The organism is Streptomyces avidinii, from assembly GCF_045161815.1.
GTDB lineage: Bacteria > Actinomycetota > Actinomycetes > Streptomycetales > Streptomycetaceae > Streptomyces > Streptomyces avidinii.
Genome location: NZ_CP108863.1, coordinates 1 through 920,179, shown reverse-complemented (window position 1 = coordinate 920,179; position 920,179 = coordinate 1). Strand labels below are relative to the sequence as shown.

At 71.6% G+C, this 920,179-nt stretch carries 803 protein-coding genes, 3 tRNA genes, 39 pseudogenes and 1 riboswitch (1 of these 846 cut by a window edge); of the genes and pseudogenes, 474 read left to right on the top strand and 371 right to left on the bottom strand.

The window, feature by feature from the left end; all coding sequences use genetic code 11:
• From OG373_RS04225 to OG373_RS04185, 9 genes are all read left to right on the top strand, one after another.
• Positions 1-1,912, top strand: the 3' portion of a protein-coding gene (locus OG373_RS04225; protein ID WP_405435921.1) for a N,N-dimethylformamidase beta subunit family domain-containing protein. The gene continues 428 nt to the left of window position 1, outside the view; only the last 1,912 of its 2,340 coding nucleotides appear in the window; its start codon lies beyond the left edge, outside the window; it ends in the stop codon at positions 1,910-1,912.
• 74 nt (positions 1,913-1,986) lie between these two features.
• The gene (locus OG373_RS04220; RefSeq protein WP_405435920.1) at positions 1,987-2,946 is read left to right on the top strand and encodes a sugar ABC transporter substrate-binding protein; all 960 of its coding nucleotides are present in this window, start codon (positions 1,987-1,989) and stop codon (positions 2,944-2,946) included.
• Positions 2,947-3,020: 74 nt separating this feature from the next.
• A complete protein-coding gene (locus tag OG373_RS04215) occupies positions 3,021-4,619 on the top strand; it encodes a sugar ABC transporter ATP-binding protein (RefSeq protein ID WP_405435918.1) in 1,599 nt (532 codons plus the stop codon).
• Positions 4,616-5,629, top strand: coding sequence for an ABC transporter permease (locus OG373_RS04210; protein WP_405435916.1), 1,014 nt, complete (start codon positions 4,616-4,618; stop codon positions 5,627-5,629). The genes OG373_RS04215 and OG373_RS04210 overlap by 4 nt, the downstream gene beginning before the upstream one ends.
• Before the next feature lie 42 nt (positions 5,630-5,671).
• Positions 5,672-6,496 (top strand): DeoR/GlpR family DNA-binding transcription regulator, encoded by an 825-nt coding sequence (locus OG373_RS04205; RefSeq protein ID WP_405435914.1) that lies wholly within the window; start codon positions 5,672-5,674, stop codon positions 6,494-6,496.
• On the top strand, positions 6,493-7,914 hold the full coding sequence (locus tag OG373_RS04200; RefSeq protein ID WP_405435913.1) for an FGGY family carbohydrate kinase: 1,422 nt from the start codon (positions 6,493-6,495) through the stop codon (positions 7,912-7,914). Before OG373_RS04205 ends, OG373_RS04200 begins: the two co-directional genes overlap by 4 nt.
• Positions 7,911-9,338, top strand: a complete 1,428-nt coding sequence (locus tag OG373_RS04195; protein ID WP_405435911.1) for an NAD(P)/FAD-dependent oxidoreductase — start codon at positions 7,911-7,913, stop codon at positions 9,336-9,338. The genes OG373_RS04200 and OG373_RS04195 overlap by 4 nt, the downstream gene beginning before the upstream one ends.
• Before the next feature lie 44 nt (positions 9,339-9,382).
• Positions 9,383-10,615, top strand: coding sequence for an NAD(P)/FAD-dependent oxidoreductase (locus OG373_RS04190; RefSeq protein WP_405435909.1), 1,233 nt, complete (start codon positions 9,383-9,385; stop codon positions 10,613-10,615).
• A gap of 30 nt (positions 10,616-10,645) precedes the next feature.
• Positions 10,646-10,819 carry a hypothetical protein gene (locus OG373_RS04185; RefSeq protein ID WP_405443929.1) on the top strand — a complete coding sequence of 58 codons (174 nt, stop codon included), beginning with the start codon at positions 10,646-10,648 and terminating at the stop codon, positions 10,817-10,819.
• 55 nt (positions 10,820-10,874) lie between these two features.
• Here the strand turns inward: OG373_RS04185 and OG373_RS04180 are convergent, their stop codons facing one another.
• The 3 genes from OG373_RS04180 to OG373_RS04170 form a co-directional block, all read right to left on the bottom strand.
• On the bottom strand, positions 10,875-11,216 hold the full coding sequence (locus OG373_RS04180) for a hypothetical protein (protein WP_405435908.1): 342 nt from the start codon (positions 11,214-11,216) through the stop codon (positions 10,875-10,877).
• A 60-nt stretch (positions 11,217-11,276) separates the two neighbouring features.
• Positions 11,277-11,519 (bottom strand): ATP-binding protein, encoded by a 243-nt coding sequence (locus OG373_RS04175; protein ID WP_405435906.1) that lies wholly within the window; start codon positions 11,517-11,519, stop codon positions 11,277-11,279.
• 351 nt (positions 11,520-11,870) lie between these two features.
• Complete coding sequence (locus OG373_RS04170; protein ID WP_405435905.1) at positions 11,871-12,977, bottom strand: RICIN domain-containing protein; 1,107 nt, start codon at positions 12,975-12,977, stop codon at positions 11,871-11,873.
• A 1,372-nt stretch (positions 12,978-14,349) separates the two neighbouring features.
• On the opposite strand from OG373_RS04170, the gene OG373_RS04165 reads away from it, so the two are divergent.
• The 4 genes and pseudogenes from OG373_RS04165 to OG373_RS04150 form a co-directional block, all read left to right on the top strand.
• On the top strand, positions 14,350-18,360 hold the full coding sequence (locus tag OG373_RS04165) for a beta-galactosidase (RefSeq protein ID WP_405435903.1): 4,011 nt from the start codon (positions 14,350-14,352) through the stop codon (positions 18,358-18,360).
• Positions 18,361-18,463: 103 nt separating this feature from the next.
• Complete coding sequence (locus tag OG373_RS04160; protein ID WP_405435901.1) at positions 18,464-18,868, top strand: discoidin domain-containing protein; 405 nt, start codon at positions 18,464-18,466, stop codon at positions 18,866-18,868.
• A gap of 370 nt (positions 18,869-19,238) precedes the next feature.
• The gene (locus tag OG373_RS04155; RefSeq protein WP_405435900.1) at positions 19,239-19,547 is read left to right on the top strand and encodes a hypothetical protein; all 309 of its coding nucleotides are present in this window, start codon (positions 19,239-19,241) and stop codon (positions 19,545-19,547) included.
• A gap of 328 nt (positions 19,548-19,875) precedes the next feature.
• Positions 19,876-20,014, top strand: a pseudogene (locus OG373_RS04150) (IS5/IS1182 family transposase); the annotation flags it as partial.
• 54 nt (positions 20,015-20,068) lie between these two features.
• On the opposite strand, the gene OG373_RS04145 reads toward OG373_RS04150, so the two are convergent.
• The 5 genes and pseudogenes from OG373_RS04145 to OG373_RS04125 all read right to left on the bottom strand — a co-directional run bounded on the left by OG373_RS04145 (position 20,069) and on the right by OG373_RS04125 (position 23,036).
• Entirely contained in the window at positions 20,069-20,686 is a 618-nt protein-coding gene (locus OG373_RS04145) for a hypothetical protein (RefSeq protein WP_405435899.1), read from the bottom strand.
• 292 nt (positions 20,687-20,978) lie between these two features.
• The gene (locus OG373_RS04140) at positions 20,979-21,287 is read right to left on the bottom strand and encodes a hypothetical protein (protein ID WP_328793581.1); all 309 of its coding nucleotides are present in this window, start codon (positions 21,285-21,287) and stop codon (positions 20,979-20,981) included.
• 68 nt (positions 21,288-21,355) lie between these two features.
• Positions 21,356-21,592 (bottom strand): annotated as a pseudogene (locus OG373_RS04135) (FAD-dependent monooxygenase); the annotation flags it as partial.
• 76 nt (positions 21,593-21,668) lie between these two features.
• Positions 21,669-22,280 carry a TetR family transcriptional regulator gene (locus tag OG373_RS04130; RefSeq protein WP_328787069.1) on the bottom strand — a complete coding sequence of 204 codons (612 nt, stop codon included), beginning with the start codon at positions 22,278-22,280 and terminating at the stop codon, positions 21,669-21,671.
• A gap of 231 nt (positions 22,281-22,511) precedes the next feature.
• Positions 22,512-23,036, bottom strand: a complete 525-nt coding sequence (locus OG373_RS04125) for a transposase family protein (protein ID WP_328787068.1) — start codon at positions 23,034-23,036, stop codon at positions 22,512-22,514.
• 457 nt (positions 23,037-23,493) lie between these two features.
• Here OG373_RS04125 and OG373_RS04120 point away from each other — a divergent pair, with 457 nt between their 5' ends.
• The gene (locus tag OG373_RS04120; RefSeq protein WP_328793172.1) at positions 23,494-25,383 is read left to right on the top strand and encodes a ribosome-inactivating family protein; all 1,890 of its coding nucleotides are present in this window, start codon (positions 23,494-23,496) and stop codon (positions 25,381-25,383) included.
• A gap of 173 nt (positions 25,384-25,556) precedes the next feature.
• On the opposite strand, the gene OG373_RS04115 is transcribed toward OG373_RS04120, so the two are convergent.
• Entirely contained in the window at positions 25,557-27,752 is a 2,196-nt protein-coding gene (locus OG373_RS04115; RefSeq protein ID WP_328787067.1) for a LuxR C-terminal-related transcriptional regulator, read from the bottom strand.
• 306 nt (positions 27,753-28,058) lie between these two features.
• Positions 28,059-28,393: pseudogene (locus OG373_RS04110) on the bottom strand (IS5/IS1182 family transposase); the annotation flags it as partial.
• A 751-nt stretch (positions 28,394-29,144) separates the two neighbouring features.
• Here OG373_RS04110 and OG373_RS04105 point away from each other — a divergent pair.
• The 7 genes and pseudogenes from OG373_RS04105 to OG373_RS04075 form a co-directional block, all read left to right on the top strand.
• Positions 29,145-29,397, top strand: a pseudogene (locus OG373_RS04105) (transposase); the annotation flags it as partial.
• Positions 29,398-29,510: 113 nt separating this feature from the next.
• Complete coding sequence (locus OG373_RS04100) at positions 29,511-29,894, top strand: protein kinase domain-containing protein (RefSeq protein ID WP_328787066.1); 384 nt, start codon at positions 29,511-29,513, stop codon at positions 29,892-29,894.
• Positions 29,891-30,646 carry a hypothetical protein gene (locus OG373_RS04095; RefSeq protein ID WP_405435897.1) on the top strand — a complete coding sequence of 252 codons (756 nt, stop codon included), beginning with the start codon at positions 29,891-29,893 and terminating at the stop codon, positions 30,644-30,646. Before OG373_RS04100 ends, OG373_RS04095 begins: the two co-directional genes overlap by 4 nt.
• Before the next feature lie 610 nt (positions 30,647-31,256).
• On the top strand, positions 31,257-31,931 hold the full coding sequence (locus tag OG373_RS04090) for a heparin lyase I family protein (protein ID WP_405435896.1): 675 nt from the start codon (positions 31,257-31,259) through the stop codon (positions 31,929-31,931).
• 224 nt (positions 31,932-32,155) lie between these two features.
• Entirely contained in the window at positions 32,156-33,070 is a 915-nt protein-coding gene (locus tag OG373_RS04085; RefSeq protein ID WP_328787063.1) for a peptidoglycan-binding protein, read from the top strand.
• Positions 33,071-33,862: 792 nt separating this feature from the next.
• Positions 33,863-34,426, top strand: a complete 564-nt coding sequence (locus OG373_RS04080; RefSeq protein ID WP_405435894.1) for a hypothetical protein — start codon at positions 33,863-33,865, stop codon at positions 34,424-34,426.
• Between the two features lie 446 nt (positions 34,427-34,872).
• On the top strand, positions 34,873-35,127 hold the full coding sequence (locus tag OG373_RS04075; RefSeq protein WP_405435892.1) for a hypothetical protein: 255 nt from the start codon (positions 34,873-34,875) through the stop codon (positions 35,125-35,127).
• Positions 35,128-35,600: 473 nt separating this feature from the next.
• Here OG373_RS04075 and OG373_RS04070 read toward each other — a convergent pair whose 3' ends face one another.
• The 4 genes from OG373_RS04070 to OG373_RS04055 all read right to left on the bottom strand — a co-directional run bounded on the left by OG373_RS04070 (position 35,601) and on the right by OG373_RS04055 (position 42,994).
• A complete protein-coding gene (locus OG373_RS04070; protein ID WP_405435891.1) occupies positions 35,601-39,290 on the bottom strand; it encodes a glycoside hydrolase family 2 TIM barrel-domain containing protein in 3,690 nt (1,229 codons plus the stop codon).
• A 301-nt stretch (positions 39,291-39,591) separates the two neighbouring features.
• Positions 39,592-40,347 (bottom strand): glucose 1-dehydrogenase, encoded by a 756-nt coding sequence (locus OG373_RS04065; RefSeq protein ID WP_328787059.1) that lies wholly within the window; start codon positions 40,345-40,347, stop codon positions 39,592-39,594.
• Positions 40,344-41,279 (bottom strand): dihydrodipicolinate synthase family protein, encoded by a 936-nt coding sequence (locus OG373_RS04060; protein WP_328787058.1) that lies wholly within the window; start codon positions 41,277-41,279, stop codon positions 40,344-40,346. The genes OG373_RS04065 and OG373_RS04060 overlap by 4 nt, the downstream gene beginning before the upstream one ends.
• Positions 41,279-42,994, bottom strand: coding sequence for an IlvD/Edd family dehydratase (locus OG373_RS04055; RefSeq protein ID WP_405435888.1), 1,716 nt, complete (start codon positions 42,992-42,994; stop codon positions 41,279-41,281). The genes OG373_RS04060 and OG373_RS04055 overlap by 1 nt, the downstream gene beginning before the upstream one ends.
• A 478-nt stretch (positions 42,995-43,472) precedes the next feature.
• Here OG373_RS04055 and OG373_RS04050 point away from each other — a divergent pair, with 478 nt between their 5' ends.
• The 7 genes from OG373_RS04050 to OG373_RS04020 all read left to right on the top strand — a co-directional run bounded on the left by OG373_RS04050 (position 43,473) and on the right by OG373_RS04020 (position 49,797).
• Positions 43,473-44,168 carry an FCD domain-containing protein gene (locus OG373_RS04050; RefSeq protein ID WP_328787056.1) on the top strand — a complete coding sequence of 232 codons (696 nt, stop codon included), beginning with the start codon at positions 43,473-43,475 and terminating at the stop codon, positions 44,166-44,168.
• Between the two features lie 334 nt (positions 44,169-44,502).
• On the top strand, positions 44,503-45,114 hold the full coding sequence (locus OG373_RS04045) for a bifunctional 4-hydroxy-2-oxoglutarate aldolase/2-dehydro-3-deoxy-phosphogluconate aldolase (RefSeq protein ID WP_405435887.1): 612 nt from the start codon (positions 44,503-44,505) through the stop codon (positions 45,112-45,114).
• Positions 45,111-46,085 (top strand): sugar kinase, encoded by a 975-nt coding sequence (locus OG373_RS04040; protein ID WP_405435885.1) that lies wholly within the window; start codon positions 45,111-45,113, stop codon positions 46,083-46,085. Before OG373_RS04045 ends, OG373_RS04040 begins: the two co-directional genes overlap by 4 nt.
• Before the next feature lie 87 nt (positions 46,086-46,172).
• The gene (locus OG373_RS04035; protein WP_405443927.1) at positions 46,173-46,904 is read left to right on the top strand and encodes an SMP-30/gluconolactonase/LRE family protein; all 732 of its coding nucleotides are present in this window, start codon (positions 46,173-46,175) and stop codon (positions 46,902-46,904) included.
• A 260-nt stretch (positions 46,905-47,164) separates the two neighbouring features.
• Entirely contained in the window at positions 47,165-47,605 is a 441-nt protein-coding gene (locus OG373_RS04030) for a hypothetical protein (RefSeq protein ID WP_405435883.1), read from the top strand.
• Positions 47,606-48,152: 547 nt separating this feature from the next.
• Positions 48,153-49,259 (top strand): heparin lyase I family protein, encoded by a 1,107-nt coding sequence (locus OG373_RS04025; RefSeq protein WP_405435881.1) that lies wholly within the window; start codon positions 48,153-48,155, stop codon positions 49,257-49,259.
• Positions 49,260-49,305: 46 nt separating this feature from the next.
• Entirely contained in the window at positions 49,306-49,797 is a 492-nt protein-coding gene (locus OG373_RS04020) for an ATP-binding cassette domain-containing protein (protein WP_405435879.1), read from the top strand.
• Between the two features lie 8 nt (positions 49,798-49,805).
• On the opposite strand, the gene OG373_RS04015 is transcribed toward OG373_RS04020, so the two are convergent.
• Positions 49,806-50,936: a hypothetical protein gene (locus OG373_RS04015; protein ID WP_405435877.1), complete on the bottom strand. Its 1,131-nt coding sequence runs from the start codon at positions 50,934-50,936 to the stop codon at positions 49,806-49,808.
• Positions 50,937-51,195: 259 nt separating this feature from the next.
• Here OG373_RS04015 and OG373_RS04010 point away from each other — a divergent pair, with 259 nt between their 5' ends.
• Together OG373_RS04010 and OG373_RS04005 are read left to right on the top strand one after the other, a co-directional pair.
• Entirely contained in the window at positions 51,196-51,546 is a 351-nt protein-coding gene (locus tag OG373_RS04010; protein WP_405435876.1) for a PRC-barrel domain-containing protein, read from the top strand.
• Positions 51,547-51,549: 3 nt separating this feature from the next.
• On the top strand, positions 51,550-51,774 hold the full coding sequence (locus OG373_RS04005) for a hypothetical protein (RefSeq protein ID WP_328787049.1): 225 nt from the start codon (positions 51,550-51,552) through the stop codon (positions 51,772-51,774).
• Between the two features lie 467 nt (positions 51,775-52,241).
• Here OG373_RS04005 and OG373_RS04000 read toward each other — a convergent pair whose 3' ends face one another.
• The 6 genes from OG373_RS04000 to OG373_RS03975 form a co-directional block, all read right to left on the bottom strand.
• On the bottom strand, positions 52,242-53,027 hold the full coding sequence (locus tag OG373_RS04000) for a B12-binding domain-containing protein (RefSeq protein WP_405435874.1): 786 nt from the start codon (positions 53,025-53,027) through the stop codon (positions 52,242-52,244).
• A 42-nt stretch (positions 53,028-53,069) separates the two neighbouring features.
• Positions 53,070-53,174, bottom strand: coding sequence for a MerR family transcriptional regulator (locus OG373_RS03995; protein ID WP_405443925.1), 105 nt, complete (start codon positions 53,172-53,174; stop codon positions 53,070-53,072).
• A gap of 38 nt (positions 53,175-53,212) precedes the next feature.
• Entirely contained in the window at positions 53,213-53,644 is a 432-nt protein-coding gene (locus tag OG373_RS03990) for a TspO/MBR family protein (protein WP_405435873.1), read from the bottom strand.
• A 263-nt stretch (positions 53,645-53,907) separates the two neighbouring features.
• Positions 53,908-54,315 (bottom strand): DUF427 domain-containing protein, encoded by a 408-nt coding sequence (locus OG373_RS03985; RefSeq protein WP_405435871.1) that lies wholly within the window; start codon positions 54,313-54,315, stop codon positions 53,908-53,910.
• 89 nt (positions 54,316-54,404) lie between these two features.
• Positions 54,405-55,076, bottom strand: a complete 672-nt coding sequence (locus tag OG373_RS03980) for an SDR family oxidoreductase (protein ID WP_328787043.1) — start codon at positions 55,074-55,076, stop codon at positions 54,405-54,407.
• A 48-nt stretch (positions 55,077-55,124) separates the two neighbouring features.
• Entirely contained in the window at positions 55,125-55,304 is a 180-nt protein-coding gene (locus OG373_RS03975) for a DUF6480 family protein (RefSeq protein WP_328787042.1), read from the bottom strand.
• Positions 55,305-55,514: 210 nt separating this feature from the next.
• On the opposite strand from OG373_RS03975, the gene OG373_RS03970 reads away from it, so the two are divergent.
• A complete protein-coding gene (locus tag OG373_RS03970; protein ID WP_405444380.1) occupies positions 55,515-55,652 on the top strand; it encodes a hypothetical protein in 138 nt (45 codons plus the stop codon).
• 48 nt (positions 55,653-55,700) lie between these two features.
• Here OG373_RS03970 and OG373_RS03965 read toward each other — a convergent pair whose 3' ends face one another.
• From OG373_RS03965 to OG373_RS03955, 3 genes are all read right to left on the bottom strand, one after another.
• Positions 55,701-56,282 carry a DUF4383 domain-containing protein gene (locus OG373_RS03965; protein ID WP_405435869.1) on the bottom strand — a complete coding sequence of 194 codons (582 nt, stop codon included), beginning with the start codon at positions 56,280-56,282 and terminating at the stop codon, positions 55,701-55,703.
• Positions 56,283-56,321: 39 nt separating this feature from the next.
• On the bottom strand, positions 56,322-56,531 hold the full coding sequence (locus tag OG373_RS03960) for a hypothetical protein (protein ID WP_328787040.1): 210 nt from the start codon (positions 56,529-56,531) through the stop codon (positions 56,322-56,324).
• A gap of 408 nt (positions 56,532-56,939) precedes the next feature.
• Positions 56,940-57,068 (bottom strand): hypothetical protein, encoded by a 129-nt coding sequence (locus OG373_RS03955; protein ID WP_328787039.1) that lies wholly within the window; start codon positions 57,066-57,068, stop codon positions 56,940-56,942.
• 741 nt (positions 57,069-57,809) lie between these two features.
• Here OG373_RS03955 and OG373_RS03950 point away from each other — a divergent pair.
• The 4 genes from OG373_RS03950 (at position 57,810) to OG373_RS03935 (ending at position 62,745) form a co-directional block, all read left to right on the top strand.
• Positions 57,810-59,288 (top strand): sensor histidine kinase, encoded by a 1,479-nt coding sequence (locus tag OG373_RS03950; protein WP_405435867.1) that lies wholly within the window; start codon positions 57,810-57,812, stop codon positions 59,286-59,288.
• Complete coding sequence (locus OG373_RS03945) at positions 59,191-59,850, top strand: response regulator transcription factor (protein WP_328787038.1); 660 nt, start codon at positions 59,191-59,193, stop codon at positions 59,848-59,850. Before OG373_RS03950 ends, OG373_RS03945 begins: the two co-directional genes overlap by 98 nt.
• Positions 59,851-60,134: 284 nt before the next feature.
• Positions 60,135-60,737, top strand: coding sequence for a carbonic anhydrase (locus OG373_RS03940; RefSeq protein WP_405435865.1), 603 nt, complete (start codon positions 60,135-60,137; stop codon positions 60,735-60,737).
• 55 nt (positions 60,738-60,792) lie between these two features.
• Positions 60,793-62,745, top strand: a complete 1,953-nt coding sequence (locus OG373_RS03935; protein WP_405435863.1) for a SulP family inorganic anion transporter — start codon at positions 60,793-60,795, stop codon at positions 62,743-62,745.
• 1,445 nt (positions 62,746-64,190) lie between these two features.
• On the opposite strand, the pseudogene OG373_RS03930 reads toward OG373_RS03935, so the two are convergent.
• A pseudogene (locus tag OG373_RS03930) lies at positions 64,191-64,585 on the bottom strand (putative immunity protein); the annotation flags it as partial.
• Between the two features lie 552 nt (positions 64,586-65,137).
• Between OG373_RS03930 and OG373_RS03925 the strand changes: the two are divergent.
• Positions 65,138-66,721: a S8 family serine peptidase gene (locus OG373_RS03925; RefSeq protein ID WP_405435861.1), complete on the top strand. Its 1,584-nt coding sequence runs from the start codon at positions 65,138-65,140 to the stop codon at positions 66,719-66,721.
• A gap of 254 nt (positions 66,722-66,975) precedes the next feature.
• Here the strand turns inward: OG373_RS03925 and OG373_RS03920 are convergent, their stop codons facing one another.
• The 6 genes from OG373_RS03920 to OG373_RS03895 all read right to left on the bottom strand — a co-directional run bounded on the left by OG373_RS03920 (position 66,976) and on the right by OG373_RS03895 (position 75,251).
• Positions 66,976-69,102 carry a family 20 glycosylhydrolase gene (locus OG373_RS03920; RefSeq protein ID WP_328787035.1) on the bottom strand — a complete coding sequence of 709 codons (2,127 nt, stop codon included), beginning with the start codon at positions 69,100-69,102 and terminating at the stop codon, positions 66,976-66,978.
• 454 nt (positions 69,103-69,556) lie between these two features.
• Positions 69,557-70,456, bottom strand: a complete 900-nt coding sequence (locus tag OG373_RS03915) for an ROK family protein (protein ID WP_405435860.1) — start codon at positions 70,454-70,456, stop codon at positions 69,557-69,559.
• A gap of 190 nt (positions 70,457-70,646) precedes the next feature.
• Entirely contained in the window at positions 70,647-71,564 is a 918-nt protein-coding gene (locus OG373_RS03910) for a carbohydrate ABC transporter permease (protein ID WP_328787033.1), read from the bottom strand.
• Positions 71,564-72,478 (bottom strand): sugar ABC transporter permease, encoded by a 915-nt coding sequence (locus OG373_RS03905; RefSeq protein WP_328787032.1) that lies wholly within the window; start codon positions 72,476-72,478, stop codon positions 71,564-71,566. The genes OG373_RS03910 and OG373_RS03905 overlap by 1 nt, the downstream gene beginning before the upstream one ends.
• Before the next feature lie 35 nt (positions 72,479-72,513).
• Positions 72,514-73,782: an extracellular solute-binding protein gene (locus OG373_RS03900; RefSeq protein ID WP_405435859.1), complete on the bottom strand. Its 1,269-nt coding sequence runs from the start codon at positions 73,780-73,782 to the stop codon at positions 72,514-72,516.
• 668 nt (positions 73,783-74,450) lie between these two features.
• Entirely contained in the window at positions 74,451-75,251 is an 801-nt protein-coding gene (locus OG373_RS03895) for a DeoR/GlpR family DNA-binding transcription regulator (RefSeq protein WP_328787030.1), read from the bottom strand.
• A 448-nt stretch (positions 75,252-75,699) separates the two neighbouring features.
• On the opposite strand from OG373_RS03895, the gene OG373_RS03890 reads away from it, so the two are divergent.
• The 4 genes from OG373_RS03890 (at position 75,700) to OG373_RS03875 (ending at position 79,629) form a co-directional block, all read left to right on the top strand.
• Complete coding sequence (locus OG373_RS03890; RefSeq protein WP_328787029.1) at positions 75,700-76,650, top strand: ROK family protein; 951 nt, start codon at positions 75,700-75,702, stop codon at positions 76,648-76,650.
• Positions 76,647-77,603 (top strand): 1-phosphofructokinase family hexose kinase, encoded by a 957-nt coding sequence (locus OG373_RS03885; RefSeq protein WP_405435858.1) that lies wholly within the window; start codon positions 76,647-76,649, stop codon positions 77,601-77,603. Before OG373_RS03890 ends, OG373_RS03885 begins: the two co-directional genes overlap by 4 nt.
• Positions 77,604-77,739: 136 nt before the next feature.
• On the top strand, positions 77,740-78,687 hold the full coding sequence (locus OG373_RS03880) for a sugar isomerase (RefSeq protein ID WP_328787027.1): 948 nt from the start codon (positions 77,740-77,742) through the stop codon (positions 78,685-78,687).
• A 105-nt stretch (positions 78,688-78,792) separates the two neighbouring features.
• Complete coding sequence (locus OG373_RS03875; RefSeq protein ID WP_328787026.1) at positions 78,793-79,629, top strand: class II fructose-bisphosphate aldolase; 837 nt, start codon at positions 78,793-78,795, stop codon at positions 79,627-79,629.
• Positions 79,630-79,686: 57 nt separating this feature from the next.
• Here OG373_RS03875 and OG373_RS03870 read toward each other — a convergent pair whose 3' ends face one another.
• The 3 genes from OG373_RS03870 to OG373_RS03860 form a co-directional block, all read right to left on the bottom strand.
• Positions 79,687-81,372 carry an ISAzo13 family transposase gene (locus tag OG373_RS03870; RefSeq protein WP_405435856.1) on the bottom strand — a complete coding sequence of 562 codons (1,686 nt, stop codon included), beginning with the start codon at positions 81,370-81,372 and terminating at the stop codon, positions 79,687-79,689.
• Between the two features lie 724 nt (positions 81,373-82,096).
• The gene (locus tag OG373_RS03865) at positions 82,097-83,191 is read right to left on the bottom strand and encodes a heparin lyase I family protein (RefSeq protein ID WP_405435855.1); all 1,095 of its coding nucleotides are present in this window, start codon (positions 83,189-83,191) and stop codon (positions 82,097-82,099) included.
• A gap of 912 nt (positions 83,192-84,103) precedes the next feature.
• Positions 84,104-84,991 carry an SDR family oxidoreductase gene (locus OG373_RS03860; RefSeq protein ID WP_405435853.1) on the bottom strand — a complete coding sequence of 296 codons (888 nt, stop codon included), beginning with the start codon at positions 84,989-84,991 and terminating at the stop codon, positions 84,104-84,106.
• 666 nt (positions 84,992-85,657) lie between these two features.
• Between OG373_RS03860 and OG373_RS03855 the strand changes: the two are divergent.
• The 8 genes and pseudogenes from OG373_RS03855 to OG373_RS03820 all read left to right on the top strand — a co-directional run bounded on the left by OG373_RS03855 (position 85,658) and on the right by OG373_RS03820 (position 96,856).
• A pseudogene (locus OG373_RS03855) lies at positions 85,658-86,779 on the top strand (FAD-dependent oxidoreductase).
• Positions 86,780-87,451: 672 nt separating this feature from the next.
• The gene (locus OG373_RS03850) at positions 87,452-87,877 is read left to right on the top strand and encodes a hypothetical protein (protein ID WP_328787023.1); all 426 of its coding nucleotides are present in this window, start codon (positions 87,452-87,454) and stop codon (positions 87,875-87,877) included.
• A 416-nt stretch (positions 87,878-88,293) separates the two neighbouring features.
• On the top strand, positions 88,294-89,298 hold the full coding sequence (locus OG373_RS03845) for a helix-turn-helix domain-containing protein (RefSeq protein WP_405435851.1): 1,005 nt from the start codon (positions 88,294-88,296) through the stop codon (positions 89,296-89,298).
• A 930-nt stretch (positions 89,299-90,228) separates the two neighbouring features.
• Entirely contained in the window at positions 90,229-91,335 is a 1,107-nt protein-coding gene (locus OG373_RS03840; protein ID WP_405435849.1) for a heparin lyase I family protein, read from the top strand.
• A gap of 428 nt (positions 91,336-91,763) precedes the next feature.
• Complete coding sequence (locus OG373_RS03835; RefSeq protein WP_328787020.1) at positions 91,764-93,110, top strand: MFS transporter; 1,347 nt, start codon at positions 91,764-91,766, stop codon at positions 93,108-93,110.
• A gap of 393 nt (positions 93,111-93,503) precedes the next feature.
• Positions 93,504-93,965: pseudogene (locus OG373_RS03830) on the top strand (substrate-binding domain-containing protein); the annotation flags it as partial.
• Positions 93,917-94,204 (top strand): hypothetical protein, encoded by a 288-nt coding sequence (locus OG373_RS03825; RefSeq protein ID WP_405435848.1) that lies wholly within the window; start codon positions 93,917-93,919, stop codon positions 94,202-94,204. The pseudogene OG373_RS03830 and the gene OG373_RS03825, both read left to right, overlap by 49 nt.
• A gap of 303 nt (positions 94,205-94,507) precedes the next feature.
• Positions 94,508-96,856 (top strand): M4 family metallopeptidase, encoded by a 2,349-nt coding sequence (locus tag OG373_RS03820; RefSeq protein WP_405435846.1) that lies wholly within the window; start codon positions 94,508-94,510, stop codon positions 96,854-96,856.
• Positions 96,857-96,931: 75 nt separating this feature from the next.
• On the opposite strand, the gene OG373_RS03815 is transcribed toward OG373_RS03820, so the two are convergent.
• From OG373_RS03815 to OG373_RS03790, 6 genes are all read right to left on the bottom strand, one after another.
• Complete coding sequence (locus OG373_RS03815; protein ID WP_405435844.1) at positions 96,932-97,714, bottom strand: calcium-binding protein; 783 nt, start codon at positions 97,712-97,714, stop codon at positions 96,932-96,934.
• A 95-nt stretch (positions 97,715-97,809) separates the two neighbouring features.
• Complete coding sequence (locus tag OG373_RS03810) at positions 97,810-98,592, bottom strand: calcium-binding protein (RefSeq protein WP_405435842.1); 783 nt, start codon at positions 98,590-98,592, stop codon at positions 97,810-97,812.
• A 284-nt stretch (positions 98,593-98,876) separates the two neighbouring features.
• A complete protein-coding gene (locus OG373_RS03805) occupies positions 98,877-99,827 on the bottom strand; it encodes a DUF916 domain-containing protein (RefSeq protein ID WP_405435840.1) in 951 nt (316 codons plus the stop codon).
• 60 nt (positions 99,828-99,887) lie between these two features.
• Positions 99,888-101,837: an RICIN domain-containing protein gene (locus tag OG373_RS03800; RefSeq protein ID WP_405435838.1), complete on the bottom strand. Its 1,950-nt coding sequence runs from the start codon at positions 101,835-101,837 to the stop codon at positions 99,888-99,890.
• 217 nt (positions 101,838-102,054) lie between these two features.
• On the bottom strand, positions 102,055-103,071 hold the full coding sequence (locus tag OG373_RS03795; protein WP_328787005.1) for a DUF4073 domain-containing protein: 1,017 nt from the start codon (positions 103,069-103,071) through the stop codon (positions 102,055-102,057).
• 178 nt (positions 103,072-103,249) lie between these two features.
• A complete protein-coding gene (locus OG373_RS03790) occupies positions 103,250-105,121 on the bottom strand; it encodes a glycoside hydrolase (protein ID WP_405435837.1) in 1,872 nt (623 codons plus the stop codon).
• 498 nt (positions 105,122-105,619) lie between these two features.
• Between OG373_RS03790 and OG373_RS03785 the strand changes: the two genes are divergently transcribed.
• On the top strand, positions 105,620-106,603 hold the full coding sequence (locus tag OG373_RS03785; protein ID WP_405435835.1) for a LacI family DNA-binding transcriptional regulator: 984 nt from the start codon (positions 105,620-105,622) through the stop codon (positions 106,601-106,603).
• Between the two features lie 28 nt (positions 106,604-106,631).
• On the opposite strand, the gene OG373_RS03780 is transcribed toward OG373_RS03785, so the two are convergent.
• Positions 106,632-107,882 (bottom strand): ROK family protein, encoded by a 1,251-nt coding sequence (locus OG373_RS03780; RefSeq protein WP_405435833.1) that lies wholly within the window; start codon positions 107,880-107,882, stop codon positions 106,632-106,634.
• Between the two features lie 135 nt (positions 107,883-108,017).
• Here OG373_RS03780 and OG373_RS03775 point away from each other — a divergent pair, with 135 nt between their 5' ends.
• The 5 genes from OG373_RS03775 (at position 108,018) to dgoD (ending at position 112,522) form a co-directional block, all read left to right on the top strand.
• Positions 108,018-108,980: an SMP-30/gluconolactonase/LRE family protein gene (locus tag OG373_RS03775; RefSeq protein ID WP_405435832.1), complete on the top strand. Its 963-nt coding sequence runs from the start codon at positions 108,018-108,020 to the stop codon at positions 108,978-108,980.
• Entirely contained in the window at positions 108,977-109,609 is a 633-nt protein-coding gene (locus OG373_RS03770; protein WP_405435830.1) for a bifunctional 4-hydroxy-2-oxoglutarate aldolase/2-dehydro-3-deoxy-phosphogluconate aldolase, read from the top strand. Before OG373_RS03775 ends, OG373_RS03770 begins: the two co-directional genes overlap by 4 nt.
• Positions 109,606-110,547, top strand: coding sequence for a sugar kinase (locus tag OG373_RS03765; protein ID WP_405435828.1), 942 nt, complete (start codon positions 109,606-109,608; stop codon positions 110,545-110,547). The genes OG373_RS03770 and OG373_RS03765 overlap by 4 nt, the downstream gene beginning before the upstream one ends.
• Positions 110,548-110,627: 80 nt before the next feature.
• A complete protein-coding gene (locus OG373_RS03760) occupies positions 110,628-111,380 on the top strand; it encodes an SDR family NAD(P)-dependent oxidoreductase (RefSeq protein WP_405435826.1) in 753 nt (250 codons plus the stop codon).
• Positions 111,377-112,522: a galactonate dehydratase gene (dgoD, locus tag OG373_RS03755; RefSeq protein ID WP_405435825.1), complete on the top strand. Its 1,146-nt coding sequence runs from the start codon at positions 111,377-111,379 to the stop codon at positions 112,520-112,522. Before OG373_RS03760 ends, dgoD begins: the two co-directional genes overlap by 4 nt.
• 45 nt (positions 112,523-112,567) lie before the next feature.
• Here dgoD and OG373_RS03750 read toward each other — a convergent pair whose 3' ends face one another.
• Positions 112,568-113,461 (bottom strand): peptidoglycan-binding protein, encoded by an 894-nt coding sequence (locus OG373_RS03750; RefSeq protein ID WP_405435824.1) that lies wholly within the window; start codon positions 113,459-113,461, stop codon positions 112,568-112,570.
• A gap of 709 nt (positions 113,462-114,170) precedes the next feature.
• On the opposite strand from OG373_RS03750, the gene OG373_RS03745 reads away from it, so the two are divergent.
• From OG373_RS03745 to OG373_RS03725, 5 genes are all read left to right on the top strand, one after another.
• The gene (locus tag OG373_RS03745) at positions 114,171-115,760 is read left to right on the top strand and encodes a ricin-type beta-trefoil lectin domain protein (protein WP_328786996.1); all 1,590 of its coding nucleotides are present in this window, start codon (positions 114,171-114,173) and stop codon (positions 115,758-115,760) included.
• A 449-nt stretch (positions 115,761-116,209) separates the two neighbouring features.
• Positions 116,210-117,259 (top strand): substrate-binding domain-containing protein, encoded by a 1,050-nt coding sequence (locus OG373_RS03740; protein WP_405435822.1) that lies wholly within the window; start codon positions 116,210-116,212, stop codon positions 117,257-117,259.
• A 143-nt stretch (positions 117,260-117,402) separates the two neighbouring features.
• Positions 117,403-118,992, top strand: a complete 1,590-nt coding sequence (locus OG373_RS03735) for a sugar ABC transporter ATP-binding protein (RefSeq protein ID WP_405435820.1) — start codon at positions 117,403-117,405, stop codon at positions 118,990-118,992.
• Positions 118,989-120,020, top strand: coding sequence for an ABC transporter permease (locus OG373_RS03730; RefSeq protein ID WP_405435819.1), 1,032 nt, complete (start codon positions 118,989-118,991; stop codon positions 120,018-120,020). Before OG373_RS03735 ends, OG373_RS03730 begins: the two co-directional genes overlap by 4 nt.
• Before the next feature lie 349 nt (positions 120,021-120,369).
• The gene (locus OG373_RS03725) at positions 120,370-121,236 is read left to right on the top strand and encodes a DeoR/GlpR family DNA-binding transcription regulator (protein ID WP_405435817.1); all 867 of its coding nucleotides are present in this window, start codon (positions 120,370-120,372) and stop codon (positions 121,234-121,236) included.
• Here the strand turns inward: OG373_RS03725 and OG373_RS03720 are convergent.
• Positions 121,218-121,904, bottom strand: a complete 687-nt coding sequence (locus OG373_RS03720) for a response regulator (RefSeq protein WP_405443924.1) — start codon at positions 121,902-121,904, stop codon at positions 121,218-121,220. The two genes, OG373_RS03725 and OG373_RS03720, sit on opposite strands and share 19 nt — an antisense overlap.
• Before the next feature lie 314 nt (positions 121,905-122,218).
• Between OG373_RS03720 and OG373_RS03715 the strand changes: the two genes are divergently transcribed.
• The 5 genes from OG373_RS03715 to OG373_RS03695 all read left to right on the top strand — a co-directional run bounded on the left by OG373_RS03715 (position 122,219) and on the right by OG373_RS03695 (position 128,366).
• Entirely contained in the window at positions 122,219-123,664 is a 1,446-nt protein-coding gene (locus tag OG373_RS03715; protein ID WP_405435815.1) for a serine/threonine-protein kinase, read from the top strand.
• Between the two features lie 652 nt (positions 123,665-124,316).
• Positions 124,317-125,366, top strand: a complete 1,050-nt coding sequence (gene galT / locus OG373_RS03710; protein ID WP_405435814.1) for a galactose-1-phosphate uridylyltransferase — start codon at positions 124,317-124,319, stop codon at positions 125,364-125,366.
• Positions 125,363-126,322, top strand: coding sequence for a UDP-glucose 4-epimerase GalE (gene galE / locus OG373_RS03705; RefSeq protein ID WP_405435812.1), 960 nt, complete (start codon positions 125,363-125,365; stop codon positions 126,320-126,322). The genes galT (OG373_RS03710) and galE overlap by 4 nt, the downstream gene beginning before the upstream one ends.
• Positions 126,319-127,452: a galactokinase gene (gene galK, locus OG373_RS03700; protein WP_405435810.1), complete on the top strand. Its 1,134-nt coding sequence runs from the start codon at positions 126,319-126,321 to the stop codon at positions 127,450-127,452. The genes galE and galK (OG373_RS03700) overlap by 4 nt, the downstream gene beginning before the upstream one ends.
• A gap of 107 nt (positions 127,453-127,559) precedes the next feature.
• On the top strand, positions 127,560-128,366 hold the full coding sequence (locus OG373_RS03695) for a DeoR/GlpR family DNA-binding transcription regulator (RefSeq protein ID WP_405435808.1): 807 nt from the start codon (positions 127,560-127,562) through the stop codon (positions 128,364-128,366).
• Between the two features lie 20 nt (positions 128,367-128,386).
• Here the strand turns inward: OG373_RS03695 and OG373_RS03690 are convergent, their stop codons facing one another.
• Positions 128,387-128,752, bottom strand: a complete 366-nt coding sequence (locus OG373_RS03690) for a winged helix-turn-helix transcriptional regulator (RefSeq protein WP_405435807.1) — start codon at positions 128,750-128,752, stop codon at positions 128,387-128,389.
• Between the two features lie 245 nt (positions 128,753-128,997).
• Here OG373_RS03690 and OG373_RS03685 point away from each other — a divergent pair, with 245 nt between their 5' ends.
• From OG373_RS03685 to OG373_RS03670, 4 genes are all read left to right on the top strand, one after another.
• Positions 128,998-130,047 (top strand): zinc-binding alcohol dehydrogenase family protein, encoded by a 1,050-nt coding sequence (locus tag OG373_RS03685; protein WP_405435805.1) that lies wholly within the window; start codon positions 128,998-129,000, stop codon positions 130,045-130,047.
• A 61-nt stretch (positions 130,048-130,108) separates the two neighbouring features.
• Positions 130,109-130,438, top strand: a complete 330-nt coding sequence (locus OG373_RS03680; protein WP_052874706.1) for a putative quinol monooxygenase — start codon at positions 130,109-130,111, stop codon at positions 130,436-130,438.
• Positions 130,439-130,507: 69 nt separating this feature from the next.
• Positions 130,508-130,954 (top strand): ATP-binding protein, encoded by a 447-nt coding sequence (locus OG373_RS03675; protein WP_405435803.1) that lies wholly within the window; start codon positions 130,508-130,510, stop codon positions 130,952-130,954.
• Positions 130,955-131,062: 108 nt separating this feature from the next.
• Complete coding sequence (locus OG373_RS03670) at positions 131,063-132,814, top strand: glycoside hydrolase family 35 protein (RefSeq protein ID WP_405435801.1); 1,752 nt, start codon at positions 131,063-131,065, stop codon at positions 132,812-132,814.
• 97 nt (positions 132,815-132,911) lie between these two features.
• Here the strand turns inward: OG373_RS03670 and OG373_RS03665 are convergent, their stop codons facing one another.
• Entirely contained in the window at positions 132,912-134,366 is a 1,455-nt protein-coding gene (locus tag OG373_RS03665) for an RICIN domain-containing protein (RefSeq protein ID WP_405435800.1), read from the bottom strand.
• Positions 134,367-134,863: 497 nt separating this feature from the next.
• On the opposite strand from OG373_RS03665, the gene OG373_RS03660 reads away from it, so the two are divergent.
• The 6 genes and pseudogenes from OG373_RS03660 (at position 134,864) to OG373_RS03635 (ending at position 141,130) form a co-directional block, all read left to right on the top strand.
• The gene (locus OG373_RS03660; RefSeq protein ID WP_405435798.1) at positions 134,864-135,784 is read left to right on the top strand and encodes a carbohydrate ABC transporter permease; all 921 of its coding nucleotides are present in this window, start codon (positions 134,864-134,866) and stop codon (positions 135,782-135,784) included.
• A 4-nt stretch (positions 135,785-135,788) separates the two neighbouring features.
• Positions 135,789-136,793: a carbohydrate ABC transporter permease gene (locus OG373_RS03655; protein ID WP_405435796.1), complete on the top strand. Its 1,005-nt coding sequence runs from the start codon at positions 135,789-135,791 to the stop codon at positions 136,791-136,793.
• Positions 136,794-136,861: 68 nt separating this feature from the next.
• Positions 136,862-138,193, top strand: coding sequence for an ABC transporter substrate-binding protein (locus tag OG373_RS03650; RefSeq protein ID WP_405435794.1), 1,332 nt, complete (start codon positions 136,862-136,864; stop codon positions 138,191-138,193).
• A 157-nt stretch (positions 138,194-138,350) separates the two neighbouring features.
• Positions 138,351-139,304, top strand: coding sequence for an aldo/keto reductase (locus tag OG373_RS03645; protein ID WP_405443922.1), 954 nt, complete (start codon positions 138,351-138,353; stop codon positions 139,302-139,304).
• A gap of 159 nt (positions 139,305-139,463) precedes the next feature.
• Positions 139,464-139,973 (top strand): annotated as a pseudogene (locus tag OG373_RS03640) (PAS domain S-box protein); the annotation flags it as partial.
• A 95-nt stretch (positions 139,974-140,068) separates the two neighbouring features.
• Positions 140,069-141,130, top strand: coding sequence for a helicase HerA domain-containing protein (locus OG373_RS03635; RefSeq protein WP_405435793.1), 1,062 nt, complete (start codon positions 140,069-140,071; stop codon positions 141,128-141,130).
• On the opposite strand, the gene OG373_RS03630 is transcribed toward OG373_RS03635, so the two are convergent.
• Both OG373_RS03630 and OG373_RS03625 read right to left on the bottom strand, forming a co-directional pair.
• Entirely contained in the window at positions 141,105-142,445 is a 1,341-nt protein-coding gene (locus OG373_RS03630) for a M4 family metallopeptidase (protein WP_328786974.1), read from the bottom strand. The two genes, OG373_RS03635 and OG373_RS03630, sit on opposite strands and share 26 nt — an antisense overlap.
• Positions 142,446-142,565: 120 nt before the next feature.
• Positions 142,566-142,796 carry a hypothetical protein gene (locus OG373_RS03625; protein ID WP_405435792.1) on the bottom strand — a complete coding sequence of 77 codons (231 nt, stop codon included), beginning with the start codon at positions 142,794-142,796 and terminating at the stop codon, positions 142,566-142,568.
• 238 nt (positions 142,797-143,034) lie between these two features.
• On the opposite strand from OG373_RS03625, the gene OG373_RS03620 reads away from it, so the two are divergent.
• Both OG373_RS03620 and OG373_RS03615 read left to right on the top strand, forming a co-directional pair.
• Complete coding sequence (locus tag OG373_RS03620; protein ID WP_328786972.1) at positions 143,035-143,196, top strand: hypothetical protein; 162 nt, start codon at positions 143,035-143,037, stop codon at positions 143,194-143,196.
• 274 nt (positions 143,197-143,470) lie between these two features.
• Positions 143,471-144,199 (top strand): annotated as a pseudogene (locus tag OG373_RS03615) (helicase associated domain-containing protein); the annotation flags it as partial.
• Between the two features lie 1,043 nt (positions 144,200-145,242).
• Here OG373_RS03615 and OG373_RS03610 read toward each other — a convergent pair.
• The 3 genes from OG373_RS03610 to OG373_RS03600 form a co-directional block, all read right to left on the bottom strand.
• Positions 145,243-146,115: an SIR2 family protein gene (locus OG373_RS03610; protein WP_405435790.1), complete on the bottom strand. Its 873-nt coding sequence runs from the start codon at positions 146,113-146,115 to the stop codon at positions 145,243-145,245.
• Positions 146,116-146,522: 407 nt separating this feature from the next.
• Positions 146,523-147,014, bottom strand: a complete 492-nt coding sequence (locus OG373_RS03605) for a GNAT family N-acetyltransferase (protein WP_405435788.1) — start codon at positions 147,012-147,014, stop codon at positions 146,523-146,525.
• Positions 146,996-147,877: a protein kinase domain-containing protein gene (locus OG373_RS03600; RefSeq protein WP_405435786.1), complete on the bottom strand. Its 882-nt coding sequence runs from the start codon at positions 147,875-147,877 to the stop codon at positions 146,996-146,998. Before OG373_RS03600 ends, OG373_RS03605 begins: the two co-directional genes overlap by 19 nt.
• 210 nt (positions 147,878-148,087) lie before the next feature.
• Between OG373_RS03600 and OG373_RS03595 the strand changes: the two genes are divergently transcribed.
• Genes OG373_RS03595 through OG373_RS03585 form a run of 3 tightly spaced genes read left to right on the top strand, consistent with a single transcriptional unit; the run spans position 148,088 to position 155,408 of the window.
• The gene (locus OG373_RS03595) at positions 148,088-149,290 is read left to right on the top strand and encodes a hypothetical protein (RefSeq protein WP_328786963.1); all 1,203 of its coding nucleotides are present in this window, start codon (positions 148,088-148,090) and stop codon (positions 149,288-149,290) included.
• Positions 149,291-149,316: 26 nt separating this feature from the next.
• A complete protein-coding gene (locus tag OG373_RS03590) occupies positions 149,317-152,655 on the top strand; it encodes a hypothetical protein (RefSeq protein ID WP_405435785.1) in 3,339 nt (1,112 codons plus the stop codon).
• Positions 152,652-155,408: an RNAseH domain-containing protein gene (locus tag OG373_RS03585; protein WP_405435784.1), complete on the top strand. Its 2,757-nt coding sequence runs from the start codon at positions 152,652-152,654 to the stop codon at positions 155,406-155,408. The genes OG373_RS03590 and OG373_RS03585 overlap by 4 nt, the downstream gene beginning before the upstream one ends.
• Positions 155,409-155,517: 109 nt before the next feature.
• Here OG373_RS03585 and OG373_RS03580 read toward each other — a convergent pair whose 3' ends face one another.
• Positions 155,518-156,918, bottom strand: a complete 1,401-nt coding sequence (locus OG373_RS03580; RefSeq protein WP_405435782.1) for a hypothetical protein — start codon at positions 156,916-156,918, stop codon at positions 155,518-155,520.
• 107 nt (positions 156,919-157,025) lie between these two features.
• On the opposite strand from OG373_RS03580, the gene OG373_RS03575 reads away from it, so the two are divergent.
• The 4 genes and pseudogenes from OG373_RS03575 (at position 157,026) to OG373_RS03560 (ending at position 161,815) form a co-directional block, all read left to right on the top strand.
• Positions 157,026-157,928, top strand: coding sequence for a hypothetical protein (locus OG373_RS03575; protein WP_405435780.1), 903 nt, complete (start codon positions 157,026-157,028; stop codon positions 157,926-157,928).
• A gap of 346 nt (positions 157,929-158,274) precedes the next feature.
• Positions 158,275-159,078: pseudogene (locus tag OG373_RS03570) on the top strand (peptide-N4-asparagine amidase); the annotation flags it as partial.
• 27 nt (positions 159,079-159,105) lie between these two features.
• A complete protein-coding gene (locus OG373_RS03565; protein ID WP_405435778.1) occupies positions 159,106-160,824 on the top strand; it encodes a serine/threonine-protein kinase in 1,719 nt (572 codons plus the stop codon).
• Positions 160,825-160,909: 85 nt separating this feature from the next.
• Positions 160,910-161,815: a phytoene/squalene synthase family protein gene (locus OG373_RS03560; protein WP_405435777.1), complete on the top strand. Its 906-nt coding sequence runs from the start codon at positions 160,910-160,912 to the stop codon at positions 161,813-161,815.
• An 18-nt stretch (positions 161,816-161,833) separates the two neighbouring features.
• Here OG373_RS03560 and OG373_RS03555 read toward each other — a convergent pair whose 3' ends face one another.
• Positions 161,834-162,493: a transglycosylase SLT domain-containing protein gene (locus OG373_RS03555; RefSeq protein ID WP_405435775.1), complete on the bottom strand. Its 660-nt coding sequence runs from the start codon at positions 162,491-162,493 to the stop codon at positions 161,834-161,836.
• Positions 162,494-162,931: 438 nt separating this feature from the next.
• Positions 162,932-163,873 (bottom strand): dihydrodipicolinate synthase family protein, encoded by a 942-nt coding sequence (locus OG373_RS03550; protein ID WP_405435774.1) that lies wholly within the window; start codon positions 163,871-163,873, stop codon positions 162,932-162,934.
• 71 nt (positions 163,874-163,944) lie between these two features.
• Between OG373_RS03550 and OG373_RS03545 the strand changes: the two genes are divergently transcribed.
• From OG373_RS03545 to OG373_RS03530, 4 genes are all read left to right on the top strand, one after another.
• Positions 163,945-164,883 carry a LysR substrate-binding domain-containing protein gene (locus OG373_RS03545; protein WP_405435772.1) on the top strand — a complete coding sequence of 313 codons (939 nt, stop codon included), beginning with the start codon at positions 163,945-163,947 and terminating at the stop codon, positions 164,881-164,883.
• A 73-nt stretch (positions 164,884-164,956) separates the two neighbouring features.
• On the top strand, positions 164,957-166,042 hold the full coding sequence (locus tag OG373_RS03540; protein ID WP_405435770.1) for an S-(hydroxymethyl)mycothiol dehydrogenase: 1,086 nt from the start codon (positions 164,957-164,959) through the stop codon (positions 166,040-166,042).
• A gap of 126 nt (positions 166,043-166,168) precedes the next feature.
• Positions 166,169-167,473 (top strand): alpha/beta fold hydrolase, encoded by a 1,305-nt coding sequence (locus tag OG373_RS03535; protein ID WP_405443920.1) that lies wholly within the window; start codon positions 166,169-166,171, stop codon positions 167,471-167,473.
• Between the two features lie 121 nt (positions 167,474-167,594).
• Positions 167,595-169,382: a DNRLRE domain-containing protein gene (locus tag OG373_RS03530; protein WP_405435768.1), complete on the top strand. Its 1,788-nt coding sequence runs from the start codon at positions 167,595-167,597 to the stop codon at positions 169,380-169,382.
• Between the two features lie 33 nt (positions 169,383-169,415).
• Here the strand turns inward: OG373_RS03530 and OG373_RS03525 are convergent, their stop codons facing one another.
• Positions 169,416-170,228, bottom strand: a complete 813-nt coding sequence (locus OG373_RS03525) for an MBL fold metallo-hydrolase (protein ID WP_405435767.1) — start codon at positions 170,226-170,228, stop codon at positions 169,416-169,418.
• Positions 170,229-170,246: 18 nt separating this feature from the next.
• Here OG373_RS03525 and OG373_RS03520 point away from each other — a divergent pair, with 18 nt between their 5' ends.
• Positions 170,247-171,008 carry a PIG-L deacetylase family protein gene (locus tag OG373_RS03520; RefSeq protein WP_405435765.1) on the top strand — a complete coding sequence of 254 codons (762 nt, stop codon included), beginning with the start codon at positions 170,247-170,249 and terminating at the stop codon, positions 171,006-171,008.
• Positions 171,009-171,080: 72 nt separating this feature from the next.
• Positions 171,081-171,914: an enoyl-CoA hydratase/isomerase family protein gene (locus tag OG373_RS03515; protein ID WP_405435763.1), complete on the top strand. Its 834-nt coding sequence runs from the start codon at positions 171,081-171,083 to the stop codon at positions 171,912-171,914.
• Here the strand turns inward: OG373_RS03515 and OG373_RS03510 are convergent.
• The 5 genes from OG373_RS03510 to OG373_RS03490 all read right to left on the bottom strand — a co-directional run bounded on the left by OG373_RS03510 (position 171,901) and on the right by OG373_RS03490 (position 176,413).
• Positions 171,901-172,704 carry a hypothetical protein gene (locus OG373_RS03510; RefSeq protein WP_405435761.1) on the bottom strand — a complete coding sequence of 268 codons (804 nt, stop codon included), beginning with the start codon at positions 172,702-172,704 and terminating at the stop codon, positions 171,901-171,903. The two genes, OG373_RS03515 and OG373_RS03510, sit on opposite strands and share 14 nt — an antisense overlap.
• Positions 172,705-172,830: 126 nt before the next feature.
• Positions 172,831-173,262, bottom strand: a complete 432-nt coding sequence (locus OG373_RS03505; RefSeq protein WP_397727577.1) for a hypothetical protein — start codon at positions 173,260-173,262, stop codon at positions 172,831-172,833.
• A 94-nt stretch (positions 173,263-173,356) separates the two neighbouring features.
• Complete coding sequence (locus OG373_RS03500; RefSeq protein WP_405435758.1) at positions 173,357-174,070, bottom strand: helix-turn-helix transcriptional regulator; 714 nt, start codon at positions 174,068-174,070, stop codon at positions 173,357-173,359.
• Between the two features lie 90 nt (positions 174,071-174,160).
• The gene (locus tag OG373_RS03495) at positions 174,161-175,057 is read right to left on the bottom strand and encodes an SDR family oxidoreductase (protein ID WP_405435757.1); all 897 of its coding nucleotides are present in this window, start codon (positions 175,055-175,057) and stop codon (positions 174,161-174,163) included.
• 240 nt (positions 175,058-175,297) lie between these two features.
• Entirely contained in the window at positions 175,298-176,413 is a 1,116-nt protein-coding gene (locus tag OG373_RS03490; RefSeq protein WP_405435756.1) for a hypothetical protein, read from the bottom strand.
• Between the two features lie 212 nt (positions 176,414-176,625).
• Between OG373_RS03490 and OG373_RS03485 the strand changes: the two genes are divergently transcribed.
• The 6 genes from OG373_RS03485 to OG373_RS03460 all read left to right on the top strand — a co-directional run bounded on the left by OG373_RS03485 (position 176,626) and on the right by OG373_RS03460 (position 182,070).
• The gene (locus tag OG373_RS03485) at positions 176,626-177,603 is read left to right on the top strand and encodes an NADPH:quinone oxidoreductase family protein (RefSeq protein WP_405435754.1); all 978 of its coding nucleotides are present in this window, start codon (positions 176,626-176,628) and stop codon (positions 177,601-177,603) included.
• Positions 177,600-178,793: an acyl-CoA dehydrogenase family protein gene (locus tag OG373_RS03480; RefSeq protein WP_405435752.1), complete on the top strand. Its 1,194-nt coding sequence runs from the start codon at positions 177,600-177,602 to the stop codon at positions 178,791-178,793. The genes OG373_RS03485 and OG373_RS03480 overlap by 4 nt, the downstream gene beginning before the upstream one ends.
• Positions 178,790-179,950, top strand: a complete 1,161-nt coding sequence (locus OG373_RS03475; RefSeq protein ID WP_405435750.1) for an acyl-CoA dehydrogenase family protein — start codon at positions 178,790-178,792, stop codon at positions 179,948-179,950. The genes OG373_RS03480 and OG373_RS03475 overlap by 4 nt, the downstream gene beginning before the upstream one ends.
• A gap of 258 nt (positions 179,951-180,208) precedes the next feature.
• Complete coding sequence (locus OG373_RS03470) at positions 180,209-180,748, top strand: GNAT family N-acetyltransferase (RefSeq protein ID WP_405435748.1); 540 nt, start codon at positions 180,209-180,211, stop codon at positions 180,746-180,748.
• Positions 180,749-180,807: 59 nt separating this feature from the next.
• On the top strand, positions 180,808-181,176 hold the full coding sequence (locus OG373_RS03465) for a tyrosinase family oxidase copper chaperone (RefSeq protein WP_397727560.1): 369 nt from the start codon (positions 180,808-180,810) through the stop codon (positions 181,174-181,176).
• A 30-nt stretch (positions 181,177-181,206) separates the two neighbouring features.
• Entirely contained in the window at positions 181,207-182,070 is an 864-nt protein-coding gene (locus tag OG373_RS03460; RefSeq protein WP_405435746.1) for a tyrosinase family protein, read from the top strand.
• A gap of 99 nt (positions 182,071-182,169) precedes the next feature.
• Here OG373_RS03460 and OG373_RS03455 read toward each other — a convergent pair whose 3' ends face one another.
• The gene (locus OG373_RS03455; RefSeq protein ID WP_052872877.1) at positions 182,170-182,454 is read right to left on the bottom strand and encodes a chaplin; all 285 of its coding nucleotides are present in this window, start codon (positions 182,452-182,454) and stop codon (positions 182,170-182,172) included.
• Between the two features lie 97 nt (positions 182,455-182,551).
• Complete coding sequence (locus OG373_RS03450) at positions 182,552-182,875, bottom strand: hypothetical protein (protein ID WP_405435745.1); 324 nt, start codon at positions 182,873-182,875, stop codon at positions 182,552-182,554.
• Between the two features lie 136 nt (positions 182,876-183,011).
• Here OG373_RS03450 and OG373_RS03445 point away from each other — a divergent pair, with 136 nt between their 5' ends.
• Entirely contained in the window at positions 183,012-184,484 is a 1,473-nt protein-coding gene (locus tag OG373_RS03445; protein ID WP_405435743.1) for a carboxylesterase/lipase family protein, read from the top strand.
• Here OG373_RS03445 and OG373_RS03440 read toward each other — a convergent pair.
• Positions 184,462-185,703 (bottom strand): alpha/beta hydrolase, encoded by a 1,242-nt coding sequence (locus OG373_RS03440; protein WP_405435742.1) that lies wholly within the window; start codon positions 185,701-185,703, stop codon positions 184,462-184,464. The two genes, OG373_RS03445 and OG373_RS03440, sit on opposite strands and share 23 nt — an antisense overlap.
• Positions 185,704-185,972: 269 nt before the next feature.
• Between OG373_RS03440 and OG373_RS03435 the strand changes: the two genes are divergently transcribed.
• Positions 185,973-187,001 carry a TolB family protein gene (locus tag OG373_RS03435; protein ID WP_405435740.1) on the top strand — a complete coding sequence of 343 codons (1,029 nt, stop codon included), beginning with the start codon at positions 185,973-185,975 and terminating at the stop codon, positions 186,999-187,001.
• A gap of 63 nt (positions 187,002-187,064) precedes the next feature.
• Here OG373_RS03435 and OG373_RS03430 read toward each other — a convergent pair whose 3' ends face one another.
• Complete coding sequence (locus tag OG373_RS03430) at positions 187,065-187,751, bottom strand: GNAT family N-acetyltransferase (protein ID WP_405435738.1); 687 nt, start codon at positions 187,749-187,751, stop codon at positions 187,065-187,067.
• A 140-nt stretch (positions 187,752-187,891) separates the two neighbouring features.
• Between OG373_RS03430 and OG373_RS03425 the strand changes: the two genes are divergently transcribed.
• The 3 genes from OG373_RS03425 (at position 187,892) to OG373_RS03415 (ending at position 190,927) form a co-directional block, all read left to right on the top strand.
• Positions 187,892-188,692, top strand: a complete 801-nt coding sequence (locus OG373_RS03425; protein WP_405435736.1) for an alpha/beta fold hydrolase — start codon at positions 187,892-187,894, stop codon at positions 188,690-188,692.
• Between the two features lie 59 nt (positions 188,693-188,751).
• Positions 188,752-189,444, top strand: coding sequence for a (2Fe-2S)-binding protein (locus OG373_RS03420; protein ID WP_405435734.1), 693 nt, complete (start codon positions 188,752-188,754; stop codon positions 189,442-189,444).
• 91 nt (positions 189,445-189,535) lie between these two features.
• A complete protein-coding gene (locus OG373_RS03415) occupies positions 189,536-190,927 on the top strand; it encodes an alpha/beta hydrolase family protein (protein WP_405435733.1) in 1,392 nt (463 codons plus the stop codon).
• Between the two features lie 184 nt (positions 190,928-191,111).
• Here OG373_RS03415 and OG373_RS03410 read toward each other — a convergent pair whose 3' ends face one another.
• Positions 191,112-192,887, bottom strand: a complete 1,776-nt coding sequence (locus OG373_RS03410) for a S8 family peptidase (RefSeq protein ID WP_405435731.1) — start codon at positions 192,885-192,887, stop codon at positions 191,112-191,114.
• A gap of 265 nt (positions 192,888-193,152) precedes the next feature.
• Positions 193,153-194,622: a cation:dicarboxylate symporter family transporter gene (locus OG373_RS03405; protein ID WP_405435729.1), complete on the bottom strand. Its 1,470-nt coding sequence runs from the start codon at positions 194,620-194,622 to the stop codon at positions 193,153-193,155.
• Between the two features lie 105 nt (positions 194,623-194,727).
• Between OG373_RS03405 and OG373_RS03400 the strand changes: the two genes are divergently transcribed.
• Both OG373_RS03400 and OG373_RS03395 read left to right on the top strand, forming a co-directional pair.
• Positions 194,728-196,389 carry an ATP-binding protein gene (locus tag OG373_RS03400; protein WP_405435728.1) on the top strand — a complete coding sequence of 554 codons (1,662 nt, stop codon included), beginning with the start codon at positions 194,728-194,730 and terminating at the stop codon, positions 196,387-196,389.
• The gene (locus tag OG373_RS03395) at positions 196,386-197,087 is read left to right on the top strand and encodes a response regulator (protein ID WP_405435726.1); all 702 of its coding nucleotides are present in this window, start codon (positions 196,386-196,388) and stop codon (positions 197,085-197,087) included. Before OG373_RS03400 ends, OG373_RS03395 begins: the two co-directional genes overlap by 4 nt.
• Here the strand turns inward: OG373_RS03395 and OG373_RS03390 are convergent.
• Together OG373_RS03390 and OG373_RS03385 are read right to left on the bottom strand one after the other, a co-directional pair.
• A complete protein-coding gene (locus OG373_RS03390; RefSeq protein WP_405435724.1) occupies positions 197,045-197,890 on the bottom strand; it encodes a tyrosinase family protein in 846 nt (281 codons plus the stop codon). The genes OG373_RS03395 and OG373_RS03390 overlap by 43 nt on opposite strands.
• Positions 197,887-198,273, bottom strand: coding sequence for an apotyrosinase chaperone MelC1 (locus OG373_RS03385; protein WP_397739415.1), 387 nt, complete (start codon positions 198,271-198,273; stop codon positions 197,887-197,889). The genes OG373_RS03390 and OG373_RS03385 overlap by 4 nt, the downstream gene beginning before the upstream one ends.
• A gap of 336 nt (positions 198,274-198,609) precedes the next feature.
• Here OG373_RS03385 and OG373_RS03380 point away from each other — a divergent pair, with 336 nt between their 5' ends.
• Complete coding sequence (locus OG373_RS03380; RefSeq protein WP_405435723.1) at positions 198,610-200,001, top strand: glutamate decarboxylase; 1,392 nt, start codon at positions 198,610-198,612, stop codon at positions 199,999-200,001.
• 37 nt (positions 200,002-200,038) lie between these two features.
• A complete protein-coding gene (locus OG373_RS03375) occupies positions 200,039-200,833 on the top strand; it encodes a class I SAM-dependent methyltransferase (protein ID WP_405435722.1) in 795 nt (264 codons plus the stop codon).
• 45 nt (positions 200,834-200,878) lie between these two features.
• Here OG373_RS03375 and OG373_RS03370 read toward each other — a convergent pair whose 3' ends face one another.
• Together OG373_RS03370 and OG373_RS03365 are read right to left on the bottom strand one after the other, a co-directional pair.
• Positions 200,879-202,528, bottom strand: coding sequence for a sigma-70 family RNA polymerase sigma factor (locus OG373_RS03370; RefSeq protein ID WP_405435720.1), 1,650 nt, complete (start codon positions 202,526-202,528; stop codon positions 200,879-200,881).
• 126 nt (positions 202,529-202,654) lie between these two features.
• Positions 202,655-203,500 (bottom strand): IclR family transcriptional regulator, encoded by an 846-nt coding sequence (locus tag OG373_RS03365; RefSeq protein WP_405435718.1) that lies wholly within the window; start codon positions 203,498-203,500, stop codon positions 202,655-202,657.
• Between the two features lie 94 nt (positions 203,501-203,594).
• Between OG373_RS03365 and OG373_RS03360 the strand changes: the two genes are divergently transcribed.
• Positions 203,595-204,236, top strand: a complete 642-nt coding sequence (locus tag OG373_RS03360) for a bifunctional 4-hydroxy-2-oxoglutarate aldolase/2-dehydro-3-deoxy-phosphogluconate aldolase (RefSeq protein WP_405435716.1) — start codon at positions 203,595-203,597, stop codon at positions 204,234-204,236.
• A 2-nt stretch (positions 204,237-204,238) separates the two neighbouring features.
• Entirely contained in the window at positions 204,239-205,243 is a 1,005-nt protein-coding gene (locus OG373_RS03355) for a sugar kinase (RefSeq protein ID WP_405435714.1), read from the top strand.
• Positions 205,244-205,315: 72 nt separating this feature from the next.
• Here OG373_RS03355 and OG373_RS03350 read toward each other — a convergent pair whose 3' ends face one another.
• From OG373_RS03350 to OG373_RS03335, 4 genes are all read right to left on the bottom strand, one after another.
• Positions 205,316-206,641, bottom strand: a complete 1,326-nt coding sequence (locus OG373_RS03350; protein WP_405435712.1) for a glycoside hydrolase family 18 protein — start codon at positions 206,639-206,641, stop codon at positions 205,316-205,318.
• Positions 206,642-206,752: 111 nt separating this feature from the next.
• A complete protein-coding gene (locus OG373_RS03345; RefSeq protein WP_405435710.1) occupies positions 206,753-207,253 on the bottom strand; it encodes a hypothetical protein in 501 nt (166 codons plus the stop codon).
• A gap of 67 nt (positions 207,254-207,320) precedes the next feature.
• Positions 207,321-207,617 carry a DUF5959 family protein gene (locus tag OG373_RS03340; RefSeq protein ID WP_405435709.1) on the bottom strand — a complete coding sequence of 99 codons (297 nt, stop codon included), beginning with the start codon at positions 207,615-207,617 and terminating at the stop codon, positions 207,321-207,323.
• A 160-nt stretch (positions 207,618-207,777) separates the two neighbouring features.
• Positions 207,778-208,341 carry a YrhB domain-containing protein gene (locus tag OG373_RS03335; protein ID WP_405435707.1) on the bottom strand — a complete coding sequence of 188 codons (564 nt, stop codon included), beginning with the start codon at positions 208,339-208,341 and terminating at the stop codon, positions 207,778-207,780.
• A 123-nt stretch (positions 208,342-208,464) separates the two neighbouring features.
• Between OG373_RS03335 and OG373_RS03330 the strand changes: the two genes are divergently transcribed.
• From OG373_RS03330 to OG373_RS03315, 4 genes are all read left to right on the top strand, one after another.
• Positions 208,465-208,538 (top strand) — tRNA-Trp (locus tag OG373_RS03330).
• 103 nt (positions 208,539-208,641) lie between these two features.
• Positions 208,642-208,781: riboswitch (cobalamin riboswitch) on the top strand.
• 45 nt (positions 208,782-208,826) lie between these two features.
• Positions 208,827-209,825 carry an ABC transporter substrate-binding protein gene (locus OG373_RS03325; RefSeq protein ID WP_405443918.1) on the top strand — a complete coding sequence of 333 codons (999 nt, stop codon included), beginning with the start codon at positions 208,827-208,829 and terminating at the stop codon, positions 209,823-209,825.
• Complete coding sequence (locus OG373_RS03320) at positions 209,822-210,850, top strand: FecCD family ABC transporter permease (protein ID WP_405435706.1); 1,029 nt, start codon at positions 209,822-209,824, stop codon at positions 210,848-210,850. The genes OG373_RS03325 and OG373_RS03320 overlap by 4 nt, the downstream gene beginning before the upstream one ends.
• A complete protein-coding gene (locus tag OG373_RS03315) occupies positions 210,847-211,668 on the top strand; it encodes an ABC transporter ATP-binding protein (RefSeq protein ID WP_405435704.1) in 822 nt (273 codons plus the stop codon). Before OG373_RS03320 ends, OG373_RS03315 begins: the two co-directional genes overlap by 4 nt.
• Before the next feature lie 62 nt (positions 211,669-211,730).
• On the opposite strand, the gene OG373_RS03310 is transcribed toward OG373_RS03315, so the two are convergent.
• Together OG373_RS03310 and OG373_RS03305 are read right to left on the bottom strand one after the other, a co-directional pair.
• Positions 211,731-212,129, bottom strand: a complete 399-nt coding sequence (locus OG373_RS03310) for a VOC family protein (RefSeq protein ID WP_405435703.1) — start codon at positions 212,127-212,129, stop codon at positions 211,731-211,733.
• Between the two features lie 200 nt (positions 212,130-212,329).
• Positions 212,330-213,985 carry a N,N-dimethylformamidase beta subunit family domain-containing protein gene (locus OG373_RS03305; protein WP_405435701.1) on the bottom strand — a complete coding sequence of 552 codons (1,656 nt, stop codon included), beginning with the start codon at positions 213,983-213,985 and terminating at the stop codon, positions 212,330-212,332.
• 84 nt (positions 213,986-214,069) lie between these two features.
• On the opposite strand from OG373_RS03305, the gene OG373_RS03300 reads away from it, so the two are divergent.
• Positions 214,070-214,525, top strand: coding sequence for a hypothetical protein (locus tag OG373_RS03300; RefSeq protein WP_405435699.1), 456 nt, complete (start codon positions 214,070-214,072; stop codon positions 214,523-214,525).
• Positions 214,526-214,917: 392 nt separating this feature from the next.
• Positions 214,918-215,206, top strand: a pseudogene (locus OG373_RS03295) (hypothetical protein); the annotation flags it as partial.
• A gap of 162 nt (positions 215,207-215,368) precedes the next feature.
• On the opposite strand, the gene OG373_RS03290 reads toward OG373_RS03295, so the two are convergent.
• Entirely contained in the window at positions 215,369-215,833 is a 465-nt protein-coding gene (locus OG373_RS03290) for a hypothetical protein (RefSeq protein WP_405435698.1), read from the bottom strand.
• Positions 215,834-216,038: 205 nt separating this feature from the next.
• Here OG373_RS03290 and OG373_RS03285 point away from each other — a divergent pair, with 205 nt between their 5' ends.
• The 9 genes and pseudogenes from OG373_RS03285 to OG373_RS03245 all read left to right on the top strand — a co-directional run bounded on the left by OG373_RS03285 (position 216,039) and on the right by OG373_RS03245 (position 225,137).
• On the top strand, positions 216,039-216,950 hold the full coding sequence (locus OG373_RS03285) for an SCO6745 family protein (RefSeq protein WP_405435696.1): 912 nt from the start codon (positions 216,039-216,041) through the stop codon (positions 216,948-216,950).
• A 23-nt stretch (positions 216,951-216,973) separates the two neighbouring features.
• Positions 216,974-217,789, top strand: a complete 816-nt coding sequence (locus OG373_RS03280) for a sugar phosphate isomerase/epimerase family protein (protein WP_405435694.1) — start codon at positions 216,974-216,976, stop codon at positions 217,787-217,789.
• A 126-nt stretch (positions 217,790-217,915) separates the two neighbouring features.
• A pseudogene (locus OG373_RS03275) lies at positions 217,916-218,203 on the top strand (hypothetical protein); the annotation flags it as partial.
• A 13-nt stretch (positions 218,204-218,216) separates the two neighbouring features.
• Positions 218,217-219,260: a galactose-1-phosphate uridylyltransferase gene (galT, locus tag OG373_RS03270; protein ID WP_405435692.1), complete on the top strand. Its 1,044-nt coding sequence runs from the start codon at positions 218,217-218,219 to the stop codon at positions 219,258-219,260.
• Positions 219,257-220,417, top strand: coding sequence for a galactokinase (galK, locus tag OG373_RS03265; protein WP_405435691.1), 1,161 nt, complete (start codon positions 219,257-219,259; stop codon positions 220,415-220,417). Before galT (OG373_RS03270) ends, galK (OG373_RS03265) begins: the two co-directional genes overlap by 4 nt.
• A 322-nt stretch (positions 220,418-220,739) precedes the next feature.
• Positions 220,740-222,338, top strand: coding sequence for a TROVE domain-containing protein (locus tag OG373_RS03260; protein WP_405435689.1), 1,599 nt, complete (start codon positions 220,740-220,742; stop codon positions 222,336-222,338).
• Between the two features lie 860 nt (positions 222,339-223,198).
• Positions 223,199-223,972: a glycosyltransferase family 2 protein gene (locus tag OG373_RS03255; RefSeq protein ID WP_405435687.1), complete on the top strand. Its 774-nt coding sequence runs from the start codon at positions 223,199-223,201 to the stop codon at positions 223,970-223,972.
• 12 nt (positions 223,973-223,984) lie between these two features.
• Positions 223,985-224,236 (top strand): annotated as a pseudogene (locus OG373_RS03250) (helix-turn-helix domain-containing protein); the annotation flags it as partial.
• A 334-nt stretch (positions 224,237-224,570) separates the two neighbouring features.
• Positions 224,571-225,137, top strand: a complete 567-nt coding sequence (locus OG373_RS03245) for a CAP domain-containing protein (RefSeq protein WP_397736601.1) — start codon at positions 224,571-224,573, stop codon at positions 225,135-225,137.
• 195 nt (positions 225,138-225,332) lie between these two features.
• Here the strand turns inward: OG373_RS03245 and OG373_RS03240 are convergent, their stop codons facing one another.
• On the bottom strand, positions 225,333-225,704 hold the full coding sequence (locus OG373_RS03240) for a winged helix-turn-helix transcriptional regulator (RefSeq protein WP_405435685.1): 372 nt from the start codon (positions 225,702-225,704) through the stop codon (positions 225,333-225,335).
• A gap of 92 nt (positions 225,705-225,796) precedes the next feature.
• Here OG373_RS03240 and OG373_RS03235 point away from each other — a divergent pair, with 92 nt between their 5' ends.
• The 3 genes from OG373_RS03235 (at position 225,797) to OG373_RS03225 (ending at position 228,782) form a co-directional block, all read left to right on the top strand.
• The gene (locus OG373_RS03235) at positions 225,797-226,636 is read left to right on the top strand and encodes an SDR family oxidoreductase (RefSeq protein WP_405435683.1); all 840 of its coding nucleotides are present in this window, start codon (positions 225,797-225,799) and stop codon (positions 226,634-226,636) included.
• Positions 226,637-227,059: 423 nt separating this feature from the next.
• Positions 227,060-227,407, top strand: a complete 348-nt coding sequence (locus OG373_RS03230; RefSeq protein WP_405443917.1) for a peptidase inhibitor family I36 protein — start codon at positions 227,060-227,062, stop codon at positions 227,405-227,407.
• Between the two features lie 184 nt (positions 227,408-227,591).
• Complete coding sequence (locus tag OG373_RS03225) at positions 227,592-228,782, top strand: cytochrome P450 (RefSeq protein WP_405435682.1); 1,191 nt, start codon at positions 227,592-227,594, stop codon at positions 228,780-228,782.
• A 75-nt stretch (positions 228,783-228,857) separates the two neighbouring features.
• Here the strand turns inward: OG373_RS03225 and OG373_RS03220 are convergent, their stop codons facing one another.
• Complete coding sequence (locus tag OG373_RS03220) at positions 228,858-231,599, bottom strand: M4 family metallopeptidase (protein ID WP_405435680.1); 2,742 nt, start codon at positions 231,597-231,599, stop codon at positions 228,858-228,860.
• Between the two features lie 257 nt (positions 231,600-231,856).
• Between OG373_RS03220 and OG373_RS03215 the strand changes: the two genes are divergently transcribed.
• The 5 genes from OG373_RS03215 to OG373_RS03195 all read left to right on the top strand — a co-directional run bounded on the left by OG373_RS03215 (position 231,857) and on the right by OG373_RS03195 (position 238,632).
• Positions 231,857-232,888, top strand: a complete 1,032-nt coding sequence (locus OG373_RS03215; protein ID WP_405435678.1) for a hypothetical protein — start codon at positions 231,857-231,859, stop codon at positions 232,886-232,888.
• 273 nt (positions 232,889-233,161) lie between these two features.
• A complete protein-coding gene (gene abc-f, locus OG373_RS03210; protein ID WP_405435677.1) occupies positions 233,162-234,811 on the top strand; it encodes a ribosomal protection-like ABC-F family protein in 1,650 nt (549 codons plus the stop codon).
• A 308-nt stretch (positions 234,812-235,119) separates the two neighbouring features.
• Positions 235,120-235,848 (top strand): DUF4328 domain-containing protein, encoded by a 729-nt coding sequence (locus OG373_RS03205; RefSeq protein ID WP_405435675.1) that lies wholly within the window; start codon positions 235,120-235,122, stop codon positions 235,846-235,848.
• 441 nt (positions 235,849-236,289) lie between these two features.
• Positions 236,290-237,498 (top strand): PucR family transcriptional regulator, encoded by a 1,209-nt coding sequence (locus OG373_RS03200; RefSeq protein WP_405435673.1) that lies wholly within the window; start codon positions 236,290-236,292, stop codon positions 237,496-237,498.
• A 264-nt stretch (positions 237,499-237,762) separates the two neighbouring features.
• Positions 237,763-238,632, top strand: a complete 870-nt coding sequence (locus tag OG373_RS03195) for a GyrI-like domain-containing protein (RefSeq protein ID WP_405435671.1) — start codon at positions 237,763-237,765, stop codon at positions 238,630-238,632.
• A gap of 256 nt (positions 238,633-238,888) precedes the next feature.
• Here OG373_RS03195 and OG373_RS03190 read toward each other — a convergent pair whose 3' ends face one another.
• The 3 genes from OG373_RS03190 to OG373_RS03180 all read right to left on the bottom strand — a co-directional run bounded on the left by OG373_RS03190 (position 238,889) and on the right by OG373_RS03180 (position 244,558).
• On the bottom strand, positions 238,889-239,452 hold the full coding sequence (locus tag OG373_RS03190; protein ID WP_405435669.1) for a ribosome-inactivating family protein: 564 nt from the start codon (positions 239,450-239,452) through the stop codon (positions 238,889-238,891).
• 235 nt (positions 239,453-239,687) lie between these two features.
• A complete protein-coding gene (locus OG373_RS03185) occupies positions 239,688-240,680 on the bottom strand; it encodes a helix-turn-helix domain-containing protein (protein ID WP_405435668.1) in 993 nt (330 codons plus the stop codon).
• 137 nt (positions 240,681-240,817) lie between these two features.
• Complete coding sequence (locus tag OG373_RS03180; RefSeq protein ID WP_405435666.1) at positions 240,818-244,558, bottom strand: S8 family peptidase; 3,741 nt, start codon at positions 244,556-244,558, stop codon at positions 240,818-240,820.
• Positions 244,559-244,894: 336 nt separating this feature from the next.
• Here OG373_RS03180 and OG373_RS03175 point away from each other — a divergent pair, with 336 nt between their 5' ends.
• Entirely contained in the window at positions 244,895-245,848 is a 954-nt protein-coding gene (locus OG373_RS03175; protein ID WP_405435665.1) for an aldo/keto reductase, read from the top strand.
• Between the two features lie 173 nt (positions 245,849-246,021).
• Here the strand turns inward: OG373_RS03175 and OG373_RS03170 are convergent, their stop codons facing one another.
• A complete protein-coding gene (locus OG373_RS03170; protein WP_030384840.1) occupies positions 246,022-246,894 on the bottom strand; it encodes an ABC transporter permease in 873 nt (290 codons plus the stop codon).
• Entirely contained in the window at positions 246,891-249,596 is a 2,706-nt protein-coding gene (locus tag OG373_RS03165) for an alpha/beta fold hydrolase (protein ID WP_405435663.1), read from the bottom strand. Before OG373_RS03165 ends, OG373_RS03170 begins: the two co-directional genes overlap by 4 nt.
• Positions 249,597-249,750: 154 nt before the next feature.
• Between OG373_RS03165 and OG373_RS03160 the strand changes: the two genes are divergently transcribed.
• A complete protein-coding gene (locus tag OG373_RS03160) occupies positions 249,751-251,283 on the top strand; it encodes an ATP-dependent DNA ligase (protein WP_405435661.1) in 1,533 nt (510 codons plus the stop codon).
• Positions 251,284-251,359: 76 nt separating this feature from the next.
• On the opposite strand, the pseudogene OG373_RS03155 reads toward OG373_RS03160, so the two are convergent.
• Positions 251,360-251,866: pseudogene (locus tag OG373_RS03155) on the bottom strand (CorA family divalent cation transporter); the annotation flags it as partial.
• 212 nt (positions 251,867-252,078) lie between these two features.
• Between OG373_RS03155 and OG373_RS03150 the strand changes: the two are divergent.
• The 4 genes from OG373_RS03150 (at position 252,079) to OG373_RS03135 (ending at position 254,587) form a co-directional block, all read left to right on the top strand.
• A complete protein-coding gene (locus OG373_RS03150) occupies positions 252,079-252,750 on the top strand; it encodes a helix-turn-helix domain-containing protein (protein ID WP_405435659.1) in 672 nt (223 codons plus the stop codon).
• 16 nt (positions 252,751-252,766) lie between these two features.
• Positions 252,767-252,958, top strand: a complete 192-nt coding sequence (locus OG373_RS03145) for a DUF6126 family protein (protein WP_405435657.1) — start codon at positions 252,767-252,769, stop codon at positions 252,956-252,958.
• 70 nt (positions 252,959-253,028) lie between these two features.
• On the top strand, positions 253,029-254,111 hold the full coding sequence (locus OG373_RS03140; RefSeq protein ID WP_405435655.1) for a dihydrodipicolinate reductase: 1,083 nt from the start codon (positions 253,029-253,031) through the stop codon (positions 254,109-254,111).
• The gene (locus OG373_RS03135; protein WP_397736563.1) at positions 254,108-254,587 is read left to right on the top strand and encodes a carboxymuconolactone decarboxylase family protein; all 480 of its coding nucleotides are present in this window, start codon (positions 254,108-254,110) and stop codon (positions 254,585-254,587) included. The genes OG373_RS03140 and OG373_RS03135 overlap by 4 nt, the downstream gene beginning before the upstream one ends.
• 103 nt (positions 254,588-254,690) lie before the next feature.
• Here OG373_RS03135 and OG373_RS03130 read toward each other — a convergent pair whose 3' ends face one another.
• From OG373_RS03130 to OG373_RS03120, 3 genes are all read right to left on the bottom strand, one after another.
• Positions 254,691-256,334 (bottom strand): GMC oxidoreductase, encoded by a 1,644-nt coding sequence (locus OG373_RS03130; RefSeq protein ID WP_405435653.1) that lies wholly within the window; start codon positions 256,332-256,334, stop codon positions 254,691-254,693.
• A gap of 91 nt (positions 256,335-256,425) precedes the next feature.
• Positions 256,426-257,052, bottom strand: a complete 627-nt coding sequence (locus OG373_RS03125; protein ID WP_405435651.1) for a DUF6629 family protein — start codon at positions 257,050-257,052, stop codon at positions 256,426-256,428.
• Between the two features lie 4 nt (positions 257,053-257,056).
• Entirely contained in the window at positions 257,057-258,538 is a 1,482-nt protein-coding gene (locus tag OG373_RS03120; protein WP_405435650.1) for an MFS transporter, read from the bottom strand.
• 164 nt (positions 258,539-258,702) lie between these two features.
• On the opposite strand from OG373_RS03120, the gene OG373_RS03115 reads away from it, so the two are divergent.
• The 5 genes from OG373_RS03115 (at position 258,703) to OG373_RS03095 (ending at position 266,482) form a co-directional block, all read left to right on the top strand.
• The gene (locus tag OG373_RS03115) at positions 258,703-262,308 is read left to right on the top strand and encodes a S8 family serine peptidase (RefSeq protein WP_405435648.1); all 3,606 of its coding nucleotides are present in this window, start codon (positions 258,703-258,705) and stop codon (positions 262,306-262,308) included.
• 160 nt (positions 262,309-262,468) lie between these two features.
• Positions 262,469-263,251: a hypothetical protein gene (locus OG373_RS03110; protein ID WP_405435646.1), complete on the top strand. Its 783-nt coding sequence runs from the start codon at positions 262,469-262,471 to the stop codon at positions 263,249-263,251.
• 50 nt (positions 263,252-263,301) lie between these two features.
• On the top strand, positions 263,302-263,811 hold the full coding sequence (locus tag OG373_RS03105; protein WP_405435645.1) for a protein phosphatase: 510 nt from the start codon (positions 263,302-263,304) through the stop codon (positions 263,809-263,811).
• Positions 263,812-263,901: 90 nt separating this feature from the next.
• The gene (locus tag OG373_RS03100) at positions 263,902-265,410 is read left to right on the top strand and encodes a cytochrome P450 (protein WP_405435643.1); all 1,509 of its coding nucleotides are present in this window, start codon (positions 263,902-263,904) and stop codon (positions 265,408-265,410) included.
• A 94-nt stretch (positions 265,411-265,504) separates the two neighbouring features.
• The gene (locus OG373_RS03095; RefSeq protein WP_405435641.1) at positions 265,505-266,482 is read left to right on the top strand and encodes a hypothetical protein; all 978 of its coding nucleotides are present in this window, start codon (positions 265,505-265,507) and stop codon (positions 266,480-266,482) included.
• On the opposite strand, the gene OG373_RS03090 is transcribed toward OG373_RS03095, so the two are convergent.
• Both OG373_RS03090 and OG373_RS03085 read right to left on the bottom strand, forming a co-directional pair.
• The gene (locus tag OG373_RS03090; RefSeq protein ID WP_405435640.1) at positions 266,468-267,865 is read right to left on the bottom strand and encodes a gluconate:H+ symporter; all 1,398 of its coding nucleotides are present in this window, start codon (positions 267,863-267,865) and stop codon (positions 266,468-266,470) included. The genes OG373_RS03095 and OG373_RS03090 overlap by 15 nt on opposite strands.
• Before the next feature lie 12 nt (positions 267,866-267,877).
• Positions 267,878-268,399: a gluconokinase gene (locus tag OG373_RS03085; protein ID WP_405435638.1), complete on the bottom strand. Its 522-nt coding sequence runs from the start codon at positions 268,397-268,399 to the stop codon at positions 267,878-267,880.
• Positions 268,400-268,530: 131 nt separating this feature from the next.
• On the opposite strand from OG373_RS03085, the gene OG373_RS03080 reads away from it, so the two are divergent.
• Complete coding sequence (locus OG373_RS03080; RefSeq protein WP_397736544.1) at positions 268,531-269,247, top strand: FadR/GntR family transcriptional regulator; 717 nt, start codon at positions 268,531-268,533, stop codon at positions 269,245-269,247.
• Positions 269,248-269,319: 72 nt separating this feature from the next.
• Here OG373_RS03080 and OG373_RS03075 read toward each other — a convergent pair whose 3' ends face one another.
• Positions 269,320-270,516 (bottom strand): hypothetical protein, encoded by a 1,197-nt coding sequence (locus OG373_RS03075; RefSeq protein ID WP_405435636.1) that lies wholly within the window; start codon positions 270,514-270,516, stop codon positions 269,320-269,322.
• 91 nt (positions 270,517-270,607) lie between these two features.
• Positions 270,608-271,492 carry a sigma-70 family RNA polymerase sigma factor gene (locus tag OG373_RS03070; RefSeq protein WP_405435634.1) on the bottom strand — a complete coding sequence of 295 codons (885 nt, stop codon included), beginning with the start codon at positions 271,490-271,492 and terminating at the stop codon, positions 270,608-270,610.
• A 135-nt stretch (positions 271,493-271,627) separates the two neighbouring features.
• Here OG373_RS03070 and OG373_RS03065 point away from each other — a divergent pair, with 135 nt between their 5' ends.
• The gene (locus tag OG373_RS03065; protein ID WP_405435632.1) at positions 271,628-271,975 is read left to right on the top strand and encodes a hypothetical protein; all 348 of its coding nucleotides are present in this window, start codon (positions 271,628-271,630) and stop codon (positions 271,973-271,975) included.
• A 2-nt stretch (positions 271,976-271,977) separates the two neighbouring features.
• Here OG373_RS03065 and OG373_RS03060 read toward each other — a convergent pair whose 3' ends face one another.
• The 4 genes from OG373_RS03060 to OG373_RS03045 form a co-directional block, all read right to left on the bottom strand.
• Positions 271,978-272,508, bottom strand: a complete 531-nt coding sequence (locus OG373_RS03060) for an HIT family protein (RefSeq protein ID WP_405435630.1) — start codon at positions 272,506-272,508, stop codon at positions 271,978-271,980.
• Positions 272,509-272,537: 29 nt separating this feature from the next.
• Complete coding sequence (locus OG373_RS03055; RefSeq protein WP_405435629.1) at positions 272,538-273,905, bottom strand: (2,3-dihydroxybenzoyl)adenylate synthase; 1,368 nt, start codon at positions 273,903-273,905, stop codon at positions 272,538-272,540.
• 186 nt (positions 273,906-274,091) lie between these two features.
• Complete coding sequence (locus tag OG373_RS03050; RefSeq protein ID WP_405435627.1) at positions 274,092-274,475, bottom strand: VOC family protein; 384 nt, start codon at positions 274,473-274,475, stop codon at positions 274,092-274,094.
• A 7-nt stretch (positions 274,476-274,482) separates the two neighbouring features.
• Complete coding sequence (locus tag OG373_RS03045) at positions 274,483-276,372, bottom strand: ABC transporter ATP-binding protein (protein WP_405435626.1); 1,890 nt, start codon at positions 276,370-276,372, stop codon at positions 274,483-274,485.
• A gap of 141 nt (positions 276,373-276,513) precedes the next feature.
• Here OG373_RS03045 and OG373_RS03040 point away from each other — a divergent pair, with 141 nt between their 5' ends.
• A complete protein-coding gene (locus OG373_RS03040; protein ID WP_405435625.1) occupies positions 276,514-278,625 on the top strand; it encodes an AMP-binding protein in 2,112 nt (703 codons plus the stop codon).
• 57 nt (positions 278,626-278,682) lie between these two features.
• Here OG373_RS03040 and OG373_RS03035 read toward each other — a convergent pair whose 3' ends face one another.
• Positions 278,683-280,521, bottom strand: coding sequence for a GNAT family N-acetyltransferase (locus OG373_RS03035; protein ID WP_405435623.1), 1,839 nt, complete (start codon positions 280,519-280,521; stop codon positions 278,683-278,685).
• A gap of 95 nt (positions 280,522-280,616) precedes the next feature.
• Between OG373_RS03035 and OG373_RS03030 the strand changes: the two genes are divergently transcribed.
• Positions 280,617-281,039, top strand: a complete 423-nt coding sequence (locus OG373_RS03030; RefSeq protein ID WP_030384867.1) for a DUF350 domain-containing protein — start codon at positions 280,617-280,619, stop codon at positions 281,037-281,039.
• 77 nt (positions 281,040-281,116) lie between these two features.
• Here the strand turns inward: OG373_RS03030 and OG373_RS03025 are convergent, their stop codons facing one another.
• From OG373_RS03025 to OG373_RS03005, 5 genes are all read right to left on the bottom strand, one after another.
• Complete coding sequence (locus OG373_RS03025; protein WP_405435621.1) at positions 281,117-282,349, bottom strand: acyltransferase; 1,233 nt, start codon at positions 282,347-282,349, stop codon at positions 281,117-281,119.
• Positions 282,350-282,357: 8 nt separating this feature from the next.
• The gene (locus tag OG373_RS03020) at positions 282,358-283,401 is read right to left on the bottom strand and encodes an alpha/beta hydrolase (protein WP_405435619.1); all 1,044 of its coding nucleotides are present in this window, start codon (positions 283,399-283,401) and stop codon (positions 282,358-282,360) included.
• A 117-nt stretch (positions 283,402-283,518) separates the two neighbouring features.
• Positions 283,519-284,229, bottom strand: coding sequence for a CDP-diacylglycerol diphosphatase (locus OG373_RS03015; protein WP_405435617.1), 711 nt, complete (start codon positions 284,227-284,229; stop codon positions 283,519-283,521).
• 426 nt (positions 284,230-284,655) lie between these two features.
• Complete coding sequence (locus OG373_RS03010; protein ID WP_403619403.1) at positions 284,656-285,336, bottom strand: response regulator; 681 nt, start codon at positions 285,334-285,336, stop codon at positions 284,656-284,658.
• On the bottom strand, positions 285,333-286,691 hold the full coding sequence (locus tag OG373_RS03005; RefSeq protein WP_405435615.1) for a sensor histidine kinase: 1,359 nt from the start codon (positions 286,689-286,691) through the stop codon (positions 285,333-285,335). Before OG373_RS03005 ends, OG373_RS03010 begins: the two co-directional genes overlap by 4 nt.
• An 81-nt stretch (positions 286,692-286,772) precedes the next feature.
• Between OG373_RS03005 and OG373_RS03000 the strand changes: the two genes are divergently transcribed.
• Complete coding sequence (locus tag OG373_RS03000) at positions 286,773-287,720, top strand: AEC family transporter (protein WP_405435613.1); 948 nt, start codon at positions 286,773-286,775, stop codon at positions 287,718-287,720.
• A 435-nt stretch (positions 287,721-288,155) separates the two neighbouring features.
• On the opposite strand, the gene OG373_RS02995 is transcribed toward OG373_RS03000, so the two are convergent.
• On the bottom strand, positions 288,156-290,420 hold the full coding sequence (locus OG373_RS02995; protein ID WP_405435611.1) for a Dyp-type peroxidase: 2,265 nt from the start codon (positions 290,418-290,420) through the stop codon (positions 288,156-288,158).
• Between the two features lie 333 nt (positions 290,421-290,753).
• Between OG373_RS02995 and OG373_RS02990 the strand changes: the two genes are divergently transcribed.
• Positions 290,754-292,724 carry a galactose oxidase-like domain-containing protein gene (locus tag OG373_RS02990; RefSeq protein WP_405435609.1) on the top strand — a complete coding sequence of 657 codons (1,971 nt, stop codon included), beginning with the start codon at positions 290,754-290,756 and terminating at the stop codon, positions 292,722-292,724.
• Between the two features lie 405 nt (positions 292,725-293,129).
• On the opposite strand, the gene OG373_RS02985 is transcribed toward OG373_RS02990, so the two are convergent.
• A complete protein-coding gene (locus OG373_RS02985; RefSeq protein ID WP_405443916.1) occupies positions 293,130-294,227 on the bottom strand; it encodes a MerR family DNA-binding transcriptional regulator in 1,098 nt (365 codons plus the stop codon).
• A gap of 52 nt (positions 294,228-294,279) precedes the next feature.
• The gene (locus OG373_RS02980; RefSeq protein ID WP_405435607.1) at positions 294,280-294,777 is read right to left on the bottom strand and encodes a hypothetical protein; all 498 of its coding nucleotides are present in this window, start codon (positions 294,775-294,777) and stop codon (positions 294,280-294,282) included.
• Positions 294,778-294,961: 184 nt separating this feature from the next.
• On the opposite strand from OG373_RS02980, the gene OG373_RS02975 reads away from it, so the two are divergent.
• Positions 294,962-295,366, top strand: coding sequence for a hypothetical protein (locus OG373_RS02975; protein ID WP_405435606.1), 405 nt, complete (start codon positions 294,962-294,964; stop codon positions 295,364-295,366).
• Positions 295,367-295,598: 232 nt separating this feature from the next.
• On the top strand, positions 295,599-296,216 hold the full coding sequence (locus OG373_RS02970; protein WP_405435604.1) for a hypothetical protein: 618 nt from the start codon (positions 295,599-295,601) through the stop codon (positions 296,214-296,216).
• Between the two features lie 114 nt (positions 296,217-296,330).
• Here the strand turns inward: OG373_RS02970 and OG373_RS02965 are convergent, their stop codons facing one another.
• The 4 genes from OG373_RS02965 to OG373_RS02950 form a co-directional block, all read right to left on the bottom strand.
• Entirely contained in the window at positions 296,331-296,720 is a 390-nt protein-coding gene (locus tag OG373_RS02965) for a hypothetical protein (RefSeq protein WP_405435602.1), read from the bottom strand.
• Between the two features lie 181 nt (positions 296,721-296,901).
• On the bottom strand, positions 296,902-297,117 hold the full coding sequence (locus OG373_RS02960) for a hypothetical protein (protein WP_405435600.1): 216 nt from the start codon (positions 297,115-297,117) through the stop codon (positions 296,902-296,904).
• Between the two features lie 288 nt (positions 297,118-297,405).
• Positions 297,406-297,921, bottom strand: a complete 516-nt coding sequence (locus tag OG373_RS02955) for a DinB family protein (RefSeq protein WP_405435598.1) — start codon at positions 297,919-297,921, stop codon at positions 297,406-297,408.
• 293 nt (positions 297,922-298,214) lie between these two features.
• On the bottom strand, positions 298,215-298,619 hold the full coding sequence (locus OG373_RS02950; RefSeq protein WP_405435596.1) for a type II toxin-antitoxin system PemK/MazF family toxin: 405 nt from the start codon (positions 298,617-298,619) through the stop codon (positions 298,215-298,217).
• A 233-nt stretch (positions 298,620-298,852) separates the two neighbouring features.
• Between OG373_RS02950 and OG373_RS02945 the strand changes: the two are divergent.
• Positions 298,853-299,067: pseudogene (locus tag OG373_RS02945) on the top strand (IS701 family transposase); the annotation flags it as partial.
• A 37-nt stretch (positions 299,068-299,104) separates the two neighbouring features.
• Here OG373_RS02945 and OG373_RS02940 read toward each other — a convergent pair.
• A protein-coding gene (locus OG373_RS02940) for an IS5 family transposase (protein WP_405443914.1) occupies positions 299,105-299,922 on the bottom strand; the annotation gives its coding sequence in 2 pieces (ribosomal slippage) (positions 299,105-299,580 and positions 299,580-299,922; 819 coding nt in all).
• Between the two features lie 68 nt (positions 299,923-299,990).
• On the opposite strand from OG373_RS02940, the gene OG373_RS02935 reads away from it, so the two are divergent.
• Positions 299,991-300,188, top strand: coding sequence for a hypothetical protein (locus OG373_RS02935; protein WP_405435594.1), 198 nt, complete (start codon positions 299,991-299,993; stop codon positions 300,186-300,188).
• A gap of 1,157 nt (positions 300,189-301,345) precedes the next feature.
• Here the strand turns inward: OG373_RS02935 and OG373_RS02930 are convergent.
• Entirely contained in the window at positions 301,346-301,753 is a 408-nt protein-coding gene (locus tag OG373_RS02930; RefSeq protein WP_405435592.1) for a hypothetical protein, read from the bottom strand.
• 3 nt (positions 301,754-301,756) lie between these two features.
• A complete protein-coding gene (locus OG373_RS02925) occupies positions 301,757-301,879 on the bottom strand; it encodes a hypothetical protein (protein WP_405435590.1) in 123 nt (40 codons plus the stop codon).
• Positions 301,880-302,417: 538 nt separating this feature from the next.
• Between OG373_RS02925 and OG373_RS02920 the strand changes: the two genes are divergently transcribed.
• The 5 genes and pseudogenes from OG373_RS02920 to OG373_RS02900 all read left to right on the top strand — a co-directional run bounded on the left by OG373_RS02920 (position 302,418) and on the right by OG373_RS02900 (position 305,458).
• Positions 302,418-302,807 carry a hypothetical protein gene (locus OG373_RS02920; RefSeq protein ID WP_266672085.1) on the top strand — a complete coding sequence of 130 codons (390 nt, stop codon included), beginning with the start codon at positions 302,418-302,420 and terminating at the stop codon, positions 302,805-302,807.
• Between the two features lie 641 nt (positions 302,808-303,448).
• A complete protein-coding gene (locus tag OG373_RS02915; RefSeq protein WP_405435588.1) occupies positions 303,449-304,135 on the top strand; it encodes a DUF402 domain-containing protein in 687 nt (228 codons plus the stop codon).
• Between the two features lie 297 nt (positions 304,136-304,432).
• Positions 304,433-304,717 carry a hypothetical protein gene (locus OG373_RS02910; RefSeq protein WP_405435587.1) on the top strand — a complete coding sequence of 95 codons (285 nt, stop codon included), beginning with the start codon at positions 304,433-304,435 and terminating at the stop codon, positions 304,715-304,717.
• 78 nt (positions 304,718-304,795) lie between these two features.
• A pseudogene (locus OG373_RS02905) lies at positions 304,796-305,099 on the top strand (hypothetical protein).
• Between the two features lie 182 nt (positions 305,100-305,281).
• Positions 305,282-305,458: a hypothetical protein gene (locus tag OG373_RS02900; RefSeq protein WP_405435586.1), complete on the top strand. Its 177-nt coding sequence runs from the start codon at positions 305,282-305,284 to the stop codon at positions 305,456-305,458.
• A 567-nt stretch (positions 305,459-306,025) separates the two neighbouring features.
• Here OG373_RS02900 and OG373_RS02895 read toward each other — a convergent pair.
• The 3 genes from OG373_RS02895 to OG373_RS02885 form a co-directional block, all read right to left on the bottom strand.
• Complete coding sequence (locus tag OG373_RS02895) at positions 306,026-306,424, bottom strand: STAS domain-containing protein (protein WP_405435584.1); 399 nt, start codon at positions 306,422-306,424, stop codon at positions 306,026-306,028.
• 351 nt (positions 306,425-306,775) lie between these two features.
• Positions 306,776-307,225: an SRPBCC family protein gene (locus tag OG373_RS02890; RefSeq protein WP_405435582.1), complete on the bottom strand. Its 450-nt coding sequence runs from the start codon at positions 307,223-307,225 to the stop codon at positions 306,776-306,778.
• Between the two features lie 579 nt (positions 307,226-307,804).
• Complete coding sequence (locus tag OG373_RS02885; protein WP_405435580.1) at positions 307,805-308,011, bottom strand: cold-shock protein; 207 nt, start codon at positions 308,009-308,011, stop codon at positions 307,805-307,807.
• Positions 308,012-309,258: 1,247 nt separating this feature from the next.
• Here OG373_RS02885 and OG373_RS02880 point away from each other — a divergent pair.
• The 8 genes and pseudogenes from OG373_RS02880 (at position 309,259) to OG373_RS02845 (ending at position 316,819) form a co-directional block, all read left to right on the top strand.
• Positions 309,259-311,217 (top strand): amino acid transporter, encoded by a 1,959-nt coding sequence (locus OG373_RS02880; RefSeq protein ID WP_405443912.1) that lies wholly within the window; start codon positions 309,259-309,261, stop codon positions 311,215-311,217.
• A gap of 66 nt (positions 311,218-311,283) precedes the next feature.
• Entirely contained in the window at positions 311,284-311,451 is a 168-nt protein-coding gene (locus tag OG373_RS02875; protein WP_374771756.1) for a hypothetical protein, read from the top strand.
• Positions 311,452-311,593: 142 nt separating this feature from the next.
• A pseudogene (locus OG373_RS02870) lies at positions 311,594-312,278 on the top strand (response regulator).
• Between the two features lie 823 nt (positions 312,279-313,101).
• A complete protein-coding gene (locus tag OG373_RS02865) occupies positions 313,102-313,350 on the top strand; it encodes a hypothetical protein (protein WP_405435578.1) in 249 nt (82 codons plus the stop codon).
• Between the two features lie 510 nt (positions 313,351-313,860).
• On the top strand, positions 313,861-314,475 hold the full coding sequence (locus OG373_RS02860) for a hypothetical protein (RefSeq protein WP_405435576.1): 615 nt from the start codon (positions 313,861-313,863) through the stop codon (positions 314,473-314,475).
• Positions 314,476-315,434: 959 nt separating this feature from the next.
• On the top strand, positions 315,435-315,668 hold the full coding sequence (locus tag OG373_RS02855) for a hypothetical protein (RefSeq protein ID WP_405435574.1): 234 nt from the start codon (positions 315,435-315,437) through the stop codon (positions 315,666-315,668).
• A 78-nt stretch (positions 315,669-315,746) separates the two neighbouring features.
• Positions 315,747-316,286 carry a winged helix-turn-helix domain-containing protein gene (locus tag OG373_RS02850; protein WP_397739876.1) on the top strand — a complete coding sequence of 180 codons (540 nt, stop codon included), beginning with the start codon at positions 315,747-315,749 and terminating at the stop codon, positions 316,284-316,286.
• Positions 316,283-316,819, top strand: coding sequence for a transposase (locus OG373_RS02845; RefSeq protein WP_405443911.1), 537 nt, complete (start codon positions 316,283-316,285; stop codon positions 316,817-316,819). The genes OG373_RS02850 and OG373_RS02845 overlap by 4 nt, the downstream gene beginning before the upstream one ends.
• Before the next feature lie 412 nt (positions 316,820-317,231).
• Here OG373_RS02845 and OG373_RS02840 read toward each other — a convergent pair whose 3' ends face one another.
• Entirely contained in the window at positions 317,232-318,728 is a 1,497-nt protein-coding gene (locus tag OG373_RS02840; protein WP_405435572.1) for an IPT/TIG domain-containing protein, read from the bottom strand.
• Between the two features lie 108 nt (positions 318,729-318,836).
• On the bottom strand, positions 318,837-319,067 hold the full coding sequence (locus tag OG373_RS02835) for a hypothetical protein (protein WP_405435571.1): 231 nt from the start codon (positions 319,065-319,067) through the stop codon (positions 318,837-318,839).
• Positions 319,068-319,272: 205 nt separating this feature from the next.
• Between OG373_RS02835 and OG373_RS02830 the strand changes: the two are divergent.
• Positions 319,273-320,086: pseudogene (locus OG373_RS02830) on the top strand (IS5 family transposase).
• A 253-nt stretch (positions 320,087-320,339) separates the two neighbouring features.
• On the opposite strand, the gene OG373_RS02825 reads toward OG373_RS02830, so the two are convergent.
• Positions 320,340-320,621, bottom strand: coding sequence for a hypothetical protein (locus OG373_RS02825; RefSeq protein ID WP_405435569.1), 282 nt, complete (start codon positions 320,619-320,621; stop codon positions 320,340-320,342).
• Between the two features lie 103 nt (positions 320,622-320,724).
• On the opposite strand from OG373_RS02825, the gene OG373_RS02820 reads away from it, so the two are divergent.
• From OG373_RS02820 to OG373_RS02795, 6 genes are all read left to right on the top strand, one after another.
• Positions 320,725-320,832 carry a keywimysin-related RiPP gene (locus OG373_RS02820; protein ID WP_158688462.1) on the top strand — a complete coding sequence of 36 codons (108 nt, stop codon included), beginning with the start codon at positions 320,725-320,727 and terminating at the stop codon, positions 320,830-320,832.
• A 111-nt stretch (positions 320,833-320,943) separates the two neighbouring features.
• Positions 320,944-322,818, top strand: a complete 1,875-nt coding sequence (locus OG373_RS02815) for a lasso peptide isopeptide bond-forming cyclase (RefSeq protein WP_405435567.1) — start codon at positions 320,944-320,946, stop codon at positions 322,816-322,818.
• A 4-nt stretch (positions 322,819-322,822) separates the two neighbouring features.
• Positions 322,823-323,080, top strand: coding sequence for a lasso peptide biosynthesis PqqD family chaperone (locus OG373_RS02810; protein WP_405435565.1), 258 nt, complete (start codon positions 322,823-322,825; stop codon positions 323,078-323,080).
• A gap of 41 nt (positions 323,081-323,121) precedes the next feature.
• A complete protein-coding gene (locus OG373_RS02805; RefSeq protein ID WP_405435563.1) occupies positions 323,122-323,538 on the top strand; it encodes a lasso peptide biosynthesis B2 protein in 417 nt (138 codons plus the stop codon).
• A 4-nt stretch (positions 323,539-323,542) separates the two neighbouring features.
• Complete coding sequence (locus OG373_RS02800) at positions 323,543-325,282, top strand: ABC transporter ATP-binding protein (protein ID WP_405435561.1); 1,740 nt, start codon at positions 323,543-323,545, stop codon at positions 325,280-325,282.
• A 290-nt stretch (positions 325,283-325,572) separates the two neighbouring features.
• A complete protein-coding gene (locus OG373_RS02795; RefSeq protein WP_405435559.1) occupies positions 325,573-325,815 on the top strand; it encodes a hypothetical protein in 243 nt (80 codons plus the stop codon).
• 313 nt (positions 325,816-326,128) lie between these two features.
• Here OG373_RS02795 and OG373_RS02790 read toward each other — a convergent pair whose 3' ends face one another.
• Both OG373_RS02790 and OG373_RS02785 read right to left on the bottom strand, forming a co-directional pair.
• Positions 326,129-326,422, bottom strand: a complete 294-nt coding sequence (locus OG373_RS02790; protein ID WP_405435557.1) for a hypothetical protein — start codon at positions 326,420-326,422, stop codon at positions 326,129-326,131.
• Between the two features lie 57 nt (positions 326,423-326,479).
• Positions 326,480-326,611 (bottom strand): hypothetical protein, encoded by a 132-nt coding sequence (locus tag OG373_RS02785; RefSeq protein ID WP_405435555.1) that lies wholly within the window; start codon positions 326,609-326,611, stop codon positions 326,480-326,482.
• Positions 326,612-326,674: 63 nt separating this feature from the next.
• On the opposite strand from OG373_RS02785, the gene OG373_RS02780 reads away from it, so the two are divergent.
• A complete protein-coding gene (locus tag OG373_RS02780; RefSeq protein ID WP_405435553.1) occupies positions 326,675-327,658 on the top strand; it encodes a BtrH N-terminal domain-containing protein in 984 nt (327 codons plus the stop codon).
• Positions 327,659-327,900: 242 nt separating this feature from the next.
• Positions 327,901-328,614 carry an alpha/beta fold hydrolase gene (locus OG373_RS02775; RefSeq protein ID WP_405435552.1) on the top strand — a complete coding sequence of 238 codons (714 nt, stop codon included), beginning with the start codon at positions 327,901-327,903 and terminating at the stop codon, positions 328,612-328,614.
• 247 nt (positions 328,615-328,861) lie between these two features.
• On the opposite strand, the gene OG373_RS02770 is transcribed toward OG373_RS02775, so the two are convergent.
• On the bottom strand, positions 328,862-329,170 hold the full coding sequence (locus OG373_RS02770; protein WP_405435550.1) for a hypothetical protein: 309 nt from the start codon (positions 329,168-329,170) through the stop codon (positions 328,862-328,864).
• A 325-nt stretch (positions 329,171-329,495) separates the two neighbouring features.
• Between OG373_RS02770 and OG373_RS02765 the strand changes: the two genes are divergently transcribed.
• From OG373_RS02765 to OG373_RS02730, 8 genes are all read left to right on the top strand, one after another.
• The gene (locus tag OG373_RS02765; RefSeq protein ID WP_405435548.1) at positions 329,496-330,104 is read left to right on the top strand and encodes a hypothetical protein; all 609 of its coding nucleotides are present in this window, start codon (positions 329,496-329,498) and stop codon (positions 330,102-330,104) included.
• Between the two features lie 445 nt (positions 330,105-330,549).
• Positions 330,550-333,051, top strand: coding sequence for a WD40 repeat domain-containing protein (locus OG373_RS02760; protein WP_405435546.1), 2,502 nt, complete (start codon positions 330,550-330,552; stop codon positions 333,049-333,051).
• A gap of 1,158 nt (positions 333,052-334,209) precedes the next feature.
• Positions 334,210-334,752, top strand: coding sequence for a hypothetical protein (locus OG373_RS02755; RefSeq protein WP_405435544.1), 543 nt, complete (start codon positions 334,210-334,212; stop codon positions 334,750-334,752).
• Between the two features lie 341 nt (positions 334,753-335,093).
• A complete protein-coding gene (locus OG373_RS02750; RefSeq protein WP_405435542.1) occupies positions 335,094-335,834 on the top strand; it encodes a hypothetical protein in 741 nt (246 codons plus the stop codon).
• 110 nt (positions 335,835-335,944) lie between these two features.
• Positions 335,945-336,397 (top strand): HEAT repeat domain-containing protein, encoded by a 453-nt coding sequence (locus OG373_RS02745; RefSeq protein ID WP_405435541.1) that lies wholly within the window; start codon positions 335,945-335,947, stop codon positions 336,395-336,397.
• Between the two features lie 563 nt (positions 336,398-336,960).
• Positions 336,961-337,578, top strand: coding sequence for a hypothetical protein (locus OG373_RS02740; protein WP_405435539.1), 618 nt, complete (start codon positions 336,961-336,963; stop codon positions 337,576-337,578).
• Positions 337,579-338,052: 474 nt separating this feature from the next.
• Complete coding sequence (locus tag OG373_RS02735; RefSeq protein ID WP_405435537.1) at positions 338,053-338,367, top strand: hypothetical protein; 315 nt, start codon at positions 338,053-338,055, stop codon at positions 338,365-338,367.
• Positions 338,368-338,431: 64 nt separating this feature from the next.
• Positions 338,432-338,566, top strand: a complete 135-nt coding sequence (locus tag OG373_RS02730; protein WP_405435535.1) for a hypothetical protein — start codon at positions 338,432-338,434, stop codon at positions 338,564-338,566.
• Positions 338,567-339,288: 722 nt separating this feature from the next.
• Here OG373_RS02730 and OG373_RS02725 read toward each other — a convergent pair.
• Positions 339,289-340,407, bottom strand: coding sequence for a fatty acid desaturase family protein (locus OG373_RS02725; RefSeq protein WP_405435534.1), 1,119 nt, complete (start codon positions 340,405-340,407; stop codon positions 339,289-339,291).
• Between the two features lie 7 nt (positions 340,408-340,414).
• The gene (locus OG373_RS02720) at positions 340,415-341,476 is read right to left on the bottom strand and encodes a ferredoxin reductase (RefSeq protein WP_405435532.1); all 1,062 of its coding nucleotides are present in this window, start codon (positions 341,474-341,476) and stop codon (positions 340,415-340,417) included.
• Positions 341,477-341,563: 87 nt separating this feature from the next.
• On the opposite strand from OG373_RS02720, the gene OG373_RS02715 reads away from it, so the two are divergent.
• Entirely contained in the window at positions 341,564-342,703 is a 1,140-nt protein-coding gene (locus OG373_RS02715; RefSeq protein ID WP_405435530.1) for a PucR family transcriptional regulator, read from the top strand.
• A 245-nt stretch (positions 342,704-342,948) separates the two neighbouring features.
• Here the strand turns inward: OG373_RS02715 and OG373_RS02710 are convergent, their stop codons facing one another.
• The 3 genes from OG373_RS02710 to OG373_RS02700 all read right to left on the bottom strand — a co-directional run bounded on the left by OG373_RS02710 (position 342,949) and on the right by OG373_RS02700 (position 344,639).
• Positions 342,949-343,713, bottom strand: a complete 765-nt coding sequence (locus tag OG373_RS02710) for a hypothetical protein (RefSeq protein WP_405435528.1) — start codon at positions 343,711-343,713, stop codon at positions 342,949-342,951.
• A gap of 240 nt (positions 343,714-343,953) precedes the next feature.
• Positions 343,954-344,172, bottom strand: coding sequence for a hypothetical protein (locus OG373_RS02705; RefSeq protein WP_405435526.1), 219 nt, complete (start codon positions 344,170-344,172; stop codon positions 343,954-343,956).
• Positions 344,151-344,639, bottom strand: a complete 489-nt coding sequence (locus OG373_RS02700) for a hypothetical protein (RefSeq protein WP_405435524.1) — start codon at positions 344,637-344,639, stop codon at positions 344,151-344,153. Before OG373_RS02700 ends, OG373_RS02705 begins: the two co-directional genes overlap by 22 nt.
• Before the next feature lie 62 nt (positions 344,640-344,701).
• On the opposite strand from OG373_RS02700, the gene OG373_RS02695 reads away from it, so the two are divergent.
• From OG373_RS02695 to OG373_RS02680, 4 genes are all read left to right on the top strand, one after another.
• Positions 344,702-344,887, top strand: a complete 186-nt coding sequence (locus tag OG373_RS02695) for a hypothetical protein (protein WP_405435523.1) — start codon at positions 344,702-344,704, stop codon at positions 344,885-344,887.
• Positions 344,884-345,726: a hypothetical protein gene (locus OG373_RS02690; RefSeq protein ID WP_405435522.1), complete on the top strand. Its 843-nt coding sequence runs from the start codon at positions 344,884-344,886 to the stop codon at positions 345,724-345,726. Before OG373_RS02695 ends, OG373_RS02690 begins: the two co-directional genes overlap by 4 nt.
• Positions 345,727-345,830: 104 nt before the next feature.
• Positions 345,831-346,052 (top strand): hypothetical protein, encoded by a 222-nt coding sequence (locus tag OG373_RS02685; RefSeq protein ID WP_405435521.1) that lies wholly within the window; start codon positions 345,831-345,833, stop codon positions 346,050-346,052.
• 140 nt (positions 346,053-346,192) lie between these two features.
• Entirely contained in the window at positions 346,193-346,432 is a 240-nt protein-coding gene (locus tag OG373_RS02680) for a hypothetical protein (RefSeq protein WP_405435519.1), read from the top strand.
• Positions 346,433-347,587: 1,155 nt separating this feature from the next.
• On the opposite strand, the gene OG373_RS02675 is transcribed toward OG373_RS02680, so the two are convergent.
• The 3 genes from OG373_RS02675 to OG373_RS02665 form a co-directional block, all read right to left on the bottom strand.
• On the bottom strand, positions 347,588-347,929 hold the full coding sequence (locus OG373_RS02675) for a hypothetical protein (RefSeq protein ID WP_405435517.1): 342 nt from the start codon (positions 347,927-347,929) through the stop codon (positions 347,588-347,590).
• A gap of 319 nt (positions 347,930-348,248) precedes the next feature.
• The gene (locus OG373_RS02670; protein WP_405435515.1) at positions 348,249-349,391 is read right to left on the bottom strand and encodes a S8 family serine peptidase; all 1,143 of its coding nucleotides are present in this window, start codon (positions 349,389-349,391) and stop codon (positions 348,249-348,251) included.
• A gap of 289 nt (positions 349,392-349,680) precedes the next feature.
• A complete protein-coding gene (locus OG373_RS02665; protein WP_405435513.1) occupies positions 349,681-349,824 on the bottom strand; it encodes a hypothetical protein in 144 nt (47 codons plus the stop codon).
• A gap of 907 nt (positions 349,825-350,731) precedes the next feature.
• Here OG373_RS02665 and OG373_RS02660 point away from each other — a divergent pair.
• The gene (locus tag OG373_RS02660) at positions 350,732-352,024 is read left to right on the top strand and encodes an ion channel protein (RefSeq protein WP_405443910.1); all 1,293 of its coding nucleotides are present in this window, start codon (positions 350,732-350,734) and stop codon (positions 352,022-352,024) included.
• Between the two features lie 218 nt (positions 352,025-352,242).
• On the opposite strand, the gene OG373_RS02655 is transcribed toward OG373_RS02660, so the two are convergent.
• Positions 352,243-353,520, bottom strand: a complete 1,278-nt coding sequence (locus OG373_RS02655; RefSeq protein ID WP_405435512.1) for a DUF2254 domain-containing protein — start codon at positions 353,518-353,520, stop codon at positions 352,243-352,245.
• A 273-nt stretch (positions 353,521-353,793) separates the two neighbouring features.
• Here OG373_RS02655 and OG373_RS02650 point away from each other — a divergent pair, with 273 nt between their 5' ends.
• Complete coding sequence (locus tag OG373_RS02650) at positions 353,794-355,644, top strand: glycoside hydrolase family 15 protein (RefSeq protein WP_405435510.1); 1,851 nt, start codon at positions 353,794-353,796, stop codon at positions 355,642-355,644.
• Between the two features lie 139 nt (positions 355,645-355,783).
• On the opposite strand, the gene OG373_RS02645 is transcribed toward OG373_RS02650, so the two are convergent.
• Positions 355,784-357,559 carry a cation:proton antiporter gene (locus OG373_RS02645; protein ID WP_405435508.1) on the bottom strand — a complete coding sequence of 592 codons (1,776 nt, stop codon included), beginning with the start codon at positions 357,557-357,559 and terminating at the stop codon, positions 355,784-355,786.
• Positions 357,560-357,701: 142 nt separating this feature from the next.
• Positions 357,702-358,553: a universal stress protein gene (locus tag OG373_RS02640; protein ID WP_405435506.1), complete on the bottom strand. Its 852-nt coding sequence runs from the start codon at positions 358,551-358,553 to the stop codon at positions 357,702-357,704.
• Between the two features lie 657 nt (positions 358,554-359,210).
• On the opposite strand from OG373_RS02640, the gene OG373_RS02635 reads away from it, so the two are divergent.
• Complete coding sequence (locus OG373_RS02635; RefSeq protein WP_405435504.1) at positions 359,211-359,447, top strand: hypothetical protein; 237 nt, start codon at positions 359,211-359,213, stop codon at positions 359,445-359,447.
• A gap of 1,317 nt (positions 359,448-360,764) precedes the next feature.
• Here the strand turns inward: OG373_RS02635 and OG373_RS02630 are convergent.
• Complete coding sequence (locus tag OG373_RS02630; protein ID WP_405435502.1) at positions 360,765-361,496, bottom strand: alpha/beta fold hydrolase; 732 nt, start codon at positions 361,494-361,496, stop codon at positions 360,765-360,767.
• A 142-nt stretch (positions 361,497-361,638) separates the two neighbouring features.
• Here OG373_RS02630 and OG373_RS02625 point away from each other — a divergent pair, with 142 nt between their 5' ends.
• The gene (locus tag OG373_RS02625) at positions 361,639-362,037 is read left to right on the top strand and encodes a hypothetical protein (protein ID WP_405435501.1); all 399 of its coding nucleotides are present in this window, start codon (positions 361,639-361,641) and stop codon (positions 362,035-362,037) included.
• Here OG373_RS02625 and OG373_RS02620 read toward each other — a convergent pair.
• From OG373_RS02620 to OG373_RS02605, 4 genes are all read right to left on the bottom strand, one after another.
• A complete protein-coding gene (locus tag OG373_RS02620; RefSeq protein ID WP_405435499.1) occupies positions 361,988-363,175 on the bottom strand; it encodes a trypsin-like peptidase domain-containing protein in 1,188 nt (395 codons plus the stop codon). The two genes, OG373_RS02625 and OG373_RS02620, sit on opposite strands and share 50 nt — an antisense overlap.
• Before the next feature lie 12 nt (positions 363,176-363,187).
• Positions 363,188-364,702: an FAD-binding oxidoreductase gene (locus OG373_RS02615; protein ID WP_405435497.1), complete on the bottom strand. Its 1,515-nt coding sequence runs from the start codon at positions 364,700-364,702 to the stop codon at positions 363,188-363,190.
• A gap of 168 nt (positions 364,703-364,870) precedes the next feature.
• Positions 364,871-365,554, bottom strand: a complete 684-nt coding sequence (locus tag OG373_RS02610; RefSeq protein WP_405435495.1) for a class I SAM-dependent DNA methyltransferase — start codon at positions 365,552-365,554, stop codon at positions 364,871-364,873.
• Between the two features lie 58 nt (positions 365,555-365,612).
• Positions 365,613-367,127, bottom strand: a complete 1,515-nt coding sequence (locus tag OG373_RS02605) for an IucA/IucC family protein (RefSeq protein ID WP_405435493.1) — start codon at positions 367,125-367,127, stop codon at positions 365,613-365,615.
• Positions 367,128-367,235: 108 nt separating this feature from the next.
• Between OG373_RS02605 and OG373_RS02600 the strand changes: the two genes are divergently transcribed.
• Positions 367,236-368,804 carry an IucA/IucC family protein gene (locus OG373_RS02600; protein WP_405435492.1) on the top strand — a complete coding sequence of 523 codons (1,569 nt, stop codon included), beginning with the start codon at positions 367,236-367,238 and terminating at the stop codon, positions 368,802-368,804.
• A 210-nt stretch (positions 368,805-369,014) separates the two neighbouring features.
• Here OG373_RS02600 and OG373_RS02595 read toward each other — a convergent pair whose 3' ends face one another.
• From OG373_RS02595 to OG373_RS02585, 3 genes are all read right to left on the bottom strand, one after another.
• A complete protein-coding gene (locus tag OG373_RS02595; RefSeq protein WP_405435490.1) occupies positions 369,015-369,881 on the bottom strand; it encodes an NmrA family NAD(P)-binding protein in 867 nt (288 codons plus the stop codon).
• Between the two features lie 55 nt (positions 369,882-369,936).
• Positions 369,937-370,419 carry a hypothetical protein gene (locus tag OG373_RS02590; RefSeq protein ID WP_405435489.1) on the bottom strand — a complete coding sequence of 161 codons (483 nt, stop codon included), beginning with the start codon at positions 370,417-370,419 and terminating at the stop codon, positions 369,937-369,939.
• A gap of 110 nt (positions 370,420-370,529) precedes the next feature.
• On the bottom strand, positions 370,530-371,048 hold the full coding sequence (locus tag OG373_RS02585; protein ID WP_405435487.1) for a MarR family winged helix-turn-helix transcriptional regulator: 519 nt from the start codon (positions 371,046-371,048) through the stop codon (positions 370,530-370,532).
• Positions 371,049-371,356: 308 nt separating this feature from the next.
• On the opposite strand from OG373_RS02585, the gene OG373_RS02580 reads away from it, so the two are divergent.
• From OG373_RS02580 to OG373_RS02570, 3 genes are all read left to right on the top strand, one after another.
• Positions 371,357-372,130, top strand: a complete 774-nt coding sequence (locus OG373_RS02580) for a GntR family transcriptional regulator (protein WP_405435485.1) — start codon at positions 371,357-371,359, stop codon at positions 372,128-372,130.
• 565 nt (positions 372,131-372,695) lie between these two features.
• Positions 372,696-373,757 (top strand): glycine betaine/L-proline ABC transporter ATP-binding protein, encoded by a 1,062-nt coding sequence (locus tag OG373_RS02575; RefSeq protein ID WP_405443909.1) that lies wholly within the window; start codon positions 372,696-372,698, stop codon positions 373,755-373,757.
• On the top strand, positions 373,757-375,550 hold the full coding sequence (locus tag OG373_RS02570) for an ABC transporter permease/substrate binding protein (protein ID WP_405435483.1): 1,794 nt from the start codon (positions 373,757-373,759) through the stop codon (positions 375,548-375,550). Before OG373_RS02575 ends, OG373_RS02570 begins: the two co-directional genes overlap by 1 nt.
• A 99-nt stretch (positions 375,551-375,649) precedes the next feature.
• On the opposite strand, the gene OG373_RS02565 is transcribed toward OG373_RS02570, so the two are convergent.
• Positions 375,650-377,830 carry an MMPL family transporter gene (locus OG373_RS02565; protein ID WP_405435481.1) on the bottom strand — a complete coding sequence of 727 codons (2,181 nt, stop codon included), beginning with the start codon at positions 377,828-377,830 and terminating at the stop codon, positions 375,650-375,652.
• Positions 377,831-378,186: 356 nt separating this feature from the next.
• Here OG373_RS02565 and OG373_RS02560 point away from each other — a divergent pair, with 356 nt between their 5' ends.
• The 3 genes from OG373_RS02560 to OG373_RS02550 all read left to right on the top strand — a co-directional run bounded on the left by OG373_RS02560 (position 378,187) and on the right by OG373_RS02550 (position 380,431).
• A complete protein-coding gene (locus tag OG373_RS02560) occupies positions 378,187-379,398 on the top strand; it encodes a sensor histidine kinase (protein WP_405435479.1) in 1,212 nt (403 codons plus the stop codon).
• The gene (locus tag OG373_RS02555) at positions 379,395-380,063 is read left to right on the top strand and encodes a response regulator (protein WP_405435477.1); all 669 of its coding nucleotides are present in this window, start codon (positions 379,395-379,397) and stop codon (positions 380,061-380,063) included. The genes OG373_RS02560 and OG373_RS02555 overlap by 4 nt, the downstream gene beginning before the upstream one ends.
• 143 nt (positions 380,064-380,206) lie before the next feature.
• Complete coding sequence (locus OG373_RS02550; protein WP_405435476.1) at positions 380,207-380,431, top strand: hypothetical protein; 225 nt, start codon at positions 380,207-380,209, stop codon at positions 380,429-380,431.
• A gap of 24 nt (positions 380,432-380,455) precedes the next feature.
• On the opposite strand, the gene OG373_RS02545 is transcribed toward OG373_RS02550, so the two are convergent.
• Positions 380,456-380,929 carry a GNAT family N-acetyltransferase gene (locus tag OG373_RS02545; RefSeq protein ID WP_405435474.1) on the bottom strand — a complete coding sequence of 158 codons (474 nt, stop codon included), beginning with the start codon at positions 380,927-380,929 and terminating at the stop codon, positions 380,456-380,458.
• Between the two features lie 142 nt (positions 380,930-381,071).
• Positions 381,072-381,713 (bottom strand): IS5 family transposase, encoded by a 642-nt coding sequence (locus OG373_RS02540; protein WP_405435472.1) that lies wholly within the window; start codon positions 381,711-381,713, stop codon positions 381,072-381,074.
• Positions 381,714-382,489: 776 nt separating this feature from the next.
• Between OG373_RS02540 and OG373_RS02535 the strand changes: the two genes are divergently transcribed.
• A complete protein-coding gene (locus OG373_RS02535) occupies positions 382,490-385,390 on the top strand; it encodes a TIM-barrel domain-containing protein (protein ID WP_405435471.1) in 2,901 nt (966 codons plus the stop codon).
• Between the two features lie 12 nt (positions 385,391-385,402).
• Here OG373_RS02535 and OG373_RS02530 read toward each other — a convergent pair whose 3' ends face one another.
• Complete coding sequence (locus OG373_RS02530) at positions 385,403-385,933, bottom strand: DUF6817 domain-containing protein (protein ID WP_405435469.1); 531 nt, start codon at positions 385,931-385,933, stop codon at positions 385,403-385,405.
• Positions 385,934-386,174: 241 nt separating this feature from the next.
• Here OG373_RS02530 and OG373_RS02525 point away from each other — a divergent pair, with 241 nt between their 5' ends.
• On the top strand, positions 386,175-387,083 hold the full coding sequence (locus tag OG373_RS02525; RefSeq protein WP_405435467.1) for a LysR substrate-binding domain-containing protein: 909 nt from the start codon (positions 386,175-386,177) through the stop codon (positions 387,081-387,083).
• Here the strand turns inward: OG373_RS02525 and OG373_RS02520 are convergent.
• Positions 387,045-388,349, bottom strand: a pseudogene (locus OG373_RS02520) (MFS transporter); the annotation flags it as partial. The gene OG373_RS02525 and the pseudogene OG373_RS02520 sit on opposite strands and share 39 nt — an antisense overlap.
• Complete coding sequence (locus tag OG373_RS02515; protein WP_405435465.1) at positions 388,346-388,951, bottom strand: TetR/AcrR family transcriptional regulator; 606 nt, start codon at positions 388,949-388,951, stop codon at positions 388,346-388,348. The pseudogene OG373_RS02520 and the gene OG373_RS02515, both read right to left, overlap by 4 nt.
• A 117-nt stretch (positions 388,952-389,068) precedes the next feature.
• On the opposite strand from OG373_RS02515, the gene OG373_RS02510 reads away from it, so the two are divergent.
• Positions 389,069-389,314 carry a DUF6158 family protein gene (locus OG373_RS02510; RefSeq protein ID WP_405435463.1) on the top strand — a complete coding sequence of 82 codons (246 nt, stop codon included), beginning with the start codon at positions 389,069-389,071 and terminating at the stop codon, positions 389,312-389,314.
• 10 nt (positions 389,315-389,324) lie between these two features.
• Here the strand turns inward: OG373_RS02510 and OG373_RS02505 are convergent, their stop codons facing one another.
• The 4 genes from OG373_RS02505 to rpmG form a co-directional block, all read right to left on the bottom strand.
• On the bottom strand, positions 389,325-389,969 hold the full coding sequence (locus OG373_RS02505) for a hypothetical protein (RefSeq protein ID WP_405435462.1): 645 nt from the start codon (positions 389,967-389,969) through the stop codon (positions 389,325-389,327).
• Between the two features lie 38 nt (positions 389,970-390,007).
• The gene (locus tag OG373_RS02500) at positions 390,008-391,150 is read right to left on the bottom strand and encodes a CobW family GTP-binding protein (RefSeq protein ID WP_405435461.1); all 1,143 of its coding nucleotides are present in this window, start codon (positions 391,148-391,150) and stop codon (positions 390,008-390,010) included.
• The gene (locus tag OG373_RS02495; protein ID WP_405435459.1) at positions 391,147-391,395 is read right to left on the bottom strand and encodes a type B 50S ribosomal protein L31; all 249 of its coding nucleotides are present in this window, start codon (positions 391,393-391,395) and stop codon (positions 391,147-391,149) included. Before OG373_RS02495 ends, OG373_RS02500 begins: the two co-directional genes overlap by 4 nt.
• A gap of 70 nt (positions 391,396-391,465) precedes the next feature.
• On the bottom strand, positions 391,466-391,630 hold the full coding sequence (gene rpmG / locus OG373_RS02490; RefSeq protein WP_405435458.1) for a 50S ribosomal protein L33: 165 nt from the start codon (positions 391,628-391,630) through the stop codon (positions 391,466-391,468).
• 121 nt (positions 391,631-391,751) lie between these two features.
• Between rpmG and OG373_RS02485 the strand changes: the two genes are divergently transcribed.
• Together OG373_RS02485 and OG373_RS02480 are read left to right on the top strand one after the other, a co-directional pair.
• Positions 391,752-392,333: a TetR/AcrR family transcriptional regulator gene (locus OG373_RS02485; protein ID WP_189965226.1), complete on the top strand. Its 582-nt coding sequence runs from the start codon at positions 391,752-391,754 to the stop codon at positions 392,331-392,333.
• Positions 392,334-392,356: 23 nt separating this feature from the next.
• Entirely contained in the window at positions 392,357-393,904 is a 1,548-nt protein-coding gene (locus OG373_RS02480; protein ID WP_405435456.1) for an MFS transporter, read from the top strand.
• Here the strand turns inward: OG373_RS02480 and OG373_RS02475 are convergent.
• Complete coding sequence (locus OG373_RS02475) at positions 393,867-395,246, bottom strand: tetratricopeptide repeat protein (protein WP_405435454.1); 1,380 nt, start codon at positions 395,244-395,246, stop codon at positions 393,867-393,869. The genes OG373_RS02480 and OG373_RS02475 overlap by 38 nt on opposite strands.
• Positions 395,247-395,384: 138 nt before the next feature.
• Between OG373_RS02475 and OG373_RS02470 the strand changes: the two genes are divergently transcribed.
• Positions 395,385-396,752, top strand: a complete 1,368-nt coding sequence (locus tag OG373_RS02470; protein ID WP_405435452.1) for a M64 family metallopeptidase — start codon at positions 395,385-395,387, stop codon at positions 396,750-396,752.
• Between the two features lie 181 nt (positions 396,753-396,933).
• On the opposite strand, the gene OG373_RS02465 is transcribed toward OG373_RS02470, so the two are convergent.
• Complete coding sequence (locus OG373_RS02465; RefSeq protein WP_189965219.1) at positions 396,934-397,122, bottom strand: DUF6381 family protein; 189 nt, start codon at positions 397,120-397,122, stop codon at positions 396,934-396,936.
• 124 nt (positions 397,123-397,246) lie between these two features.
• Complete coding sequence (locus OG373_RS02460; protein WP_405443908.1) at positions 397,247-397,993, bottom strand: VOC family protein; 747 nt, start codon at positions 397,991-397,993, stop codon at positions 397,247-397,249.
• 244 nt (positions 397,994-398,237) lie between these two features.
• On the opposite strand from OG373_RS02460, the gene OG373_RS02455 reads away from it, so the two are divergent.
• Complete coding sequence (locus OG373_RS02455) at positions 398,238-399,215, top strand: isopenicillin N synthase family dioxygenase (protein ID WP_405435451.1); 978 nt, start codon at positions 398,238-398,240, stop codon at positions 399,213-399,215.
• Positions 399,216-399,305: 90 nt separating this feature from the next.
• The gene (locus OG373_RS02450; protein ID WP_405435450.1) at positions 399,306-400,484 is read left to right on the top strand and encodes an alpha/beta hydrolase family protein; all 1,179 of its coding nucleotides are present in this window, start codon (positions 399,306-399,308) and stop codon (positions 400,482-400,484) included.
• Between the two features lie 20 nt (positions 400,485-400,504).
• On the opposite strand, the gene OG373_RS02445 is transcribed toward OG373_RS02450, so the two are convergent.
• A complete protein-coding gene (locus OG373_RS02445; protein WP_405435449.1) occupies positions 400,505-401,803 on the bottom strand; it encodes a sulfite oxidase in 1,299 nt (432 codons plus the stop codon).
• Positions 401,804-401,953: 150 nt separating this feature from the next.
• Here OG373_RS02445 and OG373_RS02440 point away from each other — a divergent pair, with 150 nt between their 5' ends.
• From OG373_RS02440 to OG373_RS02430, 3 genes are all read left to right on the top strand, one after another.
• Positions 401,954-402,487: a GNAT family N-acetyltransferase gene (locus OG373_RS02440; protein ID WP_189965211.1), complete on the top strand. Its 534-nt coding sequence runs from the start codon at positions 401,954-401,956 to the stop codon at positions 402,485-402,487.
• 163 nt (positions 402,488-402,650) lie between these two features.
• Positions 402,651-403,274: an ankyrin repeat domain-containing protein gene (locus OG373_RS02435; RefSeq protein WP_405435447.1), complete on the top strand. Its 624-nt coding sequence runs from the start codon at positions 402,651-402,653 to the stop codon at positions 403,272-403,274.
• On the top strand, positions 403,271-404,413 hold the full coding sequence (locus OG373_RS02430; protein WP_405435445.1) for a hypothetical protein: 1,143 nt from the start codon (positions 403,271-403,273) through the stop codon (positions 404,411-404,413). Before OG373_RS02435 ends, OG373_RS02430 begins: the two co-directional genes overlap by 4 nt.
• A 44-nt stretch (positions 404,414-404,457) precedes the next feature.
• Here OG373_RS02430 and OG373_RS02425 read toward each other — a convergent pair whose 3' ends face one another.
• Both OG373_RS02425 and OG373_RS02420 read right to left on the bottom strand, forming a co-directional pair.
• Positions 404,458-404,727 (bottom strand): hypothetical protein, encoded by a 270-nt coding sequence (locus tag OG373_RS02425; protein ID WP_405435444.1) that lies wholly within the window; start codon positions 404,725-404,727, stop codon positions 404,458-404,460.
• Positions 404,724-405,461 (bottom strand): DUF1524 domain-containing protein, encoded by a 738-nt coding sequence (locus tag OG373_RS02420; protein ID WP_405435442.1) that lies wholly within the window; start codon positions 405,459-405,461, stop codon positions 404,724-404,726. Before OG373_RS02420 ends, OG373_RS02425 begins: the two co-directional genes overlap by 4 nt.
• A gap of 201 nt (positions 405,462-405,662) precedes the next feature.
• Between OG373_RS02420 and OG373_RS02415 the strand changes: the two genes are divergently transcribed.
• The 5 genes from OG373_RS02415 to OG373_RS02395 all read left to right on the top strand — a co-directional run bounded on the left by OG373_RS02415 (position 405,663) and on the right by OG373_RS02395 (position 418,515).
• Positions 405,663-406,535, top strand: coding sequence for a DUF4132 domain-containing protein (locus tag OG373_RS02415; protein ID WP_405435440.1), 873 nt, complete (start codon positions 405,663-405,665; stop codon positions 406,533-406,535).
• Between the two features lie 23 nt (positions 406,536-406,558).
• A complete protein-coding gene (locus OG373_RS02410) occupies positions 406,559-411,460 on the top strand; it encodes a DNA-binding protein (RefSeq protein WP_405443907.1) in 4,902 nt (1,633 codons plus the stop codon).
• Between the two features lie 148 nt (positions 411,461-411,608).
• The gene (locus tag OG373_RS02405; RefSeq protein ID WP_405435439.1) at positions 411,609-412,766 is read left to right on the top strand and encodes an AAA family ATPase; all 1,158 of its coding nucleotides are present in this window, start codon (positions 411,609-411,611) and stop codon (positions 412,764-412,766) included.
• On the top strand, positions 412,763-416,605 hold the full coding sequence (locus OG373_RS02400; RefSeq protein ID WP_405435437.1) for a vWA domain-containing protein: 3,843 nt from the start codon (positions 412,763-412,765) through the stop codon (positions 416,603-416,605). The genes OG373_RS02405 and OG373_RS02400 overlap by 4 nt, the downstream gene beginning before the upstream one ends.
• Positions 416,602-418,515, top strand: a complete 1,914-nt coding sequence (locus tag OG373_RS02395) for a hypothetical protein (RefSeq protein ID WP_405435436.1) — start codon at positions 416,602-416,604, stop codon at positions 418,513-418,515. The genes OG373_RS02400 and OG373_RS02395 overlap by 4 nt, the downstream gene beginning before the upstream one ends.
• 46 nt (positions 418,516-418,561) lie before the next feature.
• Here the strand turns inward: OG373_RS02395 and OG373_RS02390 are convergent, their stop codons facing one another.
• Positions 418,562-419,038 (bottom strand): HAD domain-containing protein, encoded by a 477-nt coding sequence (locus OG373_RS02390; protein WP_405435434.1) that lies wholly within the window; start codon positions 419,036-419,038, stop codon positions 418,562-418,564.
• Between the two features lie 24 nt (positions 419,039-419,062).
• Here OG373_RS02390 and OG373_RS02385 point away from each other — a divergent pair, with 24 nt between their 5' ends.
• Together OG373_RS02385 and OG373_RS02380 are read left to right on the top strand one after the other, a co-directional pair.
• The gene (locus OG373_RS02385) at positions 419,063-419,782 is read left to right on the top strand and encodes an MOSC domain-containing protein (protein WP_405435433.1); all 720 of its coding nucleotides are present in this window, start codon (positions 419,063-419,065) and stop codon (positions 419,780-419,782) included.
• A 68-nt stretch (positions 419,783-419,850) separates the two neighbouring features.
• Positions 419,851-420,564 carry a hypothetical protein gene (locus OG373_RS02380; protein WP_405435432.1) on the top strand — a complete coding sequence of 238 codons (714 nt, stop codon included), beginning with the start codon at positions 419,851-419,853 and terminating at the stop codon, positions 420,562-420,564.
• Here the strand turns inward: OG373_RS02380 and OG373_RS02375 are convergent.
• Positions 420,548-422,173: a carboxylesterase/lipase family protein gene (locus tag OG373_RS02375; protein WP_405435431.1), complete on the bottom strand. Its 1,626-nt coding sequence runs from the start codon at positions 422,171-422,173 to the stop codon at positions 420,548-420,550. The genes OG373_RS02380 and OG373_RS02375 overlap by 17 nt on opposite strands.
• 167 nt (positions 422,174-422,340) lie before the next feature.
• Between OG373_RS02375 and OG373_RS02370 the strand changes: the two genes are divergently transcribed.
• Complete coding sequence (locus OG373_RS02370; RefSeq protein ID WP_405435429.1) at positions 422,341-423,297, top strand: hypothetical protein; 957 nt, start codon at positions 422,341-422,343, stop codon at positions 423,295-423,297.
• Positions 423,298-423,372: 75 nt separating this feature from the next.
• Here the strand turns inward: OG373_RS02370 and OG373_RS02365 are convergent, their stop codons facing one another.
• From OG373_RS02365 to OG373_RS02355, 3 genes are read right to left on the bottom strand one after another with little or no spacing between them, the layout of a single operon-like run.
• The gene (locus OG373_RS02365; protein WP_405435428.1) at positions 423,373-424,410 is read right to left on the bottom strand and encodes an NAD(P)/FAD-dependent oxidoreductase; all 1,038 of its coding nucleotides are present in this window, start codon (positions 424,408-424,410) and stop codon (positions 423,373-423,375) included.
• The gene (locus OG373_RS02360; RefSeq protein ID WP_405443906.1) at positions 424,407-424,961 is read right to left on the bottom strand and encodes an isoprenylcysteine carboxyl methyltransferase family protein; all 555 of its coding nucleotides are present in this window, start codon (positions 424,959-424,961) and stop codon (positions 424,407-424,409) included. Before OG373_RS02360 ends, OG373_RS02365 begins: the two co-directional genes overlap by 4 nt.
• Positions 424,962-424,975: 14 nt before the next feature.
• Positions 424,976-426,037, bottom strand: a complete 1,062-nt coding sequence (locus OG373_RS02355; RefSeq protein WP_405435427.1) for a type III polyketide synthase — start codon at positions 426,035-426,037, stop codon at positions 424,976-424,978.
• A 76-nt stretch (positions 426,038-426,113) separates the two neighbouring features.
• Here OG373_RS02355 and OG373_RS02350 point away from each other — a divergent pair, with 76 nt between their 5' ends.
• A complete protein-coding gene (locus OG373_RS02350; RefSeq protein ID WP_405435425.1) occupies positions 426,114-427,010 on the top strand; it encodes a UbiA family prenyltransferase in 897 nt (298 codons plus the stop codon).
• 30 nt (positions 427,011-427,040) lie between these two features.
• Here OG373_RS02350 and OG373_RS02345 read toward each other — a convergent pair whose 3' ends face one another.
• Together OG373_RS02345 and OG373_RS02340 are read right to left on the bottom strand one after the other, a co-directional pair.
• Positions 427,041-428,075 carry a PHP domain-containing protein gene (locus OG373_RS02345; protein ID WP_405435423.1) on the bottom strand — a complete coding sequence of 345 codons (1,035 nt, stop codon included), beginning with the start codon at positions 428,073-428,075 and terminating at the stop codon, positions 427,041-427,043.
• A gap of 59 nt (positions 428,076-428,134) precedes the next feature.
• Complete coding sequence (locus tag OG373_RS02340) at positions 428,135-428,617, bottom strand: MarR family winged helix-turn-helix transcriptional regulator (RefSeq protein WP_405435422.1); 483 nt, start codon at positions 428,615-428,617, stop codon at positions 428,135-428,137.
• A 127-nt stretch (positions 428,618-428,744) separates the two neighbouring features.
• Between OG373_RS02340 and OG373_RS02335 the strand changes: the two genes are divergently transcribed.
• Entirely contained in the window at positions 428,745-429,155 is a 411-nt protein-coding gene (locus OG373_RS02335; protein WP_405435421.1) for an organic hydroperoxide resistance protein, read from the top strand.
• Between the two features lie 75 nt (positions 429,156-429,230).
• Positions 429,231-430,898, top strand: a complete 1,668-nt coding sequence (locus tag OG373_RS02330; RefSeq protein ID WP_405435420.1) for an FAD-dependent monooxygenase — start codon at positions 429,231-429,233, stop codon at positions 430,896-430,898.
• A 4-nt stretch (positions 430,899-430,902) separates the two neighbouring features.
• Here the strand turns inward: OG373_RS02330 and OG373_RS02325 are convergent, their stop codons facing one another.
• Complete coding sequence (locus OG373_RS02325) at positions 430,903-431,259, bottom strand: DUF6204 family protein (protein WP_405435419.1); 357 nt, start codon at positions 431,257-431,259, stop codon at positions 430,903-430,905.
• A 251-nt stretch (positions 431,260-431,510) separates the two neighbouring features.
• Here OG373_RS02325 and OG373_RS02320 point away from each other — a divergent pair, with 251 nt between their 5' ends.
• Complete coding sequence (locus OG373_RS02320; protein ID WP_405435418.1) at positions 431,511-432,788, top strand: VWA domain-containing protein; 1,278 nt, start codon at positions 431,511-431,513, stop codon at positions 432,786-432,788.
• Positions 432,788-433,594: a hypothetical protein gene (locus tag OG373_RS02315; RefSeq protein ID WP_405435417.1), complete on the top strand. Its 807-nt coding sequence runs from the start codon at positions 432,788-432,790 to the stop codon at positions 433,592-433,594. Before OG373_RS02320 ends, OG373_RS02315 begins: the two co-directional genes overlap by 1 nt.
• A 54-nt stretch (positions 433,595-433,648) precedes the next feature.
• Here the strand turns inward: OG373_RS02315 and OG373_RS02310 are convergent, their stop codons facing one another.
• Entirely contained in the window at positions 433,649-436,738 is a 3,090-nt protein-coding gene (locus OG373_RS02310) for a serine hydrolase (protein ID WP_405435416.1), read from the bottom strand.
• A 217-nt stretch (positions 436,739-436,955) separates the two neighbouring features.
• On the opposite strand from OG373_RS02310, the gene OG373_RS02305 reads away from it, so the two are divergent.
• Complete coding sequence (locus OG373_RS02305; RefSeq protein WP_405435415.1) at positions 436,956-437,618, top strand: lysophospholipid acyltransferase family protein; 663 nt, start codon at positions 436,956-436,958, stop codon at positions 437,616-437,618.
• A 78-nt stretch (positions 437,619-437,696) separates the two neighbouring features.
• Positions 437,697-437,933: a hypothetical protein gene (locus tag OG373_RS02300; RefSeq protein ID WP_397730135.1), complete on the top strand. Its 237-nt coding sequence runs from the start codon at positions 437,697-437,699 to the stop codon at positions 437,931-437,933.
• Here OG373_RS02300 and OG373_RS02295 read toward each other — a convergent pair.
• Positions 437,930-438,652, bottom strand: coding sequence for a hypothetical protein (locus OG373_RS02295; protein ID WP_405435414.1), 723 nt, complete (start codon positions 438,650-438,652; stop codon positions 437,930-437,932). The two genes, OG373_RS02300 and OG373_RS02295, sit on opposite strands and share 4 nt — an antisense overlap.
• A gap of 207 nt (positions 438,653-438,859) precedes the next feature.
• Positions 438,860-439,291 (bottom strand): GNAT family N-acetyltransferase, encoded by a 432-nt coding sequence (locus tag OG373_RS02290; protein WP_397730137.1) that lies wholly within the window; start codon positions 439,289-439,291, stop codon positions 438,860-438,862.
• 166 nt (positions 439,292-439,457) lie between these two features.
• Between OG373_RS02290 and OG373_RS02285 the strand changes: the two genes are divergently transcribed.
• The 4 genes from OG373_RS02285 (at position 439,458) to OG373_RS02270 (ending at position 442,824) form a co-directional block, all read left to right on the top strand.
• Entirely contained in the window at positions 439,458-439,880 is a 423-nt protein-coding gene (locus OG373_RS02285) for a YciI family protein (RefSeq protein WP_397730138.1), read from the top strand.
• Positions 439,874-441,271, top strand: coding sequence for an RNA polymerase sigma factor (locus OG373_RS02280; RefSeq protein ID WP_405435413.1), 1,398 nt, complete (start codon positions 439,874-439,876; stop codon positions 441,269-441,271). Before OG373_RS02285 ends, OG373_RS02280 begins: the two co-directional genes overlap by 7 nt.
• A gap of 79 nt (positions 441,272-441,350) precedes the next feature.
• Complete coding sequence (locus OG373_RS02275) at positions 441,351-441,533, top strand: hypothetical protein (protein ID WP_397730140.1); 183 nt, start codon at positions 441,351-441,353, stop codon at positions 441,531-441,533.
• Between the two features lie 136 nt (positions 441,534-441,669).
• The gene (locus tag OG373_RS02270) at positions 441,670-442,824 is read left to right on the top strand and encodes a serine hydrolase domain-containing protein (protein WP_405435412.1); all 1,155 of its coding nucleotides are present in this window, start codon (positions 441,670-441,672) and stop codon (positions 442,822-442,824) included.
• Positions 442,825-442,827: 3 nt separating this feature from the next.
• Here OG373_RS02270 and OG373_RS02265 read toward each other — a convergent pair whose 3' ends face one another.
• The gene (locus OG373_RS02265; RefSeq protein WP_405435411.1) at positions 442,828-444,399 is read right to left on the bottom strand and encodes an AMP-binding protein; all 1,572 of its coding nucleotides are present in this window, start codon (positions 444,397-444,399) and stop codon (positions 442,828-442,830) included.
• On the opposite strand from OG373_RS02265, the gene OG373_RS02260 reads away from it, so the two are divergent.
• From OG373_RS02260 to OG373_RS02250, 3 genes are all read left to right on the top strand, one after another.
• Positions 444,398-445,144, top strand: coding sequence for a class I SAM-dependent methyltransferase (locus OG373_RS02260; protein WP_405435410.1), 747 nt, complete (start codon positions 444,398-444,400; stop codon positions 445,142-445,144). The genes OG373_RS02265 and OG373_RS02260 overlap by 2 nt on opposite strands.
• Before the next feature lie 93 nt (positions 445,145-445,237).
• Positions 445,238-445,648 (top strand): rodlin, encoded by a 411-nt coding sequence (locus OG373_RS02255; RefSeq protein ID WP_405435409.1) that lies wholly within the window; start codon positions 445,238-445,240, stop codon positions 445,646-445,648.
• Between the two features lie 337 nt (positions 445,649-445,985).
• Positions 445,986-447,245: a tryptophan 2,3-dioxygenase family protein gene (locus OG373_RS02250; protein ID WP_405435408.1), complete on the top strand. Its 1,260-nt coding sequence runs from the start codon at positions 445,986-445,988 to the stop codon at positions 447,243-447,245.
• Positions 447,246-447,257: 12 nt separating this feature from the next.
• Here OG373_RS02250 and cynS read toward each other — a convergent pair whose 3' ends face one another.
• Both cynS and OG373_RS02240 read right to left on the bottom strand, forming a co-directional pair.
• Entirely contained in the window at positions 447,258-447,728 is a 471-nt protein-coding gene (gene cynS / locus OG373_RS02245; RefSeq protein ID WP_405435407.1) for a cyanase, read from the bottom strand.
• Between the two features lie 66 nt (positions 447,729-447,794).
• Positions 447,795-448,409 (bottom strand): carbonic anhydrase, encoded by a 615-nt coding sequence (locus OG373_RS02240; RefSeq protein ID WP_405435406.1) that lies wholly within the window; start codon positions 448,407-448,409, stop codon positions 447,795-447,797.
• 124 nt (positions 448,410-448,533) lie between these two features.
• Between OG373_RS02240 and cynR the strand changes: the two genes are divergently transcribed.
• Positions 448,534-449,496 (top strand): transcriptional regulator CynR, encoded by a 963-nt coding sequence (gene cynR / locus OG373_RS02235; protein ID WP_405435405.1) that lies wholly within the window; start codon positions 448,534-448,536, stop codon positions 449,494-449,496.
• Here cynR and OG373_RS02230 read toward each other — a convergent pair.
• Positions 449,463-450,113: a DUF4360 domain-containing protein gene (locus tag OG373_RS02230; protein WP_397730149.1), complete on the bottom strand. Its 651-nt coding sequence runs from the start codon at positions 450,111-450,113 to the stop codon at positions 449,463-449,465. The genes cynR and OG373_RS02230 overlap by 34 nt on opposite strands.
• A 304-nt stretch (positions 450,114-450,417) precedes the next feature.
• A complete protein-coding gene (locus OG373_RS02225) occupies positions 450,418-450,807 on the bottom strand; it encodes a PleD family two-component system response regulator (RefSeq protein WP_405435404.1) in 390 nt (129 codons plus the stop codon).
• Between the two features lie 97 nt (positions 450,808-450,904).
• On the opposite strand from OG373_RS02225, the gene OG373_RS02220 reads away from it, so the two are divergent.
• On the top strand, positions 450,905-451,183 hold the full coding sequence (locus OG373_RS02220; RefSeq protein ID WP_405435403.1) for a hypothetical protein: 279 nt from the start codon (positions 450,905-450,907) through the stop codon (positions 451,181-451,183).
• A 136-nt stretch (positions 451,184-451,319) separates the two neighbouring features.
• Positions 451,320-452,441, top strand: a complete 1,122-nt coding sequence (locus OG373_RS02215; protein ID WP_405435402.1) for a serine hydrolase domain-containing protein — start codon at positions 451,320-451,322, stop codon at positions 452,439-452,441.
• Between the two features lie 107 nt (positions 452,442-452,548).
• On the opposite strand, the gene OG373_RS02210 is transcribed toward OG373_RS02215, so the two are convergent.
• Positions 452,549-456,022 carry a M28 family peptidase gene (locus OG373_RS02210; RefSeq protein WP_405443905.1) on the bottom strand — a complete coding sequence of 1,158 codons (3,474 nt, stop codon included), beginning with the start codon at positions 456,020-456,022 and terminating at the stop codon, positions 452,549-452,551.
• Positions 456,023-456,206: 184 nt separating this feature from the next.
• Here OG373_RS02210 and OG373_RS02205 point away from each other — a divergent pair, with 184 nt between their 5' ends.
• On the top strand, positions 456,207-457,166 hold the full coding sequence (locus OG373_RS02205) for a LysR family transcriptional regulator (RefSeq protein WP_405435401.1): 960 nt from the start codon (positions 456,207-456,209) through the stop codon (positions 457,164-457,166).
• A gap of 31 nt (positions 457,167-457,197) precedes the next feature.
• Here the strand turns inward: OG373_RS02205 and OG373_RS02200 are convergent, their stop codons facing one another.
• The 7 genes from OG373_RS02200 to OG373_RS02170 all read right to left on the bottom strand — a co-directional run bounded on the left by OG373_RS02200 (position 457,198) and on the right by OG373_RS02170 (position 462,425).
• Positions 457,198-458,028 carry a class I SAM-dependent methyltransferase gene (locus OG373_RS02200; protein ID WP_405435400.1) on the bottom strand — a complete coding sequence of 277 codons (831 nt, stop codon included), beginning with the start codon at positions 458,026-458,028 and terminating at the stop codon, positions 457,198-457,200.
• 78 nt (positions 458,029-458,106) lie between these two features.
• Positions 458,107-458,337: an antitoxin MazE7 gene (locus OG373_RS02195; RefSeq protein WP_405435399.1), complete on the bottom strand. Its 231-nt coding sequence runs from the start codon at positions 458,335-458,337 to the stop codon at positions 458,107-458,109.
• Between the two features lie 67 nt (positions 458,338-458,404).
• Positions 458,405-459,640, bottom strand: a complete 1,236-nt coding sequence (locus OG373_RS02190; protein WP_405435398.1) for a serine hydrolase domain-containing protein — start codon at positions 459,638-459,640, stop codon at positions 458,405-458,407.
• A gap of 107 nt (positions 459,641-459,747) precedes the next feature.
• Positions 459,748-460,986, bottom strand: coding sequence for a mannosyltransferase family protein (locus OG373_RS02185; RefSeq protein ID WP_405435397.1), 1,239 nt, complete (start codon positions 460,984-460,986; stop codon positions 459,748-459,750).
• 115 nt (positions 460,987-461,101) lie between these two features.
• A complete protein-coding gene (locus OG373_RS02180; protein ID WP_405435396.1) occupies positions 461,102-461,542 on the bottom strand; it encodes a hypothetical protein in 441 nt (146 codons plus the stop codon).
• Positions 461,535-462,071: a SigE family RNA polymerase sigma factor gene (locus tag OG373_RS02175; protein WP_078937704.1), complete on the bottom strand. Its 537-nt coding sequence runs from the start codon at positions 462,069-462,071 to the stop codon at positions 461,535-461,537. The genes OG373_RS02180 and OG373_RS02175 overlap by 8 nt, the downstream gene beginning before the upstream one ends.
• A gap of 280 nt (positions 462,072-462,351) precedes the next feature.
• Positions 462,352-462,425, bottom strand: a tRNA-Met gene (locus tag OG373_RS02170).
• Between the two features lie 288 nt (positions 462,426-462,713).
• On the opposite strand from OG373_RS02170, the gene OG373_RS02165 reads away from it, so the two are divergent.
• Positions 462,714-462,917, top strand: coding sequence for a cold-shock protein (locus OG373_RS02165; RefSeq protein WP_030384970.1), 204 nt, complete (start codon positions 462,714-462,716; stop codon positions 462,915-462,917).
• Between the two features lie 123 nt (positions 462,918-463,040).
• On the opposite strand, the gene OG373_RS02160 is transcribed toward OG373_RS02165, so the two are convergent.
• Complete coding sequence (locus tag OG373_RS02160; RefSeq protein ID WP_405435395.1) at positions 463,041-464,357, bottom strand: MFS transporter; 1,317 nt, start codon at positions 464,355-464,357, stop codon at positions 463,041-463,043.
• Between the two features lie 50 nt (positions 464,358-464,407).
• Here OG373_RS02160 and OG373_RS02155 point away from each other — a divergent pair, with 50 nt between their 5' ends.
• Complete coding sequence (locus tag OG373_RS02155) at positions 464,408-464,800, top strand: MerR family transcriptional regulator (RefSeq protein ID WP_405435394.1); 393 nt, start codon at positions 464,408-464,410, stop codon at positions 464,798-464,800.
• 43 nt (positions 464,801-464,843) lie between these two features.
• Here the strand turns inward: OG373_RS02155 and OG373_RS02150 are convergent.
• A pseudogene (locus OG373_RS02150) lies at positions 464,844-465,143 on the bottom strand (response regulator transcription factor); the annotation flags it as partial.
• Here OG373_RS02150 and OG373_RS02145 point away from each other — a divergent pair.
• Positions 465,028-465,585 (top strand): hypothetical protein, encoded by a 558-nt coding sequence (locus tag OG373_RS02145; RefSeq protein WP_405435393.1) that lies wholly within the window; start codon positions 465,028-465,030, stop codon positions 465,583-465,585. The pseudogene OG373_RS02150 and the gene OG373_RS02145 overlap by 116 nt on opposite strands.
• A 7-nt stretch (positions 465,586-465,592) precedes the next feature.
• On the top strand, positions 465,593-466,300 hold the full coding sequence (locus OG373_RS02140) for a ribonuclease H (RefSeq protein ID WP_405435392.1): 708 nt from the start codon (positions 465,593-465,595) through the stop codon (positions 466,298-466,300).
• Here OG373_RS02140 and OG373_RS02135 read toward each other — a convergent pair.
• A complete protein-coding gene (locus OG373_RS02135; protein WP_405443904.1) occupies positions 466,280-466,918 on the bottom strand; it encodes a beta-glucanase in 639 nt (212 codons plus the stop codon). The two genes, OG373_RS02140 and OG373_RS02135, sit on opposite strands and share 21 nt — an antisense overlap.
• A gap of 297 nt (positions 466,919-467,215) precedes the next feature.
• Between OG373_RS02135 and OG373_RS02130 the strand changes: the two genes are divergently transcribed.
• The 4 genes from OG373_RS02130 (at position 467,216) to OG373_RS02115 (ending at position 472,876) form a co-directional block, all read left to right on the top strand.
• A complete protein-coding gene (locus OG373_RS02130; protein WP_405435391.1) occupies positions 467,216-467,623 on the top strand; it encodes a GNAT family N-acetyltransferase in 408 nt (135 codons plus the stop codon).
• 73 nt (positions 467,624-467,696) lie between these two features.
• On the top strand, positions 467,697-468,560 hold the full coding sequence (locus tag OG373_RS02125) for a hypothetical protein (RefSeq protein WP_405435390.1): 864 nt from the start codon (positions 467,697-467,699) through the stop codon (positions 468,558-468,560).
• Positions 468,560-470,716 carry a bifunctional serine/threonine-protein kinase/ABC transporter substrate-binding protein gene (locus OG373_RS02120; RefSeq protein ID WP_405435389.1) on the top strand — a complete coding sequence of 719 codons (2,157 nt, stop codon included), beginning with the start codon at positions 468,560-468,562 and terminating at the stop codon, positions 470,714-470,716. The genes OG373_RS02125 and OG373_RS02120 overlap by 1 nt, the downstream gene beginning before the upstream one ends.
• Positions 470,717-470,722: 6 nt before the next feature.
• On the top strand, positions 470,723-472,876 hold the full coding sequence (locus OG373_RS02115; RefSeq protein WP_405435388.1) for a bifunctional serine/threonine-protein kinase/ABC transporter substrate-binding protein: 2,154 nt from the start codon (positions 470,723-470,725) through the stop codon (positions 472,874-472,876).
• Between the two features lie 22 nt (positions 472,877-472,898).
• Here OG373_RS02115 and OG373_RS02110 read toward each other — a convergent pair whose 3' ends face one another.
• From OG373_RS02110 to OG373_RS02095, 4 genes are all read right to left on the bottom strand, one after another.
• Positions 472,899-473,519 (bottom strand): L-threonylcarbamoyladenylate synthase, encoded by a 621-nt coding sequence (locus OG373_RS02110; protein WP_189965119.1) that lies wholly within the window; start codon positions 473,517-473,519, stop codon positions 472,899-472,901.
• 317 nt (positions 473,520-473,836) lie between these two features.
• On the bottom strand, positions 473,837-474,103 hold the full coding sequence (locus OG373_RS02105; RefSeq protein ID WP_405435387.1) for a hypothetical protein: 267 nt from the start codon (positions 474,101-474,103) through the stop codon (positions 473,837-473,839).
• Between the two features lie 503 nt (positions 474,104-474,606).
• On the bottom strand, positions 474,607-475,050 hold the full coding sequence (locus tag OG373_RS02100; RefSeq protein ID WP_405435386.1) for a TSUP family transporter: 444 nt from the start codon (positions 475,048-475,050) through the stop codon (positions 474,607-474,609).
• 214 nt (positions 475,051-475,264) lie between these two features.
• Positions 475,265-475,627, bottom strand: coding sequence for a hypothetical protein (locus OG373_RS02095; protein ID WP_405435385.1), 363 nt, complete (start codon positions 475,625-475,627; stop codon positions 475,265-475,267).
• A gap of 30 nt (positions 475,628-475,657) precedes the next feature.
• Between OG373_RS02095 and OG373_RS02090 the strand changes: the two are divergent.
• A pseudogene (locus tag OG373_RS02090) lies at positions 475,658-476,311 on the top strand (VTT domain-containing protein); the annotation flags it as partial.
• Between the two features lie 153 nt (positions 476,312-476,464).
• On the opposite strand, the gene OG373_RS02085 reads toward OG373_RS02090, so the two are convergent.
• From OG373_RS02085 to OG373_RS02075, 3 genes are all read right to left on the bottom strand, one after another.
• Positions 476,465-477,511, bottom strand: coding sequence for a methyltransferase (locus tag OG373_RS02085; protein ID WP_405435384.1), 1,047 nt, complete (start codon positions 477,509-477,511; stop codon positions 476,465-476,467).
• A 26-nt stretch (positions 477,512-477,537) separates the two neighbouring features.
• Positions 477,538-478,671: a cytochrome P450 gene (locus OG373_RS02080; protein ID WP_405435383.1), complete on the bottom strand. Its 1,134-nt coding sequence runs from the start codon at positions 478,669-478,671 to the stop codon at positions 477,538-477,540.
• A 99-nt stretch (positions 478,672-478,770) separates the two neighbouring features.
• Positions 478,771-480,030, bottom strand: a complete 1,260-nt coding sequence (locus OG373_RS02075) for a YcaO-like family protein (protein ID WP_405435382.1) — start codon at positions 480,028-480,030, stop codon at positions 478,771-478,773.
• 648 nt (positions 480,031-480,678) lie between these two features.
• Between OG373_RS02075 and OG373_RS02070 the strand changes: the two genes are divergently transcribed.
• On the top strand, positions 480,679-482,370 hold the full coding sequence (locus OG373_RS02070) for a DUF885 domain-containing protein (protein ID WP_405435381.1): 1,692 nt from the start codon (positions 480,679-480,681) through the stop codon (positions 482,368-482,370).
• Positions 482,371-482,755: 385 nt separating this feature from the next.
• On the opposite strand, the gene OG373_RS02065 is transcribed toward OG373_RS02070, so the two are convergent.
• Genes OG373_RS02065 through OG373_RS02055 form a run of 3 tightly spaced genes read right to left on the bottom strand, consistent with a single transcriptional unit; the run spans position 482,756 to position 486,994 of the window.
• Positions 482,756-483,376, bottom strand: coding sequence for a DUF6262 family protein (locus OG373_RS02065; RefSeq protein ID WP_405435380.1), 621 nt, complete (start codon positions 483,374-483,376; stop codon positions 482,756-482,758).
• A gap of 58 nt (positions 483,377-483,434) precedes the next feature.
• Positions 483,435-486,077: a tyrosine-type recombinase/integrase gene (locus tag OG373_RS02060; RefSeq protein ID WP_405435379.1), complete on the bottom strand. Its 2,643-nt coding sequence runs from the start codon at positions 486,075-486,077 to the stop codon at positions 483,435-483,437.
• Positions 486,074-486,994 carry a tyrosine-type recombinase/integrase gene (locus OG373_RS02055; protein WP_405435378.1) on the bottom strand — a complete coding sequence of 307 codons (921 nt, stop codon included), beginning with the start codon at positions 486,992-486,994 and terminating at the stop codon, positions 486,074-486,076. The genes OG373_RS02060 and OG373_RS02055 overlap by 4 nt, the downstream gene beginning before the upstream one ends.
• A gap of 411 nt (positions 486,995-487,405) precedes the next feature.
• Here OG373_RS02055 and OG373_RS02050 point away from each other — a divergent pair, with 411 nt between their 5' ends.
• The 3 genes from OG373_RS02050 to OG373_RS02040 all read left to right on the top strand — a co-directional run bounded on the left by OG373_RS02050 (position 487,406) and on the right by OG373_RS02040 (position 489,451).
• Positions 487,406-487,747, top strand: a complete 342-nt coding sequence (locus OG373_RS02050) for a hypothetical protein (RefSeq protein ID WP_405435377.1) — start codon at positions 487,406-487,408, stop codon at positions 487,745-487,747.
• Positions 487,748-487,981: 234 nt separating this feature from the next.
• On the top strand, positions 487,982-488,590 hold the full coding sequence (locus tag OG373_RS02045; RefSeq protein ID WP_405435376.1) for an AraC family transcriptional regulator: 609 nt from the start codon (positions 487,982-487,984) through the stop codon (positions 488,588-488,590).
• 123 nt (positions 488,591-488,713) lie between these two features.
• Entirely contained in the window at positions 488,714-489,451 is a 738-nt protein-coding gene (locus OG373_RS02040) for a VOC family protein (RefSeq protein WP_405443903.1), read from the top strand.
• Positions 489,452-489,581: 130 nt separating this feature from the next.
• Here OG373_RS02040 and OG373_RS02035 read toward each other — a convergent pair whose 3' ends face one another.
• The 3 genes from OG373_RS02035 to OG373_RS02025 form a co-directional block, all read right to left on the bottom strand.
• On the bottom strand, positions 489,582-490,322 hold the full coding sequence (locus tag OG373_RS02035; RefSeq protein ID WP_405435375.1) for a nucleotidyltransferase domain-containing protein: 741 nt from the start codon (positions 490,320-490,322) through the stop codon (positions 489,582-489,584).
• Positions 490,323-490,421: 99 nt separating this feature from the next.
• A complete protein-coding gene (locus OG373_RS02030) occupies positions 490,422-490,691 on the bottom strand; it encodes a hypothetical protein (RefSeq protein ID WP_405435374.1) in 270 nt (89 codons plus the stop codon).
• Between the two features lie 247 nt (positions 490,692-490,938).
• Positions 490,939-492,093, bottom strand: coding sequence for a serine/threonine-protein kinase (locus OG373_RS02025; protein ID WP_405435373.1), 1,155 nt, complete (start codon positions 492,091-492,093; stop codon positions 490,939-490,941).
• 1,216 nt (positions 492,094-493,309) lie between these two features.
• Here OG373_RS02025 and OG373_RS02020 point away from each other — a divergent pair.
• Both OG373_RS02020 and OG373_RS02015 read left to right on the top strand, forming a co-directional pair.
• On the top strand, positions 493,310-494,140 hold the full coding sequence (locus tag OG373_RS02020) for a helix-turn-helix transcriptional regulator (protein ID WP_405435372.1): 831 nt from the start codon (positions 493,310-493,312) through the stop codon (positions 494,138-494,140).
• 60 nt (positions 494,141-494,200) lie between these two features.
• Positions 494,201-495,244, top strand: coding sequence for a methyltransferase (locus OG373_RS02015; protein WP_405435371.1), 1,044 nt, complete (start codon positions 494,201-494,203; stop codon positions 495,242-495,244).
• Between the two features lie 78 nt (positions 495,245-495,322).
• Here OG373_RS02015 and OG373_RS02010 read toward each other — a convergent pair whose 3' ends face one another.
• Positions 495,323-495,967, bottom strand: coding sequence for a GAP family protein (locus OG373_RS02010; RefSeq protein WP_405435370.1), 645 nt, complete (start codon positions 495,965-495,967; stop codon positions 495,323-495,325).
• A gap of 223 nt (positions 495,968-496,190) precedes the next feature.
• Here OG373_RS02010 and OG373_RS02005 point away from each other — a divergent pair, with 223 nt between their 5' ends.
• Positions 496,191-496,526, top strand: a complete 336-nt coding sequence (locus OG373_RS02005; protein WP_405435369.1) for a hypothetical protein — start codon at positions 496,191-496,193, stop codon at positions 496,524-496,526.
• A 200-nt stretch (positions 496,527-496,726) separates the two neighbouring features.
• Here OG373_RS02005 and OG373_RS02000 read toward each other — a convergent pair whose 3' ends face one another.
• Complete coding sequence (locus OG373_RS02000) at positions 496,727-496,930, bottom strand: hypothetical protein (protein WP_405435368.1); 204 nt, start codon at positions 496,928-496,930, stop codon at positions 496,727-496,729.
• A gap of 207 nt (positions 496,931-497,137) precedes the next feature.
• Here OG373_RS02000 and OG373_RS01995 point away from each other — a divergent pair, with 207 nt between their 5' ends.
• Positions 497,138-497,413 (top strand): isoamylase early set domain-containing protein, encoded by a 276-nt coding sequence (locus OG373_RS01995; RefSeq protein ID WP_397730190.1) that lies wholly within the window; start codon positions 497,138-497,140, stop codon positions 497,411-497,413.
• Between the two features lie 102 nt (positions 497,414-497,515).
• Here the strand turns inward: OG373_RS01995 and OG373_RS01990 are convergent, their stop codons facing one another.
• Both OG373_RS01990 and OG373_RS01985 read right to left on the bottom strand, forming a co-directional pair.
• Positions 497,516-498,262, bottom strand: a complete 747-nt coding sequence (locus OG373_RS01990) for a DUF2071 domain-containing protein (RefSeq protein ID WP_405435367.1) — start codon at positions 498,260-498,262, stop codon at positions 497,516-497,518.
• The gene (locus OG373_RS01985; protein WP_397730192.1) at positions 498,259-498,591 is read right to left on the bottom strand and encodes a metalloregulator ArsR/SmtB family transcription factor; all 333 of its coding nucleotides are present in this window, start codon (positions 498,589-498,591) and stop codon (positions 498,259-498,261) included. Before OG373_RS01985 ends, OG373_RS01990 begins: the two co-directional genes overlap by 4 nt.
• 167 nt (positions 498,592-498,758) lie before the next feature.
• On the opposite strand from OG373_RS01985, the gene OG373_RS01980 reads away from it, so the two are divergent.
• Both OG373_RS01980 and OG373_RS01975 read left to right on the top strand, forming a co-directional pair.
• On the top strand, positions 498,759-500,228 hold the full coding sequence (locus OG373_RS01980; protein WP_405443902.1) for a sensor histidine kinase: 1,470 nt from the start codon (positions 498,759-498,761) through the stop codon (positions 500,226-500,228).
• On the top strand, positions 500,225-500,935 hold the full coding sequence (locus OG373_RS01975; RefSeq protein WP_405435366.1) for a response regulator: 711 nt from the start codon (positions 500,225-500,227) through the stop codon (positions 500,933-500,935). Before OG373_RS01980 ends, OG373_RS01975 begins: the two co-directional genes overlap by 4 nt.
• A 48-nt stretch (positions 500,936-500,983) precedes the next feature.
• On the opposite strand, the pseudogene OG373_RS01970 reads toward OG373_RS01975, so the two are convergent.
• Positions 500,984-501,616 (bottom strand): annotated as a pseudogene (locus tag OG373_RS01970) (phosphatase PAP2 family protein); the annotation flags it as partial.
• Positions 501,617-501,853: 237 nt separating this feature from the next.
• Here OG373_RS01970 and OG373_RS01965 point away from each other — a divergent pair.
• From OG373_RS01965 to OG373_RS01945, 5 genes are all read left to right on the top strand, one after another.
• Positions 501,854-503,953, top strand: coding sequence for a SpoIIE family protein phosphatase (locus OG373_RS01965; RefSeq protein ID WP_397730195.1), 2,100 nt, complete (start codon positions 501,854-501,856; stop codon positions 503,951-503,953).
• Positions 503,954-504,003: 50 nt separating this feature from the next.
• Complete coding sequence (locus OG373_RS01960) at positions 504,004-504,528, top strand: GNAT family N-acetyltransferase (protein ID WP_405435365.1); 525 nt, start codon at positions 504,004-504,006, stop codon at positions 504,526-504,528.
• Positions 504,529-504,668: 140 nt separating this feature from the next.
• Positions 504,669-505,460 (top strand): class I SAM-dependent methyltransferase, encoded by a 792-nt coding sequence (locus OG373_RS01955; protein WP_405435364.1) that lies wholly within the window; start codon positions 504,669-504,671, stop codon positions 505,458-505,460.
• Positions 505,461-505,482: 22 nt separating this feature from the next.
• Positions 505,483-505,884, top strand: coding sequence for a DUF4440 domain-containing protein (locus OG373_RS01950; RefSeq protein ID WP_405435363.1), 402 nt, complete (start codon positions 505,483-505,485; stop codon positions 505,882-505,884).
• A 487-nt stretch (positions 505,885-506,371) separates the two neighbouring features.
• The gene (locus OG373_RS01945; RefSeq protein WP_405435362.1) at positions 506,372-507,700 is read left to right on the top strand and encodes a hypothetical protein; all 1,329 of its coding nucleotides are present in this window, start codon (positions 506,372-506,374) and stop codon (positions 507,698-507,700) included.
• A 93-nt stretch (positions 507,701-507,793) separates the two neighbouring features.
• Here OG373_RS01945 and OG373_RS01940 read toward each other — a convergent pair whose 3' ends face one another.
• On the bottom strand, positions 507,794-511,045 hold the full coding sequence (locus OG373_RS01940; RefSeq protein ID WP_405435361.1) for an amidohydrolase family protein: 3,252 nt from the start codon (positions 511,043-511,045) through the stop codon (positions 507,794-507,796).
• A 149-nt stretch (positions 511,046-511,194) separates the two neighbouring features.
• On the opposite strand from OG373_RS01940, the gene OG373_RS01935 reads away from it, so the two are divergent.
• Positions 511,195-512,094 carry an aminoglycoside phosphotransferase family protein gene (locus OG373_RS01935; protein ID WP_405435360.1) on the top strand — a complete coding sequence of 300 codons (900 nt, stop codon included), beginning with the start codon at positions 511,195-511,197 and terminating at the stop codon, positions 512,092-512,094.
• A gap of 98 nt (positions 512,095-512,192) precedes the next feature.
• Here OG373_RS01935 and OG373_RS01930 read toward each other — a convergent pair whose 3' ends face one another.
• From OG373_RS01930 to OG373_RS01890, 9 genes are all read right to left on the bottom strand, one after another.
• Positions 512,193-512,723, bottom strand: a complete 531-nt coding sequence (locus OG373_RS01930; protein WP_405435359.1) for a hypothetical protein — start codon at positions 512,721-512,723, stop codon at positions 512,193-512,195.
• Between the two features lie 129 nt (positions 512,724-512,852).
• On the bottom strand, positions 512,853-513,215 hold the full coding sequence (locus tag OG373_RS01925; RefSeq protein ID WP_405435358.1) for a response regulator transcription factor: 363 nt from the start codon (positions 513,213-513,215) through the stop codon (positions 512,853-512,855).
• Positions 513,170-513,502: a DUF2690 domain-containing protein gene (locus OG373_RS01920; RefSeq protein WP_405435357.1), complete on the bottom strand. Its 333-nt coding sequence runs from the start codon at positions 513,500-513,502 to the stop codon at positions 513,170-513,172. The genes OG373_RS01925 and OG373_RS01920 overlap by 46 nt, the downstream gene beginning before the upstream one ends.
• A gap of 243 nt (positions 513,503-513,745) precedes the next feature.
• Positions 513,746-514,930, bottom strand: coding sequence for a cytochrome P450 (locus OG373_RS01915; RefSeq protein ID WP_405435356.1), 1,185 nt, complete (start codon positions 514,928-514,930; stop codon positions 513,746-513,748).
• Positions 514,920-515,660 carry a tRNA-dependent cyclodipeptide synthase gene (locus tag OG373_RS01910; protein ID WP_078626157.1) on the bottom strand — a complete coding sequence of 247 codons (741 nt, stop codon included), beginning with the start codon at positions 515,658-515,660 and terminating at the stop codon, positions 514,920-514,922. The genes OG373_RS01915 and OG373_RS01910 overlap by 11 nt, the downstream gene beginning before the upstream one ends.
• A gap of 273 nt (positions 515,661-515,933) precedes the next feature.
• Complete coding sequence (locus OG373_RS01905) at positions 515,934-517,199, bottom strand: serine hydrolase domain-containing protein (protein ID WP_405435355.1); 1,266 nt, start codon at positions 517,197-517,199, stop codon at positions 515,934-515,936.
• 207 nt (positions 517,200-517,406) lie between these two features.
• A complete protein-coding gene (locus tag OG373_RS01900) occupies positions 517,407-518,276 on the bottom strand; it encodes a PhzF family phenazine biosynthesis protein (protein ID WP_405435354.1) in 870 nt (289 codons plus the stop codon).
• A 212-nt stretch (positions 518,277-518,488) separates the two neighbouring features.
• Positions 518,489-519,241: a class F sortase gene (locus OG373_RS01895; protein WP_405435353.1), complete on the bottom strand. Its 753-nt coding sequence runs from the start codon at positions 519,239-519,241 to the stop codon at positions 518,489-518,491.
• The gene (locus tag OG373_RS01890) at positions 519,238-520,059 is read right to left on the bottom strand and encodes a hypothetical protein (RefSeq protein WP_397730210.1); all 822 of its coding nucleotides are present in this window, start codon (positions 520,057-520,059) and stop codon (positions 519,238-519,240) included. Before OG373_RS01890 ends, OG373_RS01895 begins: the two co-directional genes overlap by 4 nt.
• Before the next feature lie 1,117 nt (positions 520,060-521,176).
• Here OG373_RS01890 and OG373_RS01885 point away from each other — a divergent pair.
• Positions 521,177-521,866 carry a DUF4389 domain-containing protein gene (locus OG373_RS01885; RefSeq protein ID WP_405435352.1) on the top strand — a complete coding sequence of 230 codons (690 nt, stop codon included), beginning with the start codon at positions 521,177-521,179 and terminating at the stop codon, positions 521,864-521,866.
• 24 nt (positions 521,867-521,890) lie between these two features.
• A complete protein-coding gene (locus tag OG373_RS01880; protein ID WP_405435351.1) occupies positions 521,891-522,904 on the top strand; it encodes a TAXI family TRAP transporter solute-binding subunit in 1,014 nt (337 codons plus the stop codon).
• 161 nt (positions 522,905-523,065) lie between these two features.
• On the opposite strand, the gene OG373_RS01875 is transcribed toward OG373_RS01880, so the two are convergent.
• The 3 genes from OG373_RS01875 to OG373_RS01865 all read right to left on the bottom strand — a co-directional run bounded on the left by OG373_RS01875 (position 523,066) and on the right by OG373_RS01865 (position 526,773).
• Entirely contained in the window at positions 523,066-524,472 is a 1,407-nt protein-coding gene (locus tag OG373_RS01875) for an ATP-binding protein (RefSeq protein ID WP_405435350.1), read from the bottom strand.
• A gap of 23 nt (positions 524,473-524,495) precedes the next feature.
• On the bottom strand, positions 524,496-525,227 hold the full coding sequence (locus OG373_RS01870; RefSeq protein WP_405435349.1) for a response regulator transcription factor: 732 nt from the start codon (positions 525,225-525,227) through the stop codon (positions 524,496-524,498).
• Positions 525,228-525,354: 127 nt separating this feature from the next.
• Positions 525,355-526,773, bottom strand: coding sequence for an MFS transporter (locus OG373_RS01865; protein ID WP_405435348.1), 1,419 nt, complete (start codon positions 526,771-526,773; stop codon positions 525,355-525,357).
• Positions 526,774-527,117: 344 nt separating this feature from the next.
• Here OG373_RS01865 and OG373_RS01860 point away from each other — a divergent pair, with 344 nt between their 5' ends.
• Together OG373_RS01860 and OG373_RS01855 are read left to right on the top strand one after the other, a co-directional pair.
• The gene (locus OG373_RS01860; protein WP_405435347.1) at positions 527,118-528,458 is read left to right on the top strand and encodes a phytase; all 1,341 of its coding nucleotides are present in this window, start codon (positions 527,118-527,120) and stop codon (positions 528,456-528,458) included.
• Positions 528,459-528,552: 94 nt separating this feature from the next.
• A complete protein-coding gene (locus OG373_RS01855; protein WP_405435346.1) occupies positions 528,553-529,392 on the top strand; it encodes a PaaX family transcriptional regulator C-terminal domain-containing protein in 840 nt (279 codons plus the stop codon).
• 7 nt (positions 529,393-529,399) lie between these two features.
• On the opposite strand, the gene OG373_RS01850 is transcribed toward OG373_RS01855, so the two are convergent.
• The gene (locus tag OG373_RS01850; protein WP_405435345.1) at positions 529,400-531,034 is read right to left on the bottom strand and encodes a carboxylesterase/lipase family protein; all 1,635 of its coding nucleotides are present in this window, start codon (positions 531,032-531,034) and stop codon (positions 529,400-529,402) included.
• A gap of 346 nt (positions 531,035-531,380) precedes the next feature.
• On the opposite strand from OG373_RS01850, the gene OG373_RS01845 reads away from it, so the two are divergent.
• The 8 genes from OG373_RS01845 to OG373_RS01810 all read left to right on the top strand — a co-directional run bounded on the left by OG373_RS01845 (position 531,381) and on the right by OG373_RS01810 (position 537,240).
• Positions 531,381-532,439, top strand: coding sequence for an ABC transporter substrate-binding protein (locus OG373_RS01845; protein ID WP_405435344.1), 1,059 nt, complete (start codon positions 531,381-531,383; stop codon positions 532,437-532,439).
• A gap of 1 nt (position 532,440) precedes the next feature.
• Positions 532,441-533,319 (top strand): branched-chain amino acid ABC transporter permease, encoded by an 879-nt coding sequence (locus tag OG373_RS01840; RefSeq protein ID WP_405435343.1) that lies wholly within the window; start codon positions 532,441-532,443, stop codon positions 533,317-533,319.
• 8 nt (positions 533,320-533,327) lie between these two features.
• Positions 533,328-534,302 (top strand): branched-chain amino acid ABC transporter permease, encoded by a 975-nt coding sequence (locus tag OG373_RS01835; protein ID WP_405435342.1) that lies wholly within the window; start codon positions 533,328-533,330, stop codon positions 534,300-534,302.
• On the top strand, positions 534,299-535,060 hold the full coding sequence (locus tag OG373_RS01830) for an ABC transporter ATP-binding protein (RefSeq protein WP_405435341.1): 762 nt from the start codon (positions 534,299-534,301) through the stop codon (positions 535,058-535,060). The genes OG373_RS01835 and OG373_RS01830 overlap by 4 nt, the downstream gene beginning before the upstream one ends.
• Positions 535,057-535,767: an ABC transporter ATP-binding protein gene (locus OG373_RS01825; protein WP_405435340.1), complete on the top strand. Its 711-nt coding sequence runs from the start codon at positions 535,057-535,059 to the stop codon at positions 535,765-535,767. Before OG373_RS01830 ends, OG373_RS01825 begins: the two co-directional genes overlap by 4 nt.
• A 143-nt stretch (positions 535,768-535,910) precedes the next feature.
• On the top strand, positions 535,911-536,336 hold the full coding sequence (locus OG373_RS01820) for a secondary thiamine-phosphate synthase enzyme YjbQ (protein ID WP_405435339.1): 426 nt from the start codon (positions 535,911-535,913) through the stop codon (positions 536,334-536,336).
• Between the two features lie 126 nt (positions 536,337-536,462).
• Positions 536,463-536,858: a hypothetical protein gene (locus OG373_RS01815; protein ID WP_405435338.1), complete on the top strand. Its 396-nt coding sequence runs from the start codon at positions 536,463-536,465 to the stop codon at positions 536,856-536,858.
• A gap of 40 nt (positions 536,859-536,898) precedes the next feature.
• Entirely contained in the window at positions 536,899-537,240 is a 342-nt protein-coding gene (locus OG373_RS01810; RefSeq protein WP_405435337.1) for a hypothetical protein, read from the top strand.
• A gap of 83 nt (positions 537,241-537,323) precedes the next feature.
• Here OG373_RS01810 and katG read toward each other — a convergent pair whose 3' ends face one another.
• Positions 537,324-539,555 (bottom strand): catalase/peroxidase HPI, encoded by a 2,232-nt coding sequence (gene katG, locus OG373_RS01805; RefSeq protein WP_405435336.1) that lies wholly within the window; start codon positions 539,553-539,555, stop codon positions 537,324-537,326.
• A gap of 403 nt (positions 539,556-539,958) precedes the next feature.
• On the opposite strand from katG, the gene OG373_RS01800 reads away from it, so the two are divergent.
• Positions 539,959-540,381 carry a Fur family transcriptional regulator gene (locus tag OG373_RS01800; RefSeq protein WP_397730227.1) on the top strand — a complete coding sequence of 141 codons (423 nt, stop codon included), beginning with the start codon at positions 539,959-539,961 and terminating at the stop codon, positions 540,379-540,381.
• Positions 540,382-540,388: 7 nt separating this feature from the next.
• Here the strand turns inward: OG373_RS01800 and OG373_RS01795 are convergent, their stop codons facing one another.
• Entirely contained in the window at positions 540,389-540,934 is a 546-nt protein-coding gene (locus tag OG373_RS01795; protein WP_405435335.1) for a hypothetical protein, read from the bottom strand.
• Between the two features lie 249 nt (positions 540,935-541,183).
• On the opposite strand from OG373_RS01795, the gene OG373_RS01790 reads away from it, so the two are divergent.
• The 3 genes from OG373_RS01790 to OG373_RS01780 all read left to right on the top strand — a co-directional run bounded on the left by OG373_RS01790 (position 541,184) and on the right by OG373_RS01780 (position 547,690).
• Positions 541,184-545,095 (top strand): Pls/PosA family non-ribosomal peptide synthetase, encoded by a 3,912-nt coding sequence (locus OG373_RS01790; protein WP_405435334.1) that lies wholly within the window; start codon positions 541,184-541,186, stop codon positions 545,093-545,095.
• Positions 545,096-545,191: 96 nt separating this feature from the next.
• Positions 545,192-546,604 (top strand): M1 family metallopeptidase, encoded by a 1,413-nt coding sequence (locus OG373_RS01785; protein ID WP_405435333.1) that lies wholly within the window; start codon positions 545,192-545,194, stop codon positions 546,602-546,604.
• Positions 546,605-546,661: 57 nt separating this feature from the next.
• A complete protein-coding gene (locus OG373_RS01780) occupies positions 546,662-547,690 on the top strand; it encodes an SDR family NAD(P)-dependent oxidoreductase (RefSeq protein WP_405435332.1) in 1,029 nt (342 codons plus the stop codon).
• On the opposite strand, the gene OG373_RS01775 is transcribed toward OG373_RS01780, so the two are convergent.
• Together OG373_RS01775 and OG373_RS01770 are read right to left on the bottom strand one after the other, a co-directional pair.
• The gene (locus OG373_RS01775) at positions 547,638-547,892 is read right to left on the bottom strand and encodes a ricin-type beta-trefoil lectin domain protein (RefSeq protein WP_405435331.1); all 255 of its coding nucleotides are present in this window, start codon (positions 547,890-547,892) and stop codon (positions 547,638-547,640) included. The two genes, OG373_RS01780 and OG373_RS01775, sit on opposite strands and share 53 nt — an antisense overlap.
• A gap of 39 nt (positions 547,893-547,931) precedes the next feature.
• Positions 547,932-548,409, bottom strand: a pseudogene (locus OG373_RS01770) (protein kinase domain-containing protein); the annotation flags it as partial.
• A 182-nt stretch (positions 548,410-548,591) separates the two neighbouring features.
• Here OG373_RS01770 and OG373_RS01765 point away from each other — a divergent pair.
• From OG373_RS01765 to OG373_RS01750, 4 genes are all read left to right on the top strand, one after another.
• Complete coding sequence (locus OG373_RS01765; protein ID WP_405435330.1) at positions 548,592-548,915, top strand: trypco2 family protein; 324 nt, start codon at positions 548,592-548,594, stop codon at positions 548,913-548,915.
• Between the two features lie 10 nt (positions 548,916-548,925).
• Positions 548,926-552,933, top strand: a complete 4,008-nt coding sequence (locus OG373_RS01760) for a trypsin-like peptidase domain-containing protein (protein WP_405435329.1) — start codon at positions 548,926-548,928, stop codon at positions 552,931-552,933.
• Between the two features lie 193 nt (positions 552,934-553,126).
• On the top strand, positions 553,127-554,974 hold the full coding sequence (locus tag OG373_RS01755) for a VanW family protein (protein WP_405435328.1): 1,848 nt from the start codon (positions 553,127-553,129) through the stop codon (positions 554,972-554,974).
• A 182-nt stretch (positions 554,975-555,156) separates the two neighbouring features.
• Positions 555,157-557,784, top strand: a complete 2,628-nt coding sequence (locus OG373_RS01750) for a SpoIIE family protein phosphatase (protein WP_405443901.1) — start codon at positions 555,157-555,159, stop codon at positions 557,782-557,784.
• Positions 557,785-557,802: 18 nt separating this feature from the next.
• On the opposite strand, the gene OG373_RS01745 is transcribed toward OG373_RS01750, so the two are convergent.
• Positions 557,803-558,690 carry a S41 family peptidase gene (locus OG373_RS01745; protein WP_405435327.1) on the bottom strand — a complete coding sequence of 296 codons (888 nt, stop codon included), beginning with the start codon at positions 558,688-558,690 and terminating at the stop codon, positions 557,803-557,805.
• 114 nt (positions 558,691-558,804) lie between these two features.
• On the opposite strand from OG373_RS01745, the gene OG373_RS01740 reads away from it, so the two are divergent.
• The 3 genes from OG373_RS01740 (at position 558,805) to OG373_RS01730 (ending at position 560,682) form a co-directional block, all read left to right on the top strand.
• Positions 558,805-559,806 (top strand): RNA ligase family protein, encoded by a 1,002-nt coding sequence (locus OG373_RS01740; protein ID WP_405435326.1) that lies wholly within the window; start codon positions 558,805-558,807, stop codon positions 559,804-559,806.
• Positions 559,807-559,827: 21 nt separating this feature from the next.
• Complete coding sequence (locus OG373_RS01735) at positions 559,828-560,328, top strand: hypothetical protein (RefSeq protein WP_405435325.1); 501 nt, start codon at positions 559,828-559,830, stop codon at positions 560,326-560,328.
• A gap of 129 nt (positions 560,329-560,457) precedes the next feature.
• Complete coding sequence (locus OG373_RS01730) at positions 560,458-560,682, top strand: hypothetical protein (protein WP_397730239.1); 225 nt, start codon at positions 560,458-560,460, stop codon at positions 560,680-560,682.
• A 20-nt stretch (positions 560,683-560,702) separates the two neighbouring features.
• Here the strand turns inward: OG373_RS01730 and OG373_RS01725 are convergent, their stop codons facing one another.
• Entirely contained in the window at positions 560,703-561,566 is an 864-nt protein-coding gene (locus tag OG373_RS01725) for a hypothetical protein (protein ID WP_405435324.1), read from the bottom strand.
• A 160-nt stretch (positions 561,567-561,726) separates the two neighbouring features.
• On the opposite strand from OG373_RS01725, the gene OG373_RS01720 reads away from it, so the two are divergent.
• The 3 genes from OG373_RS01720 (at position 561,727) to OG373_RS01710 (ending at position 564,418) form a co-directional block, all read left to right on the top strand.
• Complete coding sequence (locus OG373_RS01720; protein WP_405435323.1) at positions 561,727-562,389, top strand: DUF4232 domain-containing protein; 663 nt, start codon at positions 561,727-561,729, stop codon at positions 562,387-562,389.
• 270 nt (positions 562,390-562,659) lie between these two features.
• A complete protein-coding gene (locus OG373_RS01715) occupies positions 562,660-563,010 on the top strand; it encodes a hypothetical protein (RefSeq protein ID WP_405435322.1) in 351 nt (116 codons plus the stop codon).
• A 40-nt stretch (positions 563,011-563,050) separates the two neighbouring features.
• The gene (locus OG373_RS01710; protein WP_405435321.1) at positions 563,051-564,418 is read left to right on the top strand and encodes a pyridoxal phosphate-dependent decarboxylase family protein; all 1,368 of its coding nucleotides are present in this window, start codon (positions 563,051-563,053) and stop codon (positions 564,416-564,418) included.
• 57 nt (positions 564,419-564,475) lie between these two features.
• Here OG373_RS01710 and OG373_RS01705 read toward each other — a convergent pair whose 3' ends face one another.
• From OG373_RS01705 to OG373_RS01685, 5 genes are all read right to left on the bottom strand, one after another.
• Complete coding sequence (locus tag OG373_RS01705) at positions 564,476-565,774, bottom strand: cytochrome P450 (protein ID WP_405443900.1); 1,299 nt, start codon at positions 565,772-565,774, stop codon at positions 564,476-564,478.
• Positions 565,775-565,925: 151 nt separating this feature from the next.
• Complete coding sequence (locus OG373_RS01700; RefSeq protein ID WP_405435320.1) at positions 565,926-568,013, bottom strand: SpoIIE family protein phosphatase; 2,088 nt, start codon at positions 568,011-568,013, stop codon at positions 565,926-565,928.
• A 160-nt stretch (positions 568,014-568,173) separates the two neighbouring features.
• Positions 568,174-569,547, bottom strand: a complete 1,374-nt coding sequence (locus tag OG373_RS01695; RefSeq protein ID WP_405435319.1) for an LCP family protein — start codon at positions 569,545-569,547, stop codon at positions 568,174-568,176.
• Positions 569,548-569,707: 160 nt separating this feature from the next.
• Positions 569,708-570,139, bottom strand: a complete 432-nt coding sequence (locus tag OG373_RS01690) for a VOC family protein (protein ID WP_405435318.1) — start codon at positions 570,137-570,139, stop codon at positions 569,708-569,710.
• A gap of 114 nt (positions 570,140-570,253) precedes the next feature.
• Complete coding sequence (locus OG373_RS01685; RefSeq protein ID WP_405435317.1) at positions 570,254-571,336, bottom strand: DUF5954 family protein; 1,083 nt, start codon at positions 571,334-571,336, stop codon at positions 570,254-570,256.
• A 553-nt stretch (positions 571,337-571,889) separates the two neighbouring features.
• Between OG373_RS01685 and OG373_RS01680 the strand changes: the two genes are divergently transcribed.
• A complete protein-coding gene (locus OG373_RS01680; RefSeq protein WP_405435316.1) occupies positions 571,890-572,243 on the top strand; it encodes a hypothetical protein in 354 nt (117 codons plus the stop codon).
• 64 nt (positions 572,244-572,307) lie between these two features.
• Here OG373_RS01680 and OG373_RS01675 read toward each other — a convergent pair whose 3' ends face one another.
• The 8 genes from OG373_RS01675 to OG373_RS01640 all read right to left on the bottom strand — a co-directional run bounded on the left by OG373_RS01675 (position 572,308) and on the right by OG373_RS01640 (position 580,480).
• On the bottom strand, positions 572,308-572,919 hold the full coding sequence (locus OG373_RS01675) for a TetR/AcrR family transcriptional regulator (RefSeq protein ID WP_405435315.1): 612 nt from the start codon (positions 572,917-572,919) through the stop codon (positions 572,308-572,310).
• Entirely contained in the window at positions 572,916-573,878 is a 963-nt protein-coding gene (locus OG373_RS01670; RefSeq protein WP_405435314.1) for a 3-hydroxybutyryl-CoA dehydrogenase, read from the bottom strand. Before OG373_RS01670 ends, OG373_RS01675 begins: the two co-directional genes overlap by 4 nt.
• A 127-nt stretch (positions 573,879-574,005) precedes the next feature.
• Positions 574,006-575,178: an acyl-CoA dehydrogenase family protein gene (locus OG373_RS01665; RefSeq protein ID WP_397730255.1), complete on the bottom strand. Its 1,173-nt coding sequence runs from the start codon at positions 575,176-575,178 to the stop codon at positions 574,006-574,008.
• A 37-nt stretch (positions 575,179-575,215) separates the two neighbouring features.
• Entirely contained in the window at positions 575,216-576,388 is a 1,173-nt protein-coding gene (locus OG373_RS01660) for an acyl-CoA dehydrogenase family protein (RefSeq protein ID WP_405435313.1), read from the bottom strand.
• 43 nt (positions 576,389-576,431) lie between these two features.
• Positions 576,432-578,501, bottom strand: coding sequence for an acetate--CoA ligase family protein (locus tag OG373_RS01655; RefSeq protein ID WP_405435312.1), 2,070 nt, complete (start codon positions 578,499-578,501; stop codon positions 576,432-576,434).
• Between the two features lies 1 nt (position 578,502).
• The gene (locus OG373_RS01650) at positions 578,503-578,694 is read right to left on the bottom strand and encodes a ferredoxin (protein ID WP_397730260.1); all 192 of its coding nucleotides are present in this window, start codon (positions 578,692-578,694) and stop codon (positions 578,503-578,505) included.
• The gene (locus OG373_RS01645; protein ID WP_405435311.1) at positions 578,691-580,070 is read right to left on the bottom strand and encodes an NADH-ubiquinone oxidoreductase-F iron-sulfur binding region domain-containing protein; all 1,380 of its coding nucleotides are present in this window, start codon (positions 580,068-580,070) and stop codon (positions 578,691-578,693) included. Before OG373_RS01645 ends, OG373_RS01650 begins: the two co-directional genes overlap by 4 nt.
• Positions 580,067-580,480: a hypothetical protein gene (locus OG373_RS01640; protein WP_405435310.1), complete on the bottom strand. Its 414-nt coding sequence runs from the start codon at positions 580,478-580,480 to the stop codon at positions 580,067-580,069. Before OG373_RS01640 ends, OG373_RS01645 begins: the two co-directional genes overlap by 4 nt.
• Positions 580,481-580,879: 399 nt before the next feature.
• On the opposite strand from OG373_RS01640, the gene OG373_RS01635 reads away from it, so the two are divergent.
• From OG373_RS01635 to OG373_RS01605, 7 genes are all read left to right on the top strand, one after another.
• Positions 580,880-582,151 (top strand): aromatic ring-hydroxylating dioxygenase subunit alpha, encoded by a 1,272-nt coding sequence (locus OG373_RS01635; RefSeq protein WP_405435309.1) that lies wholly within the window; start codon positions 580,880-580,882, stop codon positions 582,149-582,151.
• Positions 582,152-582,338: 187 nt separating this feature from the next.
• Positions 582,339-583,469, top strand: a complete 1,131-nt coding sequence (locus OG373_RS01630; protein WP_397730267.1) for a spermidine/putrescine ABC transporter substrate-binding protein — start codon at positions 582,339-582,341, stop codon at positions 583,467-583,469.
• 1 nt (position 583,470) lies between these two features.
• Complete coding sequence (locus OG373_RS01625; RefSeq protein WP_405435308.1) at positions 583,471-584,454, top strand: ABC transporter permease; 984 nt, start codon at positions 583,471-583,473, stop codon at positions 584,452-584,454.
• Positions 584,451-585,287, top strand: a complete 837-nt coding sequence (locus OG373_RS01620; protein WP_397730270.1) for an ABC transporter permease — start codon at positions 584,451-584,453, stop codon at positions 585,285-585,287. The genes OG373_RS01625 and OG373_RS01620 overlap by 4 nt, the downstream gene beginning before the upstream one ends.
• A gap of 5 nt (positions 585,288-585,292) precedes the next feature.
• Complete coding sequence (locus tag OG373_RS01615; protein WP_405435307.1) at positions 585,293-586,447, top strand: ABC transporter ATP-binding protein; 1,155 nt, start codon at positions 585,293-585,295, stop codon at positions 586,445-586,447.
• Between the two features lie 26 nt (positions 586,448-586,473).
• On the top strand, positions 586,474-587,790 hold the full coding sequence (locus OG373_RS01610) for a flavin monoamine oxidase family protein (RefSeq protein ID WP_405435306.1): 1,317 nt from the start codon (positions 586,474-586,476) through the stop codon (positions 587,788-587,790).
• A gap of 109 nt (positions 587,791-587,899) precedes the next feature.
• Positions 587,900-589,255 (top strand): aminobutyraldehyde dehydrogenase, encoded by a 1,356-nt coding sequence (locus OG373_RS01605; protein WP_405443899.1) that lies wholly within the window; start codon positions 587,900-587,902, stop codon positions 589,253-589,255.
• Here OG373_RS01605 and OG373_RS01600 read toward each other — a convergent pair.
• Positions 589,245-590,606: a hypothetical protein gene (locus OG373_RS01600; protein WP_405435305.1), complete on the bottom strand. Its 1,362-nt coding sequence runs from the start codon at positions 590,604-590,606 to the stop codon at positions 589,245-589,247. The two genes, OG373_RS01605 and OG373_RS01600, sit on opposite strands and share 11 nt — an antisense overlap.
• 105 nt (positions 590,607-590,711) lie before the next feature.
• The gene (locus OG373_RS01595; RefSeq protein WP_405435304.1) at positions 590,712-591,695 is read right to left on the bottom strand and encodes an aldo/keto reductase; all 984 of its coding nucleotides are present in this window, start codon (positions 591,693-591,695) and stop codon (positions 590,712-590,714) included.
• 101 nt (positions 591,696-591,796) lie between these two features.
• On the opposite strand from OG373_RS01595, the gene OG373_RS01590 reads away from it, so the two are divergent.
• Together OG373_RS01590 and OG373_RS01585 are read left to right on the top strand one after the other, a co-directional pair.
• Positions 591,797-592,378 (top strand): TetR family transcriptional regulator, encoded by a 582-nt coding sequence (locus OG373_RS01590; protein WP_397730280.1) that lies wholly within the window; start codon positions 591,797-591,799, stop codon positions 592,376-592,378.
• A 297-nt stretch (positions 592,379-592,675) separates the two neighbouring features.
• Complete coding sequence (locus OG373_RS01585; protein WP_405435303.1) at positions 592,676-593,578, top strand: GNAT family N-acetyltransferase; 903 nt, start codon at positions 592,676-592,678, stop codon at positions 593,576-593,578.
• A gap of 49 nt (positions 593,579-593,627) precedes the next feature.
• Here OG373_RS01585 and OG373_RS01580 read toward each other — a convergent pair whose 3' ends face one another.
• The 5 genes from OG373_RS01580 to OG373_RS01560 form a co-directional block, all read right to left on the bottom strand.
• Positions 593,628-594,071: a glutaredoxin domain-containing protein gene (locus OG373_RS01580; protein WP_405435302.1), complete on the bottom strand. Its 444-nt coding sequence runs from the start codon at positions 594,069-594,071 to the stop codon at positions 593,628-593,630.
• A 50-nt stretch (positions 594,072-594,121) separates the two neighbouring features.
• Positions 594,122-595,240, bottom strand: a complete 1,119-nt coding sequence (locus OG373_RS01575) for an acyl-CoA dehydrogenase (protein ID WP_405435301.1) — start codon at positions 595,238-595,240, stop codon at positions 594,122-594,124.
• A 110-nt stretch (positions 595,241-595,350) separates the two neighbouring features.
• Positions 595,351-596,802: a glucose-6-phosphate dehydrogenase gene (gene zwf, locus OG373_RS01570; RefSeq protein ID WP_405435300.1), complete on the bottom strand. Its 1,452-nt coding sequence runs from the start codon at positions 596,800-596,802 to the stop codon at positions 595,351-595,353.
• A 187-nt stretch (positions 596,803-596,989) separates the two neighbouring features.
• The gene (locus OG373_RS01565) at positions 596,990-597,976 is read right to left on the bottom strand and encodes a hypothetical protein (RefSeq protein WP_405435299.1); all 987 of its coding nucleotides are present in this window, start codon (positions 597,974-597,976) and stop codon (positions 596,990-596,992) included.
• A gap of 142 nt (positions 597,977-598,118) precedes the next feature.
• Complete coding sequence (locus OG373_RS01560; protein WP_405435298.1) at positions 598,119-598,862, bottom strand: class I SAM-dependent methyltransferase; 744 nt, start codon at positions 598,860-598,862, stop codon at positions 598,119-598,121.
• 361 nt (positions 598,863-599,223) lie between these two features.
• Here OG373_RS01560 and OG373_RS01555 point away from each other — a divergent pair, with 361 nt between their 5' ends.
• The 3 genes from OG373_RS01555 to OG373_RS01545 all read left to right on the top strand — a co-directional run bounded on the left by OG373_RS01555 (position 599,224) and on the right by OG373_RS01545 (position 601,714).
• A complete protein-coding gene (locus OG373_RS01555; RefSeq protein ID WP_405443898.1) occupies positions 599,224-600,216 on the top strand; it encodes a helix-turn-helix domain-containing protein in 993 nt (330 codons plus the stop codon).
• A gap of 89 nt (positions 600,217-600,305) precedes the next feature.
• On the top strand, positions 600,306-600,788 hold the full coding sequence (locus tag OG373_RS01550) for a hypothetical protein (protein ID WP_405435297.1): 483 nt from the start codon (positions 600,306-600,308) through the stop codon (positions 600,786-600,788).
• 95 nt (positions 600,789-600,883) lie between these two features.
• Entirely contained in the window at positions 600,884-601,714 is an 831-nt protein-coding gene (locus OG373_RS01545; RefSeq protein WP_405435296.1) for a hypothetical protein, read from the top strand.
• A 60-nt stretch (positions 601,715-601,774) separates the two neighbouring features.
• Here the strand turns inward: OG373_RS01545 and OG373_RS01540 are convergent, their stop codons facing one another.
• Positions 601,775-602,317, bottom strand: a complete 543-nt coding sequence (locus OG373_RS01540; RefSeq protein WP_405435295.1) for a GNAT family N-acetyltransferase — start codon at positions 602,315-602,317, stop codon at positions 601,775-601,777.
• 224 nt (positions 602,318-602,541) lie between these two features.
• Here OG373_RS01540 and OG373_RS01535 point away from each other — a divergent pair, with 224 nt between their 5' ends.
• Entirely contained in the window at positions 602,542-605,007 is a 2,466-nt protein-coding gene (locus OG373_RS01535) for a SpoIIE family protein phosphatase (protein WP_405435294.1), read from the top strand.
• Between the two features lie 58 nt (positions 605,008-605,065).
• Here the strand turns inward: OG373_RS01535 and OG373_RS01530 are convergent, their stop codons facing one another.
• The 4 genes from OG373_RS01530 to OG373_RS01515 form a co-directional block, all read right to left on the bottom strand.
• Positions 605,066-605,629, bottom strand: coding sequence for a hemerythrin domain-containing protein (locus OG373_RS01530; protein ID WP_405435293.1), 564 nt, complete (start codon positions 605,627-605,629; stop codon positions 605,066-605,068).
• A gap of 53 nt (positions 605,630-605,682) precedes the next feature.
• Positions 605,683-606,096: an ATP-binding protein gene (locus OG373_RS01525; RefSeq protein WP_397730296.1), complete on the bottom strand. Its 414-nt coding sequence runs from the start codon at positions 606,094-606,096 to the stop codon at positions 605,683-605,685.
• 75 nt (positions 606,097-606,171) lie between these two features.
• Positions 606,172-606,675, bottom strand: a complete 504-nt coding sequence (locus OG373_RS01520; protein WP_405435292.1) for a hypothetical protein — start codon at positions 606,673-606,675, stop codon at positions 606,172-606,174.
• Between the two features lie 2 nt (positions 606,676-606,677).
• A complete protein-coding gene (locus OG373_RS01515; protein WP_405435291.1) occupies positions 606,678-607,220 on the bottom strand; it encodes a hypothetical protein in 543 nt (180 codons plus the stop codon).
• Between the two features lie 524 nt (positions 607,221-607,744).
• Here OG373_RS01515 and OG373_RS01510 point away from each other — a divergent pair.
• The 4 genes from OG373_RS01510 to OG373_RS01495 all read left to right on the top strand — a co-directional run bounded on the left by OG373_RS01510 (position 607,745) and on the right by OG373_RS01495 (position 610,623).
• On the top strand, positions 607,745-608,209 hold the full coding sequence (locus OG373_RS01510) for a hypothetical protein (protein WP_405435290.1): 465 nt from the start codon (positions 607,745-607,747) through the stop codon (positions 608,207-608,209).
• Positions 608,209-609,234: an NAD-dependent epimerase/dehydratase family protein gene (locus tag OG373_RS01505; RefSeq protein WP_405435289.1), complete on the top strand. Its 1,026-nt coding sequence runs from the start codon at positions 608,209-608,211 to the stop codon at positions 609,232-609,234. The genes OG373_RS01510 and OG373_RS01505 overlap by 1 nt, the downstream gene beginning before the upstream one ends.
• Before the next feature lie 85 nt (positions 609,235-609,319).
• A complete protein-coding gene (locus OG373_RS01500; RefSeq protein WP_405435288.1) occupies positions 609,320-609,688 on the top strand; it encodes a PRC-barrel domain containing protein in 369 nt (122 codons plus the stop codon).
• Positions 609,689-609,762: 74 nt separating this feature from the next.
• Complete coding sequence (locus tag OG373_RS01495; RefSeq protein WP_405435287.1) at positions 609,763-610,623, top strand: TIGR03557 family F420-dependent LLM class oxidoreductase; 861 nt, start codon at positions 609,763-609,765, stop codon at positions 610,621-610,623.
• Positions 610,624-610,681: 58 nt separating this feature from the next.
• Here the strand turns inward: OG373_RS01495 and OG373_RS01490 are convergent, their stop codons facing one another.
• Together OG373_RS01490 and OG373_RS01485 are read right to left on the bottom strand one after the other, a co-directional pair.
• Entirely contained in the window at positions 610,682-613,444 is a 2,763-nt protein-coding gene (locus OG373_RS01490) for a glycosyl hydrolase 2 galactose-binding domain-containing protein (RefSeq protein ID WP_405443897.1), read from the bottom strand.
• Between the two features lie 557 nt (positions 613,445-614,001).
• On the bottom strand, positions 614,002-614,955 hold the full coding sequence (locus OG373_RS01485; RefSeq protein WP_405435286.1) for a GlxA family transcriptional regulator: 954 nt from the start codon (positions 614,953-614,955) through the stop codon (positions 614,002-614,004).
• 219 nt (positions 614,956-615,174) lie between these two features.
• Here OG373_RS01485 and OG373_RS01480 point away from each other — a divergent pair, with 219 nt between their 5' ends.
• The 4 genes from OG373_RS01480 to OG373_RS01465 all read left to right on the top strand — a co-directional run bounded on the left by OG373_RS01480 (position 615,175) and on the right by OG373_RS01465 (position 616,985).
• Entirely contained in the window at positions 615,175-615,843 is a 669-nt protein-coding gene (locus OG373_RS01480) for a DJ-1/PfpI family protein (protein WP_405435285.1), read from the top strand.
• Positions 615,844-615,914: 71 nt separating this feature from the next.
• Positions 615,915-616,223 carry a hypothetical protein gene (locus OG373_RS01475; protein ID WP_405435284.1) on the top strand — a complete coding sequence of 103 codons (309 nt, stop codon included), beginning with the start codon at positions 615,915-615,917 and terminating at the stop codon, positions 616,221-616,223.
• Positions 616,220-616,699, top strand: a complete 480-nt coding sequence (locus OG373_RS01470; RefSeq protein WP_405435283.1) for a hypothetical protein — start codon at positions 616,220-616,222, stop codon at positions 616,697-616,699. The genes OG373_RS01475 and OG373_RS01470 overlap by 4 nt, the downstream gene beginning before the upstream one ends.
• Position 616,700: 1 nt before the next feature.
• Positions 616,701-616,985 (top strand): DUF3817 domain-containing protein, encoded by a 285-nt coding sequence (locus tag OG373_RS01465; RefSeq protein ID WP_405435282.1) that lies wholly within the window; start codon positions 616,701-616,703, stop codon positions 616,983-616,985.
• Here the strand turns inward: OG373_RS01465 and OG373_RS01460 are convergent.
• On the bottom strand, positions 616,975-618,210 hold the full coding sequence (locus OG373_RS01460) for an NAD(P)/FAD-dependent oxidoreductase (protein ID WP_405435281.1): 1,236 nt from the start codon (positions 618,208-618,210) through the stop codon (positions 616,975-616,977). The genes OG373_RS01465 and OG373_RS01460 overlap by 11 nt on opposite strands.
• Positions 618,211-618,414: 204 nt before the next feature.
• Between OG373_RS01460 and OG373_RS01455 the strand changes: the two genes are divergently transcribed.
• Positions 618,415-618,615 (top strand): hypothetical protein, encoded by a 201-nt coding sequence (locus OG373_RS01455; protein WP_405435280.1) that lies wholly within the window; start codon positions 618,415-618,417, stop codon positions 618,613-618,615.
• Between the two features lie 382 nt (positions 618,616-618,997).
• Here the strand turns inward: OG373_RS01455 and OG373_RS01450 are convergent, their stop codons facing one another.
• Together OG373_RS01450 and OG373_RS01445 are read right to left on the bottom strand one after the other, a co-directional pair.
• On the bottom strand, positions 618,998-619,993 hold the full coding sequence (locus tag OG373_RS01450; RefSeq protein ID WP_405435279.1) for an SDR family NAD(P)-dependent oxidoreductase: 996 nt from the start codon (positions 619,991-619,993) through the stop codon (positions 618,998-619,000).
• Entirely contained in the window at positions 619,990-621,177 is a 1,188-nt protein-coding gene (locus OG373_RS01445; protein WP_405435278.1) for a UDP-N-acetylglucosamine--N-acetylmuramyl-(pentapeptide) pyrophosphoryl-undecaprenol N-acetylglucosamine transferase, read from the bottom strand. The genes OG373_RS01450 and OG373_RS01445 overlap by 4 nt, the downstream gene beginning before the upstream one ends.
• 73 nt (positions 621,178-621,250) lie before the next feature.
• Here OG373_RS01445 and OG373_RS01440 point away from each other — a divergent pair, with 73 nt between their 5' ends.
• The 6 genes from OG373_RS01440 to OG373_RS01415 all read left to right on the top strand — a co-directional run bounded on the left by OG373_RS01440 (position 621,251) and on the right by OG373_RS01415 (position 626,964).
• Positions 621,251-621,973, top strand: coding sequence for a response regulator transcription factor (locus OG373_RS01440; protein ID WP_405435277.1), 723 nt, complete (start codon positions 621,251-621,253; stop codon positions 621,971-621,973).
• Positions 621,970-623,364, top strand: coding sequence for a sensor histidine kinase (locus OG373_RS01435; protein WP_405435276.1), 1,395 nt, complete (start codon positions 621,970-621,972; stop codon positions 623,362-623,364). Before OG373_RS01440 ends, OG373_RS01435 begins: the two co-directional genes overlap by 4 nt.
• Positions 623,365-623,679: 315 nt before the next feature.
• Positions 623,680-623,883, top strand: a complete 204-nt coding sequence (locus tag OG373_RS01430) for a cold-shock protein (protein WP_004986771.1) — start codon at positions 623,680-623,682, stop codon at positions 623,881-623,883.
• Between the two features lie 386 nt (positions 623,884-624,269).
• A complete protein-coding gene (locus tag OG373_RS01425) occupies positions 624,270-625,823 on the top strand; it encodes a DEAD/DEAH box helicase (protein ID WP_405435275.1) in 1,554 nt (517 codons plus the stop codon).
• A gap of 49 nt (positions 625,824-625,872) precedes the next feature.
• Positions 625,873-626,199: an SCO5918 family protein gene (locus OG373_RS01420; RefSeq protein ID WP_405443896.1), complete on the top strand. Its 327-nt coding sequence runs from the start codon at positions 625,873-625,875 to the stop codon at positions 626,197-626,199.
• Positions 626,200-626,625: 426 nt separating this feature from the next.
• Entirely contained in the window at positions 626,626-626,964 is a 339-nt protein-coding gene (locus OG373_RS01415; protein ID WP_405435274.1) for a MerR family transcriptional regulator, read from the top strand.
• Positions 626,965-627,023: 59 nt separating this feature from the next.
• On the opposite strand, the gene OG373_RS01410 is transcribed toward OG373_RS01415, so the two are convergent.
• Entirely contained in the window at positions 627,024-627,971 is a 948-nt protein-coding gene (locus OG373_RS01410; RefSeq protein ID WP_405435273.1) for a LysR family transcriptional regulator, read from the bottom strand.
• Positions 627,972-628,084: 113 nt separating this feature from the next.
• Here OG373_RS01410 and OG373_RS01405 point away from each other — a divergent pair, with 113 nt between their 5' ends.
• From OG373_RS01405 to OG373_RS01390, 4 genes are all read left to right on the top strand, one after another.
• Positions 628,085-628,996 carry an NAD(P)H-binding protein gene (locus OG373_RS01405; protein WP_405435272.1) on the top strand — a complete coding sequence of 304 codons (912 nt, stop codon included), beginning with the start codon at positions 628,085-628,087 and terminating at the stop codon, positions 628,994-628,996.
• Positions 628,986-629,351, top strand: coding sequence for a darcynin family protein (locus OG373_RS01400; RefSeq protein ID WP_405435271.1), 366 nt, complete (start codon positions 628,986-628,988; stop codon positions 629,349-629,351). The genes OG373_RS01405 and OG373_RS01400 overlap by 11 nt, the downstream gene beginning before the upstream one ends.
• 212 nt (positions 629,352-629,563) lie before the next feature.
• A complete protein-coding gene (locus OG373_RS01395; protein WP_397730347.1) occupies positions 629,564-630,454 on the top strand; it encodes an SDR family NAD(P)-dependent oxidoreductase in 891 nt (296 codons plus the stop codon).
• Between the two features lie 81 nt (positions 630,455-630,535).
• A complete protein-coding gene (locus OG373_RS01390; protein WP_405435270.1) occupies positions 630,536-631,117 on the top strand; it encodes a TetR/AcrR family transcriptional regulator in 582 nt (193 codons plus the stop codon).
• A gap of 5 nt (positions 631,118-631,122) precedes the next feature.
• On the opposite strand, the gene OG373_RS01385 is transcribed toward OG373_RS01390, so the two are convergent.
• The 3 genes from OG373_RS01385 to OG373_RS01375 all read right to left on the bottom strand — a co-directional run bounded on the left by OG373_RS01385 (position 631,123) and on the right by OG373_RS01375 (position 632,998).
• Positions 631,123-631,380, bottom strand: a complete 258-nt coding sequence (locus OG373_RS01385; protein ID WP_405435269.1) for a hypothetical protein — start codon at positions 631,378-631,380, stop codon at positions 631,123-631,125.
• Between the two features lie 135 nt (positions 631,381-631,515).
• Complete coding sequence (locus OG373_RS01380; protein WP_405435268.1) at positions 631,516-631,932, bottom strand: SsgA family sporulation/cell division regulator; 417 nt, start codon at positions 631,930-631,932, stop codon at positions 631,516-631,518.
• A 91-nt stretch (positions 631,933-632,023) separates the two neighbouring features.
• Positions 632,024-632,998 (bottom strand): 5'-nucleotidase, encoded by a 975-nt coding sequence (locus OG373_RS01375; protein ID WP_405435267.1) that lies wholly within the window; start codon positions 632,996-632,998, stop codon positions 632,024-632,026.
• Between the two features lie 286 nt (positions 632,999-633,284).
• On the opposite strand from OG373_RS01375, the gene OG373_RS01370 reads away from it, so the two are divergent.
• On the top strand, positions 633,285-634,436 hold the full coding sequence (locus tag OG373_RS01370) for a glycoside hydrolase family 64 protein (RefSeq protein WP_405443895.1): 1,152 nt from the start codon (positions 633,285-633,287) through the stop codon (positions 634,434-634,436).
• Positions 634,437-634,617: 181 nt separating this feature from the next.
• Here OG373_RS01370 and OG373_RS01365 read toward each other — a convergent pair whose 3' ends face one another.
• A complete protein-coding gene (locus tag OG373_RS01365; protein ID WP_405435266.1) occupies positions 634,618-635,007 on the bottom strand; it encodes a DUF4265 domain-containing protein in 390 nt (129 codons plus the stop codon).
• A gap of 291 nt (positions 635,008-635,298) precedes the next feature.
• Here OG373_RS01365 and OG373_RS01360 point away from each other — a divergent pair, with 291 nt between their 5' ends.
• Positions 635,299-636,810: a glutamate synthase subunit beta gene (locus OG373_RS01360; RefSeq protein ID WP_405435265.1), complete on the top strand. Its 1,512-nt coding sequence runs from the start codon at positions 635,299-635,301 to the stop codon at positions 636,808-636,810.
• Between the two features lie 70 nt (positions 636,811-636,880).
• Here the strand turns inward: OG373_RS01360 and OG373_RS01355 are convergent, their stop codons facing one another.
• Both OG373_RS01355 and OG373_RS01350 read right to left on the bottom strand, forming a co-directional pair.
• A complete protein-coding gene (locus OG373_RS01355; protein ID WP_405435264.1) occupies positions 636,881-637,102 on the bottom strand; it encodes a hypothetical protein in 222 nt (73 codons plus the stop codon).
• Positions 637,103-637,395: 293 nt separating this feature from the next.
• Positions 637,396-637,998 carry a DUF2231 domain-containing protein gene (locus tag OG373_RS01350; RefSeq protein ID WP_405435263.1) on the bottom strand — a complete coding sequence of 201 codons (603 nt, stop codon included), beginning with the start codon at positions 637,996-637,998 and terminating at the stop codon, positions 637,396-637,398.
• 176 nt (positions 637,999-638,174) lie between these two features.
• Between OG373_RS01350 and OG373_RS01345 the strand changes: the two genes are divergently transcribed.
• From OG373_RS01345 to OG373_RS01325, 5 genes are all read left to right on the top strand, one after another.
• A complete protein-coding gene (locus OG373_RS01345) occupies positions 638,175-638,822 on the top strand; it encodes an endonuclease (protein WP_405435262.1) in 648 nt (215 codons plus the stop codon).
• Positions 638,823-638,875: 53 nt separating this feature from the next.
• Positions 638,876-640,240, top strand: a complete 1,365-nt coding sequence (locus tag OG373_RS01340; protein WP_405435261.1) for an AMP-binding protein — start codon at positions 638,876-638,878, stop codon at positions 640,238-640,240.
• A gap of 56 nt (positions 640,241-640,296) precedes the next feature.
• Positions 640,297-640,506 carry an I78 family peptidase inhibitor gene (locus tag OG373_RS01335; protein ID WP_397730364.1) on the top strand — a complete coding sequence of 70 codons (210 nt, stop codon included), beginning with the start codon at positions 640,297-640,299 and terminating at the stop codon, positions 640,504-640,506.
• Between the two features lie 304 nt (positions 640,507-640,810).
• Entirely contained in the window at positions 640,811-641,707 is an 897-nt protein-coding gene (locus OG373_RS01330; RefSeq protein WP_405435260.1) for an NAD(P)H-binding protein, read from the top strand.
• A 351-nt stretch (positions 641,708-642,058) separates the two neighbouring features.
• Complete coding sequence (locus OG373_RS01325) at positions 642,059-642,511, top strand: hypothetical protein (protein WP_405435259.1); 453 nt, start codon at positions 642,059-642,061, stop codon at positions 642,509-642,511.
• Positions 642,512-642,874: 363 nt separating this feature from the next.
• On the opposite strand, the gene OG373_RS01320 is transcribed toward OG373_RS01325, so the two are convergent.
• The 4 genes from OG373_RS01320 to OG373_RS01305 all read right to left on the bottom strand — a co-directional run bounded on the left by OG373_RS01320 (position 642,875) and on the right by OG373_RS01305 (position 646,050).
• On the bottom strand, positions 642,875-643,696 hold the full coding sequence (locus OG373_RS01320; protein WP_405435258.1) for an alpha/beta fold hydrolase: 822 nt from the start codon (positions 643,694-643,696) through the stop codon (positions 642,875-642,877).
• A gap of 85 nt (positions 643,697-643,781) precedes the next feature.
• Positions 643,782-643,952, bottom strand: a complete 171-nt coding sequence (locus OG373_RS01315) for a hypothetical protein (RefSeq protein ID WP_405435257.1) — start codon at positions 643,950-643,952, stop codon at positions 643,782-643,784.
• A gap of 635 nt (positions 643,953-644,587) precedes the next feature.
• Positions 644,588-645,184: an NADPH-dependent F420 reductase gene (locus tag OG373_RS01310; RefSeq protein WP_405435256.1), complete on the bottom strand. Its 597-nt coding sequence runs from the start codon at positions 645,182-645,184 to the stop codon at positions 644,588-644,590.
• 47 nt (positions 645,185-645,231) lie between these two features.
• Complete coding sequence (locus tag OG373_RS01305) at positions 645,232-646,050, bottom strand: inositol monophosphatase family protein (RefSeq protein ID WP_405435255.1); 819 nt, start codon at positions 646,048-646,050, stop codon at positions 645,232-645,234.
• 111 nt (positions 646,051-646,161) lie between these two features.
• Here OG373_RS01305 and OG373_RS01300 point away from each other — a divergent pair.
• From OG373_RS01300 to OG373_RS01285, 4 genes and pseudogenes are all read left to right on the top strand, one after another.
• A pseudogene (locus OG373_RS01300) lies at positions 646,162-646,576 on the top strand (LysR family transcriptional regulator); the annotation flags it as partial.
• A gap of 2 nt (positions 646,577-646,578) precedes the next feature.
• Positions 646,579-646,797: pseudogene (locus OG373_RS01295) on the top strand (class I SAM-dependent methyltransferase); the annotation flags it as partial.
• Between the two features lie 82 nt (positions 646,798-646,879).
• Positions 646,880-647,254 (top strand): hypothetical protein, encoded by a 375-nt coding sequence (locus OG373_RS01290; RefSeq protein WP_405435254.1) that lies wholly within the window; start codon positions 646,880-646,882, stop codon positions 647,252-647,254.
• Between the two features lie 305 nt (positions 647,255-647,559).
• Complete coding sequence (locus tag OG373_RS01285; RefSeq protein ID WP_405435253.1) at positions 647,560-648,015, top strand: TetR/AcrR family transcriptional regulator C-terminal domain-containing protein; 456 nt, start codon at positions 647,560-647,562, stop codon at positions 648,013-648,015.
• A 448-nt stretch (positions 648,016-648,463) separates the two neighbouring features.
• Here OG373_RS01285 and OG373_RS01280 read toward each other — a convergent pair whose 3' ends face one another.
• Positions 648,464-649,339 (bottom strand): LysR family transcriptional regulator, encoded by an 876-nt coding sequence (locus OG373_RS01280; RefSeq protein WP_405435252.1) that lies wholly within the window; start codon positions 649,337-649,339, stop codon positions 648,464-648,466.
• Positions 649,340-649,461: 122 nt separating this feature from the next.
• Between OG373_RS01280 and OG373_RS01275 the strand changes: the two genes are divergently transcribed.
• From OG373_RS01275 to OG373_RS01265, 3 genes and pseudogenes are all read left to right on the top strand, one after another.
• Positions 649,462-650,460, top strand: a complete 999-nt coding sequence (locus OG373_RS01275) for an NADP-dependent oxidoreductase (protein ID WP_405435251.1) — start codon at positions 649,462-649,464, stop codon at positions 650,458-650,460.
• Positions 650,457-650,858, top strand: a complete 402-nt coding sequence (locus OG373_RS01270; RefSeq protein WP_405435250.1) for a nuclear transport factor 2 family protein — start codon at positions 650,457-650,459, stop codon at positions 650,856-650,858. The genes OG373_RS01275 and OG373_RS01270 overlap by 4 nt, the downstream gene beginning before the upstream one ends.
• A 216-nt stretch (positions 650,859-651,074) precedes the next feature.
• A pseudogene (locus tag OG373_RS01265) lies at positions 651,075-651,338 on the top strand (transposase); the annotation flags it as partial.
• A gap of 32 nt (positions 651,339-651,370) precedes the next feature.
• On the opposite strand, the gene OG373_RS01260 reads toward OG373_RS01265, so the two are convergent.
• Positions 651,371-651,793 carry a DUF6924 domain-containing protein gene (locus OG373_RS01260; protein ID WP_405435249.1) on the bottom strand — a complete coding sequence of 141 codons (423 nt, stop codon included), beginning with the start codon at positions 651,791-651,793 and terminating at the stop codon, positions 651,371-651,373.
• Here OG373_RS01260 and OG373_RS01255 point away from each other — a divergent pair.
• Together OG373_RS01255 and OG373_RS01250 are read left to right on the top strand one after the other, a co-directional pair.
• Positions 651,792-651,974, top strand: a complete 183-nt coding sequence (locus tag OG373_RS01255) for a hypothetical protein (protein ID WP_405435248.1) — start codon at positions 651,792-651,794, stop codon at positions 651,972-651,974. The two genes, OG373_RS01260 and OG373_RS01255, sit on opposite strands and share 2 nt — an antisense overlap.
• Positions 651,975-652,263: 289 nt before the next feature.
• Positions 652,264-653,742, top strand: a complete 1,479-nt coding sequence (locus OG373_RS01250) for an MFS transporter (RefSeq protein ID WP_405435247.1) — start codon at positions 652,264-652,266, stop codon at positions 653,740-653,742.
• 608 nt (positions 653,743-654,350) lie between these two features.
• Here OG373_RS01250 and OG373_RS01245 read toward each other — a convergent pair.
• The 3 genes from OG373_RS01245 to OG373_RS01235 form a co-directional block, all read right to left on the bottom strand.
• Positions 654,351-654,938 (bottom strand): hypothetical protein, encoded by a 588-nt coding sequence (locus OG373_RS01245; protein ID WP_405435246.1) that lies wholly within the window; start codon positions 654,936-654,938, stop codon positions 654,351-654,353.
• 326 nt (positions 654,939-655,264) lie between these two features.
• A complete protein-coding gene (locus tag OG373_RS01240; RefSeq protein ID WP_405435245.1) occupies positions 655,265-656,761 on the bottom strand; it encodes an IMP dehydrogenase in 1,497 nt (498 codons plus the stop codon).
• A 454-nt stretch (positions 656,762-657,215) separates the two neighbouring features.
• Positions 657,216-657,383: a hypothetical protein gene (locus OG373_RS01235; protein WP_405444378.1), complete on the bottom strand. Its 168-nt coding sequence runs from the start codon at positions 657,381-657,383 to the stop codon at positions 657,216-657,218.
• Positions 657,384-657,458: 75 nt separating this feature from the next.
• On the opposite strand from OG373_RS01235, the pseudogene OG373_RS01230 reads away from it, so the two are divergent.
• Positions 657,459-657,647 (top strand): annotated as a pseudogene (locus OG373_RS01230) (transposase); the annotation flags it as partial.
• Positions 657,648-657,998: 351 nt separating this feature from the next.
• Positions 657,999-658,658 carry a TMEM175 family protein gene (locus OG373_RS01225; RefSeq protein WP_405443894.1) on the top strand — a complete coding sequence of 220 codons (660 nt, stop codon included), beginning with the start codon at positions 657,999-658,001 and terminating at the stop codon, positions 658,656-658,658.
• 173 nt (positions 658,659-658,831) lie between these two features.
• Here the strand turns inward: OG373_RS01225 and OG373_RS01220 are convergent, their stop codons facing one another.
• From OG373_RS01220 to OG373_RS01210, 3 genes are all read right to left on the bottom strand, one after another.
• Complete coding sequence (locus OG373_RS01220; protein ID WP_405435244.1) at positions 658,832-659,269, bottom strand: DUF4259 domain-containing protein; 438 nt, start codon at positions 659,267-659,269, stop codon at positions 658,832-658,834.
• A gap of 158 nt (positions 659,270-659,427) precedes the next feature.
• Positions 659,428-660,147, bottom strand: a complete 720-nt coding sequence (locus OG373_RS01215; protein ID WP_405435243.1) for a transposase — start codon at positions 660,145-660,147, stop codon at positions 659,428-659,430.
• Between the two features lie 20 nt (positions 660,148-660,167).
• Positions 660,168-660,752, bottom strand: a complete 585-nt coding sequence (locus OG373_RS01210; protein ID WP_405435242.1) for a DinB family protein — start codon at positions 660,750-660,752, stop codon at positions 660,168-660,170.
• 5 nt (positions 660,753-660,757) lie between these two features.
• Here OG373_RS01210 and OG373_RS01205 point away from each other — a divergent pair, with 5 nt between their 5' ends.
• Positions 660,758-660,886 carry a hypothetical protein gene (locus tag OG373_RS01205; protein WP_405435241.1) on the top strand — a complete coding sequence of 43 codons (129 nt, stop codon included), beginning with the start codon at positions 660,758-660,760 and terminating at the stop codon, positions 660,884-660,886.
• Positions 660,887-660,955: 69 nt separating this feature from the next.
• Positions 660,956-661,564, top strand: coding sequence for an SMI1/KNR4 family protein (locus tag OG373_RS01200; protein ID WP_405435240.1), 609 nt, complete (start codon positions 660,956-660,958; stop codon positions 661,562-661,564).
• 447 nt (positions 661,565-662,011) lie between these two features.
• On the opposite strand, the gene OG373_RS01195 is transcribed toward OG373_RS01200, so the two are convergent.
• The 6 genes from OG373_RS01195 to OG373_RS01170 all read right to left on the bottom strand — a co-directional run bounded on the left by OG373_RS01195 (position 662,012) and on the right by OG373_RS01170 (position 669,655).
• Positions 662,012-662,314 (bottom strand): hypothetical protein, encoded by a 303-nt coding sequence (locus OG373_RS01195; protein ID WP_405435239.1) that lies wholly within the window; start codon positions 662,312-662,314, stop codon positions 662,012-662,014.
• 1,063 nt (positions 662,315-663,377) lie between these two features.
• Positions 663,378-663,848, bottom strand: coding sequence for a hypothetical protein (locus OG373_RS01190; protein WP_405435238.1), 471 nt, complete (start codon positions 663,846-663,848; stop codon positions 663,378-663,380).
• Positions 663,849-664,875: 1,027 nt separating this feature from the next.
• The gene (locus OG373_RS01185; RefSeq protein ID WP_405435237.1) at positions 664,876-665,328 is read right to left on the bottom strand and encodes a hypothetical protein; all 453 of its coding nucleotides are present in this window, start codon (positions 665,326-665,328) and stop codon (positions 664,876-664,878) included.
• 410 nt (positions 665,329-665,738) lie between these two features.
• Positions 665,739-666,518, bottom strand: a complete 780-nt coding sequence (locus tag OG373_RS01180; RefSeq protein ID WP_405435236.1) for a hypothetical protein — start codon at positions 666,516-666,518, stop codon at positions 665,739-665,741.
• An 838-nt stretch (positions 666,519-667,356) separates the two neighbouring features.
• A complete protein-coding gene (locus tag OG373_RS01175; RefSeq protein ID WP_405435235.1) occupies positions 667,357-667,698 on the bottom strand; it encodes a hypothetical protein in 342 nt (113 codons plus the stop codon).
• 1,291 nt (positions 667,699-668,989) lie between these two features.
• Positions 668,990-669,655, bottom strand: a complete 666-nt coding sequence (locus tag OG373_RS01170) for a hypothetical protein (RefSeq protein ID WP_405435234.1) — start codon at positions 669,653-669,655, stop codon at positions 668,990-668,992.
• Between the two features lie 126 nt (positions 669,656-669,781).
• Here OG373_RS01170 and OG373_RS01165 point away from each other — a divergent pair, with 126 nt between their 5' ends.
• Positions 669,782-670,099, top strand: coding sequence for a hypothetical protein (locus OG373_RS01165; RefSeq protein WP_405435233.1), 318 nt, complete (start codon positions 669,782-669,784; stop codon positions 670,097-670,099).
• 184 nt (positions 670,100-670,283) lie between these two features.
• On the opposite strand, the gene OG373_RS01160 is transcribed toward OG373_RS01165, so the two are convergent.
• Positions 670,284-670,766 carry a barstar family protein gene (locus OG373_RS01160; protein ID WP_405435232.1) on the bottom strand — a complete coding sequence of 161 codons (483 nt, stop codon included), beginning with the start codon at positions 670,764-670,766 and terminating at the stop codon, positions 670,284-670,286.
• Positions 670,767-671,017: 251 nt separating this feature from the next.
• On the opposite strand from OG373_RS01160, the gene OG373_RS01155 reads away from it, so the two are divergent.
• Both OG373_RS01155 and OG373_RS01150 read left to right on the top strand, forming a co-directional pair.
• A complete protein-coding gene (locus tag OG373_RS01155; RefSeq protein WP_405435231.1) occupies positions 671,018-671,407 on the top strand; it encodes a hypothetical protein in 390 nt (129 codons plus the stop codon).
• A gap of 547 nt (positions 671,408-671,954) precedes the next feature.
• Positions 671,955-673,409, top strand: coding sequence for a ribonuclease catalytic domain-containing protein (locus OG373_RS01150; RefSeq protein WP_405435230.1), 1,455 nt, complete (start codon positions 671,955-671,957; stop codon positions 673,407-673,409).
• A 355-nt stretch (positions 673,410-673,764) separates the two neighbouring features.
• Here the strand turns inward: OG373_RS01150 and OG373_RS01145 are convergent, their stop codons facing one another.
• Positions 673,765-674,271 carry a hypothetical protein gene (locus OG373_RS01145; protein WP_405435229.1) on the bottom strand — a complete coding sequence of 169 codons (507 nt, stop codon included), beginning with the start codon at positions 674,269-674,271 and terminating at the stop codon, positions 673,765-673,767.
• A 332-nt stretch (positions 674,272-674,603) separates the two neighbouring features.
• Between OG373_RS01145 and OG373_RS01140 the strand changes: the two genes are divergently transcribed.
• Positions 674,604-675,083, top strand: a complete 480-nt coding sequence (locus OG373_RS01140) for a hypothetical protein (protein WP_405435228.1) — start codon at positions 674,604-674,606, stop codon at positions 675,081-675,083.
• The gene (locus OG373_RS01135) at positions 675,080-675,688 is read left to right on the top strand and encodes a hypothetical protein (RefSeq protein ID WP_405435227.1); all 609 of its coding nucleotides are present in this window, start codon (positions 675,080-675,082) and stop codon (positions 675,686-675,688) included. Before OG373_RS01140 ends, OG373_RS01135 begins: the two co-directional genes overlap by 4 nt.
• 455 nt (positions 675,689-676,143) lie before the next feature.
• Here the strand turns inward: OG373_RS01135 and OG373_RS01130 are convergent, their stop codons facing one another.
• The 6 genes from OG373_RS01130 to OG373_RS01105 form a co-directional block, all read right to left on the bottom strand.
• The gene (locus OG373_RS01130; protein ID WP_405435226.1) at positions 676,144-676,788 is read right to left on the bottom strand and encodes a dihydrofolate reductase family protein; all 645 of its coding nucleotides are present in this window, start codon (positions 676,786-676,788) and stop codon (positions 676,144-676,146) included.
• Between the two features lie 1,331 nt (positions 676,789-678,119).
• Complete coding sequence (locus OG373_RS01125) at positions 678,120-679,373, bottom strand: protein-glutamine gamma-glutamyltransferase (RefSeq protein ID WP_405443893.1); 1,254 nt, start codon at positions 679,371-679,373, stop codon at positions 678,120-678,122.
• A 1,463-nt stretch (positions 679,374-680,836) separates the two neighbouring features.
• Complete coding sequence (locus OG373_RS01120; protein WP_405435225.1) at positions 680,837-680,962, bottom strand: hypothetical protein; 126 nt, start codon at positions 680,960-680,962, stop codon at positions 680,837-680,839.
• Positions 680,963-681,434: 472 nt separating this feature from the next.
• Positions 681,435-681,893 (bottom strand): LIC_13387 family protein, encoded by a 459-nt coding sequence (locus OG373_RS01115; protein ID WP_405435224.1) that lies wholly within the window; start codon positions 681,891-681,893, stop codon positions 681,435-681,437.
• 883 nt (positions 681,894-682,776) lie between these two features.
• Positions 682,777-683,115, bottom strand: coding sequence for a hypothetical protein (locus tag OG373_RS01110; protein ID WP_405435223.1), 339 nt, complete (start codon positions 683,113-683,115; stop codon positions 682,777-682,779).
• Positions 683,116-683,246: 131 nt separating this feature from the next.
• Positions 683,247-683,579: a hypothetical protein gene (locus OG373_RS01105; protein WP_405435222.1), complete on the bottom strand. Its 333-nt coding sequence runs from the start codon at positions 683,577-683,579 to the stop codon at positions 683,247-683,249.
• Between the two features lie 291 nt (positions 683,580-683,870).
• Between OG373_RS01105 and OG373_RS01100 the strand changes: the two genes are divergently transcribed.
• On the top strand, positions 683,871-684,842 hold the full coding sequence (locus tag OG373_RS01100) for a helix-turn-helix domain-containing protein (RefSeq protein WP_405435221.1): 972 nt from the start codon (positions 683,871-683,873) through the stop codon (positions 684,840-684,842).
• Positions 684,843-684,866: 24 nt separating this feature from the next.
• Here the strand turns inward: OG373_RS01100 and OG373_RS01095 are convergent, their stop codons facing one another.
• On the bottom strand, positions 684,867-686,237 hold the full coding sequence (locus OG373_RS01095; RefSeq protein ID WP_405435220.1) for a family 43 glycosylhydrolase: 1,371 nt from the start codon (positions 686,235-686,237) through the stop codon (positions 684,867-684,869).
• A 101-nt stretch (positions 686,238-686,338) separates the two neighbouring features.
• On the opposite strand from OG373_RS01095, the pseudogene OG373_RS01090 reads away from it, so the two are divergent.
• The 4 genes and pseudogenes from OG373_RS01090 to OG373_RS01075 form a co-directional block, all read left to right on the top strand.
• A pseudogene (locus OG373_RS01090) lies at positions 686,339-686,654 on the top strand (transcriptional regulator); the annotation flags it as partial.
• A gap of 1,032 nt (positions 686,655-687,686) precedes the next feature.
• Positions 687,687-689,660, top strand: coding sequence for a LodA/GoxA family CTQ-dependent oxidase (locus tag OG373_RS01085; RefSeq protein WP_405435219.1), 1,974 nt, complete (start codon positions 687,687-687,689; stop codon positions 689,658-689,660).
• The gene (locus OG373_RS01080) at positions 689,657-690,850 is read left to right on the top strand and encodes an NAD(P)/FAD-dependent oxidoreductase (protein WP_405435218.1); all 1,194 of its coding nucleotides are present in this window, start codon (positions 689,657-689,659) and stop codon (positions 690,848-690,850) included. The genes OG373_RS01085 and OG373_RS01080 overlap by 4 nt, the downstream gene beginning before the upstream one ends.
• The gene (locus tag OG373_RS01075; RefSeq protein WP_405435217.1) at positions 690,847-691,563 is read left to right on the top strand and encodes a hypothetical protein; all 717 of its coding nucleotides are present in this window, start codon (positions 690,847-690,849) and stop codon (positions 691,561-691,563) included. Before OG373_RS01080 ends, OG373_RS01075 begins: the two co-directional genes overlap by 4 nt.
• A gap of 336 nt (positions 691,564-691,899) precedes the next feature.
• Here the strand turns inward: OG373_RS01075 and OG373_RS01070 are convergent, their stop codons facing one another.
• From OG373_RS01070 to OG373_RS01050, 5 genes and pseudogenes are all read right to left on the bottom strand, one after another.
• Positions 691,900-692,343 carry a hypothetical protein gene (locus OG373_RS01070; protein WP_405435216.1) on the bottom strand — a complete coding sequence of 148 codons (444 nt, stop codon included), beginning with the start codon at positions 692,341-692,343 and terminating at the stop codon, positions 691,900-691,902.
• A 678-nt stretch (positions 692,344-693,021) separates the two neighbouring features.
• Positions 693,022-693,384, bottom strand: a pseudogene (locus OG373_RS01065) (IS110 family transposase); the annotation flags it as partial.
• Positions 693,385-693,785: 401 nt separating this feature from the next.
• Positions 693,786-694,739 carry a sigma-70 family RNA polymerase sigma factor gene (locus OG373_RS01060; protein WP_405435215.1) on the bottom strand — a complete coding sequence of 318 codons (954 nt, stop codon included), beginning with the start codon at positions 694,737-694,739 and terminating at the stop codon, positions 693,786-693,788.
• Between the two features lie 18 nt (positions 694,740-694,757).
• Complete coding sequence (locus tag OG373_RS01055; RefSeq protein ID WP_405435214.1) at positions 694,758-695,984, bottom strand: NAD(P)/FAD-dependent oxidoreductase; 1,227 nt, start codon at positions 695,982-695,984, stop codon at positions 694,758-694,760.
• Positions 695,985-696,447: 463 nt separating this feature from the next.
• Positions 696,448-698,091, bottom strand: coding sequence for an AMP-binding protein (locus OG373_RS01050; protein ID WP_405435213.1), 1,644 nt, complete (start codon positions 698,089-698,091; stop codon positions 696,448-696,450).
• 325 nt (positions 698,092-698,416) lie between these two features.
• Here OG373_RS01050 and OG373_RS01045 point away from each other — a divergent pair, with 325 nt between their 5' ends.
• The 9 genes from OG373_RS01045 (at position 698,417) to OG373_RS01005 (ending at position 715,131) form a co-directional block, all read left to right on the top strand.
• Positions 698,417-700,264 carry a stealth family protein gene (locus OG373_RS01045; RefSeq protein WP_405435212.1) on the top strand — a complete coding sequence of 616 codons (1,848 nt, stop codon included), beginning with the start codon at positions 698,417-698,419 and terminating at the stop codon, positions 700,262-700,264.
• A gap of 49 nt (positions 700,265-700,313) precedes the next feature.
• Complete coding sequence (locus OG373_RS01040; protein WP_405435211.1) at positions 700,314-700,454, top strand: hypothetical protein; 141 nt, start codon at positions 700,314-700,316, stop codon at positions 700,452-700,454.
• 170 nt (positions 700,455-700,624) lie between these two features.
• On the top strand, positions 700,625-701,770 hold the full coding sequence (locus tag OG373_RS01035) for a glutamate--cysteine ligase (RefSeq protein WP_405443892.1): 1,146 nt from the start codon (positions 700,625-700,627) through the stop codon (positions 701,768-701,770).
• Between the two features lie 389 nt (positions 701,771-702,159).
• Positions 702,160-703,470, top strand: coding sequence for an MFS transporter (locus tag OG373_RS01030; protein ID WP_405435210.1), 1,311 nt, complete (start codon positions 702,160-702,162; stop codon positions 703,468-703,470).
• Between the two features lie 159 nt (positions 703,471-703,629).
• Complete coding sequence (locus tag OG373_RS01025) at positions 703,630-704,931, top strand: condensation domain-containing protein (protein WP_405435209.1); 1,302 nt, start codon at positions 703,630-703,632, stop codon at positions 704,929-704,931.
• A gap of 227 nt (positions 704,932-705,158) precedes the next feature.
• Positions 705,159-708,356 carry a non-ribosomal peptide synthetase gene (locus OG373_RS01020; RefSeq protein WP_405435208.1) on the top strand — a complete coding sequence of 1,066 codons (3,198 nt, stop codon included), beginning with the start codon at positions 705,159-705,161 and terminating at the stop codon, positions 708,354-708,356.
• Entirely contained in the window at positions 708,356-710,284 is a 1,929-nt protein-coding gene (locus tag OG373_RS01015; RefSeq protein WP_405435207.1) for a non-ribosomal peptide synthetase, read from the top strand. The genes OG373_RS01020 and OG373_RS01015 overlap by 1 nt, the downstream gene beginning before the upstream one ends.
• A 1-nt stretch (position 710,285) precedes the next feature.
• The gene (locus OG373_RS01010) at positions 710,286-712,121 is read left to right on the top strand and encodes an amino acid adenylation domain-containing protein (protein ID WP_405435206.1); all 1,836 of its coding nucleotides are present in this window, start codon (positions 710,286-710,288) and stop codon (positions 712,119-712,121) included.
• A complete protein-coding gene (locus OG373_RS01005; protein WP_405435205.1) occupies positions 712,111-715,131 on the top strand; it encodes a condensation domain-containing protein in 3,021 nt (1,006 codons plus the stop codon). The genes OG373_RS01010 and OG373_RS01005 overlap by 11 nt, the downstream gene beginning before the upstream one ends.
• 135 nt (positions 715,132-715,266) lie before the next feature.
• Here OG373_RS01005 and OG373_RS01000 read toward each other — a convergent pair whose 3' ends face one another.
• The 3 genes from OG373_RS01000 to OG373_RS00990 all read right to left on the bottom strand — a co-directional run bounded on the left by OG373_RS01000 (position 715,267) and on the right by OG373_RS00990 (position 718,951).
• Positions 715,267-716,712: a M48 family metallopeptidase gene (locus OG373_RS01000; RefSeq protein ID WP_405435204.1), complete on the bottom strand. Its 1,446-nt coding sequence runs from the start codon at positions 716,710-716,712 to the stop codon at positions 715,267-715,269.
• On the bottom strand, positions 716,709-717,482 hold the full coding sequence (locus OG373_RS00995) for an RNA polymerase sigma factor (RefSeq protein WP_405435203.1): 774 nt from the start codon (positions 717,480-717,482) through the stop codon (positions 716,709-716,711). The genes OG373_RS01000 and OG373_RS00995 overlap by 4 nt, the downstream gene beginning before the upstream one ends.
• 806 nt (positions 717,483-718,288) lie before the next feature.
• Complete coding sequence (locus tag OG373_RS00990) at positions 718,289-718,951, bottom strand: hypothetical protein (protein ID WP_405435202.1); 663 nt, start codon at positions 718,949-718,951, stop codon at positions 718,289-718,291.
• A 276-nt stretch (positions 718,952-719,227) separates the two neighbouring features.
• On the opposite strand from OG373_RS00990, the gene OG373_RS00985 reads away from it, so the two are divergent.
• The 6 genes and pseudogenes from OG373_RS00985 to OG373_RS00960 form a co-directional block, all read left to right on the top strand.
• Complete coding sequence (locus tag OG373_RS00985; RefSeq protein ID WP_405435201.1) at positions 719,228-719,482, top strand: winged helix-turn-helix domain-containing protein; 255 nt, start codon at positions 719,228-719,230, stop codon at positions 719,480-719,482.
• Positions 719,479-719,736 (top strand): annotated as a pseudogene (locus OG373_RS00980) (transposase); the annotation flags it as partial. The gene OG373_RS00985 and the pseudogene OG373_RS00980, both read left to right, overlap by 4 nt.
• A gap of 274 nt (positions 719,737-720,010) precedes the next feature.
• Positions 720,011-720,373, top strand: a complete 363-nt coding sequence (locus OG373_RS00975; protein WP_405435200.1) for a DUF1330 domain-containing protein — start codon at positions 720,011-720,013, stop codon at positions 720,371-720,373.
• A 322-nt stretch (positions 720,374-720,695) separates the two neighbouring features.
• Entirely contained in the window at positions 720,696-721,103 is a 408-nt protein-coding gene (locus OG373_RS00970; protein WP_405435199.1) for a PPOX class F420-dependent oxidoreductase, read from the top strand.
• A 509-nt stretch (positions 721,104-721,612) separates the two neighbouring features.
• Positions 721,613-722,248, top strand: coding sequence for a VOC family protein (locus OG373_RS00965; protein ID WP_405435198.1), 636 nt, complete (start codon positions 721,613-721,615; stop codon positions 722,246-722,248).
• A gap of 104 nt (positions 722,249-722,352) precedes the next feature.
• Positions 722,353-723,051, top strand: a pseudogene (locus OG373_RS00960) (ISAzo13 family transposase); the annotation flags it as partial.
• Between the two features lie 28 nt (positions 723,052-723,079).
• Here the strand turns inward: OG373_RS00960 and OG373_RS00955 are convergent.
• Together OG373_RS00955 and OG373_RS00950 are read right to left on the bottom strand one after the other, a co-directional pair.
• A protein-coding gene (locus OG373_RS00955; RefSeq protein ID WP_405435054.1) for an IS3 family transposase occupies positions 723,080-724,290 on the bottom strand; the annotation gives its coding sequence in 2 pieces (ribosomal slippage) (positions 723,080-723,999 and positions 723,999-724,290; 1,212 coding nt in all).
• A 748-nt stretch (positions 724,291-725,038) separates the two neighbouring features.
• Complete coding sequence (locus OG373_RS00950; protein WP_405435197.1) at positions 725,039-725,815, bottom strand: SDR family NAD(P)-dependent oxidoreductase; 777 nt, start codon at positions 725,813-725,815, stop codon at positions 725,039-725,041.
• 22 nt (positions 725,816-725,837) lie between these two features.
• Between OG373_RS00950 and OG373_RS00945 the strand changes: the two genes are divergently transcribed.
• Together OG373_RS00945 and OG373_RS00940 are read left to right on the top strand one after the other, a co-directional pair.
• On the top strand, positions 725,838-726,107 hold the full coding sequence (locus OG373_RS00945) for an NAD-dependent epimerase/dehydratase family protein (protein ID WP_405435196.1): 270 nt from the start codon (positions 725,838-725,840) through the stop codon (positions 726,105-726,107).
• On the top strand, positions 726,053-726,787 hold the full coding sequence (locus OG373_RS00940; RefSeq protein WP_405435195.1) for an NAD-dependent epimerase/dehydratase family protein: 735 nt from the start codon (positions 726,053-726,055) through the stop codon (positions 726,785-726,787). The genes OG373_RS00945 and OG373_RS00940 overlap by 55 nt, the downstream gene beginning before the upstream one ends.
• A gap of 2,165 nt (positions 726,788-728,952) precedes the next feature.
• Here the strand turns inward: OG373_RS00940 and OG373_RS00935 are convergent.
• Entirely contained in the window at positions 728,953-729,918 is a 966-nt protein-coding gene (locus OG373_RS00935) for a ScbA/BarX family gamma-butyrolactone biosynthesis protein (RefSeq protein ID WP_405435194.1), read from the bottom strand.
• Positions 729,919-730,347: 429 nt separating this feature from the next.
• On the opposite strand from OG373_RS00935, the gene OG373_RS00930 reads away from it, so the two are divergent.
• The 8 genes from OG373_RS00930 to OG373_RS00895 all read left to right on the top strand — a co-directional run bounded on the left by OG373_RS00930 (position 730,348) and on the right by OG373_RS00895 (position 739,900).
• The gene (locus OG373_RS00930; protein ID WP_405435193.1) at positions 730,348-731,709 is read left to right on the top strand and encodes a cytochrome P450; all 1,362 of its coding nucleotides are present in this window, start codon (positions 730,348-730,350) and stop codon (positions 731,707-731,709) included.
• A gap of 120 nt (positions 731,710-731,829) precedes the next feature.
• Positions 731,830-732,510, top strand: coding sequence for a ScbR family autoregulator-binding transcription factor (locus OG373_RS00925; RefSeq protein ID WP_405435192.1), 681 nt, complete (start codon positions 731,830-731,832; stop codon positions 732,508-732,510).
• A 178-nt stretch (positions 732,511-732,688) separates the two neighbouring features.
• Positions 732,689-733,489: a TetR family transcriptional regulator gene (locus tag OG373_RS00920; RefSeq protein ID WP_405435191.1), complete on the top strand. Its 801-nt coding sequence runs from the start codon at positions 732,689-732,691 to the stop codon at positions 733,487-733,489.
• 236 nt (positions 733,490-733,725) lie between these two features.
• Positions 733,726-734,613 (top strand): BTAD domain-containing putative transcriptional regulator, encoded by an 888-nt coding sequence (locus tag OG373_RS00915; protein WP_405435190.1) that lies wholly within the window; start codon positions 733,726-733,728, stop codon positions 734,611-734,613.
• A gap of 126 nt (positions 734,614-734,739) precedes the next feature.
• On the top strand, positions 734,740-735,414 hold the full coding sequence (locus tag OG373_RS00910; RefSeq protein ID WP_397738508.1) for a ScbR family autoregulator-binding transcription factor: 675 nt from the start codon (positions 734,740-734,742) through the stop codon (positions 735,412-735,414).
• A gap of 1,307 nt (positions 735,415-736,721) precedes the next feature.
• Complete coding sequence (locus tag OG373_RS00905) at positions 736,722-738,020, top strand: helix-turn-helix domain-containing protein (protein WP_405435189.1); 1,299 nt, start codon at positions 736,722-736,724, stop codon at positions 738,018-738,020.
• 66 nt (positions 738,021-738,086) lie between these two features.
• Positions 738,087-739,118, top strand: a complete 1,032-nt coding sequence (locus tag OG373_RS00900) for an SRPBCC family protein (RefSeq protein WP_405435188.1) — start codon at positions 738,087-738,089, stop codon at positions 739,116-739,118.
• Positions 739,119-739,138: 20 nt separating this feature from the next.
• Positions 739,139-739,900, top strand: a complete 762-nt coding sequence (locus OG373_RS00895; protein ID WP_405435187.1) for a hypothetical protein — start codon at positions 739,139-739,141, stop codon at positions 739,898-739,900.
• Between the two features lie 51 nt (positions 739,901-739,951).
• On the opposite strand, the gene OG373_RS00890 is transcribed toward OG373_RS00895, so the two are convergent.
• Both OG373_RS00890 and OG373_RS00885 read right to left on the bottom strand, forming a co-directional pair.
• A complete protein-coding gene (locus tag OG373_RS00890) occupies positions 739,952-740,773 on the bottom strand; it encodes a BTAD domain-containing putative transcriptional regulator (protein ID WP_405435186.1) in 822 nt (273 codons plus the stop codon).
• Positions 740,774-740,911: 138 nt separating this feature from the next.
• Positions 740,912-741,100 carry a hypothetical protein gene (locus OG373_RS00885; RefSeq protein ID WP_405435185.1) on the bottom strand — a complete coding sequence of 63 codons (189 nt, stop codon included), beginning with the start codon at positions 741,098-741,100 and terminating at the stop codon, positions 740,912-740,914.
• 342 nt (positions 741,101-741,442) lie between these two features.
• Between OG373_RS00885 and OG373_RS00880 the strand changes: the two genes are divergently transcribed.
• The 4 genes from OG373_RS00880 (at position 741,443) to OG373_RS00865 (ending at position 745,536) form a co-directional block, all read left to right on the top strand.
• A complete protein-coding gene (locus OG373_RS00880) occupies positions 741,443-742,756 on the top strand; it encodes an aminotransferase class V-fold PLP-dependent enzyme (RefSeq protein WP_405435184.1) in 1,314 nt (437 codons plus the stop codon).
• A gap of 29 nt (positions 742,757-742,785) precedes the next feature.
• Entirely contained in the window at positions 742,786-744,360 is a 1,575-nt protein-coding gene (locus OG373_RS00875; RefSeq protein ID WP_405435183.1) for an acyl-CoA carboxylase subunit beta, read from the top strand.
• Positions 744,357-744,596 carry an acyl-CoA carboxylase epsilon subunit gene (locus OG373_RS00870; RefSeq protein ID WP_405435182.1) on the top strand — a complete coding sequence of 80 codons (240 nt, stop codon included), beginning with the start codon at positions 744,357-744,359 and terminating at the stop codon, positions 744,594-744,596. The genes OG373_RS00875 and OG373_RS00870 overlap by 4 nt, the downstream gene beginning before the upstream one ends.
• Positions 744,597-744,729: 133 nt before the next feature.
• Positions 744,730-745,536, top strand: coding sequence for an SDR family NAD(P)-dependent oxidoreductase (locus tag OG373_RS00865; protein WP_405435181.1), 807 nt, complete (start codon positions 744,730-744,732; stop codon positions 745,534-745,536).
• 115 nt (positions 745,537-745,651) lie between these two features.
• Here the strand turns inward: OG373_RS00865 and OG373_RS00860 are convergent, their stop codons facing one another.
• The gene (locus OG373_RS00860) at positions 745,652-746,644 is read right to left on the bottom strand and encodes an AMP-binding protein (RefSeq protein WP_405435180.1); all 993 of its coding nucleotides are present in this window, start codon (positions 746,642-746,644) and stop codon (positions 745,652-745,654) included.
• A 346-nt stretch (positions 746,645-746,990) separates the two neighbouring features.
• Here OG373_RS00860 and OG373_RS00855 point away from each other — a divergent pair, with 346 nt between their 5' ends.
• The 4 genes from OG373_RS00855 (at position 746,991) to OG373_RS00840 (ending at position 750,174) form a co-directional block, all read left to right on the top strand.
• A complete protein-coding gene (locus OG373_RS00855) occupies positions 746,991-747,818 on the top strand; it encodes an NmrA family NAD(P)-binding protein (RefSeq protein WP_405435179.1) in 828 nt (275 codons plus the stop codon).
• A 108-nt stretch (positions 747,819-747,926) separates the two neighbouring features.
• Positions 747,927-748,562, top strand: a complete 636-nt coding sequence (locus tag OG373_RS00850; RefSeq protein WP_405435178.1) for a hemerythrin domain-containing protein — start codon at positions 747,927-747,929, stop codon at positions 748,560-748,562.
• Positions 748,559-749,053 carry a DUF1772 domain-containing protein gene (locus tag OG373_RS00845; protein ID WP_405435177.1) on the top strand — a complete coding sequence of 165 codons (495 nt, stop codon included), beginning with the start codon at positions 748,559-748,561 and terminating at the stop codon, positions 749,051-749,053. Before OG373_RS00850 ends, OG373_RS00845 begins: the two co-directional genes overlap by 4 nt.
• Before the next feature lie 125 nt (positions 749,054-749,178).
• The gene (locus tag OG373_RS00840) at positions 749,179-750,174 is read left to right on the top strand and encodes an AraC family transcriptional regulator (RefSeq protein ID WP_397738534.1); all 996 of its coding nucleotides are present in this window, start codon (positions 749,179-749,181) and stop codon (positions 750,172-750,174) included.
• Positions 750,175-750,189: 15 nt separating this feature from the next.
• Here the strand turns inward: OG373_RS00840 and OG373_RS00835 are convergent, their stop codons facing one another.
• The 6 genes from OG373_RS00835 to OG373_RS00810 all read right to left on the bottom strand — a co-directional run bounded on the left by OG373_RS00835 (position 750,190) and on the right by OG373_RS00810 (position 756,301).
• A complete protein-coding gene (locus OG373_RS00835; RefSeq protein ID WP_405435176.1) occupies positions 750,190-750,885 on the bottom strand; it encodes a 4'-phosphopantetheinyl transferase in 696 nt (231 codons plus the stop codon).
• A complete protein-coding gene (locus OG373_RS00830) occupies positions 750,882-751,712 on the bottom strand; it encodes an alpha/beta fold hydrolase (RefSeq protein ID WP_405435175.1) in 831 nt (276 codons plus the stop codon). Before OG373_RS00830 ends, OG373_RS00835 begins: the two co-directional genes overlap by 4 nt.
• 2 nt (positions 751,713-751,714) lie before the next feature.
• On the bottom strand, positions 751,715-752,188 hold the full coding sequence (locus OG373_RS00825) for an SRPBCC family protein (RefSeq protein WP_405435174.1): 474 nt from the start codon (positions 752,186-752,188) through the stop codon (positions 751,715-751,717).
• A 103-nt stretch (positions 752,189-752,291) separates the two neighbouring features.
• Complete coding sequence (locus tag OG373_RS00820; protein WP_405435173.1) at positions 752,292-753,818, bottom strand: FAD-binding protein; 1,527 nt, start codon at positions 753,816-753,818, stop codon at positions 752,292-752,294.
• A gap of 13 nt (positions 753,819-753,831) precedes the next feature.
• Positions 753,832-755,394, bottom strand: a complete 1,563-nt coding sequence (locus OG373_RS00815) for a flavin-containing monooxygenase (RefSeq protein ID WP_405435172.1) — start codon at positions 755,392-755,394, stop codon at positions 753,832-753,834.
• Positions 755,395-755,404: 10 nt separating this feature from the next.
• Complete coding sequence (locus tag OG373_RS00810; protein WP_189974557.1) at positions 755,405-756,301, bottom strand: class I SAM-dependent methyltransferase; 897 nt, start codon at positions 756,299-756,301, stop codon at positions 755,405-755,407.
• Between the two features lie 205 nt (positions 756,302-756,506).
• Here OG373_RS00810 and OG373_RS00805 point away from each other — a divergent pair, with 205 nt between their 5' ends.
• The 3 genes from OG373_RS00805 to OG373_RS00795 are packed head-to-tail and all read left to right on the top strand — an operon-like array spanning position 756,507 to position 758,508.
• Positions 756,507-756,761, top strand: a complete 255-nt coding sequence (locus tag OG373_RS00805) for a hypothetical protein (RefSeq protein WP_030390264.1) — start codon at positions 756,507-756,509, stop codon at positions 756,759-756,761.
• Between the two features lie 11 nt (positions 756,762-756,772).
• Positions 756,773-757,759 carry a 3-oxoacyl-ACP synthase III family protein gene (locus OG373_RS00800; RefSeq protein ID WP_405435171.1) on the top strand — a complete coding sequence of 329 codons (987 nt, stop codon included), beginning with the start codon at positions 756,773-756,775 and terminating at the stop codon, positions 757,757-757,759.
• The gene (locus tag OG373_RS00795) at positions 757,756-758,508 is read left to right on the top strand and encodes an SDR family NAD(P)-dependent oxidoreductase (RefSeq protein WP_405435170.1); all 753 of its coding nucleotides are present in this window, start codon (positions 757,756-757,758) and stop codon (positions 758,506-758,508) included. The genes OG373_RS00800 and OG373_RS00795 overlap by 4 nt, the downstream gene beginning before the upstream one ends.
• A gap of 210 nt (positions 758,509-758,718) precedes the next feature.
• Here OG373_RS00795 and OG373_RS00790 read toward each other — a convergent pair whose 3' ends face one another.
• A complete protein-coding gene (locus OG373_RS00790; RefSeq protein WP_397739571.1) occupies positions 758,719-759,621 on the bottom strand; it encodes a BTAD domain-containing putative transcriptional regulator in 903 nt (300 codons plus the stop codon).
• Between the two features lie 326 nt (positions 759,622-759,947).
• Between OG373_RS00790 and OG373_RS00785 the strand changes: the two genes are divergently transcribed.
• From OG373_RS00785 to OG373_RS00730, 12 genes are all read left to right on the top strand, one after another.
• On the top strand, positions 759,948-761,159 hold the full coding sequence (locus OG373_RS00785) for a pyridoxal phosphate-dependent aminotransferase family protein (protein ID WP_030390268.1): 1,212 nt from the start codon (positions 759,948-759,950) through the stop codon (positions 761,157-761,159).
• 76 nt (positions 761,160-761,235) lie between these two features.
• Positions 761,236-762,489: a beta-ketoacyl-[acyl-carrier-protein] synthase family protein gene (locus tag OG373_RS00780; RefSeq protein WP_405435169.1), complete on the top strand. Its 1,254-nt coding sequence runs from the start codon at positions 761,236-761,238 to the stop codon at positions 762,487-762,489.
• Positions 762,486-763,334 carry a MaoC/PaaZ C-terminal domain-containing protein gene (locus OG373_RS00775; protein WP_405435168.1) on the top strand — a complete coding sequence of 283 codons (849 nt, stop codon included), beginning with the start codon at positions 762,486-762,488 and terminating at the stop codon, positions 763,332-763,334. The genes OG373_RS00780 and OG373_RS00775 overlap by 4 nt, the downstream gene beginning before the upstream one ends.
• Entirely contained in the window at positions 763,331-764,935 is a 1,605-nt protein-coding gene (locus tag OG373_RS00770; RefSeq protein ID WP_405435167.1) for an AMP-binding protein, read from the top strand. Before OG373_RS00775 ends, OG373_RS00770 begins: the two co-directional genes overlap by 4 nt.
• Positions 764,932-765,189, top strand: a complete 258-nt coding sequence (locus tag OG373_RS00765; RefSeq protein WP_397739563.1) for a phosphopantetheine-binding protein — start codon at positions 764,932-764,934, stop codon at positions 765,187-765,189. Before OG373_RS00770 ends, OG373_RS00765 begins: the two co-directional genes overlap by 4 nt.
• 51 nt (positions 765,190-765,240) lie before the next feature.
• Complete coding sequence (locus OG373_RS00760; protein ID WP_405435166.1) at positions 765,241-766,290, top strand: hypothetical protein; 1,050 nt, start codon at positions 765,241-765,243, stop codon at positions 766,288-766,290.
• Positions 766,283-767,164, top strand: coding sequence for a tryptophan synthase subunit alpha (gene trpA, locus OG373_RS00755; RefSeq protein ID WP_405435165.1), 882 nt, complete (start codon positions 766,283-766,285; stop codon positions 767,162-767,164). Before OG373_RS00760 ends, trpA begins: the two co-directional genes overlap by 8 nt.
• Positions 767,165-767,234: 70 nt before the next feature.
• Complete coding sequence (locus OG373_RS00750; protein ID WP_030721055.1) at positions 767,235-767,609, top strand: ectoine synthase; 375 nt, start codon at positions 767,235-767,237, stop codon at positions 767,607-767,609.
• A 52-nt stretch (positions 767,610-767,661) separates the two neighbouring features.
• Positions 767,662-768,807: an acyl-CoA dehydrogenase family protein gene (locus OG373_RS00745; RefSeq protein WP_405435164.1), complete on the top strand. Its 1,146-nt coding sequence runs from the start codon at positions 767,662-767,664 to the stop codon at positions 768,805-768,807.
• Positions 768,804-769,553: an N-(5'-phosphoribosyl)anthranilate isomerase gene (locus OG373_RS00740; protein WP_405435163.1), complete on the top strand. Its 750-nt coding sequence runs from the start codon at positions 768,804-768,806 to the stop codon at positions 769,551-769,553. Before OG373_RS00745 ends, OG373_RS00740 begins: the two co-directional genes overlap by 4 nt.
• On the top strand, positions 769,550-770,272 hold the full coding sequence (locus tag OG373_RS00735; RefSeq protein ID WP_405435162.1) for an indole-3-glycerol-phosphate synthase: 723 nt from the start codon (positions 769,550-769,552) through the stop codon (positions 770,270-770,272). The genes OG373_RS00740 and OG373_RS00735 overlap by 4 nt, the downstream gene beginning before the upstream one ends.
• Entirely contained in the window at positions 770,269-771,117 is an 849-nt protein-coding gene (locus tag OG373_RS00730; RefSeq protein ID WP_405435161.1) for an alpha/beta hydrolase, read from the top strand. Before OG373_RS00735 ends, OG373_RS00730 begins: the two co-directional genes overlap by 4 nt.
• 94 nt (positions 771,118-771,211) lie before the next feature.
• Here OG373_RS00730 and OG373_RS00725 read toward each other — a convergent pair whose 3' ends face one another.
• The 3 genes from OG373_RS00725 to OG373_RS00715 all read right to left on the bottom strand — a co-directional run bounded on the left by OG373_RS00725 (position 771,212) and on the right by OG373_RS00715 (position 773,895).
• Positions 771,212-771,757, bottom strand: a complete 546-nt coding sequence (locus tag OG373_RS00725; protein ID WP_405443891.1) for a DUF6875 domain-containing protein — start codon at positions 771,755-771,757, stop codon at positions 771,212-771,214.
• Between the two features lie 86 nt (positions 771,758-771,843).
• Positions 771,844-772,434 (bottom strand): hypothetical protein, encoded by a 591-nt coding sequence (locus OG373_RS00720; protein WP_405435160.1) that lies wholly within the window; start codon positions 772,432-772,434, stop codon positions 771,844-771,846.
• Between the two features lie 66 nt (positions 772,435-772,500).
• Positions 772,501-773,895, bottom strand: a complete 1,395-nt coding sequence (locus tag OG373_RS00715; protein WP_405435159.1) for a pyridoxal phosphate-dependent decarboxylase family protein — start codon at positions 773,893-773,895, stop codon at positions 772,501-772,503.
• A gap of 266 nt (positions 773,896-774,161) precedes the next feature.
• Between OG373_RS00715 and OG373_RS00710 the strand changes: the two genes are divergently transcribed.
• The 8 genes from OG373_RS00710 to OG373_RS00675 all read left to right on the top strand — a co-directional run bounded on the left by OG373_RS00710 (position 774,162) and on the right by OG373_RS00675 (position 786,992).
• Positions 774,162-775,622, top strand: a complete 1,461-nt coding sequence (locus OG373_RS00710; protein ID WP_405435158.1) for a multicopper oxidase family protein — start codon at positions 774,162-774,164, stop codon at positions 775,620-775,622.
• A 137-nt stretch (positions 775,623-775,759) separates the two neighbouring features.
• A complete protein-coding gene (locus OG373_RS00705; RefSeq protein WP_405435157.1) occupies positions 775,760-777,943 on the top strand; it encodes a condensation domain-containing protein in 2,184 nt (727 codons plus the stop codon).
• A gap of 52 nt (positions 777,944-777,995) precedes the next feature.
• On the top strand, positions 777,996-779,204 hold the full coding sequence (gene metK / locus OG373_RS00700) for a methionine adenosyltransferase (protein ID WP_405435156.1): 1,209 nt from the start codon (positions 777,996-777,998) through the stop codon (positions 779,202-779,204).
• Positions 779,205-779,366: 162 nt separating this feature from the next.
• Positions 779,367-780,347: a carbohydrate kinase family protein gene (locus OG373_RS00695; protein WP_405435155.1), complete on the top strand. Its 981-nt coding sequence runs from the start codon at positions 779,367-779,369 to the stop codon at positions 780,345-780,347.
• Complete coding sequence (gene metH, locus OG373_RS00690) at positions 780,344-783,820, top strand: methionine synthase (protein WP_405435154.1); 3,477 nt, start codon at positions 780,344-780,346, stop codon at positions 783,818-783,820. The genes OG373_RS00695 and metH overlap by 4 nt, the downstream gene beginning before the upstream one ends.
• A 27-nt stretch (positions 783,821-783,847) precedes the next feature.
• Positions 783,848-784,828, top strand: coding sequence for a methylenetetrahydrofolate reductase [NAD(P)H] (gene metF, locus OG373_RS00685; protein WP_405435153.1), 981 nt, complete (start codon positions 783,848-783,850; stop codon positions 784,826-784,828).
• A 5-nt stretch (positions 784,829-784,833) separates the two neighbouring features.
• Entirely contained in the window at positions 784,834-786,225 is a 1,392-nt protein-coding gene (ahcY, locus tag OG373_RS00680; protein WP_405435152.1) for an adenosylhomocysteinase, read from the top strand.
• 143 nt (positions 786,226-786,368) lie between these two features.
• Positions 786,369-786,992, top strand: a complete 624-nt coding sequence (locus OG373_RS00675) for an anthrone oxygenase family protein (RefSeq protein ID WP_405435151.1) — start codon at positions 786,369-786,371, stop codon at positions 786,990-786,992.
• 60 nt (positions 786,993-787,052) lie between these two features.
• Here the strand turns inward: OG373_RS00675 and OG373_RS00670 are convergent, their stop codons facing one another.
• From OG373_RS00670 to OG373_RS00645, 6 genes are all read right to left on the bottom strand, one after another.
• Positions 787,053-787,550: a DUF1772 domain-containing protein gene (locus tag OG373_RS00670; protein ID WP_405435150.1), complete on the bottom strand. Its 498-nt coding sequence runs from the start codon at positions 787,548-787,550 to the stop codon at positions 787,053-787,055.
• 277 nt (positions 787,551-787,827) lie between these two features.
• Positions 787,828-789,192 (bottom strand): carotenoid oxygenase family protein, encoded by a 1,365-nt coding sequence (locus tag OG373_RS00665; RefSeq protein WP_405435149.1) that lies wholly within the window; start codon positions 789,190-789,192, stop codon positions 787,828-787,830.
• Positions 789,193-789,412: 220 nt separating this feature from the next.
• Positions 789,413-791,407: an ATP-binding protein gene (locus OG373_RS00660; protein ID WP_405435148.1), complete on the bottom strand. Its 1,995-nt coding sequence runs from the start codon at positions 791,405-791,407 to the stop codon at positions 789,413-789,415.
• 41 nt (positions 791,408-791,448) lie between these two features.
• Positions 791,449-791,847 (bottom strand): nuclear transport factor 2 family protein, encoded by a 399-nt coding sequence (locus tag OG373_RS00655; protein ID WP_405435147.1) that lies wholly within the window; start codon positions 791,845-791,847, stop codon positions 791,449-791,451.
• A gap of 55 nt (positions 791,848-791,902) precedes the next feature.
• Positions 791,903-793,123, bottom strand: coding sequence for a cytochrome P450, cyclodipeptide synthase-associated (locus OG373_RS00650; RefSeq protein WP_405435146.1), 1,221 nt, complete (start codon positions 793,121-793,123; stop codon positions 791,903-791,905).
• Between the two features lie 204 nt (positions 793,124-793,327).
• Positions 793,328-793,786, bottom strand: a complete 459-nt coding sequence (locus OG373_RS00645) for a hypothetical protein (RefSeq protein WP_405435145.1) — start codon at positions 793,784-793,786, stop codon at positions 793,328-793,330.
• Positions 793,787-793,797: 11 nt separating this feature from the next.
• Here OG373_RS00645 and OG373_RS00640 point away from each other — a divergent pair, with 11 nt between their 5' ends.
• On the top strand, positions 793,798-794,352 hold the full coding sequence (locus OG373_RS00640) for a hypothetical protein (protein ID WP_405435144.1): 555 nt from the start codon (positions 793,798-793,800) through the stop codon (positions 794,350-794,352).
• 437 nt (positions 794,353-794,789) lie between these two features.
• Positions 794,790-795,194: a transglycosylase SLT domain-containing protein gene (locus tag OG373_RS00635; RefSeq protein ID WP_397738215.1), complete on the top strand. Its 405-nt coding sequence runs from the start codon at positions 794,790-794,792 to the stop codon at positions 795,192-795,194.
• 220 nt (positions 795,195-795,414) lie between these two features.
• Here the strand turns inward: OG373_RS00635 and OG373_RS00630 are convergent, their stop codons facing one another.
• From OG373_RS00630 to OG373_RS00610, 5 genes and pseudogenes are all read right to left on the bottom strand, one after another.
• Positions 795,415-795,777 (bottom strand): hypothetical protein, encoded by a 363-nt coding sequence (locus OG373_RS00630; RefSeq protein WP_405443890.1) that lies wholly within the window; start codon positions 795,775-795,777, stop codon positions 795,415-795,417.
• A gap of 581 nt (positions 795,778-796,358) precedes the next feature.
• Positions 796,359-798,185: a serine/threonine-protein kinase gene (locus OG373_RS00625; RefSeq protein ID WP_405435143.1), complete on the bottom strand. Its 1,827-nt coding sequence runs from the start codon at positions 798,183-798,185 to the stop codon at positions 796,359-796,361.
• Positions 798,186-798,424: 239 nt separating this feature from the next.
• On the bottom strand, positions 798,425-798,979 hold the full coding sequence (tpg, locus tag OG373_RS00620; protein ID WP_405435142.1) for a telomere-protecting terminal protein Tpg: 555 nt from the start codon (positions 798,977-798,979) through the stop codon (positions 798,425-798,427).
• 6 nt (positions 798,980-798,985) lie between these two features.
• Positions 798,986-801,079: a telomere-associated protein Tap gene (gene tap / locus OG373_RS00615; RefSeq protein WP_405435141.1), complete on the bottom strand. Its 2,094-nt coding sequence runs from the start codon at positions 801,077-801,079 to the stop codon at positions 798,986-798,988.
• A 231-nt stretch (positions 801,080-801,310) separates the two neighbouring features.
• A pseudogene (locus OG373_RS00610) lies at positions 801,311-801,436 on the bottom strand (transcriptional regulator); the annotation flags it as partial.
• An 87-nt stretch (positions 801,437-801,523) separates the two neighbouring features.
• Between OG373_RS00610 and OG373_RS00605 the strand changes: the two are divergent.
• The 4 genes from OG373_RS00605 to OG373_RS00590 all read left to right on the top strand — a co-directional run bounded on the left by OG373_RS00605 (position 801,524) and on the right by OG373_RS00590 (position 804,589).
• Complete coding sequence (locus OG373_RS00605) at positions 801,524-801,901, top strand: hypothetical protein (protein ID WP_405435140.1); 378 nt, start codon at positions 801,524-801,526, stop codon at positions 801,899-801,901.
• A 227-nt stretch (positions 801,902-802,128) separates the two neighbouring features.
• Positions 802,129-802,821: a hypothetical protein gene (locus OG373_RS00600; protein ID WP_405435139.1), complete on the top strand. Its 693-nt coding sequence runs from the start codon at positions 802,129-802,131 to the stop codon at positions 802,819-802,821.
• A gap of 112 nt (positions 802,822-802,933) precedes the next feature.
• Entirely contained in the window at positions 802,934-803,254 is a 321-nt protein-coding gene (locus OG373_RS00595) for a hypothetical protein (RefSeq protein WP_405435138.1), read from the top strand.
• Between the two features lie 213 nt (positions 803,255-803,467).
• Entirely contained in the window at positions 803,468-804,589 is a 1,122-nt protein-coding gene (locus OG373_RS00590) for a nucleotide disphospho-sugar-binding domain-containing protein (RefSeq protein ID WP_405435137.1), read from the top strand.
• A 65-nt stretch (positions 804,590-804,654) separates the two neighbouring features.
• Here OG373_RS00590 and OG373_RS00585 read toward each other — a convergent pair whose 3' ends face one another.
• Positions 804,655-805,143, bottom strand: a complete 489-nt coding sequence (locus tag OG373_RS00585) for a MarR family winged helix-turn-helix transcriptional regulator (RefSeq protein ID WP_405435136.1) — start codon at positions 805,141-805,143, stop codon at positions 804,655-804,657.
• Between the two features lie 75 nt (positions 805,144-805,218).
• On the opposite strand from OG373_RS00585, the gene OG373_RS00580 reads away from it, so the two are divergent.
• Complete coding sequence (locus OG373_RS00580; protein ID WP_405435135.1) at positions 805,219-806,166, top strand: zinc-binding alcohol dehydrogenase family protein; 948 nt, start codon at positions 805,219-805,221, stop codon at positions 806,164-806,166.
• A gap of 41 nt (positions 806,167-806,207) precedes the next feature.
• Here OG373_RS00580 and OG373_RS00575 read toward each other — a convergent pair.
• Positions 806,208-806,282 (bottom strand) — tRNA-Trp (locus tag OG373_RS00575).
• A gap of 179 nt (positions 806,283-806,461) precedes the next feature.
• On the opposite strand from OG373_RS00575, the gene OG373_RS00570 reads away from it, so the two are divergent.
• From OG373_RS00570 to OG373_RS00555, 4 genes are all read left to right on the top strand, one after another.
• Positions 806,462-808,066, top strand: coding sequence for a phospholipase (locus OG373_RS00570; RefSeq protein WP_405435134.1), 1,605 nt, complete (start codon positions 806,462-806,464; stop codon positions 808,064-808,066).
• 171 nt (positions 808,067-808,237) lie between these two features.
• Positions 808,238-809,338 carry an LLM class flavin-dependent oxidoreductase gene (locus OG373_RS00565; protein WP_405435133.1) on the top strand — a complete coding sequence of 367 codons (1,101 nt, stop codon included), beginning with the start codon at positions 808,238-808,240 and terminating at the stop codon, positions 809,336-809,338.
• Positions 809,335-809,988: a CE1759 family FMN reductase gene (locus OG373_RS00560; protein ID WP_405435132.1), complete on the top strand. Its 654-nt coding sequence runs from the start codon at positions 809,335-809,337 to the stop codon at positions 809,986-809,988. The genes OG373_RS00565 and OG373_RS00560 overlap by 4 nt, the downstream gene beginning before the upstream one ends.
• Positions 809,989-810,197: 209 nt before the next feature.
• Positions 810,198-811,184 carry an alpha/beta fold hydrolase gene (locus tag OG373_RS00555; protein ID WP_405435131.1) on the top strand — a complete coding sequence of 329 codons (987 nt, stop codon included), beginning with the start codon at positions 810,198-810,200 and terminating at the stop codon, positions 811,182-811,184.
• Positions 811,185-811,222: 38 nt separating this feature from the next.
• Here the strand turns inward: OG373_RS00555 and OG373_RS00550 are convergent, their stop codons facing one another.
• The 3 genes from OG373_RS00550 to OG373_RS00540 form a co-directional block, all read right to left on the bottom strand.
• Positions 811,223-812,119 (bottom strand): arginase family protein, encoded by an 897-nt coding sequence (locus tag OG373_RS00550; protein ID WP_405435130.1) that lies wholly within the window; start codon positions 812,117-812,119, stop codon positions 811,223-811,225.
• Positions 812,120-812,229: 110 nt separating this feature from the next.
• Entirely contained in the window at positions 812,230-812,991 is a 762-nt protein-coding gene (locus OG373_RS00545) for a hypothetical protein (protein ID WP_405435129.1), read from the bottom strand.
• 152 nt (positions 812,992-813,143) lie between these two features.
• Complete coding sequence (locus tag OG373_RS00540; protein ID WP_405435128.1) at positions 813,144-814,142, bottom strand: phospholipase; 999 nt, start codon at positions 814,140-814,142, stop codon at positions 813,144-813,146.
• Positions 814,143-814,739: 597 nt separating this feature from the next.
• Between OG373_RS00540 and OG373_RS00535 the strand changes: the two genes are divergently transcribed.
• The 7 genes from OG373_RS00535 (at position 814,740) to OG373_RS00505 (ending at position 826,854) form a co-directional block, all read left to right on the top strand.
• Complete coding sequence (locus tag OG373_RS00535; protein ID WP_189974056.1) at positions 814,740-814,928, top strand: thiazolylpeptide-type bacteriocin; 189 nt, start codon at positions 814,740-814,742, stop codon at positions 814,926-814,928.
• A gap of 44 nt (positions 814,929-814,972) precedes the next feature.
• Positions 814,973-815,155, top strand: a complete 183-nt coding sequence (locus tag OG373_RS00530; protein WP_397738182.1) for a thiazolylpeptide-type bacteriocin — start codon at positions 814,973-814,975, stop codon at positions 815,153-815,155.
• Between the two features lie 116 nt (positions 815,156-815,271).
• Entirely contained in the window at positions 815,272-818,046 is a 2,775-nt protein-coding gene (locus OG373_RS00525) for a hypothetical protein (protein WP_405435127.1), read from the top strand.
• Positions 818,047-818,114: 68 nt separating this feature from the next.
• The gene (locus OG373_RS00520) at positions 818,115-819,317 is read left to right on the top strand and encodes a lantibiotic dehydratase C-terminal domain-containing protein (RefSeq protein ID WP_405435126.1); all 1,203 of its coding nucleotides are present in this window, start codon (positions 818,115-818,117) and stop codon (positions 819,315-819,317) included.
• Positions 819,314-821,263 carry a hypothetical protein gene (locus OG373_RS00515; protein WP_405435125.1) on the top strand — a complete coding sequence of 650 codons (1,950 nt, stop codon included), beginning with the start codon at positions 819,314-819,316 and terminating at the stop codon, positions 821,261-821,263. The genes OG373_RS00520 and OG373_RS00515 overlap by 4 nt, the downstream gene beginning before the upstream one ends.
• On the top strand, positions 821,260-823,173 hold the full coding sequence (locus OG373_RS00510) for a TOMM precursor leader peptide-binding protein (protein WP_405435124.1): 1,914 nt from the start codon (positions 821,260-821,262) through the stop codon (positions 823,171-823,173). The genes OG373_RS00515 and OG373_RS00510 overlap by 4 nt, the downstream gene beginning before the upstream one ends.
• Before the next feature lie 30 nt (positions 823,174-823,203).
• Positions 823,204-826,854 carry a thiopeptide-type bacteriocin biosynthesis protein gene (locus OG373_RS00505; protein ID WP_405435123.1) on the top strand — a complete coding sequence of 1,217 codons (3,651 nt, stop codon included), beginning with the start codon at positions 823,204-823,206 and terminating at the stop codon, positions 826,852-826,854.
• 75 nt (positions 826,855-826,929) lie between these two features.
• Here OG373_RS00505 and OG373_RS00500 read toward each other — a convergent pair whose 3' ends face one another.
• Positions 826,930-827,901 carry a PP2C family protein-serine/threonine phosphatase gene (locus OG373_RS00500; protein WP_405435122.1) on the bottom strand — a complete coding sequence of 324 codons (972 nt, stop codon included), beginning with the start codon at positions 827,899-827,901 and terminating at the stop codon, positions 826,930-826,932.
• A 684-nt stretch (positions 827,902-828,585) separates the two neighbouring features.
• Between OG373_RS00500 and OG373_RS00495 the strand changes: the two genes are divergently transcribed.
• The 5 genes from OG373_RS00495 (at position 828,586) to OG373_RS00475 (ending at position 831,109) form a co-directional block, all read left to right on the top strand.
• The gene (locus OG373_RS00495; RefSeq protein ID WP_405435121.1) at positions 828,586-828,825 is read left to right on the top strand and encodes a hypothetical protein; all 240 of its coding nucleotides are present in this window, start codon (positions 828,586-828,588) and stop codon (positions 828,823-828,825) included.
• A 2-nt stretch (positions 828,826-828,827) separates the two neighbouring features.
• Positions 828,828-829,391 carry an RNA polymerase sigma factor gene (locus tag OG373_RS00490; RefSeq protein WP_405435120.1) on the top strand — a complete coding sequence of 188 codons (564 nt, stop codon included), beginning with the start codon at positions 828,828-828,830 and terminating at the stop codon, positions 829,389-829,391.
• Complete coding sequence (locus OG373_RS00485; protein WP_405435119.1) at positions 829,384-830,049, top strand: hypothetical protein; 666 nt, start codon at positions 829,384-829,386, stop codon at positions 830,047-830,049. Before OG373_RS00490 ends, OG373_RS00485 begins: the two co-directional genes overlap by 8 nt.
• 323 nt (positions 830,050-830,372) lie before the next feature.
• Positions 830,373-830,534, top strand: a complete 162-nt coding sequence (locus tag OG373_RS00480) for a hydrophobic protein (protein ID WP_397738155.1) — start codon at positions 830,373-830,375, stop codon at positions 830,532-830,534.
• Between the two features lie 206 nt (positions 830,535-830,740).
• Positions 830,741-831,109, top strand: coding sequence for a PRC-barrel domain-containing protein (locus OG373_RS00475; protein ID WP_405435118.1), 369 nt, complete (start codon positions 830,741-830,743; stop codon positions 831,107-831,109).
• 58 nt (positions 831,110-831,167) lie between these two features.
• On the opposite strand, the gene OG373_RS00470 is transcribed toward OG373_RS00475, so the two are convergent.
• Positions 831,168-831,422, bottom strand: coding sequence for a hypothetical protein (locus OG373_RS00470; RefSeq protein WP_405435117.1), 255 nt, complete (start codon positions 831,420-831,422; stop codon positions 831,168-831,170).
• A complete protein-coding gene (locus OG373_RS00465; protein WP_405435116.1) occupies positions 831,419-832,291 on the bottom strand; it encodes an oxaloacetate decarboxylase in 873 nt (290 codons plus the stop codon). Before OG373_RS00465 ends, OG373_RS00470 begins: the two co-directional genes overlap by 4 nt.
• 333 nt (positions 832,292-832,624) lie before the next feature.
• On the opposite strand from OG373_RS00465, the gene OG373_RS00460 reads away from it, so the two are divergent.
• Complete coding sequence (locus tag OG373_RS00460; protein ID WP_405435115.1) at positions 832,625-833,182, top strand: SixA phosphatase family protein; 558 nt, start codon at positions 832,625-832,627, stop codon at positions 833,180-833,182.
• Between the two features lie 235 nt (positions 833,183-833,417).
• Complete coding sequence (locus OG373_RS00455) at positions 833,418-834,389, top strand: hypothetical protein (protein ID WP_405435114.1); 972 nt, start codon at positions 833,418-833,420, stop codon at positions 834,387-834,389.
• 57 nt (positions 834,390-834,446) lie between these two features.
• Here OG373_RS00455 and OG373_RS00450 read toward each other — a convergent pair whose 3' ends face one another.
• Positions 834,447-834,632 carry a hypothetical protein gene (locus tag OG373_RS00450; RefSeq protein ID WP_405435113.1) on the bottom strand — a complete coding sequence of 62 codons (186 nt, stop codon included), beginning with the start codon at positions 834,630-834,632 and terminating at the stop codon, positions 834,447-834,449.
• A gap of 412 nt (positions 834,633-835,044) precedes the next feature.
• Here OG373_RS00450 and OG373_RS00445 point away from each other — a divergent pair, with 412 nt between their 5' ends.
• The gene (locus OG373_RS00445; protein WP_030390112.1) at positions 835,045-835,227 is read left to right on the top strand and encodes a hypothetical protein; all 183 of its coding nucleotides are present in this window, start codon (positions 835,045-835,047) and stop codon (positions 835,225-835,227) included.
• Positions 835,228-835,260: 33 nt separating this feature from the next.
• Here OG373_RS00445 and OG373_RS00440 read toward each other — a convergent pair whose 3' ends face one another.
• Positions 835,261-835,467, bottom strand: coding sequence for a hypothetical protein (locus OG373_RS00440; protein ID WP_405435112.1), 207 nt, complete (start codon positions 835,465-835,467; stop codon positions 835,261-835,263).
• A 300-nt stretch (positions 835,468-835,767) separates the two neighbouring features.
• Between OG373_RS00440 and OG373_RS00435 the strand changes: the two genes are divergently transcribed.
• Positions 835,768-836,937 carry a hypothetical protein gene (locus tag OG373_RS00435; RefSeq protein WP_405435111.1) on the top strand — a complete coding sequence of 390 codons (1,170 nt, stop codon included), beginning with the start codon at positions 835,768-835,770 and terminating at the stop codon, positions 836,935-836,937.
• Between the two features lie 233 nt (positions 836,938-837,170).
• On the opposite strand, the gene OG373_RS00430 is transcribed toward OG373_RS00435, so the two are convergent.
• Complete coding sequence (locus tag OG373_RS00430) at positions 837,171-837,464, bottom strand: DUF1905 domain-containing protein (RefSeq protein WP_405435110.1); 294 nt, start codon at positions 837,462-837,464, stop codon at positions 837,171-837,173.
• A 194-nt stretch (positions 837,465-837,658) separates the two neighbouring features.
• On the opposite strand from OG373_RS00430, the gene OG373_RS00425 reads away from it, so the two are divergent.
• From OG373_RS00425 to OG373_RS00415, 3 genes are read left to right on the top strand one after another with little or no spacing between them, the layout of a single operon-like run.
• Positions 837,659-838,099, top strand: a complete 441-nt coding sequence (locus OG373_RS00425) for a hypothetical protein (RefSeq protein WP_405435109.1) — start codon at positions 837,659-837,661, stop codon at positions 838,097-838,099.
• On the top strand, positions 838,096-839,904 hold the full coding sequence (locus OG373_RS00420; protein WP_405435108.1) for an alpha/beta hydrolase: 1,809 nt from the start codon (positions 838,096-838,098) through the stop codon (positions 839,902-839,904). Before OG373_RS00425 ends, OG373_RS00420 begins: the two co-directional genes overlap by 4 nt.
• Positions 839,901-840,500, top strand: a complete 600-nt coding sequence (locus tag OG373_RS00415) for a hypothetical protein (RefSeq protein WP_397738133.1) — start codon at positions 839,901-839,903, stop codon at positions 840,498-840,500. The genes OG373_RS00420 and OG373_RS00415 overlap by 4 nt, the downstream gene beginning before the upstream one ends.
• A gap of 26 nt (positions 840,501-840,526) precedes the next feature.
• Here OG373_RS00415 and OG373_RS00410 read toward each other — a convergent pair whose 3' ends face one another.
• Both OG373_RS00410 and sigK read right to left on the bottom strand, forming a co-directional pair.
• Complete coding sequence (locus OG373_RS00410; RefSeq protein WP_405435107.1) at positions 840,527-841,273, bottom strand: anti-sigma factor domain-containing protein; 747 nt, start codon at positions 841,271-841,273, stop codon at positions 840,527-840,529.
• On the bottom strand, positions 841,270-841,854 hold the full coding sequence (gene sigK / locus OG373_RS00405; protein WP_405435106.1) for an ECF RNA polymerase sigma factor SigK: 585 nt from the start codon (positions 841,852-841,854) through the stop codon (positions 841,270-841,272). Before sigK ends, OG373_RS00410 begins: the two co-directional genes overlap by 4 nt.
• Positions 841,855-842,217: 363 nt before the next feature.
• On the opposite strand from sigK, the gene OG373_RS00400 reads away from it, so the two are divergent.
• The 3 genes from OG373_RS00400 (at position 842,218) to OG373_RS00390 (ending at position 844,942) form a co-directional block, all read left to right on the top strand.
• Entirely contained in the window at positions 842,218-842,457 is a 240-nt protein-coding gene (locus OG373_RS00400) for a chaplin (protein WP_405435105.1), read from the top strand.
• A gap of 167 nt (positions 842,458-842,624) precedes the next feature.
• Complete coding sequence (locus OG373_RS00395) at positions 842,625-844,205, top strand: molybdopterin-dependent oxidoreductase (RefSeq protein ID WP_405435104.1); 1,581 nt, start codon at positions 842,625-842,627, stop codon at positions 844,203-844,205.
• 80 nt (positions 844,206-844,285) lie between these two features.
• Positions 844,286-844,942, top strand: coding sequence for a fasciclin domain-containing protein (locus tag OG373_RS00390; protein ID WP_405435103.1), 657 nt, complete (start codon positions 844,286-844,288; stop codon positions 844,940-844,942).
• 74 nt (positions 844,943-845,016) lie between these two features.
• Here the strand turns inward: OG373_RS00390 and OG373_RS00385 are convergent, their stop codons facing one another.
• The 3 genes from OG373_RS00385 to OG373_RS00375 all read right to left on the bottom strand — a co-directional run bounded on the left by OG373_RS00385 (position 845,017) and on the right by OG373_RS00375 (position 849,055).
• Positions 845,017-845,898: a DUF4394 domain-containing protein gene (locus OG373_RS00385; RefSeq protein WP_405435102.1), complete on the bottom strand. Its 882-nt coding sequence runs from the start codon at positions 845,896-845,898 to the stop codon at positions 845,017-845,019.
• Positions 845,899-846,342: 444 nt separating this feature from the next.
• Complete coding sequence (locus OG373_RS00380) at positions 846,343-847,626, bottom strand: cation:proton antiporter (RefSeq protein WP_405435101.1); 1,284 nt, start codon at positions 847,624-847,626, stop codon at positions 846,343-846,345.
• A 280-nt stretch (positions 847,627-847,906) separates the two neighbouring features.
• The gene (locus OG373_RS00375) at positions 847,907-849,055 is read right to left on the bottom strand and encodes an FAD-dependent oxidoreductase (RefSeq protein WP_405435100.1); all 1,149 of its coding nucleotides are present in this window, start codon (positions 849,053-849,055) and stop codon (positions 847,907-847,909) included.
• Between the two features lie 347 nt (positions 849,056-849,402).
• Here OG373_RS00375 and OG373_RS00370 point away from each other — a divergent pair, with 347 nt between their 5' ends.
• From OG373_RS00370 to OG373_RS00350, 5 genes are all read left to right on the top strand, one after another.
• A complete protein-coding gene (locus tag OG373_RS00370) occupies positions 849,403-852,327 on the top strand; it encodes a LuxR C-terminal-related transcriptional regulator (protein WP_405435099.1) in 2,925 nt (974 codons plus the stop codon).
• A 71-nt stretch (positions 852,328-852,398) separates the two neighbouring features.
• Positions 852,399-852,677 (top strand): hypothetical protein, encoded by a 279-nt coding sequence (locus OG373_RS00365; protein ID WP_405435098.1) that lies wholly within the window; start codon positions 852,399-852,401, stop codon positions 852,675-852,677.
• Positions 852,678-852,751: 74 nt separating this feature from the next.
• Positions 852,752-853,654 (top strand): Crystal protein ET79, encoded by a 903-nt coding sequence (locus OG373_RS00360; protein WP_405435097.1) that lies wholly within the window; start codon positions 852,752-852,754, stop codon positions 853,652-853,654.
• A 238-nt stretch (positions 853,655-853,892) separates the two neighbouring features.
• Positions 853,893-855,659, top strand: coding sequence for a DUF4157 domain-containing protein (locus OG373_RS00355; protein ID WP_405435096.1), 1,767 nt, complete (start codon positions 853,893-853,895; stop codon positions 855,657-855,659).
• Between the two features lie 852 nt (positions 855,660-856,511).
• A complete protein-coding gene (locus OG373_RS00350; protein WP_405435095.1) occupies positions 856,512-856,817 on the top strand; it encodes a hypothetical protein in 306 nt (101 codons plus the stop codon).
• Positions 856,818-856,936: 119 nt separating this feature from the next.
• On the opposite strand, the gene OG373_RS00345 is transcribed toward OG373_RS00350, so the two are convergent.
• The 3 genes from OG373_RS00345 to OG373_RS00335 all read right to left on the bottom strand — a co-directional run bounded on the left by OG373_RS00345 (position 856,937) and on the right by OG373_RS00335 (position 858,768).
• Positions 856,937-857,461: a hypothetical protein gene (locus tag OG373_RS00345; RefSeq protein ID WP_405435094.1), complete on the bottom strand. Its 525-nt coding sequence runs from the start codon at positions 857,459-857,461 to the stop codon at positions 856,937-856,939.
• Between the two features lie 247 nt (positions 857,462-857,708).
• Complete coding sequence (locus tag OG373_RS00340; protein ID WP_405435093.1) at positions 857,709-858,422, bottom strand: bleomycin resistance protein; 714 nt, start codon at positions 858,420-858,422, stop codon at positions 857,709-857,711.
• Between the two features lie 172 nt (positions 858,423-858,594).
• Complete coding sequence (locus tag OG373_RS00335; protein WP_405435092.1) at positions 858,595-858,768, bottom strand: hypothetical protein; 174 nt, start codon at positions 858,766-858,768, stop codon at positions 858,595-858,597.
• 1,084 nt (positions 858,769-859,852) lie between these two features.
• Here OG373_RS00335 and OG373_RS00330 point away from each other — a divergent pair.
• Positions 859,853-861,943 carry a DUF6777 domain-containing protein gene (locus OG373_RS00330; RefSeq protein ID WP_405435091.1) on the top strand — a complete coding sequence of 697 codons (2,091 nt, stop codon included), beginning with the start codon at positions 859,853-859,855 and terminating at the stop codon, positions 861,941-861,943.
• A 225-nt stretch (positions 861,944-862,168) separates the two neighbouring features.
• On the opposite strand, the gene OG373_RS00325 is transcribed toward OG373_RS00330, so the two are convergent.
• From OG373_RS00325 to OG373_RS00315, 3 genes are all read right to left on the bottom strand, one after another.
• Complete coding sequence (locus OG373_RS00325) at positions 862,169-862,369, bottom strand: hypothetical protein (RefSeq protein WP_405435090.1); 201 nt, start codon at positions 862,367-862,369, stop codon at positions 862,169-862,171.
• A gap of 14 nt (positions 862,370-862,383) precedes the next feature.
• Positions 862,384-863,142 (bottom strand): alpha/beta fold hydrolase, encoded by a 759-nt coding sequence (locus OG373_RS00320; protein ID WP_405435089.1) that lies wholly within the window; start codon positions 863,140-863,142, stop codon positions 862,384-862,386.
• A 245-nt stretch (positions 863,143-863,387) separates the two neighbouring features.
• Positions 863,388-863,819 (bottom strand): pyridoxamine 5'-phosphate oxidase family protein, encoded by a 432-nt coding sequence (locus OG373_RS00315; protein ID WP_405435088.1) that lies wholly within the window; start codon positions 863,817-863,819, stop codon positions 863,388-863,390.
• A gap of 219 nt (positions 863,820-864,038) precedes the next feature.
• On the opposite strand from OG373_RS00315, the gene OG373_RS00310 reads away from it, so the two are divergent.
• From OG373_RS00310 to OG373_RS00295, 4 genes and pseudogenes are all read left to right on the top strand, one after another.
• On the top strand, positions 864,039-864,689 hold the full coding sequence (locus OG373_RS00310) for a transcriptional regulator (RefSeq protein ID WP_405435087.1): 651 nt from the start codon (positions 864,039-864,041) through the stop codon (positions 864,687-864,689).
• Complete coding sequence (locus tag OG373_RS00305; protein ID WP_405435086.1) at positions 864,686-865,819, top strand: aminotransferase class I/II-fold pyridoxal phosphate-dependent enzyme; 1,134 nt, start codon at positions 864,686-864,688, stop codon at positions 865,817-865,819. The genes OG373_RS00310 and OG373_RS00305 overlap by 4 nt, the downstream gene beginning before the upstream one ends.
• Complete coding sequence (locus OG373_RS00300; protein ID WP_405435085.1) at positions 865,816-866,766, top strand: ornithine cyclodeaminase family protein; 951 nt, start codon at positions 865,816-865,818, stop codon at positions 866,764-866,766. The genes OG373_RS00305 and OG373_RS00300 overlap by 4 nt, the downstream gene beginning before the upstream one ends.
• A 66-nt stretch (positions 866,767-866,832) precedes the next feature.
• Positions 866,833-867,192, top strand: a pseudogene (locus OG373_RS00295) (ATP-binding protein); the annotation flags it as partial.
• Between the two features lie 492 nt (positions 867,193-867,684).
• On the opposite strand, the gene OG373_RS00290 reads toward OG373_RS00295, so the two are convergent.
• The 3 genes from OG373_RS00290 to OG373_RS00280 form a co-directional block, all read right to left on the bottom strand.
• Positions 867,685-868,260 carry a hypothetical protein gene (locus tag OG373_RS00290; protein ID WP_405444377.1) on the bottom strand — a complete coding sequence of 192 codons (576 nt, stop codon included), beginning with the start codon at positions 868,258-868,260 and terminating at the stop codon, positions 867,685-867,687.
• Between the two features lie 275 nt (positions 868,261-868,535).
• A complete protein-coding gene (locus tag OG373_RS00285; RefSeq protein ID WP_405435084.1) occupies positions 868,536-869,450 on the bottom strand; it encodes an alpha/beta fold hydrolase in 915 nt (304 codons plus the stop codon).
• A 369-nt stretch (positions 869,451-869,819) separates the two neighbouring features.
• A complete protein-coding gene (locus OG373_RS00280) occupies positions 869,820-870,461 on the bottom strand; it encodes a hypothetical protein (RefSeq protein ID WP_405435083.1) in 642 nt (213 codons plus the stop codon).
• Positions 870,462-871,087: 626 nt separating this feature from the next.
• Between OG373_RS00280 and OG373_RS00275 the strand changes: the two genes are divergently transcribed.
• A complete protein-coding gene (locus OG373_RS00275; protein ID WP_405435082.1) occupies positions 871,088-871,504 on the top strand; it encodes a hypothetical protein in 417 nt (138 codons plus the stop codon).
• A 446-nt stretch (positions 871,505-871,950) separates the two neighbouring features.
• Here OG373_RS00275 and OG373_RS00270 read toward each other — a convergent pair whose 3' ends face one another.
• The 3 genes from OG373_RS00270 to OG373_RS00260 form a co-directional block, all read right to left on the bottom strand.
• On the bottom strand, positions 871,951-872,436 hold the full coding sequence (locus OG373_RS00270) for a hypothetical protein (protein WP_405435081.1): 486 nt from the start codon (positions 872,434-872,436) through the stop codon (positions 871,951-871,953).
• Between the two features lie 202 nt (positions 872,437-872,638).
• Positions 872,639-872,785: a hypothetical protein gene (locus OG373_RS00265; RefSeq protein WP_405435080.1), complete on the bottom strand. Its 147-nt coding sequence runs from the start codon at positions 872,783-872,785 to the stop codon at positions 872,639-872,641.
• A gap of 172 nt (positions 872,786-872,957) precedes the next feature.
• Entirely contained in the window at positions 872,958-873,236 is a 279-nt protein-coding gene (locus OG373_RS00260; RefSeq protein WP_405435079.1) for an RICIN domain-containing protein, read from the bottom strand.
• Positions 873,237-873,665: 429 nt separating this feature from the next.
• Between OG373_RS00260 and OG373_RS00255 the strand changes: the two genes are divergently transcribed.
• The 3 genes from OG373_RS00255 to OG373_RS00245 all read left to right on the top strand — a co-directional run bounded on the left by OG373_RS00255 (position 873,666) and on the right by OG373_RS00245 (position 875,576).
• Positions 873,666-874,055 (top strand): hypothetical protein, encoded by a 390-nt coding sequence (locus OG373_RS00255; protein ID WP_405435078.1) that lies wholly within the window; start codon positions 873,666-873,668, stop codon positions 874,053-874,055.
• 236 nt (positions 874,056-874,291) lie between these two features.
• A complete protein-coding gene (locus tag OG373_RS00250) occupies positions 874,292-874,582 on the top strand; it encodes a hypothetical protein (protein ID WP_405435077.1) in 291 nt (96 codons plus the stop codon).
• A 577-nt stretch (positions 874,583-875,159) separates the two neighbouring features.
• A complete protein-coding gene (locus OG373_RS00245) occupies positions 875,160-875,576 on the top strand; it encodes a hypothetical protein (RefSeq protein WP_405435076.1) in 417 nt (138 codons plus the stop codon).
• 48 nt (positions 875,577-875,624) lie between these two features.
• Here the strand turns inward: OG373_RS00245 and OG373_RS00240 are convergent.
• Positions 875,625-875,740: pseudogene (locus tag OG373_RS00240) on the bottom strand (aldo/keto reductase); the annotation flags it as partial.
• A gap of 134 nt (positions 875,741-875,874) precedes the next feature.
• Between OG373_RS00240 and OG373_RS00235 the strand changes: the two are divergent.
• Positions 875,875-876,270 (top strand): hypothetical protein, encoded by a 396-nt coding sequence (locus OG373_RS00235; protein WP_405435075.1) that lies wholly within the window; start codon positions 875,875-875,877, stop codon positions 876,268-876,270.
• A 148-nt stretch (positions 876,271-876,418) separates the two neighbouring features.
• Here the strand turns inward: OG373_RS00235 and OG373_RS00230 are convergent, their stop codons facing one another.
• Entirely contained in the window at positions 876,419-876,937 is a 519-nt protein-coding gene (locus OG373_RS00230) for a hypothetical protein (RefSeq protein WP_405435074.1), read from the bottom strand.
• Positions 876,938-877,447: 510 nt separating this feature from the next.
• Complete coding sequence (locus OG373_RS00225) at positions 877,448-878,626, bottom strand: CapA family protein (protein ID WP_405435073.1); 1,179 nt, start codon at positions 878,624-878,626, stop codon at positions 877,448-877,450.
• A gap of 178 nt (positions 878,627-878,804) precedes the next feature.
• On the opposite strand from OG373_RS00225, the gene OG373_RS00220 reads away from it, so the two are divergent.
• Entirely contained in the window at positions 878,805-879,245 is a 441-nt protein-coding gene (locus tag OG373_RS00220; RefSeq protein WP_405435072.1) for a hypothetical protein, read from the top strand.
• A 636-nt stretch (positions 879,246-879,881) separates the two neighbouring features.
• Here OG373_RS00220 and OG373_RS00215 read toward each other — a convergent pair.
• Positions 879,882-880,475, bottom strand: a complete 594-nt coding sequence (locus tag OG373_RS00215) for a DUF6461 domain-containing protein (protein WP_405435071.1) — start codon at positions 880,473-880,475, stop codon at positions 879,882-879,884.
• Positions 880,476-880,725: 250 nt separating this feature from the next.
• Between OG373_RS00215 and OG373_RS00210 the strand changes: the two are divergent.
• Positions 880,726-880,990, top strand: a pseudogene (locus OG373_RS00210) (UvrD-helicase domain-containing protein); the annotation flags it as partial.
• A 316-nt stretch (positions 880,991-881,306) separates the two neighbouring features.
• On the opposite strand, the gene OG373_RS00205 reads toward OG373_RS00210, so the two are convergent.
• On the bottom strand, positions 881,307-881,840 hold the full coding sequence (locus OG373_RS00205; protein WP_405435070.1) for a MarR family winged helix-turn-helix transcriptional regulator: 534 nt from the start codon (positions 881,838-881,840) through the stop codon (positions 881,307-881,309).
• A gap of 240 nt (positions 881,841-882,080) precedes the next feature.
• Here OG373_RS00205 and OG373_RS00200 point away from each other — a divergent pair, with 240 nt between their 5' ends.
• From OG373_RS00200 to OG373_RS00190, 3 genes are all read left to right on the top strand, one after another.
• Positions 882,081-883,151, top strand: coding sequence for an alkene reductase (locus OG373_RS00200; RefSeq protein ID WP_405435069.1), 1,071 nt, complete (start codon positions 882,081-882,083; stop codon positions 883,149-883,151).
• Between the two features lie 41 nt (positions 883,152-883,192).
• Positions 883,193-884,098 carry an NADP-dependent oxidoreductase gene (locus OG373_RS00195; protein ID WP_405443889.1) on the top strand — a complete coding sequence of 302 codons (906 nt, stop codon included), beginning with the start codon at positions 883,193-883,195 and terminating at the stop codon, positions 884,096-884,098.
• A 332-nt stretch (positions 884,099-884,430) separates the two neighbouring features.
• Positions 884,431-885,225 carry an alpha/beta fold hydrolase gene (locus tag OG373_RS00190; RefSeq protein WP_405435068.1) on the top strand — a complete coding sequence of 265 codons (795 nt, stop codon included), beginning with the start codon at positions 884,431-884,433 and terminating at the stop codon, positions 885,223-885,225.
• Here the strand turns inward: OG373_RS00190 and OG373_RS00185 are convergent.
• Entirely contained in the window at positions 885,194-885,886 is a 693-nt protein-coding gene (locus OG373_RS00185) for a DUF6233 domain-containing protein (RefSeq protein ID WP_405443888.1), read from the bottom strand. The genes OG373_RS00190 and OG373_RS00185 overlap by 32 nt on opposite strands.
• A gap of 148 nt (positions 885,887-886,034) precedes the next feature.
• The gene (locus OG373_RS00180) at positions 886,035-886,904 is read right to left on the bottom strand and encodes an alpha/beta hydrolase (protein ID WP_405435067.1); all 870 of its coding nucleotides are present in this window, start codon (positions 886,902-886,904) and stop codon (positions 886,035-886,037) included.
• Positions 886,905-887,916: 1,012 nt separating this feature from the next.
• On the opposite strand from OG373_RS00180, the pseudogene OG373_RS00175 reads away from it, so the two are divergent.
• Positions 887,917-889,121, top strand: a pseudogene (locus OG373_RS00175) (transposase).
• Between the two features lie 97 nt (positions 889,122-889,218).
• Here OG373_RS00175 and OG373_RS00170 read toward each other — a convergent pair.
• The 6 genes and pseudogenes from OG373_RS00170 to OG373_RS00145 all read right to left on the bottom strand — a co-directional run.
• Entirely contained in the window at positions 889,219-889,716 is a 498-nt protein-coding gene (locus OG373_RS00170; protein ID WP_405435066.1) for a hypothetical protein, read from the bottom strand.
• 426 nt (positions 889,717-890,142) lie between these two features.
• On the bottom strand, positions 890,143-891,135 hold the full coding sequence (locus OG373_RS00165; RefSeq protein ID WP_405435065.1) for a DUF4344 domain-containing metallopeptidase: 993 nt from the start codon (positions 891,133-891,135) through the stop codon (positions 890,143-890,145).
• A gap of 448 nt (positions 891,136-891,583) precedes the next feature.
• Positions 891,584-892,330, bottom strand: coding sequence for a hypothetical protein (locus OG373_RS00160; protein ID WP_405435064.1), 747 nt, complete (start codon positions 892,328-892,330; stop codon positions 891,584-891,586).
• Positions 892,331-892,477: 147 nt separating this feature from the next.
• Positions 892,478-892,840 (bottom strand): hypothetical protein, encoded by a 363-nt coding sequence (locus OG373_RS00155; protein WP_405435063.1) that lies wholly within the window; start codon positions 892,838-892,840, stop codon positions 892,478-892,480.
• Positions 892,841-892,987: 147 nt separating this feature from the next.
• Positions 892,988-893,293: a hypothetical protein gene (locus OG373_RS00150; protein WP_405435062.1), complete on the bottom strand. Its 306-nt coding sequence runs from the start codon at positions 893,291-893,293 to the stop codon at positions 892,988-892,990.
• 232 nt (positions 893,294-893,525) lie between these two features.
• Positions 893,526-893,675: pseudogene (locus tag OG373_RS00145) on the bottom strand (transposase); the annotation flags it as partial.
• A gap of 668 nt (positions 893,676-894,343) precedes the next feature.
• On the opposite strand from OG373_RS00145, the gene OG373_RS00140 reads away from it, so the two are divergent.
• The 3 genes from OG373_RS00140 to OG373_RS00130 all read left to right on the top strand — a co-directional run bounded on the left by OG373_RS00140 (position 894,344) and on the right by OG373_RS00130 (position 895,663).
• Positions 894,344-894,763: a DUF6247 family protein gene (locus OG373_RS00140; protein ID WP_405435061.1), complete on the top strand. Its 420-nt coding sequence runs from the start codon at positions 894,344-894,346 to the stop codon at positions 894,761-894,763.
• Positions 894,760-895,026, top strand: a complete 267-nt coding sequence (locus OG373_RS00135) for a hypothetical protein (protein WP_405435060.1) — start codon at positions 894,760-894,762, stop codon at positions 895,024-895,026. Before OG373_RS00140 ends, OG373_RS00135 begins: the two co-directional genes overlap by 4 nt.
• Positions 895,027-895,438: 412 nt before the next feature.
• Complete coding sequence (locus OG373_RS00130; protein ID WP_405435059.1) at positions 895,439-895,663, top strand: hypothetical protein; 225 nt, start codon at positions 895,439-895,441, stop codon at positions 895,661-895,663.
• 88 nt (positions 895,664-895,751) lie between these two features.
• Here OG373_RS00130 and OG373_RS00125 read toward each other — a convergent pair whose 3' ends face one another.
• On the bottom strand, positions 895,752-896,006 hold the full coding sequence (locus tag OG373_RS00125) for a hypothetical protein (RefSeq protein ID WP_405435058.1): 255 nt from the start codon (positions 896,004-896,006) through the stop codon (positions 895,752-895,754).
• 149 nt (positions 896,007-896,155) lie between these two features.
• Here OG373_RS00125 and OG373_RS00120 point away from each other — a divergent pair, with 149 nt between their 5' ends.
• Positions 896,156-896,353 (top strand): hypothetical protein, encoded by a 198-nt coding sequence (locus OG373_RS00120; RefSeq protein WP_405435057.1) that lies wholly within the window; start codon positions 896,156-896,158, stop codon positions 896,351-896,353.
• 559 nt (positions 896,354-896,912) lie between these two features.
• Here OG373_RS00120 and OG373_RS00115 read toward each other — a convergent pair.
• Positions 896,913-897,098 carry a hypothetical protein gene (locus tag OG373_RS00115; protein WP_405435056.1) on the bottom strand — a complete coding sequence of 62 codons (186 nt, stop codon included), beginning with the start codon at positions 897,096-897,098 and terminating at the stop codon, positions 896,913-896,915.
• Between the two features lie 279 nt (positions 897,099-897,377).
• Here OG373_RS00115 and OG373_RS00110 point away from each other — a divergent pair, with 279 nt between their 5' ends.
• From OG373_RS00110 to OG373_RS00100, 3 genes are all read left to right on the top strand, one after another.
• The gene (locus OG373_RS00110; RefSeq protein ID WP_405435055.1) at positions 897,378-897,875 is read left to right on the top strand and encodes a hypothetical protein; all 498 of its coding nucleotides are present in this window, start codon (positions 897,378-897,380) and stop codon (positions 897,873-897,875) included.
• Positions 897,872-898,177, top strand: coding sequence for a transcriptional regulator (locus OG373_RS00105; RefSeq protein WP_397738058.1), 306 nt, complete (start codon positions 897,872-897,874; stop codon positions 898,175-898,177). The genes OG373_RS00110 and OG373_RS00105 overlap by 4 nt, the downstream gene beginning before the upstream one ends.
• Before the next feature lie 459 nt (positions 898,178-898,636).
• A protein-coding gene (locus tag OG373_RS00100) for an IS3 family transposase (RefSeq protein ID WP_405435054.1) occupies positions 898,637-899,847 on the top strand; the annotation gives its coding sequence in 2 pieces (ribosomal slippage) (positions 898,637-898,928 and positions 898,928-899,847; 1,212 coding nt in all).
• On the opposite strand, the gene OG373_RS00095 is transcribed toward OG373_RS00100, so the two are convergent.
• The 3 genes from OG373_RS00095 to tap (OG373_RS00085) form a co-directional block, all read right to left on the bottom strand.
• Positions 899,796-900,245, bottom strand: a complete 450-nt coding sequence (locus OG373_RS00095) for a transposase family protein (RefSeq protein WP_405443887.1) — start codon at positions 900,243-900,245, stop codon at positions 899,796-899,798. The genes OG373_RS00100 and OG373_RS00095 overlap by 52 nt on opposite strands.
• A gap of 571 nt (positions 900,246-900,816) precedes the next feature.
• On the bottom strand, positions 900,817-901,371 hold the full coding sequence (gene tpg, locus OG373_RS00090; RefSeq protein ID WP_405435053.1) for a telomere-protecting terminal protein Tpg: 555 nt from the start codon (positions 901,369-901,371) through the stop codon (positions 900,817-900,819).
• A gap of 5 nt (positions 901,372-901,376) precedes the next feature.
• Positions 901,377-903,473, bottom strand: coding sequence for a telomere-associated protein Tap (tap, locus tag OG373_RS00085; protein WP_405435052.1), 2,097 nt, complete (start codon positions 903,471-903,473; stop codon positions 901,377-901,379).
• A 161-nt stretch (positions 903,474-903,634) separates the two neighbouring features.
• Between tap (OG373_RS00085) and OG373_RS00080 the strand changes: the two are divergent.
• Positions 903,635-903,981, top strand: a pseudogene (locus OG373_RS00080) (hypothetical protein); the annotation flags it as partial.
• A gap of 64 nt (positions 903,982-904,045) precedes the next feature.
• Here OG373_RS00080 and OG373_RS00075 read toward each other — a convergent pair.
• A pseudogene (locus OG373_RS00075) lies at positions 904,046-904,413 on the bottom strand (DUF2252 family protein); the annotation flags it as partial.
• Positions 904,414-904,909: 496 nt separating this feature from the next.
• Between OG373_RS00075 and OG373_RS00070 the strand changes: the two are divergent.
• Positions 904,910-905,113, top strand: coding sequence for a hypothetical protein (locus OG373_RS00070; protein WP_405435051.1), 204 nt, complete (start codon positions 904,910-904,912; stop codon positions 905,111-905,113).
• A gap of 566 nt (positions 905,114-905,679) precedes the next feature.
• On the opposite strand, the gene OG373_RS00065 is transcribed toward OG373_RS00070, so the two are convergent.
• Positions 905,680-907,098, bottom strand: coding sequence for a hypothetical protein (locus OG373_RS00065; RefSeq protein WP_405435050.1), 1,419 nt, complete (start codon positions 907,096-907,098; stop codon positions 905,680-905,682).
• A gap of 224 nt (positions 907,099-907,322) precedes the next feature.
• Here OG373_RS00065 and OG373_RS00060 point away from each other — a divergent pair, with 224 nt between their 5' ends.
• The 6 genes from OG373_RS00060 (at position 907,323) to OG373_RS00035 (ending at position 912,848) form a co-directional block, all read left to right on the top strand.
• Positions 907,323-907,604 (top strand): hypothetical protein, encoded by a 282-nt coding sequence (locus OG373_RS00060; RefSeq protein ID WP_405435049.1) that lies wholly within the window; start codon positions 907,323-907,325, stop codon positions 907,602-907,604.
• 486 nt (positions 907,605-908,090) lie between these two features.
• A complete protein-coding gene (locus tag OG373_RS00055; RefSeq protein ID WP_405435048.1) occupies positions 908,091-909,299 on the top strand; it encodes a hypothetical protein in 1,209 nt (402 codons plus the stop codon).
• Between the two features lie 63 nt (positions 909,300-909,362).
• Positions 909,363-910,400 carry a hypothetical protein gene (locus OG373_RS00050; protein ID WP_393785752.1) on the top strand — a complete coding sequence of 346 codons (1,038 nt, stop codon included), beginning with the start codon at positions 909,363-909,365 and terminating at the stop codon, positions 910,398-910,400.
• An 82-nt stretch (positions 910,401-910,482) separates the two neighbouring features.
• Positions 910,483-911,145, top strand: a complete 663-nt coding sequence (locus OG373_RS00045; protein ID WP_405435047.1) for a hypothetical protein — start codon at positions 910,483-910,485, stop codon at positions 911,143-911,145.
• A gap of 109 nt (positions 911,146-911,254) precedes the next feature.
• Positions 911,255-911,680, top strand: a complete 426-nt coding sequence (locus OG373_RS00040) for a hypothetical protein (protein ID WP_393785750.1) — start codon at positions 911,255-911,257, stop codon at positions 911,678-911,680.
• Between the two features lie 82 nt (positions 911,681-911,762).
• The gene (locus tag OG373_RS00035; protein ID WP_405435046.1) at positions 911,763-912,848 is read left to right on the top strand and encodes a hypothetical protein; all 1,086 of its coding nucleotides are present in this window, start codon (positions 911,763-911,765) and stop codon (positions 912,846-912,848) included.
• Positions 912,849-912,938: 90 nt separating this feature from the next.
• Here OG373_RS00035 and OG373_RS00030 read toward each other — a convergent pair whose 3' ends face one another.
• Positions 912,939-914,960 (bottom strand): serine/threonine-protein kinase, encoded by a 2,022-nt coding sequence (locus OG373_RS00030; RefSeq protein WP_405435045.1) that lies wholly within the window; start codon positions 914,958-914,960, stop codon positions 912,939-912,941.
• 149 nt (positions 914,961-915,109) lie between these two features.
• Here OG373_RS00030 and OG373_RS00025 point away from each other — a divergent pair, with 149 nt between their 5' ends.
• Positions 915,110-915,268, top strand: a complete 159-nt coding sequence (locus OG373_RS00025; protein WP_365481977.1) for a hypothetical protein — start codon at positions 915,110-915,112, stop codon at positions 915,266-915,268.
• Between the two features lie 470 nt (positions 915,269-915,738).
• On the opposite strand, the gene OG373_RS00020 is transcribed toward OG373_RS00025, so the two are convergent.
• The 3 genes from OG373_RS00020 to OG373_RS00010 form a co-directional block, all read right to left on the bottom strand.
• A complete protein-coding gene (locus tag OG373_RS00020) occupies positions 915,739-916,143 on the bottom strand; it encodes a hypothetical protein (protein WP_405435044.1) in 405 nt (134 codons plus the stop codon).
• 24 nt (positions 916,144-916,167) lie between these two features.
• Complete coding sequence (locus OG373_RS00015) at positions 916,168-916,389, bottom strand: hypothetical protein (protein WP_405435043.1); 222 nt, start codon at positions 916,387-916,389, stop codon at positions 916,168-916,170.
• A gap of 184 nt (positions 916,390-916,573) precedes the next feature.
• Complete coding sequence (locus OG373_RS00010) at positions 916,574-919,102, bottom strand: Helicase associated domain protein (protein WP_405435042.1); 2,529 nt, start codon at positions 919,100-919,102, stop codon at positions 916,574-916,576.
• 426 nt (positions 919,103-919,528) lie between these two features.
• Between OG373_RS00010 and OG373_RS00005 the strand changes: the two genes are divergently transcribed.
• A complete protein-coding gene (locus OG373_RS00005; RefSeq protein ID WP_405435041.1) occupies positions 919,529-919,747 on the top strand; it encodes a hypothetical protein in 219 nt (72 codons plus the stop codon).
• Positions 919,748-920,179: the final 432 nt, after the last annotated feature.

Sequence of the window (920,179 nt, the reverse complement as noted above, 5' to 3'; positions counted from 1 at the left end):
CCTGGTCGACCGGCACGGTGAACAGGTCCTCGCGCTGGCGCTCAGCCCCGAGGGGTGTCCATGCCTGTGCCTGGCGGACGGGACGGTGCTCGCCGCCGCCGACCGGCCACTGGCCCAGAGCCGTTGGTACCGGCTGACGGTCGAATTCGTACCGCACGCCCTCCGTCTTTCCGTCCTGCCGCTGCAGCCCTATGCCGGTGAGGATGCAGAAGCACACGCGTACTCCGGTGCAGCGGTGGATCTCTCGTCGGTCAGCGGAGTGGTCATCGCGGCACTGCGCTGTCCTTCGGACGGCACCCGCTATTGCCCAGGGTCGGTGTTCAACGGCAAGGTGGAGCGGCCGGTGCTGCGCTCGGGTCCGGATGTCCTCGCTGAGTGGGCCTTCGAGCGCGACTTCAGCTCGCAAACCACCGCCGACGTCTCAGGACGCGGAGCCCACGCACTCCTGGTCAACATGCCGACCAGGGCCATGACGGGGCACAACTGGACCGGTGAGGTGCACGACGCCACCGACGCACCCGAACAGTACGGCGCGATCCACTTCCACGAGGACGACCTGCTGGACGCCGGCTGGCCGGAAGCGGCACGCATCACGCTGCCGGAGGATCTGCCGACCGGCATCTACGCGGTCCGGTTGCGCGGCATCACCGGCGATGGTGAGGAGACCGATCACATCCCGGTCGTGGTACCCCCGCCGGCCGACCGACCGCGGGCGAGGATCGCCTACCTGGTCCCGACCTTCACCTACCTCGCCTATGCCAACGAGCGGCTGCTGCACCGGCTCGACTACGAGTCCGCAGGCATCCTGGACCACCCCGTCAACCCATCTGTACACGACACCACGCTCGCCGACCATCCCGAATTCGGATCCAGCCTCTACGACCACCACAGCGACGGCTCCGGCATCTGCTACTCCAGCGCCCTGCGGCCCATCCTGAATCTGCGTCCGGACTACCGCATGTGGCTGCAGAACGCTCCGAGAGGCCTGAGCGCGGACCTTTACATCGAGCACTGGTTCACACAGAGCACGTTCGAGCATGACGTGATCAGCGACCACGACCTGCACGCCGACCCCGAGCACGCCCTCGACGGCTACCAGGTGTTGATCACCGGAGGGCACCCGGAGTACTACAGCGGCCGGATGCTGGACGCGCTCCAGCGCCATCTCGACTCCGGCGGCTGCCTCATGTACCTGGGCGGCAACGGCTTCTACTGGGTGACCTCCCAGGATCCGCGACGGCCACACGTACTGGAGGTCCGCCGCTCGGCGGGAATCCGAACCTGGGAGATCCAGCCGGGGGAGCAGCGGCACTCGACGACCGGCGAACAGGGCGGACTGTGGCGATGGCGCGGCCGCTCTCCCAACAAGCTTGTCGGGATCGGCATGTGCAGCCAGGGATGGGACGAGAAGGCGCCGGCGTTCGCGCGGACGCCACTGTCCTACGAGCCGGAGTGGGCCTGGGTGTTCGACGGCATCGACGACGAACTGATCGGTGACTTCGGACTGATCATGAACGGAGCCAGCGGCGATGAACTCGACCGCTGCGACCTCGGCCTCGGCAGCCCGCCGAACACCGCTGTGCTCGCTACCTCACAGCGGCACAGCGACTACTACCAGCTCGCCGTGGAAGACGTGCTGATGCTCTCGCCAGGGCTCGGCGGCAGCGAGTGCAAGGACGTGCGATCCGACATGGTCGTCGTGGAGCAGCCTGCCGGCGGGGCGGTGTTCTCCGTGGGCTCCGTCTGCTTCACCGGTTCCCTGCCGTGGAACGGCTGCCAGAACAACGTCTCCCGGCTGGTTCGCAACGTGCTGGACAACTTCCAGTCACGCGATTCCAAACAAGCCCCCACCCATCGCGCCGACGGCCCCGCCGACGCGGAACACCACACAGCAGAGAGGCACCCCGGATGAACCGCTCCGCCTCGGGCGCAGACCCGTCCAACCGAACAAGACGCCACATCGCCGGTGCCACCGCCGTAGCCGCGATGGCACTCCTTGCCACCGCCTGCGGCAGCATCAAGGAGGACACCGGCGCAGGCACAGCCCAGAACGACGCAAAGCTCTGCAAGCGCTCCACCGACAAGGTGATCGGCTTCGACTACCCCTTGACCTCGCTCTCGGTGTACGGGGACCTGAAGCGGTTCGCCGAGCAGCGAGCCAAGGAACGCGGTTACACGGTCAAGTACACCGCCGACGACGAGAACCTGCAGAAGCAGACCCAGAACATGCAGACCTGGGTGACCCAGAAGATCCCCGCGATCGTCTCCTACCCGCTGGAGCCGGCCTCCATGGAGCCGCTCGCCCAGGAGGCCAGGAACAACTGCACCGTGTTCGTCTCCTACGCCTCCCCCCTGAAGAACCAGGACGCAGCCGTGCTCTTCAGCGGTCTGGAGAGCGGCAAGGAACTCGGCAAGACGGCGGCGGCCTGGGCCAAGGAGCACAAGGGACCCGTCAAGGTGCTGGTGCTCAACAACCGTGACCTCGCGGTCGGCGCACAGCGCGACGACGGCCTGAAAGCCACCTTCCCGGCAGGTGTGAGCAACGTCGAGGTGGTCTCCACCCAGAAGGCGGGTACTCGAGCGGATGGCGAGCAGATCACACGCACGGTATTGCAGGCACACCCTGACCTGAACATGGTGCTCGGCTACGACGACGACGTGTCGCTCGGCGCACAGCAGGCGTTCATCAACGCCGGCAAGAACCCCAAGGACCCCGGCATCTTCATCGGCGGCCAGGACGGTTCCAAGGATGGCCTGACCGCTGTCTCGCAAGGCGGCATCTACCGGGTCTCCGTGGCGGTGCGCATCCGCGACATCGGCTTCGCCGTCACCGACGTGCCCGCGGATCTGCTCGAGGGCAAGCCGAACCAGGGCGTCAACGTCCCTCCCGTAGCGCTGACCGCGGACAACCCCGAGCTCAAGGACTACCTGAGCGACTACAGCTGAGCCGACTGAGGGCGGGCGTGCCCGCGTCCGCCCTCATCGTATGACCCCGACTCGAACCACAGAAGCGAGATGCCATGACGCTCACAGTCCGCGGGCTGTTCAAGAGTTATGGTGCGTTCACCGTCCTGAAGGGTGTCGACCTGGACATCGCCGAGGGCGAAGTGCACGCGCTGCTGGGCCCCAACGGAGCCGGCAAGTCCACACTGATCAAGTGCATAGGCGGGTCCACGAACCCGGACGTCGGCGAGATGACGCTCGACGGCGAACCGCTGACGGGCCTGACGCCGGGCCGCGCCTTCGCCTCCGGGATCGCCACGATCCACCAGCACCTGTCGCTGATCGACGTACTGTCGGTGAGCGACAACCTCTTCCTCGGCCAGGAGCAGACCGTCGCCGGTGTGCTCAACCGCCGGGCGCAGCGCGCCGAGACCAAGGATCTGCTGACGCGTTTCGGCCTTCACGTCGCGCCCGGCGCGCGGGTCGGTGATCTCCCCATGGGTACCAAACAGTTGCTGGAGATCGCCAAGGCGTGGCACCGCACCGAGGTGAAGGTGATGATCCTGGACGAGCCGACGGCGTCGCTGTCCGAGAGCGAAACCGAACGGCTGTTCATCGAGGTTGCCAAGATGAAGTCCCAAGGAGCCCGCATCGTCTACACCACGCACCGGCTCGGTGAGGTGTTCCGGATCGCCGACCGGGTCACAGTGCTGCGCGACGGAGTTGTCGCGCTGCAGGAGAAGGTGGCCGACGTTGCTCCGGAGCAGATCGTCTCCGTCATTTCCGGCGGCGCCGGTCAGCCGGCCGCGTCAGCCGCGTCCGTTGCCGTGTCTGCCCTGTCTACCGCGTCTACCGCGTCTGCCAGGGTCCGGCTGAGGCTGCACGCGCTGGCAGGTCCCCGGTTCGGGCCGTTGGACCTGGAAGTGAGGGCCGGTGAGATCCTCGGCCTCTATGGCGTGCTGGGATCGGGGCGCAGCTCCCTGCTGGAGACGCTTGCCGGCCGGTTCACTGCCGTCTCCGGCCAGATGGTGGTGGACGGCCGCCCCGTCGCCGCCCGCACACCGGCCGCCGCGCTGCGCCACGGCATCGCACTGGTCCCCTCCGACCGCCTGCGCCAGGCTCTGTGGGGCACCCGCAGCGCCGCCGACAACCTGTTGCTGCCGTCCTATCGAAGCCTGGCCAAAGCAGGTGTGCGCCGCCCCGCCAGGGAACGACAGTTGTTCCGCGCCAGCGCGCTGCGGGTGGATCTGCAACCGCTGGCGGCTAACCGTAATGGCTCCTCGTTCTCCGGCGGGAACCAGCAAAAGCTCGTCCTCGGCCGCTGGCTGGCCCGCGCGGACAAGCTGGCCGTACTGCTGCTGGACGAGCCGACCCAGGGGGTCGACGTGGGAGCCCGGCGTCAGATCTACGAGGTCTGCCGGGAGTTGGCGGACCGTGGCCTGGCTGTCGTCTTCGCTTCCTCCGACGCTGAGGAGGTGCGGCAACTCGCCCAACGGGCGGTGGTGATGGACCGGGGCTGTCCGATCGCCGAACTGTCCGGCCACGACATCACCGAGGCCACCCTGCTCCGCCATGCCCACCAGTTCACCGGCGTCACCACCGCAGGCCCTGACGCCCCCGGCCCCGCTGCCTATGGCCGCGTGAGACCGCCGACCGCTCCGGAGGTACACCCATGACCACGACCGCAAGCGCAACTCCGGTCGCCTCAGCAACCGGGGGCGGGCGCAACGCACTCGAAATCGTGCTGCGCTCCGCGCTGCTGATCGGCCTGATCACCCTGATCCTGTTCTTCACCCTCCAGTCGGATCTCTTCCTGACGGTGGGCAACACAAAGAACATCGCGCTGTCCGGCGCGGTGCTGCTGATCGTGGCCGTGCCGCAGGCCCTACTGGTGATCATGGGATACGTCGATCTCTCGGTCGGGTCGGCGGTGGGCCTGTCCGGAGTGGTGACCGGGTTGCTGATCGTGGACCACCATGTCGGCTGGGGCCTGGCCGTGCTCGCGGGCCTGGGCATCGGGGCATTCGGCGGCCTCGTCAACGGCGTACTCGTCGCTGTCACCCGGCTGAGCCCGATCATCGTCACCCTGGGCACCCTGCAGCTCTACCGCGGTGTGGCGCAGTATCTGCGGGACGATCCGCCGGCCGGCTTCGGCACCGGGATGTCACTGTTCGGCCGGGGACTCTTCCTCGGCGTACCAGTCCCTGTATGGGTCGCTTTGGTGGTCTTTGGGCTCGGCGCCCTCTACCTGTACGGCACGCCCTCCGGCCGGCACGTCTACGCGATCGGCGTCAACACCGAGGCGGCGTTCTTGTCCGGCGTCGCCACCAGGCGGCTGCCCCTGCTGCTGTTCGTGGTCACCGGGCTCGCTGCCGGTCTCGGCGGTGTCCTCTACGCCGCACGGCTGGACGCAGCGCCGCCCAGCACGCTCGGCGCCACCTTCGAACTCCAGGTGCTCACCGCCGTACTGCTGGGCGGCATCGCCTTCAGCGGTGGTCGCGGCACGATGCTCGGGGTGCTGCTGGGGGTGGTGTTCCTCGGAGTGCTCAACAACGGGATGACCTTGATGAACGTGCCGTACTTCGCCCAGGCGATCGCAACAGGCGCGGCGCTGGTGGTCGCCGCCGGCCTCGACGAACTCGGTCAGCGGGCCGGCAGGCTACGCAGGATACTGCGTACCACCTGATATCACCACGACCTAGTGCAGTCCCTGCGTTGGAGGAAAACGATGCTTCCCGAGGAACGTCGCCGGCAGATCCTGTCGTTGCTGGAAGACAGCGAGGTGTTGCGGCCCGCAGACCTGGCCGCCCAACTCGACGTCTCTGCCGAAACCATCCGCCGAGACTTGGTCATGCTGGAACGCGAGGGGGACATCCGCCGGGTCTTCGGCGGCGCCGCCAGAGCCCGGGACCTTTCGCGCAGCGCCGAGCCTGGCCGGGCCGATCGTGAATGCATCCAGCAGGAGGCCAAGGGGGAGATCGCAGCCGTCGTGGCAACCCTGGTGGGGGACAGCGACACGATATTCATGGATGTGGGAACGACGGTGCTCGCCGCCGTGCAGAGTCTGCCGCAGTCCTTCCACGGCCGGGTGGTGACCAACAACATCAGCGCGGTCGTCGCACTGGCCGGGCGTTCAGATGTCAACCTTCACCTGGTGGGTGGCCGCATCCGGCATGACGAGCTCACCTGTTACGGCCCCGATGCCGAGGAGCAGGTGAGCAGGTTCTTCGCGGACAAGGCGTTCCTGGGGTCCGGAGGCGTACAGGCGACCCTAGGGCTGACCGACTACCACCTCGAGGAGATCGCCGTCCGGCACCGCATGATCGACAACGCGGCCGAGGTATATGTCCTTGCGGACGCCAGCAAGTTGGGGCACGTCGCACTGCGCAAGGTCTGCGGCTGGGAGCGGATCACGGCTCTGATCACCGATTCCAAGGCGGACGCCGACATAGTTCGCGAGCTGCGCGACGCCGGCCTGACCGTACTTCAGCCATCCATGGACCCCATGAACGCCCCGGGTGCCATGGCCCCGGACGAGGAGGTGCGCCGATGACAGGCATCGTGCTCGCCATAGACCAAGGCACCTCCTCGACCAAAGCCCTGGTCGTCGCTGCCGACGGGACGGTACTGGCTGAGGCAGAGATCCCGGTGCCCGTGTACACCCCGAACCCCGGCACGGTAGAGGCGGACCCGGCGGCCCTCCTTGCCTCGGTACTGGACGCAGGCAGGCAGGCCGTGGCCGAAGCGGCGGTGGCTGTGGACGTGGTGGCCCTGGCCAATCAGGGAGAGAGCGTGCTGGCTTGGGATCCGGCTACCGGTCGCCCCGAGTCGGCGTGCGTCGTCTGGCAGGACCGCAGGGCCGCGGAGGTCTGCGCGCGGGGTCAGGCGAACGCCGCCCGGCTCACCGAGCTCACCGGCCTGCCACTGGATCCGTACTTCTCGGCTCCGAAAATGCGCTGGCTGCGCGACCGCCTCGGCTCCGGCGGGGTGATCACTACCACCGACACCTGGCTGCTGCACCAGCTCACCGGCGAGTTCGTCACCGATGCCGCCACAGCCTCACGCAGCATGCTGCTCGATCTGTCCTCGGCAACCTGGTCCGACGAGGCCTGGGAGTTGTTTGGACTCGACGAGCCGCGTCCCCGGCTGGTCCGAAACGACGAAATCGTCGGGACCACACGAGCCTTTGGCCGTGAGGTCCCGGTCGGGGGCGTCATCGTCGACCAGCAGGCCGCGCTGTGGGCGCAGCGCTGCCGAGAGTGGGGCGAGGCCAAGTGCACGTACGGCACCGGAGCCTTTCTCCTGACCAACACCGGTGACCGGCCGGTACGCAGCGGCGCGGGGCTGACCCCGTCGGTCGCCTGGGACCTGACCGGGCAGCGCCGCTGGTGCCTGGACGGGCAGGTCTGCACCGTCGGTCAGGCACTGTCGTGGCTGCGCGACGTCGGCTTGCTCGACGGGCCGGGTGACCTGGACGCGGTGGGGGAGACCGTGGATGACACCGCAGGCGTGGTGTTCGTGCCCTCGCTGGCGGGTCTGGCGGCGCCGCACTGGCAGCCTTCGGCGACCGGAGGCTTCTTCGGCCTCAATCTGGCCGCAACCCGGGCACACCTGGTCCGTGCCGTGTGCCTGGGCATTGCGGCCCAGGTCGTCGACCTCGTCGACGCGAGCACCGCCGATCTCGGCGGTGCCCCGCCCCTCTTGCGGGTGGACGGCGGGCTCACCCGATCCCGGCTTCTGGTGCAGATGCAAGCCGATTTGCTGCAGGCCCCCGTAGAGGTGGCCGCGGCCCCGCACGCCACCGCCCTCGGCGTGGCGGATCTCGGCCTGCGCGCAGCGACCGGCCACTCGCTGCCCGATCCCCGGCCGGGGACGATCATCGAACCCAGCCGCTCCGCCGAGTGGGCAGAGCAGCAGTTGTCCCGTTGGAGGTCCGCGCTGGCCCTTAGTCGCCACTGGAGTGAACTGTGACAGGCAGTCAGGAAGCACCTGATGAGGAGTTCGACGTCGCCGTTGTTGGCGCGGGAGTTGTCGGCTGCGCAATAGCCCGCGCATTCGCCCAGCGCGGCATGTCGGTGGCACTGCTCGACTCCCGGTCCGATGTCGGCGATGTCACGAGCAAGGCCAACACCGCCATCCTGCACACCGGCTACGACGCCAAGCCCGGGACGTTGGAATCCCGGCTGGTGGCCAGGGGATACCAGCTGCTCGGCGACTACGCCGCAAAGGCCGGCATCCCCGTCGAGCCACTGGGTGCGCTGTTGGTCGCCTGGGATGTCGAGCAGGCCGAGACGCTGCCGGAGCTGGCAGAACAGGCCGTCGCCAACGGCTACGAGCACACCCGCCAGGTGGACGCTGAGGAGGTGCGGCGAAGAGAACCACATCTCGGTGACGGGCAGTTCGGCGCCCTGGAGGTCCCTGGCGAGTCGATCATCTGCCCGTGGACGACAACACTGGCCTTCGCCACCGAAGCCGTCCGGCACGGTGCGCGGCTGCTACTCGGCCACACCGTGCTGGGCGTCGAACCCGCCGAGGAGCACGTGGTGCTGGACACCGACCGCGGCAAGGTGCGCGCCCGGCACGTGGTGAACGCCGCAGGGCTGGGCAGCGACGAAGTGCACCGCATGTTCGGCCACAAGAGTTTCTCCGTTACGCCGCGGCGTGGGCAGCTCATCGTGTTCGACAAACTCGCACGCTCGCTGCTGAACCACATCCTGCTGCCCGTGCCCAGCAAATTTGGCAAGGGCGTGCTGGTCAGTCCCACCGTCTACGGCAACGTCATGCTCGGTCCCACGGCTGAGAACATGGACGACCGCACCGCCACCGAGTCCACCGAGGACGGCATGGCGATGCTCAGGGACAAAGGGCGTCGTATCCTGCCCGCACTACTGGACGAGGAGGTCACCACCGTCTATGCGGGCCTGCGGGCGGCGACCGAGCACAGCGACTACCAGATCTCCTTCCATCCCAAGCAGCGCTACGTGTGCGTCGGTGGGATCCGCTCCACCGGCCTGACGTCTTCACTCGCCATCGCCGAGCATCTCACCGAGCAGATGGCGGCGTGGCCAGGACTTGACCTGTCGGGCCCGCCCCTCGAAGCGGCCCCGCCGCGCATGCCCTCCATCGGACAGGCCCAGGCCAGGCCCCACCAGGACGCCGGCCTGATTGCGCAGGATCCCGCGTACGGCGAGATCGTCTGCTTCTGCGAGCGGGTCAGCCGCGGCGAGATCAGGGATGCCCTGCACAGCGATATCCCGCCGGCCGACATCGGGGGTCTGCGCCGAAGGACCCGCGCCGGAATGGGGCGCTGCCAGGGATTCTTCTGCGGCTCAGCGGTGTCCAGGATGATCCGGGACGGGGCGGACGCGCCCATCGCCGCGGAGATCATAAAATGAACGAGCGAAACGAGGCCGCTGTGGGTGAGCGTGTCAGGCACGAAGTGGACGTCGTGGTGGTCGGAGCCGGGCCCTCCGGGCTCGCGGCCGCGATCGCGCTGCGCCAGGCAGGTGTGGCACGGGTCGAGGTGCTCGAACGAGAGTCGGCGGCGGGCGGCATCCCCCGGCACTGCGCCCACACGGGCTACGGCGTGCGGGACCTGCGCCGGGTGATGTCGGGGCCGCGGTACGCCCGGCACTACGCACAGGCCGCCCGTGCTGCCGGAGTGGAGTTGAGCACCACGGCGATGGTTACTGGCTGGTCAGCCGACGGTGGTCTCGAGGTGTCCTCACCGGCCGGGCTGCGCACCGTGCACGCCTCCGCTGTCCTGCTCGCCACCGGTGCCCGGGAACGCGGCCGTGCGGCACGCTGGGTGCCGGGGGACCGGGGGGAGGGCGTCTACACCACGGGCCAGTTGCAGCAGGAGGTGTACTTGCGCGGCCAGCAGGTCGGGAGCAGGGCGCTGGTGGTCGGTGCCGAGCACGTCAGCTTCTCGGCCGTGAAGACGCTGCGCCACGCCGGTGTGGAGGTCGTGGGCCTGACCACCGAACTGCCCCAGCACCAGAGCTATGCGGCGTTCAATTTCGCCACCCGCATGCTGTACAAGACCCCGCTGCTGACCAGTACTAGGGTGGTCGAGCTGCGCGGACGCCCGCGGCTGACCCATGCCGTGCTGATGCGCCTCTCCGACGGGCGCCAGCTGACGGTGCCCTGCGACACCATCGTGTTCACTGGTGACTGGATACCCGACCACGAGTTGGCAAGGACGGCCGGTCTCCAGATGGACCCAGCCACCCTCGGGCCTACGATCGACGCGACCGGATCCACCAGCCGGCCGGGGATCTTCGCTGCGGGCAACCTCTGCCATCCAGTGGAGACCGCGGACGTGGCAGCCCTGGGCGGTCGGCACGTCGGTGGTGTGATTGCCCGGTGGCTGGCCGACCGCTCCTCCCAGGTGGCTGGCGCGGGTGTACCGATCGAAGTGGGTGAAGCGCTGGCCTGGGTGAGCCCGCAACGGATCGGTTCGACAGCGGAGCTGCCTGCACGGGGCAGGCTGATCCTGCGCCCGCGGGTGTTCGCCACGCTTCCCTGGATCCGGGTCAACCAGGGCGAGCGCGTGCTCTGGCAGCGGCAGGTGCCGAAGTTGATCCCTTCACGCCCTACGTTGCTGCCTGCGACCTGGCTGGCGCGGGTGGACCCGCATGGTCCCGCGGTACGCATCGAGGTCCTGGTGTGAGCGGCCGAGCGTGACAAGCGCCCCCGCACCCTGCTCGTCCTCGACGACGTCTGGGAGGCCGAGCAGCTCGATCCCTTCCTGACCGGAGGCCGCCGCTGCGTACGCCTGGTCACCACCCGCAACCCCGCCCTGCTTCCCCACAGCGCGCAGCGCATCCCCGTCGACCAGATGTCCCCCGAGCAGGCCAGGCCCGTTTTGACCTGAGTGGACGTTCGCCCAATTCCCCAGGTGCCCGTTTTGGGGCTGGTGACTCGCCTCGTCAGAGGTCGACGCGATGTTCGGCAGCCGATGGGTCATCGACGGAGCCGTAGCGCAAGACGACGTGCGCCGGCCGGAACGGCAGGTCGTTCAGGATGGGTGCCATGAGAGCGAAGAGTGCGTCGGTGTCCGGTCCGTAGGCGTAGAGGACCACCTCGCCTCCTCCGTACTCGTGTCCGTCGAACTCGCCGACGTCGCCTTGCTCGATTGCCTCGGTCAGCAGGGACTGTGCCTGGCGGACGGCCTCCCGTTGGCTTGGCTCGCCGAGGCCGTCATCGGCCAGTCGATAGTGAGCGATGACGGCATGTTCAACGTCGGTTTCAGCTTCGTCTGTATCAGCCATGCGGGAAACGATCTCATCTCGGACCGCCATCCTCGCCAGCCCGGCCTCAGGGACGCGGTCCTAGGCGATCGTGGGTTTGACAGACTTGTCGGTCGGGTTCTTGGAGCGCTTGTTCGGGCGGTAGCTGGGGCCGTTCGTGATGACCTGGTGGCTCGTGTTGATCAGCCGGTCCAGGAGCGACTCGGCGACGACGGGGTGGGGGATGAGTGGATACCAGTTGCTGGGTGCCCGGTTGCTGGTGATGATCAGCGACCTGCCCTGCCGCTCGCTGACCAGCTCGTAGAGATCGTCGGCCTGGGACACTCCGAGGACCTTGCCCGCCGGTCGCCCCTCACCACCACCGAGATCCCCCACCGCGACGAAGTCAGCGACCGCACCGCACAGAGGCTGCTCGCCGCAGCACGCCAACACGCAGCAGGGTGAGAACACGTCGGTGGAGCACCGTCTTGACTGCGCCCCACGACTGCGGTGCGCCCACGCCGATACCGACCATGCCAGCTCGGCACCACCACGATGCCGGGCCTGCCCCGGTGCGCCGCGCACATCGCGGCGAGGGCACTCACCGTAGGAGGCTGAGGGTGCACGCGCGGCGCCCGCCCCTCCCCCCGGTGGGGCGCCGCGCCCGTTCGGGCCGGAGCTGCGAGTGCCTGTCCGTCAGCCGGTGGCGACGGGGTAGACGTCGTCGATGGTGTCCTGGTCGGTGGTGGTCTCCCACTCCGTCACCTTGCCGCCGTCAGTGCGTTCCAGGACGTAGCGGTCGGCTCGGAACCAGATGGCTTGGGAAAGCCGCTTGCCGTTGGCGGGGTATTCGCGCTCGACGGTGACGGTGCGGCTGCTGGATTGAGTCGTCTCCTGGGCGACGCGGGTGCGCAGCTGGTGGCTGATGGTGGTGCTGAGGGAGGCGGAGAAGCCCTTGTACTGGAAGCTCGTCTCGGCGGTGACGGAGATGCTGGTGGTGGTTTCCACCTCGCGGGCGTTGCTCGTGGTCATGCCGATGGTGGTGCTCTGGGACTCCTTCTTGCTCACTTGGCCACTGTGTTCGTAGTAGTAGACGATCTTGTAGTAGCCGTACCGCTTGAGCAGGTAGTACGGACTCTCCGCGGCCTGCCGCGCACGGCCGAGTGCCGGGTCCGACACCAGGGGGAAGGGCAATAGTGTGGTGCCGATGAGAACTTCCCGCGTGGTCTCCGGGTGGGGCCTCGAGTGTCCGCTCATCCGGAGGATACCGCCGACCGCGCTTCCGGTCGGTCCGGCGGCGGCGTTGATGATGCCGCTGTAGGCGGTGTCCTTCTCCAGCAGCCACAACTGGGAGTCACCGTCCGAGCCGGACGCCCGCCAATAGGTGTTGACCTTGTCGGAGCCGCTCGTGCCGAAGTTGTTGGGGGTCAGGAACAGCCCCCCGTTCTTGTTGCTGAGCGTGTAGTAACCCCCTCCCGCCTGCCGCAGCAGCCAGGTCTGGCTGTTGCGAACAGCGGCGTCCGCCCCGTTCTGCGGCGGGAAGAGGTTGACCCGGACGTCATGACTGGCGAAGTTGTCCGGAGTCAGCAGGTTGCCGGCGACCTTCTGGGCGATGAGGTACTCGCCGTTGTCGAGACTCAGAACATTCCACGTCTGCGATGCCCGGGCCTGCCCGCTGCTCTCGGACTTCCAGATCGTGGCGTAGGAGTCCCCCTCGAAGCCTGAACTGGTGAGGTACAGGCCGGTGCGCTTGTTCTTCAACCGGTAGGCGTAACCCTGCTCGACGCCCTCAGCCGTTGCCATCGTTCCCCTTCCGGATGGGATCCTCATCAGGAAGCGTCATCCTCACAGGGGAATCCCATCAGGAGGAAGTACGTAATAAGACAGAAGTCAACATGCAAAATCAACAGTCCAGCACATGAATCATCAAGCGTGGCTGCTGCCAGTTGTCCCGCCTTCTAAGGCATGGCTCCGTCAGCTGTTGGCTCTGGGGCCGGAGTCATCAGCTGGCCGATGCCTTCGCCCAGTTGGCCACCGCGCGGAGGCGGCCTCGCGGCCTGGTGGGCCGGCTTCATCAAGTCGTCCGGGTGCCGTGCCCGCCGAGACGGCCGATGCGGTGGCGGGCGGTATGGAAGATGACACGACTGGACCACCCTCCGGTGATCTGACGCCATGACCGCTGTCGTCCGGATGCGGCTCGCCGCCGACGTTCAGAGCGCTGACGTAACCGAGTGCAAGGTCTCACGCTGCCGTCCCTCGCAGGTGCCGGTCCGGCGTCACCCCTCGCCCCTGATGGACCAGGACGGTTCGGCTGCAGCCTTGACAGCGTCCGACCATGCCCCGAAACTCTCCTGTAACTTCATGTTTACGTCAACATGGTCACCCACTGGTCGGCGTGCATGATCGTCGGATCCCGACTTTCTCCCTGGACGGGAGGAGGCGGGGCGGAGGGTCGATCCCCAGCCGTCCCGCGCGGGATTCGCCTCAGCCGTGTCGCCGAACGTGCTCACCTCACCCCCGCCAACCAGCGGGAACGGTCAGATCACACCCGGGCGACCCCGCCCCGACCCGGCTCCCCCCACCATGCACGGGCCAAGGAGCGCCCGGCTTCCTCATCCCTTGCGCAGGCACGGAGGAGGCCGACGGCTCCGCTTCTCCTCGCCCCTCTCCTCGGGCAGCACCGGCAAGGAGGAGTCCCGGGCGGGGCTCCACGGGTCACCGGTGCGGGAGAAGGTGCTCGTCAACCGGATCTCGCGAACGATTGGCATGGACCTGCCAGTTCGCATCCGAACTCCTGTCTGTCGCCTGTCCGCGAACCGGGCTGGAGCAGGGGAATCGCCGCGAACCAGCCGGTTCGGCCTCGTGGCTGTCCGTCAGATCCGCTACTCCACTCACCGGTCGCCGCACTGACACGGTGACTGGCGGCAGGCCCGACGGAGCAGGCGGACGGCTGCTGAGGATCGACGGAACCACCCGAGCGGGGCCGTGTTCCGCACGGCGTCGCCCCCACGCCCAGTTCAGGAGCCGCACCATGCTCAGTCAATCCCCTCCCAGGCCCCCCGGTCGCCGCTCGCGCAGAGCGCTGGTAGCGGCCGTCACGCTGGCCTTAACGGCCGGCGGCGCGGCCGCCGCCCAGCCCGCCTCCGGAGCGACCCCCGCCGCCACCGTCACAGCCATGCCGGCTGCCGCTCGCGCGATCAGCGGCTCCCAGACGGTGACCTATGACGGCTACTCGATGATGATCGACGGGAAGCGCACCTACATCTGGAGCGGTGAGTTCCACTACAACCGGTTGCCCAGTCCGGACCTGTGGCGGGACACGCTGCAGAAGTTGAAGGCGGCAGGCTTCAACACCGTCTCCATCTACTTCGACTGGGCCTACCACTCGCCCAAGCCCGGTGTGTACGACTTCAGCGGCATCCGCGACGTCGACAAGTTGCTGGACATGGCCGCGCAGGAGGGCGTCTACGTGATAGCCCGGCCCGGCCCGTACATCAACGCCGAGCTCGACAGCGGCGGATTCCCGGCCTGGGTCGACACCCTGCCGGGTTCGGCGCGCAGCACCGACCCCGCGTATCTGGCCGCGGCGGACGAGTGGCTGAACCACATCGACCCGATCCTGGCTCGCCACCAGCTCACCAACGGGACCGGATCGATCATCGCTTACCAGATCGAGAACGAGTACTACAGGAACAACGACGACGGCCGGGCCTACATGGCCCACCTGGAGAAGGCCGCGCGGGACCACGGAATCACCGTGCCGCTCACCGGTAACCACAACCAAGCGTTCGCCACCGGTCCGGGGGCGGTGGACATCGACGCCGTGGACTCCTACCCGCAGGGGTTCAACTGCTCCAACCCCACGCAGTGGAGGGACCTGCCGAACATCGCCGGCTACCCCCGCGCGCCCGGCTCCCCGCTGTTCACCGCGGAGTTCCAGGGCGGGTCCTTCGACCCGTGGGGTGGCCCCGGATACGACAAGTGCCACCAGCTGACCGGCGCCGACTTCGCCAACGTCTTCTACAAGAACAACCTCGCCGTCGGGGCGACCATGCAGAACCTCTACATGGCCTACGGCGGTACCTCCTGGGGCTGGCAGGCCGACCCCAACATGGTCTACACCTCCTACGACTACGGTGCGGCGATCAGCGAGCCCCGCCAGCTCACCGACAAGTACCAGCAGATCAAGCTGATCGGCTCCTTCCTCCGGACCGCACAGTCGTTGAACAAGACCGACCAGGTGGCCAACGCCGCCCCGAGCACCCAGGACGTGGTGCAGACGGTCCGCCGGAACCCGGACGACGGAACGCAGTTCCATTTCCTGCGGCAGGCGGACGTCAAGTCCACCGGCACCGTCAACGCGCACATCGCGGTCGACCTGACCAAGGGCGCCTACACTTTCGACGACCAGGACAGTCGCCTCGCCTACAGCGCGGGCTGGACCCATGTCGGCGCCGAGCAGGACTACGCGAAGAACGACTACCGCCAGACCGAGTCCTGGGCCGACACCGCCGGCGCGAGCGTCTCGGTACCGTTCACCGGCAAGTCGGTCCGCTGGATCGCATCGACCGCACCCAACCACGGCCTGGCCGACGTCTACATCGACGGCACCAAGGTGGCCACCGTGGACGGCTACTCGACCACGGTCGTGCCGCAGCAGGTGCAGTTCTCGGCGAACGACCTGTCCGACGCCGCACACACCCTGAAGATCGTCGCAACCGGGCAGAAGAACGCCTCGGCCTCCGGCGCCTTCGTCGCGGTCGACGCCGTCGACGAGCCGACGGGGGCCACGCGAAACTACCCGTCCGTCCCGCAGCAGGCGGGAACCGCGATCACGCTGGCGGGGAGGGAGTCCAAGACCCTCGTGGCCGGCTACCAGCTCGGCGCGAGCCGGCTGCAGTACTCCACCTCGGAGCTGATGACCAGCACCACCATCGGCGGCCGTGACCTGGCGGTGCTCTACGGCGGCCAGGGGCAGTCCGGCGAGACGGTGCTCAACTTCCCGACGAAGCCGACCGTGAAGGTGCTGAGCGGGAACGTGCCGTTCACCTGGAACGCGACCACCGGTGACCTGCGGCTGAACTACCAGCACTCCGGCCTGGCCCGGGTGCTCGTCACGGGCGGAGAGCGACCGCTGCTGCTGCTGATCGGGGATACCGCAACCGCCAAGACGTTCTGGCAGGCCCAGAGCGCGGCCGGCCCCGTGCTGGTACGCGGCAGTTCGCTGCTGCGCGGCGCCACCACCGCCGCCGACGGCACGCTGGCACTCACCGGCGACTCCGCCACCGCCGGCGCTGTCGAGGTCTTCGCCGGCTCCTTCGCGAAGACCACCTGGAACGGCCGTGCCCTCGCCCTGACGACCACGTCGAGCGGCTCGGGAACGGGCCGGCTCAAGGCCCCGACCGCGGTCTCCCTGCCCGCACTGACCGGCTGGAAGAAGTCCGCCGAGAATCCCGAGGCGCAGCCGGGCTTCGACGACAGCACCTGGACGGTCGCGGACAAGCTCACCTCCCAGAGCACGACCACCCCGGACACGCTCCCGGTGCTGTTCACCGACGAGTACGGCTTCCACTACGGCGACGTCTGGTACCGGGCGCACTTCAAGGGCATGCCCGGCACCAACGCCGTGGACCTGTCCGCGATCACCGGCCCCGCCGGCATCTACTCGGTCTGGCTGAACGGCACCTTCCTGGGCAGCACCGATGACCGCCACCACCGGTTCGCCTTCCCCGCCGGCAGCCTCAAGGACGGCGCGGACAACGTGCTCTCGGTGCTGCTGGAGAACTCCGGCCACAACGAGGACTGGACGGCCAACGACTCCCACAAGCAGGCACGCGGCCTGACCGGTGCCGCTTTCGTCGGCGCACCGACCACCGCGGTCACCTGGCGCATCCAGGGCAGCCGCGGCGGGGAGACCCTGATCGACCCGGCCCGCGGCCCGATGAACACCGGAGGCCTTTACGGCGAGCGTTCCGGCTGGTCGCTGCCCGGCTTCCCCGACACCACGTGGTCACCCGTCACCCTGCCGACCAACAACACCACCCCGGGCGTCACCTGGTACCGCACCTCGGCGCACCTCGACCTCCCCGCGGGCCAGGACACCTCGGTGGGGCTGCGCATCACCGACGACCCGTCACGCCACTACCGGGCACTGATCTTCGTCAACGGCTGGCAGCTCGGCCGGTACATCAACGACCTCGGCCCGCAGCACAGCTTCCCGATCCCCAACGGCATCCTCAACCCCAACGGTGCCAACTCCATCGCCCTCGCGGTGTGGAACGCCGACGGCACCACCGGCGGCCTGGGCGCCGTTTCCCTGGAGTCCTACGGCACCCAGCTCTCCCCGCTCACGACGGGCCCGGTGGCCGCCCCCCAGTACCAGGCCGCCACCTACGCGTCCGCCTCCCCGAAAGCCAAGCTGGCGCTCGCCGCACCGGAGCACCTCGCGCCGGCCGAGCAGACCACCGTCACCGCCACGCTGGCCGTGCCGGCCGGCGTCACTTCCGCCACCGCGACCGACATCACCCTGCGGGCACCGACCGGCTGGACCGTCACCCCGGCGACGGCGGTCGCCGATGCCACGGTGGCCCCGGGCACGTCGGTCACCGCGACCTATCAGGTCACCGCCCCCGCAGGCACCCTGCCGCAGTTCTCCGCACTCACCGCAGCGGCTGACTTCCAGCAGGGCGGCGTGAGGCACCTGGCCGACACCCGCAAGGTCCTTCCGGCCACCGCGGTAGAGCCCCCGACCGCCGACACCGCCGTCAGTGCCCTGCCGTTCTACTACTCGGCCAACGGCTGGGGTCCGGTGGAGCGGAACACGAGCAACGGCGAGGCCGGCGCCGGAGACGGGCGAACACTCTCACTCAACGGCAAGACCTTTGCTACGGGCCTGGGAACGCACGCATCAAGTGTGGTGGGGCTGAATCTGGACGGCCACTGCACCCGGCTGACCGCTACGGTGGGCATCGACGACGAGGCCGACCACGGCTCGGTGGCCTTCTCGGTCCGCGCCGACGGCCGCACCCTGACGACCACCCCCGTACTCACCCACGCCACCGGCCCGACGAGGCTGGACGTCGACATCACCGGCGCCAAGGTGCTGGAACTGGTGGCCGCCGACGGCGGTGACGGCACGGGCAAGGACCACGCCGACTGGGCCGCCGCACAGTTGCACTGCAGCTGACCGGATCCCTGAAGAAAGGAGTGCCCGGCGGCCGACGGCCGCCGGGCACTCCTGGATGTCCGTGTGCCGTCCCCGCTGATTCGAAGATCTCAAAGAGACTGGCGTGTGCTCCTGGCACAGACTGAGCGTTACTGCTCAGGGCTCCAAGGTGACCGCGGCGCTCGACGGCGTGAAGCTCGGCACCCCGGTCATGTGGCCCTCCCAGTGGAGGTCCGCCACCCGCCCCGGCCCGCACGACATCGCCCTTCAACTCGGCCAGACCCAGCCCGTGACGGGCCTCGGCTACCTGCCGAGGCAGGACGGCACACCCAACGGGGGGATCACCCGTTACATAGTTTCTACGAGCACCGACGGAGTGCACTTCACCCAGGTGGCCAGCGGCACCTGGGCGAACACGGCAACGGCCAAGTCCGCCACCTTGCCGGCTGCCCAGGCGAAGTACGTCGGGCCGACCGCCCTGGCAGGAGTCAACGGATTCACCTCCGCCGCTGAGATCACCATCCAGTGACCGAACCCGTCCGGGCCCGCGGCACCCTGCTCCCGCCCCGGACGGGCGCCCGCCGACCGTCCGGAGGCTACGGCCACGAGCCGGTCGCGGGTGAGGGCGGTGTCCCAGGGTCGTGACTTCGGCTCCCACTTGGCACTTTGACGCGATGCCCGTTACAGCCGCCGCTGTCCAGGTTGGTGTGGGAGTCTCAGCGAGCCTCGCACCCGTGTCCGGGGGAACGCCGCGCCAGGATGGGGAGCCCGTGGGCCCTCTCGCCCCGGGTAGAAGGAGGGCGCATTGATCACCACGAACGTTCAGCGCCACGGCACGGTCCTGGGCAGCGTCATCGGGGCGCTAGACGAAGATGCGGGCGCGGCAATTCCAGCGGGCGTTGGATGACGTCACCGGTGAGCGGGACCTCATGGTCGACCTTCACGGCGCGATGTCCATGGACGCCGACGGCCTGCTCCATCTCCTGGCCCTGCACCGGCGGGCAGAGAGCTTGGGCTTGCGTGTCCTGGTCGACGGCCGGCAGCCCGAGCCCCAGCAGTTCCTGGCTGATGTCGCGGGCATTCGCGGGCGCGGCTCGGCCACCGGCGAGCGGTACGCGGTGGCGGGCCTCCGCCGGCTGATCGAGGAGCGGGCGCAGCGCGCTCGTGATCTCTTGGATTTCGGTGCCGGATGGCTGTCCGGCGTCTAGCGAGGCTCTGGTCTTGTCGAGCAAGGCCCGCGGGCGTTCATCCCTGTCCGGCGCTTCGCGTACCAGGGTGGCCTCGGGGATCCACACCAGTGGTGGCGGAAGTGTCTCCGCTGGGGCGCTGTGAGCGGCCGCGCGCGCCGGGGTCGTGCATTCCCTTCTCGCCGGTGCCCTTCTCCTGGTCTTCGCCGCGGATGCCCATGCTCTTGGAGGGCTTGCCGTGGGGTTGCCCGCCTCTTCCTCGGAGACCTCTCTGCCGGGGCCCTTGGCGTGGGCGTACTTCTGCGGGTGGAAGGAGCGGTGGGCGCTGGGGTTGTCCTGCGGGCGGGTGCGACTCGGCGGCCGCCCCCGGCCCTCGACAGTGAGGCATACAAGCAGCGGACACTGTCGAACGCTGCATCAACAAGCTCAAACAGTGGCGCGGCCTGGCCACCCGATGCGACAAGGCCGCCACCATCTACGTCGCCTGACTCCACCTCGCCGCCATGTTCATCTGGTCAGCGAGGTGCTCCGCAGGAAACGGCCTAGTTCTGCGTGGGGGTGGCCGGGTTGCCGTTCCCGGTGTGCGCGACGTCCACCGCCAGTCGGTCGTCGAGCTGGAGGACCCGGTAGGGCAGTCGGGCGCGCAGGCCGAGGCCGATCTGGGTGCGGCCCTCGAAGCTCGCGCCGAACACGGTGTCCCGGAAGGTGCGGTAGCCGGTGACGTCCACGCCGGGCAGAGGCTGCCCGCTCCGGCCGGGGATGGTGGGGGCCATGGTCTGCCGGTCGTAGGCGGGCGAGTCCACCATCACCTCCAGGACCGCGCCGCCGCGCACCGGCAGGGGATCGCCGGAGGCGTCCTGGAGGAGGGCGTCGGTGTAACGGACTTGATAGCCCACCGGGTTGGCGGACGAGCTGCCCGGCACGTCAAACACCAGCCGTTCGTAGCAGGGGTGTTCGCCGCGCCTGATGCCACGCAGCTCCGGGACCTGGCCGGTGGAACGGCCCTCGGCCGGGCTGTCCCACCCGCTCGGGCACTGCATGGCCGGTGCGACGGCCCCGGCCGCAGCGGCGGTGGTCGGGGCCGCCGCGGCTATGGTGGCGGGCAGGGACGTGGTGGCCGCGAGGGCGAGAGCGGCGGGAAGGATGATGCAACGTGGCATGATCTGCCTCCTGGGCGAGATTGTCGGTTCCTGTTGCTTCCTGTTGACTCCCGCATGCCCGGGTGCTCGGGTTGCAGACCTGAACCCTGGGAACTTTCTGCGAAAGACGTGACGGCCGGCCAGGTTCGTACCTGCGCCGCCACGCCTCGTCGACCTGCCATCGCGGAGGCGGAAGAGCGGTAGACAAAGGCCATGCGCGAGCTCAGCCGCCGCCCAGGCTGGTGTTGTCCGTCGGTGCCGGGACGGGCGGGTGCTGTGCTCGCCCGTCCCGGCACCGGTCCCGCGCCGTCGGTCAGGGGAGCAGGCGCAGCCGTGCGGTCGCTGACCAGTCGGCTTGCAGGGTGATCGCCGGGTCGATGTAGTTGCCCCAGTCGAGGTCCGGGTAGTTGATCTGCGCGCTGACGATCAGATCGACGCCCGGGGCGCTCGCGTACGGGTCGGACTCCACGGTCTCGAACGCGTCGATGACCACGTACCTGTCGGTGGCCGAGGCGTTCTTGTTGCCGGTGACCTTGACGGTCACGGTGTGCTCGCCGTCGGGCAGACCGGTGCGTTCGAACACCGTCTGCTGGTACTGCTTGGCGGGGGCGTACAGGTCCACCTGGGTGGGGGCTGCGCCGTCGACCGAAATCTCGGCGATCCCGTGGGTGCCGTTCTTGGGCGCGATGACGCGCCGAACATGTAGCGGGGCGCGGGTCGGGGCGGCTCGCTGGATCCGCTGATGCGTGCGTAGAGACCACGTCGGTCGAGCATGCGCACCACCTGACCGACCAGACCGTTCGCCCGGGGCTCGGTCTTCGGGCCGGCGAGACGCTCCAGCACAACCGGACGCACCCCAGCCAGTGCCACCTCGCAGGCGAGCATCAACCCGTTCGGGCCGCCACCGACAATTACTACATCAAGCATGACAATCCTCCTTTCTGGGGAATAGCGGCGTAGGGGCTGCAAGCAGCAGCCCCTGTTCAGGGTGGAAAGGAGGGGCCTACGGAGTGGGAAGTCCGGTGGCCACCATGCGCAGAGCCCGGGGCAGCAGAACCTCCATCGGCTCGCCCGTGCCGCCCTGCACGAACAGCTCGAGGGCGACATTGTTCGCGGCCATCACGCTCGCGGCCACCAGGCGAGGGTAGAGGTCGGACCCGGGATCCGTGCCCGTGCGGTCAGCGATCGCTGCGGCAAGCTCCTTCTCCGCAATCTTGCTCGCCCGCAGCATCTCGGCCTCCAGCGCGGGTTCGGCCAACATCACCCGCAGACCGGCCGCCCACTCATCGGGCTCCTGGGGTGGCATGTGCTCCACCTCAGGGCCAGGCTCCAGCTGCCGTAGTGCCGCCCGAGTGATTGCCTCCCACAGGGGCTCGCCGGGCGGTCCGTGACGCAGCTCCGCCGCGAGCCGCAAGGAGCGCTCAAGGTAGCGAAACGCAATCGCTTCGGCCTTGCTGGAGAAGTAGTTGTTGTAGGTGCGCGGAGACACCCCGACCGCCGCGGCGATGTCTTCCACCTTGACCGCTCTCCACCCGCGCTCGACGGTGAGCCGGACTGCGGCCCAGCTCAGCGCTGCGCGCGTGGCTTCCTTCTTCCGTTCCCGAAGACCACTCATGCCACTCACGTTAGCGGAATCTGCGTGATGCGCAATTATTCGCATCACGCAATTGTCTGGGCGGGGATCTGCCGACTCTGACTGGATGAGGCAGTGGCCGCCCCAACGCGCCGACAGGCCCTCGAGCGGCATCCAGCCGCCTCCGTGCACGACACCTGTCGCACATCAGGCATAGGAGGGTTCATGCTTCTGACCGGGAAAAGCCTGGCGTCTTCCGCATCCAATCGCCCCTCAAGCCCAGTAGAAGCGACGCTCCAGGGTGAGTACGGCTGCGGCGATTGACGTCATTCGATTCGGGCTGGACGGTGCCCGTCGGAAGATCCGCCAGGACTTCGGACGGGCAACTCCACCCTCGACTGGGGCTCGTGCCTTGGGCAGCGCCCGGTTGACGGCCCGTTGGGTGAGCGACAGCTTGCCTCGGGCAGGCTGTCTGGCCGGTGTGGTCACCCACGCGCCGGCACCGATGTAGGCGCGATCGGCCAGGATCGGCACCCCCTGGCGCTCGCAGATCCTGATGATCCGATGGGTACGGGCCGCGGTCAGGTCATGGCAGTGCTCCGGCACGGCCGGCGACAGCCACAGCACCTCGCCGTGAGGGTCCGTGACCACCTGCACGTCCACCCCGTGTCGGCGGTGCTTGGCCGAGTAGTCGGCGCGGCCGTCGCCGAGGCGGTCACCCTCGCGGGTGACGATGAGCATCGTGACCCACTCGATGAGCGCATGGGGAAGGTCGAGTGCGGCAGGATGAGGCACCAACAAGGCTCCTGCGCCGCTGGGTTGAGGCTTCGAACAGCTCTCTCAACGGCACTGGAGCCTTGTGCGTTCTGGCCACAGTGCCTGTCACCCGATCGGTGGCCACCCTGAAAGACCTCAGTCATCATGCAGGTTGCCGTCGACCGCAGGAGTGGTGCGGGTCGGTCAGGGTGTGCGGACCCAGACCTCGATCGGCTGCGGAGGAATGGTGAGGCTGAGAGCGGGGCCGGTGCGGGGGGTGATGGATCGGATGGTGAGGTTCAGACCGTAACGGTGGCGTCCCGCGGTCGCCGAGAGACAGGTATCCGGCAGGTAGTTTCACGCTGTCCGGGCCGTCTCGGCGGGACTGAGACTCAGATGCGCCCTGCATATGGGGACTGCGCACGGGGCTCGGCGAATCCACGTTGGTTCCTTGCCCGAGCCCGTCGTTCTCCTCCATCCACGATCAATCGAGGTGAAGATGATCGAATATCGTGCGGCCGTCAGGACGGGTCGTCCATTGACTGCCGTGCTGACGCTGCTGACACTAGTCGCCACGCTCTTGGGCGGATCGCTCGCCTGGTCGCCACCGGCTATGGCAGTCACTGATCACAGCGTGAACTGGCGCTACTTCAGGACGGACAGTGCATCGGTCCGTGCGCACAACTATCAACTCATGATCACCAGACTGCGTGCTACGGCCAGCGCATATCGTGGCTCCATGTATCGCACGAGTCAAGGCAACACCGAGATCGTTGTGGGCCTTGCCGATGACGAACATTTCAGTCTCTATTTCAACGCAGGGACCATGTACCTCATCGGGTTCCGATCACATGCCCATGGCGCACAGACTTACGCATTCGCAGGAGATGTCGAGCAAGTCGGCCAGTTCACTCATGCAAGCGTGCCGCAAGCATTGCCCACGGGAGGCGACTATACCGCCCTGGAGCGCATGGCAGGCGTAGGTCGCAGTGAACTGGGCTACAGTTCCGAGTCGATGCTGAGTGCACTCAGCGACTTGCGCAACTACGACGGAGGTGAAGCCGGTGTCACCAATGTACGGATGGCCCGAGCCGCACTCCAAGTCGCCGCGATAACTGCCGAGGCTGCACGCTTCCATCACATCTCGGAGTTCATGCACACTCAGGCAGGTTCAACGGACACGGCAATTCGGTTGCCCGCCGAATACCTCACCGAGGAAAACAATTGGGCCCACCTCTCCAACTATGCAGCCCGCGTGAGTCAGGTGCCCAACCACCAGCCGGAGGTGGTCGGTCAGAGGAGCTACAGCTCCTTCCAAGATGCTGCACTGGTACTGGCGATAGCACTTTCGCGCGCGATTGACCACACATGCAAACGGTCGGTGCCGTCGCCGACCTGGTCCCCGTGGGAGTCCCTCGGCGGAGCCCTGGCCGACAGCCCGAAGGTGGTCAGTCAGGCACCCAACAGTCTCGACGCCTTCGTCCAGGGCATGGACGGCCATCTGTACACGAAGTCCTACAACGGTGTGTCCTGGTCGAATTACGATGATCTCGGCGCGCCCCCTGGCGGCACGATCGTCGGCGCACCCGCGGTGGTGTCACTGCAGAACGGACGCTTGGACGTGTTCGTCCGCGGATCGGACAACGCGCTCTGGCACAAGCGGTACGTCAACGACGCATGGTCCGACTGGGAGTCCCTCGGAGGAGCCCTGGCCGACAGTCCGACGGTGGTCAGTCGGGGACCCAACAGCCTCAACGTATTCGTCCGCGGTTCGGACAACGCGCTCTGGCACAAGTGGTACGTCAATGGCAACTGGTCCGACTGGGAGTTTCTCGAAGGTGAATTCAGCGGCGCCCCTGCGGTGGTGCCACTGAAGAACGGCGGCATGGAAGTACTCGTCCGCGGATCGGACAACCATCTCTGGAACAAGTGGTATGTCAATGGCAACTGGTCCAACTGGGAGTCCCTCGGAGGTGAATTGAGCGGCGCACCTGTGGCGGTGCCACTGGAGAACGGCGGCCTGGACGTATCCGTCCGCGGATCGGACAACGCGCTCTGGCACAAGCGGTACGTCAACGACGCATGGTCCGACTGGGAGTCCCTCGGAGGAGCCCTGGCCGACAGTCCGACGGTGGTCAGTCAGGCACCGAACAGACTCGACGTCGTCATCCATGGCAACGACACACACCTGCAAGTGAAAAGTTGGACCGACAACAAGTCCTGGACAGACTGGGAGAGCCTCGACGGTACTCTGCGCGGCACACCTGCGGCAGTGTCATCGGAGAACGGACGCGAGGACGTGTTCGTCCGCGGTTCGGACAACGCGCTCTGGCACAAGTCGTACGTCGCTGACCGTGGGACGGCATGCGCGGGACGGGACGAGCTGTGATGCCGAGTCAACCTCGTACTCCGAGGACTGATCAAACCGACAGCTGATCAGATCTGGACAGGACAGAGCGCCCGGTGGTCACCAGGACCGCCGGGCGCTCTGCCGTGGGTGGCCACGAGCGTTTTGTTCGGTGAAGGTTGTTCGGCAACCCGCGTGAGGCGCGTGACGGTTCCTCAAGAGCGCGGGGCCTGGTCGTGCACCCAGGCAACGACCTGTGCACGGCGGGTGAGGCCCAACTTGAGCAGGATCCGCTGTACGTGGCCCTGCGCGGTCCGGGGCGAGATGACGAGCCGAGCAGCGATCTGCTTGTCCGACAGCCCCTCCCGCAGCAGGCCGGCGACTTGCTGCTCGCGGGCGGTAAGAAGAGGGGGCAAGGCCTTCTGCAAGGGGTGAGCGAGGACTCGGTCGTCCAGCAGGGCCAGTGCGAGAGCCTGCTGGACGCTCGAGGCCGCGCCCGTTCGGACGTGCTTCTCGAATGCGGCATCGCCCAGAGCGGTCCGCAGCTCCCTCTCGCAGGCCAGATGGTGGACGGCAGACTGCCCCACGCCGGGAAACAGGGTGGAGGTCTGCTGCCACAAGCTTTGAGCGGCACCCAGGTGTTTCGCCGCTTCCCTGCTGTGGCCCTGTCGTGCCCGCGCCCAAGCCATCATCTCGAGGCACCGGGCCACCAGGAACCGGTCGTGGCTGGGCAACGCGTCGCGAAGGCACGCTCGCAGCATCGTGACGACTTGCTCGGGCTCCTGTGCCAGCCAGTGCCTCAGGGCGAGGGCCCACAAGGCGTGGGGCCGGGCCCACTGCATGTCGTGGGTGTCGCACCGGTCCAGCAAGTCCTGGGCAAGGCCAGCAGCCCGCCGGTCACCGGCGAAGCAGGCGGCAAGGACGAGGTGATGGAGGGTGGTCCACGATTCCCCGGCGTCACCGAGGGCCTCATAGCGTGCACGAGCATCTTCCAGGAGATCGATGGCTCTCACGAAGTCGTCCTGGAACAGCGCGCTGAGCCCGGCCAGCTGGCCCGCCGCGGCGTGGGTACCAGGGTCGCCCATAACCCGGGCCAGGCCGCCGCACTCGGCGGCTCGAACCGCACCGCCGGCCGTATCGCCGGTGAGGAGGGCCAGCCAGCCGTCCGTCCAGAGGGCCTTGGCCCTGTCGGGGCTCGGCTCGGTGTCCAACGCGAGCAGCTGCGCCAGGCAGGCGCGGTCTTCCTGCAGGTGGCCGATGCCCAACCGGTGACTGCGGACCGCGGTGATGATCTCCATGCCTCTGCGTGCCTCTCCTGGCTCGTTGAGGCAGGATTGCAGCGCATCACGGATGTTGGGTTGTTCACGCTGCAGACGGACCAACCACTCGGGCTGCTTCGCGGTGAACCATTCTGCTTCCGCCCGCCGAACGAGGGCGTGGTAGTGGTCCCGGTGCCGCCGCACGAGGTCCCGGGACAGCCCGTGCTCTTGCAGCCGCAGCTGCCCGTACTGACGCATGGTGCCCAGCATCCGGTAGAAGACCTGATGGTCGTGCTCCTCGCGGATGAGTACGGACTTGTCGACCAGCCCCGCCACCATGTCGAGAACGGCCGATCGAGGCAGGGACTCGTCCGTGCAGACCGCCTCGACAGCAGCAAGATTGAAACCGGCGGAGAAGACCGACATCCGCGCCCAGAGCCGCTGTTCCTGATCGCTGCAGAGGTTGTAGCTCCAGTCGACGGCTGCCCGCAGGGTGCGAAAGCGCGGCGGCGCGGCCCGGCTCCCGCCTGTGAGCAAGGCGAAGCTGTCGTCCAGGCGGTCGAGGATCTGGTCGCAGGCAAGGACCCGCAGGCGGGCGGCGGCCAGTTCGATCGCCAGGGGAACGCCTTCCAGGCGGTGGCAGATTTCGGCAGCGGCCTGAACATCGGCGGGCGAGGGATCGAAGGCCCCAAGTACGGAGATGGCACGATCGGTGAACAACCGCACCGCGTCGTTGCGTACCGCCGGTCTGGTGGACGGGAGGACCGGCCCGGGTGGCGGAAGCGAGGGAACCATGAGCAGCTGCTCGCCGTCCACACCGAGCGTCTGCCGGCTGGTGACGATCACCCGCAGGTGGGGAGCGGCCTCAAGGAGGGCGCTGGTGAGGACCGCTACGGCGTGCAGAAGGTGCTCGCAGTTGTCGAACACGATCAGCGTCCGGCGCTCTCGCAGGTACTCCGTCAGCGCTCCGATCGGCCGGCCGTCGGGGCTGGGCCGCAGCCCGAACATGGCCGACGCAGCGCTGGTGATAGCCTCCCCCGCTTCTAAGGCTGCCACATCGATCAGCCAGGTGCCGGCCGGGAACGAGCGCTGGAGTGTGTGGGCGAGCTGCACAGCGAGGCGGGACTTGCCGATGCCGGCGGGGCCGGTCATGGTCAGCAGTCTGCTCCTGGCGACCAGTTGCCGAGCGAGCGCAAGCTCCTGCCGCCGTCCGATGAAACTGGTCGTATGTGCGGGGAGATTCCCGTGTCCTGTGCGCACTGCCGTCCTGCCTGTTCTCTGGTTCGGGGTCCGCGGTCGTCGCATCTCACTGGCGGCTGCGAATCGTGCCGGGCCGGCACGTCGCTCCACCGGGGAGTGGCGATCGTCCGCGAGTCATGCGAGTTCGCCATCCGAGGGGTGAGGCGGAGAGGGATCTCCGTCCCGCTCTACTGGGAAGGCCCTTGAAGGTTCCAATGAGCAGATGAGGGCTGCGGCGATGCCTGTGAACGCCAGGAGGTGTTCGGCTTTGCGTGCGTGGTGGCAGTGTAAGCGGCGGCAGCCCGCGAGCCAGGGCACCGTCCGCTCCACGACCCATCGGTGACGGCCCGGCCGGGTCGACAGTTCGATTCCCTTCCGGGCGATGCAGTGACGGATGTCGCGTCTGCGGAGCCATATGCGCAGGTGGAGGTAGCCGTGGAGCTTGCCGGCCGGCAGCGACGTGGTCCGCGGCGCGATCGGATCGGCGGGATGCCGCGCACGAGGGGTTGCCAGGCCTGGCTGTCGTGCAGGTTCGCGCCCGAGACCCTTGCGCTTCCCTCCCACACCGGGCTTGACCCCGTCGTCGGGAAGTGGTGCGAACCTGAGTACCGTTGAGGCGACGCCGAGCGCTTTCGTGAGCTTGTCGCTCGACGTCTCAGGCTGGGTAATGTCAGAGTTGTGCAACTGGCCGGGGTCTGGGCCCTGGGGGCAGTACGCGTAGGCCGGCGCCGACACCGCCACGCACGACCCCGGATCAGCGCCGCCTTGGGCACAGGTCTCATGCTTTGACTCCTGGTTTGACTGGTCCTGTCACCTGCGCACGACGGTGGGCGCGAATTTCGGCCCCTCGGACGATGAGGTCCCGGGCTGGCCTGCTTCGGTCAACTCCCGGTGAACTGCAAGCAGTTGATAGCGATCCCGGCGCTTGTAGCGCGGCGGGGAGACAGGCGGTGGGGGCGGAAGGCCTACGGTCGGGTACGTCTTGGCGTACCCCCACCCCCGACGCAGAGTGATCGAGGTTGCGCATAACTTACGCAATTGGAGCATCTGGAAGCAAGATCTGTCTCCGTGCGCGGACTACACCCATGTGCACGCTCGACACCTCGCTCCTCGACCTCCCCTCGACAGGGTGACGGCTCGCCGAAACCGGCCCGTCGGCACACCGCTCCCGCCACACTTCTAGCCTCGGGCTTTCACCACGGGCGGTGTCCGGTGGGCGATCGGGAAAACAGAACATGCTCCTGACCTGCAAGGATAGGACTTGCTGAGGGTCCTGTGCGTGGCGAGGAAAGAAGCACTTCCCAGGTGAAGAAGCGTATCGGGTCCTATCCGTCTGTCTGTGTTGAGGACGGTGGCCGCTCGGTGGTCTCGCAGCCCGGGACAGTGCTGCTGGGCGACGGTCCGCAAGTCCGGCCTGGTCGGCGCGATATCGGAGGCATTGGCGCCGTGGCGCAAACCGCGGGCGTTCCACGACCCGGGCAAGATCCTTCTGGATGTCGCACTCGCGGTCGCTCCGGGCCGGGACTGCCTGGCGGACGCGGCGATGCTGCGGGCCGAGGACGACGAGGGCCTGCCGTGCATCGTCATGGAGTACACACCCTCGGTCACGTTGGACGACGTCCTCAAGCGGGGCCCGCTGCCCACGGGCGAGGGGCCCGCATCGGCCTGGCGGTGGCCGCCGCGTTGCGCGCCGCCCACGACATCGGTGTGCTGCACCGGGACGTCAAGCCCGCCAATGTCCTCATCGGGCACGACGGCCGGATCGTACTCACAGACTTCGGGATCGCCCTGGAGAGCGGCACGTCGCCGCTGACCCGGATCGGTGAGCTCCTCGGTTCGATCTCCTGTCTCGCGCCGGAGCGGCTGCGCAGCGTCCCGCTGGGGCCGGCGTGCGACCTGTGGTCCCTCGGCGTGCTGCTGTACTGCGCGGTCGAGGGCCGGCATCCCTGCGACCGGGACAACCCGATCGAGATGGCCTACGCCATCGCGGCCGATCCCTACGACCGTCCGCGCGCCGCCGGTGACCTGGCCCTGGTGATTCAGGGCTGCTGGTGAAGGAGCCCGAGCGGCGCACGAGTCTGTCGGAGACCGAGGACCACCTGCGGCATGCGGCCGGAACGGGGACGGGAACCGCCGTCCTCGCCCCGTCCGCGCCCGACGCACCCCGTGAGGACGAGTCCGCGGCCGGGGCCGTAGTGGCGGGTTCTTCCGCGCGGCCGGAGATTGACGCCGCTGACCCTGCCCCCCCGTGGACGCCGGACCGGGCGCCAGCGCCGCGCAGCTCCGTCCGGGCGGTCCGGGCGTGCCGCAGCCGACGCACCCCATCGGGCTCCCGCGAGCGACGCGGCGAGTCCACGCCGGCCCGGTCCGAGCGTGCCCGGGCGCTGCCTCCCGGGTACCACATCGAGCACCAGAGCAGTGGCCTCTCCCTGCCGGTTCCCGACGGCTGGAAGGGCAAGGAACTGGATGGCGGTGAGGTCGTCTACGTGGATCCGTCCGGGCTTGCGGTCCTGGAGCACCGGCGCACGATTGAGGAGGCGCAGACGCGCCGCGACAACCCCGGCCACGTACGGGTGAGAATGGAGCCCACGACCGTTCGCGGAGGCCCCGGCGGCTACTGGGAGTTCACCTTCGACGGCAGGGTACGGAACTTCCGGGTGGCGGAGGTGGCGGAGGTGGCGGAGGTGGCGTTCGCGGACACGGACGGCACGCAGTACGTCGTTCATCTCTCCGCACCGGACGAGCAGTGGAGCCGGTACCGGCCCGTCTTCGACACCGCCGTCGTCGGCCTCCGCCTCGGCGGGTGAACCGGCCTTCGGCCGACCACCGGCGATCCTGGCGCGGAGTGGCTTCAGGGCGTCGCCGCTGATGCTGTGACGCTGCATCCGGGCGGGTGCGTACGGCGGCCCGGCATGCGGGTCTGCCCGTGTGGCATAGGTGACTCAAGTGGGGAGCTACGCGGACCGCGGTGGCAATGGCGGACGCGGCCGACACGCCTACGTCGTCTGCTTCTCCGTACCGGATCAGGAGTGGCATCGGCACCGGACCGTCGGAGACATGGCCGTTGAGCGACTTCGCCTACCGTCGGGTCTCCAACTGGTCGCTTCGCAAGCGTAGTTAGCGGTTCGTTATAGACCGGACTGCATTCTTCACTGGTCCTCCTTCATCGCCGCGCAGTAGGGTCAACGCATCCTCAACCACCGGGCGGGCGGCTGAAGCGCGGTACCGGGGGTGGGCTCTGCGGCGCGACGGTGCGCCTGAGGGGTCCAGGACTGTCCTGTCGTATCGGGCCGCGTCGGCCCGAGGAATTGGCTTCCCTGCCCTCGCGATCTCCGCCGGTCAACTCCCCGGTTTCGTCTTCCGCCACCCATCGGCCACTGGCTGAAGTCTCCGCCCCGTACGAGGAAGGAAACGCCCATGCACATCGCAAAGCCGCTGCCGCCCGCCGGTCGCCCCGCCCGCCGCCTGACCTCATGCACCACCGCCCTGCTGGTCCCCGGTGTGGGTGCCGCCTACCCGGCCACCGCCGCCGACTCCGTCTCCTGCACCTTCGAGTCGCCTTCCCAGAAGCTGCCGTTCATGGCGCTCAACGGCGCTGGCCGCGTACTCGTCGGGACCGCACCCGGAGGGAAATCAGGGCAGGCCGCGCGCGTCAACATCCCCGACGACGGAGGCTCGTTCAAATCCGAGCTGTTCATCAAGAACCTCGACGCAGGCAGTCATCGCTTCAACTTCGCCAACCACCTCCCCGGTGACTGGCAGCAGCCGGACCCGCTCGGGGCGGCACGTCTGGGCCACTGGAACCAGTGGACCTTCGACATAACATGGTCCTCCGCCGATGCACCCGGTTCGATCACCGTCGCACGGGACGGCGTCAGCGTAGGCACGCACCAGGGTGCCAACAACTACCACCGCGGGCAGCCGCCACACTTCAGGATCGGCGCCCACCGCCCTGGCTGGAGCCCGGAAAGGGGCCGAAGCATCGGGCCGGAGCATCCGAGGCGGTCCTCTTCATCGACGACACCGCTCCCGGTACCCAGGAGACGAAGACGGACAAGTCTTCGCTCCCGAGCACCGACTCGACCGGTGTGATCGGCATCGCCGCCGCCAGTGCCGCGGCGCTGGCCCCTGACTCGTGACCTTAAATTGGGCGGATACCTGGACGTGTTCAGTCCTGCCAGCGGCCCTCGCCGGTCCGGGGGACCCCGCCGAGCCGGATGCGGGTACTCCTGAGGTACGGGCGGGAAATGACGTTTCGACTCGTTCGGTGAGGGGTGGACCAGAGCCGGCGGGGCAAAGGACGTAATCGACCTGAGATGAGAGTAATGAACGCACATCGGTGCGGCTGGGGCGAACCGTACCCCTGCTGTGGGGATGGGGACCGCGTACGGGGCACCGCGAACCCGGCAGAGGAATCCGACGACTTCGCGGACCAGTGGATCAGGCCCTATGTCACGGCTCGCGCGGAGTCCGGCGAGGCGGGGGCGGCGGACACACTGCGACTGTCGAAGGTTCAGTTCGCCGAGCCGTCGGGCGACGCGGTGTTCATCGTGATGCACGGCTCCACGTCCACAGTCACCGTCAGCATGTCGAGACCGCAGCCCGTTCGGCATGCGGCGCCGCGTTACCGCCCGCGCCTGGTGACTGCGGTGGCCACGGTGGTCGGGACGCTCGTCGTTGCCGCCGCCGCATGGCACTCGTCGGACGAGACCAGCAGCAGGGGACCGGATCCGTCGACCGCACTGGAGGTCGTCGAGCCGGGCGACGAGGCCACCGAGAAAACCGCCGACAGCACTACCACGCCCCGCTTGCCTCCCCCTCCGGCCCCCGGCGGGGTTTCTGCCACTGCCACTCCCCAGCGGTCCGCGCAGGCGCGACCGACCGGCTCCGCAGAAGCCGGCAAGTCTCCCAACGCGACGGGCTCGGCCAGCTCTGCCCGAGATTCCGCGCCCGCGGCGCCACCTCCGAGTCGAACGCCGGTGCCACCAGCTACCGCAAAGCCCCCGGCCGTACAGCCCGTTCTCCGCCGCGGCGACAGAGGTGTCGCAGTCAACGATCTCCAGTCCCGGCTCTCCCAGCTCGGTCTCTACGACGGCCCCATACACGGGCAGTACAACGGCCCGGTCTCCCGTGCGGTGAGCGCACTCCAGGACCGTTACGGCATCACAGGAGACGAGAGAGCGGTCTACGGTCGGGCAACCAGAGCGGCGCTGGAAGCGAGGACGACCTGACTCTCGGGGCCTCGACCGCCGTGGGCGAGTCGAGACAGCGGGGCTGAATGCGCCAGCCGCGTGCCGGCCCCTCGCTTCGTTCGGGCGAGGGCCCCTTGCTTCATCGGCGATGGTCGTACGAGACGAATTGTGACCGCCGGGACGATCCTGCTGTTCCTCAGTACTGGCGCCACATCGATGCTCCAGCCGCTGAGGTTCCGATCCCGTCTCGCCCTTCTGCGTGACGAGGGACCCTTGGCGGTCGTCAGCAGCAGTCTCCGCTCCCGGTTCCGGCCGGCCCGCACGCGAGGAGCTCATCGCAGCGTCGACGAGCGTGACTTCAGCCATCTCGTCCGCAGTTCTCCACGTGCACCGCACTGAGATCCCTCGATGCGATCAAGGCACCGCGCCAGGGACCTGGCCATCAGTCAGCCTCAGTGCTGCGAGCTTTCCCGCGTGGACAGAGGCCGAGGCGCCCCGGGTGGGGGAGACCGGGATCGCCCACGTGGGCGCCGACCTCACGCGCATCGCGCTGCATGAGGTCACCCGCGGCCGGCACGAGACCCTGCGTCGCTGGCTCCAACTGGACGACCGAGTAAGGCAACTGGCCATCATCACTGCCGATCCCGGCGGCTTGCGCGAGCACACTCCCGGCGAACTGGCCGCCAGCTGGCGCACGACCCGGCCACCGATGAGGCCCGGCTCACCGACCTGCTGGCCAGCTGGTTCTACCAGCGCAACGCCGAAGCGCCACAGGGCCTCGGCTCGGGTGGATCGCCGCGGCCGCCGCCTGGACCTGTCGCAAGCCGCGCCGTGGCCAGCTACCCGCCGCCCACGGTATTAGCCCAGAGCCTGGAGGGCGCCGGCGAACAGGGCGAGGCCCCTGCGGACTTGGTGGTCAGCACCGGGCTGAGGATCGTCGACCTCCTCGACCTCCTCGACCGGCTGGAGCGCGCCTACCGCCCCCGCACCGAGCTGATCGAGGACCGGTACGCCGTGGAATCCCTGTCCGCCGACGTTCCGGCGCTCACGAAGACGGCCGACTGGCTGCTCGGCCAGATCTCCCTGCGGGAAGCGCCCTCGCAGCAGTTGCGGCTGTCCTCGAGCCGGACATCACCGACTACCTGCGCGACCTGCGATCCGACGGCGCACTGTTGGGCGTCACCGTCCCCGCCCTCGACGCACCGCGCCGCGCATCTGACCCAGGCCCGCGAGGCCGTCCGCGCCGACTCCGCGGCCGCGCACGCGGGGCGCGAGCAGGAGGCGCAGCAACTCCAGGACCGTCGAGGACCTGACCGCACAGCGCGCGCGACCACGGCCGAGGACAGCACCGACTACTTCACCGACCCTGAACTGCTGCACCCCGAGACCTCCTAACTGGCCGCGCGCGAGGGTCAACTGCACCTCATACACGACGCGCTGGACCGCCTGGCCTTTCCCGCCCCGGCCCCTCCCGACCTGCCCGAGGCGCTCGCCCCGGTCGCGGCCGCGCAGATCCAGCGCCGCGTCATCGAGGCCTTCGGCACCCCGCGCGCGGCTCAGGCACTGGCGGCCAGATCCACTACCAGCTCCAGCAGCCGGTGCCCGCCCACGGCGTGCCACCACCGGCGCCGAGACCGACCTGCTGACCCGCACCCGCGACGCACTGGAGCACACCGCGGCCGCCGGTGTTCCCCTCGACGAGGAGGACATCCGCGCCCGCCCGCAGCAGGCCATGGCCGCCCAGCCGTCCCGGCCGACCCGATCCCCACGGCGCCCGCCACCCACAACGAGTCCCACACCCGGGCCCTGGAAGCCGATCCCAGCACGCCCGGAGTCCACCGGTGACCTGGGTGCTGAGCGCCTCGAGCTCCCTGCTGCTGCGCACAGTCGCCCCGCTCATCCGGCGTGCCTTGCCCCACCTCGCCATGGCGGCCATGGCCACGCTCGTGTGCGGCACCGCCCTCGCCGCCGGACACGGACGAACCGCGGTTCCCAGGGCGGCCCACCGAGCCGTCGCCACCCGCTATGAGAAGCGCGCCTACATCCACCTCGACACCGTCACCCTCGCAGCCCTCACCACCTCGCTCCGAACATGATCCAAGAAGCAGTGCCAGGGGGAGCCTGGGCAAGCCCTTCCGACACAGGGCTTGCCCGGACTGTCGGCCAGGGGCACTGCCGTCCCGGCCGCAAGAGGTCGGCGTGGTTCGCGGGCGACTGCGGCTCACTCGCACGAGGGAGTGGAATCTGCGGGCACCGCCCGGCCGGACGCTCTCGCGTTGGGCCAAAGCCCCGCCGGACAGCAACGGCCATCCGGCCAAAGGACACATGGGTGAACCACCACCACCGGCTCGTCCAGCAGCTCGGCCCCGCAGTTCGGGCGGTCCGGATGTGGGCCGGACCGTGGGCCGGGCCGGGGGAGGTTCGGCAGGGGGCCTCGCCTGCTTCAATACGGGATACAGCCAAGCACGGTCACGTCCTACGACGGAGCCCCCAGGCTGGTGTTGTCCGTCGGTGCCGGGACGGGCGGGTGCTGTGCTCGCCCGTCCCGGCACCGGTCCCGCGCCGTCGGTCAGGGGAGCAGGCGCAGCCGTGCGGTCGCTGACCAGTCGGCTTGCAGGGTGATCGCCGGGTCGATGTAGTTGCCCCAGTCGAGGTCCGGGTAGTTGATCTGCGCGCTGACGATCAGATCGACGCCCGGGGCGCTCGCGTACGGGTCGGACTCCACGGTCTCGAACGCGTCGATGACCACGTACCTGTCGGTGGCCGAGGCGTTCTTGTTGCCGGTGACCTTGACGGTTACGGTGTGCTCGCCGTCGGGCAGACCGGTGCGTTCGAACACCGTCTGCTGGTACTGCTTGGCGGGGGCGTACAGGTCCACCTGGGTGGGGGCTGCGCCGTCGACCGAAATCTCGGCGACCCCGTGGGTGCCGTTCTTGGGCGCGATGACGCGGATGCCGGTGCCCTGGAATGTGGTGGTCGCGGTGTCGCCGGTCTGGTTGCTGTAGGACTCGGTGCCATTGAGGTCGCCGGTGCTCCAGCTCTGGCCGGTCGCGTGTGTCCATGCCCCGTTGTAGGTGATCAGGTTGGACGTGTTGTCGATGAAGGGATTGATCACCTGGAAAGCGTCGATGAGGGCGTAGGCGTCCGTAGCGCTGGCATTCTTGGTGCCGGTGCATTCGACCTTGATTGTGTGCTGGCCGTGGGCCAGCGGTGCGCTGAGAAAGACCCGTTGGGGAGCTGTCTTCGAGGTGCCGTAGAGGTCGGCGGTACCTGCGGGGGTGCCGTCGACGTAGACCTTGATGATGCCCAGGTTGCTGTTCTTGACGCTGTAGAGGCCGATGCCGGTTCCGGTGAACGTCAGCTCCGCCGTTGCCCCGGCCGTGTTCGTGTACGACTCCGTTCCGAGGATGTCGCTCGCGGTGGTGCTCTGGTTGGCGGCGTGCGTCCACGGGCCGGTGTGGACGACGGCCGGGTCGGCGTTGTCGATCAGCCGGCCGGCGAGTTCCAGGCGATTCGAGGGTGCCAGGCGGACGGCGCCCGTGCCGTCCGCTTCGACCTGGATGCCCGGTCCCGTCGCTCCTGCGGTGGCCTTGGCGAGGCGGATGTTGGCCTTGGCGCTGCGGAAGTCGTTGGTCCAGTGGGCGGCGCCGTCCTTGCCGAACATGTAGTAGCTGTGCGTGTCCTGGGCCCAGGGCCAGGTCGGCTGGGTTTGGTAGGCGTCGGTGCCGGTTGCCCGGGTGCGGGTGGCGGCGCCGGACGGGCGTCCGATGTGGTCGTCGGGGTAGACGGTCCACTGGGCGTCCCGCTGCCAGGTGAGGGTGTCGGTCCGGGCGGCGAGGGTGAAGAGCACCCCGACGTCACTGAAGGAGCCGGAGGGGGGATTGGCGATGCCGTAGGTGGTGGTGAGCAGGCCGCGGCCGTCGACGGAGATGTTGATGGTGGTGTTGATCGTGCCGAAGCTGCCGGTGAGGGTGACGACCGCCTGGCCGCCGGTGGTGGTGACCGTGGCCGACGTGCCGGTCCATGGGCCGGGAGTTGTGCGGTTGAGCACCAGGTCCGGGCCTCCGGTGAGGACCCGCGCGCCACCCGCCGCCCTGGCCTCGACCAGGCGCGCGGTGGTCTTGTCGAAGACCACGGTGAAGGGTGCGTCGACGCCGGTGACCACGATCCGCGTCGCGGTCTCCTGGACGGTGGGGGTGGTGCCGCCGGGTGCGGTGAACTGCGGCAGTCCGCCGCGGGTGTTGAGCCACAGGCGGTACTCGTCGACGACCGTCGTCCCGCGCCGGATCGTCAGGTGGAGGGTGTCTCCCGCTGTCCAGGGGCCGGCCGGGATGGTGAGGGTGCCGTTCTGCCGCGGGGGCACGGCGACCCCGGTCAGCGTGCCGGACCGCGGGCCGATCTCCCAGGCGATGGTGAGTTCCTCGAGGTCGGTGTGGTCGTACCAGTTCTTGACCGGCACCGGGATGGCTTTTCCCGGGGTCAGGTCGGTGAGTACGCCGTCGGCGATCCGCACGGGCGAGAACGCCTTCTTCGTCAGCCAGAACTCCGGCTTGGGCCGGCGCCACAGGTCGATGATCCCCCACTCGCCGTAGCCGACTGGGCCTTGGGGCAGGTTGAACACCTCGTCGATGGCCGCCCAGATAGCGCCCCCGACCACGCCGCTCGTGGTGCGGAACTTGTCGGCCAACTTGTCGATGCTGTGGCCCCAGAATCCCCGCACGCCAGGGTCCGCCTGCAGGGTGGCGGTGTTATAACACGGCACGTGGGCGAACTCGCCGTACTGGATGGGCTGGCTCGCATTGCCGTTCGCGTTGCCGAGCCTAGGGTAGTGCCCGGAGTAGACGTCGGTTTGGTTGCCGCCGTTGCGCTGGGAATAGTCTTCGAACACCGTCGGGCGAGAGGGGTCGTTCTCGTGCGCGTAGGTGTTCTCCTGAGCGAAGTTGGTCCCCATGCCGCTCTCGTTGCCGACAGACCACTCGATCACGCAGGCGTGGCTGCGGTCGCGCTCGATCATCTCGGCGAACTGCGTCAGGTACTGGCCGGTGTAGGCGGGGTCGTCCACCGTCCCGTTCTGGAAGCAGACCGGCGCCTCTTCCTCGACGTAGAGGCCGAGGCGGTCGGCCAGTTCGAGCAGGGCCGGGGTCGGGGGGTAGTGCGAGGTGCGGACGAAGTTGCAGTTCGCCTCCTTGTACAGGCGAAGCGCTTGTTCCTCCATCTCCGGGTTCGTCGAACGTCCCTGCGTGGCCGTGATGTCGTGGTGGCAGACGCCGAGCAGGTGCACGGGCTTGCCGTTGACCAGTAGCTGGTTGCCCTGCCTCTTGACCTGGCGAAAGCCGACAGCTCTCGACACCGTCTGCGTGACGCCGTCCACCGTGTACGTGGCCTTCAGGGTGTACAGGTGGGGATGCTCCGCGTCCCACTTACGGGGCGCGTTGACCGGGATGGCCACCGCCTGTTGGGGCGCCGCCCCGGTCAGGGTGAGGCTGGCGGGGGTGATGGGGACGGGCCGGCCGTCCGGGTCGGTGAGGGCCAGGTCGACGGTGGCGGTCTTTCCCGCCGCCAGTGCGGCGGCGGCGGTCACCGTCAGGGTTGCGTTCGTGTAGGAGTCATCGAACGTCGTGTCGGTGTGCAGCCGGGTGAGGTGGGAGGCCGGCAGTGCCACGAGGGTCACGTCGCGCAGGATCCCGCCGATGACGTGCTTGGCGTAGGCGGACTGGCCCGCGATGCTGGTCGGCCGGTCGGTGACGCCGACTGCCACGGTGGCCTGCTGGCCCGGGGCGACGAGTGAGGTGATGTCGGCATACCAGGTGGTGAAACCGCCGTCGTGGGTGGCCACCGGGGTGCCGTTGACCCAAAGGCGGGCGTAGCTGTATACGCCGTCGAAACGCAGCATGATCGTGCGCCCGGCGTAGTCGGCCGGCACGGCCACTTTCACGGAGTACGCGCACTCCTGGTCAGAAGGCACGGTCTGGCCCTGCATCGCGGGTTCGCCCGGGACGCTGACCGCCGTCCAGGAGGAGGTGTCGGTGGCGGTGGCCCAGAAGGACGCGGGCGGGGTGGTGGTGTAGCGCCAGCCTGAGGTGAGGGGGATGCACGGGGCGGCCACGCCCGTGACGGTGTCGGGCAGCGGGGGGATGACGGGGGGTGCGGTGGCGGCCGCGGCCGGTGCGGCGGTGAAGAAGTCGCCGGCGCCGGCGACGGCGACGAGCATCCCGGTGGCGACCATGCTCTTCAGGATGCCGCGGCGGGAGACGCCCATCGGGGCCGTTTCAGCGGCGGGGGCGGAGGCGTGAGGGTCAGGAGACGACACTGTCTTCCCTTCTTAGCAACTAGGCTGCTAGGTAGATTTAGCGGGCACCTGAGGAAGTTGGCAATACCTGGGACGCGGGAATTCGTCACCGTCGGGGCATTGCGGCAGAACCGCCCGGACGCGGGGGCGCCGCCCGGGTGGCACCGGCCTCGCGGGGCGGTGTCCGCGCGGCCGGGCGCGGTAGTGAGTCGGACCTGCGCTGCTCGTGGGGCACGGCAGTGACCGAGGACTTTCGGCCGAGGGGGGCGGTTCAGGCGAAGCGGGCGGAGACGCCGCCGTCGACGGCCCAGTCGGCGCCGGTGACGAAGGCGGCGGCCTCGGAGAGGAGGAAGGTGACGACGGTGGCGACGTCGCGGGGTGTGCCGAGGCGTCCGAGGATGTGCTTGTCGGTGGCGGCTTGGCGGACCTGGGGTGGTTGCCGGTCGAAGTACTCGGTGAGCAGGTCGGTTTCGATGTAGCCGGGGCTGACCGCGTTCACTCTGATGCCGCTCGGTCCGACTTCGAGGGCGAGGGAGCGGGTGAGGCCGACGAGTCCGGCTTTGGCGGCTGCGTAGGGGAACATGCCGGGACAGGTCAGAGTGGCGTGCATGGAGGCGATGTTGACGATGGAGCCGTGCCCCGAGGTCACCATGTCGGGCAGGACTGCGCGGGCCATCAGCCAGGCGCTCTTGAGGTCGACGCCGAACACCTCGTCCCACTGCTCGGTTGTCATGGTGACAGGGTCGGCGTAGGCGTTGCGTCCGGCGTTGTTGACCAGTCCTGTAGCTGGGCCGATTTCCTCGCGCAGTGCGGTGACCGCGTCGGCGATCTGGTCCTCGCGAGTGATGTCGCAGACGGCCCAGGCGGCTGCCGGCCCGATGCGGTGGGCGGTGTGGCGCAGGCGGTCGGCGTCGATGTCGAGCAGTCCCACGCGGGCGCCCGCGTCGGCCGCCATGCGGGCGATGGCCGCGCCGATGCCGCGCGCGGCACCGGTGACGAGGACGGCGCGGCCGGTGAGGTCGATCATGCTCTGCTCCGGTTTCGGACGGGCCGCAGGAGTTCGTCGAACTCCGCGAGGAACCGGTCGACGCCGGCGCTCTCCTGCGGGTCCAGGCTGCGGGCGGGGTGGCGGCAGTGGGGATCGTCGATGAGGCCGCGGCGGACGGAGATGAGTTTCTCCACCGTGATGATCAGTTCGACCTCCTGCATCCAGTAGGCCAGGTAGGGAACGAGCTTGGCATGCAGGGCGAGCGCGCCGTCCTGGTCGCCGTCGTGCCACAGGCGCCAGATGCGCTGGTAGATCTCGGTGAAGGAGCAGCCGGGCTGGACCCCGGCGGTGCCGCGTCGCAGGGCGTCGGCCAGCTGCAGTCCCGCGTAGCCGACGAAGGAGCGCAGGGCGGGTGTACCGGCGGCGAGGTCCTCGGCCAGACGGCCGGGCAGCGCCGTCTCGATCTTCACCGCGGCCAGGTTGGGGTGCTCGGCAGCGATGTGGCGAAGGGACTGTGCGGTGAAGGCCGATCCGGTCTGGGCGGGTGCGTACTGGAGGATCACGGGGGTGGGGGCGACGGCGGTCAGGACGGCGGTGACGTGCCGGTGCACCTCGGCGGGGGACGGGTCGAGGAAGTGGGGTGGGAGCAGGTTGATCGCGTCCGCGCCGGCGTCGACGGCGGCGGTGGCGCGGTCGACGGCGACGCGGGTGGCGTGGTCGGGGATCGAGATGACGGCGGCGGCGTCGGGCCGGGGGGTGGTGATGTCGAGAAGGCGGCGGGTGAGCAGGGCGCGTTCGTCGTCGGTGAGTTTGTGGAACTCGCTGGCGAAGCCGGGGAACATGACGGCGGTGACGCCGGTGGCGAGCACGTGGGTTACGAGGCGCTCGAAGCCTTCGGCGTCGAGGCTGCCATCCGTCGTGAACGGCACTTCGAGGACCGGTATGACGCCGCGGAGCAGGTCGGCTGTCATCAGAAGGGTGCCTTCGCGGGGCGGTCGCCGGATCGGCCGACCAGGAAGTCGAGGTCGGCGCCTTGGTCGGCCTGGAGGACGTGGTCGACGTAGAGGCGGGTCCAGCCGCGCTCGCCCGCCCGGGCGGGCGGGGTCCACTCGGCCCGGCGGGCGGCAAGTTCCTCGTCGCCGACGTCCAGTCGCAGGGTGCGGTTCGGGGTGTCGAGTTCGACGATGTCACCGGTGCGGACGAGGGCGAGGGGCCCGCCGGCCGCGGCCTCCGGTGCCACGTGCAGGACGACGGTGCCATAGGCAGTGCCGCTCATCCGGGCGTCGGAGATGCGGACCATGTCGCTGACGCCTTGGGCGAGCAGTTTCGCCGGGAGGGGCAGGTTGCCGAGTTCGGGCATGCCCGGGTAGCCGCGGGGGCCGAGGTTACGGACGACGAGGACGGTGTCGGCGTCGGCCGGCAGGTCGGGGTCGTCGGCGGCCAGCAGGTAGTCCTCGATGCTGTCGAAGACCAGGGCGGGGCCGCGGTGGCGCAGAAGGTGGGGTGAGGCGGCGGACTGCTTGACGACCGCGCCGGCGGGGGCGAGGTTGCCGCGCAGGACGGCGGTGCCGCTGTTGGCGGGCCGGACCGGGTCGTCGACGGTGCGGATCACTTCGCGGTTCCAGACCTGGTGGTCTTCGAGGTTGTCGCCGAGGGTGCGGCCGGTGACGGTGAGTGCGGTGTGGTCGAGGAGTTTGCCGAGTTCGGCCATGAGGGCGGGCAGCCCCCCGGCGTAGGCGAAGTCCTCCATCAGGAAACGGCCGCTGGGCATGAGGTCGGCGAGCAGGGGGGCCGTGCGGCCGATCGCGTCGAAGTCCTCGAGGCTGATCGCGGTGCCGGCACGGCCGGCGATCGCAAGCAGGTGCAGCACGGCGTTGGTCGAGCCGCCGATGGCGGCGTTGACGACGACGGCGTTGGTGAACGCCTCCCGGGTCAGGATGCTCGAGGGCCGCAGGCCCTCGCGGGCGAGTTCGACGGCGCGGGCGCCGGACTGTTCGGCGAGCTGGGCGCGCCGAGCGTCGACCGCGGGCAGTGCGGCCGCGCCGGGCAGGGAGAGACCGAGGGCCTCGGTGACACAGCCCATGGTGGAGGCGGTGCCCATGGTCATGCAGTGGCCGGCGGAGCGGGCCAGGCAGCCCTCGAACTCATCGAATTCGTCCTGGCTGATACGCCCGGCCCGCCTCTCCTCGCTCATGCGCCAGATGTCGGTGCCGGATCCCACCGTCTTGCCGCGGAAGCGCCCGGTGAGCATCGGGCCGCCGGACAGCGCGATGGTGGGCAGGTCGACACTGACCGCTCCCATGAGCTGGGCGGGCAGGGTCTTGTCGCAGCCGCCGAGCAGGACGACCGCGTCCAGGGGGTTGGCCCGGATGGTCTCCTCCACGTCCATGCTCATCAGGTTGCGGAACAGCATGGAGGTGGGCCGCATGAGCGGTTCGCCGATGGACATGGTCGGGAATTCGAGGGCGAGTCCGCCGGCGGCGGTGATGCCGCGGCGCACGGATTCGGCCAGGACCCGCAGGTGGGCGTTGCAGGGGGTCAACTCGGACCAGCTGTTGCAGATGCCCACCACCGGCTTGTCGCGTAGCTGGTCACGGGTGAGTCCGAGTTGGCGCATGTGGTGGCGGGCGATGAATCCCGCCTTGCCGGGATCCTCCCACCAAGCCGCACTCCGCAGGGAGCTCATACCGCACCGCCCGTGGGGTTTGTGCGGGCAGGGACAACGGCGGGCTGCCGGGGCATGGTAGCCACCCTTCCTTCACGATGCGGGTCCACTTCCTGCGGGCAGAATGAAGGCCTGGGGCAGGTCGACGGGGCCGGGAACGGCTGCGGGCCCATCGCTGGTGGATTAGGCCCCGATAGTGTTACTTAGCAGCTATGCTGTCAAGCATCGATGTGGGAACCTGCCAGACAGTCGAGGAATGGAGGGGGCGCATGAACGTGCACCTCAGAGCTACCCGCACGCCGCGGGCCCCGCGCGGCGGAGACCGGAGCGGTGTGTCCGGCCCTCTCGCGGCCGTACCCGGGAGCGGTCGCGGAAGCAGGATGCCGGTGAACACCGGCTGTCTCCCCTTGAGTCACCTGTTTCGAGTACCGGCATCCGCCGGGCCCTCCGCCCCGGGGGCCGGCCGCCAGGGGCGCGCTGCCCATGCGGGGTGGGCGGCATGACGATCGAGCGCGCGACGCTGAGCGACACCGTGGCACGGGAGATCATCGAGGAGATCAGGCAGCGCCGGCTCCGGGAGGGGGACGAGATCCCTGCCGAGGGCGAGCTCTCCGAACGGCACGGTGTCAACCGCCTCGCGGTGCGTGAGGCGATCCGCACCCTGACCGCCCGGGGCGTCCTCGTCTCCAGTCAGGGCAAGCGGGCGCGGGTGGCGACTCCGTCGCCGGCCGTCTTGGCGCAGATCCTCGAATTTCGGCTCAGCCAGAAATCGATGGACCTCCAGGACCTGCTCGACACCCGCAGGGTGATCGAGTGCGAACTCGCCCGGCGCGCCGCGGCCCGGATCGCCGACGGCCACGGCTCCATCGCGGAGGCCGCACAGGCACTGGACAACATGATCGCCGCGGGAGCAAGCTCCGAGGCCTTCATCGCAGCCGACCTCGCCTTCCACAACGCCGTCTCCGACCTTGCCGCGTCCGAGGTCTTCTCGTACCTACTCGCCGCCATGAACGGCGCCCTGCTCGACGCGCGCCGCGCGAGCTACCGCGGCCGCGAACGACGGGGCGAGGGCCAGGACTCCACGATCGGTGCACACCGGGACATCCTGGACGCCATTGCCGCAGGCGACCCCGAGCGCGCGGCCCGGGCCATGACCGATCACCTCAAGGAAACCGGTCACGACCTCGGCCTCTGACCCCGGCGTTCCCCCGTCTCGGCCGCTCCCGGACTCAGGTGACAGCCGGCCATATCCCGGCCGTCGCACGGAGGCCCCTGATGAGGCGGGCCCTCGCGCGATGTGGAGGCGTGGTCGCCACAGACCGAGTGGGCGGGGGTGCCGGCCCCACGGTCCGAGCGGTCACGATGGCTGGCTCCCGAGGGGTTTCGGCAAAGAACCGCCGAAACACTTGGCAACTAGGCTGCTAGGTAGCTATAACTGCAGGGTTCAACGGAGCGCACGGCCGCGATGCACGGGGACTGGCTCCCCCGGACGCCGGAACCAGTGGCCGTCCCACCAGCCGGGAGAACCAGTGAGACTGACCGACCTGCCGTACCGCACGCTCGCCATCGTCCGCGGGAGCGACCGCGACGCCGCTCTACGCACCGTGGTGACTCTCGCCGAGGAGGGGATCACGGCCGTCGAGGTGTCCCTGACCACGGCGGACGCGTTGTGGGTGATCGAACGGGCCCGCCGTGAGCTCGGGCCCGACGCGCTGCTCGGCGCCGGGACCGTCCTGAGCGCCGACAGTGCCGTCCGGGCCGCCGACGCGGGCGCCGCGTTCCTCGTCACCCCCGGCCTGGTTGCATGCCTGCCCGAACTGCCGCTGCTGATGGGCGCCCTGACGCCCGGTGAGGTCATGGCGGCCACCGGGCACGGCGCCCTCGCCGTCAAGCTCTTCCCCGCCATGTTCGGTGGCCCCGCCTATCTGGCCGCGCTACGCGCCCCGTTCCCGGACGTGCCGTTCGTGCCCGTCGGCGGGATCGACGCCACCGCCGCCCTCGCCTACCTCACTGCCGGAGCCGTTGCCGTCGGAGCCGGGACGCCCCTGATCGGCGACGCCGCCGACGGCGGCGACCAGGCCGCGCTGCGCGCCCGCGTGGCCCACTGGCGCGCCGCCCTCACCCCGGCGGTGGCCCGATGACCACGTCCCCTGCCACACCTGTCCCCGAGGTCGTCACCGTCGGCGAGGCGATGGCCGCGCTGCGGGCCACCGGACCGATCAGACTCGCCCCGCCCATGGAACTCTCGATCGCCGGGGCCGAGTCCAACGTCGCCATCTGCCTCGCCCGCCTCGGCCACCGCACCGCCTGGATCGGCCGGGTCGGCGCCGACCCGTTCGGCGCCTTGATCCTGCGCACCCTGCGCGCCGAAGGCGTCGACACCACCCACACCCGCACCGACATCCAGGGCCGGCCCACCGGCCTGCTCGTACGCGAAGACGCCATCGGCGACCTCGCCGCCGTCCACTACTACCGCGACCGCTCCGCCGGATCCGCCCTCCACCCCGACGACGTCCTGCCCGCCCTCCACCCCGGCACCCGCATACTCCACCTCACCGGCATCACCCCCGCGCTCAGCCCCACCGCCGCCCGCACCGCCCTCGCCGCCGCCGCGCACGCCCGCCACCTCGGTACCACCGTCTGCCTCGACGTCAACCACCGCGCCCGCCTGTGGACCCACCAGCAGGCCCGGCAGGTCCTGCTGCCTCTGGCCCGCCATGCCGACCTCCTCATCGCCTCCGCCGACGAACTCCACCTCGTCACCGACGACCCCGCCCACGACGAGGACCATGCCATCGCCGGGCTCCTCGCCCAGGGCACGCGGGAAGTGGTCATCACCCGCGGCGGCGACGGCGCCACCCTCACCACCGCCGACGGCACCCACCACACCCCGGCCCGCCGCGTGCCCGTCGTGGACGTCATCGGCGCCGGCGACGCCTTCGTCGCCGGCTACCTCTCCGGGGTCCTCGACAATCTCACCACCGAGCAGCGCCTCCACCGCGCGACCGCCACCGCCGCGTTCGCCGTCGCCACCCGCGGCGACTGGGAAGGCCTGCCCACCCGCACCGACCTCGCCCTCCTCGACACCCCCGCCGGCACCACCCTGCGCTGACCCCGAGGACCCCGATGCACGACCTCAGCCCCCGCATCACCGTCCGGGCCCTGCCGCTGTCGCCCCCGGCGGCGGCGGGCCCGGACACTGGATCGCCGCCGCCGCACCGGCATCGCCCTCCTCGCACCCGACGGCACCACCGACTGGCTCGCACGCCCCGAAGGCCACGCGCGTGTCCCCACCCGCATGAACGACGACGCCTGCGACCCTCACGGCCGGTCCTGGGCCGGCAGCATGCCCTACGACGGCACCACCCCGGGCGCCGGCAACCTCTACCGCACCGACCACGACGGCACCGTCCACCCCGTCCTGGAGGGCCTCACCATCGTCAACGGCCCCGCCTTGACTCCCGACGGCCGCACCCTCTACCTCGCCGACTCGCGTCATCCACCGCTGCCCCCTGGACCCCGCCATCGCGTACCTGCCGCGATAACCGCAGGGCACCGCCGGGTTCCGAGTTCCCAGCGCGAACGGGCGCGCCCGCACGCCCATCCTCCGGTTGGATCGGGGGCGTGCGGGCGTAAGCGCGCGGGGCCTTCGAGCTGCCCGGTCGGTGGTTCCTGGAGTCCTCCGCACCGGGGTTGCGGAGGCAGCAGGTCAAGTAACATCCACCGAGCCGAAGGCGCGCGGCCGCTCACCGTGCTGCCCACGCGGTCGAACGGGCGCCCACCGCCATCGACTCCCACGGGATCGTCCCGCCAAGGCCCCGGTCCAGAATCCGCGGACGAACCCTGCTCGTGCATGAGGGCCTCGGAATCAGCCTGCGGCCGAGGCACTTCCCCCAGCTCCCAGCGCGAGCCATCCGGCCAAGGCACTTGACAGCATAGCTGCTAAGCCTGAGCATCGATTTGAGCCACCGAGCCCCGCCCGCCACACGGACCGGCCCCTCGTCACACGGCGCCAGCCCCACCAGCTTCTGTACCCACCGGCGCCTCCAGCTGTTAAGGAACACCGACCATGCGTCCTCTGCAGACTCCCAGAACCGCGGCTGCCCCGGCCATGACCGATGGCCGGTACCTCGTCGGCGAGGCGGCCGGCGGAAGGCCCAGGCAGCCGAGCTCGGCGTAGGCCTGAAGGTGGTGAACCTGGGCAATGACGCGAACAAGACCGTCAGCGAGGTCCAGTCCGCGATCGCACAGAAGACCAACGGCCTGATCGTCGTCGTCCTCGACCCGTCGGCCTGCGCCAAGGAGAACCTGGTCCCGAGGATCGGCTTCTCCGGCGCCCAGATGGGCGGTGAGGTCGGCAAGCGTGCCGCCGAGGAGTTCAAGATGAAGATCCACATGCGGTTCTCCCTCGTGTGGTGGAACCTCGACCACCGGACGAGCCCGGACGCGCCACCCTGTTGGACGGTCACCCTACCCACTCGCACACCCGACGGCCGCCATGGAACCGACAGTTCATCCCGCGGGCGCCCGACCCGCACCGAGGCCGTCACCGCTGCAGCCCTACGCGCCCAGACCCCCACCGTGCGGCGCCACCGCCGCGGCGCCCACCTCGACCTCCCCGACCCGGCCTGACCCACCGCACACACGCCCGCACCAGGGGCCTGAAGTGCCACCACCGTGAGCCGGCGTCACGACAGCCCATGCCGCTCGAACAAAGCGGGCGGGGCGAGCCGTCCAGAGGCCGCCCGGCCCGCCGGGCCTTTCACAGATCGTCAGCACCACGCACCCACCAGGCCGTCGACAGCCATCGCCGTCGGTCCCTTCGACCGGGCGGCCTGGCCGCCCGCCCTCGAACAGCCCCGGCCGGTATCCCCCCGCCGGCCGGGGCCCCTCCCCTTCTCACCGGCCACTGCCGGTCCTAGCCGGCCATGGAGCGTGATGTGCTCAAACGCTGCATGGTCTGCCGGCCCAGTGGTTCGAGCAGTACATGGCACAGCGTCCATCGGCCCCGGCGCCGGCCAGAACGCCGCCTGCGACGGCCGGTGTTCGTCTGCTGTCTTAACCTCGCCACCGAAACGTTCCGCCCCGGCTCGCACGGCCGAGCGGCGCGCCCCCACTTCGCCGTCCGCTCTGCCATCCACCGCCAGCTGAAGTCTGCGCTTCGTACGAGGAAACGCCCATGCCCATCGCAGTGCTGCCGTCCTCCACCCGCCGCCCAGCCCCTCTCCTCACAGCGTGCACCGCCGCCCTGATGGTCGTCGCTCTGGGCGCTGCTTCGCCGGCCGCCGCAGCCGATTCGGTCTCGTACGACTTCGAGTCCCCGTCCCAGAAACTGCCGTTCATGGCGCTCAACGGCTTCGGCCGCGTTCTGGTGGGGCCCGCACCCGGAGGGAAGTCGGGGCAGGCGGCGCGCGTGAACATCCCCAACGACGGGCGTTCGTTCAAGTCCGAGCTGGTCATCAAGGGCCTTGACGCGGGCAGTCATCGTTTCGTCTTTGCCAACTACCTGCCCGGTGACTGGCAGGAGCGGGACCTCGACACCATCGTCGCCCAGTGGTTCAGCACGCAGGACGACGGCGGGGGCATCAAGCCCGTCGTCGCGCTGTCGGTCCACGGCGGCAACTGGCAGCTGAAGGTCCACTGGATGAGCAACGGTGAGATACAGGAATCCGTCCTCCCGCTCGGTGCTGCGCGTCCGGGCCATTGGAACCGGTGGGTCTTCGACATCACGTGGTCCACCGCGGGCAGGCCCGGCTCGATCCACGTCACGCGGGACGGCGTCACCGTCGGTTCGCACCAGGGTGCCAACAACTACCACCGCGGCGATCCGCCGCACTTCCGGATCGGTGCCTACCGGCCCAGCTGGCGTCCGGAGAAGGGGCCGGAGAAGCGGGCCGGAGCAGCCGAGGCGGTCCTCTTCATCGATGACATCGCCATCACCAGCACCACCCCCGGCACCCAGCCGAACCCGGGCCCCACCACCCCCGCCACCCTTGCCCCCTCGGGTTCCCCGACCCCGTCGCCCAGTCCCACGTCCACCAGCTCACCCTCCGCCTCCGCACAAGCCGGTGCCGCGTCCACAGGCGCTACGTCGACGTCCGCCGGCGACGCAACTCCCGGAGCGACCGGGAAGAAGTCGAACGCCAACGGGTCCTCGCTCCCGAGCGCCGGCGCGACCGGTGTGATCGCCATCGCGGCTGCCAGCGTCGTGGCACTGGCCGTCGGCGCGTACCTCCTCCGACGACGCAGCGCCACCCGATCGACCCACCGCCGACCCGGCCCTTAGGGCGCAGCACAATTCCACGGCAACAGACGCCGGCCGACCCGACGCCGTGCGGGCGGAGGGCCTGACGCGGCAGCACAGAGGCAAGCGGATCGTCGACGACGTCCACCTGAACGTGCCAGCAGGGGTGGTAACCGGATTCCTCGGAGCCAACGGCGCGGGGAAGACGACCACACTACCCCTGATGCTCGGACTGATATCCGGCCAGGGAACCACGACGTATTTCGGGCGCTCTCTCGCCCAGTGGCGAGAATCGGCCCGGACCGTCGGCGTGGTCATGGGAGGCGTCGCAGGACACCCCCGCCAAACCCTCACCGCCCCTCTACGCATGGTCGCGGCCGGTGCGGGAGTACGGGACAGCCGTATGCCCGAAGTCATCGACTCCAGGGTGGATTCGGGTACGGATGCTGTTTGGTCAGGTGCTATCGCCGCTGGTCGCTTTCACCGGGCCGCTGTAAGGGGATCGGGCCGGCCCGGGGTCGCGGGTGTCCGGGGAGGGGACGAATTCCGAGACGATGTGAGGGTTGGGGGGCCTCTGTAGAGCGGTGTTCAGTCGGCGCGCTTCCCGGAGATCTCCAGCAGCTGCGGTTCGAGGCAGTTGCAGGCCGCCATCTGGGCCGGGCCCGAATCGCCCGCGGGTGGGACTTCGATCAGTGCCGTCAGGCTCAGTTTCGCCTCCGAGCTCCGCCACTTCTTACCCTTGGTGTTCAGCAACGCGCCCCGCTCGGAGTCTTCGTCGAAGGTGAACGAGACCGTCGCGCTCTTGCCCCGTACCTCCTCCGTGCGCAGCAGGGGGCAGGCGACCAGTGAGGCACCGTTGTCCAGCTTCAGCACGGGCAGCCGGGGACCGGTCACCTCGTGCTCGAAGGAGTACCTGGCCAGGCCGTTGAGCTCTGGGGCCTTCGGCATCTCGGCCAGTTTCCCGATCATCTCGTCGGTCAGGGGACCGGGCGCGAAGTGCTCGTTCTCCGGCTTGTCGGGGGTGGTGAAACTCGTGTAGTCGGCAAATCGACCGCACACCGTCCGGTCCGCATCGGCGGTCGGCGACAACACGGCCGCCCCCGCCGCGTCGCGGCCGGCCGCGGCCACCGGCGTCTTGCGCAGCTGCACCGTCGTCGCGGCGAACCTCGCGACGCTCTCGGACTCCGGCGACGCCGGCGCCGCCGTGGCCATCCACGTCTCCACGGCCGCCTTCCACTCCCCGCCGGGCGCCTCCTGCACGAAGTAGTGCACTGCCGTGGCCGGCCCGTCCTCCCACCCGTTCGCCTTGCTGAGCGCGACGAAGAACCTCGGGTGCGACGGCTGGTCCCGTTCCGCGGGAATCACGAACGAGGGCTTCACCAGGCTGGTCGTGCTGGTGCCCGGCCAGTTCCGCAGCGCACGTATGGCGGCGTTCGCCTTCCACTCCGCCAGCAGCGGGCCGGTTGCCACGTTGGCCATCCCGTCTGCTGGCTTCCACCCCGCCGGGGTGCGGCGCTCCCACTCGAACCGGCTGAAGACCTTCTCGGCCTCGGCCTGTGCGATCACCAGTGGGGGCGCCGGCGGGGCGGAGGGTCTCGTCGCCTCGGCGGCCGGTGTTGTGCCCGCCGTCTTCCCGGCCGAGGTGCCCGTACACCCGGCCGCTCCAGCCGCGACGAGCACCACCGCCGCAGCGACGGCAATACCTCTGTCCCACCCCATCAGATGCCCCTTCCCTGGATACAGCGCGAGGAAGGCCCGGTCCCCCCCTGGCCTATCAGGACCCTATGCGGTGCCGCGGGCACACCGCAGGCGGGCCCGTCAGGCGGATGCCCTGCTGCCGCGCCCGGCGGTAGGGCCGTCGTCGCGTTCGGGAGCCCGCGAGCGGCAGGCAGCGGAGTGGCTTTCCCGCGCTTGGGTTTTGTGTTCGGTGCGATCCGGTCAGGTTGTCCGTAGTCATTGACAACCGAAAGGCGTCGCTGTGAGCGGGTTCGACATCTGGGGGTACCACCCCAACGCGGGATACCTGCGGGGCACTGACATCGTCGGCTACAAGGTCGAGGCCACCGACGGCAGCATCGGCAAGATCGACAAGCATTCCGAAGACGTCGGCGCCTCCTACCTGGTTGTGGACACCGGGGTGTGGATCTTCGGCAAGCATGTGCTGCTGCCGGCCGGGACCATCGAGCGCATCGACATGATCGGGGAGACGGTCTACGTCAACCGGACGAAGGGCCAGATCAAGGACGCCCCGGAGTACGACGAGGGCAAACAGGCCGGCGAGTCCAACTACCTGGAGCGGTTCGGCCGGTACTACGGCCGGCCCATGTAGAGGGTGAAGGTGGTCAGGGGCGGGCGGCCGGAGGCTCCCGCCCCTGACGGCAGGGAGGCCGCCCGTCTGGTGGCGGCCCACCCGGGAGTCGCCCAGCACCTGGGCACCGCGGCCGTACTGACCGACCCACTGCTTCCGCACGACCGGGTGGACACCCCGGACCCCGCCGACTGGGCGCGTACGGTCATCACAGCCATCCGCGCCAGCACTGCCCCGCAGACGCGCTGACGATCCCCCGGGGTGCGCCCGCCGGGCGATACCCGTGGTCCCCGTCGCCTGGTGTCAGGAGCACGGCGACACCGTGGGGCTGGAGTGGCACCCCCAAGGCGGGGGTCCGCTGTACCGTCGTCGAGGTGGTGGCGGGGGCCGGTTCCGTCGTCGGCCAGGGCCATGACGGTATCCGCGACGGGGCCGTGCATGGTGACGTGTTGGAGCCAGGCGCGTCCGGCGGGGCCAAGACGGACCGTTCCAGACATCTGGGCTGTGAACACCAGTGGAACCGCGAACATGTCCTGCTGGGTGTCGTAGACCGCGTTCCAGAGTTGCGGGTCATACGAGGAGACGACGACGGACTCCTCAGCGCTCATCCGTACGGGGTCTGTGCCGGGGGCGCGGGACCTGCCGGGGGAAGTCCGTCTGGGCCCGGCACCTCGGCACAGACGCACATGTTTTCGTCGGGATGCGGTTGCGACGAGTCAGTTTGCGAGACGCTGTTCGATCAGGGCGAGGCCCGAACGCCGGCCCGTGAGACGCTTGGTGCTGGCGTGAGGAACGGAGTTCCAGCCGGGCCCGGCCACCAGCAGAGTGGAGTGGGACCTCGCCCCCCTGACCCCCCACCCCACTCCCTCGACCGCGCTCACCAGTTCCGCCGCAGCAGCGGGACGGGCCTGGGCCCACACCACCACCAGCGACGGGCCGACCCGTCGTACCGCCTCGATCAAGGCTTCCGCCGGAACGGCCGGACCGAACATCTTCACCGGCAGTCCGCGCTCAGTGAGGGCCGCCCACAGAGCTTCCAGCGGAAGGCTGTGGAGTTCTTCCGGCGCGCAGGCCAGTACCATCGGCCGGACCCCTTCGCGGGTGGGCAGGCGAGGCTCGCGCCGACGCCGCAGCGTTGAGGAGACCAGCCAGGACAGCAGGTGCTCGACCTCGATGTAACGTTCGCCGGCAGAGGCCCACTTACGGCCGGCCGCGTGCAGCGTCGGGGCGATGATCTCCTCCCACGCCACCACACAGCCGTGGTCCTCGATCGCCCGGTCCAGGACGGCCTCCACCGCGTCCCCGTCCAGTCTTACGGCCGCCCGTGCGAGACCGCGGCACTCGGCACAGACCGGCCCCAGCGGCAGCGTCGCGGGTCCTCCAGGAGCCCGCCCCCCGGTCGCGGGTGCATCGTCCTCGAACCGGAACGCTCCTGCCGCCTTCACCCGGGCAGCTCGCGCGGCCTCCGCGGGCGGCACCCCCTGCCCGGTCAGATGGCACATCTCCTCCAGACGCGCGATGTCCTCCGGCAGCCAGCGCCGATGCTAGCCCGCGACGCGGACAGCGGGCCCGATCGCATAACGCCGCTCCCACGAACGCAGCGTTCCCGCCGCCACTCCGAGACGCTGCGCCACGGCTCCCGTACTCATGCCGACCACCGGCGGCGTCAGGTGCTGCTCTTCGACCTTCACGGGTTCAGCTGCCAGATGGACGCGTTGAGGGCGGTCGCGAAGGCCACCCACACGAGGTACGGCACGAGCAGGAGCGCAGCAGTGCGGCTCAGCCGCCAGAACAGAACCACCGTGGTGGCGAGCGCGGCCAGCAGCAGGACGATGTCCAGCAGGGCGAGGCCGAACTGGCGGGCCGCGAAGAACAGCGGGGTCCAGGCCAGATTGAGGGCGAGCTGCACCGACCACCACACGTGGGCCCGCCGCACGCGCAGACGATCCGGTTGGCGCCCGACCAGCCAGGCCGCGACCGCCATCATCCCGTACAGCACGGTCCAGACGGGCCCGAACAGCCAGGCGGGCGGGGCCCAGCCGGGCCGGACCAGCGCCGAGTAGACCTCACCCGCATCGGCGGAGGCCAGCGCTCCCAGTACCGCGACGCCGTAACTCACGGCGAGGAAGCCTGCAAGGGCCCGCCACTGCCTCGATCCGCGCGGGCGGGCCGGGGCCGGCATCGGCGCTGGTGTCGCGGAATGTGCCACGGCTGTCTCCCGGTGTACTCGATGACTTCCGACGCGCAGCGCGACCTGGGTCTGCCGCGGCCCGGCATCTCTTCCACGCGGACACAGCTTCGTGCCGCCTGCCTCTTCTTCTCCTGCCGCGCCGCTGCCGGATGCGCAGGCCGGGCGCATCCGCCCAGCGGCGCGGCAGGGCGTCACCACCCCCGCGTACCCGGCGGGCCCTTGAAAGGCCCGTTGATCTCGGAGGTGATCCAGCCCCCGTAGAAGTCTCCCGGCTGCGCGACCACCTCCTCGTCCCCGACTCGGCAGCGATCCACCCGGGATGGGTAGAAGGCCAGGAATCCGGCGATCGCGGCGAATCCGGGGGAGGGGTCCTCGTAGCTCCACGCCACGTCCGGGACCCCGGCGCTGCCTTCGACGCGCAGGTCCCAGTACGTGGCGGCGCCTTTCCACTCGCACCACGTTCGGGTACCGGACTGCCGGAACAGCTCCTGGCGCGTGTCCTGGGCCGGAACGTAGAAGACCGGGGGATGGCTCGTCTCCAGCACCCGGACCGAGTGGCGGGTGTCGGCGATCAGGGCTCCGGCGAATTCGACGACCACGTGCCGGCCGTCCGCCTCGAGGCGCGGCGGTCGGGGGTAGTCCCACACTGACTCGGCGGGTCGGCTCGATGTCCCGGTCGCGTTCACAGTTACTCCCCGCACCGCGCGGCGGGAGCCGCGCCCTCGAGCTGGTCGACCAGGGCTTGTGCGGCTGCGGCTGGGTCGCCGCCCTTAGGCAGGGAGGGCGTCTGCCCGGTCACAGGCCGGTCGGAGAAGCCCGTCTCCAGGTGCGGGAGACGGAAGTCGAACACCCGCAGCCGCCGGGCCCGCCCCTCGCGGGCCACGACACCGAGCCAGCAGCTCAGGGCCGTTTTGGCCGCCGCGTAGTCGGCCGTGCCCAGCATTGGCCGGTCAACGATGGCTCCCGTCACGGCGGCCAGGAACCCGCCGTCCGCCATGCGGGCGACCGCGCCGCGCAGCACTGCGGCCGGACACAGCACGTTGACGGCGAACAGGTGCTCGACGACCGCATCGGGCACCTCATCCACCCGCCCGAACCCGGCCACCCCCACCGTGACCAGGACACCGTCCAGTCCCCCCAGCTCCCGCACCGCCCACGTGGCGAGGGCGGCACAGTTGTCGAGGTCGTACGCATCGAGCCCCCGGACCGGAGCCCCGCCGAGCCCGGCGGCCAAGTCAGCCAGCCGGTACGGATTCCTTCCGGCGAGGGCGACCACGGCGCCGCGGGCGTGCAGCTCATGGGCCGCGAGCGCGCCGAGCACGCCGCTGGCTCCCGCGACGAGTACCCGCGCCCCGCTCATACCCGGCCAGGATGCAGCCGCACCGTCGTCCATGTCGGTCCCTTCGCCCTACAGGCCGGCGATCCGTGCCGCGAAGAAGCCCGCCACGAGGACGGCGCCGACCACGATCAGCCCCAGGAAGAACCACGGGTGCTCCCAGATCCCGCCGTCAGGTCGTTCCTGGTTCGCTTCGGCCGTGGAACCCTCCACTGACGGGGTTTCCTCCGGCATGACAGGACGGGCGCTCATGGTGCCTCCTACGCCAGACGAGGTCGTACCTTCTCCTCAACCGTCCGGCACCGGCCACGCGACCGCACCTTGCACCGTTCGTGCATCGCTTGAACCCCGCCCCGCGAGATCGGAGCTCCACGAGGTTGGCAATGGAAGCCGTCTTCTGCCACGCGGCCCCGCCGGCCAACCTCGTTATCCAAAGCCCTCGCTGAAGGGCTGGAGCGGCTGTTGGAACTGGACCCGGCGGTCATCGATGCCATGACGCTCGGGCTGCTCGGAGCGAGCCACGATCTGTGCGCGGTGGGCTGCTGCCCGGCTCGGGGGCCCCGGCCGGCGGCCGCGGGCGTGGACAGCCCGTACGTATGAAGAACCGGAGCGGGAAGCGCCCCGGATCGTGGGGCGCTTCCCGAACAACTATCGCGAGGCTTCACCTGCGCTGAGGGAGCTTGTTGGATCTGAAGGTGCGACGCGTGCGATGGAGTCGATGGCCCCACTGGTGAGAGCAGTGCGTGCCTGCAAGGACTGGCCTGATGCGTGGCCGAGGTGGCGGCGTTGCCAGTACGGGTTGTCGTGGGAGAGCTTGCTCGAGACACGGCCGTACATCCCGAAGGTCATGATGATCAGCCCCATGACGAAGCTGAACATCACGTTCGTCACCCCGAAGCCGAGGACGTTGGCGTCCTTGTCGAGGACGAAGATGTGCGCGAAGCCGCTGAGCAGGAACAGGGCTCCCACCGTGATGTTGAGGGTGGAGGCGAAGTTGCCGCCGATGAAGGCACCCGCGGCAAGTGCGAGTCCGACGACGACGGAGATGACACTGAGGGTCGTGTTCGTCGTCATCCCAGCGATGGTCTCACCCTGCGTGTCGAACGGGCGCAGGGCATCGGCGAAGCCCAGGATCCCGAAGGCGAGCAGGATCAGGCCGCAGAGCAGGGCGCCGTACCGGTATACGGTGGCGAGGTGGTGATCGACGGGTAGCTCGTCACTCAGCTTCATGTCGGTTCCTATGGAAGATCGTGTCGGTACACGGCTGTGTCACTGCTCGTAATTCGCGAGGGCCAGGCCGAGGCCGAAGAACGTGGGCGCCCACTCCCCGATGAAGATGCCCCACCGATCCGCCCGCTCGACGTCCTCGCGGCTGTTGGAAGCGAGCCACGATGCGAGCGACAGGCCGATGGACAGAGTGGCCGCCAGGTAGGCATGTTCGCTCTTCACGCCTGCGGCATGCAGCTTCTTGACGATCATGACGAAGTCTCCTTCTGGTCATTCCGGGAGAAGCGCTCGAGCCTCCGAAGAGGTCTGTGACGAGTCGAACCTACTCCCGGACTGCACGGAGGGCGGCTTGCGTAATTTATGCATTGTTTTGGTGTTTCATGTGGTTACCGGCAACCTTCGGTTGCGCGCAAGGATGCCGGACCGGAGGAAAGCTGCCGGTCCGGCATGCGTCGCAACTCAGCTGCACGTACAGGGGGAGCTGCCCGACCCCTGGTAGGCGTCGAGTTCCACGTGGAAGGGGCCGCTTCCCGTGGCGGTCCTGGTGAAGGTCAGGCTCTCGTCGGTATCCACTCCGTCGGGAATGGCGCGGAGGATGGTGACGCGCCGAGCTCGACGACCCTGCGCAATCCGGCGCCGACGTTGACTCCCACGTCATGTTCAGGCCCAGTGGACGCCGAGGTCGGCCAGAGCGGCCCGCTGTGCCTGGTCGAGCCGGTCGCGGCGTTGCTTCTGGTTGGCGAGCCATACCGCGACGCAGTGGATGTCCCCGTCGGGCGTTTCCTGCACACCGGCGCGCCCCGGCAGGGCGCCCTCCCGCGCGATGTACTGCTGGAGGGCCGCAAGGCCTTTCTGGACGCCGCGCCCCGGAGGCGAGGAACTGGGCGAGCTCAGGGGGGCAGGCCCAATGCATACGGGTGGCGGTCTCTTGCAGCTCGGGAGATCCGTCCGCACCCGGGGCCTGAGCGAACCGGCCGCGAGCGGACACTGTCGTCGAGTTGTCGCCGTGATCCGGAATGGGGTGGCGTACCCGCCCGAGGCGGTAGATGAGAAATCTCTCCTCCTTCATTCATGCGTTCGATGGGGGCGGCAGACTGGCCGGATGGTGCTTCGGAAGGTCGGCGTGGCAGTCGCTGCTCTGTGCGCCCTTACGGCCGTAGGGGCAGTGATCGGGCTTGGGTGGTCCAGTGACGGCGATCCGCCATCTCTGGGCCCTGAGATCGTGGTACCCCTATCGGAGAGCAGTGGTGAGCCGTCTTCGCCTCCGTCGCGGTCCGTCGTACCTTCCGCCGCTCCACCGCCGTCAGCCGTGGCGTCGACTCCGTCGCCTGCCCCGACTTCGTCGGCCCAACCCGGAGGCCGGCCGGTCCCGAGGCCGTCGCCGCCCCGCAGCGATGACGGTGCCAGCCCTTCTCCCAGTGCCGGCTGGCGAGCCAGGACCGGGAGCGATGACGATGGTGACGACGGCGGCAGCGACGGGTGAGAGGGCGTCGTCGGATGCCGAGCGCCCGGTCACGCATCGTGGGAATGATGCTGCTCCTGGTCGCCACGACGTTGGCCGTGCCGGCGTTCGGCATCACGCTGATCTGGCAGGTCAGGCTCGACGCCGAGATGGATGATCAACTGCGCAGTGAAGCGGACAAGTTGCGCCGGTTCGCACATACGGCGCGGGAGCCGGCCACCGGGGAGCCGTTCGTCGACGGGGCGTCGCTGCTGACCGAGTTCATGACCGTCAACCTGCCGCGCCGGGAGGAGGCGTTCTTCAGTCTCGTCGACGGCCGAGCCGACCGGCGCAGCCCCAACGCGGTACCCACGCGCTTGGACCAGGACGCAGCTGTGGTCGCGCGGCTGTCGAAGGGGAGCGGCACGCGGATCGGCTGGCTCGACTCGCCGGCCGGGCGAGTGCGCTACGGCGTCGTCCCGGTGCGGGTGGCGGGGGACCGGCACGACACGCGTCTGGTGATCGTGGAGTTCCGGGATCGGCAGACGCGGGAGGAACGGTGGCTCGCGAAGATGTTCCTGACTGCGGGGGGCGGAGGACTGGTGCTCGCGGCCGCGGCGAGCTGGCTGGTGGCCGGCCGGGTGCTGGCGCCGATTCGCCTGGTGCGGCAGACCGCCGAGCGGATCGGAGAGTCCGACCTGACAGAGCGGCTGGAGGTGGCGGGAACTGACGACGTGGCGGCGCTGGCACATACGTTCAATAGCATGCTGGACCGGCTGGAGAGCGCGTTCACCACCCAGCGCCGTTTTCTCGACGAAGTGGCGCACGAGCTGCGCACCCCGATCACGGTGATCCGGGGCACTCTGGAGCTGGTGGAGGACGGGGCGGACGATCCGGCGGCGACCCGAGCCCTGGTAGTGGACGAGTTGGACCGGATGACCCGGATCGTGGAGGACCTGCTGCTGCTGGCCAAGGCGGAGCGCCCGGACTTCCTCGCGTTCGGCGAGACGAACCTGACGGACCTGGTGGTCGACGTGGTCGCCAAGGCCCGGGCGCTGGGTAACCGGCACTGGCGGGTGGCACAAGTGTCGGAGGCCACGCTCTTTATCGACGGCCAGCGGCTCACCCAGGCGCTGATGCAGCTTGTGGCGAATGCCGTGCGCCACACCCGCGCCGGGGACCTCATCGAGGTCGGCTCCCAGCTCCGCGAAGGCCGCCTGCTGCTGTGGGTGCGGGATGCGGGGCCGGGGGTCGGGCCGCAGGACCGGGAGCGCATCTTCGAACGCTTCGCGCAAGCCGGCCGAGTTGTCTCGGCCGACGGGTCGAGCCCGGGCATCGGGCTCGGCCTCGCCATCGTCCTGGAAATCGCTCAGGCGCACGGCGGCACGGCCTGGGTGGAGGACGCCGAGGGCGGCGGCGCCCGATTCGTGATCGCGCTGCCCGCCCACACTTCCTGGCAGAAAGGACACCATGAACCGGGTACTCATAGCGGAGGACGAGGCCAGGATCGCCGCCTTCGTGCAACGGGGCCTGCAAAGCGCTGGTTTCGTCACCACCGTGGTCGGTGACGGGCTATCCGCCTACGAGGAGGCCCGGGCGGGCGGCTGTGACCTGATGATCCTGGATCTAGGGCTGCCGGCCTGCGACGGATTCACAGTGCTGCGCAGGCTCCGCGAGGACCGGGTGACCCTCCCGGTGATCATCCTGACAGCGCGGGACAGCGTGTCCGACACGGTGGCGGGTCTGGAGGGCGGCGCCGACGACTACCTTTCCAAGCCGTTCGCCTTCGAGGAGTTGCTGGCCCGGGTACGGCTACGGCTGCGCGCGGACGGCGCCCCGGAAGCCTCACTGCTCAGAGCCGGTGACCTCGTACTCGATCTGCGCACCCGGCGGGCACACGTGGACGGGAGGGTGGCGGAGCTGTCCGCACGCGAGTTCGCGCTGGCCGAGGTGTTCCTGCGCCACCCCGACCAAGTGCTGACGCGGGAGCAATTGCTCAGCATGGTCTGGGGATTCGACTACGATCCCGGGTCCAACATCGTCGACGTCTACGTGCGCTACCTGCGACGCAAAGTGGGTGCCGACCGGGTGGAGACCATCCGTGGCGCCGGCTACCGGCTGCGCGCCTGACTACCGCCTCTGTCCACGCACAGAAGCTCATCTGCAAAGCCAAGGCGGCGGTGCCGCAGCCCACCTGGGGCACCCTCGCGTGTCATCCGGCTCGAGCCCATCCATCTTCGTGCGTACGCCGCCATCCGGCTGGGTACGTGGGCGCCTCCCGGCCCGCGCCCCGAACCGTTGTGGCGCGTCCGTGAGAGCACTCTCACAGGTAACCCACGACTAGCTCATGTATTCGCCACAGGCTCTCACCCATGACATCCACCCAGGATGTTTCAGAGCCAGGAGACATGAGCATGGACGACCTACTGAAGCGGGCCCGCTCCTTTCGACACCGCATAGCCCGCGAGAAGGAACTCTTCCGGGACTTCGCGCTCGGGCAGGGCCCGGCAACGCTGTTCATCACCTGCTCGGACTCGCGGGTCGTGCCCACACTGATCACCGCGGCCGCGCCGGGCGAACTCTTCGAGCTGCGCAACGCCGGCAACATCGTGCCGCCCTACCGGCCGGGCTACCGGTCGGGCGAAGCCGCCACCATCGAGTACGCGGTGGAGGTCCTGAAGGTCCGCGACATCATCGTGTGCGGACACTCGCACTGCGGCGCGGTAGGGGCCGTGGCCCGTGGTGAGGACCTGACCCATCTGCCCAGCGTGGCGGGCTGGGTGGACTTCGCCAGACCGGCACTGACCGGGCTGCTCGACATCCCGCCGAAGGACCCGGCGCTGCCGGACGCCGTACAGCGCCACGTCACCGCGCAATTGATGACGCTGCGTGGCTATCCGCAGATCGAGCGCGGCACGGCCGCGGGCCAACTGAGCCTGCACGGCTGGTTCTACCGGGTGGACACCGGGGATCTGTGGGAGCTCGACGAGACACGAGGTGTATTCGGCCAGCACTGAGACCACGCCCCCCTGCACGCGCACCGGGTGACCGGTGCGCGCGAAAGGAACACCCGTGCCCCTTGAACACACACGCTCCGCCGGCAGCGCACGCCACGCACGCCGGGGACCCGGCCGCTCGGCCCATAGCGCCGTCGGCCCGTCGGCCCGCCCGGCCTCCGCCGGCACGGACATCCTCGCTTCCCTCGTCGTCTTTCTGGTGGCGCTGCCGCTGTGCATCGGAGTGGCGGCCGCCTCCGGTGTCCCCATCGCCCTCGGCATCATCTCCGGGATCATCGGCGGCCTGGTCGTCGGCTTCCTGCCCGGCAGCAGCCTGCAGGTATCAGGGCCGGCCGCCGGCCTCGCCGGGCTCTGCCTGGAATTCACCACCGAGCACGGTCTGGCCCTGCTCGGCCCCGTCATCCTGGCCTCCGGCCTGATCCAGATGGGGCTCGGAGCGCTCAGACTGGGAAGTCTGTTCCAGTCCATCTCCCTGGCCGTGGTGCAGGGCATGCTCGCCGGCATCGGGCTGCCGCTCATGCTGAGCCAGAGTTACGCCGTCATGGACGCCAAGCAGCTCGGCTCGGCCATCAAGAACATCGGGGGCCTGCCGCACCTGGTCCAGTCCACCCTGGCCGATCCACACCGGCTGGCCGCCCTGTTTCTGGGTATCGGCTCGCTGGCGATCTGCTTCCTGTGGAAGAAGGTGCCCGCCCCCCTGTCCAAAGTGCCCGCTCCCCTGATCGCGGTCATGCTCGGCTCCGTCCTCGCCGCCCTGCCCGGCATCGAGGTCAAGCGGGTGGTCTTCGGCAGCCTGCTGGACGCGGTGAACTTCCCCGGACCGGACGCTTTCGCCGGCCTTGCCGACCCCGCGGTGATCACTATGGTGATCACCTTCGCCATCATCGCCTCCGCCGAAAGCCTCTTCAGCGCCGCCGCCGTCGACCGGATGCACGACGGGCCACGCACCAAGTACAACGCGGAGCTGTTCTCCCAGGGCATCGGCAACGTTCTGTGCGGGCTCCTCGGCTCACTGCCCATGACCGCAGTGATCGCCCGCAGCTCCGCCAACGTCCAGGCCGGCGCCAAGACCAAGATCTCCCGCGTGCTGCACGGCGGCTGGCTGCTCGGCTTCGGGCTGCTGCTGCCCGGCCTCCTCGGCCTCATTCCGGTGGCGGTGCTTGCCGGCATCCTCCTCCACGCGGGCTGGAAACTCTTCGACCCCACCGCCTTCCCGAAGATGTGGAAGACCGACCGCGGCGAGGGCATCGTGATGGTCATCACGACCGTCGCCATCGTGGCCGCCAACCTCCTCGAAGGCGTGCTCGCAGGCCTGGCCGTCGCCATCGTCCTGGTCGCCCTGCGCATGTCCAGGATCGCCTTCCGCACCACTTCGGTCGACAACACCGCCTGCCTGACCATGAGCGGCAACGCGACATTCCTGCGCCTGCCCAAGCTGATCGAGGCCCTGGACTCTGTCGCGGGCATGCTGCGCATCCATCTGGACCTCACCGCCGTGGTCCACCTCGACCTCGCATGCCGCAGCCAGGTGGAGGAATTCGCCGAACGACAGCGCAAGGCTGGCGCCGAACACGTGGAACTCCTCCTGCCGGGCACCCTGCCAGAGAAGACGACGGCACCCGACCACAGCCTCCTCGAAGGGGACTTCCCGGCAGGACCGGAACACCCGCAGGGTCAGACCGCGCAGTTCCCCGGCCCGATCCCCACACCGGCTGTCGGCCTGATCCCCGGTCAGCAGCACCCGGTCGCGGAGCCCTGGCCGCACGCCGCCGCCGGGGGTTGGCAGCACGGCGTCCCGATCCAGACAGCCGCGAACTACGCGGTGCTGGACCACGTGGTCTCCAACTACGGCGCCCCGCACGCGGCCTCGTACAACGCGGCCTACGGTGCCCCACACCCCGGCAGTTACGGCTACGGGCACGCCTACGATCCGCCGGAGGCCAGCCACTGGACCCCAGAGGACGAGCGTGCCGCCGAACGTGCCTACTGGGAAGGAACCCAACAATGAAGCGCCCGGTGCGCCTGCACCCCAGGCACACGAGGTGCGCGGGCTGCCAGGCCCAGTGGGACGAACCCGGTGCCCCGAACCACCGCTCGGCCCGTCCCCCCGCCCCCCGTCCGGAAGCCAAGAGGGAGGCACGCGGACCCCGCATGATCCCTCGCCAGCAGGGCAACGTCGTTGAGAACAATGGTCTCTTCGTGCTGCTGTGCGACCTCCATACGTTGCTCACCGCACCCGCGCACGCAGTAGGAACCGGGGCGAAGACAGCCGTCCAGCAGACCCTCCATCCGGCCACCGGGGTACTGGCGAAGCCTGTCCCGTTACGTCATCCGTACTGAGTCTGCGGGGAGCAGAAACGTGAGACGGGCGGGGGCGTGGACGGCCTCCGGCTCGCCGCGGCGATACATCCCACTCGACTGGCTACTGCCGGCCCACTCAGGATGCCGGCAACGCTGATGACACCTCTGCCACCAGCTGATCCTGTACGGCCCGGGCCAGGGGCACTTCAGCGGCACCTCCACGTTCCAACCCTCCTGCACCTCATGCACAACGGTAGGTCCTGCGCCCGACCTGGATGTCTCGCGAGGGGCGCCGTACGGATCCCGTACGGCGCCCCTCGCACCAGGCGGGCGCCGTGCGAGGCCGACGGCTGGGAGCTGCGGGAGGACGAGATCGCCCCGCGATGGGGGTGGCCCACTCCGGTGAGTCCCGGTCGTGCGGGGAGACGCTTCCGACGTGGTGCGCGTGGAAAAGCACCACGGCGGCGAGGTCGGTGAGGACGTCGCGATCCAAGGACCGGTGGGGGTGCGCCAGGACCGATCGTGGTCGGCGGGATGGAGCCAATCCATCTGCTGGTGAGGACGTCGTTGCGCGGGCTCAGGGTGAAGTGCTGGGGTGCCGCACGACGCAGGGCGTACGGGCCGCCGAGCTCGGGGCGGGCCCAGGCGGGGGCTTCGAGGGCGGCCTCGACGGCGAAGGTCTTGCCGGTGCTGGCCGGGCCGTGGACGACGCCGGTCGCGGCGTTGGCTCCGGGTCGGCGGTGGGGCCGATAGGTCCGAACAGGCTCGTGCTGGCCCTGGCGGCGAGCGCCGGTCGCGCTCGCGCTGCGTACGGGTCCGGCCGTCGCCTTCGGGCACCGGGCGGGGCTCGGCGGGCGGGGTGCCGTTGCCGGTCATCGGCGCGAGAGTGCGGCGGGCCTGGCGGGAGGCGCGGCGCCGCTCCCGGCCGAGACGTGTCGCCTCCGCGCGGGCGCGCTCGCGGAAGGCGTCGGTCTGGGCCGCGGTGAGTTGGCCGGTCGGGTAGGCGGCGCACAGGTGCGTCTCGCCGTCGTAGAACTCGATGCTGCGGTCGTCGTGCGGCATGTATCGGATCTGGACCTGCACCCTCCACAACCACATCCCCGACCTCAAACGGCTCCGTGTTTCCCGCGTTCCCACACAACTGGACGGTGGTTCCCGGTGACCTTCCGGTGCCGCTGCACGTGCGGCCTTGATCGCGTAGGCGGCCGCGCCGAGCTCGTGCGCGGCGACGTGGGCGACGGCCCCGGCCTGGCCGGCGGCGTACGCGGCAGGCCGTGCTGCCCCACGCAGGTCTCTGGCTGCCCCCATCGCATGGCCGCCCGCCGCGCGAGCCTGCATCATCTTGACCTCGCCACGCACCCAGGCCCGGGCTGCTCGATCGCCTGACGCGGTCGCGGGTCCCCAGGCTGGGCCGCCTCGAAGAGGCCAAGGACGTGCTCTGCACAGGCGGCGGCCCATAGAGGGAGGAGGCGATGATCCGCATCAGTGAGAGTCCCACCACGGCGGATCGTCACGAAGCGAGGGTCGCGGACCTTCGGGAGGATCATGACGTGCACTCCCTCCTGCGCACATCGGCGCCGCTCGCTGCGGTGTGTCCTGGCGGCCGGTCAGCCGCCTGGCGCAGGGAATGAAGGGTCCGGCAACAGAAGGTCACGGGGCCGGTACGTTCACGTCCATCCGTTCGAGCTTTCGCAAGCAGGGGCGTGTCACCGCGGTCTGCGCCACTACCTCGGAGTACCGGATCCAAATGAGGCACCCGCAGTGTGAATGCGTGCGGTGGTGGCACCGGATGGGTGTCAGCCGCGACCGGCACGGTCGGCGCCTCCTCCCGCAACTACGGGTTCTCGGCGCAGTCCGGCTGGACCGACACGGTCACCGGCGAGATCAACACGGCCGCCCGCTGGTACCAGCCCGGCATCGGCCATGGGGCGCCGGTGAGATGGATTTTACTCCCGAGAAATCGTATGTTCGCGTAAACATGCGACGCTTGATGCGGTATCAGGTGTGTCGAATCGTGGCAATTGGCATGGCCATGCCATGCGTGCCGCAGGACCGCCGGGCTACCCCCGCTCCGCACCACCTAGGAGGAGGAACCTTCGATGTTTGTGATGCGTCATACCCGCCGGCACTTAGCCGGCATCGCCGGGACCGCGATCCTGGCCGCTGCGCTCGCCGCGGCCTCCACCCTGCCCGCGTCGGCAGCCGGAAGCAGCGCTCAGGCGCAGGGTGTTGTCGAGAACGCGGGAGCGGCCGGGACCGTTCCCGGCAGTTACATCGTCATCCTGAAGGACTCTGCAGCCCGTTCCACGGATGCCGGGGGCAGGGCTGTGGTCAAGCGGTACGGCGCGAAGATCGACCGGACCTACTCCGCCGCCCTCAACGGCTACTCCGCCGAGCTCACGGCGGCGCAGGCCAGGAGGCTCGCGGCCGACCCGGCGGTGAAGTCCGTGGTGCAGAACAGTCTCGTCACACTCGACGGTGCCGCCACCACCCAGCCCAACCCCCCGTCGTGGGGTCTGGACCGCATTGATCAGCGGGTACTGCCGCTCAACCAAGTTTACAGCCCCGTGGATCAGGCCGGTGAGGGCGTGACCGCCTACATCATCGACACCGGTGTGCGGATCACTCACAGCGACTTCGGGGGCCGCGGCTTCGACGGCTTCGACGCCATCGACAACGACAACACCGCCCAGGACGGCAATGGCCACGGCACTCACGTCGCGGGCACCGTCGCGGGCTCCCTGTACGGTGTGGCCAAGAAGGCGAAGATCGTCGGCGTCCGCGTCCTCGATGACTCCGGATCCGGTACGGTCGCGCAGGTTGTCGCCGGCATCGAGTGGGTGACAGCCAACGCCGTCAAACCGGCCGTGGCCAACATGTCACTCGGCGGCCGTGCCAACTCCGCGCTCGACACCGCAGTGCGCAACTCCGTGGCCTCCGGCGTCACCTACGCCGTCGCGGCGGGCAACGAGTACACGGACGCGAGTACCAGGTCCCCGGCGCGCGTCGCCGAAGCCCTCACCGTGGGCGCCACCAACAGCAGCGACGCCAAGACCTCCTTCTCCAACTACGGCAGCAGTCTGGACCTCTTCGCGCCGGGCGCCTCCATCGTCTCGGCATGGAACACCGATGACCACGCCGCCAACACGATTTCCGGTACCTCGATGGCCGCCCCGCACGTCGCGGGTGCCGCCGCCCTCCACCTTTCGCAGCACCCGCACAGCAGTCCCGCAGAAGTCGCCGAGGGCCTCGCCGCCGTCGCCACCCGGGACGTCGTGACCGCCCCCGGACCCGGCTCCCCGAACCGGTTCCTGTACGTCGGTGACGGCGCCACGCCGCCACAGCCGGGCACCCGCTTCGAGAACTCGGACGACTACGTGATCGCCGACCACTCCACCGTCGAGTCGCCGATCACTGCCAGCGGGATCACCGCGCCGGCCGCCCTGCGCGTATCGGTCGAGATCCGGCACACCTGGGTCGGGGACCTGCGGGTCGACCTCGTCGCCCCGGACGGCACCGTCTACAACCTGCGCAACCACACCGGCGGCAGCGATGACGACATCGTCCAGACCTACCTGGTGGACGCCTCCGCAGTGGTGGCCGACGGCGTGTGGAAGCTCCAGGTCGCGGACCTTGCGACGGGCGACACCGGGAAGATCGACTCCTGGGCCCTCCTCTTCTGAGTGTGGGAGAGGGGCCTACGGCCCCCGCGGAACCGGATGAACAGGCGGGGACGGCCGCTCAAGCGGCCGTCCCCGCCGCGCCGTGGTGACTGCCGGACACCCCGCACGCCGCCTGCCTGTGGCATTCGGCCGGACAGTGCCGTCCGGACGCCCCTGGCCCGCGGCGCGCTCCGGACGAGGCGTGGCCCCGCTCCGGACGGCCTGCTCGAGGCGCGTCCGGAGCGGGGGAGGGGGTAGCGGGCGGTGGGGGACGGTCAGTCGATCGTCCAGCGTTGCAGCGCGGAGCCGCTGCTCTCCTGCTGGGTCACCGTGGCACCGTTGGAAGCCGCGGCGGCGGTGAGCAGGAGACCGCTGCTGGCGGAGGTGATGGTGTGTTCTCCGTCGTCGAGCGGGATGACTTTCCAGCGTTGGTCGGCCTGGTTGCCGCAAGTTCGTTGTACGACGACGGCGCCGGGGCCACCGGTCACTTCCGCGCACTTCCCGGACGTCTTGTTGGTCATGGTGTAGGAGCCGTCGGACTGCCGGGTGAACGTCCAGGTCTGGCTGCTGCCGCGGTTCGGCGCCCACAGGACCAGTCCGGTGCCGTCGGACGTGGAGCCGCCCGGGTTGTCCAGTGCCTTGCCGCCGGTTTCGACGCTGTGCGCGCCCTCCACGACCTTCACGGTGCCGGGCCAGGGGATGCCGGGCGCGGCGTGGTAGCCGATCCCTGCCGCGGACCAGCGCGTTCCGTGCTGGGCCAGGCGCTGGCGAAAGTCCTTCCAGTCACGGGCCGACTGGGGTGTCCATCCGACCTCGGCGAGGGCGGGGAGGCGGGGGTAGCTCATGTAGTCGGCGTATGCGTGGGGCTCGGGCCAGCGAGTGCTCGGGGTCGGCAGGGCGTCGCTTCCCTCGTAGGCGCGGTCGGCCCACAGGGCGGCCTCGACGCCGGCGATCTGCCGGGCCGGGACGATGGAGCCGGTGCCGTCGGGCTTGGCGGTGCTCGTCGCCGGGTCCCACTCGTAGGACTTCTGCACCGGCACGTATCCGGACCAGCTCACACCGTAGGGGGTGGAGACGTCGTACTTCATGTCCAGGTAGGCATGGTCGGAGGGGGACATGACGAACTTGGCGCCCTGGGCGACGCCGTTGCGCACGAAGCGGATGCTCTCGGTCTCCCGCGGGGTGCCGATGCTCTCCCGGTCAGCGGCCTCGCCCCAGAACTGCATGATGCTGCCGGAGGGGACCTCGGCCTGACCGAGCTGGTGCCAGCCCATCACGGTCTTGCCCCGCCCGGTGGTCGCCTCGGTGGCAGCCTTGACGTAGGCGCCGTACTGCTCCTGGGTGGCCTGGGGGGTCTCGTCGCCTCCGAGATGGATGTAGGGACCGGGGGTGAGCCTGGCCACCGCCTTGATGACGGTCCGCAGGAACCTGCTCGTGGTGGCCGTGTGCTCCTTGTCCTCCAGGCAGTAGAGGCTGATGCCGACGTCGAAGCCGGAGTAGGGGGGTTTCGCCTTGTCGTCACAGTTGAGTTCGGGCACCGATGCCAGGGCGGCCTGGGTGTGTCCGGGGCCGTCGATCTCGGGCACCACGGTCATGAAGCGGGACGTGGCGTGGGCGACGATCTCTTTGTAGTCCGCCGCCGAGTAGTACCAGTTGGTGCCGCCGGTGAAGCCGCTCTGGGTGCTGGCACCCACCTTGGTCAGGTTCGGTATGGCGTCGATGGCGATGCGCCAGCCCTGGTCGTCGGTCAGGTGCAGGTGAAGAGTGTTGATCTTGTATGCGGCGGCCTGGTCGATGTAGCGCTTGACCTGTTCCACCGGGTAGAAGCGGCGGGCGACGTCCAGCATCACGCCCCGGTACCCGTACCGGGGGGAGTCGGTTATCTGTACGGGCGAGACGGTCCACGGGCGGGGCTGTCTGTTGTGGGACTCCACCTCGGCCGGGAGCAGCTGGCGCAGCGTCTGGACTCCTCGGAACAGGCCCTCCGCCCCGTGCGCCCTCACGACGACACCATGCTTTCCGGACGACAGGGTGTATCCCTCGGCCCCAAGGCTCTTGGGGCCGTTGGGGTCCAGGACGACGGCGTTCTTCCGTGCCTGTGTGTCCCTGACGACCGGCAGGGTGTAGCCGGTCGCGGGGGCGAGCATCTTCGACACGTAGGTGCCGACGCCCAACGCCGCGGGGCTCTTCGACAGGACCGCGATCGGGGTCCGGTGGGTGAGGGTGAACCCCTGGCCCTGCACCGCCTGCTGCGAGACCGGTCGTGGAACGAGGGCGTAGGGGGCGGGGTGGGGCGTGGGGGAAGTGGTCGCCGCTTGAGAGGCAGCGGTCGGCAGCGGGAGGGTGAGGAGGGCTGTGGCGAGGACGGCGAGGTGACGGCCTCGACGGCGCAACCAGCGCATCGTTGACTCCTTCGGACGGGAAGGCGGGAGGGCAGCACACCAGGTGGTGGGCCGCCAGGGGGTGCGATGCGCGCGGGCGAGGGCAAACGCTGGCGCGCACGGCTCGTACGTCGGAATCGGCCCCTGGGGGCCCATTCCGACGCGTCACGGGCAACGCGCGTCCCCCGCCAGGATCATGACGCTGCGAGCCACTTGTGGTGCGGCGGGGGATCATGCGACGCGCGACGCGCGACTGAGCGCAGATCTTGCTTGTAGTTGCTCCTAATCGCCGACTTGCAAGCAACTTGAGCCAAAAGGTGTCAGTGGGAGAAGGGAGCGTCAAGACCTACGGCGTCGTAGCTTTCCTTCATTCGGAGGACCCGGGACCAGGGCGGGGTCCCAGGGCGCGATGCCGTCGCCCGCCACTGCATCCCGCACCCGCCGGCGCGCCCTGGCGGACCGTCCGGTGTGGTGGCTACCCGCGCGTGCGTGCGTTTTGCAGGTCCCTGGCGAGAAGTGCCGCCCCCACGCGGCCCGCCGATTCGCCGAACCCCGCGAGCCGGAGTTCCGGTACGGCCGGTGAGCCGAGCCGACTGACGAGGGCCTCCCGCAGGGTTGCGAGCAGCGAGGCACCTGCCTCGGCCAGCTCGCCACCGACGACCAGCCGATCTGGCGCGTACCGGCCGATCGCCGCCGCCAGTACGTCGGCCAGGGCCGCCATGGCCTCTCCGCAGATGGCGCGGGCGGCCGGGTCCCCGGCGTCGGCACGGTGATACACCTCGCGGGCGCCGACGCCGCGCCATCCGGTCGCCCGTGAGTACCGGCGCGTGACGGCGGCGGACGAGGCCACCGTCTCCAGGCATCCCCACCCGCCGCAGTGGCACGGGTCGCCTCCCGGCCGGACCTCGGTGTGGCCGAGCTCCTCCGCCCCGTAACGGTTGGTGAGGACCCGATCGGCGAGGACGACCGCCGAGCCGATTCCGTCGCCCACCGAGACGAACAGGAAGTCCCCGCAGTCCTGGCCGGCCCCCGCACGTGCCTCGGCGAGCCCGGCTGTGCGCCCGTCATGTCCGACGGCCACGGGGAGGTCCAGGTGCTCGGCCACCCAGTCCCGGACAGGGATGTCCCGCCAACCCAGCGCAGGGGCGTGCACCGCCCGGCCGGAGGTCTCGTCGACGGTGCCGGGGAGGATGACGCCCGCGGCGGTGGGACGACAGCGCTCGGCAAGCGTGGCCGCACAGGTGAGGACCGTCTCGAGGACGGCGTCCGGCCCCCGTTCGGGACGGGTGAACCAGCGTTCCCTGTTCCGTGGGACGCCGTCCGGGCCCAGGACACACCCCTTGATGTAGGTGGCGCCCGCCTCCAGTGCGCTCACGGTCCCGTGGGCCGCGCGTGCGCGTCGTGCCGTGTGGTCCCTGGGCCGGGTCGGTGCGGTCCGCGTGCTGGGTTCACCGCGTGCAGCTGTGTTCCTCATTCCTCGCCTCAGGTGGATCCGGTGGGGGCAGGGAAGGGCCCGCCCCCTACTGGCCGGGGGTGTGGGCGCAGGGGGCGGGCGGCTGTGGGGGCTATTTGACGGATCCGGCGGTGAGGCCGGAGACGACCTTCCGCTCGATGAGCGCGAAGAGGATGACGACGGGCACGATGGCGATGACCGAGCCGGCGAACAAGTAGTTCCACTGGACGCTGTAGTTGCCGATGAAGCCGTTGATACCGACCGTCAGCGGCTGGCTCTCCGGAAGGGTGGAGAGCGTCAGGCCCATCACGAACTCGTTCCAGGCTGCGATGAAGGTGAAGATCATCGCAGTGACGACCCCCGGCATCGCGAGCGGCAGGGTGATCCGCAGCAGCGCCCCTCCCCGTCCCAGCCCGTCGATCATGGCGGATTCCTCGAGGGCCTCGGGGATGGAGGCGAAGTAGGCGGTGAGGATCCAGATCGCGAAGGCGAGGTTGAAGGCCGCGTTGCACAGGATCAGGGTCCATACCGAGTTGAGCATGCCCAGTTGGTAGAACTCGCGGTAGAGACCGACCAGCAGAGAGGTGGGCTGGAACATCTGGGTGATGAGCACGAGCAGGAGGAACAGCTTGCGGCCGCGGAACCGCATGCGCGCGGTGTAGTACGCGGCGGGCACGGCGACCAGCAGGACGAGCAGGGTGGATCCCGCCGCGACCAGCAGTGTGACCCGGAGGTTGTCCCCGAGGTGGGACTCGCGCCACACGTTGACGAAGTTCGCCCACTCGAAGCCGGCCGGCAGGTAGGTGGCGTCGCGCAGCTCGTGCGCCGGCCGCAACGCGGTGATCACCATCTCCGCGTACGGCACCAGGAACAGGGCTGCCAGCAGCCAGGCGACGGCGGTGACCAGCAGGGTGCGCGGGCGCGTCGTGCGGGGGGCCCGTGAGGCGCCGCTGCGTGTGCCGCGCGCAGGGGGTCGCGTTGCCGAGGCGGGCGGGGCGGTCTTCTCGGGGGTGAGGGCGGTCTGGGCCATCAGCTCTCCTCCTGGTTCCAGCGGCTGGCCTTGAGGAAGACGACGACCATGACCACGACGAGGGCGAAGTTCACGACGGACATGGCGGCGGACTGGCCGATGTCGGAATTCTTCAGCTGGTACATGAAGACGGTGGTGGTGGCGGTGGCGCTGTCCGGGCCGCCGCGGGTCATGCTCCAGATGATGGGGAAGGAGTTGAAGACGTTGATGAGGTTGATGACGACTCCCACGAGGAAAGCCGGTCTCAACAGCGGCAGGGTGATGCGCAGATACGTCTGCCAGGTGCTGGTGCCGTCCACCTTGGCGGCCTCGTAGATCTCGCCGGGGATGGTCTGCAGTCCCGCGAGCAGGGTGTACGTGGTGAACGGCAGCGAGACGAAGACGGCGACGAACATCATCCAGGGCCAGGCCGTCGAGGGGTCACCCAGCCAGTCCTTGGGGCCGTCGATGATTCCCAGGTCGGCCATCAGCGTGTTCAGGACGCCCGAGGTCTGATTGAGCATCCACTTGAAGCCGATGGCGGTCATCACGACCGAGGCGGCCCAGGGAGCGATGAGGGCCCAGCGGGTCACGCGGCGGCCGGGGAAGCGCTGGTTGAAGAGCTGGGCCAGCGCCAAGGAAAGCACCATGGTGGAGGTGACCACCACCACGGTCCACAGGACGGTCGACAGGACGACCGAGGGCAACGAGGGCTCATCGAACAACTGCTCGTACTTGTCGAACCCCGCCGAGCCCCGGACGAACCCGCTGCTGCTGATCCGGAGAAAGGAGGTGCGGACCATCTCGTAGACCGGCCAGAGCACGACCAGGACGATGAGCAGGAGGGCCGGCCCGATCCAGGGCAGCGGCCCCAGCCGGGCCAGGCCGCTCCGGCCCTTGCGGCCGGAGCGGGCGGTGGATGAAGTGGTGGACACGAGGAAGCCTTCCGTGACAGTGCGGTGCGCGGGGCCTACTGGTCGGAGATGGTTTCCTCGGCCTTCTTCTGCAGTTCGCCCAGTACCTTGGCCGGGTCGTTCACGGCTGTTCCGCCGCTCTTCTTGATCTCGGCCGAGATCGCGTCCCAGGCAGTGTCGCCCAGCGGGTAGAAGACCGCGTTCGGCAGCAGAGTGAAGAAGGGCTCGAGGTCCTTGTGCTTGCCGCTGCCGGTCATCTCCTTGAGGGTGTCCTCGGTGACGGGCATCAGGTTGTACATCTCGTCGAACTTCAGCGTGTTCTCCCTGGAGTACGCGAAGTCGAGGAACTTGCGGATTTCTTCCTTGTGGCCGTTGTCCTTGAACGCCATCATCCAGTCGGCGACGCCCAGCGTGGAGGCCAGTGCGCCCGTCTTCCCGGGGATCGGCACGACGCCGTAGTCGACCTTGCCGTCCTTGGACATCTGGATCAGGGAGGGGTGGCCGTTGAGCATCGCGGCCTTGCCGGCGGCGAAGTCCGCGAACGCGGTCTTGCGGTCCGTCGTCGCGGGGTTGGCGTAGGTCAGGCCGGGCTCGACGAGGTTCGTCTTCAGCCAGGTGAACGACTCGATGTTGGGCCGGCTGTTCAGCGTGTACGTTCCCTTGGCGTCCGTGAGGCCCCCGCCGTTGCCGAGCTCCCAGATCAGCGACTCGCCCTGGGCCTCCTCGGGACCGAGCGGCAGCGCGTAAGGGGTCACGCCCGGCACCTTCGCCTTGATCTTCTCGGCAGCGGCCTTGAGGTCGTCCCAACTCTTCGGCGCCTCTGTGATGCCGGCCTGGGCGAAGACCGTCTTGTTGTAGAAGAAGGCCCGAGCCGAGGAGACGAACGGTATGCCGTACTGGGTGCCATCGACCTCACCGGCCTTGGCGAAGCTGTCGATCAGGTTGGCGCGGGTGCTCTCCGACAGCACCTCCTCCGCCTTGTACAGCAGGTCGTCGGCGACCTTCTCGGCGTACCCGCCGGTCTGCAGGACGTCCGGGACGTTGCCGCTCTGGATCATCGTCTTGACCTGGGAGTCGATGTCGTTCCAGTTGATCACCTGGACATCGACCTTGATCCTCGGGTTGGAGGCGGTGAACCGCTGCGCGACGTCCTTCCAGTAGGCCGTGGAGCTGTTCGAGGCCTTGTCGCCGTAGTCGGCTGCCACCAGCTTCAGCGTCACGTCCCTGCCGTCCGACGCGCCGCCACCGCCGCCGCCGCAGGCCGTGAGGGTGAGCGCCCCGGCAATACCGGTGCAGGCCGCCACCACGAGCAACCGCTTGTTCATCGTCAGTACCGCCTTGTCTCCTGGCCGCTCACGATGACGCGGCCCAGTGGGGTCTGTGATCAGCAGAATTCGGAGCGTCTTGCGTGGGAATGAAGGATCAATCGGCTTTTCGCTCATGAACGAGCATCTGCTGTGGGCAAAGTAAACAGGAGGGAGCGGGCTCGAAACCAGGCCTGTTACGTAAAAAGTGCTAACCAGCCAGTCGTCGCCCCTCGGCGGACCCTGCGCGAGGGAAGGCCGCAGCTCTGTCCGGGGTCAACCGGAGGTCGGGGAGTGCGGTGGCTCTGGCCGGAAGGGCGTGACGCACCAAGAACGCCTGGGTGCCCGGCGGTTGCCGCAACACGTCGGCGCCGGCGTCCCCGCGCGCGGGCAGGCCGGCGGGGTCGGAAGGGGGGTGGGCCGGGCGCGCGCAGGGGCCACCTGGAAGTGTTCACGGGGCGCCGACGCACGCAGGAGTGGTGCGAAGCGGCGCGCGCGTCGTCGCGTCACCGTGCCGGTGGACTGTGGGTTCGTGGCCGGTGGCGAGGGCAGGGAGAGTTCCGTCGGCACATCGAGGCGGTGGATGCGCGGTTCGCGGACTCGCGGAATGCGCCCCTCGTGCCCGTGGGCTGCGTTGCCGCACGGGCCGGCCAAGGGCTTTGGCCGGTCATCCCGGTGGCGCGGGGGCGTCAGACGATGACGACCTCGATGCCGGCTTCGGTGAACCGCGCGGCCATGTCGGGGTCCAAGCCGGAGTCGGTGACGAGGGCGTCGATTCCCTCCAGGCCGCAGATCCTGGCAAAGGCGCGCTTGCCCATCTTGGACGAGTCCGTCGCGAGGATCACCTTCCGGGCGCGCTCGGCGAAGAGCCTGCTGATACCGGCCTCGTCCTCGTGGTGCGTCATGACGCCCAGCTGCGGGTCCACTCCGTCGACACCGAGCACCGCGACGTCGAGCACCACCTGGTGCAACACGCCTTCCGTCAATGGGCCGACCAGCTCATAGGTCTGGGGGCGTGCCACACCGCCGGTCACCACGATCTTGAACTGCGGGCGGACCGCCAGTTCGCCGGCGATGTTCAGGGCATTGGTGACGATCGTGTACCTCGGTCCGGACGACCCCTCCCCGCGCTCGGTGGTTCCCGCGCGCGCCCGGAGCACCAGCGCGCGGGCCACCTCGGTGGTGGTGGTGCCGCCGTTGAGGCCGATGACGTCCCCCTCGCCGAGCAGGTCTGCCACGGCGCTTGCGATGCGCTGCTTCTCCGAGACCCGGCGGGAGGACTTGTAGCGCAGTGGGAGCTCGTAGGAGACGCCGTGAGCGATCGCCCCGCCTCGCGTGCGGACGAGCAGCTTCTGCTCGGCCAGCTCGTCGAGATCGCGTCGGATGGTCGCCGGTGACACCGCGACCGTGGCGGCCGCATCTTCCACTTCCAGTTTGCCGTCGACCGCGAGCAGCTCCAGCAGCTTGCTCCACCGTTCCTGCTTGGACATGCGCCGCTTCCCCTCCGTGCTCTGGACAACCGAACCGCGCAGTGGAGGACGGACCGCCGGAGGCGCCCGCTCGCCGCCCCCGAGGGGCATGCGCGAAGTTGATCGTAACGCCAGGGCTCCGCACATCGCAGGGCGTGGGTGATTTGTGCACGCCAGGCAAGGTCCGGGCGTCGACTGGGCGTCGAACCCCTGGACGCGGACGGCCCGAGCGCGGATACTTCGCTCACGGAGCATGCGCGAAGTCGTTCACTTCTCGATCCAATCACGCAAACCCAGTCACTAGGATGGTTCGATATCGATGGATGGAAGTAGCCACTCGGCCTTGGCCGGAAATCTTCCCGCACTCGGCATCCGGGGCGAAGCCGCCGAATCCCTGTCGGGCAGGGCCCGGATTCCGGAACCGCTGAGCCGGACGAGGGACGTCCACCTCCGCACCTCGGGGCCGCCCATGTCCGATGCAACCCGTGAGGAGGAGTGCGTGATCGCTCTGGACGTGGGGGGCACCGGTATGAAGGGGGCGCTTCTCGACCAGGGCATGCGTCCGCTGGACACCACCCACCGACCTACCCCGCGCGCAGACGGACCACCCGCGGTCCTGGATGCCATGGTCGACACCCTGCTCGCCCTGAACCGGATGGCGGTCGGACGGGGGCTGTGGGTGCGCCATGCCGGTGTGGTGGTCCCCGGCATCGTCGACGACGAGCTCCAACGAGCCGTCTGGTCGGCCAACATCGGGTGGCGCGACCTTCCCCTCGCCGCCCTCCTGGAGGAACGTTCCGGACTGCCTGTCACGCTGGGCCACGACGTTCGCGCGGGTGGCGCAGCCGAGTGCGCGCTGGGGGCCGCCCGCGGCGCGCGGAACGTGCTCTTCGTGGCGATCGGCACCGGCATCGCCGCGGCACTCGTTTGTGACGGCGAACCGATTCGGGCCGGCGGGTACGCCGGCGAACTCGGCCACGTCGTTGTCGAATCCGGGGGAGAGGCGTGTGCGTGCGGTGGCTCCGGCTGCCTGGAGACGGTCGCGTCCGCCGCCGCCGTCGCCGCTGCCTACGCCGCGCGCACCGGCCGGTCCGTGGCCGGCGCCGCCGATGTCGCGGCCCTGACCGCGCAGGGCGACCCCGCGGCGCGAGCAGTATGGGCGCGCGCTGTGACCGGACTGGCGGACGCGCTGGCAACCGCCACCGCCCTACTCGCACCCGAACTGGTCGTCCTCGGCGGCGGTCTCGCCGAGGCCGACCGGCTCTTGCTCGACCCCGTGCGCGCCGGTTTGGAGGCGCGTCTCACCTTCCACCGCCGCCCCCGCATCGTCCGAGCCGAACTGGGGGACCGGGCCGGATGCCTCGGCGCGGGTCTCGCCGCCTGGCAGGCGGCCCACCGGACGGGGGCGCCCGCCCGATGATCCTCGCCGTCACCCTCAACGCCGCCCTCGACGTCACCTGGGGCGTCGACGCCCTTGAACCCCGCAGTTCCCACCGCGTCGAGACCACGAACGAACGGGCGGGCGGCAAGGGAATCAACGTGGCCCGCGTCCTCGGCGCCCTCGGCCACACTCCTGTGGCGACCGGACTCGCGGGCGGGGCCACCGGCCGCCTGATCCGCGACGGACTGCGCACCGCCCGTATCCGGGACGCGTTCGTCGAAGTAGCAGGCGATTCGCGCAGGACCCTCACCGTCGTCTCGCGGGACGACGGCGACGCCACGGTCTTCAACGGGCGAGGACCGTACGTGACCCCCGCAGAATGGCACCTCTTCTCCCGGCACTACGCCACCCTGGTCACCCGGGCGCGTGTGGTCGTCCTGAGCGGCAGCGCCCCGCCCGGCCTCCCGGAGGACGCCTACGCCCAACTGATCGCCACGGCCGCGGCGGCCGACGCGCTCACCGTGCTCGACACCAGCGGCCCCTCCCTCCTCCACGCGCTGGAGGCCCGCCCTGACGTGGTCAAACCCAACGCGGTCGAGATCGTGGACGCGACGGGTCGCGAGGACCTCGCGCGGGCCGCCGCCGAGCTGCGCACGCGAGGGGCCCGCGCGGTCGTCGCGTCCGCCGGCCCGTCGGGCCTGTACGCCATCACGCCCGGGGGCGCCTGGCGAGCGACGCCCCCCGAGCGGCTCGCGGGCAACCCGACCGGCGCCGGCGACGCCTGCGTGGCCGCCATCGCCGCCGGTCTGGAGGCCGGCCTCGCCTGGCCGGACATCATGCGCGAGGCGGTGGCCCTCTCGGCCGCCGCGGTTCCCTGCCCGGTCGCCGGAGACGTGGACGCCGCCCTCTACCGCCGATTCCTCCCGGAAGTCTCCGTCGAGGAGGCGCCGTCCCGCAGCCCTGACCCTCTGAACCCCCGCCGTCCGAATTGACGGTCAAAGGCAGACTGATTGCGCGTTCATGCTTAGTAGGCGCAAGATCCAAGCAGTTATTGCCATGTGGTACGCCGTGAGCCAGCACGCTGAGCCACCGGACCCCCTTAGCCACTTCAAGCGCAAGGACTTTCGTGTGACCACCTTCGAAACCTCCCGCACCTCGGTCGAGATCGCCTCGCAGCCCGAGACCTGGGAGCGGGCCGCCCGGTCCGCCCGCTCCCACACCGAGGTCCTGCCCCGGCGCGGAGAACGCGTCGCCGTGGTCGGCTGCGGCACTTCCTGGTTCATGGCCCACGCCTACGCGCAGTTGCGCGAGAGCGGTGGCCACGGTGAGACCGACGCGTTCGCCGCCTCCGAGTTCCCCGGCGCTCGCGCCTACGACCGGATCGTGGCCCTCACCCGCTCCGGCACCACCACCGAGGTCCTCGACCTGTTGACGAAGGTCAAGGGCAGCACCGCGACCACCGCCATCACCGCCGACCCGGACACGCCCGTCATGACGGCTGCCGACCGTGTCGCCGTACTCGACTTCGCCGACGAGGAATCGGTCGTCCAGACCCGCTTCGCCACCACCGCGCTCGTCCTGCTGCGCGCACACCTGGAGGCCGAAGGCGCCCTGCCGGCCGGGGTACGCCCGCTCGCGCGGGCCGTCCAGGACGCCCGGCGCGCCCTCGACCTCCCGCTGAACCCCGAAGTGAGCGCCGCCGAACAGTTCACGTTTCTTGGAACAGGGTGGACCTACGGCCTCGCCCTCGAAGCGGGCCTGAAGATGCGCGAGGCCGCCGGAGCCTGGACTGAGGCCTACCCCGCCATGGAGTACCGCCACGGGCCCATCAGCATCACCGGCCCCGGCCGCGTCACCTGGCTGTTCGGTCCCGCCCCCCAGGGCCTCGCCGCGGACGTCGCGCGGGTTGGGGGGCTCTTCAACTCGGCCTCGACGGAGGCGTCCGACGCCCTCGATCCGCTCGCGGACCTGATCGTCGCCCAGCGCCTGGCCGTGCTCCTTGCCGAGGCCCGGGGCTACGACCCCGACCGCCCCCGCAACCTCACCCGCTCCGTGATCCTCGGCAACGCCGCCTGAGGCGCGGGGCCCCTGCCGTTCGCGGGCCGGGGCCCACCCGGCCGCGACGCCGGCGCCGACGTCCCCTCTGGGCGCCTAACCAACAGTTGACGTGGAGAAACCCTCATGCCCCTGACAACAACCGACGACATCGTCGGTCCCGCGCACGCCGACGCCTACGGCGTCGGGGCGTTCAACGTCGTGCAGATCGAACATGCCGAAGCCATCGTCGCCGGAGCCGAGCGGGCGGCCGTTCCCGTCATCCTCCAGATCAGCGAGAACACCGCCCGATACCACGGCTCACTCGCCCCGATCGGACTGGCCTCCCTGGCCCTCGCCCGAGAGTCCTCCGTACCGGTGGCGGTCCACCTGGACCACGCCGAGTCCGCCGACCTCGTCCACGAGGCCGTCGAACTCGGCTTCACCTCCGTCATGTTCGACGCCTCCAAACTCCCCTACGACGCCAACGTTGCCGCCACCCGGGACATCACCGAGTACTGTCACCGGGCCGACGTATGGGTCGAGGCCGAACTGGGAGAGGTCGGCGGTAAGGACGGCGCACATGCCCCCGGCGTCCGCACGGACCCCGACGAAGCAAGCGCTTTCGCCAAGGCCACGGCCGTCGACGCCCTGGCCGTCGCCGTGGGCAGCTCACACGCCATGCTCACCCGCGACGCCAACCTCGACTTCGAGCTCATAGCACGCCTGCGCGACGCGCTCGACGTACCACTCGTCCTGCACGGCTCCTCCGGCGTCGACGACGCCGACCTCGCCAAGGCCGTCGCCGCAGGAATGACGAAGGTCAATATTTCCACCCACCTCAACAAGCTCTTCACCCGCACCGTGCGGGACCGTCTGCGAACGGCCCCCAACGTCGCCGACCCGCGCACGTACCTGGGCCCCGCACGGGACACGGTCGCGGCCGAGGTGGCCCGTCTGTTGGGAATCCTCGCCGCCCGCTGACCACGACCCAGCGCCGCACCGCCAACCATGCACGAGCTCGTTAGGGCTCGCAGAGAATCAACATGCTGACTTGATCTCTGTGGGGTTGCTGTTCGTGAGGAACGCGGTGACGTCGGCGGGTGTGCGGAACCTGGCTGTCGAAGGTCGAACGGTGCAGCCGTGGTCGGCGAGGAGCGGCTGGATTTGGTGAACGGCCCTGGTGATGGTGCTGCCGTTGACGCCGAAGAGCTGGGCGATCAGGTCTCGTGTTCCGAGTTTGCGCAGGTAGAGAATGGTGGCCAGGACTCGGTCGGCGGTGGTCAACTTGTCCTTGGCGCCGGCTCCGCGAGCCCGGATACGGTCTCCTCCTCGCTGCTGTGACCGCCCGTGTTCACGGAGCTCATCGAGTTTCTGAGACAGCTGGTCGACGAGTTCGTCCAGTGCCGGTTCGGTCATGCCGGTCAGCTCCGGGTTGCGCAGACCGCCGGCGCGGGACTGAGGCGGCAGGCCCTCGGCTGACCGCGGGTCCTCGGTCGCGCCGGCCGTGTCACCGTGTTGTGGATGGAGGGTGCAGTTCCAGTCGCCGTGGAAGCGGTGGCGGTGCATGGGTAGTGCGTCGATGTCTGTGTCGGTGACCTTGATGCCGGTGTCGTAGGTGCCCGGGTCGAGTTCCGCGTGGACTCTCAGCCCAGTGTGGGTAGTGGTCGCCTTGATGCTGTTCACGATGACGTCGTGGCTGGTCAGGGGCCTGCCGCGCCAGTTCATGGAGATGTGGGAGAACAGCCGGTGCTCGATCTTGTTCCACTTCGAGGTGCCCGGAGGCATGTGGCAGACCGTGATCTCCAAGCCCGTCTCGGCGGCCGGGGCGGCAAGTTCGGTCTTCCGGGCGCGGGTGCGGTATCCGTTGGAGCCGCCCGCGTCCGCGGTGATCAGCAGCCGGGCGGCCTGAGGGTAGTCGTGGCTGCCACGGGCTTGCCACCAGCGGCGGATCGAGGCAACGGCGAAGGCTGCCGTGTCGTGGTCGGTGCCGACACTGACCCAGCCGGTGTTCGCGGCGACGTCGTAGATCCCGTACGGGATCGCCTTGCCGGGTCCCTGCCGGTCCAGGAAGTCATGGGTCTTGACCTGGGCGGGAGCTCCCTTCGGCTCCCACTCACGGCCCCTGTTCTTGTAGGGGCCGACCAGTTCCTTCTTCTTGGTGTCCACGCTGATCACCGGGTCGCCGGCGCCCATGTGTTCCTTGGCCCGGTCGTTGATGCAGTGGAACTGTGCATCCCGGTCGGGATGCTGGGCGCCCTCGAGGGTCTTGGCGTTGGCCTGGAGGCTGAATCCCTCCTCCCGCAGAAGGTCGGCGACGGTATCCGCCGAGACACGGTGGCCCTGCCTGGTGAGCTCGTCGGCGAGCCTGCGGGTGGACTTCGTCGTCCAGCGCAGCGGCGACATCGGATCCCCGCGCATGCCGGGCTCGACCAGCGCCAACAGCGCAGGCCGCAGTTCTGGATCCACCTCGGCCGCCCGCTTGCGCCCGCCACCTGGGCGGCGGACCCGGCCCAGCGGTTCCGCCCCGTCCTCCAACTCGTCCACGCCCTTGCGGACTGTGGTCTCGCTGACTTGGGCCGCCTGGGCGACCGCCCGGATCCCGCCGTGTCCCAGGATCCGGGCCTCAGCCCCCATCAGCAGACGGCGCTGCCGCTCGTCCAGATGTGGGAACAACACTGCGAACTTCAGGCCGAGTTGATCACGGACCTCGCCAGATATGCGCATACCACACCAACGAGTTGAACCGTGGGAAGCAACACCTTGATTCTCTGCGAGCCCTTAGGGGGTGTCTCGCCGTCCTGGCCGGTGTGCTTCAGGCGGGTACGGCGAAGGCCCGCTGGCGTGGCGCCGGTGGTGCAGTAGCCGGTGACGGCAGCGAGGATCTCCTCGTCGGTGATCAGTCCGGTGGGGTCGGTGCGGTGTTCGACGGCGACGCGGCGGGCCTGGTCGGTTCCGCGCCGAGCGCGACCAGCATGAGGTTGACCGCGTCACCGCCCGGTGCCAGGGCAAGGCGATCCGGGTGAACGCCTCCGGGTCCTGGTACAGCCTGGCCAGGGTGGCGCCGACGAACTCCCCTGGGTGATGCAGCCGTCGAGATCGCTGTCCGCGAGGGTGACCGTCCCCTCCCAGTACCGGTCGGCCGCCTCCTGCCGGGGAGGCGGCCTGGTCCGTACCGTCGGCGACGTCGAAGGCCCGCGCGACCCGCTGCGCCATGAGCCGGACGTCCCGGCGGGTGACGCAGGTATTGGGGGCTGGTGCGGATGCCGGACCCCACTCCGGCTACGAGCCGTCTCCCGCGGCGAGCGGACACGTCCTGGACCACACCGCCACCGGCAGCCTCAGGGTCGGCCCGAACACCTCGTAGCGGATGTCGGCCGGGACCACGCCCACATCAGCGCGAGGGGGCCTTGCGCTCTCGGACGGACCGCCGGTTCGCTTGCGACCCGCCTCAGTCACCCCTGCGACCGCCCGCCCGGCGCCGTGCCGCGCGGCTGCGGAAGACGAGGACCAGGCCGGCGGCGAGCAGTGCGCTGCCGAAGGCGAGGATGATCGGGGTGTGGCTGGAGGCACCGGTCTCGGCCAGCGGACCGGCATCGTTGTCGGTGTCCTGGTCGGAGCCGGTGTCCAGGGGAATGGCGTCCGCGGCGTCGAGTGCCGAGCCCGGCGCAGCCGGTCCCGTCGCCGGGGCCGATGCGGGCGCTTGCGCCGAGGCGGGTGCCTGCACCGACGGGGACGCCGATGCGCCGGACCGGTCGGGTGCGGAAGTGGCCGTGGTCTTCGCGGAGGGCGCGGCCGGCGGCGGTACGGGGGCTCCCGGGGAGATGGCTGTGATGGTGACGTCGTCGTAATAGTTGACCACGGCCGGTGTGCCGCCTGCCTTGTGCCCCTTCCAGGCCTGCCAGTTGGGCCGGTACAAACCGATCTTGTGATAGGGGGCGGTGTCCTGGTGGTAGCTGTTGGGACCGCGGTGCGATCCGACCTCGGCTCCGTCGAGCCGGGCGGTGATGGAGCCGGTGGTGGCGGCGGTGGACCAGGTGATGTCGAAGGACCACTGGTTCCAGTGTCCGAGTCGTACCGGGCCGAGGTCGTACTTGACCTCGTGGGCCGGGTGCCTGCTCTCGTCCGCCAGGTCTGAACCCGTCTTCCAGTGGACGATCATCATCCAGCGGTCGCCCTTGACGGCGAGGACGACCGCGGGGTAAGTGCCCGCCCCGCCGTGCCACTGGGAGACGATGGTCTGGGCGTCGTAGCGGATCCAGTCGTTGGGAAGGTAATTGGCGAAGGTGTACCGGTAACTTCCGTAGGGCACGCGCGCTGTGGCTATCTCGGTGCGGTAGGACTTCCCGTCGTCGGGCATGACGAACCGGACGGCCTTGCCGCCATGTCCCCCAGGCGCAGCCTTGACGTCCACGGTTCCGGTGCCGTCGATGCCCTTGCGGGGAAACGCGGTGGTGGCTCCGGACTCGAACCCGTCCTTGAAGGGGACGGGCGTCAGTGCACGGTCGGCGAAGGCCTCGGTCGCCCCGAATCCCACCGCCAACACGGCCGCCAAAGCTGTGCCGACCCGACGTCTGGGGCTGTAACGCTGGAGCATGAACTGTCCTTCAGGTGAGGGGAATGCGGTGGTGAACTGCGGCGCAGCAACCAGTGGCCACGGAGCGAAGGGACAACGACTGCCGTCCACGGCCCAGCCACGCACAGCAGGTCGCAACCAATCAGAAACAGACACGTTCGCACGTGTTGGCACATGACATCCTCAACAGGCAGTGCAGTCAAGCGCATGCGGAACGGTGAGATCCGTTCGTGATGTTCCAGCGCAGCCGACCGCGAAGGGGCGTGCGGCGGCGGCAGGCCTTGCCGAGGTGAGGGATCGTCCGGAAGCCTTCGCTTTGCTCCGAGCCGGCACCTGCTGTAGACCGCAGCCCGCCTCATCGGCTCGACCGAATTCATCGGGGCGCCCCCGAACGCGGTGCCGGAGGGGGCTTTGTTCACGACTTCGGTGCTGGCTCAACTTCCGTGAAATGGCCACGCAGAGCAGCGGATCACCAGCTCATCCTTGACGCGGACACCCGCGTCGGCGGCCGGATCGATCGGCAGCTGAGCGAGGCGTTTTACGGCTTGGGGCCGGCGCACGCCGGAGCGGGAGGACAGCCGGTCCTCGGACGAAAGGTCGGCTGCAGCCGAGCTCGCGGGCCGCTTCGCAGGGCGTGCCCTTCTCCACCGGGCCCTCTTCGACCGCCCTCTCGATGAACTCCTGGGACTGAACGGAGAACTGGCAACGGTCCCGGGGTAGACCGCTCCGAACCCGCCCGCTACTGACCGACCTGAGGGCCCGCCGCCTCACCGGCAAAGCCACCATCTCCTGGCGCGACGCGGCGTAACCAGATGAAATACCAATGACGGGATGAAACATCGGGAGGAAGCGACCTCTAAGAGTGCTTGGCCCTGCCATCGCTCAAATGAAGTCGGAGGCGTGACCGTGCGCCCAGTGGCGGAAGGTGCGAGCTGGAGTTCCCGTTATCTGGTCGAGTGTGAGGAAGGCATCGTCCTCCGGGGCCCTCGTGTCATGGGGTTCATCTGTGATGCCTTCGATGCCGTCGTAGCTTTCGAACCCGAACAGGAAGTCTGCGTTCGCGGCCGCGAAGCCCCCTTGGGCTCGGTAGAAGTCGCGGGCTTGTGCGGCGGAGACCTCATCGAGCGTGATCTGTTCTCCGATCGCTTCTGCGATCACTGCAACCTGTTCGCGTTTGGTGAGACTTTCCGGTCCAATGATCGTGTCGATCCGTCCGAGGCGGTGTGGGTCGAGCAGGTTGGCCAGGACGACGTCGGCAACGTCGGCCTCATGGACGGGATGCCCGATCTGATCAGGAAAGGGCTCCACAGCTCGGCGACTCACCTTGATCCCTGGTCCCCATATGAGGAGTGAGTTTGTCGCGAACTCACCGGGACGCACGATGCTCCAATCCAGTCCTGAGTCCATGACGGCCTGCTCGACGACGGCGTTGCACGTCGTGTCGTAGCCGGCCGTTACGGCGGCGGAGGAGACCACAACCACGTGCTCGACGCCCGCTTGTTTTGCGCGAGAGACGACCGCCTCAGCGGTCTCAGGGACCGCGATCAGGACGAGTTGCTCGGCACCGTCGAATGCGTGCCTCAGCGTGGACGGGTCGTCCAGGTCGCCGAATACCACGTCCGCACCATCCGGGAGTGAGGCACGTTGCGGGTGTCGCGAGATTCCGCGCACCGTGTGACCGGCAGCAAGCAGCCCTGCGACGACCGGGTGGCCGATCGTCCCAGTGGCCCCGGTGACAACAATGGGAGGGGACTTCCTTAAGTGAGACATAGTTTCTCACTATAAGACGCCGACATGTCAGGATGCATCCGAGAAACGGCCGCAGTCCGGACATGCAGAGCCGGTCGCGCGGCCCCTCGCCGCCACCTCGACCGTCCCGAACGCGGCCGTAACCGCTTCGACATCCGCCTCGTCGATACCGGCGAGTACCAGTGAGTCCCAGACGGTGCATCGGTCTGCATGACCAGCACCATCACCGTCCACACACCCGACTCCTCGCACTCGAACATCGGGGTACCGCTCGGCGACGACTCCCCAAGATCTGTACCAGATCCGCGTTGCGACGTCGTTTCGACACGAGATTGAGAGTTGCACGCTCGCGCGAACAGCCGATACATGCGAGAACGGGAGGCACCCCTCGCTCATGCATCCCTGATCACGGCAGCTGGACACCACGCCCGTCGGGCCGTTCGTTGTACCTCAGTGCAGGCCGGGCTTTCGCCGCCCGGGGAGCGATGCGAGAACGAGAGCATGAGCACGATCGACCCGGATGCCGAGCGGAACCCCATTCCGGGCAGGTGTCGGGACTGATGTGCGGTGTCGGTCATCTATCGGCGGCTGCCGGTTCGATGTCGGTGGCTTGTCGGCGAGGTCCGGCAACGTTCCAGAGACGGCCGGCCGGAGCCCACTGGGCGGCCCTGATCCCCAGGAGCCACGATGCACATGCCCGTCACGATCATCGGCGCAGGACTCGGCGGACTCACTCTGGCCCGCGTCCTGCACGTCCACGGAATCCCGGTCACGGTCTACGAGGCGGAGTCCTCCCCGACGGTGCGCACGCAGGGCGGGATGCTCGACATCCACGACTACAACGGGCAGCTCGCCCTCAAGGCGGCCGGCCTGATGGACGAGTTCCACGCCATCGTCCTGGAGGGCCGCCAGGCGATGCGCGTCCTCGACCCGGACGGAACCGTACTGCTCGACAGGGCCGACGACGGCACGGGCGGACGCCCCGAGGTGCAGCGCGGCGAGTTACGACAGATCCTGCTCGACTCGCTGCCGGCCGGCACCGTCCGGTGGGGGCACAAGGCCGCCGGTACCCGCCCCGTCGGCGGGGGCCGCCACGAGGTGACGTTCGCCGACGGCGGCACCGTCGTCACGAGCCTGCTGGTCGGTGCGGACGGCGCGTGGTCCCGGGTCCGGCCGCTGCTCACTCCCGCCGCACCCGAGTACGCCGGCACGTCGTTCGTCGAGACGTACCTGTTCGACGCCGACACCCGCCACCCTGCCGCCGCGAAGGCGGTCGGCGGCGGGATGCTGATCGCGCCCGCACCGGGCAGGGACATCTTCGCCCACCGGGAAAGCGGGACACCCTGCACACCTACGTGGCGCTGACCAGGCCGCAGGAGTGGTTCGCCGCCATCGACTTCGCCGATCCTGCCGCGGCCACCGCGCGGATCGCGCGCGAGTTCGACGGCCGGGCACCGGAACTCACCGCGCTGATCACCGACGGCGACACAGCGCCGGTCCTGCGCCCCCAGTACGCCCTGCCGACCGGGCACCGCTGGGACCGGGTGCCGGGGGTCACCCTGCTCGGCGACGCCGCCCACCTCGCGCCCCCGAACGGCGAAGGCGCCAACCTGGCCATGTACGACGGCGCCGAACTCGGCAAGGCCCTCGCCGCGCACCCCGACAATGTCGAGGCCGCGCTCACCGAGTACGAGCAGGCCATGTTCCCCCGCAGCGCCGAGGTCTTTTGAAGGTGGAGAGGTTCCGGGCATCGACGAGTACAACACGGCCCAGGGCCTGATCAACATCATCGCCGAGAAGGGCCAATGAGCCACTCAGGCCCCGATCTGATGCTCTGCGTCCCACCCTCGCTCAAGCTTAGGCGGCGGTGGCTCCCGAACGAACTCATCGACATTGATCACGGGCGCGAGCGATGAACCGACTCCCGAAGTCGTTGACAAACGTATCCCGTTCTCAGGTGTCCGCGTCAAGGATGAGCTGGTGCTCCGGGCTCAGCCGAGTGAGGTGCTGGGCCAGGGCCGCTCCATCTGGCTTGACTATGAGAAGGGCGAAGCAGTCCGGTTCGATCAAGGAGGGCTCCTGTGCGAGCACGATCTCACGGGGCGCTCCGACTCCACCTGGAGCCCAGGCCAAGCCAATCCGTAGCTCTGCGTGGCCATTTCACGGAAGTTGAGCCAGAAGGGAAGTCGTGAACAGAGCCAACCGACACCGATACCCCCAGCACCGGCTCACTGCCGTCCTCAATCCCACCCGGCCAGGTGCACACGCAGCCCTCTGGATTCGCATACGGCGATGCATCGCTTTGCCTGGGCGTCACCGAAGGGCGTCGTGGCCCCGGGCGGACACACGCGCCCAGCAAAGACGCGTGCACTCCACGTCAAGAAAGCGTGCACCGCTCGCCGAAGCCGGCATTGGCGGCGCCTGGCGATACTCGGCGGGACGTACTCGATCGGCGCACACCTCGACGGAAGGCGTCCCACCATGCGTACCAAGCTTGTGCTCGGCCTTGCCACCGCCGCACTGCTCGCGAGCCCCCTGGCCACCGGAGCCGCTTCCGCGGCCACCGACACGGAGTCCGCGCTCACCGCAGTTCGGAGCTGTCCTCCGGAGCAGACGTACGACGACATCTCCTGCACGATGGCCTACAACGGTTCCTCCTGGTACAAGGGCGACTGGGTTGCCGTGCACCGTAGCCAGAGCGGCGGCACCTGGGTCAACGGCTACTCCAACAAGAGCGGTGTCTTCCGGGTGCTCCTCCGCAACGGGAACGGAAACAGCGTGGGCTCGGTCTGGACCAACGGAAACACCGGTCAGGGCGCCTCGGCCGGCCGGGTCAGCACCGTGCCGGCCCTGACTGGAACCATCGAAATCAACGGCGGTGCCTCGCGCCTCACCGTCAACGGCTGATCCGCGCACCGTACTCGGCAGCGACTCGAGGGGTCGTCCGGCATCCGCCGGGCGGCCCCTCCCGTCACGACCGCCCCATGCAGGCAGACCTGCCTGCCCCTCGGACGCCTGCCCCTCGGACGCCACCGCTCGGGACACCGCCTCTCATGGGCGCGGCAGTGGGGTCGACGGGAACGCGCCCGATCCGGTGATCCGCCCGGCACGGCATGAGCCGGGTTGCCTGCCCTCCCTCCGGCCGGGCTCACGCCACTGGCGAGCCCGTACCCGCCCATCGGCCCGTTCCGCTCACCCCCACCACGCACGCACATCAGGCCACGGGGCGATCCGGGGTGTGGAGAACGGGATACCTCCCCCCGGAGGATGGAGCGACCGTCCGCCCGGCAGCGCGTCGGAGGCGCGGTGCGCGAGGGGGACTCATGAGCTTCACCGTCTACGACACGGCGGACCTGCCGCGCGAGCACCGGTTCGAGTGGTGGCGCGAGACGGTCAGCCTGGGCGCCGGCCCGACCCGGATCACGACGGACCGGCCATCGGATTTCACGGGCAGCATGGGCATCCTCTCCCTGGGCGCCACACGACTCGCCGTGCTGGACTTCCCCCCTCTCGTCTCCGAGCGCACGGCCCGCCTGATCCGCCAGTCCGACCCGGAGACGTATGAGGTGACGCTCCTGCTCAGCGGCGGGATGGACGTCTCACAGTGCCGCCAGGACGCCAGACTCGCCGCAGGCGACTTCAACCTCTGGTCCTCGTCCCGCCCCTACACCGGCCGGAGCACCTCTGACCGTGACTCCGGTCCGTCCCGCGCCATCGTCCTGCACCTGCCACGCGTCGATCTCCTGCTGCCCGAGGCGAAGACGGACCGGCTGATCGCCCACGCGCTGCCTTCGGCGACCGGGATCGGGGCCGTCCTCGCCCGCCACCTCGTATCCGTCGTCCAGGAGGCGAAATCCCTCACGGAAGGGGACGGGGAACGACTCGGCGATATGACATCGGACTTGGCCACGGCCTTCCTCGCCCACTACGCGAGCGCCGCAGACCGCCTCCCCCCGGATACGCGCCGCCAGTTGCTGGTGCGGCGGCTCGATCTCTTCATCGAGGACAACCTCGCCGATCCCCGACTCTCGCCGCCGGCCATCGCCGCACGCCACCACATCTCCGTACGGCTGCTGCACAAGCTCTTCGCGGAACGCAAGGAAACTGTGGCCGAGACGATCCGCAGGCGCCGGCTCGAACGGTGCTCTACCGACCTGCTGGACCCGACGTTGTCCTCCCTCCCCATCCACGCGATCGCCAGCCGCTGGGGGTTCACCGACGCGGCGGTCTTCAGCCGTGCCTTTCGCACCGCGTACGGAATCTCACCTCGGGAGCACCGACATCGCCACGGGGCGCGGCCGGAACCGGGATGGGCGCTCAGCCCATAAGCCGGGACCGTGCGCTACGACGGCGCCTGCTTTGTTGCTGGAGGGGACACCAGCAGAGGAGCGAGCCCAACGCCTTGGCGGTCGGTGGCCCGCTCCAGGAACGGTGCACCGGTCACGGCCAGGACGCCGGCGGTGACAGCGGCGAGACATGATCCATCCTCGTGGTAGCGGAACGTCGATCAGCTTCCGGAAAGAGCCGCTGTGAGACGGGCATCAGGTGACCGTTCCCGTGGCGGGGACGGCGAACTACGGTGCCCCCGAAATCAACCAGAAACCAACAGGTCTCAACGGGTGAGGTCTATGAGACTCCTGCCGTGGGAGATCGTCAACCCCGCGCCGTTGGCTGAGATGAGCTCGTAATCTTCCTTGGTTCCCCTCATGTGAGGTCGGTCCGGTGGCTTGTTCTCGCGGTTGATTCGCTAAGCCCGGCCATCCAACAGAAGCTCGTCGATCACCACTACTGAACAGAAGTCAACAAGAATCGGGTTCCGATCACTTACGCTGACACCCCATCACCCGGCATGCCTGGGAGTCGGCCCTGCTTCGACGTCGCGGGCAACGCGCGTACCGGACCACTCATCCACGACACCACCATCAAGCGACTCCGCTATGCGACGCTCCGTCAACTCGCAGGCTCGCCACCGTAGTTAGCGTTTCGTTATAGACCAGCAAGTGATCTCCACTGGTTCTCCATCTGTACTGCACAGTATGGTCTGCGCAGCTTCAGCCACCGGACGAACACCTGAATGACCGGTTGCGGAGGTTCGGTCCCGTGCCCGACGGTGCGTGAGAGGGGCGGCGACGCCTGTCCTTCCGAGTCTCGCCAGCCCCCAAAACCTCACCCGATCGCCGCGGCCGAATGGCTGCCCGGCTTCGCCGTCCCCTCTCCCCTCACCAACCGAACTCCCCGCTTCGTACGAGGAAACGCCCATGCCCATCGCAGTGCTGCCGTCCTCCACCCGCCGCCCAGCCCCTCTCCTCACAGCGTGCACCGCCGCCCTGATGGTCGTCGCTCTGGGCGCTGCTTCGCCGGCCGCCGCAGCCGATTCGGTCTCGTACGACTTCGAGTCCCCGTCCCAGAAACTGCCGTTCATGGCGCTCAACGGCTTCGGCCGCGTTCTGGTGGGGCCCGCACCCGGAGGGAAGTCGGGGCAGGCGGCGCGCGTGAACATCCCCAACGACGGGCGTTCGTTCAAGTCCGAGCTGGTCATCAAGGGCCTTGACGCGGGCAGTCATCGTTTCGTCTTTGCCAACTACCTGCCCGGTGACTGGCAGGAGCGGGACCTCGACACCATCGTCGCCCAGTGGTTCAGCACGCAGGACGACGGCGGGGGCATCAAGCCCGTCGTCGCGCTGTCGGTCCACGGCGGCAACTGGCAGCTGAAGGTCCACTGGATGAGCAACGGTGAGATACAGGAATCCGTCCTCCCGCTCGGTGCTGCGCGTCCGGGCCATTGGAACCGGTGGGTCTTCGACATCACGTGGTCCACCGCGGGCAGGCCCGGCTCGATCCACGTCACGCGGGACGGCGTCACCGTCGGTTCGCACCAGGGTGCCAACAACTACCACCGCGGCGATCCGCCGCACTTCCGGATCGGTGCCTACCGGCCCAGCTGGCGTCCGGAGAAGGGGCCGGAGAAGCGGGCCGGAGCAGCCGAGGCGGTCCTCTTCATCGATGACATCGCCATCACCAGCACCACCCCCGGCACCCAGCCGAACCCGGGCCCCACCACCCCCGCCACCCTTGCCCCCTCGGGTTCCCCGACCCCGTCGCCCAGTCCCACGTCCACCAGCTCACCCTCCGCCTCCGCACAAGCCGGTGCCGCGTCCACAGGCGCTACGTCGACGTCCGCCGGCGACGCAACTCCCGGAGCGACCGGGAAGAAGTCGAACGCCAACGGGTCCTCGCTCCCGAGCGCCGGCGCGACCGGTGTGATCGCCATCGCGGCTGCCAGCGTCGTGGCACTGGCCGTCGGCGCGTACCTCCTCCGACGACGCAGCGCCACCCGATCGACCCACGGTCGGCACCGTCCGTAAGGCTTCTGCCGCACCCGCCGCAACTCCGGCCATTTCCACAGCTTGTCGGAAGTTCACAAGTTCCGCGGGGGCCGCGCAGCCTCAGGTTACGCTCCCCGCCCCGGGTCGGCCGGCACCTGAGCCGCCCGGGGCAACTGCGCCGAGCACACGGGCCTGCCGTGCGATTGCTGTGCTCCTGCGGTTGCTCTCCGCATGAACCAGCCACCAGGTCCACGTCTTCGCACAGTTCGGGGGGCAGTTCGACGAAGGCGTCGCGGTCCTGCTGCAGCCCCTCTCCGTGCCCGTTACCGGTAGCAGCCCTCTTCGCCGGCCATCGGCATCAAGCCCGTGGCCGCAGCACCCTTCGGCCGCCACCCCGTCTCCGCAACGCCGATGTCTCCCCGCCCTGCGCCTGCCTCGCACGCCCACTGATGGAAAGCCCTGCCCCGTTGACGCTGGCCGATCACCAGACCGCCGCCCCGCCGTCCGCCACATACGGCGCCGTGCTGGGCAGCCGACACGTTGTCCGCCTGCTCGGCGGAACCCTGACCGGGCGCCTGCCCAACAGCATGGTTCCCGTGGGGCTGGTCCTGTGGATCACCGATGGCGGAGGGTCGCTGGCCTTCGCCGGACTGCTTGCCGCGCTGTACGGGCTGGCTTCCGGGCTGTCCCAGCCGGTCAAGGGGAGACTGATGGACCGCCACGGCCAGACCCGTGTATCGGCACCGGCGGTGCTGCTCAACGCGGGCTGCCTGGCCGCGCTCCCCTGGATCGGAGCGTGCGGGCACCCGGCGGCGGTGACCGCTGTAGTGGGGTGCGCGGGTCTGGTCACACCTCCGCTGGAGGCAGGACTACGGGCACTGTGGCCGACCGTCCTGCCCGACCTCGGGCGGCGCCGAGTCGTTCAAGCCCTCGACACCGGCTCGCAGGGACTCCTCTACATCGCCGGCCCCCTGCTCGCCTCGTGGCTCGCCACCACGCACGGGCCCAACACCGCCTTGACCGCGACCGCCGCGCTCTCACTCGTGGGCACAGCGGTCGTTCTGACCGCCACACCGTCACGGACCTGGCGTCCCGCCACCACCGGGGCGACCGGAACCGAACGGCTGACGAGCGCCGGCCTGACTGCGCTGTACACCGCACTGGCGGGAACGGGGTGCGCCTTCGGAGCGATGAACGTGTGGGCCGCTGGAATGGCCGCCACCCACGGCCTGGCCATGCTCTCCGGCGTGCTACCCGCCGCGTTCTCCACCGGCAGTCTCCTGGGCAGCCTGATCTACGCCCGCCGGGCGCGGCCCGGCACGACCCCCACCCGACTCATCACCACCAGCGCCCTGTTCCTCATCGGCTGGGGGCCCCTGCTCGCCCAGCCCGGCCCCCGCACAGCCATCGCCCTCACGGCGATCCCGGGGCTGTTCTTCACCTTGATCATCACCCACGGGTTCCACACCGTGGACGTTCTCGCTCCACCGTCCCGCACCACCGAGGCGTACGCCTGGCTGATCCTGTCGGTCGGCACCGGCCAGGCCGTCGGAACCGCGCTCGCCGCAACCCTCACCGCACACTCCGACATGCTCGCCGGGCTTCCCGCCGCAGGCGCCGCGACCGCACTCACCATCCTCACCCTCGCCCGCAGCAAGCTCGGCCCAGAGCGCCGCCCCAATCGCCACCGGCGTCACGGCCGCCACCGGAAGGACCACGTCAACCCTCCTCTGCGAGAGGCCCGCGTGGCCGTCGCCAGTAAGTGCCGCCCGGGCCAGGTCCCCGCTCTCGCCAGCCGGGTCCGGCATCGGTGATCGAGCCTCCCGCCGGCGGGGCCTCCTTTCGCGGGGAGGCCGCCGAGGTGCCGCTGGCCGGTGGCGGCGCCCGGATGCACCTGCCACTGCTGGACGGCAACGACACGGTGGGCGTGTCACCCCTTGCCCCTGATGGACCAGGACGGTTCGGCTGCAGCCTTGACAGCGTCCGACCATGCCCCGAAACTCTCCTGCAACTTCATGTTTACGTCAACATGGTCACCCGCTGGTTGGCGTGCATGATCGTCGGATCCCGACTTTCTCCCTGGACAGGAGGAGGCGGGGCGGAGGGTCGATCCCAGCCGTCCCGCGCGGGATTCACCTCAGCCATGTCGCCGAACGCGCTCACCTCACCCCGCCAACCAGCGGGAATGGTCAGGCGACCTCCACGCGGTCATCAGCGACAACCGTGAAGCCGCCCGCGAGGCCGTTGCGGCCCTGACCGCGGCCGGCCACCGCCGCATCGGATTCGTCTGGGGACCTCCTGTCCCGGAACAGCCCACCACTCGACGCGCGCTGCTCGCCGCGTCGGCCCGCGATCTGTGGACCGACAGCGAGCGGCTGCGGGGGTATCTCGATGCGCTCGACGACGCCGGCATCCTCTTCGACCCGCAGCTGGTGATGGTGGGCCCCAAGACCGAGAACCGGGCCACGCGCGAGGTCGATCGCATGCTCAGCCTCACCGATCGGGCCACCGCCTTCTTCTGCACCGAGACCGACGCCATGACCGGAGCCCTGCGCACACTCAGGGCGAAAAGACTGTCCTACCCCGGCGACGTGTCACTGATCGGATTCGACGACAGCGCGTGGGCCGGTCGGCCTTCGCCTCCACCACCGGCATCCTGGGCGCCCTGATGCCGCTCGCGGCCCCGTTCCTCGCCTCGGGATCCATCACGACCACCGGCCTGGTCGTCGCCCTCGCCTCGGCCTCGACGATCGTCGACGCCAGTCCCTTCTCGACCAACGGAGCCCTCGTGGTCGCCAACGCGCCGGAACCGCTGCGCTCGGACACCTACCGCAACCTGCTGCGCTGGGGTGCGGGCGTATGCGCATTCGCCCCGGGTGCGGCCTGGCTCGCCTTCGTGGTGATCTGACGCGCGGACCGGCCCTCCGGAGGAGGTGTGTTCCCCGCCGAGAGGGCCGAAGCGCGTCCGGCGGGGGGCAGGCGGCCTTGGCCGAGGTGTCATGTTCACGTTAACATTCTCTCTCCGATGCCGATGCCGTTGCCGGCACCGGCTGCACAGCGTGTGGCAGGCCGCACCGTCGCGGCAGGACACGCCTCGAACTGTGAGATCAGCTCCGTCGGGCAGGCCCGGACAGGCCGCCCGGACCGCTTCGGCCGGCGAACGCCGGCCCCCGCACCGGGAGTCACAGTGAAACGAACCCTCCGCAGGACAGTGAGAACGGGTGCCTTGTTGTGCGCCGCCGCCGTGATCGCCGCCGGCCTCCCCTCCACAGCCGCTGCCGGCACCGACCCGCCCGGGGCGGGCGCCGCGAACGTCCGGCAGACCCCGGACGAGAACGCGGCCCTCCTCGCCGGTGCCCGTGCGGGCCGGTCGGCCGTGGCGAAGGCGCTCGGCCTGGGCGGGCAGGAAGCCCTGGTGCCCACGTCCGTCCTCAAGGACGCGGACGGCACGCTGCACACGCGCTACGACCGCACCTTCGCCCAACTGCCCGTGCTCGGTGGTGACCTGGTGGTCCACACTGCGCCGGGAGGAGCCGTCAAGGGCGTCACCAAGGCGGCGGGCGCCCCCATCGCCGTGCCCTCCACCACGGCCGGCGTGACCGCCGACTCCGCGGTGTCCTTCGCCCTCGGCCGGGCGAGGACCGACGGTACGAAGGACCCCGCAGCCCAATCCGTGCGCAAGGTCGTCTGGGCGGCTTCCGGTAGCCCCACGCTGGCCTGGGAGACGGTCGTCGGCGGCCTCCAGCACGACGGCACGCCCTCGGAACTGCACGTCGTCACCGACGCGAGGACGGGCGGCGAGATCTTCGCGTACCAGGCCGTCAAGAACGGCATCGGCCACGGCCAGTACGGCGGCCAGGTCACCCTCGGCACCTCGGGATCCACCGGAAGCTACCTCCTCAAGGACGACACCCGCGGCGGCAACAGGACCACCGACCTGGGGCACGCCCCCGACGACGACGCGCCCGGCACCCTCTTCACCGACGCCGACGACGTCTGGAGCGACGGCAGCCCCGGGGACCGTCAGTCGGCCGCGGTGGACGCCCACTACGGCGCCCAGCTGACCTGGGACTACTTCAAGGACATCCACGGCCGCAACGGCATCAGGAACGACGGGGTCTCCGCCCACAGTCGGGTCCACTTCGGGAACGCGTACTCGAACGCCTACTGGTGGGACCAATGCTTCTGCATGACCTACGGTGACGGCGCCTACAACACCCACCCCCTCACCTCGATCGACGTGGCCGCGCACGAGATGACGCACGGCATAACGTCCTTCACGGCAGGCCTGCGCTACAGCGGGGAGTCGGGCGGGCTCAACGAGGCCACGTCCGACATCTTCGGCGCCGTGGTGGAGTTCTGGGCGGACAACCCGTCCGACCCGGGCGACTACCTCGAGGGCGAGAAGATCGACATCAACGGCGACGGCACGCCGCTGCGCCACATGGACCGCCCCTCCAAGGACGGCGACTCCGCCGACCACTGGTACCCGGGCATCTCCCGGATCGACGTCCACCACTCGTCGGGCCCCGCCAACCACTGGTTCTACCTGGCCTCCGAGGGCAGCGGTGCCAAGCTCGTCAACGGCGTCACCTACGACTCACCGACCCACGACGGCAAGCCGGTCAATCCGATCGGCCGCGACGTCGCCGCGAAGATCTGGTACCGGGCGCTGACGACCTACATGACGTCGACCACCGACTACGCGGGCGCGCGCACCGCCACGCTGGAGGCCGCCGCCGACCTGTACGGGAAGGACGGAGTCGTCTACAACAACGTCGGGAACGCCTGGGCGGCCGTCAACGTCGGTCCCCGCATGGTCCAGGGAGTCACGCTGACCAGCCCCGGCAACCAGGTCTCCACGACCACGGCAGCCGTCGACCTCCGGATCCGGGCCGTCACCGGGAACCCGGGAGCCACGCTGACCTACGCGGCCACCACCCTGCCCGCCGGCCTGGCCCTCGACTCCTCGACCGGCGCGATCACCGGCACGCCGACCACGGACGGCAGCTCGGCCGTCACCCTCACGGCGGAGGACTCGACCGGAGCCGTCGATGTGGTCTCGTTCTCCTGGCTCGTCTACACCCCCGGCAACTGCTCCACGACACAGCTGCTCGACAACGCCGGCTTCGAATCGGGGCCGAAGGCCTGGACGGCAGGCGGCAACTCGTCGTTGATCACTGCCGACAACTCCTGGCTCCCCGCGCGCACGGGCTCGTGGAAAGCCCTGCTCGGGGGCCACGGGAGTTCGGCCACCGACACGCTGACGCAGACCGCGTTCATCCCGTACGGCTGCCGGGCCACGGTCAGTTTCTGGCTGCGGGTCGTCACCAGGGAGGAGACCACGACGGTGCCGTACGACAGGCTGACCGTCCAAGCGAACGGCGCGAGTCCGGCGACGTTCTCGAATCTGGACGCGAGCGCCGACTACGTGCGGCGGACCATCGAACTCGATTCCTTTGAAGGGCAGTTCGTGGCCCTGACCTTCACCGCCAGGGAGGATCTGGCCGCCCCGACCTACTTCGTGATCGACGATACCGCTCTCCACATCCATCCCTGAGTCCTGCGAAGCGGCGGGTCCCGCAAAGGCCTGTGTGCGCCTCCGCTCCGGCGGAGGCGCACACAGGCCGTTTCGTCAGGGGCAGTTGACCATCGCGTCGCCGGTGTCGCGGGTGCAGGAGTCGAAGGCGGGACCGCCGTCGAGGCTGTCGTTGGCATTGACGCCGTCGGCGGCGACGAGGGTGTCGCTGCCCTCCCCGCCGTTCAGGGTGTCGTTGCCGCCCTCGCCGGTCAGCGTGTCGTTGCCGGCGTCGCCGTTGAGGGTGTCGTTGCCCTCGTTCCCGTTGAGGGTGTCGTTCCCCGGCCCGCCGCTGATGGTGTCGTTGCCTCCCAGGCCGAAGATGGTGTCGTTCCCCGGCCCGCCGTTGATGGTGTCGTTGCCGGGCGTCGCTGCCGTGAGGCCGGTGGCTCCGGCCGGTTCGTCGCCGACGAGGCGATCGGCCCGGGGGCCGCCGTCGAGCCGGTCCTTACCGCTGCCTCCGTACAGGGTGGCCGGGACGTCGAGGTTGGGGGAGACCGTGATGGTGTCGTCGCCGTCCTGGCCGCGGGCCTGCACGTCCGTGGGGAGCGGGCACGCCACGGTGTCCTGTGCGCGAGGTGTGCAGGGGGCAGAGGCGCGTACCTCGGCGGCGGTGTCCGAGACGAGGACGACGTCGCCCTGGCGGCGGAGGGTGATGTCGTTGGCCACCCCCTGACCGGCGGTGACGAGCAGGGTTCCTCCGGACATCTCGACGACCGTGGCGCCCGCGAGGTGGCGCGGCCCGGAGGCGAGTGGTGCCGCCGAGGCGGGAGTGCCGGCCGACGCGGCGCACAGAAGTGCTCCCGCGGTGAGTAACGAGCAGATGTGTCGCACTGTCATGTTCGTGTGTCTCCCTCGTCGTCAGTACGCGTTCGTCGTGGGCACGTGCATCGTGGGCGAGCCTGGATGCGGCCGTCCCGGCCTCTTCGGGCGGGTCACGGGCATTCGGTGACGCTGTCGCCCAGGTCGGCGCGGCAGGCGTCGGCCTCGTCGCCTCCACGCACGTAGTCGTTGCCGCTGACCTCGTCGACGGCGTCGAGGTTGTCCCGGCCCGGGCCGCCGTCCACGAAGTCGTTTCCGGTTCCCGCGATCACCTGGTCGTTGCCGTTGCCGCCGCTCACCACGTCGTTCCCGGCGCCCGCGTTGATGATGTCGGAGCCGTTCCGGCCCTCGATCGTGTCGTTGCCGGGGCCGCCGAAGAGCCGGTCACGGCCGCTGGAGCCGGTGAGCGTGTCGTTGCCACCTCCCCCGGAAAGGAAGTCGGCACCCTCGTCGCCCTCCAGGGTGTCGTTGGCGCCGCCGCCGTAGAGGCTGTCGTCCCCCGCGCCACCGACGAGGGTCACTCCCGGGCTCTCCAGGAACGACGTGACGTCGTCGGCCTGGTCACCGGCGTGGACGACGAGCTCGGTCAGGCTGCCGGCCCCCGGGCAGGCGGCCTCGTTGGCGCTGACCGCCCTGCACCCGCCCAGGGCGGTCACGGTGTCTCCGGTGTCCCTGATCCGGATGGTGTCGCCGGCCTGCCACACCGAGATGGTGTTGCTCAGCCCCACGGCGGCCGTCACCGTGACGGACGTGCCGGTCCTGCTCACCAGCGTGCCGTCCGCCGATGCCTCGGGCGCAGGCACGCCGGGCGTCGCGGCCGCCGGGCCGGCGAGGGCCAGTGCGAGGCCGAGTACCGCGGTCACGCATGCGATGGTGCGGGGTAACGCCTTGTCCATGGTCTACCTCCTGGAGAGCGTTCGGGCAGATCGGATGGCCTGAGCGCCCGCCAGGGCGAGAACGACGTAGGCAGGCGTCGACCACGCGAGAAGCAACCATGATTCAACGTGTACGAACAAAATCAAACGTTGGATCGGGATGAGACTGGGGGTCCGAGGGATCGGTGTCAAGCAGTCCCTCATCCATCCCCGCGCCCGTCCGGGTCTCCGACCTGCGCCGATCCGTAGAGAGCGGATCTCATGAAGAACGGGCTTCGGCCAAAGTCGGCTCGATCCCGCGGGCATCAGCCGTGAGCGGCGGCGCCTGCCGCGCGGGCGGCCCTGCGCCGGCGGCGGAGCAGCAACCAGGCGGCCGACGGGAGCGCCAGGCACGCCGCGAAGAGCCACGGGACCTTCAGGAAGCCGTCGGTTCCCGAACTGCGGACGTCGTCCGCGCTCGCCGTGACGGTGACCTGCCCCCAGCCCGCGACGGGGGCTCCCGCCCAGGTCTCCGTGAGCCGGACCTGCTGCCCCGGGAGCAGCTCGGCCGGTACGTTCGCGAGCCGCCGTTCGCCGGGCCCTCCCACGACCACGCCGCCGGTGCGGAGGGAGACCGTGGGGGTGAGCTTCACGTTTCCCGTGTTGTGCACAGTGTAGGAGACGGTCGACTCGCGGGTGCCGGTCCACGGTATCTGCGGACTCCGCGCCGTGAACCGCACGTCCTCCACGGCCAGTCCGGGTTGGCGCGGCCCCTCGACGCGGAGATAGATCCTGGCTCCGACACCGCGCTGGACGCCCAGGTGCGAGCCCTCGGCAGGCTGCAGGCGGGTGTCGACCGCGACGAGGGCGCCCACGTGGTCGCCGGGCGAGGCGTCGCCGGGAACGGTGAGGGTGATCCCGACCGTCACCGCCGAGCGGGGCGGCACGGTGACGGTGTCCCGCTCGGGCTTTCCCCAGGCGCCGACGTCCCGCTGGGCTTCCTCCATGCCGCGAACGGCCAGTCCGCCGTCGCGTTCCGTGTTGTGGGCGTCCGCTACGTAGAGGCGGAACGTCAGCTCCGCCGCCGTGGTGTTGGTGACGACCGCACGGTCGGTGAGCGTCGTGCCGGGCCGGGCCGGCAGTTCGAAGGCCGCCCGCGGCGTGATCGTGGAGTCCGCGGGCCTGACCGACCATTCGCCATTGTCCGCCGCCCCGGCCGGTGTGGGGGAAAGGCTCGTCAGGAGGAGAAGGAGCAGGGTAACGAAGGCGGTGCGCATGGCTCGTCGGCTTTCCTGGCGCCGCGGGCCGGACGCGTGGCGTCCGGCCCGCGGGCGCCGTCAGAGGAGGGTGAGGGAGAGGATGCCGGTGTAGCTGCCGACGGGGGTGTACTTCGGGATGTCGAGGGACACGGTGGCGTCGGCGGTGAACTCCCCGCCCGTCACGTCACCTGCGGCGGCGGAGGCCAGGGTCGCGCCGTCCGTTCCGACGACGCCCGGGCTGCCCGCGGCGCACGTGCTGGGGCTGTCGCTTCCGGTGGAGCAGGCGGGGGTCCACGTGAGCCGGTCGGCCTCGATCTTCCCGCGCGGTCCGGCGAAGTCGGTGACCTTGCCGGTGAGTGACCAGCCGGCCGTGCCGCCGCGGAAGTCCTTCACGGTGATGGTGCCCAGCTGTCCGGCCGAGGTGCCGCCGGTACCGAAGTCGACAGGGGGGAGCCGGACGGGGTCCGCGGTGGTGGCCATGGTCAGGACACCGGCTCCGACCGACGCGGTGAGCTGCCGTTCGGCCGTACCGGGGGCCGGCGGGTCGGTCGGGTCGGCCGGGTCGGCCGGACCGCCTGCGGCGGAGACCTTCCAGGCCTGGCCGGGCGAGCCGTCGCACGCGGACTGGACGATCCCGGCGCCGGCCGTCGTGGATCCGCCCCGGACGGCGAGGCACTTGCTGCTGTGCTTGGCGACGATGCGCACGTACCCGTCGGGGAGGGTCTCGAAGCGCCAGCGCTGGTTGTCCTTCCAGCCACAGTCGTACTGCTTGACCTCAGCGCCGTCGGCGGTCGACTCGTCCGCCACGTCCAGGCACTTGCCGCTGTGCTGGGCGAGGACGCGCACGTAGCCGTTGCTGTTGTCGGTGAACCGCCACTGGCTGTTCAGGGTGCCGGCGGCGCAGGTCTCCTGGGTCACCGGCACCTGGTTGTCTGAGGAGCTGCCGGGCACGGCGGCGCAGGCGCCGCTCCCCTTGTTGGTGATCGTCCGGGGGTCCCCTCCGGAGCCGGATATCCGGCCCGTCGCGGTGTCGATCGAGACCTGGGGGTACCACGGAAGGATCATGGTCGTGGCCGTGGGGAACGCCAGCGGGAGCCACACGTACGTGGAGTCGTTGACGTGCTTCGGGTCGGACCACACGCCCGCCCAGCGGTCTCCCATGTAGAGGAAGGAGGTGGTGTCGCTGCCTTCCACGGGCAGGACGAACGCCGTCTGCGAGTGGTGGCCGTTGTGGCTTCCGACGTCCTTCATGGGCGACCACGGTCCCGCCAGGCTGGTGGCGGTGGCGTACTTCTGCTGGTTGGGGTCCCAGTAGCTGGTCCCGGAGGTGAGCATGAAGTAGACGTCACCGCGCTTGAACAGGGCCGGTGACTCGCGGTGCTGGCCCGGCCAGGGGTTCGCCACCAGGTCCTTCACCTGTGTGTAGTCGTCGCTGAGCTCGTAGATGTGCAGGTCGGCGTTGTAGTTGGCCGAGGAGATCATGTAGGCCTTGCCGGCGGCCTTGTCCTCGTACACGGTGATGTCGCGGGACATGTGCTCGGCGCCGGAGGCGTCCTTCGGCCGGAAGGACCCCTTCCAGGTGTAGGGGCCGTCGATCGTGGAGGACACCGCCACGGCGGCGCGGGCCTCGGCGTAGGAGGCGTCGGCCTCCTTGTGCATCCACATGACGAACTGTTTGGTCTTCTCGTTGTAGAGGACCTTGGGCCGCTCGATCACGGCGGAACGTATCTCCGGGTCGGCCTCCTGCGTCAGGACGTGGCCGCGGGGCTCCCAGTTCTTCAGGTCCTTGGAGCGGTACGCGGAGACGTAGCGGAACTTGTTGTCGTCGCCGCGGTCCTCACCGAACCAGTAGTAGTAGTCGTCGACTTTGAGTACGCCGCCACCGTGCGCCTGCACCCCTTGTCCCGCGGTGTCCGGGAACTGGGTGCCGGGTTCGGTGGTGACGGGCGCCGCCAGCGCCGTCGGCGCCCCACCCAGAACGGGGAGGAGCAGGCTCAGGCCGACGAGGACGGATCTCACTCTTCGCATGCAGATCCTTGATGTCACCGCGCGTACGCAGGTACCCGGCACATGGAGAGTCCCGCTCTCCATGTGCACAGGAACCAACATTTCTGCGCGTGAACCAACAGCTTTTGAGCAGAGGCTGGCCCACGCATCACCTGAATGTCAACAGCTGGTAAACAAATTCGACATTCCGTGCATGATCAACGACCACAGCGTCACCTTCGGGGTAGGGCGCCCCGGGTCAGATCGTGGTCGCCAACGGGACGGAGATCTGCTTCAACCAGGCACCGGCCGCGAAGTCCCGGGCCTTGATGACGACGCGGTCGCGGTGCACCTCGACCTGGAGGCCCTGGTTGAAGACGCCGGGGACCGTGCTCTCGCCCCCTTGGCCGTTGTCGGCGAAGCCGGTCTGCACGGCCCCCGTGTTGATCACCGAGAACCCGTCCAGGTTCGCCGTCCCGGGCACGACGCGCCGCACGTACCAGTCGGACAGCGCCAGGTCCCAGTGCGTGTGTCCGCTGAACAGGAACACGTCGCGGTGGCGCCCCAGCAGCCCGAGGAGCGCGTTCGCCTGGAGGTAGTCGGTGGCGTAGAGCTTGTTCCGTGTGCCCGAGACCGTGTTGGGCAGGGGGTGGTGCGTGATCACCATGACCGGCTTGCGGCGTGCGCTCCAGTACCGCAGGCGCCCCTCCAGCCACCGCAACTGCGCCTCGCTCAGCCATACTTCGTCCCAGAGCTTCGGGTCGTGGTAGTGCATGTACCGCTCGGTGCCGATGGTCAGGACGGGGATGCCGCCGAAGGTGGTCTCGGCGTACACCGTGCCGCGCCCGGCGAACCGGTGGAAGCTGCGGAACAGGGAGTCCTCCGTGGCGCCGTTGGGCCAGGTGGCCAGGGAGAGCGTCTGCGGATCGGCGTACTTGGGTACGTAGAACTCGTGGTTTCCGATGGCCCACGCGACCTCGCGCGGGCGCGGGCCCCGTTCCAGTACCTGCCGTACCGCCGCGTATTCGAAGTCGTAGCCGCGCGGAGTGATGTCGCCGGCGACCGCGAGCCCCGAGCCGTGCGGGGCGGTGGCCCGGATGTCGCGCAGGGCGACGGCGAAGTCCCCCAGGTCGCCCTGGATGTCGCTGATGACGTTGAACGTGGACAGCGGCGCGGTGGGGGCGTGGCCGAGCGGCTGCGCCGCGGCGGGCGACGGGGTCGCGGTGCCGAGGGCGACGGCGCCGGCCGCCGCGGTGATCAGAGACCTGCGTTTCATGGTGGCAGCCCTTCCGGGGGGTGTGGGGCGCGATCGAGCGACCCGTGGGCGAGACGCCACATGTTTACGCAACCAAAGCGGCCGGCACGTGAATGACGGGCAACGCTTCCCCCGACCCGGCACCGCCGGTGATGGGCCGCAGGGTCCGCCACCGGCCGTGCGTGCCGCGCCGTCGGTACTACCCGCCCGCCGGGTCCGTGCGGAAGGTCCAGGACTGGTTGCGTCCCGTGTTGGGCCGGTAGGTGCCGACCGGGGCGCCGTCGGCGGTGGAAGCGCCGGTGACGTCGAGGAGGGTGCCGGTCGCTCTGTTGATCAAGGTGTGGTGCCCGTCTCCGGAGGTGGACAGCATCCACTGCTGCTGCGCGGAGGGTTCCGGAGGAAGCAGCGTGAGCGCGCCGTCGGCGACGGCGAGGGACCGCCCGCTGCCCGCGTTCGTCACCCGGTACGAGGCCGTGCTGCTCCAGTCGCCGGGCGCCGACCTGGTGAAGGTCCACTGCTGCGCGGCGTCGGACCGGTTCGGGGGGCGCTGGACCACGGCGCCGCCGGCCCCGGCCGGGGCGGCCGTGAGGGCCAGACCGCTGTGGTCGTTGACGAGGAGCCGGGGACCGGCGCCGGGGGCCGCCTGCTCGGGATCGACGCCGGACGCGCCCGGTACGACGAGGGTCGTGACCGAGTGGGGGGCGAGGGTCACGGTGACGCGTTTGCCGGTAACGGCGACGTCGGCCTCCCGGTGGACGTTGCGGGTCGCGTCCGTGGTGTAGCGCTGGACCGGCGCGGAGGAGACCTCCCGGAAGCCGGTGAGGTCCAGGGCGATCGTCCGTGCCGAACCCGTGGGGTTGGCGTGCACCACGACCGCACCCTGCCCGCCGGGACGCATGGCGGCCAGGGTGTGGTCGTCGTCCGAGCCGATGACGCGGGAGCCGGGCCTGATGAACCGGCTGTACTGGGCCATCGCCCAGTACTTCTTGTTCTTGCGCAGCGGCTCCGTCCCGGCGTGGGCCGGTGTGAAGTCGGTCTGGATCAGACCCCAGTTGGAGTCCTCGTGGGCCGGGGTCATGTTCTCGTAGTCCTCGACGGCCTGCCACAGCACCCAGGCCCGTGGTTCGAGCTGCGTGAGGTCGTCGGTGATGCGCTCGGCGAGGTCGAGGGCCGGGCTCATGTCGGTGAAGCTCTGCGGGACGGTGCCGCCGAGGTCCACCTCCGACATCCACAGAGTCGTGTGCGCGCCCTTGGCGATGTCCCGTGCCCCGCTGCGCCCGTTCGTCCCGTAGGTGTGGGTGTTGAGCCGTCCGACGGCGGCGCGGACGGTGCTGCCGTAACTGTCCCAGTTGGCACGGAACAGGTCCGGGTCCGTCTCGTCCATCGCCGCGATCGGCGTGCGCATCCCGCTGCGGTCCAGCTCGGCGCGCAGGGCCGTGATCATGCGGGCCTGGGATTCGGGGGCCCAGTGGGAGCCTTCCTGGAGTCCGCCCGCGCGCCAGTAGGCGGTGCCCGGTTCGTTGACGGGCGAGACGGAGGCGAAGGTGACGCCCGTGCTGTTCTGCACGCGCTGCAGGGCTCCGGCCAGGTAGGCGGCGAAGCGCTCGTACTGATCGGAACGGAGGTTGTCGTCCATGGGGTTCACCGCCCCGCTCACACGCCCACTGCGGGTCATGAAGTAAGGCGGTGAGTTCGAGAACGCCTCGAAGGTGTCGGCGCCCCGGGCCCTGGCGGCCCTGAGCCACCAGCGCTGGTTGCCGTCGGCGTACGGGTCCCAGTGATCGGGGTTGTCCGGGTCCCACCCGTCGGGCGCCTGCGGGCCGGGCCGGCTCCAGTGGCCGGGTACGGCTGCACCGGCACGCATGTAGGGCACGGTCTCGGGGCTGTCACCGCCGCCGATGTTGTAGCGGGCGATGGTGAGGCCGAGCCCTTCGGCGCCGTAGAGGGCGTCGGCGAGCCGATTGCGCTGGGCGTCGGGCCAGCCGCCCGTGACGTTGGCGAACCAGGCGAGCGCCGTGCCCCACCCCTCGAACGGCGCCTGCTGGTAACCGGGATCGAGGCGGACGGGCAAGGCTGCCGACTGGGCGGGGGCGGCAGCGGCCGGAGGTAATGCCGCACCGCCGACGAGGAGTGCAGTGGCGGCCGCGAGCGGGGCGGCGAGGGCGGTGAGCCTGTGGCGACGGGTGGCGCGCGGGGGTGTTCTTCTGGTGCCGAGCACAGCTGGTCTCCTGTCGTGAGCAGGTGCGGGTGCGGGTGCAGGTGCAGGGGAAAGGAAGGGAGCGCGCGGACTGCGCCGCGCCGTGGCCGGGCGGACGCGTGAGAGGGCCGCCTCTCAGATGATGTTTACGTAAACATCATCTGGTGGGGGAGAGTGTCGAAGCGGTGGGCAGGCGTGTCAAGAGAACCGGCGAGTAGCGTGGGGCGCGCCCCCTCGGTGCGCAGCGCTAACATCCGTACGGAGTGCACCCACGCAGTCAGCCTGGAGCAGGGGTTCGGAGGTCCGGTTCACATGCCGCGCGAGGTCGGAGCAAGATCACCGAGGTCCCGTCCGCTGCGCCAGTCACCCTCCATGGCCGATGTCGCCGCGATGGCGGGGGTCTCGTCGCAGACGGTCTCCCGCGTGGCCAACAACCGGGAGAACGTCGACGCGTCCACCCGCGAGCGGGTGCTGGCCGCGATGAAGATGCTCGGGTACCGGCCCAACACGGCCGCCCGGGCGCTGGTCACCGGGCGGTTCGGCACGCTGGGCGTCATCAGCTTCGACATCAGTGCCTACGGCAACGCCAGGACCTTCGCCGCCATCTCCGACGCCGCCCGCGAAGCCGACCTGTTCGTGAACTTCATGGGGGCCCGGGCACAGACCGGAGCCGCCGTGCGCCAGGCGTTCCAGCAGCTGATGGTGCAGTCGGTGGACGGCATCATCCTCATCGAGTCGCAGATCCTGGACACCCCCGAACTGCGGCTGCCGTCCGCCGTCCCCGTGGTCTTCGCCGACGGGGACACCGGCCACCGCTACGCCAACGTCGACATCGACCAGGCCGAGGGCACCCGCAGCGTGGTGGCCCACCTGCTGGGGCTCGGCCACCGTACGGTCTGGCACGTCGCGGGGCCCCGGGACTCCTACGCGGCGCGCCGCCGGGCCGAGGCGTGGCACCGCTCGCTCAAGGACGCGGGAACCGTCGTACCACCGCTGCTCTACGGTGACTGGTCCGCGGCCTCGGGGTACCGCGCGGGGCGTGAGCTGGCCGCCCGCCCGGAAGTGACCGCGATCTTCGCCGCCAACGACCAGATGGCCCTCGGCGTCATGCGCGCCCTGCAGGAGGCGGGCCGGCGCGTGCCGCAGGACGTGAGCGTGACCGGATTCGACGACGTGCCCGAGGCCGCGTTCTTCCCCGCCCCCCTCACCACCGTCCGGCAGGACTTCGACGCCGTGGGCCGCCACTGCGTCACCCTGCTCCTCGACCAGATCGGCGGCGGGACGGGAAGCCCGCGCCAGGCGTCGGTGGCGCCCGTCCTGGTCGTGCGCGAGAGTACGGCGGCCCCGGCCGGCTGAGCGGCCGGGCGCCGGGGCCGCTCCGCTCTCAGGACGTCCGGGCCTTCGCCTCCCTGGCGGCACGGCGCCCCGCCGCCACGGTCCCGAAGGTCTCGCGGTCGTCCAGGAAGCCCTCCAGCGCGAAGGTGGCGGCTCCGAGGCTCACCGGGTTGTCCGGCACGGTGCTCCGCTGGAAGGTGAGCGCCTGGAGCGTCGCCGGTAGCGCGTGCGCCGCGATGACGTCGCGGGTCTGCCGCAGCAGCGGCTCGCCGAGCCGGTCCGCCACCCAGCCGCCCAGCACCAGGGCCTGCGGATTGAACAGGTTGAGGAGATCGGCCGCGGCTTCTCCCAGGTAGCGGGCGGTGCGCGCCACGGTTTCGGTGGCCACGGCGTCACCCTGCGCCGCGGCGCGGGCGACCTTGGTGGTGACGGCGTCCTCGTCGGGGTCCAGGAGGGGACTTTCCGCGTCCAGTTCCCGAACGGTGCGGGCGATACCGCGGGTGCTGACGTAGGCCTCGACGCAGCCCTGCCTGCCGCACCTGCACTCCCGGCCGCCGCGGACCAGGCAGGTGTGACCCCACTCCCCGGCGCTGTTGGTCGCGCCCCGGTAGAGCGCTCCGTCGACCGCGATGCCCGCGCCGACGCCGGCCCGGAGGGTGAGTACGACGAGGTCGTCGACCTCGCGTCCGGCGCCGAACCACATCTCTGCGACCGTGCTCGCCTTGAGCGGGTTGTCCAGGTACAGGGGCATCGGCAGGCGCTCGGAGAGGAGTGAGCGCAGGGGCACGTCGCGCCAGGACCAGTAGGGCGAGAACACGGACACGCCGCCCTCGCGTTCCACCAGGCCGGGAACGCTGACCCCCGCGCCGAGGATGCGCGGGGCGGCGCCCGTGACGTCCGAGAGGCCTTCGACCCCCGCCACGATGGCGTCGACCACGTCGTCCGGCCGGACGTCGGCCTGCGGCAGCGGCAGCCGCACGCTGCGCAGCACCGTCAGTGCCAGGTCGAACAGCTCGACCTGCACGGACGTCTCCGCCACGTCGATCCCGACCAGCGCCCCGCGCTCCGCGTTGACCGCGAGGCGGGCCCGCGGGCGGCCGCCCTTGGAGTCCTCGTGGCCGGCCTCGCGGAGGACTCCCGCCTCCAGCAGTTCGGCGACGAGGTTGGCCACGGTCGCGAAGGACAGGCCGGTCGCCGCGGCGACCTCCTGCCGGCTCACCGGGCCGGGGGCGGCGAAAACGCACCGCAGCGCGTCGAACCGGTTGCGGCGGCGGATGTCCTGGGCGGTGCGTTTCGCCATGGGGTGCGTCCTTCCGTGTCGTGGCAGAGGCTGCGTCCTGTTCGGGCCGAGCTTATTCCATGCGTTGGACGATGTGTATTTACATGGGTTAGAAGAACTCCTAGAGTTTGGCCCCACGAGAGAGGAAACGACACCATGCACCTGACCGCACTGCCGTGCGCGCCCGTTCCGGGACGACTCACCGAGGGACCCGTCTGGCACGCCGCACGCGGTGACCTGCTGTGGGTGGACATCACGGCGGGCCTCGTCCACCGTGCCCCTCTGGTGGCTCGCGACGACGACAGCGGTCTGCCGGACCTCGGGCCCAGGACGACCCTCAGCCTCGACCGGCCCGTCGGAGCGGTCGCGCCCTGCGCCTCCGGCGGGCTCCTCGCAGCCGCCGGAACGTCCTTCCTGCGGGTCGACGATGCCGGGGCGGCCACGGAGTTCGCCGCCCCCGCCGTCCCCGACGACGGCACGCCGCGACGGTTCAACGACGCCAAGTGCGACCCGAGCGGCCGACTGCTCGCCGGCACCATGGCGTACGACACGACCCCGGGCGCGGGCACCCTCTACCGCCTCGACCCCGACGGCACCGTGACGACCGTATTGAGCCCGGTCACCATCTCCAACGGCCTCGGCTGGAGCCCCGACGGCCGGCTGCTCTACTACGCGGACAGCCCGACGCACCGTGTCGACGTCTTCGACCACGACCCCGTTACCGGAGCCCTCTCGGGCCGCCGCCCGTTCGCCGACACCGGTCCCGCCGGCATGCCGGACGGCCTGGCCGTCGACACCGAGGGCCGGGTCTGGGTGGCGGTGTGGGGAGCCGGGCAGGTCAGGGGCTACACCCCCGACGGCGCACTCCACACCGTCGTGACGGTCCCCGCCTCACAGGTGTCCAGCTGTGCCTTCGCCGGCCCGGCCCTGGACCTCCTGATCATCACCACCGCGGCCGACGGGCTCACGGCCGCGCAACTCGCGGCCGAGCCGCACGCCGGCCGGATCTTCATCTGCCGGCCCGGCGCCACCGGCCTGCCGGTCACGCCCTTCGCCGACGACCCGGCGCAGTTCCCCGGGTCCTCCACCACCTCATACGACCCCCGAGGTTCCGCATGACGACCGACCCCCTGGTTCCCGCACTCGCCGTCGCACCCGTGATAGCGATCCTGCGCTCCCAGTCGCCCCGCCACTTCGCCGCCACGGCCGACGCCCTTTACGCATCGGGCATCCGGGCCATGGAGTTCACCCTCACCACACCGGGCGTCCTGCACGCGTTGCGCGAGTACGCCGAGTCCAAGCCGGCCGGTACCGCCCTGGGCGCGGGCACCGTCATGACCCCGTCCGACGCGATGCGCGCCGTGGAAGCCGGCGCCACCTACCTCATCACGCCGGCCACCTGCCTGGACGTCATCAGAGAGGCCCGCCGCCTCGGAGTCCCGGTGCTCCCCGGCGCCCTGACGCCGAGCGAGATCGTGGCGGCGTGGCGGGAGGGCGCCACGATGGTCAAGCTCTTCCCCGCCTCGGTCGGCGGACCGGAGTACCTGCGGGCCGTCCGGGCACCCCTGCCGCACGTCCCTCTCGTCCCCACCGGAGGGATCGACCTCGACCAGGCCCCCGCCTATTTCGCCGCCGGCGCGAGCGCGCTGGGCATGGGCGGCCCGCTGATCGGGGACGCCTGCGAAGGTGGTGACCTGGACGCGCTCCGGGAGCGCGCCGCCATCCTGCTGGACGGCATCCGCTCATGACCGCGCTCGTCACCCTCGGGGAAGCCATGGCCGTCCTGGCCGCCGACCGGGCCGGTCCGCTCGCCTCCGGCAGCGCCCTCCGCCTGGGGTTCGCGGGGGCCGAGGCCACGGTCGCCATCGGCGTCGGCCGCCTCGGCCACACGGCGTCCTGGACCGGGCGGGTCGGGGCCGACAGCGCCGGCACGATGATCCTCGACGGATTGCGCGGTGAGGCCGTCGACGTCAGCCGCGCACGCGTCGACGACGCCGCACCGACCGGACTCATGCTGCGCGAGCGCCGCACACCCGACCACACCCGTGTCACCTACTACCGGCGCGGACTCGCCGGCGCCCGCCTGGCCCCCGAGGACATCGACCCGGAACTCGTCGCCCGGGCCCGCGTCCTGCACGTCACCGGTATCACCCCCGCCCTCGGCGACGGGCCGCGGGCCGCCGTACGACGGGCCGTCGAGCTCGCCCGCGCCGCCGGCGTCACCGTCAGCCTGGACCTCAACTACCGGGCCCGGCTGTGGACCCGGGACGAGGCCGCGGCCGAACTGACCCACCTCGTCAGCCGCGCGGACATCGTGTTCGCCGGTCCCGACGAGGCCTCGCTGCTCGTTCCCGAGTCCGACCCCGCCACCATGGCGCGCACCCTGCTCGACCTGGGCCCGCGCGAAGCGGTCCTGAAACTCGGCGCCCGAGGGGCCGTTGCGGTCACGCGCGGCGGCGAGGCCGTCCAGGACATCGTGCCGGTCACCCCGGTGGATCCGATCGGCGCGGGCGACGCCTTCGTCGCCGGATACCTCGCCGGACTCCTCGACGGCAGCGACCTCCCTGGCCGGCTCCTGCTCGCCGCGACGTGCGGGGCCTTCGCGGTGGCGGCGCCCGGCGACTGGGAGGGCCTGCCGCGGCGCGCCGAACTGGACCTGCTCCACGGAGCGGACGTCACTCGCTGACCGGTACGTCCCGGCCGCCCCCATCACCACTCGACGCCACCCCCACCCACTCCACCCACTCCACCCACGAAAGACCAGCCATGAACCGATTCACAGGGCGAACCGCCGTCGTCACCGGCGCCTCGTCCGGCATCGGCGCCGCCAGCGCCGTACGTCTGGCCGCCGAAGGGGCCGCCGTCGTCCTCGCCGACATAGACGAGGCAGCGGGCACCGCACTCGCGCGGAAGATCCGCGACGACGGCGGACTCGCGGAGTTCGTGCCGTGCGACGTGTCTTCCGAAGCGCAGTGGCGCAGCCTGAAGGTCCGCACGCACATGCTGTTCGGCCCGGTGGCCATCGTGCACAGCAACGCCTTCACCCACACGCCCGCGCCCGCCCACGAACTGCCCGGCAGCGACTGGGACCGTGACATGGCCGTCAACCTCAAGGCGCCCTACCTGGCCGTACGGACCTTCCTCGACGACCTGCGCGCCGCCCGCGGCTCCTTCGTCGCCACGTCCAGCGTGCACGCGCTGTGCAGCCTGCCGGGCTATCCGGCCTACGCCGCGGCGAAGGGAGGCATGTGCGCGCTCGTCCGCCAGCTCGCGGTCGAGTACGGGCCGGAGGTGCGGTTCAACTCCGTACTGCCCGGTCCCATCCTCACCGAGAACTGGCAGGACGTGGACGAGGAGGGCCGCCAGCTCTCCGCCCGTGCCACAGCTCTGGGACGGCTGGGCCACCCCGACGAAGTGGCTGCCGCCGTCGCCTTCCTCGCGTCCGACGACGCCTCGTACATCACCGGCACGAACCTGACCGTGGACGGCGGCTGGGCCGTGAAGAAGGAGTCCAAGTGAAGATCACCTCCCTGCGGACCTACCTGGTCGCCCCCCGCTGGTGCTTTCTGCGCGTGGACACCGACGAGGGCATCACGGGCTGGGGCGAGCCGGTCGTCGAGGGCCGTGCGCACACCGTCGCGGCCGCCGTCGAGGAACTGTCCGACTACCTCGTGGGCCAGGACCCGATGCGTATCGAGGACCACTGGCAGGTCCTGACCAAGGGCGGCTTCTACCGCGGCGGCCCCGTCCTGTCCAGCGCGGTCGCCGGCATCGATCAGGCACTGTGGGACATCGCGGGCAAGGCGCTGGGCGTGCCGGTGTGGCAGCTGCTCGGCGGCAACGTCCGCGACCGGGCACGGGTGTACAGCTGGATCGGCGGCGACCGGCCGACCGACGTCGCGCAGCAGGCCGCCGCCCGCAAGGCCGAGGGCTTCACGGCCATCAAGATGAACGCCTCGCCCCAGCTGGAACTGATCGATACGCCGCGGGCCGTCCGCGACATCGTCGAACGGGTGGAGAGCGTCCGCGCGGAGGTCGGCGACGGTTTCGACATCGCCGTGGACTTCCACGGCCGCCTCACGCTCCCCATGACGCGGCGGGTGCTTCCCCTCCTGGAGCCGTACCTGCCGTTCTTCGTCGAGGAACCGGTGGTTCCCGAGATGAGCGCCCACATCGGCGAGGTCGTGCGCTCCACCAGCATCCCCATCGCCACCGGAGAACGGCTCTACTCCCGGTGGGACTTCAAGCCGGTGCTCCAGCAGGGGATCGCCGTGGCCCAGCCCGACCTCTCGCACGCCGGTGGGATCTCGGAGGTGCGGCGCATCGCGGCGATGGCGGAGGCCCACGACGTTTCCCTGGCGCCGCACTGCCCGCTCGGCCCGATCGCGCTGGCCGCCTGCCTCCAGGTTGGCTTCGCGACACCCAACCTGCTGATCCAGGAGCAGAGCCTCGGGATCCACTACAACGCCGGGTCGGACCTGCTGGACTACCTCACCGACCGGTCCGTCTTCCGCTACGAGGATGGCCACGTCGCCCTGCTCACCGCACCGGGGCTGGGCATCGACGTCGACGAGAAGGCCGTCGAACGCGCCGCCGAGACGGGCCATCGCTGGCGCAACCCGGTGTGGCGACGGGGCGACGGCTCCCTCGCCGAATGGTGACGCGTTGCGCCCCCGCGCGGTACGGGCACGGCAGCGGGCCCGGCGTCAGGAGGTCAAGGACTCCAGCCGCCGCCGAGTGGCCGGGCCGTAGACCCCCTGCGGGTCGCCACGGACGCCGTACTCCGCCTGGAAATACCGCACCGCGTTGTCGAGGTGCCGGTCGAAACGGCCCCGCTGGGGCAGGGCCCACAACCCCAGCTGCCCGAGGCGCCGCTGCAGATCGACGACCTGGGGGCCCGTGTCGTGCCGGCGCAGCGTCGGCTTGTCCACGGGCGCCGTCGGCGGCGCGGGGGAGGGCGGCACGGTGCTCGGACTGCCGGATTGCTGTCCGGCGGCCGGTGCTGCGTAAGCACCGGCGGATGTGCCCATGGCGGGCGCGGACGGTGTACGCGCCGGGCTGTTCCCGGTCGTCGGCGGGGTGCGCCGGGGAGGGCTCGGGAGCGGTCCGGGGGACCGGGACGCCTCGGGCGACGTGCCCGGTTCGTCCTCCCCGTCGAGTACGTCGAGCCGGCTCGCGGGGGCCTGCGCCGTCGCCTCCCCGCTGTCCTGGCTCCGGGCGAAGGCGTACGTACCCGCGATGGCCGCGGAGCCGATCAGGGTGGCCAGGGCCGCGGTGACGCGCAGCGGCCGACGCTGCTTCGCGGGCCGGTGCGCCCGGTGACCCGCCGGCCTGCTCATGACAATGGGCTGGCCGACGTCACCGCCGGGCGGTGGGCCGCTCTCGTACGCGGCCTGCGCCGCGACCCACGACACCGTGGCGGTGTCCATGGTGCTCGGTGCGCCCCCCGGCGCGGGCTCGTGCGGGGCGATGTACGGCCTGACCCAGTCGCGGTCGAACTGTGCCGGGGCAGCGGTCCGGCCTGCGCTCGCGTCGTGGTGCGCGATGCCGCAGGCGCAGCGCAAGAGGTCACCGCATCGGGGGCAGAAAGGGGTGCTCACCAAACTCCAGTCGGCTGTTCCGGTTAATGCAGAATGGGCCCTCGGCGTGCCACGTCGTACCGCTCTTGAATTGCCGGGCCCGTATGTCGAGGGTGTCCTGATGGTCGTCCGCTGCGGGACAACCGTGGGGTGAAGGAGGGAGTGAACGGTGAATCTACTGCGTGCGGAGCTCTTGAATCCAGTCCAGTCGGGGCCCAGTTGATAACGATCGGCTAAACGTCCGACCCGGTGCTGCCCAGGGCCCTCTCCCTGGAAGTGCACGCCGTGCCGATGTCTTGAACTGTTCGAACTTCTGTCAATAGGGCGGGTCGGCACCTCCTATGTCCGCCTTGGGTGATCGGCGGGTACCGGGGCCGATCGTGCAAGATCTTCGGTGTTGACTTCCTTGCGCGTGTGTCTGATTCTGTTCGGTGCAAGGGTGTTGCGGCTGCCCTTGTCGAGGCGCGCCGACCGGAGGGCTCTCCCCGGTGGCGACCGTGCGCTATCCGCCGACGGTGGGCGAAATCGAGACCGGACCTCTCCGTGCAGGGAGAATTCCGGTGGCTCGCCCTGCCCGGATTAAAACACGTCCGCATTTTCGAGGACGTTTCTGGAATTCTCGCTGGAAAGAACTATCGACGGGCATGTCGTGTCCTGAACAATAGGGCGACTTTCCCTCCCACCCAGGATGTCCCACGTGTCGACGAACCATCCCTCTGCTGTGGGTCGAATGACCGACCAACAACTGTGTGACACCATCCGCACCGCGGACCCGGCCGCCCCGTCGGCCGAGACCGAGTTGCGCGGACGCCATGGCCCGAGGGTCTCCGCCTTCGCGCGAACGGTCTGCGGCGACCTGCTGGCGGCCCGGCGCGCCGCGGACCGCGCGACGGAGCAGTTCCTCGACCGGCTGGCCGCCACGACCGACGCCCTGGACCAGCCCCCTCGCCTGGCGTTGCTGGCGCTGGTGTCCGCGTCCGCATCCCCCGCACCGCCCGGGCCCTCCGGGGCGGGATCCGTTCCGCTGGACCCGGGGCTCCAGTCGTTCGTCCGCAAGGGATTCGTCACCCTGTCGCCGCGCACGCAGTCCGTCCTGTGGCACTCCGTGGTCGAAAGGGAGCCGGACGAGGATGTCGCGACGATCACCGGCGATCGGCCCGAGGTCGTACCGGACCTGGCTCACCGGGCATTGGTCGCGTGCCGTGACGCCTTCCTGCGCGTCCACCTTCAGGCGCGACCGACCCCGCACTGTCCCGCGTACGCACGCATGCTGGACGCCGCCGCGGGGCGCGCCGACGTGCGGGAGAACCCCGACCTGACGCGCCATGTCGACGGATGCCCCGGGTGCGCGGCCGCTCTGCGTGGCCTGGTCGCCCTCTGCGACACCCCTGGCCCGTTGCTGGCCGGCTCCCTGCTGGGTCCTGCCGGCCCGCTCTACCTCTCCGCGGCGACCCGTACGGACCAGGACTCGGACACCGAGGACACGCTGTCCCTCCCGGTCATGACCGCGACGGGGGTCACGGGCGGGTCGGAGCCGACCGCTGGCGACCGGAAACCGTCCTTCTTCGTACGGAGGCCGGCCGGGCGGATTTCCCTGGCTGTCGCGGCGGCCCTGATCACGACGACGGCGCTGGCCGTCGTCGTCCCGACGGCCTGGGGGCCCGAAGCGCCCGCCACGGCTCAGGGGCAGCCACCGCGAGTGCACGTCGAGGCCGGCGCGGGGGCGCCGGCCCCGTCGGCGAGCAGGTCGCGGCCCTCCGCATCCGCCTCACCCACTCGTTCCCCCAGCGCGTCGCCGTCCGCGACGGGCCCGTCGCCCAGTGACGGGCCCACGCCCAGCCCCACACCGGGCACGGAGGCTGCGACGGCCGATCCTGTTCAACCCTTCAGGGCCTCGTCGTTCGTTCCGGCCGTCAATTCCGCCACCGGTCTGTGCCTGGACGTCCGCGGCGGCACCTTTGCCAACGGTGTCGACGTGATCACCGCACGCTGCCGTGCCGGAGCGCCGGTCCAGCAGTGGCGCCTGGACGAAAGGGGACTCCTTCGCAATGCCGCCAATCCGAGCTACTGCATGGACGCACGTGGTTCCGCGGGGGACGGCGTGGGCATCTGGTCGTGCTCGGCAATCGGCGGGGCCGAGGGGAACAACCTGGTGTTCTCCACCGATGCGACAGGACGCATCAAGCCTCGGATCGCACCCGGCTACGCCGTGACGTCCGGGAGTGGTGAGCCCGGAGCACCCGTCACCTTCGGCCGCACGGGCCCGGCGGCCGAGCAGCGCTGGAACGAGCCCACCGGGCAATCACCCTCGAGCCATTAGTCAAACAGATTCAGACATGTTCCGATAGGAATCAACAGAGCGGGGCCCGTCCTGGTCCAGGCCTGCGGCGGGCTGCGCCGGGCGGCCTCCCGCCCTGCACCTTTGATGGTCTCGCCCGGCGGGCCGCTGTTGAGGAGGCCCCGCTGCGCTGTGGCATCCCTGGAGGTCACAGGGGTGCATCAATCCGAAACCCTCGGTTCACACTGTTGACTTATGGCGGAAACGGCGCTTTTCTCTGTTGCATCAAGTTTGAAAACGGCCGACTGTGGCGGATTCCCCAGTGAGGGCTCCCCCGCCGGGGACTCGTCGGCCGAGGCCGGACTCCTCTCCCTGCGAGTCTCCAGGGACCTGTAGCCCCGGGCGGCGCTCACGACGGCGGCCGGACCCCCACCCCATCGCACGTGCCCCACTGGTCGCCCGGTGCGACCCGTTCAAGCAAAGGGATCGACATGCTCACTCACCACCACCGCCGTCCGGTAGCGGCCGCGGCCCTGGGCCTGGCCACGATGCTCGTCCTGTCCTCGTGTTCCAGCGGTCAGGAGACGACGGGCGGCACCGCGGACGTCGGCAAGGTCGACGGGAAGATCTCCCTGACCTATCTGCAGAAGCAGGGCGACCAGGAGTACTTCATCGGCGAGGCCGCCGGCGCGAAGGCGAAGGCGAGTGAGCTCGGTATCGACCTGAAGGTGGTGAACCTGGGCAACGACGCGAACAAGACGGTGAGCGAGGCCCAGGCGGCCATCTCGCAGAAGAGCAACGGGCTGATCGTGGTCGTTCCCGACCCGGCCGTGGGCCCGCAGGTCGTACAGCTGGCGAAGACCGGCAAGGTGGCCCTCCTGACCTCGGACGACCAGATCTGCAGCACCGGCCCGGACCCCTCCGCCTGCGGCGCCGACGACCTGGTGCCCCGCATCGGCTTCAGCGGTGAGCAGATGGGCGGCGAGGTCGGCAAGCGGGCCGCCGAGGAGTTCAAGAAGGCCGGCTGGAACCCGGCGGAGACGCGGACCATATCGGCCTGGAAGCAGGACGTCACCGTGTGCACCGACCGTGTCAACGCCTCGAAGAAGGCGTTCGCGGAGGCCGCGGGCGCGCCGGTGCAGAACATCGACGTGCCGACGGACAACTCCCCGACGGGCGCGCAGGACAAGATCGCCGCGACGATCACCGCCAACGCCTCCGTGAAGCACTGGGTGGTCTGGGGCTGCAACGACGAGAACGTCCAGGGCGGGGTCACCGCCCTGGAGAACGCCGGCTTCACGGCCGACAACGTGATCGGCGTCGGCCTCGGCGCCTACCTCGCCTGCAAGAACTGGAGCTCCGGCAAGCCGTCCGGGATGAAGGCCGCGCTCTTCATCAACGGCCGGGACGTCGGCGCCCTGGCGGTGCAGACCATCTTCGACAAGCTCAAGAACGGCAAGGACTTCCCGAAGGAGGCCTTCGCCCCGACCAAGATGGTCGACGCCTCCAACTGGAAGGACGCGGGAGTCACCTGCGGCTGAGCCCGCGCCCGCGGCCAGGACGGGTACGGCCCGCCGCAGCGGCGGCCGTACCCGCCACCCGTCCAGACCACCACCACCGCCGCCGCCGCCCAGCAGCGTCGCCGGCACGAACGCCCCACGTAACCCCAGCTTGCGAGGCCCCCATGACCACAGCCGGTACAGAGCCACCCGCCCCCGCCCATGATCCCGGTGAAGAGATCTCCGTCGAGAACATCACCAAACGGTTCGGTGCGGTACAGGCGCTCAGCGGCGTCACGCTCGCCTTCCCCCGGGGTCGGGTGACCGCCCTCATGGGGGAGAACGGCGCCGGCAAGTCGACCCTGCTGAAGATCCTCACCGGTGACCACCAGCCCACCGAGGGGAGCATCCTCTGGGACGGGCGCCCGCGGACCCTGTCGTCACCGCACGACGCCCACAAGGCCGGGATCCGCATCATCCCGCAGGAGCCCGAGATCATCCCGCACGTCTCGGTCGCCGAGAACGTGTACGCGGGGGCCCTGCCGCGCACCGCCCTGCGCCGCCTCGACCGGGCGGAGCTGCGCCGCCGCATCACCGCGGACCTGGCCCGGCTCGGATTCGAGAAGGTCATCCACCCCGATCAACTGGGATCCGAACTCACCCCCGCACAACGCCAGTTGGTGGAGATCCTGCGGGCACTGACCGGCGAGGCCAAGGTCATCGCCTTCGACGAGCCCACCTCCTCCCTCTCCGAGAACGAGGTCGAAGCCCTTTTCGGCCTGATCGACCGGCTCCGGCAGCAGGGCATCGCCGTCATCTACGTCTCCCACCGCATGAAGGAGATCTTCCGCCTCGCCGACCGCATCGCCGTCCTGCGCGACGGCACGGTCGCCGGCGTGCTGGAGGCCCGCGACACCAACGAGGGTGAGGTCGTCCGCCTGATGGTGGGCCGCGACCTGTCCTCTCTGTTCGTGCGGCAGGACGTCGCCCGCGACGAGGTGGTCCTGCAGCTGGAGGGCGTCACCACGGACGACGTCAGCGATATCGACCTCCACGTCCGTTCCGGCGAGGTGGTCGCCCTGGCCGGGCTCATGGGAGCCGGGCGGTCCGAGTTGGCCCTCGCCCTCGCCGGCGACCGGCCCATCCGTTCGGGTCGTGTCTCCGTGAACGGTCGCCCCCTGCGTCTGCGCAGCCCCCGGGACGCGATCCGCGCGAGCATCGGGCTCGCCCCCGAGGAGCGCAAGGCCCAGGCGCTGTTCCTCCACCGCTCCATCCGGGACAACACTTCCCTGGTCAGCCTGGACCGGCTGCGCCGCTGGCGCTTCGTCCAGAGCCGCCAGGAGAAGGCGGTGGCGCAGGACTTCTCCGACAGGCTCCGCGTGCGCACCCCCTCGATCGAGCACGAAGTGCGCAAACTGTCCGGCGGCAACCAGCAGAAGGTCGTGCTCGCCCGCTGGCTGCTGCGCAAGCCCAAAGTCCTGATCCTGGACGAGCCGACGCGCGGGATCGACATCGGTGCCAAGGCCGAGATCTACCGCATCATCGCCGACCTCGCCCGGGAGGGGGTCGCCCTGCTGGTGATCTCCTCCGAACTCCCCGAGGTCCTGGGGCTCGCCGACCGGATCGTCGTGATGCAGAACGGTCGCATCACCGGCGAACTGGGCCGCTCGGAAGCCACCGAGGAAGCCATCCTCAACCTCGCCATGGCAGACGACCTCGCCCCCGTCGCATCCGACCGACCGCACACCGACTCCGCCGATGGAGACGCTCGATGACCACCACCCAGACGCCGGCCACCACCGAGAACCTCCCCGCTCCGGCGCGGAAGACCGGGGGAGCCCTGCTCTCCTCGCTGGGCGGGCAGAACCTCAGCCTGATCGGCGCCCTCGTCCTCGTCCTGGCCCTGTTCGGGTTCCTCAACGACAACTACCTCAGCCTCGCCAACATTCAGGTCATCGGCGAGGCGGTGACGATCACGGGGCTGCTCGCCATCGTCCAGACGGTCGTGATCATCTGCGGCGGCCTCGACATATCCGTCGGCTCCCAGGCAGGCCTGGCCTCGGTCGTGAGCGCCATGGTCTTCACGTCCGGCGGATCCAACCCCTACCTCGGTATGGCCGCCGCGATCGGCATCGGCATCCTCGTCGGCGTGGTCAACGGCGTCGCCATCGTCTACGGCCGGGTCAACCCCACCATCGCGACGCTCGCGGGCCTGGCCGCCTACAAGGGCGTGGCCCAGCTCGTCTCCGACGGCCGCGCGCAGGGCTACGTCCTCAACGACCCGCTCTTCGTCTTCCTTGGCCGGGGGAAGATCGCCGGGGTGCCGGTGATGATCTGGATCCTGGTCGTCGTGGCGCTGGCGGTGCACGTCATGCTGAAGTACACGGACATCGGCCGCAACATCTATGCCATCGGCGGCAACGACACCGCCGCACGCCTGGCGGGCATCAACATCAACAAGTACCTGGTGGCCGTCTACGCGCTCATCGGCGTGGTCGCGGCGGTCGCGGGCATCCTCCTGACCGCGCGGACCGGATCGGGACAGCCCGTCTCGGGAAGTGAGGGCCTCGAACTCAAGGCCATCACGGCGGCGGCACTGGGTGGCTGCGCGCTCAAGGGCGGCAAGGGCGGCATCGGCGGCACGCTCCTGGCGGTGGCGCTGCTCGGCGCGCTGGAGAACGGCCTGACCGTCGAGGGCATCAACACCTTCTGGCAGAACGTCGCCCAGGGCGCCCTCCTCGTCGCCGCCGTCGTCATCCAGCAGCGCCGCAGCGGCGAACGAGCCGTCGGCCTGCCCCACTGACGCGGCGCGCACGACGGCCGTGCGCCCGGTACGGTGAGGCCCGCCCCAGAAGGGGCGGGCCTCACCGGGCTGCGACCGTTTCTCCGGCCTGAAACGCGATCAATCACGCGGAGGGCGGGAGATCGGGGACGCGCCTTTCGATACGCGCCGCCGCTATTCGTCATGAGCTCGCGCGGGCAAAAGAGCGGGGACGGTCACCAGGACCGGTCGATCGGATACGCATCCCGGCAAATCCTCCCTCCGGTACGAAGGTTCGGCGAAGGTACTGTGAACCCCTTGCCCCGCCTTATTGGATGCAGTGTACAATTGATCTCTGTCTGGAATTCGCTAGAGATCATTGGGTGGGAATGTGACGGAGTCGGCACCGCTGGCGGCGCAGCGGCGAGAAGTGATCCTCGATACGGTGCGCCGCAAGGGGGCGGTGCGCGTTGCCGCGCTCGTGGAGCAGCTCGGGGTGTCCGACATGACCATCCGCCGGGACCTGGACGTGCTCGCGAGGGCCGGATCGGTCGAGAAGGTGCATGGCGGGGCGGTGAGTACCTCCGGCACCACGGCCGACGAGCCCGGCTTCGAGACCAAGTCCACGCTCAAGTCTGCGGCCAAGGCCGCGGTCGCCGAAGCGGCCGCCCAACTGGTGCAGCCCGGAAGCGTCGTGGCGATTTCCGGGGGTACGACGACGTACGCCGTCGCCCACCGTCTGCGCGACATTGCGGGCCTGACCGTGGTGACCAATTCCCTGCCGGTCGCGGAGCTGCTGCGGTCGTTCGGGAGAGAGGACGGCTCCGCGGCCCCGACCCTGCTGGTCACGGGCGGCGCCCCCACCAAGTCCGCCTCCCTGGTCGGGCCGCTGGCGGACCAGGCGATCCGCTCCCTCCAGGTCGACCTCCTCATCGTCGGCGCGCACGGCGTGTCCGAGCGCGCCGGGGTGACCACCCCGAACCTCGCGGAGGCGGAGACCAACCGCACCCTGATCTCCGCCGCGACCCGGCTGGCTGTCGTGGCCGATCACAGCAAGTGGGGCGTCGTCGGGCTGAGCCGGTTCGCCGACCTGTCCGAGATCGACTACTTCGTGTCCGACGACGGACTCGCCGAGCAGGCCCGCACCGTCCTCGGCGAACAGGTCGGCCGGCTGATCCTGGCGGACACCGCGGGGGCGCGAGAGCCGAGCGGCGCACCCGCGGCCGGTGACACCGCCCGTCAGGGCTCGAAGCGGTAGCCGAAACCGCGGACGGTGACGATGCGCTCCCGGCCGATCTTGTGACGTAATCGCTGCACGTGCACGTCGACGATCCTGTCGTCGCCGCTCCAGGGGGCGTCCCACACCTGCTCCAGCAGCGCGGATCGTGACAGGACCACGCCGGGTTGTGCTGCGAACGCGAGGACGAGTTTGAGCTCGGTGGGAGTGAGGTCGAGCAGGCGGCCGGCCCGCCGCACCGTCAGGCCTGCCGGGTCGATCCGCAGGTCACCGAATTCCGTTGCCGACGTCCAGGAGGACGTCGCGGCCGCCGTGCAACCGGCGGCGCGACGCAGCGCGCACCGGATCCGCGCCACGAGGACCGGAATGTCCAGGGGCTTCGTGACGTAGTCGTCGGCGCCCGCCTCAAGACCCAGTACGACGTCCACCGGATCGGTCCGGGCGGAGATCAGCAGCACCGGGGTACGGCTCTCCGCGCGGATGCGCTGCAGCAGGCTGACCCCGTCGAGGCCGGGCAGGACCACATCCACGACGGCGACGTCAGGGCGCAGTTCCCTGAAGAGGGCCAGCCCCTCGTCGCCGTCGACGGCCGCCTGCACCTCGTACCCGTAGCGCCGGAGAGCGAGCGATGTGGCCTCGCGCGACAGTCCGTCGGCCTCGACCAGCAGTATCGTCGTGGCCCCGCCCATCGTCCGCCTTCGCCCGTATTCATCCGCCGCCATGCGCGCCGGCACCCCGAAATCATTCAGAACCAAAACGGCATTTCTGCGCTCATGTGACGGGGTGTCGCAAGTTTGACAATGCATCAGACAGGTGTCAAGTAATTGTGGTGGGGGAGGGCCCTGGAAAAAGATTAGGCTGCCCGCCTCTTGAGGCGCCGGGCAGCGGTGCAATGTATTCGCCGGCACCTCTTGGCCGCATATGCGGGGTGGCGTTATGGTCCGCCGTACGGTCGAGCAGCTGGAAGGGGGGAACGGCGACAGTGTCGGAAGAAGGACGGCTTGTGGCCGGCCGCTACCGGTTGGTGCAGCGAGTCGGCCGCGGCGGCATGGGAACCGTGTGGCGCGCCGAGGACGAGCTCCTCGGACGACAGGTGGCGGTGAAGAAGCTTCACGTCCCCCCGCACGTCCCGGACGACACGGTCCGCACGCTCCACGAACGCACGCGCCGCGAGGCGCGCAGCGCGGCCCGGATCACCCACCCCCAGGTGATCGTGGTGCACGACGTGGTCGAGGACGAGGGCCTGCCGTGCATCGTGATGGAGTACGTTCCCTCGATCACCCTGGAGGAAGCGCTGGAGCAGCGGGGTGCGCTCCCGACGGCCGAGGCCGCCCGGATCGGCCTGGCCGTCGTCGCGGCGCTGCGCGCGGCCCACGACATGGGTGTGCTGCACCGCGACGTCAAGCCGGCCAACATCCTGCTGGGACGGGACGGCCGGATCGTCCTCACCGACTTCGGCATCGCCGCCGTGAGCGGCACCGAGACGCTCACCCGGACCGGCGAACTGGTCGGCTCCCTCGCCTACCTCGCTCCGGAACGACTGCGCGGCGGCGACGCCGGGGCAGCCGGCGACCTGTGGTCCCTCGGCGTCACGCTGTACCGGGCCGTCGAGGGCAGCCATCCCTTCGACCGGGGATCTCCGATCGAGACGGCGTACGCCGTCGTCAGCGACCCGCACGCGCGGCCGGCCGGCGGGAGCCCCCTCGTGCCCCTGATCGACGGGCTGCTCGTGAAGGAGCCGGAGCAGCGGACCGGCCTGACCGAGGCGGAACGACTCCTGCGCCTCGCGGCGGAGGGCGAGACCGCCGCGCGCGGCCCGTCGTCCACCCGGCTCTCCCGCGGCGCCCGCGCCACCCCGCGCGTACGCCGGGGCCTCCTGTGGTCCGGCGCGGCGGTCACAGCTGTGGCGTGTGCGATGACCGCAGCACTGCTCTGGTCCGGCGCGCTCTTCGGCGACGAGTCCGACCCCCGTTCGGGCGGTCAGGGAAGTACGGCAGTGCCGTCGTCCCCCGACGGCTACCGCCTCGAGGACGGCGGCGGCGGGGTGACCCTGCCGGTGCCCACCGGCTGGACACGCGACGAGCTGGCGGGAGGCGAAGTCGCCTTCGTCGACCCGTCGGGTCTCCTCGGGCTGCGCGTCAAGGCCGACGCGTTCGCGGGCGCCGACCCGCTGGAACACTGGCGCACGACCGAGGAGGAGCAGACGCGCCGTGACAATCCCGGCTACGAGCGCGTACGGATGACGACGAGCACCGTCCACGGCAGGCCGGCCGGGTACTGGGAGTTCACCTTCAACGGCAAGCTGCGCACGTTCCGGGCGGTCGAGGTGGCCTTCGCCGACGCGGCCGGCACGCAGTACGTCGTCTACTTCTCGGCACCGGACGCGGATTGGGCTCGGCACCGGCCCGTCTTCGACACGGCCGTCGAAGGGCTCCGACTCCCTACCTGAGCCCACAACCAAGCTGCACGTCACCGTGGTTGCCGGCTCGTCCGGCTCCCCGCTGTGCCCCGGCGGTCTCCGCCGGAGGCCTTGTCGGCTTCTCCGTCCCGTCCTGCCCCGGTCCGTCTTGCCGCCGCCGGCTGAAGTTTCCATCCCCCCTTCGTGCAAGGACGCATGCCCGTGCCCCACGCCGTACCGCTGTCATCCGCCGGCCGACCGGCCCGTCTCCTCATCGCCTGCACCACCGTCCTGCTCTTCGTCGGGGTGCTGCCTCCCCTTCGGCGTCCCCGGCGCTGTCGACCGGTCCGACTCCCACGGGATCGCCATCCACCTCCCCGTCCGCCCGGGCCGGCGAGGCGCAGGTCAGTGGTGACACCGCATCCGGTGCATCGGTACACGAGGTGCGGACCGACGCAATCGCGCACGGGGGCGCCGGTCGGATCGGCGTCGTCGGGAGTGCCGTGGGCGGTGCCGCAACCCTCGCAGGCGGCGCTTCCGTTCTACTGCGGCGGCGCCACGCGAAGGGTTCGACCCGCAGCGCACGCCGCCGGGTGCACACCTGACACGTTCACGCGTTGACTTTAGTTGTTTTCTGTTTACTCTTGTCGACGTATGGCTCGCGACAGCGCCGTACCGTACTCCGAGAGACGGGCACGTTTCCGTGAAGAGAACCTCGACGAAGCTCGCGGACGGCCGCGAGCTGATCTACTTCGACCTCGACGAGAGCGCCGAGCGCGACACGGTCGACCGGCGTGCGCTGGAGTCCGTCGACAGTCATCCGGAGCTGCGCCTGGATCTGGCGACCGGGGACTGGGTCACGATCGCCTCCCACCGCCAGGGGCGGGTCCACCATCCGCCGACCGACGCGTGCCCCCTGTGCCCCTCGGGGAACGGGCGCCACAGCGAGATACCGGCGGCGGACTACGAGGTGGCCGTGTTCGAGAACCGCTTCCCCTCGCTGGCGGGGCGCTTCGGACGCTGCGAAGTCGTGTGTTTCACGCCGGAGCACGGCGCGAGCTTCGCCGATCTGACCGAGGACCGCGCCCGGCTCGTACTTGACGCCTGGACGGACCGCACCGAGCGGCTGTCGTCCTTCGCCGGCATCGAGCAGGTGTACTGCTTCGAGAACCGCGGCGCGGAGATCGGCGTCACGCTCGCGCACCCGCACGGGCAGGTCTATGCGTTTCCCTTCGTCCCGCCGCGGACCGCCAAGATGATCGCCGTCGCCGCCACGCACCGGTCCGTCACCGGCGGGAACATCTTCGAGGACCTGCTGGCCGAGGCCCGGGCCGCCACCTCGCGCGTGGTCCTGGCGGGGGAGTACTGGACGGCGTTCGTCCCCTACGCCGCCCGCTGGCCGTACGAGGTGCACGTCTACCCCCATCGCCGCGTCCCCGACCTCACCCACCTCACGGAGGCCGAGCGCGCCGAGTTCCCCGTGATGTACCTGGAGCTGCTGCGCAGGTTCGACCGGCTGTTCCGGCAAGAAGGGGAGCCGGCTCGGACCGCCCCCACTCCCTACATCTCCGCCTGGCACCAGGCGCCGAAGACCGGAGGCCAGGAACTGGCGCTGCACCTGGAGCTGTTCACCGTGCGCAGGTCGGCGGGCAAGCTCAAGTACCTCGCGGGGGTCGAATCGGGCATGGATTCCTTCGTCAACGACGTGTCCCCGGAGGCCGCTGCCGCACGGCTGCGCGAGGTCGCGTCATGAGCCGGTACCTCGTGACCGGGGGAGCCGGCTACATCGGCAGCGTGGTCGTGGCCCACCTCCTCGCAGCCGGCCATCGCGTGACGGTGCTCGACGACCTGTCGACCGGCGCGCCCCAAGCCGTTCCGGCGGGCGCCGAGTTCGTCCGGGGTGGTCTCGGCCATGCCTCCGTCCTCCTGTCCGCCGACTACGCCGCGGTCCTGCACTTCGCCGCTTCCTCACAGGTGGCCGAGTCCGTACGGGACCCGGACAAGTACTGGCGCAACAACGTGACCGGTTCGCTGGAGCTGATGGCCGCCATGCGGCACGCGGACGTGCGCACTCTGGTGTTCTCCTCCACAGCTGCGGTCTATGGCGAACCCGAGCAGGTACCGATCGCGGAGGACGCCCGGACAGCACCCACCAGCCCCTACGGCGCGACCAAACTCGCCGTCGACCATCTGATCACCGGCGAGGCCGCCGCCCACGGGCTGGCCGCGGTGTCCTTGCGGTACTTCAACGTCGCGGGCGCTCACGCGGGCCTCGGCGAGCGCCACGCACCCGAGACGCACCTCATCCCGCTCATCCTCCAGGTCGCCATGGGACGACGCCCGCACATCGAGGTCCACGGCGACGACTACCCCACGCGCGACGGCACCTGCGTACGCGACTACATCCACGTCGCCGACCTCGCCGAGGCCCACCTCCTGGCTCTGCAGGCAGCCCCTCCCGGCGAGCACCTGATCTGCAACCTGGGCAACGGCCAGGGCTTCACGGTCCGGGAAGTGATCGACTCCGTGCGACGGGTCACGGGCCGGACGATCCCGGAGGTCGTCCGCCCCCGCCGTCCCGGCGACCCCGCAGTACTGGTCGCGTCCGCGGACCGCGCGCGCGAGCGCCTCGGCTGGCGGCCCCGCCGCACCGACCTGGACTCCATCGTGGCCGACGCCTGGACCTTCGCATGCGAGGTGACCGCATGAAGGAGGCCTTCCGGCGCATCTACGGCGCCTACCCGGAAGGGGTCTGGGCAGCGCCCGGCCGGGTCAACCTGATCGGCGAGCACACGGACTACAACGACGGCTTCGCACTGCCCATCGCCATCCCCCAGCACACCCTGGTCGCGGCGCGGCGGCGCCAGGACGGCCGGTTGCGGCTGCACAGCGCCCAGGGGGACGGTCCGGTCATCGACCTCCACGTCGACCGACTGACGCCCGGCGCCGTCACCACATGGGGCGCCTACCCGGCGGGGGTCGTCTGGGCGCTGCGCGAGGCCGGGCACCGGCTCGGGGGCGCCGACCTCCACATCGACAGCACGGTGCCCACCGGAGCCGGACTCTCGTCCTCCGCCGCGCTGGAGTGCGCGGTCGCCTTCGCCTACAACGACCTCTACGAGCTGGGCCTGAGCGCACCCGCCCTCGCTCTGATCGGCCAGCGTGCGGAGAACGGCTTCGCCGGCGTGCCGTGCGGGGCCATGGACCAGTTGGCCTCCGCCTGTTGCACCGCCGGTGCGGCCCTGCACCTGGACATCCGCGCCGGCGCCCACGAGCAGGTCCCCTTCGCCCCGGAGGCACAGGGGATGAGCCTGCTGGTCGTCGACACCCGTGTGAAGCACGACCTCGGCGACGGCGCGTACGCGGCTCTGCGGGCCGGGTGCGAGCAGGCCGCCCGGCTGCTCGGGCTGGCGGCACTGCGCGACCTCACTCCCGCGGACCTGCACCGGGCGGCCGCGGCGCTCCCTGCCCACCTGGTGCCCCTGGTCCGGCACGTGGTGACGGAGAACGCTCGGGTCACCGACGCCGTCGTCCGCCTTCGGGCCGGGCACCTGGCGGCGTTGGGACCGATCCTCACGGACGGCCACGCGTCGCTGCGCGACGACTTCCGGATCTCCTGCGCGGAGAGCGACCTCGTGGTGGACTCCGCCCTGGCGTACGGAGCTCTCGGGGCGCGCATGACCGGTGGAGGTTTCGGCGGGTCCGTCATCGTGCTGGCGGAGGAGGACCGGGTGGAAGCGATCGGCGCCGCTGTCACCACGGCGTTCCGTGCGGCCGGGTACCAGGCTCCGCACCTGTTCCCGGTCTCCCCGGCCGCCGGTGCCCGGCGCATTGTGTGAGAACGCGGTGAGGCCGGAGCCCTGCGACGTAGACTGTTCGTTTGTGAGGAATGCCGTGACTTCGGCGGCGTACGCGGACGGCGCGCAGAGGAACGGGGGACGAGATCGTGACCGAGTCAGCACGCCTTGCACCGCAGCGGCGGGCTCTTATCCTCGACATCGTGCGCCGCGAGGGCGCCGTGCGGGTGGCCGATCTCGTGGAACAGCTGGGCGTCTCCGACATGACCATTCGTCGGGACCTCGACGTGCTCGCCCGCACCGGTTCCCTGTCGAAGGTGCACGGGGGCGCGATCAGCGCCTCCGTCACCACAGGAGACGAACCACCGTTCGAGACGAAGGCCGGTCTGGAGTCGCGGGCCAAGTCGGCGGTGGCCGAGGCCGCCTCCGCCCTCGTGAAACCGGGCAGCGTCGTCGCCATCTCCGGCGGAACGACGTCGTATGCGGTAGCGACCCGGCTCCGGGAGGTCGCGGGTCTGACGGTGGTGACCAACTCCCTGCCGGTCGCCCAACTGCTGCGGCCCACCGGGGCCGAGCCCGGCCCCACGGGCCCCACGCTGCTCCTGACCGGCGGCACTCCCACCAAATCGGCCTCGCTCGTCGGCCCCCTCGCCGACCAGGCGATCCGCTCCCTCCAGGTGGACCTGCTCATCATCGGCGCCCACGGCGTCTCCGAACGCGCCGGCGCGACGACTCCGAACCTCGCCGAGGCCCAGACCAACCGGGCACTGATCGACTGCGCCACTCAGGTGGCCGTGGTCGCGGACCACACCAAATGGGGCGTCGTCGGTCTCAGCCGGTTCATCACCCTCTCGGAGATCGACTACTTCGTCTCCGACGACGGCCTCGACCCCGAGGCGTGCTCCGTCCTGAGGGATTCGGTGGGAGAACTGCTCCTGGGCACCACCCAGCCCTGAAGGCCGGCGCCGACAAGGTCTCATGCAGGATCGAGGGCCTGGATCTCGTCCAGGTGGTTCTCGACCCAGTTCCGCAGCTGCCCCAAGGGCTCCGCCACGCTGTGGCCGAGCTCCGTGAGCGCATACTCCACGTGCGGCGGCACTGCCGGGTACACGGTCCGGTCGACGAACCCCTTCTCCTCCAAGCGGCGCAGCGTGTTGGTCAGAACCTTCGGACTGACACCCTGGAGGCGGCGGAGCAGGACGCCGAAGCGCTGCGGTCCGTCCTCCATAGCGCCGATGGCCAGCGCGGACCACTTGTTGGCCAGCAGGTCGAGCACCTCGCGGCACGGGCACTGCGCCGCGTAGACGTCGTGCTGGTCGTGCCGCTCCGACGTGCAGCCCATGACCATGGCTTTAACTCCCTGTCCGGTGCGTCGTCCACCTCGATACTTCCCAATGGGAAGTAGCCTCCCTTGCAGGTTACTACGTCCCCGGGGGTACCGTCCGGAACGGGTCACCGGCTCCCTCCCCGGCCCGGGTCAGGAGCCCGGATCGACGGAGTCGGAACCCCCGACCGACGTCGCCTCAGGACAGCGTCCTGACGCCGGCGGCCGACTCGGAGAAGAAGACCACCGTAAGAGGAAGCGGGATGAACGAGATGCCGAACGAGATGCCGGACGAGACGATGCGGGCGGTCGCCTACCGCGCGAGCCTGCCGGTCGAGGACGACGAGAGCCTGGTGGACGTCGAACTGCCCGTGCCGCGGCCCGGCCCGCACGACCTCCTCGTCCGCGTCGAGGCCGTCGCGGTCAACCCGGTCGACTACAAGGTGCGCCGCAACAACGACCCGGGCGGCCGCCCCAAGGTGCTCGGCTGGGACGCGGCCGGCACCGTCGTCGCGGTCGGCGACCTGGTCGAGCTGTTCGCGGTCGGCGACGAGGTCTACTACGCCGGCGCGATCGACCGCCCCGGCACCAACGCCCAGTACCACGTCGTCGACGAGAGCATCGTCGGGCCCAAGCCGGCCACGCTTTCCTTCACCGACGCCGCAGCTCTGCCGCTGACCTCCCTCACCGCCTGGGAGGGCCTCTTCGAACGGCTCGGCCTGCGCGAGGGAGAGGCCGGACGGGAGAGCGGCACGCTGCTGGTGACAGCGGCCGCCGGCGGCGTCGGGGCCATGGTGGCGCAACTGGCGCGGGCCCTCACCGACCTGACGGTGATCGGCACCGCCTCGCGGCCGGAGAGCGCCGAGTTCGCACGCCGGATGGGCGTCACGCACGTCGTCGACCACCACCGTCCGCTGCCGCAGCAGGTGGCCGAGGTCGCACCCGGCGGCCTGGACCACGTCTTCAGCACGGCCGGCACGGACCGCAACCTCGCCGCCTACGCGGAGATGCTGGTGCCCTTCGGCGGGATCGTTGCCATCGACGACTTCGGGCCCGTGGAGATCGGGCTGCTGAAGTCCAAGAGCATCTCCTTCCACTGGGAGCTGATGTTCACCCGGTCGCTGTACCGCACCCCGGACAGGGCTCGGCAGCACGACATCCTCACCCGCGTCGCCGGGCTCGTCGACCGCGGCGCCCTCGCGACGACCGCCACCACCGACCTCGGCACGGTTAACGCGGCCCATCTGCGCGAAGCCCACCGGGTCCTGGAATCCGGCAGCGCCATCGGCAAGATCACCCTCACCGGCTTCTGAGCCGGTGACCAGAACTCACCCAGCGCGCCGCCCCGGCGCCGTCCGACCCGAGGAGAAGGCCATGTCCCCCCTTTCCCACCCGCTCGTCGCCCTTGCCCGCGTGCGCGCGAAGCCGACGCGGCGCCGAGCGTTGCAGGACGCCCTGGCCGCACTGGTCGAACCGTCCCGCGCCGAGGACGGGTGCTTCGACTACACGCCGTTCGAACTGCTGGAGGAGCCCGGCACCTTCTACGTACGCGAGACCTGGGCCGACCAGGAAGCCCTTGACTTCCACATGGCCACGCCCCACTTCCAGGCCTTCGCAGCCCGCTTCGAAGAGCTCCTGGCGGAGCCGATCAGGCTGATTCCGCTGCGCGAGGTGCCCGTCGCCGCCACGGCCGACCCGGCCTGACGTCCGCCTGCCCGCCTGTCCGCCCGGCACAGGCGGGCTCCCCCGACACCAGCAAGCCGAGGAGATCCCATGCCTCGCATCGCCCGCCTCACCATAGCCGCTCCGAGCTCCCGCAAGGTCAGCCCGTGCGCCCACCGCTACGAGCTTCCCGCGGACCTCAAGGCCCCACGCCTGTTGCGGACCTGGATCACGGCCCGGCTCGCCGGATGGCACCTGCACGGGCCGAGCGACGACCTCCTCCTGGTCGCGACCGAACTGGCCACCAACGCCGTGCGCCACGGCGGCACCCCGGCCCGGATCACCCTTGCCCTGCGATGTCCCGACACCGGCCAACGGGTGGTGCGGCTGGAAGTCGAGGACTCCGGCCCGGGTTTCGACCCCCGCTCCCGCACCCACTCGGTCCGCGTCGAGAGCTGCACGGGCCGCGGCCTGCTGCTGGTGGACACGCTGAGCAGCGCCTGGGGAGTCCGCCCGACGGCCGCCGGCCAGCTGGTCTGGGCGGAGCTGCCCACCTGACCGTCCGCAGCAAGGACTTGCCATCGCGTCAATGTTTACGCAAACATTCAGGGCGGCGACAGTCCCGCGCGCGACCCGCGCATCCCTGCTCAGTTGAGGAGCACGCGCATGCCCCTTCTCCAGATCGAAGACGACGGATTCCGGCTCGACGGAGATCCCTTCCGCATCCTCTCGGGCGGACTGCACTACTTCCGCGTCCATCCCGACCTCTGGGCCGACCGGCTGCACAAGGCCCGTCTCATGGGGCTCAACACGGTGGAGACGTACGTGCCGTGGAACCTCCACCAGCCGCGGCCCGACGAGTTCCGCATGGACGGCGGGCTCGACCTGCCCCGGTTCCTCGATCTCGCCGCCGCCGAGGGGCTGCACGTACTCCTGCGGCCCGGCCCCTACATCTGTGCCGAATGGGAGGGCGGCGGCCTGCCCTCGTGGCTCCTGGCCGACCCGTCCATGCGCCTGCGCAGCCGCGCCCCGCGGTTCCTCGCCGCGGTCGACGACTACTTCGGCCGGCTCCTGCCCCCGCTGCACGACCGCCTCGCCACCCGGGGCGGGCCGGTGCTGGCCGTGCAGGTGGAGAACGAGTACGGCGCGTACGGAGACGACACCGGCTACCTGGAGCACCTCGCCGACTCCCTGCACCGCCACGGCGTCGACGTGCCGCTCTTCACCTGCGACCAGCCGGCCGACGTCGAACGAGGGGCATTGCCGGGCGTGCTCGCCACCGCGAACTTCGGCAGCCGGTCGGCGGCGCACCTCGCGACCCTGCGCACCGCCCGGCCGTCCGGGCCGCTGCTCTGCACGGAGTTCTGGATCGGCTGGTTCGACCGGTGGGGCGCACACCACGTCGTCCGCGGCGCGGAGCAGGCGTCCCAGGAGCTCGACGAGCTGCTCGCGACCGGGGCCTCCGTGAACTTCTACATGTTCCACGGCGGCACGAACTTCGGATTCATGAACGGCGCCAACGACAAGCACACCTACCGGCCGACCGTGACCTCCTACGACTACGACGCCCCCCTCGACGAGGCCGGCGACCCGACCGAGAAGTTCGCCGCCTTCCGCAAGGTCATCGCCAAGTACGCCCCGGTCCCGGCAGAGGTACCGCCCCCACGTGCTGCGAAGTTCAGCCTGGAGGCGGTGGAACTGACCGAGAGCATCGGTCTGCTGGACGCCGCGCCTGCCCTCGGGGACGCCGTCGCCTCGCGCCGTCCGCTGACCATGGAGGAACTCGGACAGGGCTACGGCTTCGTGCTGTACGAGGCGGACCTGCCGGATGCCGGGCCCGCCCTGCTCCACATGGAGCAGGTACGCGACCGCGCCCAGGTCTTCGTCGACGGCCAGCCGGTGGGGGTGCTGGAGCGGGAGAGCCACGAGCACGCCCTCACTTTCGCGGTCCCGCGGCCGGGCGCCGTCCTGAGCGTTCTCGTCGAGAACCAGGGGCGGGTGAACTACGGCCGGGGCATCCACGACCGCAAGGGACTGCTCGGCCGTGTTTCGCTGGGCGGCTCCCCGCTCGACGGATGGACCAGCCGACCGCTGCCGCTCACGGCCCTCGAGGACCTGCCGTTCGCGACCGGGCCGGCCGCACCGACCGGGCCGGCCTTCTACCGGGGCACCTTCGACGCGGACCGGCCGGCCGACACCTTCCTCCATCTCGACGGCTGGCGGAAGGGCAGCGTCTGGGTCAACGGCTTCGCCCTCGGCCGCTACTGGTCCCGGGGCCCCCAGCACTCGCTGTACGTCCCCGGCCCGGTGCTGCGCAGGGGCGCGAACGAAGTCGTGGTACTCGAACTCCACGCACCCGGCCCTGACCGGAAGGTGGCCTTCCGGGACACGCCCGACCTCGGCCCCGTCGAGGACTGAGCGCCCCGGCGGCCGTGCGGGGCCGTGTCCCACGTCGTGGGTTCACACGGCCCCACCGGTGCACAGGTGCCGGGGCGAAGGGGCGGGGCGGGGCGGGTCAGACGGCCGAGCGCCGCCACTTCTGGTTGTCGCCGCCGTTGCACGTCCACTGGACGAGCCGGGTGCCGTCGGCCCATGACTGGTTCGCGACATCGACGCACTTGCCGCTGTGCTGGGCGACGAGGCGCATACCGGTCGGGCCCGCCTGGGCCGTCCTCCACTTCTGTCCGGGCCCGTCGCCGCAGGTGGTCTGGACGACCGCGGCGCCGTCATCGGGGGACGCGTCCCGGACCGCGAGGCACTTCCCGCTGTGGCGGAGCATGATCCGTACCGAGCCGTCCCCCACGCCCTGGAACCACACCTGCTGGTTGACGCTTCCCGCCGTGCAGGTCCACTGGATCAGCGCGGCGCCCTCGGCCACCGACCAGTCGGCGGCGTCGGCGCACTTGCCGCTGTGCGCGGCGGTGAGGGTGTTCCAGTCCCCGGTGCCCCGCACGGTCCCGTTCTCCGTGGAGATGATGATCTGCGGGTAGTAGTCCATGGACAGGGTGGTCCTGGTCGGGAACTTCAACGGGAGCCAGATGTACTGCGAGTCGTTGACCGTGCCGCCCATCGAGTTGCCCCAGCGGTCGCCCATGTACAGGTGGCTGGTGACACCGGACGTCCCCTCGACGGGCAGTACGAAGGCCGTCTGGGAACCGTAGGTCCTGCCGTCGCCCAGGTCCCGCAGCGAGCTCCAGGTGCCGGTGATGCTGTCGGCCGTGCCGTACTTCTGCTGGTTGGGGGACCAGCCGGTGGCGCCGGACGTCACGAGGAAGTAGACGCCGTCGCGCTTGAACAGGGCCGGAGCCTCGCGCGACTGGCCGGCCCACAGCTTCTGCACCCGGGTCTCGACGCCGGTGTAGTCCGCGGTGAGCCGGTAGACGTGCAGGTCTGCGTTCTCGTTGGCGGCGGAGATCATGTAGCCGGTGCCGTCGGTGTCCACGAAGGTGGTGATGTCCCGAGACATGTGCCCCAGCGGCCGGAAACTACCGCGCCAGGAGTAGTCGCCGTCGACCGTGGAGGAGACGGCCACCGCGGCACGGGCTTCGCTGTAGTCGGTGGCGCTGCCCTCCTTGTGCATCCACATGACGAACTGTCCGGTGGCGCGGTTGTACATCACCTTGGGGCGCTCGATGTTGGCGGTGGCCAGCTCCGGGTCGGTCGCCTGGGACAGGACGTGGCCGCGGAACTCCCACGTCTTCAGGTCGGTGGAGCGGTAGGCGGAGACGTACCGGAAGCTGTTGTCGGGGTTCCGGTCCTCTCCGAACCAGTAGTAGTACTCGTCCACCTTGATGACCCCTCCGCCATGGGCATGGACGGGCCGGCCGGCGGGATCGGTGAACTGCGTCGCGTTGATGACGGTGACGGGGGAGGGGGAGGCCGCGGCGGTGCCGAGACCGCCGAGGAGGCTCGCGAAGAGGGCAACCAGAACGGCGAACAGGGCTGCGTTGCAGGGGGGATGACGTCGCATGAGTACCTCGCGATGGCTGGCGGGCAAGGAGGTGTCCGTGGGCGGACGGGCCCATGGCTCCGGACCCGGCGGAGAAGCCGGTCCCGGTTAAATCGGTGTTCCACCTCTGTAATGTTTACGTAAACACCCAGTGGTTGGCTGCGAGTCTGGGGACCGCGTCGGGGACTGTCAAGCAATCGGACGCGAATCGTCACAACCGGCCGGGTGCCGCCTCGCCACCCAACTCCGCTTTGCTCGTTGAGGATTGGCCAGAAGGTCTGCGGCCGGGTGTACGTGAAGGGCGCCCCGGCGGGCGGCATGGCCGTCCGGCGACTCCTTTTTCGGCCAGCGGGCGCAGAATGCTTGACGCTCCCCACCGGGAGTGCCACGATCGCCGGACCGATGGTTACGTAAACATTTCTCATCAGGTCCTGCCCCATGGAGGCCGATTCCGGCCCGGAGGCCAGTCATCCCTTCCTCCGTCGCGGACCTGTAGGTCACTGACGCAAGGACCCACCATGTCGCTCCTGCCGGCACCGGCAAAGGCAGTCCCCCCATCCCGTTCCCGTTCACGCGCACGTCGGAACGCCCTCGTCGGCTGGGGGTTCGCCGGACCCTTCGCAGCGGTGTTCGCCCTCGTCTTCCTGGCTCCCATCGGGTACGCGTTCTATCTCAGCCTGATGCGCGACCGGTTGATCGGCGGTACCTCCTTCGTCGGCGCGGACAACTATCTCCAAGCACTGACCGATGCGCGCTTCTGGGAAGGATCGGCCCGGGTGGGGCTGTTCCTGCTCGTCCAGGTGCCGGTCATGCTGGGGATCGCGTTGCTCGTCGCGCTCGCCATCGACAGCGGCCGGCTGTACGGCAAGGCATTCTTCAGGGTGGCCGTCTTCCTTCCCTACGCCGTACCGGCAGTGGTGGCCAGCCTGATGTGGGGGTTCATCTACGGCACCCGGTTCGGCCTGGTGGGCAACCTGAACGACGCCTTCGGCCTGGCGCTCCCGGACCCGCTCTCGCCCCCGTTGGTCCTCGCTTCCATCGGCAACGTCGTGACCTGGGAGTTCGTCGGCTACAACACCTTGATCTTCTATGCCGCGCTCAAAGTGGTTCCGCGCTCCCTCTACGAGGCGGCGGCCATCGACGGCGCCGGGGAGTGGCGCATCGTCACCGCGATCAAACTGCCGGCCATCCGCAGCGCGGTGGTCATCGCGACGATCTTCTCGATCATCGGGAGCTTCCAGCTGTTCAACGAGCCGAACATCATGCAGAGCCTCGCTCCCAACGCGATCACGACCGACTACACCCCGAACCTCTACACGTACTCGCTGGCCTTCTCCGGGCAGCAGCACAACTACGCGGCGACCATCGCCATCGTGATGGGCGTCTTCACCGCGGTCATCGCCTACGCGGTCCAGCTCCGCGGCATGCGGAAGGGCTGAGCACATGATCACGGACCCCACCGGTGTCTCCTCGGACACGAGGGAGCGCACCGCCGACTCCTCCGGCGCGGACGCGAGCGGCGCCACCGGATCACAGAGGCCCCCGGCTGCCGCACCGCCCAGAGCGGCGCCGAAGCGTCGCCGCCGACGGGCCCACACCCCGCTCGATCCCAGGCCCAGCATCCCGCTGACCCTGGTGACCGGCCTGGTCCTCGTATACACCCTCCTGCCCCTCGTGTGGCTGGTCATCAACGCGACCAAGGACCAGGAGGACCTCCTCGACTCCTTCGGCCTGTGGCTCGGCGAGGACTTCCAGCTCTGGGACAACATCTCCCGCACGCTGACCTATGACGACGGCGCCTTCGTCCGCTGGACGCTGAACACACTGCTCTACGTCGCCGCCGGCGCGGGCGGTGCGACGCTGCTCGCCGTCCTCGGCGGATACGCGCTGGCCGTGTACGAGTTCCCGGGCCGCCGAGCCGTGTTCGCCGTCGTCATCGGGGCCGTGGCCGTCCCCGGCACGGCCCTCGCCGTCCCCACGTTCCTGATGTTCAGCGGCATGGGCCTGGCCAACACGCCGTGGGCAGTGATCATCCCCTCCCTGGTCTCGCCCTTCGGGCTCTACCTGATGTGGGTGTTCACCGCGCAAGCGGTACCTTCCGAACTGCTCGAGGCCGCCCGCATCGACGGTGCCGGCGAGCTGCGCATCTTCTTCCGGATCGCCCTGCCGCTGCTGATGCCGGGAACCGTGACGGTGCTGCTCTTCTCCATGGTCGCGACCTGGAACAACTACTTCCTGCCGCTGATCATGATCAAGGATCCGGACTGGTATCCGCTCACCCTCGGTCTCAACGCGTGGAGCGCCCAGGCCAGGACCGCGGGCGGCGAGCCCGTCTTCGACCTCATCATCACCGGCTCCCTGCTCACCATCGCGCCGATCGTCGTCGTCTTCCTCCTGCTCCAGCGCTACTGGCAGTCGGGCCTGGCCGCCGGCAGCGTCAAGGAGTGACGCGTCCGGCTGCGCGCTCGGCCCCTCCCGTCCCACTTCATCCGCACACCGAATCAGGAGCACCACCGATGAGAACGAACAGCCGCCGCCGGATCGTCGCCGCCGTCGCCGTGACGTGCGCCCTGACCCTCGGCGCCACCGCCTGCGGATCGCCGGACCCGGGGGCCGACAGCGCCGCGAAGGACGTGGCGGCAGCACTCGAAGCCGGAGGCAAGGTGACGGTGTGGGCGTGGGAGCCCACGCTCAAGAAGGTGGCCGCCGACTTCGAGAAGAAGTACCCGAAGGTGGACATCGAGCTCGTCAACGCGGGCACGAACAACAAGCAGTACACCGCGCTCCAGAACGCCATCGCCGCCGGCTCGGGAGCCCCGGATGTGGCCCAGGTCGAGTACTACGCGGTCGGTCAGTTCGCCATCGGCAAATCCCTGGAGGAGCTCTCCCCCTACGGCGCCTCCGGCCACGACCAGGCCTTCACCACCGGTCCCTGGAGCGGGGTGAAGTACGGCAAGGGCATCTACGCCCTCCCCATGGACTCCGGACCCATGGCGCTGTTCTACAACAAGAAGGTGTTCGACCGGCACGGCATCGCCGTCCCCACCACCTGGGACGAGTACGTGGAAGCGGCGCGCGCCCTGCACAAGGCGGACCCGAAGCTCTACATCACGAACGACACCGGGGACGCCGGCGCCACGACCAGCCTGATCTGGCAGGCGGGCGGACGTCCGTACAAGGTGGAGGGCACCGAGATCGGCCTCGACTTCGGGGACGCGGGCACGGCGCAGTACGCGGGTACCTGGCAGAAGCTGATCGACGAGCGACTGCTCGCGCCGGTCACCTCCTGGAGCGACGAGTGGTACAAGGGACTGTCGGACGGCAGCATCGCCACCCTGTCCATAGGTGCCTGGATGTCGGCCAACTTCGTCACGGGTGCCCCCGCCGCATCGGGGGACTGGCGCGTGGCTCCCCTCCCGCAGTGGACCAAGGGCGCCAAGGCGGGCGCGGAGAACGGGGGTAGCTCCCTCGCCGTGCCGAAGGCGTCGAAGAACAAGGCGCTGGCCTACGCCTTCATCGAGTACGCGACCACGGGGGCCGGCGCCACGGCCCGTGTGTCCGAGGGCGCCTTCCCCGCCACGCGGGCGGACCTGGAATCGCAGGCCTTCCTGGACACCCCGTTCCCCTACTTCGGGGGTCAGCAGGCCAACCGGATCCTGGCCGAGGCAGCCCGTGACGTCGCCGCGGGCTGGTCGTACCTGCCGTACCAGGTCTACGCGAACTCGGTCTTCAGCGACACCGTCGGCAAGGCGTACGTCTCCTCGACGACGCTGACCCAGGGCCTGGAGGCCTGGCGGGCCACCAGTGCCAAGTACGGCACGGACCAAGGGTTCACCGTCGCCCCATAGCCGGCATCGGCGAGGGCGTGAGCCGAGGTCGCGCCCTCGCCGGCCGTTCATGCCGTGGACCGTGATGTTGAGATGTGTTGATTAGGTTCCGATTCTGATCGGAATCGGGCAGGATTGGGACGTGAACTACCATGCCACGCGGGACCGCTACGCATCCATGACCTACCGCCGGGCCGGACACAGCGGTGTCCGACTGCCCGTCGTCTCGCTGGGCCTGTGGCACAACTTCGGTGACGGCCGGCCGTTGGAGGTGCAGCGGGCGGTGCTGCGCCGGGCGTTCGACCGGGGCGTCACGCACTTCGACCTGGCGAACAACTACGGCCCGCCGTACGGGAGCGCGGAGCGCAACTTCGGCCGTCTCTTCGCGCAGGACTTCCGTCCGTACCGGGACGAGCTGTTCATCGCCTCCAAGGCGGGCTACGACATGTGGCCCGGTCCGTACGGGGACGGCGGCGGCCGCAAGTACCTGCTGGCGAGCCTGGACCAGTCGTTGCAGCGGATGGGCCTGGAGTACGTGGACGTGTTCTATTCGCACCGCTACGACCCCGAGACACCGCTCGAGGAGACCATGGGGGCGCTGCACACGGCGGTGCGCTCAGGTAAGGCGCTGTACGCCGGCATCTCCAACTACCCGGCCGAGCGGCATCGCGAGGCGGTGGCGATCCTGCGCGAGCTCGGCGTACCGGTACTGCTGAACCAGGCCCGCTACTCGATCCTCGACCGCACGCCCGAGGGCGGACTGCTGGACGCGGTGGGCGACACCCGAACCGGCCTGATCGCCTACTCGCCGCTCGCGCAGGGCCTTCTGACGAGTCGCTACCTCGCCGGCGAGGTGCCCGCCGGTTCGCGGATGTCGGTCGGGCACTTCCTCAAGGAGGAGGCGCTGACCGGCGCCAAGCTGGAGCAACTGCGGGGCCTGGGCGAACTGGCGGAGCGACGCGGACAGAGCCTGGCGCAACTGGCGATCTCGTGGGTGCTGCGCGACCCGCGAGTGGTGTCCGTGATCATCGGCGCGAGCAGCGTGAACCAACTGGATCAGAACCTCGACGCACTGCACGGGGGACCGCTGTCCGAGGACGACCTGGCGGAGATCGACGCGCTGAGCCGCTGAAAGAAGACGCCGGGGATCCGCGGGCGGTCCCCGGCGGCGTGCGGTGGGCCCGTTCGCAGCCGGTCAATTGTGGATGAGTTTCGGTCAACCGGAGGTGCGGTTTTCAGCCCCATGGTCCGATGTCCCCTTCTGAGGGATCCGGCGAGTGCGAGGCGCAGCATGGCAGCGACGACCGAAGAGCCCTGCAGGGCCCTGTTGGAAGCGGCACCGGACGCGATGGTGATCGTGGACGACGCCGGGGTGATCCGCCTGGTCAATGCCCAGACCGAGGCCCTGTTCGGGTACCCGCGGAAGGAACTCCTGGGGCGGCCCATCGAGGTGCTGGTTCCCGAGCGGTTCCGCGGTCAGCATCCCAGCCACCGGCTGGGCTACGCGGCCAGCCGGCAGGTGCGCCCGATGGGGGCGGGGCTGGAGCTGTACGGGCGGTGCCGGGACGGGCGCGAGTTTCCCGTGGAGATCAGCCTGAGTCCCCTGGAAACCCCCGACGGGATGCTCGTCTCCGCAGCCATCCGCGACGTCACGGAGCGCAAAGCCGCCGAGGAGATGCTCGCCCGGCTCTACGAGCAGCAGCGCCACGTCGCCCTCACCCTTCAGCGCAGCCTCATGGGCTCACCGCCGGACGTCCCGGGGATGCCGACTGCGAGCCGCTACTTCCCGGCCCGGCCGGGTGGCAGCGCCTGACCTTCCGCGTCAGTGGCCTGGCCACGATCGGCGGGGGCGGCTACTGGGGGCTGTGGGAAAACCAGGACTCCACCGTCGCCACCGTGCGCGACGTCTGGGAGAACCCCGACCCCGCCATCGCGGCCGCGGAGACCAGCGGCATCGCCGCGGCCTCCGCCCTCGCCGTCGGCGGCCTGGCGTACGGGCTGCTGACCCGCAAGCGCCGGGCGTTCATGCGGGAGTGGGTGACCCCGCTACACGAGGCGCTCGCCGTGCCGCTGGGCATGTCGGAGCTCACCGACCCGCGCCGCTACCTCCACGTCCCCAGGAAGTTCTCCGACGACGACGCGGAGATCCGCATCGACACCCCCGGACACCTGCGGTTCAACGAGGACCTGGTCGCCGACCTCATCGTCAAGAAGCTCGCCCTGGAGAACGTCTCCTTCACCTGGCGCCGCGCGGGCAAGGACACGCACGTCATCGTCAGGAAGCGCAAGGCCCCGCCCAAGAAGCTGACCCTGTCCGACCCCGGCGTACGCGAGATCCTCGCGAAGATGCCGGAGTCCGCCCCGCTGATCGGCCTGGGAGCGGGCAAGAGGAAGATCTCCGTCGACCTGGACGCCGATTCCCCGCACGTCCTGATCTCCGCAGGCACCGGCGGCGGCAAGTCCACCATCCTGCGCTGCATCACCTGCCAGTTCATCCACAACGGCGCGCACGCCTACGTGCTCGACTTCAAGCGGATCTCCCACACCTGGGCCCGCGGCGTGCCCGGCGTCACCTACTGCCGCGACATCGCCGAGATCCACGACGCCCTGGTCCGCCTCGCCCAGGAAGGCCGGCGCCGACTCGCCCTCGCCGAGCAGCTGGCCGACGACGTCCTCGAACGCGAACCGCGGCGAGTGGGTCCGAGGATCGTGTTTCTCCTCGAAGAGGTCAACGCCACCATGGCGCAGCTCAAGCGGTACTGGGCGAAGATCCGCGAGTCCGGCGACCCGAAGACGTCCCCGGCCGTCGAGGCGCTCGCCGAGATCCTCTTCATGGGCCGCCAGGTCCGCCTCCGCGTCCTCCTGGTCGCCCAGTCCGCCACCGCCCGCGCCATCGGCGCTCACGGCCACCGGGCCGACGAATCCCCGCAACTCACCCGGGCGCGACCTCCCAGCTGATCTGACGCTTCGAGGTGTTGCCGTCGCAGTCGGCCGCGGTGAACGTGACCTCGGAGCTGCCCTGCCGGGTGGGCCTGCCGGTGACCACACCGGTGGCCGCGTTCAGAGTCAGCCCCGGGGGCAGTCCGGTGGCGGTGAAAGTGACGCGCTGACGCTGCGGGTCGGGTGCCACCAGCCGCACCAGGATCTCCGCACCGACCACGCTGTTCTGGAAGTTGACCCACTTCAACGACGGGGCCAGCGGTGCCGGAGGCACCGGGTCGCTGCCGTCAACCCCGGCTGCGAGCCATGCCGCGGTCACGGACTTGGCTTCCGTGCTGTTCTTGCCGTACAAATCGGCCGCGGCTCGCAGGGTCGCGGCGCGGGCACCGGAGAAGTTGGAGTTGGGCATCAGGTAGCGGGTCAGCGCGCGATACCAGATCTTCCCGGCTTTGTCGTTGCCGATGCCCTTGACCGCTGGCGCTCCGCCGCAGGTCGGGCTGTCCCCCCACTGGGACTTCCCGCTGCCCACGGCCAACTGGTAGAAGAACTTGTTGCTGATCCCGGCGATGTGGTGATTGGGTTCCTCTCCCTCTCCGACACCCGGTGACCAGCAACCCTTGGACGCTCCGTCCTTGGTGGGATCGTCCATGTACCGCAGGGGTTTGCCGCTCACGCCCTCACCGATGGTGTAGTCCGGCCGGTCCTTGCCGTTGTTCGCCGAGAACTCCACCAGGGTGCCGAAGATGTCGCTTGTGGACTCGTTCAGGCCACCGGACTCGCCGTTCAGATTCAGGCCCGCGGTCATGCCGGTGATCCCGTGGGTCATCTCGTGTGCCACCACGTCGGTGGTGTTCCATGCGGCGTTGCCACCTACCGCCGGGCCCAGGACCATACAACCGCACTCCGGGTCGTACTGGGCGAAGAATTCACCGTCGGGCGGGCCCACGTCGGTGAACAACCGGGGCCCCACCCCGTCGTCGTGAATGCCGCGCCTCCCGTGCTGTTTCAGGAAGTAGTCCCAGGTCTGCGTGGCGGCGACGTAGGCGTCCACGTCCGTGGTCCGCCGGTCGTCCTTGCTTCCGTTGCCCCAGACGTTGTCGGCGTCCGAGGACGGCCTGCCCCGGTCCCAGCCCTGGTAGTAGTCGTTGGCCAGATTGCGCACCTGGAGACCGCCGCGCTCGGGATCCACCAACACGTGGTCACCGTTGGTGTCCCGGCTCGTGCTGATCTTGACTTCACCGTTGTGATAGCCGTGCCCGAGACCGGTGTTCGGTGTGCCTGCCTGGGCCACCCCGGTCGTACCCAAGGTGGCGGCCACGGCCGCTGTCGACATGAGTGCTTTCCATGTGGTTCTCACGGCGAGTAGGAAGGCCAGGAGTGAGATGGGGTTGCTTTTCCGGTGAAACTCGCGGGGCGAAACCATCGCAAGTCGGGGGCCGTGAAACGAACGGTGTTACTCCTGATCATGGAAGATGTGCCGGTGACCAGTAACAACATGCCTGAACTGGAAACCGTCGAGGTGGCCCAGCCGCAGTGGGTGAAGGCTGTGGATGACCAGCTGATCGAGGAGTTGGTGGTCCGGGCCCAGGCCGAGGGGCTGCTGCGGGACGAACCCCATCACATCGCCCGCGCACCGCCCCGCGATCGCCTCCAGCAGCGTGGTCTTGCCCGGCTCCGCTGCCACCCGATGGCGGTCACCTGCAGCCGTTGTTCGAGCTGGTGCGCCGAACCGAGGGGCTCAAGCCCTTCGGGCACGGCTTCACCGCGCCGGTCGTCGAGATCGCGATCGAGCCCCTGGGCCTACGCGTGCCTGTGGTGGAACGCTGCCGAGGAGAAGTTCGACGTGATCCTTCGCCCGGGGGTTGACGAGGGCAACCCCCACATCGCCGAGACTCTCGAGCGGTGCAGCTAGGCTCGTAGGCATGGGATTCGACTGGGAGAACATGCTCGGCACAAGCGGCAACGGCCTCGGCGATGCCTACGACGGCGCGGTCTCCACAGTCATCTACAGCGAGGACCCGGGGGGTGATCGTCGGCCACTCCCGGTCGGCGAAGAGCACGACGACTCAGACGGCCTGCGCTGACCTCATCGCAGGTCAGGGGGTCGCCAAGAGACGGCCGAGCTCGACCCTGCGCTCCATGGGGAGTTCCGGCCAGCTCGCGACGAGATTCGCAACCAATGCATTGCGGTCGTCTTTGACCTGTTCCTGTACCTGCTTGTCGGGGCGGGAAGGGATGACCGGCATGGCCAGCGGCGGCAGGTCCGACTCGTGAATCTTCAGATTGCCGCCGACCCGGACAGCAGGGATCGCGCCATCGGTCTACGGATCGCGATCGAGGGACCGCGGTTCGCGTCCTCCTGCAGAAGAGGCATGGGAGGCCAAGCTCGCCGCGCTCCGCTCCTACCATCGTGTCACCGGGCACCTCGCACCCCGACAGGGCGCGGTATGGGGCGAAGGCGACGAGATGGTGCCCATCGGGCAGCACATGGCCAACCTCCGCAGGAAGGGCGCGAAGAACGGCCTGGGCAAGGACCCGGACCGGGTCGCGGAACGCGCGGCGCAGCTCACCGCGATCGACGAGGACTGGGACTGCCCGTGGCCGCTCGACTGGCAGCGCCACTACCGCGTGCTGGCGGACCTGATCGACGCCGACGGCCAGCTGCCCGACATCGCACCCGGCGTACTCATGGACGGCGACGACGTCGGCAATTGGCTCCAACAGCAGAAGCAGCCGGCCATCTGGGCGCGGCTGCTGCCCGAGCAGCAGGCACGGCTAACCGCGCTCGGCGTGCAACCAGCCCAGGCGCCGCCTCCGGCCCCTGCGGCCAGCCGCGGGGCGAAGGGCCCGAGCAAGGCACAACAGGCTTTCCAGCGGGGCCTGGAAGCCCTCACCCAGTGGGTGGAACGGGAAGGCGCCCACCGACCGGTCCCCAGGGCCCACGGGGAGGAGATCACTGTCGACGGCGAAGCGGAGCCGGTCGTCGTGAAGCTGGGCGTATGGATCTCCAACACCAAGACCCGACGCGACAAACTCACCCAGGAGCAACTGGACGCCCTGCGGGAGCTGGGCCTCGACTGGGCATGACCGCTCCCTGGGCCGGTCCTGAATCCGAGGCCCCGGGCGTCATGCCTGGGGCCTTCCCCTTCCCTGGTGCACGGCGGGGTGCAACACGGAACCAGGCCGACCGTTGCCGGTGTTTGTGCAGCTCAGGGGCGCAACATAGGGGTGTGTTGCACCTGCCACGTGGGGGCCGTCACCTTGTCGTTGGTGGCGGCCCCCAGTGCTTGTTCGCTCTGAGTCAGTTCAGTTCGTCAGGATAGAACCGTCCGTACCTGTTGATCACCTTGCTGGTGCTCCAGTCGATCCGGTCGACCCAGTCGGAAATGCGGGAGTCCGCCATCTTCTGGGTCTTGGTGACCCTTTCGAGGTCTCCTCCGAGAAAGCCGGCGCGCAGCAGCGGGTGCTGGTCGCCCGATGCGAGTTCACGCTCGAGCCAGTGGGATGCCAGCGGCCGGTAGTCGCCGCGCGTCCCGGAGACCAGCAGGTGCGGCGTGCCGATGTAGTTCCCGGCGTCCTCCTGGACGAGCAGGCGCAGGTACTCGAAGTGCTCCCACGCCTCGGTGAAGGCGTTCTCGTTGGCCACCACGTGCCCGGTGAAGATGGGCTTGAGGTACTTGTGTACCCGTGCTGCGGAGGTGGGCAGGCTGAGAACCGTGTCGGGTCCGAGCAGGGCCGCCGCGGGCATGTCGAGCCTGCTCATGATGTCCTCGGCGCGGGGGCCGGTGAGCAGGCGGGCCGCCAGCGGCCAGCGTTCGGCCGCGGCCGCGGCGATACCGGCGCTATGGAGGAGCAGGGTGGCCGGCGCGCGGCGCAGATCGTTGAGAGCCCTGTGCCCAGTACCCCACGTGACGGTTGCGAGACGCTCGACGTCGGCGAACCAGTAGCGGTCGGTGGTATCGGTGCCCCAGTAGGCGGTGACCGCAGCGAGAGCGGCCAGCGTCTCGGTCTCGGCCTCCCACGCCGTAAGGCGCCGCTCGTGCTCGGCGTCCAGATCAGGCTGGGGGAGGTCAGCGGTGTCCGTGCGCAGCGGGTGGTCGGCAAGGCGGGCGGCTTCGCGGCGCAGGGTGTCATGGAGGTTGATGGCCGGGCCGTCGCCGCGCAGTTCGCGCTTGGCGGTGGCGATGGCGGTGGCGATGTTCTGGGGGTTGGCGCGGTTGTGCTCGGCGAGGGCGGTGACGGCGTCGGCGGTGCGGGTGAGGAAGCGGTCGGCGTCGGCCGGCACGTAGGTGCCCTGGCGCTGTTCCATGAGCTCGATGGCGGTGGTGGAGAGGGGGCACGGGTCTGCCCAGTAGGTGTCGAAGCGGCGGGTGGGGCAGCGTCTGAGGGCGTTCACGAGGGCCGGGTCGTACTTGGCTGATCAGGCCGTACTCGTCGAAGACCTGGTCGAGGAGCTTGTCGACCTCCTCCTCGTACGAGCTGAGCTCCTCGGGGGTGTTGCGCATGCTGTCCGGGTCGAGGTAGTCGCCGTGGAGGTGGATGACCACGCCCTGGCGCTGTGCGTGCAGGGGGATCATCCCGGCCATGTCGGACGGGCGCCTGATGATGGTCGGGCGCAGCCCGGCCTCGCGTAGGGCGTCCTCGATGAGGTGGTCGAAGTTCAGGGTGATGATCACCCTGATGTATCCGTCGGCGACCAGGCGTGCGAGAGCGCGGTGCGCGTCCGCGGGCTGCTTGATGCCCTGCTCGCGCTCCGTCTCGTCGGGCTCGAAGTAGGAGCGGAGCAGCACCTGGCGCCCGCCCGTGGTATCGGAGAGGTCAGCCAGGAGGGTGTCGTAGGCCGGGTCGCGCTCGAAGCGGTTCACGTACCAGTCGTACGGACCGTCGTCTCCATCGGGGATCTCGACGCCCTCGACGCTGGCAATCTGGCGGATCAGATCGCACTGGACGCCCCAGGCGGAAAGCATGCCGGCCGATACGGAAGCCCCGGCACCGAGCAGCACCGCGTACCCCCGGGTACGGCCCGCAGACCGAGGGCAAGATTCACATGGGGTTCCGTCGACTGTTCGACCACGGCACGCCTCCTTGGGCACGCGGGAGCAGAGCGGCCGGAGTTGACCGCCCAGCACCAGTTTACGTCAGATGGACGAGAAGGGTGCAGTCTCGGCCACTCACAACCCTGAGGAACCGCTCATCTGACCGGCCTTCCAACAACCGCCGAGAACACGGTCTGGCAGCCGAACTCGCCAGCATCGGCACTCACCTACGGGTGGCTTCTGCGTGATTACCTACGCCCTCGTCCGCGGCGCCGTCGGGCGCCGCTGACCCGCCCGAGCCGGGGCAAGCCGTCCTGACAGCGCCGCCAGCCCCGGACACGGACAGGCCCCTCCCGGTGCGCCTCTCCTGCGCCTTAGCGCGCCCTGTTTCGGATTGCGTACGTCTCGTACGGCACGACGGCCCCATCGGCGGCAGGCTGGTCGGTGGTACCGCTGCGGGAGAAGCCGGCCTTGGCCAGGACACGGCCGGAGGCCGGATTGGCGGGGTGGTGCATGGCTTCCACCCGCTCCAGGCCAGCGGTGGTGAAGGCGAAGGCGACGACCTGCTGGGCGGCGTCGGTGGCGTAGCCGTTGCCCCAGGTGTCCTCGCGCAGGATGTAGCTGATGGTCCCCATAACGGGCGAGCGGCGGCGCAGAGCGATGAGGCCGATCATCTCGTCGGCGGCGAGGATGCCCCAGCTCCACTGCGCCCTCGGAGTCGCGGCCGCCCGTACGAGGGCGCTGCGGATCTTCTCCGGGGCCTGGTCTAGAGAGAGCGCGCGGCCGGTGGTGTACCGGACCGAGGCGCCGCTGTAGATGCGGGTGAGGGCGGGGGCGTCGTCGAGGGTCAGGGCGCGCAGGGCCATGCTGCGATCAGTTCCTTGGCGGTTGGGCGGTCGGCGGGGTCAGGGGCCAGGCAGGCGGTGATAGTGGTCTCGAAGTCGGGGAACGGCCAGGGCCGTACGTCGGCCAGCGGGCTGGCGCGGCCTGTGGCGATGACCGCCAGCTTGTCCAGGCGGTCGAGGCTGTCGTCGTAGGGGACGGGGCGGTGGCCGGTCCAGCACCAGAACAAGGAGGCACCCAGGCTCCACACGTCGGCAGCCGGCTGCGCCTGAACGTGTATGTCCGCCGCGGTCGCGAGAACGGCGGCGGCGATCTCGGGGGCGGTCGTGTGGGTTAGAGCGCCGCGGTACGGCAAGCGCCTATACGGTTCGGGGCCGCAGGCGAGGGCGTAGTCGATGACCTCGGCGCGGCCGCCTTCGGCGATGAGGGTGTTGGTGGGCTGGACGTCGGCGTGGGCCCAGCCGGCCAGGTGCTCGGCCCAGGTGCGGACGATGCGCTGGAGCCAGGTCCGGACCGACGGGCGGTCGCCTTCGGGGCCGCGGGCCAGGGCGAGCGCCCGCCACAGCGGGACGCCGTCGACCCAGCCGACCGCGAGCCACCGGCCACCGTCCCAAGGGCCGGCGGCGACGCGGTAGTCGGGGCGAAGGGCGCCGGCCTCGGTGAGGCGGAGGAGGTGCTCGTCCTCCTGGGCAATCTCGGCAGCCTTGTCCCGGGCGGTCGCCTCGTCGGGGCTGTTCGCCTTCAGGGCCACGGTTCCCCGAGGCCCTTGGATCTTCCAGGCCCGGGAACCGCGCCGGTCACTCAGGAGTCTGGCGGTGATGGGATCACCGAGCCGTTCGGTGAGGCGGGTGAGGGCTTCACCGGGGGGAGGAAGCGCTTGGCCCACGCGTCGCCTGCGGAGCGCTGTTGGGAGCACGACGCTGCTGGCCCCGATCCGGAGGCAGCCGGACACGAGTCCGTCCGGAAGACCACCGCACCGCGCACGTCGGACTGGGGTCACCGGATCGGGGGAAGGTCCCCGAACTCCCGTGCCCTCCCACAGGGCGGAGGGGTTGAGGTTGTGGCATGGGCTCGATGCGGTGCAGGGAGGACCGGAGTGTCGGCGGTAGCCGGGACGGCAGCGGCCGTTCAAGAACTCGACGCGGACCAGCGCGCAGCGCTCGACGCCTGCGTGGTCGCAGCGCTCGCCTTGAGTAGCAGTGAGGGCGAGGCGCAGGGACGGATGCGGCTGCTGATGGAGTGCCATGGTCGCTACGTGCGCTCGTTCGGGGTCCTTGAGCAGGCACCGTCCTACGAGGTGTTCGCCCGTCGGCTCCGCGGAAGCCGGGTGGCCGACCTTCTGCCGGGACGTCCCCAGGGATCAGTGCTCGGCAAGCTGTGGCTGCTCGATGACGACGGCATGCCCAGTTCGGCGCTGCACCGGCTCGCGGTGGAGGCCTCTGAGCACGGCCACCAGGCCCCGGGGATCGGTGCCGACATCCGCCATCTGCACAGCCTGCTGCGGGCGGTGGGGATGCTGCCGGTGAGTACCGGGCTGTCGCGGATCTCCGGCGAGACCGTCCAGCACGCCGTCTTCCGCGCGCTGAGGGCCGTCGGCTTCGAGGCGTACACCCAGGGCCGGGAGGCGATGGTCCGCACGCCCGTCCTGACACGGCGCGTTTTGTCCCGGAACACCGCGTTGGTCGAGCTGGGCGCGTACACCGATATCTCCCCGACCCGGCAGTTCGGCGGCCTGTGGGCAGCGTGTCCGATGTGCAGATGGACGATGCGGGCCACCTACCGCACCAACGGCGTGGTGAATGTCGAGTGCGAGGACGAGCGCCACAGCCTGCTGGGCGCCCGGTACCGGGCCGAGCCGACTGCGGTGGCGGGCTGGCGCCTGGTCCCGTGCGGCGAACTGCGCACCGTGCCGGAGCTGCTGCCCGTGGAGGGCTACGTGGCGTTGCCCTACGCCCTGTGGCTGTGGGTGACGCTCCCGGGCCTGCTGGAGGTCGAGCTGCGCGACCGGCTGGTCGCCTTGGGCGCGGAGGTGCGGCTGTGGCCGTTCGGCGACGCCTATGACCTGCATGTCACTCGTCCCGGCCGGTCCAGGGCGTGGCGCGTCGACGTCAAGACCTGGGCCGACCCGTACGGGCTGGCCCAGAAGCTGCGCGAGGATCCCGAGGGGCCCGGCGATCTGTGCTTTGTGGTGCCTGAACACCTGCGGGGGTACCTGCCGCTGCTGCGCCGGGTGGTGCGGGGCAGCGGGGCGCGCGTGCTGACCGATGGCGACCTGGTGGCGGAGGTGGAGGGGGCGTGAGCAGGACGATTGCCGGGGCTCTGGCCTTGGCTGAGTATCTTCTTCCCGCCCGGTTCCGCGACGGGCGGCAGGTGGTGCGCGTCGCGGACGCCCATGTCCTGCTGAGCGGGCACGCGCCGCGTGCCGTGGCGGGCTGGGAGCAGTGGTCGGAGGCGGACAAGCAGCGCCTCGGCCCGCTGTTGGGCACCCGCCATCGGGGGGAGGCACTACTGCACCACGTCGAACGGACCGTCTACGACGTCTTCCACACTCCGGACGTGGACGACCCGCTGCCCGCTCTCTACGCGCTCGGGTACAGCGCGCGGGGGCGGGCGCTCGAGGTGCTGCCGGCTCACGGGCAGGACCCTTCGGACGTCGCCGAACGCCTGCTCGCGCCGACCAGGCGCGGGCGGATGCTGCGGGTCGCGAGCGGATCGGGCTGGTCGGCGCCGACATCGCGTGGGCGGGTCCAGCTCGCCTTCCCCGACGAGCAGGGGGTGTACAGGCCGCCTCAGGTCGTGACCGCGCCGTCGGTGGAGTTGGTGGTAGATGCCGACGAGCTCGGCTGGCAGAGTCGGGACACCGACCAGGGCATGAAGGGCCCGGCCTTCCGGGAGAAGCAGATCGCGCTGCTGCTGCGCGGGACCATCGGTGGCGGACAGCGCCCCGTGGAACCTGTCGTCCTGCCGCCGGGCCGGATGCACCTGCTGAGTGCGCCTCCGGGCGTGGGCAAGAACGTCTTCGGCCGGGGGCTGGCGATCCAGCAGGCGGGCCAGGGCCGCACCACCGTGCTGGTGGTCAGCGACAACGGCGACGTCTACGCCGAGGCCTCCACCCTGCAGCAGGAGCTGCGGGCGGCGGGCGTCAAGGAGACGGCCACGCCGTTCATCGCCCCCAACAGCCGGTACAACTTCGCGCTGCGCTCCGCGGCGAAGCTGGAGGGCACCGGCGTGCCGCTGGCGCACGCTTCGGCGAGCATCGCCTTCCTCATCGACAACTCCGCCTACGGGTGCGCCGTGCAGGCGCAGCTCGAGGGACGCGACGCCTTCGAAGCCGGCAGGGAGCCGTGCACGGTCGCGGCGTCGGATGCTTTCGGCCAGCCGGAGCGGGCGCTGTGCCCTTATGCGTCGTCCTGCGGGAAGTTCTCCCATGTCGAGGCCGCGACGACGGCCCGGATCATCGTGACCACCCATGCCTGTTTCCAGTCCGGGATGATCAAGGTTCCGGTGGAGGTCGACGGGGAGGTCCGCAACAGCATCAGCGTGCGGGAGTTCCTTCTGCGCCTGGCGTCCTATGTGGTCGTCGACGAGGTCGACGCCTACCAGTCGCGGGGGTTCGACGCGTGCGGCGTGCTGGAGCTCGCGTCCCGCTCCCGCCCAACCACGGTGCTGCGGCGCATCCGCGACAGCCTTCACCAAGCGCCGCCGCGGCTGGCGATGGCCGTGCGTCGGCCCTTGACCCGGGCGGTGTTCCTGGCCGAGCAGCTGCTCGACCTGGTGGCCGGGGAGGAGGTCTGCACCGAGGTCGCCCAGGCGCGGGCCCTGGCCCGCGGGCAGGACCCGCGCCGGACGCGGCAGGTCCTGCAGGACCGCAAGCGCTGGTATCAGCCCCATCAGTGGGACCGGCATTTGCTGGAGCACCTGATCGGGGTGGACCGTGACGCTGCGGCCACCGCCGAGCAGGCCGACCGTCTGCAGGCCTTGCTCCCGCGCGTGGCCACCCGGCCGGGCGACCGCCCTCCCAGCGCCGTCCTGCCGGACCGGCTGCGGCCCGTCCCGGGCCTACTGGAGCGGATGCTCACGATCGACGAGGGCGGGGAGTGGCAGCTTGCCGCCCTCAAGGACGAACTGCGGGAGATCCTCTCCGCAGCGCTGCCAGCCTTCTGCGCCGCCGAGGACGGAGGCGACGGAGCACCTGCCGAGTCCACGGTGCCGGCGCAGCGCAGTCTCGACCGGCCGGAGCCGGTGCGGGCGCCCACGCGCACGGAAGTCACCGCGGGCGTCCTGCACGCGCTGATCATGAAGACGTGGCTGACGGCCATCGTCCACACGATGTTCCCTCTGACGGACAGGGTCGGCGAACTCGCCGGGCACGGCATCGACGCGGCCTCCGAGCTCGCAGACGCGATCGGCCACCAGGGCGCCGGCACCGTCGTCCCGTTCGGGCCACTGGGCCGCCAGCCGGGCGGGTTCCGCTTCGAGGGGCTGGACGACCCGGGTGCCCATGCGAGTTTGAAGATGGAGGTGCTGCGCGCCGACCCCCACACCGAGACGCAGTTCCTCGGCAGCATCGTCTCCCTCGCCCTAAGCGGCCGCCAGCGTACTGTCCTGGGCATGTCCGCCACCGGCTTCATGCCGGGCGCGGCACGTACCCACCTGCTCGCCCGCCCCGACTGGGCGATGCCCGACACCCTCCGCGGTGGTCTGACCATCTTCAACAGCACCCCCGTCTCCGACGGAAAGCTCTTGGCCGTCGGCAGCACTCCCTACAGTGAACGCGACCATCGGGTCATCTCACTGGCCGCCGGCTACGCACCGTGCCTGGTGCGCGACCTGGACCGGCTTGCGGCGGAGGCGCGCACCCGGCATCGCGCGCGGGCCCTGATCACCGTCAATTCCTACCGGCAGGGGCGCCTGTTCGCCCAGGCCCTGTACGACACCGCGCTCGCCCTCGGGCGGCGGCTGCGGATCTACGTCGCCGTCGCGGACACCCCTGATCCGTCTCTGCCGCCGGTCTGCGACGCGATCGGCCAGCTCACCCGCGACCGTTTCGCGGAGCTGGCGGACCTCGACGGCGAGGTGCTCATCTCACCGCTGCCGCGCACCGAGCGGGGCTTGAACGTGCTGACCGTGTTCGAGGGCGTCGCCGTGTCGGCCATCACCCTGATCGCCCTGGGTGTGCGGCCGGTCATGCCGGCCGACGACCCGGCGGTGCTGGCGGCCAGCGTCGCCGCCCGGGCTTGGCGCGGCACCGTGCCCGGCGACGACCCCGCCGCCGTCCTGGCCCAGGCCCGGGCGGCGGCCGACGCGCACCTGCGCCTGAACCTCAACGCGCCCAAGCGCTTCTCCGCCCTGCCCGACGAGCTGAAGTACGAACTCGTCGCCACCCTCCTCGGGCAGAGCGTCCAGTTGGCAGGCCGCGGACGCCGCGGGCAGACCCACGTCGAGCTCCACTTCATCGACGGCGCCTTCCACGACCCCACCTGGGGATCCGACCTGCCCACCCTGGTCCGCGGGCTGCTTGAGCAGTCCCCGCAGGACGACCTCGTCCAGCTCGGCGCTTCTTACGGCTACACCATCGAGGAAATCGCCGAGTACGCCCACGTCCAGCACCTGCTCCCCGCGCTGCGCGCGGGCTTCGACGCCTACCTGGGAGAGTACGCATGAGTCGCCCGCTCGACAGCGTCGCCCGCAAGCAGGCCCGCCTGCTGCAGTTCCGCACCGCTCCCGCCGACCTGGGCAAGGTTATTGCCTACCGGCCAGACGCCCCCGTCATGGACCTGGCCATGGAGCTCTCGCGCGAGTACAAACGCAACGTCAGCACCAGTCTGGACGTGCAGCCGCCCTACCGGGCGCTGGAATGTGTCCTGCGCGCGGCGGCAGGCACCTGGGCGCGCTGGCAGTGGAACGACGGCTGTTACGAGCTCCTGTGCGCGGCGCCGATCAGCGCCGAGGACCGGCGCGACGTGTTCCGCTACTGGGCCGAAGCCGTGGTCCCGGGCCCCGACGGCCGGCGCATCGGCGAACAATTGGCCGAACTCCTCGCCCGGGCCGAGCCCCGCTCCGCCGTCCTGCCCCCGCCGCCGAGCGCCGGCAAGCGCTCGCGCGGCTGGTGGCCGGGCGAACTCGCACGCTGGCGCCTGGCCGAGGAACTCGCCACCCTCGAGTGGCCCCGCAACAACGGCGCCCCCGTCCGTTTCGCCCTGTGCACCGACGGCCGCCTGGCCGCGATCGGCCACGAACTGCCCGCCGAACCCGACCGCAAGGGCATCGTGCGCCACCTGCTGCCCCGTATCACCATCGGCACCGCCGCCAGCGGGCACTCCCGGCGCCACGCGCTGACCGTGAACGCCACCACCACCCTCCTCGCCACCTCCTGGAAGGGTGTCGCCACCGTCCTGCTGGCCAACCCCGACCAGCCGCTCACCGTCGCCGCGACCACCGACGGCCCGCCGTGGAAGCGCCGCCTGAACGTCCCCGCGGTCGCCGCCAGCCGCCGCCTGGCCGCACTGCCCCGCCTGAGCTCGAACGTGCCGCCCTTCCCCGAGCACCTGGCCGACGACGCCCTAGCCGACACGTCCCCGGGGCCGGTCTGGGCCATCGCCCCGGCCAGCGTCCGCACCCCCGGCCTGGGCCGCGGACACGGCATGGAGTTTTTCCGCCGCATCGAGGAAGCCATCGACACCCGGTGCGAGAAGTACAGCCACCGCAGCCCCGTGTTCATCGAGGTCCCCGGCATCAAGGTGCCGCCCACCGAGAGCGGCTCACGCGTCAGCGGACCGATCCCCCTCGAACGGATCCCCGCCGCCCTGGACGCCGCCGGCGTGGGCACCCTCCTCGTCCCCGTCCTGTGGAGCACCGACGAGGTCCGCGCCCGGGTGAAGGCCGCGATCGCCGCCCAGTGGGGCACCCGCGAGGACTGGAAGGCCGTCGAAGGCGGCGTCGAACCCGCCGCCGGCGGGCGTATCGAGGTCGTCTTCCTCCACGACAAGGCCAGTGCCCTCGGCCACGGACCGCGCACCAGCGCGGAGCGCGAGCGGGACCTGGCGCAGATGCTCGCCCCCCACACCCGCGAGGACACGCTCGTCGCGGCGATCTGCGAGACCGACTGGGACCCCGAGCGCTGGTATCCGAGCGTCGAAGCCCGCGAGAAGGCCGAGGCCGAGGACGGCAAGTGGCCCTCCAAGCAGGCTCTCGCGCGCCTCGCAGCGACCTCCCAATACATCAAGCAGGCCCCGCCGCCGGTCCCCACCCACACCCGGGAGGGCAAGCCCTACAACGAAAAGTACCGTGCGAAGAAGGTCGCCTCCCGCCAGAGCGGCCTCGACAGCTCGACCGCGAACGTGCTGCGCGAGATCCTCAGCGGCGTCGGCGCCACCGACCACCGCCTCGGTGCCGCGTTCGGCAAACTTCCGCTCGAGAACTGGTGGCACATCGGCATCCACGTCCGCCGTCACGCCCAGCGCCGCACACCCGGCAAGCGCCGCAACACCGAACCGGCACCGATCACCGCAACCCTCACCGCCATGCGCCCCACCGGCGGAAAGGACGCCCCCTGGCAGATCTGGGCCTACAGCCCCCAGGCCGGACAGTGGCAGCCCCACAGCCCGGCCACCACCGCGCTGCACGCCGCCGACCTCGCCTGGGACGTCAGCGGATACCGCGCCGCCGCAGACGAGACACTCCAGGCCCGCGCCGCCGCGGACATCGTCGAGCAGGCCCTCATCGCCACCCGCACCCAACTCCCCTCACCAGCCCCAGCGGTGCTCTACGTCGACGGCGACGCCGCCGAGTACATCTGGGCGGGCCTCACCGACGAAGCCCTGGGCCAGAACCCGCCGCCCGGCATGCCCCGGCCGGCGTCCTGGCTGCCCGGCCACAGCCTCCCCCGCGCCCAACGCCCCCTGGCAACCGTCCGCGTCATCGGCGACCTGGAACGCATCGGCCGCCCCACCGGGGCCCACATGCGCACCAGCGACGGCACCTGGCGCGCCACCGACACCACCAACAGCCTCTTCCAGCTCGCCACCGACGACGGCGCCGTCACCTACCCCGACCTCCTGCTCGTCAACGTCCCCCGCACCTGGGCCGCCGGCCCCGCCGGCCGCTTCGGCAAGGACGAGACACGCTTCGACAGCGGCAGCCAGAGCAAGAACGGCTACGCCCACACCGCCACCCGGTTCACCGTCATCGCCCAGAGCCCCGACGCTGACTGCGACCTCATCGGAGCCGTCGCCGCCATCCTGACCAACCAGGGCATCACCTCCGACGTCCGCCAAAGCACCCCCACCCCCCTCCACCTCGCCCGCAGGATGGACTCCACCCACCCCTACTACCGCCGCACCGCGGAGAGCACCGAGGACGCTCCCGATGCCGCCGAAGACGAGGACACCGCGCAGGAGGAGACGACCAGCCTGTAGCCAAGGCGCGCTAACCCCGACGAGGAGGCGCTGAGAATTTCCGGGCCCGGTTGAACAGGGGCGGCCTGGAAGACAGAGGGGCGCCTTGACCAGAACTGTGAAGCCCAGATCAGCCTCCGGCTGACTGCGGCACTCGCAAGCCGGGTGGGCAGTCAAGGAGCATCCCGAAGAAGTCGGCAAGCAGGGGCTGAGCACGGTCGCGGTCGCGGAGTTCGTCGTGGCCGAACCGGAACACCTCGTAGCCACGGAACTTCAGGGCGCGGTCGCCAGCCATGGTCGCGGCGTACTTCGTACTGTCGGGTTCGGCTCCTGCGTTGCGGGTGAAGTGCTGCATGCCGTCGACCTCCAGGACCACCCGCCGGTTTCCGGGGAGCAGCATGAGGAAGTCCATGCGCAGGTTCTGCATGGCCTGCGGTCCGCGTTCGCGGAGGGTCTTGGGGTCCCAGTGGAGCCAGATCTCCGGCAGGAGGGCGGGGACCTCGTTCAGGTGGTCCCGGTGGGCGTGGTGGTAGTGCCAGAACAGGTTCTTCTGCCCTGGAGACTTCGGGGGCAGGGAAGCCTCCATGCGGCTGTAGAGGGACCGGGCCGCCTGCTCGTGGTCGGTGATGTTCCGGGTCTCCTGCCACCAGGCTAGGAGGTGGCGCCAGAGCAGTCCCTCTTTGCCGACGGGGTGGTCGTAGACCAGGACCTTGTCGTCGCGTTGAGCGACCTCGATGTCGTTGTCGAGGGCGCTGGTGAAGCGGATGTCGGGCTTGCCCAGGGTGGCGAAGATGAGGTTGCGCGGCCGACGCGCGGTGCCGCGGCCGTGCTGGACCAGGTGGAACCGGGGGTAGCCGTCGGCCTCTCCATCCTGGCTCAGGATGGCGCCAGCCGGTTGTAGATGCCGGTTGGCGAGCTCGACGAAGCGGCGCTGGGCTTGCTCGTCGGGAAGGACGGCGGCGGAGGCCAGCCTCTCGAGGAAGACGCCGAAGCGGGGGTGCGGTGCTTCGAAGGCACCGAGCTGCTCGAAGAACTGCTCGGTCGTCCAGTCGTCCGGGAACCGGATCACGTGGCGCTCGATCTGGCTGCGCAGGCTGTTTGTCGGGGTGGTCCAGCCGCCGAGTGGATCGTTGTCCAGGTGCCACATGCGGCCCAACAGCGCCATGAAGCGGTCCGGGTAGCCGAGGTGATCGGACAGATCGAAGTCTCTGGCCAGCTCGCGCCTGGTCCGGCTCGGGATCTGCACGTGGTGACGACCGAGCCACAGAACGTCCTGCAGCGCCATACGTTCGGCCTGGCCCAGCTCCTCTTGGTCGAGAACGGCGTCGGCGACGTCCGGCAGGCGGTCGTCGGGGCAGGCGTTCAGGCTGGCCACCAGGCGCTCGTGCTTGCTGCTGCCCGCACTGGGCGGGGGAAGGCCGAGGCGCTCGCACAGCGCCGGCAGTTCCTTTTCGGTATAGCGCTTGTACAGCGTGGAGAGCACGCCGTCGATCAGCCTCCGCAGCAGCGCCATGTCCATCTGTTCCCCCATCCCCTGATGATGAGCGACGCCCGGACACGATTCCACCCCGTCCGATCGCCTTGGTCAGGAGGCAAATTCGCAGTGCACTCCCGCACCACCCCTCTACCTTGATGCGCATGTCGCACGAATCGATCCACGAGCACCTGCTGATATCGGCCCGGAAGTGGGCTCGCACGGCTGTCGACGCGTACCTGGAGGAGCCCATAGACCAGGACTTCGCCGTGCACCACATGGCGGTCGCGGTGGAACACGCGTCCAAGGCGTTCCTGGCGTCCATCGCTCCCGTGCTCCTCGCGTCGGAGAAGCAGCCGAGCCTGGATGACCTCCTGGTCCTGAGTGGCAACGAAGACAGGACGAAGAAGGGGCGCGCCGGCCTCAAGACCATCAGCGGTGAGGGGGCCATCCTCAGGGCAGCCCAGCTCCTCGGCCCCGGGCACCAGACGCCTGCCGGGCTCAAGGAGCTCCGGGAGTCTCGCAATGGCATCACCCACATGGGGTGGGGTCAGCCGGTGACGGAATGCCGCAATCTCCTGAAGGCGGGCATCGAGCACATCAACGCCCTGCTGAAGGCCCTGTCGGCCGAGCCCGAGGGCTTTTGGGGGCCTCACTTCGAAGCCTGTACCGCGCTGGTGGCCCAGGCCGTGACCGAGATGGAGATCCGGTACCACGCCAAACTCCGGCAGGCCCGCGAGCACTTCGCCCAGACCACCCGGCGCCTGTCCGAAGCCGAGATCGCCGAACTCGTCAGCAGTCTCTCCGCCCTGCCGACCGCCGCTCCGTGGCCGATCGCCGTACCCGCAGAATGCCCCGCGTGCGGACACACCGGCTTCGCAAGCGGCCGGGACAAGCAGGACGGGGACTATCTGCAGGTCTGGTTCCTCCCCCGGCACTTCGGGTGCCGCCTGTGCGGTCTCATACTCACGACGTGGGAACTCGATCTCGCTGGAATCAAAGCCCAGATACTCAACGACGACGAAGAGCCCGACCCGGACTGGGAACCCGACTTCGAAACGTACTAAGAGCTCAGGCAGAGATTCCTCCGCTAACCGTGCCCCTCCACCGAGCTCTGACGACGCGCGGCGCTGCTGTTCCTCGCGGGCGATCTGCTGCGCGAGGACGTCGCGGTTGATGTACGGGTCGACGGCGGCGCCCGTATCGTCCTGGCATCGCGGCCCCATTAGGGCGGCGTGAGGCGGCCCCTTGGTTCTGACGCACCGTCGGATTCCGGGCACCCCCGGGCACCTGGTGGTGCGCGAGATCGGGGAATCCACGGGGTGACCTGGGGCTACTCCGGGCACACCAAGTGTGGTGATATCCCGAGGGATTCCTGGGAAACCGCAGGTCAGACGTGCTCCGCTACTTTCAACCAACTCCTTCCTCTGGTACGTCACCCCGGGCCCGCGCGCCTTCGACGTCCAGCCGATCCGCTACGACCTCACCCCCTTCGCCGCCCTCCTCAACGACGGCCGCCCGCACCGGATCGAGGTCTCGGTCGCCGGCGTGCCGGCCGGTCAGAGCGGCTGGAGCACCCCCACCAATCTGCTGCTCTGGCAGGACGCGGGCCGGCAGGTCGTCACCGGCGCCCTGACCCGGCACGAGGAGAGCGATCCGAGCGGCCACTCCCGCTGGACGCCCGCGGCCCCCGGCGCACAGCACCGCCTGGACACCGAGGGCGGACACCGGCTGACCGTCGCCGGACACCTGAACACCTCCCACGGCCGGGTGGCCACCACCGTCACCCGCACGGTGCGGAGCACCTCCGTCCATCGCTGGACGGACGGCGAGAACCAGGACGCGCTCGCCGCCACCTGGACCGACGAGGAGAGCGTGACGTACGGGCCGACCACCACCCGGACCGACCGCACCTACACGATGGACGGCGAGACCACCCTCGGGGACGGCGACCGGCTGCGCACCGTCCTCGCGCTCGGGGACCGCGCGGACACCGTCACCGTGCGCGGCGGGCGTACCGTCGACAGCTCCCGCCTCGACGACCGGTACACCGGTGACGCCACCTACACCGCGAACGTCCCGCGCGACCAGCGGCACGCGGTCGCCACCACCTCCGCCCGCTACCGGTTGTACGGGTCCGGAGCGCCGGGCGGGTGTTACGACCGTACGGTGGCCACCGTCCAGGGCACGCTGACGGTGGACCGCCGCCGCTGCTGATTCCGCCGCCCCCTACGATGAGCGGCCATGGACACGAGTGAGGCCGGCAGACAGCTGATCGACGGCCGTTTCGAGCTGGTCGCACCCCTGGGCAGCGGGGGCATGGGTACGGTGTGGCGCGCCCGCGACATCGCCCTGCACCGCGAGGTCGCACTCAAGGAGGTGCGCCCGCCGGACCCGGCGACCGCCGCCGCCCAACCCGGCCTCGCCGACCAGCTGCGCGAACGGGCCGTCCGTGAGGCCCGCGCCCTCGCCCGCCTCGCCCACCCGCACGTGGTGACGATCCACCACATCGTCGAACCGTCCGACGGCGCGGACGGACACCCGTGGATCGTCATGGAGCTGGTCCAGGGCGGCTCCCTGCACGACCGGCTGGCGTCCGGGCCGATGCCGCCCGCGGACGTGCTGCGGCTCGGCCTCGACGTGCTCTCCGCGCTGCGCGCCGCGCACGCCGAAGGGGTGCTCCACCGCGACGTGAAGCCGGCCAACGTGCTGCTGCGCCCCAGCGGGTCGGCGGTGCTCACCGACTTCGGCATCGCGGCCCTGCACGGATCGACCGGGCTCACCTCGACCGGGGTGCTCATCGGCTCGCCCGAGTACATCGCGCCCGAACGCGTCCGCGGCGAGGAGGGACTGGCCGCCTCCGACCTGTGGTCGCTGGGCATGCTGCTCTACGTGGCCGCGGAGGGGGTCCACCCGCTGCGCCGGGCCACCAGCCTGGCCACGGTCGTCGCCGTACTCGACGAGCCGATCCCGGCGCCCGTGCGCTCCGGCCCGCTGGCGCCCGTACTGGAACGGCTGCTCGTACGGGACCCGGCGGCGCGGCCCGACGGGGCGCAGCTGGAACAGCTGCTCCGGGACGCGAGCGCCGCTCTCGGATCCGGCTACGGGGCGGGCGCGGCGCCGGTCTTCCCCGCACCGCCGATCGCCCCGGCACCGCCCGCCGCCGTCACGCCGGTCGGCGGTGCGCCGGCCGTCCCGGGGCAGTTCGGCCCGTACGGAGGCCCCTACGGATCGCCCACCCCGCCGCCGTTCGGCTCCGGTGGCTCCCCGTACGGGTCCACCACCACGCCGGTCCCGCTGGCGTCCGCCCCGCGCCGCCGCCCTGCCCTGATCGGCGCCGCGCTCACGGTGGTGCTCGCGGCCGCCGTCGTCGGGATCGTCCAGCTGCTGCCCGACGGGAACTCCGGTGACGACGACGCCGTCGACGCCCGCGCCACCCGGCCCGCCGTCGCCAGCCAGGCGGGTCCCCCCGCCTCCACCCCCGGCCCGAAGGCGAGCACGTCCAAGGCCGGCGCGGCCCGCGGCAGCATGCTCACTCCGCAGAACATCCGGACCGCCCTGGAGGCGCTCAAGGAGAAGACCGGCACCACGACCTTCGTGGACCTCAAGGTCTACGACGGATACGTGCTCGCGTCGATCCCCACCGCCGCCGGCGCCGAGACCGTCGACGCGTGGCAGTACCGGGACGGGGCGGCCACGCGCACCGGACCCGACGGCACGGTCGAGGAGGGGGAGCCGCTGATCGACATGTCGACCGTCAACTGGGACGCTCTGCCCGGCCTGCTGGAGCAGTCCAAGAAGGAGCTGGGCGTCGAGAAGCCGACCTCGACCTATGTGATCGTCGAGCCGTGGATGATGGACCAGGTCCCCTGCATGCGCCCCTACCTCAGCGATGAGTACGGCCGCGGCGGCTATGTGCTCGCCGGTATCGACGGCAAGGTCAAGAAGGTCGTCGGCTCCTGACATCCTGTACCCGCACACAGGTACGCACGTACACGCGTATGCATGTACGCATGTACGGTCCGACGGGTCAGGGAGCACGACCATCATGCCCAGCTGGCGCACCACCCTCACGGCGGCCGGTGTGTCCGGCTCCCGCCTGCGGGACGACTACACGTACGCCGCCCGCCGGGTGCTCCGCCGCGAGCCGGCCCCGTACCTGGCGCTGCGGATGCTCGCCGCGCCGCCGCTGGTGCCCTTCCTCGCCGCCGGTCTCGCCTTCATGAACCTGGTCGACGACGTCGCCGAGACCGGTACGCCGCAGCAACGGGCCGCCGGTCTCGCCGCGTTGTCCGAGCGGGTGGAGGCGGCCCTCAAGTCCGGGGACAGCCCCGACCCGCTCCTGCGGGCCTACGCGCACGCGGTGGCATCCCGCGGCCTGTCGCCGCACTGGGTCTCCCGCTTCCTGGCGGGCGCCGCCACCGCCGAGGCCGGATTCGACGGCTTCGAGGCGGAGGAGGACTTCCAGGCCTACCTCGACGCGTACGCGTGGCCGGGGGTGCTGGTCTTCACCGGGCTCCAGTACCGGGGCGGCCCCGACCCCGAACAGGCGGCGGGCTGGCGGCGCTTCGTCGACGCCGCCCAGCGCGTGGACTTCCTCGCCGACCTCTGCGGGGACCTCGCGGACGGCCGGCTCTGCATCCCCCGCGCACGTCTCGCCGAACACGAGGTGACCCGAGCCGACCTGGAACAGGCCCGCGACACCCCGGCCGTACGAGCCCTCCTCGCCGCCGAGTGCCGGCGTGCCCGTACGGCTCTGGACGCTGCCCGCGGCATCCTCGACCTCGCCGAGCCCGGACTGCGTCCCGTGATCGCGACCATGACGGAGCTGATGGCGCACCAGCTGACCGCCGTGGAGCGCGCGGGGGTCGCCGCCCTGCGCCGGGACATCGGGTACGGCCCGGCGGCGCCCCTGCGGATCCTCGTCCGCGCCGCCCGGCGTCGCCCGGTGTGAACCGGTGCAGGGAGTTTCCTAGTAGGGCCCGTTGACGTTGTCGATCGAGCCGTAGCGCGCGGCCGCGTAGTTGCAGGCGGCGGTGATGTTGGCGACCGGGTCGTAGGAGTCCTGCGAGGTGCCGGGCACGTGGTAGGCGCGGAAGGTGGGGTCGATGACCTGGAGCAGGCCCTTGGACGGGATCCCGTTCCGGGCGTTGATGTCCCAGTTGTTGATCGCCAGCGGGTTGCCGGAGGACTCGCGCATCACGTTGCGGTGAATTCCGTTGTAGGAGCCGGGAATACCGTGCTTCGCCATGACGTCGAGGGACTCGCGGATCCACCCGTCGAGATTGTTCGGGTAGGCGGCGGCGGTCTTGGCCGCCGCGGCCGCCTTCACCTGCTTGCCGATGGTCAGTTTGATGCCGGGGCGGATGACCGACGGGTTGTCGCCGACGACGGTCTTGTTCGCGTCGTAGAGCTGCTGCCAGCCGCCACTGAGGGAATGCTGCGCCGCGATCTCCGAAAGGGTGTCGCCCGCGACCACGGAATAGGTCATGGGGGCGGCCGTCTCCACCGCTCCGGCGGTGGTCGCGCTGATCAGCGGGAGAGTGAGGGCCGCGCCACCGGTGCCGGCGAGAGCCAGCTTGCGGGTGATCCGGTAGTGCTTCGGCCGACGGTGCTTACCCTTTGCAGGCATGGCGGAATTCCTCACGTGGGGGGACGGGAGATCCCGGGCGGGGGCCGGATTCGGCACCTGACCACCAGGAACGAGGTGACCGTAGGCGAGCGCGCCGCGCCCGAACAAGCCCCGAATTCCACCGATAGATCGACATCTCGCTTTCGGTCGGGTAAATGACCTTGAAGGCGGCATGGCGCAATAGCCGGTTCCCTTTCCGGAAAAGGGAACCGGCTATTCGCGGGAAATGATGTTGAGGTGTTCGGTGTGGCTCACATCACGGGTCGCCGGCTGGGCGCCCAATTCGGGCAAGTCCACTCTCCGGGTGCCGCATTCGGGCGACCGACCCGTAGGTGGCGAATCGCCCATTAGGGATTCTTTCCGGCGGATTGCCGGCCGTCCGGGCCTGATGCTCCGCCGGCCGTTCGCGTCCGGTCGGCGGCCGGTTCACCCCTCGGGTCACACCGACCCCTCCAGCGCCTCCAGCGCTGCCGATACCGCCTTCACCGCCCCCTCCGAGGCCGGCAGCAGGGGCAGCCGGACGTCCGGGGTCGGAATCCGTCCCTGCGCGTGCAGGACGCCCTTGAGCACCGCCGGATTCGGCTCGGCGAAGGCCGCCGCCGACATCCGGGCCAGCGCGTGCCCCAGCGGCCGCGCCCGCGCCACGTCACCCGCCCTCCATGCCCCGGCGAGCTCCGCGAAACGGCCCGTCGCCAGATGCGCCGAGGCCAGGATCCCGCCCGCCGCACCCAGCGCCAGCAGCGGCGACAGGTACACGTCGTCACCCGCCAGCACCTCGAACCCGGCCGGAAGGTCACCGAGCAGCGCCACCGCGTCCTCGCCGATGCCGCCGCCCGCGTACTTCACCCCGACGACCCCCGGCAGCGATCCGAGCGCCCGCAGTGCGGCCGCGTCCAGCGGCTGCCCGGTGCGGTACGGGACGTGATAGACGATCAGCGGGACCGGGCTCGCACCGGCCAGCCGCGCGAAGTGCGCCAGCACACCGGCGGCCGCGGGCCGGACGAACGCCGGCACCGTCACCAGCGCCGCCCGCACCTCGGGCAGGCGGGCCAGCCGGGCCAGCGAGGCCTCGGCGGCCCGGGTGCCGCTCGCCCCCGCCCCGACGGTCAGCGGCGCGCCCCGCTCCCCGCAGACCCGGGCGCACACGGCGGTGACGAGGTCGCGCTCCGCCTCGTCGAGGCAGGCCGCCTCCGCGGTGGTGCCGAGCGCGACGATCCCCGTGGCCCCCGCGTCGAGCACCTCGTGTGCGAGCGCCTCCAGCGCCTCGACGGCCACCTCCCCGGCGCGGGTGAAGGGCGTGACGAGCGGTACGTGGATCCCCTGAAACGGCCGGGCCGGAAGGGCTGCCGTCGCTGCGATGACTGCGATGTCCTGTGCCATGCCGACGAGCCTCACCCGCGGAAAGGATCAAATCCAGTTCGCGTTTCTTACCCGAACCGTAAGTTGAGCCGATGCTCGATGTACGACGCCTGCGCCTGCTGCGCGAACTGGCCCGCCGCGGCACCATCGCCGCCGTCGCCGAAGCCCTCGCCTTCAGCCCTTCGGCGGTCTCCCAACAGCTCACCGTCCTCGAACGCGAAGCCGGCCTGCCCCTGCTGGAGCGCACCGGCCGCCGGGTCCGGCTCACCCCGGCGGGCCAGAACCTGGTCCGGCACGCCGAAGCCGTCCTCGAACAGCTGGAACAGGCCGAGGCCGACCTCGCCGAGGCGCGCGGCGGGCTCGCCGGAGCCCTGCGGATCGGCGCCTTCCCCACCGCCACCCGGGCCATCGTCCCGGCCGCGCTGATCACCCTCGCCCGGCGCCACCCGGGGCTGGAGCCGATGGTCTCGGAGACCGATCCGGCCGCGGTGGCGCACGCCCTGCGGGCCGGGGACCTGGACGTGGCGCTGGTGCACGAGTACGACTTCGTACCCGCCGAGCCCGAGCCGGGACTGGCCACCGAGCCCCTGTACGGCGAGGCGATGTACCTGGCCGCGCCCGAGGGCCCGGCCCCCGACCGGCCCGGGGAACCGGAACCGGACCAGGGGGCGGCCCTGCGTACGCACGCCCGGGCGCCCTGGATCACCGCCACCCCCGGCACCCTCTGCCACGCCATGACCGTCCGGGCCTGCCAGGCCGCCGGATTCACCCCGCGCGTCCGCCACCGGGTCGACGAGTTCGCCACCGTGCTCGCCCTCGTCGCGGCGGGCCAGGGCGTGGCCGTCGTACCGCAGCTCGGGGTCACGGGCCCGGACCGGCCTGCCGTACACCTCACGCGCCTGCTCATGCAGCGCCGCACCAACCTCGCCTTCCGCAGCGGTGCCGGTGCCCACCCCGCCGTGGCGGCCTTCGGTGCGGCACTTCGGGCCGCCGTACCACCGGATCTGGTCGGGTCGCGCGCCGTGACGTGACACAACTCCCGTACCGGGTGGCGCCCGTGTACGTTCGTTGATCCAGACCGATTCGATCAGAGCGGGGTACGACGTGACGCATCGCGTACGAGGGGTCATCGCCCGGAGCAAGGGCGCACCGGTGGAGACGACGACGATCCTCGTGCCCGACCCGGGACCCGGTGAGGCACTCGTCAAGGTGCAGGCCTGCGGGGTCTGCCACACCGACCTGCACTACCGCGAGGGCGGCATCAACGACGAGTTCCCCTTCCTGCTCGGCCACGAGGCCGCCGGCATCGTCGAATCCGTCGGCCCGGACGTCACCTCGGTGGCGCCCGGCGACTTCGTGATCCTCAACTGGCGTGCGGTGTGCGGCACCTGTCGCGCCTGCAGGCGAGGACGCCCCTGGTACTGCTTCGCCACGCACAACGCCACCCAGCCCATGACCCTGGAGGACGGCACCCCGCTCTCCCCGGCCCTGGGGATCGGCGCCTTCGCCGAGAAGACCCTGGTCGCCGCAGGTCAGTGCACCAAGGTGGACCGTGCGGCCGCCCCGGCCGCCGCCGGCCTCCTCGGCTGCGGGGTGATGGCCGGCCTCGGCGCCGCCCTCAACACCGGCAACGTCGGGCGGGGCGACTCCGTCGCCGTCATCGGCTGCGGGGGAGTGGGCAACGCGGCCGTGGCCGGAGCCCGCCTGGCGGGCGCCTCGCGGATCATCGCCGTGGACCTGGACGACCGGAAGCTGGAATGGGCCCGGGGCCTGGGCGCCACGCACACCGTCAACGGGCGCACCGACGACGTCGTCAAGGCCATCCAGGCCCTGACCGACGGCAACGGCGCGGACGTGGTCATCGACGCCGTGGGCCGCCCGGAGACCTACCGGCAGGCCTTCTACGCGCGCGACCTCGCCGGGACGGTGGTCCTGGTGGGCGTGCCGACGCCGGAGATGAAGCTCGAACTCCCGCTCCTCGACGTGTTCGGCCGCGGCGGCGCCCTGAAGTCCTCCTGGTACGGGGACTGCCTGCCCGAGCGCGACTTCCCCCTGCTGATCGACCTCTACCTGCAGGGCCGGCTCGACCTGGACGCCTTCGTCTCCGGGACCATCCCGCTCGACGGTGTCGAGGACGCCTTCGCCCGGATGGAACGCGGCGAGGTCCTCCGCTCGGTCGTCGAGTTCTGACACCCCGTCCGGCCCACCCGGCCGGACCCGGCCCGCCTGGAATCGGGCCACCACCCCGCGCCCCCGCCTCCACCCGGCCGGGGCGCGGTCTTCATCTCCTCGTACCCCTGGGGGCCGTCCGTGACCATCGCACACAGCTACCGCCAGCCCGGCACGGTCCTCACCGACCACCGGTTCTCCGTCCCGCTGGACCACGCGTGCCCGGACGGGGAGCGGATCGAGCTGTACGCCCGTGAGGTCGTGGCCGCAGGCAAGGACCCCGAGACGCTGCCGTGGCTGCTCTACCTGGAGGGCGGTCCGGGCTTCGGCGCCCGCCGTTTCATCGGCCGCCAGGCCTGGCTGGAGCGCGCCCTGACCGAGTACCGGGTACTCCTGCTCGACCAGCGCGGAACGGGCCGCTCCACCCCGGTGAACCGGCAGACCCTGCCCCTGCGCGGCACCCCCGACCGGCAGGCCGAGTACCTCGGCCACTTCCGCGCCGACTCCATCGTGCGCGACGCCGAAACCATCCGGCCCGGCCTGACCGGCGGCGCGCCCTGGACCGTGCTCGGCCAGAGCTTCGGCGGCTTCTGCGCGACCCGCTATCTCTCCACCGCGCCCGAGGGTCTGACCGCCGCGCTGATCACCGGTGGCCTGCCGTCCCTGACCGCCACCGCCGACGAGGTGTACGAGGCCGCGTACCCCCGCATCGAGCGCAAGAACCTGGCCCACTACGCCCGCTACCCCATGGACGTCGAACGCGCCCGCCGGATCGCCGCCCACCTCGCGGACGCACCGGCCGAACTCCCCGGCGGCCACCGCCTCACCGTCGGGGGTTTCCAGTCCCTCGGCATCCTCCTCGGCGGGGGCGACGGCAGCCACCAGCTCCACTACCTGCTGGAGGACGCCTTCGTCACGACCCCTGCCGGACCCGCCCTCTCCGACGCCTTCCTGGAGAGCGCCCGCGCCCTGCTCTCCTTCGCCGGACACCCCCTCTACGCACTGGTCCACGAGGCGATCTACGCCCAGGACCCCGCCACGCCCACGGCCTGGGCCGCCGAACGGGTGCGCGCCGGCCACCCCCGCTTCGACGCGGACAAGGCCCTCGCGGGCGACGAGCCGCTGCTCTTCACCGGCGAGACCATTCACCCCTGGCACTTCACCACCGACCCGGCCCTCGCCCCGCTGCGCGAGACCGCCGAACTCCTGGCCGCCCGTACCGGCTGGCAGCCGCTCTACGACCCGGCCCGCCTGGCCGCCAACGAGGTGCCGGTGGCCGCCGCCGTCTACCACGACGACATGTACGTGGACACCGCGCACTCGCTGGAGACGGCCCGCTCCATCCGGGGCCTGCGGACCTGGGTGACGGACGAGTTCGAGCACGACGGCGTCCGCGCCAGCGGCCCCCGCGTCCTGGACCGGCTGCTGTCCCTCGCCCGCGACGAGGCGTGAGCCGCTGTCCGCGCAGGTCAGGGGTGTGATGGGGGCCCCGATTAATCGTTCCCGCAGAAGTTGATCACACGGTTAGGGTGGGCGCTCGTACCCGAGGAACCGACCGATGTGTGGAGCGTGCATGCTGAGAAAGATGTCGAGCGCCGTCTCGCTGGCCCTGGCCGGCGGACTGGCCGTGACCGGGGTGGCGGCGGGAACGGCGACGGCCGCCGTCGCCGCGCCGGCCGTCAGCGCCGCGGGGGCGGGGGAGACCCCCGTCGGCGCGCAGGCCTGGACGCGCGTGTCCAAGAAGTACCCGAACCACTCCTACTGGAACGCCGCCGGCGACCTGCGCGTCGGCAACGAGGCCGGCACCGAGGGGCTGTCCCGCGCGTACCTCCGCCTGGACACCACCGCGCTGGCGGGCGCCACGGTCTCCAAGGCGACCTTCCGGATCACCAACACGGGGGCCGCGTCCTGCACGGGCCGTCCGGTGGAGCTGTGGAGCGTCGGCGCCGTCTCGGCGAAGACCACGTGGAAGAACCAGCCCGCCAAGGGCGTCCGGCTGGCGACCGTGACGGACGCCAAGGGCCATGAGGGCTGCGCGGCGGGCGACCTCGAGTTCGACGCCACCGCTTTGGTGAAGGAGGCGGCGGCCGCGTCCCGGACCTCCGTCACCGTCGGTCTGTTCGCCTCGGACGAGTCCGACTCCTCGGCCTGGAAGCGGTTCGCCCCGGCGACCGCGAAGCTGGAGACCACCATCGGCCGCCCCGCGCCGCCGGTGATCAGCTCCCCCGAGTTCCCCGACGCCTCGAACGGCGCCCCCGCCAACACCGGCAAGGCCCGCACCCCGGGCACGTTCACGTTCGGCACCGGTGGCGCCACCAACATCGAGAAGATCGTGTACTGGTCGGACTTCGCGCCTCGGGAGATCACCGTGGCGCCGGGTGGCAGTGCCGTGATCACGCCCACCGCCTCCGGCCCCCACATGGTCTACGCGTACAGCGTGGACAAGGCCGGGCGGCGTTCGGACCAGGTCGTGTACCGCATCTGGGTCCTCGCCGGCGGTGGCCCCGACGCCGCGGGCGACCTGAACGGCGACGGCCTGCGCGACCTGTGGACCCTGGACCCGGACGCGAAGCTCCGCTTCTCGGCTGGCCGGGCCGACGGCACCTTCGCCGCGCCCGTCGACGGCGGGGCGGCCTTCGACCCGGGAGCCCGGATCGCCGTCACCGGGGACTGGAACGATGACGGCTACAACGACCTGCTGGTGCTCGAGCGCCCCACCGGATCCAGCAGGAACCTGCTCCGGATCTACCACGGCAACGGCCTCGGCGGCATCCTGCCGGGCAGCGACATCGTGCTGACCGTCGACTGCCCGGTCGCCGATCCGGGCCACGCCTGCGCCGGCGACGACCCGGCGTGGACCGGCGACGACCACTGGTTCAATGCCGAGGGCGTGGTGGCCGCAGGTGACCTGAACGGCGACGGCCAGCCCGACCTGCTGGTGAAGCAGGGCACGAAGCTCTGGGCGTACACCGCCAGCATCTTCGCCAGCCTGGACGCGTTCGGCGGCCCGGTCCTGGTCGGCGACGGCGGCTGGGACTCCGTCTCCGTCCTCGTCGCGGGCGACACCGACGGCGACGGCGCGGCCGACCTGTGGGTGCGCGACGACGCCTCGGGCGACCTGTTCGCCGTGAAGGGGGCCAAGGACGCCGCCGGGCACCTCGACCCCACGAGCTGGGGCACGGCGCAGCGCGTGAAGATCGGCTCGGGCTTCGGCCGGACGGCCTACCCGACGCTGGTTTCCGCGGGCGACTTCGACCGCGACGGTCTGGTCGACCTGTCGGCCGTCGGCGCCGACGGCAGGGCCGTCTGGTTCCGGGCGACCGCCACCGGGATCGACGCGACCCCGCGGCCGATCGGCTGATCCCACGTCAACCGGCCGGGCCGGCGCCCCCGCTCAGGGGCGCCGGCCCGCCGGCGTTTCCGGGGGCGGCTCCACGAAGGGTCGGGTCAGGTGCGCGGTGGCCAGCAGGGCCCCGCGCTCCCTCGCCCGGGCCAGCAGGGCCCGGCGGGAGGCGCGGGCGGTATCCCGGTCGCGCTCGTGGGAGTACGGCACGGCCGGGTCGCCCAGCTGGACCGCGTGCACCAGCACGTCCCCGGTGACGTCGCGGGCCCCCTCCCCCTGATCCACCAGCACCGACTGGTGCCCCGGGGTGTGCCCGGGCGTCGGCAGCAGGGTGATGCCGGGCGCCAATCGGTGGGCACCGTCGACCTCGTGCAACTGCCCGCCGGCGCGCAGGGGCGCCACCGTCCAGTCCCACACCGGGTCCGCCCGGTCCAGCGCGGCCACCTCCGCGCGCTGCACGACGTACCGGGCGGCCGGGAAGAACGGCCTCCCGTCGTCCCCCGACGACCATCCCGCGTGGTCCTCGTGAAGGTGGGTCAGCACCACCGCCTCCACATCGGCCGGAGCGATACCGGCCGCCGCGAGGGCGTCCGGCAGCCGCCCCGGCACCGGGGCCCACGCGGCGGCCGGGGACCGGGCCGGCCCGACCCCGGCGTCCACCAGCACCCAGCGGCCGCCGGGCCGGGCGATCGCGAAGCACCGGAAATCCAGTGCCCACGCCCCGTCCGGCCCGAACGCGCCCGGATCCAGCTCCGCGGCACGGGCCCACGCGGCCACCTCCGCCCCCGGAAAGGCGGTACGCGCCGGCTCGAAGAAGATCCCCGTGGCGTCGAGCAGCGCCACCACCTGCCCATGACGGTCCATGCGCCTATTGTGCGAGACATGACCGAACAACCTGATCAGCAGGCAGCCTTGCAGCCCATGCCCACCGACTGGACGCGCGCCCTCGCGGTGGTCGCGCACCCCGACGACCTGGAGTACGGGTGCGCCGCGGCGATCGCGGACTGGACGGACGGGGGCCGGGAGGTCGTCTACCTCCTCGCCACGCGCGGCGAGGCGGGCATCGACAGCATCGCCCCCGCCGACTGCGGTCCGCTGCGCGAGGCCGAGCAGCGGGCGAGCGCCGCGGTCGTCGGCGTGTCCGAGGTGGAGTTCCTGGACTACCACGACGGCGTCATCGAATACGGCCTCGGCCTGCGCCGGGACATCGCCGCGGCCGTCCGGCGGCACCGCCCCGAGCTGATCGTCACCCTCAACCACCGCGACACGTGGGGCGGTGCGCAGGGCGGCGGCTACTGGAACACCCCCGACCACAAGGCCGTCGGCCGGGCCGTGCTGGACGCGGCCGGTGACGCCGGCAACCGCTGGATCTTCCCCGAGCTCATCGAGCGGGGACTGCAGCCGTGGAACGGCGTGCGCTGGGTCGCGGTGGCCGGATCCAGCACGCCCACGCACGCGGCCGACGCGGGACCGGGGCTGGAGCGCTCGGTGAAGTCCCTGCTGGCGCACAAGGCGTACATCGAAGTGCTCACGGACCAGGACCCCGAGGAGTACGCCCGTACCTTCCTCACCGGGAACGCCCAGCAGGCGGCAGCCCGGTTCGGCGGCCGTCCGGCCGTGCCGTTCGAGGTCTTCCCCCGCTGACCGGCCACCCCTAGTCTGACGACTCGTCAGTTCGTGAGGTCGTCAGCCATCGGACCGGGGGTGCGGGACACGGTGATCGACACCATCTCCACGGAGATCGCGGAGGGTGAGGAGCGCGTCCGGCTGGAGATCGGCGACGGTCTCGCGATCCTCACCCTGTGCCGCCCGGACAAACTCAACGGCTGGAGCTGGGAGTCCACCCGCCAGCTCGGCCTGCTCGCGGACCGGATCCGCTTCGACGCGTCCGTGCGGGCGGTGCTGCTGCGGGCCGAGGGCCGGGCCTTCTGCGCGGGCATCGACGTGACCGCCCCGGGCGGCGCCATCACGGGCGGATCCCCGGCGGAGCGCACCCGCAACTACTACGAGGGCATCCGCTGGGTGCACGAGCGGTTCGCGGTCCTCGCCCGCCTCCCGCAGCCGGTGGTGGCCGCCGTCCAGGGCTACTGCCTCGGCTTCGGCTTCGAGCTGGCGCTGATGGCCGACGTCCGGGTGGCGGCCGAGGACGCCGTCTTCGCCCTGCCGGAGGCCGGACTGGGGGTGGCGGTGGACGCGGGCGGTGACCTCCGCATCGCCCGCGAGGCGGGTGCGGGCTGGGCCAAGTACCTGGCCCTGACGGGCCGCCGCATCGACGCCGCGACGGCGCTGCGCCTCAACCTGGTTCAGCTGGTCGTCCCCGGCGAGGGCCTGGAGGCCACCGCGTGCGCCGTGGCGCGGGAGATCGCCGCGAACGCGCCCCTCGCGGTCCAGGGCATCAAGCGCGCGATCGACTCCTACGCCGACGCCGCACTCCCCGCGGCCCTGGACCGGGTGGCGATGACCGCGGCCCTCACCCTCACCTCGGAGGACTGCCGCGAGGGCTACACCGCCAAGGCGGCCCGGCGGCCCCCGCGCTTCAGCGGAGGCTGAGCACCGGCCGCGTCGAGAACTCCTCGTACATGCCCACGCCGTCCGGCCCGTACGTGAACTCGGCCGTGTACGGGTTGCGGTTGGCGGTGGCCAGCGGAAGCCACCCGAGCAGGTCGCCGTATCCGCCGCAGACGGCTTCGCCGCCGTCACCGCCGTGCACGGCGGTCGGGTCGCCGCTCAGCTCCGTGCGGTAGCTGTCGTAGGCGATGTGCAGTCCGAAGGCGTTCGGCTCGTGCCGCGGGCCCCCGCTGCCCCCGTACGGCGGCTGGTCCAGGGGACACTCGTTCCCCCAGCGGAACAGGGTGCCCGCCCCGGCCCCGCACGCGTGCTCCCACTCGTCGGCGCCCGGTATCCGCAGCCCGCGCGCCGCGAGGGCCGCCGGCATGTCCTCCGGGGACTCGGTCAGGGCCTCGTCCTCCACGGCCATGAACACGGTGGCCAGCGTCGCGGTGCGCAGCGGGCTCAGCACATCGGCGAGATAGGACTTCAGGTCGGGCCGCCCGTACCCGTACCCCTCCTCCGCGCTCTCCGCGTAGTCGGCGCTCTGCGCGGGCGTCGGGACGAAGGCGTCCAGGTCGAACCCCAGCCGCACCGCCCCGCCGGGTACGAGGGCGAACTCCTGCCCCTCGCGCTCGATGCGCACGCGGTGCAGGGGACCGCCCAGGTGCTCGACGGTGTCGAGCAGCACCACCCGGCCGCCCACCTGCGCGGCGGCCTCGTGCGCGATGTGTCCGGCGGTGGCCGGGTCGAGCGACCGCCAGCGGTCGAGGGTCAGTTCGGCGAGAGACATGCCCCGATCCTCGCACCGGCCACTGACAACGCGCGGCCCGGGGAGGAGGCTCGGGGGAGGCGAGCCGCTCCGCGGACCGTGCGGGTGGGGGTGCCGGTGCCGGTGCCGTGCCGGTGGCGGTGCGGGTCAGGCCGCGAAGCGGCGGTTGCCCGTGAGCGACCACACGGCGGAGATCCGGCCGTCGGTGACCGCGAACATGTCGATGCCGCTCTTGACGGCGACCTCTCCGTCGCCGTCGGCGTGGCTCTCGGTCCACCGGCAGGCCATCTCGCCGCGCTCGGAGTCGACCAGCGGTGCGGATTCGGCGGCGAAGGTCAGGCCGGTGAGGGCAAGGCTGTTGGCCGAGATGAACGCCGTCAGTTCCTCCTGGCCGAAGGAGTAGGCGGAGCCGGTACCGTCGAAGTCGTCCGCGAAGTGCAGCCGGAAGCCGGGGGCGAGGATCTGCTCGGCGAGGGCGACGTCTCCGTTCCAGAGCGCCGTCCAGCCCTCCACCAGCCGGGTGCCGGCCTCCCGGGTCAGCGGTGCGGAATCGATGGCGGGGGTCGTCGTCACAGACATGGGCGCGGTGCCTTCCATGGTCGGTTCGTGGTCACCCAGCCTCCGGGCCGTCGGCGACAGCCCCCTGTCGGTGTTTAGCCCTCCGGGAGGGGACTCAAGCGAAACCATAGAGTTCGTCGAGTGCGACGAAATCCCTTCCGGCGGTGTCCAGTTCGGACAGGTCCACCGGACGCGGCTCCGCCGTCTCCTCCAGTGCCCGCGCCGCTTGGATGCGGTCGAGGCGGAAGTCCCGTACGGCGCGGTGCAGCCGGCACCAGCCGATGAGGTACCAGTGGTCGCCCCCGAGGAAGCCCAGGGGTTCGACGGTGCTCTCGGTGATCTCGCCCCGCGCGTCGGCATGGCGCAGGTGCAGCAGCCGGCGGGTCGAGAGCGCCACGCGCAGGGTGTGCGGGAGCGCGGACGGCCGAACGGGGTGCACGGCGAGCCGGACCCGGGCGGCGAGATCGCGCGCGGCCTGCCGGTCGCGCTGCGGCATCACGGCGAACACCTTGTGCAGCGCCGAGCGGGCGTCCGCGGCGAACGGGGTCCCGGACAGCCCGTGCAGGGCGACGGCCAGGGCCGCCGCCTCGGCCGGGGTGATGGTCAGGGGCGGCAGGGTGTGGTCCTTGTCCACCGCGTACCCGCCGCTGCGGCCCGGTTCGGCGTAGAGCGGCACCCCGGACTGCTGCAGGGCGCTGAGGTCGCGCTCTATGGTGCGCGTGCTGACGCCGAAGCGATCCGCGAGCCACCGCGCGCTGCGCGGCCGGGGCGAGACCGCCCGTAACTCCTCCACCAGGGCGTACAGACGCTCGGTACGGTTCACAGCCATGGACCGTAGCCGATGCCCGGCGAGATCCGGAAGGGACGGCCTAGTGCCGTGCCGGGCGTCGCGACCCGGTGGACCTTTCCGGTCACAGCACTAGGAAGCGAACGGGCCGCGGCCCAGCTGGGTGCGGACCGGGACCACCTCGGGGTTGACCACCGACCGGCGCTGCCAGTTCGCCCCGTCCACCACCAGCGTGTGCCCGGTGATGAACCGGGCGTACGGCGAGGCCAGGAAGGTGGCGGCCCAGCCCAGTTCGCGCGGCGCGCCGACCCGCAGCGCGGGCTGCCGGGCGTCCTTCGCGTCGGGCGCGGCGCGCTCCAGGCCGTCCCGGATGTCCTCGGTCATGTCCGCGTGCGGGACGAGCCCGGGGACGAGCCCGTTGATCTGGATGCCGTACGGACCCCACTCGACCGCGAGCGTCTCCACCAGGTTCTTCACCCCGGCCTTGGCCGCGGAGCTGTGGACGAACCCCGGCCCGCCCGTCCAGGCGTACGAGGCGCCGATGTTCACGATCGAGCCGGGGGTGCCCGCGGTGAGGTGCCGGCGGCCGAACTCGCGGGTCATGAACCAGGTGCCCGTCAGGGTGATGTCGACCACCGCCCGCCAGGCATTCGGAGAGAGGTCCTCCGCCGGGGAGGGGAAGTTCGCGGCCGCGTTGTTGACCAGCACGTCCGGCAGGCCGAAGGCGGCCTGCGCGGCATCGAATACCTCCGCGACCCGCTCGGGGTCCCTGATGTCGCAGACGGCCGCCGACACCCGGCCCGCGCCGGGTACGGCCGCCAGCTCCTCGCGCGCCGCCTTGAGCTGTTCGGCGCGTCGGCTCGCGATCACCACGTCGGCACCGAGCCGGGCGAACTCGGCCGCTATGGCCTTGCCGAGCCCGGTGCCGCCGCCGGTCACGAGGACCACCTGCCCCGCGTAGGTCCCGGGGGGCAGGGCGGCGGCGCCGAGCGCGGGTGGCGCGGGCAGCCCGCGCAGAGGGTTCTCCATGTGCCCATCGATAGCGTGTGGGCGCTCAGATCACCATGCCCGAACGGTGCCCGGCCTCTGTCCGGCCGCTGCCGGCCTAGGACGTCTCTTTCGGATCTTGCCGGGCCCGCGACGCCCGGCACCGCACCCGGCCGCGTTGTCGGTGCGCCCGAGTACGTCCAGTACAAGGGCGCCCCTCCGCCTTGCCGGGCACGGCACCGGACGCCGTGGGCCCGGCCGACAAGATCCGAAAGAGACGGCCTAACTCCCCGGGTTGTACGCCTGCTTGGTCGCGCAGGTCCAGATCACCGGCTTGAGCTTGCCCTTCGCGTTCACGGCCGCCCCGCCGACCCGGTCGGCGTCCGAGACCGCATCGGCCATGCTCGCCCCGCCCGCGGCCAGCCGCGGCAGGGCCTTGACCGGTCCGGAGCCGGCCCGCAGCAGGGCCTGGTCCGGCCGGGTCATCTCGTCCGGGTGGAACTTGGCCGTGCCGACGCTGACGTTCGTCGTCGCGCTGATCGCCTCGAACGTGGCGTACGGGTGCGAGCTCAGCCCACCGGGGGAGGTCGCGGGCCCGGTGAGCGGCGGCTCCCAGACCAGCGGCTGGTACTCGTGCCACGGTCCGGCCCAGTCGTAGCCGACGATCCGGCGGCTCTCGTCGAGGTCCTGCACGTAGCTGTCGTTCACGGCCGGAGCCAGCAGCCGGGCGGCGGAGCCGTCCCCCGGCCACAGCACCGGGTGGGTGCCCTCCAGGTGCGCGCCGGTCTCGGGGACCTCGTAGTCCTGCGTGGCCATGCCGAGGATGTCGCCCTGGTTGTTGATGCCGGTGACCGTCGTGATCCGGGTCCCCGGTCCGGCGTCGGCCGGTACGGGCAGGTCGCGGACCTTCTGGCCGTCCTTCCAGACGGTGCCGATCCCGCTGTCGGAGCGGGAGACCACGTACCCGGCGTCATTGACGTCGGCCTCCAGGTCGGAGCCGTCGCTGTCCGGCAGCGGAGTGATCGCCGCGGCGCCCGCCCGGTACGTGAACAGGGAGGAGGCGCCGAAGTTGTGGAGGACACCGACCATCAGGCCGTGCGCGTTGACGGCGAGCACCTGCCCCGTGACGTTCGGGTCGGTCAGCGGGACCGGGTACACGGTGGTGCCGGTCCAGTAGGCGGGCTTGTAGCCCGAGACGCCGACGGCGAGGTCGCCCGTGCCGAGGTCGAAGACCCCCTGGCTGCGCTGGACGTCGCGGGCGTACGACTCGTTCCCGATCGTGCCGAGCACCTGGATCTTCGGTGCGCACTTCGCGTCGGCCGCCACTGCCGGTCCGGCCGCGGTGACCAGGCCGGTCAGAACGATGGCGGCTCCGGCCGCGGACATGCTTCTTCTCATGTAGTGGTCCCCCCTGGACAGGTGCTGTTCCCCGTTGAGTCATGACACGTGCACGCCACATGTTGCCTGATCTTGAGGAGGATGTGGCCTGAATGGCGCGTGTTGATTCGGACCGGGGGCCTCTCCACCCCGACCGATGGTTCCCAGAGAGGCAAGCGACTGCTTAGTATGCCCGCGGAGCGTGGTTCCTCGACGGCGGCTGGAGGCCCCGGATGCAGGCATGGCGAGTACATACCCCCGGCGAACCCCGAGAGGCCCTGCGCCTCGAAGAGATTCCCGAACCGGTCCCCGGCGAGGGCGAGGTGCGACTGCGGGTGCTCGCGGCGAACCTCAACTTCCCCGACGCGCTGCTCGTCCGCGGCCAGTACCAGATCCGGCCACCGCTGCCCTTCACCCCCGGCGTCGAGATCTGCGGCCTCACCGACGACGGCCGCCGCGTCATCGCCAACCCCAGCCTGCCCCACGGCGGCTTCGCCGAGTACGTGATCGCGTCCGAGCGGGCCCTGCTCCCGGCCCCCGAGAGCCTGAGCGACGCCGAGGCCGCCGCCCTGCACATCGGCTACCAGACCGGCTGGTTCGGCCTGCACCGCCGGGCGCGCCTCCAGCCGGGCGAGACCCTCCTCGTGCACGCCGCCGCCGGCGGGGTCGGCAGCGCCGCCGTCCAGCTCGGCAAGGCCGCCGGAGCCACCGTCATCGGAGTGGTCGGAGGCAGGGCCAAGGCGCGTACCGCCGAGGAACTCGGCTGCGACCTGGTGATCGACCGTACGACCGAGGACATCGTCTCCCGGGTCAAGGAATTCACGGGCGGGCGCGGGGCCGACGTGGTCTACGACCCCGTCGGAGGCGACTCGTACACTGCCTCCGCCAAGTGCGTGGCCTTCGAGGGCCGGATCGTCGTCGTCGGCTTCGCCGGCGGCGACATCCCCGCCCCCGCCCTCAACCACGCCCTCGTCAAGAACTACGCGATCCTCGGCCTCCACTGGGGCCTCTACGCGGCCAAGGACCCGGGCGCGATCCTCGCCTGCCACACCGAACTCACCCGTCTCGCCGCCGAAGGCACCATCAAGCCCCTGATCAGCGAACTCATCGCACTCCCCGACGTCGCCGACGCCGTGCAGCGCCTCGCCGACGGCACCACCACCGGCCGCGTGGTCGTGGCCATGCCCCGGCAGCCGGGTGCGACCCGATGACCGCGATCACCGCAGACCACCTGCTCACACGGGTCCGGGGCCTGCTCGCCGCCCACCCGCCCGCCGGCACCGACCGCACCGACTTCCTGCGCGCCCGCTTCGACGCCGGACTCGCCTGGGTCCACTACCCCGAGGGCCTCGGCGGACTCGGCGCGCCCCGTTCCCTCCAGGCCGTCGTCGACGCCGAACTGGAGGCCGCGGGCGCGCCCGACAACGACCCGCGCCGGATCGGCATCGGCCTCGGCATGGCCGCGCCCACGATCCTCGCCTACGGCACCGAGGAGCAGAAGCAGCGCTTCCTGCGCCCCCTGTGGCTCGGCGAGGAGGTCTGGTGCCAGCTCTTCAGCGAGCCGGGCGCCGGGTCCGACCTCGCCGCGCTCGGCACCCGCGCGGTCCGCGAGACCGACTCCGGCGACTGGATCGTGGACGGCCAGAAGGTGTGGACCTCCAGCGCCCACACCGCCCGCTGGGCCATCCTGATCGCCCGCACCGACCCCGCGCTCCCCAAGCACCAGGGCATCACCTACTTCCTCTGCGACATGCACGCCCCCGGCGTCGAGGTCCGGCCGCTGCGCCAGATCACCGGCGAGGCCGAGTTCAACGAGGTCTTCCTCACCGGCGTCCGCATCCCCGACACCCACCGGCTGGGCGCCGTCGGCGAGGGCTGGGCCGTGGCCCGCACCACCCTGATGAACGAGCGGGTCTCCATCGGAGGCATGCGCATCCCCCGCGAGGGCGGCATGATCGCCCCCGTCGCCGCCGCCTGGCGCGACCGCCCCGAGCTGCGCACCCACGCCCTCCACCAGCGGCTGCTGGAACTGTGGGTCGAGGCCGAGGTCGCCCGCCTCACCGGCGAACGGCTGCGCCAGCAGCTGGTCGCCGGACAGCCGGGCCCCGAGGGATCGGGCATGAAGCTCACCTTCGCCCGGCTCAACCAGGAGATCAGCGGACTGGAGGTCGAACTCCTCGCGGAGGACGGGCTCCTGTACGACGACTGGACCATGCGCCGGCCCGACGGCGTCGACTTCACCGGCCGCGAGGCCGGCTACCGCTACCTGCGCGCCAAGGGCAACAGCATCGAGGGCGGCACCAGCGAAATCCTCCTCAACATCGTCGCCGAACGCGTCCTCGGCCTGCCCCCCGAGCCACGCGACGACAAGGACCTCGCCTGGAAGGACCTCAGCCGATGACCGCACCGACTGCGCCGACGACCCCGCCCGCGCCGACGACGCCGGTGGCCCCCGCGGCGCCGACCGACCTGCTCTACTCGGAGACCGAGGAAGAGCTCCGCTCCGCCGTACGCGCGCTGCTCACCGACCGCTGCGACGCGAAGAGCGTCCTCGCCCGGGCCGAGACCGACCGGCCGCACGACCCCGAACTCTGGCGCACCCTCGCCGTCGGGATCGGCGCGGCCGGCCTCCTCGTACCCGAGAAGCTCGGGGGACAGGGCGCGAGCCACCGCGAGGCGGCCGTGGTCCTGGAGGAGCTGGGCCGGGCCGTGGCGCCCGTCCCGTACCTGACGAGCGCCGTGCTCGCCACGGAGATCCTGCTCGGCTGCGACAACGCGGAAGCCGTCCCGCTGCTGCGGGAGCTGGCCTCGGGCCGCACGGTGTGCGCACCGGCAGTGCCCCTGACGCTCGCCCCGGGAGCGCCCCTGCCGGCCCCCGTCCGGGACCTCGGCGACGGGAGCCTGACCGGCACGGTCACCTCCGTGGCGGACGCGGTGGCCGCCGACGTGCTCCTGGTCCTGGCCGACACCGGGCTCTACGCCGTCCCGGCCGCCTCGGCCCGGCTGACCCCGCAGGTCCCCCTCGACCTGACCCGCCCCCTCGCCACCGTCACGCTGGACGCGGCGGCGGGCACCCGCCTCGCCGACCCGGGAACGGCCCGGGCGGCCGTCGCCGGAGCCCTGCTCTCCGGGGCCGGACTACTCGCCTCCGAGCAGCTCGGGCTCGCCGAGTGGTGCCTGACGCAGACCGTCGGCCACGTCCGCGGCCGCCACCAGTTCAACCGCCCCATCGGCTCCTTCCAGGCCCTCAAGCACCGACTCGCCCGGCTCTGGCTCGACGTGGCCTCCGCGCGCGCGGCGGCCAGGGCCGCGGCCGACGCCCTGGCCACGGCGGCCCCCGACGCCCCGCTGACCGTCGCCGTGGCCCAGGCCTACTGCTCGGGCGTGGCGGTCCGCGCCGCCGAGGAGTGCGTACAGCTGCACGGCGGCATCGGTATGACCTGGGAACACCCGGCCCACCTGTACCTCAAGCGGGCCAAGGCCGACTCCCTGGCGCTCGGCACGGCGGGCCACCACCGGGGCCTGGTGGCGGACTTCGCGGAACTCCCCGCGCCGTAGGCCGCGCCCGCGCCCGGCCGTCCTCCCGCCCCCGCCCCCGCCCCCGCCCCGGGCGGGGGCGGGAAGACGGTCGAACGGCCGATGCGGGCGCGGCGCGCGGTGCGGCACCCTGTGCGACGGGCGCGGCCGCCTGTCTCGGCCTGCACCGGAGCGGAATCCCGGGCAGCGTCGCCATCGCCGTCCCAGCGGCCCTCGTCGGCCGCGATCTGCACCTGCCCCGCCTCCGGCGGGCCGCCGGCCGATCCCTATCCTCGCCCCATGACGGCCACCATCACCGCCCTCTCGGCGACCGGACTCCGAGCCCACCGCGACGAACTCGCCTCCCTCCTGCTCGCCGTGGTCGACGGCGGTTCGTCCCTCGGCTTCCTCGCCGGCCTCGACCACCGGGACGCCGCCGCCTGGTGGGACTCGCTGCTGCCCGCGGTCGAGGACGGCTCGCTCGCCCTGTGGGTCTCCCGCACCGGCGGCGACGGCCGCATCGACGGCACCGTCAGCTGGTACCGGGAGACGAAGGCGAACGGCCGCCACCGCGCCGAGCTGCGCAAGCTGATGGTCCACCCGGCGGCCCGCGGCCGCGGCACCGCCCGCGCCCTGCTAGCCGAGGCCGAGGCGGCCGCGGCCCGCGCCGGGGTGGTGCTGCTGTTCCTGGACACCGAGACCGGGAGCGGTGCCGAGCGGGTCTACCGCTCCGCCGGCTGGACGGAGGCCGGCACCATCCCCGACTACGCCAGCGACCCGGCGGGCCGGCTGCACCCCACCACTCTGTTCTACAAGCAGCTCCGGAGCGCCCACGGGTGACCTCGTCCGCCGCGCGGCGTTAGACCCGTAGCCGCCGGCCACCGAGTGAGGGAGACCGTATGTCCGCCGCATCGCCCGCCGCACCCCTGACCCGCCGCGCGCTTCTGCGTACGGCGTTCACCGCGGCCGTGCTCGCCGGTACGGGTGCGGCCCTGGCCCCCGTGCTGCGCGCCCGGCGCCCCCGGCAGACCCTCACCCCGGCACCGCTCGCCGAGGAGGAGACGTACCGCGGCCGGCACATCGCCGTCGACGTCGCCGGGGTCCGTATCGACGGGCGGCCGCTGCACGTCATGCGCCGGGCCGACGGCAGTTACCTCAGCGGGATCAACCACTTCCAGTCCTATCCGACGCCACTGGAACTGGCCCGGGCAGCCGTGGACGAACTGGGCACGACCCAGCTCGCCCTCGCGGCCCCGCACCACGGCTGACAGACCCACGGGAACGGGAGGAGCCCCGCATTGCACACCCGGCAGAACCAGAAGAACCTCACCAGCGCCCAGAAGAAGCGCTTCACGGCGGCCGTGCTGGAGCTCAAGCGCAGCGGTGCCTACGACGCGCTGGTGCGCACCCACGACAAGTACTTCGTGCCGGACCGCGACCGCAAGCTGCGCGTCGGGCACATGTCCCCCTCCTTCTTCCCGTGGCACCGGCGCTATCTGCTGGAGTTCGAGAGGCAGTTGCAGGAGATCGATCCCGGCGTCAGCGTCCCGTACTGGGACTGGACCACCGACACCAGCCCGGTTTCCTCCCTGTGGGCCGACGACTTCCTGGGGGGTACGGGGCGGGCGAGCGACCGCAAGGTGATGACCGGGCCGTTCGCCTACGACAAGGGCAACTGGACGGTGACGGTGGGCATCACGGAGTCCGCCTTCCTCACCCGCAACCTCGGCCGGCCGCAGAACCCGATCACCCTGCCCACCGCGGCCGAGCTCCAGTGGGCGATCGACGATCCGACCTATGACGTCTCGCCCTGGGACTCCACGGCCACCGCGGGCGGCTTCCGCAACAAGCTGGAGGGCTGGGCGGCGCCCAGGAGCGAGCGCTGGCGCAACCACAACAAGGTCCACCAGTGGATCGGCGGCCACATGACGGGCGGTACGGCGCCCAACGACCCGGCGTTCTGGCTGCACCACGCCTTCGTCGACCTGATCTGGGACCGCTGGCAGCACAGGCACCCCGGCTCCGGCTATCTGCCCGCCGCCCCCCTGGCCCTGGGCGACCTCCAGCGCGGCCGCGTGATCGCCCGTGACGAGCCGATGCCGCCGTGGAACGTCACCCCGCGCGAGATGTCCGACCACCGGGGCCTGTACCGCTACGAATGACCCCCGCGGGCCCCGGGCCCCACGCCCGCACATACGGGAAGGGCCCCCGCCGTCCGGCGGGGGCCCTTCCGTCGATCAGCCGATCAGACGATCAGGCGATCAGTGGCCGTAGTCGCCACCCTCGGTGTGGTGGTCGCCGCCGCCGGAGGCGTTGACGCAGGTGTTGCCGAACGCCGGGTTCAGCAGAGCGATCACGTTCACGGTGTTGCCGCAGACGTTGACCGGGACGTGCACCGGAACCTGGAGCAGGTTGCCCGACAGGACACCGGGGGAGCCGACCGCCGCACCGTGCGCTCCGGCATCGGCGACAGCCAGACCCGCACCGGCGACAACGGCGCTGCCGGTGACAGCGGTGATGGCGAATGCCTTCGCGATACGCGACATCAAGATCTCCTCGTGAGATATGTGGGGCGCCACAGAATCTGTGGCATTTGACATGGCATACAACGCGGGGGCGGCCCAGGGGTCACGGCCCCTGCGCCTACCCGGTGACGGAAAACCGGACGGAGGCGAAGTACGGCCGCACCTGGCCGACCTCCCCGGGCCGCAGGACCCGTAGGGCCCGGCCCGAACACCGGGGGCCCTCGAAGAGGGTCGCCGAGCCACGGGTCCCGTTGGTGACCGCCCGGGCGCCGCCGCCCTCGGCCTCGACACAGCCCCTCGGCGCGGTGAGCCCGTGGACCCGGTCGTCCTGGCCGACGTACTGGAAGTCCGGGCCGGCGGCGGCCTGGGCCGCGCCGGGCAGGAGCGTGGCGCCCGCCATCAGCAGGACGGGCAGGGCATGGTGGATACGCAGGAATCGCATGCCCGTCCAACCGGGACAGGCCCGGAGCCGGTCACGCCTTGTCACCCGTTGGACGGCTGTGCGACGGTGCGCCCGTCACCGTCACCGTCAGCGGCACCGGCATCTCCAGGCATCGCAGACATCGCAGGAGGACGAGATGAGCGCAGAGGCCGCCGCCGACGGCAGCCGCCCGCGGGTGAGGACCGCGGGCGGAGTCGTGGAGGGCCGGACCGGACCCGGCGGGACCGCCGTGTTCCTGGGTGTCCCGTACGCCGCCCCGCCCGTCGGCGCCCTGCGGTTCGCGGCGCCCGCGCCCCCGGCCGCCTGGGACGGCGTGCGCGACGCCGCGGCCTACGGGCCGACCGCGCCCAAGGTGCCGTACCCGGACACGTTCGCCGCCCTGCTCCCCGACCCGGCGATCCCCGGGGACGACTGCCTGAACCTGAACGTGTGGACCCCCGACCCGGCTCCCGGCGCCCGGCTGCCCGTCATGGTGTGGATCCACGGCGGGGCGCACACCCGGGGATCCTCGGCGGTCCCCGTGTACGACGGCTCCGCCTTCGCCCGCGACGGGGTCGTCCTCGTCTCCTTCAACTTCCGACTCGGCGTCCTCGGCTACGGACTCTTCCCCGACGCCCCCGTCAACCGCGGCCTGCTGGACCAGATCGCCGCCCTCACCTGGGTCCGGGACAACATCGGGGCCTTCGGCGGTGACCCCGACCGCGTGACCGTCTTCGGGGAATCCGCCGGCGCCATCAGCATCGGCTCCCTCCTGGCCGCCCCGCGCGCGGCCGGGCTGTTCGCCCGCGCCGTGCTGCAGAGCGGAGCCCCCGAGGTCCTGCCGCGCGTCAGGGTCCGCGCCACGGTCCGGCGGATGGCCTCACTGCTCAAGGTGGACGCCACCGCCGCGGCCTTCACGGCCACCGACCTGCCCGACCTGCTGGCCGCCCAGGCGGCCGTCCTGCGCAGATCGGGCCCGCTCCTCGGCGGACCCGCCTTCGGCCTGGTCACCGACCCGGACACGGTCCCCACCGACCCCCTCGACGCCCTCTGCGACTTCGCGGTCTCCACCGAGGTGCCGCTGCTCCTCGGCTGGACGAGCGACGAGTACCGGCTGTGGCTCGCCCCCACGGGCGGGATGCGCCTGCTGGACCGGCTGGGCCCGCTCTCCGTCTCGCTGGCCCGGGCCCGCACCGGCAAGGACCGGGCGGCCGTACGGGCGCTGCGCACAGCCCTGCCCGCCGCCGGCCCCGCCGAGCTGGCCGGGCAGCTGATCACCGACCGACTCCTGCGCGACCCGCTGCGCAGGCTCGCCGGGGCACGGCGGGCGGCGCCGAGCTTCCTCTACGAGTTCGGCTGGCCCTCCGGCCTGCCGGGGCTCGGCGCCTGCCACGCCCTGGAGCTGGGCTTCGTGTTCGACACGCTCGCGGCACCGGAGGCCGCCTGGCTGGCCGGGTCCGAGCCCCCGCAGGCGCTGGCCGACGAGATGCACGCGGCCTGGGTGCGGTTCGCGGTGGAGGGCCATCCGGGCTGGGCGGCCTGGAACGGCGACGGCCCGCCGAAGGTGTTCGGCGGGCCGTCGCTCGATGCGGCGCAGGCGTCGGTGACTACTCGACCGGTCCTTCCATGACCTTGCTGATGTACTGGATCGGCCCCTCGCCCATGTTCGGGACGTAGGTCTTGGCGTTGTGCTGGCCGCCCTTGATGACCCTCAACTCGGTGTGGATCGGGCCCTTGTTGCCGTAGGTGGCGATGAACTTCTGCACGTCCGGCAGGGTCTTCTTGTTGTTCTCGCTGTCACCGACCTGGAAGGCCAGGTACACGTCCGGACCCTTGGTGTCGATGAGCTGCTTCGCCAGCAGCTCCGGGTTGTTCTCGGCCTTCTCCTTGTCGTGGCCCTTCCACAGGGAGGAGTCCGGGACGATGTCCGGGCCGGAGGCGATCACGGCCTTGAACTTGTCCGGGTGCTTCAGCACGGCCTTCAGGCCCGCGAAGCCGCCGGTGGAGGAGCCCATGAAGGCCCAGCCGTCACGGGACTTGACGGTGCGGAAGTTCGCCTTCACCAGGTCCGGTACGTCCTCGGTCAGCCAGGTGCCCATCTTGGGCTGGCCGGGGATGTCGGAGCCGTCCCAATAGACGCCCTTGTCGTCCGGCGCCGGGTTGAGCACCGGCATGGCCAGGATGAAGGGCTTGCTCTTGCCCTCGGTGTACCACTTGCTGATGCTGGTCTGGAGACCGAGGTCGGTGCCCATCCAGTAGTTGTTGGGGAAACCGGCGCCGCCCGGCAGGGCGATCATGACCGGGAAGCCGCTCTTGGCGAACTTCGGGTCGTTGTACTCCTTGGGGGCCCAGACCCAGACCTTGCCCTTGAAGCCGGACTTCTTGCCGTCGAGCGTGGTGACGGCCACGTGCGTGCCGTCGGCGAGCGTCATCGAGTTCTTGAACTCGGAGGCCGGCCCGGTCGGCATGAGCATCTTGGAGTTGGCCGGCGGGGGAGCGTCGTTCTTCTTGCCGCCTCCCGCGGGCGTCTGCCCGAACGAGACCGCGGAGCCCTTGTCGGTGAAGGGGGGTATCTCGTAGTGGTTCAGCACGAGCGCGGCCGTGCCGGCGAGCGCGAGGACGGCGGCGCCCGCTATCAGCCAGCGGCGCCCCTTCCGGCGGCGCGGCGGCTCCTCCGGGTAGAGGTCCTGCGGTCCGTACCGCGCCGTCTGTTCGTACTGGTCCTGCGGTGCGTACTGCGCCTGCTGCCCGTACTGTGCCTGCTGCCCGTAGGGCTGCTGGGGCGGCTGCGGTATCTGTCCTTCCGGCCGGTACGGCTGGTACTGCTGCCCGTCGGGTGCGTACGACATGTGCGGTGGCTCTCCGGCTGGTGCTGCCCCAGAGGGGCGGGGTGGTCTGACTGCTGGGTCCTTCCGTTCGAAGGATGAACGAAAGCATGTCAGGGTTCCGCACTTTTCCTTCTTTTGGGGTCCCCTGGGGGAGGCCATTGCCCGCCGCCCGTACGGCTGGTGGAGTGCACGGTCGCGCCGCCGCCCATGCCTGGCCCTTGCACATGCCGCTGGGTATGGTGCCCCCGCGCCGCCCCCCCCGGAACCCCACCCTGCCCCGGAGTCCTCCCATGACGCTGCAGCGCCGGATCCTGATCCTGGCCACCGCCGTGGCCCTGCTCGCCGCCGTCTGCGTACTCGCCGTCGTGCGGGCCTCCTCCCACGCCGACGAGAAGGACCGCGCCAGGGCCGGCGGCCCGCGGATCACCCGGGGCGCACTCTCGCTGGCACCGGGCGACGGCGGCCGGAGGATCGTGTTCCGCAACATGGCCTGGGGGCCGCACCGGGACGAGCTCGCCACCGTCGCGGCCGGCGCGCCGGACGGCACCCGCACCGCGTCCGGGGTGAGCTGCCTGCGCTTCCACGCGGCCGGGGGTACCGGGATCTGCCTCCGGGCGGACCGCAGCGGGGTCCAGGAGGGCTATCGGGCGGTCGTCCTCGACGCCCGCCTGAAGGAGGTGTCCGCACACCCGCTGGGCGGGGTTCCCACCCGGGCCCGGGTCTCGCCCGGCGGGCACCTCGCCGCGTGGACCGTCTTCGTCGGCGGGGACTCGTACGCGGGTACGGACTTCTCCACCCGGACCTCGGTGCTCGACCTGCGCACGGGCCGGCTGGAGGCCTCGCTGGAGGACTTCACGATCCTCAAGGACGGCAGGCAGTACCGCGCCGCCGACGCCAACTTCTGGGGGGTCACCTTCACCGCCGACGAGCGGATCTTCTACGCGACCCTCGCCACCGGCGGCCGCACCCACCTGGTCCGCGGCGACCTGGCGGAACGGACCGTGACCACGCTGCGCGAGAACGTCGAGTGCCCGTCGCTGTCGCCCGACGGGACCCGGCTGGTCTTCAAGAAGCGGGTGCCGGGCCTGCCGGCGGAGGCGCCCTGGCGGCTGCACGTACTGGATCTGGCCTCCGGCGCCGAGACCCCGCTCGGCGAAGAGCGGAGCGTCGACGACCAGGTGGTGTGGATCGACGACAGGACCGTCGTCTACGCCCTGCCGGGGGACTTCGGCGCCGACCTGTACGCCCTGCCGGCCGACGGGAGCGGCGCCCCCGCCCGCCTCATGGACTCGGCCCTCGCCCCGGCCTTCCTCGGGTGAGGAGGCCGCGGCGGGAGCCGAGGGGCAGGACCGTTTTTCCGCTCTCCCGGCCGGTCGGCCGGGTTACGCGGGGATAAGGGTCTTGCGGCGCCGCTTGCGCTGAGCGCCCGCCGACAGCCTCAGCTCGATGATCGACCGTACGGTCGGCCACTCCTCGTCGAGGATCGAGTAGAAGGCGGTACTGCGGACGGCGCCGTCGAGCCCGCGCGAATGGGCCCTACGGACCCCCTCGCAGGTGAACCCCAGACGTTCCATCGCGGCCCGTGACCGGCCGTTGCGCGCATCGGCACGCAGCGAGATGCGCCGCACCCCCCAGGTCTCGAAGGCATGGCGGAGCATGAGCAGCTTCGCCTCGGTATTGATGCCGGTGCCCTGGGCGCCCGGGGACAGCCAGGTATTGCCGATCTCGGCGGCATCGGGGATCGCCGTCGCGGGATCGCCGAACGGGACACCGGGCACGGCGGGCCAGACCAGAGGCCCCTGCCAGTAGTCCAGTTCCAGGAACCGGGTCGAACCGACGACCCGCCCGTCGGTGGCTCTGACCACCGCGAACGGGAGCGATCGACCCGCAGCCTGATCGGCGAGGGCGCGGTCGATGTACTCGTGGGACGCCTGCAACCCGTGGGGTACGGGAGTGAAGGCGTAAGTCGTACGATCCTCGGCCCCGGCCACGGCCAGAGCCTCGGTGTGGTGGGGGGCGAGGGGCTCGAGCCGCACGGTGCGGCCCGCGAGGTGTACGGGTACGGGCACGGAGCCTTCGGTCCTTCTGGGCGGTGGGGTGGTTGCACAGTCTGCGTCCATGACGTCGCCCCCCGTGCAAAACACGAGTGAAAGGCAACCGGCTGTCAGGTGAACGCGAGTGGCTCAATGTAGCCCCTTAAAGTCCTCTCATGAACCCCCAATTTGGCAATGGCGTGCCACTGATTTTCGATGACTTTGGTCCCCGCGACGGAGCGCCCGTAATCCTGATCCACGGACATCCCTTCAACCGCACGATGTGGGCCCCCCAGACGGCCGCGCTGACCGCCGCCGGATACCGTGTGATCACGCCTGACCTGCGGGGATACGGGGAAAGCCCGGTGGTCCCGGGCAGGGCCCTCCTGGCGGATCTCGCGGACGATCTCGCCGCCCTGCTCGCCGGTCTGGGCATCGAACAGGTGGTCGTCGGTGGTGTGTCCATGGGCGGTCAGATCGCGATGGAGGTACGACTGCGCCACCCGGGTCTGGTACGGGCCCTGGTGCTCTCCGACACCTCCCCCGTTCCGGAGACCCCGGACGGCGCGAAGTTCCGCCGGGAGACCGCCGAACGGCTGATCGCCGAGGGCATGCGGCCCTATGCCGAAGACGTGCTCGACAAGATGCTCGCGGCCTACAACGTGATCGCCATGCCCGAGACCGCCGCACGGGTCAGCGCCATGATGTGCGCGACCGACCCCGAGGGCGCCGCCGCGGCACTGCGCGGCCGGGCCGAGCGTCCCGACTACCGTCCCGTGCTCGCCGGGGCAGCCGAGCCCTGCCTGGTCCTGGTGGGGGCCGACGACGCCTACACCCCGGTCGCGGAGGCCGAGGCCCTGCACGCGCTGCTGCCGCACTCGGTGCTCACCGTGATCGAGGGGGCCGGCCACCTGCCGGGCCTGGAGCGGCCGGAAGCCTTCAACAGGGCACTGCTGGACTTCCTCGCCGGGCTCTGAGCGGCGGGCGCGGGACCCCGGCCCGACCCGGGCCCCGCGGCGCTGAGATCATTCCCGGTATGGACGACGTACTGCGGCGACTGGCCGCCGTAGGGCCCTTCTTCACCGTCCCGTACGGGACGGAGCCGCCCGGCCCCGGCTTCCGGCCGCTCACGGCGCTCTACGGGGAGCGGCTCGGGCCGTACGTGGCCGAGGTGGGCCGGCGGATCGGCAGCGGACCCGGCCGGGTCGCCGCCTCGACCGCGCAGTTCGGGATCGTCTCCCGGCTCTGGTCGCTCGGGCTCGGGTCCGCGGCACTCGCGGGCCGGGTACCGGACCTGTCCGCCGACCGGGTGTGGTGGCGGCTGCCGGATGCCGGGTCGCTCCAGCTGTGGCTGCCCGAGCCCGGCCCCGGTCTGCCGGCCGGGGAGCTCGGGGAGAACGTCCTGGCGAACCTGGCCGTGCTGGACGCGGCGCTGCGCGAGCGCTTCGGGGTCTCGGCGAAGGTCCTGCGCGGGAACGCGGCGTCCGGGCTGGTCGGGGCGCTGCGGGTGCTGATCGACCGAGTGCCCGGCGGCGCGGCGGTGGAGCTGGCGGGCGCCCTGCTGGCCGACGGCGGGGCGCTGGCGGGCACCGGCACCTTCATCCACGAGGAGGGGCTCGGGGTGGCCTTCGTACGGCGCAGCTGCTGCCTCTACTACCAGGTGCCCGGCGGTGGGCTCTGCGGGGACTGCGTGCTGCGCTCCGGGCGGCCGGAGCGGCGGCGGCCCTGACCGCACGGGTCACCGCCGCACGCCGCCGTTCGGAGCAAGGGAGCGCGCGCCGCGCCGCGACCCGCCACGGGCCCGGCGTACGGTCCGCTGCATGACCGCTCGTACACCGCAGCCGTGCGCAGTCACCCGCCGCGCGGCCCTCACCGGGCTCGCCGCGGGCGCCGGGGCCCTCGCCGTCGGCGGCGCGGCCCGCACCGCGGCCGCCGCGCCCGAGCCGTCCACGAAGGCCGTCGACCCCACACCCGGAGCGATGGAACTCTTCGACGATCCCGGCTTCAACTTCGCGGGCCTGCTCGCACTCGGCGCCGCCGGGATGCGCGCCTCCGAGGTGGGCGAGGTACTGACCGCGGTCAACGCCATCAACGCGGCCGGTCCGTCCGAGCAGACGTTCAGCGACACCTTCCGTGCCTGGGGGGACCGGCTCGCGGCGCCCCCGGCCGCCGGCCGCCACGGTCACGAGGCTCCCTCGCAGACCCGCCGCTTCCGCTCCCTGCGGGCCTCCCAGTACTACGCGCAGGCGCTGTTCTACGTGCTCGGCACCGACCACCCCGGTGACGAGGAGGCGGTCTACCTGGCCGGGCGCAAGGCCTGGGACACCTTCACCCGGCTGTGCTCACCGGCCGCCGTCCGCGCGAAGGTCCCGTACGGCGGGACGCATCTGCCGGTGTGGTTCTTCCGCCCGGACGGTCCGGCCGAGCCGCGCCCCACCGTGATCCTCACCAACGGCAGCGACGGCCAGAACCTGGACATGTGGACCTACGGGGTGTCCGCCGCCCTCGACCGGGGCTGGAACGCCCTCGTGTACGACGGACCGGGCCAGGGGCAGCTGCTGTTCGTGGAGGAGATCCCCTTCACCACCCGCTGGGAGAAGGTGGTCGGCCCGATCGTCGACTGGCTGGACGACCGCAAGGACGTGGACAGCGGGAGGATCGCGATCACGGGCCTGAGCATGGGCGGCAACCTCGTGGCCCGCGCCGCCGCTTTCGAGCACCGGCTCGCCGCCGTCGCCTGCCAGCCGGGATGCGTCAGCCCCTGGCTGGGCTTCGACGCGGAGCTGCGCGCGATCATCACCCCCGACAAGGAGGAGACCAACCGGGTCTGGAACGAGGAGGTCGTCCCGCAGCTGACCCCGCAGCTCGCCTTCACGGTCAAGAAGCGCTTCGAGGTCTTCGACAGGCAGGCACTGCGCCAGGCCCGTGAGGGCGTCGTACTCACGGACATCTGGACCCCGGCGCAGGTGGCCATGGGGCTCGACATCACCAAGGTGGTGGGCAGGATCAAGGCTCCGACCCTCGTCCTGGACTACGACTTCGAGCTGTTCTACCCGGGCCAGCCGCAGCAGATGTACGACCTGCTGCGCACGCGGCGCGAGTACGTGAAAATGACGGAGGCCACCGGGGCGCAGTTGCACTGCTCCCCGATGGCCCCGCAGCAGCACTGCGACGTCGTCTTCGACTGGCTCGCCGACGTCCTCCAGCGCTAGGCCGTCTCTTCCGGATCTTGCCGGGCCCGCGACGCCCGGCACCGCACCCGGCCGTGTTGTCGGGGCGCCCGAGTACGTCCAGTACACGGGCGCCCCTCCGCCTTGCCGGGCACGGCACCGGACGCCGCGGACTCGGCCGAAAAGATCCGAAAGAGACGGCCTGGGCGTACGCCCGGAGGGACCTCTAGAAGGTCAGGTTCCAGGAGTCGATCTTGCCGGTGTCGCCACCGGCGTTGTCGTTGACCCGCAGCTTCCAGGTGCCGTTCGCGACCTCGGAGGAGGCGTTCACGGTGTAGACCTGGTTGATGTTGTCGGCGCTGCCGCCGGCACGGTTGTGCACGGTGTAGACAGTGCCGTCCGGGGCGATCAGGTCGACTTTGAGGTCACCGATGTAGGTGTGAACGATGTTCACGCCCACCTTGAGGGTGGCCGGGGCGTTGCCGGTGACACCGCTGACGGTGATCGGGCTCTCCACGGTGGAGTTGTCGCCGATGGCGAAGTCGCCGGCGTTCTCGAAGTACTTGCCGGGCGGCGGGGTGCTGCCGACCGCCTTCAGCGCGTCGACCTGCCCCTCGCCGAAGAAGCCGTTCTTCGCCGTGGTGCCCTTGCAACGGCTGTCCGACGGGCAGGCGACGTCATTGGCCTGGGTGGCCAGCTTGTCGCGCAGCTGCGACGGGGTGATGCCCGGGTTGGTGCTGGCCAGCAGGGCCGCCACACCGGCGACGTGCGGGGACGCCATCGACGTACCGCTCATGCTGCCGTACTTGCCGCCCGGCAGGGTGCTGTAGATGCCGGTGGTGTCGCCGCCGGGCGCCGTCACGTCGACGACGTTCAGGCCGTAGTTGGAGTACGAGGCCTTCGCGGTGGTGCCCATCGCCGAGACCGTGACCACGCCCGGGAGCTCGGTCGGGATGTCCAGGCAGGCGTTGGTGATGGTGCGGGTGACCGGCGTCGAGTCGTTCGGGCTCTCGGTGTCGGTCGTCTTGTTGGCCAGGTCGATGTTGGAGTTGCCGGCCGCCGCGACCTGCAGCGAGCCCTTGCCCTCCGCGTACTCCTGGGCGCGCTTGACGCCCTCGATGATCGCGGCCTGGTCGGCGTTGTCCGGGCAGTTGAACTGCCACGGGTCCGTGTAGTAGCTGTTGTTGGTGACCTTGAAGCCGTGGTCACCGGCCCACATGAACCCGCAGACGGTGTTTTCGGCGAAGAAGAGCGAGGAGGTCGGCTCGGCGATGCGCACCGAGGAGATCTTCACGCCCGGCGCGACGCCGATGACGCCCTTGCCGTTCTTGGCGGCGGCGACCGTACCGGCCACGTGCGTGCCGTGGGTGCCGACGTCCCGCCAGGCGCCGGTACGGGTGTCCGGCTTGCCGTAGGCGCAGGACGCGGAGTCCGCCGCGTTGAAGTTCGGGGCCAGGTCCTGGTGCTGGTCGTCCACACCGGTGTCCAGGATGCCGACCTTGACGGAGGCGGAACCGGTGGTCACGGCCCAGGCCTGGTCGGCCTTGATCTGGGTCATGTCGGCGCGGACCGGCTCGCCCGAAGGCGTCGTGGACTGCGCCGGGTTGGCGGGCAGCGCCGGGTTGTAGGCGTCCGCCGGTACGTCCGAGGTACGGGTCGCGCCGACCTGCTGGACCCCGCTCACACCGCGCATGGTGGTGGCGAAGGTGCCGGACGCGGAGTGGGCGATGACCACACCGATCGCGTCGTAGTGGTTGAACACCGTGCCGCCGTTGGCGGTGACGGCGTTGCGTACCGCCGTGGTGTCACCGGGAGCGGTGATGACGAGGTAGGCACGGGTACCGGCAACCCAGGTCGCACTCTGGGAAGTCGGGGCCGCAGCCTTGGGGGCCGCCGCCGCGGGGGCGGGGGCCGAGGAGCCGTTGGGCGAGACCGGGGCGGTGCCGGCGAGTGCGGCGGGAGCCCCGAGGACGAGTGCTGCGCCGAGCGTGGCGGCCAGCACGAGGGTACGTCGAGGTCGGCTGGATATGTGGGGTATCAATGCGTCCTCCGAAGACCCGGTGGTCAGGCCGGGTCGAACGAAACAAGTGGTGGACGCAAGATGTCATGCACACAGCCTGTTACGGAAGTACCTTTTACAGCCTGGGGGTTCGGATATCGGTGGCCGAATACCGACTATGGGTGCAAGTGCGGAGAATGCGGCGGGCCGACCGGGCTGGGCACCGTGGGGGCGAGCCCTGCCCGGTCGGCCCGCGAGGGCGTACCGGCTAGACCGGTACCCCGTCCTTGGGGTTGATCGAGGGCTGCGGCACGGAACTCGGGGTTCCGTCGGACGCGGCGGCTCCGTCGGACCCGTCGGACCCGTCGGACCCGTCGGCTCCGGGGGCTCCGGCCGCCCCGGCCGCCCCGGTGGACCGTGCGGGTTCGCCCTGCTCCTGGGCCCCGTGTCCGTCGTCGACGAGCGTGCTCTCGTCGAACGGCAGCCGTCCCGCGAGGACTTCGGAGGCCCGTGCGTGGTCGAACTCCTTCGTCCAGGTCCCGATCAGCACCGTCGCGACCGCGTTGCCCGCGAAGTTCGTCAGGGCCCGGGCCTCGCTCATGAACCGGTCGATGCCCACGATCAGGCCGACGCCGTCCACCAGTTCCGGCCGGTGCGACTGCAGTCCGCCGGCCAGGGTGGCCAGGCCCGCGCCGGTCACCCCGGCCGCACCCTTGGAAGCGATGATCATGAACAGCAGGAGCGAGATCTGCTCGCCCAGCGCGAGCGGCTTGCCCATCGCCTCGGCGACGAACAGCGAGGACATCGTCAGGTAGATCGCGGTCCCGTCCAGGTTGAAGGAGTAGCCCGTCGGAACCGTGATCCCGGTGACCGGCCGCGACACCCCCAGGTGCTCCATCTTCGCGATCAGCCGCGGCAGCGCCGACTCCGACGAGGAAGTCGACAGGATCAGCAGGAACTCCCGGCCCAGATAGCGCAGCAGGGCGAAGACGCTGACCCCGGTGCACACCCTCAGCAGCGTGCCAAGGACCACGAACACGAACAGCAGACAGGTCGTGTAGAAGCCGATCATGATGACGGCGAGGGACTTCAGCGCGTCGATGCCGGTGGCCCCGACCACCGCCGCGATCGCCCCGAAGGCGCCCACCGGCGCCGCCCACATGATCATCGCGAGTACCCGGAACACCAGCTTCTGGATGTGTCCGATGCCCCGCAGCACCGGCTCGCCCGCCGCACCCATGGCCTGGAGCGCGAACCCGCAGAGCAGCGCCACCAGCAGCGTCTGCAGCACCTCGCCCCCGGTGAAGGCCGACACCATCGTGGTCGGGATGATCCCGAGCAGGAACTCCGGCGTGCTCTCCGCCCCGCCCGCCTTGGCCTGCGCCTCGCCCGCACTGCGCGCCGCCTCGGTCAGGTGCAGCCCGCTGCCCGGATCCAGCAGGTTGCCGACCAGCAGGCCGATGGCCAGGGCCACCGTGGACATGACCATGAAGTAGCCGAGAGCGAGCCCGCCCACGGCGCCCACCTTGGCGGCCTTGCGCACGGAACCGATGCCCAGCACGATCGTGCAGAAGATCACGGGCGAGATCATCATCTTGATGAGGCTGACGAATCCGGTGCCCAGCGGTTTGAGCTCCACGGCCACGCCGGGGGCGGCGAAGCCGACGGCGATGCCGAGCAGCACCGCGCCGATCACCGCGATGTAGAGATAGTGCGTTCTGTCGCGTCTGGCGGCCACGATGCCTCCTGGTGGTGATTACGTTCGGGGAGACCATCGCCCAGGGCTGTGACCCCGGTCACCCTTGCGTTCATTGAGTTCACGACCCGGTGCACACTGAGCGCCATGTTCCGCTTCCCTCGACCCCCGCGCAGCCTCGCCGGCCAGCTCTTCGCCATGCAGGTGCTGCTGGTCGCCGTGGTCGTCGCGGGCTGCGCCGTCTTCGCGTACGCGACCGCCCGGAGCCAGGCCGAGGAGGCCGCCCGCCGCCAGGCCGGGGCCGTGGCCCTCGCGGTCGCCGACTCCCCGTCCGTCCGCGAGGCCGTCCGCGCGGCTGCGCGCGGGAGCGACCCGTCCGTCGAGCTCCAGCCCTACGCGGAGCGGGTCCGCGTGGACTCCGGGGTGAACTTCGTGACGATCATGTCCCCCGACGGGCGGCGCTGGACCCACCCCGACCCGCGCCGGATCGGCGAGCCCTTCATGGGCAACACCGCACCGGCGCTGCGCGGCGAGACCTTCAGCGAGACGTACACCGGCACCCTCGGCCCCTCCATCCGCGTGGTCACCCCGCTCCGGGACGACGGCCGGATCGTCGGCCTGGTCAGCGCGGGGATCACCGTCCGCGCCATCAGCGACCGGCTCGCCACCCAGCTCTCCGCCCTCGCCTGGGTCGCGGGCGGCGCCCTCGCCCTCGGCGGGGTGGGCACATACGTGGTCAACGCGAGGCTGCGCCGCCACACTCACGGCATGAACGCGGCCGAGCTCAGCCGGATGTACGACTACCACCAGGCGGCCCTGCACGGAGTGCGCGAGGGGCTGCTCATGCTCGACGGGCAGCGCCGGATCACCCTGATCAACGACGCCGGGCGCGAACTGCTGGCCCTGCCGGGCGATGTCACCGGTAGCGGGGTCGCGGACCTCGGTCTGCCGGCCCCGCTCACCGGGGCCCTGCTCGCCGACCGGCCCCGCGTGGACGAGGTGCACCTGACCGAGGACCGGGTGCTGGTGGTCAACAGCTCGCCGGTCGCGGGCGGCGGCCGCCGGGGCACCGTCGTCACCCTGCGCGACCACACGGAACTCCAGGCACTGACCGGCGAGCTGGACCACGAGCGGGGGTTCACCCAGGCGCTGCGCTCCCAGGCCCACGAGGCCGCGAACCGGCTGCACACCGTGGTCTCGCTCATCGAACTCGGCCGTGCGGACGAGGCGGTCGACTTCGCCACCGCCGAGCTGGAACTCGCCCAGGCACTCACCGACGAGGTGGTCACGGCGGTGGGCGAGCCGGTGCTGGTGGCGCTGCTGCTGGGCAAGGCCGCCCAGGCGCACGAGCGGGGCGTCGAGCTGGTGGTCACCGCCGACAGCCGCAGCCTCGCCGAGGGGGGCGGGCTGCCCCCGGCCCGGGACCTGGTCACCGTGCTGGGCAACCTCATCGACAACGCGGTCGACGCGCTCACCGCCGTTCCGGGTGCGCGGATCGCGGTGACGCTGCGGCCGGAGCCGGAGGAGCTGCTGCTGCGGGTCGCGGACAACGGACCCGGGCTGCCCGAGGGAGTGGACGTCTTCCGCCGGGGCTGGTCCGGCAAGGGGGAGGGCCGCGGCCTCGGCCTCGCACTGGTCCGGCAGGTGGCCGAGCGCTGCGGAGGCACCGTGGTTGCCGGGCAGGGCCCGGGCGGTGGAGCGGAGTTCACGGTCCGCCTGCCGATCGCAGCCGCACCCGGGGCGGACCCGGCCGACGTGCCCGCCCCGGCGGACCTGGCCGATCCGGCGGACGCGGCGGGCTCGCGGTGAGCGGGGGCGAGGTGCGCGTGCTGGTCGTCGAGGACGACCCGGTGGCGGCCGACGCGCACGCGCTGTACGTCGGCCGGGTGCCCGGCTTCACGGCCGTCGGCACCGTCCACTCGCTCGCCGGGGCCACCCGCTTCCTGGAACGGACCCGCGTCGACCTGCTCCTGCTCGACCTCGGTCTGCCCGACGGGCACGGCCTGCGCTTCGCGCGCGGGCTGCGTGCCGCGGGTCATCCTGTCGACGTGATCGTGGTGACCTCCGCGCGGGATCTGGCCGTGGTCCGCGAGAGCGTCTCGCTCGGCGTGGTCCAGTACGTGCTGAAGCCGTTCGCCTTCCCCACCCTGCGCGAACGGCTCCTGCGCTACGCCGAGTTCCGCCAGACGGCGGGAGAGGCGGCCGGGCAGGACGACGTGGACCGGGCGATGGCCGCCCTGCGCGCACCCCGCCCGGCCGAGCTCCCCAAGGGGCTGAGCGCGCCGACCCTGGACCGGGTCGCCGCCCTGCTGCGGGCGGCGCCCGAGGGACTGACGTCGGCGGGGGCGGCCGAGGCGGCGGGGATCTCCCGGATCACCGCGCGCCGGTACCTGGAGCACCTGGTGGACACCGGCCGCGCGGACCGGACCCCCCGGTACGGCCAGGTCGGCCGCCCCGAACTGCACTACCGCTGGCTGGCGGCGACCGGTTCGGTGTCGAAGGTGTAGAACTTCCGGTGATCCAGCATGTCCGCCGGGGTCACGTTGTTCCAGGGCCGCATGGTGTCGTTCAGGTCGACGACGTTCTGCGTGCCCGCGCCCGGCAGGTACGTGGACTGGGGGTGCTTGGCCTGCCACTCGGCCCACAGCTTGTCGATGAAGGCGTGGTGCATCCAGAACACCGGGTCGTTGGGGGAGACCCCGGTGGACATCTGCCCGCCGACCCACACGTGCACCCGGTTGTGCAGGTTGGCGCCGCGCCAGCCCTCCAGGTGGTTGCGGAAGCCGTTGGAGGAGCTGTTCCAGGGCGCCATGTCGTAGACCGGCATGGCGAGGACGGCGTCCACCTCGGCCCTGGTCGGCAGCTGGGCGACGGAGGTGCCGAGATCGCGGCGCAGGTAGGCGCGCCCGTCCACCCGCACGTTTACGTTCCACTTGCCCGTCGCGTATGCGAACGGTCCGTCCATGACCTGGCCGTCGCGGGCCCGCCCGGTGCCGCCGAGGAAGTCGGGGGCCCAGAGGGAGGAGCGGGAGGTGCGGTCCGCCGTCCAGTCCCAGTAGGGCAGCGCGAGGCTCGCGTCCACTTTCTGCAGCGCCTCCTCGAACTCCAGGAGGAAGCGCCGGTGCCACGGCAGGAAGGAGGGCGAGCGGTGGCCGACCCGGTCGCCCGAGTCGGTGTCGCTCATGATGAAGCCGTTGTGGGTGGTGACGAAGCGGTCGTAGCTGCCGTTCCGCTTGAGCTCCTGCAGGGCCGAGGTGAAGGCGCGCTTCTCCGCGGGCGTCAGCGTGGCCTGGTTCTTGCGTACGGTCATGCCGCACCTCCGAAGGGAACGAGGGCGGCGCCCTGGAGATCACGGACTGCGGCACGGGCGAGGAGCTTCGGGTCGGCGAAGGTCTCGTAGTGGTTGATCACGCTGATCCACGTGCCATCGGCGTTGCGCATGATGTGCAGTTCCCTGCCGTCTATTCGGACGGTGGGCTGGCCCGGGGAGTGGTGGCCGCCGTGGTGGCCGCCCCCGCCCGGGGTGATCTGGATACGACGGCCCTGGTAGACCTCGTCGACCGTGCCCGGGGTGGTGGGCTCGGCGGGAGTCGCGGCGGCGCTTGTGGCGCCCGCGGCAGCGGCGGTCAGACCAAGGGCGGTGAGGGCACCGGCAGTTGTCCCCAAGGCCTGACGGCGAGTGATCTTCTTCATGGCATGAAGAGGTATCAGTGCGGGGGAGAGGCTTGGCCTGTATCCGGACATGGATGGATAAGTTGCCGGTAGAACAAGTTGGATGATCTTCCCGTCCGGAGCGGCTCCGGGGGTCCGAACGGGAAGATCTGCGGCGCTGAGTCTACGGGACAGTAATTCTTTCGGCGGTCCGGGGGTCGTATGGGCAGGGTCACATCACAGAGTCGGCCGGAAGCAGAGCGTCAGCGCACCTTCGCAGCCTGTTACGGGCTCTGCCGCATCGGCGGTGCGACCTCACCTCGCTCGGCTACCCGATCTCATCCCTGATCGGGGATGTTTGTCACTTATAGTCCCGATATGGCTCTTCATGAGACGAAGGACGTACGCGTTCAGGACGCCGATACGGACGTGTTCGCGTCCACGCTGAGCGGCCAGATCCTCCCCAAGTACAAAATTCCTGAGGACCACTCACCGACCGAGGTCGTCTACGAGCTGCTCCGCAACGAGCTGCTCCTGGACGGCAACGCGGCCCAGAACCTGGCCACCTTCTGCACCACCTGGTCGGACGAGGGCGTGCACCGTCTGATGAACGTCTGCCTCGACAAGAACATGATCGACAAGGACGAGTACCCGCAGACCGCCGAGATCGAGTCCCGCTGCGTCAACATCCTGGCCGACCTGTGGAACGCCCCCGCCGGCGCCACCGGAGCCGGCTGCTCCACCACCGGCTCCAGCGAGGCAGCCATGCTCGGCGGCCTCGCGCTCAAATGGCGGTGGCGCGAGCGCCGCCGCGCCGATGGCCTGCCCACCGACCGCCCCAACCTCGTGTGCGGCCCGGTCCAGATCTGCTGGGAGAAGTTCGCCCGCTACTTCGACGTCGAACTGCGCCAGGTCCCCCTGGAGGCCGGCGCCACCGGCCTGCAGGCCCACCAGCTCGCCCCGTACGTCGACGAGAACACCATCGGCGTCGTCGCCATCCTCGGCGTCACCTACACCTGTGACTACGAGCCCGTCGCCGAACTCGCCGCCGAGCTCGACCGGATCCAGGCCGAGCACGGCTGGGACATCCCCATCCACGTGGACGGCGCGAGCGGCGGCTTCGTCGCACCCTTCCTCCACCCCGACGTGGTGTGGGACTTCCGGCTGCCGCGCGTCGCCTCCATCAACACCTCCGGCCACAAGTACGGGCTCGCGCCCCTCGGGGTCGGCTGGATCGTCTGGCGCACCGCCGACCTCCTCCCGGCCGACCTCGTCTTCAACGTGGACTACCTGGGCGGCGACATGCCGACCTTCGCGCTCAACTTCTCCCGCCCCGGCGGCGAGATCATCGCGCAGTACTACCTCTTCCTGCGGCTGGGCCGGGCCGGCTACCGGCGCGTCCAGGAAGCCTGCGCCGACACCGCCCAGTACCTCGCCCGGCAGATCGCCGACATGGGCCCCTTCACCCTCCTCTACGACGGCCGGGGCGCCCTGCCCGCCGTCTCGTACAAGCTCACCGACCCGGACGCCGCCGGCTTCAGCCTCTACGACCTCTCCGACCGGCTGCGCATGCGCGGATGGCAGGTGCCCTCGTACCCGCTGCCCGCCGACCGCGACGACACGGTCATCCAACGCGTCCTCGTCCGGCACGGCGTGACCCGCGACCAGATGGCCCTGCTCGCCACCGACCTGCGCGCGGCCGTGGAACACCTGGAGGCCACGCCCCCGCCCGTCCCGGCCACCGAGCCGCGCTCCGGCTTCCATCACTAGGTCGTCTCTGCCGGGAGGCCCGTGGAGAGGCGGCGGCATGACGGAGGACCCGTCCGACGTGTGGGCGGAAGGGGACGCATACGAGCGCTACATGGGCCGCTGGAGCCGTCAGGTCGCCGAGGTGTTCGTGGCGCGGCTCGGCGGCAGGAGCGGTCTGCGGTGGCTGGACGTGGGCTGCGGAACGGGAGCGCTGACCGAGGTGGTGGCCGCCCGCTGCCGGCCCCGCGTCGTACTGGGGCTGGACCGGTCCCCCGGCTTCCTGCGCGCGGCCCGGGCCGGCGCCCCACAGCCGGCCCGCTTCGCCGTGGCCGACGCCCTGGTGCTGCCGGTCGCCGACGCGGCGTTCGATGCGGTCGTCAGCGGGCTGGCCCTCAACTTCCTCGACCCGGCGCGGGCGACGGCCGAGGCCGTCCGGGTGGTTCGCCCGGGCGGGCTGGTCGCCTCGTACGTGTGGGACTACCCCGAGGGCATGGCCTTCCTGCGCCGCTTCTGGGACGCCGCGGTCGCGCTCGATCCGGCGGCCCGCGCACTGGACGAGGGCAGGCGGTTCGCGCAGTGCCGCCCCGGCCCGCTGCGCGCCCTCTGGGCCGGGGCGGGGCTCGTCGACGTGACGGTCACCCCGATCGAGGTGCCCACCGCCTTCGCCGGTTTCGCCGACCTCTGGGAGCCCTTCCTCTGCGGCCAGGGACCGGCTCCCGGCTATGTCGCCGCCCTCGCCCCGGCCGCCCGGGACCGGCTGCGCGCGCGGCTCGCGGGGCTCCTCCCCACCGGCCCGGACGGCTCGGTCACCCTCTCCGCCCGCGCCTGGGCGGTCCGGGGCCGGCGCCCGTGACCCATGTGCGTACCGGCCCGGGCCGCACCGCGCCTCCCGCGCCTCCTACCGCGCGCCGAAGTTCTGCGTCCACCAGGGGCCGCCCGAGCCCTGGTGGATACCGACGCCGATGTCCTTGAAGGAGCAGTTGAGGATGTTCGCGCGGTGGCCCGGGCTCTTCATCCAGGAGTCCATGACGGACTGAGCCGTCTGCTGGCCCCGCGCGATGTTCTCCCCGTAGGTCGACCAGCGGTACCCGGCCGCGGTGGTCCGGTCGCCCGGGTCCTTGCCGTCGGGGCTGGTGTGCGCGAAGAAGTCCCGGGCCGCCATGTCGTCGGAGTGCCCCTGCGCGGCCGCGCGCAGCTGCGAGTCCTCCTTGAGGGGGCCGCAGCCCGCCGCCGCCCGCTCGCTGTTGACCAGGGCCACGACCTGGCCTGCCACGCCCGACGGCGGGGCCGGTGCCGGCTTGGCCGCCGAGGCCCGCGGGCTCGGGGACTTGCTCTTGGACGGGGTCGGGCTCGGGCTCGCCGACGGGCTCGGCGAGGCGGAGGCCGACGGGGAGGGCGAAGGGGGCACGGAGGGTGAGGCCGACTCCGAGGGCAGCCCGGCGGATTCCGTCGCCGAGAGCGCGGCCAGCGGGGTGGCGGGCGCGGCGGCGCCCTCCTTCGTGTCGCCCGAACCGGGCAGCCCGCCGAGGTACACGAGCCCGCCGCCCGCGACGCAGGCGGCGAGGACCGCACCGCCCACCACCCGGCGCCGGCTCTGCCGGCGCCTGCGCAGCACGCCGCGGCCACCGCCGCCCGTGCCTGCGACCGGGGTGAGCTGGGTCGCCGCGTCGGTGACCGGGGTGAGCTGGGTCGCCGCGTCGGCGAAGCCCGGGTCGAAGCCGTCGGCGAAGGCAACGCTCGCGGGGGCGAAGCCGGCCGCCCCCGCCGACTTGACCCCTGCCAGCAGGGCCGCCGAGACGGGTACCAGGGCCAGACCGGCCAGCAGCCCCTCAGCCGGAACCAGTCCGCTCCACAGGCCGGAGCACCGTACGCATTCACGGGCGTGGCGGGCTATTCGCTTGCGCCACAGCGCCGAGGGCTGCCCGTCCCAGCCCGCCATCACGGTCCGCAGCTCCTGGCACGCCGGCTGGGTGTCCAGCGCACGCTCCACCACGCGCGCCGACTCCAGCTGGGCCTTCATCCGCTGCACCCGGACCGCCGTGTGCTGCGGGGACAGTTCCAGCGCGCCGGCCACCTCCGCCCGGGTCAGCTCCCCGGCGCACTCCAGCCACCACAGGGACAGCAGTGCCCGGTCCTCGGGCTCCAGCCAGCGGGTGGCCCGGGCCGTCTCGCGCCGCTGGCCGGCGAGGTTGAGGCGGGCGACGGTCAGGTCGACGAAGTCGGCACCCGGGTCGGCGATATCGCTCGCCGACTCCAGCGTGCTCTCGCCGAAACCACTCTGCCGGGCCTGCCAGTGCGCCCGCACCCGGTTCATCGCTATCGCGACCAGCCAGGACCGGAAGCTCTCGTCCACCCGCAGGCCGCCCAGCCCGTCGAGCGCCCGCAGCATGGTGTCCTGCACCACGTCGTCCACGTCGCACGACCCGCCCAGGGCTCGTCCGACGATGTTGTAGACGAGCGGGAGATGGGCGCCGACGAGCTCGTCCTGCGCATGGGGGTCACCCGCGCGGGCCGCTGCCACGAGTGCTGCGGTGTGCTGAGTAGTCATGTGATGTTCCCTGTCCGTACCGGCGGTCGATGATGCCCGATACCTGGGAGACCTGCGACCGGGGCGTCGATAACAGTTATCCCGAAGAATCTTCCCGAAGACCGTTTTCGGACCTCCATTCGGGGGTCACAGCAGCGGAGCCAGGGCCTCCGCGGCCGCGCACAGGGCCGGCGCGTAGGACTCGATCTCCTCGCGGGAGACCAGGAACGTGACGGTGGTGACGCTGACCCCGCCGACCGGCCGTCCCGTCGGCCCGAGGATCGGCGCGCCGATGCAGCGGATGGTGGGCTCGTTCTCCTCGTCGTCCAGGGCGAAGCCCCGGGCGCGGACCGCCGCCAGTTGGCCGTACAGGGCTCCCGTGGTGGTGAGCGTCTGCGGGGTGCGGCGCGGCAGCCCGGTGGCGCCGATCAGCTCCCGTACCTCGTCGGCGGTCAGGTGGGCCAGGATGCTCTTGCCGATCGCGGTCGTGTGCAGCGGCATGCGCATGCCCACCCGGGACGCCGTGCGGAAGGGCTGGTCCTCGCCGCCCTCCAGCTTGCGGATGTAGGTGATGGTCTCCCCGCTGTGCAGGGCGAGATGGACCGTCTGGCCGGTGGCCCGCCGCAGTTCGCCGAGGATGCGCCCGATGGTCGCCGGTTCCCCGGCGCCGACGAGGGCGGCGAGCCCGCGCAGTCGCGGCCCCGCGCCGTACCGGCTGTCGGCCTCCTGGCGTACGAAGCCCTGGTCGATCAGCGAGGCCAGGATGCGGAACGTGCTCGACTTGGGCACTGCCGCTGCCGCCGTCAGATCGGCCAGCCGGTGCGGCCCGCCGGGCGCGGCCACCGCTTCCAGGACGCGCAGGGACTTCTCCAGGGCGGAACCGGCTGCGGAGGTCCGCCCCGTCCGCCCTGCCGGCCCGGTCCCGGCGGTCCCGGCGGTCCTGCCGATCCCGCCGGTCCGCGCCGAACGTCCGTCCGCTGCCGCTTCATCCATTGACACAGGCGCTCCTGACGTGGGTAGGGTCTAGACCACACGGTTCCGTCATACGGTACGCCGTTCCACTAGGTGGAACAATCGGGGAGGGTTCATGCCTGACCACCTGTACGCGGTGCTCGCCGCCCAGCGCGTGCTGCCCGTGCTGCGCGACACCGACGCCGACGAGGCCGTCCGCCACACCACCGCCCTGCTCGCCGCCGGCTGCCGCGCGGTCGAACTCACCACCTCCACCCCGGGCTGGGCCGCCGCCGTCACCCGCACCGCCCCGCTGAGCGACGTCCACGGCCGCCCCGCCCTCATCGGCGTCGGCACGGTCACCACCACCGCGCAGGCCGAGACCGCTCTGGACGCGGGCGCCGCATTCCTGGTCTCCCCGTACCCGGCCCCCGAGGTCCGCGCCGTCGCCGTACGCCGCGAAGCCGTCTTCATCGAGGGCGGGTTCACCCCCGGCGAGATCGCCACCGCCGCCCGGGCCGCCGGAGCCGCCAAGGTCTTCCCGGCCCACGTGGGAGGCCCCGGCTTCCTGCGCTCCCTCAGGGCCGTGCTGCCCGAGGCCGTGATCATCCCGACCGGCGGCATCCGGCCCGCCGAGGTGCCCGAGTGGCTCGCCGCGGGTGCCACGGCCGTCGGCATCGGCGGCGGCCTGCCGTCCGATCCCGCCGAACTGGCCGCCGTGTTCGCCCCGGTGGCCGCCACGGGCGGCGCGCCCCACGGCACCGCCACGGAGCGCTGACCGTGCCCGGACGACCCGCCACGCACTACGACGTCCTCGTCCTCGGCGAGGTACTGGTCGAGATCCACGCGGGCACCGCCCTGCGCGAAGCCGCCGACGGCACGCCGGCCCGCATCTCCTACTCCGGGGACGCCCTCAATGCGGCGGCCGCCGCGGCCGCGGCCGGCGCCCGGACCGCCCTGCTCGCCGTGGTCGGCGACGACGAGCTCAGCGTCCCGCTGCTGCGCCGGGCCGCCGAGCTCGGCGTGGACGTCTCCCACGTCCGCCGCGCCCCGCACCCCAACGGCGCCTATCTGCTCTCCGCCGACACCGACGGCGACCGGGAGTTCGTCTACTGGCGCACGCGCAGCGCCGGATCCACCCTGGGACCTGGGCACATCGCATCCTGGCGGGAGCTGCTCACCGGCTGCCGCGCCCTCATCACCAGCGGCATCACCGGCGCCCTGTCGCCGAGCAGCCGCGACGCCGTACTGGCCGCGGCCCACCTCGTCCACGGGGCGGGCGGGCACGTGACGTACGACCCCAACTTCCGCAAGCGGCTGACCGGCCGGGCCGAGGCCCGGGAGCTGCTGGCCCGGATCGCGCCGCTGAGCGGACTCCTCAAGACCTCCTGCCCGGCCGACGCGCTGGCCCTCGTGGACACTGCCGAGCCGCACGCCGCCGCCACCCGCTGCCGCGCGCTGGGCGCCCGTACGGTCGTGGTCACCGCGGGCGCCGACCGGTTGCTGCTGGACGACGGCACGGGGGCCGTGTACCTCCCCGTGCCCGTCAACCCCGAACCGGTGGACGCGACCGGCGCGGGCGACTGCTTCACCGGCACCACCACAGCCCGCCTCACCCTCGGCGACCCCCTCGCGGACGCCGTGGCGTACGGCATGGCCGCGGCTTCCCTCTCGGTGTCCGGACGCGGCGGCACCGGCCGCGTACCGGCCTTCGGCGAGACGGCCGCGCTGGCGGCAGCCCAACGGCCGACCGGCGCTGCCCGCCCACGGTCTCCGGCCCCGTGACCCAGGTGGAGGGGCGCCGCCGGGCCGGATGGTGTTCCGCGGCCCGGCGGCGCCGGTTTCGGGCGGCCCGGGTCAGCGGCCGCGCAGGCCCCGGTCGACGGCCGTCATCAGCTCGCCGTCGGAGGTGTCCGCGTCGAGCGACCAGAACATCGCACCGCCGAGGCCGTGTTCGCGGATGTACCCGGTCTTGGTGCGCAGCACCTGCGGGTCGTCGTACGTCCACAGGGTGGTGCCGTCGAAGAGCCAGGCGTGGCCGCCGCGCCGGTCCCGGTGGATCGTGTATGTGCCGGAGTCGGCGAGCTTCTTCAGCGCCTTGTAGTCCTCGTACCCGGCGGACCAGGTGGCCGGTGCCGGGCCCGTGGCCGGCTGGCCCATGCCGTCCCCGCCACCACTGACGCCGGTCCAGCCCTGACCGTAGAACGGCATGCCCATCACCAGTTTGCTCGCGGGCGCGCCGCGCCGGAGCCAGGCGTCCACCGTGCCGTCGACGCTGAAGTCGTCCCGGGCGCGGAGTGCGGACTGCTGAGCGGTCCTCGGTTCGCCGGAGACGTGGAAGTCGTAGCCCTGGAGGGTCACGAAGTCGAGATCGCGCATGATCCGGCGGACGTCGAAGCCGGCGTCGATCTTGGCGGGGGCGGTCGGGACGAACGCGGTCAGCTCGTACGTGGTCTTCTTCTTCTGGCTCCGCGCGTACGCGTCGAGCTGCGTGCGGAACTCCTTGACGAGCGCGGTGAAGTTCTGCTTGTCCTCGGGCCGGTACTTCGTGTCGGTGTCACCCGCGGAACCGGGCCACTCCCAGTCGAGGTCGATCCCGTCGAAGACACCGGCGGCCGCTCCGGCTCCGCCGCGGGCGCCGTCCTGGGGAAGGTTGCCCTTGATGTAGAGGTCGATGCAGGACTCGACGAAGGCCTTGCGGGAGGCCGGGGTGAGCGCGGCGTCCGAGAAGTGGGTGGACCAGCTCCAGCCGCCCAGCGAGATCAGCACCTTGAGCCCGGGGTGCTTGGCCTTGAGCTCGCGCAGCTGGTTGAAGTTCCCGGCGAGCGGCTGCTCGCCGGTGTCGGCCACCCCGTCGACGGAGTTCGCGGCGTCGAGCGGGCGCACGTAGTCGGCCCAGGCGTCGGCTTCGCCGGGCACGTTCCCGGTGAAGCACTTGCCCTGCGGACTGACGTTGCCGAAGGCGTAGTTGATGTGGGTCAGCTTTCCGGCGGAGCCGTTCGCCTCCAGGTCCTGGACCTGGAAGTCCCGTCCGTAGACGCCCCATTGGGTGAAGTAGCCGACCTTCTTGTACGGACGGTCGTGGCCGCCGTCGGCCTGCGCGGCGGCGGCGGGCGCGAAGGCGGTCAGCAGGGAGAGGGAGCAGGCGGCGACGGCCAGCCTGCCGAGCATGCTGCGGCGCATGGGCTTCCTTTGCGGATGCGGGGAGCGGGGCGTGTGCGCGTGCGCTGTGCATGCCGGAAACTATTGGTCTGGACCAGAGTGGTCAAGGGGGCGGCCGAAACTCGCCGCCGGCTACGGGAGCGGAAGCGGAAGGCTCCACTGGCCGACGTCGTCGGCCAGTCCGCCGTTGAGGGCGAACTGGACCGCGGCGGGTTCGGCGTCGGCGGGGAGCCGGAAGGTGACGAAGCCCTCCGCCGCGGCGCCGGGGTCGAGCGTGACGGTGCCGGGGAAGGCCGGTCCGGCCGCGGTGGGCAGGTCGAGCCCGGTGAACCGCTGCCCGTCGGCGTCCAGGAGATGCGTGGCCGGGGAGGGGGAGTCCTGGTAGACGGCGGTTCCGGTGTTCTCCAGGCGGAAGCGCGTCGCGACGAGCCGGTCGGGGCCGGCGGGGTCGTCGGGGTTCGTGGGGGACGCGGGTGCCGTGGGGTCGACCACCTGCGTCAACGTGACATCGAGCCGCTCGCCGGGCAGGTTCCCGGCGAGGGAGATCGTCTCGCCCGAGTCACCGGGGGCGAAGCCCAGCAGGGCGGGGGCGAGGAGCGCGAGCGCCACGAGGAGCCGTCGACCTCGGCGCATGACGGAACCTCCCGCTCCACGGGTCCCCCTGCCCACGATCCTCCGCACCCCGGGCTCCCGCCACCCTTCACTGCCAGTAGCTCCTGGGACGCGGCCCCACCACGACCTCGTTCGGCCATACCTCCCGGACCTGGCGGTACTGCCGGCGCAGCTCCTCGACCCAGCCGTCGCCCACGTCCAGCCAGAGGCGGACCGATGAGGCGGACACCTCCTCGTCGGCGACCGTGACGACGGGCACGGGCGTGGAGAACCGGCGGTCGACCTCGACGCGGATCCCGTTGCCACCGCGGCCACCGGACTCCCCGGCCGGCGGCCAGGCCGTCTCTTCCGGATCCTGCCGGGCCCGCGGTGCCCGGCACCGCACCTCGCCGCGTTGTCGGGCCCGCCCCGTCGGCCAGCCGGATCAGATCCACCTCGACGTCCCCAACCATTGGCCCCTGCCCAACCCCGAGACGATCACCACCTTCACACCTCGCATCACGCCTCGTCGGCGGGGAAGGGGGCGTTCTCGATCTGTACCGGACTCAGTGGGCTCGCTGGTTCCCAGGCGCGCGGATCGTATGCACGAAGCGTTCGGTCGGCGGGACAAGCTCTCGGACGGCGACCTCCACGAGGTGCGCCGGAGCGTCGCCCTCCGTCAGGGCCGTCACGTACTCGATGGCCTGGGCGGGGGTCAGCACAGGTAGTTTCCGGCGCAGCATGCGCAAGGCGCAGAGCCTTCCGCCGGCGGACGTCACCGCCCCGACCTCGTCGTGGAGATCGTCCACCGCAGTCCGTTCGGTCTCGCCTCTGATACGGACTCGGTAGTCCCGCTCCCACACCCCGGTCAGAGCCGAGACGACGCTGATCTGGTGCAGACCGCCGTCGACCCGGTCAACCAGGTACGGTCCGTTTCCGACCAGTGCGGAACTCGGTTTCCGGGTGCGGATGTACTCCTCGGAGGTCCAGGAGACGATCCACACCAGCTCGTGCCGCCGTGCCTGCACGATGGCCGTACGTATCGGGTCCAGCCCGATCGCCAGTTCCCTCCGGTAGTCGCGGTCCAGTTCTTCTTCGACGATCCGGATCGCGGAGTCTCGTCCCACCATGCGTGCAGCATCCCCGATGGGCTCGACCGGTGACCAGCAGGTTTCCGTCTCGCCGCGCGGTTCCGGCGGTGACAGTTAATCAGTGGAGCTCCGGAGCCGGCCGTGCCATGGTTGATCCACCGAAGGGGCGTAGCTCAGTTGGCCAGAGCACCGGTCTCCAAAACCGATGGTCGCAGGTTCGAGTCCTGCCGCCCCTGCAACGTGTCAGCAGCCATACCCATGAAGCCCGGACGGGCGACTTCTCCCGTCCGGGCTTCGCTGCGTCCACCACCGGACCACCCGGACCCGGTGGCCTGGTGGCTTCTGGCAGACTGGGCGCGTTACCCAGGCGGTGCAGGACAGGAAACCGGTGCGATTCCGGTGCGGTCCCGCCACTGTGACCGGTCCTTCCCGCGAGGGAGACCGGGAGTCAGACACTGACGCACCGCCTCCCTCGCAGTTTCACGTACCAGGGGACGCGGATCCCCCGGAGAGGCCTCGTCATGCTGTCGCGTTCCCGCGCCGCCGCCCTGCGCGCGCTCATACCCGTCGCACTCCTGATACCCCTGGCCGCGTGCGCCGGTTCCCCCGGGGTGGGGGAGGACAGGGCCGCGGGGAACCCCGCCGCCGCGCCCGGGTTTCCGTACACCCTCACCAACTGCGGTGTGAGCAGCACCTACCAGGCCCCGCCGCAGCGCGCGGTCACCATGAACCAGCACGCCACCGAGCTGCTGCTCGCCCTCGGGCTGGGCGACCGGATCGCCGGGTCCGCCTACCTCGACGACGCGGTGCTCCCGGTGTACCGGCCCGCCTACGACAAGATCAAGGTGCTGGCCAAGGAGTACCCCTCCAAGGAGATCCTGCTCGGCGCCGACCCCGACTTCGTCTACGGCGGGTACGCCAGCGCCTTCGACAAGGGACAGGGCCGCGACCGCGAGGGACTCGCCACCTCCGGCATCAACTCCCGGCTCAACGTGGAGTACTGCACCGAGGGCAAAGTCGGCCTCGACCAGCTGAAGACCGAGATCACCGAGGTGGCCCGCACCTTCGGGGTGCCCGAGCGCGGCGCGAAGCTCGTCGAGGAGGAGCAGCGCCGCATCGACGCCGTGACCGCCCGGGTCAAGGACCGGCCCCGGCCGTCCGTCTTCGTCTACGACTCCGGCGAGGCCTCCGCCGCGACCTCCGGCGGCAACGGCATCGGCAACGAGATCGTCTCGCTCTCCGGCGGCACGAACGTCTTCGCCGACCTCAAGGACACCTTCGGCGACGTGTCGTGGGAGCAGGTCATCGAGCGCCGGCCCGAGGTCGTCCTCATCTACGACTACGGCGGCACCACCGTCGAGGCCAAGAAGCAGCGACTGCTGAACGACCCGGCCCTCGCCGAGGTTCCCGCCGTCAAGAACCGGCGCTTCGTGGTGCTGCCGCTCTCCTCGGCCGTCCTCGGCGTGCGCGTCGCCGACGCCGTCGAGTCCCTCGGCGCGCAGCTCCACCCCACCGCCCCGTGAGGCTGCGCACCGTCGCAGTCCTCCTCGTCCTGGCCGCCGCGCTCGTCGTCTCCGCGGTGGCCGGCCTCGCGCTGGGGGCGGTCCGGATCGCCCCCGAGCGCGTGTTCGACATCGTCCTCGGCGGCCTGTCGGGGGAGCGGCGCACCGGCGCCTTCGCCGCCATCATCTGGGACGTCCGGCTGCCGCGCGTCCTCCTCGGGGCCGTCGTCGGCGCCGGGCTCGCGGTCGCGGGCACCGTGCTGCAGGCCCTCGTACGCAACGAGCTCGCCGACCCCTTCCTGCTCGGCGCGTCCTCCGGGGCCTCGGCCGGCGCCGTCCTCGTGATCGTCTTCGGTACGGGGGCCTTCGCGTTCGGCATGGGCCTGCCGCTCGCCGCCTTCGCCGGGTCCATGGCCGCGCTCGTCGCCGTCTACGCGATGGCCCGGCGCGGCGGAACCATGACCACCGGACGGCTCACCCTCGCCGGCGTCGCCGTGCAGTACATCCTGTCCGCCCTCACCAGCCTCGTCCTCGTGCTCTCCGCGCACCCCGACCAGATCCGCTCCGTCCTCTTCTGGACCCTCGGCGGCCTCGGCGGGGCCCGCTGGGACGAACTGACCCTGCCCGCCCTCGCGCTGCTCCTCGGCACCGGACTGCTCCTCGCCCTCGCCCGGCCGCTCGACCTGCTGCTGGCCGGAGAGGAGGGAGCTCGTACCCTCGGCCTGGACACCGGGCGCTTCCGCGCCGCCGCCTTCGTCCTCACCTCACTCGTCATCGGCGTGCTCGTCGCCTACAGCGGGGCGATCGGCTTCGTCGGGCTGATGGTTCCGCACGCCGCCCGCATGGTCGTCGGCGCCGGGCACCGGGCGCTGCTGCCGGTGGCCGCGCTGGGCGGGGCGGTGTTCCTGGTCCTGGCCGACCTGGTGGCCCGTACCGCGGCCGCGCCCGCCGAGATACCCGTCGGCGTGGTCACCGCACTCGTCGGCGGGCCGTTCTTCCTGTGGATGCTGCGCCGCTCCACCCGGACCGAGGGGGTCACCGGATGACCGGGAAGCGCGAGGCGGCGCCGCCGGTGGGACTCGCCGTCGAGGGCGTACGTTACGAGATCGACGGGCACACGCTGCTGCACGGCATCGACCTCACCGCCCGCCCCGGCGAGACGGTGGGTGTGGTCGGCCCCAACGGCAGCGGCAAGACCACCCTGCTGCGCTGCGTCTACGGAGCCCTGCGCCCCACCGCGGGCCGCGTCCTGCTGGACGGCGCGGACGCGGAGGGGCTCACCGTCAAGGACCGGGCCCGGCGCGTGGCGGTCGTACCGCAGGACGCGAGCGGCACCCTCGGGCTGACCGTCCGCGAGGTCGTCGCCATGGGGCGCAGCCCGCACAAACGGTTCTGGGAACAGGACGGACCGGGCGACGCACGGCGCGTCGCCGAGGCCCTGGAGACCGTCGACGCCGGCCGCTTCGCCGCCCGCCGCTTCGACGAGCTCTCCGGCGGCGAACGCCAGCGGGCCCTGGTGGCCCGCGCCCTCGTCCAGGACCCGGGCCTGCTGGCCCTCGACGAGCCGACCAACCACCTCGACATCCGCTACCAGCTGGAGATCCTGGCCCTGGTCCGCACCATGCCCGCCACCGGTCTGCTCGTCCTGCACGACATCAACCTCGCCGCCGCCTACTGCGACCGGCTGTACGTCCTTTCGGGAGGCCGGGTCGCCGCCTCGGGCCCGCCGCGCGAGGTGCTCACCGAGGAACTGCTGGCCGAGGTGTACGGCGTACGGACCCGCGTCGAGGTCCACCCGGACACCGGCGCGCCGAACATCGTCTACCTGCCCCTGGACGGGGACAGGCGTACGACGGCCGGATGACCTCCGGGGCCGGTGCCGGGGCCGGGAGCGGGGCCGGGAGGCGGAGCCACGGCTGCGGCGGCCTACTCGGCGCCGGGGTCCTGGTACCCGTACGGACGGGTGATGATCTCCATCCCGTGCCCGCTGGGGTCCGTGAAGTAGACCCCGCGGCCCCCGTCGTTGTGGTTGATCTCGCCGGGGTGCTTGCCGTGCGGGTCGGCGAAGTACGGGACCCCGGCCGACCGGATCTTCTCGAACGCCACGTCGAACTCCTCCTCGGAGAGGAGGAACGCGTAGTGCTGCACGGTGAGGGACTCGACCGGGATCGTCGCGAAGTCCAGGGTGACGCCGTTCGAGGTGTCGACGGGGATGAAGGGGCCCCATTCGGTCCCGACCTCGAGACCGAGGATGTGGGCCAGGAAGGTGGCGGATTCCCGGTTGTCACGGGAGTGGATGATCGTGTGGTTCAGCTGGACGGACATGAGTGAATGCCTCCGAAAGGCACGTCGCGGCGCCTCCATGCCTCACCCGGTCGGTGACCGACACGCGATGCCGTGATCACGATCCTAGACACCCCGTTCGGGCGCAGTCCACCCCCTTTCGCCCGTCCCGGAAGGCAGCAGCCACCGGCTCCCACCGGCTGCCATCGGCTCCCCTCGGCCCGCACCGGAGCCTGCGTCCCTCACGAACTCCCGTACACGGCCTCGACGTTGTCCTGCGCCGGGTGTGTCCGGCCGGCCGGGCCCGCGGCGAACACCCGCAGGAGGTTCTCGGTCACCCGCGTGGTCAGCGCCCCCGACCGCGCGTCCAGACCGTGGTTGCGCCCGCTCCGCCCGTCACCCGTCGCATCCAGCGCCTCCACCCACCGCATCGTCCCGGTCGCGAAGACCCCCGCCCCGCTCGGCACCGTGTAGTAGGCCGTGTCCTGGTGGCTGGGCCGGCCCTCGCACACCACGGGGGAGTGGGCCAGTATCTCGATCGGCCGGGGCGTCGGGAAACCGGTGTTGACCTTGTCGTACTCGACGCCGACCAAGTGCTCGAAGCGGTCGCCCGCCTTCGCGCCGGTGCCCTCGAAGAGCCAGTGCCCCGGATTGGTGACCACGTACGGGGCGTCCACCGGATAGCCGTCGTAGATCACTCCGAGCAGTGAGCTCTCCGGGTCGGCGCCGGGCGCCGAGCGGAAGTCCACCGTCGCCGGGTGGCCCCGCTTGAACCCCGGATCCTGCTCGTAGGAGGACTTGTAGCAGACCAGTGTGCGGTCCGGCCCCAGGTCGGAGGGCTCCAGCCGGATCCGGCGGAAGCAGCAGTTCGCCCCCAGGATCGCGATATTGGTTCCGGCATCGCGCGCGGCCGTGAAACGCTCCCGCTGCTCCGGCGACCAGTACTCGTCGTGCCCGAGGGAGAGCACCGCGGTCGCTCCTTCCAGGAGCCGCTTCTCCCGCGCGACGTCGGTGGTGGTCGTGTACGCGAGGGGTATGCCGAGCCGCTCGGCCAGCGCCACCAGCGGAGCCTCGTACACCAGGAACAGGCCCGCGCCGTCGTCGTAGTCGTACGGCCGGTCGAAGCTCACGGCGAGGGAGCGGGAGGCGAACCCGCCGCTGGGGCCGTCGTAGCTGCCGTAGCCGCCCCAGCGGTTGTACGCCTGCCAGGTGGCCACCGCGTTGACCACGACGGTACGTCCGGCCGTCGACGCCGAGCGGACCGTGAGCGGTACGAAGCGCTGGCCCTCGCCGCCCTGCGCGTCCAGCCGCAGCAGGTAGCAGCCCTCCGGCCAGTCCTTCGTCCCGACCGTGGCGCTACGGGTCCACCGCGTGCGGACCGTCCGGGTCCCGGCGTCCACCGAGTGCTCCGGCTGGCGGGACCCGGGCAGGGCCTCGGAGCGCCACACCAGCCGTGCGCGGGCGCCGCCGTACCAGCCCATCCGGTAGGCGGAGACGGTGAACCGGGGCGCGGTCGTCGACACGTGCAGCCCGAAGGATTCGCCGGGCAGCACACTGACCCGGTCCGCGAAGCCCTCGATCGCCCGCGCCGGGCCGGCCTTGGTCACCGGCCAGTCGGCGTGGCCCGGGCGGGCGTTCTCGGCCTTGACGTCGAAGCCTTGCGCCCCTCCCGCCGGCGGCTTCCCGCCCGGCGCGGCGGACTCCGACGTCGACCCGGGACCCGCCCCGGATCCGCCGTCGCTGCCGCCGTTGTTGCCGCCGTTCGCGCACCCGCTCACGGCCCCCAGGCCCGCAGCCGTGGCCGCCCCCGTCGCGATCGCGAGGAACCGCCGCCTGCCCGCGCCTTCGCCTGCGCCTTCGCCGTTCGCGGCAGCCCCGGCCATGTACTTCTGATCCATGGAGGGCACGTTATGTGACGCTTGGGCCCGGGCTTCCATCGGCCTGCTCGCACCGATGATCCCCGGTGCGGCATGATCCGGATCATGACGCACCCACCCCTGCCGACCACCGAGTCCGCCGTCACCGCGATCCGGGCCATCGCCGCCGAGTACCGGCTGCCCATGTCGGTCACCGACGACATCGGTGCCGACCAGACGTCGCGCAGGACGTCCGCGGCCCTCTTCGCCGTCGCCGACCCCGACGGGTCGCTGCCTCATGAGGCGTTCGTCGAACTGGGCGGCAGCCCGGCGGTCACCGTGCACCTCTTCCCCGAGGGCGACGCTCACATCACCGTGGACGGCGTGGAGTTCCTCGACGTCCCCCGCGATGCCGTCCCGCCGTTCCTGACGTCCGTCTACGGCCGACTGGCCTTCGTGAAGGGGCGGTTCTTCCCGCCCGGCTACTCGCTCGTCGTCCCCCTGCCCGGCGACGAGACATACAAGGAACACATCGCCGGCCCTTCGCTCACGCCCTGGCTCGCCGCCCGCGTCCGCGACTAGGCCGTCTCTTTCGGATCTTGCCGGGCCCGCGGCGCCCGGCACCGCACCTCGCCGCGTTGTCGGGCCCGCCCCGGTACGTCCGGTACAAGGACGACCCTCCGCCTTGCGATCCTTCCCCTCAGCCCTGCGGGCCTGGGGAGACCCCATGGCACCGGACGCCGCGGGCTCGGCCGACAAGATCCGAAAGAGACGGCCCAGGAGCTGTCCGGCCGATCATGCGGCTGTCGCCCGGTCTGCTCGTTGTCCAGATATGGGGCGGGGAGAACGCGGTGATCTGTCGGACGCGGAGTGGGAGCGGCTACAGCCGTTCCTGCCGGTGGGCAACGGCCGGTACGGACGATGGCGCGCTCACCGGCAGGTGATCGACGGAATTCTGCACCGGGTGCGGACCGGACTGGGACGTCGCGGTGGACTCCACCATCGTGCGCGCACCAGCACGCGGCCGGCGCCAGGACCGACCCGCCGCCGGGACCTGCCGCGTCGAAGGGGGGACGAGGGGCCAGAACATCAGGACGAGCCGCCGTGGCAGAGCCTCCTCGGCCGCCTGGTGGAGGTGGTGAGCGAGGCGAGGGCCTGGGCCGCTCGCGGGGCGGCTTCACCAGCAAGGTTCATCTGAGTGCCGACGGCCGCTGCCGCCCGCTGTCCCTGGTCATCACCGCAGGACAACGGGCGGACTGCACGCAGTTCGTGCCAGTGCTGGAGAAGATCCGCGTTCCCGCCTCGGCGCGGGCCGGCCCCGCAAAAGGCCCGACAGCGTCGCGGCAGACAAGGGATACAGCAACGGCCGGCTCCTGCCGCGAGTACGTGCGGCGTCGGGGTATCCGGCACACGATTCCTGCGCGGTCATGATTCGCCGTGCTGGTCATCCGTCTCGGACGCAACCGGCTCGGCGCCGAGCGGCCAGCGGTAGCCGGCGTCATGCAGCTTGCTCAACGCCGAGTGATCATTGGACACCAGCACCTGGGCCAACCGGGCCGCCGCGGCGACGACAGCAGACCAGCCCGGTGAGTCCAGATAAGCCTCGTCGCGGGCAGCGGCGCCGACCGAGTCCCGCACCGCGCTGTAGGCGGTACCGATACCTGCCATCAGCTCAACTTCCTCCTCGCTGCGAAGGCACTGCCCCAGCCAGGGCGACGGATTGTCCGCATCGCAGAAGTCGCCGAAAAGCACATGCACGGTGTAGTCGAGGTCCTCGAACCGATCCGGATCGAGCCACACCTCTCGCTGCCATGTCGGGCTGGCCAGCGCCACGACGGCAGGAACGACATGGAGGCGGTAGTGGGGCAGAGCAATACCGTGATCAATCACGAGCCAGGAGTACGCACCTCATGATCGACCGGACAGCTCGCAGACCGTCTCGCCCGGGGCCGTGAGCGCCGAGCCGCCTGCTCCACGCGGACCACCGTCGAAATCGCGGACCTCCGCCCGCCGAAATCCACGGCCGGATCCGGGGAGGACGGCCTGGGCTGCCCCCTGTTGGGCCGGGAAGCGACCGACTTCGGGGGAAGGTGGGATGACGTACAGCAGCGCGCACGAACCGGGCACGGTACGGAAGTTGTGGCAGTTGCTCGAACCGGTCCATGCCGTCGTCTACTTCGCGCCCGAGGCCTACGAGGAGGCCGGCGGGCTCGGGTACGCCACCGACGACCGGTGGCCGATGTACTTCGCCTACCGGGCCGCACCGCTGGGACCGGCCGGCGCGGGGCTCGTGAGCGCCCTCTTCTCCAGCTTCAGCCCGCGCATGGTGGAGCATTACCTCGCGCAGTCCTGGCACACCGCCCCGCCCGCCCGGGTGCTCGCGGCCCGGGCGGTTGCCGCAGACCGTGCTCTGCACGCCCTGTTCGGCGAGCGCACCGCCTCCCCGGAGCTGGCCGAGGCCGCCCGGCTCGCCCGGCGCGCCGCCGAGGCCGTCACCACCGGCGGACGCCCGCTGGCCGCCGCCAACGCCGCCCTGCCCTGGCCCGAGGCACCGCACACCGTGCTCTGGCACGCCGCGACGATCCTGCGCGAGCACCGCGGGGACGGCCACCTCGCAGCCCTCCAGGCCCACCACCTCGACCCGGTCGAGTCCCTGGTCCTGCAGTCGGGTGTGGGAGCCGCCCCGGCGGAGTGGTTCGAGAGCCGCCAGTGGTCCGCCGACGCATGGCAGGCCGCCCGCGGCAGGCTCGCCGCCCGTGGCCTGCTGGCCGAGGACGGCGACCGCGACGGTGACGGTGCGGCCACCGCGGCCGGTCTGGCGCTGCGCACCGAGGTCGAGAAACTCACCGACGAACTCGCCTCGGGCCCGTGGTCGGCACTGACCCCGCAGGAAGTGGCCCGGCTCGCGGAACTGCTGCTGCCGCCGGTCCTCGACATCGTCGGCGCCGCGATCCTCCCGACCCGGGGCACCCTGGGCATCGGGATGAAGTACGACTACGAGGGCTGATCCGCCGCTCGCGAGGAACCTCCGTGAAGTACGCCTTCTCCACACTCGGCCTGCCCGGCGCGCCGCTCGACCGCAGCGCCGCCCTGGCGGCGACCCACGGCTTCGACGGCCTCGAACTGCGCGCCCACCCCGAGGAACCCCTGCACACGGACAGTGCGGCGGCCGAGCGCTCCGCCGCGCTGCGGACGCTGGCCGCCTCGGGGGTCGCCGTGCTCGCCGTCGCAGGCTATGCCCGGGTGGCCGCACCGGGCCCGGACGAGCCGGTCCTCGCCGAACTGCGCGCCCTGGTCCGGCTCGCGGCCGATCTGGAGGCCCCCTGCGTACGGGTCTTCCCCGGCGGCGGTGACCCGCCCGGGCAGGGCGACGATGTCCGGGCCGTCGGCCGGCTGCTGGCCGCGGCGCCGTTCGCCGAGCGCCACGGGGTACGGATCCTGCTGGAGACCCACGACTCGCACCGCACCGGCGCCGCGGTCGCCCGGGTGCTCGGCGGGGTCGCGCATCCGGGTGTCGGCGCCCTGTGGGACGTACTGCACACCTGGCTGGGCGGTGAGCCGCCGGCCGCCTCGTACCGGGCCATGGCCGCGCACCTGGGCTACGTACAGGTGAAGGACGTGCGGTCGGCGCGGGACCTCACCCCCGTCGCGCTCGGCGCCGGGGTACTGCCGCTGGCCGAGGTGGTCGCCGCCGTACCGCGGGACGGCTGGCTCTGCTGGGAGTACGAAAAGCGCTGGTACCCCGCGGCCGCCGACCTGTCCGGACTGCTCGCGCGGGGCCGCGCCTACCTGCATGGGCTGGTGGAGGAGCGGCCCCGCAGCGCCCGGGGGGCTGGAGAGGATTAGGAACTGCTCATGCGGGCACGATGACGGACCGGTCCCCCTCCGGGTCACCCGGCCCCCCCGGGGTCATTCGCGTCGCTCCGCACGTCGGCACCGCATCCCGCCGAGGCGCGCCGGCCCGCCTTCCACCGCTTCACCCACGACCTCACCACGCACGGGCCGGCCGACGCCTTCGTCGACATGTCCGGCTGGGGGACCGGCCTGGTCTGGCTGAACGGCTTCCTCCTCGGCCACTACGACACCCCGCGCGGCCCGCAGCGCACGCTCTACGCCCCCGGACCCCTCTGGCACGCGGCGGCCGACACCGGGACCACCACGAACGAGATCATCGTGCTCGAACTGGAGCGCCCCGGCACCGAACTTCCTCTGCGCGACCGGCCCGACCTGGGCCGCACCACGGTCGTCACCCTCGAGTGAGACAATTCCCCACGTGAAGCGCACGAGCACCCGCCTCGCCGACGGCCGCGAGATCCTCTACTACGACACCGGCGACGGCTCCCCCCGCGCCTTCCCCGACACCCGCCCGCTCGCCACGTCGGCCTCCGTCACCCGCTCCGAGGTACGGCGCGACCGGCTGCTCGGCGACCACGTCGTCATCGCCTCCCACCGGCAGGGCCGCACCTACCACCCGCCCGCCGACGCGTGCCCGCTGTGCCCCTCCACCGAGGAACGCGCGAGCGAGATCCCGGCCCCCCACTACGAGGTGGCCGTCTTCGAGAACCGGTTCCCCTCCCTCGCCGGCGACACGGGCCGCTGCGAGGTCATCTGCTTCACCCCCGACCACCTGACCTCCTTCGCCGAGCTCGACGAGGAGCGCGCCGCGCTCGTCCTCGCGGCCTGGAGCGACCGCACCGCCGAGCTCTCCGCCCGCGAGGGGATCCGACAGGTCTACTGCTTCGAGAACCGGGGCGCCGAGATCGGCGTCACCCTCGCCCATCCGCACGGCCAGATCTACGCCTTCCCCTTCGTCACCCCGCGCACCACGCGCATGCTCGCCACCGTCGCCGACCACCGCGAGCGCACCGGAGGCAACCTGTTCGACGAGGTACTGGCCGCCGAACGCGCCGAAGGCACCCGCATCGTCCTCGAAACGGAGCACTGGACGGCCTTCGTGCCCTACGCGGCGCGCTGGCCCTACGAGGTCCACCTCTACCCGCGCCACCGGGTCCCCGACCTCCCCGCCCTCGGCGACGCCGCCCGCGCCGAGTTCCCGCAGGTCTACCTGGAGCTGCTGCGCCGCTTCGACCGGCTCTTCGACCGGCCCGAGCCGACCCCGTACATCTCCGCCTGGCACCAGGCCCCCACCGGCGAGGGCCGCGGGGACTTCGCGCTCCACCTGGAGCTCTTCACGGTCCGCCGGACCGCGGACAAGCTGAAGTACCTGGCCGGGACCGAGTCCGGCATGGAGGCCTACATGAACGATGTACGGCCCGAGGACGCGGCCGCGCGGCTGCGGGAGGTGGCGAGCGCGTGAGCGACACGGCGCAGGACGAGTTCCGGCAGCTGTACGGGTATCCGCCCGAGGGTGTCTGGGCGGCCCCCGGCCGGGTCAACCTGATCGGCGAACATACCGACTACAACGACGGCTTCGCGCTGCCCTTCGCCCTCCCGCAGCGTACCGAGGTGGCCGCCGCCCGGCGCACCGACGGGATCCTGCGGGTCCACTCCGCCGACGCCCCCTCCGGCGCCGTCACCCTCGAGCTCGCGGGTCTCGACCCGGCGGGCCCTCCGCGGGGCACATCGGGATGGGCCGCGTACCCGGCCGGGGTCGTATGGGCCCTGCTGGACGCGGGACTTCCGGTCGGCGGAGCCGACCTGTACGTACGGTCCGACGTACCGACCGGCGCCGGCCTGTCCTCCTCCGCCGCCCTGGAGGTGGCCACCGCGCTGTCGCTGACCGACCTCTACGAGATCCCGCTCACCCGGCCCGAACTGGCCGTACTCGCCCGGCGCGCCGAGAACGCGTACGTGGGCGTCCCCTGCGGGATCATGGACCAGATGGCCTCGGCATGCGCCACCGAGGGACACGCCCTCCACCTCGACACCCGCACCCTCGAACAGCGCGGCATCCCGTTCGACTGCGCGTCGGCCGGCCTGAGCCTCCTCGTCATCGACACCCGGGTCAAGCACGCACTGGCCGACGGGGCCTACGCCCAGCGCCGGGCCTCCTGCCACCGGGCGGCCCAGACCCTCGGCCTGCCCGCCCTGCGCGACATCCCGTACGAGGGACTGGAGCGGGCGCTGGCCCGCCTGGACGACCCGGTGCAGCGCAAGCGGGTCCGGCACGTCGTGACCGAGAACGAACGGGTGCTGCGCATCGAGGAGTTGCTGCGCGGCGGCCGACTGCGCGAGGCGGGCCCGCTGCTGACCGAAGGACACGTCTCGCTGCGGGACGACTACGAGGTGTCCTGCCCGGAGCTCGACCTCGCGGTGGCCACGGCCGACGCGGCGGGCGCGTACGGCTCCCGGATGACGGGCGGCGGATTCGGCGGCTCCGCCCTGGCCCTGATCGAAGCGGAGGCCGAGCAGACGGTGACGCGCGCGGTGACGGAGGCCTTCCGCCGCGCGGACCTCGCCCCACCCCACATCACACCGGCCGCCCCGTCCCCGGGCGCCACCCGCCTCGCCTAGGCCGTCTCTTCCGGATCTTGCCCTGGTCACGCCTGCCGGGCCGGACGGACGGGAGACCCGGTCATTTAATTGACTGGCACACGGGGCGCGGGCCTGCCTAGTGTGACGGCGCGACCGCGTCCCCCGATGCGCTCGGCTGCGGCTACTTCCTTCCGAAACCAAGTGACGCCGCGGCCACTTCTGATCTCGGGGTGGCGCGGGCGCCTGCCCCGCCCGTCCCTCCGATCCGTCGGACGCCTCGGACGTGGCTCCCCATTGCCCTTGGATCCGGGGGGATTCCCTGCCTCGCCACACCCCGCGCACGTCGAAGATATGGTCCGAGATGCTCGTGGCCCCGCACGTCTCCGCCGCGGCGGCCCGTACCGCGTCCGATCCGTGGTCCCACCATCACCGCACCGGGGCGGACCCGCTCACTTACGAAGGCGGACCCGGCTTCGTCCGGGAGCCGCGCGAGGAGCTCTTCCTCCTGGCCGTGGGGAACTTCGTCTCCCAGCGGACCTTCTACGAGAGCGGCCCGGAACGCGACGAGCGGTACACCCGCCTCGTTGGTGAACTCGCCCTCCAGGACCCCGTATGGACGGCCGGCCTGCTGCGTTGGCTCCGAGGCGAAGGCAACATGCGTACGGCCTCCCTGATCGGCGCGGCCGCGTACGTCAGGGCACGGCTCGCCGCCGGGTCCTGCGTGGGGCCGTCCAACCGGTCCGTCATCGACTCGGTGCTCCAGCGCGCCGACGAACCGGGCGAGTTGCTCGCCCACTGGACCTCGGCCTACGGGCGGAGCGTCCCACAGCCCGTGAAACGGGGCATCGCCGACGCGGTGCGGCGGCTGTACTCCTCCCGCTCCCTGTTGAAGTACGACACCGCGTCCAAGGCCTTCCGCTTCGGTGACGTCCTCAACCTCGTCCACGCCACACCGGACCCGGCCAAGCCCTGGCAGGGCGAGCTGTTCCGACATGCCCTGGACCGCCGGCATCACCCGGAGGACGCGGCGCCGCCACCCGGCGACCGGCTGCTCACCGCACACCGGACGCTGATGGAATTGCCGGCGGACGAGCGGCGGGCCGTGGTCACAGGGCCGGACGGCGCCGAGCGGCTGGCCGCGGCGGGCATGACCTGGGAGGCCCTGGCGGGCTGGCTCCAGGGACCGATGGACGCCGCCGTCTGGGAAGCCGTGATTCCCTCGATGGGACCGATGGCGCTGCTGCGCAACCTGCGCAACTTCGACGGGGCCGGGATCTCGGACGAGGCGGCGGCCGGAGTCGCCGCACGGATCTCGGATGCCGAGGAGGTCGCCCGGTCCCGGCAGTTCCCCTTCCGCTACCTGGCCGCCCACCGCCACGCACCCTCGGTGCGCTGGTCGGCGCGGCTGGAGGTGGCGCTGAGCCACTCGCTGGCCAACGTACCGGCCCTGACCGGCCGGACCCTGATCCTGGTGGACCGGTCGTGGTCCATGTTCCACGACAACGTCTCGGAGCGGTCCACCCTGACCCGGGCGGACGCCGCGGCCGTTTTCGGCACAGCGCTGGCAATGCGCGCCGAGGAGGCTGACTTGGTGGAGTTCGGGTCGTCGAGCGCGCAGGTGCCGTTCCGGTCAGGGGAGCCGGTGCTCGACGTACTCAAACGGTTCAACAACCTCGGGGGCACCGACACCGCCAAGGCGGTACGCGCCCACTACCGCGGCCACGAGAGGGTCCTGATCGTCACTGACGAGCAGACGGGCCCGCACCGAGGGCGCCGCGGTCCGACCGAACCGGTCCCGGAGGACGTCCCGGTCTACACCTGGAACCTGGCGGGGTACCAGCCCGCCCACGGCCCCGGCGGCCCCAACCGGCACACCTTCGGCGGCCTGACGGACGCCGGGTTCCGGATGATCGGCCTCGTCGAGGCCGGCCGCGAGGCCCGATGGCCATGGACGGCCTAGGAGCTCTCTTTCGGCCCACTTGCTGGCGGTTCGATAGCAGGGCCTGCCGGCTCCGACGGAACGATGACGACCCATCGCTCCGTCCGCGCCCACTGCGCGTCGGCCAACGGCACGGCACGGCCCGACCCCAGCGCCTGCGGCCGCTGCTGGCGCTGGAACCGGCCCCGCGGCAGAGGCATTCCAGCTCAGTGAGCAGGTCAACGGGACCTCGGCTTGGTCCGTGGAGGTCAGGAGGCCGAGTCGCCGGAGTCTTGCTCTCTCAAGAGTTCTTGCCGGAAGCACGCTCGGTGCCTGCTCCTCCCCGGGCACCAGTTCGCGGTAGTACCCCAGAAGCCCGAGTCGGATCAGGGCCTTCGCCAGGTGGCCGGCCGGGCGCTGGAGTGAGGGTCAGGGTCCAGCCGGCCCAGGGGGTGCTCCTCAGTGCCGGACACCTGCACGTCCGGCGTCCACCGGTGTGCCCCCAGAGCCAGCAGGCGCTCCCGCGCCGGCCACGCCTCGATCGCACCTATCGCCTCATCCCGCTCCAACCTCACGGCACGGATCATTCCGGCATGCCGCCGGTCTGGCCGGCGAAATTTCCCACGGAACAGCTTGGGATGTGCCGGACCGGTCGGCTTCCGCCCCGCGAGCTCGACCGGGTCCGGCACATACGGGAGGCGCAGCCGACTGACGAAGGCCTGAAGGCGCATGTCCGGCCGGTCAAAGGCTGCCCCGGCCGCACCCGTGCCCGTGACCTACGGCGAACACCCCGGACAGCCCGTTGGGGCGGCGTTCCCGGGCGGAGGCGATGATCTGGCAGCTCCTCCTCGATTGCGGTGCTTGAATGGACCGTCGTTCCTGGTCCGGTAAGGAGAAGCGCTGTGCCCCTGGTGTCTGTCGTGATGCCCGTGTACAACTCGGCAGCCACCCTCGGCGCAGCCGTTCGATCGGTGCTCACACAGACCCACAGCGACCTGGAGCTGCTGGTCACCGACGACCAGTCCTCCGATGGCTCCATGGACCTGCTCCGCGAGTTCGCCGAGCAGGACCAGCGCGTCCTGCCGGAGTCGGCGCCCGAACAGGGCGGTGCGGGCCGGGCCCGCAACCTCGCGATCGAGCGGGCCCGCGGGGACTACGTCGCCTTTCTCGACAGCGACGACATGTGGCTTCCGGAGAAGACCGAGAAGCAGCTGGCCTTTGCCGCGGAAGGCGATGCGCCTTTGACGTTCACCTCGTACTTCAAGATGGACGCCGACCACGACGGCGAGAGCACCGACTGGGTCCCGAACGGGCGGGTGGTCCGTGCGCGGGAGCACGTGGACTACCGCGCGATGCTGGTCCAAGACCACATCGGTGCTCTCACCGCCATGTACGACCGCAATGTGCTGGGCACGAGGCTGATGCCGGAGATGCGCAAGCGCCAGGACTACGCGCTGTGGCTGAGCATCATGCGGGACGGCGCTGACGCACGGGGCCTGGCTGAGCCGCTTGCGGTGTACAGGTCCCACCGGGCGGGGTCGCTGTCCTCCAACAAGCTGTCGCTCGTGCAATACAACTGGGCCCTGTACCGCGAGCACGAGCATCTGTCGGTCCCGCGGGCGACGCGGGCGCTGGCCGGTGCTGTGTGGCAGTCGCTGCGCAACTCGCGCATCTAGATCCGTGCACGGGTGCGGGAAGCCTGGTGCGCGACGGTCTCCGGGGGTGCCCGACCGGACCCCGCCCCCGGGCCACCCGACCTCCTCTTCGGTGACCAGGTTGGGCTTCCTCCAAAGAGCGTGGCCCGGATCCTGCGCTTTCAGAACGTCCTCGCCCCCGCATCGGCACCTGGCTGCACCCGGGCCGAGACGGCTGCCATGTGCGGCTACCACGACCAGGCTCACCTTGCCCGCGAGTTCCGCGCGCTCACCGGCCTCAGCGCCACCGAATTCCAGGTGCTCGTCACCAAAGACCCTGCAAGCGACAACAGTCCGGTGACGTCCTGGAACATGCACGCTTTGAAACGGGCGTCCAGCGAATCCAGCAGGGACGACAGTTCCCGCCGCGGCCCCTCGGGTAAGTCGGCCCGGGGCCTGGATGGCGGGTCGGCGCGCCGGCTGGCAGCCTGGAGGAGGAACCGTAGCGGCGGGCAGTGCCACGTGCCGCCACTTGCGCGACGTGGCGCCTCCACCGCTGGAAATTACTGTTCGTGTTCGCGGGAGGTGGACCTCCTTGAGCAGGCACGCTTCGTTCATCAGAGCCGCACGGAGTCTCGCTGTGGCCGGAGTCCTGTCGGCCGCACTGGTACCGATATCGGCAGCACCGGCGACAGCCGTCGCGTGCGACGCGGCGGCCGCTGCCCGAGCTCCGAACAGCAGCAACGACAGCGCCGTACGGAATGCACTGGTATGCCTCATCAACAACCAGCGCACGCAGAGGGGTCTGCCCGCCCTCACCACGAACCAGGCACTGACAACTGCGGCGCAGCAGCACTCCGCCGCCGCCGTACAGCTGAAGTGGTGGGGACCGGGTAAGGATTCGCACCGCAACCCGCAGACCGGTTCGACACCGCAGAGCCGGATCAAAGCCGCGGGCTATTGCCCGAACCCCAGGTCATGGGCCGTCGCCGAGATCACGTACACCGGCTGGGGCGGCTCGGGGACCCCGAATGCCGCGGTCAACTGGTGGATGAACGTCAGCACGTGGGGTCACCGCCAGATCATCCTCGACCCGTCGATGCGAGAGATCGGCGCCTGGGCCCAGCCGGGTTCGGCTGACCCGGCCGGGGCCGGCGCGAGCCAGGCCGGCACGTACGTCGTGACCTTCGGGCGCTGCCAGCAGTGAACCGGTGGGGTCCGGAGCCACGGTTCGTACTGCACCCTGGCCCGGCGAGGACATCCTTGGGATCAGCACGGCATAGCGGGACTCCACCTCGCCGGGGACGTGACAGCCGTCGGCTTCGCCCCGACTCGGCTGCTTGGGCGGCGAGGGCACGCCTGAAGCAGGCCGACGCCCTTCCGGCGGCCGACCGCTACCGCACTATCCCGCGCTGCGCGGCGGCAGTCGCTGTGTGATCCGGTCGAACAAGTCCGTGAGTGGCTCACCGATGTCCTGGCCGAACTCAGTCAGCCCGTAGGTGACTTGGGGAGGCGTCGTCGGCTCGACCTCCCGCCAGACCAGGCCGTCCTGGACCAGTGCGCGCAGTGTCTGAGCGAGCATCTTCTCGCTGATGCCCTGGATGCTGTCGCGCAGCTCGTAGAACCGAAGGTCGTTGCTCCGCAAGGAGATCAGCACCCAGACACCCCACTTGCCGGTCACGTGGTCGACCACGTCACGCGCAGGGCAGTCGGTGTGAAACACCTCATAGCGATGGCCCGCCTCGGCCGGTGTCAGCTGCGCGCCTTCGTTCATGTAAGGAGCTTACCTCTGGGTATGTTCTTACGAAAAGTAAGCCCGCCTCCTAGCGTCAAGTGCCTTAGCGCACAACGGACTAGGAGCTGAACATGATCGTGGTGACCGGGGCTACCGGGAATGTGGGCAGGCCTTTGACGCAGGCCCTGGCCGAGGCGGGCGAGCAGGTGACGGCGGTGTCGCGGCATGCGGCGGCGGTGCCGGACGGGGTCCGGCACGTGGCGGCTGACCTGGCCGAGCCGCAGGGCCTGACCCGCGCGTTGGACGGGGCGAAGGCGCTGTTCCTCCTGCTGTCCGGCGACCTGCACGCCCCCGCAGCCGGGCCGGCCGACATCATCGACCTGGCTGCGGCCAGCGGGGTCCGCCGGGTCGTTCTGCTGTCTTCGCAGGGCGTGGCGACCAGGCCGCTCGGCCAGTCGCGGATCGCGATGCGCGCGGTGGAGGACGCGTTGAGAGAGTCCGGCCTGGACTGGGCCGTCCTGCGGCCGGGCGGCTTCGCCTCCAACGCCCTGGCCTGGGCGGAGTCCGTCCGCACGCAAGGGACGGTCGCCGCACCCTTCGGCGATGTCGGGGTTCCGATCGTCGACCCGGCGGATATCGCCGAGGTAGCGGCGGCCTGCCTGATGGACGAGCGGCACACCGCCAAAGTCTTCGAACTGACCGGGCCCGAGGTGATCACGCCGCGCCGGCAGGCGGAGGCCATCGCCGCCGCGCTCGGCTCGCCGGTCAGGTTCCACGAACTCACCCGCGCGGAGGCCAGGGCCGCGATGACCCGGTTCGTGCCGCCGGAGCTCGCTGACGACACCCTGGACATCATTGCCGCACCGAACGCCGCCGAGCTGCGGATCAGCCCGGACGTGGAACGAGTCCTCGGCCGCGCCCCGCGCCCCTTCAACGACTGGGTCGCCCGCAGTATCGCCGCTTTTCGCTGAGGCACAACTCACCTGAAGGGCCCGGGTCCGCCCCGTGCGACTACGGCCGTACGGGGCGACCCCACAGCACCACCGCTGCCTGCCTGCAACTCCCAGCACCGGCCAACTCGAGAGCCGGCGCGACCTGACGGAGTCGTGCTCGCGTCCTGCGCCGGAGGTCCGTTGCCAGCAGCCGCCGCCCGGTGATCACCCAGCCCCCGTACAAGAACAGGCCAAGCTGTGGTGCCGGGGGCGCACCAATTACACCTCAGCGCCCCCAGGTGCCCCACGCGCCACATCCATGCGCTCTGCCACCCCTTCGGCGCTCTGCATACCTTCGTCACCCGAACGGCCACCGGGTGCCAACGGGGCGTCCCGGTGCAGGACAAGGAGGTCTTGGTAGTGAAGTTGGGTATAAAGGCGGCGCTCATCGGAGCCGCCGCAATGGCAGTGAGTGCGGCTCTCCTCCCGACCCCGGCAAACGCAGCAGCCTCGGCCTGGTCAAGCTGCCCGGAGGGCCACTTCTGCGCCTGGACCGGCGACAACGGCGGCGGCTCCATGTGCAAGTGGTCTGGCGACGACCCGGACTGGACGAACGGCACCATCGTGTGTGGGTGGGCGGCTGGTACCCGGGTGCAGTCCGTCTTCAACAACGGCACCACCGGGGCTCCCGTGGCCGCGTACACGGCCACGTCCTACGGCGGCACGAAGATGTTCTGCCTCGCCAAGGGCAGCCAGCTCAACCTGTCGGGTGTGGGCACCTATTTGCGTTCCCACACTTGGGACTGCTGAGTCCCACGCCTTGCGTCTCGCGAGCGGCGGCCCGTTCTCATGTTCGGGGAGGACGGGCCGCCGTCACACCCATGAGCTCCGATCCCCACCACCGACAGCCCAACGAGACACCACTTCTCCTGGGCTCATGTCCCGGCTTCGGCGGGGCCGTTGCCCGGCCGAAGCGACAAACTAGGGTGATCCCATGGATCTACAGGGCGACCTCATGAAGCACCCACACGATGCGTACCAGCACCTGCGTGACACTGCGCCAGTACAGCGCATCGCAGGGCCCACCGGCGAACCGGCATGGCTTGTCACCCGGTACGACGACGTGCGCTCAGCCCTTGCGGATCCTCGGCTCTCCCTCGACAGGACCAACGCCGCGGAAGGCTCGTACCGCGGCTTGTCCTTGCCGCCGGCCCTGGACGCCAACCTCTTGAACATGGATCCCCCCGACCACACCCGCATGCGCAAGCTCGTCAGCCGCGCCTTCACGCCCCGCCGCGTGGACGCGCTGCGCGCCCCGATTCGGCGGACCGCGGACGGACTGCTGGACGTGCTCGGCACGGAGGGCCGGACCGACCTCATCGCCGCATACGCTGCCCCGCTGCCGATCGCCGTCATCTGCGACCTCCTCGGGATCCCGGACAACCATCGCAAGGACTTCCGCGCATGGACCGACGAGCTGATCGCACCGGACCCAAGCCGCCCACAGGCCGCCAAGCAGGCGATCGGCGCCATGCTCGCCTTCTTCACCGAGCTCATCGCGCACAAGCGCCAGCACCCTGCCGACGACCTGCTCTCCGACCTGATCGCGGTCCGCGACAACGACGGCGACCGGCTCAGCGAGGACGAACTGACGTCGCTCGCCTTCCTCATCCTCGGCGCCGGATACGAGAACACCGTCCAGCTCATCGGAAATGCCGTACACGCACTCCTGAGCCATCCCGAGCATCTGGAACGCCTCCGCACGGACCCGTCGAAGCTGCCCCAGGCAGTCGAGGAACTGGCGCGCTACGAGGGGCCGGCGCTTCTGGCGATCCGCCGCTTCCCCACCGAGGACGTGACTATCGGAGAGATACCTGTCCCTGCCGGGGAAACCGTGCTGCTGTCGCTGTCTGCGGCCAACCGCGATCCCGCCCGCTTCTCCCACCCCGAGCAGCTCGACGTCGACCGCGACGCCTCCGGGCACCTGGCACTGGGCCACGGCATCCACTACTGCCTGGGCGCACCGCTGGCCCGGGCCGAGGTCGAGATCGCGCTGGCCGCACTCCTTGAGCGGTTCAGCAGCCTGACTCTGGCCGAGCCTGAACCCCGGTGGCGACCGTCCCTGCGTGCCCGTGGCCTGCTCGAGCTGCCAGTGGAGTACAAGACCGCGCGGCCGCGCACGTAGGACTGCCCGGCACGGGGCGGGCACGCGGACGGGGCCGGCGGCATGGCCGTCGGCCCCGTCGCTCGTGGGTAGGGGTCAGCAGGTGCCGGCCGGGCGTTCGCGGACCACCAGGTCCGTGGAGCCGGTGGTCGCGTCCAGCCAGGCGACCTGGCGGCCCGCGCCGGCCGCCGGGTAGTTCTGCTCACCGCGGTTGCAGGAGACCCGCTCGCGGCGGGAGCCGTCAGTGGTCAGCTGCCACAGCTTGGAGAGCGACTCGTTGCGGTACCGCGTGTCGGGCGTCCGGGCGACGAGGGTCAGCGCGTCCTGCGAGACCGTCAGGTCGGAGGCGATGAAGGCGCCCGGCTTGTGCTCGCTGCTGAGGATGAAGGCGCCGCGGCCGTCCAGGCCGGAGCTGATCACCGACGTCAGACCGCCGTCGCTCTCGTCGGTGTCGGCCAGCCAGAACACGTTCTTGCCGTTGATGCCGGTCTGGCCGAGGCTCACCGGCTCGTCGAGCTGCTCGGTCATGACGGCCTTGCCGGTGGCGAGGTCGACGACCTCGACGCCCAGCCGGTAGGTGCCGTCCTGCGGGTACAGCTTCGCGTAGGCGATCTTGTTGTCGCTGATGGAGGGGAGGGCGGTCAGGGTGTTCCACTTCCGTCCGTCGGTGAAGACCGGGGCCTTGTCGGTGGGCCGCATGTAGCCGACGTGCCGGCCGCCGAGGACGTCGTACTCCTCGAACACGACGGTGTTCTTCTCCACCCGCAGGCCCGCGACGCCCGTCATCGAGCTGTGCAGGGTCTTGATCGGGCCGCCCGCCGCGGGGCGGGAGAGGATGTCGACCGAGGTCGGGCCGTACGCCGTCCACACGACGGTCTTGCCGTCGGTCGCCGGGGCGGTGTGGTAGCGGCCGTCGTTGGGGCTGATCACCTTCGGGGCGCCCTTGCCGTCCAGGCGGCCGGCGTAGACCGAGTAGGGCTCGGAGCCGTCGTCGTTGGACTTGGCGGCCGTCCACCAGCCGCCGCCCGCACCCACTCCGGAGTCGATGGTGTTCAGCTTGCCGAAGAGGGTGTCGGTGTCGACGCCGAGGGCCAGCTCCCAGCCCGGGACGATGCCGTGGGCGTTGAACGACCGCTTGACCGCGTTCTGCTGGCCGGAGGTGGCGCCCAGCGCCTTGGCCGCGGCGAGCACCGCGCCCCGGGCCTCGGTGAACCCGTCGATCGGCGTCATGTACTCGGTGACGGCCTTGTACACGATCTTGTCGGCCAGTTCGCCGCCCAGGTCCTCACGCATGTCCCACAGCGCGCCGGAGAAGATCGTCGAGTTCAGGTGCACGCCGCCGTTGTCGGTGGCGAACGACACGCCCAGGAAGCTCTTCGAGGTGGTGGCCCCGTCGTTGAGGTCGCGCAGGGCGCAGTCGGCGGCCCTCTTCGTGCGGCACAGGTCCTCGCCGATCAGGCCGGCGGTCGGAGCGCTCATCGGCGTCCCGCTCGCGGTGACGTCGATCGCGTTGCCGAAGTAGTCGGCCAGGGCCTCGTTCAGGGCGCCGGACTGGCCCGCGTAGACCAGGTTCGCCGTGTGCTCGATGACCCCGTGGGTCATCTCGTGGCCGACGACGTCCGTGTCGGCCGACATCGGCTTGAACTCGGCGTCCCCGATGCCGTAGACCATCTTGGTGCCGTCCCAGAACGCGTTGGCGTAGGGCTGGCCGTAGTACGTCACGCCGACCAGGGAGTTGACGGCACCGCCGCTCCCGTCGAGGCTGTCGCGCCCGAGGTTCTTCTTGTAGAAGTCGAAGACCTGGCCCGCGTTCCAGTGGGCGTCCACGGCTCCCGAATCCGTCGCCGCCGCGCCGAAGGCGGTGTTCGGGGAGGAGAACATCGTGAGGCCGGCGGGCCACCTGCCGGAGGTCTCCGACACGGACTTGCCGCGGGCGTCCCAGGTGGCCAGCAGGCTCTTGGTGGTGGCGCGCATGCGTCCCGCGTCCGCGAGGAGGTAGTTGCCGGCCGCCGGGTCGTAGGCGATGTCCAGCGAGGTCGCGGCGCCGCTGAGCCGAGCCCCGGACCCGGTCTCCGGAACCAGGTTCGCGGGCGCGGCCGGCGGGCCGTCCGCCGTCGGGCCCTCGGCGGCCTCACCGGCCGTCCGGGCGGCCGGGGCCGCCATCGTCTTCAGCGCGCTGTACTGGAGCGCCGGGTAGCCCGAGCGGGCGTCCACGTACACCTCGTCCACGACCGGAGCCCCGGTGCCGGGCGCGGTGCCGCGTACCGTGACGCGGTAGGCGAGGACGCCGGCCCCCTTGGGCAGGACGACCAGCCCCCTGGCCTCACCGGTCATGCCGGTGGCCGCCGGATCACCGGACTCGGAACGGGGCGCCTGGCTCTTGCCGAGGGCCGCTCCCAGCCGGCGGGCCGTGGCGGCCACAGCGCGGCGGACCGCGACATCCTCGGCGACCTGGGGGGTGACGTCGGTACTCAGGGCGGTGAAGTAGTGCCCCGAGGTGCCGGTGACCACGCGCTTGCCGTCCTGCTTCTGCATGCGCACGACGTACTGGCCGCCCAGGACGTCGACACCGCGGTGCTTCTGCTGCAGCCGGACCGTCTCGTCCTTGGACCCGGTGGCCGTCGCCGCCAGGGGGACGAGGTCGCTGCCCGCGCGGGGGATCCGGTAGCGGCTCTTGTTCGCGGCGAGGTGCTGGCGTGCCGCGTCGGCCGGGGCGGCCTTGGCATCCACGGGCTCACGTATGCCCTCGACGAGCACCGGGGTCGCGGTGTCCTGGCCGGGGACGGCGTTCGAGGGCCCGGGGTCTGCGGCCCAGGCCGGCGACGCTTGCAAGGTCATTGCGACGGCCAGCAGAACCGCGATTCCTCCGGCGGAGCGGAGTTCTTTCCGCCATATCCGTCGTACGGAAGGGGTGGGCGCCGACGAACCTGCGCTGAACTCGGACAAGGGGTCTCCTCAACCATGAGTGCCTGATGCGTTGCTGTGAGTCGCCGCCATGCAAGCGCCGCGGGCGGCTCCCGACCAGAGCCGAGCCCCCCTCAGAAGTGGCCATGCACACTTGTGGGGGCTCTGTGAAGGCGGTCAAAATCCCCGTCATGATCGAAACCGACCCGCACGACCGGACTCCCGCCCGCACGCAGGACGACATCAGGCCGGTGATCCACACGGCCGCCGACCCGGCCGCCGTGCTGCGCGTACTCATCCAGCGCCGGCAGGCCCTGCTGCACCAGGAGTCGGCGGACCTGAAGTCCCTGCGCTCCTACGCCGAGCGGCTGGCCCACGGGCTTCCGCCGCAGCCCCCGACACCCCCCGAACCCCCGGCCGGCATCGAGATCCTCACAGGCGTCGAAGCGGTCGGGGCCCGCCTCGACGCGATGCTCGACGCTGCGGAGACGGAGGTGCTGATTCTCGACCGCACGGCGCAGACACCGGAGGCGGCGCCCGGCTGCGAGGAAGCCGGAGAGGCCGGGGAGGTCGTCCGGGACCGCATCAGCCGCCTGCTGGCGCGCGGCGTCGCCGTACGGACCGTCACCGACCGGCGCGGCACCGACTTCCCGGACCGGGCGAGGGAGCTGATCGCCCTCACCCGACTCGGCCTCCAGGCCCGGATCGGCCGGCGCCTGCCCACTGACCTGGTCCTCGTGGACCGGCGGACCTGCCTGTTGCCCCCGCCGCCCGGGAACGACGACGGATCCGACGGAGCGGCCCTGGTGTTCGGCGACTCCCTGCTGCACCGGGCGGCGCTGCCGTTGTTCGAGTCGCTGTGGGCGCGCGCCACCCCCGTCGGCAGTCCCGGCAGCCCCCTCACCTCGGACGAGCGGGAACTGCTCGGGCTGCTCGCCTCCGGCCTGAAGGACGAGACCATCGCGCGTCGGCTGGGGGTGCACGTGCACACCGCCCGTCGGCGGATCACCCGCATGCTGGAGGAACTCGGCGCCGACACCCGCTTCCAGGCCGGCGTCCAGGCCGCCATCCGCGGCTGGCTGCAACCGCGCCCCGAGCCGGACGGCGGGCCCGAAGCGAGGGGAGGGCGCTTCGCGGGATCCGGCGGTGCCGGACCCGGACCCGGCGCGGTGATGAAGGGGCCGACCGGTGCAGGTGTGGGCACCTCGGTGTCCGCCCCCTGAAGGGGCCGGCCGGAGCCTCCCGACCCGAGCCCGGGGTCTCCCCGGATCGCGGGGTCCGTTCGGGGCGGCGGTTTGCCGCCCCGAAGGGGAATGTCGGCAAGTGTCCGCTCCGTCGGCGCCGGTCAGGGACGGACCCGTTTAATTCGGTTGAGACGAGACGCATCGTCTTGCTATGGTGGGTGCATGGCTTTCTTCTACTTCGTCTGAGTCCGGGCACGGCGCACACGCCGCTTCTGCTGCCCGTAGACCCTTCGCATCCCCAGGAAAAGTCACATGCGCGAACGCGCCCATACCGCCGTGCCCGCTGCCGTCGGGCAGCTGTCCGTCAAGGACGTCACCAAGTCCTACGGCCCTCGGACCGTCCTCGACCAGGTCTCCTTCACCGTCCGGCCGGGTGAGAAGGCCGCCGTCATCGGTGAGAACGGCTCCGGCAAGTCCACTCTGCTGCGGCTGCTCGCCGGGGCCGAGGCGCCGGACGTCGGGCAGATCACCGTCGGCTTCCCCGGCGGTACCGGCCACCTCGCCCAGACCCTCGACCTCGACCCGGACCGCACCGTGCAGGACGCCGTCGATCTCGCCCTCGCCGAACTGCGCTACATGGAAGGTCGGTTGCGTGCGGCGGAGCAAAGTCTCGCCGGGGCGCGGCAGGACGAACTCGACGCCTACGGCGAGCTGCTGCTCGCGTACGAGGAACGCGGCGGATACGAGGCGGACGCCCGCGTCGACGCCGCCCTGTACGGCCTCGGGCTCGCCGGGATCACCCGCGACCGCCTCCTCGGCTCGCTCTCCGGGGGCGAGCAGTCACGGCTCGCGCTCGCCTGCGTGCTGGCCGCCGCACCCGAGCTGCTCCTCCTCGACGAGCCGACGAACCACCTCGACGCCGCGGCGGTGCGCTGGCTCGAGGAGTACCTGCGTGCCCATCGGGGCACCGTCGTCGCGGTGACCCACGACCGCGGCTTCCTGGAGCGCATCGCCACCACGATCCTGGAGGTGGACCGCGGTGCGCGCACGGTGCACCGCTACGGTGACGGCTGGCCGGGTTACCGCGCGGCGAAAGCCGCCGCCCGCCGCCGCGCGGAACAGGAGTACGCGGACTGGCTCCAGGAGCTCGCACGCACCGAGGAACTGCTCCAGGCGGCGGCGCAACGGATGGCCACCACCGGCAAGGACCCCCGGCAGGGCTTCGGCAAGCACCGTCGCGCGCACGAGGCGAAGCTCGGAGGGCAGGTGCGGGCGGTCCGGGAGCGGCTGGCGCGTCTGCGGCGCAACCCCGTCGCGGCGCCTCCCGAGCCCCTGCGGTTCACGGCGGCCCCGGCGGCGGCCGGAGCCGGGCAACACGCCGACGTGCCACTCGCCCAACTCGACGGGGTGACGGTCGGCGAACGGCTGCGACTGGACGGCCGGTTGGCCCTCGCGCCAGGACAGCGACTGCTGGTCACGGGGGAGAACGGGGCCGGCAAGACGACGCTGCTGCGCGTCATGGCGGGCGACCTCGAACCGGACGCCGGAGCGGTACGCCGGCCGGCCCGCATCGGGTACCTGGCGCAGGAACTGCCGGCGCGCTCCACCCGGCTCCCGCTGCTCGCGGCTTTCGCGGCCGGGCGGCCCGGGCTGCCGGAGGAGTACGCCGAACAGCTTTTGGCGCTGGGGCTGTTCCGTGAGGAGGACCTGGACGTCCCGGTCACGGCGCTGTCGGCGGGACAGCAGCGGCGGTTGCAGATCGCGATCCTGGTGACCCGGCCCGCGGACCTTCTCGTACTCGACGAGCCGACCAACCACATCGCGCTCGACCTGGTCGAGGACCTGGAGGCGGCGCTCACGGCGTACCCGGGAGCGGTGGTCGCGGTCTCGCACGACCGCGGCTTCTGCCGGCGCTTCCCGGGCGAGCGCCTGGAACTGCGCGACGGCCGAAGGAGCCCCTGACCCGCCGCCCCCGCCCCGCCCGCCCCGAGCCCGCCCGGGCGGCGGGCTCCTGCACTCCCCGGGCGTTGCCGGGTTGCCGCCGGCGCTTCTTCTATACGAGGCCCTTCGGCTGTCCGGCCGGAGGTTGGTCGCGACTGCGCCGTGCGACTGCATCACTGCGGCGGGCCGGTTCGGGCAGTGGGGCTTGCTGTTCGCCCTGACCTGGGGAAACGGGTGTGACGCGGACCGGGCGGCTGGCGTAGGTTCCTTCCCGGCACGCCCCGTCGGGCGCGCCTTTTCGTGTTCGGCACCCGTGGGGGTTCTTCCGCATGTCCGCAGCTCCGGTCGGTCCGCCGACCCCGTCCCCGTATGCCGCGCCCGATGTGAAGGGTGTACGGCTGCGCGCGCCCGTGGGGCTGGCCGTCGCGCTGACCGCGCTGTTCGCTCTGGTCATCGGGGTCGATGCCTTCGCCGTGTACGCCGACTGGAACGTCCGCTCGCTCATGGAACGGCTGTTGGCGGATTCTGCCGCGGTCGGCGATGCCGAGCTGGAGCACGGCTACCGTCTGACGGGCAGGGCCGGCATGATCCAGGGCCAGGTCGCCATCGTGACCGGCATCGTCTTCATCATCTGGTTCCACCGGGTCCGCACGAACGCCGAGGTGTTCGCCCCCGGCGCGGACAAACTCCGGCGCGGCTGGGCCATCGGCGCCTGGTTCGTACCGCTCGCCAACCTCTTGCTGCCGTACCGGATAGCCGTCACCACCTGGGTTTCGAGCGTGCCCTCCGGGGCTGAAGGACACTCCCGGCGGTACCGGTTGACGCTGGTCAACCTCTGGTGGGGCGCCTTCGTGCTCGCCAAGATCCTCGCCTGGTACGGGGGCACGTCCTACAGCCGTGCCGAGACCACTGAGGCTGTGCGGGACGCCGTGACGACGATGCTGGCCGGTGACGTCCTCGACATCGTCGCTGCCGTCCTCGCGGTGCTCTTCGTCCGCAGGCTGACGGCCATGCAGCACGCGAGGGCCGCGCATGGGCCCGTCGTCGCAGCGGTGTAGGGAGCCCCTGGACGGTGCGGGCCCGGAGCAGGTCGACCGCTGACCATGCCCACGCCGGGGTACCGGGGGCTCTGCGCGGCTACGGAGGGATCACCTCGGCTCGGGACGAGAGGAGCAGCATGCTGGAAGCACACAGCATCTTCACAGGATTTGTCGAAAAGTGATAATTTCCCGCAGCGTGTCTCGGCACATCTAACAATCCGGAAGATCTTCTTCCGACGGGTTCATGACAGGCCGCGGCGCTGCCGCCTGTCACCCCGTATTCCGACGACAGCAACGAGGCACGGCTGAGGGAAGACCGCAGGAACCGAAGCCCTCATGAGGCAGAACCGAGGCATCAACCCGACTGTCCAGCAAGAAGATTGACGATGCAGATGTCCTGCGGCCGGCTTCCTGCCTTCCCACCGGACAGGCCTCACCCCGGCATGAACGAGGAAAACGATGTGCGAACTCCTGAACCGCATCTGGTCCCGCCCCCGCGGCGAGTGGACCCGGGTCATACGCAGGGAGCTCCCCGTGCTGGCCGACGAGATAGTGAAGGAGCTCCTTCACGGGACTCCGGCTCTCACCGCACATGTCGACGGCTACGACAGCATCGATGACGAAGGGCTCAGGCACTCGGTGGAAAGAGCACTGTGCGCCGCCCTCGGCTACCGGCAACCCGACAGCCGGAACCCGAGCGGCCACTCCCGTCCGGACCGAGTGGTCGAGGGCGGACCTGACGACACACAGGAGGAAAGCCCGCGGTTCGCCCCGGAGGTCGTACGGAACACCGGCCCGGTAGTCGGGCGCCACGACGGCCGCGGCGCCACGGACGGCGCCGCCGCGGACTGGTACGGGTCTGCCGCACCGTCCGAACGGGCACGCCAGGATCTGTTCAAGGCGCTCACCGACGCCAGGGCCGCCTCGGAGCGGTCCCTCTCCGAGCTGGCCGAAGCCGCCGGCTGGCCGCTGCCACCAGCCGTACGGGCCGTCGTACTGGCCACGCCCGGCGAGACGCAGCAGCTGGCGGCCGTGCTCGACAACTCTCTCGCCGGCGTATTCGCGGGCCAGCCCTGTCTCTTGGTCCCGAGCGCGGACCCGGACCCCCGCGCGTCGCTGGAAGTCCCGCTGCGCGGCCGCCTCGCGGCCGTCGGCCACGAAGTTCCCCTCACGGACACCGCGTCCTCCCTGCGGTGGGCCCTGCGCCTGCTCGCCCTCACCCCGGTCCGCCCAGGTGTGGAGACCCGGCCCGTCTTCGTCGACGACCACCTCTCGACGCTGCTGCTCCTCCAGGACCAACCGCTCGCCCGTGCGTTGGCCGCCCACTCGCTACGGCCCCTGGCCGGACTGACCCCACGTCAGAGCGAGCGGCTGGAGGTGACCCTCCTCGCCTGGCTCGAAGGAGGTGGCGCCCCCGAGGCCGCGAAGGCCTTGAGCGTGCACCCCCAGACCGTGCGGTACCGCATGCGGCAGCTGGAGAAGCTCTTCGGGGCGGGGCTGCGTGACCCTCGTACCCGGTTCGAGCTGGAGATGGCGCTGCGCAGCCGCCGACTGCTGGCGCAGGTCCGGTTCCAGCACTCCCGGTTGGGCCGCAGGGCGGGCCGCGCCATCACGACCAGTTTCGCGCCGCTGGTCGTGGAGAGGATCGCCCGCGTCAACGGCCTGTGACCCGAGGAGTCCGGCCCGGTCGCCCGGCTCCGCCCCGCGAAAGGGCGGAGCCGGGCGACCGGGCGGAGCCGCGCGACCGGGCGCTGCGCACCCCGCGCGAGGACGGGCCGGCCACCTGGGTCCTCCGGTCCGCCGCGCGGGCGCGGCCGAGCGCCCCGAGGTCCACCCGGACCGAAGGGCCCAGGCGCATGATCGGATCGGATCGCAACGATCGGGTCCGGCCGGGGTCCGGCCAGGCAGGGTTGACACCGAAAGGAGGCCCCCGTGATCTCGGCACTCAACCAGCTTGTCGATCTCGTCGAGGAACACCTCGCCGAGGAGCTCGACGTCACCGGATTGGCCGGGGAGCTCGGCACGACCGAGTACCACCTGCGACGGATGTTCTCGTCGTTGGCCGGCATGCCGCTGTCGGAGTACGTGCGCCGGCGCCGGATGACCGTCGCCGCTGCCGATGTCGTCCGGGGCGAGGACGATCTGCTGAGCATCGCGGTCCGGTACGGGTACGGCTCGACCGAGGCGTTCGGACGCGCGTTCCGCGCGGTCCACGGCATCGGTCCCCGTGACGTACGCCGCGACGGAGGCCCCCTGCGCACACAACCACGGCTCAGGATCCGCCTGACCGTCGAAGGGAGCATCCCCATGGACACCCGCCTCGTCGATCGCCCCGCGTTCCGCCTGGTCGGACACGCAGCCCGGGTTCCGCTCATCCATCAGGGCGTCAATCCGCACATCCAGCAGCACATCACCGCACTGCCGCCGGAGGAGCATCTCCGGCTGAAGGCCCTCGGTGACACCGAACCGGGGGGCCTGCTGCAAGTCTGCGACGACCTCGACCCCGACGGGACCGAAGGGAGCGAACTGACCTACCTGCACGGGGTCGCCGTCTCGCAGGACACGTCGGCCCCGGACGACCTCGACGCCATCGAGGTGCCGGCGGGCAGGTGGGCGGTCTTCCGCACCGCCGGACCGCATCCGCAGGTACTGCAGACGACCTGGGCCGCGACCGCGACCGAGTGGTTCCCCTCCAACTCGTGGCGGCTGCGGCCGGGTCCCTCGATCGTCGCGGTCCTCGAGCGCGCGGCCGACTTCAGCACCGCGACCTGCGAACTGTGGCTGCCTGTCGAACCGGCGTAATCGGCCGCGGTGTGCCCACCGGCTCTGGGGTGGTGGGCCGAAGCCGCGCCCGGGCGGTGCATGCCCGGGCGCGGCCCCTTTTCGGATCCGATGTCTTCGGACCGCGCTGTTCCTCGGCTCCTTTCACGCTGAGATCGACAGCTCGCACGCCCTGGCGGAGCAACCGCCGCAGCCTTGCGCGAGGCGAAAGCGAAAGAGAAAGCGAAGGCGCCGGGCGTTGCCCTCGGACATTCGGATTTCAGGCGGCTGCAGCGGACTACAGCCGTCCTCCGGTCATCCAGATGCGTGACATCGCATCGGCCAGGGCGGGATATCGGGCCGCCTCGCAGAGCATTTCCGAGAGCACGAGCATTCCGTGAGCGGTGCTCCGCGGATCGCGATTCTGGTGCAGCCGGACGACCGCGTTGCTCAAGGGTCGGCGCCCCAGCAGGACCCCCGCACGCCGGACGGCGGCGGCCGTCTCCAGATCGGCGCGGCCTCCCCCGAACGGCAGGGCTTCCGTTCGGGGGAGGCCCGGCGGCGCGGCCGAGTCCCGCACGTGCCGTACGTATGCCTCCGGCGGGGCCTGGCCGTTCTCGAAGATGTTCCGGAACCCGGCGAGACGCATGCTCGTATTGCGAGGGCGGAGCTCGATGTAGAGCTCGATGAACAGGCCCCGCAGTTGGAGGTGGAGGGGGAGGTAGGGCATTTCGCCCTCCTTGCGCCCGGCTCCGCCGAAGAACCCCTGAGCATCCTGCACCTTCGACCGGATGGTCGATGTCAGGGATCGATATTCGTCGGCCGAGGCCAGCGCCGGCGAAAACAGTATCGGTATCAGCATGGCGGCCGGCCCTTCAGGGGAGATGTCCAGAACTCGGACGGCTCGTAAGTAATCTGGCCCCATTCGAATGGATCCTGCTGCACTCACGCATGCACATCACCACCTTCGCCATCATTCCGACCGCTGACAGGTTCGGTTCGATGCGCTCCTTTGTAGTCGTCCGGGTGGCGACCAGGAGAATTGTTGGCCTCTGATGCTAAGAAAACACCGCGTGCGAGAACAGAAAGCAGGGCCGTCAGCGCGGCTCCACCCAGCCGTGCCGGACGGCATAACCGCCGAGCTGCATCCGGGTGCGGACTCCGGCCAAGTCCGTGAGGTGGCGCAGGCGTCGGTGCAGCGTCCGCGGTGAAAGACCGAGCTGTGCCGCGGCCGTCTGGTCGGTCAGGCCGGCCAGCAGGAGCCCGAGGATCCTCCGGTCCAGGTCGGTCGGGCCCGTCGCACCGAGCTCGACGGCGGGTTCGGCGTCCGCGCCGGTGCCCGACAGTTCGAGCGGGTGGGCGGTGCGCCATACCGTCTCGAACAGCGCGTCCAACGCGTCCAACAGGCCGCTGCGGTGCAGCAGCACGGCGCCGGGCTCTCCGTCCGGTGTGACCGCGAGGGGGACGAGGCCGAGGTCGGCATCGGCCAGCACGAGTTTCATCGGCAGCTGGTCGGCGACACGCAACTGCACGCCCTTGCGCAGCGAATCGATCGCATCGTCGATGATGCCCGGCTCTCCCAGTACGGCCCGGTCCAGTACCGCCCGGAAGTGCACCCCGCGGCCGATGGCCACGGGTTCGGCGGTGTTCTCGCCGGGCGACAGAGCGACGAACGGCGCGGTGATGAAGCTTCGGACCTGCGAGCGGGCCGCCTGCTGCACCTGGAGGAAGCGGTGGCGGATGGCGTCGACACCCGTGACGACCTCGATCAGATCGCTGATGCTGTTCCCGGTCATCGCTGCCCGGTGTTCCTCGGCGAACGTCACCAGCGCGTGCTCCGCCATGCGCAACCCGTCCCGGCGCTCGCTGATGAGAGCGCCCAGGGCCACGGCCGGCGGCGCGGCGGTGAACTGCTCGTGCGCCGACCGGGTCACGAGGCCCCATCCGACCAGTCGGGACAACGCCCTGTCGACGTCTGGCTGCGCCAGGACGAGCTGCTCCGCGAGCAGCGACGCGGTGGTGTCCGGGTGCCCGAGCAGCGCCCGGTAGACGCGCTCGTCATCGGGTTCGAGGCCCAGAACATCCAGCATCGGCGACCGACTCCCTTCCGCTTGCCGCAGCGGGGAGAGTATGCGCCATGGCGGCAGACCCTGAATAGTGCCTGATGGGAGCAGGTCTGACGGGAAGGGCCCCGGGCCGTTGCCGACCCGGAGCCCGACGCTACGGTTCATCGCAGGCCGTAGGCCCGGATGATCTCGTTCTTGACGCTGAAGCCGCTGTCCGTCGCGGCACTCGCGCGCAGGGAGACGAAGCCGCCGGGCTTCTTGTCCGCCGTGAACGAGCCCGTCCAGGTGCCGCCGGAGCCCTTGGCCAGGGTCACCTTCTGCCAGGTGGCGCCATCGTCGTACGAGAGGTCCAGCGCCACCGTCACAACGGAGCCCGGCACGGTGCCGAGGTCCATGGACACCGGCTTGAGCGCGATCTGCTGCTTCGCACCGGCCTTGAGGTCGCCGTGCAGGTCCGACTCCAGCCTGTAGTCCAGGTTCAGCACCGAGAACGGCTCGAAGGAGTCCGAGTCGACGGTGGCGGACATGAAGGTCCACTCTGTACGGGTGCGCGTCGACAGCCGGAACACGTCGCCGGGCCGCTCCGCGTCGAGGACGGCGCGGTAGGGCAGCTTGCCCGCCGGCACCTCCTGCCACTGCATGTCGCCGCCGACCGGGTTGTCGTGGATCAGTCGGTCACCCTGGAACATCTGCAGGTGGGAGGGCGTCTCACCCCATGGCAGGTAGCCGCCCAGCCGCATCGTGTCGCTGGCGGAGGCCCACGCCTGGACGTTCCAGGTCATGTAGTTCTGCCAGCGGGAGTTGTACACGCCGAAGGACTCGCTCTGCCCGGGCCGGGTCGCCGGAGCGAACCAGTCCAGCCGGGTGGTGCTGCCCTTGGCATAGGTGTTGTCGCCCGACACCATCGACCACGGCAGGGCTCCGTCGACGCCCTGCGTGTGGAACTCCCTCCAGACCTGGCCCGGAGTCACCCACTCGGTGCGGGTGCCCGGGTGCCACTCGATCTCGGGAAGGTTGAACGACGGGCTGAGGGTGAAGTCGGACCGGTAACCCTCCGCGACCCGGCCACCCGCGGCGGAGTGGTAACGGGCGTCGATCCGGGCCAGGTCGCCCTTGGACGGCCGGTAGACCAGAGCCCGGTCCGGCACCCGGCCGGGGTAGTCCCGCGTCAGGTCGTAGACGAACGGCGTGTACCGGGTCTGCTTGACGGTCAGCTTGTCGTTGCCGCTCCTGGCCATCGCGACAAGGGCCTTGCCCGCGTCGCGGTGCACGGAGGCGACCGGGATGGCCGATTCGCCGACGTACTCCATCAGAGACCCGACGCCGTCGTTGACCACGATCAGCGCCTTCGCGCCGGCCGCGACCGCGGCCTCGGCGCGCTCCTGCGGCGCGACCTCGTCGCTGCGGTCGACGACGACCACCCTGCCCTTGGCCCTGACGTTCCTGTACGCGGCCGCCGCGCCGTTGCCCGCGTGGACCACATCCAGCCTGTCCGTGGCGGTCCCCAGGGCGCTGCCCGACTGCACCAGCGCGTCCAGCCGGAGCCGGCCGCCCGGCGTGCTCAGGTCGAGCCGCGGCTCACCCTTGCGCCAACGCGTGGTCAGCGTGAACTCGCCCTGCTCCATCGGCTCCGTCGGTGCGACGTAGACGTCGTCGTACATCGGCGGCAGCACGTACGCGCTGCGGTAGTCCAGGTACGGGTCGAGGCCCTTGTAGTGGACGTTGAAGTCGACCTTGCGCTGGCGGTCCTCGGTGCGCTCCGGCGCCTCGGTCTGCAACAGGCGCGCCCTGCTCGCGTCCAGCACCACATCGGCGGAGCCGCCCTTGAGCACGGTCTCCGGGTCGACCAGCACGGCCAGACCCGAACGGTCCGCCTTCTCACCGGCCACGTCGAGGTACCCCGCGACGGTGTACGTGCCCGGAGCCATCCGCATGGTGGCCGATCCGTCGACGTACAGCGACCACGGCCAGACATCGCCGGCGAGGTTGATTCCGACCCAGCCGGCGGCCGGCCTGCCGTCCCGTCCCACCAGCTTGATGTTCAGGTCGTAGCGCTCGTCCTCTTCGAGGAGTGCCACGGAGGTGCGGGTCACCGGCTGCCCGGTCACCGCGTCCGTGGCGCTCACGTAGCCGACGTGCCGGCCTGCCGGAGCGGCCCCCGGGTCACCGGTCACCGGGACGGCGGCGGTGCCGCCCGCCGGGACGGTCACCCGGGTGGCTCCCAGCGTGAACGGGCCGCCGCCGGTCAGCGCCAGGTTCAGCGTGACGGCGGCGGAGCCGGTGTTGGTGAAGGTCAGGTCCTTCGTGACGGCGACGTCGCTCGGCTCGTGCGGCCAGGTGTAGTTGCCGAAGAAGAGCGATGCGGTGCCGCGGACCGTGGCCCGCACGGCAGCGGCCACATCGAGCCGGCCCGTACCGACCTCGTACGGCGAGTACCCGCCGTCCAGGCCCTTCGCGGTGCTCATCAGGTGCTCCTTGAGCTGTGCGCCGGTCCAGTCCGGGTGCTGCTGGGCCAGGAGCGCTGCCGCGCCGGCCACGTGCGGGGTGGCCATCGACGTGCCGCTGATGGTGCGGTAGGAACCCTCGCCACCGTCGGTCATTCGGGACGAGCGGGCCGCGGTGATGTCCACGCCGGGCGCCGCGATGTCCGGCTTCATGCCGCCGGAGCGGGTCAGCGGTCCGGTGCTGGAGAAGCTCGCGAGCCGGTCCTGCTTGTCCGTGGCGGCCACGGTCAGTGCCGAGGCGGCCGCCCCCGGTGCGGAGATGCTCTCAGGTCCCGAGTTGCCGGCGGCTATGACGAACAGCGTGCCGTACTGCGCGGACAGCGCATCGACCGTTTGCGACATCGGATCGCTGCCGTCCGTCGGGTACGAGTCGCCGAGGCTCATGTTGACGACGTCCGCACCGGACTCGGCGGCCCACTGCATGCCCGCCATGATCCAGGAGTCCTGGCCGTAGCCCTCGGCGCCGCCGAGCACCTTGCCGACGTACAGGTCCGCGCCGGGAGCGACGCCCTTGTGGTCGCCTCCGGAGGCGGCGCCCGAGCCGACGATCGTGCCGGCCACGTGCGTGCCGTGCCCGTTGACGTCGGTGACGGCCTCACCCGGTACGAAGCTGGCCGTGCCGTCGATCAGGCCGGCGAAGTCGGGGTGGTCGACGTCGATGCCGGTGTCGAGGACCGCGACCTTGACGCCCTTGCCGGTGCAGCCGGCCGCCCAGGCCTCGGGCGCGCCGATCAACGGCACGCTCTCCTTCAGACTGGCCTTCACCCGGCCGTCGAGCCACAGCTTCGCCACATCGGCGTCCAACGCCGTGCTGCCCTGCGGCGCGACGGAACTCCAGAAGGTACGGGCCTGCCCCTTCTCGGTGCTGAGCGCGGCACCGCCGATGTGCCCCAGCGTGCGGGTCAGCCGGCTGCCCCGGGGGGCCGTCGGCTCGACGGCCGCGCCGGACCTCGTCCGGGCGTACGTCGCGATCAGCGGGACCGCGGACGACTTCGCGTCGTCGTAGCCCATCTCGATCAGGTCGGTGACGTTGAACAGCCGCCGGTCCAGCCTGTCCGCGCCCAGCAGCGGCACGGCCTCGTCCGGGACGACGAACAGGTCGCCCTTGATCTGCTGGATCTTCACGCCGCCGACGGCGCTGTCCGGCCGGTCGACCTCGGCGGACTGCTTGCCGTCGGCCATCGTGGTGACCGTGACGACGTCGCCGGTGACCAGGGTGACCTTGTGGGTCGCCGAAGGCCTGGCGGGAACGGTGGGTTTGCCCGGGGCCGCTTGTGCGGGCGCTTGCACAACCGCGAGCCCCGACGCCAGCAGAGGCACCGCGGCGGCGGCCGAGATCAGCTGCCAGCGCCGCTGCCTGCGCCGGAAGAAGGCGGAAGACTGAGAGGAGGAGGACATGTCATGGGTCTATCGACCGAGCAGCGCCGGCGTGAAGGCCAGGGAGCGGCAAGTCCTCGCCATGGCAAGCATTTGTCAGTCGTAACTCGCCAGAATCCAGACAGGATTGCGCTTTGCGGGCGGCCGGGCGGGCGAGCAGCCACCGGTGGCGGCAGCCGGTGCCGGCACACCCCCGGCCGCCTCCGGGGCTACTGCATGGGCGGCCACCGGCAACGCCCGGGAGGTGTCATACGGCGTTCACACCGGGCTGGCGGATTTCCGTTCCGAGGCCCGAGCGGGCCGCCTAGACTGACCGTCCGTTGATCATGTACCGGTCGAGTCGGAGGAACGAAACGCATGCGCTATCTCCCCCTGGGCAGTTCAGGACTGCAGGTCTCCGCCGTCGGCCTCGGCTGCAACAACTTCGGCGGCCGACTGGACGCCCAGGCCACCCGCGCCGTCGTCGACGCCGCACTGGACGCGGGCATCACCCTCCTGGACACCGCCGACATCTACGGTGGCGCCGGCGGCTCCGAGGTCCACCTCGGGCAGGCCCTCAAGGGCCGTCGCGACCAGGTCGTCCTCGCCACCAAGTTCGGTTACGACGGCGTGGACATGAAGTACGGGCCCGCCGCCGGGTCCCTCGGTGGCCGCGCGTACATCCGGCGGGCCGTCGAGGAGTCCCTGCGCCGCCTCGACACCGATCACATCGACCTCTTCCAGCTGCACAGCCCCGACCCCGCCACCCCGATCGCCGAGACCCTGGCCGCGCTCACCGAGCTCGTCGCCGAGGGCAAGGTCCGCTACATCGGCCACTCCAACCTCTCCGGCTGGCAGCTCGCCGAAGCCGCCCACGTCGCCCGCGAGACCGGCTCGGTCCCCTTCGTGTCGGCGCAGAACGAGTGGTCGCTGCTGGAGCGGTCGGTCGAGCGCGAGCTGGTCCCGGCGGCCCTGCACTACGGCGTCGGCGTGCTCCCGTACTTCCCGCTCGCCAACGGCCTGCTGACCGGCAAGATCCGCCGGGGCGCGCCCGTACCGGCCGGCTCCCGCCTCGAGGGACGCGACTCGTACGTCACCGAGGCGCGCCTCGACGTCGTCGAGGCGCTGGCCGCGCTCGGCGAGAAGCACGACCGGACCGTCCTCGAACTCGCCATCGGCTGGCTCTCCGCCCAGCCCGGCTGCGCCTCCGTCATCGCGGGAGCCACCTCCCCGGAGCAGGTACGGGCCAACGCGGCCGTCGCCGACCGCCCGCTGGACGCGGAACTGCTGGCCGCGATCGACGCGATCCCGGGGGCGCAGAAGCCCGAGTGATCGGCGATCGGCGGAGTGCCGCCCGTCATGGCCCCGTAGTCGAACGAACGGCAACGGGAACGGCCCACGGGAACGGCCCACGCGAACGGCCCACGGGAACGGCCCACGACTCCGGCTGCGCGCCGGGGCCGTGGGCCGTCCCTGTGCCTCTGTGCCTCTGAGCTCCTGTGGACTCAGGACACGATGTCCTTGCGGGAGAACCCGCGGAACGCGAGGGCGAACAGCACCAGCGCGTACGACACCGACACCACCGCCCCCTTGACCATCCCGCCCCACTCCAGCTGCGGCTGCAGGGCGTCCGCCCACGCGAACTGCCAGTGCGCCGGGAGGAACTCCCGCCACGAGCCGAGCGCCGTCACCGCGTCCAGGACGTTGCCGACGATCGTCAGCCCGACCGCACCGCCCACCGCGCCCAGCGGCGCGTCCGTCCGTGTCGACAACCAGAACGCCAGGCCCGCCGTCACCAGCTGCGACACGAAGATGAAGGCCACCGCCAGCGCGAGCCGCGGCACGGTGTCCCCGGCCGCCAGCGCCCCGCCCGCCGGGAGTTTCAGCGGCCCCCAGCCGTACGCGGCCGTGCCCGCCGCCAGCGCCACCACCGGCAGCAGCACCATCGCCGCCAGGCTGAAGCCCAGCGCCACCACCAGCTTGCTCCACAGCAGCCGCGCCCGCGGCACCGGCGAGGCCAGCAGATAGCGCAGCGAGGACCAGCTCGCCTCCGAGGCCACGGTGTCCCCGCAGAACAGCGCCACCGGCACCACCAGCAGGAAGCCGGCCGAGACGAACAGGCAGGTCGCGGCGAAGTTCGCGCCCGAGGCCGTCGCCGTGTCGATCAGGGTGATCCGGTTGTTCCCACCGCGCCCGCCGTCCGGCCCGCCGCCCACCGCGAACGCGATGATCATGATGAAGGGCAGTGCGGCCAGTACCCCGCCCATCACCAGCGTCCGCCGCCTGCGCCACTGCCGCAGCGCCTCCACGCGCAGTGGCAGCGTACGGCTCGCCCGGTAGCCCGGGGCCACCTCCTGCACCGTCGTCGCCGTGCTCATGCCGCACCTCCGATCAGGGTGAGGAACGCGTCCTCCAGTCGCCGGTGCGGTCCCACTCCGGTCACCGGCACCTCCAGCCGTACGAGTTCGGCGATCAGCTCCGTGGCCGTCGCGCCTTCGAGCCGTACGAGCAGCCCGTCGTCGGCGACCACCACGGAACCCACTCCCTCCAGCGCCGCGACCTTCTCGACGCTCACCTCGTCCACCGGCCCCGCCAGCGTCACCAACAGGGTGTCCCCGCCACCGGTGATCTCGGCGACCTCGCCCGCCGCGACCCGCTGCCCGCGGTCCATGACCACCAGGTGCGTGCAGGACTGCTCCACCTCCGACAGCAGGTGGCTGGAGACGATGACCGTCCGCCCGGCCGCGGCGTAGCGGATCATCACGTCCCGCATCTCCCGGATCTGCGGCGGGTCCAGACCGTTCGTCGGCTCGTCGAGGATCAGCAGGTCCGGCATTCCGAGCATGGCCTGAGCGATCGCCAGCCGCTGGCGCATGCCCTGCGAGTACGTGCGTACCGCGCGCTCCAGCGCGTCGCCGAGCCCGGCGATCTCCAGGGCCTCGTCCATGTGCGAGTCCTCGGCGGGGCGGCCGGTGGCCTGCCAGTACAGCTCCAGGTTGGCGCGGCCCGTCAGGTGCGGCAGGAATCCGGCGCCCTCCACGAAGGCCCCGACCCGCGAGAGCACGGGCGCGCCGGCCCGTACCGGGTGCCCGAACACCCGGATCTCCCCGGCGTCCGGCGAGATCAGCCCCATCAGCATCCGCAGGGTCGTGGTCTTCCCCGCCCCGTTGGGCCCGAGCAGCCCCAGGACCTGGCCCTTCTCCACGCGGAAGGACAGGTCCCGCACCGCGTACCGGTCCTGCGACTTCGCGTACCGCTTCGTCAGACCGCTGATCTCCAGCGGTACGTCGGCCAGAGCGGCCTCCGGCTGCGTCCCGCCGGACCGAGGCCCCTTGGGCCCCCGGCCGGTGCGCCGAAGGCCCAGCAGCGCCGCGGCCAGCGCCAGCGCGCCCAGCGGCAGCCACCAGGTCCAGGCGGGCAGCCCGGCCGCGGCGGTCCGTACCTCCGCGGCGACGGGCACGGCCAGCGGACCCTCCACCGCGACGGTGTAGGCGGCCGGCGCCGCCGGGGTCGCGTAGCCGAGGTCGGTCGCGGCGACCACCAGTCGCAGTCGGTGCCCGGCCGGGGCGTTGTGGTCGATCGCGGGCAGCGTCAGCCGTACGGTCGTGCCCTGGTGGGCGTTCTCCACCAGCACGGGGGCGACCAGCTGGCTCGGCAGCACCTGCTGCCGGCCGTCCGGCCCCACGTCGTACACCTTGCCGAACAGGACGGCCGAACCGTCGGCGGCTGTCGACCTCACCTTCAGGGTGAGGGTCGGGGTGCCGGTGATGCGCAGGTCCTGGGTGAGCGGCGCGGTCTCGAACCGGGCGTTCTGCCCGGGGAAGTCCAGCGAGAGCCCGGCCCCGAAGGCGGCGAGCTGCCCGCCGATGCCCGGCAGCGCGGACAGGGCGGGGGGCGCGCCGCCCGCCGGATTGGCGAAGGTCTGCTCCGGTCCGGTCAGGGCGAACTCGCGCGGCCCGGACACCAGCCCGGGGTAGCGCTCGCCGCTCGCGCCGCGCAGGGTGACCTCGCCGTCGGTGGAGTCGATGCCGCCGGAGCGCGTGACCCGGAACGCCGGGCCGGTGTCGGCGCCCTCGTCGCCCTTGAGGTGGCGGTCGAACCAGGAGGCCACCCGGGCCTCGACCCGGTCGGCCTCGCGCATGCCGCCGTCGTGACCGCCGGCCGCCCAGTCCACGGAGACGGGTGCGCCGTTCGCCGCGATGGCCCTGGCCATGGCATCGGCCTGGTCCAGCGGGAAGAGGGAGTCGTCCTGGCCCTGCACGATCAGGGTCGGCACCTTGATCCGGTCACCGGCGGCCGACGGACTGCGCTGCTCCAGCAGGGCGCGGGCCTCGGGATCGGGCCGGCCCGACACCGCGACGCGTTCGTACATCGCGCAGAGCTCGGGCTGGAAGCGTCCGCAGCCGGGTGCGGACGCCGGTGCGGGCCGCTGTCCCGGTACCGCCTGCTGCATCCCGTCGGTCGAGCCGCTGGTGAAGAAGATGCCGGACCACAGCTTCTTGAACACGCCGTTCGGGAAGAGGGCGTCGGCGAGGTTCCAGTAGGTGATCTCCGGAGCGATCGCGTCCACCCGCCGGTCGTGGCCGGCCGCGAGCAGCGAGACGGCACCGCCGTACGAGGCCCCGGAGACGCCGACGCGCGGATCACCGGCCGCGTCGAGCTTCACCTCGGGCCGGGCCGCGAGCCAGTCGATGAGCCGGGAGACGTCCTTGACCTCGTACTCGGGGTCGTTCAGTCCGATCCGGCCCTCGGAGCGGCCGAAGCCGCGCGCCGACCAGGTCAGCACGGCGTACCCGTCCCGGGCGAGGCGCTCGGCCTGCTCGCGGACATCGTCCTTGCTGCCGCCGAAACCGTGCCCGAGGAGCACGGCGGGACGCTTCTCCGTACCGCCGCCCGCAGTGAAATAGGAGGTGTCGATCCCGGCACCGGGCATGGAAAGGACCTGGTCCGCGCGGTGCACCGGCGGCGCGTCGTCGGACGCGGACGCGGCCGTCCACGTACCGGCACCCGCCACGACGGCGAGCGCGGCGGCGCCCGCGAGGAGGCGGTCCCGGCGGCGCCGGGGCATTCGGAGCTTCATACGAGCAACCCTAAGGGCCCGGTGCCCGGGCTCCGAGCACCCACAGGCGTAACCCCAGACCTTCTCAAGGAGCATGCCGCGCCGCCGGCGTACCGCGCCTGCTGTATGCGCGCCCGACCTGCGCGGTACGACCGGGGGCGGGAGGATGGGCCGCATGCTGCTGGCCGACGTCGCACGCGTGTCCCGGGAGGTCGCCGGGACCGCCGCCCGGTCCCGCAAGACCGCCCTGCTCGCCGAGCTCTTCGCCGCCGCGCCCCCCGAGGAGGCCGGCCTGGTCATCTCCTACCTCTCCGGGCGCCTCCCGCAGGGCCGTCCGGGCATCGGCCGGCGCACGCTCGGCCAGGAGATCGCACCGGCGGCCGATCCCGGCCTGACCGTCCGGGACGTCGATGCCGCGGTGAGCGAACTGGCCGCGGTGGCGGGCAGCGGCTCCGTGGAGCGGCGCAGCCGCATCCTCGCCGACCTGCTCGGCCGGGCCACCGGGGCCGAGCAGGTGTTCCTGCGCAGCCTGCTGTCCGGCGAGGTGCGCCAGGGCGCGCTCGACGCGGTGGCGCTGGAGGGCGTGGCCGCGGCCGCCGGGGTACCGGCCGCCGCACTGCGCCGGGCGGTGATGCTGGACGGCTCGCTGCCGAGGGTGGCGGTCGCCGTACTGGCCGAGGGCGAGCAGGCCCTGCGCACGGTCACGCTGCGCGTGGGGCAGCCCGTACAGCCGATGCTGGCGGGCACGGCGAAGTCGGTCGCCGAGGCGCTGGCCGCGCTCGGGCCGTGTGCGGTGGAGGAGAAGCTGGACGGGATCCGGGTCCAGGTCCACCGCGAGGGCGACGACGTACGGATCTACACGCGCTCCCTGGACGAGATCACCGGGCGGCTGCCGGAGGTGGCGGAGCTGGCCCGGTCGCTGCCGGGGGAGCGGTTCATCCTCGACGGGGAAGTGATCGGACGGGCGGCGGACGGCCGCCCCGTCCCCTTCCAGGAGATCGCGAGCCGCGTCGGCTCCCGGGTCGATGTCGAGGCTGCCCGCCGCACGCTCCCGGTCGCCCCCTACTTCTTCGACGTCCTGGCCGTGGGCGAGGACGTCCTCCTCGACCTGCCGGTCCGCGAGCGGCACGCGGCCCTCACCGCGCTCGTTCCCGAGGACGCCCGGGTCCGCCGCCTCGCCGTCGAGGCCCCGGGGGAGCAGGGGGCCGAGGCCGAGGAGTTCTGGGCCGAGACGTTGCGCCGCGGCCACGAGGGGGTCGTCGTGAAGGCGCTGGACTCGTCCTACGAGGCCGGCCGGCGTGGCAAACACTGGCTCAAGGTGAAGCCCGTGCACACCCTGGACCTGGTGGTCCTCGCCGCCGAATGGGGCCACGGGCGGCGTACCGGCCTCCTGTCGAACCTGCACCTGGGCGCGCGCACCGCCGACGGGACGTACGCCATGCTCGGCAAGACCTTCAAGGGGCTCACCGACGAGATGCTGCGCTGGCAGACGCAGCGCCTGCGCGAGCTGGCGGTCGAGGACGACGGCTTCACCGTCCGGGTCCGCCCGGAACTGGTCGTCGAGATCGCCTACGACGGCCTTCAGCGCTCCTCCCGCTACCCGGTCGGAGTGGCCCTCCGCTTCGCCCGCGTCCTGCGCCACCGCCCGGACAAGTCCCCGGCCGAGGCGGACAGGATGGACACGGTCCTGGCGGCACACGCCGCCTAGGCCGTCTCTTTCGGATCTTGTCGGCCGAGTCCGCGGCGTCCGGTGCCGTGCCCGGCAAGGCGGAGGTGCGCCGCAGCTGTGCCAGATGGTAGAGCTGCTCGGGCCGGCGGCGCCGGAACATCTCGTCCTCCAGGTCCTCCACCTCCAGCAGGGCCCGGACGGCGGCCCGGCGGTAGGTCTCCATCGCCTCGTCCAGCAGCAGGAACAGCATGGCCACGGAGTCCGACGGGCTCTCGAGCGGGAAGCGGGCGGTGACGTTCCCGATCAGGGGAGCCGCCCCCCCCCGGTGCACCGTGAGGAGGTACCGCTCGGTCACCAGGGCGTGGACGTGGACGACCCGGTCCGTGTCGACCGCGGGCACGACGAACGCGCCGCCGTCCCCGAAGATCTCTGCCCGGACGGATTCCTCCTTCCGCCCGGGCCACGCCACGTCCTCGGCCTCCAGGCCGAGCAGGTGGGCGAGTGGCTGTTCGTCGGGTGCGGTCTCCTCGGGCAGTTCCACTTCCACGAACAGGAAGCGGGACGTGGCGAGACGCTCGCGTGCCTCCGACACATCGCACCGCGTCAGGGCGCCCTCCGGCATGGACATCATCGATACGATCATCGTCCCTCGCCGTAGGTCATCCTGTGCGATGGCTCCCAGCCTGTACGGAGCGGGACCCCACGCAACCGTGGTGACGCATTCGCCCCGCAACGGGCCCTCCAACAGGTGAGGGTCGAGACGCACGACGCTCGTGATTTGCCTCAGAGGCAAGATGGTTTGCCAGACAGGCAAGAGTCTGGCTCAATCGGGGTATGACACCCGGATCCGACACCGGCCCCGAAGGCGCGGCCGGTACCGACGAACCGGCGGACGAGCTGACCGCCGTGGCCCCGCAGCTGCGGGACCTGCGCCGCCGCGCCGGACTCACCCTGGAGGCCGCCGCCGCACGGGCCCGGCTCTCGCCCGCCCACTTGTCCCGGCTGGAGACCGGCCGGCGCCAGCCCTCGCTGCCGCTCCTGCTCGGACTCGCCCGCACCTACGGCACGACCGTCTCCGAGCTGCTCGGCGAGACCCCCGCCGTCGCGGATCCCATCGTACGGGCCGGCGGTCCCGGCGCCCGCGAGGCCGACGGCTGGACGTACTGGCAGGCGGGCGGCTCCGGCCGCGGCATGCAGGCGCTGCGCGTGCACGTGCCACACGGCCGCAGCCAGGGCGAGCTGGTCCGCGTGCACCCCGGTGAGGAATGGCTGTACGTCCTGGACGGGCGGCTGCGGCTGCACCTGGGCGAGGCCGAGCACCTGCTGGAGCCCGGGGACAGTGCCCACTTCGACTCGCTCACACCGCACCGGATCGGCGCGGCCTCCTCGGGCGGGGCCGACCTGCTCTTCGTCCATACCCTGCTGCAGAGCAGCCTCGCCGGGCTGTGCCTCGGCGGCGCCACCACGACGGCGCCCACCTCGCCCACGACCACGCACCACCGATAGCGGAGGAGCCGTACCCATGTCCCAAGCCGACAAGCCCGCGCCCGAACCCACGACCGTTCCCGCGACCGCGCCCGCGACCATACGGGCCCGCTTCGAATCCAAGTTCCCGCGCGGCCTGATCATCCGGCTGATCGCCTACCTGTTCGTCGGCCACCTCTTCGCCTTCTTCGTCTACCTCCTCTTCGTCCTGGGTGGCCAGAACCAGTAACGCGCCCGGGCGGACGAGTTCGGGCCGCGCGACTCTGGCAACGTGAGGGACCTGTGGCTACCCTCCGCGCATGATTTCCACGGTTGTCTGGGGTACCGGCAACGTGGGCCGTCTGGCGATCCGTGCCGTCGAGGCCCATCCCGCGCTCCAACTCTGCGCAGTCATCGTCCACAATCCAGCCAAGGTCGGCCGCGACGCAGGTGAACTCGGCCAACTCGACCGCCTGTTGGGGATCGAGGCCACCGACGACATCGAAGCCGTACTGGCCGCCCGCCCCCAGGCCGTGGTGTACGCCGCGTCCGGGGACGTCCGGCCCGACGAGGCCCTCGCCGACATCACCCGCGCCGTCCGGTCCGGCGCGGTCGTCGTCAGCCCCGCCCTGTACCCGCTCTACGACCACCTGAGCGCCCCGCCCGAGTTCCGTGACCCGGTGCTCGCCGCCGTCGCGGAGGGCGGCGGCTCGCTCTTCGCCTCCGGTGTCGACCCCGGGTGGGGCAACGACGTCCTCCCGCTCCTGCTCAGCGGACTCGGCACCACCATTGACGTCATCCGCTGCCAGGAGATCTTCGACTACTCCACCTACGACCAGCCCGACTCCGTCCGCCACCTCGTGGGCATGGGCCGGCCCATGGACCAGGAGCCGATGATGCTCATGCCCTCGATCCCGACCATGGTGTGGGGCGGGCAGATACGGATGATGGCCCGCGCCCTCGGGGTCGAACTCGACGAGATCCGCGAGACGTCGGACCGCCGGGCGCTCGACACCACGGTGACCACCCGGACCATGGGCGAGTTCGAGGCCGGCACCCAGGGCGCGATCCGCTTCGAGGTGCAGGGCATCGTCGAGGGCGAGCCGCGCATCGTCATCGAGCACGTCACCCGTATCCACCCCTCGTGCGCACCGGACTGGCCCGTGCCGCCCGACGGCGGCGACGGGGCCCACCGGGTGGTCATCGAGGGCCGCCCGCGCATCGAGGTCACCATCGAGGCCACCGACGAGGGCGAGAACCGCTCGGCGGGGGGCAACGCCACCGCCGTCGGCCGCCTCGTCGGCGCCATCGACTGGCTCGTCGAGGCGGAACCCGGGCTCTACGACGCCCTCGACATCCCGCTGCGCCCCGCCATCGGCAGACTCGGAAGGAAACAGTCATGAGGATCGACATCCCCGAAGGCCAGCACCCGATCGAGTACGTGTGGGGCGACATGGTCCCCGGAATCGGTATGGCCGCCGCCAACTTCTCCCTGTCGGTGTACGCCCACACCACCCTGGGCCTGCGCGAGTTCGAGGCGGCCCGGCTGCGCGTCGCGCAGATCAACGGGTGCGTCTTCTGCCTCGACTGGCGCACCGAGCGGGACGGGGAGAAGGTCGAGGAGGAGTTCCCCGACGCGGTCACCGAGTGGCGTACGACCGACGCGTTCGACGAGCGCACCCGGCTGGCGGCGGAGTACGCCGAGCGGTACACCCTCGACCACCACGGGCTCGACGAGGAGTTCTGGGACCGGATGACCGCGCACTACAGCCAGCTGGAGATCGTGGAGATCACGATGAGCATCGGGTCCTGGCTGGCCTTCGGCCGCCTCAACCACGTGCTGGGCCTGGACAGCGTCTGCGTGCTGCCCGGGCACTGAGCGGCGGAGCCGGGAGGCGAGCGCGGAGCGCGCGCGGCGCGCAGGCAAAAGGGGCCGTTCGGATGATCCGAACGGCCCCGGCCGCTGGGGGGAGGACGCGGCCCTACGGAAGGTCGGTGGCGATGATCTTCTCTATGTTGCGTTCGGCGAGTGCCGTGATGGTGACGAAGGGATTCACGCTCGCGTTGCCGGGGATGAGCGCGCCGTCGATCACGTACAGGCCGGTGTAGCCGTGCAGGCGCCCGTAGTTGTCGGTTGCCCTGTTCAGGACCGCGCCACCGAGCGGGTGATAGGTGAGGGTGTCGTTCCAGATCTTGTTGCCACCGAACAGGTCGGTCCGGTAGATCGTGCCCTCCTTCGAGTTGATCTTGTCGAAGATCGTCTTGGCCATGGAGATGGACGGCTGCTTCCAGGCGGTCTGCCAGCTCAGCTCGGCCTTGCCCGTCGCGGCGTTCCAGGTGAACTCGGCGCGGTTCGGGTTCTTGGTGATCGACAGGTAGAACGAGGCGTACGTCTCGATCCCGGTGGGGAGCGGCGCGACCTCGGCGAACGCGCCGCCCGCGTCCCAGTTGTCGATGCCGGAGCAGGGGATGGTCGACTGGAGCTTGCCGGTCGGGTCCCACATGTGGTTGGCGCGGCCGCACATGACGTTGCCGTTCTCGCCCCACCCCTTGCCCACCTCGGCGTTGAGGTTCGGCAGTGCTCCGGTGGCCTTCAGTTCGACCAGGAGCTTGCTGGTGCCGACGCTGCCGGCCGCGAAGAAGACCCGGTCGGCGGTGACCGTCTTGGTGGCCACGGTGTCACCGGGGGTGTTGATCTGGTCGATGGTGACCGTGTAGCCGCCTCCCGCGGCGGGGGAGACCGAAGTGACCTTGTGCAGCGCCGAGATGGCGACCCGGCCGGTGGCCTTCGCCTGGGCGAGGTACGTCTGCACCAGCGACTTCTTGCCGTGGTTGTTGCCGTAGAGGATCTCGCCCGCCAGGGCCGACTTGGTGGCGGTGCCGGCGGCCTCCTGCTTCATGTAGTCCCAGTCGTACACGTCGGGCACGAAGGTCCAGGCGAAGCCGGAGCGCTGGGCGTGCTTGCGGCCGACGCGGGAGAACTGGTAGCAGTCGACGGTGTCGAACCAGGCCGGGTCGATCATGCCGACGCCGAGGCCGGCATTGGCCCTCGGGTAGTAGGTGTCGTACATCTCGTCGGCGTTCACCGAGGGGAGGACGGCGGCGAAGTTCGCGCGCTTGGGCGTGACCGCCATACCGCCGTTGACCAGCGAACCCCCGCCGACACCGCGGCCCTGGTAGACCGTGATGCCGGCGAAGTCCTCGGCGTCCAGGATCCCGGTGTACTTCGGGACGTCCTTGTCGATGGGGAAGCCGAGGAAGTTGCTGAGCGGCGCCTTGGTCCGGGTGCGCAGCCAGAAGGAGCGGTAGTCCGGGGTGGTCACCTTCGGGAAGATCTTGCCGTCGGAGCCCGGGGTGTCCCAGGACATGCCCATCTCGATCATCTGCACGTCCACGCCCGCCTGCGCCAGCCGCAGGGCCGCGACGGATCCGCCGTAGCCGGTGCCGATGACCAGGGCCGGTACGCGGGCCCCGTCGGCGATCGGGCCGGGCGGAGCCGCCGCGTGCGCCGCCGGGGTGATGTGACCCGCCAGGGCCACCGCTCCAATAATAGAACCTGTTCTACCGAGGAAACCGCGACGGGAAAGCCCGTTGGAGCCTTTTTTGGGCAGGGATCTTTCGCTCATGTGACGTTCCTCACTCGTGGTGGAATGGGAACGAGTTCTACTGCCGCCTGCGTGCGAAGTCACTACATACGTCTAGGTAACTTTCGGTCGATCACGTGACAGGGGGAGTGGCCGGCGGGCGTCGGACCCAGCCCAGGACCAGCAGCGACGCCACCGCCGCGAAGGCGCACCAGGTGGAGGCGAATTCCAGCCGCCACAGCGCTGAGCAGGCCGGCGCCCCCGCCGTCGGCACCAGGCCCAGGGTCCGCAACCGCCGGTCACCGCCGAGCGGCAGGGAGCCCGGAGTGGCGAACAGGCGGCCCGTCAGGACCAGCGGCATCCACGGAACATTCACGCCGTACCCGATGGTGCGGCCCCGGATCTCGGCGGTCACCGGCCGGGTCGCGAGGCAGTACGCGAGCACCGCGGCGGTGGCGAGACCGGCGGCCGGCGGCCCCCACAGGCGGCGCCGGCCCTCGGGCGCGGCCGCCAGCAGGACCCCGGCCGGCACCCGGAGCGCCAGCAGCGGCAGGGTGATCACCGCCCAGGCGGTGGCGGCCGGGGAGCAACCACCGCCCGTCCGCCACACGGCGGCCTCCACCAGCTGGTGCGCGCCCAGCAGCAGCGGCAGCGCGGCGACCGGCAGGTCGCGGGCCCGCCCTACCCGCGCCAGGCACGCGATCCCGGCGCCGGAGATGGCCGAGCCCGCCACCGGATCGGCCCTCGCGCTCCAGCACACGGGATCAGCCGGACTCCTCACGGGGTTCGAGCGGCGGGGCCGTCACCGCACAGTACGTATGACACTGGGGGTGGCACGCCTCGGGCGCGGGGGAGCGTACGGTCGCCCAGGCCAGGGCGGCGCCGGCCACGAACGCCCCGGTGCACCAGAGCATGGCCCGCCCGAAAGCGGCGTCGAACTGGGTCGCCGAGCGGTACGACTCCGGCCCCATCCCGGACAGCAGCGGCAGTGCCGCCACCGCGAGCAGCCCGGCGACGCGCGCCGCCGCGTTGTTGATCCCACTGGCCAGGCCCGCCCGGCCGGGATCCACCGAGGCGAGCACAGTCGACGTCAGCGGGGCCACCAGGGCCACGAGGCCCATGCCCATGACGACCATCGCGGGCAGTACGTCCTGTACGTACGAGGCCGCGGGCCCCACCCTCAGCATCAGCAGCGTCCCGCCCGCACACAGCAGCGGCCCCACCGTGAGCGGGACGCGCGGCCCGATCCGCTCCCCGAGCTCACCCGAGCGCGCCGACAGGAGGAGCATGAGAAGGGTCGTCGGCAGCATCGCGGCCCCGGCGGCCAGCGCCGAGTAGCCGGAGACCACTTGGAGCTGGAGCACGACGAGGAAGAAGAACCCGCCGATCGCCGCGTACACGCACAGGGTCACCAGGTTGACAGCCGTGAACTGCCGGGAGGCGAAGATGTCGGGCGGCACCATCGGATCGGCCCGCCGTCGCTCCACGAGGACGAAGGCGATGCCCAGCAGGACCCCGAGCACCGCCGCGACGATCACCGCCGCCGCTCCCGACCGGGCTTCGATCAGCGCGTAGGTGATCAGCCCCAAGGAGCTCGCACCGAGTGCCGCCCCGGCCACGTCGAACCGCCCGTGCGCCTGCGGGTCCCGCGATTCCGGTACGTGCCGCAGCGCGACCGGCACGCACACCGCAGCCAGCGGAACGTTCAGCAGGAACACCCACCGCCAGCCGGGCCCGTCCACCAGCCAGCCGCCGAGGAACGGTCCCACGGCCGCGCCCACGCCGCCGAGCCCCGACCACAGGCCGATCGCCCGGCCCCGGTCCTCGGCGCGGATGGACGCCTGGATCAGGGCCAGGGAGCCGGGCGCCAGCAGCGCCCCGCCGATGCCCTGCAGAGCCCGGGCGGCGATCAGCACCCCGGCGTTCGGCGCGATGCCGCACAGCAGCGAGCCGACCGCGAACCACACCACGCCCAGCACGAAGATCCGGCGTCGCCCGAAGCGGTCGCTCAGTGACCCGCCGACCAGGATCAGCCCGGCCAGGGTCAGCAGATAGGCGTTCACCGTCCACTGGAGCACCGCCAGATCGGCGTCGAGATCCTCCCCGATGCGCGGCAGCGCCACGTTCACCACGGTCCCGTCCAGCATGGCCATGGTCGACCCGAGCACGGTGGTCAGCAGGATCCACCGGCCACGCGCGGACGCGATCGGGACACCGGCTCCGGACGGCTCGGCGGGCGCAGTCATGTCTTCAGGCTGGCCCGCGCGGCCGGTACGGGCCACCGGGGCGCGCCGGAGTGCGGCCGAAAAGCCCCCCTTGTAATGAACATGACGCCTCGTTCACCATGACCCGCGCACGTCACGCGCACCCTTCCCGCACAACCCGCACACGGCGTACGAGGAGACAACACGTGGCCCAACGCAACAACCGGTCCTCGCGGTCCTCAGGATCCACGAGGTCATCACGGTCGACCCGGTCCTTACGCACGGCGCTCGCCGCCCTCACCTCGGTCCTGCTCCTGCCGATCGGCGCGGGCGTCGCCGCGGCCGCGCCGGATCCGGTCCCCGGCCCGAGCGCCGCAGAGCTCAAGATCGAACCGGGGCTCCGCGCCCAGCTCGACGAGTCCGCCAAGGCCGCCTTCTGGGTCTACCTCGACAGCGCCGCCGACCTCACCGCCGCGGGGAAGCAGCAGACCCGCGCCGCCAAGGCCGAAACGGTTCTGCGGATCAAGAAGGACCACGCCGCGCGCAGTCAGGCCGAGGTCGTCAAGGCCCTGCAGGGCGCCGGCGCCGAGTACACCTCGTACTGGATCGTGAACGCCGTGCGCGTCGTCGGGAGCCAGAAGCTCGCCGGGACCCTCGCCCAGCGCCCCGAGGTCGCCCGGATCGACGCCGACGACAAGGTCGACCTGCCCAAGCCCGCCGAGGGCAAGCGGGAGAAGGCCGTCGCGGACGCCATCGAGTGGAACATCGACCGGATCAAGGCCCCGCAGGTCTGGGACCAGGTCGGTGTGCGCGGTGAGGGCATCGTCGTCGCCAACATCGACAGCGGCGTGGACTACACGCACCCGGCCGTGAACAACCAGTACCGCGGCAAGAAGGCGGACGGTTCCTACGACCACGCCTACAACTGGTTCGACCCGGCGGGCGTGTGCACCACCGCGGCCCCCTGCGACAACAACGACCACGGCACCCACACCATGGGCACGATGGTCGGCGACGACGGCGGTGCCAACAAGATCGGCGTGGCCCCCGGCGCCAAGTGGATCGCTGCCAAGGGCTGCGAGTCGAACTCCTGCTCCGAGGCCTCCCTCCTCGCCTCGGGCCAGTGGATCGTCGCCCCGACCGATCCGAGCGGCCAGAACCCGCGTCCCGACCTGGCCCCGCACATCGTCAACAACTCCTGGGGCGGGAGCGGCGGCGACACCTGGTACCAGCAGATCGTCGACACCTGGCGGGCCGCCGGCATCTTCCCGGCCTTCTCCAACGGGAACTCCGGCCCGAGCTGCAACACCAGCGGCTCACCCGGCGACTACGCCAGCTCCTACAGCTCCGGCGCCTTCGACATCAACAACGCCATCGCGTCCTTCTCCTCGCGCGGCGCCGGCCCCGGCGGCATCGTCAAGCCGAACATCGCCGCCCCCGGCGTGAACGTGCGCTCCTCCGTCCCCGGCGGCGCGTACGAGGCCTTCTCCGGCACCTCGATGGCCTCGCCGCACACCGCGGCCGCCGTGGCCCTGCTCTGGTCCGCCGCGCCCGCCCTGGAGGGCGACGTCGCACAGACCGAGTCGCTCCTGGACGGCACCGCCCTGGACACCGACAGCAGCCAGTGCGGTGGCAACGCCGCCGACAACAACGTCTTCGGTGAGGGCCGCCTCGACATCCTCGCCGCCGTGAACGCCGCCCCGCGCGGCGCCATCGGCGCGCTCGGCGGCACCGTACGCTCCGGTGACCAGCCCGTCGCGGGCGTGAAGATCACCGCCGACGGCCCGATCGACCGTACGACCACCACCGCGGCCGACGGCAGCTACCGCTTCGCCTCCCTCTCGGTCGGCGACTACACCCTGACCGCCGCCAAATTCGGCTACGGGCAGCAGACCGCGACGGCCACGGTGACCGAGAACGGCACCGCCACGGGCGACTTCACCCTCACCCAGGCCGCCTCCGGCAAGCTCACCGGCACGGTCTCCTCGGCAGCCGGCCCCGCCGCGGGCGCCTCCGTCACCATCGCGGACACTCCGGTGACCGCGACCGCCGACGCCCAGGGCCGCTTCGAGGTCACCCTGCCGCACGGCACGTACGACGTGAACGCCACCCACGCCTCCCGCTGCGTCACCGGCGGCACCGCGAAGGTCACCGTCGCCGGCGACGCCACCGTCGCGGTGAACCTGCCCGAACGCACCGACGGCTACGGCTACGCCTGCGCCGCCGCGGGCGACCGCCCGTACGCCGAGGGCACCCGCCAGCTCGCACTCACCGGCGACAACACCACCGAGCGCGTCGACCTGCCCTTCCCGCTGCCCCTGTACGGCAAGACGTACGGCCAGGCCTGGATCGGCACGAACGGCACCGTCAGCTTCGGCGGGAACAACACCGGCGACATCAACGGGGACCTCCCGAGCACGGCCACGCCCAACGCGGCCCTGTACCCGTTCTGGGACGACCTGGTCGTCGGCGCCCCGGGCAGCGGCTCCGGCGTCCTCACCGCCGTCACCGGCACGGCTCCGCACCGCAGCTTTGTGATCGAGTGGCGCCAGGTGTCCCACTGGTCGGCGCAGGCCGACAAGTTCTCCTTCTCGGCCACGATCGGCGAGGACGGCACCGTCTCCTACTCCTACAAGGGGACCGGCGGCACCGGCATCAAGGGCGGCTCCACGGCCACCGTCGGTGTGGAGAACGCGGCCGGCACCGACGCCTTCAAGTACTCCTTCAACACCGCCGTCATCACGGACGGCCTGTCCATCGCCTTCCGCACCACCAAGAGCGGTGTGGTGGCCGGCCGGGTGCTCGACGCCAACGACGGCAACGGCGTCGCGGGAGCCACGGTGACCGTCGGCACGGGCGACTCGGCGGTCTCCGCGACCACCGCGGCGGACGGCGGATACGTGGTCCAGAGCCCGTCGGGCTCGCTCCCCGTCTCGCTGGCGGCGCCCCAGTACGAGTCCGCCACGGCGACGGTGAACGTCAAGGCCGCCGACGTGACGGCCGTGACCCAGTCCCTGCGCACCGGAAAGGTGACGGCGTCCAAGCCGTCCGTGGAGGTCGTCCTCCCGGCGAACCAGCAGCGGACGCGGACCCTGGACCTGACCAACCCGGGCCTCGGTACGGCGTTCACCGTCTCCGAGGACGCGACCTGGCTGACCGCCACACCGGCGGCCGGCAACCTCGCGACCGGCGCGAAGGTCCCGGTCACCCTTTCGGTGGACACCACCGGACTGACCCCGGGCGCGGTCCTCACCGCCGACCTGAAGATCACCTCGGCGAGCGGCCGCACTCCCGTCCTCTCCGTCCCGGTGAAGGTCGTCGTTCCGCGCTACCAGGTCGGCCTGGACGCCGGATCCGGCTACGCCACCACGGACAGCCTGGGCGACGCCTGGTCCCCGGACCGCAAGTACACGGCCGGCTCCTACGGCTACCAGGGCAACGGCACCGTCCAGTCCACCGGCCGCACCATCGCCGGTACGGACGACCAGCGGATGTTCCGCAACGCCCGTGAGGGCATGTACGAGTACCGCTTCGACAACGTGCCGAACGGTACCTACACGGTGGAGCTGGGCTTCGCGGAGCTCTCCTCCACCAAGCCGAACAAGCGCGTCTTCGACGTCCTGGCCGAGGGCACCCAGGTCCTGCCCTCCCTGGACATCTCCCTGGAGGCGGGCACCTACACGGCCCTGACCCGTACGTACACGGTCACGGTCACGGACGGGGTGCTCAACATCCGCTTCGTCACGCACAGCGGATTCGGCAAGCCCCTGCTGAACACCCTGCGGGTGACGGACCGCCCGGACAAGAGCTAGTCCGGCAGCAGGCGGGGGGCGGGGTGCCGGCGGGCACCCCGCCCCTTCCTGCTGCGGGGCACGGGGGCACGGGGGGCACGGGGGCATTCGGGTGGCGGGCGCGCGGACTCCGCGGCGGCCTGCCGGGAGGCCGCCGCCCGGCTCGTTAACGTGGGCGACCATGACCCCCCTGTGCGACCAGGCCACCGCAGTCCGGGCCCTTGTGGAGTCCGCCGACCCCGGGGCGGTGTGGGCCGTCGGCGGACCCGAGGGACCACAGGCGGGTTCGGACGGTGGGCACCCCGCCGACGCCGCCTTCGACGTGGACGCCCTCAGCGGCGTCCTCGCGCTCTGGCCGGTCATCGGCAGCCTCGTCGACGAGGGCGCCCTGCGGCTGCACACGCCGCTCGCCGCCTACGGGGACACGGCCGCCGAGGGCGTCCCCGCCGGGACCACCGCCCACCACCTCCTCACGCACCCGGGCGGGACCGCCGCCCTCACCCACCTCACCCGCCTCGCCGAGCAGCTCTCCGGCAGCCCGCTCGCCGACCTCGCGGCCACCCGGGTCTGGCACCCCCTGGGCATGACCGGCACCCGCTTCGCCGCCGGCACCCTGCGCGCACCCCTCGCAGACCTGGTCCGCTTCCTGCGCCACCTCCTGGCTCCGGCGGACCCGGCGGACCGGCCGGACCGGGCGGACCCGGCGGGCGCGGCGGGGATCAGCCGCGCCTGGACGGCCGAGTCGCTGCGCATCCGCACCGGCGAACTCACCCCCGCCCGCGGCCTGCTCTGGCACCCCGCCCCACACGGGGTATGGACCCACCACGCCCCGCACGAAGGCGGCCCCGCCCTCTGGGTCTCCCCCCGCCACCAGCGCTGGGCGGTCCTCCTGCCGACCGCCGGGCGAGCTACGCCGCGCACCGCATTCCGCGAAGCGGCCTTCGCGCCGACTGCCGCTGAATGAAGGTGTGTTGTGTGAGAACCTGAAGGCCGCCCCCAGGAGGTCGCGGCCGTATGAAGAAGACCCGACGGCGCGACGGGGACGTACCCGGGCCGTCTTCCCCGTGGGACGAGATCGCACCGGGCCTGTGGATGGGCGGCCACTACTGGGCCGGCTCGGCCGGTGAGCTGTGGCCCGCCGTCGTGGAGGACGAGTTCGACCTCGTCATCAGCCTCTTCACCCGGACCGGCCACGGTCCGGGACCCCGCGCCGAGCACATCGTGGCGGACATTCCGGACGCGGAGCTCACCGCCGGCCAGCTCCACACCGTCCAGCGCCTCGCCCACACCGCGGGACTGGCCCTCGACTCGGGCCTCACCACACTGGTCCGCTGCCACTCGGGCTACAACAGGTCCGGCCTTGTCGTCGCCCAGTGCCTCGTCGACCGGGGCCTGACACCCGCCGAGGCCATCGCCCGCGTACGCCGCGGCCGCTCGTCATGGGCCCTGCACAACGAGGCTTTCACCTCCTACCTCACCGCCGGGCTGGACATCGCGGCGCTGCTGGTCGGGCTCGACCCCTGACGCGGTCCTCGAGGCGCGGAGCGCGCAGGTGGGACGTACGGTGATGCCGTTGTCGCCGAGCGTTGTCGCTCCCGCCGCGGAGGTACACGGATGCGTACGGTCCAAGGGGCCGCCCTCGACGGGCTCCGAGCCCGGGTGAGGGCCCTCGCCGCCCGGCGGCGTCCCGAGCGAGTCGGTCGGTCACCCCGCGGTGCGGCACCGCTCGCGGACCGCGGACCCGCCCTGCCGGGGCTCGGCGTGGCAGGCCCCGGCCGGCGGACCTTCGTAGGGCCGTCGTTCCGGTACGCCGCCTCCGCCCCCGAAAGCACCGGCCGCGCCACCCTCGCCGGCCTCGGCGACCTGCTGCGCGGTCTCGCCCGGCCCCGCCCGGGCGAGGTGCGTGCCTCCGCCGCCGCGCTGCGTGCCCTGCGTGCCCGCCACGGGGACGCGCCCGCCCTCGTACGGACCCGATCAGGGCGGACCGTGCTCGTCCTCCTCGACCCGCAGGACCTGCGCCGGTTCTACGCCGAACCCGTCAGCGTCCTGGCCGCCGCCCCGCCGGGCAAGTGCCGGGGCGCGATCCCCGAGGAGAGCGCCGACTCCGGCTGCTCGCGCGGCGAACTCCGTGCGGAGCGGCGGCAGGTCAGCGCCGAGGTGCTCGCCGCGGACCTGCCCGTGCACCCCTCCTGCGGGTCCTTCCTGGCGGCCCTCGCCGAGGAGGCCCGGCACCTGGCCGACGCCCAGGCCCTCGACCTCGCCCGCGCCCGGTACGCCGTGCACCGGGCCGCCCGCCGGATCGTTCTCGGCGACGCGGCCGCCGGTGACGAGGAGCTCACCGGATGGCTCACCCAGCTGCGCCCCGAAGGCGACAGCCCGCGCGGCGGCCGGGTCCGCGCCGGCCGTTCCGTCCGCTCCGTCCGCTCCGCCCGCTCCGTCCAGGACAGGGCCCGCGCCCGCATCGAGGAGTACGCCGCCCACGCCGCCGCGGACACCCTGGCCGGCCGGGCCGCCCGCCACGCCGACCCCACCGGCAGCCTCGACCCGGTGGGCCAGGCCCAGCACTGGCTGCTGGCCATGGACGCCGTCCCGGAGACCCTGCTGCGCACCCTGCTCCTGCTCGGGGCGCACCCCGCGGAGCAGGACCTGGCCGCGGCCGAGGCGGTCGCGGAGGTCGCCGCCGGCGCGGACCGGGGCCGGCTGCCCCGGCTGCGGGCCTGCGTCCGGGAGTCCCTGCGGCTGTACCCGGTGGTGCCCGACCTGATCCGCGTCACCCGCGCCGAGACCGAATGGCGGGGAGTGCGCTACCCGGCCGGCACCTCGGTGCTGCTGCCCGCCGCGTTCCATCAGCGCGACCCCGAACGGGTTCCGGCTGCGCACGTGTTCGTGCCCGGCCGGTGGAAGAACCCGGGCGCGGACCAGGACCTCCGGATGGCGCCCTTCAGCCACGGCGGCGGCCGCTGCCCGGGCGACCAGCTCGGTCTGATGATGACGGCCGCACTCTGCGCCGAAGTGCTGCGGAGCCGGCGTATCGCGGGCACCCGCCCGGTGCTGGACCCGGTGGGACCGCTGCCCGCGACGCTCGATCCGTACGGGATCCGGCTCACGCTCACCCGCCGCTGACGAACGACCTCCGGACCGGACTCCTTGCCCGACCCCGTCCGGTGCTGCCGGACCCGACCGCCCCCGAACCCCTGCCGACCCCCACGAGGATGACATGCCCGACGCCGTGACCTCCGCGTCCACCGCCGCGGACATCGACCTGCTCGACGCCCCGTGCCGCTCACTCGCCGAGGCCGCCGACGCGGTCGGCGAGGCCGCCCGCTACGCCTCCGGCCTGGCCTTCGGCGCCCGGTTGCCCGCGGCCGCCCTCGCCCGGGGCGGCCGGACCAGGCTCGGCTGGCGCACCCTGGTGCGTACGCTCACCGACCCGGCGGGCCTCGGCTGGGCACCGCGCGGCCGGGGCGTGGCCCGGGCCGGCCGGCTCGCCGGGATCCTCGCGGGCCGGGAGAGCCTCGCCATCAGCATCGCGGTCTGCGGACTGAAGGCCCGGATCCGGGCCGCGAGTGCGGGCCGCCCCGAGCTCCTCGACGATCCCGGCGCGGCCGCCGTCCTCGGCGCCGTCGGAGCGGGCCGCCAGGCGGAGGCCGTCCGGCTGTTCCGCGCCATCATGCGCGAGCGGGGTGCCGAGCACGCCTTCTCGCTGCTGGCCCCGTCCTTCGCCGACATCCTCGCCTGGAACGCCCTGACCGACGCGAACCCCTTCAACGATCACGCCGGCTGGCAGGTCGCCACCGGCCGGGCCGAGACCGCCGAACCCGTCCTCGGGCTCGGCGCCGCCTTCTGGGCCTTCTGCGACCGCGGCCCGGGTCTGCCCGAACGGCCCCCGACGGGGCCCGCGCCCGCCGGCCGCCCGGCCCGCCGCCGAGTCACCCAGGCACCGGCGCGGCCGGCGCCCCGACCGCCGGCCGGTGGTCTGAGCGGCCGCGCCGCCGCGCTGCGCACCCATGCGTTCCGGCTGCACGGGGTGTCCGCGGCGCCGGAGTGGCACGGCCCGGAGGCCGAGGCCCTGCGCGCCGAGGTCGCCAGGCTCGCGACCCGCTGCGCGACCGCCGCAGGCGGCTTCGCCCTGGCCGCCGCCCAGTTGCAAGGCCGGGGGCAAGGCCGGGGGCAAGGCCGGCTAAAGGACCAGTGACAGCAGCAGGACGAAGCCCAGGCCGACCACCGAGATGATGGTCTCCATCACCGACCAGGTCTTCAGGGTCTGCCCTACGGTCATCCCGAAGTACTCCTTGACCAGCCAGAAGCCGGCGTCGTTGACGTGGCTGAAGAACAGGGAGCCGGAGCCGATGGCCAGGACCAGCAGGGCGGTCCCGGTGGTCGACATGTCCGCCGCGAGCGGGGCGACGAGCCCGGCCGCCGAGATGGTGGCCACCGTCGCCGAGCCGGTGGCCAGGCGGATGGCCACGGCGATCAGCCAGGCCAGCAACAGGGTCGGAACGGCCCAGTCCTTCGACACGTCCAGGATCATCTGACCCACACCCACGTCGATCAGTGTCTGCTTGAAGCCGCCGCCTGCGCCCACGATCAGCAGGATGCCCGCGATCGGGGCCAGGGACTTCTCCACCGTGGTCGAGATGCGCGCCCGGGTGAAGCCGGCCGCCCGGCCGAGGGTGACCATGCCCACCAGCACCGCGGTGAGGAGGGCGATCATCGGGGAGCCCGCGACATCGGTCACGCGCTGCACCGGGTCGGCGGGGTCGTCGACCACGATGTCGACCAGGGCCTTGACGAGCATCAGGGCCACCGGCAGCAGGACGGTGAACACCGTGGCCCCGAACCGGGGTCGGCGCGCCGGCTCCGCCGAGGGGCGCGGCGCGATCATGTGCTCCGGCGCCGGGATGTCCACCCACCGCGCCGCGTACCGGGAGAACAGCGGCCCGGCGATGACCACGGTCGGCAGCGCCACGAGCACACCGAGCCCGAGGGTGACCCCCAGGTCGGCGTCGAGCGCGTCGATGGCGACGAGGGGTCCGGGGTGCGGCGGGACCAGTCCGTGCATCACCGACAGTCCGGCCAGCGCCGGGATGCCGATCCGCATCAGGGAGTAGTTCCCCCGCTTGGCCACCAGCAGGACCACCGGGATCAGCAGCACGATGCCGACCTCGAAGAAGAGCGGCAGCCCGATCACCGAGGCGATGACCACCATCGCCCACGGCATGGCCCGGCCCTTGGCCCGGGCGAGGATCGTGTCCACGATCTCGTCCGCCCCGCCCGAGTCGGCCAGCAGCTTGCCGAGGATCGCACCGAGCGCGATCAGTACGCCGACGCCCGCGACCGTGGCGCCGAGTCCCGCGGTGAAGCTCGCGATCGTCTTGGCCAACGGCGCGCCCGCGAAGACCCCGAGGGCGAGTGACCCGATCGTCAGGGCCAGGAACGCGTGCAGCTTGAGGCGGGTGATGAGCAGGACGATGACGGCTATGCCCGCCAGGACGGCTATCCCGAGCTGGGTGTTCCCGGCCGAGGTGATCGGTCCGGTGGTGGCCGCTGCCAAAGTCTCGACGCTGAGACCGGTCACGATGACGTTCCCTCAGTTCTCGTGTATGGGGAGTCCGCGCAGCGCGGCCAGCGCCCGCTCGGTGACGTCCTCGAAGCTTCCGGACACGTCGACGACGACGCCGGGTTCGGCCTCCTGGAGCGGCTCCAGCGTGGAGAACTGCGAATCCAGCAGGGTGGTGGGCATGAAATGACCCCTGCGGTCCGCCATGCGCTTCTCGATCAGCGCGCGCTCGCCGGTGAGGTGGACGAAGAGGACCCCCGGGGCCGCGGCGCGCAGCCGGTCACGGTAGGCGCGCTTGAGGGCCGAGGCGGCGATGACGCCCCCGCGCAGGTCGCCGCTGTTGCGGATCCACTCGCCGATGGCGTCCAGCCACGGCCCGCGGTCCGCGTCGTCCAGCGGGGTGCCGGCCGACATCTTGGCGACGTTGGCCGCCGGGTGGAAGGCGTCGCCCTCCGCGTACGGAACGCCGAGGGCCTCGGCGAGCAGCCGACCCACGGTCGTCTTGCCGGTACCGGCCACGCCCATCACCACAATGACGCGCTGGGTGCTCACGCCTACCTCGCTGTCCTCGTCGACATCGTTTCGTGTGGCATCACTGAAGCGCATTAAGTACTACGTATTCAAGTGTCAGGTCGGAAACATCACATCTTTTGTTGGTGGGGGCGTCACCGTACGCTTGCGCCATGACCACCGAAGGCAGTCCTGGACAGGGGCAGGGGCTCCACACCCACGTGCTGGACACCCTCGGGCTCGCGATCACGGCGGGGGAGTACCTGCCCGGCAGCGTCCTGCGCACGGACGAGATCGCCGAACGCTTCGACGCCTCCCGCACCGTCGTACGGGAGGTCGTGCGCGTCCTGGAGTCGATGCACCTGGTCGAGTCGCGCCGCCGGGTCGGCGTCACGGTGCGGCCCACCGACGAGTGGAACGTCTACGACCCGCGTGTGATCCGCTGGCGGCTGGCCGGCACCGACCGCCCCCGGCAGCTGCGTTCCCTCACCGTGCTGCGCTCCGCGATCGAACCGGTCGCGGCGGGGCTCGCCGCGAGGCTGGCCACGCCGCAGCAGTGCGCCGAACTGACCGAGGCGGCCCTCGGCATGGTCCGCACCTCGCGCGGCCACCAGCTGGAGGGCTATCTGCGGCACGACATCGCCTTCCACCGCGTCGTGCTGAATGCCTCCGGGAACGAGATGTTCGCCCGCCTCGGCGATGTCGTCGCCGAGGTCCTGACGGGCCGCACCGAACACGCGGTGATGTTCCACGATCCCGACCCCGCCGCCGTCACCCTGCACGTCCAGGTGGCCGAGGCGGTGCGCGAGGGCGACGCGGAGCGCGCCGAGGCGCTGACCCGCCGGATCGCGGTGGGCGCGCTGGAGGAACTGGACGTGCTCGCTCCCTGAGCGTCCGTACCGTCGGTCCGGGGCACGGGGTCGGCGGGGTCAGGGTCAGGGCAACGGGTCAGGGGCCGTGGGTCAGCCGCACCCGCAGCCGCCGCACCCGCCGCCGCATCCCCCACCGCAGCCGCCACCGGACGAGGAGTCGGAGCCGCGCGACTCCTCACGTTCCCGCGCCCGTTCGCGCCTGCGCTCCTCTTCCCGGCGCGCCCGCTCCCGTACGGCCTCCCGGTACGAGCCGCCCGCCGGCTTCCACTCGCTCAGCCCGTGGCGCCGGCGGGGGAGCAGCGGGGCGGCCGTGACCCGCGGCACGAGGCGGACGCCCTGCTCGTATGCGGCGCTCTCCAGGACGACCTCCGCCCCCTCGTGCACCGGGCCGTACAGGACGGCCTGGAAGGGCTCCCGGCTCGGGTCGATGTCGTGGTGGGTCACGCGCAGGGTCCGTTCGGAGCCGCCGAGCAGTACCCGCTGCCCCGTGACGGTGTCCCGGACCCGGGGGAAGTGGGAGATCAGGGGCGGGCCGGCGGTGGAGACGGCGTCCGGGTACAGCCAGTGGTGGCCCGACGCGGCGGCCCGTACGCCGACCAGGAGCGCGGGCTGCGGCCGTGCCCGCAGGCGGCGCGTCGCCCGGCTCGACGCCAGGCCGCGGCCGAGCATCGTGGTACCGGCGACCAGCAGGGTCGCGGCGAACAACCGCCCGTCGAGGGGACCGTGGGCGCGGGAGAGGGCCGGGGCGGCCGCGAGGCAGCACACGGAGCCGACGGCGATGCCCGGCAGTCCGCGGCGCAGGTGCGCGACCGGAAGCGTGGTGGGCAGCGGGAAACGGGCGGATCCGGCCGCGGCGAGGGCCAGTTCGCGCTGGCGGCGGCGGGCGCGCAGGCGGAGCAGCACCCCGGTGGACGCCCACGCGCCGAGGACGAGGACCAGGCCGTGACCGGCCCGGACCGCCGTAGTGGGGGTGCCGGAGAGGGTGCGGGCGGCCTCGGCCGCGAGGGCAAGCGCGGCGAGCAGGGCGGGCACCGGCAGGTAGCGGAACCAGAACGGCAGTGCGGCCAGCAGGACGGCGGCCGCGAAGGACCGCTCTCCCTCGCCCTGCCGGAACGTCAGCAGGATCGAGACGATGACCGGGCCGACGAGGAGCCGGCTGCCGGCGACGGGCGCGAACACCGCCGGGACACCGGCCCGGAGCCAGCGCCGTGCGCTCTCGACACCCCACACCGCGACCGGGCCCTGCGGTATCGCCGCTGTGGGCAGGTGCTTGACGTAGTCGGTCACGGCGCCAGTATGTGAGCCCCGTGCCGCGGCCAGAAGGGGCGGCCGCGGCACGGAATCGCTACGGCCGCTTCTGTTCGTCGGGTGCCAGGTGTCAGGCGTCGAGCGCGGCGAGTTCGAGCGAGCCGAGACGCTCCGGTTCCGCCACGATGTCGATTTCCGTGATCAGGCCGTCCTCGATCGTGAAACCGAGGACCAGGAAGAGCCGTCCCAGCGGCGCCATCGCCAGGCCGACCGTCCCGTCGACCAGGGCCGGCGTCGTGGCCCGCGCCCGCTGCATGGCGGCCATCGCGCTCGTGGCGACGGTGACGGCGCCGCGCAACAGGATCGGGGCGGGAGTGGGGACGACGGCCTTGTCGGCGCGGAGCACCACATCGGGGTGGAGCAGGGCGACGAGCGCGTCGAAGTTCCCGCCGCGGGTGGCGGCGAGGAAGGCCTCCACCACGTGGCGCCGTCGGGTCAGGTCCGCCTCGGGCACCAGGGGCGCCCCCTTGACCCGGCGGCGGGCGCGGCTCGCGAGCTGGCGGGTCGCCGCCGGGGTCTTGTCGATCATCGGGGCGATCTCGTCGAAGGGCACGGCGAACAGGTCGTGGAGGACGAACGCGAGCCGTTCGGCGGGCGCGAGCCGGTCGAGCACCACGAGCAGCGCCAACCCGACCGAGTCGGCCAGCACGGCCTCCTGCTCGGGGTCGACCGTGTCCTCGCGGCTGCCGACGGGGTCGGTGGGGTACGCGTCTATCGAGTCCTCGCGCCGGGACTCGCGCGAGCGGAGCATGTTCAGGCACACGCGCGACACGACGGTCGTCAGCCATCCGCCGAGGTTCTCCACCTCGCTGATGTCGGACCGGCTCAGGCGCAGCCAGGTTTCCTGAACGGCGTCATCGGCCTCGGCGAGGGAGCCGAGCATGCGGTAGGACACCGCTCTCAGATGAGAGCGGTGCTCTTCGAAATGCTCCGTCAGCCACGCGTTGCCGTCCATGGATCCCCCCATGTCGATTGCCCACGGTGGATCATCAAAACAGATCACGGGGCTGCTGGATAATGACCCCCGAACAGCAGAAGCGACTGGAGACGCCGGTTCCACGTGGTGGTCCGGCAGGAGAGGGAGCCCCCGATGGACGTGCAGCACTTCGAGCGGATCACCGCATTCATCGAGGCGCGGCTCACCCCGCTGTTCGACGAGGCGACGGGCAGCGAACACGGCTTCGCCATGGACGGCGCCTCCCGCGCCCTGCGTGCACTGCGCAACTCCGTCCTGGAGGCCTCGGCGATCAAGGGCCTCATCGAGAAGCGGGAGTCCGCCGAGCCGGCCATGCGCCGCGTCATCGACCAGTCGGTGGAGCACAACTGGGACGTGCTGCGCGGTATCGCCCGCCAGTGGGAGGACCACGCGGACTTCCGCCACGAGTTCAAGCACCATGCGTGGGAGCTCGACCACCACCACGCGGCCGCCGAGGCCTGAGCTCACCCGGGCGGTTCGAGGACTCCGCGCGCGGCGACGGCTGCGCGCAGGAGTCCCGCCGTGCGGGACCGTTCCTCGGGCGACGGCGACAGAACGCCGTTCTCGGTCATCAGGGCGTGGAACTGCTGCTGCTCGTACGGAACCCCGTGCGGCAGCGCCGCGATGTGCCAGTGCAGGTGGGCGTTTCCCTGCCGGCTCCCGAGCGAGTACAGGTAGGTCCGCTCGCAGTCGAGGACGTCCTCGGCCGCGAGGGCGACCTTCCGGACGACGAGCATCAGCCGGGTGTAGGCCGCCGCGTCCAGATCGCGGACGGCATGCTCGATGTGTGCCCTGGGGGCCACCAGCACCTTTCCGGGGAGCGTGGGCCAGCGGTCGAGGAAGGCCACGTGGTGCTCGTCCTCGAAGACGGTCTCGTGCACGTAGTCGGGGTGTCCGGCGAGGAAGGCGCAGACGAAGCACGGTCCGCCGCGCGTCCGTTCGACGTACGCGTCGAGATCCATCGGTTCGCGGTCCATCGGCATCGGTGTCGGCATCGACGCATCCTTTCACCGGCCCCGTGCTCTCACCCGCCGGACGGGGCTTCCCGGAGGCGGCCGGTCACCACCACGTTGCCGTCCGGGGTGCGCCGTGCGAGGTCGCCGGTGCGGAAGTACCCGTCAGTGGTGAAGGAGCGCGCGTTGCGGTCGGGTGCCCGGTAGTAGCCGCGCGGGGTGCAGGGACCGCGGCCGAGGAGTTCACCAAACTCCCCGTCGGGCACGTCCCTGCCGTCCGCGTCGACCACGCGGATCTCGTCGTCGGGCGAGAGCGGGCGGCCCTGCGTGGTGAGCACGATCGCGTCGGGGTCGGCGGGCCGGGTGAGGGTGAGCGGCCCCTCGGCCCGGCCGGAGACCTGCTGCAGACGGCATCCCAGCCCGGGGCCCACACGTGCGGCGATCGTCGGCGGCAGGGGAGCGCCGCCGATCTGGACGAGACGCAGACTGCTCAGGTCGGCGGCCCGGACCGCGGCCGCGGCGTCGAGCCAGAGCTGAGCGGCGGCGGGCAGCAGCGACGTGACGGTGACCCGCTCCCGATCGACGACGGGGAGGCATACGGCGGGTTCCGTGTCCTCGACGAGGACGACGGTGCCGCCGACCGAGAGGGTACCGACGATGCCGGGGCAGCCGAGGGCGAAGTTGGACTCGGCGGGCAGCGCGGCCAGGTACACGTCGTTCTCGGTGAGCGACACCAGCTCGGCGGCGGCCCGCACCTGGTAGGCGTAGTCGTTGTGGGTGCGCGGTACGAGCGCGGGCTCCGTGCCCGTACCACTGGCGAGCAGGAAGAACGCCACCTGATCGGCGCTCTGCGCCGGCGGCCGCTCGGGCGGTGAGTCGACGGACGCCAAGGGGTAGTAGTGGCAGCCCGCCGCATCGATCGTGAACCCGCCGTGCGGGGAGGCTTCGCCCGGCCCCTCCAGGGTGAACACCCGCCGCAGGAACGGCCCTCGGGCCGCGATGTCCGCAGCCATCGCCGTGAGGTCGAAACCCCGGTGGGCAGCGGGACCGACATGGCCGACGGCCTGGCTGACCCGCACGAGGCGGGACACCTGCTCCGCCCGGTGCGTCACCGGGCAGAGCACGGGGACCGCGCCGACGCGCATCAGCGCGAAGACGGTGATGACGAACTCGGGCACGTTCGGCAGCTGGACGACGACCCGCTGCCCGGGCCGCAGGCCGCGCAGCCGGAACCCCGCGGCCATCCGGTCCACCCGCCGGTTCAGGTTCGCGTACGTGATGCGGGTGCCGCCGTGCACGAGCGCGGCCCGCGGCCCGTGCTGCCGGGCCCAGCCGCGGAGCAGGTTGTCCAGCGTGTTGCCGCGCCAGTGGCCGGCCGCCCAGTAGCGGTCGACGAACGCCTCGGGCCAGGGCGTACAGCCGTCGAGCATGGGTGTCATTCGCTTCCTCGGGACCGGTTTCGCCGTGTTGACCCCGGCAAGCCAAGCTTTCAACACGCCGCCAGGCAATGCGTGTTCCGGACCATGGACGCGCCACGCCCTCGGTGGAAGGTCCAATGACCACCGCCGGGGCGGTCGGCGGAATCCGCCGACCGCCCCGGCTCCGGCCGGAGAGCCGGTCAGGGATCAGGAAGTTTCCGACGTCTTGCGCGGGGTGGTCTGCTGGACCGCCCAGCCGTTGCCGTCGGGGTCGGAGAAGTAGACGAAGGACCCCCACGGCAGGTCCTGGATCTCCGTCACCTCCACCCCGCGGCCGCGCAGGTCCTCGTACGCCTCCTCGATGTCGGTGACGACGACCTGCATGTTGTCCAGCGAGCCCGGGGTCATCCGGGTCAGCCCCTTGCCGATGGCGATCGAGCACGCCGAGCCCGGCGGGGTCAGCTGGACGAAGCGGATGTCCTCGCTGACGGTGACGTCGTGGTCGGCGTTGAAGCCGAGCTTCTCGTAGAAGGCCTTGGCCCGGTCGATGTCGGTGACGGGGACGGCGACGAGTTCCAGTTTGATGTCCATCACAGCATCATGCTCCCGACACCGGCGCCTCGCCGTCCGACACCGCGAACTGCGTGCGGTACAGCTCCTCGTACCGCCCGCCCGCCGCCAGCAGCTCGGTGTGCGTGCCCCGTTCCAGGATCCGGCCGTCCTCGACCACGAGGATCAGGTCGGCCGCCTGTACGGTCGACAGCCGGTGCGCGATCACCACCGCGGTCCGGCCCGCCAGGGCCTCGCCGAGCGCCTCCTGCACCGCGGCCTCCGAGGTCGAGTCCAGGTGCGCGGTGGCCTCGTCGAGGATCACCACCCGCTGCCGGGCCAGCAGCAGCCGGGCGATGGTCAGCCGCTGCCGCTCCCCGCCCGACAGCCGGTAACCGCGTTCCCCGACCACCGTGTCCAGCCCGTCCGGCAGCGAGGCGACGAGTCCGTCCAGCCGCGAGCGCCGCAGGGCCTCCCAGATCTCCTCCTCGGAGGCCTCCGGGCGGGCCAGCAGCAGGTTGGCCCGTACCGACTCGTGGAAGAGGTGCCCGTCCTGGGTGACCATGCCGAGTGTCTCGCGGATCGAGTCGGCCGTGAGGTCCCGTACGTCGATCCCGCCGAGGCGGACCGCGCCCGCGTCGGCGTCGTACAGCCGCGGCAGCAGCTGCGCGATGGTCGACTTGCCCGCGCCGGAGGAGCCGACCAGGGCGATCATTTGGCCCGGCTCGGCCCGGAAGGACACCTCGTGCAGTACCTGCGTACCGCCCCGGGCATCAAGGGTGGCGACCTCCTCCAGGGAGGCGAGCGAGACCTTGTCGGCGGCCGGGTAGCCGAAGGAGACGCGGTCGAACTCCACGGCCACCGGCCCCTGCGGGACCCGGCGGGCGTCCGGCTTCTGCGCGATGAGCGGCTTCAGGTCGAGGATCTCGAAGACCCGCTCGAAGCTCACCAGCGCGCTCATCACCTCGACGCGGGCCCCGGCGAGCGCGGTCAGCGGGGCGTACAGCCGGGTCAGGAGCAGGGCGAGGGCGACGACGGAGCCGGCGTCCAGGGAACCGCGCAGGGCGTAGAACCCGCCGAGCCCGTAGACGAGCGCGAGGGCCAGCGCCGAGACCAGGGTGAGGGCCGTGATGAAGACCGACTGGGCCATCGCCGTACGGATACCGATGTCCCGCACCCGCGCCGCCCGGGCCGCGAACTCGGCGGACTCGTCGGCGGGCCGTCCGAAGAGCTTGACCAGGGTGGCGCCGGGAGCCGAGAACCGTTCGGTCATCTGGGTGCTCATCGCCGAGTTCAGTGCGGCGGCCTCGCGTTGCATCGCGGCCATCCGCGCCCCCATCCGGCGGGCCGGCAGCACGAACACCGGTAGCAGCACCAGCGCGAGCAGGGTGATCCGCCAGGAGATGCCGAGCATCACGACGAGGGTCAGCAGCAGGGTGACGGTGTTGGCGACCACCCCCGACAGGGTGTTGCTGAAGGCCCGTTGGGCGCCGATCACATCGTTGTTGAGCCGGCTGACCAGGGCCCCCGTCCGGGTCCGGGTGAAGAAGGCGACCGGCATCCGCTGCACGTGGTCGAAGACCGCCGTCCGCAGATCCAGGATCAGCCCCTCGCCGAGGGTGGCGGAGAGCTTGCGGGTCAGCAGTCCGAGCCCGGCCTCCGCGACCGCGATCAGCGCGATGAGCAGGGCCAGCCGGGTGACCGTGGCGCTGTCGCGACCGTCCACGACGGCGGTGACGACCCGGCTGGCGAGCACCGGCGTGGCCACCGCGAGCAGCGCGGTCACCACGCTCAGCAGAAGGAAGAGGGTGAGCCCGCGACGGTGCGGGCGGGCGAAGGCGGCGACGCGGCGCAGGCCGGCCCGGGAGAACGGGCGGCGGTCCTGCTCGGCGTTCATCGCGCTGTGGAGCGACATCCAGGCGGTGACTTCCATGTCCATGGCCGAAACGCTAGGACCTCAACCAAAGTCGAGGTCAAGTCCTTTTGTTCGGGACCGCCCGTGCCGGGTGGTAACTCTCCTCGTAAGGGCGGATGTTCGTGACCTCCGCCCGTTGTCGGTGACCGGTGGCATCATCGGTTCATGACGCAGGGATCCGAGTCCGTACGCTTCGGCAAGCCCACCACCGACACCGTCCTGCACCGATTCGAGCAGTGGGCCCGCGACACCCCCGGTGCCCGCGCTCTCATCGCCGGCCCGGACAGCCTGACCTACGGGGAACTGGACGCGTGCGCCGCCCGGTTGGCGCACCGTCTGCTCGGCTGCGACCTGCCGCCCGGCGGGCTCGTCGCCGTCGGCACCGCCCGGCAGAGCGAACTGGTCGTCGCCCTCCTCGCCGTCCTCAAGGCCGGCGGAGCCTACGCGGTCATCGACGTCGCGGACCCGCGCGCCGGGCGGCGGCAGCTCACCGCCGCCGAACCGGTCGTTCTGCTCACCGACACCGCCCACCGGGCCGCTCTCGACAACGGCAGCGGCCTGCGTGTGATCCGTCTCGACGAGGAGGCCGCGATCGCCGGGCCCCGCGCCGCCGAAGCGCCGTCCGGCCCCGCCTCCGACCGTCCGTCCGACCGGCCGTCCGACCGTCCGTCCGACCAGCCGTCCGACCGTCCGTCCGACCGGCCTTCCGGGTATGTCCCGCCGGGCCGCACCGCGGCCCTGCTCTTCACCGCGTCGGCCGAGCCCCGCGCGGTCCCCGTCGGCCACCGCCTGCTCCTGGCCGCCCACGAGAGCTGGGCGGAGGTGGCCCGGCCGACCCCGCGGGACCGGCACCTGATCACCTCCGGACCGGACGTCACGGCCTTCGCCGCGGGCTGGACCCGCGCCCTGTGCTCGGGCGGCGCCCTCGTGCTGTCACCGCGGTCCCCCTGGAAGCCCGAGGACATCCGCGCGGCCGTCGAGACCGACCGCGTCACCGTCCTGCACACCGACCCGGCCGGCGCGACCCGGCTGCTGATCGAGGACGCGCAACCGGCGGCCTCCGGCCCGCCCGGCCAGCGCGGTTCGGACCCCGCCTGCCGTTCGCTGCGGCTGCTCGCCGTCTCGGGCGACCGGCTCTACCTCGACGAGCAGGCGACCCTGCAGATGGGGCTGCGCCCCGGCGCGCGCGTGCTCAATGTCTACGGCCCCGCCGACTGCGCCGGCGTCGGCACCTGGTTCGAACTGTCCCAGCTGCCACACCCGTTGGACGACCCGGAAGAGGTCTCCCTGCTCGGCACCCCCTTCCCCGGCTGCCGCGTCGAGGTGCGCGGCGGCGAGATCCGCCTCACCCCGCCGGACGGCGGCGATGCCGTACCCACCGGCGACCTCGGTGTGCTGCGCGAGGACGGGCTGCTGGAGTTCGGCGGCCGGATCCGGGACCGCATCGCGCTGCCCGACGGCCGCCAGGTCGACCCTTGCACGATCGAGTCCGCCATCCGCGGCCACGCGGGCATCGGCGCCGCCATCGTCAAGGCGGTCGACGGCCCTCGCGGCCCGCGGCGGCTCGTCGCGTACGTGGCCCCGCCGCCGGGCGGGCCGAGGTGGCCCGCGGGGGTCCTGCTGCCGGACATCGAGGAACTGCGCGACCACCTGGCGGGCAAGGTGCTCAAGGAGGAGTGCCCGCGGAACGTGATCCGCCTGCGCGCCCTGCCCCGTACCCCGGCGGGCCGCGAGGACCGGGACGCCCTGCCCCTGCCCATCCTGCCCGCGGCGGCGGCGCGGCGCGCCGGCAGCAAGTCCGGCAAGTACGGGTCCGCCCCGCGTCAGGAGGAGATGCCGGCGTCCTGTGTGGCGGGCTGCGGGGGAGTCCTGGGCTTCGTCGCGCTGATCATCACCAACCTCCTGTGGCCCGGATCCACCGACCTCACGGGAGTGCCGCAGCCCTGGGCGTTCCTGTTCTCGGTCCTCTACCTCTTCGAGTGCCTCGCCTTCGGCGTCGGCGTGGTCTTCCTGTTCGGTGGACGCGCCCGGATGCGGCGTCAGCGCCGCAGCCCCTCCCTGACCGTGGCCGCCCATCTGGCCGTGTCCTACCTGCTGTTGGCCTGGTGGCCGCAGGACAACCTCTACCGGCTGGCAGCCAAGCAGGACTGGCCGCAGCAGGCCGCGCTCGTCTACACCTTCAACGTCCCGCTGATGATCGCGGGCGTCATCGCCGCGGCCTACGTCGTCGCCAGGCCCGCCGATCCCTTCGACTTCCACGACCCCCTCGACGACTGACCCGACCGCGGGCTGATCCGACCGCCGACCGGAGCGCCGCCCGGTCGCGCGGGCCGGCTACGGCGGGCCGAACATCGCCCCGACGGCCAGCGCCTCGGCCCGCACCAGCGCCTCGGCCGCGTCCAGCACCTGTCTGCTGCGCGCGGCCACCAGCACACCCAGCCAGGGCGCCGGTTCGAAGGCGCCGGTCGGGATCGCCGGGACGAACACCGCCCCGAGCTCCGCGCAGCCCCGCACCAGGGCCGCGCACAACTCGTCCAGCTGCGCCTCGGGCAGCCGCGCCCCCAGCTCCACCCGGTCGGCGATCCGTACGAGGTGCCCCGCGCCGCGCAACACGTCGAGCCGGGCCGCCACCATGAAGGCGATCGACGGCCCGGTCAGCCGCAGGTTCGTCTCGGTCGGCGCGAGCCGTCCCTGCCCGTCGGCGACGAAGTCCACGTCGAACCAGCCCCGGTAGCCGGAATCCGCCAACTCCCGGCCCACCGCCGCCCCGAAGGCGAGGAGGGGCTTGCCGGCCCACTCGGGCACCACCCCGGGCCCCACCGTGGCGCCCCGGTAGCAGCCGTCCGTCACGTCCATCACCGCCCCGCCCACCTCGTGTACGCGGCCCGCGCCGTCGACGAAGCCGTCGTACGTCAGGTCCCGCGGGCCCTCGCCCCCGGCCGCCGCCGCCCCGCCCGCCGGGCCGCCGACGTACTCCTCCAGCAGCAGCGGCCCGCGCGGCAGCCGCCGCAGCACGGCCCGCGCCCCGCCCGCCGCCCGGGCCCGCGCCGGGGTGACCACCGTGGTGCCCGAACCTCCGACGCCGTGCTCCGATTTCAGAACGGTGCTCTCGCCCGCCCCGGTCCGGGCCGCCAGGATCCGGGCCGCCGCCCATCGCCCGCCGGCCCGCCACTGCCGCGGGAGCACGATCTCCGGATGCCCGCCGTCGGCCAGGATCCGCCCGAAGAGCCCGTGCGCCGCGGACTTCGACTCGTAGCGCAGCTCCCCGGCCCGCCACGGCCGGCCCGCCAGCCGCCCGAACGGCCGGGTGCGCCCCCACGGTACGAGGGGCAGCCCGGCCCCGGCCAGCAGCGCGGCCAGCGCCGGGCGGGCCCGTACGGCATCGGAGAGGCCGGGATCCCCGTCCAGCAGGCCGTCGTACACCTCGACGCCGGTCCAGCCCAGCTGGCGGCAGACCAGCTCGGTCCAGCCCCGCGGTACCGCTCGCGGCAGCACCAGCGCGGCCGGGTGGGGGCTGTAGAAGGCGGCCAGGCAGGCGTAGTGGTGGGCGGGCCGCTGCTCACGGTCCAGGGTGGCGTCGGCGAACTGTGCGTTGAACTCGCCGACGTTGCCCAGGTGCACGGCCCGCCCGCCGCCGGTCCAGGCCCGGGCCCAGTCGGCGAGCGGGGCGGGCGCCACTTCGAACCGGACCAGGGCCGACCCGCCCCGGGGGTCTTCGCCGGGGCCGCCGCCGGGGCCGCCGGGGTCTTCGCCGGGGCCGGCGCCCGGGCCGACCGGCGCGGTCGCGACCGCCCCCATCGCGCGGTAGAACCCGGTCGCGTGCGGATCGGAGTCGATCACCAGCCGGCGCACCCCCAGTTCCGCGGCCCGCCGCAGCACGTCCCGGTACAGCAGGCGGCCCACGCCCCGCCCGACCGCCGACGGCTCCACGAAGAGCAGCCCGAGGACCGCCAGCGGGGGAGCCCCCTCCAGGGAGGCGACCCCGAGCACCTCCCCCCGCTCGCTTTCGGCCACGACGATGCGGCGGGCCCGGACGTCGTCGGCCCGGATCCGCAGTTCCTCCGCGCACCCGGCGAGGAAGCCGGCGTCGTACCCCCAGTAGGCCTTGGACCGCATCACCAGCCCCGTCAGGTCCGGCGCCTCGGCCGGTCGCGCGGCCCTGACCTTTGCCATCTGCTGACCTCCCCATGGTCCGCGTCAAGGCCGTGCGATAGATTCGGCCTTCCCACGGCACATACTTTCCCACCCACGCGGAGACAGGCTTCTCAATGAGCGACATCATCAACGGACTTGGCCGCACCAGCGCCTACGGCGCCCTCGGCCTGGTCCTGCTGATCCTCGGCATCGTCCTCGTGGACGTGCTGACGCCCGGGAAGCTTCCCAAGCAGATCTGGGAGGAGCGCAACCGCAACGCGGCCCTCTTCCTCAGCTCCGCGCTCCTCGGCATCGGCGGCATCGTCTTCACCTCGATCTGGACGACGTACTCGGACTTCGGCAAGGGCCTGCTGTCCACCGCGGCGTTCGGCGTGCTCGGCCTGATCCTGATGGCGGTGGCCTTCCTCGTCCTCGACCTGGTGACCCCGGGCAAGCTCGGCGCCATCGTCGTGGACCCGCAGCCCCACCCGGCGGTCTGGGTCTCGGCGGCCTGCAACCTCGCCGTGGCCGCGATCGTCGCCGCCTCGATCGCCTGACGCGGAGCACCCGTACGTGACGAGAGCGCCGCTCCCACAAGGGAGCGGCGCTCTCGCCGTATGCGGATAGCGGCTTCTCAGGCGAGACCCAGCGCGAACACCGCGAAACCCGCCGCCAGCAGCCCGGCCACGGTACGGCGCAGCGCGCTCGCCCCGCGTCCTTCCCGCGGCGGGCCCTCGAACCGTCGGGCGTACCGGGCGATCCCCACGAACAGCGCCGCGAACACCGGCATCCAGGCCAGCCGCGCCGCGATCCAGGCCGTGCCGTCCGGCGCCGTCGTCAGCCCGGCCAGCTCACCCACGAACGAGCCGGGCACGGCCGCGGCCAGCATGGCCGTCTGGTGCCAGCACAGGATCGTCATCGCCGAGAGGTTGATCACGACCACGGGAGCCCACAGGGCGGGCCGGGCCAGCAGCTTCGCCAGCCGGTCGCGCAGCAGGATCGCCGCACCCGACTGCGCCGAGGCCAGGGCCAGTACGAGGAGCGACGGCGGGTGCGAGTTGGTCCGTGCCGCACCCGGTACGCCCACCATCGACGCCGGATAGTGGAAGACCGCCAGCAGCGCCGCGAACAGCAGCGTCCCGCCGGCCAGCAGCAGCCAGGCCCCCCGCCGTCCGATCCGCCGCTCGCCCCAGGAAACGCCCAGCTGGTAGGCGAACAGCCAGCCCGGCAGGATGTTCACCAGGGAGAGCCAGGAGGGTACGGAGTCGGCGAGCGGCCCGTAGCGCAGGAAGTCCACGACGGCGACCGCGGCGAGCAGCGGGGCGGCGGACCAGCCGCCGAGGCGCCGCGCGGCCCGCACGCAGTACGGGGTCAGCGCGGTGACCACCACGTACACGCCGACGAACCACAGCGGTTGGATCACCAGCGTCGCCCCGGTCCGCAGCGTCGCCTCCGGCACCCCGGCCGCGTACAGCACGGGCGCGGCCAGCGCCCACACCGCGGTCACCCCCAGCACCGGCCGTCCGAGCCGCACGACGCGGTCCTTCAGCCAGGCGCGCGTCGACCCGGTGCGGCGCCCGAAGGAGAGCGCCGAGGCGTAGCCGCCGACGAGGAAGAAGATGCCGAGCATCTGGAGCACCCAGCCGGCCGGTGCCAGTGCGCCGAGGGCCGCCAGCGGGCTGGCGTTGTGCAGACCGCCCTCGGCGTCGAGGGTGAAGCCGCCGAGCAGCCAGTGGCCGGTGGGTACGGCCAGCAGCGCCAGCGCGCGCAGCCCGTCGATCGCCCGGTCGCGGTGGGCGGGGGTCTGCCGGTCGATGCGGGCCGCGGCCGTGCGCAGCGGGGCCAGGGCCGCGGCGGAAGCGCTCATCGGGCCGTTCATCGGGCTTCTCCCTTCGCGATCGCGGCGAAGGCCGCCAGGGACTGGGTGCCCGGCGTGAAGTAGCCGGTGTGGCCCTGGACGTCGGCGGCGGGCACCCGGCGGGCACCGAAGGCCGCGGAGGTCGGGTCGGCGCCGTGGCCGATCCCGGCGAACTCGACGTTCGGGACGTCGGCTATCCAGTCGGAGGGGCCCCGGGCCGCCCAGACGCGGGCGCCGGTGTGCAGAGCGGCCGCGGTGTCGGCGCGCATCCCGGGGGAGCCGAGGGCCACGATGTCGCCGGCGTCGGTGTGCCGGGCGGCGAGCCCGCACACCACCGAGCCGTAGCTGTGGCAGAACAGCACCGGGTCGGGTGCGCCGACGGCGTCGAGTCCCGCGGTGAAGCGGGCGAGCCGGGCCGCGCCGGCCCGGGCGAGGCGGCCGTCGGCCGCGTCCAGGCCGACGCCGACCGGGGTGGTGTAGCCGATCCAGGCGACGACGGCGGTGGAGCCGCCGGTGGCCTCGCGCAGCGCCCGGGCCATCCCGGCCGGGCCGGTGGCGGGCTTGCGCCGGGCGTCGTGGGTGGCCGCGTCGTTGTCGGAACCCGGCACGATCACGGAGACGTGCCGCGCGTGCTCCAGGTCCCCGAACACCTCGGCCACCTGACCCCGGCCACGCGGGTCGAAGGCCAGGATCTGCCGGTCCGGCGCGGCGAGGGAGGCGTACCGCGCCTCACCCGTGCCGGTTACGGCGATCCGGTTGGCCTCGTACCGCAGAGGGAGCGGAGCCCCCTCCAGGTTGCCCACCACCAGCGGGTGGGACCGTACGAGTTCCCGGCGCGCGGTGTCGTTGAGCCCGGCGAAGAACGCGGCCACCTCGTGCGGCGTCGCGGTCGCGGGATCGGGAAGCGACCGGCCGGCCGCGATGTCGGCCCGCCAGGCGGCGGTGCCCGGAGGCGGCCCGGTGACCGCCGCCTGACTGTCGCCCGAAGCCCAGCCGGCACTCCCCCCGACGACGGCCACCGCCAGCGCGGCGGTGACCAGCGTCCTTCCGAAGCGGCGCATGCCCCTTCTCCTCTCCTCGTGACGAGGAGGAAGGTAGGTAGGGGGTACCGGCCGGGACGTCGGACCGGGGAGCCAAGTCGGATGTCATACCCCGGTAGGGGGTGGAGGAGAAGCTCGTCAGTAGACGAGCAGATGGTCGCAGGTGTTCGTCCCACTGGGGAGCGAACTGTCGCTGTTGAGGACGTAGAAGGACCGGGCGAATCCCGTCGCCGTCATCTTCGGGACGACGATCAGGGTCTGGCCCGCCATGTCGAGCCCCAGCGGTCTCACCACGTTCTGGTTCAGCAGGACGAAGAGGTTCTGCGTGAGCGCGTCCAGTCCGAGGACCCGGTACGTGCGGTCGCCCGATCCGTCCGCTCCGGTGACGGGCGCCTGGTACTGCGTGGCCGCCCATTGCGACGGCTGAGGAGCGACGCGTCCGGCGGCTTCCAGGGCTTGCAGCCGCAGCTGCGTGCTCGGCCGGACGCCGGCCATGTGGATGTGCAGCTGCTGGAAGCGCCGGGCGCTCTGCGAGTTGATTCCCAGACCGATGTTGGGGGATGCCACGGGGACGTCACCCCCGCTCCGGCCGGTCTCCCACGCCTCGTGCCAGTAGTTCGCGACATTGGGCGACACGAGGAAGGGGCACTCGATGCCCGTGATCCGGCAACTCGGCAGGAGCAGGTAGTTCTGCGGGGACGGCGGCCTGCCGTGCAGCACCACGTAGTTGGGGGTCGTCTTGAGGCAGTCCGGCAGCTGCCCGCTCGGCGGGACGATCCCCTGGGTGCAGTACTGCACCTCCTGCCACAGCGGGTCGGTGTCCGAGGGCAGGCCGCACAGGGACTGCATCTGGGCGGGAGGGCACGGGCTCGGTCCGCCGGGCGGGTTCGGATCCGTGGGACAGGGGCAGCACGACGGCTTTCCGGGGGCGGGGTCCGGACCGGTCGCCGCGGACGCGCTGCCGCCGGCGCCAGCCAGCAGCGCGCCCGCGCCCAGGGCGCCAGAAAGTGCCACGAACTGACGCCGGGGCATGTCGCTGGTCCTGTCGATGGCATTCATCCGTGAGCTCCGATGGTCGACGACCGCTGCTTTCGCTGTGCCGGGCCGGGCGAGGGGCGCCGGTCCCGGCCGATCGGTTCCCTCGCCGATCCGCTCACAAATTAGGCGGTGGTCCTCCTTTTTCCCGGCAAGGAAATGGGGGAGGGCCCGGTATTACGCCGGAAGGCGGTCATGCCCGTCCGGGTGCGGCCGCAGAGGCCGCCGGTGCGCGGCGCATCAGGCGGAGTCGCCCGGCCGCACCAGCCCCGCCTCGTACGCGAAGATCACCGCCTGGGCCCGGTCCCGCAGGTCGAGCTTGGCCAGCACCCGACCGATGTGCGTCTTCACCGTCTGCTCCGCCAGCACCAGGTGCCCCGCGATCTCCTGGTTCGACAGCCCGCGCGCGATGAGCTCCAACACCTCGGTCTCGCGCGGCGTGAGCCCCTTCAGCCGCAGCGCGGGATCCTTGCGGGGGGCCGGCCGCTGCTGGACGAAGTCCGCGATCAGCCGCCGCGTCACCGAGGGCGCCAGCAGGGCCTCGCCCGAGGCGACGACCCGGACCGCCGCGATCAGATCGGCAGGCGGGGCGTCCTTGAGGAGGAAACCGGAAGCCCCCGCGCGCAGCGCCTCGTACACGTAGTCGTCGATGTCGAAGGTGGTCAGCATCAGCACCTTCGGCCGGTGCACCACCCCGGGCGGGGGGTCGAGGATCTCGCGGGCGGCCGTCAGCCCGTCCATCTCCGGCATCCGCACATCCATCAGCACCACATCGGGGTGCGTGGAGCGGGACACCTGCACCCCCTGCCGCCCGTCGGGGGCCTCGCCCACCACATCGATGTCGGCCTGCGCCGACAGCAGGGCGGCGAACCCGGCCCGCACCATGGCCTGGTCGTCGACGATGATCACGCGGATGGTCAACTGGGTTCCTCGGTCGGGTCGTTCAACGGCAGCCGGGCGGCGACCCGGAAGCCGCCGTCGGGCAGCGGACCGGTGTCGAGCGTCCCGCCGGTCAACCGTACGCGCTCCCGCATGCCCACCAGACCGTGCCCCGTACCCGAACTCTCCAGCTCCACCACGGCATCCCGGGCCGGGCCGTTGACCACGAGCACGAGGACCTCGTCCTCGTCCACCGTCACCGAGACCCGGGTGGGCGCGCCCGGCGCGTGCCGCACCACATTGGCCAGGGCCTCCTGCACGATCCGGTACGCCGACAGGTCCACCGCCGGGGGCGCCGCCCCGGCCGCCCCGGCCGCCAGCGACAGCTCCACCGGCTGCCCGGCCCGTACGGTCGCCTCCACCAGCTGCTGAAGCCGGTCGATCCCCGGCTGCGGGGCCCGCTCGCCGTCGGCGCCGTCCGCCCCGCCGGCCCCGTCACCCCGCAGTACGGTCAACAGCCGCCGCATCTCGCCCAGCGACTCCCGCGCGCTGGCCGCGATGGCCGCGAACTCCTCCCGCACCGGCTCCGGCATCCCCGGCACCCGGTACGGCGCCGAATCGGCCTGCACGGTGATCACCGACATGTGGTGGGCCACCACATCGTGCAACTCGCGCGCGATCCGGGCCCGTTCCTCCAGCAGGGTCCGCCGGGCCCGCTCGGCCTCACTGATGCTCTCCTGCTCGACGACCCGCTGTTGTGCGTCGCCGAGCCCGCGCAGCGCGCCCGTCAGCACCAGCACGACGCCGCTGAGCACGAAGAGCAGGGCGTTGGTGTTCGTCACGCCCGCGGGCGAGGAGAAGCCCAGCACGGTACCGACGGCACCGGTCACCAGCCACACCCCGACCAGCGGCCGGACGGACTCGCGCAGTCCCAGGCAGGCCATCAGCACCAGGTAACCGACGATGGTCATCGGCGGCCACGGCCAGGACTGCCCGGCCACCTTGTCGGAACCGATCAGCAGCACCGCGGCGACGGTGTCGGCGGTCAGGACGGCGCCCCAGGCCGGCCGCGGCCGGGTCACCGCGAGGAGCAGCGGCACGGTCTGCGCCACGCCCAGCGCACCCGCCCAGCCGCCGCCCACCCCGTAGTCGTTGGCCAGCACCGTGATCGTCACCGGCATCAGGGTGACGACGAAGATGCCGACGACGACGAACGGCAGCGCCCGCTGCCACCGCTTGGGTGACTGCGCGAACAGCGGCTGCGCCGCCCCGGCGGGGGTGCGCAGCAACACGGCGAGCTGCGCCAGCGCGCCGGGCATGCGGGCCGAGGCCGCCGAAGAGGCACGGATGCGGTCGCGGGCCCGGCTGCCCAGCCGGGTGCGGGCTCTGTCGCTCATGATCGCACCAGCCTATGCGCCGCCGGGCCGTGAGAGGGGGAGAGCTACGCTGCTTGCCTGTCGATCACGGGGGATACGGGCATGGGTACCGCGGCCGCGTTGGAAAAACTGGTGCCGGTGCTGCTGGCCTTCGGCGGCGGGGTACTGCTCGCCCGCCGGAAGATCGTCCCGGCCGAGGCATCGAAGGTCTTCTCCGACTACGCCTTCCTCTTCGCCGTCCCCTGCTACCTGTTCGGCAACATCTACGCGAGCGACCTCGGGGCCCTGTTCAACTGGAGGGCGATCGGCGGCTACGCCGGAGCCGCGGCCCTCGCCGTTCTGGGGGTGGCCGTGGTGGCGGTCGCCCACGGTCTGCGCGAGCCGCGCGACGTGGCGCTGCGCGTGATGGCCGGTGTCCAGGTGAACACCGCCTACTTCGCCGTCCCCGTCTTCATCACCGTGTTCGGGACGGCGGCGCCGATCTTCCCGATCCTGCTGTTCCAGGTCTGCGTGCTGTCCCTGGTCGTCATCGCCCTCATGGAGCTGGGCCGGGCCGGACCCGCGGTCGGCGGCCCGCACCGCCGCCTCGCCCGGGCCGTCGGCGCCTCGCTCGCCACCCCGCTGGTCCTCGCCTGCAACGCGGGGATCCTGCTCAACCTGCTCTCGGTACGGGTCCCGGCCGTCGTCCTGGACGGTGCCGCGTTCGTCGGGGACAGCGCCTCCCCGGTGGCCCTGTTCGCCCTCGGCCTCCACCTGGGCGGCCTCGGCCTGGACCTCCGGGGCACCACGCGCGAGGAATTCGCCCTCATAGGCTTCAAGTGCCTGGCGTTCCCGCTGCTCACCTGGGCGGTGTGCGGACTGCTCGTCGGCGTGCGGGGCGAGTGGCTGGCGTACCTCGTGCTGATCGCCGCGATGCCGACCCCGCAGAACCTCTTCATCTTCGCCCAGCGCTACGACGTGGGAGTCGACCTCTCCGCGTCGATCGTGATCAAGAGCTCCCTCGTGTCGCTCCTGCTGCTGCCCCTGTGGCTGCAGACTGTGGCGGTATGAACGTCTTCACCTCGACTTCTGCCCGTGTCCCGGCCGCCGGGTGCTCGGGCCTTCGCCACTGAGGCTTCGGGCCGTCCGGATTGCCGGCGGTGAGGAGACGGAGGCCGAGTTCCCGGTGCGACAGCTGATGGGGGCGCCGTGGTCGCACGCCGCGACCCCTCCACTTGCGCGTTGACCGGCAGGCCCGGACGTGGAGGACCGGGTCCGTGACCTGGCGGAACGAGAGAGCGGGTGCTGCTCGTTCTTCACCTTCACCACCACCCTCGGCGCGGCCGCCATGTGCTCGTGGGGAGGAACTGGTCGACAGCCACGGCGCGACTACCTGGCCAGAACACGCCGCGACCGCACCCGCTTCCGGCCGCCCGCGGTGGCGGCCGTGGCGGGGTGCGGCCATGGTCCAGCGGCCGCTCCCGAGGGCCAAGGGCAGGGCACCCGTCAGCCCGTCAGGGACGTCCACATGGTCAGGGGTCGGTCCTCGACCGTGATCTGGTCCTCGTGGCCGTGGCCGTCGCGGATCACGATGATCCGGTACTGGTCCTGGTGGAACACCCAGAACAGACTCATGCCGTTGATTCGCTGCATGTCCGGGACCGCGAGGAATTCGTCGACCTGTGTGATCCCGGTCAGTGATCGCCATAGGTCGAGCCCTCGGTCGCCGCGCTCGAGGGCGTCCTGGTGCATCCTGCCGTCGGCGACCGAGATGAGCCGGTAGACCTGACGACCCATGAGGGTGTGGAAGACCCAGTAGTGGCTCTTGCCGTTCATCCGCTGCATGTCGGGCACCGGCAGGAAGGCGTCCACCCGTTCGATGCCGCTGAACGAGGCCCAAGCGGAGAGCGAACGGTCCGGCAGGTCGGTCCCGGCCGCCTGCTCGGGAGGGAGCCCGGACTCGGCGCCGTCGGCGATCCAGATCCGCCGGTAGACCTGCCGGCCCTCGACGGTGTGGAACAGCCAGAACCGGCTGCGGCCATTGATCCGCTGTTCGTCCGGGACGGGCAGGACCGCGTCGACCTTCGTCACTCCGACGTAGCACGGCCACATGGTCAGCGGCCGGTCGGGGCGCTCGATGACGTCCGTGTGCTCGTCGCCGTCGGCGATGGAGACGGTTCGGAAGACGGCGCCGTCACTGCCCGCCCCATACGCCCAGTACCAGCTCTTGCCCTTGTCCCGTTGCATGTCGGGGATGGGCAGGAAGGCGTCGGTCGGCCTGACTACGGTGGGCGGCTTGTCGGTGAGCCGGCCGTCACCGAGCAGCCGCAGCAGGGTCAGCGAGGGAGCGAAGGCGTAGACGGACCCCTCGGTGAAGACGAACTGGCTCAGGCTCAGCTGCGTGGTCTTGCCGGGGGTCTCGTAGCTGAGCTTGCCGGCGGCGCCGACCATTCCGTCGGGGCCGGGCTTGTTGGTCCGGTTGGGTGGAAAGTCCGGGCTGTCGATCCACGCCTTCTGGATGAACTCGAACTGTTGCACAAGGTCCGACTGGTAGCAGACGAAGAGCAGGCCGCGCTTCTCGTCGGGCCCTCCGGGGCCCTCCGAGGCGGGGTCGAAGGGCGCGCCGTACGGGGCGCCGCGGCGGATGATCCGGCGGCGGTCCATCACCGGATTCTCGTCGAACGGCGGATCACCGGGCTTCTCCTGCAGGCCGTCCCGGGGGTTGGTCTTGCGCAGGTGCGAGAAGAGCGGGGTGATGAAGCCCTCGGGGTCGTTGCGGTAGCCGAAGTCGTTGTCCTCCCCGGCCAGCGCGCTGGACGGCCGGTCGGCATTCGGGCACGTGGCGACGGGGGTGCCGGACCGCCACCGGCCGACGAGGCGGGCGGCCAGCCACTCCGTGGTGGCCTCGGGCGGCACCACCTTGGCCTGCTTGAGCGCCTTCAGCTGCCCGGCGACCTGGAACCAGAAGCCGGGGACGTCCTGGCCGAGCCGGCGCACCACCTGGAAGCTGCCGTTGTCGGCCCAGTCGGGCGTCTCGTGCGGCACGCCGCCGACCCGGTCGTGCCCGACGACGAACTCGCCGGGCGGGATCAGCCGGGTGCCGTGATGGCCCTTGACGTACTCGGGCTTGACGGGGTCCGGCTCGTCGAAGCCGATGACACCGGGCTCGCTGACGCCGTCCTTGAAGCCGAAGTGCTCCTTCCCCCTCCGGCTGCCGGACAGGGTGGCGGCGTCCTGCTGGAACACGATCACGATCTTGGCCGCGGCGCACGCCTCGCGCTGCTGTCGGACCGTCGCCTGGAGGTCCTGGACGGTGTCCGAGGCGACGGTGAGCACGGCGTGGACGACCTGGCCCTTGCCGTTGCCGAAGAGCCACATCTCCGGCGAGCTGTCGCCGGTGTCCCCGAGTGCCCGCTTGTCCGAGCCCTGCTTGAAGGCCTCCAGACCGCTGCCGGGCCTGACGGAGGGCAGCGGGTCCTTACCGGTCAGCTCCCGCAGGCCCGCGCAGGTGAAACTGACGTTGATCCAGGTGGCCTTCAGTGCCTTCGGGTCGTCGCCGGCCGAGGCCTTCCTGGCCTTGCTGAAGGCGGCATTGAAGGTCGCCACCTGCCTCGTCGTGGAAATCTGCGGTTCCAGCGCCTTGACCCAGGTGCGCGCCCGCGCCGCGTCCTCGAACTTGAGGAACAGCAGGGTCATCTGGTCCTTCTTGAAGCCGGCGATCACATCGCCCTGGATGTCGTCGCTCTCACGCAGCTTGAGATCGTCCACCATGCGCTCTCCAGAAGATCGACACCTCCACGCCGATGCTGCGCAGAGTAATCAACAACGTATGCGGCGCTCCCGTGCCCTCCCACCGACCGACTGGCCGATTACGCCGACCGCCACCCATTTACGCCTCGAATGCGCTGGTAGAAGGCGTGCAGAAACCTTTGGGTTGGTCGGAGTCACCCGCCTGCACGTCATGGGGTGACAGCCGACCGGCGCGCCTCAACACTGAAGATCGTCACTGTGCGTGAACATGTGGCAGTCCTGGCGCAGCCCGTGTCAGCCGACGTGCCCCCCAGCCGGGGCCGCTGCGCCTTCCTCTCGCCGGCAAGGAGTCCCATGCCCCGCAGCAATCCGCGCCTACCCGTCCGCCGGAGGCTCGCCACGGCGATCTCCGTCTGCGCCGCCACCGCGATGGCCGTGTCCATGGCGGCAGGCCCCGTACTCGCCCACACCGGTCACGGAGACGAGGGCGATGCCGTCCCGCACGGCCCCGCCTCCCGGGCGGCGAGCGCGCCCGTCACCGTCGACCCGGAGGAGGCGGCGACACTCGGCAAGGAGCACGCCGAGGAGCACGCCCGCACCCGGATGGCCATGGCCGGCGTCGGTGAGTACCCGCAGACCACCCGTACGGAGCGGCTCAAGGCGCTGACCGCCTCCCAGGAGAAGGCCAACGCGTCCTTCGACGCCGCCGAGTTCGGCCGGTTCCAGGAGTACTTCCAGTCCCCGGACTTCGCGGCCCACATCGCACTGCTGCCCACCGGCAAGGTCCTGCTGTTCTCCTTCGAGCGGATCGAGACCAACCCGCAGAATGAGCCCGCCCCCACCCAAACCATCGGCAAGGAGAACGCCGGCCGTGCCTGGATCTGGGACCCCGCCAAGGGGACCGGCCCCGACGCGTTCACCGAGAAGAAGCCGCCGGTCATCAACATGCCCGACGGCAAGAACGAACCCCGCCCGGCCCCGTTCTTCTGCGCCGGCCACTCCTACCTGCCCAACGGCATGCTCGGCGTCTTCGGCGGCAACCTTGGCGGCAACGGAGGCAGCGGCGCCAAGCTGTCCCTGGTCTTCGACCCGTGGGCGGAGGAGTGGTACCTGAACAAGGACATGTCCGTCGGCCGGTGGTACCCGAGCGTGGTCACCGGCGCCGACGGACGCCAGGTGATCATGTCCGGTCAGTCGGAGCTCGGCTGGGGCACCCCCACCCCCGTCGTCGAGCGCTTCCCCGCCGCGACCCACCAGGTGCCCTTCGAGAAGTCGGTCAAGCCGATCGGCTGGGGAGTGGACCAGCTCAAGACCGAAGCCCCCTTCAAGTGGGACTATCCGCAGCTGTTCTCGCTGCGCGACGGGAAGATCTACGGACTCGGCCGCTCCGTGGACCAGCAATGGCTCTTCGACACCGCCGCCGACACCAGGACGGACCTGCCGAACCGCCCCGACATCAACAAGGGCAAGCCGGGCCCGGACGGCGGGGAGTGGAGGCGCAACTACGGCTCCGCCGTCCCCCTGCCGGCCGGCTTCAGAGGCCCCGACTCGGTCCTGGTCCTCGGCGGCGACCGCAACGACCCGAACACCTACCGTCTGGCCGGCGGCAAGTGGAACACAGAGAAGCCCCGCGCCTTCGGCCGCACCCAGGACGACACCCTGCTCCTGCCGAACGGCAACCTGCTCACCGCCAACGGTGCCTTCGACATCCGCGACTACGGCAACGGACCGTACAACCCCAACGCCGATCTGAAGTACCGCCAGGTCGAACTGCGCGACGAGAACGGCGACTGGAAGCTCGGCCCCGTTCAGCGGCTTCCGCGCGGCTACCACTCCAACGCCGTGGTCCTCCCGGACGGCCGCGTCATGATCACGGGCGACGAGCTTCAGCAGCTCGCCAACGACCCCGACATCACCGACAACAACAACGGCAGCATCGAGATCTACGAGCCCGCCTACCTCCACCAGGGCAGCCGCCCCTCGCTCGGCCTGATCTTCAACCCCAGCGTCGCCTACAACGAGAAGATCACGGTCAGCACCAGCACGCCCAACGACGTCACCCGCGCCGTCCTGCTGGCCCCGACCACCGCCACCCACTCGATCAACACCAGCCAGCGTCACCTCGAACTACGCATCAAGAGCCGCGGCGGCAACTTCCTGGAGCTCCAGGCCCCACCGACCGCCGCCGCGGCCCCGCCCGGGCACTACATGCTCTTCCTCCTCAACGAGGAAGGCGCACCGAGCAAGGCGGGCTGGATCCAGGTCAAGCCCCCGACGACCGCCGCCACGGGTGCCACCGGCACCAAGATGAAGCCCGGCGACTGACACCCGTCGGCGCTTCGGGGTGAGCCCCCAGCCTGGTCACGGGACACGGCTGGGGGCTCAATGCGGACAGCCCGCGCACAGTGGACGTCGTGCGCCGGGACACCGACGACGGCGGCAGCGCCCCGAGCGAGCCGCCCCCTCGACGAAGTTCCATGACGAGCGCCATCCCTGCCCCTTCACTCCCGCGCGCCTCACAACACACGGGCCGATTCTCCGTGATCCGAAGGAAACGGCCTAGCCCGGCTCTTCCCGCTCAAGGACCGGCACGTCAACTTCCTGGGCCGCTACCTGTTCAACATCACCGCCGGCGGCCCCGGCCAGGGCCTGCGTCCCTTCCGCGACCCAGACGCGCCCGAGGACGGTGACGAGGAGGAGCAACCCGGGTCAGTCCGGACCGGTGCCCATTCAAGCCATGAGCAGGCGGAGGCCGAGGTCTGCCGTGTCGAGGTGGGCGAGGTCGCTGTTGCGCTCGGCCCACCGGCCGGAGTCGAGGTCGTCGCGGAGGCTTCGCACCGCCCGCTGCTCGGCGTCCGGCCCGACCCTCGTCCACACCGACATCGCACGGCGGACGTGCTCCTCCAGATACGCCCCCGGTCTGCGCCAGTACGCCTCGAACAGGCCGTCAGCGCAGTCCCACGGGATGGGCACCGGCTCAGCGCGGGCGCCGATCGCGTCGGCCATCCCCGCAAGTGAAGGAAATTCTGCGAGGACGGTGGCGAACTCGGGCAGATAGTCGCGGGTAAGCCAGAACCGGTCCTGCCATCCGGGCTCGTCGGTGTCGAACGTCAGCACCACCACGCGGCGGGCCACGCGCCGCATCTCGCGCAGCCCCGCTATCGGGTCCCCCCAGTGGTGAACAGTGGAGACGGCCATCGCGACGTCGAAGGAGTGGTCCTCGAACGGCAGGCTCTCCGCGGCGGCAGCCACGCACGGCGCCGAGCCGGCAGGCCGCTGACGCCGCATGACCTCCGACGGCTCCACCGCCGTCACCTCGCGATCAGCCGGCTCGTAGGAGCCGGTGCCGGCCCCGACATTCACCACCGTCCGCGCGTCCCCGAGCGCGTCCAAGATCTGCGCTGCGATCCGCGGCTCGGTACGCCGCGTCGCCGTGTAAGCGCCGCCGATCGCGTCGTAAAGCCGTGCACCGAGCATCCCCAGTTGCTCCTCCGGTGTCACCTTCAGTCCCCTCGCCCGTGCCTCAAGTTCCCTGTCAATGGCCGCCACCATGGCGTCAGCACGATCACGCCGCTCCAGCAGCAGGCCACGCAGTCGGCGCAGGTGCGCGACCGCGTCGGTGGACGAGTCGCCGACCAGTTCCGCAACCTCCCGCAACCCGAAGCCCAGCCGCCGGTAGGCCAGCACTTCCCTCAGCCGCTCGACGTCACCCGCCGAGTAGGCCCGGTACCCACCCGCGGTCCGCGCCGACGGACGCACGAGCCCGATCTCGTCATAGTGATGCAGCGTGCGGACGCTCACGCCGGCCAGCTCGGCCACGCGCCCCACGGTCCAGTGATCTTCCACGGCACCGACTATGCAGCCTGACGTCACGTGAGGGTCAAGAGCCGCACTCATGACCCGCAAGAGCCGACGCGGAGCCGTAGCCGCACGCCGCGTTACTGAGCGCCTGGCGGTGCAGCAGCACTCCTCCCTCGCCCTGGCGGGCCGCCGCCTCGGTCGTGCCCCGCAGGTGGTTGAAGAACACCGTTCGGTCCGCGGCCGCCAGCTGAGGCGCGGCGGCGACCGGACCACGCCTCGGCCGGGGTGAATGCCCGGCGAGTGCCGGCGGAGCGGTGCCGTGCAGCGCCCAGGCGAGCATGTGCGCGGTGTCCCGGGTGTACACCCATCCGGCCAGCGGGTGCGGCCCGTCGGTGCCGACTGCGACACCGGCCGCGATGATCCGGTCCACGTCCATCGCCGCGTCCATCCACCGCACCAGACCCGCGTCCGCGCCCAGCGCCGGAAGCAGCCGCCGCAGCTCCAGCAGCACCCCGGCCCGCACGTTCGCCAGCGGCCGGCGCCCGGACTCCCAGCCCTGCACCGTGTCCAGATCCACGCCCAGGGCCGCGCCCGCCTTGTCCGTGCCCTCTACGAGCGCCTGGACCGCCTTGCAGAGGCCTCAACCCCGGCCCAGGGCCCTTTGCGCCGTCGCGCACCCCGGACGAGACCTGGGGATCCCCAGGTGCGCGGCGTTCACGGCACCATCCCGTGCGAGCACCATCCCGACGAAGGCAGACGGGGTGACCACCATAGCCGCACTCCCTTCGCCCGCCGACGAGGCCGACACCTCTACCGAGGCGGTGCCCGGCCGTCCCCCACCCGACCACGACCCGCACGTCGACCTCCAGCCCCGGCCCCGCCATCGCCTCACCCCACCGCAGGGCCTCCGAACTCCCTTGCGTCGCCCGACGACTTCCCCCACCGCCCCCTCCGGCACGGCCCCGGGCTGCGAGACCACCACGTCTTCCCGCCCGTCACCGCGGACCGGGGCACTGCACACCACCACGAAGGGAAACCGCGCCATGGTCAAGCACAGCCCGCCCCCGTCGAACCCCTCGCCGTCGCCCGGCCAGCCCGCACCCCCGCCCCCACCGCCGAACCCCGACACCAGCACACCGCCCGGCGGCGGGACGCACCGCAAGTGACCACCCCCGCACACCAGGAGCGCCCCGGCCGCACAGAGCTGGGGCGCTGCCTCATGTCCAGCGGCGCCCTGTCCTCGGACTGGGCACCCGCGTTCGCGGCCCTCGACCGCGCCCTGTTCCTGCCCCGGTCCGGACTTTGGCTCCCAGGTTCTGGAGCCCCAGGTGTTTGCCCTGCGCCCGCGGGGATGGTCCGACGGGGATCAGCGGGCCCGAAGCCGTCGCGCTGCGCGACATGTTCAAGACCCTCAAGAGCGAACGGCTGTTGTTCGCCAACCCCGCACGCGGCGTGAGCCTGGGATCCCGGCCCAGCTCGGTGCCCATGCCGCTGAGCCCCGAAACGATCCGGCGTCTGACCGCAGCCGCCGAGACCAACCCCGCCCTGAAGCTGCTGATCGCCCTCGTCGGCATCCATGCGCTCTACCCGCACCAGGCCCGAGCGCTGCCACTGACCGCCATAGACTTCACCCGCGGCCGGCTCACGCTCGGCGACATCGATCATCCCCTCGACGCCTTCACCCAGCAGGCCGCCGTCGACTACATCCACCTCCGGCACCAGCGCTGGCCATATACCCGCAACCCTCACGTGTTCATCAGCTCGCAGACCGCGCACACCCGGGCCCCGGTCACAACCGGCTGGATGCAGCCTCTGCTGCGCGGCCTCCCGGTCACCGCTCAGCAACTTCGCGAGGACCGAATCCTTGAAGAGGCCGCCGTCACCGGCGCTGACCCGCAGCACCTATGCGCGGTGTTCAACATCACTCCGGAGACCGGACTCCGCTACACCCGCTTCTTCCACCCCGACCCCACGGACAGCGACGACGTATCCGGCTGCAAGATGGAGACATCGTGACCGACCACCACGCTCACCTGCTCGCCGCCATCGTCGGGCTCGGCGGTGAGCTGGAGCTCCCGGCTACCCGTAACGGGCGCTTCAGGGGCGCGGTTATCCCAGAGGGCTGCGCGGTCAGCGCCGGCCGCCGCCGATGCGGCGGTCGTCGGCCAGTGCGGTCAGCGGGCCGAACTCGCGGGCAAGCTGGTCCCACGTCAGAACCTCGCCACAGCGGGCCGGGAACTCCTTCGGGTTGAATTCGGGCATGGTCCAGGTGCCGGTGCCCCGGTCCCGCAGCCACAGGTCCCCGTCACCGTCGACCACAGTCGGCGGGACCGGTACGGGCTCGGCCTGATCGGTGGGCTCCCAGGTGACCCGGCCCGGGTGGGAAACGCGGCGCAGCTCGGTGGTGGCCAGCCGCGCAGCCAAGTCACGGGTGGACTCTTCGGCGTCCTTGACCGACGCGAGTCGGAATGCGTCGTCAAGTACGGGCAGGGCTGGATTCTTGCTGCGCTTTGAACTCATACGCTGACTACCTCCGGCGGCGGGCGTCACATCCGTTATGGCACCCCGTAGAGGATCACGGTATCCGAGGCGGGAGCCGGGCCGGCTACGACCACTGTCCAGGTGGAGGCGCTGGCACACAGGGCGGTGGGGCTGGGTGGTGAGTTGGTCCTGGACGTGGCGCAACCCGTGGTGGTAGCGCTCAGATATGGCGGTCCGGGTCTGAGAAGGTGAGGCCGCCGGGGGCGAGTGGACGTCGGGCCGGGGCGGGTGCGGGCTCGGGCTCGCCGGGCGGCTGGCGAAAGTAGGCGCCCTGCTCGATCGGCATCAGCCGGCGCCCACCCGCCTGGGCGGGTACGGGAGCGTCGGAAGCGGGCTCGGAGAAGACGGGCAGCGAGAGCGGTCGACGGTCGGTCATGATCCCTAGTCTCCCAGGTCCGACCCTGCGGGTAGGGCCAGGCCGCTATCAGCGGTGATAGTGCTCTGGCCCTGGCCAGCAGGGCCAGGCTGGTTGTTTCAGCTCACCGGAACAGAGCGGTTACTGAGATTTGATGCGTGATGTCGCTGGGTCGACGTCTTGAACTGCTAAGACGAGGGTTCACCGCGCGGCATCATGCGAAGATCACCAGTAACGGGGCTCTCCCACATTGGTCGTGAGGCGTGTTGGCCTTGCTCCTGAGGGAAGGGCCCGCTTCACGGAGCTGCGCTAGTAGTAGCCCTTCGTGCCGTCGAGTAGCTCCCGGACGATGTCCGCGTGCCCCGCGTGTCGCCCCGTCTCCTCGACGAGGTGGATCAGGATCCAGCGGAGGTTGGCGCTGCCGTCGCGGAAGTCGGGGTGGCGGCCGGCGTCGTCCAGGTCGGCCGCGGCAACGATCTCGTTGCTGCGGGCGCACTGGGCCTCGTACTCCGCGAGGAGCTCTGCGAGGGGGCGGCCGTCGGTGTGCCAGTCGGCGTTCTTGCTTGACTCGTCGAATGCGGGGTTCTGCTTCTTGTCGCCGCCGAGGAACAGCACTTCCAGCCATATGTGCTCGGTCCAGCGCATGTGGGAGATGAGACCGGCCATCGTCATGGCCGGTGAGGTCGGGATGACCGGGCGGCGCGCGTCCTCGTCGCTCAGCCCTTTGCATTTCCAGCGCAGGATCTGCCGCTGCAGGTCCAGCCAGCCGATGAGCGCGGTGCGTTCGTCCGCTTGGAGCGGGGGGCGTTCCAGTTCCGATGACATGCCGGCGCACGCTACCAGGGCGGTCGGGAGGGGGCCCTGGATGACGGGCTCTTCCGCGATTTACGATCTTGGTCACGCTTGGGGACATCGTGATCTTCGCATGATGCCGCGGGGCGGGCCCTCCTCTTCGCAGTTCAAGGCGTCGACCCAGCGACATCACGCATCAAACCTCAGTAATACTCCAGCCGTAGTTCGTGATCTCGATCGTGAGGGGCGCCGAGGAGGCAGCTGGCAGCGTCGATCATCTGGACGAGACCGACCACGCCGTCGCGGGCGTCCGTTTCCTTCTCCGCCTACCCGAGTCCACCGAGACGGAGCGCGTTCCTTATCTCGCTGAGCCTCGCGGTCGTCGCCGGGGTCCACTCCTTCGCCTGCTCACCGAGACGGAGGGCGTTCTCAATCTCGCTGAGTTTCGCGGAGGACAGGGCGCCCGCCCGCTCGATCAGGTCGTCCCGGGACACGGTGGTCAGCCACGTGCAAGGGGTAGAGCCCGGACGCGGGAACGCGAACCGAAGCACGCCTTCAAAGGGCAGTCCTTCCACGGCGCCTACTGCCACTTCGACGCCCAGACCGGTGATGTCGACACCCGCCCGAGCGACGACCTGCATCACCCGGATCCCGGACGCGTCGTCTCCCGACAGCAGCACGACCGGCCGCCGCTCGTCGAACTCCACCCACCAGACTTCGCCACGTTGCACATGTCCTCCTGACACAGGACCGCGGGCGGACGCTGTGCGACCCCGACGCGCTGTGGAGACGGGTGCGGCCACCCGTTGATCATCGGTGTGTGAAGACAAACGATCACGCGGTGGCCGCAGGTCACAGCGTAGACCCTGCCCGCTGGCAGGAGGCGTTCGAGGGCTTGATGAGCCGGATAGCGGGACGGTTCCCACGGGTCGAACCCCGGTTCCGGGTCCGGAAGTTGGTGCTCGGACTGCTCGCCGTCGTCCGCGCAGACGAGCACACCCGCCCCGCACCCGATGCCCTCATTCCACTCACCTGCAACGAGATCCAGCGCCTGTTCATCACACTCGTTGTCCGACCCGTCCACGATGCCGCCCACCGGCTCGGTTGGTCCGACTGGCGGCGCCGCCACCAGGCCCGATCCCAGGCCAGCCACTACGTCGACAAGCCACTCAGGCATGAAGATCACGATCTACGGCTGGAGCATTAAGACGGTGTCCTATGTGGTGAGTCGGACGAGCCGTTTGTAGCAACAGAGGGCGGCGGCGAGGCCGAGAAAGGCCAGGTAGTTGCGGGGATGTCGTTCGTAGCGGTGGTTGAGTCGGCGGTAGCCAGTCAGCCAAGACATGGTGCGTTCGATGACCCATCTGCGGCGCCCCAGCCGTTCGCTGGACTCGATGCCTTTGCGGGCGATGCGCACGCCGATGCGTTTGCCGCGTAACCATTTCCGCAGGTGGGGAACGTCGTAGGCCTTGTCTGCGTGTAGGCGTTGGGGCTTGAAGTAGTGTCCGCGGTGAGGGTCGTGTCTCGTTTGGTGACCCGTGATCATGGGCTTCAGGGCTTCGCTGTCGTGGGTGTTGGCTGCCGAGACACCGACGAGGAGGGGCAGTCCGTTCGCGTCCGACAGGACGTGCATCTTGGAACCCGGCTTACCCCGGTCCACAGGGCTCGGACCTGTGAGTTCGCCCCCTTTTTAGCGCGTACGTGGGCGGAGTCGAGGACCGCGCGGGACAGGTCGAGCAGGCCGGCATCATCCAGGCGGTGCAGGATCTCCTCGTGGAGCCGGCCCCACACTCCGGCCCTCGACCAGATCAAGAACCGGCGGTGGGCCGTCGACTTCGATATCCCGAAGCACGGTGGCAACGCTCGCCAGGCACACCCGCTGACGCGGACGTAGATGATCGCGGCGAACAGCGTTTCATCAGGCGTGTCCTGCGTCCCGCCGCCCTGCGGACGCACCTTGGACGGCGGGATCAGCGGCTCCGCGATCTCCCACAGCCCGTCCGGAACAATCCAACTCCACGTACCCCGACCCATGTCGAGTCCAACGAACCAGCGCCACATAGGACACCGTCTTAACCCCCGCATCAAGAGGAGTCGCCGTCATGGGCGGTACGCAGGACGAGCGCCAGGAGCCGGGCAAGGGCCGTGAGGAGCAGGAGCGCCCGCAGCGACCTGGACAGGACCCGGTCCACCCCCAGCCCGGTCAGCCGTCCCGCGGCAAGAGCCCCGAGGAGACCAAGCGGCGCCGCGAGGACAACCCGCTTCACGAAGAGCGAGACCTGCGCGACGAAGCGCTCTGAAGCAGAGCAGCACCCCACGCACGCAGAGCCCGGCCGGTTCACAGTCACCCCGGCCGGGCTCTGTCATGTCCCGCCCACCGCCGACCGGCAGGGCCCGCTTGCTCCGCTCCGGCAAGCGTCCGGAAAAGGAGAGGTACCTCCGTGCAGCGCCCTGTCCGGGCCGGCGAGCGGGCCAGTACGGACGGCGGAGACGGCGGCGGACACGGCGTGGGCCCCGGAAGACGACAGCCCGGAGCCCACGCTCAGCCCGCCCGCGCCTCGGGAGGCTGATGGAATACGCCGCCAGAATGCACGCCCCCGCAGCCCCGACCCGGGCGGCTCGCCGTAGCGCGGCCAGTCAGCCTTCCCGGCGGGAAACAGTCCCCCTGCGGAGAAGGAGCCGCGCGGCCAGCTGCTCGTTGAGGGCTACCTGGGTGAGCCCGGCTCGCGCCAGGTGACGCCGTGCAGAAAGACTCGTTGATCATTTCTGCACGGCGAACGCGTTCGGCCGGGCCCGGCCCTGGAACCTCCGCGGCCGGTAGAAGGTCTCGAGCCGGAGGTAGACCGCCTGTGGCGGTGAACGGAAACCCCACGGTCACTCGACCGTCTCGTGTACCGAGGGATCGATGCCTGCCGGCCCGGCCGTGGCCCGACCCTGACCGGCCGGTCCGGCGGCTGCGCCCGGTCCGGCACCCGCCGGGGCGCCTGGCGCTGCCGTCATGTCATCCCCAACGGGTCGCACTGCACGCAGGTCACGTGTGCCGGCCGATGCGGCTACGACCTGCCCTCGGTCAGGCCACCGGCGATGTTCTCGATGTAGAGCAGAGTCCATTCGACTCCGGCCTGCCAGCCGGCCAGCTCGCTGAACCGTACCGGCCTTCGGCGTCGGTCCGGATGCGGTCGGCGAGTGTGCGCAGGTCTGCCTGGACTGCCTGCCGTCGGGCGCTGTACGTCAATCAGCTGCTGATCCCGCCCGTTCGTCGCCGCTCTCACCGAGCTGGTCCGGGCACAGGCCGGAACCACCGGCTTCGTCGGGCTGCACAGCTGGGTGGAGATTTTGGAGCGGCACTTCCCGCCGGAGCTCCCCGACCCCGACCGCACCACCGAGTAGCCGCGCGCCGCCGTGATCGAGGGGGCCAGCCGCCCGAAGGCGCTTGCCCAGGTGCGCGTAGCCGGGGTCAGGACCGCGGCGTGGGGAGCGCGGGCGGGTCGGTGTGGTGGCGCAGCCGGGGCCACAGAGGGTGGCCGGTGAGGGCATCGAGCAGGATCGCGGCCACCTGCCGGTCCACGGTGCGGGTCCGCCTCGCCTCGTCGATCACGAAGGGCATCTGCCACGCCCAGAGCTCACGTGCGGCCGTGTTCAGGCGCCGGCTGACCAGACCCATCGCGGTGATGGCCGGCTTGCCCGTCAGGTGCGGCGACACGTACTCCGCGATGACCTGGCCCCGCAGGCCGGGCGGGCCGGGCTCCGCGCACACCCGCCAGACCAGGTCCAGCTCCTCCACGGTGTGCAGCGCCTTCACCCAGGTCCGCAGCAGCTCGTAGCGGCCCGGCGGCCTCCACACCACGTCCTCCGGCGGGACCACCGGTCACCCACCGGGCTCGGGCTGTGGCTTCCCGTAGGCCGTGCGCACCGCACGGATCGCGTCCTCGTACGAGTCGGACTCGGTGGCGATCGTGAACTTCAGCGCCCACCCCCAAGCTCGGCGCACTGTGCCCGGAGGCTACCCGGCGCGCACTGCCGCAACGGGGTGTTCCGGGGGAGTGGGCAAGCCCAAGGGGTCCCTGGGCAAGCCACCCCCGGACGGCGGCTTGCCCGCCCTGGCCGGAGCACGCCGGGCGGGGCGGCGTCGGCCACGGCCCTGCTGCGGAGTCTCCCGGCGAGGCTGCGGCTGCCCGATGATTTGTGACAGCGAAGTTGGACGGATTGCCACCGAAGTTGGACCAACGCTGTTTAGCGACGAGAAAGTTGGACCGATTGGGGTGGGTGCATGCTCGGTGCGGGTGCCTCGCTGGGGTGCTTCACGGGGTTTTGGTATGTGATCGTGTGGCTGGCTTCTACCGTCGCGGGTGACGAGCCCGCCGAGGTGCGCGGGCGTTGAGGCGAGAGTGGGCGGAAGCGGTGCCGTCGTTGATGGCCGCGTTGCAGGCCAGAGCAGACAAGGCCCAGATGTGGGCCGGGCGGGACGGTGGCTGCGGGCCCACCGGATTTCCGGGCGGTCAGGCCGTCATGCTAACTAGGATTGACCCATGACTAGTAGACGTCAGCTGATACTTCGCCTGTCACTGCCCCTGCCCCTGCTGTTGGCGTCCACGCTCTCCCTGGCGGCCTGCAGCTCGACGCCCTCCAAGGCCACGGTGGCGGCGCGCGAGTTTGCCAAGTCCGCCTGCGCCTCCCTGCAGCAGCTGACCGACCACCTCGCCCGCCCCCGGCCGTCAAATCTGACCGACCCCTACTACCAGACCGCCGAGCAGTACCTGAACACGGCGACCAACCGCGCCGCCGACGCGGCTCAACAGGACCACGGCTACCAGGAGTTCGCCGACACCCTGCACCGGGCGGCCGAGACCTGGCAGGTCACCTTCACGCTGGACGAGGCCGAGCCGCTGATCCAGCAGGCGCGGAAGGAGAAGTGCTGACGCTCTCGACGTGAACCTAGTCGGGTGCAGATCTTCTGGGTGTGCCTGTTCGTCCTGGCTGACCTGCCGTTGCCCCTTCCAGCCCCTCAGGCCGAACCCCTGGTGCTCGGACCACTCCTTCGAGCAGGAGTTCACCAGAGGCTGTGACCAGCGGGAATGTGCGGCATGCGGAACCTCCACGGCCCACCTCGAGCCGTCCCGCGCCCGCCAGTGGTGCTCGGGCACCTGCCGGCAAAGAGCGGTCCTCCGGCGAGCCGGACTCCGGGATCGCGCAGCTCAAGCCCCTGCCGGTCCAGCTTCGCTGTCACCAACCATGCAGTGATCCATCTTCGCTGGCGTAAACAGCCGTCCGTCCAACTTCGATGACAAGTGGTCCAGCTTCGCTGTCACAGGTCACCCGAGAGCCGGTGACCGGTCGGCGGGGGAGTTGCATGGATCGGTCACGGCGCTGACGTGCGGTTTGACCGATGGGCCGAGGAAACGGTCACGCCTGCCCAGGTGACCGATCTGTCGGGCGGGCAAGCCCAAGGGTGTCCTGGGCAAGCCACCCCCGGACGGCGGCTTGCCCACCCCGGCCGGGGTGGGCTGAGGTGGGCAAGCCGGGCCGGACAGTCCAATGCCCCGGACCGGAGGAGGACGCGGTGCGCGGTTTCGAGACGGGCCAGACGGTTGTACGGCGTGACGTGCACCGGTCGGGCCGGGTCTGGAGCGAGCAGGCACTGCGGGTCGTCGCCGACACCGGCGAGGCGCTCGTGACCGCCTGCGCGCCCGGAGCGCAGGCCCGGTGGCCGGCCCTGTACGCGCAGGCCCGCGCGGTGGGGGACCGGTCGGTGCGCACGGAGGCGTTCGACGCGATGGCGGCCGGCCGGTGGGAGCTCGCGGGCGCGGTGTGGCAGGAGACCGACCTGCTGCTGTGGAAGCCTCCCCCGGCCTGGTTCAGCATCAACGCCTTCTACATCCCCGACGGGGACGGGCGCCGGCTGCGGAACTGGTACGTCAACTTCGAGCACCCCACCCGCCGCACCGAGGCCGGGTTCGACACCCTCGACCTCACCGTGGACCTGGTGGTCACGCCCGACCTCACCCGCTGGGAGTGGAAGGACGAAGACGAGTACGCCCACGTGCGGCGGCTCGGCATCGTCTCCGACACCGAGCACCGGGCCGTCGACGATGCCCGCGGTGAGGTCCTGGCGATGCTCGCCGAACGCTCCGGGGTCTTCGCGCAGCCGGAGCGGTGGGCGGCCTGGAGGTGGGAGCCGGCCTGGCCCACGCCGTGCCTTCCCGGGCCTGCGGCACCTGCGGAGAGGGTTGCACCGGAAGGGGGCTGAACGGTTGCCTGGACGGTTGCTTTCAGCGGGGGACCGCAGGTGTGACCGGGAGTGGGAGCCCGGCAAATCGGACACCGTCCGTTGTGCCAGGTCAGCCCTACTGGGCAAGCCTGTCCGCGCCGACGACACCTCTTTCCCACGCGATAGCCGTGGGGTAGAGGTCCTCTTCACCGCCCGGGGCCGGCGGCCACGACGCGACGCTAGCGAAGTCGGTGCTCTACGTTCCTGCTCGCTCGGTTCCGCGACCGTGTCTCCACCAGGGAGACCACGCGCGGCCGGGCGGAAAGGACCGTCTCCATGACCTTCATCGAGCCCGGCCTGAACGTACGCAACGGGTTCGCCGAAGGGCCGCTCGCCGACGCCGCACTGTCCCGTGCGGCCCGCGCCGGGCAGCTTCTCGACGAACTGCAGGAGCAGGCGCCCACGATGACCGACGGCCAACTGCGCGACGGCGTGCACCGGGCGCTGTGCCGCTTCACCCAGGAGCAGCCGCCCACGTGCCAGGTCGACAGCATCACCGCGCTGATCCGCCGCGGGGTGCGCATCGGCTGGCCCGTCACCGACCGTCTGCCCTGCGCCTGACGCCCGCTCCGCGGGAGGGGCCGGACTATCGGACGCCGCTGGCCTTCCGCTGTCGGGGGTGGCTGGGAGGCTGGTCGGATGAACGCCGATGACGAGCAGCTGCTGAGAGGCCGGGTGTACGGCCGCGAAACACGACGACCCCGACCCGGGCCCGCTGCCGCACCAGACGTACGCCGTCCTGGTCGGCGGGCCGCTGGACGGACTGCTGCTCGACATCACGGGCTGGCGGCCGGAGGAGATCCAGGATGGCGTTGCCCTGATGACCGAGCTGGGGCGGTGGCCCGGCGGCCGGGCGCTGTACGACCCGCTCCCCGGCGAACCGCGCCCGGCGGGTGGCCCGGGTGTGGTGTGCCGCTTCCACTACTCCGGCGACACGCCCTGACCGCCGCTCTCGACCCGGTTCCCGGCCCTCCACGCGGGGACCGCCCGCAGCTCTTGTTGTACCGACCGCGCTTCACAGCCGAGGCACCTGCGGATTTCTGATCCGCGAAGTCGTCACACGTACGGAGGGTTTGGCCGTTCCGCGTCTTGGCAGCAGGCATCGGAACGCATGGGATACCGCTCATGCCCTGGTCCCCTCCACCCGTCGTACACCCGTTGATCGCCGAGATTGTCCGCGCCGTGCGCGCGGGGGACGACCACGCGCTGCCCCGCCTGCTCGCGGCCTTTGCCGTCAGCGCCGACGCGACGGCGCCCTTCACCCTGCGAACCGCCCTCCTCGGAGATCTCGAAAGCGTCTAAACGCCAGCTGCCGGCGGCACGGCATCCTGACCTGGCACCTCGTGGAGTGGCGTGGAGCCGGCGCCGAAGCATGGGACCCCGCGACCTGACACGACGGCCCTGGCCCGGTGGGGTGGCTTGCGGACGGGTCCCGAGCGGCGCGACCATCGATTCAGGCCTTCTGGTGCCCGGATCCGGGTATGCATCAAGCCTGCCGATCGCGGCGAGGTGGGACGGCATGGACTTCCGCGTGATGCCGAGGTGCTACGGGCCGACGGTGTGCCTCGTCCCGGCCGGTGAGCTCGGCCTGGGCGGCTCTCGACGAGCTGTACATCGCCGACGACGAGGCCACTGTCGTGGCCTGCGACATGCGGCGCCTCACGTTCATGGACGTCACCGGCCTGAACGGCCTGATCGACTTCGCCGGCTCGACGCCCGCGGCATCCGGTTCTTCGCCTACGACTGGCAGCCGCAGCCATCCCGCCTCCTGGACCTCGCCCTGTACCCGCCCACAGGCGCCAAGGCAATCCGCGGCGGACCCACCGGCCTCTTGCGCCGCTCCCTGCGCGACTCCACGGTCCACCACGGCTAGGCGCGGGGCAGCCAGCCGGCGGCGAAGTCGGCGTGGTCGCGTGCGCGCTGGGCCCGGTCCTCGAGGAGCCGGCGGAAGCCCGCAACCGCGTACCGCTCCCCGGTGGCGGTGCCGGGTCCCGGGATGCCGGCGACCTCGGCCATGAGCTGCTGAGGCTGGGGCTGCCAGCCGGTGACCAGCACTCTCAGGCGTAGGAGCTCCGCGCGCCGGTGGAGGTCCAGGAGGTGGAACAGGCCGTCGGTGTCCATGGCCGTGACGCCATGCAGGTCTACCAGGAGGTCCCGTTCGTCGGCGGTGATGTGGTTCAGGGCCTGCAGGAGCGCCTCACCTGCGTCCTCGTCGAGGTCCCCGTCGGCGCTGATCAGGACGGAGCTGCCGCAGCGCTGAACGCCCACGTTGATCAAAGTTCTTCTCCCGTCACCCCCCAGGTACCGTCCTGCGGGCTTCCATCGTGGCCCGGCTTCCGCCGGGGACGGATGAGGCGCGCTCTCGCTGGCGCCGCGTGAAGGAGGGGGAGGGGGCCTGGCCGGGCGTGGGACAGGGCCCCCTCCTACGCGCCTCCGTGGGGGACGGTCAGGGCACGCGTCGCCGGGGACAACGACCGCCGGTGCTGACGGGACACGGCGCTCACGTCGCGGCTTACCCGGCTTACCGGCCTCTGGGCTTTCGCCCCTCCGGGGCATGGACAGCCAGGATTCGGAGGGCGCCGGGGAGGCAGGTGTCCACCCGGATGAGGCAGGGTGGGGTCAGACCTTGCCTCGCCAGGAGCCGGTCTCCTGGCCACGCCTTTCGATGTAGTCCTTGAACCGCTTCAGGTCGCCGGTGATCTGCCGCTTGACGAAGCCGAGCTTGTCACCGACGTTCTCCGCGAAGCCGTCCGGGTCGTAGTCGAGCTGCAGCATCACCTTGGTCTTGCTCTCGTCCAGGCGGTGGAAGGTGACGACGCCCGCCTGCTTGACCTCGCCGCCCAGCGACCTCCACGCGACCCGCTCGTCGGGGATCTGCTCGGTGATCTCCGCCTCGAACTCCTTCGTCACCCCACCGATCTTCGTGACCCAGTGCGTCATGGTGTCGGTGCGCTGCTCGATACGCTCCACCCCGTCCATGAAGTGCGGGAACGACTCGAACTGAGTCCACTGGTTGTAGGCGGTGCGCACGGGGACGTCGACCTCGACGGACTCTTCGACCTGCGACACAGGAACATCCTTCCTCTTCGCCGGCCAGGCAGGGTGCCCGGCCGTACCCGGGGAGCCCTTCCCCTCTCTGCGCTGCTGCCCCCGCTCGGCCACTCCATCACCCCTGGACAGACGCAGCACCGGGTGGGCCGGAGCTTCGCTGGCCGGCTGGATCCGGTGAACGGGTCGGCTTCGTTCCTTCGCCTCGGGCCAGGCGTACGTGCGCGCGGGCCGTTCGGGCCAGCCACCACCGACACGATCGCCGCCCTGGCTCTGGGCGTGGCGATCGTCGCCGCCATCGGCTCCTGGAAGGCGGCACGCAACGCCAACGGGGCCGCACAGACCCTGTCCCGGATCGAGCAGCAGCGCCTGCACACTGACCTCACCCGAGCCAGGAGCCGGGGAACGCCCAGCTCCCTCCGGCCCCATCAGGAGGGAGGCAGGGCGCTCGTGTCCTGGCCACCCTGGTGCAGTTCGGTGGGCTGCACCAGGGCGGACGTTCGGTACCGATTGCGGCGGCTGTGGTGGGGTCCTTGGGGGAACCCCCGGCCGGAAGTCCGGCGGGGGCTCCTGTCGTGGGTGGCGCGGGCGCGGTGTCGGTCAGCCGATCGGTACGACCTGTTCGGCCTGGGGTCCCTTGGGGCCTTGGGTGACGTCGTATTCGACCATGGCGCCTTCGGCGAGTTCCTTGAAGCCGGTGGTCTGGATGGCGGAGAAGTGGACGAACACGTCGGGTCCGCCGTCGTCCTGCTGGATGAAGCCGAAGCCCTTCTCCGCGTTGAACCACTTCACAATGCCTGTTGCCATCGGTGTTCCTTGTCGACGTGGCGCACGGGCCGCGGTGCGCGGCCGCTCGGGATCGTGCCCACGCGCACGACGCATCACACCCGCTGTCCCGGGGTGGAGGGTACGGCCGAAGTGCCGGGGAGCCGCTTCGTCCGGTCCTACGCTTTGTGCTCGGTTTTGCCCCGCCGGCCTGGGCATACTCGGCGCGCAGGGCGAACGGAACGGGATCGCGCAGCGTGTGTAGGTGACGGGGACGGTGGGCGGCAACACCCTTCCTGGCGTGTTCGATGGCGGCTACCGGGGACAGGAGCGGTCTGTGCAGCCTGCCGCTGAGGCGCGGGTGGATCGGCGCTGCCGGACGTGTGGTGCGGGTGCTGCCTGAGGTCAGGGGCGTTCTGGGTTCAGGTAGGTGCGGATCTCCCGGCAGAAGTCGCGTAGCTCCTGGCTGGGCTGTGAGTACCACGGCTCCCTCTCTTCTGGGTCCTCCGGGATCTCGAAGACCTCGGTGAGTCACCGCTGTTTGTCCCCGCGGGGTACGTCGGGTACCCAGCTCTCGAGTTCACCGCAGGGAACCAGGAAGAGCCCGAGGCCGGCCGATGCCGTTTGCTGCCGTGTGCGCGTCGCCGCTTCCTGCCAGATGCCTGAGACCGCTCAGCTTGAGATCGTCCCAGCCCGACGAAGAGGCGATGAGTTTCTTGACCTCGGCTGCCGCCCTTGACGGTGGCCTTGATCGCGGCCAGCACGGCCGCCATCCCAGGGTCGACGTCCTTGTGGTGTTCCATGGCGGCGAGGAACTGCCGGTCGTGCTCAGTGGGTGCTGCGGCGCGGTCAGCGCTGCTGGATCCCCAGTGGTGTAAACGGCCGATGAGGCCGCGCTTGCTGGAGGTGTGCCCGGGGGCGGGGGCGGGGGCGGCTGGCGCTGTCGGGGAGCAGCGTTCGTTGTGTGGTGGCAGGCGTTAGGGATGCGTCAAGGTTTTCCGGGTCGGGACCGTCGGAAGGGCTGTGGCGTCTTTTGGGGCGTGGGCTCATCGAGGCGGTGAGGGAGGGCTCGTGGCCTAGGTTCTGCCGGTTTTGCGTGGGTTGTTGCGTTCGGGGGGGCCGGGCACGAGGTCAGGGACCGGTCTGCGACTCGGCTTGTCCGGTGCGGTTCTGCGCCGGCGGCGGGCGTCATACTCGGTGATCGTCGTGAGGCCCTGAGCGAGTGGCCGTCGTGAGGTGTTGGCAGGCCGGGAAGGGTCGGGGACATGAGGGAAGCGGATCAGCCGGGTATGCCGGAGGTGGTGGACAGCCCTGCAGCGCGCGTGGAGCCGTCCGGCGGGCTGGCGCGGTGGATGCTGCGGCATCAGGTGCAGCCGGTGGGGCCGGCGGCGGACGAGGGGCATGCCAAGCCGCACGCGTGGTGGAAGGTGATGTGCCTGACCGGCGTCGACTACTTCTCCAGCCTCGCCTACGTCCCGGCGATCGCCGCCCTTGCCGCAGGGGCGGTCTCGCCGCTGGCGACACTGCTGATCGTGGCGCTGACGCTCCTGGGGATGCTGCCGATGTACCGGCGGGTCGCGAAGGAGAGCCCGCACGGTGCCGGTTCGGTGGCGATGCTGGAGGACCTGCTGCCGTTCTGGTGGGGCAAGCTGTTCGTGCTCATCCTGCTCGGCTTCGTGGCCACCTCATGGATCATCACCATCACCCTCTCCACCGCTGACGCCTCCGTCCACGTGGTGGAGAACCCCTTCTTCCCAGCCGCCCTGCACGGCCACGAAGTCGCCCTCACCATCGCGCTGCTGCTGGTCCTGGGCGGGGTGTTCCTGCTCGGGTTCAGCGAAGCGGTCAGCGTGGCCATCCCCCTGGTCGCCGTCTTCCTCGCCCTGAACGCGATCGTCATCGGCATCGGCCTCGCGCACGTGTTCACCACCCCCGGGGCCTGGTCGGCGTGGACCGACGCCCTCGCAGCGGGCGGAGGCGGCTTCGGCGACCTTCTGGGCCCGGCGCTGCTGGCCTTCCCCCTGCTGGTGCTCGGCCTGTCGGGCTTCGAGACCGGCGTGAGCATGATGCCGCTGGTGGCCGCCGAGGGGGCGGATGCGGAGCAGCGGCTGCGCTCGCGGATCCGCAACACCCGCAGACTGCTGACCACCGCCGCTCTCATCATGAGCGTCTACCTGCTCTCCGCGAGTTTCGTCACCACCCTCCTCATCCCGCACGAGCTCTTCGAACCGGGCGGCGCCGCCAACGGCCGTGCGCTGGCCTGGCTGGCCCACGAGCATGTCGGAGAGGCCTTCGGCACCGTCTACGACATCAGCACCATCCTGATCCTGTGGTTCGCCGGAGCCTCCGCCATGGCAGGACTGGTCAACATCGTCCCCCGCTACCTGCCCGACTACGGCATGGCCCCCGAATGGGGACGCGCCGTCCGCCCCGTCGTGATCGTCTACACCGCCCTGTGCATCCTCATCACGATCGCCTTCGACGCTGACGTCGACGACCAGGCCGGCGCCTACGCCACCGGCATCCTCGCGATGATGGTCTCCGGTGCCTTCGCCGTCACCGTCTCCGTCGCACGCCACCGCCGGCGCGCGACCACCGTCGGCTTCGCCCTGCTGACCGCGGTCCTGCTCTACGCCCTGGTTGCGAACATCATCGACAAGCCCGACGGCATCGTCATCTCCGGGTTCTTCATCGCCGGGATCATCATCGTGTCGCTGATCTCGCGGGTCTCCCGCACCACCGAGCTGCGCGCCGACCGCATCGTCTTCGATGCCGACGCCCGCCGGTTCATCGACGACACCCTCGCCCACGACAACGCCATCAACCTCATTGCCAACCGCCGCCAGGCCGGCGACGTCGCCGAGTACAGCGACAAGGAACGCGAACAGCGCGGCGTCAACCCGGTCCCCGGCCGCGCCGACGTCATCTTCCTCGAGATCGACGTGATCGACCCCTCGGACTTCAGTGACACCCTCACCGTCCACGGAGTCGAGGTCGACGGCTACCGCATCCTGCGCGCGGCCGCGCCGGCCGCGCCGAACGCCATCGCCGCCATCCTGCTGGCCCTGCGGGATGCAACCGGCGTCCAGCCGCACTGCTACTTCGCCTGGGCCGAGGGCAGTCCGCTGGTGCACATGGTCCGCTACTTCCTGCTGGGACGCGGGGACACCGCACCTGTCACCCGCGAGATCATCCGCAGCCACGAACCCGACCCCGCCCGCCGCCCCGGCATCCACGTCGGCGGCTGACCCACGCCGCCGCACGCAGGCACCTCCTGGATGCCGGGGCGGGGAGACCGAAAGGCCTGCCAGACCATGACCTCCACGCCGGACCGCCGCATGCGGCTCAGGATCATCGTCCTCACACTCGGCGCGACCGCCATGATCACAGCGGGACTGGCCACCGAATGGTGGTGGCTGCTCGGCATCGGCGTGTGGACCGTGATCGTGGCGTTCCTGACGGAGCTGATCTACCGCCCGTAGGCCCCTGGCACCTGATCCGGGCTCAGACACAGAGCTGCCACAGGGCGTCAGCGGCCGTACGGGCCAATGGAGATCACCGAACCGCACCCTGAAGATCGTTAAGGATTGCCGTGCCCGCACCGAAAGAAGGGCTGCCCACCCAATGACCCGGGTGCTCGTGGTGGAGGGCGACCCGCAACTCGTCCGTGCGCTCAAGATCAACCTCCAGGCCAGGAAGTTCGAGACCCAGGAAGCCGGCACCGGAGCCGACGCGGTGCGGCTCGCCGCTGCACGCACACCCGACGTCATCCTGCTGGACCTCGGGCTGCCGGACATGGACGGCACCGATGTGATCAGGAGCATCCGGCGCTGGAGCAGAGTCCCCATCCTGGTCCTGTCCGCTCGGCGCACCTCGCAGGAGAAGCTTCGCGCCCTGGACGCGGGTGCGGACGACTACGTGACGAAACCGTTCAGCATGGACGAGCTGCTCGCTCGGCTCCGCGCCGCCACCCGCAGGGAGGCGACGTCCCCCCGCCGCGGACCGGCCCGCAGTGGTCATCACCGACGACTTCACCATCGACCTTGCCGCGAAGAAGGTCCGGCGCGGGGAGCACCGTGTTCGGCTGACCCCGACTGAATGGCATCTGCTGGAGATCCTCGTCAGCCACCCCGGCCACCTGGTGAGCCAGCGCAAGCTGCTGCTGGAGGTCTGGGGACCGGCATACGCCGACAACACCACCTACCTGCGGGCCTACATGGCAAAGCTCCGGCGCAAACTGGAGGCGGACCCTTCCCATCCGCGTTACCTGATCACCGAGCCGAGCAGGGGATACCGCTTCGAACCCTGACCGCGGGCGTGCTGCGACACCGGGTCGGCTGCCTGGTGGGGATGCGAGAGGGGTGGGCTCCTGTGGGAGTGGTGGTGTCAGCGCCAGGGGTCAACCCTCGCTCGCGCATGTCACACAGGATGCCGAACGCTGTGCTTCCGATGCGGGGTGATGGGCGGCCGCGGCTATGGTCGGGCGCAGTCCGCGCCGATAGGGCGTGCGCGGGCGAGGCCCGGTGACCAGAGCGCTCTGGCGGCAGTAGTACCGGGCCGCCCAACCACCCACTAACGCATGCCTGGCGGGTGTTCGCCTGCGAGGATCGTTCGGTTGGAACCTTGGATTTAACCCTATCGGGTGTGGTGGGTTTTCGAGATATGCCACCCGCCCGGTACCCAACGGCGCTGGTTGTTGGGTCCTTCCGAATGTGGGCGCGAGCGGGGGCGGGGCAGGGTCGCAGGAGAGCCAGCCGGTCTGTCGGCAGGGGCGTGGGAGAGGGTGGTGTGCTGGTGGAGTGGGACTGGTCGACGGTGGAATTCGGTGACGCGCACGCGGGCGCGGCGGGTGTACTGGTCGGCGGCAGCGAGCCGGGCCCGGTGTACTTCGATGTGGGGAGCGGTTCGGACGTGCCGTCGACCACGCACTGGTCGGGCCTACGACGGCCGGCACGGCCGCCCGCGAGCCGAGGCCTTCCGGGCGGTGTTCGCATGCGGATGGCGCGGCGCCGCCCAGTACCCCCCTGGACCGGACGACGGTCGGCGACCGACCCCTGTACGAGGCGGACGTCGACCTGTCGGGACCGCTCGCGGACTGGAGCGCGCACCTGTCCGTCGTCCGCGATGCAGCCGTGCCGCTGCCCGAACGGCTGGCCGCGCTCCTGGCCGAGGTCGCCGGGCAGCTGACCGCCATGGCCGCGGAGGCGCCGCTTGCGGCGCTGCGCGCCGCGGGTGTGCTGGAGCGGATCGCCGCCCGGGTGAGCCGCGAGACCGCCGGCGTCCTGTGCGACGACGGTATGCCGGCCGAAGCAGTGGCCACCGCGCTCGGGACGACCCGCTCCAAGGCCCTGGTCCTGCTCCTGACCGCGCAGGGCAGCTAACGGCACGCACCCCAGCGTCCGCCTTATGGCCAGGAGTGGGGCGCGCGATGGGGTGAAGGTCGTAGAAGAGAACGCGGAGTCTGCTGCAGCAGGCGAAGCCGCCGACTGATCATGCGGCTCGTCGCCGTGACCTGCCGGCCTGCGGCTCGGCGGGCGTGTGAATGCAGAGCGTGTCGACCGCGGACCTTGATCACCCCGGTCTACGGTGGACCCGAGGTCCGGCACCGCGTCATCCCGAGCGAGTGTCCCAGGCGCGGTCGTCGAGGCCGCCGGGGCAGCCGCCCCGCACGCCTTCACCTGCCAGGAGCGGCACATGAATCCCGAACCAAGGACGACCGGCAGCATCCGCAACGCCGGCGCCGTATGAGCTCGGCGGCACATGCGATCTGAGCTGCCACCGAGCCCGGGAAGCCATCGGCCGTGACCGGACACAACCCCTCCGAAACGGGCCGTATGAGCCCGCGCGAGCCGGGGCCGAGACCTGCTGTCCGCACCGAGAGCCGCTGGCCGATGGCCGCAGCGGTCATCGCTTCTGCGGTCCTCACACTGCTTCTGCCCGACGACCTGCGTCTTGGACCCCGATGGGCGCTTCCCCTCGCCGAAGGCCTCCTGCTGGTGGCGCTGATCTCGGGAGACCCCGGTCGGATCAGCCGCCGCTCCACCGTCCTGCGCTCGGTGGCGATCGCCCTGGTCGTCGTGCTCGTGAGCAGCGCGATCTGGTCGACCGTCCAGCTGATCGACGACCTCATCCACGGCGGGCACGAGACCAACTCCGCCAACGCCCTCCTGCTCGCCGGCGGCAGCGTCTGGGCCTCCACCGTTCTCGCCTTCTCCCTGCTGTACTTCGAACTCGACAGCGGCGGACCCGCCGCCCGGGCCCACCACATGCCCCCCACTCCGGCGCTCGCCTTTCCCCAACATCTCAGCCCCGAACTGAACGCCTCGCACTGGCGCCCCCATTACGTCGACTACCTCTACCTCGGGTTCACCAACTCCACCGCGCTGAGCCCCACCGACGTCATGCCACTCGCCCCCTGGGCCAAGAGCGTCATGACCCTCCAGTCGATCCTCTCCCTCATGATCCTCGGACTCGTCGTCGCCAGGGCCGTGAACGTCCTCGCCTGAGACGGCCCCGGCGGCGGGGCGTCCGCCCACAGTCTGCCGGGCGATCCGCAGGCCGCGTCCCGCGACAGCCATGGCAGGGGTGTGGCTGAGGACCACGACGAGGAGCAGGCCGTCCTGGTCGGCCAGGTGGACGCTGATGCGCTTGCCCGTGTCCTTCACGGCGATGTCGACGAGAAGAGCACGGTCTCCTCCGGGAGACGGTCCTCCGGATGGCTGTACCGCCGGCCGCGCACGGTTGCCGTGAGATGGCGGACCGCTTTGCCGGCCGCCCAAGGGTCAGCGGCCAGAACCCAGTTGTCGACGCGCCGGTTTCTCACCGCCGTGCGAGGACGGCGGGCCTCGATACGGGCCCGGGCCGGGCAGGGGGAGCGTGGCACCGGCCGGCTTCGTCTTCGGCTCGGGCCGGGGGAGTTCGACCGGCTTCTTCTGCGGGAGCGGCGTGCGGGGCGGGCAGGAGGGAAGTTCTTTCGGGCCCTTGTTCTCCGGCGGCTCGTTCAACGGGACCTCCTCGCACGCTGACTGGCGTCCTCCTACCCGTCGTGGCGCCAGTTCAGGGCAGAGGAGTGCCACTCCACCGATCGGTGCTCGGGGCCTGCTGTCGCGGGCACGTCCCGGGGGATTCTCCCCACCGGCCGGGGCCGGCACTACGCCTGTTCTCTCCAGGCGGGGCGTCAACCGATCCAGGTGGTCCAACGCGCGTGGGGCGGCTCGCACTGTCCCGACTCGATTGCCCGTTGATACGCCTCCTTCGGAGTCACCGAACCGCTGAAGGCGAACACGCAATCCGGATACACCGGTTGCAGCCCATACCAGCAGGTGGTTATCAGGAGAGTCGGCACAAATGCAGCAAGGGGGTGCCTCCACGTGAGAGGACCTGAGACGGGACGGATCACACCGGAGATCGTACGGCCCGGACCTCACCAAATCCGCCGCCCGAACGCCGGCCCGGTAGGGCTGACGTGCCACCCGACAGCCACCCGAGCGCGGCCCTCGACAGGCTGGGGGTGGAATGGTTCACCGTCTGCTTCCGGAGCCGACCCTACGGGCTGCGCGCCGCCGGTGTGCAGGAGCGGATCGCCGCCCGGGTGAGCCGGGAGACTGCGGGCGCGCTGCGCGACGACGGTATGCCGGCCGAAGCGGTGGCCACCGCGCTCGGGACCACCCGCTCCAAGGCCCCCTGGTCCTGCTCCTGACCGCGCAGGACAGCTACTGAAGATTTCGCGTTGTCGTCGGGTAGTGACGGTTCATGATCCCTGCGGTATGCCGGTGAGGTGAGGTATGCAGAGGGTGGGGGCCTGACCGCTGAGCGTCGGGCGTTTCGTGAGGGGATCCGGCTTCAGGCCGGGATGCGGTTCGCGGCGGGTGAGAAGACCGCGGTGATCGCGAAGGATCTGCGGGTGAGTGTGAGGTCGGTGGAACGCTGGCGTCGTGCCTGGCGCGAGGGCGGCATGGAGGGCTTGCGCTCGACGGGTCCGGCAAACGCCCCGACCGTCACCGATGCCCAGTTCGCCGTGCTCGAGGAGGAACTCGGCAAAGGCCCGTCGGCGCACGGCTTCGACGACGAACGCTGGACGCTGGCCCGGGTCCAGACGCTGATCCGCCGGCGTCTGCGGGTGAGCCTGTCGGTAGCGACGGTATGGCGGCTGCTGAAACGGCACGGCTGGTCCTGGCAGGCACCCGCCCGCAGAGCCCTTGAGCGTGACGAGCACGCGGTGGAACTGTGGAAGAAGGAGGTCTGGCCACGGGTAAAAGTCTCGCGGCGGCGTCCGGGGCCTGGATCGTCTTCGAGGACGAGGCCGGCTTCTCGATGACTCCGCCCCGGGCCCGCACCTGGAGCCGATGCGGGCAGACCCCAGTCGTCCGCGTCCGCGACCGTTCCCGCCGCCGGACCTCGGTCGCCGCGCTGTGCTGCTACAAACCCGGCGAGAAGAGCCGCCTCATTCACCGTCCCCGCAACCATCTCCTGCTCAAGGGCGCCCGCAGGAGCTTCTCCTGGCAGGACTACCGCGACCTCCTGGTCCGCGCGCACATCCAGCTCGACGGCCCCATCGTGGTGGTTTGGGACAATCTCAACACCCACCTCGCCACCGGGCTGAAGCGGTACGAGGCGGAGCACGACTGGCTCACCACTATCCGCCTCCCGGCATACGCACCAGACCTGAACCCGGTCGAGGCCGTCTGGTCACTCGTGCGCAGAGCGACGGCCAACACCGCCTTCGGCACACCCGACGACCTCGACCGCACACTCCGCCGCGAGCTACGCAGAATCCAACTCCGGCCCCACCTGGTCGACAGCTGCCTCACCGCCACCGGTCTGGCCATCAACCCACCGACCCCACCCTGAAATCTTCAGTAACCCCGACCAGCCGCAGGCCCAGCACCACGCTGCGAACCCTGCGTGAGCGGCGCCCCGGACCTGCTCGGGTCCGGGGCGCCGCTGTGTCTGTCGCATGGTGCGCCACGGTGCAGGTGCGAGAGGGCTGCGCCGGTGAACCGGGCGCCCGCCTTGCTGCCCCCGGCTAGTACCGGTGTCCAAGGGCGGGGGGTGTCGCCCGGCGGGGCCGCCCCGGGCGGGGCGGGGCGTGCAGGACACCTGGTCGCCCGGCAGCTGCTCGCCGTGACGCACAGCTCCGTGGTCTGCTAGCCGCAGGGTGAACAGTCCTGCGGCGATCCCTCGCCCGGGCACGGTTCGGCCGGTCGGCGGCAAGGGCCCGGGGCTGCTCGAAGGGCCAACCCGGGAACGGGGCGTGCGGACGCTACCGTCCGGTGTAGGTGAACTCGTCGGCCGGGCTGGTGGGAGAGGTGGCCTTGCCGACCGTCACGGTGACGTTCACCGTCTGGTGGTCGTCGAGCTGACCGGGCGCGGTTGCGGTGATCTGCCCGGTGGAGACGAACTTGACCGAATCGGATGCCTTGTCCTTGAAGTGCACGGTGGCGCCATCTGCGAAGCCCGAGCCGCTGATGGTGAGCGGGGTGCCGACTTGTCCGCTGGTCGGGCTGACGGCACTGACCACCACAGGTGCGGGTCCGCCATAGGCGAACTGCCCCATCGCGACGGCCGGGGAGGTGCCGAGGGTGTTGGTGACGCGGACGTGGACGACGCCGGTTCCGTCGGGGACCTTGGCGGTGATCCTGCTGTCGGAGTCGATGTTGCGCGTGGGGCAGGCGAAGCGGCCGAAGTCGACCATGCTGTCCTTACTGAAACCGGTGCCGTTGATGGTCACCGTGGCGCCTGGTTCGCCGAAGGTGGGGGTCACGGCGGTCACCACCGGTGCGGAAGGGACGGCAGGCGCTCCCACCAGGTCCAGGTAGGTGGAGTTGGCGTGCTGGAAGGCGACCTGGCCGAGGAAGTCCTGGGTGGTCTTGTTGACCAGGTTCTTGGCAAGGCTCGTGTAGCTGGTGTTCATCGGGTAGAGCGTGCCGGGCTGGACGTAGACGTTGCCCTTGGTGCGCTTGGAGAGCGCCCCGATGAGCAGCTTCACTTCTTCGGTTGCCTGCGGTCCCGGGCTGGGGTACCAGCCGGCGGCGGTCTCGAGATCGGCCCACGCGTGCGGTACCAGGTCGTAGGCGTTGTTGTGGCGCTCGTCGATGACCCACGGCACGGAGTCGAAGTAGTCGACGAAGCTTTGTACGCCGGCGGTGGGAGCGGCATAGGTGATCACCGCGAACTTCGGCTGTTTCGGCCAGGTCTGTGCCTGCAGGTACGGCGCGAGCATGGTGGCGATGCAACCGCCCAGGCTGTGACCGGTCAGATAGACGGTCGGCTGCGGCGAGGAGGGCGCCGAGTTGAGTGCGGCGGTGAGCGCCTGAGCGAGCGTGACGTTCGGGGAGGGGGAGGCGATCGAGCGGGCGTTGACAACCCGTTCGAACGCATCCATCGCCCCCTTGGAAACGGCGATGGGCTTCGGCGATCCGCTTTCGGGGAACGGGACGACTGTGCCGACATCGAGGTCCTCGAGGATGTCGGTCAGATCGGCGTCCGTTCCGCGAGCGACCACGGCGAACTCGTTCGAGCCGTTGGTGCTCCGTGCGATGTAGGCCATATTCGCGTTGGCCTCGCTCAGGGCCAGCCACACCAGCCTCCACGCGCCCTGCGTCGCAAGGCTGGGATCGCTCAGTTGCGCGTTGATGCCGGTGATGATTCGTTCGGTCTGTTGTTGCGGGGATTCCCCGGACGGACGCGGGGTGGCCCCGGTGGCTGCAAGGGCAGCCAGGGTCATGGTCACCTGGGCGGTTGTCGGATCGGGTGCCATCGTCGTTCCTGCTCCTCGGATGTTTTGCCGGTGCGGAGGCGGGGCGGCCCTTCGGGGGCATCAGGGCAGATCTGTGCCGAACCGGCCGGCAGAGTGGATCGCACACAATCAGACCTCCCCTCTGCGTTGTCCGATGCTTTCTCTGCCTGCAGGTTGGCCAGGTTCACCTTGTTGGCCGTTCGGCGCACGTGTGTGCGGTTCGCCGAACCAGGTGCGCAGCGCGGTCGCCAGAGCTGCGGTGTCTGCGGGCAGGCCCGGGGCGGCGGCCCAGGCGACGATGCCGTCGGGGCGGATGACCGCGGCCGAGAGATCGCCGCGGTCGGCAGGGGCGGCCGCCACGGTCGACAGGCGCTCCCGCTATCCGGCCGCATCCTCGAAGTGCGGGCACAGGTCTCCCCAGTGATCACAGAACGTCGCAACTGCATGATCACCGAGACCTGCGCCCGTACTGTTGCCGACGTCCCCGACCGCGCCTATCCGCGCGACCTCTTAGACCGTGTCCTATGTGGTGAGGCGTCGTTGACCTCTGGTCGTTGACCTCTGTATGGGGCGGGGTACTTGGAGTTGGATTGTTCCGGACGGGTTGTGGGAGATCGCGGAGCCGCTGATCCCACCGTCAAAGGTGCGGTCGCAGGGCGGCGGGACGCAGGACACGCCTGATGAGACGCTGTTCGCGGCCGTCATCTACGTGCTGGTCAGCGGGTGCGCTTGGCGGGCTCTGCCGCCCTGTTTCGGGATATCGAAGTCGACGGCACACCGCCGGTTCCTGATCTGGTCGAGGGCCGGAGTCTGGGGCCGACTGCACGAAGAGATCCTGCACCGCCTCGACGACGCCGGCCTCCTCGACCTCTCCCGCGCCGTCCTCGACTCCGCCCACGTCCGGGCTAAAAAGGGGGCGAACTCACAGGTCCGAGTCCCGTGGACCGGGGCAAGCCGGGTTCCAGGATGCACGTCCTGTCGGACGCGAACGGACTGCCCCTCATCGTCGGCATCTCCGCGGCCAACACCCACGACAGCCTCGGGCTGAAGCCCATGATCATGGGTCACCAAACGAGACACGACCCCCACCGCGGCCGCCACTTCAAGCCTCAGCGCCTGCACGCCGACAAGGCCTACGACGTTCCCCACCTGCGTAAATGGTTACGCGGCAAGCGGATCGGTGTCCGCGTTGCCCGCAAGGGTGTCGAGTCGTCGGAACGGCTCGGCCGGCGCAGGTGGGTGATCGAGCGGACCATGTCCTGACCGGCTACCGCCGGCTCAACCACCGCTACGAACGCCATCCCCGCAACTACCTGGCCTTCCTCGGCCTTGCCGCCACCCTCTGCTGCTACAAACGCCTCGTCCGCCTCACCACATAGGACACGGTCTTAGAAACACCTCGGTGCTTGCCTCGGGACCATGGCGTGCTGTGCACAACGAGGGGACCTGGGTGCTGCCGCCCGAAGGCCACTGTCGACCTGTACGCGGCGATCAAGGCTCTCGCGGCGGAGGCCGCCGCAGCGAACGAGGCCTGCTGCAAGGCCCGGGGCTGTACCGTGCTGCGGTTTTCGTACTCGGCGCATTGGTGGCGGGTGCTCGCGCCGCCGCTGAAGGCACTGACAGTGCTGGTCCTCAGAGCGCAGACACGGCCGCAGTAGCCGAGGCGAAGATGGCTGAGGACGAACGGCGTGCGGCCTTGACCTCGGTGCCGGCCCGGGCGGCATCCTTCGCCGCGGCGGCCGCCCCGCACCACTGAAAATGTGCTTTTACATCCTCGCTGTTGTGTGTGTTGCGCACGCGGTCGTATTCCCCGCGAATCCGGAGGCGGGCGGTACCGTTCGTCGGCGCGCAAGGCGACTTGCGCGCCGCGGGCGTGCAGCGGCCCGGACCGAACACGCCATTGTGATGATCCATTCACCCTACGTAGCGTGGTCGAGCGGAACGACCGGTCTTCGGATCGGGAATCCGCCGCATGCGCATGCACACCGCAATCCTCGAAGCGAAAAGGAGTTCGACCATGACGTATGAGCGCCCCACCCTCACCAAGGCCGGCAGCTTCCGCAAGGTGACCGGGATCAAGAACACGGGGCCCAAGGACGTCCTCGGCGGCAAGCAGCTCCTCTGAGGTGAGGGTCCGGCCGCGCCGCTGAACTGCCGGCCGGGCCACCGGGTGGCGGCCCCCAGCCGCCACCCGGCCACCTTGCTTCCCGTACATCGCCGACCGAAGGCAGTAGTCGTGGAAGACTCCCTGTCACTCCAGGCCCTGCCCGCCTGGTTCGCCGTCCTGCCCGACACCGACGCGGCCGCCGCTGTCGCCGCCAAAGCGCTCACCCATGCCGTCCAGGGTCTGCGCCACCGATCCGGGCGCCCCTGGCTGGTGGGGCGCTGGGCACCCTCGAGCATGGTGGTGGGCGAGTGCGGAGGGACCCGTCTCGCCGTGCTCGGCGAACACTCCGTCACCGCCGAAGCGGCCCGACGCGCAGCCGCAGCCGCCGAAAGCACGTCCCTGTCGGCGCTCGACCGCATCAGCGCCACCTGGGTCGGCAGCCTCCACCTCGTGGCCAGCCGCGGTGGGCGGGTCCGGGTCCAGGGCGGCGTCGTAGGCATGAAGCGGGTGTTCTTCACCGATGCCACCTTCCCGGCGGCCGGCGGCGTCGGCCTGGCCTCCGACCGGGCAGACGTACTCGCCGAACTGATCGGCGCCGAACTCGACGAGCGCAGGCTCGCCCTGGAACTGCTCACCCTGGGCGTGCCGCACCCGCTGTCGGGCTCCCCGATGTGGAAGGGCGTACACGCCCAGAGCGGCGGCCACTACCTGACGCTCGACTCCGACGGACGGGCCGAGGAGACCCGCTGGTGGTCGCCCCCCAGTCCGCACCTGACCCTGGCCGAAGGTGCCGGGCGCTTCCGAGAGGCGCTGACCGCCGCCGTCGCCACGCGCACGCGCGGGCGCGAGCTGGTGACGGCCGACCTGGGCGGGCTCGACTCCACCGCCGTGTGCTGCGCCGCCGCCCGCGGGGACGCGAAGGTCGCCGCGTACACCGCTGCCATCCACGACGAACTCGGCGACGACGTGTACTGGGCCCGCCGGACCATCAGGGCACTGGGGACGATCGAGCACCATATCGTCCCCGCGCCCGACCTGGCCATGACCTTCGACGGGATCGACACCCTCGACGACCTCCTGGACACCCCCAGCATCCTCACGGTCGACCGCAACCGTCGCATGCACATCATCGCCCTGGCAGCCGCCCGCGGATCGAGCCTGCACCTGACCGGCCTGGGGGGCGACGAACTCCTCGCCGGAGCGCCCGCCCGCCTGCACGCGCTGATGGGCACGCATCCCCTCACCGCTCTGCGGGACCTGCGCGGATACACCGCGAAGTACCAGTGGTCCCGGCGGCGCGTACTGCGCCAGCTCCTGGACCGCCGCTCCTATCGCGCCTGGCTCGGCAGAGTCGCCCGCGACCTGAACGCGCCCCCGGCCCCGGCGGACGAACCGCTGCTCGACTGGTCTGCGCCGCCGCGCATGCCGGGCTGGGCCACGCCCGAGGCCGTTGAGGCGGTACGCGAGCTGCTCCGCGCCCACCTCCCGGAAACCGAGCCCCGTGGCCGCGGGCACGGCGAGCACCGGGAGATGGCCGCGATGGACGGCATCTCCCAATGGACCCGGCACATCGGCCAAATGGCCGCCCCACTGGGCATCACGGTGGCAGCCCCGTACTACGACGACCGGGTGATCGAGGCGGCCCTCGCCATCCGGCCGCAGGAGCGGATCACGCCCTGGCAGTACAAGCCGCTGATCGTCGCAGCCATGCGCGGCATCGTCCCCGAGGCCAGCCGCACCCGCGGCACCAAGGCCAACGCCACCTTCGAGGAGGAGGCGGGGCTGCGCCGCCACCGCGCCCGCCTGCTGGCGCTGTGCGAGGAGTCGCGCCTCGCCCGGCTGGGCCTCGTCGACGTGAAGGTCCTGCGCGAGTGGTGCCGCCGGGCCCTGTCGGCCGAGACGGAGAGCTACTTGCTGCACCCGACCGTGGCCTGCGAAGTATGGCTGCGCTCCCGGGAGATGACACCGTCCCGGACACGGCCCCTGACGGAACGGGAAAGGTGAGCCCATGTGTACGTTGAAGCCCGGGGTGCTACTGACCGAGACCGAGTACGGCATGGCCCTGCTCGATCAGAAGAGCGCCGAGTACTGGACCCTCAACCCCACAGCGGCCGTCGTGCTCCGTGAGCTGCTGGCCGGCCACAGCGCCGAGCGGGCGGCGGCGGCCCTCGTCGAACGGTACGAGGACGTGGACACCGAAGTGGCCGCACAGGACGTCGTGAGCATCGTCGAAGACCTCCGCTCCGCAGGGCTCATCACGCCGTAGCCGGCCCCGGCCGCCGACCGCCCCGGAGAAGGGATACGCAGATGTCGACCCCGGAAGCCATTCCCTACCGCCCTCGCTCGGTCCCCCTGGCCCGCCGCCTCGGGGCGCGCATAGTGATCGGCGGTGCCCATGTGCTGGCGACCCTGCCGCCCCAGCGGATCCGGGCCGTGCTGGCCCGGCTCCGCCGCGGAGCCCGGCCCGCCACGTTGGCCGAGGCGGAAGCGGCCCGGGAGACGGTACTCGCCGTGAGCCTGGCCGCGGGCGGGCACAAGGGCTGCCTGCCGCGGTCCCTGGCCACGGTTCTGCTGTGCCGCTGCCGCGGCCAGTGGCCCACCTGGTGCGTAGGGGTACGCACCCGCCCGCCGTTCGCCGCGCACGCCTGGGTGGAAGCCGAGGGCAAACCCGTCGGCGAGGGCACGCCGGCCGGGTACTTCCAGCGCTTCTTCACCGTGGAGTGAGCCCGTGACCACTGCTTCGCTCGCCCTCATCGGGCACCTCCGACCGCAACGCGGCCGCATGACGGTGGGTGTCCTGCTGGGTCTGCTCGGCAGCGTGATGGGCCTGGCCCAGCCCATGGCAGCCAAACAGGTGATGGACGACATGGGGCGAGGAGGCCCGGCATACGGCCCCGTGATCGCCCTCAGCGTGCTCGTGGCGGCGGGAGGGATCCTCGCCGGCCTCGGGCACTACGTGCTGGACCGGTCCGCGGAGACCATCGTCTGCACCGCCCGGCGCCGACTGACCGACCGTCTGCTGGCGCTGCGCGTACCGGTGGTGGAGCGCACCGAACCAGGTGACCTGATCTCCCGCGTCACCTCCGACACGGCGCTGCTGCGGCAAAGCGCTCCTCGGGCGGTGTCGGCCGCGGTCACCGGCACCCTGATCACCCTCGCGACGGTGATCACGATGGGCCTGCTCGACGCCGTCCTGCTCGGCGTCACGCTCGGCGTGATGGCGTTCGTCGGCATCGTCGTCGCTGTCGTGGCCCCACGGATTGGCCGGGCGACCCGGCATACGCAGGAGGCGGTCGGCCACATGGGCGCCGCGCTGGAACGAGCCCTGGGCGCCTTCCGCACGATCAAGGCGTCGGGGGCCGAACAGCAGGAGGCACAAGCCCTGTACCGGGCGGCCGAGCACGCCCGGCGAACCGGTGTCCGCGCTGCCGCCTGGGACGCGGTGTCCGCGACCCTGTCGGCGGTCGTCGTGCAGGTCTGCTTCCTGGTCGTGCTGGGAGTGGGGGGCGCGCGCGTCACCTCCGGCGCCATCAGCGTCTCCACCCTGGTCGCCTTTCTCCTCTACCTCTTCGCGCTCGCTCCCCGGATCGGCCAGCTGGTGGAAGGCGTCGGCCAGTTCCAGATCGGTTCGGCCGCCGCCGCCCGGATCCTGGAGGTCGAAAGCCTGGAGGTCGAGGACGCCCGCCGCGGAACAGAAGGCGGTGCGAGCCGGCCGAAGGCGGATCCGCTGCCCGCCCGCGTGGCCTTCCGCGATGTCCGCTTCGCCTACCGCCCCGGACTGCCCCAGGTCCACCACCGTGTCTCCTTCACCGTTCCCGGCGGAGGCCTGACCGCGTTCGTCGGGCCGTCCGGCACGGGCAAGACCACGGTCTTCTCCCTGATCGAACGCTTCTACGACCCGGACGCCGGCCAGGTACTGCTGGACGGGACGGACGTGCGGCAGTGGCCCCTGGCCGAACTCCGCGCAGCCATCGGATATGTAGAACAGGACACGCCCGTCCTCGCCGGTAGCCTGCGCGAGAACCTGACGCTGGGCGACGTCACTGCCACGGAGGAAGAGCTCCGTCACGCCCTGCGCCTCGTCCGCCTCGACGCGGTGACGGACCGCCTGCCCCGTGGCCTCGACACCGACGTCGGCCACCGTGGCAGCAGACTCTCGGGCGGCGAGCGCCAGCGCGTCGCGATTGCAAGGGCCCTGCTGCGCCGCCCGAGACTGCTGTTGCTGGACGAAGCCACCTCACAGCTCGACGCGGCCAACGAGGCGGCGCTGCGCGACACCATCACCGACATCGCCGGTCGCATCACCGTCCTCGTCGTCGCCCACCGCCTGTCCACGGTCACCAGAGCCGACCGCATCATCGTGATGGAGGCCGGCCACGTACGGGCGGTGGGCACCCACTCCGAACTCCTCGAAGCAGACACCCTCTACCACGAACTGGCCACCACCCAGCTGTTGAACGGCCGGTGAGCGACACCGGCCCGGAACAGTGGGTCCAACGGCTGTTCGACGCTCGCGACCAGGACGCCACTCCAACGCACGGGACGCGACCACCCTCGGTGACCTGGGCGAGGCGATGGAGTACTTCTACGAATCGGCGGGGCACCGTCCCTGCGGCAGCTCCAGGAACTGGCCGGCGGCACCCACCTGCTGCCCGTCAGCTCGGCCGCGCGGATCGTCAACCGGCAGGCGCTGCCGGCCAGCCGCCAGGCCGCCAGCTGTGCTTCGCCTTCCTGGTCGCCTGCGGCCCCCCTGACGGCATGGCCAATCGCTGGGTACGGGCCTTCGACCGGATCACGCGGTTCAACGCCCCGCTGAGCGACGTGGAGGCGGCACTGGCCATCATGAAGTGGCAGGTCCGGCAGCAGGCCGACCGGCGGTTCGAACCGCGCGTGCGCCTGTCCAGGGCCCGTCTTCGGCGGCCGGAAGCCGTACTGGAATCCGCCCGGGGCCAGGAACAGGTCGTGAGGCAGATCCTCCCGCGGCATTCGCGAGCGGCCTGACCGCAGCCGCGGAACCCCTTACTCCCGCCCGGCCTTGTTTCCCACGGCCGGCTTCGGAGTCCAGGGTGTGCTGGCTGACCACCTCGGACGGTGGTCAGCCAGCACTGCGGTCAGGACTGTGCCCACTCGACGCCGACGTCTGAGCGTGGCGGTGGTGAGGCCAGGTGCCCAGAACGCTCTGGGGGCAGCAGTACCGGCGGGCCGCCCACACAGGCCACACCGGCCCCCGCACGCCACCGGCTTCGCGAGGTCGAGCGCGGTGGCGTGCCGGACCGTGGTGCGGTGTTGCGCAGCTACCTGGAGCAGGTGTCGTTCAGTGCCGTGGCCTGCTCAGCGCAGCGCTGGGGGTGCGTGCTGGGCTGCATTCGACGATCTCTCGTGCAGCCTTCAGTTTGCTGGGGTGGTCGCCGATCAGCCTGGTGGTAATGAGTACTGCGATCATGATGGGGACGCCTTGGTCTTTCAGATGCTGCTGGACGGCGTCCATGTCGGTGCCTGCCGCGAGCAGGGCTCTGCATTCATCGATGCGATCGGCGGCCTGCGGCGCCAGCTCGGGGGACAGCCCACCGATTGAGGCGAGCAGCTCTTCTGCGGTGGGACTGGGCATGGTGAGGATCTTCCCAGAGGACCATCCACGGGTTCCACGCGGTTTCAGCTGCCTGACCTACTGTGCCCAGTCGATGTCGAGTTCGGCGAGGGCTGCGAGCTGTCCCGCACCGGCGGACGGCAGAGGCTTGCGAGCCCCTCCATATGGCAGCCCGCCCTTGAGGCCCAGCTCGGCCGGGTGCTGACGCATCTCGTCCGCTGTTCCACCCACTTGAGTGCGAGTGGTCGGCGGGTGAGGAGGAGAATGTGCGGCATGGCCGTGGTGAAAGACATCGATGTTCGCGGTATGCAGCACTGTGAGACGACGGCACTGGGCATGCTGCTGCGGCATGAGGGACTCGACTTGTCCGAACCCATGCTGTTCGGGCTCGGCTCCGGGTTGTCCTTCATCTACTGGGACAGCAAAAGCATGGGCTTCCCCTTTCTAGGTGGCCGGGTCAAGCCGTTCGAGCTCACCAGGAACCTGACTGCCATGCTCGGACTTGAGCTTCTGGTCGGGGAGACCACCTCCCTGCGCAAGGCGTGGCAGAACGTGGCGGCACCCATCGACGCCGGTCGGCCGGTCGGCCTTCAGCTCGACAGCTACCACCTGGACTACTTCAGCACCAAGGTGCATTTCGGCGGGCACGTCGTGGCCATGTACGGCTATGACGAACAGGACGCCTACCTACAGGACACCGACCCGCAGGGCGGAGCCGTCTCGACCAGTCTCGCCAGCCTGGCCAGGGCCAGGGCCGAGCGCGGCCCTATGACCGCCAAGAACCGCTCCTTCACCATCACGGCGCCCCGCGTCCTGACGCCACCCCAAGACCGGATCATCCCCGCGATCACGACCTGCGCCGACGCCTTCCTGCACCCGCCCATCGCGAACCTGGGCCACCGGGGCATCGCGAAGGCAGCCGAGCAAGTGCCGAAATGGCTGCAGCGCAGCGACAACCCGCTCAAGGACCTGCCGCAGGCCGCAGTCCTCATGGAGAGGGCCGGCACCGGCGGCGCCCTCTTCCGCAACCTCTACCGGGACTTCCTCGCCGAGTGCGCCCAGCTGATCTACAGCAACCACCTGCGCACTGGCCACGGCCTGTTCACCGAGGCCGCCGCCCTCTGGACAGAAGTGGCCGCACTCATCGCAGCAGCAGGCACATCCGGTGACGCCAACCATCTCGTGCGGGCCGGCTCCGTACTCAGTGACCTCGCGCGTATCGAGCACGATGCGATGCAGGCACTCACCATGCTCTAGGGAGTCGACGGCTGAAGAGGCGACCGATCCGAGCCGGGGCCCAGAGCAGGGTGCTGGAACTTTGCTACTGGACGGCGTTATATGGCCAAGTCGTCCCTGCGCTCGCGGGGACGCTCCACAGGCCGAAGCCATTGGCCGCGGCCTGGAGCGGTCGACCCCTTGCCTGCGGGGATGGTCCGGGTAGGGCGTGTATCGAAAGTATTTCCTAGGAGATCGTCAGGTTGCCTGGCTACGGTGCGGGCATGGTGAATTTCGTGCTGGTTGCAGGTGCACGGCTCGGGGCGTGGGCGTGGGGCGAGGTGGTGCCGTATCTGCGCGCGGCTGGCCACGGCGTCTATCCGTTGACGCTGTCCGGTCTCTCTGACAAGCAGGGTGTACCGGCGGGGCAAGCGACTCACGTCCAGGACATCGTTGCCGAGGTAGAACGCCAGGGTCTGCGTGACGTAGTCCTGGTGGGTCACAGCTACTCGGGCATCCCGGTAGGTCAGGCCGCGGAGCGGATCGGTGACCGACTGGCCCGCGTAATATTCGTCGCCTCAAGCGTTCCAGCTGACGGCGAGTCGTTTGTCTCCGCCTGGCCGGCCGGCGGGGCGGCAGCGGAGGCATCGATCGCCGAGAGCGGAGGGTTTTGGCCGCTCGCGCCAGCTGCTCATTACGACGGCGAGGGTCTCACCGATGAGCAGATCGCACGCCTCGTGCGTGGCTCGACGCCTCACCCAGGTGCCACGCTGACCGAGCCCGCTGTGCTGTCGGGGCCGCTCGGTGAACTTCCGGCGACATACATCTTGTGCGTGATGCCAGGGGCCGAGCCTGACGACGCCGAGCCCGACGAAGATGTGGCTGAGCTGCTGAACAGCAAGCGCTGGCGGCTGGTCAAGATGGACACTGGCCATTGGCCGATGTTCTCCCAGCCGCGCGAGCTGGCGCAGATTCTCCTCAATGCTGCCGTGGAGTGACAGCACCTCCATGCCTGCGGGCTGGTTTTGGACGCGCTTGATGTGTGCTGGTCACAGCCATTCGCCGATGGCCGCTATGAGGACGGTCGCCTCAACCGCCTCGAAAGGCACGGGCGATCGCCACCCGATTCGACAAACTCGCCGCCCGCTTCGAAAGCACCGTCCTTGTCGCCGCGATCGGAGAATGGCTGTGACGGACGGAGATGCCGATGCTGCCTGCTCGCGTCGGCCATACCCTCGCCGACGATCACAGCCAGCCGGCCCAGCCGAATGTCAAGAGGTAAGCGCGCTTGACTGCGGCCCACCCGCGGCGACCGCCACCGACAACCGCGATAAGGGCGACGGTGAACCAGAACGCAACCGCCCCGCCAACGATCAGAGCCCATACGGTGCCGCCAATGGCAGCGAACAAGACCACGATGAATACCGTTATGACAATCCCGGCATGGGCACCGCCAATGCTCACACGGAACATCTCGCGCATGACGCGGCGGTCCTCTGCGAGAACCTTCTCGTAAGCGTTCAGCTCTCGCCCTCGACCGTCCTGCTTCCCCATACCCCGCTCCACGAGTCCCCCTCAACCTGGCCAAGCCGAGTCCGGCAATCCCATGGACGCTCCAGCCCGCCAACCGGCAGCACAGCTCCTGCTCACCGCCGGCAACGACTGGGAGCGGCGTGCTCTGTACACCCAGCGGCTTGCGGACCTCACTGCCAGGAAGGGGGACACGTGGCTGCGGTCGTGGCAGACGGCTCGACCTGGTGACCCCGACGCGGCGCTGGTCCACGCACGGGCCCGGGTCATGTACGCCTGGAGGCTGCGCGGTGCACGGCTGGCGCGATACACCTCCCGAAAGCGGTTCGAATACTTCCACCAAGTGCTGATGAGCTCTCGCGAGGACATAGCCCGGGCCGCCGAGCTCAACCCGCAGGATCCCACCCCGCTCATCGCCGAGATCGGGACGGCGCTCGGCCTCGGCTACCCGAACCGCGAGATGCGCGCCCTGTGGGAGGAGATAATAACAGTGCGCGCACCTCATCACTACGAGGCGCACTACGTCGCTTTGCAGTACTGGTGCGCCAAGTGGCACGGCTCGAAGAAGCTGGCGCGCGAATTCGCCGAGACGGCCGCGTCGCAGGCCCCTCGGGGCAGCCTGATGGCTGCCCTGCCCCTTGTCGCGTGGTACGAGAACAATGACGAGGAGATGCCCCCCGGCGCGTACCGAAGCCCGAAGGTGCGGGCTCTGGTCGATGCCGCACTGGCGGATGCCGCGGCCGCGGGCGAACACGCGCGACTGCCCGAAGTACGCCACCTGCTCGCCCACTTCCTGGTCAAACAAGGCCGCTACCGGGCAGCAGTGGAACAGTTCCGTTCGGTGGACGGCCATCTGGACGCCCTGCCCTGGCACTACTGGCCCTGGAAGGGGCTCTGCTACCGGGCGACGCGCACCAAGGCCGCCCGGGGCGCGTTGATGGAGACGCTGCGCCGATAAGGGACGCCGAAAAGGCGCGCACAGGGGGGCGGGAGCTCGGACCGAGAGGCGTCGGCCACCTTCGGCTCGGGCAGACCCGGGCCATCAGGCGTCGGATGGGGGCCGGTGCCGCCGGTCGCCGCGTCACCCGGACCGGGGGCCGACGCTTGTGAGAGCTACCTCCATCACACCCATCACCGCGTGGGTGAGACCCAGGCGCTGCTGGCCTTCATGGCCCGACATCGGGCAGCGGGCGCACGCTTTGGAACGGGCCCCGGCAGCCGGACGGTACAGCCCGAAGACAGCCCAGCAGGGCGCCAGTCAGTGGCAGAGCCACGACCACAGGAACCCGCGTACGAGTATCGATGTCAGTGGCTGTCTGTAGCATCCGTGGCCAGGTTGGTGACCCGTCCACCTGCAGTGGGGAGGGACGGGGTCGTGAACGGGCTGCGAGGAGCGTGTGGCGATGGCGAACGGTAACAGGGCCGTCGGGCCGACGCTGGATTCCGACGACGAAGCTGCGCTGTTGCGGCCGTTGGCGTTCGCCGAAGGCGCGGGTCTGCCCCTTGCCCTGTGGGTGGTCCTGGCACGTGCCCTGTCGGGTCACCCGTGGACGGCTCAGGACGTGAGCATGTTCCGGGACCGGGCGGGCGAACTCCTGGTCGAGACGCAGACACCCGAGGGTGTGGCCTACCGGTTGCGTGCCCGGGGAGCTCGGTCGGGCGAGCGGCAGACGCAACGAGCGGTCACGAGCGCGTTGCTGGCCGAGGTGCCCCTTGACGGGGACAGCGGGCACCGCGACTGGCTGGCTGCCGCACCGTACATCGTCGACCATCTCGCCGCCCACGCCGCCGCGGCCGGTGCCCTGAACGAGATACTCGAGGACGCCGAGTACCTGGTGCACGCGGCCCCGCGGGGGCTGCTCCGCGCGCTCAACATCCCGGGCTCGTCCCAGGGGATGGTGCGGCGGAGTATTTACCGGGCATCCGTCCACGTCCATGCCACCGCAAGCCTGCCGGAAAGGCGGGACATCCTCGCCGTCGACGCCGCGCGCCACGGTGAGACCGGCCTCGCCCGGGAGCTGTCTCGCGGCCGCCCGTGGCGGCCGCGCTGGGCGACCGGCACGATGGTTCATCCGGCACTGCGCTTCACCAAGACGGGACTGGGCGTGGACGCCGCCGCGTGCACCGTCATCGACGGGCGTCCCCACGCGGTGACCGGCTGCTACGACGCGAACGTCCGCGTGTGGGACATGGTCGACGGAACCGAACGCCTTGTCATCACCGAGGACGACGGGGTCTACGCACTGGACTGCGTCGAGATCGACGGGCGTCCCCATGTCGTCACAGGAACCTGCTCCGGCAGCCTACGGGTGTGGGATCTGGATACCGGGGCCGAGCGGTTCGCCCTCGGAGGTCACAAGGGCTGGATACACGCGGTGGGCTGCACGGTGATCGACGGCCGGCCGCACGCCGTCACCGCGGGAGAGGACTGCCTGGTCCGGCTGTGGGACCTGGTCGACGGGTCGGAACGTGCGCGGATGCCCGGCCACACCGAGGAAGTACGAGCGGTGGCGTTCGCCGAGGTCGCCGGCCGCCCCGTGGCCGTGACCGGGGGCTATGACAACACGGTGAGGCTGTGGGACCTGGAGGACGGCGTCGAGCGGGCCGTGCTCACCGGTCACACGTCGGCCGTCTACTCGGTGGCCTGCACGGTGATCGACGGCATCCCCCACGCCATCACCGGGAGCGGCGGGGAGCACGCGGCACGGGTCTGGTGCCTGACCGACGGCTCGCAGCGCGCTGTGCTGGACGGGCACACCTCGTGGATAGCTGCCGTGAGCTGCTTCGACCTCGGAGGACGCCCCCACGTGTTGACCGCCGGCGGTGACTGCACGGTGCACGTGTGGGATCTGACCGAGGACACGGAGCGCGCCGTCCTGACCGGACACCACGGCTATGTGGACGCGCTGGCCACCACGGAGATCGACGGGCGCCCGTACGCTGTGAGCGGCGGCCATTCCGCGCCCCCGCGCGTATGGGACCTGGGTGACGCCGCCCTGCCCGCGGGACACAAGGGACACACCGGGACCGTGCAGGCCGTGGACGCCGTGGAGATCGACGGCCGTCCGCACGTCGTCACCGGAGGCGACACCACAATACGGGTCTGGGACCTGGCCGATGGGACGGAACGAGGCACCCTGCCCCACGGGCACCGTGTGGAGGCGCTGGCGTGCACAACGGTCCACGACAGCCCCTACGCTGCCGTCGGAGGCTGCTGCGGCGTCACCCGGGTCTGGGACCTCGCCGCAGGGTCCGGGCTTCGGGACCTTCCCGGACCCGACCGCCGGGTGGAGACCGTGGCGTGGGCGGATGTCAACGGCCGTCCCTACGTGGTCACCTCCGACCAGGACCGCACCATACGCGTGTGGGATCTGGACGAGGACGTGGAGCACCCGCTCCACAGCGACCGCACCCGGTCGGCGGTGCGGGCCATGGAGCCCGTCACCGTCGACGGCCGCCCCCACCTCCTCACGGGCAGCGATGACGCCGCACTGCGGCTGTGGAGGCTCACGGAGAAGGGCCGACGTGTCACCGCCACCGTCCACACAGGGCACCACTGGATACGGGCACTCGCCGGCACCGTCCTGGAGGGCCGTCCCCACGCGCTGACCGTGGGCGGGAACGACACCGCAGTACAAGTGTGGGATCTGACGGACGGCACCCTGCGGTCCACCCTGGCGGGACACCCGTCAGGAGTTCTCGCCGTGGCCTGCACCACGCGGGACGACCGTATCGACGCCATCACCTTGGACGGCAGCGGTACGGTCCACGTCTGGGATCTCGCGCCGGCCCGCCGCCGGGAGAAGGTCGCGCTGCCGACGCGGGCCCAGTGCATGACCGCCGTCGGCCAAAGCCTCGTCATCGGCATGGGCGACGACGTGGTCGTACTTGACCGCAATCGCTGAGGCAGGTGCACGGCCGGATCGGTCCGATGCACGCCACCGGCACCGACGGCAGCACGGTCGGACGTTCCAAGGCTTCGAGTCAGAGTTCCAGAAGCCGACAGCGCGCGAGGAGCTGTGGTCTACCGCCGGAATCCTCGCCGGGGGTCCCTGACGCTGCGGTTGTTGAACGGGTCGAACCAGGCGGCCTCCCGGAGGTTGCCCACGCCCATGAACTGGTTCGCGGGGTGAACGGACAGCGGCGCACCCTGGACAAGGCCGCTTTCCGGTTCGCGCTCACTGACCCCGGCCGGCTATCAAGATCTGAGCACCGACCAGATCGCTGGTGGAAGACGGGGCCGTTGCCGGCGTTGTGCTGGGTCACGTACTGGATCACTTTCATCTTGAGGGCGGCGCAGTGCCACCCAGAGCGGATGAGGGTGATCTGCTCGGGCCGCTCGCCCTCGGGCGGGATGGGCACGGCCAGCCCGTAGAAGACGAGATCGCGTGCGGCCGCGAAGAGCTCCGGACCTGGTCCCGGGACAGACGGGCCCACCAGTCCGACCCACCGCCAGTTAGAACGGCCTCTGACCAGCATCGATGGTCAGGGGGCTTCGGCTTGTCCGCTCCCTGACCGTGTTCCTTGAAATCCCAGAGGCGGGGCGATCGCCCGGATCGGCATCCGCTCGGCCCGATGCAGCTGGTGGACTCTGCCCAGGCCTCCACAAGGAACAGGTTTCCCTCCCGACCTTGATCACCAAGGCCATTGTTGAATGAAGATCACCAAGTGGGTCACTTTTGATGTGTTGTCAGAGGGGTCCGTGTTCAGCCGTCGCCGACATGTACAACGTGTCCGCTGGCCAGAGCTGACTGTGGCGGCTAAACCACGGATGTTGGGCAGCTCCGCCAGATAGGGGAACTGCACCAAACCAGCTCGCCCGCTCTTCTGCACCGCGGGTCGGATAGATCGGGCTGGTAGGGGCGTCGGGCGTGGCTCAGTGAGCAATCCCTGTGGAATGCATGTTCTGGGCGTGCGTTCGGCATATGCCCGCCCCTTGAATGCGCCGAAACATCACGCACCGTCCTCCGCCTCCCTTCCCGGTCTTTCGGCAGAGCGCCAGGGTGGTCGGACCCGACGTTGACTACCGGGCTCACAAAGCCCGCCCACACAGGAGGTTTGTGATGGCGCTGACACAGTGGACGAAGGCAATGGAGTGGCTGGCAGCCGCCGCCGACGATCCGCAAGCCTACGAGCGCGACTGCCGCCGCAGCGGCGCCGGTATCCATCTATTAGCTGCCGGACGTCTATGGGACGTGCTGATCGTTCCCGCGTGCCTGGGCCTGCGCGCGGCGGACGTGCTCGACGGCCTTCCTCGCGTCGGTCCCGGCCCTGTACTGCTGGACGGCCGGCGGCGTGAGGTCGGTTTCTTCCTGCCTCCCGAGCCTGGGGCCAACTGGGTCGGTGACGGCACCCGCCACATCACCCAGGGAGGATGGATTGCCGCCCCTGCCCCTCACTGCCGCTGGGGAGACCTGCGATGGCTTGTACCGCCCGACGGAAGCGGCGCCCTGACAACACCCCGGGCCATGGAGCTCGCCCTGCACCGGGCCACCCGAGAGCTCGACCGCTGCCATGGCACCCTCATCCACACTGGCCGGTCCCCCCACCGACGTGCCGACGGCACTTCCACGGCGATCGGCAGCACAGGCCGTCGGGACCGGTGACGAGCACAGTCAGGACTGGCAGCCAGTTCTTCCCCCGCCGGTCGTGGCGCCGGATGGGATTCCCGCACAGAGGCATTGGTTGCGGGGCCGCTGAATGGTGACGAGATCGGTGGAGCGGTCTTGGGCCAGCGTTCCCCCGGCATGGCCCACCACTCACTCCAGCTCTCTAAGATGCGCACCCGGGTGCGGCGGGGTGTACTGGCCGGCGGCCGTGAGCCCGGCCCGGTGTACCTCGATGTCGGGAGCGGTCCGTACGTGCCGTCGACCATGCACTGGTCGGCGTACGACGGCCGGGCCCGCCGCCCCCGAGCCGAGGCCCTCCGGGCGGTGTGCGCGCCCGGATGGCGCAGCGTCGCCCAGTACCCGCTGGCACCCGGGGCGTCGTACGGGCGGGCGTCAAGCACCTCACCGTCCGCGGGATCACTCGGTTTGAGTGCACCCGCCTCGTCGTCGGCTTCCCGGATCTGACCCGCCTGTCGCTGTCCGGGAACCTGGGCACGCTCACCTCGGCGGCAGCCCTGAACCAGTTGCCACAGCTGCAAGCGCTCACCATCACAGAGCTGTTTGGGATGGACGCGTCCGACTGTCTACTGCCCCGCCACGTCCCCGAGCTGGAGGAGGTGTCGCTATACGGCATCCCGGCCGACTACGCGGCCGCGATGCGCAAAGCCTGGCGTCTCCAGGTGCGGCACGGAGTGGAGCTCGACGTCCGCGGTGCCCGTAAGCCGGAATGGGTCGCTGCCAACAGAGCCAATCCGCTCCGCGACTGGGACGGCCGCGAGCACATACCCCGCACCGCTTACCGCAAGGCCGTTGCCCAGTACAAGGCCACCCGGGATGCCTTCCGTACCGAGATCACCGGAGGCGACCACCATGGCAACATCGCGGAGATCGGGCGCGCATTCGGAGCCGCCTTCAACGCGCTGGACAGCCGCTCACCCTTCATCGAGACCGTGGAACGTGAGGAGCTGTTCAACGCCCTGGCCTTCCTGGCGGACGAAGCGCAGACAGCCGCCGGCCGCGACCTGACAGCCGCACGCACGGCACTGATCGAATGCGTGAACTCCATCCGCGACTGGTAACCGCCGCCCGTCCACGAGCAACGCTCATGACCTGTGGCGCGTCGCTTTGGTCCGGGCGGCGCCGGCTTCGAACGTGGCCGGCACGTCGAACGGCATGACACGGTGGCCGCATGAACCTGCCCCCGACCCTCCTCGCCGACCTGAATGCCCCCAACGCCCGGGATCGCGACGCTGCCGCCGAGCAGCTCAGCGACATCTTGCGTTGGCCCAACCTGACGCAGCACGAGGCGGAAACCGCCGTCGCACACTTGCTCACCCTCACGATCGAGGACCCAGACGACGCCGTCCGCGAGAGCGCCCTCAACGCCATCGGCAACGCCTTCGAACGCAGAGACCTGCCGCTCCACCTGGTCGCCGGGCTGGCACCGTGCCTCCACACGATGACTGCACCCCTCCTAGAGCACGCCCTCGACATTCTCGGATCCACCCGTGACCCCGACGCCCACCCGATAATCGAGCCCTACCTACAACACCCCGTGGACTACGTCCGCGAAGCCGCCGTCATGGCGCTCGCAGAACTGCCCGACCAGAACACTCCCGCGGTGACGGACCACAACTCTTGACAGTTCCTCACCATCCACTGGCGCTGGCTGGCTGCGACTGATGCCGTTCAAATCAGCTCGCCTTGACTAGTGCAGAGAAGTCAGCTGCCGATATGGGGTCGGTGGGAATCCGCATCCACGCGCCATACATGCCTGGCCGGGGGAGGCTTTCGGGTACCAGGCCCGGAGCGCCGGTAAGGAGGCCATCCCCGAATGGTTCTCACCCCGCCGTGGAGCAACAGCTGAACCGTGCGCAGGCCAGGACCGGTAGCGTGAGTCGGCGGAACGGCTGACAACGACGGGCGGGATGACGCTGCCGCAGGCGGCGGTCGTCCGCGTGGTGCTCGTCCTGACCGTCGTGATGCGGCTGTACGGGCAGATGCCGATGACGGAGATCTTCCAACGGCGCCGCCACGATCAGCGTGCTGATCACGGTCACCGTCTCTCCGGGCGGCCGCGGCAAGGTGGCGGCCGTCCGCGGCTTCGTCCAGCCCGGCCGGTAGAAGGGGGCTCGGGATGGGACGTCCGCGCCCCGAGTCGACGATCATGAACTTCGATCGATGTACGACGGAGGGAATGGGGCCATGGGGAACCTGGAGATGAGCACCGGCGACATGCGGGACGTGATCCGGCTGCTGACGGCGGTGGAGCGGACGCCCGAACAGGACCGCATCCTCGGCACTGCGCGGGAGCAGTGTGCGCGGATCGACGCCCGCTTCGAAGACCACGGCATGACGCTGGGCGTGCCGGTCGCCCAGGCACTGGAGGAACTGCTGGCCGGCAGTCCCAGCGCGGACATGGAGCCCGGCTACAGGTACGCCTTCCAGGCGCTGGTGGCGGTGAACTTCTCCGACACGTACGACCTCGGCTACTGGCGGCGGCCCTCCTGGTTCCATACGGTCGACGAGGAGATGACCCACCACGGGGTCCCGGCCGACCTGGCGCCCGCCGCGCTCCTGTTCGCAGGCCCGCCGATCCGCCTCCCGCACCCGGGCGACGCCCTTCCGTGCATGGGCACCTTCCCGGCCTCCCGGGCCGCTGAACTGGTCCGGGCGTACGAGGAGGTCCTGGACCGGCTCGACCCCGAGGTGCGCGAGACGGCGGGGGTGCTGCTGGAACCCATGCGGGTCGAGGCCGACGAGTGGGAGAGAACGAAGAAGGCGGGACGGACCGAGGACACCATCTTCTTCTGGCTCCACTGAGCGACAGGATCCATGCCTCGCCTCCTGAAACGGGCGCGGGTCGGTGGTCGGATCGTCGATCGACCGCCGGCCCGGAGCATGGCCGCACACGCCCTTCAGGGCGCCTGACGGGGAGTGTGGCAGCCGGGGCCGTACGCGCGCGAGAGGCCCCGATAAGCGGTCGGCCCTTCTGCGAATGGGTGCGATGGGGCACTGGATGGGCGTCAGCCGCCAGAGCGGGGTGGCCTCCCGGCCCACACGGCGCTGAGGTAGTGAGCATGGCTGTCACGGAGTGGCCCAGCTGCTGCCGTCAGGTGCCAATCGGGAAGAGGGCTGGCTGCCATGGGCCTCCCGGTTCACATGCACCGCTCTCCCGCCACGCGGTCACACGGCCCTCCGCGGTCGGGCAGAGTGCCACCACGACGGACGACGAGAAGACCGCCCTGCACACGACGGCGGCCGGCCCGGCGACGGCGCTGCGCCCGGGACGGGGCCGTGAGGAAGGACGCGCAGCTGGTGGGGGACGTCGATGACGCCCTGGACCGCGCGGACCGCGAAGGGTTCACGCGCGAGCCGCCCAAGACCCTGAAGTGGCGGATCAACTTCCTGATGCGCCGGCTCAAGACAACAGCCACGAAGCCTTCAGCCGGTATCTCGCGTTCGGGACCGCGCAGTCCTGACCTTGCCCGCTTCTCGGGCCCGTTCCTGGCCCACCCCGCCTACCGAACCGCCACCGCCGACGGCGACACCCTCACGGTCCAGCCGGCCACCGGCCGCCGCTACACCCTGGCCCTCAGCCCCGCCGCCTGACCCGGTCGGCACGCCACGGGCCGGGACCGGCATCGCTACTGCCCCTGTCAGGGCCCCGGCCCTCGTGCCGTTACTCACCCCGGCCGCCGAGATGCTCGGCACCACCCAGGGCTTCCTGCACGCCATCGGAGAGGCCCGCCTGACCACCGGCTACGCCGGGGTGCTCGGCCGGCAGGCCGACTCTCCTGTGGAGAGGTGACGTGGAGGCGGCCGGATCGTTTCAGCTGGCGTGAATGATGCATTCCGATTTCTCGTTCCGGGCTTCCGCCGTCCGGTCCGCACCAGCATGCCGGGCTGGGCCCAAGCGTCCGCGGTGGCAGTCGTGGCGCGTCCGCGGGAGGGGCGCCGGGCGAGGGGCGGTCGTTCTGCTGGTGTCGCTCCTGCCGCCAACCTCTCTACGTCACCAGTTCCCTCGCGCCGGCCGGCTGGGACTGGGAGATCGACCATCAGCAGCCCGGCGACTGCGCCAACGGGCACCTCATGCCCCTGACCGGCACCGTCACCGTCCCTGAAGACCTGCCCAACGCACCCCGTGTGCTGCTCGTCCTCGGATCCTGACCCCGAACCGCCGGCGTCCAAGGCAGGCATACCCGTCACCCCGTTGCGGGTCTCCTGGTGACGGTCGGGATACGGGCCGCCACGGCGCCCGGCGTGGGGTCGTTGGGCGGCTTATGGACCACAGGAACGTTCCAGCGCAGAGAAGTTTCGCCGACGTGCGGGCGGGCGGCGGGTGGGCGTCGGATTCTCCGATCTACGACGCCCTCAAGCGGCAGTGGCGCCAGGAAGGCCGGGAGGTTCCCGGCGGCGAAGGAATCGCGCCAAAAGGAAGGCACCGGTCGGCAGGCGCAGACCTGTTCCACCGCGGCTGACCGTACCGGCGGTGCCGCCGGTACGGCCGAAGATCCGAACCAATACCGGGAATCAGGCCGCGACGAGCTCCTGCTCGCGGTCCGGCGTTTTGACCTTGGGCTTCTTGTTCGGCAGCGAGAGCCGGAAGACCTTGTGCCACGCGGAGAACACCTGCTTGGGCAGCGGGCCGGTGACGTACTCCAGCTCGTACTTCTCGAACAGCGCGCGCACCTTCACCGCGACCTCGGCGTACCGGTTGCTCGGCAGGTCCGGGAACAGGTGGTGCTCGATCTGGTGCGACAGGTTGCCGGTCATGAAGTGCATGGCCCTGCTGCCGCTGATGTTCGCCGAGCCCATCATCTGGCGCAGGTACCACTGGCCGCGCGTTTCGTCCTTGATCGACCGGCGCTCGAAGACCTGTACGCCCTCGGGGAAGTGCCCGCACATGATCACCGAGTGGGACCAGATGTTGCGGACCAGGTTCGCGGTGAACGTGGCGGCGAGCGTGGTGAGGAACGACGGACCCGACAGCAGCGGGTGGATCACGTAGTCCTTGAGCACCTGCTTGCGGATCTTGCGGCCCACGGCCCTGGCCCGCGCGCGGAACTCCGGGTTCTTGCGGCGGCGCTTGTGCAGGTTCTTGGCGAGCTCCAGGTCGTACGCTGCGATGCCGTACTCGAAGAAGCAGGCGTTGATGAAGTTCCACAGCGGCTGGCCGAGGTGGAACGGGTGCCACCTCTGGTCCTCGTCGACGCGCATGATGCCGTAGCCGAGGTCGTTGTCCTTGCCGATCACGTTGGTGTACGTGTGGTGCAGCTCGTTGTGCGAGTGCTTCCACTGCTCGGACGGCGAGACGTGATCCCACTCCCAGGTGGTGGAGTGAATCTTCGGGTCTCGCATCCAGTCCCACTGGCCGTGCAGGACGTTGTGGCCGATCTCCATGTTGTCCATGATCTTCGCCACGGACAGACCGGCGGTGCCGAGCAGCCACGCGGGCGGGAAGAACGAGAACAGCAGCACGCCCCTGCTGACCAGCTCGAGCTTGCGCTGCGCCGAGATGACCTTACGGATGTAGGCGGCGTCTTCCTCGCCGCGGCCGGCGATCACCTCGTCGCGGATCGCGTCCAGCTCGCGGCCGAGCTCCTCGATCTGTTCCGCGGTCAGGTGGGCGGTGGGGTCGATGGCGGTCAAGGTGCTCCTACCGTTCGATGTCGCAGGGGCCCGCCGCGGCGGACACGCAGGTCTGGATGAGGACGCCCGGCTCGGCCTCGGTGATCTCGCCGGTGCGCAGGTCTCGGACGGCGCCCGACTTGAGCGGCGTGACGCAGCCGAAGCAGATGCCCATGCGGCACCCGGAGGGCATGAGCACGCCGGCCTCCTCGCCGATGTCCAGCAACGGCGTGGCGCCGTCCGCGTCGACGGTCTTGCCGGTGGCGCTGAACGTGACCTCGCCGCCGTCGCCGTCGCTGGCGACGACGATGCCGGGGCGGAAGCGTTCGGTGTGCAGGCGTTCTTGTACGCCGTGTTCGGTCCAGTGCTCTTCGGCGGCGTCGAGCAGGCCCGCGGGCCCGCAGGCCCAGGTCTCGCGTTCGGCCCAGTCGGGCACGAGTTCGTCGAGACGGGCGATGTCGAGCGTGCCGTCCGTGTCGGTGTGCACCTCGGTGAGCCGCAGCTTGTCGTCCGCCACCAGGTCGTGCAGTTCGCTGCGGAAGATCACGTCCTGCGGCTGTGGCGCGCAGTGGACCATGACGACGTCGTCGAACTCGATGTCGCGCAGCATGCCCATCACGGGCGTGATGCCGCTGCCTGCCGTCAGGTACAGCACCTTGGCGGGCTTGGCCTGCGGCAGCACGAAGTCACCGGTCGGCTGGTCGAGCTGGATCAGCGTGCCCGGCTTCGCCCTGCGGACCAGGTGGTTGCTGACCTTGCCGTCCGGGATCGCCTTCACGGTGACCGTGACGCAGCCGTCCTGGCGGTTTGTCGGCGAGGTGATGGAGTAGGCACGCCACAGGCGCACCCCGTCGACGTCGACCCCGATCCGCACGTACTGACCTGCTGTGTGGCCACGCCAGCCCCGTCCCGGCCTGATCACGATGGTCGCGGCGTCCCCCGTCTCGGGGTGCACGGCCTCGATGCGCCCACGCAGGTCAGCGCCCGCACGCAGCGGGCTGACCAGGTCGAGGTAGTCCGACGGCAGCAGCGGCGTCGTGACCATCTCCAGCAGTTTCCACGCCCTACTGCGGAGGGCTGCACTCGTCATGACTCCAGCTTGATGCGCCTCAGGACGTAAAGTCCTGTCCGCAGGACGTAAATCTGGTCGGCCGAATTGTTCGCAAGGAACAAAAACATGAGCCATGCAATCCGGAGGGCCACCGAGCTGGCCCTGGATGAGACGACGGTCACAGCACTTCGGGCCGCGCTGAAGACCACCGCCGACGAGGTCGTCCAGGCGATCATCGACGAGGTCCCGTCCTACGCCAACGCCCTTTCGGGCCGCATGGGCGCAACCATCCGCCGAGCCGTCCGCACCGCCCTGGGGCACTACCTGGACCTCGCGAGCGGAAACGCCACGGGCGGCGACGGCGACGACGCAGCCTACGAGCTGGGCCGCGGCGAGGTGCGCGACGGCCGTTCGATGGACGCCCTGCTCAGCGCCTACCGCGTCGGCGCCCGTGTGGCCTGGCGATGCCTGGCAGCGGGTGCCGTACCCGCAGGTCTGCCCGCCGCCGAGGTCGCCAAGTTCGCCGAGCTGACCTTCGCCTACATCGACGAGCTCTCCGCCGCGAGCGCCGCGGGCCACGCCGACGAACTGGCCGCCCGGGGCAGGGCCCACGAGCGCCACCTGGAACACCTGGCCCGCGATCTCCTCGCCGGCGCGAGCACGGACGTGCTGCTTGCCTCTGTTCAACGGGCCGGGTGGCAGCCTCCGGTTTCGCTGACCGCGGTCCTGCTGCCCGCCGCCCAGGCCCGGCCTGCCTACCGCGCGCTCGACCCGAGCACCCTCGTCCTCGACGATCTGCCGGATGCCACCGGTGCGCTGCTCGTCCCCAATGCCGACCGATCACATCTCTTGCGGCTCCTGACCGACCGCACCGCCGTGGTCGGCCCGGCCCGGCCATGGACTCGTGCGTCCGCCTCGTACGCACGAGCCGTACGCGCGCGCTCCCTCTCCTCCGATATTCGCGACACCGAGGACCACCTGCCCGAGTTGGTGCTGAGCGCCGACGCGGATGCGTTCGCAGACCTGCGCGCCCGAGCGCTCGCACCGTTGCGGACCTTGCCTGTCGCGACGGCACGGCGGCTGGAGGAGACGTTGCGGGCGTGGCTGCTGCACCAGGGCAGGCGGGACGAGGTGGCGGCGGCGTTGTTCGTCCATCCCCAGACGGTCCGGTACCGGATGTCGCAGCTGCGGGAGCTGTTTCCGGATCTCGCATCGCCACACCGGGTCCTTGAACTGACGCTGGCGGTCGGTCTTCGGGCCAGCTGACGCGTACTTCGACCGTCCACGACCGCGTCCGCGAGCAGTCCAGGAATCGTGCCCCGTTCCCGGCGGCACAGCAGGCCCGGGCGAACGGCGCCGCGTACCGCGCGAGCAAGCGGGCGGTGCGGGGCCTGGTGGAGGCGGACGGGCCCCGGTCGCGGTGGACGGCCGGAGCACCGCGGGGCGCGCGATGGTCCGGCCGGGCGGCGCCTGGGACCCGGCCAACCGTCGGGGCGGGGCCGTACGCGGTTTCAGAGTCCTTGAGCGGCCCGGAGACGGTCGATCTGGCGCAGGACGGGCGTCTCGGAGACGTGCGGGTACGGTTCCGTTCCCGTCGCCGAGAGGTCGGTGACGCACACGCCGACCCGGGTCACGATGCGGTCGATGACCTCGGCGGGGCCGGTGGAGCCCGCATCGGTCATGGTCATCCGGATGCGCAGGGTGTCCTCCGGGAAGCCCCCCGTGTCGAGGTCCTCGTACCGGATCGTCACCGTGCGGCCGTCCTCCTGCACCGATGGACAGCCCGCGAGTGCCGTGCGCAGCCGGCCGAAGACCGTCACGGCGTCGGTCCCCGCATAGGACGACAGGAAGTTGACCGTCGGGCTCCCCGGCTCCTCGGTGTCGAAGGTCTGGGAGACGGCGGCGTGGGCGCCCCGCTGGCGGAGCAGGCCCCACATGGCGGTACAGGGGGCCGTCAGTTCGGCAGGCAACAGCGGCCTCACCTCGACCTCGTCCAGGCTGCGGGTGCTGCCCCCGTCCTCCCGGACCCCGGCGGTCTCGCCCGGCTTCAGCGCCAGTTCCACCAGTCGCGCGGTGTCCGGTACCTCGCCAGCCGCCCTCGGCGTCGGCAACGGAGCGGTGGGCGTCGGCTTCGAGGGGGCGGGCGCGGCGGAGGTGCGCGTGCCGTCCGTCGGGCGGTCGGCGCCGCCGGGTGCGGGGGTGCCTCCGCAGGCGGAGAGCAGCAGGCAGCCAGCGGTGACCAGTGCGGCGGAGAAGACGAGACGGTACTCGGACACGCGAAAACCCCCCAGAGCGCGAGCGGACCTGAACGGTCCTCCCCGCGCTCTGACCAGCGCCTTGTCTCCCCTCTCCGGGGAGGGGAGACAGGAAGGGGCCGTCACTTCGTCCAGGTCTTCCACACGTCATCCAGGAGGCACGCGACCGCGGCATGCCGGCTCAGGCACCGACGGCCATCCGGGCATCAGCACGTACCCGCGGTCCCTGGAGATCCGGCCGGCCACCTGTTGAGCGACGTTCTACAGGAACAGGAACAGGAACAGGAACAGGAACAGGAACAGGAACAGGAACAGGAACAGGAACAGGAACAGGAACAGGAACAGGAACAGCGGCTTGGCGACAGCCGCGGTGGCGACGTTCGTGTGAGAGGTCGGATGCTCAGGATGTTCCTTGGTGTGCGACGACACGGTGGACACGAAGAGCCGGAAGGCGAGGACTACGTCTCGGGCTGTACCCACCGCTTGATGATGTGCGGCGCGGAGAACGGAGCTGGCCAGGCTTGCAGTCGAAGCTGCTCGGTGGTCTCGGGTGACTCGGACGAGTCGACGTCCGCATCGACGGCAGCAGCGAGGTTCCGCCGAGAGGCTCGTACCCGAATCCAGCCGGCAGGCATGTCGAAGCGTGCTGCGTCAGGGAGGTAGTCGGTGCAGCCCATCACGACGAGGCGTCCCGAAGCCAGGTGGAGACTGGCCTCGATCACGTGGTCAAAGTCCTCCGTGTCATCGTCGGGCTGTTCTGCGAGGACATGGACGCTGACTGCCACGGTGACGTTGACGGCGGTGCCGATGGCCAGGGCGCCGTCGGTGACGCCGAGCCCGTCCAGGACGGTCTGTTCGGTCCACACATCACTGAAGTCGCCTTCGGATTCCTCGTCCATGACGTGGATCTGGTGGTAGTCCGCGAAGAGTTCAAGGTTTGTCGCCACGGGGGCATCATCGCTGCTGCCGGATGAAGGTACGGGGGCGGGGTGGGGGTGGATGCGGCGACGTGCGCGGTGATGCGGGAGAGGCTCTCCAGGTCGTGATGCCGAAGAAGGCGGCCGGCGGGTCGACGACCGCCGATCTGCTCGTTTACCTCTTCGGTCCCGGCGAGCGCGACGAACAAGTCGACCCGCACCTCGTCGCGGGCCGGATCCGGATCTGCCGTGCCCGGCCCGCGACCCGGCACGCATGATTCTGCCGGATCTGGTGCTCCTCCTCGATGCCCCCGTCGACGCGCTGCGCGGACCGAGGCCGGCGGAGCACATCTGGCACGTGGCGGTCCGCAACCACGCCGGCGACCGGATCCTGTCCGACGCCGAGTGGGGCGAGGTCGCCGCCGGGATGGCGGCCGTCGCCGGGATCGCCGAGCACGGTGACGAGCACGCCTGCCGGTGGATCGCCGTACGGCACGCCACCGACCACATCCACATCCTCGCGATCCTCGCCAGCCAGGACGGCCGGCACCCCCGGCTGCGCGGCGACATCCTGGCGATGCACGCCGCGGCGAGGCGTTTCGAGGCCCGCTGGGGCCTCACGGAGATGTCACCGCTGGACCGAACCGCGCGCCGCCGCTCGGTCACGGCGAGGCGGAGCAGGCCGCCCGCCGCGGCCTGCCCGAGACGGCCCGGGAGTCCCTGCAGCGCACCGTTGGCCAGGCCGCCGCCCCTCGCCCACGGCGACACGGATTTCCTCGACCGGCTCCGCGACGCCGGGTGCGCGTACGGGAGCGCCGCAGCGACGACGGGACCCTGGTCGGCTACGCGGTGGCCCTGCCCGGCGACCGCGCGGACGGCGGCAGTCGCCCGGTGTGGTTCCGGGTTCGAAGCTCGCCTACGACCTGTCCCTGCCCCGGGCCGCGAACGCTTCACCCCGCACGTCGCCCCGGCCGAGCGGGCGCGGGCCGAGATGCGTATCCGGGAGGCGTCCGCACTCCTGGGCCGCGCCGGACAGGCCGAGGGCGCGGGCGATGTCGCAGCCCTCGGCGCCCCCTCCGGCCGCGTGCGCCGCCCAGTCCCCGGCGCTCGTCCGTGACCGCGTACGGGCCGCGGCGGACGCCTTCGAGCAGGCCGCCCGCGCCCCCGGCGCCCGCTCGCTGCAGGGCCGCGCGTGCGGGTTGGCGGGCCTGCACCCGGGCGTTGGAGCATGCGCCGCGCGCGGGCCGGGGAGGCGGCGCCGCAGTCGTCCTGACGCTGCTGATCGCGCCCGTGGAGGCGGTGGAGGCCGCAGCCGCCTGGCACCGCGCGCAGGAGTTCCGGGCGCAGGCGCAAGCCGCCGACGAGGCGGCTGTGCTGCTGCGGGAGGCAGCCGGCCTGACCGGCACCCGCTCGCCGGGGACGAAGTCCCGTACGGCCGGGTGACGCGCACCGCGGGCCGTGGCCTGCCGACGGCCGGACCCGTTGCCGGTGTACCGGCCCGCCCGCGCCTGGGGCCAAGTCCGCCGGACCGGCCGGGTCCTGTCCGCACCCGCTGACCCCTGAGATCAAGGGAGCTCCTGCTGATGACGTCCGGATACCCGCCGCTGCCCGAGCCGTTCGCCGAGGCGCTGGGGGAGGCGGCGCAGACCGCGGCGATGGCCTACCGCCTGGTGATGACCATCTCCGACGCGGTCCGCCGCGCCACCCAAAAACGCCTCACCGGCACCGAGGAGGAACTCGGCGAGGACGCGAAGAAGATGGCTCCGGGCTGTCGGCCGACCAGCTGCGAGGCCACCTCGGCGACGACATCCTGGCCGTGCTGATGCAGGGCGCGGACTGGCCCCAGCTGGCCCGCCGGCTCGTCGGGTTGCAGCAGACGGGTGGCGACCTGGCCGTGTTCCTGACGCAGATGGGCCGGATGACCGCCGGGGTCCGTCAGGCCGTCACCGCGAACATGGCGCACATTAAGGCGGAGGGCACCGACCGGTGGGCCGGCCGCCCGAAGACGACGATGCCAGTGGGCCTGGTCCGCGACGCGATCCTGGCGCCCCCGTCGTGGCCGGACACCGCGGCCGCCGTTAAGACCCCCGCACCCGCCCCGGCTCCCCGGCGGAGACTGCCGCGCCCACCCCCGCTTCCGGCACCACGCCTGCTGTGCCGCCGGTGCGGGAAGTCGCAGGTCCGTGGGCGCCGCCCGCGAGTGCGGACGCGAAGCGCTCCTGGGGCCCTCTGGTCGAGGGGTTGAACGTCCCCCGCAGCCTGGACCTCGGTGACCGGTCCCGTGCCCTGCACTGACTGAAGGTGCATCCGGCGGCCCACGCCCGGATGGTGTCGATGGTCAGGGACGTCCTGCCGGAGCAGGAGGCGGGCTCCCGGGAGTGGCCGTTGCTGGCCGCCCGCATGCAGAACATCGGCGAGAGCGACGGCACCCAGGTGCTCGGCGTGCACCTGGCCCCGTCTCGGCACGGCTACCTCCTGGAGGGAGGGTTCGCCCTCAGCCCTGGTGGGCCGCCTCGTGGATGCGACCCTCTGCTCGCTGACCGGAAGCGCTGGTACAGCGCGGGCAGGAACGGACGGGGCGACCAGCTGCCCGGCCAGGGCAGATGGCAGTTCCCCCGCAGCTGGCGGAGCCGTCCAGCACCTGAATGGCGGATTGAGACGCGCAGGGGTCCGGGCCAGGTCCAACGCAGGCTGTTCCGCTCCTCGATGAACAGCGAATCCCAGCCATGGCGTGAATTGCGTCACTGGGGCGCGAGTTGTGCCCCTCTTGTCCGTTTCGGAGATCGAACTGGCTGGTCAGGAGGCTACGTTGCAGCTCTCTGTATCGAGATCATCGATACTCACCGGAAGACCGAGGAAGTATGGCTACTCGTTTCTCCGCGGCACGCAGCCGTGGGAGAGGGCCCTGGGGGACCTCGCACTGGATAGCGGGCGGGGCGGCAAGGCACCAGCCCACCAGTGAGTGAGTCCGAGGTGTTCTACTGAATCCACAACTCCCAGCGGCACTTCTTCGAGTTCTCCTTCGAAATCCAGTACGTGCACCCACCCCGGAGGGCATCCGGCTCCACCTGGAGAGCAACGCGAGCCTTGACAGGTTGCTGGCCGGCCGCGTGCGTGTGGGCTCCCGCGACGACGAGATCCACGGAACCGCGCGGGTGCCAGGCAGGCCACTCCTCCGTGAAAGCTCGGAGGCGGCCCCGCTGGAATTCCTCCTCCGTGATGTGGGCGTCGAGCACGGGCTGATCGACGTAGGGAGCGCCGGCGGCGAGGACCGGGCGCTGGAGCTCGGCGGGGTCGAGTGCCTCGACCTCCCACTGCACCGGCTGGCCGGCGTCGAGCCCTTACCGCTGGGCGAGCCCGGCCCAGCGCGGTCTCCGACCTTCTCCGCGGCTGCGGGCAGCTCGTCGCGCGGAGCTGGTCGTGCGCGAGCAGGACGCGTTCCACGTGGCTCCAGCAGGCCCGTGCGGGCCACCCAGTCCCGTTCGATGTCGGCCCCCGAGGCGTCGAAGTCCCCGACGTAGAGCAACGGCCGGCAGCCCGTCCCGGGCCGTACGCTCGCGCACGACCTGGACGTAGCTCTTGCTGCCGAACCCGTGGACGACGAGCACGGGAATGCCCGGACGCTGCAGCCAGCCCCCCTCAGCGGCGACGGCGCTTGACGATCACTGTGATGCCGAGGCCGAGGACCACGGCGACGAAGGCGCCGAGTGCCGGCCACTGCCAGGAGAGGCCGGAATCCGCAGCCGCAGATTCCACTCGGCGTGGCACCGCGGCTGCCGGGTCGGCGCTGGGGGTGGGGGTCTTCACCGGGGCGGGGCTGGCCAGGGGGTCGGTGTCGGGCGCCCCCGGGTCTCCCTCGCGGTTGAGCAGCGCCCTGCTGGGGCGGGCGATTCCGTAGCCGACCCAGTCGTTGCGCTTGGAGCCGTCGACGGGGGCGCCGGCGGTCTGGATGAGGACGCGGGCGACCTGGTTTGCGGTCCAGTCGGGGTGAGCCGACCAGACGAGCGCGGCGGAGGCGGAGGCCAGACTGGTGGCGTACGAGGTACCTCCGTCTTGCATGCACCAGGCGGTGTTCTTCTTGCAGCGGATCGGGGCTTTGCCTCCGAAGGCGGCCAGGTCCGTCGCCTGTCCGTGGGAGGACGACGGCAGGGGTTCACCGGTGATGTCGACGGCTCCCACGCCGAGGACTCCCGGCAGGGCGGCGATGGGGTTGGCGGACTTATTGCCGTCCCCCTCATTTCCCATGGCGACGAAGACGAGTACGCCCTTGCTCTGGGCGTACTCGACAGCCGAACTGATCTTGTCCAGCGACCACCACCCGCCGATGGACAGGTTGATGATCTTGGCGCCGTTGTCGGCCGCGTACCGAACTCCCTTGGCGGATTCGCCGATCGCGCCGAAAGCCATGGGCGAGCCAATGCTGGTGCGGATGGGCATGACCTTGGCGCCGGGAGCGAGGCCCTGCGGGCCGCCCGCCGAGCCGTCGCCGACGATCGCCGCGGTCATGCTGGTCCCGTGCCCCTCGAAATCATCGTGCGGCGGGTACGTCTCATCCGGGTGGTCGACCGGCGGCTCCATGAACGAAACGCCGGGAAGGACTCTCCCCTTCAGCCCTGGAAGGTCCTTGACGCCGCTGTCGATGACGGCCACCGTGATGCCGGTGCCGTCTGCGACCTTCCACATCTCCGGAGCTCGCATCTTCGTGAGGTACTCCGGCAGGTCGGTGTCGGCGGCCGCCGGCATCACCGTGCCTGCGCTGACCGTCACGCCTGCGACGATCATGGCCGCCGTCCTCAGCCACGACCCATCTCGACGTATCTTGCCCTGCAACTTCGCCCCTTTGTGTCCATGCTCTGCGATCTTGCGCGGACTCACCTCATCACACGATCCAGCCGGCGCATCGCTGGCAAGGATCCGGCGACCCCGCTCACGCAGACGTACGGCGCTCGGCGGTGAAGATGTGCACCTCAGGGCTTCGGACGAGCCGGGCTGCAGGTGATGCTGGTGCGCCATGCGGGGGAGTTCTCTTTCATGTCGAACTCGCCGGAGACTTGGCCTTGCCGGTTCTGTCTCAGGCGAGGGCATGGACCACGATCACGGAGGTGCAGGCGATGGCACCCGCGGCGGCGACCGCTCCGGCAACCGCCAAGATGGCGATGGCCGCACGCTCTACGCCGCGACGATGGCCAGCCGGTTTCCATTCTCGGTGGTTCATGATCAAATCCTGTGGCCACCAGCACGTCACCGCATGAGTACGTGTACTCATGTTCCCTGGGAGACGTCGACCTCATCGTGGTGTTCAGCTCGTGCTTGCCCACCGTGGCGAAGACCACCGGTGCGAACGCGGGCTCCTCCTGGCTGTGGGCGGGAGCCGAGAACAACGTCGCCGTGGCGAGAACGCCCAGGGCGGCGGACACGGTCAGGGCGGCGGGAGCCCCGGTGCGAGGCATCAACAGCAGCCTTTCAAGAGGAGAACCTGCAAGACGCCGCTCCCCATCCCGGAAGTCCCGGGAGCCAATGGATCAAGGAGCTCAACCGGATATGTGCGAGGAGGTCACTGCGTGGCCACGCCGTGAGTGCTGGGGCGCGGGGGGCGTACTGGGGCGCGTGGGGGAGCACGCACCTGGGGAGAGGGCCCGAATGCTGTCCTGGTGCACGGAGCGCGGCAGCGCCGCCTCACCCGTGATGGGGCGGGGCCCCGCAGGCGGCATCCGGTGCAGGGAATTGACCCAGGGCTGACGAGACGAGCGTGGGCCACCGCACCTGGTTCGCCGGTACATCGGTGAGTGGGTGGCGGCCAAGCACCGGCGGGGTCTGGCGGTGGACCAGGCCGAGCAGGAGGCGCTGCCGGGGTATGCGGCCGGCTGCCCGAACGCGAACCCCGCCTTCGAGTGGGCCGGCTGAGACCACCCCCACCCCGGACAGGAAACGGCTGTGGCGGTCACCAGCGCGGTGACCGCCGCCGCTTGTACGGCTGTTCGCCGTCGTGGGTGGCCTGCGCCCACGGGAGCATCGGTCGGTCGTCCGGGCCTTCGGCGTGGCGGCGGTGATTGCTCATGGAAGGGGAAAGCGAAACGCCCGGCTTGGGCTGTCGTGGGCGTTTTGGTGCATATGCTGTTCCGGTGGTCACTGATACCCCGTCACCCGCGCCACCGTCCGGCGTCCCCGAGAGCCCGCTCCGAGTCCTGCTGCCGCAGATTCTTCCCGCACTCGTGATCGGCGTGGCGGCGAGCTTGCTCTACATCGGGATCAGCGAGCTCTCCGATCAGCTCAAGGACGTGGTGTGGGACGCCCTTCCGGACGCGCTGGGCATCGGCGGCTACTCCTCTCTCTGGATGATCGTCGTGCTGACCGTGACCGGTGTCGCGGTGGGCCTTGTCGTGTGGAAGGTTCCGGGGCACGCAGGCCCCGATTCGGCCTCCACCGGGCTCGAAGGTCCCCCTCTTGCTCCGGCGATCGTGCCCGGTCTGCTGGTGGCGAGCACGCTCGCGCTGGCCGGCGGTGTCAGCCTCGGCCCGGAGAACCCGATCATCGCGGCCAACGTCGCGCTCGCCTACTGGATCGGCCGCAAGGTGGCCCCTACCGCGCCCGGTGCGCTGTGGGTCATGCTCGCCACCTCCGCCACCATCGGCGCCCTCTTCGGCACCCCGGTGGCCTCGGCCCTGGTCGTCTCCGAAGCCCTTACCCACCGGCCGGGCGACCGGGGCTCGCTGTGGGACCGGCTCTTCGCCCCGCTGATTGCGGCCGGGGCCGGGGCGATGACGACCTTGCTGCTCACGGACTTCACGTTCGACCTGTCGCTGCCTCAGGTGACCGACCCCGGATGGGACGATCTGCTCGCCGCGATGACCGTGGCCGCCGCCGCGGCCGTGTTCGGCCTCCTCTCCTGCTACGCCTTTCCTTACATCCACGGCGCCTTCCGGCGGCTGCGGCACCCGATGCTGATGCTGCCCCTCGGCGGCCTGGTCCTCGGCCTTCTCGGCGCGCTCGGCGGGCCTCTGACGCTCTTCAAGGGCCTGGAGCAGATCAAGGATCTCGCATCGAACGTCGGCGGCTGGTCCTCCGGCGATCTGGCGAAGATGACCGTGATCAAGCTCGTCGCCCTCGTGATCGCCGCCTCGTGCGGTTTCCGGGGCGGCCGGATCTTCCCTGCCGTGTTCGTCGGCGTAGCCTTCGGCATGTTTGCCCAGGCGCTCGTGCCGGAGATCCCCCCGGCTGTCGCCGTTTCCGCAGGTGTGCTCGGCGTGTTGCTCGCGACCACCCGGCAGGGCTGGTTGAGCCTCTTCACCGCCGCCGTCCTCGCCCCCCAACCCGCGCTACTTCCTCTGCTCTGCGTGGCCTCTCTGTTTGCCTGGCTGATCGTCACCGGCCGCCCCCAGCTGGAACTGGTCGAGTCCGGCGCTTCCCGGCATTGAACGTCCGTGCATGACCAGGTCCCGGACGATGACGCGAGGGTTGTTGGCCGCGTGCCGGCGCACCTTCACCGCGGTCTTGGCGAACGTGTCGGGGCCGATGCCGTGCCAAGCACTGAGCGCTCTGGTGGCCCTTACCCGGAGGCAGGTGGCCACCTCGTCGAACAGCTCCAGGGGCTTGGGCGATCGTCCAACTGCGCTGCCGCCGAACGTGCAAGGCGTCAGGAGGAGTGCTGCCCGCCGATGCCCTGTGAGTCGGCCTGCTGGGCGATGGCCCGACGGGCCGGGTCGGGGAACTCCCGTTCGACCGACTCTTCCAGCAGGCTCAGCTCCGCGTGTACCGAGGGGTGCCGCTGCGGGGGCAGGATGTCGAGGAGACCGTCGAGCATGGCGCGGATCCTTCGGCAGATCTGGACGGACGACTGTCCGTAGTCACGGATCTCGCAGACGGCGAGCTGGAGGTAGTCCTCCCAGTCCCGGCCCGGGAGCACGAGTCGGGCATCCCCGTCGCGATCGGCCAGAATGTATCGCCCGCGTAGGCGCGCCTTTCCGACCGTGTGCAGGAACCACTCAATGTAATTGATCACCTGCACGGCGGTCGTGGGGTCGTTCACTGCCGGGGAAAGAGCCCTGATGGCGATGTCGACGAGGACCCGCAAGGCGAAGGCGGGGTCTTGTTCGATGGTGCGCTCGGACCCGAGGGCGATAAGACGGGTAACCCGTTCCGGGTCGGGTCTGGACCCGCCTCCGTGGACCTCGACGAGCACGGCGCCGGGCGGTACGAAGTCTCCGATCAGCCGGGTCACGACGAAGACGCAGTCGTGTCGCGCCGCCTCCGCAACCAGCCCGGCCACATTGAAGGCCTGGATGGCGCCTCCCCGTACGGTATGCACGCGCATCATCGGACCGTCGGACGGCACGGCTCCCTCTTCACGCGGCACGGCGCCCCGGATCGCCGCCGCGCCGCTCGTGAACACGGCCCCTCCCATGCTCATGACCAGCTCCGCGACGGCCACGGGTCGGAGACTGTGGGTGAACCGGTTGAGGTAGATGAGCAGGAGCACGAGGCTGACGGCCACGGCCGCACCGGCCAGGGTGACGCCAAGGTCGGGGACCGATGCGGATTCGATGCTGCGCAGTAGGGAGAAGGCGAACGCGAACGTCCCGGTGAAGGTCGCCAAAACCGCCTTCTGCAACCGGTTCCGGTACCAGAGCCGCATGTACCGCGGAGAAAGGGTGCCCGTGGCCTGCTGCACGACGAGCACGCCGATGGTGACGACGAATCCGAGCAGCGCCACCATCGCCCCCACGATGGCGGTGAGCACGCCGCTCGCCGTCGTCGAGGAGTAGCGCCAGCCGCTCGGCGGCCAGTTCTCGCCATCGGCGGCAATCGCGAGTTCGGCGAGAAGGACGCCGAGGACGAGACCGAGCGTCGGCACGATCCACAGGCTGGCCTTGACGTACTGCCGCAACCTGAACCTGTCTGCCCAGGACGTCATGACACCCATGCCACGCCCCTTCGCGGGAGGAGTCCGGTGCTCGTGAGGCACGACGGAACGGCTGGCTCCCTCGGAGGGATCGCCTCTGTCCCACGGTAGGGCGATTCCCGGACCTGTGCAGTGGCAGTGCTGCCGTCGTCCCCGCGCCACTCTCTCGCCAGGACGGACCGACGCCGTCGGCCTAGTCTGATGGGGTGCCGTCCGATCCACCCATCCGCGGAGTGAAGGCCACCCACCCCGGGCGCGGTCGACCGGGCTGGAAAGGGGTCCGTGATGGACGACTATCCCCTGATCGAAGACCACGGTCTGCTCGGTGATCTGCAGACCGCGGCGCTCGTGACGACCGATGCGACGATCGACTGGTTCTGTTGTCCGCGGTTCGATTCACCGAGCGTGTTCGGCTCTCTCCTCGACCGGCGCAAGGGCGGCCACTCCACCGTGCGGCCGGCTGCGGAGACGTACACGACCAAACAGCTCTATCATCCCGACACCGCCGTCCTGGTGACGCGCTTCATGACCGAGGCCGGGGCGGGGGAGGTCGTCGACTTCATGCCGGTGACCGGAACGACCGCGACCGACCGGCACCGTCTCGTCCGCATGCTGCGCTGTGTGCGCGGAAGCATGGTGTTCGAAGGGGAGATCGCGCCGCGCTTCGACTACGGCCGTCAGCCGCACGAGCTGCACCTCTCCGAGCACGGGGCCCTGTTCACCTCGAAGGACATGGACCTCGCCGTCCACCTCGTCCGGGAGCCGCAGGACGAGAGGCTGCTGAGCGTCCTCTCGGTCGACGAGAACGACCTGCGATTCTCGCTGAGCCTGCGGGCGGGGCAGCAACGCGGCCTGGTCATCGAATCGTCCCCCGGAGGGCCTCCGCACGAGGTCCGCGTGGAGGAGTTCGAGCGGCTCTTCCACGAGACCGTCAGCTTCTGGCGTTCCTGGCTGGGTCAGTCCACCTACTCGGGCCGTTGGCGCGAGGCGGTGGAGCGTTCGGCGGTGACGCTGAAGCTCATGACCTACGCGCCGACCGGTGCTCTCGTCGCCGCCCCGACGACGGGTCTGCCCGAGCAGCTGGGCGGCGAACGGAACTGGGACTACCGATTCACCTGGATCCGCGATGCGTCGTTCTCGGTGTACGCCCTGCTGGGCCTGGGCTTCAAGGAAGAGGCGGCCGCGTTCATCAGCTGGCTGCACGACCGGGTGAAGCAGGAGGCCGGCCAGGGGAACGGCTCCGGACCGCTGAACGTCATGTACCGCGTCGACGGCTCCTCCGACCTGGTCGAGGAAACCCTGGAACACTGGGAGGGGTACTGCGGCTCCTCCCCGGTCCGCATCGGCAACGGGGCGGCGAGCCAGCTGCAACTGGACATCTACGGTGAGGCGCTCGACAGCATCTACTTCGCGCACAGGCATGCGATGCACCTCGACAACGGGGGCTGGAAGGCCCTGCGCACACTGCTCGACTGGCTCGTCGACCACTGGGACCAGCCCGGGGAAGGGCTGTGGGAGACCCGAGGCGGCCGAAAGAACTTCACCTACGGCCGTGTGATGTCCTGGGTGGCCTTCGACCGCGCCGTACGGATCGCCGCCGACGACGGCCGTCCGGCGGCCCGTGGCCGTTGGGGGGACGCGAGGGACGAGATCTACGAGCAGGTCCTCAGCAAGGGATGGGATCCGGACAAGCAGGCGTTCGTGCAACATTACGGGGACGACGTGCTTGACTCGTCGCTGCTGCGCATGCCGACGGTCGGCTTCATCACGCCGGGCGATCCGATGTGGAAGTCCACCTTGGACGCGATGGAGCGTGAACTCGTCAGCGACAGCCTGGTCTACCGCTACAACCCCGAGGCATCACCCGACGGGCTGCGCGGCTCCGAGGGAACGTTCTCCCTGTGCACGTTCATGTACGTCGACGCACTGGCCCGGGCGGGCCGCACCGACATGGCCAGGCTGGTGCTGGAGAAGATGCTCACCTACGCCAACCACCTGGGCCTGTACTCCGAGGAGATCGACCTGACGGGACGGCAGCTGGGCAATTTTCCTCAGGCGTTCACGCACCTGGCCCTGATCGACGCGGCGATCACCCTGGACGCGATGCTCCAGGGCGGGCAGAGGGACAGGCGGTAAAGGGTGCCGCAACAGGCCCCGTCGTCGATCAGGCAGGGAAGGCGGCTGTGTGCGGCTCGCCGGCAACCGTATGCCGGTCATCCAGCGGCAGCCGCCATCGCCGACAGCAAGCCTCCAGGACCATCCGCGGCACGGGGTCTCACTGTCCGGCGGCCGTCGGAGTGGGACCGAGGAGGACGACGGTGTCACCTTTCTGGGGGGTGGCCGGCTTCCTTTCCGTCACGGGGTCCAGCCGGTGGTCGGCGCGCACCACGAAGAGGGTGTCGTGCTCCTGCGGGAGCGGGGCGGTGGCCGGCTGCACGATGAACCGGGCCCCCCGCCCGTAGCGCTCCGCCAGGACGTGCCGGACCAGCGAGCGGCCGAAGAGGATGTCGCCGCCGGTGTACGGAGCGACCACGCCGTGGCTGTCGTGCGGCGGCCCGACCCGGTAGACCGGCCCTTCGACAGTGTCCTGCATCATGATCGACGCGAGCGCATTGAAGTCGTCGTCGTCAGTGGCCAGGAAGACGGCTGTCACCCCCTCCACACGCGCCCCGGGGTTGATGGCCGTGGCCAGCAGATCGCCCTTGGCCAGGTCCATGCCCGCCCCCTTGATCCGTTCCCGTTCCTCGTCGAGTCCCGCCCACATCAGCACGTCGAGGCCGGCGGACCGCAGAGCCCTTCCCAGGTCGACGACCCACGGCTCGCCGCCCACCAGGAGCACGCGCCTGCCCTCCTCCTTGACGACGCCCAGCCGTCTGGCCATCGGCGCCGCCGTCAGCGAGTACAGCAGAACGGTGCCCACGATCACCAGGAAGGTGACCGGAAGGATCTTCGCCGCCCCGGCCACCCCGCGCTCGACCAGTCCGGAGGAGAAGGCCGACGCCGTCGCCGCCGCGACGATGCCGCGTGGGTCCATCCACCCGACGAAAGCGCGCTCCCCCCGTGAGAGATCCGTGTGCGCCGCGGCGCCCAAGGCCACGAGCGGGCGGACCACCAGGACGAGGATCGCGATCAGGCCGAGCGTGGGAAGGAGCACCGGCACGAGGGACGCGGGGGTGACGGTGGAGGAGATGGAGATGAACAGCAGCCCGATGATCAGCTGAACCAGGGTCTCGAAGAAGGGTCGGCGCGAGGGCATGTCGAAGCCGCGGATGTTGGCCGCGGCGAGTCCCGCCAGGATCGCGGCGATGAGCCCCGTGTCGTCCCGCAAGACGTCGCAGCCCGCGGATACGCCGATCACGACGGCGAGTTGAGCCAGCGTGCCCAGGGTCTCGCCGAGTCGCAGGGTGCGCAACGTGAACCACAGCAGCGCGGTGCCCACCGCCCCACCGAGCAGCCCGAAGGCAAGGCTGATGGCGAACTGTCCCAGCTGGTATCCCCGGCCGATGTCGATCCGGTGCGACGAGGCGACCGCGTGGAAGGTGAGGGCGCCGAGGATGGCGCCGATCGGGTCGGTCAGCGTCCCTTCCCAGATCAGAATGCGCCGCACCTTGTCGCTCGGCCGCACGAAGTCGAGGATCGGCCCCACGACCGTGGGCCCCGAGACGACGAGGATCATGCCGAGCATCGCGGCAACCCGCAGGGGCATGCCGAACATCGCGGGTGCCACCGTCCCGGTGACGAAAAAGGTGAGCAGCACGCCGTACAGGAGCAGTCTGCCCACGATCCCCCGCGTGTGGCGGGCGAGCTTGCGCAGATCGAGTCCCAGACCGGCGTCGTAGAGGATCACCGCGACCGACAGCGACACCAGGTTCGAGAAGTCCGGCCCCAGCAGTCTGTCCGGGCGGACGACGTCCGTCACGGCGCCGGCGGCGAACCCGACGGGAAGCAGGATGATCAGCGCCGGGATGCGCAGCTTACTGGCCAGGATCTGCGAGCCGGTGGCGAGCACCACCGTCAGGGCGAGTCCGAGAAGGATCTCGTCGTCGGTCACAGCGGGTTCTCTCCTCGGATCCGGACGGAAGGGCTTCCGGCGTAGGTCCGGCCGGAGATCACTTGTTGCATGCCGCACCGTCCCTGTGGCCGCCGCCGCGTCAGCGGCGCGGATGTCTTGCCGAGCGCCGGGGCCTCGTCCGTCAACTGTGTGGTACGACCGCCACAGGGCAGGAGGCGTGGTGAATGAGGGCGTGAGTGACCGAACCGATGTGGGAGCCCCTGGCCGCCCTGCGCCGGCCGACGACCACGAAACGCGCGTCGGATACGGCTTCGACGAGGTGCTCGGCCGCCCGCCCCGGAGCGGATACCTCGGACACCTCCACCGCCGGAAACCTGTCACGGTATGGGCGTACGGCGTGTGAGAGCGCCGACGCCATGTCGGCGTCCTCGGCCGCGTTGTGGCGTTGAGTGAACGGGGCGTGCCACGTGTGCACGATTTCCAACAGCACCCCATGCCGCCGGGCGAAGTCGAAGGCGAACTCCATGAGCTCGTCCTTCACTTCGGTCACATCGAGCCCAAGGACCACTTTTCGGCGGTCCCTGCCTTCGGTGGCACCAGCCCCGCTCTCCCTATTTCCAGGGCGTACGAGGACCACCGGACGCTTCGAGTCAGCGACGACCTCCTGGCCCACGGAACCCACAATGAATCCGCGGACACTGCCAAGTCCATGAGAGCCCACGACCAGCAAATCCGCCTCCGCCGCGGCAGCCAACAGCACGCTGTTGGGGGCGTCCTCGATTTCATCGGCGGTCACCGCGAGGTCTGGCTGCCGGTCCCGGACACGCTGCTCGGCCGCAGAGAGTACGCCAACCGCATCACCGGCGCGATCCTCGTGCGACACCCTCATGGCCCCCACCTGGTGCTGCACCCATCGAGTTGCATAGATCAGCCGCAGACCGGTGCCGCGCAGCTCCGCCTCGTCGGCGGCCCAGTCCAAGGCCGCCACACTGCCCTCGGAGCCGTCCACTCCCACAGTGACAGGTCGTGACATGCCGCTCTCCTCGCTTCAGGGCTGTCGTCAACGGGCGATCACATGGGCCGCGCTTGGGCGCCCATGCGCGATACACCTGGTCACGAAGCTACCGAGCCGCTGAAGCACCGCAGTGCACCGCGTTCGCTGGCGCTACCGAAGTACCCCATCCGGCCGATGGCACCGAGACGGCGGCGGGCAGGTCGTCGGCCCGTACGGGGTACCAGCCTCGGGCGCCCTCGGGTCTTGCGACAGCCGGAGGGTTGATCAAACAGGTGGTCGGTGGAGAGGGCCGTGCGGTCTCACAGGTTGTCAGGCGAGGACGTTGACGGCGCGGGCGATCACCAGCCCGAGAATCAAAAGGGAGAGGAGGGCCCTAAGGTGTGTTGTTCGAGCAGGTTGGTGACGCGGCTGGCGGGTGTTTGGCCTGCGATGCCGGTGTGCCACGAGACCGCCGGCGTCCTGCGCGAGGACGGTATGCCGGGCCGAAGCGGTGGCCATCGCCCTTGGGACGACCCGCTCCAAGGCACTGGTCCTGCTCCCTTACTGCGCTGGACGGGTACCGCCGCGCACAACAGCGGCCTTGTTGGCTTTTCGGTTTTGCCGGAGCGGATCCCGGTTCGCGGGCTGGGCGACACCGTGGTGACACCACGCCAGATGACAGTGCAGGAGTCCCGGATGAGTGAGCAGCCGGCCACCGCGCCCGTGCCCGAACGCCTGCCCCTCGACGAGCATGCTGCCGCGTCCGTCCTCGCGTACGCGGCCGACCAGCGGGCGAAGGTCGACGTCCTCGCCTCGGTGCTGGAGTACATCGCCGCCCACGGCTACCCCGCCCCGGAGACCGGCGTCCTGTGGGAGACCGCCCGCGACGCCCACCTCGCCCGCCTCGCCGACGAGCAGCCCCGTGTCGCCTGAACCCGCCGGACGCCGCTCGCGCGTCGTCATGGTCGAGCCCGCACTCACCCAGCTCACCAAACTGACCGAGAACGAGACGCACCGCCTGGACCGCGTGATCGTCGCCATCAGCGTCAACCCCCGACTGGGCACCGAAGTCCCCGGAACCCTGCTGCGCGACTACGCGGACGAGATCGACGGGGTACGCGTCCAGGGTCTCCTGGAGCCGCTCGTGCGGCAGGCTCCAAGGCCATGCCCAGCTTCTCCGGCCGCTGGGCACGTTGCCGGTCGTCTGCCCGGCCACGTACGCCCGTCGCTGTCCGGCGGCCTCCCGGCCGGTCCGCGGTGTCCGCCCACCGGGCAGGCTACCGTCCCGGTCAGGGGTGCCGGGCGCCGATGGCGAGGGCGGTGTCGCGGGGGGAGGGCGAGGTGGTGATGACGGGCCGGGCAGCCGACCTCGAGTGGCTCAAGTAGTCGCGTCCCGGCGTGTGGGCACAGGGCGGGGTGAGGGGGAAGCCCCTGTCGGACCAATGGGCCCGACAGGGGCTGGCAGCTGCGTGAGAGGTCACTGACGCTCTCGGGCGGATGGTCAGGCCATGGCGGACAGAACAGCTGTCGACGTAGCTGAAACCGTCAGTGATGGGGTCCTGCTCCGCGGGGTTCGGGGTTCTCACCGGTGAGCGCACGCTCAGCCAGCCGCTCCAGCTCGAGCCTGTCGCTGCGGCAGTCTGTTTCGAGTGAAGCAGTCTGTTCCCCGCCCGCAAACCCGCCGGTGCGTGTGAACGGTGATCAGCATGGTGGAGCCTCCTTGAACAGAACACCGCCTGGTCGGGCGTTCGGCCAGTGCCGGGGCTCGGAGGCGGTGCATGGCTGTAGTCAGCCTTCGCCTGCCCGCAAAAACCGCGTACGCGCCTCACCGCGTACTTCTCGGCTCTTCTTCGCGGTGTCCGCCACGCTGCTGGTCTTCTTGGCCGGCCGTGAGTGCACGGTGTCCGGCTCGCCGCGGTGGGGACTCGATTCCGGTCACTTGTCACCGCCAGGGCTCCCGTCGCCAGCGGTCACGTGGTGGTCGTCCGGGGCCTGCCGGCGAGGGGTGCCGATGCCGTCCTACCTGCGGGGTGTGGGACGGGGCCGGGCACGTGTGTGACGCACCAAGGCGCGCCAGATGGCCGAGACCGTCGGAATGGGTGGGCGACGACCGATGAGTCTCTCCATGATCCACAGTCATAGATTGCTGCACCGCAGCAACGAGTGCAGTCGAAGCGTGCATCGGTCGAACCGCTGAGAACCAGACACGAGACGCCGAGGAACCTGAGATGGACCGCTGCTCCGGTGCGCTCAGCTGTGAGCAGGTACTTCCAGCGCGAAGCGGCGGACGGCATCGGTGAAGGCCTCTGGATCGTCGAAGTTCGAGAGGTGTCTCGCCCGCGGGATCAATTCGATGCGTGCGCGCGGATGTGCGCGCACGAAGTCCCTCTCGCCGGAACGGAAGACGGTGTCCTTCTCGCCGTTCAGGATGAGCACGGGAGCTGCCACATGGCGCATCGCATCCGCGTCGAAGCGTCCCAGTACCTCGCCCCATGCAGCCGGCAGGGTGTGGAAGGCATAGCCGGCGCGGATGGTGGCGTCCACCACCTCGGGGGAGTAGAGCCGACGCAGCAATCTGTCGTTGCAGCGGGTCAACCGGTCTGCCGGTATGCGAGGGACGAGCCCGGCGGCCCACCGATACGGAATTGCCCACGGACCACGCGTGGAGGCGCTGGCCCCCGCAAGAACCAGCCCCCGCAGCTGCTCCGGGCAGCGTCGCGCGAACTCCAGCGAGGCGTATCCGCCGAGGGAGTGCCCGACGACCAGAGCCGGTCCGCGGTCGAGCGAGTCCACCGCAGAAGCGATGATCTCCGTCGCCGCGTTCAGACTCCAGGGTTCAGCAGACCGCGCGCCGTGGCCCGGTAGGTCAACGGCGGCTACCCGAAAGTCCTCCTGGAGCGCGGCCAGTTGTGAGCTCCATTGACCCGCGCTGAGCCGCGTCCCGTGTACGAAGATGATCGGCGGTGCATCCGCAGCCGTCATGAGTCCCCCAGATCGGTGCCTTCTTCGGGCCGACTCTACTGGCGGGCAGTCCGCGCTGCTGAGACTCTGTGGGCGCGCGGCCGACTGCGTCGCGCCGGGGCATCCGCTCGTACCCCGTGCGGCATCGGCTCGTTGACCCGGCATGGAACTGCCGACCATCGCGGCGCCGGGTGTCGGGGAACAGGCCGACGCCGTGGCCGATGCCGCCTGCCACCTCTACGACACCATCGCCCCGTGGGGCACCGGCGCGCCCGGCGGGTGGAGCCGGGCCGCCGCGGAGGACGCCGCAGAGGCGATCGAGACCACCGCGCACGCCCTCGCGTCCATCGATGCGGGCGCCGAGGTCGTCCTCGCGCCCGTCCACGCGGCCCTCGCCGACCTGCGCCGCCGCCTCGGCCTCACGCCCGCCGACGGGCTGAGCGGCGACGACGGGCTTCCGTCGAGCCCGCGTACGGTCGGCAACCCGCGCCGGACCCGCTGGGTACGGGTGCTCACCGCGACGCCTTCGCCCCGGCAACCGCCCTCTCGTACAAATTCCTGATGTCCGCGCCGAAGTAGGAGCTGTACGAGGTGTCGCTCTTGTCCCCGCCCGTCTTCCAGCCGCCGATCACCCCCACGACGTCACCGGTCCCGGTGCGCGCGTCGTAGTGGTTCAGGAACGGGCCGCCGCTGGTCCCGCCGGGGTAGCCGGTGCAGTTGATCCGCAGGAACGAACCCGGGATCCGGGTGTCGGTGCTCGTGAACTTCGTGGTCCGGTTGGCGCACAGCCGCGGCCGGGCGGCCGAGGACGGGTAGCCGATCAGTGTGACGCGGGCGTGCGCGTAACCGGCGCCGGTCACCAGCCGGTTCCCGCCGACGACGGACTCCACCGGGACGCCGCGGGCGTTCGGCCCCACCTGGGCGAAGGCCACGTCGAGGGCGGCCGCTCGGTCGACGCCCTGGGACCGGTAGCGCGGGTCGATCCAGATCCTGGAGCGCCCGCCCGCGTCCCGCAGGACGGGGAACATGCCGTACGGCTGCGGTTTCGCCTTCGTGTACTTCGGTACGAAGGCCACCTGCTGGGTGTCGGAGCCGAGCAGGCAGTGCGCGGCGCTGAGCACGAGGTTGCGGCCGGGGGAGGAGACCACGCTCGCGGTGCAGAAGTAGGCTCCGCCGCCCTTGACGAGGAACATCCGGCCGGCGACCGGGACGCCGTCGAAGTCCTGCCCGACGCCGGGGGTGAGGGCCGGCAGCCGCGGGACGACGGCCGGCGCCGGCGCCGGGGCCGGCAGCGGAGACGGTGCCGCCGGCGTGCGGGTCGGGGAGGGTACGGGCGTGGCGGTCGGGGTGGGCGTGGGGGTGGCGGCTGCGTCGGGGGACGGTACTGCCGGCTCCGTCCCGACCGGGGTCGGCGTGGCACCCGGAACCGGTTCCGGATCCGGAGCCGCCGGATCCACCGGCCCGGGCGGTTCGGGCAGTTCGGCCGACTCGTGCCGCGCGTGCGGCAGGGGCGGCCACGGAATGGCGGAGGCCATCCGTTCGGCGGTCCAGAAGGCCCGGGCCTCGTGCGCCGACCAACGGCCCGCGGCCACCGGGGCGACGGCGTTCCCGGCCTCGGCCTCGGACACGGGCAGCGGCCCGCCGGGCACCGCCACCAGCAGGGCGGCCGCCACCGCGGCCATCGTCAACGTACGTCGCATGCCGGACACTCCCTAAACGGCCTGGGGGAAACGGAAGAGCCGGTCCGGGTCGTAGGCACGCCGGACCTCCTGCAGGCGGGCGAGGTTCGCGCCGTAGTAGGCCTCGCGCCAGTCGGTGAGCTTCGGGTCGATGTAGTTCTGGTACGCGCGCCCGCTCGCCCAGGGGCGCAGCGCCTGCCAGAGCCCGTCGAGCCAGTCCTGGTGCCGGGCCACCTCGGCGGCCGGTGCGGACTCGGGCCAGTAGGCGAGGTACTGGGCGAGGAAGGCGCTGTCGCGGTGCACGAAGGCGGTGCCGCCGGCCGGGACCCGGTTCACCGCGCCGCCGCAGACCCCGTCGAACTGCACCACACCCCGCCCGCCCCCGGGGACGCTCGTCCCGTACCGCCGGACGCCGTCGAGGACCGCGCCGATCGCCGCGTCCGGCAGTCCGCCGCCCGCCCAGAAGTCGGACCGGGCGGCGTACGAGTCCCGGCCGAGCCGCCCCTGCGGGTCCCGGCCGGGCAGGGTTCCCGGCAGTCGGCACTGCGCCGGGCTCAGCTCCAGGCAGCCGGACAGGGCGAGCACCGTGTCCTCGTGGCTGCGTACGACGATCCAGCTGTCCCGCGGCGCCCCGCCGACCAGGTCCGACAACCGGGTCAACTGCCGCTCCAGCTCCTGGCGTCCGTCCAGGCACACCACCCGCACCGCCGGCGGCACCGCAGCCCCGGCCCCCGCCTCGACGGTGAATTCCACCTGGCTCCAGAACGGGTCCGGCAGCGCGGCCAGCCAGCGCTGCCAGCCGCGCAGCACGGCGGCGGACTCCGCGCCCGTCCAGTGGAGTTCCGCGAAGGCGCACGCGCCGGCCGGGTGCCCGCGGAAGCGGAACTCGGTGACCACTGCGAAGTTGCCGCCCCCACCGCCGCGCAGGGCCCAGAACAACTCCGGATCCCGGTCGGCGGAGACCTCGCGGACGAGCCCGTCGGGGGTGACCACCCGGGCGCCGGTGAGCCGGTCGGCGGTGGTGCCGTAGGCGCGCGAGGCCAGGCCCAGGCCGCCGCCGAGGGTGAGGCCGGCGATGCCGACGGAGGGGCACAGCCCGGTCGGGACGGACCTCCCCCGCCCGGCGAGGGCCGCGTGGACGTCCCCGAGCCGGGCCCCCGCGCCGATCCGTACGCCGTCCCCGTCGACCGACACGTCCGCCATGGCTCCGGTGTCGACGACCAGCCCGGCGCTGCGCGTGGACCAGCCGGCGTAGCTGTGCCCGCCGCCGCGCGGTACCACGGGCGCGGCGGAGCGCCGGGCGAAGTCCAGGCAGACGGCCACGTCCCCGGCGTGCGCGGGATAGGCCACCGCGGCCGGGGCGACGGAGTCGTACCGGGGCTGGAACAGCCGGCGGGCCTCGGCGTGGTCCGGGTCCCCGGGTAGCACCACGCGCCCGTCGAGCCCGCGCGCCAGCGCACCGTAGTCCGGGGTCCGGGCCGCCGCCCCGACGGTGGCGAGGACGGCCGCGGCCGCGCTGCCCAGGACCTGGCGGCGATGGAGGCTCATACCTCCTTCCTGCCACCGCCCGGGGCGATAGCCGTGCAGGCGGGTCCCACAGGCACCGGGGTGCCCCCTGAACGGCGCACAGCCGAAACGGTTCGGCGTGATCGGCCTGTCCTATTGACGGACCGGAGAAACGTCCCGCGACCGGTGAAGGGCCGCCGCACGCCGCCCCTACGGGGTGTCGGCGCGGCGCACCGGACGCTCTCCCTTGCGGGCCAGCAGGAAGCCCTGGGGCGACCTCTCGTCGGCGGCCGCCTCCCGCACCAGCCGGGCCACCTCGGTGAGTCCGGCCCCGGTCAGCAGGTCGGCGATCAGCCCGGGCGGCGTCCAGTACACGTCGAGGTCGACCGGATGCCCGTACGCGTGGTCCAGCCGGATCTGTTCGTCACCCGCCTTGAAGGCGATCAGCAGGTGGCCGCCCGGCGCCAGGACCCGAGCGAACTCGGCGAACAGCGAGGGCAGCTCCGAGAGCGGCGTGTGCACGGTGGAGTACCAGACCAGCACCCCGCCGAGGACCCCGTCGGCCACATCCAGGGCGGCCATCGAGCCCACCTCGAACCGCAGCCCCGGATACGTCCGCCGGGCCACCGCCACCATCGCCGGGGACAGGTCGACGCCGAAGGCCCGTACACCCAGCCCGTCCAGATGTGCCGTCACCCGTCCCGGGCCGCAGCCCAGGTCGGCCACCGCCCGCCCCCCACCGCCCGCGTCGTCGCGCACGTACTCGGCGAAGGCGGCCAACATGGCCCGGTCCAGCGGCTTTCCGGCCAGTTCGGCACTGACCAGCCGCGCGTAGTCGACGGCGACGGCGTCGTAGGACGCCCGTACGGAGCTCAGGTACGAGGTCTCTGTCATGCCCCTGAACAGTAGCCTCCGCAGCCCGTCGGAGGGGAAACCGCGCACGTGCTCCCGCTCACCCTCCCGCCAGCGGATTGGGCAGGTGCGCCCACTGATCGCCCGGCACCCCGGGGCTCAGCCGCATCAGGGTGAGCGCCTTGGTGGGCAGCGGCCCGGTCAGCAGTGCCTCCGTGTCCGCGCCGGCCGGCAGTGCGGCCGCCTCGGCGAGGGCCTCGGCGAAGGCACCGGCCGAGCCCGCCGTCGCACCGAGGGCCCCCGTCAGCAGGGACCCGAACAGCTTGCGCCGCAGCACCGTCACGTCGTCGGTGACCAGCCTGCCCGACAGGGGTGGCACCGGCAGCCCGTGCCGGGCCAGCCGGGACGGGCTGATCCGGATGTCGGCGAGGTCGCGGTAGACCAGCCGCAGCGGGGCGCCGGTGGGGGAGAGGACGACGAGGAGGTTCTGGCCGTGGGCCTCCAGAGCCACCCCGAGGTCCAGTACCCGCATGCACACCGAGAGCGCGAGCCGCGCGAACTCGGCCCGCCAGGCCGCCGAGCGCGCCGGCGCGAAGGAGGCCAGAGAGGCCACCGGGAGCACCCGCTCACCGGCGGCGGCGTCCGCGTACACCTCCGGCGGCTCGCGCAGCACGGCCGCCAGGTCCGGGCTGTGCGCGGTCGTGGCACCCAGCGTGCGCGTGATGTGCAGCCGGCCGTCGAGCCGCTCGGTCAGGCCCTGGGCGAAGGCGGAGACCGCCGCCGCGGTCTCGATCGAGTAGACGGAGATGTCCCGTACGGATGAGGTCAGCCGGGCGCTCAGCGCCGTCTTCACGTGCGCCCCGCCGTCGGCGGGAGCCAGGGTGCGCAGGGCCATCAGCGGGTGCGCCGCGAAGCCGGGGCGCACCTGCTCGTGCTTCAGGACGTGCGCCGCCTGCCACGGATGTACGGGGACCAGGATCCGTCCCGCGTCCCGCAGCTCCGCCGGCCAGTCGCCGGTGACCAGGCACTCCTCGGCCCGTACGGCGACCAGCCCGAGCTCCACCACCGGCCGGTGCTCGGGTGCGTACGCCAGCTGCTCGGCCACCGAGAAACCGGGCCGGGAACGGCAGCTCGGATGGTACGGATGCCCGTCGACCACCCGCTGCTCCCACTCCCAGGTGGTCCCCGGGGCCGAATCGCCGGTGGCGGGCGGCTGACCGGCCCGGGAGAGCGCGAGGGAGGCCGTACAGGCGTCGAGCTCGGCTGCGAACTGCTCCCCGTGCGGCACCCCGAGGGCCGTCACCAGCCGGGCGGCCTGCCGGTGGGACCGGCCGTCGAGCAGCAGCTCGCGCACGTACGGCCCGGTCGCGTACGGATCGGGCAGCGGGCCCTCCAGCCGGGCGCCCCCGGCCAGCAGGAGCGCGAGCCCGTCCGGTACCCGCTCGCGGCCCACGACCCAGGGCAGCGGTTCGAAGGCCAGGGCCCGCCAGAGCCGCGTCAGCACGGCCGCCCGGGCGCCGTCGAGCGCGGCCGCGTACGAGGGTCCGAGCGACGGTCGTACACCGGCCAGTTCGGCGGCGACGGCCTCTTCGGCCGGGGAGGGGGAAAGATGCATGCTGAGGCTCCGGCATCGGAATATCGCTTTACGGGATGATCAAGTAATGATTGCGGATACCGAAGATCACGGCTGGTGGTTGCGTTCTGCGAACCTCCGGCGCACCGGATGGACCGAATGGAATCAGTGGACCTCAACACCGCCGCCGACGCGTACGCCGCCACCCCGCTCCTGAACTGCCTGCTCAGGGAGGCGGCCGAACCCGCCGAGGGATACGACGCGGGCGCGGGGACCGATGGGCGTGTCCACCGGCTGCGCGGCAGCGGGCGGCTGCTCCGGGTGCGCGGCGGGCGCCGGCCCGCACGCCCCGAACTGCGCGCGGCGGACGGCTGGCACCCGCTCAGCCACGCCGAACTGGTCAAACTCGTCTCCGACGAACTGGCCCGGTTCACAGGCCTTCCCAACGACGAGCTCCCCGTCGAGATCACCGACAGCCGGGACGCGATCGCCGCGCTGCTGGCCGCCCGGGCCGCCGCCGAACCCCCGGCGGACCCGTACCTGCGCTCCGAGCAGTCCCTGGTCATGGGCCACCCGCACCACCCCGCCCCCAAGGCCCGGGGCGGGGCCCCGGCCGGGAGCTGGCTGCCGTACGCGCCCGAGGCGTACGCCCGGTTCCCGCTGGTCCTCCTGGGGCTGCGCGAGGACCAAGTCGTCGAGGCGGGAGGTCCGGCCGCCTCGGACGCGATCGACTCGCTCGCCGACACCCTCGGCGGGCCCCGCGCTCCCGCCGGTTACCGGCTGCTGCCCGCCCATCCCTGGCAGCTCGACCTGGTCGGCGACCAGCCCGCCGTGCGCGAGGCCTTCGCCGACAGGCGGCTGCTGCGACTGGGCGAGAGCCGACGGCCGGTCTGGCCGACCGCCTCGATCCGGACCCTGTACGCGCCGGACCCGGCGGCCGACCTCTTCGTGAAGTTCAGCCTCGACGTCCGGATCACCAACGACGTGCGCCGGCTGTGGCGCCACGACCTGCTGAAGCTCCGCCGCACCGACGCGGCCGTCGAGGCCGGTTTCGCCGCCCTGGGCCGGACCGGCTCGGCGGCGGCCTGGCTCGCCGACCGCGGCTACCGCACCGCGGCCTTCGCCTTCGAGGAGCTCGCCGTCCTGGTCCGCGACGGCCTGCACGGCCGGACCGTGCCCGGGTCCACACCGCTGCTGGCCGCCGCGCTCGCCGAGGGGTACCCCGGCAGCCCGCCCACCGGGAAAGCCGACCCGGTCCGGTGGTGGCGGGCCTACCTGCGGCAGGTGGTGCCGCCGGTGCTGGAACTGTTCGCCCGGCACCGCATCGTGCTGGAGGCCCACCTCCAGAACACCGTGGTCGCCGTCGACGCGGACGGACTGCCGGTGCAGGCCCTCTTCCGGGACGCGGAGGGGGTCAAGCTGCTGCCGGAGCTGCCGCGGGCCGATGCCTGGCAGCGCCTGGTCTACTGCCTGGTCGTCAACAACCTGATGGAGATCGCGAGAGCGCTGGCCGGGCGGTATCCGGACATCCCGCAGGTCCTGTGGCAGGCCGCACGGGAGGAGTTCGAGCACTACGAGAGCACCCGCGGGCTCCCCGAGATCGCCGAGCTGATCGCCGCCGCGACCGTACCGGGCAAGACCAACCTGCTGCTGCGCTGGACACGGGCGGACGGGGCGGACGCCCGCTACCTCCCCCTGCCGAACCCGCTGCGCGCGTAGGCCGTCTCTTCCGGATCCTGCCGGGCCCGCGGCGCCCGGCACCGCACCCGGCCGCGTTGTCGGGGCGCCCGAGTACGTCCAGTACAAGGGCGCCCCTCCGCCTTGCCGGGCACGGCACCGGACGCCGCGGACTCGGCCGACAGGATCCGGAAGAGACGGCCTGGGCCGTCTCTTCCGGATCCTGCCGGGCCCGCGGTGCGCAGCGACGTCCTACGGGCGGAAGTGGGCGCGGTGCTCGTGGAGGAAGGCGTCGAGGGTGCGGGGCGGTCGGCCGAGGATGTCGATGACGGCGGTGGTGGGGCTCTCGGGTCGGGTGACGGCGAGTTGCTGGATCTCCGTCACGTGGTCGGCGAGCCAGGTGGGCATGTGGGCGGTGTGGACGAGGTGGGCGCGCAGTTCGTCCGGGGTGAGGTCGGCGTAGCGGATCGGCCGGCCGGTCAGGACGGTCAGTCGCGCAGCGAGTTCGGGGTGGGAGACGGCTTCGGGACCGGTCAGCGTATAGGTGCCGCCGGCGATGTCGGGCCTGGTCAGAGCGGCGGCGGCGACGTCGCCGATGTCACGGCAGTCGATCTGGTTGCAGGGCGCGTCGCCCGTCGTGCCGAGGATGACGCCCCGGGCGACGGTGGGAGCCAGGCGCAGGAGGTTCTGCATGAAGGCGTAGGGGCGCAGGACGGTGTGGGTGAGGCCGCTGGCCCGCAGGTGATCCTCGATGGCGTGGTGTCCGCGGGAGATGGCGACAGGGGAATCGGGTTCGGCGGCCGGTGCGGAGATCTTGACGATGTGTCCGATACCGGCATGGGCGGCGATGTCGATGACGCGGGTTTCGAGTTCGACCTGTGCGGGGCTGTTGGCCATGGCGAGGAAGAGCTGGTCGGCGCCCTTGAAGGCGGTGCGCAGGGAGTGGGGGTCGGTGGCGTCGGCGTACTGGACCTCGACGGGCGGCCGGTGGGCGCCGGTTGTGCCGAGGACCGGCCCGTGCGGGGTACGGGTCAGTGCGCGGACGGGTGCGCCGGACGTGACGAGACTGTGGAGCAGGGCGTTTCCGGTCGCTCCGGTCGCTCCCATGACAACGATCATCGTGTGCTCATTCCTTGGTGACTTCCCCGGCGACGGACGCCGCCGGGCAGGCTGCCTATGCAGGGGATGCCGCGGTGGTGCTGCGCCAGCGCAGGGTGACGATGGTGGTGGCGAGGGCAGCGGAGACGGGCAGGTCCATGCGCAGGCGCTCCAGCCACGGGGCGGCGGGGACCGCGGTGTGGGTGGGTATCCACTGGCCGGCGAACCATCCCAGCAGGGCCGCCGTGCCCACGGCGGTGATGACGAGTGCGGCGGTCAGCACGCCGCGCGGCGCGGTGATCGTCCACCGCCGGGGCTGCCCGCCGTGCCGCAGCCAGGTGCCGACCAGGAACGCCACCACGGCGGAGGTACCGGCGATGGAGGTGCAGGCGGCCACGGCCAGGTCCTGCTGGCCGGTGACGACCCCGGCGGCGCCGGCCGTCAGCGCGGGGGCGGCGTAGGCGGTCAGCACCTCACGCCACAGGGTGAACGGCCGGGAGGGCCGGGAGGGTCGGGAGGCCGCTCGGTTTCGGCCGGTTCTGTGCTTCGTCGCGGACATGCTGGCCTCTTTCTCGTTCGTACGAGGGCGAAAGTAATTAGGTAGCTAACTATTGGCCCGAAAAAAGGGGCCCTGCTCAAGGAGCGGGGCCGAAACGACTGAGGGGCGGGTCAGTCCGCGGCCAGGGCCGCACTGCCGCGCACGACGCGGGCGAGCAGATCCAGGAACACCGCGCGCTCCTCGACGGAAAGCCCGCCCACCATCGCCTCGAGCCGCCCGAAATGATCGGACGCCATGTCGCGCAGGCGCTGCGCCCCGCGCGCGGTCAGGACGGCCACGGTGCCCCGTCCGTCCTCCGTGGACGGGCGGCGGGTGATCAGGCCCTCGCGTTCGAGGCCGTCCAGCAGGCCGGTGACCGTGGCCCTGGACACGTCGAGGTCGACTGCGAGGCGTGAGGGCGACTTCTCCCCGCCGTGGTCCTCCAGGTCGGCGAGCAGGCGGTAGCGCCCCGTCGACAGGCCGAACCTGGCGAAGTGCGCCTCGGCCGCCCGGCCGACCCTCGTGCCCGCCGAGATCAGTCGCACCGCGACCAGTACCGCTTGTGGATCGACCTCCAGGCCGTAGTGCTCGACCTGTCGCCTGGCCTGGTCCAGCGTGGGCGCCTCGCCGTCGATGTCGTCCCTCGTCATGGAGTTAATATGGCGGCTAACTACTTTCCTTGTCAAGGAACTTCGATGCGCGATCCGCGGTGTCGGCGGGCCCGCGTGTGCGACTTCGGTCGGTTCGCCGAGGGGTCCGGCCTGTCGGCGCCCGCGTCGGCCGCCGGCGGCGCGGCCGCTCCGCGTCCTGTCGACCTCCTCGAGGGGCGGTCGGGTGCGGGTGCGGAATCGGCCAAGCCGGGGCGCGCGCCCGATCCGCCCTCACGGAAAGGTATAGACCAATGCTACGTTGGTCGGGCAGACCGCGCAGTCCTTGACCACCCGTCAGAGGAGAAGCCATGCCCTCCCCTTCGCGGGGCGGCGGCCAGGCCGCCATGCCCAAGTATCAGCGGATCGCCGCAGCACTGCGCCGCGATCTCGACCGCGCCGCACACGCCCCCGGCGGCAGGCTGCCGTCCGAACGCAGTCTCGCCGCCCGCTACCAGGTCAACCGGCAGACCATCAGGGCGGCGCTCCAGTACCTGCGCGAGGACGGCCTCGTCGTCACCGGCCGCCGCGGCACCCGCCCCGCCGTCCCCGCCGTCCCCGCCGTCCTTTCCGTCCCCGCGCTCCCGGCCGCGATGCCTTCCGCCGCGGCCGCGGCGACCAGGAGCTGGGTCGCCTTCGTCACCGTCCCGCCCTCGCTCGCCGCCCTCCTCGGCATGGCGGGCGGAGACCGAACCCTGGTCCATCACCACCGCGAACGCGGCCCGGCCGGAGAGACCCTCCGGGACGCCGTCACCTACTTCGGCCCCGGGGCCGTCGCGCGCAGCCCGGAGCTGGCAGCCCTCCGGAACCGGACGGCGAGCGCCCGTGAGCAGGACCTGACCCCCGTGCACCGCTGGCTGGACCGGGCCGCCGCGGGCGGCAGGGTTGCCGAGACGCTCACGATGACCCGCGTCACCCACCCGCAGGCCACCGCCCCCACCTGTGGCCTGACCGTGCGCCGCACCCTGCACGACAGCTCCGGTCGCCTGCTCGCCGTCACCGACCTGGCCTTCCCCACCTGGGACCGCCTCACTTTCCACCGGGACCGCCGCGGACACGCGACCACCGGCTTCCGCATCACCTAGGCCGTCTCTTCCGGATCTTGCCGGGCCCGCGGCGTCCGGCACCGCACCTCGCCGCGTTGTCGGGCCCGCCCCGGTACGTCCAGTACCAGGACGACCCTCCGCCTTGCGATCCTTCCCCTCGGCCCCTGCGGGCCTGGGGAGACCCCATGGCACCGGACGCCGCGGGCTCGGCCGACAAGATCCGAAAGAGACGGCCTGGACCGCGCGACCCAACTGTGGCCTCGGACACACCCCGTCGGGCCGCGTTCCGGACCCGGCGGTCGGCCCGGCCGCCGGGTTCCGGCCTCAACTCGCCTCCCGGGAACCGGAGTACCGGCAGGGGTCGCCGACCGCCTCCCGTCCCCCCGGCACGGATCCTCGTACGGGGCTTGCGTACTCGGTACGTGAGGAGGATCACCCCTGCGTTTGCTCGGGTGAATGCCGGGAATCGGCGCTGCTGGAGCGGAACCACGTCCTCCGGCCACTTGCGCCGGAGCCGAGGCGCACACGGGCAGATCCCGTCCCGCTCCACGGCCCCGCCGGTCCGCCGGCGCGCGCCGTACTTGGTACGACCCGTGAGGTGTATGTGTCCACGCTCCAGGCCGAGCACGTCTACAAGGTGTTCGGGAGGCGCCCCGCCGACAGCGAAGCCGCCGTCCGCGCGCTCCGCAACGGCGCCGACCGCGACGAGTTGCGCGCCGACGGGACCACCGCCGCCGTGATCGACGCCTCCTTCGACGTACAGCCCGGCCAGATCTTCGTGGTCATGGGCCTCTCGGGATCCGGCAAGTCCACTCTGCTGCGCATGCTCAACGGCCTCCTCGAACCCACCTCGGGACGCATCCTCTTCGGCGGCCAGGACCTCACCGGGCTGAGCGCGCGCGAGCTGCGCCACGTTCGGTCCACCAAGATCTCCATGGTCTTCCAGCACTTCGCCCTCTTCCCGCACCGCAACGTGCTGGAGAACGCCGGCTACGGACTGGAGGTACAGGGCGTGCCGCGCGCCGAGCGCGAGCGCCGCGCCGCCGAGGCCCTGGCCCTGTGCGGGCTCGAAGGCTGGGAGGACTCCTGGCCCGATGAGCTGTCCGGCGGCATGCAGCAGCGGGTCGGCCTCGCCCGGGCCCTGGCCACCGACGCCGACCTCCTGCTGATGGACGAGTCCTTCAGCGCGCTGGACCCGCTGATCCGCCGCGATATGCAGGACCAGCTGCTGGAGCTCCAGAAGAGCCTGAAGAAGACCATCGTCTTCATCACCCACGACCTCAACGAGGCCATGCGCCTCGGCGACGGCATCGCCGTCATGCGCGACGGCCGCATCGTCCAGCAGGGCACCGCCGAGGACATCCTCACCCGCCCCGCCGACGACTACGTCGCCTCCTTCATCCAGGACGTGGACCGCTCCCGGGTCCTGACGGCCGACGCCGTCATGGACGATCCGGAGCCGGCCGCCGATGCCTGCGACTGCCCCACCGTCACCGCCGGGACCCCGCTCGCCGACCTGTGCGCCGTCAGCGCCCGCGTCCCGCACGCGGTCGCCGTCACCGGCGCCGACGGCTCCGTCATCGGCTCCGTACCCCAGGACCGCCTCATCGCCTTCATCGGCGACGAACAACGGCCCCCGATGTACTGCGCGGAGGTGGCCGCCTGATGCCCCGCCTTCATCTCGGCGCCTGGGTCGACAGTGGAGTCGACTTCCTCCAGAGCCACCTCTCCTGGCTGTTCGAGGCCATCAGTGCCCTCGTCACCGGCCTCTACGACGGCATAGACGCCGTCCTCTCCGCCCCCGCCCCGCTGCTCTTCGCGGGCATCCTCGCCGTCGCCGCCTGGTGGCTGCGCGGTCTGCTGGCGGGCCTGCTCGCCTTCGCGGGCTTCGCGCTGGTCGACTCCCTCGGCCTGTGGGAGGACGCCATGTCCACCCTGTCGCTGGTCCTGGTCGCCACGCTCGTCACGCTGGCGTTCGCGATCCCGCTCGGCATCCTGGCCTCCAGATCCGACCGGGTCAGCGCCCTCCTGCGGCCGGTCCTGGACTTCATGCAGACCATGCCCGCCATGGTCTACCTGATCCCCGGCATCATCTTCTTCGGGGTCGGCGTGGTGCCCGGCATCATCGCGACCATCATCTTCTCGCTGCCGCCGGGCGTACGGATGACCGAGCTCGGCATCCGCCAGGTCGACGCGGAACTGGTCGAGGCCGCCGAGGCCTTCGGCACCAGCCCGCGCGACACCCTCGTACGCGTCCAGCTCCCGCTGGCCCTGCCCACCGTCATGGCGGGCGTCAACCAGGTCATCATGCTGGGCCTGTCCATGGTCGTCATCGCCGGCATGGTCGGCGGCGGCGGACTCGGCGGCGCCGTCTACAAGGCCATCGGCAACGTCGACATCGGCCTCGGTTTCGAGGCGGGCGTCTCCATCGTCATCCTCGCCATGTACCTGGACCGGATGACCGGCGCGCTCGGCCGCCACGTCTCCCCGATCGGCCGACGTACGCTCGCCAAGGCGCGGGCCGCCGCGACCGGCGCCGCCAAGCTGTGGAACCACCGCCCGCAGCCCGCGTACGCGATCAGCGGCGCCGTCGTCCTGGCCCTCGTCGCGGGCGGCCTGAACACCTTCGGCGGCTCCACCGCCGAGGAGGGCCCGGCCGGGGCCGCGAACATCGGCAAGGGCCGCACCCTGTCCGTCGGCTACATCCCGTGGGACGAGGGCATCGCCTCCACCTTCCTGTGGAAGGAGCTCCTGGAGCGCCGCGGCTACAAGGTCGACGCCCGCCAGCTGGAGGCCGGGGCGCTGTACACCGGCCTGGCCGGGGGCCAGCTCGACTTCCAGACCGACGCCTGGCTGCCCGTCACCCACGCCCAGTACTGGGAGAAGTACGGGAACAAGCTGGAGGACCTCGGCTCCTGGTACGGCCCCACCTCGCTGGAGCTGTCCGTGCCCTCCTACATGAAGGACGTGCGTTCGCTCGCCGACCTCAAGGGCAAGGCGGACCGGTTCAAGGGCCGGATCATCGGCATCGAGCCGAGCGCCGGCGCGATGTCGATCCTCAAGGACAAGGTCCTGGGGGAGTACGGCCTCGACGGCGAGTACAAGGTCGTCGACGGCTCCACGCCCGGCATGCTCGCCGAGCTGAAGCGGGCCTACGAGAAGAAGGAGCCCGTCGCGGTCGTGCTGTGGTCCCCGCACTGGGCCTACTCCTCCTACGAGCTGACCAAGCTCGAGGACCCGCGGGGAGCCTGGGGCAAGGGCGACGGCATCCACACCCTGGCCCGCAAGGGCTTCGCGGAGGACGAGCCGAAGGTCGCCGAATGGCTGAAGTCCTTCAAGCTCACCGAGGAGCAGCTCACGGGCCTGGAAGCGAAGATCCAGGAGACCGGGAAGGGCAAGGAGCAGCAGGCGGTCCGCGCCTGGCTCCAGGACCACCCCGAGGTCGACCGGCTCGCCTGACATCCGAGGCAGCCGGACGGCGAAGGCGCCGCCGCACACAGGGCCCCGTACGACGTACGGTCCCGCGTGCGGCGGCGCCTTCGCCCTGTCCGGGGCGGCTCAGCCGACGGGTACCCGGTCCGGGGACCGCTGCTGTTCGGTGTCGTGTGTGTCGTGGGCGTCGTCGGTGTCCGTGCCCGACCGGCGCGGGCGCACCGGCCACCACAGGGAGCGGCCCAGGAGGGTGGCGAGCGCGGGCACCAGCACGATCGACAGGACGAAGGCGGAGAGCACGATGCCGAGCGCCGTCGCGAAACCGATCTGCTGGGTGGACGGGGCGGGGGTCACCGCCAGGCTCCCGAAGGAGGCGGCCAGTACCAGGCCCGCCGTGGCGATGGCGGGCGCCGTGTGCCGGACGGCACGGCCGACCGCGGCGCGGGCCGGACCCGGCCGGGCCATCTCCTCCCGGATCCGGTCGCTCATCAGGATGTTGTAGTCGGTGCCCAGCGCGACCACGAACAGGAACAGCACGAGCGGCAGGGTGAAGTCCACCCCGGGTCGGTCCAGGGCGTGCTGGAACACCAGCGTCGAGGCGCCGAGGGTGGCGGCGAAGCCGAGCCCGACCGCGGCCAGCAGGACCACCGGCGCCAGCAGACTGCGCAGCAGGGCGAGCAGGATCAGCGCGATGAGCGCCGCCGCCACGGGGAAGACCACCCGCAGGTCCTTGTCCACCGCCGTCGCGATATCGGCGAAGATCGCCGCTGTGCCGCCCACGTGTGCCTCCGTACCGGCGGGGGTGTGTGCCAGGGCCGCGGCCCGGACGGGTCCCGTCACCAGGTCGCGTGCTTCCTGTCGCTGCGGGTCGGCGGTCAGGAACAGGTCGATCCGCGCGGCCCGCCGGTCCTCGGTCAGTACGGTGTCCGCGACCCGGCCCACGCCGCCGACCCGGGCGAGCGCCTCGGACAGCCCGCCGAGGCGTTCGGCGCTCAGGACGGTGCCGTCGGAAGCGGTGACGAAGACACTCGTCGGGTCCGACACGCCGGCCGGCAGGGCGCGGGAGATCTCGGCCGCGGTGGCCACGGCGGCGGTGCGCTCCCCGCCGCCACCGCTCTGGCCGTAGTCCATGCGGATCCCCACGACCCCGGCGGCCAGTGTGCCGAGCAGGGCCACCGAGGCCAGGACCAGCGCGAACGGCCGACGGGCGACGCGGTCGCCCATCCGTGCGGCGGAGCCCCGGCGGGGCTCGCGCTTCAGGCTCCGGGAGGGCCAGAACATCCTGCGGCCGGTGACCGCCAGCAGGGCCGGCATCAGGGTCAGGCTGCCCAGCAGCATCACCAGTACGGACAGGGCGATGGCCGGCCCGAGGACCCGGAACTGGCCGAAGGAGGCCACCCCGAGCGTGGCGAACGCCGCGACGATGGTCAGGGCCGCCGAGGTGATGGCCGTACCCACCCGCCCGGCTACCTGGGCGGCCGCCTCACGCCCGGACTGCTCGGGGTGTTCGCGCAGCTGCTCCCGGAAACGGAAGAGGAGGAACAGGAAGTAGTCGATGCCGATGCCCATCAGCACCACACTGATCAGGCTCGGTGTGGACTCGGCCAGTCCGGTCCCGGTCAGCAGCGCGGCGCCGACCACCACGCCCGCCGCCGCGCCACCGATGACGGTGACCGCGAGCAGGGGCAGCAGGGCCGCCATGGCGCTGCGGAAGACGAAGACGTGCAGCAGGACGATGACCAGGAGCATGGCGACGCCGACGACCATCGACCGGGTCTTCTCGGCGTCCATGGAATCCACCCGGTCGGCGATCCCGCCGGTGAAACCGGTGCGCAGGCCCTCCTCGGCCAGCCGGTCGCGCGCCGAGTCCCGGAAGGCCCGGTAGGTCTCCTGCACACCGGGATCGGCGGGGTTCCCGGTCAGCTCGACGGACAGCAGCCGGAAGGAGCGGTCGGGCGCCGTCATGGCCGAACTCACCCGGGGGACCTGCGAGTGGTCCTGCGCGAGGGGCATGGTGTCCTCGGTGCGGGGCATGACGACGCGCTGCCGCGACAACTGCGCGGCCTGCGCGTCGATGCGCCGCTCGTCGGCGGCCGTGAGCGGCGCGGCGTCCGACCGGGCCACCAGCACGGTGAGCCGATTGGCGTCCGGATCGGCGCCGAACCGCTCCTCGGCGATCTGCAGTGCGGCCGCCGAGTCGTAGTGCGCGGGCAGGAACCCGCCGCTGCCGGTCTGGATGGCGCGGAAGACGAACGCCTGGCCCAGGACGGCCGCCGCCAGTCCCAGGACCGCCCACAGGGCGATCACCTTCCACGGACTCCTCGTCGAGAATCCGGTCAGGGCGCGGATCACTGGTTTCCTCCGGTCTGTGCGATGCGGACCGGGAGTTCCCGGCCCGCATCCAGACCATCAGGGGAGAGCGGACGAAACGTCAGGTCGCAGGAGGATCCGCAGTCCGGGACCAGGGTCCGGCCGCCCCCGCCGACCAGGACTCAGGTCCTGGTACGAACCCCGACCGCAGTCGGGCGGCAAGGGGGGCGGCCGGTGCCAGAATGGGTCGCGACCACCGGGAGCAGGACCGGCGGCACGGGGGCGATACGGGCACGGGCGTGGTCATGGATGCGGGTGTGGGTGTGGGTGCGGGTGGGGTCATGGGTGGGGTCATGAGTACGCATGCGGGTACGGGCGCGGACACCGAGGGGGACCGGGGGCCGTGGACGCGCAACGACGCACTCGTCGCGGTGGCGGCCGGCGCCGCCGACCTCGTCGGCTTCTCCCTGGGAACCCTCACGGAGGGCGGCACCCTCAGCGTCACCGCGGCCGCCCTGCTGATGGTCTCGGCGATGACCCTGCTGGCCCGACGCGTCCGCCCGTTGCTCGTACTCGCCGCGGTACTGGCCCTCGGAGCCCTGGTCAACCTGGCGGCTCCGCTGTCCCCGCACTTCACCCTGAGCCTGACGATCGCCCTGTACACGGTGGCCAGGACGAACCGCCCCGCCGTCGTCGCGGTGACCGCGGCCGCGGCGGCGCCGCTCGCTGCCGCGGGCCAGAGCGGCTGGCCGCTGCCCTTCGGCTGGTGGGGACTGGTCGGAAACGCCACCGCCGCTCTCATCACCGTCACCGCGGCCTGGGTGGTCAACCACCGGCAGCGGGAGGCAGCGGCCCAGCGGCTGCTGCTCGCCGACCGGGTGGTGGCCGAGGAGCGCCGCCGGATCGCACGCGAACTGCACGACATCGTCGCCCACCACATCACCACCATGCAGCTGATGGCCGGCGGGGCCCGGGCCAACCTGGCGTACGACCCGGAGGCGTCCCGGGAGGCCCTGGTCACCCTGGAGGACTCCGGGCGGATGGCGCTGCGCGAGATGCGGCAGCTCCTCGACGTGCTGCGGGCGGGGGAGGAACCGGAGAACACCCCGCCGGCGCCGCAGCCCGGAGCCGACGACCTCGCCCGGATCATCACCGAGGCCCGGCTGGCGGGGACGGATACCGAGTTCACGGTGGAGGGCCCGGTCCGCGCTCTGCCGCCGAGCGTGGGCCTCACCGTCTTCCGCATCGTGCAGGAGGCGCTGACCAACACCCGCAAGCACGCGGGCCGGGCACGGGCCCACGTACGACTCACCTACGAGCGGGACGAGGTGGGCGTGGAGGTGCGCGATGACGGAGCGGGTGCGCCGACACCGCCCCCGCGCTCTGCCGCCCGCTCCGGGTACGGTCTGATCGGTATGCACGAGCGGGTCGCCCTGCAGGGCGGAACCCTGGAGGCCGCCGCCCTCACCGGCGGCGGATTCCGGGTGGCGGCCCGAATCCCGGTCCCGGTCCCGGCACCCCTCCCGGGCGCGGGAGCGGGCGAGAGAGAGGAACGGCACGGATGATCCGTGTGCTCATCGCCGACGACCAGCCGCTGGTACGGCGCGGCCTGGCCCTGATCCTGGGCCCCGACCCGGAGTTCGAGGTCGTGGGGGAGGCCGAGGACGGTGCCCGGGCCGTGGCGCTCGCCCAGCAGCTCCGCCCCGACGTGGTGGTCATGGACATCCGGATGCCGGTCCTCGACGGGGTCAAGGCCACCGAGGAACTCGCGCGCACCCTCCCCGGGACCCGGGTCCTGGCCCTCAGCACCTTCGACATGGACGAGTACGTGGTCGCCGCCCTGCGCGCCGGCGCGTACGGCTTCCTGCCGAAGGACATATCCCCGGAGGAGCTGATCGCCGCGGTCCGCATCGTCCACACCGGCGAGGCCGCCGTGGCGCCGCGGCTGCTCAGCCGGCTCCTCTCCGCCTACGTACGGACCCCCGAGCGGCCGCGGTCGTGGGCGGCTCGCACCCCCGTCGAACTCACTTCGCGCGAGCTGGAGATCTGGCGGCTCATGGCCACCGGACGGGCCAACGCCGAGATCGCCACGGAACTGGACATCAGCGTCTCCACGGTCAAGAACCACATCACCGGCATCTTCGGCAAGCTGGGCGTCCGCGACCGCGCGCAGGCGGTGATCGCGGCGTACGAATCGGGACTGGTGGAGGCCGGGGGCGCGAGCGGTTGATCACCAAGTGCCCGTAAGAGGACCGGATTCCTCCTGCTGTCCGCACCTCTGACCAGCCAAAACACTGGACGATTCGCCCGTGCGCACAGTGGCCCGTCCATGGCACAGTGCGATCAGTCCAACCGCACGACGAGGGAGCCTCCATGCGCGATCAGCACGCCACGCCGCTCACGGCCGCCCCCGAGTGCCTGCCGGAGCCCCGCCCGCTGCCCTGCTGTCCGGTGTGCGCGGACGCACCGGAACGCATCTCGTGGCGTCAACGCCCGGGCCGGCCGGTGGTCCTGCTCTTCGACCCCTGCGGCCACCGCTGGTCCTCCCCGGCCCCACCGGTCCTGGCGGCCACCCCACCGCGCCCGGACGCCGTTTAAAGGGTGTATCGGAAGAGGATCTCGTCAGGTGTCGAGTGGAAGTTCCAGCAGTTCGTCCGGGGGCTGGAAACCGAGGCGCCGATAGAGCGGGTTGCTGCGCTCTGAAGGCCAGACGATCAAGCCCTCGAGGCCTGCGCCGCGTGCATGCCGCTTCAGCGCCTCAAGGAGTGCGGAGCCAGCTCCTTTGTTTCGCTGTGACGGCAGGACGAAGTAGTTCGTGACATAGCCGACCGGGTTGTTGTCCTCGTAGGGCTCCGGCATCCGCTCCACCGGACAGAGGAAGACGTGACCGCAGATTTCGCCTTCGGTCTCCGCGACCCAGGCCAACCAGTAGCCATCCCTGAGCCGGTCGTGGATCCAGTGCTCCGCCTCTTCCAGGGGCCGAGCGGGGGTGGGTGGTCGCCCTTCGTGGTCTTCTTGCTTGAACGTCCATCGGAGTTCGGCCAGGCGGCCCGCATCGGCGGGTCGGGCGGGGCGCACGGTGAAGTCTGTGGTCATGAGGCGATTTTCCCGGTCACACCGCGGTGGGGCGATCTGATTTCCCTGCCGGTCACAGCCATTCGTTGATGGCCGCGACGAGGACGGTGGCTTCATAGCGGACGGCGAGCTTCTCGTAGCGGGTGGCCACCGCCCGGTGTCTCTAGAGGCGGTTGATGCCACACTCCACCGCGTGGCGCTCACGGTAGTCGGCCCTCGGGCGGGTGCGGGGCCTGCCCGGTCCCGGACGACGTACCTGGGTCCCCTTCAGTACAGGCTCAAACTGTGGAGAGTCCCCGCGCTGCCCGGCTGTGATCACGAACGACATCGGCTTCTGGCCCTGCTCGACGGCAGTGCAGCTTCGTGGTCGGACCTCCGCGCGAGCGTCCGAGGCCGTGGTCGGCCGGCTCGATGTCGACACCGCCTGGCGGCTCGACCTGCAGTTCCCCCTTTTTCCGCGCCCGGCGCCGTGCTGGTGGGCCCGGCACACCGTGGAGTCGACGTTGATGTCCCACGTGATCAGATGCTTCGCGTCGGCCCGGGCCTGCAGTTCGGCGAGGAAGCGTTTCCAGGTGCCGTCCCGCTGCCAGCGACGGAACAGGTCGTACCCGCGGCCCCAGGGACCGTACCGCTCCGGCACATCCCGCCAGGGCGCCCCGGTCCGTGTCCGCCACCGTATGCCGTTGATCAGCTGTCGCCGGGTCCATTTCGGAGGCCGTCCCGGCTTCTTGCCCGTTGGCAACAACGGCTCCAGCCGGGCCACTGCGCGTCTGTCAGATCTCCACCTTTCACGAAGGGAGATCATCTTCCGTCAACTGGCTGACGGGACGCGCCAGCGGCTGGGACGATCCGTTGGTCCTCGCCGGCGCTCCTCGACCTGCTCGCAGCCGCGCTTCTGATCAGCGGCAAACGTCGAGGGACGGAGCTCGTTTGCGTCATCATGACGACCGACCTCGCCGCCAACCGGTACGCGACCTATGGCATCCAGCACAGCAACCTCGCCGCTCAGCCCGGCCTCCAACGACTGGTCGCCTTCACTGCATTTGTCTTGGGAACGGCGCCTTTCGCCCGACGACACCTCAGCTGAGCTGACGGGAAAGGCGCCCACTTCCGATATTCGGCCGGGGTCCGGCGACCGCCTCGGCGAGCAGGCGGTCAGCCTCTCGTACGACGGCCGCCGCGGGCGGTGGCGGTGGTCAGCACCGCCGCGAGGGAGACGGCGTCGCGCAGACCGACCCGACCACATCTCGACCGCGTCCACGCGCCGCCTGAGCGGGAGCAGGGATTCGGCCACTCCGCTCGGGGCCGGCGCCTCCAGGGTCCGTGCGTGCATGTCCGTCGCGCGGGGTTCGGCGACCGGCCTGGAGCGGCGTTCCAGTACCACCAATCGGCGTCGCCCACGATGTCCCGCACCCCATCCGCCGATCCGCAGGGGTCACCGAGATCTGTTGGATGCTCAAATGTGCGTGGTGGAAGTCGATTTCGAGCATCATCTTTCACATCGAGCCGTCGGAGCGCTATCTTGCCCGGAGCATGCCAAGTAGCTGTGCCCGTGTTCCGGACCGCACGAGGAGCTGCCCCATGAGACTGCCAAGCATCCGCAGGAGCCAGGGTCGGCAAGGCCCGCAGGGCCCGTTAGGCAGCCGGGTCCACCCGGCGCGGTGGCGGCGCAGGTGGCGCACCCCGGCCGCCGCCCTGCTCGCCGCCGCCCTCGCCGTCACGGGCCTGGCCGCCGCCGGCCCCCTCGTCGCCCCCGCCTCGGCCGCCGCCTCCGCCGCTCCCTACGGGGCCGCGGGCGCCACGGCCACCGCGGGCAACGTCACCGGGTTCACCCGCTCGGGGAACACCTTCACCATCACCGCTTCCGGGGGAGCCAAGGCCCGCGTGGTCCTCGCCCGCGCCGACATCTTCCGCCTGTGGCTCTCGCCCGACGGCTCCTTCACCAACGACCCGGCCGGCTCCGACCTCGCCCCCACCACCGACTTCGGTCCCGTGACCGCGAGCCATTCGGACGCAGGCGCCTACTACCGGATCGCCACCGGATCCCTCTCCATCCGCGTCAACAAGAAGCCTCTCCAGTTCTCCGTCTACCGTGCCGACAACACCACCCCCGTCTGGCAGGAGACCCAGCCCACCAGTTGGACCGGCAACCGGACCACCCAGTACCTGGCCCGCGGCGCGGACGAGCAGTTCTACGGCACCGGCCTGCGGTTGGGCGAATGGGCCCTGCGCGGCAGGACCGTCCCGATCGCCGTCGACAACAGGTGGCGCGAGAACGACAACGCCAGTCCCGCCCCCTTCTACATGTCGACCAATGGCTACGGCGTCATGCGCAACACCTGGGCCCCGGGCTCGTACGGCTTCAACGCGCCCACCACCCTCACGCACGACGAGAAGCGGTTCGACGCCTGGTACTTCACCGGCGATTCGCTCAAGTCCGTACTCGACGCGTACACCGACGTCAGCGGAAAGCCCTTCATGGCGCCGATGTGGGGATTCGAGCTCGGCAATGCCGACTGTTTCAATGCCTCCAACCCCGATTACCAGGGCGATCACAACCGCCTGCGGCACCTGACCACGCCCGACGTCGTCGGCTACGCGGCCGACGCCCGGGCCGCCGACATGCCCTCGGGCTGGTTCCTGCCCAACGACGGCTACGGCTGCGGCTACACCGCACCCCTCAAGTCCACGGTGGACGCCCTGAAGGCCAAGGGCTTCCAGACGGGCCTGTGGACCTCCACCGGCCTCGGCTCCATCGCCGATGAGGTGGGCACGGCAGGCAGCCGCGGAGTGAAGACCGACGTGGCGTGGATCGGCAGCGGCTACAAGTACGCATTCAACGGCGTGCAGCAGGCCGTGGACGGGATCGAGAAGAACTCCGACGCCCGCCGCTTCGTGTGGACCGTCGACGGCTGGGCGGGCACCCAGCGCAATGCCGTCGTCTGGACCGGCGATACCCACGGCACCTGGGACGACATGCGCTGGCACGTCCCCGCGATCACCGGAGCGGGCCTCTCCGGCCTCAACTACGCCGCCGGCGACATCGACGGCATCTTCGGCGGCAGCCCGAAGACCTACACCCGGGACCTCCAGTGGAAGGCCTTCACGCCGGCCTTCATGACCATGTCCGGCTGGGGCGCGACCAACCCGACCGCCGGCTACCAGGACAAGCAGCCCTGGCGCTTCGCCGAGCCCTACCTCTCCGTCAACCGCAAGTACCTCCAGCTCAAGATGCGGTTGATGCCGTACCTGTACACGATGAGCCGCATCGCCCACGAGAGCGGCGTACCCAGTACCCGCGCCATGGTCCTGGAGTATCCCGATGACCCGGTGGCCCGCGGCAACCTCACCAGCGGCCAGTTCATGGCCGGTGACTCCTTCCTCGTCGCGCCCGTCGTCTCCGACACCTCGGTCCGCGACGGCATCTACCTGCCCGCGGGGACCTGGACCGACTACTGGACGGGCCGGACGTACGCGGGCCCGGGATGGCTGAACGGATACCGGGCGCCCCTCGACACCCTGCCCCTCTTCGTCAAGGGCGGCGCCGTCGTGCCGATGTGGCCGCAGATGAACTACACGGGCGAGAAGCCCGTCTCCACCCTCACCTACGACATCCACCCGCGCGGCAACTCCTCCTTCAGCCTCTACGAGGACGACGGCCGCACCCGCGCCCACACATCCGGCGCTTACGCCCGTCAGCAGGTCGGCGTCACCGCCCCGGCCGGCGGCTCCGGCGCGGTCACCGTCTCCGTGGGCGCGCCCACCGGCAGCTACACCGGCAAACCGGCCTCCCGCGGCTACGAGTTCACCCTGCACGTGGCCACCGCGCCCGCCACCGTCACGGTGGGCGGCGCCCCCGTGGCGGGCCTGGCTTCCAAGGCCGCCTACGACTCCGCCGCGTCCGGCTGGTTCTTCGACCCGGCGGACCGCTCCGGAGTGCTCTGGATCAAGACCGGTACGAAGGCGGGCGCCTTCACCGTCTCGGCCACCGGCACCAGCCTGCCCGCGGCCGAACCCCTGCCCGCCGCGTCCCCGATCGACCGGTCGGCATGGTCCCTGGTCCACGCCGACAGTGAGGAGACCGCCGCCGAGAACGGCGCCGCCGTGCGCGCCTTCGACGGGAACCCGGCCACCCAGTGGCACACCGCCTGGTCCTCGGGTACGCCCGCCGCGCTCCCGCACGAGATCCAGATCGACCTCGGCGCCCGCTACGCGGTGGACGGCCTCGGCTACCTGCCGCGCCAGGACGGCGGCGTCAACGGCCGGATCGGCGGCTACGAGGTCTACGTGTCCGACACCACCGCCGACTGGGGCCCACCGGTGGCGACCGGCACCTTCGCCGACACCGCGGCCGCCAAGACCGCCGCCCTTCCCCCGAAGAAGGGCCGCTACCTGTGCCTGAGAGCGCTGACCGAGGCGGGCGGCCGGGGCCCTTGGACCAGCGCCGCCGAGATCACCCTCACCGGCCGCCCCGCACCCTGACCGGCTGTCCTGTCAGCCGCCGAGTACGGCCCGGCACTCCCGCCGGGCCGGCTCGCCCAGTAGTGCGCGCCATCGCGTGAACAGGGCGAGGAGTTCTGATCCGTAGGCCTCGCGGAATGCCGGATCGATCCGCGCGAGATCGAGTTCGTTGGCCGCCGACAGCTCGGCGAGGTCCCGCCGCAGCTGCACGGCGGGGGAGTGGACGCGGCCCGTGAACCGGTCCCGGAAGGCCGGCTCCTCGCCGGCGAGCGTCGGGTACGAGGCCGCGCGGTCGCAGGCGGCGTACACGTACACGATCTCCTCGGCCTCCGCTCCGATCACCGCGGCCAGTTCGGCCCGCCGGTCGAGCGGCAGCAGGGCGGTGGGGAACCCGTCCGTGCCGTAGAACGCGTGGCACAGGCCCGCCCGTTGGAGCGCGGGCCGCGCACCCCAGGACGCGAGGAGGTCCCGTACGCGCTCCAGGTGGGCGAGGAGTGTGCCGCCCGGGTGGGCGACTTCCTGCGCACCGAGCTCGCGCAACCATGCGACGGCGTGATCAGGCACCGGTGTGTCCCTCCGATCGTTGGGGCGGGGCGGGGCAGGTGAGCGGGATGACTCGGATGACTCGGATGAGCCGGATGGGTCGGGTGGGTCGACACCCGGCCCCGCCCGCGCCCGGGTTCCGGACCCCTGGGCACAGGCGGGGACGGGTTGCCGCCCGGGCCCTGCATCGATCTTGGTCCCATCCAAAACCCAAGTCAATCCTCCGATTTACTCCCCATCCCCAAGCGATACCTTGGATCTCGTGACCCTTGATGATCTTCGTGTGTTCGTGGCCGTCTGCCGCGCCGGCAGTCTCAGCGCCGTCGCCCGCGACCTCGGCTGCACCCAGTCGGCCGTCAGCCAGCACGTCCGCCGCCTGGAGAAGCAGACCGGCGCCGGCCTCCTGGAGCGCCACGCCCGTGGCGTCGTACCCACCGAGGCTGGCCGCATCCTCCAGGCAGCCGCCGCCGACGGCATCGCCGGACTCGACGGCGCCCTGCGCCGCGTGGACGACCTCGTCCGGGGCGGCGGCGGCACCGTCCGCGTCACCACCGGTGCGACGACGGTGCGGCACTTCATGTCCGAGGCCGTCGTCACCTTCCGCCGCCGCCACCCCGAGGTCAGCCTGGAGTTCCAGACCGAGAACTCCAGCCGCAGCTGCTTCGACGCCCTCGCCGCCGACGACCTCGACCTCGCCTGGATCACCATCGGCGGCCCGGTCCGCGGCATCGAGCAACGCCCCGTCATGCGACTGCCCTGGGTACTCGCCGTCGGCGCCGACGACCCCCTCGCCGCCCGGGCCCGCCTCGACCCCGCCGACCTCGTCGGCATCCGGCACATCCGGCTCCCCGAGAACTCCGCCTCCCGCGCCCACCTCGACGCCGCCTTCGCCGAAGCCGGCATCCGGGTGAGCTCCGACACCAGCGTGGCCGACTGGGACACCGCCCTGCTGCTCGCCGAACTAGGGCTCGGACACGCCGTCGTGCCCGCGCTGCCCGGCTGGCGGGTCCCCGGCTCCGACGGCCCGCTGCGCCTCGTGCCGATCCCCGCGCTGCCGCCCCTCGCGGTCGGCTGGGCCGTCCGCCGCTGGGCCGCCCTCGCCCCGCCCGCCCTCGTCTTCGCCGATGAGGTCGCCCGCAGCTGCCGGGCGCGCGCCGCCGGGCAGCAGTGATGCCGCCACCAGACCTACGGCGGCCAGTGCGGCCAGCGCCACCAGCGACGAGCCGTGCAGCCCGGAGCCCGCGGCGACCGCGATCCCGAGGGCCGGGCCGACGTTCATGGCCGTCTGCTTGAGCCCACCGACGACTCCGGCGTACCCGGCCGGGGCCTCGCCGACCACCGCCCCGGTGGCGGTGACCATGACGGTGGTGAATCCGGCTCCGAGCACCCCGAAGGCCACCGGGGACGCGGAGCCCAGCCCGGCGATCCCGGCGACGACCAGCCCCGTACCGGCCAGCGCGGTCCGGCGCGGCCCGAACCGGCGCAGGGCCAGGCCCGCCACCGGCGCCCCCACGACCATCAGCGCGGTCAGCGGCAGCACCCGCACGCCGGTGGCGAGCGGATCCAGCCCCTCGATGTCCTGGAGGTGGAACGTGGCCGTGAACAGCGCCCCGAACATGCCCGCGGAGACGACGAGCAGCAGCCCCATCGCGGCCGTCACCGCCGTGGACCGGGCCACGGCGTGCGGGACGAACGGCCGCGCGGCCCGCCGCTCACGGCGTACGAACAGGGCCGCGAGCCCGGCGGCCGCTGCGAACCCGATGACGGTGGGCCCGGCGGTCCACCCGTACTCGGGCACGCCGACCAGCGCGTGCACGAACACCGCGAGGGCCGTCGCGAGCAGGGCCGCACCGGTCAGCTCCAGCCGCCCGCGCTCCGCGCGCGGCGGCGCGGGGGCCCGTACGGCGAGCGTCAGCCCGGCGATCACCAGGGCCGCCGGCACATTGATCACGAACACGGCCCGCCAGTCCCAGTGGGCGACCAGGAGGCCGCCGAGCAGCGGCCCGGCCGCCGCGGCCGCCCCGATCGCGCTCGTCCGCACGGCCACCGGAGTGGCGAGCCGGTCGGGCGGGTACGCGAGCCGCAGCAGCGCCAGCGTCGCGGGCTGCAGCAGCGCACCGAACACCCCTTGTGCGCCGCGCAGGGCGATCACCCAGCCCACGCCGGGCGCGCACACGATGCCGGCCGAGGCGGCCGCGAAGCCGAGCACACCGACGAGGAGCAGCCGCGTGTGCCCGTACCGGTCGCCCAGCCGCCCGGCCACGACCAGGAACGCGGCCACCGCGAGCAGATAGGCGGTACTGGTCCACTGGACCTGCGCCACGCTGGCTCCGAGGTCGCGCCGAAGGCTCGGCTGGGCCACGGTCAGCACGGTGCCGTCCAGGGCGACGAGCATGGCTCCCGCCACGCTGACGAGGAGGGAGATGCGCTGCCTCATACGGGCTCCGGACCGAGGTGCGCGTCGACAGCGGCGTCGACGAGGCGCTCCACACCGTCGGCGGGCGGGGGCCCGCCGAGCACCAGCGGCAGACTGCCCCAGCGCCACAACTGCGCCACGCCGTGCAGGTTGGCCCACAACGCGGCGGCGGCGACCGAGGGTTCGGCGGCCCCGCAGCGGCAGACGAGCGCGACGAGCAGATCGAACATGGAGAGCGTCGACTCCCGCAGCCGCGGCCCCTCGGAGGCGGCCTGGCCCGCACTGTCCAGCAGATCGTGGCGGAACATCAGCTCGAACATCCCCGGGTGCTCCAGCGCGTAGCCGACGTACGCCCGCCCGATCGCCCGCACCCGCTCGCGCGGGGAGGACTCCCGCGCACCCGCCGCCGCGGCCGCGAAACGCACGCCGAGATCCTCGAACCCGCGCCGGGCGATCGCCGACAGCAGGGAGTGGTGGGTGGGGAAGTACCGGCGCGGCGCCCCGTGCGAGACGCCCGCCCGGCGGGCGATCTCCCGCAGCCCGAGTGCGCCGCTGCCCTCGCTCATGACGAGCTCCACACCCACGTCGATCAGCCGCTCCCGGAGCGGGCTCTCCTGGTCCATGGACACTGTCTACCAGGGAGAGTAGACAGTGTCTACTCCGTCCGGAGGCCCTGCCCGGGGGTGCGGGGGATGATGGGGGGTGTGACCCTGCGGCCCGGTGGAGGAGGTGTACGTGCCATGACGGAGCACGACGGCGGCCCGGCGGCGCGGAAACTGGAGGAGGGCCGGCTGCTCAAGGAGCTGGAGGCCATTCACCGCACGCGCCACGAGACCCTGCTGCACGGGTCGGACGACGCCCTGGTCACTCACACGAAGCGGATGAACGAGCTGGAGCACGAGTACGTCCGCCGCCACCCCCAACGGGCCCAGACCCCGGGCCGCACCCGTTCGGGTGCCCGCGCCCGCGCAACGGGCGACGCTTGACCGACGCGGCTCAGACTCGGTCGCCGGCGGCCCAGCCGCGGATGTGCCGGTCGGAATGAGCCCGGGCGGATGCGAGTGTGCTCTCGAACAGTTCGTGCAGGCGTGGCGGGTAGGCCGTGGGGGAGTTGGGCAGGGCCAGCAGGACGCGGTGGAGCATGCGCAGATCGGTGGCCTCGGCGAACACCTGCATGGAGACCTCCAGCCAGGCGTCCTTGATGTCTTCCGACTCGTCCAGAGCGGGATCACGTACGCCACCGGGCCCGTACGCCGGGGATCGATCTGCACGCAAAGACAAATGGGCGCTGTACCAGGCGCGCACGGCGCCCGCTCGCTCGGCATCCGTGCCGTTCCGAAGGCGGTCGACCAAGGCCGCCATCACCCGGCGGCGTCCGAACGCGTAGAGCGCCGGCTCGACGAACCAGCGGCAAAAGCTCGGATCCGGGTCGTACACGGCTGCAGCCATCAAGGGGGCGAACATCTCCTCGGGCAGGCAATCGAGTTCGAGCAGTGGCTTGCGCACCGCAAGGGCGAGGCTGCGGGCATACCGGTCGTCCGGCTCGATGGCGAGGCCTTCGGCACCCAGCAGCCGAGCCACCTCCGTCACGTGCGTCAGGAATGAACACGGTTCTATGTCGTTCTGTTCGTCTTGGGCCACGACAGCATTCTCGCGCGCGGGCCACCGACCCTCACTCGTCAGGAGATGGGGTCGAGGAAGGCGTCGAAGACGGCCGGGAGGTGTTTCCATGCCTGCCGGCAGGCGGCGAACTCGGCCTCGGTCAGCAGGCACGCGTCCAGGAGCCTTACCAGGCCTTCGCGGTCCAGGTCCGGCGCGGTGAAGACCAGGTGCTGGCAGCGGTCGCCGTGCTCGGGATGCCAGCCGAGGGCGGCGGCCGCCCTGCGTACGGGCGGTACCAGCTCCCACGCGGCGTCCGGCAGCGAGGCCAGCCACGGGCCGCTGCTCTGTACGCAGAGCGCGCCGCCCGCGCAGTCCCAGGCCAGCAGGGTGTCGGGGCGGTCGGCGAGCCAGAAGCGGCCGCGGCTGCGGGTGGCCGCGGCCGCGAGGTCCTCCAGGGCCTCGTGGAGCCGCTCCGGGTGGAAGGGGCGGTGGCGGCGCCAGACGAGCGTGGAGACGCCGGCCTCGTCCGCCTCCTGGGGCAGCAGCGCGCAGGCCGGGTGCTGGGCGGCGGCCGCCGCCTCGGTGTCGAAGCCGGCGAAGGCCAGCCGCGCCAGTTCCCCGGAGCCGGTGTGCACCCGCCGGGCGGTGGGGTGCAGTTGGGCCAGCAGGGCGCGGTCCCCGGCGGCGGCGTCCGCGCTGCCGACGAGGGCGAGGGCGGGCGCGTACTCCAGCTGCCGCGCCCATGTGTCCCCGACGGTCCGTCGGTCGGTGGGGGCCGCGGCGAGCCCCACCTCCGCCAGGTCGTCCCCGTTGGCGAGGTAGGGCAGGACGAGGGCGGGGTCGACGGCGGTGATGACGTTCGTGAGGTTCAGTGCCTCACCGCCGTGCGCGGTCACGACCTCGGCCATCGCGCGCGGTTCGACGGAGTCCCACAGTTCGACGACGGCGAGCCGGGTCCGCCCGTCCGCGGCGAGCCGCCACAGTTCCGGGAGCAGGTCCGCGCGCAGCGCGCAGCACGCGCAGTCGCCCACGAGCGGGGCCTCGCCCCGGGACAGCTCGCCCGAGGCGTCGCGCACCAGGCGCCGTACGGTCCCCTCGGCCGCCGCGGTCAGGTCGTGGTGCAGGGCGACACTGCCGGGCACGGTGGCCAGCAGCTCCCGCACCGCGCTGCGGCGGGCTTCGCCGTGGAGCCCGCCGACGATGACGACGGGCAGGCTCACGCCTTGCTCCCGTAGCGGCGCTGGAAGCGCTCGACGCGGCCGGCGGTGTCCAGGACGCGGGCGGTGCCGGTGTAGAAGGGGTGGCTCTGCGAGGAGATCTCGACGTCGATGACGGGGTAGGTGCGGCCGTCCTCCCACTCGACGGTCCTGTCGCTGGTGGCGGTCGACCGGGTGAGGAAGGCGAAGTCGGCGGCCTTGTCGCGGAAGACGACGGGGCCGTAGGCGGGGTGGATTCCGGGCTTCACGGTGCGCTCCTTGCAGAGGAGGGGGAGTGGGGGAGGGTGCTGGTGCTGGGGCTGGGGTGCTGGGGCTGGGTCAGCGCTCTTCGCGGAAGTCGACGTGCCGGCGGGCGACCGGGTCGAACTTGCGCAGCACCATGCGGTCGGGGTCGTTGCGCCGGTTCTTGCGGGTCACGTAGGTGTAGCCGGTGCCCGCGGTGGAGCGGAGCTTGACGATCGGGCGTAGTTCGTTGCGTGCCATGCGAGCAGTATACGAAAACGAATCCCATTTTCAAAAGAGAACGCATGCGGGCCTGTCGAGGGAGCAGTCTTTGCCTCGGATGAGACAATCTTGTATCGTTCGACGCGAAGGAGGCTCAGTCATGGTGAATGAAGAAGAACTGCTGGACGGCGCCGCCCGCGTCCTCGCCGGCGATCACAGCGCCTCGATGGTGCAGATCGCCGCCGGCATCGGTACCAGCCGCGCCACGCTGAGCCGCCGCTACGCGACCCGCGAGGCCCTGCTCAAGGCCGTCGCCGTCCGGGCGATCGAGGTGGTCGACGGATGCCTGGCCCCGCTCGACCTCGCACAGAGCGCCGACGCGGCCGCCTTCGACGCCGCCCTCGAAGAACTGGTCATCGCCCTGATGCCCGCCGCGCACCTCTACGGCTTCACCTCGCGGGACGCCACCGTCCTCGCGGACCCGGAGTTCCGGGCCGGTGTCGACCGGCAGGACCAGCGGGCTCTGGCCTTCCTCGCCCTCGGCCAGCGGCTGGGGCGACTGCGCGCCGACCTGCCGCCGTACTGGATCTGGTACTCGCTCTGGGGCCTGCTCGACGCGGCCGCCGAGGGCGTGCGCGACGGGCACCTCGCCCCCCGCCAGATCGGCCACCTGGTCCTGACCTCATTCCTCAGCGGGACGCGGCCGGTCGCGCAGCCCCCCGCCGGCGCTCCCGCGCCCTGAAACACCTCACCGCCGTGCGCGCCGTGCGCACCTCTGAACGGAACTTCATGCACACCCCCGCGCTGGACCCCCGTAGGTGGATCGTCCTGGCGATCCTCTCCGGCAGCCTCCTGCTCATCTCCATGGACACCACGATCCTCAACGTGGCCTTCCCCTCGCTCGTCGGTGACCTCCGGCCGGGTGCCGTGCAGCAGCTGTGGATCATCGACGTCTACGCGCTCGCCCTGTCCGGACTGCTGGTCACCGCGGGTGCGCTCGGCGACCGCTGGGGGCGCAAGCGGCTGCTCATGGCGGGCTTCGGCATCTTCTCGCTCGCCTCGCTCATAGCCGTGTTCTCCACCGAGGCCTGGCACGTGATCGCGGCCCGTGCTCTGCTCGGCGTCGGCGGCGCGGCCATCATGCCGTCCACCGTGTCGATCCTGCGGACCGTCTTCACTGACGCCAAGGAGCGCGCCTTCGCGCTTGCCGTCTGGGCGGCCGTCTTCGGCGGCGGCATGGCCTTCGGGCCGGTCGTCGGCGGGCTCCTGGTCCAGGACTACGGCTGGCACTCCGCCTTCCTCCTCAACCTGCCCGTCGCAGCCGTCATCGTCGCGGCGGGTCTGCGCTACCTGCCCGAGTCACGCTCCCCGCGCAGCACAGGCCGCTGGGACTGGTGGGGCGTCGGCCAGTCGATCGTCGGCATGCTCGCCCTCGCCGGCGGCATCAAGCAGCTCGGCAAGAGCGGCATGGCGGACCCGATGCCCTGGGCCCTGCTCCTGCTCGCCGCGGTCGCGCTGACCGTCTTCGTACGCCGCCAGCTGCGCCTGGACAACCCGCTGCTGCAGGTACGGCTGTTCGCCAAGCCCGCGTTCAGCGTCGCCGCCACCGCGATCTTCCTGCCGATGGTGGGGATGGGCGCGATCCTGTTCCTGGTCACCCAGTGGTTCCAGTACGGCGAGGGCTACACGCCCCTGGAGGCCGGCGTGCGCCTGCTGCCGGCCCCGCTCGCGCTGATCGCCGCCTCGATGGTGGCCCCCTCGCTGATGCAGCGCTTCGCGATCCGCCACGTGCTCGGTGCCGGGCTGGTCGTCCTGGCCGTCGGCATGGCGCTGCCCTGGACCTTCCAGCAGTTCACCGACCTCGGCTACCCGGCCTTCGCGGCCGCCCTGACCGTCATGGGCCTCGGTGCCGGTCTCGCCACCACCGTGGCCTCCGTGACGCTGGTCTCCGCCGCACCCGCCGCCGAGGTCTCCAGCGCCGCCGCCATCGAGGAGACCTGCTACGAACTCGGCTCGGCCATGGGCGTCGCCGTGCTCGGCTCCACCGCGGCCGTGCTCTACCGGGGCAATCTGCCCGCCCTGGAGCTGGACGACCCGAGCGCTGCCGCCGTACGGGATTCCGTCGGTGAGGCCGCGCACACCGCCGAACGCCTCGGCGGCGCCGTCGGCCAGGCGCTGCTCGACACGGCCTCGCACGCCTACACCCTGGCGATCACTCCGGCGTTCCTGCTGGCCGGCGTACTCGCGGTCGCCGCGGCGGCCACGACCTGGACCCTCATTCCGCGGGACCTCCGGCCCACCGAGAACCACTGACCCGGTCGGGCCTCGGCGCGGGAGCGGCAGGCGCAGGGCCCAGGGTGGTGGTGCCGGGTGCCGCCCGGTGCCCCAGGCCCGTGCGGTACGCGTCCATGGCGGCCTCGACCCGGCCCGTGCGCCGCAGCAGATCGCCCAGCAGCCGGCACAGGTCCGCGAGATCGCCCGTGGCCCCGCTGCGCTCCAGCAGTGCCAGCGCCTGTACGTAGTGCTCCTCGGCGGACTCCGACTCACCGCGCTCCTCGGCCATCAGGCCGAGGAGCCGGTGCGCTCCGCCCGCGTGCACGGCGCCGTGACTGTCCCCCAGTTCCAGCAGCGCCGAGAGCAGCCCGGCGGCCTCCTCGTACCGGCCGAGCTGGCGCAGTACGTCGGCCAGCTCGACCTCCACCTGCGCCGTGTAGAGCCCGGCGCGGCGGGCCGACAGCATGTCCCGGGCCATCCGCAACTCGCGTTCCGCAGAGGCGAGTTCGCCGTTCTGTGCCTGGACGTAGCCGCGCATCCAGTGGCAGTGCGCCAGATCGGTCCGCAGACGCAGCTGCCCGTAGATCTCCTGGGCCTTGGCCAGTGAGGCGTCGGCCTCGGCCACCCGCCCCCCGGCGAGGAAGGTCCGGGCCACCTGCCGGTGCATGCCGGCCACCAGCGCCGGGTCGCTGACCTGCGGGGCCAGTGCGAGCGCGAGCTCGGCGGCGCGGGCGGCCCGGGCGTGGGCGCCCATGTCGAGGTAAGGCCCGATGATCGCGGCGTTGAGCAGCACCAGCGCCTCGGGGTCGGACAGCCCGCTCGCGCCCAGCTCGTCGATGGTGGATTCGAGCAGGTAGCAGGCGTAGCGCAGCTCGCCCGCGAGCAGGTGCGCGACGGCGCGGCCGCGGATCGGCCGGGCCCGGCGGGGGAGCGGTTCGTCCACCAGGAGGCGCTCGGCGGCCTCGAAGTGGCCGATCGCGTCCGGAAGTTCCCCGGACTCCAGCGCGCAGTCGCCGAGGCCGAGCCGTGCCTCCGCCTGCTCGCGGACCAGTCCGAGCTGCTCCGCCTCGGCGAGCAGCCGCCGGTAGCGCTCCGCGGCCTCGTCGGCCGCGCCGGTGGCCAGCGTCTGCTGGGCGTCGGTGAGGGCGAGCCGCAGTTCGGTCGCCAGGTGGGCGGGGCGGCCGGTGGTCAGCTCCTCGTACGACGTGCCCAGGCGGGTGGCGAGAAAGCGCAGGGCGGTCTCGGAGGGCCGGACCTTGCCCGACTCCAGTGTGGAGATATAGGCCGAGGTGTAGGACGGTTCGGCCAACTGCCTCTGGGTCAGGCCGAGTTCGCTGCGCATGCGCTGAACCCTGCGGCCGATGCGGGCCGGTTCGTCCATGGAATCCCCCTGGTTGCTCGAACTCCCCAGTATTCAGGGGGAGCAGGCATTGCGCACCTCTCGCGCGCCACCTAGTTTAAGCAATCGATTCACTGGACTTAACAAACTGCTTAACTTCCGTTCCCCGGGGAGGACTTCATGGATCCAGTCAGACGTACGGCCGGACGTTCGGTGTGGCGCGGCGCCCTCGCGGCGATCTGCGCGACCGCCGCGCTGGTGGCCGCCGGTCCCGTGGGCGCCGCTGACGCCGCCGCCACCGACGCCGCGGGGTCCCGGATCGAGGTCGAGATACCGGGGCCGGAGCACGGCGGCGACGCCGGATCGGGCCACGCCCGGGTACCGGCCGCCGGAAGCCCCGCCAAGGCCTCGAACAGGCTCTCACCGGCCGAGCAGGAGGCCGACGGCGAGGTCGCCAAGATGATCGACAACGGCTCCACCGCCGACCGCCTCGACGTCGTGGTCATCGGGGACGGATACACCGCCGCCGAACTGGGGCGGTTCCACACCGACGCTGCGCAGAAGTGGGCCGAGGTCACCGCCGTCGAGCCCTACACCACGTACCGGAACCTCTTCAACGTCTGGACGGTCGAAGCCGTTTCGCGCGAATCCGGAGTCTCCGGCGACCCGGACCCGGCCGCCGTCCGCGACACCGCCCTCGGCTCGTACTTCTGGTGCGAGAACATCGAGCGGCTGCTCTGCATCGACCAGCCCAAGGTCGACTCGTATGTGGCGAAGGCGCCCGCCGCAGACCTCGTCATCGTCCTGGCCAACAGCGCCAAGTACGGCGGAGCGGGCTACAACGAGCCCAGCGCCACCCTCGGTTACGAGGGCATATCGACCGCCTCCGCGGGCCACCCGAAGTCCGGCCAGGTCGCCATCCACGAGACCGGCCACTCCCTCGGCAAGCTCGCCGACGAATACTTCTACCCCGGAGTCCCGGACTACGAGAAGTACACCGGCCCCGAGCCCGCCGAATCCAACAGCTCGGTCCTGTCCGCCGACCGGATGGCCACGCAGCGGGCCAAGTGGTACCGCTGGCTCGGTGAGGAATCACCGGACGGCGGCACGGTCGGGGCGTACGAGGGCGGCAACTACTTCGTGACCGGGCTGTACCGGCCCACCGACAACTCGCTCATGCGGGTCCTCGGCAAGCCCTTCAACCTGCCCGGCGTCGAATCGATGATCGGCGGCTTCTACCAGCACGCACGGATCGTCACCCCGCTCACCCCGACCGACCGCACCCTGCGGCTGCGCCACACGGCGAAGGCGTCCGTGCCGAGGCTGGCCGGTGCGGACGGCCGCCAGTTCGTGGTCCGCTGGTACCTCGACGGACGGGAGCTGAAGCGCTTCCAGGGCCGCACCGAGGTTTCGGTGGCGGAGCTGTGGCTCTTCGACCTGCGCACGCACCGCCTGTCGGTCACGGCCGAGGACCGCACCCCGTCGGTCCGCGACCCGAAGGTCGTCCGCACTCTGCGCTCCACGGCCGAATGGAACGTCCGGCTCTAGGGTGCCTCCGGCCCCGGCCCCGGCCCCGGCCCCGGCCCCGGCCCCGGCCCCGGCCCCGGCCCCGGCCCCGGCCCCGGCCCCGGCCGCGCGACCGCGCAGCGGCCGGTGTCCGCGGCGACGGGGATCGCGGCGGACACCGGCCGGTGCGGTGCGGGTGGAGGAGGGAGGCGCAGGCGTACGGCTACATCGGGTCCATGCCCCGGTCGTCCATACGGCCCTCCTGCTCGCTCTGCTCCTGGAGGCGGCGGGCCTTCTCCTTCAGCCGACGGCGCTCCTCCGGGTCGGTCGAACGCTCGGCCGCGGCATTCAGCTCCTGGGCCTTGGCGCGCATCTGCTGGGACCGGCCACGGGACTCGCCTGAAACGCTCATGATCGCTCCTTGGATCTGGGGGAGAGCGGGCGGATTCAGCGAACCAGGACTGCCGTGCGCCCGCATCTCGAAGCGTCACCGAGTGTGAGCCGAGGCCGCGAGGACGGCGCGGGGCCGGGGCCCGTCAGTCCGGGTCCGACCCGAGGGCCGTGGTGAGGGTGAACAGGGCCCCGTCCGGGTCGCGGAGCGTCACCCACCGTTCCGTCGCGTTCGAGGTGACGTCCGAGACGGGCCGCCCGCCCAGCGAGAGGGCGGCCTCCACCGCCGGCCGGAGCTTCGGCACACGGAAGTGGACGTGCCAGCGGGGCCTGGTGTGCGGGGAGTACGAGGCGATCTCCACGGGTCCGCTGTTCAGGCGGGCGACGGGTTCGCCGTCCTGCCGCAGCACGACCTGGTCCTCCTCGTACGAGACCTCGCAGCAGCCGGCGCGGCCGGTGGCCCACTCCAGCACCGCGCCGTAGAAGATCGCCGCGTCGAAGGCGTTCCTGGTGCGCAGTTCCAGCCAGGCGGGTGAGGGTCCCCGGCCCACCCGCCAGTCCGCCTCCACGTTGCCCTCCCAGATGCCGAAGACCGCGCCGTCCGGGTCGGCGACGAGCGCGGCGCGCCCGCCGGACGCGAAGGAGACCGGGCCGACCGCGATCGTGCCCGTCCGCTCCCGGATCCGGTCCACCGCCACATCGGCGTCGTCGACGGCGAAGTACGGGGTCCATGCCGCGGCGACGCCCAGGTCCGCGGCCAGCGCCCCGATGCCCGCGACCGGTACCCGGCCCTGGTACGCCACCGAGAACGCCTCGCCGAGACGGGTCGGGCGGAACCTCCAGCCCGCGACCGAACCGTAGAAATGCTGGGCCGTGCCGAGGTCGCGCGTCATCAGGCTCACCCAGCACGGGGCCCCGAAGACTTCCTTCGTCGAAATCTCCACCGTTCGCTCCGTCCCTGGTGAACCACCGCTGCCCCTCCCATTCTGGTGCTTCTCGTGACGATCCTCGCGATCCACGGCGGCAAATGCACACAGAAGGTGTCCGAGAATCACGCTCCGTGGCGATCCCCTCCGGTGGCGCGCGGCGATAGCCTCGGTCCCGGACGCGCCCGCAGCCCCGGAAGGCAGGTCTCCCATGGCCGCATCCCAGATTCCCGTGATCGACCTCGGGCCGTGGCGGTCCGGCGGACCCGAGGTCCGCGCCCGTACGGCCGCCCGTGTCGACGAGGCCCTGCGCGCGGCCGGCTTCCTGCTGGTGGCCGGGCACGGCGTGGACCCCGCGCTGCCCGCACGGATCCGTGAGGCGGCGGGCCGGTTCTTCCGGCTGCCCGCGAGTGCGAAGGCTCCGTACGCCGTCCCGGTCGGCGGCCGCGGCTGGCTCGGCCCCGGGGCGGAGGCCAACAGCTACGCGGAGGGGGCCGCCTCGCCGCCCGACCTCAAGGAGTCCTGGTCCTTCGCGGCCGAGGACCCCACCGGAACCCCCTCGGTGGACGCCGAATGGTTCGTGCCCAACGTGTGGCCCGCCGAAGTGCCTGAGCTCCGCCCGCTGGTGACGGAGTACCTGCGTCTGATGCGGTCCCTCTCCGACGAACTGCTGGAGCTCCTCGCCGTCGCCCTGGGCCTGGCCGAGGACCACTTCACCCGCCACACCTCACACCCCACCTGGGGGTTCAACCTCAACCGGTACCCGGGCACCGAGGTCGTCGGCCCGCCCCTGCCCGGCCAGTTCCGCATCGGGGCGCACACGGACTTCGGCACCGTCACCGTCCTCGACCGGCAGCCGGGCGCGGGCGGGCTCCAGATCCACACCGACGCGGACGGCTGGCAGGACGCGCCCTACGACCCCGCGGCGCTCACTGTCAACATCGGCGACCTGATGGCCCGCTGGACCGGCGACCGCTGGCGCGCGGGCCGCCACCGCGTACTGCCGCCGCCCGCCGACACCCCGTCCGAGGAACTGATCTCCCTCGTCTACTTCTACGAATGCGACCCGCACACCCGGGTGGAGTCGCTGCCCGCCCCGGTCGGCCGGATCCTGCACGAACCCGTCGACTCGCACACCTACCTGCGGGGCAAGCTCGACGCCATCAGTGTGGCTACGCCTCAGGAGTGACCCGGCGCCCCCGTCTCCGTCCGCGGACTGACGGCGGATGCACCTCACAGGCTGACGATCCACCAGAACCGCACGCATAGCGTGAAGTTCATGAAGATCCGCAGAACCACTGCCGCCCTGACCCTGGCCGCGATCCTCCTGCCCCTCCCGCTCATCGGCGCCGGCACCTCGTTCGCCGCGGACTCCTCCGTCGGCGCCGGGACGGTGGGGACCGACAACCGCCGCACCACGGTGGAACTCCCGCGTCCCACCGGCCGTTTCGCGGTCGGCCGGGAGGACCTCCACCTGGTGGACCGCAGCCGCACCGACCCCTGGGCCGGGTCCGGGCCGCGCGAGCTGATGGTCTCCATGCGCTACCCGGCGCGCCAGGACAGCGGCCGGACCACCCGCTACCTCACCCCCGAGGAGGCCCGGCTGCTGCTGGTCGACCGAGGGCTGGACCAGGTGATCCCGGTCGAGACCCTGACCGGCACGCTGAACCACGACCGGACGGGCGCCCGGCCCGTCGCCGGCCGGTACCCGCTGATCGTCCTCTCCCCGGGCTTCACCGTCCACCGCTCCACGCTCACCGCGCTCGCCGAGGACCTGGCCTCCCGCGGCTACGTCGTCGCCTCCGTGGACCACGCGTACGAGAGCGTGGGGACCGCCTTCCCCGGCGGACGCGTACTCACGTGCCTGGCCTGCGAGAAGGTCCAGGACGAGGCGGGCTACCGGACCGTCGGCGACACCCGGGCCCGCGACGTGTCCTTCCTCCTGGACCGCCTCACCGGACGCAACCCGGTGTGGCGCCACGCCGGACTCATCGACCAGGGCCGCATCGCGATGGCCGGCCATTCCATCGGCGGCTCCTCGACGGCGGCCGCGATGGCCGCCGACCGAAGGATCCGCGCCGGGATCAACATGGACGGCGGATTCTCCACGCCGGTCCCCGCGGCCGGACTCGGCGGACGCCCCTTCATGCTGCTCGGCGCGCAGCAGCGCGGTCCCGGCGGCAACGCGAGCTGGGACCGCGACTGGCCGCTGCTCGACGGCTGGAAGCGCTGGATCACCTTCGCCGGCTCCGGCCACTTCACCTTCACCGACTTCCCGGCGATCGGCGAACAGCTGGGCCTTCCCGACGAGGAGGCTCCACTGCCCGGTGCCCGCTCCGTCGAACTGACCCGGCGCTACGTCGCCGCCTTCTTCGACCAGCACCTCGGAGGCCGCCCGCAGCCCGTGCTCGACGGCCCGTCCCCGGACGCTCCGGAGGTCGCCTTCCACGCTCCCTGAGCGCGAAGACCCCGCCCCGGTCAGACCACCGTCACCGGATGGCGGACCACCGCGTCGAAGAGGTAGCCCTGCGTGTTGTGGACCGACCGATCGGGCTGCGTCCGCCCGCTCGCGTCGGTCGCCCGCGCGAGCAGCGACGTCGCACCCCTGGCCCGCGGGGTCCACGGCACCGACCAGCGCACCCAGCCGCCCCGGCGCGGAGCGTCGTGCAGCCGGGCGCGCCGCCAGTGGCCGCCGCCGTCCGTGCTGACGTCGATCCGGGTGACCGTGGCCGCTCCCGACCAGGAACGGCCGGTCAGCAGCCGGGAACGGTGTACGGGGACGGTGGCCCCCAGCTCGAGCTCGAAGGCGCTCTTCAGGGTCTGCCGGGTCAGCGGTTCGCCGCCCTGCGCCGGGTGCTCGGGCCCGAACAGCCGGTACATGTCGGTGTTCCACGGCGAGTACAGCGGTTCGTCGCTCACCTCGATGTCCCCGACCCACTTGATCGAGGAGATCCCGACCCAGTCCGGTACGACGAGGCGGACCGGCCCGCCGTGGTCCGGCGGCAGCGGCTGCCCGTTCATCTCGTAGGCCAGCAGTACGTCGTCCAGCGCCTTGGTGACCGGTAGCGGGCGCCGCACCCGGCCCAGGTTCACCCCGTTCGCGACCACCTCGTCGTCCAGCCCGCTCGGCAGCACGTCCACGGCGCCGCGGGTCACGCCCGCCAGGCGCAGCACGTCCGACAGCCGTGCGCCGCGCCAGCGCGCGACGCCGATCGCCCCCAGGGTCCAGGCGGTGCCGGTGACCGGCTGGCCCTGCTGCGTGCTGTAGAAGCTCCGGCCGTTGCCCGCGCACTCGATGAACAGCGTCCGCTCCACCGGACGCAGGGCCCGCAGCCGCTCGTACGACACCTCCAGCGGGCCGCCCGCCAGCCCGTCGCCCCACACCTTCAGCCGCCATCCGGCGGCGTCGATCCGCGGGGTCGAGGTGTGGTTGCGGACGAAGAACCGGTCGATCGGGGTGAGCGGGCCCGTGCCGCGCAGCGCCGCGAAGTTCGTCTCCGCATTCGTACCGCGAAGGGTGAACAGCTCGGGCGGCAGCGCCTTGACCGTACGGGGCACCGGGTCGGCGAGGGGTACGTTCGGCGCGCCCGCCGCGGCCGGCGCCGCCGAGGCCGTGGCGCCGCCCGCTGCCACGCCCAGCGATCCGGCGGCGGCGCCCACCGCGAACAGCCTCAGCAGATCACGGCGGTCCACCCCGGCGGAGCGGGCGCGGCCGCGCGCCCACTGCCGCAGGCGCGTGCGGTCGTACCGGTTCTCGTCCGACAGATCGAAGGACATGGCAGGAGCACTCCTTGGTCGCGGTTCCCACGGACCGTAGAGGTCCGAGGCGAGCCGCGGGAACCTTCCCGCGGCGCCTGCCACGAACCCGCAACACCACCGCAACGGCCGATTACCGCTGGTCGGCGGAATTTCGGCAGGATGTGGGGCATGACCGAGATCCGTACCCCCCGACTCCTCCTCCGCCGCTGGACCGACGACGACCTCGTCCCCCTGTCGGAGATCAACGCCGACCCGGAGGTGATGCGCTGGATCGGCGAGGGCTCCACCCTCGGCCTGGACGAGACGGCCGAGGAGATCGAGCGCTGGGAGGAGGAGTGGGACGACGAGGGCTTCGGGCTCTTCGCCGTCGAGCTCCTCGGCTCCGGCGAGCTGATCGGCGCCGTCGGCCTCTCGGTCCTGGAGAACCTGCCGGACGCCCGGGCGGACGTGCAGATCAGCTGGCGCCTCGGCCGCCAGTACTGGGGCCAGGGCTACGCCTCCGAGGCCGCCCACGCCACCTTGGAGTTCGCGCTCCAGGACCGCGGCCTGGACCGGGTCGTCGCGATCAACCGGATGAGCAACACCGATTCCGAGAACGTGATCCGCAAGCTGGGCATGGTGATGGAACGCGACACCACCGACCCCCGGTACGGGACCTCCGTGCGGGTCCACGGCATCGACCTCACCGAGTACGAGGCCTGATCCGCGCGAGCGCATCAGCCGATCGGTCGACCCCGGGGTCCTCCGGACCGCCCGCACGCTCCGTCCGCCGGTCGGACCCGCCGGGCGCTCCGGCGCGGCGAGCATGGAAGGGGGAGCGGGAGGACGTACCCGGCCCTCCCCGCCCGGAGCCGAGAGGGACACCATGAACGCGCACGACCGACTCCTCCTCGACGGGGCCCGCCGCGGCGACGCGGCGGCCGTGGGCACGGCGCTCGCCGCGGGCGCGGCCGTGGAGGCCCGCGACGAGGAGCTGCGCACACCCCTGCTGCTCGCCGCGCTCGGCGACCACGTGGCCGTGGCCGAACTGCTGGTCGCCGCCGGAGCCGACCCGAACGCGCCGGACTCCCGGCAGGACAGCCCCTGGCTGGTCACCGGGGTCACCGGCAGCGTGCGGATGATGCGCCTGCTGCTGCCCGCCGGACCCGACCTGAAGCAGCGCAACCGCTTCGGCGTGATCTGCCTCGTCCCGGCCGCCGAGCGCGGGCACACCGCGTACGTGCGCGCCGTGCTAGACGAGACGGACATCGACGTCGACCACATCAACCGGCTCGGCTGGACCGCCCTGCTGGAGGCGGTGATCCTGGGCGACGGCGGCGCGCGCCACGAGGAGGTCGTCGCGCTCCTGCTCGCGGCGGGCGCCGATCCCCGGCTGCCCGACCACGACGGGGTGACCCCGTACGAGCACGCCGCCCGCCGGGGCTTCGGCGGGATGGCGCGGACCCTGAAGGCGGCGGTCGACCGGGCGGAAGCCGGGTCGGGCCGATGAACCCCCGCACGCCGGGCGCCCGTACCCGTACCCGTAGGCGCGGGCGCGGCGCCCTCGCGGCGCTCGCCGCGGCCCTGCTGCTCGGCGCCTGCAGCCAGAACGCGGTGTCCGCGACGCCCGCTCCGGCGCCCTCTGCCGCCGACCCGCTGCCCGCCGCCGCGCCCACCCCGCAGGGGCTGCTCCTGACCGCCGACTTCGGGGCCGGCACCGTGACCTTCGTGGACCCCGGGCGCGGCGCCGTCGCCTCGGTCACCGTGGGCAGGGCCCCGTACGGACTGGCCGTGGGCGCGGACGGCCGTGCCTGGGTGGCCACCGCCGAGGGCGTCGCCGTGGTCGACACCCGCACCCGGGTACGGGTGGCCCTGATCCCGTACCGCACCGGCACCGGCCCCGTCACCGACGGCGAGTACCGCGGCGGTGGCATGGGCATCGCACTGTCGCCCGACGGCGCGCACGCCTACACCGGGGTCAACGTGCCCGGCACCACCGGGGTCCTGGAGGTCCTCGACACGGCGCGGCGCGAGGTCACCGCCGTGGTGCCCGTGGGCCGCCGCCCCTTCGACGTGGACGTGTCGCGGGACGGCGTCGAGGTCTACGTCACCGGCCACGACTCCTTCGACGTCACCGTCGTGGCAGCCGACTCACTGAGCCCCCGCCGGATCGAGGTGGCCCCGTACGGCACCGAGGGCGGGCTCGGCTCCTGGCTGAAGCCGCACTACGCCGTCGTCCGCCCGTCCGACGGAAAACTGCTGCTCCCCTTCGAGGGCGAGCGGCTCGCGGTGGTCGACCCGCGGACCGGGCGGACCGGCATCGAGCCGATGACCGCCGACACCCACCAGCACGGCGCAGCGCTCACGCCCGACGGCCGGCTCCTGGTGGTCGGCACGGGCGCCGTACGGCCCGGCGACGGCAGGGGTCCGTCCCTGACGGTCCGTTCCCCGGACGGCGCGGAGCGGGTGCACCCGCTCCAGGGCCCGCACGAGGACGTGGCCGTCTCCCGGGACGGCCGGACCGCGTACGTCACCGGCGGCCACACCCGCGACGGCTACTGGAACGGCATCACGGTCGTCGACCTGGACAGCGGAGCGACCCGCCGACTCGCGGCGGGCGCCAGGCCGCTGGGCATCGCCGTCCTCTGAGCCGTCCTCCGAGCCGGCCTCCGGCCGTCCTCCGAGCCGGCCTCTCAGCCCGGGGCCTGCGCCCCGCCGCCCGCGCGGATCGCCGCGAGGGCGGCGGCGTGCAGGGCGGCCGGGTCGCCGCGGTGGGGCCGGGGGCTGCCCGTGAGCGTGTACCACTCGTCGGCGTCCTTGTACTGGACGTCGAACCGGACCAGCCCCCCGGCCGCCTCGGTGCTGCGCAGCGTCAGCGGGCCGGTGATCACACCGACCTCGTCGGTCATGGCGCCGCCCGGCCCGGCGAGCACCTCGTCCTGCCACCGGTGCGGCCGCGTCATGAGCCGCAGGTGTCCAGCATCGTGGTGAGCATCTTCTTCTCCGTTTCGGTGACGGTCAGTTCGTAGGTGGATTTCACGGTGGTCCAGGCCCGCCCGTACTGGCACCAGCTCGCCTTGTCCGGCGGCTGCCACAGGTCCGGGCTCTGGTCGCCCTTGGAGCGGTTCGAGGCCGCGGTCACGGCCAGCAGCTGGGGATGGGTCAGGTCGTTGGCGAAGGCCTTGCGCCGGGCGGAGTCCCAGCCGGCCGCACCGGAGCGCCAGCCCTCGGCGAGCGGCACCATGTGGTCGATGTCCATCTTCCCCGCCTCGGTGACGACCACCCCGTCGTAGAGGCTCTTCCAGTTGCCGGACACCGCCTTGCACTCGGCGTCCTGGGCGACCCCGGTGCCGTCGCGCTTGAGGACGACCTCGCGGGTGTCGCACTTGTTGCCCTGCTGCGCCCAGTGCGTGAACCTGTCCCTGCTGTAGCCGGCCATCGTGCCGACCGGGGCCACCTTGAGCGCCGCCAACCGGGTCCGCGCCTCGGCGGCGCCTACCATGCCCGGCAGTACGTCCCCGCCGGCCGGTTTGGCGTCGCCGCCCGGTGACTTCGGGGCCGGGGCGGAGGGCGAGCCCGCGGACTCGGACGCCTTCGGGTCCCCGCCGCCCGGCGCGACCGGATCGGAGCAACCGGCCGCGCCCGCCAGCAGCAGCGCCACCAGCACCGCACCGGACACACGTATCTGACGTCCCATAACCCCACCCCGAGCCGGTACCGCTGTGCGCGCTGTCCCGGAAACACTACCCAGAACCGGACATTCAACCTACCGAGGGCCCTCGGGTGGGCGTTGTCAGTGGCCCTCGCTAGTCTCCCGGCATACCGCAGCTCAGGGGGTCGGCTCCCCCCTGTCAGGGCTGCGCGGAACCGGACGGGACAGGCGGAGGGGCACGGTCTGATGGCTTGGCTGGCAGCGGGCGAGGGGTACGAGATCGCCCTGGTGGAGGGACGGGTGGCGGCGAGGTCCGCCACCGGGCGGACAGCGGGACGGCAGTTGAAGACACTGCCCAAGGCACTGAAGGACCATCCCGAGGTGGACCGGCTGCGCAGGCTGGCCGAATGGCTCGACCGGCACGAGGCGGCCTGCATCGCACAGGTCGACAGCTGGATGGTGTCCTCGCTGCCGGTGCCGACCGAACTGCTCGCCCGGGTCTGGCCGGACGAGGCCTGGCAGAGCGCCCTGCGCGATGTGGCCGTCCTCGGCGACGACCCGGACGAGGTGGGCTTCCTGCGGGACGCCACCGCCTCCGGCGAGCTGAAGGTGGTCAACCTCGACGGCGAGACCGTACGGCTCTCCCCGCGCACGGTGACCCTCCCGCACCCGGTGCTGCTGCCCGACCTGGACGACGTACGGGACTTCGCGGCCGAGCTGGGCATCGTGCAGCGGGTCGAGCAGATCCACCGGGCGACCTGGCACAAGCCCGCCGAGGCCGCCCCCACCGCCACCGCCACCGAGGTCCGCGACTACGCGGGCGGGGTCTTCCCCACCCGCTTCAGCCTCGCCGCCCGGGCCACGAGCCTCGGCTACCGGGTCTCCGGCGGCTACGCCACCTGCAAGGTCCGGGACTCCGGGGCCACCACCGAGGCCAACGTGTGGATCGGCGAACCCTATTACGACGAAGAGACGACCACCGGCGCACTGAGCTGGCACGACGAGGACGGCCGGGCGGTACGCCTGACCGAGGTCGGACCGGTGGCCTGGTCCGAAGGCATGCGGATGGCCGCGGCACTGTACGCCGGGCGCAAGATCGAGGAGGGCGGGGACGCGTGAGCACGCACCAGGAAGACATCGACATGAACAAGGCCGAACTGCTGCTCAAGGCCGGTGCCGTACTGCCGCGCGACACCACCGGCGCCGGGCCCGGCGCCGTGGACCTGACCGCGCGCTCCTACCGCCACCCCGGTCTCGGTGACGACCGCGTCGTGGTCCGGCTCGCTCCCGCCGAACTGGGCGCCGCCGAGGACCTCGCCGCCGGCTTCCTGGGACTCGTTCGGGACGAGGGCGAGCCGCCCGTCGTCGGGCTGAGCAAGCGCCAGGCACTCGGCTTCCCCGAATGGGTCCTGGTCCACCACCCCGAGGACGGCCACCACGCCCTCGCCGTCGTCCCCGAACTCGACCGCATCGCCCGGCAGGCCAAGACCAAGCCCAAGGCCGCCCTCGACGCCTGCCTCGAACTCGCCGGCCGCCTCGCCGCGGCCGTCCCGCACTTCCTGCCGCTCTTCCACGAGCAGGCCGCGCGCTTCTTCCTCGCCGTCGAGAACACCACCTACGCCGCGCAGCTGTTCGGGCGTGCCCGCGCCGCCGAGGCCCAGTACGGGCTGGCCATCGACGAGGACCGCCTCGACGCCGTCTTCCTCGAATTCGCCCTCGTCGGCGCCCTGCCGGTGAAGGTGCTCACCGGCTACGGCAAGGCCCTGGCCGGCCGCGTCACCCCCGCCGAGGCCTACGAGCGCTTCCGCCGCCTGTGCGTACGCCGCACCGCGGGCGGCCTGCCGCCCTCCGCCCAGGCCGCCGCCGAACTGCGCCGCCTCGCCCGCGCCGCGGGCCTGACCGGCACCGAACCCGAACAGGACTACCTCGCCGAACTGCTGCCCCTGCCCGCGACCCTGCGCGCCGCGCTCGGCTGGTGGAAGGCCCACCGCGGCGCTCTCGTCGCACTCGCCCGCCGCGTTCCCGCCGTCCGCGGCACGCTCCTCGGGCTGACGCCGCCCAGCGGCGACGGCGGCGAGTTCACCGCCCTGTGGCTGGAGATCCTGGAGGAGTGCGGCGCCACCGCCGGGCTCACCGACGGCGACCTCCCCGCCGAGCAGCGCTGTGCCGACGGCACGGCCGGCTGGCTGGAGCGCTTCCACGCCGCCCGCCACTCCGGCTGGGGCCGCCGCCCCACCCTCCCGCTCCTCCTCGACCTCGTCGAACGGTGCGCCGAACAGCTGCGCACCGAACTCGACCGGCCCGAACGGGAGGCGGGCCTGCGGATCGGCGTCGAGGACACCGACCTCCTCGACCTGCTGCTCGCCCTGGACGTCCCGGTCGCGGACCCCGAGGCCGGGACCGAGAACCGCCGCCGCCGGTACGACCACCTGAACCTGTCCGAGTGGGCCGACGGCGACCAGCGCCGCGACCTGCTCGCCCTCGCCGCGGACCAGCGCTTCCACCCCGCCTTCCGCCGTGCGCTGAGCAGCCTCGGCGACGGCTGCGCCGACGTCGTCCGCTGCGTCGCCGCCTCGCCCGGCGGTCGCCCGCTGCTGGCCACGTGGATGCGCGACGTCGCCCTCGCCTCCACCGCCGCCGGCCTGCCCGGGGTCCCCGAGGCCATCGCCCGCCTGAGCTGGCTGCCCCACGAAGCCCTGGAACTCGCCCCCGAGGAAGTGGCCGCCGCCGCGGCGGCGGACCTCGCCGAAACCCTCGCCCGTACCCTGCGCGGCGGACTCTTCGAGGAGCTGGCCTGGCCCTCCTGGGAGGAGGCCCTCGCCGAACTCGCCCCCGCCCGGGGACGGGACGCCCTGAACGTGGTGGAGGCCTGGCCGTACCTGATCGTCGCCAACCAGACCCAGGTCCGGGTCATCGACGCCGACTCCACCCTCCTCACGCACGACCTGCGGGTGCCGACCGGGACCTCGTACAACCACGGCTTCCACTACGTCGACGGTGAACTGCTCGTCTTCTGGTCCTCCTGGAACACCAACGGGACGCAGGGCTACTGGCACCACTCGCCCGGCACCGTCTTCACCCTGGAGACCGACCGCAACCACTGGTCGCTGCGCAGCGACCACCTCTCCCTGCCGCTCCCGGGCGGCGGGCGCGCCACCGGCGGCGGAGTCCTGCACCGCGGCGACACGAAGCTGCCGGACGAACGGCCCCTGCTGTCCGACGGCACCTCGTACTGGGTGTGGCAGCGGCGCGACCAGACCAACGACAGCGGCTGGCTCGAGTACGACCCCGTCGGAGCGGCCTACGGCAGGTTCTCCCTGCCCGCCTTCCTCGCCGACGCCGAGCGCGCGCACCCGGAGAACATCCGCCGTGCCGCGCACGGCAACCGGCTGCGGCCGACGCCCACCGTGGCCGGCTCGGTGCTCGGCGAGCCCACCGACGGCCTGCTCGGCTGGCGCACCGTACGCGTCCCCGGCAACGGCTGGGAGGGCACCGACACCGGCGGCCGTACCGTCACCGTGCCCGAGGGCCGCGACATGCCCGTCGCCGCCCTCGTCCTCCCCGGCGACGACCGGCCCCGCGCTCTGTCCCAGCACTGGCAGGAGCTGAGCATCACCGACCCGGACGGTGTGGTCACCGCCCGGTCGCGCGACGGCCACCGCCGCCGCGCCGCCTTCGGCACGGGCAGCGTGGACCTTCCGCCGCTGTCGCACTGGTACGCCCTGCGCCCCCGCGACACCGAGGGCTCGGCCGCCCTGCGCGCCGCCGACCGGGAGACCGTGGCCGCCCTGCTCAAGTCCGCCGCCGCGGCCGAGAAGGCCGCAGACCTGCCCGACCTGGTGAGCGCCGCCCTGCCGCGGATCACCGCCCCCGAGATCATCGGCGGGATCGTCGAGGTCCTGCGCTTCACCCTGACCCAGCAGAAGTCCCTGGACGCGATCGCCGCCCGGCTCCACCCGGACACCACCGCCGCCGAGGAGCGCGAGCAGGGTCCCGGGGACCGGCTGATCGCCGAGGGGCTCAGCGGCCTCATCGGTCCCGGCTACTACCGCTGGAACGGCGAGAGCGACGCCGCCCACTACACGCTGACCCGACTCGACGCCGCCCGCACGCGGACCGACGCCGCCCCGGTGCCCGGGCTGCTGCACTTCGACACGCCCGCACTGCCGTACTGGTCCTTCACGTGGACACCGCTGCTGGACCAGCCCGCGGCCGTCGCCTACCGGGCCGTCACCCTCGCGCCCACCGACGAACAACGGGAGGGACTGCTCACCCTCCTCGGCGCCGTCGACGCCCTCGGCCTGGCCTCGGCCGAAGACTCGGCCGACCACTGGCGCCGGGTCCTGCTCCGCCTCGACCGGCAGCACCTGCTCACACCGGACGGCGAACGCAACGTCCACCACCGCAGCCTGCTGCCGCTGGGCGGCGGAGCCGTCCTCGCGCTGACCGAGCACAGCGAATCCGTGCCCGACGGCCACGAGTTCGGCGCCCTGCTGTACGACCCCACCGGCCGCTTCACCGTCCCCGGCCCCTACACCGTGCGCGGCGACGCCCCGCTCGGCGACCGCGAACGCGGCGCCGGCTGGCTCACCGCCCTCCTCGGCGCGGCCGCCGAGCACGGCCCCGCGCCCTTCCGCCCCGAAGCCGCGGAGGAGTTCTCCCGGCTCACCGGAGTCTCCGGCGCCCTCGCCCGCCTGGTGCTCGCCGGACTCCCGGCCGTCGACAGCTACGAACGCAACTTCCTGGAACCCGAACTGCGCACCGCCCTCGGGGTCAAGGCCGCCGACGCCGCCCACGCCCGCGACGAGCTCAAGGCCCTCGACGCCGAGCTGCGGCGCGCCGTCGTCGGAGCCCTGCTCCCCGCCGATCCCGCGAAGCTGTGGAGCGAGGGACCCGACGTCGCCGCCGCCGCGGAGGTCTGGAACCGGCGCGTGGGCCGGCGTACCCCCGTGCCCGACTGGCTGGCCACGGAAGCCGCGCGCGCCGTGGGCGGCAGCTGGCCCGCGCACCGCGCCCTGGCCGCACTGCTCGACCCGGCCGCCTCCCGCGAGCTGTCCGTCGACGTGGCCTGGACCGTGAAGGGCGACCACGTGGAGCCCCGCGAACCGGCCACCAGCCCCTTCACCGCGTCCGTCCTGACCGGAACCCTGGCCATGGCGGCCTGGCTGGCCCACCGGCTGCCCGCGGGCGATGCCGTACGAGCGGCCCTGCCGCCCGTACTGACCGCCGTACGGCAGCGGCTCGCCGCGCCCGAACTGCTCCTGGAGATCGGGCACTACACCAGCCTGCCCGCCTTCCGCTCGGCGGCCGGCACGCCGACCGAGACCGGCGAGGGCTACGAGCGGTACGGCGCCGTCGTCATGGCCACCCACGACGACCAGCCCAAGCCCGCCCTGCGCCCCGCCCTGCTCGACTCCACCGGCTCCGACCCGTACCTGCCGGCGCTGCGCGGGGACGACCAGCGGCCCTCCGCCGCCGAGACGGCGCTGCGCACCGCACACGACCCGCGCTTCGCCGCGCTGCTCGCCGACCCGGGCGCCCCGGCGGCCGGTGCGGCGGACGCGGACGGCACCTGGTGGCCGCAGGACCCGAGCCGCTCCGTCCCCGAGCTGGTGGAGGAGGTGAGCGAGCGGCACGGCCTGGGCGCCGACGCGGCCACCCTCTACCTCACGCTGCTCGCCATGCCCGACCCCACCGACCGCAACACCGCGCGGTGGACCGGCTGGAAGCCGGCCCGCCTCAAGGCCGCCCGCGCCGAACTGGCCGCCACCGACCTGGTGGTCACGGCCGGCCGCAGCCGGGCCGGGCGCTCGCTGTTCCTGCCGGGCGGCTGGGCGGACATGCCCTCCCCGATGCTCCCGGTGGAGCAGTGGAAGCTCCCCATGTACGGCCTGGGCGCCGGTGACCGGCCGTCGCTGGGCGTGCTGGTCCCGGCCGAACCGGCCGCGGAGCTCTTCCGCCGGGCCTGGCAGCGCGTCCGGGAGGGCGACCTGCCGCGCTTCGAGGAACTCAAGGTGAAGCGCACCCGCGCCCGCCGCCGCTGAGAGCGGCCCGGCACGTTCGAAGGGCGCGGCGCCTCTGCCCGCAGGTGCGCCGCGCCCCTCGAACCGGCTCCTGCACCGCCACCCGCGTACTCCCGTACCTCCGTAACCCCGAACCGACCTTCCGTACACGTTCCAGAGGAAGACCCCGATGACCGTCACCGAAGAAACCGCTCCCGCCGCTCGGCAGGTGCTGCCCGCCGAGGAACGCCACGCCGCCGAGCTCGCCTTCCTCGCCGCCCAGGACCCCGGCCCCCGCCCGCCCGGCTGGGCCCTGACCCCGCGCGCCGTCGTCACCTTCGTCTGCGGCAGCGACGGGGCCGAGCTGGCCCTGCCCAAGCGCCGCGCCGGACTCCCGACCAAGCTGGCCATCGCCCCCAAGTTCGTCGGTGAACGCGCCCTCGTGGAGCGCTGCGTCGTCACCCTGGCCGGCGAGCGCGGCCTGCTCCTCACCGGCGAGCCCGGTACCGCCAAGTCGATGCTGTCCGAGCTGCTGGCGGCCGCTGTCAGCGGTACCAGCGCCCTCACGGTGCAGGGCACGGCCGGTACCACGGAGGATGCTTTCCGCTACGGCTGGAACTACGCGCTGCTGCTCGCCCAGGGGCCCACCTCGCACGCCCTGGTCGACTCCCCGGTGCTCTCCGCCATGCGCACCGGGCGCGTCGTCCGCGTCGAGGAGATCACCCGCTGCCTCCCCGAGGTGCAGGACGCGCTCGTGTCGATCCTGTCCGACCGGCGGATCAGCGTGCCCGAACTGACCGCCACCGAGGACGCGGTGGTCGCCGCGGCCCCCGGTTTCACCGTCATCGCCACCGCCAACCTGCGCGACCGGGGCGTCTCCGAGATGTCCGCCGCCCTCAAGCGGCGCTTCAACTTCGAGACGGTCGCCCCGATCGCCGACGCGGACGCCGAGGCCACGCTGATCCGCCGCCAGGCGGTCGCCGCCGTCCAGCGGGCCGGAGCCGCCTTCGGGGTGGACGACGCCGTGCTCGACGCCCTCGTCACCGTCTTCCGCGACCTGCGCTCCGGACGTTCCGCCGAGGGCTGGGACGTGGAGCGCCCCGGTACGGTCATGTCCACCGCCGAAGCCGTCCAGGTGGCGGCCTCGCTCGGGGTCGCCGCCGCGTACCTGCCGGGCGGGGACGTACTGGACCTGCTGCCGGGGCACCTGCTGGGCGTCGTGCGCAAGGACGACCCGGCCGACCACGGACGGCTGCTGGGGTACTGGGACGGCCCGGTCCGGCGCCGTGCCGAGGACGGTTCACCGATGTGGCGCCGCCTCTGGGACCTGCGCGGGAGCCTGCGTTGACGCACACCGAACCGCACACCGATCGGCACACCGATCCGCGCGCCGAGGTCGACGCCCTCGCCGCGGCGCGTGAGCCGTACCTCATCGGCGTGCGCCACCACAGCCCCGCGCTGGCCGCGGTGGTACCGGCCCTGCTGGACGCCTCGGGCGCCGACGTGGTGTGCGTCGAGCTCCCGGCGGAGTTCCAGCCCTGGCTGGAGCACCTCGCCGACCCGGAGACGCACGCCCCGGTCGCCCTCGCGGGCACCGGGGAGGACGGCCGCCTCGCGTTCTACCCGTTCGCGGACTTCTCCCCGGAGCTGGCCGCGATCCGCTGGGCCCGCCGGTCCGGCGCGGCCGTCATCTGCTGCGATCTCCCCCTGGCGGACCGCGGCTGGACCGACCCGGCCGCGACGCCGCCGCAGGGCCATGCCGCGGCACAGTCCCCGGCCGGCGCTCCGGCCCGGGCGACGGCCTCGGCCTCGGGCCAGGTCCTGGACCCGGAGCGGGGCACGGACCCCGCCACGGATCCTGCCGGTGGGCCGTTCGCAGGGCCGCGGCCCGGTGGGTCCTTCGCGGACGCTCTCACCGCCGCCGGCACGGGCCGGGACGGCGACGACCTCTGGGACCGGGCCGTCGAGGTCCTCGCACCGGGGTGCGCACCGGAAGCCGTACGGCGTGCGGCGCTCGGCGTCGGCTGGGCACTGCGCGCGGACACGAGCGCCGTCCCGGCGACGGACCTGGCCCGCGAGGCCCACATGAGGAACGTGATCGCAGGCGCGGTGGCCGCGGGCCACCGCGTGGCCGCGGTGATCGGCGCGTTCCACGCCCCGGTCCTCCCGGGCAGGGACGCCGGCAGTTCTCCGGCCACGACCCACGACTCGGGCCACCGCTCTGGCCCCGATGCCGATGCCGGCTCCGGCCTCGGCCCCGCCCTCGACCTCGGCGCCGCACACGGCCGCAGCTCCGGCTCCGGTTCCGGAGTCGGGCCGGGCACGTCCGTCGGGCCGGACCCGGTCGGGCCGAGGGGCGTGCCGGGGCCGCGGGACGGTGGGAAGGGCGGGTCCGGGGGGACGGCCGTGGACATGGCGGCGGCCGTCACCTCCTTCGTGCCGTACTCCTTCGACCTGCTCGACTCCCGCTCCGGCTACCCCGCCGGGATCCGCGATCCCCGCTGGCAGCAGGCCGTCCTCGAAGCCGGCGGCGACCCCGGCCGGGTGCGTGAGGCCGCCTCCGTGGCCGTCACCGGGGTCTGCCGGGAGCTGCGCCGCGCCGGGCACACCGCGGGCACCGGCGAGGCCGCCGAGACCCTGCGGCTCGCCTGCGACCTCGCCGCCCTGCGGGAGCTGCCCGCGCCCGGCCGCGGTGAACTCCTCGAGGCCGTCACCACCGTCCTCGGCCAGGGCGAACCGCTCGGCCGGGGCCGGGCGCTGGCCCGCGCCCTCGAGGCCGTGCTCGTCGGCACCGCCCGCGGGCGGATCACCCCGCACGCCCCGCGCTCCGGCCTCGGCCCCTCCGTCGAGACCGAACTCGCCGCGCTGCGGCTGCCGTCCCCCGAGGACCCCGCGCCCCGCGAGATCCGCCTCGACCCGCTCCGCTCCGCCCTCGACGGGCGCCGTGAGGTCCTGCTGCAACGGCTCCTCGTGTGCGGCGCCTCCTACGGCGAGCCCCTCACCGTCGCCGCCACCGGCGACGGCACCGCCCTCGGCACCAAGTGGCGGCTCTCCTGGACGCCCTCCGTCCCGGCCCGGCTGGATCTCGCCGGGGTGCGCGGAGTCACCGCCGCGCAGGCGGCCGCCGGAACGCTGCGCGAGACCGCCGCCGAGGGCGGGCCGACCCCGGCGCAGATCCTTGCCGGGCTGGCCGCCGCCGCGCGGTGCGATCTGCCCGAACTGGTCGACGTACGCCTCCACGAGGCGGCCACCGCCCTGCCGCAGACGGCGACCCTGACCGAACTGCTCGACGCCCTCGACCTCCTGGAGGCTCTCCACCGCGGTCACCTGCCCGGCACCTCCGCCGAGTCCCGGGCGACCGCCGCCGCCCTCGCCGGTGACCTCCTCGAAGCGGCCGTGCGCTGCCTGCCCGGTCTGGCCGGGAGCGAGGACCCCGCCGACGCGGCCGCCCTCGTGGCCCTCGCAGACCGGGCCGCCGCCCACCACCTGGGCCTGCGCACCGACGACGCCCTCGCCGACCTCGCCGCCACCGCGGCGCCGATGATGCAGGGCGCGGCCCTGGCCGTACGGGTCCTGCTCGACCTCGACCCGGCAGCCGAGCTCGGTGGCCGTGCCGCCGGATGGATCGACAGCGCGGGCACCGCAGACAGCCGCCGCACCCTGACCCGGCGGCTCGGGGGACTCCTGACGGCCGCCGGGCCCCTGTTGCAGTCCTCCCCGGCCGCTCTCACCCCGCTGCTCGACCGCGTCGAGCACCTCGCCGACCAGGACTTCCTCGACCGGCTCCCCGCCCTGCGCGGGGGCTTCGACGCCCTCTCGCCCGCCGCCCGCGACCGGCTGCTGGACACCGTCACCGAACGGCTCGGCGACCGCATCGACCTCGCGCTCGACGCGTCACCCGCCCTGCTCGCCCTCTGGGCCGCCGCCGACGCGGCCGGACTCGCCGCCCTCAAGGCCCTCCCGCTGCCGGGCACCCCGCCCGGGCCGGACACGCCGACCGCGACCGCGCCGTCGGCCCCGGAAGCCCCCACCGTCCCCAGCGGGCGGGCCCCCCGGGCCGACGGCCCGCGACTCGCCCCGGCCGACCGCTGGCGGCTGCTGCTCGGCCGCGAACGCGACCGGCTCCCCGCGGGCGCCCGCCGCTACGCCCACGCGCTGGACGAGCTCTACGGCGCCGGGCGCGGCGAAGGCGCCTTCGACCTCGGCCAGGGCGGGGGCCGGGGCGGCGGCCAGGAAGCCTCCTTCCCCACCGCCCGGGAGTGGTCGCAGGAGCTGGAGGCACTGTTCGGCGCCGACGTACGGGAGGAGGTGCTGGCGGGCGCGGCCGAAGCGGGCCGCACCGATGTGCTCACCCAGCTCGATCCGGCGGCCGTACGGCCCTCGGTGGAACTGCTGAGCTCCGTACTCTCCCTCGCCGGCGGCATGCCGGAGGCCCAACTCGCCCGGCTGCGCCCCCTGGTGCGCAGGCTCGTGGACGAACTGGCCAAGGAACTCGCCACCCGGCTGCGCCCGGCCCTGTCCGGACTGGCCACCCCGCGCCCCACCCGCCGCCCCGGCGGCAGGCTGGACCTGGCCCGCACCCTGCGCGCCAACCTCGCGCACACCCGGCGCCGGGCCGACGGCAGCGTGGTCGTGGTCCCGGAGCGGCCCGTCTTCAGCACCCGGGCGAGCCGCGAGGCCGACTGGCGGCTGATCCTGGTCGTCGACGTCTCCGGCTCTATGGAGGCCTCCGTCATCTGGTCGGCCCTGACCGCGGCCGTGCTGGGTGGCGTACCGACCCTGTCCACCCACTTCCTCGCCTTCTCCACCCAGGTCGTGGACCTCACCGACCGGGTCGAGGACCCGCTCTCCCTGCTGCTGGAGGTCCGCGTCGGCGGCGGCACGCACATCGCCGCCGGCCTCGCGCACGCCCGCTCCCTGATCACCGTCCCGAGCCGCACCCTGGTCGTCGTGGTCAGCGACTTCGAGGAGGGCGCGCCGATCGGCGGGCTCCTCGGCGAGGTCCGCGCGCTGGCCGCATCCGGCGCCCACCTGCTGGGCTGTGCCGCGCTCGACGACGAGGGGACGCCCCGGTACTCGGTCCCGGTCGCGCGGCAACTCGTGGCGGCCGGCATGCCCGTGGCCGCCCTCAGTCCCCTCGCCCTCGCCCGCTGGGTGGGCGACCGCCTCCGTGGAGAGTCCCGTTGAGCATCGAGAGCACCGAGAGCACCGAACTGCCGCCCGTCGCACCCGAGGTGCTCGCCGAAGCGGTCGAGAACCTCACCCCCCGCCTGCGCAAGAAGCTGGACGCCGCCACCGAGGGCTGCGCGGCAGGCGCCACCCTCGCGGCCGACGGCACCGTCACGCTCCGCTTCGGCGAGGACGCGCTCGTCACCCTGAGCCCCGGCCCGGCGGGCACGATCACCACGGCGGAACAGGCCACATGCAGTTGCCTGCTGGCGCCGCGTTGCCTGCACCGGGCCGCAGCCCTGGGCGCGGCGCCGCTCGCGGACGCCCCGCCGGAGCCGGTCGCGGCGGCCGAGCCCAACGAGCCCACCGGGTCCGGCGAGCCCACCGCGTCCAGTGGATCCACAGGGTCCACAGGGTCCGGCGCGTCCGCGGAACCGGCCGGACCGGTCGAGCCCGCGGATCCCGTCGAGCCCGCTCCGGCCCTCACCGCGGCCCAGCTGCGCGCCGCCGGCGCCCTGTGGCAGGTGGCCGCCGAAGCCCTCGCCGCCGGAGTCACCGCCGGGGGAGCGGTGGTCCAGGCCGAGCTGCTGCGTGCCGCGCACACCGCCCGCCTCGCCGGGCTGCCGCGCGCCGAAGCGGCCGCCCTACGGGTCGTACGCGGCCTGCGCGCCGCCCGTGAACGCCGGGCCGGCCAGCGGCTCGGCGAGCTCACCGAAGCCGTCCGCGAACTCCTCTACACCGCCGGGATGCTGGCCTCCGGCTCGGCCGACCCCGCGCTGACCGGGACCGCCCGCCGCACCTACGCGCCCGGCGGCAGCCTCCAGGTGCACGGCCTGTGCCGGGAACCGGTGCTCTCCGCCACCGGGTACGGCGGCGTGGTCACCCACCTGCTGGGCCCGGACGGCACCCGCTACTCGGTCTCGGACGTCCGCCCCGGCGGCCTGGCCCGCGCCCGCGGCGCCGGCTCCGCGTCCGTAGCCCTCGGCGGTGCCACCCTCGACCATGCCGGCCTCGCCCGCGGGGGCCTGCGTATCGTCGGCGCGACGGTCTCCGCGGAGGGCAGACTCGGCGCCGGACGGGGTGTCAGGGCGACCCCGCTGCCCGGGATCGCCTGGACCGAGCGGCCCGCGGCGGCGCTCTTCGGCCGCCCGGCGGCCGAGGCCGTCGCCGAGCTGTCGGCCGACCCGGAAGGAGCCGAGACGGCGCTGCTCGGCTGCGACGTCACGGTCGTCGGCGCGGCCGGCGAACACCTCCTCGTCCGCGAGACGCGCCCGGACGGGCCCCTGCTGCGGCTGCTGCCCGCACACCCGCACCCGGAGCTCGCGCACACGGAGAACCTGCGCCGCATCGCCGCCCACCCCGGAGTACAGCTGCGGGTCCTGGGCCGCCCCGACCTGGACCGTACCGCCACGCTCCGCCCCCTGGCCGTCGGCCCGGTACCGGGAGCGGAGTACACGCTGCGGCTGCCCGAGGAATGGCTGGGCCGGGCCGACCTCGGCTACGACCGCCTCCAGGGCATGCACTTCCCGGCGGGAGCGGCCGCCCCCGTACCGCTCCCGGCGGCCGAGGTCCCGGACCCGCTGGCCGACTCCCCGCTGTGGCGGGTGCGCCGCCTCCTGGAGACCGGGGTGGCGGGGGGCCGCCGGGCCCTCGCCGAGGCCGCACGGGGTACGTCGTCCCTGGCGGCCGCCTCGTACGGCCCGCTGCGCCGGGCCGGGCTCACCGCGGCGGCGGACCTGGCCGCCGCTCTGGCCGCCGAGGCCGACCGCCGTCCGCGCGACGTCTTCGGCCGCCTGGCCGACCCCTCGCCGGACGGTTACGCCTGGGCCTGGCTGGCCGCGGCCACCCACCTGGCGGCGGCGGAACGTTCCCTGATCGCCGCCTCCTGGGCGGCCGATCCGAGCGCGGCAACGCCGACGGCCCGTTGAGACCCTGCTCGGCCGGTGGACCCGGTGTCGGCCACCCCGAGCGCAGTCATACCCGAAGCCACGTCCGCAGTACATCGAGATCGGAACCGGTCAGCCCCCGTCCCGGATCGACCCGGTGCAGGAGCGCCCGGTCCGGGTGCCGGTCGGCCACCCAGGTCCGGTCGGCAGCGGTGATCTCGTCGTCGACCCAGATGAAGGGCCGCCCGGCCGCGTGGGCTACGAGGGCGGGGGTCTTCCAGTGGATCCCGCCCCGCCCGTCCTCGTCGGACGGCTCCGGCCAGGCCACCACGGGCAGCTCCGGCAGACCGAGCCGGGGCGCCACGCACTCGTTGGCCTCCGCCATCCACGTGGTGGCCCACACCAACGCGCACGGCAGCGCCGCCAGCCGGGGTCCGAGTGCGGGATCGATCCGGGCGAGCAGGGGATTGGCGTCGTCGCCGCAGGGGTACGGCCCGGCGCCGAAGGGGATCAGGGGGCCGTCGACATCGAGGTAGAGGAGGGGCTGAGGGCGGGAACCGGTCATGAGGCCACCGTAGTCCTGCATGCCATGGGGAAAGATCTTGGTGCGGTGGAGCGGCTCTGGCGGTACCCGATCAAGTCGACCGGCGGTGAACGGCTGCGCAGCGTGTACGTCGACGAGCGCGGCCTCGTCGGCGACCGGCTGTACGCCGTGCGCGACGCGGACGGCAAGCTCGGCTCGGGCAAGAACACCCGGCGCTTCCGACGGATGGACGGTCTGCTCCACCTGGGCTCCCGCTACCCCCGGAACACCCCGGCTCCGGGGCTGCCCGAACTGCTCGACCCGCACGGGAACGTGGTGGCCGACCCCAACGCGTACCTCCGTACCTTCCTCGGCCGTGGCGACGTCGAGCTGGCCCGCGAGGGCGACATCTCGCACTTCGACCAACTGCCGCTCAGCGTCCTCTCCACGGCCACCCTCGACCGGATCCGGCACGAGGTCCCCGACGTGCCCGTGGACGAGCGCCGGTTCCGGCCGAACATCCTCGTACGTACCCCGCCCGGCACCCCGCCGTTCGTCGAGGACACGTGGATCGGGCGCACGGCCCGGGTGGGGGACACCCTCCGCGTCGAATTCCTGCGCTCCAGCGAGCGGTGCGTGATGACCAACCAGGCCCAGCAGGACCTTCCGCACTCGCCGCTGATCCTGAGAGCCATCGCCACGGCGCACGACAACCGGCTCGACGTGCTCGCCAGGATCGTCACACCGGGTACGGCCCGGGTCGGGGACGTCCTCGAACTCGGCTGAGGCAGGACCGGCCGGGAGGTGGAACCCGGGACGCCGCGAGCGCCTCTTGATGGTCGAGGGGGATGCACATGACGAAGACAGTCAGGTCCGTGACCGGGCGGGTGATGGTGGCGGGGCTCCTGTGCGCCGCTCTTGCGGCGTGCGGGACCACCCGTGCGGGCCGGCAGGCCGCGCCGCCCGCGGGCGTGCCCACCGTCGCCCCGGCCGACTGCGGTCCCGACGTGCCGACGGACGAGGGCTCGGGCGGGAACGCCGGTCCGCCGACGGACCAGGAGACCGGCGCGTACGCCGGCCCCCCGACCGACGAGGAGACCGGCGCGTACGCGGGTCCGCCCACCGACGAGGAGACGGGCGGATACGCCGGCCCCCCGACGGACCAGGAGACGGGCGGGTACGCCGGTCCGCCGACCGACGAGGACACCGGTGCCTACGTGGGCCCGCCGACCGACGGCGAGATGGCCAACGGCGGAGGCCCCTGCGGCCCGGCGGACTGGTTCGACATGACCCGGGACTTCACCGCCTACTACCTGCGGCACCGCAGGACATCCGAGAGCGGGTACATGCCCCCCGAGGTGGTCAAGGAGGCCCGCGTCCGCAAGGTGCGCACGGTCGGCGAGGCGCGGATCACCTTCACCACCCGAGACGTGGGCAAGGGCCGCGGTGAAGCCGCCCGCCGGATCGCCGCGGTGTTCACCGCCTGGCGGCACGAGGTCTACGGGGACACGGGCACGGTGACGCTCCAGGTGCCGGACGACGGGGTGATCATCACCGAGTCCTGGTGACCCGGGGCCATCGCGCGTCCCAGAGGGCGCAGTGGTGCTCGGCCCGCGCGTCCACCGTACGGATCCCGTCCGCCCCCGGCGCCAGCGACAGCGCCGACACCGCACTCGGGTCGCGCGGCCACGCGGGGGCCCCCGGCGCCTGCGGAACACCGGTACGGGCGAAGGCGGTCCAGTAGTCCGTCATCCGGTCCGCGAGCCGGCGCTGCGGCTCGGTCAGCGCCGCGATCGTGAACAGATAGGGCAGTTCGAAGCCGTGGGCCGCGCCGAACGGCAGGTCGGGCGGCTCCGGCTGCCCGGTGAAGTCGGGCGCGCCCCGGTCGCTGAACCGGTACGTGTACACCGGCACGTACCGCCCGAGCGCCGCGCCGTCCCGCAACGTGGGGCAGATGAACGACGCGTCGGTCAGTACGGTGGCCCACGCCACCGCCGGGGTCGGGAAGGCCGACACCGGATAGGCAGCCTCCACCGCGCGGGCGGTCGGCCCGTCGAAGGACTGCTCCGTCCGGGCCCGGAAGGCGGCCCGGTCGGGAATCGGGTACGCCGCCAGGGTCTGCGCGAGGAAGAGGCGCACCTCGTCCAGGGTGGTTCCCTGGACCACCGGCACCCGGTGGAACCGGCCCGCCTCCAGCGCCCGCCGGGGCTCCATCGGCAGTACGTCGTTGCCGTAGGAGACCAGCGAGAAGCGCTGCATCAGCTCGGCGGTGGCCAGCGTGCCCGTGTCCAGCCGGCGCAGGCAGTCCAGCGCCCCGCCCGGCCGGTCGCAGCCGAGCCGGGCCGCCGCCAGGGCGCCGTCCGCGACGGTGCGCGGCTCCGGCACGAAGGGCTCGTACGTGCCGAGGCCGGGGAGAAGGGCCCGCGGGGGTGTCGTGGTGGAGCACGATCCGCTCTGCACGATCGCCCGCTGGAACAGGCCCGCCGAGGCCGGCGAGGTGAGGTGCGCGCACACGCCGAGGGCGCCGGCCGATACCCCGAAGACGGTCACGTTGCCCGGGTCCGCGCCGAAGCTCCGCGCGTTCGCCCGCACCCAGCGCAGTGCCGCCCGCTGGTCCGCGAGGGCGAAACCGGGGGCGCCGCCGAGCTCCGGATGGCCGAACAGGCCGAAGACGCCCAGCCGGTAGTTCACCGTGACGACCACGGCGTCACCCCGCACGGCGAGCCGGTCGGGACGGTAGGCGTCGCCCGAGCCGCTGAAGAAGCCGCCGCCGTGGAACCAGACCATGACGGGCCGCGGTCGGCCCCCGGCGGCGCGGCCCGCCGGAGCGGTGACGTTGAGGTACAGGCAGTCCTCGGAGCCGGTCGGCCCGCCCGGCCCCACCGCCGGCAGCTGCACGCAGCGCGCCCCGGCGGCTCCGGCGTCGCGCACGCCCTCCCAGCGGGCCGCCGGCTCCGGCAGCCGCCACCGCAGCCGGCCGGTGGGGGGAGCGGCGAAGGGGATGCCCTCGAAGGTGTCGTACGCGCCGTGCGCGAGGCCCCGTACCGGACCGCGGTCGGTGTCCACGACCGGCCTGCCCGGCCCGGGCGCGGCGCCCATCAGCAGCAACACCACGGGCAGCAACACCACGGGCAGCAGGAGCGCGCAGCGGCGGCGGACCTGGCGAAAGTCGGGCACGGCCGACGCCCTTTCCCCTGGGGCACGGGCGACGACCCCCGTTTGCCCGCCCCGAATGGCGCAGTGAGCGGAATTGGCACTCAATGTAACAAAGCGTGCGCTTCCCATGACGCACGATGACCGGCGCGCGATTGCGTAGACCCGCGCGTCGGCGAACGGAGCTTTCCATGAATGACCCCATCACCCTCGCGGCGAAACACGAAGAAGACCGCCAGGGGACCCCCGACCCCATAGCCCCGGACGAGCCGACCACACCGCCCATGCGGACCCTGCTGGAGACGGCGGCCACCTGCCGTCCGGTCGAGGAGGTCACCGCACTCGTGAGCCTCCTCAAGGAGGGTGGCCCGCTGCCCGACGCCGGGCACGACGCCCTGCGCACGGCCGCGGTGACCCGGCCCGTACAGGACGTACGACGCATGGTCGCCCTGCTGGGCGAGTCGCCGCAGGAGGTGGCCGAGGCGGCCCTCACGCTGCGCGCCGCCGCCGTCGGGCGGTCCATCGAGGACGTCGCCCTGCTCGTGAGCATCCTCGGCAAGGAGGACGAGGCCCAGGCCGAGCGGCAGCGCGTCGCCGAGCCCGCCGGCCCGGCCTCCCCGTACGCCGCCGCGCCCCCTGCGCCGCCCGTGGAGCCCCGCGAGGAGCCGTACGTGCCCCCGTACGCGCAGCTGTACGACGCCCCGTACCAGGAGCCGCCCCGGCGCACCGCCGCCGTCGACCCACCCGCTGCTGCGGCCTCCCGTGACCGGGCGCTGCGGCACGTCCTGCGCTGGCCCGTGGCGGTCGCCCTGCTGGTGAGCGGCGCGCTGCACCTGCCGTACGACCTGACGGCCCTGCAGTCCGCGGCGCCCCTCGACTACCTGACCCTTCTCGTCACCGTGCTCTGCCTGGTGACCGGCGCGCTGGTCGCGCTCCGGGACACCGCAGCGGTGTGGCGGGCGGGCGCGGCCACGGCCCTCGGCGTCGTCGCCCTGCACGTGCTCGGCGGGTCACTGAAGTACGACCCGCTGGCGGGCGCGGTCGGCGGCACCCTGGCCTGGGCGGGTGTCACCGTCATGCTGTGCGCGGCGGGCGGCGCGGTGCTCGCCGGCCTGGCCCTGAGGAACCACCGGGAGCGCCCGGCCTGACCGACCGTCCGACCTCACCCCGGCGGCACCCCGCGCCTCGTGCGCGGGGTGCCGTTGCGTGCGCGCTCGCCGCGCTCACGCGAGCAGGTTCACCGCCCCCGTGAACAGGCGGGGGAGCCGGGCGGCCACCGGGACGATCCGTGGCGCGAGCCGCGGCTGGTGCCGGGCCCACAGGAGGGACGCGGTGAGGGTGCGGTAGCTGCGCGTCAGGTCCCGCCAGGCCTGCTCGTAGGCCTGCGGACGCCCTGCCCGTACGCACCGCACCAGCTCGCCCGCGGCCGTCACGGCGAGGGTGAGCCCCTCACCGGTCAGCGCGTCCACGTACCCGGCCGCGTCCCCCACGAACAGCACGCGCCCCGCCACCCGTACACGGGCCCCCTGGCGCAGCGGACCGGCCCCGCGCACCGCGGCCGGTGCGCCCGCCGCCCCCGCTGCGGCCAGCCGCGCCGACAGCAGCGGGAAGCGGGCCAGTTGTACGTCGAAGGGCGCCTGGTCGCAGGTCAGCACGGCCACGCCGATCCGGTCGGGCGCCAGCGGGGTGACGTAGGCCTCGCACCGCGCCGACCAGTGCACCTCGACGAGGTCGCTCCACGGCTCGACGGGGTAGTGACGGCGCAGCCCGTAGCGGGCCCGGCGGCGGGGCGCGAGCGGTGCCGACAGGCCGAGCCCGCGCCGGACGGGGGAATGCAGCCCGTCCGCCGCGACGAGGTAGCGGGCGGTGAGCCCGGCGGCGGCGACCCCGTGGCCGTCCTGGCGTACCTGGCCGACGCGCCCGGGGAGCACCCGTACGCCGAGCTGCGCGGCGCGTTCGGCCAGCGCGGCCTGCAGCTCCGTGCGCCGGGCGCCGAGGCCCGGGCCGGATCGGAAGAGCCCCTCGGCGTGGCGGCCGGTCTCCCCGTCGACGTAGCGGATGCCGCGGAACGGTTGCCCGGCCACGGGGATCCCGAGGTCGCGGAGGCGGCGTACGCCCCCCGGCATCAGGCCCTCGCCGCAGGCCTTGTCGATGGGAGTGGGCCGCGGCTCGACGACGACCACCTCCAGGCCGGCGAGCGCGCCGTGGATGGCGGTGGCCAGCCCGGCCGGACCGCCGCCCGCGATCAGCAGGTCGATCACGAGGCGGCGCCGGCCGAGGGGACGGAGGCGGGTGCCCGCAGCCGGCCGCCGTCGGTCAGGGCGGCGTCCTCGCAGCCGATCCGTACGCGCAGCAGCATCAGGTTGAGCACGGTGAAGCCGAGGGCGGTCAGCCATGCGCTGTGCACCAGCGGCAGCGCGACGCCCTCCGCGACCACCGCCACGTAGTTGGGGTGGCGCAGCAGCCGGTACGGTCCCGCCGCCACCAGCGGCAGCCCGGGAACGACGAGCACCCGGGTGTTCCAGCGCTGCCCCAGCGTGGCGATGCACCACCAGCGCAGGCCCTGGGCGGCCACGACGACGGCGAGGGCGGACCAGCCGAGCAGCGGGACGAACGGCCTTCCGGCCGCCCAGGGTTCCACCGCACAGCCCACCAGCAGCGCGGTGTGCAGGGCGACCATCACCGGGTAGTGGCCGCGCCCGTACTCGCGGCCGCCGCGGGCCAGGCTCCAGGCGGTGTGGCGACGGGCCGTGATCAGCTCGGCGAGCCGTTCGGCGGCGACGAGGCAGATGAGCAGCATGTACAGGGTCATGGAAGTCATCGGGGTCACCAGCGCAGGAGGGCGAGTTCGGAGGCGAAGCCCGGACCGAAGGCGAGCATCAGCCCGACCGATCCGGGAGGGGGCGGTCCCGCGCTCCGGACGCCGTCCAGGATGTGCAGGACCGAGGCAGAGGAGAGGTTTCCGACGGCCGCGAGCGAACGCCGGCTCGCGGCGAAGGCCGACTCCGGCAGCCCCAGCGCGTCGGAGAGCGCGTCGAGGATCTTCGGTCCGCCGGGATGGCAGATCCACGCGCCGACGTCCGCGGGCTTGAGGTCGTGCGCGGCGAGGAAGGACTCCACCTCCTCGGCCACGTGCAGCCTGACCAGGTCGGGGAGTTCACGGCCGAGCACCATGCGCATCCCCCAGTGGCCGATGTCCCAGCCCAGCAGGTGCTCGGTGCCCGGGTACAGGCGGCTGCGGGCGGCCACCACCTCCGGTCCGGCTCCGGTGGCGTGCAGGGGATGGTCGCGGCCCACCGCCACCAGTGCGCCCGCGCCGTCGCCGAACAGGGCCCCGGCCACCAGGTTCGCCATCGAGGCGTCCGTCGACTGGAGGGTGAGCGAGCAGAGCTCGGTGGACAGCAGCAGGGCCGCGTGTCCGGAGTGGCCCGTCAGATGGTCGTGGACGTGGCCCACTCCGGCGGCGCCGGCCGCGCAGCCCAGGCCGAAGAGCGGCACCCGCCGCACGTCGGGGCGCAGGCCCGCACGGGTGGCGAGGCGGGCCTCCAGCGAGGGCGTCGCGAGCCCGGTCACCGTGGTCGACATGACCAGGTCGAGTTCCCGGGCCGTCAGGCCGGCATCGGCGAGGGCGAGTTCGAGGGCCCGGGCGCCGAGCTCCAGGGCCGTCTCGATGAAGAGGGCGTTCGTCGCGCCGAAGTCGTTCGCCGGGCCGTACCGCTCCAGCGGGAGCGCCAGATGCCGGCTGTCCACGCGCACCGACCGGTGGACGCGGCGCAGCAGGGCGGTGTCGGAGCCCGGCGGCAGGAAGCGGGCGAGCGCCTCCGTGATCTCGGACTGGGCGTGACGATGGGGCGGGAACACGCTGCGCACTGCCAGAACACGTGTCATTCGTTCACCATAGAAAACAACTGACACATCGTACTGAATCAGGCGAACCGGGCGCGGCGCGGCATAGCGTGGCATCGTGCCCGCGCGAACCACGCCAACGACGCAAGCCACGCAAGCCGACGAGACCGCTCGGATCACCGGGAGCACGGCGGCGCCCGGTGCCCTCGCCGTCGCATGCGCTCTGGCGGCGGCATGTCACCCGCTGCCCGCCGCGGCCGTGACCCTCTTCGCCGCCGCCCTGACGGCCGCCGCCGGGCAGGGCCCGGCAGCCGCGGCCCTCACCGTGGGCGCGGTGGCCGCCGGGCAGCTGTCGGTGGGCTGGTGCAACGACCGGGCCGATCTGCCACGCGACCTGGTAGCGGGCCGACGGGACAAACCGCTGGTCGCCGGGGCGGTGTCGGCCGCGGCCGTGACGTGGGCGGCGGCCCTGGCCCTGCTGATCTGCGTGCCGCTCTCGCTGGCCTGCGGGCTGCTCGCCGGCGCCGTGCACCTCGTCGCAGTGGCGGCCGCCTGGGCCTACAACCTCCGGCTCAAGCGCACGGCCGCCTCCTGGCTCCCGTACGCCCTGGCCTTCGGCCTGCTGCCGGCCTTCGTCACGCTCGGCCTGCCCGGCACTCCCTGGCCGCCCCTGTGGCTCACGGCGGCCGCGGCCCTGCTCGGTGCGGGCGCGCACTTCGCCAACGTACTGCCCGACATCGAGGACGACCTGGCCACCGGGGTGGTGGGGCTGCCGCAGCGGCTCGGCGCACGGGCCTCGGCGGCCCTGGCCGGACTGCTCGTCCTCGGCTCGACCGCCACCCTGGTCGTGGGACCACCGGGGCGGGTGACGGCGTACGGTCGGCTGCTGCTGGTGATGACCACGGCGGGGCTGCTCCTCGCGGCCCGCCGACCCACCGGAAGGCTCCCGTTCCTGACCACGATGGCGGTGGCCGGAGCCGATGTGATCCTGCTGGTCGTCGAACTCCGCCCCTGAACCGCCGGAGCGAGGCCCGCGCGGTCCCGCCTAAGGCGCTTCCCGGGTACGGGTCCAGGTCAGGAGCTCGTCCGCGGGCCAGGTGTTGATGACGCGCCCCGTGGGCACCTCGCACTCCACGGCCCGTTTGCAGCCGACGATCTGCCAGTCCAGCTGGCCCGGGGCGTGCGCGTCCGTGTCGATCGCGAAGAAGGTCCCGGCCGCCACGGCCAGGCGCAGCAGTCGCCGGGGCGGGTCCAGCCGTTCGGGCCGGCTGTTGATCTCCACGGCGGTACCGCTCTGCGCGCAGGCCGCGAAGACCGCCTCGGCGTCGAACTGCGACTCCGGCCGGGTCCGGCCGGTCACCAGCCGCCCCGTGCAGTGGCCGAGTACGTCCATCAGCGGGTTGCTCACGGCCGCCAGCAGCCGCCGCGTCATCGCGGGCGCGTCCATCCGCAGCTTCGAGTGGACCGAGCCGACGACCAGGTCGAGCCGTTCCAGCAGCCCCGGCTCCTGGTCCAGGGACCCGTCGTCGAGGATGTCGCACTCGATCCCGGTGAGCAGCCGGAAGGGCGCCCACGTGTCGTTGAGCCCGTCCACCACCCGCAGCTGCTCGCGCAGCCGCTCCGGGGAGAGCCCGCGGGCGACGGTCAGCCGCGGCGAGTGGTCGGTCAGTACCGCCCACTCGTGGCCCAGCGAGGCCGCCGCCCGGCCCATCGCCTCGATCGGGCTGCCGCCGTCGGACCAGTCCGAGTGCACGTGGCAGTCCCCGCGGAGCGCCGCCCGCAGGGCGGTGGCGGCCGGCGTGGCCGGCGGGCCCTCGGGGAGCGCGGCGATCTCGTCCTCCAGCGCCTGCAGGTAGGCCGGGACGGCCCCGCCGAGTGCTTCCCGCACGACCTGGGCCGTCTTCGGGCCGAGGCCCTTCACGGCCTCCAGCGAGCCTGCCGTGTTCCGCTCGGCCACCTCGCGCTCGCCCATCCGCGTGACCGCGGCCGCAGCGGACCGGAAGGCCCGGACGCGGTAGGTGGGGGCCTGTGCGCGCTCCAGCAGGAAGGCGATCCGGTCCAGCGCCGCAACCGGGTCCATCGCGTACCTCCTGCCCTGCCTTCTCGCGTCCCGGACCCAGTGTCCGGTGCGGGAGGCGGCTACGCCTCTTCGGCCTCCCGGGGCACGGCGTCGAGGGCGGCGGTGAGGCGGTTCAGACGGGCCTGGAGGTCGAGGACCTCGGTGAGCTCGAAGCCGGTCGCGGCCGCGATCCGGCGGGGCACCTCCACCGCGCGGGCCCGCAGCGCGGCACCTTCCTCCGTCAGCCGGGCGCGCACGGACCGCTCGTCCTCGGCGCTGCGCTCGCGGCGGATCAGTCCGGCCGCCTCCAGCCGCTTGAGCAGCGGCGACAGCGTTCCGGAGTCCAGCCGCAGGTGCCGGCCGATCTCCTTGACCGGCATCTCGCCGTGCTCCCACAGCACCAGCATCACCAGGTACTGGGGGTAGGTGAGCCCCAGGTCCTTGAGGACGACCCGGTAGAGGCTTCCGAAAGCACGGCTCGCGGCGTTCAGCGCGAAGCAGATCTGGCCGTCGAGGCGCAGGAAGTCCTGGTCGGGGTGGGTCACGGTGGGCTGCTCGGTCATAGCGTCCAGTGTACCCGGGTGAACTTGAGAGGCATTGAATTGTGCACAACTGAATTGTGTGCTCTAGTAGTGGAGCGCGGCCGACCACCGGCCGCCACCACGGTTCATTTCTGCGAGAGGACCTCTCATGGACGCGCTCTACACCGCTGTCGCCACCGCCAACGGCCGCGAGGGCCGCACCGTCAGCTCCGACGGTCAGATCGACCTCGCCCTCGCGATGCCCCCGGCGCTCGGCGGCAACGGTCAGGGCACCAACCCCGAGCAGCTCTTCGCGGCCGGTTACGCGGCCTGCTTCGCCAGCGCGCTCGGCCTCGTCGGCCGCCAGGCCAAGGCCGACACCAGCGAGGTCTCGGTCACCGCCGAGGTCTCCATCGGCAAGGACGGCGCCGGATTCGGCCTCGCCGTCACCCTGCGCGTCGAGCTCCCGGAGTCCCTGGCCGGCGAGACGGGCGCGCTGCTGGTCAAGCAGGCGCACGAGGTCTGCCCGTACTCCCGCGCCACCCGCGGCAACATCGACGTGGACCTCGTGATCGAGTAAAGATGCCGGACGCCCGGCGGGCGGCCACCATGAAGGGGCATCCACTCCCCGGGGGCCGCACGCCAGGAGGCGCCAGTGGCGCACACCTTCGCAACAGATGTACTGGTGGCCGGCGCGGGCCCGGTCGGGCTCACGGCCGCGGCCGAGCTGCGCCGACGGGGCGTCTCCTGCCGGATCGTCGACCGGCTGCCCGCGAGGCTGCCGTTCGCGAAGGCCGTGGGCATCCAGCCGCGCACCCTGGAGGTCTGGGACCGCATGGGACTGGCCCGCGCCGCGATGGAGGCGGCCGTCCCGATGCGGGGCCAGTACCTCTACATCAACGGCGCCGAGAAGGCCCGCACCGACCTCTCCGTGCCCCCCGAAGTGCCCTACGGATTCGCGGCGCTGCCGCAGTACGAGACCGAGCGCATCCTCGACGAGCACCTGGGCCGCTTCGGCACCGCGGTCGAGCGCGGCACCGAGCTGGTGTCGTTCAGCCAGGACGCCCACGGGGTGACCTGCCGGCTGCGCACCCCGTCCGGGGCGGAGGAAGAGGTACGGACCCGCTTTCTGATGGGCTGCGACGGCGCCCACAGCATCGTGCGCAAGGGACTCGGCCTCACCTTCGAGGGCGGGGCCTTCGCCGAGGAGTACATGCTCGCCGACGTGCGCGTCGACTGGGACCTGCCGCCCGGGTACGCCCTGCGCGCCATGCACACGGACGGTGCCGGTGCGGTCGACGACGTGCTGGTCTGCATCCCCCTGCCCGGCCGGGGCCGGTACCGCATGTCGATGATGGTGCCGCCCGAACTCTCCACAGCAGGACGGACCGAGGCCGCCTCCGACGGTGTCGCCCACGGCCTGCAGACCGGCCGGGGCCCCGAACTGGCCGACATCCAGGCCGTCCTGGACCGGCTCTCACCGAAACCCACCACCGCCTTCGGCATCCGCTGGACCTCGGTGTTCCGTATCAGCCACCGGATCGTGGACCGCTACGGCGACGGCCGGGTCTTCGTCGCCGGGGACGCGGCCCACATCCACCCGCCGACCGGCGCACAGGGCATGAACACCGGTATCCAGGACGCCTGGAACCTGGCCTGGAAGATCGCCCTCGCGGTCGAGGACGGCGCCGCACACCCGGGCCTGCTCGCCAGCTACGACGCCGAGCGGCGGCCCGTCGGCGAGGAGGTCGTCGGCCGCACCGTACGGCACGCCGTCGAGGGGATGGAGAACGACCCGGACGACCCGGCGACGCTGATGCTGCGCGAGGCCCAACTCCTCGTCGGCTACCGGGGAAGCCCGATCGTCGACCCGGCCGGCGAGGGCCGCGGCCCGCGGCCGGGCGACCGGGCACCCGACTGCGAAGGCCTCACCGAGCGCATCGCCGGCTACCCGATGCGCCTGTACGACGTCCTGCGCGAGCGGGAACACGTACTGCTGCTCTACGGAGCCGGAGCCGGACCCGGCCTGGACCGAATCGTCCAGACGGCACGGGACTCCTCCGGCGGCCGACTGGAGGTCTGCGTGGTGCTCGCGCCCGAACCCGACGCGCAGGCGGACGCGGACGCCGGCATCGAGGCCGACGCGACGCTCCTCCCGGCGTACGTCGACAGCCGCGGCGAGTTCGCCCGCCTGTACGCGGCCGGGGAGCCGACGGCCTTCGTGATCCGCCCGGACGGATACCTCGGCGCCCGGTTCTCCCCGCCCGACCCGCAGGCACTGGCGGCGCACCTCGCGGCCGTCTTCGCCACCGGCGGGGACTGATCCGTCAGCCGCGGGCGGCCTCCCGGCGCTGCCGCTTGCCCAGCGGAGCCAGCGACATGTCCTGGGCCTGCGACTTCAGCTGCTTGAAGCCGTACCCGCGCTCGGCCAGCCAGCCCTCCGCCGCCAGTTCCGCACGGGCCGTCGCATCGAGGATGTCCTCCTCGGCCTCACCCGAGTCCAGAAAGCGGAAGGTGAAGAACGGGCGGGTCGCCACGTCGTACGTGAGATGCCCCTCGGCGGTGAACTCCGCGCGCAGCATGTCGTGCTCGGGCGCGGCGGCGAGCAGCTCGGCGCGCTGGTCGTCGGTCAGACCGTCGAAGGAGCCGCGGACGGTGATACGGAAGGTACGGGAAGCGCTCATCCCTCGAGCCTAGATCGGGCGGTCCGCCCCATGCACCCGGATATCCGCCGGTCCGCGCCCAGGTCCGCCTCCCGTCCGACTCTCGTCCGTCGGCGCGGCCACTCCCCGGCCGCCCCCAGGCCGCTCCTCGGCCTGCCCGCAGCCGCCCGGCGCAGGGCCGAGCCCACCGCACGTACGCCGGACGCACACCCCGAAAGACCGCCCCGGCAGCCCGTTTTGGATTGCCGGACGATCCTCAATACGATCCGGCGATGATCACTAGAAAACGGCTTGCGGCCGGGGCGTGCGGCCTGCTCGCAGCCCTGGCCGTCGGGCTCTTCCCGGCGAGCGCCACCGCCGCCGACGGACCGACGGCGAAGGAACCCCCCAAGGTCGACCTCGTCCTCGATGTCAGCGGCTCCATGCGGGCCAACGACATCGACGGACAGTCCCGCATGGCCGCGGCCAAGCAGGCCTTCAACGAGGTCATCGACGCGGTCCCCGCCGAGGTACGCCTCGGCATACGGACCCTGGGTGCCACCTACCCGGGGGAGGACAGGGCGCTCGGCTGCAAGGACACCAAGCAGCTCTACCCGGTCGGACCGCTCGACCGGACCGAGGCGAAGACGGCCGTGGCGACCCTGGCCCCCACCGGCTGGACACCCATCGGACCCGCCCTGCTCGGCGCGGCCCAGGACCTCGAGGGCGGCAACGCCACCAAGCGGATCGTGCTCATCACGGACGGCGAGGACACCTGCGCCCCGCTCGACCCCTGCGAAGTGGCACGCGACATCGCCGCCAAGGGCATCCACCTGGTCATCGACACCCTCGGCCTGGTCCCGGACGCCAAGACCCGGGCCCAGCTGACCTGCATCGCCGAGGCCACCGGCGGTACCTACACCTCGGTGCAGCACACGGCGGAACTCTCCAGCAGAGTCCGCCAACTCGTCGACCGGGCCGCGGACCCGGTCGTCAACCCGGTGGCCACCGAGGGCGCGAAGCAGTGCGCGGGCGCCCCGCAGCTGAAGGCCGGCCTCTACAGCGACCGCGAGACCTTCGGCGAGCACCGCTGGTACCGCGTCGACGTCCTGCCCGGCCAGGAACTGCGCGCCTCGGTCAGCATCGGCGCCGACCGTGCCGTCAACAACGACTACGGCGTCCTGCTGCGCGCCACCACCGTCCACGGGCGCGAGATCGTACGCGGCTCGGAGGCGGGTGACGGGCGTACCGACGTCCTCTCCACCGGCCTGCGCTACCCGAAGGCCGAGATCGACGGGGTGGACTCGGACGACAAGCCCGTGCCCGAGACCGTCTGCCTCCAGGTCAGCAACTCCTTCTCCGCTCCCGCCTCCGTCAAGACGACCCCGGGCATGCCCGTCGAGCTGACCATCGACCTGGTGGACGGACCCGACGAGGCCTCCGACGTCGCGGCATTCGGCCTCGGGCGGGGTTGGTGGCTGCTGGCCGTGCTGGCGCTCGCCGGGCTGCTGGCCGGTCTGGTGTGGGGATGGATCTCCCGCTGGCGCATCTCCGTCTGGAGGACCAACTGATGCGTAGAGTAGGCACACTGACCGCATCCCTGCTGGCCGCGGCCGCCGCACTCACGGTGGCGGGTACGGCCGTGGGTGCGGCCGTCGCGGACACGCCCTCGCCGAGCGCCACCGCCACAGCGAGCCCGGGCGGGGCCAAGGCCGCCGAGTCCGCTCCGACCGAGGCGGGCACCGGCTTCCGTACCGCCGCGGCGTTCCGTCCGGGCCAGAAGGCCACGGCCGGCGCGTCCAGCGGCGACTACCTCTACTGGGTGCTGCCGATCGACGCGCAGCAGCGCGCCACGCTGAAGGCCGCCGTCACCCTGCCCGAGTCGAAGGCCCGCCACGGTGCCTCGACCTGGCAGCTCGACGTGTACGACGGGCTGCGCCGCCGGCAGGCGTGCACCTACGGAACGCAGACCGCGGCCGCGGCCAAGGACGCCGCCACGGTCGAACTGTCCTGCACCCTGCGCACCGTACGCGCGGGCGCCGATCAGTGGGCCAACGATCCGCTGCCGGGCAGCTACTACGTGCGCCTGACGGTCGTCGACCTGCCGGAGGAGGACCTGGGCCTCCCGGTGAGTGCGGCCGTCGAGGCCGAGGTCGAGGAGACCGGCGGCATCCAGGCCGTGGACGGCTCCCTCTCCACCCCGCTGGTCGCGGGCACCGTGACGGCCACCCTGCGCGAGCCGGAGGACGGCTGGACGGGAGGCTGGTGGTCGGACCGCTGGATCTGGACCGCCGCCGGCGGAGTGCTCGCGGCCCTCGCGGGCGTCTTCGGGTACTCGCTGACGCGCGGCTCCGGCCGCCCGTCCCGGACCGCCTGAACGAAGGGGAGGCCGCGGCCCGCGGGCCGCGGCCTCCCCTCATCCGTCCGCGAATCAGCGGCCGCGGGTCAGCCGGGTTCCGAACGAGGGCTCGGCCAGGGCCCCCTTGACCGCGACGGGCACGCTCTTGGAGCCCTCCCCGCTGCCGACCGTCAGCACGGCCACCTCGGAGCCGTCCTTCGCGGTGTGCGGCAGCGGTCCGGCCCCGGCGGTGGGTGCGAGGGACAGCTTCAACTGCTGGCCCGGTACGCCGATCACGTTCAGGTCCTTGGCCGCCACCAGCGGCGTACGGCCGCCGAGCCCGTCGTCCACGTGGCCGACGACGTCGCCCTTGCGGACCACCGGGACCGACGCGAGCGCCGTCCGTACCGCCTCGATGATCGTCTTGCTGTTCGCCAGCACCAGCTTCAGGCTGTTCCCGCCGTCCTCGTCCGGCCCGTCCACGTGCTGGTCCATCAACGTGCCGAGGATCAATGGCGTCTCGTCACCGATCGACTTGTACGCCGCCCACATCAGGGTTCCGCCGGCCGGGGTGCTGGAACCGGTCTTGATGCCCCGGATGCTGAGCCCCTGCGCGGTGAGCAGGGTGTTGTTGTTCTCGAGACGCTGGGACAGCCCCTTGATCGTGGCGTTCGGGAGCGCGACGATCGACCGGAACGTCTCGTCCTTCATGACGGCTTCGGCGAGCTTCAGCTGATCGGCGGCGGTGCTGACGGTGCGTGCGTCCAGACCGCTGGGGTCCGTGTACGTGGTGCTCGTCATCCCGAGTTCCTTGGCGGCGGCGTTCATCTTTTCGACGAACGCGGCCTCGGAGTCGGTGCCGGAGTCCCAGCGCGCCAGCATCCGGGCGACGTTGTTGCCCGAAGGGATCATGAGCATCTTGAGCATGTCCTGCTGGCTGAACTTCGTCCCGGCGGTCAGCCCGGGGATGCGGGACTCGTGCTCGGCGGTTCCGTCCGCGACGGTCTTCGCGTCGATCGTGATGTCGGGGCCGGGTTCCGTCTTGCGCAGCGGGTGATTCTTGAGGATCACGTAGGCCGTCATCACCTTGGCCACGCTGGCCGTCGGGACCGGCTTCTGCTCGCCGAAGGTGCCGACGTCTCCGGAGCCGGAGACACGGACGGCGCCCTGGCCCTTGGCGGGCCAGGGGATGGAGAACTGCCCGGCGACGGTGCGGTCGGCCTCGGCGGCGACGAGCTGAGGGGCGGGCAGCGGGCGCAGCAACTGGGCGCCGGCGCCCGCACCCACGAGGAGGAGCAGGATCGGCGTCCATATCTTGACGCGGCGCAGTGCGGTCCGGCGCGGGGTCTCCGCCGGGGAAGGGGTGTTGGTGAGGTCGGCCAGCAGCTCCAGCGGCGGCTGCGGCTCGGCCGTGGCCGTGGACGCGGGCGGCGCCGGGCGGGCCGCGACGGGTGCGGGTGCCGGCGCGGGCGTGTCGAGGTCCTTGAGCGCGACGAACTGGCTGGTCCGCTCGGCGTCGCGCTCCACCTCCCGCGCCCAGGACGGCCCGGGCCGAGCGATGACCTGAGTCTCGTCCCCGCCGCCCTGCCCCTTGCCCCCGGACTGCCCGGGCTTGTCCTTCGCCCCGGCGTCGGGACCTGCCTCCGCCTCGGGCCGACCGGCCTTCGGCTCACGCGGGTCCCCGGCCCCGGCCCCGGACCGGGTCTGGGCCTTCGGCCCGGCGTCGGTTCGGGGGCCGGCCTGTGCCTTCGGCGCGGCGGCGTCGGGGCCGGTCTTTGCCTCGGGCTCGCCCCCGGTCCGCCCGGTCCCGAGTCCGGCCTTCGGCTCGCGCGCGGCTCCGGCCCCGGGCCGGGTCTGTGCCTTCGGCGCGGTGGCGTCGGGGCCGGTCTCCGTCTCGGGCTCGCCCTTGGTCCGCCCGGTCCCGAGTCCGGCCTTCGCCTCGCGCGCGGCTCCGGCCCCGGGCCGGGTCTGTGTCTTCGGCCCGGCGGCGTCGGGGCCGGTCTCCGTCTCGGGCTCGCCCTCGGTCCGCCCGGTCCCGAGCTCGGCCTGCGCCTCGCGCGCGGCTCCGGCTCGGGGATCGGCCTTGGCCTTCGGCGTGGTGGGAGCGGCTTCCGCCTCGGCGTCGGGGTGCGCTTCGTCCTCGGGCTCGGCTTCGCCGCGGGGCTCCGGCTCGCTCGTGTGCGCGCCCTTGCCCCCAGGCCGCTTTTCGGCTTCGGGCCGGGCTTCGTCCCCGGCCGTGACCACGGGGCGGCCGTCGACCCGGGAGGGTGCTGCGCCGTCGGCCTCCGCCTCCTGCTCGAGAGAAGGTCGGGGGCGCGCCTGGGCCGTCGTCCCGGCGCCGGGAACGGCCTCCGCCTCGGCGTCGGGGCTTGCCTCGTTCTCCAGTCCGGCTTCGCCGCGGGGCTCCGGCCCGGTCTCGTGTGCGCGCTCGACCCCGGTTCGGGGGCCGGCCTGGTCCTTCGGCGCGGCGGCGTCGGCCTGGGTCTCCGCGCCACGCTCGCCCTCGGTCCGACCGGCCCTGAGTTCGGCCTTCGCCTCGTGGGCGTCCCCGGTCCCGGACTGCCCGGGCTCGACCTGGGACTTCGTCCCGGCGTCGGGAGCGGCCTTCGCCGCCGGCTGGGTCTCGGAGTGTGCTTCGTCCTTGAGTTCGGCTTCGCCGCCGGTCTCCGCCTCGGTCGCGCGAGCGTCGTCGACGCCGGGCTCAGGGGCAGCCTCGGCCTGGGCGCGTGCTTCGTCTCCGGACTCCGCCTCGTTCTCGAACTCCGCTTCGCTGCTGGGCTCCGCCGCGGGCCGGGCCTTCGGACCGGTGGCTTCGCCACGGGATTTCGCGACGGCCACGCGCGCGTGCTCGGCCGCGGGGACGGCTGCGGCGCTGAGGCCCGCTTCGGGCCGGTCCTCGGCGCCGGTGTCTGCTTCGGCCTCGTCGCGGGACTCCGCCTCGGCCTCCCGCGCACCTTCGACCTCGGGCCGGGTTCCAGCTTCGGCCTCCGCCTCGGGTCCCGCGTCGGCCTCGGGCCGAACTGTGTCACCAGCCTCCGCCTCGGGAGCCACCTCGGCCTCGGGATCGGCGCTCGCGAGCGCGCCCGCGGGGGCCGTCGCTTCGCGATCCGCCTTCCGGACGGTGGTCTCCGCCTCGATCTCCGGGTCGTCCGAGGAACCGCCCGCCACCGTTACCGCCTTCATCCCAGCCCCGCCTTGCTGCTCACACCGTGCCGATACATGTGGCGAGGCCCGACGGGGCCTCGCCGCACTGGTAGATGTCCCCGTTGCGCCACCCGTTCCGCGCGCTGGATCTTGTGACCGTTCGGTCATATTCGCTGAGTACACCTACTCATGACCCGCCCGCCCCACCGGCCGACCATGGGCAACACCGCACCACACCATCCGAACGGGGCCGTCCATGCTCAGCCGAATCGCCGCCGCCCTCGTACCCGCCTTCGGGCGGCTGACCGTCACCGCCGACGCCGGGGTGCGGACCGCCCCCGGCGCCATTCTGGTCGCCAACCACACCTCCCTCGCCGACCCGGCCGTCGTGGTCGCCGCCCTGCGCCGGTACGGGATCGAGCCGGTCATCCTGGCCACCAGCGGCCTGTGGCGCGTACCGCTGCTCGGTCCCGCCCTGCGCCGCGAGGGTCATATCGCCGTCCACCGCGGTACCGCCCGCGCGGCCGACTCCCTCGATGCCGCGGCGGTCGCCCTCGCCTCGGGTCGCAGCGTCCTGCTCTACGGCGAAGGCGGGCTGCCCGTACGCCGCGACGCCGGCGAGACGGCCCCGGGCCCGTTCCGCAGCGGCCTGGCCCGGCTCGCCGCCGCAACGGGAGCCCCCGTCGTGCCCGTCGGGCAGGCAGGTGCCCGCCGCCTCTGCTCCGGGAGCAGTGCCAAGCAGTTCGCCGGAGTCGTCACCGCCCCCCTGCGCAGGCCCTGCTTCCACGTCCACATCGGCTCGCCCCTGCACCTGCCCGACCGCGTGCCGGAGGCGACGGACCGGGCCCGTCAGGCGGTCACCGCCGCCTGGCGGACCGCCGCGTCGGCCCTCGGGGAGGTGGATGCGGGCACGGCCTGAGGCGGGTCCGGCAGCCGATCGGACCTCAGGAACGTGTCGCCGAGCCCGACACCGGCCGCGGCATGCGACCGTCTCCGCATGACCGAAGGCTCGGCACCTCACATGTCCCCGGCGCGGATCACCGTCCTGGGGGTGCAACCCGCAGACCCGCCCTTCCGCATCGTGGAGGTCGACGGCGAGTTCATCGGCAGAGCGATGTCCATGACGGACGTGCTGCTGATCGCCGCGGAGGCGGGCATCGTGATTCACGACCTCGACGACCTGGAGGTGGTCCGGTGGGTCGGCGGCGGCAAGTTCACCTGGACCACCACTTAGGCCGTGCTGTGGCCGAGGACCACATGGGCCGTCGCCTCGTGGTCGGCGTCCGTGTCGATGAGGGACACCACGACCGGGCTGCTGCCCGTGGGTCCGCCGGCCGTCGCGCGCAGCCGGTAGCGCTCGACGCGGACGGCCTCGCGGGCGAGCGGGCTGCCGCCGGTGAACTGGGACGGCGGTTTGACGTCATTGGCGATACGGAGGTCGGCCGGACGCCAGCTGCCCGAGGCCGGGTCGAAGCGCTCCAGCCGGAAACCCGGCCCGCTCCCCTGCGGGGCGCCGGGCTCGCCGACCAGGATCTCCATCTGGAGGGCGACCAGCAGGTGCCGGTACTCGGCGGTGTTGCCGTTGCGCAGGGTGACGGTGAACTCCTGCGGGGCGCCGCCCCGTACGAGGGCCAGCCGCCCGCCCCGGGTGTCGACCGCGACCGTGAGCCGCGTCGGGGCCGGGGGCGGCGTCACGGCCCGGGTCGGGCCCGGCGGGGTGACTGCGGCGGACGGCGAGGCGGAAGCGGGCACCGGGGCGGAGGCCGAAGCCGAGGCCGAGAACGAGGCCGACGCATCGGCGGACGCCGGCACGGATCCCGCGACGGACGGGGAAACCGAGGCCACGCCCGGTTCCTTGGTCGGCTCGTCCCCGCACCCGGTGGTGCCCGACAGCAGGACGGCGGCCACGGCAGCCGCGCTCAGGGCCCTGCCGGGGCCTCGGGATGCGGGCATGAGATCGGTCCTCCGGGGTCGGCTTCGGCAGGAAGCTAGCAAGCTGACCCACCCCCCGACGAGGTCGATCACGCCTCGACGCGACGACGGTTCGGTCACGGCGCCCGCCCGGATCCGCCCGGTCCCGCCCGGACCGGGTCAGACCCGCAGGATCGCCTCCGCGCGGCCAGGTCTATTCCGGTGCAGTGGCCGGCCCGCGCCCCTCTCTCAGGGGAGCGGCTTCTCGAAGGCGAAGGCGGTCACGGCCATCCGCTCGCGGAAGTAGAAGCGGTGCGCGTCGGTGCGCTGGGTGCCGGATTCCAGGGTGAGGGCGGTGCAGCCCGAGACCAGGGCCTGCCGCTCGAGGTGCGCGAGCAGCGCGTGCCCCACCCCGGTGGAACGGGCGGCGGCCGCGGTGACCAGGTCGTCGACGTAGAGGGATCGGACACTGGCGGTGTTGACGACGATCCGCCAGCCTGCGGCTCCCACGCACACGCCGTCCGCGTCGTACGCCGCGGTGAAGCGCAGCCCCTGGCCGTGTGCCTCCGTGAGGATCCGGAGGAAGAGTTCCTCGGTGAGGTGGGGACGGAGTTCGAGCAGCACGGGGAGCAGGTCGGCAGTGAGCCGCGCGTCGCCGGGCTCAAGGTCGATGATCTTCATTCGATGAGCGTACCGGGCAGGTACGGGAGAGCCCCGGGTGAAGGCGTCGCGCGGTGGCGGCCGACGTGTCGAAATGGGAAGGACGGCTCCGACGTCCCATGCGAGAGGCTCCCGATCGAAATCCCGATCCCGGAGCCGTGGCGCAGAACAGAAGGAGTGGCACCCCATGAAGTACATGCTGATGGTTCTCGGGAAGCAGGCCGACTACGACGCCATGGGCGGCGCGGCGAACAGCGACAGCCCCGCATGGTCCGAGGCGGACCTCAAGGCGATGTTCGACTACATGGGCGCCCTCAACGACGACCTCGCCGAGTCGGGCGAGTGGGTCGACGGACAGGGCCTGGCCGACCCCCGCCACGCCCGCCTGGTCACCGCGGCCGCCGACGGCAGCCCCGTGATCTCCGACGGGCCGTACGGGGAGGCCAAGGAGGTGCTCGCCGGGTACTGGATCGTCGACGTCGCGGACTTCGATCGCGCCGCCGAGATCGCCGCCCGTGCCTACGCCTGCCCCGTCCCGGCGGGCGCGCCCAACTACCCGGTCGTCGTGCACCCCGTCGACAGCCGCTCGGGCGGGACCGAGATGTGCTGACCACCCCCGAACCCGCACCCGAACCCTCGCCCGCGGGCGAGGACCTGCTGCGCCGCCTGGCGCCGCAGGTCCTCGGCGCGCTCGTCCGCCGCTACGGGCACTTCGACGCCGCCGAGGACGCAGTGCAGGAGGCGCTGCTGGCCGCCGCCCGGCAGTGGCCCGTGGACGGCCGCCCGGCCAACCCGCGCGGCTGGCTGATCCGCGTGGCCTCGCGACGGCTCACGGACCAGTTGCGCAGCGAGGAGGCACGCAGGCGCCGCGAGGAGACCGCCGCCGCGCTGACCCCGCGCGACGAGTTCGTGGCTCCGCCGCCGGGGGAGAGCCGCGCCCCCGCCGAGGACGACACGCTCGCCCTGCTCTTCCTCTGCTGCCGGGCCGACCTGGCCCCCGCCGGCCGGATCGCCCTGACCCTGCGCGCCGTCGGAGGTCTCACCACTGCCGAGATCGCCCGCGCCCTCCTGGTGCCCGAGGCCACGATGGCGCAGCGGATCAGCCGGGCGAAACGGCGCATCAAGGCCTCGGACGCGCCCTTCGGCATCACGCCCGACAGGCCCGACAGGCCCGACAGGCCCGACAGGCCCGACAGGCCCGACAGGCCCGACAGGCCCGACAGGCCCGACAGGCCCGACAAGTCCGACGGGTCCGACGGGTCTGCGGGATCCGATCCGGAGCAGGCCCGGGACCACGCCGAGCGGCTCGCCGACGTGCTCCACGTGCTGTACCTGATCTTCAACGAGGGCTACACCGCCACCTCGGGCGGGGATCTGCAGCGCACCGACCTCGCCACCGAGGCGATCCGGCTCACCCGCGCCGTCCACGCACTGCTCCCCGCCGACGGCGAGGTGGCCGGCCTGCTGGCCCTGATGCTGCTCACCGACGCCCGCCGCGCGGCCCGCACGGCGCCCGACGGCAGCCTGATCCCCCTCGCCGAGCAGGACCGCACGCGCTGGGACCGTACTGCCATCACCGAGGGGGTCGCCCTGGTCAGCGACGCCCTCACGCACACCCCGCTCGGCCCGTACCAGCTGCGCGCCGCGATCGCGGCCGTGCACGACGAGGCGGCGAGCGACGAGGACACCGACTGGGCGGAGATCCTCGCCCTGTACGAGCTGTTGATCCGCCTGGTCCCCGGCCCCGTGGAGCGCCTGGGGCACGCCGTGGCGGTGGCGATGGTGCACGGCCCGCGGCGGGCGCTGGCCCTGCTCGCGCTCCTCGACGAGGACGAGCGCCTCGCCGGCCACCACCGCCTGGAGGCCGTACGGGCCCACCTGCTGGAGATGGCCGGTGACCGGCCCGCCGCGCGCGCCGCCTACGCGAAGGCCGCCGGTCTCACCCTCAGCCTCCCGGAGCGCCGCTACCTCCGGTTCCGGGCCGCCCGCCTCGCGCAATGACTTGCGACTGCCCCGATCCGGCCGTCCGCATGACGGACATGGTCCACCGTTGTCGTACCCGCCCCCTACTCTTGATCACGTGAACCCGACCCCTCACGACCACCCGGTCCCCGAACGTTCCCTCGCCGAGATCAACGCCGACATCCGCTGTCTCTTCGCGCGCGCCGAAGGGCGCCTCTCCGACGCGGAGCGGATCCGCCACGCCGTTCTGCTGGGCGAGTGGGCCTCGGCGATACGCGCGTCGGTGGTACCGGCGGCGTAGCGCGCCCGGCCGCACGGCCCGGCCTACCGGCCCACCCCACCCCGGCCCCGCTCCGCCCCGGTCGTGTCGGACCGATGAGTTCCGAGGCCGGCGGCAGTCTTCCCTACGAGCATCCGCGCGAAGGAGAAGGTGGACCATGAGCGACCTGCACAGCCTGCTGGAGACCCAGGTAGGTGCCGGACCACTGGCCGGCGCTGTGGCCCTGGTGGCCCACGGCGAAGAGGTGGAGGTCGCCGCCGCCGGCTCCCTTGACGTGGCCGGCACCGCGCCCATGGCCCGCGACTCCCTCTTCCGGGTCGCCTCCGTCACCAAGCCGGTGACCGCCGCTGCCACGATGATGCTCGTCGAGGACGGCCTGCTCGCGCTCGACGTCCCCGTGGCCCGCTGGCTTCCGGAGCTCGCCGAGCCGACGGTCGTCCGTACGCCGTCCGCACCGCTCGACGACGTGGTACCCGCCGACCGCCCGATCACCGTCGCCGACCTCCTCACCTTCCGCGCGGGGTACGGCTTCCCCGCCGACTTCTCGCTGCCCGCCGTGGCCCCGCTGTTCGCAGAGCTGAAGCAGGGGCCGCCGCGGCCCCGGGAGGTGGCGGCGCCGGACGCGTGGATGGCGGCCCTCGGACGGATCCCGCTCCTGTACCAGCCCGGCGAGGCGTGGCTCTACAACACCTGCTCCGACATCCTCGGGGTGCTGATCGCCCGAGCGACCGGACAGCCCTTCCAGGACGTGCTCGCCGAGCGCGTCCTCGAGCCGCTCGGCATGCGGGACACCGCGTTCGCCGTTCCGCCGGGGCAGCTCCACCGCTTCACGAGCTACTACCGGGCCGCCCCCGACGGCGCGTCCCTGGAGCTCGTCGACGCGCCCGACGGCCAGTGGAGCACCCTCCCCGCCTTTCCCTCCGGCGCGGGTGGGCTGGTCTCCACCGTCGACGACCTGCACGCCTTCTGCCGGATGCTGCTCGCGGGAGGCTCGTACGCGGGTGGGCGGCTGCTCTCGGCCGACTCGGTACGGCAGATGACCACCGACCACCTCACCGCGCCGCAGCGCGCGGCGGGCGCCCTGTTCCTGGAGGGGCAGGGCTGGGGCTTCGGCGGTTCGGTCGACGTGGCCCGCCTCGACCCCTGGAACATCCCGGGCCGGTACGGCTGGATCGGCGGCACCGGCACCGCCGCCCACATCGTCCCCGCCACCGGGACGGTCACCGTGCTGCTCACCCAGCGGGAACTGACCGGCCCGGCCTCGCCCGAGGTGATGCGGGAGTTCTGGACCTGCGCCGCCGCCCGCACCTGACGTCTAAGCGGTGTCCTGCCGATCAGGCCGCCCGTGCGCGGCGCGCTCCGCCCGTTCCCGCAGCCGGCGTTTGTCCGGCTTGCCCCGGGCGGTCAGCGGGATGGCCCTTTCCCAGAACACGGCGGTGGGCCGGTGGGCCGCGGAAAGGTCCTTCTCCACCAGGTCACAGGCCTCGGCAGCCTGCCCGGCGCCCGGCGCGCAGCCTGCCGCAGGCACCAGGAAAGCGCACACCTCCTCGCCGGTGCGGTCGCTGTGCCGGCCCACCACCACGGCCTGTGCGACCGCGGGATGCCGGGCGAGCGCGGCCTCCACGGGCACGCAGTACACGTTGTCCCCGTGGACCATCACCACGTCGTGGAACCGGTCGTCCAGGTACAGGTAGCCGCCCGCACCGAAGTGCCCCACGTCCCCGGTCCGCAGCCAGCCGTCCCGCAGCACCCCCGCCGTCAGCCGGGGCCGGCCCCAGTACCCGGTCATCATCGCCGCCGACCGCATCCACACCTCGCCCGAGCGGCCGGTCGCCACCACCGTGCCCCTCCCGTCGCGCACCTCGACCTCCACCCCCGCGACGGGCCGTCCCACCGACGCCAGCAGCTCCGGGCGCCCGGACACCGCCGCATCGTGGTCGTCGGGGGTGAGGCGGCAGATGACCGCCGCCTCGTTCGTGGCGTAGCCCTGCCGCCAGCGGCCGCCCCAGCGGGTCACGGCCTCCCGCAGCCGTTCGGGGTGGACGGGCGAATCGCCGTAGGAGACCGCCTCCAGCCCGGGTACCCCATGGGCGGTCACCGGGTCGTCCAGCAGCCGGTACACCATCGAGGTCGTCAGGTACGTGGCCACCGGCGCCAGGCGCCGGCAGGCCGCCGCGAACTCCCCGGGCGCGAAGGGGTCGAGGATCTCCACCCGGCCCCCGGCCCGCCACTGCTCCAGACACCGCCCGCCGGACCGCTGAGCCAGCGATGTGACGGACAGGTACGCCGACTCCGCCCACGCCGCCGGCCGTACGGAGTTGCGCGCGGCCATCGCGCCGAAGGTGGAGGCCACTCCCTTGGGCCGCCCCGTGGTCCCGCCCGAGTACGTCACCCGTGCGACGTCGTCCTCCCGGGCCCGTACGCAGACCTCCCCGGGCGCGTGATCGGCGGCCCGGCGGAGCAGCAGGTCCAGGCCGAGCCGCGGCGCGCCGGTGTCGGGCACCGGCACATCGTGCACGACCAGGTCCGGCCGGCAGTCCCACAGGATGAACTCCAGGCCGTACAGGGCCGGTCCGGCGAGCACCTGGGTCAGCCGAGCGCCCAGCAGGTGCGCGGCGATCCGTACCGGCAGCACCTCCGGCCGGTTCGAGCCCGTGACACAGGCCAGTCCCGAGCCGCGCCCGATCCCCGCCCCGGAGAGCACGCCGGCCAGCCGGAGGGCCCCGTCCAGTACCTCCTGGAACTCCAGGACGACCGCACCGGCGCCGAGCGCGGGCCGACCGGTGTTCCGTTCCAACGCCCCCACCAGGGACGTGACATACCGCGCGGCCACCATGTGCGACTGCCTCTCCGCGCCGCCCCGGGACACCGGCATCATGGACGCCATGACGAACGAATCCCGTGCTCGTTCCTTCAGTTCCGCGGCCGCACGCTACGCCGCCCACCGCCCCGCGTACCCGCCCGCGCTCTTCGACACGCTGGCGGAGATGGCCGGCTTTGCGCTGGCCGGGGCACGGGTCGCCGACGTCGGCGCGGGAACGGGCATCGCCACCGCCCTTCTGGAGGCGCGGGGTGCCCGGGTGGTCGGGGTGGAGCCGGGGGAGGGCATGGCGCAGGAGTTCCGGCGCCGCAATCCGCACACCCTGCTGGTCCGTGCGGACGGCAACAGGCTGCCGCTGGCCTCCGGCTGCCTGGACCTGTTGACGTACGCGCAGTCCTGGCACTGGACCGACCCGGCCCACGCCGTCCCCGAGGCCCTGCGCGTGCTGCGCCCCGGCGGGGCGCTGGCGGTCTGGCAGAACGACCCGGACGTGGAGGTCGGTTGGATCGCGGATCAGCAGAACCGGATCGAGGAACGGTTCGGCCCGGGCTGGTACATCAACGAGCGTGCCCTCTCACAGGAGGGGCTGCGCTTCACCGACCGCCGCCTGCCGTGGTCGCGTCGCGTTCCGGTCGACACGCATCTGGCCAAGCTGTCCACGCACTCCCTCTTCCTCATCGGCGAGCCCGGCACGGACGCCTTCCTGGAGGACGAACGCGCCCTGCTCATAAGGCGGTTCCCGGACGGATGGGTGGAGGAGCACTACGTCGTCGAGCTGAGTGTGGCTGTGCGGGGCCGTGAGACGAGGTAGGGGCTGTTCGGGTGAAGCAGCGCAACCTGTGATCGCCCCGGCCGTTGATCAAGGTGCTTATCACCGTGCACTCGTGCGACAGAAGGACCACTGATGATCAAGAAGTTCATGGCCACCGCCGCCGCCACCGCGTCGATCGTCGGCGCGGGCGCCGCCATGGCCGCCCCGGCCATGGCCATCGGCAACGACAACGGGATCAACACCGTCAACGGCAACGGTGCCGTGCAGTCCTACGGCAACCAGAAGACCACCGGTGACCTGAGCCCGCAGCTCGGCCTGGTCCAGGGCACCCTGAACAAGCCCTGCATCGGCCTGCCGGCGAAGGTCAACGCCCAGTCGATCCTCGCCCTGGTCAACGTCGGTGTCCAGGACATCAACGTCCTGTCCAACCCGCAGAACCAGCAGTGCACCGAGAACTCCACCCAGGCCAAGGGCGACGAGCCGCTTTCGCACATCCTCTCCAACATCCCGGTCCTGTCGGGCAACGCCTCGGCCGGCAGCTGACGCAGTCCCCTTGTGCGAGCCGGGGCCTCCGACGCCTGCGCGAGTGCCCACGGGGCCCCGGCTTGTTCCACCCGGATCCGCAGTTTCACGGATCCTTCTCCTCCACCGGCGCGCGGCGGCCCGATCGGCCGCCGAAGTGGGCACCGACCGCCGTACGCCGCAGAGCCCCCTGCCCGACCGGGCCAGGGGGCTCTGTGCGTGTCCCGCCCCGTCCCGCCCCGTCCTGTCAAGACACGAATGTTCGAGCCATGACGCGCAGTGGTTCGATCATGCCCACTTGAATCTCCTGCTTCACCCCGACGGGGCGAGGCCCGTCAGGCCCAGGAGGCGAGTGGCGATGAACGCGGAATTCGGAGAAGTGGACCGCTGGGCGGCCTCCGGGCACGTGCACGGAGCGCTGGACGGCCTCCACCTGGCCCGCACCGTCACGGAAGAGGTGTGGCGCACCGGAAAGCACTTCCTTCCGCAGCCCCTCCTCCACCGGCTCGGCGACATCCAGAACCGCCATGCCGTGGACCGCCGGCCCCTTCTCCAGGCGTTCCTCGACTGCATGCTCGACAAGCACGAGGGGCGCTACTGGAACCGGACCTACCTCTCCCTGCCGCTGCTGGAGCTGCTCCTGGACGCACCGGACGACTCGGAGGGCGCGCCGGATGCGAACCGGATGGCCATGCTGCTCATAGCCGACGTCATACGCTTCGAGACCCGGGAATCCGATGAATCCGTGGACAGGGACCCGCCGGACCCGGTGACCCTGCGCAAGCGGCTGCGCCACGCCCTGCGATTCGTCGCGCACGATCTCGGCGTACCGGGCGCCGACGACCTGGTCTCCCCGGCGGGCCATGTGCCGTGGTCCCGCTGGGCGGAGGTCGCCGACCGGCTTCCCCGGCCCACCGGCACGGAGGCGGCCCACTGGTTCGACGTGACGGTTCAGCCCGTGTACGTGCTGCACGACGAGTACTTCTTCATCCGGGCGCTCCAGGCCCACGAAATGATCTTCACCGCGATCGCGGCGGACGTGCGGGCGGCGATCGGGGCGCTGCGCGACGGCCGCCTGGAGGCGGCGGCCGGCCATGTGGATCGCGCGGCCGGTCTCTTCGACCGCGCCTCGGCGCTGTTCCGGATGGTCGCCACCATGCGCCCCGGGCACTTCTCCGCCTTCCGGCAGTTCACCCAGGGCGCCAGCGCGATCCAGTCGGAACAGTACAAGCGCTTCGAGATCCTGTGCGGCCTGCCGACCGCCCCGCGGCTGCGGTCGGAAGCCTTCACCGGCGTCCCCTCCGTACGGGCCGAGGCCGAGGGCGACGGCCATGACACGGTGGTCCGGGCCTACCTCGACCTCCGGCGCTCGGCCCGGTTCACCGATGCCGAGTGGAACTACTTCCGGTCCGCGCTCGGCGGGCTGGAGGAGCGCCACCAGCGCTGGAAGTCGACCCATCGGAGCCTTGCCGCGCGCATGCTCGGCGACGCGCACGGATCGGGTTACACCGCGGGCGTCCCCTATCTGGCCGAATGCCTGGACAACCGGCTGTTCTGGCAGCTCGGCGAGCAGCGTGGGGCGGGATGCCCGACGGGTGCGACCGGCGCGGGCGAGTGAGCCCGGGGCAGGTCAGAAGGGGCGCGTCGGGAGGTACTTGCCGTCCAGGGTGATGACGGCGCGCTCACCGCCCTCGGGGTCGGCGACCTTCCTGACGTCCAGCTTGAAGTTGATCGCGCTGATGATGCCGTCCCCGAACTGCTCGTGGATCAGTGCCTTCAGGGTGGTCCCGTAGACCTGAAGCATTTCGTGGAAGCGGTAGATCGTCGGGTCGGTCGGGATGCCGCCGGGGACGGACCCGCGGGTCGGGACCGTCTGCAGGAGCCTCACCGCTTCCTCGTCCAGGTCCAGCAGTTCGGCGACCGCCTTCGCGGCGGCCTCGGGCAGGGCGTGCTGACCCAGCAGGGCGGCGGTGACGAAGGCGACGGAGAGGCCGGCCGCGTCGGCGAGCTGCTGCCAGGAGAGGTCCTTGCGGGTCTTCGCGTCGACGGCGGTGACGGCCAGGGTCCGGCGGGCGGTGGGGTCGAACTGGGCGTGCAGCATGAAGGTGTCCTTCGGGGAGAGGGAGGGGGAGAAAGGGATGGGGAGCGGGACGGTGAAGGGGTGGGGTCAGGCGGCCGCGGTGGGGCCGACCTCCGTGACACCGCCGGAGCGGATGTCATAGACCCAGCCGTGCAGGGTGAGGGTCCCCGCGGCCCGTGCGCGGGCGACCGAGGGATGGGTGGCCAGGTTCGCGAGCTGGGCGCGTACGTTCTCGCGCACCAGGGCGGACACTCGATCGGGGCCGGCGCCGCCCGCCGTACGGGCCACCGAGGCGTCCGCATGGCGCAGCCAGCCCGCGACGGAGGCGGCGCCGCTCAGGTCGGCGCCCTCGGCCAGGGCGGTCATCGCCCCGCAGGCGTAGTGCCCGCACACGACGATGCCGGTGACACCGAGGACGGCGACGGCGTATTCGATACTGGCCACCACCCCGTCCGCGCCCGGTGCGTGGGCGGGGACGAGATTTCCCGCGGTGCGGACGACGAACAGCTCGCCCGGCTCGCTCTGGGTGATCAGTTCCGGCACCACGCGGGCATCCGAACACCCGATGAACAGGGTCGACGGCCGGTGCACCTCGGCCAGGCGGGCGAAGAGCTCCGCCTTGGCCGGAAACACCTCACGCTGGAAACGTCCGACGCCGTCCGCGAGATCGTGCGGTCCGGGCATGGTCTGCAAGGTCTGCATGGTCACTCCCTCCTGGGATGCGCCCCGTGCGGGGCTTGACGTGTTCCACCATGCATGACCTGCATCTATTGTGTCCAAGACGCAATATCCATATCCGCCATCGATGTCATCTATAGTCGTGTCCATGGCTCTGGAACTGCGTCATCTGCGCTATCTGATCGCCGTCGCCGAACACGGCAGCTTCACCCGCGCCGCCGAAGAGCTGCGGATCTCCCAGCCCACCCTGTCGCAGCAGGTCAAGCAGCTCGAACGCGCCGTCGGCATCCAGCTGTTGGACCGCACCGGCCGCGCCGTGCGGCTCACCGACGCCGGTGCGACGTACGTCCACTACGCGCGGGGAGCCCTACGGGACCTGGCCGCCGCCGAGCGCGCCGTCATGGACCTGGCCGATCTCTCCCGCGGCCATCTGCGCCTCGCGCTGACCCCCACCTTCACCGCGTACCTCGTCGGCCCGCTGGTCGCCGGGCTGCAGACCGCGCATCCCGGTATCACCCTGGAAGTCCGGGAAATGCCGCAGGACCGGATCGAGACCGGCCTGCTCGCCGACGACCACGACCTCGGCCTGGCCTTCGAGGGGCCGCACCTGCCCGGGATCGCGGCGACGCCGTTGTTCACCGAGACCCTCGGCCTGGTCGCCGCCGCGGACGCGGACCCGGGCCCGCTGCCGGTGCGCGACCTCGCGACGCGCCGACTCGCGCTGCTCAGCGGGGACTTCGCCACCCGGGAGCACGTCGACGGCTACCTCGCCGCCCACGGCGTCCGGCCGCACATCGCGGTCGAGGCCAACTCCGTGCACGCCCTCACCGAGATCGTCCGGCGCACCACGCTGGCCACCGTACTGCCCGACGCCGTCACCCACGACCACCCGTACCTGCGCCCCGTACCGCTGGACCCGGCCCTCCCGTCCCGAACGGTCACGCTGCTGCGCCGGGAGAGCGCGTACGAGAGCGCCGCGGCCCGTGCCTTCACCGAGCTCACCGCCCGCCTGGTCCGGGAGCGCGGGTACCGCCCCCCGCTGCGCGCGCACGCGCAGGGGGAGGCGGCCGGGGCGGATCACTTGCCGGGGCACTCCTTCCAGGCCAGGTGATAGATGGTGTTGATGCTGCCGTCGGTGGAGTCCATCGTCATGTAGCTGGTGGACGAGGGGGACGAGGTGCCTCTGGTGACGCGCAGCTCGGTGTTGATGTTGAAGTTCCGCTGCACCCCGCACGGCGCCCAGACCAGTTGCGCCCAGTCGGTCACGTCGGTGGCCTGCCAGTTGTCCTCCTGCGGCCCGCTGAAGTTGTGGGTGCGCGCGGCGGTGTCCGGCGAGCCCTGGAAGTAGTACGAGGCCTTCTCGGTGGCCTTCGCGCCCGGCGCGAGCGAGGCGTAGCCGCGGTAGTCCGCGCTCGCGATCGCGTAGGTGAAGCCGTGGGGCACGTGCACGATCAGGCTGAGCTGGCAGTTCTTGCGCGCCGCGGTGGGCGGGGCGCCGCCGCCGACCTGTGCGAGGTACTGGCTGTAGGTCACGGTGAACGCGGTGTTGTCCTGGGACACGGCGACCTCCGCGGTGTCCTTGGGGCACCCGGATCCGTTGACCGTGGCGACTTCGATCACGATGCGGTCGGGCGGCGGGTCCACGATGGTGGAGGGGGTGGTGTGCGTCGGGAGGGTGGCGGTGAGCAGCGCGCCGATCGCGCCGCTCACGAGGAATCCACCGGACATGGTTCTCCGATCCACTGCTTCGGTACCGGACGACGCGCAGGCGGGGGTGCCTGTGCGCCGGAGGGTGGGGGGTGCGGCCGGCCAGAGCGGGGCCGGGTCGTCACAGACCGGTGTGCAGGGTGGAACGGGGCAGGCCCAGGAAGGGGAATCTGGACATGCCCCTGACAACTCCCGGTCGGTGAAGACCGGGTGCCCGAATCGTAGGAACCCCGGGCGGGCCCGACCAGGGCGATCTCCGGCCAATCGCACTCCCCGGCCCGGACCGGCCGGATCCCGACGACGGGCCGGAGGCCGAAGAGCGGAATCAGGCCGCGGTCGGCCGGGCCAGTCGCTCGACGCGGGCCACGAACTCCGTGGGATGGAAAGGCTTCGCGAGACAGTCGCTCACACCGGCCTCCAGCGCGTGCACCGTGCACTCCGGATCCGCGGGCGGCAGCGCGAGGATCGGCACCCGCCCGTACTCGGGGTGCCGCCGGATCTCCTCGAACAGCGCCACCTCGTCCAGTCCCGGCCCGGTGCGCTCGCAGATCACCAGGGCGATCGGGCCGGCACTGCCCAGCAGGGAAACGGTGTCCCGCCCGCTCCCGCCGTCGACCACGGCGAACCCCCGGGCCACGAGAAGGCGCTCCAGCAGGCCCCGCAGGGTGGTCTCCTTCGCCACGAGGAGGATCCTGCTCGGGGTGTCGCCGCTCATGTCGTGCCTCTTCATCCGTGTGGGGGGTCCCGCAGAGCCTACGAGGCGGGGCGTGTGCACGCCCGCTCCGGGGCACCTCATCCGGTAGCGTCGATCCATGAGCACAGAGCCGCAGAGCTTCGAGATCCTGCTGGTGCCCGACCACATCCAGAACCTGCGCGGGCAGTCCGCGGCGGACCGGGCCTTGCGATCGGCCGTGGTCGAGGCGACCGGCGAGCAGGGCGCCACGGGGTACCCCCGCTACCGCGGGCAGGGCGTGGAGGCCGACATCGACCCGAGCACGCGTACGGTCGAGGCCCTCCTCGTGGACGGCGCGGAACTCGACTACGGGCTGATCGCCATGATCGCTCCCGAGCGGGGCCGAGGCGGCCGCTGAGCGGGGGCCCGGGGCGAAACCGGAGGATCCGGCCGTCCTCGATGTTGGCCGGGAGCGGGCCAGCGCTGCCGCATGCGCACGTCATAGCGTCGTCCTCGTCGGGAAGCCACGAGTAACTCGCATCGAGGAGACCGTGATGGCCAAGTCCGTTCCCCAGAGTATGAGTTCGCGTACGGCCGTGCAGAAGGCCCTGGACCGGGCGGTGAGCGGGGGAGAGGGCGGCGGCGGCCTCCCCGGCGTCGCCGCCGAGGTCCTGGACAGCCGGGGCCGGTGGTTCGGCGCCGCGGGGGTGGCCGACACCACGACCGGCCGGGAGCGGCTGCCGGAGGAGGAGTTCCGGATCGGCAGCACCACGAAGACGTTCACGGCCGCCCTCGTGCTCCAGCTGGCGGCCGAGGGCGTGCTCACGCTGGACGACACTGTCGAGCAGTGGCTCCCCGGACTGCTCCGGGGCAACGGCAACGACCCGGACCGGATCACCCTGCGGCACCTGCTGGGCATGACCGGCGGCGTCTTCAACTACGCCGTGGACGAGAAGCTGGCGTCCCAGCACTACGGGTCCGCCTTCCTGGAGCACCGCTACGACCGCTACCGCCCCGAGCAGCTGGTGGAGGTCGCGCAGTCGCACGGCCCCGACTTCGCGCCGGGCGAGGGCTGGACGTACAGCAACACCGGCTACATCCTGGCCGGTCTCGTCATCGAGAAGGCGACCGGCCAGAGCTTTGCCGACCGGGTCGAGCAGCGCATCGCCCGCCCCCTCGCGCTGACCGGAACCTATGTTCCGGGTGAGGACGAGCACGCGCTGCGCGGCCCGCACACCCGCCTGTACAGCAGGAACAACCTGCCCGAACCGGACGCCGAGATCCATGACGTGACCGAGCTGAACGCCACCTTCGCCTGGGCGGCCGGCGGCATGGTCTCGACGACCCGGGACCTCAACCGGTTCTTCGGCGAACTGCTCGGCGGCCGGCTGCTGCCGCCCGCCCAGCAGCGCGAGATGTTCGCCGTCCGCCCCACCCCCGAGGGCAAGTGGATCCCCCACACCTCCTACGGCCTCGGCATCTCCTCCATCGAGGTGTCGCCGGGCGTGACGGTCTGGGGCATGGGCGGAGCCTTCCACGGCTCCTTCTGCTACACCTACGGCACCCGCGACGGCCGGCACGTCGTCTCCCAGAGCATCAACGCCGACTGGAACAACCCGATCGGCGTCTTCACCGAGGTCCTGGTGGCCGAGTTCGCCCCGGACGCCGCCGCCTGACGAGCCGCGGGTGCGGTAGGACACGGCTCGAACGGGCCCGGCCCGGTCCCCCGTGGTGCGGGGGGGCCGGGCCGGGCTGGTGTGCGGGGCGGGCGCTCAGGTGGGCGTCAGCTCACCTGGACGGTGACGTCGTCCACGACGAAGGAGGTCTGGAGGGACTGGTCCTCCGTGCCGTTGAACTTCAGGGTGACGCTCTGGCCGGCGAACTGCGAGAGGTCGTAGGACTTCTCCACGTAGCCGGAGTTCGCGTTCAGGTTGGACAGGGTCTCCAGCGTCTGGCCGCCCACCGAGACGGTGAAGCGGTCGTAGACGACGTTCTCGTTCTCGTCCGTGTCGATGTGGAGGAAGAAGCCGAGCCGGTAGGTGGAGCAGCCCGACGGGACGGCCAGCGTCTGGGAGGCGCTGTCCGTGTGGGTGGACCCGTACCCGTTCAGCCAGGCCTTGTAGCTGCCGCCGTGCGGGGCCTGGCCGGACTGGTTGGTGATGACGCCCGTGGTCGCGCTCCACGGGGTGGCGCCGTTCTCGAAGCCGCCGTTGACCACCAGCTGGCGCGGGGTGCAGGTGCCGCCACCGGTGACGGTGAGCGTGTAGGTGGTGGTGTGGCTGACGGTGCCGGAGCCGGTGATCGTCAGGGTGTAGGTGCCCGGCGCGGTGCTCGCACCGATCTGGACGGACAGCGCCGAGGAGCTGCCGGACTGGACGGAGGTCGGGCTGAGCGTCGCGGTCACCCCGGCCGGCGCGCCGGAGACGGAGAGGGCGACGGTCTGGGCGGCGCCGCTCACGGTCGAGGTATTGACCGTCGCGGAGGCGGAACCGCCGGGGGCCGCGCTGCCCGCGGACGGGCTGACGCCGATGGAGAAGTCCTGCGCGGGCGTCTCACCGCCGACGGCCTGCTTCCAGACGGCGTACGCGACACCGTCGGCGCTGCGGTTCAGCACCGTGGCGTTGATGTTGTTCGTCGTGTCGCAGGAGCTGTGATAGCAGGGGTCGTAGGCGGCGTTGGCGGTGCCGCCCCACTTCGTGGCCTGCGCCGAGGTCTTACGGGCGCTGGCACCGGCCGCGTAGCCGGAGGTGGGGATGCCGGCCTGCTGGAAGGAGTAGTCGTCGCTGCGGCCCTGGCCCTCGGTGTTCTCCTCGGGCGCCAGGTTCAGCGAGGTCCAGTACGCCTTGAGCGGGGCGGCGGTGACGGAGTTGACGTTGTTGATGAAGTAGCCGCCGTTGGTGGACCCGACCATGTCGAAGTTGTAGTAGCCCTTGATGGCGCTGCGCTGTGCGCTGGTCAGCTGGTTGACGTAGAAACGGGAGCCGTTGAGGCCCTGCTCCTCGTCGGTCCACCAGGCGAAGCGCACGTGCTTGGTCATCGTCGGGTTCTTCTGGGCGAGGACGAGGGCGTTCTCCAGCAGGGTCGCGGAGCCCGATCCGTTGTCATTGATACCGGGGCCGGCCGAGACGCCGTCGAGGTGCGCGCCGAACATGACGGTCTGGTCGGCGGGGCCGCCCGGCCAGTCGGCGATCAGGTTGTTCGAGGGGTAGGTGCAGGAGGAGCAGTTCTGCTCGGTGACGGTGTAACCGGCCGCCTGCAGCTTGCCCTTCACATACGCCAGCGACTGCGTGTAGCCGGCGCTGCCCGCACGGCGGTTGCCGCCGTTCTGGCTCGCGATGGTGCCGAACTGGGCCAGGTGCGCCTGCACGTCGGCGACGTTGATGTCCGGCGGGTCGTTGCCGGGCTGGGTTCCGCCGACGTTGAGCGAGTAGTCGACCGTGTGGGAGAGGGTCGTGCCCTGGCCCTTGACGACGACGGTGGACGCGCCGGGCGCCGCGTTGGCCGTGGCGGTCAGGGTCAGCACCGAGGACTGGCCGGACTGCACGGTGGCCGGATTGAAGGAGGCGCTCACGCCGGCCGGCAGGCCGGACGCGGTCAGCGTCACCGACTGGGCGGTACCGGTGGTGACCGCGGTGCCGATCGTGGTGGTGACGGAAGCACCCTGCTGGACGGTGCCCGACGACGGGTTCAGCGACATCGAGAAGTCGTTGTTCTGGCCGCTCGGGGTGCAGGTCGGGTCGGCGGACTGGGCGGGCACGCTGATGCCGTCCCAGGCGGCCTTGGTCTTGTTGAAGAGATCACAGGTGGCGTCCAGCGACTTGGCGGAACTCAGCGTCGCCGTACGGTACTTCTTGTACGACATGCTGCTGGTCTTGAGCAGCATGCCGCCGTAGAAGATCTTGCCGGCGTTCTGCGCGCCCACACCGGTGAGCGTGGTGCCGTTGCAGGTGCTGCTGTTCGGTTTGCCGCCGCCGGGGTTGGTGCCCTCGGCCAGCAGGTAGAACCAGTGGTTCAGGGGTCCGGCCGCCGCGTGGACCTCGGTGCCGGGTATCGCGGAGCTGTAGCAGGCCGGGTCGTTGTTGACGGCCGGCGGGTTGTACATGTTCCGGATCGGTCCCCGGCCCTGGAGGTTGATGACCTCGCCGACCGTGTAGTCCGGAGTGTCGTACGGGGCCGGCTGGTTGATGAAGGCCTCGGTCAGCGCACCGAAGATGTCACCGGTGCCCTCGCCGAGCCCGGCCTCCTGTCCGCTGGTGCCGCCGGGGGTGTTCGAGTCGATGGCGTGCCCGTACTCGTGGGCCACCACGTCCACACCGGCGATCCACTCGTTGGCGCTGTTGCGCCCGATGGTGACCGAGCTGCCGTCCCAGTAGGCGTTGAGGTCGTTCAGGCCCACCTTGGCGGGGAAACTGCGGCCGTTGCCGCTGATGCCGTTGCGGCCCAGCCACTGGGCGAGCATGTCCCACTGCTTCTGCGCGGCGAACATCAGGTCCACGCAGCCGGTCTCCTTGCTCGTGGGGTTACCGGTGCCCCAGGAGTCGGAGGACTTCGTGAAGACCGTGCCGGTGCTGTAGTCCGCGCAGCTCAGGCCGGTCCGGTTCGGGTCGCGCAGCGTGTACGTGGAGCCCGAGTTGGTGGTGTCGATGGTGAGCGGGCCCGGCCCGTTCCACTTGCTGTTGCCGGTACCCGCGACCACCTCGTCGTAGCTGTCGACGAAGGCGCCGGTCCGCGCGTCCACGAAGACGTGCAGCCTGCTGGGCGCGGTCTTCGTACGGCCGCTCAGCACGGTTTCCCAGGCCAGCACCGGCTTGTCGTCCTTGAGGCGGACGACGAGCCGGCTGCTCTCGACCTTGTCGACCGAGACGAGCCTGGCCCGGGAGGTGGACTCGGCGTCCTTCGCGGAGACCGACGCCCTGGTGGAGACGTCGATGCGCACGGAGGAGGCGGACTGGAGCGCACGCACCTTGCCGCTGCCGTCCGCGAGGACGACGGCGTCGCCGCCGACGACCGGCAGGCCGCGGTAGCTGCGTTCGTACGAGACGGAATAGAGGTCCTTCACCCAGGGGGTGACGAGGCGTCGTTCGTACTGTTCCTGGGCGGAGTTGACCAGGGAGTCGAGACCGCTGTCGACGGCCTGGTCGGCGGCCGCGACCGCGCGTGCGGCGGGTGTGTCCTTCTGGGACGGGGAGGGCTGCGCCTGCTGCGCCGCCGATGCCGTCCCGGCGAGGGCGCCGGCGAGGCTCGCGGTCAGCGCCATCGCTGCCACGGCCGCCGTCCATCTGCTGGGATGCAACGTCCACTCCGATCGTGGGGGGTGGGGGGTGGGGATGAGTGCTCGTTCGCGGCCGAGTATGAGCGTGAACATGACGAGATTGGGACATCCCGGCAGGCATAAGGTCCGCGTTATGGTGCCGTGGCGGCCCGGCTCGTACGCTGCCCGGATGCAGCTGGAGTTGAGGCATCTGCAAGCCGTCTGCCGGATTGCGGAAGCGGGCAGCCTGGGGGGCGCGGCGCGGCGGCTCGGGGTGTCCCAGCCCGCACTCTCCGCCCAGTTGCGCCGCATCGAACGGGTCACCGGGGGCGAGCTGTTCTTCCGGGGCCGCAGCGGCGTGGAACCCACGGCGCTGGGCCAGTTCGTGCTGGCCAAGGCCCGTCGCGTGCTCAGCGAGATGGATGCGCTGGGAGCGGAGGCGCGCGCGATCGCGGCCGGCAGTCCGCTGCGCCTGGGCTGCATCATGCTCGTGCTGCTCGACGGCCTCCTCGCCCAGACCGACCTGTCCATGTCGGGCCGGGAGATCGCCGTGGACCTGGAGGACTCCGTCACCGTACTCGCGCGGATGCTCGGCGCCGGGCGCTACGACGCCATCGTGTACGGGGAGGTCAACGACCACGAGGTCCCGTTGCCGGAGGGAAGCCTCGCCCGGACGCTGATCCCGAAGGAGCCGTTCTGCATCCGGCTGTCCGCGAGGCACCCCCTCGCGGCTCAGGACCGCATAGAACTGGCCCACCTGGCCGGGGAGTCGTGGATGACCCTGGTCGAGGACGACGACGGCGGCCCCGAGGCCCTCGTCACCGCCTGCGCGAAGGCCGGATTCAGCCCCTCACTGCGCTACCGGATCACCGACCGCAAAATGCAGCACGACCTGATCGCGGCGGGCCGCGCGGTCGCGCTCACCCAGCCGACGGCCCCGCCGGGGGAGGGGACGGTGATGCGCCCGCTCGTCGGCACCCCCATCATCGGCCGCATCCGTCTCGCCTGGAGCCGTGCGGCGCTGTCCGCCGGGCAGGCGGAACTGCTCTACCGGGCCGCGGCCCGCGCCTACCTGGCCAACGTGGACAACAACCCCTTCCACAAGGAGTGGTGGGACGCCCACCCGGAAGTGCATCCGGCCCTCGACTGACCGGTGGCGCCCCGCGGGGCGGATCGGTGGATCAGCCGCGGCGGTGGGCCGTCAGCAGCAGGTACTCCCACTCCATGACCCCGTCCACGGTGTGCTCGGCGGCGAGGGCGTCGAGCGCCGCGTCCAGCTCGGCGACCAGGTCCGGATCGTCGCCGACGGCGCGGTAGACGGCGACGGTGGGCCCGTAGCACGCCTTGAAGAACTCCCGGAAGTCCGTGGGCCCCGTGAAGCGGTCCACGCGGACCGTCCGGCGGCGGGCCTCCACGTCGGTCACCGCGTCGCCGAGCAGCTCGTGCACGTGTTCCTCGTCGCCCCACAGCGGGGGCGGCTGGGCGCCCGGCGGCGGCGCGGGAGCGTACGGCTTCATGGTGGCGAACATCTGGCCCACGAACCCCTGCGGGGTCCAGTTGATCAGCCCGACCGTGCCGCCCGAACGGCAGACGCGCAGCATCTCCTCGGCAGCGGCCCGGTGGTGCGGGGCGAACATGATGCCGACGCAGGACATCACCACGTCGAACTCGCCGTCCGCGAAGGGCAGGTGCTCGGCGTCCGCCTCCCGCCACTCCAGACGGGCGTCGCGTACGGCGGCCAGGTGCCGGCCGATCTCCAGCAGTTCGGGGGTGAGGTCGGACGCGATCACATCGGCCCCGGCGAGGGCGGCCGGAATGGCGGCGTTGCCCGAGCCCGCCGCGATGTCGAGCACCCGGTCACCGCGCTGGACGCCGCACTCCTTCACGAGCACGGCACCCAGATCCGGAATGACGTGCGAGGCCACCGACTGGTAGTCGCCCAGCGCCCACATCGCGCGGTGCCGGGCCTTCAGGGTGCGGTCCGCCTGGGCCGCGTCGCTCGCCTCGGTCATGACAGCCGTCCTCCAGGGCTCGGGGCAACCCCTTCTCCGAGCATAGGGACGATTGGCGGTCCCGGCTCCTCGGCGGCGTCAGGCGCGGGGCGCCGGGCCGCCGAAGTCGCGCGCGAAGGCCTCGCGGAAGCCGGGCCGCTCCAGGGCCCGCTCGAAAGCCTGTGCGGCGCGCGTGCGTGCGGCCTCGTTCTCCTGGGTGGTGGCGAGTTCGGCGAGGTACGCGCGCAGGCTCAGCCCGCGGTCCGCGGCGAGCACGGCGAGGCGGTCGTGCACATCGGTGTCGACCTCGACGGTGGTGGTGTCGGCCATGCTCCGAGTATGGCCGCCCGGTGACCTGGTGGGGGCCCGTTCGGGAGCCAGGCCGGGAGAAGGGCCGTCAGTTCTTCCCCATGAGGGAGTTCCCGGGCGCCAGGACCTCGGCGATGCGCCCGGCGATGGTCTGCGCCGTGTTGTCCCCGGGAGCCTTGGGCCCGACGGTGGTGGAGACCGCGATGGCGAGGCGCTCGCTCGGGAGGTACGCCTGGATGGCCGCGTACCCGGCGAACGAGGGGTTCGACTGGATCCACCCGTTCTGGACGATCACGCCGTAGCCGAAGTGCCGCGCCGGAAGCTGGCGGAAGCAGTCCTTGGCCGGGCAGCCGGGGGTGTTGCCGCCGAGGCCCACGGTGCCCGGGTCGAGCTGGACCTTGAAGCTCTGCGGCGAGAGGAGCTCGCCGCTGCCCACGGCTTCCGCCGAGCGGGCCAGGTCGCAGATATGGGTGGTCAGGACCGCGCCGGGGGCGGTGGTCCAGGAGGGGTTCCAGAAGGTGGACTCCTCGTACTTGCCGCGTTCCGCGTCGAAGGAGTGCAGGACGGGCTCCTCGATCTGCGGCGTGAAGCTGTTGACCGTGTTGTCCAGCCCGGCGGGTCCCGTGATCTGCTGCTCGATCACCTTGGCCAGTGGCATGCCGGCGATCTTCTCCAGGGCCTGCCCGAGGAGTAGGAAGTTCGCGTGCGAGTAGCTCCAGCTCGACCCCGGCTCGTACCAGAGGGGGTGGGCGGCGGAGATGCCCACCAGCTCGTCGGGTGTCCACTGGCGGAACGGATCGGCGTACAGGGCCGCGACGAACTTCGGGTCCGGTACGTAGTCCCGCAGGCCCGATGTGGAGGCGCCGAGCATGCGCAGGGTGATCTCGTCGGCGTGCGGGGCATCGGGAAGCCAGCGCGAGATCGGGTCGTCCAGGGCGGCCTTGCCGTCCTCGACCAGTTGCAGCATGGCGATGCCCATGTAGACGATGGCGACCGAACCGGCCCGGAAGTGCATGTCGGCCGTGGCCGGGACCCCCGTCATCGACTCGCCCAGCGCACCCGTGACGACTTCCCGCCCGTCGCGCGTGACCCGCAGTACGACGGCGTTCAGGTCCAGTTCCTTCTGCGCCGCCCGGGCGATGTCCATGATCTGCCCGGCCTCGCCGCCCGAGGGCGCGGGGGACGCCACGCACGACGCGGGCGCGGACCCCGCGCGACTCGCCGCCCAGGCACCGCCGGCCGGCAGGACGGTGCCGAGCAGCGCGGTGGCGCACACCAGCGCCGTCCGGGCGCGGCCCGGGTGGGCGGTCCTGACTCCGATCATGGCGATCTCCTGCCGCGAAGAGCCCCTCGGGACAAGGCCCACCCTTCGATGGAACGCCCACCGGCCGGGATGGGCCAGCCGGCGGAACACCGGCGGGCCTTTCCGGCCTAGCCGGCCCAGCGGCCCGTGAGGTAGGTGATGGCGACCACGGTGGAGAGCGGAACCACGACGTACAGGTAGGCGGTCTGGATCCGGGGCCGCCGCAGGCTCCAGGAGGCCAGGGCTATCCACAGCGGCCACCAGAGCAGGGTGGAGCGGGGCACGGAGGTGTACCAGTAGGAGGTGCCCAGGGCCCACAGGGTGAGGCCGATGTACAGGGCCTCGGGCCAGCGGCGCGTCCGTACCAGCAGGGCCAGGAGTGCGACGCCGACCAGCATGGCCAGGAGTTCGGCCTGCCACATCAGCGCGTACCCGGTGGCCTGGGTGTGCCCGAAGCCGGCCTCCCAGGTGTTCGCCCAGGCCTCCCACGGCGCGTGGAAGTCCCGGTACCAGCCACGTTCCTGGGCGTGCTTCCAGGCCATCCAGTCCCCGGTCCGCGTCTGCAGGTACCAGCTGTAGAGGAGCGGCGCGAGGGCGGGCAGCAACAGCCACGGGGCCGCGCGCCAGGTGCGGCGGTTGCGGGCGGTCAGGACGAAGTGGAGGACGAGGGCGGCCGCGAGGAAGAGGCCGGTGATGCGGACCGAGCAGGCCAGGCAGGCCAGCACCGTGGCCGTCGGCCAGTTCCCGCGCTGCGCCGCCAGCCAGGCGGGCAGCGCCAGGGCGAGGAAGAGGGCCTCGGTGTAGCCCGCGGCGAGGAACACGGCGCACGGCGAGAGCAGCAGGAACGCCACCGCGCGGCGGCCCGCGTCGAGGTCGGGCAGGTGGTGGCGGGCGATGCGGGCGAGGGCCAGGACGGCGACGCCACCCGCGAGGAAGGAGATCAGCGCTCCGGCCGCGGCCCAGTGGGGGACCACGGTGTGGACGGCGCGCAGGGTGAGGGGGAAGCCGGGCAGAAAGGCCTCCCGGTTGTCCCAGCCGGCGGTCCAGGGTCCGGCACGGCCGGGGAAGTAGCCGTCCTGGGCTATGTGAAGGTAGTGCCACCAGTCCCATTGCTGCCACGCCGCGAGCGGTGAGGCGGCCCGGCGGGTCTCGCTGTTGCTCGGGAACAGCCACCCGACGGCGCCGGCGGTGGCCCAGATGCCGATCCGGGTCAGCAGGTAGAGCCACAGCACCTCGCGGTCGCCCGGGTCCAGACGCAGGAACGCCGGGCGGGCGCGGCCGGGGCGGACGGCGGTGTCGCGCACGGGCGGCCGGGGCGTGGCCGAGTCGGGTAGCTCGGCCGGCCGGCTGGGGGTGAATACGGGCATATCGGGATCTCCTGGCCGTCTGAAGGCGTGCGGAGTCACCGGCCGGTGGTGCGGGCCGGTGTCCGCGGGCGGTGTGCTGCGGGGAGAGGGGAGGGAGGTGGGAGTGGGCCGAGTGCTACCGGGACGGCTGGGTGGGAGTGGGGGACATGCTCGACTCCGCGCTCCGGGTGGGGTCGGGCGGCGGCGTGGTGTTGCGCGGCGGTGTCCTGCTGCTGCCCGGCAGTGCCGTGGTGCTGCTCGCCGGCGCGGTGGTGTTGCCGGGCGGAGCAATGGTGTTGCTCGCCGGGGGCGGCGCGGACGTGGGAGACGGGGCCGCCGGAGAGGGAGTGGTCGCCGGCAGCGTCGGGCCCGCGTCCCCCGGGAGGAACGTGGACAGGGCCGCACCGGATCCGGCGAGGACGAACAGGCAGGCGGCGGCGATACCGACGATCCGGCGCCGCCGGTGCCGTTCGCCGCGCCGCTCGATGATGGAGACGGGCGGAGTCGTACTCGCGGACTGCCCGGCGGAGGCCGCCTCCTGGAACAGGGACCGCAGCGGGTCGTGGGGGTCAGGCATCGGGAGCCTCCTCAATGCGCGGGTCCTGCAGATGGCGGGAGAGTGTGACCCGGCCCCGGGACAGGTGGGTCTTGACCGTGCTCGCGGACAGCGAGGTCTCGGCGGCGATCTGCTCGACGCTCAGATCGCACACGTAGTGCAGCGCCATGGTCCGGCGCTGCTTCAGAGGCAGTTGCCGCAGCGCCTCGACGAGTGCCACCGCCTCCGGACCAGGACCCTCCACATGGCCGGCGGGCGCCGTGCGCTGCCAGGCGTCGGCGGTACGCCGCCGACCGCGCCAGCGGCTCACGGCGAGCCGCCAGGCGACGGTGCGGATCCACGCCTCGGGCCGGCCGTCGCGGTCCAGCTGGCGCCGACGGCCCCACCCCCTGACGAAGGCCTCCTGCACCACGTCCTGCGCCTCGTGGTGGTCGCCGAGCATCACGTAGAGCTGTCCTGTGAGCCGTCCCGCCGCTTGCGCGTAGAACTCCTCGAACTCCTCGATGGTCAAAAATCGCTCCCGAATCCATGTGTCCCTCTCACCGGGCATACGCCCGCCGCACCCCATCCGGTCGACACCGGACGGCGATTCGCTGTGTGAGTGCCGTCACACAGCGGCTGGGGCACTTCATCGTGGCGGCGGCCGTGGCGAGGAAGGGCGGCGGCGCCACGGGCCACCGGGTGATGTGGGCCCGGGTCAGGGTCGGGGATCGGCTCCGGCGCCGGGAAGCTCGCGTCGGGCCCGGCGCGGCGCAGGGGTCCGGAACGGCGGAAGGGGGCCGGACAGCAGAAGGGCCCGGATCCATGAGGATCCGGGCCCTTCCGAGCAGTAGCGGGGACAGGATTTGAACCTGCGACCTCTGGGTTATGAGCCCAGCGAGCTACCGAGCTGCTCCACCCCGCGTCGGTAGACCTCACAGTACGGCATCCCGGAGGGCGTACTCGACGCATTTACCGGGGGGCGTGTCCGGAGTGTGGGCGAAAGGGCTGAATCTCGCCGCCACGGCGAGATCATTCCCCCTGGTGACAGTGCGTGCAGGCGTGTACCTTCACGGGTAGCTGTCGTGGTTCCAAGTGCCTTGCCCGTGCCCTTTGGTGTGGGCAGTTTTGCTGTGTTGTGCCGTAGGACCAGGGCGATCACCTCCGTCTTCCACGCCGTGTGGAAGACGTACGTCAACGGGAAGGCATGAACATGGCTACGGGAACTGTGAAGTGGTTCAACTCGGAGAAGGGCTTCGGCTTCATCGCCCAGGACGGCGGCGGCCCGGACGTCTTCGCCCACTACTCGGCGATCAACGCGTCGGGCTACCGTGAGCTCCAGGAGGGTCAGGCCGTGACCTTCGACATCACGCAGGGCCAGAAGGGCCCGCAGGCGGAGAACATCACCCCCGCCTGAATCCCGGACGACGGCCCGGCCTGACCGCCGGGCTCCGGAGAACCGTTTCCCTGCCCCGTCATAGCGCGGGCCACGGAAAGATCAGGGCCGCGCGGCGTACGCCGCGCGGCCCTGATCCGTTCGTCACCCGGGCGAAGGGGTCCTGACGCGCCGCTGCCCCCAGGCCCGGACCGCGGCTCCGGCGACGGCGAGGACGATGGTCGCGATCCCGGACGCCGCCAGCACCTGCCGGGGTCCGAGGAGCGCGATCAGCGGGCCGCCGAGAGCGGTGCCCACCGGCCCCGCTGTCAGGAGGGCGGCGCTGCGCGCGGCGAGGACGGTGGTCAGCCAGGCGGCCGGGGTCCGTTCCTGGAAAAGGGTGTAGGACAACGCGGTGAAGGGGCCGTAGATCAGGCCGCCGAGGGTGAAGCAGGCCAGGGTGACGGGCGCGGACGCGCCGAGGCCGAAGGGGACGAGGGCCAGCCCCCAGCCCGCGACGATCCCCAGGGTGACCGGCCAGAGGGGGAACCGCCGCAGGGCCCCGGCAGCGAGCCCGCCCAGTACCGCGCCCGCACCGAACAGTGCCCAGTACAGCCCGAGCAGGCCCGCGCCGGCGTGCAGGTCGTCGGTGACGTGCAGCGGCAGCGCGACCTCCGCCGGTCCGTAGAGGAAGTTGAAGAACCAGGTCAGGGCGAGCACCCCGAGGAGCTCGGGCTGCTTGCGCAACAGCTGCAGTCCGGCGGCGGAACGGTCCGCCTCGACCGGCGCGGCCTCGCCCTCCCCGTCCTTCCGTCCCGTCCCGTCCGTCCTGTCCGTCCCGTCCGTCCCGTCCTTGCCGGGGGAGGCGTCCCGCAGCCGCCCGACCTGGACGGCGAGCACGGCGAACGACAGGGCGTCGAGGCCGATGAGCCATGCGGGACTGATCACCGCCGCCAGGAACCCGGCGAGGGCGGGGCCGATGACGATGGAGGCCGAGACGCTGGAACTGACCAGCGCGTTGGCGGCCAGCCGCTGGTCGGGGGGAAGGAGCCGGGCGAGCAGCGAGTACTTCCCCGCGTTGCCCCAGGCGTGCAGGACGGACGAACCCGCCAGCAGGGCCACGTACAGCACCGGGTGCAGCACCCCCGCCGCCCAGGCCAGCGGTACGCAGCCCAGGAGCACCGCGCGGATCCGGCTGTCGGCCACCAGCAGCCGGCCGGCCGGGAGCCGGCGCAGCCAGCGCCCGAAGAGCAGGGCGCCGGCCGCCCCCGGAAGCGCGTACGCGGCGAGCGCGGCCCCCAGGAGCATCCCGGACTGCCCCGGGGGCGCGATCTCGATGGCCAGCCATGCCACCGCGACCACGCTCATCCCGTCGCCGAGATCGGAGGCCGCCAGCGCGGGCAGCAGCCGCCGGAAGTCGGCGTGGGCGAACAGCGGTCGATAGGCCTGTGGCAGGAGGCGAGTTGTCTGTGCGGGAGTCACCAGGTCAGACTCACGGTTCAAGGGCACTTGAGGTCAAGGGGGAGTAACGGGTGCGACAGCTCGGAATCGGTGAGCTCGCGCGGCAGGTCGGGATGAGACCCTCGGCGCTGCGCTACTACGAGAGCGTCGGCCTGCTGCCCGCCGCCGAACGGGCCGCGGGCCGACGCGTCTACCCGGCCGGCATCGTGCGGCGGATCGCGCTGATCAAGATGGCCCAGCGGGCCGGATTCACCCTCGCCGAGATCCGGGGCCTGCTCGACGCCGACGCCGAGCGCGGCGCCACCCGGCAGTGGCGGGCCCTCGCCGAGAGCAAGCTCCCCGAACTGGACCGGTTCATCGAGCAGACGCAGATCCTGCGGGACGCCGTCGCCGACTGCCTGGCCTGCGGATGCATGAACTTCGAGAAGTGCGGGCTGCTCTCCGCCGACGGTCCCGGCTCCTGACCGCCCCGCTCGATACCCCGCTCGACACCCCCGCTCGACGGTCCCGTTCGGTCAGCCCGGCCTCGTACGCGGCGATCGCCGCCGGCACCCGGTTCCGTACGCCGAGCTTTCCCAGGATCGCGCTCACGTGCGCCTTCACCCTGCCCTCGACGAGGAGGAGGCGAGCGGCGATCTCGGCATTGGACAGACCGGCGCCGAGCAGCGCCAGAACGTCGTTCTCCCGTTCCGTGAGCCCCTCCACGGCGTTCCGCGCGGGCACACCGCCCGCCATCCGCCCACTGCGCAGTCCGGCGACGACCCGGGCGGCGACCTTCGGCGAGAGGTACGCGCCGGAGCACGCGAGAAGTGCCGGGGAGCACCGGGAGGAGGCCCGCCCCGAAGCGGAACGGCAGCTCGCCGTCGCCCGGCGCAGCGCCCGGCGACGATGCGTCGCCGCGTTCGCCGCCCCCGTCGGGTTCGGGATCGTGACCCTCGCCTCCTGCGCCTACCTGGCCCACCAGCTGACCGCCTGTGTCCTGCGCCCCGCGGACTTCGCCGCGGTCCGGGTGGGCCAGGAGCGCGGCGAGCTGGCCCGGCTCCTTCCGGAGCAGCAGTTCCGGTACGTACCGGACGCCGTCCGGGCGCTGCCCGTACCCCCTGGCACCGTGTGCGCGTACTACCGCTCGAACGGCAACCTCCTCGATCAGGTCGACGTCTACCGGCTCTGCTACGCGGGCTCCCGGCTGGCGGCCAAGGACGTGCTGCCGGGCCGAGCGAGCGGGGGAGCCCCTGCGGATGAGGCATGATCGGGGGATGTCTGATCGCATCATCGCCGCCTGTGACGGAGCGGCCAAAGGTAATCCCGGGCCGGCCGGCTGGGGCTGGGTCATCGCCGACGCCCAGGGACGCCCCGAGCGTTGGGAGGCCGGTCCGCTGGGACGGGCCACCAACAACATCGGGGAGCTGACCGCCCTCCAGCGGCTGCTGGAGGCGGTGGATCCGGGGACGCCCGTCGAGGTGCGGATGGACTCCCAGTACGCGATGAAGGCCGTGACCCAGTGGCTGCCGGGCTGGAAGCGCAACGGGTGGAAGACCGCCTCCGGACAGCCGGTGGCCAACCGTGAACTCGTCGAGGCGATCGACCGGCTGCTGGCCGACCGTGACGTCACCTTCCAGTACGTTCCCGCGCACCGCGAGGACGGTGACCACCTGAACGCGATCGCCGACCGGGCCGCCAGCGACGCGGCCGTGACCCAGACCGCCGCCGGTACCGCCCTCGGCGGCACGGACATGCCGGTACCGGCTCCGGCCGCGGCCTCGCCCGCGCGCCGCAAGGCGGCCGCGCCGAGGAAGCGTACGTCCGGATCCGCCGCTACGGGCGGCGGATCGCGGGCCATCAAGGCCAAGTTCCCCGGCAGTTGCCCGTGCGGGAAGCCCTACGCCGCCGGGGACATGATCACGAAGAACGGCAGCCGCTGGGGGCACCAGGCCTGCGGTTCCCTAGGGCCGGTGGACGCGTAGGTACTCCACCTCGTAGGACATCTGCGACACGTCCGGGTCGGGCGCGGGGTGGTAGCGCCCGGCGCACACGGACAGATTGACGATGAGGTACGCGCGCCAGTTGCGCCCGACTCCCCGGCGGTCGGCGAAGACCCGGACGCCGTTGACCCACCACACGACCGAGCGTGTTCCGAACTCGACCTTGAGGTCGACCCAGCCGCCGGGGGTGATCGACCGGTCCCGGTGGTAGCGCGAGCCGCCCTTGACGTGGTTGGAGAGTTCGAGCAGGTCGGCGTTGTCCGGGTGGTACTCGAACACGTCGATCTCGTTGCCGCCGTCCCGCCAGGTCCAGATGGCCGGCCAGGCCCCGATCTCGGCGGGCAGCCGTACCCGGGATTCGAGCACGTCACCGGTCCGCACCATGAATCCCTCGTCGCTGCCCTCCGTGGTCAGCAGTCCCGCGTTCCACTTGCCGTCCGGGCGGCGGGTGGCCCGGAAGGTGCCGGTGCGGCTGTAGGAGGCGTCGGACACCAGGTAGTCGAGTTTGTTGTCACCGGGGTTGGTGGGGCCGCCGTTCGGATACGCCCAGGACCGGCCGGCCACCCACTGGGTGACCGACTCGAAGTCCGCGGTGAACACCGGGGCCCGGGCGCTCGCCGGGGCGGCCCGGTCGGGCGCTCCGGTGAAGCGTCCCGTGAGCCCTCGGAACCAAGTGAGAACCTGAGTGAGCACGACGGCTCCTTCCCCTGAGTGGACGCTCCTGCAGCATGCCCGGCCGCGGTGCAGTACATACCGGTGGACCGGTTTGTCTTTCGCCCTCACCGTCATGTAATAATCAATAATCGAATAGACCCATTACGCGTGAGGGTGGGTTCCGCGGGGATCGCCCGGACCCGGGCTTCCGACTCGAAGAGCTGAGCGAGGGGTTGCACCCGTATGTGGAAGTGTGAACGTGTCATCGGCGCCGACCTCGACGTCGAGGAGGTCATCGGCGTCTACCGGGCGTCCACCCTCGCCGAGCGCCGCCCCGTGGCCGAAGTGGAGCGCTTCGCCCGGATGCTGGCCGGCGCCAACCTCGTCGTCGTCGCCCGGGCCGAGGACGGCCGTCTCATCGGCATCGCCCGTTCCATCACCGACGGCGCCTACTCCACCTACGTCAGCGATCTCGCCGTCGACGTCGCCTACCAGGGGAAGGGGGTGGGCCGCGACCTGATCCGCGTCACGCGCGAAGCCGCGCCCGAGGCGAAGCTGGTCCTGCTCGCCGCGCCGGCCGCGGTCGACTACTACCCGCACGTCGGCTTCACCCGCCATGAGTCCGCATGGACCCTGGACCGCCTGAGGTAGTGCGCCGACGGCCGCCAACATCCCTTTTCCGTAAGCCAGTTATCCGCCTCCGCAGCGGGGTACGATCCGTGCCGTGGGGGGACTGGTAGATCACAGCAGAGGGAACGCCGTCCTGCGCGCGTGCGGCTGCGCGGTGGCGGGCTTGTTCCTCATCGCCGGATGCACGGCCGACGGCAGCCCGAAGAACGGTGCGGCGAGCCGCACCCCGGCCGCGTCGGGCACACCGTCGAGCTCGGGTGGCGCCGGCGCGAGCACCCCGGCCGCCACGGCCGGCGGTTCGGCCTCCGAGCTCGTGCCCGAACTCGACGAGTCCAAGCAGCCGAAGACCGTCGCCGAGGCCCGTGACCTGCTCGGCCGGATCGTCATCGCCGAGCAGGCCCTCGGGCCCGAGGTCGTGCGCAGCACCCCGTTCGAGAGCGATCCCGGCCACTGGCCCGTCCTCGACGAGGGCTGCGTCTGGCAGACCGCGGGCCTGCCGGCCGACGTGCTCGCCACGAGCACCCGCTACTTCCATATCCCGGCCAAGGACGGCCGCGGCCGCGTGCGGATCAACGCCACGGTCACCGTCCACCACAACCGCGAGGAATCCGGCTGGGAGACCGCCCGCGCCATGGAGGAGATCCTGCGGTGCCCGAGCCAGAAACTGCGCGAGGGCGAGGACCTCAAGAACCTGTGGGGCGGCTCCTTCTACCGCGGCGAGCAGATGAACGGCTGGACCGAGGACGCCTTCACCGAAACCGGTGAGTACGTCAGCGCCCAGGACGGCGGGCCCTACCGCTACACCTGGTCCCAGGCCCAGTTCGGACCCGTCACCGTGGCCGTCTCCGCCAAGGGCGCGGCGGGCATCACCGAGGACAGCATGAACGCCTTCGTCGCCCAGGGCACCAGCCGGATGATGCTGCAGGCCAAGCAGGAGCTCGGAAAGGCGGCGGGCTGATGGAGCCGCTCCACCCCTCGGACCCCTCCCGGATCGGCGGCCACCGGCTCCTCGGACGGCTCGGCGCGGGCGGTATGGGCGTCGTCTACCTCGGCCGTACCGACGACGGCGCGCTCGCCGCGGTCAAGGTGATCCGCGCGGAGTACGCCGAAGAGGCGGATTTCCGGGCCCGCTTCCGGCGCGAGGCCGAGATCGCCGCCGCAGTGGACAGCCCCTGGGCCGTCCGGATCACCGGCGCCGACCCGGACGCCACCGAACCATGGCTCGCCACCTCCTTCGTCGCCGGACCTTCGCTCGCCGAGGCCGTCACGGCCCACGGCCCGCTCCCGCTGCGCGCCGTACGGCTCCTCGGCAAGGCCATGGCCAAGGCCCTCGGGGTGATGCACGAGCAGGGCCTCGTACACCGCGACGTCAAACCCGGGAACGTCCTCCTCGGCATGGACCGGCCCCGGCTCATCGACTTCGGGATCGCCCGCGGCGGTGAGCACACCGTCCTGACCTCGGCGGACGCCGTACTGGGCACCCCCGGGTTCCTCCCGCCCGAGCAGGCCGAGGGCCGCCCCGCCGAACCCGCCGGCGATGTCTTCTCGCTCGGCTGCCTCCTCGCCTACGCCGCCACCGGACGGCTGCCCTTCGGCGCCGGCACCGTGGACGCCGTGCTCTACCGAACGGTCCACGACGAGCCGGACTTCGGCCCGCAGGTCCTCGCCGACCCCGAACTCACCGCGCTGCTGAGGACCTGCCTCGCCAAACACCCCGACACCCGCCCCGGCGCGCGCGAGCTGGACGACGCCCTCACCGAGGACACCCCGGGGGAGGGCACCGACTGGCTGCCCGACCCGGTCGTCGCCACCATCGCCGAGCGCGCCGCCGCACTGCTCGCACTGCCGGGCATCGACGAGACCGTCGCCGATCCGGACGCCGCCCCCGCGCCCGGCACGGCCGCGCCCACCCGCCGGCGGTTCCTCGCCCTCGCCTCCGGCGGCGCCGTACTCGCGGCCGGTGGCGGCCTGGCCGCCTGGCTGGCCCTGCGCGAAGGGGACAAGCCCAAGGGCCCGGCCACGGCCGCCCCACGGAAGTGGACGATCGGTGTGCACGCCGACCTCTCCGGCCCGCAGAAGGCCGCCGGAGCGGCCCAGGAACGCGGGGTGCGCCTCGCCGTCGACGCCTTCAACTCCCGCAAGGACAAGCCCTTCACCCTCACCGTCGCCACCGCCGACGACACCGGGAAGGGCGACCGCTCGGCGGCCGCCGCCACCGAACTCATCGCCGACCGCGACCTGTTCGCGGTGATCGGCCCCACCGGCAACGACTCCGTGATCCCGTGCCTCGAACTGTACGGAGAGGCCTCCGTACCCCTGGTGACCGTGTCCGCGCTGGCGACCAACTTCAGCATCACCGACCGGCGCAGCTTCTTCCAGAGCTGCCCGATCTCCTCGGCCCAGGCAGCCATGGTCAACCTGCAACTCGCCGGGAAACAGGGCGTCCGACGGATGGGAATCCTCAGCGACCGCGGCGGCGACACCGACACCTGGCAGGCGTCCCTGCTGGTGGGCCGCACCATCAACTTCTTCGCGGCCGAGGCCACCTACTACGGGCGGGTCGTCCCGCGCGGCGTCCAGGACGTGGCCCCCGTGGTCGCCGACATGCTCGCGCACGGCGTCGACGGCTTCTTCTACACGGGCACCCCGGCCGGCGGGGCCAAGGTGGCCGGGCTGCTGGCCGCCGCCGGCTTCAAGGGCCCCCGGGCAGCCGACTACACCATCGCCGGCCCCGAGTACCTCGCCGCCGCCGGCCCGGCGGCCGAGGGCTGGCAGTTCTTCACGCCGTACACCGGCCCCGAGGCGCCCGAGGTCGCGGAGATGACCCGGGCGCACCGGGCGGCGTACGGAGCCGCCCCCGACATCTGGACGGCGGAGGCCTTCGACGCCACCCGCCTGGTCATCGACCGGCTGGTCACCGCCGCGGCGGGAGGCGAGCGCCCGTCCCGCGCCGGGCTGCTGACCGCGCTCGCCCAGGGCACCTTCCGCGGCCTGACCAAGGAATACACCTTCGACGAGCGACGTCAGGTCAAGGGCAACATCTACTTCATGCACAAGGTGGAGGGCGGCCGGATGCGCTACGTCGGCCCGGCCAACCCGCTCACGGCGGGGTAGCCCCCGATGCGCCCCCTCACCCCTGCCGATCCGGCCGCGATCGGCGGCAACCGGCTGCTGGGACGTCTCGGTTCGGGCGGCATGGGCACCGTGTACCTCGCCCGGTCCGCCGCGGGCACCCTGGTCGCGGTCAAGGTCATCCGCGCCGACCACGCCGCGAACCCGGACTTCCGCGCCCGCTTCCGGCGCGAGGTGGCGGCCGCCGGGCAGCTGACCGGGCGCTGGGTCGTCCCGGTCGTCGCCGCCGATCCGCAGGCGCGCGAACCCTGGCTCGCCACCCCCTTCGTCCCCGGACCCTCCCTGTCCGAGGCCGTGGCAGGGTACGGGCCGCTGCCCGCCCGGGCGGTACGGATCCTCGGCGCGCGGCTCGCCGAGGCGCTGGCGCAGGTGCACTCCGCCGGGCTGATCCACCGCGACGTCAAACCCGGCAACATCCTGCTCGCCCCCGACGGACCCCGACTGATCGACTTCGGGATCGCGCGGGCCGAGGGCGCGGCCACCCTGACCGCCGTGGACGCGGTCCTCGGCACCCCGGGATACCTGGCACCGGAGCAGGCGCGGACGGACGGCGCCGTGGCGGGCGCCCCGAGCGACGTGTTCTCCCTCGGCTGCGTCCTGGCGTACGCGGCGACCGGGCACGGGCCGTTCGGCAGCGGGCACGCGGCCGCCGTGGTCTACCGTACGGTGCACGACGAGCCCGAACTCACCGGACTCCCCGCGGAGTTGCTCGCCACGGTGCTGGCCTGCCTGGCCAAGGACCCGGCGGACCGGCCGACCCCGGACGAGCTGCGCACCGTACTCGGCGACGGCCTGCCCGGCGGCGCGGACGCCGAGGACTGGCTGCCGCCGCCGCTGCCCCGCCTCATCGCCGAGCGCTCCACCCGGGCCCTGGACCTGCCCGCCCCGGAGCCGACCCGCATCGACGCGCCGCAGGCGCCCGTACGGGGCCTCACGCGCAGGCGGCTGCTCGCCGGCGCAGGCCTGGCCGTCGTCGGCGTACCGGTCGCCTGGTTCACCACCCGTGGGCGGGGCCGCGGCACGACCGGGCCCCCGGCCCGCGAACTCGCCACGCTCACCCTCGCCCTGCAGGCCGATCTGACCGGGCCCGGCAAGGAGACCGGCCAGGCGCACGAGCGCGGTATGAAGCTGGCGGTCGAGCGGCACAACGGCCGGGCGGACGCCGCGTTCCGGCTGGCCCTGCGTGTCGCCGACGACGGCGGGGACCCCACGCGCGCGGCGCAGGTGGTCAAGGAGCTGGCCGCCGACCCCGCGGTGGTGGCCCTGATCGGCCCCACCTGGGACGCGGCCGTGGCCGAGCTGGCCACCGCCTGCGGCGCGGCCGATCTCGCCCTGCTGCTGGTGTCCGCCGACAGCCCCGAGTCCGCCCTGTCCGAGGAGGAATGGCGCACGGTGTGCGCCACCCGCCCGGCGGCCGACCAGCTGGCCCTCCCGGTGATCGACTACTTGAGCAGGATCAGGCCCGTCCACCGCACGGGCCTGGTGGAGGACCTCGAAGGAGGCGAGCCCGCCTTCCCGCTCGTCCGCAACCTGCAGCAGAGCCCGCCCTCGCAGGGCACGGTCAGCGTCCACCGGATTCCGGTGGGCGGCTCCGACTTCGCGGGCGCGGCACGTGCGCTGACCGAGGCCCGGGCCGAGGCCGTCGTCTACGCGGGCACCTCACCGCAGCGGGCGGCCACGATGGCGCGCGCCCTGGCCGAGGCAGGATTCCAGGGCCCGCGGATGGGCATCCAGCACGCCATGGAACCGGCCTTCCTCACGGCCGCCGGCCAGGACGCCGAGGGCTGGCTGTTCAGCGCCCTGTTCACCGACCCCCTGGCTGTGCCCGCCGCTGCGGAGTTCGTCGCCGCCCACCGCACCGCGTACGGGCAGCCGCCCGCCCGCTGGGCCACCGAGGCCCACGACGCCGTGGGCCTGGTGGCCGAGGCGCTGACCGGCCTGGGGGAGGACGGGCGCAGCCGTGCGGGCCTGACCCGCCGGATCTTCCGGACGGCCCACCAGGGCCTGGCCAAGCCGCTGTCCTTCGACTTCAACACCCACGTGCTGACCAGACAGGGCACCGCCCACGTCTACCAGGTCGTATCCGGCACGTACCGGTACCTGGGCCGCTACACGGACATGAAACCGGCGTCCGCGCAGTGACTGTGCGGTGACTGTGCAGTGACTACTCGAACCGGGAGGTGTCGCCCGCCCCCCGGCGCACGATCTCGACGTCGCCACCGGAGAAGTCGATGACGGTGGTCGGCTCGGTACCGCAGTCACCCGAGTCGAGCACGGCGTCCACCTCGTGGTCGAGCCGCTCCTTGATCTCCCAGCCCTGCGTCATCGGCTCGGCCTCGTCGGGCAGCAGCAGGGTGCTGGAGAGCAGCGGCTCGCCGAGCTCGGCGAGGAGGGCCTGGGTGACGACGTGGTCGGGAATCCGGACCCCGACGGTCTTCTTCTTCGGGTGCAGCAGCTGGCGCGGCACCTCCGACGTCGCGGGGAGGATGAACGTGTAGCTGCCGGGGGTCGCCGCCTTGATGGCGCGGAACACGTCGTTGTCGATCTGAACGAACTGACCCAGCTGCGCGAAGTTCTGACACACCAGGGTGAAGTGGTGACGGTCGTCCAGGTTCCGGATCGACCGGATCCGGCTGATGCCGTCACGGTTGCCGAGCTGGCATCCCAGCGCGAAGCAGGAGTCCGTGGGGTATGCGACGAGCTTCCCGCCGCGGATCATGTCGACCACGCTGTCGATGGTGCGCCGCTGGGGATTCTCGGGGTGAACGTCGAAGTATTTCGCCATCCGCCGAGCGTACGCGCTCGGGGACCCGGCTCCGGTACGCCCGGGCCCGCCTGCCGCGAGGTGGGAGACCGGTGCGAGGGTGCGCGGACGCGCACGCCGAGCGAACCGGCGGACGGCTGCGCTTCCTCGGCCGGCCCGCCGCCGACCGCCCCGGGGGCTGCCCGGACCGGCCCGGGCCACCGCGTTCCCCTCGGCGTTCGACCCCGACCGGCGCCCGGATGCCCTCCGCTCGGGCCGACCTGTGCTCGGCTGTCGGCCTGGTGTCGGTGAGGAGGAGGGCTTCCGGTCCGCGCAGCGATCGGCAGCTGGACGGGTGCTCAGGCCATTTCGTCACGGATCTCGTTGCGGTGCGACTCGTAGGCGAGGCGCGCCTCGTCGTCCGGGAGCGCCGGGGTCGTCAGGCCGCAGGCGCAGGTCACCACCGTGAGGTCGGACAGGGCGCGCAGGGTGTGCCCCTCGGGGCCGGTCCGGGCCGCCTCCGTCGGCTTCTTGTACCGGAGGTTGTGCAGGTAGTGGGGTGGGCGCACCGCGGCCGGGGAGGTGCGGGCGCCGGTGTCGTCGAGGGTGAAGCGGTGTTCGCTCATGGGTCCAGTGTCGTCTGCCGGACGCGCGTAACCCGCGGCCGCGCGCCAGGTTCGCGATCTGCGGTTCGCGCGGCCCGCCCGCACTCCCGGGCCGGGGTGGACGACACACCGGGGCGCAACTCAGGAAGGAACGTTTCCGCCGACCCGCCGACCCGCCGACCCGCCGACCCGCCGACCCGCCGACCCGCCGACCCGGGGAGGGGTACCTCCCGACCGCGCCGGACGGCGAGGTCGGGCGTCCGAGGCCTCCGGCGTCGTGGGTCCGTGGGAGCGGAGAACAGGGGCGAGGGGTCAGCGACGGGTCGCCCGTGACCGGACCGCGCGGGGTGGGCGTGAACGGGGCACGCAGCACGGTCTTCTCTGAGTACGCGGTCACCCGGATCTGAGTATCCCGGCGGCTGTGCGGCGCCATCCACTCCACCTCTTTAGCGACCACTGGATCGAACGAGTTGCTGTTGACCTGGGGTGATGCGTCGCGGTGCTGTCCGGGACGTGCGTCAGGGTCAGGCTGTGGTCTTCGCCGGGTTTGCGTGGCGGGCGGTCTTGAACGCGGAGATCAGGAGGATCAGGGCGAGGCCGGGGATGAGGACGATGTCCGGGATGGCTCCGAGGAGGAGCCCGCCGAGGACGGCGCCGGCGACGAGGATGAGGGTGAAGCGGAGGTTGGCCCGCAGGACGGTGAAGCTGCCGTCGCGGCTGTAGCGGGCGAAGGCGACGAGCATGGTCGGCAACGAGACCAGCAGGGAGAGACTGCCGGCGATCTTGATGTCGACGCCGTAGAGCCGGACGATCGTCGGGATCAGCAGCTCGCCGCCAGCGACGCCCGTGATCGCAGCGACAACGCCAATGCCGAACCCTGCGACGACACCGATGGCGGCCAGGAACGGACCGTTCAGGCCGAAGCCGCTCAGGTCCGCGGTGTGGGTGTAAACGAGGGCGCCGGCCATGGCGTCTGCACTTCTGCCCTGCCCGTGGGGTAACGCGGCGGGCGATCAGGAGTGCTCGGGCCCAGCCACCCTTGCGGTCGTGGACCGAGAACTCTTCGATATCGGCGGCCAGGTGGTCTTCGCTGTCGTACAGGCACTGAACAGCGTGTTCTGGCCGCCAAGTTGAGGCAGAGCTGCACCCGTGTTGGTGACCGTACGGAGCCGGAAGCCGCTGTCAGTCGGTGCGAGCGGCTCGCTCGCGGAGTTCCTGGGCTTCACCGACACCGTGGAAGCGCCCCAGGCGTACGCGCATGTCGCGAAGGGCGGCCTGGACCTTCACGGAGCGGATTCCGTCGGCGCAGTCGAGAAAGTCGCCCCAGGTGTTCCTGGCGCCATCCACGTTGCCCTGGCGGAGGTGGACACCTCCTAGGTCGGCCAGGACGATGGCGCGGGTGCGGCGCCGGTCCTCGCCGTGGATGTCGAGAGCGAGGTGGAGGTGCTCTTCCCGTCGTCTTCGGCACTTCTGGCCAGAATGCGACCATCTGACATAAATCTTGAGCACCAGGTAGCTGATACTAGGGGGGATCCGTTCTGCCATGCACTCTGCCGATTCAGGAGCCCGGAACTCGTGGAACCTCTCTACACGCTCGCGATCGGCCCTGAGTGGCTGTCCCCGGACTATCTGATTTCGCACTTCGGTCTGATCGGCATCCTGGTCATCGTCTTCGCGGAGTCGGGACTGTTCGCGTTCCTCCCCGGTGACTCCCTGCTGTTCACGGCGGGGCTGCTGGTCGCGGACGGCAAGTACATCTCGCAGCCACTGTGGCTGGTATGCACGCTGATCGTGGCCGCCGCGATCATCGGCGACCAGGTCGGCTACATGATCGGCAAGTTCTTCGGCCCGAAGCTCTTCAACCGGCCGAACTCCAAGCTCTTCAAGCGGGAGAACCTCGACAAGGCGCACGAGTTCATGGACCGGCACGGCCCCAAGGCCATCGTGCTGGCCCGTTTCGTGCCGATCATCCGCACCTTCGCCCCGATGGTCGCGGGCGCCGGCTCGATGAAGTACCGCACCTTCCTGACGTACAACATCATCGGCGGTATCGGCTGGGGTGCGGGCGTCACAGTCGCCGGCTACTGGCTCGGCCAGATCGAGTTCATCAACGAGCATGTCGAATCGATTCTCGTATGCATCGTTCTGGTCTCGCTCGTCCCGGTGATCTTCGAGGTGCTCAAGGCCCGCAAGGAGGGCAAGCGGGCCGCCGCCGAGTCCGAAGCTGCGGGATATACGGATTCATCGGCCTCTAGGGGACGGCACGCCAGGAGTTGAATGATCTTCGCTGAGTGTGAAGTGCTTTCACGAGGGCGGGCGGGCCGGCACATTGCCGGCCCGCCCGCCCTTCCTCTGGCTCCACTCAGCTGTACGGCCTTGGTGTCAGGCGGCTGGCACACACTCGATGACCGAGGCTCCCGACGGGATCGGTTGAGCCCGCTCGACCTTCAGTCCCGCGGTTTCGGCGAGAGCGGCGTACTCGCTCAGCGCCCTTTCGCGGCCGCCGAACGTGGTCATCATCCGCATGTCCATCCCAGTGACGCGTCGACCCATCTGGGCATCGTCGAGGACATGTTCGACGATCACGACTCGACCATTGCGGGCAACTGCGTCAGCGCATCGGCGCAGAATCCTCGCGGCCGCGGTGTCGGACCAGTCATGCAGTACAAAAGAGAGGAGGTAGAGGTCGGCATCCGGGGGAAGAGGCTCGAAGAAGCTGCCTGCCGCTGTGGAGCACTGGCTCGCGATGCCCTCCTCCACGAAATAGCGTCCGGCCGCCGCTGCAGTGGCAGGGAGGTCGACGAGAACTCCCTGCAGGTCCGGGTTCCCCTTGACGATCCGCGCCAATTGGCGGCCTGTGCCTCCGCCGACGTCCACGACGGCCGAGACTGCAGCCCAGGCCACTGCCTCGGCGATTTCGCCGACTGCCCTCCCCCGCTCAGAGGCCATCAGGGTGTCGAAAGAATCCCCCAGTTCGGGGGTCACACTGAGGTCGTCCCAGAATGGTCTCCCGAATACACCCTCGTACGCTGGCCGACCCGTACGCACCGTCTCCAGGAGGCCGAAGAACGCCAGGTCCGATCTTCCGAGGGCGCCGGTCGCGTCGAGCCAGGGGCGGAGACCGGAGGGATGGTCGGACCGGAGGGTCTCTCCCAGCTCGGTTAGCTCGAATCCGCCCGAGGGCCGTTCCGCCAGGATGCCGACGGTGGCCAGATGACGCATGAGGCGCAGCAGCGATCCCGGATCGGCACCGCTTGCAGACGCGAGCCGCTCCGCCCGGTGCTCCCCCTGGGCGATGAGATCCGGGATCTTGAGCGTCGCGGCGACGCGGATGGCCATGGGGGTGGAGAGGCTGGAAAGTGCCAGCACTTCCGCGACATGGCGCCCAGTCGAAGAACGCTCCTTCGGAGCACCTTTCGCGTCGACCACGTGTCCCCTTTCCTTCCGCATGCCGTTCACCGTTTCACTTGTATGGGAAGGGATTTGGGACCGAAGATACCCAGCTCATAGAACTCCATGTCCTCGATACTCCCAACCTGGATGTCGGAGAACCCTTCGAGGATCATGGGAATGGCGATCTCTGCCTCCAGGTAGGCCAATGGGGCACCCAGGCAGTAGTGAATGCCGCGACCGAACGCGATGTGTGGGTTCTGGTCACGATGGATATCGAAGCGGTCCGCACCACGAATTTCCGATTCATCCCGATTGGCCGAGAGAGTCCAGGCCAGGACCATCTGACCCTTCGGGATGACCACATCGCTCAGCTCGACGTCACGCTTGGTAACTCTTCCCACCTGTGTGAACGGCGACCGATACCGCATCACTTCGTCGATGACCGACCTGAGCAGTGTCGGATCCGAGCGGAGGTCCCGAAGGGCTTCGGGGAACTCTTTGAAGCACAGCAACGCGTTCCCGAGCAGCACGGTCGTGGTGAGGTGGCCGGCGAGAAAGAGCAGGCCAGCGAAGTTCACTATCTCTTCGTCGCTGAGCCTCTCGCCGTCGACCTCCGCCTGCGCGAGACGGCTCATCAGGTCGTCCTGTGGGTGCTTTCGTCGGCTGTTGCAGAGATCCGCCAGGTAGCCGTTGAAGTCACGCCCGATGCGTTCGACAGACTTGAGGAAGTCCTCGTCGATGGGTCCATCCACGGCGACGGCGACCTGCTTCTCAGACATCCCGCGCATGCCGGCCCAGTCCGATTTCGGAATCCCCAAGAGCTCCGCGATCACCATCATCGGCAGAGGGTAGGTGAAATTCTGCACGAAATCGAAACTCTCCGTGTCGGACACGTTCCGGAGCAGGGAAGCGGCGATCTGTCGAATCCGGGGTTCAAGATCGCGCACGACCTTCGGAGTGAACGCAGTACTAACGATTCTCCGGAGCTTTCTGTGGTCCGGAGGGTCGGTTAGCATAATATTTCCCCGGGCGAATTCTTTGGACTCCGGGACGATCTGCAGAATGTCCGAAGAGAAGGCTTCGGTGTCGGACATGATGCGGAGGACGTCACTCCGTCGGAACGCCTGCCAAATGCCGGTCTTCTTGTCCTTGCATACAGGCGCCTCTTTCCGCATCCTGCGGAGCCAGACGATCAAAGCTTCTCCGCCGTCGGATACGGGTGGCGGAGTCGTACGGATGACACTCGTCACTGCAACACTCCCAGTGGGGCTGGCTGTTCCTCGTCGAATCAGTCGTCAGCGGCTGCGGCCGGCCAGACCTGCCATGAACGACTTCCCACGGGGGCCGGGAAGGACGAACTGGCCCTTGAGGGTGAGCATGAAGCGTTCGAGTCCCGGAATCAGCATCTGGACGACGGTGACACCGCTGTCGAAGGTGTGCGTCACATGCCTGTAGGCCTCGAGTCCTCGTGCCTGCAGTGCCTCCATGAGCACCTTGAGGTGCGCCTCGGGTCCCTGGAGAGACTCCGGCTGGACGAAGGGAACCGCCTGCGCCCGGGAGAGGGCGTCGGTCAGGTCGAACTCGGCGCACGCGACCAGCGGCGGGTACTTTCGAACGAGCCGCGTGGAGGGGACGAGGGTCGTGCCCTCACGTGTGGCGACCTGGAAGATCTGGAGCAGTTCCGTCAGCGCGCGGTAGACGGAGTGTGCGGTGGAGACCGAGGCGCCAGTGCCCCGCCAGTAGGCACCGTCAGGGCCGGGGGCTACGTAGGCCAGGGTGACAGGGATGCCTATTTCGGTGGTCATGTCGATGAGATGGACTCGTTCACCGACAACTCCTTCCGCGTAGGCCAGCAGCTCCTGCAGGTCCGCTGGAAGGGTGTGCCCATCGATGGTCGACAGGGCCGGCTCAGGAGTGAGGAAGCTTCGTATGGCGAGCAGGGACAGGGAGTCCCGTTCGATCACCTCGTTGATGGCGTGCACGGTGGCTTCGGTGACATTGGCCCCGATCGCGCTTCCGTTGTTGCTGGCGTAACGGCCCACCGACCCGTAGTTGTAGTTGTCGCCCAGGCGGCGGCGCCGCCTCTCGGTCTTGCCCTCGGTCCACCAGACAGACGAGAGGAACAGGGGCACCTTGATGCTGCTGCCGTCGCGCAGGGCTTCGTATTCCAGGCATGACAGCGACGTGTTCTCGCCGTCCTTCAACAAAGCAACCGCTCCGTCCGTGGTGAGCACGGACTCGGCCGCTACCCGGTGAGCCGGTACGAGCGAGACCTTCTTCTCGTCGAAGAGGAAGCCATCGAGGAACTGGTGCTCGATAGCCTCATAGACGGATCCGACCCTGGCCATGAAGCCGTGGCCCTTGCCCGTGCCGGGGATTCCACCGAGCTGGTCCGCCCCACGCCGAAGTTCGCACCGGCATGCGCCCGGGTCCCCATCGAGCTTGGTGAAGTCCGAGGTGAGGCCCATTTCGTCGAGGGTTTCGTTCGCCTTCTTCCAAGCAACCTCAAGGCTGAACGATCGTTCCCCGGAAAATGCAGACCCGTAGGCTTCCATCGCCTTCTCCGTTTCTAGCGGTACTTGCGAACAAAAAGCCCGAAGGGTGGGCATGCACGCATGCCCACCCTTCGATGCTGCTAGCCCTGCTGGAGGCCGAGCTCTTCCAGGATCTGCTCCTCGGTGGCGGTCAGCTCAGCGTCACTGTCGGGCTTGATGCTGAGGTACATCTCGTAGAAACCCATTTTTTGCCTCCTGCTTTGTCGCGGAGACCGCATTCGAGAGTTCAGGCGAATCCACCTTTTCGATTACGGCCGCCCTCGATGAGGACTTGATCATCCTTTGTCGCAGATTCGACCCGGTCAACAGGGAAATCGAAAGTTCCGTCGATTCTCGCCAATATCGGTTCGCGGGAACCAGTTCGGCCAGCAAAGTGGCCCCCACCTGCAATGTTCCGTTCGCGGCGTGACGCAGGACACATGGATCTTCGGGCAGGCGTGTCCGCAAAGCGTCGAATGTATCTTTTTAGGTATGCCCGATATGGCCAGATCCGCACCATCAGGTAATGCTTGCGCAAAAACAGCCCTATTTGAGCCATTGTTCAAAAAGTGGGGATCGCGCACAGGGATGCCTGATGAGCAAGCAGGCCAGGGATATCACATCCACGAGCAATAGCGAAAAACCCGTCGGCCGTACGAGGATGAGTGAATGACCCAAGACCACACATCTGGCCCTGGACTCCTCCCGCGACGGATCGCCGATGCATACCTCGACGCCTTCACGCAGCTGGACCCGATTACTGGGAGCTTTTTCGGAGCACCGTCATCAGCAGGCCGGCTGCCCGATTACTCACCCGAGGGGTACCAGGCCTTAGCAGACCTCGCCCGTCAGACTCTGAGTCGGCTGACACAGGTAGAGGGATTGCCAGGTTCAGAAGCCTCGCAGGAGCGCCACTGCGCGCGTCTGCTCAGGGAGCGCATCACTGCCGGCCTCACCTTGCACGAAGCAGGCGAGGACCTGCGGGCCGCTAACAACTTCCGCTCGCCTGTGCGGGCCGTGATGGAGTCGTTCATGACGGCACCGCCCGAGACCCCGGCGGCTTGGGAAGCGGTCGCCCAGAAGATGAGAGCCGTGCCGGCCTCCCTGCACGGCTACCGCACGGCACTCGCCCATGGCCTCAGCCGCGGGCTACACGGCCAGCCCATGCAGGTGGGCCCCCTGCTCACCCAATTGCAGACCTGGATAGGCGACAACAACAGGAGCTGGTTCCAGACACAGGCAGCCGGCGGACCCTCAGCACTCCGGAGACAATTGGACCAGGCGGCGGATGTCGCCACGGCCGCATTGGTCGAGCTGCACAACTGGCTGCGCGACAGCTACGCCCCAGCAGTTGTCGGCGCTCCCGATGCGATCGGTCGGGAGCGCTACGCCCAAATGGCACGTTTCTTCACCGGCGCCGACGTCGATCTCGATGAGGCCTACGCGTACGGCTGGTCAGAGTTCCATCGCCTGCTGAGCGAGATGGAAGAACAGGCGCAGAAGATCCTCCCCGGGGCCAGAACCCCCTGGGAGGCCCTCGGGTGGGCAGACGAACACGGAGAAGCGATCCTGGGTGCCGAAGCGACCCGTCGGTGGCTGCAGCAACTGATGGACACCACCATTGACGACCTGGACGGGACCCACTTCGAGCTCTCCGAACCGATCAGGCGCGTGGAATCCTCACTCGCCCCGGAGGGCACAACCCCGTACTACACCCCGCCCTCCACGGCCCCCGAACGCCCAGGCCGAACCTGGCTGCCGGTCATGGGACGCACCCGTTTCCCTGTGCACAGCCTCGTTTCCACTTGGTACCACGAAGGGGTACCGGGCCATCACCTGCAACTGGCTGAGTTGGCCTACAGCTCAGTTCAGCACTCGCGCTACCAGACCACCCTCGGAAAGATCAGCGCAAACTCCGAGGGCTGGGCGCTTTACGCCGAACGTCTCATGGACGAGCTTGGCTACCTGACCGAGCCTGCACGCCGCCTCAGCTACTTGGATGCCCAGCTACTCCGGTCCATGCGGGTCATCGTGGACATCGGGATCCACCTCGAGCTCTCCATACCGAGAGATTCGCCTTTCCACCCCGGGGAACGGTGGACCCCCAGTTTGGCCCACCTCTTCCTGGCGTCGCACAGCGGGCAGCCCGACGTGTTCGTCAAGAACGAGATCAGCCGCTACCAGGGCATGCCCGGCCAGGCGATCGGCTACAAGTTGGGTGAGCGGGCTTGGCTCAAGGGCAGAGAGGCTGCCCGGCAGCTACACGGCGCCCAGTTCGAACTCAAGCGCTGGCACATGGCCGCTCTTGCGCAACCACCCCTGGGCCTGGACGACCTGACAGCGGAGCTGTCGCAACTGTAGGCATCAACCGTCGGATCCCGCATGCTACGCGTTCGTCGACGCGGAGCCGACAGCCATCAGCCTGCTGGTGTCGGCGTACTCCCGTTCGCTTGTACGCCAGCAACTGGATGCCTACCACCTGAACTTGGCCACTGCGGCCGGCTCCGCCGCCGTCCAACGGCCGCATCTGTCTCCACATGCCTTACTTGCCAGAAGCCATCACATGCCATGTGACCTTGGGAGTCTGTTTGACAACACTAGATAACGATCGCGGGCAGGACGTAGGGGCTGGTGTTCACGGACGAAGGGCCTCTCTGGCGCATGGCGCACGAGTCGCGCGCATGTCGCAGACCAGGATGGCCCGCGGTCTTCCCCCATCCCAGCCCTGGCGGTGCGGATCTCAGGTTTATCCGAAGTCCGCGACCGCCTTCTTGTTGGTTTCGCCCAACAAGTTGGGCTGTTGTGCCTGAAGGAGTTGGGCTTCCAGGTCGGCGATGCGTTTGTCGCCGAAGCGGAGGTTGGTGCGGGCTCCCTCAAGTCGTTCTTGGAGTGCGCGGTGCTCCTGTGTCACCTGCTGAATCCGGCGTTTGAGGGTGGTGTTCTCGGTGGCGAGGTGTTGGATGGACTCGCAGGGGACCATCTGATCGATGTCGCGGAGTTGGCCCATGAGCTCGCCGATCCGCTGTCTCTGGCTCAGGACCTCGTTCTGGGTTCGGGTGAGCTCGGCCTCGGCGTTCAGGGCCCGCTCGCGCCAGGACGCTTCGATCTGCTCGTGTTTTTCGCTGGTGCGCCGGTCGTGTCGGCTCTTGCTGTCAGTGACGGCCTGGTGGACGAGAGCGCGGGCGTCCGCGTTTTCGTAGAGGAAGGTCGCGGACACCTCCGCCCGCTCGGCGATCGCCCGCACTGCGAGCCGTCCGCGTTCGCGGCGGAGCTGACCGATCGCCTTCTCAACGCGGGTGATCTTGTCCTTGGCCTGTTGACGGCGGGCGGCGATGGCTGCCGCGGTCTGTCCGGGTCCGGAAGTCACTGCATCCCCTCGTCCTCGCCGCAGGAGGCGAAGGTCTGCAGGTGGCGGTCGGCAGTGGTCATGACAGGTCCTCGTTCTCGTCTGTGTCGTACTCGTCGTCGAAGTCGGTGTCGCGGTGGTCCTCGTGCTGGGCGAGGTGAGTGGCGCGGAAGGCGGTGGCCCACACGCGGCCGAAGTAGTCCTGGGGCCGTCGCAGATCGAGGGCGAGGGCATCGTCGAGAAGGCCCACGGCGGCGAGGGCCTTCTCGAGGCCGTCGATCGCGCGGGCGGTGGGCTCGAAGATCTGGTGGAGGTAGTCGGCGACCTTGGGGTCGGGGGCGCGTTCGGCGAGCATGCGCCACTGCTCGCGCTTGCGGTGCCAGTAGAGGAGGTCGGCGCCGGACATCACGAACTTCGCGCAGTTGTGGCAGTCCATCTGCCAGGGGCAGGCGCCGCCATCGACTACGGCCTGGAAGGTGCAGAAGCCGCCTTCGGCCGGGGTTGATTTGCGCGTGAGGTCGATCATGATCGCCTCGGCCTGCTCGCGGGTCATAGGGTCGCCACCGGACAAGATGACGCCGGGTTCCGGGGCACCAGGGCCGGTGACCCAGATCGCATTGAGCGCGTCCTCAAGCCGCTGGTCGGTGTTGGCGAGGTGGACGTAGTGCTCGGCCATGGCCTCGGAGACCTGACCGAGGTAGCGCCTGACGTGGCTGAGGTTCGCGCCGTTCTTGAGCAGGTTCGTGGCCAGGGAATGGCGAGCCTGATGGGCGACGCAGCGGCCGACGTCGAGCTCGTTGATCCACTGGCGGAACTCTGCGTTGAACCAGCCGTAACTCATGCCCTTGATGTGCCGACGGTTCATGGCCCGGCGGGGAAACAGCGCAATTTGCAGGCGTTCTTGAGCGGTGGGCGGCCGGCCCTCTCGCTCGATGAACCGTTCGATGGTCTTGGCTTGACGTCGTTCGAACCGCTCGTAGAGGCGCTCGGAGATGCGGATGGCCTGGTCGTAGTTGCCGACCTTGGTCGCGTCGTACCAGAACATGGGGAGACCTCCGAGGCGGCCGATGCACTCCAGCCGCACCTCCAGCACCTCGCGGCAGCGGCGGCCGGTGGTGACCAGGCCCTCCCAGATGTCTCTCAGGCCCCGATCATCGGGGTCCTTGCCCTCCAGCGCCTGTAGGTGCGTCTCGGCGGCGAGGGCCTTGGCGACGTCATCAGTGAACGGCCGGCGGCGGACCTTGGCTCTGGCGGCTCCGGGAGCGGCGAGGAGGAACGCGCGGTCCAGCCCGATCCTCTCCGAGTCGCCTGTCTCCAGGGCCGTGCGCAAGGTCCGGCGGATCCCGTTGAAGAACCCGATGACCATGCCCTTGCTGACCGGATCGTTCTCCCTACCGCCGCGGCGTCGGGACGCGGCCAGGGGCTGCTGTCCGTGCTGGGCCCGGTAGCGCTGATCGGCGACGAAGTCGATCATATGACGGCCTTCGAGGAGCCGGGGGTCATGGCCTCCGCCCGGCGCCCGGACTTCCAAAAACGCGCTGAGTTCCGCGCATCCGCGTCGTGTCAGGTCGAAGGGCTGGGTGCTGCGGGGTGGGTTGACCAGCAGGCGGTTCGCCATCTGGTCCCAGAGCAGATCTCTCAGCCAGCGCTGCGAGATGCAGGTCAGGTCGATCTGCCCGCTGTGACTGCTGAGGTTGACGCCGAAGTGCTCGGTCTCGAGGTAGCCGGCGTCCTTGGTGTCCTCGCGGGTGAAGTAGACGATCCGCAGCAGGCGGAGCATCGCCTTGCCGACCAGCCGTGGCGTCTGCCTCATGCCATCGAAGTCCAGGTCCGCGAGTGAGTTGACCTGCTGTTTGCGGCAGTCGTCCGCCAGGTACTGGATCCAGGGCAGGGGCCAGTGTCCGGCCTCGACCTTCACTTGGGTGTGCTGGAACATGCACCACTGGATTTCTGCCTTCACCAGCGGCCGCAGCCTCAGCAACGACACCTTGCCGTCCGTCCGGTTGACGGGGTTCGTCTCAAGGCACCATTTCCGGAACTCCAGCTCGTCGTCGTAGAGCACGGGCACCGGCTTGCCCCGGTTCGCCAGCCACCGACCCCACTGGATCGGCAGCCGGGCCCCGCCCGGTGAATCCTCCTTGCGGTACTGACGAACGTGCCGCATACACATCCCGATCGGGTTCTCCGCACGGTCCGGGCACGCCTCCACCTTGCAGTGGCCGAAGGGCGGAAACGGCTTCTCCGCCGCAAGCCACTCGTCGTAGTCCGGCTGTCCTTCGCCGTGCTTCTTCAGCCAGGCGAACTTCCGCGCCCCCCAACGGTCCGTATGCAGATAGCACAGCGGTGACGAGCCCGAGGCCGGGATCCCGGGACAGATCGTGCAGTCCTCGGGGTGATACCAGGACACCGGCTTCATCGGCTCGGCCGTGCGCATGAAGTCGGCGAGATTGCCGCCGGCCGCCCGGGCCGTGGACCACCCAGCATCATGAACGTTGCAGAGCGACCGGGACGGTTCTTGTGCGCGCTCGCACTGCGGGACCGCGCAGAGCCACCCGTAGGCGTCATGGTCCCCAGGGACGCGGATGATCTCCTGCCGGAACAGCCCGGCGTCGGACCCAGGCGCTTCCATCAGCGTGTGCAGCAGCTCCAGCCGGTCGCCAGTGGTCCGGCTCGGCTGGTCCCGGGCAACGAGGGGCAGCAGGTGGCGGACGGGCTCGTTCACTCCGGCTCACCCCATACCGACTTCAGTGCGGAGATGAACTCCGGGGAGTGCATATCGGGGTGCCCGTAGACCTCGTCGACAGTCTGCGCCGACGCCCAGTTGCCGGCCTCCTTGGCGACCAAGCTGTCGTTGTTCGTGACGTCGAGGATCTTCGATGTTGTGGTGTGCCGGAACGCGTGCGGCTTGATCCGGCCCGGAAGCTCGGCCCGCCTTCCGGCCCGCCGCAGCATCCCGCGGGCAGCATCCGCGGTCCACGGCTCACCGATCTGCAAGCCGGCGAGCTGGATCAGAAGCATGCCGTGCCCCGTGGCGTACTTCGCGTACTCCGTCGTCATGTACTTGAAGTAGGAGCTGACCATCGCCGGACTCACCCGGTAGATCTCGCCGCCCGTGATCACGCCGTCGACCAGGCGCCAGTCCTCCTTCTTCTTCGCCCTGGCCCCGTTGGGGTTGGCCTGTCGGTGGCAGACGTGGACGTGTGGACTCTTGCACTCACCGCAGTCGGCCTTCTCGCGTAGGTGCAGGTCGACCAGGTGCAGGCCGGCCAGGCCGCCGATCCGCAAGGTCGTGTCGGAAGGCCAGGTCACGACCATCTCATCCCGGGCGGTGTTCACCGACTCCATCAGCGCCGGCCTGGCGCCGTCCGGCAGCATCTTCGGATGACGGCGCCGCGTGCCCTGCCGCGGGGCCAGGGGGTTCGTCGGCACCGAGGTGATCGCATGCCCCAGGAAGGCCCTTCTGCGGTCCGCCTGGGTGGGCAGCCGGCCGACGTTCAGGGCCTCTCGCAGCTCGTCGTTGATGCCCCGTCTCACGCACTCGTGCAGGTAGAAGCCCTTCAGAATGGTCGCCGAGACCGACAGAGTCGACGTGCCGTACGGACGCTTCGGCGGCAACCGCCACGGTTGCCCGTACGGCATTGGCACTTGCGCACCCACCGCCCCCTGGTAACGGTGGAGATCCGTCAGCTTGGTCGTCTCCGTGGTCAGCCCTTCGCGGAGGCGCCATCGAAGGTGGTCGACGAGGTAGTAGGCATAGGTTTCCTGGGAGCCCGATCCCTCGTAGAGACGCAGGTAGCTCTCGGCTTCTTCGTCGACCGAGCAGTCCGGGCAGAGGATCGAGAACGCCCAGCCTCCGTCGGCCCGTCTGATCTTCTGACCCGCAGGTCGTCCAGCACCAACGTGCTCCGCACCAAGCTTCCTTCCGCTTCATCGCTTATAGGGCGAACGGAAGCAAACCGGTAGCTAAAGACCTACGTGACGCGGCCGAACTGCGTCTCAACGAGCGACACGGACTCGCCCTTGGCAGTCGCTAAAGCATTGGATGAGGGCATGAACGCAACCGCTTCCGTCTCCGCCCGCCCGGTGCAGTCCCCCTCGCCGACGGACCGCACCCGGCTCTGGGCCGCCGTGGCCGCCCTCCTGTTCGTACCGGCGGCCGTGGCGACCGGCATCCTGACGCTGGCCTCGGAGCGGGCCTCCCGGTGTGTGACCTACGGCGAGCAGTGCGCCCCGGGACTGCCCGGCTGGCTGTTCGGGTGGAGCGCCGGCCTCGGTGCGATGGCGCTCCTCGCCGCACTGGCCGCGCCGGCCGTAAGGGTGCGCCGGGCCGCGCTCGCGGTGCAGATCTTCGCCGGGGCCACCGCGCTGGTGGTCATCCTCAGCCACGCGTGATCCGGCCGGAACGGAGGGAGCGCGCCGCCCCGCTCGCGCTCCGGCCCGGCGGCCTACCGAAGAAGGACGGACCGGGCGGATCGCCTTGGAGCTGTCCACATTCGCCGACCGCGGGCGGAGATCGGGACACAGCGAGGCGGGAGGCATGCCACTGGCCGCTGATTGGATCTCGCTCCGGAATGACGCGTCGGTGAGAGTGCTGGTCTGATCGTTGCCGTACTCAAGGGAGTTGTCGTGCAGGTAGCAGTGGTCACCTTCGACGGGTTCAACGAACTCGACAGCTTCATCGCTTCCGCGCTGATCAACCGGTGCCGCAAGGACGGCTTGGAAGCCTTCATTACGACCCCGACACCCCGGGTCACATCGATGAACGGGGTCGAAGTGACCGGGCAGCGCCCCATGGAGTTCACGACCGAAGCCGACGTCGTGCTGATCGGCAGCGGGGTGAGAACACGCGACGCGGTCGCCGACGACCGGCTGATCTCCAGGCTGTCGCTCGACCCCGCGCGCCAGCTGATCGGCTCACAGTGCTCCGGCGCGCTGGTACTGGCCCGGCTCGGGCTGCTGGACGGCATGCCGGCCTGTACGGACAGGACCAGCCGGCCCTTCGTCGAAGCCTGCGACGTCACCGTGCTGGACGCCCCGTTCCACGCCGAGGGGAACATCGCCACGGCAGGCGGCTGCTTGGCGTCCCAGTACCTCGCCACATGGGTGATCACCCGCGTGCTCGGGGAGAAGGCCGCGCGCGACGTACTCGACTACGTGGCGCCGGTCGGCGAGAACCAGGAGACCGTCGAGCGCGCCCTGCGTGCGGTCCACGCGAGCGAGGCCGCACTGCACTGACCCCCCGACAACAGCCTGGCGCCCGACCTCCGGCTTACTGACTGCCGACGAGCGCGTTGATCTCTGTTTGACGACGGCACATACGTTGGCCGTGTGCAGGGCGGTGTGCATAGGGTCGACGGCATGGCGACACGACTTGTTCAAATTGCGATGAACGCCCGCGATGAATCGGCGCTCGGCCGGTTCTGGGCGGAAGCGCTCGGCTGGGGCATCGACAGCGAGGCACCCGGCGTGACCAACCTCGAACCCGTGGGCCTCGTCTATCCCGACCCCGCCACCGTCTGCGTCGACGTCCTTCGCGTCCCGGAACCCAAGACGGTGAAGAACCGTGTGCACATCGACCTTGCCACCACCTCTGCGGCCCATCAGGCAGAGCTGGTCGCGCGCCTCCGGGCTCTCGGCGCGACGCCCGCCGACGTGGGCCAGGGCGACGTCCCGTGGACGGTCCTGGCCGACCCGGAAGGCAACGAGTTCTGCGTGCTGGAGCCGCGATCGATCTACCGGGACACCGGGCCGATGGCCGCGGTGGTGGTCGACTGCGCGGATCCGCGCGCCATGGCACGGTTCTGGGGCGAGGCGATGGACTGGACCCTGCACGAGGTGACCGACGATCATGCGGTGCTGCGATCCGCCAAGGGTGTCGGCCCGTATCTGGAGTTCCTCCGCACACCCGACACGAAGACCGTGAAGAACCGCATCCATCTCGACCTCCGCCCGTACCCGGATGACGACCAAGCGGCCGAGGCGGCCAGGCTCCGGGCTCTCGGCGCCACCGACATCGACCTCGGCCAGGGCGACGTGCCGTGGACGGTCCTCGCCGACCCGGAGGGCAACGAGTTCTGCATCCTCACCCCGCGCTGACACGAGCATGCGCGACACCCCGGCACATCAGCACAAGGAGCGCCCGCTCAGGTGCTCAACTCGCCAACTGAAGCGCTCATATGTACGGGTTCCAGCTGTCCGGTGTCGGCTGCGGTGCCGGCACGCTGTGTCAGCGCGCCACGGCAACCGAGTCGATGGTGCCGTGCCAGGTCCTGCGGTAACCCTCGCGGAGAGGGCCGCCGACGAGGTCGAGCACCTTCGACGCTGCATTGATCAGTGCTGCGGGGTCGCCTGACCTGCACAAGCGGTGGTGTCCTTCGAGAAGGGCGGCTCCGCGTTGTGGGTCGGCTTCCAACAGGCGGCGGGGCAGCCACTTCCCGCCGCCGATCCACGCGTGATGGTGGTCGCAGAGCAGATCGGCGGCGGCATTGACCACGTACCCGGCCACGGCCAGACGCTCGATGGGGTCGCTCGCGTCAGTGAGGTCGTCCAGGGCGTCCGTCAGACCGTAGCGTTTCGTATCGACGGTCTCCGCTTCCAGTGCAGGCGGACCTTGACGAAGGTCCGTTTCGGCCAGGGCGCGAGCCCGCCCGGCCTCGCCATGGGAATCGACCAGAACGAGACCGGAGGCGTACATGTTCTGAAGGACTGCCCGCCGTGCGGCGACGTCTGCGGCGAAGAGCTCCAGGAGACCGGTACGGGTGTGGACGAAGAGTTCGACGACACGTTCCTCGAACCGGATCGTCTCCCGGCAGGTCACGCCACCGTCCTCGATGAGCACCGCGATGTCCAGGTCACTGCCGGCAGTGGCTCGTCCGGTAGCCGTGGAGCCGGCGAGGACCACGGAAAGCGCATCGGGAAAGCGGCTGCGGACGAGACGTCGCGCCTGGTCGACGGGGTCTGCATGCATGAGGTGCAGAGTGCCAGGATCCTTGATCAGAGACGAGCGGATTCCGCACGGTGCGATCCGAGCGACTCGATTCGCCCTCTGGTGAAGTGCGGATCGGTCTCAGCAGCGGGCGAGTGTGCCGCTCTTCAGGGTGGATTTGTCGCCGACCAGCCATCCTTCGGTACTCGTGCCCTCGATACGGGAGTAGATCCACTTGTTGCCATGGGCATTGGTGACGTAGCAGTGGTAGTAGACCTTCACGCCGGACTTGACCGCGGTCACATGGGAGCATTCCGCGTACGGGCCGGTGTAGAGGTGGGTTTCCTGGGCCGCGTACCCGTAGCCGTCGCTGCGGTTCGAGTGGGCCCAACCGGTGCACGCCGTCGACACCGGGACGGGCTCCTTCACCGGGGAGCCGGTCGTTGCCTTCGGCGAGCCGGACGGTTTCGTGGCCGAGCCGCCGTTACCGGGCGTTGGCGTGGGACCCGTCTGCCGGTCCTGGTCCTTCTTCGAGGGGGTGGCGGACGTCCGGTCTCCGGGGGAGGCCGGACGTCGGACATGTCACCGTCGGCGGCGCTGCTCGCCGTCGGAAGCGCCGTGCCCGACCTGCCGCCGCCCGCGTCGCCCCGCGTGTCCATCAGGGCGTAGGCGACTCCGCCGCAGGTGAGGACGGTGGCGGCCGCCACCGCGACGACGGTACGGGTGCGGCGGCCCCGCGTCCGGACGGCCGTGGCACTGGTCTCGGAACGGCTGCCGTGACCGTCGGGTATGCCGGGGGCCGTGCCCGGCGCGGCACCCGGCTGCGGAGGGGCGGCGTAGGCGCCGGTCGGCGTGTAGGAGGCGACGGGCTGGGGGCGGGCTGGGAGAACGGCGCGGCGGGGGGACCGAAGGCCGGCGGAGGGACGGGCTGCGGGGCCGGTGCCGGCGCGGGGTCCGCCGTCCTGACCCCGGCAACCGCCTCCAGCATTTCGCGCGCCCGCCCGGCGTCGGGGCGCTGCAGCGGGTCCTTGGCCATGAGCGCCTGCAGCACCGGGGTGAGCGGTCCGGCGCTCCGGGGCTCCGGCAGCGGTTCGCCGACGATCGCCGCCAGCGTGGACCACACCGACGCACGGCGGAAGGGCGAAGAGCCCTCCACGGCCGCGTACAGCGTCATGCCGAGCGCCCAGATGTCCGACGCGGCACCCGGTTCCCCGCCCTGTGCGCGTTCCGGCGGCAGATAGTCGAGGGAGCCGACGATCTGACCGCTCTGGGTCAGCTTGGCCAGGGCCTCGTCGCCGGCGGTCTCCATGCTGGCGATGCCGAAGTCGGTGAGTACGACCCGGCCGCTGCGCTCGAGCAGTACGTTGCCGGGCTTGACGTCCCGGTGGAGGACCCCGGCCCGGTGTGCCGCGTCGAGCGCGTCCATCAGCTTGGCGCCGATCGCGGCCGCTTCACGCGGGTCCAGTGGGCCGCGCTCCTCCAGCACGTCGTCGAGGGAGGGCCCGTCGACCAGCTCCATGACGATGACCGACAGCCCCTGCTCCTCGACCACGTCGTGCACGGTGACCACACCGCTGTGCCGGATACGGGCGGCGGCCTGCGCCTCCCGCTGCATCCTGACCCGTAGATCGGCCAGTTCGGCCGTGGAGGCGTCGGTGTAGGCCCGCAGGACCTTGACGGCGACCTCGCGGTTCAGCAGCTGGTCCACCGCCCGGGCGACCACACCCATGCCACCGCGCCCGATCATCGCGGTCACGAGGTACCGCCCGCCCAGAGCCTTGCCGACCAGCTCCGCGCCGTTCGCCCCCGTCACTCGTCACGCTCCGTTTCGTCGCACTGTTGAAGATCCGCGGGAACCAGCGTAGGGGTACCCGTGCGGGCGCGTTCGCACGGCCCAGCCCTCGGCGCGCGGGTGCACCTTTCAAAGCCTGCGATCATCCAGACATCTGACGTGAGATCAGGAGATTCGTGCGATTCCCCCGGCGGCCCGCCCCTCCGGCGGGAGCCGGCCCGGCCGGGGCCGCTGTACGAAGCGGACGTCGACCTCACCGGACCGCTCGCGGACCGGACCGCGCACCTGTCTGTTGTCCGCGATGCTGCCTGCGTGCTGTGCGATGGCGGCGTGTCCGCCGAGACGGTCGCCACCGGCTCGGGACGAACCACCCAAGGCCCTGGCTCTCCCTCCCCCCGCTCAGCCGGCTCCGGCCGAGGCCGCGGGGCGTGGACGGTGACGGCGTCGCGAGGGAGCGCGTGGTGGTGATGACGGGCAGGCATCGCCGTGTCGGTGGCAGCGTTGGTGGGGACGGCACTCTGCCGGCGGGGTGCGGCCTTTCGGGTGGCGGGGTCCTTCCAGAGTGACCAGTACCTGCAAGGATGCACGGCGCTCGTCGGGTCTTCCCTTGCTGGCGGTGTCGCTGGACGGCTCGGTCATGGCCGTGGTCGCGAACGTTCGGCGTGAGATCCGGTACGGGCCGGGAGGAGCGGAGGTCCGCAGCGGTACCAAGCATTTTCCGGCGGGTGGCAAGGTGTGGCTGGTCACGCCGTGTTGGGATCTCGGCTTTGGCGAGGCTCTTGCGGTGGGCAGGCATCGGGGCTCGCCTCGCCTGGTTGGGGTGGTCACTCGGGTGGTTCACCTGGAGAACTTCCGTGTGCGCGGTCTACAGCCCGGATCTGTGCCGAAGGCTGGAGGCAGATCCGGGGACGGGGCTCTGGTTGGCGCGGGAGGACGCCGTACAGGCTGTGAGCTGGTCGACCGGCAAGGACCTCTACGGCTCTGTTGCCGGCCGGGACAGCGAAGCGGGCCCCTGAGCCACCTGGCCGCCAAGGCGCCCAGACGCATGCAACCGTTGACACTGCGGCAAGTAGTCGGCACCTGATGCGCGCGATGCCGCACGGGGGCGCTGGTGGGCCGGCCCGGCCGAAGCTGCCGTCCCCGCCCACGTGCAACAGACCGCGCTCACCAGGACCGCGGAACGGCCGCGGAACTTTTGTTCAAGACAAGAGCCTGCGATGTCGGCGAGCCTGGAGGCATGCCCAGAGACGACGCGGGGGACGTGCCCCCGGAGCGCACTGCTCACGACCGCTGGGAGGTCGCCCGCCTCCTGGGCGGAACCTCTCTCGACGGCGTACGGATGGCCGGGTTCCGCGACCTCATGGGCAGCGGGCTGGACATGCGGGTGCTGCCGCAGCCCGCCGTGATCGTCGTCATCGGGCTCGGAGCCGGCCCGGTCACGGTGGAGAGCGCCTCCGGGCACCGGCCGCTGAGGGGTCTCGTCGCCTCCATGTCGCCAGGTCCGGCCCGTATCCGCGGCGAGGGCGTCGAATGCGTCGAGGTGGCGTTGTCACCCCGGGCCGCCTACGCCCTGCTGGGCGCTTCCCCGCTCGAACTGGACGGCTCCATCACCGGACTCGAAGACCTCTGGGGGCGGCACGCTCGGCTGCTGCGCGAGCAGTTGGCCGACACCGCATCCTGGCAGGAACGCCTCGCGCTCACGGACGGATTCCTCAGACGGAGGGCCGCCGGAGCCCCGCCCATGGCGGCCGAGGTCGCCGCCGCCTGGGACGCCATCGTGGCCGGCCGCGGCCGAGTGCGGGTCGGCGACCTTGCCGCGTCCTGCGGATGGAGCCGCAAGCGGCTCCGGGCCAGGTTCAGCTCCCAGGTCGGCCTGACCCCCAAGCGCGCCGCCATGCTGGTCCGCTTCGACCACGCCGCCCGGGCGCTCCTCGCCGGCGAGCGTGCCGGCGACGTTGCCGTGGCGTGTGGATATGCCGACCAGCCCCATCTTCACCGCGACGTCCAGGCCCTCGCCGGGTGCACGCCCGGTGCACTGGCCGGCCTGAACGCGTCCACCGAACCCTGACTGTCCGTATCCAGACCGATCGGTGATCGGTCGACCCGAAGGAAGGAAGCAAGGCCTGTGATGAACACCGAGGTCCGAGCAGCACAGACGGCGGCAGGCCGGGAGCTCGTCGTCCGGCTCGCGTTCGGGAGCATGGCCGCGTACACCCTGCGCGCGGCGGTCCGCCTGGAGGTCGTCGAACTGATCGGCGACGGACCGCGCACAGCTGCCGAGGTGGCCGTCGGAGCCGAAACCGCGCACCAGCCCATGGCACGCCTGCTCCGTGCCCTGACCGCCCTCGGCCTGCTCACGGAAGACGCCCCCGACACGTTCTCGGTTACCCCGGCGGGCGCGCTCCTCGGCTCCGGCCACCCCGACTCCCTCGCGTCGTTCGTCCGCATGTTCACCGATCCGGCGATCGTGCGCGCCTGGGAGCACCTGGAGAGCAGCGTCCGTACGGGGGAGACCGCGTTCGATTCCGTCTTCGGTACGGACTTCTTCAGCCATCTCGCCCGGCACCCCGAGCTCTCCACGGACTTCAACGCGGCAATGAGCCAGGTCGCCTCCGAGACCGCCGCCGTCCTGCCGCGAGCGTTCGACTTCAGCCGGTTCGCCTCGGTCACGGATGTCGGTGGAGGCAGCGGCACCCTCCTGGCCGCCGTCCTCGAAGCGCACCCGAGTCTCGCCGGCGTGGTCTTCGATACTGCCGACGGCCTCGCAGAGGCTGCGAAGACACTGACGCGGTACGGACTGGAGGAGCGCTGCTCCCTCACGGCCGGGGACTTCTTCCAGTCGGTCCCGCAGGGCTCGGACGTGTACCTCGTGAAGAGCATCCTGCACGACTGGACGGACGCCCAGGCGGTCACGATCCTGCGCCACTGCCGCCAGGTGCTGCCGCCCGGTGGCGTCGTTCTGATCGTGGAGCCCGTACTTCCCGAGGTCGTCCGCGCGGAGGGCGAGGTCACCTACCTGAGCGACCTCAACATGATGGTGAACGTCGGCGGCAGGGAACGCTCCCGCGCGGACTTCGAGGAGGTGTGCCGCCGGGCGGCCCTGCGCGTCACGTCGGTCACCCCGCTCGCGGAGGCCGCTCCGTATTGCCTGATCGAGGCCGTGGCCGACTGACCACAGACCGCGCGCCGAGCACCGGCGGTGACGGCGGCGGGGCGGGGGAGGGGGTGGTGGTGATGACGGCGATGTCTGTCAGGCGATCAGCTCGTAGAGGCTACGGGCCGTCAGCCACAGGCCGGCGAGCAGGGAGAGCGCGACGATCAGCTGCTCCTGGTGTTCCTCCAGCCAGCTCCGCAAGGCGTTCAACCGGGCGTTCGCACGCGCGGGCGCCCAGAACGCGTACATCTCCATGACGACGAGGCTGAGCGTGGCCAGCAGGCAGTAGCCGGCCAGTGCGAGCCAGTCGGCGAGGGTGGAGAGGTCCGCGTCGACGGCGGTCGCGGCGCCGGCGCCGACCAGCGCCCAGGGCTGCAGCAGCCATGCCAGCGCGGCTGCCGTGCCCGGGGAGGCGCCGTCGATCCGAGCGGCCCAGCGCGGTGGGCCGTGCGGGCGGGGCGGCCGCCGGCGCCGGTGCGCGCCGTACAGCACCAGTGCCACGCCGATGACGAGCTTCGCGGTGATCGCGGCGGTCGAGGGCACGCTGTGACGGGCCGGCGGCTGACCACCGGTCAGCAGCATCACACAGGCGATCACCGCGATCAGGTTGGCCAGCCACGACAACAGGAACGCCAGGCCCTGGCGAACGCCGCGCCGTGAGGAGAGCAGCAGGATGAAGGCACTGTTGTGCAAAGGACCCAGGGTGACGGCCGTACCGATCACAACCAGGTCGAGGACCATCGGTTCAGCCGCTCCCGGGTGCAAGGGCCGGTCTGCCGTCTGTGGACGGACGGGACCGGTCGGCAGAGTCAGCTGGCGCTGCTGCGGTGTCGCATCCTGACTTTGCAGGCGGCTGCCCGTCCGGTCAAGCAGGCCACGCCGCATCCGATGGTGCTGCCCGGACCGCCGGACACGCGCGTGGGGTCCACCGACGTGCTGGGGACGTGCCCCTACAGTTCGGACCGTGAATGATCCGGAAGCACAGTTCCTGACCGCCGTGCGCACCGTGCTGCAGGAGGCCGGATTCGCCCCCACCGCGGTGGGCGCCGAGGGCGTCCACGTGATCCAGCACGCCCGCGGCGCGATGGTCGGCTGGATGCCCGAGGAGATCCAGCGCCTGCGGGTGCGGCGTCGCGGCGCCCGTCGCACCCGCACCGACACGCGGATCGAGCTGCCCGGGCTGCGCCACGCCTTCGGACTCGCCCTGGCAGCGGCCTTCCGTAACGCCGGTTTCATGGTCGAGGACCGCGGCGATGAATGGCTCCTCGTCGTCAACCCTGCTCACCAGCCCGAACTCTGAATCCGCGCCCGGCCGTCGAATCGGGCTCGCCCGCGCTGGTCGGGGCGCTCCTGGACAACAGCATCCGGGGACCGGCCCGCGAGTCTCGGCCTTCCCGGACGCCGGGCCGACGTCGGGAGCGGGACGACATGACAGGACCCGGCCGGGTGACTACGGCCCCGGCCGGGTCCTGCGTGCGTGGGGTGTTACGGCGGTACGGGTCAGAGCTCTTCGTCGCGCATCTCGTCCTCGCGGCGCTCGCGGCTCATCTCGTCCTCGCGGTGCCGCTCGAGCTCTTCCGGGCTCTTGCCCCGGGCGCTCTCCCGGGCGGTACCGGGGTGGAGGGGGTCCTGGCCCGGGCGGTGCAAGTGCTCCGGCTCGCTGCCCTTGCCGGGCTCCTGGCGCTTGTCCTGCGTACCGCCCATGACGGCGACTCCTCTGGTGGCGCGTGGGACTGGGGGTTCCTCAGATCAGGCTGACACGAAACGTGACATATCGCACCATTTGTGTCACGGAATGTGGTGGGCGGGTGATGCCGGGTCGGTGGGCGGCCGGGTCGGCGGGTGGCCGGCGGGCCTGCCCCCGACGATGGGCGGTGTACCCATCCGCTGACGCCGTCAGGAGCCTGCCCCATGCTGGAACGCACGCTGAAGAAGGACCGCACCGAGGTCACCTTCGTCCTCCCCGCGGACGTTCCGCCGGGCCCGGTCAGCGTGGTGGGTGACTTCAACGACTGGCAGCCCGGCGTCCACACCCTCAAGGCGCGCAAGGACGGCAAGCGCGCGGTCACGGTCGCACTGCCCATGAAGAGCGTCCACTCGTTCCGGTACCTGGCGGCCGGCGACTACTGGTTCAACGAAGAAACGGCCGGGGACCAGGACGGCCCCAACAGCCGCCTGCACACCTGACCGTCAACGACCAGGACCAGGACCAGGGCCCGGCGCCGGGAAGGCCGGCGCCGGCGGTGCACCGCCGTTACTGGAGCGGTGCGCCGGCCGGGTGGCTGGTGCTCACCCGGCGAGTCGAGCCCCTCGGCCGGCGGCCATGGTCGGGAGCGGGCGCCAACTCGCGGGAACGTTACGCATGACCAGGGCGCAGTCCAGGGTCGCACTGCCCGGCGGGAAGCGGTCCGGGTCGTCGAAGAAGGACGACGCGGCGGAGCGAACCCGGCCGGCTTCCACGTGCCAGGCGTCGGTGTGCAGTTCCATGCCGTCCAGGTGGCGGCCGGACCCGGTCTCCGAGTAACCCTTCGCCCCCTCCTGGAAGAAGCGGGAGGCCTCGGCGAGACCGGCGAACAGCTCGCTGCCCCGCAGCTCGTCGGACGGCTCGACGGTGACGTCCACCCGGGTGTCGCCGTCCCGCGTCGCGAAGGCGACACGAACCCGGCCGGGTGTCTCGTGCACCTCGAAATCGGCGCGGCCGTGTTCGCCGGGGAAGACACGGCCGCCGGCCCAGACGTTGAGCCGCGACGCGGTATCGCGACGAGGGATGTAGACGCCGGTCTCGACGCCGTCCGGCCCGTCCCATTCGACGGCGATCCGATGCGCCGCGTTCTCGCTCCGCAGTCCGAAGGCCCTGGGGGCCCGGACCGGCCGGACGCTTCCCAGCCGCAGGAGGCAGATGCCCGCGACCGCGTGGCCGTTCACCAGTTGCGGGCGCAGCGGCTCCGGAAGCAGGCGTGCCGCGGCATCCGGGGCGACCCGGTAGTTCACCAGAAGCCGTCGTTCGACGACGCTGGACAGGCGCGGTTGCCTCATGATTCCTCACTCTGCGCCCCGGGGCGCCATTTGGTGTGGCGCAGGACGATCTGCTCGGGGCAGACGGCGCTGAGGAACCGGCCGACGCAGGTCGCCAGGCGGTCCTCGGCCAGCGTGTAGAGGATCCGGTTGCCGTCCCGGCGCTCGGTGACCAGCCCCGCGCCCTTGAGCACGCCGAGATGCCGCGAAATGGACGGCGCGCTGATCGCGAACCTGCTCGCGATCTCGCCTGCCGCGAGCTCGCCGCCTCTGAGGTCCTCGAGGATCTGCCGCCTCGTCGGATCGGCGAGCGCACGGAAGGCCCCTGCCTCGTCCTGAGCTTCTGTCATGACAGATATTTAGCGCATTAGCTAAAGACCTATCAATGGGCGTCCGGCGCTGCTGGACCCGCTCGGGCAGGCCCGGGCCATCGGCCTGGCCCGTGCATCACCCGGGGGTGGACTTTCGGCAGTGCCGCGGGCCGGGCGAGTTCCGTAGGGTCGCGGGCGTGAGATCAATGATCATCAAGACCCGGGTGCCGGAACCGGTCGTGTCCGCGGGGCTGTTCGTCGGAGCGGTCGCCGCCGTCGGGGCGAGCGCGACCGGCCCGTGGTGGGGCCTTCCGGCGGCGGCCTGCGCCTTTCTCGCCGGGCGAGGGCCGGGTCGCGGCAGGAGCGCCGCCGTGGCCCTCGCCCTCGTGCTCGCGGCCGCCGTACCGGCCGTGCTCCTCGTGCCCGTGTGGCTGGGGTGGGCGAGCCGTTACGTGCTCATGCTGTTCGCGGCGGTGATGCTTCCGTGGTTCGCGGGCCGCTTCCTGCGCCAGTACCGCGAACTGGTGCGCGCCGGATGGGAGCGCGCCGCGCGGCTGGAGCGGGAACAGCGGCTGCTCGCCGAACAGGCCCGGCTGCGCGAACGGACCAGGATCGCGCAGGACATGCACGACCTCCTCGGCCACGAACTCAGCCTCATCGCCCTGTCGGCCGGCGCGCTGAAGCTCGCCCCGGGCCTCCCCGAGGCCCACCGCGCAGCCGCCCAGGACATCCGGGCCAGGGCGGGAGCGGCCGTGGAGCGGCTCGGCGAGGTGATCGGCGTCCTGCGCGAGCCCTCGGACCCTGCGCCGGAGCCCGGATCCGGCCCGGCACCGGGACTCGCGGGGATCGAGGGCCTGGTCGAGCGGGCGGCCGCGGCGGGACTCGACGTCCGGCTGCGTGTGACGGGCGAAGCGGAGCCGGCCGAGCCGGCGCACACCGGCGACCGGGCCCTGCACCGCGTGGTCCAGGAGGCGCTGACGAACGTGGCCAAGCACGCGCCGGCCGACCGGATCACCGTCGTCCTGCACCGTACGGAGGGACGGACCGAGGCCGCGGTGACGAACACTCCGGTCGGACCGCCGTCCTCAGGCCGTTCCGCGGCGTCGGCCCGACCGGCGGCCCCCTCCCCGGCCCGACCGGCAGCACCTTCCCTCGGCCTCATCGGCCTCGACGAACGGGTCCGGCTGGCCGGCGGGTCCTTCGCCGCGGGCCCCGAGGGCGACGGCTTCGCCGTGCGCGCCGTGCTCCCGCACCGGCCCGGCGCCGCCCCGCCGCAGCCCGCCGGCGTACTGCCTCCGGAGCACCGCAGCGCCCGCCGCAGACTGCGCCGTACCGCCGCAGCGGCCGTGTTGGTGCCCTTGTGCACCGCGGCCCTGCTCATCCTCGGGGTACGGGCCTGGGACACCGTCACCGCGCGGCAGGCCGTGCTGGCCCCGCAGGACCACGCCCGGCTGCGCCTCGGGCAGCCCCGCGACGAGGTGGCGCCATACCTGCCGCAGCGGCAGACCACCCGTCGGCCGGCCGTCCCGACCCCCGAACCACCCGACGCCGCCTGCGAGTTCTACGTACAGACCGCCGACCCCTTCGACGACCGCTCGGGGGACATCTACCGCCTCTGCTTCCGGGCCGGCCGCCTGGTTTCCACCGACACCTTCACCGGGAGGGAAGTCCGATGATCCGGATCCTGATAGCCGACGACGAACCGATGATCCGCGCGGGTGTCCGCGCCGTCCTCGCCACCGACCCCGGCATCACGGTCGTCGCCGAGGCGGCCGACGGACACGAGGCGGTACGGCTCGCACAGAGCCACCGTCCGGACGTGGCCGTGCTGGACATCCGGATGCCGGGGACGGACGGCATCGAGGCCGCCGCCGAGATACGCAGGACCGTACCTGCGACGGGAGTCGTGATGCTGACGACCTTCGGCGAGGACGCGTACATCCTGCGCGCGCTGGGCGAAGGCGCCACCGGCTTCCTGATCAAGTCAGGTGAGCCGGAGGAACTGGTGGCCGGGGTACGGGCGGTCGCCGAAGGCGCCGCCTACCTGTCACCGAAGGTCGCGGCCCGGGTCGTCGCCCATCTCGCGGCCGACGGCGCGAGTGCCCGGGCGGCCCGCCGCGCCACCGCCCGCGCCCGGGTCGACGCCCTGACCCGGCGCGAACGGGACGTGCTCGGCCTCCTCGGCAGCGGGCTGTCCAACGGGCAGATCGCGCGCCGCCTGCACCTGGCCGAAGGGACGGTGAAGGCCCACGTCAGCTCGATCCTCGCGCGCCTCGGCGTCGACAACAGGGCCGCCGCGGCGGTGGTCGCGTACGAGGCGGGGGCCGCGACGGGGGCCGGGGCGGGTGACGGGGCCGGGGCGGCGTCCGGTGAGGAGCGCTGACACCAGACGTCCGGCGACGGGCAGCAGGAGGATCCGGACGGTCAGCACCGTGGTCGCGCCGAGCGCCGCGCCCGCGAGGACGTCGTGCGGGTAGTGCACCCCCGCCAGCACCCGCAGCAGGGCGGCGGCCGCGGCCACCGGCAGGGCCGCAGCGGCGAGCCGGGGCCGTACGAGGCTCACGCCGACCGCCAGCGCGACGGCGAGGGTGGCGTGATTGCTCGGGAACGACCAGTCCCCGGCGGCGGGGCACGCCGCGACCGCCGGCGCCCCGGCCAGGGCCCGGCACGGCCGTTCCTCGTCCACGACGAGTTTCAGTGCCTCACTGAGCGCGTAGGAGGCCATGGTCCCCGCGGCGGCCAGGCCGAGGCCGGCCAGGCCCGGCACGTCACGGCGCCGCAGGGCGCTCCACCCCGTCCAGGCCAGCAGCAGGCCCAGGAGCAGCAGGGTGCCCTCGCTCGCCGCCTCCAGCACCTGTCCGGCCCAGCTCGGCCAGTCGTCCGCAACGCTCCGGGCGATCGACCGGTAGGCCGTGGCCGAGGCCCCCTCCGTGACCTGGACCGGCTCGTTCGTGCCCAGTGCGCCGTCGGGCGCCGCCCGGACGAGGGCCGCGGCGCCCGCACCGGCCGTCACGGTGGCGAGTGCCGGCCGTCGGACCCATCCGTATCGGGTGTTCGATTCCATGGGGCCCGACCGTAGGAATCCGCGGACCCCTCCCACCCCGGCCGAACGGCCGCCCCGGACCCCGACGAAGGTCCGGGTTGCGGTCCTCCGCGTCGTGCCGGGTGGACCCGGACCGACCGCTCCGGGCGCTGACCGGCAGGTTCGGGGGCACGATGAGAGTAGCCGCGCGCCTTGCACCGCCCGGGGCGGGCGGTGGCGGGCGGCGTCGGGCCGACGATGCCGGAAGGAGCGTCGCCGATGAGTGCGATCGACGGGTCGGGGACCGGTGGGATCAGGCCCGGTATGACCGGGGTCTCCCCGCCGAGCGGGTTGCTCGACGTACTGAACGTCGCGGCGGTCGTCCTCGACGCCGAAGGGCGGGTCGCACTGTGGAGCCCGCAGGCCGAGCAGCTGTTCGGGTGGACGGCGGCGGAGGCCCTCGGCCGCCCGGCCGCCGCGCTGCTGGCCGCCAAGGAGCACGTGGGCCTGGTCACGGAGCTGTTCGCGCGTGTCATGGGCGGCGCCGGGGACTGGGCGGGAGCCTTCCCGGTACGGCGCAGGGACGGCACCACGCGACTGGTCGAGTTCCGCAACATGCGGCTGCTCGACGAGCACGGGGACATGTACGCCCTGGGCATCGCCACCGACCGTACGAGGCTGCGCCAGCTGGAGCGGGACCTCGCCCTCTCGGCGCGGCTGGTGGCCCAGTCGCCCATCGGGCTCGCGGTCCTGGACACCGAACTGCGGTACGTACTCGTCAACCCGACGCTGGAGCGGATCAACGGGCTGCCCGCGGAGGAGCACATAGGCCGCGGCGTCCGGGAGGCCCTGGCCTTCCTCGACGACACGGAGGCCGCCGAGTCGGCCATGCGCCAGGTCCTGGCCACCGGAAGGCCGCTGCTCGAACAGTTCACGGCCGGCCGTGCCCACGGCGGGGAGCGCACCGAACACGCCTGGTCGGTGTCGTACTACCGGCTGGAGGACGCCACCGGCCGGGTCCTGGGCCTGGCCACCTCCGTGGTCGACGTCACGCAGAGTCACCAGGCGGCCCTCGAGATCGCGCGCAGCCGCCGCCGACTCGCCCTCATCGCGGACGCCACCGTGCGCATCGGCACCACCCTCGACCTCGACCAGACCGCCCGCGAGCTCGCCGACGTCGTCGTGCCCGAGCTCGCGGACATCGCCGCCGTCGACATCCTCGACTCCGTACTCGAAGGCCGGCCGACCCTGAGGTCCTCCGCCCACGAGCCCGCGGTGTTCCGCGCCCTGGCCCTCGCCGCCGCCTACCCCAGCGACGCCGTCCGGGCCGCCGACCCGCCGGGGGACATCGCCCGCTACGCCGCCGACCGGCTCGTCACCCAGTCCGTCACGACCGGCCACCCGGTCCTGGTCGCCCACGTACAGGCCCGGGACATCTCCCGCATCGCCCGCGACAGCACCGCCGCCAACCTGCTCACCCGCGCGGGCCTGCGCTCGTACCTGGCCGTGCCGCTCATCGCCCGCGGCGAGGTGCTCGGCGCCCTCGACCTCAAACGCACGCGCAACCCGCTGCCGTTCAACGACGACGACATCGTGCTCGCCGGCGAACTCGCCGCCCGCGCCGCCGTCTGCATCGACAACGCCCGCTGGTACCGCAACGCCCACCACACCGCCCTCGCCCTCCAGCACCACCTCCTCCCGCACCACCCGCCGCCCACCCCCGGCCTGGAGGTCGCCTACCGGTACCGGCCCGCCGCGGCCAGCAGCGAGATCGGCGGCGACTGGTTCGACGCCATCGCCGGACCGGACGACACCACCGTCCTCGTGGTCGGCGACGTCATGGGCAGCGGCATCAACGCCGCCGCCAGCATGGGACAACTGCGCACCGCGACCCGCACCCTCGCGGAACTCGCCCTCGACCCGCCGCAGGTGCTCCAGCAGCTGGACCGCACCACCGCCGCGCTGGAGGAGACCATCGCCACGTGCGTCTACGTCGTCTACGACCCGCACGCCGCCCAGTGCCGGGTCGCCGTCGCCGGGCACCTGCCGCCCGTCCTCATCCGCTCGGGCCACAGCCCCCGACTGCTCGACCTGCCCACCGGCGCCCCGCTCGGTGTGGGCGGCATCCCCTTCGAGTCGACCGCCATCGCCATGGACCCCGGTGACCAATTGGTCCTCTACACGGACGGCCTGGTCGAGACCCGTGACCAGCCCATCGACGAACGCCTCGACCTCCTGCTGACCCTGCTCGCCGACACCGGGCGCCCGCTGGAGGAGACCTGCGACCGCCTCCTGGACTCCCTGCGCCGCACGGACGACCACGACGACGTCGCCCTGGTCATCGCCCGCGCGAGGCCGCTGCCGCCGGCCGAGGCGTAGGGGCCCTGTCCGGGGCCGGACCCGCCCCGGCGGCTGTTATCGTCCGAGGTATGCCCGAGCTCATAGCCCCCTCCTCCCGCCTGCACGCCTCCTGGCTCGCCGCACAGCAGGAATGGGGACCCGAGGCCCACATGGACGGCGCCGGGCTCGGCTCCGACGACGACGTGGACACCCCGGAGGGCTTCGCGGCCTGGGTGGAGCGGCTGGGCCGGTACGCGGACCGCACGGCGCCGGTCGACCACGGCCGGGTCCACGCCACGTACTGGTGGATCGCCGAGGGCGACACCTACCTGGGTGCGATCGACCTGCGGCACTACCTGAACGGCTTCCTCCTCGACGCGGGCGGCCACATCGGCTACAGCATCAGGCCCTCGGCCCGTCGCCGGGGCCTGGCCACCTGGGCCCTGGCCGCCGTCCTGCACGAGGCCCGCGTGCTGGGGATGGACCGGGTCCTGGTGACCTGCGACCCGGACAACGTGGCGTCGATCCGGACGATCGAGGGCAACAACGGGGTACTGGAGGACGTCCGCGAAACGCTGATCGGACCCAAGCGCCGCTACTGGATCGACCTCTAGCACACCGCCGGCCCGCGACGCGGGCGCCGGCGACCGCGCACCATCGGCCGTCGACCGGGCGTCTGCGACCGCGGGCCCGCCACCGACGATTCCCGTGTCGCTCCACCCCCACACGGCCGGGGTGGGCCGATAGTGGTCCCGTGAGCGACAGGCCGGAGGGACCCGGGCAGGACGGCGCCGAGGACGGTACCGCCTGGTCCGGACGTGCCGGGGCGCAGGCGTTCGCGGCGGTGGACGCCGCCACGGACTGGCTGCTCGGCTACCCGTTCGTCTTCCGCGCCCTGTCCCGCCGGATCGGCGCCGGCCAGGTCCTGGTGGACTACGGATGCGGCCCGGGCAAGGTGGCCGACCGGGCGGCCCGACGCCTCGGGGCACGGGTCCTCGGCGTGGACACCTCCCCGGAGATGCTGGCGCTGGCCCGCGGCTCCGCGACCGCGGTGGACGGGTTCCACCTGGTCGAGGACGGACGGGTGACCGAACTGCCGGACGGCTGCGCCGACGCCGCGATGTGCAATCACGTGCTGGCGTCGCTGCCGACCCGGGAGGCGCTGCTCGGCGTGTTCACCGAGATCCGCCGCCTGCTGCGGCCGGGCGCCCCGTTCGTGCTGCTGACCACCGACCCCGCCTGCAGCGGCATCGAGTACGCCTCGCTGCGGATCGGCTGCCCGGGCGAGGTGTACGGGCCGGGCGACGAGCTGACCGTACGGCTGCGCCGCACGGACGGATCCTGGCAGGAGGTACGCAACCACGCGTGGCCCGTCGGCCTCCTCCCGGCCCTGCTGGAGCGCGCGGGCTTCCGGGACGCCGCCCAGCACCGGCCCACCGTGGCCGAGGCCATGTCCGTGGCCGACCCGGACTTCGCGGCCGGCCGCCCGTGGTCGGCGGAGCGGGCGAGACCACCCTTGGTGATCACGACGGCCTCGGCCGCCTGAAGCGCGGTGCTAGTGTCGCGCCATGTCGTCCAAGGCCGAAATAGACGTGGTGACCGCCGAGTTCTTCGGCGCCTTCGACAACCGGGGCGGCAGGACCGCCGATCTGGACCGGATCCGTCGGCTGGTGCTGCCGGGCGGCGTGATCACCATGACCGGCCCGCAGTTCACGGTCTACACCGTGGACACGTTCATCGAGCCGCGCCGGCGCCTGCTGGCCGAGGGCCGGCTGGTCGAGTTCTCCGAGTGGGAGACCTCCGAACGCACCGAGATCGTGGGCGACATCGCCTCGCGGTTCGGCGAGTACCGAAAGTCCGGGGTCCTGGACGGCGAGCCGTTCGAGGGTGGTGGGACAAAGACCATCCAGTTCGTCCGCACCTCGGAGGGCTGGCGGATCGCCGCCTTCGCCTGGTACGACCGGCCCTGATCGGAGGCGTCCGGTCCGTCCCCGGGGCGAGGCCGTCGGGTGTACCGAAGGCCACCTTCGTGGGACGCCCCCGGCACCGGGTGGTCGGTGCTTCCACACGGTTCCCCTGGAGGTCCCTGTGACCACGATCCCGGTCGCCCGGTCGCCCGGTCGCCCGGTCCCCGCGCGCCGCGGCTGTGGCCCTCATCCGGCAGGGCCCGGAAGCGGACGCCTTCCGCCGCCAGGCCGCCTGACCCTCTCGGCGACCCACCTGGAGGCCTGCGAGGGCGCCCGCTGACAGGAGCGGGGCCGGTGGAATCGAGAGTCCGGCGGCGTCGGCCGCGGATGCCATGGCGATGCCAAGTCGGCGCCAAGGTCCTGGTGTCAGCATGGTGTTCACCACGGAGCCGGCTGTACGGGCGACCGCCGCCCGACCGTACCCGGTGCCGGCCGCGGCCACCGCCGCGTCGGTCCGGCTCCCACCCCTGCGCCGAGGAGACACCCCGGCATGGCCCTCATCTGCGGTCACGACGCCCCCGCCTACGGTCTGCCGCTGTGCGAGCACATCCGGAACGCGACCGCGGAACCGCTCGACCACTACCTCCACTACACCGGCCGGGGCCTGGAGCGGCAGCGTGTCTGCGGCATCTGCCGCCACGAACCCGCCGACGAGAAGGCCTCCACCACCGAGGCCGCCACCGTCGCGGCCGTGTGCGAGGACTGCTTCGACGCGACCGAGGGCAGCCTGCTCGGCGTCTTCGGACACCCCGGGACGATCGACGAGTCCCGGCCCGTGCGCGGCATCGTGGAGACCACCGCGCTGCCCGACGAGGCCGGGAAGGTGCTGGACATCGCGCCCACGAACGACGGGATCGTGCTGCTGTGCGAGGACGGACGGATCCTGCGCCGGCACATCGAATCGGGGCGCTGCACCGAAGTCGCCCGCAGCACGATCACCGTGCCGGCCGATGCCGAGCCCTGGTGCGGCCGTACCCAGACCCTCCGGCTGCACGCCTCACGTGACGGCGCCTTCGCCGCCGTCGTCATCGACTACGGCCGCACCGGTGAGGTCATCGACCTGTCCACCGGCGCCGTCACCCTCCCGCTGGAGAACGACGGCTACCACAGCGACACGGTGCCCTTCTCCCTCGCCTTCACCGAGCACGCGGGTCGCGTCGTCGTCCTGCACCGCCGGCAGTGGAGCCTCATCGAGGCCACGGACCCGGCGACGGGCGCCCAAGTGGCCTGTATGCCGACGGGCGACGACGGCTCCGCGCCCTGGGCGGGCCACTTCCACGGAGCTCTGTATCCCAGCCCGGCAGGCAGCAGGTGCGCGTCGGACGCCTGGGTGTGGCACCCCAGCGGCCGGCCCGTCGCCTGGAACCTGGACCAGTGGCTCACCGAGGGCGAACGCGCCTGGACCGAGGACATCGACTGGGCCGGCCTGCCGGGCTGCGCGTACTACTGGGACCGCTCGCTCGTCCGGCTCGACGAGGACCGCCTTGTCCTGGAGGGGTTGGGCGACGTCGAGGAGGAACTGGTGCCCGGGGCCCGCGTCTTCGACCTCGGCCGCCGGGGCCCGGACGGCCCCGGTGGATCGGCGGAGCCCGTCGAAACCGTGACCTTCGCCGGGCCCCGGGGCCGCTTCTTCGCCGCGGACGGGCTGCTGTTCTCCTCCTCGGAATCCGGGTTCGAGATCTGGAACCCTGCCACGGGCGCCCGCCTCGGCACCCTCGCCGGGTTCCGCCCCACGCACCACGATCCCATCCGCGGCGAACTGATCGAACTGTCCGCCATCGGGCTGCGCCGCTGGCGGACCGCCGACGCCACAGCCTGACGCGCCGTCCCCGGCCGGGGCCCGCCACCGCCGTCCTTTCGTTCACCGTCGTACGGCGACTGCGGGCGCGACCGCGGACAGGGCCGACGCCTCCTATTCGTGCGGGGTGCAGCAGCCGTCGCGCAGCATCTGGTCCAGCACCGCGCCCCAGTCGGCCGGATCCGGGTCCGGGGCCGACGGCTCGGCGGACCGGGTGAAGGCGCCTTCCAGGGCGGGACGTTCACGGACGGTTCCGCCGCGCACGGTCGCCCGTACGCGGACCAGGTCGTCGAAGTCCGTGAAGGGGTCGCCGTCGACCAGGGTGAGGTCGGCGATCCGGCCGGGCTCGACCGTGCCGAGCCGGTCCGCGACGCCGAACACCCGGGCCGGGGTCCGGGTCGCCGTCGTCAGGGCCTCCGCGGGCGTCAGGCCGTACCGGTGCAGGGCCCGGAGAGCGAGGTGGAGATGGAGGCCCACCGGGGTGAGCGGCGCGTCGGTGCCCAGCGCCACCCGCCCGCCCCCCTCGATGACGCGCCGGTAGACACCCACCTCCCGCTCCAGCGCGGCGCTCTGCTCCGCACTCGGCGGGGCGGCGGCCGCGGCCCGGACGGCCGCCACATCCCACGGCGGCATCAGGGAGGTCACCCGGGCATCGTCGGCGAGCGCCGGATCGGCGCCGATCAGCGGGAGGGCCGTGAAGGGGGTCGCGATGAGATCGAAACCGCCGAGCGTGTAGACCTCCAGGGTGTCCTGGTACGTGTACCCCCGCGGGGTCGCGCCGTGCCCGTACTCGGCGCGCTCGGTCGCCACCAGGTGCGTGGTCAGGTCCTGGCCGGACCGGATACCGGGGGCGCACAGATGGGAGCCCGCCAGGACGCCGAGCCGCTCGTGCGCGAAGCGGGCCGCCTCGGCCATGTACGGGTACGGCGCCCGTACGTACGTCTTGACGAAGTCCCAGTCCAGTGCGGCGGCCCGGGCCAGCGAGCGCGCGAAACCCGCATCCGTGCGATGGGCACGGCCCATGCTGTAGGCGACCCGCGAACCGTCCAGGAGCTCCCCGCCCGCCAGCAGCCGGGGCGCGGCGAGCCGCCCGGCGCGGATGTCCTCGCGAAGCCGGGCCTGTTCATAGGCGGAACCGCCGAGCGACACCACGGTCGTGACCCCGTACGCGAGGTGCAGCGCGCCCTGACGCGCCCCGTAGGTGTAGGGGTATGGATGCACGTGCGCGTCCCACAGTCCGGGCAGGACCGTGCCGGTGGAGGCGTCCACGGTGCGGGCGGCGCGGCGGCCCGGCCGGTGCGGCTCGACGGCGGTGATCCGCCCGCCGCTGATCAGGACGTCGACGTCGGCGCGGGGCGGGGATCCGGTGGCGTCCCACAGGAGTCCGGCGTGCACGACGGTGTCGACGGGCGCGGGGCGCCGGTAGGTCAGCGAGACGGGCACGCTCCGGGGCGCCCCGGACGGTGCGCCGACGCCGTCCAGGGTGAGCAGACGCAGCCGGGCACAGGACTGGTAGAGCAGGGTGCGGGAATCGGCGGACCACGAGGGGTGGTCGGCGGGTTCGTCGGTCAGCCGGCGTGCCGGGCCGGTCGGGTTCCCGTCGGCGTCGACGGGAAGCAGCCACAGGGCCGACTCGCTGACGCAGGCCAGGAAGCGGCCGTCGGGGGACCAGACCGGCCCGGAGGCGTAGCGGTCGGCGAGCGAGGCGTGCGGGGCAAGCGCGTGGAGCCGGGCGACGCCGGTGGTGGCGTCGACGATCCGGATCACGTTGTAGCCCTCGCGGAAGCGTCGGCTGAGCCGGTTGCGGTCGCACAGCGCGAGGTGGCGGCCGTCGGGCGACCAACTGGGCGGGCCGGGCAGACCGCCGCCGCCGAGGGCCGCGACGAGCGGGGTCTCAGTGCCGGTCGCGAGGTCACGTACGAGGAGCCGGCCGGCGAGGTCGAGCGCCGCGAGTCGCCCGCCGTCCGGCGACAGCACCCCGTAGACGCGGCCGCCGGGGGCGAGGACGCTCTCGCGGCCGCTGTCGAGTTCCCGGCGGCGTACGGTGTTCAGTCCGTCGCGGTCGTCGGTGTAGACCAGGGCGCGGCCGTCGGGGCTCCACACGGGCCCCTGGACGTAGGCCGTGTCGGGGGCCTGGACGATCCTGCGGGGCGCGCCGCCGGTGACGGGGGCGACCCACAGCGCGTTCAGCGCGGCGAAGGCGACGCTGCGGCCGTCGGGAGAGAGGGCCGGCAGGTGGATGCCCCGGACCGGAAGGCTTCGTTCGGCCTCCAGCACGTACTCCTTGACCCGGTAGCGCGGGCGGGGCACTTCGAGGGTGGCGTTCAGGGGGATCTCGCGCATGTCACGGATCCCACGGATCTCGCGGCCGTCGCCGTCGCCGTCTCCGCTGCCGTCGGCGCCGTCCCGGTGGGGGCGGACCGTCCGGAAGCGACCGTCGAGGGTGATCAGCAGCCGATCGTCGCCGATCCAGCGCGGGGGAGCCGGCGCGAGATCACCGTCGAGGGGGACCGGGCGGCCGTCGACGTACAGCGCGAGGTGCTCGGCCTTGCGGGGGCCGGGGGCGGCGGACAGCCAGGCGGTCCGTCCGGACGGGGAGAGGGCCGGGCTCAGCAGCCTGCCGGCGGTGACGGTGTGCTCGATCCGCACCGTCCCGTCGGCGCCCGGCCCGGCGGCCACGGAGGCGATGGTCCGGGCGGTCAGGGTGTCCCCGGTGGGCGTGCCGCGTACGAACAGCACGCGCGAGCCGTCCGGCGACCAGACCGGGTCGAAGTCCTCCCACTCCCCGTCCTGGCCGGAACCGTCCTGCCCGGGCAGGCCCGTCAGCCGGCGCGGGATGCCGCCCGTGACGGTGACGGTCCAGATCCGGTACGGGCTTCCGGCGACCGGATCACCACCGCGTTCGGAACAGAAGGCGATGCTGCGGCCGTCGGGCGACCAGGCGGGCGCGCGGTGGTCGAAGGGGCCGTCGGTGAGCGGGCGCAGACCGGTGCCGTCCGCGTTCATCACCCAGATGTGGAAGGCGCCCCCGCGGTAGGCGCTCATCGCCACCCGGAGGCCGTCGGGGGAGAGCACCGGCCGGCCGGGTTCGAGGTCGGGCGGGGTGAGCGGCATCGCGGGCGCGCCGTCCGGGGGCAGCGCCCAGAGCAGGCCCTGTACCTCGGCGACGACCCGGTCCCCGACGGCGGTGGCCGACCCGTTGGTGGCCCGGGTGAGGCGCAGCCGTACCAGGTCCGCGGCGGCGGCGCCCGGCGAGCCCGCGGCGGTCGCCGCAGTCGCCCCGGCCGTCGCGGACGGGCGGCCGAGCAGCGCCGTCAGGGCCCCCACCGAGGCCGCCCGCAGAACAGTCCTTCGCGCAACCCGCATCCCGACCACTCGTCCCGTCCGTTGCCGACTGTCCCGTATGTCCCGTCAATGACCGAACGATCAAGACCCCGGCCGGGCAACGGCACCGCACGGGTCGGGAGGGGAAAAGGGGTTGACCCGGTGGGCCGTCGACGGTCGGATGGCGGTCCATGAGCACCGCACAGATGCACCCCGGCGCGCACCCCGTCGACGAGGATCTCGTACGCCGTCTGATCGCCGGGCAGTTCCCGCGGTGGGCAGCGCTGGCCGTGGAGCGGATCCCGTCCGGCGGCACGGTCAACTGCATGTACCGGCTGGGCGACGCCATGGTCGTACGGCTGCCGATGCTGGCGGGCGGGGCCGAGGACGTGTCCATGGAGCAGGAGTGGCTGCCCCGCCTCGCGCCCCGGCTGCCCACGGCCGTCCCCGAGGTGCTCGGGGCCGGGGAGCCCGCGCACGGGTATCCGTGGGCGTGGTCGGTGTACCGGTGGCTGCCGGGGGAGAACCCGCGGGCCGGGGAGCTGGCCGAGCCCGAGGCGCTGGCCGCGGACCTGGCCGGGTTCGTGGCGGCGATGCGGTGCGTCAGGTTGCCGGGGGCGCCGCGGGCCTACCGGGGCGGGCCGCCGGCCTCGCTGGACGCCTCGACGCGGGCGGCCATCGGGCAACTGCGGGGGATCCCGCAGGAGGGCGTCGACTGCGATGCGGTGACCGCGGTGTGGGAGGACGCGCTGCGCGCGCCCGCTCCGGACGGGCCGCCGGTGTGGCTGCACGCCGATCTGATGCCGGGCAACCTGCTGGTCAGTGGGGGCAGGCTGAGCTCGGTCATCGACTTCGGGTGCATGGGGGTGGGCGATCCGGCCTGCGATCTGTTCCCGGCGTGGAACCTGCTGCCGGCCGGCGCGAGGACCGTTTTCCGCGAGGTGCTCGGCGTGGACGACGCGACCTGGCGCCGCGGACGGGGGCGGACGCTCTCGCAGGCGGTGATCGCGCTGCCCTACTACCGGACGACGAACCCGGCGATGGCGGACAACGCCCGGCACGTGATCAGGGCGGTGCTCGAAGAGGACTGACCGGCCGCCCGCAGTGGCTCGGCGGGGGCACGCCCGGGGCGGCGCCCCCGCCGGCCGGCCGGGGAGGGCGGCGCCCCCGCCGGCCGGCCGGGGACCGCTCAGGAACTGGCCGCGGACGTGCAGGCCGAGCTGCCCCCGCAGAAAGTGACGTCCCAGTGGTTGCTCTCCCGGGCGTAGACGTTTCCGGCGGCGGACCGGTAACGGGCGGCGCCGTCACCGCGGTTGGCGATCCGGGTGAAGCTGCCGGTGACGTAGTTGCTGACGCAGCCGGTCGGGCTGAAGTCGATCTTGTAGCCGTTCCAGTGGCTGTAGGTGCCCGAGGCGTGCCCCACCTCGGTCCCGCCCGTGATCGTGAGGGTGCAGTTGCTCGCCCTGCGCAGGGTGATGACATCGCTGATGCTCGCGGCGTTGACCTGCTCCAGCGAGGTGCAGGTGGCGTTGTTCCGGTTGGTGCAACCGCCGCTGGAGGACAGGCCGATGCCGCCCGTCGCGTTCAGCTTGCTCACGGCCGACGAGTGGCTGAGCTTCGCCGGGGCGGCGTGGGCGGTGCCGGGCACGAGCAGGGCGACGAGGGTCGCGGTGGTACCGACGAGGCTGGTGGCGAGGGTGCTGCGGACTCGGCTGCGCATGAGGTCTTCCCCTTGTCCGGATCGGTGTGCTGGCAACACCCAGTTCAGCAGCCGCAGTCGGTCCTGCCCAGGCCGAACAGGACACCTGTCCGGTGCAGGACAGGCGCCGGTTCCGGACCGCGGAGGGGTTCAGTGGCCGGCGGGAAGCCAGCCGATCCTGATGGCGGCGAGAGCCAGGGTGAACCGGTTGCTCGCTCCGGTTCGTTGGGTCAGGGACTCCACCTGGCGGCGCACGGAGCGCTCGCTGAGGTTCAGCCGACGGGCGATCGCCCCGTCCTTGGCCCCGCCGGCCATCAGCACCAGTACCTGCCGCTGGACCGGAGACAGCGGAGGCGGGCTGCCGCACGGGGTGTCGGATCCGGCCGCCGCCGTTGACCGTGCGCACAGCAGGTCGATCTGTTCCAGCAGGGCGTTCTGCTCGGCCAGCAGCCGGTGGTGCGCCTCGATCAGCCGCTCCCGATCCGCCAGCAGGTCGTGGTAGAGCCGCAGCACCGGCGGGGTGCGCCCGCCGGCACCGGCCGGCGCAGCGCCCAGCATCGCCCCCACGCGGCTCGGCAGGACGGGCTGTAGCGCAGCTCCATGGCACCCATCGGGTCGCGGGACTCGGCGACCGTACGGGCGTCGTTCTGGCAGGTGGTGCCGGCCGGGTTCTTGCCGTTGCACGCCGATCCGACGCAACTCGGAGCAGCCGCGGCGGCCGACGCGGTGGGCGCGGCCAGCAGCCCGGTGGCCAGCAGGGCGCCGGCGCTCAACGAGGCGGCGATGATTCGAGCCTTCATGACATGCCTTTCGGAAGGAGGAACGGGCACGCCGGAAGCATCGGTCCCGCCCTGGCGGCGGAGGAAGGCGGAAGGGGTGGGAGCAAGGCAAGATCCGGAAGAGACGGCCTAGCCGCCCGCACGGGGCCGACGTACGGGACGCGGGTGCGGGACCCGGCCGGTCCGGGCAGGGCGATGGCCCCGGCCGGATTCCCCCCGGCCGGGGCCATCATCGGACGGGCACGCTCCCGCGCGCCGACGCGATCACCAGAGCACGGGCAGGCGCTCCGGCAGGCGCTTCATGAAGCGGGTGCGCCACACCAGCTGGTCGACCGGCACGGCGAGTGCGAGGTTGGGCATCTTCTCCAGCAGCACCTCGATGGCGATCTCGGTGTGCCGCTTGCCGAGGGCGGTGGCGGGGCAGTAGTGCTGCCCGCCGCCGAAGGAGAGGTGCGTGCCGGCGTTCGGCCGGTCGATGTCCGCGACGTGCGGGTCGGGGTACACGTCCGGGTCGGTGTTGGCGGCCTCGACCAGGACGAGCATGAGCTCGCCCTTCTTCACCTCGACGTCGCCCAGGGTGAGGTCTTCCAGGGCGAGTCGGGGCAGGCCGTCGGCGATCGACAGGTTGATGCGCAGGAGTTCGTCCACGGCGGCCGGGATCTTCTCCGGCTCCTTGCGCAGCCGCTCCCACATCTCCGGGTGCTGGAGGAGCGAGACGATCGCCATGGTCAGGAAGCCCATGGTGGAGATGACCCCCGCGCCGAACAGCGTGACGCCCACGGTGGCGAGCATCTCGTCCGTCAGGTGGTCGTAGGCGGGGTCCTTGCGCAGGGCGGCGAGCTCGGCGATGAGACCGGTGGTGGCCGGGTCGTCGAGGCGCTCCACCATGTAGGCGATGTCCCGGTCCCAGTTGAGCTTGGCGCCGGTGACGGGGCACGCCGAGTTCATGAACGCGATGTCGAGGCTGGCGGCCAGGCGCGGCGCGTCGGCCTCGGGAATGCCGAGGATGCGGCAGTGGAGGTTCTCGGCGTACGGGTTGGTGAACCCGCCGCGCAGATCGACCGGTGCCCCGTGGCTCAGCAGGCTGTCGACCAGGGTGATGGCCTGGGCGCGCATCCAGTCGGTGAGGCCGTCGGTCTTGGGGTTGATCGCCTTCAGGACGGCCTTTCGCAGTCCCGCGCCGGTGATGTTGCCCATGTTGTTGACGACCTCGGGCGGGATCGTCAGCGCGTACTGGCGGGGCACACCGGGTGCCGAGGTGTCCTTCAGGCTGAACCTGGGATCCTCGAGGACCTGCTTGGCCAGCGGATAGGAGGAGACGAGCCAGGCTTCGTCCCCGGCTATCGTGCGGACCCGCTTCACCGGTTCGCCGCGCAGCTCCTCGATCTCGGGCGGGAGCCGGTCGCCGCGTGCGGAGAACGGGAAGTCGAGAAGGGTGTCAGTGGACATCGGGAACTCCTTCGGCGGGGGTGATGATCGCGTGGCCCTGGTTGCGCGAGGCGCGCAGACCCGAGCCGCGTGAGTAGAGCAGTTCCGCCATGGGCAGGAGCTGGTGGTAGCAGTTGAGGGAGGACGGCACGCCGAGGATGGCCGGCGTGTCGAGGAAGAGCGGTGCTTCGGCGCAGACGTACTCCAGGCAGACGTCGCGCTGCCGGGTGGTGGCTGCCTCGCCGCCCAGCACCTTGGAGGAAAGGAACACGTCGACCAGGGAGTTGCAGGTCTCGCGGAACTCCGGGTCGATGTCGAGCAGGTTGGTCAGGTGGTTGTGGAGCGTGCGGTACGCCGGGATGTCGGTGAGGGACGACATCGGGCGGGCACGGAGGCGCGCGCCGGTGGGGTCGGCTTCGGCGGCGGCGTTGTTGACCTTGGCGCGGACACCGCGCAGGTTCTTCACCGCCTTGCGTCGGGCTTCGTCCTCGCCGTATCCGAGGGCCTCGTACATTTCGGCCACGTGCAGGTCGGTGTAGATGAGGTCGACCTGCTCGAAGTTGCGCATGCCCCAATGGGCGAGGTCAATGACACGTTGGGCCGAGAAGTAACTGTTCCCCGGAGAAATTCCTATCACGGCATGATCGCCTTCGGTGCTGATCACCTGGCAATGCGGGGTGTACGGCCGGACTGTGAAGACTTCGGTTGCTGTCGTCAACAGGGGTCGGGTCCTTTGCGCCGCAAGTCCCATGGGGCCCTGTGCCCCGGGTGTGGCGGCGACGTGATGGAAAGTTACCCGAACTGTGTGCGACCTTCCATGTCTTCTGTGTAATAACTCACCTGTCGGACAACACGGTTGACCGGGGCATCTTTCGGGGAGGTCGATCGGGCCCCGGCCGGGGGCCGGCGGCCGCGTTTTGTCGCCTGTTTCCCGGAAAAGGGCGCCTCTCCGCAATCGGTCGGCCGACCGGAATTGATCGCGCCCATTCCGCGGGGAGGGGGCGAGGAAGAGTGGCCGCGGTCGTCAATCGGTCTTGGGCACGACCGGCTTGTGGCCGGGGTACACGTGATCGGGCGTCACGATGCCGGTGACCGCCTCACCGAACAGCGTGCTCGGCTCCTGTCCCTTGTACTGGCTGTCGGTGTTGAGGAGGATCACCATCGTCGCGTCGGCCGCCGGCAGGTAGACGGGCAGCACCTCGTACCCGGGGATCGAGCCGTTGTGGCCGATCCAGCCCTGGACGTCGAAGATGCCCAGCCCGTAGCCGGCCCCCGGAATGTCCATCGGCGTGGTCTTCAGGCGCTCGGCCTGGGTCGCCGGCTTCAGCAACGTGCCGACGGCGAGGGTGCGGGCCCAACTGCGCAGGTCCTGGAGGTCGGAGATCATCGCCCCGGCGGCCCAGGCCCAGGAGGGATTCCAGTGCGTCGAGTCCTCGACCTTGCCCGAGGCCGTCTGGTTCGTGTAGCCGTGCGCGTACGGAGCCGGGATGGCCGCGTTCGTGGGGAAGACCGTACTGCGCAGCCCGGCCGGTTTCACCACGTCCCCGGCGATGACCTCGTGCAGCGGCCGGCCGGTGATCTTCTCCACCACCAGACCGAGCAGGATCAGGTTGGTGTTGCTGTAGTCGAACTTCGCCCCCGGCTCGAACAGGACGGGGTGCCGGAAGGAGTAGTCGAGCAACTGCCTCGGCGACATGGGCTGTTGGGGATTCTTCTCGAGCCGCGTGATGAAGTCGCCGTCCATGCTGTAGTTGAACAGCCCGCTGCGCATCCCCGCGAGTTGGCGCAGGGTGATGCGGTCACCGTTCGGAACCCCGGAGATGTAGTCGCCGATGTGGTCGTCCAGGCCGACCTTTCCCTGGTCGACGAGCTGGAGCAGGGCGGTCACGGTGAACGTCTTGGTCTCGCTGCCGATGCGCACGTGGAGGTCGGGCGTCATGGGCGCCCCGGTCGCCTTGTCGGCCACGCCGAAGGACCGGACGTAGCTCCCCTTGCCGGGGGCCCACAGGCCGACCGTCACGCCCGGCACCTGCGCCTCGCGCATGACCTGACGCACGGCCGCGTCGAGTTGCGCCGCGACCGCGGGTGTGATCCGCCGGAACACCGTGTCGGTGTCCGGGGACGGGGTGGAGGTGGGGGCCGGCGTCGGGGTCGGGGCGGCGGATACGGGGGCGGAGCGCCCCGGGACGGGCGCCGCGTGGACGGATCCCGCGACCGCCGGGGCTATGAGGATCCCTGTCGCGGCAGCAGCCGCGCAGGCCCGGCGCAGCCGGATGTGGGTTGGCTTCACCGCATGGTCTCCTGCCGTCCGAGGACCCCGGGCAACACCATCAGCGTAGAGCCGGGCCACCCGGGTCGCGAGGTGAGCCCTGGTGGGCCGTGGTGTGCCGTGAGGGCGAGCCGTGCTCACGAGCCGTGCTCACGAGCCGTGCTCACGAGCCGTGCTCACGAGCCGTGCTCACGAGCTGGGCCGGCGCGCCGTGCACAGCCGGACGGCTCAGGCGGGCGGGAGAGCCCGCAGGCGTCCCTCCGCGACGAGGGCGACGCCGCCTCCGACGCGTACCGAGTGGATGTTCCGGCCGTCCCCGTCGGCGCTGACGGTCATCTCGCCGGTCCGCCCGGTGAAGCGGCCCTGGCGGAGCAGGCCCGCCTCCCCGGCGCCGATCCGGCCGTGGCTGCGCAGGTAGGCGGCCGCGCAGCCCGCACCGCTGCCGGTGGCCACGTCCTCCAGAACCCCGTCGTTGTTCCAGTGCCGCCCCTCCATGGCCGCGCTGTCCAGCAGGTACGCGTACTCGGCGCCCAGGCGGGCCAGGGGCTCGTCCAGCGGCGCGCTGACGCGGGCGCGGGCGAGTGCGTCACCGCGTACGGGGAGCACCAGGTAGCGCAGGCCCGTGGAGACCACCTCCGGCGGCAGGCCGGCATCCAGATCGCCCGGTTCGAGGGCGAACAGGGCGGCCAGTCCGTCCGGGTCCGGGCGGCCGAGGAAGGCGGCGGCGCCCTGGTCGAGGAGGCTCGCGTACCGCCCCGGGCCGCGGCGGTCGGTGGTGACCTCGACCGAACGGGCCGGCAGGTGCAGGGTCCAGGCCGCGTGGTCCGCGGCGCCGTGGAGGGCGTGCAGCACCGCGGCTGCGCCGAGAAGGGGGTGCCCGGCGAAGTCCAGTTCCCCCGCGAGGTCGAAGACCCGCGCCCGCCGGGTGTGCGGCCCGGACATGCCGTCGCCCAGGAGGAAGACCGACTCGAAGTGCCGCAGTTCCCGGGTGATGGCGAGCATCTGGGCGCCGGTCAGCGCATCGGCGTCCGGGAACACCGCGAGGCTGTTGCCGTTGAAGGGGCGGTCGGTGAACACGTCGACATGGTGGTAGCGCATGGCGGCGACGCTACCGGGGCGCCGGCGCGGATCAGTGACCGAAGTGACCGAAGCGACCGGACTGACCGAGGGGCGGTTCGAAGCAACCGCTGTCCTTGAACGGGCCCTTCGGGTGCGACGCCCGGGCCCGCATCCGGACACGTGCGGGTGCCCGTCGGTCGCAGTGGGGGCTCTGCGACCGACGGGCGTACCTACGGCCCGGCCGTTTCCGGCTAGGCGGCGCCCGTCATGCGGGCGAACACCACGACGTTGCTGTCGTAGTAGTGCTTGGCGGGGTCGAAGTTGCCGCCGCACGTGACCAGGCGAAGGCCCGCGTGGTCGAGGTTCTTGTAGACCTCCAGCGTGGGGAACTCGGCCTTCGGGTACTCGGCCACCCGGTCCACCGTGAACGTGACCGTCTTGCCGTCCCGCCGGGTCACCTTGATGGTGTCACCGCCCTTCATCGACTTCAGCTTCTCGAACACGGCGGCGGCTCCGTTCCAGGTGACGTGTCCGGCGATCACGGCCGGTCCCTGGGAGCCAGGGGTCGGCCCCGGCTCGTACCAGCCCGCCAGCGCGGGGTCCTTCGGGGTCTGCATGGTGCCGTCCGCGTTCTGCGCCAGCGTCTCCAGGGAGCTGGACAGGTTGAGGGAGGGGATCGTGATCTTCTGCGGCTCCGACCGGGCCAGGGCGGGCGCGGCCTGGGCGGCACCTGCGCCCGTGCCACCCTTGGATGCGTCCGCGGGGGGCGCGGACTTGCCTCCGGCGGGCGCCTTCGCGGTCGGAGCGCCGGCGGCGGCCGGTGCCCCGGCCGGCTGGGGCTGCCCCGCCGATGTGGGGGGCTTCGCCGCGTCCTGGCCGGAGCACCCCGCCAGGAGGAGCCCGGCGAGGGCGGCGGCGGCCGCCGCCAGGGGAACCGCGGTCCGGCGGCGGGGACGCCGCCCGGCCGACCCGGCAGATGCGGTGAGTACGGGGGTCGGCTTCACGCGCCGCCTCCGGTGATCTCCTTGCGGCCGGGGCCGCCGGCCCGATTCCGCCCGAGGATCACGGCGCCGGCCACCGCGGCGAGAACGGTGATGGCCACGCCGTCGCGCATCGTCACCGACACCGCTGCCTGCTCCGGCGCGGCGCCACCCGTCTCGATGCCGCCGACGGGAACGGATCCCACGGCCGCGCCCTTGACCTCGCCGCAGTTGGTCGGGGCCGTGGCCTCCTGGGGCAGCTTCGGGTCGAGCTCGCTCTTGCCCGCCCCCTCGAAGTCGTACTTCTTGTTGTTGTTGCGGTCGATGCCGTGCTGCACGACGTGCAGGTCCTTGATGTGGTCGACCACGTCCTGGCCGACGGCGATCGTCCGCTTGTAACGGATCGTGCCCTGCTTGTCGGCGACGGGCATGCGCTGCACGTCGAGACCGCTGGTGGCCTTGGTGTCCCCGCCCGTGGTGAGCGAGATGTTGATGTCGCCGTAGTCGTGCGTGGCCTCGGTGTTGCTGAGGACCCCGTCACCGTCGGTGTCGTCGGTCTTGTCCGGGCAGTGGAAGTCGTGCCCCTTCGTCGAACCGTGCAGGTGCTGTGCCGACGGTTGTCCCGGCACCATGCCCTCGGACTCGATCTGCACGGTCAGTTGGTTGCCCTTGAGGGTGAGCATGACCGTGCCCTTGGAGCCTGAATCGTTCAGCTGCGCCAGGTCGATCTGGTACGCCTTTCCGCCCTGGGCGAGAGCTGGTCCGGAAAGGCCGAGCGTCAGGAACACGGCGGCGGGTATGGCGGCGACAACCACGAGGCGACCGGCGCGCTTGACTATCACATTCGCTCCTGTTCCGTGGATCCCCTGGACGGGAATCGCAGTTCGTACGGGATGGAAACGAGCCCCTGAAGCGGCTCTCTTTCCTCCTTCGGTGCCGCAACGCCTGCGGATGGGTGTTCATTTGAAGAAATTCAGGCGACTGCTGCACCATGGGGCCACTGCTGTGTCATTACACGTGCGAGCACGCGGGAGATCTCCGAACGTCGCACGTCAGCGGCCTTCTTCGAGCCGGAGCTCGATGCGGAGTGCGATGAACAGACCTCGCAGCCGAACCCGCAAGGGGAGGTCGGGGAAGACCGCAATCAATTCGATCCGGCCGCACCAACGCACGCACATCCACCGCCTTCGACATCGTTCTGATCGTCGACGGGTGGCATCATCCCCATCGCCGGGTCCGGTTCGGTCCCGACCTTTCTAGTCGTCCCGGAGGTGACCGGGCGAATAGTTGGCCTCCGATGCTAAGAAATGCCGTCGGGGGTGGTTCTGCCGGCCCGGCGTGCCTGCCGGGCGGGCGTGTGGTGGTGGATGGGTGCTGGGGCGCGCTCGCCGAACCCGCCGATCGAGGGGGTGGTTCTGCCTGCCCGGTGGTTGTGGCGGCAGCGCGAAACCGAGCAGTACCGCGCTCGCCCACCGAGCCGGTCGGCGGACCGGGTCGACCCGGAGCGGACTGTTCGCGCGTCGGTGGAAGACCAGGGGGATGCGCTGATCCCGGTTCGCGGCCGAGGCGTAGTGGATATGGGCGATGCCGGTACACGCCGCAGTGCAAGCGGCGGCAATGATCGTAGCCATATCTATCGCAGTCCGCTTTCCCGCGTGCGGGTTTCCTCCCGCGGCCAGGAAACCCGGCCGGGATATTGCACGTCATGCCCCGTGATGTCGTGACTTGACATCCGCGATATCCGGCCTCCCCCTTGCGCATCGGGCGGTCGGTCCGGTGGACATCTGCTCGACATCGGGGCGGCCGTGATCCGTCAAGCCGCGTGTTCTCGTGCCACGCAGTCCCGTGGCAGGTGGGCTCGGAGGGATCCAGGCCTAATGGAATGCGGCTCACCCCGGGCCACGTGGATCGCGGGAGCGCCTTTCCGTGCCCCGTGCGAGAGATAAGGATGTGACCGCGATGTTTCCCGATTCCTCGAACCCTCTGAGCGTCGAGGCGGCTCTGGATCCCGAGCTCACCCGATGGATGTGGCTGGTGAAGTGGCTCCTCGCCATCCCGCACTATTTCGCCCTGATCCTCCTGCAGGCCGCATTCGTGCCGGTGACCGTCATCGCGTTCTTCGGCATCCTCATCACCGGCAGATACCCACGACCGCTCTTCGACTTCAATGTCGGCGTCATCCGCTGGTCCACGCGGGTCAGCTACTACTCCTCCGTCGTGCTCGGCACGGACTCGTACCCGCCGTTCACCCTCAAGGACGTGTCCGACTACCCGATCCGCGTCCATGTCACCTACCCCGAGCGGCTGTCCCGCGGGCTGGTCCTGGTCAAGTGGCTGCTGGTAGTCCCGCAGCTGTTGGTGATCACGCTGATGGTCACCAGCGGCTGGACCGCGTACCGGTACCTGGCCGAATACAGTCCGTTCTCCTCCGGGCTCATCGGTGTGCTCTCTCTCGTCGCCGGGGTGATCCTGATGTGCACCGGGACCTATCCGCGGGGCCTGTTCGACCTGCTCATGGGGCTGCTGCGGTGGATGCTGCGGGTGCTCGTCTACGCGGCCCTCATGACCGACGAGTACCCGCCGTTCCGGCTGGACATGGGAGGGAGCGAGCCCGCGGCCGGCAGGTTGGAGCCTGCCCCCGCCGGGTGAGAAGGGACGGTCTAGGCTTTCGCCGTGACCAGCGCGGAAGTGACCCGGCGACGGGCTATGGGCGCCGGCCTCGGCGCCCTGGCGGGGGTGCTGGCCGGCTGCTCGGGGGATTCCGGTCCGGTACGCCGGCTACGGCTCGCGACGGGACCCGAAGGCGGGCCGTACAACGCTTTCGGGCAGGCCCTGGCGCAGGCCGTCGCCGCGAGCGGCCGCCGGATCGAGATCGTCCCGGTGAGCACCGCGGCCAGCGTGAACAACCTGCGCAAGCTGGACGAGGGCTCCGTCGAGCTGGCACTGGCCATGGCGGACGTGGCCGAGGACGCCGTACTGGGGCGGGAGTCGTTCCCCCGGCCCACCCCCGTGACCGCACTGGCCCGGGTCTACGTGAACTACACGCACCTGGTCGTCCCGGCGGACGGGCCGGTGCGCTCGGTCAAGGACCTCGCAGGGCGCCCGGTCGCGGCGGGCGCGGCCGGCTCCGGGGTGCAGGTGGTGACGGAACGGGTCCTGCGGGCGGCCGGCCTGAGCGGCGCACCCGGACCCGCAGCCGCACCCGCATCGCCCTCCGCACCCGCGCCGCCGGAGGCCGCGGACGAGCGCCCCCTGGGCCTCGCCGCATCGGTGAGCGCCCTGCGCGAGGGCTCGGTCGACGCACTGTTCTGGTCCGGAGGCGTGCCGACAGCGGCGCTGGCCGAACTGGCGGGCGAGCTGCCGCTGCGGTTCCTGCCGCTCGACGACTACGTGGGCCCGCTCCGCGAGCGGTACGCCCCCGTCTACACGGCGGTCACCCTGCCGGCCGGGGTGTACGGGCTGACCGAGCCGGTGGAGACCATCGGGGTCGGCAACTACCTGATGGCGCGGGCGGACGTACCGCAGGACGCGGTGCGCGACCTGCTCCGGGTGGTGTTCGACCGGTGGCGCGACCTGCTGCGGGAGGTGACGGCGGGGGCACGGCTGGAGCCCCGGTTCGCCATCTCCACCGGCGAGGTACCGCTCCACCCCGGCGCGGTCGCGCACTACCGGTCGGTGTACGGCTAGGCGGTCTCTTTCGGATCTTGTCGGCCGAGCCCGCGGCGTCCGGTGCCGTGCATCGCACGGCGGAGGGTCGTCCTTGTACTGGACGTACCGGGGCGGGCCCGACAACGCAGCGAGGTGCGGTGCCGGACGCCGCGGGCCCGGCAAGATCCGAAAGAGACCGCCTAGGCCGTGGCTGAGGGCGGGGGGAGCCGGAGCTCGACCACCAGGCCGTGCGGCTCGTTGCCGCCGACCGTGAGGAGCCCGCCGCTGATCCGGGCGATCTCGTCGGCGATGGCCAGCCCCAGGCCGCTGCCGGGGACGTTCTGGTGCTCCGGGGCGCGGGCGAAACGCCGCAACAGCAGAGCCAGTTGCTCCTCCGGCACGCCCGGGCCGTCGTCCGCGACCCGTACGACGGCGCAGCCGTCCGGCCCGTGCGCGGCGCGCACCTCGACGCGGCGCCCGCGCGGGACGAACTTTACGGCGTTGTCGAGGAGCGCGTCGAGGATCCGGCCCGCCGCATCGGGCAGGGCGCGCGCCCGCAGGTCCTCCGCGAGGCCGGGCGCCACCAGTTCCACCCCCGCGGCGCGGAAGACCGGGGACCAGGCCGTGACCCGGTCCTGTACGGCCTGCGCGACGTCCTGATCGCTCAGCTCCGCCGTGCCCGACTCCACGCGGGCCAGTGCCAGTAGGCCGTCGAGCAGTTCCTCCAGGCGTTCCGCCTCGTCCAGCGCCCGGCTGTGCTCGGTCAGACCGGGCCCGGGTGCGATGTGCGGTTCGACGTTCTCCAGCTGAAGCACCAGGGTGGCCAGCGGGTTGCGAAGCTGGTGGGAGGCATCGGCGACGAAGTCGCGCTGGCGGCCGATGGAGTCGGCCATGGCCTGCGCCATGGTGTTGAAGTGCTGCCGCAGATGGCGCAGTTCCGGCGGACCGGTGTCGGACACGGCCCGGGCCTGCAGGCTGCCGGCGGTCAGCCGCTCGACCGCCCGGTCCAGGTCCAGCACCGGGCGCATCAGCCAACGGGCGATCCCGGCCGCGACCAGGGCCGCCGCCGCGAAGGCGGCGAGCGCCCCGGCGCCGATGAGCGACCAGCGGACCGCCACGTCCCGGCGCGCGGCGTCGGTGGGAACGGCCATCAGGACCGCCCCGCTCACCCGCTCGTCCCGCCCCACCGGTTCGGCGAGCACGACCGTGCGCGGACCCCAGGGGCGAAGGGTGGGCAGCCGGTCGGTGGAGCGGCCGGTGAGGGCGCGGCCACGGGCGTCCGCCCCTTCGGAGGGGCCGCCCGCGGCGGAAGCGTTGTCGGTGGCCGCGTTCGTGGCGGCCTGTGCCGCCGGTCCGGTCCCGGCCCGGGCCACCGTCGCTCCCGCGGTGTCCACCACGACGACCCCGGCACCGTACAGCTGGGCGTACCGGCTGATCTCTGCGGAGAGCTCCGCCCGGTCTGCGGCGGTACGCATCCGGTCGGCGAGATCGGCGAACCGGACGGCCTCCGAGCGCCGTTGCAGGAGCAGGTGCTCGGTGCGCCCGCGCGCGTAGGCATCGGCCAGGGGGACACAGAGCAGCAGGGCCGCCGCCCCCATGAGCACCATCAGAACCACCAGGAGCCGGCGCCTCACCGCGCGCCGCCCCCGCTCCCGCTTGCTTCCGCTCCGTCCGGCGCGGACGGGCAGCCGAGCCGGTAGCCGAACCCGCGGACGGTACGGACCAGGCCGGACCGGCCGGTCTTGGCGCGGATGCCCGCCACGTGGACGTCCAGGGAGCGGGAGGTCGCGAGGAAGGCGTCGCCCCAGATCCGGTCCAGGATCTCCTCGCGGGAATGCACCTCGTCCGGGCGGGCGGCCAGGAAGGCCAGTACGTCGAACTCGCGCCGAGTCAGCCGTACTTCGTCGCCCGCCACCGTGACGGTCCGGCCCGCCAGGTCCACCACGACGTCACCGGTGCGCACGGGCCGGGCGCCGCTCGCGGCGGGGTCCGGCCCGCGGCCGGTGCACGGGTCGGTCCGGCGTCGTACGGAGTCGATGCGAGCCATCAGCTCGGCCATGCGGAACGGCTTGACCACGTAGTCGTCGGCGCCCGCGCGCAGCCCCTGCACGATGTCGCGTTCCTCGCAGCGCGCGGTCACCACGATCAGCGGCGCGGCGCACACGGTACGCAGCCGCCGCAGCAGCTCCAGCCCGTCCAGGTCGGGGAGACCGAGGTCGAGGAGGACGAACTCGGCCTCGCGGACGTGCCGCAGTGCGTCCAGGGCGCGGCCGACGCGGCGGACGGTGTGCCCGCGCTGGGCGAGCGCCGTGCCGAGTGCCTGGGCCATGCGATCGTCGTCCTCGACGAGCAGCGCGTGCATAGACGGTTTCCTTGCGACCTGTGACCGGACCCGCATCACCGGATCCCCGTGACCCGGCGCAGCAGCTTACGGGAGCCGACGCGCCGGGTCACCGGGACGGAGCAGCGGAACGGATCGCCGGGACGGGTCAGCGTGCGGCCGCGGCGGGCGCGCCCGCGGACCGGCCCGGGTCGCCCTTGCCGTCCCCGGCCCTTTCCCCGTCTGCCTCGGCCTCGGCGCGGCTGAGCGCGGCATTGCGGGTGTCCGGCATGAGCACGTAGGTCACGAGGGAGATCAGCGCGCACCCGGAGACGTACCAGAAGAACATGGTCTCGTGCCCACTGTTCTTGAACCAGAGCGCCACGTACTCCGCCGTGCCGCCGAAGAGCGCGTTGGCGATCGCGTACGGCAGTGCCACGCCCAGCGCGCGCACCCGCGTGGGGAACAGTTCGGCCTTGACCGCCGCGTTGATCGAGGTGTAGCCGGTGATGATGACCAGGGCCAGCAGGGACAGGCCGAGCGCGGACCAGTACGACGACGCCGATCCGAGGGCGGTCATGATCGGGTACGTGCCGACGGTGCAGCCCACCGCGAAGGTGATCAGCAGGGGCCGGCGGCCGATCCGGTCGGACAGCATGCCCGCGAAGGGCTGCAGTACGGCGAACAGGGTCAGCGCGGTGAAGCTGACGAGCGTGGCGGTGGTCTTCTCCATGCCCGCGCTGCCGACGAGGTACTTGGTGAGGTACGTGGTGTAGGTGTAGTAGGCGACGGTGCCGCCGAGGGTGAGCGCCATGACCAGTCCCGCCTGCCGGCGGTACTGCCACAGGGCCTTGAGCGTGCCGCGCGTGCTGTCGTCGTGGGGCTCCCCGCCCGTCTCCGCCGACGCCGACTCCTCCTTGAACGCGTCGGTCTCCTGGAGCCGTCGCCGCAGCCAGAAGACGATCACCGCGAACAACGCCCCGAGGACGAAGGGCAGCCGCCAGCCCCAGCTCTCCAACTGGGCGGTGGTCAGGGTGTGCTGGAGCGTGATCAGGATGCCCAGGCCGAGCAGCTGGCCGCAGGTCATCGACACGTACTGGAAGGAGGAGCCCAGGCCGCGCCGGTTGCGGGCGGACGCCTCGGTCAGGTAGGTGGCGCTGGCCGCGTACTCGCCGCCGATGCTCATTCCCTGGAGCAGCCGGGCGAGCAGCAGCACCAGGGCGCCGAAGTAGCCGGCCTGGCCGTAGGTCGGGGCGACGGCGATCAGCAGCGCGGCCACGGACATCATGGTGACGGTGAGGGTGAGGGCGCTCTTGCGTCCGTGCCGGTCGGCGGCGCGGCCCAGGATCCAGCCACCGACGGGGCGCATCAGGAAGCCGACGGCGAAGATCCCCGCCGTGTTCATGAGCTGCGTGGTCGGATTGTCGCCGGGGAAGAAGGAGTCGGCGAAGTAGATCGCGAAGCTGGCGTAGACGAACCAGTCGTACCACTCGACGAGATTGCCGAGCGAGCCGCCGACCAGGGCGAGGCGGCGCTTGCGGCGCTCGTCCCCGGGCGGCTGCGCGGGCGTGACGACGGACGAGGACATGGCGGCTCCAGACGGAAGTCCCTGATGAGAGACGGCAGAACTGCCCCGGCGGTGGGGGAGTGTCCAGAGCATGCGGCGGCCGTCGTACCCGGACAAGGTCCGCCACGCAGATCTAACGTCCCGCTAAGAAAGGCCCTGCGGATGCCCCCGGGGAAGCCTTGGAGAGGGCCGCGCGGGACGCCGTGGTGCCGCCCGATTTCACTACTCGGTCATGTGCACGTCATTCCTGCTCCATGGTTGCCACCCGCACGTGGACCACGGTGGGGTCGGCCCGTCACGGGGCGCCGGACGACCTCGGCCGCCGCGCGGCCGGCCCGACCTCGTACCCCTCAGCAGGAGGCAAGATGCGCGTGATCTCGAGCAGGCGGACCCCGGCCGTGGCCGCGGCGGCCATGGTGGCCCTGGGCGTGATCGCCGTACCGGCGCACGCCCGTGGGGACCAGGACGCCTCACAGCCGCTGCCCCGGGTGTCGGCCTCGGTTGAGACGCCCTCCCTCTTCGACGACGAGGCCGGTGGCAACGCGAACGCCGACGACCCGGCGATCTGGCGCAACGCGAAGGACCCCGACCGCAGCCTGGTGATCGCCACCGCCAAGGAGGGCGGCCTGCGCGTGTACGACCTCGACGGACGCCAGGTGCAGTCCCTGCCCGCGCCTGCGCCGCCGAGGGACGGCGACATGCCGGGACGCTTCAACAACGTGGACCTGATCACCGGACTCCGCTTCCCCGACGGCCGCCACGACGTGGCCGTCGTCTCCGACCGCGGCCGCGACCAGCTGCGCATCTACCGGATCGACCCGAAGCGGCCCATGGCCCCGCTGGTCGACGTCACCGATGAGGCAGCCGCCCCGCGGATCTTCTCCACCGGTCAGGACGAGGTCAACGAGCAGCGGACCGCCTACGGCCTGGCCGCCTACACCGACCGCCGCACCGGCCGCTCCTACGCGGTCACCAGCCGGCGCCACGCCACCGCCCTCGCGCTGGCCGAACTCCTCCCGAACGCCACGGGGAAGGTCGGCTACCGCACCGTCCGCACCACCTCGCTGCCCTCCTCCTTCACCCTGCCGAACGGCAAGAGCTGGGCCCCGTGCGGCGAACCGGGCGAGGACCCCCAGGTCGAGGGCATGGTCGTCGATCCCGACACCGGTGACCTCTACGCCGGCCAGGAGGACATCGGCATCTGGAAGCTCGACGCCGACCTGCGTTCCCCCGCCCGGCTCATCGAGAAGGTCCGCTCCTTCGGCGTGCCCGGCACCTGGAACGCCGAGACCGAGGAGTGCGACGCGGGCGCCGACCCCGGCTTCGGCGGCCGCCACATCTCCGCCGACGTGGAGGGCCTGACCATCTGGCGCGACCCCGCGCAGCCCGGCCGCCGCGGTTACCTGCTCGCCTCCAGCCAGGGCGACGACACCTTCGCCGTCTTCGACCGCGAGCACGGGAACGCGTACGTCCGGGGCTTCCGCATCGGTGACGGCGCGGGACCCGGATCGCCGGACGGCTCGCAGGAGTGCGACGGCGCCGCCGTCACGACCGCGCCGCTGGGCAGGAAGTTCCCGAACGGCCTGCTCGTCGTCCAGGACGGCCACAACACCCCCGCCACCACGGGACCCGACGGGGAGGTCCGTACGGACACCGACTTCAAGTTCGTGGACCTGGGCCGGCTGAAGCGGGCCGCCCGCCTCTGAGCCCGCTCCGCCCCCTCCGGCGGGGACCTGACCTGGGCGGCGCCGCGTTCGCCCAGGTCGGTAGGATCGCCACCGCATACGACGGAAGGCGATCATGGCGGACAGTCCCCTCAGGCCCAGCTCGTTGATCAACACGGTCTACGGGGCGTTCCTGCGACGCCTCGGCGGCTGGATCTCCGTCGCCGACCTGATCACCCTGATGTCCGAGCTGGACGTGGACGGCCCGGCGGCGCGCTCGGCGATCTCCCGGCTCAAGAAGAAGGGCGTCCTCGAACCGGAACGCCGGGGCGCCACCGGATACCGGCTCAGCCCGGCCGTCCGCACCGTCTTCGACGAGGGCGACCGGCGCATCTTCGGCAGCCTCGAACCGGCGCGGCTCGGCGACGGCTGGGCCATGGCCGTCTTCTCCGTACCGGAGTCCGAGCGCTCGTACCGCTACCAGCTGCGCACCCGGCTGACCTGGCTGGGCTTCGGGAACATCGCCCCGGGTGTGTGGCTGGCGCCCGGCCGCCTGCTCGGCGACGCCCGTGACATGCTCGTACGGCTCGGGCTCAGCGAGTACGTGCACCTCTTCGCCGCCGAGTACGCGGCCTTCAGCGACCTGCCCGGGACCGTCAGCTCGTGGTGGGACTTCCCGGCGATCGAGGAGCAGTACGCCGGGTTCACCGAGACCTACGGTCCCGTCGCCGCAGGGCTGACCCGGCAGCCCGGCATCGAAGGCGCCGAGGCCTTCCGCCACTACGTCCCCATGCTCACCCAGTGGCGCCGCCTGCCCTACCTCGACCCCGGCCTGCCCGCCGAGCTGCTCCCCGCGGACTGGAACGCGGTCGCCGCGCGGCAGATCTTCCAGCAGCTGAACGACGTGCTCGCCCCGCCCGGCCTGCGCCACGTACAGCAGGTCACCGGACTGGCCGAGCAGACGCCGGAGTCCTAGGCCGTAGCTAACGCGCCGTCGGGCGGTGCAGGCGCCGCCAATAGCCGGCGAGGTCGTCGACGCCACCGGTGACCGCGTCCAGGCTCATCGTGGTCCGGGAACCGCGTTCGTAGCGTGCCCAGTTCGGCATGGGCCCGTGGTTGGGATCGCCGGTACGGATGAAGGAGATCCACGAGGCGTGCACGGCCCCCGCGAGACCGTCACGGATCCGCGGGTTCAGCCCCGCCAGGAACGGTGCCTGTGACCACTTGTCGAAGTTGTCGAAGACGAACGGCAGCTCCAGGCAGTGCGCCGCCCCCAGCCGGCCGTCGTGCGCGGGCGTAGGCAGGTCGAACTGGTAGGCCCAGACCGGCCGCCCGCGGGCCGCCCGCTTCTCGACCAGGTCGATACCGGGCATGCGGAACAGGTCGTCGCCGATCAGGTCCATGAGTACGTCGACCGGGCGGGAGCCCGGCCGGGCCTGCTCGTACGCGGTATAGGCCTCGGCCGCCCGGGTCCCGAAGGTGTCCCGCGCCCGCGCGAGCACCTGCTCCCGGGTGGCGGCGACGTACGGCTCGTTCAGCGCGAACGCGAAGGCGGCCTCCTCCCTGGTCCATCCGATCAGGAGGTCGATGTCCGCCCCCGGGCCGCTGAGCAGCAGGTCGGCCGGGCTGCGGGTCAGCGTCACCCCGTCGAGCACGGGCAGGAACGGGGTCGACCAGTAGCCCCACTGTCCGGTGCGGCGGAACATCTCGATCGTCGCGGCGATCAACTGCGGCCAGGGCAGCGCCCGTAGCTCCGCCACGTTCCTGACCCCGAGGATGTCGAGGTAGGTGGCGCTGCGCCGGAGCGACTCCGCGCGGTCGGGGATCTGCAGCCCGAGCGGCGGGCTCTGCAGGATGGCGCGCCGGAACAGTGGGCGGCCGGCGGGGCGAGCGCCGGCGAGCGCCGCGACCGACAGCGCTCCGCCGGACTGACCGGCGAGGGTGATGTTGTCCGGGTCGCCGCCGAACGCGGCGATGTTGTCGCGTACCCAGCGCAGTGCGGCGAGTTGGTCGGTGAACCAGAAGTTCCCGTCGGCGCCGTCCTCGCCGAAGTACAGGTATCCCAGCGGCCCGAGACGGTAGTTGAGGGTCACGACGACGAGGTCGCCGTTGCGGGCGAAGGTCTCGCCGGAGTAGTTGGGCAGGGAGCCCGATCCGGAGATGAAGCCGCCTCCGTGGATCCAGACCATCACCGGTCGCCCGGCGCCGTCGGCCCCCGGCGTCCATACGTTGAGCGTGAGGCAGTCCTCGCTGAAGGGGGGCGACCCGTGAGTGCCGAGCACCGCGTCCCCGCCCTCCCGGTAGAGCTGCGGGGCGCTCGGCCCGAAGGCGGTCGCGTCGCGCGTGCCCTGCCATCCGGGGTGCGGCCGGGCGGGGCGCCACCGCAGCGCGCCGACCGGGGGCGCCGCGTAGGGCACGCCCTTGAACACGGCGAGCCCCCCTTCGGTGCTGCCGCGCAGCCGGCCCGCGGGCAGCTCCACGACGGGCGGGGCCCCGCCCGCCGGCGGCGCGGCCTGCGCCGTGCCGGCCGGTCCGCCGGGGATGCCGGAGAGCAGCGCGGCGCCGGTCAGCACCCCGGTGTTCCGGAGGATTCTGCGCCGTGATGGATCGTCGGTCATGGTGCTTCACTCCCTGACTGATCATGGCTTCGCCCACCGAGGTGGTATGGCGTGAATTTGACGAGGGTTAGTGCTACGCCATACGTGAGGCGCGGGTCAAGGGGTGGAGCGACTCTCCGGCGGCTATCTAGTGAAGTCTTGACGGGCGTCGTAATTACGCGATAGACACGTGTCACCACAGGAGAAGCACCCGGCCCGACAGGGCCGTTCGACGACGTACGGAGTCTCCATGGCAGGTCGGTTTCGCCCCCTGGTTCTGATCACCGCAACCACTGGCCTCTTGCTGGCCACGGGATGCGGCGGTGCCAGCCTGGGCACAGGCGATGACAGCAAGCAGACCGGGCCCGTGAAGATCGGGCTCCTCGTTCCGCAGTCCGGGACCTACAAGGCCCTCGGCGACGACATGAAGGCGGGCTTCGAGCTCTACGTCGAACAGCACGGCGGCAGGCTCGGCGGCCGCGAGGTGCAGATCGTGATCGCGGACGAGGGGGAGACGGCCGACTCCGGCAAGGCGGCGGCGGAGAAGCTCGTCAAACAGGACCGGGTCCTGGCGGTCAGCGGAGTGGTGAGCTCGGCCACCGTCAACGGCGTCAAGGACCTGTTCGAGACCAGCCGGATCCCGCTCGTCGGCTCGAACGCCTCACCGACCACCCTGACCGGCACCAAGTACATCTGGCGCACCTCGTACGTCAACGACGAGCCGGGCAAGGCCCTCGGCAAGCACGTCGCCGAGCGGGCCGGAGGCCCGGTCTTCCTCATCGCCGCCGGCTACCAGGCGGGCAAGGACGAGATCGAGGGCTTCAAGTCCACCTTCCTGCCCGCCGGCGGCAAGGTCGCGGGGGAGGAGGTCTACACACCGTTCCCGGGTACCAAGAACTTCCAGCCCTACCTCTCGCAGATCGAGAACTCCGGTGCGAAGGCGGTCTTCTGCTTCTACGCCGGCGGCGCGGCCGTCGATTTCGTGAAGCAGTACCGCGACTTCGGACTGGCCGGCAGGATCCCGCTCTACGCGCCCGGCTTCCTCACCGAGGGCGGCGTGCTCAAGGGGCAGGGCGACGCGGCCGACGGCGTCCTCACCGCCCTCAACTACAGCGCCGACCTGGACAACGCCGCCAACCGGAAGTTCGCGCCCGCCTACCGGGCCGCGCACGGCACGGACCCGACCACCTACGCGATGGCATCGTGGGACGCGGCGCAGGTGCTCGACAAGGCGATCAAGGCGGCCGGCGGCAACGTGACCCCGGAAACGGTCAACGCCGCCATCTCCACGGTCGGGGACATCGACAGCCCGCGGGGCACCTGGCGGTTCAACAGCGGCGGCACGCCGATCCAGCCCTGGTACCTGCGCGAGGTGAAGCTGGGCGCCAACACCCTCGCCGGCGACCTCGGCAGACTGGGCGGCTGACATGGCCGGATGGCTGGACGGCAACCTCGTCAGCGTCGTCGACGGGATCGCCTTCGGACTGCTGCTGTTCACGATCGCGGTCGGCCTCTCCCTGGTCTTCGGCATGATGGACGTGCTCAACCTGGCGCACGGCACGCTCTACCTCGCCGGGGCCTACACCGCCTACGCCCTCTCCGACGGCACCCTGCCGGGCCTGCTCCTCGCCCTGGCGGCCGGCGCGCTGGTGGGCGCGCTCGGCGGAGCGGCACTGACCCTGCTCACCCAGCCGCTGGCCCGGCGCGGTCACCTGGACCAGGCCGTGCTCACCCTGGGCATCACCTTCATCGTCGCCGACCTCCTCGCGGCCGCCTTCGGCGGCGAGGTGCTGCCCACGGACCCCCCGGCGTCGCTGCGCGGGACGGTCGACCTGCTCGGCCATACGTATCCGGTGTACCGGCTGGTGTTCATCGCCGTCGCGGCCGCCCTCGCGCTCCTCGTGCACCTCGTCTTCGAACGCAGCTCGCTCGGGGCACTCGTCCGGGCCACCGTCGCCGACCGCGACATGGTCCGCGCCCAGGGCGTCGACATCCGCAAGGTGCTCTACGGGGTCTTCGCGTTCGGCGCCGCCCTGGCGGCGGTGGGCGGTGTGCTCGGTGCGCCGATCCTGGGCCCCGGCCCGGGCGTCGACGAGAGCGTGCTCGTCCTCTCCCTCGTCGTCGTGGTCGTCGGCGGCCTCGGATCCGTGCGCGGCGCCCTCGCCGGGGCGCTGCTCATCGGCCAGGTCCAGACCCTCGGAGTGGCACTGCTCCCGCAGTACGCGCCCTTCCTCCTCTTCGGCACCATGCTGCTCGTGCTCGTGGTCCGCCCGCACGGCCTGGTCCCCTCGGCGGTACGCGCATGAGCACGTCCATGAGCACGTCCCTCACCGCACCCACGGCGTCCCGGGTGGCCGGGACCGCCGTACTCCTCGGGCTCACCCTGGCTCCCTTCCTGCTCGGCCCGTACGCCGTCGCCACCCTGTCGCGGATCCTGGTGTTCGCGCTGCTCGCGCTGAGCGTGAACCTGCTCACCGGGCTGACCGGGCTGCCGACCCTCGGCCAGTCCGCCTACTTCGGCGTCGGCGCCTACACCGCGGCCATCGTCGCGAAGCACCTCACGGACATCGGCCCGCTCCAACTGCTCGTCGCGGCGGGCGTCTCGGCGCTGGTGGCCGTGCCCACCGGGTGGCTCGCCGTCCGGGCCCGCGGCGTGGTGTTCCTCATGCTGACGCTCGCCATCGGCGAGATCGTCTACAGCGCCGCGGTCAACTGGAAGTCGGTGACCGGCGGCACCGACGGGATCTCCGGTGTCCCGCCCGTCGTGCCCCTGCCCGGCACCCCCGCGCTGGAGCTCGACGGGCTGGTCTACTTCTACGTGCTGGCCGTGTTCCTGCTGCTGCTCGCGGCCGTCACCCGCCTGGGCTCGACCCCCTTCGCCCTCGCCCTGCGCGGGATCCGGGACAACGAGCCGCGCATGAAGGCGATCGGCTACCCCACCCGGCGGTACGCCCTGACCGTCTACTGCGGCGCCGCGGCGCTGGCCGGGGCCGCCGGTTCGCTGTGGGTCTCGGTACAGCGGTTCGTCTCGCCCGGCGACGCCGGCTTCGAGATCGCAGCCCTCGCGCTGCTGGCCGTCGTCATCGGCGGCACCGGCTCGATGTGGGGCGCCTGCGCCGCGGCCGCGCTCATCTGGCTGACCCGCGACTACCTCGGCAACCTCGAAGCCGTGGCCGGGCGCGGTCCGTTGCTGCTCGGGCTGCTCTTCGTCATCGCCGTGTACACATTGCCCCGCGGACTGGCCGGCGTACGGCTCCCGCACCAGCCGAGCCGGAAGAAGGCGGCGTGAGCGATCTCGACCTACTGGAACTGCGCCGGGTGTCCAAGCACTTCGGGTCCTTCACCGCCGTCGACGAGGTGTCCCTCACCGTACGGTCCGGCGCGCGACACGCGATCATCGGCCCCAACGGCGCCGGAAAGTCCACGCTGTTCGGCCTCATCTCCGGAACCCTGCCCACCAGCACGGGCGCCGTCCTGCTGGACGGGCGGGACGTGACCCGGCTGCCCGTGCACCGCCGGGTCGGGCTGGGAACGGCCGCGACCTTCCAGCATTCCAGCCTCTTCATGCGCGAGACCGTGCTGGAGAACGTCCTGCTCGCCGTGCTGCTCCGGACGGGGGCGGGGCTCGGCGGATGGCGGAGGGTCAGCGCCCGGGCGGCGGAGCTCGCGCGGGCCCGCACCCTGCTGGAACGGGTGGGCCTGCCCGACCGGCACGACCTGAGCGTGGCCGCCCTCTCGCACGGGGAACGCCGGCAACTGGAGGTGGCCGTCGCGCTGGCCACCGAACCGCGCCTGCTGCTCCTGGACGAGCCGGCCGCCGGCATGTCGCCGGCGGAGACCGAGCGGCTCACGAAGCTGATCGCCGCCCTGCCCGAAGAGGTGACCGTACTCCTCGTCGAACACGACCTCGACATGGTCTTCGAGCTCGCCGACACCGTCACCGTCATGCACCTCGGCCGACACCTCACCACCGGCACACCGGATCACGTGCGGGCCTCCGCCGAGGTCCAGCGGGCCTACCTGGGCATTACGGAGGTCCCGTCGTGAAACCGTACTTCCAGATGCGCGGGCTGCGCTCCGGATACGCCGGGGGCGTGGTCCTGACCGGCGTCGACCTCGACGTCGAACCCGGCGCAATCGTCGCCGTACTCGGGCGCAACGGGGTCGGCAAGACCACCCTCATATCGACCGTCATGGGATTCGTCCGGCCCTACGAGGGCAGCATCACCCTCGACGGCCGGGAGATCGCCGGAGCCCGGGTCGATGTGATCGCCCGGGCCGGAGTGGCGGTCGTTCCCCAGGGACGCCGGGTGTTCGCGCCGCTGACCGTGGCGGAGCACCTCGCCATCGCCGCACCGCGGCGCGCCGCGCCCGGGCCGTGGACCCGGACGCGCATCCTCGACCTGCTGCCGCGGCTGGGGGAGCGGCTCGGACACCGGGGTGACGAACTCTCCGGAGGGGAACAGCAGATGCTCGCGATCGCCCGGGCCCTCCTGGGCAACCCGCGGCTGCTCCTCCTCGACGAGCCGTCCGACGGGCTGGCCCCCGCGATCGTCGCCCAGGTGGGGGAGGTGATCCGGGAGGTGGCCGCGCAGGGCATGACGGTCGTCCTTGTCGAGCAGAACCTGGGGCTGGCCCTCTCCGTCGCCGAGCACGTGGCCGTCATGCAGAAGGGCTGCATCGTCCACCGCGCGGCCTGCGCGGAGTTCGCCGCCCGCTCCGAGGACCGCCGTCGCCTCCTGGGAGTCGACTGAGCCGCTGGGCCGTCTCTTTCGGATCTTGTCGGCCGGGTGCGGTGCCGGGCGTCGCGGGCCCGGCAAGATCCGAAAGAGACGGCCCAGGCCGACACCGGTCGGGGTTGCGTGTCCCCGGGGGTTCCGGGCGCGAGGATGCAGTCATGGCCGACATCTTTGCTTCACGAACGATCGACGTGACGACCGGGGACCGGGAGACCGTCCATGACCTGACCGATGCCTGCGCCGCCTTCCTCCGGGAGGTGGCGCGGGGCCGGAGCGGACTGCTGAACATCTTCACACCCCACGCGACCGCCGGACTCGCCGTCATCGAGACGGGAGCGGGCAGCGACGACGACCTCCTGAAGGCCCTGGAGTCCCTCCTGCCGGCCGACGACCGCTGGCGGCACCGGCACGGATCCCCCGGCCACGGGCGGGACCACGTACTGCCCGCGATCGTCCCGCCCCACGCGACGCTGCCGGTGGTCGACGGGATGCTGGAGCTCGGAACGTGGCAGTCCGTCACCCTCGTGGACACCAACCGGGACAACCCACGGCGCCAGATCCGCCTGTCCTTCCTCGGCTGCTGACCCGCGCCGCGGGTCACAGGGGTGAATACGTATCAATCATGACAGGTCAGAGGCCGTTTTCGTAGGACCAAGGGCACAGTGAATTGCCCTTGTTCGGACCCCTGTGCGGCTTTCAGAATCACCGTCATGACTTTCACGGCGCACGCCCATCACGACGCGGTACTTCGAGCCCGAGTGGCCCTCCTGGGATCACAGACCCTGCCGGCGCGGCAGGAGGTCGCCGCCTACCGCGTGCTCGCCCAGGTGAGCCCGCTGGCGTATCTGCCGTTGCTGACGGTCGCGTTGTTCGAGTACAGCCGTCAGGACTTCGCCCACGAACCCGAGACCGCGCTGGCCCTGCGGGCCGAGGCGGTCGCGGCCGCGCGCCGCATGTACGCCATGGAGCCGGCCAGGGGGCCCCTGCTCATCACCGCGCTGAGCCACTACCGGGAGCAGCTGGAACTCATGGGACGGGAGGAGGAACTCGCCGCCGTGGACCGGGAGACGGCCCTGGTCGCGTCCGGCCGGACCCTGCCCCTCTAGGGTGGTGGGCCGGATCGCCTTCCCCGCAAAGGAGTTATCGGTGGCGCGCTCGCTCGACGGCCTCGTCTTCGTCCCCGTGGCCGACCAGGCACCCGGCCAGGTCGGCCGGCAGACCCGGTTCGACTACCACGAGCAGGACGGCCGGATCTGGGCCGAGTACCACGGCGGGGACGTGGCCAGGGGATACCTCGTCGGCACCCGGGACGCCGACACGATCGACTTCCGCTACGTCCAGCTCCGCCTCGACGGGACGACCGCGTCGGGGCACTGCACCTCCGTCCTGACGGAACTGGCCGACGGCCGCCTCCGCCTGGAGGAGACCTGGACATGGGAGTCGCAGGAGGGCAGGGGCGCCAGCGTGGTCGAGCAGCTGCCGGGCTGAAGGGCGCGGCTCCCGCGGGAGCCGCGCCCTGCCGGGTCCGGGCCGGCCGGTGAGTGCCGGCCTGCCCGGACGTCGCGCCACTGTCAGGCGAGGTCGAACCGGTCCAGGTTCATGACCTTGTCCCACGCGGCGACGAAGTCCTTCACGAACTTCTCCTTCGCGTCGTCGCTCGCGTAGACCTCCGCGAGCGCGCGCAGCTCCGAGTTCGAGCCGAAGACGAGGTCGGCCCGGGTGCCGGTCCACTTGACCCGGCCCGTGGCGGAGTCACGGCCCTCGAACGCGTTCGCGTCCTGGGACGTCGCCGTCCACGTCGTGCCCAGGTCGAGCAGGTTGACGAAGAAGTCGTTGGTCAGGGACCCGGGGGTCGCGGTGAGGACGCCGAGGGGCGTCTGCTGGTGGTTGGCGCCCAGCACGCGCAGGCCACCGACCAGGACCGTCATCTCGGGGGCGCTCAGGGTCAGCAGGTTCGCCCGGTCGAGCAGCAGGTACTCGGCCGGCAGCCGGTTGCCCTTCCCGAGGTAGTTGCGGAACCCGTCGGCGGCCGGCTCCAGCGCCGCGAACGACTCCACGTCCGTCTGCTCCTGTGTCGCGTCCGCGCGGCCCGGAGTGAAGGGGACCTGGACGGCGAACCCGGCGTCCTCGGCGGCCTGTTCGACGGCGGCCGCACCGGCCAGCACGATCAGGTCCGCGAGCGAGATCCGCTTGTCGCCGCTCTGGGCGGCGTTGAAGGACTCCTGGATCCCGGTCAGGGTACGCAGTACCCCTGCCAGCTGGTCGGGCTCGTTGACCTCCCAACCGCTCTGCGGCTGGAGGCGGATGCGCCCGCCGTTGGCACCGCCGCGCTTGTCGCTGCCGCGGAAGGACGAGGCCGAGGCCCACGCGACGGAGACGAGCTGGGACACCGTCAGGTCGGAGGCGAGGACCTGCCGCTTGAGGGCGGCGATGTCACCGGCGTCGACGAGCGCGTGCGTCACCGCGGGGAGCGGGTCCTGCCACAGCAGCGTCTCGGTCGGGACCTCCGGGCCGAGGTAGCGCACGATCGGGCCCATGTCGCGGTGCGTCAGCTTGAACCAGGCGCGCGCGAAGGCGTCGGCGAACTCGGCGGGGTTCTCGAGGAAGCGCCGGGAGATCTGCTCGTAGGCCGGGTCGAACCTCAGGGAGAGGTCGGTCGTGAGCATCGTCGGGGCGTGGGTCTTGGAACCGTCGTGGGCGTCCGGCACGGTGCCCGCGCCGGCGCCGTCCTTCGGCCGCCACTGGTGCGCTCCGGCGGGGCTCTTGAACAGCTCCCACTCGTAGCCGAACAGGATCTCGAAGAAGCTGTTGTCCCACGCGATCGGGGTGTTGGTCCAGATGCCCTCAAGGCCACTGGTGATCGCGTCGCCACCCTTGCCGGTCCCGAAGGAGTTGCTCCAGCCCAGCCCCTGGGCCTCCAGCGGGGCGGCCTCGGGGTCGGGGCCGACGCTCTCCGCCGGGCCCGCGCCGTGGGTCTTGCCGAAGGTGTGGCCGCCCGCGATCAGAGCCACCGTCTCCTCGTCGTTCATCGCCATCCGGCGGAACGTCTCCCGGATGTCGCGCGCCGCGGCGATCGGGTCGGGAGTGCCGTTCGGGCCCTCCGGGTTGACGTAGATGAGGCCCATCTGGACCGCGCCGAGGGGGTTCTCCAGCTCGCGGTCGCCGGTGTAGCGCTCATCGTCGAGCCAGGTGGTCTCGGGGCCCCAGTAGACGTCCTCGTCGGGCTCCCAGACGTCCGGACGGCCGCCGCCGAAGCCGAAGGTCTCGAAGCCCATCGACTCCAGGGCCACGTTCCCGGTGAGGATCATGAGGTCGGCCCACGAGAGGCTCTTGCCGTACTTCTTCTTCACCGGCCACAGCAGGCGACGGGCCTTGTCGAGGTTGCCGTTGTCCGGCCAGCTGTTGAGCGGGGCGAAGCGCTGCTGGCCGGCTCCGGCGCCGCCGCGGCCGTCGCTGATCCGGTAGGTGCCCGCGCTGTGCCAGGCCATCCGGATCATGAACGGGCCGTAGTGGCCGAAGTCGGCGGGCCACCAGTCCTGGGAGGTGGTCAGCACGTCCGCGATGTCCCGCTTCACCGCGGGAAGATCGAGGGTCTTGAACGCCGCGGCGTAGTCGAACTCCTCGCCGAGGGGATTGGCCACGGCGGGGTTCTTGGCGAGGATCTTCAGGTTGAGCCGTTCCGGCCACCACTGGCGGTTTCCGCCACCCTGGGTCGGGTGCGGGGCCCGCCCGTGGGCGACGGGACAGCCCTCCCCACCCTCCGACTTGGAGTCGGTGACGATTGCATCATGGTTCTCGGACATGGGAATCCTTCCGTACCAGGCGGATCACGGTGTTCAGGAACTGAATGCGAACTAAATGCGACTGAATGCGATGGAACAGCCGGGGCGCAGGGCCCCGGGTGCTTGGGCTCGGCCTCGTCGATCGCCACGACGCCGAGGGGTCACCGTCCCGGACGGTTGTGAGCAGGAGGGCGCAGGCGGCCGGTACGCGCGTGTCTGCACCGCGCATCTCCCTGGCGGTGATTCGTCACGTCTTCGTCACCTGCCGCCCTGGGGTCTTCCTGTCTCTTGGCTATCTACGAATCCGATCCTACGATGGACAGAATCCAAGTCAAGAAGGACACCAGATCCACATGCGATCGGATTCCGGATGTCCCTCGACACACTTCGGGGCACCCCGTCGAAGCTGAATAGGTGGGCCGATATGAGTGACCTGCTGGGGCGTTTGCGGGGGCGTGGCTGGCGGATGACGTCCCAGCGGAGGGTGGTCGCGGAAGTCCTCGACGGCGATCACGTGCACCTCACGGCGGACGAGGTCCATGCCCTCGCGGCCCAGCGGTTGCCGGAGATCTCCCGGGCGACCGTCTACAACGCCCTGGGCGAACTGGTCGCCCTCGGCGAGGTCGCGGAGGTCACCACCGACGGCCGGGCCAAGCGCTACGACCCCAACGCGCACCACCCGCACCAGCACTTGGTGTGCTCCGCCTGCGGGGCCATCCGCGACGTCCACCCGACCGGCGACCCGCTGTCGGGCCTCCCGGCGGAGGAGCGCTTCGGCTTCACGGTGTCCGCGGTCGAGGTCACCTACCGCGGCCTGTGCCCGGAATGCGCCCGGCCGCGGGCCTGAACCCGCCTCACGCCTCGTCGACGTGCCGGGCGCTGCGCCAGTGCGTCTCGAACTCGTCCTCGCTGATCTCCATGCCCACGAGCTCGGGGTCGTAGAGGTCCACGACGGGCGGGTTGAAGGGCCAGTCGTCGGGTCCGCTGCGCACGCCCGTGCCGCCCGGGACCAATGCGACCTGGCGCGTGCGGCGGCCGTCGGCCTCGACCTCCATCAGGTAGAGCGTCATGTCCTCGTCGTCCTCGTAGTCCCAGCGCCGCCGCAGCCACACCGTCTTCCGGTCGGCGAGCGCGCCGAATCCTGCGAGGCCGCGCTGGGCCTCCCGCTTGGCCCGGAGTCCGTCCAACCCGTCGGGCGTGGTCGCCCCGTCGACCCAGGCCTCGTCCAGGCCCCAGCCCTCGGCCCGCTCCACGGTCTCCGGGCTGTCGACCACCTCCACGTCCGCGAACGTCTCGCGCACCTCCCGCACCGACCGCGCGTGGACCCACCACCACGAGCCGCCCATGCCGTAGTCGTGCAGTACGAGCAAACGCGATGTCGGCGCAACATGATCGGTCATGTCGACCGACGATATGCGACCGGCCGCTCACGCTCCGCGCGGCCCCCGATCGCCGCACAAGCCCGCCCCGATCGCCCCGCGACCCGCCGTCCGACCACCGTCTCTTCCCGGCCACGCGCGAGGCTTCAACAAGAAAACCCTTGATGGCGCACTAGACTGGTGGGTTGTTTGGCGCCGAGCAGGAACAACCTGGGCAGACCCGGGCTCCGCCGGCGACCCGGACATGCCGGGAACGAGACGTGAGGGCCGATGGCAGTCACACCTGAGCGCAGTGAACTCACTCTGCTCGACGACGGGGAGAGGCCGGAGGAGGTCGGCAAGTCCGCCCGCTTCACCGCCGGGCCGGCCGCCCCCACTCGCACCCTCGTCGACATCTTCGAGGCCACCGTACGGGCGTACCCCGACGAGCTCGCCCTCGACGACGGAACCACCCGACTGACCTACCGGGCGCTGGCCATCGAGGTCGAGCGCCGGCGCCGGGCGCTGGCGGCCGCCGGAGTGGGGCTCGGCGACCGGGTCGGCGTCCGCGTGCCGTCCGGCACCAACGAGCTCTACGTGGCCATCCTGGCCGTGCTCGCCGCCGGCGCCGCCTACGTACCGGTCGACGCCGAGGACCCCGACGAGCGTGCCGACCTGGTCTTCGGCGAGGCCGGGGTCCGCGCGGTCCTCGGCGGCGGACAGCGCATCCACGCCGGCCGGGCCGCCGAGCCCGGCGCCCGCGCCGCCGCCTCGCGCCCCGGCCCCGAGCACGACGCGTGGATCATCTTCACCTCCGGCTCCACCGGCAAGCCCAAGGGCGTCGCCGTCAGCCACCGCAGCGCCGCCGCCTTCGTGGACGCCGAGGCCGCCCTGTTCCTCACCGAGGAGCCGATCGGCCCCGGTGACCGCGTCATGGCCGGACTGTCCGTCGCCTTCGACGCCTCCTGCGAGGAGATGTGGCTGGCCTGGCGCTACGGCGCCTGCCTCGTCCCCGTACCCCGCTCCCAGGTCCGCAGCGGCGCCGACCTCGGCCCCTGGCTCGTGGACCAGGAGATCACCGTGGTCTCTACCGTCCCCACCCTCGCCGCGCTCTGGGAGCCCGAGGCGCTCAACGAGGTCCGGCTCCTGATCTTCGGTGGCGAGGCCTGCCCGCCGGAGCTCACCCAGCGCCTGGTCACCGAAGGCCGCGAGGTCTGGAACACGTACGGCCCCACCGAGGCCACCGTCGTCGCCTGCGCCGCCCTCCTGACCGGAGAGGAGCCGATCCGGATCGGCCTCCCGCTGAACGGCTGGGAACTGGCCGTCGTCGACGAGTCCGGGGAACCGGTGCCCATGGGCGGCAGCGGACAGCTCGTGATCGGCGGCGTGGGCCTCGCCCGCTACCTCGACCCCGACAAGGATGTCGAGAAGTACGCCCCGCTCGAACCCCTCGGCTGGCAGCGCGCCTACCGCAGCGGCGACCTCGTACGCGCCGAACCCGAAGGCCTGGTCTTCCTCGGCCGCGCCGACGAGCAGATCAAGCTCGGCGGCCGCCGGATCGAGCTGGGCGAGGTCGACGCGGCACTCCAGGCCCTGCCCGGCGTCGCGGGCGCGGCCGCCGCCGTACGCACCGCACGCAGCGGCAACCAGCTGCTCGTCGGCTACCTCGTCACCCAGGACGGCTGGGACCACGCGGCGGCGGTGACCCGGCTGCGCGCCGAGCTGCCGGCCGCCCTCGTCCCCCTGCTCGCGCCCGTCGCCGAGCTGCCCACCCGTACCTCCGGCAAGGTCGACCGCAATGCGCTGCCCTGGCCGCTGCCCGACCTGGAGACCTCCGGCCCCACCGAACAGCTCTACGGCACCGAAGCCTGGCTCGCCGAGCAGTGGAGCGAGACCCTCGGGGTGACCGTCACCGGCGCCGCCGACGACTTCTTCGCGATCGGCGGCGGCAGCCTCGCCGCCGCCCAGCTCACCACCCGGCTGCGGACCCGCTACCCGAGCGCCGCCGTCCTCGACATCTACCAGCAGCCCACCCTGCGCAAGCTGGCCCGGCACCTGGAGAAGTCCGCACAGGACGACGGAGCCGCACGCACCGTCACCCCCGTCCCGCTGCGCTCCCAACTGGTCCAGTCCCTCCTGCTGCTCCCGCTGTTCACCCTGGTCGGCCTGCGCTGGACGGTCGCCGTACTGGCCCTGGGCAACGTACTGCACCGGTTCGGGCCCTACCCGTGGGCGCCGGCGGCCTCGTGGTGGCTCGTCGCCGCCGGTGCGCTGCTGCTGTACAGCCCGCCGGGCCGGCTCGCGATCGCGGCCGGCGGCGCGCGCCTCCTGATGCGGGGAGTGAAGGCCGGACGCCACCCGCGCGGCGGAAGCGTGCACCTGCGGCTGTGGACGGCCGAGCGGCTGGCCGAGTGCGTCGGCGCCACGTCCCTCACCGGGTCCTGGCTGGAGCGCTACGGGCGGGCTCTCGGGGCCAAGATCGGCCCCGAGGTCGACCTGCACTCCCTGCCCCCGGTCACCGGCATGCTGAAACTCGGCCGGGGCTGCGCCGTGGAGTCCGAGGTGGACCTCTGCGGCCACTGGCTGGACGGGGACCACCTGGAGATCGGTGCGATCAAGGTAGGCGCGGGCGCGGTGGTCGGCACCCGCAGCATCCTCTTCCCCGGCGCGCGGGTCGGCAAGCGTGCCGAGGTGGCCCCCGGCTCCGCCGTGGTCGGACAGATCCCCACCGGCCAGCGCTGGGCCGGCGCACCCGCCGGCAAGCTCGGCAAGGCCAAGCACAACTGGCCCAAGGAGCGCCCGCCGCGCGGGCTCCCCTGGCGGGCCGCGTACGGGGCGGCCGGCTTCTGCCTCACGGCCCTGCCCGTGCTCGCCGCCCTGCCCGCCCTCCTCGTGGTGAGCCGGTTCGTGCCCGCCGACGCCGGACTCGCCGAAGCACTGCGCGGAGCACTCCTCGCCGTGGTGCCGGGGGCGCTCGCCTTCGGATTCGCGTACGCGGCCCTGCTGCTGGTCTCCGTACGCCTGCTCAGCCTCGGGCTGCGGACGGGAACCCATCCCACGCACAGCAGGGTCGGCTGGCAGGCCTGGACGGTCACGCAGCTGATGGACCTCTCCCGCGAGACCCTCTTCCCGCTGTACGCCGGGCTGATCACACCGGTGTGGCTGCGGCTGCTCGGCATGAAGATCGGCCGGGGCGCCGAGGTGTCCACCGTGCTCGCGCTGCCGAGCCTGACCACCGTCGGTGAGGGTGCCTTCCTCGCCGACGACACCCTGACCGCCCCCTACGAGCTGGGCGGCGGCTGGGTCCGGATCGGGCACTCCGAGATCGGCCGCCGGGCCTTCCTCGGCAATTCCGGCATGACCGCCCCGGGCCGTACCGTGCCGGACGACGGGCTGGTCGGCGTCCTGTCCGCCACGCCCAAGAAGGCCAAGAAGGGCAGCTCCTACCTGGGACTCCCGCCCGTCAAGCTGCCCCGGTCCACCGCGGACGCCGACCGGAGCCGGACCTACGAGCCGCCCGCACGGCTGCTGTGGGCGCGCGGCCTGGTGGAGCTGTGCCGGCTCGCCCCGGTGTTCTGCTCGGCCGCCCTGGCCGTGCTGACCGTGGCGGCGCTCTGCGCGCTCACCACGGGGAGCGGCACGGGCGTCTGGGGGGCCGCGCTGCTCTCCGGAGCGGTCCTGCTGGCCGCCGGACTGGCCGCCTGCGTGGTCGCGGTGTGCGCCAAATGGCTGCTGGTCGGCCGGCACCGGACGGGCGAGCACCCGCTGTGGAGCGGATTCGTCTGGCGCAACGAGCTGGCCGACACCTTCGTCGAGGTCCTGGCCGTGCCGTGGCTGGCCGGATCGGTGCCCGGTACCCCGGTGCTGGCCCTGTGGCTGCGCGGACTCGGGGGCCGGATCGGCCGGGGCGTGTGGTGCGAGAGCTACTGGCTGCCCGAAACGGACCTGGTGGTGCTGGGCGACGGGGTCAGTGTGAACCGGGGCTGTGTGTTGCAGACGCACCTCTTCCACGACCGGATCTTGAGGACGGATACTGTGGTGCTCCATGAGGGCGCCACCCTGGGCCCGGGCGGAATCGTCCTGCCCGGGAGCACGGTGGGGGCCCGCAGCACCTTGGGCCCCGCCTCCCTCGTGATGGCCGGGGAATCCGTCCCCGCCGACACCCGCTGGCTGGGCAATCCGATCGAGGCGTGGCGGTCCTGACCGGGCCGTCCGCGCCACGGCCGGCACCGGCGGGAGCACCGGCACACCGGTACACCAGCACGTCGTACGAGCACAGCGCAGGGAGCGGAAGCGGCAGTGAGCGGCCAGAGAACAGAGCCATCGGACCCGTACTTCCCGGCCAACGGCGACTCCCGTTACCGAGTGCACCGGTACGAGCTCGCTCTGGATTACCGTCCCGGCCCCAACCGGCTCGCCGGGACGGCCCGGATCAGCGCGATCGCCGGGCGGGCGCCGCTCGCCGAGTTCCACCTGAACCTGGCCGAGTTCAAAATAGGCCGGATCCTGGTGAACGGCCGCGCCCCGCACTACACCCACCGCGCCGGCAAACTGCGGGTCCGCCCGGCCAAGCCGCTGCCCGGCGGCTCCGCCTTCACCGTGGAGGTGCACTGGGCGGGCAACCCCAAGCCCGTGCGCAGCCCGTGGGGCGGCCTCGGCTGGGAGGAGCTGACCGACGGAGCGCTGGTCGCCAGCCAGCCCGTCGGCGCGCCGTCCTGGTACCCGTGCAACGACCGGCCCGCCGACAAGGCCACCTACCAGATCTCGGTCAACACGCCGTCCGCCTACACGGTCGTGGCCGGCGGCCGACTGCTCACCCGTACGACGAAGGCCAGCACGACGACCTGGGTCTACGAGCAGGCCGCGCCGACCTCCAGCTACCTGGTCGGCCTGTCCATCGGCATGTACCAGACGGTGCTCCTCGGTGACCCGGGGCTCGGAGGCGTCCCGCAGAGTGCCCACGTACCGGCGCACCTGCTGCCGCGGTTCTCCCGTGACTTCGCCCGGCAGCCCGCCATGATGCGGCTGTTCGAGGAGCTCTTCGGTCCCTACCCCTTCAGCGAGTACGCGGTGGTCGTCGCCGACGAGGAGCTGGACGTCCCCGTGGAGGCGCAGGGCCTGTCCACGTTCGGTGCCAACCACGTCGACGGTGTCCGGGGTTCGGAACGCCTCATCGCCCACGAACTCGCGCACCAGTGGTTCGGCAACAGCGTGACCATCGCCGACTGGCGGCACATCTGGCTGAACGAGGGCTTCGCGAAGTACGCCGAATGGCTCTGGTCGGAACGCTCCGGCGGCCGCACCGCGCACGAGCTCGCGGCCAACGCGCATCGGCTGCTGGCCTTGCAGCCGCAGGACCTGCGACTGGCCGACCCGGGCCGCAAGCTGATGTTCGACGACCGCCTCTACCAGCGCGGCGGGCTCGCGGTGCACGCGATCCGCTGCGCGCTGGGCGACAGCGCCTTCTTCCGCATGCTGCGCGACTGGCCCACGGTCCACCGCCACGCCGTCGTGTCCACCACCGGCTTCACCCACCACGTGGCCCGTTACGCGGCCGAGCCGCTGGACGACCTGTTCACGGCCTGGCTGCACGAGCCGGCGCTCCCGCCGCTGCCGGTGCCGTCACCGGGGACGGGGCCGTCGATACCGGCGAGGCCCGGATACCCGCCGACGAACGGTAGGCCCAAGGGCCGGGGCAAGGCCTCGACGTAGGGGGCGCCGCCCTGGAATGTCCAACGGCTGCCGCGTGCCGATGGCCGCGTCTTCCTGGTGACCGGCGGCAACGCCGGCATCGGGTACTTCGTCGCGGAGCAATTGTCGGGAACCGGAGCCCCCGTCGTGCTCGGCAGCCGGAATCCCGCCAAGGCGGAGGTCGCCACGGCCTCCACCCGTGCGCGCGTTGCCCGTGCGCGCGTTGCCGGTGCGCGGGTGCGGGCCGTACGGCTGGACCTCGCCGACCTCTCGTCGCTGGAAACAGCGGTGGGATCACTGGAGGTGGAGCGCCTTGACGCGGTGGTCCACCATGCCGGCGTCGCGCTCGACGCCCCGCCGGGCAGAGAGACCGAGGACGGTCACGAGCTCATGTTCGGCACGAACCACCTCGGACACTTCGCCCTGACCCAGTGGCTGATGCCGCTGCTGTCGGCCGCGCCGGCGGCCCGCGTCGTGACCATGGGCACCTTCGCGGCGAAGTCGGAGCGGCTCGAGCCGAACGACCTGCAGTCCCGGAAGGACTACCGGCCCAAGCGCGCCTACGGACGCTCCAAGTTGGCACAGATGTACTTCGGCATCGAACTCGACCGCCGCCTGCGCGCCGCCGGCCGTACGGTCACGAGCGTGGTGGTCCATCCCGGCGGCGCGCTGGGCTCCCTCACCCCGTCACGGCCGCCGGTCCACATGCGAACCACCGGCGCCCGGCTGAGCGCGGCACCTGCGGCCCTCCTCCTCCAGGGCAAGCACGCCGACGCCCGGCCCGCAGTCCGAGCGGTGCTCGACCCGGCCGTGCGTGGAGGCCAGCTGTGGGGACCGCGCGTCTTCGGCCTGCGCGGCGAGCCCCGGCAGGAACCCGTATGGAACCACCTCGCCGACGCCTCCGTCGCGGCGTCGCTGTGGGAGGCAAGCTGCGACCTGACCGGCGCCGACCTCCCCGTACAGCCTTTGGCACGCGCGCCGGCGGACAAGGGTGCTCAGGTCGGCCCAACTCCGGCCCCTCGCGTCCGGCCACCCTCTGGGCGACCTGGGCCGTCTAGCTCTGCCGCGTCCAGCGCTGTGACGCTTCCCCGCCGCAGGACTTGGTGACCAGGCCACTGCTCATGCCCAGGTCGAGGCAGCCCCCGTTGTAGTCGTTGCGGAGGCTGCCGCCCGACCCGGTGCGCCACAGGCGGGCGGTGTCCTGGGCGCAGTCGCCGACGAAGACCGCCTGGCCGAGCATGTTGGCGTACAGGCAGCTGCCGCTCTGCTGGTTGACCAGCTTGAAGCTGCCGTCCGGCCTGCTCTGCACCGTCCACCGGGCGGTCGCGTCCGCGCAGTCGCCGAAGTCCGAGGACCCGAAGACCCAGCATCACGTTGGACGGCTTGAGGTCCCGGTGCACCATGTCCAGCGCGTGCACCGCCGTCAGCCCTGCCGCGGCCTCCCGCAGCAGCAGCCACAGCGCGTGTGCGGGCAGCGGGCCGCCGTGCAGGGCGACGGCCTCCCGCAGGGTGAGTCCGGGGATGTAGGCGGTGGCGAACCACGGGGGAGCGGCGGTGCGGTCGCTGTCCAGCAGCGGCGCGGTGGCGTCCGCGGGCAGCCGGGCGAGGTTGTCCAGCTCGTGTCCGAATCGGCGCAGGAAGTCCTGGTCCTCGCCGACGACGGAGGACAGCAGTTGCTTGACAGCGACGTACCGGCCCTCGCGGATCCCGAGGTACACCCGCCCCATGCCGCCGGCGCCGAGCCGGCCCGCCAGCGCAATCGACCCGATCCGGCGCGGATCCCCCGCCTCCAGCGGCTCGGCTCCGCTCCCCGTCAGCTGTAACACGTCAGCCAGCCCCGCTCGAATTAGAAACAGTTTCCAGAAATCTAGCCCGATGATCCCGGGACGGCAACGCGGGTGTCCGAAGGCTGAGTTGATCCCGGTTCCGGCCCGGCGGAGCCCCGCCTTCGCTACCGTGGAAACCACGCGCCGCCCGCCGCGGGCGCGCAGGGCGTAAGGGGGAACCGATGACACGTTCCGGGGAGATCGGCCTGGCGGACGCGGTCGCCGCGATACGCGAGGAGCTGCGGGCCGCGACCGCCGACGGGGCAGGTGAGGAACTCCAGTTCACCGTGGGTCCCGTGGAGCTGGAATTCACGGTGGTGCTGCGCACCGACGCCACGGTGAAGTCCGGATTCCGGGCCTGGGTCGTGTCCGCGGACGCCGAGGCGGGCCTCGGGCGCGAACGTACCCAGCGCATCGCCCTGACCCTCACTCCCCGCCTGGCCGACGGCCGGGACGTCTCCGTCCGCGGTGCCTGGGAGCGGCCCGCCGCCCCCGGTACCCACTGACCGGGCCCGCATGATCCGCTCCCGACTGGTCGGCGTCATCGGCGCCGGCGGGCCCGGCACGGGGTGTCTCGTCGGGCCGGGCCTGGTGCTCACCTCCGCCCACGTCGTCGCCGAGCAGGGCGCCCGGGTCCGGCTGTTCCGGCCGCTGCCCGGCGACGACCACACCGGCGAGGTGGTGTGGTGCGGTACGCCTCAGGGCAGGGACGATGCGGCCCTGGTGCGCGTCATCGGGCCCGGCTGGTCCGGCCGGGAAGCCGGGCCGGTGCGCTGGGGCTGCTTCGTCACCGACCGGCCGCAACAGCGGGTCGAGGTCTGGGGCCTGCCGAACGTGGTCCAGCGCGACGGCCGGGACATCGAGGTGTACCAGCTGACGTGCGAGGTCAACCCGGGCAGCGGATCCGTCAACGGCCGTCACTACTGCGGCGTCACCCAGCACCCGCCCACCTGGACCGACCGCAGGGGCTCGCCCTGGGGCGGTCTCTCGGGCGGCCCCGTCTTCTGCGGGGACCTGCTCGTCGGGGTGGTCGCCGAGGACGCCGCGGGCTTCGCACACGGCGCCGTACTGGCGGTGCCCGCCGCCGAACTGCACCGTGACCCGGGCTTCTGCGACGCGCTGAAGGCGGCCGGTGCGTACGCCCCGCCGGAAGGCGCGGAGCTCGGCGCCCTGGCAGACCTCGACCGGCGGCCGTCGAAAGCGCCACCGGCCTCCCCGGCGGGGCTGTTGCGTCCCGAACAGAGCGTCGTGCCCTTCTACGGCCGCGGCGACCTCCTCGCCCGGCTCGGGCAGTGGTGCGCCGCCGAAGGGTTCGGCGGGCTGCTGCTCCACGGTGCGGGCGGCCAGGGGAAGACCCGGCTGGCGGGACGCCTCGCCGCGGACCTGGCCGGGACGCCGGTCGTCGGCACGGACGGGCGGTCCGTGCCGTGGCAGGTGTGGTGGCCCGACCCCCATGCGGAGCCCCAGGACCTCGCGGTCGTCCGGGATGTGGCCGCACCGCTGCTGGTCGTGCTGGACTACGCCGAGACCCGCCCGGCGCAGGCGGAAGCGCTGCTGCGCGCCGCCGCGCGGCATCCGCGCGAGCACCGCCTCAAGATACTGCTGATGGCCCGGGCCGACGGGGACTGGTGGACGGCGCTGCGCACCTGTTCGAGCCGTTCCGAGGAGCTCCTCGCCGATGAGGACAAGATCGCCCTGGAGGAGCTCCAGACCGGTCCCGCCGACCGGCGCGGCGCCTACCGGCACGCTCTGACGGCGCTCGCCACCGCGCTGGCAGCGCCGGGTGGACAGATCGCGCACGCCCCTGCGGCCCCGCCGGACTGGGCCGCCCTCGCGCAGTCCCTGCCCACGCCCCCACTGGACCAGGACGGCCACGGCAACGCCCTCACCCTGCACATGACGGCCCTCGTCGATCTGCTGGACGCCGCTTCCACCCCGGACGGACCCGGAGGGTCGGGGGAGTCACGGCGCAACGACGTGGAACGGGTGGAGGACCGGCTCCTCGCCCACGAGGACGGCTACTGGCGGGGCAGCGCGCGGACCCGGCCGGACCTGCACGGACACCTGAGCCGGCGCACGCTGGAGGAATCGCTGGCGGCGTCATTCCTGGTCGGCAGGGTGAACCGGGAGCAGGCCGATGCCGTTCTGCGGCGGCTGCCCTCCCTGGACGGCGAGAGCGGCGGCCGTCGCGCCGGCGTGCGCACCTGGATCTCCGAGCTCTATCCGCCCACCATGGGCGCCGCGTGGGGCAGCCTGCAGCCCGACCGGCTCACGGAGCGGTTCGTCGGCCGGCGGCTGAGCGACGAGCCGGCCCTCGCCCACCACCTCGCCGCGGGCGCCGCACCCGCACAGGCCGCGCACCTGCTCGACCTCTACACCAGGGCGGCCGCCCATCCCGTCTTCCGCGGCGGGCTCGACGCCCCACTGCGGGACCTGTGCCTCGCCCACCCGGACGTGCTGGCCCCGCACGCCGTCGCACTCGCCACGCGCACCGCCGCGCCGGGACCGCTGTTGTCGGCCCTCGACACGATGGTCAGGGCTCCGTACCTGTCCCCGGACCTGCTCCAGCGCCTTGCCGCCGGCCTGCCGCCCTACAGCGAGCGGCTGGCCTCCTGGGCCGTCCTCCTCGGCCGGCGCATCGTCGCCCACGACCGGGCCCGCCCACCGCACGACCCCGCACGCCTGCCCCGCCTGGCGGAGCACCTGCGTCAGCTGGCCCTGCGCCTGGATGAAACGGGTGAACGGGAGAAGGGACTGGAGGCCGCCTTCGAGGCCGTCGACATCTGGGAGAGGCTGGAGGCCGCCCACCCGGGGCAGTGGCTGCCCCGGCTCGCGGTCGGCCTGGCCACCCTCAGCGGTCGGCTGGCCGACCACGGCCTGGTCGACGAGTCCCTGACCACGATCCGCAGGTCCGTCGCGCTCCGGCGCCACCTGGTGTCGCTCGACCGGGAGACACATCTGCGGGATCTCGCGAGCGGACTGCTCAACCTCGCCGTACGACTGGACGACCTGGGCCGACTGCCCGAGTCGCTCGAAGCGAGCCGCGAAACGGCCGACCTGTACGGAGAGCTGTACGAACTGCGGGGGGCCGAGCACCTGGCCGCCCACGCCCACGCCCTCCACACCCTCGCGATCGCACTGCGCCGCACCGGACACGTGGAGGAGGCGCACGAGAAGATCACGGAGGCGGTACGGCTACGCCGGGAACTGGCGGCCGACTCGCCCGACACCCACCTGCGTGACCTTGCCATGAGCCTGACGACCCTGGCCAACGTGCAGGAGCAGCTGGAGCACCTGGAGGCCGCGGTGGCCTCGGCCGGGCAAGCCGTGGACGTGAGCCGGGCCCTCGTACGCGGGCGCCCCGGGAGCCACCGGAGCTCCCTCGTCGCGGCCCTGCTCGGTCTCGGCAACAGGCTGCACGCGCTCGGCCGCCACGCCGAGGCGCTGACGGTGAGCGAGGAGGCGGCCGACGTCGCTCGCGCCGCCGCGGCCGAGCGCCCGGAGACGGGCCGGATCATGCTCGCCCACACCCTGAAGAACCTGAGCGCCGATCTCGCCACGGCCGAGCAGCACGACAGAGCGCTGGACGCCGTCGTCGAGGCCGTCGGTGCCGTCCGGGAGGCCGCCCGCACGAACCCCGGGGCGGCGCGCGCCGAACTCCCGAGCGTGCTGAGGCAATGGCTGAGGCTCCTCGTGACGGCCGGCCGCACCGCGGAGGCGCAGGCGCCGTCCGGCGAGGCCGTGGCCCTGCTGACCGCGCTGGCCGACGCGGAACCGGACCGCTACCTGCCCGACCTCACCGCGGCCCTCCTGGAGCACAGCGAGGTGCTCAGGGCCCTGGACCGTACCGAGGAGTCGCTGGACGCGGCCGAGTCCGCGGTGGGCCTGCTGCGACGTCTCGGCACGGTTCCCGACGGGCTCGACCCGCTGCGCACCGCCCTCCTGATCGACCGGTACGCCATGCAGCGCTTCGCCCAGGGGCGAGGGGGCGCCGCACTGCGCGGGGTGGACACGGCCCTGCGGATCCACCGGGCGGCCGATGCCCCGAACCTGACACTGACCGCCGCCGTCCTGCACCACCGTGCCGTCATCCTGGCCCTGCTCCAACGCGGTGACGAGGCCGACCGGGCCCTCGCCGAGGCGATCCGGATCCGGCGCACCCTCGTGAGCGAGGACCCCGGCAGGCACGGACTGGACCTGCTCGAAGCACTGGGGACGCAGGTCTGGATCCTGGCCGAGCTCGGGCGCACGGCCGAGGCGACGTCCGTCCTCGCCGAAGCCCTGGAGGTGCTGCGCGGTCCGCTGAGGGCCCTGCCGGGCGCTCCGGCCGACTCCTGGGTCATGCCCCTCTTCCGCATCGCCGTGGCCAGTGCCCAACTGGGCCCCGCCGGCCCCTACCGGGAGCGGGCCGCGGAGGCCACGGCCCGTCTGGACCGCTGCCTGCGGAGGCCGGACTCCGGGTCGGATCTGGCGCGCGCGTTCGCTCTGCTGAGCCGGCTCGGACCCCCCACCGGCCCCCGCTGACCGCACCCGTCGTCGCCGGCCCGGGCGGTGCGGTCGGTGAGCGGGAATGTGCAAGGGGTGAGAATCGTGACAACCATTACATTCATCCCAAAATCGAGCGCCCAGCGAGGATCATTATTTCCCGTAATTGTCGTATATGGCTGCCGTTGCGGCCCGCGTCGCCCGGGAGACCGGCCGACGCCACGGGAGAGATATGGGACGCGTGCGCAGCTGGGTCGGCAACCGACGGATCGCTCTGCCTGTGGTGGCCGGAGGGGCCGTCGTTCTGGGCCTGGGCGGCCTCTACGGGACCGCGTTCGCGGTCGGTGGTGACATCGCCCAGGGCACGCGGGTCCTGGGCGTGGACGTCGGTGGCATGAGCCGTGCCGAGGCCCACCGGGCCCTGACCCGGGAGCTCGGGCCCACCGCGGCCGCGCCGATCGCCGTGAAGGTAGGCGACCGCGTGGAGAAGGCCGATCCCGCCGCGCTCGGGCTCTCCCTCGACACCGACGCGACCCTCGACAGCGCCGTACGGACCGGGTACGGCCCGGTCAACGTCATCGGCAGCCTCTTCACCTCGGCCGACCGCGACGTCGCCCCCGTGATCCGGATGAACGAGCAGACCGCCCGGGCCGCGGTCGACCGCCTCAACAAGTCCACCGAGCAGCAGGTCCGCGACGGGGTGATCACCTTCGAGAAGGGCACGGCGAAGGCCGTCGCCCCGCTCCCCGGCGTCTCCCTCGTCGAGGACAAGGCCCTCGACACCCTCCGTGCCGCCTATCTGCGGCCCGCCGCCGGCCCCGTCGTACTGCCGGTGACGCGCACCGAGCCGCGGGTCGGTGCCGAGGAGACCGGACGGGCCATGCGCCGGTTCGCCGAGCCCGCGATGTCCGGGCCGGTCAAACTCACGGTCGCCGGGAAGCACCTTTCCATAACCCCCGCGGTCCTCGGCGAGCACCTGAAGATGCGCGCCGACGGACAGGGCCGCCTCGTGCCCGCGCTCGACTCCAAGGGCCTGCTCGCCGACCCCGCCGTGGCCCGGCCGATCGACGAGGTCACCCACCCGCCGCGCGATGCCGCGCCCCGCCTCGGTGCAGATGGCCGCGTCGTGCTCGCCGACCTGGGCCGTGACGGACGACAGGTCACCCAGGAGGCGCTCGGCCGGGCCGTGCTGCCCCTGCTGACCCGCACCGGCGCGGCCCGCAGCGGCGAGGTCGCCACCGTGGCCGTCGAACCGGACTTCAGCAGTGCGGAAGCACGACGCCTCGGCATCAAGGAGAAGGTTTCCTCCTTCACCGTCGACTTTCCGGCCGCCCCCTACCGCACGACCAACATCGGCCGCGCCGTGGAGCTCATCAACGGCTCCGTCGTCATGCCGGGGGAGGAGTGGAGCTTCAACCGCACGGTCGGTGAGCGCACCCCCGAGAACGGCTTCGTCGACGGCATCATGATCAATGACGGCCAGTACGTGAAATCGCCCGGCGGCGGTGTCTCGGCGGTCGCCACGACCATGTACAACGCCATGTTCTTCGCGGGCGTCAAGCCCGTCGAGCACGGAGCCCACTCCTTCTACATCGAGCGCTACCCCGAGGGCCGGGAGGCGACCGTCGCCTGGGGCACTCTCGACCTGCGCTGGATCAACGACTCCGGCCACCCCCTGTACATCCAGGCACAGTCCACCGACACCTCGCTGACGATCTCCCTCCTCGGAACGAAGAAGTACGACGAGATACGCGCGACCAAGGGGCCGCGCACCAATGTCACCCCGCCCGCCAAGCGCACCGGCAGCGGCGAGACGTGCGAGGTCCAGACCCCGCTGGAGGGCTTCGACGTCACCGTCGGCCGTGTCTTCGTCCAAGGGGGCAAGGAAGTCCGGCACGAGGACTTCAAGACCCACTACACGCCGCGCGACGAGGTCACCTGCACCCCCGAGGGGACTCCGGAGGGCACCCCGGAGGCGACCGCGGGCGCCACCCCCGGCGCCACACCGCAGCCCCCGCAGAACCCGTCCGGTGCCCCCGTGAACGGCGTCCGGACCGCGGCCGAGCGCCACGCCGACTGACGCAACCGGCGGACCGGGTGTGACAATCCGGGCGCGTATCGTGCACGCCGGGCGCCATGGGCGCCCGGAAGTGCTACAACTGGGTTCGTGACCATTCCTCGCCACCCGTGCCGGGCACGTCGGTGCGGTCACTGCTAGGCAACCGGAAGAAGAGCGTCGCCGGACAGGTATTCGTCCTCCAGGTGGCGATCGTGGTGTTGCTCGCGGCCGGGGCCCTACTGGCCCTGGTCCTCCAGTCGAAGCACGACACCGAGCGCGAGGCGCGCAACAGGTCGGTGTCCGTGGCCCAGACCTTCGCCCACTCCCTGGGCCTCCAGGACACCCTGAAGACGTCCGACCCGTCCGCGGTCCTCCAGCCCCTCGCCGAGACCACGCGCAAGGCCGCCGGGGTGGACTTCGTCGTGGTGATGGACACCAAGGGCATCCGGTACAGCCATCCCCAGCCGGACCGCATCGGGAAACGGTTCGTCGGCACGATCGAACCCTCGCTGAACGGCCAGGTCCACACCGAGAGCGTCGACGGCCCGCTCGGCAAGGAGATCCAGGCGGTCGTGCCGGTCACGGCGCCCGACGGCAAGGTCGTCGGCCTCGTGTCGGCGGGCCTCACGGTCAAGAACGTCACCGGCGTCGTCGACCGCCAGCTCCCGGTCATCCTCCTCGCCATCGCCACCGGCCTGGCCCTGGCCACCGTGGGCACGGCACTGATCAGCCGGCGCCTGCGCCGCCAGACCCACGGGCTCGGCACGCAGGAGATGACCCGCATGTACGAGCACCACGACGCGGTGCTCCACGCCGTCCGCGAGGGGGTGGTGATCACCGACGGCGACGGGCGGCTACTGCTGGCCAACGACGAGGCGAAACGCCTGCTCGGACTGCCCGAGGACGCCGACGGACGCCTCATCGCGGACGTACCCGGCCTGGACCGCCGGATGGCGGACCTGCTGCTCTCCGGCCGGGAGGCCACCGACGAGGTCCTGGAGAGCGGCGACCGGCTGCTCGTCGTCAACCAGCGGCCCACCCACCCCGGAGGCCGCCCCGAAGGCGCCGCCGTCACCATCCGCGACTCCACCGAGATGCAGGTCCTGACCACCCGGGCGGAGACGGCCCGCAGGCGCCTCAAACTGCTCTACGACGCGGGCGGCGACATCGGCACCAGCCTCGACGTGGTGCGCACGGCCGAGGAACTCGCCGCCGTGGCCGTCCCCCGGTTCGCGGACTTCGTCACCGTCGACCTGGCCGACCAGGTCATCGACGGCGAGGAGCCCCGAGCCGGGTCCGACATGCGGCGCACCGCGGTCAGCGGCATCCGCTCCGACCACCCCCTCTACCCCGTCGGACGGCTGATCGACTTCCTGCCGTCCACCCCCCAGGCCCGCGGCTACGGCACAGGCCGGGCCGAGCTCGTACCCGTCCTGGCCGACGCACCGGGCTGGGAGGCCCAGGACCCGCCGCGTGCCCGCGCCATCGTCGAGTACGGGATCCACTCGCTCATCGCGGCCCCGCTGATGGCCCGGGGCGTCGTACTCGGCGTGGTCAACTTCTGGCGCTCGGAGAAGCAGGAGCCCTTCGACGAGGACGAGCTGTCACTGGCCGAGGAACTCGTCGCCCGCGCGGCCGTCAGCATGGACAACGCCCGCCGCTACACCCGGGAACACGCCCTCGCCGTGACCCTCCAGCGCAGTCTGCTGCCGCGCGCCCTGCCCGAGCAGAGCGCCATGGACGTGGCGCACTTCTACCTGCCCGCCCAGTCCGGGGTCGGCGGCGACTGGTTCGACGTGATCCCGCTGGCGGGCTGCCGCGTCGCCCTGGTCGTCGGGGACGTCGTCGGGCACGGCCTGCACGCCGCCGCCACCATGGGGCGGCTCCGTACGGCCGTGCACAACTTCTCCTCCCTCGACCTGCCGCCCGACGAGATCCTGGCCCGCCTGGACGACCTCGTACAGCGCATCGACCACGACGGGGAGGGCGACGACGTGAACGGCGGCGTACTGGGCGCCACCTGCCTGTACGCGATCTACGACCCGGTGTCCCAGCGCTGCACCATGGCCCGGGCCGGCCACCTGCCCCCGCTGGTCGTCGCCCCCGACGGCACCACCGAGATCGTGGAGCTGCCGGCCGGACCCCCGCTCGGGCTGGGCGGCATGCCCTTCGAGACCGCGGAGCTGGACCTCGCGGAAGGCAGCCAGCTCGTCCTCTACACGGACGGGCTGATCGAGGAGCGGACCCGGGACATCAGCGAGGGACTGGAACTGCTGCGTGTGGCGCTCAGCCACCCGGACCGGGACCCGCACGAGAGCTGCCGGGCCGTACTCGACATGCTGCTGCCGCCCCGCCCCACCGACGACGTGGCCCTGCTCATCGCCCGGACCCGGACGCTCGGCCCGGACCGGGTCGCCCAATGGGACGTACCGTTCCGGCCGAGCGCGGTCGGCGCCATGCGCAACGCCGCGGCCAAGAAGCTCGACGAGTGGGGCCTGAGCGACCTCGGTTTCGCCACGGAACTGATCCTCAGCGAGCTGGTCACCAACGCACTGCGGCACGGCAAGGCGCCCGTCCGGGTACGCCTGCTCCATGACCACAACCTGACCTGCGAGGTGTGGGACGCCAGCAGCACCGCCCCCCACCTGCGCTACGCCGCCACCACGGACGAGGGCGGACGGGGCCTGTTCCTGGTCGCGCAGCTCAGCGAGCACTGGGGCACCCGCTACACACCCGAGGGCAAGGTCATCTGGGCGGAACTGGCGCTGCCCGGGGGCACCGGCGACACCGAGGCCGCCTTCGCGGCCTTCCTGGACGTGGACCCCATCTGACCCGACCGCGGCGCGGGGTCAGAGGCCGGACCGCAGGGCCTTGAGCGCCGTCTCCAGGGCCTGCTCCGCGGTGACCGCGATGTCGGGTACGACGCCGGTCCCCTCCCAGTTGCCCCCGGTGACGGTGTTGATCGACCGGGCCACGGGCACGGTCACGAGCACGTGCTCGGCGACCGCGTACCGGGCCGTCGGATGGGCGCCGCCCCGGGTCGTCTCACCCACCACCACGGCCCGCCCCTGCGCCTGCAGGGTGTACGACACGTCCTCGCCGCCGGAGAAGGTGACCGCGCTGGTGAGGATGTGTACGGGCCGGTCCGTGTAGCGCGGCGCGGGCAGGTGCGCGGTCGTCCAGTACTGGCGGGTGGTGTCCGAGGTCCGGTCGTAGATGTCGTTGAGGTGTATCTGGTCGTCGGGGAAGAAGTAGCTGCACCACAGGGCGGCCCCCTCCGGCGCCCCGCCGAAGCAGCCGCGCAGGTCCAGCACGAGGGCGGCGCTGTGGGCGACCAGCTGCATCGCGGCGCCGATCGCGCTCGCGCCCTCCATGGCGCTCGCGATGCGCGTGATCTCGATCAGCCCGACGTTGCCCTCCAGCCGCTCGACGCGCCGGATCCCCTGGTTCTCGGCCCGCAGCAGTGCCAGGAACGCGGCCTGCCCGCCGTCCTCGTCCACCGGCTCCAGCGACTGCGGCTCGTCCGTCCACAGCAGGCGCAGGTGCTTGTCCGGGCAGACCTCCTGGAGGTGCGCCGTCACCGCCGCGCAGAGCGCCGGCCCGTCCAGGCCTTCATAGGCACCCGCGGTGAGACGGCTACGGATCGCGGCCTCGATGGCGGCGACCTTCTCGGGGAAGACGTAACCCGCACCGATCCGGTCCAGGGCACTCTCGATGATCTTTTCAGTGGTAGGCACGAGGCGTCATGCTAGAGCGCCGACTCCTCGGTGAACAATGGTTTCCGCGGCACGGGCCAGGGCTGTGCGCCACCCCCGAACGAGCGTCTCGGACACGCTCGTTACGATCGTGCGGTGCACCTGGAACCCCGTCCCTGGACCCCGTATCCGAAGATCCCCGCCAACACCCGGCTGGGGGAGGCCCGCGGGCGGAACTGGGTGGCCCACGAGAAGATCCACGGCGCCAACTTCGCCGTCGTGTGCGACGCGTCGGGCGCGCACCCCGCCAAGCGGCGCGAACTGCTCGCGGACGGCGGCCTGGACGACTTCTTCGGCGTCGGCCGGATCTGGTCCGCCCTGGCCGTCGCCGCGACCCGCTGCGCGCGGACCCTGCGCGAGGACACCGGAGCCTCGGCCTCCGCGATCGTCACCGTCTACGGCGAACTCGCGGGCGGCCGGTACCCCCACCCCGACGTGCCCGCCACGCCCGGGACCGAGCCCGTCCAGACCGGCGTCTGGTACGCGCCCGACCTGCTCTGGCTGCCCTTCGACGCGACCGTCGCCGACGACGACGGCCTGCGCTGGGTCGGCGACCGGACCCTGCGCGCGGCGGCGGCCGCGGCCGGGCTGCTCTGCGTCCCGCTGCTGGCCGAAGGCCCGCTCGCGCGCCTCCAGGAGCTGCCGGTGGTCTTCCCCACCCGGCTGCCCGGGCTGCTGGGCCTGCCCGCGCTGCCCGACAACCTCGCCGAGGGCCTCGTCGTCAAGCCCGCGGGGGAATCCCGTGACCCCGGGCGGCCCATGGCCAAGTTCAAGCAGCCGGCCTTCGCGGAGGACGAGCGGTTCGACGGCTCGCGCCCCTACGAGGCCCCCGCCGAAGGCGCGGCCGGAGTCCCCGGCTGGCTGCTCGCCCACGGCACCGGCCTGCTCACCCCGGCCCGGGCCGCATCGGCGGTCAGCAAGCTGGGGCCCCGTACCCCGCAGGGAGAGCTGGCCGCCGAGATTGCCCGCGACGCCACCGAGGAGGTCGCACAGGCGCTGGGCGGCCTCGACGAGGCGACGTACCGCGCGCTGGAGGTATCCCTGCACGCCGGAGCCCTCGCCCTGGCCCGCTTCGACGCGGCCGACCGCCGGGCCTGACCCGCTGTGCATACTGCTGCCATGAAGTCCCGGCCCGCCGCGCGCATCCACCTGATGATCAGCTTCGTGCTGGTGACGTGCGGTGCGGTCGCCGGCGCCTGCCTCGGCGTGCTGCTGTCCGGCCGGCTGATGGCCGTGGTCCTCGGGGGTGCGGCCGCTCTCGGCGCGGGGCTGGGATCGTTCCTCTCCCGTCGGCAGGTCCTCGCGCTCTTCGAGCCCGACCGGGAGGTCGTCCCGGCCGACGGATACGCCGAGGGGCTCGCCGATGCCGCGCTCGTCTGCATCGCGACCTATCAGGCGGCCGTCTTCCCCCTCACCCCCGAGGGGGTGAGCGAGGCCGAACGGGAGGCCCGCCGGAAGATGGCCTACCGGATCTCCGCCTACGAGGGCCTGCCGTACCCGGTACGGACCTCGGCGGCCGCCGCTCTCGAAGCCATCGACCACGGCGCGGACGCCCAACGGGCGGAAACCGCGATGAGGGCGCTCTGCCTCACCGTCTACGACAACCGCCGGGGCCGGTAGCCGGACCGTCGATCCGGTCGGTTCACCTCATTGTGTGATCGGCTGGTCGGCAACGGTTGGGCCTCGGTCCGGCCCTCGGCAGTGGCCTGATGCGGATCATGGCGTTGTCCGGTTATGGAATCTGACGGGATGCTGTTCGCTCGGGCACCGCTCGACGGTGTCGTCTGGCTCGACACACTGGTCCACGATCCGGCCTGCGGGTCGTGCCCGCGTCGGCGGGAGCCGGAAGAGGAATCGGACGAGGAGGACGACGCCGACGGGATCCCGGTGCTGTCGGGCCGGGCCCGGAACTGGATGGTGGCCGCGTCCGCGGTCACCGTCGTCTCGGCCTTGCTCACCGTCGTGGCGAACTGACCGCCCCCGGCCGGGGCCCCTCACCCGTTCGGGTGCAGGGCGAGCGTCCAGGTCCGGAAGGTGTGCTCGTCGGCCGTGCCGAGCCGGTCGGGGTGCCGTTCGGTGAGCGTCACGGTGAGTTCGTCGCCGGAGAGGTGGAGCGCGCCGTGGAAGCGCCAGGCTTCCTCGGGGTCGACGGGCAACAGCTCGGCGAGGACCGTGCCCTCCAGCCGGCGGCCCACGGCACGCAGCACACCGGCGTCGAGAACCAGGATCGTGCCGTCCGCCAGCACCAGCGGCGACGGGGTCTGCGGATCGGTGAGCAACGGTCCTCGGTCGACGGCGCCGCCGGGCAGCAGCCGGACCACCCGGCTGCCGGTGGGCAGCGTGCGGTCGGTCTCGACGACGCGGATGCCGGTCCCGACGACGTAGTGGCCGTAGCTGCGCCAGGAGTCGTACAGGGTGCCGTCGCGGTCGTACGCCCACGTGTCGAAGGCGTCGTAGCCCGCGAGACCCAGTACGAACCGGCCGCCGCCGAGGGCCGCGCCGCGCTCGCCGCGCAGTTCGGTGATCAGGCTGCCGTCCGCCAGGTCGAGCAGCAGGGCCGGGCCGAGGTTGCCCCAGGGCGTGTACGCGAGGGAGTCCGTGGTGACCAGGACGCGGCCGCCGGATATGTGCGCGGCGTTGGGGCGGCCGGAACAGGGTGAGGTCCAGCGGGTGCGGCCGGAGTCGTCGACGCAGCTGATCTTCCCGGTGGTGCCGTGGATCCGCAGATCCTGCCGCCGGGCGAGCGGCCGGCCCGCGGGACGGGCCGGCCCGTGCGGCGGCGGACCGGACCGCTGCTCGTGTTCCCGCACGGTGACGCGCCAGGCGTCGGCACGGCCGCTGTCCTCGGATCTCCCCATGGACCGAGATGGTAGGGCGTGACGAGGGCGTGGCGGCCCCGACCGTGTTCGAGTCGGCAACACGCCGTCACCAAGCTGTGAAGCTTCTGCGGGACGCTGGTGCTCACCAGCTCGGCCCAGCCCGGCGCGTTCCGCGCCACTCCCCAGGGGGACCACCATCATGAGCACTGCACTCAAGGCCGCCATCGCCCTCGCCGCCGTATCCGCACTGGCCCTGACGGCCTGTGGGCCCACCGAGGACGGCGCGGCGGGTCCCACCGCGAGCGGGTCCGCATCCGCATCCGCGTCCGGGAGCCCGAGCGCGAGCACGAGCGCGTCGGCGAGCCCCTCGAAGTCCGCTTCGGCCAAGCCGTCGAAGTCCGCGTCCCCGTCCAAGTCGCCGACGCCCGGTTCGACCGACCCCGACTACGACGTCTTCCCGTGCAGCACCTTCGACGTGACGTTCACCGCGACCCTGGCCGAGCCCACGACGAGCAGCTACCTGCTGAAGATCACCAACAAGGGCACCAAGGCGTGCAGGGCGCTGGGACACCCGGTCGTCACCTTCGGCGATCTGGACGGTCAGGCCACCGAGCGCGGTGCGGCCCCCGGCATCGAGGACGCGATCAGGCTGGAGCCGGGCCAGTCCGCCTACGCCGGGCTCATGGGCGGCGCCAAGGACGGCAAGGGCAAGACCGTCAACTCCATCGCACTGACCATGAACACCGAGTCCGACCTGAAGCAGACCCCGCTCAAGGCCTCGACCCCCGGCCTGTACGTCTCGCCCGACAAGAACTCCGTGACCGCCTGGATGAACAACGCGGAGGACGCCCTGAGCCTCTAGCGCTGTGACCGGAAAGGTCCACCGGGTCGCGACGCCCGGCACGGCACCTCGCCGCGTTGTCGGACCACAGAAGTACGTCCAGTACGGCCCGCGGCCCTCCGCCTTGCGATGCACCGCACCGGACGCCGTGACCCGGCAAACCTTTCCGGTCACAGCACTAGCCATGTCCTGGCTTTCATCCGGTCGGCGGAGCAGCGGAGGCCACCCGCGCCCCGCCGGGTCAGGCTGTGGACAAGGACCGTCACCACCGCACAGACGAGGACCGAGCCCATGTCCCACAGCCGACGTATCAGCATCACCGTGGGCACAGCAGCACTGCTGCTGACCGCCAGCGCCTGCTCGGGCCTGGGCCGGACCACCGTCGGCATGCTGAGCTTCCGCGGACACGACTCGCCGGTCGAGGTGAGCTACTCCAACACGCTCGTCGTCGGCTGCCACAGGATCGCCATCCCGGAGGGAGCCACGCACGTCGAGAACAACACGCTCGTCGACGTGGTTCTGTACCGGACACCCGACTGCCAGAAGACCGACAAGGCCGACGGGATCTACGTGGCGACCACCCTCAGCAACGTGACCGCCCCGGTGAGCCTGCCCTGGCGCAGCTTCAGCGTCGTCCACTGACCGCTTGCGGGCGGGCGGCGACTGTCCCATAGTCCGAGGTATGGACGAGCGCGAGGCGGCGCTCCGACAGGCGCACGGCCACGCCGTCCGCTGGCTGGCCAGCCTGTCCGACCGCCCGGTTCCCGCCCGCGCCGCGGTCGACGAGATCGTGAGCGCGCTCGGCGCCGAGCTGCCCGACGCGCCGAGCACGCCCGCCGATGTCGTCGACCTGCTGGCCACGGCCTGTGAGCCGGGGCTCACCGCGTTCCCCAGCGGCCGGTTCTACGGATTCGTGGTCGGCGGCACCGAACCGGCCGCACTCGCCGTGGACTGGCTGGTCAGTGCCTGGGACCAGAACTGCGTGATGCGCGCGGTGTCACCCGCGTACACGGCTGCGGAGGAGATCGCCGGCGCCTGGCTGCTCGACCTGCTCGGTCTGCCGCCCGACAGCGCCGTCGGCTTCACCACCGGCGCCACCATGGCCAACTTCACCTGCCTCACCGCCGCGCGCGACGCGGTCCTGCGGCGGGCCGGCTGGAACATCGCCCACGACGGACTCGCCGGCGGGCCGCCCGTACGCGTCATCGCGGGCCAGGACCGCCACATGGCCATCGACCTGGCCCTGCGCTACCTCGGTCTCGGCCGGCCCGAACTCGTGCGGGCGGACGAGCAGGGGCGCATCGACCCCGAGGCCCTGCGCCGCACCCTCGCGACCACCGGCGCCGATCGCGGCCCCACGATCGTGGTCCTCCAGGCCGGCGACATCCACTCCGGCGCCTTCGACCCCTTCACCGAGTCGATCCGGGCGGCTCGCGAGGCCGGCGCCTGGGTACACGTGGACGGCGCGTTCGGCCTGTGGGCCGCCGCCTCCCCCGCCCACGCCCACCTCACCGAGGGCTGCGCACAGGCTGACTCCTGGGCCACCGACGCCCACAAGACCCTGAACGTCCCCTACGACTGCGGCCTCGCCATCGTCCGCGACCCCTCCGCGCTCCGGTCCGCGATGGGCCTGCGCGGCGAGTACCTCATCCAGCACGAACACGGCGACCCGGTCGACAAGGTCCCCGAACTCTCCCGCCGCGGAAGGGCCTTCACCGTATGGGCCGCCCTCAGATCCCTCGGCCGCTCGGGCGTGGCCGAGCTCGTCGACCGGTTGTGCCGCCATGCCCGTACCTTCGGCACCGGCATCCGCGCCATCGACGGCGCGAGCGTCCTCAACGACATGGTGTTCACCCAGGTCTGCGCCGAGTTCGGCGACGACGAACGCACGGACCGGGTACTGGCCCGGCTCCTCGCCGAGGGCACGGCATGGATCAGCGGCTCCACCTGGCACGGCCGCCGCGTCATGCGCATCTCGGTGAGCAACTGGTCGACGACCGACGAGGACGTCTCCCGCACCCTGTCCGCGATCCGCCGCGCCTCCTCCTGACGGAAGCCGCCGCCGGGCCGGCCGGGCGGGGGCACGACCGTTCGGCGCGCCATCGGCTCAGCGCGTGAGGGTCACGGGCGTCGGACCGTCGGGGCGGACCGTGATGCTGTACGCCGCCCGGGTGGGGACGGCCCGGAAGGCCGGGACGTGGGCGGGCAGCAGGAGTTCGAGGAGGGCGACCGACTCGCGCAGGGCGAACTGCTGGCCGAGGCAGGCGCGGGGCCCGATCCCGAACGGAAGGTAGGTCCCGGGCCGGGTCGGACGACCGCCGGGAGCGGTGAAGCGCCGGGGGTCGAAGCGTTCGGGGTCCGGCCACAGTTCGGGATCGCGGTGGGTGAGGTAGGGGCAGACCAGCAGATCCGTACCCGCCTCGACGCGGTAGCCCGCCAGCACGTCGGCCTCGGCCGCGTGCCGGGGCAGGATCCAGGCGGACGGGTAGAGCCGGAGCGTCTCGCTGACCAGCGCCTGGAGCGCCTCACGCCGTTGCGGTGAGCCCTCGCCCCCCGCCGCGAGGGCGGCCTCGCGCGCCGCGGGGTGGCGATCGAGCAGCAGATACAGCCAGGTCAACGTCGTTGCGGTGGTCTCGTGGCCGGCGACCAGCAGGGTGACGAGCTCGTCGCGCAGCAACCGGTCGGTGTACTCGGGGCGTTCGGCGGAGGCGTCGACCAGCACCTGCAGCAGCCCCGGCCCGTCGGGGCCGGGCGCTCCGTCCCGGGCGGCGGCCACCGCCCGCCGGGCGACCTCGTCGATCCTGGCCAGGTCGTCGGCGACGGCGTCCCGGGCGTCGACACGGTCGGCGGGCAGGCTCGGCAACGCGGCCACCACGGTGGCCACGGCGGTCAGTTCGTGGGCGGTGGCGTCGTCGAGCGGATGCCCGGTCAGGGCCCGCCAGATGGTGTCCAGCGCGAAACGGCGCATCTCCTCACCCAGGTCGAAGGTCCGCCCGCTGCGCGCGTGGCCGGCCCACCGCCCGGCCGTGGTCCGCGCCGCCCCGGTGATCCGCTGCTCGTACCGGCGCATCCCCTTCCCGGTGAACTGCGACTGCAGCAGCTTCCGTTGGCGCTTCCAGGCCTCGCCGGTCGCGGCGAGCACCCCGTCGCCGATGAGCAGGCGGGCGCGGTGGGAGCGCTTGACGTACCGGTCGGGGTGCAGGGCCAGTACGTGCTGCACGGCCTCGGGCCCGGTGACCAGCACGGTCGGCTGCGGCCCGAGGCGGAACCCGGCGACACCGCCGAGCCGCTCCCGTACCTGCGCCAACAGGTCGACCAGGTCACCCTGATGGGTGCGCCACCGCTCCACGCACGCGGCGTCGGCCTCCGGGAGCGGTCGCCCCGCTCCGGACCGCTGCGGGGCCATCGGCTGCGGGGCGATCGGCCTGCTACTGGCGTCGGTGGCCACGGCTGACTCCTGTCCGGCTGTCGGGGCGCTGCCCGGGGGCGCATCGGCATCACGGACTGTACGGGCCCGGGCGTGCGGAGTGACAGTGCAGGAAGGCCGATGGCCCGATTCACACGGGTGGCCGGTCGGCGCGTCCGCCGATGCGGGCCGCGAGGAGGGCGATGTCGTCGTCGGCCGAGGCGGGGACGAGGTGGGCGATGAGGGAGTCGCAGAGGTGGTCGAGCGATTGCTGGGGTCCGGAGAGCAGGCCGGTGAGCTCGCCCAGCCGTTCGTCGATATCGCGGCTGCGAGCCTCGATCAGGCCGTCGGTGTAGAGGACGAGGAGGCTGCCGGGCGGCAGGGAGATGTCGGTGGTGGTGAAGGAGATCCCGCCGACACCCAGCGGGACGCCCGGCGGGGTGTTCACGAGGTAGACGGTGCCGTCGGGTTGGACCACGGCCGGGGGCGGGTGTCCGGCGCGGGTGACCGTGCAGTGGCCGGTGGCGGGGTCGCAGACCACGTACAGGAAGGTCGCGAGCATCGGGTCGGACAGGTCGGCCAGGGTGGCTTCGAGCTGGTGGAGCAGGGCGGTGGGCGGCATGTCGAGCCGGCCGAGCGCGCGGACGGTCGCGGACAGGCGTCCCATGACGGCGGCGGCCGCGATGCCGTGGCCCATGACGTCGCCGATGATCAGGGCGGCCCTGCCGCCGCTCAGATGAAGGACGTCGTACCAGTCACCGCCCACCTCGTTGACGTCACTGGCCGGCAGATAGCGGTGGGCGATCTCGATACCGGGCGGTGGGGTGATGTGCTGGGGGAGCATGCTGCGCTGGAGGACCACCGCGGTCTCGTGCTCGTGGTGGTAGAGGCGCGCGTTGTCGATGCTGATGGCGGCGCGGGCCGCGAGTTCGCCGGCCAGGGTGACGTCGTCGGACCCGAACGGCCCGACGGGCCCAATGCGGTAGAAGGTGGCGACGCCGAGCACCATGTCGCGGGCGATGAGCGGGATCATCATGAACGAGTGCACGCCGATCCGCAGGAGCTGGGCGGGCCTGGGGGAGTGGCGGGAGGCCGGGCCGACGGCCTCGTCGTCGAGGTGGGCGATCAGGAACGGCTGGCGGGCCGAGAGGGCCTGGGTGTAGGGGGCGTTCGACGGGAAGACGAGGGTTCTGCCCAGGGGCGCCAGGACCTGCGTGACGGCGGACCCGGTCAACGGCGCCTTGCCCAGACGGCGCAGGGCGACGCCCCCGGCCAGTCCCGTGCCCGGCTCGATGCCGCGGGCCAGGGAGTCGAGCACGTCGACGGTGACGGCGCCGGCGAGGTGCGGGACGGCGAGGTCGGCGAGCTCCTGTGCCGTGCGCTCCAGATCGAGACTGGCGCCGATACGGGAGCTCGCCTCGCTGAGCAGGGCCAGCCTGCGGCGGCCCGCTTCGGCCTCGGTGTGGTCGCGCTGCTGCGCGGTGATGTCGAGGAGTGAGGCGATCACGCCGATCGGCCGGCCACCGGGATCCTCCACGCGCACGTACGAGCACGACCACACGTGATCGTGCTCCGGATCGGCCGGGGTCCGGCCGGTACGGCGCCGGTCGAGGACCGGCTCGCCGGTGTCCAGGACGAGGCGCATCGCCGCCTCCATCTCACCGGCGTTCACCTCGGGCAGCACCTCGGCCAGCCGCCGCCCCACATGGGCGGATTCCGCCAGGCCGTTCATCGCTTCGAGGGCCGGGTTGACCTGGAGGAAACGCAACTGCGTGTCGAGGACCCCGATCCCGACCGGCGAGCGGGCGAACAACCCGTCCCAGACGGCCGAGGAACCCCTGATCCGGCGGGCCGCGTGGGCGTCGGCCGCGAAGACCAGGACCGCCGACGCACCCTGGCGGCGGTCGGGGACCGGGCAGGCCCAGATCTCCAGCTCCAGCGGGTGGCCCTCGCGGTGCCAGGCGGTGACCGTCCCCATGACCCCGCGGCCGGTGGCGGCCGTCTCCCACAACGACCGGCCCAGGCTGCGGTCGGCTCCCGGGTGCAGGAGGTCGGAGATGTGCCGCCCCAGCACCTGCGGCGGGGTGTAGCCGAGGAGCTGCTGGGCGCCGTGGTTCCAGCGCACCACCATCCCGTCGCTGCTGGTCGCCACCAGTGCGACCGGCAGGGCGCCCAGCCACCCTCCGGCGTCCTGGGCGGCGCTGCTGATCAGCTCCTCGAGTGGGGTGTCCTCATGCATGCTGCTGCACCCGCTCCTCCGGGACGGCCCCGGCCCCCGGCCGCGGCGACCCAGCGGGAGCGGTGTGCACCGTCGCCGCTCCCGTACCGCAGCCGCGCCGCGGTCGGCCCCTGCGGCCGCTCACCCGGTGCGGCCCGTGGCCGTGCGTCGTCGACACCTCTCATCGTCGCCCGGTCGGCCCCGTACCGCCCGCCGGCCGTGCCGCCCCGGCCGCCGTAGGGGCTTCGGCGCAGCGGAGGCGGTCGGCGGTCACGGGGGCGCCGTCGGCCACGTTGCGGTCATAGGTGACGGTGTCGACCTGCACGGGCCGGGTACCGACGGCGACCTCGACGACCGATTCGAGGTCCGGATCCACCTGCAGGCGGGAGCCGGGCAGTGCGGCCGCGACGGTCGCCGCGTTCTCCTCCTGGCCGGTGGCGTACCGGACGACCGGGGGCCCGGACGGGCGCACCGCGGGTGCGGTCTGCGAGGTGTCGGTGACCGCGAACCCGTTGCCGCGCAGGGCGGCGGCGACGTCGGCGTCGTCCACGCGGACCGTGATCCGGGCCGGGTCGGTCGGGGCCGGATGCTGTGCGACGGGCTGGATGCGGGTGTCGCCCGTGATCGGGCGGTCCGCGCCCAGCGCGTCCCACAACGCGGCGGAGCGGGCTTCGTCCCACACCAGGGTGGAACCCACACCGGGCACGCGGTGGTCGAAGAGCCGGATCGGGACGGTCGCGAACTCCGTCCGGTCCGCCCGGAGGTGACCGAGTGCCCAGCCGATGCGGACCAGGTCGTCCAGTCCGGTCCGCGCGTCGGTGCGTACGGTCTTCAGCAGGGTCCGCACGGTCCGCGCCGTGCTGATGGGTCCGTTGAGGGAGCCCTCCGCGGTGAGGCGGTCCAGCAGATCGTTGACCACGCGCTGCTGGCGGCGGACCCGGCCGAGGTCGCCCGGCCGGAGGTTGACGTGCCGGGCCCGGACGTAGCGCAGTGCTCCGTTCCCGTCGGCGAGGTGGCGGCCGGCGCCGATGTCGAGTCCGGAGTTATCGTCCTTGAGCGGCCTGTCCGTGCACACGGTGGCGCCGCCGAGGTTGTTCACCGTCTGCTCGAAGCCCGTGAAACCGGTCTCCAGGTAGTGGTCGATGTGCAGGCCGGTGGCCTTCTCGACGGTGGCCACGGTGAGCGGGCCGCCGCCGATCGCGTACGCACCGTTGATCTTGCCGCTGCGGGCGGGGGCGGTGGTGCCCGCGTACTCGACGTAGGAGTCGCGCGGGATGGAGACGATGCTCGCGCGCCGCCGGTTCTGGGACAGGTGGACGAGCATCATCACGTCGGTGCAGTTGCACCCCTTGCCGCCCACGTGCAGGCGCCGCTTCTCGGCAGCGGAGAGCCCGGCACGACTGTCGATGCCGACGACCAGGATGTTGGTGCCCCGGCCACCGCCTCCGCCGTCGGCGCCCGCCGGTGCGCTCGCGGCAGAGACGGCCTGCGAGCCCACGAAGGAACCGCAGGAGAGGGCGGTCAGCAGGGTCAGAGCGACAGCCGTACGACGCAAGGCACATCCCCAAAATAGAACGAACCGAATGAAATGGGGAATGTACTGGTCCTACGAGTCATATGAGCGGGTAGCCGGGCCGTACGCGCCGGGATTCCTCCCCGCAGGGGGCGGGCTTGGTACATCTGCCCGCCGTCGCGGCGTACAGGGTGCCGCCCGCTCAGCGCTCGGACAGCTCCGAGGGAGCCTCCTGGACGACCCAGCTGTTGCCGTCCGGGTCGTCGAAGGTGAGGAAGGAGTTCCAGGTATCGCCCTTCCCCTCCTCCCAGCCCTTCTCGCCGATGTGCCGGACGGGGGACGCGTCCACGCCCCGGGCGACCAGCTCCTCGCGGGCCGCTTCGATGTCCGTGACGCACAGCTGAAGGCCGTGCAGGGTGCCGGGCGCCATCGTCCGGCCGCCGGGTGCCCCGGGCATTCCCTGGAGCATGGCGATGGAGCACCGGGAACCGGGCGGGGTCATCTGGATGATGCGCACACCGGGCGAGACCTCGTCGTCGAGGTCGATGCCGAAGCCGACCTGGTCGGCGTAGAAGCTCTTCGCGCGGTCCATGTCGGTGACGGGGACGGGGACGACTTCGAGCGTCCAGTTCATGGGTGTCTCCTCGGAGCATCAGCGGGCCGTGCAGGGGGTCGCACATCAGGTCGGGCAGTGGGGCGGGTCCACCGTTTCCCATGGAGGACCGGTGGCGCACGTCGAAACGCCGGGTCAGTCGTCGGGGAGGACGCGGCCGTCCTCGTCGAGCGTGAGGTGGATGCGCGCGGGCTCCTGGCTGTTGACGTCGGAGGGCCGCGGGCCCTCGGGCCCGTCGGGGCCCCAGCGCAGCAGACGGCGGGTGCGGACGATCCGGTACACGGCGTCCTGGAACTCCAGCCGGTTGACGCGCCCGACGCGGAGCGTGTCGGCGGCCCCGGCGTACGCGGCCAGCTTCGCGGCCCGCAGGTCGGCGGCCTTCCTGTCGTCCCCGCCGTCCGCAGGCACCCAGGTACGGGCATCGGTGCGCGGGTCGGCGTCCTCGGGGATGTGGCCGCGCATCCGCGGCCACATCCAGGTCAGGGCGAAGTCCAGCGACTTGCGGGCGGAATGCGGAGTGGCGTGCGGGCCGCTGACCGGCCGCCAGCCGCCGGCGGTCTGCTCGACGACGGTGAACGTCGGCGGCATCACCAGCACGTCCGGATGGGTGTCCAGGGCCCGCCGCGAGTCGGCGCGCACGTCCTCGGGGAACCGCTCGCCGGTGTAGCACAGGTCGCGCAGCGCCAGCTGTTCGTAGGCCCGGGTCGGGGTGACCGGCGCGTCCGGATCCATGACCAGGCCGTCGTCGATCTCGGGCTCCCTGGCGGCGCGGTCCCAGTCGGGTACGAGGGGCTCCGGATCGGTGGGGCGCGGCGGTTCCATACCGCCCGGGCCCGAGGCCGCGTACTCCTCGGCGCGCACGACCCGGTACCGGGTCCCGGACACTTCGAGCTCGTCGACCCGCTCACTCTCCAGCCGGGCGACGGCAGCCAGCAGCGCGCGCCGCTCCGCCCGGTCCTGCGCCTCGTCCTTGGCGTGGAACCACAGCCGCGAGTTCAGCCCGTCGCGCGCCTGCTGCGGACAGCCGGCCGTCACTTCGAGGACCACCCGCCACCGCTGGCCGTCCTCGGGGGACTGCGCCGCCACCCCGAACAGCGGGCCGCGTACCACCACATCGCCCGCACGCGCCACGGCGTCGAGCGCGTCGGCCTCCACTGCGGCCTCCACCGGCTCCACCGGCACCCGCACCACCACCGGCCGCGACCCGCGCGGCCTCATGTCCCCACGGTCCATGCCCCCATCCTGCCTACACCGGCAGGACGCCGCCCCCGATTCGCCCATTCCCCGGCCTTCGGGGTGCCCCGGGCGGTACCGTCCGGGCACCTGTGCCACCTCCCGGCGCACCCCTGACATTCGCCACTGTCCTTCCCGCCGGACGCGCGCGAGCCTCCGGCCGGGCCGGTGGACGCGTCGACCGTGTACGCCTCGGCGGACTCGCGGGCGGCCCTTGCGCAGGCCGTGCGACGCGCGGTCCCGCCGCACCGCAGGAGCTGGGCCGTCTCTTTCGGATCTTGCCGGGGGCTGCGCGCCGCCCCACCGGGCGCTGTCCCCCGAGGGGGTCCGGTGGGGCGGGATCGTGCAGCGAGGCAGCCCGCCTCAACCCTTGAATGGGGATGCTCCGACTGTAGGGCCGACCACTGACAATCCAGGGCCGGCAGGGCACGCGGGTCGAACGTATGTGCGCGCATGGGGCTCGGCGTGCCGGGCCGGCCGGTCCGGCGCACCCTGGGGGTATGCGGGACCGTACCCGATGCGAGGGGAGGCCGGACCGATGCCCACGTCCGACGGACCACAGCCCTGGGGGCCGTCCATGGAACCGCCCCCGGAGATGCTCTACGCGCCCACCGGCGAACCGCTCGACGGCGTGCGCCGGACCGCGATCCTCGACTGGACCGTGAACCAGTACATCAGCCTCGGGTGGCGCGTCGAATCGCGCTCCCCGACCCAGGCGGTGCTGGTCCGCGGCGGCGACGTCAACCACGTCCTGCACGCCATCCTGACCATCTTCACGTGCCTGCTGTGGGGCGTCGTCTGGATCGTGCTGGCCCTGGGCAACAAGAAGGAGCGCGTCGCCCTCACCGTCGACCCTTACGGCTACCTCCAGACCGTGCACGGTCCGGGCTGACCGGAACCGGCGGACCGGCCCGGAACCGGCCGACCGGCAGGAGGCCATGCACCGCCCCGCCCGGTCAGATGTCGGGGAACTCCGGGGCGATGCCCAGCGTCGGCGCGATCGTCCGCCAGATCGTCGATCGGGCCGCCGCGAGGTCCACCCGGGGATCGTCGAGCATCAGGCGGATGCCGAGACCGTCGCACAGGGCCAGTACCAGGGTGCCGAGCGCCGCGACATCGCAGGCGGTGAACTCCCCCGACCGGATGCCCCGTTCCACGGCCCCGCCGACCCACGCGTGCAGCTGGTCGTACAGGTCGACGGCCAGGTGCCGGGCCGCCGCGTCGCGCTGAGCGCGCACCCACAACTCCTGCCAGAGCTTCCAGTCCTGGCGCAGCTCGGCGTCGCTCGGCAGCATGCTCCGCAGGATGCGCGCCAGCACGACGGACGCGGGCACCGAGTCGGCGACGCCCTCGGTGTCCGTACCCGTCTGGGCGAAGGAGTGCGTCATCGCCTCCGCGAAGAGCTTCTCGCGGGTGTCGAAGTGGTAGTGCAGCAGGGCCTTCGACACCCCGGCGTGCTCGGCGACCTTGCGCATGCTGACGTTCTCGAAGCCGATGTCGGCGATGACCTCGCACGCGGCCGTGAGGATTCGCTCACGCGTCTCGAGTGCGCGCTCGGCCTTGGTCACGTTGGCTGCTCCCCGTCTCGATGCCCGCCCACCGGGCGGGTGGGCCCCGCTGCCGCGGCCACCACACCCCCATCCTCGCGCATCGCACCGTCCCCGCGGGCGCCGTAGGTGTGGAAGCCCCGGCCCGTCTTGCGGCCCAGCCGCCCCGCGTCGACCATCCGGGCCAGCAGTGGCGGCGGGGCGTACAACGGCTCGCGGTACTCCGCGTACATCGACCGGGCGATGGCCTGCACCGTGTCCAGGCCGATCAGATCGGCCAGGGCGAGCGGACCCAGCGGGTGCGCACAGCCGAGCGTCATGCCCCGGTCGATGTCCTCGGCCGAAGCGGTCCCGTACTCGGCCATGCGTACGGCGGCCAGCAGGTACGGCACGAGCAGCGCGTTCACGACGAACCCCGCCCGGTCCTGGGCGCGGACGACCTCCTTGCCCAGGACCTCGGAGGCGAACGCGTGCGTCCGCCGGACGGTCTCCTCACCGGTGAGCAGGGACGGCACCAGCTCGACCAGCGGGAGTACCGGTACGGGGTTGAAGAAGTGCAGGCCGATGACCTGCTCCGGCCGTGAGACGGAGGCGGCCAGCCGGATGACGGGGATGGAGGAGGTGTTCGTCGCCAGGACGGCGTCCCGGCGCTCCACCACCCGGTCGAGCAGGTCGAAGACCTCCAGTTTCGCCCGCTCGTCCTCCGCCACCGCCTCGACGACGAGGTCCCGGTCCGCGAGCCGCGCCGGGTCCGTGGTCACCGCGATCCGGCCGACGGCGGCGTCCCGTTCGGCGCCGGTCAGCCGTCCGGACGCCGCCGCGCGTCCCAGGGAGCGGACGATCCGCTCCAGGCCGGCGGCCGCGGCCGTACGGGTCGTCTCCACCACGACGACCTCCCGTCCGGCGCGGGCGCAGACCTCGGCGATGCCGGATCCCATCAGCCCGCAGCCCACGACCCCGACCCGTTCGACATCGGTCATCGATCCGTCCTCCCTGCTTGCGTGCCGCTGGGTGTTACCGGGTGCTTGTGCTGTCCGCCGCGCTCGCGCGCCCGGGCCGCGGTCCGGGGCCGCACCCGCGGGCGCCGCCCCGGACCGCGGGTGCGGCTCACCGCGCGGACGGCATCCGCAGAACGCCCGTACCCCGCTTGACCAGTTCGCCCGCGATGATCAGGCGCTGGATCTCGGAGGTGCCCTCCCAGATCCGGTCGACGCGCAGCTCGCGGTAGAGGCGCTCGACCGGGTACGAGCGGTCGTACCCGCGACCGCCGAAGATCTGCAGACACCGGTCGACGACGCGGCCCGACGCCTCGCTCGCCGCCAGCTTCGCGATGGCCGCCTTCGCGTGCAGCGTCTTGCGGTCGAGCACGCCCTCGTCGACCTCCCAGGCGACCTGATGGGTGTAGGCGCGGTTGACGGCGATGTCGACGGCGCAGTCGGCGAGCATGCCCTGGATGAGCTGGAAGTCGGCGATGGGCGAGCCGAACTGGCGGCGCTCGACCGCCCAGTCCCGGGCGAGTTCCAGGGCCCGCTCCGCCGCCCCGATCGTCCGGGCGGCGATCATCAGCCGCTCCTCGGTGAACCAGGCGCGCGTGATGTCGTAGCCCTGGCCCACCTCGCCGAGCACCGCCTCCTGCGGGACGAACACCTCGGTGAAGGTGAACTCGGGGTGCTCGTAGACGAAGGTGTGCATCCACCGCGGCACCCGGGTCATCTCGATGCCCGTCGTGTCCTTGTCGACGAGGAACAGGGTCGGCGCGCGCTCCTCCCCGGCGGCGGCCAGCACGATCATGAAGTCGGCGTGGTCGCCGACGGTCACGAACCACTTCTCGCCGTTCAGCACCCAGCCTTCGGCGGTCCGCGTCGCCGTGGTCCGCAGGTTCTGCGGGTCGGAGCCGGCCTCGGGCTCGGTCACCGCGTAGCAGTCCCGGCGCTGCCCGCGGATCACCGGGACGAGGTAGCGCTCGCGCTGCTCGGGCGTGCAGTAGGACAGGGCATTGGCCGGACGCCACACCATGTCCCACAGCGCGCCGGTGAGCCGGCCGAGTTCCGCCTGGACCGTGACCTGCTCCAGGATGGTGAGGCCGGCGCCGCCCCACTCCTGCGGCATGTTGACGGCCTGCAGCCCGCTGTCGAGGACCGCGTCGCGGATCTCGGTGTGGGCCTGCGGGGGCAGCCCGTTGTTCTCCTCGCAGTCGAGCTCGTACTTCGTGATGAAGTCGGTGAGTGCGCGCGCCGTGATCCGGAGTTCTTCCTGACGGGCGGTGAGGCGGAAGTCCATGTCTGTCTGTCCTCTGGGTCGTGGTCGGGGAGCGGGGTCAGGAAGTGGGGAGGGCCAGGGACCGGGTGCCGCGCTTGATCAACTCGTTGGCGATGATCAGGCGCTGGATCTCGGAGGTGCCCTCCCAGATCCGGTCGACGCGCAGTTCGCGGTACATGCGCTCGACGGGGTACGTACGGTCGTAGCCGCGCCCGCCGAAGATCTGCACGCAGCGGTCGACGACCCGCCCCGCGGCCTCGCTCGCCGCGAGCTTCGCCGTCGAGGCCTTCGCGTGCAGCGTCTTGCGGTCGGTCTCCGGCCGGTCCGCCTCCCAGGCGACCTGGTGGGTGTAGGCGCGGTTGACGGCGATGTCGACGGCGCAGTCGGCGAGCATGCCCTGGATGAGCTGGAAGTCGGCGATGGGCGAGCCGAACTGGCGGCGCTCCACCGCCCAGTCCCGGGCGAGTTCCAGGGCCCGCTCGGCGGCGCCGACGGTCCGGGCGGCGATCATCAGCCGCTCGTCGGTGAACCACTCCTTCGTCAGCTCGTAGCCCTTGCCGACACCGCCGAGCACGTCCTCGTCGGGGACGAACACATCGGTGAAGGTGAACTCGGGGTGCCCGTTCACCGCGGAGTGCATGAAGCGGGGGACCCGGGTCATCTCGACCCCGGGCGCCTGCTTGTCCACGAAGAACAGGGTCGCCGCCCGCTCGGGTCCCGCGTCCGCCTGCACCAGCAGGAAGTCCGCGATGTCACCGCAGGTCACGAACCACTTCTCGCCGTTCAGCAGCCAGCCGCCGGCGGTACGGGTCGCGGTGCTCGTGCCCGAGCCGGGGTCGGATCCGGCACCGGGCTCGGTCACCGCGAAGGCGTCGAACCGCTCGCCGCGGATCACCGGCAGCAGGTACTTCTCCCGCTGCGCCTCGGTCCCGTACGCCAGGACGTTCGCGGGCCGCCACGGGATGTCCCAGAGGCAGTTGGTGACCTTGCCGAACTCCTCCTCGACGATGACCTGGTCCAGTAGCGACAGGCCGGCCCCGCCCCACTCGGCGGGCATGTTGATCGCGTAGACGCCGGCCTCGACGGCCGCGCGGGTCAGTTCGCGGACCGTGTCCACGGGCAGCGGGCCGCCCGCCTCTTCCGACCGGTCCTCGTACCGCATCAGGAGGCGTGCGTAGGCGGCGGCGCGGGCCTTGAGGTCGGCCTGCTCGGGTGTGTAGCGGAAGTCCATGGGGCGTCAGTCCTCCAGAGCACAGGTGGTGGGGGTGGAGCGGTCAGCGCAGGACGGCCCGCGCATCCAGGGCGAGGGCGCCGTCCGGGCGCACCAGCAGGGGGTTGACCTCCAGCTCGGCGATCTCCGGGTGCGCCGCGGCGACGGTGGTGATGCGCTCGATGACGGCCGCCGCCGCGGCCACGTCGAGGGCCGGCCGTCCGCGTACGCCGTCCAGCAGCGCCGCGCTGCGCAGCCCGCGCAGCAGGGCCTCGGCCCGCCGGGCGGGTACGGGGGCCGGCGCGAAGGCGACGTCACGGAGCGTCTCGGTGAGGACCCCGCCGAGCCCGACCAGGGCGATCGGCCCGAACCGGGGGTCCTGGTTCACGCCCACGATCAGCTCGACGCCGTCCGTGAGGTCGGCCATCGCCTCGACCGAGTAGGCGGGCGCACCGAGCCGGGCGTGCATCTCCCGGTACGCGGCGAGGAGCGCGGCCCGGTCGGCCAGGCGCAGCGCCACACCACCGGCGTCGGACTTGTGCAGGACGTGCAGGGCCTTGAGCACGTACGGGCCGTCGAACCCGGCCGCCGCGGCGAGCAGTCCGGCCTCGTCCGTGATCTCGCGCGCCGCCGGGAACGGCACCCCGGCGTCGCCGAGCAGTGCCCGCACCCCGTGGTACCCCGGATCCTCCAGCGCTGCGGCGGCGGGCGGCAGCGGGGGCACGCCCAAGGCGTCCGCCGTCCCCCGGCCGGTCATCGCGGCCAGCGCGCGGGCGGCGTCCTCGGTGGCCGCGAACACCGGCACCCCGGACTCGGCCAGCACCCGGCAGCTCGGCGACCGCGGGTACATCGACTGCACGACCAGCGGCTTCGGCCGGGCGGTGAGGTGCGCGACGATCTCCTTGGCGGCCGCGGCCTCGCCGTCGGCGAGTACGGAACCGCCCGCGGGGCCGCCGCCCAGACCGCCCTCGGCGGCGGCGTACCCGCCGAAGTACCCGGTCATCAGGACCGCGTCGACCTCGTCGGAGGCGAGGAGCTCCCCGACGGTGTCGGCGTACGAGCGGGGCCGCTGCTCTCCCATCCCGGCCAGGTCCACGGGGTTGCCGACCGAGGACTGCTCCCACAGCACGCTCCGCAGCCTGTCCTGCGTCGGTGCGCCGAACTCCGGTACGTCGAGCCCCGCGTCCTCGGCCGCGTCGGCGGCGATCGCGCCGTGGCCGCCGCCGTCGGTGAAGACCGCGGTCCGCCGGCCGCTCGTCCGCACCCCGGCGCCCAGCGCGGCCAGTACGACCGTCATCTCCCGCGGCGTGCGGACGAGTTCGACCCCCGCGTCGCGGCAGGCGGCACTCACCACATCGGCCGAGGTGGTGAGCGCCCCGGTGTGTGACTGGGCGCTGCGGGCGGAGGCGGTGCCCCGGCCGGCGGTGAGGAGCACCACCGGCTTGCCCGCCGCGGCGGCGGCCGCCGCGAAGGCCCGGCCGTCGCCGAAGTCCTCGGCGTACACGGCGATGGCGGAGGTGGCGTCGTGGCGGGCGCAGTCCTCGACGAGGTCGACCAGGGTGACGTCGGCCTGGTTGCCGAGGGAGACGAACCGGGAGTAGCCCAGGCCGTGCGGCTCACCGCGGAGCTGGAGTTCGAGGGCGAGGTTGCCGCTCTGGCTGAGCAGCGCCACGCCGCCGGGGGCGAAGCGGTCCGAGGCGAGGTACAGCTCCGTGGTGTTGTCGGCGATGCCCAGGCAGTTGGGGCCCACGAGGACGGCTCCGGCGGCCCGTACCCGGGCGGTGATCGCACGCTGCCGGGCCAGGCCCGCCGGGCCGGCCTCGGCGAAGCCCGCGGTGATGGCGACGATCGCCTTCGCCCCGCAGGCCAGTGCCTCGTCGACGGCCGCCTCGAAGCCGGCGCCGGGTACGGAGATCACCACCAGGTCGACCGGTTCGCCGATGGCGGAGAGGGAGGGGGCCGCCGTCCGGCCGAGTACGGCGCCGCCGCGCCGGTTGACCAGGTGCACGGGCCGCCGGTCGGGGGCGCGCAGCGCCTGGGCGGCCACCGCGTGGCCGTACTTCGCCGGGTCGTCGCTGGCGCCGACGACGGCGACCGAGCGGGGGTCGAAGAGGGCGGTCAGATCGCGTCCCATGTCATCCCTCCACGCGGAGGGCGGAGTTGGGGCAGCTCTCGGCACAGGCACGGGCGGCGTCCTCGGTGCCGGCCGGGACGAGGACGGCGATGACGTTCGCGTAGCCCCATTCGTCGAGTTCGACCAGTTCGGGTGCCGGTTCCTGGCACAGTCCGTAGCCCTGGCAGCGGGTGGAGTCCAGCAGGAGTTTCACGGCGTTCCTTTCAGCGCGGGCAGCGGGAGGGCGGTGGCGGTGGGGGAGGGGGAGGGGGAGGGGGAGGGGGAGGGGGAGGAAGGGGAGCGGGCCGGTGGCGGAGCGGGCACGCGGGCGGGGCGCGGCGCTCCGGCGACCTCCGGCACGGCCACGGTGAGGCGCCGGCGGCCGGCCGCCGGCGTAGCGTCCGCGCACACCGGGCACGGCGCGGCGAGATGGGACCGGACGAGTCCGGGGAAGGACCGGAGCAGGCTGCCGGCGATGCCCGCGGCGGCGTCGAGCAGCCCGCAGGCACCGCGCCCGGGCAGCCCCTGCGACCAGCGGCGCAGATGGTCCGCGGTGTCCGGCCCCGCCGTCCCGGCGGCGAGTGCGTACAGGGCCTTGCCGACGGCAGCGGTGCCCGAGACGCAGACCCCGCACTGCCGGGCGCTCTCGGCGGCGAGGTGGGCGGCCGCGTCGGCGGCGGTCGTCACCGGGCAGCTGCCGGGGGCGAGGAAGCGGATCGCCCCGCACCCCAGGGCGGTGCCCGCGGCGGTGAGCGCGCCGGGTTCGAGGGGCAGGTCCAGGGCGCGGGCGTCGACCAGCCCGCCGAACAACCCGCCCATCAGCGCGCCGGTCGCGTCGGGGGTCCCGTACCGGGCCGCGAGTGCGCGCAGCGGGACGCCGTACGGGACCTCGGTGAGCACCGGCGCCGCCGGGCCGCCGGACAGCGTCACCAGGGTGTGGCGGGCGATGGCGCGCCGCAGGTCGGGCCGGGCGGCGGTGAGTGCGATCCGGGCGAGCGTCTCGACGTTGGAGACCAGGGTCGGGGCGCCGCCCACCCCTTGCTCGAACGGGCGGGGCGGCTTGGCGGCGGGCAGCGCCGGTCCGCCGTCGATCCGGCGGACCACCGCCGTCTCCTCACCGGCGACGTAGGTGTGGTCGGTCTCGACGACCTCGACGGGCAGCGGCGGCGGGTGTTCGGCGAGGGCCCGGCGTACGCTCTCGGCCGCCGCCGGGTCCGAGAGGTATACGAAGCCGCGCACGGCGCCGGTGACGGCGGCGGCGCGGGCGAGGCCGTCGAGGACCAGGTGCGGCCGGGCCCGCAGCAGCCAGCGGTCCTTGGCCGAGCCCGGTTCCCCCTCCTCGCCGTTCGCCACGACGACCGGGGAGCCACCGCGGTCGCGCACGGCGCGCAGTTTGACGGCGGCCGGGAAACCGGCCCCTCCGCGGCCGCGCAGCCCGGAGTCGGCCAGGTGGGCGAGCAGGTCCTCCGGGCCCGTGGCGTCGGCGTAGCCGCCGGTGGCCCGGTAGGCCCCGGCGCTCTCCGACGCGGCCGGGGCCGCCCCGAGGGCGGTGCCCGGCGGCTGCGCCGTCGGGAGGCGGATCGTGGTCATCGGCCGGCTCCTGTCCTGGTGGGGGTGCGCAGGCTGCGTACGGCGCTCTCCAGCGCGGCGCGGTCCTGTGCGGTGCGGCCGTATCCCGGTCCCGGGAGGCCGATGAGCATGCGGTGGTGGTCGAGGACGACCTCGCCGGCGAGCAGGGCGGCGGCGCGGTCACCCGCCCGGGACCCGGCGGCCACGCCGGTCACCAGGTCGGTGACCTCGGCGAGGTAGCGGAGCCAGCTGTGCCGGCTGCCGCGCAGGATCAGGCGCTCGACGCGCCGCCGCTCGGCGGCGGCCAGGTCCTGCGGGGGTCCTGCGGGCGCGGTGCGTGACGAGGCGCGCAGGGCGGCGACCGCCGCGGGGAGTTCTCGCTCGGGTTCGGGGGTGAGCCCGAGCCAGTCCAGACGCCGACGACCGCTCATGCGTGCCTCCGGGGAGATCAAGGTGATCGGGAGAGGAGATGGGGAGATCCGGGGGTGCGGGCCCGGGAAGGGGCCGGCCGGGCCGCACGGCAGGGTCCGCCCCGGTGAACAGGGCGAAGGGCGAAACAAGGCCGGTGCGGCGACAGGAAAGCATGTTTGCTGACCGATCGGTCAGGCAAGAATTACGCTAGCTGACCGATCGGTCAGTGAACAAGTCTTGACCCGGTGGAAATGAGCCAGCAATGTGGCTGTCCAATCGGTCAGCACGGCTTCCCGCCCCGACCGACTGTCCGCCCTGGGTCGCGCTGCCTCGGCCCGCTCTGCCTCGCCCTGCCCCCGCCTTGCCTCGCCATCGAACGCCGACACCGATCGCCGCACGCCGGCACGGAGGAGTCACCGATGCACTCAAGAGCTCCCGAATCACCGACGGGCCGCACCGGCCGCACCGGCCGATCCGAGCGCACCGCTCGCGCCGCCCGCACCGACCCGACCGACGGGACCGGCCCGCCGGGCCCCGCCGAGCCCTCCACCGGGCCCGCCGCCCGCAAGGACGCTGCTCCCGACACCCCCGGGCCGGCCCTCCCCGCGCGCTACTACACCGACCCCGAGACCGCCGCCGCGGAGACCCGGCACGTCTTCGGCAGGTCGTGGCAGCTCGTCTGCCACGAGTCCGACCTGCCGAACCCGGGCGCACGGCTCGCCGCCACGGTCGCCGACCGGGAGGTGCTGGTCGTCCGCACCGAGGACGGCGGCCTCGCCGCACACCTCAATGTCTGCCGCCACCGCGGAACCCGCCTCGTCACCACGCCCGAACCGGACGGCAAGGCGATCCGCTGCCCGTACCACGGCTGGACGTACCGCCTCGACGGAAGCCTGGTCGGCGCCCCCGAAGCACGCCAGATCCCCTGCCTCGACAAGCCGAAGCTCGGCCTGTTCCCGGCCCGTGTCGAGTCCTTCCTCGGCTTCGTGTTCGTCAACCTCGACCTCGACGCCGTACCGCTGGCCAAGAGCTGCGCGGGCCTCGCGGAGGCGGTCGGCCACTACGCGGGGGCCGACCTGGTGCCGATCGGCCGCGCCCGCATCCACGACCTGGCCTCCGCCGAAGTGCAGCAGGCCAACTGGAAGGTGGCGGTCGACAACTACCTGGAGGGCTACCACGTCCCGGTCGCCCACCCCGGTCTGATGCGGCTGCTCGACTACCAGGGCTACACCTGCGAGATCGAGCAGTCCTACGCGCTCTTCGCCTCGCCGCTGCGCGACAAGCCGTCCTCGAACTGGGCCGAACGCCTCTACCAGCGCATCGCGGCGCCCATGCCCGGCCTCGCCGAGGCCGACCGCCGGATCTGGCGGTACGCGGTCATCTACCCCAACACCCTCATCGACTTCTACCCCGACCACGTGCTGGCCTGGACCGCGATCCCGACTGCGGTGGACCGCGTGGCCGTACCCGGCGCGTTCTACACCCGTCGCGGCACCGGCCTGCGCACCCGCCTCGCCCGGCGCCTGAACATCCACATCGGCTGGATCACCAACGACGAGGACGCCGAACTGGTCGCCCGCGTGCAGAAGGGGCTCTCCACCCCCGGCTTCGAGCCCGGACCGCTGTCGCGCCGCGAATCGGCGGTCGGCTGGTTCGCCGGCCGCATCCGGGCCGACCTCGACGCCTCCTAGCCCGACCCGCCCCCACCGACCCGCCCCACCGAACGCCACCGCCACCGCACGACCGCACGACCTTACGAACGCACGACCGCACGTGCACCACGCGGCGCCCCGCCCGCGCCGCGCCCACCGCACAGACCGAGCTCCCCCCGCACCGCTCGCTCCGCCGTCCCCCTGCGGCCCCTACGGAGAGGACCCCATGTCCCCCGAGGCACTCCCCCCGACCAGACGCTCGTTCCTCCGCGCCGGCACCGCCGCCGCCCTCGCCCTGACCGCCACCGGCTGCGGCTTCTCCTCCGCCGACGACCCGGCCGGCAGGGCGACCGCGGAAGCACCCATCGACGTCAAGGTCGACGGCGACCTCGTCTACTTCAACTGGGCCGACTTCGTCGACCCCGCGGTCTTCGAGGGCTTCCAGAAGGAGTACGGCGTCAAGGTCGTCCAGTCGAACTACGACTCCATGGAGGGCATGGCCGCCAAACTCAACGCCGGCAACCGCTACGACATCATCTTCCCCACCGCGAAATGGGCCGAGCGACTCACCGCCGGCGGCCGACTGCGCACCATCGACCACTCCCGGTTGCGCAACGCCGAGGCCGTGTTCGGCGGTTACGGCTACTTCGCCGACCCCTGGTACGACCCCCGCTCCGCGCACACCGTCCCCTTCACCATGTACAAGACGGGCATCGGCTGGCGCCGCGACCGGCTCGGCGACCTGACCGGCTCCTGGGACGACCTGTGGAACGACAAGGCCAAGGGCAAGGTCTTCGTCCTCGACGACCGCGACGAGGTGCTGGGCCTCGGCGCGCTCAAACACGGCCTCGGTCTCACCACCGGCGACCCCGGCGACCTCGCCCGCGTCACCGACACCCTGCGCTCGCTCCGCCCCCGCCTGCGCGGCTTCTCCAGCGACAGCTACAACAACCTCCTCAACGGCAACGCCGACATGACCCAGGCCTGGAGCGGGGACATGGCCGCCATGCTGGCCCAGGCCGAGGACCCGGCGGTCTTCGGTTTCGAGGTCGCCCGCGAGGGCGCCCCCGTCAACTCCGACTGCTACGCCATCCCCGCCAACGCGCAGCACCCCGGCACCGCGATGCTCTTCATCGACTACATGCTCCGCCCGGAGAACGTGAAGAAGAACATCGAGTACATCGGCTACCCGATGCCGGTCCGCGGCACCGAGGACACCTACGCCGCGCTCGTCGAGCCGTTCCCCCAGTGCCTGGTGACCGCCGACGACCTCCGGGCCGACCTCTTCTTCCGCAACGGCGACGCACGGGCCGAACAGGCCCGCGACGCTGCCTGGACCGACGTGAAGGCCGGCTGACATGGCACGCACCCGACAGACCGGGACCGAGGTCCCGCCACCCCGGGACCCGGCCGCACCCTACCCACCGCCCCCGGCCCGGGACCGGACCCGGACCCGGGGCCGGTCCGGGGCCACGACACGTACCCGTGCCCGCTCACAGCCGCGCCTGTGGACCTGGCTCCTGCTCCCCGGCACCCTCTGGATGACCGGCTTCCTCGTCGCCTCGCTCCTCCTCGTGGCCACCCTCGCGCTCGGCACCACCGACCCGCTCGGCAACCCGCGCTTCGGCCTCAACTTCGCCAACCTCACCGCACTGGCCGACCCCGCCTACCGCACCGTGCTGCTGCGTTCCCTCGGCTACGCGCTGATCACCTGCCTCATCAGCCTGGCCGTGGCCTACCCGGTCGCGTACGCCATCGCCCTGCGCGGCGGCCGCTTCAAGAACCTGCTGATCGCCGCGATCGTCGTGCCGTTCTTCGCCAACTACCTGGTGCGCATGTACGGCTGGTCCGTCGTCCTCTCCGACGACGGCCCGCTGCTGCGGGCCCTGCGCGCGATCGGCCTCGCCGATGACGGCACCAAGATCCTCCAGACCGGCGTGGGAGTGATCGCCGGACTCGTCTACGGCTTCGTCGTCTTCATGATCATCCCGCTGTACGCGGCGATGGAGCGCATGGACACCTCCCTCATCGAGGCCGGCCGCGACCTCTACGGCGGCCCGCTGCGCACCTTCCTCTTCGTCACCGTCCCCGCCACCCGGCAGGGAGCGGCCGCCGGCTGCGTCCTCGTCTTCCTGCCCGCCATGGGCGACTTCGTCAGCGCCCAGCTCATGGGAGGACCCGACCAGATCATGATCGGCAACCTGATCCAGGACAAGTTCTTCCAGGGCCAGAACTGGCCGCTCGGCTCGGCCCTCACCATGCTGCTGATGGCCGTCCTGTTCCTCGGGATGCTCGGCTACCTGCGACGCACCCGCAAGGACGAGGCGGAGGCCGCCCGATGAGCACCCCGCAGCGCCGCCGGCGCGGAGCCGAGCGCCGCCCCCGCTTCGCCATCGCCGTCACCGCCCTCTTCTTCGCCCTCCTCTACCTCCCCGTCGGCGTCGTCGTCCTGTTCTCCTTCAACTCCCAAAAATCCCTCACCGTCCTCGACGGCGTCAGCCTCCGCTGGTACACGGCCCTCCTCCACGACGAGGCACTCCTCGACTCGCTCGGCATGAGCCTGCGGGTGTCCCTGGTCGCCATGGCCGGCTCGCTCGTCCTCGGCGTGGCCCTGGCCCTGGGCCTCGTACGCAGCCGCAGCCGCCTCGGGTCCTTCGCCGGCCTGATCATGCTCGTCCCGCTCATCACCCCGGAGATCGTCACCGGCGTCGCGGCGATGCTCCTCTTCAAGGGACTCGGCATCAGTCTCTCCACCACCACCGTGATGCTCGCCGAGATCACCTTCTCCATCTCCTACGTGACGGTCATCCTCCGCTCCCGCATCGCCGCCCTCAACCCGGAGGTCGAGGAGGCCGCCATGGACCTCGGAGCCACCCGCAGGCAGGCCCTGCGCCTGGTGACCCTGCCCGCACTGCTCCCCAGCATCCTCGCCTCCGCAGTGCTGATCTTCGCCCTCGTCTTCGACGACTTCGTCCTCGCCTACTTCACCACCGGCGTCGACCCGCAGCCGCTCTCCGTACGCATCTACTCGGCGATCCGGTTCGGCGTGCAGCCCACCATCAACGCCGTCGGCACCCTGATGCTGGCCGGATCCATCGCCCTCATCGTCCTCGCACTCGCCATCCCGCGCCTGTTCGGGCGCCGCGGCGGCCTCGACCTGCTCTCCGGGAAGTGACACCCATGCCCGCGACACCCGAGCACCCGACCCCCACGACCACGGCCTCCACGACCACGACCCCGCTGACCCCGACACCCATCCTCCCGACCCCCGCCGTCCGGCTCGACCGCGTCAGCAAGCAGTACCCCGCGGCGGGCGGCGCCCACGCCGTCCGTGACGTCGAACTCGACATCGCACCGGGCGAGTTCTTCTCCCTCCTCGGTCCCTCCGGCTGCGGCAAGACCACCCTCCTGCGGATGATCGGCGGCTTCTCCGACCCCACCGCGGGCAGCGTCCTCCTCGACGGCCAGGACGTCACCGGCCTGCCGCCCAACAAGCGCAACGTCAACACCGTCTTCCAGAGCTACGCACTCTTCGACCACCTCTCCCTCGCGGACAACGTGGCCTTCGGCCTCAAGCGCAAGGGCGTCGGCCGCGCCGAGATCCGCGAACGGGTCTGCGGCATGCTCGACCTCGTCCAGCTCGGGCACCTGGCGCACCGCAAGCCGCCCACCCTCTCCGGCGGCCAGAAACAACGCGTCGCACTCGCCCGCGCCCTCGTCAACCGGCCGCAAGTCCTCCTCCTCGACGAACCGCTGGCCGCACTCGACCTCAAACTGCGCCGCCACATGCAGGTCGAGCTCAAGCAGATCCAGCGCGAGGTCGGCATCACCTTCGTCTTCGTCACCCACGACCAGGACGAGGCACTGACCATGTCGGACCGCCTCGCCGTCATGAACGAGGGCCGCGTCGAGCAGTGCGGCACTCCCGAGGACGTGTACGAGCGCCCCACGAGCAGCTTCACCGCCTCCTTCATGGGCACCTCCAACCTCGTCCCCGGCACCTACCGATCCGGCCGGGTCGTCCTCGACGGCGGACCCGAACTGCCCGTCGGTCACCGGCCGGCCGTCGCCGAGGGCAGCCGGGTCAACCTTTCGATCCGCCCCGAGAAGATCTGGCTGTCCGACCTGGAGCCGGACATGGCCCGCGCCGAGGGCGTCGTCCGCGAGACGGTCTACTGCGGCCCGACCACCACCTACCTGATCGAACTGGCCCCCGGCGTCACGGTGTCCGTCCTGGAGCAGAACACCGTCCGCTCCCGCAGGGAGGACCGCTGGAGCGGCGGCGAGCGCGTCGAGATCGGCTGGAAGCCCGAACACTGCCTCGTCCTGGACTGAAGCCGCCCCGATCGAAGGACACCCCCATGAACCACGACGTCATCGTGCTCGGCGCCGGCCTGGCCGGTCTCGCCGCCGCACGCGACCTCGCCGCCGGCGGAGCCGACGTCCTCGTCGTCGAGGCCCGGGACCGGGTCGGTGGCCGCGTCGAACAGACCGAACTCCCCGACGGCCGACTGGTCCAGCTCGGCGGAGAGGTCGTCGGCCGCGCCCACACCGCCTACCTGGCCCTCGCCGCGGAACTCGGCCTCACACCGGTCCCCAGCTACGTCGCCGAACCCGGCGCCCTGACCCGAGCCACGCCCGAAGCGGTCTCCGCGGGCGACCCGCCCCACTGGTTCGGCCCCGGCGACGACACCTGCCACGAGAAGGTCACCGCCGCCTTCTGCGCACTCGCCCGCACCGTCGACCCGGACGACCCCTGGTCCCACCCCGACGCGACGGCCCTCGACCATGCCTCGGTCGGCGGCTGGCTGCGCGCCCAGGGAGCCACCCCGGCCGTGGTCCGCCTCTGGGAGATCGGTCAGCTCGCCCTGGCCGACGGCTCGTACGAGCGGACGTCGCTGCTCGCCGCCCTGCGCAAGCACGCCGCCGTACCCGGCCCCGACCACTACGACTACGAGGCCTGGGAGGGGCTGCGGGTCGCCGAGGGCTCCGCGACGGTCGCCCTGCGCATGGCCGCCGCCCTCGGCGGACACATCCGTACCGGATCCCCTGTCCGGGCCGTCACGGTCCGCCGGCCGGGGCGGTGCTCCGTACGCCTGGCCGGAGGCGAGACACTCACCGCGGGCGCCGTGGTCAGCGCCCTGCCCGTCGGCCCGCTCCGCCAGGTCTGCGTCACCGGCGTCTCCGAGCAGCGCCTCGCCTCCCTGCACCGGCAACGCCAGGCGCTCGCCGCCAAGTTCGTGGCCGCGTACGACCGGCCCTTCTGGCAGGGCCTCGGCCGCAGCGGCCTCTCCGAATGCGAAGGGGTCCTCGGCAGCACCTGGCCGCAGAGCGACGGCATCCTCTCCGCCCTCGTACCGCCCGAGAGACTCGGAGTCCTGCTCGGCATCCCCGCCCCGCTGCGCACCCGCGAACTGCTCGCCGACATCGCCCGCCTCTACGGCGACGAGGCGTACCGGCCGCTCGCCACCCACGTCCGGATGTGGGGCACCGACCCGTGGACCCAGGGGTACGTCACCCAGTGGACCCCCGGCGACGTCACGGGCGTCGGCCCCCGCCACGGCACGCACGAACCCCCCTTCTACGTCTGCGGATCCGACCAGTGGGTGGCCGGCTACATGGAGGGCGCCGTACGCACCGGCCGCGACACCGCCCGCGAGGTGCTGAGCCGTGGCTGACACCGGAACCGGCACCGAGGCCGGCACCGAGACCGGTATCGAGGCCGGTATCGACACCGTGCTCAACCACATCGCGGGCGCGGACCGGCCCGCCGCCTCGGGCGCGACGATGGAGCTGGTCGACCCGGCCACCGGCGCCGTGCACGGCCTCGCCCAGCGCTCCGGCCGGGCCGACACGGACGCCGCCTGCAGGGCCGCCGCAGCCGCGTTCGCGCACTGGTCCACGACCACCCCGGCCGTACGCCAGCGCGCCCTGCTCGGCATCGCCGACGCCATCGAGGAGCACGCGGACGCGCTGGTGGCAGCCGAGACCGGCGACACCGGAAAGCCCGCCCGCCAGTTCCGGACCGAGGAACTGCCCGCGATCGTCGACACCGTCCGCTTCTTCGCCGGAGCCGCGCGCAACCTGCCGGGCCTCGCCGCGGCCGAATACGCCGAGGGCCGTACCTCCGTGCTGCGGCGCGAACCGGTCGGAGTCTGCGCCCAGATCACCCCCTGGAACTATCCGCTGATGATGGCGGTGTGGAAGATCGCCCCGGCGATCGCCGCCGGCAACACGACCGTGCTCAAGCCCGCCGACACCACCCCCTCGTCCGCCGCGCTGCTGGCCCGCATCGCGGCCGCCCACCTGCCGCCGGGCGTGCTCAACGTGGTCTGCGGCGATCGCGACACCGGCCGCGCGCTCACCGCGCATCCCGAGGTCGCCCTCATCGCGGTCACCGGCAGCGTGCGCGCCGGGCGGGAGATAGCCGCCGCAGCGGCGGCCGACCTCAAACGGGTCCACCTGGAGCTCGGCGGCAACGCCCCGGTCCTCGTCCACGACGACGTGGACGTCGAGGCGACGGCCGCCGCCCTCGCCGCGGTCGCCTACTACAACGCCGGCCAGGACTGCACCGCGCCCACCCGGTTCCTGGTGGACCGACGGGTGCACGACGCGTTCCTCGCGGCCTTCGCGGCCGAGGCGGGCAAACTGCGCACGGGCGCCCCGGACGAGCCGGACGCCGACTTCGGCCCGCTCAACAACGCCGCCCAGCTCGGGTCGGTACGGGCGCTGCTCGACCGGCTGCCGCGGCGCGCCGAGATCGTCACCGGTGGCGCGCGCCTCGCGCGGCCCGGCTTCTTCCACGAACCGACCGTCGTGGCGGGTGTGCGCCAGGGCGACGAGATCGTGCAGGAGGAGATCTTCGGGCCCGTCGTGACCGTGCAGTCCTTCACGGACGAGGCGGAGGCCCTGCATCTGGCCAATGACGTCCGCCACGGCCTCGCCGCCAGTGTGTGGACCACCGACCACGACCGTGCGATGCGTGCGACCCGGGCGCTGCACACCGGGATCGTCTGGGTGAACACGCACGGCACCACCGTCTCCGAGATGCCCCACGGCGGGGTAGGGCACTCGGGTTACGGCAGCGACCTGTCGATGGCGGGCCTGCTGGACTACACCCAGGTCAAGCACGTCATGCTGTGAGCCCGTCCGGAGCCTCCGGGTGGGCGGCGGCCACCTCGGCCAGCAGCTCGGGCAGCGAGCCGGGACAGTGCCGCAGCCGGGAGCCGAGCGCGACCCACCGCTCGGCGGACACGCCACCGTCGCTCCAGCGGGCCAGCAGGGCGGCCGTCTCCACGTGGAGGGCAGCACGGCCGCTCCACGCGGCGTGCGAGACCGACCCCCAGCCGGACCCCTGGCCGACCCAGGAGGTCAGCAGGCTCGCCGGACGCACCAGCGGGGCCGCCTCGAACGCCGACAGCTGCCCGCGCTCGATCACCGCGCCGAGGTGGTCGAGGGTGGCGGCGGCCGGATCCTCGCGGGCGTCGAAGGCGACGGTCATGGTCCGCAGGGCGTGGCGCGCCGAATCGGCGCTCGCCCCGAGCGGGCCGGTGTCCCCGGGCGGCTTCCACGCGGGCAGCCAGGTGGACCGAGGCGGCCGGTACCGCTCCGGGGGCGCCGGCTCGGGTGCCGGTGGCGGCAACGGGCGCCCGGGACGGGCCGGCTGCCCGGTCCGCAGGACGACCGCCACCTCCGGCGGGCAGTCGGGGCGCCCGGCCAGTACCTCCGCGGCCGTGCGCGGCAGCCGGCGGCCGAGCCGCGCCGCCGCGATCAGGGCCCAGTCGATCCGGTAGGGCTCCCTCAGGATGTGCTCCGTCGCGCGGCGGACCACCCTGGGCGCCCGATCCCCGCGGTGCGCCGCCCGCAGCGCCCGCAGCAGTGCGCCGGTGCCGAGCCGGAGTTCGAGGGCCGTTTCGAGGAAAGGTTCCGGATCCGCCTCGCCGCAGGCCCGGGCGATGTCGGCGTCGGTCGGGTCGTCGTGGCCGGTCGGCTCGGCCGCCACCGCCCGCACCCGGGCCGTTCCGCCGTGGGCGCGTAGGGTCGCCCAGGCGGCGGCCCGGGTGGTCGGCCGGTGCTCGCCCCGCCGGTCGACGAGGGCGGCCGCCACGAGATCCGGGTCGCCCGACAGGAGTGCCGCCTGGTGGTGGCCCGGGTGGTACCCGCGCCCCAGGGCGGCGGCCGCCGGGTCCCGCAGCCGCAGCAGACGCGTGGTCCCGTAGTCCACCTGGTCGTTGTCCCGCAGCGCGGCGTCGACCTCGGGGATGTCCAGGGCGCACAGGGCCCGCTGCGTGTCACCGCTGCGGACGGCGCCCGCGAGGGCGGCCTGCAGCCGGGCGCCGCCCAGCCGCAGGATCGCCTCGGTGACGGGGGTGGGCGGGTCGAACCCCATGTGGAAGAGGGCGGGGTCGACGCCGAGCAACGCTTCCAGGGCGGCGGGGCGCTGATGGTAGGGGAGCAGGGTGGCCAGGCAGGTGAGGTGGAAGCGCACCGTCATCCGCTCGCTCCGGGAAGGCCCGTCCGCCGCCGCCCCCGCCATCGCCCACGTCCCGTCCGTCCCCCGGGGTGCCGCCCCCGGCCCGGTCTCCGCACCCTAACAAGATCAACCGTTCAGGGAGGCCATCAGCTCGGGTGCGTAACGGTCGCCGGCGGCCACACCGTGCGGCGCCACGGCGTCGATGGCGGCCAGCTCCGCGGGGGTGATCGTCACGGCGGTGGCGGCGACGTTCTCCTCCAGGTAGCGGCGGCGCTTGGTGCCCGGGATGGGGACCGCGCCCTGCTGGAGGGTCCAGGCCAGGGCGAGCTGCGAGGGGGTGACGCCCTTCTCGGCGGCGAGCCGGCGCACCCGGTCCACGACGGCGAGGTTGCGGTGGAAGTTCTCGCCCTGGAAGCGGGGGTCGGTCCGGCGGAAGTCGTCCGCAGCGAAGTCGTCCGGGCCGGTGATGGCGCCGGAGAGGAATCCGCGCCCGAGCGGGGAGTAGGCGACGAGCCCGATGCCGAGTTCCCGGAGGGTGTCGAGGACGCCGTCGTGCTCGATGCCGCGTTCGAAGAGGCTGTACTCGGTCTGTACGGCGGTCAGCGGGTGCACGGCGTGGGCGCGGGCGATCGTGGTGGGGGAGACCTCGCACAGTCCGATGTGGCGGACCTTGCCGGCCTCGACCAGCTCGGCCATGGCGCCCACGCTCTCCTCGATCGGCACGTTCGGGTCGACGCGGTGCAGGTAGTAGAGGTCGATGTGGTCGGCGCCCAGGTGGCGCAGGGAGCGGTCGGCCGAGCGGCGGATGTACTCGGGGGACCCGTTGTGGCCGAGGAGAGTGCCTTCGTCGGAGAACTCGATGCCGGTCTTCGTGGCGACCACGGCGGCCGCGCGGCGGCCGGACAGGGCCTTGCCGAGGAGCTGTTCGTTGCGGAAGGGGCCGTAGCCCTCGGCGGTGTCGAGGAGGGTGACGCCCAGTTCCAGGGCGCGGTCGATCGTGGCGAGCGACTCGGTCTCGTCGGTGGCGCCGTAGTGGGCGCTCATGCCCATCAGGCCGAGGCCCTCGGCGCCGACCTCCAGGCCCTGGCCACCCAGTGCGCGGATCTCCATGGTGTGCTCCTCATCAGATGTAACTAACTGGATAGATAGAGTCTGCGACGTGCCGGTTCCGTTTGTCAATAACCGGATAGTTACTTGCTAGGCTGCGGTCCATGGCACGGGATTCCCAAGCGACCAGGACGCGGCTGCTCGACGCGGCCTTCACCGAGTTCGCGACGTACGGCATCGCGGGGGCGCGCGTCGACCGCATCGCCGAGACGGCGCAGGCGAACAAGAGGCTGATCTACGTCTACTACGGCAACAAGGAGCAGCTCTTCGACGCCGTGCTCCAGCAGGCCCTGGAGACGGGCTCGGAGTCCGTCCCGTTCGACGCCGACGACCTGCCCGGCTACGCGGGGGCGGTCTTCGACCACCTCGTCGAGCGCCCGGCGCTGATGCGTCTCGTGCTGTGGAAGCAACTGGAGCGCCCGGGCTCCGCGGACGCGGAGTCCTCCTCCTACGCGGGCAAGATCGAGGCGGTGCGGCAGGCGCAGGAAGCGGGCCGCATCGACGCCCGGCTGGCCCCGGCCGATCTGCTGACGCTGGTCATGGGCCTCTCGCAGGCCTGGTTCGGCGCGGTGGGCGGCCCGGCGGCCGGGGGAGGGCCGGACGCCGACTGGGCCGCGGAGCGGCTCGCCGAGCACCGCACGGCGGTGGTGGAATCCGTACGCCGGCTCACCGCCCCCGGCGCCTGACCGTCCTCGGGCCCGGACGGCGGCCTACGGGTGGCCGAGGTCGGCGCGGCCGCCGGGCCACCGGAACCGGCAGCCGTCGCAGTGGGCGAGGGGCCGGCGGCACGGCTGCGCAATATCCGTGGACGGACCCGACGGTGGTCAAGTAACGTCTGGCTCCGGACCACGCCGCGTGAGACGAACGGAAGGAGGCGAGTGCCGTGCAGTCCTCAACCATCCAGCGCTCCCTCCCCGTTACCCCGGTGTGGTACGTCTGATCCGACCGGGAGCGCTCCTGCCGTACACCTCCCGGAGGAACCCGTGACCGATACGGTCATCCGCGCGCTCGACGAGAGCGACGCCCACCTGTTCGACGCACACCCCGACCCGCTGAACGCCCGCGCCGCTCACCAGCGGACCACGCACCGCCCCGACTGGAAGCGAGTGGCCCTGCGCGACGGCACCGTCGTCGCCCGCGGCGCCTGGTGGGGCGGCCCCGATGACGAGCAACCCGTCAACCTCAACTGGTTCGACGTCGCCGAGGGCGAGGTGGAGGCCGGGGCCGAACTCCTGCGCTCCGCCCCGTGGCAGGTCGAACTCGAACTCAACCTGCCCGGCGACTGGCGCGAGCGCCCCGAGCTCGCCGCCGCCGCCGAAACCCGCTTCGCCGCCGCCCGGGCCGCCGGGTACGAGCTCCTGGTGGAACGCTTCCTGTACCGCTGGACCCCGGAGCGCGGACTGCCCGAGCGGCCCGGTCGCCTCTTCTTCACCCCCGAACCCGACGACACGGTCTTCTTCGACGCGCTGCGCCGCATCCACTCGGCCACGCTGGACGCCCACTCACTGAAGGCCATCGAGGAGGGCGGCCTCGACCGGGCCGCGCGGGAAGAACTCGAATTCTTCCACTGGTGCCCGTCCCCGCGTGAGTGGTGGCAACTCGCCCACACCCCGGAGGGCGAGCTGGCCGGCATCCACATCCCGGCCCACAACCCCTCCGGACCGACCATCGGCTTCATCGGCGTTCTGCCCGAACACCGCGGCCGCGGCTACGCCTACGACCTCCTCGCGGAGTGCACCCACTTCCTGGTGGAACACGGCGCGGAGGCCGTCACCGGCGCCACGGACCGGGGCAACTTCCCGATGGCCGCGAACTTCACCAGGGCCGGCTTCCCCGTGGTGCGCGAGCGCATCAACTTCCACCCCGCCCCCGGGGCCGTGTCCTAGGACGGCATGAGGCCGCGGACCGCTCGCTCCGCATCCGTCCCTCGCGCACTCAGGTGCGGGGACGCGGAGCGAGCTGTTCGCGCACCCATACGGGATCGGGGTTGGTGTGCGGCCGCCCGGCCACCATGACGGTCGGCACGGTCTCATTGCCGTCGTTGGCCGCCCGGACCGCCGCCGCCCCGGACGGGTCGCGCCAGATGTCGACCCAGTGCAAACGGCCGGCGTCGCGCCCCAACCGGATCCGCAGCCGGAGGCAGTACGGGCAGCCCGCCCGCCAGTGGACGACCGGCCGGCCGTCGAGCGCGCTGCGGCGCTGCGTCTCCGCCGCACCGATCGATCGCGGGAACGCCAGCGGCGAGTGCAGGCCCGCGAGCAGCACGAACAGCACCAGCAGGGGGACGGCGGCTCCGGCGAAACCCCTGACGGCCAGCGTGGCCGCGACGAGCGCACCGCACACCACGAGCAACAACGGCAGGATCCAGGCGCGCATCATGAGGACGAAGGCTATCCGGAGCCCCGCGTGATCCCTTTGCGCCGCCTGCCTCAGATCCGCCGGAGCGTCATCTCACCGGTGGCTTCCCGCAGTTGCGGCGTCTGAGCCTGGATCAGGTGGAACAGGGCCTCCCGGGCCAGGCGGCCCGCCGTGTTCCCGTACTGCACGGCGCGGCCGCCGGTCGCCGCCACACAGGCGGTGGCGGCCCGCACTCCCAGGTCCAGGGCCGCGGCCCGGTTCTCGATCCGGGCCGGTACCTCCTCCTCGGGGGCCAGCTCGTCGCGCAGGGCGTACGCCTCGGTGCGCAGCCGGGCGCCCTCCTCCGCCAGCCGGTGGGCGAGGTCCTCGTACGTGGCTCCGGCCCGGGGCGCGGCCGCCAACAGCAGGTCGACGGCCGCGCGCAGATGGCCGAAGACGGCCGGGTTGGTGTTCGCGTTCTCCAGATCGTAGGACCGGGCCCACTGCGACCTGGGCCCGATGGAGATCACGTCGCCCGGCGGTACGACGACGTCCCGCAGTTCCACGGCCGCCGTGCGGGTCGCGCCCATCGCCCACAGCGGTGGCGATTCCACGGCGCACAGGCCCCGGCCCGGTTCCGTCCCGCAGTCGACGCGCACGAACAGGGCCTGGTCATCGGCGGTGACGGCGCCGAGGACCGCCGTGTCCGTGATGCCCCAGCCGGTCATCCAGGGCACCCGGCCGCGCAGCCGCCACCCCCCCTCGGACCGCTCCGCGGACACGGGCGGCTGAGGATGGCGCAGGTACGCGAAGCCGGCCGTGGCCTGCTTCACACCCGTGGCCAGGTCGGGCAGCCAGCGGTCGCGCAGGGGAGCGTTGGCGCTCTTGGAGAGCGCCTTCACGAGGCCGAAGTGCTGGGTGTAGACGAACCAGGTGGACGGATCCACCGCGGCGAGGATCTCGTGGACCTCGCGGACCACCTGCTTCCTGGTGCAACCGCTGTCCGGCGACGGCTCGTACTCGAGGATCCCGTGGGCGCCGCTGCGGGCCAGTTCGTCCAGATGGGCACGGGAGACGCCCTGCACGGCGGTGCGTTCCGCCTCGGGCCGCAGTACGGCGCTCGCGACGCGTGCCACCGACTCGACCAGCGGCTCGGCCGCCAGTTCCGCCGGCGTCCCCAACTGCGTCCCGTCGCCCGGTAACCCTCGCAACTGCGCTCACCTCATCGTGGATGTGTCCCGTACGCCCGGTCGGCGCACCGTCCCCGACAGACCCTACGCATGCGCACGCCGGTGCTCCGCACGGTTCCGGCCGGGCCGGCTCAGCGCGCGTCGGGAAGGTGCCAGCGGTAGGGAGCGACCAGCTCCTCGATCCGGTCGGGACCCCAGGTTCCCGGAGCGTACGGTTCCACGGGCGCGGGCGATTCCAGCAGCGGGGCCGAGACCTCCCAGAGGCGTTCGATGCCGTCGGACCGCGTGAAGAAGGACTGGTCGCCGAGCATGGCCTCCAGGAGCAGGTGCTCGTAGCCCTCCAGGGAGTTGTCGGCGGTGAAGGAGCCGCGATAACCGAAGACCATCTCGGCCTCGGCCAACTGCATGGACGGGCCGGGCTCCTTGACGAGGAACCGGGCGGTGACGGAGCCGGGATCGGCGAAGTCGATGACGAGTTCGTTGCCCCGGCCGGAGGCCGCCACCCGAGCGTCCAGCGGGAACATGCCGAGGACGGGCTCGCGCAGACCCAGGGTGACGACGTGCCGCCCCTGGGCGAGTGCCTTGCCGGAACGCAGGTGGAAGGGGACCCCCGCCCAGCGCCAGTTGTCGATCTCGACGCGCAGGGCGGCGAAGGTCTCGGTGTCCGAGGCCGGATCGACCCCGGGCTCGGCGCGGTAGCCGGTGTACTGCCCGCGGACGACGTGCGCCGGGTCCAGCCGCCGCATGCTCCGGAAGACCTTCACCTGTTCGTCCCGGAGCGCCTGGGCGTCAAAGGTGACCGGCGGCTCCATCGCGACGAAACCGAGCAGCTGGAACAGATGGGTGACGATCATGTCGCGGAAGGTTCCGGTGCCCTCGAAGAAGTGCGCACGGCCCTGGATGTCGATCTGCTCGGGCACGTCGATCTGCACGTGGCTGATGTGCTCGCGGTTCCAGAGGGGCTCGAACAGACCGTTGGCGAACCGGAGGGCGAGGATGTTGTCCACCGCCTCCTTGCCGAGGAAGTGGTCGATGCGGAACACCCGGGACTCGTCGAAGACGGCGTGGACGGCCGCGTTGAGCGCGCGGGCGGACGCGAGGTCGGTACCGAAGGGCTTCTCGACGATGACCCGGGCCTCCTGGGCGAGCCCCGTGGTCCCGAGGAGCTCCACCATGGAGGTGAACGCGACGGGCGGGACAGCGAGGTGGAAGAGCCGTCGCGGACTGCCTCCGACGGCCCGCTCGGCCTCGCGCACCGCCGTCACCAGGGGCTCCGCGGCATCCGCGTCGGCCGCCCCGAAGGACAGCGCGGACTCGAACTCCTGCCATGCGGGGCCCTCGGGACGCGAGCGGCCGAACTCGGCCACGGCCTCCCGCGCGTGGGCGCGGAACGCGTCGTCGGTGAGGGCCTCGGTCGCCGGGGCGGAGCCCACGATGCGGTAGCGCTGCGGCATCAGCCCCGCCTTGGCGAGATGGAACAGCCCGGGCAGCAGTTTGCGGCGGGCCAGGTCGCCCGTGGCGCCGAAGACGACGATGACGTGGTCCGCCGGGCTCGGCGCGGGGGACGGGGCGGGCTGGGTCATGGGGCCGTACTCCCGTTCCGGGCGGTCGCATCGCCCTCAGGCCCCCACTGTGCAAGCCGGCCCCGGATCCGGCACGCGGGAGTCCACCACCCGGGTCACGCGTGTCGGGCACCGGTGCGCGGACGGCCGCGGCTCGCACCCCGCACCCGTGCGGGCCGCGGGCCGGGACCGGCCGGGGGCTCCGGGATCAGGGCGAGCCGGGGCGGATGGCGCGGGCACGGACGGTCTCGAAGCGGTGGAAGGGGACCTCGACCGCGATCCGCCGCTCGGCCATGTAGCGCATGAGCGACTCCCGGCGGTCCTCGTGCAGGACCGACACACCGTGCCCGATCCGCTCGGCGCGGCCGGTCCGGGCGGCCTCCCCGATAGGGAAGGTGAGGTCCTCCGGCTTGACCGGACCGGGCACCGGCTCACCCGCGTGGAGGGTGATGTGCGCCTTCGGATACTGGGTCTTCAGGTAGTTCAGCATCCGCATGTGCAGGCGGTAGTCCCGCAGGGCGACCGGGTCGTCCTCCGGCTGCACCAGGTTCACGGCGACGAAGCGCGGGTCGCGCTCGGCCAGCCGCATGCCGAGCGCCATCCGGGTGAACACCCGCTCCGGGGTGCCGGCGCGGGCGACCTGGGAGATCCGGCGGTACGGCAGGGAGCACGCCGCGTCGGGCCGCGGGGTGTCGCAGTGCGCGGCGGCGCGGAACTCGGCGTCGGTGTTCTGCCGGGCGGCTGAGCCCGCGACCTCCGCGAGCATCCGGCCGGGGTGTCGCCGGGCCACCTCGCCGAACTTGCCGAAAGTCGCGAAGAAGTGGTCGTGGCCGTTGCCGTCAGCCGGGAAGTCCTGCATCGACCAGGCCCGGACGACCTGCCGGCGGAACGCCGCGTCGGAGACGGCATCGGTGGCGAGCCGGGTGCCCGCCCCGCACGGCGGGGGCACCGCGGTGGTGGTGTCGGTGGTGATGCACAGTCCGTCCCCGGCGGCGAGTTCGATCAGGAACTCGGTGGTGACCGCGCCGGGCAGGTGGTTGTGCAGGTCACCGCCCTTGGGGAGGCCGGCGAAGAAGTCCCCCGGCCGGTCGGGGCCGGAGGCCGGGGTCACGGCGGGTGCGGCGGCCGCGTGCGCGGACGGGGGTGCGAGCAGGACCAGGGCGCAGAGCGCACCGATCAAGTGGGATGGGGTCACGGGCACATGGTGGTGAGGCGGACGGCCCATCCCGGTCTGCCGGGCCGGGGCCGCCCGGTGTCTCACCCGGGAGGCCCCGCCCAGGATCGTCCCTCCCCCCGCGCCGCGCCGCGCCGGACCCCGGGTCGGGCGGGTCGGCCGATCAGGCGCGGCAGCGCAGCATCTCCAGCGGCGGGCTCGCGAGAAGATCCGCCCAGAAGTCCCGGCCGAACTCGCGGATACCGGCGTCGGACACCTGCAGCGGGACCCACTTCAGTTCACTGAACCCGGCCGCCCGCAGAGACTCCTCGTAGACCTCGCGGCGCAGGGCCGTGCCGACGATCGTGATCGGCCGCGGCTCGAGCAGCGCCGTGACCTGCACCCGCGGACCCATCCCGGTCTCCTCGCCGGTCGGCTCGCAGAGGAAGCCGTACTTGTCGAGGGACGCGCAGTCGAACCGGTAGTCCGGCTTCTGGGCGAACACGAAGAACTCCCCACCCGGTACCAGGCTCCGGTGGATGTTGCGGCACATCCGCTCCAACCCCGCGACGTCCTCGGCGTAGTTGAGGCACTGCACGCCCAGCGCGATGTCGAAGCGCTCCTGGAGAGGCCGCAGTTCGGCCACGTCCCCGACCTCGTACCGCACACCCAGCGGGTCGCGCTGTTCGATCTCCCGCGCGGCGGCGATCATCTCGACGGAGATGTCGACACCGAAGACATCCGTGGCGCCGCGTCGCTTGAACTCCCGGCTGTAGAAGCCGGTGCCGCAGGCCAGGTCGAGGACCGACTTTCCGCTCACGTCACCGACCATGCCCAGGAAGCTCGGTACCTCCCCGAACCGCGTCAACGGCAGAGCCTTGAACCCCTCGAACGCCTCACCGATCGCGTCGTACTGTTGCACGCTCACGTGCTTCCCCCTTGTCGATGCGTCCCGTACGTGACCACACGGGCTCCCCGGATCCAGCGGCTCACCGGGGGCGTGGTCGTGGCAGAAAGTCTGCTGCGGACGTGTCGGAGCGCCGTACTGGCAGATGACACAAAGAAGTTGGTGGGGTGATCCTCCAATCACCCAACGTTCCCGTGAGGCCGGATGAGCCGGGGGAGGCCGCGGCCCGGACGATGAGCGATCATGTGACGCCGGGAGGGTCGAAGTCCGCGGATGCCGCGACCGGAAGCCGGAACAACAACCGGAACCACAACCGGAACGCGAACCGGAACCGGATCGCCGACACGCGGCCGAGACAGGAGACCAGGTGACGACGGCATCGATGACGTCGGCTGCGGCCGCGCCGGCCGGGGACCGGTTCGACTGGTTCTGCGAGACGGTCTCCAGCGACCTGATGCCCGTCACGCTCAGCACCCGGCACACGGCCGATTTCCACGCCAGGATCACCGACCTCGACCTGGGCGCGGTCCGGCTGTCGACGTTCGCCTTCTCGCCCGTGCTGTCACGGCGGACCCCGGCGCACATCCGGCGGGGCGATCCCGAACAGTTCCAGCTGGCGCTGGTGACCCGGGGCGCGTTCAGGATTTCCCAGCGGGGCAGCGAGTCGGTGGTCGCCGGCGGCCTGGTCCTGACGGACACGTCACGACCGATGGAGAACGAGGGAGCCTGCGCGGACGGTCGGGTGGAGGCCGTCGTCCTGCAGATCCCGCGCACCGCCCTGCCTTTGCGCCCGGACCGCGTGGACCGCCTCCTCGCACGCGGGATCGGCGTGGACGGCGGGTCGGCGGCGGTCCTCGCCGGGTTCCTGCAGTCGCTCGCCGGCCACGGCCCGGGATGCCGTGACCAGGAACTGCGCGCAATGGGGTCCGTCGCCCTCGACCTGGCCACCACGTGCCTGGCGCAGCAGCTCGGCGATCCCGGGGAAGCGCCGGCCGAGGCCCGCGCCCAGGAGACGCTGCGGCGGATCATCCGCTTCATCGAGAACAACCTCGGCGACCCGGACCTGACTCCCCGAATGATCGCCGACCGGCACGGCATCTCCCTTCGCTGCCTGTACGACCTCTTCCGCGACCAGCCGGTCAGCGTGGCGGCACGGATCCGCCGGAGCAGGCTGGCACGAGCCCGTGCCGAGCTCGCGCGCCCGGACCTGAGCGCCCACCACGTGCAGACGATCGCGTCCCGCTGGGGTTTCCCCACCGCGACCGCCTTCAGCCGGGCTTTCCGTGACGCGTACGGGACGACCCCCACCGACCACCGCGCGAACGCCCTCCACCTGGCCGCGCAGGGCCCGGACAGGCCTCGCACCAGGCCCTGAGGCCGCTGCGAGTGCGAGGAACATCCACATGGGGGAAGCTGGGAATGCCCACCGTGCCGACGGCGGGAAAGACGGGCGAGGAGGGCCTCGTGGACAGATCAGCAGACGGCCGGCTCGTGCGTGCACTGCGGTCCAGGGCGCGGAACATCACCCTGCTGTGTGCAGCGGCGGCTCTCGCCACGGCCACCGTCCCTGCCTCCGCGCAGACCCGGACCGTAGCGGCTCCGGTGACCGAGCCGCTCGTGGTCGTCGACTGCTTCTCGCAGGCCCAGGTAAAGCCCGAGGAGTACTTGCTGGCCTGCGGAGACGGCAACAACCGCCTGGTCGGGCTCGACTGGGACACCTGGGGGCCGAAGGCCGCGACGGCCAAGGGCACCGACATGGTGAACGACTGCAAGCCCTACTGCGCGGCGGGCCGTTTCCGGTCCTACCCGGTGACGGTGACCCTGAGCACCCCGGAGCCCTGGCCGGACCACCCCGGCGTGCAGCGCTTCACGACGATCCGGCTCGTCTACACGGACACCGCGCCGTCTCCGGTCCCGAAGGACGTCACCTACAAGCTGGTGTTCTGACAGGACATCGCCGCGGCCGGCCCGAACATCGACGGGCCGGCCCGCATCCTGCATGACGTCGGAACAGGGCCGTGGCGCGGAGCAGGGTGGTCGGCGTGGACGTGGATGCGGTGATCTTCGAGCTGTACGGGCTGAGGCCGGCGGACTTCACCGCGGCACGCGACGCCCACGCAGCCCGGGCCCGCCGGGAGAAGGACGCCGCCGCCGCGGCCGCGATCGGCGCCCTGCGCAGACCGACCCTGGCCGTATGGGCGGCCAATCTGCTGGCGCGCAGTCATCCGGACCGCGCCGAGGCACTGCTGCGCCTCGGCGCGGAGCTGCGCCGGGCATATCGGGAGCTCGACGGCGCGCAGCTGCGCACGCTGTCGCACGAACAGCACCGGGTGATCGCCGCGCTGGCCGGGGAGACCGAACAACTGGCCGCCGGGGCGGGGGAGCAGCTTCGGGAGACCGCGGTGCGTGAGATCGAAGGGATCTTCCACGGGCTGCTGGCCGATGAGGAAACCGCCCGCCAGTGGGCGGCCGGCTGCCTGAGGAAGGCCCCGACCGCGGCGGTGGGGTTCGAGGGCCTGGAGCCGGCTCCGGGCGCAGCACCCCGCCGCACGGCCGACGTACCGGCCCCGCCGGCCGTCGACGAGAAGAGGGCGGCGGCCGCCCGGGAAGAGGCAGCCGAGGCATCGGCGGCCCTGCAGAAGGCCGAGGAACATCTCACCGAGGCGTCGGTCGCCCGGGACCGGGCCGAAGCCGCCGCGGCCGACCTGCGCGGCGAACTCGCCGCCCTGCAGGAACGGGTCGAGGCCGCTCAGCGGGCGGCCCAGGAGGCGAAGCGCCTCCACCGGCAGGCCGAGCAGGCCCGCGCCAAGGCCGAACGGAGCGCGGAGAAAGCCGCGCGCAGACTGGCGGAACGGGACCGGAGCGAGGGCTGAGGGCCCGGGCCCGGTCGGCACGGCGGCGTCCGGGCAGAACGCCCGCGGCGCGGGCCCCGGTCAGGGGCGGTCCAGGCCCCAGGTCTGGAGTGCGTACGGGCGGCCCTTCTCCTCACCCGTGATCAACGGGACGTCGAGGAGCCGGAATCCGGCACGGGTGGCCACCCCCACGCTGGCCGCGTTCTCGGCCTCCAGCTCCAGGATCACCCGGTCCACGCCCAACTGCTCGAAGGCGTACGCGGCCATCAGCCGCACCGCCCGGGCGGCCAGCCCCCGGCCCCGGTGTGCCGGGCCGAGCGCGTAGCCGAGCTCGGTGCCCTCGGGCGCGCGCTTGAGCATCACCTCGCCGAGCGGGACACCCCCGTCGACGGTGATGGCGAGCAGGAGGGCCGTGCCCTCGGTGCGCAGCCGCCGGGCCCGGTCCAGGCGGGTGCGGGCCGCCTCGTCGTCGAAGGGCGAGACGATCGGCGTCCAGTAGGCGATGTCGGGGTGGTCGAACAGCTCGGGCATCGTGGCCAGGTCCGTCTCCGTCCAGTCGCGCAGGAGCAGGCCCTCGCCCGTCAGCTCGATCCGGTCGGGAAAGGACGGCGCGGCGCTGCTCATGCTGGGGGACCTCCGGGACGGGTGCGGGACCAGGCAGGATATCCGGGGTCCGGCCATCGGTTCACCGGATTATCCGCCGACAGTAAAACCGCAGGTCATAGCCCGATCGGACGATGAGGCAAGGCAGTGGCGGGACCGACCGCCGGTGCGCGGTCGCGCGTACGGGCGGACCGGAGATCGCAGAGAATCCGTGCCGGAATCCGTGATCGTGCCATGCTCGAAGGGTGCAGACGGATTCGGCGGCCTCCAGTGATGAGGGTGCGTCGCCCGAGGTGCTCGCCCTGGCCAAGGTCGTGGCCAGGCTCCGGGCCGAGGTGGCGGACCTGGAAGGCCTTGGCTCCATCACCGCCGTACTGGAACGGGCCAAGGGCGTCCTGATGGCCCGGGAGGGCCTGTCGGCCGACGCGGCGTACGAGGCGCTGGTCGAACGCGCAGGGCACCGGGGCGGGACGCTGATGGAGGAATGCTGGATCACCCTCGGCGGGATCCGATCGAAGCTCTCGGGACCATCGAGGCCGTCACGTCCCACCGCAGTCGTTCCGAAGACCCCCGCACCCGTCACGACCGCACCCGTCACGACCGGCCGCGGTCCGGCCCCGGACGGAGGCCGGTCGGTCTTCGACTCGGACCGCTACCTCACCGTCGGTCACGGCGACAAGGACTCGCGCGCGCTCCTCGCCGGCCTGGCCGTCTCACTGGCCGATGCCCGGACCACCGGCGACGCGGCGGAGGTCCTGCACGAGGCGCTGCGCCGCCCGGTCGGGGTGGACGGCGTGATGATCTACAGCCTGGGCGGGGCCGGGCGGCTGACGCTCATCGGTCACTCGGGGATCGACGCGGTACTGGCCGCGCAGTGGCAGGACATCCCCCCGCTGGTCGGTGTCGCCGCCCTGGAGGCGATCACCTCCGGCGAGCCGCGATGGCTGGAGGATCCGGCCCAGGACACCGCGAAGTACCTGCTCATCGGGCCGCCGGAGCGGTGGCCCACCCGCGCGTGGATCCCCGTACCGGGCGAGGAGGGGGTCACCAGCGCCATCGGATTCCTCCGCAGGCTCCGTACCCCGTTCGGCGCCGGTGAGCGGGCCCTGCTCCAGCAGGCCGTGCGGCTGTGCGGTGGCTCCCTGCGTGCCTTCGAGCGCCGCACCACCTCGCCCGCGGACCCGGAGGTGGCCGCGGTCCAGAAGATCTTCGACACCGTCTCCGGGGCGGCCATCCTCCTCACCCCCGTGCGTTCGCCGCACGGCGAGGTGGAGGACTACCGCATCGAGGCGGCCGCGCCGGACTCGGTGGACGTGGCGGGCCGGCGCGGCAAGGAGCTGGTGGGCCGACGGGTCCTGGAGACCTATCCGACCGTGGCGGGCACCCCGTTGTGGCAGGGCTACCTCGACGCCCTGGAGACCGGAACCACCTATGACGGCGAGCCGTTCTCGTACCGCGAAGTGATAGCCGGGGTTCCCGAGACCTCCGTGTTCTCGGTTCGGGCCACCCGTCTGGGCGGCCGGCTGATCGTCTCGTGGGTACGCCACGACACCGCCGCCCGCGAGATCCGTCGGTTGACCACCATGCAGCGGCTGGGCAACCTCGGCTGGGCCGACTGGAATCTGGCCACGGACACCGTCGACTGGTCCGACCAGGTGTACGCGATCTTCGACCGCGCGCCGGACCTGGGGCCCATGCGATTGGAGGAACTCCCGCAGTATCTCGTTCCGGAGGACCTGCCGAAACTCGCCGACGCGGTCCAGCGGCTGCTGGGCGAAGGGGCCCCGATCGACCGGACGTTCCGCATCGGCACGGCGGCCGGGGTCCGTCACCTGCGCATCGTGGCCGAAGCGGAGACGGACGCCTACGGCGCCCCGGTTGAGGTGCACGGATTCTTCCAGGACCTCACCCCCCAGCGGGACACCGAGCTCGCCCTGCAGGAGAGCGAGCGGGCCGTACTGGTCCAGCGCGGCGTGCTCCAGGCCGAACGGGCCATCGCCGCACGCCTCCAGCACGCGCTGCTGCCGATCCCCGAGCAGTCGATCGAGCTGGTGGGCCTCTGCGTCGACATCGCCTACGTGCCTTCGGACACCGGAGTGAACGTCGGCGGCGACTGGTACAGCGCCATCGAACTCCCGGACAAGAGCGCCCTCTTCGTCGTCGGTGACGTCGCGGGCCATGGCCTCGACGCCGTCGGGGCCATGGCCCAGCTGCGCTTCACCGCCAAAGGCATGATCATCACCGGCTCGGCGCTCCCCGATGCCATGGGACGGCTCAACACCCTCCTCCTGCACACGGCCGACCAGGCCGCCACCACGGCCACCATGATCATGGCGCGGTACCGTCCGGCGGAGCGGCGCCTCGCCTGGGTGCGGGCCGGCCATCTGCCGCCCCTGCTGATCCGTGACGGCGAGGCGCGCTTCCTGCCCCTGCCGGAGGGAAACCTCCTCGGGGCGTCCTTCGACTCCGTGTACGTGGAGGAGACGCTCCAGCTGGAGCCCGGCGACCACCTTCTCCTCTACACCGACGGCCTCATCGAGGTACCGGGGGAGACCGTGGACCGCGGACTCGTGCGGCTCGCCGAGGCCGCCGCCAGGGCCATGGGCGGGGGGTTCGACGAACCGCTGGCGCAGCTCCTGGCCTCGCTGCACCCCGCCGGACGCGACGACGTGTGCGTCCTGGACATCAATCTGCCGTCGGACGCCGAATGACGTCGGAACGCCTCGAGCCCCGGGGGGAAAGGCCTCGAGTCCCCGGGGCCACCGCGGTTCAGGAGCCCTTTCCGCGGCCGCTCATCGCGTCGCGGAGGCGGTCGACGAGCCCGACCCCGGGCGCGAGGAGCTTGTTGACCGGGGGCTTGTCCGGTGCGGACGGATGCGGACGGGTGGGCGCGGTCTTCTTGGCCGAGCGCACCTTGTCCCCGAGTTCGGCCAGCGTGTCCGGCGAGCACGCGCCGCGCAGCCGGGGGAAGAGGCTTCCCTCCTCGTCGGCCACGTGCGCCCGGATCTCGGTCATGAGCTTGTCGACCAGACCGTCGAACCGGGGGTCGTCGGCCCTGCACCCCTCCAGGTCCTTCATGATCCGCTCGGCCGCCGCATGGTCCTCCAGCTCCTTGTCCGCGATGGCGTCCCCGTCCGGCAGATGCTCGCGTACGGCCGGGTACAGGTATTCCTCCTCTGCCACGGAGTGCCGCACCAGTTCGATGGTCAGCTTGTCCGCGTAGTGCTTCCTGCGGGGATCCCCGGAGGGCAACCCCTGGATGTCCTTGAAGAAGTCCTCCACCTCCTGGTGGTCGACGGTCAGCTCTGCGATGACGTCACCGCCGTGTCCCATGGTGTCCTCCTCGGTCAGGGTTCGTACGTGGTGTGGGCTGATATCGGTGTGTGTCACCCGGCGACGGCCATGGACACGTGGATGCGTTTTCCACCGGTGGACGTCGGCATGACGTCGACGTCACGTGCGATGTGGCGGACGAGGATCCAGCCCCAGCCGCCGCTCCCGTTGAGGTGCGGCAGCCGGGTCACGGGCGGGACCGAGCTGGTGTCGGTCACATCGATGTCGAGCAGACCCTCGTGCAGGGCGAGATCGAGGCTGCACGGGCCGTCGGTGTGCCGGACGGCGTTCGTGACGAGCTCGGTCACGATCAGGGCGGCGGCGTCCACGGCGGCCGGGTGCACCGGGTGCTCCCGGTCGCCGATGCCGTGCAGGAACCGGTAGGTCTCGTCACGGGCCCGGCCGGCGGCGCGCACGTCGGGCGGCAGGTCGAGATGCCGCTGCGGTTGTCGGTCAGAGGGAGTCATCGCGGGCTCCGGGGAATGGTGTGCGGCGTTCTCTCTTTCTGTGCGGGGGTGCCTGCACGGCACCGGCGGGTCGTCTCAGGTGTTGAGCAGCCGGGTGAAGAAGGAGCGGTACTGCTGGAGTGCCAGCCTCAACTCCTCCGTGGCGACCTGTTCGCCCTGGTCCCACTGGCCCTCCAGCCCCTGCTTGCGCGAGGAGAAGGTCTGGGCGAGCGCCTGCATCACCTCGGCGACCAGGGCGTCCGCCGACTTGACCGCTTCCTGCGGGTCATCCACGAACCGGCCCTGGATCGCGCTCCAGGACCTGCGGTAGCCCTCGGCCTCCTCGGTGCCGAGCAGCGGTTCGTCCGCCGCCGGCGTCCGCTCGTCCTCGTGGCCGACGGCTGCCTCCTCCTCGGCCGATCCGTCGCCCCGCGTGTCCGCCGTGGCCTCACCCGGGTACGTGGGCACCTGCCGTCCCTCGTCCGCCCGGGCGTCCGGCGCGGCAGCCGCCGCTCCGGCAGTCGTCCCGGGGTTCGCAATGTCCTCCGTCGTCAGCTCGACGCCGGCAGCCCGATCGTCCCTGTCCGCTTGGTTCCGCATGTTCACCGGCTCCTCTGGTCACTGAGCAACTCCTCGAAGAGCGCGCGGTAGTGAACCATCGCTCCGCGGAGTTCCTCCGTCGTCGTCTGTCCCGCACCGCTGCGCACCTTGACGTCGTGCGCGGCGCGGTAGTGCTCCAAGGTCCGTCCGTGCTCCACCGAGAGATCGCGCACCTGCCGGCTGAACCCCTCCGTGGGGTAGCCGCGCTCGCGCATCAGTCGCGTCACCAGGTCGTCGGCCTCACCGACGGAGCCCTCGGGCCGGTCCACGAATCGCTCCTGGACGCCGCTCCACTCCTGCGTGTACTGGAGGCGCCGCTCCGACGGCAGCTCCTTCAGCTCGAATTCGGCGTGACGCTCCTCGCGGGCACGGAGCTCGCGCTCCCCGGCCACCCGGCCGCCCTCGGCCTCGACGGTGCGTTCGTACTCGGGCCCGAACCTCTGCTGCAGGTGGCGTCGGCGGGACATCATCCACAGCCCGACGCCGAGCGCGATGACCACGATCGCCGCGATGACGATCACGGTGATGAGCATGCTGTTCGACATGGCTCGCCTCCATCCGGGCCTCATCGGCCTCTGCCACGCGGCTGCCCCCCGCGCCCCCTGCCAAACGCGGGACCGGCACCCCGGCGTGGGGATCGCCGCCCCCGCCTCCCGCGTCGCACGGCCCGAACAGGACGCCCTGGACGGCCCGTTCACCCGTCGCCGTCCCCGACGCGGCAGGGGTGACGCAGCCCCCTACCGGGATCGAACCGTCCGCCCCGGTTTGAAGGCCCGCAGGCTGGTCAGATGCCTGAGGGGGTGTCCTGCCGACCGCGGCGCACCCTCCGGAGCCATCCCATTGCCCCACGTGAGTACCACGGGTCGAGGGCGGGCGTACGGCCTGCCCCCCCCCGTGTCGGCAGCCGTGACGTTGACGACGTCCGAGCGATCGGAACAGCGCCATGAAATCCCGCCCCGCCGGATCACCATCCCGTGCCCCCTCTCCTCCCCATGCGCAGCGCCTCCTCGCGATCTACCTCAACGACCATCTCGCGGGGGCCGGTAGCGGTGTCTCGCTCATCCGACGCATGGCCCGGGCACACCGCGGTACGCCGGCCGGGCCGCCCCTGGCCGAGCTCGCCGAGCAGATCGCGGAGGACCGGGAGAGCCTGCGCGAGATCATGACCGCCTTCGATGTCCCCGCCCAGTGGCACCGGGTCGTCCTGGGGCGCCTGGCCGAGAAGGCGGGAAGGGTGAAACTCAACGGCCACCTGGTGAGCCGCTCGCCCCTCAGCGACGTCCTCGAACTGGAAGCCATGCGGATCGGCGTGGAGGGCAAGGCGTCGCTGTGGCAGTCGCTCGGCATCCTCGCCGAGACCGCCGACCACCTCGACCGGGCCGCCGTCGACCGCCTCCTGACCCGCGCGCGGCATCAGGCAGCGGTACTGGAGGAACTGCACGGTGCCGCGGCCCGACGATCCATCACCCCCGCGTCCGCGACCTCTCCCGGCCGCCGCGACCGCGGCCTGTCCCGAAGGACGAGGTGGGCCTGATGAGAGTCGTCGTCACCGGCGCCACCGGCAACGCAGGCACCAGCGTGGTGAGAGCCCTGGCTGCCGACCGTACGATCACCGACGTGCTCGGCATCGCCCGCCGCCGCCCCGACCTCCGCATCCCCGGTGTGCGCTGGGCCGAAGCGGACATCGACCCGGGACGCGCCGATCTGGCCGAGGTCTTCGCGGGCGCGGGCGCGGACGCGGTCGTCCACCTCGCCTGGAGGTTCCGGCCGACCCACGACCCGGTCGCCACCTGGCGGACGAACGTCCTGGGAAGCATCGGGGTCTTCGAGGCATGCGCCCGGGCCCGGGTGCACACCCTGGTCCACGCCTCGTCGATCGGCGCGTACTCACCGGGCCCCGACGACGGACGCCCCGTCGACGAGTCCTGGCCCACCCACGGCTGGCCGGGCGCCGCCTACACACGCGAGAAGGCCTACCTGGAGCGCTACCTCGACGGCTTCCAGCTCACCCATCCCCAGATGCGGGTGGTCCGGCTGCGGCCGGCGTTCCTCTTCAAGGAGGGCGCGGCCAGCGAGCAGCGCCGGATCTTCGCCGGGCCGCTCCTGCCCTGGCGCCTGATCCGGCCGGGACTTCTGCCCGCCCTGCCCGCGGTGTCCGGCCTGCGCTTCCAGGCCCTGCACACCGACGACGCGGCCGAGGCCTACCGGGCAGCGGTCGTACGACCCGTGCGCGGCCCCTTCAACCTGGTGGCCGACCCGGTACTGGACATGGCCACCGTGGCGGGCCTCCTGCGCTCCCGTACGGTGCCGCTCCCGGCGGGCGCGGCCCGGGCCGTGCTGGCCGCGGCCTGGCGCATGCACCTCGTACCGGCCACCCCCGGACTGCTGGACGCCGTGCTGCGGCTCCCGCTGCTCGACGCCGGCCGGGCCCGCGACGAGCTGGGGTGGACACCGTCGGTCACCGCCACCGAGGCCGTCGCGGCCTTCATCGAAGGCCTGCACCTGGGAGCCGGCCTGGACACCCCGCCCCTGGCCCCCGCACGCGCGGCCCGCGCATGAGGTCCGGTCGGCGGGGCAGGCGGTGTGCGAACCGGCCGGGCCGAGGATCCGGCGCGGCGACGACCGATGCGAGGAGTGGTTGATCATGCACGACGACATGTGGGCCTACCGGTCCGGAATCGTCCACCCGACCGGGGACGACCTCACCGGATTCACCGTGGAAGCGGCCGACGGGCGGATCGGCAAGGTCGACAAGCATTCGGCGGAGGTCACGGACGCGTACCTGGTCGTCGACACGGGCGTCTGGATCTTCGGCAAGGAGTTGCTGATCCCGGCCGGCACGGTCACCCGCATCGACCGGGAGACGCAGACCGTGCACGTGGACCGCACGAAGGAGCAGATCAAGGCGGCCCCGGAATTCCACCGGGACAACCATCTGGCCGACCCGGACTACCGCGTCGAGATCTCCAAGTACTACGGGGCCATCGGCCGGCTCGGCGGCCCCTTCGTGTAGCCGCCCCGGGACCTCCCCCGCGGCGCGGAGGTTTCACCCGGCCCGATCTGGCCGCTGCATATGGTGAGCATCGGATGACCGAGCAGGCGGGCCCGAAGGAGCTGGTGTCCCACGTCGTCGGGGCGGAGCGCGCCGGGTTCGACTTCTCCGTCGTCTCGGACCATGCCTTCCCCTGGCTGGACTCCCAGGGGACACGCTCCGTACGCGTGGAGCGTCCCGGTGCGGCCGCCCAGGCCACCTCCCGGATCCCGCTCATGACGTACGTGACCTGCCCGACCTTCCGCTACCACCCGGCCGTGGTCGCGCAGAAGGCGGCGACCATGCAGCTCCTCTCGGAGGGCAGGTTCCGTCTCGGGCTGGGCTCCGGCGAGAACCTGAACGAGCACATCGTCGGCGCCGGTCGGCCCGCCGCACACGTGCGGCTGGAGATGCTGGAGGAAGCCGTCGACATCATCCGGAGGCTGTTCGCGGGCGGGTACGTGAGCCACCACGGCGCGCACTTCGACGTCGAGAACGCCCGGTTGTGGGACCTGCCGGACGAGCCGCCCGCGATCGGCATCGCGGTGTCGGGGCCCCGGTCGTGCGGGCTCGCGGGCCGGCACGGCGACCTTGTGATCGCCACGGAACCGAAGGCGGAACTGCTGCGGACGTTCGACGCGCACGGGGGAGCGGGGAAACCCCGCGTCGGCCAGCTGCCCGTCTGCTACGACCCCGACCGCGGCGCCGCCGCGGCCCGCGCGCACGACCGGTTCCGCTCGGCTCTCGGCGGCTGGAGGGTCAACGCCGAACTCCCCGGCCCGGCCGGCTTCAACCGGGCCGCGCAGCGCACCCGGCCCGAGGACGTGGCCGAAGCCGTGCCCTGCGGCGACGACGTGGACGCCTTCGTCCTGGACTGGGCCGCTTCGGATCTGCTGCCCGCCCTGCGGACGCTCTGAAGCGGGCTTCGGCCGCCCATCGGTCACCGTGGGTCCGAGCCGCCCGAGCCGCCCCGTGTCAGGGAGAGCCCGCGGTGACGTGAGTGGTGGGGGTGTTCCAGCCCGATACCCGGATCCGGGGCACGCCGCCCCGCAGATCGGTGGTGCGGTACGCCGCCGTCAGAACGACGCTCTCGCCGGGCCAGAGGCTGATCTGGTTGTCGTCCCACCGGACCGGCAGCACCGGGGTGTCCCGGCCGTCGACCAGATGGACATCGGTCAGGAGCGCGGGCGTATTGCCCCTGCTCGTGTTGCGGAGGGTGACCGTGGTGGTGGAGAGCGAGCCCGCGCGGTGCGTGGTGCGTGCGGTCGCCGTCACGGTGGCCGCCGCGAGGGAGTTCAGGCCGCTGAGGTCGCCGCGGGCGGTGACGGGGGTGTGGTACCAGTCGCCGGCGTTGTAGTCGAGGACATCGGGCCGGGTGGAGAGCCAGTGGACATTACGGTTGACCTCGCGGCCGGAGCGGTCGGTGAGCGTCAGCCGGACCAGGTACGTGGCGCCCGGAACGTCCACGACGGCGGGAACGGTCAGCGCGGTGCTCCTCGCGCCGTCCGCCCCGACCCGCAGCCCGCGTACGGTGCGGTCGTAGCGGGTGGTCCCGTCGGTGTCGAACAGGGTGACCCGGGCGGTGAGCCCGGACACGGCGGCGGGCCGGCGATTGACGACGGCCACCGTGCGGTCGTCGTAGGAGTACTGGATGTGCAGGGGCTCGTTGGCCTTCCTGGCGCCGTAGTAGGCACCGCCCAGGTCGAGGTAGCGGTCCACGAGCTGCCAGTGCAGCGAGGTCCAGCCGCTGTTGAACATCCAGTAGACGACCCCGGTCGACGGCGCGGTGGCGTCCGTCGCGTTGCGGGCGTAGGCCTCGAACTGGGCCCGGACGCTCTCGTACTGGCTGAGCTGCGCCTTGGCGACGTAGTCCCGCAGATCGCGCGGTGCGCCGTAGCGGCGGGTGAGGGCCTCGTCGAACAGCTTCAGCGTGTTGAAGGTGCGGGAGGGGGAGCGGTGGTACTGCGGGGCGCCGGGCGACTTCCACAGGGTTTCGAGCTCGGCCGGCGAGAGCGTACGGCGCAGGGTGTCGAGGGTGGGAACGGAGGGGCCGGCGCTCGTCTCGGAGTTGAAGCCGGTGGCGCCGCCCTCACGCTTGTCGTACCAGTACGACGGCGGGACCCAGTCGTAGGGGCCGGTCATCCGCAGGCCCGACGGGCCGCTCAGGGGCGTGGTGACGGCGGAGGCGGCCGGGATCACCGGGGTGGGCCAGTCGGCGGCGCGCAGGGCGTCGAGGTAGTCCCGTTCGGTCTGCGCGTCGGGTGCGTAGTCGCTGCCGATGAGGAAGGACAGCACGCTGGGGTGGCCGCGCAGCCGGGCGGCCTCGGCGGCCATGGAGGCCCGGGAGGTGAGACGGTCGGCGGCGCTCCACTTCTCGCCCGTGCCGGTGGGGTTGACCTGCCCCTCCCACTTGTTGCAGCACTCCCAGCCCGGCAGGATCAGCATCCCGTGCCGGTCGGCGAGGTCGAAGAACTCGTCCGGCTCGATGTGGCCCTCCAGACGGAAGGCGTTCAGGCCGGCGTCGAGCGCGGCCCTGATCCGGTCCTCCGCGGCGGTGGTGTCCCAGCGCAGCAGCTCGTCGGCCGACCAGCCGGCGCCCCGGATCAGGAGGGGGCGGCCGTTGATCGTGTACTGGCGGGCGCCCGCGGAGTTGAGGGGAGCCTGTACGTCGCGGATCCCGAACCGGTGGCGGACGGCGTCCGAGCGGCTGCCTGCGACACTCGCCGTCAGCTCGAGCCCGTACAGGTTCTGTGGTCCCATGCCGGCCGGCCACCACAGAGCGGGGCGGGCCAGGCGCAGTTGCCGGTGGCGGTCCGGGGAGAAGGTCAGGGACCGGGTCTCGCGGGCGCGCAGGGTGACCTCCTGGCGCAGCACGGACCCCGCGCCCCCGACGGCGGCGGTGACGGTGGTGGTGACGGTCCGACGCGAGTCGTTGCGGACCTGCACCTTCACGGTCAGGTCGGCAGCCGGTGAGGCCGGGGCCGGGGCCGCGGCGGAGGCGGCGCGTGGCGACGGCATGTGCAGGTGCGTCACCACGTGTGCGTCATGGAGCGAAACCGGCCCCCTGCGCCGCACCACGACGTCACGGACGAGGCCCATGTTGGCGTCGGGCGGCGGCTGCAGCCAGTCCAGCCAGCCCAGGGTGAGGTGCTTGCGCGGATCGTTGGGGTGGATCCGGAAGGCGACCGTATTCGTGCCGGCCCGTACGAGCGCGCTGATGTCGAGCTCGTGGCGCGTGTACATCCCGGCCACCTCCGCCGCGGAGGCCACCTGGCGGCCGTTGACGTACACGTCCGCCGCGGACACCACCCCGCTGAAGTCCAGCGAGGTGCGCTCCGAGGCGCGCTCCGAGGCATCCGGAAGCGCGAAGTCGCTGCGGAACCACCAGGGCACGGCGAAGTCACCGCGGGGGATGCGCTGTTGGTCGGTGGAGTAGAACGGATCCGGGTGCGTGCCGTCCGCCACCAGCGCGGCGAGCACGGTGGAGCGCGGCCCGGCACGGTGCCATCCGGCCGTCGGGTAGCCGGGAGTGGAGACGGCGGCCGCGGTGTCGGGGACCTCGGCCGCGGACCGGATCGCGTACCCGGCGAGTGCGGCGGAGCCGCCCGGCGCGACCCTCGTCACCGTCGTCACGGCGGGCCGGGCATCCGGACCGGCCGGGAGGCGCGGTGTCGCGGCCGAGGGCACGGCGGCCAGGGCGAGCAGCAGCCCCAGCAGAGCCGGCGCCACGGAGGCCACCCGGCGACGCCGGGTGCGAGCGGGGCGGGGGAGATGGGACACGGTGGTCTCCGGGGGAGCTGGTCGGGCATCCGCGTGACGTGAAGATCGAGTAACGGACCGTAACCCACCCGACCCGCGCCTCGCCCGGGAGACGCCGGACGGCCCGCCGAAGTCATCTCTTGGAGGGAGCGCGCCTGTTCGGCCCCGGCATACCAGTGATCATGCGCTCAACCGACGATCACTCACGGGGTGGGAGTCGCGTCCGGCCTGTTGTGTGCATGCGGCCAATTCAGGGAACCATGATCACGACATTGGTGACAGTGGGTAGTCGTCTGTTACGTTGCGTGCGCATCCAGTCGGAATGCGAACTCCCGTTCGTCTCGTCACCCCCGGAAGAAGCAGCGCTGCCAGTCCGACCGCCCCAGTGCACCCACCCCGGTGGGCGCCACGTCACCGGCAGGTTCCGAGCGCTAGGCAGTCTCTTCCGGATCCTGCCGGGCCCGTGGTGCCCGGCACCGCACCTCGCGGACGTCGTCGACCCGGCTGCACGGCAGGTCACACCATCACCGGCCGGGTCACGGCGCCTGCTGCGTCCGGAACGTACGCCGGTAGGCGTGCGGGCTCGTGCCGGTGAGGCGTTTGAAGCGTTCGCGGAACGCGGTGGGGGAGCCGAAGCCGACCTGTGTGGCGATCCGTTCGACGGGGTGAGCGGTGGTCTCCAGCAGGTGTTGGGCGTGGCGGATCCGGGCCCGGTGCAGCCACTGCAGGGGTGACGTGCCGGTCTGTTCGCGAAAGCGGCGGTTCAGGGTCCGCACGCTCATGCCGCTCCGCACGGCGAGTTCGTCGAGGGTGAGCTCGCGCCGGGCGTTGTCCTCCATCCACCGCATGAGCGGCTCCAGCACCGATCCACGGGGCGCCGGCGGCTGGTCGTGGACGATGAACTGGGCCTGTCCGCCCTCGCGTTCCAGCGGCATGACCGACAGCCGGGCGGCGTCCGCCGCCACCGCGGAGCCGAGGTCGCGCCGGATCATGTGCAGGCACAGGTCGAGCCCGGCGGCGGCCCCGGCCGAGGTGAGCAGCTGCCCGTTGTCCACGTACAGCACCCCGGGGTCCACCTCGACGGCCGGATGGACCGCGGCCAGCAGATCGGCGGCCGACCAGTGCGTGGTGGCGCGCAGGCCGTCCAGGAGGCCCGTGGCGGCCAGCACGAAGGCGCCCACGCAGACGGAGGCGATCCGGGTTCCCCGCCCGGCCGCCTCCCGCAGTGCGTCGAGCACCTCCTCGGGTACCGGCGCCGTCGGATCGGCCGTGCCCGGCACGATGATCGTGTCCGCCTCGGCCAGCGCCGCCAGCGGCCACGGCGCGCGCAGGGTGAACGCCCCGGCGTCGACCTCGGCGGAGGCCGCGCAGACCCGGACCCGGTAGGCCGCGCGGCCGCCGGGCAGCCGGGTGCGCTGGAACACCTCGATGGGGGTCGACAGGTCGAACGGGATCACTCCGTCCAGGGCGATCACGGCCACGGTATGCATGGCCCAACCATAGCCATGCACGGCTCGCACCATCCGCATGTCTGCGCTCCGCACTCGCTGTTCCAGCAGGTCAGGAGCCTCATGATGGCCAGGATCCCGGTTGGCCGGAATCCGTTGGAAGGTGGCATTCCAGCCTCTTCCGAGGGTCGGGGACCGTGACTAGCGTCGGTGTCGGCGCAGCATCCGTGCGCCGACCCCAGAGACAAGGAACCCTGACCGATGCTGTGTCAGATCGTGCTGTTCGACGGCTTCGATCCCCTGGACGTCATCGCCCCGTACGAGGTCCTCCATGCCGGCTCGATGGCGGCACCGGGAGCCCTGCGGGTGGAACTGGTCTCCGCGGAGGGGCCGCGTGAGGTGCCCGGCGGGGCGGGACCGATTACCCTGCGGGCCACCGCCCGGCTCGACCCGCGGAGCGCGGACCTGGTCCTCGTACCGGGCGCCGCCGGCCCACTGGGCAACCTCTCCGATCCGGACGCCCCCGTGAACGCCGACTCCATTCCCGCCCTCCTCGGCCGCTCGCTCGAAACCGGCCTGCCCGCAATGCTGAAGGACGCCATGGACCGGCCGGGACTGACCGTCGCCACGGTCTGCGGGGGCTCCCTGGTGCTCGCCATGGCCGGTTTGATCGAGGGTCGGCACGTCACCACCCACCACCAAGGGATGGACCTGCTCGACGCCACCGGTGCGGTGGCGATCGACGCCCGAGTCGTCGACGACGGCGACCTGGTCACGGGTGCGGGGGTCACCTCCGGCCTGGACCTGGGCCTGTACCTGCTGGAGCGCGAACTCGGCCCGCGCATCGCACATGCCGTGGAGCAGCTGTTCGCCCACGAACGCCGCGGCACTGTCTGGCACGCCTCGGGCCCGGTTCCCGCGGCCTTCTGACCCTCAGCCCGACCCGACCCGACCCGACCCGACTCGGCCGCGCCGGCCCCACCACCGAGAAAGCGCACCACATGTCTGTTGAAGGCACCTGGAACCTCCTCCTCGCCACCCCCATCGGGAAGCAGCAGGCCGTGCTCCGCCTGTTCACGCACAACGGTGACCTGCACGGAGTCGCCACGTCGGACGCGGAGGAGGTTCCGCTGACCGGACTAGCACTCCACGGCGACCGCCTGACGTGGCGCCAGTCGATCACCAAGCCCCTGCGCCTGCACCTCGACTTCGACGTCACCGTGACGGAAGACGAACTGACCGGCACCGCCAGGGCCGGCCGGCTGCCCGCCACCAAGGTCACCGGCCACCGGGCCGGATCAGCCGCGTGACGAAATTCCTCCTCGCCGTCCACGTCCTGGCGGCGATCATCACGATCGGCCCCGTCACCGTCGCCGCCGGCATGTTCCCCGTCGCCGCGCGCCGCGCCCTGGCCGCGCCCGGCGGTGCGGGCGCCCTGACCGAGGTCCGTACGCTGCACCGCATCTGCCGGGTCTACGCGGTGATCGCGGTCGTGGTGCCGGTCTTCGGCCTGGCGACCGCCCGCAGCCTCCAGGTGCTGACCAGCCCCTGGCTCCTCACCTCGATCGCACTGACCGTGGCTGCCGCCGCGGTGCTCGCCGGACTGGTCCTGCCCCGGCAGGCAGCGGCCCTGGCCGGCCTGCACGGCGGCATCGACGCACGGGCGACCGCCGCCGTGCAACGGGCCGTCGGACAACTGGGCATGCACACAGGAGTGTTCAACCTGCTGTGGGCCACGGTGACCGTCCTGATGATCGTCCGCCCCGGATCCACAACAGGAGCCTGACATGCAGAACCGAGAGAGCATGCTCCTGCGGATCTCCGCCACCGTCGAACTCGTCACCCTGGCCGTCCTGCTGGTCAACCTGGGCGTGCTGCACCTGCCCGCGCTAGCCTCCGCCGTGGGCCCGGTGCACGGCTGCGCCTACCTGATCGTCGTCATCACCGTCACCCGAGAGCGCGGCCCGGACCGAACGGCCGTCCCGCTGTCGGCCGTCCCGGGCATCGGCGGCGTCCTCGCCCTGCGCCGGCTCGACGCGCACCGGGCTCCGCCCGTCCGGGTCAGCGGGTGAGCAGCGATTCCAGAGGGACCTGCGGATCGGCGAGGCGCACCGGGTCGATGGGCGCGCGGGAGCGGATGAGGTCCTGGATCGGCTCGGTGACGTCCCAGACATTGACGTTCATGCCGGCCAGGACGCGGTCGCCGGCCAGCCAGAACGCGATGAACTCCCGGGTCTCGGCGCTTCCCCGGAAGACGACCCGGTCGTAGCCGCCGGGCTCCACGTACCCCGTGTACTCCATGCCCAGGTCGTACTGGTCGGTGAAGAAGTACGGCAGCCGGTCGTACACGACGTCCTGCCCGAGCATGGCCCGGGCCGCGGTCCGAGGCTGGTTCAGGGCGTTGGCCCAGTGCTCGACCCGGATGTGCCGCCCCAGGAAGGGGTGGTGGGCGTTGGCCACGTCACCCGCCGCGTACACGTCGGGTGCGGAGGTGCGCAGGTGGTCGTCGGTGACGATGCCGTTGTCGACCTCCAGCCCCGCTCCCTCGGCCAGTCCGGTGTTGGGGTTGATACCGACGCCCACGACGACGGTGTCCGCCGCGAGGCGGGTGCCGTCGGCGAGCAGGACACCGTCGGCGGTGTCCCCGTCACCGGTGATCTCGCTGATCCGAACGCCGAACCGCAGGTCGACGCCGTGATCCCGGTGCAGGTCGGCGAAGACCTGGGCGACCTCCCGGCCGAGCACCCGGAGCAAGGGCAGCTCGGCGCTCTCCAGCACCACCACCCGGGCACCGGCCGCACGGGCCGCGGCCGCGGTCTCCAGGCCGATCCAGCCCGCGCCGATCACGACGACCGCCGCGCCGGGCCGGAACGCCCGCTTGAGCCGGTCGCTGTCCTCCAGCCGCCTCAGGTACAGCACGCCGTCCAGGTCCGCGCCGGGAACGGGCAGCCGGCGAGGTGAGGAACCGGTGGTCAGCAGCAGCTTGGCGTAGTCGAGCCGGCGGCCGTCGGCGAGCGTCACCCGGCGGGCCGCGGTGTCGAGGGCGGTGGCCGTCGCGCCCCGCCGCAGGTCGACGTCGTGCTCGGCGTACCACTGCTCCGGATGTACGTAGACCTTCTCGCGCTCCTTCGTGCCCAGCAGGTAGTCCTTGGAGAGCGGCGGCCGCTCGTAGGGGCGCTCGTGTTCCGCACCGATGAGGACGAGCGGGCCGTCGAAGCCCTCCTCGCGCAGGGTCTGCGCGGCTTTCGCCCCACCCAGCCCTGCTCCGACGATGACGTACGCGCTGTTCGTGGTCATGGCGGTGGCTTCCTTCACTCGGTGGTCCGCGGAGTGGTGGGCAGTCCGGAGTGACCCAGATTTCCACGGCTTCGCCCGTGCACGCGGGTACGCGGCAGCCGGTCCGCTGCGTGTCGTCACCCGTGCGGGGGCGGCCCCGGTCCGCGCGGCGCGACCGGGCACCCTCCCCGGACGGGACGTCAGGAAGGCTGCGAGACTACGACCATGAGCACTGCGCGCCGCCCGCTCGGGCAAGGACCCGCCCCCGCTGTCGACCCCCAGGAGCAGCCCGCCGCCCGCGGCCGCACCGCTGCCGAACGAGCCGCCGACGACACGCCCCCGCCCGTCCCGCCCACCGGGCCCGTTGCGGCCGACGCGGAACCCCCGGCCTCCCGCCGCACGCTCGGAAACGGCTCCCGCCCCTGACACGGACACCCCCGGCCGCCGGCGCGGCCGGGGGTCCGGAACAGACGGCCCAGTGCTGCGCGTTCGAGGTCAGGACGTCGTCGAGGTGGGGCAGGACGTGGTCGGCCCACGCCTTCTCGTGGCGCTCGGCGCCGGCCCGGTCATGGAAGCCGGAATGGGTCAGCCGCAGAAGTGTCCCGCCGTCCGGGGAGGGCTCCAGCACGACGGCGACGACCGTCTCGGCACCGCCGGTGCCCATGGCGCCCGTGACCCAGGTCAGCCGCCCAGCCTGTTCGGCTCCAGCGCCAGGAACCTTCCGTAGTGGGGGTGGACCCGGTTCTCGTGCCGGCCCCCAGAATGCCCCTCCCACCCCGCACTCGCCTCCGCGCCGGGCCGACCCGCACTACACCGCGTACCGGTCGGGTGCGAAGAGCGAAGGGTTCGCCGCGATCCAGTCCGATGTGCGGCGCAGGCCCTCCTCCAGGCCGACCCGCGGCCGCCAGCCGGCCCACTCGCGGGCCCGGGAGTTGTCCGACAACAGGCGCTGGACCTCGCTGCCCGACGGGCGGAGCCGCGTCGGGTCCACCACCACCTGCGCCTCCCGGCCGGAGGCGGCGATCAGAGCCTCGGCCAGGGCCCCCACGGAGATCTCCTCGCCGGTGCCGAGGTTGACCACCTCGCCCAGCGCCCGGTCGCATTCCGCCACCGCCAGGAACCCCTCGGCCGTGTCCGTCACGTACGTGAAGTCCCGGGTCGGGGCGAGCGAGCCGAGGCGGATCTCCCGGGAGCCCGCGTGCAGCTGGGCCAGGATCGTCGGGATCACCGCGCGCGCCGACTGGCGCGGCCCGTACGTGTTGAAGGGGCGCACCACCGTCACCGGCAGCTCGAAGGCGTGGTGGAAGGAGAGCGCCATCATGTCCGCGCCGATCTTCGAAGCGGAGTACGGGGACTGCGGCTGCAGGGGATGGCTCTCGGAGATCGGGGCCGTCAGCGCCGTCCCGTAGACCTCGCTGGTCGAGGTGTGCACCAGGCGGCCCACACCGTGCCGGCGACAGGCCTCCGCCACGTTCTGCGTACCGGTCACGTTCGTCTGCACGTACGCGCCCGGCGAGGCATAGCTGTACGGGATCCCGATCAGCGCCGCCAGATGGAAGACGGTGTCGCAGCCGGCCACCGCGTCGCTGACCCGGCCCGCGTCGCGGACGTCGCCCGCCCACATCTCCACCGGGCCGTCCGGGTCGGCGAGGTAACGCGCCAGGTGGCCCTTCTCGGCATACGGCTTGTAGTGGACGAAGGCACGCACCCGCGCGCCCCGCGCCACCAGCAGGTCCACCAACGTCGAGCCGATGAAGCCCTCGGCGCCGGTGACGAGGACGGTGCGGTCGGTCCAGCTGTTCATATGCGCTCCAGGTGAGGGGTGGGGACGAGGCCGGCGACGCGGAGGACTTCCGCAGCCAGCAGTTCGGCGGCCCGCGCGTGCGGACCGGGGTCGGCGGCGCCGGCCATCGCCGCCAGCCGGGCCGGATCGGCCAGCAGCGGGCCGACGAGGTCGGCGAGGCGCCCGGCGGTGGTCTCGGCGTCGGGCAGCAACAGCCCCGCGCCCGCGTCGGACAGCACCCGCGCGTTGTGGGTCTGGTGGTCGCCGGGGGCGTACGGGTAGGGCACCAGCACGGACGGCACCCCGGTCGCCGCCAGCTCGGCGACGGTCGCCGAGCCCGCTCGGCACACCACCAGGTCGGCGGCCGCGTAGACCAGGTCCATCCGGTCCAGGTACGCCGCCGCCCGCGCGATCCGCTGCCCGCCGGACGCGGCCAGGTCGGCCACCGCACCGGCCAGGGCCGCCGGACCCGTCTTCACCAGCAGCTGTACGTCGTCCCGCCCCTGCCAGAGCCCGGCCAGCGCGACGGCGGCCCCGGTCAGCCGTACGGCGCCCAGGCTGCCGCCGTTGAAGACGACCAGCCGCCGCCCGGACGGGACGCCGAGAGCCCGCCGGGCCTCGGCGCGCAGGGCCGCTCGGTCCGGCCGGGGGAGCCGCGCGAGGCCGGCGAGCGCCGCGGAGATCGGCATCCCCGTGGTCAGGGCCCGGTCACCGCCCGACAGGTGGCCCCGGCTGCGGTCGAAGGCCACCGCGATGTGCGGGGTGAGCCGGGCCGCGAACTGGTTGGCACGGCCGGGCACCGCGTTCGACTCGTGGATCACGGCCGGCAGTCCGGCCAGCCGCGCCCCGAGCACGGCGGGCGCGCTCGGATAGCCGCCCATTCCGACGACGACGTGCGCGCCCTGCGCCCGGATCACCGAGCGGGCCTGGTGCGCCGAGCGCAGCAGCGCCGCGGGCAGCAGGTACCGCTTCGCGCCGAGGGCCGGGTCGAAGGGGATCATGTCGACGGTGTGCAGGCAGTAGCCGGCGCCGGGGATCAGCTCGGTCTCCAGGCCCCGCTCGGTCCCGATGAACGAGACCACGGCTGCGGGCACGGCGTCGCGCAGTGCCTCCGCGAGCGCGAGGCCGGGATAGATGTGCCCGCCGGTGCCGCCCGCACCGATCACGACGGAGAGGGCCGCGGGTGTGTGAGGTGGTGTGGTCATGGCCGCACACTCCCGGTGCGCCCTAAGAAGGTTCTAAGAGGTTCTCTCAGAAGCGTTTGGCAGGCTTTGCGCCATGAGCTCCATGGACAGCACGGGAACCGCACTCGGCACGGGCAGGCAGCGCATCCTCGTCGTCGACGACGAGCCCGAGGTACGGGCGGCCGTCGAGGACGGTCTGACGGTCGAGGGGTACGAGGTCCGGGGCGCGGCCGACGGTCTGGCCGCGCTCTCGCAGGTGGCGGTCTGGGAGCCCGACGCGGTCGTCCTGGACCTGATGATGCCGGTCCTCGACGGGCTCGCCGTCTGCCGGCAGCTACGGGCGGTGGGCGACCGTACGCCCGTCCTCGTACTGACCGCGCTCGACTCCGTCAGCGAGCGCGTCGACGGCCTGGAGGCGGGCGCCGACGACTACCTCGTCAAGCCGTTCGCCCTGGACGAGCTGGTCGCCCGCGTCCGGGCGCTGCTCAGGCGGGCCGCGCCCGGACCCGCCGGCGCCGCCCCGCTCGGCTTCGCCGACCTCGTCCTGGACCCCGCGACCCGGACGGGCCGCCGGGGCGGACGACCGCTGGAGTTCAGCCGTACCGAAGCGGCCCTGCTGGAGCTGCTCCTGCGCCACCGCGGCCAGGTACTCCCGCGCGAGCTGATCCTGGAGCTGGTGTGGGGACGGGACTTCGGTCCGGACTCCAACTCCCTGGCCGTCTACGTCGGCTACCTGCGCCGGAAACTGGAGGCCGGGGGCGAGCCCCGGCTGGTGCACACCGTCCACGGCGTCGGCTACCGGCTGGATGCGGCATGAGCGGCGGCCGCCGGCGGCTCGGACGCGCCTGGCGCAGGCGCCGTCCCCTGCGGACCCGGCTCGCGCTGTCCGTCACCGCCGCGGTTGCCGTCGTGGCCGTCGGGGTGTGCGCGGCGGCGTTCCTCGTGGTCCGGTCCGCGCTCTACGAGCAGCTCGACCTCAGCCTGACCCAGTCCGCGCGGCTCGCCGCCCAGCGCAACCCGGCAGAGGCGCCGGGCACCCTGGCGGGGGAGTGCCGGTTCCTGGCGGCCCCCGCGTGCGCGGAGGTGGTGGCCGCCGACCCGGCCGATGACCCCGCCACACCGGGACCACTGCCCGTGGACCCGGCCGCGCGACAGGTCGCCGCGGGCCGGAAGGCCCCGTACTACACGAACATCACGGTGGCCGGGTTCCCCGCCCGGATGCTCACCACCGACTACGCCAAGGGGCGGGCGCTCCAGGTCGCCCTGCGGGCCGACACGGTCGAGGACGGCATCGAGGAGGCGGCCGGGTGGCTCGTCGTGACGGCGGCGGCCGGGGTGCTGCTGGCCGCCCTCCTCGGGTACTGGGTCTCGCGGACCGGCCTGGCCCCCGTCACCCGGCTCACCGCGACGGCCGAGCGGATCGCCGCCACCCGCGATCCGCGGCACCGCATCGAACTGCCGCCGCCGGGGCGGGAGGACGAGATCACCCGGCTGGCCGGGAGCTTCAACACCATGCTCGGGGAGCTGGAGAAGTCGGTCGCCGCGCAGCGCCAACTGGTTGCGGACGCCTCGCACGAACTGCGCACCCCCCTGACCGCACTGCGCACCAACGCCGAACTGCTGGCGCGGGCCGACCGGCTCACACCGGACCAGCGCGAGCGGGCCTCCGCCGCGCTCGGGCGGCAGCTGCGGGAGGTGACCGGGCTCGTCAACGACCTGATCGAGCTGGCGCGCGACGAGGAACCGCAGCCGCTGGTGGAACAGGTTCGTCTCGGCGCGCTGGTGGAGCACTGCGCGCAGGCCGCGCGGACGCACTGGCCGGCCGTGCCCTTCCAGGTGCGGGTCCCCGCCGAGCCGGTCGTGGTGCCCGGGGTGCCGGCCCGGCTGAGCCGGCTGCTCGGGAACCTGCTGGACAACGCGGCCAAGTTCAGCCGGGGCGGGCTGCCCGTGGAGGTGGAGCTGGTGCCGGGCCTTGCGGGCGTCCCGGGCCGCGGGCCGGAGCTCACGGTGCGCGACCACGGGCCGGGCATCGCGGCGGAGGACCTGCCGCACGTTTTCGACCGCTTCTACCGGGCGGGGGCGGCCCGCGCCCTGCCCGGTTCGGGGCTGGGCCTGGCGATGGCCCGGCAGATCGCGCGGGCGCACGCCGCCGAGCTGACGGCGGAGGTCGCCCCGGGTGGGGGCGCGCTCTTCCGGTTGACGTTCTGAGCATCTCCTTCGCAGACCACCGCCCTGCGGGGCGTCAATATCTGTGGCGGCGCGATGAGAATTGGACGGACCGCGCCATGAGGCTTTTTCCCGCAGCGAACGAGGCGAGATTCCTCACCCCACACCGGGTGCCGATGCGTGCTACTGTCGATCTCAGTTGCAGTTGTGGTTCCCAAAACTTCAAGCACCCCAACAGGTCTTTGCACCGTGGGTGTGCTTTTACTTTTCCGGTCATTTCCGGACGGGGCAATCATCGCGGCGACACGGGATCGACACAGTGTGGGTCCCGATTCACTGCCCCAAAGGAGATATGACATGGCTACTGGAACCGTGAAGTGGTTCAACGCGGAAAAGGGTTTCGGCTTCATCGAGCAGGACGGTGGCGGCGCTGACGTGTTCGCCCACTACTCGAACATCGCCGCCCAGGGCTTCCGTGAGCTGCTCGAGGGCCAGAAGGTCAGCTTCGACATCGCGCAGGGCCAGAAGGGCCCGACGGCCGAGAACATCGTTCCCGCCTGACGCTGACGCGCACTTTGTAGCTGGGGCCCGCATCCTTCGGGGTGCGGGCCCCAGCTGCACGCGTTTTTTCCGCGCCTCCCCGCACCGGCTGCGGGGACCGCGCCGAGGAATCCGCAGTCCTCCGTACACGGATCCTCCGTCGGCCGCCGCGCCGGCCGCCACGCCCGCCGGGTTTCTGCGCCCGGGTCCGGGTCCGGTTTCACCCCGAGTCCGACCCCGGGTCTCACGCCCCGTCGGCATCACCTCTTTTTCAGCACCTGCACCCGCCCGGATCTCCGGCCGACCAGGTCTGTTTCGTATTTCCATTCGGCCCGTTCTTGCAATTCTCCGCGCAGTGCACCACCGCGAGAATTCCTTGATATGAGCCGTATCGAGGAAGGTTCTGCATGAACCGCACACGCACGAACGAACGATTCGCCCGCACCCGCAACAGCAGTGCGGGTTCAGGTTCCGGTTCCGGCTCGGGATTCGGATACGGCAAGAGCGGCGGCCGCTTCGGCCGTTCGGCCACGGGCCGTTCCGGCGGTCCGGCCTCCTCCGGCCGTTCCGGTGGCCCGAGCCGCTCGGGCGGGTACGGCCGTCGGCCGGCCGCCGTCCAGGGCGAATTCGCCCTCCCCAAGACGATCACCCCGGCGCTGCCCGCCGTGGAGGCCTTCGCCGACCTCGACATGCCCGGGGAACTGCTCGCCGCACTCACCGCGCAGGGCGTCACCGTGCCGTTCCCGATCCAGGGCGCGACCCTGCCGAACTCCCTGGCGGGCCGCGACGTCCTCGGCCGCGGCCGGACCGGCTCCGGAAAGACCCTGGCCTTCGGGCTCGCCCTGCTGGCCCGTACGGCCGGACAGCGCGCCGAGCCCCGTCAGCCGCTCGCGCTGGTCCTCGTACCGACCCGTGAGCTGGCCCAGCAGGTCACCGACGCCCTCACCCCCTACGCCCGCTCGCTCAAGCTGCGGCTGGCCACGGTCGTCGGCGGGATGCCCATCGGCCGGCAGGCCGGCGCGCTGCGGGGCGGGGCGGAGGTCGTCGTCGCCACGCCCGGCCGGCTCAAGGACCTGATCGACCGCGGGGACTGCCGGCTGAACCAGGTGGGCATCACCGTTCTGGACGAGGCCGACCAGATGGCCGACATGGGCTTCATGCCGCAGGTCACCGCCCTGCTCGACCAGGTGCGCCCCGAGGGGCAGCGCATGCTCTTCTCCGCCACCCTCGACCGCAACGTCGACCTGCTGGTGCGCCGCTACCTGACCGACCCGGTCGTCCACTCCGTCGACCCGTCCGCGGCCGCGGTGACGACGATGGAGCACCACGTGCTCCACGTACACGGCGGCGACAAGCACGCGGCCACGACGGAGATCGCGGCGCGCGACGGCCGCGTCATCATGTTCCTGGACACCAAGCACGCGGTGGACCAGCTCACCAGCCACCTGCTGAACAGCGGGGTGCGGGCCGCCGCGCTGCACGGCGGCAAGTCGCAGCCGCAGCGCACGCGCACCCTGGCGCAGTTCAAGACCGGGCACGTCAGCGTGCTCGTCGCCACGAACGTCGCCGCCCGCGGCATCCACGTCGACAACCTCGACCTCGTCGTCAACGTGGACCCGCCCACCGACCACAAGGACTACCTGCACCGCGGCGGCCGTACCGCCCGTGCCGGTGAGTCCGGCAGCGTCGTCACCCTGGTCACCCCGAACCAGCGCCGCGACATGGCGCGCCTGATGGCTGCGGCCGGGATCACCCCGCAGACCACCCAGGTCCGCTCCGGTGAAGAGGCCCTGAGCCGGATCACCGGAGCCCAGGCCCCCTCGGGCATCCCGGTCGTCATCACCGCCCCGGTGGCCGAGCGGCGCGAGCGCACCGGATCCGCCTCGCGCAACCGGCGCCGCCCCGCGGCGGCTGCCCGACGCAGGCCCGTACGGCAGTCCGCCGCCGACACGGCGGCGTGAACCCCGCGTCACCTCCGCGCCCCTTCTCCTTCTCTCCTTGCGAGGCATCATGCGCTGCGTCATCGCCCGATTCCCGTTCGACCTGACCAAGGCCGGAGTGCTGGAGTCGATGAAGGGCGTGAAGCCCGAGCCCATCGCCGGTGAGTCCGTGACCATCGGACGCCGGATCTACCCGGTCAAGCAGGTCGGCCAGGTCATCACGCGCCAGGACCGCCGGGACTTCAGCGCCGGGGAGGTCGTACGGGCCATGACCATGCTCGGCTTCACCTGTCACGGCCTGCCGCAGGCCCCCGCCGAGCCCGCGCCGGCCCTGACCCCGTTCCAGCGCGCCTCGGCGATGCTCGGCGCGCCCGCGCCCGTATCGGTTTCCGCCTGACCGCATACCGGCAGCACAGCAGTGAGGGCCCGACCGCCATGCGCGGTCGGGCCCTCACTGCTGTGCCGTTCGAGTACAGATCCCTCGCTGTCGAACACGAGAAAATCTGTCGCCGTCAGAGTAGACATCCGGCTGTGACGTGCCTATGGTTTCTTCCATAGCCAAGATCGAAGGAACGGAGGAGGCAGACGCCATCAGGATCGCCCGGGCAGGCACCTCACGCCCGGGTACCGCACGACCCCCGAACGGAAGGTGGTCCCCGGTCAGGCATTCCCGATCCCCGCACTCCCGCCCGTGTTCAGGGCGCGAACGCGGAAACAGAGAGCCGGCGCAGCGCTGAGGCCGGTAGATGGTGTTGAATTTCCTTCAGGGCCTTGGTGCCGTACGGCGCCAAGGCCCTTCGACGCGTCCCAAGAAGAGGTGCAGATGACAGCGGATGACTCGCTCGGCGGCCGGCTGGACGACGATGACTACCCCGCCTACACGATGGGCCGGGCTGCCGAACTCCTCGGCGCGACCCCGGGTTTCCTGCGCGCCATCGGCGAGGCCCGTCTGATCACGCCGTTGCGCTCCGCAGGTGGGCATCGCCGTTACTCCCGCTACCAGTTGCGGATCGCGGCCCGCGCCCGGGAGCTGGTCGACCAGGGCACGCCGGTCGAAGCCGCCTGCCGCATCGTCATCCTGGAGGACCAGCTCGAAGAGGCCCAGCGCATCAACGCCGAGTTCCGCCGCGCCGCGACCGCCGCGAGCGAAGACTCCCGCTGAGCGCGGGCCGGGGACACCGGCTCCACGGCACCGGCCGGGCCGGTCCGGCGACTTCGTAGTCAGGCGGTCGACTCCCCGGGGGTGTGAAGAGTACGGCGAACGGCGTTGCGGAGCCAGTGATGGCCTCCGTCGGCGGCGTGACGGGGGTGCCACGCCATGCCGATGGTCAGCGGCGGCAGGGGCAGGGGGATCTCGAGGAGCCGAAGGCCCAGAGTGGTGGCGGCGTCGGTGAGAGGGGAGCCGAGGCCGCCGGGGGGTGCGGTGGGGACGAGGCAGACGATGTCACTGCACGCGGCGAGAGTCATCGCGGCCATGTGGCCGGGGAGCACGACAGCGACTCGCCGACGGAGGTTCCGGTCGGCCAGAGCCGCGTCCAGGGGACCGGTGAACCGGCCGCGGCGGCTCACCACGACGTGATCGGCGGCAGCGAGCCGCTCCGGGGTCAGGGTCCCTTCGGTCAGAGGGTGGCCGGGCCGGACGGCCGCCGCCATCCGGAGGGTGACCAGTTCTTCGACCCGGGTCTCGGGGTCCACGTGGTCGATGGACCCGATCTCCAGGTCGATCCGGCCGTCGCGCAGTGCCGATCCGGCCTCCAATTCCTCGGCCCGGAACCGCAACGCGATCCCCGGTGCCTCCTGCCGGGCCAGCCGCAGCATCCCCGGGGCCAGCGCCGCGCCGACCAGGTCGGCCGCCTGGAGGGTGAAGGTGCTGCGCAGGACGGCGGGATCAACCCCCGCGCCAGGAGCCAGCAGCGCTCCCAGGCGGCGCACCACCGCGGCCGTCTCCTCGCGCAGGGCCTGGGCCCGGGGAGTGGGAACCATGGCCTGGCCGGCCCGAACCAGCAGAGGGTCCTGCAGGATGCGCCGCAGCCGGGCGAGGGTGCGGCTCATGGCGGCGGGCGACGTGTGCAGCCGGGCGGCGGCACGAGTGACGCTCTGCTCGGTCAGCAAAGCGTCCAACGCGACGGCGAGATTGGCGTCGATGACAGGCTCTGCACTGCTGCTCATAGGCGTTATTCCATTTCAGGCAATGATCCCGTGCTCAAGTTCCCATTGTGGCAACACTCTTGCGCTCCACAGGATGGGGGTCGTCCCGATCCGGCACCACCCATGAGGTTTCCATGATCGTCATCACCGCTCCCACCGGGAACATCGGCAGTCACCTGCTGTCCCTGCTCCTGGAGTCCGCCCCCGCCCGCGAGGAACTGCGCGTGGTCGTACGTGACCCCGCCCGGCTGCCCGACGCGGTGCGCGACCGCGTCGAGGTGATCACCGGCTCGCACGACGACGCGGAGGTCGTCGACCGCGCCTTCGAGGGCGCCGACGCCGTGTTCTGGCTCGTCCCCCCGGACGCCTCCCTGACCCCCGAGGACGCCTACTGCGGCTTCACCCGGCCCGCCGCGAAGGCCCTCGTCGCCCACCGCATCGGCCACGTCGTCGGCGTCTCCGCGCTCGGCCGCGGCACCTCGGTCGCCCACCGCGCCGGACTCGTCACCGCTTCCCTCGCCATGGACGACCTCATCGCCGGCACCGGCGCGGCCTACCGCGCCCTGGCCTGCCCGTCCTTCTTCGAGAACCTTCTCGAGGACGCGGACGCGATCCGGGAGACCGGCGTCTTCACCGACGCCATCGAGGCCGACCGCAAGGCCCCCCGCGCCGCCGTCGCCGACATCGCGGCCGTCGCCGCCGACCTGCTGCTCAACCGCTCATGGTCGGGCAACGACAGCGTCCCCGTCCTCGGCCCCGAGGACCTTTCCCCCAACGACCTGGCCCGCATCATGACCGAACAACTCGGCCGCCCCGTCCGCTACGAACACCAGCCGCTCGACGAGCTGTACACCGAGCTCCTCGGCCACCGCCTCGACGAGGCGTTCGCCCAGGGCGTCGTCGACATGAAGAGGGCCAAGAACGAGGGCCTCGACGCAGGCATCACCCGCACCCCGGCCACCGGCTCTCCCACCACCTTCCAGCACTGGTGCGCCCAAACCCTGGGGCCCGCGGTCCTCACGGGAGGTGCCCGTCATGCCCGTTGAGAAGACCACACCGCCGGTCACGGCGTTCATACTCATCAAGACCACACCCGAGTGGCTCGCCATGACCCCCCAGGAACGCATGAACGCCTTCGCCACTCAGGTCGTCCCCGCAGTCAAGGCCAAGACCACCGGCGTCCGTTCACGCTTCTACGACACGGAGTTCTACTCCACCCGCGTCACCGACGTCTGGGTCTGGGAAGCCGACGACCATGACGCCTACCGACTCCTCATCGACGCATTGCGCGAAACCCCCTTCTGGGACCGCTACTTCACCGTCGTCGACCTCCTTGTCGGCAGCGAGAACGGCTACGCCCGCACCTACGGCGTCGAGGCCGTCACCACCATCACGACCTGACGCGCCACCCGACCCGAGACGCCGCATGCCCCCGGGCCCCGACCGGGCCGGGGCATGCGGCGTCGCACCTCGGATCCGGTGCGGAAGCAGCCGGGCGCTCGCTCCCGCCGATGGTCGGCACCCGCACTCAAACCGGATAGGTCATCCATATCTGTGCTACGGTCACGTCAAGCGGATGACCTATCCGTATTTGGATGCGTGGTGGGAGAGCCATGAAGAAGACAGCTGTCGTGACGGCCGGAACAGCCGGCATCGGCCTGGAGACGGCGTTGGGCCTGGCGGCCGCCGGGTTCGCCGTCACCGTCGTCGGACGCAATACGGAACGGGGCGGCCGGGCCGTCGAACGGATCAACGCCACGGGCCCGACCCATCCGGCCCGCTTCCTCGCGGCCGACCTCGCCTCGCTCGACGAAGTGCGGGCGCTCGCCGAGCGGATCGCCCGAGACCACGCCGCCTCGGGCGAACCGCTGACCGTGCTGGTCAACAACGTCGGGGCGATGTTCCCCGACCGACGGGAACTGGGCGGCGTCGAGGCATCCTTCGTCGTCAACCACCTCTCGCCCTACCTGCTGACCGAGCTGCTGCTGCCCACCCTGACGGCCGGTGCACCGAGCAGGATCGTGAACGTGACCTCCGGGGCGGTCGGTCTCGCGAAGCGGGTGTTCCAGTCCGCGGAGCCGCCAGGTGGCTACTACGGCTTCCACTGGTACGGCCGCGCCAAGCTCGCCCACCTCGCCCACACCCTCGACCTGGCCGATCGGCTGGACGGTACGGGCGTCTCGGTCTTCGCAGCCGACCCCGGTGGAGCCGCGACCGACATGACCAACGGCACCATGGCCGACCCGAAGATCGTCTCTCCCGCGCTGCGGCTGCTGTGGCCGCTGGTACGGCGCAGGTTCGAACGCTCGACCTCGGGTCCGGCGTCCGTGGCGGCCAGGCCCTCGATCCTCGCCGCCACCGACGACGCCCTGACGGGGCGGACCGGCATCGTCATCGGGGCCCGGGCCACCCCTGTGCCCCCCTTCCGCGCGGCGACCGACCCCGGCGTTGCCGCGGCCGTACGCCGCCTCAGCGAGCAGTACGCACCGCTCGCGGTGGCATGACCTGTCACGCGACGTCGAGGGTGCGGGCGAAGGGGCAGCGGGACGGTTCATCCGGATGAGCCATCCGATTAACATGTCCCCATGACGACGACACCACTGCGCAAGGACGCGGCCCGCAACTGGGAGCGGATCGTCGCCGTCGCCCGCACCCTGGTCGACGAAGGCACACCGATGCAGCTCAACGATGTCGCCCGCCGCGCCGGACTCGGGGTGGGCACCGTCTACCGTCACTTCGCCACGCCCGAGGCCCTGCTGGAGACCGTCGCCACCCCGTGCCTGGAAGCCCTCGCCGCGTGCGGCGAGCAGGCGCTGGCCGACTCCGACCCGTGGCGGGCGCTGCAGACCTTCCTGACCCGCACCGCCGAAACGCAGGTCACCGACGCCTCACTGGCCCCGGTCACCGCAGCGGTCGAGGACGCTCTCCCGCGCACCACCGAACTCAAGAGCTCGGTGCGGACGGCCGGCGCCACCCTCCTCGACCGGGCCCGGAGGTCCGGGGCCATCCGCCCCGACCTGGCCCCGGCGGACCTGGTCCCGCTCATGTGCGGGATCGCCTACGCCGCGCAGGTCCACGGGGGCGCTCCGGCCGACCGGATCGACGCTGTGCACCGCTACCTGGCCACCCTGCTCGAAGGCCTGCGCGCCGCGCCATCGCCCACGTAGGACGCTCAGGGGCGGATGCGCCGGTTGCCCTCCGGGCAACCGGCGGCGGCGTCCCGGTCGAACCAGTAGTCGCCCGCCGCGAGGTAGCGGAAGGAGCGGTCACCGGCCTGGGCCGCCAGGGCGCCGGTGGCGGTCCTGGCGCCGTCGGGCCCGTACTCGGACCCACGGGTTCGGGTCTGCCGGTCGCCGGCCGGGACCTCGGCCGGCAGGACGAACCTGACCTCGATCTCGGTCTGATCCTTGAGACGCTTGCGTTCGAGCACGGCGGAACTCCAGTCCGGAACGGGAGACAAGGGGTCGCATCAGCATGGCCCAGAGACGCGCCCCGCGCAGGTCGATCATCCGCCCCGCCATCACCGGGCGTCACCGGCCATGACCCGCCACCGCCGGAAGTCCGCTCAGTCCGCACACCGGATCCTGTACAGGAATCCGTCGACGTCCCAGGACTCGGCCCCACGTGCCACCAACCGGTAGGACTCCTCGAGGAAGTCGCTCACCTGGGTCGAGTCGGTGATCAGCACCGCGGACTCGAAGCCGACCCGGGTGTCCCCCCACAGCTCCATGACCAGGGTTTCACGTCCGCCCGTCCACCGGGGGCGCAGGCTGACATCACCTTCCCCCACCGGGCGATGCACTCCCTCGGCCAGCATGTCCCGCTCGAAGTGCCACCGAATGGGAGGGCAGCCGTCGAGCATGAAGTCGAACCGGACCGCGTAGGGGTCGGATGTGTCGTAGACGGCCCGGGTCTGCACCGGCAGAAGGCTGCCGGCCACGGCCAGGTGCGTCGAGATCGTGTCGGAGAGAGCGGACGGCAAGATGACCTCCACGTGGCAAACAGGTGACCGGCCTCGCGTACCCGTCGAACGCGCCCGGCATTCTGGATCACCCATGTGAATCTTGACCCCGTCAGGTGGTGGGCCCTGGATCGGGGGATCCGCGCCGACTCGCGGGTGGGGTTGCGTTGGCCACTCCGAACGGAATGTGAACGCTGGGAGTGCCCTGCGCCGTGCCGTTCAGGTGGGCGACCTGGTCGTCGAAGAAGATGTGCGGGTCGAGGGCCTTCATGACCGCGGCCTTCTCGATGCCGCCGAGGAAGAAGGCGTCGTTGACCCGTAGGCCCCACTCCTTGAGGCTCAGAAGGGCGCGTTCGTGTGCCGGGGCGTCCCGAGCGGTGACCAGGGATACGCGAAGGCGGGGCCGATACGTCGGATCCGTGCGGCGCCTGTCGTCCTCGAGGCGCTGGACACGGTTGATGCCGGCGAGGAAGTCCCGGAGCGGCCCTGGGTCGTGGGGCGCGGTGGCGTTGCGGACCTCGTAGGCGCGGAACTCGTCGATTCCGCCGCTCTGGTAGATCCGTTCGGCGGTGTCGCTCGCCACCACTCCGTCGAAGTCGAACGCCATGCGGAGTTCGGGGTCGGTCTCGTCGTCGATGCGTGCGGTCCTCAGCACGTGACCCGCCGGCAGCCCGTCCGCGACCGCGTCACGGACATCCGGTCCGTTGGCCGACAGGAACAGCGACATGTTCAGTGCGGGCATGAAGCGGTGCGAGGGGCGCCCTTGCCGAAAGACGGCCCGGCTGATCGGCAGGTCGTACGCCTTGATCGAACGCATGACGCGCAAGCCGGTGTCCGGGTCGTTGCGCGAGAGGATGATGACCTCGACCAGCGGATCGGACTGTTCCGAGAGGTCGTTCAGCGACAGCAGGCGCCTGACGAAGGGGAAGGCGACCCCTTTGCCCAGGACGTGATCCGCATGAGTCGCCTGGTAGGTCCGGTAGGCGTCCTCTCCTTCCTCCCGGAACACCGTGTCGCAGTCGGTGAGATCGAACAGGGCGCTGGAGGCGATCCCGACGACCAGACGGTGGGACAGGTCGTACCTCATGACGCCCCCGGTTGGCACAGGTGCACGGTTGGGATGCTTATCTCCCTCCGGCCGGCAGCGAAAACGTGCCCGGACGCGAGGTCGGTCGGAGCCGTCGGGCTGCGCCGGATCCATTGACAGAAGTTGAACACAGCATGAGGCTGAGAGCGCTCTCAGGTGTCAATGCGTCAATACGCCACTGCGTGGCGCGTGGGAGCACCGCACCTGCCCCCACCCTCAGGTGCCCCCCACAAGGAGGAAGAACGTGTTCCGCTTATCGAAGGTGCTTGTGTCCGGCATCTCGGCGATGGCCGTCGCCGCCGGACTGATGGTCTTCGGCCTGTCACCGTCCGCAGAGGCCGTACCGGCGACCATCCCCCTCACGATCAAGAACAACTCGGGCCGCAGCGAGCCGGTGTACGTCTACAACCTGGGCACCCTGCTGACCACCGGCCAGCAGGGCTGGGCCGACGCCAACGGCACTTTCCACCCTTGGCCCGTGGGAGGCAATCCCCCCACGCCCGCGCCCGACGCATCGATCACGGGTCCGGCCAACGGGCAGACCAAGACGATCCGGATGCCCAAGTTCTCCGGGCGGGTCTACTTCTCCATCGGCCAGAAGATCGTCTTCAAACTCAGCACCGGCGGCCTGGTGCAGCCTGCCGTGCAGAACCCATCCGACCCGAACCGCAACATCCTGTTCAACTGGTCCGAGTACACCCTCAACGACGCCGGCCTCTGGATCAACAGCACCCAGGTCGACATGTTCTCCGCTCCGTACGCGGTGGGCGTCAAAGCAGCCAACGGCACGGTCAGCAATACGGGCCGGCTGAAGCCGGGCGGCTACAACGCCGTCTTCGGCCAGCTGCGTTCGGCCGGCTGGGGCGGATTGATCCAGAACCGCCCCGACGGCACGCCGCTGCGCGCGCTCTCGCCCGGTCACGGCATCGAGGCGGGCGGCATATCGGCCGGTGTCATGAACGACTACATCAACCGGGTCTGGAACAAATACGGCTCCGGCTCCTCCACCCTCACCGTGACGCCGTTCGCGAACCAGCCGAACACCAAGTACTACGGCCGGGTCTCGGGCAACGTCATGAACTTCACCAACGGCTCGGGAGCGGTGGTCACGAGCTTCCAGAAGCCGGACTCCGACAGCGTGTTCGGCTGCTACAAGCTCCTGGACGCCCCCAACGACCAGGTTCGCGGCCCGATCTCCCGCACCCTGTGCGCGGGCTTCAACCGGTCGACGCTTCTGACCAATCCCAACCAACCCGATCCGAACAACGCCAACTTCTACCGTGACGCCGTCACCAACCACTACTCCCGGATCATCCACGGACAGATGGCCGACGGTAAGGCGTACGGCTTCGCCTTCGACGACGTGGGCGCCCATGAGTCGCTGGTCCACGACGGCAACCCGCAGGAAGCCTTCATGACCCTCGAACCCTTCAACTAGAAGCCGATCGGCGGTCCGGTCGGACCGTCGACCGACACGCAGTCGGCGCGATCACCGGCAGGTGATCGCGCCACCGCCTGGACGTTCCGGACAGGTCGCAACGGTTGCGCCGGCCCGCTGCGCGCATGCCGGGCGGGGCTCCTGATCGCGCGCATCTTCATCCGGTGGGCAGGATGACTGCTCAGTGGGAGGCGTCTGAGCGATCTCCGTTGCCGAACCACCACTCGACCCCGTCGCCCCCCGCGGCCCAGGCGTTCATGACCCGCTCGATCGCGGGCGTGCCCACCGCGCGTGCGACCGTGACGACGACGAAGCGCAGGTTGGGCGGAGCTTCGGCCAGGCCTCCGAGATCGCTGACCGATTCACTGAGTTCAACGAAGGACTCGGTGCTCAAGCGCCCCGCGACGGCGGCCTGGATGCACAGATTCTCGCCCCGCTCGACCACCTCGAACTGCCCGTCATCGGCAACTCGCAGCACGTCACCCGCCGCGCAGCCGAGCACCGGGCCCGGACTTCCCGCCAGTTCGAACAGGTCGGGCTCCACCCGGCGGGCCGGCAGTACCTCGTGCACAGGCTCCCCGGACGCGGCGTGACCGGCCAAGAGTCGTATGTGGGTACCAGCCGGAGGACCAGGCGGAGGCTGAGGGCCGAGCGTCATGCGGGTGATCGTGTCACACGCCTGCTGCCACGCCGTTCGCCGGTCGATGACCACTTTCCGTGCCCGTCCGGTCACCCTTCCCGGTTCGCCTTGGGCAGGGCCCCGGAGGCGGCGTAATCTGGCCGAACCGCCATAGAACGCGCGTACCAGGGACACGGTGCGCGCGCCGTGTACCCCGCCGCGCACGATCCAGGGAGGCGGCGCGTGACCGATCCGTTCGGCTTCCTCAGGATCCCCCGCGAGGCCGTGCCCGCCCGCCCCGTCGAGGAGAGACTCGGCGACTGGCGCGAGGTCCACGCGGGCCGGACGTTGCTGCCCCTCGTCTCCCGGCAGGCCGACCGCTGCATGGACTGCGGCATCCCGTTCTGCCACACCGGCTGCCCGCTGGGAAACCTCGTACCCGAGTGGAACGCGTACGCCGCCCACGGCGACTGGCGTGCCGCGTACGAGCGGCTCCACGCGACCAACAACTTCCCGGAGGTCACCGGCAGGCTCTGCCCGGCCCCCTGCGAGGACGCCTGTGTCCTCGCGATCAACGCAGACCCGGTGACCATCAAGAACGTCGAGCAGGCCATCGCGGACGAGGGTCTGAGACGCGGCTACATGACGCCCAGGGCCCCGGAGAGGCACAGCGGCAAGACGGTGGCCGTCATAGGCTCCGGCCCGGCCGGACTGGCCGCAGCGCAGCAGCTGACCCGCGCCGGGCACCGCGTCACCGTGCACGAGCGCGCCGACCGGATCGGCGGACTGCTGCGCTACGGCATCCCCGAGTTCAAGATGGAGAAGGCGCACCTGGACCGCCGGATCGAGCAGATGCGGGCCGAGGGCACGGTGTTCGCCACGGGCGAGGACATCGGCGGTGCGACCGGCGCCGGAGCGGACGAGTTGCGGAGCGGGTGCGACGCCGTCGTCGTCGCGATCGGGGCGGGCGAGCGCCGGGAGCTGCCGGTCCCCGGCCGTTCGCTGCACGGTATCCACCAGGCCATTGACTACCTGACCTGCGCCAACCGGGTGCGGGAGGGCGACTACCCGGTATCCCCCCTCACCGCCGAGGGCAGGCACGTGGTCATCGTGGGCGGCGGGGACACCGGCTCCGACTGCCTCGGGACGGCCTTGCGGCAGGGCGCGACCTCCGTGCTCCAGCTCGACATCAATCCTGAGCCCGGAGCGGGCCGGACCGACGACGAGCCGTGGCCGGTGTACCCGCGGACGTACCGGATATCCCACGCCCACGAGGAGGCCCGCGGGCGTGCGGGCAGGGACCCCCGGCTGTTCGCCTGCGCCACCCTGCGCTTCGAGGGGGACGAAGAGGGCCGGGTACGGGCGCTGCACCTGACCGCCGTCGAGCCGGTGGCCCGCAGCCCGCTGGCCGGCACCGAGCAGGTCATACCGGTCGGCCTGGTCCTGTTGGCCCTCGGCTTCTCGGGCCCCGAGCGGGCCGGCGGCCTGCGCGGGCAACTGGGACTGGACCTCGACGAGCGCGGTAACTTCGCGCGGGACGCCGGCTTCGCGGCGGAAGGCGGTCGGGCGCCGGGCGTGTTCGTCGCGGGCGACGCGGGCAGGGGGCAGTCCCTGGTGGTGTGGGCCATCGCCGAAGGCCGCGCGGCGGCCGCAGCGGTGGACCGCTACCTGACCGGCTCCACCTGCCTCCCGGCCCCGGTCGCCGCCCATGACCGGCCGATGACGGCCTTGGGGCGCATGCGCTACGGGCTCTGAGGAGCCGGGTCGCCGCCATGCGGTGGTGGTCGTCCATGTGCGCCATCAGCGGCGCTGTGGTGCTCGCGGGTCAGTGGTGCTCGCGTCCGGGCCGGCGCCTTTCGCGCGGGGACCCGCTGTCGTCGCCGGGCCGGTCCAAGCGGCTGGCCTCGTCCGTGTCCGCCCGGCGAACGGTCGGTTCGTCCTTGCCGGGCGCCGTGGAGCGGGGCGCGACGTGGGGTGTCCTGCGTCGGCTCTGCTCGTCGTCGTGGTCGTGGAGCGGGGCGCCTCCGGCGCCTCCCTGGTCTTCCATGGCGGATCCTCCCTGTACGTCGGCATCCCCCAGTCGGCGCGTGCCCGGAGCTCAGCGCCGGAAACCCGCCGGCACGGGGGAAAACGGTGGAAACGGATGGCACCCGGGTGGGTTCCGCCAGGCCGTCTCTTTCGGATCTTGTCGGCCGAGTCCGCGGCGTCCGGTGCCGTGCCCGGCAAGGCGGAGGTGCGCCCGTGTACTGGACGTACTCGGGCGCGCACCGACAACGCAGCCGGGTGCGGTGCCGGACGCCGCGGGCCCGGCAAGATCCGGAAGAGACGGCCCAGGCCCGGCTACGACACCGCGCGGATGACGTCTCCCGTCCCGCCGGGCTCCGTCCGGTCGCCGTACGCGATGTGCCCGCCGAGAGCCCCGGTGACCGCCGCCGCGCCCAACCCGGCCAGCGACCACATGCGGCCCCGCGCGCCCCGGCCCCGCAGCCGGTCGGACAGTGAGACCGCGTAGCAGCCGACGGCGGCCACGTTGGCCAGCACGTGGGCGACACCCACCCGGGCCTGCCGCGGCGGCAGCTCCGCCCAGTCCGCCCAGCCTGCCGCTGCCGCCGGAGCGACACCGGCGAGGCCGACCGCGGTCAGGACCGTGGCGTACCGGTGTGCTCCGGGCACGGTGTCCAGCACGGCGGCCGACAGCCAGCACCCCATCGGCACCTCCACCAGCATGGGATGTGCGGGGTGCCCCAGCGGCCCGCCACGCAGCAGATCGCGCAGGGCACCCAGGGGAAGGGCGCGGATGCCCCGCTGGAGGGCCCGGATCGCCGGATCCACCGCCGTCGACTCCTCGAGGGCGGCCACGGCGCCGAGCCAGCGTTCCGAGGCCCTGTCCAGGGCAGAGACCTGCCCGGAGTGCGGCGTCCTGTCGTCGATGTGTGTGTTCATGTAGGGCGCCTACCCCGTGGTGGCCGACCATTCCTCGTGCCGCGCTCGGGATTCCGGGCCCGGTGACAGGTGGGCGTACGGTGCCCGGTTTGGACACCGCCACGACGGAAAGCCGCCGGGGGAGGGCATCCAGAGGGCTTCCGGAGGGCCTGGACGGCGAAGGAAGGACCGTCGAGATGGTCGAGGGACGTGCCGCCGTACGGCAGCTGCTGAGTGAGTACGGGCGTACTCACGCCGATGAAGCCGGCATTCGGCTGCGGAACACACCGGCCCCGCTCTACCAATTGCTGACCCTCTGCGTGTTGTTCTCCGTTCGGATCAAGGCGGAGATCGCGGTGGTCGCCGCCCGCGAACTCTTCGCAGCCGGACTCCGCACGCCACGGGCGATGGCGGCCTCCTCCTGGCAGGAACGGGTGGACGCCCTCGGCCGGGCCCACTACCGCCGGTACGACGAGAGCACGGCCACCGCGCTGGGATCCGGGTCCGAGTTCGTGCTCGACCGCTACCGCGGAGACCTGCGACGGCTGCGCGAGGCGGCCGACGGGGACCCGGTCCGCGTCCGGGAGCTGCTGCAGGAGGTCGACCGGATCGGGCCGGTGGGAGCGGACATCTTCTGCCGCGAGGCCCAAGGCATATGGCCCGAACTGCTTCCGTCGTTCGACCGCCGTGCTCGCCATGCTGCCGCCGCGCTCGGTCTGCCGACCACGGCCGAGGGGCTGGCACGTCTCGTCGACACCGAGGACCTACCGGTGCTGGCGGCTGCCCTGGTCCGGTACGAACTCCACCGGGCGCCCTCCCGTGCGGGTGCGAAGCGGCACGTGTGATCGCCGTAGGCTGGCCCGGTTGTTTCTGCTCGTTGCTGATCGGAGCTGCCGTCATGCTGACCGCCCTGACGGGTGTTTTCGGGGATCGCGCGGACGCTGTGAGCGTCGCGGGTCGTACCGCCTCCTACGAGGAACTTCTGGGCGCAGCCGGGGCCGTGGCCGCCGACCTTGCCGCCCTCGGCCCGGTGCGGGCGTTCGCGGTGACCGCTACCGCCTCGCTCGAGACCGTCGCCGCGGTGGTCGGGGGACTGCTTGCCGGGGTGCCGTGCGTGCCGCTGCCTCCCGATGCCGGGCCCGCCGAACGTGATCACATCCTGCGTGATTCCGGCGCCCGTCCCATCGAGGTGGACTTCGCCCGCCGGGCACCCGCCCCATCGGCCGCACCCACCGTGCCGACGGCAGGACCTGAGGATCCCGCGCTGATCCTCTACACGTCCGGGACCACCGGCGCCCCCAAGGGGGTGGTCCTCAGCACCGCCGCGATCACCGCCGACCTCGATGCGCTCGCCGACGCCTGGGAGTGGAGCGCGCAGGACACGCTCGTCCACGGGCTGCCGCTGTTCCATGTCCACGGCCTGGTCCTGGGCGTTCTGGGGGCGTTGCGGACCGGGAGCCGCCTGGTCCATACGGGCCGACCGACGCCGGAGGCGTACGCGGAGGCTGCGACCGCCGGCGGAAGTCTGTTCTTCGGGGTGCCGACGGTGTGGTCGCGTATCGCCGCCGCTCCGCAGGAGGCGGCCGCGTTGTCGAGCGCCCGGCTGTTGGTGTCGGGGAGCGCGGCCCTGCCCACCCCCGTCTTCCGTGACCTGGAACGGCTGACCGGGCACCGGCCCGTGGAGCGGTACGGGATGACGGAGACCCTGATCACTGTGAGCGGGCGGGCGGGCGGTGAGGTCCGCCCCGGCGCGGTCGGCACCCCGCTCACGGGAATCCGTACGCGTATCGCCGCCGAGCCGGGCGCCGAGATCGGTGAGCTCCAGCTGGTGGGACCGACGCTGTTCTCGGGGTACTTGGGCCGGCCGGAGGCCACAGCTGCCGCCTTCACGGAGGACGGGTGGTTCCGTACGGGTGACATCGCGGCCGTCGACGGGGACGGTGTGCACCGGATCGTGGGTCGCGCGTCCACCGACATGATCAAGTCGGGTGGGTACCGGATCGGGGCGGGTGAGATCGAGAACGCGCTGCTGGACCATCCGCGGGTGAGGGAGGCGGCGGTGATCGGTGTACCGGATGCCGACCTGGGGGAGCGGATCGTCGCGTTCGTCGTCGCCGACGGGGTCACGGGCGCCGAGTTGACCGATTTCGTCGCCACGCATCTGTCGGTGCACAAGCGGCCGCGTGAGGTTCGTTTCATTGCTGCCGTTCCGCGCAATGCGATGGGCAAACCGCAGAAGCGGCTCCTGCTGGCCGGGGAGTGACAGGGGCCACCGGCGGGCAGGGCATGCGCGGAACCTCGGTGGGGCAGGGGAGAACCATGACTGCTTCCGCTTCCACACCCGCCGCCGACGATCCGGCGCACTACACAGGGCTCGACACCGATGAGGCGAAGCGCCGGGCCCTGGCGCGCGGCTGGACGACGGTGCGTACGGTCAGGCCCGGCACGATGCTCACCATGGAATACCTCGAAGGCAGGCTGAACTTCGAGGTCGAGGACGGCAGGGTGCAAAGGGCCTGGAGCGGCTGACCCCGAGCGGTCGGCTGCCGTACGCCGATCCGCCCCGTGGCGAGTGGCGAGTGGCACTGTGTCCGGTTCCGTGCCCTCCGCCCGGGCACGGCCTGTGCCACGTCGGCCGTCGGCGCCAGGGTTGGCATCCCGGATCCGCAGCCCTTTTCCCCGGGGCGGGGAGAACGGTGCAAGATCTCCGTTGTCGTCACGGGAGGTGCTTGCCGTGCCCGCCGTTCCTGCCTTTCCAGCCCTTCCCTTTCCCCAGTCGCACTCCGCTCCGTCCCCGTGCCCCTCCGCGTCCCCGTTGCACCTGCTGACGGCCGTGAACGCCCGTAAGGGAGCGGGCAGTAGCCCCACGGGAGTCATCGGCCGGCGCCTCGCCCGGCGCCTGCTCGCGGCCGGTGACCGCGTCCGCGTCCTCGCCGAACCCGAGCAGGCGGTGGACTGGCCGACGGGCACCGAGGTGGTCGAGGGCTCCGTCACCCGGCCCGCCGAGCGGGCCGAGGCCTTCGCCGGCACGGACACCCTCTTCCTCGCCGGCGCGGTACCGGCCACGGTCCACGAGGTCCTGGGCCTCGCTCGCGCCGCCGGTACGCGGCGGATCGTCACCCTCTCGTCGCACGGGCCCGAGTACGAGGAGGCCTACCCGCGGGAGACGTGGTTCTGGTTGGCCGTCGAACGGGCCGTCGAGGCGGCGGGGATGGAGTGGACGCACATCAGGCCGTCTGCGGTGATGGGCGCGGTCCTGGAAGGCACCTATCCGGCCACGGGATCGGACTGGCCCGAGACCGTGCGCCGCGAGGGGACGGTCCGCGAGGCGTTCCTCAAGGACGGCCACTACCCGTTCGTCCACGAGGAGGACCTGGCCGCCGTGGCCGCAACGGCGCTCCGTACCGCCGACCACGTGGGTACGGTCCTGGAGGCGCTCGGGCCGCGGCTCTCCACCCGCGACCGCCTGGAGAGCATCGCCCGGGCCACCGGCCGCCCGATCACCGCCGTCGACCTCACCCCGGAAGCCGGCCGTGAGGCCTGGCACGAACAGGGCTGGCCCGACGACGGCATCGAGGTCACCCTCTTCGCCCTTCGCGAGTACGCCCTCCACCTCGACGAACTCACGCAATGGACGCTCGACCAGCGCCCCGCCCTCGCCGATCTGACGGGTCGCCCTCCCCGCACCTTCGACGACTGGGCCGAGGAACACGTCCACATCTTCCGCTGAGCGCACGCCCCGTACCCCGGCACACCCCCGCTCCGAGCATGACGGAGGCGGTGTCGACGGCGCCGTCGCCGGTCGTGCCGGGGTGGGCCAGGAAGGCATCGTCCCAGGACGTGGTTCAAAACCGGGTTCTGAAGGCGCCGGATGCCCGGCCCGCGCAGCCCGGGCATCTGCGGGGAGGACGGCTGTGGCGATGGCGGTGCGCCACCTGCCGTTCGGCCTCGGCCCCGTGATGCTCAGACCGCCGCCGCCGTTCCTTCCGCAGGGCTGACCGCCGGCTGCCGGGCCGCCCGGGCGGGCCGCCGATATCCTGGGACCGAGATCGGGGGCTTTCCTCATACGGAAGGCAGCACAATGCGGCGTCGATACCTCATGCTCCTCGCAGCCCCGCTCCTCGCCTCCTCGGTGGCCCTCGCTCCCCTCCACGTGGCGCAGGCCGGAACCGCCGGGACGAGCGGGGTCAAACAGGCGGTGAAGGTCACCAAGGTCGAAGTGGTCACCCTGCTGAAGTCGGGGGAGACCGTCGAGTGCAACGGCACTCCTGTGGCCATGGCCTTCGACGGCAAGGTGACGGCGACCGGGCCGGGCACGGTCCGCTACCACTGGACGGTGAACGCCAGCCGCGCCCGGGTCTCCCCGGGATCCTTCGCCTTCGGCACGGGCACCTCCACCAAGGTCGTCCTTCAGGTCGTGGACATGCCGGCGCCCAGGAACGCCAAGGCGGTGACCGGGTACGTCACGCTCCACCTGCCGGACCAAAAGAAGAGTGTCCGCAGCGAGCAGGTGACGTTCCCCTGCAAGAAGTGAGCCCTGCTTCTTCTTGCTCTTCAGCAACCGCTTCACCGACAGCGCCATCGACCAGATCAACGAACTCGGCCGCCAGGAGAACCACGCCCTCGACCGCGCCCTGGCCGCCCTCTCCGTCGACCCCACCATGGGCCGGCCCATCCCCGGCTCACCCCCCCAGCTCCACGGCTACGACGACGACCGCGACGAGGCCACCGTTTCAAGCCGGGCCGGGAGGACCCCCGGCCCGGCCAGGAGCACGGCGGAAGGAGGCCCCGCAGCAGCTGCCCCTCGTAGAGGAGGCCACGGGCAAGCAGGCACTATTCCTCCAGGTTCGCGCGGCCGGCGCCGCGCACGGGGCGGAGCGCTGGCCCGGTGGTGGGGTCAGGTGTTGATGAAGGCGAGGAGGTCTGCGTTGAAGGCCTCCTTGAAGTCCCCGGCGAGGCCGTGCGGGGCGCCGGGGTAGACGCGCAGGGTGGCGTTCTTCAGGAGTTCGGCCGAGCGCAGGGCGGCGGCGCCGATGGGGACGATCTGGTCGTCGTCGCCGTGGGCGACCAGAACAGGAATGTCGATCTTCTTGAGGTCCTCGGTGAAGTCGGTCTCGGAGAACTGGGCGATGCAGTCGTAGGCGGCCTTGAGGCCGGCTTGCATGCTCAGGCGCCAGAAGTCGCGGCGGATGCCCTCCGAGACGGTGTTGCCGTCGCGGTTGGCGCCGTAGAAGGGCACCGCGAGGTCGGCGTAGAACTGGGCGCGGTCGGATTCGACGCCGTCGCGGATGGCGTCGAAGACCTCGCGGGGCAGGCCGCCGGGGTTGGCGTCGGTCCGGAGCATCAGCGGGGGAACAGCGCCGAGCAGGACGGCCTTGCTCACCCGGCCGGTGCCGTGCCGGCCCAGGTACCGGGTGACCTCGCCGCCGCCCGTGGAGTGGCCGACCAGTACGACGTCGTGCAGATCGAGGTGCTCCAGGAGCTGGGCAAGGTCGTCGGCGTAAGTGTCCATGTGGTGGCCGGTCCAGCCGTTGCCGGAGCGGCCGTGGCCGCGCCGGTCGTGCGCGATGGCGCGGAAGCCGTTCTCGCCGACCAGGCGCATCTGGTCGGCCCAGGCCTCGCCGGACAGCGGCCAGCCGTGGCTGAACACCACGGGCCGGCCGGTGCCCCAGTCGATGTAGTGGATCTCGGTGCCGTCGGTAGTGGTGAATGTGCTCATCGGCTCTTCCTTCGCAGAGTGGGGCGCCCGTCCGGCGGTCGTGGACAGGGCGAGAGAGGTGGCAGCACAGGCGGTGCCGGGCGGCCTAGAGGGAGCGGTGGGCGAATGCCAGTGCGGTGTCGGCGACTTCGCGCCAGCCGGCGTCGATGGTGAGGCAATGGCCGCGGCCGGGGATCGCGACGTTCTCGGTGTCTACCTTGGCCTCGGTCCACGGGTTGATGTTCGCGCTGCCCGCTTGGAAAATCGGCTTTCCCACGCCGGGCAGGCAGTACGCGCTGTTCAGCTCGTGCGCCTCGGCCTCGGGAACGACGTCGGCGAAGGCGTACCGGAACTGGTCGAAGGCGAGCGGGACTGCTGGTGGGCGTTGGCCGGGTTGCCGAGGACCGGAGCTGAGGACCGCAGCGCCGCGAACGGCAACGGAGGCACCCTGCGGAAGGAGCCGGGCTGATTGCCGCGGTCGCATCAGCCAGCCCCCCGTCCGGCCAGGATCTGCACCAGCGGCCCGCCGAAGGAGCGACCGGCCAGGGCCGGTGGAGGGGTCCAGCCGGCCGATGAGGTCGGCGATCTGTCGCACACTCTCGCCCGGCGAACACCTCGGGATGGGCCTGTGCCTCCTCGGCATTGGCGTGGGCGATCTGCTCCGGATCGTGAGTGAAGGTCATGGCCCGAACGCCAGGGAGCCGATGACTGCCAGGGCATCAGTCGGATGACTGCCCGGCAGCAGGACCCGGACGCCTCACGGCGGGCCAGGACGCCGGCTGGTGGTCCGCGCCCCGGCGCAGGTCCTCGGGGAGCGCCCCGTAGGCACATCGGAACGGCCGGTACCGGCGGCCGCCGCGGGTGTCGGCGGGCAGGATGTGGGCCCGCCGGGGGCGGTGCACTGTGTGCGGATCAGCGGGCGATCGAGATCGCGAAGGGCGTGAATCCGCTGGACCGAATCACGTGCGGTACGAACAGTATCGCGGCCTCCGTGGCGCGGGCGGTCTGGATCCCGCCGAGATCAGTGATCCACTCCTTGCGCCAGCCGAGATCGACGAGCAGGTCACGGACGGTCTGCTTGGCCTGCGGTTCCTCGCCGGAGAGGAAGGCATCGGGCGCCTGGGTGAGCGTGGCCGGCGCGGTCATCACCGGGAAGAGCATGGTGTTGAGTGTCTTGACGACGCGCGTTTCGGGGAGCGCTTCCTGGAGTTGCTCGGCGAGGCTTGAGCCGGGGTAGATCAGGTCGGCGGGCAGCCCGTCCGGTCCGTCGACGGTGGCGTTGGAGACGTCGACGAGGATCTTGTCGCGCAGTTCCTCGCGCAGTGCGACGAGCCGTTCCAGCGAGCCGGCGCCCGGGGTGGCGTTGATGACGATCTGGGCCGTCCGGGCAGCGTCGGCGGCGGAGCCCGGCGAGCGGTCCGCCACGGTCACCTTGTGCCCTGCCCGGATGAGGGCTGTGGCCAGGTTGCCGCCGACTCGGCCGTTTCCGAGAACTGCGATCGTGGTCATGATGATCTGGTCCTTCCGTGCGTGCAGGTGGTGGTGGTGGTGTGCGGTCAGCGTGAGAGCGTGGCGACGGCCTCGGCGTGGACGCCGGGCGCGGCGGCCAGGAAGCTCTCGCTCTGCGGGGTCCAGGGGCGGCCCTCGGCGTCGGAGATCTGTCCGCCGGCCTCGGTGACGAGCAACGCCCCGGGCAGCAGGTCCGCGCGGGCACCGGCGAACTGCCAGAAGGCGTCGATCCGGCCGGCGGCCACGTCCAGCAGGTGCAGGGTCGCGGGCACGGCCGTGCGGACGACGAGCGCGTCGAAAAGCATCGAGGTGATCGAGGAGCCGACGCGCCGCACGACCTTCTCGTCCTCGTCCGGCCGGGCCTGGCTGGTGGCCACGACACTCAGGCCGAGGTCGGCGGTCTGGGAAACGCCCAGCGGCCGGCCGTCGAGGTAGGCGCCCGCGCCGGTGAGCGCGGTGTAGGTCTCGCCGGTCAACGGCAGGTGAACCGCGGTCAGCACCGGCTGGTTCTCACGCACAAGGGTGGCGGTCACCGCCCACTCCGGCAGGGCGTGCAGGTGGTTGACGTTGCCTTCGGCCGGATCCACGACCCACCATTCGCCGGACGGCAGCGGCCCACCGTCCAGCTCGTCCTCCACCCAGCCGGCGTCCGGGCGCAGGCGCGTGAGGCGGGGGCGCAGGATGTCGAGGGCCGCGTCGTCGTTGGCGGCGAGCGCGCGCATCAGCTCTTCGCGGGTCCGGTAGCGGACCACCTCGCCGAAGCGCTCGCGCAGCGCCGAACCCGCCGCGCGCACGGCGATCGCGGTCTGGGCGAGCAGGTCGGCGTCGGAGGCGGCGACGTCAGTGGTCTGAAGCGTTTCGGACATGGTGGTACTCCCGTGTGAGAAGGGGGTGTTGAGGCCGGTCGGGCCGAGCTGAGCGTTTCTTCTTGCGCTCTGGTCTCGAAGGTATACAGCCCCTTCATTAACCTCAACTGCATGTCAAGCACGGCTAGGATTACTCACACGCAATTGGATTTGAACTTGCTCACTGCCCTCGACGCGCTGCTGGAGGAGGGAAGTGTGGGCGGGGCTGCTGTGCGCGCCTGCACGTCACCGCCCCTGCGATGAGCCGGAGTCCGGGCCGGATCCCGCGCACGACCGGGGATCAGATCCTGGTGCGCACCGGCCGCACGATGCCCCGACGCCGTATGCGATCGCCGTCCGGGAACAGGTGGACGAGCTGCTGCACCGGGTCCACGGGGTGCTGGCACCGAGCCGTGAACTCGATCTGGCAATGTTGGAGCGCACTTTCACACTCCGCCGGCACGATTCCCTGGTCGCCTTGAGCGGCCCCGCACTGCTCGCGGCCGTGCGCGGACAGGCGCCGGGCGTGCGATTGCGCTTCGTCGCTGCATGGACGTGGGCAGTGGTCCCGGCACCGGCGCTCTCGCGCTCGCCGACCGGTTCCCCGCCGCGTCGGTGACGGCGGCGGACATCTCGCCCCAGATGCTGCACCGGCTGCAGAAGCAGGCAGCCGCGCACGGCGTCGAGGGACGTATCCGCACGCTGGAGGCGAACCTGGACGAGCCATGGCCCCTCTCCGGCAAGGGGGAGCCGTACGACCTGATGTGGGCCGCTGCCTTCCTGCACCACCTGAGCGATCCGGCCCGGACGCTGGCTCAGGCGTACGGGCGGTCTGCTCGCGGTCACCGAGATGGACTTCTTCCCGCGCTTCCTGCCCGAGGACGCCGGCGTCGGCCGCCCCGGGCTGGAGGCACGGCTGCACGCCGTGACGAACACCGAGCCGCCGCACGAATGGGACCGGACGCTCACGGACGCCGGCTTCACCGTGGACGCGCGCCGCGCCTTCGAGATCCGCCTCACCGCCTCCCGGGCCGGTCCGGCGTTGGGCCGCTACGCGCAGGTCTGTCTGACCAAGCTGCGCTCCCATGCCGGCGACGCGCTGGAAGCGGATGACCTGGCCGCCCTCGACGCCCTCTTGGACGAGACCCACCCACTCGGCATCGTGCGCCGCGTTGACCTGAGCGTCCGCACGACACGCACCACCTGGATCGCCCGCCGCCCTTAGGCCGTCTCTTCCGGATCTTGCCGGCCCGCGGCGTCCGGCACCGCACCCGGCCGCGTTGTCGGGGCGCCCGAGTACGCCCAGTACACGGGCGCACCTCCGCCTTGCCGATGGTGGTCCTGGTAACCACCATCGTGAACTGCGAGGGCCGGCCCGTAGCTGCTCCGGCAGTGCGGTGAGTCACGAGTCCTGCGCGGCTCCGGTCATCAAGGCGAGCAGGCTGTGGGGTGCGTCGTCATCGATCATCATCGAGTAGAAGCCGTCGTCGTCGGCTTCTACGGCGGCGGCGCGGCTGAACATGCTATGCGTTGCTGTCCGGCGCCGGCACCGATGCGGATCCGCGCACTGCTCTGCGCCACCTCGCCCTGGGCCTGTTCGACGCGATCGACGCCCACCCCTGGGTCGGGGCAGAACTCTCCCGCCAACCGTGGCGGCCTGCGCTGCTGGACTTTTACGAGAGCATCGGCCGCTTGCTGGACGCCCTCGCCGTACCCGAAAAGGCGCGCTTCGACGCGGCCGGCACGCTCGTGAACTACGTCCTCGGTGTCGCCGCCCAGAACGCCGCGAACGCACGGCTCCGCGCCGGCAGCGACACGGACCGAGAGACCTTCCTGGAGAACGCCGCCGCGCAATCGTGGCAGATCGACCCCCGCCGGTACCCGTTCGTGCACGCGGCTGCGACGCAGCTGCGAGAGCACGACGACCGCGAGCAATTCCTCGTCGGAGTCGACATCTTCCTGGCCGGTATCTCAGCCCTGCACTAGAAGACCACAGCGATCGCTGCTCTCGCGGCGTGCTGGCCCACCGAACAAGCGCAACGAGGACCAGCCTGCTGCCGGGCCGTGGATGCAACGACCGGCCCAACTGCTTGCGCAGGTTGTTCTCGATATGCCGGGCAAGGTCGCCGACTTCCTCCGCAACACCGGCCTGGAGCCCGCCGATCCCGCCGTCCTCGACCAGGGCGTGACCAGGGCGTGACCATGCGACGCGGCCGGGGTTATACCCTGCTCGTGACCGCCGTGCCTGCGATCCACCGCCGCCCCTCGACCGCCGCCACATGCTTGACGTCGACATGCTTGATCGCCGTTCCAGGGTGTCGGACACTGAGCCGGCACCACCTGACCCCGCGCGATGCCGCAGACGCGCGACGAACACGGCGGACGTGAGCACCACTTGGTGCAGTTCGGCGCCAAGCGGGTCGGCCGGTCCCGGTCAGGCAGCAGCTCCGGTCAGGACGGCCTTGGCCGCCAGCCGGAGATTCCTGATCATCGGATTCGGGTCGCCCTTGCGGCTGACCAGGACGACCTGGCTGGGGGGAGCACCCTCGATCGAGACGGTGACGAGGTCGTGGCGCAGTGAGCTACGCCGATCGCCGACCGGCAGCACGGCGATCGCTCTGCCACTCGCGACGAGTTCGAGCTTGTCCTCGTAGCTCTCGATCTGCGGCACGCCGGCCCCGAGGATCCGGTAGGAAGTCCAGTCCGCGGTCTCGAACGCGCACGGCGCCGCCTCCTCGTCGGCCAGTTCTTCCGCGGTCACCGACGCGCGGTCGGCCAAGGGATGGCCGCGCGGGACCACGAGCATCCGGGGCTCCTCGTACAGCGGGGTGGTGAACACGTCGTCGCCGGCGAGCGGCAGCGGGGCCCGCGCAATCAGGGCGTCGACGCGCTTGTCGGACAGCGCCCCCACGTCGCGGCAGCTCAGGTACCGGGTGGCGATCTCGGCGTCCGGGTGACGGCGGCTCAGTTCCCGTACGGCGGCAGTGATCACCAGGTCTTCAACGTAGCCGATGGCGATTCGTTCGGTCCTGGCTTGTTCACGCACGGCCAGCTCGGCGTGGCGGGCGGCCCGGAGCAGGGCTTGAGCCCGGGGGAGGAACGTCTGGCCGGCCGGAGTGAGCCGGGCGCCCTGGGGTACGCGGTCCAGCAGGCGCGCGCCGAGATGCTTCTCGAGCCGTTGGATCTGGCGGCTCAGCGCCGGCTGGGCCACGCGCAAGTCGGCGGCGGCCCGGCCGAAGTGCTGATGCGCCGCCACCACGGTGAAGTAGCGCACCAGCCGCAGTTCCAGGTCCTGTCCGAGATCGTTCACCCTTCCAGCGTACGGGGCATGCCGTTTCGGAATGACCGGGTTGCCGAACCGGTCTTGGACGGCCATGCCGTCCTGGGCCTTGACTGAGGAAACAACGTTTCCCCAAGAAAGCGACAGGCGCGATGAAGGCAATCCAGTTCCACGCAGCGGGCGGGCCGGAAGTTTTGCAGTATGACGAGGTGCCGGTTCCCGAGATCGGCCCGGGCGAGGTGCTCGTCCGGGTGCACGCGGCGGGCATCAACCCGCCGGACTGGTACCTCCGTGAGGGGATGAAGGTCATGCCGGCCGGGATGAGGCCGGCCCTGGAGTTCCCCCTGATCCCCGGAACGGACATGTCGGGCGTGGTCAAGGCGGTCGCTCCGGACGTGCTGGGATTCGCCGTCGGTGACGAGGTCTTCGGCATGCTGCGGTTCCCCGGATTCGACGGCCGGACGTACGCCGAGTACGTGGCCGCGCCGGCTTCGGACCTGGCTCACAAGCCGGCCGGCATCGACGACGTGCAGGCGGCTGGGGCGCCCATGGCCGTGCTCACGGCCTGGCAGTACCTGATCGATCTCGGCCACGACGTGCCGTCTCCTTTCACCGGCCAGGTGCACCAGCCGGTCCCGATCACGCCAGGGATGACCGTGCTGGTCAACGGAGCCGCCGGTGGAGTGGGCCACTTCGCGGTGCAGCTGGCGAAATGGAAGGGGGCACACGTCATCGCGGTGGCCTCGGGCCGGCACGAGCAGTTCCTGCGCAAGCTCGGCGCCGACGAGTTCATCGACTACACCAGGACGCAGCCAGCGGACGTGGTCAGCGGTGTCGACCTGGTGATCGACACCGTCGGCGGCCCGGACAGCTCACGCTTCCTGACCGTGCTCAAGCGCGGCGGCACCATGCTTCCGGTGTTCTTCGCCCAGTACGACCCGGAAGAGACAGCGAGCCTGGGCATCACCGTCTCGAACATTCAGGTGCGTTCCAACGGCCCCCAGCTCGCCGAGATCGGGCGCCTGCTCCACGAGGGCAAGCTCCACGTCGGGGTGGACAGCACCTACCCGCTGGCCGAGGCGGGCAGCGCACACACACGAGCGGCGCAGGGCCACATCCAAGGCAAGATCGTGCTGACGGTGGTCTCGTGATCGCCGAAATCCAGCAGGTGGTGGCGAACTACGCCCACGCCCTGGATGAGCTGAATGTGCCCGAGCTGGAAGCGGTCCTGACCGAAGACACCACCTGGACCTTCACGATGCCCGGACAAGGAGTGCTCGGCCCGGTCGCCGGACGTGCGGCGGTGCTCGACTTCATCCGTGACGGGCACACGGCCCAGACCGGAAGGGCGCGGCACAACCTGGGCAATGTCGTGGTCACGACGACGGACACCGCCACCGCTGAGGTACGGGCCTATCTGGTGCAGACGCGGAACACCGGCGAGAGCATCCAGATGATTTCGACCGGGGTCTACATGTTTGGCCTGGTCCGTTCCGACGGAGGGTGGCGGATCTCCGAGCTCACCCTGACGCTGGACAACGCCTTCTAGAGGGGGCCAGGCAGTGTGTCCGGCGGATCATCGGGTGTCTGCCCGCGGCGCACGGCCCTCTGCAGGGAGATGGTCAGCAGGTAGGCGACGAATACCGCCAGGTGCGCCGCGGCGGCCTGCGAGGTGCCCGGAACACGGGAGCAGGTTCGCCGCGGGTGGCCTTCGCATCCCGGACGGAGAGGGGGTTCTGTGGGCAGGGACACCGGGGCGAGCCCGCGCACCGGCATTCCCTGGCGCTACCTGCCGCACGACTTCGCGCCGGGGGAGACGGTCTACGGGTACTTCGCCGCATGGCAGAAGGACAGCATTTTCGACCGGCTCAACGGTGTGCTGCGGCGACTGGTCCGTGAGGCAGAAGGCCGCGACGTCGAACCGACCGCCTGCGTACTGGACGCTCAGAGCGTGGAGACCTCCGCCAACGTGCCCGCAGCCGTACAGGGCATGGACGCGGGCCAGGAGATCGCAGGCCGCAAGCGCCACCCCGCCCCTGGACGTGCCTCGACGGTGAGGCGTCAGCCCCCGTCAAAGCCGCGGAAGGTCCCTGACCCGTCAGCGGCATCGGCGAAGTCCGCAAAGTCCATGTTGGCGATGCTGAGGTTGGCAGCCACGTCCGGAAACCACTGAACCGGAACCCTGAACGTTCGCCCAGGTTCGTCCGAGAGGTCCACGGCCAGAACCGGGTGGCCCGGATCATCCATCGTGGTCGCGTCCGCCAGGAACACGTAGACGATCTGGTCGTCCTCTTCCGCGGCGGCTTCTTCGTCCAGGAGTACCTGGACATCCACGCCGGCGAAGCGAAGGTCGCTGACGTACGTGGCATGGGGATACTCGCCCGCGGCGTCGAGTGCGGCACGAACCGCATCCCAGGCTCCCTCGTCACCGAAGTCGGTGCGCAGGACAAGCGAAGTCAGATCATCAGGATGAGGCAGGGACATGAACCCGATCCTCTCACCCGACGCCGACATCGACCGTCGCCAAGGTCAGGGCACCCCGATCGCGTCGACGTGGGCTCCCGGACCTGACCGGCTGATCGGCATGACCCAACACCCCCACCGCGACGGTCCGGGCAGGGCCGTCCTGCGTGTCCTGGCCGACGGACGCTGGCCGGCCTCCTGAAGGGCGCCGATCGCCAACTCCAGGACACGTTGCGTGGGATCCGGCCCCGTCCGCACCGACAGGTCGTCCTCCGTGCGCCGCACGATGCGCGTGCGGCCCGCGTCAACTACGGGCCCTTCCCGCGGTCTTGTCGGATGATCACAAGTTCCGCGATGGGCGGTCGGCTCCGGGCTACGCTCCCCACTCCGGGTTCCCCGGCACCTGCGCCATACGGGAAACCACGCCGAACGCCCGGGCCTGCCATGAGATCGCCGCCCGCCCGCGGTTGCCCCGCCCCGCACTCCCTCTGATGGAAAGCCCTGCCCTGTTGACCCTGGCCGCCGAACACCCGACCACCGCCCCGCCGCTCGCCACATACGGCGCCGTACTGGGCAGCCGACACGTTGTCCGCCTGCTCGGCGGCACTCTGATCGGGCGCCTGCCCAACTCCATGGTTCCGGTGGGGCTCGTTCTGTGGATCACCGGCGGCGGGGGGTCGCTGGCCTTCGCCGGAATGCTCGCCGCCCTCTACGGACTGGCGTCCGGGCTGTCCCAGCCGGTCAAAGGCAGGCTGATGGACCGCTACGGTCAAACCCGTGTGTCAACACCGGCGGTGCTGCTCAACGCCAGCTGCCTGGCAGCACTCCCCTTGATCAGGGCGGGCGGGCACCCCGCGGCGGTGACCGCGGTGGTCGGGCTCGCGGGTCTGGTCACACCGCCGCTGGAGGCAGGGCTTCGGGCGCTTTGGCCGACGGTCCTGCCTGACTTCGGGCGGCGCCGAGTCGTCCAAGCCCTCGACACCGGCTCGCAGGGACTCCTTTACATCGCCGGCCCCCTGCTCGCCTCGTGGCTGGCGACCACGCACGGGCCCGACACCGCCTTGGCCGCGACCGCCGCCCTCGGGCTAGTGGGCACGGCGGTGGTCCTGACCGCCGAACCGTCGCAGACCTGGCATCCTGCCGTCGGGGTGACGGAAAGAGGACGGCTGATGAGCGCCGGCCTGGTCCTGCTGCTCACCGCACTGGCGGGAACGGGGTTCGCGTTCGGAGCGATGAACGTGTGGGCCGCAGGCATGGCGGCCGCCCATGGGCGGGCGATGCTCTGCGGACTGCTTCCTGCCGTGTTCTCCACCGGCAGCTTCCTGGGCAGCCTGATCTACGCCCGCCGGGCGTGGCCCGGCACGACCAAATCCCAGCTCATCACCACCAGCGCCCTGTTCCTCCTCGGCTGGGCGCCCCTGCTGGCCCAGCCCGATCCCCGCACAGCCTTCGCCCTCACTGCGATCCCGGGGCTGTTCTTCACCTTGATCATCACCAACGGCTTCCACACCGTGGACGCTCTCGCCTCCGCCTCCCGCACCACTGAGGCGTACTCCTGGCTGATCCTGTCGGTCGGCACCGGGCAGGCAGCCGGAACCGCGCTTGCCGCAACCCTCGCCGCCCGCCCCGATGTTCTCGCCGCGCTCCCCACCGGCGGCGCCGCCATCGCGCTGACCATCCTCATCCTCGCCCGCCGCAAGCTCGGACCGGGCCGTCGCCTCGGCCGCCACCGGCGTCCCCGACAACAAGGACATCCTCTCCGAACGCTGCCACCGACTCGATGGCGAGCAGCGGGCACGCGCTTGCTGCTCCTGGCGTCGACCGGCTGTGAAAGGGCGCGACGCGCCCTGGCTGGTCAGGCTCGAGGGAATGGGCGTCGTCGCAGGCGAGCGCCGCTCGACCACCCGGCGGCCCGGTTACGGTGCCGAACGGACACGGCACTACGATCCGTCCGCGTTGTGCGGGGCTGACGTTGCGCTGCTCCGCGTGCCGGGTGAACGACCCTTTCGCATCAGCCTCGACGCCGCCTTGCGCAAGCGGACCCCGGCCCCGGCCACGAGTGCGGCTGAGACGGGCGTGCCGAACGCGATGCGTCTCACTTGTACCCCCGGGTGCGGTGCCGGGATGTGTGTCTGTACCAGTGCCCAGGAACGGCACGGCCGCCGTGGTCGACGCTCGCCCACGAGCCTGAGTTCGGGTCGCCAAACCGAAGGCGGGTGGGGCGTGTTCGCTGCTGGTGTCCCGGGTCAACGACGTGCCGGGGACGGTGAGGCCGATGGGGAACTCGGCATCGAGGTCACCGCCCGCGACCGTCCACGGAGACAACCCCGTCGACGAGTACCCGGCCGCGCTCGCGGCGCCCTCCGGCGCGGTCGGCGTCGGGGCGGGCTCGGCGTCGGGGCGTGCCATCCCGCAGGCAGTTGCGTGCCGGTAGACGCGCTTCTCGGCGGCTTCGCCGAGGTTGTGCCACGAATGCCCTCGGTCAGCGACCTGGACGGTCTGCGGAGCCCCGCGGGTAGCACCCTCGGCATAGAAGACCCCTGACGGACCGCTGGCCCTCGCCGTACGTTTCCGGCACTCAGTTGAAGATGTCCAGGAGGTCCAGCCGGGAGCCGCCGTCGGCGGCGGACCGGTGTCGCATCGGGCGCGGATCGGGGTAGGTCTCCGCCGCGGCCCTCGCGCGGACGATGTCCGGCCCGCCGCACGCCGCGACCGCGAAGGCGCCGAAAACCTTGGCGAACGCGGCCGGGTCGCGGAACTCCACGCCGAACGCCCGGCCGTCCCGAAGCGGCACCCATATCACCCGGTCGAACCGTTTCCATTCCTGAACCGGCTGGTCGTCCGCGGTCGACCGCCCCTCCAGCCACAGCCGCGCCACGTGCAGCAGGTTCACCTTCTCCATCGGCATCCGCTTGCGCCGCACCCGCAGTTCACGCGTCGTCAGCTCGACCTGCTGATCCTTCTTCGGGTACCAGACGACGCCGATCCCGAACGGCGCCCACAGCAGGATCCCGATCATCGGCCAGGTTACAGCGTCGCTCCACGACCGGAGCAGCCCGCCGTCCAGGAGGTACAGGGCCCCGAAGACCAGAACCCACTTCGCCGTCATCCGCCAGAACCCGCTGCCCTGCCGGTACAGGACCCGCCGCTTCCCCGTCATCGCCATGTCCCCACGCTATCCGCCACCCCGCAGCTCACCGTAAGCGCCCTTCGGTGCCGCCCGGGGCGGGTGGCGTCACCGACGCCACCCGCCGTCGACCTGGTGTCCGGTGAACTCGATGAGGACGCGGCGCAGGCACTCCTCGCGTATCGCCTCGCGTACCGCCTCGAGGTCCGCTGAGGGCGGGTCCCCTCGCCGCGATCCTTCGTCCACCTCTTCACCACGATGAGCTGTCTGCCGGCGGTTTCCTCGAGCACTACTGGCGGGAGGGGGTTGTTCCGGCTGTTCAAGATTCCCCCTCCGGCCAGTGATCCGTGGCTCGCGGCAGCCTCTCAGGCGACGGTCATCGGGGTGTCGCGCAGGGTGACGTTGGCGTGGCTCTCCTGGAAGCTCTGGTCGGAGACCAGGGTCAGCCGGGCAGTGGACCGGAACTCCGGAAGAGTGGTGGAGCCGCAGGACACCATCGTGGTCTTGAGCTTGGCGATGGTCACGGCGAGCCCTTCGTTGAGGTCGCCGGCGTAGGGGACGTAGCCGTCGACGCCTTCTTCGAAGATCAGGCCCTGACCTCCTTGTCCATAGCGCTGCCAGTTGCGGGCACGGTTCGAGCCCTCGCCCCAGTACTCCTTCACAAAGCCGTCCCGGGTGGGGAGTTTCGCGCCGGCCGCCTGGTCGAAGCGGGCGAAGTAACGCCCCATCATGACGAAGTCGGCTCCCATGGCCAGTGCCAGGGCCACGTGGTAGTCGTGCACCAGCCCGCCGTCAGAGCAGATCGGAACGTGGTCGCCGGTGCGATCGCGGAAGGCGTCCCTGGCGGCGGCGACGTCCATGACCGCGCTGGCCTGGCCGCGGCCGATGCCCTTCTGATCGCGGGTGATGCAGATGGAGCCGCCGCCCACGCCGACCTTGACGAAGTCCGCACCGGCCTCGGCGAGGAAGGTGAACGCCTCGCCGTCGACCACGTTGCCACCGCCGGTGGGGATCTCCGGGTAGTGCTTCTTCACCCAGGTCAGGGCTTGCGCCTGCCAGTCGCTGTAGCCGTCGGAGGAGTCGAAGCACAGGGCGTCGGCGCCCGCCTCCAGCAGGGCGGGAACGCGCTCCTGGTAGTCGTGGGTGTTGATGCCCGCGCCCACCCGCAGGCGCTTCGCGGTGTCCACGGCCTGGTTCGGGAAGCGCTTGTTGTCCGTGTAGTCGGACCGGAAGACCAGGTACTGCAGGTGGCCTTCGGCGTCGAGCACGGGGAGGCAGTCGAGCCGCTGGTCCCACAGCCGGGCGTTGGCTTCGGAGAGCGTGGTGTCGGCTACGGCGTGAGGAAGGTCGGCGATGGCGGTCATCCGACCGCTCACCGGTCCGTCGAGGTCGTGGCGATGGGGGTGGAAGTCGCGGGAGGTCACCAGGCCGAGCAGGCGGCCGGAGGCGCTGCCGTCGTGGGTGACCGCGGCGGTGCTGTGACCGGTGCGTTGCATGACGGCGACCAGGTGGCTCAGGCTGTCGTCGGGGCGGACGTTTGTGTCGCTGGTGACGAATCCGGCCTTGAAGTTCTTCACCTGGCGGACGGCTGCGGCCTGGTCCTGGATCGACTGGTTGTGGTGCAGGAAGCTCAGACCGCCGTTGCGTGCGAGTGCGATGGCGAGTTCCGGTGTGCTGACGGCCTGCATGATCGCGGAGGTGAACGGGGAGCCGAGTTCGATCGCCGACGGCTCTCCGACGACGTGCCGCACCAGGGGCGTACGCAGGTTGACCGTCGCGGGCGAGCAATCGGTCCGGGTCCGGTTGGGCAGGAGCAGAAACTCGTTGAACGTCCTTGAGACCTCGGCGATGACCTGTGCCACTCGTTCCTCCTGACCCGTCGGCCGGAACCCGGCTGCCCGGCCGTGAAGGCCGCCCCGTGTCCCAAGACCCGGGCAGGCAGGGGCTTGCCGGCATGGCGGCTGCGGAGGTGCCACGAGCTGCGGCAGAGCCCTGACCTGCCCGTGGTTCGAACCGGAGGCGGTCGTGACCTGGCACCCTACCGACTGCCCCGCAGCTGCGCGAATCTTGTTCCCTTCAACGGTGGTTGACGGTTGCGATTGACTCCTTCCGGTCCTCGGCGCGTGCCACGAGGTGCGTGCGCGGCGAGGGCCGAGTTGCGGGCCGCGCGTACCGAGATCCCGTGTCGGTTGAGCTTCTGCGTCATGGCGTGGGTCGCGATCGGCTTACCCGCACCAAGCCCGGGAACAGCAGTCGGGGAGCCGGGGTGGCCCGGGCGAACAGGGCTCGTCAGCCGGGCTGGGACTCTTCCGCCAGTTACTCCAACAGCTCGGCCAGTTGTGGGGGCTGCAGGACCGGGTGTCGGCCGAACATCAGGTGGGTGTGCTTGTCGCCGCGTTGCAGGTGGTCCGGCGTCAGGTTGCAGAGCCGCTCCTTGGACGGGTCGAAGAGCAGGGTGGTCGCGCCGGCGGCTCGGACGTCCAAGCGCAGCGTCCAGGTCCCGGGGCGCCGCCCGAGTCCTCCCAGCGGCCGCGAGACCTCGGACCACCCGTCACCCAAGGACGGCGCATTCGACCAGCTCAACGGCCCGCTCCGCCAGCGGTCCGGGCGGCCGCAGGGGAGGGCATCGAGCGGGCAAGAAGATCGCAGGACGCAAGCGCCACATCGGCGTCGACACCCTCGGCCCTCCTCCTCGCGGTCTGGGTCACCGCGGCCGGCGTCTCCGACAACGCCCGCGGCATCCACCTGGACCGGCGCAGCGGCTGGATCGGTCCGCTGCGGTTCCCGTTGCAGCCAGCGGGTGGGTAGAGGCGGTCGACAAGATCCAGGAGCCGCTGGGGCTGGGGCTGGGGCTGCCATTTGTAGGCGAACGCGATGCGGCGTTCGTCGAGGCGGCGGGCGAAGGCGGTCAGGCCGTACAGGCCGGTGACGTCCATGAAGGCCAGGTGCCGCATGTCCGCAGCCCACCACGACGACACCGTCACCGAAGCGGGCCTGCATCCCGCCAGCGTGACATGGATGTTCCTCAGACCCTTTGACCTGGTTCACGTAAAGCACGCGGAAATCAGCACTTTCCGGGATGTTCAACCTTATGGTGGCCTGGTGAACGGCCACCAACGAGTGCGGGACGACGAGGGGAGCGCGGTCCGGGTCCTCGCGCTCTCGGACGGTGTCTTCGCCATCGCGATGACGTTGCTGGCGCTGGACATCACACTGCCCGCCGAGCTGGACCCAGCCGGTTTCGAAGAGGCGCTGGGGGAGGTGATGCCGAACCTGTGGGCGTACGCCCTCAGCTTCGTGGTCATCGCAGCGTTCTGGCGGGGCCACCACCAGGTCTTCCGGTACGTGCGGGAGGTGGACGGGACAGTCATCAAGCTCGGGCTGCTGAACCTGGGGCTCATCGCCCTGATGCCCTTCCCCACCACCCTGCTGGCCGAGTACGGGGACCGGCCGCAGTCGGTGGCCGTCTACTCCGGCGCCGCCGCGGCCATCGGGGCCGCACAGCTGGCGCTGACGGTCGTGGTGTGGAAGCGCCCGTGGCTGAGCAGCACTGCGATGCCCGATCCTGTGGCGCGCAACGACGTGCTCGATCTGGCGTCGATGGTGCTGGTCTTCGCTGTCGCCGTGCCGCTCGCCTTCCTCTCCCCGACGGGCGCGCAGCTGTGGTGGGCGGTGCTGGTCCCGGTGAAGGTCGTGCTGGGTCAGCGGGGCAAGCGCCTGCGCGCGGCCACCCAACTGCTCCGCGCCCCGGGCGGCTGAGGCGTCCAGGCACGGTGCGAGGCGCCTCAAGGTCGAGCAGTGACCCACGGTGGGCCGGAGGCTTCCGGAGGATCGTCACTCCTGGCCATGGGCGACTGGACTGTCGACAACCAACTGGCCTTATGCGCGGGTTGTGGTTCTGGCTCAAGTGGACCGTGACTGCGAGTGCCCGGTCAAATGGCGAAGGGGGCTTCCTCTTGTGGCGGGATCGGAGGGTCAAGGGCGTCGCGAAGGCGGGTGATGTCCTGGCGCCACTTCGGGCCGTTGGCAGCTTCGGCCCAGAGCTCGGCGAGTTCAGACAGTTCGGAGACCACTTGGTCCAGAGCGTCGACGGCGAGCGTTCGGAGGTCTGCGGGCAGCGGTGGTAGCGGCTCTGATGGGCCGTACACCGAACACGCCGGCTCGCCGTCAGGGTGCTGGGCGACAACCAGCGCGGCCGCAGCCACCGCTCGTTCGCCGTCGGAGGTATCCAGGTGGTCCGCAGGGTCGGCGGCGCGTTTGAGTGCGCCACGGATCACGGATTCGCGTTCTTCCAATGCTGCCTCGTCCAGGTCGCCCGCGAAGTCGGCGGCGGTGTCGTTGTCGAAGGCGCCGATGTCCCAGGTGCCCATATCTCTCTCCTCCTCGCGTGGCCGTCAGGGGATCTTCGCACTGGCCACCGACAGTGAGGTCAGGAAACAAGACGAATCGATACTTGCGATCTGCATCTTGCGACTCCTATGCCATCCGTGAAGTCCATGGAGGGCAGGGCCCCGCACTGACAGAGCCATCAGTGCCAGAGGTTAGAGATGAAGCCAAGAGGGTGTCTCACGTGGCAAGTTTCGCGAGCTTCTGGCAGCAGGTCAGGGCGGCGGCCAGGCCGCGGAAGGCGAGGAAGTGCGAACCCTTTCGTTCGTATCGGACGGTGAGGCGGCGGTAGCCGAAGAGCCAGACGATCGACTGTTCGATCTTCCAGCGGTACCGCCCGAGGCGGTCGCCGGACTCGATGCCGGGCCGCGCGATGCGCGCGACGAGCCCGCGCTCGCGCAGCCAGACCAGGTGTTCGGCAGAGAAGTACGCCTTGTTGCTGCTCGTCTTGCCGCGATCGACCGGGTTCGGCCCGGTCAGCGATCCCCCCGTTGGTGCGAACGGAGGCCGCGTCGACGATCGGCGAGATCCAGTTCACCTCGCCCCGGGCCCCGAGTTCGCCCAGCACCGCCCGGTGCAGCCGACGCCACAGGCCGGCCTCGGTCCATACCGTGAAGCGGCGATGCGCGGTGGCGGGCGACGTGCCGAACGTCGGCGGCAGATGCCGCCAAGCACAACCGCTGGTCAGCGCGTACAGCACTGCCGTGAACACGGCCCGCTCGTCACACGGAGCGGTCGCACCACCTTGCGGACGAGCAGCGAACGACGGCAGCAACGGGGCGGTCGGCTGCCGGAGTTCGTCAGGAACCAGACGCTTCGATGGATCAGCACCCACGGGACCGGCATCATGCCGCACGAACATCAAGTCACGTGAGACAACCTCTATGCCTTGATCGGTGCGGCCGACCTGGCGGCGTGCTCGATCTTCGCGCAGTAGGCTGCACGGGCTTCCTCGTCGATCTGCCTCTCGTGTTCGGCGCGCAACCCGGTCCGGCCGTCGAGGCCCTCGCGCAGGATATCGGCGTGCCCGGCATGCCGGATGGACTCGCCGAGGACATGGACCATGACGGCGAACAGGTTCGTCTTCGGATAAGGCTCCGGCCACCACGGCACGTGGCCGGGGGCGTCGAGGGGAAGCTCGTTGATCGTCGCGTCCGAGTGTTCCCACGTGCGCCGATAGAACGCGATGATCTGATCGCGGGTCTCGTCCTCGGCCGCCCACTGATCGCTTCCGTCGGAGTCCTGCCACCGGGGCAGTGGTTCAGGGGAAGGGCGGTCGAAGACCTCGCCGAAGTACCTGGCCTCGACGGTGGCCACGTGTTTGACCAGGCCGAGGAGGTTGGTCCCGGTCGCTGTCAAAGGTCGGCGGGCGTCGTATTCGGACAAGCCGTCGAGTTTCCAGAGCAGCGCCTCGCGGTCCCGCCGCAGTCTCCCGTGCAGGTTGTCCTTCGCGAATTCATCGATCATGCGGCATGAGCCTGCCATGGGCTGCTCGTGGTCTCAAGATCCCGTACGTGGTCCGCAACGACTGGCAGAGCCGAGGCCTGGCCATGGCCGCCGCCCTGACCTGCTGCATGAAGCTCGCGAAACTTGCCACGTGAGACAACCTCCAAGTGATTGTTTCCAGAGAGGAGGATCCCCGGCCCGGCTCGCTGATTCCAGGTTGGTGCATGCTGACGGGCGTGATGATCGAGCCGCCCCGGCGGGGCATAGATCCGGTATTTCCACCTGTCGCACTGTCTTGGCAGCGCATCGACGCATGGCTGGCGGAGCATGCGCCGGGGGCACTGTCAGAACTCCGGCCTCCCGCGTCGAAGCAGTCCATCAAGGAAGCCGAGGAGCGGTTGGGCTTCCAGCTGCCTGCAGACCTGAGGGAGTCGCTCCTGTGTCATGACGGTGACACCTCCCTTCTCGGTGTTTTGCCGTGCCGACGGCTCTACTCCGTCGCGGAGATCATTGAGATCCGCGAGATGCGGATGGACATCTGGGAGCCCGACGATCCCGACCAGGCAGAGACCCCGTGGTGGGGGGCCCAGTGGGTGCCCTTTGCGGGAAGTGATGGGGACGAGCAGTTCATCGAAGCGGGGCCAGGACCATGGCACAACCACCTCGGTGACGCTGGCCACGCCGAACAGGCCTACTTTCTGGGGTGGCCCAGTCTGGGTTCCTGGCTTCACGAAACAGCCGAATCCATGGCCCATCACAACAACGAGTCCTGGTTCGGAGCAGTCGCACCGCCCAAGGTCGATGACAAGGGACGCACCGACTGGTGGGACTGACCACCGAGCTCTTGCCGGGCATGCGCTGTGATGATCATGTGGCCCCGATGGTCTGCTTCGCCCAGCGGGCAAGGCTGTTCATCGAGGTGCGTTGCGCCGGGTCGCCGGGTCGCTGAAGTTGATTCAGCCCCGAATGCTCCGCCGCCTGCTGGAAGGGGTGATGCCCTGGCCGTTCTCGGCCAACGGAGGCCACCTGCGGACCCCGCTCGCTTCGTCCTGGTGGGCGCCGGGGACTCCTTCGACCTCATCAGCGTTTACCGTCACCTGGGCGCCGACGCGAACTCGGCTGCCAACGTCATCCACGACATCCTCCGCGGCTCCGACGAAGCCCCAAGCCGCAGGGTGATCCCGTTGCCTGTTGGAGTGCGATGCGCTGTCCCGGCGGTCGGACGCCGCCGGGACAGCCGGTCAGGGCCGCCGGCAGCGGCGGCTCTCACCCGGAACCCGTCAGACGGTGCTGGCCAGCCAGCCGACGGTTTCCGTCGTGTGCCTGCCGTCGCTCCTGGTGTTGGCGTTCGCGTTGACCTCGTTGAAGCGGATCAGGAATCCCCTCTCGGTCACGGCGTGGATCCGGATGCCCGGGGTCTCCGGTCCGTTGAAGGTCTGTGTCTGGGTCACGACGATGACGTCGGACCCCGTCGGGAACGGGGTCGGGAAGGTGACCTGGGTGAAGGTGGAGGTGTTGCCTCCCGCGGTCTCGACCGCGTTGTCCGAGCGGAGTTCGAGCTTGCCGGTCTGAATCATGGTCATGACGCACTCCCGTGATCAGTTTCCTCGCACCACCAGTCGGCGGCCCTTGGCGAGCTGTCCCGGATGGCTTGCGCCCATGCCGTCTTCCATCTATCGAGCGATCGCTATCCGGACAGCGTCACCACCGAAAGTGACGAGGCGTGTGCTTTCGGTGGCTACGAGAGGGGGTCGTTGGAAAGATCATCTCTGCTTGCTCCTTGAAGCCCGACCTGGAACGATGCCTCGAACGGGATCGTTTCTGCGGGAGTTGGCCGGACGTGGACACCGCCTTCGTCTGATCGCGTGCGCCGACCGGGGGCATACCTGACCAGCAGGAAGGCCGCGGGGGAGTGGGTCTGCTGCATCACGACGTGCCGGTGCGGAAGACGTTGTCGTGGGCCGGGCCGAAACCGGGACGGAGCTCCTGCCGAGGGCTGCCGGCCCGGATCCGATCAGGCCGGAATCCGGGGTGTGTCAGGTTTGCGGGTGCGGCCACCGCCCCGCCGTGTCGGCGGGTCGGCAAGTCGGCGCCCGTGCTCCTGCGCCTGTCCCGCACGCCTCAGCCTGATCACCGGTCAACAACTCCACCGGCATGACGCGGACCGCCGCCAGGCCCTGCGCGTGATCGACGATCTTTCAGTAAACCTTGCGGTGAATCCGATCACTGCGCTGGGCATCAAAGAAGAATCTCACCGATAACCGCTACGCCGCGGTGTCCCAAGCAAGGCCGGAGAGAACGGTCGCCAGGTCGAGGTGGGGCAGCGCATGATCGGTTCTCCGGTGAACTCGTCCCCTCGCAGGATGAGATGCCCTGCCCCGCGGTCGAGCCGCAGTGCTGCGCCCGGTATCACCAAACCATGATCACGACTCTGTGTCACGGCGCCGTCGCGTCGCCCCTGGCCTTCGCCGTCCTGGCTGCGTAAGTCATCTTCGAGAACGGTCGTTTGCGGCTTCCAGGAACGCTTCACGACCACCGCCGTCCGGAACGTCGGCCGAGACATAGGAACACCCGCCACGGGAGCGCACGAGCGTTGTGGGGCGTAAGGGAGCGGACGGCCAGGACGCTGGCAGTGGTCGCCCTCGGTCAGCGGTTGTCGGGGCTCAGCTGCGAGGCGGCCGCGGTGATGAAGGCGGCGGATGCCTCCTTGGCCGCATGCCGCCGGGTGTCCAGTTCGCTCCGGTCGATGGCTTTGCGCAGCGCGTACGTGGCATCTGCGGCCTGCTGGGCGGGGACGGCCAGCCCGGGGACCAGGATTTGAAGGCGGATGTGGGGTGCGGTGATAGCGGCCCGGGTGTCGTGGGACCTCGTCTGGGCCTCCAGCTGATGCTCCGTGCCTGCCTCGGCCAGGGCCAGACGCTCCCGATGGAACATCGCCGAGCGATGCGCGTCCAGGGCGGCCGCGAAGTCGGTGACGGCGCCGAGCTGGTCCTGGCGGTGGCTGTCGGCGCGCTCCTCGGCGCGTGCGGTGCGTGCCGAACGGTGCTGGAGGAGCCCGGCGGTCAGAGCACCGGCGAGGGTGCCGACTACGGCAACGATCGAAGGCCATATGGACATCAGGTGTTGGGTCCTCTCGGGGGGTCGGTTTCGGTGGTGAGGTCGGCGGACGACGACGAGGTACGCGGGGGCGGCTTTGGCGGCCGGATTACCCCTGCGGCGCTCCGGACCTGCCCTGGCCGTCAGTCTGCGGCTCGGGTCGGAGATCGGAGTCCGAAGCCATGATCGCTTGCTCCGGGCCGACCGGCACGGGAGATGGCCGGAAGCAAGTACCGGCGCGCTTCCAGAAGTCGGCAGCACGATTCTTGTTGCTGACGGACCGTTCCCAGCGGTGACCAAAAACGTTGCCGGCTCCGGGCGGTAAAGCCGGCCCTCCTCGCTCCGACTGCCGCACATGCCGCACATGCCGCCGAGTACACGCTCACGGAGGCGATCACGTCTCTGCCGATCGCGGAGAGATCCGCGACGGGTGCAAGCGGGAGCTGTACCGGCGCTGGAAGGGTGACGACAAGGGCGGCTGCACCGCCCGCGCTGACGTGGTGATCGCCGAGGCGATCGACGCCCCGATCGTGGACGCCGGTTGCACCCACACGTGCCCGGGAGGCTCGGCGCCCACGTGCATCGGTCGGTGTTCGGGCCGGGGGGCGTGGACGGCACGGAACTGCCGGTCCGGCCTGACCCGCTGCCGCCGGCCTCTCCCGCGGGAACTACGCACCACCCCGTGGTCCGGTCGTACGGGTCCACGACTGAGAGCCGGCCACCCGTGTTCGAGCGCGGCAGCGGACACGGAACGGTTCATCGAACCGAGACCGAGACCGAGATCGTGCAATTTCCGCTACTCACCGGCCCGGTCCTCCCCGAGGACCCTGCTGGGCAGTGCGCGCCGGCGTCGGTGACGGTCGGCTCGGCCGGCTCCCCCGTTCGTGCCGGCCAAAGAATTCTTGGTGTGGACCTTACGCCGCGTCAGCGTTCTGGCTCGGGCCTGCTATCGGACCGGAAGCTCGGCGGCCGAAAAGGAGCGGGAAATGGCAGGAGGACCCTCCCGGAGCACGGGAAGGCCCTCCTGCCGCTCAAGCGGACGCCGGGATCACGGGTCGATGTCGCCGAGGTCCTTGATCAGGTGGGTATCACCCTGGACGACGTGGACCGCCACGTCGTTGAAGGTCAGGTGGAGCAGGCGGACGGTCCAGTTGCCGTTGGGGCACACCTCGCCCGCGCTGGGGGTCTCCGGCGCGGGGAGCAGGACGTTCCGGAAGGTGATCTGACCGTTGCGCGGGCTGATGTTCTGGACCGGGCCGGTGACGTTCTGGTGCTCGGTGCCCTGTCCGGGGGCGATGTTGTTGCCCCGGTTGACACACACGTACTCGGCCTCGACCGAGGAGGCCGTGACGAAGACTGCCGTGGGGGAGGAGCCGAGGCCCGCCACCTTGCCGCTGCACGAGAGCCCGCTCAGGGACTTGTCGCAGGTGACGGCGCCCACGAAGTGCGGGCTCTGGGCGGTGGCGGTCGAGATGGCAAGGGCGGTGGCCGCAATCGTCATGGCTGCGGTCTGCAAGACGCGACGCATCTGGGATTCTCCGTGTCGTCGTGTGGAGGTATGAAGCACCGCAATCCATGTCACGTTGCGTACGTCTTCAATCACGCATTGCGACACTTGGCCCTGGGGGGTCACCCCACGTTCCAGCCCGCACCTGTGCCTTGGAACAGATACACGCGGTAGCGCCCGGGGGCACGCACCCGGGCGCGACTCAACCCCGAGGAACTCGATGCGTTCCCAAGCGCCGGTGACCGGGGCGCGGTAGGCCACAGCCGCCTGTGACGAACCCCCGGCGCGGGCCGCCGCGAACCGGCGGCGGCCCGCGCCGGCTGCCTCCGGCCAGACCGGCCACACGCCGTGTCACGGCGGGGGAGGCTCGGGGAGGCGGGTCCGCCCCCGGTTCCCGGGGGTGTTCAGCGGGCCAGGTGCAGCCGGGTATGGAAGTACCCCGCCGACTCCTTCCCTGCCGGGTCTTCTCCGAACGCGGTGACGGTGGCCACCGCGCGTTCCTGCTCCCGTGGGTCGGTGAAGCGTCGCTGCGGCTGGGTGGTGTCGGCCCGCTCGACGGTGAGGCCGTACGACTCCAGGCAGCCGGAGATCGCCCCGTAGTCGTGGGTGCGCAGGACGAAGGCGGCCACCGGCACAGGGTGGCCGATGGCGGTGAACAGCCGGGCGAAGGTGCGATCGGTGAGGAAGCTGGTGCCGCCGGTGACGGTGATCAGGCCCGTCCCGGCGAGCGAGCCGCGCAGCTGCTCCTCCGGCTCGGTGCGCTCCAGGTCCACGCAGTGCCCTTCGTCGAGCAGCCCGACGGCCACGGCGTAGTCCAGGGCGGGGCGCGAGACGTCGATGCCGATGGCCCGCACGGCGTCGGGGCGGCGGCGGACCGCGTAGAAGTCACGGTCGCGGTCGGCGAGTTCGGCGGTGGTGAGTTCGGCCGCACGGGCCGAGGTGTAGTGGGCGAAGAGTTCGTCGAGGGTGACGTCGTGGTTGAGGAGGGCGGCGTTGATCCCGTAGGAGCAGCACACGTCGAGGACCGTACGCCGCCCCGGTTCGAGTTCGGCGGCAAGCGCGCGGAAGACCGGCTGGGCGTGGCCCGGGGTCTGGTACTCGTACGGCCCCAGGGCGGTGAAGTACCCGCGGGGGTCGGGGAGGGCGTAGACGTTGTCGAAGCTGGTCATGCCGACGGGGGTCATCGGGGTGCGCCTCCATGGCGATCGGCGGGAGTGGGGCGGGGCACGGGTACCCAGTCGTATCCGGCCACGCGCCGACGACGAAAGGCCGCCGATCCGGCCACCGGCGCCGGCAGGCCCGGATGCCGTCCGCCTGACGCAGGAGTCGAGCAGCCGCGGCACCCACAGCGCAAGCTGCGCCCGGACCTGTTCCCAGACTGCGCCGACACCCTCCGTGGGTGGAGCCTGACCCGCGGCGGGACTACCGCCGAAGGCCGTCCCGGGTCAGGCTCCACACGTGATGGCCGGCCCGCCTGCACGTCACGTCAGACGGTTCGGTAGGGGGCGTCCGGCACGGCTGACAGTACGCCGCCCCGGGGCAGCAATGCGTGTGCGAGCGGTACGACTGCGGCGGCGTCCCCCGCAGCTCTGGTACACGGAGCACGGGAGCACCGCCGCATCCGCGATGGAGCGGCACCCCGGAGGCGGCATCCGGTGCATCTACCTGTTCCGGGGCTGAGGAGACGAGTGTGGGGCGGCCCTGTGGGGGCCGCCCCACCTGGTTCGCCGAGCGGGTGTGTCGTGGTCTCTTCAGAAGGAGACGTCGATGTAATCGATGTCGGTGACCTCGACTTCGAGCTGGTCGGTGTGGGTGCCGCCGTTCGGGACGGGGCCGGCGGCAGCGTCTGCCGGCTGAGTGCGGCGGTGGCCATCGTTGCCGGCTCAGGTCCGGCGACGATGGCTCCGCAACGCCTTATGGATGCCCCTGCCCCGGCGTGGGCCGCTCCCGCCCGGACGCGGCTCGCGCTTCGTGTGTCCGGGGCGGGCGGCGGTCCAACCGGGGGTTACGTGGTCGGCTGCGTCAGTCGTCGTCCGGCGCCGGGAGGATCCGCACGGTCACGGTCTTGGTGACGGTCTTCTTGACCACCTTGCCGTGGTGGTTCTTGGTCGTCTTGGTGACGGTCTTGATCGTGGTGACCTTGACCCGGCCGTCGGACAGGGTGCGTTTGACGGTCTTCGTCTCGATCTTGATCGTCGTCTTGTTGCCGACCGGGTGCGCCTGGTGGTCGGGCGCCATCTGTACGGCTGCGACCTGGGGTGCCGGTGCGGCCAAGGCGCTGGACGGCAGTAGCGCGCCACCCGCGGCGAGAGCTCCGCAGGCGCCGAGGAGGGCGAGACGCTGGGTCAGGGTGGTACGGATCATGATGGTGCTCCTTGTGGTCGGAGACGGCCCGGGGGCCGGGGAGCGGCCCTTTCCGGGTGGGCCCGTGCCGGGCCCGTGTCTCCATTGGGCCCCGGAGAGCCGTGACGGGTCACCCCCCTGGAACTCGGGGCTTGACGCGTATCCGCCGACGTGGCAGTGCCCCGGAAGGCACGGCCCGGACCGCTCCGGCGGTCGTCCCGCTTCCACTGGGGCGCACCCGGGTGACTGCCCCCGACGGTCGGCCACCTCGTCCGGGCCGGCCTCCTGGTTGCTCTCGGCGGGGAGACCGAGTCCCCGAGGTCCACCCGGACCAGATGGCCGTGCCCGGTGCGAAGCCGTGTACCAGCCGGGTGACGCGCACCGCGGGCCGTGGCCTGCGACCCACCGTGCCCGTTGCCGGTGTACCGGCCCGCCCGCGCCCCGGGCTGCCGGACCGGCCCGCACCAGCTGACCTCTGCGACCGGGGGCCTTGCTGATGACGTCCGGATACCCGCCGCTGCCCGAGCCGTTCGCCGAGGCGTTGGGGGAGGCGGCGCAGACCGCGGCGATGGCCTACCGCCTGGTGATGACCATCTCCGACGCGGTCCGCCGCGCCACCCGGAAACGCCTGACGGGCAAGGAGGATCAGCTTGGCGAGGACGCGGAGGAGATGGCGCCTGTCTGGTCGGCCGACCAGCTGCGAGGCCACCTCGGCGACGACGTCCCGGCCGTGCTGATGCAGGGCGCGGAGTGGCCCCAGCTGGCCTGCCAGCTCGTCGGGTTGCAGCAGACGGGTGGCGACCTGGCCGTGTTCCTGACGCAGATGGGCCGGATGACCGCCGGGGTCCATCAGGCCGTCACCGTGAACACGGCGCGCATCAAGGCGGAGGGCACCGACCGGTGGGCCGGCCGCCCGAAGACGACGATGCCAGTGGGCCTGGTCCGCGACGCGATCCTGGCGTCCCCGGCCTGGCCGGACATCGCGGCCGCGATGGGCCGCCTCGATGCCGCCGGGATCGACGTCGCCCGGATTCTCACCGACGCCCACCGAGCCGGGGTCGGCGTGGACAAGGCCGTCGCCGCCGTCACCGCGGCCGCCGCCAAGGCCCCCCGCCCCCGCCCCGTTGATGGGCGTCGTGGGGTGTGCACCGGGCGTGCGTCATCCGTTTTCACTGGTGCTGGGCTGGGGTGTGGCGGTATGGGGGTGTCGTTTTGCCGGTGGAGGCTGTTGTCGTTTGATGGGTGGGGTGTTTGTCGCGCCTGTGGGTGGGTGTGGCGGAACGCTGGAGGGTGCCGCCCTTGGGCGGGCGTTTCACCGTCCTGTCGGTCGCCGCGGCCTCCGGCGCCGCTTCTCGTACGCCTCCCGGATTCCGCCGGCCAGTCCCAGGAGCACCGCCGCGCCGACCGTCACTTCGGCTGCGGTGCGCAGGCCCCGGCCGTGTACGTCCCCGGCAGCCCGCGGGGAGACCTTGCCCTGCGGGTCGTGCACCACCGCCAGAAACTCGCCCTCCTTCGCAAGCCGCGAGGGGGTGTCCAGGTGTTCCGGGCCGCCTGCGGGGCAGTCCAGGCGGTGGTCGTACGAGGTCCGGGTTGTGGAGGTCCAGTGGCCCTCGGCGTCCATGGAGGACTCCGTCTCGGTGTGCTCGGTGACCTTCAGTACGACGCAGCTGATCTCGACGCCCCGGTCCTCCAGCGCGCTGTGCCCCACGGACGCGAGTGCCAGGATGGCACCGAGGCCGGCGGGGAGGGCGGACAGCGCGATGAGCGAGGCCCCTCGCCGCGCGGCGAGGGCGGAGTGCCAGCCGAGCAGGACCAGTGGGAGCAGCAGCCCGCCGAGGAAGAACCCCCAGTTGCCCAGCGACCCGTACGCCGACTCCCAGGCCACCCCGAACGCCAGGGCCGCGGTCAGCGGTGGCGCGGCCAGCGCCACTGCGGTCCGGCAGAGACCGCGTGCCCATCCCCCATGCCAGCCCGCCATACCCGCCCCCGTGGCTCGTACTTGTGCGCTCCAGGTAACCGCGACGGCACGGGGCACGTAAAGAGCGCGGCTGCCCGGCCCGACCGAGGAGGGAGACGCCTGACGCTGAGACCGCCGGTTGAGTTGATGCTGGCGCAGGCGGCCGAGGCGTTCCGGGCGGTGTGTGCCTGCGGATGGCGTGGCGCCGCGGAGTACCCCCTGGACTGGGACACGGTCGGCCACCGACCCCTGTACGAGGCGGACGTAGACCTCGCCGGACCCCTCGCGGACCGGAACGCCCACCGGTCCCTGGTCCGCTACAACGTGGTACCGCTGCCCAAGGCGTTGGCCGCCCTCCTGGCCGAGTTCGCCTGGCAGCTGACCGCCACGGCTATGGACGTGGCGTCGGCGGCGCTGTGTTCCGCGGGTGTGCTGGATCGGATCGCCGCCCGGGTGGGCCGATAGACCGCCAGTGCGCTGCGCGACGACGGCATGCCGACCGAAGCGGTGGCCACCGCACTCGGGACCACCCGCGCCCAGGCCCTGCTCCTGCTCCTGACCGTGCGACAGGTAACGGAACGCACGAGAGCGTCCGCCCCGCCGGTTTTCGCTGATGCTGCATGACTGGCTGTAGGCGGACCGGGTCAGCTCACCAATTGTGCTGTTCCTGCCATTCTTCAAGCTGTTTCGCGAGGGTGGATACGCGGTCCTTGTCGCATGAGAGGACAACGGAGAGTTTTGTGAGCGTCACGCCTTCAGGTCGCTTGGTGTAGGACCATCGCTGGCCAGCGCGCCATAGACATCCGAAGAATTTCTTGCGGCTGTCGCCGTCCTGGGAAAGGATTCTCTCGGCGGATTCGATTATCAGGATTCGGTTGTCCGCCGAAAGCCAGTTAAGGTCGCGCACGCAATCATAGAATGCGTTCCAGTTCCATCCAAAGTGCTCAGGGAACTTGAGTACTTCCGAGAAGTGTTGGAACGTCGACACCTCGTCAGGCATTTTCTGGCCGTTGAGACGCGCGACATACACGCTTCCTGACGAGGGCAGAAGTTCATCGAGAGGCACGCCACCGCCTGGCATGATGACATGCATCCATGGGGCGATATGGATCGCCGAGATCTCTTCCCGCATCAATCTATCCATCAAGGACTCTCTGCCCGCAACGCACGTCTGATAGTGAGTCGGAGTGTAAAAGGCGGACCCGTCGCTACCGTACATCCGGCAGGGCAGCTGTCGCTCAGACCGTCAGCCGCCCGTCACCCGGCGGCTCGTACTCCACCACGACGGTCTGTGCGCAGCCGCACGGCGTGCGCTGCGCCGGTGCGTCCACGCCGTGCGAAGGTTTTAGGTACCGTTCACCGTTCAACGGCTACCGTGGGCGTATGTCTATGGTTCCGCCTGAGGTGGCAGCCTTCGTCGCCACGGCATCCCGGCTGTCCGAAAGGACGCTGGACGCGATCCGGCAGGCCGCCGCTGCAGCGGCGGCATCCGGCGCGTACGACCATTCGGCCGTGCCCAAGCTTTCCGCCGCAGAGTTCAGTGCACTGAACAAGCAGGTCCGTGACGCCTTCGCCCCGCGCGGCGAGGAGCTCAGCGCCGGGCGCCCGGGCGGGTTGCGGTCCGCCATCGCCCGTACGACCCAGACCGCACAAGCGATCTGGAAGCGCGACCGGCTGACCACCGACCAGTACGCCTCCCTCACCGAGGCGTTCACAGCCCACGCCATCCCGCTGCCGCCCAGCGGTTTTGGATCTGGCGTCAGCTCATTCTGACTGGCGGATCATGGGTCTGCCCTGGGCATCTACCGACTGGTCGGCCAGGCCGGGGGCTTCGCACCGCGGCGCCCGTCCTGGCAACTCCGTGGGGGCGGGAGGCCGGTGCGGCCCGGCTGGCCTGCACCCAATGCCAGTGGCTCGGCGCCGGCGGTCCCTGCGTGAACGGGGCCTCGACCGGAGCCAGGGTGCGCGCGGGCGCAGACTGCTTTTGCGAACGGCACGACTGCGGCAACGTCACCCCCAAGCCCGCTGGTGCCCGGACCATGGGACGGCGCCGGCCCGGCGACGGAGGACCACATCAAGGGCGGCGCCTACTGCACGCAGCGCAGGAGTGCGCCCGCCCGCGCGTGAACTGCGGACGCCACCCCTTGGAGCACGTGTGCTCCGGCGTCCGGGCGCGCTGTGCTTCCGTAGTGATCCGCCGGACGGAACCTGGGCGATGCCCCCTTCGCGCGCGCCCGCTGCCCCCCGGTCCGTACGGGCTGCTCCGCCGTCCGGACCCGCTCGCCGCGCCGTTCCGTGACCGTCGCCCTACGCTCGGTGCATGAGACGCAGCCCCATGCACATGTCCGACGAGGCTCTGGACACCCTGCGCTCCGCGCTGGTGGAGCTCCGAGCGGAGCTGAAGATCCCTCTGGCCTTCCCCAAGCGCGTACTCAAAGCGGCCGACAAGGCAGCGGCCCAACTACATCCGCACCACAAGGACGCCACCCACCTGCCGTTCTTCACGATCGACCCGCCGACCTCCAAGGACCTCGACCAGGCCATGCACCTGGAGCGGCGGCCCGGCGGAGGCTTCCGCGTGTACTACGCCATCGCCGACGTGGCGGCGTTCGTCAAGCCCGGCAGCCCCCTGGATGCCGAGGCGCGTGACCGGATCGAGACCCTCTACTTCCCCGACCTCAAGGTGTCCCTGCACCCGCCCGTGCTCTCCGAGGACGCGGCCAGTCTGCTGCCGGACAAGGACCGCCCGGCCCTCCTGTGGCAGCACGACCTCGACGCCGAGGGCAACGTGACCGCATCGTCCGTGAGCCGGGCCATGGTCCGCAGCCGGGCCAAACTCAGCTACCAGGGCGTCCAGCAGGCCATCGAGGACGGCACGGCCGAGGAGTCCGTCGCACTGCTGCGCGAGATCGGCGAGCTGCGGGAGGCCGTCGAGATCACGCGCGGGGGCATCTCGGTGAACCTGCCGGATCAAGAGGTCACCTTCGAAGACGGATCGTTCCGGCTGAGCTACGTGGCGACGCTGCCGGTGGAGGGCTGGAACGAGCAGATCTCCCTCATGACCGGAATGGCCGCGGCCCAGATCATGATCGACAGCGGTACGGGGATCCTGCGGACCCAGAAGGAGCAGGCCGACCAGCACGTGGTCAGGCGCCTGCACGAGATCGCCAAGTGCCTGGGCATCGACTGGGACCCCGGTGTCTCGTACGCCGCGCTGGTCCGCAAGCTCGATCCGAAGAAGCAGAAGCACATGGCCTTCCTCACCGAGGCCACCACCACGATGCTCAAGGCCGAGTACACCGTCTTCCGCGACCATCAGACGCCGCAGCACACGATGCACGCGGCGATCGCGGCCCCGTACGCCCACTGCACGGCTCCGCTGCGCCGCCTGGTCGACCGGTACACCGGTGAGCTGTGCGTGGCAGCGTGCGCGGACAAACCCCCGCCGAAGTGGGTGCTCGACGCCCTGCACTGCCTGCCGTGCGACATGGCACGGGGGAAGGGGGGTGCCGCGGACCGGCAGACCGTGGATCTGGCCGAGGCCGCGGTGCTGATGCACCGTGTGGGCGAGGTGTTCGACGCTGCGGTCATCGACACCGACGCGGAGCGGGATGATCCCCTCAAGGGCAAGGTGTACCTGGCCGACCCCGCGGTGCTGGCCAAGATCGACTCGACCAACGGGCAGAAGCTTCTGCTCGGAGCGAGCGTCAGGGCCAGGCTCAAGCGGGCGGACCCCTCATCGGACGACGACAAGGTCCTCTTCACCGTGCCCTAATGGTCGTTGCGGATCGCTTAGGGCGGGCCCGGTTCGGCCACGGCAGGATGCCTGCGGGCCTGATGGCGGCGGGCTCGGGGCGCCTGACGGCGCAGGTGGAGACCCAGCGGCCCTCCCCGCCGTCACCGTCCTGCCGGACGCCGGGGAGTGCCAACCAAGATCCTTGAGCCCCACAAAGTCCCACAGGGGCGCACCGCCTCGCCCCTGCAGCCGCCGCGCAACCGAGGCGCTCATTGAACCGGAATCAAGATCGGCCAGATGTCGCTACGGGCCGTTCCGATCCTCCCCGAGGGGCCAAGAACTCAGCTGTGGCGAGAGAGGGTACCTGTGGTTGCTGGGTTGGCGGTCGTCGTGTTCACGCCCACAGGTCTGCGGCCTCGTTGCCGGACGGGTCGGTCTCCAGGAGGCTCTCGTGGAGGCCTCCGAGGGATCGACCGGTCGGAGTGCCGTCTCCAGTGGTCTCCTGCAGGCGCCAGCCCGGCAGGGAGTCGTCGCTGACATCCGACGCGCAGCCTTCGTCAAGGACATTGAGTACGGACGCGATCGATTCGAATGCGACGGCGCGGGCAACTTTGGCAATGTCGGATCGGTCAGCCCCGGAGGTGAGCAGTCGGTGGGTAGCGGGAATCGCATCGATCGCGCCGGGTTCTTCCCACTGGTTGATGGCTTCGGACCAGAGTCTGCGCAGGATGAGGAACCGGGCCATCTGGGGGATGCCCTCCGCCAACTGTGAGAGTGCCCATCCGTGCGGCTCGTCGGCGCCAAGCTCGGCATATCGTTCCTGGAGGGCCAATGCAGCAAGGCGCCGGTTGTCATCGAGACCGGCCAGGTAGTCAGTCCACATCTGATCCCAGTTCGTCATGGGCAAAGCATGACGGACCGCTGCGCGTTGATCAGTTCCAGGAGGCTTCTCCATCGAGACGGCTGAGGAGTCCGTCGAAGATCTGCCCGCGGGCGGCCTGTCCCTGATCCGGACGTCCTGGGCGATCGAATCTTCCGCCACGCCGGCCCTGTAGCGCTCGGCGCCGGCCGGGTCGAAGGTGTTGTACGTCGTCAATGATCTGCCCTCGTAAGTCCACTCCACGCGGTACCGCTCCGCCACCCGAATCCCTTGCCCCTCGCCCCACCCGCCGGTGCGCTGTCGTACCCGGGCCGTACTCTCTCCTCGTTCACGCCAACCAGGAGGTACGCCCCGTGGATCCCACGACGGCCCGCTTCATATCGTCCGCCACGGCCCTGCCGGCCGACGCGCTCACGCTGCTGTACGAGGCTTTCCTGGACCGCTGGCCCCAGGGCGGCCGTGAGGGCAGCCGGGCGGCACGGGTGTCCGCTTCGGAGCAATCCGCGATCGGCCACGCCGTCAGATCGGCGCTGCTCCCTCGTGCTGCCGAGCTGGAACAGGTCCGCAAGAGCCTTCACTCTGACAGCAAGTCCGCCTGCGTCATCGCCGCACGGGCCGTGCACAAGCGCGGGAAACTGACCGAGGCTCAGTACCGCGCACTCCTCGACCCTTTCGCCGCCGCCGGCGCCGCCGTGCCGCCCCGGACAACCTCCAGCGCCGTAGCGGCACCCGTGCTCACCTCGACGAACTCTGCGAGATCGCGCCTCAAGGCGGACGACCCGACGACGCTCGCACCTCCCGAGTCGGCCTGTGGAGCGGAGGGTACGCCGTGAGCGGAGCGCCCGAAGCAGCGCGCAGCTACCGGCTGCTGCGTGGCGGGCGCGTCGCGCTGGAGATCCGTGGTGAACCGGGACCACTGGTGAGCACCTCCCATCCGCCGCCCCTTCCGGGAGTGCCCCCAGTGACGCACTCGTTCGCGACTGCCACTTTCCAACTGGCGGAATCCGAGGGGGATCTCGGTGCGCTTCTGCGCGGGTCGTCGGATCTCGACGCTTTCCTCGAGGCGGCTGGCCGCACGGGCTACGTCGTCGAATCGATCGAACCGGCACATGCCCAGTTGCGTCGGCTCCTGCCTGCACCGGCGGCCCGTTCGGCCGGGGTCACCGGCGGCAGCGCCCGGCTCGTCACGGTGGGGCGCAGCCTTTTCGCGATGTTCACTACCGATCCGGTGGTGAACGTCATTGAACTGCCGGATGGACTCGGTGTCTGCCTTGTCCACGCCGTGCGCGGCGGCGGCAAGATCTACGTGGCACCCGATGAGTCGGCGTTGTTCGTCGGCTCTGCGGTTGACTTCGATGCCGGGCTCGGGCGCTTCCGCGACGGTGTGCGTACCCCCATCGAGGAGTTGGACGCCTCGGATGGGAGTACGGGCGAGTGATCCGGCGGCAGCGCTCAGCGCTCGTGCCCGTCGCCGCAGCAGGGCAGTCACCCGGCATCCGGGGTGCTGGAGTCGGGGCAGGAAGCTGGAGCCGTCGGTTGCAGCGCATGGCAGGAGGGATGGGTCGGGCACGGTCCGCCCCCTAGGCCGTCTCTTTCGGATCTTGCCGGGCCCGCGACGCCCGGCACCGCACCTCGCCGCGTTGTCGGGCCCGCCCCGGTACGTCCAGTACAAGGACGACCCTCCGCCTTGCGATGCTTCCCCTCGGCCCTGCGGGCCTGGGGAAACCCCATGCCGCCGGACGCCGCGGGCTCGGCCGACAAGATCCGAAAGAGACGGCCTAGCCGAGGAAACCGCCAAAGGTCGGTTGACCGCCCGAGGCGTGACTCGACGGCCGGTCTCAGGGCTGGCCCCGGCAGCCAGAACAGCCGGCCGGGGCCAGCCCTGAGGACTGGTTATTTTCGCCAGAACAGGTGGTGCGTCACGCCGCTCGGGCTGGGCACGACGTCGAGGTGGAACCGGTCGAGCAGTTCATCGGGTGATTCCCAGAGACGTACTCCGGACCCGAGCTTCACCGGTGAGACCGCCACGTGCAAGGTGTCGATGAGGTCGGCGTCGAGGAACTCCCGGATGGTGGTGGCCCCGCCGCCGAGCCGGATGTCCTTGCCCTGCGCCGCTTCCCGTGCCAGTTCGAGGACCGCGGCCGGGTCGCCGTCGACGAAGTGGAACGTGGTGTCGGAGAGCGTGAACGAAGGACGCTTGTGGTGGGTCATGACGAACACGGGGGTGTGGAACGGGGGCTCGTCGCCCCACCAGCCGCGCCAGTCATGGTCTTTCCAGGGCCCGCGCTGGGGCCCGAATTTGTTGCGGCCCATGATCTCGGCGCCGATGTTGTGCGCGAAGTCCCGCGTGAGGTAGTCGTCGAGGCCCCGGCTCCCGCCGGGGTCGGTGCGCATGGGCCAGCTCGCGGTGGCGCCGGCCCAGGAGAACAGCCTCTCGGGATCGACATGACCGAATGGCCTCTCGAGGGTCTGGTCCGCACCGGCACCGATCCCGTCACTCGAGACGTTGAAGTTCTGGACTCTCAGCAGCTGAGCCACGTGCTCCTCCTGTGTTGTCGACAACGATGGTGAGACTTGCCGGGCCGGGAAAACTCATCGCTGCGTTCGTGACCGGTCGGAAACCGGGCTACACAGAGTGCCGACCTACGAGGTTTTGCGTGGTTTGGGCAGGATCCTGCCGAGGGGGCGTCCGCCTCTGCGGAGCCCTTCACTCTCTGCTCGGTCATCGAGGAGGCTTCAAGGGGCTTTCTCGGGTTCTGGCTCAAGTTCTTTGACTGGTGACGCTGTGTCATGGATCGAAGTCATGAGCGGGATCGTGGGTGGCGGCGGGGCAAGTGCTACGCGCAGGCGATTGAGCGCCGCACGCCATCGCCTCCCGTCGCCTGGGCCGACCCAGTTCGCGGCGAGCCCGGACTCGTCGCTGACAATGCCCGCGAGGGCCTCGTCGGCGAGCGTCCGAAGATTGGTGGGGAAGGCTGGCATTGGTACTTCAGGGCCGCAGGCGTGTCGACAGAGTCGCCGCCCGGGCTTTGCGCCGCGATCAAATGGCGTCAGAAACGGGACCGATGATGCCAGGTGTGGTGTCCGGGCCGGGCTGGCGGTCGTCGGCGCGGGCGTTGGAGCGTGCGCCGCGGGCCGCACGCGGGGGCCCCGCCGCGGTCGTGCTGACGTTCCTGGTCGCCCTCGTGGAGGCGGTGGAAACAGCCGCCGCCCGGCACCGCCGGCCTGACCGGCACCCGCTCGCCGGGGACGGGACCGAAGACGCGTACCGGCCGGGTGACGCGCACCGCGCACCGCGGGCCGTGGCCTGCCAACAGCCGGACCCGTGTGCGATGTACCGGCCCGCCCGCGCCCCGGAGAGAGTCCGCCGGACCGGACCGGACCGGACCGGCGTGCCGGCTCGCACCCGCTGATCCCGTACCCCGCCCGACCGGGGGATTCCTTGCTGATGACGTCCGGATATCCGCCCGGGGGAGGACGCGGACCGCATCGACAGGGCTGTACGGACGGCTTCGGATACATCGTCAACCGAACCGCCGTATGGCCGTCTCCCTCTGGTTCCCGGCGGGGGAGACGGCCATACGGCCGGTAGTCCGGTGTCCGCCCGGGCCGTGGTAGCCGCCGGGCTTCCGGCTCGTGACGAGACCTTCATCCCCACGGAGGCACCGGTCGCCGCCTCCCGTGTCGTCAGTGGCAAAAGGGGAGGCGGGATACGCCGGTCCGGCTCCTCGACGGGCTCCACCTGGTCCTTGCCGACGACGCGGAGGACTGCCTGTCCGAGTGTTCAGTGCTCATCGCGGAGCCCTGGGGCGATGGGCAGCACCCGGTCCGGGCGGGTGGTCATCGGGCCCCGAACTGGGGTCGGGGTGTTACGGCCAGCCCTGCTTCACCTTGGCGGGGGCGGTGTTCCAGGTCTTGGGTATGAAGGTGACGACGTAGGTTCCGCGGTCGAAGTCCGAGTAGCCGCTCGACCAGCTGCGGAACTTGCTCTCGTATACCTGCATGGGCCCCATGGCGCCGCCGGGCGAGTGGTAGTGGTTGGCGTGGGTCCATATGGTGTTGTCGGGGTTTGCTTCTTTCTGGTCCCCGAACCAGCCGTAGTCGAAGTTGACGTAGCTCTCGCCGGGCTTGGCGGGGCTGCGCGAGGTGTTCCTGTCCTTCGACATGTCGACCAGGCCTGTGTTCTGGTTGGGGCGGAAGGCGTCCGGGTCGCCGTACTTCCTCTTGTCGGAGGGGTTCCTGGGGTCCTGTCCGCTCCAGAAGTGCTTCGAGTAGATGACCGCCTTCATCTTGGACGGGTCGTAGTTGCCCCCGGTCCTGTCCTTGAAGGCCGGTGTGTTCCTCAGGGCTGAGTAAAAGTTCGAACGGCTGTCTTCCTTGGACAGGGCGTCGTTGTTCTTCGTGAGCTCTGCCTTGAGGTTGCTGAGATAGGCCCCCTCGTCGTGGGCGTTCTCCAGGGCCTTGTTCATGACGGATGCCACATCACGAGCCCGGTTGAACCCCTTTGTCTCGTCGAAGCTCTGCTTGGCGACGCGCCCCTCGAACTCGGCCCGCGTCTCGCCCGGCCGTGGACCGGTGGTCTCCAGAGCGTTCTTGTACTTGTCCTCGTCAAAGGACGCGAAGGCCAGCTTGTTCGTGGGGTAGGGGCCTGAATTGACCCAGGTGACGCCGACGCACCCGTAGGACAGCTGCTCTCGCTGCTCCTCGGTCATCTGCTGAGGTTTGCCGTCGCGGTGGCTGTAGGCCTGCTGCCACTTGCGTATGTAGTTGCTGATGCCGGTAGTGGCCCTGTCTCCGTGGGCCCGGTACGCGTCAGGCATGCTGTCGAGCGGCTCGGCGGGAGGGGTCACCCTGTCGCCGGCCGATGCGGAGGGCCTGAGGGACTCGGTGGCACTCGGCAGTAACCCTCCCGATGGGTTGCCGGGCTGACCCAGATTCAGAGCCTTCTCGTTCAGTGCGTTGATGTGCCCGATGTCAGCCACTGTCAGGCCGTGCTTTTCGGCGTAGGACCCCTTCTCGCCGTCGGCACTGTCGGCTGCCTGGCTGACCGATGGCGTGAGGCCGGCGGTGCACATCACTACGCCCACCGTGGTGAGGGCGAGAAACCCAGAGCGTTTGTACATGAAGATCAAGAGCTCCTTACATAGTGGCATTTCGTGAATGCAGGGCATGCGAGAGAGCGGCGCGGCGGAGAAGAACGCGGCGAGCTGCTGATCAGGTCATGGCCGCGCATTCCTGCGTCGTTGCGCCGAAGAGCGGAAGAACACCGGCACAAGGAGAGGCAGTGGACGCGCGAGACAGTGATGGCCCCCCAGGCCGACGGCAGTTGACGGGCCGATGGCCATGTCTTGCCCACTGTGATGACGGCACGCGCCGGACCACATGGTCTGGGTGGCCGCAGTAGTGGAGCTGCGCGTACGGGGCGGCATACGTGAAGCCGTGCTGCCAGGCGGGACCCACTCGGCGTGAACGGCCTTGCCTACGCAGATGTTGTAGTGAGGGAGGAGCTGAGAACCGCCTGCGCGGTGGCCGAGACGAAAGGCCACCGGAGTTCCCCTGGGTGGCTTTGCAGGTGAGTTTCAGAAACGTCCGTTGCTCAGGAACCAGAACCCTGCACTGTGGCCCCGGGGTTGCAGGTACCGGAAGGCGGCCCGTAGACCGTCCAGCCCCATCCCGCGGAAGGGGGTTTGCTGTCACATATCGGCTCCCGGGTGGGTAGTCGGGTTGTTACGAGAAGTGATCATGGCCCGGTGGCAACTCCCCGACAACACCGCGGCTGCAAAATCGGCCACGCTGTCCAATAGGGCGGTATTCGGTCATCAAGGCGGGCGAGTCCGGCATCGGGACATGTAGCGGCAGGGTTCTCCTGCCCGCGGCGTACGGCCCGCGGCGAGACCGGTAACGGTGACCTCGCGAGCCCTGAGGAGTGGTGCACGACGGCGCTGTCGGCCGGGCCGAAGCGTTTCGTGCGGCGGCGGCGATCCGTATGCGGAGGCTCCGGTCCACACGCTCCGGGTCTCAACCGGACGAACGCCCGCCGGAAGGACCGCAAGATCTTCGCCACTTTCGGCTGCGGGCCTTTGGTCGCTGCACTGCCCGCCCCAGGGCTGTGATTCGCCCTCGTCTTCTGCAAAACGGCTGGTTGCGATCTCTTGGTTTTTGGGCTGGTGGCGTGAGAGACGGTGGGCCTTGGGGCGTTATTGCCGGTAGCAGGATGTTTTCAGCGGGTGGGGTCACTGACTTGGGGCGAGAGATTTGCATGGGATCGCTGTTCCCGGGCTTTGTCACATGTGGGGTGACGCTGTCTCAGTCGCGTGCGTTCTGATCACGGGCCAGCGGCGGTTGGCGTGATCGGCGGGTGGATCAGGAAGTACCAGGACCCGGGCTCGGCAGGGATGGCTACTGGTTCGGACGCTGCTTTGCCGACGGTCGGTGCGGGCGTTGCGGGGGCCGGCAGTACGCCGGGCTGCCCCGGGCGAGCCTTGTCCGACCGGTCCCGCCGGACCGGCTGGTCCGGCTGGTCCGGCAGGTGCGCAGGGTCCGGCCGGACCCGTGGTGCCCGGGCCCCGGCGGCCGCCCCCGTGCGTCACGCGGCCTCGGTCCGGGCGAGCAGGTTCGGCGAGGGCACCAGCACCAGCACCCGGCTCGCGCGGAGCTCGTCCGAACTGCGGGCCGCGGCCCGGGTCTTCCCTGACCCCCTCGCCGTGATCACGTGGGCCCGCATCCCAAGCTCGGGGATGGTGCGGCGGACAGTTCCAGAGCGCGTACCACTGCGTCGACCGCTTCACGTTGGTGGGGGCGACTTCCGTCGCGGCCGTTACCCGTCGCGGTCGGGCGACGTGTGCGGATCTTCGGGGCAGACTTCTGCGAGCTGGCCGGAGGTGGCTTGGGGCTTGTGGTGTGGGTGTTCGCGCTGGGCTTTCACCGAAGGCAGTACCGCTGGGCTCGATCTGGTCGACCCTGCGCCCGCAGGGATGGTCCCACGGACGGGCGGTGCGACCACCAGCACGGCGGGGCGACCCCGCGCCCGCGGGAATGGTCCCGCCTCGGCCCATGGCGAGGCGGTGCCGAGGGCATTGACCCCGCGTGGGGATGGCCCCGGTCGGGCTCCGTCCCGCCTCCGGCCCTGGCATGACGAGGCCCCGGCGCTTCTGTTCCGGGGGCCTCTCCGGGGACGGTGCGGATCAGGGCGTCGCCCGGCGCAAGGACAGGGCGAAGGCGCAGCTGGTGACGGCGAGGACGACGATCGGCGGCATGGGCAGGAGCAGGACGGATATCGCCAGGCCCACCAGCGAGGCGACGAGGGGGATCCATCCGAAGGCGGTGCGCCGTTCGACCAGTGCCGGGGCGTGCCGGACGGCGGTAAGGGCGAGGAGCCCGCACGTGATGACGAACAGGGCCATGACGAGGCTCATGCCCTGGACGATGTCGAGGGTGCTGCGTTCCAGACCGAGCAGGGTCATGCTCGACTCCCGCATGGCTGCCGAGGAGGCTTGCTGCTGGGGGGTGGGGTCGCTCAGCGCCGTCGCGGCCGCAAGGGCGAGGTGGCCCGTGCCCAGCAGGAGGAAGCCACCGGCCCCGACCCTGAAGGGTCGCAGCGGCTTGGGCTGGGGCTTGCGCTCGAGGACGGGTGTGACGGTCACGCTCACCGTGGCTCCATAAGTCGAATGAGGTCGCCCTCTACATCGGTAGAGGATGCTGCCCGCACTCTACACATGTAGAGGCGTATGGGTGGCGTCGGCTGCAGCTCGCGAACCGGATTCGAACCGCGCACTGCTGATCCCGGCGGTCGTTGTCCGGGACGCGCTGGATGTGTCCGGGATTGCCCTCCTCGGGGTGGTCCGCCTGGGTGCCCAGCGCCTCCGGGCCCGGCTCCACCCGCCGGGCCCGGCCCGCTGCCCGTGGGCTCGGACCGGGAGCGGTCGTTGCGCGTGCTGAAGGTGATCGACGAGGCAGCCGGTGACGGCTTGTCGGGGGAGCGGTCGGAGTTCGAGCGGGTCGTACTCCACGGCGTTGCCGGAGTCCGGGGCGGGTGCCCGCCGCCGTGCCACGGTTACCCGCGTCTGTGAAGGCGGGGCGCCACGGGCGCGGGCAAGGGCAAGGGCGCGGGCGCGGGCGCGGAGATGAGGGTGGGGGATCCATGAGTCGACTCACGGAGCACCGCGGGGTACCGGTCGGGAATGCGGACAGGGCCGGCCCGGTGGATGCGGGTCGGTCCTGTCGCGTGCGGCACTCGCGCTGCAACGCGGGTGCCGCTGTGTCCCTGTCTGCGAAGTCACCGGCATTCGAGGGGTTCCGCCGGTTGCCCGGTCGGTTCTGCACCCCACGGTGCCCTGCCGCCGCACCGCACGAAGGGGCCGGGCCTACTCGGGGCCCCGGCCCCGGCACCCACGGCCCCTTCGGTCGCTGGCCTGCCCGGGTGACGTACTGACCGGGCGGCCGCGGAGCAGGATGACATGTCACGGGTTCACCGCGACGTCGTCCAGCGCCCGCGGCCTGGGGCCATGTCAGCAGGCCGGCGGCACGTCAGAGGTCGCGGATGTCCGCGGAGGTGCCGCCGACACCGCTGCCCAGCTGCGAGCAGAGCGCGCTGGAGTTCCCGCGCTCACCCGGCTCCAGCCTGACCCACGGACCCGTCTGGTCCCAGGCCAGGCCGCAGATCACGACCGCACGGAACTCGATCGCGTGGCTGTTGTAGTTCTTGCAGATCGCCGTCGAGCGGTACCCCTCCTCGGTGACCGTGTACGTGCACACCTCGCGGCCGCCCGGCGGGCGCAGGGTGGCGGCGTCGGCCGGTGCGGCCTGTACGGCGGTGGCGAGCGAGAGCACGGCCCCCACGGCGAGGGCCCTCAACTGGGTGCGCATGGATGTCCCCTTCTTCTTCGCGGTCGTACGGAAGCAGCTGTGGTGCGAGGTGGTGCAGTGTGACGACGCGGCACAGTGCTGTGTGACATGGCGCATTGCGCTGTGCTGCGTCGCGATGCGCTGTGTGCGGCTCACAGGTCGCGGAAGTCGGCCACGATGCTGCCGACGCCGGTTCCGCCGCAGGTGGCGCTGGCTCCGTCGCTCTCGCCGGGCGCGATGGTCATGTAGCCGCTCCAGAGGTCCGGCGACCATCCGCAGACGAAGGTGAGGCCGAACTCGACGGTACGGCTGCCGTTGTTCCTGCAGACGCCCGTACCGATCTTGCCGTCGGGGCTCACCGAGTACGAGCACGACTCGGCGGGACCGGGCGGCCGCATCGCGGCCGCGCCGGCCGGCGCGGCCTGCAGAACGGCACCTGTCATCAGCAGGGCTCCCACGGTGAGGGCCCGAAGACTGGTACGCATGTTTCTCCTTGGAGTGCGAAGGCGGAGTCCTGAGTGGACGTGACGGCCCGTCACCCGATCGGGGGACCGGCAGCCGCGGTCCCGAGCGGCGGTCCGGATGTCGGCGACCGCACCGGGGAGCCGGGGCGTTTCCGAGTGTGTGGCGATGCGCGAGGCCCCCACAAGCTTGTCCCGGTTGCTTCGCCGATGTCGGGATCCCTACGCTTCCGACCTGCTGGGACATGCCCGTCCCGGGATGAGGGACAGCCGGCTGAAGCAGCAGAGCCACGGCCCGTACGGAAAGACTTGTGCATGGTGGACACGGCCGTAGGCGAAGTGCCCGAGGGCGATGCCGCCCGCCGACTGGGCGCCGCGCTGCGTGCCCTCCAACAGCGCTCCGGATGCACACTGCGCGACCTGGAGAGCCGGATGCCCATCAGCGACTCGTCTCTGTCGCGCTACTTCTGCGGGCAGACCGTTCCGCCCTGGACCGTGGTCCGGGACCTGTGCCGGGCACTGGGCGCCGATTCTGCGGAGTACCGCGCGCTGTGGGAGGCCGCCGAGCGCAACGAGCCCCGGCCGCCTGCGGTCGGCGCGCATCAGCCGGAGGAAGTGGCGGAGGTCGCCGAGGTTGCTGCACCCACCCCGGCATCCGCGGGCGCGGCCGACAGCGCGGATTCCCGGGCCGCCGCGCCGCGGCGCAGGGTGTGGCCGCTGCCGGCCGGCCGCCGCGCGTGCACCCTCGCCGGCGCCCTGGCCGGGGCGGCACTGGGCGCGGTGCTCACCTGGTTGCTCCTGCCGTCAGCGCCCGGAGCACCGGCGGACGCCGACCCCACCACCCGGGCCGGGTCCGCAGCCGAAAAAGCAGCCGGAACGCCACCCGAAGCAGGGGAGCCCGCGACGGGCGGGCCGGGGCCCGCCGACACCGTGCGTATCTTCGTCAGCCGCCGGACCGGCGCCTGCCTGGACCACAGCCTCGACAAACGGCTGCGCACCTACCCCTGCAACGGCATGAGCTACCAGCGGTGGACCCTGCACCGGCAGCCGGACGGCGCCCTCCGGCTGCGCAACCACGCCACCGGCGCCTGCCTCGCCCAGGGCCCGGACGGCCTGGACACGGCGGCCTGTACCGCCGCCCCGTCCCAGACGTGGACGGTAACTCCCTGGCCCGACGAGTCGGTCGAGGTCCGCAGCAAGGCCACGGGCGCATGCCTCGACGACAGCGCCGAGGCCGGCCTGCGGGCCCTGCCATGCACCCGTACGGACCACCAGAGGTGGGGCTGACACCGCCGGGGCGGGCCGGCGGTGTCAGGCGACATCCACGCTGTCCAGTTCGGCGTACCACTCGCCCTTGCCGAGCCGGACGGTGTTCCAGCCCTCCCGCAGGGTGAGCGGCGCCCGCGCGGTACGCCATGTGTCCCACCCGGTGTGCGGGTAGTGCACGGCGCCAGCGGCGCTGCCGTTGACCGAGAGCAGGTGCGAGGAGGCCGCCGGGGCGCCGGTGTGGTCCAGGGAGCCGTTGCCGAAGTGGACGGAGAGGGTGTGGTGCCCGGCGGAAGCGGCGAAGACGTCGAACTCGACGAAGCTGTCGGGGTGGTCGATGTACCCGACAGCACGGTCGCCCTGGGCGCTCGGCGCCGCCCGTACGATCGCGCGGTGCACGCGCGCGTTCTCTGCCTGGTGGCGCGCCTTGCTGCCGCGCACCACGGGCCGGCCGTGCGCGAACCCCAGGTCGGCGGCGTACAGCACCCGGCCGGGGCCGCTCCAGCCGTGGAAGACGATGCGGTCCCGGCCGTCGGGGCCGGTGACGACGTCCTGGCCGCCGGGCCCGACGACGGCGCGCGAGAAGCTGTCGGTCGTCATCAGCGGATCGGCGGCTTTGGTGTAAGGGCCGGTGAGCCGGTCCGCGACCGCGTAGCCGGTCTTGTACCGCTCCCCGTCGTACGCGTCCGCCGAGTAGAACAGAACGTAGCGGCCGCCTCGCCGGACCAGGGTGGGGGCCTCCACGAGATCACCCTCCCAGTCGCGGTCCCGGGTGATCAGCCGTACCGCCTCGCCGGTGAGGCGGGTGCCGTCCCAGGACGTCTCCTGGAGATGGAGCCAGGTATCGCGGGAGCAGCAGTTGCCGTCGTTCTTCCACAGGACGTAGCGCCGGCCGCCCTCCGTGAAGCCGGCCGCGTCGATCGCGCCGCCCTCGTCGGCCGGGCAGATGAGCGGCCGCTCACCCACCGGTGTGAACGGGCCGTCGGGGGAGCGCGACAGCGCGACGCCGATACACTGCGTCCCGCTCGCGGCGTCGCGGGCGGTGTAGTGCATCGTGAAGCCGCTGCCGTTGTCGAACACGTCCGGGGCCCACACCTTGCCGCGGGGCTCCGTCGCGGCCCAGCCGCCGAGCACGGGCAGGGCGTCGGCCGCGGCCGGTGACCACGTGGTCAGGTCGCGCGATGTGGCGTGCTGGATATTCCGGCCGTTCCCGTTGGTGGCGTACGCGTGGTAGGTGCCCGCCACCTGGATGACGTCGGGGTCGGGGAAGTCCCGGTCGAGCACCGGCCCTCCGGCCGCTTCCCGCGCGGGCAGCGCGGCCAGGCAGGCCGCCACGGCGACGCAGACGGCGAGTACGGAGCGGACGGCGAGCTGCGTGCGGCGCCTGGTCCGGGGCGCGTGCGTATGGCGGTCCATGGCGTCGCCTCCTGGGGGCGGGCGGGACGTCCGGCGGGATGTCCGGTACGGGTTTCCCACCGGCGAACGATCCGCGCCCCCGCAGGTTCCGCTCCCGACATGAACCCGCCGACATGGCCCGCGTCCTCGGCGTCCACGCCCAGCGGGTCGTCACCCCGCGCGGTTCCACCGCCGTGTCCGGGCTGGAGCGGATGACCGCCCTGCGCCCGCCCACAACGGCCGTACAGGACACTGCGACCGGGGCTTGGGTGTCGGGCTGCAACCCGGGCAGTCTCGGGTCGGAGCCGGTGGACCCGGCGCCGCTGAGGCGATCTCCGAGCACCCCGTTGTCGTCCGGTCGGGCTGGACCGGGTCTTCCTGAACGGGGAGGCCGACGAGTGGGTCCGCGGCGACCCCGCTCTCCTCTCCGGCGAGGAGGGCAGCCGCGCACCACCAGTACCTGCACCTACGCACTCACCGGGCACCGATACGGTCGGCCGCTGGGGAGTGCGCTGGCTGCGGTGACCAGGTGACTTGGTGCCGGGTTGATCGTTTCCGGGGTGAGAGCGGCGTCCGCTGCTTCTCCGGCTTCCAGGGCCGTCGTGCCGCGCACGGCCGGCGGCCCTTGCCGAGGTGCGCGGGCGAATGCGGCGCGGACACGCCACCACAGGCAGCGTGAGAGACAGCCGCGACATCGATCGACAGGTGCCCGCACCATCGGCGCAATGTGGTCCGTCCCGACACTGCGCCGCGGCCCTTGGCCCTTGGCCCTTGGCCCTTGGCCCTGGGTCCAGGGGCGAGGGTGACTCGATGCCGGTCCCCGTCCGGGCCGGTCGCGGAGGTCAGTCCTGGCACTGCCGTGCCGAGCCCTTGGACGCGTCTTCGCGCCTGCGCTCAGCACGCCGATGACACAGCTGACACGCGCCGGCCCCGTTCCAGAGCTGTTGCGCGATGCCAAGACGGGGCGCTGGGCCGCTGTTGTGCGCCCCGGTTGTGCGCTTGGCCAGATGGCGGGTCGGGGTGATCGTTTCCCCGGTGAACGGCATCACCCACACGGTCGTGAACCGGAGGCCGGTCAGTGCCAAGGGGTGTCGTGGCCCGCTATCCACGTGGTCAACGAACAGGCCGCGGAAAGGGCATGCGGGATGTCGAGTCTTGAGGTCCGGATGGGCGTGCTCGTGATGCGCACGATCAGCACGCGCAAACCCAACCAGGGCCTCGCCCAGCTGCCCCCGTCTGGCGACGTCCATGAAGGAAGCCGAGGCCGTGCCGCCGGACCGGGCGGATGCGGACGTCCGGGCCGCCGAGAGCTTCTTCGCCCACCACTTGGCGAAGTCTCGATGCTCCAGGGCGCCGTCGGATTGATCGGCACCTATTCCTCACCGGGCCGCCCCGCCGGTGTGGCACGACGCCCCGGTGGCCGCGATGTCCCAGTGGCCTCCACCCTCCCGGAAGGAACCCGCAACCACCATGAGTGACGACATCGCCTACGCGAAGATCCACCCCGCGATCGGAGTGGCCCGGGTGGGCAACAGCACCCGCGACGACGGCTGGTACTACGGCCCGGAGACGCCCGACCCCGACCCGATGCCGGCCGGCTCCCTCAAGGACGACACCGGCGCCTTCAAGCGCCAGGCGGCCCGCTTCCGCCTCTACGGCTACGACAGCGCCGGCAACGTCGTACGCGAGCTGACGAACCACAACGCCTCGATCGAGTGGGGTGTCCACGTCGCGAACCAGAAAGCCGCCTGGTACGAGTTCAGGCTCGCCCTCGACATCCCCGACATGCAGGGCCGCAGAACGCCGAGACGCAACAAGGGCATCGACCGCCGGAGCCTCGTCATCGACCCCGGCCGCAAGACCCTGCGCGCCGGCACCGGCCAGAGCGTGGAGTTCACCGGCGGCACGTTCCAGGGCATCCCCGTCCCGCTGGGCCGGATGCACACCGACGAGGACGGCCGGCTCGTGGTGCTCGGCGGCTCCGGCCGGTCCGCCGCGAAGAACAACGAGCCACTGCACTCGTACGGCAACAACGACGGCTGGTACGACGACATCTCCGACGGCCCGGTCACCGCCACCCTCAGCGTGGACGGCCGCCCCATCGAGGTCCGACCGGCCTGGGTCGTGGTGGGCCCGCCCAACTACGCACCGGACATCAAGACCGTGCGCACCCTCTACGACCTGCTCCTCGACGTCTTCGTCAGCAAGGGCCAACTGCCCCGGCCCGCGCAGGTGTCCTTCACCCACCACATCGCGCCCCTCCTGGAGCGCTTCAGCAACCTGCAGTGGGTCAACAAGGGCTTCGCCACCCACTTCGGCTGCAACGGCCCGCAGGACTTCACCACCACCGAACTGCAGCGCCGCCTCTCCCAGCCCGGCACCACCTACCGCGAGCTGCGCCGCCAGGTGTACACCGCCATGCGCGACTACGAGCGGGACGGACTGGCGCCGATGACCTGGCCGTGGTTCTACGGCGACGGCATGGCCGGCCGCCCCAAGTCACCGCGGCAGTACATGACCCTGTCGGCCCTCCAGATGGACATGCTGCTCAGGTGGTCCAAGGGCGACTTCGTCGACGCCCCCGGGCCTGTCTCTCCGCGCCACCTGGAGGACGCTCCCCTCGCCGAGCAGCCCGGGCTCCTGGACCGCGCCGCCCTCGACTTCTGCCTCGCCGATGCCTTCCACCCCGGCTGCGAGGTGACCTGGCCCATCCGGCACGCGACGATGTTCGCCGAACCGTTCCGCATCCTGCACCGCACCGAGGGAGAGGCGGAGCCCGACTACGGCGAGGAGCTCACTCCCGAGAAGGCGCTGGCCGCCGATGGTCCCCTGCACGCCCAGGGGCCGGGCGGCCTGACCCGGTGGATGGCCATCCCCTGGCAGACGGACACCGCCAGCTGCCGCTCGGGCTACGAGTCCACCGCCGGCCTGGGCCCCCGGTACGACCCCCACCTGCCGACCTTCTGGCCCGCCCGGGTGCCCAACCACGTGCTGACCGAGCGCGACTTCCGGATCGTCAACAAGGAGGGCGGCCTGACACCCTCGGAGGACGAGCGGACCGCGGCGTTCGCCAACCGGGCCTCCTGGCTGCGAGGCCTGAAGGGCACGTACGAGGATCAGTTGAAGCAGGCCGTCGCGGAGTGGCACCGCTTCGGCGTCGTGGAGACCCGCCGCTACACCGTCGGCGACAACCACTACCCGCTCCGCTTCCAGGTAGAGTCCGAGCCCGGCTTCGCCCTCGAAGGGGTGCCGGACGACCGGAACCTGGTCACCTTGCACGTATCGCAGTCCGCCGACGACACCACCCGGAACGCGGAGCTGTCCCGCCTCGCCGAGGACGTCGGCCTCGCCCCCGAGAACATCACCGTCGGTTACATCGACAAGCTCGACCCCTTCGGGGAGGACGCCGCCAACGGCACCGGCCGCCAAGAGGGTTCTTCGTGACGGTGGACCGCACCGGTCACCGGGCGGCCGCCGCGCCCACGTACGACGTGGTGGTCGCCGGCGGCGGTCCGGCCGGCGCCGCCGCCGCTCTGGCACTGGCCCGTGCCGGCCGCACCGTCCTGCTCGCCGACGCCGCCGGCGGACCGCCGCCCGTCGGCGAGGCGCTGCCGGCCGCCGCCCGGGTCCTTCTCCACGATCTTTCCGCGCAGGACGTGCTCGACGAGCGCCATCACCTGCCCTGTTACGCGAACCTGTCCGTCTGGGGCTCGGACGACCTCGCCGCCCAGGACAGCATCCTCGACCCGCACGGCCACGGCTGGCACCTGGACCGCGGCCGCTTCGACCGGGAGCTGCGCGCACGCGCCCGCCTCCTCGGTACCGACGTGGCCGAACGCACCACGGTCCGCCCCGCCGACCGCTCCGGCGACGGCACCTGGACCGTGGAGCTGCGCGGCCCCCGCGAGCGCCGCACCGTGCGCTGCCGCTGGCTGGTCGACGCCACGGGCCGCCGAGCGGGCCTGGCCACTGCGGCCGGCGCCCGCCGGGTGGTCCACGACCGGCTGGTCGCGCTCTGCCTGACCCTGCCCCCAGCGACCGCACCGGCCCCCGACGCCTCGACCCTCGTGGAGGCCGAGCCGGACGGCTGGTGGTACACGGCACTGCTGCCCGCCGGCCACCGGCTGCTCGCCCGGTACACCGACGCGGACCTCCCGGGCGGCCGGACGGGCGGCACCGGCCTGCGTACTGACGTGGCCCGCACCCGCCACACCGGCGCCCGGGTGTCCGCACACCCGTGGCCGACCGTCGCCGTGCGGCGCGCGCCCGCCCACACCGTCCGCCTGGATGCCGTCCACGGCGATGGGTGGGTCGCCGCCGGCGATGCCGCCGCCGCCTTCGACCCGCTGTCGTCGCAGGGCATCCTCACCGCCCTGTACACGGGCATGCGGGCCGGTCAGGCGGTCCACGACCACCTCGGCGGTGACCGCACCGCCCTCACCCACTACGCCGCCGAACTGGACACGATCACCGCCACCCACCTGCGCAACCGGCGCACCTTCTACGGCCTCGAGCACCGATGGCCCCGGCACACCTTCTGGCGCCGCCGCCACACCACCGGCCCGGCGCATCCCGCCGATGGCCGGCCGAACACCCGACCCGACCCGATCTCACCCACAGGAGTGCCCGCATGACCACCACCGACGCCACTTCCCCGTCCGACGCCGGCGCCCCCCGCCACGGCCACAGGTTCCTGCTCATCGGCACCGATACGATCTTCGCCTACCATCTCCCGCTCTACCGCGTCGCCGTCCACGCCTTCCAGATGATCACGAAGTTCGGCCTGGACGGGAGCCTGCGGAAGAAGTACCTCGACGACCTCGGCAACCACGAGGACCGGCAGGTGTACTACTCCCTGTTCTCCGAGGGCCACTGGCCTCTGAAGGAGATCGTCGACGGCACCCGTACCTCGCTGAAGGTGGAACTCGAGCGGGTGACCGTCGACAGCGCCGGCGCTCGCACCTTCACCAAGATCCTCGACGAGACCACCGCCACCTGCCGCAAGCAGGACGTCGTCCACTACGAGCCGCTCGACGCCACCGACTACCCCGAGCACCTCACCTACCTCGCCTTCGGCGAGGGTTCCGAGGTCCACCTCGCCCACCAGCTCGCCGCCTCGCCGAACTGGGACGAGGTCATCACCACCTCGAGGCCCGCCGGCTTCGAGCAGAGCGACCTCGACCACGCCGCCGCCGTCACCATCCCCGCCATCAAGGACCCGAAAGGCGTCGTCAAGACGAGCCCCCTGGTGAAGGGCAAGCCCTACGAGGGCCTGATCGGGACCCGCGAGGTCACCTTCACCGCCGGGCGCCAGGGCTGGTGGAACCACACCAGCCTCAACAACTAGGAGCCACGAACATCGAGCGCCGCACCCCATGGCGGGCGGCCGGGTCTCCGGCGCCTTGATGGCGGCTCGCCATGCCGTCGCCGGAGAACCACCGAGCTGCAACGCGGCCCCGCCGGCCGAAACCGGCGGGGCCGCGTCCGTCTGCTCTGTGCATGCGCGGGCCGCGTGTACGGGGGGCGAATGCGGCGGTCTGGGGGATCCGCCTGCCGGGCTCCCCGCGCTCCCGCACGGACGTGCCGGAGCTGCGAGCGGGCACAGGACCGGTCGGCGACCGGCCGCTCGCACAGGGCCCGGTGCCCGGGTCGGCGGCCGACCCGGGCACTCGGTTCCGGACTTCTACTCCATGAACTGGAAGGTCCATGCCTGGCGTTGGTTGCTGACCTCAAGTGGCCTCAGGGCGATACGGGGAGGGAAGATCCGCAGCAGGCTGAGGTCCAGGGCCAGCTCCGCGCCGTCGACGGGGCCTCCGGGGACGACGACGTGGAAGGTGTGCGGCATTGCGCTCTGGTAGAGCGCCCACTCGCGCGGCTCGGGGTATCCGACGACCGGCTTGTTCGTCTCCGCGTCACCGTCGTAGGAGAGGTAGGTTTCGCTCCGGAGATTGCGGATCGTACAGTTGCCGTTCCCGAGTACCTCCACCTGCCATTCCTGCTCGCCGGGGTTGCCGGTGGGCGGCAGCAGGACCACGGGTGTCTTGGGCTCCGACGCCCCGCCTTCCATCGTGAGCAGCTGCTCGGGAGGACGGGTGATCGTGTAGGTGCCGTTCGGTACAGGTGCCAAGACCGACTCCACTTCTGACGCGCGGCACCCGCACGGGGTCACCGCTGATCTTTCGGGCCGACCCATCCCTTCCCCGCCGGCACGCGGCAGGGGTCAGGAAAGGCGCTGAGTCACCCTGCAGGAGTACAGCGAATCCGTCCCGGTGTGACGTTGTCCTCTGGCGCCTTCGGCGGCGTGTCTGTGGTGTTCGCTCTGCGGATCGCCTTGCCGGTGACGGCTGCCGGACCAGCTGAGCGGTCCGAAGCAGTTGTGGATGAGCCCGGGCGGCCACGGGGACTCCAGTTCACGTGAATCCGCCCTGCCGCAGCCGCAGAATCCGCTCCGCGACCACGCCGGACGATGGCTGGACCGTTTCCTGCTCGGCCGGAGCAACGGCGTGGACCGTTTGGCGCCGCTCATGCTCCGACCGCGTGACGCGGACCGGCTGGAGACCTACCCGAGCGGGTCCGCGCTGGAAAGCTCACCCCTCGCGGTGCCCGTGCGGACGGGTCCGGGCGTGGGCTCGCGAGGCGTGATCGCGGGCGTGGATTCACCCGCCGATTCAGGCCTGGTCCCCGTCGCGGGGCTCGTCGACTCGCCGTCGTACGGGAGCTGGTCAGCCGTGGCCGCCGGGTCAGCTACGCGGTCACTGCCCCAGTTCGCGGACGACGTACGGGCGGCGGGCGCGCTTCCCGTCCTCTACGAAGCACCCGACGTGGGTGCGACCTGCCCCTGTAGGAAGCGGACATCGACCTTGCGGGGCCGCTCACGGACTGGACCGCGCACCCGTCCGTCCTGACCGAGATGCGCGAGGACCGCCCTTGTACCGCACCGGGCGGGGCACAGTAGATGTCCGGGCGGCATCACCTGCCGGGCGATCTTCTTGTCGTAGTAGGCCCGCGATGCCGGGTCGCCCAGGGCGGCGAACGCGGAGAGGAAGAAGGCCCTCTTGGGCTGCTTGTTTCCTCTCCTGGAGGGCTGTTCGCCGCGGATGGATGAGCCCGAGCTGCGGATCGCCGGGGCGAGTCCGGCGTAGGCGGCGAGGTGGCCGGCGGTCGGGAAGGTGCTGCCATCGCCGACCTCGATGTGAGGTCAAGGTGCGGTCTGGGCCGGGCGGCGGCTCTGTTCGTGTTGATTGTGTGCCGGCCCCAGGCGGTGACGAGGGTGTAGCCGAGCGCGTGCGTTCGCAGGCCTGGGCCTTGCCGGACCAGCGTCAGCGAACACCTGGGTCAAGCCGGTCGCCGCCGACGTCTACGACTTCAGCCTCGGGCGGCTCGGGGCCACGACAGGCGGGCTGGTGGCGCCGGCCGGCGCGTAAGTGGCCCTGCTGCTGGGGCTGATCGGCACAGCGCTCGGCGGGCGAGGTCTGTCCCGCTCCCGCCGCACCGGCTGACCGGCGCGGTCACGCCCTGCCGACGTAGCGGCAGAGTAAGTACGAGCGGAGACCTGATCAGCCGATCCGGTCACCATGCGGCGATGACCGGCGCGTCGGGTTCGTGCTGCCGCCAGGCCTCGTTGAGGCGCGTGAGCCTGCCCGCTGCGCCGATGCCGCGCAGGGACGCGACCTTGCCGTCACGGACTTCGAACGCCAAGGCGCCCACGACCCGGTGGTCGACCACGGCGAGGACGGCCGGGGAGCCGTTGACCAGTGCGAAATGGAACGTGGGTGAGCCGCCTGCCAGCCGCCGCTTCGCCGGCGTCGGCTTGAAGCCGGCCCGCACGTGCGAGGCAACCTGCTCGGGCGTGTTGTACTGCAACAGCCGCTTGGCCAAGCCGGCGCCGTCCGAGAGTGCCATCACGTCCTCGGTGAGCAACGCCACCAGCCGTTCGGTGCGCCCCGACGCGGCGGCGGCGAGGAACTCCTCGACGACCCGGCGCGCGGAGGCCGGGTCGGCCTCACCGCCTCGGCGGCGCTCGGCGGCGACCCGGATCCGGGCCCGATGGACATGCTGCTGGCTCGCCGACTCGGTGATGTCGAGGATCTGAGCCATCTCGGCGTGGCTGTACGAGAAGGCCTCACGCAGGACGTAGACGGCCCGCTCGAGGGGCGAGAGACGCTCCATCAGGGTCAGTACGGCCAAGGACACCGATTCGCGCTGCTCGAAGGTGTCGGCCGGGCCGAGCATCGGGTCGCCGTCGAGGAGCGGTTCGGGCAGCCAAGCGCCGGCCGCTCGCTCGTGGCGCGCCTGTGCCGAGCGGAGCCGGTCGAGGCACAGGTTGGTGACGACCTTGGTCAGCCACGCTTCCGGCACGTCGATCCGTTCCCGGTCGGCGGCCTGCCAGCGCAGGAACGCGTCCTGCACGGCGTCCTCGGCGTCGGAGGCCGAGCCGAGCAGACGGTACGCGAGCGAGGCCAGCCGGTTCCGGCCGGCCTCGAACCGACTGGTGTCGAAGCGATCACTGACGGTGCTGTCCATGCGGATCACCCTAGGCGGCTACGCGACCGCGTTGTCGGCGGGAGCATCCGGCGCGTACGGGACCGCGTTCGCGGCGGACGCGTCCGGCGCGGCGGCCAGGTGGCGCTTGCGCTTGGGCATGCAGAAGGTCGGGTGCGAGTTGGTCCACAGCGACATCTTGAGGATGCCGGCCTTGATCCGTGCGGCCTTGCGGCCGCCCATGTACTTCGGCTTTGCCTGTCCTTCGTGGTCGACCATCTGCAGGATCCCGTCCTGCCGGCCGAGGCTGATGTGGTTGCCCGGGTAGTCCAGCTTGACGTGTCCGATCTTGCTGCTGGTGAGGCGTCCCACGATGGCCTTCATGGCCTGCATGCCGGTGTAGCCGGCCGTGGCGCAGGACATCGGCAGCGGCAGGCCGTTGTCGCCGATGGCGTAGACGCTGTCGCCGGCCGCGTAGACGTTCGGGTGCGAGAGCGAGCGCATGGTGCGGTCCACGAGTATCCGGCCGTTCTCGGTGACCTCCAGCCCGGCAGCGGCAGCGATCGGGTTGACCGCGAACCCGGCCGTCCACACGGTGGCGTCGGACGCCGGCGCCGTGCCGTCGGCGCACAACACCCTTGTCGCTTCGACGGCTTCGACGCTGGTGTGCTCGAGGACGGTGATGCCCAACCGGTCGCAGGCCCGGCGCAGGTGGCCGCGGGCTCCGGCGGAGAGCCGGTCACCCAGCTCGCCGCGGGCGACCAGCGCCACCGACAGGCCGGGCCGGGATTCGGCGATCTCGGTGGCGGTCTCGATGCCGGTCAACCCGTCGCCGACGACCACCACACCCCCGCCTTCCCGCAGGCCGTCCAGACGCTCGCGCAGGCGCAGCGCCGAGGGCCCGGTGGCGACATCGAAGGCGTGCTCGGCCACACCGGGGACGCTCCGGTCGTCACCGTGGCTACCGAGCGCGTAGAGAAGCGTGTCGTAGCCGAGTTCCTCAGCGCCGTCGGCGCCGGCCACGGCGACGACCTGGCGCTCGGGGTCGACGGTCGTGACACGGGCCAGGCGCAGCCGTATCCCCGTGCCCGCGAAGATGTCGGCGAGCTTCTGGGTTTCGATTTCCTGGCCGGCCGCGACCTGGTGGAGCCGCAGCCGCTCGACGAAGTACGGCACGGCGTTGACCACGGTGATCTCGGTGTCGGCCGGGGACAGCCGGCGGGCCAGGTTTCCAGCCACGTAGGTCCCGGCATAGCCGGCCCCGAGGACGACGATGCGGTGCTTCATGTGATGCTCCTGTCGGTTCGCTCCGCTGGGCTCTCGGTGACTTGAGCGGGACAGCGCCCCGATTCCTGACAGGAACCACATGTGACGTGGGTCACAGGTAGGTAGGAACGCTGCCCAGCGATGGTCGGGACGCCGAGGCAGCACAGACGCAGGCCGAGCCGAACGGGGTCATCCGATGCCGATCACCGTCGACGTCGACGTAGACGTCACGCACGCCAACCGGAACGCACGTCGGCATCACACCGGCCGACCTGGCCGTGCCGAAGCATGGGCGCGCCGGTGCCGTCCGACTCACCAGCCTCGCCCCACTCTGCGGAGCCCTCGACTGACCGCCCGGCGACCTGCTGCTCCCTGCAGCCGGAGTCCGGGCACGAACTCCGGGGCCGGCTGAGAGCGTCGGTGGCGTACAGGACTACCGGCGCGGCCGCCCCGGCCGGCCCCCGGCCGCCTCGCCCCGGCGGGGTCAGGCGCCGCCGGGCGCGGCTTGCTCCTCCAGCAGGCGGGTCGCCATCGCGCGCATCTCGATCTTGCGGATCTTCCCCGTGACCGTCATCGGGAACTCCTCCACGACGTGGACGTAGCGGGGGATCTTGAAGTGGGCGAGCCGTCCCGCGCAGTACGCGCGCACGGCCTGCGCCGTCAGCGGCTCGGCCCCCTCGCGCATCCGTACCCACGCCATCAGCTCCTCCCCGTACTTCGGGTCGGGCACCCCGATGACCTGAACGTCCATGACGTCGGGGTGGGCGTGGAGGAACTCCTCGACCTCGCGCGGGTAGAGGTTCTCGCCTCCCCGGATCACCATGTCCTTGATCCGGCCGGTGATGCTCAGGTAGCCGTCACCGTCCATGACCGCCAGGTCACCGGTGTGCATCCAGCCCTCCGGGTCGACGGCCTCGGCGGTCTTCTCGGGCTCGCCCCAGTAGCCGAGCATCACCGAGTAGCCCCGGGTGCACAGCTCTCCCGGGGTGCCGCGCGGGACGGTCCGGCCGGACTGCGGATCGACCACCTTGACCTCCAGGTGCGGGCCGACCCGGCCCACCGTGGAGACCCGGCGCTCGACCGAGTCGTCCACACGGGTCTGCGTGGACACCGGCGAGGTCTCCGTCATGCCGTAACAGATGGAGACCTCGGCCATCCCCATCCGCTCGATGACCTCGGTCATGACCTCCACGGGGCAGGGCGAACCCGCCATGATCCCCGTGCGCAGGCTCGACAGGTCGTACCCGTCGAACCCGGGGGCGGCCAGCTCGGCGATGAACATGGTGGGGACCCCGTACAGGGAGGTGCAGGCCTCCGCCTCCACCGCCGCCAGCGTCGCCGCCGGATCGAAGGCGGGCGCGGGGATCACCATCGCCGCACCGTGGCTGGTGCAGGCGAGGTTGCCCATCACCATCCCGAAGCAGTGGTAGAAGGGAACCGGGATGCACACCCGGTCGCGTTCGCCGTACCCGCACAGCTCGCCCACGAAGAAGCCGTTGTTGAGGATGTTGTGGTGCGAGAGGGTGGCTCCCTTGGGGAAGCCCGTGGTGCCCGAGGTGTACTGGATGTTGATCGGGTCGTCCGGGCTCAGCGAAGCCTGCGCCCGCGCCAGTGCGGCCGGATCGGCCCCGCGCCCGCGTTCCAGCAGCGCGTCCCACCGCGGTCCGTCGAACAGGATGGTGAACTCCAGTCCCGGGCAGCGCGGCCGGACCTCCTCGATCATCGCCGCGTAGTCGGAGCTCTTGAAGCGCTCCGCCGCGACCAGCAGCCGGATGCCGGACTGCCCGAGCACGTACTCCAACTCGTGGGAGCGGTACGCCGGGTTCACGGTGACCAGGATCGCCCCGATCTTCGCGGTGGCGTACTGCACAAGCGTCCACTCGGCGCGGTTGGGCGCCCAGATGCCGACCCGGTCGCCCCTCACGATCCCGAGGTCCAGCAGCCCCAGGGCGAGGGCGTCCACGTCGGCGGCCAGCTCCGCGTACGTCCACCGGCGGCCGGCGGTCACGTCCACGAGCGCGTCCCGGCCGGGGAAGCGTCGTACGGTCCGGTCGAGGTTGTCCCCGATCGTCTCGCGGAGCAGCGGAACCTCGGAACTCCCGGACGCACGACTCGACGCTTCGGACACACGTACCTCCTGCACTCGCTACGGCGATGACGGCCAACGCGCACCGCCATGATCTCCTTCCGACGGGCCGCGGCACCAGAGGTACGCGGGCGCGGCCCGAGGACCGGGCCGCGGATCGGGAAGCTTCGGGGCGGCGGGCCGCCGGCGCGGCTGAGAATTGGCTGTGAGTGGGGACGACGGCCCTCACGGCTCTTGCGTGAAAAGCGAACAACAGTAAAAGTGATGGTGAACAAGGTATCCATCGTTGCCGCTGAGCGCGCCGCTCCTGCCCGGGACGCTCGGCGGATCGGCTGCCGCACACCGGCACCGCACACCGAGGTCGTACATGCAGGGTGTCCCCCGCCTACTCCTGCCCGCCGGACTGCGCAGACTCGCCCGGACGCTGCGTCGAGCGGGCGGCGTTCCGCCGCAGCCCGGTCCCGCCGGGCGGGAGCGCATCGGCGGCAGGACCGCTGCGCCCAGCGGGCTCACCGCCCGCGAGGAGGAGCTGCTGGCGACGGTGCCGGGCCTGATCCACCACCGCGATCGTCTCGCGACCGTACGGGACGACCTGCTCCCCGCCGATGCCCGTACCGCCACTCTTCGGTCGGTGGCCGAGGCCCTGGAGGCTGCGGCCGTCTCCTACGGGCTGGTGCCCGACGGGGGGCTCGTCCACCGGGTGGCCATCGCGCCCGGCGACCGGGCCGCGGCTTTGAAGGCCTGCGCCGCCGCATTCACGGGGCTCCCCGTCTACGCACGCCTGCTCACCGCTGACGGCGAAGCCGGGGACGTACTCGCCGAGGACCTCCCGGCGGCGGTCGAGTCCGCCGAGACAGCCGGCGCACGGGACAGGCAGGACGCGAAGGACGCGACGCACACCGCTCGCGTGCGGGCCGTACGCGTCCACCAGCCGATCATCACCTCCGGCCGGACTCTGGCCTACGGCCCCGAGACCGGATGCGACCTGGAGTTCTGGGAGCTTCCCGACTCCGGCGAGGGCGCTCAGGCCGTGCTGCGCGAGACCCCGTACGGGTGGTGGGTACCCTCCCTGGCCGCCTCTGCCACCCGCCGCATCGACGACCGGGAGTACCCCGTCGTCGACTGCTTCTCGAGCCGCTTCCCCGACGACATCGACTTCCCGATCGACGCGGTGATCACCTGGGTGGACGCCGCCGACCCCGCCTGGCGCCACCGCCGGGACCAGGCCGCCGAGGCGGAGGCCGGTTCGGGTCGCTCCTCCGGGATCGACGAGACCGACGGGAACGACGGGATCGATGGGATCGGCGGGATCGACCTTGCCGAGAACCGCTACCGCGACCGCGGCGAGCTCCGATACTGCCTGCGCTCCATCGCCGCCTACGCCCCCTGGATCCGGCGCATCTTCCTCGTCACCGACGACCAGGCTCCCGCCTGGCTCGCAGCCGACCATCCCCGCATCACGCTCATCGACCATCGCGAGCTGTCCACGGAACCGGCGGCCCCCGCGGTGTTCAACTCCCACGCCATCGAGAGCCGACTGCACCACATCCCCGGCCTGGCCGAGCACTTCCTCTACTTCAACGACGACATCTTCCTCGGCCGCCCCCAGCGCCCGCAGAACTTCTTCCTGCCCTCCGGACTGCCCAAGGTCTTCCACGACTGGCGGGCCGTGGACCCGGGCAGCCGGGCCGGGGACGACGTGTTCACTTCTTCCCAGAAGGTCACCCGGCAGGCCGTCGAGGAGGCCGTCGGCCGCACCTATCCCCATATCCTGGCGCACACCCCCTACCCCCTCACCCGTTCCGCCTTCACCCGCGTCGAGGAACTGCTGCCCGGCCGGCTCGCGGCCACCGCCCGCTCCGTCTTTCGCAGCGCCGAAGACATCGCTCCTGTCACCCTCGCCGCCCACCTGGCGCTCGCCGAGGGACATGCCGTCGAGGGCGACCTCACGCACACCTACGTCAGCACCGCGCGCCGCGGCGAGATCGAGAGGCTGCCGGGTCTGGCCGCCGAGCGCGGCCACGACGCCTTCTGCCTCGCGGACGACGAGGACCCGGACGGAGCCGACGCGGGCGGAGCCGGAGGGGGACTGTCGGCGACGCAGCAGCACAACGTCGTGGCGGCCTTCCTGGAGGCCTACTTCCCGGTGCCCTCTCCGTTCGAGAACCCGCAGCCGGCCCCCTCCGGAAACGATTCCTCTCGGCCCGTCGCCTGACTGCCTCCCGCGTCGCCGGCGGCCCTGCCCGGAGCGCAAGCTCAGGGGGATGTTCGCCGCGTTCGACCCGGACGGCGACGGCCACCTCAGCCGTGAGCGGTTCGCCCTTCTCTGGCGCCAGTTCTGGATCGGCGACGACCCGGCGGACCCGGGCAATGTGCTCTGCGGCCGGATCCCCGGTCCCCGCTGACGAACGCCCGCCCACCGCGGACGGTCGGCCGCGCCTCGCCCCCGAGTCCCCCGCCACCTGCTGTTCTGTAGATCCCCGGTCCGGCCGGTCCCTTCCGCATATCAACGGTGGGCCCGGGCAGACGGTGACAACCGATCGGTGAACAGGACGACGAAGTGATGGGCGATCGCATGCGAAGCGTGGGCGTGGAGGAAGAGCTGCTGCTGGCGGACGCGGACAGCGGGGAGCCGCTCGCCGTGTCGGGAGCCGTGCTCGCCGCAGCCGACCGCGCCGCAACCGCCGGTGCGGAGGACGGCAAGGAGTCCGGCCACACGTTCGAGGCGGAGCTCCAGGAGGAGCAGGTCGAGTTCGGCACGAGGCCGGTGACGGAGATGGGTGAGCTGCAGGAGGAGATCCTCCGGTGGCGCGCCGAGGCCGCCCGGCACGCCGCGGAGGCCGGTGCGGTCGTGGCGGCCATCGGCACCTCACCGTTGGCCGTCCGCCCCTCGATCTCCCCGGGGCACCGCTACGAGTGGGTGTCGCGGCAGTTCGGCATGACCGCGCAGGAGCAGCTGACCTGCGGCTGCCACGTCCACGTATCGGTCGAGTCGGACGAGGAGGGCGTCGCCGTACTGGACCGCATCCGGCCCTGGCTGCCCGTGCTGACGGCGATGAGCGCGAATTCCCCGTTCTGGCAGGGCGAGGACACCCTCTACGGCAGCTACCGCAGCCGGGTCTGGAACCGGCTGCCCACGGCCGGGCCGGTGGACGTCTTCGGCTCGGCGGACCGCTACCACGCGGAGGTGCGCGCCATGGTCGAGTCGGGCGTGCTGCGCGACACGGGGATGATCTGGTTCGACGCGCGGCTGTCCGCCTCCTACCCGACGGTGGAGGTCAGGGTGGCGGACGTGTGCCTCGACGCCTCGACCCCCGTCCTGCTGGCCGCCCTCGTACGCGCCCTGGTGGAGACCGCGGCCCGGGAATGGCGAGCCGGCGAACCGCCGGCCAGGGTGAGCACCGGACTGCTCCGGCTCGCGTCGTGGCAGGCCGGCCGCTCGGGACTCGACGGTCCGCTGTTGCACCCCGAGACGCTGGGGGAGACCCCGCCCGAGGCCGCCGTCGACGCGCTGTACCGGCATGTTGCCGACGCCCTGGCCGACTCCGGTGACGCGGAGCTCGTGCGGGCCGGCATCGCCGGTCTCCTGGAGCACGGCAACGGCGCGCGCGTCCAGCGGAGCCTGCTGCGGTCGGAGGGGGACCTGGCCTCGGTCGTCCGGCACTGCGCGCTCCGGACCACGGCCGGCGCCGACCGGGCGGCCCGGGACACGCGGCGCTGACGAGGAGCCGCCGGGGCGCTCCGGACCCGGCCGTGCGGATCTCCGTTCCCGGCCGTGGCGTTCATAGCGGACGGAATAGGTGCTTCCGCAGGAGCATGATCGCGGGTGAGTCTTTTCGGTCAGGATCGAACCAGTTACTGAGGGTAAGGGCCGCCGCTCGGCGCCTCCCTGTGCTCCCTGTCCTCCCTTGTCCCACCTGTTCCGTGTTGCAGCGCAAACGGCAGGAATTCACGCGGCTGTACCCCGGGTAGCGCGAAGGATTTCCCGATCCGTGTCCACGGCGCCGCAAAACAAGTCCGAAAGTGACAGGTTTACTTTGACTCTTGAGCGATGCATCCATGAATGTCGTTCACATGTCCGACACATCTCGAGCCGCCACCGGTGGCCCTATGCGCTTGCGCGACTTCCGACTGTTACTCGCGGGAGCTGCCACCGGACAGCTCGGCGCCCAGGTGACCCTGGTGGCGCTGCCCCTCGTGGCCGTCCTCGAACTCGACGCTCCCGCCTTCCAGGTGGGCCTCCTGACGGCCGCGGAGACCGCCGCGTTCCTGCTCGTCGGGCTGCCCGCCGGGGCACTCACCGACCGTATGCGCAAGCGGCCGCTGATGATCCGCGCGGACCTGGTGCGCGCCGTGGCGATGGCCAGCATCCCCGTTGCCGCGCTCGCCGACGTCCTGACCATGGCTCAGCTCTACGTCGTCGCACTCGTGACCGGCGTGGCGACCGTGTTCTTCGACGTCGCCCATCAGAGTTACCTGCCGCAGATCCTGCCCCGTGACCAACTCGTGGCCGGCAACGGCGCCCTGGAGACCGTTCGTTCCACCGCCCAGGTGACCGGTCCCGGTATCGGCGGCGGACTCGTCCAGCTCGTCGGAGCGCACTTCGCGGTCATCGTCGACGCCATCGGCTACGTGCTCTCCGCCCTCTTCCTCCTGCGCGTCGAGCGGCCCGAGGAAACGCCCGAGCCCGCCACCGCCGGGGGATCCCTGCGCAAGGAGATCGGCGAGGGCGTCCGCTTCGTCTTCGGCCATCCGCTGCTCCGCGTCATCGCCCTCACCACCGGCCTCGCCAACTTCAGTACGGCCGTCCTCATGGCGACGCAGACCGTGCATCTCGTCCGCGTCGTCGGACTGGAGGCAGGCGGGCTGGGGCTGGTGCTGTCCGCGTCGGCCGTAGGAGGGCTCCTCGGCGCCCTGTGCGCCGGGCGCCTCGCAGCCGGGCTGGGCCAGGCCCGGGTCATGCTCCTTTCCGTCCTCGTGACCGGTCCGTTCGCGCTGCTGTGGCCCCTGTCCGGGCACGGCGTCCCCGGCGCGGTCCTCTTCGCCGCCGGATCGGCGGTCGTCTCCTTCGGCGCCGTCGTCTACAACGTCGCGCAGGTCAGCTTCCGCCAGGGGATGTGCCCACCACGGCTGCTCGGCCGGATGAACGCCACGCTGCGCTTCCTCATGTGGGGCACCCTGCCGCTCGGCGCCCTCCTCGGCGGAGCCCTCGCCCAGTCCTACGGGTCGCGTACGGCACTCGCCTGGTGCGCCGTCGGCATCCTGGCCGTACCACTGCCGCTGGTGCTCTCCCCGCTGCGCCGGATGCGGGACCTCCCCGGTCCGCAGGACGACGGCGGCGCCGGCCCCGCCCACGGGGAGCCGCGGGACAGGGCCTGCGCCGACGGCGACGAACGGCCGGCCCCCGCGCCCACCGCCTGACCGGCGCCCGGACACCGTACGGCGACCGGGTACGGCCCCCGCGCGGGCACCGCCGCCACCACCGACCGCACCGCCATGTCCGCAGGGCGAAGGGGCGCCCCCAGGCCTGCCCGCCGCCACACCGTTCCGCGCGACTGCGGCCACGACAAGGAGGACCACGTGCTCAGCATCACGAGTCAGTACCTGGCCCGCTACCGGCGCCTCACCGGTGACCGGCCCGACGTCCTGCTCCCGGTCACCGGAGCACAGCGCCGCTTCCTGCTGGTGCGTTCGCTGGACCCGTCGGGACGCCCCGACGTGGTGCCGATGTTCTTCGCGTTCCCGTACGGAACCATCGACCCCGAACGCCTGCGGGCAGCGGCGACCGGGCTCGCCGCCCGGCACACCGCCCTGCGCTCACGACCCGCCGTCATCCGCGGCACCCCCGTTCTGCGCGTCGCCGATCCGGACGTCGACGTCACACGGCCGCCCCTCGTACCGGGGGAGTCGCCCGCCGACGCGCTCCGTCGCGCGGTCGACTCCTGGGATGCGCAGGGTCCCCCCGTGCGGCTCTTCCTCGTGCGCGACGAGGAGCGGGAGGAGGACATCCTCGCCGTCGTCCTGGACCACGCCGTCTGCGACGGCCGTTCGCTGGCGCGGATCGTCGACGAACTCGGCGCCGCCTACAGCGAGGAGGCCGCCGGATCCCACGCCGCACCGGGGGAGACGGAAGCCGAACTCACCGCCTACCGGGACGCGGTCCTGCGCCAACTCGCCGCCGAGGAAAGGGCCGAGACGCCCGAAGCGGCCGCCTACTGGGCGGACCGGCTGCGCTCCCTGCACGCCCACGCCCCGGCGCCCCGTCCGGTACGCGTGCCCGACGGCGCATGGCCCAGTGGCGCCGCGCAGGCCCGGCTGCCCGCGCACGACGGCGGCGTGTCCTTCCCCGGACTGCTCGACGCCTGCCGCTCCGCGGTACGAGAGCTGTACGGCCCCGGCCTCGCGGTCCCGCTCGGCTACCCGTGGGGAGGGCGTCCCGCAGGAGCGGAGCCGGTCGTGGGCTGCTTCCTCAACACCCTCGTCTTCCCTGCCGACACCGGCCCCGGATCCGGCCCGGAGGCGACGGCCGACGCATGGTGGGACGACCTCGACCGGGCCGACATACCGTTCGACGCGGTCGTGACCGCTGCGCGGGCCGCCGGCTCGAGCTGGACCGGAGGCCTCGACGGACTGCTCACCGTGGACGACGACAGCCGCCGCCCGCCCCTGGTACTCGACGGTGTCGAGGGACGGGAGGTCCACGTCGACGGCAGACCGGTCCGCGGACCCTTCGCCGTCTCCGTCACCCAGGGAGCGGAGATCCGCCTGCGGATGGTGTGGGACCGGGCGGTACTCGACGACGAGACCGCGCACCGGGCGTTCGGCGCACTCACCCACACGCTCACCCACGCGCTGCGCCCCTCGGAACACCCCGTGCAGTGACGCCGCCGCCCCATCGACCCGCGGCCACCGCACACCGGCGCCCACGCATACCCCCGCACCGCCCGCCGCCGCAGCGCATCCCACGCCGCCGCGCACCCCAAGACTCCCCCCATGGCATCCCCCCACGCAGAAAGCGGCACCGCGCGACCCGCGAAGCCGTCCGCACGACGACCGGACACAACCGTGACCGGCACCGGATACCGACCCGACAACCTCAGGGATCGCCCATGCTTCCCCTCTCCTCCTCGCAGGAGATCGTCTGGCTGCACGAGCAGATGCAGCCCGGCAGTCGCGCCTACAACTTCACCGCCTCACTCGACCTGTGGGGCACCCTCGACACCGAGGCCCTGAGCCGGGGACTCGACGCCACCTTGGCCCGCCACCCCGGTCTGCGCCTCGAACTCGTCGCCTCCAGCGGGTCCGTACCGGCGCAGCGGGTCGCCCAGCAGTGCGCGCCGAGGCTGCGCACGGTCGACCTCAGCACGGGGGAGAACCCCGAGGCGGCCTTCGCCCGCCTCCTGCGCGCCGAGGCCGAGACACCGCTCGACACCTTCGAGGCACCGCTGATCCGCTGGACGCTCGTACGACTGGCCGAACGCCACCACCGGCTGATCCACGTCGAGCACCACCTGATCCACGACGGGCACTCCTTCGCGATCCTGCTCGACGACGTCTTCCGCGTCTACCGCGCCCACGTCCTCGGCGAGACCCTGGAACTCCCGCCCGCCTCGTCCTACGCGGACCACGTCCGGGACCGGGTCGGCGCCGCGTACGCCCCCGAATCTCTCGACTTCTGGCGGGCCGCACTGCGCGACCAGCAGCACGACCTGCCGCTGCCGGGCCTGACCCGCCCCGGTGCCCGCCGCAACCACCACGGCGGACAGCTGCGCCAGACGATCGGCGCCGATCTCGCCGAACGCCTGCGCGGGCACGCCCGTGCACGCGGCCTCACCCCCTTCTCCACGCTCCTCGGGCTGTTCGCGGAACTCCTGCGCCGGCACAGCGGCCGCTCCCGCATGGTCATCGGCACCGCCGTCGGCAACCGGCCCCTCGGCTACGAGGACGCCGCGGGCATGTTCGTCAACACCATCGCGCTGCCGCTCGCCCTGGACGGCGCCGCCCCCGCCCAGGACACCATGGACGAGGTCACCGACACCCTCATCCGGGCCCTGCCGCACCAGGACGTGCCGGTCCAGGAGCTGACCCGGGCGCTCGGCATGCACACCTCCGGCGCCGACAACCCGCTCTTCTCCGTCATGTTCAGCGCCCACGACGCACCGCTGCCCGAGATCGACGTGCCCGGCCTCGACATCACCCTCTTCGAGGGCTTCAACACCGGCACCACCCGCTTCGACCTCGACGTGGTCCTGCTCCCGGACGACCGGCGCGGCGTCACCCCGCGCCACGGCTCGCCCGGCATGACGCTGGTCTGGGACTACGACATGGACCTGTTCGGCGAGGACGTCGCCCGGCTGCTCTCCGGCCGTTTCCTGAACCTGCTGCGCGCCTATCTCGACAGCCCCGAGACTCCGCTGGCCGACCTGGATCCGACCGTCGTGGAGCCCGCCGCCGAGCCCGTACCCGTGCCGGCCGACCGCGATCCGCTGGATCCCGTGGCCGCGCACCACCCGTCGCAGCCGGCCCTGCTGTGCGGCGCCCGCCGCCTCACCTACGGCGAACTCGACGACCGCGTCGCCTCGCTCGCCGGGCGACTGCGCGCCGCCGGCGTGACGCCCGGCCGGCCGGTGGCCGTGGTCCTGCCCAGGGGGACCGACTCGGTCGTCGCCCTGCTCGCCTGCCTGCGGACCGGCGCCGTCTACTGCCCGCTGTCCCCGTCCGATCCGCCGGCCCGGCTCGGTCTGCTGCTGGAGCGGCTCGCCCCGGCACTGGTACTCACCGGTGACGGCACCCCGGCCCTGCCGGAAGCACTGCCGACCGCCCGGATCGACGCCCCGGTGCTGCCTCCCGCGCGCGGGACCTCGGAACTACCCGGCACCGCATACGTCATCCACACCTCCGGGTCCACCGGGACGCCGAAGCCGGTCGCCGTCGGCCACGCGGCGCTCGTGCACCATCTGACGGCGGCCGCCGACCGGTTCGGCCTCACCACCTCGGACCGGGTCCTGATGTTCGCCCAGCCCTCCTTCGACGTGGCGCTCGAAGAGGTGCTGCCGGCCCTGCACGCCGGTGCGTGCCTGGTCCTGCCCGAGTACGAGGTGCCCACGGGTGCGGAGCTCGCCGAACTGCTGGTGTCCGCCCGGGTCACCGTCGCCAACCTGCCCACCAGCTACTTCCTCGCCACCCGCGAGGACCTGCGTCCCGCGCTGCGCGACGGGAGCTGGGCGCCCGGGCTGCTGGTCCTCGGCGGTGAGCGTCTCCCCGTGGAGGCACTGCGCGGCGTCCTCGCCGACACCGACGCCACCGTGCTCAACGTGTACGGCGTCACGGAGGCCGCCATCAGCTCGACCGTCCACGAGGTCTCCCGCGACGCCCTCGCCGAGGGCGCCGAAATCCCCCTGGGAACCGAGCTCCCGGGCGAGCGGATCCACGTACTGGACGCCCACCACCGCCCGCTGCCGTCCGGCGCGGTCGGTGAACTCGCCGTCGCCGGGCCCGGTCTCGCCCAGGGCTACGCGGGCAACGACGAGGCGACGGCCGCCCGGTTCGTCACCCTCGACGCACTCGACGGGCAGCGCGTCTACCTCACCGGCGACCTCGGCTACCGCGGTACGGACGGTCTGCTGTACTTCCTCGGGCGGCGCGACAACCAGATCAAGCTGCGCGGTCACCGCATCGAGCTGGAAGAGATCGAGGCGGCGGCCTCCGCGGTACTGGGCGGCCGGTCCTGCGCCGTCGTACTGGACCGGGAGAACCCCGGCGGGCCCCGGCTCGTCGGCTTCCTCGAAGAAGGCGCCGACGGCGCGGCCTTCGACGAGAAGGCACTGCACGCCGAGCTGAGCCACCGCCTGCCCGGCCCCCTCGTGCCCGCCCGGTGGGCACGGCTGGACACCATGCCGACGCTCGCCGGCGGCAAGCCCGACCGTACGGCACTGTCCCGCAGGGCCGCGGCGCTCGACCCCGACGACACCGCGACGTCCGATGCCGCGACCGGCTCCGAGCCCGGAACCGAGCCCGGAACCGGCTCCGAACCCGGGCCGGCGGCCACCGCCGTGTCCGCCGTCTCCGACGATCCGCTGACGGCGCTGCTCACCGAAGGCTGGCGCAAGGTTCTCGGTCACAGCCGTTTCGACGCCCGCTCCCACTTCTTCCACAGCGGGGGCCATTCCCTGCTGGCCGCCGAGCTGGCCGCCTGGCTGGAGCCCCGGCTGGGCACGCGCCCGCCGCTGAGGGTGCTCTTCCGCAACCCCGTGCTCGCCGACCAGGCCGAAGCCCTCGCCGCCACCACCCTTTCCACGGAGTCGTGATGACCCAGTCCCCGACCGCGCCCGCCATACCCGCCGTGCCCCGCACGACCCACCTCGTTACCGGCTCCGCGCTGAGCGTCGCCCACGGCCCCTCCGCCGAACCGACCAGTGTGGTCGCCCGCTTCGAGGACTGGGCCCGGCGTACCCCGCAGGCTCCGGCGGTGATCGACGGCACGCAGATCTGGACGTACCAGGACCTCGACGCGGCGGCCGCCCTGGTCGCCGCCGACCTCGCCGACCGCGTCCACCCCGGTGACCTGGTCGGCGTCTGCCTCGACCGTTCCACCGCCCTGGTGGTGACCGCCGTCGCGCTCGCCCGGCTCGGCGCCGTCTACCTGCCGCTCGGTCCCCGCCCCGGCGAACGCCGCATCCAGGCCGTCACCGAGGACCTCGACGTCGCCTGTCTCATCGGCGACCCCGGTGTCCTTCCCGGGGAACACCGCAGCGGAGCGCACTTCCCGCTGCTGCTGCCCACCGACGGTGTCAACGCCCCCTCCGCCGCGGTGGCGGCCTTCGCCGACGCGGTCCGCGGCACCCGGCGTGCGCCGGGAGGCGCCCTGTACGCCGTCCTCACCTCCGGCTCCACCGGCCGCCCCAAGGCGGTCGCCGTGGCCGAGTCCTCGCTCTCCGTCGCCCTCGACTGGTACCGGGCCGAGACCGGCCTCGCACCGGGCGACCGCCAGTCCCTGCTCATCGGTGTCGCGTTCGACCCGCATCTGCTGGAACTGTGGGCCGCCCTGACCTCGGGGGCCGCCCTCGTCCCGGCCCCGGACGACACCCGCTGGGATTCGCACCTGCTCACCGACTGGTGGCGCGACACCGCCCTCACCCACGCGGTGGCGGCCACCCCCACCGTCGAACCGCTCCTGGACCGGCCGTGGCCGCAGGACCTGAAGCTGCGTCACCTCGTCGTCGGCGGCGACCGCATGCGCCGCCGCCCCGCCGCCGACGTCACCGCCACCGTCCACAACGCCTACGGCCCCGCCGAAGCCACTGTCGTCACCACCACGCACACGATGCGCGGCACCGACCCGGAGGCCGGAGACCAGGCCCCGCCCCCCATCGGCACCGCGCTGCCGGGCGTCACCCTCGTCGTCACGGACGACGAGGGCCACCCGGTCGCCCGCGGGCAGGAGGGCGAACTGCGCGTCGGCGGCCACTGCCTGGCGCTCGGCTACCTTGACCCCGAACTCACCGCACTCCGGTTCACCTCGCCTCCCCGAGAACCGGCGCTGCCCGCGATCGACCGCCTCTACCGCACCGGCGACCGGGTACGGATGAACGCCGACGACAGCCTGGACTTCCTCGGCCGTCTCGACGACCAGGTGAAGATCAGCGGGGTGCGGATCGAACCGGTCGAGGTGGAAGCCGCCTTCGAGCAGGACCCCCGGGTGCGCACTGCCGTCGTCACCGTGCTGCGCGACAGCTCGGGCCACGGCCGCCTCGTCGCACACGTTCGGCCCGCCGACGGCGCCGCACCCGCGACCGGGGATCTCCTCGCCGCGGTCCGGTCCTGGCTCCCCGAGCAGGCCGTTCCCACCGCCGTACGCATCGTTGACAGCTTCCCGCTCGACGCGAACGGCAAGGTGGACCGGACCGCCCTGGCGGTTCAGGCCCGGGCCCAGGACCCCGTACCGCCCCGGACGGCCACCTCGGACGGCCTCGCCGACATCACCGTCACCGTCACCGCCACCGAGCGGCTCGTACTGACCACCGTGCGCGAGCTCCTGGGCCGTCCCGGCATCGGCCTCGGCGACAACTTCACCGACGCCGGCGGCACCTCCGTGGTCGCCGCACGGCTGCTGGCGACCGTCGAACGCGAGGCCGGAGTACGCCTGCGCGCCCCCGAGCTGCTGCGCAGCACCGATCTGCGCGCCTTCGCCGCCCTCCTCGACCAGCGCCGGACCCCGCGCCCGCAAGGAGCCTGACATGACACCCGCCACCCCGCAGCTCGCCACTCCGCAGTCCGCCGTCCCCGCGACCGCCCTGCCGGCACTGGTCGCGCGGCACGCCGAACTCACCCCCGACGCCCTCGCCGTCGTGGACGGCGACACCACCCTCACGTACGGCCGTCTCCTCCGGGCCGGCCGCGCCCTCGCGGCACACCTGCGCGAACACGAGGTGGCGCGCGGCGACCGGGTCGCGCTCCTGACGGCGCGATCCTCCCGCACGGTCGTGGCGCAGCTCGGGCTGTGGCTGGCCGGAGCCGTGTGCGTGCCGCTCGATCCCGCCCAGCCCCGCCCGCGCACCGAGGCGATGATCGCCGACGCGGAGGTGACGCTCACCGTCGGCGACGCGAAGCTGCTGGACGCGGCCACACTCCCCGGCCCCGTCCTCGCCCTGCCCGAGGAGCCGCTCACGAACGGTCAGCCGGTCGACGAGTCGGATCCGGACAGCCCGGCGTTCATCATGTTCACCTCCGGATCCACCGGCCGCCCCAAGGGCGTCCTCGTGCCGCACCGGGCCATTGCCGAGCTGGTCACCGCACCCGACTACGTCACCCTCACCGGCCGCGACCGCGTCCTGTTCCACTCGCCCATGACCTTCGACGCCTCGACGTTCGAAGTCTGGGGCGCGCTCGCCAACGGCGCCGCCGTCGTCGTCTGCACCGAGCAGCGGCCCTCCCTGGAGGACCTGGCCCGGCACGTCGAGCGGCACGGCGTGACGGTGGCGTTCTTCACCACGGCGCTCTTCCACCAGCTCGCCGCACGCCGCTCCCGCGTCTTCGCCCAGCTGCGCTCGGTCGTCGTGGGCGGCGAGGCGATGGCCGCCGCACAGGCCCGTGAAGTGCTCACCGCCTTCCCCTGGCTGGAGCTCGTCAACGGCTACGGGCCGACCGAGACGACCACCTTCGCAACCGCCCACCGGGTCACCGGGCAGGACTGCGAGGGGCCGATACCGATCGGCAGGCCCATCTCCGGGGCCACGGTGCACGTCCTTGACGCCGACGGCCACCCGGTGGCCGACGGCGACCGGGGCGAACTGTGGATCGGCGGCAGCAGGCTCGCCCACGGCTACACCGGCCTGCCCGCACTCACCGCCGAACGGTTCGTCGAGCATCCCGCCGCGGGCCGGCGGCTCTACCGTACGGGCGACATCGTCTCCCTCCGGCCCGACGGCACCCTCCAGTTCCACGGCCGCAACGACGACCAGGTGAAGGTCCGCGGCTTCCGCATCGAACCCGCCGAGGTCGAACACGCCCTCCGCGAGCAGCCGGACGTGGACGACGCCGCCGTCACGGTCGACGGCGCAGGCACCCCCGAGGCGCGCCTCGTCGCGTTCGTCGTGGCCGCGCCCGGCCCCGTACCTCACGGCGCTGCGCTGCGCGAGCGGCTCACCGCCGTCCTGCCCGCCCACCTGGTTCCCGACGCGGTCACCGTGCTGGAGCGGCTTCCCCTCACCCCGGCCGGCAAGGTCGACCGGCGCGCGCTCACCGCACGCGCGGTCGCCGCCGAGAACCGGCCCACCGACGAGCCGGCGGCACGGATGACACCGCTGGAACAGGCCGTTGCCGACGTGTGGAGCCAGGCACTGGGCAACGAGGTCACCCGCGCCGACGACGAGTTCCTCCTCCTCGGCGGCCATTCCCTCCTGGCCCTCGCCGTCACCGACGACCTGCGCGAGGAACTCGGCGTAGAACTCTCCCTCGCCGAATTCTTCGCCGCCCCGACCGTTGCCGCGCAGGCCGCGCTGGTCGAACGCGCCCTCCTGGCCGCCCACGCAGACCTCCACCCCGAGACCCCGGAGTACAGCGATGTCCACTGACGCCGACTCCGCCGCCCGCAACAGCCGCCGGCAACTCCAGCAGGAGCTGCTGCGCCGGGCCCGTGCCGGAACCGTCCGCCGCGCGACGGCCGAGCCCACCGCCGGCGAGCGCGCCGGTCAGGCCGGCCACGCACCGCAGGACACCGACCGGTCCGGTACCACCGCTCCGTCCGGTGCCACGGCCCCGTCCGGTACCGCCGCCACCCAGGCCGAGAGCGCCGGAAGCGTCCCCCTCTCCCGCGCTCAGCGCCGCATGTGGCTGATGGAGCGGCTCGGCGGCGCGGGCGATTCCTACCACGTACCGTTCGCCACCCGCGTGCGCGGTCCGTTCGATGTGGCCGCGTTCGCCACCGCCCTCACCCGGCTCGTGGCCCGGCACGCCATCCTCCGCACCCGCTACACGGAGCGCGGGGGCGAGCCCTGCCAGGAGGTGCTCCCGACGCCGCGGACCGTCCCCGTACACGTCGTCGACACCGGCGCGACGCAAGCACCGGAGCTGCTGCGGCGCGAGACGGCCCGGCCGTTCGACCTGGCGGCCGGCGACGCCGTACGGGCGCTCGTCCTGCGCCACGGGCCGCAGGACCACACCCTGCTGCTGACGTTCCACCACATCGCCATGGACGGCGCCTCACTGGAGACGGTGGCCACCGAACTCGCCGTTCTCTACACGGCGGCCACCGACGGAACGAGCCCGCACCCCCTCGCCGCAGCGCCGCAGTACGCCGACCACGCGCGCCGCGAGCACGACGACCTGCCCGGCTTCGAAGCGGAACTGAACCGCTGGAGCGACCTGCTGGCCGACGCCGCCCCACCGCGCCTGCCCGCGCCGACGGCGCCGCTCACATCCGTGCGTCCCGGGGCCGCGCGCAGCGCACCCCTCGCCCCCACCGTGCCCGAAGCACTGCGGGCACTGGGTGCACAGCGGCAGGCCACGCTCTTCGCGGTGTCGCTCACCGCGGCGTTCGCCGCACTGCACCGCCTCACCGGCGACGACGACCTCGTCATCGGCGTGGCGGGCACCCACCGCAGCGGAACCGCCATGCGCGGCCTGGTCGGCCTGTGCGTCAACACCCTTCCCGTACGGGTGGACGTCTCCGGCGACCCGTCCTTCGCCCAACTGCTGCGACGCGTGAGCGACGCGCTCCTCGAAGCCCAGAGCCACCGGCACATCCCCTTCGACCTGGTCCTCGAACGCCTCGGCGCCGGGGCACGCGGCGCCGACGGCACCGCACTGGTCCGCGTCACCTCCGACGTCCTCGGCGAACCGACGGTGCTGCGGCTGCCGGGTACGTCGGCCGAGTACGTCGACGTCCCCTCCGACGGCGCGAAGTTCACCCTGTCCTACGGCCTGGTACCGGGAGACGCCGCACAGCCCCGGGCGATCGTCCAGTACGACCCGAACACGCTGGACGACACCGTGGCGGAGGCGGCCGTACGGGACTACGCGGCCCTGCTCCACGCGGTCGCGGCCGACCCGGAACTCGCCCTGAGCAAGCTGCCCCTCCCCGGCCCGAACGACGGCCCCGACCCCGGGGACGGTGCCCGGCCGGAAGGCGACCGCCACCCGGCCGCGCAGGCCCTGCGCGCCCACCCGAGCGTCGCCGAGGCCACGGTGGTCCAGCCCGCGCAGGGGCCGTCCGTGGCCTATGCCGTGCTGCACGACAGCATCGGCCCGTCCGGTCACGAACTGCTGGGCCTGCTGCGCCGGTCGCTCGCGCCCGAGGTCCTGCCCGCCACGGTCACCCTGCTCGACGCTCTCCCGCGCACGGCAACCGGGCCGCTCGACCACGCCCGGCTGCCCGGGCCCTCGACGCCGAACGCCCCGTCCGGCCCCCGGGCCGAAGCGGTCAAGGCGACCTTCACCGCCGTGCTCGATGTGATCCCGTCCCCGGACGACGACTTCTTCGCCCTCGGCGGCCACTCCCTGAAAGCCGTGCAGCTCGCCGAACGGCTGCGTACCGACCTCGGGCTGCCGCTCACGGGCCTCGATGTGCTCCAGGCCCGTACTCCCCGGGCGCTGACCGCGCTCCTCGACGAACGGGCGGCACGGCAGAGCGCCGCCAAGGCCGTGAGCAAGCCGGCCCCCCGCTCCCGGGACATCCGCCCGGGCACGGTGCTGGTCACCGGCGCGACCGGCGGCGTGGGCGCGTTCGTCGTGCGGGAACTCGCCGCCCGGGGCCGCCCCGTGCTGGCGCTGGCCCGTCCCGAGTCCGCCCATCTGATCGCCACCGAGGGCGTCGACGTCATCGAGGGCGACCTCTCCGACCTCGCCGGGCTGCGGGACGCCGTCGCACAGGCGGACGCGGTCGTCCACGCCGCCTGCACCTTCACCCGGCACGACGTGGACCTGGCGGCGATGGAGACGATGGTCGACGCCTGGCGGCGCGGACCCTTCGTCTTCGTCAGCAGCGTCGATGCCTACGGGCACCCCGCCACCGACCGGGTCGCCGAGGAGTCGCCGCCCCACGAGCCCGTCAGCCCGTACGGGAGGGCCAAGCTCGACTGCGAGGCCATGGTGCTGCGCGCCGCGGGGACCGAGGGACGCGGGGGCGCGAGCGCAGTGCGGTCACCGATCGTCTGGGGCGCGCACGACCGGTTGCGCGAACAGCTGCGCTGGGGCGCCATCGGCACGCTCTACCAGTCCGCCCGCCAGGGCCGACCGATCGACCTGCCGCGCCCCGGTACCGGCGGACACGCCTGGTACGGAGCCGCCTGGGTGCACGCGGCCGCCTTGGCCCGTGCGGTCGCCGAGTGCCTGGACCGGCCCGTGCACGGAGTCGCCAACGCGTGTAGCGGCCACGTGTCCTGGCGCGACCTGGCACAGGACCTCACGGAACTGCTCGGCACCGGCGCGGACTTCCGTACGACCGAAGCGGTTCCCCGGGACCTCGATCACCGCTGGCACTACGACAGCGCCCGCCTGGCCCGTCCTCTCCGCGCCCTCACGGGAGAGGACCGGCGGACCGTGCTGGCAGAGATGATCGGCGCCGTACCACCCGACAACGACTGACACGCCGCCTGCGCCCGGAACCCCGCGGGAGGCTCCGGGCGCAGCCGCCCGCACCGCCCCCACCGCCCGACGAGGGGGCAGTCTGCCGGTGGGCACCCCCGGCCGCTGCCTGCCGCGGCCGGTCGCTTCCGCCGACTACCTCACCGGCAGGAGCGGCAGAGGGGTGAGCCGGCCGGGCGGCGGGAGAGACGGGAGCACGGGCGTCGGAAGGGTCAGCGGCGGGGGCGACACCTCGGGCCGGACGTACCCCGTGGTGGGCGGTGGGTAGAAAGGTGGCGGATCGGTGCGGGGCGGGGAGATGACCGTGTGGACGAACGCACTCGCCGCCAGGACCAGGACCATCCCGATCAGTGTCGTCTTGACCTGGAACCGCAGGAAGGCCCTGTCGCGCCGAGGCGGTTCCATGGACACCGTGGTGCCGTCCCCGTCGGGGATCGTGCCCCCGACCGGGCGCATGGCGTTCTGCAAGGCCTCGACCAGCTCGGGGAGGTCCCGCAGAAGACCCGCTGCGGGCTGATGCGTGCTCGAGGTCGGCCGGTGGGCGTCGTCCGGGTCGCCGTCGGGGCACAGGGCCGCCAGGCGGATCTCCAGAGGCGGGTGACTGCCGAGCCCGTCCTCCGGGACGAGGTTCGGTGCCGGGGCCTCCATGCCGTCGGCGAAGGGCCGACCGACCGGATGGGCGAGTCGGTCCGCGAAGTCCCGGAACACACCGTCGGGCAGCATCAGTCCGGCCAGTGGTCCGACGCCGCCCTCCCCGGCCGCCGGCGCCGACGGTCCCTCCGGCCGGGCCCGGTTCGCGGTGAACTCGTCCCAGAACGGTGCCAGGACGTGCACGGTCCGTAGGGCCTGCGCGAAGGCGTGTGCCCCGGTGATCCGGGCCGCCGCGGCGTCCGCTTCGAGTTCCTGAGTGCGCCGTACGGCCAGGGTCTGGCGCAGATACATACCGTTGTACGCCTTGGTGAGCTTCAGGAGCAGCCGCACCGGCGGTTTGACGCTGGTCCGGTCCGTCTCCAGGAATTGCAGGTAGCGGACGGTGCGTTCCAGCGCGACGCTGCCGCGATGGCTGACGGCAGCCAGCCGCGTGTGCCGGCCCGCGTAGTGCCCCAGTTCGTGGCACACGACGGCGCGCAGCTCGTCCCCGGTGAGGCCGAGAAGCAGGGGCAGCCCCAGGTCCAGCGTGCGGGGACCCCCGATCAGCCCCAGAAGCCTGCCGCGCTCGCCGGCGTAGGCGTTGACGGTGTCGGCCAGGCGGATCGTCGAGGGTGGGGCGGTACCCAGCTCATCGGCGAGTCGCACGGTCAGAGCCCACAGTTCGGGCTGCTGTTGCGGGGTCAGCACGATCCGGGGGCCTTCGGCCGTGCCCGCGGACGTACCGGCGAGCAGGCCGTAGGCCAGAGTGGACACGGGGAGCACGGTGAGGGAGCCCAGCAGGGCGATCTGCCAGGTTTCCGCGCTCAGGACGGCGATGACCAGGAGGAGTTGGGTGGCCAGGACGGCGACGGCGAGCAGATGGACCCCGGCCAGCAGGGCGCAGCCGAGCAGGGCACGCGACGTGATCGCCGCCGGCTTCACCCCTGTCACGTGCGCCCCGTGCCATGGCCCCGGCGTCCGGCAAGATCCGCCCGGGCCTGCCGCTGTGCCTGTTCGTCCTCCTCGAACGCCGAGCAGAGCCAGGAGTCGGTGGCGTTCAGGGCCGCGGCGAGCCGGTCTCCGGGCGCGGGGCCACCGGTTCCCACCAGCGGCACCTCACCCAGAGGATTGGCGTCCGGGTCGAGACCGAGCATGCGCCGGAGGTTGGCGCGTCCCTTGCGGAGGTTCCCTCGTGCCGTGGAGGGCGCGATGTTCAGGTCATCGGCGATCTCCTCGTGGGTCATGGCGTAGAGGCTGTACATGACCAGCACCATCCGCTGGCGCGGCGGCAGCGCGGCCATTGCGGTCAGCACCCGTCGGGCCTGCGCCGTCTCGTCCGGCAGCGCCTGGCGGGGCAGGGACACGTCCAGCGTCGCGCGCTTGGCCTTCAGGCGCAGCCGCAGTACGCGCCACAGTTTTCTCCGCATCACCAGATTCACCCACGCGTTCGGCTGCTCGTAGCCGTTGATCCGGTCCCAGTTCTCCAGCGCGGCGAGGAAGGCGTCCTGGACGGCGTCCTCCGCGTCCTGACGGTTGCCGCACAGCATCACCGCCCGTGCCAGCAGGGCCGGACGATGAGCCGTGAAGAATGCGTCGAAGTCGGCCGGAGCACGTCCGCCCTCCGATGCCTCGGTGCCACCCTCCCGCGCGGGCTCATGCGCACCGGCCTCCCGCGCGGGCTCATGTGCACCGGCCCGGACACTGCCCGTCCCACCACTCATCGCGCCTCCCCTTCTTGCCCTTCATGGCCGTCTCGGCCGGGCGACGGGGCCAAGCCGTCACCCCGCACGATCAGGACGCCCCCGTCCGAGCGGCGGTCCTCCACCTGGACACCGTGACCCGCCAGGCGCAGCGCTTCGAGCACCAGTCGGCCCCGTTCACGTTCACGGGCCAACTCCCGGCGCCAGGCCACCACCTGGACGGCGATTCTCACCGTAGCGGCCAGTGCCGCAAACACCACTGATTCCCACATATCCGACCACGTCCCCTGCCGACCACGTAACGTCGGCAGATGCGCTGCCGACTGAAACACTGCTGAACACCCGTGGCAGGGCTGCGCGTTTACCCGTCGACCGAAAAACTTTCGGAACCCGGCGGCCGACGACGCAGACCGGTGGGCCCGTACCGCGGCCCCTGTCGGCCGTCGAACGGGTCATGCCGAGCAGGAGCACGGCGGGGCGAAGGCGGGGCTCTTCAAGAGCGGCTCGCGTGTCGCACCGTGTCGCGGAGCCGGCCGGCCGGATCCCGGGTGGCCTGGCCCTCTCCGATGGCGCGCCCCTCGCGTGCGGGAAAACGGTGGACGTGGTGAACGACGACACGGCCGGCCGGAGCCCCGGCTCTCGGCCTCGCACAGCGGAAGGGGAGTGGCGATGACGGACTGGAACGGCCAGGAGCTGGAAATCGCCGCGGCCGAGGAGCCCCGCGGCCGACAGTGTCCTCGACCCCGGGGAGAGAAAAGGGGCCCGGCCCTCCCGAGTGGTCTCGGGAGGGCCGGGCCCGTGTCATGTGAGGCCGATCGCCGCCGTTCTCACCAAGGGCTCCGCACCCTGACGCCGAGGGCCCGGACGCGGTCCTGGGCCTGCGGGTCGAGCTTCAGCAGCAGGTCCTCGCCGACGACTCCGTCGCGCCGCCAGATGGTGCAGAGGGTCTCCAGACCCGCTTCGGCGACCTCCGGCTCCGCGTCGGCCGAGGTCTGTACCAGGGCTTCGACGACCGGCCTGCCCTGCAGTCCCGCGACCGCGCGTGCCATCCGGGCCCGCTGCTCCGCGGGGACGGCCGGGTCGGCGAGCGAGCGCAGCACGTCCGCCGTGTCGCGGGCGTCCTGGCAGGGCAGCACCCACACCAGGTACACGAGCTGCGCGCCGAGCACGATCAGGTACTGCAGTGGCACGAGCAGGGCCACGGGCAGCAGCAGGACCAGGGGCAGCACGATCAGCCAGCCGCCCCGGATCCGCGAGGGACCGCCGGTCGGCGGCTCGAACCGCCGACCGGCCAGCAGGACGAGTACGAACATGGTCACGACCGTCAGGAGCGGCACCACGATCAGCCCCGCTCCCAGCCCCGCGCCGAACGACGCCCAGAAGGGATCGTCGCCCAGAACGGGCAGCACCAGGGCCGCGGCCACCCAGCCGAGAGCGGCGGTCATGACGTAGCGCTGTAGGCAGACCCGCAGCCATCTTCCCGTGCTCATGACAGCTTCCTCATCTCAGCAGCTCTTCGTGCAGGTGCCATTAACCCACGTCCGGTCGTCACGGTCCTTGTATTGATCCGAAATGCTTTGGGCTCGGGCTCGTTGGCTGTGTGCGAGTGATCTGGTGGGGGATGCGCGGACGTGGTCGCCGGACACGCAAGGGGCTGTGCGTTTGCCGGCGGTGTCCGCGCCGGTGGAGGGGCGGGACCGGGCGGAGGTCGCGGCCTCGGTGAACTGATCTTCAAGCTGTACCGGATCCGGTTCACCGAACCTGGAGTGGGCAAGTACCTCAGGCAGTGGGGCCTGACCTTCCGGCGGCCGGACCAGCGGGCTGTCGAACAGGACCCGGAGGCCGTTCGCGTCTGGTCCGAGGAGACCTGGCCGGCGATCCGGGCCAGGGCGAAGGCGGAAGGCGCCGAAGTCCTCTTCGGCGACCAGGTCGGGATCCGCTCGGACCAGGTCACCGGCCGCACCTGGGCGAGCGGGGGCGGACGCCGGTCGTCCGCCGCACCGGGAACCGGTTCTCCGTGAACGCGATGTCCGCGATCAGCACGAAGGGCGGGATGCGTTTCATGGTCTTCACCGAGTCCTTCGACGCGAAGGTCATGTGTCGCTTCCCGGACGGGCTCGTCGGGCCGTTCGGCCGCAAGGCGCGCCTGAACGTCGACCGGCACTCGGCCCACCGCTCGAAGGCAGTTCGGGCCTGGCTCGCCGACCACGAGGACCAGGTCGAACTGCACTTCCTGCCGTCGCACTCACCCGAGCTGAAACCGGACGAGCTGGTCAACACCGACCTCAAAGGCAGCCTGCCCCACACCCACCGGGCCAGAAACCAGACCGAGCTCGCGCCACCGAAACCCGCAGGTTCTTCCACCGCCGACAACGCCAACCCCACATCGTACGCGGATACTTCGGCGGCCGGCACGTCCGCCACGTCACCGCCGAGTGAACCCGATGGTGCTCGGGGATCTGATGACCTCGGAGGTAATCGCGCTGCCGAGCCACCCACGGCTACGTTCTGGTCGTCGCTCAAACCCCCGGAACGAAGGGAGCCCTGTGGTGTCCGCCTATGGTTTCGCTCATCTCCGCAGTCGCCGGAATCACTCCGACATCCTCGAATACCTGGAGCGTATCCAGGCGACCCTGGACCCTTTCGCCGGTCGGTTCGTGATCCATGGTCCGCCGGTCGAAGTCGTAGAGGGTGCGTGGCCCGGCAGCATGGTGTTGATCGAGTTTCCCGGCCTGGCCGAAGCTCGTGCTTGGTACGACTCTCCCGCTTACCGGGCCATCCTGAGTTTGCGTACAGACCACGTGGAGGGTGATTTGCTGCTGATCGAGGGCGTCGGTCCGAATTACGACCCGGCCGAGCGAGCCCGCACGTTGCGAACGGAAGCCGGCCGAGCGGGTCAGTCGACCGCGTAGTCCTGGAGCCGGCTGCTGCGGTGGGGAGGCCTGGTCTGGCTCCGGGGGGTCTTCTTCCGTATGGGCGGTACTCGCGGGCCGGTGTCCGTCGCTGTCCCCGGCCCCCGTCCCGTCGCGGGGTCCTTGCCTTCGTCCCGTGGTCCTTTGTTCCGGGCTTTGGTTTGGGCGTGTGGGGGTTGGGTGGACTGTTCGGGTGGTTCCGTGGTCGGTGGGGTGTGGATGGCGTGCGCTTTCCGGTTTACCGGGTGTGGGGTGGTTTCCGCATGGTGTTGTTGCCGCTCACCGATGAGGGTGGCGCCCCCTCCGGGAAAGGATTGCGACTGTGTCGGTTGTGCTCTCCGAGGAGCTGAGGAAGGTCATTGACGACACTCCGGTTTTCGCGTCGGTTGCGACGATCCAGCCTGATGGGAGTCCGCAGGTGTCGGTGACGTGGTTGGGGCGTGATGGCGATGATCTGTTGGTGTCGACGACGGTGGGGCGTCGTAAGGAGCGGAATCTGCGGCGTGATCCTCGTGTCACTGTGCTGGTGAATCCGGGTGACGCTCCGTATACGTATGCGGAGATCCGTGGGACGGCGCGGTTGACGACGGAGGGTGGGCAGGAGTTGATCGACACGTTGTCGCGGAAGTACACGGGCAGGGAGTACGCCGATTTCAATCCGGCGTCGGCCGAGGACAGCGAACGTGTCGTCGTGCGTATCACCCCCCGCAAGGTCGTCGGTTCCCTGTGACCGGAACCCCCGCCGCCCGCTGATACTGCCGCCGTTCCGGGTGTCTGGTTGTGGTGTTCGGTGAGTTCCCGGGGCGGGTCTCTTGGTCGGGGACCGGAGGGCTTTGGAGCGGTCGGGGTTTGCGGTGGGACCGCGTCGAGGGGTTACCGGTTGCGGGCCCTGCGCCGTTGCCGGCCGCTGGCACTGCCCCGCCTGTTCCGCCTGTTTCGGCCGCTTGGCTGTGGTGCTCGGGCGGGCCGCTCCCTAGAGCCTGCCTCTTGGAAGTGCGGTGCGCATGGTGCTGCATGCCGGATCGAAGTGCTGTGGCAGTGGCGCTCGCCCCGCAGCGGCTGATCGGGCGGGTCATGGGCCTCGACGAGGCGGCAGCGCTGCTGCCTGACTTCGACCGGGCCTCCCGCGCCGGGGATGACGATGATCGATCCGCTCCACGGCTGAATCCACCGTGGACGCGGCCGGGGCGGAGGGCGTGGCGTCGGGATTTGTACGGGTTGTCGGGTGATGATGGCGGAGTGCGACTTGACCATGTGTCCTATGCGGTGGCCCGCGACAGCTTCGTCTCGACCGTCCAGTGGATCGGATCGGCCCTCGGCGCCGGGTTCGTCGACGGGGGCGTGCACCCGCGATTCGGCACCCGCAATTTTATTCTCCCCCTGAGCGGCGGCACCTACGTCGAGGTCGTCACCACACTCGACCACCCCGCCGCCGACCGCGCACCCTTCGGCCAGGCGGTCGCGCGCCGCGCCGCCGAGGGCGGCGGCTGGCTCGGTTGGGTGGTCTCCGTCGACGACATCGCCCCGGTCGAGGCCCGCCTCGGCCGCACCTCGGCCGAGGGCCACCGTGTCCGCCCCGACGGGTTCGACCTGAGGTGGAAGCAGATCGGCGTGCTGGAACTGCTGGAGGACCCGCAACTGCCCTACTTCCTTCAGTGGTCGGTCCCCATTGAGGAGCGCCCGAGCGCCGACCCGCGCACCTCCACCACCATCCACGGGGTCTCCATCGCAGGCGACGCCGCCTCCATCGCCGAATTCCTCGGGGAGCCGGCCGACCACCCCCTCGACCAGATCGACGTCACCTGGGTCGAGGATGAGGAACCGGGCCTGGTCTCGGTCGAGTTCGCCACCGCCCACGGCCCGGTCACGATCTGACCAGGGCCCGACTGCCTCGCGGGAGCAGCCGGCTGGTGTCTCCTGGCTGAGGGCTCGCAGAGAATCAAGGTGTTGCTTCCCACGGTTCAACTCGTTGGTGTGGTATGCGCATATCTGGCGAGGTCCGTGATCAACTCGGCCTGAAGTTCGCAGTGTTGTTCCCACATCTGGACGAGCGGCAGCGCCGTCTGCTGATGGGGGCTGAGGCCCGGATCCTGGGACACGGCGGGATCCGGGCGGTCGCCCAGGCGGCCCAAGTCAGCGAGACCACAGTCCGCAAGGGCGTGGACGAGTTGGAGGACGGGGCGGAACCGCTGGGCCGGGTCCGCCGCCCAGGTGGCGGGCGCAAGCGGGCGGCCGAGGTGGATCCAGAACTGCGGCCTGCGCTGTTGGCGCTGGTCGAGCCCGGCATGCGCGGGGATCCGATGTCGCCGCTGCGCTGGACGACGAAGTCCACCCGCAGGCTCGCCGACGAGCTCACCAGGCAGGGCCACCGTGTCTCGGCGGATACCGTCGCCGACCTTCTGCGGGAGGAGGGATTCAGCCTCCAGGCCAACGCCAAGACCCTCGAGGGCGCCCAGCATCCCGACCGGGATGCACAGTTCCACTGCATCAACGACCGGGCCAAGGAACACATGGGCGCCGGCGACCCGGTGATCAGCGTGGACACCAAGAAGAAGGAACTGGTCGGCCCCTACAAGAACAGGGGCCGTGAGTGGGAGCCGAAGGGAGCTCCCGCCCAGGTCAAGACCCATGACTTCCTGGACCGGCAGGGACCCGGCAAGGCGATCCCGTACGGGATCGGGCCTTGACCCCGGATGTTGAACACGTCTATGCGGCTTGGGCCAGGGTAGTTGCTGTTGGTCGGAGGTCGTTTTCGTAGGCGATCGGGGACCGCTGGCCGAGGCGGGAGTGCCTGCGTCGGGTGTTGTATCGGGTCAGCCAGCGGAACGCGTCGAGCCTGGCCTCGCGCTCGCTCGACCAGGCCTTCCGGCCTTTGAGCGTCTCCCTCTTGAAGGCGGCGTTGAAGCTTTCCGCAGCGGCATTGTCCGCGCTGGAGCCGACCGCGCCCATGCTCTGCCTGACCCCTGCTGACCTGCAGATTTCAGCGAAGGCCCTGCTCGTGTATTGCGATCCGTGGTCGGTGTGCATCACCGCTCCGGCCAGGCTCCCGCGGGTCCGTTCGGCGGCCGCCAGGGCATCGGTGACGAGCTCGGTTCGCATGTGATCTGCGATCGCCCACCCGGCCAGACGGCGTGAGGCGAGGTCGATGACGGTCGCGAGATAGAGCGGCTTCGAACCGCTGACCGGCAGATACGTGATGTCGCCGACGTACTTCGTATTCACCTCGGATGCGGTGAAGTCACGGCCGATCAGATCCGGCGCCTTCGCCGCGGCCTGATCCGCGAGCGTGGTGCGCTGCCGACGGCGCAGACGGACCCCCTCGAGCCCGAGGTTCCGCATGATCCTCGCGACGCGCTTGTGGTTGACCGCCGGGCCGCCTTCGTCACGGAGTTCGGCGGTGATTCTGGGGGCTCCGTAGGTGCCGTCGGAGTCTTGGTGGGCCTTGCATATCCGGGCTGCGAGCCCGGCCTCGGCGGTCTGCCGAGCGATCCGCGCGGCCGCGGTGCGGCGCCAGTAGTAGAAACTCGAGCGGGAGAGGCCGAGGATGTCGCAGAGCCGCTTCACGCCGTGACGGCGCTGGTGATCTTCAACGAACTGGCAGCGGTTCACCAGCGCGTCTCCGTCGCGAAATACCGGGCTGCCTTGCGGAGGATGTCGCGCTCTTCCTCGAGCTCGCGGATCCTCTTTCGGGCTGCGGCGAGCTCCGCCTGAACGTCGTCACCGCCATCCCGGGCAGCGGCCGGCGCTGAGGAGTGGGCGCCCGGGCGGCGCCCGTCGGCAGCCCGAATCCAGTTCCGCAGTGTCTCGGTGTTCACCCCGAGATCGGCGGCGACGGACTTGATCGTCGCCCCGGGCCTCGACCGGTACAGCGCGACCGCGTCCGCCTTGAACTCGGCGGGGTAGTGCTTCATCCCCACGGGGACTCCGTTCTCCTGGACCATCAAGATCCAAGTGTCTCCGGTGTCCAAAACCCGGGGTCAAGGCCCTACCTCGATGCAGGAGCGACGTGTCTCGTACTCGGCGGCGTGGTCGAGCAACAGAGCGAGCGGAAGCAACTGGCCGATGCCATGGGTGTTGATCTCACGGTGTGTTGGCTGCGGGCTGAACTGCCAGTCATTCACCGGCGCCTGACCCGGCGCCACGATGGCGCGCCCGAAGCACTGCAATGGCATCTCGACCGGTCGGTTGAACTCGACGGAATCCTCAGCCGGGCCGCAGTCGACGACTTCACCATCGCTTCGACCACAGACTCCGTCCCCGACGTTGCCGCATCCGTGATCAGAGCAGCCGACTGGTTGCGACCACCGGGCTGCTGGGCCTCCCGCAGAGTTCCCCCGGCTGCGAGGGCGGACGCGCTCCGTATTTTCGCGTCAGTACCCGTGGTTGCTCGACGGCCGGTAGCTCCCACACGGCAGTAGGTTCCGTCATTTCCGTCTTGGGTACGGGCTGGGGTTGCTGCCCCTAACACCGTCCGGGGCCTCACCACTTGCTTCCCCAACTGTCCCGGATGCGGGTGGGTGGGATGACGGCGGGTGTGTCTGCCGGGGCTTGGGGTCTGCTGGTGCTGCTGCTGTCCCAGCTGTTTGCTGAGTGCGTCCTGGCCGCTGTCTGGTCGTGGTCGCTTGTGGTTGTGGTTGCTTGTGGTCGCTTGTGGGGTGGGTGGTGTTAGCGGGTGGTCCAGCCGCCGTCGATGGTGAGGGTGGTGCCGATGATGTAGGAGGCGTGGTTGCTGGAGAGCCAGGCGGCGGCTTCGGCGATTTCGGTGGGGTGGGCCATGCGGGGGAGGGGTGCGGAGGCGAGGAGGGTTTGTTCGATGGTGGGGTTTTCGGTGAGCCAGTTGTTGATCATTTCGGTGCGGGTGGTGCCGGGGGCGATGGCGTTGACGCGGATGTTTTGGTGGGCGTATTCGTTGGCGGCGGCTTTGGTGAGGCCGATGACGGCGTGTTTGGAGGCGATGTAGGTGGCGGTGACGGGGGTCGCGACGAGGCCTGCGGTGCTGCTGTTGTTGACGATGGTGCCTTCGCCATGGGTGAGCATGGCGCGGATTTCGTGGCGCATGGCGTTCCAGATGCCGCGGACGTTGGTGTCCATGACGGTGTCGTAGGCGTCTTCGTCGAGGAGGTGCATGGGTTTGGGGGTGGCGCCGGTGCCTGCGTTGTTGAAGGCGGTGTCGAGGTGGCCGTAGGTGGTGATGGCTTTCTGGACGGCGTGGGCGATTTGTTCGGTCCGGGTGACGTCGGCGACGACGTATTGGGCGTGGTGGCCTTGTGTGCGTAATTCGTCGGTGAGGTCGGCGAGTTGTTTTTCGCGGCGGGCGACGAGGGTGACTGCGGCGCCTTCGCGGCAGAAGACGCGGGCGGCGGCTGCTCCGATGCCGGAGCTTGCGCCGGTGATGAGTGCGGATCTGCCTGCGAGGAGTGTGTTGTGTGTTCCGGCGGTCATCGCGTGACGGTAACACGGTGGAATGGGGTGTGTGATGAACAGTGGTTGTGGTGCTGGGGTGTTGGTGACCGGGGCGGCGGGGTTCGTGGGTTCTGCGGTGGTGGAGTGTCTGGTGGGGCGGGGGGTGGGGGTGAGGGCGTTGGTGCATCGGGCGGGGGTGCGGGTGGGGGTGGAGGAGGTGTGGGGGGATCTGGCGGTGGCGGGTTCGTTGAGGGGGTGTGTGAGGGGGTGGGGACGGTGTTGCATCTGGCGTCGCGGATCACGGGGTCGGAGCAGGAGTTGCGGGCGGTGAATGTGGAGGGGACGCGGGCTCTGCTGGCGGAGGCGCGGCGGGCGGGGGTGGGGCGGGTGGTGCAGTTGGGTACGGCGGCGGTGTACGGGGCGGGGGTGCGTCGGGGGGTGGTGGAGGGTGAGCTCGTGGAGCGGCCGGGGTCGGTGACGAGTGCGACGCGTCTTGAGGGGGAGCGGCTGGTGCTGGCGGCCGGGGGGACGGTGTTGCGGCCGCATCTGGTGTTCGGGCGGGGTGATCGGTGGGTGGTGCCGGGGTTGGTGGAGTTGTTGGGCCGGTTGCCGTACTGGGTGGAGGGTGGGCGTGCCCGTGTCTCGCTGGTTTCGGTGGATGCGCTGGCGGGGGCGTTGGCGGAGCTGGCGGTGCGGCGGGAGGTGATGGGCGGGGTGCTGCACGCGGGGCATCCGGAGCCGGTGTCGGTGCGGGAGCTGGTGGAGGCGGTGGCCGGGGGGCTGGGTCTGCCGTTGCCGGTGGGGGAGGTGGATCTGGCGGGGGCGTTGGAGTTGCTGGGTGGTGGTGGGGGGATCGATGCGGTGCTGGCGCGGCGGGTGGGGCTGCTGGCGGTGGATCACTGGTACGACAGCGGGCGGTTGTGGGCGGGGCTGGAGGCTTCGCCCGGGCCGCGGTTCGCCGAGGCGTTCGGTGCCTGTGTCTCCTGGTACCGGGACACCGTTGTGGCGTGAACGCCGGCCGGCGGGGCGGGAGGTGTCCGCCGGGCCGGCCACCGGGGCCGGCCACCGGGGCCCGGGCGCCTTCACCTGTTCTGTGCCCGTCGCTGGTGCCGGGCTGTGGTCCTGTCGTGTGTGAACACCTTCTGTTTCCGGGGGAGTTTCCCGGCTTGTCGCCGGGGCCCGATGCCTCCACTCCCGACCCGGCAGGGGGTCCTGTGCCGTGGCGGGCGCGTTGCTGTTCGGTGCCCGTCTCCTGCGGTACCGGCCGGGCTCCGGCGCGAAGCCCGGCCGGTACCGGGGGAGTTGTCCGGCCTCACACCCGGCCCCCACCCGGCCCCCACCACCCGGCCCCTGCACCCGGGTCCTTGCACCCGGGCCCTGCACCCGGGTCCTTGCACCCGGGCCCTGCACCTGGTCCCGCAGCTGGGCCGGTGCCCGGGCCGGCATGCGGCGTGACGCTCTGGCCGGACGATCCGCGGTTCGGTGACCGCCTGTGGTGCCGGGCGGTGGTCGCGTTGTGCGTGAGCATCGGCCGGTGGTTGGGGGAGTTGTCCGGCCTGCGCCCGGCCCGTGCCCGGGCCGACATCCGGCCCTCGCCCGGGCTCTCGTGCCCGGTCCGATGCCCGGCTCGACTTCCGGGCCGACGGCCGGCCCCGCGCCCCGGGCCGGTGCCCTGGCCCGCTGGTGCGGGGGCGGTTCTGCTGTGAACGTGGTCTGCTGCCGGGCCTGCAGGGCCGCCCGGGCGCTTCTCTGTTCTGCGCCTGCCCCTCTGGTACCTGGCCGGGCCGTGGCGTGAACACCGTTTGTCGTAAGGAGTTGCCCGGACCCGGACCGAGAGGCGGCCCGCCGCCCGGGTCGGGCACCTTATCTGTTCGGCGCCCGCTCCCTGCTGCACGGCCGGGCTGTGGCGCGAGCACCGGCTGCTGCTGGGTAAGTGGTCCGGCCCAGCCCGGCCCGCGCTCGGACTACACGCCCGGCCCGTGTCCGTTCCGCCCCCGGCCCCAGGCCTTGGTCGATGCCCGGCCCGGCTTCCGGGTCGGGTACTTCCTTGTTCGGTACCCGTCTGCTCTGGTGCCGGGCCGGGTTTTGGCGTGAACGCCGGGTGGCGGGGAGGGGAGGTGTCCGGCCCGCGCCCGGGCCGTGCCTGGGCCGGCGTCCGGGCCGAGGTCCGGTCCCGCACCCTGGCCGGGCACTTCTGTGTTCGGCGCGCCCGCCCCTGGTACCTGGCCGGGTTGTGGAGCGAACACCGGCTGCCGCTGGGGGAGCTGTCCGTCCCGACACCGTCCCGATGTCCGGGCCCGACACCCCTCCCGCTGTCCGGCGCGACATTCGGGCCCGAGGCTCGTCCCCACGGCCGGTGTCCCGCCGCCTGGTGCCGGGTGTGGGGTCGGGGCGTGAGTGCCGGCTGGCGGGAGGGGAGGTGTCCGGCCCACCACGCGTCCCGATGCCCGGGGGACGGGCGTTCCCACGTCCGGGCCCGACGCCGGCCCCCCCGCATCCGTCGACACGCCCGTCCCGATGTCCGGGCCGGACGCGGTCCCGACACCCGTCCCGATGCCTGGGGGACGCGCGGCTCGACGTCCGGGTCCTGCGACGCCCGTCCCCACGTCCGGGCCCGATGACTGTCCTCCCCACCCACACACACGTCGGCAGGCCCGCCCCCGCATCCGTCGGCGCGCCCGTCCCGATGTCCGGGACGGATGCCGTCCCGTTCCCCGTCCCGGTGTCCGGCCGGGCGCCCGGCATGTTGTCCGGGCCGGGCGCCCGCCCGCACAGACCCGTCCCCATTTCCGGGGCCCGATGGCTGTCCCCCACACCTGTCGGCACGCCCGTCCCGATGTCCGGGACGGATGCCGTCCCTGCACCCGTCCCGGTGTCCGGTCGGGCGCCCGGCATGTTGTCCGGGCCCGATGCCCGTCGCCCACGGACCCGTCCCCACCCGGGCCGGCGCCCGCCCGAGCGCCGGTCCCCTCATCCGTCGGCGCGCCCGTCCCGATGTCCGGCCCCGTCGGCCCGTCCCGGCGCCCGATCGCCGGTCCCCCCGTCCGTCCGTCCGTCGGTCCCTCCGTCCGCCGGTGCGCCCGTCCGTCGGTCCCTCCGTCCGTCGGTGCGCCCGTCCCGGTGTCCCCGGCCCGTCCTGGTGCCGGTCCGGTGTGGGTTCCGGTCGGTGGGGGGTTTCAGGCGGCGGTGGTGGTGCCGGTGATGGTGGAGTGGAAGATGGTGCGGTTGTCCTGGTGGCCGGTGACGGTGACGTGGCCGGGGGCGGTGAGGGTGGCGTCGATCCAGCAGGGGGTGTCGAGTTCGGCGTAGTGGTGGAACTCGGTGGCGACGGCGGTGGGGGTGAAGGCGGCGGGGGTGTGGAGTGCGCAGGCGGCCTGGCGGGCGGCTTCGACGAGGACCATGCCGGGGTGGTGGTCGTTGGCGTGTTCGAAGAGGATGGGGTGGTCGAGGTCGGGGCTGAGCTGCCAGCGGCCGGTGCGGTCGGTGGGGGCGAGGACCACGTCGAAGGGCAGCAGGCGGCCCGCGGCGGTGGGGGCGACGGGTGCGCGGCGGGGCAGTGGCCGCATCGGGGCGTGGTGGCCGCGGTCGCCGCGCAGGCGGCGGTAGGTGGCGGGGGCGACGCAGCTGAAGCGGGCGGTGCCGGAGGCCGCGAGGTGGCCGCCGCGGCGGATGTCCACGCGCAGGAAGCCGGAGAACCGGTTGCCCTTCCAGCCGAAGTCGGTGCACACGGCGTTCATGTCGAGGTCGCTGGGGCCGCGGCCGATCCGCATCCGTTCGGGGCGGGAGGTGAAGTCCAGGCTCCACAGCAGGACGTTGTGGCCGAGGGGGACGCCGTAGACGGCGTGGCAGAGGTAGAGGCCGGCCTGGCGGATCGTCTCGCCGGCCTGGACCGGGTCGTGGCCGGTGCCGTCGGCGCTGGTGAAGAAGGTGTGGGCGCGGGGCCACTGTCCCCGCAGGGAGAAGGTGTCCTCGCCGGTGCGTTCGCAGCCGGTCAGGAAGACCTCGGCCAGTGAGCTGCGGTGGACGTACTCCCTGGGCACGGTGGTGGTCAGCCCGCGGGCGTCGTTGCAGCGCATCCATGGCTGTTCCACCCCCGGCAGGGGCAGGACGGGCGCGTTCTTTCCGATCGTCAGCATGGTCATGACTTCTCCCGCAGAGCCGTTCGACGGTTGGGACGGGTTGCGCTCGCGAGACGCAAGATACGTACTCTCCGGTTTTGTTTGCAAGGAGCTCAGCCGGGCAGGATGCGGCCCCCGCACCGGTCCGGCCGGCCGGAGGGAGTGCCCCCGGGACGGCTCCCAGGACCTGGACCAGCGGATATCCGACACGGCGCGGCCCTGCGGGACGCGCACGCCACCGCCCCAAGTGAGAACCGCCCTTCCGGTCATATGCGCCGGTCGGACAGGGTGCGGGCGCCGTCCGTTCAACCGGGCGCCGCCCAGGGCGACTCGGACGGGCGACGGGCGGGCGGCCGGGTCCCGAAAACCATTGGCATGCGGGGCGGGCCGTGCCAGACTCGGGGCCGCCGCCGGTGAAACAGAAACCGGATGGGCGGTTTTGGAATACGGGGTGTGGACACGCCGCTGCACCCCGTCGCCGATCTGCCGCCGTCCATCCTGGAGAGTTTCGAGATGAACCGTCAGTGCCCCTTTGCGATCGACGCCTTTGGTGCGGACGTGCACGCCGAGGCCGCGCTCGTCCGTGAACAGGCGCCCGCGACACGGGTCCTGCTGCCGGGCGGGGTGAGTGCCTGGGCCGTGGGCCGCTCCGCCGACATACGCCGCCTCCTGGTGGACCCGCGCGTCTCCAAGGACGCCTACCGCCACTGGCCGGCCTGGATCGGCGGTGAGGTCGACGCCGGCTGGCCGCTGGCGATCTGGGTCTCCGTGCAGAACATGATCACCGCCTACGGCAGTGAGCACACCCGGCTGCGCAGACCGGCCGCCGCCGCCTTCACCGCCCGCCGGGCGGCCGGCATGCGCCCCAGGATCGAGGAGGTCGTCGGCGAGCTCCTGAAGGACCTGGCCGCGCTGGAGCCCGGCCACCCGGTGGACCTGCGCACGCAGTTCGCGCACGAGCTGCCGACCCGGATCGTCTTCGAGCTGTTCGGGATCCCGGAACGCTCCTGGGCCCCCCTGCACAGAATCATCAACGCGTTCTTCGACACCAACATCACCGCCGAACAGGCCCAGCGCAACGCGGCCGACCTCGACGTCACGATGGCCGACCTGGTCGCCCACCGACGCGAGCATCCCGGCGACGACATGACCAGCGCACTCATCGCCGCCCGCGACACCACCACCACCGCTGCCGGTGCCGACAACGGTGCCGACAACGGTGCCGGTGGGGAGGGGGAGGGGGCGCGGCTCAGCGAGAAGGAACTCGTCGACAGCCTGATCCTGCTCTTCACGGCCGGCTACGAGACCTCCGTCAACCTCATCTGCACGGCCCTGCACGAACTGCTGCGCAACCCGCACCAGCTGGCGCTGGTGCGCCGGGGCCTGGCCTCGTGGGAGGACGTGGTCGAGGAGGCGCTGCGGATCGAGCCGCCGGCCTTCTACGGGCTGCTGCGCTTCGCCGTCGAGGACATCGACATGGGCGAGGGCGTGGTGATCGGGCGGGGCGAGCCGATCCTGATCTCGTTCGGGTCGGCCGGGCGCGACCCCGCCGTGCACGGCGCGGACGCGGAGCGCTTCGACGTGCTGCGCGCGACGCGGGGGCAGCATCTGTCCTTCGGGTTCGGTACGCATCACTGCCTGGGCGCGACCCTGGCCCGGATGGAGTGCGCGGTGGCGGTGCGGCGGTTCTTCGAGACGTTCCCGCAGGCGGCTCTGGCGGGGGCGCAGGAGTTGCCGCGGGTCCAGTCGTTCATCTCCAACGGGCTGCGGGAGTTGCCCGTGGTGCTGGGGCCGCGGGCGCCGTTGGCCGATTGACCGCGTCGGGGTGACGCCTGGCCTGCTTGAAAAGAATCGGACCTTCTGGTTGGTTTTAATGGGGCGGTGGATCCGCGCGGTGGATCCGGCCGTATTCGACCATGGACAACGGAGGCACCGGTGGCACGGCAGGAGCGTGCGGTACGTACGCGTCGCGCGATCTTGGAAGCGGCGGCGGCGGTCTTCGACGAGCGCGGCTACGACGCGGCCACCATCGCGGACATCCTCTCCCGGGCGGGCGTGACCAAGGGCGCCCTGTACTTCCACTTCTCCTCCAAGCAGGAGCTGGCGCAGGGCGTCCTCGACGAGCAGTTCGCCGAGGGCGGGGTGCCCGACCGGGAGAGCAAGCTGCAGGAACTCGTGGACGTCGCGATGGTGCTGGCGTACCGGATGAAACGCGAGCCCATGCTCAGCGCGGGTGCCCGGCTCTCCCTGGGGCCGGGCATGCGCGACATCTTCGGCGGGGGTTCGGTGCCGGGCTGGATCGAGTTCACGCGGACCCTGCTGGTCCGGGCGAAGGAGCAGGGCGAGCTGCTGCCGCACGTGGATCCCGCCGAGACGGCCTGGATCCTCTCCGCCTGCTGGACGGGCGCGCAGATCTACTCGCAGACCCTGAGCGACCGCAGCGACATCGAGGAGCGGGTGGCCGCCGTCTACCAGCACATCTGCCCGAGCATCGCGACGCCCGCGATGCTCGCCCGCCTGGACATCGCCGGCGACCGGGGGGAGCGGGTGAGCGCGGAGATGCGGCGCGGGCCCGGCCGGCAGACGGCCCAGGAGACCGAACCGGCGCTGTCCTGACGCGACTTCGGCGCCCCGCCCGACAGCCCCCCGGTGGGGCCCGTGAGGCGGACGGGGCCGGTGGGGCCGGCCGGCTCCACCGGGGCGCGAGCCGCGCTCCGGCGCCGGCGCCGACTGTGACCGGAACGATCTTTGACACCCCCTTGGGCAAACCGCGTTGGCGGTTTGTGGAGACTCCATGGTCAAGCAGGAACGTGCGGCCCGTACGCGGGAGGCGCTGGTGCGTGCGGCCGCGGAGGTGTTCGCCGAGGAGGGGTTCGCCACCGCGTCGATCGCGGTGATCAGCCGCCGCGCCCGGCTGAGCGCCGGGGGACTGCACTTCCACTTCGCGAGCAAGAACGCGCTCGCCCGCGCCGTCGAGGAACGCGCGGAGCGGGCACTGCGGCAGATCACCGCGGCCGACGCGCCAGCGCCGCCGCCCGCCCCCACGGCCCCGGCCGGCCCGGGCGCCGATCCGGGAGGGGCTCCGGGCAGTGCTCCGGGAGGGGCTCCGGGCGCGGGTGCGGGCAGCGGTGCGGGGGCCGGTGCGGGCGGGGGCTCCCTGCAGGTGCTGGTCGACGGCGCGCACGCGCTGATGGCCCTGCTCGCGCACGACGCGGTGGTGCGGGCCGGTTTCGCCCTGTGCGCGGACCCCTCCTTCGACAGCGCCGTGGACCTGCGCCGCCGGTGGCGCCTGTGGGTCGAGGCGGTCGTGGCGGCCGCGGCGGGGCAGGGCCTGCTCGCCGAGGGGCTGCACCCCCGGGACGCGGCGCACGGGGTGGTGGCCGCGACGGTGGGGCTGGAGGTCCTGGGCGCCTACGACCGCGACTGGCTCGCACCGCACACCCTCACCCGGTTCTGGACCCTGATGCTGCCGCGGCTCGCCTCCGGCGCCGCCCTGGCCGCCCTGCGGCCGCAGGGGTCGCCGGCCGCCCTGCGGCCGCAGGGGTCGCCCGCCGGCGGCGCCGCACCGCCGGCCCGGAACACCGAATCAGACTGAACGGTCTCTTTCAGGCGGGGCCGGCCGCCCTCCTGTGACCCTCGTCGAGGAACGATCGAGGCATCCTGAGGCCGCTCCACAGAACCCGCGATCACCCGAAATCCCAGGCCAGCAAAGGTTTTTGACGGTTACTCGGACATGACCGACCATCAAAACAGCACGACCGGTTTGATATTGACAAACCGCCGGTCCTGTTTTCTACTGGCTGTACTCATCCAAGGACAGGGGAGTACGGCGTGGACATCGATGTACTGGGCGCGTTGGCCGTGCGGGAGAACGGGATCTCCATCACGCCGACCGCCCCCAAGCCCCGGCAGGTCCTGGCCCTCCTGGCCCTCCATGCCGATCAGGTGGTACCCGTATCGGCACTGATAGAGGAACTGTGGGCGGGCGAACCGCCGCGCAGTGCCCGCACCACACTCCAGACCTACGTCCTGCAGTTACGCGCCCTCATCGCCGGCGCCCTCGAACGGGGCACCGGCACCGGCAACGAAGCCGGCACCGGCACCGGCCCGGCCCCGGGCACGGCCCCGGGTGCGGGTGCGGCGGTACGGACCGCCAAGGACATCCTGGTCACCCTGCCCGGCGGATACCTCCTCAGCAGCGGCGGCGGAACCCTCGACGTCCGCGAGTTCGACCGCCTCGCCGGCACCGGCTACCGCGCCATGGACGCCGGCGACTTCCCCGGCGCCGCCCGCCTCCTGCGCGAGGCCCTCGCCCTGTGGTCCGGACCCGCCTTCGCCGACGTACAGGGCGGAATCCAGCTCGACATGGAGACCCGCCGGCTCGAGGAGACCCGGCTGTGCGCCCTGGACCAGCGGATCGAGGCCGACCTGCGACTGGGACGCCACCGCGAACTCCTCGCCGAGCTGACCGTCCTGGTCACCCGCTACCGCACCCACGAGAACCTCCACGGCCAGTTCATGCTCGCCCTGCACCGCTCCGGCCGCCGCGGCGAGGCCCTGGACGTCTACCAGCGGCTGCGCGCCACCCTCGTGCGCGAACTCGGACTGGAGCCGTCCGTGGCCCTGCGCCGCCTGCAGCGCTCGATCCTGATGGCCGGGCCCGAAAACCCGGCCGAGACCCACGCGGAGCCCGGCGGCGAACGGCTCGTACGGGTCTGACGCCCACCCGCCCCCGCACGGGGCGGCGAGGCACGGCACGGCACGGCCCGGCCCGGCCGCCGGACACGGAAAGAGCGCCGACGGCCGGGAGTCCGCGACTCTGACGGGGCGAGAGGAGACGACTCGGTGCAGGAGAGGTCGGAACGGACCCGCAGGCGGCTGGTCCACGCCGGGGCCGAGATGTTCCACCGCAATGGCTACGCCCACGCGACACTCGGCGAGATCGCAGCCGCGGCCGGGGTCACCAAAGGAGCCCTGTACTTCCACTTCGCCTCCAAGGACGAACTCGCCGAAGCCGTCCAGCAACGCGGCTGCGCCCTGCTGCACGACGCCGTGCGCACCCTGCGCCAGGACGGCGTCTCACCACTGCAGGCCCTGATCGACATCACCCACTGGCTGGCCTGGACCCTCCACGAGGAACCGGCGATCCCCGCCAGCTTCCGCATCACCAAGGAATGCGGCGGGCCCGCCCCCCGCGGACCCGCCGGAGCCAGGCCCGTCGTCGTCGACTTCCACGGCGCATGGATCTCGGCCGTCTCCACCCTGCTGCGCCTCGCCCGCGACGCGGGCGAACTCCCCGCGGCGGGCCGCCGCTGGGAGAGCGCCCAGGCCCTGGTCGCGGCCGCCGCCTGCGGCATCGAGACCATGTCCGCCACCGGCATGTCCTACGCCGAACTCCAGGGCAAGGTCGCAGCCCTGTGGGCCCTGCTGCTGCCCAGCCTCGTCGCCGTCGGACGCGAACACGAATACCAGACCGAGGCCGAGTTCACCGGAGCACAGGCCGTACGCATCGGCTGGTGAGCCACACCGCAGCCGGACCACCACCCCGCCCGCACCGCACGTCCGGGGACCGCAAGCCCGTGAACACACCCGTCCCGGGCCCGCCCGGCGCCGAGGCCGACGCAGATCCGTCGCCCCCGCCACCCGCAAGCCCCGACACGCCCTCGCCCACCTCGCCCACCTCGCCCTCCGCCCCGGGCGGCCGCTGCCGGTGACCACCCCCTATGGAGGACATCCGGGGAACCACCCCTGCCCGCCCCCCCCGGCGCACCGACCCCCCTGCAGCCGCCCCGGCCGACGCGGCCGTCCGCCCCGGACCCGCTCCCGGGGTGAACACCCTCGTCCGCACACCGTTCCGACCTGCACCCTCCCGCTCCGCCGCCGCCCGGGCACCCGCCATGGCCGCGCCGCCCCGACGGCGGCCGCCCACTGCGGACACCCCCGAAACCGTGGACGCCCACGCCTACGAGTGCCTGCCCGCCCGCAGCCGCAGCATCCGCCGGCAGGGCCCCGTACCGGTCGACGTACGGGCCGGACCGGCCCCGCGGACCCGGGCGCTGCGCATGGAGGGGAAGCCGCCCGGCACCGCGGCACACCGCATCGGCACGGGGATCCGCGACGGGGACACCCCCCGACTCCCCGCCGGACCAGGCCGTCTCTTCCGGACCCTGCCGGGCCCGCGACGCCCGCGCCGCACCCGGCCGCGTTGCCGGGGCGCCCGAATGCGTCCGGCGTCCAGTACACGGACACCCATCCCCGCCCTGCCGGGCACGGCGCCGGACGCCGCCGACAGGATCCGGAAGAGACACCCCCGGCCCGGTCCGCCCGGTCCGTGCGGCGGCGCACCCGCCGGGAGACCGAACCCTGCACCCGGCGCCGTAACCGGCCCACCGTGACGGCCCGTTGACCCGGCCCCGGCCCCGGCCCCGCACGGGGGCCGGGGCCGGGTCACCGCTTCGGCCAGCCGATGTCGTCGTCCGGCCGCTCCCGCCGCGACGTGCCGCCGCAGCGGAGGCCGGCCGCCGGGGCCGCGGTGTGTGCTGCGGGCGTCGAGGACGCGCGGGATGCGCACACCGAAGGCCTCATCGTCGACTCCAAGGCGCTGGACACGGGAGGAACAGGGCGCCGGCCGCAGCGGCGGCCGGAATTCTGGAGAGTCTGCCTCGGCCGGGTCGAGGACCGCTCGAGAACCGCAGGAGACCGGCACGAAACCCGGACGAGAGCGGCCCCGAACCCGTGGCAAAGGTTTGCCCGCCCGTTGCCGCGGACCCTACGCTCGGTGCCGGTTCCCGACAGATTCCTTGCCCGCGACCCCAAGGACGCCGCCCATGCTGCGACAGCCCGCTTTCGGACACCGCCTGAAGAAGCTCCGGCTGGCCCAGGGCCTGTCGCAGACGGCGCTGGCCGGCGAGGGCATGTCCACCGGCTACCTCTCCCGCCTGGAATCCGGCGCACGCCAGCCCACCGACCGGGCCGTCGGCTACCTCGCCGGCCGACTGGGCCTCACGAGCACCGACTTCGAGGAACCCGCCACCGGCTCCCTGGCCCACGCCCTCACCCTCGCCTCCTCCACCGGCTCCCCGGACGCCGTCGTCGCCCTGCGCCGGGCCCTGGCCGCCGAGGCCCACGAAAGCCCCGTACTGCGCTGGCAGGCCCTGTGGCTCCTCGCCCGCGCCGCCCGCGTCCAGGGCGACCACACCGCCGAACGCGACTGCCTCACCCGGCTCGTCGCCCTCGGCGACGAAGTCGACGTCAGCGAACTGCGCGTACGCGGCCTGACCCGCCTCGCCCGCTGCCTGCGCTCCATCGGCGAGATCACCCCCGCCGCGGACGCCGCCGTCGAGGCCCACCGCATCGCCCTGCACGAGAACCTCGGCGTGGAGGACCGCGCCACCGCCCTGCTGGCCCTCGTCTCCGTCCAGGCCGAGGCCGGCCGCACCGGCGAGGCCCGCGTCCACGCCGACGAACTGACCGCCCTCGTCCGGGGCCGCTCGGACGCCCTGTTCGCCGAGGCCATGTGGACCGCCGCCGCCGTCCGCATGCGCCAGGGCGACTACCCCGGCGCCCAGGCCTGCCTGCAGGACGCCCTCGAACGGTTCGGCAGCCAGGAGGACCTCATCCTGTGGATCCGGCTGCGCCTGGCCGCCGGCCGGCTCCACCTGCAGAAGATGCCCGCCGACCCCGCCCGCGCACAGCGCCGCGCCCAGGAGGCCGAAGCCGCCCTCGCCCTGGTCGGCACCCCCGCCCTGCGCCAGGACCTCACCGCCCTGAAAGCCGACCTCGCCTTCGCCACCGGCCGCTACGACGACGCCCGCGCCCTGCTCGGCGAACTCGCCGCCGACCGGCCCAGGATGACCTACCGCGGCCAGGTCCGCCTGGAGATCCTGCGCCACCAGCTCCTGATCCTCGCCGGCGACCCCACCGGCGTCCAGGGACTGCGCACCCTGGCCCAACAGGCCCAGGAGGACGCCAACATCGACCTCGCCGCCGAGATCTGGCGCGTCCTGGCCGACGCCCTCACCCCCACCGCCCCCGCCCCCGCCCCCGCCCCCGCCCCCGCCCCCGCCCCCGCCCCCGCCCCGGCCACCGCCCCGGCCCCGGCCCCGGCCCCGGCCGCCGGGGGTTGAGGAAGCCTCGAGTCCCCTCGGGCAGGCTGGGCGCACCCGCACACACGATCAGGGGAGGTGCCCGGCATGCCGTCGCAGCGCGTCCGCACGAGCGAGCACACGGCACGGATCGCCGCCCCCGCCGGCGTGGTCTACGGACTGATCGCCGACGCCGTGCGCTGGCCCCTCCTGCTGCCCACCCCCGTCCACGTCGAGCGCATCGACTTCGACGGCCTCCACGAACGCCTGCGGCTGTGGGACCTCGACGGCGAACAGGTCCGCTCCTTCCACCTGCACCGCATCCTGCACCCCGGCACACGGACCGTCGAGTTCGAGCAGGAGGACACCGCCCGCCCCGGCCTGCCCACCACCGGCGCCTGGACGGTCGAGGCCCACGGCGACACCCACTGCCTGGTGACACTGCGCCAGGACCGCACCCCGGAACGGCACCCCGCCGCCGACACCGCGCACACCCGCCGGCTGTGGCAGACGGAACCGGCCGACCGGCTCACCCACCTGAGCGCGATCGCCGAACGCTGGGAGCACCTGGACCAGCTCCTGCTGTCCTTCGAGGACAGCCTCCACCTGGAGGGTCCCGCCGAGCTCGTCTACGACTTCCTCCACCGCATCGAGGACTGGCCCGAACGCCTCCCGCACGTGGACGCCGCCGACGTGCACGAGGACGTCCCCGGCGTACAGATCGCCGCCCTAGACACCTGCGCCCCCGACGGCCGCACCCGGGCCACCCGCACCGCCCGCCTGTGCTTCCCCTCCGCCGCCCGGATCGTCTTCAAGGAACTCCGCACCCCCCACCCGATCGCCGCCCGCACCGGCGCATGGTCCCTGACCCCGGACGGGGACGGCGTACGGGTCGTCTGCGCCCAGCAGGTCCTGCTCCACGACCCCCGCGACCCCCGCGACCGGCGCACCCCCCAGGCCCCGCAGGCCCCGCACGCCCCGCACGCCCCGCAGGCCGCGTACGACCCGCAGGGTCCGGGCGCGCCGGGCGGGCTCGCCGAGACCCGCCGCGAGGTACGGACCTGGCTGGGCCGCGCGAGCACCGAGACGCTGCGCCTGGCCGGATGGCGGGCCCGGACCGCCGTGCGCCGCCTGCGATGAGCACGGGAAGGAGACCGTCGATGGCACCGGCCCGCCCCGCCGGGGGCGCCCCCCGCGCACCGCTGTACCTCCAGGGCCCCGAGGGCCTGGAGGGCCCCTGGGACGAGGCGGGGGAGCGGCTGGAGGACACCGGCCGCGCGGTCGTCTGCACCACCTGGGGACAGTGGCTGACCGCCGTCCTCCTCGACCCGGGCCTGCGCCCGCTGCTCGGGGAGGACTGGCCGCGTTTTCGCGGGACGCCGTCCGCGGCCGGGCGCCTGCGGTTCGCCGTGTCGCGCTACGTGATGAAGTACGCCGCCGCCACCGCCCTGGACGTGCCCGTGCACACCGTGGAACTGGGCCGCGGGCCCGGCGGGCGCCTCCTGGTACGGGGGCCCGGCGCGGGCGTGGAGATCGCCCTGGCACACACCGGCGAGCTGATCGTGGTCGGCGTCAGCCGCACCGGGCGGATCGCCGTGCACGCACACCCCGCCGACCTGGACCTGCGGTCCCCGCTGCTGCGCGGCCGGGTGCCGGCGCGGGAGAGCGCCGTCCTGGACGCGCTCCCCGAGGACGAACGCCGCACACGGCTGCTGCGACTGCTGACCCTGCGGACGGCCCGTACCGGGGCGGCGCACGACGGGCCGGTACAGGACGGGCAGGTACAGGACGGGCAGGTGCGGGACGGGGCGGTGTTCGCGCCGGAGGAGTTCGCGCCGGAGGCGGCGGGGGAGTGGAGTTTCGCCGCGCACCTCGTCCAGGACCGCTACCTGGTCGGCGAGGCGCACGGGCCGCGCCGCTGACCGCCCCCCGACCGGCCCGGCTCCGCTCCCGGTCCGGTGACGGGAGCGCTCTCAGGCGGCGAACAGGTCGAACGTGGAGGTGTGCCGCGGTCCGGCGATCACGTCGAGCTGCGGGTCGACGGCCAGCATGGCCTGGTGCAGGCGCTGCAGTTGGGGCGAGGGCTCCACGCCGAGGTCCTCGATCAGGCGGGCCCGCAGCCTGCGGTACACGTCCAGGGCGGTGGCCTGCCGCCCCGACCGGTACAGGGCCACCATCACCTGCGAGTGGAGTCCCTCGTGCTGGGGGTGACGGGCGGTCAGGTCGGTGAGTTCGGCGATGAGTTCGGAGTGCCGGCCGAGCCTCAGGTCGGCGTCGATCCGCCGCTCCACGGCCACCAGGCGGCTCTCCTCCAGGCGCAGCACCTCGATGTCGAGGATCGGGCCGACCCGTACGTCGACCAGTGCGGGCCCCCGCCACAGCTGGAGCGCGGCCCGCAGGCGGTCGGCGCAGGTCCGGTCGTCGCCCTGCTCGAAGGCGCTGTGGCCCTCGCGGGCGAGACGTTCGTAGTCGTGCACGTCGACGCTCTCGTCGGGCACCTGGAGCAGGTAGCCGCCGTGCCGGGTGGCCAGGACGTCCTTGGCGCCGCCGGGGGCGTCGGGGCCCATCGCGGTGCCCAGGCGTCGGCGCAGCTGGAGGATGTACGTCTGCAGGGTGGTCAGCGCGCTCTGCGGCGGCTGGGTTCCCCAGATCTCCTCCATGAGAGTGGGCACGGGTATCACGCGTCCGGGATACAGCGAGAGCAGCGACAGCACCTGTCTCGGCTTTCCCGCGGACGGAACGATGGATCCCCCGTTGACCTCGGCACTCAACGGACCCAGAACCTGAATCCTCACGGTCTCCCCTCCGTACTCGTCGAGTTCCCCGGCGTTTTTCTGCCACCGGTGGCGGAGGTACTGCCCCCGTGTCGCGCACGCTAGCCGCGGTGGATGTTTTCCATCCCTTTCCTCCAGCGGCTTTCGAGCCGTCTTCGGTTACGGCCAGTCGATCAGGGCGACGGCCGGGCCGGCGGCCGGACCCGGCCGGACGGGCCGGTCGATCGGGTCGGCCGAGGCCGGGGCGACGGGCCAGTCGATCGGGTCCCCCTGGGCGGCTCCGCCCGCGGTGAGCACGGCGGCGCAGACCAGAGCGGCGGTGGCGGCGACGCGGGCGATGTTCCTCATGACGACTCCTCTGTGGCAATTGTTTGATTCTTCTTGGCAACTCTTCTGCCAAGAAGCTTGGCAACGCCCGCTCGGGACTCGCTCGGAAATCACTGGAGACGCAGTGGAGGAACTCCCGGGAACCGCCCCGACCTGCACGGAGAACCGCGAAAGGGCGACGGGGCGGATCGTTGCCGGGAATTGCCCGGGGGGAGGAACTAGAGCCTCGCCGGAGCGGCCGCATCCCCGCATTGCCAAAACTGCCAACCACTGGGCAATGTATTGCCAAGCCTATTGGCAATACATTGCTGGGGGAGGGTCGTTGACGTCCGGCGGCCCCGACAGCGGGGGGAGGCCCCTGAAATGAACGCGCCGACGCACCACGGGCAACGAACGGCCCACCTGAACACCGCCGGCACCGGCCGGATGCCCGACGCCGTGCACGCCGTACTCGCCCGCTGCACCGCCCTCGACGACCGCTACGGGCCGGCCGCACTGCGCGAAAGGCCCGGCGGCAGGACGCACCCGGGCCTGCACGCACGCCTCGCCGCCCTGCTCGGCGTCCGCTCCGGCCGCACCGTCCTGACCACCGGCGCCGCACAGGCCTTCGAGGCATTCGCGCGCACCACCGTCCTGGGCCCCCGCGACCGGATCTGGACCACACCCCACGAGGGCATCGCCAACCTGACCGCCCTGCACGCCCTGCGCGAGCGCACCCGCTGCCGACTGGAGGTCGTCCCGCTGCGCCCGGACGGGGACCTCGACCTGGACTGGATGCGCACCCACCTCGACGAGGACGTCGCCCTGGTCTCCGCCGTCCACCTCTCCGCGGCCTGCGGAACCGTCAACCCCGTCGAGGACATCGGCCGGCTGCTGGCCCCCCACCGGGCCCGCTACACCCTCGACGCCTCCCACTCCGTCGGCCTGCTCCCCGTCGACGCCGCGCGCATCGGCTGCCAGCTGCTCACCGCGGACGGCTGGAGGTTCCTGCGCGGCCCGCAGGACATCGGATTCGCCCACCTCGCCCCCGACCCCCGGACCGACCCCCGGACCGACCCGCACGACGACCCGCACGACGACCCGCACGGCGGCCCGCACGGCGGCCCGTACGGCGGCCCGGCGGAGGGCCTGGCGGAGGGAGCCGTGCGGGCCCCCGCCCCGGCCGCCGTCGCCGCGCTGGGCGCCGCCCTCGACCACCACACGGCCGCCGCCCGCCGCCCGCACCAGGACCTCCTGCCCCTGCTGCGCGCCGCCGTGCGCGACACCCCGGGCATGGAACTGCTCGCCGCGGGCCGCCGGCAGGCCGGCGTCCTGGCCTTCCGGCACGCCGAGATCCCCGCCGCGGCCATCCGCCGCGGCCTGGCCCGCCGCGGGGTCGTCCTGGCGAAGACCGTCGCGCACGAGCACCCCCTGCACCCGGCCGGCCGCATCACCGCTCCCGCACTGCGCGCCTGCGTCCACCACGACAACACCCCCCAGGACATCGACCGGCTGCGCCGGGCCCTCACCGAGGTCCTGCGGGAGGAACACGCCGCCGCCGTCCCCGTCCCCGCCCGCGCCGCGCTCGCCGCCGCCGGACCGGCCACGGCGGCCGATCCCGGGCCGCCGCCGTCCCCGTACCGCACCGCCCGCCCCGCCCGCCGCCGCGGCCACCTCACGCTGCACCGGGCGAACTGAAACCCGCCACCGCCTCCTGGAGGAGCCACATGACCATCACCGACGCGCCACCCGTACCGGCCCCCGACCGCACGGCCGAACTCGCCGCCCTCAAGGCCCACGCAGTGGCCGGCCCCGACGAACGGGCCACCGAACGCCAGCACGCCAAGGGCAAACTCACCGCCCGCGAGCGGATCGGCCTGCTCCTGGACGAAGGGTCCTTCCACGAGATCGAAGCCCTGCGCAGGCACCGCGCCACCGGCTTCGGCCTGGAGAACAAGAAGCCCTACACCGACGGCGTGGTCACCGGCTGGGGAACCGTGGACGGGCGCACCGTCTTCGTCTTCGCCCACGACTTCCGCATCTTCGGCGGCGCACTCGGCGAGGCCCACGCCGAGAAGATCCACAAGGTGATGGACCTGGCGCTGGCCGCCGGCGCACCCCTGGTCTCCCTCAACGACGGCGCCGGCGCCCGTATCCAGGAAGGCGTCTCCGCGCTGGCCGGCTACGGCGGCATCTTCCAGCGCAACACCCGCGCCTCCGGCGTCATCCCGCAGATCAGCGTGATGCTCGGCCCCTGCGCCGGCGGCGCCGCCTACTCCCCGGCCCTGACCGACTTCGTGTTCATGGTCCGCGACACCTCGCAGATGTTCATCACCGGCCCCGACGTCGTCCGCGCCGTGACCGGCGAGGAGATCACCCAGAACGGCCTCGGCGGCGCCGACGTCCACGCCACGGTCTCCGGCGTCGCCGCCTTCGCCCACGAGGACGAACCCACCTGCCTGGAGGACGTACGCCACCTCCTGTCGCTGCTGCCCGCCAACAACCGCGAGACACCGCCGCGCGAACCCACCGGCGATCCGGCCGCACGCCGCACCGACGCCCTCGGCACCATCGTCCCCGCCAACCCGCAGCAGGCCTACGACATCCGCAGGGTCATCGAGGAAGTCGTCGACGACGGCGACTACTTCGAGGTCCACCCCGCCTGGGCCACCAACGTCGTGTGCGCGCTCGCCCGGATCGACGGACACGTCACCGCCTTCGTCGCCAACCAGCCCGCCAGCCTCGCCGGGGTCCTCGACATCCACGCCAGCGAAAAAGCCGCCCGCTTCGTACAGTTCTGCGACGCCTTCAACATCCCCCTGGTCACCCTCGTCGACGTCCCCGGCTTCCTGCCCGGCGTCGACCAGGAACACGGCGGCATCATCCGCCACGGCGCCAAACTCCTCTACGCCTACTGCAACGCCACCGTCCCGCGGATCTCCCTGGTCCTGCGCAAGGCCTACGGCGGCGCCTACATCGTCATGGACTCCCGCTCCATCGGCGCCGACCTCGCCCTGGCCTGGCCCACCAACGAGATCGCCGTCATGGGCGCCGAGGGCGCCGCCAACGTCATCTTCCGCCGCGAGATCGCCGCCGCGGCCGACCCCGACGCCATGCGCCGGCAGAAGATCAAGGAGTACACGACCGAGCTCATGCACCCCTACTACGCCGCCGAACGCGGCCTGGTCGACGACGTCATCGACCCGGGGGAGACCCGATCGGTCCTCGCCGGAGCCCTCGCCATGCTCCGCCCCAAGTACGCCGACCTGCCGTCGCGCAAGCACGGCAACCCGCCCGTATGACCGCCCGCGAAGCGGCCGGCCCCGACACGCCGCAGCCGCAGACCTGGCGGATCCACCGCGGCCACCCCGACGAGGACGAGACCGCCGCCGTCCTCGCCGTCCTGACGGCCCTGCTCGCGGGCCGCGCCGCACCCCCCGAACCGGCCCCGCCGCCCACCGTCCCCGCCGCCTGGGACCACCCGCACCCCGCCCGCCCCGCCCGCCCCCGCCGCGCCGGCAGCTGGCGGCCCCACTGAACCCGCCCCCCCACCCGCACCGCCGCCCCCACCGGGTCCGCCGCCCCGACGCCGCCTCCATCCCCCTTCCGCCGCGCCACGAGTTCCCTGCGACACGCTGCACACAGCAGAGGCGAGTGACGGAGGGACGAGCATGACGGTGAAGGCGATGGACAAGGCCCCCGAGCGGCCCGTGGCCCTGGTCACCGGGGCCACCAGCGGCATCGGACTGGCCGTCGCCCGGGACCTGGGCGCCCGCGGGCACCGCGTGTTCGTCTGCGCCCGCACCGAGGTCAAGGTCAAGCAGACCGTCGCCGACCTCCAGGCCGAAGGACTCAGCGTCCAGGGCGCGGCCGCCGACGTACGCGACCGGTCCGCCGTCCGGGACCTGGTCGCCGCGGCCGTCGCCGCCTACGGCGCGCCCGTCAGCATCCTGGTCAACAACGCGGGCCGCAGCGGCGGCGGCGCCACCGCCGGTATCACCGACGAACTGTGGCACGACGTCATCGACACCAACCTCAACAGCGTCTTCCTCCTCACCCGCGAGGTCCTCAACAGCGGCGGACTCGGCGCCGAACCCTGGGGCCGCATCATCAACATCGCCTCCACCGCCGGCAAGCAGGGAGTACTCCTCGGCGCCCCCTACTCCGCCTCCAAACACGCCGTCGTCGGCTTCACCAAGGCCCTGGGCAAGGAACTCGCGCCGACCGGCACCACCGTCAACGCGGTCTGCCCCGGCTACGTGGAGACCCCCATGGCCGCCCGGGTCCGCACCGGCTACGCCCAGGTGTGGGACACCACCGAGGAGTACGTCCAGGAGCAGCTCGAGTCGAAGATCCCCCTCGGCCGCTACTCCACCCCCCAGGAGGTCGCCGGCCTCGTCGGCTACCTGACCACCGACCTGGCCGCATCCATCACCGCCCAGGCCCTCAACGTGTGCGGCGGACTGGGCAACTTCTGACCCACCGCCCACCCCACCCCACCCGGCTCCGCTCCGTCCCGCGCGCGGACCCCGCACACGGCAGGGCCCCCGACGGTCACCCGCCGGGGGCCCTGCCACAGGTGCGCAGGCCGCCTCACAGCACCTTCGGCGACCTCGACACGTCCCAGGCGAGGGCCTGCGGGGCGATCCGGGCGGACCGCCAGGCGGCCAGCGCCGCAGCGTCCACCGGCTCGTCCGACAGCAGGACGTGCCGCAGCGCCGGCAGCACCGTCCCGCGGGCCGCACGGCTCAGCCGTGCGAACCCCGACGGCAGCTGCGTCACCACCGTCACCTCCTCGCGCGCCAGCAGCCGGGCGAACGCCCGGGCGTCGCCCGCCGTGTCCCCGTCCACGACCACCGCACGGCCGCCCGACAGCAGCGGACCCCACATCTCCCGCATGCCCAGATCCAGGCTCAGGGAGTGCAGGCACGTCCACACGTCGTCCACGGTCGCCCCCAGCATCGGGACACAACTGTCCACCCACGACAGCACATCCGCGTGGGCGACGGGCCGGACCGCCAGCGCCCGCCCCGGATCACCGCCCGCCGGCAGCGCCATGAACGCCGTCCCCGGCGGCACTTCGCGGCGCACCGCCAGCGGCGGCCGCACCGCGATGACGAACCCGCCCGTCTTGACCACCGGGATCTCACCGCCCAGCAGCCCGCAGTCCGAGACGACCACCCACACGCCCGCATCGCGCATCAAGAACTCCTGCAGGCCCGCACTGTGCCCCGGCTCCAGCGGCAGCACCGCCGCACCCGCCCGCAGCACACCGACCACCGCGCCCGCCCTCGTGCACGAGCGCCGGGCCCGCACCGCCACGGCCGAACCCGGGCCCGCACGCCCCGACAGCCGCCGCGCGATGTCGTCCGCCAGCCACTCCAGTTCCAGATAGGTCGCCTCCGCCTGCGCGTCCCGGGCGGCGACACGGCCCGGATGGCGGGCGGCCGAAGCCGCGAAACGGATGTCGATGCGGTCCCGGCGCGCCGGCCGCCCGCCGGACGGATCGAGCCCGACCCGTCCGAGCAGACCGGCCAGATCGGCGGACAACCGGTCGAGCTCCGGATGATCCGGAGTGGCGTTCATGCGGCCTCCCAGCAGCGGGGTCGAATCAACACGGCAGATGCTGCCCGCCGCGACATGAGAACCGCTCGACTCCCGCCGCACACCACCGGCCGGCCCACCCCGCCCAGGACCCCGCCCAGGACCCCCCGAGGACCGCTCGAGACATGCTCGAAGAAGCCTCCACAACACGTCCAGAACCACTCGGGACGCCCTGGCCCGCCCCCCGCCCGCATGCCTACGATTCTCGCGCTCATGCCGAAGCCGCCCGCTCACCGTCGCGCCCCGGGCCACCACCCGTAGACGCACGCATATGGAACTGAGCTTTGCGGCTATGGCCCGTCTCGCGAGACTGGACTTGACTGTACTCATGACTCAGAACGCGCAGAACACGCAGATCACCCTCGTCATCGGCGGTCACGGCAAGACCGGCCGACGCGTCGCCGAGAAGCTCACCGCCCAGGGCCGCCAGGTCCGCATCGGCTCCCGCAGCGGAACCCCCGCCTTCGACTGGCACGAGCCCGCCACCTGGGTACCGGCGCTCGAAGGCGTCGACCGCGTTTACGTGACCTACTACCCCGACCTCGCCTTCCCCGGCGCCGCCGAACAGGTCGCCGAATTCTCCAAGGTCGCCGTCGCCCACGGCGCCCGCCGCCTGGTGCTCCTGTCCGGCCGCGGCGAGGAGGCCGCGGAGGTCAGCGAGAACAACCTCAAGGCCTCCGGCGCCGACTGGACCATCGTCCGCTCGAGCTGGTTCAACCAGAACTTCAACGAGAGCTTCTTCCTGGAGCCCGTCCTGGCCGGCGAGATCGCCCTGCCGACCGGCGACGCCGTCGAGGCCTTCGTCGACGCCGACGACATCGCCGACGTCGTCGTCGCCGCCCTGACCGACGACAAGCACATCGGCAAGACCTACGAACTGTCCGGCCCGCGCCTGCTCAGCTACAGCGACGTCGCCGCCGAACTCTCCAAGGCCACCGGCCGCGACATCAAGTACATCTCCGTCACCAACGAGGAGTACCGCGCCGTCCTGCGCGAGAACAACCTCCCCGAGGAGTTCGCCGACCTCTTCACCATGATCCTCGACGGCCGCAACGCCCACCTCGTGCACGGCGTCGAAGAAGCCCTCGGCCGCAAGCCCAAGGACTTCGCCGACTTCGCCCGCGAAGCCGCGGCCACCGGAGTCTGGAACGTCTGACCCCACCCGCCGCGCACCGCTCACCACCGGCTCCATCCCTTTCGCTCCTTGACCGGGCGGCGACTCTGGTACGGCCGCCGCCCGGTACTCGGGGCACAGGAGGTTCCCATGCCCACGCCCCGGACGTACTCCAGCGAACACGGACTCGACACCCTCCCCCCGTACTTCCACGGATTCGCCCTGATGCACATCGCCATGCGACGCGACGCAGCCCGCCTGCGCGCCGCCGCCCCGGCGTGGAACGGCGCCGGAACCCACTGGTGGCAGCAGCTGCGCGAGACCATCGAATGGCACCACACCAGCGAGGACGACGTCCTGTGGCCCGGACTGCGCCGCCGCGACGCCGACTTCGACGCCCAGGCCCGCGAACTCCACGAGGACCACGAGGAACTCGACGCCGCCATGACCGCCGTCGCCACCGCCGTCGCCCACCGCGGCGACGGCCTCGTCCGCGCCGCCCGGACCTTCGAAGGCGTCCTGCGCGACCACCTCCGCGACGAGGAACGCATCGTCTTCCCCGTCTTCGAACGCCTCGGCGAACGCGCCTACCTGGCCGAGGAACGCAAAGTCGTCTCCAGCGCACCCCTGCGCGTCATGACCCACCTCCAGCCCTGGATGTTCGACGGCGCCCCCCACCGCTCCGTCGCCCACGTCGCCGCGACCATCCCGCCACCGGTCCGCCTGATCGGCTCCACACTCCTGCACCGCCGCTACACCCGCACCCTGAAGGGGATCCTGAAGTGACCGGCACGACCACACAATCCGTGACCCTGGTGGCCGCGACGGTGGGCACCGGCCTGATGGCCGGCCTCTACTTCGCCTTCGACATCTCGGTGATGCCCGGCCTCGGCCGCGGCGACGACCAGACGTACGTCACCGCCATGCGCAACATCAACGACGCCATCGACAACGGCCTGTTCGGCCTGCTCTTCCTCGGCGCGTTCCTCGCCACCGGCATCGCCGCCACCCAGCAGCAGCGCGGCGGCCGCCCCGACGCCGCCCGCTGGGGCTGGCTCGCCTTCGCCCTCTACGGACTGTCACTGGCCGTCACCGCCCTCGTCAACATCCCCCTCAACAACCAGCTCGCACGCACCGGCGCCGACGCCGCGGCCGCCCGCACCCGCTTCGGCGGCCGCTGGACCACAGGCAACCTCGTGCGCACCGTGGCCTGCACGGCGGCCCTCGCCGCCCTGGGCCGCGCACTGACCCTGCACGGCCGCGCCTCGGCCGCCTAGAACCCGCCCACCACCCCACCACCCCGCCACCGGCCCGCCCCCCCACCCCGCGAACGGCGCCCGCTCTCTTTCCGTCCCCCGCGGGAGAGCGGGCGCTTCGCCACGCCGTCCGAGAGGATGAGGACATGGACACGCTCACCGGCCTGCTGGAAGGCCCCAAAGCCCGCGGAGCCTTCCTCCTCAAATCCGTCCTCAACCCGCCCTGGTCCCTGCGCGTCGAGGACCGGGCCCCCCTCTCCGTCGTCACCATGGTCCACGGCGACGCCTGGCTCCTGCCCGACCACGCCACCCCCGTCCTGATCCGCCCCGGAGACGTCGCCGTCGTACGCGGCCCCGACCCGTACACCGTCGCCGACGCCCCCGACACCCCCGTCCAGATCACCGTCGGCCCCGAACAGCGGTGCAACACCCAGGAGGGCGAGGACGTCACCGACACCATGGCCCTGGGCGTACGCACCTGGGGCGAGGCCTTCCAGGACGACGGCTCCGCCATCATGCTCAGCGGCACCTACCAGGCACCCAGCGAGATCGGCCGCCGCCTGCTGACCGCCCTGCCCACCATCCTCGTCCGCCCCGCCGAAGCCGCCGACAACACCCTGGTCACCCTGCTCACCTCGGAAATCTCCAAGGACGAACCCGGCCAGGAAATCGTCCTGGACCGCCTCCTGGACCTGCTGCTCATCGGCGTCCTGCGGACCTGGCTGGCCGCCCCCGGCAGCGGCGCCCCCGCCTGGTACCGCGCACAGAGCGACCCCGTCGTCGGCCCCGCACTGCGGCTGCTCCACGAGAACCCCTTCCACGGCTGGACCGTGGAGGAACTCGCCCTCAAGGTCGGCGTCTCGCGGGCCTCCCTGGCCCGCCGGTTCACCGACGTCGTCGGCGAGCCCCCGGTGGCCTACCTGACCGGCTGGCGCCTCGCCCTCGCCGCCGACCTGCTGCGCGAACCGGACGCCACCGTCACGAACGTCGCCCGCCGCGTCGGCTACAGCTCGGCCTTCGCCCTCTCCACCGCCTTCAAAAGGGTCCGCGGCATCAGCCCCCAGGAATTCCGCAACGGCGCCGCCCACACCAGCGCACCCCGCCCCGCACACCCCGCCCGCACCGTCGTACTCGCCCCCTGAACAACAACCCGCCGCTCAGGCCCGGCCCGATCCGAAAGACACGGCCCGGGCGGCCGGCACGAGCGCCGGCACCCCCCGCGCCACCGCCGTCAGCACCAGACCCCGCCCGGCCAGCCAGCGACCCTCGTACACCGGGTCCACCGGCGACGGCACCGGCGGCCGCAGCACGGCCGTGAACGTACCCGCGGGGGACAGGACCAGGCTCGCGTCCCGGAAACCCAGCCAGATCCCGGCCGCCGGATACCAGGCCTTGTACGCCGCCTCCTTCGCGGAGAACAACACGCGCTCCCACGGCACCGAGGCATCGGCGGCGGCCAGAGCGGCCAGATGGGCGCGCTCGCCGGGCGAGGTGATCAGCCCGAGCACCCCCGGCGGGAGCGGACCTGCCGGCTCCGCATCGATGCCCAGAGCCGCCACCACCCCCGCCGGCGCGGCCACCGCCCCCCGGTACCCCTCGCAGTGGGTGATGCTCCCGACCACACCGGACGGCCACTGCGGGGCCCCGCCCGGGCCCGGCAGCAGGGCCACCGGCCGCACCCCGAGGCCGGCCAGAGCCCGCCGGGCACACGCCCGCGCGGTCGCGAACTGAAGCCGCCGCCGCTCCCGGCGGCCTTCCATCAACGCCGCCTCGGCCGGGAAAAGCGGAGCGGGCGCCGCGTCGTCGAAGGCTTCCGAAGACGTGACGCCCGAAGGCAGGAGTTCCTCGATCATCGCGAGGCGAGCTCCATCGCCGCGGACACCGCCAGCAGCGGCCGCTCCAGCGGCAGCATGTGCCCCGCGTCCGGGACCCGTTCGAAACGGGCGCCCGGAATCACCTCGGCCAGGGTCCGCGCCAGCTCGATGTCGATCACCTTGTCGGCCTCCCCGTGCAGGACCACCGCCGCCACCGTGACACCCTTCAGCGCCTCACGGACGTCCCAGCCGCGGGTACAGCGGAAGAACTCCGCCCGCACCCGGGGCACCGCCGCCGCGAACAGCTGCCGGTTCACCTCCCGCACCACCGGATCCACGTCCCTGCCCATGGTGGAACCGAGCAGCCTGCGGCCCAGCCACGGCCGGCGCAGCGCCGCGGAGAAGACGGGACTGCCCATCATCTTCACCTCGCTGTCCGGGGTGTCCTGCCCGTGCCCCGCCGTGCCCAGCAGCACCAGCCCGCGCAGCCGGCCCGCCGACGGCGACGTCGCCGCGTACGAGAGCGCCGCGAACCCGCCGCCCGAATGCCCCACGACCACCGCCTCCCGCGCGTCCGTCTCACCCAGGACCGCCGCCAGGTCCGCGGCCAGCCGCTCCACCGAGACCGGCGTGCGGCCCAGCGTGGACGCACCGTGCCCGCGCTGGTCGTAGGACACCACCCGGTGCCCGGCCCGGATCAGCCGGTCCGCGACCGTGCCCCACACCCGGCGGGTGTGCGCCCAGCCGTGCACCAGGACCACGTCCGCACCCGCCGGCGCGCCAGCCAGCGGGGCCAGCACGGTGACCTCCAGAGCCGCCCCGTCGTCGGTACGGACCGTCAGCTCACGCGAGCGATGCGCCGCCACGCTCACCGCGGCACCGCCGACAGCTGCCGGTCCAGGGACTCGAACGCGGCGAGCGTGCCCCTGGAATGCTCCACGCCCAGGTCCGCGACCTTCGCCAACACCTTCAGCCAGCCGTGCGGACTGCCGGTGAAGTGCATGGAGATACGGGTACGGCCGTCCGCCAGCGGCTCCAGGCGGAAGCTGCTCGGACCCCGGAAGACCCCGTCCACGTACTCGATGTCCAGCCGGCGCCCCCGCTCCACCGCCACCGTGCGCGAGGTGAAGCGCAGCTTCAGCCCGCCGTTGTCGGAGCCCTTGGTGTGCACCGTCACGCCCACCATGCCACCGACCTCGTCCGGGGCGCCGGAGACCGCCGTGAACGTATTGGCCGGCACCCACCACTTGCGGGCCCCGCGGAACTCCGCGACGAGCGCCTCCCAGACGGCATCCGCCGGGGCGTCGATCACCGCCTCGTCGATCAGGTCGTACGTCGTCATGCCGAAGCCTCCACTGCATACGGGAAAACAAGGAAGCGGGGGGGGCGGGGTCCCTCTCCCCGCCCCCGCCGCCGGGACTTCACGACCGGTCGGGCTCCCGCTGTCAGGCGAAGAAGCCCTGACCGGGGGTGAAGATGTTCTGGGGGTCGAACTTGTTCTTCGCGTTCACGAAACCGGTCCACCGGTTGCCGAAGTGCTTCTTCCAGTCGGCATTCGACATCGGGATCGAACCCACCAGGTAGCGCTTGGCCCCCAGCTCCACCGCGATGTCGTACAGACGCCGGTTCTGGTCGATCATCGCCTGGATGCCCGGCTCACCCGGGTTGGGGAACCGCAGCAGGTCGAACAGGTAGACCACCGACTCGTTGGGCATCATCGCCAGCGGACGCTTGATCTTCGAGGTGAAGAACGGATAGAAGAGCAGGAACCCGCCGCCCAGCGAGTTCGCGTCCAGCTCCTGCTCCACCCGCTTCATGAACTGCTTGGTCTTCGACGCCGGCAGGAACATGCTCAGCCACGGCTTGGGCGTGTACCAGTGACCGCCCTCCTTCAGCACCGCCTCGTACGCATCGAGCCGGAACATGTAGTCCCGGAACGCCACGTCCTCGATGACCGCGTCCGCCCGCACGTCCTGCAGACCGCACAGCAGCGCCTCGCGGTTCGGCGGCGTGGTGTTGTAGGTGGCGCCGACCTCCAGCTTGTAGCGCCAGCCGCTGCCGTCCGGCTTCTGCATCATCTCGCCCGCGTGGACCTGGAACCGGCCCTCGGCCAGCACCTTCTCCGAGTCCGCCAGATACGTCTCGACGTTCGCGTAGAACAGGCTGAAGATCACCGACCGCTTCGGCGCCGGGATCAGCTTGACCTTGACCCGGACGATGATGCCGACCTGACCGCCGCCCGACAGCGCCGCGTTGAACAGCTCCGTGCGCTGCGTCGCCGTCGCGGTGACCAGCTTGCCGTCACCGGTGATGATGTCGATCGACTGCACCGTGTCGCACAGCAGACCGTACCGCTGCACGGTGCCACCGATACCGCCGATGCTGATGGTGCCGCCGACGGAGATGTACAGGTAGTCCGGCAGCGCCGGCGGGGTCTTGCCCACCCGCAGGGTCGCGTCCGTCAGCTGACCCCAGGTCACACCGGCCTCGACCACCGCGTGGTCGGCGCCGATCGACAGGATCTTCGACATCCCCTTGGCATCGATGGAGATACCGCCCGGCACACGCGCCTGCCCGTACACCGAGTGCGACTCGATGTCGTCGCCGGTACCGCCCTGACCGTTGACGGCGACCTTGATGTTGTTGGCCCGCGCATAATTGACGATCTTGACGATGTCGTCCACGCCGCCCGGCCGCAGCACGGCCCACGGCTTGCTCGGGGCGCCGTCGAAGAGGTGACCGAAGTCGTTGGCGAAGGCGTCGACCACGCCCGGGGTCGTCTCCAGGGTCCCGACCAGCCCCGGCACCGGGACGACATCGGAGCTCCCGGCCGCCTCGGCGGCCGTCGCCCAGGTCTGGGACACCGTGTTCCAGCCGACGACCGCGACGGCCGTGGTCGCGATCCCGCCCAGGACCCGGCGACGGGACGGCTCGGCGGCGGTGCCCGCGGCAGTTCTGTGGGTGCTGCTCATCTTCGTACGTCTCCTACTGGTGAGGTACCGGCTTGGTGCTGCGTACCTGGGAAGCGAGCTGGTACTCGCTCAGGTCGAGGCGCTTGGTGCCCCGGCGGAAGCGCCAGGTGTACGTCGGGAAGATCGAGGTGTTGCGGCCGTTCGCGTCGAGGTACCAGCTCCTGCAGCCGCCCGACATCCAGACCGTGCCCTCCAGGTGCTCGTCCAGCCTGCGGTTGTAGGCGTCCTGAGCCTCCTGACGGACCTCGATACTGGCCAGGCCCCGCTTCTCGACCTGCTTGAGGGAGTCCACGACGTACCGGACCTGCGCCTCGATCATCACGGTCTGCGAGGAGTGACCCAGCGCCGTGTTCGGACCCAGCAGCATGAACAGGTTCGGGAACCCGGCGACGGTCGTGCCGCGGTGCGCGGACATCCCGTCCTTCCACACCTCACGCAGCTGCGCCCCGCCCCGGCCCCAGATCCGGCGCGCCACCGGACGGTCGGTGGCCTGGAAACCGGTACCCAGGATGATGGTGTCGACCTCGCGCTCGACCCCGTCGCTCCCCACGATCGACTTGGCCCGGACCTCCGCGATCCCCTCCGTGACGATCTCCACGTTGGGCTGCTGGATCGCCGGGTACCACGTGTTGGAGAACAGCAGCCGCTTGCACGCCACCAGGTAGTCGGGCGTGAGCCGCTTGCGCAGCGCCTCGTCCGCCACCGACTTCTCCAGGTGGTCGCTCGCCATCTTCTGGACCTTCTCGGCGAGCTTGGGCCGCTTCCAGAAGAACGCCAGGATCTCCCGGCCCCACATGTTGAAGCCCCGCCGGAACTGCTGGTAGCCGGGCAGCGAACGCAGCATCGCGGTGTGCCGCGCACTGTTGACCTTGTCCGGCTTCGGGCCGATCCACGCGGGCGTGCGCTGGTAGAGGTCCAGGTGCCCGACCTCGGGCTGGATCGCCGGGACGAACTGGATCGCGGAGGCACCCGTACCGATGACGGCCACCCGGCGGCCGGCCAGGTCGTGGTCGTGGTCCCAGTTCGAGGAGTGGAAGACCTTCCCCTCGAAGTCCGCCAGACCCTTGATGTCCGGCACCGCCGCCTCACTGAGGTAGCCGGTACCGGTCACCAGGAACTGCGCGGTGTACTGCCCCTGAGAGGTCTCGATCCTCCAGTGCCGCTCGCCCTCGTCCCAGCGGGCGGCCTCCAGCTCGTGCCCGAACCGGATGTGCGGGCGGACACCGAAACGGTCCGCCGTCTCCCGCAGGTAGGCGTACAGCTCGTCCCGCGAGGCGAACGTCGACTTCCAGTTCGGGTTCCGGGCGAAGGAGAACGAGTAGAGGTGGGACATGACGTCGCACGCACAACCCGGATAGCTGTTGTCGCGCCAGGTGCCGCCGACCTCGTCGGCCCGCTCGAACACCAGGAAATCGTCGATGCCCGACTGCAGCAGCCGGATGGCGGTGCCCAGGCCCGAGAAGCCGGTGCCGATGACCGCGACCCGCAGATGCCGGGTCGGGCCGCCGCCGCCGGGACGCCCCTCGGTGCCCGTACGTGCCCCGCCGTCCTTGGCCGGCTCGAGAATGCTCGTCACGTCAACCTCCTTAACGGCGCGTGATGGTGACGCGGAAGTTGTTGAAGAACTTGTCCTCGAGCGTGTACGCGAAGATGTCGAGGTAGCGCTCGAAGCGCGAGACGACCTCCTCGCCCTCCATGGCCACGGCCTCGTCCCGGCGCTCGGCCAGCAGCACCAGCCAGGCACGGCAGGCCATCGCGAAGGACTCGCGCTCGTTGACGATCTCGTCGATCTCGAAGAGACCCTCCGCGGCGGCGGACAGCTCGCTCAGGTGCGGGATGTGGCAGCCCTCGAACTCCGAGCGCTGCAGGAACTTCAGGTCGTCCAGCAGCGCCCGGTTCATCGGCAGCGCCTCGGCGGTCATGGTGTGCAGCACGAACTTCGCACCCGGGTTCAGGGCGTTCGCGACCTGCTGGAAGAAGTACCGGTAGCGCTTGGTGCGCTCCTTCGGCGGCAGGTTCGAGGAGACGAAGTGCTCCAGCGCGTTGATGCAGAACGCGGCGTCGTACTTCTCGCTGTCGTCCGCGACCTTGTAGTCGGCCCAGCTCTGCACCAGCGTGGTGATCCGCGGGTTGTCCAGGCCGGCGATGAACGCCTCCTGCGTACGCGACAGGGTCAGACCGACGGCCTGCTCCGCACCGTGCACCGTCGTCAGGCGGTTGAGCATCGTGCCCCAGCCGCAGCCGATGTCCAGGACGCGCCCGGTCCGGCCGGCGGCGACGCCCGCCAGCTCGGCGAACTTGTCGAGCTTGCGCTCCTGCGCCTCGTCGAGAGTGGCGACCAGGTCCTCGCCGTCTTCCCAGTAGCCGCCGGAGTACATCATCGTGGGGCCCAGCAGGAGCCGGTAGAAATCGTTGCTGACCTCGTAGTGGTGCCTGATCGCATCGACCTCGGGGTCCACCGACTTGGGGGCGACCGTTGTCATCCTGATCCTCTTTCCTGCGTGTCCGGCGGGCCTTGTTTTCCGAATTCGCGTCGAGAAAACCGGATGCCCCGCAAGGTGCGCGCAAGACGGTCCGCACACACGGCCGGCAACCGTGTTGCGTCTTCCTTGCGGGGGCAGGGATTTCATCGCTCTCGAAAACCAGACACGCACTGCCGAGTTGCATTGCCGAGAGAGGACCGACCCCATGTCGCTGCCCACCATCGAAGAACTGGCGAGCCAGCTCGAGGCCGTCTCGGGTGCCGCGGAGGTCAGCCCCGACGCCCCGCTCCAGCACATCGCGGACGTCGACTCGCTGGACCTGATGGAGTGGCTGTACGGCTTCCAGAACCAGTACCCGCACATTCCGGCCGACGAGTCGCTCTTCGCCGACCTCGACGACACGACCACCCTGCGTGACGTGTACGCCAAGATCGTCGATCTCGTCCCGGCTCAGGCGTAGCGAGGGGTGACGTGACCGGCTTCGACATCACCGGGTGGGGCATGTCCGTACCCGAACGCATCGTCACCAGTGCCGAACTCGCGACCCGTTTCGGCGTCGACGAGCACTGGGTCGTCAGCCGCTGCGGCATCCGTGAGCGGCGGGCGGTCGACCCGGGGCAGACCACCGCCTCCCTGGCCGTCGAGGCCGGCCGGCGCGCGCTGGACAAGGCGGGCCTGACCGGCGCCGACATCGCCCACCTCATCGTCGCGACCGCCACGCCCGAGCAGCCGTCCCCGGCGACCTCCGCGTTCGTCCACCACGAACTGGACATCGCCGGCAGCGCGCACGACGTCAACTCCGAGTGCGCGGGCTTCGTCTACGGGCTCGTGTCCGCCATGGCACTGATCGCCATCGACCCCCGGCCGATCCTCCTGATCGGCTCCGACACCCACACCCTGACGGCCAACCCGGCCGACCGGGACCTGTCCATCCTCGTCGGCGACGGCGCGGGCGCCATCGTCCTGCAGCCCGGCCCGGAGAACCGCGTCAAGGCGTGGAACCTGGGCGCCGACGGGGCCTGCACCGGCTCGCTCAAGGTCCTCGCCGGCGGCAGCCGCATGCCCACCACCCAGGAGACCCTGGACGCGGGCCTGCACTACGCACAGATCAACGGCAACGAGATCTACCTCAACGCCGTCCGCTACACCGTCCGCACCGTCCGCGAGACGCTGGAGAGCGCCAAGGTGGACGCCGCGGACATCGACCACGTCGTACCCCACCAGGCCAACATCCGGATCATCAACTCGATCCTCTCGCACACCGGCCTGCGCCCCGAGGCCCTGATCACCAACCTCCAGAAGTACGGCAACACCGCCTCGGCGTCGATCCCGATCGCACTGACCGAGGCCCTGGAGGAGGGCCGGATCAAGACCGGGGACAAGGTCCTGCTGGCCGGCTTCGGAGCCGGAATGACCTGGGGTTCGATCCTGATGGAGTGGGGCGGTGTCGCGGCATGAGCAAGAACGGTGCGGGTGTGCGGCCCGAATCCCCGGTCGCGCTCGTGACCGGCGCCTCGGGCGGCCTCGGCCAGGCCCTGGCGCTGGAACTGGACGCGCTGGGCTGCCGGGTCGCCGTCCACTACAACAGCTCCCGGCAGGGAGCCGAGGCGGTCCGGGAGAAGCTGACCAACCCGTCGGCCCTGGTCACCGGTGACGTCGGCTCGTGGGAGGCCACCCAGGCCCTCTACGCGCAGATATCGGCCGAACTCGGCCCGGTGGACGTCCTCGTCAACAACGGGGCCATCCGCAAGGACAGCCTGATGGCCATGCAGAACCCGGCCGACTGGGCCCAGGTCATCCAGACCAACCTGATCGGCTCCTTCCACACCGCCCGGGCCTCGGTGCCGCACATGCTGCGCCGGAGGTGGGGCCGGGTGATCAACATCGTGTCACCGTCGGGCATCATCGCCACCGCCGGCCAGACCGCCTACTCGGCCTCCAAGGCCGGACTCATCGGCTTCACCCGCACCCTCGCCTCGGAGTGCGGCCGCCGCGGGGTGACGGTGAACGCGCTGTCACCCGGCTTCATGATCACCGGCATGACCAACACCCTGCCCGACCGGGTCATCGAGGGCATGGAGGACAAGGCCCCCATCCCGCGGTTCGTCACCGTCGAGGAGGTCGCCCGCAGCGTCGGCCTCTTCCTCGACCAGGACTGCATGACGGGCCAGGTCATCAGCATCGACAGCGGCGTGTCCATCACCTGATCCCCCCGCCGCACCCCCCGGCCCCGGCCTCCTCCCCCCCAGGGGAGGCCGGGGCCGCCCGCCGTCCCCCGACCGGCCCGCACCCGCACGGACCCCCGCACCCGCACCCGTACGCGTACGGGCGCACCGGCATCGCGGGGGTCCGTACGGGTGCGGGCAGACGCAGCCGCCGCCGCGCATCAGCGCGACGGCGGCTTCCCCGCGCCCGGATCAGGCGGCGGGGGAGGACGACATCCGGTGCGTGACACAGCCGTGGTCGGCCAGCGAGCACGGACGCGGCACCGGCATCCGGTGATCCACCTCGAACACCCCCATCAGCACCGGGTCCAGACACGTCGGCTGACGCACCGCCGGCCGCGGCTCGGGCGTACGCAACAGCTCCAGGTACGCCGCCTCCGTCTCGGGCGCCGGGTCGATCCCCAGCTCCTCCGCCAGCACCTCCCGCAACTGCTGATAACTGCGCAGCGCCTCCGCCCGGTTACCGGCCCGGGTATGAGCCGCCATCCGGCACCGGTACGCACTCTCCCGAAACGGAGCCCGCCGCACGGCCTCCTCCGCGTACCGCAGCGCATGGTGCTCGTCGCCCAGCGCCGAGGACGACAGACTCGCCGTCTCCAGCGCCTTCAGCCGCAGCTCCTCCAGCTGCTCACGCATCGCATTGACCCACTCGCCCTCGTGCGAGGGCAGGAACGAGCCGCGCAGGTTCGACACCGCGCCGGCCGCCAGTTGCTGGGCCACCGCGTACGCCCCCTCGGCGTACGCCTCCGCGGCCTCGGCCAGCGCGGTCTCCGCGACCTCCACGTCCACGGCCGCGTCGTGCGGCACCCGCAGGAGGTAGCGGCCGCCCTGCGAGACCAGGGGAGTGGCCCCCGGCCCGTCCTGCGGCGTCGTGACGAACGTACGCACCCGGCTCACCAGGCTGCGCAGGGCCGACGCCCAGGTGTCCGGCAGGCCCTCGGGCCATACGGTCTCGGCCAGTTGATCACGGTCCGTACCGCCCGCCCGCTCCAGGAGCAGCCGGGCGAACGCGACCTGCGCCTGTGCGCTCGAGAGGTGTTGAGGCGGTGCTCCGTCCGGCTCGATCGTGACAAGACCTATGAGTCTGATCAGCACTATGCACACTCCGAAACGGTCGGCTTCCGGCCGTGTCCCCCAAGTCCGTGCGATTCAGAGGATACCGGCGGGCCTTCTCGGCATGTCAACAGCGGCCGATGAACATTCCCATCCGAATAAAACCCGAGGTACGGGCAATCCCTTTCGCTTTTCGAGCACCGCTGCGGTCCGGGTGCAGTACCGCTGCAGTCCCGCTGCAGCCATCCTCTTGCGCTGCTATTGCGCCCCCCGAGTCTTAATGGAATTCCACTAGAGCCCGGCCGGAGAAACGGCGGGGCATCGATGGAGTTCCGGGTCCGCCGGACGATCGCGACGAGGAGAAGCACGTGAACGCATCCGCTGCCTGGGACCGCCTCGAGCCGAAGCTGGCCTACTTCCGCGACCGGGTCCGCTCCCTGGAGTACGAACCCAACCGCAAGAACAGCTTCGTCGCCTACACGGCCGAGCGGGACTCCGCGTACGCGGACCAGGACGGCCGGCGCCTGCTGATGATGTCCGGCTACTCCTACCTCGGACTCGCCGGCGACGAGCGGGTCGTCTCCGCCGCCAAGGCCGCCGTCGACCGCTACGGCACCGGCAACCACGGCGTACGCGCCCTGGCCGGCACCACCCCCCTGCACGAGGAACTGGAGGCCGAGGTCGCCAAGGTCGCCGGCCGCGAGCGGGCCCTGGTCTTCGGCTCCGGCTACGCCGCCAACGTCGGCACCGTCGGCGCCATCGTCGGCCCCGGCGACACCGTCTTCATCGACAAGTACGACCACGCCAGCATCGTCGACGGCTGCAAGCTCTCCGGCGCCACCGTCACCCGCTTCCGCCACAACGACGTCACCCACCTGGAGCGCCGCCTCGCCGCCGCCCCCGACACCGGCGTCCGCCTGGTCATCGTCGACAGCGTCTACTCCATGGACGGCGACATCGCCCCCCTGGTCGACCTGCGCAAGGTCTGCGACGCCCACAACGCCCTCCTGATGGTCGACGAGGCCCACGCGCTCGGCGTCATCGGCGCCACCGGCAAGGGCATCGAGGAGCACTTCCACTACGAGGCGAAGGTCGACATCAAGCTCGGCACCCTCTCCAAGGCCATCCCCTCCATGGGCGGCTGGGTCGCCGGCTCCGCCGAACTCGTCCACCACCTGCGCTACGCCGCCCGCCCCTTCCTCTTCTCCGCCGCCCTCGGCGGAGCACAGACCGGCGCCGCCCTGGAATCCCTGCGGATCATGCAGCGCGAGCCGCAGCGGGTGGAGTTCATCCAGCGCGAGTCCGCACGCTTCCGCAGCATCCTCAACCAGGCCGGCATCAGCACCGTCGACAGCGAGACCGCCGTCGTCCCGGTCATCGCCGGCTCCGACGAGTCCGCCTACGACCTCGCGACCGCCTACCGCAAGAACGGCGCGATCGGCCTCCCCGTGGTCACCCCGGCCGTCCCCAACGACCTGGCCCGGCTGCGCATCGCCATCACCGCCGCCCACACCACCTCCGACATCGACTTCGCCGCCGATGCCCTCATCACCTCGGCCCGCGAGTGCCGCATCATCTGAGCGCCCCACCGCGGCCCCCCGCACCGCCCGACCGGCCCACCCCTCCATACGACTTCGTCCGCCTCAGGGAGCAGACATGCCTTCACCGTCCAGGGGCAGTACGGCGCAACCGCCCGTAGCCATCACCGGCATGGGCGTGGTCACCCCCGGCGGGTGCACCCCGGACGAGCTGTGGCACACGCTGCGCGCCGGCCGCTCCACCGCCGCCCACCTCACCCACATCGACCTCAGCCGCCACCGCGTACGCATCGGCTGCCGGGTCCGCGGCCTGGAAGGCCTCGCCGGGCTCGTCCCGGCCAAGGAAGCCCGCCGGATGGACCCCTTCGCCCACTACGGCACCGCCGCGGCCCTCGCCGCCCACCGCGACGCCGGATCGCCCACCGCCGACGCCGGCCGCACCGCCATCGTCGTCGGCAACGCCGTCGGCGGCCGCGCCACCAGCGACCTGGAGTCCGCCCACTTCACCGAAGGCGGCCCCGCCCGGGTCAACCCGCTGATGCCGCTGATGACGATGCCGAACGCGGCCGCCGCCCAGATCGCCATCCGCCTCGGCTGGACCGGACCGGCCCTGACCGTCGCCAACACCTGCGCCAGCGGCGCCGACGCCATCGGCCACGCCCTGATGCTCCTGCAGACCGGCCGCGCCGACCTGGTCATCGCCGGCGGCACCGAACACACCCTCACCCCCGTCACCCTGGCCGGCTTCGGCAACCTCAGCGCGGTCTCCTTCCGCAACGACGACCCCGAGCACGCCTCGCGCCCCTTCGACAAGGACCGCGACGGTTTCGTGATGGGGGAGGGAGCCGGATTCGTCGTCCTGGAACGGCTGGACGACGCGCAGGCCCGCGGCGCGAAGACCTACGGCCTCGTCGCCGGATACGCCGCCACCGCCGACGCCCACCACCTCGCGATGCCGCTGCCCGACGGCTCGGGAGCCGCCGCCGCCATGGCCGCAGCCATCGCCGACGCCGGCCTCGACCCCGCCGACATCGTCCACGTCAACGCGCACGGCACCTCCACCCCGTACAACGACCGGTCCGAGGCGGCCGCCCTCACCAAGGTCTTCGGCACCGCCCAGCCGCCCGTCACCGCACCCAAGTCGGTCATCGGCCACCTCATCGGCGCCGCCGGCGCCGTCGAACTCATCGCCACCGTGCAGGCCATGCGCCACTGCGAGGTGCCGCCCACCGCCAACCACCACGAGCAGGAGCCAGGAATGGACATCGACGTCGTCCACGGCGCACCCCGCGCCGTGCGCCCGGGACCCGCGATCACGAACTCCTTCGGGTTCGGCGGCCACAACTCCTCCGTGGTGGTGACGCCGGTATGACCACCCTCTCCCTCCCCGCCCCGGTCCGCACGCTCACCGTCACCGAACCCGAGATCACCGACTACCGGGGCGCCGCCCGCCGCGGCCTGCCCACCGCCCGCCCCGGCCAGGCCTCGCCCGTCCACACCTTCGTCCTCGCCCACACCGTCGCCGAACAGACCGTCGCCGCGCTGACCGCCGCCGAGCCGGGCCCCGTCTCCGTGGTCCACCTCGGCCAGGACATCCGCACCCTGCGCCCGGTCCGCCCCGGCGAGCAGGTCACCGTCACCCTGGACGTGCTCGGCATCCGCAGGGAACCCCGCGGCGCCCGCATCGCCCTGCGGGTCCGCCTGACCGGCGAGGACGGCCCCGAGCCCTTCGCGGAACTGGTCATCTCCGCCCTGCTGGTCGGCGCGACACTCCTCGAACCGTTCGGCGACATCGCCGGCGGCCCCGCCGCCCCCGCCCCGCTGGGGGCCGGCGAACCGCAGAGCGCGGTCCACGCCCTGACCACCGACTGGATCACCACCTACGCGCACGCCTCCGGCGACCTCAACCCCATCCACCTCGACGAGGACGCCGCCCGCGCAGCCGGCTTCGACACCGTCATCGCCCACGGCATGAGCGTGGTCGCCCTCGCCGTCGAGGAGGCCACCGACCGCTTCGCCGCCGGCGACTCCGCCCGCGTCCGGGGCCTGGGCTGCCGCTTCTCCGCCCCCGTACCCCCCGGCATCCCGCTGGAGATCACCCTCCAGCCCGACGCCGAGGCCCGCGTCGTCCGCTTCACCTGCAAAACGCCCAAGGGCGCCGCCGTGAAGTCCGGCTGGATCGAGTTCGCCGCCCCCGCACCCGGAGGCCCACGATGAGCGCACCCCGCACCCCCCGCACGGCCGCCGCCGCGGACCGCACCGCCCCCACCGTCGAACTCGGCCTCCTCGGAGGCTTCCTGACCCAGGTCCGCGACCGCCCCCACGCCACCGCGCTCCTCTTCAACGGCCAGGAGACCACCTACCGCGAGCTGTACGAACTCGCCGGCCGCGAACGCGACCGGCTCGCGCTCCTGGACCTCGCCCCGGGCGAACCGGTCGGCATCCTCGCCGACAAGTCACCCGCCGCCCTCGCCCTCGTCCTGGCCTGCCTGCTGGCCCGCCGCCCCCTGCTCCTGCCGTCCCCGGCCCTCGCCGACACCCTCCTGGCCGACCTCTTCGCCCAGGCCGGCTGCGCCCGGGTACTGGCCCCCGGGGGGGAGCCCGCCCGCGTCGCCCCCAACCCCGAGGTCACCGCCCGGCCGCTGCCGGCCGCCGAGGCCGCCGAGGTGGCCCTCATGCTCACCACCTCCGGATCCACCAGCCTCCCCAAGATCGTCCCGCTCGGCCTGGACGCCGTCGACCGGTTCACCCGCTGGGCCGGCCGCGCCTTCAAGATCGGGCCCGGCCGCACCGTCCTGAACTACGCCCCCCTCAACTTCGACCTCTGCCTCCTCGACGTGTGGACCACCCTCGCCCGCGGCGGACGCGTGGTCCTCGTCGACCCGGCCCTGGCCGCCCACGGCCGCCACCTGCGCGACCTGGTCCTGCACCACAAGGTCGACATCGTCCAGGCCGTCCCCATGGCCTTCGGACTCCTCCAGGACGCGGCCGCCAAGACCGGCGACACCTTCCCCAACGTCGAACACGTCATGTTCACCGGCGACGCCATCCCCGACCGCACCCTCGCCGCCCTGCCCCAGCTCTTCCCCCACGCCCGCATCCACAACATCTACGGATGCACCGAGACCAACGACAGCTTCCTCCACGAGGTCGACACCGCACCCACCACCGGCCCGCTGACGCCCGTCCCCATCGGCCGCCCGCTGCCCGGCGTACGCGCCCTGATCATCGACCCCGACACCAACACCCCCGTCCAGGGACCCGGCAGCGGAGAACTCTTCGTCTCCACGCCCTTCCAGACCCGCGGCTACCTCGACCGCACCCGCCACACCGACAAGTTCACCGGCCACCCCCTCGGCCTCGACGACCGCCGCTGGTTCCGCACCGGCGACCTCGTACGACGCGACGACGCCGGCACCCTGCACCTGACCGGACGCACCGACTTCCAGGTCAAGGTCCGCGGCGTCGCCGTCAACACCGCCGAGATCGAACGGGTCCTGCAGGAACACCCCGACGTCCTGGAAGCCGGCGTATCCGCCCTGCCCGACCCCATCGCCGGCAAACGCCTCGTCGCCGGCGTCCAGCGCGCCCCCGGCTCCACCCTGACCGGCCTGCAACTGCGCACCCACTGCGCCCGCCACCTGCCCAGGGCCGCCGTACCGCACCAACTCACCGTCACCGAAAACCCGTTGCCCAAGACCGCCACCGGAAAGGTCGACCGCAAGGCACTCGACCGACTCGACCGGCCGGCCCCCACCACCACCGCACCCACGACCGCACCCGTCGCCACACCTCTCGCCGAAGGAATCCCGTCATGAGCAACATCGACACCATCAAGAACTTCGTCATCACCGAGTTCCTCCCCGGCACCGCCGCCGCCGAACTCGCCACCGACCACGACCTGCTCAACGACGGGGTCATCGACAGCCTGGGCGTCCTCAAGCTCATCGCCTGGGTCGAGGACCGCTTCGAGCTCGCCATCGGCGACGCCGACCTGGACCCCAACAACTTCCGCAGCGTCGAGGCGATCGACACCTTCATCACCGAATCCCGCCGCACCGCGGCCGCCTGAGCGGCCCCGCCACCACCACTGACCACGACGCAGACGAGACGGAGACCGACCGTGCACGACGCACTCACCGGCCTGCTGGAACAGGGAGCCCCGGTCGGCCGCGAGACCTGGCGGTCCTGGTGGGACCAGCTCGGCGACGGCGGCCTGGACCAGGCCCAGGTCGTCGCCCTGCTGGCCTCCCTGACCAGCCGGCTCCCCGACCACGAGACCCTGCGCCACCTGCTGGACTCGCTCGCCGAGCGCCGGCCGGCGGCGCAGGCCGGCACCGCCTGGGAAGGCACCGTGAACGTCGTCGGCACCGGCGGCGGCCCCAGGACCTTCAACATCTCCACCGCCTCGGCGTTCGTCGCCGCGGCAGCCGGGGTCAAGGTCGTCAAAACGGGCTCCCGCGCCTACACCAGCTCACTCGGCTCCGTCGACCTGCTGGAGCGGCTCGGTATCCGTCTCACCTCCTCCCGCGCCCAGACCGAGGACACCCTCGCCGCCCACGGGATCGCCTTCGCAGGACCGTTCGTCTACCCGACCCAACTGACCCGGCTGGCACGGACCGTGGCCCCCCACAGCATGAAACCCTTCGGCCGGTTCCTGAACGCACTGGGCCCCTTCCTCGCCGACCTGCCGGTGACCGCCCAGGTCACCGGGGTCTCGGCGGCCGCCCCCCTCGACACCCTGCGCCATCTCGCCCAGGCCACCACCACCCGCCGGATCTGGCTCACCTCCAACGACACCGGCGCGGACGAACTGCTGCCCTTCGCGACCAACACCATCCACGGGGAGAACTCCCTGACCCGGATCATCCGCCCCGGCGAACTCACCCCCGCCGACGGCTCCTTCGCCGACCTGCGACCGGCCACCGACACGACCACCGCCGCCGCACACTTCCTGACCGTCCTGTCCGGCAACGCCGGCCGCGTCGCCACCCGCACCGTCTGCCTCGGCGCCGCCGCCCTGGTGGTGGCCTCCGGCACCCGCCGCGACTGGCTCTCGGCGGTCTCCCTCGCCGAGGAAGCCATCCGCTCCGGCGCCGCCCACGACCTCGCACAGCGCCTCGCCGCCGCCCCGGCCCCCGCCCCCCGCACCCTGGCGGTGACCGGTGCCTAGCCCCGCAGGACTCGCCCCGGCGGCGGGGACGGACACCGCCCCGACCGCGATACCGGCCCCCGCCCCCTTCTTCACCCGCCGCACCCCGGGCGGACCCCCCGGACTCGCCCTCTTCCTCAACGCCGGCGACCCGCCCCTGCCCGTCCTGCGCGACCTGGTCCTCATGCTCGACGAGGAGGGCGTCGACTGCCTCGAACTGGCCGTCCCCTTCCCCGACTCGGTCACCGACGGCCCCGTCATCCGCCGCTCGGCCCGCCGGGCACTGGACCGCGGCGCCGCAGACCTGGACGACGTACTCGCCTTCATCGCCGACGTACGGCCGCACCTGACACACCTGCGGATCGCCCTCCTCGCCGACTGGAGCCACTCCCTCAAACACCGGGACCTGGCCACCACCACCCGCGAGATCGCCGCCGCCGGCGCGGACGGACTCCTCGTCCACGCCCTCCCCCCACGGCTGCGCGCCACCCACCTGGAATCGGCCGCAGCGGCAGGCCTGCCCGTCGTCACCACCTGCTACACCCAGAGCCCGCCCACCACCCAGGCCCAGGCCGCCGCACAGGCCTGCGCATACCTCTACCTCGTCGCCCACTACGGACGCAGCGGAACCGCACCCGCCGCCGGCCACGCCGCGCTGGCACAGACGGTCACCGCACTCCGGGCGCACACCACGTCCCCGATCGCCGTCGGCTTCGGGGTCAGCACACGAGCGGACGTCCAGGCCGTCGGCGCCGCCGGCGCCGACGCCGCGATCATCGGCTCCGCCGCGGTCGCCGCCGTCGAACGGGCCCAGGAAGCCGGCACCGACGTGACCGAAGCCTTCCGCACCTTCGTCCGCTCCGTCCTGCCCGCAACACCGCACCGAACCGCCTGACCGGCGGGAAAGCGAGCTCCACCCCTCATCCGAACCATCCCGTGCACCACCCTCACACCAGGAGACTGCCATGATCGTTCGCGACATCGAGTCCGTGAAGACCGTCGAGTGGGGCAACGGCCTCAGCCGCCGCTTCCTCCTCGCCGAGGACGGACTGGGCTACTCGCTCACCGACACCACCGTCCTGGCCGGCACCAAGTCCCGCCTGGAGTACGTCAACCACCTCGAGGCCTGCTACTGCATCGAGGGCTCCGGCGAGGTCATCGAGCTCGACGGCACCTCCCACGAGATCGTCCCGGGCCGCATGTACGCACTCGACCAGCACGACGCCCACTTCCTCGTCGCCAGCCCGCACGAGGACCTGCGCCTGGTCTGCGTCTTCTCGCCCGCCCTGCGCGGCGACGAGGTCCACAGCCTCGACGCCCACAGCTCCTCCGCCTACTGAGGCACCCGACGCACCACCCGTCCTCACCATCACCGAATCAAAGGGGTCCCTCGTGATCCGTTGGAACGCCGACCAGGCAGAGCTGCGCGACGGCCTGGAACGGTGGGGAGACGCACTCAGCGCAGACCACATCGAACTCGACGAGCAGTCCGCCTTCTCGGAGGACAAGTGGAAGCTCGTCCAGAAGACCGGCATCCTCTCACTGCCCTTCGAGGAGGACCACGGAGGCCTCGGCCAGTCACTCCTGACCACCATGTACGTACTGGAGGGCCTCGGCGAGTACAACCGCGACGCGGGCCTCAGCTTCTGCATCACCACCTCCATCTGCTCCACCGGCATCCCCCTCCAGCAGTTCGGCACCACCGAACAGAAAGAGCGCTACCTGCACCGGATCTGCTCGGGCGAGGCCATCGGCGCCCACGCCATCACCGAGGCCGAGGGCGGCTCCGACGCCATGGCCATGACCACCAGGGCCGTCCGCGACGGCGACGACTTCGTCATCAACGGCAGCAAGGTCTTCGTCAGCAACGGCCCCATCGCCGACGTGATCGTCGTCTACGCCCGCACCCACCCCGACGGCGGCCCGCTCGGAACCACCGCCTTCCTCGTCGACCGCAACACCCCCGGCCTGAGCGCCGGCAAACCCATCAAGAAGATGGGCCTGCGGACCTCACCGCTCAGCGAGCTGTTCTTCGACGACGTACGGGTACCGAAAACCGCGGTCCTCGGCCGTGTCGGAGGCGGCTTCCTTGTCCTGGACCACGTGATGAAACGGGAGATCCTCTTCTCCTTCATCGTCAACGTGGGCGAGATGCAGCACCGGCTGGAACGGTGTGTCGAGTACGCGAAGACGCGTAAGTCGTTCGGAAAGGCGATCGGTTCGTACCAGACGATCGCCAACAAGATCGTCGACACGAAGATCCAGCTGGAGACCGCCCGCAAGTGGCTCTACGACACCGGCGAAAAACTGGAGGCCGGCGAGAACATCACCACCGACCTCGCCATCTCCAAAATCGTCACCAGCGAATCCAACCTCGCCACCAGCCTCACCGCCGTACAGATCTTCGGCGGCCACGGCTACATGGCCGAGTTCGGCCTGGAGCAGGACGTGCGCAACGCGGTGGGCGGCACGATCTACTCCGGCACCAACGAAATCCAGTACAACCGCATCGCCTCGATGCTGGGACTGGGCAAGTGAGCACCACCCGCCCCCTGTCCCGGACCCTGCTCAAGGTCTGCGGGGCCACCGCCCCGCAGGACATCGAGGCCGCGGCGGCCGCCGGGGCCGACTGCGTCGGCCTCTGGCACGGCGTACCCGGCGGCCCCAGCGAACTGGACCGGAACGGGCTCGCCGCCCTCGCGGCGGCGGCCCGCTCCACCGGCCTCCTGCCGGTCCTGGTGACCTTCCTGTCCGACGCCGGTGAACTCGCCGCGATCGCGGCGCGCACCGGCGTCGGCTGGATCCAACTCCACGCCTACCAGCCCCCCGCCCTCGTACGGGCCCTGCGCGAGGCACTCCCCGCGGACGTCGGCATCGTCAAGGTCCTCCACGTCCAGGAGAACGGCGGCTGCGTGGAACGCCCCCTCATCGGCGCCTACGACCGGGCCGGCACCGACCTCTTCCTCCTCGACACCGCCACCGGCGACGGCCGCATCGGCAGCACCGGCGCCGCCCTCGACCCCGACCGCGTCACCGCCCTGCTGCCCCGACTGACCCGCCCCTTCCTGCTCGCCGGCGGCCTGACCCCCGCCAACCGCCCCGCCTACGAGGACGTCGTCCACCACCCGGGATTCCGCGGCATCGACGTCGACACCGCCGCCCGCACCACCACCGGCGGCTTCGGCGTCCCGCAGATCGCCGCCCTGGCCCGCGCCTGGCGCACCGGCACCGGCACCGGCCACACCCCCCTCCCCGACCACCCCCGACTGGAGCTGTCGCGATGACGAAGGACAACCGGACCGGCTTCCCTTTTCTCGAGGCCCTCCTGGCCTCCCCGACCCCCGTGGTGATGGAGGTGAAACGACGCGACGCCCACGGCTACGACATGCTCGGCGGCAGAACCCCCGCCGCCATCGTCGCCGCGTACGAGAGCGCGGGCGCGCCCTGCGTCTCGGTCGTGACAGGCCGCTGGTTCGGCGGCTCACCGGCCCTGCTGCGCGACGTGGCCGCACTGACCGCACTGCCCATCCTCCAGAAGGACTTCATCACCAGAAAGGACCAGATCCGCACCGCCAGGGAGCTCGGCGCCTCCGCAGTGCTGCTCACCGCGGCACTGCTCCCGGCGTCCAGCATGCGGACCCTGGTCACCGAATGCCTGCTGACCGGCCTCACCCCCTTCGTCGAGATCACCAAGGAGAGCGAACTCGACTCGGTCCACCACCCCGAGGAATGCGTCATCGCCGTCAACAACAAGGACATCAAGACCCGCGAACGCGGCGCCGGCGACCTCGGCCGATCCCTGGACCTGCTGCCCGCCGTCCGTACCGCCGGCGCCGCCTGCCCGGTCAGCGCCAGCGGCATCGACAGCCCGCACACCGCCGCCGCACTCCTGGACGCCGGCTTCGGCGGCCTCCTCGTGGGCACCTCACTGCTGCGCACCGGCTCGCCCGCCGCCTGGGTGGACGCGATGGAAGGCACACGAAAGGGGCTGGCGGTCCGATGACGACACAGCACCCCCACACCCGGCCCTACACCCTCAACGCGGGCGGCATCACCCTCTCGGCCCTCCTGGCCCTGCCCCAGGACGGCACACGGACCCGCGCCACGATCCTGGCCATCCACGGCCGCGGCATGCGGGCCGCGTACTGGAACTCCTTCGTCCCTGTGGCCACCGGCCTGGGCCACGCCGTCCTGGCCGTCGACCGCCCCGGCTACGGGGACTCCGCCGGCCCGCTGCCCGAGGGCCAGACCCTGGCCGGCCAGGCCGAAACCCTCCACGCCGCCCTCAAGGAGCACGCCGCCGAGTACGACATCGGCGCCGGAATCCTCCTGCTGGGCCACTCCGACGGCGGCAAGGTCGCCCTCCACACCGCAGCCGCCGACGGCGGCGGCACCCCCCTGCTGGGCCTGGACGCCTCCGGCGTCGGCTACCGCTACAACCCCGAGGCCCTGCACTTCCCCTCCACCCTGGGCGCCGGCGCCACCAGACTCAACTGGGGCCCCCTGAACCTCTACCCCCGCGGCACCTTCCAGGCCAGCCGCACCCTGCTCGCCACGACACCACCGCTGGAGTCCGCGGAAACCCTGCGCTGGACCGCCCAGTACGAGGCACTGGCCCCCGACGTCCGCGTCCCTGTCCGCCTCACCTTCGCCGAACACGAGGCCTGGTGGAACCTGGACGCCCCCACCCTGTCCGCGATGACCTCCCGGCTGACGGCCGCACCCTCCGTCACCGTCGACCACCTGGCCGCCTCCGGCCACAACATCAGCCTGGGCCACACCGCCCCCGCCTACCACCTGCGCGTCCTGACCTTCCTGGAGGACTGCCTGCGGGCCGCCCCGCACTGAACCACCCGCCCCAAGCACCGCCCGACGCACCGCCCGACAGACCGAGGCCCCGGTGGCAGACGCCACCGGGGCCACAGCCGTGCCCGCACCGAAATCAGGCGGCCACCACCCGGCTCACCAACTGATCACGGATCCGCGACGGCAGATCCGGCGCGAAACGCTGCAGGTAGTGATCCATGTGCAAGTCGTCACCCACCAGGAACGGCAGGTCGAACACCAACAGCTTGCGAACCGCCAGCAGCGGCACCGGAGAACGCAGCGGCCGAAACGCCTCGTTGTACAGACCCGGCTCCTCGCACACCGGATGGAACTGACCGATCATCAGCCCCTCCGCCACGAACTCGTCCTTCGCCTTGCGCTGCAGCTCGTCCAACTCCACCGAATCCGTCGGATCGAACCCCGGCAGCACCAGCAGGATCGTCAGCAGCTCACGGTCCTCCGGCGCCAGCCGCTGCGCGAGCACCGCATGACGGGTACGCAGCGAGTCGACCGCGGAGGCCAGATCCTCGCACCCCGCCGCCGGCACCGCCAGATGGAACAGCTCCTTGCGCAGCGAAGGCTGCGTGTACGGGCACACCGGGCCGCTGCGCCCCAGCTCGGGATGGCTGGAGACCAGGAAGTCCCTGCTCCACATCAGCACCTGGAGCAACGGCCCGAGGTACTCCGCCGGAGCCTCACCGCGGGCTATCTCGCCGGCGGTCCACGACTGGATCAGATCGTCTCCCCTCATCGGGGGTCCCTCCACATGGGTCGCAGTACAGGTCCTCCGCCGGGCAGCGCGACGTCCGCGCCCAGGAGCCGGAAACCGGCACGCCGGGCGGCCGCCTCACCGCCGGGGGAGCTGGCCTCCACATAGGCGCCGACGCCGTCGGCATCCGCACGGGCCACCACCCGCCCCAGCAGCCCCGACATCAGGCCGCTCTGCTGCCGGCCGGGGCGGACCGCCCCGAAGGAGACGTAGTAGTGCGGCGCGCCGTGCGGATGGGCCTCCTCCTGAAGGCCCGCGATGGTGCGCATCGGCTCCGCGTACTCGCCCAGGACATCGGCGAACGCCGCGTCCAGGGCCCTGCCGTCCGGCTCGGCGCCGGGCGGCAGGAACAACAGCACCGCGTCGCCGTCCGGGCCGGTGAGCACCCCGTCGTAGGCGGCGGACAGTTCCACGAACACCCGGAAGAACCCGGGCAGCAGCTCGCCGCGCCGCCGCTCGCCGGGGATCATCCAGCGGGTCAGGGCGTCCTGCTGGAAGCAGGCGGCGAGGAGGGCGGACAGGTCGGTGACGGCCGATGGGCTCAGCCGGTTCAAAGGCAGGGCAGACAAGGCAAGGCCTCCGGTCAGGTGACGGGATGGAGGAAGGAAGGGCACAGAAGAAATGGGGGAGAGGGGTCAGGGCGTGGCCCGGGCGTCCGCCGCGAGTTCCGCCACACGGGCGTGCAGGGTCGGCAGGTAGTGCTCGGACTCCGGTTTGATCAGGACGCTGCGGATCACCCGCGCCGCCTGCGCGTCCCGCACCACGCCCGGGTGACGCCGCACGAACGCATCCGCGTCCGCACGCAGCACACTCAGGAACACCGGGTCCGCCTCCGCCGTCATCCCCGCCCGCAGCAGCCGCTCCGACGCCGCGTCGATCGAGGACAGCGCCCGGTCGGCGGTCACCGGGAAATACGTGACGATGTCGAGGTCCGGGCGCTGGTACAGCTCCAGCTCCCCGGACGCGGCCAGCAGGTCCGCCCACCGCAGCGCGGCCCGCCGGTTCGCGGCCAGGATCCGCCCGAACCCGTCCGGGGTCAGCGGCAGCAGCTCCAGCGTCAGCCACAGCGCGGCGGCCGCCGCACCCGCCCGCGAGCACTCCAGGCTGATCTCGCCCAGGTGCAGCTCGGCGTCGGTGAAATAGGTGTACGGCGAATCGTGCGCGAAGTGCCGCCCGGCCCGCGGATCGGGAAAGAGCACCGCCCCGCACCCGTACGGCTGCAGCCCCTGCTTGTGCGGGTCCACCACCACCGAGTCGCAGCCGGCGATCGCCCGCCAGGGCGCCGGGTCGACGCCGCCGGCCCCCACCCGGCCCAGGACCGCGTAGAACCCGCCGTACGCCGCGTCCACGTGCACCCGCACCCCGTACCGGCGCGCCAGCGCCAGCACCTCGTGCACCGGGTCGACCGCCCCCAGCCCGGTCGTGCCGGTGGTGACGACGACGGTCCCGATCCGCCCGCCGCGCAGCGCATCCTCCAGCGCGTCGAGATCGATACGGCCGTACCCGTCGACGGGGATGCGATGGCCCTCCACGCCCAGCACGTGGCACATCCGCTCGTGCGTGTAGTGGCACTCGGAGCTGTAGGCGATCCCACGGCCGGGATGCACCTGCCGGGCCACGTACAGGGCCTCCAGGTTGGCCATCGTGCCACTGGTGGTGAGGTGCCCGACATGCGCGTCGAACCCGAACATGCCGGCCAGCGCGGCGACCGCCTCGCGTTCCATCTCGGTCGTCGCGGGACCGCCCTCGGCGGCATGGTTGTTGGGATTGAACAGCATCGCGGTCAGATAGCCCGTGACGGCCGCCGGGTGCGGCGGCTTGACCATCTGTCCGGCGTAACGCGGGTGGAAGAACGGATAGTTGTGGTCCATCCGCTTGGCCAGCCGGTCGAACGCCTCGGTGAACGCGTCGGATGCGACCCGGTGCGCGTCATGACTCTCGTACGGCCCGAACTGACCGCCCCACCGCTCCGCCACCCCCAGCGCGCGCGGCAGCCAGTCGCGTAAGTCGTGCAGGTCCCTCAGGTCCACGGGTGCCTCCCCCCAGCGGCCGCCCCGATCGGCGGCACAGTCGCGCGTACGCGGTCATACGTACGCACGAGGAGCCTTGCCCAGCCCCCGCAAGGCCCGCGCAACGCCGAACCCCCGCACACCATCCGGGCTCGAGCCGCCCGCAAGCCGCATCTGGTGCACTCGCGGCGCGCCACCTGCGCGGCACCACCACGCGCCGGCCCCGGCAGCGCGAACGGCCCCCTCCCGGACGGCCCGCGCACCCACCCTTCCCAGGAGGACATCCCATGGTCACCAGACGCAGCCTGCTCGGCGGAGCCGTCGCCGCGACCGGCGCCGGCCTGCTCACCGCCGGCGGGCTGACGCCACTGCTCGCCTCCGGGTCCGCGCAGGCCAACTCCGCCGGCACGGACGCGGTCACCGTCCCGCCGCCCTTCACCGTACGGATGCCGACCCTGCCGGTCCTCTCACCGATATCCGGGCCCGCCGGCCAGGACACCTACGCCGTCACGATCAAGGAAGCCGCACGGGAGATCATCCCCGGGGTGCGCACCAAGGTCCTCACCTACGACGGCCACTTCCCCGGCCCCGTCCTGCGCGCCCGCACCGGACGCAAAGTCGTCATCCGCCACCGCAACACCCTCACCATGCCCGTCGCGGTCCACCTCCACGGCGGCAACGTCTCCCCGGAGAACGACGGCGGCCCCATGGACACCTTCGCCCCGGGCACCTCCCGCACCTACACCTACCCCAACCAGCAGCCCGGCGCCGGCCTCTGGTTCCACGACCACGCGCACCACATGGAGTCCGAACACGTCTTCCGCGGCCTGTCCGCCACCTACCTGCTCTCCGACGACAACGAACGCTCCCTGCCGCTGCCCGCCGGCCAGTACGAAGTCCCCATCGCCCTGCGCGACGCCCGCTTCGACGAGAGCGGACAGCTGGTCTACGTCATGGACGACGTCTTCGGCCGCACCACCATCCTCGCCAACGGCCGCCCCACCCCCTACTTCGAGGTCGCCGCCCGCAAATACCGCTTCCGGCTGCTCAACTCCTCCAACATGCGCTTCTTCCAGCTGCGCCTGTCCGACGGCGGCCAGATGATCCAGATCGGCTCGGACGGCGGACTGCTGGAACGCCCCTTCACCACCGACACCATCGGACTGTCCCCGGCGGAACGCGCCGACGTGGTCATCGACTTCTCCCGCTACCCCACCGGCACCAGGATCGTCCTGGAGAACACCCTCGGCCCCGGCACCCCCGACCAGGTCGGCAAGGTCCTGCGCTTCGACGTCGTACGCACCGCCCCCGACCCGAGCCGCGTCCCGAACGTACTGCGCACCCTCGCCGCCCTGCCGCCCGCCACCGTGCAGCGCACCGTCGTCCTCAGCATGGACGAGGACGGCCGGCAGGAACCGCAGGGCTTCATGGACGGCCAGGTCTGGGACCACCACCGCATCGACCAGACCATCACACACGGCACCTCGGAGATCTGGACCGTCACCAACGCCAACAAGCTCGTCCCGCACAACTTCCACATGCACCTGGTCCAGTTCCGGCTCCTGGAACGCAATGGCGCCCCGGTCGGGCCGGCCGAGGCCGGCCTCAAGGACACCGTCCGTCTCTTCCCCGGCGAGACCGTCAAACTCCACGCCACCTTCGACACCTACAAGGGCACCTACGTCTACCACTGCCATTTGCTGGACCACTCGGCGATGGGAATGATGGCCAACTTCCGGATCCGCTGACGGCATCCCGACTCGATGCGCGCTCAAGGACGGGCCGAGGACCGGGCGGAAGAATCCTCGACAACAGACCATGTCCGGCCGTGTCCCCCACGAGTCCTGCATGTGTCCGAAACCGAAAGGGAAGAGGAGGGAAGCCGATGGCCGCCACTGTGGCCATGACCGTGGTGCTCACACCCGGCCCTCCGACCTCCCTCGACCTCCACGGCAGCCTCACCCCTGCCGCGCTCACCGCCGCCCTCGCGTCGCTGCCCCCGTGCACCCCGAGGCTGCAGCGGCACACCGACCACCACCACACCCTCACCCTGCCCCCGCCGCCGTTCCCCGCCGGTCGGCTCTGCGACCTGCTCACCGGGTCCACGGCGGCGGGACACGGGCCCCACCCCGCCCGGGAACCCGCCGCCGTCCCCTGCACCCGACACCCCGAATGCGCCCGCCACCACGGCCGCACCCCACACCCCGCATGCACCCCACACCCCGCAGGCACCACCGCGGAGCCGGAAAGACTCCCACCCACCACACCCCTGCAACGCGAGGTACTCCTCGACGCCATGACCCACCCCGGCGCCGGCCTGCACGTGGAACAACTCCACTGGCGCTGGTACGGGCCGCTGGACGCCCGGCGGTTCACCGCCGCCTGGCAGAACCTCCACGACAGCGAGGCAGTGCTGCGCACCGCCCTGGCCGGGCCCGCCGCACCCGGCACCGGCCCGCTCATCGCCGTACACCCGCACGCCGCCCCGCAACTGGAACGCCACCCCCGCGGCAGCGAGGACTGGCACGCACTGCTGCTCAGCGAACGGATGCGGGAATTCGACCTCCACCGGCCCGGCACGGCCCTGCGCATCGCCCTGCTGGAAGAACCCGGCCAGGTGTACCGCATCCTGCTGACCTACCACCAGGCACTGCTCGACGGATGGAGCGCCCGGCTGCTCCGGCGCACCCTGTACCGGGCCTACCTCGCCGACGGCCGGCCCCTCGGCAGCGAACGACGCCCCGACCTCCGCGACCACATGCACTGGCTCGCCCGCCGCAACCAGGCACCCGCCCGCGCCTTCTGGGCCCGCGCCGGCGCCCCCGCGGGCGCCGCCGGCCTCCCCGGCCGACCCGACCCGACCCGCCCCGACCGGCAGCCCGGCGCCGGCCCCCGCCGGCGCGGCCACGGCCGCACCCGCCAACGCCTCACCCCCAACGAGGCACTGCGCCTGCGCCACTGGGCGGCCGACCGGGGCGCGACCGAAAGCACCGCCCTGCACACCGTCTGGGCCCTCCAGCTCCACCGCGCCGCCCCCACCGCCCCCGCGGTCGCCTTCGCCGCCGCCGTCTCCGGCCGCGGCATCCCGCTCCCCGGCGCCGACCGCCTCCCGGGCCCGCTGCGCGGCGCCCTGCCGCTGCACGTCCGCATCGACCCGGCCACCCCCCTGACCCGCCTGCTCACCACCCTGGCCGGCCAGGCCCTCGAAGCGGCCTCCCACGAATGGGTCTCCCCGGGCCAGGCGGCACTGTGGTCCCCGCCGGCCACGAACCACCCCGGCCCCGCCACCACCCACCCGGTCCCCGACTCGCTCATCGCCTTCGAAGCGACACCACCCCCCGCACCCGCCGACGACCCCATCCACACCGAACTCGCCACCGAGGGCATACGGGTCGGCCCCGCCGAAACCATCGCAGCGCACACCGCACGCCCCCTCACCGTCACCGCACACCACGACGCCGACGGCGCCCTCGTCCTGACCTGCGTGTACGACCGGACCCGCATCGCCGACTCCGACGCCGCAGAAACCCTCGCCCAGACCACCCTGCTGCTGCGCGAACTGCCCCACGCCCCCGGCAAAGCCGTCACCACCGTCGCCGACGCCCTGGCCCTGCTCGACGGCAGCCCCGTACCCCGCGTCGCCGCGCCCACCGCCCGCACCCTGCGGATCCTGCGCGCGGCCTCCCGTACCGGCGCCGGCACGATCTGCCTGGTCCCGCCGCCCGACGCACCACCGGGCTGCTACGACGCACTTGCCGCCGCCTACCCCGGCCCGCAGGCCCTGACCACCGTGGCGCCGCCCGCCGACGCGACGACCGTACTCGCGGCGCTCCGCCCCGCCCTCGCCCGCGGCGAACCCCTGCTGCTGGCCGGCTTCTCCGGCGCCGGCTCCCTCGCCTGCGCGGTGGCCGAACGCATCGCCTCGCACGGCTGGCACCCGCCCCTCGTCGCGATCGGCGGCGCCCTCACCACCCAAGGCGAAGGCGGCCCCGGCCCCGACCCGGTCCGGGCCCTCGCCCGAACCCTGGAAACGGCCACGGCGGCAGCCACCACCACCGCCCGGCCCTGACCGCCCCCGCCCCGCCCGACCCGACACCCCGTCCCACACCACCAGGAGTGACATGTCCCGTCGTCTGTTCACCTCGGAATCCGTGACCGAGGGACACCCCGACAAGATCGCCGACCAGATCAGCGACACGATCCTCGACGCGCTGCTCGCCCAGGACCCGACCTCGCGCGTCGCGGTCGAGACACTGATCACCACCGGTCTTGTGCACATCGCGGGCGAGGTGACGACGCAGGCCTACGCACCGATAGCGCAGCTCGTACGCGACAAGATCCTGGAGATCGGCTACGACTCGTCCGTCAAGGGCTTCGACGGCGCCTCCTGCGGCGTGTCCGTCTCCATCGGCGCCCAGTCCCCGGACATCGCCCAGGGCGTCGACACCGCCTACGAGACCCGGGTGGAAGGCGATCAGGACGAGCTCGACAAGCAGGGCGCCGGCGACCAGGGCCTGATGTTCGGCTACGCCACCGACGAGACCCCCGAACTCATGCCCCTGCCCATCCACCTCGCCCACCGGCTCTCCCGCCGGCTCTCCGAGGTCCGCAAGAACGGCACCCTCCCGTACCTGCGCCCCGACGGCAAGACCCAGGTCACCATCGAGTACGACGGCGACAAGGCCGTCCGCCTGGACACCGTCGTCGTCTCCTCCCAGCACGCCTCCGACATCGACCTGGAAGCCCTGCTGGCCCCCGACATCAAGGCCCACGTGGTCGAGCACGTCCTCGCCCGGCTCGCCGACGACGGCATCAAACTGGAGACCGCCGGCTACCGCCTCCTGGTCAACCCGACCGGCCGCTTCGAGATCGGCGGCCCGATGGGCGACGCAGGCCTCACCGGCCGCAAGATCATCATCGACACCTACGGCGGCATGGCCCGCCATGGCGGCGGCGCCTTCTCCGGCAAGGACCCCTCCAAGGTCGACCGTTCCGCCGCCTACGCCATGCGCTGGGTCGCCAAGAACGTGGTCGCCGCCGGCCTCGCCTCCCGCTGCGAGGTCCAGGTCGCGTACGCCATCGGCAAGGCCGAGCCCGTCGGCCTGTTCGTCGAGACCTTCGGCACCGAGAAGACCGACATCACCCGGATCGAGGACGCCATCGCCGAGGTCTTCGACCTCCGCCCGGCCGCCATCATCCGCGACCTCGACCTGCTGCGCCCGATCTACGCCCAGACCGCCGCCTACGGCCACTTCGGCCGTGAACTGCCGGACTTCACCTGGGAGCGCACCGACCGCGCCGAGCTGCTGAAGGCCGCCGCCGGAGCCTGAACAGCCCCGAGGGGGCCGGGCGGGCGGCGCCGAGCGCCGGCCGGCGCCGCCCGCCCCGCACCCCCACCCGCACACCCCACACTCCACGGCCCATGCCCCCTGCCTGATGTTCCAGCCCAGCACCTCGCCCCGCCGACCACAGACCAGCTCACAGGAGTCCACGTGCGTATCGCGGTGACCGGATCCATCGCCACAGATCACCTCATGGCCTTCCCGGGCCGGTTCGTAGACCAGCTGCTCCCCGACCAGCTGCACCACATCTCCCTGTCCTTCCTCGTCGACACCCTCGAGGTGCGGCGCGGGGGAGTGGCCGCCAACATCGCCTACGGCCTCGGCGGCCTGCGCCTGACCCCCCTCCTCGCGGGCGCCGTCGGCTCCGACTTCGCCGAGTACGAGGTCTGGCTCAAGGAACACGGAGTCGACACCGGCGCGGTGCACGTCTCCGCCCGGCACCAGACCGCCCGCTTCATGTGCATGACCGACCAGGACTCCAACCAGATCGCCTCCTTCTACGCGGGCGCGATGGCCGAGTCCGCCCGCATCGACCTGCACGCCCTGCACGCCCGCACCCCCCTCGACCTGATCCTCGTCTCGCCCAACGACCCCGGCGCGATGGTCCGCCACACCGAACAGGCCCGGGAACTGGGCATCGACTTCGCCGCCGACCCCTCGCAGCAGCTCGCCCGCCTCACCGGCCCCGAAGTACGCACCCTCGTCACCGGGGCACGCTGGCTCTTCACCAACGAGTACGAGTCCGCGCTGCTGCGCGAACGCGCCGAATGGAGCCACGAGGAGGTCCTCGACCGCGTCGGCACCTGGATCACCACCCTCGGCGCGCAGGGCGTCCGCATCGACACCAAGGGCGCGCCCACCCTCACCGTCCCCGCCGTCCCCGACGTCCGCGCCGAGGACCCCACCGGCGTCGGAGACGCCTTCCGCTCCGGCTTCCTGGCCGCCGTCGGCTGGGGACTGCCGCTGGAGACCGCCGCCCAGCTCGGCTGCGCGATGTCCGCACTGGTCCTCCGGGCCGTGGGCTCGCAGTCCTACGAGGTCGAGCCCGCCCGGCTCCTCGCCACCGTCCGCACGGTGTACGGGGAGCAGGCGGCCGGCCTGCTGGGACCGAAGCTGGAGCAGCCGGCATGACGACACACGCGCCGAACGCGCAGGAACGGGTGACCGCCCTCCGGGAGGCGCTCGCGACCCGTGTGGTCGTCGCCGACGGGGCCATGGGGACGATGCTCCAGGCGCAGGACCCCAGCATGGAGGACTTCCAGCAGCTGGAGGGCTGCAACGAGGTTCTGAACGTGACCCGCCCCGACATCGTGCGTTCGGTGCACGAGGCGTATTTCTCGGTGGGTGTGGACTGCGTCGAGACGAACACCTTCGGTACGAACTATGCGGCGCTGGCCGAGTACGACATCGCCGAACGCAATTTCGAGCTGTCGGAGGCGGGTGCGCGGATCGCGCGTGAGGTCGCGGACGAGTTCACTGCCAGGACGGGGCAGCAGCGGTGGGTGCTGGGGTCGATGGGCCCGGGTACGAAGCTGCCGACGCTGGGCCACATCACCTACGGCCGGATCCGTGACGCCTACCAGATCAATGCCGAGGGTCTGATCTCCGGCGGCGCGGACGCGCTGCTCGTGGAGACCACCCAGGACCTCCTGCAGACGAAGTCCTCCATCATCGGTGCGCGGCGGGCGATGGAGGCGCTGGGCGTCAGCGTTCCGCTGATCTGCTCGGTGACCGTGGAGACCACCGGCACGATGCTCCTCGGCTCGGAGATCGGCGCCGCCCTGACGGCGCTGGAGCCCCTCGGCATCGACATGATCGGTCTGAACTGCGCCACCGGCCCGGCCGAGATGAGCGAGCACCTGCGCTACCTCGCGCGCAACGCCCGCATCCCGCTCTCCTGCATGCCCAACGCGGGCCTGCCCGTCCTGACGAAGGACGGAGCGCACTACCCCCTCTCCGCGAGCGAGTTGGCGGACGCGCAGGAGACCTTCGTCCGTGACTACGGGCTCTCCCTGGTCGGCGGCTGCTGCGGCACCACCCCCGAGCACCTGCGCCAGGTGGTGGAACGGGTCCGCGGCCTCACCCCGACCGCGCGCGATCCACACCCCGAACCCGGCGCCGCCTCCCTGTACCAGACGGTTCCGTTCCGCCAGGACACCTCGTACATGGCGATCGGTGAGCGGACGAACGCGAACGGGTCGAAGAAGTTCCGTGAGGCGATGCTGGAGGCCCGCTGGGACGACTGTGTGGAGATGGCCCGCGACCAGATCCGCGAGGGCGCGCACATGCTCGACCTGTGCGTGGACTACGTGGGCCGTGACGGCGTTGCCGACATGGCCGAGTTGGCGGGCCGTTTCGCGACGGCGTCGACATTGCCGATCGTGCTCGACTCGACCGAGGTCCCGGTGATCCGGGCAGGTCTGGAGAAGCTGGGCGGCCGCGCGGTCATCAACTCGGTGAACTACGAGGACGGCGACGGTCCGGAGTCCCGGTTCGCTCTGGTCACCCGGCTCGCGCAGGAGCACGGTGCGGCTCTGATCGCGCTGACCATCGACGAGCAGGGTCAGGCCCGCACGGTCGAGCACAAGGTCGCCATTGCCGAGCGGCTGATCGAGGATCTGACGGGGAACTGGGGGATCCGCGAGTCGGACATCCTCATCGACACCCTGACCTTCACGATCTGCACCGGCCAGGAGGAGTCCCGGGGCGACGGTATCGCCACGATCGAGGCGATCCGTGAGCTGAAGCGCCGCCACCCGGACGTGCAGACGACCCTGGGTCTCTCCAACATCTCCTTCGGTCTGAACCCGGCCGCCCGTGTGCTGCTGAACTCCGTGTTCCTGGACGAGTGCGTCAAGGCCGGTCTGGACTCGGCGATCGTCCACGCGAGCAAGATCCTGCCGATCGCCCGGTTCGACGACGAGCAGGTCACCACCGCGCTGGATCTGATCTACGACCGGCGCGAGGGCGACTACGACCCGCTGCAGAAGCTGATGGCGCTCTTCGAGGGCGTCAACACCAAGTCGCTGAAGGCCGGTAGGGCGGAGGAGCTGCTGGCGCTGCCGCTGGACGAGCGGCTCCAGCGGCGGATCATCGACGGCGAGAAGAACGGCCTGGAGGCCGACCTCGACGAGGCCCTGCAGACCCGGCCGGCCCTGGACATCGTCAACGACACCCTGCTGGAGGGCATGAAGGTCGTCGGCGAACTGTTCGGCTCCGGCCAGATGCAGCTCCCCTTCGTCCTCCAGTCCGCCGAGGTCATGAAGACCGCCGTCGCCCACCTCGAACCCCACATGGAGAAGACCGACGACGACGGCAAGGGCACCATCGTCCTGGCCACGGTCCGCGGTGACGTCCACGACATCGGCAAGAACCTCGTCGACATCATCCTCACCAACAACGGCTACAACGTCGTCAACATCGGCATCAAGCAGCCGGTCTCCGCGATCCTGGAGGCCGCACAGGAACACAGGGCCGACGTCATCGGCATGTCCGGCCTGCTGGTGAAGTCAACGGTGATCATGAAGGAGAACCTGGAGGAGCTGAACCAGCGCAAGCTGGCCGCCGACTACCCGGTCATCCTCGGCGGCGCCGCCCTCACCCGCGCCTACGTCGAACAGGACCTCCACGAGATCTACGAGGGCGAGGTCCGCTACGCCCGCGACGCCTTCGAGGGCCTGCGCCTGATGGACGCACTGATGGGCGTCAAACGCGGCGTTCCCGGGGCCCAACTCCCGCCCCTCAAGCAGCGCCGCGTACCCAAGCGCGACACACCCCTCCTGACGGCGGCGGAACCGGTCGACGCCGGCCGCTCCGACGTCGCCCTCGACAACCCCGTCCCCGCCCCGCCGTTCTGGGGCACCCGCGTCGTCAAGGGCATCCCGCTCAAGGACTACGCCTCCTGGCTCGACGAGACCGCCCTCTTCAAGGGCCAGTGGGGCCTGAAGGACACCGACACCATCGCCACCGACGGCCGCCCCCGGCTCCGCGGCTGGCTCGACAAGCTGCACACCGACGGCCTCCTCGAAGCCGCCGTCGTGCACGGCTACTTCCCCTGCGTCTCCAAGGGCGACGACCTCATCATCCTGGGCGAGAACGGCTCGGAGCGCACCCGCTTCACCTTCCCGCGCCAGCAGCGCGGCCGCCGCCTGTGCCTCGCGGACTTCTTCCGCCCGGAGGAGTCCGGCGAGACCGACGTCGTCGGCCTCCAGGTCGTCACCGTGGGCAGCCGCATCGGCGGGGAGACCGCGCGGCTCTTCGCCGCCGACGCATACCGCGAGTACATGGAACTCCACGGCCTGTCCGTCCAGCTCGCCGAGGCCCTCGCCGAGTACTGGCACGCCCGCGTCCGCGCCGACCTCGGTATCGGCGGCTCCGACCCGCAGTCCATGGCCGGCATGTTCCGCACCGAGTACCAGGGATGCCGCTACTCACTGGGCTACCCGGCCTGCCCCGACCTGGAGGACCGCGCCAAGATCGCCGACCTCCTGGAGCCGGAACGCATCGGCGTCCGGCTCTCCGAGGAGTTCCAGCTCCACCCCGAGCAGTCCACCGACGCCATCGTCATCCACCACCCCGAAGCCAACTACTTCAACGCGCGCTGACCCCCACCAGCCGGAAAGGAGTCCGACATGCCGGCTGCCCCGGCCGCCACCGCCGAACGCCCCCGCACGTCCCGCGCCCCCACCCCCACCCCCCAACGCACCCCCGCCCCGCTCGGCGTCCGTGAACTGCTGGCCCAGGGCCGGCGGACCTTCTCCTTCGAGTTCTTCCCCCCGAAGACGGACGCCGGGGAGCGCACCCTGTGGGCGGCCGTCCGCCGCATCGAGGCCCTCGCCCCGTCCTTCGTCTCCGTCACCTACGGCGCCGGCGGCTCCTCCCGCAGCCGCACCGTCGAGGTCACCAAGCGCATCGCCGCCGAGACCACCCTGCGCCCGGTCGCGCACCTGACCGCGGTCGGGCACTCGGTCGCCGAACTGCGCCACATCATCGGCCAGTACGCCGACGCCGGTATCCGCGACATCCTCGCCCTGCGCGGTGACCCGCCCGGCGATCCGAAGGGGGAGTGGACGCGCCATGCGGACGGCCTGACCCACGCCCACGAACTGGTCTCGCTCATCCGCCGGCTGGGCGACTTCACCGTGGGCGTGGCGGCGTTCCCCGAGCGTCATCCCCGCTCGCCCTCCTGGACCGAGGACATCCGCCACTTCGCCGCCAAGTGTCACGCCGGCGCCGACTACGCCATCACCCAGATGTTCTTCCACGCCGAGGACTACCTGCGGCTGCGGGACCGGCTCCTCGCCGTCGGCTGCCTGACCCCGATCATCCCCGAGATCATGCCGGCGACCGATTTCCGCCAGATCCGGCGCTTCGCCGAGCTCAGCGACGCCCGCTTCCCCGACGCCCTCGCCCAGCGGCTCGAAGCCGCCAAGGACGATCCGGCGGCCGGCCACCGCATCGGTGTCGAGTACGCGACCGCCATGTCCGAGCGCCTCCTCGCCGAGGGCGCACCCGGCCTGCACTACATCACCCTCAACAAGTCCACCGCGACTCTAGAGATCCATCAGAACCTGAACGTCAGCCACGACCCAGCCACCACCATCACGGAGTAGAACCCATGGACTTCAAGGTCGCAGACCTTTCTCTCGCCGAGTTCGGCCGCAAGGAGATCACCCTGGCCGAGCACGAGATGCCGGGCCTGATGGCGATCCGCGCGGAGTACGCCCGGGCGCAGCCGCTGGCCGGCGCCCGTATCACCGGCTCGCTGCACATGACCGTGCAGACGGCCGTGCTCATCGAGACGCTCGTCGCGCTCGGCGCCGAGGTCCGCTGGGTGTCCTGCAACATCTACTCCACCCAGGACCACGCCGCCGCCGCGATAGCCGCCGCCGGCATCCCGGTCTTCGCCTGGAAGGGCGAGACGCTGGAGGAGTACTGGTGGTGCACGGAGCAGGCGCTGACCTGGCCCGGGCACGCGGGACCCAACATGATCCTCGACGACGGCGGCGACGCCACCCTCCTGGTCCACAAGGGCGTCGAGTACCAGAAGGCCGGCCGCGTCCCGGACCCCTCCACCGCCGACAACGAGGAAATGGCCCTGGTCCTGGGCCTGTTGGGCAGGACGAGCATCGACTGGACGGCCCTGGCCGCCGGAATCCGCGGTGTGACGGAGGAGACCACGACCGGTGTCCACCGTCTGTACGAGATGATGTCCGAGGGCAGCCTGCTGTTCCCGGCGATCAACGTGAACGACGCCGTGACGAAGTCGAAGTTCGACAACAAGTACGGCTGCCGTCACTCGCTGATCGACGGCATCAACCGTGCCACCGATGTCCTGATCGGCGGCAAGGTCGCGGTCGTCTTCGGTTACGGCGACGTCGGCAAGGGCTGTGCGGAGTCGCTGCGCGGCCAGGGCGCGCGGGTCATCGTCACCGAGATCGACCCGATCTGCGCGCTGCAGGCGGCGATGGACGGCTACCAGGTCGCCACCCTCGACGATGTCGTGGAGACGGCCGACATCTTCATCACCACGACCGGCAACAAGGACATCATCATGGCCTCGGACATGGCCAGGATGAAGCACCAGGCGATCGTCGGGAACATCGGTCACTTCGACAACGAGATCGACATGGCCGGTCTCGCGAAGATCGAGGGCATCGTCAAGGACGAGGTCAAGCCGCAGGTCCACACGTGGAAGTTCCCCGACGGCAAGGTCCTGATCGTGCTCTCCGAGGGCCGTCTGCTGAACCTGGGCAACGCCACCGGTCACCCGTCCTTCGTGATGTCGAACTCCTTCGCGGACCAGACGCTGGCCCAGATCGAGCTGTTCACCAAGCCGCAGGAGTACCCGACCGAGGTCTACGTGCTGCCCAAGCACCTCGACGAGAAGGTCGCCCGTCTCCACCTCGACGCCCTCGGCGTCCGCCTGACCACGCTCCGCCCGGAGCAGGCCGCCTACATCGGCGTCAAGGTCGAGGGCCCGTACAAGCCGGACCACTACCGCTACTGACCGAACAGTTCACGCCACCGGCTCTCGAGCACCGCTCGAGAGCCGGTGGAAACCCCATGGCCGGGCACCCCGGGGAATGCCACGATCAAAATGTCCGTGCCGAGGGCGAGCACAACTCCCACCACCGCAGATGAGGATGTCCCATGAACCCCAATCCGGCCGGTAGCCCCCAGCAGCCCCCCGCCGGCGGCCCGAGTCCCTACGCGGCCCCGCCCGGCGCCTGGGCCCAGCCCGGACCGCCGGCCCCGGCGCCGCAGGCCGCCGAACGAGGCAAGGTGGCCACCGTCCTCCTCCTGGTCTCCACCGTCCTCGTCGGCCTGATGGCAGGACTCTTCTTCGCCTTCGACGTCTCGGTGATGCCGGGTCTGGCGGCGGGCGACGAGCGCACCTACGTCACGGCGATGCAGAACTTCAACGCCGCGATCGACGGCAACGGGCTCTTCGGCATGGTGTTCGTCCTCGCCCTGCTGGTCGCCGCCGCCTCCGCGATCGTCGAGTTCCGGGCCGGCCGCCGCAACGTCGCCGTCTGGGTCGCCGTCGCCACCGTGGCCTACTTCGTCGTCCTGATGATCACCTTCTCCGTGAACATCCCCCTCAACAACGAACTCGCCGACGCGGGCGACGCCGCGAAGCTGACCGACTTCTCCATCGTCGAGAAGTTCAAGAGCACCTGGGTCTCCACCAACATCATCCGCACCCTGCTGTGCACGGTGGCCCTCACGGCCCTCTCCCGCGCCCTGGTCCTCTACGGGCGCGCCACCCGCTGAATCCGAGCGCCACGAACGGGAGTCCCGCGGCAGCCCCGGCCGCAGGACTCCCGTTCGTCGTCAGCCGGTCTGCCCGTGCAGGTACAGGGCCCAGGCCAGGAAGCCGACCGCGGCCGTGCACAGCAGCGTCCGCCAGACATTGGCCCGCGCCCACGGCCCCTCGAAAGCGCGGCGCACCGCGGCCGGGTCACCGATACGGGCGACCGGACCGGCCTTCTCCAGCGCGTTGTTCAACGGGATGTTCACCTTGTTGGTGAGCCCCATCGACAGGATGTAGCAGACCAGGGCCGCGATCAGCGCCGGCAGCACGTCACGGCCGTCCGAGGGAATGTGCAACGCCAGCGCCAGCGCGGTGAACAGGAATGCGCCGATGTAGCCCAGCACGAACCAGCCGTTGAGGATGGCCTTGTTGATGTGCTGCATGACCTCGATGACCGTCCGGTCGTCCGTGCGCTTCAACCCCGGCATCACGGACACGGAGAAGCCGTAGAACAGGCCACTGACCAACCCCATCGTGACCGTGGCGGCGATGAGCGAGGCCAGGCGTGCGGTCTCCATCGTGTGTCCCCCTGCTCGCCCGTCCACGGAGCTTCTCGGTCATCGATTCTTCGGGAACGGGTCATCGAATCGTCAAGTCATGGCGACTATACGGGCGAGGGTGGCCCGCGTCGCGGGGGAATCGAGCGACCTTCCAGCAAGTCTTGAGCGACGCGGGGAGCCGGAGCCGCGAGATGCTCGCGGCTCCGGCGGCCGGCCCGGGGCAGGGGGGCTCCGCGGGCCGGCGGGGGGTGGACGCACGCACCCGGGGCCAGCCGGGGCGCGTCCACGATCGGGGTCAGCCCGCGGAAGCCTCCAGCCGGCTGTCGGGGATCCACGAGCCGTGCAGGCCGGCGGCCACCCGGTGCGGCAGGTGCACGGTGGCGACCCGCTCCAGACCGGAGGCGTCCAGCACCAGCAGCTGCGAGGAATCCTGCTTGAGGTCCGAGACGACCGTCAGCAGATAACCCTCGTCCTCGCCCGTCGCGCCGGCGGCGGGCACGAACACGGCCTCGCTCGGCATCCGGGCGTCGCCCACCCGGTGGATACGGCGGGCACCGGTGGTGCGGTCGTACTTGACCACTCCGTAGCCGCCCAGACCGTTCTCGTCGGGGAACGAAATGGCGTACTGGTAGCGGTTCTCGGCGCCCAGGTACTCCTCGTTCAGCGTCGGGAACTCCACCGGCAGATCGTCGATGATCTGCTCGTCGACCGTACCGGCCGCCATGTCCAGCACCCAGCGGCGGGTGTAGGAGCGGGAGACGGGCTCACTGCCCCGCCCCGGCGCACCGACCCACCAGTTCCACGACAGCCGGAACCCCTCGCGGTCCACGGTGGGACCCTCCAGGACGATCCGGCCCTGCCCGTCCTCGTAGGCGTTGGACACGTGCAGCATGTTCCCCGGCTCGATGGAGAACCAGCGCACCCGCCCGGCGCCGTCCTCCCCGCGCGGCATCACCCCGATACGGGAGGGCTGCTGGTCGTTCCAGCTGTAGGGGATGCCCGAGGCCTCCGCATGGTCGAAGGTGACGTTCCCCTCGACGAACACCACATGGCGGCGGGTGAGCGCGAAGTCGTGCTTGAGCGCGGCGGTCGCCCCCGGCACCTCGGCGTCGTGAACGATGTGGCCCTTGGCATCGGACACGTAGTACGTCAGGAACGGCGGGAACGGCGAGGACCCGAAGAAGTGGAGCTCCCCGGTCACCGGGTCCTCCTTGGGGTGCGCGGTCATCGCACTGCGCAGCTTGCCCTCGAAGTCGTAGGCGCCGACCGTCTCCAGCTCCTCGGTCATCTCGAACGGCAGGTTCGCCTCGCACAGCGCCAGCAGACGCCCCGCGTGCTCGATGATGTGGGTACCGGCGGCGCTGGCCGTCAGATCGGGCCCGCGCTCGGTCATGTACGGGGCGCCGTGCAGGGCCGGGGTCCGCACCCAGCGGTTGCGGTACCACTCGGCGCGCCCGTCACGCAGCCGGATGCCGTGCACCATGCCACTGCCCTTGAACCAGTGGGTGGGGGTGACGCCGGGCTTGGGGTTGTGCCCGTTGCGCAGCAACCGGCCGTTCAGCTCCGGCGGCAGGGTGCCCTCGACGATGAGACCGGTGGCGGTGACCTCCTCGGCGACGGGCGTGAAGTGGCCGGTCAGGTACGGCTTCGAAGTCGTCATGGCGGAAATCCCTCTCATTGATGTGATGCAACGTCAGGCAGACGCGGGACCCCCCCCCGCACCGCACGCGCCGCGCCCGCGCATGCGGTGCGGTCCCTCCGCGTGCATGCCTGCAACGTTCATGGACACAGACTCGGCGCGGACGCTGTCCACTCTCCAGACCCGACAGCGCCGCGCACTGTCCACTGCTGTCCGCACCTGTCCACACGCACATCAACCCCTACCGCGGGTCGTGCAACTCCCGCTCCCACAACGCCTCGCACAGCAGATCCAGGCCCTGCCGCAGATGACGACGGTAGGTGCCGTACGGCAGCCCCAGCCGGCGCGCGGCCGCCTCCTGCGTCGGCGCCCCCGAGAGATAGCCCGCCGTCAGCGCGTCACGGGCCCGCACCCCCCGCGGATCCTGCACCAGATCGTCCACCGCCGCGCGCAGCAGCGCACGCAACTCCCCGACCGGCTCACCCAGATCGGCCGCCAGCCGGGTACGCAGCAGCGCACAGGCCGCGAACGCGTCCGCGTCCCGCCAGTGCGCCAGCGCCTCGCGCACCGCCTGGTCGAACGCCGTACGCGAGACCGGCGACGGCCCCGCCGGGGCAGCCGGCATTTCGGTGGCCGATATGAAGTTCATCAGCCACGACTCCACCGGCAGCCGGCGCCAGTCGACACCGAACACGCCATAGGTGTACTCACCCACCCGCGGCCGCGCCCCCGTGTCCTGCAGGGTGCCCCGCACGCGCTCGGCCCACGTCTCGGCGTCCTGGAACACCGCGAACCCGTACGCCCGCCCGCGCGCCCGGGCCGCCTCCGCCTGGGCCCGGGAACTGCTCAGGTCGATCACCCGCGAAGGAACCTGGTACTGCTCGGGATAGACCGAGAAGCGGCTGACACCGATGTGCTCACCGGGGCTCACCGGGGCGTTGGCCTCCGTGTACCGCCACGCGGCGGCCACCACGGGATCGGTGGCCAGGTCCTGGGCGTCGGGCGGGGACGGCAGGACCAGCCGCGCCGTGAACGCCACGATCCGGCCCGTGCTCACCAGCCGGTAGACGCTGAAGGCCTGCGGCTGGCGCTCGGCCCAGTAGCGGACCAGCTCCGCGGAGGCGGGCCCCTCCGTCTCGGTGGCCATCCGCAGGACGACATCGATGTCGTCCGGGTGCAGGGGACGGTCGTGGACCTCGTCCTCGCGGGACCAGGACCGCAGCCGGGCCAGCGTCGGACCCTCCCGGAACAGGTAGAACAGATCGTCGGTGACGGTCCACACCCGCTCCTCGGGCGCCTCGCGCAGAATGCGCAGGTACTCGTCCGCCAGGCGCTGTCGCATCGCCTCGAAGGCGTTGGGCGCCCGCCACCGCAGGTCGGCGGCGAGCGTCTCGCGCGCCGCGTCGTGCGGATGGAGCCCCCGCAGGGTGGACTCCATGAACGGCAGGTCCCGCAGCCAGGAGAACAGGGGATGGGCGTCCTCCCCGGGCAGCACCGCGGCCAGCAGCTCCTCCGACGTCGAGTGGGCCTGCGCCGCCACCTCCAGGGCACGGCGGTGGGCCGCCGTGGGCACCTCCCCGATCAGCCCCGCCAGCAGTGTGCGCAGCACGTCCGCGGTGGGCGCCCAGATCTCCTCCCGGCCGCAGCCCGCCGATCCGGTCGCGGCCGCCAGCGACAGCGCCAGCGGGTTGCCCCCGGCGAAACGCAGCACCCGGTCCCGTAGCTCGGGCCGGATCTGCGCCGCCACCAGCAGGCTGCGGGCCTGCTCCGAGGAGAACGGCCCCAGTTCGCTCACGTGCAGGAGCCCGGACCAGGCGGGATCGGCGGCCCACTGCGGCTGCGGAGCGCGCCGGCCGCCCAGCACGACCAGGGCGTCGTCCGCGGCCCGCGGCAGGAAGTGGTGCCACAGCCAGCTCTCCAGCCACTGGCAGTGCTCGAAGGAGTCCACGAACAGGACCGTCCCCGGCACGTCCAGGAACGGCCCGGCGGCGCGCTCGAAATCGGCCGGGTCCCGGCTGACGAACCGGCCGTCGAGTTCGACGAGCAGCCGCCCGGCCGCCCGCGCGTGGTCCGCGAGCCGCCGCAGCAGCGTCGACTTCCCGATACCGCCCGGCCCGTACACGTAGAACGCGAACGGCGCCTGCGGATCACCGGCCAGGGCCTCCCCGAACCGCCCGAGTTCCTCGTCGCGGCCGACGAAGGCCTGCACGCGCGCCCTGCTCAGTCTTTCCCCCACGGACCCCATGGCGGCTCCCCTGTCCCTCGTTGCGGAACGTGTCACTTGACCAGTCCGATATTCGCGTCGTCGGCCTCGCCGGTGATCAGCAGAGTGGTCTCCTCAACGCGCTCGAAACGGCCGTCGGGGGCCATCCGGGCGAAGAGGTAGACCTCGGTGCGCGAGATGTGGCCGTCCTGATGGGTGAGGGTGACGGTGTGCCGGTCGGCGTAGGAGAGCCCGTCGCGCAGTTCGTCCTGGACCTCGACCCGTCCGCTGCGGATCAGGGAGCGCAGGCGCGTCATGTGCTGGGCGAAGGAAGTCCGGTCGCTCCACACACCGTTGGTGCGCTGGCGGTAGTCGGGGGCGAAGTGCCGGTCGATGGCCTCGGTGAGGTCCAGACCCGGGGTGAACAGCAGGTCGTTGATGGCGCGGCTGATGTCGGTGGAAGTCATCGTCATGTCCTGAACGGAGTGGGGGGGTGTACGGGGTGCGGGGCGCGTGGGCGCCGCGGTCTCAGCGGACGGGAGTGAAGTCCAGCGACAGCGAGAGCGGCCCGCGGGTGTAGAGACCGGCCTCCCGGTAGCGGAAACCGGGGCTGTAGCGCACCTCGTCGAACAGGGGCAGGAGCATGGCGGCCACCGTCTCGATCTCGGCGCGCGCGAAGGCCGTACCGACGCACTGGTGGAGGCCGCTGCCGAAGGACAGGTGCTCGGCGGCCGCGGTGAAGGAGCGGGCGGTGCCCAGGTCTGCGCGGTGGATGTCGAAGGTGTCCGGGTCGGTGAACGCGTCGGGGTCGCGGTTGGCCGCCCCGATCATGCAGAAGACGGTGGCCCCGGCCGGGACGACGGTGCCCGCGAAGACGGCGTCGTGCTCCGCCTGGCGGGGGATGAGCTGCACCGGCGGGGTGCAGCGCAGCGTCTCGGCGATCGCGGAGCCCAGCAGCTGCGGGTCGCGGCGGACCTGCGCCAGCTGCTCGGGATGGTCGATCAGGTGCTTGAAGAGCAGGGCGAGCGTCTTGTCGGCGGGCTCTGCCGAGGCCAACAGCACATTGATGACCAGGGCGGTGACATCGCGCTTGCTCATGGCCGCGCCGCCGAATTCGGTGCTGCACAGCGCCGATATCAGGTCCTCGCCGGGACGGCGGCGACGCTCCTCGATGATCGGCGCGAGATACGCCTCCAACTGCTCGGCGCAGTCCAGGCAGTGCCGGCGACGCTCGGGTGTGAGGGTCAGGCTGGTGATGAACTCGGTGACCCCGCTGTACCAGGCCGCCACCTGTGGCCAGTCCTTCCTCTCCAGGCCGAGGACGTCGAGCGTCACCTGCACGGCGAAGGGCTTGCCGAAGTCGTTGACCAGGTCCATCCGCCCCGCGGGGAGGAAAGGAGCCATCAGCTCGGCGGCGTTGGCGCGGATGGCGTGCACCTGTCTCTCCAGGGCCCGGCCGGTGAAGGACCGTACGACGACCGCCCGCTTGGCGGTGTGCTCGGCTCCCGCCATCTGGGCCAGGACCGGCCCGCGCATCACCGGCTCCGCGCGCACCTGGAACGTCTCGGTCGTGAAGGCATCATGGTCGGTCAGGACCCTCTTCACGTCCTCGTGGCGGGAGAGGAAGTAGCTGTCGATCCCCGGCTCGTAGTGCACCGGAAGCTGCTCCCTCAGCTGTGCGAAGTAGCGGTAGGGGTCAGCGGCGAAGTCCTCGGACAGGACGCTGAACGGGGCATGGGGCACGTGCATGGTGGAACCTTTCGAAAGACGCTGTGCGTGGAAGCAGCCACCACGCGCCTCGTGCGGTCGCGAGAACGGCAGGCAGCCCCAACCGGGCTGCTAGACGTGCGAACGACCGTTCGGGTTGCTCTGGTTGGCCATCACTTGACCGTTCGGCGGCACGCCACGACAAGCCCGCGGCTCCACGTGGCCGGCGCCGCACAGCGGGTGAAGTCAGAGCTTCCCCGCGACCGTACGGACCCGGTGACCGAGGACCCGGCCGAACCCGGCGACGAACTCCGGGCGGAGCCGGGCCGCGTTCCGGATCTCGAAACCGAGATGGGCAAGAGCGAACCGGTCGTCCTCCCACGCCCACTCGGGCAGCGCCTCCGAACGGCCGCACCCCGGGCACCGCAGCGGGGCGGCGCCCGTCCGGTACCAGGCATCCAGCGCCTCGGGCCACGGCGCGGCGGCGGCCGGCGCCGCGCCGTGCGGGCACAGGGGGGAGCCGTCCGAACCGAGGGAGCCCCAGAAGACGGTGCGGCCGGTGCGGACGGCGAGCCCGTCGCAGGAGCCCCGCACCGGCCACTGCGTGACGTCGCCCCACCGCGGCCCCGGCGAGTACACCGGCCTGCCGAGCACCTCGTACCGCTGCTCGGGGCACACGATCCCCTCGGCGACCAGCCACGCCACCACCCCAGGGCGTGCGCGGCCTCTCGCCGCTCCTGGCGGGCACGGTGTTCCTGGCCCCGGCCCTGATGGTGGCCCTCAGCGGGCCGCTCGGCGCGCGGCTGGGCCGGCACATGCGGCCGACCGCGGTGATGGCGCTCGCCGGGGCCGTCGCCGGTACGGGGATGTACGCCCTGGCCGGGGTCGGCACGTGGTGGCTGTACGTGCCGGTGTTCGCGTGGTGCGGCCTGGGCCTCGGGCTGGGCTGGACCTTCTCCGGCGTGGCGACCCAGCAGGTCGTCGCACCGGCCCGGGCGGGGGAGGCGTCGGGCGTGCTGCTGACGTTCCTGGTCACCCTCGGTGCGATCGCCCTGGCCGGGACGGCGGCGGCGATCTCCGCGATGACCCCGCAGCGGCCGCCCGAGGAGGCCTACGACGTGATCCTGCGGCTGGGCGGGCTGGTCATCGTCGCGACGGCGGTGGTGGTCATGGCCGTACGCCACCGGCTCGTGACGCTCGGCAGGATCCCGCCCCTGTCCATGCGGGCGGGCGACGACACCGCCCGGGAGCCGGGCCGCCGCAGCCCCTGACCTCTTGCGGAGACGGTGTCCTCCGGTGCTCCTCCGGTGCTCCTCCGTGCCCGTTTCCTTCGATCCCGAGGCGATTCCGGCATCCGGCCGCACCTCTCAAAGGTGCACATACGGCGACATTCGGTGAGATTCGGGCGCTCTGGGGGTGAGCCGCCCCATAGGGCCCACGTCACATACGGGCCGGGATAGTAGCTCCCCGGGGCCCCGCCACCGCTGCCCCGGACCGGCTCCCCCCGGGGGCCGCAGGTCCCCGACTCCGAGGCCCCCTAGTAAGAGGGGCCGTTGCCAGGGGGTCGGGGCGTCTGTAGAACTGGATGAGTCGCCGGGCGGCACGGGTGCTTCACCCGCCGCCGACGAACCCCTCTCCAGCGCGTGAGTGGCTCACGCATGCCTCCGGCATGCCGCGACCGCCCTTGTTCCCTGTGGAAGGTCAATCCGTGTCCAACCCCGTCATCCGCCGCATCGCCGCTTCGAAGAAGACCCTCGCGGGTGCCGTCGTCGCCCTCGGTGTCGCCGGTTCCATGCTCGCCACGGTTCCCGCCCAGGCGGCCCCGACGAGCGCCAAGGCGATCGCCCAGCAGATGATCAAGGACCCGGCGCAGTTCGCGGCGTTCAACAACATCGTTTCCCGCGAGAGCGGCTGGAACCACACCGCCATGAACTCCTCCTCCGGCGCCTACGGCCTGGTCCAGGCCCTGCCGGCCTCGAAGATGGCCTCCGCCGGCGCGGACTGGAAGACCAACCCCGCCACCCAGATCAAGTGGGGCCTGGACTACATGAACGACCGCTACGGCAGCCCGGTCGGCGCCTGGAACTTCTGGCAGGCCCACCACTGGTACTGAGCCACCAGCGGACAGCACACGCACGAGAACGCCCGACCGGATCCCCGGCCGGGCGTTCTCGCGTACCCGGCGGATCGTGACGCGCGAACCCGGCCCGATCCGCGCCGCCCGGCCGATCCGGCAGGAACCCGCCGCCGCACGGGCCCTCCCCGCGGCCTGGGCCGTCTCTTCCGGATCCTGCCGGGCGTCGCGGGCCCGGGCAGGATCCGGAAGAGACGGCCTAGCGGCGGCGTCGGCCCGCTCCGCGGTGCAGCGCGAGCCCGGCCAGGGCCGTCGCGGCGACGGCACCGGCCGCCATGAAACCGCCGCGCGAGCGCCAGGACAGTACCGACCAGCGGGACTGCGCGGACAGCACCGAGCCCGTGCTGAGCCAGGAGGCCGCGGACAGTACGGACAGGGACGATCCGATGGAGGCGGCGGAGAGGGCGCAGCCCACGGATCCGACGGACAGCACCGATCCCACCGAGCCGATCGACAGGACCGACCCCACCGAGCCGATGGACAGCACCGAGTCCTTCGACCAGAGCGAGAGGCAGGACCGCTCACCGCACCACCACGAGTCCGCCGGCACATCACGTTCGATCACGGCACCATCCTGACAGCCGGGCGGCAATCCGGGCGGCAATCCGGGCGGCAATCCGGGCCGCCCCGAGCGGTTCCGGGCCGGCCCGGGCAGGCCACGGCGCGTCGATCCCCGCGCCGGACAGGCCCGGGCCACCGTGCCGCGCTGTGCCGAAGTAAGATGGTTGTCGCCAAAAGGCCGTTGCTGACCTGCGGCTTCGGCGCGGCGAGGCACGGCAGTTGTCACCGGGGCGGCGTGCTACTCGTCACCAGCAGCTCAGGAAGCACTGCGCCTGCCACCAGCTCCGGCGTCCCATAGGCCATCTGCGCGGCGTGGCGGGCCTGTCCTGTGGCCCTGTGCGACCTGTTCGGCAGGCTGCCTATCAGGATCACCGCCGACGGGCCATCGTCACGTGCGTCCGTCGCACACGGCACCGTCACCCGGAGATCGGTCCCGAAATACCCGCCACAACCGCTCTTGACCGGGAGCGCGCTTCAGATCCGAGGATGGGCGGCCTGGATACCCGAGACCCCGGATAGTCCTCGGGACGATGGACTTCGGCACCCGCGTCGACCTCGGTCTTCCCCTCCCGCCGCTCCGGATTACCGCTTGGTGCGACGGAACCCGAACGGCCCGCTGTTGCCCTCCGCCTTCACATCCATCGTGTCCTTACCGGTCGAGCGGAGCGTGAAAGAGCCGAAGCCGGCACAGGCACCCTGTGCGACCGTTTCGCCTTCGATCAACCCGGCGGACAGACTGCCCTCCTCGATCGCGAACAGCCTGCCCGTGACGTAGCACTCATTGGGGCTGGTACCCGCGGTGATCCTGATCACCGAATCCAGCTCCACCTCTTCGATCCGGAGATGAAAGTTGGGGCTGAGACCCTCGCTGGTCCATGCGCCGGTGTACTTCTCACTGACCGCCCGCGGGGTGGGTTCGTCCCCCTCGTCGCGCAGGATGGCGGACCACACGCCGACCTGCAAGTGGAGTTCGTCTCCCTTCCGGGTGAGCGTCTGGGTCTCCGGTGGTCGACACGCCAACGCTTCGTCCTCCGGTCGGTCCGCGAAGACCTCCGCCTGCTTCAGGTTTTCGCCCTTGACGACCATCTGGTCACCGCTGACCGGAACAGGTCCGATAGTTCCCCTACACAGATGCTGCCCTCGGAGGAAGGAGTACGTTCCGCTGTTGCCCGAAGCATTGCCCGGGCCGATCCTCATCCGGAGGAACTGCATGGGCCCCCCGGGTTGAGCCTCGACCACACCTGCCCAATTCCCTACGAAAGCGGAGCTGTTGCGTGGTAGGGCCCGTCCGGGCTCGTCCTTGTCGTTGTTACCGTCCGCGCCGTCACCGCCGCCGAACAAGTGGGGGAGGAGAACCACCGTGACCGCGGTGAGGGCCAGTGCCGTCGCGAGCACGAGGAGCCTCGGCCTGCGGATCGCGCGGCGCGGCCGCTTCGCGGAGGGCGCGTCCGGCGGCGGAAGCACTGCCTGCGCCGGGGGGATGAGATGGGTCCGCGCGGAGGGCCCGTCGGCGTCCAGCAGGCGGCCGGCGCTGGACCCGAGGCTGGCGAGGAGCTTGCCCGGTAACCAGTCCGGCCGCGCCGTGAGGTCCCACTGCGACGTACGCTCCAAAAGATCGCCCGTGGAGGGGCGCCGGGCGGGGTCCTTCGCCAGACAGTCGCGCACCAGGCCGTACAGGGGATCCGACAGGCCCTCCAGATCTGCCGCCTCCTCGGCTATCCGGAACATCAAGGCATGCGCGCCGCTGCCCAGCTCACCGAACGGAGTCCGGCCGGTCGCGGCGTACATGAGAACGGAGCCCAGACAGAACACATCCGAAGCCGGGCCGGGCTTCTCGCCCCGAACCTGCTCGGGCGACATGAAACCGGGCGATCCGATCACCACACCCGTACGGGTCCTGACCCCGTCGACCGGTGTCTCCAGCGCCCGTGCGATGCCGAAGTCGATGACGCGCGGCCCGTCCACGGTGAGAAGGACGTTGGACGGTTTGATGTCGCGGTGCACGAGGCCGGCCACGTGAATGTCAGCCAAGGCGTGCGCGAGTCCGTTGGCCAGGGCGAGGACGGATTCCTCCGGAAGCGGCCCGTACTCGTCGCCGACGACCACCGTGTGTAGATCCGGGCCCGGTACGTAGCCGATGGCGACCCAGGGGGTATCGGCCTGCGTGTCCGCGTCCAGAACCGGCGCCGTCCAGGAGCCGCCCACACTGCGCGCCGCCTCGACCTCCCGCGCGAACCTCCACCGGAACTCGTCCTGCTGCGCCAGCGTTTCCCGCACCGCCTTCACCGCGACTGTGCGCCCGCCCATGGACCGTGCCAGGTACACCCGCCCCATCCCACCCGCCCCGAGCAGGCCAATGAGACGGTATGGGCCGATGTGAGTCGGATCTTCGGGCGTCAGAGCATCCACAGGTCGACGATAGGTCAGGTGGCGGTGGTTGACATGGGAACCGGGTGACAGAAATAGCGGATACCGGAGCGCCGCGTCGGGCCTGGTCCCGTTGGGCGGGAGCTGGCCAACTCCACCGTCAGCTCTTGGGCTACCTCGAGGGCGAAGCCCTCGGCTTTGATGACAGGAAACTGCCTCTGTGACAACTGTCGCGCTTCGGCTCACGCGCCGGGCGCAGCCGTCGTCGTAGCCGTCCGGTGTCAGTAGGAGACGTCGATGTAGTCGATGTCGGTGAACTCGACCTCGAGACGGTCGGCGCGGGTGCCGCCGTCCTTGAAGTACGTCTCCTGGAGGCCTTCGGCGACGATCGCGCGCAGCTCCCGGTCGCCGGCGCCCCGCTGCTGCGCGTCGAAGAGCCGCTGCGCGTAGGCGGCCGGGAGATGGACGGTGAGGCGGCGCATGCGGCCGTCGTCGGTGGTGCCGACGGGGGCGGTGTAGCCGAACCGGGCGCGGGTCTCGACCGTGATCCCGGTGCGGTCGGCGGCCTGCTTGCGCCGCCGGTTGCGCACCACCGGCTGCCAGCGGGAACGGACCGCCGCCTCGATGCGGTCCGCGATGGCTCTCGGCGGGGTCTTCCGCTCGCCCGTCCGGTAGCGCTCCACGGACCTCTGACTGACGCCGAGTTCCTGCGCGACGGCCTTGGTGGTCTTCAGCCTGCCCATCAGGAAGTTGATGCGGGCCTTCAGGGCCTTGGGCGGCTCCCGCGTGAACACCTCGCGGTCGGCGCGGTCGATGGCGTCCTCGATGTCCCACACGGCCCGCTACTCTCCCTCGTCCGTGACGGCGTCGCCGCCCTTGATGTGGCGGGCCGGGTTGAGGCCCCTCTCCATGAAGTCGACGGCCCACGCCATCTCCTGCACGCCTTCGAGCTTGGCCAGCCCCGGGGTCGTCCCGAGGCGGAAGGACCCGGGCAGGGGCTTGCCCGAGGCGGTGTAGGGGAGGAAGTCCAGCGGCGACGCCCCCGGGCTCGGATAGACGACGCAGTCGGACAGTACCGCGAGGGGGTACCGGCCCGTCGCCCGCGCGGTGTTGGCCATCTTGCGGTGCATGTTGACACGGGTCTTGGAGATGACCGCGGCCCGGATGTCGGGCCGCCACGTCGGCCGCTCCAGCGCCGGCCACCGCTCCCCGTCCCGGTAGTGCCGTCCCTGGGGCCGTTCGCGGAGCTTGCCGATGCCGCCCTTGACGGTGGCCTTGATCGCGGCCAGCACGGCCGCCATCGCGGGGTCGACGTCCTTGTGGTGCTCCATCGCGGCGAGGAACCGGCGCTCGTCCAGGTCCGCGGTCACGCCGAGGTCGGCGAGCGTGTCGGCGCAGGCGGTCTTGAGACGGTCGTGCCACGGGTCGAGGTACGCGCCGGTCTCCCGCCGCAGGAACGCCTCGATCGGCGCCACCGACGCGCCGAGCTCCTCCGCGTAGGCGACGGTGTGGGTCTGGTACCAGGCCGGCCCCTCGGGGCGCCTCCCCGACGGGGTGAACGGCGACGGCAGCCGCGGGTCCAGCTCGATGTGCGAGAGGTCCACCAGCCAGCTGCCGGGAATCTTCTTGTTGAACCTCGGCCGGTGGAAGTGGTCGGGGCCCGACAGGCCGACCATGAGGCGGGCCGCGGAGGCGAGGAACGCGGTGTTCAGGTCCAGGCCCACCGCGTAGGGCAGCAGGCACTCCTCGTCCGTGAGCAGCTCCACCTCGCGCACCCACTGGTACGCCTCCTCGTCGAGGAACCCGCCGGTCCACCCCTGCGCGACCGGGTGTTCGGCGGGCGCCTCCGGCGGGGCCGGGTCCATCGGCTCGCTGCCGAGCGAGCCCGGGTTGCAGCCGGACTCCCACTCGCCCGTGCTCTCGTTCTTCACGGCCCGCGTCGGCGGCCGCAGCGCGGTCATCAGCTCCAGGCCGTTGACCGCGGTGGAGCCGCGCGGGGTCAGGACCCGGGCCGCGTACGTACCCAGCACGCGGGCCACCTCGGCCGGCGCCATCTCCGCCACCCCCGGCCAGGACCGCGCGTCCAGCGCGTCCCACGACAGGACCGCGAGCTGCACGCACTGCCGCTCCCCGGCCTTCGCCGGACGGTAGAGGCGCGCCCACGGGCCGAACCCGCGCTGCGTCAGCTTCCACTTCGCCCGGGCCACCTGCCTGACGACCGGGTGGTCGTCGGGCAGCCGCAGCGAACGGCGGGCCTCCGGCCCCTCCAGCCGCTCGGGCAGACCGAACCTCACGGCGGCCGCCGCGGTCAGCACGACCAGCGGATCGGCGTCCTTCCCCGAGCGGTTCAGGCGTGCGGCGCCGAGCCCCGACTCCTTGAGGGTCCACTCGGCCAGCTGCGCAACCGTCGTGGCGGGGCAGTCCAGCACGATCCCGTCGATGCCGTACGCGCTCCCGTCGCCGTCCAGCACCGCCAACGGGCCGTGCGGGAACCGCGGGTCGCCCGCGGCCGCCGGCCCGGCGGCCTTCCCCGCCGGACGGCGCGCCACCACCGCTACCGCCGCCGTCGCCGCGGCCGGCCCCTCCGGACCGGTGAACGCCGCCGGAACCGCAGCCGGAGCGGGCACGGGAACCGGAGCGGGCGAGGGAACGGGCACGGGAACCGGCACGGACTCGGAGGCGGCCGGTGCGGGGTACCGCTCGGCCCAGCCCTCCAGCAGCCGCAGATAGGCCTGAAGCCGCGGCGGCCTCGGCTCGGAGCGGCCGTTCTCCCAGTTCTTCACCGTCTGCGGCGTCGACTTCAACGCGGCCGCGAGCCGGGCCTGCGTGACCCCGGCCGCCTCGCGCAGCCGCGCCCGCTCCGCCGGAGACGGCAGCCGCGGCTCGCCCTCCAGCAGTGCGTCCACCGCGTCGAACAGCTCTTCCTGGCTCGGCATGGCCCACCTCCACCGGGAACCCTAGCAAAATTAACCCTCACCGAATGTCGGATTTAACCCTGTCAGCGGCGTGTTGAGGCAGCGCACCCCACCGCACGCACCCCACCGCACACGTTGTCGGCGCCGTACGGGTGCCGAAGGGCGCCCGTACGGGGCAGGGTTGCGGGTTCGCGGAACCGGGCCGGGGCGTCCAAGTGGAAGCGGCGCACCGAGGACTCGGCGGCCTCGCGGCAGCGCCTGGGCGTCACGGATCACGGTCCGCTCGGAGATCTCCGGCTCGCGGGCGAGAACGGCGGCGGTCGGGCCGGGGCGGGACTGGACGAGGAGAGCAATGCGGATCGGACGGGCGGCACGCACGATCCAAGGATCACCCACCGCGTCGGTGCCCCGCCGCGCGCGAAAACCCCTGGGGACGCTCCCGCCGCGGCACGTACGCTCGCCCGTATGCCCCGCTCCTCGAAGAAGGCCCGCCGGCTCGTCGCCGACGGGCGCACCTACCTGTGGACCGTCCGCCACGGACACCACGTGCTCGACGACAACGGCTGCCGCAAAACCCTCACCCTGCACTCCCAGCCGCCCGGCACCGGCGGCCTGCTGCGCTTCGTCTTCGACGAGGGCCCGGGCCGGTACGTCTCGGGATTCACCACGGGCTCGGGCGAGGTGGGGGAGATCGGCACCGGCGCGCTGAACCTGCACGAACCGGGCACGGTACGGGTTCTGCTCGACGCGGCGCTGGCCCGCGGGTGGCAGCCGGGGGAGCGGCGGGACACGAAGGTCGACGGCTGGACCTTCCTCGGCGCGGCCGCCGCCGTACGCGGCTAGGCCGTCTCTTCCGGATCCTGCCGGGCCCGCGCTGCCCGGCACCGCACCTCGCCGCACTGCCGGGGCAACCGAGTGCGTCCAGTACACGGCAGCCCCGGCAGCACGCCGAGGCACGCCGCCGGACGACGCGGACCTGACCGACAAGACCCGAAAGAGACGGCCCAGTCCGTGACCCCAGGCCCCTCCGGTCGCGGTGACCTGCGCGGCGTCGGCGAGAATGCGGTCGCATGAGCCCGCACCCCTCCGACGATCTGACCGCCGCCTTCGCCCGCCTCGGCGGTGAGGACGACCAGCAGGTCTGGAGCGACCTCTGGAACGACCTGTGCCACCAGGGCTGCGTCTACGAGGACAGCTTCCTCGCCCTCCCGTACCTGGCGGCGATCGCGACCGGCCGCGCCCCCGGCGAACCGCAGGAGGCCGTCCTGATGGCGGGCCTCATCGCCTCGGCGGCGGACGAGGAGCACGGCGCGCGGTACGCCGGGGAGACGTCCGTGCTCCTGCCCGTCGCCCGCCGCCTCCTCGACGCGGCGACCGGCCACCCGCCGACCTTCGTCCACCTCCTCCAGTGCGTCCTGGCCTTCGAGGGCGAACGGGTGTGGAGCGCCGGGCGACTGGAGGGCCTGTTCGAGCAGGAGTACGAGATCGAGTGCCCGCAGTGCACGGCGGAGCTCTTCATCGCCTTCGGCGACCACGGAACCTTCGCCTCGGCCGGTGACTACGTGACGGCCGATCCGGTCAAGGCGGCGCTCCTGCCCGCCGATCCCCGCGCGCTCGGCCCGCTGCCCGCCCGCCTGCACCGCACGGCGTCGCGGGCGGGCCACGAGCAGGTCGCGCTCGGGCTGACGTACCTCTTCGGCCGGGCGACCTGCCCGGACTGCGGGGCCGAGTTCGCCGTCCCGGAACAGGTCGAGGAGCGGTAGCGGGCTGCGCCGTACGGATGGACTCGGACCGTACGGTGGCCGGTACGGGCTCCCGCCGCACGAAGCGGCCTACCTTCGCACTGCTCCCCACCCCTCACGAAAGGCAGTACTCGTGCGATCGATCCGTTGCGCCCTGACCGCTCTCGCCGCCGGTGGCATCCTCCTGGCGGGCGCCTCCGCCGCCTCCGCCGACGACGCCTTCACCGTCTACGCACCGATCAGCAACACGTACTCGATCGTCTTCGGGGACCTGAACCAGGTGGCCGGCGACGACATCTTCAACGCCGGCCACGACAACACGGTCGGCTCCCACAACGGCGCGGCGCCGGCCGGTGACATCGGCATGGCGACCGTGCCCGCGACCCAGATCATGAGCAACGAGGCCCTGATGCAGGGCGCCGGCCAGTGGACCGGAAACATCTTCCGCAAGTAGTCCCCGGTCGCACGGGAAAGGGCCGCCACCCCCGCCCGGGGGTGGCGGCCCTTTCCCGTGCACCTGCCGGCCGGTCACCGGGCGTCCCAGAACGTCTGGTTATCGACCCCTCGCAGGGAACACAGCGCGCATTCCCGTCAGTTCACCGAACGGAACCGGGGGCGCGTCCGCACGACCCGCCCTCGACCGGCAGACCATGAGCAAGGAGAGACCGTGCGCATACTCTTCACCGGCCCGCCCGCGGCCGGTCACCTCTTCCCGATGATCCCGACCGCACAGGCCTTACGCGCCGCCGGCCACGAGGTGCTGTTCGCGGGCTCGCAGCCGCTGAACCAGCTCCGCGAGGCCGGTTTCCCGATCGTCGAGACAGGCGACGGCCGCAGCATCCGGGACGTGTTCGAGCAGTCCACCGGCGAGGAAATACGCTACGTCGCCCCGGACATGACCCCGGAGCAGATCCTCGGCAGGGCAGCCCGCGGCTTCGCGCTCGTCTCCCGCTCCACCGTCGACGGACTGCTGGAGGCCGCCGACAGCTGGCGCCCCGACCTGCTGGTGTACGACTCCTTCCAGGCCGCGGCCCCGCTGGTCGCCGCCAAGCTCAAGATCCCCTCGGTGGTCCACAACTTCGGCGTCACCTCCGGCCTCGACATGATCGGCCGGCTCGCCGCCCACTTCACCGAGGCCTACGAGACGTACGGGGTCGCCGGCCCCGCCGAGCCCACCGCCCTGAACATCGTCCCCGCCTCCCTCGGCGGCGACCCGGAGGGCCTGCGCATGCGCTACCTCCCCTACAACGGCGGCGGCATCGTCCCCGCCGAGCTGCTCCGGCGCGGCGCCCGCCCGCGCGTCGCCGTCACCCTGGGCACCGTCCTCGCCGAGCTGGACGGCGTCCGCGCCATCGTCCGCCTGATCGAGGCCGCCGCCTCGGTGGACGCCGAGTTCCTGCTCGCCGTCGGCGGCGCCGACCTCGGCCCGCTCGGCACCCTCCCGGACAATGTCCGCCCGCTGCCCTGGGTCCCGCTCGCCGAACTGCTGACCGCCTCCGACGCGCTGATCCACCACGGCGGCTCCGGCACCCTGCTCACCGCCCTGCAGGCCGGCCTGCCCCAGCTCCTGCTGCCCCAGGGCGCCGACCACTTCACCAACGCCGACGCCCTCACCGCCACCGGCGCCGCCCTGCGCTCCGCCTCCGACGACGTCGACGCCCCGCTCCTTGCCCGCCTCACCGCCGACCCGGCCCTGCGCGAGGCGGCCGCCCGCCTCCGGGACCAGAACGCGGCCCTGCCCACCCCCGCCGAAACGGTCCCCGCCCTGGAGGCCCTGACCGCCTCCTGAACCCGGCGCCACCCCGCGGAACCTGCCCGGAACCCGGCCCCGGGCAGGTTCCGCGGCCCGGCGGGTCAGCCCTGCGCGGACCCGGTCCGGCGGGTCTGCCCGATCAGGACGGCGGTCGCCCGGTCCAGGAGTTCACTGAGCGCGGCGTGCTCGGAGGGCGTGAACGCGTCGGTGAGCGCACGCTCGAGGACGGCCACCTCCTGGTAGGCGCGGTCGAGGAGCGCCCGGCCCTCCTCGGTCAGGTTCGCGATCTGCACCTTGGCGTGCACCGGGGACGTCTCGCGGCGGATCAGCCGCTTGGTCTCCATGTTGGCCAGCACACTGCTCATGCTCTGCTGCGTCACTCCGCAGGCGCGGGCCAGTTGGGCGCCGGACATGCCGCCCTCCCGGGAGAGGGCCAGCAGCACGGTGTACTGCGTCATGGTCAGTCCGTAGGCGCGCAGCACCGCCTCGTGATGCGCCATCAGCGCCTGCTCCGACCGCCTGATCCGGGTGCAGAGCGTCTCATCGACCGGGGCTTCCATCACGCACTCCCACTCCATTGACAGGTTCATGGGTTGACTCAGGAACCTTATATACCTACTGTCCTCGACTGTAAGGATACTGAGTCAGCACAAGGGGCTGTAACGATGAAGGCTGTCCTCCTCGACGCCGAGAACCACTACCGCGTCACCGAACTCGACGAGCCCGCCCCCGGCCCCGGCCAGGTGGCGATCCGCGTCGCCTACGCCGGGATCCAGTGGGGCGACACCATGGTCCGCGACGGCCGCTTCCCCCTCCCGCGCCCCTTCGTCCCCGGCTTCGAGGCCTCCGGACGCATCACCGCGGTCGGCGACGGCGTCGACCCGAACCGCATCGGTACGCCCGTCGCCGCGCTGACCGAGGCGGGCGCCTGCGCCGAGGTGGTCCTGGCGCCCGCCGCGCTCACCCTGGACGTCGGCGACCTGCCGCTGCGGACCGCCGCCGGCCTCGGCTGGGGCGCACCGACCGCCTACGACCTGATCAACACCACCACCCGGGTACGCCCCGGCGAGAGCGTCCTCATCCACGCCGCGGCCGGCTCGGTCGGCACCCTCGCCGCCCAGTTCGCCCGCCTCGCCGGAGCCGGCCGGATCGTCGGGGTCGCGGGCAGTGCCGCCAGGGCCGACTACGCCGCCGCCTTCGGCTACGACCGGGTCCTGCTGCGCGAGGAATTCCCGGGCGGGCTCCACGCCGAACGCTTCGACGTGATCCTCGACCCGGTCGGCGGCCCGACCCGCCGCGCCGGTCTGGAGCTGCTGGCCGAGCACGGACGGCTCGCGGCCTTCGGCAGCCTCGGCCCCCACGAACCCGCCCCCGCCGACCCCGACGACCTGCTCATGCGCGGCGCGTCGCTCCTGACCCACAACAGCAACCTGCTCAGCCGCACCCACCCCGAACGCCTCGCCGACAGCGCCCGCCACGCGCTCCGTCTCGTCGCGGACGGCAGCGTGCGGATCGACATCACCGCCGAATACGACCTGGCGGACCTGGCCACCGCCGTACAGCGGCTCGCCGAGGGCGCCACCCACGGCAAGAGCGTGATCCGCGTCGCCTGACCGCGAACCGCGAACCGCGCAAAAAGCGCCGTCCGGGCGGGCGGAGCCGACCGGAGTCGAACCGGTGTCCTCGCGGTTTTGGAGACCGCGCGCGTCGACCTCTGCGCTACGGCTCCGCCCGTCCCGGCATCGTAGGGCCACCGCCCCGCAGCCGGCCCGGCCGGGGGGTGGCCGGAACTCACCCGAGGAGGGTGAACAGCGGGCTACGTGCTGGTAACTTGCGCGAGTTGATCAAGGTCGGAGGCGTGGCCGACCACGCTCCCGGCCGGAGCCACCCCCCAGTCAAGGAACCACATTGGCACGCACCGTCCGTACGACGGCCCTCGTCTCCACCACGGCCCTCGCACTCGGCCTCTCCCTCCTCGCCGCCGCCCCCGCGTCCGCCGCGGACGACGCACCCACACCGCACCTGGACTCGGTCGAGCAGACCCTGCGCCAGGTCTCGCCGGGCCTGGAGGGCTCGGTCTGGGAACGCACCGCCGGCAACCGGCTCGGCTCCTCCGCTCCCGGGGGCGCCGACTGGCTGCTCCAGACCCCCGGTTGCTGGGGCGACGCCGCCTGCACCGACCGGCCCGGATCGCGCCGTCTCCTGGACAAGATCCGCCAGGACATCGCCGACGCACGCCAGACGGTGGACATATCGACGCTGGCGCCCTTCCCCGACGGCGGCTACCAGGAGGCGATCGTCGCGGGCCTGAGGGAATCCGCCCAGAAGGGCAACCGGCTGAAGGTGCGCATCCTGGTGGGCGCCGCGCCCGTCTACCACTCCACGGTGATCCCCTCGTCCTACCGCAACGAGCTGCTCGCGAAGCTCGGCCCGGCCGCCGCCGGCAACATCACCCTCAATGTGGCCTCGATGACCACCTCGAAGACCGCGTTCTCCTGGAACCACTCCAAGCTGGTCGTCGTCGACGGCAGTTCGGTGATCACCGGCGGCATCAACAGCTGGAAGGACGACTACCTGGAGACCTCGCACCCGGTCAGCGACGTCGACCTCGCGCTGACCGGGCCCGCCGCCGGCTCCGCGGGCCGCTACCTGGACTCCCTGTGGGACTGGACCTGCCGCAACAGGAGCAACTGGAGCTCGGTCTGGTTCGCCGCCTCGCCCGGCGCGGACTGCATGCCCTCCCTGCCCCGGCCCGCCGCCCCCGGGGGCGGCGACGTCCCCGCGCTCGCCGTCGGCGGCCTCGGCGTCGGCATCCGTGAGAGCGACCCCACCTCCGCCTTCCGCCCCGTCCTGCCCACGGCCGGCGACACCAAGTGCGGGATCGGGATCCACGACAGGACCAACGCCGACCGGGACTACGACACCGTCAACCCGGAGGAGAGTGCCCTGCGCGCCCTGGTCTCCAGCGCGACCTCGCACATCGAGATCTCCCAGCAGGACGTCCACGCCACCTGCCCGCCGCTGCCCCGCTACGACGTGCGCCTCTACGACGCCCTCGCCGCGAAGCTCGTCTCCGGCGTGAAGGTCCGCATCGTCGTGAGCGACCCCGCCAACCGCGGCACGATCGGCAGTGGCGGCTACTCGCAGATCAAGTCGCTCTCCGAGGTGAGCGACGCCCTGCGCGGCCGCCTGACGGCCCTGACCGGTGACGGCGGCCGGGCGCGCACGGCCCTGTGCGAGAACCTCCAGCTGGCCACCTACCGCGCCTCCGACCGGCCGACCTGGGCGGACGGCAAGCCGTACGCCCAGCACCACAAGCTGGTCTCGGTCGACGGTTCGGCCTTCTACATCGGCTCCAAGAACCTGTACCCGTCCTGGCTCCAGGACTTCGGGTACGTCGTCGAGAGCCCGGCCGCGGCCGGACAGCTGAAGAGCGACCTGCTCGACCCGCAGTGGCGGTACTCGCAGGCCACCGCGACGTACGACTACGCCCGCGGCCTCTGTCAGGGCTGACCAACCCCACGCCGCCCCTGCTCCGCCCGGCCCGGTCCGGTCCGGCGGAGCGGGGGCGGTCCGCTGTCCCCGCCCCCGCCCCCCGTCTCCGCGCCCGCCCCGGGAATATCCGGGGAGCACCCCCCGTTCCGAGGTATGGTTGAACAATAAACAATCTTGGGAAGGGGAGCCATGCAGTTCGGGATCTTCACCGTCGGCGACGTCACGGCCGATCCGACGACCGGACGCGTGCCCAGCGAGCACGAACGCATCAAGGCGATGCTCGCCATCGCACAGAAGGCCGAGGAGGTCGGCCTCGACGTCTTCGCCACCGGCGAGCACCACAACCCGCCGTTCGTCCCCTCCTCGCCGACCACGATGCTCGGCTACATCGCCGCACGCACCGAGAACCTGATCCTGTCCACGTCCACGACGCTGATCACCACCAACGACCCGGTGAAGATCGCCGAGGACTTCGCGATGCTCCAGCACGTCGCGGACGGCCGCGTCGACGTCATGATGGGCCGCGGCAACACCGGACCGGTCTACCCCTGGTTCGGCAAGGACATCCGCGACGGCATCGACCTCGCCATCGAGAACTACGCCCTGCTGCGCCGCCTGTGGGACGAGGACACCGTCACCTGGAAGGGCAAGTTCCGCACCCCGCTGCAGTCCTTCACCTCCACCCCGCGCCCGCTGGACGGCGTCGCGCCCTTCGTGTGGCACGGCTCCATCCGCTCGCCGGAGATCGCCGAACAGGCCGCCTACTACGGCGACGGCTTCTTCCACAACAACATCTTCTGGCCCGCCTCCCACACCGAGCAGATGGTCAACCTCTACCGGCAGCGCTACGCCCACTACGGGCACGGCACCCCCGAGCAGGCCGTCGTCGGACTCGGCGGCCAGGTCTTCATGCGCAAGAACTCGCAGGACGCGGTGCGCGAGTTCCGCCCGTACTTCGACAACGCACCGGTCTACGGCCACGGCCCGTCCCTGGAGGAGTTCACCTCCCAGACACCGCTGACCGTCGGCTCGCCCCAGCAGGTCATCGAACGCACCCTGTCCTTCCGGGACTACGTAGGCGACTACCAGCGCCAGCTGTTCCTGATGGACCACGCGGGCCTGCCCCTGAAGACCGTCCTGGAACAGCTCGACCTCCTCGGCGAAGAGGTCGTACCGGTCCTGCGCAAGGAGTTCGCGAACCTGCGCCCGGCCGGCGTACCGGACGCCCCGACCCACCCGGCCCGCGTCGCAGCGGCCCGGGAGACCCCGAAGGAGGAGCCGCAGGCATGAAGCTCGTCGTCGTATCGGCGGGGCTGAGCTCGCCCTCCTCCACCCGGCTGCTCGCCGACCGGCTCACGGCCGCGACGCTGGACCGCGTGGACGCCGAACCCGAGGTGGTGGAGCTGAGGGAGCTGGCGGCGGAGATCGCCCAGCACTTCGTCACCGGGTTCCCGCCCGCCCGGCTGGCCGCCGCCCTCGACGCGGTGGCGGCCGCGGACGGCCTGATCGCCGTCACACCGGTGTTCGCGGCCTCGTACAGCGGCCTGTTCAAGTCGTTCTTCGACCTCATCGACAAGGACGCCCTCACCGGCAAGCCGGTCCTCCTCGGCGCGACCGGCGGCACCGCCCGGCACAGCCTGGTCACCGAACACGCCCTGCGCCCGCTGTTCACCTACCTGCGCGCACTCGTCCTGCCGACCGCCGTGTACGCGGCCTCGGAGGACTGGGGCGAGCAGGGACTGGACCGGCGGATCACCCGCGCGGGCACCGAGCTGGCACGTTCCATGGCGCCCGCCGCTCCCGCGGCAGCCCCGGACATCGACACCGCCGCCGCGATCGCACCCCGTTCCCTGACCGGGGCGATCACCTCGACGGATCCGGCGAACGGCTTCACGATCGTGCCGTTCGCACAACGGCTGGCCGCGCTCCAGGCCGAATAGAGCCCGGACCGGCCGCCCGGTCCGGGCCGCGGTCACGCGGGGGAGCGGCGGTGGGGAGCGGCGGCGGGGAGCGGCGGGGGAGAGCGGCCGCACCCGGCACCACTCCCTTTTTGCCGAACCGGCAACAGGACTCGCCGCCCCCGCGCCGCCCCTCGCATGATCGGGGCAGCGATCCTGGCGCACGGCAGGTCGAGAACCCTGGAGGACTCATGTCGCAGCAGGCCCCGGAAGCCACCCACCGCCTGGTCCCCTCGCCCGCAGGCCGGATCCACGTGGTGGAACAGGGCACCGGGCCGCTGGTGCTGCTCGTGCACGGCTTCCCGGAATCCTGGTACTCCTGGCGCCACCAGCTGCCGGCCCTGGCCGCGGCCGGATACCGCGCGGCCGCGATCGACGTCCGCGGCTACGGCCGTTCCTCCCGGCCCGGCGACCTGCAGGCGTACCGGATGCCGGAACTGGTGGCGGACAACGCCGCCGTGGTGCACGCCCTGGGCGAACGGTCCGCGGTGATCGTCGGCCACGACTGGGGCTCGGTCATCGCCGCCGACTCCGCCCTGCTCAGACCGGACGTCTTCCGCGCCGTGGGGATGCTCAGCGTTCCCTACGCCCCGCGCGGCGGGCCACGGCCCAGCACGGTCTTCACCCGGCTGGGCGCGGAGCGGGACGAGGAGTTCTACGTCTCCTACTTCCAGGAGCCCGGCCGGGCCGAGGCCGAGATCGAGCCCGACGTGCGCGGCTGGCTCGCGGGCTTCTACGCCGCCTTCTCCGCCGACACCATGCCCGCCCCCGACGCACCCGGCCCGCACTTCGTCGGCCGGGGCACAGAACTGCGCGACCGCTTCCCCACCGGCCGGCTGCCCGGCTGGCTCGGCGAGAGGGACCTGGACGTCTACGCCGGGGAGTTCGAGCGGACCGGCCTGAGCGGGGCCCTGGGCCGCTACCGGAACATGGACCGGGACTGGGAGGACCTCGCCGAACTCGACGGCGCCCCCCTCACCCAGCCGTCCCTGTTCGTCGGCGGCGGCCTGGACGCCTCCACCACATGGATGGCCGATGCGATCAAGGCCTTCCCCACCACCCTGCCCGGCCTGGTCTCCTCCCGGATCCTCGACGGCTGCGGCCACTGGATCCAGCAGGAGCGCCCCACCGAGATCAACCGCATCCTGACCGACTGGCTCGCCGCCCTGCCCGCCTGAAGCCCCTCCCGCCACCCCTCCCGGGTGCGCGTCGCCGCTCAACTCCCGTGGCCGGTCCGCGCCGACAACCCTCGGCACAGGCACGCGCAGAGACGGGCGGCCAGTGTCCCGTCGGGATCCAGGCGCGGGTTGAAGATCGTGACATCGAGTCCGACGGCGCGTTCGTCGGCCAGCGCGATCCGCAGCACGCTCTCCAGCTCCGGCCACGTCAGCCCGCCGGGAATGCGGTAGTCGACGGCCGGCATGAGGGCGTCGTCCAGGACGTCGACGTCGAGATGGACCCAGAATCCGGCGCTCCCGCCGTCCCCGAGACGCTCGATCGCCCGGCGCGCCGCCGCGCCGGCACCGGCCGCACGCACACCCTCCAGATCGACGGTGAGCAGCCCCGGAGGCAGGGGCTGCATCCCGGCCCCGGCGGACTCGCAGGCGTCACGGAAGCCGAAGGCGACGACGTCCTCGTCGCGCACCAGCGGCCCGCGGCCCTCGAGGTCGGCGAGCAGCCGGGGCCCACGGCCCGTGGCCAGTGCGAGCTCCATGGAGGCCGCCTCGCCGGTCGGCTCCGCCGCCGGCTGGTAGAAGTCGGTGTGGCCGTCGAGGAACAGCAGGCCGTACCGTCCGCGGCGCCGCAGGCACAGGAGGTTGCCGAGCAGGATGCTGCAGTCGCCGCCGAGGACCACGGGGAAGAAACCACCGTCCAGGACGCTGCCGACGGCGTCGGCCAGGGCGAGCGAGTACCGTGCGATGCCGAGCGGATTGAGGATCCCCGTGCTCCCGTCCCGCCCCGGGTCGTACGCCGTGGCCTCGACCCGGCCGGCCCGCACGGCCCCCAGCCGCTCGGCCAGGCCGGCACCGAGGAGAGCCGCCGGCAGGTCCTGGACCCCCGAGGGCCGCAGCCCCAGCACGGACGGCGCCTCGACGATCGCCGGCTTCCGCACGCCTGCACCCCTTCGCCGTCGCCCGCGTGGACCGTCGCACCGAACCCGAACCAACCACTGCGTACTCTCGCAAAGAGACCGGCCGGATCAGGGGACCGGCAGCACGTACGTCAGCGTGTGGCCGCGTTGCGCAGCGCGAGGGTGGTCCGGGCGGCGCCGGCCAGGTCCCTCTCCCGGACCAGCCGTACCCCGACGAAGTTGGCGGCGTCGCTCCACGCGCAGAGCGTCTGGTCGCCGTCGGGGCCCGCCACGAGGCCGCAGCTGAGGCCGCCGCCGTGCTCGCCCGCGTCGAAACCGGTCACGTCGCGGGCCTTCGCCGCGGTGAAGTAGTTGCGGAACTCCTGCGAGATGGACTTGGTCGCCTTGTCCTCGGCCACCTTGGGGTCCCAGTCGGCGCTGTTGACCAGGACGAAGAGGTCGAAGGATCCGTCCGCGCCCCGATCGTAGTAGCCGGTCCTCATGCTGTGCGGGAGTTCACGGCCGGCCAGCACCTCGGTCTCGGCGCGCTCGGCGGCCTCACCGCTCAGCAGGCGGTAGTCCTCGAAAGCGGCCGGGAGGACGATGACGAGGGACTCCTGGGCGCCGTCCGAGGCGCGTGCCTCGACGGCGCGGGGTTCGGGATGGTAGGAGGCCGCGGCCTTCACGCTCGCGACCACCGCGATCAGCACGGTCGCACCGGCGATGAAACCGGTCCGCTTCCTCCTCTCGCGCAGAGCCGATGCCGGGTCGGTGCCGGGCGGGGCCGACTGTTTGCGCCAGGAGCGGGTCAGCCACCAGAGCAGTCCGACAGCCGTGGCGGCGGCGGACATGACTCCGATGACCTCGCCGATGGCGAAAGCCTGAGAGGTGGGGTCGACGGAAGCGACGATCATGCCCGGCATCGTACGTGCGATCGAAATCCTGTGAACCACGGCTCCGCGCCCGGCCGATCGGCCGCAACCGGTGCAACGACCGCCGCGGGGCATCCGCACCGGTACGCACCACACGCACCACACGCATCGGTGCGACCGGCGATGCGCGTGCCCTACCGGAACAGGCGGTCACCCGGGCCGGCCATGCGATGCGTGCCGCTGTGGCGGTTCACCCAGTCACGGACGAGGCCGACGGCATTGGCGCACTGCCAGCTGTCGTCGTACTCGCGCACCCCGGTGAAGGCCCCGTAGCCCGCGATGATGCCGTCCACACGCCCCTCGCCCAGCAGCTTGTCGACGTACCACGGATCGTTGTAGGTGGTCGTCCAGGACAGGGTGGCCGCGAGCTGTCCGGCATCACGGTCCCCGGCACCCTTCTTCAGTTCCGCGCACGTGTAGTAAGTGGGTTCCGTGCAGTTGCCGAACCCCTTGGTGATGTCGCTGTCGCCGTAGTCCATCACCCGGCGACCCGCCGGGAATCCGGAACCGGACCGGTCGAACGCATCCCGCACCCGGTCGCGGGTTCCGGTCGTCGTGATCCCCTCCAGAGCGCCGAGCCGGCCCTCCAGGCTCTTCCAGCCCCTGCCGCCGACGTCCGGGGTGCTGCCGCCGTGGTACTCGTAGAACCCGTAGAGCACCGGGATCCCGGCGGCCGTCAACCGCTGTGCCTTGTCACGCAGTCCGGCGACGCTGCACCCGCGGTTCTCCCGTTCCCCGCAGTAGTTCGGGTCCTTGATGTCCAGCCAGACCAGCGCCGGCCGGCGTCCCGAGCCGGCGTGGGAGAGGATGCGGTCGATCATGCTGTCGAAGCCGGGGCCCAGCCGGTTGTCGCCGGCCGAGGAACAGTCGTGATAGGCCCGCCATTCGTTCGGGTTCCACCAGGCGCACACGTCTATCTCGATGCTGTTGGCGCCGTGCCGGAGCGCGGCGTCCACGCCGTCCAGGGTGTTGACGCGGTGCGCGACGGCATAGATCGGGCGACGCTGGTCGGCTGCTGCGGCCGGGGCCGTACCGAGCGCGGTGGTACCGATGACTGCGCACAGGGCCGCGAGCAGCGCCAGGAACAGCCGTGGGCCGGAAGAACCGGGCCTGAGGTGATTGGTCAAGAACATACTCCGTCATATCGGTGTCCGAATCGGACAATTGATCTCGGCGGTCGCATGCGGGCATGCGATAAATGCATGATGAATGAAATCCGATCGGGGGTGGCCCCCGAGTGGCGGAAAACCGATTCCGCCCCCTGCGTCGTGTGACGGAAAAGCGACCGGGAAAGGGGGAACGGAAATCCCGGTACGGCCGAATCCCCTTCCCGTGACCGGATGTCCACCCAGGCCCTGCGGACCGCGGACCACCGCTTTCCGGTCTGCCGGAAGTCGCCGGCCCGCACCCGGCCTGCGCCATCCGGCTCGGACCGCCCCACCTCGCAATTCCCGAGCCCCCACCGGGAAAATGCGGCCGCTTACGCTCCGGCGGGCCTCGAGGGACCCCGGGGAATACTGGAGAGCGGCCGGAACACCGGCCGGCACACCCGTACGGCCGGTTTCGGCCGGCAGCAACGTGACCGAGTCGAACCGGACTTGCCCAGGTAGCGAGCAGAAGTCCCACGCGCTTGCCGCCCTCCGTTAGGCCTCGCAATGCTTTCGAACGATCCGGCCGACCGACGTTCAGTGCACCTTCGGCTTTCCGCTTCCACATCCCGGGAGACACATATGTCCGACGCCGCGCGTACCCCCGAGGCCGAACTCCACGACCTGGAGCTCGACCTCGGCGACCTCACCGTCACCTCGATGCGGGACACCGCCGCACTGCCCGAGGGCGGCGCGTCCTGGGGCTCCTGCTCCTGCCAGGGCTCGTCGTCGTGCGCCCAGCCGCACGACGCGGTCGCCCTCCAGGCCTGACCCCGGCCCGATCCGACCCCGACCCCGAACACGAGAGGAAACCCATGAACGACGGCACACAGTCATCCGGTTTCGACCTCGACGACCTCGACCTCGGTGAACTCACCGTGACCTCCATGCGGGACACGGTCGCACTGCCCGAGGGCGGCGCGTCCAACGGCGGCAGCTCCTGTTCCTGCGGCTCGTCCTCCTGCGCACACCCGCAGCTGCCGGAACTCCCCGTGTAACGCAGGACACCGGCGCACCACCGCATGACCGCACCACCGCTCGGCAGACGCTTCCCGCCGTGCCCCGTGCCCGGCGGGAAGCCCGCGCGCCGCACCCACCCACAGGACGGGAACCCATGCCGCAGCCGCAGCCGCAGCCGCACCCCACCCCCGGCGCCGACGGCTACCGGGTACGCTCCGCCCCCTACGCGCTGGCCCGCGCCACCGTGCTCGCCCACCCGGCCCAGCAGCCGGCACCGGCCGCCTTCCGCGACCTGCTGGCCCGCCTCCACCGGCTCGACACCGAACTGGCCCTGACCGCCGCACCGCTCTGCGACGACCTGTACGCCGCCCGCGACGGCCACCCCGCCGACTTCCACCGCGACGTCGTCCTGCCCCTGCGACGGGCCCTGCACAACGGCCGTGAACCCCGCCCCGCCGTCCTCGCCCGACTCGGCGACCTCCCGGCCCGCCTGCCCCGGCTCGCCGCCTGGCTCACCCTGCGCGCCGACCGCGACACCCTCCTCACCGCCCTCGACGCCGCCGCCGGCCCCGCCCTCGCCGCCGAACGCACCGCACTCGCCGCCCTCTGCCGCGAACCCGCCCTCGCCCGGGCCACCGCCCTGACCAGCGCCGACCTGCTGCGCGCCGTGAACCGCGCCGCCACCGGAGCCGACGACCGCCGGGCCCGCAAGGAGGAGCCCACCGTGCTGCGCTACGCCCTGCGCGCCAGCACCAAGACCAGCCCGCTGTCGTGGTTCACGGCGGTCGGATGGGGCCCACTGACCCCCGCACCCGCACCCGCCCCCGATGCCGCCGCGGGCCCCGCCCTCGCCGCCGGCCCGGCCCGCCCGGTGACCTCCTGGGGCGCCGCACCCCTCCTCGACGGCCCCCTGCGGTCCGTCGTACGGGCCAACCGCACCCTGACCACTGCGCTGACCCTCGCCCTCCTCGACGCACCGCACCGCCGCACCACCCTGCCCCACCGCATCACCAGCACCGCACGGACCGCCGGCGGGCGGGCCGCGTACTCCCGCGACCGGCCCTCCTTCGCCGGCGGCCGCTACCTCGTGCCCGGCGAGGACGAGGCGGAAGTGGCCTCCGGCGGAGCACTGCGCCTGCTCACCGGCCTCGCCGAGAACCCCGTACCGCTCGCGGAGTTGACGCAGCACCTGGCCACGGCGCTGCGCCCCGCCGGCGACGACGACGGTGGCGGCCGGGCCGCGGCCGCCGCCTTCCTCGACCGGCTCGCCCGTGCGGGCCTGCTGGTCCCGCAGGACCCCGTCCCCCCGCAGGACCCCGACCCCCTGCGCCGCCTCGCCGCCTGGCTACGTTCCTTCGCGCCCGGCCACCCCCAGGACGCGCAGCGCGCCGACCGGATCGCCGAACTCGGCTCGCTGACCGACCGGTTCGCCGCCGCCCCGGCCGCCGAACGCCCCGACCGGCTCACCGACCTCACCCGGCGCTGGACCGCCGAACTTGCCGCCGCGGGCCGGCCCGTCCCCACCGCCTCCGCCCCGCTGACCGTCCTGTCCGAGGACGTGGTCGCCCCGCACCCGCTGGCCCTCGACGGCTTCCTCGGCGCCGCCGACCACGAGGCGCTCGGCGAGGTCACCGCCCTCGCCGAACTCTTCGACCTCGGCCATCTCGTCCGCCGCGCCGTCCGCGACCGCTTCGTCGAGCGCTACGGCCCGGGCGGACGCTGCGCGCACCCCTGGGAGTTCGGCGCCGACGTCACCGCCGCCTGGGAGTCCGCCGGACGGATCGCCCTCCTCGACCCCGCCGACCGCGACGCGTTCCCCAGCGCGACCGAGCCACTGGCCCGGCTGCGCGCCGAGATCGCCGACGCCCTGCGCGACCGGAGCGGCCCCGCCGGCCACCGCACCCCCGACCCCGCCGGGGACCGCGACGAGGCGCTGCTGCCCGCGGACACCCTCAAGACCCTCGGGGAGCGGCTCCCCGCCCCGACCGTCGAACGGCCCCTCAGCTACGCCTACTTCCTCCAGCGCGACCCCGCCTCCGGACTGCTGGCCGTCAACCACGTCTACGGCGGATGGGGCCGGTTCGCCAGCCGCTTCCTGGACTCCCTGGACCCCCGCGCCACCGCCGAGATGTCCCGGCAGATCCGGCGCGGCCTCGCCCCCGGCGCCCGCCCCGCCCAGATCCGCCCCGTCGGCGGGTTCAACGCCAACCTCCACCCCCTCCTCGTCCCGGACGAGATCGGCCCCGACCGGCACCGCACCCCGATCTCCGAGGCCGACCTCGAACTCGTCCACGACGAAGCCACCGACCAGGTCCGGATACACCTGCGGGCCACCGGCGAACCGCTCGACGTGCTCTACCCCGGCTTCCTCGCCCCCGTACTGCTGCCCGCCCGCATCGCCGCCCACCTCGGCGACCACCCCGGCGGGGTCGTCGACTTCCGCCCCCTCGCCCCCCGCCACGCCCTGCCCGCGCCCGGCGGCACCGTCACCGTCGGCTCCCGGCTCCGCCACCGGCACGTGGTGCTCCAGCGCCGCCGCTGGCTGCTGCCGCCCGGCGTCGTGGCCCGGCTGCGCACCGACCTCACCGCCGACACCGGCCCCGGCCGGGTCCCCGCGGCGGCCGCCGCCCACTGGCGCGCCCTGCTCGGCCTGCCCGAGCAGATCTTCCTGCACCCGCTGGCCGGCGCCCCCACCGGCCGGGCCACCGAGGACTTCCTGAGCCGGCTGGCCCGCCCCAAACCGCACCTCGCCGACCTCGGCAACGCCCTGCACCTGCGCTGCCTCGCCAAATGGCTGTCCCGGCACACCGACGGCGTCGTCCTCGAAGAGGCACTGCCCGCACCCGGCGGCCTGGACACGCCCGCCCGGGCCGTCGAACTCGTCCTCGAGGTCTACCGCGACGGCCGCCCGCGACGCCCGGCCCGATGACCCGCCCGATGCCCCGCCCGCCGACCCGCCCGCCCGGCCCGCAGCACCAGGAGAGGAGCACACCGGACATGCCGCCCCCCGACCCCGAGGCCCCCGCACCCGCAGGAGGCGACGACCCGCGCGACAGCAGCGCGCTGGACGTCGTCGCGTACTACCACCACCCGGTCAAGGCCCCGCTGCTGCGCGAGGTGATGCTGCCGCTCGCCGCCTCCGTTTCCGTCTCCGCCGACGGGACCGACGGCGGGATCGCCGCCCACGTCGAGCGGCACTGGCTGCACGGCCCGCACCTGCGGCTGCGCCTGCAGGGCACCGACCCCGCCCGGGTGGCGCACACCGCCGAGGCCGCGGCCGCCCGCATCCGGGCCCGGCTGCGCGCCCACCCCTCGCACAGCGACCTCACCGAGGCCCAACTCCTCGAACGGGCCGCCGAGTCCGGACGCGCCGAACTCGTCCCCCCGCCCTACGGGCCGGTCCACCCCGACAACACGGTCCGGATCGAGCCCGTCGACCGGTCCTTCGTACGGGGCCTGCTCGGAGCGGACGGGACCCGACTGCGGGAGGACCTGCTGCGGTCCGGCCTGGACGCCCTGCGCTCCGGCGCCGAATTCCTCGGCCGCCACCAGGACACCGACCGGGCCCGGCTCCGCCTCGCGGTGACCGCCCTCGCGGCCCACGCCTGCGCCCACCCCGGCGGCCTGACCGGCGGGCACTGGTCCTACGTCTCCCACCTGGAGGACTTCCTGCTCCACGACGACCCGGACGGAAGGCTGCGCGCCGCCTTCGAACGGCACGCGGAGCGCGCCGGGGACACCGCGACCGCCCTCGTCGCACGGATCGCCGACGGGCACGCGGACGACTGGGAACAGGCCTGGGCCGCCTTCTCGCAGGGCGCCTGGCGCCTTGCGCAGGAGCGTTACGACGCCGGCGCCGACCTCCACGGAGACCCCCTGGCCTACCGGGTCCGGGCCGCCGCCACCGGCGACACCGTCGCGTACGAGCGCTGGAACCAGGACATCCGCACCCGCTACAGCGAGTTCCACCGCCTGCTGCGCCGCGCCGACCCGCAGGGCGCGATGTGGAGCCGCCCCGACTACCTCATCCACCGCGCCTGCACGAACGCCCTGTACCGGCTGCTGACCATCTGCGACGTCCGCCCGCTGGAGCGCTACCTCGCCGCGCACCTGGTCGTCCGCGCCGTGCCCGCCCTGACCGGCTGCGACTGGCGCACCGAGATCGACGCCGTCATCGACGCGGTGGAGGCACGGACATGACCGGCACGAACCCCGACACGGCCCCCGGTACGGACCCCGGCACGGGCGGCCGCGCGAACGGCGACGCCCGGCCGCACCCCGGCGACCGGCTGCGCCCCGGCACCGCCGTCACACCGCTGCGCGCCGGCCTGCACCTGCGGGGCCGGCGCGGCAGCGTCACGCTGGAGGGCAGCACCGCCGTTCCGGTGGTGTGGGGCCTGCTGGAGGAACCCCTGCGCACCGGCCGCCTCGCGCAGTTCCGGGAGGGCCTGGCGCCGGGCTCGTCCGTCCGCACCGCCGTCGACACCCTCGTCGGCCGCCTCGCCGACCACGACCTCCTCGTCCCCGCCCCACCCGCCGCCGCGACCCCGGCCCCCACCGGCCCGGCGGACCCGGCCGTCGCACGGTGGATCGACGCCACGGCCGCGCACCCCGCCGACGCGGCCGCCGCCCTCGCCACCGCCCGGGCCGAGGTCCTGGCCCTCGACCCGGCATCCCCGGCCGCCACCGCCGCCGTGCGCGCGCTGGAGGCCGGCGGTCTGCCCGTCACCCCCACCCCCGACCCCGGGCTGCCCGGGGACCGGGTCCTGCTGACCGTCCGCGGCGCCGGCCGGGACCGGACGGTCGCCGCCGGCCGCAGCGGCAGCACCGGATACGTGACCGCCCCCGGCAGCGCCGCCCAGGCACGCGCCGACGCCGCGGCCCTGGAGGCCCGGCTCACCCACGCCGCCGACGGCGCCGGGGAAGCCGGCGCACCGCAACCCCACGAGGTCCCGGGCGCGTTCGCCGCGCTGCTGGCCGGCGCCGCCGCGCACCGGCTGCTGTGCGCGGCCGCCGCACTGCCCGACCCGGCCGCCGAGGGAGACGACCCCCGGCTGCTCCCGGGGATCCCCGCCGTCCTCCTCGCCGACGCCCGCCCGCCGCGCGCCGACCTCCACAGCTGGCTCGGCCCCCGGCGGATCGACGCGGACCGCCACGTCCGCCTCGCACCCCCGGCCGACCTCGCCGAGGCACTGCGCCGCATCGCCGCCCTCGGGGAGCCCCGCTGCGGACCCCTGCCCGGACCGCTGCCGGGGGACCTGCCCCAACTCCCGGTACCCCTCGCCACCTGCACACTGCCCGCCCCCGCCCCCGCCCCCGCCCCCGCCCCCGCCCCCGCCCCCGCCCCCCCCCCCCCCCCCCCCCCCGCCCCCGCCCCCGCCCCCGACCCCGGCCCCGCCACCCGGGACACCGGAACACCCCGGACCCTGACCGGCGGCGCGCCCCGGCTGGACCTGGCCCGGCTGGAACTGTTCTGCCGCGCCGCCGAACTCCTCCTCGGGGACGACACGTTCACCGTCGGAGCCGGCCCCGGGCACGCCCTCGGCCGCGCCCTGCGCCACGGCGCCGCCCGCCGCCTCGCCGCGGCCGCCCCGGACGGGCGCACCGCGGTGGACCCGGCCCGATGGTCAGGCCACCCGCAGCTGCGCCACTGGTGGAAGATCCTGACCGACCGGCTCGACGTCGCCGCGCGACTGGAGGTGCACCGGGCGGCCCCCCGCGCGCACGCCTACCGGGCCGTGGTCCGCCGCACCCCGGCGGGCCCGGGGCACGGGCCGGGCCCGGTGCTCGGCGAGGCCGTCGAGGCCACGCCCGGCGACGCCGCGGCCTTCGCCGCGCTGGCCGCCGTCACCGCCGCCCGCACCGCCGCGGCCGGGCCGTCCGCCGCCCGGCCCCGCCCTTCCGGCGGCGCGGTCGCCCCGCTGGCGGTGGCCGGTGCACGCACCGCCGCCTGGGAGGACCTCGGCTGGAGCGGGGGCTGGCTCGCCGACCTGGCCGGGCGCGAGGAAGCCTTCCAGGACACCCTGCACCGGCTGTCCGGAGCAGGCCCCGCGCCCACGCCGGACCCCGCCCCCGCCCCCGAACCCGCCGGCCTGCTGCGCTCCTTCGGCTTCACCGTGCTGCGCACCGCCGAGGAGACCCGATGACCGCCCCCGCCCCGGCCCGCGCCGCCGCCCCCGTACTGGACGCCGCCACCGCCCTGGCCACCACCACCGGCCGGGCCGCGGTCCTGCTGACCCACTGGACCCTCGGCCTCGCCGAGGAACTGAGCCGCCACGCCCTGCGCCGGCCCGTCGCCCTGGTCCCGGTCCGCTACGACGGGCCGCTGGCGGTGATCGGACCCGTGCTCCGGCCGGGCGGCGCGGCCTGCCTCGTCTGCACCGAGTACCAGCGCCTGGCCACCGCGGGCGGCCGGGTCCCGTGGCAGAGCCCGAAGCTGACCCTGGCCGGAGTGCCCTCACCGGCCCTGACCCCGGCCGTGGAGGCCCTCGTCCAGGAACTCCTCGACGAGGAACTCCTCGACGGGGAAAGGCTCCTCGACCAGGACGACTCGGCCGTCGTCCACATCGTCCACCAGGGCCGCGCCACCTGGTCCACCCACCGCGTCCGCCCCGTCGGCGGCTGCGACGTGTGCCACCCACTGCCCTCCGACACACAGGCCCGGCTCCGCCCGCTGCCCTCGGGGCCGCGCCCGATACCCGACCCGGCCCTCCTGCGCGGCTCCAACCCCCGTACGACCGGCGCCGCACTGCGAACCGCCCTGTACGACGAGCGGTTCGGGCCCGTACGGCTGCTGCACCGCTCCGAGGACTCGGCGTTCAGCCTCACCAGCGCGCTCGTCACCGACGGCCGGTCCGTCGACGACGGCGGCCACGGTCGGGCGCGCACCTACGCCGACAGCGAGCGCATCGCCCTCTTCGAGGCCGTCGAACGCCATGCGGGCATGCGCCCCACCGGCCGCCGCACCGACCTGCGGGCCTCCTTCGCCGAGCTGGGCCCCGACCGGGCACTGGACCCCGAGCGGCTCGGCCTGCCCGACCCCGCCCACCAGGGCCACCCCGGCTCGCCCACCGTCCCGTACACCCCGGACCTGCCGCTCCACTGGGTGCAGGGCTGGTCCCTCACCCACCGCAGACCGACCGCGGTCCCCGAGCACGTCGCGTACTGGGACGTGCCGGGCCCGGGCCGCCCGCGCGTCGTGTACGAGTCCTCCAACGGCTGCGGCCTCGGCAACAGCCCCGAAGAGGCCGCCCTGTACGGGCTGTTCGAGGTCGCGGAACGCGACGCCTTCCTCATGGCCTGGTACGCCGCCACCCCACTGCGCCGCATCCGCCCGCCGGCCGAGGACACCGACACCCTGCTGCTCGCGGACCGGGCGGCGGCGGCCGGCTACCGGCTCCTGCTCCTCGACGCGACCAACGACTTCGCCGTCCCGGCCGTCCTGGCGGTCTGCCGCTACGAGGGCGGCCGGCCGGACGCGCCGCGGATGTTCCTCGCGGCCGGCGCCCACCACGATCCGCGCGCCGCCATCCGCTCCGCCGTCGCCGAGGTCGTCACCAACGTTCTGGAGGCACCGCACCGCTCCTTCGCCGAGGGAGGACCGCGCGACCCCGAGCGGCTGCGGCCCATGCTGGAGCGCCCGGAACTCGTACTCACCCTCGACGACCACGTCGGGCTGAGCACCCTGCCGGAGGCCGCCCCCCGGCTGGAGTTCCTCTTCGCCGACACCCCGGCCGTGCCCGTCGCCGAGGCCTGGCCCGGCGCCCCCGCACCGGTGCCCGACCTCTCCGGCCTCCTGACGCGGACCGTCGACCGGCTGGCCCGCACCGGACTGGAGGTGATCACCGTCGACCAGAGCGAGCCGGGGCTGCGCGAGAGGTTCGGCCTGCACTGTGTGAAGGCCATCGTCCCCGGCGCGCTCCCGATGACCTTCGGGCACGTCAACCGGCGCACCCTCGGTCTGACCCGGCTGCTGGAAGTGCCCCACCGCCTGGGCCGCACGGCCCGGCCCGGGCGCCACGAGGAACTGCCCCTGCACCCCCACCCCTTCCCCTGACCCGACCTGCGACGACGAGGACCGGACGACGTGACGACGACCGACACAGGCACCGACACCGCCACAGGCACCGACACCGCCACGGTGACCGCGACCGCGACCGCGACCGCGACCGCGACCGCGACCGACACCGGCACCGCCACGGCCACCGGCACAGGCGCCGGCACCTGGCAGAGCCACCACCTCTTCCTGCACTCCACCACCGAGGACACCGACCGCTTCCTGGTCCATGACGCGGCCCCGCTCCTCGACGGCCTCGTGGCCGCCGGCGAAGCCACCGACTGGTTCTACATCCGCTACGGGCAGGACGGCCCCCACGTACGGATCCGGGTCCGTACCACCGCGCGGCTCCCCGAACTCCCCGACCTGCTCGCCCGGAAGGCACGGCAGGTACCCGCCGTACCCGGCCCCTGGCCCTCCCGGCACGGCGAGATCCGCGCCGTGCCCTACGCACCCGAAACCCGGCGCTACGGCGGACCGCAGGCGCTGCCCGTCGCCGAGGCCGTCTTCGCAGCCTCCACCCGCACCGCCCTCGACGTACTGCGGGCCCTGCCCACCGGGACCGGGTCCGCGGCCGCGTCCCGGCTCACCGCGGCCGCGGACCTCGCGCACACCACGGCGTACGCACTCGGCATGGACCGGCTCGCCGCCGCACGCTGGCTGCGCGCGCACGCGGCGGGCTGGCGCTGGGTCACCGAGGTACCGCTGCTGCCCGCCGCCGCCGTCCACACCCGCGTCAACACCGTCCACGCGGCGCAGCGCACGACCCTCGGCGGACGCGCCGCGGACCTGCGCGACCGCCTCCGGGCGGGCACGGCGGCACCCTGGCCGGCGCACTGGGCCGAACGGGTCCGGGAGGCCGACGCACTGCTCGACGGCCTGGGGGAGCGGACCCGGGCCGCGGTCTGGGGCTCGCAGCTGCACATGCTGTTCAACCGGCTGGGCGTGAGCCCCGACGAGGAACGAGCCGTGTGCCGGCTGGCCGCGCGCACCCTGCTGGACACGCAGGACGGCCCGGCCGGATTCTTCCCGCCGGGCCACACCGCCCCCGACCTGCAGTACCTGGAGCGCAGCAAGTTCCAGATCGGCCGCGGCGAGGACTCGGCCCTGCGTCCGTCCGCCCCCGTCGAGGACACCGCGCCGGCCACGGCCGCCGCCGAAGTCCCGCTCCCCGCCGATCCGTTGCCGCAGGTGTCCCTGGGCGCCGTCCTCGCGGCCCGTTCCTCACTCCGCGGCGCCCTCACCGGCCCCCTCGACGCCGGCACGCTCGGCGCCCTGCTGTGGCACTCCCTGGCCGACAGCGGCCGCAGCGAGCAGCACCTCGCCGACGGCACGACCCGTACCCTGACCCACCGCCCCTACCCCAGCGCAGGCGCCCTGCACACCGCACGCGTCCGCCTCCTCGTCCTCGACGTGGCCGGGCTCCCGGCCGGCACCTACGACTGCGTCCCCGAGCGCCGGACCCTGCGCCGCATCGGCCCGGTGGCACCGCAGGAGGACATCACCGCCCTGTCCACCTACCTCTCGCGCCCGTCGGCCGACCCGGACTGGATCGGCATCGCGCAGGCACCGGTACTCCTCGCCCTCTACGCCGACCTCGGCCTGCTGCGCCGCCGCTACGGACTGCGCGCACTGCGCCTGGCCCTCCTGGAGACCGGCCACCTGGCCCAGACCCTGCTGCTCACGGCGACGGCCCTGGGCCTGGGCGGGACCCCGCTGGGCGGCTTCCACGACGACCTGGCCCACGAACTCCTCGGCCTCCACGACCCGGACCAGCCCCTCCAGTACCTCCTGCCCCTCGGCCGCCGCACCCCCTCCTGTCGATCGCAAACCGCACAGCGGGTAAAGCATTGGCCCCTATGGAGTGAATCGCGTCAGAACCCCGTGACCCTTGGCCGGAACTTTCCATACGGTGGCCGCTCTTCGCTCATCACCACAACTGGGGGGCCGGTGCGCAACCACCGACTCGTAATGACCGCTGCCCTCGTGGCCGCAGGTCTCGGCATCATCCCGGGCACCGCGCAGGCGGCGGATCCCGTACCCGTCGCGGCCGGCGTGGCCGAGGCCATAGCCGAGGCATCCACCTCCGAGGGCTTCCACAGCCCGGCCGACCGCACCGTCCGTACCGCCCTGCCCGCCGCCGCCGAGGGGAGCGGCAAGGCGAACGCCAAGACCGCCGCACCACAGACCGCGCAAGCCGCGCAGACCACGCAGGCAGCCGCACCGGACGCGGGAGCCAACCCGACCCTCGCGGTCGACGTCAGCGGAACCAGCTACACCGCACACGGCATCGAGCTCACCACCCTGATCACGAGCGCCGACTTCGCACTCGGCGTCGTCATCGCCTGGGGCGACGGGAAGACCGAGACGCTCACCGCCCAGGGCGCCGCCGAACTGCACCATTCCCACACGTACGACAAGTCCGGCGAGTACCAGGTCAAGGTGACGGTGACCGACACCGCCAACGCCGTCCAGGCCACCAACGGAGGCGCCTTCCTCACCCCCGGATCCGACTTCACCCCGCACACCCCGACCCGCCTCCTCGACACCCGCTACGGCACCGGCACCGGCGCCCCCGCGGCCAAGGTCCCGGGGCAGGGTTCCGCCCGGGTGAAGGTGGCGGGCAATGCCGCCGTCCCGGCGGGCGTCACCGCGGTCGCCCTCAACGTCACGGTCACCGAGACCGTCGACAGCGGGTACGTGACCGCGTGGCCCGGCGCCGGCTACGACCGCCCCGGCACCTCGAACCTGAACTACACGGCCGGCCGATCCATCCCGAACCTGGTGATCGTGCCGGTCGGCGAGGACGGGTACATCGAGCTCTACAACGGCGGCCAGCAGCCGGTCGACCTGATCGCCGACGTCACCGGCTACTTCACCCGGGCCTCCGCCGACGGCTACACCTCGATGACGCCCGCCCGGTTCGTGGACACCCGCGAGGGCCTCGGCACGTCCCCGGGCAAGCTCGCCGCACGCAGCGCGTTCACGACCCCCATCAGCGGGCTGCGCGGGGTGCCCCAGAACATCACGGCCGTGGCACTGAACGTCACGGTGACCGAACCCGGGGGACTGGGCCACCTGACCGCCTTCTCCGGCGACGGCCCGGTCCCGACGGCATCGAACCTGAACTTCCTGGCCGGCCAGACCGTCGCCAACGCGGTGATCGTGCCGGTGGCCCCGGACGGAACGATCAAGATCTTCAACGGGGCCTATCTGCCGGCCCACGTGGTCGTCGATGTCGTCGGCTACTACAGCAAGGACAGCAAGGCCGCCTTCCTGCCCTTCACCCCGTTCCGGACGCTCGACACCCGCGAGGAGGCCTACGGCTGGCCCGGCGGCAGGTTCCGGGCCCGCGAAGCCATCACACAGGGATTCACGCCCGAGGCCGCGACCGCGACCGGCGTCGAGGCCTACGTACTGAACACCACCGTCACCGAGACCGGCGGCGACGGATTCCTCTCGGTGGCCCCCAGCCCCTACCCGCTGCCCGCACCCGGCGAGCCCGCCGCACCCACCGGACCGCGCCCCGGCTCCTCCACCCTGAACTGGACGGCCGGCGCGATCGTCCCGAACCTGGTGCAGGCCGGCGACGGCGAGCACGGCGCCATCACCTTCTGGAACCAGGGCGACCAGGACGCCGACCTGGTCCTCGACGTCTTCGGCGTCTACCAGTCCAAGTAATCCGCACCCCCGGTGGCGGCGCGCACCCGCGCGCCGCCACCGGCATTTCCGCACCCCGAGGGCCGAACCGCAGCCTCAGGGCCTGCACAGGCGCACGGCGAGAGCGGCGATGTCGTCGTCCAGCCGTCCTCTGCTGTAACGGACGAGGTCACGGTGAAGAGCCGTCAGCAGTTCGCCGGGCGGCGTGGGGGGCTGCACACTCATCCAGGCCTCCAACGGGAAGAACTCGCCGTCACGCGCGCGGGCCTCGGCGATCCCGTCGGTATAGAGCAGCAGCAGGTCGTCGGGGGCGAACTCGAAGAAGTCGACGCTGTAGCGGTCGCCGATCAGGTCCGCGAGGCTGAGCAGCGGCGAGGTGGCGGTCGGATCGAGGACACGCAGTTTCCCGCGGTTCAGGAGCAGTGGAGGAGGATGCCCGCAGTTGAGGATGCCGATACGTCTGCCCTCGTGCGGGATCTCGACCAGAAGGGCGGTGGCGAAGCGCTCCATCGGCCCCTCGGGTGGAAAGGCGGCGTTGTACCGGGTGCTGCTGGCATCCATACGGCGCGCGACGTCGACCATGTCGCTCTCGCCGTAGGCGGCCTCCCGGAAGGCGTTGACGATCGCCGCGGCCGCCCCCACCGCAGGCAGGCCCTTGCCCCGCACATCACCGATGAGGAGCCTGACCCCGTACGGCGTGTCGACCACTTCGTAGAAGTCCCCGCCGATGCGTGCCTCGGCCGCGGCCGCCAGGTACAGCGACTCGATCTCGATACTGCCGAAGCGGCGCGGCATGGGGCTGAGCACCACCTGCTGCGCCGCGTCGGCGACGAGCCGCACCTGGAAGAGGGTGCGCTCCCGCTGGAGCCGGACGTGGCTTCCGTACGCGGCGGCCACGGTGACCGCGATGATCCCCGCAGCCGTCCACCACGTCCCCAGATCGGGGAAGACCAGACCGAGGCCGATCATCAGAAGAAGGCAGACCGTCCCGAGCAGGACGGTGGGGAGCACCGGCCACATGGCAGCGGCGAGGGCCGGGGCCGCGGGCAGGAGGCGACTGAAGGCCATGTCCGGCGGAGTGTTGTAAGCCAGGCTGGCGATGACGACGGTCAGGATGACCGGCGACAGCCGCACAAGTCTTCCCGGGCCGGGGCGCCGGCGGTGCCGCGGCCGTCCAGACTCGATCACACTTCACAGAATATCTACGTAATGAGGGCAAAGCGCTCTGGCGATCAGAGCGGGCCGCCCGCCCCGGACCGCGATCGCGTGCCCGCCGGGCACGCCGGGGCGCCGGCGAGCTGCGTACACGCCCACGACCGGGGCCGCCGCCGACCGGGTCATCGGGGCCCTGGAGGACACCGCCACCCATGGCCGTGTCGGCGGTCGACCTCATCAACGGCACGATCCGTCTCATTACGGACAGTATCGGTCCGCAACGGCAGATCCTGCGGGCCGGTCACGGCCCGGGCGGCTCCGGAGCACGACACCCGGCATCGCGACCGTGGGCCGGGACGCACGGCAGACCCGGGCCCCGCGCCACATGCCGGCAGACACCACGAAGGCCCCGACATCGACTCGGGGCCTTCGTGCACTTCGCTGACCTGTCGGTTCAACGACCCGGACGGGCGAGCGTCACGCCCACTCAGGTCCCGGCCGGCGAAATTTTTCGGTGCGATGTCACATTCGGGCCCTCTCGTTGCTTCAAGGGCCGGACGCGGCGCGCATTCGCACCGCTGAGTCGAGAGGCAGATCGTGGATCCGACGATGATGACGGTGTCGGCGGTGGTGACCGCAGTGGTCGGCGCCTTGGCCCGACTGGCGTACAGGGTGGTCAAGGAGCGGGCGGAGGTCCGCCGGGCGGAAGTCGCACAGCAGGGCCTCTCGGAGCGGGTCCGGTCGCTGCCGCCGGGCAGCCGTCTCTCGGAGCGGTCCACCGACCGCGAGGTCGAGATCCTGATCGGCGACTTCGCCGGCCGCGGCGGGGAGCGGTGACTGTGACAGAGCTGCCCGCCCCGACCCACATCAAGACCGTCCCCCCGGCACTGCTGAACACGCCACCGACCCAGCAGGACAACGGGTTCGAGGCGTTCTACACCGTGGAGATGACCAGGGTGTCGGCATTCCTCATGCACCTGGGCGCCAGCCCCTATGAGGCGGCCGATGCCACACACGAGGCGTTCCTGACACTGCTGCCGGACAAATGGAGGTCGCTGGAGCACCCCGCGGCCTACCTCCGCAAGGTCGCGTACCGCAACTACCTCCGGCAGACGAGCAGCCGCGCCTTCCCCACGGACCCGGTCCCGGACCGGGAAGGCGGCACCTGTCCGGTCGAACTCGTCATCCTCACCGACGAGCAGCAACGGATGGTCGACCTCCTCGCGGCACTGTCGCCGGCGGAGAGAGAGGCCATGGCCTGGAACCTGGACGGCTTCAGTCACGAGGAGACCGCCGAGATCCTGGGCAAGAACCCCGCCGCGGTGCGGCAGGCCTACTCCCGTGCACGCGCGCGACTGATCCACGTTCTCGGTCTGATGAAGGAGGCGGAGACCAATGAGTGACCACTACCAGGACACCCGAACCTGCGCCGAGGCCACGGCCGAGGCCGCTCTCGACGCCCTTCTCGCCAAGCACCAGACGGACCTGCACCGCGCACTCGCGTCCGCCCTGGACACCCGAACCGGCCTTGCACGACTGGGACGTACGCCGATCCGCACACCGGACCGGGCGGTGCCCGGCACCTCCGTGCTGCCCCCCGCACAGCGGGGGTCCGTGATCGAGGTGAAGTCTTCGGCGCGGCCGGCCAGTTCCACCCTGGCGTCCGCGGTGGACGCCGTCGAGGACGAACTGGAGGACATCGACATCCTGATCGACGAGATCGAAGAACACCCGAACCGGGAGGTGACGCCCCCCGGCGCCCGGATGAGCCCCCACGTCGCCCTGGTCCTCGTACACCGCGAACTGGGCCGCATCGCGGACATGCTGATCAGCAAGAGGATCACGAAGGAGTCCGCCGGCTCCGCATTCGACGTGATCGAGACGACCCTGCAGGGCCAGGTCGCGGGGTGGACCCAGAGGGTCTCCCGAGCACCCCGCGCCCAACGGCACGCCGACATGCTGGAGTTGTTCACCGCCCGGGCCAACAGCACGAGGCAGCTCCGCAACATGATCGTCCGGCTGTTCGAGGAGGCGGACGAGACCGTCCTGCAGCTCAACTGACGGACCGGCGCGCGGGCGCCGCGGTGGGGCGGGGCCGGACGGTCAGGCGGCCGGCGCGTCCGGCGCGGTGTCCGTGTCGCGGAGTCCGGCCCGGGCGGCGCTCAGGGCGGCGATCTCGCGGTCGACGTCGTAGCCCGTGTCGTCCAGATGCTTGAGCAACCTGCGCCCGCCGCGGGAGAAGAAGGAACAGCAAGCCGCCCGCCCGGGCCCGGAACCCGGCGGCGGGCTCGCAGCCCGAAGGCGCCGGCGGCCGGAATTACCCGCAAAATCCCGGGTGTATGACGGGAAACCCTGGGCATTCGACTGTCCGGAGGTTGATAATCATGGTTCCCCTGCTTCTTGTTCTTCTGCTGATCCTGATTCTCGCCGGTGCGGGTTTCGCGGTGAAAATCCTGTGGTGGTTCGCGATCGCGGTTCTGATCCTGTGGCTGATCGGTTTCGTGGCCCGCCCGAAGACCGGCCACGGACGCTGGTACCGCTGGTAGTCCGCACGCCGGAAAGCCGATTCCCCCGGCAGGTGCAACCGGTTGACGGGGGAAACCCGGTCGAGGACCGGGACCCGCAACCGGCACCCGATTCGCCCGCCGTGAATGAACCGGCGATACGGGGGCACACGACGAACAGGCCGAAGCACGAAAGACGAGGGCCGAAATCATGGTGGCCCTCAGGTAATTCGGAGGAGTTGTTTCGCGTGACTGAGAACGTATGGAGCTACAAGTCGACTGCGGGCCGTCTGCAGGCCACGGACCTCACCGGCTACAAGGTCGAGGCCACCGACGGCAGCATCGGCAAGGTCGACAAGCACTCCGACGAGGTCGGTGACGCCTACCTGGTCGTCGACACCGGTGTGTGGATCTTCGGCAAGGAGGTCCTGCTGCCGGCGAGCACGGTGATCCGGATCGACGAGGCCGAGGAGAAGGTCTACGTCGACCGCACCAAGGACCAGATCAAGGACGCGCCCGAGTTCCACCGGGACAAGCACCTCGGTGATGCCGGCTACCACCGGGAGCTGGGCACCTACTACGGCACCGGCGCCCCCTTCGGCGGCCGCCCCGCCTGACCCGGCCGACCGCGAGCCTGCCCCGGCACTCCCGAAGGAGCGCCGGGGCAGGCTCGTGTCAGGCGCCGCTGCCGCCGGCGCGCACGGCGGGGACGAGGGCGGTGAGTACCTCGACGACACTGCCGTCGTGGTCGCTGCCGGCGGTCCCGCTCCCGCTCTGCACATTGGCCGTCCGGTCGATTTCGAGGACGGAGTCGGAGTGCGAGTTGTCGATGACGGTGATCAGGCTTCCGTGGGCGGCGGCGGGTCCGGCGCTGCCGCAGATCAGGGTCACCGCCAGGCAGGCGGCGGCCCGCACGCGCGCGCGGGTCATACGCCCGCGCTCTCGCGCGCGGGAGGTACCGGCTGGTGCCGGGCGATGTTCTTCGCCAGCAGCTCCGTGGACTCCCCGACGCCGATCTCCCGGCCGCCCTCCGCGGCGGGCAGCCGCCCGTCGGCGAGCCGCAGTTCGGCGAGGGCGGTGTCCATCGCGCGGTGCGCCGCGAAGAGGCAGGGCGTGCTGTAGATGGCCACGTCGACGCCGAGGTCGGTCAGTTCACCGAGGGAGAGCCGCGGGGACTTGCCGCCGGCGATCTGGTTGAAGAGCAGCGGCTTGGACCCGACGACGTCGCGGATCCGCCGGATCCACTCGACGCTGCGGACACCGTCGACCAGGACGACATCGGCGTCCGTGGCGGCCAGCGCCTCGGCCCGGTGGAGGATGTCGGCCTCCTCGGTGGCGTCCGTGCGGGCGACGACGAGCAGCTCCCTGCGGGTCTCGAGCACCGCTTCCAGCTTCTCCAGGTACTCGGCGAGCGGCAGGACCTGCTTGCCGTCGGCATGCCCGCACCGGCGCGGACGCTTCTGGTCCTCGAGGATGACACCGGAGGCGCCGATGCGCTCCATGCTCCTCACCACGTGGCAGGCCACCTCCACATCGACGTAACCGTCGTCGATGTCCACGAGCAGGTGGTGCTGCGGGAACGCTCCGCGCAGCCGCTGGACGAAGGCCAGCATGTCGGGCCAGGCGATGAACCCGATGTCGGGCAGTCCGTAGTGGGACGCGGCGAACCCGAAACCGGAGACGAACATCCCGTCGTAGTGCCCGGCCGCGACCGAGGCCGAGTACATGTCGTGCACGCCGATCAGGGGTGTGGTGCCCGGCTCGGCGATCTGGGCCCGCAGCTTGGTCCCGTAACTCATCGTCAGCTCCTTCGAGGGTGCGTGGCGCATGGGGGAGGGGAGCGACTGCGACGCAGCAGCGCTTTACCCAAAACTGATCATTTCCTAGCCATCCCCTGTTTTGCGGCATACCAAGTCTTTACTCACCCCAACGGGCCATCCCGTTCACCACAGAAACGTCACTGGACGCCACCCCCCGAGCGGACCCGCCGCGTGCGAGGGACGCGACCGCCCGGGCAACCGCCGCCGCGCACATGAGGATGCGTACTCCCCGGCCTCCCCGCACCATGAGCCTGTACCGCTACCGCTACCGCTACCGCTACCGCTACCGGCACCGCCGTGAAGGAGATGGCCATGTCCCCGGGTCCCGCGCCCCACGTGAGGTCCTCGGCCTCCGACGCGCCGGCCGCATGCCGATTGCTGCTGGTACGCCACGCGAAGGCCGTGCCGAAGGACGTGGCCGAGGACTTCGAACGCGCCCTGAGCGACCGCGGCCGGGCCGACGCGCCGGAGACGGGGCGCTGGCTCGCCGAGTCGGGCTTCGCGCCCCGTCTGGTTCTGTGTTCCCCGGCCCGAAGGACACGGCAGACATGGCAGCTGATCGCCCCGGCCCTCCCGGACGTGCCGCCCGCCGTGTACGACGACAGGCTCTACGACGCGGCCCCGAACGTGCTGGCCACCGTACTGGCGGAGCGCGGAGCGGGGGTGAGCCGCCTGATGCTGGTCGGCCACAACACCGGCATCCACGAGCTGGCCACGGCCCTGTGCGGAACCGGCCCGCCGAGACTGCTGGACCGGCTGAGGGAAGGGCTCCCGACGTCGGGCGTCGTGGTGGTGGACCTTCCGGGCGTGTGGGAGAGCCTCACCCCGGGCGACGGCCACCTGACCGCCTTCTGGGCCCCCGCCCACTGACAGCCGCCGTCGGGCCGCTTCAGCACCCGGCGGTCGGCGAGTTCGGGCAGCCAGGGGCCCACCGGCTCGTCCAGCCGGAAACGAACCTGCGCGCCGCCGGCATCCGCATCCCGCATCAGTGACGGCCGCCCGCAGAGTTCGGCCCCGCCGGACCTGCGCGACCCCGCATGGCTGGTGAGGGCCCGAGCAGGGCATGCCTTCTGTCGGAGTCGCGACTCACGGAGGGGGCGGGCTGATGACGGTCAATACCGGTCTCGGGCACGGACGTACGGGAAGGGGTGCCGCCGCCGTGCTGCGGCTGGCTTCGGTGGCCGCCGGCGTGGCGGTGGCCGCACTCCTGGTCGTCGACTTCCGGCTGACCGGTTCGGCAGGCCGGCAGATACTCGTGGTGGCACTGACGGCCGCCTTGGTGAGCGCGGGCATATGGGCGGCGTCGAGCCTTACGGCTCTCCTGATGCGGCCCTCCCTGCGACGGGCCCGGGGGCTCCTCGCGGAAGAGCCCGATCTCTGGGGCTCGGACCGGGAGTTCTTCGCCCCGATGCGTCGTCTGATGTTCCTCGGAGTCGTGCAGACCCTGGTCAACCTGCTGGTCCTGCTCACCGTGTATCCGCTCGGCCTCTGGGCCGGCGTGCGGATCTGCGCCGCCGCGGGTCTGCCGGCGCGCCTGAGCGGACTGTGGCCGGTCTTCGTCTCGGGGCTGCTGGTGGCGGTCGTTGCCACCACGGCCGGGACCTTCCTCGGCCTGTTCCGCCGCCGCCGGGCCGGCCGCGCCGCGGCCGCGCGCTCGCTGGCCGCCGTACTGCTCAATGCCGCCGGACTCGCGCTCGCCGTGCTCGTGCTGGACGGCGTCCGGCTCGACGCCGCGCCGGGGTGGCGGCAGGCGCTCGCCCTGTGTGCGGTGGCGTCCCTCTTCATGCTGCCGCGCATCACGCTGTCCCTGCCCGTACCGGGGATCGCCTCGATCGTCCTCGTCGCCTACCACTGCCTGGTGTTGTGGCTGACCTGCGCGGCCTTCGCGTTCGTGGAGCCCCGTCTTCACGCCGACGGCTTCCGGCAGTTGGCGGGGGCCGCCGCGATCATGTGGGCGGCAGAGTGGCCCGCGCGCCTGGCCGACCGGCGCGCGCAGGGAGCCGCCGCCCAGCCGGCTCCCCTCCTGCCCGATCCGTTCCCGCCGGATCACGGGTTTCCCTCCGGCCCGTTGTACTGACGGACTGTCCGGGCCCCCGCCCGCACCACCCGGTCCGCAGGTGTCCCCGGCACCCGCTCAGTGACATCCCTGGAGGCGTGGCGCGCCGTCGAGGATCGCCGACTCGGCTTCCGTGGCCTGGAGTTTCCACTCCGGGGCGACCGCCGCGTACGTGGTGACGTCGTGCCAGCAGCCCTGGGTGCGAAAGAGCCGGCGCAGCATCGCTTCGCGGCGCAGGCCCGCGGCGTGCATCACGTCCGCCATGGACGAGGGCGAGGCCCACGATGATCCGTGACGCGGATTCGCGCAGCCTCAGGTGCCGGCCGCGCAGTTCGGGTACGCGGCTCACGGGGCGGCCGCCGGCTGTGCGGTAGGGGCTCCGCCGGCCTGCGGCAGTACGGCTCAGCCGGAGAGGGTGCTGCCGCGCGGGCCGCGTTCACCGGGACGGCCCGCACGGCCGGGGAAACGTCACGGTCCCGCGCCCGTGCTCGAAGGCGTCCACGACCGGCCACTCGTCCGGCTCGGGCTCGCAGAGCCTCCGGACCCCGAACTGCCCCCGCGGGGCTACGGCCGCTGCGGGTCGGGGTCCGGCGGTCCGGCCCCGGTGCGCGAGCGGCAGCACATGGTCCGGCCCGCACGGGGCACACGGTCGGCACCGACCGAAAGGAGCCCGACCATGCTGGGCATCGCCGCCGCAGTCCTGTTCTTCATCGCGTTCCTCATCAACGCGGCCGACATCGCCACCAACGACGTCCTGAGTTCCACCAACTTCATGCTGATCGGTCTCGCGGTACTCGCGCTGCACGTCGCCGGCATCGGCGGCGCGCGGCCCGCCCGCGGATGGGGCCGCAGACGCTGACGGCCGCCGGTCGCCCGGCCGTGCGCCGACGGGTCACGTGATCGGCTGCGTGGTCCCGTCGGGCAGCGCGCAGGAGTAGCCGGCGTACGGGCGTGAGGTGACCTGTCCGCCGGCGGCCGTGCACTCGTCCCTGGTGATGTTCGGAGACGAGGCGGCTTCGGCGCCGACAGCGCCGACGGCGCTCATGCCGGCAAGGGTCGCCGCGGCCAGGGCGAGGCCCAGGATTCTCCGCATTCGCATGACTTCCTCCTCCTCTCAGGCGCCTCCGTTCGGCCTTCGGGAAGGACAAGTCTCAGGACGACGGCGCCCTACTCCTCAGCATGGGCGCTCCGCAGGAGGCCCGCGAGGTGAGGCCGGGCACCGCGCGCGGCGCCCGGCGGAGCCGAACGCGGGCGGTGACCGCCCTGCCCCGGAGAGACATACGACGGCCGCGGGGCCCGGCCGACCCGTGGGCCGGTACCGGCGGAACCATTTTGATCAAGCTTCGGACGGCTGCCTAGCATGCGCATGCCACCCCCATCGCCCCTACGAAAGCGACCCATGCGCATCCAGCGGACCCTCGCCACGACCGCCGCCCTGACCTGCCTCGCCGCCCTCTCCGCGTGCAAGGGCGGCACGGAAGCCGCCCCGCCCGCCGCGACCGCGTCCGCCGGCAGCACAGGACCGCTCGCCGAAGCGCAGCGGTACATGCGCCAGTTCACCTCCTGCGAAGACCTCGGCGCGTCCCCCGACGACCCGCGACTGCCGTCGGGCGACTTCCCCGAGGCCGGACAGTGGTCGGTCAAGGAGCTCGGCGTCTGCAGCGACGAGCCCGAGAAGGGCGACATCGCCATCGCCGCCCCGGCGGACATGAAGGCCTTCCAGGAGGGCTACAAGCAATACGTCATGGACAAGATCGCCGCCGGTGACGGCTCGTACGGGCTCGAAAGCAGGGTGCTGGTCGGCAAGGGCTTCGTCGCCGTCCCGACCCGGACACGCACGGCCGTCGCCCTGGTCCGCTCCGACCTGCGCGTCCTCACCTGCAATCCCACCGCCGCCGTCCCCGAGGGCTACAAGCGGGAGAAGGCCCTGGTCGAAGGCTGCGTGCTCGGCGACTTCGTCAACAGCGAGGACGGCCAGGGCAGCCCGAACCTGCAGACCCCGCAGGACCCGGCGGGCGGAGCCGGCGCGACCGGAAAGCCGGGGCAGCCCGCGCACGGCAGCCTGGGGCTCCCGCGCGCCGCGAGCATGGGCGAGCTGAGGAAGCTCGTGGAATCCAGCCTCGACTGCTCGCACTTCTCGACGGACCCGGCCACCGTCGCGGTCGAGTCGATCGACTACGCGCCGGTGGTGAAGGACGCCCCGCTCACCTGGGGTCTGTCGGGCCGGGCCCTGTGCGGGGAGCCGGCCGGCGCGCAGCGCGCCCACGGCCTGAGCTGGCTGGACACGGTCTCGGACATGAAGAAGCTCCAGACCAGGGCCAAAGCGGCCCAGCTCGCCGACCTGAAGGAAGACGGCAGGCTGCGGGCCACCCAGAGCCTGCTGCTCGTCGGCGAGAACATCGCGGTGGAGACCAACGACCCGGCCGCCCGGTTCGGCCTGTACCAGCAGCAGTTCCTCTACCTCAACTGCGTTCCCGGCTTCTCCGCGCCGACGGGGTACCGGCTGGAGAAGGCACAGGCCGACGGCTGCGTGCTGACCAACTACGAGCCCGGTCACCCGGTGGGCTGAGACACGATCCGGCGGGGGCACCCACGGAGCCGCCCCACCGGCAGCCGAAGAACGGCCGGGCGGCTGCGGCTCCGGTCCCCGCCCCCAGGACGAGCCGGCGAGCGGGGACCGGAGCAGTACATGAACCGGTCCGGCAGGACGCGCGGTTGCGGAGGACTCCGGTCAGGAGCCGCCCCGCCGGCTCCCGCCGACCCGGCCGCTCACGCGTCGCACGCCCACAGGACCGGCAGCGCTCAGCCCGGCAGGCGCACCGTCATCTCCACGGTCACCTCGTCCCCCGCCGCCAGCCCCAGCGGCGTTCGGACGGCGTTCTTGACCGGCAGCAAGTACCCGCCCTCCCTCGGGAAGAGCGACGTCTCGAAGGTGACTTCGCCGATCCTCGCCCCGACGGGAACGACCCCCCAGCCGTAGGTGGCAGCCGCCGCCACCTGCCGTACGTCGGCGGACTGCTCCTGCGGCACGGGGACGAAGTAGAACGGCGCAGGCCCGCGCCACTCGATCACCTGACTGGCGAAGACCATACGCATGACGGCAGTTCTCTCCCGGGGACGGCGGCGGGAAGCACGGAGGTTCCGCCCACCCTACGCGCAGCCCCCGGCCCGGTCCGGGGCAGCGGGCCACGCTCCCCGGGGCGGGACCCGTTCCCGATCGCACACACGTGCGTGGCCTGCGTTAGTCTCTCGGGGCGCAGAAGCGGAACACAGACGTAGACGGGGGAGCAGTGTCCTATTCGGAGCGCTGGCAGGAGCTGTTCGGACCGACCGACGGCGGGCCCGCGATGAGACTCGCCTCGGCGGCCCCCGACCCCGGGACCGGCGGCGGGCCCGGCGGCGGCCCCGGAAACCTCAAGCACAGCAACGGCCCCTGGACCAGCGCCTCCGGCACCGCCGGCGAGCTGCGCACCAGCACGGAGACGAGCCGGGCGGCGCTCGGCCCCGGCCACGAGGGCATCGAGACGGGAGCCGCCGGCCTCAGCTCCGTCGCGGCCCTCAAGGGCGTACTGACGTCCTGGGAGGAACGCCTCCAGTCGGTGCGGGACGAGTGCGAGCAGCTCAAGGGGACCCTGCTGACGGTCGCCAAGGAGATGGGCGAGACGGACGCCGCGATCAAGACGTCCTTCAAGGGCGTCGACGGCGCCGACAAGGCGGACGAGAAGCGATGACCACAACCCTCACCTGGAAGCTGCTGCGCGACCTCAAGACCTCCGAGTTCACGGAGGCGGGCGACAAGTGGCACGAGGTCTCGGGCCGCTCGGACTCCGACCGCGTACGGGTCGACCGCGCGATGTCCGCCAAGCTCCGCGAGACCCAGGAGAGCGACTCGGCGGAGGCGGCCCTCGGCAGGCTCCAGCGCCTCAGCCGCAACTTCCAGTACCTGCACTCCGAGTGCGCCCTCGTCCGTACGGCGCTCAACGGACTCGCCAGCGATCTCGCCGAGCCCCAGAACCAGTTGAAGCAGGCCCTCGCGGACGCCGCCGCCCTGAACTTCACCGTCCACGAGGACGGCTCCGTCAGCTACCCGGCCACCGAGGTCGAGGACCTGACCGGGGCGAAGAAGCAGGCCCCCGGCAGCACGGTCCAGGGCAGCTCCCGCCTCGCGCTGGAACCGCCCGGCCTCGGCTCGCAGGGCAAGTCGCCCCTCTACCCCGGCTACACGGGCTTCAAGCCGCTGAACCCGAACGCGGCGAAGGCGCAGGACGTGGCCGACCGTGTCGCCCGGGCCCTGCGGTCCGCACACGAGATAGACGCCCGGTACGCGAAGACCCTCGGCGGACTGAAGGCGGAGAAGGGCCTCGACGTCACCGAGGCCACGCTGAGGGACGTCTTCCAGGACACCTCCGACGTCCGCTCCACCGCCGGCACCTACCTTGGCGAAGGCGTCCCGCAGGACAAGAGCCCCGCCGAGCGCAAGCAGTGGTGGGACGGCCTGAGCGACGAACAGCGCCGGGAGTACCTGGAGATCGCCCCCGACCTGATCGGCGGCCTGGACGGCATCCCGGCGGTCTCCCGCGACGAGGCGAACCGCAACTACCTGCCGGTCCTCATCGACGACCTGGCGCGCCACGGCGGCGACGACGCGAAGACCAAGCTCAACGCCCTGCGCATGATCCAGGACAAGCTGAACGAGCCGAGCCGCCCGCCCATGTTCCTCCTGGGCATCGGGGACGAGGGCAACGGCCGCGCGATCGTCTCGTACGGCAACCCCGACACCTCCAAGAACGTCTCGGCGTACGTCCCCGGTCTCAGCACCAAGCTCAACGACGAGTTCGTCAAGGACACGATGAAGCGGGCCCAGGACACGGCCAAGGGTGCCCAGCGCGTGGACCCGTCCAGTGCCTCGATCGTCTGGCTGGGCTACGACGCCCCGCAGAACGTGGACGTGATGTCGAAGGGCGACGCGCAGCGGGGCGCCCCGGCCTACAACCAGTTCATGGCGGGCATCTCGGCAACGAACGAGAACCCGGACCCCCACGTCACGGCGATCGGGCATTCCTACGGCTCGCTCACCGTGGGCACGGCCGCCAAGCAGTCCGGCGGGATCCCGGGCGTCGACGATGTGATCCTGCTCGGCAGCCCCGGCGTGGACGCGCAGAAGGCGACGGAGCTCGGCGTGGGCAAGGACCACGTGTTCGTCGGTGCCGCCGACAACGACCCGGTCACCCACCTGCCCACGAAGGACGAGTCGGCGCTCGGCTGGATGTTGGGCGGCCCGGTCGGGGTCGTGGTCGGACGTGACCTCTTCGACATCGACAACGACGACGTGTACTTCGGCAAGGACCCGGCGAGCAAGGCCTTCGGGGCACAGCGCTTCCTGGTCGACGACGGGCCGAGGATGGTCGTCGAGGGCGGAGGGTTCGACGCCCACTCCCAGTACTTCACACCGGAGAAGGACAGGGTGTCGGCCGACAACATCGCCACCATCGTCGCCGGACATCCTGAGAACATCGTGAGGGAGAAGCATCGATGAAGCGCATCACGCGGACCATCCGCCTGGTTCTTGCGATGGCCGTGGCCGGAGCGCTGCTCGCCGGGTGCGGGCTGTTGGGCGGCACCAAGCAGAGAAACGGGGCATTGGCAGGCATGGACATGCAGGGAGCGGCGGAGCGCGCCGACGCGATGTTCTACGCGACGATCGGAGCGATCAAGCCGGACATCGAATGGGCCCACGACACGACGACGACCGGCAGCTGCGACGTGACGCGCTACTGGACCGTCACGACGGTCGTCTCCGAGCAGCGTCGCGGCAACTTCCTCGGGGTGGTCGAGAACTTCTGGAAGGCGAGCGGTTACCGGATCGGCCCGGTGAATCCGAGCAAGGACATGCCCGCCATCTACGCCACCTCCCGTGACGGCTTCGGCATCAGCCTCCTCTTCGGTCACGCGGGGCAGGCATTCTTCGAAGTCACCAGCCCCTGCGTGGGCGAGTCGAAGGTGGCACCGCCCACGAAGGTGGCGAACGGCCCCACCTACGAGGGCGAGGCCTCCGTCCCCACCCCCAACGTCCGCTCCGACTTCTGGTCCGCCGAAACCCCGGCGGCGCCGGGCCCCACCCCCTCGTCCTGACCGCCTGACGCGGACTCCCGTCCTGGTCAGACGGTAAGGGGGAGGAGCAGCAGGGGAGTCGTGGTCGGCCGGGGGGAGCCGCCCGCGGGTTCGAGAGTGAGGCCGACGGCACGGGCGTTCCCGGGACCGCCTTCCATGAGGGTGGCGCCGTCGCGGGACACGAGGCCGGCGGGGCGCATGGTGCCGTGATCGTCGAACCACAGCTGGTAGGTCCTGCCGGCCGGTGGGGTGGGCAGGCCGCTGCTGACGAAGGCGGCCCGGTCGCGCAGTGCGGAGGTGACCACCGTCGTGGTGGCTCCGCCGGTGGTGCGGCCGTGCACGGTCCGGGCGTCGGGGGCGGCCAGGACGACGGCAAGGTCCTGGGCCTGCCGGGCGCTGTGCTGCGCCTGGGTACGGGCCTGTTCGCTCTGCCGGTGCTGCCAGGCGGCGACTCCGCCGAAAGCCGCGGCGGCGGCGATGCTCGCGGCGATCACGAAGGCTCCGGCCCTGCGCGTCAGCGCGGAGGTGAGCCGGGCCGGTGCCGCAGGCCGCGTGCGCGGGGACGCCTGACGGACGGTGTCGATGTGGGTGAGGACCGCCTGTCTCATCGGGGCGGGCGCAGGCAGGCTGACCGCCGCGGCCAGACGCGCGGCGGTCGCCTCGAACTCGCCGACCTCTCCGAGGCAGGCTTCGCAGCGGCGGAGGTGCGCGGTGAAGGCGTGCTGTTCCTCGCCGGTGAGTGCGTCCAGTGCGTACGCGCCGGTGAGGGTGTGCAGGTGTGCGTCGTGTTTCATGTGGTCACCCCCATGCAGTCGCGCAGCCGGATCAGTCCGTCGCGCATCCGGGTCTTGACGGTCGGGAGCGGGGCCCGCAGCGCCTCTGCGACCTCGCGGTAGGTCAGGCCCCGGTAGTAGGCGAGGGTCACGGCCTGGCGCTGGAGTTCGGTCAGCCCCCGCATGCAGCGGCGTACCTGCTCGCTGTCCAGGCGGGTTTCGACCTGTTCGGCGACTGCGTCGAAGGGCCGCACCTGATCGCGTACGGCGTTGGCGTGCTCGCGGTCGGCGGAGGCCTGCGCGGACCGCACGCGGTCCACCGCCCTGCGGTGCGCGATCGTCGCCACCCAGGTCATGACGGACCCCTGCTCCGGGCGGTAGCGGGCGGCCTGCCGCCACAGGTCGATCATCACCTCCTGCGCCACTTCCTCCGACTGGGACCGGTCCCGGACGACCTTGACGGCGATCCCGAACACCATGGAGGCGACAGCGTCGTAGAGCACGGCGAAGGCGTCCTTGTCCCCGTGGCCCACCTTCTCCATCACCTCCTCCAGCCGCGGCCCGCCCGCGTCCGCGTTCCCGAACCGCAGCGGCCGTGTCACCGGCACCCCGCCCCGCGTCGCCGCACGACCTGTTGCGGCCCGACGCCGCGCAAAGACGGCCGACCCTTGCGCCTCGATGCCATCAACCGCTCTTTCACAGAGAGAAGGACCGGCCCCTCCATGCCCCGGGGCCGGCTGTATGCGTCCTGCCGGTGTTGCACCTGCTTCGTAGCGGCCACCTGCGCGGATTGCCCTACGGCAGGCAACACCGCACCCCGGTGGTCATCCGATCGAGCGAACCCGGCCCCTACGGCCCAGCCGCTGCTCCCGCGGCACCGAAACCCGTGCTGAGGCCCGAAAGCAGTGCCTCCCCGGAGCCCGAGACGGGCTCCGGGTCCGGATTTCCGACCTTTGGAGGCAGTCATGTCCCGAGTTATCAAGAGTGCCGCACTGGCCCTCACCGCCGCGGCCGCCGTCCTCGGTGCCGGATCGGCGGCTTCCGCCGATGCCGGTGCCCAAGGCGTGGCCGCCTACTCGCCCGGCGTCGGTTCGGGCAATCTCATCCAGATCCCGATCCACATTCCGGTCAACGCCTGCGGCAACTCCGTCAGCGTCATCGGGCTGCTGAACCCCGCCTTCGGCAACACCTGCATCAACGCCTGACCCCCACCCACTTCGGCCCGTGACTCCGCGCTGCCTGCAACGGCCGGTCACGGGCCGGGGGATCTGCTGCGGGTGACGGCCGGTACCGCCACCCGCAGCACCCGTCCGTTCCGGACGGCAGGAAAAGCCCTGATCGGGAAACCAATCCGCCGGACGGAGCACCGCGAATGGCCCATGTGAGCAACTTCCGTACATCCTTCGCACGCGGCGCACTCGGCGCCGTATCCGGCCTGCTGGCCGGCTACACGGCGCTGGCTGTGGCGGAACTGGCGGCCTCACCGGTACGGCCGCAGGCAGGCCCGGTGACCGTCGTGGGCGGCGCCGCCATCGACCGGACACCGGCCGCGGTGAAGGATTTCGCGATCCGGACCTTCGCAGAGAACGACAAGCTCGTCCTGCAGCTCGGGATCCTCGCCGTGCTCGGTCTCCTCGGTGTCGTCCTCGGGATCGTCTCCCTGCGCCACCGGCGTGCCGGAGCAGCGGGCGTGCTCCTCTTCGGTTTCATCGGTGCGGCGGCGGCCCTCACCCGCCCCGACGCGCAAGGGCCCGCGGACGCCCTGCCCTCGGTCGCCGGCGCGACCGCGGGCGCGGCGATCCTGTACTTCCTGGCCGGAAAGCTGTCCACCGGCCCGGCCTCCCCCGAAAGGGGGCCGGACGGCTGGTCGCGGCGGGGTTTCCTGCTGGCCGCATCGGTCGCGGCAGTCGCCGCGACCGGGGCGGGCGCCGCCGGCCGGGCCCTGACCGGCCGCCGCGGCCGGGGAGCCGTGGCCTCGCGCGCCGCGGTCGAGCTGCCTGCCCCGTCCTCCCCGGCCCGGCCGCTGCCCGAGGGGGTCCAGCTGAAGGCGGCGGGCATCAGCGCCTTCACCACCCCGAACAAGGACTTCTACCGGGTGGACACCGCGCTGGTCGTCCCCAGGGTCGACGCGGACACCTGGCGGCTGCGCATCCGAGGCAAGGGGGTGACCCGCCCCCGCAGTTACACCTTCCGGGAACTGCTGGCCCGGCCGCTGATCGAGCGGGACATCACCTTGACCTGTGTCTCCAACGAGGTCGGCGGCCCCTACGTCGGCCACGCCCGCTGGCTCGGCGTACACCTGGCCGACCTGCTGCGCGAATGCGGCGTCAGGCCGCCGTCCGACGGCGGCACGGCCGATCAGCTGGTCGCCCGCTCGGTGGACGGCATGACGCTGGGCTCCCCGGTCGAGGACGTCATGGACGGCCGCGACGCGATCCTGGCCGTCGGGATGAACGGCGAGCCCCTGCCCTTCGACCACGGCTTTCCCGTACGGATGCTCGTCCCGGGCCTGTACGGGTACGTGTCGGCCTGCAAATGGATCGAGGACATCGAGCTCACCACCTTCGACGCCTACGACCCGTACTGGGTCGAACGCAAGTGGGCGCGCAGGGCCCCGGTCAAGACCCAGGCCCGCATCGACACCCCCAAGCCCTTCGCCCGGCCCGCCGCCGGAACCGTCACCATCGCCGGGGTGGCATGGGCCCAGCACCGCGGCATCCAGCGCGTCGAAGTCCGTATCGACGACGGGCCGTGGCAGGACGCCGACCTCGCCCCCCAGGCCACCGCCGACACCTGGCGCCAGTGGTCCCTCCCCTGGAAGACCACCCCGGGCGGCCACAACCTCACCGTCCGCGCCACCGACGGCACCGGCACGGCACAGACCGAACAGCGCACGCGGACCATCCCCGACGGCGCCAGCGGCCGGCACAGCGTCTTCGTCACCGCCGGATAGCCCGCGGCCGGCCCGCCACGCGCCGGCCCCCAGACCTCTCATCCGCAGCAAACCGTATGGAAACCACCAGGAGATTCGCCATGTCCAGCACGCTCCGTTTCCGCCGTACCGCCCTCGCCGTCGCCGCGGCCGCCGTCCTGCCCCTCTCCCTCGCTGCCTGCTCCGACTCCGGGAGCGACTCCGCCTCCGGATCCTCCGCGGACAAGAGCAGCGATACCTCCGCCGCGTCCCAGCCGGCCACGCCGGACGCTTCGACGGCGATGGACAAGCCGTTCGGCCCGGCCTGTGCCGGCGTGCCCGCCGACGGCGCGGGCTCCTTCGACGGCATGGCCAAGGACCCCGTCGCCACCGCCGCCTCCAACAACCCCGCCCTGTCCACCCTGGTGAGCGCGGTGAAGCAGGCCGGCCTGGTCGACACCCTCAACAACGCCAAGGACATCACGGTGTTCGCGCCGACCAACGACGCCTTCGCGAAGCTCCCGAAGGCCGACCTGGACAAGGTGCTCGCCGACAAGGCCATGCTGACGAAGATCCTCACCTACCACGTCGTGGGCGAGAAGCTGACCCCGCAGCAGCTGGGAAGCGGTTCCTTCGACACACTGGAGAAGACCGGGCTCACCACCAGCGGCTCGGGCGAGTCCTACAAGGTCAACGACACCTCGAACGTCGTGTGCGGCAACGTGAAGACGGCCAACGCCAACGTCTACATCGTCGACACCGTCCTGATGCCGAAGTAACACCCCGTCGAGCTCCGGAACACGGCGCGGCCGCCCCGGGCGGCCGCGCCGGACTTCGCCGGGGCTCCGGCGCTCTAGCGCTCCTGGTTCAGGGGCAGAGCGATGTCGGTGACCTGCTGCCGGTTCGCGAACGCGCCCCGGCCGGTGGCCCTGCCGTTGAGGATGTTGATCTCGTACAGGCTGGAGGAGCTGCCCGTGCCGAGGGCGGCGAATCCCTTGTTCGTGCCGGCCTTGGCGTCGTAGTAGATGTCGAAGCCGGCGTCCGGTGCGGCGTTGACGCCCAGGTTTCCGGTGGGGGCGAGGGTGCCGGCGTTGGCGGGAGACTGCAGGGAGATCCGGTCGGCCATCGTGTCGAGGTCGAACAGGGTCGTCGCGGTCGCCGCGTTCAGGTCGTTGTTGGTGTAGGCGGCGCCGGTGACGCCCATGGCGGTCGACGGCGGGGTGGTGGGGTTGGTCAGCGTGCCGTCGACGGTGGTGCCCAGGGGGGCCGCGGCGTCGTCGATGTTGTGGCGCAGGTTCTGGCCGGTGTCGGAGACGACGCGCAGCCGGTTGGCGGCGGGGTTGAAGTCGACACCGAACCGCATGCCGGACAGGGCCACGGTGAGCTGGGAGACCTTCACGGCCCGGGCGTCGGTGGTGCCCAGGGTGTAGATGCCGCCGCGGTCGCCGACCCCGTAGAGCTTCTCGTTCTGCACGCGGAAGTCGATACCGACGAGCCTGGTGTCGCCCTGCAGGCCCGCCACCCTGCCCACCGCCCGGGTCTTGGACGGCTGGGCGACGGCGAATTCCACCAGACGCTGGTCGGAGGTCAGCCCGATCGCCGTCAGACCCCGGTGGTCCATGGCGGGCAGGGTCTGCGCCGGGGTGTCGATGTCGGAGGCCGAGGCGAGCGCGGGGGTCGCGCAGGCCGCCGCGAGAACGGCGGAGAGGGCGATGACAGTGCTGCGAGTACGCATGTTCACCTTTCGCATGGCTGATGGCCCGACCACGATGGTGCTGGGCCCGGGGCTACTTCGGAGAGGGCGTGCTCGCGGACGGTCCCGGGCGGGGGAGACCACCCCATTGGCGCAGCGACCGGCCGCAACGGGCGTGACAGCCCCGACCGGTGCCTCGGCGCCACCCTTCTCACACTCCCGGGCCGCCGGCGACGACACGGCTTCGGCGATACCGCACCACCAGGCACGGGCGGAGGCGCGCCGGATCTCCTTCTCCGCCCTGCGACGACGATGCGGAGTACGCCTTCCACCCGCAGCACGCGGAATTCGGAGCGTCCGCGCACTGACGGACGGGCGTACAACGGCCGCGCACCCGGGGTGACCCCGGTCCCGCTGCACTCCGCCGAGGAGCCCGCGCTGCTGCCGGCCGTCCGGCGCCAGGTCGTGGCTTCGGGTGCGAGCCCTTCAGCGGGGTGTGTCGTCCTGGGCGAGGGCGTTCTCCCGCAGGTTCGGTTCGTCGCGGAGCCTGCGCGTGAACCAGGCGCCGTAGCGGTTTCCCAGGTAGGGGGCGGTGGCCCCGTGGAGGAGGATGCTCAGACCGACGGTCACGGCGACCACTTCGCTCGTCAAGGCCCCTCCGGGCAGGTGTTCTTCGAAGGCGATCAGGCCGAACACCAGGGAAGCGAGTCCGCGCGGACCGAACCAGCCGATGTAGGCCACGGAAGCGGGACGCAGACCGCTGCCGGCCAGTGCGAGGGCGACCGGCAGCATACGGACGACGGTCAGGCTGATCAGCCCGTAGACCACGGGTCGCCACGTCAGGTGCTGGAGTACCGGTCCCAGGATGACCGCGCCGAAGACGAGGAAGGACAGCGAGGAGAGCAGCAGGCCCAGGCGTTCGGTGAACCTCGTGCTCTCCTCGGGCTCCACGCCTCGGGGACGGGCGTCCCGGTCGGCGGGCGCCCGCCGCAGCTGGATGCCGAAGGCCAGGCCCGCGACCCACGCGCCGATGAAACCGCTGCCCTCGGCCGAGACGCACACCGCGTACGCGATGACCGGAACGGCGAGTGCCAGGAACTGCTGCCAGTCGGAGCTGCTCCACCCCCGCGAGAGCGACCAGCGCAGCAGGCTCGCCCCGCTCCGGCCGGCCGCGATTCCGATCGCACTGCTGAGCAGCAGCGCCCGCAGGAACGTCTCCGCAATCCCCGGATGACCGTGACCCTCGCCCGCCGCCGCCAGGGCCAGCACGAAGAACGGCAGCGCCAGGCCGTCGTTCAGCCCGGATTCCACGGACAGGCCGCCGCGGACCAGCGCCGGCACCCGTTTGTCGGAGACGGCCTGCTGGCCCAGTGCGGCATCCGTCGGCGCCAGGACGACCGCGACCAGAGCCAGCTCCCACACGCCCAGGCCGGGCAGCAGGGGCCAGGCCACCAGCCATCCCAGCGCCATCGTGGCCGGCAGCCCCACCGCGAGCAGCCGCAGCGGCAGGAACTCCTCCCGGCGCAGGTCCCGGGCCCTGATCCCGGCCGCGTCCGAGAACAGCAGGAGCACCAGCGCGCCCTCCAGCAACGCCCGCGTGACCTCAAGGTCCCGCGCCGGGTCCAACAGGTCCAGGCCCAGCGGGCCGATCGCCAGCCCGCACAGCATGAACACCAACGGCCCCGAGACCACCGTGGTCGACAAGCGCCGCGACAGAACCCCGTACCCGACGACCGCACCCCCGGCGACCACGACGGCCCAGCCGTTCATCCACACTCCTCACCCCAGGGGCATCCGCCGTCGCCGGACGGCGGCACGGCCGGCGCGCCGGATCTCCCGGCGGCCGCCTCGTTCCGGCACAGACACCGAGCCCGACCCTAGGGCGCATCCGGCCGCGCCACGGGAACCGTGCCCCGACCGGGCCCCGGCTTGCTCCGGTCGGCCCAAGGCGCGGAGGCCGTCCCGGGGTTGGCTCCGGGTACCCGCCCGGGGCCCGGCGGTGGCGCCGTCCCCCTCGGGCGGTTCGCCGTCCTCCCACGCTCCCGGTGACTCATCGGTCCTTCCCGGTGACCCTGTCGACCAGGGCGTGCAGGGCCTGCAGGGTGTGGTCCGTGGTGTCGTCGGGGCCGATCCCGTGGATCTCGGCACCCTCGAAGGCGGCGGCCTCGCTGCTGCGGGGGAACATGTCCTGCTCGTACTCGGTGAGCGCGGCCTCGATGTCGCCGGGGTGGGCGGCGAGGGCCCGGCCGAGTTCGGCGCCGTCGAGCATGGCGAGGTTGGCGCCTTCGCCGTTCGGTGCCGCGAGGTGGGCGGCGTCGCCGATCAGGGTCACCCCCGGGACCCGGTCCCACCGGTGCCCGGTCGGCAGGGTGTAGTGGGGGCGCAGGACCGGCCCGGTGTCGCCGTCGGTGATGAGCGCGGTGAGTTCCGGCGCCCAGCCGTCGAACTCCCGCGCGATCCGGGCGGTGGCCGCGGCAGGATCGGTGAAGTCGATGGCGGCGAACCACTCCTGAGGCCTGGCCAGCGCCACGTAGGTGTGCAGGGTGTCGCCGCTCTCCCGGTGGGCGAAGATGTCCCTGCCCGGTGCGGGCGCGATCAGCATCCCGCCGCCGACCGCCTTCGCGGCGGCAGGGTGGCGGGTGTCGGCGTCGAACAGGTACGTCTCGACGAACGACGTGCCGGCGTACTCGGGTGCGGCGGGAGTGAGCAGCGGCCGGACCCGGGACCACGCGCCGTCCGCACCGACCAGCAGGCTCGTGACGACGGTGCCGCCGTCGGCGAACGTCACCTCGTGGCGGCCCCCGCCGACGGGGCGGGTACCGGCGGCCTTGTGCCCCCACCGGACGGTGCCGGCCGGCAGCGAGTCGAGCAGGATCTGTCGTAACTCGCCGCGCTGCACCTCGGGGCGTCCGCCCGTGCCGTCGTCGGCCCTGTCGAGCAGTACGGTTCCGTCCGGGTCGAGGACGCGCATCGCCTGGCGGCCCTCCAGGACGATGGCGTGGAACTCGTCCATCAGGCCGGCCGCCTTGAGGGCGAGCTGCCCGTTGTAGTCGTGGATGTCGAGCATCCCGCCCTGCATGCGCGCCGACGGGGACGGTTCGGCCTCGTAGACCGTGACCGCGATGCCGTGGACGTGCAGGACGCGGGCCAGCGTGAGTCCGCCGAGTCCTGCGCCGATGATCGTGACAGGCGTGTGCATGGAGGCTCCTCAGGGGATCGGGCCGCCCGGTGAAGGGGGCGGCCGCCTCTGCAAAAGTGCCAAGCGGCGCCGACGAGCCGCCGACAGCGGACCGACAGTCCCCGACACCGGGCCGACACCGCTCCGCCACCCGCCACCCGCCACCCGGCCCACGACGGCGACCACCGTGGTGGATCCTTCGAGCCGCACGACGGGTTCGAGCCGCCGCGGGGCCGGATTACGTGTCCTCTGCATGGATCTCGCCAGATTCGAGGATGGCCGACAGCACTGGTTCCCCGCCCGACCCGCCCGCCGATGATTCATAAGGAGGCCGGGCCGGGGGCGACAGCGCGACGGAGGTGTTACGGGTGGCGGGGAACTCGCTGGTCGAACGGGATGACGCATGGGCGAGGGCGGCGGCCGCGGGAGCCTCGGCCCGGGCCGGCACAGGCCGTTGGCTGCTCTGGGGAGCCCTGCCCGGCATGGGCCGCACGGCACTGCTGGAGGAGGCGGTACGGCGCGAGACGGCGGGCGGGTCCATGGAAGCCGTGCACCTGCGGTGCGCGCGCGAGGAATCCCGGTTCCCGTTCGCGGCCGTCCGTCAGCTCTTCCCCGAGGCGGACGGCGTCCCGTTCGCGGAGCAGCCGGCCGCCGACGAACAGCGGACCTTCCACCGCCTGCTGGCCCACCTGGCACGGCGGGTGGCAGACCGGCCCGCCCTGCTGGCCGTCGACGACGTGCACCTGGCCGACCGGGCCTCACGGCGTTGGATCGGCTATCTGACACGCAGGCTCGGCAACTTACCCGTCCTGCTGCTCCTGACCGAGCGCTCGGGCTCGTACCCGCTCGCGCTGCACGAGAGCACGGGCACGGCCACGACCCTCGAACCGCTCAGCGCCCCGGCCGTCCTGCGGCTCGCACGGGCCCACGGCCACGCCGCCGACGCCGAAGCCCTCGACCTGTGTGTACGGGCCTCCGCAGGCCACCCGGTACTGCTGCACGCCCTGCTCCGCGACCTCGCAGGCCCGGCCGCCGCCGACCTCGCCGCCGCCGGCCGGGCGGTGCCGCACTACCGCGCTGCCATCGGCGACTGGCTCACCTCACGCGCCGACCCGCTCTCCCGGCAGGCCTGCCTCACGCTCTCCATCGCGGCAGAGTCCGCGCCGCAGGAGGCAGACCGGGACGACATCCAGGACGGGACCCCGGACGGCATCCAGGACGGCACCCAGCACGGGACCCGGGACGGCGACGGAGCCGACCGGCCGGGCCGGACCCTGCTCACCGATCGGACCCACCCCCGCCCCCACCCCCGTCCGGGCCCGCCGGCCGAGTCCCCCGGGACGGCCTGGGCCGTCCGCCTCTTCGCCGAACCACTGGCGCGCGAGGCGGCCCTCGCGGTCGCCGACCCCGCCGAACTGCGCTCCCTGCGTACCAGGATCGCCCGTCGGCTCGACGAACGCGGCGCCCCCGCACGGCTCGTCGCCACCCACCTGCTGCACGTGGAGAGCCCCGACGAGGAGTGGATGATCCAATCGCTCGAGGACGCCGCGGAGGACGCCCTGCAGGCGGGACGGACCACCGACGCCGTCCCCCTCCTGCGGCACGCGCTGACCGGACCGCTCGCCCCCGACCGGCGCGCCGCGCTCACCCTGCGCCTCGGCGCACTGGAACTGCCGCACTCCGCCGATGCGGGGATCCGCCGGCTCCGCGCCGCCCTGGAGCTCGCCTGCGACGAGGAGCGGGCCGCCATCGCCCCCGCCCTCGGCGCGGCCCTGGTGGCCCGGGGCCGTCCCGCGACCGCCATCGGCGTACTGCACCGGGAGAGCACCGCCACGGACTGCGGGGAACTGGTGCGGGTCCTGCAGTCGGTGGCCGCCCTGATCGCCTCGCACGACGCCGCCGAGTGGCGCGGCGCCGTGGCCGCCATGCGCGACCTCGCCGCTTCCGCGCCCCCCGCGCTGGAACCGCTGGCGTGCGGACTGATCACCGAGTACGAAGCGGGAGCGGGGCAGCTCTCGGCCGCCGAGGTCCTCGAACGCGTACGGCCGCGGCTGTCGGCGCCCGTACACCCCGCGATCCGTACGGCCTGGCTCGGCAGCGCGGCCACCCTCCTCCAGTGGGCCGACCGGCTGGACGAGGCCCGCGCCCTGGCCGACAGCTCCCTCCCCGCCGCGCCCGCGCTGCCCGACCTGACGGACATCGGCCGCCAGTGCCTGATCAGCATCCGGGCGGAAGCGGCACTCATGTCCGGCGCCTTCCACCGGCTCGTACGGGAGAACACCCCACTCCTCGACGCGTGCACCGGCCACGGCATCCGCATGCCCCACGTGGCGTCCATGGTGGCCCTGGCGCACTGCGAGCTCGGCCGGCCCGGCGCGGCCCGGCAGGTGCTGCACAGCCTGGGCGGGCAGGGCGCGAGCAGCTCGTGGGAATGGAACGAGGTGCGCTACGCCCGGGCCCGACTGCACGCGGCCGAAGGGAACTGGCAGGCCGCCCTGGCCGACCACCTCGCCTGCGGCTCGGGCCAGCACGCCCGCGACTTCGTCAGCCCGGTCGCCACCCCCTGGCGGTCCGGCGCCGCCCTGGCCCTGGTACGGCTGGGCAGCCCGGCACGCGCCAGGGAGCTCGCCGAGGAGGAACTGGCCCACGCCCGGGTCTGGGGAACCCCGCGCACGGTCGGCCGCGCCCTGCGGGCCTGCGCCGCGGCCTCGGGGTCCCGGGCGGGACTGGAACTGCTGGAGGAGGCCGTGTCCCTGCTGCGCCCGGCACGGGCACCCGTCGAACTCGTGGAAGCACTCATCGACCTGGGGCGCGCCCGGATCGCCGGCGGGAACGGCCGCAAGGGCCGCGACCTGCTGGACGAGGCGCACGCCCTGGCGCTCCGGCTCCTGCGACCCGAGACCCCCACCACCACGGATGCCGCCGGGGACGCCACCACGGACACCGCAGCGGCCGGTACCGGACGGCTCGTGCGCGCGGCCCAGGACGCCCTGCGGGCGGCCTCCGCCCGCCGGACCAGGCCGACGACCGCGGGCGGCGCCGCACTCACCGACGCCGAGCTGCGCATCGTACGGCTCGCGGTCCGGGGCGAGACCAACGAGCAGATCTGTGCGGCGCTCCACCTGGCCCGCCGCACCGTGGAGACCCACCTGACGCACGCCTACCGCAAGCTCGGCGTGACCCGCCGCACCCAGCTCACGTCGCGACTGGACGCGGACGCGGACGCGGATGTGAACACGGACGCGGGCGCGGGCGGGGCCGTGTTCGTGGATTTCCACGATGCCCGGGCCTGAGCGCCACGGGCAGGGTGGTGCCCGTACCGACCGCCCGGCCCAGGGGGGTCCGTAGAAGAAAGGGACCGCTCATGTCCGCCGCTTCCCGCCGCCGTGTCAGAACCCTTGCCCTCGCACTGCTCGGCGCCGTCGTGGTGGCCGGCGCGGCCGTACCCGCCGCCTCCGCCGCCCCGGCCCCCGCCCCTTCCGCGCGAACGGCGCAGGCCGCCCAGTTCTGGCAGTGGGGAGGCGAGTACACGGACCGCGCCGGCGCGGAACTCGCGGGCAACCTGATGGTGTTCAGCGCCTCGGCCGTCACCTACTACGTCGAGTACGTGCGCCAGCAGCAGTACGTCCTCTGGTACCGGTGACCCTTCCGCCGGTGAGCCCTGCGACCTGCGCCCGCTCCTCAACCCCGCAGCCCCGTAAGAAAGTTGGCCCTGCCATGTTCTCCTCGCGCGACTCCCGCCCCTCCCGCCGCCCTTCCTCCCGCGTCCGGTTGCGCTCGCTGTTCACGGCCGCCGTGATGCTCACCGGTGCGCTGGCCATGGCCCCGGCCGCCCAGGCGGCGGGCTCTCCCGCGGACCCGGACCGGGCCCCGGTGTCCGTGAACGCCGCACGCAGCACCAACGTGGTCGTACGCAACCAGTCCGGCCAGGGCATGCAGCGGGTGTGGGCCAACCTGGACCACGGGTGCTGGACCAACGGCCAGCTGCCCGTGGACTACATCCCGGCCGGCGTGACCACCAGCTGGGCCAGCGAGTCCTGCGGCGCCCTGACCGGAACCGAGGGGTCCGCCAACTTCGCGGTCCCGGGCGGCCAGGTCCAGATCCACTGGAACAACCCGTACGCGGGCAGCAACTCCTACAGCTGCGACGTCCCGACCGGCTACTACTGCCAGCGCAGGGGCGGTTCGGGGAACAACGCCGGGGTGGAGTTCACCATCACCGGCGGCCCCAGGGCCCTCGCCGCGTCGGATCCGGCCGCCGGCCCCGCCTCGGTCCAGGCGGCCCGCAGCACCCAGGTGACCCTGAACAACAGCACCGGCGGCCTGCTGGCCCGCACGGACGCGGGCCTCTCCCACGGGATCTGGAGCGACAACCAGCTGCCGCCCGTCAACGTCATGCCCGGTCAGCGCGGCACGTGGCAGAGCGAGTCCGAGGGATTCATGACGGGCACCCAGGGCTATGCCACCTACCAGGTCCAGGGCGGCGGCCACGTCACCGTCCACTGGAACAACCCCTACAGCGGCAGCAACTCCTACAGCTGCACCGCGCCCGCGGGCCGCACCTGCACCCGCACCGGCGGATCCGGCGACAACGCCACGGTGGCCTTCACCCTCTCCTGACCCCCCCACCACCGCGCACCCACGGCACGGCGCTCACCCGCCGTGCCGTGGGTGCGCGGGACCGCCGGACAGCAGGCGGCAAAGACCCGGTGCAGGCCACGCGGCCTTCGACGGGACCTGAGTTCGACCTGTACGGCCCACGCACGTTGCCCCTGTTCTGCCCTCGGGTACATCCCCCGACCGCCCGCGCCTCGGGTATCCAGACGGGAAGTCGTCTGTTCGCCGAGGAAGAGGTTGCATGCACGCCGAAGAACGGGCCGGGTCCGCCGAGGTACGCAAGGGCAGGGCCCCGGCCCGCCAGCCCCGGGCCGCGAGCCCGACGCCGTCCCCGGGCCTCCTCGCGTTGCAGGGCACCGTCGGCAACGCGGCAGTCGTCCAGATGCTCCGCGGGCCCGGACAGCCAGGGGCCCAGGAACGACACCGGCACGGCGCCGACTGCAACCACCAGCAGACCGGGCAGCCGGTACAGCGCTCCGCCGTCGACGGCGTCCTGCGCACCCCCGGCAGCACCCTCGACGACGCCACCCGTACCGAGATGGAAGCCCGCCTCGGCGCCGACTTCTCCGACGTACGGATCCACACCGGCGAGGCGGCCCGCGCTTCCGCCGCCGAGATCGGAGCCCGCGCCTACACCTCCGGCAACCACGTCGTCATCGGCAGCGGCGGCGCGGACCGGCACACCCTGGCCCACGAGCTGACCCACGTCATCCAGCAGCGGCAGGGCCCGGTGGCCGGCACGGACAACGGGTCGGGACTGCACCTCTCGGACCCGTCGGACCGCTTCGAGCGGGAGGCGGAGGCAAACGCCACCAGGGTTCTGAGCGGACCGGTGCCCAGCCGGGAGACGCAGGGCCCGGCCGAACGGACCGGCGCCGGCCAAGAGTCCGTGCAGCGCTCCGTCCACCCCTACCCGACGTCCGGCCAGGCCCCCAGCGAGGAGGTCGGGAAGGACCTGGTGGGCTTCGGCGAGAAGCTCGACGCGGCCGTCCAGATCGCCTGGCTCCAGGCCACCCAGAACCCGACCGACGCCAATCTCGCGCTCACGGACGGATATCTGGGCCGGTGGGCGGAGCAGTGGCAGGAGTACCTCCAGGCCGCCCCGGGCAAGAAGGCGGAGATAGCCGCGCTGGTACCCGCCATGGCCGGCTACGCCATCGAGTCCCTCGCCACCAAGGTGTTCCTCACCGAGCGGAAGTCCTGGACCGGTCCGGCCTCCGGCCTCAAGTTCTCCGTGGCCATGCAGGTCACCCACGGCAACACCCGCCCCGATGTCGTCCTCCAGCTGGGCGGGAGCGACGTCGCCTGGTACGACATCACGTCCGCGAAGAGCCTGGGGCACATCTTCGAGAAGGACGGCTCCGGGTGGCAGACCAAGCCGTACGTGGCCGAGATCGCCTATCCGCAGGTGACGGCACAGACGGTCGAGTCGAACGCGGCCAAGTGGCAGAACGCGGGCAGCCCCGCCATCACGAACGACCCCATGATCTTCGCGAACTACTGGATGGAACGCGGGCGGTTCGAGGTGTCCATGGAATTCATGCGCAAGGACATCCTCCAGACCAGCCCCAGCCTCTTCGACCACGCCCGGAACGCCGCCGACAGCGTCACGGGCAATGTGAACGCGGCACGCCGCCAGGAGTACATGAGGGCCTGCCTGGCGCTCTACAAGGCCGGGGTGCTCGGCGGCGACTCCAGCGCATCCGAGGTGGCCACCGGGATCGAGGGCAAGGCCCAGACACCCGGCGTCGCGGCCCTCGCACCGCTGCCCAAGGACACCGCCTCGGTCATCCAGTGGCTCACCAACAACCACAAGAAGTACGGCTTCCAGGGCAGCGACGGCAAGAGCAGCTTCAAGAGTCTGAGCGTCCAGCCCGGAATCGTCTGGCTCCAGGAGTGCGCCGCGCACAAGCAGCTCACTATCTCGGACGCCGACATCCTGGCCCACATCGAAGCGAACTACGCGGAGGGCCTCACCGCACTGCGCAACGCGGGCCTGATCACGTGACCGACGGGCCGAATGGGTGAGCATCGGAGCCCGGTCCTTGCCGGTGGTGTTTCCCGGTCGCGCCGCCGTATCCGTACGGGGGTGCTGTTCCGGAATTCCGGAACAGCACCCGCTCTCCACCGGCCCGGACGGGATCCGCTCGCGTGGTACCCGCCGGGATGCGTGTCCGGCGGGCCTGGTGGGTGTTCGCCTGCGAGGATCGTCTGGCTGGAGTCGGGGGATCCGCTGCGAAGCGACTGCCCCGGCGGCTCCACCCCGCATGCCCCCGGCCGGCATCCCCCCCGCCGGCCGGGGCCGGCCCCGGCCAGCCCACCCCCCCCGGCTGGTCGGGGCTCTTCCGTACGAAGGGGTGTCCGGGTGTCCGGGGCTGCCCGGCGGAGCACCGGGAAGCGTCCGGCCCGGGGGCCACCCTTCGGCGGTGATCAGCAGGAGCGCCACTCCGCCGATGCCGTGCCGTTGAAGTACTTGCCCTGATCCGCCCATACCTCGATCCACCTGCTGACTCCGGCGGGGCCGACGTGCGGGCTGGACTTGTGGCCGCCGCCCGCGTAGTAGAACTTGATGAACGGGCACCGGCCGTCGGCCCTGGCGTCGAAGATGGTTCCGGTGGCCCGGGCCCCGTCGCAGATTTCGCCGCTGCCGCCGCCTTCGCCGCGGGTCTTGTTCCAGGGGGTGCCCGCCAGGACGGTGCTCTCGCCGCCTGCGGCGGCCGGTGCCGGTGCGGCCGAGATCGCGACCGCGGACAGGCCGAGGGCGAGTGTCGCCAGCGCACGGCCGGCGCGGCGACGGTTCGTGGTCTAGATCATCCACCCCGCGGCCGACGTCCCGGTCACGGAGTTCGACGGGATCCGGGTGGGCGGCATCTACCCGGTTCTGGAGATGGTCACCTACGACATCGACTGCCAGATCCGCGTGCTCGGCCCCGGCACACCCGACCCCGGACTCCTCTGGGACCCTGCCGACTTCGAGACAGTGGACACCCGAATACCCCCCCCCGGCTGGACCCTGGTCATCGACGGCGGCCGCACCCGCCTCGCGGACGCCCGCTGGCAGCGCCCCGGATTCTGGACCGACTACGCCCACGGCGACCCACAGGCCCTGGCCGACTACGAGTACGTGAAGCGCGAACTCCTCACCGCCGAGCCGCCCGAGAACTGACCCTGCGCCCGGTGCCCTCTCTCCCACATCCTGACGGTTCCCGGTCCTTGTGGTCTACCGCGCCCAGCCCACGCCGAGTTCGGCCGCGGGTATGCAAAGCCGGTTCCCCGGCCGTGTGTTCAGACGCCGGAGTGTGCCCCGTCGCCGGCGCCGAGGAGGGAGACCGTGAGCCGGCGTTCGACGGCGTTCGGCAGCGACCACAGTTCGCTGCGCAACTTCCGGTCCTGCGCGCCTTGGCGGTCGGCACGGCGGATCCCGGGCACGGCGAGGGCCAGGGCGGCCAGGGACGCGGCCAGCCCGGTGCCGAGGAGTCCACCGGCGAGTACGGCACCGCCCGCCACGGCGAACGGAAGCGCGAACCCGAGGCAGAGCGTGCCGAGGCCGCCGAGGACGGCCACCATCCACCACAGCGGGGTGAGCGGGTGCTCGTCGCGCATGTGGTCGACCAGCTGCCGGTCGGTGGGACGCCGCCGACGGTGCTCCTGGGCGGCGGCGAACAGCTCGGCACGCCCGCGCAGCGCCCAGACGGCGCGCACCCCCACCCATGCGACGGGCAGTACGAACAGCGTCACCAGCACCAGGCCCGCCTGAACCGCCCGCGGCACCGGCACCCCGCCGGAGGCGTCGGCCACCACGGACGCCACAGCGGCTCCCGCAACCACAGCACCCGCCGTGTTCGTGGCCACGAGCCATCGCCGGGCCCGGCGCACCCGAGCGCCGAGAGGGAACTCGACCGCGTCCAACGTCTTCTCCGTTCGATGACCGCAGGTACTCTACGCAGCCCGCCGAGGAAGCGGAGCAGCTCGGGCCCGGAACCTGACCGACGCGCACGCGGCAGGGGAACTGCGCCGGCGGGCGGCGGGCGCACACCAGGAGAACGTCCTCACGGGCTCATCGCGGTCCCTGGTCTCGGAGGTCTTCGAGGCGCTCGATGTCGTCGTGCACCGACTCCTGCTCCTCGGCGGTGAGGTGAACCGCGGCGGCCTCATCGAGGGCGGTGGTCATGGTCTCCCTGTCACCGAGGCGCCCGGCGGTATCCGCTCGCAGGACCAGGAGGCGCAGCAGTTGCGCCGGCGTGGGGCGCTCGTCCTCCAGACGGAGGACGCGATCGATGATCTTTGCAGCGGCCGCCGGGTCGTCCTTCGAATCCGCGAAGAGGGACGCCATGTGGAGAGCCCGGGCGAAGGTCTCGTCGGGGGCGGGTCGGTGGCGTTGGTCCTTGCTCGTCCGCTGCCCGACACGGATGCAGTTGCCGCCCGGATCGGTCATGAGGAACTGCCGCACGCCGTACGACATGTCCTTCAGCGGCCCGATACGTGGCAACCCGCGGGTCGGGACCCTCCCGTAGGCCGCCTTGAGGCCGGCTCGGAAGGCGTGGTGCAGCCCGTCCACGTCATCGGTCACCACGTAGCACGTGCTGATCGACTCGGCCGGCTCGTACTGCTTCAGACCGAAGAACTGGAGCTCGATACCTCCTCGTTCCACGACTGCGTAGGGGTTGGGACTTCGTTGCCGGTAGGTCACCTCGAATCCGAGCGCGATGTAGAAATCGAGAACGGGCTGAAGGGTGAGGCACGGCAGGATCGGAATCGTCTTCTCGCTCATGCAGCCACTCTAGTCAACTTTGACTAGAGTGGGCTCGCTCAGTAGCCGGGGGTTCCGTGGTTCGTGGCAGCATGCGACCCGGCGCTGATCGCGAAGCGGATCGGCGCCGGGTCGTCCGGGGCGGGTGGGGTCCACCGTCCCGGGTGGTGCGAGGGTCTCGGTGGTGGGTCGGTCACCCGCCGGGGGCCGGTGCGGGGGCGGGGTTGGGCTTGTGCTCGCAGTAGACCTTGCAGCCCGGCATGTTCTTCACGTCCTTGGGCTTGCCCTTCTTCTTGTTCTTCTTGTGCTTGTTGTTCCAGTCGCCCTTCTTGTGGTGGTCGCCGCGGTCACCCTTGGCGAGGTCCACGTGACTCACGGTCGTCGTGGCGACCTCACTGACCGGCGAGGGCGCCGGCGCCGCAAAGGCGCTGCTGGGCACCAGCACGCCGGCGCCGACGAACGCGGCCGAGACGGTAACAAGGGCAAAGCGCTACTTACGGGATGAACAGGGCATGGGGAGTGCTCCTTCGGGAGGGAATCGGTTAAGCGGAACAACTCCAGTAGGCCCTCCACGCCCCCGGCGCACATGTCCCCATATTCCGTGACTTGACGGACCGGCCTGCTGTGCTGGCGGTCGGCGAACCGGAGTTCCGCGATGCCCGCCAGGACGGCGGTGCCGACCGCGATACAGCAGTTTCCGAGACGTTGGCGGAAGGCTAACGCCCTGATCAGAGCCCCAAAGAGCGCGCAATCCCCTGCACCGGCTTTCCGGAGAGCGGCTTCGCGCCCGCGACGTGGCTCCTCCTCGCGCCCGCCTGCGCCGAGTGGAGCCGACTGCACCGGTAGCGGCCGATGGGCTCTGGCCCCCGGCCCCGTCTGTTGCCGGCCCAGAGAGCGCAGCCGTCGTGCCGGGCAACGACCGCCGACGAGCCCGGTCGGGCTGTTGGTAGACGCCCGGTTTTATGCAGGGGGGTTTGTCAAGTCCCGAAAGGTCGCGGCCTGACGAGGTGCGGGGGAGGGGGCCTACTCAGAAGACGGACGCACGCGCAGTGGGCAGTTCCCGCCGAGGCGTTTCCAGACGTCCAGAGTTCCAAATTTCCAGGTTCCACCTCCGGGATGTGGAGGCGTTGACGGTTCGGAAGGAGTGAGAGCATGCGAGTCACCATGGTTTGCCCGCTGCCCTGTGTCGGGAGGCGGGCGTCGTGAATTCCCTGCCTCCTTCCTCCGAGTGCCCCACCGGCCCGCCGCCCGGCCCGTTGTCGGGCCGGGGCGCGCATGCAGAACCGCCGCCCCCGCCCCCGCCGCCGCCCTCCCGGCCGGCACCAGGCCCTCCGCCTCCCCCGGGGCCCCCGTCGGGGCCTCTTCCGGCCTCTTCCGGCGGGTCTTCGCTGCCGCCGGCGGGTGGTGGTGGACGGGTTCGCAGGTGGCGATCGCGCAGAGCCGTGCTGGGCGTGAGTACGGCGGTGGCCGTGGTGTCGGCTGTGGTCCTCAGTTTCACCGTGCTGGGCGGGAACACCGCGGTGGGCGGTGAGGTCTTCCTCCAGGCCGCTCCGGAGGCCGGGCCCGACCCGTTCACTCCTTCGACGGCCGCACAGGCCGAGAGCGTCGCCAAGGTCACGCCCATGACCGCGGGTGTGAATGCGAAGGACGGTACGGGCAGCAAGGGAACCACGGGCACTGCGCGCACGCTCGAGGTCGACGGCGGATATCCGGGGCTGTACGGCGGAACGCGCAACGTCGCGAGCTGTGACGTCGAGAAACAGAGCCGATTCCTCACGCAGCACCCGGACAAGGGCAGGGCGTTTGCCGTCTCGCTGGGTATCCGGCAGCCCGAAATTCCTTCGTACCTGCGGTCGCTGACGCCCGTCCGGCTGGGTTGGGACACCAGGGTCACCAATCACGGATACCGGAACGGCGCACCCACCGGCTACCAGGCGGTGCTGCAGGCCGGCACTCCCGTGCTGGTCGACGGCCGGGGCGTGCCCCGGGTCCGCTGCGCCTGCGGCAACCCCCTGAATCCGCCCGTCGCGGTCAGAGGCAGGCAGACGTACAGCGGCGCGAAGTGGTCCTCGTTCCGGTCCTCCGGCCTCGTCGCGGTCAAGCCCGCGGTGGAGCCGGTGAAGACCGTCACGGTCTTCGACCAGGACCGCAGGGGATGGTACGAGCGCCCGAGCGGAGCGGCGGAGGGCAATCACGACCGCGAGGTCCCGCCCCCGAAGGGTCAGACCCCCGGCTCTGCCTACCCGGTCCTGCCGGCGGCCCACCCGCGATCGGCCCAGCCACCCTCTGACACGCCCCCGAACCAGCCCCCGGGGACCACCACCCCCGGCCAGGCGTCGAACCAGCCTCCCGGCAAGGCCCCCGGCCAGGCGCCGGGCCAGAACCCCGGGAACGTCCCCGCTCGGAGCCCGGGCGATGCCCCGGGCGGCATCCCGGGCCAGACCCGGGGCGATGTCCCGGACCAGGCCCCTGGGAAGGCACCGGACCCGGGCCGGAAGCCGGGCGAGAACCCGGATGAAGGCTCGGAGAAGGCACCGGGCCAGGAGTCCGGCAAGGCACCGGGCCAGGAATCCGGCACGGACCCGGGCAAGACGCCCGAGAAGACGCCCGAGAAGACGCCCGGGAAGGCGCCCGGCAAGGACTCGGAGAAGGACCCGGGCCAGGAGTCCGGCGAGCACCCGGGGAAGGAGTCGGGCCAGGAGCCTGGCAAGGCCCCCGGACCGGACGCAGACAAGGAGCGCGGCCAGGCTCCCGGGAAGGTGCCGGGCAAGGACTCGGAGAAGGACCCGGGCCAGGAGTCCGGCGAGCACCAGGGGAGGACGCCTGGCAAGGAATCGGGCGATAGCCCGGGCAAGGCCCCTGGGAAGGACTCGGGGAAGGTGCCGGGCCGGGAGTCGGACCAGGATCCGGCGAAGGTGCCCGGTCAGGAGTCGGGCGGGAAGCCCGGCAAGGTGCCCGGCCAGGATCCGGGCAAGGCCCCAGGGAAGGAGTCGGGGAAGGTGCCTGGCCAGGAGCCCGACAAGGGGCCCGCCCACGATCCGGCGAAGGTGCCAGGCCAGGAGTCGGGCACGGGTTCCGGGAAGGCACCCGGTAGGGACCCTGGCAAGGGTGCGGGTCAGGCCCCGGACACGGCTCCCGGGAAGGCGCCGGAATCCGGCCACGAACCTGGGAAGGCCCCCGGTCACGACACGGGCAAGGACACCGGTCAGGAGTCCGGGAGCTCGCCGGGCCAGGCCCCCGGCACGGCTCCCGGGAAGGCGCCGGAATCCGGCCAGGAGCCGGGCAAGGCCCAGGAAAGGAGCGCTGGCAACGATCCCGGAACGGCGCCCAGGAACGGTCAGGGCAGGGATCAGGGCCAGGCTCCCGGGAAGGCGCCGGGCCAGGATTCGGGCGCCGTCCCCGGCAACGGCCCGGGAAAGACGCCGGGCCGGGTGCCGGGGCAGGAGCCGGGCGGAAGCACGGGCTCGAACCCTGGTAACGAGCCCGGGCGGCAGCAAGGTGGGGACTCCGGCGGTGAGCCGGGGGCGGAGCAGCCCCGGTGATCCGGTGGTGCGAAATACCCGGGCGATGACGCTCCGGCTGAGCCACCGCCGGCCGATGCCCGCGGTGGCTGAGTCGGTGCGTGGGCGATGAGAGGCGCATCGTCGTTGACGGCCTGACCTCGTCGTGGGGTTCAGCGCAGTCGGGGGCTGTTACCGAGCCCGCTCGTAGGCGTGGGGCTGACGGCTGACGGCTGGCGCGACCGCCCCTACGGCCTGTCCTACGGATCAGGAAGCGGCGCTGCGGCGGGTGCGGAGCCGGCGGACGTCCTTCACGGCGTGGACGGCGGTCATGAGCGCGAAGCCGGTGAGAGCGAGCCAGAACCAGGATTCCGCCACCGTGAGACTCAGCAGCAGGCCGCCGGTGAGCAGCAGAGCGGCGACGCACCCCAGGTGCCCGTACGACCCGGCCGGCTCACGCCGGGTCACGGTGTGTGCGGCCGTCAGGTGGCGAGGAAGGTGCGGAGGGCGTTCGCGAAGTCGTCCGGGGCGTCGTGGTGGACGACGTGTCCGGCTGAGAGTTCGACGCGATGGGCGGGGCCCGGATGGCGGGCGTGCATCTCGCGGGCGTGTGCGGGGGTGATCTCGTCGCTGCGGGTTCCGTGGACGAGGAGGGTCGGACAGGTCACGCCGGTCCAGTCGGCCCAGTGGTCGCCGGTGAGGGCCTGTTGGGAGGCGATGGTGTCGTCGATGTCGAAGGAGAACCCCCATCCGTCGTCCTTCTCGCGGAAGGAACACTCCAGGTAGGGTGCGGCGGTTCCGAGCGCTTGGGCCAGGGCCTCACGGGTGGGTTGCGGTCCGGGCAGGCGGCGGGTGAACGCGGTGTCGATGTCGACGACAGCGCCGATGTCCTCGACGACCAGGACCGTGACGTGTCCGGGGCGGCGGGCGGCGTACTGATAGGCGTTGACCCCGCCGAGAGAGTGCCCCACCACCGGCAGTGGGCCGAGCCCGAGGTGGTCGTGGAAGGCGGCCACGTCCTCGACGTAGTCCTCCCGGCCGTAGGAGTCGGCGCGATCGGATTCCCCGTGCCCGCGCTGGTCCAGCGCCAACACCCGCCAATCCGGGGAGAGCGCGGCGGCCAGGGGAGCGAACGCGGCGGCCTCGTTGTAGTGCCCGTGCAGGGCCAGTACGGGCCGGCCGGGCCCGCCGAAATCGAGGTAGGACAAACGACGGCCGCGGTGAAGAAAGGAATGACGCACACCTGTGATCGTAGAAACCCACGCCTGGTCGACAAGCACCATCCCCGATCCTCAGGCGCTCGGCGCATGTGCCGGCGGCCCGAGGGCAAGCGGTGTGCCGGCCCCTCGGGGCCCTTTCCTCACCTCCTGCACCGCACGGTGCCTCCGCGCCTCCTGCACCGCACGGTGCCTCCGCGCCTCCGCGCCTCCGCGCCTCCGCGGCCTGGGGGAGTCGCGACGTCCGGCAGCCCGTGGGACGGGCGTTCTCAGACGTTGCCGAGGTCGGAACTCACCCACCGCTGCGGGCGCATGTGGATCACGAGCTGCTCCCCGTGTTCCTTCCAGGCGAAGTCGACGTAGCCCTCGACCTTCTCCGCCGGCAGGTAGCGGGCGGAGATCTCCACCAACTGCTCGCGCGTGGCGGGAACGGTGGAGATGACCGGTCCCTCGACCGACACGTACCGGATCGTGGGCTCCAGACGGTCCACCATCAGGGTGAACCGGCCTGCGGCCCGGATCAGATCGGCCTTGCGCGAGTCCCGTCCGGTCATGATCCAGATGTCGCCGCCGGGTGAGTACTGGTACCAGATGGGGACCGCGAGCGGCGCACGGTCACCTTCCGCTCCCGCGTTCACCGCGAGCGCGGCGACGTGGGGCTCGGCGAGGAACTGCTCGCGTTCGGTGCGGGACAGGGCCACGGCGCACTCCTTCGACAGGCGAATCCTTCTGGAGGGATCCCTTCACCCAAGAACCCTGCCCCGCTGCGCGCCCATTCCCCGCCCATTCCCCGCATTCCCCGCCCGGCCCGGATCCGCCCGGAAGGCACGGCGGAGCGGGGCGATCCGGCCGGCCCGGCGGCAGGCACAGGAGAGGGTCGGTTCTGGACTTTCTGTCCAGTCTGGACTTACAGTCCAGCCATGGGGAATGTTGAAGACCCGCAAGATGCTCGCGTACGGCTGTGGGCGCCGGTGGCCCAGGCTGTTGCGCTGCTGCTCGGCCCGTACGCCGAGGTCGTCCTGCATGATCCGGACACCGACCGGGTCCTCGGGATCTGGAATCCGATGACCTCCCGCGGCGTGGGAGACCCCTCGCTGCTGGGGGAGCTCGACGATCTCGAACCCTCGGCACAGGATGTGTTCGGGCCGTACGAGAAGCTGCTCGTCGACGGCCGCCGGCTGACATCGGTCAGCGCCGTCCTGCGGGATCCGCAGGACCGGCCGTCGGCGGTGCTGTGCATCAATCTCGACCGCACGCCGCTGGAACAGGCCGCCGCGGTCCTGTCCGCCTTCGGCGCCCCCACCGTGCAGCGCCCGGAGCCGTTGTTCGAGCAGGACTGGTCCGAGCGCATCCAGCACATCATCGGCAGCTACGTCCGCGAGACGGGGCGCCCCGTCGAACGCATGACCCGCCAGGACCGCCTGGCCGTTCTCGGCCGGCTGGAGGAGGCCCGGGTGTTCGCGGTCCGCCGCGCCGCTCCCGTCGTCGCCGGCGCCCTGCGGGTGTCCCGTTCCACCGTCTACGGCCTGCTCGCCGAACTCAGATCACCGAACGCGAAGGACCGAACATGACCCGGCTGCCCGACTTCCGCCTGGAAACGTACTTCTCCCGCTGGGAGTTCACCGCCCGCCACCACCTGACCGCCTCCGACGTCCAGACCATGACGCTGGGCGAGCTCCTCTCCCTGGCCGACGACAAGGACCGTGAGGCCTTCGAGAACCTGCCCCTGGGATACACCGAGACCTTCGGCGACCCGGCCCTGCGCGAGGTGATCGCCCAGACGTACGAGAACGTCGGCGCGGACGACGTGATCTGCTTCGCGGGAGCCGAGGAGGCCCTCTACCTGGCCATGAACGTCCTGCTCGACGCCGGGGACCACGCCGTGGTGGTGACCCCGAACTACCAGGCCGCCGAGACCGTGCCGATGGCCCTGTGCGAGGTCACCGGTGTGGCCCTCGACCCGGACCGCAACTGGGCCCTGGACCTCGACGAGGTCGCGGCGGCGATCCGGCCGAACACCCGCGTCGTATCGGTGAACTTCCCCAACAACCCCACCGGCAAAGTCATCGACGCGGCCGACTTCACCGCGCTCGCCCGCCTGTGCGACGAGCGCGGCATCCACCTCTTCAGCGACGAGGTCTACCGCGGCCTGGAGGCCGACGCCGCCCGCATCCTGCCGCAGGCCGCCGACCTGTCCGAGCGCGCCCTGTCCCTGAACGTGACGTCCAAATCCCTGGGACTGCCCGGGCTGCGCATCGGCTGGATCACCTGCCGCGACCGCGAACTGCTCTCGCGACTGGAGCGCGCCAAGCACTACACCACCATCTGCAACTCCGCCCCCAGCGAGGTCCTGGCCCGCATCGCGCTCAAGGCCCGCGAGCCGATCCTCCGCCGCAACCGTGCGCTCATCGCAGCCAACCTGCCGGCGTTCGAGTCGTTCTTCTCCGAGTTCGCGGACGACTTCGACTGGCAGGCCCCCGACGGCGGATGCGTCGCCTACCCCCGCTACCTCGGCCCCGACGGAGTGGAGGAATTCTGCACCCGTCTGGTGGAGGAAGCCGGCGTCCTGCTGCTGCCCGCCAGCATCTACCACTCCGAACTCACCCCCACCCCGCCCGACCGGTTCCGCATCGGCATCGGCCGCCACCGCCCCGAAGAAGGCCTGGCAGCCTTCGCGCACTGGATGCGGACAGGCCGATGACGACGACCCTGCCCGTCTTCGACACGGGCGCCATCGAGACCGCCGCCACCTCCCGGATGGTCCTGGACACCGTCCGCGACGCTCTCATCGCCCACGCCGAAGGCCGCACCAGCGTCCCGCCGCCCCTGCACATGGACTTCCCCCAGGCCAACGGCGACTGCCACGTGAAAGCCGGCTGGATCACCGACGCCACCGACTTCACCGTCAAGATAGCGACCGGCTTCTACGGCCGCCCCGGCCTCGGCATGCCGTCCCACCACCACGGCCTGGTCTGCGTCATCAGCGCCGAGACCGGGCAGATACGCGCCGTCCTCAACGACCGCGGCCTGCTCACCGCCTGGCGCACCGCCGCCGCGGGAGCGCTGGTCACCCATGCCATGGCCCGGCCCACGGCCCTCACCCTGGGCCTCTTCGGCACCGGGGAACAAGCCCTCCTCCAGGCCGTCTGGCTGGCCAAACTCCGCCCCATCGGCCGGATACTCGTCCACGGCCGCAACCTGCACAACGCCTCCGCCCTGTGCGAGGAACTCCACAAGAACGGACTGCCGGCCCGGCCCGCTTCCGCACAGCAGACCGCCGGCGCCGACATGATCATCACCACCACACCGGCGACAGCACCCGTCCTGAACGCCGCCGACGTGCCCGAGGGCACCCACGTGACCGGCATCGGCACGGACATGCCCCACAAGAACGAACTGCCACCGGCGCTCTTCCACCGCGCACAGCTCATCGCGACCGACGACCGTTCGCAGTGCCTCCACCACGGCGACTTCGGCCACGCCGTCCGCGCGGGCGCCACCGCGCAGGACAGCGACATCGCCGCCGGCCTGATCCTCAAAACGCCCCCCGACCGCCCCGAAACGGCCATCACGGTCGCCGACCTCACCGGTGTGGGCGCCCTCGACGCGGCACTCGCCTCGGCCGTCCTCCACCGGCTCCTGCGGTAACCACCGCAGCCGGACGGGCGGAGCACCGCCGACACCGCTCACACCCCCCACTGCCAGGACCCTGCCATGGACGCCGGCACCGACATCGAAACGGCCCCCTCCCCAGCCGCCCCGACGCGCCTCGCACCACAGCCCGCCACCGTCTGGAAGCTCCCGCACCATCCCGTGTCCGCCGGTACGGCGCGCCGCATCACCAGCACCGTTCTCGATGGATGGGACGTAGACGACGAGACCGTCGACCAAGCACTGCTCGTCGTCTCCGAACTCGTCACCAACGCCCTCGAACACGCCCTGCCCCCCGTCGCCCTCCACCTCCAGCGCCCCGGAAACGACGGCGCCCTGCGCATCGAAGTCGGCGACGGCGGCCACGCCGACCACGAGGGAACCTGGACCACCAGCTGCGCACCGGAAGAGCACGGTCGCGGCGTGAGCATCATCGTCCGCCCCCTGCTCGCAGCCGGTCCGGGCGCACGGGAAGTCAGAGGTGAGTCGGATGAGCCCGTGAACGCTCGACCCGCCGACCACGTAACCGTCCCGCCGTACGCGCCCGCCCTGGCGCCCCGGCCGAACTCCGTCCCCTGCTGCGCGCCGACCGCCGTGCGTGCGGACACGTGGGTGCCGGCGTTCGAACGGGACCGGAGTTGCGCGAAGCCGCGGCCCCGGCCGTCGACGCCTTCATGGACCCCGGCCACGACGAGTCCGGCTTCGTGGACCTGGACGACCTCCTCGGCCGCCACGGGTGACCGGTCAGCCGTGGGCGGTGCGTCTGTCCCCGCAGGCCGCGAAGACGCTCGCCGAGATTCCCGACCCGGCCAGGGAGATGGTTCTCTACGTGGCCGATCGCCGCACCCGGCACCTGTCCGTCCTGGACATCGTCCGGCTCGGGCAGCAAGTCTTGCCCTCGGCCGTATTGAGGGGTCAGCCGATGCGAACGGTGATCTCGGGGAGAGGTATGTCGGAGAGGTTCAGCTGGATCCCGGTCAGGGTCAGGTAGGTCTGCGAGTCGGTCAAGGCGGAGGTGGTGGACGGCGCCTGGGTCTTCCCGCGCGTGCTCACCAGCAGGTACCAGCCCCCGCGCTTGTAGCTGCGGGAGGCGTCGGGGCGGTCGCCGTTCGGGTTCAGCGTCCAGCCCTGGCGCTCCAGGTCGGCGCAGATCGCGTTCATCTCCGACTGTGCGGCGGTCTTCTCGCGGACGGCCATCCAGCCCGTCCTGTTCGAGTTGGCGCCGGCCGCGACGGTCGGGCGGCCCTGCGCCGGGTCGAGGCCTGCTGCGCCGACCGCGGTCCGGATCACCTCGTCCACGGCGTCCCGTGGCAGGGGCGGTGACGTGGACTCCGGTGTGGGCGCCGCCGTGGACGGGGACGGCGCGGGCGCGCCCAGGTGGATGCGCCCGTCGTCGTCTACCTGGATGTGGTCCGGCAGGACCACGGCGGCCAGGCTCACGATCAAGGTCGTGGCCAGCCCGATCCACACCCTCTTCAACAGCGCGTTCAACGCGAAACTCCCCCCGAGTGATCATTCGGAGGGAGTCTCACACATACTGCCGGGCGCCCGGCAGTCCTTAAAGGCGGGGCCCGCTGCTTCGTGTTCTCGGAGACTTGCGGATCGCTTCGCCCCACCGAGCCGCCTCGGTGACCCGCGCGATGTGCGAACACGTGGGAGCCCCCTGCCGGACCTCCGGCAGAACTTGCCGGCGGCGGCCGGCATGTGGGGGCGGCTGCCTCGGGCCATGCAGGGTCACCACGACCGCCGCACTCGTGATCTCGAGGTCAGCTTCCGGGGGCGCGGGCCTCGTCGTCGATGTCGCTGATCAGCCACGCGAGCATCGCGGGGGTGGCGTCGAAGTGGCCGCCGTGCCCGGCGTCGGCTTGTCTGATCAGAATCGCGGTCGGCATGCGTGCGGCGAGCCACTCGCCGTGCGCAGGGGGCACCAGGGTGTCGAGGCCACCGTGCCAGATACGCGTCGGAACTGTGATGTCTGCCGGGTTGAACCCCCATTCCGTGCCGAAAATGGCGGTGACGTCGTCCACCCAGCCGTCCAGCCCCGGCCGGACCGCCTCGGCGAACGCCGGGCCCATCATCGCGCTGATCTCCGGTCGGGAAAGGACCGCCTGTTCGATCTCCGGCAGCGTCGGGAAATCGGCCGTTCCGAGACTCGCCAGGTGTTCCGTGACGTCTTGCCTCCCGGTCAACGCCACGGCGGCGCTGCGGCGGTTTCCTTCGCTCATGCCGGCGGTCCGGTCCAGCCCGGCCGCGTCACGCGGCGCCGGGCTCGCCAGCGCCCCCAGCCGTGTCACCCGTCCGGGATACCGGGCAGCGAAAGCCATGGCATGCGGACCGCCCCCGGACACCCCGAACACCGCGAAGCGGTGCACGCCGAGTGCGGCGGTGACGGCGGCGACATCAGCGGCGGCATCGATGACCCGACGCCCCGGCTTAGGTGTGGAGCCCCCGAACCCGGGCCGGTCATATGTGATCAGCCGGACGCCGAGCCCGTGGAACAGGGAATCGTCCGGGTAGCGGGAGAGTCGGCTCATCGGGGTGCCGTGTAGGTAGACGACCGGTATCCCGGTGGGGTCGCCCCATTCCTCCACCGCCAACGTCCGACCGTCGTCGGCGATCAACTCGCGCATGGCGGCAAAGCCAGCCGCGGCACTGATCGACGGCCAAGGCTTTTCATCCACAGCACAACATCGGTGTGAGTGGGGGGGGGAGAGAGAGAAGGCCCGGGTGGTGTGCGCCGAGCTCCCCGAGCCGGCGCCGCTGTTCGTCGCCCAGCCGGTTCCGGTCCCGCCGTTGGGTGGCGAGCCACCGTCGACGTCCTTGCCGTGCCGGGTGATACCGGCGACGATCGCGGTCAGGCGGGTGCCTTCGCCGAGGAGTTGGGCGAGGTGGACGTAGTGCCGCTGCCGGTCGACCGTCCACCTGAGTGTTCCCGGGTTCCAGTCGGGGGCGATGGCGGCGGGCGCGGCGGCCCGCCGGCGGGCCCGGCCCTGGTGAATGCCGACCGCCGCACGCGCACCCAGGAGTGGCAGCGGAGCTGCAGGATCCGGTCAGCTTCCGCCGCCGGTCGAGCCGCCGTGGCCTACGACGATCCGGGACTGCACGCGGCGTTGGACGACCAGGTCCACCTGGACGGCGGCGGGGGCGAGTGTCTGTTGCAGTTGCCGGTAGAGGGGCGTGGTGTCGGTTGTCCACGGGAGGAGTGGCATGGGCCGGATCAGGCGGCCGTTCTTCAGGAGCACGTACAGGGTGATCTTGGCGGACACCGGCTTCCGGTCCCTCTCGTGCGACTCGATGATGGAGTGGTCGATCCAGATCTGCTGTACGTCGGTGAGCGGCCTCGGCCGGTCCGTGCGGGAGCCCCGAACGAGGGTCATGGTGTCCGGGGCGGCCGCGGGCGAGAACCGCAACCGGGTCACATGCCGGAAGGCCCCGTACAAGATCACGAACGTGTTGACGACGAGTCCCACCGCGGCGGCGATCCCGACCACAGCCCAGATCCGGCCGGGCCCCTGACCGAGGATCACCGCCATGACCGCATAGACCGGGGTGCCGTAGAGGGCGCCGGCCGCGAGCGACCCGATTACCTCCCCGGGCCAACGCCTGGCGGCGAACACGAGCGGCCCGACCTCCTCGCGAAGCACCACGTCGACCACGTCGGGGTTCGAACGGTCGATCCGCACGCTGTTCATGACACGACGTTAGGACGGCGTCACTGGTTGGGGAAGAGCGTGTGAGGCGCCAGGCGGCCCGGACACGATGCGCGGCCCTGCTCGGACGGCGGCCGCCAGGACGAAGTCACCGCCACCGGACGGACGATGTGGCGTCGGCCAGGGTCGCACCTTCGGGGACGCTTCGTAGCCGACGATCGCGTCCGAGACGCCCGTGAAGTCGACCCCACGCGTGTGGGGACGGTCTGTGCTCACGGTGTTTGGCTCTGCTCACGGTTTGCGAAGCGCGTTGTTCACGGGTTTGGCAGGCGCCCAGATCCACGGTCCCGCTGGGCCGTCTCTTTCGGATCTTGTCGGCCGAGCCCGCGGTGTCCGGCGGCATGGGGTCTTCCCAGGCCCGCAGGGCCGAGGGGAAGGATCGCAAGGCGGAGGGTCGTCCTGGTACTGGACGTACCGGGGCGGGCCCGACAACGCGGCGAGGTGCGGTGCCGGGCGTCGCGGGCCCGGCAGGATCCGAAAGAGACGGCCTGGTTCGCTCACCCACACCCCTCGTGCGCTACAGCGGCCGGCAGGGCGGCTGACCGGCCAGATCGGCCACCACGAATCCGCTTGGGACCGCCTGCGGACGACGCGTACTCTGTCGAGCCATGTGCTACCACGCGTTCAACGGCGCCTTCCGGCGCTACGTGTGCGTCGCGTGCCGGCTCGCCTTCAAAGGCAGCACGTGGCCGATCCGGAAGCGTATCTGTACCAGTTGTCGTGAGCAGCTCGCCTTCGCCGGCTACGACTTCGCCGCGCCCCGACGACGTGACACGAAGGCATGGTCCGTCGTTGCGGCCGTGCTCGCAGAGGGACTGACCTACGATCACCGCCCGGGCTGCGGCTGCTCGCGGCTCCCCTCGTTCCGGCCCCGGACCCAAGCGCAGGTGCGTGTCCGGCGACGCGCGGCCGAGCGGCTGGGCCTGCCTCTGTCGGTGACCCTCGCCCGCCGCGACGCCTTCACCCCGGAGAGCCGCGACGAGCAACCATCCTCGCCATCGGCCGGGAAGCGCGACGCTACCTGAGCGTCGTGCCTACGACGGTGCGGCCGGGACTGCCCTGGTCCGGCCACTGATGCTCCTGGCCCGCCTGCCCGGTCCTACGGTGTTCACCGCCCGCGTGCGGTCTGGCTCCTTCCAAGGCACGGCCGCGCCGACGACCCTGGACGCCGGCGGTTCGGCACCGACCACCGGTGGACCGCGTACGACCCCATGGTTCTGGCCGAGCGGATTGCCCGCGACATCAAGCGGCTGAGGCCGCGGCTCGCCGGTCTGCAGCGAAGGAGCCGACGCATGTCGGCGTACCCCCTGATGTCGAGTCGTACGCCGACACCGGCCTTCGGGGCAGCCTTGCGGGGCCCGCGCGGCCTCTTCCGGTGCCGATCCAAGTTCGCCCGGCCGGCGCTGTTGCCCGTCGTCGAGCCGGTGATGGTTCGCGGCCGACCCGTTGCGCCGACTGGTGACTCTGAACCTCACAGATTGGCGCCGGCGGCGCACCGCCTGCGGCTGCTGTGCGTGGCGGAGAGGGTGGCGATGGTCCAGGCCGCCACCCACACGGCGCCGACGAGCAATGCCGCGAGCGCGGTGGGCATGTGGGGAGGGGCGGCGCCCAGGCCCGGTGCCAGGCCCGCCGCGCGGGCGCCGAAGCCGAGCACGCCCGCTCCCACCATCGTGATGCCCGCCCAGGAGACGACGAGCGCCGGCCAGCGGACGAGCGGGGTCCGCGGCAGGCGGACGAGGAGCAGCGCAACGACGGCCATCAGCAGGCCGAGAGCCGCGTTGGCCAGTTGGGCGGTCTCGACGTCGGCGACGGCGGCGTAGGCCTCAGCCGGCGCGGGGAAGCCCGGCATGCCCAGCTCGCCCTCCCGCGCCAGGTCCACCTTGCTGACGGTGTAGGCGAGGGCGCCGAAGCAGGCGGTGAGGGCTGCGGCCAGGTGCTTCTTGCGGGATCGGGGCATGGGTTCATCCTGCGGTGAGCAGCGGCCGGGCCACCTCCTCCGCTCGTACCGACTCCCTCCCCCGCCTGGGGGAGGGAGTCTGGCTCTGACCCACCTGGCCGACTGCTCCCAACGCTCCCAGGCGCCGCTATTTCTCATCGAGATTTCCGGGCCTCTCGAGCGAGAGCCGATTCCAGGAATTACCGACATCCGCTCTTCGTTCTCACCGTAGCCCGCCGCGGACCGGCTTGTTCTGGTCCACCGTGGTGAAGCCGATACCGGCCGGGAAGACGTGCTCCTCCAGCACCTCGCCGCTCGTGGTCGAGGCGGCGTCCATCCGCCAGCCCCCGAACCCTGGGTGACCTGCCACAGCACCGGAGTGTCCCGCGCAGCCTTCGCCTGGCAGGCACCCCCGGGCAGTTCCCGGCCGATCGCCGGCGCCGTCCAGGACGCCTCGTCCAGCTCGGGGTCGTTCACCAGCGGCGCCCAGGCACCGACGGCTGCACCTTTGGAGTCGGCCGCCAGAATCAGGTCACGGCCCATCAGAGCGATCGCCGACCCCGAACCCAGGTGTGCAGGACCTGGCAGCGGCGCACGTAGTCGGGGTAGTCCTCGTACGCGCCCTCCCGCGGGGTCCACCACTGCAGACCACACCGCTCCTCGTCCTCACCCCTCGCCGGCCGAAGACGCAACCCGGTACCGGTGGACAGGTCGTCCGCCGTCAGACGCAGCCCCGTCGTGGCATGCCGGATACGCGTCTGCCGGGAGTCGTAGCGGTCCGGATACCAGCGCTGCTCATCACCATCCCGGTCCGGGGCCACCCGACCGGCATCCCTCCGCGACCCCGCCGGCCACCATCCCGGTCACGGTCGAACGGTCCATCACACACAGAGCGAAACGGCCCGAAGGTCAAACGGAATCCATGAGCGAACCCTTCCACGGCCCCGACACAAGCCGACAGCGGCGAATACGCCAGGACAGCCGAGTCCGATCGCGGGGCCCGGTACCCAACCGCGCTTGTAGTTGGGCCCTTCCGGGTGTGGGTGCGAGGGGGGACGGGGCAAGGCCGCAGGCACGATCCGGCCGGGCTGTCGGCAGGGACGTGTCGGAGAGGGTGGTGTGCTGGTCGGCGGTAGCGAGCCGGGTCCGGTGTATTTCGATGTGGGGAGTGGTTCGGACGTGCCGACGACCTCGCACTGGTCGGCCTACGACGGCCGGGCCCGCCGGCCCCGCGCGGAGGCCGCCGGGCGGTGTGCGGATGGCGCGGCGCCGCGGAGTACCCGCTGGACTGGGACACGATCGGCGATCGGCCGCTGTACGAGGCGGACGTGGACCTCGGGGGACCGCTCGCGGACTGGACCGCGCACCTGTCCGTCGTCCGCGACAACGCGGTACTGCTGCCCGAACGGCTGGCCGAGCTCCTGGTCGAGATGGCCGGGCAGCTGAACACCACGGCTGCGGACGCGCCGTTGGCCGCGCTGCACGCCGCGGGTGTGCTGGAGCGGATCGCGGCCAGGGTGGGCCGGGAGACAGCGGGCGTGCTGTGCGACGACGGTATGTCGGCCGAAGCGGTGGCCACCGCGCTCGGGATCACCCGCTCCAAGGCCCTGGTCCTGCTCCTGGCCGACCAGGACGGGTAGCCGGTTCGGCGTCTCGATGGGCACGATCCGGTGGGCTGTGAAGCGGTTACTGGATCTTGGCGTGGTGGAAGCGCGCGGTACGGGCTCGGCTGTTCGGTACTTCATCGCGGCCGCTGAACAGTCGTGCGGGGGAGGGCCCCGGTCCGGCGGATCGGGGGCTTCCTGCTGCTCGGCGTGCGGGTCCGACACGCTTTCGCGTCCAGCCGCGGCTCACCTGCCCGTCCTACTCTTCAAGCATGGCTCTGTGGATGGCCTGGGCAGTGATGTCGGTCGCCTCGGCGGGTGGAGAAATGGACGATGTTGAGGGAGCTGTGGCCGCTCTCGACAGGTCGGTGCAGCGGATTCTGGACCGGGACCCGGCCATGACGGGCAGGCCGGCGACGGCGCTGCGTGCGTCGGCGCGCGACATTCGCACGCGGATGCTCGGTGAGGGGCGGGCGGCCGTTGAGCAGGGAGAGCGCTGGTTGGCCGAGGTGGGAGGGGTGAGAGTGCTCCTCGTCCCTCGGGACGACGAGTCCCTCGCCTGAATCTGCCCGGATGCGCCGGTCCTGTCCGGCGGCAGGGTCCTCAGCAAGAAAGCCCCCTTGATGAGGGGGCTTCTCGTATCCCTGGGCGGGGGAGCTGAGCACGAGATCCAGGTCGTGGAACCTCCATCAACTCGCCATCTTTGCATTCGGATTGCGGCCGCTCGCCGAACCTCACAGCCAGCCCCGGCCGAAGCTGCCGTCCCCGCCCACCGGCAGCCAGGAAGCGGGGCGCGGGCGCTGACAGGGTGTTCGGCTTTGGGCGGGAGCGGCTGTTCCAGAATTCTGGAACAGCCGCCCGGCCGAGTCCACGCCCGGCTCGGCCGGAGCGGCGCTGTACGGGACACCCCTCCATGCGGGCGAAATGCCCAGTGCTGAGCCGTATGCAACACCCTTCAGATGCGTACACGGGCCCGGGGTCCCGACTGTGGGCCGGGATCCGGTGGCGTGGCCTGACGGGTCGGCAGGGATCACGACTCCGTATCTGATTGGAAAACGGAAGGGGAGAGTCCTTTTTGTGTGGTCGGGAGCCGGTAGCGTACGCGCGTTCGATCATGTCCACGTCCCCAAGGAACCCTCCATGGCCACGCCTTCTGCGCCGCAGACCCCCGAGCAGCCCGCCGCTCCCGGCCCGGTCGACGTCCCCGTCGCGCCGTCCGAGCCCGCGAAGAAGAAGGGCGGCCTGGGCAAGAAGATCCTCGGCGTCATCGTGGCGATCGCGGTCGTACTGTTCTGGCGTCTGGGCCTTCCCTACCTGACGGGCGAGGCCCCGGTGCACGCGAAGGCCGGCGACTGCGTCGTCGTCACCGGCCCGGAGAACGACCCCAAGGTCGAGAACAAGGGCTGCACCGAGAAGGTGGCCGACCTTTACAAGGTCGTCAAGGTCGTCGACAACACCTTCGACATCGACAAGTGCGAGGGCGTGGCCGAGGTCGCTCTCGCGCAGCAGCTCGACGCGGACAAGTTCGTCCTCTGCATGGAGCCCGTCAAGAACTGACGCCCTACCTGCGGCGTCCCCGCGGGCCGTCAGGCGGTGCCCGTGCAGCGAGTCCGGCAGTGCGAGGTCGTCTCCGGACAGCCGCAGCGCCCCACCACCACGTTCGCCGCCAGAGGCTCCGGGTCGCCCGTGCCCGGGATGGCCAGGACGTGCGGGTCCGGGTGCCTGGAGGACGAGCCGGCGGATCGCGGAGGCCCTGCCGCGCCGCGGAGGGGAGCTGCAGGTGCGAGCCGCCTACCGAAGGTGGCATGTCACCCGGTTCGGAGGCCTCGTGGGGAGCCTTGCGCACGGTGCCGACGTGAGGCGAGACGGCTGCTCCCTGCAGGGCATCGTGCGCCATCCCTACGAGCCGTGGTCGGTGCGGTACACGCAGCACGAGCGCGGTTACACGGGCGGCCAGGTCATTGTGCTGAAGGCACTCCTCGACCGGCTCACCGAGGCGAAGGCGCTGGACCGGCTCGGTGAGCCCGAGTGGCTGGGTGCGGCGGCTGCCAAGCTGTCGTCGTACACCTCGTGGTACGCGCCCAAGGGCACCCGTCTGGTAACGGAGACCTGCAGAGTCTCGGCGTCTGAGCAGAAACCCAGGGCGCGGTCTACTTCGTCATGCCGGACGGTGAGGTGTGGTTCGCCAACTCGGGTGTCGACATTTGGCTTGACGCCAGGCCGCCTCGTCGAGGCGACCCTCGCCCCCTGACGCCGCCGTCCGCGCCTGCGTCCCGGGTCCGCCCGTTCCCGTTCCACCACCACACCGGCCGCCGCGCCCCGCCGGCGGGCATGCTCGCCAGCGGCACCCGCAGCGACGACTGACGCCGGCTTGGGCGAGTGCGGTGAGTCGCCGGATATCAGTCGCCTCCACCGCCACCGCAGGAGGAGCCGCCACCGCAGGACGCATCGTTGCCACAGGAGAAGCTGACGTCGTCGTTCTTCCGCGAGCGGGAACGTTGTTGACGCTGCGCCGGCCTGCCGCCGAATGCGCCGCCGCGCCAGGCCTGGAAGAGCCCCCAGGCGAGACCGATCCCCACGACTACCAGGTATTCCATTTCCACTGCCCCCCGTTCCTTCCATTCTCGCCTGCGCCGGTTCGCTCGGCCTCGGTCACCGCCCTGAAAGGCCCACAGCACGAACGCCACCGCGTACAGCACGACGGTCGCCAGGCGCGCGTACACCAGGGCCACGAAGACGCCACCCCGCCCAGGACCATGCCGCGGGCCGTTGCGCCTGTGCGCGATGGCGGCCATTGGGCTCGGTGCTCGGCGGCCGTCCGGCGACGGCAGCAAGGCGTCGTCGGCGCTGAGGAGTACTTTCCGGTCCTTCTCAGGTATCTCCGGATCGACGACGGCGCGGTTCTCGGCCTTCGGCATTCTTCCCCCCAGGTCTGTGCCTAGCGTGATCATAAAGACGGTGCGGCGTCTTCCCAGGGGCGGCACCGCACCGCGGCCGACTTCGCCGTCACACAGGCCGGGTCCTGACAGCCGTGGGACGAGATCACCTCCGCATACCGCCGGTTGGAGAAGCTCGGCCGGCCGAGCGTCGGCAGGTACGGCCTGACCGTGACATCAGGTGGCATCGCGGTGCGGGTGGACTCTCCCGCGATCACGGTGGGCGCCCGCTGATCTCGGGAGACCGCAGAGCGCTTCCCCGGTGCTGCAGGCGACCGCACTCGGCATGAGCGAGCCGACGGCCCGCCGCCGGTTTCGGCGAAGAACGGGAGCACCGGGGCTTGCTGCCGTGGAAGGCACTCACGGCGCCGGCCGAGGAGCAGAAGCCCGCGAAGGACGGCCCGTAGTACCCGCGACGTGCTGGTCCGGTGGGTGGCACCCGAGAGGCCGTCGCTGCGCCTGACGCGGGATGCAGATCTTAGGCCACTGAGGTCACACCCCGTGTCTCCCCCAGGAGAGGGTGAGCGCTCCGTCGCCGCCGACGGTGAGCGTCGCGGAGAAGGGGTCGCCGTGCTGGGTGAGGGCGGCGTGCAGCCAGTGGGCGTCGGCGGGGCGGGCTCGATGCAGCGTGAGGCGGCGGGCCTGGAATGGGGTCAGGCGCAGTCCTCGCAGTGCCCCCGTGTCCTTGTCGAGGCGGGCGGTGTAGAGGAGACGGAGGTCGTCGCGGTACTGCTCGTGACCGGTGATCCCTTCGTAGTCGTCGATCAGGTCTCCGCAGCCGTAGAGGATCAACCGGCCGCGATAGACCTCCAAGGGGCGGGGGTGGTGCGAGGAGTGGCCGTGGACGAGGTCCACGCCGCCGTCGACGAGGTCGTGGGCGAAGCGGATGTGCTCGGACGGGACCCGGTAGCCCCAGTTGGAACCCCAGTGGATCGAGACGGCCACCAGGTCGCCGGTCCGGCGGGCATCCCGTATACGGGCGACCAGGTCGGCCGCGGCGGCCGGCGAGGGTGCGGAGGCGAGGGCGATGCCACTGCGGTCCGGGGTGGCCGCCCAGTCGAGCGGGATGCCGCTCGAGGGGAGTCCGACCGAGAACACGAGGAGGCGCGGCCCGTGACGGGACGCGGGCCCCCCGCGGGACGAAGGAGGCTGCAGTGCCACCCGTGCCGGCCGCCACGCCTCGGCGGCATCGCCGCCCGCACCGGCGGTGCGCAGCCCGGCAGCGTGGAGGCTGTCGAGGGTCTCGGCCAGCCCGTCGCGGCCGAAGTCGAGGACGTGGTTGTTGGCCAGTACGCAGACGTCGGGCCGGGCGGCGGTCAGGCACGGCAGGTTCGCCGGATTCATGCGGTAGTGGACGCTCTTCCCGGGGGCGAAGCTCTCCGCCCGGGTCACGCTGGTCTCCAGGTTCAGCACCCAGGCGTCCGGCCCGGTGGCCCGAAGTTCCTCCGGCAGGTCGCCCCACGGCCGGTCGTAGCCGGTGGGCCGTGGTACCGGTCCGTTCGCAGCCTCGGCCATCTCGACGTACGCGCGTGCGTCCGTCACCCACGGCTCGGCGAGCAGCGGGTCGCCCGGGTGCGGCAGCACCTGGTCGACGCCCCGGCCGAGCATCACGTCGCCGGCGAGGCAGACGGTGACCTCGCGGTCCGCCGCGGGGCTGCCGCTCGCTCCCACTCCTCCACAGTAGGCCCGGCCCCCCTTCCAGCGGCTGACGCACTGGGCAGCCCCCGGCGCGAAGGGCCGGGGCGGGATGGGCCGGGGCGGGATGGGGACGGGAAGCGCGCCCCGCCGACGCCCGGCGCTGTGCTGGCCCTGGTGCGCGGGGTGGTGGCCGGGCAGGTAGTTTGCTCTGGTGAGTCTTCTTGATGATGTGGCCGAGCGCGACGGCTGGCAGTGCTGGGTGTGTGACGAACCGGTCGACCCCGACGAGTCGGTGAACGACCCGCGGGGGCCCAGTGTCGACAGCCGGACCGCCGACCGGAAGGCCAAGGTCGCCGAGCGGCTCGCGCACCGCGGGTGCAACACGCGCAAGGGCGCGGTCAAGGTGGTCATCGCCTGGCCGGAGCGCCTGTATGTGGTCGAACCCGCGCCGCTGATCGCCGTTGCCGAGAGGCTGGAGCGCAAGGGCGGCCGCGAGGTGGTGGGCCGTTGTCCGACCAGGAAGGACGCCCAGGAAGCGGCGGATTGGCTGGTGGACCGCTTCTCCCGACTGGTACCGGGGTTGCCGGTGACCGCCGGCATCGAGGCGGGCGGTGGCCAGTTCCTCGTCATCCTGGCCACTGGCCGCCGCTGACAGCGGATCTCCAGGCGCACACTCGCGTCGAGGTGGCGGCTGGCCGGTGTACTTCGATGTGGGGAGAGGTTCTGACGTGCCGTCGACCGCGCACTGGTCGGCTACGACGGCCGGGTCGGCCGCCCGCGCGCGGAGGCGTTGCGGGCGGTGTGCGCGTGTGGATGGCGCGGCGCCGCGGAGTCGCCGCGGAGTACCTCCTGGACTGGGACGCGATCGGCGACCGGCCCCTGTACGAAGCGGACGTGGACCTGGGCCGGGCTGCGGGGGAGGTTCGGCAGGGGGCCCGGCCGGGGCTTGGGGGCGGTAACCCGAGTACGCACCGACGTGGCGACCCGCAGGCCCGCAGGCCCGCAGGCCCGCAGGCTCGCCGGCCCGCACCGGAGTATGGGGGACGTCGGGACCCGCCTGATCCTCGGATGCGAACGCGGCACCGTCGTGCGCTGCGAGGGCGATCAGCTCGTTGCCGACCTGGACCCCTCCCTGTTCGGGCAAGGCGAACGCAGCTTCAGCCACCAGGAACTCGCCGAGCAGGCCACCGCCCGGCCTATCGTCTACCAGCGCCCGCTCTTCCCGACCCAGCCCTTCACCGTGCCCCCGCTCCCACCACACATCGTGGCCTCGAACTGTGGTTGTCACTCAGCGGATGAGGAAGGCGGGCAGGCGCTGTCCCACTACTGCGTCGCGGGGCAGGACGAGACCGAATCGGCTCTCTATGAGCGCCAGTGCGAGGCGGTCGCGGTCACGGTAGGACTCGCTTTCCGGTCGTGCGTACTCGCCGTCCGGGTGCAGCACACCGGCCCCTATCAGCTGTGGCAGCAGAAGGTCCGGCTGATCACCCCATCGCCAGACTTCTTCGCCGATGCCAAAACTGCAGACGTCCGCGCCGTCCTTGGCGTAGGAGAACATCGCCGGCGGATGGTCCGGGGAGGGGGCCAGGTGTATGGCCTCCACTCCGTTCCGAGAAATCTGGGCCAGCCTCTCGGCCCCCTCGCCCATCCCGTATTCAATAGCGAAGGACCAGCCGCCGCAGTCGCCGACCCGCACCACGTCATCGTCGTCCGTCGCGAGGTCCAGGACTATGTTCCATGCCTCGGTGTCGGTGATCGGTGACAAATGCGGATCCCGGCGCGCCACCCATCCGCACGGCCAGCTCCTGCGGGTCGATGCCTCGCGCGAAGACCACGCGGTGCTGCCATTCGTCCTGATCCACCAGCCACTGAATGCCGTCACCCATGTCGCCTGCCCCCTCTCACGGGCACAGGCGGACCCTCCATCCGTGCCCAGCGCAGTGATCACCCTGGTCACCGGAGCCGACAGGGCCTCCTGGGCTGGACTGGTCCCGCGCCCGCCCCGGCCCCGCTTCGAGCCGCCACTCCCCGCACCCGCGGCGCCCGCCGCCGTACCCGCTGCTGCTGCGCCGCGGGGGGAGGCCGCCGACCTGTGGGCTGCGCCCGCGAATACGGACGCGAAGCTCCTGGGGCCCTTCCTCCTACTGGACGAGGCGCAGGACACCAACCCCGTCGTCGAGCAGGTCTTCACGGCCCAGCGCGGACACGCCCATCATGGTCGGAGACTCCGCCCGGGCCATCTACGGCCGGCGCGGCGCCACCGACGTCATGACCCGCTTCGACGGCATCCCCCTGGCCCTGACGCAGTCCTTCCGCTTCGGCCCGCACCTCGCCCGCGAAGCCAACCGATGGCTCGCCCTCGCCGGAGCACCCATCCGCCTCCAGGGCACGGAATCAGGTGGCGGATCTCGTTGACGGTCAGCTTGATCAGGGTTTTTCCGTCGCCGCCGCCGGGTTGCTCGGCGACGGCGCCGTCCAGGTCGCGCGCCGGCCGATGCGTGCGCAGACACCGGGTGCCCAGGACCTTCGGCGGCGCTGCACCCCGCGGCCCGGGCCGTCTCTTTCGGATCTTGTCGGCCGAGTCCGCGGCGTCCGGTGCCGTGCCCGGCAAGGCGGAGGGGCGCCCGTGCACTGGACGTACTCGGGCGCCCCGACAACGCGGCCGGGTGCGGCACCGGACGCCGCGGGCCCGGCAAGACCCGAAAGAGACGGCCTAGTGCCCCGTGTCCGGCTCCGTGGGCCGCGCGTCGGCGCGTACGAGGTTCTGTTCCAGGCGTTCCAGGACGGCGAGGGCATCGGCGCGCTCGTCGTCCGAGAAGCCGGTGGCCGAGATGTCCTCGAGTTGGGTCCAGATCCGCTCCACCTCCCGGCGCAGGGCGTGGCTGGCCGCTGTCGGTTCGATGAGCGAGGCGCGCTTGTCGGTGGGCGAGGGGCGGCGGCGGACGAAGCCTGCCTGTTCGAGGCGACGGACCGTACGGGTCATCGTGGCGGCGTCGGAGTCCATCAGGCGTACCAGGTCGATCTGGCGCTGGGGACCGAGTTCCCAGAGGTGCATCATGACCAGTTCCTGGCCCGGGTGCAGGCCGATGCGGCGCAGGAGCTGTCCCGCGAACATGCGGTGCAGCCGGGCCAGCCGGAAGATCGCATGACTGATCGGTCCGCCTGCGGCCGCACCGGGGACCGGCACGGTGGCTTCCCGTTCCGTCGCTCCTGAACCCCGCTCGGCCTCGGATGTGGACTCGGCCATCTCTTCCCCACTCTCCTGTTTGGACAGGAGAACTCTACCTTCATCCAGGCCCATCAGTAGTGGTTCCGCTCGTCAGATGACGCATATGGACAGGTCGATGGGCTGCGCACCTCACTTGCCAGGCGGCGGAAAGCAGGTTTACTGTTCAGACAGGTAATTTACTTGTTCGGACAGTAAACAGCTCGCGTGGGCCACGAAACGCCCGGCCCGCAGAGCGCCACCCATCCCGAGGGAGCGACCATGACCACTGCTTTCGATCCGATCGTCCTGGGCGGCACGCGCCTCGCGAACCGAGTCGTGATGGCGCCGATGACACGTAGCCGTGCCCACGGCCCGGGCGCGGAGCCGACCGAGCTGATGGCGACCTACTACGCGCAGCGGGCCGGCGCCGGGCTGATCGTCACCGAGGGCGTCCAGCCCTCACCCGTCGGCCAGGGCTACCCCGACACCCCCGGCCTGCACACGCCGGGCCAGGTGCGGGCCTGGCGGACGGTGACCGACGCCGTGCACCGCGAGGGAGGGGTGATCTTCGCGCAGCTGATGCACACCGGGCGGATCGGTCACCCCAGCCTGCTGCCCGACGGACTGACACCGGTGGGGCCCTCGGCGGTCGCCGCCCGGGGACGGGTCTACACCCACCGGGGTCCGCAGGAATTCGTCACGCCGAAGGAGCTGAGCGAGGCGGAGATCCGGCAGACCGTCGCCGACTTCGCGACCGCGGCGCACCACGCCGTCGAGGCCGGATTCGACGGTGTGGAGATCCACGGCGCCAACGGCTACCTGATCCACCAGTTCCTCGCGGACAACACCAACCACCGCACCGACGCCTGGGGCGGCTCCGCCGAAGGCCGGATCCGCTTCGCCGTCGACGTCGTCACGGCCGTGGCCGAGGCGATCGGCGCTCGGCGGGTCGGTCTGCGGATCTCGCCCGGAAACCGCTACAACGACATCGTCGAGGACAACCCGGGCGAGGTCTACGGGGAACTGCTGGACCGGCTCGCAGGTCTGGATCTTGCCTATCTGCACCTGATGGAGGGCCCCGACTCCGGACTGACCTCGCAACTGCGCAAGGAATGGCCCGGCACGTTCGTCCTCAACCCGTTCACCCACCCCGACGTCACCGGCCTCGACGCGCTCGAGCTGATCGAGGACGGGAGCGCGGACATGGTGGCCTACGGGGCACTGTTCCTCGCCAACCCCGACCTGCCCCGGCGCCTCGCCGCCCGGGGCCCGTTCAACGCCCCGGACCAGGCCACCTTCTACGGCGGCGACCACCGCGGCTACACCGACTACCCCACCCTCACCGCTTGAGCGGCGGCCCCGCCGACGGGGCCCTCACCTGGGAGTTCCTGATGTCCAAAGCGATCACCTTCTCCGAGTACGGCACCCCCGAGGTGCTGCGGCTGTCGGAGGTCACCGCACCGGAGCCCGGCCCGGGCCAGGTCCGGATCCGAGTACGGGCCGCCTCCGTGAACCCGCTCGACATGAAGATCCGCTCCGGCCTGATGGCCGGCGCCGTCCCGGCGCGCTTCCCCGTGATCCCCGGACTGGACGCGGCCGGTGTCGTCGACGCGGTCGGCGAGGGAGCCGACGCGGCCGTGGGCGACGAGGTCCTCGGCGCCACCGCGGGCGGCAGCTACAGAGAGTACGCACTGCTGGAGCGGCCGGTCGCCAAGCCCGCAGCGCTGTCCTGGGAGGTCGCGGCATCGCTGGTGACCGTCGGCCGGACCGCGTTCCGCGTCCTCGCCCAGCTGGGCGTGCGCAAGGGGCAGACCCTGCTCGTCCACGGCGCCGGCGGCAGCGTGGGCGTCATCGCGGCGCAGCTGGCCGTCACCCGCGGCATCACCGTCATCACAACGGTCGGCGAACACGACATCGAGCGGGTCACCGCCCTCGGAGCCACCGCCGTCCGCTACGGCGACGGCTGGGTGCAGCGGGTGAGGGCCGCGGCGCCCCAGGGAGTCGACTTCGTCCTCGACGCCTCCGGCGCCGGTGTCCTCGCCGACTCCGTCGCCCTGACCGGCGACAGCGCACACGTCATCACCATCGCCGACATGTCCGCCGCACAGCACGGCGTCCGCTTCAGCGCCGGCAGCGCCGACCAGGCCGAGGACGCTCTGCCGCAGCTGGTCGAACTGGCCGCCGACGGCATGCTCACCCTGCCCGTCTGGCGGACCTATCCGCTCGAGGAGGCCGCTGCCGCACACACCGACCTGGAAGCCCACCGCAACCGGGGCAAGGCCGTCCTGCTGCCCTGACCTCCCACCTCCCACCTCCCACTTCCATGCCGCCGCCTCGTGCTGCTTACGCGGGCGAGGCGGCCCCGGGGCCGCAGCCCCGTCATCCCCGCACCGATCCCTTCGCCTCGCCGAATGACGCACCGCCGCAGGCCGCATCAGCACCACTGCGCACGCCGACCGGCGGCGCAGACCGCCCGATGCCGGACTCGACCCACGACCCGCTCCTGCCCGGACCGCCACCCACACGCCCGACCCCGACGGCCGGGCCCTGCCCCCCCGGCACCGGAGACGATCCGCCGGCGGCCCGAGCACCGCACGACCCGGCCCCACACCCACAGATTGGAATACCCATGTCCGCACGAACCCTGCCCGAAGCCACCTTCGCCCGCACCGTTCTCGGCTCCGGCCCCGGTCTCGCGCTCGCCCACGGCGCCGGCAGCAGCGTGGCCGGCACCTACGGACCGATCCTGGAGGACCTGGCCGCCCGCCACACCGTCGTCGGCGTCGACTACCCCGGCAGCGGGGACACCCCCCGCTCGACCACGCCGCTGTCGCTGGACGACCTGGCAGACCAGCTCGTCACCGCCGCCGTCACCGAAGGCCTGGACACCTTCGCACTGTCCGGCTACTCCCTCGGCGGCCCCGTCGCCATCCGCGCGGCAGCCCGCCACCCCGAGCGCGTCACCGCCCTCGTGCTGACCGCGACCTTCCCCTACCGGGACAACCACCTCGCTCTCGCCCTGCCGATCTGGCGCAAGCTGGCCGAGTCGGGCGACCGCGAAGTGCTGGCCGAGTACCTGACGATGATGGCCCTGGGCGCCGACACACTGGAGGCAATGCCGGCCGAGCAGCTCCAGCAGGCGATAGGGTTCACCGCCGCGAGCGTCGCCGACGGCACCCCCGAGCACGCCGAGCTGGCCCCCCGGGCCGACGTCCGCGACGACCTGCCGCACATCAAGGCACCCACCCTGGTCATCTCCACCACCCAGGACCGGTTCACCTCCACCCGCCTGCACCACCAACTCGCCGACACCATCCCCGGCGCCCAGCTCGTGGAGATCCACACCGGCCACCTGCCCATGGTGGAACGCCCCGAGGAATGGCAGAAGCTCATCACCACCTTCCTCGCCCGGCACAGCGCCTGAGCGAACGGAACGCACGCGACGGGCCTTCCCACCGACAACGGAAGCGGTACGGCTCCGCCTCCCCACCGCAGCAGGCTTCGACGCCGACTCCCGACCCGCGCTTCGACGACCGGAAGCAGGTACTGATCTGCGGTCGGTTGCCGGGGGAGGGCACGTCGTCCTGGCCGTGGGCGAGGATCGGCAGCAGCGCCTCGGCGGCACCGCACACGCTGCACGCCGTCGTGCCGGGCCGCGCGAGTACATCGAGTGCCTGCATGGTGCCGAGCGGGTGCGCGCGGTCGGTGCACTCGGGCAGCCCTCGGCGTGGACGGTGGCCGGGTGCCCGTGGGTGCGGCCGTCGAGCAGCCACGCCCACCGGGCCGGCGCCGAGACACGGGTACGGGGATGGGCGGGAATGCGACCGAGGTCGCCCTCCCCGGGCAGCGGGCGCAGCTGCTCGGCGGTGACCCACGTTCCGTACTCGGCCGGCTCGACCCCACCCCCGGCGGCCGTCTGCCACAGGGGAACGCCTGCCCTCACGCTGGCCTGGCGGGCGGCCTGCGCGGCACCGCCGCGTCAGCGACGGCGGGCGGGGTGGTCCGCCACGGCGTCGCGTACGCGGGTCCGGGTGAGGGTTGCGTGTGCAGGCGGCACGACTGCGGAGGCGTGGTCCCCGTCGCATGGCGGGCAGCACGGCCTTACGGGCACTTCGGTACAGCCGTTAGTGCTGCGGCTTCACCGCTGAGGGGAGCGCGAGTGAACTGGCTGAGTGGACCAGTGCCCCGGACGGCCCCGTCGCCGAGACCGGCGGCGGGGAAGCCCGGGGTGCCTCAGACGAGGCTGGCCAACAGCCCCGCGAAGACCTGTGGCCGGCTGAAGTAGCCGACGTGCGAGGTGGCCAGAGTGTGCACTTCGAAGGGGTTGTGCGGTGTCAGCGCGTCCGCTTTACGGATCATGTAGTCCTGGACGGCCGGAGGGATGCTCCTGTCCGCGGAGAGCCGGACGAAGGTGTGCGGGACGCGTCCCCATCCGTCGGCCCGGACCACCGCACCCGGCTCCGGCATCGCGTAGTTCTCGTCCGGGTCCAGGGAGTCCAGCAGCAGACGGAACTGGTGGTCGGTGGAGTCGGCCATGACCGCGGCCTTCAGCTCGGCGAACAGCTGCGGGTCGGCGTGCGCACTGCGCCAGTTCAGCCGGACCACGCCCTGGTCCTGGCCGTCCGCGTCGGGCACGGTGATCCGCGCGGCCAGGGCGTCGAGCAGGTTGTCGTCGACCACGTCCCACGGCTCGGTGAGCATGGCGGGGTCGCTGAGGCAGATCGCCGACAGGTAGACCACGCGGCGAAGCATTTCCGGTGCGGCGTTGGCGACGGCGCTGATCGTCAGACCGCCGAAGCTGTTGCCGACCAGGACGACGGGCCCCGCCGCGCTGAGGCGGCGGATGACGGCCAGCACGTGGCGCACGTTGTCCTGCAACGTGATACCCCGCATCGGGGAGGGGGCGGCGCCCAGTGCGGTGACGTCCTGCGGCTGCCGGTAGTAGGCGGCGGGGCCGTCGGCGCGGGCGCCGTGGCCGGGCAGGTCGACGGCATACGAACGGTGCCCGAGCAGGGCCAGTTCGTTCTGCAACGGGCCCCAGGCCCGGGCGTTGCTGGAGCCGCCGTGAACGAATACGAAGGTAGGGCGCAGGGTTGCGCGCATGGTGAAGATCCTCGTCATCCTGAGGTGAACGGTGGACGCGGGACCTGGTGTCGGCGACGGCCGACACCACGGTCAGAGCGTCGACCGGGTACGGGCGGCCTGCCAGTTGTGGATGACGGAACACATGACGGGTGATCATAACGTGCCCGGCGGAACAGAGGGAAGGATTCGGCACGTCAGCGGCGGATCGCCGCGTACAGGTCGACCCCGGACTTCGGAAGCGCCATGCCCCTCGTCGTGCAGAGCACAACCATGGTCCCGAAGCACGCACCCAGGCGCGCTCAAGACTCAGCGACATCACTCTCCCGTGGGAGCGGGTGCTTCTGAGCAAGAGGGGGAGCCACCCCATGTGTGCCCTTTGCCCAGGTGCCGTCGCTGTTCAGGGTGGTCCACCACAGGGAGTTGTTGGTGTGGCCGCGGTAGACACAGTGGAGTTTGCGCGAATCGGGCGGCAGCTCCGGTGGCGATCGGCGACCGCGTGGACCTGCCGGTGTGGCCGTACGAGGTGGACGCGGCCCGGCCGGAGCAGGCGGAGGACTCGGCCAGGTCGGACGGGGACGGCCCGCCGGGGCGAGGGTGAGGCAGTGCATGATCGGTTCTAATTCGTTCCTAGCAGCCCGATCGCCTCAGTCGGTAGGAGAGCTGCTTCAACGCCGAGGCTGCTTCGGCGTATGTGGTGATGACGGCTGGCCGGAGTCAGCGGAGGTCTAGAACGTTTCGGGTCAGGCCTTACCGAAGACCGGGTCGCGTTGATCTGGCCGGCCGTCATCACTCAGCCCTCGTTCACTCGTTGGTGTTTGTGGTGCGAGCCCTTCGCACGGTGACCTCTTGATCTGTCCGAGCCCGTTGAGCTCCCGCAGTAGACCGAGGCCCGCTCGCGCTGCGCTGGTGTCACGAACAGCTAGTGAGGTGGCGGTCCGGCCCTCGTGGCCGAGGCCTGGAATTGGAACGCTGCGTGGCCCGCATGCGCTTGTGACCGGCGCAAACATCGAGCCTTCCGGGGAGGGACCACTTGATCTACTGCGGAATTGACCGGGCCGAGAAGCACCATGACGTCGTGCTGGTCGACGAGTCCGGCCAGCTGCTGGCCAAGCGCCGAATCACCGACGACGCAGTCGGCTGCCAGGTGCTGCTGGACCTGCTTGCTGAGCACGAGAACATCCAGGACGAACCCATCCCGGTTGCGATCGAGACCAACCGCGGTTTACTCGTCGCTGTCCTCCGGGCAGGTCCACGACAGGTCTACGCGATCAATCCGCTGGCCGCCGCCCGCTACCGGGACCGCCACTCCGTCTCCCGGAAAAAGTCCGACCTCGGCGACGCCCCGGTCCTGGCGAACATCCTCCGCACGGACCGGCATGCTCACCGGCCTCTGCCCAACGACTCCGACCAGGCACGCGCCGTCGCCGTCCTCGCCCGAGCCCAGCAGGTCGGCAACCAGCTCCGCTCCCTGCTCCGCGAGTACTACCCCGCGGCCCTGACCGCCGTCGCGCACTGGAGGAACGGCCTCTGTCGGCCCGAAGCCCTCGCCCTGCTCAAGGCAGCTCCGACGCCGCCCGCCTGACCCGCCCCCAGATTGCTGCAGCGCTCCGGCATGCCGGCCGCCAGCGCGGAATCGAGGCCGAGACCGAACGACTCCGGGAGATCTTCCGAGCCGAATGGGCCCACCATCCAACTCTCGTAGAGAAGGCCCTGGGCCAGCAGATGCTCGCGCTGCTCGTCCAGCTCGAAGCCGCCTGCACCGCCGTGAACGCCCTCGCCCAGGCCGTGGAAGAAGCCTTCCTCCAACACGAGGACGCGGAGATCATCCTGAGCTTCCCCGGGCTGGGACCTCAGCTCGGAGCCCGCGTGCTGGCCGAGCTCGGCGACGACCGAAACAGGTTCGCCGACGCCCGCGGCCTGAAAGTTCATGCAGGTTCTTCGCCCATTACTCGGGCCTCCGGCAAGAAGTCCAGCATCACCCGCCGCCGCATCAAGAACGACCGGCTCAACCACGCCGGCTACCTCTGGGCCTCCTCAGCCCTACAAGCCTCACCCGGGGCCATGGCCCTCTACCGCCACCGCCGCGACGAACGCGGAGACCGGCACGCCTCCGCCCTGCGCAACGTCTTCAACAGCCTGATCGGACAGCTCCACCACTGCCTCCACCACCGCGAACTCTTCGATGAACACGCGGCCTTCTCGACTGCGGTCGTGCAGGCCACGCAGGCAGCGTGAGCCGAGAGTCAGGACCGGATTCAGCGAGGATCGGCATTGGCCTCGGGATTTCTCGACAATGCGGCCCTCGACTACGGACCCGTCGGCCTAACGATCATCATCGCTTCTCCCGCCGGAGTCCGAGGTCGGAGACGCGCTGCTCGTACAGGGCCGCGGCGGCAGCGTCACGGAAGTCGACCTTGTGCCACCGCGCAACGTCGTAGCCTTCGCTGTCGTGCCAGGACCGTAGGGCTTCGCACAGAGTGTTCCAGGTGTCACGGATCCGATCGAGGCGCTGCTCGTCTTGTGCGCGTAGCTCGGCCTCAGGCGGAGGAGCCCACACGAGAACTGTCGTAGGGCCCGAACGGTTGCGGTAGGGCTTCCAGAAAGGCGCGCGGATGTCCCATTCCAGTTGAAGAACGAGGCCAGACATCACCTGGGCAAGTGCCCCAGCCGTACGGTGCTCCTCAGTCTCAGCACCGTGAGCGGCCTCTTGGGCTTCCAGCCGCGGCATCAGGAACTCGAAGATCGCCCAGGCGTCATCCTCTGTGATGTCGGAGGCGTGGTGGAGCGTCCGCTCCGGCATGCCCGCCGGCTCGTCCTGCTCGATGGTCATCTCCGCCCCGCCCCCGGTCCAGATTCACCGAAGAGGAACACTGACCCGCACTGACCCGCACACGCCAAGGTGCTCCGGAGCGGGTTCATCGTCTCGGCTCCGATCAGGCTATCCGAGGAGTTTCGACGGGGCCGGGCGCCGTCGGAACGACCGCCTTGGCGCCGCATTCGTCGCCGCCGGGCGCCGTCAACTTGACGCCTGGCTTTGTGAGGTGCCTTCGGTGAACTTGTGCCCCCGGCAGGGTGAGATGCCCTTCGCCGGGGTCGTACCGGTGGTGCTGCGCCCGGTATCACCGGACCATGATCACTACTCTCTGCCGCGGTGTCGTCGCGGTTGCACACCGCCTCGGCGCCGATCCCGCGATAGTCCCCGGAACCCTGCTGCGCGACTACGCGGACGAGATCGACTGGGCACGCGTCATTTACCTCATTGACCGCTGCGGATCTCGTCGATGCGCTTCGCCAGAGCCTGTGTCTCCGCGATCAGCCGCCCGTGCGCCTTCTTCTGCTCCTCGGCACCCCGGTCCCTGAACACCCCGCTGAAGTGGGGTTGGAGCTGGGTCCACCAGCCGTAGTCCAGCATTGCCCACGCCTGCGGGCAGAGGGGGGCGCGGGTCTTCGGGAGATAGCCGCTGTCGACCAGGGACTTCCGGTACTTCTTCGGGTCGCTGCCCTCCAGGTAGCACAGGAAGTTGAAGGCCCGCTGCTGGGTAACGGGGTGGTCGCTCGACATGCCCTCCAGGGTCGGCGTGCCTTCCTTGCGTGCGATCTCGTCGAAGAGGATCGCGGCAGCCAGCGACGGGCCCGGCCCGACCTCGTTGACGGTATAGAAGGACGCGAAGCCGTCCGCCGCGTCCTCTTCGAGACCGAGGTTGGCCAGGAGGAGCTGGCGCTGCAGGGCATGGCCCATCTCGTGGCCGAAGATGAACTCGGTCGACAGCACGGTCAGGTCGTCGGTGTTGTACTCGGACGCGGGGAACGGGGCGGGCCGTTCGACGGTCTTCACGACATCGGCGAGGGCCTTCTCGATCTCGGTCAGGAACGGTGGCGGGACGAAGATCGTCCTGCCGTCGGGCTGGGTGACGGCGTCGGTGACACCGGGCGGCACGGCGGCGGTGACCTTCACGACCATGTCGTGCGGGAGGGTGAGTGATCTGTTCACCCAGTCGGCCGTACGCTCCAACACGCGGGAGTTCCGGATCAGTGCCACGGCCTCCCGGTCCTCCGGTTTGACCGTTTGGGCCTCGTAGACGACGGTGACCCTGCCGGAGCGCGCCGCCTGGGGGCGGGGCCCTGCCCCAGGCCCCTGCCCGGCGTCGCGGGACTCACCGCCGCACCCGGTCGAGACGACCCCGGCGAGGAGCAGCACACCTGACAGGACGATGCACGCCCTCGTCGAGCGACCGGCGGTGTTCGGCATCCTCGATCGGCTCCCGTCACGTGTCCCCGCACTGATCCTCCGGCCGTCCGGAGGCTGGCGCCCGTCGAGCCGCCCGTACGGGGGACCGTTCGCCGTGTGGGCGACCTCCGGGAAGCCGCCTGGTTCGACCGTTCGACAGCCGCAGCATCAGGGATCCCCGACGCGGCTTCCGGCGGTGGAGCGCAGCTCCTCGTGCCGGCCGACTGCGCTGTCGCTGAGGGGGAGGGTGGTTGCGGTGTCGGTGGTTCGGTGAGCTGGGGTGTTGCAGGGGCGGGACGTCCGCCTCTGGAGACCGGTGCAGTTGACCGGGCCGGCGCCCCGACCCGTCTGGGGGCGAGAAGGTTGGCCGGGGTGTGCGTCGCGGTCGACCGTGTGGTTGACCGGGTCTGCGCGCGGCGGGGCGTGCGGGCAGGGGGCCGGTCCATGCCCGCCGTGCGGTCCCACGTACTCAGGCCGTTGTGGGATCCACGGCTGCCATGAGTGTGGCCAGCCCGGTCTCGTCGGCCGCCCACACGGTGGCGTGCCATTGGCCGCGCCACTGTTCCAGCAGCACCCGTTGGCGGTCGCCGTCCCGGGAGTGGCGCTGGATGCCGTCGATGGTGGGCGGCCCGGAAATGAAGTCCTGCCGGAGTACCTCCAGCAGGGCCAACGGCTCCACTGCCCCGGGCAGAGCGAGCTGCTTGCCGTGAAGGTGGACGGGCGCGTCCCAGATCCGGGCGTGGACGAGGTCCGAAAAACGGTCGGCATGTGGCTGCCAGACGGCGGACGGCGTCACGTCGTCGAAGGAGATCACCACCGGTGGGTCCTCGGAGCCGTCGAGGCGAACGGCCATCACCCACACGCCCTGGTTCTCGACCAGGAACGGCAGCAGCCCCAGGGAGCCGACCGGGTCGAAGGGCCGTTCTTCCTGTTCTTCCACGTCGTCGGGCCAGTCGCCGTTGTCCTCGGGCCAGTAGTAGATCTCCTCCCGGCCCAGCCGTTCGGCGTCGTACACCATGTCGTCGTTGCTGAACTTCCTCAGCACGGCGGCGCCCTGTGCCAGCGCGAACCACTCGCGCACCGACGCGGGCACAACGTGGCCGTGCACGGACTCGAAGCGGTCCAGCACCGCTTCGGCCTCCTTGGATATCTCCAGGTCCAGCCCGGCGAGTTCTGCCGCACGACCGTGGAACCGCAGCGTGTCCGCCGGCATCATCCGTCCCCCTGTCTTTGTTGGTGGGCCCCAATGCCCGCCGGCCAGGGGGCGACCCTAGCCGCTCGTACCGACAGCGTGCACCGCGGCGACATCAGACGCGCACTGTCGCCTACGCCGAGAAGCTCGGCTACACCCGTCGCCCCGAGCTCAGCCCTGCGACGTGATGTGGTTGATGACCGCGGTGAAGTCATCTGTTGGTGAGAAGTCCACGTATTCGCAGTCCTCGAGGGCCAAGGGGGCGTGTCCGGGCGGCCAGTAGAACGCCTGTCCCGCCTCGTAGACCTCCTCACCGTCCTTCGTCACCATCTTCAGCCGGCCTTTGAGCATGTACCCCCAGTGCGGGCACTGACAGAGATCATTGGGCAGGCCCTTCAGAGCCGGCCGCAGGTCCGCCCCCTGAGGCAGCTGCACGAAGGCCACGGACAGGTCTCCGCCGACCGCTCGCGTACGGAGTTCGACGCCTCCGCCCTCGATTGCGACGGGTGTGTCCTGCCGGGTCGTCCCGGTCATGGCTGCCTCGCTTCACTCGTAGTGCGGCAGTGTGCCCCGCTTCCAGGCCGGCCCCGGCGGTCGGGGCTCGCCAAGCGGGCCCACGGGCTGCCGGCCCGCCTCCCGCCTCTCCCGTCGTCGCGATCCAGCTCTGGCTGCGCTGAGATGTCAGGAGCTGGCGCCGCTGACGCCTGGGGCGACGAAGCGCCGGTGCAGGCGGTGGAACTTCGGCTCGGGGTCGCTCTGCACGCCCAGTTCGCCCTTGAGTACGGGGGCGATCCGAGCCTCGATGAACCGGTTGAAGTGGTCCTCCGACTCCCAGATGTCCATCAGGTTGAAGCCGCCGTCGACGAACCAGGCGGCGTGCAGAACGTACCCGTCCGGTGCATCCTCTTCCCAGCGGACCTTCTGGCGCACCGCGTCGTACACATCGGGTGTGATCTCGGGCCAGGAAAAGGTCATCACGACTGCCATGGAGTGTCCTCTCGACCGCTTGGACGCGCCGCGGCCGGACGGCACACGGGATCGCACTGCGGAGCTATGCCGCCGGTATCGCCGGTGCATTCCGGGGCGCCCATCCGAGAAGGGCCGGGTGTGCTCTCGGCACCGTGGGCGTGATCAAGTTCCAGCTTTGCATCCTTGGCCGCTGCGGCACCCGGGGCGCTGCCCAGCGCGGTGAGGGGATGCGAGAGGGGGGTGTGGGACGGTGCAGGACGAACAGGATGCCCTGGAACACCAGCCGGTCCGGATGCCGCTTCCGCCCGGGATGGCGAGTGCGACGTACGACTTTCGGCAGCAGTGGTTCGATCACCGCCCACAGTTCGTCCTCGACATGCCACGGCTTCGGCCGAGCCACCTCACGCCTCCGGATCAATGCTCCCTGAGCGATCCAACCATCTCGAAGATCATTTCGTTAGGAATTCTAAGCAGGCCTGGCGGGTGTTCGCCTGCAAGGATCGTTCGGTTGGAGTCGGGGGATCCGCTGTGAAGTGGGGCCCTTGCGGCTCCGCCCCGCATGCCCCCCCGGCCGGCACCCCCGCCGCTGGCCGGGGCAGGCCCGGCCAGCCCACCCCCGGCTGGTCGGGGTTCTTTCATATAGAGGCGTGTCCCCGGGATTGCCTGGCGGCTGTTCTCCCGGTTCTTCACCGTCTGCGGCCCCTTCAATGTGGCCGCGAACGGGGCGTGGGTGACACCGACCCGCCCCTCACGCAGCCGCGCCCGTTCCGCCGGAGACGGCAACTGCGGCTCGCCCTCCAACAGCGCTGCGTTGCGGGGCCCGGTACCCAACGGCACTGGTTGTTGGGGCCGTCCGGGTGTGGGTGCGCGCGTGGGCGGGGCAGGGTCGCAGGCGGGACCCGGCCGGCCTGTCGGCAGGGATGCGGGAGAGGGCGGTAGCCCTGGTCCTGCTCCTGACCTCGCCGGACAGGTAACGGTCGGCGTCTCCACCGGCCGTGAGGGCTGAACCCTTCCTCCCTGCACCGCTGCGGCGGCTACGGCGGCGGTACAACCTGCCTGGAGGAGCCCGTGAGCGCTCAACCCGCCGACCACGTAACCGTCCCGCCGCCCGCCGCCCGCCGCCCGCCGCCCGCCGCCCGCCGCCCGCCGCCCGCCGCCCGCCGCCCGCCGCCCGCCGCCCGCCGCCCGCCGCCCGCCGCCCGCCGCCCGCCGCCCGCGCCCGCGCCCGCGCCCGGGGCCCCGGCCGAACTCCGTGCCCTGCTGCGCGCCGACCGCCGTGCGGACACGTGGGTGCCTGCGTTCGAGCGGGACTGGACCAAGGCCCTGGAGGACGCCCGCCACGCGTTCAGCCTCACCCCGCTGCACGAGGTGGTGCGCACCTGGCAGTTGCGCGTGGGCGCGGCCCCGGCCGTCGACGCCTTCATGGACTCCGGCCAGGACGAATCCGACTTCGTGGACCTGGACGACGTCCTCGGCGGGCGCCCGTGACCGAAGAACAGCCGTGGGCGGTGCGCCTGTCCCCGCAGGCCGCGAAGACCCTCGCCGAGCTCCCCGAGCCGGCCCGGGAGACGGTCCGCGACGTCCTCGACATCGCGGTGCGCTCCCTGTGGGGCTGGCCCCAGTGGAACGCCGGCGATCCCGAGGGCCAGGACGTCCGGGCCGCGTCCGTCGGGCAGCTGTCCGTCGTCTACGTGGCCAACCGGCTCACCCGGCGGCTGTCCGTCCTGGGCATCGTCTGGCTCGGCGCCTGATCGTGCGGCGGGCTGCTGCCGTCGGGTCCGTTGCCGGGGGGCGGCGGTCTGAGCGCCGGCGCCGGGGGCTTTGTCGGACGGCCCCGCGGTTCCCCGGCCGGGGAGGAGGCCGGGGTACGGGGTGTCCGGGTGCCGTACGGATCCGGGCGGGCCTGCCCCTATGACGCCGGGGGAAGAGGCGTCACGGGGGCGGGGCCGCTCCGGAAGCCCAACCCCCACGGTGTGCTTCCGACACCAACGCGTCTGACCCGGCGCCTCCTCCCCAAACGCCCTTTTTCTCAGCAGTTCTGAGAGGGCGTCACGTCCAGCTGCTCTCGGGCTCGCGCGCGGGGCCGCTTCATTGCTGGTCAGCATGCGGAAGCGAGCTCCGCTCCGGATGCCGTGCCAGCCGGGTTGCCGCACGCTGGGATGTATGGCGGACCAGACGGAGATCGTGATCCATTCCGTGTCGCCGCGGGGCGGGCGCAAGGTCACCGTGCACGCCCTCGGCGTGGACACGGACCTCGGCCGGGCGTTCACGCCCGGGGACGTGTCAGAGTTCCTGCGCCGGGCCGGCCTGGAGGATGTGGACCTGTCCGAGGACGGGCCGATCCGGTGGGAGGGCGGCGGCTCCGAGGTGTGGACCGGCGACATCTGACCCGCCGGGCACCAGACACCGGGCACGTGATGCTCCTGGGCGGGGCGGGTTTCCCTGCTGGCGGGCGCTGCCAGGCCGAGCCCGTGTATCAGGTGTGCAGGCGACTGTTGGAGCCTTCCCCGTCCTGGGCGCTGTCGTTGTTGAACCAGTAGTCCCCGGCCGCCAGGTAGCGGGAGGAGCGGCTGTTCCCGGGGGATGGCTGGGCGGTGACGGCCCGCTTCCCGTCCTCGGCCGGGGTGCCGACGGGAAGGACGAAGGCGACCGCGGTGCGGTCCTTGCGCAGGGTGCGCTCCAGCATGTGAATCCTGCTCCTGACGGTGCGGGGACGGGCGAGTGCGCTCATCCTCGGCACCCCGGCCTCAAGACGCATCCGCACCGGCCACCGCTCACCCTGCCGCCACGATATGTAGCCGAAATGGTGCGGGATGTGACTCTTCGTGTCAGCGTGGCGGAGGAAGTACCCCCCACGCAACGCATCGAGGAGTCGCCGTCATGGGCGGTATGCAGGACAAGCGCCAGGAACCGGGCAAGGGCCGAGAGGAACAGCAGCGCCCCCAGCGCCCGCAGCGTCCCGGTCAGGACCCGGTCCACCCCGAGCCCGGCACCCCCTCCCGCGGAGGCCAGCGCCCGGAGGAGATGGAGCGGCGCCGCGAGGAGGACCACCTTCACGACGAGCGCGACGACTTCTGACACAAGGCAGCACCCCACGCACGCAGAGCCCGGCCAGGCGCCCGTAGTCACCCCGGCCGGGCTCTGTTCATGCCGTGGGCCGGACCGCCCGGCCCCCCACCACGGAGGTCAGGTCAGACCTGGGCCGCGGCGTCGACGCCCGAGCGGCCCGGCGTGGCACGGCCCCGGGCAGGAGGACCCGGCGCCGCGCTCAGCCGGCCCGCGCCTCGGGGTGCTGAGAAAGGGCCACCATGCCATCGGCCACCGCGACGCAGTCCGGCGGCAGGCCGGACGACGGACCACCCCGGCTTCCTGCCACGGCGTTCACACGCCGGCGGTCAAGGGGCCGGAACCCGGGGAGAGCCGCGTCGTTGAAGGACTGGACGCACATTGCTCCGGAGGCTCCATCCGTTCCCCCGGGTCTGCCCGGGGCGGGCCCACGCCCTGACACCTGGCGCGTCCCGTCCCCTGCTGGGCGTACCCGCGGGGGACGGCTGCCGGCGCGCGTGGCGGCAGAAGCGTCAGGTGTCGGGATCAACCCGCGGGATCCGCTGCATGCCTGGGCTCCCGCTCCGGCTGCTCAGCCGGAGCGTAGGAGCTTGAACGCGGAGACGAGCCAGGACCGAGTTCGGAAGTCACCGGCCGCCGCGGCCATGACCATCTGCCCCGCCCGCCAGACGCCCAGGAGCAGGTCCGTGCAGCGGATCCCGCCTCCGGGGTGCCACTCCAACACCGGCCCCACCGCGTCGTCGTGCTCCCGCACCACGAGGCCGGGACCATACCGCCGCAGTCGTGCCGCTTGCACACGCACCCCTCACCCTGACCGAAATGGGCGACACCGTGACGTACCGGCCCGCCCGGCGACCGTGACGCGGCGGTGCCGCGCTGGCCCGGCCGGCCAGGCCAGCGTCAGGCGCAGGCCTCCGTCTGCAGGGCGAGACCTCTGCCTCGCCGCCGCCGTGACCCGTGCGAGGGTGACACCAGACTTTCCATCACGGAAATTCGAGATTTGCCATGATGGAAACACTCCCCTAGTCTTTCCATCATGGAAACCAACGGGGATGTCATCCGACCAACGCCTCAGCAGGCTCGCGACGCGCTGGCCGACACCGAGCAGATCCATACCTCTACCACCGCCCTGTCCGCTACCCCGTGGCCGCTGTGGTTCACCACCGCGCTCACGCTGTACATAGCTGCCGTCCCGCCGGTCTACGGCGGCCTGGCGACGGCTTCCGAGTGGCTGCTGCCCAAGGTCGCCTGGGCCACCGTCATGGCGGTGATGACCGCCGCCTACCTGGCGCTCTTCGCCGCCGCGGCCAACTCCTGGAAGAAGAAGACCGGCGTCGCACTGCGCCTGGACGTGCTGCCCAAACGTGCCACCGTACCGATGGCCGTCGGACTGCCCGCGCTCCTGGTGGGATCGGCGATCGCCTTTCGCGCCACCGGCGAGCCGGTGTTGCTGTTCGCCGCCTCCGCCGTGGGCGCCGCGGTATCGATCGCCTTCCACCTCACCTTCATCCGTCTGCACCGGAAGAACTCGTGAGCCCCGACCCCGCCGACCCCATGGATGGCTTCGACATCACCATCCACGCCCCCAATCGACTGCGCATCTGCGCCCTGCTTGACACCGCAGGCGAAGCCGAGTTCGCCACCGTCCAGCGAGAGCTCGATGTCTCCGCCTCGGTGCTGAGCAAGCACGTCACCGTGCTGATGGACGCCGACTACGTCGAGCAGCGCAAGGCCGTCCGCGACACTCGCCAACGCGTCTGGCTTCGTCTCACCCGACGGGGCCGCGACGCCTACCAGGCGCATCTGGCCGCCCTGCGCGCCATCGTCGGCTCGTAAGAGCGGGCCCCGGCCGGCTGGTCGCGGCACTCAATATCCGATGAGAGGGAAGCCCGGCGACCAAACTTCGGCGAGAGGCTTCAGCCTTCGGTGCACAGGACAACCCGGTGTGACTGATTCCCAATGACTGTTGTCAAGCGCCGAGGGCGCCTACTGGGTGGCTGATGTCATGCCGATGGCACGGCGGAACCTTGCCCGCAGAGAGGTCGGCACGGGGACGCCCGAGACCCCGTCGGGAGAGCCGGCATCCTGTGATGCAGCGATCCGCTCTGCTCGGTAATCGTGAGAGTCTCCGCGGAATGCGACGGCATCCTCCCCAATCCCAACTGCCTCCAGCAGGGTGTCCAGGGCCTTGTCGGCTTGCTCGTGCGGCTGAGTGAGCCAGACATAGGGCCTTGACCCCGGGTTTTGGACACCGGAGACACTTGGATCTTGATGGTCCAGGAGAACGGAGTCCCCGTGGGGATGAAGCACTACCCCGCCGAGTTCAAGGCGGACGCGGTCGCGCTGTACCGGTCGAGGCCCGGGGCGACGATCAAGTCCGTCGCCGCCGATCTCGGGGTGAACACCGAGACACTGCGGAACTGGATTCGGGCTGCCGACGGGCGCCGCCCGGGCGCCCACTCCTCAGCGCCGGCCGCTGCCCGGGATGGCGGTGACGACGTTCAGGCGGAGCTCGCCGCAGCCCGAAAGAGGATCCGCGAGCTCGAGGAAGAGCGCGACATCCTCCGCAAGGCAGCCCGGTATTTCGCGACGGAGACGCGCTGGTGAACCGCTGCCAGTTCGTTGAAGATCACCAGCGCCGTCACGGCGTGAAGCGGCTCTGCGACATCCTCGGCCTCTCCCGCTCGAGTTTCTACTACTGGCGCCGCACCGCGGCCGCGCGGATCGCTCGGCAGACCGCCGAGGCCGGGCTCGCAGCCCGGATATGCAAGGCCCACCAAGACTCCGACGGCACCTACGGAGCCCCCAGAATCACCGCCGAACTCCGTGACGAAGGCGGCCCGGCGGTCAACCACAAGCGCGTCGCGAGGATCATGCGGAACCTCGGGCTCGAGGGGGTCCGTCTGCGCCGTCGGCAGCGCACCACGCTCGCGGATCAGGCCGCGGCGAAGGCGCCGGATCTGATCGGCCGTGACTTCACCGCATCCGAGGTGAATACGAAGTACGTCGGCGACATCACGTATCTGCCGGTCAGCGGTTCGAAGCCGCTCTATCTCGCGACCGTCATCGACCTCGCCTCACGCCGTCTGGCCGGGTGGGCGATCGCAGATCACATGCGAACCGAGCTCGTCACCGATGCCCTGGCGGCCGCCGAACGGACCCGCGGGAGCCTGGCCGGAGCGGTGATGCACACCGACCACGGATCGCAATACACGAGCAGGGCCTTCGCTGAAATCTGCAGGTCAGCAGGGGTCAGGCAGAGCATGGGCGCGGTCGGCTCCAGCGCGGACAATGCCGCTGCGGAAAGCTTCAACGCCGCCTTCAAGAGGGAGACGCTCAAAGGCCGGAAGGCCTGGTCGAGCGAGCGCGAGGCCAGGCTCGACGCGTTCCGCTGGCTGACCCGATACAACACCCGACGCAGGCACTCCCGCCTCGGCCAGCGGTCCCCGATCGCCTACGAAAACGACCTCCGACCAACAGCAACTACCCTGGCCCAAGCCGCATAGACGTGTTCAACATCCGGGGTCAAGGCCCGCTCTGGGAGAGCGTCCACCAGCCGCAGGACCGTGTTCCGGCTGACCTTCGCCCCGAAGACGTCGGCCAGCCGGGCACCGGCGCGGCCAGCCAGGGCGAGGCCGACCTCGGCCAGCGCCGACCGCATTCGCTCAGTCCGTTGGCTGTATCGGCGCGTTAGGCCCGCGACCTGTTCAACGAACGTCCGCCGCTCGCAGGAGACGTCCTCGCAGGTGAAGCGCCGGACACCAAGCTGCAGCATCACCCGCCGTCCTGCCACGGGGAGGTCAGCAGGAAACCGCAGGTAGGAGCTGTGCACCCGCCCCGACCAACTTCCGCAGCCCGGGCACCGAGCCCGGGCCGTCCGACATCTGACACCGACTCGGATCACCTCGCCGTCGTCCTGCACCGACACCACCGTGATCTCCGGAGCTGCCAGGAAGAGCAGCTCTTCCAGCCGGAGCAGTACCTCGCACACAGCCCAGAAGCCTCAGCCCGGACGAGGTCGGCACTGGCATTTTCCAGACGATCTCGTGGGACGAATCAGCAAGATCGACGGTCACAGGGAGTAGGCACACCACAGAAGTTGGACCAGAACCCGTTCCCGTGAACAAAGCCATTGGTAGTGATCATGCCCGGTATAACGACGGGGCCCGCTGTCCGGGGCTGCCCTGCTCGGTGTCACGCAAGTGGGTGGGACACAGGTCAGGGCCGGGTTAGGGTCGCTGCAGCCCGTGCCGATATGGCGTGCGCGGGTCAGGCCCGGTGCCCACTCGTTTGGGGGCAGTACCGCCGGGCCGACCCATCCGCATTGGCGAGGGGTCCGTCAGCAGCGCAATGCGCTGTCAGCGCGTCCCGCCTCGCTGTCGGCCGGCCAGCTGCTGGACGGCATCGGCTCGGTGTGGCCGCCTGCTCGCCGGTCCCGCCGTTTGCTTCCCGGAGGCGCCGGGGGGACGAGACGTCTAGAACGAGACGTCGATGTAGTCGATGTCGGTGAACTCGACTTCGAGGGTCTCGGCGCGGGTGCCGCCGTCCTTGAAGTAGATGTCCTGGAGGCCTTCCGCGACGATCGCGCGCAGTTCAGGATCCTGGGCGCCCTGCTGCTGGGCGTCGAAGAGGCGTTGCGCGTAGGCGGGCGGGAGGTGGACGGTCAGCCGGCGCATCCGGCCGTCGTCGGTGGTGCCGATCGGGGCTGTGTACCCGAACCGTGCGCGGGTCTCGACGGTGATGCCGGTGCGGGAGGCGGCTTCCTTCCGTCGGCGGTCGCGGACCTTGGGCTGCCAGCGGGCCCGTACGGCGGTGTCGATGCGGTCGGTGATCGCCTTGGGCGGGGTTTTGCGTTCGCCGGTGCGGTAGCGCTCGATGGAGCGCTGGCTGACGCCGAGCTCGGCGGCCACGGCTTTCGTGGTCTTGAGCTTGCCCATCAGGAAGTTGATGCGGGCCTTCAGCGTTTTGGGCGGCTCCCGGGTGAAGACCTCCCGGTCCGCGCGCTCCAGAGCGTCGTCGATGTCCCCCACGGCTTCTATTCTCCTTCGTCCGTGACGGCGTCGCCGCCCTTGATGTGGCGGGCCGGGTTGAGGCCCTTCTCCATGAGGTCGACGGCCCAGGCCATCTCCTGGACGCCTTCGACCTTCGCGAGGCCGGGCGTGGTCCCGAGGCGGAAGGCTCCGGGGAGCGGCTTGCCGGAGGTGGTGTAGGGGAGGAAGTCGAGCGGGGAAGGTCCGGGGCTGGCGTAGACGACGCAGTCGGACAGGACCCCGAGCGGGTACTGCCCGATGGCCTTCGCGGTGTTGGCCATCTTGCGGTGCATGTTGACCCGGGCCTTGGAGATGACCGCGGCCCGGATGTCGGGGCGCCAGGTCGGGCGTTCCAGCGCCGGCCACCGCTCACCGTCCCGGTAGTGCCGTCCCTGGGGGCGTTCGCGGAGCTTGCCGATGCCGCCCTTGACCGTCGCCTTGATCGCGGCCAGCACGGCCGCCATCCCGGGGTCGACCTGCTTGTGGTGCTCCATCGCGGCGAGGAACTGCCGGTCGTCCAGGTCTGCGGTCACGCCGAGGTCGGCGAGTGTGTCGGCGTAGGCGGTCTTGAGACGGTCGTGCCACGGATCCAGATAAGCACCCGTCTCCCGGCGAAGGAACGCCTCGATGGGGGTGACGTCGTGGCCGAGCTCCTGGGCGTAGGCGAGGGTGTGGGTCTGGTACCAGGCCGGCCCTTCGGGCCGCCGGCCGGACGGGGTGAAGGGCGAGGGCAGTCGCGGGTCCAGCTCGATGTGCGAGAGGTCGACCAGCCAGCTGCCGGGGATCTTCTTGTTGAACTTCGGCGCGTGGAAGTGGTTGGGTGCGGACAGGCCGACGACCAGGCGCGCGGCCGCGGCGAGGAAGGCGGTGTTCAGGTCCAGGCCGACCGCGTACGGCAGCAGGCACTCCTCGTCCGTGAGTAGGTCCACCTCGCGCACCCACTGGTAGGCCTCCTCGTCCAGGAAGCCACCGGTCCAGCCCTGCGCGGCGGGGTGCTCCTGCGGGGCTTCTGGCGGGGCGGGGTCCATCGGCTCGGTGCCGAGCGAGCCCGGGTTGTAGGCGGACTCCCACTCACCCGCGGCCTCGTTCTTCACTGCGCGGGTCGGCGGCCGCAGCGCGGTCATCAACTCCAGCCCGGAGACGGCCGTCGAGCCGCGCGGGGTGATCACCCGGGCCGCGTACGTACCCAGCACGCGGGCGACCTCGGCCGGCTCCATCTCCGCCACCCCCGGCCAGGACCGCGCATCCAGCGCGTCCCACGACAGGACCGCGAGCTGCACGCACTGCCGCTGCCCGGCCTTCGCTGGCCGGTAGACACGCGCCCACGGGCCGAATCCCCGCTTGGTGAGCTTCCACTTCGCCTTCGCGAGCTGCTTGACGACCGGGTGGTCCTCGGACAGGCGCAGGGAGCGGCGCTGCTCGTGGCCCTCCAGCCGCTCGGGCAGCCCCAGCCGTACGGCGGCTGCCGCGGTCAGCACGACCAGCGGATCGGAGTCCTTGCCATTGCGGTTCAACCGCGGCGTGCCGAGCCCGGACTCCTTCAGCGTCCACTCCACCAACTGCGGAACGGTGGTGGCCGGGCAGTCCAGCACGATCCCGTTTGTGCCGTACGCGCTCCCGTCACTGTCCAGGACTACGAGCGGGCCGTGCGGGAACCGCGGGTCGACAGCCGACGGCGGGGCGGCCTTCCTCGCCGGGCGGCGGGACGTCACCGACGGCCCGGCCGCCTCCACGGGCGCCTTCACAACCGGATCCGGCGCAGCGGCGAAGGCGCGCTCGGCGGGTTGCTCCACGGGGCCGGTGAATGCCTCCGGAACCGGAGCGGGGGCGGGCACGGGCGTCGAGGCGGCCGGTGCGGGGTATCGCTCGGCCCAGGCGTCCAGCAGCCGCAGATAGGCCTGAAGCCGCGGCGGCCTCGGCTCGGAGCGGCCGTTCTCCCAGTTCTTCACCGTCTGCGGCGTCGACTTCAACGCGGCCGCGAGCCGGGCCTGCGTGACACCGGCCGCCTCACGCAACCGCGCCCGCTCCGCCGGAGACGGCAACCGCGGCTCGCCCTCCAGCAGTGCGTCCACCGCATCGAACAGTTCTTCCTGGCTCGGCATGGCCCACCTCCACCCCGAACCCTATCAAAATTAACTCTACCTGAGCGTTGAATTTAACCCTATCGAGTGGATCGTGGTTTCGGGATGTGCCGCGGGGCCCAGTACCCAACTGCACTGGTTGTTGGCCTCGTCCGGGTGTGGGCGTGGCTTTGTTCATGAGAACGGGGTACTTCCTGGAGCTGATGGACCACGGCATCGAGATCGAGCGCCGGGTCCCCGACGGCCTGCTGGAGATCGGCAAGAAGCTCGGCATCCCGCCGCTGGTGACGAACGACTCGCACTACACGTACGCCAGCGAGGCCGGCGCCCACGACGCCCTGCTCTGCATCCAGACCGGCAAGAACCTCTCGGACCCGGACCGCTTCCGCCTCGGACTTCTGGCAGGAGTGCCAACACGAAGCTGGTCGCGGACCATATCGACACCGAGGGCATGTTCAAGTTCCGGAACCTGATGCCGAAGTTCGACATCCCGAAGGGCTACACCGAGATCATCACCTGGTTCCCCGAGGGACTGCGGATCATGGACAACGCCGTCAAGATGGTGAAGGCCAACAAGGGGATCGGGGACACTGTCCCAGGACGGGCTCGGAGGCGGCGAAGCGCTTCAGGTCCCAGGTGAAGGGGCCGACGTAGGCCTCGTCGAAGTCGTTGACGTTGAAGATCAGCCGTCCATGTAGGTGCCGAAGTTCTCGGCGTGCAGATCGCCGTGGATCCACACGCGGCCCGTCCGCTCGTCCAGGTACGGGCCGCCGTGCCGGTCCCGCTCCAGGTCGGAGTAGAAGAGGCAGGCCGTGCCCCGGTAGAAGGCGAAGGCGGAGGCCGCCATCTTGCGGAATTTGACCCGGAGGGCAGCGGGGTCGGCGGCGAGCAGCTCACCGAATGCGGTGTCGAACACGTCGAGGATCTGCTCGGCGCGTATTGAGCTCATGACCTCTGTCATGCAGCCCGAGGTGCCCATGCTGAGGAAGGCGGATCGAACCACGGGTCACAAGCCCTTGGTGCTGATGGAACGTTGTCTACACCCTGACCAGGGCGAATTCTTCACTGCGCCGTGGTCGGCGGGCTCTCCTACGGCGCACGCCCTGATCACAAGGCCAACCACCCGGTTGAGTACATGGGGGACAACCTCACCGTGGTAGAGGACGGCAAAGTCCGCGAGCTACCTGAACGGGTGCCGCGCTGTTCGTTGCCGTGGAGGGCGGGTTCTCCCTGCGACATGAGCCGGTAGAGGCTCCTCTGGAGGGGACGCGGGCACGTGTCCTTGGCGCTCTGTACCGCCCGCCCGTATCCGTCGGTGCCCGAGAACTGTCAGCGGGTGCAGATACTCTGAACGGGCCCATTCGGGGAGCGTGTGCAGCTTCTGGAGGGCCGGGTTTTGACGGACCGTCGCCCCGGCCATCCAGTTGATGTGCGGCGGTCCTGATTGGGGGGCTCACATGCCCGGTAGCGACAAGCCGATGTCCGACGGTTGGGAGGACGAAGGCGCGCCGCGTGTCCGGGGTGAGAGTCGCAGCACTGCTCGCGATGTACTGCTCGCCGGCGTAGCCCAGGCCCTGCTGGCTGGTCTTGCGGACGAGGCCGCGCACTGGATCGTTCAGTTCGCGGTGTGGCTGTACGAGATGTTGGTCAGCCGCCTGTAAAACGCGACGCGCCCCCTGGTGCGGGAACACCAAGAGGCGCGAGGTGCGGGTTCCACCCGCGGCGGTCTCTGTCCCTGGTTCGCAGGCCGGGCAGAGGCCGCCGTTCTTGTGACACCAGTCTGCCGTCCGCCACTGACAATGCTCGGGGTGAGCAGGTACAGAGCGAACTTGCCTCCTGCGATGCCATGCCCACTGTAGCTCGGGTGCCGCTGCGCGAGACGTTTGCGCAGCCGGACAGCCCGTGAAACGCTCGGCGGGCGATGCCCAGCACTACCCACCCACAGACTGCGCCCAGTCGGAGCTGGTCGAGGTACGCGTAGTGGCGCTGCCGCGGCGGCCCGCTTCCCGGTCATGGTGCCGTGCCGGTAGGCGCGGCGCTGGTCCGACAGCCACCTGCCGAGCGGGAACGCCCCTGCCGGCTCGACGTGCTCTTACGGGACGTCCAGATCGCCCTCCCGCTTGCGGTAGCGGTACGCGGCTTCGGCGCCGCCGCGTCAGTGCGATCTCTCGGTTGCCTCCCCGCGCACGCGGGGGTGGGGCCAGACCTCGGGTGGGGGAGTCTGGGGTCAGAGGAGTCCGATCAGGTCGGCAAGCCAGTGTCCCCAGGGGTTGGTGGTGCCGGTGGCGAGGGGCACGATGACGGCGGTCAGCAAGATGAGAGGGCCGCCCACGGTGGCCAGGAGGGTCGGCCATGCCCGCTTGGGGGAGTCCTGCTGGTCGGGGTCGGGGATCGTCACGTTGGCTGCCGCCGACCAGATGAGGAAGGAGACCAGCAGTGCTCCCAGGGCGGTGAGGGTCTTGGCGAGCCCCGACACGCCGTTCTGGAAGACGGCGGCGGTGCCGAGACCGATCGCGGTCAGTCCGGTCAGTGTCAGGCCTGCCGTGACCACGTCCGCAGGCCTGGCCGGGCTCGCTTTCACGATGCGGTGGTGCGAGTTGGCGAAGTTCCCGATCTCGTCGGTAGTGGCGTGCATCCCGCGCAGGACCCGTTCCAGGCGGAGCCAGTCGACGGGGAAGATGCCCAGGGTGAACCACCGTTCCATCCGTACCAGGTCCGCCCGCGGGGAGCTGCCGGGCGCTGGCCAGGGCTTGTCCCGGCTCAGGTGGGCAAGCCGTTCGATCGACCACAGGACGTCCCCGCCGGCTCGGGCGCGCAGAGCTTTCAGCTGGGCGGTGAACTCCTCCTGGGTATCGGCGTGACCGAGCCCAGGTCTCGATACCGGACGCGCGGGCGTCAAGGGCTTGAAGGTACTGGCCGAGAGATCCGGCATCGACGGCCTGGAGGAGTCCTTGTCTGCTTCCACGTTGGCGACCTGCGTTGACACGACGGGAACAGCGTCTTCGACCCGGTCGTGGGACCCGGCGGGCGCCTCTTCGAGGAGGATCTGATTCTGGCGACGCAGGACCTCGACCTCCCGCTGCACAAGGAGGACCTGGTCGTGCTGCGCGGTGAGCTCGGCCTCCAGGCCGCGCGTGTAGGACTGCGCGTCCCGCAACTGCTTGTCCTGCCGCTCCACACGCCCTTCCAGGACGGCCCGTCCGGACTCCGCGTGACGGGCCTGCTCCAGCGCCTGCTCCAGCTCGACGGCCAACTGCTCCGCACGTTGCTTGAGCGCGGTCAGCTCCGCCTCGCCGGCCTGCTTCTCTTCCCGTATCCGGACGAGTTCCTCTTTGAGGTGGGCCAGCTGGACCGCCGGCGACCGACTCGCCTCGTGGGCCCGCCCACACAGGCGCGTCAACTCCTCCCGCACGCCGGCGGCCAGGGGCAGGCCACGTTCCGCGAGGAATGTGTCCAGCGCCGCGATGAAGTGGTGGGGGGCGACCCGCTCGCCGCTCAGGTACCGCGAGAGGGTGGCAGGGGCGACATGCGCGCCGACCGCGATCTCCTTCTGCGTCCCGCCCCGAGCGGTGAAGCCGTGTACCGCAGCACGTAACGCAGCCGCGTACGCTGCCGCCGCCGACCCCGCGTTCTTCGGTTCGTCCATCCCCGTGCCCCCCATCGACCGTGCCGCGCGTGCGCTCTGGCGCCGGCCCGGATTCGACGATTGTCACGCACCGGTACGCGGCGTGAAAGCCCGTTCCGGCCAGCGGTGCTGACCTGCCGTTACCAGTTGTCCGGGAAGCGCTGTTCCCACTGCCGCACCGATCCGCCCGGATCGACGCTCGATCTGTGGCCGCATCCGGCACCACATACGAGCAGAAACGAGGCATGACGGTGACTATGCTCCAGAACCTGCTGACAGGCTTCCTGACAGCATTGACCAGTGGCCTTGCCGCCACCCTGCCCACCTCACTCCAGAGCCCCGCCATACTCCTCGGCCTGGCCACCCTCACGGTCCCCGCACTGCGCGCCGTGTTGCGATACCGGCTCCAGGCCAAGGCCGTCGACAAGGCCGCCACACACGATCTCCCCGCCCTCTTCAACGCCTTCGGCGCCGCTGAAGCCGACCCGGCCGACGACCAGCCGCCGCCACCCGTCACCGAACCGTGACGACACGAGGCGACGATGACAGCCATCTGGTGGGGCCGACGGACTGCCCGTCCCATCCACAGACACGCGCGCCTTGCTGTCACGCCGCTCGGTTGGACTGCCATGCTCCCCAGGGCATGGCAGTCCGGCCCGTGGACCTGGTCAGGCGACACCGCTTGCCCCTGTGTCCGGTCCAGAGTCAGCGGGGTCGTCACCGACTGGTGGGTTGCCGTGTCCAGGAGAGCCTTCTACCCACCGCTCGACGGGACCTGCTCACCCAGTGGGCGGGTCTCGGGGTGGTGCGGGCGCGTTCCGAGCGGCCCGGCCGCCCCCTCCGCACCGCCATCCCCGAGTAGGTCGGCCGGTGACGCTGCAGCCCCGCCCGTCACCTCGGCCGGGAACGCACCGCTTCCCTCAGCGGCCGCCAACCGCCCCAGGTGCAGGGGAGTTCCGCCGAATTTTCCGATCTTGCCCCGGCACCCCACCCCATACCCGACACTGTGAGTGATGGGCAGTCAGCGCAGCGCACGCATGGGGGTGGGGATGCCCAATCGGTACGTGGAGCACGTCGTGTTTGGCCGCCTGGACATGACCCAGCCCGACCTCGGTATTGCGGGCGGTCGCCTGCTCCTGGACCGCATGTTGGCCGACGATCGCTTACCCGTGGAGGCTCGCGGGCTGATCTGCGCCGAGGACTGCATGGCCCTGGGGTTCATCGAGCCCATGTACGTCTATCGGCGTCAGGGGCGGGTCATCGCCTCCCACCAGCGCGGCGAGGCCGAGCAACGCCATCAGCCCGAGATCACTCCTGAACATCACGCCTGGGTGGACCGCGCCGTTCGCGTCGCCGAGGCCGAAGGCCACCGCGCTACTGAGGAGAAATTCACCCAGGACCGGAAGGTCCGCAGTGACGCCCTGATTTACGGCGCCGACGGCATCCGCCTGGGCGTCGAATCCCAGGTTTCCCCCGAGACCCCCCGCAAGCTCAAGACCCGCGACAACGCCGCCCGCCGCAACGGCGTGGCCGATGCCTGGCAAACCCCGCTTCATTCCCTGGTCGAACTCGGCGTCGTCCCCATGCTCCGCACCGACGCCTTGCCCGCCGAGATCATCAAACAGCCCAATCGGCCCATCCCGTTCCGCAGCGGCGTGCGCCACGTCGACATGGTCCGTTGCGACGAACGGTCTCCCGTTCCGTGCCCGCGTCGGAAGGCCGGTGGACGCTGTGGACGTCGGCATCCCCGCAGCAGGCCCAAGGAACATGGGTTCGACCAGTTCATCAGGGACGCCGCCGCTGGCCTGCTCGTACGGACCACCATCCGGGAACGCCGCGGCCTTGCCTTCGAGTTCTGGACCCCCCTTGGCGACCACCTGGCCCACCTGGCAGCCGCCGCCGAGAACGACGACGACATCACCGACCTGGCCACCCCTGAGCAGGCCGCTGACGAGGCCCTGGGCCGCCGCCTATGCCTTCCCATGGGCGAGGGCGACCCCACATGTCGAACCCGGTACCCCGGCGCCGACGCCGTTCTCCGCCGCGGTCTGCCCGAGGCATACGGCCGCCCACGCCCGACCGCCTCCGTGCCTGCGGTCCCACGGGGACGCTGTGGCGCCGGCGGAGGTATCGGGGCCTGTGGCGCCCCGGCGCGGCTGTACCCCGGCGGGTGGCTCTGTGATCAGCACAACCCGACTAGCTACCACCGGCAGGCTCATTGACGCCCAACCGGACCGATACGTTATGGCGTTGCGCGATCACACAGAGCGAAGGAGCGGACCCTTATGCGACAACCAGAATCAGACGCCGCGTTCACCGACGACGACGTGGAGGAATGGCACTGCCTGGAGACCACGGCGGTGAACGGTACGCAAGCCATGTGTGCGGCCAAGCTGGCGCAAGGGGACCTGCTGCTCCGCAAGGCGCCGATCCGGACGGAGGGGACGGCCAAGACCGGCGCCATGGCACATGTCAGGGCGTTCGCCGAGCGCGTCAATGTCGTCTTCTCCACCGCGAACAACATGCGGAGTACGGCGGCTTTCATGACCGCCGAACGCCGGCAGAAGATCGCGGAGACTGGCGTCACGGTTTCGTTTTCAGCCCTCCTGACCGTCGCGCTTCAGCCCCGGGGAAACGACGACGGGGAAGCGCGTTTCCAGTCCCTGCTCGCCCTCATGGGAGAGGCGCGCGAGAAGAATCCCCGGAATCCCCGGGTCTCCGTCGGGGAATATCGGGATGCCATCGGGGCCCCTCTGGACTCCGGAACCGAAGGCGGCGTCCCGGTCGCCAGGGTGGTGCGCCAGGTCACCGCCCGGCCGGACATCGTGACCGCGCTGGTAGAGGACGACGACACAGCCCGGAAACTGGTCGCCGCCTACGCCATCACCCGCCCCGACGTCGCCCGAGCCGTCGCGAAGGCCGACCCCGAGATGGCTGGCGCCCTCCAGGCCGAGGCCGTACGTCGCGACGTTCCCGCGCCCTCTCTCCCCGCACCGCGTACCGCCGCTGAGACCGCGCCGGCCCCCGAGGTCGACCCGGACGACCAGGCGCTGGACGACTACGTGGACGGACTGCCCGATGTACAGCTGAGCAAGTGGCGGGCCGACCTGGCCGGCGACCTGTCCAAGCTGGCCGCCGTCATGCTCCGCTCCCCCCAGGACGTCGCTGCGAAGGCCGACCAGGAACTGGTCCACCGCGTTCTGGAGCTGTGCGACAAGGTCACCGCCTGGGGCGAGCAGATCCGGGCCGAACACCCGCTCATGAAGAACACCGTGGACATCAACAAGATCAGGAGGGACCGCGTTGCCGGCTCACATGGTTGACGGCCCCGACGGGGCAACGCTGTACGTACCGCCGAAATACCACGCTTGGACCGAGGACCAGAAACGCGGCCTGGTCCTCGCCGTGAACGAAGCCGTGGCGCTCTACCCGCACAGCGAACCCCAGCAGGTCGCGCATGTCAGGGACGTGGCCATGCAGAACCTGGAACCGTGGGCCGAGCAGTTCAACCACGGCAACGCCCTGGACCTGGTCCGCTCGGTCGCCAACGCACAGGACTACATGCGCGACTGGCCGACCACGCCCCCACCGGTCCCCACTGACCCGCCCCCAGGCGGCGGCTCGGGCGGCGGAATCGGCCTCGGCGGGCTCATCCCCCCGCAGACCGGTGGGAAGTACCCCTGGGCCACGGGCGGGGGCTCCACTGCCGGCGCCGGTGCCACCATCCACGACCCGACCGGCGGCACCGAGGCCGAGGGCCCCGATCTACTGAGGATCGCCGCCGCCCTGGAGCAACTGGCCGTCCGCGACCACGCCCAAGCTGAGCAGTACGGCGAGCAGAAAAAGGTCAGTGACCGCCAGTACCGGGCCGCGGTCAAGTCCGGACACGTCGCTTCGGCGACGGGCAAGCTCATGAAGGCACTGGCCCCCGTGGCCGAGGACCACCCCGACGCCCGCAGCTACCGGGACTTGATGCGCCTGGGCGGCATCACCTTCGGGGAGTACAACCTGTCCGTGGCTGCCGTGGACGACTGCCTACGCCGAGCGAACCAGTCCGCAAGTGCCTGACCTGCTCACCCACCCACTCGGCCCCGACGATGACCCCTTCGCGTGGGCGGCCGGGTGGGACACCCACGCACCCCGAGGGCTACGACAGAAAGGTGCCAGGAACGGCCGCGTGGCCGATATCCACGCCTACGACGGGACTGTGGTAGAGACCGAGAAACTCCCACTCCGGCGCGACACCGTCACCGGCCGCCAACAGGACTGGCCCACCGTCCTGTGGATCCTGTACGCCCTTGACCAACACCTGGCCGGGAAACTACGGATCCGCCCGGCTGGCGGCGGCCCGGTCCAGTTTCGATGGGACCGCCCCAGCCGCAACGTCCAGCTGTGCCACCACTACCTCCTGGATCTCGGCTGGTCCGCCGACGCGGGCGACCACGTGCTGCTCGAACCCGCCCGCTACCAGACACACACCAGAACCCTGGCGGTCGGCGTCGGCCGCCTGCTCACAGCTGACAACGTGGCCCGCTGGATCCGCCACGGCGAGCAGCTCACTCCACACCCGATGCCCTCCAACGGCCGCACCGCCCCTGCATGACGAAGGCCCCCGCGGTACGGGGCCTTCGAGCAGGGCTTGGACGGAGGCGCTCGGGGTGCCGCTGCGGCGGTGCCGGCTGCGGGTGACCGCGTCCGCGGCCGTGCACCTGGTCCGTGCCGGGCTCCTCGTCTACCTCGGCGGTGAGGTCGCCTTCCCCGACGTCCACCCGGACCAGGTCGACACGCTCGCCCGCCGCCGGGACCTGCCCGCCCTCCTCGACCGGCACGTCCCCCTCGGCCCCGACCAGGCCGCCCGCCGGCTCGGCGTCCGCAGGGTCGACTTCGACGCCGCGGTGCGGCTCGGGTTCCTCTCCCCGATCGGCACGGTGGACGTCGACTACAAGTCCCACGGCGGGTGGACCACGGTGCCGCTCTACTCCACCCGCGACATCGCCCTCCTAGACGTCATCCGCCCCTGGGTCGACTGGCGGGCGGTGCGCGAGACCCGCCCCGGCCGCCGCTCCCCGCTCGCCTGCCTCACCCCGGTCACCCCGGACACGGACCGCGTGCTGCTCGCGGAGGTGGCCCGGATGGCCAAGGTGGGGCGGGCGGCGGTGGTCAACTGGCGCCGCCGCCACCCCGACTTCCCCACCCCGACCGCCGGGACGGAGACGCACCCCGAGTTCGACCGGGCCGACGTCGTCGCGTGGCTGCTCGCCCACGACAAGATCACCCTTCCCGCCGGGGCGGGGCAGGCTTCGCTGCTGGTGCGCGGCGACATGGGCGCCACGGGCCGGTTCCGGCTGGATGCCCCGTGGCTGGGCCTCGCCGACACCATCGAGGGCACCGACCAGCTGTCGGGCTGGGTCGCCGACGACACCGACGCCGACGCCCTGGCCGCGGGCCCGGTCGGAGCCACGCTGACCCGGCTCACCGCACCCGGCGCGGGCCCCCTCGCGGTCCTCGGCGACGTCCGGATGACCGACCGGTTCCGCTCCGGGTCCGGGCCTTGCGCATCACGCTGGAATGGCCGGCCCACCTGCGCGGCACCACCTCGCCGATCGGCACTGGTGGTGTGGTCCGCCACGGCGTCCCGCAGACGAGGACAGGCGAGGACTGCGTGCGCGCGGCATGGCTGCGGGGGCCTGGACCCGGTGCTGTGGTGCGACGAGCACGGTGGCGAGGCGCCCCCGGTGCTGGAGTGGCACGCGGGCGGCGGCCTGCGCTGAGGGCAGCTCGCGCGCGGCAGGGCGGCAAGCGCGTAGGGGCTCGTCGGCTGCGGGTGGTCCCGGCGCACCCTCGGATGCGCCGGGCGCCGGTCAGGCCCGGATTTCACCGTCCGGGGTGCTGGCCGCGCGCTGGTACCAGGCTTCTGCCTCGGTCTCGCGGCCAGTGTCCCGCAGCAGCACTGCGAGGTTGTTCATGGCGTTGGTGTGTCCGGTGTTGGCGGCGCGCTGGAACCAGGGTTCCGCCTCGGTCTCGCGGCCAGTGTTTACCAGCAGCAGTGCGAGGTTGTTCATGGCTTCGGTGTGTCCAGCGTCGGCGGCGCGCCGGTACCAGGGTTCCGCTTCGGTCTCGCGGCCAGTGTTTACCAGCAGCAGTGCGAGGTTGTACATGGCGTCGGTGTTTCCGGCGTTGGCGGCGCGCTGGTACCAGGGTTGCGCCTCGGTCTCGCGGCCAGTGTTATGCAGCAGCGCTCCGAGGTTGTTCATGGCGTTGGTGTGTCCGGCTTCGGCGGCGCGCCGGTACCAGGGTTCCGCCTCCGTCTCGCGGCCAGTGTTTACCAGCAGCACCCCGAGGTTGTTCATGGCGTCGGTGTTTTCGGCGTTGGCGGCGCGCTGGTACCAGGGTTGCGCCTCGGTCTCGCGGCCAGTGTTATGCAGCAGCAGTGCGAGGTTGTTCATGGCGTTGGTGTGTCCGGCGTTGGCGGCGCGCTGGAACCAGGGTTGCGCCTCGGTCTCGCGGCCAGTGTTATGCAGCAGCGCTCCGAGGTCGTTCATGGCGTTGGTGTGTCCGGCGTTGGCGGCGCGTTCGTACCAGGGTTCCGCCTCGGTCTCGCGGCCAGTGTTCTGCAGCAGGAGTGCGAGGTTGTTCATGGCTTCGGTGTGTCCGGCGTTGGCGGCGCGTTCGTACCAGGGTTCCGCCTCGGTCTCGCGGCCAGTGTTCTGCAGCAGGAGTGCGAGGTTGTTCATGGCGTCGGTGTTTCCGGCGTCGGCGGCGCGCTGGTACCAGGGTTGCGCCTCGGTCTCGCGGCCAGTGTTTACCAGCAGCACCCCAAGGTTGTTCAAGGCGTCGGTGTTTCCGGCTTCGGCGGCGCGCTGGTACCAGGATTCCGCTTCGTCGATACGGTCGGCGTCTTCGAGCAGGAACGCGAGGCTGTACATGGCGTCAAAGTCTCCGGCTTCGGCGTCCCGTTGGAGGTGCTGCTCGTCGGTTTCCGACGCCTCGGCTGCCGGGCCGGGGGTGGGCCCAGGTGCGAGATGGGCGGAGCGCAGGCGTGCGGCCACGTCTTTGGCGGTGGGGGGACGGCCGGCAGGGTCTTTGGCAAGGAGGGAGGTGATGAGGTTGTCGATGCCGGGCGCGATGGCGGGCTGGTGGGTGCTGGGCGGTTCGGGAGCGGTAGACAGGTGCATGGCGATGACGGCGTACGCGGAGTCCGCGGTGAACGGGGGGCGCCCGGTGAGGAGCTCGTACAGGCTGGCACCCAGGGCGTACAGGTCGGCCGAGTGCGTCGGTGTCTGGCCTCTGAGCTGCTCGGGAGCCATGTAGAGAGGGCTGCCGAGCAGCGCTCCGGCCGTGGTCAGGCCGATCGTGCCGTCCTGGATCTGGACGATTCCGAAGTCGCAGATCTTGATGGTGCCGTCGTCGAGCAGCATGAGGTTGGCCGGCTTGATGTCGCGGTGCACGATGTTCCGCGCGTGGGCGGCGGCCAGCCCGTCGCACACCTGGGCGCCGTACTCCAGCACCTGCTCCGGGGGAAGCCCGCCGGGGTGGTCCTCGTGCAGGACCGTCGCGAGATCACGCCCTTCCAGGAACTCCAGGACGAGGAACGGGGAGACTTCCACCTGCCCATCGGCGCTCATCTCCTGGTGCTCGCCCAGGTCGTGGACGACGGCGATGTTGCGGTGGTTCAGCCGGGCGGCCGCCTCGCCTTCACGGCGGAAGCGTGCCAGGACCTGGGCGGCGAGCCGGTCGTCACGCAGATGTGAGGCGAGCACCATCTTGATCGCGACGGTGCGGCGCAGCCTCAGATCGGTCGCCGCCCACACCTCGCCCATACCGCCGTGCCCCAACCGGCTGTCGAGCCGGTAGCGGCCCGCCAACTCCATCCCCCTGTACATGCAGGTCACCGTATGCGACCCGCCCGCGATGGGACAATTCACCAGCAGCCTGTGATGTGGAGCGGAACCAGTTGCTTGGACATCGCGGCCGGGTGCGGCGGCACCGACGTGGAGTTCACCCCAGCCCCGTAGCCGGACGGGGGTCTGCCATGGGCGCGGACGGCAGACCCCAGGGCGTAAGGGCGACGCTGTCCCAGTTCGCCTGGTGCCCCGAGCACGGTGTCGCGGCCGGCCCGCTGCTGGAGTGGCACGCGGGCGGAGGCCTGCGCTGCGCGCAGCTCACGCGCGGCAGGGCGGGGAGCGCGTAGGGGCTCGTCGGCTGGGCGCGGCCCCGGGCGCACCCTCGGGTGTGCCTGGGGCCGGTGGTCAGGCCCGGATCTCGTTGATGGGATCAGGGACGTTCAGGTGGCGCCCCGGGTGGGGCAGGCCCATACCTCGGTATCGAGGCGGTGTGCTCCGTGGTGGCCGGTGAGGGTGCCGCGGGGGACTGCCCCGTCGTCAAGGGGGCGGTTGCAGATGACGCAGGCCCGGCCCGCTTGCTGGTCCCATGTCAGCCCCTTCACGGAGGGGAGCGGGGCGCGGGCGCACGAGGTCGCGGTCACGGCCGCGGCCGGGGGTGGCCGTCTCCGGGCTCGGGGGCGGTGACGGCTTCGGGCAAGGGTCCCCGCAGGTAGAGGACCGGTTTCAGGGAGACCCGCCGAGACACGTTCGGGGAGCGGTCACAGTGACCGCTCCCCGAACGGGGGCTCAGGTTCTCCGCGATGACCGGTCTGCTGGTCTACTGCCGGACGAAGGGCTCGCTACCCTCCGGGGCATAGGCCAGGTCCAGCTCTGCCTGATCTTGATCCGTGGAGTACAGGAAGAACAGGTCGCACGTCGGGCCACCGGCGGCGGCCGTCAACGTGACCTCCGTAGCCGGCCCGACGGAGTCCAGATGCCAGGGTCGCCAGGTACCGGTGAACTTCGTGTCGGCTGACCACGCCCCGTTGTGACACACGCTGGGAGGCAGGCTCACCTCTCCGAGCGCACCGTCCTTGAGGAACTGGATCGTGCCCAGGGTCGGCGACTTCCAGGACCCGACGACCTGCCGCGCCCTGTCCTCGTCCGTCTGCACGGTGCAGGACACCGCCAGCGGTAGGACGGCCACCAGTGAGCCGACCAGGAAACGGACGCCACTCCTCATCCGACATCTCCCTTCTGGAGCGGGTTACTCGAAGTCACTGGGTCGGGCATAGTTCCCACCTGTCATGTAGTTCTTTGCCTCCCTGGTGATCGCGTCCCTGAGCTGGGACTCCGAGGCCCCGGGGTTGGCTGCGGCGATCTTCTCGCCCATCTGGCGGCCGTACTCGTTGTTCACGAGGTCCGAGAGGTGATCAACATAGTTGTGGCCTTCCCGGTCGCCGTACGCCTCGTGGGCGTCCGCAGACATCGCTTTCGCCGACCGCCACGCAGCGCACGGCAACTTCCGCGCTGGGCCAGACTCACAGCCCACACCCTGACCGGGCTCGAATGCACAGGCCGAGACCATCCAGACAGGGAAGTCCTTCGCTGGGCCTTCAGCAGGCTCGGCAGCTGACGCTTGTGCTCCCCGAGTACGGCACCCGCTGACCTCCTCACCGTGCCCAGTCGACGCCGAGGTCGGCCAGAGCGGCCCGCTGCGCCTGGTCGAGTCGGTCGCGGCGCTGCTTCTGATTGGCGAGCCACACCCCAACGCGGCGAATGTCCCCATCGGGCATCTCCTGCACACCGGCCCGCCCCGGCATGGCGCCTTCTCGCGCAATGTACTGCTGGAGGGCCTGGAGGCCTTTATGGAATGCCTCGCCGTCCGTGCGCGGCCCGGTGGCCGCGGCCGTCTTCGCGGGTGCCCTGCGGGCGCGTGGGGCCTTGCTCACGCCGAGTTCGCCGAGCCGCTGCTGCTGCTCCTCGTTCAGCCGGTCCCAGTTCCGGCGCTGGGTGGCGAGCCACCGTCCGACGTCCTCACCGTGCCGGGTGACACCGGGGACGACGGCCGTCAGCCGCGCACCGGAGGCGAGGAGCTGGGTGAGGTAGGCGTAGTGGCGTTGCCAGTCGACCGTCCACCCCAGCGTCCCCGGGTTCCAGTCGGGGTCGATCGCGGCCAGCTGCGCGGCCCGCCGCTGCGCGCGTTCGGGGTCCTTGCCCAGCCCGCCGGGGCGGCGGATGTTCGTGAGGTACTGCCCGACCTGGACGTCGAGGATCGCTGCGCCCCGCGGAGCAGCCAGGGTCCCGTGGAGTTCGTAGTAGGCGCGTGCGGCGCCGAGGTTGGTCTCGAAGCCGGCGTCGGCGGTGTCCCAGACGATCCCCAGCTCCTCCAGCTCGGCCGCCCGCTCGCCGGTCATGGCCCCGGCCCGGTAGGTGCGTCGCTGATCCGACAGCCACCGCCCCAGCGGGAACGCCCCCGCCGTCTCCACGTGCTCGTACGGGACCTCCAGATCGCCCTCACGCTGCCGGTAGCGGTACGCGGCCTCCGCGCCCCGACGCCAGTCCTGACGCTCGGTGTTGATCACGGTGTAGCTGATCCACTTCGCGATCAGCGCCGGATCCCGCGGCGCCGCGAACCGGAGCAGCAGCCGCGACTCTTCCTCACCCTCCTCCGGCGCCCTCCCGACCGGCTGAGACGGGTCCACGATCCTTTTCTGGTTCTCCTGCGGAATAGCCAACATTTCCACAGCCTTTTCATCATGCGCCCGAAGTCCAGCCAAAACCCGAATGAGCGGCCGGTACGAATTCGACGAAAGCATGTCTTCAGGCTTTTCATCCTCGCGCAAAAAGACAGGCACGATCAGCGTGGCCATCTTCCCTTCACCTGGCTTTTGCCGCAAGGCCCGCCCGATGGCCTGGACGATGTCGACGGCCGACCCCTTGGGATCGATCAGGGCCACACTGTCCGTCGCCCGAATATCAACTCCTTCGCCCAGAACTCGGCAATTACTGAGCACCGCCCGCCCGGCCCTGCGCCCGAAATCCGCGAGCACAGACTGCCGGTGAGCACCCTCGTGCTCACCGCACAGCCACCCCGACCACACCCGCTCCGGATGCCGCCCCGGATCCACCGCATGCAACCGGCGGGCAACGCGGTCCAGCCCGGCCGCGAAGGCCTCCGCCTCCACCGTGCGGTGGTGGAACGTGATGGTGGTCTGCAACCCATGCGCGGCCATGGTCTCCAGGAGCGCGGTCTGCATCGCGGCGAGGCGCTCGCCGCGCAGCTGCTCCTCGTACCGCTCCTCACTATTCAGCCGTTGCGGAGTGACGACGGGGTCGGTGAGTTCCGCGACGACAATTTGATACTTCGCCAAAAGCCCCCGGGAAATAGCCGCAGCGAGCGACAACTCATAAACGACCGGCCCGAACACCCTCGGATCGTCCATCGAGCAGGCGAGTTCCTTCGGCAGCCGGTCCCAGCGTGGCCGGTTGACGTAGACCCGGCCCTCCGCCTCCGCCTCCTCACGCTCCTTGCGCTCCGTCTCCTCGGCGAGCCGGCGCGCCTCCTCCCGCTCCCGCTCCTGCGCCCGAGACCGCGGGGGCCGTTCCATCCAGATCCGCGGGGTCGCGGTCATGTACAGCCGGCGCATCGCCGGAATCACGTCCTGGCGGTGCACATCGGCCCACGCCTTCCCGGCCGACCCGGACGTCCGGTGCGCCTCGTCGACAATCACCAGGTCGAACACGTCCATCGGCAGCCCGTACAGGCCCTCGTGGGCCTCGGCGATGACCGGCAGGGAGGCGTAGGTGGCGTAGACCGTGACGGGGCCGCGCCCGTGCCACAGCCCCAGCTGCGGCGCCGACGTCATCGTCCGCACGTCGAGCTGCCACAGTTGCGGGTCGTCCTCAAGCGAGCAGACCGCGACAGCCGGCCCGCTGTGCCCGGCGAGCCGCCACTCCCGCACCGTCTGCGTCAGCAGATCCAGCGTCGGCAGCAGCACCAGGACCCGCCCGTGCCGCGCGAGCCGGAGCGCCGCCGCAGCGGCGATAAAAGTCTTCCCGGTCCCACACGCGGATACGACCGTCGCCCGCAGCCCCGCCTCCGGAATCCGCTTCCCCGGCGGAATATCCAGCCCCCGGACGATCGCCTCCACCGCCTCCTCCTGATGAGGACGCAGCACGATGTCACCAGACTTCTGCATTCGGCACTCCGCTGAACTCGAAGCGGCGGACAGACCCGCCAGGGAGGGGGTGGCGATGTTCTCGGGATCCTACACAGCTACACACACCATCTCTGATGTGATGCACACTGACAACTGTACCGGTACGGTGCTCTCCGTGAGGACGTATCGCTGGTGTGCGCTCCCGCCTGGTGCCTCTTCGTCGACGCGACCGGCCTGCCCCGCAGTGCCCGGTGCGTGGGATGGGCCCGTGTTCCTGATGGGGCGCGGGCCCTGAGCGGCGTGAGGTCTACCTGCAGGCCTCCATCTCATTTTTGTTCGTCGTCCGTGATGAGGTTTGTGGGTTCCTTGTACGCCGGTTGGCCGTCTCGGAGAGCGGGCGTCCGGGCGGTGGGTGAGGTTCGGCTGTAGCCGTGCAGGGTGCCGGCTACAGCTTGTGGAGGTGCAATGAGCAGGCGTCTGGTGATGAGCGTGTGTGCTGTGCTGCTGGCGGCTGGGGGAACGCTGGCCAGTGCGGGTGTGGCGAGCGCCGACATTGTGGATGTGTCTTTCGGTAACGGGGGGAGCGTGTCTGCGAACTTCGCGGGCATCCTTGACGTCTTCGCAGGGGACTGCAACGGCTCTAACGATGCCGCCTGCGGCAACATCGACATCAGCCTTTTTTAGTGCGGCCCGGTGGTGGGAGCCGTCTCTCACGTTCCGGCGAGACGGCTCCCACCAGGTAGCTCACTCAAGACCCCGCTGGGCATCAGCCCCAGGCCGGGCGAGGGCCCCCAGAGACATGCACTCGACAGCCAACCTCGAGCACCTCGACTGCTGCCAGCCAGGCCCGCGGGAGCGGGCCTAGTCCTGGAGGCGGAGCCGGAAGGACTTGAAGGGGTGGGAGCGTCAGCGGACAGCCCTTCGATGTTCGCGCTTGCGCGGACATCTGGTGGCGCGTCAGCGCCACCGGCCCGGCGCTTGCGCCGGGCCTTTCCCTGGACGTCCGCTTGCGGACGTCGATTCCCGCGCTCGCGCGGGAATCTGGCGAAGCGTCAGCGAAGCCTGCCCGGAGCGCAGCGGAGGGCGTCGCTCTTCGGCGGCTTGCCGCCGAAGGTC

Excerpts from the sequence above, each read along its gene's own strand:
- OG373_RS02680 (WP_405435519.1), top strand. The coding sequence starts at position 346,193 with ATGACGTCCGGATACCCGCCGCTGCCCGAGCCGTTCGCCGAGGCGCTG.
- OG373_RS02465 (WP_189965219.1), bottom strand. The coding sequence starts at position 397,122 with ATGAGCGTTTCAGGCGAGTCCCGTGGCCGGTCCCAGCAGATGCGCGCC.
- OG373_RS00015 (WP_405435043.1), bottom strand. The coding sequence starts at position 916,389 with ATGTCTGCGGACGCCCACGAGGCGTACGGCGACCGGGAAGGCCACAAC.
- OG373_RS00670 (WP_405435150.1), bottom strand. The coding sequence starts at position 787,550 with ATGGAGACCGCACGCCTGGCCTCGCTCATCGCCGCCACGGTCACGATG.
- OG373_RS02095 (WP_405435385.1), bottom strand. The coding sequence starts at position 475,627 with ATGGCAGAACGGATCCCCCCTAGTATCAGCTACCTGGTGCTCAAGATT.
- OG373_RS03025 (WP_405435621.1), bottom strand. The coding sequence starts at position 282,349 with ATGAGCGCTTCCGCCGCGGCCCTGGCCCCGCTGCGCACGGCCGCGGCC.
- OG373_RS04120 (WP_328793172.1), top strand. The coding sequence starts at position 23,494 with ATGATCGAATATCGTGCGGCCGTCAGGACGGGTCGTCCATTGACTGCC.
- OG373_RS01900 (WP_405435354.1), bottom strand. The coding sequence starts at position 518,276 with ATGCGCTACCACCATGTCGACGTGTTCACCGACCGCCCCTTCAACGGC.
- OG373_RS04085 (WP_328787063.1), top strand. The coding sequence starts at position 32,156 with ATGAGAGTAATGAACGCACATCGGTGCGGCTGGGGCGAACCGTACCCC.
- OG373_RS02315 (WP_405435417.1), top strand. The coding sequence starts at position 432,788 with ATGCGTAGAGTAGGCACACTGACCGCATCCCTGCTGGCCGCGGCCGCC.
- OG373_RS00655 (WP_405435147.1), bottom strand. The coding sequence starts at position 791,847 with ATGACGATGACTTCCACCGACATCAGCCGCGCCATCAACGACCTGCTG.
- OG373_RS02290 (WP_397730137.1), bottom strand. The coding sequence starts at position 439,291 with ATGAAGATCATCGACCTTGAGCCCGGCGACGCGCGGCTCACTGCCGAC.
- OG373_RS03510 (WP_405435761.1), bottom strand. The coding sequence starts at position 172,704 with ATGTCTCTCGCCGAACTGACCCTCGACCGCTGGCGGTCGCTCGACCCG.
- OG373_RS01110 (WP_405435223.1), bottom strand. The coding sequence starts at position 683,115 with ATGCGCACCCAGTTGAGGGCCCTCGCCGTGGGGGCCGTGCTCTCGCTC.
- OG373_RS01710 (WP_405435321.1), top strand. The coding sequence starts at position 563,051 with ATGGACGAGCGCGAGGCGGCGCTCCGACAGGCGCACGGCCACGCCGTC.
- OG373_RS03580 (WP_405435782.1), bottom strand. The coding sequence starts at position 156,918 with ATGGGGGAACAGATGGACATGGCGCTGCTGCGGAGGCTGATCGACGGC.
- OG373_RS02040 (WP_405443903.1), top strand. The coding sequence starts at position 488,714 with ATGGCGACACGACTTGTTCAAATTGCGATGAACGCCCGCGATGAATCG.
- OG373_RS02305 (WP_405435415.1), top strand. The coding sequence starts at position 436,956 with ATGCTCAGCCGAATCGCCGCCGCCCTCGTACCCGCCTTCGGGCGGCTG.
- OG373_RS04040 (WP_405435885.1), top strand. The coding sequence starts at position 45,111 with ATGACCACGTCCCCTGCCACACCTGTCCCCGAGGTCGTCACCGTCGGC.
- OG373_RS03745 (WP_328786996.1), top strand. The coding sequence starts at position 114,171 with ATGACCGACCAACAACTGTGTGACACCATCCGCACCGCGGACCCGGCC.
- OG373_RS03140 (WP_405435655.1), top strand. The coding sequence starts at position 253,029 with ATGATTTCCACGGTTGTCTGGGGTACCGGCAACGTGGGCCGTCTGGCG.
- OG373_RS00805 (WP_030390264.1), top strand. The coding sequence starts at position 756,507 with ATGTCGCTGCCCACCATCGAAGAACTGGCGAGCCAGCTCGAGGCCGTC.
- OG373_RS02000 (WP_405435368.1), bottom strand. The coding sequence starts at position 496,930 with ATGGGCGGTACGCAGGACAAGCGCCAGGAGCCCGGCAAGGGCAGCGAG.
- OG373_RS03390 (WP_405435724.1), bottom strand. The coding sequence starts at position 197,890 with ATGACCGTACGCAAGAACCAGGCCACGCTGACGCCCGCGGAGAAGCGC.
- OG373_RS02450 (WP_405435450.1), top strand. The coding sequence starts at position 399,306 with ATGAAGATCCGCAGAACCACTGCCGCCCTGACCCTGGCCGCGATCCTC.
- OG373_RS00025 (WP_365481977.1), top strand. The coding sequence starts at position 915,110 with ATGGGCGCGGACGGCAGACCCCAGGGCGTAAGGGCGACGCTGTCCCAG.
- OG373_RS00310 (WP_405435087.1), top strand. The coding sequence starts at position 864,039 with ATGGGGAATGTTGAAGACCCGCAAGATGCTCGCGTACGGCTGTGGGCG.
- OG373_RS03920 (WP_328787035.1), bottom strand. The coding sequence starts at position 69,102 with ATGCGCTGGTTGCGCCGTCGAGGCCGTCACCTCGCCGTCCTCGCCACA.
- OG373_RS03225 (WP_405435682.1), top strand. The coding sequence starts at position 227,592 with ATGGATCTACAGGGCGACCTCATGAAGCACCCACACGATGCGTACCAG.
- OG373_RS02285 (WP_397730138.1), top strand. The coding sequence starts at position 439,458 with ATGAAGTACATGCTGATGGTTCTCGGGAAGCAGGCCGACTACGACGCC.
- OG373_RS00200 (WP_405435069.1), top strand. The coding sequence starts at position 882,081 with ATGACCACTGCTTTCGATCCGATCGTCCTGGGCGGCACGCGCCTCGCG.
- OG373_RS00070 (WP_405435051.1), top strand. The coding sequence starts at position 904,910 with ATGCCCGGTAGCGACAAGCCGATGTCCGACGGTTGGGAGGACGAAGGC.
- OG373_RS02765 (WP_405435548.1), top strand. The coding sequence starts at position 329,496 with ATGAGCTCTCGCGAGGACATAGCCCGGGCCGCCGAGCTCAACCCGCAG.
- OG373_RS02625 (WP_405435501.1), top strand. The coding sequence starts at position 361,639 with ATGGAACTGCCGACCATCGCGGCGCCGGGTGTCGGGGAACAGGCCGAC.
- OG373_RS00150 (WP_405435062.1), bottom strand. The coding sequence starts at position 893,293 with ATGGCAGTCGTGATGACCTTTTCCTGGCCCGAGATCACACCCGATGTG.
- OG373_RS03230 (WP_405443917.1), top strand. The coding sequence starts at position 227,060 with ATGGCAGTGAGTGCGGCTCTCCTCCCGACCCCGGCAAACGCAGCAGCC.
- OG373_RS02485 (WP_189965226.1), top strand. The coding sequence starts at position 391,752 with ATGGTGAATGAAGAAGAACTGCTGGACGGCGCCGCCCGCGTCCTCGCC.
- OG373_RS01260 (WP_405435249.1), bottom strand. The coding sequence starts at position 651,793 with ATGTCCCTGCCTCATCCTGATGATCTGACTTCGCTTGTCCTGCGCACC.
- OG373_RS00275 (WP_405435082.1), top strand. The coding sequence starts at position 871,088 with ATGTGCTACCACGCGTTCAACGGCGCCTTCCGGCGCTACGTGTGCGTC.
- OG373_RS02455 (WP_405435451.1), top strand. The coding sequence starts at position 398,238 with ATGGCCGCATCCCAGATTCCCGTGATCGACCTCGGGCCGTGGCGGTCC.
- OG373_RS02885 (WP_405435580.1), bottom strand. The coding sequence starts at position 308,011 with ATGGCAACAGGCATTGTGAAGTGGTTCAACGCGGAGAAGGGCTTCGGC.
- OG373_RS00185 (WP_405443888.1), bottom strand. The coding sequence starts at position 885,886 with ATGCGACGGGGACCACGCCTCCGCAGTCGTGCCGCCTGCACACGCAAC.
- OG373_RS01045 (WP_405435212.1), top strand. The coding sequence starts at position 698,417 with ATGCAGGGTGTCCCCCGCCTACTCCTGCCCGCCGGACTGCGCAGACTC.
- OG373_RS02185 (WP_405435397.1), bottom strand. The coding sequence starts at position 460,986 with ATGCCCGTATTCACCCCCAGCCGGCCGGCCGAGCTACCCGACTCGGCC.
- OG373_RS00110 (WP_405435055.1), top strand. The coding sequence starts at position 897,378 with ATGGAAACCAACGGGGATGTCATCCGACCAACGCCTCAGCAGGCTCGC.
- OG373_RS00230 (WP_405435074.1), bottom strand. The coding sequence starts at position 876,937 with ATGCCGAAGGCCGAGAACCGCGCCGTCGTCGATCCGGAGATACCTGAG.
- OG373_RS00650 (WP_405435146.1), bottom strand. The coding sequence starts at position 793,123 with ATGCACGTGCCCCATGCCCCGTTCAGCGTCCTGTCCGAGGACTTCGCC.
- OG373_RS02875 (WP_374771756.1), top strand. The coding sequence starts at position 311,284 with ATGACCTCCACGCCGGACCGCCGCATGCGGCTCAGGATCATCGTCCTC.
- OG373_RS00445 (WP_030390112.1), top strand. The coding sequence starts at position 835,045 with ATGCTGGGCATCGCCGCCGCAGTCCTGTTCTTCATCGCGTTCCTCATC.
- OG373_RS00820 (WP_405435173.1), bottom strand. The coding sequence starts at position 753,818 with ATGAGCAGCACCCACAGAACTGCCGCGGGCACCGCCGCCGAGCCGTCC.
- OG373_RS03455 (WP_052872877.1), bottom strand. The coding sequence starts at position 182,454 with ATGTCGCGTATCGCGAAGGCATTCGCCATCACCGCTGTCACCGGCAGC.
- OG373_RS03520 (WP_405435765.1), top strand. The coding sequence starts at position 170,247 with ATGACCGAACAACCTGATCAGCAGGCAGCCTTGCAGCCCATGCCCACC.
- OG373_RS03565 (WP_405435778.1), top strand. The coding sequence starts at position 159,106 with ATGGACACGAGTGAGGCCGGCAGACAGCTGATCGACGGCCGTTTCGAG.
- OG373_RS01875 (WP_405435350.1), bottom strand. The coding sequence starts at position 524,472 with ATGGTGCTCATGGGGGCGGCGGCCCTGCTGCTCTGTGTCCCCCTGGCC.
- OG373_RS00865 (WP_405435181.1), top strand. The coding sequence starts at position 744,730 with ATGACGGTGAAGGCGATGGACAAGGCCCCCGAGCGGCCCGTGGCCCTG.
- OG373_RS03030 (WP_030384867.1), top strand. The coding sequence starts at position 280,617 with ATGAGCGACATCATCAACGGACTTGGCCGCACCAGCGCCTACGGCGCC.
- OG373_RS03815 (WP_405435844.1), bottom strand. The coding sequence starts at position 97,714 with ATGACAGTGCGACACATCTGCTCGTTACTCACCGCGGGAGCACTTCTG.
- OG373_RS01980 (WP_405443902.1), top strand. The coding sequence starts at position 498,759 with ATGATCATCAAGACCCGGGTGCCGGAACCGGTCGTGTCCGCGGGGCTG.
- OG373_RS01795 (WP_405435335.1), bottom strand. The coding sequence starts at position 540,934 with ATGACCGATCATGTTGCGCCGACATCGCGTTTGCTCGTACTGCACGAC.
- OG373_RS00305 (WP_405435086.1), top strand. The coding sequence starts at position 864,686 with ATGACCCGGCTGCCCGACTTCCGCCTGGAAACGTACTTCTCCCGCTGG.
- OG373_RS03555 (WP_405435775.1), bottom strand. The coding sequence starts at position 162,493 with ATGCCTGCAAAGGGTAAGCACCGTCGGCCGAAGCACTACCGGATCACC.
- OG373_RS02770 (WP_405435550.1), bottom strand. The coding sequence starts at position 329,170 with ATGGGGAAGCAGGACGGTCGAGGGCGAGAGCTGAACGCTTACGAGAAG.
- OG373_RS01085 (WP_405435219.1), top strand. The coding sequence starts at position 687,687 with ATGAGTGACGACATCGCCTACGCGAAGATCCACCCCGCGATCGGAGTG.
- rpmG (WP_405435458.1), bottom strand. The coding sequence starts at position 391,630 with ATGGCACGCAACGAACTACGCCCGATCGTCAAGCTCCGCTCCACCGCG.
- OG373_RS02140 (WP_405435392.1), top strand. The coding sequence starts at position 465,593 with ATGTCTGATCGCATCATCGCCGCCTGTGACGGAGCGGCCAAAGGTAAT.
- OG373_RS02845 (WP_405443911.1), top strand. The coding sequence starts at position 316,283 with ATGACTCCGCCCCGGGCCCGCACCTGGAGCCGATGCGGGCAGACCCCA.
- OG373_RS02355 (WP_405435427.1), bottom strand. The coding sequence starts at position 426,037 with ATGACACGTGTTCTGGCAGTGCGCAGCGTGTTCCCGCCCCATCGTCAC.
- OG373_RS02545 (WP_405435474.1), bottom strand. The coding sequence starts at position 380,929 with ATGACCACAGACTTCACCGTGCGCCCCGCCCGACCCGCCGATGCGGGC.
- OG373_RS03110 (WP_405435646.1), top strand. The coding sequence starts at position 262,469 with ATGACCCCCCTGTGCGACCAGGCCACCGCAGTCCGGGCCCTTGTGGAG.
- OG373_RS03770 (WP_405435830.1), top strand. The coding sequence starts at position 108,977 with ATGACGACCGACCCCCTGGTTCCCGCACTCGCCGTCGCACCCGTGATA.
- OG373_RS00250 (WP_405435077.1), top strand. The coding sequence starts at position 874,292 with ATGGCTCTGTGGATGGCCTGGGCAGTGATGTCGGTCGCCTCGGCGGGT.
- OG373_RS01530 (WP_405435293.1), bottom strand. The coding sequence starts at position 605,629 with ATGGGACACGGCGGTGACGTCATCGCAGAGCTGACCGTCGACCACCAG.
- OG373_RS03660 (WP_405435798.1), top strand. The coding sequence starts at position 134,864 with ATGTCGCTCCTGCCGGCACCGGCAAAGGCAGTCCCCCCATCCCGTTCC.
- OG373_RS03060 (WP_405435630.1), bottom strand. The coding sequence starts at position 272,508 with ATGCCGACACCGATGCCGATGGACCGCGAACCGATGGATCTCGACGCG.
- OG373_RS02325 (WP_405435419.1), bottom strand. The coding sequence starts at position 431,259 with ATGAGCGCTTCCCGTACCTTCCGTATCACCGTCCGCGGCTCCTTCGAC.
- OG373_RS03035 (WP_405435623.1), bottom strand. The coding sequence starts at position 280,521 with ATGGCAAAGGTCAGGGCCGCGCGACCGGCCGAGGCGCCGGACCTGACG.
- OG373_RS02055 (WP_405435378.1), bottom strand. The coding sequence starts at position 486,994 with ATGCCGTACGGGCAACCGTGGCGGTTGCCGCCGAAGCGTCCGTACGGC.
- OG373_RS00130 (WP_405435059.1), top strand. The coding sequence starts at position 895,439 with ATGGCGGACCAGACGGAGATCGTGATCCATTCCGTGTCGCCGCGGGGC.
- tap (WP_405435052.1), bottom strand. The coding sequence starts at position 903,473 with ATGCCGAGCCAGGAAGAACTGTTCGATGCGGTGGACGCACTGCTGGAG.
- OG373_RS03440 (WP_405435742.1), bottom strand. The coding sequence starts at position 185,703 with ATGTCGTACGCACCCGACGGGCAGCAGTACCAGCCGTACCGGCCGGAA.
- OG373_RS01720 (WP_405435323.1), top strand. The coding sequence starts at position 561,727 with ATGAGCACTGCACTCAAGGCCGCCATCGCCCTCGCCGCCGTATCCGCA.
- OG373_RS04115 (WP_328787067.1), bottom strand. The coding sequence starts at position 27,752 with ATGACCGGCCCCGCCGGCATCGGCAAGTCCCGCCTCGCTGTGCAGCTC.
- OG373_RS02640 (WP_405435506.1), bottom strand. The coding sequence starts at position 358,553 with ATGTCACGACCTGTCACTGTGGGAGTGGACGGCTCCGAGGGCAGTGTG.
- OG373_RS01245 (WP_405435246.1), bottom strand. The coding sequence starts at position 654,938 with ATGGCGATGACGGGGAAGCGGCGGGTCCTGTACCGGCAGGGCAGCGGG.
- OG373_RS01665 (WP_397730255.1), bottom strand. The coding sequence starts at position 575,178 with ATGGACTTCCGCCTCACCGCCCGTCAGGAAGAACTCCGGATCACGGCG.
- OG373_RS03300 (WP_405435699.1), top strand. The coding sequence starts at position 214,070 with ATGACGCACCCACCCCTGCCGACCACCGAGTCCGCCGTCACCGCGATC.
- OG373_RS00190 (WP_405435068.1), top strand. The coding sequence starts at position 884,431 with ATGTCCGCACGAACCCTGCCCGAAGCCACCTTCGCCCGCACCGTTCTC.
- OG373_RS03490 (WP_405435756.1), bottom strand. The coding sequence starts at position 176,413 with ATGAGAAGAAGCATGTCCGCGGCCGGAGCCGCCATCGTTCTGACCGGC.
- OG373_RS01475 (WP_405435284.1), top strand. The coding sequence starts at position 615,915 with ATGTCTGTTGAAGGCACCTGGAACCTCCTCCTCGCCACCCCCATCGGG.
- OG373_RS00585 (WP_405435136.1), bottom strand. The coding sequence starts at position 805,143 with ATGAACCTGTCAATGGAGTGGGAGTGCGTGATGGAAGCCCCGGTCGAT.
- OG373_RS01700 (WP_405435320.1), bottom strand. The coding sequence starts at position 568,013 with ATGCATGAGGACACCCCACTCGAGGAGCTGATCAGCAGCGCCGCCCAG.
- OG373_RS01215 (WP_405435243.1), bottom strand. The coding sequence starts at position 660,147 with ATGTTCGTGCGGCATGATGCCGGTCCCGTGGGTGCTGATCCATCGAAG.
- metK (WP_405435156.1), top strand. The coding sequence starts at position 777,996 with ATGTCCCGTCGTCTGTTCACCTCGGAATCCGTGACCGAGGGACACCCC.
- OG373_RS03370 (WP_405435720.1), bottom strand. The coding sequence starts at position 202,528 with ATGACTACTCAGCACACCGCAGCACTCGTGGCAGCGGCCCGCGCGGGT.
- OG373_RS04220 (WP_405435920.1), top strand. The coding sequence starts at position 1,987 with ATGGCACTCCTTGCCACCGCCTGCGGCAGCATCAAGGAGGACACCGGC.
- OG373_RS02425 (WP_405435444.1), bottom strand. The coding sequence starts at position 404,727 with ATGACGCGGCCGCACCGGTGGCAGGACGAGGTGCTCGCCGGGCCGGGC.
- OG373_RS02260 (WP_405435410.1), top strand. The coding sequence starts at position 444,398 with ATGACGAACGAATCCCGTGCTCGTTCCTTCAGTTCCGCGGCCGCACGC.
- OG373_RS03485 (WP_405435754.1), top strand. The coding sequence starts at position 176,626 with ATGCAGGCATGGCGAGTACATACCCCCGGCGAACCCCGAGAGGCCCTG.
- OG373_RS02900 (WP_405435586.1), top strand. The coding sequence starts at position 305,282 with ATGCCCTGGTCCCCTCCACCCGTCGTACACCCGTTGATCGCCGAGATT.
- OG373_RS01655 (WP_405435312.1), bottom strand. The coding sequence starts at position 578,501 with ATGGGACGCGATCTGACCGCCCTCTTCGACCCCCGCTCGGTCGCCGTC.
- OG373_RS01420 (WP_405443896.1), top strand. The coding sequence starts at position 625,873 with ATGCGCTGCGTCATCGCCCGATTCCCGTTCGACCTGACCAAGGCCGGA.
- OG373_RS03895 (WP_328787030.1), bottom strand. The coding sequence starts at position 75,251 with ATGTCCAAGCAGGAACGGTGGAGCAAGCTGCTGGAGCTGCTCGCGGTC.
- OG373_RS02105 (WP_405435387.1), bottom strand. The coding sequence starts at position 474,103 with ATGAGCGAACACCGCTTCACCCTCGACGACACCGGCGCCCGCACCTCC.
- OG373_RS00825 (WP_405435174.1), bottom strand. The coding sequence starts at position 752,188 with ATGACGACGTACGACCTGATCGACGAGGCGGTGATCGACGCCCCGGCG.
- OG373_RS01060 (WP_405435215.1), bottom strand. The coding sequence starts at position 694,739 with ATGGACAGCACCGTCAGTGATCGCTTCGACACCAGTCGGTTCGAGGCC.
- OG373_RS01040 (WP_405435211.1), top strand. The coding sequence starts at position 700,314 with ATGTTCGCCGCGTTCGACCCGGACGGCGACGGCCACCTCAGCCGTGAG.
- OG373_RS00170 (WP_405435066.1), bottom strand. The coding sequence starts at position 889,716 with ATGACCATCGAGCAGGACGAGCCGGCGGGCATGCCGGAGCGGACGCTC.
- OG373_RS02295 (WP_405435414.1), bottom strand. The coding sequence starts at position 438,652 with ATGCCCGCATCCCGAGGCCCCGGCAGGGCCCTGAGCGCGGCTGCCGTG.
- OG373_RS02345 (WP_405435423.1), bottom strand. The coding sequence starts at position 428,075 with ATGGACCCGGTTGCGGCGCTGGACCGGATCGCCTTCCTGCTGGAGCGC.
- OG373_RS00870 (WP_405435182.1), top strand. The coding sequence starts at position 744,357 with ATGACCGCCCGCGAAGCGGCCGGCCCCGACACGCCGCAGCCGCAGACC.
- OG373_RS02570 (WP_405435483.1), top strand. The coding sequence starts at position 373,757 with ATGCCCCGCCTTCATCTCGGCGCCTGGGTCGACAGTGGAGTCGACTTC.
- OG373_RS03945 (WP_328787038.1), top strand. The coding sequence starts at position 59,191 with ATGAACCGGGTACTCATAGCGGAGGACGAGGCCAGGATCGCCGCCTTC.
- OG373_RS02430 (WP_405435445.1), top strand. The coding sequence starts at position 403,271 with ATGAACCCCCGCACGCCGGGCGCCCGTACCCGTACCCGTAGGCGCGGG.
- OG373_RS02550 (WP_405435476.1), top strand. The coding sequence starts at position 380,207 with ATGCGCGATCAGCACGCCACGCCGCTCACGGCCGCCCCCGAGTGCCTG.
- OG373_RS03360 (WP_405435716.1), top strand. The coding sequence starts at position 203,595 with ATGCCTGACCACCTGTACGCGGTGCTCGCCGCCCAGCGCGTGCTGCCC.
- OG373_RS00380 (WP_405435101.1), bottom strand. The coding sequence starts at position 847,626 with ATGAACGGCTGGGCCGTCGTGGTCGCCGGGGGTGCGGTCGTCGGGTAC.
- OG373_RS00165 (WP_405435065.1), bottom strand. The coding sequence starts at position 891,135 with ATGCCGAACACCGCCGGTCGCTCGACGAGGGCGTGCATCGTCCTGTCA.
- OG373_RS02390 (WP_405435434.1), bottom strand. The coding sequence starts at position 419,038 with ATGACCGGTTCCCGCCCTCAGCCCCTCCTCTACCTCGATGTCGACGGC.
- OG373_RS00515 (WP_405435125.1), top strand. The coding sequence starts at position 819,314 with ATGACCGGCACGAACCCCGACACGGCCCCCGGTACGGACCCCGGCACG.
- OG373_RS00920 (WP_405435191.1), top strand. The coding sequence starts at position 732,689 with ATGGTCAAGCAGGAACGTGCGGCCCGTACGCGGGAGGCGCTGGTGCGT.
- OG373_RS01100 (WP_405435221.1), top strand. The coding sequence starts at position 683,871 with ATGGTGGACACGGCCGTAGGCGAAGTGCCCGAGGGCGATGCCGCCCGC.
- OG373_RS02955 (WP_405435598.1), bottom strand. The coding sequence starts at position 297,921 with ATGTCATCGGAACTGGAACGCCCCCCGCTCCAAGCGGACGAACGCACC.
- OG373_RS00705 (WP_405435157.1), top strand. The coding sequence starts at position 775,760 with ATGGCCGCCACTGTGGCCATGACCGTGGTGCTCACACCCGGCCCTCCG.
- OG373_RS01200 (WP_405435240.1), top strand. The coding sequence starts at position 660,956 with ATGCTGACGGGCGTGATGATCGAGCCGCCCCGGCGGGGCATAGATCCG.
- OG373_RS02470 (WP_405435452.1), top strand. The coding sequence starts at position 395,385 with ATGGATCCAGTCAGACGTACGGCCGGACGTTCGGTGTGGCGCGGCGCC.
- OG373_RS00810 (WP_189974557.1), bottom strand. The coding sequence starts at position 756,301 with ATGACAACGGTCGCCCCCAAGTCGGTGGACCCCGAGGTCGATGCGATC.
- OG373_RS00565 (WP_405435133.1), top strand. The coding sequence starts at position 808,238 with ATGCAGTTCGGGATCTTCACCGTCGGCGACGTCACGGCCGATCCGACG.
- OG373_RS01855 (WP_405435346.1), top strand. The coding sequence starts at position 528,553 with ATGGCGGACAGTCCCCTCAGGCCCAGCTCGTTGATCAACACGGTCTAC.
- OG373_RS02225 (WP_405435404.1), bottom strand. The coding sequence starts at position 450,807 with ATGAGCGGCGACACCCCGAGCAGGATCCTCCTCGTGGCGAAGGAGACC.
- OG373_RS03975 (WP_328787042.1), bottom strand. The coding sequence starts at position 55,304 with ATGAGCGCCCGTCCTGTCATGCCGGAGGAAACCCCGTCAGTGGAGGGT.
- galE (WP_405435812.1), top strand. The coding sequence starts at position 125,363 with ATGAGCCGGTACCTCGTGACCGGGGGAGCCGGCTACATCGGCAGCGTG.
- OG373_RS00415 (WP_397738133.1), top strand. The coding sequence starts at position 839,901 with ATGAAGCGCATCACGCGGACCATCCGCCTGGTTCTTGCGATGGCCGTG.
- OG373_RS00850 (WP_405435178.1), top strand. The coding sequence starts at position 747,927 with ATGCCCACGCCCCGGACGTACTCCAGCGAACACGGACTCGACACCCTC.
- OG373_RS03950 (WP_405435867.1), top strand. The coding sequence starts at position 57,810 with ATGCTGCTCCTGGTCGCCACGACGTTGGCCGTGCCGGCGTTCGGCATC.
- OG373_RS01950 (WP_405435363.1), top strand. The coding sequence starts at position 505,483 with ATGTCGTCCAAGGCCGAAATAGACGTGGTGACCGCCGAGTTCTTCGGC.
- OG373_RS03160 (WP_405435661.1), top strand. The coding sequence starts at position 249,751 with ATGCTGCTGGCCGACGTCGCACGCGTGTCCCGGGAGGTCGCCGGGACC.
- OG373_RS02540 (WP_405435472.1), bottom strand. The coding sequence starts at position 381,713 with ATGATCTCCCTTCGTGAAAGGTGGAGATCTGACAGACGCGCAGTGGCC.
- OG373_RS03180 (WP_405435666.1), bottom strand. The coding sequence starts at position 244,558 with ATGTCCTCCTCCTCTCAGTCTTCCGCCTTCTTCCGGCGCAGGCAGCGG.
- OG373_RS02420 (WP_405435442.1), bottom strand. The coding sequence starts at position 405,461 with ATGGGACGTCAGATACGTGTGTCCGGTGCGGTGCTGGTGGCGCTGCTG.
- OG373_RS03400 (WP_405435728.1), top strand. The coding sequence starts at position 194,728 with ATGTTCCGCTTCCCTCGACCCCCGCGCAGCCTCGCCGGCCAGCTCTTC.
- OG373_RS03135 (WP_397736563.1), top strand. The coding sequence starts at position 254,108 with ATGAGGATCGACATCCCCGAAGGCCAGCACCCGATCGAGTACGTGTGG.
- OG373_RS02840 (WP_405435572.1), bottom strand. The coding sequence starts at position 318,728 with ATGGCACCCGATCCGACAACCGCCCAGGTGACCATGACCCTGGCTGCC.
- OG373_RS02210 (WP_405443905.1), bottom strand. The coding sequence starts at position 456,022 with ATGGCGCTGACCGCGAGCCTCGCCGGCGCCCTCGCCGGGACGGCATCG.
- OG373_RS03285 (WP_405435696.1), top strand. The coding sequence starts at position 216,039 with ATGACGTACAGCAGCGCGCACGAACCGGGCACGGTACGGAAGTTGTGG.
- OG373_RS01415 (WP_405435274.1), top strand. The coding sequence starts at position 626,626 with ATGACAGCGGATGACTCGCTCGGCGGCCGGCTGGACGACGATGACTAC.
- OG373_RS01840 (WP_405435343.1), top strand. The coding sequence starts at position 532,441 with ATGGCCGGATGGCTGGACGGCAACCTCGTCAGCGTCGTCGACGGGATC.
- OG373_RS01320 (WP_405435258.1), bottom strand. The coding sequence starts at position 643,696 with ATGAGCACATTCACCACTACCGACGGCACCGAGATCCACTACATCGAC.
- OG373_RS01460 (WP_405435281.1), bottom strand. The coding sequence starts at position 618,210 with ATGACCACGAACAGCGCGTACGTCATCGTCGGAGCAGGGCTGGGTGGG.
- OG373_RS01995 (WP_397730190.1), top strand. The coding sequence starts at position 497,138 with ATGCTGGAACGCACGCTGAAGAAGGACCGCACCGAGGTCACCTTCGTC.
- OG373_RS02790 (WP_405435557.1), bottom strand. The coding sequence starts at position 326,422 with ATGCCCAGTCCCACCGCAGAAGAGCTGCTCGCCTCAATCGGTGGGCTG.
- OG373_RS00795 (WP_405435170.1), top strand. The coding sequence starts at position 757,756 with ATGAGCAAGAACGGTGCGGGTGTGCGGCCCGAATCCCCGGTCGCGCTC.
- OG373_RS03800 (WP_405435838.1), bottom strand. The coding sequence starts at position 101,837 with ATGCGAAGAGTGAGATCCGTCCTCGTCGGCCTGAGCCTGCTCCTCCCC.
- OG373_RS02620 (WP_405435499.1), bottom strand. The coding sequence starts at position 363,175 with ATGCGACGTACGTTGACGATGGCCGCGGTGGCGGCCGCCCTGCTGGTG.
- OG373_RS02585 (WP_405435487.1), bottom strand. The coding sequence starts at position 371,048 with ATGACGAGGGACGACATCGACGGCGAGGCGCCCACGCTGGACCAGGCC.
- OG373_RS03505 (WP_397727577.1), bottom strand. The coding sequence starts at position 173,262 with ATGTCTGTGACGACGACCCCCGCCATCGATTCCGCACCGCTGACCCGG.
- OG373_RS00365 (WP_405435098.1), top strand. The coding sequence starts at position 852,399 with ATGTCCGCCGCTTCCCGCCGCCGTGTCAGAACCCTTGCCCTCGCACTG.
- OG373_RS03840 (WP_405435849.1), top strand. The coding sequence starts at position 90,229 with ATGCCCATCGCAGTGCTGCCGTCCTCCACCCGCCGCCCAGCCCCTCTC.
- OG373_RS00600 (WP_405435139.1), top strand. The coding sequence starts at position 802,129 with ATGAGCCCGCACCCCTCCGACGATCTGACCGCCGCCTTCGCCCGCCTC.
- OG373_RS02610 (WP_405435495.1), bottom strand. The coding sequence starts at position 365,554 with ATGACAGAGACCTCGTACCTGAGCTCCGTACGGGCGTCCTACGACGCC.
- OG373_RS01395 (WP_397730347.1), top strand. The coding sequence starts at position 629,564 with ATGAAGAAGACAGCTGTCGTGACGGCCGGAACAGCCGGCATCGGCCTG.
- OG373_RS01705 (WP_405443900.1), bottom strand. The coding sequence starts at position 565,774 with ATGGCCCCGCAGCGGTCCGGAGCGGGGCGACCGCTCCCGGAGGCCGAC.
- OG373_RS02820 (WP_158688462.1), top strand. The coding sequence starts at position 320,725 with ATGACGTATGAGCGCCCCACCCTCACCAAGGCCGGCAGCTTCCGCAAG.
- OG373_RS00060 (WP_405435049.1), top strand. The coding sequence starts at position 907,323 with ATGACGGTGACTATGCTCCAGAACCTGCTGACAGGCTTCCTGACAGCA.
- OG373_RS02165 (WP_030384970.1), top strand. The coding sequence starts at position 462,714 with ATGGCTACGGGAACTGTGAAGTGGTTCAACTCGGAGAAGGGCTTCGGC.
- OG373_RS01725 (WP_405435324.1), bottom strand. The coding sequence starts at position 561,566 with ATGGGGAGATCCGAGGACAGCGGCCGTGCCGACGCCTGGCGCGTCACC.
- OG373_RS00510 (WP_405435124.1), top strand. The coding sequence starts at position 821,260 with ATGACCGCCCCCGCCCCGGCCCGCGCCGCCGCCCCCGTACTGGACGCC.
- OG373_RS04060 (WP_328787058.1), bottom strand. The coding sequence starts at position 41,279 with ATGACAGCCGACCTGCTCCGCGGCGTCATACCGGTCCTCGAAGTGCCG.
- OG373_RS02070 (WP_405435381.1), top strand. The coding sequence starts at position 480,679 with ATGACCCAAGACCACACATCTGGCCCTGGACTCCTCCCGCGACGGATC.
- OG373_RS03675 (WP_405435803.1), top strand. The coding sequence starts at position 130,508 with ATGCCTCGCATCGCCCGCCTCACCATAGCCGCTCCGAGCTCCCGCAAG.
- OG373_RS03960 (WP_328787040.1), bottom strand. The coding sequence starts at position 56,531 with ATGATCGTCAAGAAGCTGCATGCCGCAGGCGTGAAGAGCGAACATGCC.
- OG373_RS01910 (WP_078626157.1), bottom strand. The coding sequence starts at position 515,660 with ATGGGACTTGCGGCGCAAAGGACCCGACCCCTGTTGACGACAGCAACC.
- metH (WP_405435154.1), top strand. The coding sequence starts at position 780,344 with ATGACGACACACGCGCCGAACGCGCAGGAACGGGTGACCGCCCTCCGG.
- OG373_RS03980 (WP_328787043.1), bottom strand. The coding sequence starts at position 55,076 with ATGAGCGGGGCGCGGGTACTCGTCGCGGGAGCCAGCGGCGTGCTCGGC.
- OG373_RS03345 (WP_405435710.1), bottom strand. The coding sequence starts at position 207,253 with ATGCGCCGAGGTCGACGGCTCCTCGTGGCGCTCGCGCTCCTCGCCCCC.
- OG373_RS03220 (WP_405435680.1), bottom strand. The coding sequence starts at position 231,599 with ATGACCTTGCAAGCGTCGCCGGCCTGGGCCGCAGACCCCGGGCCCTCG.
- OG373_RS03525 (WP_405435767.1), bottom strand. The coding sequence starts at position 170,228 with ATGGACCGTCATGGGCAGGTGGTGGCGCTGCTCGACGCCACGGGGATC.
- OG373_RS03120 (WP_405435650.1), bottom strand. The coding sequence starts at position 258,538 with ATGACTGCGCCCGCCGAGCCGTCCGGAGCCGGTGTCCCGATCGCGTCC.
- OG373_RS02970 (WP_405435604.1), top strand. The coding sequence starts at position 295,599 with ATGTTCAAGACCCTCAAGAGCGAACGGCTGTTGTTCGCCAACCCCGCA.
- OG373_RS01350 (WP_405435263.1), bottom strand. The coding sequence starts at position 637,998 with ATGAACACACACATCGACGACAGGACGCCGCACTCCGGGCAGGTCTCT.
- OG373_RS02605 (WP_405435493.1), bottom strand. The coding sequence starts at position 367,127 with ATGCATCTTTCCCCCTCCCCGGCCGAAGAGGCCGTCGCCGCCGAACTG.
- OG373_RS01615 (WP_405435307.1), top strand. The coding sequence starts at position 585,293 with ATGCCCGCGACACCCGAGCACCCGACCCCCACGACCACGGCCTCCACG.
- OG373_RS00535 (WP_189974056.1), top strand. The coding sequence starts at position 814,740 with ATGTCCGACGCCGCGCGTACCCCCGAGGCCGAACTCCACGACCTGGAG.
- OG373_RS03190 (WP_405435669.1), bottom strand. The coding sequence starts at position 239,452 with ATGCTGATACCGATACTGTTTTCGCCGGCGCTGGCCTCGGCCGACGAA.
- OG373_RS03850 (WP_328787023.1), top strand. The coding sequence starts at position 87,452 with ATGCGTACCAAGCTTGTGCTCGGCCTTGCCACCGCCGCACTGCTCGCG.
- OG373_RS00525 (WP_405435127.1), top strand. The coding sequence starts at position 815,272 with ATGCCGCAGCCGCAGCCGCAGCCGCACCCCACCCCCGGCGCCGACGGC.
- OG373_RS02360 (WP_405443906.1), bottom strand. The coding sequence starts at position 424,961 with ATGACCCTGTACATGCTGCTCATCTGCCTCGTCGCCGCCGAACGGCTC.
- OG373_RS01680 (WP_405435316.1), top strand. The coding sequence starts at position 571,890 with ATGCCCACGTCCGACGGACCACAGCCCTGGGGGCCGTCCATGGAACCG.
- OG373_RS00780 (WP_405435169.1), top strand. The coding sequence starts at position 761,236 with ATGCCTTCACCGTCCAGGGGCAGTACGGCGCAACCGCCCGTAGCCATC.
- OG373_RS01195 (WP_405435239.1), bottom strand. The coding sequence starts at position 662,314 with ATGACCATGATTCAGACCGGCAAGCTCGAACTCCGCTCGGACAACGCG.
- OG373_RS01660 (WP_405435313.1), bottom strand. The coding sequence starts at position 576,388 with ATGGACTTCCGCTACACACCCGAGCAGGCCGACCTCAAGGCCCGCGCC.
- OG373_RS01885 (WP_405435352.1), top strand. The coding sequence starts at position 521,177 with ATGTTTCCCGATTCCTCGAACCCTCTGAGCGTCGAGGCGGCTCTGGAT.
- OG373_RS00340 (WP_405435093.1), bottom strand. The coding sequence starts at position 858,422 with ATGAGCGAGAAGACGATTCCGATCCTGCCGTGCCTCACCCTTCAGCCC.
- OG373_RS03450 (WP_405435745.1), bottom strand. The coding sequence starts at position 182,875 with ATGCGATTCCTGCGTATCCACCATGCCCTGCCCGTCCTGCTGATGGCG.
- OG373_RS00605 (WP_405435140.1), top strand. The coding sequence starts at position 801,524 with ATGCCCCGCTCCTCGAAGAAGGCCCGCCGGCTCGTCGCCGACGGGCGC.
- OG373_RS02600 (WP_405435492.1), top strand. The coding sequence starts at position 367,236 with ATGGACCGAATGGAATCAGTGGACCTCAACACCGCCGCCGACGCGTAC.
- OG373_RS02935 (WP_405435594.1), top strand. The coding sequence starts at position 299,991 with ATGGGCGGTACGCAGGACGAGCGCCAGGAGCCGGGCAAGGGCCGTGAG.
- OG373_RS01605 (WP_405443899.1), top strand. The coding sequence starts at position 587,900 with ATGGAGCTGGTCGACCCGGCCACCGGCGCCGTGCACGGCCTCGCCCAG.
- OG373_RS00065 (WP_405435050.1), bottom strand. The coding sequence starts at position 907,098 with ATGGACGAACCGAAGAACGCGGGGTCGGCGGCGGCAGCGTACGCGGCT.
- OG373_RS01410 (WP_405435273.1), bottom strand. The coding sequence starts at position 627,971 with ATGAGCAGCAGTGCAGAGCCTGTCATCGACGCCAATCTCGCCGTCGCG.
- OG373_RS01220 (WP_405435244.1), bottom strand. The coding sequence starts at position 659,269 with ATGGGCACCTGGGACATCGGCGCCTTCGACAACGACACCGCCGCCGAC.
- OG373_RS01390 (WP_405435270.1), top strand. The coding sequence starts at position 630,536 with ATGACGACGACACCACTGCGCAAGGACGCGGCCCGCAACTGGGAGCGG.
- OG373_RS00935 (WP_405435194.1), bottom strand. The coding sequence starts at position 729,918 with ATGACCATGCTGACGATCGGAAAGAACGCGCCCGTCCTGCCCCTGCCG.
- OG373_RS00450 (WP_405435113.1), bottom strand. The coding sequence starts at position 834,632 with ATGGCGGACGTGATGCACGCCGCGGGCCTGCGCCGCGAAGCGATGCTG.
- OG373_RS03605 (WP_405435788.1), bottom strand. The coding sequence starts at position 147,014 with ATGGCCCTGCGCGCCCTGACCCTCGACGACGCCCCCGCCCTCACCCGC.
- OG373_RS00005 (WP_405435041.1), top strand. The coding sequence starts at position 919,529 with ATGAGCAGGCGTCTGGTGATGAGCGTGTGTGCTGTGCTGCTGGCGGCT.
- OG373_RS04090 (WP_405435896.1), top strand. The coding sequence starts at position 31,257 with ATGCACATCGCAAAGCCGCTGCCGCCCGCCGGTCGCCCCGCCCGCCGC.
- cynR (WP_405435405.1), top strand. The coding sequence starts at position 448,534 with ATGGCTCTGGAACTGCGTCATCTGCGCTATCTGATCGCCGTCGCCGAA.
- OG373_RS01105 (WP_405435222.1), bottom strand. The coding sequence starts at position 683,579 with ATGCGTACCAGTCTTCGGGCCCTCACCGTGGGAGCCCTGCTGATGACA.
- OG373_RS00770 (WP_405435167.1), top strand. The coding sequence starts at position 763,331 with ATGAGCGCACCCCGCACCCCCCGCACGGCCGCCGCCGCGGACCGCACC.
- OG373_RS02200 (WP_405435400.1), bottom strand. The coding sequence starts at position 458,028 with ATGACCGAGGCGAGCGACGCGGCCCAGGCGGACCGCACCCTGAAGGCC.
- OG373_RS00270 (WP_405435081.1), bottom strand. The coding sequence starts at position 872,436 with ATGCCCCGATCCCGCAAGAAGCACCTGGCCGCAGCCCTCACCGCCTGC.
- OG373_RS01820 (WP_405435339.1), top strand. The coding sequence starts at position 535,911 with ATGGCCGACATCTTTGCTTCACGAACGATCGACGTGACGACCGGGGAC.
- OG373_RS01635 (WP_405435309.1), top strand. The coding sequence starts at position 580,880 with ATGCACTCAAGAGCTCCCGAATCACCGACGGGCCGCACCGGCCGCACC.
- OG373_RS03200 (WP_405435673.1), top strand. The coding sequence starts at position 236,290 with ATGTGCGAACTCCTGAACCGCATCTGGTCCCGCCCCCGCGGCGAGTGG.
- OG373_RS03765 (WP_405435828.1), top strand. The coding sequence starts at position 109,606 with ATGACCGCGCTCGTCACCCTCGGGGAAGCCATGGCCGTCCTGGCCGCC.
- OG373_RS04070 (WP_405435891.1), bottom strand. The coding sequence starts at position 39,290 with ATGGGCGTCTCCCGCCGCGGCATCCTGAAGAGCATGGTCGCCACCGGG.
- OG373_RS03885 (WP_405435858.1), top strand. The coding sequence starts at position 76,647 with ATGATCCTCGCCGTCACCCTCAACGCCGCCCTCGACGTCACCTGGGGC.
- OG373_RS00470 (WP_405435117.1), bottom strand. The coding sequence starts at position 831,422 with ATGACCCGCGCGCGCGTGCGGGCCGCCGCCTGCCTGGCGGTGACCCTG.
- OG373_RS02240 (WP_405435406.1), bottom strand. The coding sequence starts at position 448,409 with ATGCAGACCTTGCAGACCATGCCCGGACCGCACGATCTCGCGGACGGC.
- OG373_RS03100 (WP_405435643.1), top strand. The coding sequence starts at position 263,902 with ATGCGTACGGTCCAAGGGGCCGCCCTCGACGGGCTCCGAGCCCGGGTG.
- zwf (WP_405435300.1), bottom strand. The coding sequence starts at position 596,802 with ATGACCCAGCCCGCCCCGTCCCCCGCGCCGAGCCCGGCGGACCACGTC.
- OG373_RS00530 (WP_397738182.1), top strand. The coding sequence starts at position 814,973 with ATGAACGACGGCACACAGTCATCCGGTTTCGACCTCGACGACCTCGAC.
- OG373_RS01595 (WP_405435304.1), bottom strand. The coding sequence starts at position 591,695 with ATGGAGATCCGCGCACTGGGTGGCCAGGGCCTGGAGGTCGGCGCCGAG.
- OG373_RS03995 (WP_405443925.1), bottom strand. The coding sequence starts at position 53,174 with ATGAGTACGGGAGCCGTGGCGCAGCGTCTCGGAGTGGCGGCGGGAACG.
- OG373_RS03795 (WP_328787005.1), bottom strand. The coding sequence starts at position 103,071 with ATGAAACGCAGGTCTCTGATCACCGCGGCGGCCGGCGCCGTCGCCCTC.
- OG373_RS01760 (WP_405435329.1), top strand. The coding sequence starts at position 548,926 with ATGATCCGCTCCCGACTGGTCGGCGTCATCGGCGCCGGCGGGCCCGGC.
- OG373_RS01335 (WP_397730364.1), top strand. The coding sequence starts at position 640,297 with ATGACTGCTTCCGCTTCCACACCCGCCGCCGACGATCCGGCGCACTAC.
- OG373_RS00900 (WP_405435188.1), top strand. The coding sequence starts at position 738,087 with ATGCCGTCGCAGCGCGTCCGCACGAGCGAGCACACGGCACGGATCGCC.
- OG373_RS02555 (WP_405435477.1), top strand. The coding sequence starts at position 379,395 with ATGATCCGTGTGCTCATCGCCGACGACCAGCCGCTGGTACGGCGCGGC.
- OG373_RS00710 (WP_405435158.1), top strand. The coding sequence starts at position 774,162 with ATGGTCACCAGACGCAGCCTGCTCGGCGGAGCCGTCGCCGCGACCGGC.
- OG373_RS00880 (WP_405435184.1), top strand. The coding sequence starts at position 741,443 with ATGAACGCGCCGACGCACCACGGGCAACGAACGGCCCACCTGAACACC.
- ahcY (WP_405435152.1), top strand. The coding sequence starts at position 784,834 with ATGGACTTCAAGGTCGCAGACCTTTCTCTCGCCGAGTTCGGCCGCAAG.
- OG373_RS00195 (WP_405443889.1), top strand. The coding sequence starts at position 883,193 with ATGTCCAAAGCGATCACCTTCTCCGAGTACGGCACCCCCGAGGTGCTG.
- OG373_RS02475 (WP_405435454.1), bottom strand. The coding sequence starts at position 395,246 with ATGGACGAACCGGCCCGCATCGGCCGCAGGGTTCAGCGCATGCGCAGC.
- OG373_RS03730 (WP_405435819.1), top strand. The coding sequence starts at position 118,989 with ATGACCACCACCCAGACGCCGGCCACCACCGAGAACCTCCCCGCTCCG.
- OG373_RS01125 (WP_405443893.1), bottom strand. The coding sequence starts at position 679,373 with ATGTACAAACGCTCTGGGTTTCTCGCCCTCACCACGGTGGGCGTAGTG.
- OG373_RS00300 (WP_405435085.1), top strand. The coding sequence starts at position 865,816 with ATGACGACGACCCTGCCCGTCTTCGACACGGGCGCCATCGAGACCGCC.
- OG373_RS01180 (WP_405435236.1), bottom strand. The coding sequence starts at position 666,518 with ATGACCCCCGTCGGCATGACCAGCTTCGACAACGTCTACGCCCTCCCC.
- OG373_RS02560 (WP_405435479.1), top strand. The coding sequence starts at position 378,187 with ATGAGTACGCATGCGGGTACGGGCGCGGACACCGAGGGGGACCGGGGG.
- OG373_RS02745 (WP_405435541.1), top strand. The coding sequence starts at position 335,945 with ATGAACCTGCCCCCGACCCTCCTCGCCGACCTGAATGCCCCCAACGCC.
- OG373_RS03175 (WP_405435665.1), top strand. The coding sequence starts at position 244,895 with ATGCGCTATCTCCCCCTGGGCAGTTCAGGACTGCAGGTCTCCGCCGTC.
- OG373_RS01175 (WP_405435235.1), bottom strand. The coding sequence starts at position 667,698 with ATGATCCGTACCACCCTGACCCAGCGTCTCGCCCTCCTCGGCGCCTGC.
- OG373_RS03240 (WP_405435685.1), bottom strand. The coding sequence starts at position 225,704 with ATGAACGAAGGCGCGCAGCTGACACCGGCCGAGGCGGGCCATCGCTAT.
- OG373_RS03095 (WP_405435641.1), top strand. The coding sequence starts at position 265,505 with ATGCCCGACGCCGTGACCTCCGCGTCCACCGCCGCGGACATCGACCTG.
- OG373_RS02050 (WP_405435377.1), top strand. The coding sequence starts at position 487,406 with ATGAACGCAACCGCTTCCGTCTCCGCCCGCCCGGTGCAGTCCCCCTCG.
- OG373_RS02755 (WP_405435544.1), top strand. The coding sequence starts at position 334,210 with ATGGCGCTGACACAGTGGACGAAGGCAATGGAGTGGCTGGCAGCCGCC.
- OG373_RS01170 (WP_405435234.1), bottom strand. The coding sequence starts at position 669,655 with ATGGCGGGCTGGCATGGGGGATGGGCACGCGGTCTCTGCCGGACCGCA.
- OG373_RS03350 (WP_405435712.1), bottom strand. The coding sequence starts at position 206,641 with ATGCGCCGCAGCATGCTCGGCAGGCTGGCCGTCGCCGCCTGCTCCCTC.
- OG373_RS01670 (WP_405435314.1), bottom strand. The coding sequence starts at position 573,878 with ATGACCGATGTCGAACGGGTCGGGGTCGTGGGCTGCGGGCTGATGGGA.
- OG373_RS02380 (WP_405435432.1), top strand. The coding sequence starts at position 419,851 with ATGACGAAGACAGTCAGGTCCGTGACCGGGCGGGTGATGGTGGCGGGG.
- OG373_RS00420 (WP_405435108.1), top strand. The coding sequence starts at position 838,096 with ATGACCACAACCCTCACCTGGAAGCTGCTGCGCGACCTCAAGACCTCC.
- OG373_RS03380 (WP_405435723.1), top strand. The coding sequence starts at position 198,610 with ATGGCTCTTCATGAGACGAAGGACGTACGCGTTCAGGACGCCGATACG.
- OG373_RS01555 (WP_405443898.1), top strand. The coding sequence starts at position 599,224 with ATGACGTCGGCTGCGGCCGCGCCGGCCGGGGACCGGTTCGACTGGTTC.
- OG373_RS01370 (WP_405443895.1), top strand. The coding sequence starts at position 633,285 with ATGGCCGTCGCCGCCGGACTGATGGTCTTCGGCCTGTCACCGTCCGCA.
- OG373_RS01165 (WP_405435233.1), top strand. The coding sequence starts at position 669,782 with ATGCTGGCGCAGGCGGCCGAGGCGTTCCGGGCGGTGTGTGCCTGCGGA.
- OG373_RS00855 (WP_405435179.1), top strand. The coding sequence starts at position 746,991 with ATGACTCAGAACGCGCAGAACACGCAGATCACCCTCGTCATCGGCGGT.
- OG373_RS02995 (WP_405435611.1), bottom strand. The coding sequence starts at position 290,420 with ATGGTGGACGATCTCAAGCTGCGTGAGAGCGACGACATCCAGGGCGAT.
- OG373_RS01715 (WP_405435322.1), top strand. The coding sequence starts at position 562,660 with ATGTCCCACAGCCGACGTATCAGCATCACCGTGGGCACAGCAGCACTG.
- OG373_RS02205 (WP_405435401.1), top strand. The coding sequence starts at position 456,207 with ATGCAGCTGGAGTTGAGGCATCTGCAAGCCGTCTGCCGGATTGCGGAA.
- OG373_RS03420 (WP_405435734.1), top strand. The coding sequence starts at position 188,752 with ATGGACGACGTACTGCGGCGACTGGCCGCCGTAGGGCCCTTCTTCACC.
- OG373_RS02805 (WP_405435563.1), top strand. The coding sequence starts at position 323,122 with ATGTCGACCCCGGAAGCCATTCCCTACCGCCCTCGCTCGGTCCCCCTG.
- OG373_RS01500 (WP_405435288.1), top strand. The coding sequence starts at position 609,320 with ATGCACGACGACATGTGGGCCTACCGGTCCGGAATCGTCCACCCGACC.
- OG373_RS03310 (WP_405435703.1), bottom strand. The coding sequence starts at position 212,129 with ATGTCCGTCCAGCTGAACCACACGATCATCCACTCCCGTGACAACCGG.
- OG373_RS02215 (WP_405435402.1), top strand. The coding sequence starts at position 451,320 with ATGGCCAAGTCCGTTCCCCAGAGTATGAGTTCGCGTACGGCCGTGCAG.
- OG373_RS01020 (WP_405435208.1), top strand. The coding sequence starts at position 705,159 with ATGCTTCCCCTCTCCTCCTCGCAGGAGATCGTCTGGCTGCACGAGCAG.
- OG373_RS02435 (WP_405435447.1), top strand. The coding sequence starts at position 402,651 with ATGAACGCGCACGACCGACTCCTCCTCGACGGGGCCCGCCGCGGCGAC.
- OG373_RS03235 (WP_405435683.1), top strand. The coding sequence starts at position 225,797 with ATGATCGTGGTGACCGGGGCTACCGGGAATGTGGGCAGGCCTTTGACG.
- OG373_RS00905 (WP_405435189.1), top strand. The coding sequence starts at position 736,722 with ATGCTGCGACAGCCCGCTTTCGGACACCGCCTGAAGAAGCTCCGGCTG.
- OG373_RS03740 (WP_405435822.1), top strand. The coding sequence starts at position 116,210 with ATGCTCACTCACCACCACCGCCGTCCGGTAGCGGCCGCGGCCCTGGGC.
- OG373_RS03465 (WP_397727560.1), top strand. The coding sequence starts at position 180,808 with ATGTCCGCCGCATCGCCCGCCGCACCCCTGACCCGCCGCGCGCTTCTG.
- OG373_RS00520 (WP_405435126.1), top strand. The coding sequence starts at position 818,115 with ATGCCGCCCCCCGACCCCGAGGCCCCCGCACCCGCAGGAGGCGACGAC.
- OG373_RS04170 (WP_405435905.1), bottom strand. The coding sequence starts at position 12,977 with ATGGCAACGGCTGAGGGCGTCGAGCAGGGTTACGCCTACCGGTTGAAG.
- OG373_RS00730 (WP_405435161.1), top strand. The coding sequence starts at position 770,269 with ATGACGACACAGCACCCCCACACCCGGCCCTACACCCTCAACGCGGGC.
- OG373_RS01520 (WP_405435292.1), bottom strand. The coding sequence starts at position 606,675 with ATGCGGAACCAAGCGGACAGGGACGATCGGGCTGCCGGCGTCGAGCTG.
- OG373_RS01275 (WP_405435251.1), top strand. The coding sequence starts at position 649,462 with ATGAAGGCAATCCAGTTCCACGCAGCGGGCGGGCCGGAAGTTTTGCAG.
- OG373_RS00390 (WP_405435103.1), top strand. The coding sequence starts at position 844,286 with ATGTCCAGCACGCTCCGTTTCCGCCGTACCGCCCTCGCCGTCGCCGCG.
- OG373_RS01850 (WP_405435345.1), bottom strand. The coding sequence starts at position 531,034 with ATGACCGACGATCCATCACGGCGCAGAATCCTCCGGAACACCGGGGTG.
- OG373_RS00400 (WP_405435105.1), top strand. The coding sequence starts at position 842,218 with ATGTCCCGAGTTATCAAGAGTGCCGCACTGGCCCTCACCGCCGCGGCC.
- OG373_RS03735 (WP_405435820.1), top strand. The coding sequence starts at position 117,403 with ATGACCACAGCCGGTACAGAGCCACCCGCCCCCGCCCATGATCCCGGT.
- OG373_RS03870 (WP_405435856.1), bottom strand. The coding sequence starts at position 81,372 with ATGCGCATATCTGGCGAGGTCCGTGATCAACTCGGCCTGAAGTTCGCA.
- OG373_RS00560 (WP_405435132.1), top strand. The coding sequence starts at position 809,335 with ATGAAGCTCGTCGTCGTATCGGCGGGGCTGAGCTCGCCCTCCTCCACC.
- tap (WP_405435141.1), bottom strand. The coding sequence starts at position 801,079 with ATGCCGAGCCAGGAAGAGCTGTTCGACGCGGTGGACGCACTGCTGGAG.
- OG373_RS01835 (WP_405435342.1), top strand. The coding sequence starts at position 533,328 with ATGAGCACGTCCCTCACCGCACCCACGGCGTCCCGGGTGGCCGGGACC.
- OG373_RS03560 (WP_405435777.1), top strand. The coding sequence starts at position 160,910 with ATGCCCAGCTGGCGCACCACCCTCACGGCGGCCGGTGTGTCCGGCTCC.
- OG373_RS01375 (WP_405435267.1), bottom strand. The coding sequence starts at position 632,998 with ATGAGGTACGACCTGTCCCACCGTCTGGTCGTCGGGATCGCCTCCAGC.
- OG373_RS03805 (WP_405435840.1), bottom strand. The coding sequence starts at position 99,827 with ATGCGCACCGCCTTCGTTACCCTGCTCCTTCTCCTCCTGACGAGCCTT.
- OG373_RS00460 (WP_405435115.1), top strand. The coding sequence starts at position 832,625 with ATGTCCCCGGGTCCCGCGCCCCACGTGAGGTCCTCGGCCTCCGACGCG.
- OG373_RS00030 (WP_405435045.1), bottom strand. The coding sequence starts at position 914,960 with ATGTACAGGGGGATGGAGTTGGCGGGCCGCTACCGGCTCGACAGCCGG.
- OG373_RS03495 (WP_405435757.1), bottom strand. The coding sequence starts at position 175,057 with ATGGAGAACCCTCTGCGCGGGCTGCCCGCGCCACCCGCGCTCGGCGCC.
- OG373_RS04025 (WP_405435881.1), top strand. The coding sequence starts at position 48,153 with ATGCCCATCGCAGTGCTGCCGTCCTCCACCCGCCGCCCAGCCCCTCTC.
- OG373_RS03070 (WP_405435634.1), bottom strand. The coding sequence starts at position 271,492 with ATGGACGGCAACGCGTGGCTGACGGAGCATTTCGAAGAGCACCGCTCT.
- OG373_RS00765 (WP_397739563.1), top strand. The coding sequence starts at position 764,932 with ATGAGCAACATCGACACCATCAAGAACTTCGTCATCACCGAGTTCCTC.
- OG373_RS01525 (WP_397730296.1), bottom strand. The coding sequence starts at position 606,096 with ATGACTCCCTCTGACCGACAACCGCAGCGGCATCTCGACCTGCCGCCC.
- OG373_RS03860 (WP_405435853.1), bottom strand. The coding sequence starts at position 84,991 with ATGTCTCACTTAAGGAAGTCCCCTCCCATTGTTGTCACCGGGGCCACT.
- OG373_RS03620 (WP_328786972.1), top strand. The coding sequence starts at position 143,035 with ATGGGATTCGACTGGGAGAACATGCTCGGCACAAGCGGCAACGGCCTC.
- OG373_RS01860 (WP_405435347.1), top strand. The coding sequence starts at position 527,118 with ATGCGCGTGATCTCGAGCAGGCGGACCCCGGCCGTGGCCGCGGCGGCC.
- OG373_RS02780 (WP_405435553.1), top strand. The coding sequence starts at position 326,675 with ATGGCCGTGGTGAAAGACATCGATGTTCGCGGTATGCAGCACTGTGAG.
- OG373_RS03065 (WP_405435632.1), top strand. The coding sequence starts at position 271,628 with ATGGACGTGCAGCACTTCGAGCGGATCACCGCATTCATCGAGGCGCGG.
- OG373_RS03470 (WP_405435748.1), top strand. The coding sequence starts at position 180,209 with ATGACGGCCACCATCACCGCCCTCTCGGCGACCGGACTCCGAGCCCAC.
- OG373_RS00950 (WP_405435197.1), bottom strand. The coding sequence starts at position 725,815 with ATGACCGCCGGAACACACAACACACTCCTCGCAGGCAGATCCGCACTC.
- OG373_RS01325 (WP_405435259.1), top strand. The coding sequence starts at position 642,059 with ATGCGGCGTCGATACCTCATGCTCCTCGCAGCCCCGCTCCTCGCCTCC.
- OG373_RS01465 (WP_405435282.1), top strand. The coding sequence starts at position 616,701 with ATGCAGAACCGAGAGAGCATGCTCCTGCGGATCTCCGCCACCGTCGAA.
- OG373_RS03670 (WP_405435801.1), top strand. The coding sequence starts at position 131,063 with ATGCCCCTTCTCCAGATCGAAGACGACGGATTCCGGCTCGACGGAGAT.
- OG373_RS04145 (WP_405435899.1), bottom strand. The coding sequence starts at position 20,686 with ATGCCACGTTGCATCATCCTTCCCGCCGCTCTCGCCCTCGCGGCCACC.
- OG373_RS03415 (WP_405435733.1), top strand. The coding sequence starts at position 189,536 with ATGACCGCTCGTACACCGCAGCCGTGCGCAGTCACCCGCCGCGCGGCC.
- OG373_RS01005 (WP_405435205.1), top strand. The coding sequence starts at position 712,111 with ATGTCCACTGACGCCGACTCCGCCGCCCGCAACAGCCGCCGGCAACTC.
- OG373_RS02250 (WP_405435408.1), top strand. The coding sequence starts at position 445,986 with ATGAACGCGGAATTCGGAGAAGTGGACCGCTGGGCGGCCTCCGGGCAC.
- OG373_RS02795 (WP_405435559.1), top strand. The coding sequence starts at position 325,573 with ATGGCCAATCGCTGGGTACGGGCCTTCGACCGGATCACGCGGTTCAAC.
- OG373_RS01625 (WP_405435308.1), top strand. The coding sequence starts at position 583,471 with ATGGCACGCACCCGACAGACCGGGACCGAGGTCCCGCCACCCCGGGAC.
- OG373_RS02440 (WP_189965211.1), top strand. The coding sequence starts at position 401,954 with ATGACCGAGATCCGTACCCCCCGACTCCTCCTCCGCCGCTGGACCGAC.
- OG373_RS02715 (WP_405435530.1), top strand. The coding sequence starts at position 341,564 with ATGAGCCATGCAATCCGGAGGGCCACCGAGCTGGCCCTGGATGAGACG.
- OG373_RS01640 (WP_405435310.1), bottom strand. The coding sequence starts at position 580,480 with ATGAGCGGTCGTCGGCGTCTGGACTGGCTCGGGCTCACCCCCGAACCC.
- OG373_RS02335 (WP_405435421.1), top strand. The coding sequence starts at position 428,745 with ATGGACGCGCTCTACACCGCTGTCGCCACCGCCAACGGCCGCGAGGGC.
- OG373_RS01015 (WP_405435207.1), top strand. The coding sequence starts at position 708,356 with ATGACCCAGTCCCCGACCGCGCCCGCCATACCCGCCGTGCCCCGCACG.
- OG373_RS00120 (WP_405435057.1), top strand. The coding sequence starts at position 896,156 with ATGGGCGGTATGCAGGACAAGCGCCAGGAACCGGGCAAGGGCCGAGAG.
- OG373_RS00125 (WP_405435058.1), bottom strand. The coding sequence starts at position 896,006 with ATGAGCGCACTCGCCCGTCCCCGCACCGTCAGGAGCAGGATTCACATG.
- OG373_RS01030 (WP_405435210.1), top strand. The coding sequence starts at position 702,160 with ATGCGCTTGCGCGACTTCCGACTGTTACTCGCGGGAGCTGCCACCGGA.
- OG373_RS01990 (WP_405435367.1), bottom strand. The coding sequence starts at position 498,262 with ATGAGGCAACCGCGCCTGTCCAGCGTCGTCGAACGACGGCTTCTGGTG.
- OG373_RS03480 (WP_405435752.1), top strand. The coding sequence starts at position 177,600 with ATGACCGCGATCACCGCAGACCACCTGCTCACACGGGTCCGGGGCCTG.
- OG373_RS03375 (WP_405435722.1), top strand. The coding sequence starts at position 200,039 with ATGACGGAGGACCCGTCCGACGTGTGGGCGGAAGGGGACGCATACGAG.
- OG373_RS03650 (WP_405435794.1), top strand. The coding sequence starts at position 136,862 with ATGAGAACGAACAGCCGCCGCCGGATCGTCGCCGCCGTCGCCGTGACG.
- OG373_RS02650 (WP_405435510.1), top strand. The coding sequence starts at position 353,794 with ATGGACGACTATCCCCTGATCGAAGACCACGGTCTGCTCGGTGATCTG.
- OG373_RS03205 (WP_405435675.1), top strand. The coding sequence starts at position 235,120 with ATGTCCGCAGCTCCGGTCGGTCCGCCGACCCCGTCCCCGTATGCCGCG.
- OG373_RS00355 (WP_405435096.1), top strand. The coding sequence starts at position 853,893 with ATGCACGCCGAAGAACGGGCCGGGTCCGCCGAGGTACGCAAGGGCAGG.
- OG373_RS00180 (WP_405435067.1), bottom strand. The coding sequence starts at position 886,904 with ATGCGCGCAACCCTGCGCCCTACCTTCGTATTCGTTCACGGCGGCTCC.
- OG373_RS03940 (WP_405435865.1), top strand. The coding sequence starts at position 60,135 with ATGGACGACCTACTGAAGCGGGCCCGCTCCTTTCGACACCGCATAGCC.
- OG373_RS00055 (WP_405435048.1), top strand. The coding sequence starts at position 908,091 with ATGGGCAGTCAGCGCAGCGCACGCATGGGGGTGGGGATGCCCAATCGG.
- OG373_RS00580 (WP_405435135.1), top strand. The coding sequence starts at position 805,219 with ATGAAGGCTGTCCTCCTCGACGCCGAGAACCACTACCGCGTCACCGAA.
- OG373_RS02760 (WP_405435546.1), top strand. The coding sequence starts at position 330,550 with ATGGCGAACGGTAACAGGGCCGTCGGGCCGACGCTGGATTCCGACGAC.
- OG373_RS01965 (WP_397730195.1), top strand. The coding sequence starts at position 501,854 with ATGAGTGCGATCGACGGGTCGGGGACCGGTGGGATCAGGCCCGGTATG.
- OG373_RS02825 (WP_405435569.1), bottom strand. The coding sequence starts at position 320,621 with ATGGATCATCACAATGGCGTGTTCGGTCCGGGCCGCTGCACGCCCGCG.
- OG373_RS01445 (WP_405435278.1), bottom strand. The coding sequence starts at position 621,177 with ATGACCACACCACCTCACACACCCGCGGCCCTCTCCGTCGTGATCGGT.
- OG373_RS00435 (WP_405435111.1), top strand. The coding sequence starts at position 835,768 with ATGCGCATCCAGCGGACCCTCGCCACGACCGCCGCCCTGACCTGCCTC.
- OG373_RS00280 (WP_405435083.1), bottom strand. The coding sequence starts at position 870,461 with ATGAACAGCGTGCGGATCGACCGTTCGAACCCCGACGTGGTCGACGTG.
- OG373_RS03335 (WP_405435707.1), bottom strand. The coding sequence starts at position 208,341 with ATGGTGGGACGAGACTCCGCGATCCGGATCGTCGAAGAAGAACTGGAC.
- OG373_RS00885 (WP_405435185.1), bottom strand. The coding sequence starts at position 741,100 with ATGAGGAACATCGCCCGCGTCGCCGCCACCGCCGCTCTGGTCTGCGCC.
- OG373_RS01630 (WP_397730267.1), top strand. The coding sequence starts at position 582,339 with ATGTCCCCCGAGGCACTCCCCCCGACCAGACGCTCGTTCCTCCGCGCC.
- OG373_RS03680 (WP_052874706.1), top strand. The coding sequence starts at position 130,109 with ATGTCCCCCCTTTCCCACCCGCTCGTCGCCCTTGCCCGCGTGCGCGCG.
- OG373_RS03105 (WP_405435645.1), top strand. The coding sequence starts at position 263,302 with ATGAAGAAGACCCGACGGCGCGACGGGGACGTACCCGGGCCGTCTTCC.
- OG373_RS03150 (WP_405435659.1), top strand. The coding sequence starts at position 252,079 with ATGACACCCGGATCCGACACCGGCCCCGAAGGCGCGGCCGGTACCGAC.
- OG373_RS02015 (WP_405435371.1), top strand. The coding sequence starts at position 494,201 with ATGAACACCGAGGTCCGAGCAGCACAGACGGCGGCAGGCCGGGAGCTC.
- OG373_RS01355 (WP_405435264.1), bottom strand. The coding sequence starts at position 637,102 with ATGGAAGACCAGGGAGGCGCCGGAGGCGCCCCGCTCCACGACCACGAC.
- OG373_RS01645 (WP_405435311.1), bottom strand. The coding sequence starts at position 580,070 with ATGACCACGATCCGCCTCCCGACGGCGCAGCCGCCGGGCACCGCCCTC.
- OG373_RS02270 (WP_405435412.1), top strand. The coding sequence starts at position 441,670 with ATGAGCGACCTGCACAGCCTGCTGGAGACCCAGGTAGGTGCCGGACCA.
- OG373_RS04205 (WP_405435914.1), top strand. The coding sequence starts at position 5,672 with ATGCTTCCCGAGGAACGTCGCCGGCAGATCCTGTCGTTGCTGGAAGAC.
- OG373_RS03050 (WP_405435627.1), bottom strand. The coding sequence starts at position 274,475 with ATGGACATCAAACTGGAACTCGTCGCCGTCCCCGTCACCGACATCGAC.
- OG373_RS00155 (WP_405435063.1), bottom strand. The coding sequence starts at position 892,840 with ATGACCGGGACGACCCGGCAGGACACACCCGTCGCAATCGAGGGCGGA.
- OG373_RS04065 (WP_328787059.1), bottom strand. The coding sequence starts at position 40,347 with ATGATCGACCTCACCGGCCGCGCCGTCCTCGTCACCGGTGCCGCGCGC.
- OG373_RS02860 (WP_405435576.1), top strand. The coding sequence starts at position 313,861 with ATGGCCGCAGCGGTCATCGCTTCTGCGGTCCTCACACTGCTTCTGCCC.
- OG373_RS03760 (WP_405435826.1), top strand. The coding sequence starts at position 110,628 with ATGAACCGATTCACAGGGCGAACCGCCGTCGTCACCGGCGCCTCGTCC.
- OG373_RS00480 (WP_397738155.1), top strand. The coding sequence starts at position 830,373 with ATGGTTCCCCTGCTTCTTGTTCTTCTGCTGATCCTGATTCTCGCCGGT.
- OG373_RS02535 (WP_405435471.1), top strand. The coding sequence starts at position 382,490 with ATGAGACTGCCAAGCATCCGCAGGAGCCAGGGTCGGCAAGGCCCGCAG.
- OG373_RS00385 (WP_405435102.1), bottom strand. The coding sequence starts at position 845,898 with ATGCGTACTCGCAGCACTGTCATCGCCCTCTCCGCCGTTCTCGCGGCG.
- OG373_RS02630 (WP_405435502.1), bottom strand. The coding sequence starts at position 361,496 with ATGACGGCTGCGGATGCACCGCCGATCATCTTCGTACACGGGACGCGG.
- OG373_RS02580 (WP_405435485.1), top strand. The coding sequence starts at position 371,357 with ATGCCCTCCCCTTCGCGGGGCGGCGGCCAGGCCGCCATGCCCAAGTAT.
- OG373_RS01590 (WP_397730280.1), top strand. The coding sequence starts at position 591,797 with ATGGCACGGGATTCCCAAGCGACCAGGACGCGGCTGCTCGACGCGGCC.
- OG373_RS03005 (WP_405435615.1), bottom strand. The coding sequence starts at position 286,691 with ATGAGCGACAGAGCCCGCACCCGGCTGGGCAGCCGGGCCCGCGACCGC.
- OG373_RS01145 (WP_405435229.1), bottom strand. The coding sequence starts at position 674,271 with ATGACGAACTGGGATCAGATGTGGACTGACTACCTGGCCGGTCTCGAT.
- OG373_RS01035 (WP_405443892.1), top strand. The coding sequence starts at position 700,625 with ATGCGAAGCGTGGGCGTGGAGGAAGAGCTGCTGCTGGCGGACGCGGAC.
- OG373_RS04165 (WP_405435903.1), top strand. The coding sequence starts at position 14,350 with ATGCCGGCTGCCGCTCGCGCGATCAGCGGCTCCCAGACGGTGACCTAT.
- OG373_RS01920 (WP_405435357.1), bottom strand. The coding sequence starts at position 513,502 with ATGAAGGCTCGAATCATCGCCGCCTCGTTGAGCGCCGGCGCCCTGCTG.
- OG373_RS03260 (WP_405435689.1), top strand. The coding sequence starts at position 220,740 with ATGCTCGTGGCCCCGCACGTCTCCGCCGCGGCGGCCCGTACCGCGTCC.
- OG373_RS02785 (WP_405435555.1), bottom strand. The coding sequence starts at position 326,611 with ATGCGTCAGCACCCGGCCGAGCTGGGCCTCAAGGGCGGGCTGCCATAT.
- OG373_RS01155 (WP_405435231.1), top strand. The coding sequence starts at position 671,018 with ATGTCTATGGTTCCGCCTGAGGTGGCAGCCTTCGTCGCCACGGCATCC.
- OG373_RS03165 (WP_405435663.1), bottom strand. The coding sequence starts at position 249,596 with ATGAAGCTCCGAATGCCCCGGCGCCGCCGGGACCGCCTCCTCGCGGGC.
- OG373_RS03055 (WP_405435629.1), bottom strand. The coding sequence starts at position 273,905 with ATGACACCCATGCTCGACGGCTGTACGCCCTGGCCCGAGGCGTTCGTC.
- OG373_RS00020 (WP_405435044.1), bottom strand. The coding sequence starts at position 916,143 with ATGAGGAGTGGCGTCCGTTTCCTGGTCGGCTCACTGGTGGCCGTCCTA.
- metF (WP_405435153.1), top strand. The coding sequence starts at position 783,848 with ATGCCGGCTGCCCCGGCCGCCACCGCCGAACGCCCCCGCACGTCCCGC.
- OG373_RS00735 (WP_405435162.1), top strand. The coding sequence starts at position 769,550 with ATGACGAAGGACAACCGGACCGGCTTCCCTTTTCTCGAGGCCCTCCTG.
- OG373_RS01735 (WP_405435325.1), top strand. The coding sequence starts at position 559,828 with ATGAAGTCCCGGCCCGCCGCGCGCATCCACCTGATGATCAGCTTCGTG.
- OG373_RS03530 (WP_405435768.1), top strand. The coding sequence starts at position 167,595 with ATGCTGAGAAAGATGTCGAGCGCCGTCTCGCTGGCCCTGGCCGGCGGA.
- OG373_RS02960 (WP_405435600.1), bottom strand. The coding sequence starts at position 297,117 with ATGACCGACCGTCGACCGCTCTCGCTGCCCGTCTTCTCCGAGCCCGCT.
- OG373_RS01685 (WP_405435317.1), bottom strand. The coding sequence starts at position 571,336 with ATGAGGCCGCGCGGGTCGCGGCCGGTGGTGGTGCGGGTGCCGGTGGAG.
- OG373_RS00455 (WP_405435114.1), top strand. The coding sequence starts at position 833,418 with ATGACGGTCAATACCGGTCTCGGGCACGGACGTACGGGAAGGGGTGCC.
- OG373_RS03630 (WP_328786974.1), bottom strand. The coding sequence starts at position 142,445 with ATGTCGACAGCGGCCGTGGCCGCCACCTTGGGTACGACCGGGGTGGCC.
- OG373_RS02990 (WP_405435609.1), top strand. The coding sequence starts at position 290,754 with ATGCCCCGCAGCAATCCGCGCCTACCCGTCCGCCGGAGGCTCGCCACG.
- OG373_RS03080 (WP_397736544.1), top strand. The coding sequence starts at position 268,531 with ATGACCACCGAAGGCAGTCCTGGACAGGGGCAGGGGCTCCACACCCAC.
- OG373_RS03435 (WP_405435740.1), top strand. The coding sequence starts at position 185,973 with ATGACGCTGCAGCGCCGGATCCTGATCCTGGCCACCGCCGTGGCCCTG.
- OG373_RS02230 (WP_397730149.1), bottom strand. The coding sequence starts at position 450,113 with ATGTCCGGTGGATTCCTCGTGAGCGGCGCGATCGGCGCGCTGCTCACC.
- OG373_RS03925 (WP_405435861.1), top strand. The coding sequence starts at position 65,138 with ATGTTTGTGATGCGTCATACCCGCCGGCACTTAGCCGGCATCGCCGGG.
- OG373_RS01815 (WP_405435338.1), top strand. The coding sequence starts at position 536,463 with ATGACTTTCACGGCGCACGCCCATCACGACGCGGTACTTCGAGCCCGA.
- OG373_RS02965 (WP_405435602.1), bottom strand. The coding sequence starts at position 296,720 with ATGAGTTCAAAGCGCAGCAAGAATCCAGCCCTGCCCGTACTTGACGAC.
- OG373_RS04015 (WP_405435877.1), bottom strand. The coding sequence starts at position 50,936 with ATGGGGTGGGACAGAGGTATTGCCGTCGCTGCGGCGGTGGTGCTCGTC.
- OG373_RS03425 (WP_405435736.1), top strand. The coding sequence starts at position 187,892 with ATGAACCCCCAATTTGGCAATGGCGTGCCACTGATTTTCGATGACTTT.
- OG373_RS03645 (WP_405443922.1), top strand. The coding sequence starts at position 138,351 with ATGACCTACCGCCGGGCCGGACACAGCGGTGTCCGACTGCCCGTCGTC.
- OG373_RS02665 (WP_405435513.1), bottom strand. The coding sequence starts at position 349,824 with ATGAACCACCGAGAATGGAAACCGGCTGGCCATCGTCGCGGCGTAGAG.
- OG373_RS01865 (WP_405435348.1), bottom strand. The coding sequence starts at position 526,773 with ATGTCCTCGTCCGTCGTCACGCCCGCGCAGCCGCCCGGGGACGAGCGC.
- OG373_RS00245 (WP_405435076.1), top strand. The coding sequence starts at position 875,160 with ATGGCCACGCCTTCTGCGCCGCAGACCCCCGAGCAGCCCGCCGCTCCC.
- OG373_RS00465 (WP_405435116.1), bottom strand. The coding sequence starts at position 832,291 with ATGAGTTACGGGACCAAGCTGCGGGCCCAGATCGCCGAGCCGGGCACC.
- OG373_RS02175 (WP_078937704.1), bottom strand. The coding sequence starts at position 462,071 with ATGCCCGGTGAGAGGGACACATGGATTCGGGAGCGATTTTTGACCATC.
- OG373_RS01400 (WP_405435271.1), top strand. The coding sequence starts at position 628,986 with ATGCCCGTTGAGAAGACCACACCGCCGGTCACGGCGTTCATACTCATC.
- OG373_RS02750 (WP_405435542.1), top strand. The coding sequence starts at position 335,094 with ATGGCGCAGCGTCGCCCAGTACCCGCTGGCACCCGGGGCGTCGTACGG.
- OG373_RS01915 (WP_405435356.1), bottom strand. The coding sequence starts at position 514,930 with ATGTCCACTGACACCCTTCTCGACTTCCCGTTCTCCGCACGCGGCGAC.
- OG373_RS01425 (WP_405435275.1), top strand. The coding sequence starts at position 624,270 with ATGAACCGCACACGCACGAACGAACGATTCGCCCGCACCCGCAACAGC.
- OG373_RS00430 (WP_405435110.1), bottom strand. The coding sequence starts at position 837,464 with ATGCGTATGGTCTTCGCCAGTCAGGTGATCGAGTGGCGCGGGCCTGCG.
- OG373_RS02615 (WP_405435497.1), bottom strand. The coding sequence starts at position 364,702 with ATGAGCCTCCATCGCCGCCAGGTCCTGGGCAGCGCGGCCGCGGCCGTC.
- OG373_RS02510 (WP_405435463.1), top strand. The coding sequence starts at position 389,069 with ATGACGGAGCACGACGGCGGCCCGGCGGCGCGGAAACTGGAGGAGGGC.
- OG373_RS01940 (WP_405435361.1), bottom strand. The coding sequence starts at position 511,045 with ATGCGGGTTGCGCGAAGGACTGTTCTGCGGGCGGCCTCGGTGGGGGCC.
- OG373_RS03020 (WP_405435619.1), bottom strand. The coding sequence starts at position 283,401 with ATGCGCCGCTTCGGAAGGACGCTGGTCACCGCCGCGCTGGCGGTGGCC.
- OG373_RS01985 (WP_397730192.1), bottom strand. The coding sequence starts at position 498,591 with ATGACAGAAGCTCAGGACGAGGCAGGGGCCTTCCGTGCGCTCGCCGAT.
- OG373_RS02385 (WP_405435433.1), top strand. The coding sequence starts at position 419,063 with ATGGGGAAAGATCTTGGTGCGGTGGAGCGGCTCTGGCGGTACCCGATC.
- OG373_RS04215 (WP_405435918.1), top strand. The coding sequence starts at position 3,021 with ATGACGCTCACAGTCCGCGGGCTGTTCAAGAGTTATGGTGCGTTCACC.
- OG373_RS03475 (WP_405435750.1), top strand. The coding sequence starts at position 178,790 with ATGACCGCACCGACTGCGCCGACGACCCCGCCCGCGCCGACGACGCCG.
- OG373_RS00410 (WP_405435107.1), bottom strand. The coding sequence starts at position 841,273 with ATGAAACACGACGCACACCTGCACACCCTCACCGGCGCGTACGCACTG.
- OG373_RS02120 (WP_405435389.1), top strand. The coding sequence starts at position 468,560 with ATGGAGCCGCTCCACCCCTCGGACCCCTCCCGGATCGGCGGCCACCGG.
- OG373_RS04050 (WP_328787056.1), top strand. The coding sequence starts at position 43,473 with ATGACGATCGAGCGCGCGACGCTGAGCGACACCGTGGCACGGGAGATC.
- OG373_RS01255 (WP_405435248.1), top strand. The coding sequence starts at position 651,792 with ATGAACCCGATCCTCTCACCCGACGCCGACATCGACCGTCGCCAAGGT.
- OG373_RS03130 (WP_405435653.1), bottom strand. The coding sequence starts at position 256,334 with ATGAGCGAAAGATCCCTGCCCAAAAAAGGCTCCAACGGGCTTTCCCGT.
- OG373_RS01480 (WP_405435285.1), top strand. The coding sequence starts at position 615,175 with ATGCTGTGTCAGATCGTGCTGTTCGACGGCTTCGATCCCCTGGACGTC.
- OG373_RS03145 (WP_405435657.1), top strand. The coding sequence starts at position 252,767 with ATGTCCCAAGCCGACAAGCCCGCGCCCGAACCCACGACCGTTCCCGCG.
- OG373_RS00860 (WP_405435180.1), bottom strand. The coding sequence starts at position 746,644 with ATGAACGCCACTCCGGATCATCCGGAGCTCGACCGGTTGTCCGCCGAT.
- OG373_RS02110 (WP_189965119.1), bottom strand. The coding sequence starts at position 473,519 with ATGGCGAAATACTTCGACGTTCACCCCGAGAATCCCCAGCGGCGCACC.
- OG373_RS03550 (WP_405435774.1), bottom strand. The coding sequence starts at position 163,873 with ATGGCACAGGACATCGCAGTCATCGCAGCGACGGCAGCCCTTCCGGCC.
- OG373_RS00500 (WP_405435122.1), bottom strand. The coding sequence starts at position 827,901 with ATGGCCTTCAGTCGCCTCCTGCCCGCGGCCCCGGCCCTCGCCGCTGCC.
- cynS (WP_405435407.1), bottom strand. The coding sequence starts at position 447,728 with ATGCTGCACGCCCAGTTCGACCCCACCGCCCGCCGGACCCTGGCCGTC.
- OG373_RS02590 (WP_405435489.1), bottom strand. The coding sequence starts at position 370,419 with ATGTCCGCGACGAAGCACAGAACCGGCCGAAACCGAGCGGCCTCCCGA.
- OG373_RS03720 (WP_405443924.1), bottom strand. The coding sequence starts at position 121,904 with ATGGGCGGGGCCACGACGATACTGCTGGTCGAGGCCGACGGACTGTCG.
- OG373_RS03845 (WP_405435851.1), top strand. The coding sequence starts at position 88,294 with ATGAGCTTCACCGTCTACGACACGGCGGACCTGCCGCGCGAGCACCGG.
- OG373_RS01515 (WP_405435291.1), bottom strand. The coding sequence starts at position 607,220 with ATGTCGAACAGCATGCTCATCACCGTGATCGTCATCGCGGCGATCGTG.
- OG373_RS02635 (WP_405435504.1), top strand. The coding sequence starts at position 359,211 with ATGAGTGAGCAGCCGGCCACCGCGCCCGTGCCCGAACGCCTGCCCCTC.
- OG373_RS00010 (WP_405435042.1), bottom strand. The coding sequence starts at position 919,102 with ATGCAGAAGTCTGGTGACATCGTGCTGCGTCCTCATCAGGAGGAGGCG.
- OG373_RS03965 (WP_405435869.1), bottom strand. The coding sequence starts at position 56,282 with ATGAAGCTGAGTGACGAGCTACCCGTCGATCACCACCTCGCCACCGTA.
- OG373_RS01485 (WP_405435286.1), bottom strand. The coding sequence starts at position 614,955 with ATGCATACCGTGGCCGTGATCGCCCTGGACGGAGTGATCCCGTTCGAC.
- OG373_RS03040 (WP_405435625.1), top strand. The coding sequence starts at position 276,514 with ATGACGCAGGGATCCGAGTCCGTACGCTTCGGCAAGCCCACCACCGAC.
- OG373_RS02445 (WP_405435449.1), bottom strand. The coding sequence starts at position 401,803 with ATGTCCTTCGATCTGTCGGACGAGAACCGGTACGACCGCACGCGCCTG.
- OG373_RS00205 (WP_405435070.1), bottom strand. The coding sequence starts at position 881,840 with ATGGCCGAGTCCACATCCGAGGCCGAGCGGGGTTCAGGAGCGACGGAA.
- OG373_RS01930 (WP_405435359.1), bottom strand. The coding sequence starts at position 512,723 with ATGCGCAGCCGAGTCCGCAGCACCCTCGCCACCAGCCTCGTCGGTACC.
- OG373_RS01290 (WP_405435254.1), top strand. The coding sequence starts at position 646,880 with ATGGACTTCTTCCCGCGCTTCCTGCCCGAGGACGCCGGCGTCGGCCGC.
- OG373_RS02415 (WP_405435440.1), top strand. The coding sequence starts at position 405,663 with ATGGCTTGGCTGGCAGCGGGCGAGGGGTACGAGATCGCCCTGGTGGAG.
- OG373_RS01975 (WP_405435366.1), top strand. The coding sequence starts at position 500,225 with ATGATCCGGATCCTGATAGCCGACGACGAACCGATGATCCGCGCGGGT.
- OG373_RS02100 (WP_405435386.1), bottom strand. The coding sequence starts at position 475,050 with ATGGCCGGCGCCCTCGTTTACACCCACACCGCGGACCTGAGCGGCTTC.
- OG373_RS01190 (WP_405435238.1), bottom strand. The coding sequence starts at position 663,848 with ATGTCCATATGGCCTTCGATCGTTGCCGTAGTCGGCACCCTCGCCGGT.
- OG373_RS02920 (WP_266672085.1), top strand. The coding sequence starts at position 302,418 with ATGACTAGTAGACGTCAGCTGATACTTCGCCTGTCACTGCCCCTGCCC.
- OG373_RS04130 (WP_328787069.1), bottom strand. The coding sequence starts at position 22,280 with ATGAGTGGTCTTCGGGAACGGAAGAAGGAAGCCACGCGCGCAGCGCTG.
- galK (WP_405435810.1), top strand. The coding sequence starts at position 126,319 with ATGAAGGAGGCCTTCCGGCGCATCTACGGCGCCTACCCGGAAGGGGTC.
- OG373_RS01310 (WP_405435256.1), bottom strand. The coding sequence starts at position 645,184 with ATGACCACGATCGCAGTTCTCGGAAACGGCCGAGTCGGCGGCAACCTG.
- OG373_RS00875 (WP_405435183.1), top strand. The coding sequence starts at position 742,786 with ATGACCATCACCGACGCGCCACCCGTACCGGCCCCCGACCGCACGGCC.
- OG373_RS01010 (WP_405435206.1), top strand. The coding sequence starts at position 710,286 with ATGACACCCGCCACCCCGCAGCTCGCCACTCCGCAGTCCGCCGTCCCC.
- OG373_RS01600 (WP_405435305.1), bottom strand. The coding sequence starts at position 590,606 with ATGACGGTGCGCTTCCACCTCACCTGCCTGGCCACCCTGCTCCCCTAC.
- OG373_RS02220 (WP_405435403.1), top strand. The coding sequence starts at position 450,905 with ATGAGCACAGAGCCGCAGAGCTTCGAGATCCTGCTGGTGCCCGACCAC.
- OG373_RS01945 (WP_405435362.1), top strand. The coding sequence starts at position 506,372 with ATGGCCCTCATCTGCGGTCACGACGCCCCCGCCTACGGTCTGCCGCTG.
- OG373_RS01055 (WP_405435214.1), bottom strand. The coding sequence starts at position 695,984 with ATGAAGCACCGCATCGTCGTCCTCGGGGCCGGCTATGCCGGGACCTAC.
- OG373_RS01755 (WP_405435328.1), top strand. The coding sequence starts at position 553,127 with ATGGGACGCGTGCGCAGCTGGGTCGGCAACCGACGGATCGCTCTGCCT.
- OG373_RS00050 (WP_393785752.1), top strand. The coding sequence starts at position 909,363 with ATGCGACAACCAGAATCAGACGCCGCGTTCACCGACGACGACGTGGAG.
- OG373_RS02075 (WP_405435382.1), bottom strand. The coding sequence starts at position 480,030 with ATGGAAGCCTACGGGTCTGCATTTTCCGGGGAACGATCGTTCAGCCTT.
- OG373_RS02810 (WP_405435565.1), top strand. The coding sequence starts at position 322,823 with ATGTGTACGTTGAAGCCCGGGGTGCTACTGACCGAGACCGAGTACGGC.
- OG373_RS02115 (WP_405435388.1), top strand. The coding sequence starts at position 470,723 with ATGCGCCCCCTCACCCCTGCCGATCCGGCCGCGATCGGCGGCAACCGG.
- OG373_RS00995 (WP_405435203.1), bottom strand. The coding sequence starts at position 717,482 with ATGAGTGGTGGGACGGGCAGTGTCCGGGCCGGTGCACATGAGCCCGCG.
- OG373_RS02405 (WP_405435439.1), top strand. The coding sequence starts at position 411,609 with ATGACCGTCACCGAAGAAACCGCTCCCGCCGCTCGGCAGGTGCTGCCC.
- OG373_RS02720 (WP_405435532.1), bottom strand. The coding sequence starts at position 341,476 with ATGACGAGTGCAGCCCTCCGCAGTAGGGCGTGGAAACTGCTGGAGATG.
- OG373_RS02190 (WP_405435398.1), bottom strand. The coding sequence starts at position 459,640 with ATGATCGGAGTCAGGACCGCCCACCCGGGCCGCGCCCGGACGGCGCTG.
- OG373_RS00840 (WP_397738534.1), top strand. The coding sequence starts at position 749,179 with ATGGACACGCTCACCGGCCTGCTGGAAGGCCCCAAAGCCCGCGGAGCC.
- OG373_RS03000 (WP_405435613.1), top strand. The coding sequence starts at position 286,773 with ATGGGTACCGCGGCCGCGTTGGAAAAACTGGTGCCGGTGCTGCTGGCC.
- OG373_RS02740 (WP_405435539.1), top strand. The coding sequence starts at position 336,961 with ATGGGGAACCTGGAGATGAGCACCGGCGACATGCGGGACGTGATCCGG.
- OG373_RS02910 (WP_405435587.1), top strand. The coding sequence starts at position 304,433 with ATGACCTTCATCGAGCCCGGCCTGAACGTACGCAACGGGTTCGCCGAA.
- OG373_RS01580 (WP_405435302.1), bottom strand. The coding sequence starts at position 594,071 with ATGATGCGCGCCTGGATCCTGCCGTTGTTGCTCGTGGTGTGCGGTGCG.
- OG373_RS02880 (WP_405443912.1), top strand. The coding sequence starts at position 309,259 with ATGCCGGAGGTGGTGGACAGCCCTGCAGCGCGCGTGGAGCCGTCCGGC.
- OG373_RS02460 (WP_405443908.1), bottom strand. The coding sequence starts at position 397,993 with ATGACGCGCGACCTCGGCACGGCCCAGCATTTCTACGGTTCGGTCGCG.
- OG373_RS02670 (WP_405435515.1), bottom strand. The coding sequence starts at position 349,391 with ATGATCGTCGCAGGCGTGACGGTCAGCGCAGGCACGGTGATGCCGGCG.
- OG373_RS00485 (WP_405435119.1), top strand. The coding sequence starts at position 829,384 with ATGAGTGACCACTACCAGGACACCCGAACCTGCGCCGAGGCCACGGCC.
- OG373_RS01340 (WP_405435261.1), top strand. The coding sequence starts at position 638,876 with ATGCTGACCGCCCTGACGGGTGTTTTCGGGGATCGCGCGGACGCTGTG.
- OG373_RS01150 (WP_405435230.1), top strand. The coding sequence starts at position 671,955 with ATGAGACGCAGCCCCATGCACATGTCCGACGAGGCTCTGGACACCCTG.
- OG373_RS01495 (WP_405435287.1), top strand. The coding sequence starts at position 609,763 with ATGACCGAGCAGGCGGGCCCGAAGGAGCTGGTGTCCCACGTCGTCGGG.
- OG373_RS01730 (WP_397730239.1), top strand. The coding sequence starts at position 560,458 with ATGCTGTTCGCTCGGGCACCGCTCGACGGTGTCGTCTGGCTCGACACA.
- OG373_RS01790 (WP_405435334.1), top strand. The coding sequence starts at position 541,184 with ATGGCAGTCACACCTGAGCGCAGTGAACTCACTCTGCTCGACGACGGG.
- OG373_RS02020 (WP_405435372.1), top strand. The coding sequence starts at position 493,310 with ATGCCCAGAGACGACGCGGGGGACGTGCCCCCGGAGCGCACTGCTCAC.
- OG373_RS03305 (WP_405435701.1), bottom strand. The coding sequence starts at position 213,985 with ATGGATCAGAAGTACATGGCCGGGGCTGCCGCGAACGGCGAAGGCGCA.
- OG373_RS01095 (WP_405435220.1), bottom strand. The coding sequence starts at position 686,237 with ATGGACCGCCATACGCACGCGCCCCGGACCAGGCGCCGCACGCAGCTC.
- OG373_RS00895 (WP_405435187.1), top strand. The coding sequence starts at position 739,139 with ATGGCACCGGCCCGCCCCGCCGGGGGCGCCCCCCGCGCACCGCTGTAC.
- OG373_RS01870 (WP_405435349.1), bottom strand. The coding sequence starts at position 525,227 with ATGCACGCGCTGCTCGTCGAGGACGACGATCGCATGGCCCAGGCACTC.
- OG373_RS03575 (WP_405435780.1), top strand. The coding sequence starts at position 157,026 with ATGTCGCACGAATCGATCCACGAGCACCTGCTGATATCGGCCCGGAAG.
- OG373_RS00775 (WP_405435168.1), top strand. The coding sequence starts at position 762,486 with ATGACCACCCTCTCCCTCCCCGCCCCGGTCCGCACGCTCACCGTCACC.
- OG373_RS01405 (WP_405435272.1), top strand. The coding sequence starts at position 628,085 with ATGATCGTCATCACCGCTCCCACCGGGAACATCGGCAGTCACCTGCTG.
- OG373_RS04210 (WP_405435916.1), top strand. The coding sequence starts at position 4,616 with ATGACCACGACCGCAAGCGCAACTCCGGTCGCCTCAGCAACCGGGGGC.
- OG373_RS00540 (WP_405435128.1), bottom strand. The coding sequence starts at position 814,142 with ATGTTCTTGACCAATCACCTCAGGCCCGGTTCTTCCGGCCCACGGCTG.
- OG373_RS01540 (WP_405435295.1), bottom strand. The coding sequence starts at position 602,317 with ATGAGCAGCGCCGCGCCGTCCTTTCCCGACCGGATCGAGCTGACGGGC.
- OG373_RS03785 (WP_405435835.1), top strand. The coding sequence starts at position 105,620 with ATGGCCGATGTCGCCGCGATGGCGGGGGTCTCGTCGCAGACGGTCTCC.
- OG373_RS00360 (WP_405435097.1), top strand. The coding sequence starts at position 852,752 with ATGTTCTCCTCGCGCGACTCCCGCCCCTCCCGCCGCCCTTCCTCCCGC.
- OG373_RS01210 (WP_405435242.1), bottom strand. The coding sequence starts at position 660,752 with ATGATCGATGAATTCGCGAAGGACAACCTGCACGGGAGACTGCGGCGG.
- OG373_RS02595 (WP_405435490.1), bottom strand. The coding sequence starts at position 369,881 with ATGATCGTTGTCATGGGAGCGACCGGAGCGACCGGAAACGCCCTGCTC.
- OG373_RS03775 (WP_405435832.1), top strand. The coding sequence starts at position 108,018 with ATGCACCTGACCGCACTGCCGTGCGCGCCCGTTCCGGGACGACTCACC.
- OG373_RS02010 (WP_405435370.1), bottom strand. The coding sequence starts at position 495,967 with ATGGTCCTCGACCTGGTTGTGATCGGTACGGCCGTCACCCTGGGTCCT.
- OG373_RS02320 (WP_405435418.1), top strand. The coding sequence starts at position 431,511 with ATGATCACTAGAAAACGGCTTGCGGCCGGGGCGTGCGGCCTGCTCGCA.
- OG373_RS02655 (WP_405435512.1), bottom strand. The coding sequence starts at position 353,520 with ATGACGTCCTGGGCAGACAGGTTCAGGTTGCGGCAGTACGTCAAGGCC.
- OG373_RS01935 (WP_405435360.1), top strand. The coding sequence starts at position 511,195 with ATGAGCACCGCACAGATGCACCCCGGCGCGCACCCCGTCGACGAGGAT.
- OG373_RS02690 (WP_405435522.1), top strand. The coding sequence starts at position 344,884 with ATGATTCTGCCGGATCTGGTGCTCCTCCTCGATGCCCCCGTCGACGCG.
- OG373_RS01250 (WP_405435247.1), top strand. The coding sequence starts at position 652,264 with ATGGAAAGCCCTGCCCTGTTGACCCTGGCCGCCGAACACCCGACCACC.
- OG373_RS00665 (WP_405435149.1), bottom strand. The coding sequence starts at position 789,192 with ATGACGACTTCGAAGCCGTACCTGACCGGCCACTTCACGCCCGTCGCC.
- OG373_RS00945 (WP_405435196.1), top strand. The coding sequence starts at position 725,838 with ATGGGGTGTGTGATGAACAGTGGTTGTGGTGCTGGGGTGTTGGTGACC.
- OG373_RS02340 (WP_405435422.1), bottom strand. The coding sequence starts at position 428,617 with ATGACCGAGCAGCCCACCGTGACCCACCCCGACCAGGACTTCCTGCGC.
- OG373_RS02310 (WP_405435416.1), bottom strand. The coding sequence starts at position 436,738 with ATGAAGGCGGTAACGGTGGCGGGCGGTTCCTCGGACGACCCGGAGATC.
- OG373_RS04055 (WP_405435888.1), bottom strand. The coding sequence starts at position 42,994 with ATGAGCTCCCTGCGGAGTGCGGCTTGGTGGGAGGATCCCGGCAAGGCG.
- OG373_RS00395 (WP_405435104.1), top strand. The coding sequence starts at position 842,625 with ATGGCCCATGTGAGCAACTTCCGTACATCCTTCGCACGCGGCGCACTC.
- OG373_RS03315 (WP_405435704.1), top strand. The coding sequence starts at position 210,847 with ATGACCGGGAAGCGCGAGGCGGCGCCGCCGGTGGGACTCGCCGTCGAG.
- OG373_RS01765 (WP_405435330.1), top strand. The coding sequence starts at position 548,592 with ATGACACGTTCCGGGGAGATCGGCCTGGCGGACGCGGTCGCCGCGATA.
- OG373_RS00545 (WP_405435129.1), bottom strand. The coding sequence starts at position 812,991 with ATGATCGTCGCTTCCGTCGACCCCACCTCTCAGGCTTTCGCCATCGGC.
- OG373_RS00160 (WP_405435064.1), bottom strand. The coding sequence starts at position 892,330 with ATGATGCCGGCGGACACGCTGCGGTTCCACGGTCGTGCGGCAGAACTC.
- OG373_RS01305 (WP_405435255.1), bottom strand. The coding sequence starts at position 646,050 with ATGTCCGAAACGCTTCAGACCACTGACGTCGCCGCCTCCGACGCCGAC.
- OG373_RS01450 (WP_405435279.1), bottom strand. The coding sequence starts at position 619,993 with ATGAACAGCTGGACCGACCGCACCGTCCTCGTCACCGGCGCCGAGGGC.
- OG373_RS03810 (WP_405435842.1), bottom strand. The coding sequence starts at position 98,592 with ATGGACAAGGCGTTACCCCGCACCATCGCATGCGTGACCGCGGTACTC.
- OG373_RS03910 (WP_328787033.1), bottom strand. The coding sequence starts at position 71,564 with ATGGCCCAGACCGCCCTCACCCCCGAGAAGACCGCCCCGCCCGCCTCG.
- OG373_RS03780 (WP_405435833.1), bottom strand. The coding sequence starts at position 107,882 with ATGGCGAAACGCACCGCCCAGGACATCCGCCGCCGCAACCGGTTCGAC.
- OG373_RS03215 (WP_405435678.1), top strand. The coding sequence starts at position 231,857 with ATGATCGAAACCGACCCGCACGACCGGACTCCCGCCCGCACGCAGGAC.
- OG373_RS01075 (WP_405435217.1), top strand. The coding sequence starts at position 690,847 with ATGACCACCACCGACGCCACTTCCCCGTCCGACGCCGGCGCCCCCCGC.
- OG373_RS04200 (WP_405435913.1), top strand. The coding sequence starts at position 6,493 with ATGACAGGCATCGTGCTCGCCATAGACCAAGGCACCTCCTCGACCAAA.
- OG373_RS01690 (WP_405435318.1), bottom strand. The coding sequence starts at position 570,139 with ATGAACTGGACGCTCGAAGTCGTCCCCGTCCCCGTCACCGACATGGAC.
- OG373_RS03585 (WP_405435784.1), top strand. The coding sequence starts at position 152,652 with ATGAGTCGCCCGCTCGACAGCGTCGCCCGCAAGCAGGCCCGCCTGCTG.
- OG373_RS01205 (WP_405435241.1), top strand. The coding sequence starts at position 660,758 with ATGAGCCTGCCATGGGCTGCTCGTGGTCTCAAGATCCCGTACGTGGTC.
- OG373_RS04180 (WP_405435908.1), bottom strand. The coding sequence starts at position 11,216 with ATGGCTGATACAGACGAAGCTGAAACCGACGTTGAACATGCCGTCATC.
- abc-f (WP_405435677.1), top strand. The coding sequence starts at position 233,162 with ATGCGCGAACGCGCCCATACCGCCGTGCCCGCTGCCGTCGGGCAGCTG.
- OG373_RS02515 (WP_405435465.1), bottom strand. The coding sequence starts at position 388,951 with ATGGACCAGGAGAGCCCGCTCCGGGAGCGGCTGATCGACGTGGGTGTG.
- OG373_RS01960 (WP_405435365.1), top strand. The coding sequence starts at position 504,004 with ATGCCCGAGCTCATAGCCCCCTCCTCCCGCCTGCACGCCTCCTGGCTC.
- OG373_RS02130 (WP_405435391.1), top strand. The coding sequence starts at position 467,216 with ATGTGGAAGTGTGAACGTGTCATCGGCGCCGACCTCGACGTCGAGGAG.
- OG373_RS01435 (WP_405435276.1), top strand. The coding sequence starts at position 621,970 with ATGAGCGGCGGCCGCCGGCGGCTCGGACGCGCCTGGCGCAGGCGCCGT.
- OG373_RS03900 (WP_405435859.1), bottom strand. The coding sequence starts at position 73,782 with ATGAACAAGCGGTTGCTCGTGGTGGCGGCCTGCACCGGTATTGCCGGG.
- OG373_RS02035 (WP_405435375.1), bottom strand. The coding sequence starts at position 490,322 with ATGCATGCAGACCCCGTCGACCAGGCGCGACGTCTCGTCCGCAGCCGC.
- OG373_RS03665 (WP_405435800.1), bottom strand. The coding sequence starts at position 134,366 with ATGCGACGTCATCCCCCCTGCAACGCAGCCCTGTTCGCCGTTCTGGTT.
- OG373_RS01185 (WP_405435237.1), bottom strand. The coding sequence starts at position 665,328 with ATGACGATTGCGGCCACCGCCCTTGCCATCTCGACCGCCACCGCCCAG.
- OG373_RS01610 (WP_405435306.1), top strand. The coding sequence starts at position 586,474 with ATGAACCACGACGTCATCGTGCTCGGCGCCGGCCTGGCCGGTCTCGCC.
- OG373_RS00675 (WP_405435151.1), top strand. The coding sequence starts at position 786,369 with ATGAACCCCAATCCGGCCGGTAGCCCCCAGCAGCCCCCCGCCGGCGGC.
- OG373_RS03685 (WP_405435805.1), top strand. The coding sequence starts at position 128,998 with ATGAACGAGATGCCGAACGAGATGCCGGACGAGACGATGCGGGCGGTC.
- OG373_RS02265 (WP_405435411.1), bottom strand. The coding sequence starts at position 444,399 with ATGGCGTCCATGATGCCGGTGTCCCGGGGCGGCGCGGAGAGGCAGTCG.
- OG373_RS02300 (WP_397730135.1), top strand. The coding sequence starts at position 437,697 with ATGACCGAAGGCTCGGCACCTCACATGTCCCCGGCGCGGATCACCGTC.
- OG373_RS03445 (WP_405435743.1), top strand. The coding sequence starts at position 183,012 with ATGAGCGCAGAGGCCGCCGCCGACGGCAGCCGCCCGCGGGTGAGGACC.
- OG373_RS01505 (WP_405435289.1), top strand. The coding sequence starts at position 608,209 with ATGAGAGTCGTCGTCACCGGCGCCACCGGCAACGCAGGCACCAGCGTG.
- OG373_RS02195 (WP_405435399.1), bottom strand. The coding sequence starts at position 458,337 with ATGGCCGACACCACCACCGTCGAGGTCGACACCGATGTGCACGACCGC.
- OG373_RS03890 (WP_328787029.1), top strand. The coding sequence starts at position 75,700 with ATGTCCGATGCAACCCGTGAGGAGGAGTGCGTGATCGCTCTGGACGTG.
- OG373_RS02180 (WP_405435396.1), bottom strand. The coding sequence starts at position 461,542 with ATGCCTGACCCCCACGACCCGCTGCGGTCCCTGTTCCAGGAGGCGGCC.
- OG373_RS03875 (WP_328787026.1), top strand. The coding sequence starts at position 78,793 with ATGCCCCTGACAACAACCGACGACATCGTCGGTCCCGCGCACGCCGAC.
- OG373_RS03545 (WP_405435772.1), top strand. The coding sequence starts at position 163,945 with ATGCTCGATGTACGACGCCTGCGCCTGCTGCGCGAACTGGCCCGCCGC.
- OG373_RS03015 (WP_405435617.1), bottom strand. The coding sequence starts at position 284,229 with ATGCAGTCCCTGTGCGGCCTGCCCTCGGACACCGACCCGCTGTGGCAG.
- OG373_RS00750 (WP_030721055.1), top strand. The coding sequence starts at position 767,235 with ATGATCGTTCGCGACATCGAGTCCGTGAAGACCGTCGAGTGGGGCAAC.
- OG373_RS01620 (WP_397730270.1), top strand. The coding sequence starts at position 584,451 with ATGAGCACCCCGCAGCGCCGCCGGCGCGGAGCCGAGCGCCGCCCCCGC.
- OG373_RS00555 (WP_405435131.1), top strand. The coding sequence starts at position 810,198 with ATGTCGCAGCAGGCCCCGGAAGCCACCCACCGCCTGGTCCCCTCGCCC.
- OG373_RS01455 (WP_405435280.1), top strand. The coding sequence starts at position 618,415 with ATGAGCACTGCGCGCCGCCCGCTCGGGCAAGGACCCGCCCCCGCTGTC.
- OG373_RS01160 (WP_405435232.1), bottom strand. The coding sequence starts at position 670,766 with ATGCGGGAAGAGATCTCGGCGATCCATATCGCCCCATGGATGCATGTC.
- OG373_RS01345 (WP_405435262.1), top strand. The coding sequence starts at position 638,175 with ATGGTCGAGGGACGTGCCGCCGTACGGCAGCTGCTGAGTGAGTACGGG.
- OG373_RS01440 (WP_405435277.1), top strand. The coding sequence starts at position 621,251 with ATGAGCTCCATGGACAGCACGGGAACCGCACTCGGCACGGGCAGGCAG.
- OG373_RS01430 (WP_004986771.1), top strand. The coding sequence starts at position 623,680 with ATGGCTACTGGAACCGTGAAGTGGTTCAACGCGGAAAAGGGTTTCGGC.
- OG373_RS03045 (WP_405435626.1), bottom strand. The coding sequence starts at position 276,372 with ATGGACATGGAAGTCACCGCCTGGATGTCGCTCCACAGCGCGATGAAC.
- OG373_RS02255 (WP_405435409.1), top strand. The coding sequence starts at position 445,238 with ATGATCAAGAAGTTCATGGCCACCGCCGCCGCCACCGCGTCGATCGTC.
- OG373_RS02370 (WP_405435429.1), top strand. The coding sequence starts at position 422,341 with ATGAATGACCCCATCACCCTCGCGGCGAAACACGAAGAAGACCGCCAG.
- OG373_RS03500 (WP_405435758.1), bottom strand. The coding sequence starts at position 174,070 with ATGGCTGTGAACCGTACCGAGCGTCTGTACGCCCTGGTGGAGGAGTTA.
- OG373_RS00990 (WP_405435202.1), bottom strand. The coding sequence starts at position 718,951 with ATGAGCACGGGAAGATGGCTGCGGGTCTGCCTACAGCGCTACGTCATG.
- OG373_RS02410 (WP_405443907.1), top strand. The coding sequence starts at position 406,559 with ATGAACAAGGCCGAACTGCTGCTCAAGGCCGGTGCCGTACTGCCGCGC.
- OG373_RS01510 (WP_405435290.1), top strand. The coding sequence starts at position 607,745 with ATGGCCCGGGCACACCGCGGTACGCCGGCCGGGCCGCCCCTGGCCGAG.
- OG373_RS03365 (WP_405435718.1), bottom strand. The coding sequence starts at position 203,500 with ATGGATGAAGCGGCAGCGGACGGACGTTCGGCGCGGACCGGCGGGATC.
- OG373_RS04000 (WP_405435874.1), bottom strand. The coding sequence starts at position 53,027 with ATGTGCCATCTGACCGGGCAGGGGGTGCCGCCCGCGGAGGCCGCGCGA.
- OG373_RS03690 (WP_405435807.1), bottom strand. The coding sequence starts at position 128,752 with ATGGGCTGCACGTCGGAGCGGCACGACCAGCACGACGTCTACGCGGCG.
- OG373_RS03655 (WP_405435796.1), top strand. The coding sequence starts at position 135,789 with ATGATCACGGACCCCACCGGTGTCTCCTCGGACACGAGGGAGCGCACC.
- OG373_RS01800 (WP_397730227.1), top strand. The coding sequence starts at position 539,959 with ATGAGTGACCTGCTGGGGCGTTTGCGGGGGCGTGGCTGGCGGATGACG.
- katG (WP_405435336.1), bottom strand. The coding sequence starts at position 539,555 with ATGTCCGAGAACCATGATGCAATCGTCACCGACTCCAAGTCGGAGGGT.
- OG373_RS00440 (WP_405435112.1), bottom strand. The coding sequence starts at position 835,467 with ATGCGAATGCGGAGAATCCTGGGCCTCGCCCTGGCCGCGGCGACCCTT.
- OG373_RS03385 (WP_397739415.1), bottom strand. The coding sequence starts at position 198,273 with ATGAAGAAGATCACTCGCCGTCAGGCCTTGGGGACAACTGCCGGTGCC.
- OG373_RS02775 (WP_405435552.1), top strand. The coding sequence starts at position 327,901 with ATGGTGAATTTCGTGCTGGTTGCAGGTGCACGGCTCGGGGCGTGGGCG.
- OG373_RS03185 (WP_405435668.1), bottom strand. The coding sequence starts at position 240,680 with ATGCTGGATGTTCTGGGCCTCGAACCCGATGACGAGCGCGTCTACCGG.
- OG373_RS03170 (WP_030384840.1), bottom strand. The coding sequence starts at position 246,894 with ATGAGCACGGCGACGACGGTGCAGGAGGTGGCCCCGGGCTACCGGGCG.
- OG373_RS00375 (WP_405435100.1), bottom strand. The coding sequence starts at position 849,055 with ATGCACACGCCTGTCACGATCATCGGCGCAGGACTCGGCGGACTCACG.
- OG373_RS00835 (WP_405435176.1), bottom strand. The coding sequence starts at position 750,885 with ATGATCGAGGAACTCCTGCCTTCGGGCGTCACGTCTTCGGAAGCCTTC.